785 protein-coding genes, 17 tRNA genes, 3 rRNA genes, 1 other RNA gene, 33 pseudogenes, 1 riboswitch and 2 other annotated features (1 of these 842 running past the window's edge) are annotated in these 922,746 nt (G+C 51.5%); of the genes and pseudogenes, 459 read left to right on the forward strand and 380 right to left on the reverse strand.

From position 1 onward, the window contains the following. The first annotated feature begins 14 nt into the window (after positions 1 to 14). From tamA to chpB, 5 genes are all read left to right on the forward strand, one after another. Entirely contained in the window at positions 15 to 1,748 is a 1,734-nt protein-coding gene (gene tamA / locus FEM44_RS13800; RefSeq protein ID WP_135523669.1) for an autotransporter assembly complex protein TamA, read from the forward strand. Next, positions 1,745 to 5,524 carry an autotransporter assembly complex protein TamB gene (gene tamB, locus FEM44_RS13805; RefSeq protein ID WP_135523670.1) on the forward strand — a complete coding sequence of 1,260 codons (3,780 nt, stop codon included), beginning with the start codon at positions 1,745 to 1,747 and terminating at the stop codon, positions 5,522 to 5,524. The genes tamA and tamB overlap by 4 nt, the downstream gene beginning before the upstream one ends. A gap of 2 nt (positions 5,525 to 5,526) precedes the next feature. Then, positions 5,527 to 5,871, forward strand: coding sequence for a gamma-glutamylcyclotransferase family protein (locus FEM44_RS13810; RefSeq protein WP_130206055.1), 345 nt, complete (start codon positions 5,527 to 5,529; stop codon positions 5,869 to 5,871). Between the two features lie 208 nt (positions 5,872 to 6,079). Next, positions 6,080 to 6,331 carry an AbrB/MazE/SpoVT family DNA-binding domain-containing protein gene (locus FEM44_RS13815; protein WP_135523671.1) on the forward strand — a complete coding sequence of 84 codons (252 nt, stop codon included), beginning with the start codon at positions 6,080 to 6,082 and terminating at the stop codon, positions 6,329 to 6,331. Then, entirely contained in the window at positions 6,325 to 6,675 is a 351-nt protein-coding gene (chpB, locus tag FEM44_RS13820) for an endoribonuclease toxin ChpB (protein ID WP_130237516.1), read from the forward strand. The genes FEM44_RS13815 and chpB overlap by 7 nt, the downstream gene beginning before the upstream one ends. Positions 6,676 to 6,876: 201 nt before the next feature. On the opposite strand, the gene ppa is transcribed toward chpB, so the two are convergent. Continuing rightward, positions 6,877 to 7,407, reverse strand: a complete 531-nt coding sequence (gene ppa, locus FEM44_RS13830) for an inorganic diphosphatase (protein ID WP_064525871.1) — start codon at positions 7,405 to 7,407, stop codon at positions 6,877 to 6,879. A 308-nt stretch (positions 7,408 to 7,715) separates the two neighbouring features. Here ppa and ytfQ point away from each other — a divergent pair, with 308 nt between their 5' ends. The 5 genes from ytfQ to FEM44_RS13855 all read left to right on the forward strand — a co-directional run bounded on the left by ytfQ (position 7,716) and on the right by FEM44_RS13855 (position 13,290). Beyond that, positions 7,716 to 8,672, forward strand: coding sequence for a galactofuranose ABC transporter substrate-binding protein YtfQ (gene ytfQ / locus FEM44_RS13835; protein ID WP_064525873.1), 957 nt, complete (start codon positions 7,716 to 7,718; stop codon positions 8,670 to 8,672). 546 nt (positions 8,673 to 9,218) lie between these two features. Then, complete coding sequence (gene ytfR / locus FEM44_RS13840) at positions 9,219 to 10,721, forward strand: galactofuranose ABC transporter, ATP-binding protein YtfR (RefSeq protein ID WP_135385106.1); 1,503 nt, start codon at positions 9,219 to 9,221, stop codon at positions 10,719 to 10,721. 13 nt (positions 10,722 to 10,734) lie between these two features. Further along, positions 10,735 to 11,757 (forward strand): galactofuranose ABC transporter, ATP-binding protein YtfT, encoded by a 1,023-nt coding sequence (gene ytfT / locus FEM44_RS13845; protein WP_130206106.1) that lies wholly within the window; start codon positions 10,735 to 10,737, stop codon positions 11,755 to 11,757. Beyond that, positions 11,744 to 12,748 carry a galactofuranose ABC transporter, permease protein YjfF gene (gene yjfF, locus FEM44_RS13850; RefSeq protein ID WP_064530198.1) on the forward strand — a complete coding sequence of 335 codons (1,005 nt, stop codon included), beginning with the start codon at positions 11,744 to 11,746 and terminating at the stop codon, positions 12,746 to 12,748. The genes ytfT and yjfF overlap by 14 nt, the downstream gene beginning before the upstream one ends. A 26-nt stretch (positions 12,749 to 12,774) precedes the next feature. After that, positions 12,775 to 13,290: a DUF2569 domain-containing protein gene (locus FEM44_RS13855; protein WP_135523675.1), complete on the forward strand. Its 516-nt coding sequence runs from the start codon at positions 12,775 to 12,777 to the stop codon at positions 13,288 to 13,290. Positions 13,291 to 13,329: 39 nt separating this feature from the next. On the opposite strand, the gene fbp is transcribed toward FEM44_RS13855, so the two are convergent. Beyond that, positions 13,330 to 14,328: a class 1 fructose-bisphosphatase gene (gene fbp / locus FEM44_RS13860; RefSeq protein ID WP_000853753.1), complete on the reverse strand. Its 999-nt coding sequence runs from the start codon at positions 14,326 to 14,328 to the stop codon at positions 13,330 to 13,332. A gap of 175 nt (positions 14,329 to 14,503) precedes the next feature. On the opposite strand from fbp, the gene mpl reads away from it, so the two are divergent. After that, positions 14,504 to 15,883 (forward strand): UDP-N-acetylmuramate:L-alanyl-gamma-D-glutamyl-meso-diaminopimelate ligase, encoded by a 1,380-nt coding sequence (gene mpl / locus FEM44_RS13865; protein WP_135523676.1) that lies wholly within the window; start codon positions 14,504 to 14,506, stop codon positions 15,881 to 15,883. A 173-nt stretch (positions 15,884 to 16,056) separates the two neighbouring features. Here mpl and yjgA read toward each other — a convergent pair whose 3' ends face one another. After that, on the reverse strand, positions 16,057 to 16,608 hold the full coding sequence (gene yjgA, locus FEM44_RS13870) for a ribosome biogenesis factor YjgA (RefSeq protein ID WP_000166270.1): 552 nt from the start codon (positions 16,606 to 16,608) through the stop codon (positions 16,057 to 16,059). A gap of 93 nt (positions 16,609 to 16,701) precedes the next feature. Here yjgA and pmbA point away from each other — a divergent pair, with 93 nt between their 5' ends. The 3 genes from pmbA to FEM44_RS13890 all read left to right on the forward strand — a co-directional run bounded on the left by pmbA (position 16,702) and on the right by FEM44_RS13890 (position 19,055). Continuing rightward, positions 16,702 to 18,054: a metalloprotease PmbA gene (gene pmbA / locus FEM44_RS13875; RefSeq protein ID WP_001162191.1), complete on the forward strand. Its 1,353-nt coding sequence runs from the start codon at positions 16,702 to 16,704 to the stop codon at positions 18,052 to 18,054. Positions 18,055 to 18,237: 183 nt separating this feature from the next. After that, positions 18,238 to 18,624, forward strand: coding sequence for a cytochrome b562 (gene cybC, locus FEM44_RS13880; protein ID WP_130206066.1), 387 nt, complete (start codon positions 18,238 to 18,240; stop codon positions 18,622 to 18,624). A 191-nt stretch (positions 18,625 to 18,815) separates the two neighbouring features. After that, positions 18,816 to 19,055, forward strand: coding sequence for a type II toxin-antitoxin system RelB/DinJ family antitoxin (locus tag FEM44_RS13890; RefSeq protein WP_000212714.1), 240 nt, complete (start codon positions 18,816 to 18,818; stop codon positions 19,053 to 19,055). On the opposite strand, the gene nrdG is transcribed toward FEM44_RS13890, so the two are convergent. The 3 genes from nrdG to treR form a co-directional block, all read right to left on the reverse strand. Continuing rightward, complete coding sequence (gene nrdG, locus FEM44_RS13895; protein ID WP_135523677.1) at positions 19,056 to 19,520, reverse strand: anaerobic ribonucleoside-triphosphate reductase-activating protein; 465 nt, start codon at positions 19,518 to 19,520, stop codon at positions 19,056 to 19,058. Positions 19,521 to 19,844: 324 nt separating this feature from the next. Then, the gene (gene nrdD / locus FEM44_RS13900; RefSeq protein WP_130206068.1) at positions 19,845 to 21,983 is read right to left on the reverse strand and encodes an anaerobic ribonucleoside-triphosphate reductase; all 2,139 of its coding nucleotides are present in this window, start codon (positions 21,981 to 21,983) and stop codon (positions 19,845 to 19,847) included. Between the two features lie 535 nt (positions 21,984 to 22,518). Next, positions 22,519 to 23,493 carry a trehalose operon repressor TreR gene (treR, locus tag FEM44_RS13905; protein ID WP_276606505.1) on the reverse strand — a complete coding sequence of 325 codons (975 nt, stop codon included), beginning with the start codon at positions 23,491 to 23,493 and terminating at the stop codon, positions 22,519 to 22,521. 156 nt (positions 23,494 to 23,649) lie between these two features. On the opposite strand from treR, the gene mgtL reads away from it, so the two are divergent. After that, positions 23,650 to 23,703 (forward strand): mgtA regulatory leader peptide MgtL, encoded by a 54-nt coding sequence (mgtL, locus tag FEM44_RS13910; protein WP_001387276.1) that lies wholly within the window; start codon positions 23,650 to 23,652, stop codon positions 23,701 to 23,703. A gap of 142 nt (positions 23,704 to 23,845) precedes the next feature. Beyond that, on the forward strand, positions 23,846 to 26,542 hold the full coding sequence (gene mgtA / locus FEM44_RS13915) for a magnesium-translocating P-type ATPase (RefSeq protein ID WP_135523678.1): 2,697 nt from the start codon (positions 23,846 to 23,848) through the stop codon (positions 26,540 to 26,542). 40 nt (positions 26,543 to 26,582) lie between these two features. Here the strand turns inward: mgtA and FEM44_RS25570 are convergent. The 5 genes and pseudogenes from FEM44_RS25570 to pyrL form a co-directional block, all read right to left on the reverse strand. Continuing rightward, positions 26,583 to 27,040, reverse strand: a pseudogene (locus tag FEM44_RS25570) (transposase). Between the two features lie 66 nt (positions 27,041 to 27,106). After that, entirely contained in the window at positions 27,107 to 27,493 is a 387-nt protein-coding gene (locus FEM44_RS13925; RefSeq protein ID WP_000047542.1) for an enamine/imine deaminase, read from the reverse strand. A 72-nt stretch (positions 27,494 to 27,565) separates the two neighbouring features. Next, positions 27,566 to 28,027, reverse strand: coding sequence for an aspartate carbamoyltransferase regulatory subunit (pyrI, locus tag FEM44_RS13930; RefSeq protein WP_097748119.1), 462 nt, complete (start codon positions 28,025 to 28,027; stop codon positions 27,566 to 27,568). 12 nt (positions 28,028 to 28,039) lie between these two features. After that, positions 28,040 to 28,975: an aspartate carbamoyltransferase gene (gene pyrB / locus FEM44_RS13935; protein ID WP_000013052.1), complete on the reverse strand. Its 936-nt coding sequence runs from the start codon at positions 28,973 to 28,975 to the stop codon at positions 28,040 to 28,042. A 2-nt stretch (positions 28,976 to 28,977) separates the two neighbouring features. Beyond that, positions 28,978 to 29,112, reverse strand: a complete 135-nt coding sequence (pyrL, locus tag FEM44_RS13940; protein ID WP_001296693.1) for a pyr operon leader peptide — start codon at positions 29,110 to 29,112, stop codon at positions 28,978 to 28,980. A 259-nt stretch (positions 29,113 to 29,371) separates the two neighbouring features. Between pyrL and tabA the strand changes: the two genes are divergently transcribed. Further along, positions 29,372 to 29,824 (forward strand): toxin-antitoxin biofilm protein TabA, encoded by a 453-nt coding sequence (gene tabA / locus FEM44_RS13945; protein ID WP_000583474.1) that lies wholly within the window; start codon positions 29,372 to 29,374, stop codon positions 29,822 to 29,824. 45 nt (positions 29,825 to 29,869) lie between these two features. On the opposite strand, the gene argF is transcribed toward tabA, so the two are convergent. After that, entirely contained in the window at positions 29,870 to 30,874 is a 1,005-nt protein-coding gene (argF, locus tag FEM44_RS13950) for an ornithine carbamoyltransferase (protein WP_135523679.1), read from the reverse strand. A 161-nt stretch (positions 30,875 to 31,035) separates the two neighbouring features. Between argF and rraB the strand changes: the two genes are divergently transcribed. Next, positions 31,036 to 31,452 carry a ribonuclease E inhibitor RraB gene (gene rraB, locus FEM44_RS13955; protein ID WP_135523680.1) on the forward strand — a complete coding sequence of 139 codons (417 nt, stop codon included), beginning with the start codon at positions 31,036 to 31,038 and terminating at the stop codon, positions 31,450 to 31,452. A 45-nt stretch (positions 31,453 to 31,497) separates the two neighbouring features. On the opposite strand, the gene FEM44_RS13960 is transcribed toward rraB, so the two are convergent. After that, positions 31,498 to 32,001, reverse strand: coding sequence for a GNAT family N-acetyltransferase (locus FEM44_RS13960; RefSeq protein ID WP_135523681.1), 504 nt, complete (start codon positions 31,999 to 32,001; stop codon positions 31,498 to 31,500). Between the two features lie 192 nt (positions 32,002 to 32,193). On the opposite strand from FEM44_RS13960, the gene FEM44_RS13965 reads away from it, so the two are divergent. After that, the gene (locus FEM44_RS13965) at positions 32,194 to 33,381 is read left to right on the forward strand and encodes a YjgN family protein (protein WP_135523682.1); all 1,188 of its coding nucleotides are present in this window, start codon (positions 32,194 to 32,196) and stop codon (positions 33,379 to 33,381) included. A gap of 49 nt (positions 33,382 to 33,430) precedes the next feature. Here FEM44_RS13965 and valS read toward each other — a convergent pair whose 3' ends face one another. The 3 genes from valS to pepA form a co-directional block, all read right to left on the reverse strand. Beyond that, on the reverse strand, positions 33,431 to 36,286 hold the full coding sequence (valS, locus tag FEM44_RS13970; RefSeq protein WP_135523683.1) for a valine--tRNA ligase: 2,856 nt from the start codon (positions 36,284 to 36,286) through the stop codon (positions 33,431 to 33,433). Then, the gene (holC, locus tag FEM44_RS13975; RefSeq protein ID WP_000786399.1) at positions 36,286 to 36,729 is read right to left on the reverse strand and encodes a DNA polymerase III subunit chi; all 444 of its coding nucleotides are present in this window, start codon (positions 36,727 to 36,729) and stop codon (positions 36,286 to 36,288) included. The genes valS and holC overlap by 1 nt, the downstream gene beginning before the upstream one ends. A 358-nt stretch (positions 36,730 to 37,087) precedes the next feature. Then, positions 37,088 to 38,599 (reverse strand): leucyl aminopeptidase, encoded by a 1,512-nt coding sequence (gene pepA / locus FEM44_RS13980; protein WP_000397144.1) that lies wholly within the window; start codon positions 38,597 to 38,599, stop codon positions 37,088 to 37,090. A 153-nt stretch (positions 38,600 to 38,752) separates the two neighbouring features. Between pepA and ytgA the strand changes: the two genes are divergently transcribed. The 3 genes from ytgA (at position 38,753) to lptG (ending at position 41,048) form a co-directional block, all read left to right on the forward strand. Further along, the gene (gene ytgA / locus FEM44_RS25285; RefSeq protein WP_211180521.1) at positions 38,753 to 38,803 is read left to right on the forward strand and encodes a protein YtgA; all 51 of its coding nucleotides are present in this window, start codon (positions 38,753 to 38,755) and stop codon (positions 38,801 to 38,803) included. 62 nt (positions 38,804 to 38,865) lie between these two features. Then, positions 38,866 to 39,966 carry an LPS export ABC transporter permease LptF gene (gene lptF, locus FEM44_RS13985; RefSeq protein ID WP_105290081.1) on the forward strand — a complete coding sequence of 367 codons (1,101 nt, stop codon included), beginning with the start codon at positions 38,866 to 38,868 and terminating at the stop codon, positions 39,964 to 39,966. Beyond that, the gene (gene lptG / locus FEM44_RS13990) at positions 39,966 to 41,048 is read left to right on the forward strand and encodes an LPS export ABC transporter permease LptG (RefSeq protein WP_105290080.1); all 1,083 of its coding nucleotides are present in this window, start codon (positions 39,966 to 39,968) and stop codon (positions 41,046 to 41,048) included. Before lptF ends, lptG begins: the two co-directional genes overlap by 1 nt. Before the next feature lie 125 nt (positions 41,049 to 41,173). Here the strand turns inward: lptG and FEM44_RS13995 are convergent, their stop codons facing one another. Continuing rightward, entirely contained in the window at positions 41,174 to 42,676 is a 1,503-nt protein-coding gene (locus FEM44_RS13995) for a helicase HerA-like C-terminal domain-containing protein (protein WP_130206088.1), read from the reverse strand. A gap of 336 nt (positions 42,677 to 43,012) precedes the next feature. Here FEM44_RS13995 and FEM44_RS25760 point away from each other — a divergent pair, with 336 nt between their 5' ends. The 4 genes and pseudogenes from FEM44_RS25760 to FEM44_RS14015 all read left to right on the forward strand — a co-directional run bounded on the left by FEM44_RS25760 (position 43,013) and on the right by FEM44_RS14015 (position 45,792). Continuing rightward, positions 43,013 to 43,135: a hypothetical protein gene (locus FEM44_RS25760; protein ID WP_276606503.1), complete on the forward strand. Its 123-nt coding sequence runs from the start codon at positions 43,013 to 43,015 to the stop codon at positions 43,133 to 43,135. A 30-nt stretch (positions 43,136 to 43,165) separates the two neighbouring features. Then, positions 43,166 to 43,250: transfer RNA gene (locus FEM44_RS14005), tRNA-Leu, on the forward strand. 186 nt (positions 43,251 to 43,436) lie between these two features. Continuing rightward, positions 43,437 to 44,701, forward strand: a pseudogene (locus FEM44_RS14010) (tyrosine-type recombinase/integrase). 215 nt (positions 44,702 to 44,916) lie between these two features. Then, positions 44,917 to 45,792, forward strand: coding sequence for a phosphorothioated DNA-binding restriction endonuclease (locus FEM44_RS14015; RefSeq protein WP_135523684.1), 876 nt, complete (start codon positions 44,917 to 44,919; stop codon positions 45,790 to 45,792). Positions 45,793 to 46,151: 359 nt separating this feature from the next. Here the strand turns inward: FEM44_RS14015 and FEM44_RS14020 are convergent. The 3 genes and pseudogenes from FEM44_RS14020 to FEM44_RS25580 all read right to left on the reverse strand — a co-directional run. Further along, positions 46,152 to 46,460: pseudogene (locus FEM44_RS14020) on the reverse strand (integrase core domain-containing protein); the annotation flags it as partial. Positions 46,461 to 46,476: 16 nt separating this feature from the next. Next, positions 46,477 to 47,553: an IS110 family transposase gene (locus FEM44_RS14025; protein WP_135523685.1), complete on the reverse strand. Its 1,077-nt coding sequence runs from the start codon at positions 47,551 to 47,553 to the stop codon at positions 46,477 to 46,479. Between the two features lie 272 nt (positions 47,554 to 47,825). Beyond that, positions 47,826 to 48,689, reverse strand: a pseudogene (locus tag FEM44_RS25580) (IS3 family transposase); the annotation flags it as partial. Positions 48,690 to 49,229: 540 nt separating this feature from the next. On the opposite strand from FEM44_RS25580, the gene FEM44_RS14045 reads away from it, so the two are divergent. From FEM44_RS14045 to dbpB, 3 genes are all read left to right on the forward strand, one after another. After that, on the forward strand, positions 49,230 to 50,186 hold the full coding sequence (locus tag FEM44_RS14045; protein ID WP_240726904.1) for a hypothetical protein: 957 nt from the start codon (positions 49,230 to 49,232) through the stop codon (positions 50,184 to 50,186). 73 nt (positions 50,187 to 50,259) lie between these two features. Further along, on the forward strand, positions 50,260 to 51,504 hold the full coding sequence (gene dpdA, locus FEM44_RS14050; RefSeq protein ID WP_135523687.1) for a tRNA-guanine transglycosylase DpdA: 1,245 nt from the start codon (positions 50,260 to 50,262) through the stop codon (positions 51,502 to 51,504). Positions 51,505 to 51,506: 2 nt separating this feature from the next. Then, positions 51,507 to 52,634, forward strand: coding sequence for a DGQHR domain-containing protein DpdB (dbpB, locus tag FEM44_RS14055; protein WP_135523688.1), 1,128 nt, complete (start codon positions 51,507 to 51,509; stop codon positions 52,632 to 52,634). Positions 52,635 to 52,657: 23 nt separating this feature from the next. On the opposite strand, the gene dpdD is transcribed toward dbpB, so the two are convergent. From dpdD to queD, 9 genes are all read right to left on the reverse strand, one after another. Further along, the gene (dpdD, locus tag FEM44_RS14060) at positions 52,658 to 54,841 is read right to left on the reverse strand and encodes a protein DpdD (protein WP_135523689.1); all 2,184 of its coding nucleotides are present in this window, start codon (positions 54,839 to 54,841) and stop codon (positions 52,658 to 52,660) included. Further along, the gene (dpdK, locus tag FEM44_RS14065; protein WP_135523690.1) at positions 54,834 to 55,364 is read right to left on the reverse strand and encodes a phospholipase D-like domain-containing protein DpdK; all 531 of its coding nucleotides are present in this window, start codon (positions 55,362 to 55,364) and stop codon (positions 54,834 to 54,836) included. Before dpdK ends, dpdD begins: the two co-directional genes overlap by 8 nt. A 12-nt stretch (positions 55,365 to 55,376) precedes the next feature. Then, complete coding sequence (dpdJ, locus tag FEM44_RS14070) at positions 55,377 to 59,807, reverse strand: protein DpdJ (RefSeq protein ID WP_135523691.1); 4,431 nt, start codon at positions 59,805 to 59,807, stop codon at positions 55,377 to 55,379. Positions 59,808 to 59,811: 4 nt separating this feature from the next. After that, positions 59,812 to 60,639, reverse strand: coding sequence for a hypothetical protein (locus tag FEM44_RS14075; protein ID WP_135523692.1), 828 nt, complete (start codon positions 60,637 to 60,639; stop codon positions 59,812 to 59,814). Beyond that, on the reverse strand, positions 60,636 to 63,815 hold the full coding sequence (gene dpdH, locus FEM44_RS14080; RefSeq protein WP_135523693.1) for a protein DpdH: 3,180 nt from the start codon (positions 63,813 to 63,815) through the stop codon (positions 60,636 to 60,638). The genes FEM44_RS14075 and dpdH overlap by 4 nt, the downstream gene beginning before the upstream one ends. Then, positions 63,812 to 64,684, reverse strand: a complete 873-nt coding sequence (gene dpdG, locus FEM44_RS14085) for a protein DpdG (protein ID WP_135523694.1) — start codon at positions 64,682 to 64,684, stop codon at positions 63,812 to 63,814. The genes dpdH and dpdG overlap by 4 nt, the downstream gene beginning before the upstream one ends. Beyond that, entirely contained in the window at positions 64,668 to 67,148 is a 2,481-nt protein-coding gene (gene dpdF / locus FEM44_RS14090; RefSeq protein WP_135523695.1) for a protein DpdF, read from the reverse strand. The genes dpdG and dpdF overlap by 17 nt, the downstream gene beginning before the upstream one ends. Then, positions 67,148 to 70,258 carry a protein DpdE gene (dpdE, locus tag FEM44_RS14095; RefSeq protein ID WP_135523696.1) on the reverse strand — a complete coding sequence of 1,037 codons (3,111 nt, stop codon included), beginning with the start codon at positions 70,256 to 70,258 and terminating at the stop codon, positions 67,148 to 67,150. Before dpdE ends, dpdF begins: the two co-directional genes overlap by 1 nt. Before the next feature lie 728 nt (positions 70,259 to 70,986). Further along, complete coding sequence (gene queD / locus FEM44_RS14100) at positions 70,987 to 71,349, reverse strand: 6-carboxytetrahydropterin synthase QueD (protein WP_135523697.1); 363 nt, start codon at positions 71,347 to 71,349, stop codon at positions 70,987 to 70,989. Between the two features lie 190 nt (positions 71,350 to 71,539). Between queD and FEM44_RS26030 the strand changes: the two are divergent. After that, a pseudogene (locus tag FEM44_RS26030) lies at positions 71,540 to 71,611 on the forward strand (hypothetical protein); the annotation flags it as partial. Positions 71,612 to 71,825: 214 nt separating this feature from the next. On the opposite strand, the gene FEM44_RS14110 reads toward FEM44_RS26030, so the two are convergent. Next, on the reverse strand, positions 71,826 to 72,932 hold the full coding sequence (locus FEM44_RS14110) for an N-acetylneuraminate epimerase (protein ID WP_135523698.1): 1,107 nt from the start codon (positions 72,930 to 72,932) through the stop codon (positions 71,826 to 71,828). 458 nt (positions 72,933 to 73,390) lie between these two features. On the opposite strand from FEM44_RS14110, the gene uxuA reads away from it, so the two are divergent. From uxuA to iraD, 4 genes are all read left to right on the forward strand, one after another. Beyond that, a complete protein-coding gene (gene uxuA, locus FEM44_RS14115) occupies positions 73,391 to 74,575 on the forward strand; it encodes a mannonate dehydratase (RefSeq protein ID WP_000438591.1) in 1,185 nt (394 codons plus the stop codon). 80 nt (positions 74,576 to 74,655) lie between these two features. Continuing rightward, the gene (locus FEM44_RS14120; protein ID WP_032330836.1) at positions 74,656 to 76,116 is read left to right on the forward strand and encodes a fructuronate reductase; all 1,461 of its coding nucleotides are present in this window, start codon (positions 74,656 to 74,658) and stop codon (positions 76,114 to 76,116) included. 268 nt (positions 76,117 to 76,384) lie between these two features. After that, positions 76,385 to 77,158: a Uxu operon transcriptional regulator gene (gene uxuR / locus FEM44_RS14125; RefSeq protein WP_130216613.1), complete on the forward strand. Its 774-nt coding sequence runs from the start codon at positions 76,385 to 76,387 to the stop codon at positions 77,156 to 77,158. A 413-nt stretch (positions 77,159 to 77,571) separates the two neighbouring features. Continuing rightward, positions 77,572 to 77,976: an anti-adapter protein IraD gene (iraD, locus tag FEM44_RS14130; RefSeq protein ID WP_135523699.1), complete on the forward strand. Its 405-nt coding sequence runs from the start codon at positions 77,572 to 77,574 to the stop codon at positions 77,974 to 77,976. 298 nt (positions 77,977 to 78,274) lie between these two features. On the opposite strand, the gene iadA is transcribed toward iraD, so the two are convergent. Beyond that, positions 78,275 to 79,447: a beta-aspartyl-peptidase gene (iadA, locus tag FEM44_RS14135; RefSeq protein ID WP_135523700.1), complete on the reverse strand. Its 1,173-nt coding sequence runs from the start codon at positions 79,445 to 79,447 to the stop codon at positions 78,275 to 78,277. Positions 79,448 to 79,459: 12 nt separating this feature from the next. Then, positions 79,460 to 79,654: pseudogene (locus tag FEM44_RS14140) on the reverse strand (hypothetical protein); the annotation flags it as partial. 259 nt (positions 79,655 to 79,913) lie between these two features. Here FEM44_RS14140 and kptA point away from each other — a divergent pair. Next, a complete protein-coding gene (gene kptA, locus FEM44_RS14145) occupies positions 79,914 to 80,468 on the forward strand; it encodes an RNA 2'-phosphotransferase (RefSeq protein ID WP_135489945.1) in 555 nt (184 codons plus the stop codon). Positions 80,469 to 80,480: 12 nt separating this feature from the next. Here the strand turns inward: kptA and FEM44_RS14150 are convergent, their stop codons facing one another. From FEM44_RS14150 to FEM44_RS14175, 6 genes are all read right to left on the reverse strand, one after another. Next, positions 80,481 to 81,659 carry an MFS transporter gene (locus tag FEM44_RS14150; protein ID WP_135523702.1) on the reverse strand — a complete coding sequence of 393 codons (1,179 nt, stop codon included), beginning with the start codon at positions 81,657 to 81,659 and terminating at the stop codon, positions 80,481 to 80,483. 67 nt (positions 81,660 to 81,726) lie between these two features. Further along, positions 81,727 to 82,587 (reverse strand): SdiA-regulated domain-containing protein, encoded by an 861-nt coding sequence (locus FEM44_RS14155; RefSeq protein WP_130221722.1) that lies wholly within the window; start codon positions 82,585 to 82,587, stop codon positions 81,727 to 81,729. A gap of 64 nt (positions 82,588 to 82,651) precedes the next feature. Next, positions 82,652 to 82,909: a DUF3343 domain-containing protein gene (locus FEM44_RS14160; protein ID WP_130221721.1), complete on the reverse strand. Its 258-nt coding sequence runs from the start codon at positions 82,907 to 82,909 to the stop codon at positions 82,652 to 82,654. Then, positions 82,906 to 83,673, reverse strand: coding sequence for a putative 2-hydroxyacyl-CoA dehydratase activator YjiL (gene yjiL, locus FEM44_RS14165; RefSeq protein ID WP_135523703.1), 768 nt, complete (start codon positions 83,671 to 83,673; stop codon positions 82,906 to 82,908). The genes FEM44_RS14160 and yjiL overlap by 4 nt, the downstream gene beginning before the upstream one ends. A gap of 9 nt (positions 83,674 to 83,682) precedes the next feature. Beyond that, positions 83,683 to 84,834 (reverse strand): double-cubane-cluster-containing anaerobic reductase, encoded by a 1,152-nt coding sequence (locus FEM44_RS14170; protein WP_135523704.1) that lies wholly within the window; start codon positions 84,832 to 84,834, stop codon positions 83,683 to 83,685. Between the two features lie 117 nt (positions 84,835 to 84,951). Next, positions 84,952 to 86,232 carry a DUF445 domain-containing protein gene (locus tag FEM44_RS14175; protein WP_135523705.1) on the reverse strand — a complete coding sequence of 427 codons (1,281 nt, stop codon included), beginning with the start codon at positions 86,230 to 86,232 and terminating at the stop codon, positions 84,952 to 84,954. 184 nt (positions 86,233 to 86,416) lie between these two features. Between FEM44_RS14175 and FEM44_RS14180 the strand changes: the two genes are divergently transcribed. After that, the gene (locus tag FEM44_RS14180) at positions 86,417 to 87,361 is read left to right on the forward strand and encodes an Rpn family recombination-promoting nuclease/putative transposase (RefSeq protein WP_135523706.1); all 945 of its coding nucleotides are present in this window, start codon (positions 86,417 to 86,419) and stop codon (positions 87,359 to 87,361) included. Between the two features lie 241 nt (positions 87,362 to 87,602). Here FEM44_RS14180 and FEM44_RS14185 read toward each other — a convergent pair whose 3' ends face one another. Next, the gene (locus FEM44_RS14185) at positions 87,603 to 89,015 is read right to left on the reverse strand and encodes an aminotransferase-like domain-containing protein (RefSeq protein ID WP_135523707.1); all 1,413 of its coding nucleotides are present in this window, start codon (positions 89,013 to 89,015) and stop codon (positions 87,603 to 87,605) included. Positions 89,016 to 89,191: 176 nt separating this feature from the next. Between FEM44_RS14185 and FEM44_RS14190 the strand changes: the two genes are divergently transcribed. The 3 genes and pseudogenes from FEM44_RS14190 to FEM44_RS25590 all read left to right on the forward strand — a co-directional run bounded on the left by FEM44_RS14190 (position 89,192) and on the right by FEM44_RS25590 (position 91,546). After that, positions 89,192 to 89,356: a DUF1127 domain-containing protein gene (locus FEM44_RS14190; RefSeq protein ID WP_063815159.1), complete on the forward strand. Its 165-nt coding sequence runs from the start codon at positions 89,192 to 89,194 to the stop codon at positions 89,354 to 89,356. Positions 89,357 to 89,452: 96 nt separating this feature from the next. Beyond that, positions 89,453 to 90,106: pseudogene (locus tag FEM44_RS25585) on the forward strand (DUF262 domain-containing protein); the annotation flags it as partial. A gap of 276 nt (positions 90,107 to 90,382) precedes the next feature. Beyond that, positions 90,383 to 91,546, forward strand: coding sequence for a GmrSD restriction endonuclease domain-containing protein (locus tag FEM44_RS25590; protein ID WP_135523708.1), 1,164 nt, complete (start codon positions 90,383 to 90,385; stop codon positions 91,544 to 91,546). Between the two features lie 46 nt (positions 91,547 to 91,592). On the opposite strand, the pseudogene FEM44_RS25595 reads toward FEM44_RS25590, so the two are convergent. The 7 genes and pseudogenes from FEM44_RS25595 to FEM44_RS14230 all read right to left on the reverse strand — a co-directional run. After that, a pseudogene (locus FEM44_RS25595) lies at positions 91,593 to 91,715 on the reverse strand (hypothetical protein); the annotation flags it as partial. Then, positions 91,666 to 91,857 (reverse strand): DUF3387 domain-containing protein, encoded by a 192-nt coding sequence (locus FEM44_RS25175; protein WP_167850684.1) that lies wholly within the window; start codon positions 91,855 to 91,857, stop codon positions 91,666 to 91,668. The pseudogene FEM44_RS25595 and the gene FEM44_RS25175, both read right to left, overlap by 50 nt. A 145-nt stretch (positions 91,858 to 92,002) precedes the next feature. Then, positions 92,003 to 93,853, reverse strand: coding sequence for a 3'-5' exonuclease (locus tag FEM44_RS14210; RefSeq protein ID WP_138159060.1), 1,851 nt, complete (start codon positions 93,851 to 93,853; stop codon positions 92,003 to 92,005). 331 nt (positions 93,854 to 94,184) lie between these two features. Beyond that, a complete protein-coding gene (gene yjiA / locus FEM44_RS14215; protein WP_135523710.1) occupies positions 94,185 to 95,141 on the reverse strand; it encodes a GTPase in 957 nt (318 codons plus the stop codon). 10 nt (positions 95,142 to 95,151) lie between these two features. Further along, on the reverse strand, positions 95,152 to 95,355 hold the full coding sequence (locus FEM44_RS14220; protein ID WP_000467859.1) for a YbdD/YjiX family protein: 204 nt from the start codon (positions 95,353 to 95,355) through the stop codon (positions 95,152 to 95,154). A 119-nt stretch (positions 95,356 to 95,474) separates the two neighbouring features. Then, complete coding sequence (gene btsT, locus FEM44_RS14225; RefSeq protein WP_001298933.1) at positions 95,475 to 97,625, reverse strand: pyruvate/proton symporter BtsT; 2,151 nt, start codon at positions 97,623 to 97,625, stop codon at positions 95,475 to 95,477. Between the two features lie 389 nt (positions 97,626 to 98,014). Continuing rightward, the gene (locus tag FEM44_RS14230) at positions 98,015 to 99,235 is read right to left on the reverse strand and encodes an amino acid deaminase (protein ID WP_135523711.1); all 1,221 of its coding nucleotides are present in this window, start codon (positions 99,233 to 99,235) and stop codon (positions 98,015 to 98,017) included. A gap of 200 nt (positions 99,236 to 99,435) precedes the next feature. Between FEM44_RS14230 and FEM44_RS14235 the strand changes: the two genes are divergently transcribed. The 3 genes from FEM44_RS14235 to FEM44_RS14245 all read left to right on the forward strand — a co-directional run bounded on the left by FEM44_RS14235 (position 99,436) and on the right by FEM44_RS14245 (position 102,849). Further along, complete coding sequence (locus FEM44_RS14235) at positions 99,436 to 100,878, forward strand: N-acyl-D-amino-acid deacylase family protein (protein ID WP_135523712.1); 1,443 nt, start codon at positions 99,436 to 99,438, stop codon at positions 100,876 to 100,878. A gap of 9 nt (positions 100,879 to 100,887) precedes the next feature. Beyond that, entirely contained in the window at positions 100,888 to 101,277 is a 390-nt protein-coding gene (locus FEM44_RS14240) for a RidA family protein (protein WP_000023754.1), read from the forward strand. A 102-nt stretch (positions 101,278 to 101,379) separates the two neighbouring features. After that, the gene (locus FEM44_RS14245; protein WP_135523713.1) at positions 101,380 to 102,849 is read left to right on the forward strand and encodes a sodium:solute symporter family protein; all 1,470 of its coding nucleotides are present in this window, start codon (positions 101,380 to 101,382) and stop codon (positions 102,847 to 102,849) included. Positions 102,850 to 102,858: 9 nt separating this feature from the next. Here the strand turns inward: FEM44_RS14245 and FEM44_RS14250 are convergent, their stop codons facing one another. Next, positions 102,859 to 103,722, reverse strand: coding sequence for a MurR/RpiR family transcriptional regulator (locus tag FEM44_RS14250; RefSeq protein WP_064530245.1), 864 nt, complete (start codon positions 103,720 to 103,722; stop codon positions 102,859 to 102,861). Between the two features lie 181 nt (positions 103,723 to 103,903). On the opposite strand from FEM44_RS14250, the gene tsr reads away from it, so the two are divergent. Beyond that, on the forward strand, positions 103,904 to 105,568 hold the full coding sequence (gene tsr / locus FEM44_RS14255) for a methyl-accepting chemotaxis protein (protein WP_135523714.1): 1,665 nt from the start codon (positions 103,904 to 103,906) through the stop codon (positions 105,566 to 105,568). A gap of 42 nt (positions 105,569 to 105,610) precedes the next feature. Here the strand turns inward: tsr and FEM44_RS14260 are convergent, their stop codons facing one another. The 3 genes from FEM44_RS14260 to FEM44_RS14270 form a co-directional block, all read right to left on the reverse strand. Continuing rightward, on the reverse strand, positions 105,611 to 106,882 hold the full coding sequence (locus tag FEM44_RS14260) for a TRAP transporter large permease (RefSeq protein ID WP_135523715.1): 1,272 nt from the start codon (positions 106,880 to 106,882) through the stop codon (positions 105,611 to 105,613). Continuing rightward, the gene (locus FEM44_RS14265) at positions 106,879 to 107,352 is read right to left on the reverse strand and encodes a TRAP transporter small permease (RefSeq protein WP_135523716.1); all 474 of its coding nucleotides are present in this window, start codon (positions 107,350 to 107,352) and stop codon (positions 106,879 to 106,881) included. Before FEM44_RS14265 ends, FEM44_RS14260 begins: the two co-directional genes overlap by 4 nt. 62 nt (positions 107,353 to 107,414) lie before the next feature. After that, positions 107,415 to 108,386 carry a C4-dicarboxylate TRAP transporter substrate-binding protein gene (locus tag FEM44_RS14270; RefSeq protein ID WP_135523717.1) on the reverse strand — a complete coding sequence of 324 codons (972 nt, stop codon included), beginning with the start codon at positions 108,384 to 108,386 and terminating at the stop codon, positions 107,415 to 107,417. Positions 108,387 to 109,119: 733 nt separating this feature from the next. On the opposite strand from FEM44_RS14270, the gene FEM44_RS14275 reads away from it, so the two are divergent. Continuing rightward, positions 109,120 to 110,772 carry a Na+/H+ antiporter gene (locus tag FEM44_RS14275; protein WP_135523718.1) on the forward strand — a complete coding sequence of 551 codons (1,653 nt, stop codon included), beginning with the start codon at positions 109,120 to 109,122 and terminating at the stop codon, positions 110,770 to 110,772. 149 nt (positions 110,773 to 110,921) lie between these two features. On the opposite strand, the gene FEM44_RS14280 is transcribed toward FEM44_RS14275, so the two are convergent. After that, complete coding sequence (locus FEM44_RS14280) at positions 110,922 to 111,842, reverse strand: GntR family transcriptional regulator (protein WP_135523719.1); 921 nt, start codon at positions 111,840 to 111,842, stop codon at positions 110,922 to 110,924. Between the two features lie 138 nt (positions 111,843 to 111,980). Here FEM44_RS14280 and FEM44_RS14285 point away from each other — a divergent pair, with 138 nt between their 5' ends. Next, complete coding sequence (locus tag FEM44_RS14285) at positions 111,981 to 113,003, forward strand: zinc-binding alcohol dehydrogenase family protein (RefSeq protein WP_135523720.1); 1,023 nt, start codon at positions 111,981 to 111,983, stop codon at positions 113,001 to 113,003. A 127-nt stretch (positions 113,004 to 113,130) separates the two neighbouring features. On the opposite strand, the gene opgB is transcribed toward FEM44_RS14285, so the two are convergent. The 6 genes from opgB to FEM44_RS14315 all read right to left on the reverse strand — a co-directional run bounded on the left by opgB (position 113,131) and on the right by FEM44_RS14315 (position 118,840). Further along, on the reverse strand, positions 113,131 to 115,422 hold the full coding sequence (gene opgB, locus FEM44_RS14290; protein ID WP_135523721.1) for a phosphatidylglycerol--membrane-oligosaccharide glycerophosphotransferase: 2,292 nt from the start codon (positions 115,420 to 115,422) through the stop codon (positions 113,131 to 113,133). A gap of 254 nt (positions 115,423 to 115,676) precedes the next feature. Further along, entirely contained in the window at positions 115,677 to 116,171 is a 495-nt protein-coding gene (yjjA, locus tag FEM44_RS14295; protein WP_135523765.1) for a DUF2501 domain-containing protein YjjA, read from the reverse strand. Positions 116,172 to 116,219: 48 nt separating this feature from the next. Then, positions 116,220 to 116,957: a DNA replication protein DnaC gene (dnaC, locus tag FEM44_RS14300; RefSeq protein WP_135404045.1), complete on the reverse strand. Its 738-nt coding sequence runs from the start codon at positions 116,955 to 116,957 to the stop codon at positions 116,220 to 116,222. A gap of 2 nt (positions 116,958 to 116,959) precedes the next feature. Next, a complete protein-coding gene (gene dnaT, locus FEM44_RS14305; RefSeq protein WP_135523722.1) occupies positions 116,960 to 117,499 on the reverse strand; it encodes a primosomal protein DnaT in 540 nt (179 codons plus the stop codon). 106 nt (positions 117,500 to 117,605) lie between these two features. After that, a complete protein-coding gene (locus tag FEM44_RS14310; protein ID WP_130204757.1) occupies positions 117,606 to 118,079 on the reverse strand; it encodes a threonine/serine exporter in 474 nt (157 codons plus the stop codon). Further along, complete coding sequence (locus tag FEM44_RS14315; RefSeq protein ID WP_130216549.1) at positions 118,070 to 118,840, reverse strand: threonine/serine ThrE exporter family protein; 771 nt, start codon at positions 118,838 to 118,840, stop codon at positions 118,070 to 118,072. Before FEM44_RS14315 ends, FEM44_RS14310 begins: the two co-directional genes overlap by 10 nt. Positions 118,841 to 119,467: 627 nt before the next feature. Between FEM44_RS14315 and FEM44_RS14320 the strand changes: the two genes are divergently transcribed. After that, entirely contained in the window at positions 119,468 to 120,193 is a 726-nt protein-coding gene (locus FEM44_RS14320) for a helix-turn-helix domain-containing protein (protein ID WP_130216547.1), read from the forward strand. Beyond that, complete coding sequence (gene bglJ, locus FEM44_RS14325) at positions 120,151 to 120,828, forward strand: DNA-binding transcriptional activator BglJ (protein WP_130204762.1); 678 nt, start codon at positions 120,151 to 120,153, stop codon at positions 120,826 to 120,828. Before FEM44_RS14320 ends, bglJ begins: the two co-directional genes overlap by 43 nt. A gap of 37 nt (positions 120,829 to 120,865) precedes the next feature. On the opposite strand, the gene fhuF is transcribed toward bglJ, so the two are convergent. Then, complete coding sequence (fhuF, locus tag FEM44_RS14330; protein ID WP_135523723.1) at positions 120,866 to 121,654, reverse strand: siderophore-iron reductase FhuF; 789 nt, start codon at positions 121,652 to 121,654, stop codon at positions 120,866 to 120,868. 140 nt (positions 121,655 to 121,794) lie between these two features. On the opposite strand from fhuF, the gene FEM44_RS14335 reads away from it, so the two are divergent. Further along, a complete protein-coding gene (locus FEM44_RS14335; RefSeq protein WP_135523724.1) occupies positions 121,795 to 122,031 on the forward strand; it encodes a DUF1435 domain-containing protein in 237 nt (78 codons plus the stop codon). Between the two features lie 27 nt (positions 122,032 to 122,058). Here FEM44_RS14335 and FEM44_RS14340 read toward each other — a convergent pair. The 4 genes from FEM44_RS14340 to rsmC all read right to left on the reverse strand — a co-directional run bounded on the left by FEM44_RS14340 (position 122,059) and on the right by rsmC (position 124,042). Then, a tRNA-Leu gene (locus tag FEM44_RS14340) sits at positions 122,059 to 122,145 on the reverse strand. A 34-nt stretch (positions 122,146 to 122,179) separates the two neighbouring features. Further along, positions 122,180 to 122,266 (reverse strand) — tRNA-Leu (locus tag FEM44_RS14345). Between the two features lie 28 nt (positions 122,267 to 122,294). Beyond that, a tRNA-Leu gene (locus tag FEM44_RS14350) sits at positions 122,295 to 122,381 on the reverse strand. A gap of 629 nt (positions 122,382 to 123,010) precedes the next feature. After that, positions 123,011 to 124,042, reverse strand: coding sequence for a 16S rRNA (guanine(1207)-N(2))-methyltransferase RsmC (gene rsmC, locus FEM44_RS14355; protein ID WP_135523725.1), 1,032 nt, complete (start codon positions 124,040 to 124,042; stop codon positions 123,011 to 123,013). 102 nt (positions 124,043 to 124,144) lie between these two features. Between rsmC and holD the strand changes: the two genes are divergently transcribed. The 8 genes from holD to FEM44_RS14395 all read left to right on the forward strand — a co-directional run bounded on the left by holD (position 124,145) and on the right by FEM44_RS14395 (position 130,614). Further along, a complete protein-coding gene (gene holD / locus FEM44_RS14360) occupies positions 124,145 to 124,558 on the forward strand; it encodes a DNA polymerase III subunit psi (protein ID WP_130204768.1) in 414 nt (137 codons plus the stop codon). Further along, positions 124,527 to 124,973: a ribosomal protein S18-alanine N-acetyltransferase gene (rimI, locus tag FEM44_RS14365; RefSeq protein ID WP_001092450.1), complete on the forward strand. Its 447-nt coding sequence runs from the start codon at positions 124,527 to 124,529 to the stop codon at positions 124,971 to 124,973. The genes holD and rimI overlap by 32 nt, the downstream gene beginning before the upstream one ends. A 14-nt stretch (positions 124,974 to 124,987) precedes the next feature. Then, on the forward strand, positions 124,988 to 125,665 hold the full coding sequence (yjjG, locus tag FEM44_RS14370) for a pyrimidine 5'-nucleotidase (protein ID WP_000870705.1): 678 nt from the start codon (positions 124,988 to 124,990) through the stop codon (positions 125,663 to 125,665). A gap of 90 nt (positions 125,666 to 125,755) precedes the next feature. Further along, the gene (prfC, locus tag FEM44_RS14375; RefSeq protein ID WP_130204770.1) at positions 125,756 to 127,345 is read left to right on the forward strand and encodes a peptide chain release factor 3; all 1,590 of its coding nucleotides are present in this window, start codon (positions 125,756 to 125,758) and stop codon (positions 127,343 to 127,345) included. A 401-nt stretch (positions 127,346 to 127,746) separates the two neighbouring features. Next, positions 127,747 to 128,352, forward strand: coding sequence for a molecular chaperone OsmY (gene osmY, locus FEM44_RS14380; protein WP_001295748.1), 606 nt, complete (start codon positions 127,747 to 127,749; stop codon positions 128,350 to 128,352). Positions 128,353 to 128,478: 126 nt separating this feature from the next. After that, a complete protein-coding gene (locus FEM44_RS14385) occupies positions 128,479 to 128,640 on the forward strand; it encodes a DUF1328 domain-containing protein (RefSeq protein WP_000490275.1) in 162 nt (53 codons plus the stop codon). A gap of 121 nt (positions 128,641 to 128,761) precedes the next feature. Beyond that, positions 128,762 to 129,835, forward strand: coding sequence for a patatin-like phospholipase family protein (locus tag FEM44_RS14390; protein WP_130221689.1), 1,074 nt, complete (start codon positions 128,762 to 128,764; stop codon positions 129,833 to 129,835). Continuing rightward, complete coding sequence (locus FEM44_RS14395; RefSeq protein ID WP_135523726.1) at positions 129,832 to 130,614, forward strand: metal-dependent hydrolase; 783 nt, start codon at positions 129,832 to 129,834, stop codon at positions 130,612 to 130,614. The genes FEM44_RS14390 and FEM44_RS14395 overlap by 4 nt, the downstream gene beginning before the upstream one ends. A gap of 113 nt (positions 130,615 to 130,727) precedes the next feature. On the opposite strand, the gene FEM44_RS14400 is transcribed toward FEM44_RS14395, so the two are convergent. Together FEM44_RS14400 and FEM44_RS14405 are read right to left on the reverse strand one after the other, a co-directional pair. Then, entirely contained in the window at positions 130,728 to 131,591 is an 864-nt protein-coding gene (locus FEM44_RS14400) for a YjjW family glycine radical enzyme activase (RefSeq protein WP_135523727.1), read from the reverse strand. Then, complete coding sequence (locus FEM44_RS14405; protein WP_135523728.1) at positions 131,563 to 133,113, reverse strand: YjjI family glycine radical enzyme; 1,551 nt, start codon at positions 133,111 to 133,113, stop codon at positions 131,563 to 131,565. The genes FEM44_RS14400 and FEM44_RS14405 overlap by 29 nt, the downstream gene beginning before the upstream one ends. 257 nt (positions 133,114 to 133,370) lie before the next feature. On the opposite strand from FEM44_RS14405, the gene deoC reads away from it, so the two are divergent. The 4 genes from deoC to deoD all read left to right on the forward strand — a co-directional run bounded on the left by deoC (position 133,371) and on the right by deoD (position 137,764). After that, positions 133,371 to 134,150: a deoxyribose-phosphate aldolase gene (gene deoC / locus FEM44_RS14410; protein WP_001295412.1), complete on the forward strand. Its 780-nt coding sequence runs from the start codon at positions 133,371 to 133,373 to the stop codon at positions 134,148 to 134,150. A 239-nt stretch (positions 134,151 to 134,389) separates the two neighbouring features. After that, complete coding sequence (gene deoA / locus FEM44_RS14415) at positions 134,390 to 135,712, forward strand: thymidine phosphorylase (RefSeq protein ID WP_000477811.1); 1,323 nt, start codon at positions 134,390 to 134,392, stop codon at positions 135,710 to 135,712. 51 nt (positions 135,713 to 135,763) lie between these two features. Next, positions 135,764 to 136,987: a phosphopentomutase gene (deoB, locus tag FEM44_RS14420; RefSeq protein WP_135523729.1), complete on the forward strand. Its 1,224-nt coding sequence runs from the start codon at positions 135,764 to 135,766 to the stop codon at positions 136,985 to 136,987. A gap of 57 nt (positions 136,988 to 137,044) precedes the next feature. Further along, positions 137,045 to 137,764, forward strand: coding sequence for a purine-nucleoside phosphorylase (gene deoD / locus FEM44_RS14425; RefSeq protein WP_135523730.1), 720 nt, complete (start codon positions 137,045 to 137,047; stop codon positions 137,762 to 137,764). A gap of 160 nt (positions 137,765 to 137,924) precedes the next feature. Here the strand turns inward: deoD and FEM44_RS14430 are convergent, their stop codons facing one another. From FEM44_RS14430 to FEM44_RS14440, 3 genes are read right to left on the reverse strand one after another with little or no spacing between them, the layout of a single operon-like run. Continuing rightward, on the reverse strand, positions 137,925 to 138,188 hold the full coding sequence (locus FEM44_RS14430) for a helix-turn-helix domain-containing protein (RefSeq protein ID WP_130221685.1): 264 nt from the start codon (positions 138,186 to 138,188) through the stop codon (positions 137,925 to 137,927). Positions 138,189 to 138,219: 31 nt separating this feature from the next. Continuing rightward, entirely contained in the window at positions 138,220 to 139,236 is a 1,017-nt protein-coding gene (gene lplA, locus FEM44_RS14435; RefSeq protein ID WP_135523731.1) for a lipoate--protein ligase LplA, read from the reverse strand. Positions 139,237 to 139,263: 27 nt separating this feature from the next. Then, complete coding sequence (locus tag FEM44_RS14440; protein WP_130204786.1) at positions 139,264 to 139,908, reverse strand: YtjB family periplasmic protein; 645 nt, start codon at positions 139,906 to 139,908, stop codon at positions 139,264 to 139,266. Between the two features lie 105 nt (positions 139,909 to 140,013). Here FEM44_RS14440 and serB point away from each other — a divergent pair, with 105 nt between their 5' ends. The 3 genes from serB to nadR are packed head-to-tail and all read left to right on the forward strand — an operon-like array spanning position 140,014 to position 143,666. Continuing rightward, positions 140,014 to 140,982, forward strand: a complete 969-nt coding sequence (gene serB / locus FEM44_RS14445; protein WP_130204788.1) for a phosphoserine phosphatase — start codon at positions 140,014 to 140,016, stop codon at positions 140,980 to 140,982. 48 nt (positions 140,983 to 141,030) lie between these two features. After that, positions 141,031 to 142,413, forward strand: a complete 1,383-nt coding sequence (gene radA / locus FEM44_RS14450) for a DNA repair protein RadA (RefSeq protein ID WP_001029698.1) — start codon at positions 141,031 to 141,033, stop codon at positions 142,411 to 142,413. 20 nt (positions 142,414 to 142,433) lie between these two features. Next, entirely contained in the window at positions 142,434 to 143,666 is a 1,233-nt protein-coding gene (gene nadR, locus FEM44_RS14455; RefSeq protein WP_135523732.1) for a multifunctional transcriptional regulator/nicotinamide-nucleotide adenylyltransferase/ribosylnicotinamide kinase NadR, read from the forward strand. Positions 143,667 to 143,785: 119 nt separating this feature from the next. On the opposite strand, the gene ettA is transcribed toward nadR, so the two are convergent. Continuing rightward, on the reverse strand, positions 143,786 to 145,453 hold the full coding sequence (ettA, locus tag FEM44_RS14460) for an energy-dependent translational throttle protein EttA (protein WP_135523733.1): 1,668 nt from the start codon (positions 145,451 to 145,453) through the stop codon (positions 143,786 to 143,788). Positions 145,454 to 145,788: 335 nt separating this feature from the next. Between ettA and sltY the strand changes: the two genes are divergently transcribed. Beyond that, on the forward strand, positions 145,789 to 147,726 hold the full coding sequence (gene sltY / locus FEM44_RS14465; protein WP_135523734.1) for a murein transglycosylase: 1,938 nt from the start codon (positions 145,789 to 145,791) through the stop codon (positions 147,724 to 147,726). Positions 147,727 to 147,815: 89 nt separating this feature from the next. Beyond that, complete coding sequence (gene trpR, locus FEM44_RS14470; protein WP_064530383.1) at positions 147,816 to 148,142, forward strand: trp operon repressor; 327 nt, start codon at positions 147,816 to 147,818, stop codon at positions 148,140 to 148,142. Between the two features lie 201 nt (positions 148,143 to 148,343). On the opposite strand, the gene yjjX is transcribed toward trpR, so the two are convergent. After that, entirely contained in the window at positions 148,344 to 148,865 is a 522-nt protein-coding gene (gene yjjX / locus FEM44_RS14475) for an inosine/xanthosine triphosphatase (protein WP_135523735.1), read from the reverse strand. A gap of 50 nt (positions 148,866 to 148,915) precedes the next feature. Between yjjX and gpmB the strand changes: the two genes are divergently transcribed. Then, positions 148,916 to 149,563 carry a 2,3-diphosphoglycerate-dependent phosphoglycerate mutase GpmB gene (gene gpmB, locus FEM44_RS14480; RefSeq protein WP_059216559.1) on the forward strand — a complete coding sequence of 216 codons (648 nt, stop codon included), beginning with the start codon at positions 148,916 to 148,918 and terminating at the stop codon, positions 149,561 to 149,563. Here the strand turns inward: gpmB and robA are convergent. Next, positions 149,560 to 150,429: an MDR efflux pump AcrAB transcriptional activator RobA gene (gene robA, locus FEM44_RS14485; RefSeq protein ID WP_064530381.1), complete on the reverse strand. Its 870-nt coding sequence runs from the start codon at positions 150,427 to 150,429 to the stop codon at positions 149,560 to 149,562. The two genes, gpmB and robA, sit on opposite strands and share 4 nt — an antisense overlap. A gap of 210 nt (positions 150,430 to 150,639) precedes the next feature. Here robA and creA point away from each other — a divergent pair, with 210 nt between their 5' ends. Genes creA through creD form a run of 4 tightly spaced genes read left to right on the forward strand, consistent with a single transcriptional unit; the run spans position 150,640 to position 154,649 of the window. Further along, on the forward strand, positions 150,640 to 151,113 hold the full coding sequence (creA, locus tag FEM44_RS14490) for a protein CreA (protein WP_135523736.1): 474 nt from the start codon (positions 150,640 to 150,642) through the stop codon (positions 151,111 to 151,113). 12 nt (positions 151,114 to 151,125) lie between these two features. After that, the gene (gene creB / locus FEM44_RS14495; RefSeq protein WP_135523737.1) at positions 151,126 to 151,815 is read left to right on the forward strand and encodes a two-component system response regulator CreB; all 690 of its coding nucleotides are present in this window, start codon (positions 151,126 to 151,128) and stop codon (positions 151,813 to 151,815) included. Next, the gene (creC, locus tag FEM44_RS14500; protein WP_135523738.1) at positions 151,815 to 153,239 is read left to right on the forward strand and encodes a two-component system sensor histidine kinase CreC; all 1,425 of its coding nucleotides are present in this window, start codon (positions 151,815 to 151,817) and stop codon (positions 153,237 to 153,239) included. The genes creB and creC overlap by 1 nt, the downstream gene beginning before the upstream one ends. A gap of 57 nt (positions 153,240 to 153,296) precedes the next feature. Next, positions 153,297 to 154,649 (forward strand): cell envelope integrity protein CreD, encoded by a 1,353-nt coding sequence (gene creD / locus FEM44_RS14505; RefSeq protein WP_135404055.1) that lies wholly within the window; start codon positions 153,297 to 153,299, stop codon positions 154,647 to 154,649. A 48-nt stretch (positions 154,650 to 154,697) separates the two neighbouring features. On the opposite strand, the gene arcA is transcribed toward creD, so the two are convergent. Beyond that, a complete protein-coding gene (arcA, locus tag FEM44_RS14510; RefSeq protein ID WP_001194358.1) occupies positions 154,698 to 155,414 on the reverse strand; it encodes a two-component system response regulator ArcA in 717 nt (238 codons plus the stop codon). A 95-nt stretch (positions 155,415 to 155,509) separates the two neighbouring features. On the opposite strand from arcA, the gene yjjY reads away from it, so the two are divergent. The 7 genes from yjjY (at position 155,510) to FEM44_RS14545 (ending at position 162,299) form a co-directional block, all read left to right on the forward strand. Then, positions 155,510 to 155,650, forward strand: a complete 141-nt coding sequence (yjjY, locus tag FEM44_RS14515) for a protein YjjY (protein WP_001303782.1) — start codon at positions 155,510 to 155,512, stop codon at positions 155,648 to 155,650. A gap of 399 nt (positions 155,651 to 156,049) precedes the next feature. Continuing rightward, the gene (locus tag FEM44_RS14520) at positions 156,050 to 156,736 is read left to right on the forward strand and encodes a tRNA/rRNA methyltransferase (protein WP_130217510.1); all 687 of its coding nucleotides are present in this window, start codon (positions 156,050 to 156,052) and stop codon (positions 156,734 to 156,736) included. Positions 156,737 to 156,949: 213 nt separating this feature from the next. Then, the gene (thrL, locus tag FEM44_RS14525) at positions 156,950 to 157,015 is read left to right on the forward strand and encodes a thr operon leader peptide (protein WP_001386572.1); all 66 of its coding nucleotides are present in this window, start codon (positions 156,950 to 156,952) and stop codon (positions 157,013 to 157,015) included. After that, positions 156,951 to 157,070 (forward strand) — a sequence feature (Thr leader region). (Overlaps the previous gene by 65 nt.) Positions 157,071 to 157,095: 25 nt before the next feature. After that, on the forward strand, positions 157,096 to 159,558 hold the full coding sequence (gene thrA, locus FEM44_RS14530) for a bifunctional aspartate kinase/homoserine dehydrogenase I (protein ID WP_130217508.1): 2,463 nt from the start codon (positions 157,096 to 157,098) through the stop codon (positions 159,556 to 159,558). A 1-nt stretch (position 159,559) separates the two neighbouring features. After that, positions 159,560 to 160,492, forward strand: coding sequence for a homoserine kinase (gene thrB / locus FEM44_RS14535; protein ID WP_135491888.1), 933 nt, complete (start codon positions 159,560 to 159,562; stop codon positions 160,490 to 160,492). Beyond that, positions 160,493 to 161,779: a threonine synthase gene (gene thrC, locus FEM44_RS14540; RefSeq protein ID WP_135523739.1), complete on the forward strand. Its 1,287-nt coding sequence runs from the start codon at positions 160,493 to 160,495 to the stop codon at positions 161,777 to 161,779. A 205-nt stretch (positions 161,780 to 161,984) separates the two neighbouring features. Then, a complete protein-coding gene (locus FEM44_RS14545; RefSeq protein WP_130217502.1) occupies positions 161,985 to 162,299 on the forward strand; it encodes a DUF2502 domain-containing protein in 315 nt (104 codons plus the stop codon). A gap of 38 nt (positions 162,300 to 162,337) precedes the next feature. On the opposite strand, the gene yaaA is transcribed toward FEM44_RS14545, so the two are convergent. After that, positions 162,338 to 163,114, reverse strand: coding sequence for a peroxide stress protein YaaA (gene yaaA / locus FEM44_RS14550; RefSeq protein ID WP_130204817.1), 777 nt, complete (start codon positions 163,112 to 163,114; stop codon positions 162,338 to 162,340). A 69-nt stretch (positions 163,115 to 163,183) separates the two neighbouring features. After that, positions 163,184 to 164,614, reverse strand: coding sequence for an alanine/glycine:cation symporter family protein (locus FEM44_RS14555; protein ID WP_135523740.1), 1,431 nt, complete (start codon positions 164,612 to 164,614; stop codon positions 163,184 to 163,186). Positions 164,615 to 164,893: 279 nt separating this feature from the next. On the opposite strand from FEM44_RS14555, the gene tal reads away from it, so the two are divergent. Both tal and mog read left to right on the forward strand, forming a co-directional pair. Next, positions 164,894 to 165,847, forward strand: a complete 954-nt coding sequence (tal, locus tag FEM44_RS14560) for a transaldolase (protein ID WP_000130187.1) — start codon at positions 164,894 to 164,896, stop codon at positions 165,845 to 165,847. Between the two features lie 114 nt (positions 165,848 to 165,961). Beyond that, positions 165,962 to 166,549, forward strand: a complete 588-nt coding sequence (gene mog, locus FEM44_RS14565; RefSeq protein WP_130204821.1) for a molybdopterin adenylyltransferase — start codon at positions 165,962 to 165,964, stop codon at positions 166,547 to 166,549. 204 nt (positions 166,550 to 166,753) lie between these two features. Here the strand turns inward: mog and satP are convergent, their stop codons facing one another. The 3 genes from satP to FEM44_RS14580 form a co-directional block, all read right to left on the reverse strand. Further along, entirely contained in the window at positions 166,754 to 167,320 is a 567-nt protein-coding gene (gene satP, locus FEM44_RS14570; protein ID WP_135523741.1) for an acetate uptake transporter, read from the reverse strand. 148 nt (positions 167,321 to 167,468) lie between these two features. After that, on the reverse strand, positions 167,469 to 168,182 hold the full coding sequence (msyB, locus tag FEM44_RS14575) for an acidic protein MsyB (protein ID WP_135523742.1): 714 nt from the start codon (positions 168,180 to 168,182) through the stop codon (positions 167,469 to 167,471). A gap of 25 nt (positions 168,183 to 168,207) precedes the next feature. Next, positions 168,208 to 168,612 carry a DUF2541 family protein gene (locus FEM44_RS14580; RefSeq protein ID WP_135523743.1) on the reverse strand — a complete coding sequence of 135 codons (405 nt, stop codon included), beginning with the start codon at positions 168,610 to 168,612 and terminating at the stop codon, positions 168,208 to 168,210. A gap of 374 nt (positions 168,613 to 168,986) precedes the next feature. Here FEM44_RS14580 and dnaK point away from each other — a divergent pair, with 374 nt between their 5' ends. Further along, the gene (gene dnaK / locus FEM44_RS14585; protein WP_000516135.1) at positions 168,987 to 170,903 is read left to right on the forward strand and encodes a molecular chaperone DnaK; all 1,917 of its coding nucleotides are present in this window, start codon (positions 168,987 to 168,989) and stop codon (positions 170,901 to 170,903) included. 88 nt (positions 170,904 to 170,991) lie between these two features. Next, positions 170,992 to 172,122 carry a molecular chaperone DnaJ gene (dnaJ, locus tag FEM44_RS14590; protein ID WP_001118464.1) on the forward strand — a complete coding sequence of 377 codons (1,131 nt, stop codon included), beginning with the start codon at positions 170,992 to 170,994 and terminating at the stop codon, positions 172,120 to 172,122. A gap of 104 nt (positions 172,123 to 172,226) precedes the next feature. Here the strand turns inward: dnaJ and mokC are convergent, their stop codons facing one another. Then, positions 172,227 to 172,379 carry a type I toxin-antitoxin system toxin MokC gene (mokC, locus tag FEM44_RS14595; protein ID WP_000809168.1) on the reverse strand — a complete coding sequence of 51 codons (153 nt, stop codon included), beginning with the start codon at positions 172,377 to 172,379 and terminating at the stop codon, positions 172,227 to 172,229. A 584-nt stretch (positions 172,380 to 172,963) separates the two neighbouring features. On the opposite strand from mokC, the gene nhaA reads away from it, so the two are divergent. Both nhaA and nhaR read left to right on the forward strand, forming a co-directional pair. Further along, a complete protein-coding gene (gene nhaA / locus FEM44_RS14600) occupies positions 172,964 to 174,130 on the forward strand; it encodes a Na+/H+ antiporter NhaA (RefSeq protein ID WP_000681376.1) in 1,167 nt (388 codons plus the stop codon). Positions 174,131 to 174,189: 59 nt separating this feature from the next. Further along, entirely contained in the window at positions 174,190 to 175,095 is a 906-nt protein-coding gene (gene nhaR, locus FEM44_RS14605) for a transcriptional activator NhaR (RefSeq protein WP_135486694.1), read from the forward strand. 91 nt (positions 175,096 to 175,186) lie between these two features. Here the strand turns inward: nhaR and rpsT are convergent, their stop codons facing one another. After that, entirely contained in the window at positions 175,187 to 175,450 is a 264-nt protein-coding gene (gene rpsT / locus FEM44_RS14610) for a 30S ribosomal protein S20 (protein ID WP_001274019.1), read from the reverse strand. A gap of 102 nt (positions 175,451 to 175,552) precedes the next feature. Here rpsT and FEM44_RS14615 point away from each other — a divergent pair, with 102 nt between their 5' ends. The 11 genes and pseudogenes from FEM44_RS14615 to caiF all read left to right on the forward strand — a co-directional run bounded on the left by FEM44_RS14615 (position 175,553) and on the right by caiF (position 189,008). Then, on the forward strand, positions 175,553 to 175,771 hold the full coding sequence (locus tag FEM44_RS14615) for a DUF2575 family protein (RefSeq protein ID WP_064525381.1): 219 nt from the start codon (positions 175,553 to 175,555) through the stop codon (positions 175,769 to 175,771). 7 nt (positions 175,772 to 175,778) lie between these two features. Next, positions 175,779 to 176,720, forward strand: coding sequence for a bifunctional riboflavin kinase/FAD synthetase (gene ribF / locus FEM44_RS14620; protein ID WP_135523744.1), 942 nt, complete (start codon positions 175,779 to 175,781; stop codon positions 176,718 to 176,720). A 42-nt stretch (positions 176,721 to 176,762) separates the two neighbouring features. Next, on the forward strand, positions 176,763 to 179,579 hold the full coding sequence (gene ileS / locus FEM44_RS14625; protein ID WP_135523745.1) for an isoleucine--tRNA ligase: 2,817 nt from the start codon (positions 176,763 to 176,765) through the stop codon (positions 179,577 to 179,579). Continuing rightward, positions 179,579 to 180,073 (forward strand): signal peptidase II, encoded by a 495-nt coding sequence (gene lspA, locus FEM44_RS14630; protein ID WP_000083379.1) that lies wholly within the window; start codon positions 179,579 to 179,581, stop codon positions 180,071 to 180,073. The genes ileS and lspA overlap by 1 nt, the downstream gene beginning before the upstream one ends. A 68-nt stretch (positions 180,074 to 180,141) precedes the next feature. After that, complete coding sequence (gene fkpB / locus FEM44_RS14635; RefSeq protein WP_000004655.1) at positions 180,142 to 180,591, forward strand: FKBP-type peptidyl-prolyl cis-trans isomerase; 450 nt, start codon at positions 180,142 to 180,144, stop codon at positions 180,589 to 180,591. 1 nt (position 180,592) lies between these two features. After that, complete coding sequence (gene ispH, locus FEM44_RS14640; RefSeq protein ID WP_001166403.1) at positions 180,593 to 181,543, forward strand: 4-hydroxy-3-methylbut-2-enyl diphosphate reductase; 951 nt, start codon at positions 180,593 to 180,595, stop codon at positions 181,541 to 181,543. A 65-nt stretch (positions 181,544 to 181,608) separates the two neighbouring features. Next, positions 181,609 to 182,522: pseudogene (gene rihC, locus FEM44_RS14645) on the forward strand (ribonucleoside hydrolase RihC). Between the two features lie 166 nt (positions 182,523 to 182,688). Next, positions 182,689 to 183,510: a 4-hydroxy-tetrahydrodipicolinate reductase gene (gene dapB / locus FEM44_RS14650; protein WP_135523746.1), complete on the forward strand. Its 822-nt coding sequence runs from the start codon at positions 182,689 to 182,691 to the stop codon at positions 183,508 to 183,510. Between the two features lie 455 nt (positions 183,511 to 183,965). Continuing rightward, a complete protein-coding gene (gene carA, locus FEM44_RS14655) occupies positions 183,966 to 185,114 on the forward strand; it encodes a glutamine-hydrolyzing carbamoyl-phosphate synthase small subunit (protein ID WP_001589662.1) in 1,149 nt (382 codons plus the stop codon). A gap of 17 nt (positions 185,115 to 185,131) precedes the next feature. After that, positions 185,132 to 188,353, forward strand: a complete 3,222-nt coding sequence (gene carB / locus FEM44_RS14660; protein ID WP_130259612.1) for a carbamoyl-phosphate synthase large subunit — start codon at positions 185,132 to 185,134, stop codon at positions 188,351 to 188,353. Positions 188,354 to 188,612: 259 nt separating this feature from the next. Beyond that, on the forward strand, positions 188,613 to 189,008 hold the full coding sequence (gene caiF / locus FEM44_RS14665; RefSeq protein WP_130204845.1) for a carnitine metabolism transcriptional regulator CaiF: 396 nt from the start codon (positions 188,613 to 188,615) through the stop codon (positions 189,006 to 189,008). A 118-nt stretch (positions 189,009 to 189,126) separates the two neighbouring features. Here caiF and caiE read toward each other — a convergent pair whose 3' ends face one another. The 6 genes from caiE to caiT form a co-directional block, all read right to left on the reverse strand. After that, complete coding sequence (caiE, locus tag FEM44_RS14670) at positions 189,127 to 189,717, reverse strand: carnitine operon protein CaiE (protein WP_135523747.1); 591 nt, start codon at positions 189,715 to 189,717, stop codon at positions 189,127 to 189,129. 5 nt (positions 189,718 to 189,722) lie between these two features. Next, positions 189,723 to 190,508, reverse strand: a complete 786-nt coding sequence (caiD, locus tag FEM44_RS14675; RefSeq protein ID WP_135523748.1) for a crotonobetainyl-CoA hydratase — start codon at positions 190,506 to 190,508, stop codon at positions 189,723 to 189,725. Positions 190,509 to 190,617: 109 nt separating this feature from the next. Continuing rightward, a complete protein-coding gene (gene caiC / locus FEM44_RS14680) occupies positions 190,618 to 192,171 on the reverse strand; it encodes a crotonobetaine/carnitine-CoA ligase (RefSeq protein WP_135523749.1) in 1,554 nt (517 codons plus the stop codon). A 72-nt stretch (positions 192,172 to 192,243) separates the two neighbouring features. After that, positions 192,244 to 193,461: an L-carnitine CoA-transferase gene (gene caiB / locus FEM44_RS14685; RefSeq protein WP_135523750.1), complete on the reverse strand. Its 1,218-nt coding sequence runs from the start codon at positions 193,459 to 193,461 to the stop codon at positions 192,244 to 192,246. 128 nt (positions 193,462 to 193,589) lie between these two features. Continuing rightward, entirely contained in the window at positions 193,590 to 194,732 is a 1,143-nt protein-coding gene (caiA, locus tag FEM44_RS14690; protein WP_130217474.1) for a crotonobetainyl-CoA dehydrogenase, read from the reverse strand. A 30-nt stretch (positions 194,733 to 194,762) separates the two neighbouring features. Continuing rightward, positions 194,763 to 196,277, reverse strand: a complete 1,515-nt coding sequence (caiT, locus tag FEM44_RS14695) for an L-carnitine/gamma-butyrobetaine antiporter (protein WP_135523751.1) — start codon at positions 196,275 to 196,277, stop codon at positions 194,763 to 194,765. 472 nt (positions 196,278 to 196,749) lie between these two features. Here caiT and FEM44_RS14700 point away from each other — a divergent pair, with 472 nt between their 5' ends. The 8 genes from FEM44_RS14700 to folA all read left to right on the forward strand — a co-directional run bounded on the left by FEM44_RS14700 (position 196,750) and on the right by folA (position 204,650). Further along, a complete protein-coding gene (locus FEM44_RS14700) occupies positions 196,750 to 197,520 on the forward strand; it encodes an electron transfer flavoprotein FixA (RefSeq protein WP_135523752.1) in 771 nt (256 codons plus the stop codon). A 14-nt stretch (positions 197,521 to 197,534) separates the two neighbouring features. Next, positions 197,535 to 198,476, forward strand: a complete 942-nt coding sequence (locus FEM44_RS14705; protein ID WP_135523753.1) for an electron transfer flavoprotein subunit alpha/FixB family protein — start codon at positions 197,535 to 197,537, stop codon at positions 198,474 to 198,476. Positions 198,477 to 198,526: 50 nt separating this feature from the next. After that, positions 198,527 to 199,813, forward strand: a complete 1,287-nt coding sequence (locus FEM44_RS14710) for an FAD-dependent oxidoreductase (RefSeq protein WP_135523754.1) — start codon at positions 198,527 to 198,529, stop codon at positions 199,811 to 199,813. Next, entirely contained in the window at positions 199,810 to 200,097 is a 288-nt protein-coding gene (gene fixX / locus FEM44_RS14715; RefSeq protein WP_000203741.1) for a ferredoxin-like protein FixX, read from the forward strand. The genes FEM44_RS14710 and fixX overlap by 4 nt, the downstream gene beginning before the upstream one ends. A gap of 58 nt (positions 200,098 to 200,155) precedes the next feature. Further along, on the forward strand, positions 200,156 to 201,487 hold the full coding sequence (locus FEM44_RS14720) for an MFS transporter (protein WP_135523755.1): 1,332 nt from the start codon (positions 200,156 to 200,158) through the stop codon (positions 201,485 to 201,487). Between the two features lie 107 nt (positions 201,488 to 201,594). After that, positions 201,595 to 202,125, forward strand: coding sequence for a glutathione-regulated potassium-efflux system oxidoreductase KefF (gene kefF, locus FEM44_RS14725; RefSeq protein ID WP_000600725.1), 531 nt, complete (start codon positions 201,595 to 201,597; stop codon positions 202,123 to 202,125). Next, positions 202,118 to 203,980 (forward strand): glutathione-regulated potassium-efflux system protein KefC, encoded by a 1,863-nt coding sequence (gene kefC, locus FEM44_RS14730; RefSeq protein ID WP_135523756.1) that lies wholly within the window; start codon positions 202,118 to 202,120, stop codon positions 203,978 to 203,980. The genes kefF and kefC overlap by 8 nt, the downstream gene beginning before the upstream one ends. Positions 203,981 to 204,170: 190 nt before the next feature. Continuing rightward, entirely contained in the window at positions 204,171 to 204,650 is a 480-nt protein-coding gene (folA, locus tag FEM44_RS14735; RefSeq protein WP_130204869.1) for a type 3 dihydrofolate reductase, read from the forward strand. 77 nt (positions 204,651 to 204,727) lie between these two features. On the opposite strand, the gene apaH is transcribed toward folA, so the two are convergent. The 6 genes from apaH to lptD are packed head-to-tail and all read right to left on the reverse strand — an operon-like array spanning position 204,728 to position 211,460. Continuing rightward, entirely contained in the window at positions 204,728 to 205,570 is an 843-nt protein-coding gene (gene apaH / locus FEM44_RS14740) for a bis(5'-nucleosyl)-tetraphosphatase (symmetrical) ApaH (RefSeq protein ID WP_130217458.1), read from the reverse strand. A gap of 6 nt (positions 205,571 to 205,576) precedes the next feature. Next, the gene (gene apaG / locus FEM44_RS14745; RefSeq protein ID WP_000610905.1) at positions 205,577 to 205,954 is read right to left on the reverse strand and encodes a Co2+/Mg2+ efflux protein ApaG; all 378 of its coding nucleotides are present in this window, start codon (positions 205,952 to 205,954) and stop codon (positions 205,577 to 205,579) included. Between the two features lie 2 nt (positions 205,955 to 205,956). Further along, positions 205,957 to 206,778 carry a 16S rRNA (adenine(1518)-N(6)/adenine(1519)-N(6))-dimethyltransferase RsmA gene (gene rsmA, locus FEM44_RS14750; RefSeq protein ID WP_135523757.1) on the reverse strand — a complete coding sequence of 274 codons (822 nt, stop codon included), beginning with the start codon at positions 206,776 to 206,778 and terminating at the stop codon, positions 205,957 to 205,959. Continuing rightward, on the reverse strand, positions 206,775 to 207,764 hold the full coding sequence (gene pdxA, locus FEM44_RS14755) for a 4-hydroxythreonine-4-phosphate dehydrogenase PdxA (protein WP_135523758.1): 990 nt from the start codon (positions 207,762 to 207,764) through the stop codon (positions 206,775 to 206,777). The genes rsmA and pdxA overlap by 4 nt, the downstream gene beginning before the upstream one ends. Next, complete coding sequence (gene surA / locus FEM44_RS14760; protein WP_000800488.1) at positions 207,764 to 209,050, reverse strand: peptidylprolyl isomerase SurA; 1,287 nt, start codon at positions 209,048 to 209,050, stop codon at positions 207,764 to 207,766. Before surA ends, pdxA begins: the two co-directional genes overlap by 1 nt. Before the next feature lie 52 nt (positions 209,051 to 209,102). After that, positions 209,103 to 211,460 (reverse strand): LPS assembly protein LptD, encoded by a 2,358-nt coding sequence (lptD, locus tag FEM44_RS14765; RefSeq protein WP_135523759.1) that lies wholly within the window; start codon positions 211,458 to 211,460, stop codon positions 209,103 to 209,105. Between the two features lie 254 nt (positions 211,461 to 211,714). On the opposite strand from lptD, the gene djlA reads away from it, so the two are divergent. Further along, complete coding sequence (djlA, locus tag FEM44_RS14770; protein WP_064525264.1) at positions 211,715 to 212,530, forward strand: co-chaperone DjlA; 816 nt, start codon at positions 211,715 to 211,717, stop codon at positions 212,528 to 212,530. A 113-nt stretch (positions 212,531 to 212,643) separates the two neighbouring features. On the opposite strand, the gene rluA is transcribed toward djlA, so the two are convergent. The 6 genes from rluA to araB all read right to left on the reverse strand — a co-directional run bounded on the left by rluA (position 212,644) and on the right by araB (position 223,004). Beyond that, positions 212,644 to 213,303, reverse strand: coding sequence for a bifunctional tRNA pseudouridine(32) synthase/23S rRNA pseudouridine(746) synthase RluA (gene rluA, locus FEM44_RS14775; RefSeq protein WP_135523760.1), 660 nt, complete (start codon positions 213,301 to 213,303; stop codon positions 212,644 to 212,646). 11 nt (positions 213,304 to 213,314) lie between these two features. Further along, entirely contained in the window at positions 213,315 to 216,221 is a 2,907-nt protein-coding gene (rapA, locus tag FEM44_RS14780) for an RNA polymerase-associated protein RapA (protein WP_135523761.1), read from the reverse strand. Positions 216,222 to 216,384: 163 nt separating this feature from the next. After that, on the reverse strand, positions 216,385 to 218,736 hold the full coding sequence (gene polB, locus FEM44_RS14785) for a DNA polymerase II (RefSeq protein ID WP_135523762.1): 2,352 nt from the start codon (positions 218,734 to 218,736) through the stop codon (positions 216,385 to 216,387). A 74-nt stretch (positions 218,737 to 218,810) separates the two neighbouring features. Beyond that, positions 218,811 to 219,506 (reverse strand): L-ribulose-5-phosphate 4-epimerase, encoded by a 696-nt coding sequence (araD, locus tag FEM44_RS14790; RefSeq protein WP_135523763.1) that lies wholly within the window; start codon positions 219,504 to 219,506, stop codon positions 218,811 to 218,813. 284 nt (positions 219,507 to 219,790) lie between these two features. Next, positions 219,791 to 221,293, reverse strand: a complete 1,503-nt coding sequence (gene araA, locus FEM44_RS14795) for an L-arabinose isomerase (protein WP_135523766.1) — start codon at positions 221,291 to 221,293, stop codon at positions 219,791 to 219,793. 10 nt (positions 221,294 to 221,303) lie between these two features. Then, positions 221,304 to 223,004 carry a ribulokinase gene (gene araB, locus FEM44_RS14800; RefSeq protein ID WP_135523767.1) on the reverse strand — a complete coding sequence of 567 codons (1,701 nt, stop codon included), beginning with the start codon at positions 223,002 to 223,004 and terminating at the stop codon, positions 221,304 to 221,306. A 337-nt stretch (positions 223,005 to 223,341) separates the two neighbouring features. On the opposite strand from araB, the gene araC reads away from it, so the two are divergent. Both araC and FEM44_RS14810 read left to right on the forward strand, forming a co-directional pair. Further along, positions 223,342 to 224,220: an arabinose operon transcriptional regulator AraC gene (araC, locus tag FEM44_RS14805; RefSeq protein WP_130217548.1), complete on the forward strand. Its 879-nt coding sequence runs from the start codon at positions 223,342 to 223,344 to the stop codon at positions 224,218 to 224,220. 85 nt (positions 224,221 to 224,305) lie between these two features. Beyond that, positions 224,306 to 225,070: a DedA family protein gene (locus tag FEM44_RS14810; RefSeq protein WP_135523768.1), complete on the forward strand. Its 765-nt coding sequence runs from the start codon at positions 224,306 to 224,308 to the stop codon at positions 225,068 to 225,070. A 113-nt stretch (positions 225,071 to 225,183) separates the two neighbouring features. Here the strand turns inward: FEM44_RS14810 and thiQ are convergent, their stop codons facing one another. The 4 genes from thiQ to sgrR form a co-directional block, all read right to left on the reverse strand. Further along, positions 225,184 to 225,882, reverse strand: coding sequence for a thiamine ABC transporter ATP-binding protein ThiQ (gene thiQ / locus FEM44_RS14815; protein WP_135523769.1), 699 nt, complete (start codon positions 225,880 to 225,882; stop codon positions 225,184 to 225,186). Further along, complete coding sequence (gene thiP, locus FEM44_RS14820) at positions 225,866 to 227,476, reverse strand: thiamine/thiamine pyrophosphate ABC transporter permease ThiP (RefSeq protein ID WP_135523770.1); 1,611 nt, start codon at positions 227,474 to 227,476, stop codon at positions 225,866 to 225,868. The genes thiQ and thiP overlap by 17 nt, the downstream gene beginning before the upstream one ends. Continuing rightward, on the reverse strand, positions 227,452 to 228,435 hold the full coding sequence (gene thiB / locus FEM44_RS14825) for a thiamine ABC transporter substrate binding subunit (protein ID WP_138159062.1): 984 nt from the start codon (positions 228,433 to 228,435) through the stop codon (positions 227,452 to 227,454). The genes thiP and thiB overlap by 25 nt, the downstream gene beginning before the upstream one ends. Before the next feature lie 30 nt (positions 228,436 to 228,465). Continuing rightward, positions 228,466 to 228,565: riboswitch (TPP riboswitch) on the reverse strand. Positions 228,566 to 228,598: 33 nt separating this feature from the next. Further along, positions 228,599 to 230,254: a DNA-binding transcriptional regulator SgrR gene (gene sgrR, locus FEM44_RS14830; RefSeq protein WP_135523771.1), complete on the reverse strand. Its 1,656-nt coding sequence runs from the start codon at positions 230,252 to 230,254 to the stop codon at positions 228,599 to 228,601. An 88-nt stretch (positions 230,255 to 230,342) separates the two neighbouring features. Between sgrR and sgrT the strand changes: the two genes are divergently transcribed. Beyond that, entirely contained in the window at positions 230,343 to 230,474 is a 132-nt protein-coding gene (gene sgrT / locus FEM44_RS14835) for a glucose uptake inhibitor SgrT (RefSeq protein ID WP_130257853.1), read from the forward strand. 105 nt (positions 230,475 to 230,579) lie between these two features. On the opposite strand, the gene leuD is transcribed toward sgrT, so the two are convergent. The 5 genes from leuD to leuL form a co-directional block, all read right to left on the reverse strand. Beyond that, complete coding sequence (gene leuD / locus FEM44_RS14840; RefSeq protein WP_135523772.1) at positions 230,580 to 231,185, reverse strand: 3-isopropylmalate dehydratase small subunit; 606 nt, start codon at positions 231,183 to 231,185, stop codon at positions 230,580 to 230,582. Between the two features lie 10 nt (positions 231,186 to 231,195). Next, positions 231,196 to 232,596, reverse strand: a complete 1,401-nt coding sequence (gene leuC / locus FEM44_RS14845) for a 3-isopropylmalate dehydratase large subunit (protein ID WP_135523773.1) — start codon at positions 232,594 to 232,596, stop codon at positions 231,196 to 231,198. A 2-nt stretch (positions 232,597 to 232,598) separates the two neighbouring features. Then, positions 232,599 to 233,690 (reverse strand): 3-isopropylmalate dehydrogenase, encoded by a 1,092-nt coding sequence (gene leuB, locus FEM44_RS14850; protein ID WP_135523774.1) that lies wholly within the window; start codon positions 233,688 to 233,690, stop codon positions 232,599 to 232,601. Beyond that, positions 233,690 to 235,261, reverse strand: a complete 1,572-nt coding sequence (leuA, locus tag FEM44_RS14855; protein ID WP_097291249.1) for a 2-isopropylmalate synthase — start codon at positions 235,259 to 235,261, stop codon at positions 233,690 to 233,692. The genes leuB and leuA overlap by 1 nt, the downstream gene beginning before the upstream one ends. 90 nt (positions 235,262 to 235,351) lie before the next feature. Further along, complete coding sequence (gene leuL / locus FEM44_RS14860) at positions 235,352 to 235,438, reverse strand: leu operon leader peptide (RefSeq protein ID WP_001300467.1); 87 nt, start codon at positions 235,436 to 235,438, stop codon at positions 235,352 to 235,354. Positions 235,439 to 236,095: 657 nt separating this feature from the next. On the opposite strand from leuL, the gene leuO reads away from it, so the two are divergent. From leuO to mutT, 24 genes are all read left to right on the forward strand, one after another. Then, on the forward strand, positions 236,096 to 237,040 hold the full coding sequence (leuO, locus tag FEM44_RS14865) for a transcriptional regulator LeuO (RefSeq protein WP_135523775.1): 945 nt from the start codon (positions 236,096 to 236,098) through the stop codon (positions 237,038 to 237,040). Positions 237,041 to 237,357: 317 nt separating this feature from the next. Next, complete coding sequence (gene ilvI / locus FEM44_RS14870) at positions 237,358 to 239,082, forward strand: acetolactate synthase 3 large subunit (RefSeq protein WP_130204910.1); 1,725 nt, start codon at positions 237,358 to 237,360, stop codon at positions 239,080 to 239,082. A 2-nt stretch (positions 239,083 to 239,084) separates the two neighbouring features. Next, complete coding sequence (gene ilvN, locus FEM44_RS14875; RefSeq protein WP_001252744.1) at positions 239,085 to 239,576, forward strand: acetolactate synthase small subunit; 492 nt, start codon at positions 239,085 to 239,087, stop codon at positions 239,574 to 239,576. Between the two features lie 11 nt (positions 239,577 to 239,587). Beyond that, on the forward strand, positions 239,588 to 239,674 hold the full coding sequence (locus tag FEM44_RS14880) for a hypothetical protein (RefSeq protein WP_032160836.1): 87 nt from the start codon (positions 239,588 to 239,590) through the stop codon (positions 239,672 to 239,674). An 81-nt stretch (positions 239,675 to 239,755) separates the two neighbouring features. After that, positions 239,756 to 240,760: a catabolite repressor/activator gene (gene cra, locus FEM44_RS14885; protein ID WP_064525210.1), complete on the forward strand. Its 1,005-nt coding sequence runs from the start codon at positions 239,756 to 239,758 to the stop codon at positions 240,758 to 240,760. Between the two features lie 599 nt (positions 240,761 to 241,359). Further along, complete coding sequence (gene mraZ, locus FEM44_RS14890) at positions 241,360 to 241,818, forward strand: division/cell wall cluster transcriptional repressor MraZ (RefSeq protein WP_064525207.1); 459 nt, start codon at positions 241,360 to 241,362, stop codon at positions 241,816 to 241,818. 1 nt (position 241,819) lies between these two features. Next, complete coding sequence (rsmH, locus tag FEM44_RS14895) at positions 241,820 to 242,761, forward strand: 16S rRNA (cytosine(1402)-N(4))-methyltransferase RsmH (protein WP_064525204.1); 942 nt, start codon at positions 241,820 to 241,822, stop codon at positions 242,759 to 242,761. Then, the gene (gene ftsL / locus FEM44_RS14900) at positions 242,758 to 243,123 is read left to right on the forward strand and encodes a cell division protein FtsL (protein ID WP_000625658.1); all 366 of its coding nucleotides are present in this window, start codon (positions 242,758 to 242,760) and stop codon (positions 243,121 to 243,123) included. Before rsmH ends, ftsL begins: the two co-directional genes overlap by 4 nt. A 15-nt stretch (positions 243,124 to 243,138) precedes the next feature. Then, positions 243,139 to 244,905, forward strand: coding sequence for a peptidoglycan glycosyltransferase FtsI (ftsI, locus tag FEM44_RS14905; RefSeq protein ID WP_000642222.1), 1,767 nt, complete (start codon positions 243,139 to 243,141; stop codon positions 244,903 to 244,905). Next, positions 244,892 to 246,379, forward strand: a complete 1,488-nt coding sequence (gene murE, locus FEM44_RS14910; RefSeq protein WP_135523776.1) for a UDP-N-acetylmuramoyl-L-alanyl-D-glutamate--2,6-diaminopimelate ligase — start codon at positions 244,892 to 244,894, stop codon at positions 246,377 to 246,379. Before ftsI ends, murE begins: the two co-directional genes overlap by 14 nt. After that, positions 246,376 to 247,734, forward strand: coding sequence for a UDP-N-acetylmuramoyl-tripeptide--D-alanyl-D-alanine ligase (gene murF, locus FEM44_RS14915; RefSeq protein ID WP_135523777.1), 1,359 nt, complete (start codon positions 246,376 to 246,378; stop codon positions 247,732 to 247,734). The genes murE and murF overlap by 4 nt, the downstream gene beginning before the upstream one ends. Continuing rightward, positions 247,728 to 248,810 (forward strand): phospho-N-acetylmuramoyl-pentapeptide-transferase, encoded by a 1,083-nt coding sequence (mraY, locus tag FEM44_RS14920; protein ID WP_000964122.1) that lies wholly within the window; start codon positions 247,728 to 247,730, stop codon positions 248,808 to 248,810. The genes murF and mraY overlap by 7 nt, the downstream gene beginning before the upstream one ends. A gap of 2 nt (positions 248,811 to 248,812) precedes the next feature. Continuing rightward, positions 248,813 to 250,129, forward strand: coding sequence for a UDP-N-acetylmuramoyl-L-alanine--D-glutamate ligase (murD, locus tag FEM44_RS14925; protein ID WP_135523778.1), 1,317 nt, complete (start codon positions 248,813 to 248,815; stop codon positions 250,127 to 250,129). Further along, entirely contained in the window at positions 250,129 to 251,373 is a 1,245-nt protein-coding gene (gene ftsW / locus FEM44_RS14930) for a cell division protein FtsW (protein ID WP_130204918.1), read from the forward strand. Before murD ends, ftsW begins: the two co-directional genes overlap by 1 nt. Next, positions 251,370 to 252,437 (forward strand): undecaprenyldiphospho-muramoylpentapeptide beta-N-acetylglucosaminyltransferase, encoded by a 1,068-nt coding sequence (gene murG / locus FEM44_RS14935; RefSeq protein ID WP_135523779.1) that lies wholly within the window; start codon positions 251,370 to 251,372, stop codon positions 252,435 to 252,437. The genes ftsW and murG overlap by 4 nt, the downstream gene beginning before the upstream one ends. Positions 252,438 to 252,490: 53 nt before the next feature. After that, complete coding sequence (gene murC / locus FEM44_RS14940; RefSeq protein ID WP_130235920.1) at positions 252,491 to 253,966, forward strand: UDP-N-acetylmuramate--L-alanine ligase; 1,476 nt, start codon at positions 252,491 to 252,493, stop codon at positions 253,964 to 253,966. Continuing rightward, complete coding sequence (ddlB, locus tag FEM44_RS14945; RefSeq protein ID WP_130204924.1) at positions 253,959 to 254,879, forward strand: D-alanine--D-alanine ligase; 921 nt, start codon at positions 253,959 to 253,961, stop codon at positions 254,877 to 254,879. The genes murC and ddlB overlap by 8 nt, the downstream gene beginning before the upstream one ends. A 1-nt stretch (position 254,880) precedes the next feature. Further along, on the forward strand, positions 254,881 to 255,711 hold the full coding sequence (gene ftsQ / locus FEM44_RS14950; RefSeq protein ID WP_000075731.1) for a cell division protein FtsQ: 831 nt from the start codon (positions 254,881 to 254,883) through the stop codon (positions 255,709 to 255,711). Further along, a complete protein-coding gene (ftsA, locus tag FEM44_RS14955; RefSeq protein WP_000588474.1) occupies positions 255,708 to 256,970 on the forward strand; it encodes a cell division protein FtsA in 1,263 nt (420 codons plus the stop codon). Before ftsQ ends, ftsA begins: the two co-directional genes overlap by 4 nt. A gap of 60 nt (positions 256,971 to 257,030) precedes the next feature. Further along, positions 257,031 to 258,182 (forward strand): cell division protein FtsZ, encoded by a 1,152-nt coding sequence (gene ftsZ / locus FEM44_RS14960; protein ID WP_064525175.1) that lies wholly within the window; start codon positions 257,031 to 257,033, stop codon positions 258,180 to 258,182. Positions 258,183 to 258,282: 100 nt separating this feature from the next. Beyond that, positions 258,283 to 259,200, forward strand: a complete 918-nt coding sequence (gene lpxC / locus FEM44_RS14965; protein ID WP_000595482.1) for a UDP-3-O-acyl-N-acetylglucosamine deacetylase — start codon at positions 258,283 to 258,285, stop codon at positions 259,198 to 259,200. Between the two features lie 231 nt (positions 259,201 to 259,431). Next, a complete protein-coding gene (secM, locus tag FEM44_RS14970) occupies positions 259,432 to 259,944 on the forward strand; it encodes a secA translation cis-regulator SecM (RefSeq protein WP_135523780.1) in 513 nt (170 codons plus the stop codon). A 61-nt stretch (positions 259,945 to 260,005) separates the two neighbouring features. Then, on the forward strand, positions 260,006 to 262,711 hold the full coding sequence (gene secA, locus FEM44_RS14975) for a preprotein translocase subunit SecA (RefSeq protein ID WP_135523781.1): 2,706 nt from the start codon (positions 260,006 to 260,008) through the stop codon (positions 262,709 to 262,711). 59 nt (positions 262,712 to 262,770) lie between these two features. Continuing rightward, positions 262,771 to 263,169, forward strand: coding sequence for an 8-oxo-dGTP diphosphatase MutT (mutT, locus tag FEM44_RS14980; RefSeq protein WP_135523782.1), 399 nt, complete (start codon positions 262,771 to 262,773; stop codon positions 263,167 to 263,169). Positions 263,170 to 263,258: 89 nt separating this feature from the next. On the opposite strand, the gene yacG is transcribed toward mutT, so the two are convergent. Genes yacG through coaE form a run of 3 tightly spaced genes read right to left on the reverse strand, consistent with a single transcriptional unit; the run spans position 263,259 to position 264,829 of the window. Then, positions 263,259 to 263,456, reverse strand: coding sequence for a DNA gyrase inhibitor YacG (gene yacG, locus FEM44_RS14985; protein ID WP_135523783.1), 198 nt, complete (start codon positions 263,454 to 263,456; stop codon positions 263,259 to 263,261). 9 nt (positions 263,457 to 263,465) lie between these two features. Next, the gene (gene zapD / locus FEM44_RS14990; protein WP_130217398.1) at positions 263,466 to 264,209 is read right to left on the reverse strand and encodes a cell division protein ZapD; all 744 of its coding nucleotides are present in this window, start codon (positions 264,207 to 264,209) and stop codon (positions 263,466 to 263,468) included. Continuing rightward, positions 264,209 to 264,829, reverse strand: a complete 621-nt coding sequence (gene coaE, locus FEM44_RS14995; RefSeq protein WP_130221628.1) for a dephospho-CoA kinase — start codon at positions 264,827 to 264,829, stop codon at positions 264,209 to 264,211. The genes zapD and coaE overlap by 1 nt, the downstream gene beginning before the upstream one ends. A 224-nt stretch (positions 264,830 to 265,053) precedes the next feature. Between coaE and guaC the strand changes: the two genes are divergently transcribed. Next, entirely contained in the window at positions 265,054 to 266,097 is a 1,044-nt protein-coding gene (gene guaC / locus FEM44_RS15000; protein WP_130204936.1) for a GMP reductase, read from the forward strand. Between the two features lie 34 nt (positions 266,098 to 266,131). Here guaC and hofC read toward each other — a convergent pair whose 3' ends face one another. From hofC to nadC, 4 genes are all read right to left on the reverse strand, one after another. Next, the gene (hofC, locus tag FEM44_RS15005) at positions 266,132 to 267,334 is read right to left on the reverse strand and encodes a protein transport protein HofC (RefSeq protein WP_138159064.1); all 1,203 of its coding nucleotides are present in this window, start codon (positions 267,332 to 267,334) and stop codon (positions 266,132 to 266,134) included. Next, complete coding sequence (gene gspE / locus FEM44_RS15010; RefSeq protein ID WP_135523784.1) at positions 267,324 to 268,709, reverse strand: type II secretion system protein GspE; 1,386 nt, start codon at positions 268,707 to 268,709, stop codon at positions 267,324 to 267,326. The genes hofC and gspE overlap by 11 nt, the downstream gene beginning before the upstream one ends. A gap of 9 nt (positions 268,710 to 268,718) precedes the next feature. Then, positions 268,719 to 269,159: a prepilin peptidase-dependent pilin gene (gene ppdD, locus FEM44_RS15015; RefSeq protein ID WP_135523785.1), complete on the reverse strand. Its 441-nt coding sequence runs from the start codon at positions 269,157 to 269,159 to the stop codon at positions 268,719 to 268,721. Between the two features lie 202 nt (positions 269,160 to 269,361). Beyond that, complete coding sequence (gene nadC, locus FEM44_RS15020; protein WP_135523786.1) at positions 269,362 to 270,255, reverse strand: carboxylating nicotinate-nucleotide diphosphorylase; 894 nt, start codon at positions 270,253 to 270,255, stop codon at positions 269,362 to 269,364. An 87-nt stretch (positions 270,256 to 270,342) separates the two neighbouring features. On the opposite strand from nadC, the gene ampD reads away from it, so the two are divergent. Together ampD and ampE are read left to right on the forward strand one after the other, a co-directional pair. Continuing rightward, positions 270,343 to 270,894 (forward strand): 1,6-anhydro-N-acetylmuramyl-L-alanine amidase AmpD, encoded by a 552-nt coding sequence (gene ampD, locus FEM44_RS15025; RefSeq protein WP_130217390.1) that lies wholly within the window; start codon positions 270,343 to 270,345, stop codon positions 270,892 to 270,894. Then, positions 270,891 to 271,745, forward strand: coding sequence for a beta-lactamase regulator AmpE (gene ampE / locus FEM44_RS15030; RefSeq protein ID WP_000171986.1), 855 nt, complete (start codon positions 270,891 to 270,893; stop codon positions 271,743 to 271,745). Before ampD ends, ampE begins: the two co-directional genes overlap by 4 nt. Before the next feature lie 42 nt (positions 271,746 to 271,787). Here the strand turns inward: ampE and aroP are convergent, their stop codons facing one another. Beyond that, a complete protein-coding gene (aroP, locus tag FEM44_RS15035; RefSeq protein WP_165383142.1) occupies positions 271,788 to 273,161 on the reverse strand; it encodes an aromatic amino acid transporter AroP in 1,374 nt (457 codons plus the stop codon). 540 nt (positions 273,162 to 273,701) lie between these two features. On the opposite strand from aroP, the gene pdhR reads away from it, so the two are divergent. From pdhR to lpdA, 4 genes are all read left to right on the forward strand, one after another. Next, positions 273,702 to 274,466, forward strand: a complete 765-nt coding sequence (pdhR, locus tag FEM44_RS15040) for a pyruvate dehydrogenase complex transcriptional repressor PdhR (protein WP_000331776.1) — start codon at positions 273,702 to 273,704, stop codon at positions 274,464 to 274,466. 160 nt (positions 274,467 to 274,626) lie between these two features. Beyond that, complete coding sequence (aceE, locus tag FEM44_RS15045; protein WP_000003821.1) at positions 274,627 to 277,290, forward strand: pyruvate dehydrogenase (acetyl-transferring), homodimeric type; 2,664 nt, start codon at positions 274,627 to 274,629, stop codon at positions 277,288 to 277,290. Positions 277,291 to 277,304: 14 nt separating this feature from the next. Further along, the gene (gene aceF, locus FEM44_RS15050; RefSeq protein ID WP_000963518.1) at positions 277,305 to 279,197 is read left to right on the forward strand and encodes a pyruvate dehydrogenase complex dihydrolipoyllysine-residue acetyltransferase; all 1,893 of its coding nucleotides are present in this window, start codon (positions 277,305 to 277,307) and stop codon (positions 279,195 to 279,197) included. A 324-nt stretch (positions 279,198 to 279,521) separates the two neighbouring features. Beyond that, positions 279,522 to 280,946, forward strand: coding sequence for a dihydrolipoyl dehydrogenase (gene lpdA, locus FEM44_RS15055; RefSeq protein ID WP_000102484.1), 1,425 nt, complete (start codon positions 279,522 to 279,524; stop codon positions 280,944 to 280,946). A gap of 242 nt (positions 280,947 to 281,188) precedes the next feature. Here the strand turns inward: lpdA and FEM44_RS15060 are convergent, their stop codons facing one another. Beyond that, positions 281,189 to 283,042, reverse strand: coding sequence for a DUF3300 domain-containing protein (locus tag FEM44_RS15060; RefSeq protein ID WP_138159066.1), 1,854 nt, complete (start codon positions 283,040 to 283,042; stop codon positions 281,189 to 281,191). Between the two features lie 353 nt (positions 283,043 to 283,395). Between FEM44_RS15060 and acnB the strand changes: the two genes are divergently transcribed. From acnB to yacL, 3 genes are all read left to right on the forward strand, one after another. Then, positions 283,396 to 285,993, forward strand: coding sequence for a bifunctional aconitate hydratase 2/2-methylisocitrate dehydratase (acnB, locus tag FEM44_RS15065; protein ID WP_135523788.1), 2,598 nt, complete (start codon positions 283,396 to 283,398; stop codon positions 285,991 to 285,993). Positions 285,994 to 286,323: 330 nt separating this feature from the next. Beyond that, complete coding sequence (locus FEM44_RS15070; RefSeq protein ID WP_000708862.1) at positions 286,324 to 286,656, forward strand: hypothetical protein; 333 nt, start codon at positions 286,324 to 286,326, stop codon at positions 286,654 to 286,656. A gap of 223 nt (positions 286,657 to 286,879) precedes the next feature. Then, the gene (gene yacL, locus FEM44_RS15075) at positions 286,880 to 287,242 is read left to right on the forward strand and encodes a protein YacL (RefSeq protein ID WP_010350025.1); all 363 of its coding nucleotides are present in this window, start codon (positions 286,880 to 286,882) and stop codon (positions 287,240 to 287,242) included. A gap of 37 nt (positions 287,243 to 287,279) precedes the next feature. Here yacL and speD read toward each other — a convergent pair whose 3' ends face one another. The 3 genes from speD to FEM44_RS15090 all read right to left on the reverse strand — a co-directional run bounded on the left by speD (position 287,280) and on the right by FEM44_RS15090 (position 289,408). Further along, positions 287,280 to 288,074 (reverse strand): adenosylmethionine decarboxylase, encoded by a 795-nt coding sequence (speD, locus tag FEM44_RS15080; RefSeq protein ID WP_135523789.1) that lies wholly within the window; start codon positions 288,072 to 288,074, stop codon positions 287,280 to 287,282. Between the two features lie 15 nt (positions 288,075 to 288,089). Further along, entirely contained in the window at positions 288,090 to 288,956 is an 867-nt protein-coding gene (gene speE / locus FEM44_RS15085; protein ID WP_000818482.1) for a polyamine aminopropyltransferase, read from the reverse strand. 104 nt (positions 288,957 to 289,060) lie between these two features. Continuing rightward, the gene (locus FEM44_RS15090) at positions 289,061 to 289,408 is read right to left on the reverse strand and encodes a YacC family pilotin-like protein (protein WP_000846617.1); all 348 of its coding nucleotides are present in this window, start codon (positions 289,406 to 289,408) and stop codon (positions 289,061 to 289,063) included. A gap of 164 nt (positions 289,409 to 289,572) precedes the next feature. Here FEM44_RS15090 and cueO point away from each other — a divergent pair, with 164 nt between their 5' ends. Continuing rightward, positions 289,573 to 291,123, forward strand: a complete 1,551-nt coding sequence (gene cueO / locus FEM44_RS15095) for a multicopper oxidase CueO (protein ID WP_135523790.1) — start codon at positions 289,573 to 289,575, stop codon at positions 291,121 to 291,123. 201 nt (positions 291,124 to 291,324) lie between these two features. Here the strand turns inward: cueO and gcd are convergent, their stop codons facing one another. Continuing rightward, positions 291,325 to 293,715, reverse strand: a complete 2,391-nt coding sequence (gcd, locus tag FEM44_RS15100) for a quinoprotein glucose dehydrogenase (protein WP_135523791.1) — start codon at positions 293,713 to 293,715, stop codon at positions 291,325 to 291,327. A 205-nt stretch (positions 293,716 to 293,920) separates the two neighbouring features. Here gcd and hpt point away from each other — a divergent pair, with 205 nt between their 5' ends. Continuing rightward, entirely contained in the window at positions 293,921 to 294,457 is a 537-nt protein-coding gene (gene hpt, locus FEM44_RS15105) for a hypoxanthine phosphoribosyltransferase (protein ID WP_000683335.1), read from the forward strand. A gap of 40 nt (positions 294,458 to 294,497) precedes the next feature. Here hpt and can read toward each other — a convergent pair whose 3' ends face one another. Beyond that, the gene (gene can / locus FEM44_RS15110) at positions 294,498 to 295,160 is read right to left on the reverse strand and encodes a carbonate dehydratase (protein ID WP_000651596.1); all 663 of its coding nucleotides are present in this window, start codon (positions 295,158 to 295,160) and stop codon (positions 294,498 to 294,500) included. A 108-nt stretch (positions 295,161 to 295,268) separates the two neighbouring features. On the opposite strand from can, the gene FEM44_RS15115 reads away from it, so the two are divergent. From FEM44_RS15115 to FEM44_RS15130, 4 genes are all read left to right on the forward strand, one after another. Continuing rightward, positions 295,269 to 296,195 carry an ABC transporter ATP-binding protein gene (locus FEM44_RS15115; protein ID WP_000150637.1) on the forward strand — a complete coding sequence of 309 codons (927 nt, stop codon included), beginning with the start codon at positions 295,269 to 295,271 and terminating at the stop codon, positions 296,193 to 296,195. Beyond that, entirely contained in the window at positions 296,192 to 296,962 is a 771-nt protein-coding gene (locus FEM44_RS15120; protein WP_064525104.1) for an ABC transporter permease, read from the forward strand. Before FEM44_RS15115 ends, FEM44_RS15120 begins: the two co-directional genes overlap by 4 nt. Before the next feature lie 104 nt (positions 296,963 to 297,066). Beyond that, positions 297,067 to 297,507, forward strand: a complete 441-nt coding sequence (locus tag FEM44_RS15125) for a PTS sugar transporter subunit IIA (protein WP_130204961.1) — start codon at positions 297,067 to 297,069, stop codon at positions 297,505 to 297,507. Positions 297,508 to 297,563: 56 nt separating this feature from the next. After that, positions 297,564 to 298,790 (forward strand): polysaccharide deacetylase family protein, encoded by a 1,227-nt coding sequence (locus tag FEM44_RS15130; protein WP_135404089.1) that lies wholly within the window; start codon positions 297,564 to 297,566, stop codon positions 298,788 to 298,790. Between the two features lie 3 nt (positions 298,791 to 298,793). On the opposite strand, the gene panD is transcribed toward FEM44_RS15130, so the two are convergent. Next, entirely contained in the window at positions 298,794 to 299,174 is a 381-nt protein-coding gene (gene panD / locus FEM44_RS15135; RefSeq protein WP_000621508.1) for an aspartate 1-decarboxylase, read from the reverse strand. A 273-nt stretch (positions 299,175 to 299,447) separates the two neighbouring features. Between panD and rpnC the strand changes: the two genes are divergently transcribed. Continuing rightward, positions 299,448 to 300,338, forward strand: coding sequence for a recombination-promoting nuclease RpnC (gene rpnC / locus FEM44_RS15140; RefSeq protein ID WP_135523792.1), 891 nt, complete (start codon positions 299,448 to 299,450; stop codon positions 300,336 to 300,338). Positions 300,339 to 300,410: 72 nt separating this feature from the next. Here rpnC and panC read toward each other — a convergent pair whose 3' ends face one another. The 15 genes from panC to thpR all read right to left on the reverse strand — a co-directional run bounded on the left by panC (position 300,411) and on the right by thpR (position 314,481). Further along, positions 300,411 to 301,262: a pantoate--beta-alanine ligase gene (gene panC, locus FEM44_RS15145; protein WP_135523793.1), complete on the reverse strand. Its 852-nt coding sequence runs from the start codon at positions 301,260 to 301,262 to the stop codon at positions 300,411 to 300,413. Positions 301,263 to 301,273: 11 nt separating this feature from the next. Then, a complete protein-coding gene (gene panB, locus FEM44_RS15150) occupies positions 301,274 to 302,065 on the reverse strand; it encodes a 3-methyl-2-oxobutanoate hydroxymethyltransferase (protein ID WP_135523794.1) in 792 nt (263 codons plus the stop codon). A 115-nt stretch (positions 302,066 to 302,180) separates the two neighbouring features. Continuing rightward, positions 302,181 to 303,416: a fimbrial-like adhesin gene (locus tag FEM44_RS15155; RefSeq protein ID WP_135523820.1), complete on the reverse strand. Its 1,236-nt coding sequence runs from the start codon at positions 303,414 to 303,416 to the stop codon at positions 302,181 to 302,183. 46 nt (positions 303,417 to 303,462) lie between these two features. After that, entirely contained in the window at positions 303,463 to 304,059 is a 597-nt protein-coding gene (locus tag FEM44_RS15160; RefSeq protein ID WP_135523795.1) for a fimbrial-like protein, read from the reverse strand. Between the two features lie 26 nt (positions 304,060 to 304,085). Beyond that, entirely contained in the window at positions 304,086 to 304,694 is a 609-nt protein-coding gene (yadL, locus tag FEM44_RS15165) for a fimbrial-like protein YadL (protein ID WP_135523821.1), read from the reverse strand. Positions 304,695 to 304,705: 11 nt separating this feature from the next. Then, positions 304,706 to 305,281 carry a fimbrial protein gene (locus FEM44_RS15170; protein ID WP_135523796.1) on the reverse strand — a complete coding sequence of 192 codons (576 nt, stop codon included), beginning with the start codon at positions 305,279 to 305,281 and terminating at the stop codon, positions 304,706 to 304,708. Positions 305,282 to 305,296: 15 nt separating this feature from the next. Then, positions 305,297 to 307,894: an outer membrane usher protein gene (locus FEM44_RS15175; protein WP_135523797.1), complete on the reverse strand. Its 2,598-nt coding sequence runs from the start codon at positions 307,892 to 307,894 to the stop codon at positions 305,297 to 305,299. Between the two features lie 34 nt (positions 307,895 to 307,928). Further along, positions 307,929 to 308,669: a fimbrial chaperone gene (locus FEM44_RS15180; RefSeq protein ID WP_135523798.1), complete on the reverse strand. Its 741-nt coding sequence runs from the start codon at positions 308,667 to 308,669 to the stop codon at positions 307,929 to 307,931. 104 nt (positions 308,670 to 308,773) lie between these two features. After that, the gene (locus tag FEM44_RS15185; RefSeq protein ID WP_135523799.1) at positions 308,774 to 309,355 is read right to left on the reverse strand and encodes a fimbrial protein; all 582 of its coding nucleotides are present in this window, start codon (positions 309,353 to 309,355) and stop codon (positions 308,774 to 308,776) included. A gap of 347 nt (positions 309,356 to 309,702) precedes the next feature. After that, the gene (gene folK, locus FEM44_RS15190; RefSeq protein ID WP_135523800.1) at positions 309,703 to 310,182 is read right to left on the reverse strand and encodes a 2-amino-4-hydroxy-6-hydroxymethyldihydropteridine diphosphokinase; all 480 of its coding nucleotides are present in this window, start codon (positions 310,180 to 310,182) and stop codon (positions 309,703 to 309,705) included. Further along, positions 310,179 to 311,576: a polynucleotide adenylyltransferase PcnB gene (gene pcnB / locus FEM44_RS15195; protein WP_205713487.1), complete on the reverse strand. Its 1,398-nt coding sequence runs from the start codon at positions 311,574 to 311,576 to the stop codon at positions 310,179 to 310,181. Before pcnB ends, folK begins: the two co-directional genes overlap by 4 nt. Before the next feature lie 59 nt (positions 311,577 to 311,635). Continuing rightward, positions 311,636 to 312,532: a tRNA glutamyl-Q(34) synthetase GluQRS gene (gene gluQRS / locus FEM44_RS15200; protein WP_167850685.1), complete on the reverse strand. Its 897-nt coding sequence runs from the start codon at positions 312,530 to 312,532 to the stop codon at positions 311,636 to 311,638. Between the two features lie 66 nt (positions 312,533 to 312,598). Further along, complete coding sequence (gene dksA / locus FEM44_RS15205; protein ID WP_001155227.1) at positions 312,599 to 313,054, reverse strand: RNA polymerase-binding protein DksA; 456 nt, start codon at positions 313,052 to 313,054, stop codon at positions 312,599 to 312,601. 177 nt (positions 313,055 to 313,231) lie between these two features. After that, a complete protein-coding gene (sfsA, locus tag FEM44_RS15210) occupies positions 313,232 to 313,936 on the reverse strand; it encodes a DNA/RNA nuclease SfsA (protein WP_000672746.1) in 705 nt (234 codons plus the stop codon). 14 nt (positions 313,937 to 313,950) lie between these two features. Further along, positions 313,951 to 314,481, reverse strand: a complete 531-nt coding sequence (gene thpR / locus FEM44_RS15215; protein WP_135523803.1) for an RNA 2',3'-cyclic phosphodiesterase — start codon at positions 314,479 to 314,481, stop codon at positions 313,951 to 313,953. Positions 314,482 to 314,554: 73 nt separating this feature from the next. Here thpR and hrpB point away from each other — a divergent pair, with 73 nt between their 5' ends. The 6 genes from hrpB to fhuB all read left to right on the forward strand — a co-directional run bounded on the left by hrpB (position 314,555) and on the right by fhuB (position 325,780). After that, entirely contained in the window at positions 314,555 to 316,984 is a 2,430-nt protein-coding gene (gene hrpB, locus FEM44_RS15220) for an ATP-dependent helicase HrpB (RefSeq protein ID WP_135523804.1), read from the forward strand. Between the two features lie 93 nt (positions 316,985 to 317,077). Further along, positions 317,078 to 319,600, forward strand: coding sequence for a bifunctional glycosyl transferase/transpeptidase (mrcB, locus tag FEM44_RS15225; protein ID WP_135523805.1), 2,523 nt, complete (start codon positions 317,078 to 317,080; stop codon positions 319,598 to 319,600). 219 nt (positions 319,601 to 319,819) lie between these two features. Beyond that, positions 319,820 to 322,063: a ferrichrome porin FhuA gene (gene fhuA / locus FEM44_RS15230; protein WP_135523806.1), complete on the forward strand. Its 2,244-nt coding sequence runs from the start codon at positions 319,820 to 319,822 to the stop codon at positions 322,061 to 322,063. A gap of 50 nt (positions 322,064 to 322,113) precedes the next feature. Further along, the gene (gene fhuC, locus FEM44_RS15235; RefSeq protein WP_001158929.1) at positions 322,114 to 322,911 is read left to right on the forward strand and encodes a Fe3+-hydroxamate ABC transporter ATP-binding protein FhuC; all 798 of its coding nucleotides are present in this window, start codon (positions 322,114 to 322,116) and stop codon (positions 322,909 to 322,911) included. After that, positions 322,911 to 323,801 carry a Fe(3+)-hydroxamate ABC transporter substrate-binding protein FhuD gene (fhuD, locus tag FEM44_RS15240; RefSeq protein ID WP_135523807.1) on the forward strand — a complete coding sequence of 297 codons (891 nt, stop codon included), beginning with the start codon at positions 322,911 to 322,913 and terminating at the stop codon, positions 323,799 to 323,801. The genes fhuC and fhuD overlap by 1 nt, the downstream gene beginning before the upstream one ends. Continuing rightward, on the forward strand, positions 323,798 to 325,780 hold the full coding sequence (gene fhuB, locus FEM44_RS15245; RefSeq protein WP_135523808.1) for a Fe(3+)-hydroxamate ABC transporter permease FhuB: 1,983 nt from the start codon (positions 323,798 to 323,800) through the stop codon (positions 325,778 to 325,780). The genes fhuD and fhuB overlap by 4 nt, the downstream gene beginning before the upstream one ends. Before the next feature lie 34 nt (positions 325,781 to 325,814). Here fhuB and hemL read toward each other — a convergent pair whose 3' ends face one another. Next, positions 325,815 to 327,095, reverse strand: coding sequence for a glutamate-1-semialdehyde 2,1-aminomutase (gene hemL, locus FEM44_RS15250; protein WP_000045309.1), 1,281 nt, complete (start codon positions 327,093 to 327,095; stop codon positions 325,815 to 325,817). Between the two features lie 161 nt (positions 327,096 to 327,256). Here hemL and FEM44_RS25305 point away from each other — a divergent pair, with 161 nt between their 5' ends. From FEM44_RS25305 to erpA, 4 genes are read left to right on the forward strand one after another with little or no spacing between them, the layout of a single operon-like run. Beyond that, positions 327,257 to 327,319 (forward strand): hypothetical protein, encoded by a 63-nt coding sequence (locus FEM44_RS25305; RefSeq protein ID WP_214430084.1) that lies wholly within the window; start codon positions 327,257 to 327,259, stop codon positions 327,317 to 327,319. Continuing rightward, positions 327,316 to 328,737 (forward strand): H(+)/Cl(-) exchange transporter ClcA, encoded by a 1,422-nt coding sequence (clcA, locus tag FEM44_RS15255; RefSeq protein ID WP_135523809.1) that lies wholly within the window; start codon positions 327,316 to 327,318, stop codon positions 328,735 to 328,737. The genes FEM44_RS25305 and clcA overlap by 4 nt, the downstream gene beginning before the upstream one ends. 23 nt (positions 328,738 to 328,760) lie before the next feature. Further along, the gene (gene yadW, locus FEM44_RS15260; RefSeq protein ID WP_120795373.1) at positions 328,761 to 328,826 is read left to right on the forward strand and encodes a small protein YadW; all 66 of its coding nucleotides are present in this window, start codon (positions 328,761 to 328,763) and stop codon (positions 328,824 to 328,826) included. Next, the gene (erpA, locus tag FEM44_RS15265) at positions 328,819 to 329,163 is read left to right on the forward strand and encodes an iron-sulfur cluster insertion protein ErpA (protein WP_001295564.1); all 345 of its coding nucleotides are present in this window, start codon (positions 328,819 to 328,821) and stop codon (positions 329,161 to 329,163) included. The genes yadW and erpA overlap by 8 nt, the downstream gene beginning before the upstream one ends. 46 nt (positions 329,164 to 329,209) lie before the next feature. Here the strand turns inward: erpA and FEM44_RS15270 are convergent, their stop codons facing one another. Genes FEM44_RS15270 through mtnN form a run of 3 tightly spaced genes read right to left on the reverse strand, consistent with a single transcriptional unit; the run spans position 329,210 to position 331,362 of the window. Then, positions 329,210 to 329,833 carry a TRIC cation channel family protein gene (locus tag FEM44_RS15270; RefSeq protein WP_064525034.1) on the reverse strand — a complete coding sequence of 208 codons (624 nt, stop codon included), beginning with the start codon at positions 329,831 to 329,833 and terminating at the stop codon, positions 329,210 to 329,212. A gap of 37 nt (positions 329,834 to 329,870) precedes the next feature. Then, a complete protein-coding gene (btuF, locus tag FEM44_RS15275) occupies positions 329,871 to 330,671 on the reverse strand; it encodes a vitamin B12 ABC transporter substrate-binding protein BtuF (RefSeq protein ID WP_135523810.1) in 801 nt (266 codons plus the stop codon). Further along, the gene (gene mtnN / locus FEM44_RS15280) at positions 330,664 to 331,362 is read right to left on the reverse strand and encodes a 5'-methylthioadenosine/S-adenosylhomocysteine nucleosidase (protein WP_135523811.1); all 699 of its coding nucleotides are present in this window, start codon (positions 331,360 to 331,362) and stop codon (positions 330,664 to 330,666) included. Before mtnN ends, btuF begins: the two co-directional genes overlap by 8 nt. An 83-nt stretch (positions 331,363 to 331,445) precedes the next feature. On the opposite strand from mtnN, the gene dgt reads away from it, so the two are divergent. From dgt to FEM44_RS25600, 3 genes and pseudogenes are all read left to right on the forward strand, one after another. Beyond that, entirely contained in the window at positions 331,446 to 332,963 is a 1,518-nt protein-coding gene (gene dgt / locus FEM44_RS15285) for a dGTPase (protein WP_130221601.1), read from the forward strand. Positions 332,964 to 333,092: 129 nt separating this feature from the next. Next, positions 333,093 to 334,520, forward strand: coding sequence for a serine endoprotease DegP (gene degP / locus FEM44_RS15290; RefSeq protein ID WP_130205012.1), 1,428 nt, complete (start codon positions 333,093 to 333,095; stop codon positions 334,518 to 334,520). A 64-nt stretch (positions 334,521 to 334,584) separates the two neighbouring features. Further along, positions 334,585 to 334,686 (forward strand): annotated as a pseudogene (locus FEM44_RS25600) (hypothetical protein); the annotation flags it as partial. Between the two features lie 142 nt (positions 334,687 to 334,828). On the opposite strand, the gene FEM44_RS15300 reads toward FEM44_RS25600, so the two are convergent. The 5 genes from FEM44_RS15300 to map form a co-directional block, all read right to left on the reverse strand. Further along, positions 334,829 to 335,215, reverse strand: coding sequence for a DUF3461 family protein (locus FEM44_RS15300; RefSeq protein WP_000272188.1), 387 nt, complete (start codon positions 335,213 to 335,215; stop codon positions 334,829 to 334,831). Positions 335,216 to 335,376: 161 nt separating this feature from the next. Then, positions 335,377 to 336,189 (reverse strand): phosphodiesterase YaeI, encoded by an 813-nt coding sequence (gene yaeI / locus FEM44_RS15305; protein WP_135523812.1) that lies wholly within the window; start codon positions 336,187 to 336,189, stop codon positions 335,377 to 335,379. A 52-nt stretch (positions 336,190 to 336,241) separates the two neighbouring features. Next, positions 336,242 to 337,066: a 2,3,4,5-tetrahydropyridine-2,6-dicarboxylate N-succinyltransferase gene (gene dapD, locus FEM44_RS15310; RefSeq protein WP_001186656.1), complete on the reverse strand. Its 825-nt coding sequence runs from the start codon at positions 337,064 to 337,066 to the stop codon at positions 336,242 to 336,244. Positions 337,067 to 337,096: 30 nt separating this feature from the next. Next, positions 337,097 to 339,769, reverse strand: a complete 2,673-nt coding sequence (gene glnD, locus FEM44_RS15315) for a bifunctional uridylyltransferase/uridylyl-removing protein GlnD (RefSeq protein WP_135523813.1) — start codon at positions 339,767 to 339,769, stop codon at positions 337,097 to 337,099. A gap of 179 nt (positions 339,770 to 339,948) precedes the next feature. Continuing rightward, a complete protein-coding gene (gene map / locus FEM44_RS15320) occupies positions 339,949 to 340,743 on the reverse strand; it encodes a type I methionyl aminopeptidase (RefSeq protein ID WP_001018190.1) in 795 nt (264 codons plus the stop codon). Positions 340,744 to 341,110: 367 nt separating this feature from the next. On the opposite strand from map, the gene rpsB reads away from it, so the two are divergent. The 20 genes from rpsB to tilS all read left to right on the forward strand — a co-directional run bounded on the left by rpsB (position 341,111) and on the right by tilS (position 363,208). Continuing rightward, entirely contained in the window at positions 341,111 to 341,836 is a 726-nt protein-coding gene (rpsB, locus tag FEM44_RS15325; RefSeq protein WP_000246884.1) for a 30S ribosomal protein S2, read from the forward strand. A 257-nt stretch (positions 341,837 to 342,093) separates the two neighbouring features. Beyond that, positions 342,094 to 342,945 carry a translation elongation factor Ts gene (gene tsf, locus FEM44_RS15330; protein WP_000818112.1) on the forward strand — a complete coding sequence of 284 codons (852 nt, stop codon included), beginning with the start codon at positions 342,094 to 342,096 and terminating at the stop codon, positions 342,943 to 342,945. 146 nt (positions 342,946 to 343,091) lie between these two features. Further along, positions 343,092 to 343,817, forward strand: coding sequence for a UMP kinase (gene pyrH / locus FEM44_RS15335; RefSeq protein WP_000224573.1), 726 nt, complete (start codon positions 343,092 to 343,094; stop codon positions 343,815 to 343,817). Positions 343,818 to 344,107: 290 nt separating this feature from the next. Then, positions 344,108 to 344,665 (forward strand): ribosome recycling factor, encoded by a 558-nt coding sequence (frr, locus tag FEM44_RS15340; RefSeq protein ID WP_000622419.1) that lies wholly within the window; start codon positions 344,108 to 344,110, stop codon positions 344,663 to 344,665. 92 nt (positions 344,666 to 344,757) lie between these two features. Continuing rightward, the gene (gene ispC, locus FEM44_RS15345) at positions 344,758 to 345,954 is read left to right on the forward strand and encodes a 1-deoxy-D-xylulose-5-phosphate reductoisomerase (protein ID WP_131161218.1); all 1,197 of its coding nucleotides are present in this window, start codon (positions 344,758 to 344,760) and stop codon (positions 345,952 to 345,954) included. A 188-nt stretch (positions 345,955 to 346,142) separates the two neighbouring features. After that, positions 346,143 to 346,901 carry a (2E,6E)-farnesyl-diphosphate-specific ditrans,polycis-undecaprenyl-diphosphate synthase gene (gene ispU, locus FEM44_RS15350; protein ID WP_112014149.1) on the forward strand — a complete coding sequence of 253 codons (759 nt, stop codon included), beginning with the start codon at positions 346,143 to 346,145 and terminating at the stop codon, positions 346,899 to 346,901. A 12-nt stretch (positions 346,902 to 346,913) separates the two neighbouring features. Continuing rightward, positions 346,914 to 347,771 (forward strand): phosphatidate cytidylyltransferase, encoded by an 858-nt coding sequence (cdsA, locus tag FEM44_RS15355; RefSeq protein ID WP_130205024.1) that lies wholly within the window; start codon positions 346,914 to 346,916, stop codon positions 347,769 to 347,771. An 11-nt stretch (positions 347,772 to 347,782) separates the two neighbouring features. Continuing rightward, the gene (gene rseP / locus FEM44_RS15360; RefSeq protein ID WP_135523814.1) at positions 347,783 to 349,135 is read left to right on the forward strand and encodes a sigma E protease regulator RseP; all 1,353 of its coding nucleotides are present in this window, start codon (positions 347,783 to 347,785) and stop codon (positions 349,133 to 349,135) included. Between the two features lie 29 nt (positions 349,136 to 349,164). Beyond that, positions 349,165 to 351,597, forward strand: coding sequence for an outer membrane protein assembly factor BamA (gene bamA / locus FEM44_RS15365; protein ID WP_130217324.1), 2,433 nt, complete (start codon positions 349,165 to 349,167; stop codon positions 351,595 to 351,597). Positions 351,598 to 351,718: 121 nt separating this feature from the next. Further along, positions 351,719 to 352,204, forward strand: a complete 486-nt coding sequence (skp, locus tag FEM44_RS15370) for a molecular chaperone Skp (protein ID WP_000758958.1) — start codon at positions 351,719 to 351,721, stop codon at positions 352,202 to 352,204. 3 nt (positions 352,205 to 352,207) lie between these two features. After that, the gene (lpxD, locus tag FEM44_RS15375; RefSeq protein ID WP_064524990.1) at positions 352,208 to 353,233 is read left to right on the forward strand and encodes a UDP-3-O-(3-hydroxymyristoyl)glucosamine N-acyltransferase; all 1,026 of its coding nucleotides are present in this window, start codon (positions 352,208 to 352,210) and stop codon (positions 353,231 to 353,233) included. 104 nt (positions 353,234 to 353,337) lie between these two features. Next, positions 353,338 to 353,793, forward strand: coding sequence for a 3-hydroxyacyl-ACP dehydratase FabZ (fabZ, locus tag FEM44_RS15380; RefSeq protein WP_000210739.1), 456 nt, complete (start codon positions 353,338 to 353,340; stop codon positions 353,791 to 353,793). Between the two features lie 3 nt (positions 353,794 to 353,796). After that, positions 353,797 to 354,585, forward strand: coding sequence for an acyl-ACP--UDP-N-acetylglucosamine O-acyltransferase (gene lpxA / locus FEM44_RS15385; RefSeq protein WP_000565979.1), 789 nt, complete (start codon positions 353,797 to 353,799; stop codon positions 354,583 to 354,585). After that, positions 354,585 to 355,733 (forward strand): lipid-A-disaccharide synthase, encoded by a 1,149-nt coding sequence (gene lpxB / locus FEM44_RS15390; RefSeq protein WP_130221597.1) that lies wholly within the window; start codon positions 354,585 to 354,587, stop codon positions 355,731 to 355,733. Before lpxA ends, lpxB begins: the two co-directional genes overlap by 1 nt. Further along, positions 355,730 to 356,326 (forward strand): ribonuclease HII, encoded by a 597-nt coding sequence (gene rnhB / locus FEM44_RS15395; RefSeq protein ID WP_130221596.1) that lies wholly within the window; start codon positions 355,730 to 355,732, stop codon positions 356,324 to 356,326. The genes lpxB and rnhB overlap by 4 nt, the downstream gene beginning before the upstream one ends. A gap of 36 nt (positions 356,327 to 356,362) precedes the next feature. Then, positions 356,363 to 359,845, forward strand: a complete 3,483-nt coding sequence (gene dnaE, locus FEM44_RS15400; protein ID WP_138159068.1) for a DNA polymerase III subunit alpha — start codon at positions 356,363 to 356,365, stop codon at positions 359,843 to 359,845. Positions 359,846 to 359,857: 12 nt separating this feature from the next. Then, complete coding sequence (gene accA, locus FEM44_RS15405) at positions 359,858 to 360,817, forward strand: acetyl-CoA carboxylase carboxyl transferase subunit alpha (RefSeq protein WP_000055741.1); 960 nt, start codon at positions 359,858 to 359,860, stop codon at positions 360,815 to 360,817. 222 nt (positions 360,818 to 361,039) lie between these two features. After that, positions 361,040 to 361,294: a DUF4282 domain-containing protein gene (locus tag FEM44_RS15410; protein ID WP_000644312.1), complete on the forward strand. Its 255-nt coding sequence runs from the start codon at positions 361,040 to 361,042 to the stop codon at positions 361,292 to 361,294. 164 nt (positions 361,295 to 361,458) lie between these two features. Beyond that, entirely contained in the window at positions 361,459 to 361,848 is a 390-nt protein-coding gene (locus FEM44_RS15415; RefSeq protein ID WP_135523815.1) for a VOC family protein, read from the forward strand. A 64-nt stretch (positions 361,849 to 361,912) separates the two neighbouring features. Beyond that, a complete protein-coding gene (gene tilS, locus FEM44_RS15420; RefSeq protein WP_135523816.1) occupies positions 361,913 to 363,208 on the forward strand; it encodes a tRNA lysidine(34) synthetase TilS in 1,296 nt (431 codons plus the stop codon). Between the two features lie 52 nt (positions 363,209 to 363,260). Here the strand turns inward: tilS and rof are convergent, their stop codons facing one another. Together rof and FEM44_RS15430 are read right to left on the reverse strand one after the other, a co-directional pair. Continuing rightward, a complete protein-coding gene (rof, locus tag FEM44_RS15425) occupies positions 363,261 to 363,521 on the reverse strand; it encodes a Rho-binding antiterminator (protein WP_000062312.1) in 261 nt (86 codons plus the stop codon). Next, positions 363,508 to 363,708, reverse strand: coding sequence for a YaeP family protein (locus FEM44_RS15430; RefSeq protein ID WP_000417058.1), 201 nt, complete (start codon positions 363,706 to 363,708; stop codon positions 363,508 to 363,510). Before FEM44_RS15430 ends, rof begins: the two co-directional genes overlap by 14 nt. 165 nt (positions 363,709 to 363,873) lie before the next feature. Here FEM44_RS15430 and FEM44_RS15435 point away from each other — a divergent pair, with 165 nt between their 5' ends. The 3 genes from FEM44_RS15435 to nlpE are packed head-to-tail and all read left to right on the forward strand — an operon-like array spanning position 363,874 to position 365,562. Then, entirely contained in the window at positions 363,874 to 364,419 is a 546-nt protein-coding gene (locus FEM44_RS15435) for a YaeQ family protein (RefSeq protein WP_001185282.1), read from the forward strand. Beyond that, positions 364,416 to 364,838, forward strand: coding sequence for an alternative ribosome rescue aminoacyl-tRNA hydrolase ArfB (gene arfB / locus FEM44_RS15440; protein ID WP_000635553.1), 423 nt, complete (start codon positions 364,416 to 364,418; stop codon positions 364,836 to 364,838). The genes FEM44_RS15435 and arfB overlap by 4 nt, the downstream gene beginning before the upstream one ends. A gap of 13 nt (positions 364,839 to 364,851) precedes the next feature. After that, a complete protein-coding gene (nlpE, locus tag FEM44_RS15445) occupies positions 364,852 to 365,562 on the forward strand; it encodes an envelope stress response activation lipoprotein NlpE (RefSeq protein ID WP_135523817.1) in 711 nt (236 codons plus the stop codon). Between the two features lie 155 nt (positions 365,563 to 365,717). On the opposite strand, the gene FEM44_RS15450 is transcribed toward nlpE, so the two are convergent. The 7 genes from FEM44_RS15450 to metN form a co-directional block, all read right to left on the reverse strand. Continuing rightward, positions 365,718 to 366,542 (reverse strand): YaeF family permuted papain-like enzyme, encoded by an 825-nt coding sequence (locus FEM44_RS15450; RefSeq protein ID WP_135523818.1) that lies wholly within the window; start codon positions 366,540 to 366,542, stop codon positions 365,718 to 365,720. Between the two features lie 52 nt (positions 366,543 to 366,594). After that, the gene (gene proS / locus FEM44_RS15455) at positions 366,595 to 368,313 is read right to left on the reverse strand and encodes a proline--tRNA ligase (RefSeq protein WP_001260707.1); all 1,719 of its coding nucleotides are present in this window, start codon (positions 368,311 to 368,313) and stop codon (positions 366,595 to 366,597) included. A gap of 110 nt (positions 368,314 to 368,423) precedes the next feature. After that, the gene (gene tsaA / locus FEM44_RS15460) at positions 368,424 to 369,131 is read right to left on the reverse strand and encodes a tRNA (N6-threonylcarbamoyladenosine(37)-N6)-methyltransferase TrmO (protein WP_130205048.1); all 708 of its coding nucleotides are present in this window, start codon (positions 369,129 to 369,131) and stop codon (positions 368,424 to 368,426) included. After that, entirely contained in the window at positions 369,128 to 369,532 is a 405-nt protein-coding gene (gene rcsF, locus FEM44_RS15465) for an Rcs stress response system protein RcsF (RefSeq protein ID WP_001202329.1), read from the reverse strand. The genes tsaA and rcsF overlap by 4 nt, the downstream gene beginning before the upstream one ends. A 117-nt stretch (positions 369,533 to 369,649) precedes the next feature. Continuing rightward, a complete protein-coding gene (gene metQ / locus FEM44_RS15470) occupies positions 369,650 to 370,465 on the reverse strand; it encodes a methionine ABC transporter substrate-binding lipoprotein MetQ (RefSeq protein ID WP_000874226.1) in 816 nt (271 codons plus the stop codon). Between the two features lie 39 nt (positions 370,466 to 370,504). Beyond that, positions 370,505 to 371,158 carry a methionine ABC transporter permease MetI gene (locus tag FEM44_RS15475; protein WP_001294600.1) on the reverse strand — a complete coding sequence of 218 codons (654 nt, stop codon included), beginning with the start codon at positions 371,156 to 371,158 and terminating at the stop codon, positions 370,505 to 370,507. After that, complete coding sequence (metN, locus tag FEM44_RS15480; RefSeq protein ID WP_000593990.1) at positions 371,151 to 372,182, reverse strand: methionine ABC transporter ATP-binding protein MetN; 1,032 nt, start codon at positions 372,180 to 372,182, stop codon at positions 371,151 to 371,153. The genes FEM44_RS15475 and metN overlap by 8 nt, the downstream gene beginning before the upstream one ends. Before the next feature lie 186 nt (positions 372,183 to 372,368). Between metN and gmhB the strand changes: the two genes are divergently transcribed. From gmhB to dkgB, 8 genes are all read left to right on the forward strand, one after another. Further along, positions 372,369 to 372,941 (forward strand): D-glycero-beta-D-manno-heptose 1,7-bisphosphate 7-phosphatase, encoded by a 573-nt coding sequence (gene gmhB, locus FEM44_RS15485; protein WP_130260765.1) that lies wholly within the window; start codon positions 372,369 to 372,371, stop codon positions 372,939 to 372,941. 365 nt (positions 372,942 to 373,306) lie between these two features. Beyond that, positions 373,307 to 374,848 (forward strand): 16S ribosomal RNA (locus tag FEM44_RS15490). 68 nt (positions 374,849 to 374,916) lie between these two features. Next, positions 374,917 to 374,993, forward strand: a tRNA-Ile gene (locus tag FEM44_RS15495). Positions 374,994 to 375,035: 42 nt separating this feature from the next. Then, a tRNA-Ala gene (locus tag FEM44_RS15500) sits at positions 375,036 to 375,111 on the forward strand. A gap of 183 nt (positions 375,112 to 375,294) precedes the next feature. Then, positions 375,295 to 378,196: ribosomal RNA gene (locus FEM44_RS15505) — 23S ribosomal RNA — on the forward strand. 95 nt (positions 378,197 to 378,291) lie between these two features. Further along, positions 378,292 to 378,407: ribosomal RNA gene (rrf, locus tag FEM44_RS15510) — 5S ribosomal RNA — on the forward strand. The 16S, 23S and 5S rRNA genes sit together here with 3 tRNA genes alongside, the layout of an rRNA operon. A 54-nt stretch (positions 378,408 to 378,461) precedes the next feature. Then, positions 378,462 to 378,538 (forward strand) — tRNA-Asp (locus FEM44_RS15515). A gap of 162 nt (positions 378,539 to 378,700) precedes the next feature. Beyond that, the gene (gene dkgB / locus FEM44_RS15520) at positions 378,701 to 379,504 is read left to right on the forward strand and encodes a 2,5-didehydrogluconate reductase DkgB (RefSeq protein ID WP_135523281.1); all 804 of its coding nucleotides are present in this window, start codon (positions 378,701 to 378,703) and stop codon (positions 379,502 to 379,504) included. Here the strand turns inward: dkgB and yafC are convergent. Beyond that, positions 379,501 to 380,415, reverse strand: coding sequence for a DNA-binding transcriptional regulator YafC (gene yafC / locus FEM44_RS15525; RefSeq protein ID WP_135523280.1), 915 nt, complete (start codon positions 380,413 to 380,415; stop codon positions 379,501 to 379,503). The genes dkgB and yafC overlap by 4 nt on opposite strands. Before the next feature lie 240 nt (positions 380,416 to 380,655). Here yafC and FEM44_RS15530 point away from each other — a divergent pair, with 240 nt between their 5' ends. Together FEM44_RS15530 and FEM44_RS15535 are read left to right on the forward strand one after the other, a co-directional pair. Next, positions 380,656 to 381,456 (forward strand): endonuclease/exonuclease/phosphatase family protein, encoded by an 801-nt coding sequence (locus FEM44_RS15530; RefSeq protein ID WP_135523279.1) that lies wholly within the window; start codon positions 380,656 to 380,658, stop codon positions 381,454 to 381,456. A 76-nt stretch (positions 381,457 to 381,532) separates the two neighbouring features. Next, positions 381,533 to 382,303 carry a class I SAM-dependent methyltransferase gene (locus FEM44_RS15535; RefSeq protein ID WP_135523278.1) on the forward strand — a complete coding sequence of 257 codons (771 nt, stop codon included), beginning with the start codon at positions 381,533 to 381,535 and terminating at the stop codon, positions 382,301 to 382,303. Positions 382,304 to 382,350: 47 nt separating this feature from the next. Here FEM44_RS15535 and mltD read toward each other — a convergent pair whose 3' ends face one another. Together mltD and gloB are read right to left on the reverse strand one after the other, a co-directional pair. After that, positions 382,351 to 383,709: a murein transglycosylase D gene (gene mltD, locus FEM44_RS15540; RefSeq protein ID WP_032320646.1), complete on the reverse strand. Its 1,359-nt coding sequence runs from the start codon at positions 383,707 to 383,709 to the stop codon at positions 382,351 to 382,353. A 71-nt stretch (positions 383,710 to 383,780) separates the two neighbouring features. Then, a complete protein-coding gene (gloB, locus tag FEM44_RS15545; RefSeq protein WP_135523277.1) occupies positions 383,781 to 384,536 on the reverse strand; it encodes a hydroxyacylglutathione hydrolase in 756 nt (251 codons plus the stop codon). 33 nt (positions 384,537 to 384,569) lie between these two features. Between gloB and FEM44_RS15550 the strand changes: the two genes are divergently transcribed. Beyond that, positions 384,570 to 385,292 carry a class I SAM-dependent methyltransferase gene (locus FEM44_RS15550; RefSeq protein ID WP_135409494.1) on the forward strand — a complete coding sequence of 241 codons (723 nt, stop codon included), beginning with the start codon at positions 384,570 to 384,572 and terminating at the stop codon, positions 385,290 to 385,292. On the opposite strand, the gene rnhA is transcribed toward FEM44_RS15550, so the two are convergent. Then, positions 385,289 to 385,756, reverse strand: a complete 468-nt coding sequence (gene rnhA / locus FEM44_RS15555; protein WP_000917883.1) for a ribonuclease HI — start codon at positions 385,754 to 385,756, stop codon at positions 385,289 to 385,291. The two genes, FEM44_RS15550 and rnhA, sit on opposite strands and share 4 nt — an antisense overlap. A gap of 64 nt (positions 385,757 to 385,820) precedes the next feature. Here rnhA and dnaQ point away from each other — a divergent pair, with 64 nt between their 5' ends. From dnaQ to FEM44_RS15570, 3 genes are all read left to right on the forward strand, one after another. After that, on the forward strand, positions 385,821 to 386,555 hold the full coding sequence (gene dnaQ, locus FEM44_RS15560) for a DNA polymerase III subunit epsilon (protein WP_138159071.1): 735 nt from the start codon (positions 385,821 to 385,823) through the stop codon (positions 386,553 to 386,555). Positions 386,556 to 386,687: 132 nt separating this feature from the next. After that, positions 386,688 to 386,764 (forward strand) — tRNA-Asp (locus tag FEM44_RS15565). Between the two features lie 325 nt (positions 386,765 to 387,089). Then, positions 387,090 to 387,875 carry a hypothetical protein gene (locus FEM44_RS15570; RefSeq protein ID WP_138159073.1) on the forward strand — a complete coding sequence of 262 codons (786 nt, stop codon included), beginning with the start codon at positions 387,090 to 387,092 and terminating at the stop codon, positions 387,873 to 387,875. A 155-nt stretch (positions 387,876 to 388,030) separates the two neighbouring features. Here FEM44_RS15570 and ykfM read toward each other — a convergent pair whose 3' ends face one another. From ykfM to tssB, 17 genes and pseudogenes are all read right to left on the reverse strand, one after another. Next, the gene (ykfM, locus tag FEM44_RS15575) at positions 388,031 to 388,498 is read right to left on the reverse strand and encodes a protein YkfM (RefSeq protein WP_135523275.1); all 468 of its coding nucleotides are present in this window, start codon (positions 388,496 to 388,498) and stop codon (positions 388,031 to 388,033) included. 9 nt (positions 388,499 to 388,507) lie between these two features. Further along, the gene (locus FEM44_RS15580) at positions 388,508 to 389,419 is read right to left on the reverse strand and encodes a hypothetical protein (RefSeq protein ID WP_135523274.1); all 912 of its coding nucleotides are present in this window, start codon (positions 389,417 to 389,419) and stop codon (positions 388,508 to 388,510) included. 43 nt (positions 389,420 to 389,462) lie between these two features. After that, on the reverse strand, positions 389,463 to 389,945 hold the full coding sequence (locus FEM44_RS15585; protein WP_135523273.1) for an Hcp family type VI secretion system effector: 483 nt from the start codon (positions 389,943 to 389,945) through the stop codon (positions 389,463 to 389,465). Continuing rightward, positions 389,872 to 391,321: pseudogene (locus FEM44_RS15590) on the reverse strand (VasL domain-containing protein). The gene FEM44_RS15585 and the pseudogene FEM44_RS15590 overlap by 74 nt, the downstream one beginning before the upstream one ends. Before the next feature lie 10 nt (positions 391,322 to 391,331). Beyond that, positions 391,332 to 394,766: a type VI secretion system membrane subunit TssM gene (gene tssM / locus FEM44_RS15595; protein ID WP_135523283.1), complete on the reverse strand. Its 3,435-nt coding sequence runs from the start codon at positions 394,764 to 394,766 to the stop codon at positions 391,332 to 391,334. Positions 394,767 to 394,874: 108 nt separating this feature from the next. After that, positions 394,875 to 396,287, reverse strand: a complete 1,413-nt coding sequence (gene tssA, locus FEM44_RS15600; RefSeq protein WP_135523271.1) for a type VI secretion system protein TssA — start codon at positions 396,285 to 396,287, stop codon at positions 394,875 to 394,877. Positions 396,288 to 396,291: 4 nt separating this feature from the next. Beyond that, positions 396,292 to 397,035, reverse strand: coding sequence for a type VI secretion system-associated protein VasI (gene vasI, locus FEM44_RS15605; RefSeq protein ID WP_135523270.1), 744 nt, complete (start codon positions 397,033 to 397,035; stop codon positions 396,292 to 396,294). After that, complete coding sequence (gene tssH, locus FEM44_RS15610; RefSeq protein ID WP_135523269.1) at positions 397,032 to 399,791, reverse strand: type VI secretion system ATPase TssH; 2,760 nt, start codon at positions 399,789 to 399,791, stop codon at positions 397,032 to 397,034. Before tssH ends, vasI begins: the two co-directional genes overlap by 4 nt. 8 nt (positions 399,792 to 399,799) lie before the next feature. After that, positions 399,800 to 400,561, reverse strand: a complete 762-nt coding sequence (gene icmH / locus FEM44_RS15615; protein WP_135523268.1) for a type IVB secretion system protein IcmH/DotU — start codon at positions 400,559 to 400,561, stop codon at positions 399,800 to 399,802. A gap of 4 nt (positions 400,562 to 400,565) precedes the next feature. Then, the gene (gene tssK / locus FEM44_RS15620) at positions 400,566 to 401,897 is read right to left on the reverse strand and encodes a type VI secretion system baseplate subunit TssK (RefSeq protein WP_135523267.1); all 1,332 of its coding nucleotides are present in this window, start codon (positions 401,895 to 401,897) and stop codon (positions 400,566 to 400,568) included. 2 nt (positions 401,898 to 401,899) lie between these two features. Continuing rightward, entirely contained in the window at positions 401,900 to 402,424 is a 525-nt protein-coding gene (gene tssJ / locus FEM44_RS15625) for a type VI secretion system lipoprotein TssJ (RefSeq protein WP_059321172.1), read from the reverse strand. Next, a complete protein-coding gene (gene tagH, locus FEM44_RS15630) occupies positions 402,421 to 403,701 on the reverse strand; it encodes a type VI secretion system-associated FHA domain protein TagH (protein WP_135523282.1) in 1,281 nt (426 codons plus the stop codon). Before tagH ends, tssJ begins: the two co-directional genes overlap by 4 nt. A gap of 24 nt (positions 403,702 to 403,725) precedes the next feature. Further along, the gene (tssG, locus tag FEM44_RS15635) at positions 403,726 to 404,808 is read right to left on the reverse strand and encodes a type VI secretion system baseplate subunit TssG (protein WP_135523266.1); all 1,083 of its coding nucleotides are present in this window, start codon (positions 404,806 to 404,808) and stop codon (positions 403,726 to 403,728) included. Beyond that, on the reverse strand, positions 404,772 to 406,622 hold the full coding sequence (gene tssF / locus FEM44_RS15640) for a type VI secretion system baseplate subunit TssF (RefSeq protein WP_135523265.1): 1,851 nt from the start codon (positions 406,620 to 406,622) through the stop codon (positions 404,772 to 404,774). The genes tssG and tssF overlap by 37 nt, the downstream gene beginning before the upstream one ends. Positions 406,623 to 406,625: 3 nt before the next feature. After that, positions 406,626 to 407,039: a type VI secretion system baseplate subunit TssE gene (gene tssE, locus FEM44_RS15645; protein WP_135486884.1), complete on the reverse strand. Its 414-nt coding sequence runs from the start codon at positions 407,037 to 407,039 to the stop codon at positions 406,626 to 406,628. A gap of 6 nt (positions 407,040 to 407,045) precedes the next feature. Further along, the gene (gene tssC / locus FEM44_RS15650) at positions 407,046 to 408,512 is read right to left on the reverse strand and encodes a type VI secretion system contractile sheath large subunit (protein WP_135523264.1); all 1,467 of its coding nucleotides are present in this window, start codon (positions 408,510 to 408,512) and stop codon (positions 407,046 to 407,048) included. 309 nt (positions 408,513 to 408,821) lie between these two features. Continuing rightward, positions 408,822 to 409,322, reverse strand: a complete 501-nt coding sequence (gene tssB / locus FEM44_RS15660; RefSeq protein WP_130260453.1) for a type VI secretion system contractile sheath small subunit — start codon at positions 409,320 to 409,322, stop codon at positions 408,822 to 408,824. Positions 409,323 to 410,014: 692 nt separating this feature from the next. On the opposite strand from tssB, the gene FEM44_RS15665 reads away from it, so the two are divergent. The 12 genes and pseudogenes from FEM44_RS15665 to FEM44_RS15720 form a co-directional block, all read left to right on the forward strand. After that, positions 410,015 to 410,533, forward strand: a complete 519-nt coding sequence (locus FEM44_RS15665) for an Hcp family type VI secretion system effector (RefSeq protein ID WP_001142955.1) — start codon at positions 410,015 to 410,017, stop codon at positions 410,531 to 410,533. A 209-nt stretch (positions 410,534 to 410,742) separates the two neighbouring features. Continuing rightward, a complete protein-coding gene (locus tag FEM44_RS15670; protein ID WP_135523263.1) occupies positions 410,743 to 412,884 on the forward strand; it encodes a type VI secretion system Vgr family protein in 2,142 nt (713 codons plus the stop codon). 75 nt (positions 412,885 to 412,959) lie between these two features. Continuing rightward, positions 412,960 to 416,693, forward strand: a pseudogene (locus FEM44_RS15675) (RHS element core protein); the annotation flags it as partial. 80 nt (positions 416,694 to 416,773) lie between these two features. Continuing rightward, a complete protein-coding gene (locus FEM44_RS15680) occupies positions 416,774 to 417,466 on the forward strand; it encodes a polymorphic toxin type 28 domain-containing protein (RefSeq protein ID WP_138159075.1) in 693 nt (230 codons plus the stop codon). After that, a complete protein-coding gene (locus FEM44_RS25185; RefSeq protein ID WP_157922568.1) occupies positions 417,463 to 417,873 on the forward strand; it encodes a contact-dependent growth inhibition system immunity protein in 411 nt (136 codons plus the stop codon). The genes FEM44_RS15680 and FEM44_RS25185 overlap by 4 nt, the downstream gene beginning before the upstream one ends. 242 nt (positions 417,874 to 418,115) lie before the next feature. After that, the gene (locus tag FEM44_RS15690) at positions 418,116 to 419,252 is read left to right on the forward strand and encodes an ISAs1 family transposase (protein WP_138159077.1); all 1,137 of its coding nucleotides are present in this window, start codon (positions 418,116 to 418,118) and stop codon (positions 419,250 to 419,252) included. A 10-nt stretch (positions 419,253 to 419,262) separates the two neighbouring features. After that, positions 419,263 to 420,249 (forward strand): annotated as a pseudogene (locus FEM44_RS26035) (RHS repeat-associated core domain-containing protein); the annotation flags it as partial. A gap of 8 nt (positions 420,250 to 420,257) precedes the next feature. After that, on the forward strand, positions 420,258 to 420,404 hold the full coding sequence (locus tag FEM44_RS25870; RefSeq protein ID WP_135523261.1) for a hypothetical protein: 147 nt from the start codon (positions 420,258 to 420,260) through the stop codon (positions 420,402 to 420,404). Next, entirely contained in the window at positions 420,391 to 420,921 is a 531-nt protein-coding gene (locus FEM44_RS15705; RefSeq protein WP_135523260.1) for a hypothetical protein, read from the forward strand. Before FEM44_RS25870 ends, FEM44_RS15705 begins: the two co-directional genes overlap by 14 nt. Positions 420,922 to 421,110: 189 nt before the next feature. After that, positions 421,111 to 421,338 (forward strand): annotated as a pseudogene (locus FEM44_RS15710) (transposase family protein); the annotation flags it as partial. Positions 421,339 to 421,483: 145 nt separating this feature from the next. Next, positions 421,484 to 422,620 carry an ISAs1 family transposase gene (locus FEM44_RS15715; RefSeq protein ID WP_138158968.1) on the forward strand — a complete coding sequence of 379 codons (1,137 nt, stop codon included), beginning with the start codon at positions 421,484 to 421,486 and terminating at the stop codon, positions 422,618 to 422,620. Between the two features lie 10 nt (positions 422,621 to 422,630). Continuing rightward, a pseudogene (locus tag FEM44_RS15720) lies at positions 422,631 to 423,547 on the forward strand (ISAs1 family transposase); the annotation flags it as partial. A 40-nt stretch (positions 423,548 to 423,587) separates the two neighbouring features. On the opposite strand, the gene yafV reads toward FEM44_RS15720, so the two are convergent. Beyond that, entirely contained in the window at positions 423,588 to 424,358 is a 771-nt protein-coding gene (gene yafV, locus FEM44_RS15725; RefSeq protein WP_135523259.1) for a 2-oxoglutaramate amidase, read from the reverse strand. A gap of 180 nt (positions 424,359 to 424,538) precedes the next feature. Here yafV and ivy point away from each other — a divergent pair, with 180 nt between their 5' ends. Continuing rightward, the gene (gene ivy / locus FEM44_RS15730) at positions 424,539 to 424,985 is read left to right on the forward strand and encodes an Ivy family C-type lysozyme inhibitor (protein WP_205713479.1); all 447 of its coding nucleotides are present in this window, start codon (positions 424,539 to 424,541) and stop codon (positions 424,983 to 424,985) included. Positions 424,986 to 425,027: 42 nt separating this feature from the next. On the opposite strand, the gene fadE is transcribed toward ivy, so the two are convergent. Further along, positions 425,028 to 427,472 carry an acyl-CoA dehydrogenase FadE gene (gene fadE / locus FEM44_RS15735; protein WP_135523257.1) on the reverse strand — a complete coding sequence of 815 codons (2,445 nt, stop codon included), beginning with the start codon at positions 427,470 to 427,472 and terminating at the stop codon, positions 425,028 to 425,030. 239 nt (positions 427,473 to 427,711) lie between these two features. Between fadE and lpcA the strand changes: the two genes are divergently transcribed. Then, positions 427,712 to 428,290 carry a D-sedoheptulose 7-phosphate isomerase gene (lpcA, locus tag FEM44_RS15740; RefSeq protein WP_016159301.1) on the forward strand — a complete coding sequence of 193 codons (579 nt, stop codon included), beginning with the start codon at positions 427,712 to 427,714 and terminating at the stop codon, positions 428,288 to 428,290. 104 nt (positions 428,291 to 428,394) lie between these two features. Then, positions 428,395 to 429,162 carry a class II glutamine amidotransferase gene (locus tag FEM44_RS15745; RefSeq protein WP_000333380.1) on the forward strand — a complete coding sequence of 256 codons (768 nt, stop codon included), beginning with the start codon at positions 428,395 to 428,397 and terminating at the stop codon, positions 429,160 to 429,162. Here FEM44_RS15745 and dpaA read toward each other — a convergent pair. Continuing rightward, on the reverse strand, positions 429,133 to 429,873 hold the full coding sequence (dpaA, locus tag FEM44_RS15750) for a peptidoglycan meso-diaminopimelic acid protein amidase (protein WP_001225684.1): 741 nt from the start codon (positions 429,871 to 429,873) through the stop codon (positions 429,133 to 429,135). The two genes, FEM44_RS15745 and dpaA, sit on opposite strands and share 30 nt — an antisense overlap. 312 nt (positions 429,874 to 430,185) lie before the next feature. Between dpaA and FEM44_RS15755 the strand changes: the two genes are divergently transcribed. Together FEM44_RS15755 and FEM44_RS15760 are read left to right on the forward strand one after the other, a co-directional pair. After that, a complete protein-coding gene (locus FEM44_RS15755) occupies positions 430,186 to 430,935 on the forward strand; it encodes a C40 family peptidase (protein WP_135523256.1) in 750 nt (249 codons plus the stop codon). A gap of 169 nt (positions 430,936 to 431,104) precedes the next feature. Continuing rightward, a complete protein-coding gene (locus FEM44_RS15760; RefSeq protein ID WP_135523255.1) occupies positions 431,105 to 431,602 on the forward strand; it encodes an REP-associated tyrosine transposase in 498 nt (165 codons plus the stop codon). A 192-nt stretch (positions 431,603 to 431,794) separates the two neighbouring features. Here the strand turns inward: FEM44_RS15760 and flhA are convergent, their stop codons facing one another. The 7 genes and pseudogenes from flhA to FEM44_RS15795 all read right to left on the reverse strand — a co-directional run bounded on the left by flhA (position 431,795) and on the right by FEM44_RS15795 (position 438,023). Continuing rightward, positions 431,795 to 433,888, reverse strand: coding sequence for a flagellar biosynthesis protein FlhA (gene flhA / locus FEM44_RS15765; protein ID WP_135523254.1), 2,094 nt, complete (start codon positions 433,886 to 433,888; stop codon positions 431,795 to 431,797). Beyond that, a pseudogene (flhB, locus tag FEM44_RS15770) lies at positions 433,872 to 435,010 on the reverse strand (flagellar type III secretion system protein FlhB). Before flhB ends, flhA begins: the two are co-directional and overlap by 17 nt. After that, complete coding sequence (gene fliR / locus FEM44_RS15775; protein WP_001260515.1) at positions 435,000 to 435,782, reverse strand: flagellar biosynthetic protein FliR; 783 nt, start codon at positions 435,780 to 435,782, stop codon at positions 435,000 to 435,002. The pseudogene flhB and the gene fliR overlap by 11 nt, the downstream one beginning before the upstream one ends. Before the next feature lies 1 nt (position 435,783). Continuing rightward, positions 435,784 to 436,056: a flagellar biosynthetic protein FliQ gene (locus FEM44_RS15780; protein ID WP_135523252.1), complete on the reverse strand. Its 273-nt coding sequence runs from the start codon at positions 436,054 to 436,056 to the stop codon at positions 435,784 to 435,786. A gap of 2 nt (positions 436,057 to 436,058) precedes the next feature. Further along, a complete protein-coding gene (fliP, locus tag FEM44_RS15785) occupies positions 436,059 to 436,811 on the reverse strand; it encodes a flagellar type III secretion system pore protein FliP (RefSeq protein WP_098031511.1) in 753 nt (250 codons plus the stop codon). After that, complete coding sequence (locus FEM44_RS15790; protein ID WP_135523251.1) at positions 436,808 to 437,179, reverse strand: FliM/FliN family flagellar motor switch protein; 372 nt, start codon at positions 437,177 to 437,179, stop codon at positions 436,808 to 436,810. Before FEM44_RS15790 ends, fliP begins: the two co-directional genes overlap by 4 nt. After that, positions 437,172 to 438,023 carry a FliM/FliN family flagellar motor switch protein gene (locus FEM44_RS15795; RefSeq protein WP_135523250.1) on the reverse strand — a complete coding sequence of 284 codons (852 nt, stop codon included), beginning with the start codon at positions 438,021 to 438,023 and terminating at the stop codon, positions 437,172 to 437,174. Before FEM44_RS15795 ends, FEM44_RS15790 begins: the two co-directional genes overlap by 8 nt. 385 nt (positions 438,024 to 438,408) lie before the next feature. On the opposite strand from FEM44_RS15795, the gene FEM44_RS15800 reads away from it, so the two are divergent. From FEM44_RS15800 to FEM44_RS15835, 8 genes are read left to right on the forward strand one after another with little or no spacing between them, the layout of a single operon-like run. Further along, positions 438,409 to 439,395: a sigma-54 interaction domain-containing protein gene (locus tag FEM44_RS15800; protein WP_135523249.1), complete on the forward strand. Its 987-nt coding sequence runs from the start codon at positions 438,409 to 438,411 to the stop codon at positions 439,393 to 439,395. Positions 439,396 to 439,409: 14 nt separating this feature from the next. Further along, a complete protein-coding gene (locus tag FEM44_RS15805) occupies positions 439,410 to 439,751 on the forward strand; it encodes a flagellar hook-basal body complex protein FliE (protein WP_135523248.1) in 342 nt (113 codons plus the stop codon). 4 nt (positions 439,752 to 439,755) lie between these two features. Further along, positions 439,756 to 441,402: a flagellar basal-body MS-ring/collar protein FliF gene (fliF, locus tag FEM44_RS15810; RefSeq protein WP_135523247.1), complete on the forward strand. Its 1,647-nt coding sequence runs from the start codon at positions 439,756 to 439,758 to the stop codon at positions 441,400 to 441,402. Further along, entirely contained in the window at positions 441,380 to 442,390 is a 1,011-nt protein-coding gene (locus FEM44_RS15815; protein ID WP_135523246.1) for a flagellar motor switch protein FliG, read from the forward strand. The genes fliF and FEM44_RS15815 overlap by 23 nt, the downstream gene beginning before the upstream one ends. A gap of 2 nt (positions 442,391 to 442,392) precedes the next feature. Continuing rightward, positions 442,393 to 443,103: a flagellar assembly protein FliH gene (fliH, locus tag FEM44_RS15820; RefSeq protein ID WP_135523245.1), complete on the forward strand. Its 711-nt coding sequence runs from the start codon at positions 442,393 to 442,395 to the stop codon at positions 443,101 to 443,103. After that, positions 443,096 to 444,433, forward strand: coding sequence for a flagellar protein export ATPase FliI (gene fliI / locus FEM44_RS15825; protein WP_135523244.1), 1,338 nt, complete (start codon positions 443,096 to 443,098; stop codon positions 444,431 to 444,433). The genes fliH and fliI overlap by 8 nt, the downstream gene beginning before the upstream one ends. 2 nt (positions 444,434 to 444,435) lie before the next feature. Further along, complete coding sequence (fliJ, locus tag FEM44_RS15830) at positions 444,436 to 444,870, forward strand: flagellar export protein FliJ (protein ID WP_135523243.1); 435 nt, start codon at positions 444,436 to 444,438, stop codon at positions 444,868 to 444,870. Positions 444,871 to 444,872: 2 nt separating this feature from the next. Then, positions 444,873 to 445,277 (forward strand): adenylyltransferase/cytidyltransferase family protein, encoded by a 405-nt coding sequence (locus FEM44_RS15835; protein WP_135523242.1) that lies wholly within the window; start codon positions 444,873 to 444,875, stop codon positions 445,275 to 445,277. On the opposite strand, the pseudogene FEM44_RS15840 reads toward FEM44_RS15835, so the two are convergent. Beyond that, positions 445,271 to 445,399: pseudogene (locus FEM44_RS15840) on the reverse strand (Fic family protein); the annotation flags it as partial. The gene FEM44_RS15835 and the pseudogene FEM44_RS15840 sit on opposite strands and share 7 nt — an antisense overlap. 6 nt (positions 445,400 to 445,405) lie before the next feature. Further along, the gene (locus FEM44_RS15845) at positions 445,406 to 445,888 is read right to left on the reverse strand and encodes a hypothetical protein (protein ID WP_138159079.1); all 483 of its coding nucleotides are present in this window, start codon (positions 445,886 to 445,888) and stop codon (positions 445,406 to 445,408) included. A gap of 78 nt (positions 445,889 to 445,966) precedes the next feature. On the opposite strand from FEM44_RS15845, the pseudogene FEM44_RS15850 reads away from it, so the two are divergent. Continuing rightward, positions 445,967 to 446,103, forward strand: a pseudogene (locus tag FEM44_RS15850) (IS1 family transposase); the annotation flags it as partial. Here the strand turns inward: FEM44_RS15850 and FEM44_RS25605 are convergent. From FEM44_RS25605 to flgA, 6 genes and pseudogenes are all read right to left on the reverse strand, one after another. Further along, positions 446,098 to 446,231 (reverse strand): annotated as a pseudogene (locus tag FEM44_RS25605) (ISAs1 family transposase); the annotation flags it as partial. The pseudogenes FEM44_RS15850 and FEM44_RS25605 overlap by 6 nt on opposite strands. A gap of 398 nt (positions 446,232 to 446,629) precedes the next feature. Then, the gene (locus FEM44_RS15855; protein WP_135523240.1) at positions 446,630 to 449,068 is read right to left on the reverse strand and encodes a glycosyltransferase; all 2,439 of its coding nucleotides are present in this window, start codon (positions 449,066 to 449,068) and stop codon (positions 446,630 to 446,632) included. Between the two features lie 48 nt (positions 449,069 to 449,116). Beyond that, positions 449,117 to 450,049, reverse strand: coding sequence for a lysine-N-methylase (locus tag FEM44_RS15860; protein ID WP_135523239.1), 933 nt, complete (start codon positions 450,047 to 450,049; stop codon positions 449,117 to 449,119). Positions 450,050 to 450,176: 127 nt separating this feature from the next. Next, a complete protein-coding gene (gene flgN / locus FEM44_RS15865) occupies positions 450,177 to 450,605 on the reverse strand; it encodes a flagellar protein FlgN (protein WP_135523238.1) in 429 nt (142 codons plus the stop codon). Positions 450,606 to 450,617: 12 nt separating this feature from the next. Further along, entirely contained in the window at positions 450,618 to 450,896 is a 279-nt protein-coding gene (gene flgM / locus FEM44_RS15870) for a flagellar biosynthesis anti-sigma factor FlgM (RefSeq protein ID WP_135523237.1), read from the reverse strand. A gap of 80 nt (positions 450,897 to 450,976) precedes the next feature. Next, complete coding sequence (gene flgA, locus FEM44_RS15875) at positions 450,977 to 451,714, reverse strand: flagellar basal body P-ring formation chaperone FlgA (protein WP_135523236.1); 738 nt, start codon at positions 451,712 to 451,714, stop codon at positions 450,977 to 450,979. Positions 451,715 to 451,795: 81 nt separating this feature from the next. Between flgA and FEM44_RS15880 the strand changes: the two genes are divergently transcribed. The 12 genes from FEM44_RS15880 (at position 451,796) to FEM44_RS15935 (ending at position 462,433) form a co-directional block, all read left to right on the forward strand. After that, the gene (locus FEM44_RS15880; protein ID WP_000512950.1) at positions 451,796 to 452,131 is read left to right on the forward strand and encodes a flagellar basal body protein; all 336 of its coding nucleotides are present in this window, start codon (positions 451,796 to 451,798) and stop codon (positions 452,129 to 452,131) included. 2 nt (positions 452,132 to 452,133) lie between these two features. Beyond that, the gene (gene flgC / locus FEM44_RS15885) at positions 452,134 to 452,565 is read left to right on the forward strand and encodes a flagellar basal body rod protein FlgC (protein WP_000010947.1); all 432 of its coding nucleotides are present in this window, start codon (positions 452,134 to 452,136) and stop codon (positions 452,563 to 452,565) included. Next, complete coding sequence (locus FEM44_RS15890; RefSeq protein WP_135523235.1) at positions 452,565 to 453,278, forward strand: flagellar hook capping FlgD N-terminal domain-containing protein; 714 nt, start codon at positions 452,565 to 452,567, stop codon at positions 453,276 to 453,278. Before flgC ends, FEM44_RS15890 begins: the two co-directional genes overlap by 1 nt. A 279-nt stretch (positions 453,279 to 453,557) precedes the next feature. Beyond that, positions 453,558 to 454,760: a flagellar hook protein FlgE gene (gene flgE, locus FEM44_RS15895; RefSeq protein WP_135523234.1), complete on the forward strand. Its 1,203-nt coding sequence runs from the start codon at positions 453,558 to 453,560 to the stop codon at positions 454,758 to 454,760. After that, on the forward strand, positions 454,760 to 455,497 hold the full coding sequence (locus tag FEM44_RS15900; protein WP_135523233.1) for a flagellar basal body rod protein FlgF: 738 nt from the start codon (positions 454,760 to 454,762) through the stop codon (positions 455,495 to 455,497). Before flgE ends, FEM44_RS15900 begins: the two co-directional genes overlap by 1 nt. Positions 455,498 to 455,875: 378 nt before the next feature. Continuing rightward, entirely contained in the window at positions 455,876 to 456,661 is a 786-nt protein-coding gene (flgG, locus tag FEM44_RS15905; RefSeq protein ID WP_135404375.1) for a flagellar basal-body rod protein FlgG, read from the forward strand. Positions 456,662 to 456,742: 81 nt separating this feature from the next. Further along, a complete protein-coding gene (gene flgH, locus FEM44_RS15910; RefSeq protein ID WP_135523232.1) occupies positions 456,743 to 457,408 on the forward strand; it encodes a flagellar basal body L-ring protein FlgH in 666 nt (221 codons plus the stop codon). Positions 457,409 to 457,422: 14 nt separating this feature from the next. Further along, positions 457,423 to 458,523 (forward strand): flagellar basal body P-ring protein FlgI, encoded by a 1,101-nt coding sequence (locus FEM44_RS15915; protein ID WP_059224973.1) that lies wholly within the window; start codon positions 457,423 to 457,425, stop codon positions 458,521 to 458,523. Further along, on the forward strand, positions 458,523 to 458,822 hold the full coding sequence (locus FEM44_RS15920; RefSeq protein WP_135523231.1) for a rod-binding protein: 300 nt from the start codon (positions 458,523 to 458,525) through the stop codon (positions 458,820 to 458,822). Before FEM44_RS15915 ends, FEM44_RS15920 begins: the two co-directional genes overlap by 1 nt. A gap of 296 nt (positions 458,823 to 459,118) precedes the next feature. After that, complete coding sequence (flgK, locus tag FEM44_RS15925) at positions 459,119 to 460,495, forward strand: flagellar hook-associated protein FlgK (RefSeq protein WP_135523230.1); 1,377 nt, start codon at positions 459,119 to 459,121, stop codon at positions 460,493 to 460,495. 14 nt (positions 460,496 to 460,509) lie between these two features. Beyond that, a complete protein-coding gene (gene flgL, locus FEM44_RS15930; RefSeq protein WP_135523229.1) occupies positions 460,510 to 461,439 on the forward strand; it encodes a flagellar hook-associated protein FlgL in 930 nt (309 codons plus the stop codon). 16 nt (positions 461,440 to 461,455) lie between these two features. After that, positions 461,456 to 462,433, forward strand: coding sequence for a flagellar hook-associated protein (locus tag FEM44_RS15935; RefSeq protein ID WP_135523228.1), 978 nt, complete (start codon positions 461,456 to 461,458; stop codon positions 462,431 to 462,433). 58 nt (positions 462,434 to 462,491) lie between these two features. Here FEM44_RS15935 and FEM44_RS15940 read toward each other — a convergent pair whose 3' ends face one another. Continuing rightward, positions 462,492 to 463,334, reverse strand: coding sequence for a transcriptional regulator (locus tag FEM44_RS15940; protein ID WP_135523227.1), 843 nt, complete (start codon positions 463,332 to 463,334; stop codon positions 462,492 to 462,494). Between the two features lie 486 nt (positions 463,335 to 463,820). Here FEM44_RS15940 and lafA point away from each other — a divergent pair, with 486 nt between their 5' ends. The 13 genes from lafA (at position 463,821) to prfH (ending at position 474,873) form a co-directional block, all read left to right on the forward strand. Further along, a complete protein-coding gene (gene lafA / locus FEM44_RS15945) occupies positions 463,821 to 464,735 on the forward strand; it encodes a lateral flagellin LafA (protein WP_038355499.1) in 915 nt (304 codons plus the stop codon). A gap of 449 nt (positions 464,736 to 465,184) precedes the next feature. Then, complete coding sequence (gene fliD, locus FEM44_RS15955; RefSeq protein WP_135523226.1) at positions 465,185 to 466,501, forward strand: flagellar filament capping protein FliD; 1,317 nt, start codon at positions 465,185 to 465,187, stop codon at positions 466,499 to 466,501. Between the two features lie 22 nt (positions 466,502 to 466,523). Next, positions 466,524 to 466,916 carry a flagellar export chaperone FliS gene (gene fliS, locus FEM44_RS15960; RefSeq protein ID WP_040100479.1) on the forward strand — a complete coding sequence of 131 codons (393 nt, stop codon included), beginning with the start codon at positions 466,524 to 466,526 and terminating at the stop codon, positions 466,914 to 466,916. 4 nt (positions 466,917 to 466,920) lie between these two features. Beyond that, positions 466,921 to 467,232, forward strand: a complete 312-nt coding sequence (locus FEM44_RS15965; protein WP_135523225.1) for a flagellar protein FliT — start codon at positions 466,921 to 466,923, stop codon at positions 467,230 to 467,232. Further along, positions 467,229 to 468,290: a flagellar hook-length control protein FliK gene (locus tag FEM44_RS15970; protein WP_135523224.1), complete on the forward strand. Its 1,062-nt coding sequence runs from the start codon at positions 467,229 to 467,231 to the stop codon at positions 468,288 to 468,290. The genes FEM44_RS15965 and FEM44_RS15970 overlap by 4 nt, the downstream gene beginning before the upstream one ends. A gap of 7 nt (positions 468,291 to 468,297) precedes the next feature. Then, positions 468,298 to 468,765: a flagellar basal body-associated FliL family protein gene (locus tag FEM44_RS15975; RefSeq protein WP_135523223.1), complete on the forward strand. Its 468-nt coding sequence runs from the start codon at positions 468,298 to 468,300 to the stop codon at positions 468,763 to 468,765. 19 nt (positions 468,766 to 468,784) lie between these two features. Then, positions 468,785 to 469,501 carry a FliA/WhiG family RNA polymerase sigma factor gene (locus FEM44_RS15980; protein WP_135523222.1) on the forward strand — a complete coding sequence of 239 codons (717 nt, stop codon included), beginning with the start codon at positions 468,785 to 468,787 and terminating at the stop codon, positions 469,499 to 469,501. Positions 469,502 to 469,513: 12 nt separating this feature from the next. Continuing rightward, positions 469,514 to 470,377, forward strand: a complete 864-nt coding sequence (gene motA, locus FEM44_RS15985) for a flagellar motor stator protein MotA (RefSeq protein ID WP_064530473.1) — start codon at positions 469,514 to 469,516, stop codon at positions 470,375 to 470,377. Between the two features lie 2 nt (positions 470,378 to 470,379). Further along, on the forward strand, positions 470,380 to 471,303 hold the full coding sequence (lafU, locus tag FEM44_RS15990; RefSeq protein ID WP_138159081.1) for a putative lateral flagellar export/assembly protein LafU: 924 nt from the start codon (positions 470,380 to 470,382) through the stop codon (positions 471,301 to 471,303). A 70-nt stretch (positions 471,304 to 471,373) separates the two neighbouring features. Next, positions 471,374 to 472,429, forward strand: coding sequence for a DNA polymerase IV (gene dinB / locus FEM44_RS15995; protein ID WP_135523219.1), 1,056 nt, complete (start codon positions 471,374 to 471,376; stop codon positions 472,427 to 472,429). Beyond that, on the forward strand, positions 472,426 to 472,878 hold the full coding sequence (locus FEM44_RS16000) for a GNAT family N-acetyltransferase (protein WP_135523218.1): 453 nt from the start codon (positions 472,426 to 472,428) through the stop codon (positions 472,876 to 472,878). Before dinB ends, FEM44_RS16000 begins: the two co-directional genes overlap by 4 nt. 244 nt (positions 472,879 to 473,122) lie before the next feature. Then, positions 473,123 to 474,262 carry an RNA ligase RtcB family protein gene (locus FEM44_RS16005; RefSeq protein ID WP_171022605.1) on the forward strand — a complete coding sequence of 380 codons (1,140 nt, stop codon included), beginning with the start codon at positions 473,123 to 473,125 and terminating at the stop codon, positions 474,260 to 474,262. After that, positions 474,259 to 474,873 carry a peptide chain release factor H gene (prfH, locus tag FEM44_RS16010; RefSeq protein ID WP_135523215.1) on the forward strand — a complete coding sequence of 205 codons (615 nt, stop codon included), beginning with the start codon at positions 474,259 to 474,261 and terminating at the stop codon, positions 474,871 to 474,873. The genes FEM44_RS16005 and prfH overlap by 4 nt, the downstream gene beginning before the upstream one ends. Positions 474,874 to 474,929: 56 nt before the next feature. Here prfH and pepD read toward each other — a convergent pair whose 3' ends face one another. Beyond that, positions 474,930 to 476,387: a cytosol nonspecific dipeptidase gene (gene pepD / locus FEM44_RS16015; protein ID WP_001293002.1), complete on the reverse strand. Its 1,458-nt coding sequence runs from the start codon at positions 476,385 to 476,387 to the stop codon at positions 474,930 to 474,932. Between the two features lie 260 nt (positions 476,388 to 476,647). Here pepD and gpt point away from each other — a divergent pair, with 260 nt between their 5' ends. From gpt to crl, 3 genes are all read left to right on the forward strand, one after another. Then, a complete protein-coding gene (gene gpt / locus FEM44_RS16020) occupies positions 476,648 to 477,106 on the forward strand; it encodes a xanthine phosphoribosyltransferase (RefSeq protein ID WP_001291990.1) in 459 nt (152 codons plus the stop codon). A 92-nt stretch (positions 477,107 to 477,198) separates the two neighbouring features. Continuing rightward, complete coding sequence (gene frsA / locus FEM44_RS16025) at positions 477,199 to 478,443, forward strand: esterase FrsA (protein ID WP_135518733.1); 1,245 nt, start codon at positions 477,199 to 477,201, stop codon at positions 478,441 to 478,443. Positions 478,444 to 478,500: 57 nt separating this feature from the next. Then, complete coding sequence (gene crl, locus FEM44_RS16030) at positions 478,501 to 478,902, forward strand: sigma factor-binding protein Crl (RefSeq protein ID WP_135523214.1); 402 nt, start codon at positions 478,501 to 478,503, stop codon at positions 478,900 to 478,902. A gap of 100 nt (positions 478,903 to 479,002) precedes the next feature. Here crl and phoE read toward each other — a convergent pair whose 3' ends face one another. Beyond that, positions 479,003 to 480,058, reverse strand: a complete 1,056-nt coding sequence (gene phoE, locus FEM44_RS16035; protein WP_135523213.1) for a phosphoporin PhoE — start codon at positions 480,056 to 480,058, stop codon at positions 479,003 to 479,005. Positions 480,059 to 480,345: 287 nt separating this feature from the next. On the opposite strand from phoE, the gene proB reads away from it, so the two are divergent. From proB to FEM44_RS16050, 3 genes are all read left to right on the forward strand, one after another. After that, positions 480,346 to 481,449, forward strand: coding sequence for a glutamate 5-kinase (gene proB / locus FEM44_RS16040; protein WP_001285288.1), 1,104 nt, complete (start codon positions 480,346 to 480,348; stop codon positions 481,447 to 481,449). A gap of 11 nt (positions 481,450 to 481,460) precedes the next feature. Then, positions 481,461 to 482,714 (forward strand): glutamate-5-semialdehyde dehydrogenase, encoded by a 1,254-nt coding sequence (proA, locus tag FEM44_RS16045; RefSeq protein WP_135523212.1) that lies wholly within the window; start codon positions 481,461 to 481,463, stop codon positions 482,712 to 482,714. A 114-nt stretch (positions 482,715 to 482,828) separates the two neighbouring features. Next, positions 482,829 to 482,904, forward strand: a tRNA-Thr gene (locus tag FEM44_RS16050). A gap of 127 nt (positions 482,905 to 483,031) precedes the next feature. On the opposite strand, the gene FEM44_RS16055 is transcribed toward FEM44_RS16050, so the two are convergent. After that, a complete protein-coding gene (locus tag FEM44_RS16055) occupies positions 483,032 to 483,931 on the reverse strand; it encodes a LysR family transcriptional regulator (RefSeq protein ID WP_135523211.1) in 900 nt (299 codons plus the stop codon). A gap of 98 nt (positions 483,932 to 484,029) precedes the next feature. Here FEM44_RS16055 and FEM44_RS16060 point away from each other — a divergent pair, with 98 nt between their 5' ends. Further along, positions 484,030 to 484,752: an SDR family oxidoreductase gene (locus tag FEM44_RS16060; protein ID WP_135523210.1), complete on the forward strand. Its 723-nt coding sequence runs from the start codon at positions 484,030 to 484,032 to the stop codon at positions 484,750 to 484,752. A 302-nt stretch (positions 484,753 to 485,054) separates the two neighbouring features. Here FEM44_RS16060 and ykgR read toward each other — a convergent pair whose 3' ends face one another. The 3 genes from ykgR to FEM44_RS16075 form a co-directional block, all read right to left on the reverse strand. After that, positions 485,055 to 485,156: a small membrane protein YkgR gene (ykgR, locus tag FEM44_RS16065; RefSeq protein WP_130259184.1), complete on the reverse strand. Its 102-nt coding sequence runs from the start codon at positions 485,154 to 485,156 to the stop codon at positions 485,055 to 485,057. 473 nt (positions 485,157 to 485,629) lie between these two features. After that, positions 485,630 to 486,772, reverse strand: coding sequence for an NADH-dependent flavin oxidoreductase (locus tag FEM44_RS16070; protein WP_135523209.1), 1,143 nt, complete (start codon positions 486,770 to 486,772; stop codon positions 485,630 to 485,632). 259 nt (positions 486,773 to 487,031) lie between these two features. Continuing rightward, the gene (locus FEM44_RS16075) at positions 487,032 to 487,952 is read right to left on the reverse strand and encodes an alpha/beta hydrolase (protein ID WP_135523208.1); all 921 of its coding nucleotides are present in this window, start codon (positions 487,950 to 487,952) and stop codon (positions 487,032 to 487,034) included. Between the two features lie 156 nt (positions 487,953 to 488,108). Here FEM44_RS16075 and FEM44_RS16080 point away from each other — a divergent pair, with 156 nt between their 5' ends. Both FEM44_RS16080 and FEM44_RS16085 read left to right on the forward strand, forming a co-directional pair. After that, positions 488,109 to 489,035, forward strand: a complete 927-nt coding sequence (locus FEM44_RS16080; protein WP_135523207.1) for a LysR family transcriptional regulator — start codon at positions 488,109 to 488,111, stop codon at positions 489,033 to 489,035. Positions 489,036 to 489,041: 6 nt separating this feature from the next. Beyond that, positions 489,042 to 489,131: pseudogene (locus FEM44_RS16085) on the forward strand (LysR substrate-binding domain-containing protein); the annotation flags it as partial. Between the two features lie 34 nt (positions 489,132 to 489,165). Here the strand turns inward: FEM44_RS16085 and FEM44_RS16090 are convergent. Next, positions 489,166 to 490,155, reverse strand: coding sequence for an aldo/keto reductase (locus tag FEM44_RS16090; protein ID WP_135523206.1), 990 nt, complete (start codon positions 490,153 to 490,155; stop codon positions 489,166 to 489,168). Between the two features lie 26 nt (positions 490,156 to 490,181). After that, the gene (locus FEM44_RS16095) at positions 490,182 to 491,033 is read right to left on the reverse strand and encodes an aldo/keto reductase (RefSeq protein WP_135523205.1); all 852 of its coding nucleotides are present in this window, start codon (positions 491,031 to 491,033) and stop codon (positions 490,182 to 490,184) included. A 564-nt stretch (positions 491,034 to 491,597) separates the two neighbouring features. Between FEM44_RS16095 and fdeC the strand changes: the two genes are divergently transcribed. Further along, positions 491,598 to 495,845 carry an inverse autotransporter adhesin FdeC gene (fdeC, locus tag FEM44_RS16100; RefSeq protein ID WP_135523204.1) on the forward strand — a complete coding sequence of 1,416 codons (4,248 nt, stop codon included), beginning with the start codon at positions 491,598 to 491,600 and terminating at the stop codon, positions 495,843 to 495,845. Positions 495,846 to 495,969: 124 nt separating this feature from the next. On the opposite strand, the gene FEM44_RS16110 is transcribed toward fdeC, so the two are convergent. Next, positions 495,970 to 496,821 carry a helix-turn-helix domain-containing protein gene (locus tag FEM44_RS16110; protein ID WP_135523203.1) on the reverse strand — a complete coding sequence of 284 codons (852 nt, stop codon included), beginning with the start codon at positions 496,819 to 496,821 and terminating at the stop codon, positions 495,970 to 495,972. Positions 496,822 to 497,215: 394 nt separating this feature from the next. On the opposite strand from FEM44_RS16110, the gene FEM44_RS16115 reads away from it, so the two are divergent. The 4 genes from FEM44_RS16115 (at position 497,216) to FEM44_RS16130 (ending at position 501,448) form a co-directional block, all read left to right on the forward strand. Continuing rightward, entirely contained in the window at positions 497,216 to 498,085 is an 870-nt protein-coding gene (locus FEM44_RS16115; protein ID WP_130218354.1) for an aldo/keto reductase, read from the forward strand. Between the two features lie 517 nt (positions 498,086 to 498,602). Beyond that, positions 498,603 to 499,322, forward strand: coding sequence for a (Fe-S)-binding protein (locus FEM44_RS16120; RefSeq protein ID WP_135523201.1), 720 nt, complete (start codon positions 498,603 to 498,605; stop codon positions 499,320 to 499,322). Positions 499,323 to 499,332: 10 nt separating this feature from the next. Further along, positions 499,333 to 500,760, forward strand: coding sequence for a LutB/LldF family L-lactate oxidation iron-sulfur protein (locus FEM44_RS16125; protein WP_135523200.1), 1,428 nt, complete (start codon positions 499,333 to 499,335; stop codon positions 500,758 to 500,760). Beyond that, complete coding sequence (locus tag FEM44_RS16130) at positions 500,753 to 501,448, forward strand: LutC/YkgG family protein (RefSeq protein WP_135523199.1); 696 nt, start codon at positions 500,753 to 500,755, stop codon at positions 501,446 to 501,448. Before FEM44_RS16125 ends, FEM44_RS16130 begins: the two co-directional genes overlap by 8 nt. Before the next feature lie 95 nt (positions 501,449 to 501,543). Here the strand turns inward: FEM44_RS16130 and FEM44_RS16135 are convergent. After that, positions 501,544 to 501,773: pseudogene (locus FEM44_RS16135) on the reverse strand (choline dehydrogenase); the annotation flags it as partial. 597 nt (positions 501,774 to 502,370) lie between these two features. Here FEM44_RS16135 and FEM44_RS16140 point away from each other — a divergent pair. Together FEM44_RS16140 and FEM44_RS16145 are read left to right on the forward strand one after the other, a co-directional pair. Further along, a complete protein-coding gene (locus tag FEM44_RS16140; protein WP_138159085.1) occupies positions 502,371 to 506,372 on the forward strand; it encodes an autotransporter outer membrane beta-barrel domain-containing protein in 4,002 nt (1,333 codons plus the stop codon). A gap of 139 nt (positions 506,373 to 506,511) precedes the next feature. Continuing rightward, the gene (locus tag FEM44_RS16145; protein WP_130209778.1) at positions 506,512 to 507,600 is read left to right on the forward strand and encodes an EAL domain-containing protein; all 1,089 of its coding nucleotides are present in this window, start codon (positions 506,512 to 506,514) and stop codon (positions 507,598 to 507,600) included. Between the two features lie 41 nt (positions 507,601 to 507,641). On the opposite strand, the gene FEM44_RS16150 is transcribed toward FEM44_RS16145, so the two are convergent. Beyond that, on the reverse strand, positions 507,642 to 508,574 hold the full coding sequence (locus FEM44_RS16150) for a LysR substrate-binding domain-containing protein (RefSeq protein WP_135523198.1): 933 nt from the start codon (positions 508,572 to 508,574) through the stop codon (positions 507,642 to 507,644). A gap of 91 nt (positions 508,575 to 508,665) precedes the next feature. Further along, positions 508,666 to 509,163: a DUF1097 domain-containing protein gene (locus FEM44_RS16155; protein ID WP_135523197.1), complete on the reverse strand. Its 498-nt coding sequence runs from the start codon at positions 509,161 to 509,163 to the stop codon at positions 508,666 to 508,668. A gap of 257 nt (positions 509,164 to 509,420) precedes the next feature. On the opposite strand from FEM44_RS16155, the gene FEM44_RS16160 reads away from it, so the two are divergent. The 10 genes and pseudogenes from FEM44_RS16160 to FEM44_RS26040 all read left to right on the forward strand — a co-directional run. Beyond that, positions 509,421 to 510,026, forward strand: coding sequence for an ankyrin repeat domain-containing protein (locus FEM44_RS16160; RefSeq protein WP_000153100.1), 606 nt, complete (start codon positions 509,421 to 509,423; stop codon positions 510,024 to 510,026). A gap of 39 nt (positions 510,027 to 510,065) precedes the next feature. Further along, the gene (locus tag FEM44_RS16165; RefSeq protein WP_021550296.1) at positions 510,066 to 510,929 is read left to right on the forward strand and encodes a DUF2877 domain-containing protein; all 864 of its coding nucleotides are present in this window, start codon (positions 510,066 to 510,068) and stop codon (positions 510,927 to 510,929) included. Next, entirely contained in the window at positions 510,919 to 512,466 is a 1,548-nt protein-coding gene (gene fdrA, locus FEM44_RS16170) for an acyl-CoA synthetase FdrA (RefSeq protein WP_135523196.1), read from the forward strand. Before FEM44_RS16165 ends, fdrA begins: the two co-directional genes overlap by 11 nt. Further along, positions 512,466 to 513,884, forward strand: a complete 1,419-nt coding sequence (locus FEM44_RS16175; protein WP_000083437.1) for a DUF1116 domain-containing protein — start codon at positions 512,466 to 512,468, stop codon at positions 513,882 to 513,884. Before fdrA ends, FEM44_RS16175 begins: the two co-directional genes overlap by 1 nt. Positions 513,885 to 514,019: 135 nt before the next feature. Beyond that, positions 514,020 to 514,247: a hypothetical protein gene (locus tag FEM44_RS16180; RefSeq protein WP_138159087.1), complete on the forward strand. Its 228-nt coding sequence runs from the start codon at positions 514,020 to 514,022 to the stop codon at positions 514,245 to 514,247. Between the two features lie 75 nt (positions 514,248 to 514,322). Continuing rightward, complete coding sequence (locus tag FEM44_RS16185; RefSeq protein ID WP_135521351.1) at positions 514,323 to 515,273, forward strand: carbamate kinase family protein; 951 nt, start codon at positions 514,323 to 514,325, stop codon at positions 515,271 to 515,273. Positions 515,274 to 515,282: 9 nt separating this feature from the next. Beyond that, positions 515,283 to 516,665 (forward strand): amidohydrolase family protein, encoded by a 1,383-nt coding sequence (locus FEM44_RS16190; protein WP_135521354.1) that lies wholly within the window; start codon positions 515,283 to 515,285, stop codon positions 516,663 to 516,665. Positions 516,666 to 516,984: 319 nt separating this feature from the next. After that, a complete protein-coding gene (locus tag FEM44_RS16195; RefSeq protein WP_135521356.1) occupies positions 516,985 to 517,395 on the forward strand; it encodes an ASCH domain-containing protein in 411 nt (136 codons plus the stop codon). A 250-nt stretch (positions 517,396 to 517,645) separates the two neighbouring features. Next, positions 517,646 to 518,695 carry an NADPH-dependent aldehyde reductase YahK gene (yahK, locus tag FEM44_RS16200; RefSeq protein WP_130224219.1) on the forward strand — a complete coding sequence of 350 codons (1,050 nt, stop codon included), beginning with the start codon at positions 517,646 to 517,648 and terminating at the stop codon, positions 518,693 to 518,695. Positions 518,696 to 518,923: 228 nt separating this feature from the next. After that, a pseudogene (locus FEM44_RS26040) lies at positions 518,924 to 519,071 on the forward strand (hypothetical protein); the annotation flags it as partial. 24 nt (positions 519,072 to 519,095) lie between these two features. On the opposite strand, the pseudogene FEM44_RS16205 reads toward FEM44_RS26040, so the two are convergent. The 3 genes and pseudogenes from FEM44_RS16205 to FEM44_RS16215 all read right to left on the reverse strand — a co-directional run bounded on the left by FEM44_RS16205 (position 519,096) and on the right by FEM44_RS16215 (position 525,931). Then, positions 519,096 to 519,728: pseudogene (locus tag FEM44_RS16205) on the reverse strand (LysE family transporter). A 133-nt stretch (positions 519,729 to 519,861) separates the two neighbouring features. Then, the gene (locus FEM44_RS16210; RefSeq protein ID WP_167850646.1) at positions 519,862 to 522,516 is read right to left on the reverse strand and encodes an autotransporter outer membrane beta-barrel domain-containing protein; all 2,655 of its coding nucleotides are present in this window, start codon (positions 522,514 to 522,516) and stop codon (positions 519,862 to 519,864) included. A gap of 814 nt (positions 522,517 to 523,330) precedes the next feature. Continuing rightward, complete coding sequence (locus FEM44_RS16215) at positions 523,331 to 525,931, reverse strand: autotransporter outer membrane beta-barrel domain-containing protein (protein ID WP_138159089.1); 2,601 nt, start codon at positions 525,929 to 525,931, stop codon at positions 523,331 to 523,333. On the opposite strand from FEM44_RS16215, the gene FEM44_RS25610 reads away from it, so the two are divergent. Then, a complete protein-coding gene (locus FEM44_RS25610) occupies positions 525,825 to 526,043 on the forward strand; it encodes a hypothetical protein (RefSeq protein ID WP_138159091.1) in 219 nt (72 codons plus the stop codon). The two genes, FEM44_RS16215 and FEM44_RS25610, sit on opposite strands and share 107 nt — an antisense overlap. A gap of 504 nt (positions 526,044 to 526,547) precedes the next feature. Next, positions 526,548 to 526,823 (forward strand): DUF1471 family periplasmic protein YahO, encoded by a 276-nt coding sequence (gene yahO, locus FEM44_RS16225; RefSeq protein ID WP_000848012.1) that lies wholly within the window; start codon positions 526,548 to 526,550, stop codon positions 526,821 to 526,823. A 111-nt stretch (positions 526,824 to 526,934) separates the two neighbouring features. On the opposite strand, the gene prpR is transcribed toward yahO, so the two are convergent. Next, positions 526,935 to 528,521 carry a propionate catabolism operon regulatory protein PrpR gene (prpR, locus tag FEM44_RS16230; protein ID WP_135523195.1) on the reverse strand — a complete coding sequence of 529 codons (1,587 nt, stop codon included), beginning with the start codon at positions 528,519 to 528,521 and terminating at the stop codon, positions 526,935 to 526,937. A 238-nt stretch (positions 528,522 to 528,759) separates the two neighbouring features. Between prpR and prpB the strand changes: the two genes are divergently transcribed. The 6 genes from prpB to codA all read left to right on the forward strand — a co-directional run bounded on the left by prpB (position 528,760) and on the right by codA (position 538,004). Continuing rightward, positions 528,760 to 529,650 (forward strand): methylisocitrate lyase, encoded by an 891-nt coding sequence (prpB, locus tag FEM44_RS16235; protein WP_135523194.1) that lies wholly within the window; start codon positions 528,760 to 528,762, stop codon positions 529,648 to 529,650. A gap of 531 nt (positions 529,651 to 530,181) precedes the next feature. Further along, positions 530,182 to 531,351, forward strand: a complete 1,170-nt coding sequence (gene prpC / locus FEM44_RS16240; RefSeq protein WP_130206117.1) for a bifunctional 2-methylcitrate synthase/citrate synthase — start codon at positions 530,182 to 530,184, stop codon at positions 531,349 to 531,351. A gap of 33 nt (positions 531,352 to 531,384) precedes the next feature. Next, complete coding sequence (prpD, locus tag FEM44_RS16245) at positions 531,385 to 532,836, forward strand: 2-methylcitrate dehydratase (RefSeq protein ID WP_135523193.1); 1,452 nt, start codon at positions 531,385 to 531,387, stop codon at positions 532,834 to 532,836. Positions 532,837 to 532,875: 39 nt separating this feature from the next. Further along, complete coding sequence (prpE, locus tag FEM44_RS16250) at positions 532,876 to 534,762, forward strand: propionate--CoA ligase (protein ID WP_138159093.1); 1,887 nt, start codon at positions 532,876 to 532,878, stop codon at positions 534,760 to 534,762. 709 nt (positions 534,763 to 535,471) lie between these two features. Continuing rightward, entirely contained in the window at positions 535,472 to 536,731 is a 1,260-nt protein-coding gene (codB, locus tag FEM44_RS16255) for a cytosine permease (RefSeq protein WP_135404428.1), read from the forward strand. Further along, positions 536,721 to 538,004: a cytosine/isoguanine deaminase gene (codA, locus tag FEM44_RS16260; protein WP_001370291.1), complete on the forward strand. Its 1,284-nt coding sequence runs from the start codon at positions 536,721 to 536,723 to the stop codon at positions 538,002 to 538,004. Before codB ends, codA begins: the two co-directional genes overlap by 11 nt. 136 nt (positions 538,005 to 538,140) lie before the next feature. On the opposite strand, the pseudogene FEM44_RS26045 reads toward codA, so the two are convergent. Together FEM44_RS26045 and cynR are read right to left on the reverse strand one after the other, a co-directional pair. After that, positions 538,141 to 538,224 (reverse strand): annotated as a pseudogene (locus FEM44_RS26045) (hypothetical protein); the annotation flags it as partial. A 96-nt stretch (positions 538,225 to 538,320) separates the two neighbouring features. Next, on the reverse strand, positions 538,321 to 539,220 hold the full coding sequence (cynR, locus tag FEM44_RS16265) for a transcriptional regulator CynR (protein WP_135523192.1): 900 nt from the start codon (positions 539,218 to 539,220) through the stop codon (positions 538,321 to 538,323). A 109-nt stretch (positions 539,221 to 539,329) separates the two neighbouring features. Here cynR and cynT point away from each other — a divergent pair, with 109 nt between their 5' ends. The 3 genes from cynT to cynX are packed head-to-tail and all read left to right on the forward strand — an operon-like array spanning position 539,330 to position 541,677. Next, a complete protein-coding gene (gene cynT, locus FEM44_RS16270; RefSeq protein ID WP_135523190.1) occupies positions 539,330 to 539,989 on the forward strand; it encodes a carbonic anhydrase CynT in 660 nt (219 codons plus the stop codon). Positions 539,990 to 540,019: 30 nt separating this feature from the next. Continuing rightward, the gene (cynS, locus tag FEM44_RS16275; protein ID WP_135523189.1) at positions 540,020 to 540,490 is read left to right on the forward strand and encodes a cyanase; all 471 of its coding nucleotides are present in this window, start codon (positions 540,020 to 540,022) and stop codon (positions 540,488 to 540,490) included. A 5-nt stretch (positions 540,491 to 540,495) separates the two neighbouring features. Continuing rightward, positions 540,496 to 541,677, forward strand: coding sequence for a cyanate transporter CynX (gene cynX / locus FEM44_RS16280; protein WP_138159095.1), 1,182 nt, complete (start codon positions 540,496 to 540,498; stop codon positions 541,675 to 541,677). Between the two features lie 102 nt (positions 541,678 to 541,779). Here cynX and lacA read toward each other — a convergent pair whose 3' ends face one another. The 5 genes from lacA to FEM44_RS16305 form a co-directional block, all read right to left on the reverse strand. After that, positions 541,780 to 542,391 (reverse strand): galactoside O-acetyltransferase, encoded by a 612-nt coding sequence (gene lacA / locus FEM44_RS16285; protein ID WP_135523191.1) that lies wholly within the window; start codon positions 542,389 to 542,391, stop codon positions 541,780 to 541,782. Between the two features lie 65 nt (positions 542,392 to 542,456). Further along, positions 542,457 to 543,710 carry a lactose permease gene (gene lacY, locus FEM44_RS16290; RefSeq protein WP_135518687.1) on the reverse strand — a complete coding sequence of 418 codons (1,254 nt, stop codon included), beginning with the start codon at positions 543,708 to 543,710 and terminating at the stop codon, positions 542,457 to 542,459. 51 nt (positions 543,711 to 543,761) lie between these two features. Beyond that, positions 543,762 to 546,836: a beta-galactosidase gene (gene lacZ / locus FEM44_RS16295; RefSeq protein ID WP_135523188.1), complete on the reverse strand. Its 3,075-nt coding sequence runs from the start codon at positions 546,834 to 546,836 to the stop codon at positions 543,762 to 543,764. A 122-nt stretch (positions 546,837 to 546,958) separates the two neighbouring features. Beyond that, positions 546,959 to 548,041, reverse strand: coding sequence for a DNA-binding transcriptional repressor LacI (gene lacI / locus FEM44_RS16300; RefSeq protein ID WP_135523187.1), 1,083 nt, complete (start codon positions 548,039 to 548,041; stop codon positions 546,959 to 546,961). A 76-nt stretch (positions 548,042 to 548,117) separates the two neighbouring features. Further along, positions 548,118 to 548,951, reverse strand: coding sequence for a DNA-binding transcriptional regulator (locus FEM44_RS16305; protein ID WP_217496770.1), 834 nt, complete (start codon positions 548,949 to 548,951; stop codon positions 548,118 to 548,120). Between the two features lie 190 nt (positions 548,952 to 549,141). On the opposite strand from FEM44_RS16305, the gene FEM44_RS16310 reads away from it, so the two are divergent. The 8 genes from FEM44_RS16310 (at position 549,142) to FEM44_RS16345 (ending at position 557,878) form a co-directional block, all read left to right on the forward strand. Next, positions 549,142 to 550,806, forward strand: a complete 1,665-nt coding sequence (locus FEM44_RS16310) for a bifunctional 3-(3-hydroxy-phenyl)propionate/3-hydroxycinnamic acid hydroxylase (RefSeq protein WP_135523185.1) — start codon at positions 549,142 to 549,144, stop codon at positions 550,804 to 550,806. Between the two features lies 1 nt (position 550,807). Then, the gene (mhpB, locus tag FEM44_RS16315) at positions 550,808 to 551,752 is read left to right on the forward strand and encodes a 2,3-dihydroxyphenylpropionate/2,3-dihydroxicinnamic acid 1,2-dioxygenase (RefSeq protein WP_000543457.1); all 945 of its coding nucleotides are present in this window, start codon (positions 550,808 to 550,810) and stop codon (positions 551,750 to 551,752) included. A gap of 17 nt (positions 551,753 to 551,769) precedes the next feature. Continuing rightward, the gene (gene mhpC, locus FEM44_RS16320; RefSeq protein WP_121851533.1) at positions 551,770 to 552,636 is read left to right on the forward strand and encodes a 2-hydroxy-6-oxonona-2,4-dienedioate hydrolase; all 867 of its coding nucleotides are present in this window, start codon (positions 551,770 to 551,772) and stop codon (positions 552,634 to 552,636) included. A gap of 9 nt (positions 552,637 to 552,645) precedes the next feature. After that, positions 552,646 to 553,455, forward strand: coding sequence for a 2-keto-4-pentenoate hydratase (mhpD, locus tag FEM44_RS16325; protein ID WP_135523184.1), 810 nt, complete (start codon positions 552,646 to 552,648; stop codon positions 553,453 to 553,455). Next, complete coding sequence (mhpF, locus tag FEM44_RS16330; protein ID WP_000044308.1) at positions 553,452 to 554,402, forward strand: acetaldehyde dehydrogenase; 951 nt, start codon at positions 553,452 to 553,454, stop codon at positions 554,400 to 554,402. The genes mhpD and mhpF overlap by 4 nt, the downstream gene beginning before the upstream one ends. After that, complete coding sequence (mhpE, locus tag FEM44_RS16335; RefSeq protein ID WP_001013507.1) at positions 554,399 to 555,412, forward strand: 4-hydroxy-2-oxovalerate aldolase; 1,014 nt, start codon at positions 554,399 to 554,401, stop codon at positions 555,410 to 555,412. Before mhpF ends, mhpE begins: the two co-directional genes overlap by 4 nt. Before the next feature lie 613 nt (positions 555,413 to 556,025). Next, complete coding sequence (mhpT, locus tag FEM44_RS16340) at positions 556,026 to 557,237, forward strand: 3-(3-hydroxy-phenyl)propionate transporter MhpT (RefSeq protein WP_135523182.1); 1,212 nt, start codon at positions 556,026 to 556,028, stop codon at positions 557,235 to 557,237. A gap of 101 nt (positions 557,238 to 557,338) precedes the next feature. Continuing rightward, entirely contained in the window at positions 557,339 to 557,878 is a 540-nt protein-coding gene (locus FEM44_RS16345) for a DUF2058 domain-containing protein (RefSeq protein ID WP_001096711.1), read from the forward strand. A 429-nt stretch (positions 557,879 to 558,307) separates the two neighbouring features. Here FEM44_RS16345 and fghA read toward each other — a convergent pair whose 3' ends face one another. The 6 genes from fghA to FEM44_RS16375 all read right to left on the reverse strand — a co-directional run bounded on the left by fghA (position 558,308) and on the right by FEM44_RS16375 (position 563,373). Continuing rightward, on the reverse strand, positions 558,308 to 559,141 hold the full coding sequence (gene fghA / locus FEM44_RS16350) for an S-formylglutathione hydrolase (protein WP_135523181.1): 834 nt from the start codon (positions 559,139 to 559,141) through the stop codon (positions 558,308 to 558,310). A 93-nt stretch (positions 559,142 to 559,234) separates the two neighbouring features. Next, complete coding sequence (gene frmA / locus FEM44_RS16355) at positions 559,235 to 560,344, reverse strand: S-(hydroxymethyl)glutathione dehydrogenase (RefSeq protein WP_000842102.1); 1,110 nt, start codon at positions 560,342 to 560,344, stop codon at positions 559,235 to 559,237. Between the two features lie 34 nt (positions 560,345 to 560,378). Beyond that, the gene (gene frmR / locus FEM44_RS16360) at positions 560,379 to 560,654 is read right to left on the reverse strand and encodes a formaldehyde-responsive transcriptional repressor FrmR (RefSeq protein ID WP_001141271.1); all 276 of its coding nucleotides are present in this window, start codon (positions 560,652 to 560,654) and stop codon (positions 560,379 to 560,381) included. 188 nt (positions 560,655 to 560,842) lie between these two features. Next, positions 560,843 to 561,616 carry a YaiO family outer membrane beta-barrel protein gene (locus FEM44_RS16365; RefSeq protein ID WP_135523180.1) on the reverse strand — a complete coding sequence of 258 codons (774 nt, stop codon included), beginning with the start codon at positions 561,614 to 561,616 and terminating at the stop codon, positions 560,843 to 560,845. A 1-nt stretch (position 561,617) separates the two neighbouring features. Beyond that, on the reverse strand, positions 561,618 to 562,211 hold the full coding sequence (locus tag FEM44_RS16370; protein WP_240726877.1) for an acetyltransferase: 594 nt from the start codon (positions 562,209 to 562,211) through the stop codon (positions 561,618 to 561,620). Continuing rightward, positions 562,177 to 563,373 (reverse strand): glycosyltransferase, encoded by a 1,197-nt coding sequence (locus tag FEM44_RS16375; RefSeq protein ID WP_135523179.1) that lies wholly within the window; start codon positions 563,371 to 563,373, stop codon positions 562,177 to 562,179. Before FEM44_RS16375 ends, FEM44_RS16370 begins: the two co-directional genes overlap by 35 nt. A gap of 24 nt (positions 563,374 to 563,397) precedes the next feature. Between FEM44_RS16375 and FEM44_RS26050 the strand changes: the two genes are divergently transcribed. Next, entirely contained in the window at positions 563,398 to 563,517 is a 120-nt protein-coding gene (locus tag FEM44_RS26050; RefSeq protein ID WP_441316618.1) for a hypothetical protein, read from the forward strand. Between the two features lie 126 nt (positions 563,518 to 563,643). Here FEM44_RS26050 and FEM44_RS26055 read toward each other — a convergent pair. Next, positions 563,644 to 564,069 (reverse strand): annotated as a pseudogene (locus FEM44_RS26055) (PIG-L deacetylase family protein); the annotation flags it as partial. 596 nt (positions 564,070 to 564,665) lie between these two features. Between FEM44_RS26055 and tauA the strand changes: the two are divergent. From tauA to tauD, 4 genes are read left to right on the forward strand one after another with little or no spacing between them, the layout of a single operon-like run. Next, entirely contained in the window at positions 564,666 to 565,628 is a 963-nt protein-coding gene (tauA, locus tag FEM44_RS16385; RefSeq protein ID WP_135523176.1) for a taurine ABC transporter substrate-binding protein, read from the forward strand. Between the two features lie 12 nt (positions 565,629 to 565,640). After that, positions 565,641 to 566,408: a taurine ABC transporter ATP-binding subunit gene (gene tauB, locus FEM44_RS16390; protein WP_135523175.1), complete on the forward strand. Its 768-nt coding sequence runs from the start codon at positions 565,641 to 565,643 to the stop codon at positions 566,406 to 566,408. Next, positions 566,405 to 567,232 carry a taurine ABC transporter permease TauC gene (gene tauC / locus FEM44_RS16395; RefSeq protein WP_135523174.1) on the forward strand — a complete coding sequence of 276 codons (828 nt, stop codon included), beginning with the start codon at positions 566,405 to 566,407 and terminating at the stop codon, positions 567,230 to 567,232. Before tauB ends, tauC begins: the two co-directional genes overlap by 4 nt. Beyond that, complete coding sequence (gene tauD, locus FEM44_RS16400; RefSeq protein WP_135523173.1) at positions 567,229 to 568,080, forward strand: taurine dioxygenase; 852 nt, start codon at positions 567,229 to 567,231, stop codon at positions 568,078 to 568,080. Before tauC ends, tauD begins: the two co-directional genes overlap by 4 nt. Before the next feature lie 40 nt (positions 568,081 to 568,120). Here the strand turns inward: tauD and hemB are convergent, their stop codons facing one another. Next, the gene (gene hemB / locus FEM44_RS16405; protein ID WP_130206167.1) at positions 568,121 to 569,095 is read right to left on the reverse strand and encodes a porphobilinogen synthase; all 975 of its coding nucleotides are present in this window, start codon (positions 569,093 to 569,095) and stop codon (positions 568,121 to 568,123) included. Positions 569,096 to 569,621: 526 nt separating this feature from the next. Between hemB and ehaB the strand changes: the two genes are divergently transcribed. Together ehaB and iprA are read left to right on the forward strand one after the other, a co-directional pair. Beyond that, positions 569,622 to 572,639: an autotransporter adhesin EhaB gene (gene ehaB, locus FEM44_RS16410; RefSeq protein ID WP_135523172.1), complete on the forward strand. Its 3,018-nt coding sequence runs from the start codon at positions 569,622 to 569,624 to the stop codon at positions 572,637 to 572,639. A gap of 85 nt (positions 572,640 to 572,724) precedes the next feature. After that, entirely contained in the window at positions 572,725 to 573,348 is a 624-nt protein-coding gene (gene iprA / locus FEM44_RS16415; protein ID WP_135523171.1) for a hydrogen peroxide resistance inhibitor IprA, read from the forward strand. On the opposite strand, the gene ampH is transcribed toward iprA, so the two are convergent. Then, positions 573,349 to 574,506: a D-alanyl-D-alanine-carboxypeptidase/endopeptidase AmpH gene (gene ampH, locus FEM44_RS16420; RefSeq protein ID WP_130215388.1), complete on the reverse strand. Its 1,158-nt coding sequence runs from the start codon at positions 574,504 to 574,506 to the stop codon at positions 573,349 to 573,351. A 351-nt stretch (positions 574,507 to 574,857) separates the two neighbouring features. Here ampH and sbmA point away from each other — a divergent pair, with 351 nt between their 5' ends. Then, a complete protein-coding gene (gene sbmA, locus FEM44_RS16425) occupies positions 574,858 to 576,078 on the forward strand; it encodes a peptide antibiotic transporter SbmA (RefSeq protein WP_130223271.1) in 1,221 nt (406 codons plus the stop codon). Between the two features lie 12 nt (positions 576,079 to 576,090). After that, positions 576,091 to 577,185 (forward strand): surface-exposed outer membrane lipoprotein YaiW, encoded by a 1,095-nt coding sequence (gene yaiW, locus FEM44_RS16430; protein ID WP_130215392.1) that lies wholly within the window; start codon positions 576,091 to 576,093, stop codon positions 577,183 to 577,185. Between the two features lie 52 nt (positions 577,186 to 577,237). Here the strand turns inward: yaiW and FEM44_RS16435 are convergent, their stop codons facing one another. Next, positions 577,238 to 577,546, reverse strand: coding sequence for a YaiY family protein (locus tag FEM44_RS16435; protein WP_064527077.1), 309 nt, complete (start codon positions 577,544 to 577,546; stop codon positions 577,238 to 577,240). Positions 577,547 to 577,805: 259 nt separating this feature from the next. Here FEM44_RS16435 and FEM44_RS16440 point away from each other — a divergent pair, with 259 nt between their 5' ends. Then, positions 577,806 to 578,018 (forward strand): DUF2754 domain-containing protein, encoded by a 213-nt coding sequence (locus FEM44_RS16440; RefSeq protein ID WP_130237775.1) that lies wholly within the window; start codon positions 577,806 to 577,808, stop codon positions 578,016 to 578,018. Positions 578,019 to 578,223: 205 nt separating this feature from the next. On the opposite strand, the gene ddlA is transcribed toward FEM44_RS16440, so the two are convergent. Next, a complete protein-coding gene (ddlA, locus tag FEM44_RS16445) occupies positions 578,224 to 579,318 on the reverse strand; it encodes a D-alanine--D-alanine ligase (protein WP_135523170.1) in 1,095 nt (364 codons plus the stop codon). Positions 579,319 to 579,780: 462 nt separating this feature from the next. Here ddlA and iraP point away from each other — a divergent pair, with 462 nt between their 5' ends. The 4 genes from iraP to adrA all read left to right on the forward strand — a co-directional run bounded on the left by iraP (position 579,781) and on the right by adrA (position 583,212). Further along, complete coding sequence (gene iraP, locus FEM44_RS16450; RefSeq protein ID WP_064527081.1) at positions 579,781 to 580,041, forward strand: anti-adapter protein IraP; 261 nt, start codon at positions 579,781 to 579,783, stop codon at positions 580,039 to 580,041. 100 nt (positions 580,042 to 580,141) lie between these two features. Then, the gene (phoA, locus tag FEM44_RS16455; protein ID WP_130260321.1) at positions 580,142 to 581,557 is read left to right on the forward strand and encodes an alkaline phosphatase; all 1,416 of its coding nucleotides are present in this window, start codon (positions 580,142 to 580,144) and stop codon (positions 581,555 to 581,557) included. A gap of 118 nt (positions 581,558 to 581,675) precedes the next feature. Beyond that, entirely contained in the window at positions 581,676 to 581,996 is a 321-nt protein-coding gene (gene psiF / locus FEM44_RS16460) for a phosphate starvation-inducible protein PsiF (protein WP_064527085.1), read from the forward strand. A 100-nt stretch (positions 581,997 to 582,096) separates the two neighbouring features. Continuing rightward, entirely contained in the window at positions 582,097 to 583,212 is a 1,116-nt protein-coding gene (adrA, locus tag FEM44_RS16465; RefSeq protein WP_135523169.1) for a diguanylate cyclase AdrA, read from the forward strand. Positions 583,213 to 583,228: 16 nt separating this feature from the next. On the opposite strand, the gene proC is transcribed toward adrA, so the two are convergent. Continuing rightward, complete coding sequence (gene proC, locus FEM44_RS16470; protein WP_130215404.1) at positions 583,229 to 584,038, reverse strand: pyrroline-5-carboxylate reductase; 810 nt, start codon at positions 584,036 to 584,038, stop codon at positions 583,229 to 583,231. Positions 584,039 to 584,157: 119 nt separating this feature from the next. Between proC and FEM44_RS16475 the strand changes: the two genes are divergently transcribed. From FEM44_RS16475 to FEM44_RS16505, 7 genes are all read left to right on the forward strand, one after another. Continuing rightward, a complete protein-coding gene (locus FEM44_RS16475; protein ID WP_135523168.1) occupies positions 584,158 to 584,616 on the forward strand; it encodes a YaiI/YqxD family protein in 459 nt (152 codons plus the stop codon). A 182-nt stretch (positions 584,617 to 584,798) separates the two neighbouring features. Next, a complete protein-coding gene (gene aroL, locus FEM44_RS16480; protein WP_130223263.1) occupies positions 584,799 to 585,344 on the forward strand; it encodes a shikimate kinase AroL in 546 nt (181 codons plus the stop codon). A 28-nt stretch (positions 585,345 to 585,372) separates the two neighbouring features. Next, positions 585,373 to 585,564, forward strand: coding sequence for a protein YaiA (gene yaiA / locus FEM44_RS16485; RefSeq protein WP_135523167.1), 192 nt, complete (start codon positions 585,373 to 585,375; stop codon positions 585,562 to 585,564). Positions 585,565 to 585,817: 253 nt separating this feature from the next. After that, entirely contained in the window at positions 585,818 to 586,495 is a 678-nt protein-coding gene (locus tag FEM44_RS16490; protein WP_130206197.1) for an AroM family protein, read from the forward strand. Between the two features lie 71 nt (positions 586,496 to 586,566). Continuing rightward, positions 586,567 to 586,851, forward strand: a complete 285-nt coding sequence (ppnP, locus tag FEM44_RS16495) for a pyrimidine/purine nucleoside phosphorylase (RefSeq protein WP_135523166.1) — start codon at positions 586,567 to 586,569, stop codon at positions 586,849 to 586,851. A 144-nt stretch (positions 586,852 to 586,995) separates the two neighbouring features. Continuing rightward, positions 586,996 to 589,275 (forward strand): DUF2773 domain-containing protein, encoded by a 2,280-nt coding sequence (locus tag FEM44_RS16500; RefSeq protein WP_135523165.1) that lies wholly within the window; start codon positions 586,996 to 586,998, stop codon positions 589,273 to 589,275. Continuing rightward, positions 589,272 to 589,727: an SF0329 family protein gene (locus FEM44_RS16505; protein ID WP_135523164.1), complete on the forward strand. Its 456-nt coding sequence runs from the start codon at positions 589,272 to 589,274 to the stop codon at positions 589,725 to 589,727. Before FEM44_RS16500 ends, FEM44_RS16505 begins: the two co-directional genes overlap by 4 nt. Positions 589,728 to 589,809: 82 nt before the next feature. Here FEM44_RS16505 and rdgC read toward each other — a convergent pair whose 3' ends face one another. After that, on the reverse strand, positions 589,810 to 590,721 hold the full coding sequence (rdgC, locus tag FEM44_RS16510) for a recombination-associated protein RdgC (protein ID WP_130206205.1): 912 nt from the start codon (positions 590,719 to 590,721) through the stop codon (positions 589,810 to 589,812). 124 nt (positions 590,722 to 590,845) lie between these two features. On the opposite strand from rdgC, the gene mak reads away from it, so the two are divergent. Next, positions 590,846 to 591,754 (forward strand): fructokinase, encoded by a 909-nt coding sequence (mak, locus tag FEM44_RS16515; protein ID WP_135523163.1) that lies wholly within the window; start codon positions 590,846 to 590,848, stop codon positions 591,752 to 591,754. A gap of 320 nt (positions 591,755 to 592,074) precedes the next feature. Here mak and araJ read toward each other — a convergent pair whose 3' ends face one another. The 3 genes from araJ to sbcD form a co-directional block, all read right to left on the reverse strand. Beyond that, a complete protein-coding gene (gene araJ, locus FEM44_RS16520) occupies positions 592,075 to 593,211 on the reverse strand; it encodes an MFS transporter AraJ (RefSeq protein ID WP_135523162.1) in 1,137 nt (378 codons plus the stop codon). A 125-nt stretch (positions 593,212 to 593,336) separates the two neighbouring features. After that, positions 593,337 to 596,480, reverse strand: coding sequence for an exonuclease subunit SbcC (gene sbcC, locus FEM44_RS16525; RefSeq protein WP_135523159.1), 3,144 nt, complete (start codon positions 596,478 to 596,480; stop codon positions 593,337 to 593,339). Further along, positions 596,477 to 597,679, reverse strand: a complete 1,203-nt coding sequence (gene sbcD, locus FEM44_RS16530) for an exonuclease subunit SbcD (protein WP_135523158.1) — start codon at positions 597,677 to 597,679, stop codon at positions 596,477 to 596,479. Before sbcD ends, sbcC begins: the two co-directional genes overlap by 4 nt. A 189-nt stretch (positions 597,680 to 597,868) precedes the next feature. Between sbcD and phoB the strand changes: the two genes are divergently transcribed. The 5 genes from phoB to malZ all read left to right on the forward strand — a co-directional run bounded on the left by phoB (position 597,869) and on the right by malZ (position 605,057). Continuing rightward, the gene (gene phoB / locus FEM44_RS16535) at positions 597,869 to 598,558 is read left to right on the forward strand and encodes a phosphate response regulator transcription factor PhoB (protein ID WP_000113933.1); all 690 of its coding nucleotides are present in this window, start codon (positions 597,869 to 597,871) and stop codon (positions 598,556 to 598,558) included. A 57-nt stretch (positions 598,559 to 598,615) separates the two neighbouring features. Continuing rightward, positions 598,616 to 599,911 carry a phosphate regulon sensor histidine kinase PhoR gene (phoR, locus tag FEM44_RS16540; RefSeq protein WP_135523157.1) on the forward strand — a complete coding sequence of 432 codons (1,296 nt, stop codon included), beginning with the start codon at positions 598,616 to 598,618 and terminating at the stop codon, positions 599,909 to 599,911. A gap of 405 nt (positions 599,912 to 600,316) precedes the next feature. Beyond that, positions 600,317 to 601,636 carry a branched-chain amino acid transporter carrier protein BrnQ gene (gene brnQ, locus FEM44_RS16545; protein WP_138159100.1) on the forward strand — a complete coding sequence of 440 codons (1,320 nt, stop codon included), beginning with the start codon at positions 600,317 to 600,319 and terminating at the stop codon, positions 601,634 to 601,636. A 75-nt stretch (positions 601,637 to 601,711) separates the two neighbouring features. Continuing rightward, a complete protein-coding gene (gene proY / locus FEM44_RS16550) occupies positions 601,712 to 603,085 on the forward strand; it encodes a proline-specific permease ProY (RefSeq protein ID WP_135523156.1) in 1,374 nt (457 codons plus the stop codon). A 154-nt stretch (positions 603,086 to 603,239) separates the two neighbouring features. Next, positions 603,240 to 605,057, forward strand: coding sequence for a maltodextrin glucosidase (gene malZ, locus FEM44_RS16555; protein ID WP_135523155.1), 1,818 nt, complete (start codon positions 603,240 to 603,242; stop codon positions 605,055 to 605,057). A gap of 4 nt (positions 605,058 to 605,061) precedes the next feature. On the opposite strand, the gene acpH is transcribed toward malZ, so the two are convergent. Next, the gene (gene acpH, locus FEM44_RS16560; protein ID WP_135523154.1) at positions 605,062 to 605,643 is read right to left on the reverse strand and encodes an ACP phosphodiesterase; all 582 of its coding nucleotides are present in this window, start codon (positions 605,641 to 605,643) and stop codon (positions 605,062 to 605,064) included. A 92-nt stretch (positions 605,644 to 605,735) separates the two neighbouring features. Between acpH and queA the strand changes: the two genes are divergently transcribed. From queA to yajD, 6 genes are all read left to right on the forward strand, one after another. Then, positions 605,736 to 606,806 (forward strand): tRNA preQ1(34) S-adenosylmethionine ribosyltransferase-isomerase QueA, encoded by a 1,071-nt coding sequence (gene queA, locus FEM44_RS16565; RefSeq protein WP_135403895.1) that lies wholly within the window; start codon positions 605,736 to 605,738, stop codon positions 606,804 to 606,806. Positions 606,807 to 606,860: 54 nt separating this feature from the next. Continuing rightward, on the forward strand, positions 606,861 to 607,988 hold the full coding sequence (gene tgt, locus FEM44_RS16570) for a tRNA guanosine(34) transglycosylase Tgt (protein WP_000667317.1): 1,128 nt from the start codon (positions 606,861 to 606,863) through the stop codon (positions 607,986 to 607,988). 22 nt (positions 607,989 to 608,010) lie between these two features. After that, complete coding sequence (gene yajC / locus FEM44_RS16575; protein WP_000007629.1) at positions 608,011 to 608,343, forward strand: preprotein translocase subunit YajC; 333 nt, start codon at positions 608,011 to 608,013, stop codon at positions 608,341 to 608,343. Positions 608,344 to 608,370: 27 nt separating this feature from the next. Next, positions 608,371 to 610,218, forward strand: coding sequence for a protein translocase subunit SecD (gene secD / locus FEM44_RS16580; RefSeq protein WP_130215424.1), 1,848 nt, complete (start codon positions 608,371 to 608,373; stop codon positions 610,216 to 610,218). Positions 610,219 to 610,228: 10 nt separating this feature from the next. Further along, positions 610,229 to 611,200 (forward strand): protein translocase subunit SecF, encoded by a 972-nt coding sequence (gene secF / locus FEM44_RS16585; RefSeq protein WP_135523153.1) that lies wholly within the window; start codon positions 610,229 to 610,231, stop codon positions 611,198 to 611,200. A gap of 126 nt (positions 611,201 to 611,326) precedes the next feature. Then, complete coding sequence (gene yajD, locus FEM44_RS16590) at positions 611,327 to 611,674, forward strand: HNH nuclease YajD (protein WP_135523152.1); 348 nt, start codon at positions 611,327 to 611,329, stop codon at positions 611,672 to 611,674. Positions 611,675 to 611,890: 216 nt separating this feature from the next. Here yajD and tsx read toward each other — a convergent pair whose 3' ends face one another. Both tsx and FEM44_RS16600 read right to left on the reverse strand, forming a co-directional pair. Then, entirely contained in the window at positions 611,891 to 612,775 is an 885-nt protein-coding gene (gene tsx / locus FEM44_RS16595; RefSeq protein WP_116836751.1) for a nucleoside-specific channel-forming protein Tsx, read from the reverse strand. 297 nt (positions 612,776 to 613,072) lie between these two features. Continuing rightward, positions 613,073 to 613,615 (reverse strand): DUF3251 domain-containing protein, encoded by a 543-nt coding sequence (locus FEM44_RS16600; RefSeq protein WP_135384905.1) that lies wholly within the window; start codon positions 613,613 to 613,615, stop codon positions 613,073 to 613,075. 150 nt (positions 613,616 to 613,765) lie between these two features. On the opposite strand from FEM44_RS16600, the gene nrdR reads away from it, so the two are divergent. From nrdR to pgpA, 6 genes are all read left to right on the forward strand, one after another. Further along, on the forward strand, positions 613,766 to 614,215 hold the full coding sequence (gene nrdR / locus FEM44_RS16605) for a transcriptional regulator NrdR (RefSeq protein WP_064527125.1): 450 nt from the start codon (positions 613,766 to 613,768) through the stop codon (positions 614,213 to 614,215). A gap of 3 nt (positions 614,216 to 614,218) precedes the next feature. Beyond that, on the forward strand, positions 614,219 to 615,322 hold the full coding sequence (ribD, locus tag FEM44_RS16610; RefSeq protein WP_135523151.1) for a bifunctional diaminohydroxyphosphoribosylaminopyrimidine deaminase/5-amino-6-(5-phosphoribosylamino)uracil reductase RibD: 1,104 nt from the start codon (positions 614,219 to 614,221) through the stop codon (positions 615,320 to 615,322). Positions 615,323 to 615,410: 88 nt separating this feature from the next. Beyond that, on the forward strand, positions 615,411 to 615,881 hold the full coding sequence (gene ribH, locus FEM44_RS16615) for a 6,7-dimethyl-8-ribityllumazine synthase (RefSeq protein ID WP_001021161.1): 471 nt from the start codon (positions 615,411 to 615,413) through the stop codon (positions 615,879 to 615,881). A 19-nt stretch (positions 615,882 to 615,900) separates the two neighbouring features. After that, on the forward strand, positions 615,901 to 616,320 hold the full coding sequence (gene nusB / locus FEM44_RS16620; protein WP_000801125.1) for a transcription antitermination factor NusB: 420 nt from the start codon (positions 615,901 to 615,903) through the stop codon (positions 616,318 to 616,320). Between the two features lie 78 nt (positions 616,321 to 616,398). Continuing rightward, complete coding sequence (gene thiL / locus FEM44_RS16625; RefSeq protein WP_135523150.1) at positions 616,399 to 617,376, forward strand: thiamine-phosphate kinase; 978 nt, start codon at positions 616,399 to 616,401, stop codon at positions 617,374 to 617,376. Then, positions 617,354 to 617,872 carry a phosphatidylglycerophosphatase A gene (gene pgpA, locus FEM44_RS16630; protein WP_000154044.1) on the forward strand — a complete coding sequence of 173 codons (519 nt, stop codon included), beginning with the start codon at positions 617,354 to 617,356 and terminating at the stop codon, positions 617,870 to 617,872. The genes thiL and pgpA overlap by 23 nt, the downstream gene beginning before the upstream one ends. Before the next feature lie 66 nt (positions 617,873 to 617,938). Here the strand turns inward: pgpA and yajO are convergent, their stop codons facing one another. The 4 genes from yajO to xseB are packed head-to-tail and all read right to left on the reverse strand — an operon-like array spanning position 617,939 to position 621,996. Then, a complete protein-coding gene (gene yajO, locus FEM44_RS16635; protein WP_001199800.1) occupies positions 617,939 to 618,913 on the reverse strand; it encodes a 1-deoxyxylulose-5-phosphate synthase YajO in 975 nt (324 codons plus the stop codon). Between the two features lie 54 nt (positions 618,914 to 618,967). Beyond that, positions 618,968 to 620,830: a 1-deoxy-D-xylulose-5-phosphate synthase gene (dxs, locus tag FEM44_RS16640; protein ID WP_000006806.1), complete on the reverse strand. Its 1,863-nt coding sequence runs from the start codon at positions 620,828 to 620,830 to the stop codon at positions 618,968 to 618,970. Between the two features lie 24 nt (positions 620,831 to 620,854). Then, a complete protein-coding gene (gene ispA, locus FEM44_RS16645; RefSeq protein ID WP_135523149.1) occupies positions 620,855 to 621,754 on the reverse strand; it encodes a (2E,6E)-farnesyl diphosphate synthase in 900 nt (299 codons plus the stop codon). After that, positions 621,754 to 621,996: an exodeoxyribonuclease VII small subunit gene (gene xseB / locus FEM44_RS16650; RefSeq protein ID WP_001124936.1), complete on the reverse strand. Its 243-nt coding sequence runs from the start codon at positions 621,994 to 621,996 to the stop codon at positions 621,754 to 621,756. The genes ispA and xseB overlap by 1 nt, the downstream gene beginning before the upstream one ends. Positions 621,997 to 622,201: 205 nt before the next feature. On the opposite strand from xseB, the gene thiI reads away from it, so the two are divergent. Beyond that, positions 622,202 to 623,650, forward strand: a complete 1,449-nt coding sequence (gene thiI / locus FEM44_RS16655) for a tRNA uracil 4-sulfurtransferase ThiI (protein WP_065226287.1) — start codon at positions 622,202 to 622,204, stop codon at positions 623,648 to 623,650. Positions 623,651 to 623,703: 53 nt separating this feature from the next. Here the strand turns inward: thiI and yajL are convergent, their stop codons facing one another. Continuing rightward, positions 623,704 to 624,294: a protein deglycase YajL gene (yajL, locus tag FEM44_RS16660; protein ID WP_001276309.1), complete on the reverse strand. Its 591-nt coding sequence runs from the start codon at positions 624,292 to 624,294 to the stop codon at positions 623,704 to 623,706. Beyond that, positions 624,257 to 625,168 carry a 2-dehydropantoate 2-reductase gene (gene panE / locus FEM44_RS16665; protein ID WP_000705865.1) on the reverse strand — a complete coding sequence of 304 codons (912 nt, stop codon included), beginning with the start codon at positions 625,166 to 625,168 and terminating at the stop codon, positions 624,257 to 624,259. The genes yajL and panE overlap by 38 nt, the downstream gene beginning before the upstream one ends. A gap of 167 nt (positions 625,169 to 625,335) precedes the next feature. Here panE and yajQ point away from each other — a divergent pair, with 167 nt between their 5' ends. Further along, a complete protein-coding gene (gene yajQ, locus FEM44_RS16670) occupies positions 625,336 to 625,827 on the forward strand; it encodes a nucleotide binding protein YajQ (RefSeq protein ID WP_135523148.1) in 492 nt (163 codons plus the stop codon). A gap of 138 nt (positions 625,828 to 625,965) precedes the next feature. On the opposite strand, the gene FEM44_RS16675 is transcribed toward yajQ, so the two are convergent. From FEM44_RS16675 to FEM44_RS16710, 8 genes are all read right to left on the reverse strand, one after another. Beyond that, positions 625,966 to 627,330 (reverse strand): MFS transporter, encoded by a 1,365-nt coding sequence (locus tag FEM44_RS16675; protein WP_135523147.1) that lies wholly within the window; start codon positions 627,328 to 627,330, stop codon positions 625,966 to 625,968. 150 nt (positions 627,331 to 627,480) lie between these two features. Continuing rightward, positions 627,481 to 628,371, reverse strand: a complete 891-nt coding sequence (gene cyoE, locus FEM44_RS16680) for a heme o synthase (protein ID WP_115738918.1) — start codon at positions 628,369 to 628,371, stop codon at positions 627,481 to 627,483. An 11-nt stretch (positions 628,372 to 628,382) separates the two neighbouring features. Continuing rightward, positions 628,383 to 628,712, reverse strand: a complete 330-nt coding sequence (locus FEM44_RS16685; protein WP_130215447.1) for a cytochrome o ubiquinol oxidase subunit IV — start codon at positions 628,710 to 628,712, stop codon at positions 628,383 to 628,385. Further along, on the reverse strand, positions 628,712 to 629,326 hold the full coding sequence (locus FEM44_RS16690; RefSeq protein ID WP_000179822.1) for a cytochrome o ubiquinol oxidase subunit III: 615 nt from the start codon (positions 629,324 to 629,326) through the stop codon (positions 628,712 to 628,714). Before FEM44_RS16690 ends, FEM44_RS16685 begins: the two co-directional genes overlap by 1 nt. Beyond that, positions 629,316 to 631,307 (reverse strand): cytochrome o ubiquinol oxidase subunit I, encoded by a 1,992-nt coding sequence (gene cyoB / locus FEM44_RS16695; RefSeq protein ID WP_000467154.1) that lies wholly within the window; start codon positions 631,305 to 631,307, stop codon positions 629,316 to 629,318. Before cyoB ends, FEM44_RS16690 begins: the two co-directional genes overlap by 11 nt. 21 nt (positions 631,308 to 631,328) lie before the next feature. Further along, complete coding sequence (gene cyoA / locus FEM44_RS16700; RefSeq protein ID WP_001239441.1) at positions 631,329 to 632,276, reverse strand: cytochrome o ubiquinol oxidase subunit II; 948 nt, start codon at positions 632,274 to 632,276, stop codon at positions 631,329 to 631,331. A gap of 460 nt (positions 632,277 to 632,736) precedes the next feature. Further along, complete coding sequence (gene ampG, locus FEM44_RS16705) at positions 632,737 to 634,212, reverse strand: muropeptide MFS transporter AmpG (RefSeq protein WP_135523146.1); 1,476 nt, start codon at positions 634,210 to 634,212, stop codon at positions 632,737 to 632,739. A 43-nt stretch (positions 634,213 to 634,255) separates the two neighbouring features. Then, positions 634,256 to 634,834, reverse strand: a complete 579-nt coding sequence (locus FEM44_RS16710; RefSeq protein ID WP_000473501.1) for a lipoprotein — start codon at positions 634,832 to 634,834, stop codon at positions 634,256 to 634,258. Positions 634,835 to 635,138: 304 nt separating this feature from the next. Here FEM44_RS16710 and bolA point away from each other — a divergent pair, with 304 nt between their 5' ends. The 9 genes from bolA to fadM all read left to right on the forward strand — a co-directional run bounded on the left by bolA (position 635,139) and on the right by fadM (position 645,466). Next, positions 635,139 to 635,456 carry a transcriptional regulator BolA gene (gene bolA / locus FEM44_RS16715; protein WP_000973458.1) on the forward strand — a complete coding sequence of 106 codons (318 nt, stop codon included), beginning with the start codon at positions 635,139 to 635,141 and terminating at the stop codon, positions 635,454 to 635,456. A 342-nt stretch (positions 635,457 to 635,798) separates the two neighbouring features. After that, complete coding sequence (gene tig / locus FEM44_RS16720; RefSeq protein WP_001198386.1) at positions 635,799 to 637,097, forward strand: trigger factor; 1,299 nt, start codon at positions 635,799 to 635,801, stop codon at positions 637,095 to 637,097. Between the two features lie 245 nt (positions 637,098 to 637,342). After that, the gene (clpP, locus tag FEM44_RS16725; protein WP_000122253.1) at positions 637,343 to 637,966 is read left to right on the forward strand and encodes an ATP-dependent Clp endopeptidase proteolytic subunit ClpP; all 624 of its coding nucleotides are present in this window, start codon (positions 637,343 to 637,345) and stop codon (positions 637,964 to 637,966) included. A 125-nt stretch (positions 637,967 to 638,091) separates the two neighbouring features. After that, positions 638,092 to 639,366, forward strand: coding sequence for an ATP-dependent protease ATP-binding subunit ClpX (gene clpX / locus FEM44_RS16730; RefSeq protein ID WP_000130305.1), 1,275 nt, complete (start codon positions 638,092 to 638,094; stop codon positions 639,364 to 639,366). A 187-nt stretch (positions 639,367 to 639,553) separates the two neighbouring features. Beyond that, on the forward strand, positions 639,554 to 641,908 hold the full coding sequence (gene lon, locus FEM44_RS16735; RefSeq protein WP_130215455.1) for an endopeptidase La: 2,355 nt from the start codon (positions 639,554 to 639,556) through the stop codon (positions 641,906 to 641,908). A 190-nt stretch (positions 641,909 to 642,098) separates the two neighbouring features. Then, a complete protein-coding gene (gene hupB / locus FEM44_RS16740; protein ID WP_254892905.1) occupies positions 642,099 to 642,389 on the forward strand; it encodes a nucleoid-associated protein HU-beta in 291 nt (96 codons plus the stop codon). A gap of 191 nt (positions 642,390 to 642,580) precedes the next feature. After that, positions 642,581 to 644,452, forward strand: a complete 1,872-nt coding sequence (gene ppiD / locus FEM44_RS16745; protein WP_135523145.1) for a peptidylprolyl isomerase — start codon at positions 642,581 to 642,583, stop codon at positions 644,450 to 644,452. A gap of 150 nt (positions 644,453 to 644,602) precedes the next feature. Further along, on the forward strand, positions 644,603 to 644,974 hold the full coding sequence (locus FEM44_RS16750) for a helix-hairpin-helix domain-containing protein (protein WP_135523144.1): 372 nt from the start codon (positions 644,603 to 644,605) through the stop codon (positions 644,972 to 644,974). 93 nt (positions 644,975 to 645,067) lie between these two features. After that, entirely contained in the window at positions 645,068 to 645,466 is a 399-nt protein-coding gene (fadM, locus tag FEM44_RS16755) for a long-chain acyl-CoA thioesterase FadM (protein WP_001194534.1), read from the forward strand. A 51-nt stretch (positions 645,467 to 645,517) separates the two neighbouring features. On the opposite strand, the gene queC is transcribed toward fadM, so the two are convergent. Together queC and FEM44_RS16765 are read right to left on the reverse strand one after the other, a co-directional pair. Continuing rightward, the gene (queC, locus tag FEM44_RS16760) at positions 645,518 to 646,213 is read right to left on the reverse strand and encodes a 7-cyano-7-deazaguanine synthase QueC (protein ID WP_130223217.1); all 696 of its coding nucleotides are present in this window, start codon (positions 646,211 to 646,213) and stop codon (positions 645,518 to 645,520) included. A gap of 64 nt (positions 646,214 to 646,277) precedes the next feature. After that, positions 646,278 to 647,978: an SgrR family transcriptional regulator gene (locus FEM44_RS16765; protein WP_135523143.1), complete on the reverse strand. Its 1,701-nt coding sequence runs from the start codon at positions 647,976 to 647,978 to the stop codon at positions 646,278 to 646,280. 99 nt (positions 647,979 to 648,077) lie between these two features. On the opposite strand from FEM44_RS16765, the gene cof reads away from it, so the two are divergent. The 6 genes from cof (at position 648,078) to amtB (ending at position 654,918) form a co-directional block, all read left to right on the forward strand. Beyond that, positions 648,078 to 648,896, forward strand: a complete 819-nt coding sequence (gene cof / locus FEM44_RS16770) for an HMP-PP phosphatase (protein WP_135523142.1) — start codon at positions 648,078 to 648,080, stop codon at positions 648,894 to 648,896. A 152-nt stretch (positions 648,897 to 649,048) separates the two neighbouring features. After that, positions 649,049 to 649,507, forward strand: a complete 459-nt coding sequence (gene decR / locus FEM44_RS16775; RefSeq protein ID WP_000884589.1) for a DNA-binding transcriptional regulator DecR — start codon at positions 649,049 to 649,051, stop codon at positions 649,505 to 649,507. A 29-nt stretch (positions 649,508 to 649,536) separates the two neighbouring features. Then, positions 649,537 to 651,309, forward strand: coding sequence for a SmdA family multidrug ABC transporter permease/ATP-binding protein (locus FEM44_RS16780; RefSeq protein ID WP_135523141.1), 1,773 nt, complete (start codon positions 649,537 to 649,539; stop codon positions 651,307 to 651,309). After that, positions 651,302 to 653,083 (forward strand): SmdB family multidrug efflux ABC transporter permease/ATP-binding protein, encoded by a 1,782-nt coding sequence (locus FEM44_RS16785; RefSeq protein ID WP_135523140.1) that lies wholly within the window; start codon positions 651,302 to 651,304, stop codon positions 653,081 to 653,083. Before FEM44_RS16780 ends, FEM44_RS16785 begins: the two co-directional genes overlap by 8 nt. Positions 653,084 to 653,263: 180 nt before the next feature. Continuing rightward, on the forward strand, positions 653,264 to 653,602 hold the full coding sequence (gene glnK / locus FEM44_RS16790; protein ID WP_000780338.1) for a P-II family nitrogen regulator: 339 nt from the start codon (positions 653,264 to 653,266) through the stop codon (positions 653,600 to 653,602). A gap of 29 nt (positions 653,603 to 653,631) precedes the next feature. Next, a complete protein-coding gene (gene amtB / locus FEM44_RS16795) occupies positions 653,632 to 654,918 on the forward strand; it encodes an ammonium transporter AmtB (RefSeq protein WP_130215471.1) in 1,287 nt (428 codons plus the stop codon). 182 nt (positions 654,919 to 655,100) lie between these two features. Here amtB and tesB read toward each other — a convergent pair whose 3' ends face one another. Next, the gene (gene tesB / locus FEM44_RS16800; protein WP_135523139.1) at positions 655,101 to 655,961 is read right to left on the reverse strand and encodes an acyl-CoA thioesterase II; all 861 of its coding nucleotides are present in this window, start codon (positions 655,959 to 655,961) and stop codon (positions 655,101 to 655,103) included. Between the two features lie 218 nt (positions 655,962 to 656,179). On the opposite strand from tesB, the gene FEM44_RS16805 reads away from it, so the two are divergent. After that, positions 656,180 to 656,752, forward strand: a complete 573-nt coding sequence (locus tag FEM44_RS16805) for a YbaY family lipoprotein (protein ID WP_135523138.1) — start codon at positions 656,180 to 656,182, stop codon at positions 656,750 to 656,752. Between the two features lie 30 nt (positions 656,753 to 656,782). On the opposite strand, the gene FEM44_RS16810 is transcribed toward FEM44_RS16805, so the two are convergent. Further along, a complete protein-coding gene (locus FEM44_RS16810) occupies positions 656,783 to 657,094 on the reverse strand; it encodes an MGMT family protein (protein ID WP_171022606.1) in 312 nt (103 codons plus the stop codon). Positions 657,095 to 657,256: 162 nt separating this feature from the next. Here FEM44_RS16810 and ffs point away from each other — a divergent pair. Next, positions 657,257 to 657,353, forward strand: an RNA gene (gene ffs / locus FEM44_RS16815) — signal recognition particle sRNA small type. Between the two features lie 120 nt (positions 657,354 to 657,473). Continuing rightward, positions 657,474 to 657,827 (forward strand): DUF1428 domain-containing protein, encoded by a 354-nt coding sequence (locus tag FEM44_RS16820; protein WP_064529090.1) that lies wholly within the window; start codon positions 657,474 to 657,476, stop codon positions 657,825 to 657,827. A gap of 37 nt (positions 657,828 to 657,864) precedes the next feature. Here FEM44_RS16820 and FEM44_RS16825 read toward each other — a convergent pair whose 3' ends face one another. The 7 genes from FEM44_RS16825 to acrA all read right to left on the reverse strand — a co-directional run bounded on the left by FEM44_RS16825 (position 657,865) and on the right by acrA (position 666,426). Beyond that, on the reverse strand, positions 657,865 to 659,415 hold the full coding sequence (locus FEM44_RS16825; RefSeq protein ID WP_130258550.1) for an EAL domain-containing protein: 1,551 nt from the start codon (positions 659,413 to 659,415) through the stop codon (positions 657,865 to 657,867). Positions 659,416 to 659,577: 162 nt separating this feature from the next. Next, entirely contained in the window at positions 659,578 to 660,048 is a 471-nt protein-coding gene (locus tag FEM44_RS16830; RefSeq protein WP_130206287.1) for a YlaC family protein, read from the reverse strand. Between the two features lie 113 nt (positions 660,049 to 660,161). Then, entirely contained in the window at positions 660,162 to 660,713 is a 552-nt protein-coding gene (gene maa, locus FEM44_RS16835) for a maltose O-acetyltransferase (RefSeq protein WP_135523136.1), read from the reverse strand. A gap of 171 nt (positions 660,714 to 660,884) precedes the next feature. Then, the gene (locus tag FEM44_RS16840; RefSeq protein WP_001280991.1) at positions 660,885 to 661,103 is read right to left on the reverse strand and encodes an HHA domain-containing protein; all 219 of its coding nucleotides are present in this window, start codon (positions 661,101 to 661,103) and stop codon (positions 660,885 to 660,887) included. A 25-nt stretch (positions 661,104 to 661,128) separates the two neighbouring features. Then, positions 661,129 to 661,503, reverse strand: a complete 375-nt coding sequence (gene tomB / locus FEM44_RS16845) for an Hha toxicity modulator TomB (RefSeq protein ID WP_000344800.1) — start codon at positions 661,501 to 661,503, stop codon at positions 661,129 to 661,131. A gap of 557 nt (positions 661,504 to 662,060) precedes the next feature. Further along, complete coding sequence (gene acrB, locus FEM44_RS16850; protein WP_130223199.1) at positions 662,061 to 665,210, reverse strand: efflux RND transporter permease AcrB; 3,150 nt, start codon at positions 665,208 to 665,210, stop codon at positions 662,061 to 662,063. A gap of 22 nt (positions 665,211 to 665,232) precedes the next feature. Beyond that, on the reverse strand, positions 665,233 to 666,426 hold the full coding sequence (gene acrA / locus FEM44_RS16855) for a multidrug efflux RND transporter periplasmic adaptor subunit AcrA (RefSeq protein WP_130215483.1): 1,194 nt from the start codon (positions 666,424 to 666,426) through the stop codon (positions 665,233 to 665,235). Positions 666,427 to 666,567: 141 nt separating this feature from the next. Between acrA and acrR the strand changes: the two genes are divergently transcribed. Next, complete coding sequence (gene acrR / locus FEM44_RS16860) at positions 666,568 to 667,221, forward strand: multidrug efflux transporter transcriptional repressor AcrR (RefSeq protein WP_130206295.1); 654 nt, start codon at positions 666,568 to 666,570, stop codon at positions 667,219 to 667,221. A gap of 121 nt (positions 667,222 to 667,342) precedes the next feature. Beyond that, the gene (gene mscK, locus FEM44_RS16865; protein ID WP_135523135.1) at positions 667,343 to 670,705 is read left to right on the forward strand and encodes a mechanosensitive channel MscK; all 3,363 of its coding nucleotides are present in this window, start codon (positions 667,343 to 667,345) and stop codon (positions 670,703 to 670,705) included. A 204-nt stretch (positions 670,706 to 670,909) separates the two neighbouring features. On the opposite strand, the gene rsmS is transcribed toward mscK, so the two are convergent. After that, positions 670,910 to 671,077, reverse strand: a complete 168-nt coding sequence (rsmS, locus tag FEM44_RS16870) for a pleiotropic regulatory protein RsmS (RefSeq protein ID WP_130206299.1) — start codon at positions 671,075 to 671,077, stop codon at positions 670,910 to 670,912. A 13-nt stretch (positions 671,078 to 671,090) separates the two neighbouring features. Further along, positions 671,091 to 671,618 (reverse strand): primosomal replication protein N'', encoded by a 528-nt coding sequence (gene priC / locus FEM44_RS16875; RefSeq protein WP_130206301.1) that lies wholly within the window; start codon positions 671,616 to 671,618, stop codon positions 671,091 to 671,093. A 69-nt stretch (positions 671,619 to 671,687) separates the two neighbouring features. Here priC and FEM44_RS16880 point away from each other — a divergent pair, with 69 nt between their 5' ends. From FEM44_RS16880 to hemH, 8 genes are all read left to right on the forward strand, one after another. Continuing rightward, complete coding sequence (locus tag FEM44_RS16880) at positions 671,688 to 672,056, forward strand: DUF454 family protein (RefSeq protein WP_064529099.1); 369 nt, start codon at positions 671,688 to 671,690, stop codon at positions 672,054 to 672,056. Between the two features lie 161 nt (positions 672,057 to 672,217). Then, positions 672,218 to 672,769, forward strand: a complete 552-nt coding sequence (apt, locus tag FEM44_RS16885) for an adenine phosphoribosyltransferase (protein ID WP_064529079.1) — start codon at positions 672,218 to 672,220, stop codon at positions 672,767 to 672,769. Positions 672,770 to 672,887: 118 nt separating this feature from the next. Continuing rightward, positions 672,888 to 674,819 carry a DNA polymerase III subunit gamma/tau gene (gene dnaX / locus FEM44_RS16890; protein WP_135523134.1) on the forward strand — a complete coding sequence of 644 codons (1,932 nt, stop codon included), beginning with the start codon at positions 672,888 to 672,890 and terminating at the stop codon, positions 674,817 to 674,819. Further along, positions 674,152 to 674,216 (forward strand) — a sequence feature (DnaX frameshifting element). Its footprint overlaps the gene before it by 65 nt. 52 nt (positions 674,820 to 674,871) lie before the next feature. Then, on the forward strand, positions 674,872 to 675,201 hold the full coding sequence (locus FEM44_RS16895; RefSeq protein WP_001515903.1) for a YbaB/EbfC family nucleoid-associated protein: 330 nt from the start codon (positions 674,872 to 674,874) through the stop codon (positions 675,199 to 675,201). Continuing rightward, complete coding sequence (gene recR, locus FEM44_RS16900; RefSeq protein WP_130206305.1) at positions 675,201 to 675,806, forward strand: recombination mediator RecR; 606 nt, start codon at positions 675,201 to 675,203, stop codon at positions 675,804 to 675,806. The genes FEM44_RS16895 and recR overlap by 1 nt, the downstream gene beginning before the upstream one ends. 109 nt (positions 675,807 to 675,915) lie before the next feature. Continuing rightward, positions 675,916 to 677,790, forward strand: a complete 1,875-nt coding sequence (gene htpG / locus FEM44_RS16905; protein ID WP_135523133.1) for a molecular chaperone HtpG — start codon at positions 675,916 to 675,918, stop codon at positions 677,788 to 677,790. Between the two features lie 218 nt (positions 677,791 to 678,008). Continuing rightward, positions 678,009 to 678,653 (forward strand): adenylate kinase, encoded by a 645-nt coding sequence (gene adk, locus FEM44_RS16910; protein ID WP_001313630.1) that lies wholly within the window; start codon positions 678,009 to 678,011, stop codon positions 678,651 to 678,653. 131 nt (positions 678,654 to 678,784) lie between these two features. Next, a complete protein-coding gene (hemH, locus tag FEM44_RS16915) occupies positions 678,785 to 679,747 on the forward strand; it encodes a ferrochelatase (RefSeq protein WP_130260291.1) in 963 nt (320 codons plus the stop codon). Here hemH and aes read toward each other — a convergent pair. After that, positions 679,744 to 680,703: an acetyl esterase gene (gene aes / locus FEM44_RS16920; RefSeq protein ID WP_135523132.1), complete on the reverse strand. Its 960-nt coding sequence runs from the start codon at positions 680,701 to 680,703 to the stop codon at positions 679,744 to 679,746. The two genes, hemH and aes, sit on opposite strands and share 4 nt — an antisense overlap. A gap of 151 nt (positions 680,704 to 680,854) precedes the next feature. Between aes and gsk the strand changes: the two genes are divergently transcribed. Continuing rightward, positions 680,855 to 682,159 (forward strand): inosine/guanosine kinase, encoded by a 1,305-nt coding sequence (gene gsk, locus FEM44_RS16925; RefSeq protein ID WP_000671589.1) that lies wholly within the window; start codon positions 680,855 to 680,857, stop codon positions 682,157 to 682,159. A 94-nt stretch (positions 682,160 to 682,253) separates the two neighbouring features. Next, positions 682,254 to 682,685: a hypothetical protein gene (locus FEM44_RS16930; RefSeq protein WP_240726875.1), complete on the forward strand. Its 432-nt coding sequence runs from the start codon at positions 682,254 to 682,256 to the stop codon at positions 682,683 to 682,685. Between the two features lie 111 nt (positions 682,686 to 682,796). Here the strand turns inward: FEM44_RS16930 and ybaL are convergent, their stop codons facing one another. Then, on the reverse strand, positions 682,797 to 684,473 hold the full coding sequence (gene ybaL / locus FEM44_RS16935; protein WP_130215499.1) for a YbaL family putative K(+) efflux transporter: 1,677 nt from the start codon (positions 684,471 to 684,473) through the stop codon (positions 682,797 to 682,799). A gap of 238 nt (positions 684,474 to 684,711) precedes the next feature. Next, positions 684,712 to 685,932 (reverse strand): fosmidomycin MFS transporter, encoded by a 1,221-nt coding sequence (fsr, locus tag FEM44_RS16940; RefSeq protein WP_130223189.1) that lies wholly within the window; start codon positions 685,930 to 685,932, stop codon positions 684,712 to 684,714. A gap of 217 nt (positions 685,933 to 686,149) precedes the next feature. Between fsr and ushA the strand changes: the two genes are divergently transcribed. Beyond that, the gene (gene ushA, locus FEM44_RS16945) at positions 686,150 to 687,802 is read left to right on the forward strand and encodes a bifunctional UDP-sugar hydrolase/5'-nucleotidase (RefSeq protein ID WP_135523131.1); all 1,653 of its coding nucleotides are present in this window, start codon (positions 686,150 to 686,152) and stop codon (positions 687,800 to 687,802) included. A 36-nt stretch (positions 687,803 to 687,838) separates the two neighbouring features. Here the strand turns inward: ushA and ybaK are convergent, their stop codons facing one another. The 3 genes from ybaK to copA form a co-directional block, all read right to left on the reverse strand. Then, positions 687,839 to 688,318 (reverse strand): Cys-tRNA(Pro)/Cys-tRNA(Cys) deacylase YbaK, encoded by a 480-nt coding sequence (gene ybaK, locus FEM44_RS16950; protein WP_135523130.1) that lies wholly within the window; start codon positions 688,316 to 688,318, stop codon positions 687,839 to 687,841. A gap of 203 nt (positions 688,319 to 688,521) precedes the next feature. Continuing rightward, complete coding sequence (locus FEM44_RS16955) at positions 688,522 to 689,316, reverse strand: TraB/GumN family protein (RefSeq protein ID WP_135523129.1); 795 nt, start codon at positions 689,314 to 689,316, stop codon at positions 688,522 to 688,524. Positions 689,317 to 689,568: 252 nt separating this feature from the next. After that, positions 689,569 to 692,073, reverse strand: coding sequence for a copper-exporting P-type ATPase CopA (copA, locus tag FEM44_RS16960; RefSeq protein WP_135523128.1), 2,505 nt, complete (start codon positions 692,071 to 692,073; stop codon positions 689,569 to 689,571). A 261-nt stretch (positions 692,074 to 692,334) separates the two neighbouring features. Between copA and glsA the strand changes: the two genes are divergently transcribed. From glsA to cueR, 7 genes are all read left to right on the forward strand, one after another. Continuing rightward, positions 692,335 to 693,267, forward strand: a complete 933-nt coding sequence (gene glsA / locus FEM44_RS16965) for a glutaminase A (protein WP_135523127.1) — start codon at positions 692,335 to 692,337, stop codon at positions 693,265 to 693,267. A gap of 2 nt (positions 693,268 to 693,269) precedes the next feature. Continuing rightward, on the forward strand, positions 693,270 to 694,562 hold the full coding sequence (locus FEM44_RS16970; RefSeq protein ID WP_135523126.1) for an APC family permease: 1,293 nt from the start codon (positions 693,270 to 693,272) through the stop codon (positions 694,560 to 694,562). Between the two features lie 342 nt (positions 694,563 to 694,904). After that, positions 694,905 to 696,260: a TolC family outer membrane protein gene (locus tag FEM44_RS16975; RefSeq protein ID WP_138159102.1), complete on the forward strand. Its 1,356-nt coding sequence runs from the start codon at positions 694,905 to 694,907 to the stop codon at positions 696,258 to 696,260. Between the two features lie 108 nt (positions 696,261 to 696,368). Next, the gene (gene siiEA / locus FEM44_RS16980) at positions 696,369 to 718,037 is read left to right on the forward strand and encodes a BapA-related adhesin SiiEA (protein ID WP_135523124.1); all 21,669 of its coding nucleotides are present in this window, start codon (positions 696,369 to 696,371) and stop codon (positions 718,035 to 718,037) included. A 3-nt stretch (positions 718,038 to 718,040) separates the two neighbouring features. After that, positions 718,041 to 720,203: a type I secretion system permease/ATPase gene (locus tag FEM44_RS16985; protein WP_135523123.1), complete on the forward strand. Its 2,163-nt coding sequence runs from the start codon at positions 718,041 to 718,043 to the stop codon at positions 720,201 to 720,203. Then, the gene (locus FEM44_RS16990) at positions 720,200 to 721,375 is read left to right on the forward strand and encodes an HlyD family type I secretion periplasmic adaptor subunit (RefSeq protein ID WP_135523122.1); all 1,176 of its coding nucleotides are present in this window, start codon (positions 720,200 to 720,202) and stop codon (positions 721,373 to 721,375) included. The genes FEM44_RS16985 and FEM44_RS16990 overlap by 4 nt, the downstream gene beginning before the upstream one ends. After that, complete coding sequence (gene cueR, locus FEM44_RS16995) at positions 721,372 to 721,779, forward strand: Cu(I)-responsive transcriptional regulator (protein ID WP_001026752.1); 408 nt, start codon at positions 721,372 to 721,374, stop codon at positions 721,777 to 721,779. Before FEM44_RS16990 ends, cueR begins: the two co-directional genes overlap by 4 nt. A gap of 3 nt (positions 721,780 to 721,782) precedes the next feature. Here cueR and FEM44_RS17000 read toward each other — a convergent pair whose 3' ends face one another. The 3 genes from FEM44_RS17000 to FEM44_RS17010 all read right to left on the reverse strand — a co-directional run bounded on the left by FEM44_RS17000 (position 721,783) and on the right by FEM44_RS17010 (position 723,807). Continuing rightward, a complete protein-coding gene (locus FEM44_RS17000) occupies positions 721,783 to 721,986 on the reverse strand; it encodes a hypothetical protein (protein WP_024257417.1) in 204 nt (67 codons plus the stop codon). Beyond that, entirely contained in the window at positions 721,983 to 722,405 is a 423-nt protein-coding gene (locus FEM44_RS17005; RefSeq protein WP_064529057.1) for a hypothetical protein, read from the reverse strand. Before FEM44_RS17005 ends, FEM44_RS17000 begins: the two co-directional genes overlap by 4 nt. A 112-nt stretch (positions 722,406 to 722,517) precedes the next feature. Next, positions 722,518 to 723,807 (reverse strand): YadA-like family protein, encoded by a 1,290-nt coding sequence (locus FEM44_RS17010; protein ID WP_138159104.1) that lies wholly within the window; start codon positions 723,805 to 723,807, stop codon positions 722,518 to 722,520. A 365-nt stretch (positions 723,808 to 724,172) separates the two neighbouring features. Between FEM44_RS17010 and FEM44_RS17015 the strand changes: the two genes are divergently transcribed. Next, positions 724,173 to 724,535, forward strand: coding sequence for a hypothetical protein (locus tag FEM44_RS17015; protein WP_001001643.1), 363 nt, complete (start codon positions 724,173 to 724,175; stop codon positions 724,533 to 724,535). A gap of 285 nt (positions 724,536 to 724,820) precedes the next feature. Here the strand turns inward: FEM44_RS17015 and FEM44_RS17020 are convergent, their stop codons facing one another. Both FEM44_RS17020 and FEM44_RS17025 read right to left on the reverse strand, forming a co-directional pair. After that, positions 724,821 to 725,279, reverse strand: a complete 459-nt coding sequence (locus tag FEM44_RS17020) for an NfeD family protein (protein WP_135523120.1) — start codon at positions 725,277 to 725,279, stop codon at positions 724,821 to 724,823. Then, complete coding sequence (locus tag FEM44_RS17025; RefSeq protein ID WP_000904498.1) at positions 725,276 to 726,193, reverse strand: SPFH domain-containing protein; 918 nt, start codon at positions 726,191 to 726,193, stop codon at positions 725,276 to 725,278. Before FEM44_RS17025 ends, FEM44_RS17020 begins: the two co-directional genes overlap by 4 nt. 144 nt (positions 726,194 to 726,337) lie before the next feature. Between FEM44_RS17025 and fetA the strand changes: the two genes are divergently transcribed. Further along, the gene (gene fetA / locus FEM44_RS17030; RefSeq protein ID WP_130258563.1) at positions 726,338 to 727,015 is read left to right on the forward strand and encodes an iron efflux ABC transporter ATP-binding subunit FetA; all 678 of its coding nucleotides are present in this window, start codon (positions 726,338 to 726,340) and stop codon (positions 727,013 to 727,015) included. After that, positions 727,002 to 727,781, forward strand: coding sequence for an iron efflux ABC transporter permease subunit FetB (gene fetB, locus FEM44_RS17035; protein WP_135523119.1), 780 nt, complete (start codon positions 727,002 to 727,004; stop codon positions 727,779 to 727,781). Before fetA ends, fetB begins: the two co-directional genes overlap by 14 nt. 151 nt (positions 727,782 to 727,932) lie before the next feature. Here fetB and cnoX read toward each other — a convergent pair whose 3' ends face one another. From cnoX to tesA, 3 genes are read right to left on the reverse strand one after another with little or no spacing between them, the layout of a single operon-like run. After that, positions 727,933 to 728,787, reverse strand: a complete 855-nt coding sequence (gene cnoX / locus FEM44_RS17040; RefSeq protein WP_016159169.1) for a chaperedoxin — start codon at positions 728,785 to 728,787, stop codon at positions 727,933 to 727,935. A 60-nt stretch (positions 728,788 to 728,847) separates the two neighbouring features. Continuing rightward, positions 728,848 to 729,657 carry an NADP(+)-dependent aldehyde reductase gene (gene ybbO / locus FEM44_RS17045; protein ID WP_135523118.1) on the reverse strand — a complete coding sequence of 270 codons (810 nt, stop codon included), beginning with the start codon at positions 729,655 to 729,657 and terminating at the stop codon, positions 728,848 to 728,850. Continuing rightward, a complete protein-coding gene (tesA, locus tag FEM44_RS17050) occupies positions 729,647 to 730,270 on the reverse strand; it encodes a multifunctional acyl-CoA thioesterase I/protease I/lysophospholipase L1 (protein WP_001295836.1) in 624 nt (207 codons plus the stop codon). Before tesA ends, ybbO begins: the two co-directional genes overlap by 11 nt. On the opposite strand from tesA, the gene ybbA reads away from it, so the two are divergent. From ybbA to FEM44_RS17085, 7 genes are all read left to right on the forward strand, one after another. Beyond that, the gene (gene ybbA / locus FEM44_RS17055; protein ID WP_135523117.1) at positions 730,241 to 730,927 is read left to right on the forward strand and encodes a putative ABC transporter ATP-binding protein YbbA; all 687 of its coding nucleotides are present in this window, start codon (positions 730,241 to 730,243) and stop codon (positions 730,925 to 730,927) included. The genes tesA and ybbA overlap by 30 nt on opposite strands. Beyond that, positions 730,924 to 733,338 carry a putative ABC transporter permease subunit YbbP gene (gene ybbP / locus FEM44_RS17060; protein ID WP_135523116.1) on the forward strand — a complete coding sequence of 805 codons (2,415 nt, stop codon included), beginning with the start codon at positions 730,924 to 730,926 and terminating at the stop codon, positions 733,336 to 733,338. Before ybbA ends, ybbP begins: the two co-directional genes overlap by 4 nt. A 189-nt stretch (positions 733,339 to 733,527) precedes the next feature. Next, positions 733,528 to 735,531 (forward strand): type VI secretion system tube protein TssD, encoded by a 2,004-nt coding sequence (gene tssD, locus FEM44_RS17065; RefSeq protein WP_135523115.1) that lies wholly within the window; start codon positions 733,528 to 733,530, stop codon positions 735,529 to 735,531. Further along, on the forward strand, positions 735,521 to 736,180 hold the full coding sequence (locus FEM44_RS17070; protein ID WP_135523114.1) for a DUF2931 family protein: 660 nt from the start codon (positions 735,521 to 735,523) through the stop codon (positions 736,178 to 736,180). The genes tssD and FEM44_RS17070 overlap by 11 nt, the downstream gene beginning before the upstream one ends. Before the next feature lie 51 nt (positions 736,181 to 736,231). Continuing rightward, positions 736,232 to 736,855, forward strand: coding sequence for a DUF2931 family protein (locus tag FEM44_RS17075; RefSeq protein ID WP_441316619.1), 624 nt, complete (start codon positions 736,232 to 736,234; stop codon positions 736,853 to 736,855). A gap of 51 nt (positions 736,856 to 736,906) precedes the next feature. Next, the gene (locus FEM44_RS17080) at positions 736,907 to 737,530 is read left to right on the forward strand and encodes a DUF2931 family protein (RefSeq protein ID WP_240726876.1); all 624 of its coding nucleotides are present in this window, start codon (positions 736,907 to 736,909) and stop codon (positions 737,528 to 737,530) included. A 51-nt stretch (positions 737,531 to 737,581) separates the two neighbouring features. Then, entirely contained in the window at positions 737,582 to 738,205 is a 624-nt protein-coding gene (locus FEM44_RS17085; RefSeq protein ID WP_441316620.1) for a DUF2931 family protein, read from the forward strand. 50 nt (positions 738,206 to 738,255) lie between these two features. On the opposite strand, the gene mnmH is transcribed toward FEM44_RS17085, so the two are convergent. Then, on the reverse strand, positions 738,256 to 739,362 hold the full coding sequence (gene mnmH / locus FEM44_RS17090; RefSeq protein WP_135523111.1) for a tRNA 2-selenouridine(34) synthase MnmH: 1,107 nt from the start codon (positions 739,360 to 739,362) through the stop codon (positions 738,256 to 738,258). A 68-nt stretch (positions 739,363 to 739,430) separates the two neighbouring features. Beyond that, positions 739,431 to 740,357: an HTH-type transcriptional activator AllS gene (gene allS / locus FEM44_RS17095; RefSeq protein WP_135523110.1), complete on the reverse strand. Its 927-nt coding sequence runs from the start codon at positions 740,355 to 740,357 to the stop codon at positions 739,431 to 739,433. Between the two features lie 229 nt (positions 740,358 to 740,586). Between allS and allA the strand changes: the two genes are divergently transcribed. From allA to glxK, 9 genes are all read left to right on the forward strand, one after another. Continuing rightward, positions 740,587 to 741,069: an ureidoglycolate lyase gene (allA, locus tag FEM44_RS17100; RefSeq protein ID WP_130206359.1), complete on the forward strand. Its 483-nt coding sequence runs from the start codon at positions 740,587 to 740,589 to the stop codon at positions 741,067 to 741,069. 77 nt (positions 741,070 to 741,146) lie between these two features. Then, positions 741,147 to 741,962: an HTH-type transcriptional repressor AllR gene (gene allR, locus FEM44_RS17105; protein WP_135523109.1), complete on the forward strand. Its 816-nt coding sequence runs from the start codon at positions 741,147 to 741,149 to the stop codon at positions 741,960 to 741,962. 89 nt (positions 741,963 to 742,051) lie between these two features. Then, entirely contained in the window at positions 742,052 to 743,833 is a 1,782-nt protein-coding gene (gcl, locus tag FEM44_RS17110) for a glyoxylate carboligase (protein WP_135523108.1), read from the forward strand. 12 nt (positions 743,834 to 743,845) lie between these two features. Beyond that, a complete protein-coding gene (hyi, locus tag FEM44_RS17115; RefSeq protein ID WP_135523107.1) occupies positions 743,846 to 744,622 on the forward strand; it encodes a hydroxypyruvate isomerase in 777 nt (258 codons plus the stop codon). A gap of 99 nt (positions 744,623 to 744,721) precedes the next feature. Next, complete coding sequence (gene glxR / locus FEM44_RS17120; protein ID WP_135523106.1) at positions 744,722 to 745,600, forward strand: 2-hydroxy-3-oxopropionate reductase; 879 nt, start codon at positions 744,722 to 744,724, stop codon at positions 745,598 to 745,600. A gap of 169 nt (positions 745,601 to 745,769) precedes the next feature. Further along, positions 745,770 to 747,224, forward strand: a complete 1,455-nt coding sequence (locus FEM44_RS17125) for an allantoin transporter (RefSeq protein ID WP_135523105.1) — start codon at positions 745,770 to 745,772, stop codon at positions 747,222 to 747,224. A gap of 61 nt (positions 747,225 to 747,285) precedes the next feature. Next, entirely contained in the window at positions 747,286 to 748,647 is a 1,362-nt protein-coding gene (gene allB / locus FEM44_RS17130) for an allantoinase AllB (protein ID WP_135523104.1), read from the forward strand. Positions 748,648 to 748,703: 56 nt separating this feature from the next. Then, positions 748,704 to 750,005: a uracil/xanthine transporter gene (locus FEM44_RS17135; RefSeq protein ID WP_135523103.1), complete on the forward strand. Its 1,302-nt coding sequence runs from the start codon at positions 748,704 to 748,706 to the stop codon at positions 750,003 to 750,005. A 21-nt stretch (positions 750,006 to 750,026) separates the two neighbouring features. Further along, complete coding sequence (gene glxK, locus FEM44_RS17140) at positions 750,027 to 751,172, forward strand: glycerate 3-kinase (RefSeq protein WP_138159108.1); 1,146 nt, start codon at positions 750,027 to 750,029, stop codon at positions 751,170 to 751,172. 211 nt (positions 751,173 to 751,383) lie between these two features. On the opposite strand, the gene allE is transcribed toward glxK, so the two are convergent. The 3 genes from allE to allD are packed head-to-tail and all read right to left on the reverse strand — an operon-like array spanning position 751,384 to position 754,486. After that, positions 751,384 to 752,169, reverse strand: coding sequence for a (S)-ureidoglycine aminohydrolase (gene allE / locus FEM44_RS17145; RefSeq protein ID WP_135523101.1), 786 nt, complete (start codon positions 752,167 to 752,169; stop codon positions 751,384 to 751,386). A 10-nt stretch (positions 752,170 to 752,179) separates the two neighbouring features. Beyond that, positions 752,180 to 753,415 carry an allantoate deiminase gene (allC, locus tag FEM44_RS17150; RefSeq protein WP_135523100.1) on the reverse strand — a complete coding sequence of 412 codons (1,236 nt, stop codon included), beginning with the start codon at positions 753,413 to 753,415 and terminating at the stop codon, positions 752,180 to 752,182. Positions 753,416 to 753,436: 21 nt separating this feature from the next. Then, positions 753,437 to 754,486 carry an ureidoglycolate dehydrogenase gene (gene allD / locus FEM44_RS17155; protein WP_135523099.1) on the reverse strand — a complete coding sequence of 350 codons (1,050 nt, stop codon included), beginning with the start codon at positions 754,484 to 754,486 and terminating at the stop codon, positions 753,437 to 753,439. Between the two features lie 316 nt (positions 754,487 to 754,802). Between allD and FEM44_RS17160 the strand changes: the two genes are divergently transcribed. Genes FEM44_RS17160 through FEM44_RS17175 form a run of 4 tightly spaced genes read left to right on the forward strand, consistent with a single transcriptional unit; the run spans position 754,803 to position 759,455 of the window. Beyond that, the gene (locus tag FEM44_RS17160; protein ID WP_135523098.1) at positions 754,803 to 756,470 is read left to right on the forward strand and encodes an acyl-CoA synthetase FdrA; all 1,668 of its coding nucleotides are present in this window, start codon (positions 754,803 to 754,805) and stop codon (positions 756,468 to 756,470) included. Positions 756,471 to 756,479: 9 nt separating this feature from the next. After that, on the forward strand, positions 756,480 to 757,739 hold the full coding sequence (locus FEM44_RS17165; RefSeq protein WP_138159110.1) for a DUF1116 domain-containing protein: 1,260 nt from the start codon (positions 756,480 to 756,482) through the stop codon (positions 757,737 to 757,739). A gap of 10 nt (positions 757,740 to 757,749) precedes the next feature. Continuing rightward, positions 757,750 to 758,565 (forward strand): DUF2877 domain-containing protein, encoded by an 816-nt coding sequence (locus FEM44_RS17170; RefSeq protein ID WP_135523097.1) that lies wholly within the window; start codon positions 757,750 to 757,752, stop codon positions 758,563 to 758,565. Then, a complete protein-coding gene (locus FEM44_RS17175; RefSeq protein ID WP_135523096.1) occupies positions 758,562 to 759,455 on the forward strand; it encodes a carbamate kinase in 894 nt (297 codons plus the stop codon). The genes FEM44_RS17170 and FEM44_RS17175 overlap by 4 nt, the downstream gene beginning before the upstream one ends. Positions 759,456 to 759,788: 333 nt before the next feature. Here FEM44_RS17175 and purK read toward each other — a convergent pair whose 3' ends face one another. The 4 genes from purK to ppiB all read right to left on the reverse strand — a co-directional run bounded on the left by purK (position 759,789) and on the right by ppiB (position 762,698). Next, complete coding sequence (purK, locus tag FEM44_RS17180; protein WP_135523095.1) at positions 759,789 to 760,856, reverse strand: 5-(carboxyamino)imidazole ribonucleotide synthase; 1,068 nt, start codon at positions 760,854 to 760,856, stop codon at positions 759,789 to 759,791. After that, a complete protein-coding gene (gene purE / locus FEM44_RS17185; RefSeq protein ID WP_001295318.1) occupies positions 760,853 to 761,362 on the reverse strand; it encodes a 5-(carboxyamino)imidazole ribonucleotide mutase in 510 nt (169 codons plus the stop codon). The genes purK and purE overlap by 4 nt, the downstream gene beginning before the upstream one ends. A gap of 116 nt (positions 761,363 to 761,478) precedes the next feature. Continuing rightward, entirely contained in the window at positions 761,479 to 762,201 is a 723-nt protein-coding gene (gene lpxH / locus FEM44_RS17190) for a UDP-2,3-diacylglucosamine diphosphatase (protein ID WP_135523094.1), read from the reverse strand. A gap of 2 nt (positions 762,202 to 762,203) precedes the next feature. Next, positions 762,204 to 762,698: a peptidylprolyl isomerase B gene (gene ppiB, locus FEM44_RS17195; protein WP_000256002.1), complete on the reverse strand. Its 495-nt coding sequence runs from the start codon at positions 762,696 to 762,698 to the stop codon at positions 762,204 to 762,206. 173 nt (positions 762,699 to 762,871) lie between these two features. Here ppiB and cysS point away from each other — a divergent pair, with 173 nt between their 5' ends. Further along, on the forward strand, positions 762,872 to 764,257 hold the full coding sequence (gene cysS / locus FEM44_RS17200) for a cysteine--tRNA ligase (protein WP_000912345.1): 1,386 nt from the start codon (positions 762,872 to 762,874) through the stop codon (positions 764,255 to 764,257). A 35-nt stretch (positions 764,258 to 764,292) separates the two neighbouring features. Here cysS and FEM44_RS17205 read toward each other — a convergent pair whose 3' ends face one another. The 4 genes from FEM44_RS17205 to FEM44_RS17220 form a co-directional block, all read right to left on the reverse strand. Beyond that, complete coding sequence (locus tag FEM44_RS17205) at positions 764,293 to 764,814, reverse strand: metal-dependent hydrolase (RefSeq protein ID WP_135523093.1); 522 nt, start codon at positions 764,812 to 764,814, stop codon at positions 764,293 to 764,295. Between the two features lie 108 nt (positions 764,815 to 764,922). After that, the gene (ybcJ, locus tag FEM44_RS17210; protein ID WP_130206373.1) at positions 764,923 to 765,135 is read right to left on the reverse strand and encodes a ribosome-associated protein YbcJ; all 213 of its coding nucleotides are present in this window, start codon (positions 765,133 to 765,135) and stop codon (positions 764,923 to 764,925) included. 1 nt (position 765,136) lies between these two features. Then, positions 765,137 to 766,003 (reverse strand): bifunctional methylenetetrahydrofolate dehydrogenase/methenyltetrahydrofolate cyclohydrolase FolD, encoded by an 867-nt coding sequence (gene folD, locus FEM44_RS17215; protein ID WP_130206375.1) that lies wholly within the window; start codon positions 766,001 to 766,003, stop codon positions 765,137 to 765,139. Between the two features lie 71 nt (positions 766,004 to 766,074). Beyond that, on the reverse strand, positions 766,075 to 766,275 hold the full coding sequence (locus FEM44_RS17220) for a hypothetical protein (protein ID WP_138159112.1): 201 nt from the start codon (positions 766,273 to 766,275) through the stop codon (positions 766,075 to 766,077). Between the two features lie 57 nt (positions 766,276 to 766,332). Here FEM44_RS17220 and FEM44_RS17225 point away from each other — a divergent pair. After that, positions 766,333 to 766,409: transfer RNA gene (locus tag FEM44_RS17225), tRNA-Arg, on the forward strand. Between the two features lie 15 nt (positions 766,410 to 766,424). Here the strand turns inward: FEM44_RS17225 and FEM44_RS17230 are convergent. Further along, positions 766,425 to 766,594, reverse strand: a pseudogene (locus tag FEM44_RS17230) (integrase); the annotation flags it as partial. A 94-nt stretch (positions 766,595 to 766,688) separates the two neighbouring features. Between FEM44_RS17230 and emrE the strand changes: the two are divergent. Beyond that, positions 766,689 to 767,021 carry a multidrug efflux SMR transporter EmrE gene (gene emrE / locus FEM44_RS17235; protein ID WP_135523091.1) on the forward strand — a complete coding sequence of 111 codons (333 nt, stop codon included), beginning with the start codon at positions 766,689 to 766,691 and terminating at the stop codon, positions 767,019 to 767,021. Between the two features lie 354 nt (positions 767,022 to 767,375). On the opposite strand, the gene FEM44_RS17240 is transcribed toward emrE, so the two are convergent. Beyond that, positions 767,376 to 768,050: a hypothetical protein gene (locus FEM44_RS17240; RefSeq protein ID WP_240726874.1), complete on the reverse strand. Its 675-nt coding sequence runs from the start codon at positions 768,048 to 768,050 to the stop codon at positions 767,376 to 767,378. Positions 768,051 to 768,191: 141 nt separating this feature from the next. Between FEM44_RS17240 and FEM44_RS25615 the strand changes: the two are divergent. Then, positions 768,192 to 768,280 (forward strand): annotated as a pseudogene (locus FEM44_RS25615) (hypothetical protein); the annotation flags it as partial. Positions 768,281 to 768,288: 8 nt separating this feature from the next. After that, positions 768,289 to 768,485, forward strand: a pseudogene (locus tag FEM44_RS17245) (hypothetical protein). Positions 768,486 to 768,546: 61 nt separating this feature from the next. Here FEM44_RS17245 and FEM44_RS17250 read toward each other — a convergent pair. From FEM44_RS17250 to cusR, 6 genes are all read right to left on the reverse strand, one after another. Beyond that, positions 768,547 to 769,833 carry a FliC/FljB family flagellin gene (locus tag FEM44_RS17250; protein WP_135523089.1) on the reverse strand — a complete coding sequence of 429 codons (1,287 nt, stop codon included), beginning with the start codon at positions 769,831 to 769,833 and terminating at the stop codon, positions 768,547 to 768,549. Between the two features lie 437 nt (positions 769,834 to 770,270). After that, positions 770,271 to 771,161 carry a DUF4434 family protein gene (locus FEM44_RS17255; protein ID WP_130215581.1) on the reverse strand — a complete coding sequence of 297 codons (891 nt, stop codon included), beginning with the start codon at positions 771,159 to 771,161 and terminating at the stop codon, positions 770,271 to 770,273. Then, positions 771,162 to 774,134 (reverse strand): bacteriophage adsorption protein NfrA, encoded by a 2,973-nt coding sequence (gene nfrA, locus FEM44_RS17260; RefSeq protein WP_135523088.1) that lies wholly within the window; start codon positions 774,132 to 774,134, stop codon positions 771,162 to 771,164. Continuing rightward, entirely contained in the window at positions 774,121 to 776,358 is a 2,238-nt protein-coding gene (nfrB, locus tag FEM44_RS17265; RefSeq protein WP_135523087.1) for a cyclic di-3',5'-guanylate-activated glycosyltransferase NfrB, read from the reverse strand. The genes nfrA and nfrB overlap by 14 nt, the downstream gene beginning before the upstream one ends. Positions 776,359 to 776,507: 149 nt before the next feature. Further along, positions 776,508 to 777,950 (reverse strand): Cu(+)/Ag(+) sensor histidine kinase CusS, encoded by a 1,443-nt coding sequence (gene cusS / locus FEM44_RS17270; RefSeq protein WP_135523086.1) that lies wholly within the window; start codon positions 777,948 to 777,950, stop codon positions 776,508 to 776,510. Beyond that, the gene (gene cusR, locus FEM44_RS17275) at positions 777,940 to 778,623 is read right to left on the reverse strand and encodes a copper response regulator transcription factor CusR (protein WP_000770938.1); all 684 of its coding nucleotides are present in this window, start codon (positions 778,621 to 778,623) and stop codon (positions 777,940 to 777,942) included. Before cusR ends, cusS begins: the two co-directional genes overlap by 11 nt. A gap of 156 nt (positions 778,624 to 778,779) precedes the next feature. Here cusR and cusC point away from each other — a divergent pair, with 156 nt between their 5' ends. From cusC to pheP, 5 genes are all read left to right on the forward strand, one after another. Next, positions 778,780 to 780,159, forward strand: a complete 1,380-nt coding sequence (gene cusC, locus FEM44_RS17280) for a Cu(+)/Ag(+) efflux RND transporter outer membrane channel CusC (RefSeq protein WP_135523085.1) — start codon at positions 778,780 to 778,782, stop codon at positions 780,157 to 780,159. Positions 780,160 to 780,185: 26 nt separating this feature from the next. Then, on the forward strand, positions 780,186 to 780,518 hold the full coding sequence (gene cusF, locus FEM44_RS17285) for a Cu(+)/Ag(+) efflux RND transporter periplasmic metallochaperone CusF (RefSeq protein ID WP_135523084.1): 333 nt from the start codon (positions 780,186 to 780,188) through the stop codon (positions 780,516 to 780,518). 15 nt (positions 780,519 to 780,533) lie between these two features. Further along, complete coding sequence (gene cusB / locus FEM44_RS17290; RefSeq protein WP_135523083.1) at positions 780,534 to 781,757, forward strand: Cu(+)/Ag(+) efflux RND transporter periplasmic adaptor subunit CusB; 1,224 nt, start codon at positions 780,534 to 780,536, stop codon at positions 781,755 to 781,757. 11 nt (positions 781,758 to 781,768) lie between these two features. Further along, positions 781,769 to 784,912, forward strand: a complete 3,144-nt coding sequence (gene cusA / locus FEM44_RS17295; RefSeq protein ID WP_135523082.1) for a Cu(+)/Ag(+) efflux RND transporter permease subunit CusA — start codon at positions 781,769 to 781,771, stop codon at positions 784,910 to 784,912. Positions 784,913 to 785,025: 113 nt separating this feature from the next. Beyond that, the gene (gene pheP / locus FEM44_RS17300; RefSeq protein WP_064529014.1) at positions 785,026 to 786,408 is read left to right on the forward strand and encodes a phenylalanine transporter; all 1,383 of its coding nucleotides are present in this window, start codon (positions 785,026 to 785,028) and stop codon (positions 786,406 to 786,408) included. A gap of 96 nt (positions 786,409 to 786,504) precedes the next feature. Here the strand turns inward: pheP and ybdG are convergent, their stop codons facing one another. From ybdG to FEM44_RS17325, 5 genes are all read right to left on the reverse strand, one after another. Next, the gene (gene ybdG / locus FEM44_RS17305; protein WP_135523081.1) at positions 786,505 to 787,752 is read right to left on the reverse strand and encodes a mechanosensitive ion channel YbdG; all 1,248 of its coding nucleotides are present in this window, start codon (positions 787,750 to 787,752) and stop codon (positions 786,505 to 786,507) included. A 257-nt stretch (positions 787,753 to 788,009) separates the two neighbouring features. Next, positions 788,010 to 788,663 (reverse strand): oxygen-insensitive NAD(P)H nitroreductase, encoded by a 654-nt coding sequence (gene nfsB / locus FEM44_RS17310; protein WP_135523080.1) that lies wholly within the window; start codon positions 788,661 to 788,663, stop codon positions 788,010 to 788,012. 92 nt (positions 788,664 to 788,755) lie between these two features. Next, on the reverse strand, positions 788,756 to 789,124 hold the full coding sequence (locus tag FEM44_RS17315; RefSeq protein WP_135523079.1) for an MmcQ/YjbR family DNA-binding protein: 369 nt from the start codon (positions 789,122 to 789,124) through the stop codon (positions 788,756 to 788,758). A 64-nt stretch (positions 789,125 to 789,188) separates the two neighbouring features. Further along, a complete protein-coding gene (locus FEM44_RS17320; protein ID WP_000682524.1) occupies positions 789,189 to 789,437 on the reverse strand; it encodes a DUF1158 domain-containing protein in 249 nt (82 codons plus the stop codon). Positions 789,438 to 789,501: 64 nt separating this feature from the next. Continuing rightward, complete coding sequence (locus tag FEM44_RS17325; protein ID WP_135523078.1) at positions 789,502 to 790,620, reverse strand: YbdK family carboxylate-amine ligase; 1,119 nt, start codon at positions 790,618 to 790,620, stop codon at positions 789,502 to 789,504. A 141-nt stretch (positions 790,621 to 790,761) separates the two neighbouring features. Here FEM44_RS17325 and FEM44_RS17330 point away from each other — a divergent pair, with 141 nt between their 5' ends. After that, a complete protein-coding gene (locus tag FEM44_RS17330) occupies positions 790,762 to 791,466 on the forward strand; it encodes a GNAT family N-acetyltransferase (protein ID WP_135523077.1) in 705 nt (234 codons plus the stop codon). On the opposite strand, the pseudogene FEM44_RS25875 reads toward FEM44_RS17330, so the two are convergent. Next, positions 791,466 to 791,725: pseudogene (locus tag FEM44_RS25875) on the reverse strand (hypothetical protein); the annotation flags it as partial. The gene FEM44_RS17330 and the pseudogene FEM44_RS25875 sit on opposite strands and share 1 nt — an antisense overlap. Here FEM44_RS25875 and hokE point away from each other — a divergent pair. Then, the gene (gene hokE / locus FEM44_RS17340; protein WP_000956465.1) at positions 791,694 to 791,846 is read left to right on the forward strand and encodes a type I toxin-antitoxin system toxin HokE; all 153 of its coding nucleotides are present in this window, start codon (positions 791,694 to 791,696) and stop codon (positions 791,844 to 791,846) included. The pseudogene FEM44_RS25875 and the gene hokE sit on opposite strands and share 32 nt — an antisense overlap. A gap of 122 nt (positions 791,847 to 791,968) precedes the next feature. On the opposite strand, the gene entD is transcribed toward hokE, so the two are convergent. Both entD and fepA read right to left on the reverse strand, forming a co-directional pair. After that, positions 791,969 to 792,589, reverse strand: coding sequence for an enterobactin synthase subunit EntD (gene entD / locus FEM44_RS17345; RefSeq protein WP_135523076.1), 621 nt, complete (start codon positions 792,587 to 792,589; stop codon positions 791,969 to 791,971). A 173-nt stretch (positions 792,590 to 792,762) separates the two neighbouring features. Next, on the reverse strand, positions 792,763 to 795,003 hold the full coding sequence (fepA, locus tag FEM44_RS17350; RefSeq protein WP_130206415.1) for a siderophore enterobactin receptor FepA: 2,241 nt from the start codon (positions 795,001 to 795,003) through the stop codon (positions 792,763 to 792,765). Between the two features lie 242 nt (positions 795,004 to 795,245). Between fepA and fes the strand changes: the two genes are divergently transcribed. The 4 genes from fes to wzz(fepE) all read left to right on the forward strand — a co-directional run bounded on the left by fes (position 795,246) and on the right by wzz(fepE) (position 801,891). Further along, positions 795,246 to 796,448, forward strand: coding sequence for an enterochelin esterase (gene fes, locus FEM44_RS17355; protein ID WP_135523075.1), 1,203 nt, complete (start codon positions 795,246 to 795,248; stop codon positions 796,446 to 796,448). 2 nt (positions 796,449 to 796,450) lie between these two features. Beyond that, positions 796,451 to 796,669, forward strand: coding sequence for an enterobactin biosynthesis protein YbdZ (gene ybdZ / locus FEM44_RS17360; RefSeq protein WP_000885782.1), 219 nt, complete (start codon positions 796,451 to 796,453; stop codon positions 796,667 to 796,669). Then, complete coding sequence (entF, locus tag FEM44_RS17365) at positions 796,666 to 800,568, forward strand: enterobactin non-ribosomal peptide synthetase EntF (protein WP_135523074.1); 3,903 nt, start codon at positions 796,666 to 796,668, stop codon at positions 800,566 to 800,568. Before ybdZ ends, entF begins: the two co-directional genes overlap by 4 nt. Before the next feature lie 189 nt (positions 800,569 to 800,757). Continuing rightward, entirely contained in the window at positions 800,758 to 801,891 is a 1,134-nt protein-coding gene (gene wzz(fepE) / locus FEM44_RS17370; RefSeq protein WP_135523073.1) for an LPS O-antigen length regulator Wzz(fepE), read from the forward strand. On the opposite strand, the gene fepC is transcribed toward wzz(fepE), so the two are convergent. The 3 genes from fepC to fepD are packed head-to-tail and all read right to left on the reverse strand — an operon-like array spanning position 801,888 to position 804,693. Continuing rightward, positions 801,888 to 802,703, reverse strand: coding sequence for an iron-enterobactin ABC transporter ATP-binding protein (gene fepC / locus FEM44_RS17375; RefSeq protein ID WP_000140656.1), 816 nt, complete (start codon positions 802,701 to 802,703; stop codon positions 801,888 to 801,890). The two genes, wzz(fepE) and fepC, sit on opposite strands and share 4 nt — an antisense overlap. Further along, positions 802,700 to 803,692, reverse strand: a complete 993-nt coding sequence (gene fepG / locus FEM44_RS17380) for an iron-enterobactin ABC transporter permease (protein ID WP_135523072.1) — start codon at positions 803,690 to 803,692, stop codon at positions 802,700 to 802,702. Before fepG ends, fepC begins: the two co-directional genes overlap by 4 nt. Continuing rightward, positions 803,689 to 804,693 (reverse strand): Fe(3+)-siderophore ABC transporter permease, encoded by a 1,005-nt coding sequence (gene fepD, locus FEM44_RS17385; protein WP_002430228.1) that lies wholly within the window; start codon positions 804,691 to 804,693, stop codon positions 803,689 to 803,691. Before fepD ends, fepG begins: the two co-directional genes overlap by 4 nt. A 110-nt stretch (positions 804,694 to 804,803) precedes the next feature. On the opposite strand from fepD, the gene entS reads away from it, so the two are divergent. Beyond that, a complete protein-coding gene (gene entS / locus FEM44_RS17390; RefSeq protein ID WP_135523071.1) occupies positions 804,804 to 806,054 on the forward strand; it encodes an enterobactin transporter EntS in 1,251 nt (416 codons plus the stop codon). 3 nt (positions 806,055 to 806,057) lie between these two features. Here entS and fepB read toward each other — a convergent pair whose 3' ends face one another. Next, complete coding sequence (gene fepB / locus FEM44_RS17395; protein WP_135523070.1) at positions 806,058 to 807,014, reverse strand: Fe2+-enterobactin ABC transporter substrate-binding protein; 957 nt, start codon at positions 807,012 to 807,014, stop codon at positions 806,058 to 806,060. Between the two features lie 299 nt (positions 807,015 to 807,313). Between fepB and entC the strand changes: the two genes are divergently transcribed. The 7 genes from entC (at position 807,314) to FEM44_RS17430 (ending at position 814,743) form a co-directional block, all read left to right on the forward strand. Next, a complete protein-coding gene (gene entC / locus FEM44_RS17400; RefSeq protein ID WP_135523069.1) occupies positions 807,314 to 808,489 on the forward strand; it encodes an isochorismate synthase EntC in 1,176 nt (391 codons plus the stop codon). 9 nt (positions 808,490 to 808,498) lie between these two features. After that, positions 808,499 to 810,109 carry a (2,3-dihydroxybenzoyl)adenylate synthase EntE gene (gene entE / locus FEM44_RS17405; protein ID WP_135523068.1) on the forward strand — a complete coding sequence of 537 codons (1,611 nt, stop codon included), beginning with the start codon at positions 808,499 to 808,501 and terminating at the stop codon, positions 810,107 to 810,109. A gap of 13 nt (positions 810,110 to 810,122) precedes the next feature. Next, on the forward strand, positions 810,123 to 810,980 hold the full coding sequence (entB, locus tag FEM44_RS17410; RefSeq protein WP_135523067.1) for an enterobactin biosynthesis bifunctional isochorismatase/aryl carrier protein EntB: 858 nt from the start codon (positions 810,123 to 810,125) through the stop codon (positions 810,978 to 810,980). Next, a complete protein-coding gene (gene entA, locus FEM44_RS17415; protein WP_135523066.1) occupies positions 810,980 to 811,726 on the forward strand; it encodes a 2,3-dihydro-2,3-dihydroxybenzoate dehydrogenase EntA in 747 nt (248 codons plus the stop codon). Before entB ends, entA begins: the two co-directional genes overlap by 1 nt. Before the next feature lie 2 nt (positions 811,727 to 811,728). Continuing rightward, positions 811,729 to 812,142 (forward strand): proofreading thioesterase EntH, encoded by a 414-nt coding sequence (gene entH / locus FEM44_RS17420; protein WP_135523065.1) that lies wholly within the window; start codon positions 811,729 to 811,731, stop codon positions 812,140 to 812,142. Between the two features lie 180 nt (positions 812,143 to 812,322). Continuing rightward, the gene (gene cstA, locus FEM44_RS17425) at positions 812,323 to 814,428 is read left to right on the forward strand and encodes a pyruvate/proton symporter CstA (RefSeq protein WP_001043161.1); all 2,106 of its coding nucleotides are present in this window, start codon (positions 812,323 to 812,325) and stop codon (positions 814,426 to 814,428) included. Between the two features lie 117 nt (positions 814,429 to 814,545). Then, positions 814,546 to 814,743: a YbdD/YjiX family protein gene (locus FEM44_RS17430; RefSeq protein ID WP_000460431.1), complete on the forward strand. Its 198-nt coding sequence runs from the start codon at positions 814,546 to 814,548 to the stop codon at positions 814,741 to 814,743. A 9-nt stretch (positions 814,744 to 814,752) separates the two neighbouring features. On the opposite strand, the gene hcxA is transcribed toward FEM44_RS17430, so the two are convergent. Then, positions 814,753 to 815,841 (reverse strand): hydroxycarboxylate dehydrogenase HcxA, encoded by a 1,089-nt coding sequence (gene hcxA / locus FEM44_RS17435; protein ID WP_138159114.1) that lies wholly within the window; start codon positions 815,839 to 815,841, stop codon positions 814,753 to 814,755. Between the two features lie 108 nt (positions 815,842 to 815,949). On the opposite strand from hcxA, the gene ybdL reads away from it, so the two are divergent. After that, the gene (ybdL, locus tag FEM44_RS17440; RefSeq protein ID WP_135523064.1) at positions 815,950 to 817,110 is read left to right on the forward strand and encodes a methionine-oxo-acid transaminase; all 1,161 of its coding nucleotides are present in this window, start codon (positions 815,950 to 815,952) and stop codon (positions 817,108 to 817,110) included. On the opposite strand, the gene FEM44_RS17445 is transcribed toward ybdL, so the two are convergent. The 4 genes from FEM44_RS17445 to dsbG form a co-directional block, all read right to left on the reverse strand. Continuing rightward, positions 817,111 to 817,740, reverse strand: coding sequence for an IbrB-like domain-containing protein (locus FEM44_RS17445; RefSeq protein WP_000528560.1), 630 nt, complete (start codon positions 817,738 to 817,740; stop codon positions 817,111 to 817,113). Then, positions 817,713 to 818,933, reverse strand: coding sequence for a phosphoadenosine phosphosulfate reductase (locus FEM44_RS17450; protein ID WP_135523063.1), 1,221 nt, complete (start codon positions 818,931 to 818,933; stop codon positions 817,713 to 817,715). Before FEM44_RS17450 ends, FEM44_RS17445 begins: the two co-directional genes overlap by 28 nt. Before the next feature lie 140 nt (positions 818,934 to 819,073). Next, positions 819,074 to 819,979, reverse strand: coding sequence for a DNA-binding transcriptional repressor CitR (citR, locus tag FEM44_RS17455; RefSeq protein ID WP_135523062.1), 906 nt, complete (start codon positions 819,977 to 819,979; stop codon positions 819,074 to 819,076). A gap of 208 nt (positions 819,980 to 820,187) precedes the next feature. Next, a complete protein-coding gene (dsbG, locus tag FEM44_RS17460) occupies positions 820,188 to 820,934 on the reverse strand; it encodes a thiol:disulfide interchange protein DsbG (RefSeq protein WP_135523061.1) in 747 nt (248 codons plus the stop codon). A 373-nt stretch (positions 820,935 to 821,307) separates the two neighbouring features. Here dsbG and ahpC point away from each other — a divergent pair, with 373 nt between their 5' ends. Both ahpC and ahpF read left to right on the forward strand, forming a co-directional pair. Beyond that, positions 821,308 to 821,871 carry an alkyl hydroperoxide reductase subunit C gene (ahpC, locus tag FEM44_RS17465; protein WP_000052804.1) on the forward strand — a complete coding sequence of 188 codons (564 nt, stop codon included), beginning with the start codon at positions 821,308 to 821,310 and terminating at the stop codon, positions 821,869 to 821,871. Positions 821,872 to 822,040: 169 nt separating this feature from the next. Then, positions 822,041 to 823,606 carry an alkyl hydroperoxide reductase subunit F gene (gene ahpF, locus FEM44_RS17470; protein ID WP_032183601.1) on the forward strand — a complete coding sequence of 522 codons (1,566 nt, stop codon included), beginning with the start codon at positions 822,041 to 822,043 and terminating at the stop codon, positions 823,604 to 823,606. Between the two features lie 118 nt (positions 823,607 to 823,724). Here the strand turns inward: ahpF and uspG are convergent, their stop codons facing one another. From uspG to citC, 11 genes are all read right to left on the reverse strand, one after another. Further along, positions 823,725 to 824,153 (reverse strand): universal stress protein UspG, encoded by a 429-nt coding sequence (gene uspG / locus FEM44_RS17475; protein WP_130206453.1) that lies wholly within the window; start codon positions 824,151 to 824,153, stop codon positions 823,725 to 823,727. Positions 824,154 to 824,276: 123 nt separating this feature from the next. Beyond that, positions 824,277 to 824,366, reverse strand: a complete 90-nt coding sequence (yldA, locus tag FEM44_RS25880; protein WP_367643826.1) for a small membrane protein YldA — start codon at positions 824,364 to 824,366, stop codon at positions 824,277 to 824,279. 141 nt (positions 824,367 to 824,507) lie between these two features. Continuing rightward, positions 824,508 to 824,918 carry a nucleoside diphosphate kinase regulator gene (rnk, locus tag FEM44_RS17480; RefSeq protein WP_135523060.1) on the reverse strand — a complete coding sequence of 137 codons (411 nt, stop codon included), beginning with the start codon at positions 824,916 to 824,918 and terminating at the stop codon, positions 824,508 to 824,510. Positions 824,919 to 825,157: 239 nt separating this feature from the next. Continuing rightward, positions 825,158 to 825,964, reverse strand: a complete 807-nt coding sequence (gene rna / locus FEM44_RS17485; RefSeq protein WP_135523059.1) for a ribonuclease I — start codon at positions 825,962 to 825,964, stop codon at positions 825,158 to 825,160. A 113-nt stretch (positions 825,965 to 826,077) separates the two neighbouring features. After that, positions 826,078 to 827,541, reverse strand: coding sequence for a citrate/succinate antiporter CitT (citT, locus tag FEM44_RS17490; RefSeq protein WP_000050310.1), 1,464 nt, complete (start codon positions 827,539 to 827,541; stop codon positions 826,078 to 826,080). A gap of 50 nt (positions 827,542 to 827,591) precedes the next feature. Beyond that, entirely contained in the window at positions 827,592 to 828,470 is an 879-nt protein-coding gene (gene citG / locus FEM44_RS17495; RefSeq protein WP_135523058.1) for a triphosphoribosyl-dephospho-CoA synthase CitG, read from the reverse strand. Beyond that, entirely contained in the window at positions 828,445 to 828,996 is a 552-nt protein-coding gene (gene citX, locus FEM44_RS17500; protein WP_135523057.1) for a citrate lyase holo-[acyl-carrier protein] synthase, read from the reverse strand. Before citX ends, citG begins: the two co-directional genes overlap by 26 nt. Positions 828,997 to 828,999: 3 nt before the next feature. Next, entirely contained in the window at positions 829,000 to 830,532 is a 1,533-nt protein-coding gene (gene citF, locus FEM44_RS17505) for a citrate lyase subunit alpha (protein WP_130219423.1), read from the reverse strand. Positions 830,533 to 830,542: 10 nt separating this feature from the next. Beyond that, positions 830,543 to 831,451 (reverse strand): citrate (pro-3S)-lyase subunit beta, encoded by a 909-nt coding sequence (gene citE / locus FEM44_RS17510; protein WP_023155203.1) that lies wholly within the window; start codon positions 831,449 to 831,451, stop codon positions 830,543 to 830,545. Next, the gene (citD, locus tag FEM44_RS17515; RefSeq protein ID WP_135523056.1) at positions 831,448 to 831,744 is read right to left on the reverse strand and encodes a citrate lyase acyl carrier protein; all 297 of its coding nucleotides are present in this window, start codon (positions 831,742 to 831,744) and stop codon (positions 831,448 to 831,450) included. Before citD ends, citE begins: the two co-directional genes overlap by 4 nt. Before the next feature lie 14 nt (positions 831,745 to 831,758). Then, positions 831,759 to 832,817 (reverse strand): [citrate (pro-3S)-lyase] ligase, encoded by a 1,059-nt coding sequence (gene citC / locus FEM44_RS17520; protein ID WP_135523055.1) that lies wholly within the window; start codon positions 832,815 to 832,817, stop codon positions 831,759 to 831,761. 378 nt (positions 832,818 to 833,195) lie between these two features. Here citC and dpiB point away from each other — a divergent pair, with 378 nt between their 5' ends. Then, positions 833,196 to 834,854, forward strand: a complete 1,659-nt coding sequence (dpiB, locus tag FEM44_RS17525; RefSeq protein WP_130219425.1) for a sensor histidine kinase DpiB — start codon at positions 833,196 to 833,198, stop codon at positions 834,852 to 834,854. Beyond that, a complete protein-coding gene (gene dpiA / locus FEM44_RS17530) occupies positions 834,823 to 835,503 on the forward strand; it encodes a two-component response regulator DpiA (protein ID WP_130206469.1) in 681 nt (226 codons plus the stop codon). Before dpiB ends, dpiA begins: the two co-directional genes overlap by 32 nt. A 38-nt stretch (positions 835,504 to 835,541) precedes the next feature. Here the strand turns inward: dpiA and dcuC are convergent, their stop codons facing one another. Beyond that, on the reverse strand, positions 835,542 to 836,927 hold the full coding sequence (dcuC, locus tag FEM44_RS17535) for an anaerobic C4-dicarboxylate transporter DcuC (protein ID WP_130206471.1): 1,386 nt from the start codon (positions 836,925 to 836,927) through the stop codon (positions 835,542 to 835,544). Positions 836,928 to 837,488: 561 nt separating this feature from the next. On the opposite strand from dcuC, the gene pagP reads away from it, so the two are divergent. Together pagP and cspE are read left to right on the forward strand one after the other, a co-directional pair. Next, entirely contained in the window at positions 837,489 to 838,049 is a 561-nt protein-coding gene (gene pagP / locus FEM44_RS17540; RefSeq protein WP_135523054.1) for a lipid IV(A) palmitoyltransferase PagP, read from the forward strand. A 174-nt stretch (positions 838,050 to 838,223) separates the two neighbouring features. Next, the gene (cspE, locus tag FEM44_RS17545; protein WP_000034825.1) at positions 838,224 to 838,433 is read left to right on the forward strand and encodes a transcription antiterminator/RNA stability regulator CspE; all 210 of its coding nucleotides are present in this window, start codon (positions 838,224 to 838,226) and stop codon (positions 838,431 to 838,433) included. A gap of 53 nt (positions 838,434 to 838,486) precedes the next feature. Here the strand turns inward: cspE and crcB are convergent, their stop codons facing one another. Further along, positions 838,487 to 838,870: a fluoride efflux transporter CrcB gene (gene crcB, locus FEM44_RS17550; RefSeq protein ID WP_130206475.1), complete on the reverse strand. Its 384-nt coding sequence runs from the start codon at positions 838,868 to 838,870 to the stop codon at positions 838,487 to 838,489. 92 nt (positions 838,871 to 838,962) lie between these two features. Here crcB and FEM44_RS17555 point away from each other — a divergent pair, with 92 nt between their 5' ends. Both FEM44_RS17555 and tatE read left to right on the forward strand, forming a co-directional pair. After that, entirely contained in the window at positions 838,963 to 839,751 is a 789-nt protein-coding gene (locus FEM44_RS17555) for a deaminated glutathione amidase (protein ID WP_135523053.1), read from the forward strand. Between the two features lie 128 nt (positions 839,752 to 839,879). After that, on the forward strand, positions 839,880 to 840,083 hold the full coding sequence (gene tatE / locus FEM44_RS17560; RefSeq protein ID WP_064528973.1) for a twin-arginine translocase subunit TatE: 204 nt from the start codon (positions 839,880 to 839,882) through the stop codon (positions 840,081 to 840,083). A 99-nt stretch (positions 840,084 to 840,182) separates the two neighbouring features. Here the strand turns inward: tatE and lipA are convergent, their stop codons facing one another. The 14 genes from lipA to leuS form a co-directional block, all read right to left on the reverse strand. Continuing rightward, the gene (gene lipA / locus FEM44_RS17565; protein ID WP_000042625.1) at positions 840,183 to 841,148 is read right to left on the reverse strand and encodes a lipoyl synthase; all 966 of its coding nucleotides are present in this window, start codon (positions 841,146 to 841,148) and stop codon (positions 840,183 to 840,185) included. 302 nt (positions 841,149 to 841,450) lie between these two features. Further along, the gene (lipB, locus tag FEM44_RS17570; protein WP_130206479.1) at positions 841,451 to 842,092 is read right to left on the reverse strand and encodes a lipoyl(octanoyl) transferase LipB; all 642 of its coding nucleotides are present in this window, start codon (positions 842,090 to 842,092) and stop codon (positions 841,451 to 841,453) included. 99 nt (positions 842,093 to 842,191) lie between these two features. Further along, positions 842,192 to 842,455, reverse strand: a complete 264-nt coding sequence (ybeD, locus tag FEM44_RS17575; protein WP_130206481.1) for a DUF493 family protein YbeD — start codon at positions 842,453 to 842,455, stop codon at positions 842,192 to 842,194. 109 nt (positions 842,456 to 842,564) lie between these two features. Beyond that, complete coding sequence (gene dacA, locus FEM44_RS17580; protein WP_135523052.1) at positions 842,565 to 843,776, reverse strand: D-alanyl-D-alanine carboxypeptidase DacA; 1,212 nt, start codon at positions 843,774 to 843,776, stop codon at positions 842,565 to 842,567. 140 nt (positions 843,777 to 843,916) lie between these two features. Then, positions 843,917 to 844,993, reverse strand: coding sequence for an endolytic peptidoglycan transglycosylase RlpA (gene rlpA, locus FEM44_RS17585; protein WP_135523051.1), 1,077 nt, complete (start codon positions 844,991 to 844,993; stop codon positions 843,917 to 843,919). Positions 844,994 to 845,002: 9 nt separating this feature from the next. Further along, positions 845,003 to 846,115 (reverse strand): peptidoglycan glycosyltransferase MrdB, encoded by a 1,113-nt coding sequence (gene mrdB / locus FEM44_RS17590; RefSeq protein WP_000131717.1) that lies wholly within the window; start codon positions 846,113 to 846,115, stop codon positions 845,003 to 845,005. Positions 846,116 to 846,117: 2 nt separating this feature from the next. After that, positions 846,118 to 848,019 (reverse strand): peptidoglycan DD-transpeptidase MrdA, encoded by a 1,902-nt coding sequence (mrdA, locus tag FEM44_RS17595; protein ID WP_130219433.1) that lies wholly within the window; start codon positions 848,017 to 848,019, stop codon positions 846,118 to 846,120. Positions 848,020 to 848,049: 30 nt separating this feature from the next. Further along, positions 848,050 to 848,517: a 23S rRNA (pseudouridine(1915)-N(3))-methyltransferase RlmH gene (gene rlmH / locus FEM44_RS17600; RefSeq protein WP_000776104.1), complete on the reverse strand. Its 468-nt coding sequence runs from the start codon at positions 848,515 to 848,517 to the stop codon at positions 848,050 to 848,052. Between the two features lie 3 nt (positions 848,518 to 848,520). Next, complete coding sequence (rsfS, locus tag FEM44_RS17605; RefSeq protein ID WP_001161662.1) at positions 848,521 to 848,838, reverse strand: ribosome silencing factor; 318 nt, start codon at positions 848,836 to 848,838, stop codon at positions 848,521 to 848,523. A gap of 259 nt (positions 848,839 to 849,097) precedes the next feature. Continuing rightward, positions 849,098 to 849,709: an adenosylcobalamin/alpha-ribazole phosphatase gene (locus FEM44_RS17610; protein WP_135523161.1), complete on the reverse strand. Its 612-nt coding sequence runs from the start codon at positions 849,707 to 849,709 to the stop codon at positions 849,098 to 849,100. Between the two features lie 23 nt (positions 849,710 to 849,732). Beyond that, positions 849,733 to 850,374 (reverse strand): nicotinate-nucleotide adenylyltransferase, encoded by a 642-nt coding sequence (gene nadD, locus FEM44_RS17615; RefSeq protein ID WP_064528967.1) that lies wholly within the window; start codon positions 850,372 to 850,374, stop codon positions 849,733 to 849,735. Between the two features lies 1 nt (position 850,375). After that, a complete protein-coding gene (gene holA, locus FEM44_RS17620) occupies positions 850,376 to 851,407 on the reverse strand; it encodes a DNA polymerase III subunit delta (RefSeq protein ID WP_135523050.1) in 1,032 nt (343 codons plus the stop codon). Then, positions 851,407 to 851,985 (reverse strand): LPS assembly lipoprotein LptE, encoded by a 579-nt coding sequence (gene lptE, locus FEM44_RS17625; protein ID WP_130206491.1) that lies wholly within the window; start codon positions 851,983 to 851,985, stop codon positions 851,407 to 851,409. Before lptE ends, holA begins: the two co-directional genes overlap by 1 nt. A gap of 14 nt (positions 851,986 to 851,999) precedes the next feature. Beyond that, positions 852,000 to 854,582, reverse strand: coding sequence for a leucine--tRNA ligase (gene leuS / locus FEM44_RS17630; RefSeq protein WP_001157890.1), 2,583 nt, complete (start codon positions 854,580 to 854,582; stop codon positions 852,000 to 852,002). A gap of 235 nt (positions 854,583 to 854,817) precedes the next feature. Between leuS and FEM44_RS17635 the strand changes: the two genes are divergently transcribed. Further along, positions 854,818 to 855,300, forward strand: a complete 483-nt coding sequence (locus FEM44_RS17635) for a zinc ribbon-containing protein (RefSeq protein ID WP_001044880.1) — start codon at positions 854,818 to 854,820, stop codon at positions 855,298 to 855,300. Between the two features lie 69 nt (positions 855,301 to 855,369). On the opposite strand, the gene ybeQ is transcribed toward FEM44_RS17635, so the two are convergent. After that, entirely contained in the window at positions 855,370 to 856,347 is a 978-nt protein-coding gene (gene ybeQ / locus FEM44_RS17640) for a Sel1 family TPR-like repeat protein YbeQ (protein WP_135523049.1), read from the reverse strand. A gap of 163 nt (positions 856,348 to 856,510) precedes the next feature. On the opposite strand from ybeQ, the gene FEM44_RS17645 reads away from it, so the two are divergent. Further along, entirely contained in the window at positions 856,511 to 857,218 is a 708-nt protein-coding gene (locus tag FEM44_RS17645) for a DUF1266 domain-containing protein (RefSeq protein ID WP_135523048.1), read from the forward strand. Continuing rightward, complete coding sequence (locus tag FEM44_RS17650) at positions 857,215 to 858,642, forward strand: J domain-containing protein (RefSeq protein WP_135523047.1); 1,428 nt, start codon at positions 857,215 to 857,217, stop codon at positions 858,640 to 858,642. Before FEM44_RS17645 ends, FEM44_RS17650 begins: the two co-directional genes overlap by 4 nt. 9 nt (positions 858,643 to 858,651) lie before the next feature. Here the strand turns inward: FEM44_RS17650 and FEM44_RS17655 are convergent, their stop codons facing one another. Then, on the reverse strand, positions 858,652 to 859,206 hold the full coding sequence (locus tag FEM44_RS17655; RefSeq protein ID WP_138159116.1) for a tetratricopeptide repeat protein: 555 nt from the start codon (positions 859,204 to 859,206) through the stop codon (positions 858,652 to 858,654). Between the two features lie 101 nt (positions 859,207 to 859,307). On the opposite strand from FEM44_RS17655, the gene FEM44_RS17660 reads away from it, so the two are divergent. Next, positions 859,308 to 860,015: a DUF1266 domain-containing protein gene (locus tag FEM44_RS17660; RefSeq protein ID WP_135523045.1), complete on the forward strand. Its 708-nt coding sequence runs from the start codon at positions 859,308 to 859,310 to the stop codon at positions 860,013 to 860,015. Beyond that, positions 860,012 to 861,463: a J domain-containing protein gene (locus FEM44_RS17665; protein WP_135523044.1), complete on the forward strand. Its 1,452-nt coding sequence runs from the start codon at positions 860,012 to 860,014 to the stop codon at positions 861,461 to 861,463. The genes FEM44_RS17660 and FEM44_RS17665 overlap by 4 nt, the downstream gene beginning before the upstream one ends. Positions 861,464 to 861,522: 59 nt before the next feature. Here the strand turns inward: FEM44_RS17665 and hscC are convergent, their stop codons facing one another. From hscC to miaB, 11 genes are all read right to left on the reverse strand, one after another. Beyond that, positions 861,523 to 863,193 carry a molecular chaperone HscC gene (hscC, locus tag FEM44_RS17670; protein ID WP_135523043.1) on the reverse strand — a complete coding sequence of 557 codons (1,671 nt, stop codon included), beginning with the start codon at positions 863,191 to 863,193 and terminating at the stop codon, positions 861,523 to 861,525. Positions 863,194 to 863,276: 83 nt separating this feature from the next. Next, the gene (gene rihA, locus FEM44_RS17675) at positions 863,277 to 864,212 is read right to left on the reverse strand and encodes a pyrimidine-specific ribonucleoside hydrolase RihA (protein WP_131161044.1); all 936 of its coding nucleotides are present in this window, start codon (positions 864,210 to 864,212) and stop codon (positions 863,277 to 863,279) included. Positions 864,213 to 864,329: 117 nt separating this feature from the next. Then, positions 864,330 to 865,055 carry a glutamate/aspartate ABC transporter ATP-binding protein GltL gene (gene gltL / locus FEM44_RS17680; RefSeq protein WP_032224929.1) on the reverse strand — a complete coding sequence of 242 codons (726 nt, stop codon included), beginning with the start codon at positions 865,053 to 865,055 and terminating at the stop codon, positions 864,330 to 864,332. Next, positions 865,055 to 865,729, reverse strand: a complete 675-nt coding sequence (gltK, locus tag FEM44_RS17685) for a glutamate/aspartate ABC transporter permease GltK (RefSeq protein ID WP_000272824.1) — start codon at positions 865,727 to 865,729, stop codon at positions 865,055 to 865,057. The genes gltL and gltK overlap by 1 nt, the downstream gene beginning before the upstream one ends. Then, positions 865,729 to 866,469 (reverse strand): glutamate/aspartate ABC transporter permease GltJ, encoded by a 741-nt coding sequence (gene gltJ, locus FEM44_RS17690; RefSeq protein ID WP_000020950.1) that lies wholly within the window; start codon positions 866,467 to 866,469, stop codon positions 865,729 to 865,731. Before gltJ ends, gltK begins: the two co-directional genes overlap by 1 nt. A 169-nt stretch (positions 866,470 to 866,638) precedes the next feature. Then, the gene (gltI, locus tag FEM44_RS17695; RefSeq protein ID WP_001309342.1) at positions 866,639 to 867,547 is read right to left on the reverse strand and encodes a glutamate/aspartate ABC transporter substrate-binding protein GltI; all 909 of its coding nucleotides are present in this window, start codon (positions 867,545 to 867,547) and stop codon (positions 866,639 to 866,641) included. Positions 867,548 to 867,943: 396 nt separating this feature from the next. Next, the gene (gene lnt / locus FEM44_RS17700) at positions 867,944 to 869,482 is read right to left on the reverse strand and encodes an apolipoprotein N-acyltransferase (protein ID WP_135523042.1); all 1,539 of its coding nucleotides are present in this window, start codon (positions 869,480 to 869,482) and stop codon (positions 867,944 to 867,946) included. Positions 869,483 to 869,506: 24 nt separating this feature from the next. Beyond that, complete coding sequence (corC, locus tag FEM44_RS17705) at positions 869,507 to 870,385, reverse strand: CNNM family magnesium/cobalt transport protein CorC (RefSeq protein ID WP_001278605.1); 879 nt, start codon at positions 870,383 to 870,385, stop codon at positions 869,507 to 869,509. A gap of 89 nt (positions 870,386 to 870,474) precedes the next feature. Beyond that, a complete protein-coding gene (gene ybeY / locus FEM44_RS17710; RefSeq protein ID WP_000084457.1) occupies positions 870,475 to 870,942 on the reverse strand; it encodes an rRNA maturation RNase YbeY in 468 nt (155 codons plus the stop codon). Continuing rightward, positions 870,939 to 871,979: a PhoH family protein gene (locus FEM44_RS17715; RefSeq protein ID WP_002430212.1), complete on the reverse strand. Its 1,041-nt coding sequence runs from the start codon at positions 871,977 to 871,979 to the stop codon at positions 870,939 to 870,941. The genes ybeY and FEM44_RS17715 overlap by 4 nt, the downstream gene beginning before the upstream one ends. 327 nt (positions 871,980 to 872,306) lie before the next feature. Further along, on the reverse strand, positions 872,307 to 873,731 hold the full coding sequence (gene miaB, locus FEM44_RS17720) for a tRNA (N6-isopentenyl adenosine(37)-C2)-methylthiotransferase MiaB (protein WP_135523041.1): 1,425 nt from the start codon (positions 873,729 to 873,731) through the stop codon (positions 872,307 to 872,309). A gap of 144 nt (positions 873,732 to 873,875) precedes the next feature. On the opposite strand from miaB, the gene ubiF reads away from it, so the two are divergent. Next, the gene (gene ubiF / locus FEM44_RS17725; protein WP_135523040.1) at positions 873,876 to 875,051 is read left to right on the forward strand and encodes a 3-demethoxyubiquinol 3-hydroxylase; all 1,176 of its coding nucleotides are present in this window, start codon (positions 873,876 to 873,878) and stop codon (positions 875,049 to 875,051) included. Between the two features lie 153 nt (positions 875,052 to 875,204). Here ubiF and FEM44_RS17730 read toward each other — a convergent pair. From FEM44_RS17730 to FEM44_RS17760, 7 genes are all read right to left on the reverse strand, one after another. Then, positions 875,205 to 875,279: transfer RNA gene (locus FEM44_RS17730), tRNA-Gln, on the reverse strand. A 37-nt stretch (positions 875,280 to 875,316) separates the two neighbouring features. Beyond that, positions 875,317 to 875,391: transfer RNA gene (locus tag FEM44_RS17735), tRNA-Gln, on the reverse strand. A 48-nt stretch (positions 875,392 to 875,439) separates the two neighbouring features. Continuing rightward, positions 875,440 to 875,516 (reverse strand) — tRNA-Met (locus FEM44_RS17740). Positions 875,517 to 875,531: 15 nt separating this feature from the next. After that, positions 875,532 to 875,606, reverse strand: a tRNA-Gln gene (locus FEM44_RS17745). A gap of 34 nt (positions 875,607 to 875,640) precedes the next feature. Further along, positions 875,641 to 875,715, reverse strand: a tRNA-Gln gene (locus FEM44_RS17750). Positions 875,716 to 875,738: 23 nt separating this feature from the next. Continuing rightward, positions 875,739 to 875,823, reverse strand: a tRNA-Leu gene (locus tag FEM44_RS17755). An 8-nt stretch (positions 875,824 to 875,831) separates the two neighbouring features. After that, positions 875,832 to 875,908, reverse strand: a tRNA-Met gene (locus FEM44_RS17760). 319 nt (positions 875,909 to 876,227) lie between these two features. Here FEM44_RS17760 and FEM44_RS17765 point away from each other — a divergent pair. Continuing rightward, complete coding sequence (locus FEM44_RS17765; protein ID WP_135523039.1) at positions 876,228 to 876,665, forward strand: hypothetical protein; 438 nt, start codon at positions 876,228 to 876,230, stop codon at positions 876,663 to 876,665. A gap of 42 nt (positions 876,666 to 876,707) precedes the next feature. Here the strand turns inward: FEM44_RS17765 and asnB are convergent, their stop codons facing one another. The 5 genes from asnB to nagB form a co-directional block, all read right to left on the reverse strand. After that, positions 876,708 to 878,372 carry an asparagine synthase B gene (gene asnB / locus FEM44_RS17770; protein WP_000337055.1) on the reverse strand — a complete coding sequence of 555 codons (1,665 nt, stop codon included), beginning with the start codon at positions 878,370 to 878,372 and terminating at the stop codon, positions 876,708 to 876,710. Positions 878,373 to 878,777: 405 nt separating this feature from the next. Then, positions 878,778 to 879,530 carry a ribonucleotide monophosphatase NagD gene (gene nagD, locus FEM44_RS17775; protein ID WP_000153129.1) on the reverse strand — a complete coding sequence of 251 codons (753 nt, stop codon included), beginning with the start codon at positions 879,528 to 879,530 and terminating at the stop codon, positions 878,778 to 878,780. Positions 879,531 to 879,577: 47 nt separating this feature from the next. Continuing rightward, positions 879,578 to 880,798 (reverse strand): DNA-binding transcriptional regulator NagC, encoded by a 1,221-nt coding sequence (gene nagC, locus FEM44_RS17780; RefSeq protein WP_135523038.1) that lies wholly within the window; start codon positions 880,796 to 880,798, stop codon positions 879,578 to 879,580. Between the two features lie 8 nt (positions 880,799 to 880,806). Continuing rightward, positions 880,807 to 881,955 carry an N-acetylglucosamine-6-phosphate deacetylase gene (gene nagA / locus FEM44_RS17785; RefSeq protein ID WP_135523037.1) on the reverse strand — a complete coding sequence of 383 codons (1,149 nt, stop codon included), beginning with the start codon at positions 881,953 to 881,955 and terminating at the stop codon, positions 880,807 to 880,809. Between the two features lie 61 nt (positions 881,956 to 882,016). After that, complete coding sequence (gene nagB, locus FEM44_RS17790) at positions 882,017 to 882,817, reverse strand: glucosamine-6-phosphate deaminase (RefSeq protein WP_001237072.1); 801 nt, start codon at positions 882,815 to 882,817, stop codon at positions 882,017 to 882,019. 333 nt (positions 882,818 to 883,150) lie between these two features. On the opposite strand from nagB, the gene nagE reads away from it, so the two are divergent. The 4 genes from nagE (at position 883,151) to chiQ (ending at position 889,521) form a co-directional block, all read left to right on the forward strand. Further along, complete coding sequence (gene nagE / locus FEM44_RS17795; RefSeq protein WP_130259011.1) at positions 883,151 to 885,097, forward strand: PTS N-acetyl glucosamine transporter subunit IIABC; 1,947 nt, start codon at positions 883,151 to 883,153, stop codon at positions 885,095 to 885,097. Positions 885,098 to 885,364: 267 nt separating this feature from the next. Beyond that, positions 885,365 to 887,029 (forward strand): glutamine--tRNA ligase, encoded by a 1,665-nt coding sequence (gene glnS / locus FEM44_RS17800; RefSeq protein WP_135523036.1) that lies wholly within the window; start codon positions 885,365 to 885,367, stop codon positions 887,027 to 887,029. 709 nt (positions 887,030 to 887,738) lie between these two features. Next, on the forward strand, positions 887,739 to 889,145 hold the full coding sequence (gene chiP, locus FEM44_RS17810; RefSeq protein ID WP_089575002.1) for a chitoporin ChiP: 1,407 nt from the start codon (positions 887,739 to 887,741) through the stop codon (positions 889,143 to 889,145). Positions 889,146 to 889,194: 49 nt separating this feature from the next. After that, positions 889,195 to 889,521 carry a ChiQ/YbfN family lipoprotein gene (gene chiQ, locus FEM44_RS17815; RefSeq protein WP_000733594.1) on the forward strand — a complete coding sequence of 109 codons (327 nt, stop codon included), beginning with the start codon at positions 889,195 to 889,197 and terminating at the stop codon, positions 889,519 to 889,521. Positions 889,522 to 889,777: 256 nt separating this feature from the next. Here the strand turns inward: chiQ and fur are convergent, their stop codons facing one another. The 5 genes from fur to ybfF all read right to left on the reverse strand — a co-directional run bounded on the left by fur (position 889,778) and on the right by ybfF (position 892,380). Continuing rightward, positions 889,778 to 890,224, reverse strand: coding sequence for a ferric iron uptake transcriptional regulator (gene fur / locus FEM44_RS17820; RefSeq protein ID WP_000131706.1), 447 nt, complete (start codon positions 890,222 to 890,224; stop codon positions 889,778 to 889,780). Then, positions 890,217 to 890,303 (reverse strand): fur leader peptide, encoded by an 87-nt coding sequence (uof, locus tag FEM44_RS17825; RefSeq protein WP_001695552.1) that lies wholly within the window; start codon positions 890,301 to 890,303, stop codon positions 890,217 to 890,219. The genes fur and uof overlap by 8 nt, the downstream gene beginning before the upstream one ends. 209 nt (positions 890,304 to 890,512) lie before the next feature. After that, positions 890,513 to 891,043: a flavodoxin FldA gene (gene fldA, locus FEM44_RS17830; RefSeq protein WP_010346538.1), complete on the reverse strand. Its 531-nt coding sequence runs from the start codon at positions 891,041 to 891,043 to the stop codon at positions 890,513 to 890,515. Between the two features lie 139 nt (positions 891,044 to 891,182). Continuing rightward, a complete protein-coding gene (gene ybfE, locus FEM44_RS17835; protein ID WP_064528940.1) occupies positions 891,183 to 891,476 on the reverse strand; it encodes a LexA regulated protein in 294 nt (97 codons plus the stop codon). Between the two features lie 139 nt (positions 891,477 to 891,615). Further along, the gene (gene ybfF, locus FEM44_RS17840; RefSeq protein WP_130215032.1) at positions 891,616 to 892,380 is read right to left on the reverse strand and encodes an esterase; all 765 of its coding nucleotides are present in this window, start codon (positions 892,378 to 892,380) and stop codon (positions 891,616 to 891,618) included. A gap of 184 nt (positions 892,381 to 892,564) precedes the next feature. Here ybfF and seqA point away from each other — a divergent pair, with 184 nt between their 5' ends. The 3 genes from seqA to FEM44_RS17855 all read left to right on the forward strand — a co-directional run bounded on the left by seqA (position 892,565) and on the right by FEM44_RS17855 (position 895,456). Then, positions 892,565 to 893,110: a replication initiation negative regulator SeqA gene (gene seqA / locus FEM44_RS17845; protein WP_130209830.1), complete on the forward strand. Its 546-nt coding sequence runs from the start codon at positions 892,565 to 892,567 to the stop codon at positions 893,108 to 893,110. Positions 893,111 to 893,138: 28 nt separating this feature from the next. Further along, a complete protein-coding gene (gene pgm, locus FEM44_RS17850) occupies positions 893,139 to 894,779 on the forward strand; it encodes a phosphoglucomutase (alpha-D-glucose-1,6-bisphosphate-dependent) (protein WP_001297249.1) in 1,641 nt (546 codons plus the stop codon). A 182-nt stretch (positions 894,780 to 894,961) separates the two neighbouring features. Next, entirely contained in the window at positions 894,962 to 895,456 is a 495-nt protein-coding gene (locus tag FEM44_RS17855) for a hypothetical protein (RefSeq protein WP_135523160.1), read from the forward strand. A gap of 114 nt (positions 895,457 to 895,570) precedes the next feature. Here FEM44_RS17855 and kdpE read toward each other — a convergent pair whose 3' ends face one another. The 6 genes from kdpE to kdpF are packed head-to-tail and all read right to left on the reverse strand — an operon-like array spanning position 895,571 to position 903,336. Then, entirely contained in the window at positions 895,571 to 896,248 is a 678-nt protein-coding gene (gene kdpE / locus FEM44_RS17860; RefSeq protein ID WP_000186076.1) for a two-component system response regulator KdpE, read from the reverse strand. Continuing rightward, the gene (gene kdpD, locus FEM44_RS17865; RefSeq protein ID WP_001328700.1) at positions 896,245 to 898,929 is read right to left on the reverse strand and encodes a two-component system sensor histidine kinase KdpD; all 2,685 of its coding nucleotides are present in this window, start codon (positions 898,927 to 898,929) and stop codon (positions 896,245 to 896,247) included. The genes kdpE and kdpD overlap by 4 nt, the downstream gene beginning before the upstream one ends. Beyond that, the gene (gene kdpC, locus FEM44_RS17870; RefSeq protein ID WP_135523035.1) at positions 898,922 to 899,494 is read right to left on the reverse strand and encodes a K(+)-transporting ATPase subunit C; all 573 of its coding nucleotides are present in this window, start codon (positions 899,492 to 899,494) and stop codon (positions 898,922 to 898,924) included. Before kdpC ends, kdpD begins: the two co-directional genes overlap by 8 nt. A gap of 8 nt (positions 899,495 to 899,502) precedes the next feature. Next, complete coding sequence (gene kdpB / locus FEM44_RS17875; protein ID WP_135523034.1) at positions 899,503 to 901,551, reverse strand: potassium-transporting ATPase subunit KdpB; 2,049 nt, start codon at positions 901,549 to 901,551, stop codon at positions 899,503 to 899,505. A 22-nt stretch (positions 901,552 to 901,573) separates the two neighbouring features. Next, entirely contained in the window at positions 901,574 to 903,247 is a 1,674-nt protein-coding gene (gene kdpA, locus FEM44_RS17880) for a potassium-transporting ATPase subunit KdpA (protein ID WP_135523033.1), read from the reverse strand. Then, positions 903,247 to 903,336 carry a K(+)-transporting ATPase subunit F gene (gene kdpF, locus FEM44_RS17885; RefSeq protein ID WP_001365534.1) on the reverse strand — a complete coding sequence of 30 codons (90 nt, stop codon included), beginning with the start codon at positions 903,334 to 903,336 and terminating at the stop codon, positions 903,247 to 903,249. The genes kdpA and kdpF overlap by 1 nt, the downstream gene beginning before the upstream one ends. 312 nt (positions 903,337 to 903,648) lie before the next feature. Between kdpF and FEM44_RS17890 the strand changes: the two genes are divergently transcribed. The 12 genes and pseudogenes from FEM44_RS17890 to phrB all read left to right on the forward strand — a co-directional run bounded on the left by FEM44_RS17890 (position 903,649) and on the right by phrB (position 915,268). Next, complete coding sequence (locus tag FEM44_RS17890; protein ID WP_000424924.1) at positions 903,649 to 903,855, forward strand: YbfA family protein; 207 nt, start codon at positions 903,649 to 903,651, stop codon at positions 903,853 to 903,855. A gap of 243 nt (positions 903,856 to 904,098) precedes the next feature. Further along, entirely contained in the window at positions 904,099 to 908,376 is a 4,278-nt protein-coding gene (locus FEM44_RS17895; RefSeq protein ID WP_138159120.1) for an RHS element core protein, read from the forward strand. Positions 908,377 to 908,389: 13 nt separating this feature from the next. Then, positions 908,390 to 908,791 (forward strand): DUF6258 family protein, encoded by a 402-nt coding sequence (locus tag FEM44_RS17900; protein WP_138159122.1) that lies wholly within the window; start codon positions 908,390 to 908,392, stop codon positions 908,789 to 908,791. 230 nt (positions 908,792 to 909,021) lie between these two features. Next, positions 909,022 to 909,270, forward strand: a pseudogene (locus tag FEM44_RS17905) (pentapeptide repeat-containing protein); the annotation flags it as partial. Between the two features lie 30 nt (positions 909,271 to 909,300). Continuing rightward, a pseudogene (locus FEM44_RS26060) lies at positions 909,301 to 909,387 on the forward strand (pentapeptide repeat-containing protein); the annotation flags it as partial. After that, positions 909,359 to 909,760: a YbbC/YhhH family protein gene (locus tag FEM44_RS17910; RefSeq protein ID WP_135523026.1), complete on the forward strand. Its 402-nt coding sequence runs from the start codon at positions 909,359 to 909,361 to the stop codon at positions 909,758 to 909,760. The pseudogene FEM44_RS26060 and the gene FEM44_RS17910, both read left to right, overlap by 29 nt. Positions 909,761 to 909,864: 104 nt before the next feature. Then, positions 909,865 to 910,706 (forward strand): annotated as a pseudogene (locus FEM44_RS17915) (HEAT repeat domain-containing protein). A gap of 18 nt (positions 910,707 to 910,724) precedes the next feature. After that, positions 910,725 to 911,204: pseudogene (locus FEM44_RS25190) on the forward strand (RHS repeat-associated core domain-containing protein); the annotation flags it as partial. 489 nt (positions 911,205 to 911,693) lie between these two features. Further along, positions 911,694 to 912,143, forward strand: coding sequence for a DUF3887 domain-containing protein (locus FEM44_RS25620; RefSeq protein WP_231937698.1), 450 nt, complete (start codon positions 911,694 to 911,696; stop codon positions 912,141 to 912,143). A 328-nt stretch (positions 912,144 to 912,471) separates the two neighbouring features. After that, the gene (locus tag FEM44_RS17935) at positions 912,472 to 913,170 is read left to right on the forward strand and encodes a HEAT repeat domain-containing protein (protein WP_240731795.1); all 699 of its coding nucleotides are present in this window, start codon (positions 912,472 to 912,474) and stop codon (positions 913,168 to 913,170) included. 173 nt (positions 913,171 to 913,343) lie between these two features. Then, positions 913,344 to 913,853, forward strand: a complete 510-nt coding sequence (locus FEM44_RS17940; RefSeq protein ID WP_135523024.1) for a YbgA family protein — start codon at positions 913,344 to 913,346, stop codon at positions 913,851 to 913,853. Further along, on the forward strand, positions 913,850 to 915,268 hold the full coding sequence (phrB, locus tag FEM44_RS17945; RefSeq protein ID WP_135523023.1) for a deoxyribodipyrimidine photo-lyase: 1,419 nt from the start codon (positions 913,850 to 913,852) through the stop codon (positions 915,266 to 915,268). The genes FEM44_RS17940 and phrB overlap by 4 nt, the downstream gene beginning before the upstream one ends. Positions 915,269 to 915,397: 129 nt before the next feature. Here the strand turns inward: phrB and dtpD are convergent, their stop codons facing one another. After that, complete coding sequence (dtpD, locus tag FEM44_RS17950; protein WP_135518467.1) at positions 915,398 to 916,879, reverse strand: dipeptide permease DtpD; 1,482 nt, start codon at positions 916,877 to 916,879, stop codon at positions 915,398 to 915,400. Between the two features lie 270 nt (positions 916,880 to 917,149). Here dtpD and ybgI point away from each other — a divergent pair, with 270 nt between their 5' ends. The 5 genes from ybgI to nei are packed head-to-tail and all read left to right on the forward strand — an operon-like array spanning position 917,150 to position 921,049. Further along, positions 917,150 to 917,893, forward strand: coding sequence for a radiation resistance protein YbgI (gene ybgI / locus FEM44_RS17955; protein ID WP_135523029.1), 744 nt, complete (start codon positions 917,150 to 917,152; stop codon positions 917,891 to 917,893). 22 nt (positions 917,894 to 917,915) lie between these two features. Beyond that, positions 917,916 to 918,572, forward strand: coding sequence for a 5-oxoprolinase subunit PxpB (gene pxpB / locus FEM44_RS17960; protein ID WP_135523022.1), 657 nt, complete (start codon positions 917,916 to 917,918; stop codon positions 918,570 to 918,572). Further along, positions 918,566 to 919,498 (forward strand): 5-oxoprolinase subunit PxpC, encoded by a 933-nt coding sequence (gene pxpC, locus FEM44_RS17965; RefSeq protein WP_135523021.1) that lies wholly within the window; start codon positions 918,566 to 918,568, stop codon positions 919,496 to 919,498. The genes pxpB and pxpC overlap by 7 nt, the downstream gene beginning before the upstream one ends. Continuing rightward, positions 919,488 to 920,222, forward strand: a complete 735-nt coding sequence (gene pxpA, locus FEM44_RS17970) for a 5-oxoprolinase subunit PxpA (RefSeq protein WP_135523020.1) — start codon at positions 919,488 to 919,490, stop codon at positions 920,220 to 920,222. The genes pxpC and pxpA overlap by 11 nt, the downstream gene beginning before the upstream one ends. Positions 920,223 to 920,257: 35 nt before the next feature. Beyond that, on the forward strand, positions 920,258 to 921,049 hold the full coding sequence (gene nei, locus FEM44_RS17975) for an endonuclease VIII (RefSeq protein WP_135523019.1): 792 nt from the start codon (positions 920,258 to 920,260) through the stop codon (positions 921,047 to 921,049). On the opposite strand, the gene FEM44_RS17980 is transcribed toward nei, so the two are convergent. Next, a complete protein-coding gene (locus FEM44_RS17980; protein ID WP_135523018.1) occupies positions 921,046 to 922,092 on the reverse strand; it encodes an AbrB family transcriptional regulator in 1,047 nt (348 codons plus the stop codon). The two genes, nei and FEM44_RS17980, sit on opposite strands and share 4 nt — an antisense overlap. A 152-nt stretch (positions 922,093 to 922,244) precedes the next feature. Continuing rightward, a protein-coding gene (locus FEM44_RS17985) for a fimbrial protein (RefSeq protein ID WP_135523017.1) crosses the window boundary here: on the reverse strand, positions 922,245 to 922,746 show its 3' portion. 560 nt of this gene lie beyond the right edge of the window; the window shows 502 of its 1,062 coding nt (coding positions 561-1,062); the start codon falls outside the window, past its right edge; the stop codon is at positions 922,245 to 922,247.

Here is a 922,746-nt window from a genome sequence, read left to right on the forward strand (position 1 = left end):
ATTCAGGAGAAAATGTGCGCTATATCCGACAGTTATGCTGTGTAAGCTTACTCTGCTTTAATGGTTCTGCCATCGCCGCGAATGTCCGTCTACAGGTGGAAGGGTTATCGGGACAGCTGGAAAAAAACGTTCGTGCACAGCTTTCTACGATTCAAAGTGATGAAGTGACGCCAGACCGACGCTTTCGCGCACGTGTTGATGATGCCATTCGGGAAGGTCTAAAAGCACTGGGCTATTACCAGCCAACAATTGAATTTGATCTCCAGCCACCGCCAAAGAAAGGACGGCAGGTGCTGGTTGCTAAAGTTACACCGGGTGTACCTGTGTTGATTGGCGGCACCGATGTAGTCTTGCGCGGCGGTGCGCGAACCGATAAAGACTATTTGAAGTTACTGGATACTCGCCCGGCTATAGGTACGGTGCTAAACCAGGGCGATTATGAAAATTTCAAAAAGTCCTTAACCAGTATTGCGCTGCGTAAAGGCTATTTCGATAGCGAATTTACCAAAGCTCAGTTAGGCATAGCGCTTGGCCTGCATAAAGCTTACTGGGATATTGATTACAACAGTGGCGAACGTTACCGCTTTGGGCATGTCACTTTTGAAGGTTCGCAAATTCGCGACGAGTACCTGCAAAACCTGGTACCGTTCAAAGAAGGCGATGAATACGAGTCAAAAGATCTGGCGGAACTGAACCGTCGCCTTTCCGCGACTGGCTGGTTTAATTCGGTGGTAGTGGCACCACAATTTGATAAAGCGCGCGAAACGAAAGTATTACCGTTGACGGGCGTCGTTTCGCCGCGCACGGAAAACACCATCGAAACCGGGGTCGGTTACTCTACGGACGTGGGACCGCGCGTGAAAGCGACGTGGAAAAAGCCGTGGATGAACTCATACGGTCACAGTCTGACAACCAGTACCAGTATTTCTGCGCCGGAACAGACCCTCGACTTCAGCTATAAAATGCCGCTGCTGAAGAATCCGTTGGAACAATATTATTTGGTGCAGGGCGGTTTTAAGCGTACTGACCTGAATGACACCGAATCGGATTCCACTACTCTGGTCGCTTCCCGGTACTGGGATCTTTCCAGTGGCTGGCAGCGCGCCATTAACCTACGCTGGAGTCTCGACCACTTTACTCAGGGTGAAATTACTAACACCACAATGCTGTTTTATCCAGGTGTGATGATTAGCCGGACGCGATCACGCGGCGGCCTGATGCCGACCTGGGGCGACTCGCAACGCTACTCTATCGACTATTCCAACACAGCCTGGGGATCGGATGTCGATTTCTCCGTTTTCCAGGCACAGAACGTCTGGATCCGCACACTGTACGATCGCCATCGCTTTGTTACGCGCGGCACGTTGGGCTGGATTGAAACCGGTGACTTCGACAAAGTACCGCCGGATCTGCGTTTCTTTGCCGGGGGCGACCGTAGCATTCGTGGCTATAAATACAAATCTATCGCCCCGAAATACGCCAATGGTGACCTGAAAGGGGCATCAAAACTGATAACCGGATCGCTGGAGTACCAGTACAACGTGACCGGAAAATGGTGGGGCGCGGTGTTTGTCGATAGCGGTGAAGCGGTGAGTGATATCCGCCGCAGCGACTTTAAAACCGGTACCGGGGTTGGCGTGCGCTGGGAATCGCCGGTCGGGCCGATCAAGCTCGATTTCGCCGTACCGGTCGCGGATAAAGACGAGCACGGGTTACAGTTTTACATCGGTCTGGGGCCAGAATTATGAGTTTATGGAAAAAAATCAGCCTCGGCGCGGTTATCGTCATCTTACTACTGCTGGGCTCGGTGGCATTTCTGGTCGGCACCACCAGCGGCCTGCATCTGGTATTTAAAGCGGCGGACCGCTGGGTGCCAGGGCTGGACATTGGCAAGGTCACTGGCGGCTGGCGCGACCTTACCCTGTCTGACGTTCGTTATGAGCAGCCAGGCGTGGCGGTAAAAGCGGGCAATCTGCATCTGGCCGTTGGGCTGGATTGTCTGTGGAACAGCAGCGTTTGTGTTAACGATCTGGCGCTGAAAGATATTCAGGTCAACATCGACAGCAAAAAAATGCCTCCTTCTGAGCAGGTTGAAGAAGAGGAAGATAGCGGGCCGCAGGATCTCTCCACGCCGTATCCCATCACCCTGACGCGCGTGGCGCTGGACAACGTCAACATCAAAATTGATGACACCACGGTGTCGGTGATGGACTTCACCTCCGGCCTGAACTGGCAGGAGAAAACCCTGACCCTAAAACCGACGTCGCTGAAAGGCCTGTTGATTGCTTTGCCGAAAGTGGCGGACGTGGCGCAGGAAGAAGTGGTCGAACCGAAAATTGAAAATCCGCAGCCTGATGAAAAACCGCTCGGCGAAACGCTGAAAGATCTCTTTTCTCGCCCGGTATTGCCGGAAATGACCGACGTGCATTTGCCGCTCAACCTGAACATTGAAGAGTTTAAAGGCGAGCAACTGCGCGTGACAGGCGACACGGATATCACCGTGAGCACCATGCTGCTGAAAGTGAGCAGCATCGACGGCAATACCAAACTGGATGCGCTGGATATTGACTCTAACCAGGGGATTGTCAATGCCAGCGGTACGGCACAACTGTCTAACAACTGGCCGGTGGATATCACCCTCAACAGCACTTTGAATGTGGAGCCGTTGAAAGGTGAAAAGGTGAAGCTGAAAGTGGGCGGCGCGCTGCGCGAACAACTGGAGATAGGCGTTAACCTTTCCGGTCCGGTGGATATGGATTTGCGCGCTCAGACGCGGCTGGCGGAAGCCGGACTGCCGCTCAACGTGGAAGTGAACAGCAAACAACTTTACTGGCCGTTCACTGGTGAGAAGCAATATCAGGCGGATGACCTGAAACTGAAACTCACCGGCAAAATGACCGATTACACGCTGTCTATGCGTACGGCGGTGAAAGGGCAGGAGATCCCGCCAGCGACCATTACCCTTGATGCGAAAGGCAATGAACAGCAGGTCAATCTCGATAAACTCACCGTTGTGGCGCTGGAAGGAAAAACCGAGCTGAAGGCGCTGCTCGACTGGCAGCAGGCCATTAGTTGGCGCGGCGAATTGACGTTCAACGGCATTAATACGGCGAAAGAGTTCCCTGACTGGCCATCGAAACTCAATGGTTTGATCAAAACGCGCGGTAGCCTGTACGGTGGCACATGGCAGATGGAAGTGCCGGAGTTGAAGCTGACCGGCAACGTCAAACAGAACAAAGTGAACGTTGAGGGAACGCTGAAAGGCAACAGTTATATGCAGTGGATGATCCCTGGTCTGCATCTGGAACTGGGGCCAAACAGTGCCGAAGTGAAAGGCGAGCTTGGGGTGAAAGATCTCAATCTTGACGCCACGATCAACGCGCCTGGTCTGGATAACGCGCTACCAGGACTTGGCGGTACAGCGAAAGGGCTGGTGAAAGTTCGCGGTACGGTGGAAGCGCCGCAGTTGCTGGCGGATATCACCGCGCGCGGCTTGCGCTGGCAGGAACTTTCTGTGTCGCAGGTTCGCGTGGAAGGCGACATCAAATCCACCGATCAGATTGCGGGTAAACTCGACGTGCGCGTTGAGCAAATCTCGCAACCGGATGTGAATATCAACCTTGTCACTCTGAATGCGAAAGGCAGCGAAAAGCAGCACGAGTTACAGTTGCGGATTCAGGGCGAACCGGTTTCCGGGCAGCTTAATCTGGCAGGTAGCTTTGATCGCAAAGAAGAACGCTGGAAGGGAACACTTAGCAATACGCGCTTCCAGACGCCGGTCGGACCGTGGTCGCTGACGCGTGATATCGCGCTGGACTACCGCAATCAGGAGCAAAAAATCAGCATTGGGCCACACTGCTGGCTTAACCCGAATGCGGAACTGTGCGTGCCGCAAACCATTGATGCCGGGGCTGAAGGGCGTGCGGTTGTGAATCTCAACCGCTTCGACCTGGCAATGCTGAAACCGTTTATGCCAGAAACCACTCAGGCAAGCGGTATCTTCACGGGTAAAGCGGACGTTGCCTGGGACACCACCAAAGAGGGGCTGCCGCAGGGTAGTATTACCCTTTCGGGGCGTAACGTGCAGGTGACGCAAACCGTCAACGATGCGGCGCTACCGGTGGCGTTTCAGACGCTGAACCTATCGGCAGAGCTGCGGAATAATCGCGCTGAGCTGGGCTGGACCATCCGTCTGACCAATAACGGCCAGTTTGATGGTCAGGTGCAGGTGACCGATCCACAAGGCCGCCGGAATCTTGGCGGCAACGTCAATATCCGCAATTTTAACCTCGCAATGGTGAACCCCATCTTTACGCGTGGTGAAAAAGCCGCGGGTATGGTGAGTGCTAATTTACGTCTGGGCGGTGATGTGCAAAGCCCGCAGCTGTTTGGTCAGCTACAGGTCACGGGTGTGGATATCGATGGCAACTTTATGCCGTTTGATATGCAGCCGAGCCAGCTTGCGGTCAACTTTAACGGTATGCGCTCGACGCTTGCGGGCACCGTGCGAACCCAGCAGGGGGACATTTACCTGAACGGCGATGCTGACTGGAGTCAGATTGAAAACTGGCGTGCGCGGGTGACGGCAAAAGGCAGTAAAGTACGGATCACCGTACCGCCGATGGTGCGTATGGATGTGTCGCCTGACATCGTATTCGAAGCCACACCAAGTCTGTTTACACTTGATGGTCGCGTTGACGTACCGTGGGCGCGTATTGTGGTGCACGATCTGCCAGAAAGTGCGGTGGGCGTTTCCAGCGATGTCGTGATGCTCAACGATAATCTGCAACCGGAAGAGCAGAAAACTGCGTCGATTCCGATTAACAGCAACCTGATTGTCCACGTTGGCAACAACGTTCGCATTGATGCCTTTGGCCTGAAAGCGCGGTTGACGGGCGATCTCAATGTCGTACAGGACAAACAGGGGCTGGGGCTGAACGGACAGATCAACATTCCGGAAGGTCGCTTCCATGCCTATGGCCAGGATCTGATCGTTCGCAAAGGCGAGTTGCTGTTCTCTGGTCCTCCGGATCAACCGTATCTTAATATCGAAGCCATTCGTAACCCGGATGCTACAGAAGACGACGTAATCGCCGGTGTTCGTGTCACCGGGCTGGCGGATGAGCCGAAAGCGGAGATCTTCTCTGACCCGGCGATGTCGCAACAGGCTGCGTTGTCTTACTTGTTGCGTGGACAAGGGCTGGAGAGCGATCAGAGTGACAGCGCGGCGATGACCTCGATGCTGATTGGTCTGGGGGTTGCGCAAAGTGGTCAGATTGTGGGTAAAATCGGCGAGACATTTGGCGTAAGTAATTTAGCGCTCGACACCGAGGGAGTAGGCGACTCCTCCCAGGTGGTGGTCAGCGGCTATGTATTACCAGGTCTACAAGTGAAATACGGCGTGGGGATATTTGACTCTATAGCAACACTCACGTTACGTTATCGCCTGATGCCAAAGCTATATCTGGAAGCCGTGTCTGGTGTAGATCAGGCACTGGATTTGCTCTATCAGTTCGAGTTTTAGCGATGCGAATATTTGTCTACGGCAGTTTACGTCACAAACAAGGCAACAGCCACTGGATGACCAATGCCCAGTTGCTGGGCGATTTCAGTATCGATAACTATCAACTGTATAGCCTGGGCCACTATCCAGGCGCAGTTCCGGGTAACGGAACGGTACACGGTGAAGTTTATCGTATTGACAACGCCACGCTGGCCGAACTTGATGCCTTGCGCACCAGGGGCGGTGAATACGCGCGCCAGTTGATTCAGACGCCGTACGGGAGTGCATGGATGTACGTTTATCAACGACCCGTCGATGGATTAACGCTGATTGAAAGCGGCGACTGGTTAGACAGGGATCAGTCATAATATAAACACGCCACCTTCGGGTGGCGTTGTTTTTTGCGATGCCCCTCGCAATCAGTTTTGTAACTTTCCCACCAGTTTCTTTTCTCTCCGAGTCGCTTTCCAGATCTGTTAACGCATAAAAATCTCTGCTGGTGTTCACAAATGCGCAGGGGTAAAACGTTTCCTGTAGCACCGTGAGTTATACTTTGTATAACTTAAGGAGGTGCAGATGCGTATTACCATAAAAAGATGGGGGAACAGTGCAGGTATGATCATTCCCAATATCGTAATGAAAGAACTTAACTTACAGCCGGGGCAGAGCGTGGAGGCGCAGGTGAGCAACAACCAACTGATTTTGACCCCCGTCTTGAAGCGCTACTCGCTTGAAGAACTGCTGGCGCAATGCGACATGAACGCACCGGAGCTTAGCGAGCAGGATGTCTGGGGTAAATCCACCCCTACGGGTGACGAAATATGGTAAAGCGAAGCGAATTTGAACGGGGAGACATTGTGCTGGTCGGCTTTGATCCAGCAAGCGGCCATGAACAGCAAGGTGCTGGCCGACCTGCGCTTGTACTCTCCGTTCAAGCCTTTAATCAACTGGGAATGACGTTGGTGGCACCCATTACTCAGGGCGGAAATTTTGCCCGTTATGCCGGATTTAGCGTTCCGTTACATTGCGAAGAAGGCGATGTGTATGGCGTGGTATTGGTGAATCAGGTGCGAATGATGGATTTACGCGCCCGCCAGGCAAAGCGTATTGGTCTGGCTGCGGACGAGGTGGTGGAAGAAGCGTTATTACGTTTGCAGGCGGTGGTGGAATAAAGGTTTATTTATTGCGGGCATAAAAAAACCCTTACTAACCGAAGCCCGGCGTTCAGGGTTATTGCGCTATACTCGTCATACTTCAAGTTGCATGTGCTGCGACTGCGTTCATTCACCCCAGTCACTTACTTCTGTAAGCTCCTGGGGATTCACTCACTTGTCGCCTTCCTGCAAGTTGAATTATTTAGAGTATATAAGAACTTATTTATTCTTTGCGCGCTCGAAGGAAGCAACGATTTCAGCTTTAGCGGCTTCAGCGTTTTCCCAACCTTCAACTTTCACCCACTTGCCTTTTTCGAGGTCTTTGTAGTGCTCGAAGAAGTGAGCGATCTGAGCTTTCAGCAGCTCCGGCAGATCGTTAACGTCTTTGATGTGATCGTATTCTTTGCTCAGTTTGGTGTGCGGAACAGCAACCAGTTTCGCATCTTCACCAGCTTCGTCGGTCATTTTCAGAACGCCAACCGGACGGCAACGGATCACAGAACCCGGCTGCAGCGGGTACGGAGTCGGGACCAGAACGTCAACCGGGTCACCGTCCAGAGACAGAGTGTGGTTGATATAGCCGTAGTTGCACGGATAGAACATCGCGGTGGACATGAAGCGGTCAACGAACAGTGCGCCGCTCTCTTTGTCGATTTCGTATTTGATCGGATCAGCGTTAGCCGGGATTTCGATAACAACGTAGATGTCTTCCGGCAGATCTTTACCCGCAGGGACGTTGAGTAAGCTCATGTCTGTTTCCTTTAAAATATGTGGCAAACAAGTGCCGAGTATTATAGCCAACTCGCGCCGAATGTCTTCGCTTGTTTTCGCCCTCATTTTCCTTTTTCGCCAGTTTTAAGACGGTTCGCAGAGCTGGAAAATCCATAACCGTAGCCGCATTTTTCATAGTGATATGAAAGCGATTACAAACTTGTGATTAACGATGTATTTACTTTTTTGAAGTGTGATGTAACGCAATCTGTTACAGAACCAATTGTCTATAGTTTTTTCGCGAACATCTTTTCACCAATAATAATCACCCCGACGAGGACAACCCTATGTGGAAACGCTTACTTGTAGTCTCTGCAGTCTCGGCAGCCATGTCGTCTATGGCGTTGGCCGCTCCTTTAACCGTAGGATTTTCGCAGGTCGGATCCGAATCCGGCTGGCGCGCAGCAGAAACTAATGTGGCGAAAAGTGAGGCCGAAAAACGCGGTATCACACTGAAAATTGCCGATGGTCAGCAAAAGCAGGAAAACCAGATTAAAGCAGTGCGTTCCTTTGTCGCGCAGGGGGTAGATGCCATCTTTATCGCCCCGGTGGTTGCAACGGGTTGGGAACCTGTTTTGAAAGAAGCAAAGGAAGCCGAAATTCCGGTCTTTTTGCTTGACCGTTCCATCGACGTAAAAGACAAATCTCTCTATATGACCACCGTCACCGCCGACAACATCCTCGAAGGCAAGTTGATCGGTGACTGGCTGGTCAAAGAGGTCAATGGCAAACCGTGTAATGTGGTTGAGTTGCAGGGCACTGTTGGGGCAAGTGTTGCCATTGACCGTAAGAAAGGCTTTGCCGAAGCCATTAAGAATGCGCCAAATATCAAAATCATCCGCTCGCAGTCCGGTGACTTCACCCGTAGTAAAGGCAAAGAAGTCATGGAGAGCTTTATCAAAGCGGAAAACAACGGCAAAAACATCTGCATGGTTTACGCCCATAACGACGACATGGTGATTGGCGCAATTCAGGCAATTAAAGAAGCGGGCCTGAAACCGGGCAAAGATATCCTGACAGGCTCTATCGACGGCGTGCCGGACATCTACAAAGCGATGATTGATGGCGAAGCAAACGCCAGCGTTGAACTGACGCCAAACATGGCGGGACCCGCCTTTGACGCGCTGGAGAAATATAAAAAAGACGGCACCATGCCTGAAAAGCTGACGCTGACCAAGTCCACCCTTTACCTGCCTGATACCGCAAAAGAAGAGTTAGAGAAGAAGAAAAACATGGGGTATTGAGACGTATCAGGCATCAATGCCTGATTCCGACTCGTAGGCCGGATAAGGCGTTTACGCCGCATCCGGCAGTTGTGCGCTGATGCCTGATGCGACGCTGGCGCGTCTTATCATGCCTACGAGCTCGATGCGCAGTGTAGGCCGGATAAGGCGTTTACGCCGCATCCGGCGGTTGTGCACTGGTGCCTGATGCGACGCTGGCGCGTCTTATCAGGCCTGCGAGCTCGATGCGCTGTGTAGGCCGGATAAGGCGTTTACGCCGCATCCGGCGGTTGTGCACTGGTGCCTGATGCGACGCTGGCGCGTCTTATCATGCCTGCGAGCTCGATGCGCTGTGTAGGCCGAATAAGGCGTTTACGCCGCATCCGGCAGTTGTGCACTGGCGCCTGATGCGACGCTGGCGCGTCTTATCATGCCTACGAGCTCGATGCGCAGTGTAGGCCGGATAAGGCGTTTACGCCGCATCCGGCGGTTGTGCACTGGCGCCTGATGCGACGCTGGCGCGTCTTATCAAGCCTGGCGGGAGCACGCTTTACTTCGGGGGAAACCATGACGACCGACCAACACCAGGAAATCCTCCGCACCGAAGGATTAAGCAAATTTTTCCCTGGCGTCAAAGCGCTAGATAACGTTGATTTCAGCCTGCGCCGTGGTGAAATCATGGCGCTACTCGGTGAAAACGGAGCCGGTAAATCGACGTTAATCAAAGCACTTACCGGCGTTTACCATGCCGATCGCGGCACCATCTGGCTGGAAGGTCAGGTTATTTCACCGAAAAACACCGCCCACGCACAGCAGCTCGGCATCGGCACTGTCTATCAGGAAGTTAACCTGCTACCCAATATGTCGGTCGCTGATAATCTATTCATAGGCCGCGAACCTAAGCGTTTCGGCTTGCTACGACGTAAAGAGATGGAAAAGCGCGCCACCGAACTGATGGCATCTTACGGTTTCTCACTCGACGTGCGTGAACCGCTCAACCGCTTTTCAGTCGCGATGCAGCAAATCGTCGCCATTTGTCGGGCCATCGATCTCTCCGCCAAAGTGCTAATCCTCGATGAACCCACCGCCAGTCTCGACACTCAGGAAGTAGAGTTGCTGTTTGGCCTGATGCGCCAGCTGCGCGATCGCGGCGTCAGCCTGATCTTCGTTACTCACTTTCTCGATCAGGTCTATCAGGTCAGCGATCGGATCACCGTCTTACGCAACGGCAGCTTTGTTGGCTGTCGGGAAACCCGCGAGCTACCGCAGATCGAACTGGTGAAAATGATGCTGGGGCGTGAGTTGGATACTCATGCGCTACAGCGTGCTGGAAGAACATTGCTTAGTGACAATCCTGTTGCAGCGTTTAAAGATTACGGCAAGAAAGGAACGATCGCGCCGTTTGATCTGGAAGTACGCCCCGGCGAGATCGTCGGGCTGGCAGGTCTGCTGGGATCAGGGCGGACAGAAACCGCTGAAGTGATCTTCGGCATCAAACCAGCCGATAGCGGCACGGCGCTGATCAAAGGCAAACCGCAAACCCTGCGATCACCACATCAGGCTTCGGTACTGGGCATCGGCTTTTGCCCGGAAGACAGGAAAACCGATGGCATCATCGCCGCCGCCTCGGTGCGGGAAAATATCATCCTCGCTCTCCAGGCCCAGCGCGGCTGGCTACGGCCGATTTCCCGTAAAGAACAGCAAGAGATTGCCGAACGCTTTATCCGTCAGCTAGGCATTCGTACTCCTTCCAGCGAACAACCGATTGAATTTCTCTCCGGCGGCAATCAGCAAAAAGTTCTGCTCTCACGCTGGCTGCTGACTCGTCCGCAATTTCTGATCCTCGATGAGCCAACGCGTGGCATTGACGTTGGCGCCCATGCCGAGATCATTCGCCTGATTGAAACGTTGTGCGCTGACGGTCTGGCGCTGCTGGTGATCTCCTCCGAACTGGAAGAACTGGTGGGTTATGCCGATCGGGTGATTATCATGCGCGATCGCAAACAGGTGGCGGAGATCCCGCTGGCAGAGCTTTCCGTTCCGGCGATCATGAACGCCATTGCGGCGTAAGGAGAACAGTGTGATGCCTCAATCTCTCCCGGACACCGCGTCGTCGAAAAAGCGCTTTCGCTGGCCGACGGGGATGCCGCAGTTGGTGGCGCTATTGTTGGTGCTGGTGGTCGATAGCCTGGTGGCCCCGCATTTTTGGCAGGTGGTGCTTCAGGATGGGCGTTTGTTCGGTAGCCCTATCGACATTCTTAATCGCGCCGCCCCGGTTGCGTTACTGGCGATTGGCATGACGCTGGTGATCGCTACGGGTGGGATTGATCTCTCCGTAGGGGCGGTGATGGCCATCGCCGGAGCCACAACGGCTGCGATGACGGTCGCGGGGTTCAGCCTGCCAATTGTTTTGTTAAGCGCCCTGGGTACCGGCATTCTGGCTGGATTGTGGAACGGCATACTGGTGGCGATCCTCAAAATTCAGCCGTTTGTTGCCACCCTGATCCTGATGGTCGCCGGACGTGGTGTTGCGCAATTGATCACCTCCGGTCAGATCGTCACGTTCAACTCGCCGGATCTCTCATGGTTCGGCAGCGGATCGCTATTGTTCCTGCCAACGCCGGTCATTATCGCTGTGCTGACGCTTCTCTTCTTCTGGCTGTTGACCCGCAAAACAGCGCTGGGGATGTTTATTGAAGCCGTTGGCATCAACATTCGTGCGGCAAAAAATGCCGGAGTCAACACACGAATCATCGTCATGCTCACCTACGTATTGAGCGGGCTGTGTGCGGCGATTGCAGGCATTATCGTGGCGGCGGATATTCGCGGTGCCGATGCCAATAACGCCGGGTTATGGCTGGAGCTGGATGCCATTCTTGCGGTGGTCATCGGTGGCGGATCGCTGATGGGCGGGCGCTTTAACCTGCTGCTCTCAGTTGTGGGGGCGCTGATTATTCAGGGAATGAACACCGGAATTTTACTTTCGGGATTCCCGCCGGAGATGAACCAGGTGGTAAAAGCGGTGGTCGTGCTTTGCGTGCTGATTGTCCAGTCGCAACGCTTTATCAGTCTGATTAAAGGAGTGCGTAGCCGTGATAAAACGTAACTTGCCACTGATGATCACCATCGGCGTCTTTGTGCTGGGCTATCTCTACTGCCTGACGCAGTTTCCCGGCTTTGCTTCCACGCGTGTGATCTGCAATATCCTGACCGATAATGCCTTTCTTGGCATCATCGCCGTCGGCATGACCTTTGTGATCCTCTCCGGCGGGATCGATCTCTCCGTCGGTTCGGTGATCGCCTTTACCGGCGTGTTTCTGGCAAAAGTGATTGGCGATTTCGGCCTCTCGCCGCTGCTGGCGTTTCCACTGGTGCTGGTGATGGGCTGTGCCTTCGGCGCATTTATGGGGCTTTTGATCGACGCGCTGAAGATCCCGGCATTCATCATTACCCTTGCGGGAATGTTCTTTTTGCGCGGTGTCAGCTATCTCGTTTCGGAAGAGTCGATCCCGATAAACCATCCAATTTATGACACGCTTTCAAGCCTGGCGTGGAAAATCCCCGGCGGTGGTCGCTTAAGCGCGATGGGGCTGCTGATGCTGGCGGTGGTGGTTATCGGCATATTCCTCGCGCATCGTACGCGTTTTGGTAATCAGGTATACGCCATTGGCGGCAACGCGACTTCAGCAAACCTGATGGGAATTTCTACTCGCAGCACTACTATTCGCATTTATATGCTCTCCACCGGGTTGGCGACCCTGGCGGGGATTGTTTTCTCTATTTACACCCAGGCCGGATACGCGCTGGCAGGCGTAGGTGTGGAACTGGACGCTATCGCGTCGGTGGTGATTGGCGGTACACTTTTAAGCGGCGGTGTTGGGACAGTATTAGGGACGCTTTTTGGCGTGGCGATTCAGGGACTCATTCAGACTTACATAAACTTTGACGGCACGCTGAGTTCATGGTGGACGAAAATCGCCATTGGCATTTTGCTGTTTATTTTTATTGCGTTACAGCGTGGGTTAACGGTGCTGTGGGAGAATCGACAGAGTTCGCCAGTAATAAGAGTGAGTCCGGAAAATACAATAAAAGAGTAAATCTACTGATATATAAGGATATTTTTATGTGGGCAAAGGAAGGCGAGGGTTTAAGTACAACATGCAAAAGTTGTGGTGTGGATGTTTTACCACCTGATGATTATTGTAAAAGCTGTGCTGATAAAAAGCTTACGGGGATTGGAGGTTGGCTGTATTTACCTGCTATTTCTTTAGTGCTGGTGATTATTTCGAGCATTTATTCTTTTGTACAAACATGGGGGCTTGCTCAAAGTAGTCAGGAAGAACCGCTCAGAACTCTGCTTTATCTGGAGGTGGCCGGATTTGCCATGATATTTCTGTGGGTGAGTTATACTACCTTTTTGTTTTTTAATAAGAAACGCCAACTTCCGCACTACTATATTGCCCTTCTTCTGGCGCTCTTCGCATTGAATGTTGCTGATATCTGGGGAGCAGTACAATTTCTTCATGCCACAATTGAACTTTCAGACGCATGGGGTGTGCTGAAAAATATCATTCATCTGGCTATCTGGGTTCCCTATTTCCGTGTCTCTAAACGAGTCAAATTAACTTTTGTTAATTAAAACGCAAAAACGCCGGAACAATCCGGCGTTTTTAGACCATTACGCGTCCGGGAACTCACGGATAAAGCGTTCGACATCTTCAACCATATGGTCGTTGCCGACGAAGAACGAACGGCGCTGGTGCAGGGTTTCCGGGATGATATCCAGAATACGCTCTTTGCCATCGCTCGCTTTACCGCCCGCTTGTTCCGCCAGGAATGCCATCGGGTTGCACTCATACAGCAAACGCAGTTTACCGTCCGGGTGGCTGGCAGTGCTTGGGTAGAGATAAATGCCGCCTTTCAGCAGATTACGGTGGAAATCCGCGACCAGCGAGCCGATATAACGTGAGGTATACGGACGGTTGGTAGATTTATCTTCTTCTTGGCAGAATTTAATGTACTTCTTCACCCCGTTCGGAAACTTAATGTAGTTCCCTTCGTTGATAGAGTAGGTTTTTCCTTTCTCCGGGAAGCGCATCCGTTCCTGGCACAGGCAGAAAACGCCGAGCGAAGGATCGTAAGTAAAGGCGTGAACACCGCATCCGGTGGTGTAAACCAGCATGGTAGAGGAGCCGTATACCACGTAACCAGCAGCAACCTGTTTGTTACCAGGCTGGAGGAAATCTTCTTCCGTTACCGGCGTGCCGACCGGTGTAACGCGGCGGTAAATGGAGAAAATGGTACCGACAGAGACGTTAACATCGATGTTGGACGAGCCATCCAGCGGATCCATCAGCACAACGTATTTTGCGTGTTCACAGCCTTCAAAAACGACAATCTCATCTTCTTCTTCGGATGCAATGCCCGCAACAATATCGCGTGCTTTCAGTGCGGCTTTCAGTTTTTCATTAGCGAACAAGTCGAGTTTTTGTTGAACCTCGCCCTGCACGTTCTCAGCACCGCTGGCACCCAGGATATCAACCAGTCCTGCTTTGTTGATATCGCGATGGATAATCTTGGCGCCCAGTTTTATTGCCGATAGCAAAGCAGTGAGCTCACCGGTAGCATGAGAAAACTCGTGCTGCTTTTCGACAATAAATTCACCTAACGTTTTCATAAAACTTTCCCTGCAATGTTTATGGAGTAAAGCGACCGCAATAATCTTAACAAATAATCTCAATGTTGCGCTCAGGTGAATCGCGCCAGCAAATTACGGATTATCCTGAAATGCGTTTCTCTGTTGCCCGACATATGCGTAAAATGAACGGTAGATTAAAAAAGGATAGTGACGTATGCGCATTCATATATTAGGAATTTGTGGCACGTTTATGGGCGGTCTGGCGATTCTGGCGCGTCAGTTGGGCCATGAAGTAACGGGTTCGGACGCCAATGTGTATCCGCCGATGAGCACCTTACTTGAGAAGCAAGGCATTGAACTGATTCAGGGTTATGATGCCAGCCAGCTCGATCCTCAGCCGGATCTGGTGATTATTGGCAACGCCATGACCCGTGGAAATCCGTGTGTGGAAGCGGTACTGGAAAAAAACATTCCATATATGTCAGGTCCGCAGTGGTTGCACGATTTTGTGCTGCGCGACCGCTGGGTGCTGGCCGTTGCCGGTACACACGGTAAAACCACCACGGCGGGAATGGCGACCTGGATTCTGGAACAGTGCGGCTATAAACCAGGTTTTGTTATCGGTGGAGTGCCGGGGAACTTTGACGTTTCTGCACGCCTGGGCGAAAGCGACTTCTTTGTTATCGAAGCAGACGAGTATGACTGCGCCTTCTTCGACAAACGCTCTAAGTTTGTTCATTACTGCCCGCGAACGCTGATCCTCAACAACCTTGAGTTCGACCACGCCGATATCTTCGACGACCTGAAAGCGATTCAGAAACAATTCCACCATCTGGTGCGTATTGTTCCTGGTCAGGGGCGTATTATCTGGCCGGAAAACGACATCAACCTGAAACAAACCCTGGCGATGGGCTGCTGGAGTGAACAGGAGCTGGTGGGCGAGCAAGGTCACTGGCAGGCGAAAAAGCTGACCACTGACGCTTCCGAATGGGAAGTCTTGCTGGATGGCGAAAAAGTGGGCGAAGTGAAATGGTCGCTGGTGGGTGAACATAACATGCACAATGGTTTGATGGCGATTGCTGCGGCCCGTCATGTTGGCATCGCACCGGCTGATGCTGCTAACGCGCTGGGATTGTTTATCAATGCCCGTCGCCGCCTGGAACTGCGTGGCGAAGCTAACGGCGTGACGGTGTATGACGATTTTGCCCATCACCCAACGGCAATTCTGGCAACGCTGGCGGCGCTGCGCGGCAAAGTTGGCGGTACGGCGCGTATTATTGCCGTGCTTGAGCCGCGTTCCAACACCATGAAGATGGGAGTCTGCAAAGATGATTTGGCACCGTCACTAGGTCGTGCCGATGAAGTCTTCCTGCTGCAACCGTCACATATTCCGTGGCAGGTAGCAGAAGTGGCAGAAGCATGTATTCAGCCTGCGCACTGGAGTGGAGATGTTGATGCGCTGGCCGAAATGGTGGTGAAAACCGCTCAGCCTGGCGACCATATTCTGGTGATGAGCAACGGCGGTTTTGGTGGGATCCATCAGAAACTGCTGGATGGTCTGGCGAAGAAAGCGGAAGCTGCGCAGCAATCCTGAGACGTTTTATAAGGCCTACAGGGGCAACGTGCTTTTGTAGGCCGGATAAGGCGTTCACGCCGCATCCGGCATTTGAGCATAGCGCCTGATGCGACGCTTGACGCGTCTTATCAGGCCTACAGATCTGGCGGTGCACTGCATCCGGCAAACCATACTCACATCAACAACGAAAATTACCCTTCGTTCTCTGCCAGCTCGCGCAGATACTGGAAAATCTGGCGTGCGGATTTCGGCGGCTTATTCCCTTCTTTCTCTTTCTTCGCGTTGCGGATCAGAGTACGCAGTTGCTGACGATCGGCATCTGGCCACAGATTCAATACTTCAGCGATAGCATCATCCCCTTGATCGATCAGACGATCGCGCAGGTTTTCCAGTTTATGGAACAACACCACCTGCTGGTTGTGGCGGTTTTTCAGCTTATCCAGCGCCTGACGGATAGGCTCTACATCGCGTTGGCGCAGCATCTTACCAATGAGCTGCAACTGGCGGCGGCGACCTTCCATCTTAATACGCTGGGCTAACTCAATAGCCGCACGCAGATCCGCATCTAACGGGATCTTATCCAGCGCGTTTTTCCCCAGATCAACAATTTCTGCGCCCAGGCGTTTTAGCTCCTCGGCGTCACGTTTAATTTCACTTTTACTGACCCAGATAATTTCATCGTCTTCGTCTTCGATGTCATCACCGGGAACGTCGTCGAGCCAGTCTTCGGGCTGCTTAGTCATGTCAGGCTCCTTAAAAAAAGAGGCTAATGTTACCAGTTAAGATGCGCACTGAAAAACGGTTCTCTGTTAGACTTCAGAGAAACTCTCTACATTATGGCACTTGCAATGAAAGTAATCTCTCAAGTTGAAGCGCAGCGCAAGATTCTGGAAGAAGCAGTTTCGACTGCGCTGGAGTTGGCCTCAGGCAAATCGGACGGTGCGGAAGTTGCCGTCAGCAAGACCACCGGCATTAGCGTTAGCACGCGCTATGGTGAAGTGGAGAATGTCGAATTCAATAGCGATGGCGCGCTGGGGATCACCGTTTATCACCAGAACCGCAAAGGTAGCGCATCATCCACCGATTTAAGCCCGCAGGCCATTGCCCGCACCGTACAGGCGGCGCTGGATATTGCGCGTTACACTTCGCCAGATCCGTATGCAGGCGTGGCAGACAAAGAACTGCTGGCTTTCGACGCGCCGGATCTTGACCTGTTCCACCCCGCAGAAGTTTCTCCGGACGAAGCCATTGAACTGGCGGCCCGTGCTGAACAGGCGGCATTACAGGCGGATAAACGCATTACCAATACCGAAGGTGGCAGCTTTAACAGCCACTACGGTGTCAAAGTTTTTGGCAACAGCCACGGCATGTTGCAGGGTTACTGCTCTACGCGTCATTCGCTCTCCAGCTGTGTAATTGCCGAAGAAAATGGCGATATGGAGCGTGATTACGCCTACACCATTGGTCGTGCGATGAGCGATCTGCAAACGCCAGAGTGGGTCGGGGCCGACTGCGCCCGCCGTACTTTATCGCGTCTGTCGCCGCGTAAACTCTCCACCATGAAAGCGCCGGTAATTTTTGCCAATGAAGTTGCCACGGGGCTGTTTGGTCATTTGGTTGGCGCGATTGCCGGTGGTGCGGTCTACCGTAAATCCACCTTCCTGCTCGACTCGCTGGGTAAACAAATTCTGCCAGACTGGCTGACCATTGAAGAGCATCCGCATCTGCTGAAAGGGCTGGCATCTACGCCATTCGACAGCGAAGGTGTTCGTACCGAACGTCGCGACATTATTAAAGATGGCATCCTGACTCAGTGGCTGCTGACCAGCTACTCGGCGCGCAAACTGGGGCTGAAAAGCACCGGACATGCGGGCGGTATTCACAACTGGCGCATTGCCGGACAAGGTCTAAGCTTCGAGCAGATGCTCAAAGAGATGGGCACTGGGCTGGTGGTGACGGAATTGATGGGCCAGGGCGTGAGTGCAATTACCGGTGATTATTCCCGTGGTGCGGCGGGCTTCTGGGTAGAAAACGGCGAAATTCAGTATCCGGTTAGCGAAATCACCATCGCAGGTAATTTAAAAGATATGTGGCGCAATATTGTCACCGTCGGTAACGATATTGAAACACGCAGTAATATACAGTGTGGTTCTGTGCTGTTGCCGGAGATGAAAATCGCCGGACAGTAAAAAAACTGGCGCGACCTGCCGCGCTATAAACTAAAAAATTACACAAAATCATTCGCACTGCATCGAGACGGAAAGTGAATGAGGGCCGGGGAGCGTACTCGTAGTACGTGACTCGGGCGAATGAGCGTAGCCGTCGATGAGGCAGTGTGAAGGATGAAGTGTAAATAAAAAAGGAAGTGAGCAATGCGTAAAAGCCTGTTAGCTATTCTTGCAGTCTCCTCGTTAGTATTCAGTTCGGTGTCGTTTGCCGCTGAGCTGGAAGACAATATGGAAACCCTCAACGACAATTTAAAAGTGGTCGAAAAAGCGGATAACGCGGCGCAAGTCAAAGACGCGTTAACCAAAATGCGTGCCGCGGCGCTGGATGCGCAAAAAGCAACGCCGCCGAAGCTGGAAGGAAAATCGCCAGACAGCCCGGAAATGAAAGACTTCCGCCACGGTTTCGACATTCTGGTTGGCCAGATTGACGACGCGCTGAAGCTGGCTAATGAAGGTAAGGTAAAAGAAGCGCAGGCCGCTGCAGAGCAACTGAAAACGACCCGCAATTCATATCACAAGAAGTATCGTTAATTCCTCATTGGGCGGTGAAATGTCGCCGCCCAATGCTCTCCTCTCCCTTCGTAAAATCACCGCCAAATCTCTCTTCACTACGGCATATTTCTGCGTGTCGCCGCCATTTTTGCGAGGCGTTTTCCAGAAATGAATGTAATGCATATGTAATGCTATAATGCATTACACTTTTCATAATTACCGGAGGCATAATGGCCACACTTAACGTCCGTCTGGATGACAAACTGAAAAATGAGGCTTATGCGGTGCTGGAAAAATTAAATATCACGCCTACTGAAGCTGTACGGCTGCTGTTTCAGTACGTTGCGGAAAATGGGCGAATGCCGGTAAAAACGCTCACTGTCAGTGATAGTGAAGAAGCCTTGTTACGCACTGTCAGGGAACGACTGGCCAACCCACAAGAGGCCATTAAGGTCCGACTGGATGAGTGACTAACGTAAATGGTGCACCACCTGGTTGCTGCTGCCGCGCCAGATCAGGGAAGGGTCTTTTAAATCCTGCATAAATTTGCCGTCGACCAGCACGTTAATCAAATCAACAACCTGCATTTGCGCAGCGTTGAGTTCGTCGAGTTTATACCCTGTCCACACCCAGATGTCTTTACCCAGGCATTCGGCACGGATGCGTTGTACCAGTTTCAGAATATCCGGCACGTTTTGCGGATGCAGCGGATCGCCGCCGGAGAGGGAAATGCCCTGACGTTTGATGCGAGTGTCGTTCAGATCGTTGATGATCTGGTCTTCCATTTCTTTGGTAAATGGCTGACCGGAATTTACCCGCCAGGTGCTTTTGTTATAGCAACCGGGGCATTCATGAACACACCCGGAGACAAACAGGGTGCAACGAGTGCCGGGGCCGTTGACGATGTCGACAGGATAGTATTGATGGAAGTTCATATTTCGCCTGGCTTATCAGTCCGCGTGTAGGCCGGATAAGGCGTTTACGCCACATCCGGCAATCAATGCCTGATGCGACGCTGTCGAGTCTTATCAGGCCTACAGCCGTTGCTACAGTCTGGAATTTGTAGGTCGGATAAGGCGTTTACGCCGCATCCGGCAATCAATGCCTGATGCGACGCTGTCGCGTCTTATCAGGCCTACAGCCGTTGCTACAGTCTGGAATTTGTAGGCCGGATAAGGCGTTTACGCCGCATCCGGTAATCAACGCCGGATGCGGCGCTTTCACATCACATCCGGCATTTGCTTAACGCAGCGTAGAGATCAACCGATCTGCCCATTTCCTAAATGTTTAACGCGGCGCTTAACTTCTTCCTGCTTGCCGGCGTTAAACGGACGCGCATCCGGACTACCTAAATATCCGCACACGCGGCGAGTTACCGACACACGGGAGGTGTCATGGTTACCACATTTCGGACAAGTGAAGCCTTTGCTGGTGCACTCAAACTCGCCGGTAAAGCCACATTCGTAGCATTCATCGATCGGCGTGTTGGTGCCGTAATACGGCACATGTTGATAGCTGTAATCCCAGACATCTTCCAGCGCCTTCAGGTTGTGCTGAATGTTTGGATACTCGCCGTAGCAAATGAAGCCGCCGTTCGCCAGCGGCGGGTAAGGCGCTTCAAAGTCGATCTTGTCGTACGGGTTCACCTTCTTCTCCACATCAAGGTGGAAACTGTTGGTGTAGTAACCTTTATCGGTCACGCCCGGCACCACGCCAAACTCGGCGGTATCGAGACGGCAGAAGCGGTCGCACAGGTTCTCACTCGGCGTACTGTAGAGGCTGAAACCGTAGCCGGTTTCTTCTTTCCACTGATCCACCGCCTGACGCAGACGTTCAACAATCGCAATACCTTTCGCACGCAGCTGCTCGTTGTCGTAAACATGCTCGCCGCCGAACAGCGCGTTAATGGTTTCGTGGATACCGATGTAACCCAGCGAGATAGACGCTCGACCATTTTTGAAGATTTCAGACACGTCATCGTCTGCATTCAGACGTACGCCGCAGGCACCTTCCATATAGAGGATCGGCGCTACGCGCGCTTTCACGCCTTCCAGGCGGGCGATACGGGTCATCAGCGCCTTACGTGCCAGCACCAGACGTTCATCCAGCAGCTTCCAGAAGGTGGCTTCATCGCCTTTCGCTTCCAGAGCAATGCGCGGCAGGTTCAGACTGATCACGCCGAGGTTGTTACGACCATCGTGGATCTGCTCACCGTTTTCGTCTTCCCACACGCCGAGGAAGCTGCGGCAGCCCATCGGGGTTTTAAACGAACCGGTGACTTTCACTACCTGATCGTAGTTCAGGATATCCGGATACATGCGCTTGCTCGCGCACTCCAGCGCCAGTTGTTTGATGTCGTAGTTCGGATCGCCCACTTTATGGTTCAGGCCATCACGAATTGCGAACACCAGTTTCGGGAACACGGCGGTTTTACGGTTTTTACCCAGGCCCGCGATACGGTTACGCAGGATAGATTCCTGAATCAGGCGCGATTCCCAGCTGGTACCCAGACCAAAGCCAAAGGTCACAAACGGCGTCTGACCGTTGGCGGTGTGCAGGGTATTTACTTCATATTCCAGCGACTGGAATGCGTCGTAGCACTCTTTGATGGTACGAGAGTTAGCGTAACCTTCGACGTCAGGAATGCTCCACTCTTCCGCAGTTTTACGGTGTTTGTTGTAGCTGGCGGTGACAAACGGCGCCAGAACTTCGTCGATACGGTTAATGGTGGTGCCACCATAAATATGGCTGGCGACCTGAGCAATAATTTGCGCAGTTACTGCGGTAGCTGTAGAGATCGACTTCGGCGGTTCAATCTCGGCATTCCCCATCTTAAAGCCTTGCGTCAGCATGCCTTTCAGGTCGATCAACATGCAGTTGAACATTGGGAAGAACGGCGAGTAATCGAGATCGTGGTAGTGGATATCACCACGTTCATGTGCCTGCACCACGTCACGCGGCAGCAGGTGCTGACGTGCATAGTGTTTAGCAACAATCCCGGCCAGCAGGTCACGCTGGGTCGGAATGACTTTACTGTCTTTATTCGCGTTTTCATTGAGCAGCGAGGAATTAGTCTGCTCGACCAGACCACGGATCTCCTGGTTCAGACGACCGCGTTTTTCACGTTCAATGTCGCGATCGTGACGGTACTCAATATATGCACGGGCCAGTTGTTTGTACGGGCCAGACATCAGTTGGTTTTCAACAGCGGTCTGGATTTCGTTGATATCTACCTGGTTACGCCCCTGCATTTGCTCGCTGACGATAGCGGCAACAGTGGCACAATAATCTGCATCATCGACTTCCGCTGCTTTAGCTGCACGCAGAATAGCTTCTTTGATGCGCTCTGATTTAAACGGCACTTTGCAGCCGTCTCGTTTCATCACATGCGGTGTCATGATCGCTCCATATTTTTAAGAACAGGTTATCCACAGAAAGTTGGGAAGTGCGCCCCGGTTTATTCAGCTCTTGTTACGGGGATTTACTGCAATCCCAATTCGCTTTATCCACAATTGTGTCGGCTTCGTTGACGTGTATCTTGTTGCAAGTTTAGACGATGGATACAACATATTGGGTTGAGATGCATTTTAAAGTCTATATATAGTGCTTTGCATTAAGGATGTTTGCGTTTTTTTTGATTTAGCTCAAAGTAAAAAGCAGAGAGTACGGATGGCGGGCGCTAGAGCGATGTGTAAATTTTTTGATGATTTTCTGGTTATAAAATCAACAAAAACAATATACTACCCGGTAAGTCCCCGGAAATACTCGCTTTAGCATGGTCTGGAGAAGGATTATCTCTGAAACCACCAGACAACCTCAAAAGACCGTAATGTCGTGGCACAGAGTTGTGGTTAGGTTTCTTCAAAGCTATACATCAGAAGCTGCCAGTAGTGTTCTGAACACTCTTTGGATAAATCTGGTAGAAGGTAACTCTCAGGAAAGGGCTGCTGTGATGACGATTTGTTGAGGTTCGCTACGTCCGGTTACCTGTTCGATCAACTGGCTGGCAGCCTGACGTCCGGCTTCGGCGTAGCCTGGATCAACGGTGACGATCTCCGGATGGAGAAACTTCATTAACGGCGTATTACCGACGCTCGCCAGTTGTAGGGTGTCGATGTGTTGCTCTTGCAGGTACTTACATGCCCCGAGCGCCAGCGTGTCGGTTGCGCACAGCAACGCAGTGGTTTCTGGCGTAATCACTTTTGCCACGTTCTCGTAACCTTGCTTCATGGCCAGGCCGGGCAGGGCGGCGACGGGATGTAGTTTATGTGCTTTGCAAAATGCCAGATAAGCCTCATGACGCCGCTTACCAGTGGTAATGTCGCTGTGCGGTACGCCAAGATAACTAATATTGCGATGCCCCCGATCGTAGAGGCATTGCATCAGAATCTTAATCGCTCCTTCGTCGTCATAACAGACCGAAGCAAAACCTTTTGCGTCATGTGCCAGCAGTACCAGAGATGATTGCCAGTGAGCTAACATTTCTTCAGTTATGCCGGTAAAACCGAACAGCACCACTCCGTCAATATTGCGACGTTTCAGAACGCCTAAATGTTCAGTAACCAGCTGTGGCGAAAACTGGCTTTCCATCATGATCGGATCGTAACCCTGTTCATAGAATGCCGGCAGCATCGTCTGAACGGCGAGATTTTCTGATAACGAATCCAGACGGGTGACGATAATAGCAACCACTTTATCGCTTTGCCCACGCATAGCACGCGCGGATCGGGAAGGGGAAAATCTATGCTGATTCATCACTGCTTCCACGCGCTCGCGCGTGTGCTGACTCACGCCACTTTCGTTATTCAGCACTCGGGAAACCGTGGATTTCCCCACGCCGCTTAAGCGAGCAATGTCTTTGATGGTCAGACGATTTTGCATCCTGTTGTCCCGTAATTTGTGTTTAATTATTTGAGCCTAACTTTACCCACGCATTCAGCAATGGGTAAAGTCTGGTTTATCGTTGGTTTAGTTGCTTGCAGATATTATATCGGCATAAATGCTACGAATATTATTGGATTCTCCTTATTATTTGCGGCGCTTTTTTCACTTACCGGAGGTTATATGGAACCTGATCCCACGCCTCTCCCTCGACGGAGATTAAAACTTTTCCGGTAAGCCTGTCTTTTCACGGCATTACCGGATGTGTAAGGCCGTGACGTTTTAACGTCCCTGCTCATGTTTATTACCTTCAGGTAAGGCTTTGCGACGCCTGAAGATATTTTCTGCACCATGCTTACAGGGTGCGGAGGGACTTCCTATGTTTAAAGAAATTTTTACCCGGCTCATTCGCCATTTACCCTCTCGTCTGGTTCATCGCGATCCGTTGCCTGGCACGCAACAGACAGCGAATATTCCGATCCCGCCTTCCTTAAGCGCGCATTGCCTGAAAATGGCGGTGATGCCAGAAAAGGATTTATGGAAAACCTTCGGCACGCATCCAGAAGGGTTAAATCAGGCGGAAGTGGAATTAGCCCGCGAACAACACGGTGAAAATAAACTACCCGCGCAACAACCGTCGCCGTGGTGGGTACATTTGTGGGTCTGTTATCGTAACCCCTTTAATATTTTGCTCACGATCCTCGGCGGCATTTCTTACGCCACGGAAGATTTATTTGCCGCGGGCGTTATTGCGTTAATGGTAGCTATTTCTACGTTGCTGAACTTTATTCAGGAAGCGCGCTCCACCAAAGCAGCAGATGCCCTGAAAGCGATGGTCAGTAATACTGCGACGGTGCTGCGCGTAATTAACGACAAAGGCGAAAATGGCTGGCTGGAGATCCCGATCGACCAGCTGGTGCCTGGAGATATTATTAAACTGGCGGCGGGGGATATGATCCCGGCAGATTTACGTATTTTGCAGGCGCGGGATCTGTTCGTCGCCCAGGCATCGTTAACCGGCGAGTCTCTGCCCGTGGAAAAAGCCGCAACCACTCGCCAGCCAGAGCACAGCAATCCGCTGGAGTGCGATACCCTGTGTTTTATGGGCACCACCGTGGTGAGCGGTACGGCACAAGCAATGGTGATTGCTACAGGAGCCAACACCTGGTTTGGTCAACTGGCGGGGCGTGTTAGTGAGCAGGAAAGCGAGCCGAATGCCTTTCAGCAAGGGATCAGCCGCGTCAGTATGCTGCTGATTCGCTTTATGCTGGTGATGGCGCCCGTGGTGCTGTTGATCAACGGCTACACCAAAGGCGACTGGTGGGAGGCGGCACTGTTTGCGCTTTCGGTAGCGGTAGGCTTAACGCCGGAAATGTTGCCGATGATTGTCACCTCGACGCTGGCGCGTGGTGCGGTAAAACTGTCGAAACAGAAAGTGATCGTCAAACATCTGGATGCGATTCAGAACTTTGGTGCAATGGATATTCTGTGCACTGATAAAACAGGCACCCTGACGCAAGATAAAATTGTGCTGGAGAATCATACCGATATCTCCGGTAAAACCAGTGAGCGCGTGCTGCATAGCGCGTGGTTGAACAGTCATTACCAGACCGGACTTAAAAACTTGCTTGATACGGCGGTGCTGGAAGGTATAGATGAAAAGTCAGCACGCTCGCTGGCCAGTCGTTGGCAGAAAGTGGATGAAATTCCTTTTGATTTCGAGCGTCGCCGGATGTCGGTGGTAGTGGCAGAAAATGCCGAACACCATCAACTGGTGTGCAAAGGCGCATTGCAGGAAATCCTCAATGTGTGTTCGCAGGTGCGTCACAATGGCGCGATTGTGCCGCTCGATGACACCATGCTGCGTAAGATTAAGCGGGTTACAGATACGCTGAATCGTCAAGGGCTGCGTGTGGTTGCGGTGGCGACGAAATACCTGCCAGCGCGTGAAGGGGATTACCAGCGGGCGGATGAATCCGACCTGATCCTCGAAGGATATATTGCTTTCCTTGATCCGCCAAAAGAGACAACCGCTCCGGCACTGAAGGCATTAAAAGCGAGTGGAATTACCGTCAAAATCCTTACTGGCGACAGTGAGTTAGTGGCGGCGAAAGTGTGCCATGAAGTGGGACTAGATGCGGGAGAGGTGGTAATTGGTAGTGATATTGAAACTCTATCTGACGACGAACTGGCAAATCTCGCGCAGCGTACCACGTTGTTTGCCCGCCTGACGCCGATGCATAAAGAACGCATCGTGACCTTGCTAAAGCGCGAAGGGCATGTGGTTGGCTTTATGGGCGATGGTATTAATGACGCGCCAGCGTTACGTGCGGCGGATATCGGCATTTCTGTGGACGGGGCGGTAGATATTGCCCGTGAAGCGGCTGATATCATTCTGCTGGAAAAAAGCCTGATGGTACTGGAAGAGGGGGTTATTGAGGGACGTCGCACTTTCGCCAACATGCTGAAATACATCAAAATGACGGCAAGTTCTAACTTCGGTAATGTGTTCAGCGTGCTGGTGGCGAGTGCTTTCTTGCCCTTCCTGCCGATGTTGCCATTGCACTTACTGATCCAGAACTTGCTGTACGATGTATCGCAGGTAGCGATCCCGTTTGATAACGTTGACGACGAGCAAATTCAAAAGCCGCAGCGTTGGAATCCGGCGGATCTGGGGCGCTTTATGATCTTCTTCGGACCGATCAGTTCGATCTTCGATATTCTGACGTTTTGCCTGATGTGGTGGGTATTTCATGCCAACACGCCGGAAACGCAAACGCTGTTCCAGTCGGGCTGGTTTGTGGTGGGATTACTGTCGCAAACGTTGGTTGTGCATATGATCCGCACCCGTCGTGTGCCGTTTATCCAGAGTTGTGCGTCGTGGCCATTAATGATCATGACTGTGATTGTGATGATTGTCGGGATCGCATTGCCGTTTTCGCCGCTGGCCAGTTATCTGCAATTGCAGGCGCTGCCGTTAAGCTATTTCCCGTGGTTGATTGCGATTCTGGCAGGGTATATGACGTTAACCCAGTTGGTGAAAGGGTTCTATAGCCGTCGTTACGGCTGGCAGTGAGCCAGTGATAAGACTGACCTGAAATATTCTTTCAGGTCAGTCACCTACGAAAAATCTGCACAAAAAAATAGATTACTGCAAAAATAAAAAAACAAATAAACGTCCAACTCAAATTATAAAGGGCACTATAGCTTTTATTTACCGAACGAGAGAGATAGATGTCTTCTTTTTTAATGTGTCTGGAGGATATGTTGCGATACAAGCGGATATAATAAAGACAATAAAGTAATAAAGGCGGTATTACCCATCCACCTGTAGGTTTGCCAAATATAAGCGTAAGTATAATGGAGACAGCAAAGAAAAGTAGAAAGACGATTTGCGCTTTGGATTCTATTTTTTTTAATTCACTTCTTACGCCTTCTGCGTGCTGTTCTTGCCAGCGCCGCAGCGTACTAACACTAAATTGATAGTGTTCACATAATTCCTTATTAGGAGCACCCTTTTTGACTGCTGTAAAATTTTAGCAATTTGTTCATCAGTGAAACGGGCTTTAGCCATCTTCAACCCTCCGTGGTTGAATCAGATAATCCAGGCGCGAAACCTGGATTATCTTTTTGAAAGAGATTAGCGACGAACAGCGATCGCTTCGATCTCAATCTTCACGTCTTTTGGCAGACGAGCAACTTCAACGCAAGAACGTGCCGGGAAGGTGGCGTTGTGTTCGGTGAAGAACGCTTCGTAAGTGGCGTTTACGGTTGCGAAGTCGTTCAGATCTTTCACAAACACGGTGGTTTTAACGATATCGCCCACTTTCAGACCTGCCGCTTCCACGATCGCTTTTACGTTATCCAGCGATTGACGCGCCTGTGCAGCGACGTCTGCCGGTACTTCGCCAGTTTTCGGGTTTACCGGGATCTGACCGGAAGTGATGATCATACTGCCCAGATCAACGCCCTGAACATACGGACCGATAGCTGCGGGTGCATTTTCCGTCGCGATAGTTTTGCTCATGATTTCTCCTTTATTACAGCGGTAAAAAGTCTGGCTCATTATAGGGAGCCTAACATTTATTACCAACCGCAATTAATTGGCCAGCACCACATTATGCGAAAACTCTTTTTCACAATATTTGCATTTGAGCGCAATATCATTGGCGCGTTTTCTCACGGCAAAGCTGGAAGAAACCGGTTCTGCATGGCTGATACAGTTGCTGTTCGGGCAGACCAGCACATTATCAATACGTTCCGGCAGGCTGGGGCGTGATTTGCCGACCACTTCATAGTTGTCGATACGGTTTACCGTGGCTTGCGGCGCATACAGTGCCAGTTGGTCTACTTGATCTTCATTTAAAAAGGTATTTTCGATTTTGATCAGATCCTTGCGGCCCATCTCGCCGGAAGGTAGGTTCAGACCGATGGTGATGCGCTGATCGGTTTCGGTTAACTTGAACAAGCTCAACAGCTTAAAACCGATCTGGGCGGGGATATGGTCAATTACCGTGCCGCGTTTAATAGCTTCAACCTGCAATTTATTATCGTGTGTCATCTCTATTTCCCCTTACAGTACCAGATCGCGATTCAGAACCAGTGCCAGTAACGCCTGGCGAGCGAAAATCCCATTGCCTGCTTGCTGGAAGTACCAGGCGTGCGGCGTTTTATCGACATCCGTCGCAATTTCATCAATACGCGGCAGCGGATGCAGCACTTTCATATTGGCTTTGGCGTTGTGAAGATCGCTGGCGCGCAGGACAAACTGTGCTTTGACGTTGGCGTATTCGGACGGGTCCAGACGCTCTTTTTGCACGCGAGTCATATACAGAATGTCCACTTCCGCCATCACTTCTTCAATGGAACTATGCAGACTCCAGGCGATACCTTTTTCATCGAGCATATCCAGAATGTACTGCGGCATTGCCAGCGCATCCGGGGCGATGAAGTAGAAACGGTTGCCATCGAATTTCGCCAGCGCCTGGGTCAGGGAGTGAACGGTGCGACCATATTTCAGGTCGCCGACCATTGCGACGCGAAGATTGTCCAGACGTCCCTGGGTTTCCTGAATGGTGAACAGATCCAGCAAGGTTTGCGTCGGATGTTGGTTGGAGCCATCACCGGCATTCAGTACCGGTACATTGCCGGAAAACTCGGTGGCCAGGCGTGCCGCACCTTCCTGTGGATGGCGCATCACAATCGCATCGACGTAAGTGCTGATAACTGAGATGGTATCAGCCAGCGTTTCGCCTTTTTTACCCAGTGAAGTATTAGCGCTGTCGGAGAAGCCCACCACGCTGGCACCCAGGCGGTGCATTGAGGTTTCGAAAGAGAGGCGGGTGCGGGTTGATGCTTCGAAGAAGCAACTGGCAATCACTTTATGTTTCAACAGTTCTGGTTGCGGGTTCGCTTTCAGTTTCGCCGCTGTCGCCAGCACCAGATTAAGGTCATCGCGACTAAGGTCATTTATGGAAATGATGTGTTTTTGATATAGCGGATTAGCCATGTTTATCTCCTGACGCCTGGGCAAAAAAAAGCCCCTCGATTGAGGGGCTGGGAATGAGTGATCAACGGGAAGAAAAACGGCAGGCCAGCGTCTTTTTTCAGACGCGGTAAGACAAAATGTCGAACACACTGAACCATACATCCTCCCGGCAAATTGTCCGGCATTATACTCAGCCAGAAAGTGGAATCAAGCTATTAATGCAAGAACCCCCCAAGGTAAACGATTGTTGTGAATTTATATGCTTTAAATTTGAATTTATAATGAAATAAATTTTTGAAAAATGTGGGTGGAAAAATATGCGCTGGCGCAATCAGGCGGCAAAAAATGCTGGTATGGCAGCAAGGAATTACGTATAACAAGAGAAATGAAACGATGTTTTAATTGAGGAAGAAAAAAATGATCATCGGAAATATTCATAATCTCCAGCAATGGTTGCCGGAAGAATTACGTCAGGCGATTGAGTATATTAAAGCGCACGTTACGGCAGAAACGCCAAAAGGTAAGCATGATATCGAAGGCAACCGTCTGTTTTATCTTATCTCTGAAGATATGACTGAGCCGTATGAAGCGCGTCGCGCGGAGTACCATGCCCGCTATCTCGACATTCAGATTGTGCTAAAAGGGCAGGAAGGCATGACCTTCAGCACTCAACCTGCAGGCACGCCGGATACTGACTGGTTAGCCGATAAAGATATCGCCTTTTTGCCGGAAGGCGTTGAGGAGAAAACAGTCATCCTCAATGAAGGCGACTTTGTCGTGTTCTATCCGGGGGAAGTACACAAGCCACTGTGCGCAGTGGGCGAGCCAGCCCAGGTTCGCAAAGCGGTTGTGAAAATGCTGATGGCGTAAGCGGGTTATGCCGGTGGCGACGTTACGCCGCCTCCGGTACTGACGTTATTGGGCGAGCGTCGCGACCATCACTGCTTTGATGGTATGCATGCGGTTTTCCGCCTGATCAAAAACAATACTGGCAGCAGATTCAAAGACCTCATCCGTCACTTCCATCCCACTGTGCAGGCCAAATTCTTCTGCCATCTTTTTACCTAACGTCGTTTGGTCGTCATGAAACGCGGGCAGGCAGTGGAGGAATTTGACCTCCGGGTTACCAGTTAACTGCATCATCTTGCTATTCACCTGATAATCACGCAGCAATGCAATCCGTTCAGCCCATTTCTCTTTTGCTTCACCCATCGACACCCACACATCGGTATAGATAAAGTCAGCACCTTTAACGCCAGTCGCGACATCTTCTGTCAGAGTAATATTCCCGCCATTTTGTTGTGCCAGGGCGCGGCATTCCATAACCAGCGAAGATTCCGGCCAGCATGCCTGTGGCGCCACCAGACGCAAATCCAGACCGGTCAGCGCGGCCGCTTCCAACATTGAGTTACCCATGTTGTTGCGTGCATCTCCGGCATAAACCAGCGTCATCTCATTAAACGCTTTACCCGGTAAATGTTCTTGCATGGTCAGCAGATCTGCCAGCAGTTGCGTGGGGTGGAACTCATTGGTCAGCCCATTCCATACCGGGACGCCAGCGTATTCCGCCAGTGTTTCGACAATCTCCTGACCATAGCCGCGATACTGAATACCGTCATACATGCGGCCAAGCACGCGGGCGGTATCTTTAATTGACTCTTTATGGCCAATCTGGCTGCCGCTTGGGCCGAGATAAGTGACGCGAGCGCCCTGGTCATATGCGGCAACTTCGAAAGAGCATCGGGTACGGGTTGAGTCTTTTTCGAAGATGAGCGCGATGTTTTTACCGGTGAGTCTGGCTTCTTCTTTACCGCTTTTTTTATCTGCTTTTAGTTTAGCGGCTAGCTGGAGCAGGGTGTTGAGTTCAGCTGGCGTGAAATCAAGTAATTTCAGGAAATGCTTATGATAAAACCCGGACATAGATCCCTCCTGTGGCTTACGCCATAATGAATTAAAATTCAATTTATATGTATGAATATTCATTTGCAAGCCTAAAGCATAAAACTTTGTCACAAAGGTGGAGGCAATGTCAGTGGTGTGTGACAATAAGAGTATCAGCAGGACATTAAGAGGAATAAGTCATGGCAAACCCGGAACAACTCGAAGAACAGCGTGAAGAAACACGTTTGATTATTGAAGAATTACTGGAAGATGGCAGCGATCCGGACGCGCTGTACACCATCGAACATCACCTTTCCGCAGACGATCTGGAAACCCTGGAAAAAGCAGCGGTTGAAGCGTTTAAACTCGGTTACGAAGTGACCGATCCGGAAGAGCTGGAAGTGGAAGATGGCGATATCGTAATTTGCTGTGACATCCTCAGCGAATGCGCGTTGAATGCCGATCTGATCGATGCCCAGGTTGAGCAATTGATGAACCTGGCAGAGAAATTCGACGTTGAATACGATGGTTGGGGCACTTACTTTGAAGATCCTAACGGCGAAGAGGGCGACGATGAAGATTATGTCGACGAAGACGATGACGGTGTTCGCCATTAATTAATTGATTAAAATGCCCGATAGCACACACTAGCGGGCATTTTTTTAGAGTTCGCGCAACATCCGCACTTCACAATCAACATGGCCCGTGCAGCCAAGTGCATGGTCGATATGTTGAAAACCTAAATGTTCATACAAACCAATCGCTTCTTTCAAAAAAGCGGTCGTTTCCAGATAGCAGCGTTTGAAACCCATTTCTCGTGCCTGCTCCATCGCCATTAAGGCCAGTTTTTTCGCCAACCCTTTGCCGCGAATAGCAGGAAGAAAATACATTTTCTGCAGTTCGCAAATGTCCGCTTCACTACCAGTTAATGGCGCAATCCCGCCACCGCCGACCACTTCGCCATTGTACTCAACCACCCAATAGGCATGACCAGGCTGGCTGTACACTTGATACAGCTCGTCGAGATTCGGATCGGCAACGGTGTAGCCTTTATCGGCGGTAAGACCATACTCTGCGGAAACCTGACGAATGACGCGGGCGATAGCAGGATTATCGGCGGCAGTAAGTTTGCGCAGACGGAGTGCGGGCGAAACAACAACATTCATAGCATAGCTCAATTTCAAATGTATGATTTATAGCTCCCTTTAATACCACCCTCGCTTATGTGGCGCAAGAAGAAGATAAATCAGAAAATATTAAGCATATATCTCTGAGATAAAGCGTATTCTAGGCGGACCAGTATCAATTTACTGGAATTATTATCTGTATGAATGGAATTTATTTTAGGGATATAGTTTATGAATGATGTAAACATCGGGAAAGATAATTCTCGGCACTCGTTTGTTTTCACAGGCAAGGGTGGTGAGTATTTTCTTATTTGTCTTGTGAATTTTTTACTGACAATTATTACTCTGGGAATATATGGGCCGTGGGCATTAGTGAAATGCCGTCGTTATATTTATCAGCATGTTACACTCAAGGGGCAACCATTTAGTTATAAGGGAACAGGTGGTGCCATTTTTGTTAGCATGTTACTTATTATGATCGTTTATTTTTTCAGTATTTCTTGTTTTGCAGGTCAACACTTTGTTCTTGCTTTTCTCCTGTTTGCTCTCTTGATCTGCGGTATTCCTTGCATGGCTGTGAAGAGTCTGCAGTATCAGGCGAACATGACCTCACTGAATGGTATTCGCTTTGGCTTTAACTGCTCAATGCTCCGTGCATGGTGGGTTATGTTAGGTCTGCCTGTTCTGTTGGCATTAGCTTTTTGGCTCGCACTGTACCTTATTGCGCAAGTGACGACATCGATAGGAGGATTATTCTTTAACTTAGTCGCGTTAAGTTTGCTTTCTGCCATCGGGCTGGGTGTCGTCCATGGTATAACCTATAGTAAATGGATGCCATTACTGGGTAACAATGCAACTTTTGGCATTCATAAATTTTCTATTCAGGTAAACGTAAAAGAATGCATTAAAGGATGTACACTCGCAATATTAACCATGGCTCCTTTCATCATTGTGATCGGTATTATGATTGCGCCAGTATTCCAGCAGTTAATGATGATGAGCATGTTGGGTAGGTCTGATGCTGGCAGTGAGCTTGTATTACAATATTACCCGCAGATTATGGCTTCTTATTTCCTGTATTTTGTTGCGATCCTTGTGTTTGCCAGTTATCTCTATGTCACGTTACGCAATCTGTTTTTGAATAATCTGACACTGGCAAATGGAACAATTCGTTTTCATTCATCTGTTACCGCGATCGGTATGCTTCTGCGCATGTTGGCGGTATTAATGGGGTCCTCAATTACCTGTGGTCTGGCTTATCCCTGGCTGAAAATGTGGATGGTTAGCTGGATTGCTAACAATACCCATGTCCAGGGCGACCTTGATTCGCTGGAGTTAACCAATGATGACAAACCGCAGGATAGCGGTCCGTTAATGTGGATTTCTCGCGGTATTATGCCGTATGTTCCGTTTATCTAAATAAAAAGGCCGGAGCATGCTCCGGCCTTCGTTTTCTTCACAGTGTTGATTACAGCGCGGCGATAACTGCCTGCTGTTCAATCAGCTTCGCTTTCGCTTCCGCATAACCTTCCAGCTTTTCACGCTCTTTCGCGATGACCGCTTCCGGTGCGCGCGCTACAAAGCCTTCGTTCGCCAGCTTGTTCTCGATGCGGCTGATTTCACCTTCAATCTTCGCCACTTCTTTCGCCAGACGCGCCAGCTCATCTTCTTTGTTAATGAGGCCAGCCATCGGGATCAGCAGCTCTGCACCGTCGACGATCTTAGTAACGGAAACCGGACCTTTGTCATCGACAGGTAGCACGGTGATGCTTTCCAGACGCGCCAGCGTTTGCAGGAAGCCACGGTTTTCATTTACGCGACGTTCTGCATCCGCGCTGCAACCACGCAGCAGCAGCTCCAGCGGTTTGCCCGGGGCGATGTTCATTTCTGCACGGATGTTACGTACCGCAACGATCGCCTGCTTCAGCCACTCGGTGTCAGCCAGTGCGGCTTCATCAACCTGAGACGCATCGTACTGCGGGAACGGTTGCAGCATGATGGTGTCGGCAGTGATGCCGCAAAGTACTTTCACACGCTGCCAGATGGTTTCGGTGATGAACGGAATGATCGGATGCGCGAGGCGCAGCAGACCTTCCAGCACGGTCACCAGCGTATGGCGAGTACCGCGCAGTTCGGCTTCGGTGCCACCGTTCATTACCGGCTTAGTCAGCTCCAGATACCAGTCACAGAACTGGTTCCAGGTGAATTCATAGAGAATGCCTGCGGCGATATCGAAGCGGAAGCTGTCCAGCGCTTCGCGGTACGCTTTGATGGTCTGGTTGAACTCAGCCAGAATCCAGCGATCCGCCAGCGACAGTGTCATTTCACCGCCGTTAAAGCCGCAATCCTGACCTTCTGTGTTCATCAGCACAAAGCGGCTGGCGTTCCACAGCTTGTTACAGAAGTTACGGTAGCCTTCCAGACGCTTCATATCCCAGTTGATGTCACGACCGGTAGAAGCCAGCGCCGCCAGGGTGAAGCGCAGCGCGTCAGTACCGTGCGGCTCAATGCCGTTTGGGAACTGCTTCTCGGTGCGCTTACGGATTTTGTCCGCCAGCTGCGGCTGCATCATATTGCCGGTACGTTTTTCCAGCAGTTCCGGCAGCGAAATACCGTCAACCATATCCAGCGGGTCGATAACGTTACCCTTGGATTTAGACATCTTCTGGCCTTCGTCATCACGAATCAGGCCGGTCATGTAAACGGTGTGGAACGGCACCTGCGGTTTGCCATTTTCATCTTTGATGAAGTGCATGGTCATCATGATCATGCGGGCAATCCAGAAGAAGATGATGTCGAAACCAGATACCATCACGCTGGTTGGGTGGAACTGACGTAGGGCGTCGGTGTTTTCCGGCCAGCCAAGGGTAGAGAAGGTCCACAGCGCGGAGGAGAACCAGGTATCGAGAACGTCTTCGTCCTGACGTAGAGCAACGTCGGCACCGAGGTTATTTTCTTTACGCACTTCATCTTCGTTGCGGCCAACATAAACGTTACCCGCTTCGTCGTACCATGCCGGGATACGGTGACCCCACCACAGCTGACGAGAGATACACCAGTCCTGAATATCGCGCATCCAGGAGAAGTACATGTTTTCGTACTGCTTCGGTACGAACTGAATATCGCCGTTCTCAACCGCTTCAACCGCCGGTTTCGCCAGTACATCGGCACGCACGTACCACTGGTCGGTCAGCATCGGTTCGATAACCACGCCGCCACGGTCGCCGTAAGGAACGGTCAGATCGTGCGGTTTAATTTCTTCCAGCAGGCCGAGCGCGTCAACCGCAGCAACGATCGCTTTACGCGCAGCAAAACGCTCCAGTTTCTGGAACTCTGCCGGGATCTCGCTGGAATAAACGTCAGATTCGTTACCTTTGGTATCGAACACCTGGGCGCTTTCACGGATATCACCGTCAAAGGTCAGGATGTTGATCATCGGCAGGGCGTGACGTTTACCGACTTCATAGTCGTTAAAGTCGTGTGCCGGAGTGATCTTCACGCAGCCGGTGCCTTTTTCCATGTCGGCGTGTTCGTCGCCAACGATCGGAATACGACGGTTAACCAGCGGCAGAACGACATATTTGCCAATCAGATCTTTATAACGCGGATCTTCCGGGTTAACGGCCACGCCGGTATCGCCCAGCAGGGTTTCCGGACGGGTAGTCGCAACCACCAGATAATCTTTACCGTCTGCGGTTTTCGCGCCGTCAGCCAGCGGATAGCGGATGTGCCACATCGAACCTTTCGATTCGCGGTTTTCTACTTCCAGGTCAGAAATAGCGGTACGCAGTTTCGGGTCCCAGTTTACCAGGCGCTTGCCACGGTAAATCAGGTCTTCTTTATACAGACGAACGAAAACTTCTTTCACCGCATTGGACAGGCCTTCGTCCATGGTGAAGCGTTCACGCTCCCAGTCGACGGAGTTGCCGAGACGGCGCATCTGACGGGTAATGGTGCCGCCGGATTCCGCTTTCCATTCCCAGATTTTGTCGATGAAAGCTTCGCGGCCGTAGTCGTGACGGGTTTTACCTTCTTCTGCGGCAATCTTGCGCTCAACGACCATCTGGGTAGCGATCCCGGCGTGGTCAGTACCGACCTGCCACAGGGTGTTTTTGCCCTGCATGCGCTGATAGCGGATCATGGTATCCATGATGGTTTGCTGGAAGGCGTGACCCATATGCAAACTGCCGGTGACGTTCGGCGGCGGGATCATGATGCAGAAACTTTCCTGGCTTTCATCGCCATTAGGCTTAAAGTAGCCCTGCTTTTCCCAGTGCTCGTAAAGCGGCTGTTCGATATCTTGTGGGTTGTATGTCTTTTCCATTATTTCCAGGTTGCCGTATTCAGGTTGAAACCAGCCACGCGGTAGGCTTTATAGCGTTCGCGCGCCAGTTGTTTCAGAGAATCTTCATAAGGGACGAAGTCTACCACTTCTGTGAAAGCGGTGGCAAAATCTGCAAAGCTTGTTCGCAGACTAATCAATATATCGCGCGGGCTGCTGCTACGTTTTTGCGGCCAGGCGATCTCCACCGGCGCACCTCCGCGCGGTCCTTCTCCCGCTAAATTATGCGGAACAAAGCTTTCTGCCGGACGCGCCCACAGGGCTTCATCCAGCCGGTAAGCCTGCTTTTCATCTTCACAGGCGATAAGCACGCGCTTACCACTGCGCCAACGTTCTGCGGCAATTTCACACACCAGCTGTTCAACGGCGCTTAAGCCATCGACGGTGGTGTCATTGTCCAGAAGGTAGAACGTTGCGTTTTTCATATATGGGGCTTCTTGTGGTGGATTTAAATATGCATCTGGTAATACACAGCATTGCCTGATGCGACGCTGCCGCGTCTTATCAGGCCTACGAGTTCAGTGCTGTGTGTCGGTCGGATAAGGCGTTCACGCCGCATCCGACAATAACAACATTGCCTGATGCGACGCTGCCGCGTCTTATCAGGCCTACGAGTTCGGTGCTGTGTGTAGGTCGGATAAGGCGTTCACGCCGCATCCGACAATAACAGCATTGCCTGATGCGACGCTGCCGCGTCTTATCAGGCCTACGAGTTCAGTGCTGTGTGTCGGTCGGATAAGGCGTTCACGCCGCATCCGACAATAACAACATTGCCTGATGCAATTACTCTTCGCCGTTAAACCCGGCTCGATTCAACAGGAACTGTGCCAGCAACGCCACCGGACGACCGGTTGCGCCTTTTGCTTTACCAGAACGCCAGGCGGTTCCTGCAATATCCAGGTGCGCCCAGTTGTACTTGCGGGTAAAGCGAGACAGGAAGCAACCTGCGGTAATTGCCCCACCAGGACGACCGCCAATATTCGCCATATCGGCAAAATTGGACTCCAGCTGTTCCTGATACTCGTCACCCAGCGGTAAACGCCATGCGCGGTCACCGGATTGTTCAGATGCAGCAATCAGCTCATGGGCCAGCGGGTTATGGTTCGCCATCAGACCGGTAATGTGATGACCCAGCGCGATCACGCAGGCACCGGTCAGCGTCGCCACGTCAATCACCGCTTCCGGCTCAAAACGCTCAACGTAAGTTAACACATCGCACAGTACCAGGCGGCCTTCGGCGTCGGTATTCAGCACTTCTACGGTTTGACCGGACATGGTGGTTAACACATCGCCCGGACGATAGGCACGTCCGCCAGGCATGTTTTCGCAGCCTGCCAGCACGCCGATAACGTTAATCGGCAGTTGCAGTTCCGCGACCATCCGCATCACGCCATAAACCGCCGCCGCACCGCACATATCGTACTTCATCTCATCCATGCCTTCTGAAGGCTTGATGGAGATACCGCCGGAGTCGAAGGTTAAACCTTTACCCACCAGCACGATTGGGCGTGCATCTTCCGACGCGTTGCCTTTGTACTCAATCACTGACATCAGCGATTCGTTCTGCGAACCCTGACCGACTGCCAGATAGGAATGCATCCCCAGCTCTTTCATCTGCTGTTCGCCGATAACGCGGGTAATAACATTCTTGCTGTAGCTGTCAGCCAGCTGGCGCGCCTGAGAGGCGAGGTAAGCGGCGTTACAGATATTCGGCGGCATATTGCCGAGATCTTTCGCAGCTTTAATCCCGGCGGCAATCGCCAGACCGTGCTGGATCGCGCGCTCCCCGCTGGTCAGTTCACGGCGGGTCGGCACGTTGAACACCATTTTACGCAGCGGACGACGCGGTTCGCTCTTGTTCGTTTTCAGCTGATCAAAACTGTAGAGCGTCTCTTTTGCCGTCTCGACCGCCTGGCGTACTTTCCAGTAGTTATTACGACCTTTGACGTGCAGCTCGGTCAGGAAGCAGACCGCTTCCATCGAGCCAGTATCATTCAGCGTATTAATGGTTTTCTGAATGACTTGTTTGTACTGGCGCTCATCCAGCTCACGTTCTTTACCGCAACCAATAAGAAGGATGCGCTCAGAAAGCACGTTAGGCACATGGTGGAGCAACAGTGTCTGCCCCGGTTTTCCTTCCAGTTCGCCTCGGCGCAGCAGGGCGCTGATGTACCCATCGCTGATTTTATCGAGCTGTTCTGCAATCGGAGAAAGGCGACGTGGTTCGAAGACGCCCACGACGATGCAGGCACTCCGCTGTTTCTCCGGGCTACCGCTTTTTACACTAAACTCCATGCACTACGCTCCTGAATCTTAAAGACAACGGCGGTGGCTACAGATAGAATTGCAAGCTTTCGTAACTCATGTCCGCTGTTGCGATGACTTCGTGTTAATCTTAACGTTATTACGGCATTGGCACGTCAGAACAAAATCTGAGAGGTGAATCCGTTGAGTATAATTATCTTAGCGACGATTTCGACGACTCAAGAGAATAAATGACGTTTAAGCCATGAAACAAGCTAAAATCCTGCAAAAGACGAGTTTTTACGGGCGTATTTAAAGTGATAATCATAAGATATCTGGTGCGGGAGACGCTCAAAAGCCAGCTGGCGATACTCTTCATCTTGCTTTTGATCTTCTTCTGTCAAAAGTTAGTGAGGATCCTCGGCGCAGCGGTTGACGGCGATATTCCGGCGAATCTGGTGCTCTCCCTGTTGGGGCTGGGCGTGCCGGAAATGGCGCAGCTTATCCTGCCATTAAGCCTGTTCCTCGGGCTGCTGATGACGTTGGGTAAACTGTATACCGAAAGTGAAATTACGGTAATGCATGCCTGCGGCCTGAGCAAAGCGGTTCTGGTGAAAGCGGCGATGGTTCTCGCGGTGTTCACGGCGATTGTCGCGGCGGTTAACGTTATGTGGGCGGGGCCGTGGTCATCGCGCCATCAGGATGAAGTGCTGGCAGAAGCGAAAGCTAACCCAGGCATGGCGGCGCTGGCGCAAGGGCAATTCCAGCAAGCGACTAATGGCAGCTCGGTGCTGTTCATCGAAAGCGTTGACGGCAGCGATTTCAAAGATGTGTTCCTCGCGCAAATTCGACCAAAAGGTAACGCGCGTCCTTCTGTGGTGGTGGCCGATTCCGGACATTTAACGCAACTGCGCGACGGATCCCAGGTTGTCAGCCTCAACCAGGGAACGCGCTTCGAAGGCACTGCACTGTTACGTGATTTCCGCATTACGGACTTCCAGGATTATCAGGCGATCATTGGTCACCAGGCGGTGGCGCTCGACCCGAACGATACCGACCAGATGGACATGCGCACGTTGTGGAACACCGACACCGATCGCGCCCGTGCGGAGCTAAACTGGCGTATCACGCTGGTATTCACCGTCTTTATGATGGCGTTGATGGTCGTACCGCTGAGCGTGGTTAACCCGCGTCAGGGTCGTGTCCTGTCGATGCTGCCAGCCATGCTGCTGTATCTGCTTTTCTTCCTGATCCAGACCTCCCTGAAATCGAACGGCGGTAAAGGTAAGCTGGACCCGACGCTGTGGATGTGGACCGTTAACCTGATTTATCTGGCTTTAGCGATTGTTCTCAACCTTTGGGATACGGTGCCGGTTCGCCGCCTGCGCGCCAGTTTTTCGCGTAAAGGAGCGGTGTGATGCAACCTTTTGGTGTTCTTGACCGCTATATCGGTAAAACCATTTTCACCACCATCATGATGACGCTGTTCATGCTGGTGTCGCTTTCCGGCATTATCAAGTTTGTCGATCAGCTGAAAAAAGCCGGGCAGGGGAGTTACGACGCGGTAGGCGCGGGGATGTATACCCTGCTGAGCGTGCCGAAAGATGTGCAAATCTTCTTCCCGATGGCGGCCCTGCTGGGCGCGTTGCTCGGACTGGGGATGCTGGCGCAGCGCAGCGAACTGGTGGTGATGCAGGCTTCTGGTTTTACCCGCATGCAAGTAGCGCTGTCGGTAATGAAAACCGCCATTCCGCTGGTTTTACTGACGATGGCGATTGGCGAATGGGTCGCGCCGCAGGGCGAACAGATGGCGCGTAACTACCGCGCGCAGGCGATGTACGGTGGTTCGTTGCTCTCTACTCAACAAGGTTTATGGGCCAAAGATGGTGACAACTTTGTCTATATTGAGCGAGTAAAAGGTGACGAAGAGTTAGGTGGTATCAGTATTTATGCCTTTAACGAGAATCGTCGTCTGCAATCCGTTCGCTATGCCGCTTCCGCGAAGTTTGACCCTGAACATAAAGTCTGGCGTCTGTCGCAGGTTGATGAGTCTGACCTGACCAATCCAAAACAGATAACCGGTTCGCAGACGGTGAGCGGCACCTGGAAAACCAACCTCACGCCGGACAAACTGGGCGTGGTGGCGCTGGATCCGGATGCGCTCTCCATCAGTGGTTTGCACAACTACGTGAAGTATCTGAAGTCGAGCGGTCAGGACGCCGGGCGCTACCAGCTTAATATGTGGAGCAAAATCTTCCAGCCGCTATCCGTGGCGGTAATGATGCTGATGGCGCTGTCATTTATCTTCGGCCCGCTGCGCAGCGTGCCGATGGGCGTGCGCGTGGTCACCGGTATTAGCTTCGGTTTTGTGTTCTACGTACTGGATCAGATCTTCGGCCCGCTGACGCTGGTTTACGGCATTCCGCCGATTATCGGCGCACTGTTGCCAAGCGCCAGTTTCTTCTTAATTAGCCTGTGGCTGTTAATGAGAAAATCGTAACCTGATGAACGAAGAAAGGGAGCTAAAGCTCCCTTTCTTATTGTTAGTAAAGTGGCGTAGGCCTGATAAGCGTAGTGCATCAGGCAAAGGCAAGTTGGTGTGAGAGAACACAAACAGCGCCTGACTTACCTTTTTCTCCCCCCAAGCAAACTCCCCAGCACACCGCGTACAATCTGATTCGTCACCTGGCGGGCGGCGCTTTTCGCCATTGTTTGCACCACGCCATCTTTCTTTCCGCCGCGTGGTCCGGTAGTGCCAAACAAAATATCCTTCAACCCACCCAGAATACCGTCATCTTCACTTATCTCTTTCCCTTTGGCCGGAGGGGTATTTTGCTGCTCGGTACTTGCCTGTACGCCTTTTTGCAACATCTCATAGGCGGATTCCCGGTCCACGTCATCTTCATACTTGCCGTACACCGGGGAGTGATTAATCAAGCCATTACGCTCATCTTCTGTCACTGGCCCCATCCGTGAACAAGGCGCGATCACCATCGCACGCTCTACCACAGAAGGGCTTCCTTTCGCATCCAGAAAAGAGATCAACGCTTCGCCGGTTCCTAGTTCCTGAATCGCCTTTTCCGTATCAAATGCAGGATTAGGTCGCATGGTTTGCGCTGCCGTCTTCACCGCTTTCTGGTCTTTCGGTGTAAAGGCGCGCAGAGCGTGCTGAACGCGATTACCCAACTGCCCAAGCACGTTGTCCGGAATATCAGAAGGGTTTTGCGAAACAAACCAGACGCCCACGCCTTTTGAACGGATAAGCCTTATTACCTGTTCAATCTTATCCAGCAGCACCTGCGGCGCATCGTTAAACAACAGATGCGCTTCGTCGAAGAAAAACACCAGTTTCGGTTTATCCAGATCGCCTGCTTCCGGCAATTGTTCATACAACTCTGAAAGCATCCACAACAGGCTGGCGGCGTACAGTTTAGGCATCTGGTAGAGTTTTTCGGCGCTAAGGATATTGATAACACCCTTACCGTTGGCATCGGTACGCATCCAGTCTTTGATATCCAGCATCGGCTCGCCAAAGAAATGCGTTGCCCCTTGCTGTTCCAGCGTCAGTAATCCGCGCTGGATGGCACCAACCGATGCGCTACTGATATTACCGTACTGATTCTGGAATGATTTGGCGTTATCACCGATGTATTGGGTAATCGCCCGCAAATCTTTAAAGTCGAGAAGCAACAATCCCTGATCGTCAGCAATACGGAAAATGATATTCAGGACGCCAGATTGCACATCGTTGAGATTCAACAAACGCGCCAGCAACAACGGCCCGAGATCCGATACCGTTGCCCGCACTGGATGACCTTTCTCACCAAAAATATCCCATACCACCACTGGATTCGCATGTGGTTGCCAGTCGTTGACGCCGATATTTTTCAACCGAGCGAGCAGTTTTTCCGAGGTCGTACCTTCTGCCGCAACCCCGGTCAAATCACCTTTTACATCGGCCATAAACACCGGAACGCCGATTTCTGACAGAGATTCCGCCAGTTTTTGCAGCGTGACAGTTTTACCTGTCCCCGTTGCGCCAGTGATCAGTCCGTGACGGTTAGCCATAGCGGGTAGTAAAAACAGTTCTGTGTCCGGCGTGCGGGCAATTAAACGTGGTTCGCTCATGAGATTTCCTCCAGTTCCCTGTCTGGAGTATAGGCACGGTTAAAAAGTTTTCACCACTAAATTCAGCCGATTGCGAGATATCTTAAAGGCCTGGCAGAAGCGACCCAACAAAGTCTCCGCAATTCATAATTGTAGGCATCGCACCTTGCCAGAAGTTGATCTGATTATCGCGAATACAGGCGCCGCAGTGACCACGGCTGCGCGGCGCTACCCTGGGCAATAACGCGGCGAATCACCTTATGTTCGGTAATTAGCGGATATTGCGACAATCCCTATTCGTTATTGATTATTGACATGCTTTTGTTGTTCTTTGGTCTTGCCCGGGAAGTATAGAGCATGGCTGAGCGGGGCCTGGAGTGTGACAAAGGTTACACATCGCTGTATGCAATGCTGAAAATTTCAGCACTTAGCGAGGTGCGAGCAAGCTGGCGCTTGCATGGTGGCGTGCGACAGGTATAATCCACAACGTTTTCCGCATACCTCTTCAGTGCCGAAGTGGCGAAATCGGTAGACGCAGTTGATTCAAAATCAACCGTAGAAATACGTGCCGGTTCGAGTCCGGCCTTCGGCACCAAAAGTATGTAAATAGACCTCAACTGAGGTCTTTTTTTATGTCTAAAATCCAGTATTTATCTACCTTTCCAGCTACATTAACTCTCTCAAGGTCAACCGACATCAACGTACATCTACCAACACATGTTGGTATAGATGATGGTATTTCCGGTTCGATAATGCTTGTACCAACAGGGAGGGGATAAATATGGCGTTAACAGATATCAAAGTCAGAACAGCCAAGCCAACGGATAAGCAATATAAGCTGACTGATGGCAGCGGTATGCACCTACTTGTCCATCCAAATGGTTCGAAGTACTGGCGTTTGCAGTACCGTTATGACGGCAAGCAAAAGATGCTGGCACTTGGGGTTTATCCAGAAATCACACTGGCGGATGCCAGAGCACGTCGTGACGAAGCGCGTAAGCTGCTAGCGAATGGCGTCGATCCGGGAGACAAAAAGAAAAATGATAAGGTTGAACAGAGTAAAGCACGAACCTTCAAAGAGATGGCGATCGAGTGGCATGGCACCAATAAAAAGTGGTCTGAAGATCACGCCCATCGTGTACTAAAAAGCCTGGAAGATAATCTCTTCGCAGCACTTGGTGAGCGTAATATCGCTGAGTTAAAAACTCGCGATTTATTAGCACCTATTAAAGCCGTAGAGATGTCTGGACGCCTTGAGGTTGCTGCGCGTCTTCAACAGCGCACTACCGTTATCATGCGTTATGCAGTACAAAGTGGGTTAATTGATTATAACCCGGCACAAGAGATGGCTGGGGCGGTAGCTTCCAGTAATCGACAACATCGTCCGGCGCTGGAATTAAAGCGCATCCCTGAGTTACTTGAGAAAATAGACAGCTATACCGGCAGACCCCTAACCCGCTGGGCAACAGAACTCACTTTGCTTATCTTTATTCGGTCCAGTGAGCTGCGTTTTGCTCGCTGGTCAGAAATCTATTTTGAAACTCAATGTGGACCATCCCGCCTGAGCGAGAGCCTATTCCTGATGTGAAACATTCTCAGCGAGGTTCAAAGATGCGCACACCGCATCTGGTGCCGCTTTCAAAACAGGCACTGGCGATCCTGAAGCAGATAAAACAGTTCTGTGGCGAACATGAGCTGATCTTCATTGGCGATCATGATCCGCGTAAGCCAATGAGTGAAAACACCGTAAACGGTGCGCTACGGGTCATGGGATATGATACTAAGGTTGAGGTTTGCGGCCATGGCTTCCGCACAATGGCCTGTAGTTCGTTAATTGAGTCAGGGCTATGGTCGAAGGATGCGGTGGAAAGGCAGATGAGCCATATGGAACGTAACTCAGTGAGGGCGGCGTATATCCATAAAGCGGAACATCTGGATGAACGAAAGCTGATGTTGCAGTGGTGGGCGGATTTTCTGGATGCCAATCGGGAGAGAGCGATTACGCCGTTTGACTATGCGAAGATCAATCGGGGTAATGGCGAGTGAGTTGAATGCCGTTATTCCTAGGCTGATGTTTAAATTAAAAAGACCAACCAGCCCGCTTAGGACTGGTTGGTCGTTGTATTTTTTTTCGTTGTTATCAGAATTCCATCTGCCAGGTACAGAGCCGACAGGCAAAAAGGATGTCTGCAATAATGCCTTGAATGTACATATAGTTGCGAGCATCATCGCAAATATGTGCTCATGGATTCTTCAATGCAATGACCTCTGACAAAACCCTAAAGCAAGCGATATCAAATATCACTATCTGGCGTAAAGGCGAACAACGTGCGCCACATAAGCCATTATTGCTGCTGTACGTTCTCTCACACTATCGGCAGGGTCATGGTCGCCTGTTTAACTATGGTTCTGAAATCTACGAGCCCCTGTTGGATCTCCTGGAACGTTATGGACCGCAGCGCCGTGACCAGCGCCCGGACATGCCCTTCTGGCGTCTGAAGGGCGATGGCTTCTGGGAACTACATAACGCGGAACTGTGCTCAACCAGTGGTAGCCGCCAGCCGCCCCGACGTGAACTCATTGAATATAATGTTGCTGGTGGATTTGATGCCGATAATTTTGCTTTGGTGGCAAAAAATCACAGGTTAATTGATACGCTGGCGCAGCAGCTCCTGGAGGCGCATTTCCCGGCCAGTATTCAGGAAGAGATAGCTGACGAGATGGGTTTTGATATTCGCACCTCTCTCCGTCAACGCGATCCGAAGTTTCGCCAGATGGTGCTACGTGCTTACAATTATCAGTGCGCTATCTGCGGCTTTAACATGCGCCACGACAATGCGCCGATTGCTCTGGAAGCTGCTCATATCAAATGGAAGCAGCACCATGGCCCTTGTGAAGTACCTAATGGCTTGGCATTGTGTGCAATCCACCATAAAGCGTTTGATCACGGTTCGATTGGCCTGGATGAAAATATGCGTGTGGTGGTTTCCGGTGCGGTAAATGGTGGTGGAGTGGTACAGCGACTGTTCTGGGATTTTGCGGGAAAAGCGATTGCGTTGCCACCGGTTAAAGAAAATTATCCGGGCGAACAGTTTGTGGAATGGCACAGGAAAGAGGTGTTCAGAGGCGAGCATTGATCTGGGGTAGGGCAGTTATTTTGCGTGTGGTATACAAACTATTCAGCCGTATTAGCTCAGATTTTACCTGATACATCTATTGCATAGAGCCAAACCTAATCTGACAGGCAGTTCTGTGTCAGAAGCGGCCATTACTAGTCTATGCTGCAATAATTCTTTGGGGGCAGGTCAGGTACACCCTCATACATGCACAAATTTTTGAGCCGCTAAGTCTTATTTTGCTGATGACCTTATGGATAGAGGATGTAATGACACCGTTAACCTGAGATGAACTCTAGTATTGGACAAGACGAAGTTGCGAGCGGTGATTATTCTGTATATCTTGGATATTTCTCATTGAGATCTTAGGACTGTAGTGGTCAACAAAAACTGGCCACCGCGTTAGCGTTTTTCCAGTATCGATTTTCCGATTCGTTTGGGGGTAACCCACCGTTATATTCGTGCGGTCTTAGTGCGCTGTAATATCCAACGATATAGTCCGTTATGGCGTGAGCTGACTCGCTGAAGCTTACGTAACCCACCACCGGCATCCACTCGTTCTTCAGACTCCTGAAGAAGCGTTCCATTGGGCTGTTATCTCCGCAGTTTCCGCGCCGGCTCATACTCTGCCTGATCCGGTATCGCCACAGTAACTGCCGGAACTGTCTGCTCGTATAATGACTGCCCTGGACGCCCTTCTAAGAGTCAAGACGTTATCGGGATGCTGTTAACATACCTGTTTTGATTTCGTAGTAATGTATAAACTTCGCGTGAGATATAGCGCTTCAGACAGCGTATTGCTTCCATTTTTGTATGTCCTTCGGCTACTCGCCTGGCGACATATTCCTTAGTTTTATCGTCAGTTCGTAAACGTCCGATAGCGATGATGTGAAGTGCACTATTTGCAGCACAATCCCCACCCCGGTTAAGTCGGTAACGGCTCGTTTTTCCTGAAGATACGGGAACCGGGCTGACACCACACAGCGCCGCAAAACCTGATTCGGTTCTTAACCGTTGGGGATTGTCTCCGGCAGTGATCAGTAACTGCGAAGCGCTTTCGTATCCAACGGCATGACGTTTAATCAGTTCAGGTGCCAGTTCATCGACGATTGCCGCAATCATGACATCCAGATCGGCGATTTCATCATGTAACTCGAGATAGCGTCGGGAAAGGGATTTCAATGCAATGCGATAAACGTTGGTAACATTACGGTATTCACTGGCATCAGGCCTCCAGGATCCCAGAGTCCTGATGAGCTGCATACGTGTCATATTTCTGAGTTGTTCGCGCAATTCATCCGGTGCAGAAATAATATTGGAATGGATAATCTGGAGAGCGACTCTGCGGGCTGATATTGTTGTTTTGCGGCAAGTTTTTAGCACCCGCAGGAATTCAATCATACCATCGCGCGTTTTGGGAGTAACTGTTCTTATTCCGGAGAATGCTGCATGTGCAGCACACTCAGCATCAATCGTGTCACTTTTTCCCCGCTTGCGTCGCTCCATTCGATCTGGTGCTGTCACTTCAAGAACTTCCACCCCTGCATTCTGAAAATAACGAAGCAGCCCTGAACCATAGGTACCTGTACACTCAACCCCAGTTCGCTTTAACGTCCCAAATGAGACCATCCATACCAGCATCTGCCGGTAACCTTGCCGTGTTGTGGAGAAATACCGGGTCCCTGGGACTTTATTGTTCTCATCTACGACAGCGGCAACGTGCAGATCTTTATGTGTATCCACGCCACCCACAACAGCGGCTTCGGTATCTTTATCAGCCATGACAGAGCTCCTGTGAGGAAACAGAGTTGAATCTCCAGACAGATAACCCGGACAGGACAGTAACGAGACAAGCCGTCAGGCCCTTCTTGAGTCACGCGCATCGGTGAGGAGATGCCTCGCATGAAGGCGCTTCCGGCAACCGATAGGTCCAGGGCAGGACACAAAGGGTCGATCGCTGTGTGAGTCAGGATGCGGGAAGGTCTTCACTGCATCAGTAATCACACCAATCTGGTTAAACAGCAAACAGAGTGATGATAAAAACTGATACCGGCATTATTGCTATCGCTGTGAAACATCACCCCGCCGGGCTTACCACGGGTTTCCCATGCCATTTCCAGCGCTTTCATGGTGTGCCTGCTGTCCGGCGAGAACGACATGGCCCAGCCCACTGGTTTTCTTGCGAACAGGTCGAGAACAACGGCGAGGTACGCCCAGCGCTTACCCAGATATAGGTCACATCACCGCACCACACCTGATTTGGCTCGGTCACGGCGAACTGCCGTTCAAGGTAGTTAGGGATAGCAACATGTTCATGACCACCACGTTTATACCGGTGAGCCGGCTGCTGACAGCTGACCAGCCCCAGCTCTTTCATGAGCCTGCCAGCAAGCCAGCGTCCCATCTGGTAGCCTCTCTGGGTTGCCATTGTGGCGATGCTTCTTGCTCCTGCCGAACCGTGGCTGATGCTATGTAGCTCAAGTACCTGACTGCGTAATACAGCCCATCTGCCGCCTGGTTTTCCAGAACGGTTTTTCCAGTATTTGTAGCTACTGCGATGACCCCCGAACACGTGGCAGAGAGTGACCACAGGATAACGCGCCCTGAGTTTCCCGATTATCGAGAACTGTTAAGAGAGTCCGACATCAAGAGCACGGTAGCCTTTTTTAATATTTCGCTTTCCATTTCAATTCGTTGTATCTTTTTCTTTAGCTCACGTATTTCGATTTGTTCCGGAGTTATCGGGGAGGCTTTTGGTGTTTTTCCCTGGCGCTATCACGCAGTTGTTTGCCCCATCTTGTCATTGTGGAAAGGCCGACATCCATAGCTTTGGCGGCATCTGCCACCGTGTAGTTCTGGTCAACAACCAGTTGAGCGGATTCGCGTTTAAACTCTGCGCTGAAATTTCTTTTTTTCATTGGTGCACCTGTGTTGTTCTGAGGTGAGCATATCACCTCTGTTCAGGTGGCCAAATTCAGTATGCCACTTCAGAACGATTACATCGACGCTAATCCGGCTAGCGCTTTGGCAGAGAATTATTGGCAACTAAAGCGCAACGTTTGTCGACGCACCTCTCAGCTAATCAATCTTGAATAATAATCAATAGTTTTTTATAACTAGGGCAGACCATCAACTCAGAGGTGCATTATGAAGACGTTCGATACCCAACTGGCAATGAGTATTGTGTCACACTCGGCGGGAGGGTTTAGCTATGACACTCTTGCTAGGGCATTGATTTCAATATATAAAATGGAAGAATCACACGATCTTCTTGAATCATGTCGAACGTTTTGCCTCGATCTGGAGAAGAAAGGGATGTTGAAGCGATACCATCAATGTGCCAATCCTCAAGATGAGTACTATGAGTACATACCTAACTGATTTTCTAGCATTGAATGGATTCTTGCAACAATGCTCTTTCTGAGGTAGCTTTGCTACACGGTTTGGGGAGAGCGATTGTGAGTCATATCAACTTAATAACCACCTGTACGAATGGTAAGAATAGCCAGGGCAAGGAAATACTGAGCTTAAGCCAGTTTTCTTCAGATAGGACACCGGCAAAAGTGTTGGTGAGATCCTGGAGCAATGCTCTGAATGAAGTAATATCCACCTCGGAAACAGTATGCGCCATAGATCTTTATAAAGGCGGTCATTGGTCAATGGCAAAATCAATATTAGAAAGATATGCCGTTGACTTATGGGTGCTTTCTGCTGGTCTTGGCCTTTTGCATTATAAAGATAAAGTTGCACCTTACAATGCTACTTTCGCGACAGGGTATGAAGAATCTATCCCTTTGTATTCAAAAGAATATGTTGGTAAATCATTCCATAAAACATGGTGGAAGGAATTAACTGAACGCTCTTTGTTCAAATCTCAACACCCAACATCGATTGCGGAATTAATGAAAAATAACAATCAGGGTTATTTTATTATTTGTGGTTCTCCTGATTATATTAATGCCATTGAATTAGATGCTATTCATGGGCTTGAGTATCTTAGGGAACCTAAAAAACAATTATTGATCATAACGTCAAAAGAAATTAGTGGTAATCTGAGTAATTATTTATTTAAGACCAACAAAAAAATGGCAGAATGGCTGAAGTGCAATATGCTCATGCTGAATATAAGTATGGCAAAGTATATTATTCATGAGTTTACCACAAAAAAAATAGATAATTTAAATGCGTTATCTCAGTACTTGTCCAGTGAACTACAAAAATTACCTGAACGAGAAAATAAAAAAGGCATTCGACGCAATTCTGAAGAGGTTAGCCACTTTATTGTACAAATTCTGCAACGGAATCCGGGTATTAGCGCAACACAGGCTCTGCGTACGTTTCGGGATAGTGGCAATTCGTTTGAGGAAAAACGCTTCCGTGCCTTTTTCAAAGCCTTATCAGGAAGTAAACCTTAATGCTCCAGGGCTAATTTTCGTGATAGAATCTTCCGTTTTTTGAGTCTGAGTTGTGGCGTCACAGGAGAGTACGTTGTCGAAGCTAAAGTATTTTTTCCCGGATAGTCAGGATTTTATCGATCCCAGTTTCGACTTCTTCCGCGAAACGCGAAACGAACACCGCGTTCGCCAGCGTGATGATCATTATCCACATGAGGTATACCCTCGCCCTTATGACGGTATGCTGGTGTCTAAAGCGGTGGTTGACGGCCTGGGAAGTGGAGAAAGTAAATATACCCGAGCGCAACGCTTACGTTACTTTCGTAATGGTATGAAGCACTTTTTCCGCCTGCCAGACAATATGGAAACGATGGGTGACTGTGGTGCTTTTACTTATGTAAATCAGTATGTTCCTCCATATCGGGTCGATGAAGTTATCGAGTTTTATGAAACTTCCCGCTTTAATTATGGCGTTTCCCTCGACCATATTGTGTTTGGTTATGAGAGGCCTGGCGAGGCCTTCAGTGGTGACCTATTGGCTGAGTGCCGTCGCCGCCAGGATATCACTCTGACACTGGCGCAGGAGTTTTTAGTTAAGTCTAAAAACAGTTGCTTCAAGCCTTTTGGCGTTGCGCATGGTTGGAGCAAAACTTCGTACCGTCAGTCGGTAGAAGCTCTGTTGGCGATGGGCTATAAAAATATCACCATGGGGGGGATGGTACCTTTGAAAACGGCGCAAATCCTTGAAACTCTGGAAGAGATAAAGCCGCTGCTGAAAAGCGATACTCAGGTACATCTGCTAGGGATTGCACGACCAGAAAGTTTCGTCGATTTTATACGTTTCGGAGTCACCAGTATCGACTCTACTACGCCGCTTCAGCAGGCTTTTAAAGATCGTAAAAATAACTACCACACGCCAGAGGGCCGTGCCTACACTGCTGTGCGTGTGCCACAGTTCGATGCTAACCCCAGCCTGAGCCGTAAAATTAAATCGGGTGTAGTCGATCAGGATCTCGCGCGTCAACTCGAGAAGGCTGCTATGCATGCGTTGTTTGAGTACGATAAGGACGCATTGTCGCTTGAGCAAACTCTTGAGCCAGTACTGGCCTATGAGCGCCTGCATTCGGGCGAGAAAGAAGCGGAGAAAATCCGGGCCGATTACGAACGTACTTTACGCGCTCGGCCCTGGCGGAAATGCCAGTGCAATATCTGCAAAGCCATTGGGATTAATGTGATTATTTTCCGTGGGGCTGAGCGTAATCGTCGTCGCGGATTCCACAATATTCAAGTGCTGTATAGTCGTTTACAACACACATTATCATTACGCTCAGAGGATTAATCATGAGTGAGTTTCGTGTCCCCGCCTTACGCATTCGGCAAGGTGAGAAGAGACAACTTTACTGCCTGGCGATTGAAGGCAAAAAAATCAACAAAATTGCGGCGATTTCTCGTATTCGTCGTGGAGATGAAAATCTGGTCGGCTATCAGCGTCCGGAAGTTCGTAGCCATATTAAGGAAATACAGCGTTATATTGAAAGCGAAAATCCGATGATCCCGAACCCGGTTATTATCGCTTTCGATAAGCGTGTTCGTTTCGAACCCCTGACAGATAATGCTGATATGGGGCATCTGGTTATACCCTATTCTGAAGATGCCAGTTTTGAAAAACCGGGCTTTATCGTTGATGGGCAGCAACGTACCGCAGCACTGCGCGAAGCGGATATCAACTCCTTTATGATGCCTGTATCGGCGTTTATCGCCAATGATGCCGAAGAGCAACGAGAACAGTTTATGCTGGTGAACTCCACCAAGCCTTTGCCGAAGACGCTACTGTATGAACTGGCGCCGCATACGCATGGTCGCCTGCCATCCGATCTTCAGATGCGTAAGTTTCCGTCTCTGCTGACCCAGCGCCTGAACTTTGGTGATGGTCCGCTGACTGGGCGCATTAAAACCGCGACCAATCCAGATGGTGTGATTGCCGACAATTCAATGATCAAAATGATCGATTCCAGTCTGCGTGAGGGGGCTTTATACCGTTTCCGCAATCCTTCAACCGGGTTGGGGGATGAAGCAAAGATGCTGAAATTGCTAAATAACTTCTGGTCAGCGGTGGAGACAGTGTTCACCGATGATTGGGATAAAAAACCACGATATTCACGTTTACTGCACGGAATCGGTATTTTGTCCCTGGGTAGCCTGATGGATGAAATCGATCACGTACATCAGGAATATAAAGGTGAGCCTGGCTGGACTGATGTCCCTTCATACACGCGTTTTGTAGAAGAGTTGAACCGTATTAAGCCGCTCTGTGCATGGAGTAGTGGTTCGTGGAATTTTGGCCCCGACCGCGAGGGGCAGCCTATAGTTCGCAAGTGGAATGAATTACAGAATCTGTCGAAGGATATATCGTTGGTTACTGATTATCTTGTGACAAGTTATATCAAGGCAGTTAACGCTGATATTTAAAAAAAGGGGCGTTTGCCCCTTTTTCATGCCTCTATGTTCGATGGTTGCTGAACATGTGAAACAAAAGCATTGATTATTGAGCTTGCCCCCTTACCTTCAGGGTAAATAAGATCTCTACGATGTGGCGTGACGGCGTAAAGTGCCTGGTGCGTTGCGCTGGCGGTGGTAAAAATAAAATAATCAACTTGCTTTGCCAAATTAACCAATTTATCTGTAGCTGTATGGTCATGATTGACATCGACTCTGATGCCCTGGAAAAGGTCTTCAATCATCCGGCGAGCACGCCTTGCAGTCCCTTGCGTTAGTGTATAAATCGCCACTCGCTTGCCAGCTAAATTCGGTAACGACTCAAGCTCACAATCATCACTTTGTGGTTGATCTTGTGGAAACGCCGCATCGGCGCCTGGCCCCAGAACATCAATTGCCAGATTACGCATGATAGTGCGTGTTGGGGGGGGAAGACGCAGCCAAATACCTGCTGCGCAGGCTTGAATATCCAGCCATAGCGCTGTGCGTGCATCTTTGTCCGGCGCAGGCGCATCCAGAAATAACTCCATCATCTCGCCAAGTGTAGTCAGATTCTTGAATGATCCGGCACGCTCGACAATCAACTGTAGAGTAACAATAAATTCCTGATACTCTGCCAGCGTGACTGATCCCTGCAAGAAGTGTTCTGCTGCAAGCGCTGCTAGTTTGACATCAGCGTGGCTTACACTTTGTTCCATCGCCAGCACATCCATCCACTTCAGCCAGGTGGAACTTAGCAATAGCAGTTCATTTTTCTCAAGCCATTCTATAAACGCTGGCATAGCATTACGCAGTGCAGGGAAAACTCCTGGTAGAAGTGATTGCGATAATATCTGTACAAAAGTGGACTCATGAAAGCTTACTGCAGGCCATTGCTCGCTTTCCAGTGCAACCATTTGCAGTAAACTATTAATGTCTGCATCCGGGCTACATAACTTTGCAAACCAATGGTCCCAGCCTGAAATTTGCGGCCCGGAGAGTGCATTAATACTTTCAATTAGCGCATTTAACAAAGGAATGGAATGCGCCTGCTCCAACAGTTGAGAGTCCACCGATTGCAACAAAGTTGCATATGAGCTGATCTCGTCGGATTTAGCGACCAGCGATGATTGCAGTAGTGTGGCCAGCGTCTGTAATGATACTGGTGGCACGTAAGACGGCGAATCCATATTGGCTAATGACTGCATGCCTTTGAGTCCAGCCCACACTTGTATTCCCTGAAGCCAGCCTGACTTGAGTTGATTCGGCAAAGCAGTCAGCAGTGACTCTTCTCCTGCCAGTGCTACACCAACAGCCCAACTTTGCCAATATCCAAGGTTTTCTTCAGATGAGTCCAGTAATGGAACCTGCATGAAAAGCGGATATAGCGCCAGAAATGCGGGGCGTAAAGATTGTGGTGTGTATTGGATGTAGCTATGTGTGTCATCTCCTAAATAGCGGTGTTGGTAGGCTGCAAGTAACATTCGGACCAGCGAAGATGGAATTCGTCCTCTGATCAGATCTGGCAAATCAGGATGATTTAGCAACTGGTCCCAATTTTGCCATTTCCCGGCCCTCTGCAGTTCAAGCAGCAGCAAATTACGTCGTGAAAGTTGCCCATTTTCGCGTAATTCCTGAAGATAGTCGTTGCTGGCAGCATAATCTTTTTTATTAGTAGCCAGCATAAAATCGCTGAGGATTCGACCAAATGGACGTTTTTGGGGACGTGTAAGTAAAGGACGCTGGCGAAAGAGCATTATCACATCTTTAAGCGCAGCGAAGACCCGCATTTTTGCCAGTTTATCCGCTTGTTTTTCTTGCAATAATTCAATGCGGATGAATCCTGTCGGGCAGTGGCGAAGTAGCGCTTCTTCAGACTGACAAGTTGGGCCTTGAGTAGCGCTGCGATATATAGTGCGATCGGGATTAACATCAGCCGATCCCAGTCGGGCGGTGAGAGTAATGCTCAGTTCCAGCATTGTTCGCTCATCTTGTGCAGTTGCGTAAAAGGCCCAATTTTTCCTATTGCACCACGGCAAAATAATCGGCCATCCGCCATCCAGAGCACTATCCACAAGAGGAAGCAGTACACTTTTGAGTTCTGCAGAATATGCACCTGGTGTATCGGTCAACAAATTATCGAGTTTAAGTAAATTGCCAGGACCAAAAAAATCGCTGAGCCATGATGGAGAATTAGTCATTGTTATCTCCAAATGTATATTGCCCACCAAACTCAATAAGGGCGTCAGAAATTACGGTTTTATTGGTTGAAAAAAGCAAATGCTCATCGTTGAGATTTGCACCACTCCAGGTGTAATTCATTGAACCTTTAAGGAAAAAATGTTTTGTTAACATGCCTTTAGCATGAAGATTTTCATGAAAGATATATTGCATATCATGATCCGGTGTAAGCCTTGCCAGCAATCGTTCTATAAACACTTTGTTGGGGGTATCCGGACGAGTAACGATGCGCAGAGGGCAACCATTGTTTACAGTTGTTGCCAGCAACTCCTGGAAGCTTATCATTCTGGCGCCCCATGCCGGATCAAGAAAACTCCATTGCCCACCACTGTTGTCGATGACATCAAAATCGCTCATCCATGGTGAGATAAGCCAGATCAGTTCAGGGAAGATAATCAACCCGCTAAATTGCGCACTTAACACTTCACGCAATTGCCGTTGTCCGAGAGGCCCATGGAGAAATATTTGTCGTTGTTCTTCCATTCTTAGTGTTCCTTACAGTAGGGCTTCTGCTAGCTCAATTCGCAACACAATATCGCCATTCTGATAATCGACCGCTCCTTGTCGTGGATAAAGCTGTAAACCGTAATAATCCACTGGGTTCACCTGTAGTTGGGAGAGGCACGGTACAATCAGATGACGGGCCTGACGAGGGATCAACAAATCAGCAAATCCCTCACTAACAAGAGCTTTGTGAAGTTGCTGAAGCCAATCATTGCTTGTCACGTGAACCTGCTTCGCTTGTTGCAGGAAGAGTGTGCTCAGTAGCAATCGTTCAGTCATTTTCTGCCCATTATCAAAGGGATTGTAATAACTTAATACTGATTGACGAATAGAATTTCCCCTTTGCCAGAGCATTCCCTGGATTTGGCAGAAACGATCAAAGATTTTGGTGACATTTTCATCCGGAAGTTCCTGTGTTGCCATGGTGTGCGCAAAGATATTAAGGCTAATTTCATAGCCTGCTTTTGCTTCCATTTCACGCCATTTACGTAAATAGTCGAGCAGACGTTCATCGTGAGACGCCTTGCCTCCCGGTCGCAGAATTCGCGTATGTAGCACGGACATAAAACTGTGGGACAGAGCAAATCCCTGCTTTTTAAGCTCTGCACGTAACTGACCATTTGCCTCCCGGCGTGCAAGATGGCTGTTAGCTTCGCGTAAGTTGCTCAGTGCCTGTTTCATGGTTTCATTGGCTGGTAGTTGGGAGAGCAACTCAAAGAGATCGTCATCGATCTGCTCATAGTCACTGGGCGCAAAACTGCGAATGAACAAATTCAGTACCGCTATTGGATCGTTATTGAATGCTTCTTCAAAGCGTGTGATTATTCCGCAGCCGCCGGGTTCAGATTCTGTCAACCAAATTTCAAGCAATTCTCCTTTTATTACGGTATCAACAAGCAAACCTCGATCATCTACATCCGGAAGAAGGAGGTGGCTGGTTTGTTTCACCGCGCCGGAGAAAGAATTGATCAATACCGTCTGTAACCAATGGCAAAAATGAGTATTTTCGCTTAAATTATCAGTAAAAACAGTACTATGAGTGTCGAGTATTTTTATCAGTTCAGATTCATTGAACAGACTTCTTAATCGTTGTTGTAACTCCTGACGCTCGGCGGTATTGTCTCCTTCATTGTTGTTTTCAAAGATATTTTCAGCTTGAAAGAGCGAATCGGCAATGGTCGTCAATGTTTCCCGACCTTTAGGGCTGCGTAAGGACTGAAGTGCTTCAGACACCGTCTGGCAATTGGCAATCTCTTTGGTCAGTACCGCCATATAACATTCAAATATCCAGTCAGCGGTAAAACCGTCGTACTCGAAACGTGCCTCGTTACGGATGCAATGGTGGAAGTAGAGCGTCCTGAGTGAGGCAGAAAGTCGGGCATCACGCATAGCTTGCTTACTGAGCGTCTCAGGGAGTTTAAAGCACATCTTCATGCCATCGACCCACTGACGCGTACCCACACCTACAGGTTGGTCGCCTTCAACCCATCTGAAATTTACCCACGCAGGTTGTTTGCTTTTATTACGCAGCGAAGCGCATGCTCCGGTAGCATAACGTGTCAACTCAAGCGGGGTCATATGTTGGTGGGTGTAAAAGGTTACTGACTGCAAACTTGCCGCCCATGGCCCGGCAGGAATATCCAGGGCTTCCACTTGTGTGTCAGCAGAAAAATGACTATGCCATTGTAGTTGTGAATTGCTTTTTTCGGTTAAGTTTGATTTAAAATCAAGTGGTTGCGTAAAAATCTGAACAGGTCGAATAACTTTTAATGGTGGTGCATCCACCTGCTCGATAAGGCATTCCGGTTGCCAGGTATCGCCGAAGGCATCATTGACGTCGAAATCTACTTCAGACACTTGATTCATAAGCGGAACGAAATTTTGTGGTACTAACCAGTCAGCTTCCAAATCGGAGTAAATCGCATAGCGTTTTGAAATACGGCCGGGTGCAAACTCCTTCAGCCCCTGTATAAACGGCAAGTATTCGCTTTTTTCATAGCGACGCTGCAACTGGATCTTTAACTCAGGAAGATTTAGTTCGCTGAAAAGTGCAGCGGGGATAAATAAAGGCAGTGGTGAGCGACCATTGCTTCTGTCGGCACCGGGCTTGCCCATCAGTGACCATTTTGTGGTTAGTTGACGTTTAAGGGTTGGCAGTAACTCCATCATGATTGACCGTGGCGGTGACCACATGACTCGCTGGAGTTGTGCTTCCTTAATTTTGAGCGCATAGCGCAGATATTGTTCCAGTTCTTGCTGCCATACATTTTGCTCAAGCAAAGCAGAAACCAGGTTAAGCATCCGCTCCAGATAATTATGGTGATCTTTTTTCTTCGGTGGATTATTGAGTAATGACCAAATATTGCTGCCAGGGATCTTCATGCTCAGCCAGTCAAGCGTTGCCATTGCGGCCTGCATTTTCTGAATATGAATATTACCAAGCGGTAGGGATTGGCTCTTAATCTCCGGGTTAACCAACTCTTCATACCGTTGATATACTATGCGATCTCGGCCAAACTCTGACAACACGACCACCATCCAGGGGCGCATGGTTCTTGAACGTCCGGCACGCCCTTTACGCTGAAGATAAGAGGCGACGTTACGCGGTGCTTTGTGCTGAATGACGACGCCAACAGAAGGGTCATTAAAGCCAACCTCCAGCGATGCAGTAGCAACGACAATTTCGGCTTTAGGATCTACCCCTGTATCCTGGCTGGAAGTACGTGCGACACGGGCCCGGTCGTCAACTTCCAGTGAATGTCCAATATCGACGGCCATCCGCCAGTTTTGTCCGGCAAGTGTTAGTGCTTCGGCGTTCTTCAGATTTTCCTGTCGCTGTGCGGCCAGAGGGCTTTCATGAGGCAGTAATTGTCGACCTCGGGTGCGCCAACCCTCGGCATCACAGAGTTGATGATAGAGGCGGTTATTAATATCCAGATCGTCTGTGAATACGAAAGTCTTACGCCCCCAGGTGCCTTGTGATTTCGCTTTCCGGGTGTCCATGATGCGCCGGGCCAGCATGCTGGTCTGAATAGTGGCAGACAACAACGCAGTTTGTGATACTGGGTCACCGCGCAAAGCCAGCAAATACTCAGCCCCTTCGTCCACCATCTCCTGAAATGCTGGTTCAATGAGCATGACATGCTTTTTGCTGGCACCGACTAAATCAGCAAAAAAGCGCTCTGCGTCGCTTAGTGTGGCGGAGAGCCCAACAAAGTGTGGTCGGCAACGTGCCAGTTGCATCCATCGGCGAAGCAGATAGGCCGTCTGCGCACCAGAGTTGCCAGCGTATGTATGAACTTCATCAAGCAACACAACCGGAGGAGCAGTAACATTTATCCCAACGCCAAATAAATGATTTGCATCATTATTACCCAGATGTTGGTTAAGCATTTCTGTAGTTGTGAACAAGATATCCGGTGGATTGTTCATCAGGGAAAGACGTGTTAACACCACTTCATCGCTGTCAACACTGTGATCACAATGGGTACAACGCAGGATCTCCCGATGCTGACGAATATCTTCTGCTTTCCAGTGCATCTCGCCCCGACATTTAGGCGTATTGCAGCGTAGCAGATCGAAAGGAATATCTTTATCTTTTTCAACGTATTGAGCGCTATATGGTGTATCGCCAAAGAACGAACCGATGCGGATTTTACGCCCGGAGAGTTTTACCGTCTGATGGTCGACTTCGCGGCATTTTCCCCAGGTTTCCATAAACTGATCTTTGAGCAATTCTTTCCGTGGATAAAGCGCCAACGTACGTACTCGCGACGAGGGATCGCGCTGCAATTCGTTAATCAGCGATGTTAGAGCCGGGAGATAGAAGGCGAGGGTTTTACCACTCCCGGTACCGGCACAAACAATGGTGCCGGTTGCTTCTTTGCTGCGGGGATTGCGGCTGTGATAATCCCATGCCCGTAAAATACGTTCGGTTGCCCGGGACTGGAATCCGGCTACAGAAAAATCGCCAATTAATGTTCGTAACGCCTGCCGTTTGATGTCATTCATCCATGAGGCATCAGACCACTGGGCGAGAACTTCTTCAGCGGGTAATACACGCGCGGGGTAACTGCGTGGGCGGCGAATAAAGCGATAATCCGCCACCAGCGTTCGGGTATGGCTCAGTTGCTGACCACGAAACCATTGGCGCTGATGGCGAAACAGATGGACAGATTCCGCCATGCGTGTGCGATAAAGACGTAGCCCTTTGGTATTGGGGATGCGAAACAACATTGCAGTATCTTCGAGATTATCAATGAGCTCCCGGGCATTTTCATCAGGCAGATGCTGGCTAAAGAGAACAACGATATCCTCAAATGTGAATGCGCCTTCAGTATCCCCCCAAACCAGAAGCTCGGCTTCACGTTCTTCAAGCAGATCAAGCGCCTTGTGAAGACGCGATAAATCCATGGCGGTCATACCTTTATTTCCTTGTAATAACAAAATCTTCCAGCATTTTTTCGTCACGCAGCCATTGCAGCACTTCCGGGGTCAGCACACTTAATGTCGGCCTTCCGCTAAAAGGACCGTTGATGCGATCGAAGAATTTTTGCACTTCTTCAGGCCAGTCTGTTTTCATCATACCGCGAAGCTGATGAAGTACATCTGCCAGTTGGTTTATACGGCGAACGGTATCGGTATTGTCAGGAAGCCTTTGAATTAGTTCAGCGTATTTTTCACGGGTCTTTACATAGTTATCCGCGATATCGTTGAGTTTGCCGATTTTTCTTTGTGCGTCGAGCGTCTTATCCTCAACATGGACATGTTGGTACAACGTTTGCAACCAGTTCTGCCACGCTGCATCCAACTGTCTATTTAGTCGATGATAAAGAGCCAGAACTTGTTCCACACAGTGGGTTAAGGCGTCATTTTGAATAATATCGTAAGCCGCTAGTTCTTCTGGCTCTACTGCAGGTCCATCAGGGCTTTCTACGTCTTTTTCTGCAACTGTCTCGGCCGCCTGGGTCTGCATATTTCGCCAGCGATCCCATTGAGATAGCAGTTTATTGACGCTGTTGGCTGCGCTTTTCAGCTCTTCACATTGCTCATCGCTCCAGATAACTCTCAGATCCGAAGGGAGTTGCTGGAGTGCAGGATAGGTTTGTCGCAGAAGAGCAAAGTGACCTGCTACTGTATTTGTCCTTTGATAGACTTGTTCACATTTCTCGATGATATGCGTTGCTTTTCTTGCCTGGATGCTCAGATCCAGTTGCTGCTGCATTTCTGCGAGTTGTTGGCGCAATGTACTCATTCTTTGACTCCAGAGGCGCTGATATCAGCAGCCAAATTTTTCAGGCGCTCTTCAACTTTCTTGTAGGCATGCTCTAGTTTTGGTGCATCACCCTTATTGTTAATCTGTTGAAGGGTAAAACTTATTCTTGCCTGGACCATTTGCCACTGTTCCAGCAGACTACCGATACGGCTGACATAATCGCCATTAAGGTGGGTCAGTTCATGCCACAGAATGTGCGGGTCCTTTTGTTTCGCAATAGAATTGAGAGTCTGCAACGTCTCCAGGCTGGCCTCAGCAAAGATTTTTAAGTCTTCAATTTCTTCCAGAAGCCATTTCGACGGCTTAATCTGCTGAACTTCTACCGGATAATATTCCATACGTACGGCTTCAATAAATGATTGCCATTTATCAAGAAGGATAATGAAGTCTGACGGGGTTTTCACGCCCTCGAACAGTTGTGCATTATCAATTGTTTGCGACATTTCTTTGCGGACGGCTTCAGCGATGCGCTGAATTTCTGCACCTAATGGTTCCTTGAGGATCTCTTTCAACGCAGCGGTAACGACCTGAGCTTCCAGCGCACGTGTTGTGGTAAGGCCTGATTTCAATTCGGTTACGGCAACCAGAGAGAGCCACTCATCCCGTGATTTGTCCCAGTCCTGCAATGCTGATTTTCTGGCCTCATCAATCTTGGCATTGGCGTGGGGGTTCTGATGTGCTTCCAGACCATAAAAACAGAGATCGGAGGGGGCAGTGCCTGGCGTGCGGCCTCGATTTTTCTCTGGTGTTTTGCCGACTCCGTTTTGTGTCAGGCAAAGCGCATCAATCAACTCAGCCGGATTCTCTTTACCCGTTATTAACCCTAACAAGAGGGCTTTCTGATAATGGTTACGTAGCGCGCCTTTCAGTTTACGATCCCGAACTTGTTTAACTGCGATCTCAGTAACTTTCGGCACCCACCAGTTTACAAAGTTTTCATAGTGAGCGTAATCGTCCAGCGCTTGAGGGTAGTTAAGTCCTTCACCTGCATCGGCGTAATGTTTCATGCGCAGTAATGCCAGGGCGACGCTGTAGATTTCGCTTCGACGAGTAGTATTGTCGAGATCTTTACGGCTATAAAACGTCACTACAGCATTTGAAGGATCAGAAGAGGCAAGCGGTAAGCTAATGAGCGGAATATTACGCTCTACCAGGGTAGGCTTTTCCGCCATGCCAAAAAATTCGGGTTGTGCGTAAAGTTCATAGCAATTGTTCAATTCGGCACGCAGTTTACGGGCAACATCTTGTGGCAGCATAACTCTCTCGTTAACCCATGCTTTGAGATGTTTAACGAAGGGGAGAGTCGTCACGCTGGTTTCAACTGCCGTGGCGGGAATTGCCGGTTTCGGCTCTGGTACGATCAGAGTGGTCTTTTCGCTATTATATTTATTTATTATCTTCTCTTCGGCGGCAGGTTTACCACCCTGTAAATGGCTGGCTAATTCAGTAAGACCAAATGCTTTGGCCACCCCAGGTTGTAACTTTTGGCAAAGCTCATCATAAGAGTGGTAGCCAAAGCCCCAGAGCGCAGTTAATGACACAGAACTAGCAAGTCTTTGCGTGGTAATCTGGCGTATTTTCCCTTCTATTTCTGCATCGGCAGTAAGACCAGCAAGGTTGGCTGGTGGAAACAGACCACGTTCAGCCTCCAGTCGACAATCGCGCAGGATATCGAGTAGGATGCGGTTGATGACGATACGTGGATTGAAGATCATCGCACCGCTGCTGTCGCGGCAGTTTTTGTCTGCCAGGGCGAGAATGGCATTGCGGTTGTAAGGGAACAGCGGGATTTTTCCTTCTCCAGCATAGCCAAAATCATCCAGCCACTCCGGCGTTTCTTCGTCATGCCAGACCGGCGGCCAATGAGCCTCCCCTTGTGCTCGCAGTTTTTGCAAAGCCTCAGTGCCGTGGCGTGCAGCATTGATATAGCGACTGCACAGAGAAACGATTCGCTCTTCATTGTTTTCCCGCCCGGTGCTTTCGATGATCCATTCATAACCGGCTCGGGTCATAAGCGTCTCCTGGCGACGCTTATAGCCAGGGTAGTTGTCAGTTACTGCAATAACGGAATGTACAGGACATAGTGTTCTTACGCCGTCATGCATACCTTCTTCGATCAGGCTGTCGATCAACACATCTTCAATTGCCGAGATAGCAGCCATATCCTCAACCAGAATCACCAGACGGCGGTTCTGGTTGAGCAACTCGCGGCGAATCTCCTGAAAAAGTTCCTGGAAGGTGCCACCATTAAAGGTGAAGAGCCTTGCGAACATCGACTTGAGGGAAGCATGCATTGCTTCATTCAGAACACTCACTGCCTGAATGCGCGCCCTTTCATTATCATGCTCATCAATACGTGATTTAAGAATATACTCTCTGGCAGGAGATGAGAGATCATCAATGTTGTTCTGAAAAAAGAGGTCTTCAGGAACTAACTCATAATGATCATGATCCTCATCACCTTCTTGAAGACCATCACTCATCCGGTTGGCACGTTTATAAATACAATGCTCCGGTTTGAGGAGATCGATCTTGAAGTAGGGGTCGGTAATTAAATTACCTAACCCATTCTCAAACTCCTCCATAATGGCGTCGATACGTCTGGAAAGCTTCTCCGGAATGGTTTTTCCTTGAGACTCATACTGTTGGCCCGTTTCCAGCACTGTGTTATACATATGCTGTAATTGATGCGACATCATGGTCAACAATAAGTCAGCGAGATCTTTGGCTGAATAGGCCTGTGTAACATCATCAACGCGTTTGCGCGCGTCATGGAAAATCTCGCCATGGAGATTTTCCAGAATACGTAACAGGACTTGGCGTAAGCTGGCATTTTTAGGGATACGTACGATCTGCCACTGGTCCTGCTCGCCATTAGCCTGCAGATGGCTCTTCAAGCGGTAATCCAACCAGCGTACCAGATGCGATTTTCCCATTCCTGATCGCCCGATCAGTGGAATAGCACGTTCAGTACTCAGTAACTGGGTAAATAGGTCTTCATCGCGCAAAATTGTCTGGTTGTTATTAACGTCGCGGCGGGTAAGAACCATCGGTTCATGGACTGCCAACAGCACATCATCCTGCAACTCTTCGGCTTCGTTGCGGATGCATTGCACAATGTTATTGAGGGATGGCCAATAATTCATGATGCTCATTGTATGTCCTCTCTCAGGTTAACATGGCTGACACGGCTGATTTTGTTACCTGGTAGTTGTAGAGAGAGCGAGTCTTCATCATCACTGCCTCCTTCAAACATGATGCGTTGACTAATTTCCAGACGTTTTAGCGCCAGTGAGGTGCTAGTGCTGATATTATGGCCTTCTGGTGAGGACCAGCCTTGTTCTGCCATCATCTCCTGAACTTTTACCCTGAATGCACCGCCGTCCATCATTGGCATGACCTCTGCCATATTGGCCATAAAAGCAGAAATCGATAATCTTTTCTCATTACCGAATATCTGTGGCAAAAAGCACTGAATTGCCCTGGTGGGGTCGGTGTAATAGACTTGGTTAGGGCCAGGCTCAAGAAAACCGAGGAAACGGCCATATTCTCTGACTAACTTTTCAGTGTTGGAGTTGACGATTTCATCAGGCAGCCAGCGCTTTATTTTTGCCGTGATGATATTGGGGGCCAGAGGATCCTGGCCGCCAAAAGAATGCTGCTGCAGCGCCATCAAACAGGCCAGCACGCGCCAGAGTGGTTCACAATCATTACCATTTTCTATGCCTTTATCTCTACAGGCGTCGATAGCACACTGCAACAGGCGCTGATAAAGCGGGCGAGGTTCATTTTCCAGGGGCAGTATTTTGTCATCCTCCATCGGCCAAAGTCCCAGACGACACCAGAAGGCCAGGTTTTCTCTAATTTTCCCCCAGGCGTTATCGTTGGCTGGAAGATTGTTGGGGCGATAACGTTCAACAATCATCTCCTGTGCCAGGGGGATAGACGCGTTTTGCAAAATTCGATCGATAAGCGGAATCAGTACAAGGCTGCTTCCGGGGTTTGCGTTATTGATAATTGACATACTGTAGTTGCCTGATAAAGGTTTCCAAAGGCTGCGCGTTACCTGCGCTCTCCCACCATTTTCTATATGGATGTTCAGGGTCAGCCAAGTGCTGTGGGGCGATAATAATGCGCTCGTATTGCGTATGAGGCAGTGCAGGCAGAACCGTGGCGGTATTAGCGACAATGACAATTTCCGCACAATCTGACATAGGGGCATTAAGTTTTTGTGCGCTCCAGAAACGTGAAACAGCATCAAGTGTGCGCTCAAGTTGCGAGAAAACAATTTTGTCCGCACGGATGGTTGCATAGTCACCGGAGTTAATTAAGTGACGAAGCGTGATGCGCAACTCCATGAGTAATTCTCGTATATTAAGGTCTTCTCTATAATAAACTTTCTTCACAGCGCCAACATAGCGTGCTCTTTTCTTTGGCGTGGCTCGTATAATTTTTACGGCATTGCCCACTGTCGGCGAAAATGCACTTTTCCCCTGAGCCCTGCAACCCGGGCAACCACCACAGGTTAATTCTGGTGAATGATTCTGATAAACGTAGAACTGGCGGAGAATAGTACACAGAGGCGTTTGTGGGTTGAAAAGCCAGTTTTTCAATATCGTGAACGCAGCCCGACGTTTGTCTAATTCCTGCTGACGGGCCTTCTCAACAAAGGTATTCCAGTACTCTTCCGAACGGTGCGAGTCGTTGCAGTGGTGGATATGAACAGTGTTGTAATAGCGGGTAAACCATTCTGCTACAGCCGCATTGTTTTCTTGCTCATTTTCACGAAATTCTGCGGGAATCTCCGGGGCGGCATACACCAGTTCAATAAGTCCTGCTCGTTGCATCAGAAGCAAAGTTCTGCGGTTCCATGCTTCGTTGCGGTTGCCGAGGTGTTCAATGTGTTCCGCTTTGGTGTCGAGCGAAACCTGGTAATCAGCAATGTTACTGGGCTTGTGCAGGTCAAACATCGCTTTCCAGCGTAGGAAACCTTTTTCGACGCCAATAAGCTTTTCGACAGAAAGTTCTTCTGCTGTTTTTAATTGATCGTTATGCCAGACGAGGTGTGCCTGACAGGCTTTGCCGTCTCGCCCGGCACGGCCGCACTCCTGGTAATAACGGTCAATATTTTCCGGGATGGCGGCATGAATTACTGAACGGATGTCGCTTTTGTTCATCCCGACACCAAATGCCGACGTTGCGACCATAATGTCCAGTTGGTCGCTTGCCCACTGCGTAATGAGTTTTCTGCGTTCGAGGGGGGCGGTATCGCCATGGAAAAGCCCAATCCGGTGAAAATCCAGTTCCTGTAATCGCTGATGCCATTTTTCAGCATCTGAACGTTTCGTACAATAGAGAATAAGTGGGCGCGGAAGGGTCATCAGCAAGCTTTCTACACGTTGCTGATGTGCGTGTTCATCACGTTCGGCGTGAACAAAGTATTCGGGTTCAGGGCGTAGAAAATTGGCTGTTATTTCAATAAGTTCACTATCATCGCTGCGAAATAAATCCACAATGACATTGCGTGTGCTCTGGCTCCATGTCGCAGATAATAGTAATGTGCGGAAATGGCATCCGGGTTGTGCTTTTAGAGAACGAATCAAGGGGGCGATAAGCTGAAAATCTGGTCGGAACTCTGCTCCCCATTGGTCAATCAGGTGCGCTTCATCAATCACGACGGCCCCAATCAGGTGATTTTTTGCTAGTTCAAAAAGCACAGGGACCAGTGAAGATTTAGCAACCTCTGGTGAACAAAAAAGTACGCGTTGTGTACCCGATCGTAACCGCTCTATTAGTGTCTTACGCGTCGCAACATCCTGGCCGCCAACCCAGACATAGCTACCACCATGATCCTGTTCAGCTTTGCGTAACATATCTCGCATGAAATCCGCTTGTTCAATCGCCAGTGCAACGGTGGGTACAATCACTAGGGTGAGTGCGTTGTCTGGTGCGCTAATTGCCTGAACTTGCGTAATTAAACTTTTACCGCAACTGGTCGGGAGATTAATCATCAGCGTACTGTTTGGGTCTGAAGTGAGCATCGTACGTATTGCAGCCTGCTGCCCAAAACCTCGATATTGCGTGTGGGGAGTCTCAACCAATAAGTTCTTCAGCGCCGGGTCCATTTCTGGTTGCAGCAAATTCCGTCTGGTTCTACGCAAATAAGTTGCTTTTGTCGCCGAAATATTTGCATCTTCAGACAGGGAAAGAATGCTGGCAGTGACGGATTTCGTTAATCCCCAACCTGCTTGTGGTATTTCAGCCCTTTCTGGCGGAAAGGGAAGCCATGGGGCTTCAATACCGTTGGCTAAAGCAGCCCGGAGGGCATCAGCATAGCCAGCAAAAACATCACTGGTACCTGCGTCGGCATCGGTTACGATTTTAATCAATCGTTTTAAGAAAGGGTTGTCGATACCTTCAGTAAAGGTAACATCATTACTGAAGCAGGTGGTCAGCGCGTTCTGAAGTCGTGACCATTGCTCTTCCATCAGGCTACTCCTGCTAAAACATTGTCGCTGCAGATAATTATCGCTTTCATTGACATTAACTGAATATAAGTACTTTCATTTACGCTATTTTTCTGTATTTCATAGGTTTTTTGGTAAACGCTCTCAACTTTTTCTTTCCAGGCATCATAAGAAATCAACTCTTCAATTTCCCGCCATCTTGAAGCACGCAAATTGAGATCAACATAGCTTTTTGTTGCTGACGGATGCTTGCTGTATTCACCATTCAGCAATTCGAGTAGGGATTCATTAGTTACAGCAGAACCATCCTCTGCCACCCATTCCTGTACGATTCGTGGCGGAGTGGTTTCGTCACATTTGCGGATTTGCGCATACGGGCTGAGCGGATCGCAGCCGGTGATAAGCCAGTTCATTTGGAAGAAATAACGTTCTTCATTGAGATGCGCATTGATTTTTCGCAGCAGCGCCATGGAACTGCCTCGCGCATCCTGGTTGAGCAGATGCCAGATGGCATCAACAAAAGGCTGACCGTAGCGTAGGGGATATACCGTTTGTCCGTTAAGTGTTGGGATGCGTTCTGCGCTCATCAGGTGTGTGCAAGGGGGATTTCCGCCATCTTTATCAAAACTAAGCATACAGGTGGTCATGAAGGTTTTAAAATCTACCAACGTAGCTGGGCCCTTTGCGCCGATTTCAAAGCGAAATTTCATTCCTTCTTCAGCGCTACCGATAGCGTTAAAACGTAAGCCCTGGGTGATCCAGGGAGTTAGCGCTTTGCATTGCTCAATGGCATTTGTTTCTTCATTACTTAATTGCTGGGCAAACAGGGTTGCTTGCGCAACTTCTTCATCCATTGCCAGTAGTTTTTCCTGCATATTGATTTTATTCGTTTCGCGAATCAATATGCCATGTTCCCCAGGTAACTCGGCGGCCAGATATTCCAGTACCTGCGGACCTTCATCGAAGAGCCTGTTCCAGGCATCGTTAATATATTCATCCAGCACAAATTGCAGGCTGGCGATAGTGTTATTAAAAATACCGATGCCTTGCGCCAGCAGATCGGCCCAGCGATTACGCAAGCCATTAGTCGCATGATTTTTCAGAATCAGACTTTGTATTGGTTTGATCCCACGCAGATTGGCGCTATAGCGATTCAGTCGCCCAAGACGCTGTTCGATACGACTGCATGAGCGAGGTAAACCATAATGAACGGCCAGGCGTCGTCCACCATGAAGGTTAAGTCCATCTTCGCCACGGTGGTCACATAACAATACTCGGATGGGACTTTGAGGTTGCGTAAACTGTAAGCGTTCGCCCGGTTGATAATGCTCCAACGGATGATCACACAAAACGCTCAACTTCAGTGACAGATGCTGCGCGAGCTCAGGGCGATCGCAAAATACAATAGCCTTACCATCTGGATACTTCCGCATCCAGTCATTTAAGGCAGCAGCCAGTGTATTATCGATAGTCTGCAACTCGCTTTTTGCTGTCATAACAATGTGCTCAAGCAGCGCTTGCTCGTCGGCACAAAGTGGAAACGGGGAGCCAAGGCGCATTTTTGCTCGACGCATAACACAAAGTGGACTGGAAAAAAGATCATCAACCCATTTCAGATAATCATCTTCCTTCAACGACCATGATTGATTTTCCGGTAAAGTTGTCAGAAAGCGATACTCTTCCAGCAATTCATCCAGCGTCAGGCCTTCTGTTTGCCAATGACATTCGATCACTCCGTTGAGCCCGGGGAATAGTAAATCAAGATTCATGTTTTTGCTTTCTTCGAGGCTTTGTGAAACCTGGCGACGGTTTCTTAACAAACGGTGATGAATGCGGTATCGCTCGCCAAGATATTGTCGGATAGCTCGAATGCCTGCTTCACGCTCGGGCGTAGTAGGCGAAAAGCGACCAATCAGAGGGAAAAGGTTTTGACACAGAGCGGAAAGTTCATCGTCATCTGGAAACTTCTCCAGCAACTCATCGAGGTTACGACGAAGACTAATATTTGATACCGAAGGAACCAGCGCAGAGAACAAACCACCAAGGCTTTCACGGTTTTTTACTAACTCGGTAAAAGTCTGTAATTGAGACTCCGTGACCTGATAGGCTTCTGGGTTAATACAATGCAACATTGACAAGAAATTACGCTCATGACCGTGCAATGGCGTACCAGTAAGTAGTAGCGCGTATTGCGATTTGTGGCATGCTCCGGCAATAAGTGCAAAATTATGCTGTTGTTCGCTATCATCTGCCCAGGGCCACGATGCGATTTGGTGGACTTCATCAAGAGCAATGAGTGAAGGGGAGAAGCCTTTGTTAAGTAGGGTACACGCATCATGATAGCTACAAATAACAACGCCTTCGGCGCTTCCTTCTCGTCTTAGTAGCGAAAGTGTTATGGCCGTATCAAGGAGCAGAGGTTTCAGCTGAAAACGCTCTCCTAGTTCCTCACGCCACTGATTAATCAGTTGGGCTGGAACCGCGATCATCATGCTGACGTTTCCTGATTTTTCCAGTGCATGTTCACGAATAATCATACCCGCTTCAATGGTTTTCCCCAGTCCAACCTCATCCGCAAGAATATATTTCGGCATTTTATCTTGCAGAACCCGTCGTACTACTGCGAGTTGATGAGGCTCAAGTTCTACCGCACTGCTTGAGATTGAGGCCATTCCTCGACATGAAGCTCGCTGTTGAATATAGGTATTAATAAAGGACTGGCGGCGAGGAAAAAAGAAAGGCGCATCGTTAGCCTGACAGGCAAGAAAGTGTGCTGGATTTACGGGGGTGCCAGGCGCTTTATTGAGGATAAAGATTTTATCTATGGGCAGAGTCGCAGAATCTTCTTCACGAAAAATAACCAGATATTCGCCATTAGGACGCGATCCGCCAAATCGTGCACGCGACCAGCGTTGACTTTGAGGTTCAATACAATAAATTACCGTCTCTTCATCGGGGAGCGTTGGCGTAAGTTGGGCTAGACCTATTTCGATATATCGTGAGTAAGGATTAGCCGGAGACTCAAAAAACGCAACGGCAGCAACGTGGGTTTTTGTATCGATGCTGACAACTTTGCCGATTCCACTAAAATGCTCAGAAACGACTAACGAACCAATTGGTAATATGCTCATCCTCATAGCCCTTGCAAAGAACTGCATGTCTGTCTATAAAATGAACATAAATGAAAGGGAGATGGTTTTTTATGTTCTAATGACAAACACTGTAAAAATCATTACTTTTAGAACGAGTAAGAGTACTTAGAAATGTCTTATTTTCAAGTATAAAAAGAGGAAAGTTGTATCAATCTCACAGATAAGCAATTTCGTCGCATTTTGTTGATGTTACGAATTTTTTTAGTAAAAATGTACCTTTGTCCATTATGTTTAGGTTGGGATTTTTTCATGTTGACTATGTCAGAGTAAATCGGAAAGTAATATGCTATGCAACAAAACGTACAGATTTTTCATATGCTATATTGCAAACGCATTCAGGCATAATTAAATTCAATAGTCATCAAAACAAGAAAATAGTCACTCAGAAAACAATGAGCATCCAGGATGATTTATGCATCCTGTCACTCAGACCGTGATAAACTTTGCCGGAACAAGTTACGACAATCCAAGAAAGAAAAACGCGTTCACGCCTGAAGAAAATGACATTCTCAAATTGCCTGATGCACAATAATGTTGAGCAGGTTTGCATGGGATCAATTTATTGAATTCTCAACGTTTTTTCTTGCGCGGAATGCATCCACGCCTCTCCGGCGTGAACAATGGACACTTTGTAGACAATCTGAGATGTGCTCATGTATGAGTTTTTCAGCAACTTCAGAGATTTACATCGAGCGATTTCTATCTGGTTATTCACCGCGATAAATACACCCAGCCGTGCAAGTTTCTTTTACCATTACCGCGCTAAGAATTGGCAATTGCGGCTTGATTTGGTCCCATATCCATTTGGCCAGCACTTCGCTGGTTGGATTTTCAAGTCCGGGAATATCGTTGAGATAATAGTGATCAAGGCGTTCTAGCGTCGGTTTAAAAATGGCTTTCAACTGCGCAAAATCAATAATCCACCCGGTCTGTTCATCCACTTCACCGGTAACCTCAAGTCTTACAACGAAAGAGTGTCCGTGTAAACGACCACATTTATGTCCATCTGGCACGTGCGGCAGGCAGTGTGCTGCTTCAAAAGTAAAATCTTTGTACAACGTCGTTTTCATAATGGCCTCATTTTTTTGTTATACTGTAACCAAAGGAAGCAATATTTCAACGTTTTTGCCAATATAATGTAAGGGCTGATGGAGTATCCTGGGATTCATTGACGGGTATGAGCTTTGTATAACAATCAGTAACCATGATTTTGACTAAGTCACCTTCACGTGCTGCCACCACTGAAATCAGAATCCCAAAGCTCATCTTTCACGCCAAAACCGCAAAATAGCGTCAACAAATTTGTCTACAATCATCCCCCGACTGAAATGACGACTTCGTAGCGCCGTCGTCCAGTTCTCCGGCGATCGGTACGCTGAACCGTAATATCCCTTTCTCAAATTATTTGGATTTTCATCAGGCGCGTTTGTCAGTTCTCTTTTAAAGTGATATGGCGGGCGCAGGATGTATCTGCGCAAACCGCGCCAGTTATTTTATTCCGGGATGAACAACATCTTTATTTTCAGGCAATGGAAACCCTGAAAAGTTAGTTTTGCACAGTAACTTTATTATCTCTCACTGAGAGCAACACTGAATCTGCCACCGCTTTACCACCCGCAGTTTCACCGCCAATAATCAATAAACTATTATTCCAGGGCAATGATACTCCGTAGGCTCGACCTTGCGACAGTTCGCCATATTTCTCCCATTTCCCGTTATGCCAAAGATGAATATCAGCGCTATACGATTTTTTCAGGCCTTCATGCGCATAGTTCTTACCGTTCTGGTAATTTTCCCGTGAACCTTTGAATCCGGCTCCTCCGGCAAATATAAGAGAGTCATTGCTTATCCCCGCAAAACCGCCAGCGACGCCATCTGGTGATGAGACGGGAGGAAGCTTATTCCATTTTACGTTATTGCCGGTAAGATCAAGTTCAAATACGGCATCTGTCCGCAGTCCAGGCTTTGCTTCACCATTAATAAGCCAGGTTTTATCACCTTTATTCACAACCGCCGCACCAGCCGTCCCGTACCAGGGTGATTCGCCAGCGTAACTCCATTGCTGTGTAGAGGGATCAAAAGACAACAAAAACTTATTGAAGAAATAATCCTCTGCTTTTTTGTCAAAATAGTGGGCGTTGATTTTATCTATAGCTGCTGAATCTTTTCCAGCCTCGTTGAGATCTTCAAAATAGCCATTGAAGATATTTTGGTTAACACCGCCAGTAACATAAGCCTTGCCGTTGTGCACAAAAGTCACATGACCCGCCATGCCCATCGGCGCGTGTGACATCAATTTAATCCAGGTATTAGTTGCTGGGCTATATTTGTACACATCGTTGAACACCTTGGTTAAACCATGTTGGTTTTTGCCAATACCGCCAAATACATACAAATCACCATTAATAAATACGGACGTTGCTTGATCTCTCGCGCCACCGGGGAATTCAGCCAGAGCTGTCCATTTTTTATCTTTGGCCTGTGTGTCCAGCTTGTACCATGCCGTTCCTGCACTACCTAAACCAATGTAGACAGTATCGTTATCAATTGCTCCGGTACCACTTTTAAATGGCACAGGAGTTTCCGGTAATACAGACGCGTTCGCGGCAAATGATGCCATCATGATAGCAAGCGCCGTTATTGTTCTCTTCATTGTGAATTACTCCCGCTCGCTGGAATTCAAATGTTGCACCATGTGCCTATATACCTTTTATACCAAAACTAAATAGCAATCTTTGCAACAACATCAGTTTTGTTGTGTCGGTCACAACTTATGCAATGGGGGAGCAGGTTAATCCATTGTTATGTTGGACGACACGTTATGTAAATTGGTCAACCATTATTGCGATGAATGTCACATCCCCCGCTCACTAACTGCCGATCTTCCTTTGTTGTCATTTGCGTCAACCGGCAGGAGAGTAGATTTCTTGTGATGTGGTTAACCAATTTTAGATTTCAGGTTGACATGTATTACCAAAAGGTAGAACTTATACGCCATCTCATCCGATGCAACGCCACGGCTGCGGTCTGGTCGTTCATTCGGATACCTAAACAACTCCGGGGTTCCGCGTCTCTTCGCTGTTGAACCCACTACGTGAAAGAGGAATAAACATGGAACAGACCTGGCGCTGGTACGGCCCTAACGATCCGGTTTCTTTAGCTGACGTCCGTCAGGCGGGCGCAACTGGCGTGGTTACCGCGCTGCACCATATCCCGAACGGCGAAGTATGGTCCGTTGAAGAGATCCTCAAACGCAAGGCGATCGTTGAAGACGCAGGCCTGGTGTGGTCTGTCGTAGAAAGCGTGCCAATTCACGAAGATATCAAAACCCACACTGGCAACTATGAGCAGTGGATCGCTAACTATCAGCAGACCCTGCGCAACCTGGCGCAGTGCGGTATCCGTACCGTGTGCTACAACTTCATGCCGGTGCTCGACTGGACCCGTACTGACCTCGAATACGTGCTGCCAGACGGCTCCAAAGCTCTGCGCTTCGACCAGATCGAATTTGCTGCATTCGAAATGCACATCCTGAAGCGTCCAGGCGCGGAAGCGGATTACACCGAAGAAGAAATTGCTCAGGCAGCAGTTCGCTTCGCCACCATGAGCGACGAAGACAAAGCGCGTCTGACCCGTAACATCATCGCCGGTCTGCCGGGCGCGGAAGAAGGCTACACCCTCGACCAGTTCCGTAAGCACCTGGAGCTGTACAAAGATATCGACAAAGCGAAACTGCGCGAAAACTTTGCCGTCTTCCTGAAAGCGATCATTCCAGTTGCCGAAGAAGTTGGCGTGCGTATGGCTGTTCACCCGGACGATCCGCCGCGCCCGATCCTCGGCCTGCCGCGTATCGTTTCCACCATTGAAGATATGCAGTGGATGGTTGATACCGTAAACAGCATGGCGAACGGTTTCACCATGTGCACCGGTTCGTACGGCGTGCGTGCTGACAACGATCTGGTTGATATGATCAAGCAGTTCGGTCCGCGTATTTACTTCACCCATCTGCGCTCCACCATGCGTGAAGATAACCCGAAAACCTTCCACGAAGCGGCGCACCTGAACGGTGACGTTGATATGTACGAAGTGGTGAAAGCGATTGTTGAAGAAGAGCACCGTCGTAAAGCGGAAGGCAAAGAAGACCTGATCCCGATGCGTCCGGACCACGGTCATCAGATGCTGGACGACCTGAAGAAGAAAACCAACCCAGGTTACTCCGCAATTGGTCGTCTGAAAGGCCTGGCCGAAGTTCGCGGTGTCGAACTGGCGATCCAGCGCGCTTTCTTTAGCCGTTAATATCTACCGGCATGGCTGCGCGCCGTGCCGGTTCCTTCTTCCTTGCCGTCACTCTCTGAAGACGGATTCTGGAGTTTACGATGACTACTATTGTTGACAGCAATCTGCCGGTTGCCCGCCCGTCATGGGATCATTCTCGTCTGGAATCACGCATTGTGCATCTCGGTTGCGGGGCGTTTCACCGCGCGCACCAGGCGCTGTATACCCATCACCTGCTGGAAAGCACCGATAGCGACTGGGGTATCTGCGAAGTTAACCTGATGCCAGGCAACGACCGCGTGCTGATCGAAAACCTGAAAAAACAGCAGCTGCTGTACACCGTGGCGGAAAAAGGCGCGGAAAGCACCGAGTTGAAAATTATCGGTTCGATGAAAGAAGCCCTGCATCCGGAAATCGACGGTTGCGAAGGTATTCTCAACGCGATGGTGCGTCCGCAGACGGCGATTGTCTCCCTGACGGTCACGGAAAAAGGCTACTGCGCTGATGCGGCAAGCGGTCAGCTGGATCTCAATAACCCGCTGATCAAGCACGATCTGGAAAACCCGACTGCGCCGAAGTCCGCAATTGGTTACATCGTAGAAGCCCTGCGCCTGCGTCGTGAAAAAGGGCTGAAAGCGTTTACGGTGATGTCCTGCGACAACGTACGTGAAAACGGTCATGTGGCGAAGGTTGCTGTTCTGGGGCTAGCTCAGGCACGTGATCCGCAGCTGGCGGCATGGATTGAAGAGAACGTCACCTTCCCGTGCACCATGGTTGACCGTATCGTTCCGGCTGCTACCCCAGAAACGTTGCAGGAAATTGCTGACCAGTTGGGCGTTTATGACCCGTGCGCCATTGCCTGCGAACCATTCCGTCAGTGGGTAATTGAAGATAACTTCGTTAATGGTCGTCCGGACTGGGATAAAGTCGGCGCGCAGTTTGTTGCGGATGTTGTACCGTTCGAAATGATGAAACTGCGTATGCTTAACGGCAGCCACTCTTTCCTGGCATACCTCGGTTACCTCGGCGGCTATGAAACCATTGCCGACACCATGACTAATCCGGATTATCGCAAAGCGGCCTTTGCCCTGATGATGCAGGAACAAGCGCCAACGCTGTCGATGCCGGAAGGGACTGATCTGAACGCCTATGCGACGCTGTTGATCGAGCGTTTCAGCAACCCGTCTCTGCGTCACCGTACCTGGCAGATTGCAATGGACGGCAGCCAGAAGTTACCACAGCGTTTGCTGGACCCGGTGCGTTTGCACCTGCAAAACGGCGGTAGCTGGCGTCACCTGGCGCTTGGCGTAGCGGGCTGGATGCGTTACACCCAGGGCGTGGATGAGCAGGGTAATGCCATTGACGTGGTAGACCCGATGCTGGCCGAGTTCCAGAAGATCAATGCGCAGTATCAGGGCGCAGACCGCGTGAAAGCGTTGCTGGGCCTGAGCGGTATCTTTGCCGATGATCTGCCGCAAAATGCAGACTTTGTTGGCGCGGTGACTGCGGCATATCAGCAGCTGTGCGAGCGCGGCGCGCGTGAGTGTGTGGCTGCACTGTAACTGACTGATTACCCTACAGACTTACTGGTCAATCAAAATCATATTTGGTTGACCAGTTTTCGTTTTTTGCCCACCTGTACGTGCCAACTTCCAGTGCTAATGGTATAGTTTGAAATTAACGGTCAACGTAAAATTGCCCGGTAAGCAAGCCTGTCGGGCCTACGGATCAATCGCAATTTATTGAATATGCACTCTTTGTAGGCCGAATAAGGCGTTCACGCCGCATCCGGCAATAATTTGATTAATCGCATCTAACGGACACAACATCATGAAATCTGCCACCTCTGCGCAAAGGCCTTACCAGGAAGTTGGGGCGATGATCCGCGATCTGATCCTTAAGACGCCGTACAATCCTGGCGAACGGCTACCGCCGGAGCGTGAAATCGCAGAAATGCTGGATGTCACCCGCACGGTGGTGCGTGAGGCACTGATCATGCTGGAGATCAAAGGGCTGGTAGAAGTACGACGTGGTGCCGGTATTTATGTTCTCGACAGTTTACCCAGCCATAATGCAGAGAGCGCAGAGGCCAACGTCTGCAATGACGCCGGTCCTTTTGAACTGTTACAGGCGCGCCAGTTGCTGGAAAGTAACATCGCCGAGTTTGCCGCTTTGCAGGCTACCCGCGAAGATATCGTCAAAATGCGTCAGGCATTGCAACTGGAAGAGCGTGAACTGGCCTCCAGTGCGCCAGGCAGTAGCGAAAGCGGCGACATGCAGTTCCATCTCGCCATTGCCGAAGCGACGCATAACAGCATGCTGGTGGAACTGTTCCGTCAGTCCTGGGAGTGGCGGGAAAATAATCCAATGTGGATCCAGTTACATAGCCATCTCGATGACAGCTTGTATCGCAAAGAGTGGTTAGACGATCACAAACAAATCCTGGCTGCGTTAATCAAAAAAGATGCCCGCGCGGCAAAACTGGCGATGTGGCAGCATCTGGAGAATGTGAAGCAGCGCTTGCTGGAGTTCTCTAATGTTGATGACATCTATTTCGATGGTTATCTGTTTGATTCGTGGCCATTAGATAAAGTGGACGCCTGATCCCTCATTTCTGGTGCAAAGTTGAACCGCTTTGCACTATGTATGTTCCCTGAATAATTAATTATGTTCTGCAGAATATATTATGCGTAATTTAATCATTACGTACGATATATTGTTTTGGAATAATTATATATCAGTTTAACGCTGAGAAATTATTCGGAATAATCAGAATATGTTAACGTATTTCCGTTATGTTTAATGACTTTTGTCAAATGATATCTTTTTAAATAAAAAGTCAGTGGATATTCTTTTCTGTACAGTGTTTTATCTTTGGCGGATCTTATAAATCCCTTATGAAAGTGCCAGGGACGCAATGAGCATAAAGGAATGATTATGGAATATGAGCATCAACCCAGTGGTGTCCAGCAGCCAGGGCAGGATACAGATGCCACTAAATGTCAGGAGAGCGCAAAATGATGCGCCAATCAGTTCAGACGGTATTACCTGAAAATACAGGGAACAATACGTTATCACTGCGTGATTCCGTATGCCGGGATCTCTTTCAACTTTTTAGTTCTCCCCATTCACCGCTACCAATATTACTTGTTTCAGGCATGCCTGAGTGGCAAGGGTATAATCAGAGCGACAAGCTTCTCCAGAGTTGGTATTGCCGCCAGTTACGTTCCGCGCTTTTATTTCATGAACCACGTATTGCGGCATTGCAGGTCAACCTGAAAGCAGTCTATTGCCACGAGTTGGTCATTAGTCTGGAGATGATGCTGTACCACGATGATGAGCCGCTAACGTTTGATCTGGTCTGGCAGAAGGGGAGCTGGCACAGTTCAATACCGGGAATTTCAGCCAGGTTCAATCTTTAGCTCACGCCAGAAACGCTCTGCAACGGGATTTATCCGGTATGCGGGATAACTAATTCGTTGCGATTCAGGACAATGAGCTCTCCGCTGTGAATTGGCGTACACCGGCAGCCAGATAATTCACAGCTGTAGAAGGCAACTTGCTTGAATAATTGGCCCGGGAAGAGCCAAAAAAGTGCTGAAACGTAACTCGCAGTGGCATGTCAGGGGGCGGTTAATCAATCGCCCCATACAGGAGTTGTAGCGGTGTCCTCTGGCGATCAACTCAACGCCAGTCGCCTGTTCAAGCGTTCGGAACTGCTTATGCAGTTTCAAACGTTCCTTTCACACACGCTTTGCCGTCTTTGACCATCAGTTTGCCGCGAGCGTATACCTGTTCGATACGCAACTGTGGTGTCATCACTAACAGATCCGCGTCATTGCCCGGCAGAATTTCGCCTTTCCCGGTCAGGTTAAGGAAACCAGCGACGCTGCTGGTGAGTGGACGCAGGGCATCGCTAAGGCTGAAGCTATAGTCTTTGACCAACACTTGCACGGTTTCCAGCAACGTCTCAAAACCCGCAACACCGATATGCGTTAAATTCCCTTCATCGTCAAAGAACGGCTGACTGCCGTTGCCGTCGGAGCTAAGGGTAACGCGGGCCAGCGGAATACCCGCCTGAACGGCGCGGGCAATACCTTCGGCAGGGGCGACCGGTTCGTCAATGCTGCTGGTGATATCGATGGTGCCGCCTTTGCGCGCGAACTCCAGCGCCTGCTCAAACAACGGAACGTTGCGGTTAACGTGGGTCGGCAGCAACTTGCTGATGGGGACGTCGCAGTTCTCAAGAAGGTCATAGATGGGCTGTAACGCCTTTTTGCTGTCGCCCATGTGGAACACGGTGACGCCAGGTTTACCGCCGAGCAAACCTCCAACGCGGGATTCTGCCGCCATATTGGCCAGATGATAAACATCCGGCGCGGCCGAGCGGTGATCAGAGATGGCACATTTCACGCCAATCACGCGATCGATAATCGCCACGTCTTTTTCCACTGAGCCTGTAATGGTACGGGAAGGCACATGATAAGCTCCGGTCAGCATCCAGGCGCTGATGCCTTCTTCATTGAGCGCACGAGTCTTGGCGAGTAAGGATTCCGGGTGGCGAGAGATAGAGTCTGTGCCGAGCAGACCAACCACTGACGTGACGCCTGCTTCCGTCAGGCGGCTTAACGCCACTTCCGGCGTGCGTGTCGTGGGGCCGGCTTCGCCGCCGCCGCCAATCAAATGGACGTGTTGATCAATAAAGCCTGGGCAGAGGATCTGCCCGCTGAGATCGACAACCGTGCAGTCCGGTACGATGTCAGAAGGGATGTTGCTGGCAACGGCGATAATCTTGCCGTTAGCGACGAGAACATCGCAAACTCCCCGATCTTCCGGCGCATACAAATGCGCTCCCTGCAGCAGGATAAAACCGGCTGCGGAATAATCAATCATGTAAACTCCTTGTTAAACAATAATCTGCATAACCCAGATCGACAGCAATGCGTTAATAGCGCAGAACGTAATGATATGCGGGTAATATTTAGCATTCACTTCGGCTGTCTCCAGGCTGTGACCGACATTTTGCACCGGGTTGGCCATTAAATACATCGCGGGAAGTAATACCGTGACATCATGGTCGATTAACGCGCCAGCTACAGCATCCCCTTGTTGTGCCATAACAATCCCCATTGTGTATGCTTGTGGCGACTACCTGGAAAATTCCTGGAGCTGAAAAACCTTATCAGCCATGTGGGTATGGGGAAATGCAAGTATGTTTCTGGCTATGCGTTTTTTGCATAGTGGAAAAATTACGCTGTGCGGAGAACTTTCCTGTAAAGATTGAGTTGCAGAAAATTCATAAACACGGTGACAATAACGGCTGGTGAGTAAAGGCGGCGAATACAAGGACGAATGCAAAATGGCAAAATACAACGACAAAGAGCTGGCAGAGACGAGCAAGTTTTTAAGTTTTGTCCTCCGACATAAACCGGAGGCGATTGGCATCGTGCTGGACCGTGAAGGATGGGCGGATATCGATAAGCTCATACTCTGTGCACAAAAAGCGGGCAAGCGGTTAACCCGCGCATTACTGGATACTGTGGTCGCCACCAGCGATAAGAAGCGCTTTAGTTATTCCAGTGATGGTACGTGTATTCGCGCCGTTCAGGGGCATTCGACTTCGCAGGTCGCCATTGCCTTCATCGAAAAAACACCGCCACAATTTCTCTACCACGGTACGGCAAGCCGTTTCCTTGAGGCGATAAAAAAACAGGGGCTGATTGCAGGGGAGCGTCATCATGTGCATCTCTCTGCTGATGAAGCAACGGCCCGCAAAGTCGGGGCAAGACACGGTTCGCCGGTTATCTTAACCGTCAAAGCACAGGAAATGGCGAAACGAGGGATCCCTTTCTGGCAAGCGGAAAACGGGGTCTGGCTGACATCAACGGTTGCGGTTGAGTTTCTTGAGTGGTAAGGGAAACAGCCCTTATGAAGCGACCACTTGTAGCTTAAATAATTGCACTGTGCTGATAAGCGCAGCAATAAACAACGCCGCCGCGCCGCAGAGAGTGGCGCTGGCAAGCGCCGATGTTCCATTGCCGAGCATACTGGTCAGCGCCGGGCCGAGGATTTGCCCAATGCCGTAAATGAGCGTCACAAAGCCTAAAAGATTGAGATTTCCCGGTACGCTCAGTTGGCGGGCGATAGTCATCACCAGAGATGTCGTACCCATAAAGGTACCGCCAAAACCGATACTACTGATGATAAGCAACAGAGGCGAGTCGCTGGCGAGAGTAAGCAGCACACAGATAGCCTGCACCAGTAAATTCGCCGTCAGGCAGGGTAATGCTCCCCAACGTTTTGCTGCCCATAGCCAGCCAAAGCAACCAGGCACAATTGATAAGCCGACTAACGTCCAGAGATGGGCGGTTAACAATGGTGAGCCTGCATCTTTCGCCATGAGCGGCAGGTAAGTCGCGACGATGATATAACCAAATCCCGCCAGGCCGTACAGAATAGCCAGTAACCACCAGCTCATTATCTGTTGCTCCGTTTTTGCCAATGGCGTTGGCGCGATGGCGTGTTTTTTCGAGGGCATTAAAAGCGTAAGTGCAATCAGCATCATGCCAGAAAGCGCCCCGGCGCCTTGCCATAACGTTTGCGAGGAGAGGGCAAAATGCAGGCCTGCCAGAACATATTCATTGCCCAGCGCGATGCCAATGCCAACGCCAGAAAACAAAGCTGCCAGCACAAAAGGATGGCGCGTGTGCTGCATAATCAGCGTCGAACCAAAAATCAGCATTCCGGCGCTGGCGACACCCGCCAGGAAGCGAATCAATAACACCAGAAAAAACGACGGCAACCATGCCATTGCGAGGATCAACAATCCGCTCGCAAGGGCAGAAGCCAACAGAAATGGGCGCAGGCGCGACGGCTGGTGAAATGCGCCAAACGAAAATAGCAGACTGCCAGCCAGATACCCCGCATAGTTGCCGCTGGCAATCCACGAGAGCTGGCTAAATGAAAACGCCCCTTCCGCCATCATGACGGGCAACATAGGTGTATAAAGGAAGCGACCTAATCCCATACCTAAGGTCAGAACCAGCATCCCGAAAAGCGCGGTGCTGAAAGAAAAGCGTTCTACGGGATGCGAGGACGGGGGCATGTTTAACCTTGTTTGTATTTTTTGTATTTAACAAGTTAATAACAAAAAGGTGAAACATGCCAGCCTGTTAATGTGATGATTTAGGGGTAAAGCGATAAAAATGATTTGGTTCGCTAACGATATAAATATTACCAGAGGCATCCATCGCAACCCCTTCGGCCTGTTTGATGTTATGCGACAAACCTCGACTGCCTTTGGTTAGTGACATTTCACCGATAACCTCGCCAGCCAGCGTTACTTCCTGGAGTGCGCGTGATTCATGAGACAGCACCAGAAGCGTATTTTTTTGTTGGTTAAATTCTGCGCCGGACACATCATCTAAAGTAAATTGCCGTTGTAGTGCCTTGTCTTTGCTGATGTGCAATTCATTGCTACTTAATAGCCCGTTAACTTTGTAGACCTCAATCGGGTTTTTCTCTTTAAAAAACCAGAAAGTGTGATCCTGGCGAGAGTAGGCCAACCCTTCAAAACCGCAATTGGTTGGGGATTCCTGCAGCGGGATTTTTATTTTTTTGAGGATTTTTACTTCCGAGTTTGGGGTCAGTGAAATCACATAAATGGCATAATCGCGCTCATCGCTAATGACAAACTGATTATCGCCAATGTATTCGATCGTCTCGAGATCCTTAACAAAATCCAGAGGAATAGTGCGGATCAAATCGCCATTGGTGGTCATTTCAACAATGGCGGCAGGTTTGTTGATAGTGCTAAACAGGGTATTGCTCTGTGCCGACCAGGTCAGCGAGGAAATATTATTCGTTACGCCTGCAATTTCTTTGCCATCAATGGTGGCGTGGTAATTCTGAAATGATGCTGCATGATTGCTTTTACGGGCGCAAGATTGCACGAAGAAAGTACACACTGCCACAATGGCAAAAAGAATCACAATAACGGAGATGCGTTTACTTAACGAAATACTTTTTGTCACGGTAATCCCTTTAAGGCAAATCAATAAGATATCGAGAAGTATACGTAGCGATCTTAATGAATCCTTAACGCGGAGAAACCCCGTAATGTGCAATGCAGCGCCAGCCACCATCCTGCTGGCAATAAACTGATTCCGTATGACCGGGGATTACCCATTGTGTTTCTTCGCCAGGAAGACAGGTCAGCCAGATGCATAACCCACAGCCGCCGCGTAACTCTCGGGGAATATCGGCGACGCGAAAAGTCATCCCTGCTGCCTGTAACGCCTTACGAGTTTGTACAACGCCGACGGTTGAGTGAAATAAAAACAGATACTCTTTCATGTGCGTTTTCTCTGCCGCTGACCAATCACCGCCGCGCCAATTGCGCCAGCGAATTGCGCATCAGGGTGAGTTTGTACCGGCATTCCCAGATGGTTTTCCAGCATGTGGGTAAACCTCTGACAGTGACTCACGCCGCCAGTGAACAAAATCGGCGCTTCACAAGAGAGGCGGCCAATGAAATTGGCGCTGCGCCGCGCCATAGCGTTAATCACTCCGGCGAGAATCGATTCCGCTGGTACGCCCGCAGAACGCAGACTGATCACTTCCGATTCGGCAAACACAGTACACATACTGCTGATGGCGTGCGGTGGTACATTTTCTGTGATGCTGTCGAGTTCCTCGACGCTGGCGCCCAATGTGCGGGAAATGACCTCCAGAAAACGCCCGGTGCCTGCCGCGCATTTGTCATTCATCAGGAAGTCGCACAGGTTACCGTCGGCATCAAGCTGAATGACTTTGCTGTCCTGACCGCCGATGTCGATCACCGCGCGCGTTGCTGGCGCAAGAAAGCGTGCGCCCAGCCCGTGGCAGGAGATTTCCGTCACCTGTTTATCGGCAAAATCCACCAGTTGCCGCCCGTAACCGGTGAGCGTCAGAAACGGCACTGTCTCTAACCCTTCACGCAGAGTTTCCCAGGCTTCAGTAATTGCCGTTGCCGGACGAAATGGCGTAGGAACAAGGAAACGGCGCGTAATCATACCGTCTGCCAGTAAGATCCCTTTGGTGGCGGTAGAACCAGAATCAATGCCAATCGAATATGTCACCACCGCTCCTTACAACATCTCAATAAAGGCTGCGACGCGGGTACTGAGTTGCCCGATATCCGATGTGGAGTAGTCTGTTTCTATGGCGATGTAAGGAACGTTATGCTGCTGACGAACGTGGCGTTTAATCGCCAGCGATTCCACCGCGTAGGTATGGCATGCCTGTAAAATGACATCGACCACGCCATCGACCTGATACTCCTTCACCATCTGACTGAGCATTTTCAGGCGTTGATCGTTTGGCGAAACACAGGAACAGCCAATTGCCAGATATTTATCCGCCAGCGCGTCATACACATCGCCCGTTTCCGCCACGCATTGCTCGGTCGCTTTCGCGCCGGTGCAGTTTTCATAACCAACCACCCAGCCACCATTTTCTTCAATCGCGCGCACGACTTTCTCTGCCGCACCACCAATCGGGCAACCGGTAATTAAAATTCGTGGCCGCGGGTCCAGTCTCTGGCCCTCTTCCCATTGCTGATGAACGCGGGCAGTCATCGCATCCAGTTCATTGATCAACGCCTCTTTATCGAACCGGAAAGTTGCGCCATAAACCACTTTCAGAATGTCGCCGCCACTGAGTGCCGGAGGATTTAACTGCCCCAGATGATAAAAATTGGCCAGTGCGCGGCGTTCACGGTTTTTCAGTGCAATGGCATCGCGCAACGCGTCTTCGGTGATCTCGTGCCCAAAACGTTCTTCCACCGCTTTTTGTAAGCGCAGCATCTCGGCTTTCCATAACGCACGCGAGGCATCGTCTTGCACGCTGTTTGGTAATTGCATGACATGAACGGGCTTAAACTCCGCCATGTATTCGTACATTTTCTTTTTGCCGTCGCAGGTGGTTTCTCCGACCACCAAATCAGAAAAGTAGAAGTAGGGGCATTTGTCGGTTTTACCGAAGCCGTAGCTGCTTTTGATCAGCGGGCAAAGATTGCGTGGCAGATCTTTCTCCGCTTCTTCAATGGTTTCATCGGAAGTGGAACAGAGCGAGACAACAACTGCACCGGCAGCCATCGGGATCTCTTGCGGCATAAACGTACAATAGGTGCCAACCAGCGGAATGCCGCGCTCTTTGAGATCCATAACGGTGAGAAAGCCTTTCTGGCGAGCTTCGGAGAACTGATCGAAAATGGCGGGTAGATCGGTGACAAGTGACATGATTTTCCTTCCCCGTAACACGGGAGATAATGAAAAGAGGCCACATTATTACCATGTTTTAAGTGTGGTTTATTTGATCTCTCTCGCGGTTAGCCATTTAGCTTTTATCATCGATTTCTAAAAGTTGCCGAGGGGTAACAAGGTCGGAATTTGCGATAAAAGATACAATATCAGCCCAATACAACCGCCGACCAGCGTGCCGTTAACGCGGATAAACTGGAGATCTTTGCCGATATTTAACTCGATTTGCCGGGACATATCCCGCGCATCCCAACTTTTTACCGTATCGCTAATGTGGCGAGTCAGGAATGCCGAAAACTCTGGCGCGACGCGGTGCGCGGCCTGTTCCAGATGACCATTTAACGAGGCGCGCAGGGCATCATCGGCAATTAACGTCTCGCCAAACCACTGTCCCGCTCGCGCGATGCGTTCCTTCACGTGAGAATCTTCGCTGTTGATATCCGCTTTCAACCACTCCCGCAAATCTCCCCACAATTCACCAAGATAGCGGTTAAACGCTTCATCTTCTTTCAGATAACTTTTCACGGCATCGGCCCGCGCCGCCATTTCCGGATCGTTTTTCAGTTTCTCGATCAGCGCGAAGGTAGCGCGATCAAACGCATGGCGGATCTGATGCGCGCGATCGCGGCTGATGTCATCAAGCAAAGAATTAACGGCGTCAGAAACCAGCTCCGCACTATGTTCACCCAGCCATTCAGTCGGCAAAATTTTCGCTTTCAGCGGATGTTCGCTCTCCAGCCAGCGAACAATTTGCTGGGCAATAAACTTGCGCGATTTGTCGCGCTGAAGCAGGGCGATCAGTTGTGCGATCAACGTATCCAGCAGTACCTGATGACGATCGTTTTTGGTCATGCTCTCCAGCATCAGTGCACTGGTGCCGGAAAGATCCACTTTGTCGATCGCCTTATGCACCGCGCGCTTAAGTAGGCGCTGAATACGCGCATCATCGGTCAGTTCGAGAAAACCACTCATGATCTGCAACAGATGCTGCCCAACGCGACGGGCGTTTTCCGGCTGACTAAACCAGTTGCCAATTAACAACGCCGGTTCATGACGTCGGATTAGCGCTACCAGCGACTGAGTATCGAGAAATTTTTCCTGCACGAACTGGCCGAGATTTTCGCCAATCCGGTCTTTATTACGCGGAATAATCGCCGTATGACGAGAAATAATCGGTATCGGCACGCGGCGAAACAGTGCCACCACCGCAAACCAGTCCGCCAGTGCGCCGACCATCGCCGCTTCGGCAATCGCCTTCACGCCGCTCACCCAAAAATTGGGCGGCAAAAAAAGCGTAACGATAAAAGTCGCGGCAGCAACGAGCAGTAAAGAGAGCGCCAGCATTTTGGCGCGTCGGAGTTCAATGATTTTATTCATATCGTAAGAATAGAGCCTGACGGCAGGTTCACGCAAAAATCGAGATACCTTCCAGAAAAATGTATCGCTTGCAGGAGAACAAAAATAGCCTGGAAAGCGCCTCGGGGAATGGGAAATTGCCGGGTGAGAATGGTTTTGTTAGTCGCTAAAGTCGGGGCATCTTATCAACAGGTGACGGATCGCCATGACAAACTTCACGACCAGCACGCCGCATGACGCATTATTTAAATCCTTTCTCACGCACCCTGACACCGCGCGGGATTTTATGGAGATCCACTTACCTAAAGATTTACGTGAACTGTGCGATCTCGACACCTTAAAACTGGAATCAGCCAGCTTTGTCGATGAAAAACTGCGGGCGCTGCACTCCGATATTTTATGGTCGGTAAAGGCCCGCGAAGGCGATGGTTATATCTATGTAGTGATTGAACATCAGAGCCGCGAGGATATTCATATGGCCTTTCGCCTGATGCGATATTCCATGGCGGTGATGCAGCGTCATATAGAGCATGATAAACGCCGACCGCTACCGCTGGTCATCCCGATGCTGTTTTATCACGGCAGTCGTAGTCCTTACCCCTGGTCTTTGTGCTGGCTGGATGAATTTGCCGACCCGACTACCGCTCGGAAACTTTATACCGCCGCGTTCCCGCTGGTGGATGTCACTGTTGTGCCAGACGACGAGATTGTGCAGCATCGCAGAGTCGCTTTGCTGGAGTTGATCCAAAAGCATATTCGCCAGCGCGATCTGATGGGGCTTATCGATCAACTGGTAGTATTACTGGTTACAGAGTGTGCTAATGACAGCCAGATAACTGCGCTGTTAAATTACATTTTACTGACGGGCGATGAAGCGCGTTTTAAGAAGTTTATCAGCGAACTTACCCGTCGAATGCCACAACAAAGGGAGCGAATAATGACGATTGCAGAGCGAATTCATAATGATGGATGGCTGTTGGGGAGGGAGAAAGGGAAAGAAGAAGGGGAACAGCGCCTCCTCCGATTGTTGTTGCAGAATGGGGCAGATCCTGAATGGATACAACGATATACTGGACTTTCAGCAGAGCAAATGCAGGCATTAGAGCAGCCCTTGCCTGAAAGCAAGCGCGATCCATGGATCGAATACTAATCAGAGGCTAATGACAAACGCAAAGCTGCCTGATGCGCTACGCTTATCAGACCTACATTATCTCTGCAATCTATTGAATTTGCGCGGTTTGTAGGCCGGATAAGGCGTTCACGCCGCATCCGGCATGAACAAAGCACACTTTGCCTAAGCCATGCCGGAACGTGGCGATGTCGCTATAAAGATAAAACGAGTTACAGGCGATTCGTGAGAGGAAATCAGGTGCTTCGCCACTATTTCGAATTCATTCCATTGCCCGATACACTGCCTCGCCAATTTGCTTCAGTGCTTCGCGATAGGTTTCGCTGAGCGGCAAAGCGCAGTTGATGCGCAGACAGTTTCGGTATTTGCCGGACGCTGAGAAAATCGAACCCGCCGCCACCTGGATTTTCATGCGGCACAGCTGCCGCGCGACGCAGACCATATCGACCTGTTCAGGCAATTCTATCCACAGTAAAAATCCGCCTTTCGGGCGCGTAATACAGATTTCGCAGGGAAAATATTCCCGTATCCAGCAGGTATAAAGCGCCATATTGCGCTGATAGTTCTGCCGCATCCGCCGGATATGACGATGATAGTGACCTTCCTGCACAAACGTTGCCGCCGCCATTTGCGTGGACGGTACATTAAAGCTGCTGGTGGCGTATTTCATATGCAGCAGTTTATCGTGATAACGCCCCGGCGCGACCCAACCCACGCGCAGGCCAGGGGCAATGCTTTTACTGAACGAACTGCATAGCAGTACCCGACCATCGCTATCCCAGGAATGAATGGTCCGCGGGCGCGGATATTCCGTTGCCAGTTCGCCGTAGACATCATCTTCAAAAATCACAATATCATGGCGTTGAGCGAGAGAGAGAACGGCTCGTTTGCGGACGTCCGGCATAATAAATCCCAGCGGATTATTGCAGTTTGGCACCAGAATGATGCCTTTAATCGGCCACTGTTCCAGCGCCAGTTCCAGTGCTTCAACGCTGATGCCTGTTTCTGGATCGGTTGGGATTTCAATCACTTTCACGCCCATGCCGCGCAGCATCTGCATCGAACCGTAATAACAGGGGGATTCGACCGCGACAATATCGCCCGGTTTACACACCGCCATTAACGCCAGCGACATCGAGTTATGGCAGCCGCTGGTGATAATGATGTCATCGGCGGTGACTACCGAGCCGCTGTCGAGCATCAGGCGGGCAATCTGCTCGCGCAATACCCGCTGGCCGGCTAACAAGTCATAACCGAGAACGGTTTGCAGATTATGCTGCACCACCCGGCTTAGCTCCCGCCAGAGCGGTTTCAGGCTGGGCGTTTCGACATCCGGCGTGCTTTTGCTTAACGGAACAATGGAACTGTCGCTATGCGCTACCAGCATATCCAGTACCTGGTCCCACTGGGTAATTTCCACCGGGCGCTGCACCGGACGCGTCATCGGCGGTACTGGCGGCTGGGCTTTACGTTGTGCGACAAAATAACCCGAACGCGGCTGCGGAGTGATGAGCTTCATCGTCTCCAGCGTCTGATACGCCTGCTGCACGGTGCTGATGCTGACGCCGTGCTCCTGGCTTAAGCTGCGCACCGACGGCAATTTCTCCCCGTGACGATACAGCCCTTGCTCAATTCGTTCGGCAAGCAGAGTCGCCAGATGTTGGTAACGCGTCATGCTGTATTCCTTATTTGGATCATACAGAGAGAGAAACCGGTACAGATGCTGGCAAAAAACCGGATGCAGATGCTGTTTTAACCTGTCTGTATGTTAAATAAAAGTAATATTTGCATCTGTATTGTGAACTGCCAGAAGGCGGATGATGAAGCCTCTGAAAGATGAGGAGGCAGCAGATGGAATTTCACGAAAACAAAGCCAAAGCGCCGTTTATCGGCTTCGTGCAACTCTGGCAGGCGGTGCGAAGCTGGTGGCTGAAAAAGCAGACCCGGCGCGTGTTACAGCAGATGAGTGATGAGCGGTTGAGGGATATTGGGTTACGCAGGGAGGATGTGGAGTGAGGGGACAGTTCGTCGCGGATAAACAGGATTTCTCTATAACCTCCACAAGGAAGTGTTTATTATTGTGAAATCATCGCTTCACGGAAAGACGTCAGAATGAAAGCAACAGAAGCCCGTTTACTCGATTTTTTAAAACGTTCGCAGCAGTTTGTTATTCCCATTTATCAACGCACCTATTCATGGACAGAGCAACAATGTCGGCAACTTTGGGACGACATCATTCGTGCCGGAAAGCGTGACGATATATCAGCGCATTTTATCGGTTCGGTTGTTTATATAGAGCAGGGGTTGTATCAGGTTTCCGGTATTTCTCCGTTGCTGGTCATTGATGGTCAACAGCGGCTGACGACCGCAATGTTGCTGATTGAGGCTTTATCGCGCCATCTTGGCGAAGAAGAAGTTTTTGATGGCTTTTCGGCAATGAAATTGCGTAATTATTATTTACTCAATCCTTATGAGTCCGGTGAGAAAGGATTTAAATTACTGCTGACCGAGACCGATAAAGACAGTTTGCTGGCGTTAATAAAACAAAGACCAATGCCAGAAAACTATTCCCATCGAATAATGGAAAACTTTACTTTCTTTGATGAGCAAATTGCCAAACTCGGTGATGATTTGATCCCCTTATGTCGTGGGTTAGCAAAGTTATTAATTGTCGATGTGGCGCTTAATCGTGGTCAGGATAATCCGCAACTGATTTTTGAAAGTATGAACTCCACCGGTAAGGCGTTAAGTCAGGCCGACCTGGTGCGCAATTTTATACTGATGGGCCTCGAACCAGAGCATCAAACACGGTTGTATGAAGATCACTGGCGACCCATGGAAGTCGCTTTTGGTCAGCAAGGTTACAGCGAATATTTTGACAGTTTTATGCGTCATTATCTGACGGTAAAAACGTGGGAGATCCCTCGGACAGATGAAGTCTATGAGGCATTTAAACTACATGCCCGCAGCCAGAGTGTTGCTGAAAAAGGTGTAGATCGGCTGGTTGAAGATATACACATCTACGCGGAGTATTACTGTGCAATGGCATTGGGTAAGGAAAGTGACAAATCGCTTGCTACGGCTTTTCAGGATTTGCGCGAGTTAAAGGTCGACGTTGCGTATCCTTTCTTACTGGCGCTTTATCATGACTATAAAAATGGCGTTTTGTCTCACGAAGATTTCCTGCGCATAATTCGTTTAATTGAATCTTATGTTTTCCGTCGTGCAGTGTGTGCAATTCCGACGAATTCTTTGAACAAGACGTTTGCCACTTTTTATAAAGTCATTAATAAAGAAAATTATCTGGAAAGCATTCAGGTGCATTTTATGAACCTGCCTTCATATCGTCGTTTTCCCAACGATGATGAATTTAAACGGGAATTGAAAGTTCGCGATCTCTATAACTTCCGCAGTCGCAGCTACTGGTTACGAAGACTGGAAAACGATAAGCGCAGAGAGCGCGTGGAAGAGTTTACGATTGAGCACATTATGCCGCAGAACGAAAATCTGTCGGCTAAATGGCGTGAAGAGCTGGGAAGCGACTGGCAGCGTGTGCATAAAGAACTGTTACATACGTTGGGGAATCTCACTTTAACGCGCTATAACTCCCGCTACAGTGACAGACCTTTCGCGGAAAAACGCGATGTTGAAGACGGCTTTAAGCATAGCCCGCTCTATTTGAATATCGGTCTTGGACAGTGCGAAAAATGGGATGAAGCCGCCATTCGCGCCCGTGCCGATCGTCTGGCCAATCTCGCGGTTCAGGTCTGGCAAGCGCCTTCTCTTCCTGAAGAGGTTTTAGCTGTTTATCGGGGGCAGCCGGAGAACAAAACCAGTTACAGCCTGAGTGATTATCCTTTTCTTGCTGATGGTTCGCATAGCCGGGTGTTATTCGATCATCTTCGCGATGAAGTTATGCGCCTGGACGCAGGGATCACGCAGGAAGTATTGAAGCTCTATATTGCGTTTAAAGCTGAAACGAATTTTGTTGATGTTGTGCCGCAAAAAAGCCGACTGCGATTGTCGCTTAATATGCAGTTTCATGAACTGGTCGATCCGAAAGGTATTGCCAAAGATGTGACAAATGTTGGGCGCTGGGGCAATGGCGATGTAGAAATTGGTTTCAGCGACCTCGCACAACTTCCTTACATTATGGGATTAATTCGTCAGGCATTTGAAAAACAAATGGAGAGCGCGTTGGTCTAACGCGGCGAATAATACCCGGTAGCACTGGCGCTACCGGGTCAATGTATCAGGCGACTTTCTGTTTACCTGTAATTACCCCAATAAATTCCTGCACCTGCCTTTGTTTACGCGCCGACAGCTTACACACCTGGCGCAGTGACTGCATCAGTTCGCTCTCTTCGGCGGCGGGTGAAGTTAATCCCTTGCAACTGGTTCACTTTCTTGAAGTCGCTGATCGCTTTTTCCAGTAATTTTTGTAATAACTGGATCTTCGTTGCCGGAAGTTTGATCTTGTTAATTCCAGCGGCTAAGGCGCTGGAGTTTAACAGCAAAATGGTACGCTTTTATCACAGCAAAGACGCGACGGAGATGATGGCGTTTTTAGTGGAGTGCTATCAGGTATGAATAAGATATTAGAGATTCATTTATTTCACCCGGTGCAGAGCCACCGGGCGTTATGGAGATAATTTAGTATATCTACATATATTGTGGGCTTTGCTCATAGGTCTTTAGTAGATGCTCATTTAACGCACCTTCACCGTGCAAGGTTACCAAGAGATTGCAACGTGCTCGGGTAAAACCTACATAGAGTCTCTTTATATCCTCACTCAAATCATCGCTATTATCCCGTGTTCTCGCTGCATCAATAATGACAACTGAGTGAAACTCAAGCCCTTTGCTGCTGGGTAATGGCATAACAGAAATACGCTCTTGTTCCGGCGTCCAGGACTTTTTATCTGCAGAGCTTACAATAAGATTAAAGGGGATGTTTTTCGATTCAAGTACAGAACTTAGAGAGTTAGAAAGGGTATGAGTTGATGGACTTAGTATAGCAATTTCAGACCACGGAATCCCTTGTTCATTTTGCTCTGTAATCCACTTGACTGCTCTTGCTATTTCTTCGTCCTGTGTGTCGAAATGTTCAAGGTTGGGATAATCGCCATTCATTCCTCCCGCAGCAGGTTTCTGATAGGTTAAAGAACTATCGATATGGCTATTAAGATAATTAAATGCAATGCAACTGGCAAAGTGTAGGATTTGCTGTGTGTTTCTGTAATTTATATTAAGAATAGTTGTGCGTCCTGTCGCTTTAATATCTACGCTGGACAGTGTAAAGTCTAATGCTTTCTTTTTTTGGTAAATTGACTGAGCATCATCATAAAGAAATAGCAAATTCTCGTCCTGAGAGTCAGTCATTTTTGCCAGGATTTTTAACCATTCGGGCTTAAAATCATGTCCTTCATCAATTAATACAGCACTGTATTGTTCTGGTTTTATTTTTCCTGTATTGAAACCATCAGTCAACGCTTTCTCCATATTTTCAAAAATATTATCCCCTTCTGGAATGGTGATCTTGTTTTCTTTAATTTGTTGGAAACACCATGCATGAAAATTTTTAACCTTTATTTTCTCTGCAAAGGGATGATTGATGAACATCGACCGAAGTTTTTTGGCTAAAGTAATATTGTAGCAAATGACAAGTATTGGCTTTTCGCTGTCATTTTTTTTCGCTAATTCCTGACAGCGATGATAGAGGATCAATGTCTTCCCTGAACCTGCAACACCATGAATGATTCGGTGGCCATCTCTCATACTTCTGGCAAGTTGTTCCTGTTGAGTATCCAGTATAGAAATGATGGTTGGTGCATCGACACTAAATTCATCACGGTTTTTACTTCTCTTGTCCCTTTCTATTCTGACATCGGGGTATAAGTGCCATCTAATCCTGTTCAACTGTTCTTGTGTAGCATGACATTTGAAGTCATATTTAATCAGCGAATGTATTTTGGATGAAACATCCTCTTTTGACATAAATTCATTAAGTTCGTCTTTGCAGATAACGAGATCCGATGGGAAAATTCCGAGCAGTTCCTCTTCGGTAAATTTATTATTTAATGCTTCTCGCGTAATATTACTAAAGTATACGCCATATCCATAGGGGAACAGAAGATTGCCATTGTAACGCTCCTCCTGTTGGCATAATAAGGGGTCTTTTTTTAACTGGTTTACAGCTTCGAAAGCATATTGCCTGACTTGTTCTATCGGATTCTTTAAAGATTGAATACCATTTTGTGTCTCATACAACACATTAGACTTGTTGGCTTTTTTTATTTTTGTAATAAACCAATCTTTTACCTCGAGAAAAATAATGCCTTTTTCTGGCGAAAGTATCATAAAATCTGGGTGAAGATGCTTATCACCTGTAGGAATGTCATACCAACAGCAGCACTCTTCGCCAAGTCCTCTTTCAAGAATTCTTGCCAGCCTTTTCTCTCCGGCAGTAATTTTATCGTTGCAGCTACTGATTGTTGGGATTATTGTTGCCATATTAATCTCTTGTATTCGTGTTGATTATAATTCAACTGCTATTAATTTATTTGCTGATTGTTTTGGTTGACGATTTTTCTTTTTTGGACTGTACCAGAATGTTTGCATATTTGGAAATTAATGCATCTATTACGCCTCAATAGGACGTCTATCATATAGATTGTTTTTAAAAGTATGAGTGGTGGCAATGTAAGTACATCTGTATTTAGGGGGTTATGGCAGAATTATATTTTTAATTTGAATGGGCATTGGAAAGAAAATAAAATAATGAAGCGAACGGAAAATGATAGGATTTTATCCTCGTCCGCTTCGTATGAGTAGGTTAAGGTGATTACTTCCTCAACCCCGCAAACGCCGCCCGAATCTCTTCCTCCGGCAGCTGAATCCCGATAAACACCATTGTGCTATGCGGTTTTTCATCGCCCCATGGGCGGTCCCAGTCGGCGCTGTAGAGGCGCTGGACGCCCTGGAACAGCAGGCGGTTAGGTTCGCCGTCAATCCACAGCATCCCTTTGTAACGCAGCAGTTTGTCTGCCGATTCCAGCAGCAGGTTTTCCATCACCCGGGAAACTTCGCTGATATCTACCGGGTAATCCAGTTCCACCACAATCGACGAAATATTGTTTTGTTTATCTGCGATAAAGTGGAAACGCGGTTTGGTGCTGACGACGTTTTCTTCCAGCATAAAACCGTTGGTGTTGAACAACAGGTCCAGGTCGATGTCGCCGTGGGTGACGGTGTAGACCGGTGCGCGGGCGTTGATGCGTGCCAGGCGTTCGCGCAGTTTTTCTGCTTCGCCTGCGACGTCGGTTTTGGTCAGCAGAATCCGGTCGGCGTAGCCAACCTGTGACTGGGCGATGGTGAACTGGTTCATCTGCTCATCGGCATGTACCGCGTCCACCAGCGCAATCACGCCGTCCAGCAGGTAGCGCTGGCATAAAATCTCATGGGAGAAAAAGGTCTGAATAATCGGGCCGGGATCGGCCATGCCGGTGCATTCAATGACCAGACGATCGAACTGAATATTGCCCTTGTCGAGATTATCCAGCAGGTCGAGTAGCGCGTCTTCCAGCTCGTTGGAGCGCGAACAGCAGATGCAGCCGTTGGTCAGCGTTTTGATCTGCGTGGCGCGGTCGCCAATCAATTGATCATCAACGGAGACTTCGCCGAATTCGTTTTCAATCACGGCAATCTTGTAGCCGTGTTGTTCGTTAAGAATATGGCGCAGCAGGGTGGTTTTGCCTGCGCCTAAAAAACCGGTGAGTAGGGTAACTGCAATCGGGTTCATGCTCTCTCCATTAACAACAGCGCATACCGCCTTTACCATCGCCGCCGTAGCGCGCGTTCTGGCGTTCGCGGAAGAATTCTTCGTAGCTCATGTACGGCTTGTCGGGATGGTTGGTCTTCATATGCTCGACGTAGTTGTCGTAGTCTGGAATGCCAATCAACATCTTCGCCGCCTGGCCGAGATATTTTTTTGCCTGTCCTAAGTTACCAAACATTTTGCCTTCCAGATATGCGTAAAGCCCGGAAGCTGTCCGAGCTGGGGATTTGCCGGATGCGGCGTAAACGCCTTATCCGGCCTACGATAGACATTTTGTAAGCCGGATAAGGCAACCGGTTAGTGGTGCGAAGAAATCTTCACGCCGCCTTCCGGGATTGGAACGTACGGTGTTTCTTTGTCAGTACGTTTGTCGCTGTTACGCACCGCAAGCCAGGTTTTGAAACCGTAGAAGATGATGCTGTACACCACAATCAGGAACAGAATACTTAGACCCGCGTTGGTGTAGTTGTTCACAACGATGTGGTTCATGTTGGCAATCTGCTGCGCCGTCAGGTCAGTACCGTTAGCAATCTTCTCTTTGTACTGGCTCGCCATGTAGAAGAAGCCTTCCATCTGCGGGTTGGTGCTGAACAGTTTCAGGCCCAGCGCCCAGGTGGTGCAGATAAGCAGCCATACAGCCGGAACAACAGTTACCCAGATGTATTGGGTGCGCTTCATCTTAATCAGCACAACGGTACCCAGTACCAGCGCCACGGCTGCCAGCATCTGGTTGGAGATACCGAACAGCGGCCACAGGCTCTTAACGCCGCCCAGCGGATCGACCACGCCCTGATACAGCAGGTAGCCCCACAGACCCACACAGCCCGCAGTACCGATGATACCGGCAACCAGAGAGTCAGTTTTTTTCAGGAACGGGATGAAGTTACCCAGCAGGTCTTGCAGCATAAAGCGGCCAGAACGGGTACCGGCATCCAGTGCGGTCAGGATGAACAGGGCTTCGAACAGAATACCGAAGTGATACCAGAAGCCCATGTCAGCCATCGGCAACACTTTGTGGAACACGTGAGCGATACCTACCGCCAGCGTCGGCGCACCACCGGCACGGTTCAGGACAGAAGGCTCACCAATGTCTTTCGCGGTTTGCAGGATCTGCTCTGGAGAAATCACGAAGCCCCAGGAGCTGACGGTCGCTGCCGCGTGTGCGGTAACGTCTTTCAGCTGCGCCATGATGATCGGCGCGTTCTCGCCACCCATTTCATGCAGGTTAGGCATGGTGATGCCAAGGCCAGCAGGCGGGGTATTCATCGCGAAGTAAAGACCCGGTTCGATGATGGACGCAGCAACCAGCGCCATAATCGCCACGAAGGACTCCATCAGCATTGCGCCGTAGCCAATGAAACGCGCGTCGGTTTCGTTAGCCAGCAGTTTCGGCGTCGTACCGGAAGAGATCAGCGCGTGGAAGCCAGATACCGCACCACAGGCGATGGTGATGAACAGGAACGGGAACAGAGCGCCTTTCCACAGCGGGCCAGTACCGTCAATGTACTGGGTCATCGCAGGCATTTTCAGTTCCGGGTTCAGCACTACGATACCCAGCGCCAGGCCGACGATAACGCCGATTTTCAGGAAGGTCGCCAGATAGTCGCGCGGTGCGAGGATCAGCCACACTGGCAGCAGTGCGGAAACAAACGCATAGCCAATCAGCGCGAAGGTAATGGTGGTGTCTTTAAAGGTCAGTGCCGGACCCCAGTATGGATCGTGTGCAATCACGCCGCCGAAGTAGATAGAGGCAACCAGTAGTACGATACCAATAACAGAGACTTCACCCACACGTCCCGGACGAATAAAGCGCATGTAGATACCCATAAACAGCGCAATCGGTACGGTTGAGCAAACGGTGAAGACACCCCACGGACTTTCGGCCAGGGCTTTAACCACAATCAGCGCCAGAACGGCGAGAATGATGATCATGATTAAGAAACAGCCAAACAGCGCGATAGTTCCCGGTACTGGCCCCATCTCTTCTTTGATCATCTCACCGAGAGATGCGCCGTTACGGCGAGAGGAGATAAACAGCACCATAAAGTCCTGAACCGCACCGGCCAGCACTACCCCCGCCAGCAGCCACAGCGTGCCAGGCAGGTAGCCCATCTGCGCGGCGAGAACCGGACCCACCAGCGGACCCGCACCGGCGATAGCGGCGAAGTGGTGACCAAACAACACGTAACGGTTGGTCGGAACATAGTTCAGACCGTCGTTGTTAATAACCGCAGGCGTCGCGCGCGTGGGGTCGAGTTTCATCACTTTCTGGGCGATGTACAGACTGTAGTAGCGATACGCCACCAGATACACCGACACAGAGGCGACCACGATCCACAGGGCGCTGACGTGCTCCCCCCGACGTAATGCAACTACCGCGAGGCAGAATGCACCGATGATTCCGAGAATCACCCAGGGTATGTGCTTGAATAGTTTTTTCGTATCCATAGTAAAACCTGGCATTTTACTCGTCGTCTTTCGGCTTACAGGTGCGGCAGCTGCATTCGTTCACCCCAGTCACTTACCTTGTAAGCTCCTGGGATTCCCTCACTTGCCGCCTTCCTGCAAACCGAAATCCTTAGAGTAATTTGTTAATCATAGGCCGAAGCCGTTCTAGGTTTGCGTTGCGTTTGAGGAGGTAAATTGACCGCTATCCTGCAGTGATGTTGCCAGAGTTACGCGCGCGTAAAGTAAGGTAAATAACTGAGTGGTTATATTAGGGACGTAAGCGGTCAGGAATGGCGGTGAGCGGTTGGGCAAGAATTATTCGTCGGAGTAATATGTGATTGAGATCACAATAAAAATCCCCCTTCGATAATTAACCGAAGGGGGAGTTCTTAGAAGAGAGTATCCAGCTCTGCCTGTACGTTGTAGTCGTCATCAGTCAATAACAACGTTTTCCATTTGTCGAAGGTCAGGCACGGATGGGAAGTGCCAAACACCAGAATGTCCCCCACTTGCACGTCGCTGTTGGCAGCCAGTTGTAACATGCAGTGCTGATCCATAATGCCTGTACTGCGAATCGCCTGTGGATCAAATGCCAGTGATTTGCCGTTGCGGTAGTGGGCGACTGGTTGCGGCAGTCCGGCGTCGAAGGCGCAATCACGCTTACCAAAATTTACCACCGCACGATCAGCTTCCGGCACCGATTGCACCATGGCGACCAGTTCCAGCGCAGATGTGAGATCGCCTGCCAGATCGCAAGCCACAGGATCACGGGCGAGCAACTGTTGTTGTGCCGCGTCGTAGATCCCGGTGTCGTGAGTGATATAACAGCCAGGGCGAATAACAATGCGGCAGTTATCAGGCTTTTCTGCCGCCAGCCAGATATTGCACACCACGTCATACCAGACCGTGCCTGCTCCGGTGAGAATAAACTCGCCATCAACCAGACTCGCCATATCACAGGCCAGTTGTGCGGCATCCCGTAGCAGAGCTTCTACCTGCGGCTGTGGATCGTCACCGTGTAAAACACCTTCATATAACTCAAGCCCCCGCAGACGTAATCCTGGTAATTGGGCCGCCTGCTTAGCCAGTGCCAGTGCGGCATCCGTTGAGCGGCAACCACAGCGCCCGCCGGGAACACCCAGCTCAATCATCACGTTCAGCGTCTGTTGCTGGCTGGCAAAAAAGGCAGACAAAGCGCGGGCGTTCTCAATGCTGTCGATACAGCAGATAAAATCGACCGTCGGGTAATGGCGTTGCAACTGGGCAATCAGCTGCATATTCGCCTTGCCGACCAACTGGTTAACCATCAGCACACGCTGAATACCGCTCGCCATTGCCGCACCAGCCTGCCACGCGCTACCGACACCTATTGCCCAGGCGCCTGCCGCCTGCTGCGCCTGAAAAATCCACGGCGTCATGGTGGTTTTACCGTGCGGTGCCAGTGAAACGCCGCGCGCGTCAGCATAGCGTTGCATCCACGCAATGTTGTTCTCCAGGGCCTGCTTTTTAATGATTGCGGCAGGTAAACAAACATCTTCGGCAAGGATATTTGCGGGCATTTGCATCAGGGCAGATTTATGGGGAACCAGCGGCTCAGAGTGGTATTTCATAACATTCACCTTTTAAGTTTTTCACCGTATCGGATGTAGGTATCATTTTTAACTAAATGAAATATAAGTGTTTAGTTTATTTATCTTATGGTTTATGAATAAAAGTATCAGAAAATCATCTGGGTTTTGCGTAGTTTTCCACTGTTTTTCATCCTTGTAAATGGTTAACTTGTCACCATTGCAGAAATGGAGTGACGAACATGCAGGTTGACTGGTTATTCAAAAATGTGACGGTTATCGACGGCAGCGGCGGCCCTGAATTTCGCGGTGACGTGGCAATAACAGGTGATCGAATTGTTGATATTGCCCCTACGCTTAACGTTACGGCGCAGCAGGTCATTGACGGTGAAGGACGGGCGCTGGCACCAGGGTTTATCGACGTTCATACCCATGACGATATCAACGTTATCCGTATCCCGGAATATCTGCCAAAAATCAGCCAGGGGATCACCACGGTGATTGTCGGCAACTGCGGGATCAGTGCAGCGTCGGCGAAAATGAAAGGCGAAGTCCCTGACCCGATGAATCTGTTGGGGGAAGCGGAGCACTTTATTTATCCCACCGTTGAAAGCTATGCCCTGGCAGTGGAAGCAGCCAGACCGTCACTGAACGTTGGCACGCTGATTGGTCATACGGCGCTGCGTAATAATCATATGGACGACTTGTTTCGCCCGGCGACGGCGGATGAAATTGCCGCCATGCGTGCCGACTTACGTCTGGCGTTGAGTCAGGGGGCGCTGGGGTTAAGTTCCGGACTGGCTTATGCCACCGCATTTCAGGCGACTACCGAAGAGGTGATGGCGCTGGCGGAAGAACTGGCAGGTGAGAAGGGGGTTTATACCACTCATCTGCGTTCTGAATTCGAACCGATTCTGGATGCGCTGGATGAGGCGTTTCGTATTGGGCGTCATGGCAAAGTGCCTGTCGTGGTTTCCCACCATAAATGCGCTGGGGCGAAAAACTGGGGGCGGACAAAAGAAACGTTGGCTTTTTTTGACCAAATGCGTCAACACCAGGAAATTGGCTGCGATGTCTACCCTTACTCGGCCAGCTCTTCAACGCTGGATCTCAAACAAGTCACCGACGAATTCGATATTGTGATCACATGGTCACAAACACATCCTCAGCAGGCCGGGAAGACACTGGCACAAATCGCCATCGACTGGCAGATGAGTATGCTGGAGGCTGCGAAGCTGCTAATGCCTGCCGGGGCTATCTATTACAACATGGACGAGCGCGACGTCCGCCGAGTGTTGAGTTATCCGGTCAGTATGATTGGCTCTGACGGTCTGCCCAATGATCCCATGCCGCATCCGCGTTTATGGGGCGCTTTCCCTCGCGTGCTGGGTCACTATTGTCGTGATGAAGGCTTATTCCCGCTGACCACAGCTATCCACAAAATGACCGGGCTTTCTGCCAGCCGTTTTTGTCTGCCCCAGCGTGGACTGGTGAAAGTCGGCTATTTTGCGGACCTGGTGTTGTTCGATCCGCAAACCATTCGTGATGTTGCCAGTTTTTCTGATCCCAAACGCCCGGCAGATGGCATTGAAGCGGTGATGGTGAACGGTGTTATGAGCTATGGTCGCGATAAACATATTACAGGCCGTGCGGGCCGTTTCCTGCGCCGCCAGACCTCACATTAAGGAGTGAATATGAGCATTAAACGTTACGGTACGGAAGGTGGAACAGGCACTGGCGGGCAGCATTTGCCGTTTGCCAGGGCGGTTGAGGCGGGCGGCTGGCTGTACGTTTCCGGGCAAACGCCAATGAAAAACGGTGAAGTCGTCGAAGGCGGAATCGTTGAACAGTCACGACTGGCGATCCAAAACTGTGTCGACATCATGACCGAAGCCGGTTATAGCCTGGCGGATGTGGTTCACGTGAAAGTGATACTGACCGACGCCCGCTATTTCCAGTCATTTAATAAAGTATTCAGAGAATTTTTTGGCGAGAATCCGCCCGCACGTATTTGTTGTGTGGCTGATCTGGTTGTCGATTGTAAAGTCGAAGTCGATGTGACCTGTTATAACGCGACCCGCTAATAAATTTAAGAATTAAAAAAACAGACCGCAATTGAGTGCTGAATACATTCAGCACTCCGGGAACTCTTACATTATTTTCTCTCTACTGGCAGGATGTGAATTATGAACAGTCATATCTTTTTAGTCGGCTTTATTATTTATGCCATCGCCATGATTTGGCTTGGTTGGTTTGTTTCTCGTAATCAGAAAAGCGGAGAAGATTTTCTGCTGGGCGGGCGTTCGCTGCCGCTGTTTCTGACGCTGGGCTCAACCGTTGCCACGATGGTTGGCACAGGTTCCAGCATGGGCGCAGTGGGCTTTGGCTACAGTAATGGCTGGGCCGGAATGCTTTATGGCGTCGGTGGGGCCGTAGGTATATTGCTGGTGGCGTGGCTGTTTGCGCCGGTACGTAAATTACGTTTTATGACCATGAGTGAAGAACTCTCTTATTATACTGGCGGTAGTCATTTAATTAAAAATATTGTCGGTCTGATGATATTTATTGCCTCTATTGGCTGGCTGGGAGCGCATATTTTAGGTGGCAGTATGTATCTTGCCTGGGCAACAGGTATTGATCTTACTGTAGCAAAATTAATTATCGCCTTAGCTTTTGCGATATACGTTATTATCGGCGGTTATTCGGCGGTGGTGTGGACAGACACCATTCAGGCCTTAATTTTGTTCTTTGGCTTTATATTGATGGCTATTCTTGCCGTTGTTCACGTTGGCGGCTGGAGTGCGATTGAACAGGCGATGGACCCAAAAGCGATGAGCCTGTTTGCGATTGATAAAATGGGCGTACTGCCTGCGCTTTCGCTGGCGCTGGTTATTGGCGTTGGTGTACTGGCCACACCGTCTTATCGCCAGCGTATTTACTCGGGTAAAGATGTTCCCTCTGTACGCCGTTCGTTTGTTATTACTGGCGTGTTGTATCTGTTCTTCTCGATTCTGCCTGCCATTATCGGCATGGCGGCGTTCACCATGAACCCGAATCTGGAAAACAGTAACTATGCCTTCTTGTTCGCCACCAGTTTTCTGCCGCCATTGCTTGGCCTGGTGGTACTGATTGCCGGGCTTTCTGCCACCATGTCTTCTGCCAGCTCCGATGCCATCGCAGCGGTGGCGATTATGATGCGCGATGTCTACACCATGATTACCGGCAGAATGCCGCCGGAGAACAAGGCAATCACTTACTCACGCTGGATGCTGACCTTTGTTATTGGCCTGGCGCTGGTCTTTGCTCTGACCTCTAACGACATCATCAGCTACATTACCAAAATGATTTCGATGCTGATGTCCGGGCTATTTATCTGCTCGATTCTCGGTCGCTTCTGGCTACGCTTTAACTGGCAGGGCGCGCTGGCAGCGTTAGTGAGCGGTATGGTGATGTCAATTGTGGTGCTGATGAATGCCGACTGGCTGGCTTACTGGGGTAACCCGTGTATTCCGTCAGTGCTGGGAAGCCTGGTCGCTGGCGTACTGGTGACGCTGGTAACGCCAGCAAGCGAGACCAGCCGGGAAGAAGCTCTGGCTATTATCACCAATGAGCGTGAAAACCAGAGTGTCGTGATCACCAAACCTGAAGAGGCATAACCAATAGTGCTAATCGCCAAGTGGCTGGCGGTTAGCGCCACCCCGGTGGCTGTCTAATGCCAGTTTTATCCGCCGCAGGCGATCTTTCGCCTGCGCTTTATTTGCCATAGCCAGCTCTGTTGCCAGCACATCGATCATCGCGAGCATGGCGTAACGGGAAGGGGTGGGCTTAAAAATGTAATCACTTTCCTGAACCAGCAACGGCAATACCAGATCCACCTGTTCTGCCAGTGGTGTTTGTGCAGGCGTAATGGCGATAACTCGCGCGCCGTACTGACGGGCGATTGCCGCACTTTCGATGATTTCTGGCGTATAGCCGCCGAGTGAAAGAACTATCACCACATCCTGCGGCATCACGGCTGAGCACATCATTCTCATCATTAGTGAATCGTTCTGACTGACCACTGGCAATCCCAGACGGAACAGACGGTACTGGATCTCCTGCGAGCAGATGGTAGAACCGCCGCCCGTTCCCAATGCAAGAATTTGCCGTGCCTGACTTAACCAACTGACCGCCTGACTGATGGCGTTCATGTCCAGTGAGCGACGATGCGTTTCCAGCACGCTGATAATTGATTCGTAGATCCCCTGAACGCCGTCAAGATCCGGTACATCGAGAATAAACCGCTGCCCGATAGCCAGTGACTGCGCCAGTTTGACTTTCAGTTCGCGGACATCTTTGCAACCCAATGCACGGGCAAAACGCGTCACCGACGCCTGGCTGGTTTGTGTTAACCGCGCCAGCTCGGCAATTGGCAGTTCCACGGCTGCGGAGACGTCATCAAGAATAAATTGTGCGATACGCTTTTCAGTGGCGGTTAACGCCATAAACCGCTCGGTAATGCAGGAGATGATATCGATGCTATAAGCCATGGGGTATCACTGATTCAGTAAAAACTGGTACTTTGTACCATAAAGAATCGCGCCAGAGTGTGACCCTCATAAAAAATGTAAGTAAGCAGCGACAAAAAAACGCTCAACACCGCTCCAGATCATAAAGTTTTCTACCACCAGGCCGACAACCTGAGTATCCGGTCTGGAGGGAAGAGAAACCATGTTAAAACGTATTAAGATCGTGACCAGCTTATTGCTGGTTTTGGCCGTTTTTGGCCTTTTACAACTGACATCAGGCGGTTTGTTCTTTAATGCCTTAAAAAATGACAAAGAAAATTTCTCCGTTTTACAAACCATTCGTCAGCAGCAATCCACGCTGAATGGCAGCTGGGTCGCGTTGTTGCAGACACGTAACACTCTCAACCGCGCGGGTATCCGCTACATGATGGATCAGAACAATATTGGCAGCGGTTCAACCGTCGCCGAGCTGATGCAGAGTGCCAGTATTTCGCTGAAGCAAGCGGAAAAAAACTGGGCGGACTACGAAGCGTTGCCGCGTGACCCGCGTCAGAGCACAGCCGCAGCGGCGGACATCAAACGTAATTACGATATTTACCACAATGCGCTGGCGGAGCTGATCCAGCTGTTAGGCGCAGGCAAAATTAATGAGTTCTTTGAGCAGCCGACTCAGGGTTATCAGGACGGTTTCGAGAAGCTGTATATGGCTTATATGGAGCAAAACGATCGTCTCTACGATATTGCCGTGAGCGATAATAATGCTTCCTACAATCAGGCGATGTGGGTGCTGGTGGGCGTGTTGAGCGTCGTGTTAGCCGTCATTGTGGCCGTCTGGTTTGGTATTAAAGCCTCGCTGGTAGCACCAATGAATCGCCTGATCGAAAGCATCTGTCATATTGCTGGAGGAGATTTGGTAAAACCCATTGAGGTGGATGGTTCTAACGAAGTAGGACAACTGGCTCAGAGTTTACGCCATATGCAAAGTGAACTGATGCGTACTGTCGGAGATGTACGTAACGGTGCTAATGCCATTTATAGCGGTGTCAGCGAAATTGCCACGGGTAATAACGATCTCTCATCACGTACTGAGCAACAAGCGGCTTCACTGGAAGAGACGGCGGCCAGCATGGAGCAACTGACTGCAACGGTGAAACAGAACGCCGAGAACGCGCGTCAGGCCAGCCATCTGGCGTTAAGTGCTTCTGAAACTGCGCAACGTGGGGGCAAGGTAGTGGATAACGTGGTGCAGACGATGCGCGATATCTCCACCAGTTCGCAGAAGATTGCCGATATTATCAGCGTTATCGATGGTATTGCCTTCCAGACCAACATTCTGGCTTTGAACGCGGCGGTTGAAGCGGCGCGCGCGGGTGAGCAAGGGCGTGGTTTTGCGGTAGTTGCGGGGGAAGTGCGTAACCTGGCGCAGCGTAGCGCCCAGGCGGCCCGTGAAATTAAAAGCCTGATTGAAGACTCTGTAGGTAAAGTGGATGTCGGATCTACGCAGGTCGAAAGTGCCGGGGAAACCATGACAGAGATTGTCAGCGCCGTAACACGCGTTACTGACATTATGGGAGAAATAGCTTCAGCCTCTGATGAGCAAAGCCGTGGCATTGATCAGGTTGGTTTAGCGGTTGTCGAAATGGATAGGGTAACGCAGCAGAACGCCGCGTTAGTGGAAGAGTCTGCTGCCGCTGCCGCCGCGCTGGAAGAGCAGGCCAGCCGTCTGACCGAAGCCGTGGCGGTGTTCCGTATACAGCAAACGCAACAGCGTCAGCATGAAGCTTTGCCAGTGGTAAACGCAGCGTTGCCGGTTGTGCCGCGCAAAATTGTCGTCGCTGATAGCGGGGATAACTGGGAAACGTTTTAACACAAGGATGCCGGATGAGTGCTTCATCCGGCATTTTTATCGTTATACCAGGAACAGTGAGATTGCCGGGATATACGTGACCAGCAACAGCATTAGCAACAGGGCTACCAGTAGTGGCAGAGATTGCTTAAAGAAATTTCCCACAGAAACTTGCGTGATGTTACACACCAGCAGCATCACGGTGCCCACTGGCGGAGTGAGTGCGCCAATCGACAGGTTGAAGATCATGATGATGCCGAAATGCACCGGATCGATACCAAAGTGCTCTACCACTGGTTTCAGTAGCGGCACCAGGATCACCAGAATGGCGTTTCCTTCCAGAAACATTCCCAACGTTAAAAGCAATACGTTGATAATCAAAAGGAACATATATTTGTTTTCAGTCAGCGAAGTGACGAAATTCGCCACCGCGACGCCAGCATGTTCCATTGAGAAAATCCAACCCAGTGCGGCACTGGCCATAATCACCAGCATTACCGATGCTGTGGCGCGTGCGGTTTCACCCAGTGCTTTAACCACTTGAGAAACCTTCATTTCACGGTAGATGAAAAAGCCAATCGCCAGAACGATTAATACCGCTGCGGCGCCCGCTTCTGTCGGGGTGAAGATATTCGCCCGAATGCCTCCTACTACGGCAAAAATCAGAAACAGCGCAGGCCACGCCTGACCGAGAGAGAACACCACTTCTTTGCCAGTTGGCCAGCTTTCACGGGAGGGTTTGGCGTTAGTTGTGCGGGCGACCAGGTAGACGGTAAACATCAGTACCACTGCGCACAGCAAACCGGGAACAAGACCGGCAATAAACATTTTGCCGATGGAGACGTCAGCGACCAGGCCGTAAATAATCAACGCAATTCCCGGCGGTATGATTGGCGTGACTAACGAACCACCGGCGGTAATTGCGGCGGCAAAGGCACGGTTGTAACCCATGCGTTCCATTTCCGGCACCATCATACGCGATAGCATTGCAGCATCTGCAAGGTTAGAGGCGCTAACACCGCCCATCATGGTGCTGACGAGAATGTTCGCTATGCCCAGACCACCACGCATTTTCCCCACCAGAACGTTGGCAATTTGTAAAATGCGTTCTGCAATGCCGGTGTAGCTCATTAGCGTACCCAGCAAAATAAAAAACGGAATTGCCAGTAGTGAAGGACTTTGCGTCGGGGCGATTAGTCTCTGGACAGCAATTTCGATCGGCACGCTGGAGAAGAATAAAAAGTAAGCGATGATACCAATAAACATCGCCAGATAGACTCGAATGTTAAGAAACAAACAGACGATCATGAGCGGGATAATTAATAACCAGGTCATTGTTTTTCGTCTCCGCTATGGGGGGGCTTTATATCGGTGATTAGCCAGTAAAGGGTATAGAGAGCCGTTGCCAGCGCCCCGACAGGGACCGCCAGATCGATCCAAAACCAGGAAACTTTCAGTATTTGTGTCACTTTGAACTGCGCCATTTCTGCCAGCCGGTAGCCCAGCCAGGCCATATAAAGCAGTACTCCGAGGGAGAGAAGGGCAACCAGAACGGCAATCACTCGCCTGATAGTTGCAGGCAGCATATCCATTACAAAAGGAATGGTCAGATGTGCGCGGTCACGTTCTGCCACGATACCGCCTAACATCACTACCCAAATCATCAGCATCCCGGACATCTCTTCTGTCCACTGAATTGGTTGGCCGATGAAATAGCGCATAAATACTGCTCCAATTGTCATCACAACCAGGATAAATAGCGCAAAGGCAGCGCTAAACTCTGCCAGTTTGCCGAAAAAACGCATGAAACCTCCTGTCAGGGCTTGTCCTGCTTTCGTGAAAAAAGCAGGACGATTAGCATCGATATTTATTTCAGTTGTTGTTGAATGGTTTCATAGAGGCCTGGTGTCCACTCTGGGAACTGTGAGTAAACTTCGTGGGCTTTCTTACGGAATGGTTCGGTATCAGGATAGATAACCTCTACACCGGCAGCTTGCATGGTTTTCAACATTTCTGCATCGCGCTCAAGAGTGAGCTTCTGGCTGTAGAGCCCAGCTTCATAACCAGTCTGGTGAATCATTTCCAGTTGTTCCGGGGTTAGGGTGCTAAAGAAAGCTTCGCCACCAATCCAGACGGATGTGTTGGTCAGGTAGTTCACCATCGTCAGGTATTTCGCCTGCTCATAAAGTTTTTGCCCTTGCAGGACAGAAATTGGGTTTTCTACTCCGTCAATAACGCCCTGGGTTAATGCAGGATAAACTTCACCTAATGGCATTGGGGTTGGCGTTGCCCCCATTGCCTGAATAGCTTTTATTTGCATAACGTTATTAGGTACGCGAATTTTTAATCCCGCGAGGTCTTCAACAGTGCGAATGGGTTTTTTAGAAATGATCTGCCGAGTACCATACAGATAATTATTCATAACCACGTGAATGCCTTTTTTCTTCAGGCTTTCATTTTTCTGCTTGAACCAGTCGCTTTCATATATTTTGAACAGTTTTTGCGGATCGTCGGTTAAATAGGGGCCGAACAGAATACCCAAATCCGGTTCATAATCAGCGAGGAATGCCACATCGCTCAGGGTAATAACATTCATCCCCATCATGGCTTGTTCAGTAACATCCTGTTTTGACCCCAATTGTGAACTGGGATAAAGCGCCAGTGTTATTTCACCACCACTTTTTTTATTCAATAGATCTGCCCAGTAATGCATGACCACATCCAGTGGTTCGCCAGGGTTATTTTCATAGGCAACTTTTATCGAAATCGGTTTTGCCTGAATCATTGACGGTAAGAAAAGGGTACTGACAGTAATTAACATTGCTATTATTTTACTCATATTCCACATACTCCATGCTATAGAATAAATAACTCCAATATTACTATCTGGAGACTGGAGAGAAACACCATGAAAAGGTTGTCGTCTTTTTGGAAAGTAGCCAGCGAATAGACTGACTGCTGTAAATATTTCGTGAATTCGTGCACTTGGTATGACTTTGCTGTTTTTAATCGGTTTTTAATATGACTTTATTGTATATTCTTAAGTTATGAAATGCCTGGTGAGTAATGGTCTGTTTTCAGATAGATAAGAGTTTTTTTAGTATGACCGTGGTTAATGTATTTGTTGCGATTTTATAGTGTGACGGTGAAACTATTATTTCGCAAAGAATGATTTTTTATAATTTGTTGATGATTGTTTAAATTGATAATATGATGAAATGAACTTTTCAGTTGACGGTGTATGGCGATCTCTTTAAATTTGTTACGTGTGGAATAAATATATTTGCGTCGGTTATGTTTTTGTCAGGTGTTGAAAATGAAAAAATGTTCATATCTGTCTGGGATATATAGATAAAAATGATTTTGTGGTTGTGTGTACGAAGGATGGTAAATCATATTCATTCGCGCAATGAATGAATAAACGTAAAGTAATAAGTTGGTAGGTTTTTAATCTAACCTAATGAGTAAGTGTTGCGACTAATGATTAATTGTAGGTGATAAATTAGATGTTATTCTTGTAAGGTTAGGTTGGTTATATTCATTATTTATGCATCAGGAAGCGGGGTGATTATATGGAAATACTTTTAACGATTTTGATTCTTACTCTGGTTGTCTCATTAACCAGCGTGCTGACGCGAATTTCTCCCATCCAGATTCCACTTCCTTTAATCCAGATTGCCGCTGGTGCTGTACTGGCCCAGCCCATATTTGGTCTGCACGTGGAATTCAATCCTGAACTTTTTCTCTTATTGTTTATACCCCCATTGTTGTTTGCTGAAAGCTCAAAAATACAACCTAAAGAATTGATCAAGCACAGTCGGGAAATTGTCAGCCTGGCGCTTGCGTTGGTGCTAATCACTATTTTTGGTGTCGGCTATGTGATTCATTTGCTATTACCGAATGTGCCGCTCATCGCTGCTTTCGCATTAGCCGCCGTGTTGTCACCTACCGATGCCGTGGCGTTGCTAGGGATTGTCGGGAAAGGGCGTATTAGCAAAAACATCCAGGAAGTGCTTGAAGGCGAAGCGTTGATGAATGATGCCTCCGGACTGGTGGCGTTGAAATTTGCTGTTGCAGTAACGATGGGGACGATGGAATTCAGCGTCCATGGCGCAACCATTGCGTTTTTTGTCGTCGCGTTGGGCGGTATTGCTGTGGGGATCGCTGTTACCTGGTTATATGGCAAAGGACTGCTGCTGATCAGCCGATATGCTCACGATGAACCTTCCATTCAGATTGTATTGATGCTTCTGTTGCCGTTTATTGTTTATCTGTTTGCGGAACATTTTGGCTTATCTGGCATTCTTGCTGCTGTTGCCGCGGGATTAACAACCAGTCGCATTGGCGTAGTCCACCACGCGCCTATTCGTCTGAGAATTAAAGCTAAAAGTAGTTGGTCGATGCTTGAATATGTCTTTAACGGCATGGTGTTCCTGATTTTAGGCTTACAACTTCCAGGCATTATTTCGGAATCACTGATCCGTGCAGAAAACGATCCACTGGTGGATACCGGCTCGCTGCTCCTTGATATCATTTGGATCTATCTGGCGTTAATGGTTGTGCGCCTGGGCTGGCTTTGGCTGATGCGTCTGTATAGCCGTAAACGGTCCGGCAAACATCCGATGCTGTTTGCTGGATATAAAACGCGTCATATGCTGCTGGCGACCTTTGCGGGGGTGCGCGGAGCCATCACGCTTGCGGGGGTGCTTTCTATCCCGTTAATGCTGCCGGATGGCACACCTTTTCCCGGACGCTACCTATTAGTTTTTCTCGCCACTGGCGTGATCCTCTTTTCATTAGTCTGCGGCATTATTATTCTGCCGTTACTATTGGGGAAAAATATGGGGATTTTCGGCGATAATCGACAAAAAGAAGAGGAAGCTGCCGATCTGTTTATGTCCAAAATGGCTATACTGAGCGTGCAAAAGACCCAACAGCGTTTGCTACGCACCAGTACGGAAAACCTTGACAACGATCTGATTGTGGAAACGGGGGCCAGATTTATCGATTATATGCGGTGTAATGAAGATGATATGTCATCTAATGATAATTCCCTACATATGCAGCGTGCGAAGCTGGAAAGAACATTTAATCTGGCAGCGTTAAATGCTAAACGTGCGGCTATTTACCAGATGCGCGCAAGGCAAGAAGTCAGTGATGAAACACTGGCAAAAATAGTCAGTGAATTAGATGTGCTGGAAACTTTAATCATGGATAGTCGATAATTTTAATCATGGCTGTAATAATGGATTAAATGATGCTGATAATATTGGTTTTAGCATCATTTAATTATCTATTAATGATAATTATAATATTTAGCTGGGTTAATAATGTGTTGATGTAATGTTGTGATATTAATCCAGAGTCAATGTTTTTAAACGGTACTTAATTTATCGCGATGTTGCCTGATAGAGCGAATCATTGACTGTTTCGCTGTATCAAGATGATTACGTAGCGCGAATATCGCGTCTAAATCGCTACGGCAAATCAGGGCACTGAGGATGGTCATATGTTCATCAACAGCAATGATATTACGCTGTTTAAGATCGCTTTCCTCCCATTGATAGTGAAAATGAAAGATGACAGATATGATTTCAAGTGATTGATTAAAAAAGATATTGTCAGCAGCGGATAACAACATGGCATGAAAATCCCGGTCTAACTGCGAAAACATCCGGAAGTTACTGCCAATGCTGTCACGTAGTATCCGGTGGCGCTCAAGCATGGTTTTCGCTTGCAGCCAGCGGGGATCATCATCGGGAAGGTTGAGAAAGTGCTGGAGTGAGTGTGTCTCCAGCATTTCGCGCAGTTCAAACAGTTGCTCGGCATAGGATTGATCGAACTGCTTCATGCTCCACTGACCGCGCTTTTCGCTTTGAATAAGATTATACCGACCGAATTTTAAAAGATATTCTCGTACCACGACTGGGCTGACGCCTGCTGCCCGCGCAAGTTGGAGTTCGGAAAAACTCTCCCCGGCGCGTAAATGTCGCTGGTTAATCATGGTGAAAAATGCCTGCTCGAAAATGTGGTTTTGCTCTGTAAGCGAGGCTGCGATGCAATCAAATCCATCGTTCTGCTCGGGTTTGCGGGCGACAACATAATCCTTTCCCACCTGGGTAAGCACGCCGCATTCGCTTAAATGTTGGAGTATGTGGCGTACCGTGGTGCGACTAATGTTATACATCTCTGCCAGTCCATTTTGCGAAGGCAGTGGGGAAGGAATATTTCCCCGAGCCAGATCTTCAATCACCTGGTTTATGACGTTATGACGTAAATTCTGCGAACGGCTCATTGTTCCCTCCGGTACGGTATTAAAAACCGATTAAAGACACTTTTATGCGTGTTCTTCTGCATATTTTATGGGCAAATTCAGTCGTTCTTATAAATTCGACGATATCTGGAAGTAATAAAATAAAAGGAGCGGTGAATCATGTCTACAATGAAAATCTTAATTTGTCAGGAAATAAAGAAATTAGTTTGGGAAGTCCGGGCAAGGCCGGCACCAGGAGACAACGAAGCATTAATTAAAATTAAAGTCGTCGGAATTTGTGGTACGGATATTCATGCCTGGGCAGGTAATCAACCATTTTTTAGTTATCCACGCGTCTTAGGCCATGAAATATGTGGGGAAATTATTGAATCAGGAAAAAACATTCACAATTTTAATATTGGACAGCAAGTTGCGGTAATTCCGTATATTTCTTGTCAGGAATGTCCGGCGTGTAAAAGCGGTCGCACCAATTGCTGTGAAAAAATTTCGGTCATTGGCGTGCATCAGGATGGCGGTTTTAGTGAGTATTTGAGCGTGCCAGTGGCGAACATTTTGCCTGCGGATGGTATTGATCCGCAGGCGGCAGCGTTGATTGAACCTTTCGCTATTAGCGCTCATGCGGTTCGTCGCGCAGCAATTGCGCCTGGCGAGCAGGTGCTGGTAGTCGGGGCGGGACCAATTGGTCTGGGCGCGGCAGCAATCGCTAAAGCCGATGGCGCACAGGTGGTGGTGGCGGATACCAGTCCGGCGCGGCGTGAGCATGTGACAACGCGTCTGGAGTTGCCCGTGATGGACCCGTCAGCCGAGGATTTTGACAACCAGTTGCGGGCGCAATTTGGTGGTTCGCTGGCGCAGAAAGTGATCGACGCAACAGGTAATCAACATGCGATGAATAACGCCGTTAATCTGATTCGTCATGGAGGCACGGTAGTATTTGTTGGCCTGTTTAAAGGCGAGTTGCAGTTCTCTGATCCAGAATTCCATAAAAAAGAAACTACGATGATGGGCAGCCGAAATGCCACGCCGGAAGATTTCGCGAAAGTCGGGCGGCTGATGGCGGAAGGGAAAATTACTGCCGATATGATGTTAACCCATCGCTATCCATTCGCCACGCTGGCAGAAATCTATGAGCGCGATGTGATTAACAATCGTGAGTTGATTAAGGGCGTGATTACTTTCTGATAATGCGAGTTGCCATGCAGCGCCCGGGGAAATGTTGGGCGCTGTTTTTTTTGTTTCTTAATAATGTGTTGTAAGCCGGAGAAGGCGTGTAGGTCGCACTTTATGCGACCTACAAATCAGTCAGTGATTACCCTTCACGCGCCACCACTTTGATTTCCACCATGCCAATGCCGAGCTTACGCGGCGAGTGTCCGAGGATATTCCCTTCGTTGGTTGAGACAGGTTCTGGCGGAACAATTACCAGTGTGTCGGCATCGGTTGGGTTATCGAAATGCAGCGTGGTGGTGGTCACTTCATTGCCCAGTACGATGGTTTGTTCTTCATTGCCTACGCGTACCGGAATAGGACGGCTGGCGTTATTGCCGTATGCTTTGGCGGTAATCACCAGGTCAAATTTCTTCGGCAGCGGATGCTTGTACTCGATTTTTACTTCATCACCCAGCTGCGCGTTGGACCAGCGGCCCCACGACTCCGGACGGGAAATCCCGCTAAACTGTTTCACTTCTTCCGGTGCACCCGCGACGTTAAAAATGAAACTGTCGGCTTTGTAGCGAATATCGTTATCGACAATCTTCAGCGTATCGACATTGCCTTTGTAGCGTTCCATATCGATGACGGTATCTTTAAATGTGGTTTTGCCCTTCCACGTCGTTTTATCAACATGTTGAACAATTTGCTGACCACCAAGCTGCCCCTGGGAAACACACCAGTCAGTGGAGAGAGCCAGCTCTGGCGCCCATAGCTGCGCCATCTTGTAGCAGCGATCAACCCAGACGAAATTGTCGCGCGGAGCGAAATCGGCCAACTGGAAACGAAGTGGTGCAGAATATTCGCTTTCTGGCAGTGGTTCCACACGTTTATCCGACACGCGTAACAGTAGCGGCAGACGGAAATGGGTACCCGAGAAGGCGATCATGTTTTTATTCTGATCAATGGTGAACTCTTTCATCTCGGTGGGGAATTTCCACAGACGAATGATATCGGGCTTCCACGCCAGCACTTTTTCTTTAATGTTGAGGAACACTTCCGACATGGATTGACCAGAGAGGCTACTACGCCCAAGGCCGATAAAGTTATCGCCACCAAGAATATCCAGCACTGTAGCGCCGTTATCCATGGTGTTGCGCTTCACCGCCAGCGTCTCTTGCTGTGGCTTGTCGCCACGGATGACGAAAAACAGGTTGTTACGATCCTGTTTATTAAGGTATTTCCACGCCGTGTTGTTCATCGCTAAATGGTCAGAAGAGACGACGATGACGGTATCTTTAAACCACGGTGACGCTTTGATTTTGTTGATAAACGTCGCGATGTTCTCCTGGCTGCAACTTACCGCGCTGAATGACTGATTCGGCTTACCGTCAAAATCATATTTTTTGCGGTTGCAGGTGCGAGAGATAAAACCATCCGGGTGATGGGTATCGACCGTCAGAGTAAACAGTGAGAATCGCTGACCAGAGCGGGAAAGCTCTTCAAACTTTTTCCACGCTTCATCCAGCACGGTATCGTCGTAGAATCCCCAGTCGTTGCGATAATGCGGATCCGCCACCACACTTTTCAGCTCTTCTGCACCATACAAATGGTCGAAGCCGTGTGATTTCAGGAACACATCTTTACCCGCAAAACGCAGGTTAGCCCCTTGCACAAAATAGTTCTGATAACCGGAGTTTTTCAGGATATCGCCAAGACAGATGTTCTGCGGGAAGAAGCTGGAAACCGAGGCAGAGGCGTTACCTTCAAACGGGGCAAACAGTGGAATCCCGCACTGAGACGCCACCATGCCCGCGATAGTGTAATCCGTTCCTGGCAGTTGTTGAGTATGACTGAAATCCAGCCCTTCATTTTTCAGTGCGCCCAGTTCGGGAGTGAGGTCCGGAAAAGCGTCGTTATCAAAATAGGTCCGCTCCAGACTCTCACCATAGATATAAACCAGGTTAAGTTTGGGGGCAGGGATGGTTTTCGACGGTTCTTTATAATAAGCCGCAAAGTCAGGATCGCCGTCGCGTGACTGGGATTTTACCAGCTCCGTTATCTGGCGAAACGCCGGGCTGGCGTCCACAGAACCCAGCGCCAGTAAGAGCGCCAGCAGGCTGTAGCCAAAATGGTGAGGATGATGACGGCGTCGGCGTAGGATCCAGCCCAGCGCGCCGAAAACTACCGCCAGTGCCAGCACGACACCCACTCCCGGCAGGATATATTTGCTGACGCCAGCACCGGTCAGGCTGTTAGTTAAGGTATAGAGCACCGCGTCGTTAATGCCGTCGCCAGTAAAATAGTCGCTGGCAAACAGGGTGATATTTAAAACGACAAATAACCCCAGCACCGTTAACGTGGCTGCAAACCACCAGGTGTTACGTCCCGCTTTCCATGCGTAGATCAGCACAGAGGCGAGAAACAGGGCGAAAGAGAGTAGTTCTGACAACGGGCGATCCTCACTAAACCAGGCTGTATAGCCGATGTTTAAGATTTTTTGAGAAACACAATGTAATGGTGCTGCCATATTGCTGCAATTCTAGTGTCAAAAAAATGCGATGTTGTTAGGAATTAGTTTATAAACAGACTTTTTTGAGCGAGGTTGTTTCCCGCATAGCAAGGGATGAAAGCGTCAGAAGCGGGAAAAAGAGAAGGGGATAGCCGCGCCAGCCGATTAACAGCTAAAACGCGGCGTTATGCGAATCAGGAAATAAAGTTCAGACCTTGCTTTAACACCAGATCGCAGGCTTTGGTTTTTACCTTTTCAGCTAAAGGAGTCGTACCGATGTTGTCCAGATTAAGCTGCTGACCATCTTTGGTTTTTAGCAAACCCTGAATGCCATCCAGATAGTTGGTATCTTCTTTCTGCTCTTCGCTGTTCAGGCCCAGCTTCTCCAGGACCTGATTTTTGATGTTTTCCGCATCGGTAACTGAAGCCAGCTTTTGCTTCGCGCAGTATTGCAGAATGCCTGCGGCATTGTTCATGTTATCTGCGCTTAATGCCTGGTTGCCACTACTAAGCAGGTTAGTTAATGAGGCGAGCGACCAACCGCCTTCCTGTGTGGTGCTGTTTTGGTTGCCTAACTCGCTGGCGGCGTTGGAAAGCGCATCTTTCCAGGACGCAGCATGCACCCCGGTTGAAATGAATGCGCTGGTGGCACTTGCACAGCACAGAAGGTGTTTAATAGTTTTCATCATCATTACTCAAGGTGGAATTGTGTCGCAGTATAGCGCCGGAAAGGAGGATTAATACTCTTTACCCGTTACCCGACTACGATAACTGTCCCAGTTGAAGATCACCCACAGACTGTTACCCAGGCGCATACGATCCATAACACGCTCGCCCAGTAACTTCGTCATTTCCTCCACATTGCTGTTCGTCAGCATACCGGTCGGGCGTTTGGAAGAAGAGCGGCGATCGACGATCTGATTGATGATCACTTTTTCGTATTTAGATTCGGTCTGCACGCCGATCTCGTCGATCACCAGCAGATCCACGTTGCTCAGATCGTTAAGCAGTTGTTCTTCGCTGGTACCGCTATTTCTGAAGGTATCTTTCATCGCCGACATAATATCGGCCACGGTGATGATCAATACGGACTTTCCACGTAGCAGCAGTTCGTTGCAGATTGCCGCCGCCAGATGGTTTTTGCCAGTTCCAGGCTTGCCAGAAAAGATAAAGCTGGCGATGTTGCCGTCGAACTCTTCGACATACTGGCGCGCTTTGCTCAACGCATTCATCTGCCCTTCGCACTCAACACGATAGTTCTCAAAGGAGCAGTTTTGATGCAGTGGACGAATGCCAGAGCGGTTAAAGGTACGCTGCATTTTCATCGCCCGATTCTCGCGCTCAAGAGCGGCGGCGCGGAGCGCCCCTTGTTCTTTCTGCCATGCCAGAAGTTCTTCACCCGTTTTGAAGGCGGGTTTGATATGGGCTGGCATCATTTTTTGCAGACGTTGCATCAGGTCGCCAACGTTTTTCATCGTTACCCTCTGAATCCCGGTGGAATTTGGTTGTCAGGTTCACTGACTGTGTTCACATCTCGTTTCGTTAATCCGCCATTGCTGGCACGACCTATTTGCAGGCTGCGCGCCAGTTTTTGTTGCCACTGCACATGATGGAAGACTTTGCCTTCCGCCTGCCAATAAGAAATAAATGACGCCAGTTCTTCGGCGGTCACCGGCTCTTTTAGCGCTACGCCCCATAATGCCGCCTGACGGATAAAGTCGGTATCGGGTTGCCAGTCTGGGTACATGGCGAATTTACCCATGGGTACGGCAACGGGGGCGGCTTGCGGTTCCTGATAGAGTTGATCGTCCAGGGCCACGTCACTTCCCGGACGCGTCAGTTTTTCTTCCAACGCCAGCAGTTCAGTAAGACGCGCGGGCGTAACGGCATAAAACGCCGGGGCATTGTTGGCAAATACGGCAACCATGCCGCCTTCTGCTTTTGCCAGAACGGTTTGGTGATCGTGTACCAGGGCGTCAATACCAACGACGTCCGGGGTCAAAACTCTGGAAGACATACTGTTTCTCAATATGGAACGATGAACGAGAAGGGAGATTACTTTTATAGTAACACACGGATGAGGCCAGGCAGCCTCTCATCCATGTGCTTTAAGCGAGGCAATTTTATACGCGGGGGCGCTTGCGGTACAACCACAATCCAGGAACGGAAAGACCGATGGATAACGCGCCAACAATTGAAGAAGCTGTAAGAAAGTTAGTTAACAGGGTAATCATTAACGGTTCGCTGTAACCTAACTGACTGATTTTTACCGCTGAAATCATTGCAGTATACGCCGGGATGCCCGGGAACATCGGAATGACAGCCGCCACGGTAAAGACTTTCGGGTGCGCCAGATACCAGCGCGACCACTGAATACCAATGGTGCCGACCAGTAGCGAAGCCATAAACGTCGACCACTCAATATTGAGTCCGGTAGTCATTAAAATCATTCGTGAACCATGACCCATCGCGCCAAGCAGCGCACACCAGCGTAATGCCCGGATTGGCACGTTGAACACCATCGCAAAGCCGACCGCTGGGATTGCCGCGAGGATCATATCCTGCGCTAATGCTAATAGAAATTCGATTACACCCATCCGCGTAGCCCCCAAATTGTGAGTGCCATCACCACGCCAACGCAGGTTGCCAGTGTCAGCAGGCTGGCAATCGCCCAGCGTGCCAGTCCGGTATTTATATGACCTTTAAACATATCGGCTACAGCATTTATCAACGGAAAACCCGGCACCAGTAAAAGAACACTGGCCGCCATTGCCACAGTAGGCGTATGACTGAATGTCGGAAGTTGTAGAAGGAGGCCAGAAATTGTGGTGGCGGCGAAGGCAGTGATGCAAAAGTTTATTTGTGGATGGAGGTGGCGTTGTGCCAGTAGCTGGCGGATATACATGGCGATCATACTGGCGAAGAATGTAATCAACGCCCCATCCCAACCACCGTTATTCAGTTTACAGAAACAGGCGCAAGAGAGTCCCACCATCAAAGCGACCAGCCAACGCGGATAGCGCAGGGGATGTATTTGGCTAAAACGTTTCTCAACACCTTTGTAATCCAGCAGCTTATGTTCCGCCAGAATCACAATGTGTTGTACCTCAGTAACCATATGCATATTAATGCCGCGATCGTGGTTTTTGCGCGTAGATGTCAGACATTGACCATCTTTAATGGTGGTCAGCACTATGGCGTTCGAAGAGATAGAACTTTCGACGCAGTCCATCCCTAACGCCCGACCCAGTCGTGAGGAAAGCTCATCAACCAACGCACTTTCCGCACCATGTTGTAAAAGAAATAACCCGCACTGGATACATAGCCGTGTAACGGCTCGCTGTTGCTCTGTTTGCATAACTCGCCCTTTGTCATAGACGTGTTGCGTATTTTTCAAAAAATGAGAACCCTTTTGTATCACGAAGCATGGCTGTTTTGACGTTGGTTAAGATCAAAATTGCGCTGATTAATCCTGGTTACGGTGATGAGTTCGCTGAAGGGAAGCGATGCAAGTTTTGAGTGGAATAAATAATTCCATGAATATTATCATTAAAATGAATTTATCGTTTTGTTTTTACGCGTTTGAGTAATGGCCGGTGAAATCATTTTTTTGGTTTCTGGTAAGAAATACCTTTCAGTTTTTATTGGTTTTTTTCTTGATATTCTGGCCAAAGGCGTTTCATTTAACTTTTATTCGTTATTTTAAATGATATCTTAAACTGATTGATTTTGAGGGTTTTGATTAAGTATTTCTAACAACATAATTTAGATATTTTAAATGTGTCAGCGGTATTTTTCCAGGTTATTATTTGATGCTAGTCTCCTGAAACATACAAAGGATTTTTTGTGTGGCTGGGGTAAACTGATATGAAGTGAATGCTAAGGATAAATTATTCGCTCAATCTATTAATTTGTTGGAATCATTTGAAGGGTGAATATCCTGAATAAACCATCATAATTTATAGACAGTGGATATGGAGGATATATGTTGCCAGGATGCTGCAAAAATGGAATTGTTATCAGTAAAATACCCGTTATGCAGGCAGGGTTAAAAGAGGTCATGAGGACCCATCTCCCTGAATACGATATAACGAGTAGCACCTCTGCGGAGGAGCTGACTATATTACAATTACGTCGTGCTGGGTTAGTTATTGCCGATTTAGCCGGACAAACAGAAGATCCGCGTTCTGTTTGTGAACATTACTATTCATTGATCTCACAATACCGGGAAATTCATTGGGTTTTCATGGTTTCGCGAGCCTGGTACTCTCAGGCGGTGGAACTGCTTATGTGTCCAACTGCGACGTTACTGTCCGATATCGAGCCCATTGAGAATCTGGTCAAGACCGTTCGTTCTGGCAATGTCCATGCAGATCGCATCAGCGCCATGCTGACTTCGCCTGCAATGCCGGAAATCCAGGAATTTGGTTATCGCACCGTGATTCTTACCCTTTCTGAACGCAAGGTACTGCGGCTGTTAGGTAAAGGATGGGGCATCAACCAAATAGCTTCATTGCTTAAGAAAAGCAATAAAACCATCAGCGCACAAAAAAACAGTGCGATGCGGCGGCTGGCAATTCACAGTAACGCTGAGATGTATGCATGGATTAATAGCGCACAGGGGGCAAGGGAACTTAACTTGCCTTCTGTTTATGGAGATGCCGCGGAATGGAACACAACCGAATTAAGAAGAGAAATGTCGCACTCATAGAAAAGTGCGTCATGAGCAGTATCGGGATTGAGAGTTTATTCAGAAAGTTTGCGGGTAATCCTTATAAACTCTATACGTATACCAGCCAGGAGGCTTTTCAGGATGCTATGTCGCGGGTTTCATTTGCGGCGGTCATTTTTTCTTTTTCTGCCATGAGAACTGAGCGCAGGGAGGGATTATCTTGTCTGACTGAGCTGGCAATCAAATTTCCACGTACCCGGCGTTTGGTTATTGCGGATGATGATATTGAAGCGCGGTTGATTGGCTCATTATCGCCTTCTCCTTTGGATGGTGTGTTAAGTAAAGCATCAACGCTGGATGTTTTTCACCAGGAGCTGTTTCTGTCATTAAATGGCGTACGTCAGGCGACCGATCGACTGAACAACCAGTGGTATATTAATCAAAGCCGGACGCTGAGCCCGACGGAGAGGGAAATATTACGGTTTATGTCGCGTGGCTACTCAATGACGCAAATTGCTGAACAGCTTAAACGCAATATTAAAACGATCCGCGCGCATAAATTTAATGTGATGTCGAAACTGGGTGTCAGTTCTGATGCCGGATTGCTTGAGGCGGCAGATATTCTGTTATGTATGCGGATTTCAGAAACAAGTAATGTGTTGCATCCATATTAATCTACTTAATGCCGGGTTTATCCTCCCGGCAGTGTGCTTATTTCAGCGTGCAATCCCCACACTGTTGCACATCCGGTAAGCGATAACGCTGGCAACAGGTGCGGCGCACCAGCAGGCCGTCGCGCAGCACGACTGTGCGCCACAATGGATTATCTTCGCCGCTGGAGAGCGTTTTCTCAAAAAACAGAGCATGGCGGAGCGATTCAACTAACGCCTCGCCAGGCAACTGCTTCATCTCGGTCAGATACCAGTTAATCAAATAACCGGTATTACTCCAGATAAGTTTGCCGTTAATTTCACCTGTCGCTTCTAATGCCTGCACTACCGGGACAAGCGCCTGGCTGATTAACGTTTCCATTCGCTGTTGTGGAGAATGCGTTGTTGCGTTTTTATCTTCACACACATCGACCCAGAAACAGGCGGCGCGTCCGGTTTCGTGAAACTCAACGTGGAAATGTTCCGGACAGAGATCTAACGCTTTTTCCTGGGTTAACAGCGCCAGCATTAATGGCGGCACCATCAGGCCGATATACCATTGCGCCCACAGTGAGATCAGCGGTTTGTTCTCGCGGATCATCATTGGTTGATTGCGGTAGATATGATCGGAATAGACCGCCAGTAGAGAACTTAGCGTATTGGGAGAGGACCATTGCGCCAGCGTCATGGCACTAAGCGGGGCGGGTTCATCCAGACGGATAAACTCCAGCAAATGTTCACGATTTTCGGCGATCGTCGCACGTACCGCTTGTGCAAGCGTGGGATCTTGCGGCTTGAGATGCGTTCGCCAGATAACATCTTCATAGAGCGGTGCGGAACGATAGGCCATAATCGTGATAGTAATCTAAATGATAATGATTGCTAATCCTAGCGATAGGTTTACCCGATAGCAAGGGATTTCTCTGGCTTGCAAATGATAAAAATTATCATATGATATTGGTTATCATTATCAATGAAAGAGATCAAACCATGTTGCAACGTATGCTGGGCAGTGGCTGGGGAGTGTTGCTGCCAGGATTGCTGATTGCAGGGATGACGTATGCGGATTTATCGCCGGATCAGTGGCGGATTGTTATTCTGATGGGATTAGTGTTGACGCCGCTGATGCTATATCACAAACAGTTACGGCATTACGTTTTACTACCATCGTGCCTGGCGCTTATTTCTGGCGTCATGTTGATGATAATGAACGGGAATCAGGGATGATAAAACAGGGAAGGAAGTAAAGATAATTGGTGCGAGGGGGGGGACTTGAACCCCCACGTCCGTAAGGACACTAACACCTGAAGCTAGCGCGTCTACCAATTCCGCCACCTTCGCACAGTCATCTTACTTTTTTTGATATCGCCTCGTTTGGTGCGAGGGGGGGGACTTGAACCCCCACGTCCGTAAGGACACTAACACCTGAAGCTAGCGCGTCTACCAATTCCGCCACCTTCGCCCAGTGCGAGCAATATCAACGTGGTTTTTGGTGCGAGGGGGGGGACTTGAACCCCCACGTCCGAAAGGACACTAACACCTGAAGCTAGCGCGTCTACCAATTCCGCCACCTTCGCATACCATCAATTCTTAAAAAGAATTGCTACCACGGAGGCGCATTCTAGTGGTTTTCAGCTTTTCGTCAATAGTTAATTATCGCCTGATGTGTAATTGCTGGAAAAATGGCCATCAGTGGATTGTGGATAATTCGTTTGTCGGTCGGATAAGGCGTTCACGCCGCATCCAGCACGGCATGCGGGTACAGATGCCAGATGCGACGCTGACGCGTCTTATCTGGCCTACGAAGGGCTAACGTGCAGGTTTTGTAGGTCGAATAAGGCGTTTACGCCGCATCCAACACGGCATGCGGGTACAGATGCCAGATGCGACGCTGACGCGTCTTATCTGGCCTACGGGTAATACAGGTCTTGTAGGTCAGATAAGGCGTTCACGCCGCATCCAGCACGGCATGCGGGTACAGATGCCAGATGCGACGCTGACGCGTCTTATCTGGCCTACGGGTAACGTACAGGTTTTGTAGGTCGGATAAGGCGTTCACGCCGCATCCAACACGGTATGCGGGTGCAGATGCCAGATGCGACGCTGACGCGTCTTATCTGGCCTACGGGTAACGTACAGGTTTTGTAGGTTGGATAAGGCGTTCACGCCGCATCCAACACGGCATGCGGCGACAGGTGCCAGATACTTAACCTTTCTTCGCCTGGCGGGTCATAATGGCGCGATACACCTTGAAGCGTCCGGTTTGCGCGATAACTTCATGGAAGCCAAATGTCTCATCCAGCACATCCGGATAAGGCAGGAAGGCGTTCGCTACAATTCGCAGCTCGCCGCCGCTGTTAAGATGACGCACCGCGCCGCGAATCAGCGTTTGCGCCGCATCCAGGCTGGTTTGCATCCCATCGTGGAACGGCGGGTTGGAGATGATCATATCAAAACGACCTTTCACCTCGGAAAAGACGTTGCTGGCAAAGACTTCACCTTCAACACCATTGGCCGCAAGTGTTGCACGGCTGGCTTCTACCGCCGGGGCAGAGACATCGCACAGAGTGAGACGAATCTTCGGCGAGTGGCGCGCAAACGCAACTGAAAGCACACCTGCACCGCAGCCGACATCCAGCACTTTACCTTTCGTGTGCGGGGTTAACGTCGAGAGCAGCAACTGGCTGCCGACATCCAGACCGTCGCGGCTAAACACGCCCGGCAGCGTTTTGACCGTCAGGCCATCCACGTTATATTCGCCCCAGAATTTATCCGCATCAAACACCGGCTGCTTTTCCAGACGACCAAAATAGAGGCCGCAGCGACGGGCGCTGTCTACCTTATTCAACGGCGCATAATCGGCCAGCATCTGCTCGGCGCTGCGTACGCCGCTGCGGTTTTCACCAACGACAAAAATATCCGTCCCCAGCGGCAGCAGAGAAAGTAAATTCATCAACTGGAACTGGGCTTCTGGTTTATTCTTCGGCCAGTAGTAAATCAGCGTATCGCAATCTGCGACGTCATCCGCCGTGGCGACCAGACTAAAACGGGCGTTATCCCCCATCTGGCGGCTTAACACCTGCCAGTGGTGGAATTGCTGGGTATGAGCACGGCTGGCCGCGGTATCTAAACGCGCGGGCAGGTCATCCTGTAAGTCACCGGCAAACAGAATACGGCTTTGTTCGAAATCATCACTGTGGCGCAGCAAGACTTCACTTGCCGGGGTAAATGCAGACATGGAATGCTCCTCAATTGATACTGGCGGCGATTATAGCCATATGTTGGCGCGGTATCGACGAATTTGCTATATTTGCGCTCCTGACAACAGGAGCGATTCGCTATGACATCCCGACGAGACTGGCAGTTACAGCAGCTGGGCATTACCCAGTGGTCGCTGCGTCGCCCTGGCGCGTTGCAGGGGGAGATTGCCATTGCGATCCCGGCACACGTCCGTCTGGTGATGGTGGCAAACGATCTTCCCGCCCTGACCGATCCACTGGTGAGCGATGTTCTGCGTGCATTAACCGTCAGCCCCGATCAAGTGCTGCAACTGACGCCAGATAGGATCGCGATGCTGCCGCAAGGCAGTCGCTGCAACAGCTGGCGGTTGGGTACTGACGAACCGCTATCACTGGAAGGCGCTCAGGTGGCATCACCGGCGCTCACCGAATTACGGGCAAACCCAACGGCACGCGCCGCGTTATGGCAACAAATTTGCACATATGAACACGATTTCTTCCCTCGAAACGACTGATTTACCAGCGGCTTTCCACATTGAACAACGCGCCCACGCCTTTCCGTGGAGTGAAAAAACGTTTGCCAGCAATCAGGGCGAGCGTTATCTCAACTTTCAGTTAACGCAAAACGGCAAAATGGCGGCGTTTGCGATTACGCAAGTGGTGCTGGATGAAGCTACATTGTTCAATATTGCGGTCGATCCCGACTATCAGCGTCAGGGACTGGGAAGGGCGCTGCTGGAACATCTGATCGACGAACTGGAAAAACGCGGCGTGGCGACGCTATGGCTGGAAGTCCGCGCCTCTAACGCCGCCGCCATTGCCCTGTACGAAAGTTTAGGCTTTAACGAGGCGACGATTCGCCGCAATTACTACCCCACCACGGACGGTCGCGAAGACGCCATCATCATGGCGTTGCCAATCAGTATGTAAGACAAGGTGGAATAATGAAGTGGGACTGGATTTTCTTTGATGCCGATGAAACGCTGTTTACTTTTGACTCGTTCACCGGCCTGCAGCGGATGTTTCTTGATTACAGCGTCACCTTTACCGCTGAAGATTTTCAGGACTATCAGGCCGTTAACAAGCCACTGTGGGTGGATTATCAAAACGGCGCGATCACTTCATTACAGCTTCAGCACGGGCGTTTTGAGAGCTGGGCCGAACGGCTGAACGTCGAGCCGGGTAAACTCAACGATGCCTTTATTAATGCGATGGCGGAAATCTGTACACCGCTGCCGGGCGCAGTTTCTTTACTTAACGCCATTCGCGGCAATGCCAAAATCGGCATCATCACCAACGGTTTTAGCGCCTTGCAGCAAGTGCGTCTGGAACGCACGGGCCTGCGTGATTACTTCGATTTGCTGGTGATTTCCGAAGAAGTTGGTGTTGCCAAACCGAATAAGAAAATTTTCGATTATGCGCTGGAACAGGCGGGCAATCCTGACCGTTCACGCGTGCTGATGGTTGGCGACACTGCCGAGTCCGATATTCTCGGTGGCATCAACGCCGGGCTTGCGACCTGCTGGCTGAATGCACACAATCGCGAGCAACCAGAAGGTATCGCGCCCACCTGGACCGTCTCTTCGTTGCACGAACTGGAGCAGCTCCTGTGTAAACACTGATTGCCTCCCCCCCGTTGATGGGTAAAATAGCCGCAATTTTTCGTTTTCAACAAGCGCGGCGCGATGCCGCTTACTCAAGAAGAAAGAATTATGACGTTGTCTCCTTATTTGCAAGAGGTGGCGAAGCGCCGCACTTTTGCCATTATTTCTCACCCGGACGCCGGTAAAACCACCATCACCGAGAAGGTGCTGCTGTTCGGACAGGCTATTCAGACCGCCGGTACAGTAAAAGGCCGTGGTTCCAACCAGCACGCTAAGTCGGACTGGATGGAGATGGAAAAGCAGCGTGGGATCTCCATTACCACATCTGTGATGCAGTTCCCTTATAAGGACTGCCTGGTTAACCTGCTCGACACCCCGGGGCACGAAGACTTCTCGGAAGATACTTATCGTACCCTGACGGCGGTGGACTGCTGCCTGATGGTTATCGACGCCGCAAAAGGTGTTGAAGATCGTACCCGCAAGCTGATGGAAGTTACCCGTCTGCGCGACACGCCGATCCTCACCTTCATGAACAAACTTGACCGTGATATCCGCGACCCGATGGAACTGCTCGATGAAGTTGAGAACGAGCTGAAAATCGGCTGTGCGCCGATCACCTGGCCGATTGGCTGCGGCAAGCTGTTTAAAGGTGTTTACCATCTTTATAAAGATGAAACCTATCTCTATCAGAGCGGTAAAGGTCACACCATTCAGGAAGTCCGCATTGTTAAAGGGCTGAATAACCCGGATCTCGATGCTGCTGTCGGTGAAGATCTGGCACAGCAGCTGCGTGACGAACTGGAACTGGTGAAAGGCGCGTCTAACGAGTTCGACAAAGAGCTGTTCCTTGCAGGCGAAATTACCCCGGTATTCTTCGGTACTGCGCTGGGTAACTTCGGCGTCGATCATATGCTGGATGGCCTGGTGGAGTGGGCGCCTGCGCCGATGCCGCGTCAGACCGATACCCGTACCGTAGAAGCGAGCGAAGATAAATTTACCGGCTTCGTATTTAAAATTCAGGCCAACATGGACCCGAAACACCGTGACCGCGTGGCGTTTATGCGTGTGGTGTCCGGTAAATATGAAAAAGGCATGAAGCTGCGCCAGGTGCGCACTGCGAAAGATGTGGTGATCTCCGACGCGCTGACCTTTATGGCGGGCGACCGTTCGCACGTTGAAGAAGCGTATCCGGGCGACATCCTTGGTCTGCACAACCACGGCACTATTCAGATCGGCGACACCTTTACCCAGGGTGAGATGATGAAGTTCACCGGTATTCCGAACTTCGCACCAGAACTGTTCCGTCGCATCCGCCTGAAAGATCCGCTGAAGCAAAAACAGCTGCTCAAAGGGCTGGTACAGCTTTCCGAAGAGGGCGCGGTACAGGTGTTCCGTCCGATCTCCAACAACGATCTGATCGTTGGTGCGGTTGGTGTGCTGCAGTTTGATGTGGTGGTATCGCGCCTGAAGAGCGAATACAACGTCGAAGCGGTGTATGAGTCAGTCAACGTCGCCACCGCCCGCTGGGTAGAATGCGCGGACGCGAAGAAATTCGAAGAGTTCAAGCGTAAGAACGAAAGCCAACTGGCGCTGGATGGCGGCGACAATCTCGCTTACATCGCCACCAGCATGGTCAACCTGCGCCTGGCGCAGGAGCGTTACCCGGACGTTCAGTTCCACCAGACCCGCGAGCATTAATTCTTGCCTCCAGGGCGCGGTAACCGCCGCGCCCTGTCAATTTCCCTTCCTTATTAGCCGCTTGCGGAATGTTCTTAAAACATTCGCTTTTGCTTATGTTTGCGCGTTTTTTAGTCGATACGGCGAGCGGTTTCAAAATTGTGATCTATATTTAACAAAGTGATGACATTTGTGACGGCTTTAAATACCGATCAATACGTAGATATCAGTATTTAAAACCGTTAACTGTCATCCGATTGATATTAATAACTGATTCAGAGGCTGTAATGGTCGTTATTCATCACTCATCGCTTTTGTGATGGCGACCATTGACTTCTGTACAGGGTGAAGTCTCTCCCTTTCAGCAATGCAACCTCGTGTTGCCAGGCTCAAATTACGAGCAAACATACAGGAATAAATCGATGACTATGACAAGACTGAAGATTTCGAAAACTCTGCTGGCTGTAATGTTGACCTCTGCCGTCGCGACCGGCTCTGCCTACGCGGAAAACAACGCGCAGACTACCAATGAAAGCGCAGGGCAAAAAGTCGATAGCTCTATGAATAAAGTCGGTAATTTCATGGATGACAGCGCCATCACCGCGAAAGTGAAGGCGGCCCTGGTGGATCATGACAACATCAAGAGCACTGATATCTCTGTCAAAACCGATCAAAAAGTTGTGACCCTGAGCGGTTTCGTTGAAAGCCAGGCCCAGGCTGAAGAGGCTGTGAAAGTGGCGAAAGGCGTTGAAGGCGTGACCTCTGTCAGCGACAAACTGCACGTTCGTGACGCTAAAGAAGGCTCTGTGAAGGGCTATGCGGGTGACACCGCCACCACCAGTGAAATCAAAGCCAAACTGCTGGCGGATGACATTGTCCCTTCCCGTCATGTGAAAGTTGAAACCACCGACGGCGTGGTTCAGCTCTCCGGTACCGTCGATTCCCAGGCACAAAGCGACCGTGCTGAAAGTATCGCCAAAGCGGTAGATGGTGTGAAAAGCGTTAAAAATGATCTGAAAACTAAGTAATTCGTCGTAATTCGTTCTCCCGAACTTTGTCGGGAGGCGCGATGTGCACCACACTAAAAATATCGCATTGAGTGATTTTCACGCTCATATCAAGCGGTGACATTAACTATGGTAAAGGAGACGCTTATGTTTCGTTGGGGCATCATATTTCTGGTTATCGCGTTAATCGCCGCCGCACTTGGGTTTGGTGGTCTGGCCGGTACCGCTGCAGGCGCAGCTAAAATTGTCTTTGTCGTCGGGATTATTCTGTTCCTGGTGAGTTTGTTTATGGGCCGAAAACGACCCTAGATTTCAGACGATTAAGAAAATTTTATACAAAGCCAGTCCAGCGGACTGGCTTTTGCGGTTTTAGCGAATAATAAATTGCGTTACTTTGTCATTCTTTCACAACAAAAACAGGAAGGCAGAGGTGGGGCAGCGAATACCTGTAACGCTTGGTAATATTGCGCCGTTGTCGCTAAGGCCGTTCCAGCCTGGACGAATTGCGCTGGTGTGCGAAGGCGGCGGGCAGCGTGGAATTTTCACGGCTGGCGTGCTGGATGAGTTTATGCGCGCGCAGTTTAATCCTTTCGATCTTTATCTCGGCACATCTGCCGGGGCGCAGAACCTTTCGGCATATATCTGCAATCAGCCCGGTTACGCGCGCAAAGTCATCATGCGCTATACCACAAAACGCGAATTTTTCGATCCAGTGCGCTTTGTCCGTGGAGGAAATCTTATCGATCTCGACTGGCTGGTGGAGGCCACCGCAAGCCAGATGCCATTGCAAATGGACACCGCCGCGCGGCTGTTTGAGAGCGGTAAATCGTTTTATATGTGTGCCTGTCGTCAGGATGACTACGCGCCGAACTACTTTTTACCGACCAAACAAAACTGGCTGGATGTGATTCGCGCTTCCAGTGCGATACCTGGTTTTTATCGTAGCGGAGTGTCGCTGGAAGGCATTAACTACCTGGATGGTGGGATCAGTGATGCGATTCCGGTTAAAGAGGCGGCAAGGCAGGGAGCAAAAACGTTGGTCGTCATCCGCACCGTGCCGTCACAAATGTACTACACGCCGCAGTGGTTCAAACGCATGGAACGCTGGCTGGGTGACAGTAGCCTGCAGCCGCTGGTCAATCTGGTGCAGCATCATGAAACCAGCTATCGTGACATTCAGCAATTTATTGAGAAACCACCGGGGAAGCTGCGGATATTCGAAATTTATCCGCCGAAGCCATTACATAGTATCGCGCTTGGCAGTCGGATTCCGGCGCTGCGTGAAGACTATAAACTTGGGCGTTTATGCGGTCGTTATTTCCTCGCCACGGTTGGCAAGCTATTAACTGAAAAAGCGCCGCTTACCCGCCATTTGGTGCCAGTGGTGACGCCGGAATCGATAGTCATTCCGCCTGCGCCAGTCGCCAACGATACGCTGGTTGCCGAAGTGAGCGACGCTCCGCAGGCGAACGACCCGACATTTAACAATGAGGATCTGGCTTGATTTGCCGTTTTATCGATACCCACTGCCATTTTGATTTTCCGCCGTTTTGTGGCGATGAAGAGTCCAGCCTGCAACGCGCGGCACAAGCGGGTGTAGGCAAGATCATTGTTCCGGCAACCGAGGCGGCAAATTTTACCCGTGTGTTGGCATTAGCGGAAAATTATCAACCGCTGTATGCCGCATTGGGCTTGCATCCTGGTAGGTTGGAAAAACATAACGATGCATCGCTGGAGCGGTTACAGCAGGCGCTGGAAAGGCGTCCGGCGAAGGTGGTGGCGGTGGGGGAGGTAGGCCTGGATCTCTTTGGCGACGATCCGCAATTTGAGAGGCAGCAGTGGTTGCTCGACGAACAACTGAAACTGGCGAAACGCTACGATCTGCCGGTGATCCTGCATTCACGGCGCACGCACGACAAACTGGCGATGCATCTTAAGCGTCACGATTTGCCGTGCACTGGCGTGGTTCACGGTTTTTCCGGCAGCTTGCAGCAGGCCGAACGGTTTGTACAGCTGGGCTACAAAATTGGCGTAGGCGGTACTATCACCTATCCACGCGCCAGTAAAACCCGCGATGTCATCGCAAAATTACCGCTGGCATCGTTGTTGCTGGAAACCGACGCGCCGGATATGCCGCTCAACGGTTTTCAGGGGCAGCCTAACCGCCCGGAGCAGGCTGCCCGTGTGTTTGCCGTGCTTTGCGAGTTACGCCCGGAACCCGCGGATGAGATTGCCGAAGTGTTGCTTAATAACACGTATACGTTGTTTAACGTATGTGGGTAGTTTGTCTTTCGTGCCGGATAAGGCGTTCACGCCGCATCCGGCAGTTGGTGCACAATGCCTGATGCGACGCTTGACGCGTCTTATCATGCCTACAGGCCTGTGCTACCGGCCTGTCACAAATACAGGGCCGGAAATATTAACCGGCTCACCCCGCGCACCTTTAACGCATCAGCCAACGGCTCAACGTCTTCCGGTGTGGCGCTCGGCCAGCTTTGCGCCTCGCCATACACGCCGTGGGCATGAAACGCGTTCAGGCGTACCGGAACATCGCCAAGTCCCTTGATAAACGCCGCCAGCTCATCGATGTGTTGCAAATAATCCACTTGGCCTGGGATTACTAGCAAACGCAGTTCCGCCAGCTTGCCGCGATCGGCAAGCAGACCAATGCTGCGCTTAATCTGCTGATTATCGCGTCCGGTTAGCTGTTGATGGCACGCGCTCCCCCACGCTTTGAGATCGAGCATTGCGCCGTCGCACACCGGAAGCAATTTTCCCCAGCCGGTTTCACTCAACATGCCATTACTGTCCACCAGACAGGTGAGGTGGCGCAGTTGCGGATCGTTTTTGATGGCAGTAAACAGCGCCACCACAAACGGCAGCTGGGTCGTGGCTTCACCGCCGCTCACCGTTATCCCTTCGATAAACAGCACCGCTTTGCGGATATGGCTAAGCACCTCGTCCACGCTCATGGATTGCGCCATTGGCGTGGCATGTTGCGGGCACATCTTCAGACAGGTATCACATTGCTCGCAAACCACAGCGTTCCACACCACTTTGCCGTCAACAATCTGCAACGCCTGATGCGGACACTGTGGTACACACTCCCCGCAATCATTGCAGCGCCCCATCGTCCACGGATTGTGACAGTTTTTGCAGCGCAGATTGCAGCCCTGCAAAAACAGAGCCAGACGACTGCCTGGCCCGTCAACGCAGGAGAAGGGGATAATCTTACTGACTAAAGCGCATCTGCTGTTCATGGCTTATCACGCGCGGTTGGCGTTCCAGAATACGAGTGTTACGTGCAGCTTCTTCGCCCAGCCAGGTGGTGTTGGTACGTGAACCTTCAGCGCGATATTTTTCCAGATCCGACAAACGCACCATATAACCGGTAACGCGAACCAGATCGTTACCGCTGACGTTGGCGGTAAATTCACGCATTCCGGCTTTAAAGGCACCGAGGCAAAGCTGTACCAGCGCCTGCGGATTACGTTTGATGGTTTCGTCGAGCGTCAGAATGTCGCTGATGCCGGAATAATAATAAGCATGATGCGGGGCGACAGTTTGCAGATGGGTGATTGGATCGGGTTCATCGCCATACGGCAAGCGCGCCCCCGGCGTGGTGCCGATATCGGAACTGATCCCCGACTGTGCGTGTAACATGGCGCGTTTTTGCCAGCCATATTTCACGGGAGTATTGGCGACAAACTCCGCCAGTTGCGCGCTGATGCGATAACCCACTTCATTTGCGGCAGCTTCTTTACCGTAGCGCGCGGCAATCCCTTCTTTCTCGCACAGCAAGTTAACCGCTTCCGCCAGCCCGTACATGCCAAACATCGGCACAAAACGTTCAGGATCAATCAACCCTTCTTTTACCAGGAAGCTATTCTCAAAGAAGTGTGATTGTTGATAGAGGAATTCACACCGCGCATCGATGATGGCGATCTGCTGCTGGCAGTAGTGCGGTAGAGTGCGCGTAAAGAAGTCTTCCAGCGATTCACTGCGCTCGGCAATGGCTTTCAGGTTAAGGCGCACCAGCGTGCTGCCACCACCCGCCAGCGGCAGTGAGTTGTAGCAGCTCACAATCCCGTAGCCCCCTTTTGTGAAAATTTTATCATGCACCGGACCGTTGGCGATGTGCGGTTTGCTACATTCACAGATATTCTTCGCCACTTCCAGCAGCAGGTCATCAGGGGTGATTTCAGGATCGTAGATAAAGGTCAGGTTCGGTGAAACCTGCTTCAGCTCTACATCTGCACGCAAAATTGCACGGGTGATGGGGGAATCAGATGGGCCGATATTGGCATGCATAAAAGCGTCTGGCAGGGTTCTGTCGAGATAACGCCAGAAACGTTTTATTCGAATATCGATTTCGTCTTGTGTTAGAATTCTAACATACGGTTGCAACAACGCATCCAGTTGCCCCAGGTATACCGGCATCGATGTGACTGACGGGACATGGTGATAAAGAATGGTCAGCAGGGAGAGCGCATCATCAAGATCTTTCGCGCCTTCCAGCTCCAGCCATTCAGAACCGTTCGCCAGAAAACGGGCGTAATCGGGTAAGACATAGCGCGGTTTGTACGGAGCATGACCTTCAAACATATCGCAGATTACGCCTTCATCCAGCGCGCGGCGGGCTTCGGCAGGCAGCGCCGGGTAAGGCAGATTGTTTTCTGCTTCCAGCGCCAGAAAATGACGCTTCTGCTCGGGGCTAAGTACCGGACTGGTGACAATTTGCTGGCAACGTTGTTGCAGTGCAATTTCATGAGAAGTGGGCATCTTCTTTTCCTTTTATGCCGAAGGTGATGCGCCATTGTAAGAAGTTTCGTGATGTTCACTTTGATCCTGATGCGTTTGTCACCATCGGTGCATTCATTTGAAAGTGAATTATTTGAACCAGATCGCATTACCGTAATGCAAATTTGTAAGTAGATTTTCTTAATTGTGATGTATATCGAAGTGTGTTGCGGAGTCGATGTTAGAATACTAACAAACTCGCAAGGTGAATTTTATTGGCGACAAGCCAGGAGAATGAAATGACTGATTTGAAAGCAAGCAGCCTGCGTGCACTGAAATTGATGGACCTGACCACCCTGAATGACGACGACACCGACGAGAAAGTGATCGCCCTGTGTCATCAGGCCAAAACTCCGGTCGGCAATACCGCCGCTATCTGTATCTATCCTCGCTTTATCCCGATTGCTCGCAAGACGCTGAAAGAGCAGGGCACCCCGGAAATCCGTATTGCTACGGTAACTAACTTCCCACACGGTAACGATGACATTGAAATCGCGCTGGCAGAAACCCGTGCGGCAATCGCCTACGGTGCCGATGAAGTTGACGTGGTATTCCCGTACCGCGCGCTGATGGCGGGTAACGAGCAAGTTGGTTTTGACCTGGTGAAAGCCTGTAAAGAGGCTTGTGCAGCGGCGAACGTGTTGCTGAAAGTGATCATCGAAACCGGTGAACTGAAAGACGAAGCCCTGATCCGTAAAGCGTCTGAAATCTCCATCAAAGCGGGTGCCGACTTCATCAAAACCTCTACTGGTAAAGTCGCGGTGAATGCGACGCCAGAAAGCGCACGCATCATGATGGAAGTGATCCGCGACATGGGCGTAGAGAAAACCGTTGGTTTCAAACCGGCGGGCGGCGTGCGTACTGCGGAAGATGCGCAGAAATATCTCGCCATCGCAGATGAACTGTTCGGTGCTGACTGGGCAGATGCGCGTCACTATCGCTTTGGCGCTTCCAGCCTGCTGGCAAGCCTGCTGAAAGCTCTGGGCCACGGCGACGGTAAAAGCGCCAGCAGCTACTAAGCTGCCTTGTGCCAGAGGGTGGATGCCGGATGCTACGGGTCGAGTGCCCCTGTAGGCCTGATAAGACGCGTCAGCGTCGCATCAGGCGGTCAGCAGTGATGCCGGATGCGGCGCGAACGCCTTATCCGGCCTACGGGGCGAGTGCCGTGTAGGCATGATAAGAAGCGGTCAGCATCAGGTAATAACAACATCCACCATCTGGCAACAACGCCTTCAAACTTATTCCACGGGAGGTTACCTTGTTTCTCGCACAAGAAATTATTCGTAAAAAACGTGATGGTCATGCGCTGAGTGATGAAGAAATTCGTTTCTTTATCAACGGCATTCGCGACAACACTATCTCCGAAGGGCAGATTGCCGCCCTCGCGATGACCATTTTCTTCCACGATATGACAATGCCGGAGCGTGTCTCGCTGACCATGGCGATGCGAGATTCAGGAACCGTTCTCGACTGGAAAAGCCTGCATCTGAATGGCCCGATTGTTGATAAACATTCCACCGGTGGCGTCGGCGATGTCACTTCGCTGATGTTAGGGCCAATGGTCGCAGCCTGCGGCGGTTACATTCCGATGATCTCCGGTCGCGGCCTCGGTCATACTGGCGGCACGCTCGACAAACTGGAATCCATCCCTGGCTTCGACATCTTCCCGGATGACAACCGTTTCCGCGAAATCATTAAAGACGTCGGTGTGGCGATTATCGGTCAGACCAGCTCACTGGCTCCGGCGGATAAACGTTTCTACGCGACCCGCGATATTACCGCAACCGTGGATTCCATCCCGCTGATCACTGCTTCTATTCTGGCGAAGAAACTGGCGGAAGGTCTGGACGCGCTGGTGATGGACGTGAAAGTGGGTAGCGGCGCGTTTATGCCGACCTACGAACTCTCTGAAGCCCTTGCCGAAGCGATTGTTGGCGTGGCTAACGGCGCTGGCGTGCGCACCACCGCGCTGCTCACCGATATGAATCAGGTGCTGGCCTCCAGTGCAGGTAATGCGGTTGAAGTACGTGAAGCGGTGCAGTTCCTGACGGGTGAATACCGTAACCCGCGTCTGTTTGATGTCACGATGGCGCTGTGCGTGGAGATGCTTATCTCCGGCAAACTGGCCAAAGATGACGCCGAAGCGCGCGCGAAATTGCAGGCGGTGCTGGACAACGGTAAAGCCGCAGAAGTCTTCGGTCGTATGGTAGCGGCACAAAAAGGCCCGACCGACTTCGTTGAGAACTACGCGAAGTATCTGCCGACAGCGATGCTGACGAAAGCAGTCTATGCTGATACCGAAGGTTTTGTCAGTGAAATGGATACCCGTGCGCTGGGGATGGCAGTGGTTGCAATGGGCGGCGGTCGCCGTCAGGCATCTGACACTATCGATTACAGCGTCGGCTTTACTGATATGGCGCGTCTGGGCGACCAGGTAGACGGTCAGCGTCCGCTGGCGGTTATCCACGCGAAAGACGAAAACAGCTGGCAGGAAGCGGCGAAAGCGGTGAAAGCGGCAATTAAACTTGCCGATAAAGCACCGGAAAGCACACCAACTGTCTATCGTCGTATCAGTGAATAATTGTATACTGATCTGATCATTTAAATTTGAAGCACTGAGTACGGAGAACATATGAAACGTGCATTTATTATGGTGCTGGACTCATTCGGCATCGGCGCTACAGAAGATGCAGAACGTTTTGGTGACGTCGGGGCTGACACCCTGGGTCATATCGCAGAAGCTTGTGCTAAAGGCGAAGCTGACCACGGTCGTAAAGGGCCACTGAATCTGCCAAATCTGACCCGTCTGGGGCTGGCGAAAGCACACGAAGGTTCTACCGGTTTCATTCCGGCAGGAATGGACGGCAACGCTGAAGTTATCGGCGCGTACGCATGGGCGCACGAAATGTCATCCGGTAAAGATACCCCGTCTGGTCACTGGGAAATCGCCGGTGTACCAGTTCTGTTTGAGTGGGGATACTTCTCCGATCACGAAAACAGCTTCCCGCAAGAACTGCTGGATAAACTGGTCGAACGCGCTAATCTGCCGGGCTACCTTGGTAACTGCCACTCTTCCGGTACGGTCATCCTGGATCAGCTGGGCGAAGAGCACATGAAAACCGGCAAGCCGATTTTCTATACCTCCGCTGACTCCGTGTTCCAGATTGCCTGCCATGAAGAAACCTTTGGCCTGGATAAACTCTACGAACTGTGCGAAATCGCCCGTGAAGAGCTGACCAACGGCGGCTACAACATCGGTCGCGTTATCGCCCGTCCGTTTATCGGCGACAAAGCCGGTAACTTCCAGCGTACCGGCAACCGTCACGACCTGGCTGTTGAACCGCCAGCACCGACCGTGCTGCAAAAACTGGTTGAAGAAAAACACGGCCAGGTGGTTTCTGTCGGTAAAATTGCGGACATCTACGCTAACTGCGGTATCACTAAAAAAGTGAAAGCGACCGGTCTGGACGCGCTGTTTGACGCCACCATTAAAGAGATGAAGGAAGCGGGTGATAACACTATCGTCTTTACCAACTTCGTTGACTTCGACTCCTCCTGGGGGCACCGTCGCGACGTTGCAGGCTATGCTGCGGGTCTGGAACTGTTCGACCGCCGTCTGCCGGAACTGATGTCACTGCTGCGCGATGACGATATTCTGATCCTCACCGCTGACCACGGTTGTGACCCGACCTGGACCGGTACTGACCACACCCGTGAACACATTCCTGTACTGGTGTATGGCCCGAAAGTGAAACCGGGTTCGCTGGGGCACCGTGAAACCTTCGCGGATATTGGTCAGACTCTGGCAAAATATTTTGGTACTTCTGATATGGAATATGGCAAAGCCATGTTCTGATGGATTTGGGCGGGGCAGCGGCTCCGCCCTTGATATTGTCACAAAAAGGATAAAACAATGGCTACCCCACACATTAATGCAGAAATGGGCGATTTCGCTGACGTAGTTTTGATGCCAGGCGACCCGCTGCGCGCGAAGTATATTGCTGAAACTTTCCTTGAAGATGCCCGTGAAGTGAACAACGTTCGCGGTATGCTGGGCTTCACCGGTACTTACAAAGGCCGCAAAATTTCTGTAATGGGTCACGGTATGGGTATCCCGTCCTGTTCCATCTACACCAAAGAACTGATCACCGATTTCGGCGTGAAGAAAATTATCCGCGTAGGTTCCTGTGGCGCTGTTCTGCCGCACGTAAAACTGCGTGACGTCGTTATCGGTATGGGTGCCTGCACCGATTCCAAAGTTAACCGCATCCGTTTTAAAGATCATGACTTCGCGGCTATCGCTGACTTTGACATGGTGCGTAACGCGGTAGACGCGGCTAAAGCACTGGGCGTTGATGCGCGCGTGGGTAACCTGTTCTCCGCTGACCTGTTCTACTCTCCGGACGGCGAAATGTTCGACGTGATGGAAAAATACGGCATCCTCGGCGTGGAAATGGAAGCGGCTGGTATCTACGGCGTAGCTGCAGAGTTTGGTGCGAAAGCACTGGCTATCTGCACCGTGTCTGACCACATCCGCACTCACGAGCAGACCACTTCTGAAGAGCGTCAGACCACCTTCAACGACATGATCAAAATCGCACTGGAATCCGTTCTGCTGGGCGATAAAGAGTAATTGTGTTTCGCTGAAAGGCGATTGTCGTGTTAAGCCGGAGTGGGAGACTGCTCCGGCTTTTTAGTATCTATTCATCAATAGCAACTGATTTATAGATTTACTATTATTTTTCATATGGATAGAAAATAAAATCCATTCAAGTATCTATTCACGAATCTATTCATTTATGTTCAGCCGTCATCCAGGAAGGGTATATCAGCAACTCTGGTGGACAACCATAAATTCCTGCCATTTTGCTTTTGATGTTTGAACTAAGCCGTTCCGTCTTTTCGAGCCGTTTTAGAGAATTAATCGAGATACCTAACATTTTACTTACTTCAGCAAGCGATAATTTATGCCTGATACGCACGGCGGCTAGCCAGGATATACCCTGGCTGAACATTAAATTGATAATCTCCCGTTCCTGGTTCTCCAGATCGATCATATTTCCTTCCCTGGATATTTTAATGAGCGAGTTACCGCACCGCCCCCGCTATCCACGCCGACAACTCCCGTAGCTCTTTTTCCTGTTCCGGGAAGTCGAGCAGCAGCGCCTCGCACTCCTGTTGCAGCATATCCGCGCGGTAAAGACAGCCTTGCAACCGTCCGGCGAGAGCTTCCAGCGGTGCGGGGTTGAGGCTGTCAGTAAACACCTGGGCGCGGGTGATATGGCCTTTTTCAACGTCGAAATGCAGTTCTACGCCGCCCCAGGTAAAGCGTTCATCCAGCAGATGCGAGAACGCCGGAGCCTGACCGAAGTTCCATTCCCAGCTACTCTGGCGGGCAAAGGTTTCAACGAAGTTCGGCAAGTCTGGCGTTTTGTCCGGGGAGATGATTTCCGCTTCTACGCGCTCGCCATAATGAGCGAAAAAGGCCTCGGTTATGGCCTTGCAAATTTGCTCATGGGTGATCCCCGGCAGCAGCTCGGTGAGGTTGGTCACGCGTGAACGTACCGAGGTAATGCCTTTCGCCGCCAGTTTCTTTTTATCCGGATTGAGATAGTTTGCCAGGCGGCTGAGGTCGGCATTGAGCAGCAAGGTGCCATGGTGGAAACCGCGATCCTTGGTTTCGCGATAGGCCGAGCCTGAGACTTTGCGGTCGCCTTCGGCGGTTTTCACCACCAGATCGTTGCGCCCGGAAGCTTCTGCGGTGACGCCGAGTGCGTTCAGCGCATTAAGCACAATCGACGTGGAGATGGTTTTATCGTACTCCGGCTTGCCAGCCATAAACGTAAAACAGGTATTGCCGAGATCGTGGAACACCGCGCCACCGCCGCTGCTGCGCCGTGCAAGGCGGACGTTATCTTCTTCCATTCGCCGGGTATTACACTCTTTCCACGGGTTTTGCGCGCGACCAATCACTACCGTGTCGGCATTGCGCCAGAGAAACAGAACGCGCTGCGTGGCGGGCATCTGGCGAAAAATACACTCTTCCACCGCCAGGTTAAACCACGGATCGTAAGAGTCAGAAATGAGCAGGCGTAATGTGGACATAACGATTTCCTTTCTTGTAGTAATGGGTCACTCTTTTTTCTCGCTTTCTTCCTCTTCCGGTACCGGTTTGCTGGCGGTTAACAGGAAGGGTGATTGCTGCCAGCGGGTACGTTTACCCTGCAACAGTGTGCGAGTTAGCACCACACCGATTGCCAGCGAGAGCAGCAGCATCAGGCGTAGAATATTGGTGGTGTTATCCACCTGTTTGGCTTCGGTGGCGAGCGTATGGGTATCGAGCGTGAGGCGCAGATAGCCGAGCGGTCCATTTTTCCCCTTAATCGGTTCGACAATCTGCTGGTTAAAATAGCCACCTGCTTTTTTACCGTCGAGCGCCAGTCGGTCGCGCACCTCGACGCTTTCGCCTGCGCGGGCGATAAGATCGCCTTGTTCGTCATACACACCCGCGTCGAGGATACGACTTTCGTCCGTCAACTGGTCGAGGATCGCCCGAATGCGTTTTTCATCAGGTGAGTTGGTACGCATCAGCGGCGCAACGTTCAGGGTTACCTGATGCGCCAGGGTACGGGCCAGTTCTTCCAGCTGTGGATTACGCTGTCGCTGGTGGTTTTGACTAAACCATGATGCTCCCTGCATTAGTGCGACTAACAACGCGAGACAGAACAGGACAATCACTGCCCGATGCAGCCGGAATTTTAGTTTTGTGCGAGCCATATTCCACCCGTTGAAAATTTGAGACTTAATGTTGCCAGAAGCAATGGATACAAGGTAGCCTCATGCGTTATTTTCCCTGCTTCGAACGATTTTACAGGAGCCTTAATGCCTAACATTACCTGGTGCGACCTGCCTGAAGATGTCTCTTTATGGCCGGGTCTGCCTCTTTCATTAAGTGGTGATGAAGTGATGCCACTGGATTACCACGCAGGTCGTAGCGGCTGGCTGCTGTATGGTCGTGGGCTGGATAAACAACGTCTGACCCAGTACCAAAGCAAACTGGGCGCGGCAATGGTGATTGTTGCTGCCTGGTGCGTGGAAGATTATCAGGTGATTCGTCTGGCAGGTTCACTCACCGCCCGGGCTACGCGCCTGGCCCACGAAGCGCAGCTGGATGTCGCGCCGCTGGGGAAAATCCCGCACCTGCGCACGCCGGGTTTGCTGGTGATGGACATGGACTCCACCGCCATCCAGATTGAATGTATTGATGAAATTGCCAAACTGGCCGGAACGGGCGAGATGGTGGCGGAAGTGACCGAACGGGCAATGCGCGGGGAGCTTGATTTCACTGCCAGCCTGCGTAGCCGTGTGGCGACGCTGAAAGGCGCTGACGCGAACATTCTGCAACAGGTGCGTGAAAATCTGCCGCTGATGCCAGGCTTAACGCAACTGGTTCTGAAGCTGGAAACGCTGGGCTGGAAAGTGGCGATTGCCTCCGGCGGCTTTACCTTCTTTGCTGAATACCTGCGCGACAAGCTGCGATTAACCGCCGTGGTAGCCAATGAACTGGAGATCATGGACGGTAAATTTACCGGCAATGTGATCGGCGACATTGTAGATGCGCAGTACAAAGCGAAAACTCTAACCCGGCTGGCACAGGAGTATGATATCCCACTGGCGCAAACCGTGGCGATTGGCGATGGTGCCAACGACCTGCCGATGATCAAAGCGGCAGGGCTGGGGATTGCCTACCATGCCAAGCCAAAAGTGAATGAAAAGACGGAAGTCACCATCCGTCACGCTGACCTGATGGGGGTATTCTGCATCCTCTCTGGCAGCCTGAATCAGAAGTAATTGCCCGCCCGTCATCCTGCGGGTGGCACAGCATTAACGAGGTACACCGTGGCAAAAGCTCCAAAACGCGCCTTTGTTTGTAATGAATGCGGGGCCGATTATCCGCGCTGGCAGGGGCAGTGCAGCGCCTGTCATGCCTGGAACACCATCACCGAGGTGCGTCTTGCTGCGTCGCCAACGGTGGCGCGTAACGAGCGTCTGAGTGGCTATGCCGGTAGCGCCGGAGTGGCTAAAGTCCAGAAACTCTCCGATATCAGCCTTGAAGAGCTGCCGCGTTTTTCAACTGGATTTAAAGAGTTCGACCGCGTATTAGGCGGCGGGGTGGTGCCGGGAAGCGCCATTCTGATTGGCGGTAATCCAGGTGCCGGGAAATCCACATTGCTATTGCAAACGCTGTGCAAACTGGCCCAGCAGATGAAAACGCTGTATGTCACCGGCGAAGAGTCGCTGCAACAGGTGGCAATGCGTGCTCATCGCCTTGGCCTGCCGACCGACAATCTCAATATGCTGTCAGAAACCAGCATCGAACAGATCTGCCTGATTGCCGAAGAAGAGCAACCGAAGCTGATGGTGATTGACTCGATCCAGGTGATGCATATGGCGGATGTTCAGTCATCGCCTGGCAGCGTGGCGCAGGTGCGTGAAACAGCGGCTTATCTGACGCGCTTCGCCAAAACTCGCGGTGTGGCGATTGTCATGGTCGGGCACGTAACCAAAGATGGCTCGCTGGCTGGCCCTAAAGTGCTGGAACACTGTATCGACTGTTCGGTGCTTTTGGATGGCGATGCCGACTCCCGTTTTCGCACCTTACGCAGCCATAAAAACCGCTTCGGTGCGGTGAATGAGCTGGGCGTATTCGCGATGACCGAACAGGGGTTGCGTGAAGTTAGCAACCCTTCTGCCATCTTTTTAAGCCGCGGCGATGAAGTGACCTCCGGCAGCTCAGTGATGGTGGTATGGGAAGGAACGCGTCCGTTGCTGGTGGAGATCCAGGCGCTGGTCGATCACTCGATGATGGCGAATCCACGCCGCGTGGCAGTAGGGCTGGAACAAAACCGTCTGGCAATCCTGCTGGCTGTCTTGCACCGTCACGGTGGTCTGCAAATGGCCGATCAGGATGTATTTGTGAACGTAGTCGGCGGCGTGAAGGTAACCGAAACCAGCGCCGACTTAGCGTTACTGCTGGCGATGGTTTCCAGTCTGCGTGACAGGCCGCTACCGCAGGATCTGGTGGTGTTTGGTGAAGTCGGGCTGGCAGGGGAGATCCGCCCGGTGCCCAGCGGCCAGGAACGAATCTCAGAAGCGGCGAAACACGGTTTTCGGCGGGCAATTGTTCCGGCGGCTAACGTACCGAAAAAAGCGCCGGAAGGGATGCAGATTTTTGGCGTTAAAAAACTCTCCGACGCGCTTAGCGTGTTCGACGACTTATAATGAGAGATACGGAGGGAGATATGTCGTCATTTGATTACCTGAAAACTGCCATCAAGCAACAGGGCTGCACACTACAGCAGGTGGCTGATGCCAGCGGCATGACCAAAGGGTATTTAAGCCAGTTACTGAATGCCAAAATTAAAAGCCCCAGCGCGCAAAAGCTGGAGGCGTTGCACCGTTTTTTGGGACTTGAGTTTCCCCGGCAGAAGAAAACGATCGGCGTTGTATTCGGTAAGTTCTACCCACTGCATACCGGACATATCTACCTTATCCAGCGTGCCTGTAGCCAGGTTGACGAGCTGCATATCATTATGGGTTTTGACGATACCCGCGACCGCGCGTTGTTTGAAGACAGCGCCATGTCGCAGCAACCAACGGTGCCGGATCGTCTGCGCTGGTTATTGCAAACCTTTAAATATCAGAAAAATATCCGCATTCATGCCTTCAACGAAGAGGGCATGGAGCCGTATCCGCACGGTTGGGACGTGTGGAGCAACGGCATCAAAAATTTTATGGCCGAAAAAGGCATTCAGCCGGATCTGATCTACACCTCGGAAGAAGCCGACGCGCCACAGTATATGGAACATCTGGGGATCGAAACGGTGCTGGTCGATCCGAAACGCACTTTTATGAGTATCAGTGGTGCGCAGATCCGCGAAAATCCGTTCCGCTACTGGGAATATATTCCTACCGAAGTGAAGCCGTTCTTTGTGCGTACTGTGGCGATCCTCGGTGGTGAATCGAGCGGTAAATCCACTCTGGTAAACAAACTCGCCAATATCTTCAATACCACCAGTGCCTGGGAATTTGGTCGTGATTATGTCTTTTCGCACCTCGGCGGTGATGAGATCGCGTTGCAGTATTCCGACTACGATAAAATCGCACTGGGACACGCACAATATATTGATTTTGCAGTAAAATATGCCAATAAAGTGGCGTTTATCGACACTGATTTTGTGACTACTCAGGCGTTCTGCAAAAAGTACGAAGGACGCGAGCATCCGTTCGTACAGGCGCTGATCGATGAATACCGTTTTGATCTGGTGATCCTGCTGGAGAACAACACCCCGTGGGTGGCGGATGGTCTACGCAGCCTCGGCAGCTCGGTGGATCGCAAAGAGTTTCAGAACCTGCTGATAGAGATGCTGGAAGAGAACAATATCGAATTCGTGCGGGTTGAAGAGGACGATTATGACAGCCGTTTCCTGCGCTGCGTGGAGCTGGTGCGGGAGATGATGGGGGAGCAGGGATAAGAACCAATGCCTGATGCGACGCTGACGCGTCTTATCAGGCCTACGGTTTCGCAACGTATTGGAATCGCTGGTTTCGTAGGCCGGATAAGGCGTTTACGCCGCATCCGGCATTTTACGCATTACTTCGCAATACGCTTGTACTTGATACGCTTCGGTTCCAGCGCGTCTGCGCCCAGCGTGCGTTTCTTGTACTCTTCGTACTCGGTAAAGTTACCTTCGAAGAACTCAACTTTACCCTCATCCTGGTAATCCAGAATGTGCGTGGCGATACGGTCGAGGAACCAACGGTCGTGCGAGATAACCATCGCGCAGCCCGGGAACTCCAGCAGGGCGTTTTCCAGCGCGCGCAGGGTTTCGATATCCAGGTCGTTGGTTGGTTCGTCGAGTAGCAGCATGTTGCCGCCAACCTGCAGCAGCTTCGCCAGATGCAGACGACCGCGCTCACCACCGGAAAGTTCGCCAACGTGTTTACCCTGATCAACCCCTTTAAAGTTAAAGCGGCCAACGTAGGCGCGGCTTGGCATCTCAGTGTTGCCGATCTTCATGATATCCAGTCCGCCGGAAACTTCTTCCCAAACGGTTTTGCTGTTATCCATTGAGTCACGGAACTGATCGACAGACGCCAGTTTCACCGTTTCACCCAAAGTGATGGTGCCGCTGTCCGGCTGTTCCTGACCGGAGATCATACGGAACAGGGTCGATTTACCCGCACCGTTCGGACCGATGATCCCGACGATCGCCCCTTTCGGGATCGAGAAGCTCAGGGAGTCAATCAGCAGGCGATCGCCGTAGGATTTACGCAGGTTGCTGACTTCCAGCACTTTATCGCCCAGACGCGGTCCAGGTGGAATAAACAGTTCGTTGGTTTCGTTACGTTTCTGATATTCGGTGCTGTTCAGCTCTTCAAAGCGCGCCAGACGTGCTTTACCTTTCGACTGACGGCCTTTAGTACCCTGACGTACCCACTCCAGCTCTTTCTCGATCGACTTACGACGCGCCGCTTCTTGAGAAGCTTCCTGCGCCAGACGCTGATCTTTCTGCTCCAGCCAGGAGGAGTAGTTGCCTTCCCACGGAATACCTTCACCGCGGTCAAGTTCGAGGATCCAGCCTGCAACGTTATCGAGGAAGTAACGGTCGTGAGTAATCGCCACAACGGTGCCTTCGAAGTCGTGCAGGAAGCGTTCCAGCCAGGCCACGGATTCGGCATCCAGGTGGTTGGTCGGTTCGTCGAGCAGCAGCATGTCTGGTTTTTCCAGCAGCAGGCGGCACAACGCCACGCGACGACGCTCACCACCGGAGAGGTTAGCGATTTTCGCGTCCCAGTCCGGCAGACGCAGCGCATCCGCCGCACGCTCCAGCTGAACGTTCAGGTTGTGACCGTCGTGAGCCTGAATGATCTCTTCCAGACGGCCTTGTTCCGCGGCCAGTTTGTCAAAATCGGCATCCGGATCGGCATACAACGCGTACACTTCATCCAGACGTTTCAGGGCGTTAACCACTTCAGAAACTGCCTCTTCAATGGACTCACGTACAGTGTGTTCCGGGTTGAGCTGCGGTTCCTGCGGCAGATAGCCTATTTTGATATCCGGTTGCGGACGCGCTTCACCTTCGATGTCTTTATCGATGCCCGCCATAATGCGCAGCAGGGTAGACTTACCCGCGCCGTTCAGACCCAGGACGCCGATTTTTGCCCCAGGGAAGAAACTCAGAGAGATGTTTTTCAAAATATGACGTTTCGGCGGAACAACTTTGCCGACACGATGCATGGTATAAACGAATTGAGCCACGTTGGACTTCGCCTCTATGTTTATCGTGATGATGAGTTTTCAAAGGCGAAGTGTAGCCTTTTTCCCCGCCTAATCCCAGTTGGTCGATCACCTTCGCAGTATACTCGTCATACTTCAAGTTGCATGTGCTGCGCTTACGCTCGCTCACCCCAGTCACTTACTTCTGTAAGCTCCTGGGGACTCACTCACTTATCGCCTTCCTGCAACTCGAATTATTTAGAGTATAAAAGTAAAAAAGTGTCCGTAACGTGGCGTAAACGGCAATGACTGGTTAGCATAAATCTATTACGCGGCATGATGCTGCATTGATGTATTTACACTTAGAGGGTGCGCTTGTGGAAAAAGCCAAACAAGTTACCTGGCGGCTGTTGGCTGCCGGTGTCTGTCTGCTGACGGTCAGCAGCGTGGCGCGAGCCGACTCACTGGATGAGCAGCGTAGCCGCTACGCGCAAATCAAGCAGGCCTGGGATAATCGACAAATGGATGTGGTAGAACAAATGATGCCTGGACTGAAGGATTATCCGCTTTATCCCTATCTGGAATACCGCCAGATCACCGATGACCTGATGAATCAACCGGCGGTGACGGTTACTAACTTTGTTCGCGCTAACCCCACGCTTCCTCCTGCTCGCACGCTGCAATCGCGTTTCGTCAATGAACTGGCGCGACGCGAAGACTGGCGTGGCTTGTTAGCCTTTAGCCCGGAAAAGCCAGGCACAACCGAAGCCCAGTGTAATTACTACTATGCAAAATGGAACACCGGGCAGAGTGAAGAAGCCTGGCAGGGGGCGAAAGAGCTGTGGCTAACCGGAAAGAGCCAGCCTAACGCTTGTGACAAGTTATTTAGCGTCTGGCGAGCGTCCGGCAAACAAGAACCCCTGGCTTATTTAGAGCGTATCCGCCTGGCGATGAAAGCGGGCAATACCGGGCTGGTGACGGTGCTGGCAGGGCAGATGCCTGCCGATTATCAAACTATCACCTCGGCGATTATTTCTCTGGCGAACGACCCCAATACAGTGCTGACCTTCGCTCGCACTACCGGAGCGACTGATTTTACCCGTCAGATGGCGGCGGTGGCATTTGCCAGCGTGGCGCGTCAGGATGCTGAAAACGCACGACTGATGATCCCTTCACTTGCCCAGGCACAGCAGCTTAATGAAGATCAGATTCAGGAGCTGCGTGATATCGTCGCCTGGCGTCTGATGGGCAACGATGTTACCGACGAACAGGCGAAATGGCGTGATGACGCGATTATGCGTTCGCAATCCACGTCGTTAATTGAACGCCGCGTGCGGATGGCGCTTGGCACTGGCGATCGCCGTGGTCTGAATACCTGGCTGGCGCGTCTGCCAATAGAGGCGAAAGATAAAGATGAATGGCGCTACTGGCAGGCGGATTTACTGCTGGAACGCGGTCGTGAAGCGGAAGCGAAAGAGATATTACATCAGCTCATGCAACAGCGTGGTTTCTACCCGATGGTTGCTGCACAGCGGATTGGTGAAGAGTATGAGCTGAAGATTGATAAAGCGCCGCAGAACGTTGACAGTGCCCTGACCCAGGGACCGGAGATGGCGCGCGTGCGCGAGTTGATGTACTGGAATATGGATAACACCGCGCGTAGCGAGTGGGCTAATCTGGTGAAGAGCAAGTCAAAAACAGAGCAGGCGCAACTGGCACGCTATGCCTTTAATAATCACTGGTGGGATCTCAGTGTTCAGGCAACGATCGCCGGGAAATTGTGGGATCATCTGGAAGAACGATTCCCACTGGCCTACAACGATCTCTTCGAACGTTACACCAACGGCAAAGATATCCCGCAAAGCTATGCAATGGCGATTGCTCGTCAGGAGAGCGCCTGGAATCCGAAAGTGAAATCACCGGTAGGGGCCAGCGGCCTGATGCAGATTATGCCCGGTACGGCGACTCAGACGGTGAAGATGTTCTCTATTCCTGGTTATAGCAGCCCTGGGCAATTGCTGGATCCGGAAACGAACATCAATATCGGTACCAGTTATCTGCAATATGTTTATCAGCAATTTGGCAATAACCGCATTTTCTCCTCGGCAGCTTATAACGCCGGTCCAGGGCGGGTGCGCACGTGGCTTGGTAACAGCGCCGGGCGTATCGACGCGGTGGCGTTTGTCGAGAGTATTCCGTTCTCCGAGACGCGCGGTTATGTGAAAAATGTGCTGGCTTATGACGCGTACTATCGCTATTTCATGGGCGATAAGCCTACGCTTTTGAGCGCTACGGAATGGGGGCGTCGTTACTGAACTGCCCGTTTATGATATGCTATCGTACTCTTTTGCGAGTACAACCGGGGGAGGCATTTTGCTTCCCCCGCTAACAATGGCGACACACTATGGCCCAACAATCACCCTATTCAGCAGCGATGGCAGAACAGCGTCACCAGGAGTGGTTACGTTTTGTCGACCTGCTTAAGAATGCCTACGAAAACGATCTCCATTTACCGTTGTTAAATCTGATGCTGACGCCAGATGAGCGCGAAGCATTGGGGACTCGCGTGCGTATCGTTGAAGAGTTGCTGCGTGGTGAAATGAGCCAGCGCGAGTTAAAAAATGAACTCGGCGCGGGCATCGCGACCATTACGCGTGGATCTAACAGTCTGAAAGCCGCCCCCGTTGAGCTACGCCAGTGGCTGGAAGACGTGTTGCTGAAAAGCGATTGATTTTGTAGGCCTGATAAGACGCGTCAGCGTCGCATCAGGCATTGTGCACCGAATGCCGGATGCGGCGTGAACGCCTTATCCGTCCTACAAATACTGAAAAGCGACTAATTTCAATATATTCGTAGGCCTGATAAGACGCGGTAGCGTTGCATCAGGCATTGTGCACCGAATGCCGGATGCGGCGTGAATGCCTTATCCGTCCTACAATGGCTGATACACGGCATTATGAAACGGACTCAGTGCCAGGATCACCGCCTGGTGATAGACGCTGGCGCGAGTGAGTTTCCCGGCAGTAAACACGCCGATGGCTCCTTCCTTACGACCAATCTCATCAATACCGGTATAACGCGACATCACGGGGCCAAGCGCCTCACCCTCACGCACTTTCTGCAGAATCACCTCAGGCAACGGCAAAGTAGCCGAACGTGCTTCGCCACGTTGGTTGGTGCTTTCAATGACCACCCAACTGAAGGTGCTGTCACCATCAATGCCCGCTTCAATCGCTACCCAAAAATCGGCCTCTGGATGTAAACGGCGGGCATTTTCTACCCGATTTCGTGCGCCAGCGCGCGTTTCCTCACTGCCAAAGGGTTGTTCCGGTACGCCGCTCTCGACGGCAACGGACTCAATGTGGCAGGATCCTTCGCCGAAGATCTCGTGAAATGCCTGCAGAATGGCCTGAATTTTAGCGGGATTGGTGGTTGCACAGACAACATGGTGCATAATCAGGATTACTCAAAAATTAACGTTACAGCAGTATACGGAAAAAAAGCATGTTACAGGTATACCTTGTCCGCCACGGTGAAACGCAGTGGAACGCCGAGCGACGTATTCAGGGCCAGTCTGATAGCCCACTGACTGCCAAAGGTGAGCAACAAGCAATGCAGGTGGCGGCGCGAGCCAAAGAGCTTGGCATTACACATATCATCAGTAGCGATTTAGGTCGCACCCGGCGCACGGCGGAAATCATCGCTCAGGCTTGTGGCTGTGACATAATCTTTGATTCCCGCCTGCGTGAATTAAATATGGGCGTGCTGGAAAAAAGACATATCGACTCTCTGACCGAAGAAGAAGAGAACTGGCGTCGCCAACTGGTAAATGGCACTGTTGACGGGCGTATTCCTGAAGGCGAGTCAATGCAGGAACTGAGCGAGCGCGTCAATGCTGCACTGGAATCTTGTCGGGATTTGCCGCAGGGAAGTCGACCGCTACTGGTGAGCCACGGTATCGCGCTGGGATGCCTGGTGAGTACTATTCTGGGCCTACCTGCATGGGCAGAACGCCGCTTACGTCTGCGTAACTGTTCTATTTCGCGCGTGGATTATCAGGAAAGCCTGTGGCTGGCGTCTGGTTGGGTAGTTGAAACAGCAGGGGACATCTCGCATCTGGACGCCCCTGCATTAGACGAGCTGCAGCGTTAACGACGGATCGGGATCAGCAGTTCGCAGCGCAGATTAATTGGGCGATCTCCCGCTTTGGCATCTTCTGCCGGATAGTATCGCTCAATATCCTGACCTTTACGGCGCGTCAGGTTCAGCATCGGCATACAGGTTCCGTACACCGTCAGGATAAATTCCTGTACGCCGGTTCCCAGACCTTCATAGGTAAACATCACATATTCGCCGCCCTGCAACAGCACCGGATGCCCCGTCAGTACATAGCCGTCTGCTTGTTCCTGAGCCAACGCAGTCGTGTAGAACACCTCTTGCTCGTCGTCTTTATCCTGGCTTGGACGCGTTTCATTCAAGCCGTAAAGTACTGGCGGAATAGTCGGCGCATTACCGAGAAAATCGTGCCAGAACTGATAACGCATTTCATGGCGGAAATCAGAGATTTGCTCTAGTGAACAGGAGTAACTCTGAGTTACGCCAATCAGCGGCGTGTCTTCCAGCGTGACAAATTTGTGCTCTGGCATGGTGAATTCACCCAGACGCAGCGGCGGGCGAATACCAAAGGCGCTCCATTCAGGAGAACGGCGGTAAAGTGCGGGAGTCTGGGCAAACTGCTTCTTGAATGCACGAGTAAATGTCTGTTGAGAGTCGAAGCGGTATTGCAGCGCAATATCCAGAATTGGGCGCGCGGTCAGGCGTAGTGCAACCGCCGATTTCGACAAACGACGAGCACGAATATACGCGCCAATAGCATGGCCAGTGACATCTTTAAACATTCTCTGTAAGTGCCACTTGGAATAACCTGCTTTCGCCGCTACATTGTCGAGCGACAGTGGCTGATCCAGATGACCTTCCAACCAGATTAAAAGGTCGCGAATAATGCCGGCCTGATCCATAAAATATCCTCATCCTTTCACAACGAGCACCTGACATCAGGTAATTGGATAATAGCATTTTTTGCTGTTTTAGCATTCAGTGTTTTTTTCTTAGCAGAGTATGTTTTAGGTCTTGACGGAGATAAAAGAATTGAGATTTTGTTCTTAATCAATATGTTATTTATCGTGATGAACTAATTGCTCAGTGTAACTTATTAAAATGGTAACAATATGAAATACAAGCATTTGATCTTGTCCTTAAGCCTGATGATGCTGGGGCCGCTGGCTCATGCGGAAGAAATTGGTTCGGTCGACACCGTATTTAAAATGATCGGCCCGGATCACAAAATTGTCGTAGAAGCCTTTGACGATCCCGATGTGAAAAATGTTACTTGTTATGTGAGCCGGGCGAAAACCGGCGGTATTAAAGGAGGATTAGGTCTGGCGGAAGATACTTCCGATGCGGCCATTTCCTGCCAGCAGGTAGGGCCGATTGAACTGTCGGATCGCATTAAAAACGGCAAAGCCCAGGGCGAAGTGGTGTTCAAAAAACGTACTTCTCTGGTCTTTAAGTCGTTACAAGTCGTGCGTTTCTATGACGCCAAACGCAACGCGCTCGCTTACCTGGCCTACTCCGACAAAGTTGTAGATGGGTCGCCGAAAAACGCGATTAGCGCGGTGCCTGTCATGCCGTGGCGGCAATAACAGAGGCGATATATGCAACGGGAAACGGTCTGGTTAGTGGAAGACGAGCAAGGGATAGCCGACACGCTGGTCTACATGTTGCAGCAGGAAGGTTTTGCCGTCGAGGTCTTTGAGCGAGGCTTGCCGGTGCTGGATAAAGCACGCCAGCAGGTTCCCGACGTCATTATTCTCGATGTTGGTCTGCCGGATATCAGCGGCTTTGAATTGTGCCGTCAGTTGCTGGTGATCCATCCGGCGCTACCTGTACTGTTCCTGACAGCCCGTAGTGAAGAGGTGGATCGCCTGCTTGGACTGGAAATAGGCGCAGACGACTACGTGGCTAAACCGTTTTCACCCCGCGAAGTGTGCGCCAGAGTGCGCACTTTACTGCGTCGGGTGAAGAAGTTCTCAACGCCGTCTCCCGTCATCCGTATTGGTCATTTTGAATTGAATGAACCCGCGGCGCAGATCAGCTGGTTTGACACGCCGTTAACGCTAACACGGTATGAATTTTTGTTGCTGAAAACGTTACTCAAGTCGCCGGGCCGCGTCTGGTCCCGTCAGCAACTGATGGATAGCGTCTGGGAAGATGCGCAGGACACTTACGAGCGCACTGTCGATACTCACATTAAAACGCTGCGTGCCAAACTGCGTGCTATTAATCCCGAGCTTTCGCCGATCAATACCCATCGCGGCATGGGATACAGCCTGAGGAGCCTGTAATGCGTATCGGCATGCGGCTGTTGCTGGGGTATTTTTTACTGGTGGCGGTAGCCGCCTGGTTCGTACTGGCTATTTTTGTCAAAGAAGTTAAACCGGGCGTGCGAAGGGCGACGGAAGGGACGTTGATCGATACGGCAACGTTGCTGGCGGAGCTGGCGCGTGCCGATTTGCTCTCTGGTGACCCAGCGCATGGGCAGTTGGCGCAGGCATTTAACCAGCTACAAAATCGCCCGTTTCGCGCCAATATCAGCGGCATCAACAAAGTACGCAACGAATATCATGTCTATATGACTGATGCGCAGGGCAAAGTATTGTTTGATTCGGCCAATAAAGCCGTCGGGCAGGATTATTCGCGCTGGAATGATGTCTGGCTAACGTTGCGTGGTCAGTATGGTGCGCGCAGTACGTTGCAAAATCCTGCCGATCCCGAAAGTTCTGTGATGTATGTTGCCGCACCTATTATGGACGGCACGCGGCTGGTTGGCGTTTTGAGCGTAGGCAAACCGAACGCGGCGATGGCACCGGTGATTAAACGCAGCGAGCGGCGAATTTTATGGGCGAGCGCCATTTTGCTGGGAATTGCGCTGGTGATTGGCGCAGGAATGGTTTGGTGGATCAACCGCTCCATTGCCCGACTCACTCGTTATGCCGATTCCGTTACCGACAATAAGCCCGTTCCGCTTCCTGAACTCGGCAGTAGCGAGCTGCGTAAGTTAGCGCAGGCGCTGGAAAGTATGCGCGTGAAACTGGAGGGGAAAAACTATATTGAGCAGTATGTCTACGCGTTAACTCATGAGTTGAAAAGTCCGCTGGCGGCAATTCGTGGCGCGGCGGAAATTTTACGCGAAGGTCCGCCACCGGAAGTGGTAGCCCGTTTTACCGACAATATTCTGACGCAAAACGCGCGAATGCAGGCGCTGGTGGAAACACTACTACGCCAGGCACGACTGGAGAATCGCCAGGAGGTCATTCTTTCTGCGGTTGATGTGGCGGCTTTATTTCGCCGCGTCAGCGAAGCGCGCACCGTGCAGTTGGCAGAAAAAAATATCACTCTTAATGTTATGCCCACCGAGGTTAACGTTGCTGCTGAACCTGCGTTGTTGGAGCAGGCGCTGGGGAATTTACTGGATAACGCCATCGATTTTACCCCCGAGAGCGGTCGTATAACGCTAAGTGCCGAAGTGGATCAGGAACACGTCACGCTTAACGTGCAGGATACCGGTAGCGGTATTCCTGACTACGCGCTGTCACGTATTTTTGAGCGTTTCTACTCTTTGCCGCGTGCGAATGGGCAAAAAAGCAGTGGTCTGGGGCTGGCGTTTGTCAGTGAAGTTGCCCGTTTGCTTAATGGCGAAGTCACGTTGCGCAACGTGCCGGAAGGCGGCGTATTGGCCTTACTTCGACTTCACCGTCACTTCACATAACTTCAAATTCTTCCCACATAGCCTTCATATCCTGTCGCCATTGCAAAGGAGAAGACTATGTTGAAATCCCCCCTGTTCTGGAAAATGACCACCCTGTTTGGTGCAGTATTGCTGTTATTGATTCCGATAATGCTGATTCGACAGGTGATTGTCGAACGTGCCGATTACCGTAGCGATGTGGAAGATGCGATTCGCCAAAGTACCAGCGGGCCGCAAAAACTCGTTGGGCCGCTCATCGCTATTCCTGTGACCGAGCTTTATACGGTGCAGGAAGAGGATAAAACCGTGGAGCGGAAACGAAGTTTTATCCATTTTTGGTTACCTGAGTCGTTGATGGTTGATGGTAATCAGAATGTGGAAGAACGGAAGATAGGTATTTATACCGGTCAGGTCTGGCACAGTGATTTAACGCTAAAAGCCGATTTTGATGTTTCGCGTCTTAGCGAACTCGACGCGCCAAATATCACCTTAGGCAAGCCATTTATTGTGATTAGCGTCGGGGATGCGCGTGGTATTGGTGTGGTGAAAGCGCCTGAAGTTAACGGAACAGCGCTGACCATTGAACCCGGTACCGGGTTAGAGCAAGGCGGGCAGGGCGTGCATATCCCTTTACCTGAAGGGGACTGGCGGAAGCAGAACCTGAAGCTGAATATGGCACTGAATTTAAGCGGTACCGGCGATCTTTCTGTGGTGCCTGCCGGGCGTAATAGCGAAATGACCTTAACCAGCAACTGGCCGCATCCCAGTTTTTTAGGTGATTTTTTACCAGCGAAACGAGAAATAAGTGCATCCGGTTTTCAGGCGCAATGGCAAAGTAGCTGGTTTGCCAATAATCTCGGTGAGCGTTTTGCTTCAGGCAATGATACCGGCTGGGAAAACTTCCCGGCGTTTAGCGTCGCAGTCACTACGCCTGCCGATCAGTATCAATTAACGGACCGGGCGACTAAGTACGCTATTTTGCTGATTGCGCTGACTTTTATGGCCTTCTTTGTTTTTGAAACGCTCACTGCGCAACGTTTGCACCCGATGCAATATTTGCTGGTGGGGCTGTCATTGGTGATGTTTTATTTGCTCTTGCTGGCGCTTTCTGAACACACCGGTTTTACCGTGGCATGGGTAATTGCCAGCTTGATAGGGGCATTAATGAACGGTATTTACTTGCAGGCGGTATTAAAAGGTTGGCGCAATAGCATGTTGTTTACCCTCGCGCTGTTGTTGCTGGATGGTGTGATGTGGGGACTACTCAACTCTGCCGATAGCGCACTGTTGTTGGGAACCAGTGTGCTGGTGGTGGCGCTGGCCGGCATGATGTTTGTGACGCGGAATATCGACTGGTATGCGTTTTCACTGCCGAAAATGAAAGCCAGTAAAGAAGTCACAACGGACGATGAGTTACGTATCTGGAAATAAAAAAACGGCGCTAAAAAGCGCCGTTTTTTTGGACGGTGGTAAAGCCGATTAATCTTCCAGATCACCGCAGAAGCGATAACCTTCACCGTGAATGGTGGCGATGATTTCCGGCGTATCCGGCGTAGATTCGAAGTGTTTACGAATACGACGGATCGTCACGTCTACAGTACGGTCGTGCGGTTTTAGCTCACGGCCGGTCATTTTCTTCAGCAGTTCAGCACGAGACTGAATTTTGCCTGGGTTTTCACAGAAGTGAAGCATGGCGCGGAACTCGCTGCGCGGCAGTTTGTACTGCTCGCCATCAGGACCGATCAATGAACGGCTGTTGATGTCCAGTTCCCAACCATTGAACTTATAGCTTTCAACGCTACGACGTTCTTCGCTGACTGTACCCAGGTTCATGGTACGGGACAGCAGGTTGCGTGCACGGATGGTCAGTTCACGCGGGTTGAACGGTTTGGTGATGTAGTCATCTGCGCCGATTTCGAGGCCGAGAATTTTATCGACTTCGTTGTCACGGCCAGTCAGAAACATCAACGCAACATTCGCCTGCTCGCGCAGTTCACGCGCTAACAGAAGACCGTTCTTACCCGGCAGATTGATATCCATGATCACCAGGTTGATGTCATATTCAGAGAGGATCTGATGCATTTCCGCGCCATCTGTCGCTTCGAAAACATCATAGCCTTCCGCTTCGAAAATACTTTTCAACGTGTTGCGTGTTACCAACTCGTCTTCAACGATAAGAATGTGCGGGGTCTGCATGTTTGCTACCTAAATTGCCAACTAAATCGAAACAGGAAGTACAAAAGTCCCTGACCTGCCTGATGCATGCTGCAAATTAACATGATCGGCGTAACATGACTAAAGTACGTAATTGCGTTCTTGATGCACTTTCCATCAACGTCAACAACATCATTAGCTTGGTCGTGGGTACTTTCCCTCAGGACCCGACAGTGTCAAAAACGGCTGTCATCCTAACCATTTTAACAGCAACATAACAGGCTAAGACGTGCCGGACACCCAATAAAACTACGCTTCGTTGACATATATCAAGTTCAATTGTAGCACGTTAACAGTTTGATGAAATCATCGTATCTAAATGCTAGCTTTCGTCACATTATTTTAATAATACAACTAGTTGCCTTATACAACTAATAAACGTGGTGAATCCAATTGTCGAGATTTATTTTTTATAAAATTATCCTAAGTAAACAGAAAGATATGTAGCAATTTTTAACAATTACACCGTTAGTATAGTCAAGAAATAGTTTAGCTTTTTTTAAGTTAACTGAAGGGCTTTTTCTGCGACTTACGTTACGGATTTGTAAATTCTCTCCGCGTAATAAGTTGACATTCATCACCCTGTTCGCGGTTATTTGATCAAGAAGAGTGGCAACATGCGTATAACGATCATTCTGGTAGCACCTGCCAGAGCAGAAAATATTGGTGCAGCGGCTCGGGCGATGAAAACAATGGGATTTAGCGAGCTGCGCATTGTCGATAGCCAGGCACACCTGGAACCAGCTACCCGCTGGGTGGCGCATGGTTCTGGTGATATTATTGATAATATTAAAGTTTTTCCAACGCTGGCTGAATCGCTACACGACGTTGATTTTACCGTTGCCACCACTGCGCGCAGTCGGGCGAAATACCATTACTACGCCACGCCAATAGAACTGGTGCCGCTACTGGAGGAAAAATCGACATGGATGAACCACGCGGCGCTGGTCTTTGGTCGCGAAGATTCCGGCTTGACTAACGAAGAGTTGGCGCTTGCTGATGTCCTCACCGGCGTGCCAATGGTGGCGGATTATCCATCACTGAATTTGGGGCAGGCGGTGATGGTGTATTGCTATCAATTAGCAACATTAATACAACAACCGGTGGAATCTGCCGCAACGGCGGACCCATTTCAACTGCAGGCTTTACGTGAACGAGCCATGTCATTGTTAACGACTCTGGCGGTGGCAGATGACACCAAACTGGTCGACTGGTTACAACAACGCATCGGGCTGTTGGAGCAACGAGACACGGCCATGTTGCATCGTTTATTGCATGATATTGAAAAAAATATCACCAAATAAAAAACGACAAGGAAGGGCGTTTTCAGATTTTTATTCTGACTGCAATGGGCAATATGTCTCTGTGTGGATTAAAAAAAGAGCATCTACCAGCACTCTATGAACTGGTAACCTGCCGTGAGCAAATTAAAATTTTATTGACTTAGGTCACTAAATACTTTAACCAATATAGGCATAGCGCACAGACAGATAAAAATTACAGAGTACACAACATCCATGAAACGCATCAGCACCACCATTACCACCACCATCACCATTACCACAGGTAACGGTGCGGGCTGACGCGTACAGGAAACACAGAAAAAAGCCCGCACCTGACAGTGCGGGCTTTTTTTTCGACCAAAGGTAACGAGGTAACAACCATGCGAGTGTTGAAGTTCGGCGGTACATCAGTGGCAAATGCAGAACGTTTTCTGCGGGTTGCCGATATTCTGGAGAGCAATGCCAGGCAGGGGCAGGTGGCCACCGTCCTCTCTGCCCCCGCCAAAATTACCAACCATCTGGTCGCAATGATTGAAAAAACCATTAGCGGTCAGGATGCTTTACCCAATATCAGCGATGCCGAACGTATTTTTGCCGAACTTCTGACGGGACTCGCCGCCGCCCAACCGGGATTTCCACTGGCGCAATTGAAAGCGTTCGTTGATCAAGAATTTGCCCAAATCAAACATGTCCTGCATGGCATTAGCTTGTTGGGGCAATGCCCGGACAGCATCAACGCCGCGCTGATTTGCCGTGGTGAAAAAATGTCGATCGCCATTATGGCCGGGGTACTGGAAGCGCGTGGCCACAACGTTACCGTTATCGATCCGGTCGAAAAGCTGCTGGCAATCGGTCATTACCTCGAATCTACGGTCGATATTGCTGAGTCCACCCGCCGTATTGCGGCAAGCCGCATTCCGGCTGACCACATGGTGCTGATGGCTGGTTTTACCGCCGGTAATGAAAAAGGTGAGCTGGTGGTGCTGGGACGTAACGGTTCTGACTACTCCGCCGCGGTACTGGCCGCCTGTTTACGCGCCGATTGCTGCGAGATCTGGACGGATGTCGACGGTGTCTATACTTGCGACCCGCGTCAGGTACCCGATGCGAGGCTGTTGAAGTCGATGTCGTACCAGGAAGCGATGGAGCTTTCCTACTTCGGCGCTAAAGTTCTTCACCCTCGCACCATTACCCCTATCGCTCAGTTCCAGATCCCTTGCCTGATTAAAAATACCGGAAATCCTCAAGCACCAGGTACGCTCATTGGCGCCAGCCGTGATGAAGATGAATTACCGGTCAAGGGCATTTCCAATCTGAATAACATGGCAATGTTCAGCGTTTCTGGTCCGGGGATGAAAGGGATGGTCGGCATGGCGGCGCGCGTCTTTGCGGCAATGTCACGCGCCCGCATTTCCGTGGTGCTGATTACGCAATCATCTTCCGAATACAGTATCAGTTTCTGCGTACCACAAAGCGACTGTGCGCGTGCTGAACGCGCGATGCAGGAAGAGTTCTACCTGGAACTGAAAGAAGGTTTGCTGGAGCCGCTGGCGGTCACTGAACGGCTGGCCATTATCTCGGTTGTGGGCGATGGTATGCGCACCTTGCGTGGGATCTCGGCGAAATTCTTTGCCGCACTGGCCCGCGCCAACATCAACATTGTCGCCATTGCTCAAGGGTCTTCTGAACGCTCAATCTCTGTCGTGGTAAATAACGATGATGCGACCACTGGCGTACGCGTTACCCACCAGATGCTGTTCAATACCGATCAGGTTATCGAAGTGTTTGTGATTGGCGTCGGTGGCGTTGGCGGCGCGCTGCTGGAGCAACTGAAGCGTCAGCAAAGCTGGCTGAAGAACAAACACATCGATTTACGTGTTTGCGGCGTTGCTAACTCGAAGGCGCTGCTGACTAATGTGCATGGCCTTAACCTGGATAACTGGCAGGAAGAACTGGCGCAAGCCAAAGAGCCGTTCAACCTTGGGCGCTTAATTCGCCTGGTGAAAGAATATCATTTGCTGAATCCGGTGATTGTCGATTGCACTTCCAGCCAGGCGGTGGCGGATCAATATGCCGACTTCCTGCGCGAAGGTTTCCACGTGGTGACCCCGAACAAAAAGGCCAACACCTCGTCGATGGATTACTACCATCAGCTGCGTTACGCGGCGGAAAAATCACGGCGTAAATTCCTTTATGACACCAACGTCGGTGCGGGGTTGCCGGTTATTGAGAACTTGCAAAACCTGCTCAACGCGGGTGATGAATTGATGAAATTCTCTGGCATTCTTTCTGGTTCGCTTTCTTTCATCTTCGGTAAGTTAGACGAAGGGATGAGCTTCTCCGAGGCCACCACGCTGGCAAGAGAAATGGGCTATACCGAACCGGACCCGCGTGATGATCTTTCTGGTATGGATGTGGCGCGCAAGCTATTGATTCTCGCTCGTGAAACAGGACGATCACTGGAACTGGCGGATATCGAAATCGAATCTGTGCTGCCCGCAGAGTTTAACGCCGAGGGTGATGTTGCAGCTTTTATGGCGAATCTGTCACAGCTCGACGATCTCTTTGCCGCGCGCGTGGCGAAGGCCCGTGATGAAGGAAAAGTTTTGCGCTATGTTGGCAATATTGATGAAGATGGCGTCTGCCGCGTGAAGATTGCCGAAGTGGATGGTAATGATCCGCTGTTCAAAGTGAAAAATGGCGAAAACGCCCTGGCCTTCTATAGCCACTATTATCAGCCGCTGCCGTTGGTTCTGCGCGGATATGGTGCGGGTAATGACGTTACAGCTGCCGGTGTCTTTGCCGATCTGCTGCGCACCCTCTCATGGAAGTTAGGAGTCTAAAATGGTTAAGGTTTATGCTCCGGCTTCCAGTGCCAATATGAGCGTCGGGTTTGATGTGCTCGGGGCGGCGGTGGTGCCTGTTGATGGTTCCTTGCTGGGAGATGTAGTGACGGTTGAGTCAGCAGAGCGCTTCAGTCTCAACAATCTTGGACGGTTTGCAGGCAAGCTGCCGTCAGAACCGCAGGAAAATATCGTTTATCAGTGCTGGGAGCGTTTTTGCCAGGAAGTGGGTAAGCAAATTCCGGTGGCGATGACCCTGGAAAAGAATATGCCGATCGGTTCTGGCTTAGGTTCCAGCGCCTGTTCGGTGGTCGCGGCGCTGGTGGCGATGAATGAACACTGCGGTAAGCCGCTCAATGATACCCGCCTGCTGGCCTTGATGGGCGAGCTGGAAGGGCGTATCTCCGGCAGCATTCATTACGACAACGTGGCACCGTGCTTTCTTGGCGGCATGCAGTTGATGATCGAAGAAAACGGCATCATCAGCCAGCAGGTACCAGGATTTGATGAGTGGTTATGGGTGTTGGCGTATCCGGGGATTAAAGTCTCGACGGCAGAAGCACGGGCTATTTTACCGGCGCAGTATCGCCGCCAGGATTGCATTGCGCACGGGCGACACCTGGCGGGCTTCATTCACGCCTGCTATTCCCGCCAGCCTGAACTTGCCGCGAAGCTGATGAAAGATGTTATCGCTGAACCCTACCGTGAACGTTTACTACCTGGCTTCAGGCAAGCACGTCAGGCGGTCGCGGAAATAGGTGCGGTAGCGAGCGGTATCTCCGGCTCCGGGCCGACCTTGTTCGCTCTGTGCGATAAACTGGATACCGCCCAGCGAGTTGCCGACTGGTTAGGTAAGAATTACCTGCAGAATCAGGAAGGTTTTGTTCATATTTGCCGGCTGGATACGGCGGGCGCACGAGTACTGGAAAACTAAATGAAACTCTACAATCTGAAAGATCACAATGAGCAGGTCAGTTTTGCGCAAGCCGTAACGCAGGGATTGGGCAAAAATCAGGGGTTGTTTTTCCCTCATGAGCTACCGGAATTCAGCCTGACCGAAATTGATGAGATGCTGAAACTGGATTTCGTCACTCGTAGCGCGAAGATCCTCTCGGCGTTTATTGGTGATGAGATCCCACAGGAAGTTCTGGAAGAGCGCGTGCGCGCGGCATTCGCTTTCCCGGCTCCGGTTGCCAAAGTTGAAAATGACGTCGGTTGTCTGGAGTTGTTCCACGGGCCAACGCTGGCATTTAAAGATTTCGGCGGTCGCTTTATGGCGCAAATGCTGACCCATATTGCGGGCGATAAGCCAGTGACTATTCTGACTGCGACTTCCGGCGACACCGGAGCGGCAGTGGCTCACGCTTTCTACGGTTTACCGAACGTTAAAGTGGTCATCCTTTACCCGCACGGCAAAATCAGTCCACTGCAAGAAAAACTGTTCTGTACGTTGGGTGGCAATATTGAAACCGTCGCCATCGACGGCGATTTTGATGCCTGCCAGGCTCTTGTTAAACAGGCGTTCGATGATGAAGAACTAAAAGTGGTGTTGGGACTGAACTCTGCTAACTCTATTAACATCAGTCGTTTGCTGGCGCAGATTTGCTATTACTTTGAAGCCGTGGCGCAGTTGCCGCAGGAAGCGCGTAACCAGCTAGTTGTTTCAGTGCCGAGCGGAAACTTCGGCGATTTGACGGCAGGATTGCTGGCGAAATCACTCGGTCTGCCGGTGAAACGTTTTATTGCTGCCACTAACGTTAACGATACGGTGCCGCGTTTCCTGCACGACGGGCAGTGGGCGCCTAAAGCTACCCTGGCGACATTATCCAATGCGATGGATGTCAGCCAGCCAAACAACTGGCCGCGAGTGGAAGAGTTGTTCCGCCGTAAAATCTGGCAACTGAAAGAGCTGGGTTATGCGGCGGTGGATGATGAAACCACCCGGCAGACAATGCGTGAGTTAAAAGCACTGGGCTATACCTCGGAACCGCACGCTGCCGTGGCTTACCGTGCGCTGCGTGACCAGCTTCATCCAGGAGAATATGGTCTGTTCCTCGGCACCGCGCATCCGGCGAAATTTAAAGAGAGCGTGGAAGCGATTCTCGGTGAAACGTTGGATCTGCCAAAAGAGCTGGCAGAACGTGCTGATTTACCCTTACTTTCACATAGTCTGCCTGCCGATTTTGCTGCGCTGCGCAAACTCATGATGAATCATAATTAATATCCATTAAATTCCGAAAAAATAGCCGGGCTTGTGTTTATACAGCTCGGCTTTTTTGTGGAGAAAATATGAGAAAAATCGACAGAAAAAAAGGAGAAATTTTCAATAAATGCGGTAACTTAGATTGGATAATGACAACGAGGATTCTTTTACCGTAAGCTCCTTATATCGGCCCATAACTGGCAATGATAATAAGGAGTCACCTGTGAAAAAGATGCAATCTCTCTTACTCGCATTTTCCCTGATTCTGGTTGCTCCTATGGCAGCGCAGGCTGAGGAAATAATGCTGGTGCCATCAGTAAAGTTACAGATTGGCGATCGTGATTATCGCGGTTTCTACTGGGATGGCGGTTACTGGCGTGACCACGACTGGTGGCACAGAAATTATGAATGGCGAGGCAATCGCTGGCACCCATACGGACTGCAGCCGCACTATAATAATCATCGCGATCATCGTGACGATCATCGTCATGATCACCGGGATGATCATTATCCGGGGCCTGGCAGACATCACCGCTAAATATAAATGCCGGATGACCTCCGGCATTTACCGCAAACTTAACGCAGTTCGTAGCGTTTAAACACCAGTTCGCCATTGCTGGAAGAGGCTTCATCGAAGAAGTAACCTTCACTGTTAAAACCTGTCAGTTGCTCTGGCTTGGTCAGGCGATTTTTAATGATAAACCGACTCATCAGGCCACGCGCTTTTTTAGCATGGAAGCTGATGACCTTAAACTTGCCGTTCTTCTCATCGAGGAATACCGGCTTGATTATCTCAGCATTTAATTTCTTCGGTTTCACTGATTTAAAATACTCATCTGACGCCAGGTTAATCACCACCTGATCGCCTTGTGCTTCGAGCGCTTCGTTTAGCTTGTTGGTGATCACATCCCCCCAGAACTGGTACAGGTCTTTACCCCGCGCATTCTCAAGACGGATCCCCATCTCCAGACGGTATGGCTGCATTAAATCGAGCGGGCGCAGTACGCCGTACAAACCGGAAAGCATACGTAAATGCTGCTGGGCAAAAGCGAAATCTTCTTCACTAAAGGTTTCGGCTTGCAAGCCGGTATAGACATCGCCTTTAAATGCCAGAATTGCCTGCCGGGCATTCTCTGGCGTGAAATCTGGCTGCCAGTCATGAAAGCGGGTAGCGTTGAGATCGGCCAGCTTGTCACTGATTTTCATCAGCTTGCCAATCTGCGGTGCCGTTAGTTTTCGCGCTTCATGGATAAGCTGTTGGGAGTTGTCTAACAGCTCCGGCAGCGTGTAGCGTGTGGTGGCCAAAGGGCTTTGATAATCAAGTGTTTTAGCAGGTGAAATCAGAATCAACATATCCAGTCCTTGCAGGAAATTTACTGCGACTGTAGCAAAAAAAGTGGATGAGTTGATCGATAGTTGTGATTACTCCTGCGACAAATCATCCCACGCGTCAGGGGACAGTTGCTGACTGATATCCGGGTAGCGCAGCGGATCAAACACCGGACGTACACCGAGTTTACGCTGGCGCAGATAATCGCTGGCAATGATATGCACCACAGGGGAAAGCAGCAAAATCGCGGTCAAATTGGTGATTGCCATGCAGGCCATAATAATATCGGCCAGTTGCCACATCATCGGAAGGCTCAGTAGGGTGCCGCCAATGACTGTAACAAAGATACAGATACGCAGACTCCAGATAGCTTTCCGGTTGTTCAGCCGTAAAAAGAAGAGATTATTTTCGGCATAAATGTAGTTGGCGACGATCGAGCTGAAGGCAAATAGAATCACTACTATCGTGACAAATTCTGCCCCCCAGGAACCCATTAATACACGCATCGCTTTCTGAATGAGTTGGATACCTTCCAGTGGCATATAGGTGGTGCCGTTACCGGCCAGCAATATCAGCATGGCGCTTGCCGTACAAATCACCATCGTGTCGATAAAGATGCCGATCATCTGGACAACACCTTGCGCTGCCGGATGCGGTGGCCATGATGCCGCCGCCGCGGCTGCGTTCGGTGTTGATCCCATCCCCGCCTCATTGGAAAACATACTGCGCTGAAAACCGTTAGTAATCGCCTGACTCAGGGTATAACCCGCCGCGCCGCCTGCCGCTTCCTGCCAGCCAAAGGCGTTTTCAAAAATAGACCAAATAACGTGTGGAAGTTGCCCGATATTCATTGCGCAAATGACCAGGCTGGTGAGTACCCAGATTAACGCCATAATAGGGACAAACCATTGCATTAACCGGGCGACGCCATGAATGCCGTGGGTTATCGCCAACAGAGTAAAAATGGCGAGAATGACACCCGTTACTAACGGAGGGAAATCAAATGCAAAACTCATCGCGCGAGCGACAGCATTTGCCTGAACTCCGCTGAAAATCAATCCGTAGGCGATGAGCAAAAAGATAGCGAATAGCACGCCCATCCAGCGCATCCCCAATCCACGCGCCATATACCATGCCGGTCCGCCGCGAAACTGCCCATTGACGTCACGTTCTTTATAAAGCTGGGCAAGGGAACATTCGGCAAAAGAGGTCGCCATGCCAATAAATGCGGCAACCCACATCCAGAAAACGGCACCCGGTCCACCTGCGGTGATAGCCAGCGCAACGCCTGCCAGGTTGCCGCTGCCGACACGCGCGGCGAGACTGGTACACAATGATTGAAAAGAAGTTAAACCGCCTCGTTGCGGATGAATGCTATTTTTAAGACTTTTGCCAAACTGACGAATATAGCGAAATTGAACGAACCCAGAACGAAAAGTGAACCAACAGCCTGCGCCGAAGAGCAGGTAGATCATCACTGATCCCCATAGTACGTTGTTAATAAAAGAGAAAAAATCAGGCATTCGTATCCCTCTTGTCGCCAGCGCGCGGTTACATTCCTGTGTAAACGTTACCAATTGATTAAGAATTATATACGATGTGCATTGGTTGATAACGTCTGTGTAGCATACATGAGGTTTTGTTTAAAAATGGCGGGTGATATCAACGCCATGTCAGAAATCCGAAACAGTCTTGCCTGGTGATAACCCTCTTGTCTGCGGTTGCGCTGTCGTTACGTCGTGATATCATCAGGGCAGACCGGTTACATCCCCCTAACAAGCTGTTTAAAGAGAAATACTATCATGACGGACAAATTGACCTCCCTTCGTCAGTACACCACCGTAGTGGCCGACACTGGGGACATCGCGGCAATGAAGCTGTATCAACCGCAGGATGCCACAACCAACCCTTCTCTCATTCTTAACGCAGCGCAAATTCCGGAATACCGTAAGTTGATTGATGATGCTGTCGCATGGGCGAAACAGCAGAGCAACGATCGCGCGCAACAGATCGTGGACGCGACCGACAAACTGGCAGTAAATATTGGTCTGGAAATCCTGAAACTGGTTCCGGGCCGTATCTCAACTGAAGTTGATGCGCGTCTTTCCTATGACACCGAAGCGTCAATTGCGAAAGCAAAACGCCTGATTAAGCTCTACAACGATGCAGGTATTAGCAACGATCGTATTCTGATCAAACTGGCTTCTACCTGGCAGGGTATCCGTGCTGCAGAACAGCTGGAAAAAGAAGGTATCAACTGTAACCTGACTCTGCTGTTCTCCTTCGCTCAGGCACGTGCTTGTGCGGAAGCGGGCGTGTTCCTGATTTCTCCGTTTGTTGGCCGTATTCTTGACTGGTACAAAGCCAATACCGATAAGAAAGAGTACGCTCCGGCAGAAGATCCGGGTGTCGTTTCTGTATCTGAAATCTACCAGTACTACAAAGAGCACGGTTATGAAACCGTGGTTATGGGCGCAAGCTTCCGTAACATCGGCGAAATTCTGGAACTGGCAGGCTGCGACCGTCTGACCATCGCACCGGCACTGCTGAAAGAGCTGGCTGAGAGCGAAGGGGCTATCGAACGTAAACTGTCTTACACTGGTGAAGTGAAAGCGCGTCCGGCGCGTATCACCGAGTCCGAGTTCCTGTGGCAGCACAACCAGGACCCAATGGCAGTAGATAAACTGGCTGAAGGTATCCGTAAGTTTGCTGTTGACCAGGAAAAACTGGAAAAAATGATCGGCGATCTGCTGTAATCATTCTTAGCGTGACCGGGAAGTCGGTCACGCTACCTCTTCTGAAGCCTGTCTGTCACTCCCTTCGCAGTGTATCATTCTGTTTAACGAGACTGTTTAAACGGAAAAATCTTGATGAATACTTTACGTATTGGCTTAGTTTCCATCTCTGATCGCGCGTCCAGCGGCGTTTATCAGGATAAAGGCATCCCTGCGCTGGAAGAATGGCTGACATCGGCGCTAACCACGCCGTTTGAACTGGAAACTCGCTTAATCCCCGATGAGCAGGCGATCATTGAGCAAACGTTGTGTGAGCTGGTGGATGAAATGAGTTGCCATCTGGTGCTCACCACGGGCGGAACTGGCCCGGCGCGCCGTGACGTGACGCCTGATGCGACGCTGGCAGTAGCTGACCGCGAGATGCCGGGCTTTGGTGAACAGATGCGCCAGATTAGCCTGCATTTTGTACCAACTGCGATCCTTTCACGCCAGGTGGGCGTGATCCGCAAACAGGCTCTGATCCTTAACTTACCTGGTCAGCCGAAGTCCATCAAAGAGACACTGGAAGGCGTGAAGGATGCCGAGGGTAAGGTCGTGGTGCACGGTATTTTTGCCAGCGTACCGTACTGCATTCAGTTGCTGGAAGGGCCATACGTTGAAACGGCACCAGAAGTGGTTGCAGCATTCAGACCGAAGAGCGCAAGACGAGAAGTTAGCGAATAAAAAAATCCCCCCGAGCGGGGGGATCAGACTGATGACAAACGCAAAACTGCCTGATGCGCTACGCTTATCAGGCCTACGATCTTCTTGCAATATATTGAATTTGCACGATTTTGTAGGCCGGATAAGGCGTTCACGCCGCATCCGGCATAAACAAAGCGCACGTTGTTAACAATCTTATCCCTTCGAGCGGGGGGATCTTAACAATTAGTGAGACTCACCAATCGGCAGAACGGTGCGACCAAACTGCTCGTTCAGCACTTCACCCATCGCCAGATAGATTGCGCTGGCACCGCAGATCAGACCAATCCAGCCGGCAAAGTGGATGATCGCGGCGTTACCGGCAATGTTACCGAACGCCAGCAGGGCAAACAGCACGGTCAGGCTAAAGAAAACGAATTGCAGAACGCGTGCGCCTTTCAGCGTGCCGAAGAACATAAACAGCGTAAACACGCCCCACAGACCCAGGTAGACACCAAGGAACTGCGCATTTGGCGCATCGGTCAGGCCCAGTTTCGGCATCAGCAGAATCGCAACCAGCGTCAGCCAGAAAGAACCGTAAGAGGTGAAGGCGGTTAACCCGAAAGTGTTGCCTTTTTTATACTCCAGCAGACCAGCGAAAATTTGCGCGATGCCGCCGTAGAAGATGCCCATGGCAAGAATAATACCGTCCAGAGCGAAATAACCCACGTTGTGCAGGTTAAGTAGAATGGTGGTCATGCCGAAGCCCATCAGGCCCAGCGGTGCCGGATTAGCCAACTTAGTGTTGCCCATAATTCCTCAAAAATCATCATTGAATGAATGGTGAAATAATTTCCCTGAATAACTGTAGTGATTTCAGGGCGCGGCATAATAATCAGCCAATGGAGTAGTGTCCATGATCTTTTGAGGGGAAAATGAAAATTTTCCCCGATGTGAGGGATTAGGCCTGAGTGGCGCTGACAATTCGACGCAGGCAGGCAATTTGCAGGACCGCCGGAATAGTAACACGATAGGCGCTACCGCTGACGGCTTTAACTCCGTTTAATGCCGCGCCCACCGGGCCTCCTAACCCCGCGCCGCGCAGCAAACCATGCCCGAGAACGCTCATTGCTGCGTGGGTGCGTAAAATGCGGGTAAGTTGGCTGGAAAGCAGATGCGACACGCCTTTTGCCAATAATTTGTCTTTCATCAGCAGCGGCAGCAGCTCTTCCAGCTCATTCACCCTGGCATCGACCGCGTGCAGAAACTCCTGCTTATGCTCCTCGTCCATTTTCTTCCAGGTATTACGCAGAAATTGTTCCAGTAATTGTTGCTCAATTTCAAACGTAGACATCTCTTTGTCGGCTTTTAGCTTCAGCCGTTTTGAGACGTCGAGCAAAATGGCCCGGTACAGTTTGCCGTGTCCGCGAAGTTTGTTAGCGATACTATCGCCGCCAAAATGCTGTAATTCTCCGGCAATTAGCTGCCAGTTGCGGCGATGTTGCTCGGGATGCCCTTCCATCGATTTGAACAGTTCATTACGCATCAGAACGCTGGAGAGTCGAGTTTTGCCTTTTTCGTTATGGGTGAGCAAACGGGCGAAATTGGTCAGTTGCTCCTCACTACAATGCTGGAGAAAATCCAGATCTGAATCATTCAGGTAATTAACATTCATTTATTGTGGCTTCTCTGTTCAAGCGTTAATCGTCGCCGATAATTTTCAGCGTGGCCATATCGGACGAGTTCACGGTATGACCGGAAAAGGTGATTTTTGACACGCAACGTTTGTTGTCGTTATCGCTGTTAATGTTGATCCAGTTGGTGGTTTGCCCTTCTTTAATTTCGGCGGGAACATTCAGGCTTTGACTGGCGCTACGGGCGGCTTTGAAATAAACCGACGCGCCGCTCAACTGTAAATCGCCGTGGTCGGCGGTGAGTTGGATACGTTTTACGATGCGGCAAACGGGGAGTTTCAGCGCCAGATCGTTGGTTTCGTTACGCGGTATCGCAATGACGCCGAGGATTTTATGGTCGTTAGCTTGCGCCGTGTAGCACAGCATAAGGCTAAGTACCAGGCTGGCGGAAATCGTAAAAACGGATTTCATAAAGATTCTCTTAGCGGGGAGCAGTAGGGGATGAATAGCCACTAGTTTACTGCTGACGAAAAGAAGATTCAGGCATGTAATCTTTTCTTTTTATTACAATTTTTTGGTGAATGTCTTATGTTGAATTCATTCTTTATATGAATGAAATTGCCGTCTGTTTCATGTCTTCTTTTGGCATATCACGAAATTTCTGCGCAAAAGCACAAAAAATTTTTGCATCTCCCCCTTGATGACGTGGGTTACGACCCCATTTAGTAGTCAACCGCAGTGAGTGAGTCTGCAAAAAAATGAAATTGGGCAGTTGAAACCAGACGTTTCGCCCCTATTACAGACTCATACCACATGATGACCGAATATATAGTGGAGACGTTTAGATGGGTAAAATTATTGGTATCGACCTGGGTACTACCAACTCTTGTGTAGCGATTATGGATGGCACCACTCCTCGTGTGCTGGAGAACGCCGAAGGCGATCGCACCACGCCTTCTATCATTGCCTATACCCAGGATGGTGAAACTCTGGTTGGTCAGCCGGCTAAACGTCAGGCAGTGACGAACCCGCAAAACACCCTGTTTGCGATTAAACGCCTGATTGGCCGCCGCTTCCAGGACGAAGAAGTACAGCGTGATGTTTCCATCATGCCGTTCAAAATTATTGCTGCTGATAACGGCGACGCATGGGTCGAAGTTAAAGGCCAGAAAATGGCACCGCCGCAGATTTCTGCTGAAGTGCTGAAAAAAATGAAGAAAACCGCGGAAGATTACTTGGGCGAACCGGTAACTGAAGCTGTTATCACCGTACCGGCATACTTTAACGATGCTCAGCGTCAGGCAACCAAAGACGCAGGCCGTATCGCTGGTCTGGAAGTAAAACGTATCATCAACGAACCGACCGCAGCTGCGCTGGCCTACGGTCTGGACAAAGGTACTGGTAACCGTACTATCGCGGTTTATGACCTGGGTGGTGGTACTTTCGATATTTCCATTATCGAAATCGACGAAGTTGACGGCGAAAAAACCTTCGAAGTTCTGGCTACCAACGGTGATACCCACCTGGGTGGTGAAGACTTTGACAGCCGCCTGATCAACTACCTGGTTGAAGAATTCAAGAAAGATCAGGGCATTGACCTGCGCAACGACCCGCTGGCAATGCAGCGCCTGAAAGAAGCGGCAGAAAAAGCGAAAATCGAGCTGTCTTCCGCTCAGCAGACCGATGTTAACCTGCCGTACATCACTGCAGATGCGACCGGTCCGAAACACATGAACATCAAAGTGACTCGTGCAAAACTGGAAAGCCTGGTTGAAGACCTGGTAAACCGTTCCATCGAGCCGCTGAAAGTTGCACTGCAGGACGCTGGCCTGTCCGTATCTGATATCGACGACGTTATCCTCGTTGGTGGTCAGACTCGTATGCCAATGGTTCAGAAGAAAGTTGCTGAATTCTTTGGTAAAGAGCCGCGTAAAGACGTTAACCCGGACGAAGCTGTAGCTATCGGTGCTGCTGTTCAGGGTGGTGTTCTGACTGGTGACGTAAAAGACGTACTGCTGCTGGACGTTACCCCGCTGTCTCTGGGGATCGAAACCATGGGCGGTGTGATGACGACGCTGATCGCGAAAAACACCACTATCCCGACCAAGCACAGCCAGGTGTTCTCTACCGCTGAAGACAACCAGTCTGCGGTAACCATCCACGTGCTGCAGGGTGAACGTAAACGTGCGGCTGATAACAAATCTCTGGGTCAGTTCAACCTGGATGGTATCAACCCGGCACCGCGCGGTATGCCGCAGATCGAAGTTACCTTCGATATCGATGCCGACGGTATCCTGCACGTTTCCGCGAAAGATAAAAACAGCGGTAAAGAGCAGAAGATCACCATCAAGGCTTCTTCTGGTCTGAACGAAGATGAAATCCAGAAAATGGTACGCGACGCAGAAGCGAACGCCGAAGCTGACCGTAAGTTTGAAGAGCTGGTACAGACTCGCAACCAGGGCGACCATCTGCTGCACAGCACCCGTAAGCAGGTTGAAGAAGCAGGCGACAAACTGCCAGCTGACGACAAAACTGCTATCGAGTCTGCGCTGACTGCACTGGAAACTGCTCTGAAAGGTGAAGACAAAGCCGCTATCGAAGCGAAAATGCAGGAGTTGGCACAGGTTTCCCAGAAACTGATGGAAATCGCCCAGCAACAACATGCCCAGCAGCAGACTGCCGGCGCTGATGCTTCTGCAAACAACGCGAAAGATGACGATGTTGTCGACGCCGAGTTTGAAGAAGTCAAAGACAAAAAATAATCGCCCTATAAACGGGTAATTATACTGACACGGGCGAAGGGGAATTTCCTCTCCGCCCGTGCATTCATCTAGGGGCAATTAAAAAAAGATGGCTAAGCAAGATTATTACGAGATTTTAGGCGTTTCCAAAACAGCGGAAGAGCGTGAAATCAAAAAGGCCTATAAACGCCTGGCCATGAAATATCACCCGGACCGTAACCAGGGTGACAAAGAGGCCGAGGCGAAATTTAAAGAGATCAAGGAAGCTTATGAAGTTCTGACCGACTCGCAAAAACGCGCGGCATACGATCAGTACGGTCATGCGGCGTTTGAGCAAGGCGGCATGGGCGGCGGCGGTTTTGGCGGCGGTGCAGACTTCAGCGATATTTTTGGTGACGTTTTCGGCGATATTTTTGGCGGCGGACGTGGTCGTCAACGTGCGGCGCGTGGTGCTGATTTACGCTATAACATGGAGCTCACCCTCGAAGAAGCTGTACGTGGCGTGACCAAAGAGATCCGCATTCCGACTCTGGAAGAGTGTGACGTTTGCCACGGTAGCGGTGCAAAACCAGGCACGCAGCCGCAGACCTGTCCGACCTGTCATGGTTCTGGTCAGGTGCAGATGCGCCAGGGCTTCTTTGCCGTGCAGCAGACCTGTCCACACTGTCAGGGCCGCGGTACGCTGATCAAAGATCCGTGCAACAAATGTCATGGTCATGGTCGTGTTGAGCGCAGCAAAACGCTGTCCGTTAAAATCCCGGCAGGGGTGGACACCGGGGACCGCATCCGTCTTGCGGGCGAAGGTGAAGCGGGCGAACACGGCGCACCGGCAGGCGATCTGTACGTTCAGGTTCAGGTTAAACAGCACCCGATTTTCGAGCGTGAAGGCAACAACCTGTATTGCGAAGTCCCGATCAACTTCGCTATGGCGGCGCTGGGTGGCGAAATCGAAGTACCGACCCTTGATGGTCGCGTCAAACTGAAAGTGCCTGGCGAAACCCAGACCGGTAAGCTGTTCCGTATGCGCGGTAAAGGCGTCAAGTCTGTCCGCGGCGGTGCGCAAGGTGACTTGCTGTGCCGCGTTGTTGTTGAAACACCGGTAGGCCTGAACGAGAAGCAGAAACAGCTGCTGCAAGAGTTGCAAGAAAGTTTCGGTGGCCCAACCGGCGAGCACAACAGCCCGCGCTCAAAGAGCTTCTTTGATGGCGTGAAGAAGTTTTTCGACGACCTGACTCGCTAACCTCCCCAAAAGCCTGCCCGTGGGCAGGCCGGGGTAAAAACCAGGGTGCGTTGAAGATATGCGAGCACCTGTAAAGTGGCGGGGATCGCTCCCCGCCGTTGCTCTTACTCGGATTCGTAAGCCGTGAAAACAGCAACCTCCGTCTGGCCAGTTCGGATGTGAACCTCACAGAGGTCTTTTCTCGTTACCAGCGCCGCCACTACGGCGGTGATACAGATGACGATCAGGGCGACAATCATCGCCTTATGCTGCTTCATTGCTCTCTTCTCCTTGACCTTACGGTCAGTAAGAGGCACTCTACATGTGTTCAGCATATAGGGGGCCTCGGGTTGATGGTAAAATATCACTCGGGGCTTTTCTCTATCTGCCGTTCAGCTAATGCCTGAGACAGACAGCCTCAAGCACCCGCCGCTATTATACCGCTCTCTTTAACCCACTCTGTTTTATCGATTCTAATCCTGAAGACGCCTCGCATTTTTATGGCGTAATTTTTTATGAATTTAATTATTTAACTTTAATTTATCTCTTTATCGCAATTATTGACGACAAGCTGGATTATTTTTGAAATATTGTCCTAACAAACAACGCCGACTGACAACAAATTAATTATTACTTTTCCGAATTAATCCCTCAGAAATCTTGACATTAAGCTATGATTATCATGGCTTAAGGTCATCAGCCACCGCTTTCGAGCGCCAAAAACACTTCCTCTGCTGGTGACTTAATCTTCTTTATAGATCGTAAAAAGCGAATTATTCCTACACTATAATCTGATTTTAACGATGATTTGTGCGGGGTAAAATAGTTAAAACGATCTATTCACCTGAAAGAGAAATAAAAAGTGAAACATCTGCATCGATTCTTTAGCAGTGATGCCTCGGGAGGCATTATTCTCATCATTGCCGCTGTTCTGGCGATGATTATGGCCAACAGCGGCGCAACCAGTGGATGGTATCACGACTTTCTTGAGACACCGGTTCAGCTCCGGGTAGGTTCTCTTGAAATCAATAAAAACATGCTGTTATGGATAAATGACGCGCTAATGGCGATATTTTTCCTGTTAGTTGGTCTGGAAGTTAAACGCGAGCTGATGCAAGGATCGCTGGCCAGCTTGCGCCAGGCTGCGTTTCCGGTTATTGCAGCAATCGGCGGGATGATTGTCCCGGCATTACTCTATTTGGCCTTTAACTACGCCGATCCTATCACACGTGAAGGGTGGGCAATCCCGGCTGCGACTGACATTGCCTTTGCTCTCGGTGTCCTGGCGTTATTGGGAAGTCGTGTACCGTTAGCACTGAAGATCTTTCTGATGGCGCTGGCTATTATCGACGATCTTGGAGCCATCATAATCATCGCCTTGTTTTACACTAATGACTTGTCGATGGCCTCTCTTGGCGTTGCAGCTGTAGCAATTGCGGTGCTCGCGGTGCTGAACATTTGTGGTGTTCGCCGCACGGGAGTTTATATTCTGGTCGGCGTGGTGCTGTGGACCGCAGTGTTGAAATCAGGTGTCCACGCAACGCTGGCAGGTGTCATTGTCGGTTTCTTTATTCCATTGAAAGAGAAGCATGGCCGTTCTCCGGCGAAGCGCCTGGAGCATGTATTGCATCCATGGGTGGCTTATCTGATTTTGCCGCTGTTTGCTTTTGCCAATGCCGGCGTTTCTCTGCAAGGCGTGACGTTGGATGGCCTGACCTCCATCCTGCCATTAGGGATCATCGCCGGTTTGCTGATTGGCAAGCCGTTGGGTATTAGTTTGTTCTGCTGGTTGGCGCTGCGTTTGAAACTGGCTCATTTGCCAGAGGGAACCACTTATCAGCAAATTATGGCGGTTGGGATCTTGTGCGGTATCGGTTTTACTATGTCTATCTTTATCGCCAGCCTGGCCTTTGGTAGCGTAGATCCAGAACTGATTAACTGGGCGAAATTGGGCATTCTGGTTGGCTCAATCTCTTCGGCGGTAATTGGATATAGCTGGTTACGCATTCGTTTACGTCCATCAGTTTGACAGGACGATGTACCGGGGAGCCATAAATGGCTCCCTTTTCATTCTTATCAGGGAGAGAAATGAGCATGTCTCATATCAATTACAACCACTTGTATTACTTCTGGCATGTCTACAAAGAAGGTTCTGTGGTTGGCGCAGCGGAGGCGCTTTATTTAACACCACAAACCATTACCGGGCAGATCCGGGCGCTGGAAGAGCGCCTGCAAGGGAAACTATTTAAGCGTAAAGGACGTGGTCTGGAACCCAGCGAACTGGGGGAACTGGTCTATCGCTACGCCGATAAAATGTTCACCTTAAGCCAGGAAATGCTGGATATCGTCAACTATCGCAAAGAGTCCAACTTATTGTTTGATGTTGGTGTGGCAGATGCACTTTCCAAACGCCTGGTCAGCAGTGTTCTGGATGCCGCAGTTGTGGAAGACGAGCAGATCCATCTACGCTGTTTCGAATCGACGCACGAGATGCTTTTAGAGCAGTTGAGTCAGCATAAACTGGATATGATCATCTCTGACTGTCCGATCGATTCCACTCAGCAGGAAGGGCTGTTTTCCATGAAAATTGGCGAGTGTGGTGTCAGTTTCTGGTGCACTAACCCGCTGCCAGAAAAGCCGTTTCCTGCCTGTCTGGAAGAGCGTCGCTTACTTATTCCGGGGCGTCGCTCAATGTTGGGACGCAAGCTATTAAACTGGTTTAACTCTCAGGGCTTAAATGTTGAAATTCTGGGGGAGTTTGATGATGCGGCGTTGATGAAAGCCTTTGGAGCGACGCATAACGCTATTTTCGTTGCACCTTCGCTGTACGCCAATGATTTTTATAATGATAACTCGGTTGTGGAGATAGGGCGAGTTGAGAACGTTATGGAAGAGTACCACGCCATTTTTGCCGAAAGGATGATTCAACACCCAGCGGTACAGCGTATTTGCAATGCCGATTACTCTGCGCTGTTTATGCCTGTCGCGAAATAACCATTTGTACTTTGCAGGCTGCAGTTTGGCCTGCAAACATAAAAAAACCCGCTTGCGCGGGCTTTTTTACAAAGCTGACAACAACAGACAATTAAGCCAGTTTGTTGATCTGTGCAGTCAGGTTAGCCTTATGACGTGCAGCTTTGTTTTTGTGGATCAGACCTTTAGCAGCCTGACGGTCCACGATCGGTTGCATTTCGTTAAATGCTTTCAGTGCAGCAGCTTTGTCGCCAGCTTCGATAGCTGCGTATACTTTCTTGATGAAAGTACGCATCATAGAGCGACGGCTTGCGTTGTGCTTACGAGCCTTTTCAGACTGAATGGCGCGCTTCTTAGCTGATTTGATATTAGCCAAGGTCCAACTCCCAAATGTGTTCTATATGGACAATTCAAAGGCCGAGGAATATGCCCTTTTAGCCTTCTTTTGTCAATGGATTTGTGCAAATAAGCGCCGTTAATGTGCCGACGCTCGTTACGTAGTGATGGCGCAGGATTCTACCAGCTTGCGGGGTGTGAATACAGCTTTTCCGCGATAAAAATTGCATCAGGCCGTGAGTTTCTGCCCGTGATTTGCGCCATGGCAATGAAAAGCCACTTCTTTCTGATTTCGGTACTCAATCGCCGGTTAACCTTGACCGCTGTACAAGGTATACTCGGACGATTTTCACTGTTTTGAGCCAGACATGAAGCTGATACGCGGCATACATAATCTCAGCCAGGCCCCGCAAGAAGGGTGTGTGCTGACTATTGGTAATTTCGACGGCGTGCATCGCGGTCATCGCGCGTTGTTACAGGGCTTGCAGGAAGAAGGGCGCAGGCGAAACTTACCGGTGATGGTGATGCTTTTTGAACCTCAACCACTGGAACTGTTTTCTACCGATAAAGCCCCGGCAAGACTGACCCGACTGCGGGAAAAACTGCGTTACCTTGCAGAGTGTGGCGTAGATTACGTGCTGTGCGTGCGTTTCGACAGGCGCTTTGCGGCGCTGACTGCGCAAAACTTCATCAGCGATCTACTGGTGAATCATTTGCGGGTAAAATTTCTCGCCGTGGGTGACGATTTCCGCTTTGGCGCTGGTCGTGAAGGCGATTTCTTGTTATTACAGAAAGCTGGCGTGGAATACGGCTTTGACATTACCAGTACGCAAACTTTTTGCGAAGGTGGCGTGCGTATCAGCAGCACCGCTGTGCGTCAGGCACTGGCAGACGATAATCTGGCTCTGGCAGAAAGTTTACTGGGGCACCCGTTTGCCATCTCCGGACGTGTGGTCCACGGTGATGAATTAGGGCGCACTATAGGTTTCCCGACGGCGAATGTACCGCTACGCCGTCAGGTTTCCCCGGTGAAAGGGGTTTATGCGGTGGAAGTGCTGGGCCTCGGTGAAAAGCCGTTACCCGGCGTTGCAAACATCGGTACGCGCCCAACGGTTGCAGGTATCCGCCAGCAGCTGGAAGTGCATTTGTTAGATGTTGCAATGGACCTTTACGGTCGCCATATACAAGTAGTGCTGCGTAAAAAAATACGCAGTGAGCAGCGATTTGCGTCGCTGGACGAACTAAAAGCGCAGATTGCGCGTGATGAATTAACCGCCCGCGAATTTTTTGGGCTAACAAAACCGGCTTAAGCCTGTTATGTAATCAAACCGAAATACGGAACCGAGAATCTGATGAGTGACTATAAATCAACCCTGAATTTGCCGGAAACAGGGTTCCCGATGCGTGGCGATCTCGCCAAACGCGAACCGGGAATGCTGGCGCGTTGGACTGATGATGACCTGTACGGCATCATTCGTGCGGCTAAAAAAGGCAAAAAAACCTTCATTCTGCATGATGGCCCTCCATATGCGAATGGCAGCATTCATATTGGTCACTCGGTTAACAAGATTCTGAAAGACATAATCATCAAGTCCAAAGGACTTTCCGGTTATGACTCGCCGTATGTGCCTGGCTGGGACTGCCACGGTCTGCCGATCGAGCTGAAAGTAGAGCAGGAATACGGTAAGCCGGGTGAGAAATTCACCGCTGCTGAGTTCCGCGCAAAGTGCCGCGAATATGCTGCTACCCAGGTTGACGGTCAGCGCAAAGACTTTATCCGTCTGGGCGTATTGGGCGACTGGTCGCACCCGTACCTGACCATGGACTTCAAAACTGAAGCCAACATCATCCGTGCGCTGGGCAAAATCATCGGCAACGGTCACCTGCACAAAGGCGCGAAGCCGGTACACTGGTGCGTTGACTGCCGTTCTGCACTGGCGGAAGCGGAAGTTGAGTATTACGACAAAACTTCTCCGTCCATCGACGTTGCTTTCCAGGCGGTCGATCAGGATGCATTGAAAGCAAAATTTGGCGTCAGCAATGTTAACGGCTCAATTTCGCTGGTTATCTGGACCACTACGCCGTGGACTCTGCCTGCGAACCGTGCAATCTCTATTGCACCAGACTTCGACTATGCGCTGGTACAGATTGACGGTCAGGCCGTGATTCTGGCGAAAGATCTGGTTGAAAGCGTAATGCAGCGTATCGGCGTGACCGATTACACCATTCTCGGCACGGTAAAAGGTGCGGAGCTTGAGCTGCTGCGCTTTACCCATCCGTTTATGGGCTTCGACGTTCCGGCAATCCTTGGCGATCACGTTACGCTGGATGCTGGTACCGGTGCCGTTCACACCGCGCCAGGCCACGGTCCTGACGACTATGTGATCGGTCAGAAATACGGTCTGGAAACCGCTAACCCGGTTGGCCCGGACGGCACTTATCTGCCGGGCACTTACCCGACGCTGGATGGCGTGAACGTCTTCAAAGCGAATGACATCGTCGTTGCGCTGCTGCAGGAAAAAGGCGCGCTGCTGCACGTTGAGAAAATGCAGCACAGCTATCCGTGCTGCTGGCGTCACAAAACGCCGATCATCTTCCGCGCGACGCCGCAGTGGTTCGTCAGCATGGATCAGAAAGGTCTGCGTGCGCAGTCACTGAAAGAGATCAAAGGCGTGCAGTGGATCCCGGATTGGGGCCAGGCGCGTATCGAGTCGATGGTCGCTAACCGTCCTGACTGGTGTATCTCCCGTCAGCGCACCTGGGGCGTACCGATGTCACTGTTCGTGCATAAAGACACGGAAGAGCTGCATCCGCGTACCCTTGAACTGATGGAAGAAGTGGCAAAACGCGTTGAAGTTGACGGCATCCAGGCGTGGTGGGATCTCGATGCGAAAGAGATCCTGGGCGACGAAGCTGACCAGTATGTGAAGGTGCCGGATACGCTGGACGTATGGTTTGACTCCGGCTCTACCCACTCTTCTGTTGTTGATGTGCGCCCGGAATTTGCCGGTCACGCCGCGGACATGTATCTGGAAGGTTCTGACCAGCACCGCGGCTGGTTCATGTCTTCCCTGATGATCTCCACCGCGATGAAAGGCAAAGCGCCGTATCGTCAGGTACTGACCCACGGCTTTACCGTGGATGGTCAGGGTCGCAAGATGTCTAAATCCATCGGCAACACCGTTTCGCCGCAGGATGTGATGAACAAACTGGGCGCGGATATTCTGCGTCTGTGGGTGGCATCAACTGATTACACCGGTGAAATGGCCGTTTCTGACGAGATCCTGAAACGTGCTGCCGACAGCTATCGTCGTATCCGTAACACCGCACGCTTCCTGCTGGCAAACCTCAATGGTTTCGATCCGGCAAAAGATATGGTGAAACCGGAAGAGATGGTGGTACTGGACAGATGGGCCGTAGGTTGTGCGAAAGCGGCACAGGAAGACATCCTCAAGGCGTACGAAGCATACGATTTCCACGAAGTGGTACAGCGTCTGATGCGCTTCTGCTCCGTTGAGATGGGGTCCTTCTACCTCGACATCATCAAAGACCGTCAGTACACCGCCAAAGCGGACAGCGTGGCGCGTCGTAGCTGCCAGACTGCGCTGTATCATATCGCAGAAGCGCTGGTGCGCTGGATGGCACCAATCCTCTCCTTCACCGCTGATGAAGTGTGGGGCTACCTGCCGGGCGAACGTGAAAAATACGTCTTCACCGGTGAGTGGTACGAAGGTCTGTTTGGTCTGGCAGACAGTGAAGCGATGAACGATGCGTTCTGGGACGAGCTGTTGAAAGTGCGTGGCGAAGTGAACAAAGTCATTGAGCAAGCGCGTGCCGACAAGAAAGTGGGCGGCTCGCTGGAAGCGGCAGTGACGCTGTATGCAGAATCGGAACTGGCGGCGAAACTGACCGCGCTGGGCGATGAATTACGATTTGTCCTGTTGACCTCCGGCGCTACCGTTGCAGACTATAACGACGCACCTGCTGATGCTCAGCAGAGCGAAGTACTCAAAGGGCTGAAAGTCGCGTTGGGTAAAGCCGAAGGTGAGAAGTGCCCACGCTGCTGGCACTACACCCAGGATGTCGGCAAGGTGGCGGAACACGCAGAAATCTGCGGCCGCTGTGTCAGCAACGTCGCCGGTGACGGTGAAAAACGTAAGTTTGCCTGATGAGTCAATCGATCTGTTCAACAGGGCTACGCTGGCTGTGGCTGGTGGTGGTCGTGCTGATTATCGATCTGGGCAGCAAATACCTGATCCTCCAGAACTTTGCTCTGGGGGATACGGTCCCGCTGTTCCCGTCGCTTAATCTGCATTATGCGCGTAACTATGGCGCGGCGTTTAGCTTCCTTGCCGATAGCGGCGGCTGGCAGCGTTGGTTCTTTGCCGGTATTGCGATTGGTATTAGTGTGATCCTGACGGTGATGATGTATCGCTCGAAGGCTACGCAAAAGCTAAACAATATCGCTTACGCGCTGATTATTGGCGGCGCGCTGGGCAACCTGTTCGACCGTCTGTGGCACGGCTTTGTGGTCGATATGATCGACTTCTACGTCGGCGACTGGCACTTCGCCACCTTCAACCTTGCCGATACTGCAATCTGTGTCGGTGCGGCACTGATTGTGCTGGAAGGTTTTTTGCCTTCTAAAGCGAAAAAACAATAATAAACCCTGCCGGATAAGGCGTTTACGCCGCATCCGGCAAAAATCCTCAAATACAAGAGCAAACCTGCATGTCTGAATCTGTACAGAGCAATAGCGCCGTCCTGGTGCACTTCACGCTAAAACTCGACGATGGCACCACCGCCGAGTCTACCCGCAACAACGGTAAACCGGCGCTGTTCCGCCTGGGCGATGCTTCTCTTTCCGAAGGGCTGGAGCAACACCTGCTGGGGCTGAAAGTGGGCGATAAAACCACCTTCTCGCTGGAGCCTGATGCGGCGTTTGGCGTGCCGTCACCGGACCTGATTCAGTACTTCTCCCGCCGTGAGTTTATGGATGCAGGCGAGCCAGAAATTGGCGCAATTATGCTTTTTACCGCAATGGATGGCAGTGAGATGCCTGGCGTGATCCGCGAAATTAACGGCGACTCCATTACCGTTGATTTCAACCATCCGCTGGCCGGGCAGACCGTTCATTTTGATATTGAAGTGCTGGAAATCGATCCGGCACTGGAGGCGTAACATGCAGATCCTGTTGGCCAACCCGCGTGGTTTTTGTGCCGGGGTAGACCGCGCTATCAGCATTGTTGAAAACGCGCTGGCCATTTACGGCGCACCGATTTATGTCCGTCACGAAGTGGTACATAACCGCTACGTGGTCGATAGCCTGCGCGAGCGTGGGGCTATCTTTATTGAGCAGATCAGCGAAGTGCCGGACGGCGCGATCCTGATTTTCTCCGCACATGGTGTTTCCCAGGCAGTCCGCAATGAAGCGAAAAGTCGCGATTTGACGGTATTTGACGCGACCTGTCCGCTGGTGACCAAAGTGCATATGGAAGTCGCGCGCGCCAGCCGTCGTGGCGAAGAGTCGATTCTCATCGGCCACGCCGGGCATCCGGAAGTGGAAGGTACGATGGGCCAGTACAGTAACCCGGAAGGGGGAATGTATCTGGTCGAATCGCCGGACGATGTGTGGAAACTGACGGTCAAAAACGAAGAGAAACTCTCCTTTATGACCCAGACCACGCTATCGGTGGATGACACGTCTGATGTCATCGACGCACTGCGTAAACGCTTCCCGAAAATTGTCGGTCCGCGCAAAGATGACATCTGCTACGCCACCACTAACCGTCAGGAAGCGGTACGCGCTCTGGCAGAACAGGCGGAAGTGGTACTGGTGGTAGGATCGAAAAACTCCTCCAACTCCAACCGTCTGGCGGAACTGGCCCAGCGTATGGGCAAGCGCGCGTTTTTGATTGACGATGCGACAGATATCCAGGAAGAGTGGGTGAAAGAGGCGAAATGCGTCGGTGTGACTGCTGGCGCATCAGCTCCGGATATTCTGGTACAGAACGTAGTCGCACGTTTACAGCAGCTTGGCGGTGGCGAAGCCATCCCGCTGGAAGGCCGTGAAGAAAACATCGTTTTCGAAGTGCCGAAAGAGTTGCGTGTCGATATTCGTGAAGTCGATTAAGTCATTAGCAGCCTAAGTTATGCGAAAATGCCGGTCTTGTTACCGGCATTTTTTATGGAGAAAACATGCGTTTACCTATTTTCCTCGATACTGACCCAGGCATTGACGATGCCGTCGCCATTGCCGCCGCGATTTTTGCCCCCGAGCTCGACCTGCAACTGATGACCACTGTCGCGGGTAATGTCTCGGTTGAGAAAACTACCCGCAACGCCCTGCAACTGCTGCATTTCTGGAATGCGGAGATTCCGCTTGCCCAGGGAGCCGCCGTGCCGCTGGTGCGCGCACCGCGTAACGCAGCATCTGTGCATGGTGAATCGGGAATGGCTGGCTACGACTTTGTCGAGCACAACAGAAGCCCACTGGACAAACCCGCATTTCTGGCGATTCGTGATGCCCTGCTGCGTGCGCCTGAGCCTGTTACTCTGGTAGCCATCGGCCCGTTAACCAATATTGCGCTGTTACTTTCACAATGCCCGGAATGCAAACCGCATATTCGCCGTCTGGTGATCATGGGGGGTCTGCCGGTCGCGGCAACTGCACACCAAACGCCGAGTTTAATATCGCTGCCGATCCTGAAGCGGCTGCATGTGTCTTCCGTAGTGGCATCGAAATCGTCATGTGCGGTCTGGATGTTACCAATCAGGCGGTGTTAACTCCTGATTATCTTGCTACATTGCCGGAGTTGAATCGCACCGGAAAAATGCTTCATGCACTGTTTAGCCACTACCGTAGCGGCAGTATGCAAAGCGGCCTGCGAATGCACGATCTCTGCGCTATCGCCTGGCTGGTGCGCCCGGACTTATTCACTCTCAAGCCGTGTTTTGTCGCGGTAGAAACGCAGGGCGAATTTACCTCAGGTACTACGGTTGTTGATATCGACGGTTGCTTGAGTAAACCTGCAAACGTGCAGGTGGCACTGGATCTGGATGTGAAAGGCTTCCAGCAGTGGGTGGCGGAAGTGCTGGCTCTGGCGTCGTAACCTGTCACATGTTATCGGCATGCAGTCATTCATTGACTCATGCCTTTCACTGATATCCCTCCCTGTTTATCATTAATTTCTAATTATCAGCGTTTTTGGCTGGCGGCGTAGCGATGCGCTGGTTACTCTGAAAACGGTCTATGCAAATTAACAAAAGAGAATAGCTATGCATGATGCAAACATCCGCGTTGCCATCGCGGGAGCCGGGGGGCGTATGGGCCGCCAGTTGATTCAGGCGGCGCTGGCATTAGAAGGCGTGCAGCTGGGCGCGGCGCTGGAGCGCGAAGGATCTTCTTTACTGGGCAGCGATGCTGGTGAACTGGCCGGAGTCGGAAAAACAGGCGTTACCGTGCAAAGCAGCCTCGACGCGGTAAAAGATGATTTTGATGTGTTTATCGATTTTACCCGTCCGGAAGGTACGCTGAACCATCTCGCTTTTTGTCGCCAGCATGGCAAAGGGATGGTGATTGGTACAACGGGTTTTGATGACGCTGGCAAACAAGCGATTCGTGACGCTGCCACAGATATTGCGATTGTCTTTGCCGCCAATTTTAGCGTTGGCGTTAACGTCATGCTTAAGCTGCTGGAGAAAGCCACTCAGGTAATGGGTGACTACACTGACATCGAAATTATCGAAGCACATCATCGACATAAAGTGGATGCGCCGTCAGGCACTGCGCTGGCAATGGGGGAGGCGATTGCCCACGCTCTTGATAAAGACCTGAAAGATTGCGCGGTCTACAGTCGTGAAGGCCATACTGGTGAACGTGTCCCTGGCACCATTGGTTTTGCCACTGTACGTGCGGGTGACATCGTGGGTGAACATACCGCCATGTTTGCCGATATCGGCGAACGTCTGGAGATTACCCATAAGGCGTCCAGCCGCATGACATTTGCTAACGGTGCGGTAAGATCGGCATTGTGGCTAAATGGCAAGGAAAGTGGTCTTTTTGATATGCGAGATGTCCTTGAACTCAATAGATTATAACCACAAAACATTTGTATTGATGCAAAAATAACACATTTAATATATTGATTATAAAGGGCTTTAATTTTTAGCCCTTTTATTTTTCTTGTTTCGTTTGTTGGTAATTAAAAAATGGCTAAAAACTAAAGTTTAGTTGCCTGTTTTTGTTGTTTTAATGTAAATTTTGACCATCTGGTCCACTTTTTTCTAAGGATTTTGGTTTTGTGCAATCTTCTTGCTGCGCAAGCGTTTTCCAGAACTGGTTAGATGATCTTTTTGTCGGTTAATGCGATTAAAACATACATGAGCCATAAAATAACATAAAAAATCCCGCCATTAAGTTGACTTTTAGCGCACTTATATCCAGAATGCCGCCGTTTGCCAGAAATTCGTCGGTAAGCAGATTTGCATTGATTTACGTCATCACTGTGAATTAATATGCAAATAAAGTGAGTGAATATTCTCTGGAGGGTGTTTTGATTAAGTCAGCGCTATTGGTTCTGGAAGACGGAACCCAGTTTCACGGTCGGGCCATAGGGGCAACAGGTTCGGCGGTTGGGGAAGTCGTTTTCAATACTTCAATGACCGGTTATCAAGAAATCCTCACTGATCCTTCCTATTCTCGTCAAATCGTTACTCTTACTTATCCCCATATTGGCAATGTCGGCACTAATGACGCCGATGAAGAATCCTCTCAGGTACATGCACAAGGTCTGGTGATTCGCGACCTGCCGCTGATTGCCAGCAACTTCCGCAACACCGAAGACCTCTCTTCTTACCTGAAGCGCCATAACATCGTGGCGATTGCCGATATCGACACCCGTAAGCTGACGCGTTTACTGCGCGAGAAAGGCGCACAGAATGGCTGCATTATCGCGGGCGATAACCCGGATGCGGCGCTGGCATTAGAAAAAGCCCGCGCGTTCCCAGGCCTCAATGGTATGGATCTGGCAAAAGAAGTGACTACCGCAGAAGCCTATAGCTGGACACAAGGGAGCTGGACGCTGACCGGCGGCCTGCCAGAAGCGAAAAAAGAAGACGAGCTGCCGTTCCACGTCGTGGCTTACGATTTTGGTGCCAAGCGCAACATCCTGCGGATGCTGGTGGACAGAGGCTGTCGCCTGACCATCGTTCCGGCGCAAACATCTGCTGAAGATGTGCTGAAAATGAATCCGGACGGCATCTTCCTCTCCAACGGTCCTGGCGACCCGGCCCCGTGTGATTACGCCATTACCGCCATCCAGAAATTCCTCGAAACCGACATCCCGGTATTCGGCATCTGCCTCGGCCATCAGCTGCTGGCGCTGGCGAGCGGTGCGAAGACCATCAAAATGAAATTTGGTCACCACGGCGGCAACCATCCGGTTAAAGATGTGGAGAAAAACGTGGTGATGATCACCGCCCAGAACCACGGTTTTGCGGTGGACGAAGCAACATTACCTGCAAACCTGCGTGTTACACATAAATCCCTGTTCGACGGTACGTTACAGGGGATTCATCGCACCGATAAACCGGCGTTCAGCTTCCAGGGGCATCCTGAAGCCAGCCCAGGTCCACACGACGCAGCGCCGTTGTTCGACCACTTTATCGAGTTAATTGAGCAGTACCGTAAAACCGCTAAGTAATCAGGAGTAAAAGAGCCATGCCAAAACGTACAGATATAAAAAGTATCCTGATTCTGGGTGCGGGCCCGATTGTTATCGGTCAGGCGTGTGAGTTTGATTACTCTGGCGCGCAAGCATGTAAAGCCCTGCGCGAAGAAGGTTACCGCGTCATTCTGGTGAACTCCAACCCAGCGACCATCATGACCGACCCGGAAATGGCTGATGCGACCTACATCGAGCCGATTCACTGGGAAGTGGTACGCAAGATTATTGAAAAAGAGCGCCCGGACGCAGTGCTGCCAACGATGGGCGGTCAGACGGCGTTGAACTGCGCGCTGGAGCTTGAGCGTCAGGGCGTGCTGGAAGAGTTCGGCGTCACCATGATTGGTGCCACTGCCGATGCGATTGATAAAGCAGAAGATCGCCGCCGTTTCGACGTAGCGATGAAGAAAATCGGTCTGGAAACTGCACGTTCCGGTATTGCACACACGATGGAAGAAGCGCTGGCGGTTGCCGCTGACGTGGGCTTCCCGTGTATTATTCGCCCATCCTTTACCATGGGCGGTAGCGGTGGCGGTATCGCTTATAACCGCGAAGAGTTTGAAGAAATCTGCGCCCGCGGTCTGGATCTCTCCCCAACCAAAGAGCTGCTGATTGATGAGTCGCTGATCGGCTGGAAAGAGTACGAGATGGAAGTGGTGCGTGATAAAAACGACAACTGCATCATCGTCTGCTCTATCGAAAACTTCGATGCAATGGGCATCCACACCGGTGACTCCATCACTGTCGCGCCAGCCCAAACGCTGACTGACAAAGAATATCAAATCATGCGTAACGCCTCGATGGCGGTACTGCGTGAAATCGGCGTTGAAACCGGCGGTTCCAACGTTCAGTTTGCGGTGAACCCGAAAAACGGTCGTCTGATTGTTATCGAAATGAACCCGCGCGTGTCGCGTTCTTCGGCGCTGGCGTCGAAAGCGACCGGCTTCCCGATTGCTAAAGTGGCGGCAAAACTGGCGGTGGGTTACACCCTCGACGAGCTGATGAACGACATCACCGGCGGGCGTACTCCGGCCTCCTTTGAGCCGTCCATCGACTACGTGGTCACCAAAATTCCTCGCTTCAACTTCGAGAAATTCGCTGGTGCGAACGACCGTCTGACCACTCAGATGAAATCGGTTGGCGAAGTGATGGCGATTGGTCGCACGCAGCAGGAGTCCCTGCAAAAAGCGCTGCGCGGCCTGGAAGTCGGTGCGACTGGCTTTGACCCGAAAGTCAGCCTCGATGACCCGGAAGCGCTGACCAAAATCCGCCGCGAACTGAAAGATGCAGGCGCAGAGCGTATCTGGTATATCGCCGATGCCTTCCGTGCGGGCCTGTCTGTAGACGGCGTCTTTAACCTGACCAACATTGACCGCTGGTTCCTGGTACAGATTGAAGAGCTGGTACGTCTGGAAGAGAAAGTGGCAGAAGTGGGCATCACTGGCCTGAACGCTGACTTCCTGCGCCAGCTGAAACGCAAAGGCTTTGCCGATGCGCGTCTGGCAAAACTGGCAGGTGTACGCGAAGCGGAAATCCGCAAGCTGCGCGATCAGTATGATCTGCACCCGGTTTACAAGCGCGTGGATACCTGTGCGGCAGAATTTGCCACCGACACCGCTTACATGTACTCCACTTATGAAGAAGAGTGCGAAGCAAATCCGTCTACCGACCGTGAAAAAATCATGGTGCTCGGCGGCGGCCCGAACCGTATCGGTCAGGGTATCGAATTCGACTACTGCTGCGTACACGCCTCACTGGCGCTGCGCGAAGACGGTTACGAAACCATTATGGTTAACTGTAACCCGGAAACCGTCTCCACCGACTACGACACTTCAGACCGTCTCTACTTCGAGCCGGTAACCCTGGAAGATGTGCTGGAAATTGTGCGTATTGAGAAGCCGAAAGGCGTTATCGTTCAGTACGGCGGTCAGACCCCGCTGAAACTGGCGCGCGCACTGGAAGCCGCTGGTGTACCGGTTATCGGCACCAGCCCGGATGCTATCGACCGTGCGGAAGACCGTGAACGTTTCCAGCATGCGGTTGACCGTCTGAAACTGAAACAACCGGCGAACGCCACCGTTACCGCTATTGAAATGGCGGTTGAGAAGGCAAAAGAGATTGGCTACCCGCTGGTGGTGCGCCCGTCTTACGTTCTCGGTGGTCGGGCGATGGAAATCGTCTACGACGAAGCCGACCTGCGCCGCTACTTCCAGACGGCGGTGAGCGTGTCTAACGATGCGCCAGTGCTGTTGGATCACTTCCTGGATGACGCGGTAGAAGTTGACGTGGACGCCATCTGCGACGGCGAAATGGTGCTCATTGGCGGCATTATGGAGCATATTGAGCAGGCGGGTGTGCACTCCGGCGACTCCGCATGTTCTCTGCCAGCGTACACCTTAAGTCAGGAAATTCAGGATGTGATGCGCCAGCAGGTGCAGAAACTGGCCTTCGAATTGCAGGTGCGCGGCCTGATGAACGTGCAGTTTGCGGTGAAAAACAACGAAGTCTACCTGATTGAAGTTAACCCTCGTGCGGCGCGTACCGTCCCGTTCGTTTCCAAAGCCACCGGTGTACCACTGGCAAAAGTGGCGGCGCGTGTGATGGCTGGCAAATCGCTGGCTGAGCAGGGCGTAACCAAAGAAGTTATCCCGCCGTACTACTCGGTGAAAGAAGTGGTGCTGCCGTTCAACAAATTCCCCGGCGTTGACCCGCTGTTAGGGCCAGAAATGCGCTCTACCGGGGAAGTGATGGGTGTCGGTCGCACCTTCGCTGAAGCATTTGCCAAAGCGCAGCTGGGCAGTAACTCCACCATGAAGAAACAAGGCCGTGCGCTGCTCTCCGTGCGCGAAGGCGATAAAGAACGTGTGGTGGACCTGGCGGCAAAACTGCTGAAACAGGGCTTCGAGCTGGATGCGACCCACGGCACGGCGATTGTGCTGGGCGAAGCGGGCATTAATCCGCGTCTGGTGAACAAGGTGCATGAAGGTCGTCCGCACATTCAGGACCGTATCAAGAATGGCGAATATACCTACATCATCAACACCACGTCAGGTCGTCGCGCGATTGAAGACTCCCGCGTGATTCGTCGCAGCGCGCTGCAATATAAAGTGCATTACGACACCACCCTGAACGGCGGTTTCGCTACCGCGATGGCGCTGAATGCCGATGCGACCGAAAAAGTTATTTCGGTGCAGGAAATGCACGCGCAGATCAAATAATAGCGTGTTATGGCAGATATTTTTTATCCGCCAATTTGATCTAATAACTAATACGGTTCTCTGATGAGAACCGTTTTTTTACCTGTAAGACAAAACTTTGTTGGAATTCATATTTTTGATGGCGTAAGCAGGATTTTGCTCACACTAATCCTTCGCTAGGTTGCATACTATCGATATATCCACAATTTTAATATGGCCTTGTTTAATTGCTGCAAAACGAGTCATAGCCAGTCTTTTAATTTGTGAAACTGGAGTTCGTATGTGTGAAGGATGTGTTGAAAAACCACTCTATTTGTTAATCGCCGAATGGATGATGGCTGAAAACCGGTGGGTGATAGCAAGAGAGATCTCTATTCATTTCGATATTGAACACAGCAAGGCGGTTAATACCCTGACTTATATTCTGTCGGAAGTCGCAGAAATAAGCTGCGAAGTTAAGATGATCCCTAATAAGCTGGAAGGGCGGGGATGCCAGTGCCAGCGACTGGTAAAAGTGGTCGATATCGATGAGCAAATTTACGCGCGCCTGCGCAATAACAGCCGGGATAAATTAGTCGGCGTAAGAAAGACGCCGCGTATTCCTGCCGTTCCGCTCACGGAACTTAACCGCGAGCAGAAGTGGCAGATGATGTTGTCAAAGAGTATGCGTCGTTAATGTCATTTCGTTGATACCGTGCGACCTGGTCGCCGGATGCGATGCTGGCGCATCTTATCCGGCCTACGGTTGCTCTCCAGCCGGGTTGGATAAGGCGTTTATGCCGCATCCGATGATGTTACCGTTTCGGCGCTACATCCGTCGTCCCCTGCAAACGGGGGCGATTTTCCTCCGTTTGCCTCAACGGTTGCGTTTCATGTAACGCTGCATGGCTGCGACCGACCAGATCCTGATACTCTTTGGTATTCAAGCGTTTCCAGTGTAACTCGTCGTCACTAACACTGCGTACAGCGCGGGCTGGCGTGCCCATCAACAACTGGCGTTTCTCGCCGCTAAAGCCCGCTTTGACAAAGCTCATAGCGGCAACAATGCTCTCTTCGCCAATGACTGCGCCATCCATGATCACGCTGTTCATCCCAACCAATGCATCACGACCGATCACACAGCCATGCAGGATAGCGCCATGACCGATATGACCGTTTTCCCCGACAATGGTGTCAGTATCGCTGTAGCCGTGCATGATGCAGCCGTCCTGAATATTGGCTCCCGCTTGCACGATCAGTCGCCCGTAATCACCACGCAGAGAGGCGAGGGGGCCGATGTAGACTCCGGCCCCCACAATCACATCGCCAATCAATACTGCACTGGGATGGACAAACGCCGTCGGGTGAACCACCGGAATTAATCCCTCAAAGGCGTAATAGCTCACGGTTGTTAACGCCCTTTCCACACCGGATCGCGCTTCTCGGCAAACGCCAGCGGCCCTTCAATAGCATCTTCCGAATGCAGAACCGATGGGTAGTGTTTCAACACGCCGCTGCGAATATAGCGATATGCCTCTTCGACCGGCATCTCGCTGGTGGTGCGATAGATCTCTTTCAGCGCCGCAATCGCCAGCGGGGCGCTGTTAACCAGCTGCTGCGCCAGTTCGCGGGCGTTATCCATCAGTTCGGTCTGTCTAACCACGCGGTTGACTACCCCCCAACGCAGCGCCTCTTCTGCGCCCATTCGTCTGCCAGTCATCACCATTTCATTGACGATGGCAGGCGGCAGGATCTTCGGCAGACGCAGCACACCGCCGCTGTCCGGGACAATACCCAGTTTTGCTTCCGGCAGGGCGAAGCTGGCGTTCTCGGCACAAACAATAAAATCTGCCGCCAGCGCCAGTTCAAAGCCGCCGCCAAAGGCGTAGCCGTTCACGGCCGCGATGACCGGTTTATCCAGATTGAAAATTTCGGTTAATCCAGCAAATCCGCCTGGTCCGAAATCTGCATCCGGCGCTTCACCTTCTGCTGCTGCTTTTAAATCCCAGCCTGCGGAAAAGAATTTCTCTCCGGCTCCGGTAATAATGGCGACACGTAATTGCGGATCGTCACGGAAATTTAGAAATACTTCGCCCATCTCAAAGCTGGTTTTTGCATCAATAGCATTGGCTTTGGGACGATCAAGGGTAATTTCCAGAATTGATCCATTGCGGGTCAGATGTAATGATTCACTCATTCCTTTTCTCCATTTTTACTTTTTCAGGGACGACAACAGCCCTGCAAAAAAATGCATATTATTTTAGAGCGTGATTATTGTCTGACAGGATAATTTCCTGCCATTATGTTTATTTCAGATTCTTTCTGATTATTTTCCCCGAGCAATTACGCGGCAGATCTTTTCTGATCTCCAGATAAGAGGGCACTTTAAATTTCGCCATATTCTGTTCGCAAAAGTAGAAGAATTCCTCTTCGCTCAATATTTCACCTTCATTCAGCACCACAAACGCTTTAATGGCTTCATCGCGAATAGAATCTTTAATACCAACAACCACAATGTCCTGAATTTTCGGATGGGCGGAGATAATATTTTCCAGCTCCACGCAGGAGACATTCTCCCCACCGCGTTTAATCATATTGCAGCGACGATCGACGAAGTAAAAAAAGCCCTCTTCGTCGCGGTATCCTGTATCGCCAGTATGCAGCCAGCCATCGGCTTCCAGGACTCTGGCTGTGGCTTGCGGGTTGAGAAAGTACTCTTTGAAGATGGTTTTTCCTGGTTCGCCTTTAATGCAAATTTCGCCGATCTCTCCCGCCGGGAGCGGACGATTGTGATCGTCGCGGATCTCCGCTTCGTAGCAAAACCCTGCACGACCAATCGACGGCCAGCGACGCTTATCGCCGGGGCGATCGCCGATAATGCCGACGATGGTTTCCGTCATCCCATAAGAGGTCAGCAAGCGAACGCCGAAGCGTTCACAAAAGGCGTCTTTTTCCTGCTCCGACAGGTTGAGATAAAACATCACTTCCCGCAGACAGTGTTGCCGATCGTTCGTAGAAGGCGGCTGCACCATCAACGTACGGATCATCATCGGAATACATTCGGTGACGGTGGCACGGTACTTCTGTACCTGTTCCCAGAAGGCGCGGGCGCTGTATTTCTCGACCAGCACAAAGGTGGCTCCGGCAGAAAACGCCGCCATCGCCGCAGTACACTGGCAGTCGATATGAAACGCAGGCATCACCGTCAGGTAGACGTCATCGTCACGCAGGGCGCACTGCCAGGCGGAGTAATATCCGGCGAAGCGCAGATTGTAATGGGTAATCACCACCCCTTTCGGTCGGGAGGTGGTGCCGGAGGTAAAGAGAATTTCCGCCGTATCGTCGGTCGATAGCGGCGGTGCATAGCACAAGGTGGCAGGTTGTTGATTTTTCAGTTGAGTAAACGAACTCACGCCATCATCAGCGGGAAGCTCCACATCTGTCAGGCAAATGTGCCGCAACTGCGTGGCATCTTCCTGCTGAATCTGTTGATACATGGGATAGAATTGCGAACTGGTCACCAGCAGGCACGCCTGGCTATTTTGCAGGATCCACACGCTTTCTTCGCGTAACAGGCGGGCGTTAATCGGCACCATAATTGCGCCAATTTTTGCCAGCCCGAACCAGCAAAAGATAAATTCCGGGCAGTTGTCGAGATGTAGAGCAACCTTGTCGCCTTTGCGAATTCCCAGGGTATAAAACAGGTTTGCCGTGCGGTTAATTTCCTGATTTAACTCAAGATAACTATACCGGTTAACGACTCCGCCGCTGGATTCACAAATCAGCGCCGTTTTATGACCGTAAACGTCCGCCAGATCGTCCCACATTTGACGTAGATGTTGTCCGCCAATGATATCCATTGCACCTCTATCCATTTTGTTCGTTTGTTATTGGGCGGGCGCTAGTCAGGCAAGCCGACTGGCGCCACGCGTTTAGTCCTCAACTTTGGCCAGACCTTTGCTGACCAACTCCTGAATGTCGTTTTCGCTGTAGCCGATAGTTTTCAAAATGGCAGCCGTGTCCATGCCGTGCGATGGCATTCCGCGCCAGATTTGGCCTGGGTTATTTTTGAATTTCGGCATCACGTTTGGCCCTTTGCAGGTGCGACCATCCATCGTTTGCCATTGGGTGATGGATTCACGAGCGACGTACTGTGGATTGCTTTCCAGTTCCGGTACGGTCAGCACTTTGGCGCAGGCGATATTCAGTTCGGCAAAGCGTTCTTTAACTTCTGCGATGGTATGTGCCGCCAGCCAGGCATCGAGTTTCTCTTCAACCAGCGGGCCGTAAGGGCATTCGATACGGTGGATAAGCTGAGTGCCTTCCGGGATTTCCGGCGTACCAAGCAGATGCGCAAGGCCAATATCTTTAAAGCACTCTGCGATCTGAGTAATACCCACCAGTTCCATCACGATGTAGCCGTCGGCGCATTTGTACAGACCGCAACCGGCGTAGTAGGGATCTTTCCCTTTGGTCATACGCGGGCACATTTCGCCGCCGTTGAAGTAATCCATCATGAAGTACTGACCCATGCGCAGCATCACTTCATACATGGCGATGTCGATGCTTTCGCCTTTTCCGGTTTCGCGCACTTTATACAGTGCCGCCAGCGCCGCCGTGGTGGCGGTCAGGCCGGAGAAGTAGTCAGCGGTATAGGGGAAGGCAGGCATTGGCTGGTCAACATCACCGTTCTGAATCAGGTAACCACTGAAGGCCTGGGCGATGGTGTTATAGGCCGGAAGGTTGGTGTACTCCTCGGTGCCGTACTGACCAAAACCGGACAAGTGAGCGATAACCAGTTTCGGGTTGTGCTGCCACAGGACGTCATCAGTAATGCCACGGCGGGCAAAGGCTGGGCCTTTACTGGCTTCGATGAAGATATCGGTGGTTTCCATTAATTTCAGAAACGCTTCGCGACCTTCATCTTTGAAGATATTTAACGACAGGGCGTGCAAATTGCGGCGGGAAAGCTGCGGGTAGTTCGGTTGAACGCGAATGGTGTCGGCCCAGGCGACGTTTTCGATCCAGATAACTTCCGCGCCCCATTCTGCGAACATTTGCCCGGCGAACGGCCCGGCGATTTCGATACCGGAGAAGACAACGCGCAATCCGGCCAGCGGCCCGAATTTAGGCATGGGTAGATGATCCATTATTAGCTCCTGAAAAATTTATGTAGCGCATGACTGCCGGATGCGGCGTAAACGCCTTATCCGGCCTACATTCGTGCTCCCGTAGGCCTGATAAGACGCGACAGCGTCGCATCAGGCAGCGCACGGACTTAGCGGTATTGCTTCAGCACCGCACGACCCAGCGTCAGGATCTGCATTTCGTCAGATCCCCCGGAGACGCGGTCTACACGTAGATCACGCCAGAAGCGGCTGATGCGGTGGTTGCCCGCAATCCCGACACCGCCCAGCACCTGCATTGCGCTATCCACCACTTCAAATGCCGCATTGGCGCAGAAGTATTTGCACATCGCAGCATCGCCAGAGGTGATGGTGCCGTTGTCTGCTTTCCACGCTGCTTCATACAGCATGTTTTTCATGGAGTTTAATTTGATCGCCATGTGGGCGAATTTTTCCTGAATCAACTGGAAACGACCAATTGCCTCGCCAAACTGCACACGTTGGTTGGCGTAGCGCGCCGCATCTTCAAAGGCGCACATCGCCGTACCATAGTTGGTCAGGGCTACCAGGAAACGTTCATGGTCGAACTCTTCTTTGACGCGGTTAAAGCCGTTACCTTCCCGACCGAACATGTCTTTCTCGTCCAGTTCCACGTCGTCAAAGGTGATTTCACAGCAGCTATCCATACGCAGACCGAGCTTTTCAAGTTTGGTCACTTTGATGCCCGGTTTGCTCATATCAACAAACCATTCGGTGTAGACAGGTTTGTCCGGAGAAGCCCCGTCGCGCGCCATCACCACGATGTACGGGGTGTAGGCGCTGCTGGTAATAAAACACTTACTACCATTAAGATAAATCTTACCATCTCTACGGGTATAAGTCGTTTTCAGGCTACCTACGTCAGAGCCTGCCCCCGGTTCAGTAATCGCCGAGTTCCACATCTGCTTACCCGTGCCACGGAACGCCATAATCTTGTCGATCTGCTCTTGTGTGCCTTCACGCAGGATGGTGTTAAACCCGCCCGGCAACTGATATAGCACGTAGGTTGGTGCCCCCAAACGACCCAGTTCCATCCACACGGCGGCGAGGGTAACAAACCCCGCATCCAGACCACCGTGCTCTTCCGGGATCAGCAGGCTGTCGATATCCATATCCGCCAGTGCTTTGACAAAACGTTCCGGGTAGACGCTGTCACGATCGCACTCGGCAAAATAGGCCTCCCAGTTTTCGCTGGCCATCAGTTCGCGGATACCAGCGACAAACAGTTCCTGCTCATCATTTAAATTAAAATCCATCTTTCAACCTCTTGATATTTTGGGGGTTAATTAATCTTTCCAGTTCTGTTTCGCGTCTTTAATAAAGGAGAGCGTCACCATAATGTTGACGAAGAACAGCGGGCATCCTCCGGCGATAATGGCGGTTTGAATCGGTTTCAGGCCGCCGAGCGCCAGCAGAACAATACCGATAATGCCAACCAACACTGACCAGCCGATACGCACCAGCAGTGGCGGTTCTTCACCGTCGCGCACTTCGCGACAGGTGGACATCGCCAGGGTGTAAGAGCAGGCGTTAATCAGGGTAACGGTGGCAATAAAGCAGAGAATGAAGAAGCCCCACATGGTGGCAGTGCTGAGCGGCAGAGCGGCCCAGGTTTCGATGATGGCGCGCGCCACACCGTACTGTTCGATCAGGTTTGGAATGTTGATGATGTTTTTATCCATCAACAGCAGAGTGTTACTGCCGAGCACGGTCCACAGGATCCAGGTGGATGCTGTCAGCCCCATCACCATACCGAAGCACAGTTCACGCACGGTACGACCACGGGAAATACGCGCCAGGAAGATACTCATCTGGATGGCGTAAATTACCCACCATGCCCAGTAGAACACGGTCCAGCCCTGCGGGAAGCCGCCTTTGCCAACGGCATCGGTATAGAACAACATGCGCGGCAGATACATCAGCAACATCCCCACCGAGTCGGTGAAGTAGTTCATGATGAAGCTGGCGCCGCTGACGATGAATACCCAGCCAAGCATCAGGAAACTCAAATAGCTGCGCACATCGCTGGCGATTTTTACCCCTTTTTGCAGACCACAGGCTACGCAGATAGCGTTGAGGATGATCCAGCAGGTAATGATGATAGCGTCCAGTTGCAGGGTATGCGGAATACCAAACAGATACTGCATACACTCGGTCACCAGCGGTGTGGCAAGGCCCAGACTGGTACCCATTGCGAAGATCAGCGCCACCAGATAGAAGTTATCGACGATAGTGCCAAACAAGCCTTTGGCATGTTTTTCACCTACCAGTGGCACCAGAGTGGAGCTGGGGCGAATCACATCCATTTTGCGGACAAAGAAGAAGTACGCGAAGGCGACGGAAAGGAAGCTGTAAGTGGCCCACGGTAGCGGTCCCCAGTGGAACAAACTGTAGGCCAGTCCCAGTTCTTTCGCGCCAGTAGAGTTTGGCGCTAAAGCAAATGGCGGCGTGGAGATGTAGTAGTAGATCTCAATCGACCCCCAGAACAGTACGGCGGCAGACGTACAGGAGGCGAACATCATAAAGATCCAACTGGCGGTGCTGAACTCAGGGGGTTCGTTACCTAAACGCTTTTTGGCATACGGGCCAAATACCAGCCAGAACCAACCGAAAAGCATCACCACCATATACCATTCAAATGCCCATCCCCATACATTGGTGACGTAACTGAATACAGCATTAATAACGACATTCGCCGCATCCAGATCTCTGACTGTAAGCCAACAAAGTATGCCAACGATTATTAATGGCGGAAAGAACACCTTCGGTTCTATTCCCGTTTTTCTCTTTTCTTTTGTCATGAGTTAATTCCACTGTAAAAATAAATATTTATTTGGCGTTCCCGTTTGTTTTATTTTTGTTAACATTTAATATAATTATTATTAACCTCGTGGACGCGTTAATGGCTAACTCATAATGGGTATTCAACTGGCTGCATTCTGTGATGATTATCACGTTTTGTTATTGGTTGAAAATAGCGGATTTAGATGTTGATAATCATTGTTAATCAATGAGATATTGATATTTATGAGTAAAAAAACAGCAGCTGACTTTCAATATTGGTGATCTATAAAACAATATTGAAAATTTCTTTTTTCTACGCCGTGTTTTCAATATTGGTGAGGAACTTAACAATATTGAAAGTTGGATTTATCTGCGTGTGACATTTTCAATATTGGTGATTAAAGTTTTATTCCCGAATTAAAGGACGTGATATCTGTAATTAACACCACCGATATGAACGACGTTTCCTTCATGATTTCTGGAGATGCAATGAAGATTATTACTTGCTATAAGTGCGTGCCTGATGAACAGGATATTGCGATCAATAATGCTGATGGTTCATTAGATCTCAGCAAAGCCGATGCGAAAATAAGTCAATACGATCTCAACGCTATTGAAGCGGCTTGCCAGTTAAAACAGCAGGCGGCAGAGGCGCAGGTGACGGCCTTAAGTGTGGGCGGTAAAGCCCTGACCAACGCCAAAGGGCGTAAAGATGTGCTATCGCGCGGCCCGGATGAACTGATTGTGGTGATTGATGACCAGTTCGAGCAGGCACTGCCGCAACAAACGGCGACTGCACTGGCTGCCGCGGCGCAGAAAGCTGGCTTTGATCTGATCCTGTGCGGCGACGGTTCTTCTGACCTTTATGCCCAGCAGGTTAGTCTGCTGGTGGGCGAAATCCTCAATATTCCGGCAGTAAACGGCGTCAGCAAAATTATCTCCCTGACGGCAGATACCCTCACCGTTGAGCGCGAACTGGAAGATGAAACAGAAACCTTAAGCATTCCGCTGCCTGCGGTTGTTGCTGTTTCTACTGATATCAATTCCCCACAAATTCCTTCGATGAAAGCCATTCTCGGCGCGGCGAAAAAGCCAGTCCAGGTATGGTCGGCGGCGGATATCGGCTTTAACACCGTGGAAGCCTGGTCTGAACAACAGGTTGCCGCACCGAAACAGCGCGAGCGTCAGCGCATCGTGATTGAAGGCGACGGCGAAGAACAGATCGCCGCATTTGCTGAAAATCTTCGCAAAGTCATTTAATTACAGGGGATGCTATGAACACGTTTTCTCAAGTCTGGGTATTCAGCGATACCCCTTCTCGTCTGCCGGAACTAATGAACGGTGCGCAGGCTTTAGCTAATCAAATCAATGCCTTTGTCCTCCATGATGCCGATGGCGTACAGGCAATCCAGCTCGGCGCTAATCATGTCTGGAAATTAAGCGGCAAACCGGACGATCGGATGATCGAAGATTACGCCGGTGTCATGGCTGACACTATTCGCCAGCACGGCGCAGACGGCCTGGTACTGCTGCCAAACACCCGTCGCGGCAAATTACTGGCGGCAAAACTGGGTTATCGCCTTAAAGCGGCGGTGTCTAACGATGCCAGCACCGTCAGCGTACAGGATGGTAAAGCGACAGTGAAACACATGGTTTACGGTGGTCTGGCGATTGGCGAAGAACGCATTGCCACGCCGTATGCGGTACTGACCATCAGCAGCGGCACGTTCGATGCGGCTCAGCCGGACGCGTCACGCACTGGCGAAACGCACACCGTTGAGTGGCAGGCTCCGGCTGTGGCGGTTACCCGCACGGCAACACAGGCGCGCCAGAGCAACAGCGTCGATCTCGACAAAGCCCGCTTGGTGGTCAGCGTCGGTCGCGGCATTGGCAGCAAAGAGAACATTGCGCTGGCAGAACAGCTTTGCAAGGCGATAGGTGCGGAGTTGGCCTGTTCTCGTCCGGTGGCGGAAAACGAAAAATGGATGGAGCACGAACGCTATGTCGGTATCTCCAACCTGATGTTGAAACCTGAACTGTACCTGGCGGTGGGCATCTCCGGGCAGATCCAGCACATGGTTGGCGCTAACGCGTCGCAAACCATTTTCGCCATCAACAAAGATAAAAATGCGCCGATCTTCCAGTACGCGGATTACGGCATTGTTGGCGACGCCGTGAAGATCCTTCCGGCACTGACCGCAGCTTTAGCGCGTTGATCCACTCTGGCAGGGCTGCATTTCGGCCCTGCCGCTGACAGGGAGCTCTTATGTCCGAAGATATCTTTGACGCCATCATCGTCGGTGCAGGGCTTGCCGGTTCGGTTGCCGCACTGGTGCTCGCCCGCGAAGGGGCGCAAGTGTTAGTTATCGAGCGTGGCAATTCCGCAGGTGCCAAGAACGTCACCGGCGGGCGTCTCTATGCCCACAGTCTGGAACACATTATTCCAGGTTTCGCCGAATCCGCCCCCGTAGAACGCCTGATTACCCATGAAAAACTCGCGTTTATGACGGAAAAGTCAGCGATGACCATGGACTACTGTAATGGTGACGAAACCTCGCCATCCCAGCGTTCTTACTCCGTTTTGCGCAGTAAATTTGATGCCTGGCTGATGGAGCAGGCCGAAGAAGCGGGCGCGCAGTTAATTACCGGGATTCGCGTCGATAACCTCGTACAGCGCGATGGCAACGTTGTCGGCGTAGAAGCCGATGGTGATGTGATTGAAGCGAAAACGGTGATTCTTGCCGACGGGGTGAACTCCATCCTTGCCGAAAAGCTGGGGATGGCAAAACGCGTTAAACCGACGGATGTGGCGGTTGGCGTGAAGGAACTGATCGAGTTACCGAAGTCGGTTATCGAAGACCGTTTTCAGTTGCAGGGTAATCAGGGCGCGGCTTGCCTGTTTGCGGGTTCCCCCACTGATGGCCTGATGGGCGGCGGCTTCCTTTATACCAATGAAAATACCCTGTCGCTGGGGCTGGTTTGTGGTCTGCATCATCTGCATGACGCGAAAAAATCCGTGCCGCAAATGCTGGAAGATTTCAAACAGCATCCGGCAGTTGCACCGCTGATCGCGGGCGGCAAGCTGGTGGAATATTCCGCTCACGTAGTGCCGGAAGCAGGCATCAACATGCTGCCGGAGCTGGTCGGTGACGGCGTATTGATTGCCGGTGATGCCGCCGGAATGTGTATGAACCTCGGTTTTACCATTCGCGGTATGGATCTGGCGATTGCCGCCGGAGAAGCAGCAGCAAAAACCGTGCTTTCAGCGATGAAAAGCGACGATTTCAGTAAGCAGAAACTGGCGGAATATCGTCAGCATCTGGAGAGTGGCCCGCTGCGCGATATGCGCATGTACCAAAAACTACCAGCGTTCCTTGATAACCCACGCATGTTTAGCGGCTACCCGGAACTGGCGGTGGGCGTGGCGCGTGACCTGTTCACCATTGACGGCAGCGCGCCGGAACTGATGCGCAAGAAAATCCTCCGCCACGGCAAGAAAGTGGGCTTCATCAATCTGATCAAGGATGGCATGAAAGGAGTGACCGTTTTATGACTTCTCCCGTCAATGTGGACGTCAAACTGGGCGTCAATAAATTCAATGTCGATGAAGAGCATCCGCACATTGTTGTGAAGGCCGATGCCGATAAACAGGCGCTGGAGCTGCTGGTGAAAGCGTGCCCCGCAGGTCTGTACAAGAAGCAGGATGATGGCAGTGTGCGCTTCGATTACGCCGGATGTCTGGAGTGCGGCACCTGTCGCATTCTGGGGCTGGGGTCGGCGCTGGAACAGTGGGAATACCCGCGCGGCACCTTTGGTGTGGAGTTCCGTTACGGCTGATGTTGGTTTGATACGTAACGCCGTACTGACTCTCATTGCAAAAAAACAGGAATAACCCATGCAACCGTCCAGAAACTTTGACGATCTTAAATTTTCCTCTATTCACCGCCGCATTTTGCTGTGGGGAAGCGGTGGTCCGTTTCTGGATGGTTATGTACTGGTAATGATTGGCGTGGCGCTGGAGCAACTGACTCCGGCACTGAAACTGGATGCAGACTGGATTGGCTTGCTGGGCGCGGGAACGCTCGCTGGGCTGTTCGTTGGCACATCGCTGTTTGGCTATATTTCCGATAAAGTCGGACGGCGCAAAATGTTCCTCATTGATATCATCGCCATCGGTGTGATATCGGTGGCGACGATGTTTGTCTCATCCCCCGTCGAACTATTGGTGATGCGGGTACTCATCGGCATTGTTATCGGTGCGGATTATCCCATCGCCACCTCAATGATCACCGAGTTCTCCAGTACCCGTCAGCGGGCGTTCTCCATCAGCTTTATTGCCGCCATGTGGTATGTCGGTGCGACCTGCGCCGATCTGGTCGGCTACTGGCTTTATGATGTGGAAGGTGGTTGGCGCTGGATGTTGGGTAGCGCGGCGATCCCGTGTTTGTTGATTTTGATTGGTCGATTCGAACTGCCTGAATCTCCCCGCTGGCTGCTACGCAAAGGGCGAGTAAAAGAGTGCGAAGAGATGATGATCAAACTGTTTGGCGAACCGGTGGCTTTCGATGAAGAGCAGCCACAGCAAACCCGTTTTCGCGATCTGTTTAACCGTCGCCATTTTCCGTTTGTTCTGTTTGTTGCTGCCATCTGGACTTGCCAGGTGATCCCAATGTTCGCCATTTACACCTTTGGTCCGCAAATCGTTGGTCTTTTGGGGCTGGGCGTCGGCAAAAATGCGGCGCTGGGAAATGTGGTGATTAGCCTGTTCTTTATGCTCGGCTGTATTCCGCCGATGCTGTGGCTAAACACTGCCGGACGGCGTCCATTGTTGATTGGCAGCTTTGCCATGATGACGCTGGCGCTAGCGGTTTTGGGGCTGATCCCGGATATGGGGATTTGGCTGGTGGTGATGGCGTTCGCGGTGTATGCCTTTTTCTCTGGCGGGCCAGGCAATTTGCAGTGGCTCTATCCTAATGAACTCTTCCCGACGGATATCCGCGCTTCTGCCGTGGGCGTGATTATGTCCTTAAGCCGTATTGGCACTATTATTTCGACCTGGGCACTGCCGATCTTTATCAATAATTACGGTATCAGTAACACGATGCTAATGGGGGCGGGTATCTCGCTGTTTGGCTTGTTGATTTCCGTAGCGTTTGCCCCGGAAACCCGTGGGATGTCACTGGCGCAGACCAGCAATATGACGATTCGTAGGCAGCGAGCGGGGTAATTTATTCAGATTTCTCTCTTTTCTGAATCAATATTATTGACTATAAGCCGCGTGAATATGTGACTACACTTTGTGGGAAAACAAAGGCGTAATTACGCAGGCTAACTATGATTCTTATAATTTATGCGCATCCGTATCCGCATCATTCCCATGCGAATAAACGGATGCTTGAACAGGCAAGGACGCTGGAAGGCGTCGAAATTCGCTCTCTTTATCAACTCTATCCTGACTTCAATATCGACATTGCCGCCGAGCAGGAGGCGCTGTCTCGCGCCGATCTGATCGTCTGGCAGCACCCGATGCAGTGGTACAGCATTCCACCGCTCCTTAAACTTTGGATCGATAAAGTTTTCTCCCACGGCTGGGCTTACGGTCACGGCGGCACGGCGCTGCACGGCAAACATTTGCTGTGGGCGGTGACGACCGGCGGCGGGGAAAGCCATTTTGAGATTGGCGCGCATCCGGGCTTTGATGTGCTGTCGCAGCCGCTCCAGGCGACGGCAATCTACTGCGGGCTGAACTGGCTGCCACCGTTTGCCATGCACTGCACCTTTATTTGTGACGACGAAACCCTCGAAGGGCAGGCGCGTCACTATAAACAACGTCTGCTGGAATGGCAGGAGGCACATCATGGATAGTCATACGCTGATTCAGGCGCTGATTTATCTTGGTTCGGCGGCGCTGATTGTACCCATTGCGGTACGTCTTGGTCTGGGATCGGTACTTGGCTACCTGATCGCTGGCTGCATTATTGGTCCGTGGGGGCTGCGACTGGTGACCGATGCCGAATCTATTCTGCACTTTGCTGAAATAGGCGTGGTGCTGATGCTGTTTATTATCGGCCTCGAACTCGATCCACAAAGGCTATGGAAGCTGCGTGCGGCGGTGTTCGGCGGTGGCGCATTGCAGATGGTGATTTGCGGCGGCCTGCTGGGGCTGTTCTGCATGTTACTTGGGCTGCGCTGGCAGGTCGCGGAATTGATCGGCATGACGCTGGCGCTCTCATCAACGGCAATTGCCATGCAGGCGATGAATGAGCGCAATCTGATGATGACGCAGATGGGCCGCAGTGCCTTTGCGGTGCTGCTGTTCCAGGATATCGCGGCGATCCCGCTGGTGGCGATGATCCCGCTACTGGCGGCGAGCAGTGCCTCAACGACGATGGGCGCATTTGCCCTGTCGGCGTTAAAAGTGGCGGGCGCGCTGGTGCTGGTAGTACTGCTGGGGCGCTATGTCACGCGTCCGGCGCTGCGTTTTGTTGCCCGCTCTGGCTTGCGGGAAGTGTTCAGCGCCGTAGCTTTATTCCTCGTGTTTGGCTTTGGTTTGCTGCTGGAAGAGGTTGGCTTGTCGATGGCGATGGGCGCGTTTCTGGCGGGCGTACTGCTGGCAAGCTCGGAATATCGTCATGCGCTGGAAAGCGATATCGAACCATTTAAAGGTTTGCTACTGGGGCTGTTTTTCATCGGCGTTGGCATGTCGATAGACTTTGGCACGCTGCTTGAAAATCCGTTGCGCATTGTTATTTTGCTGCTTGGTTTCCTCATCATCAAAATCGCCATGCTGTGGCTGATTGCCCGACCGTTGCAGGTGCCAAATAAACAGCGTCGCTGGTTTGCGGTGTTATTAGGGCAGGGCAGTGAGTTTGCCTTTGTGGTATTTGGTGCGGCGCAGATGGCGAATGTGCTGGAGCCAGAGTGGGCGAAATCGCTGACCCTGGCGGTGGCGCTGTCGATGGCGGCAACGCCGATTCTGTTGGTGATCCTCAATCGCCTTGAGCAATCTGGCTCTGAAGAAGCGCGCGAAGCCGATGAGATTGACGAAGAACAGCCACGGGTAATCATTGCCGGATTTGGACGTTTTGGGCAGATCACCGGACGTTTACTGCTCTCCAGCGGGGTGAAAATGGTGGTGCTCGATCACGACCCGGACCATATCGAAACGCTGCGTAAATTTGGTATGAAAGTGTTTTATGGCGATGCCACGCGGATGGATTTACTGGAATCTGCGGGAGCGGCGAAAGCGGAAGTGCTGATTAACGCCATCGACGATCCGCAAACTAATCTGCAACTGACGGAGATGGTGAAAGAACATTTCCCGCATTTGCAGATTATTGCCCGCGCCCGCGATGTCGACCACTACATCCGTTTGCGCCAGGCAGGTGTTGAAAAGCCGGAGCGTGAAACCTTTGAAGGTGCGCTGAAAACCGGGCGTCTGGCGCTGGAAAGTTTAGGTCTGGGGCCGTATGAAGCGCGAGAACGCGCCGATGTGTTCCGCCGCTTTAATATTCAGATGGTGGAAGAGATGGCAATGGTTGAGAACGATACCAAAGCCCGCGCGGCGGTCTATAAACGCACCAGCGCGATGTTAAGCGAGATCATCACCGAGGACCGGGAACATCTGTCACTCATCCAACGGCATGGCTGGCAGGGTACTGAAGAGGGGAAACATACCGGTAATATGGCGGATGAACCGGAAACGAAACCCTTATCCTAATAAAGAGTGACGTAAATCACGCTTTACAGCTAACTATTTGTTTTTATTTCATTGTAATGCGGCGAGTCCACGAACAGATTATGGACTCGCCAGCAAAATAAAAATTTTCCTCAACATCATCCTCTCGCCAGTCGACGAAGGTTTACGCTTTACGTATAGTGACGACAATTTTTTTTATCGGGAAATTTCAATGATCAGTTTGATTGCGGCGCTAGCGGTAGATCGCGTTATCGGCATGGAAAACGCCATGCCCTGGAATCTGCCTGCCGATCTCGCCTGGTTTAAACGTAACACCTTAAATAAACCTGTGATTATGGGCCGCCATACTTGGGAATCCATCGGCCGCCCGCTACCTGGACGCAAGAATATTGTCATCAGCAGCCAGCCGGGTACGGACGATCGCGTAACGTGGGTGAAATCGGTTGATGAAGCCATTGCGGCGTGTGGTGACGTACCAGAAATTATGGTGATTGGCGGCGGTCGCGTTTATGAGCAGTTCCTGCCGAAAGCGCAAAAACTGTATCTGACGCATATCGATGCAGAAGTGGAAGGCGACACCCATTTCCCGGATTACGAGCCGGATGACTGGGAATCGGTATTCAGCGAATTCCACGACGCCGACGCGCAGAACTCTCATAGCTATTGCTTTGAGATTCTGGAACGACGGTAAGTTTGTATAGAATTAACGGCTAGTGCCGGATGCGACGCCGGTCGCGTCTTATCCGGCCTCCCTGTATCAGGTTGTGTTTAAGACGCCGCCGCTTCGCCCATATCTTTATGCCGGTTCGACGGCTGGACAAAATACTGTTTATCTTCCCAGCGCAGGCAGGTTAATGTCCCGCCCCAGCAGCATCCGGTATCCAGCGCGTAAATACCTTCCGGCGTGCCTTTTCCTTCCAGCGATGCCCAGTGACCAAAGGCGATGCTGTACTCTTCAGCGACAGGGCCAGGAATCGCAAACCACGGTTTCAGCGGGGCAGGGGCTTCTTCCGGCGATTCTTTGCTGTACATATCCAGTTGACCGTTTGGAAAGCAAAAGCGCATACGGGTAAAGGCGTTGGTGATAAAACGTAATCGCGCCAGACCTCGCAAATCTGGTGACCAGTTGTTCGGCATATCGCCGTACATGGCATCGAGGAAGAAAGGATAAGAGTCGCTTGACAGTACCGCTTCTACGTCACGTGCGCACTCTTTCGCGGTCGGTAAGTCCCACTGCGGCGTGATCCCCGCGTGGGCCATCACCAGCTTTTTCTCTTCATCGATTTGCAACAAAGGCTGACGACGTAGCCAGTTAAGCAGTTCGTCGGCATCAGGCGCTTCCAGTAGCGGCGTGAGACGATCTTTTGGTTTGTTGCGGCTTATGCCTGAAAATACTGCCAGCAGATGCAGATCGTGATTGCCCAGCACCAGACGTACGCTGTCGCCTAAGGATTTCACATAGCGCAGAACATCAAGCGAACCAGGACCGCGTGCAACCAGATCGCCCGTCAGCCAGAGGGTATCTTTCCCAGGGGTAAATTCCACTTTATGCAGCAATGCGATCAGTTCATCGTAACAACCATGAACGTCGCCAATAAGGTATGTCGCCATATTATTTTAATGAATGAGTATTGGAACGGAGAGTCGAAATACAGGAATGTCGATGCTGAATGGAACGCCATTTTCATCGATCATTTCGTAGTGACCCTGCATGGTGCCCATCGGTGTTTCAATAATCGCACCGCTGGTATACTGGTACTCTTCGCCAGGGGCGATATGCGGCTGAACGCCCACCACACCTTCGCCCTGGACTTCTGTTTCACGGCCATTGCCGTTGGTGATCAGCCAGTAACGTCCCAACAACTGCACTGGCGCTCGCCCCAGGTTGCGTATGGTTACGGTATAAGAAAAAACGTAACGTTCATTATCAGGTGAAGATTGTGCCTCAATGTAGACGCTTTGAACCTGAATACACACTCGGGGCGAATTGATCATTGTTAACTCTCCTGCAAAGGCGCGTTCTCCGCCAGATAGTTCGCCATCTGGCAATATTGCGCGACAGAGATGTTTTCCGCTCGCATCGCCGGGTCGATGCCCATTTCCGTTAACACCTCGACGCTAAACAGGTTGCCGAGGCTGTTACGAATGGTTTTACGACGCTGGTTAAAGGCTTCGGTGGTGATACGGCTTAACACGCGAACATCTTTAACCGGGTAAGGCATCGTTGCATGAGGAACCAGGCGCACGACGGCGGAATCCACTTTTGGTGGTGGTGTAAAGGCTGATGGCGGCACTTCCAGCACCGGGATCACGTTGCAATAGTATTGCGCCATGACGCTTAATCGACCATACGCCTTGCTGTTCGGTCCTGCAACCAGACGATTCACCACCTCTTTTTGCAACATAAAGTGCATGTCGGCAATGGCATCAGTATAGCTAAACAGATGGAACATCAACGGCGTGGAGATGTTATACGGCAGGTTACCGAAAACGCGCAGCGGCTGACCCATTTTCTCGGCCAGCTCGCCGAAGTTAAAGGTCATCGCATCCTGCTGATAAATCGTCAGTTTCGGGCCTAAGAACGGATGCGTTTGCAGACGCGCCGCCAGATCGCGGTCAAGTTCGATGACTGTCAGCTGGTCCAGCCGTTCGCCAACCGGTTCGGTTAAAGCTGCCAGACCGGGGCCGATTTCGACCATTGCCTGGCCCTTTTGCGGGTTAATGGCAGAAACAATACTGTCGATCACGAACTGATCGTTGAGAAAGTTTTGCCCGAAGCGTTTACGGGCTAAGTGGCCCTGGTGGACTCGTTTATTCATTGGGTATTAACAATCATTTTGATGGCGAGATTAAGCGCCGTAATAAAACTGCCGACATCGGCTTTGCCACGTCCCGCCAGTTCCAGCGCGGTGCCGTGGTCAACCGATGTGCGAATAAAGGGCAGGCCCAGCGTAATGTTCACACCGCGCCCGAAGCCCTGGTATTTTAGCACGGGAAGACCCTGATCGTGGTACATCGCCAGCACGGCGTCGGCGTTGTCGAGATATTTAGGCTGAAACAGGGTATCGGCAGGCAACGGCCCGTTGAGTTTCATCCCCTGCGCCCGCAGTTCGTCGAGAACGGGAATGATGGTGTCTATCTCTTCCGTGCCCATATGACCGCCTTCGCCTGCGTGCGGGTTCAGGCCACAGACCAGAATGCGCGGTTCGGCAATACCAAATTTGGTCCGCAAATCGTGATGCAAAATAGCAATCACTTCGTGCAGAAGTTCAGGGGTGATGGCGTCAGCAATATCGCGCAGCGGTAAATGCGTTGTTGCCAGCGCCACGCGAAGTTCTTCGGTCGCCAGCATCATCACCACTTTTTTCGCCTGCGCACGCTCTTCGAAAAACTCGGTATGACCGGTAAACGGGATGCCAGCGTCATTAATGACGCCTTTATGCACCGGACCTGTAATCAGCGCGGCAAATTCACCTTTCAGGCAACCGTCGCACGCGCGTGCCAGCGTCTCCACCACATAATGCCCATTCTCAACTGCTAATTGTCCCGCAGTGGCAGGTACACGTAGTGCAATGGGAAGTAGCGTCAGCGTTCCCGCAGATTGCGGTTGCGCAGGGGAGTCGGGGGAGTAAGGGCGGAGGTTAAGCGGTAAACCGAGCATCGCTGCCCGGTCGGTAAGGAGAGTGGCATCGGCACAAACAACCAGTTCTACCGGCCACTCTCGTTGTGCAAGCTGGACAACTAAGTCCGGGCCAATCCCGGCGGGTTCGCCGGGAGTGATCACAACACGTTGGGGTTTAACCATTAGTTGCTCAAAATTTTAACATAAGCGCTGGCGCGTTGTTCTTGCATCCAGCTTGCTGCTTCTTCCGAGAACTTACGGTTCATCAGCATGCGGTATGCACGATCTTTTTGCGCCGCATCGGTTTTATCGACGTTACGGGTGTCCAGCAGTTCGATTAAATGCCAGCCGAATGAAGAGTGAACCGGTGCGCTCATTTGACCTTTATTCAGGCGGGTCAACGCATCACGGAAGGCTGGATCGAAAATATCTGGCGTAGCCCAACCGAGATCGCCGCCCTGATTTGCAGAGCCCGGATCCTGAGAGAACTCTTTCGCTGCCGCAGCAAATGTGGTTTTACCACTCTTGATATCTGCAGCAATTTGTTCCAGTTTCACGCGGGCCTGTTCGTCAGTCATGATCGGCGACGGTTTCAGCAGAATATGGCGAGCATGAACTTCGGTCACCGAGATATTTTTGCTTTCGCCGCGCAGGTCGTTAACTTTCAGAATGTGGAAGCCAACGCCGGAACGAATTGGGCCAACAATGTCGCCTTTCTTCGCGGTGCTTAATGCCTGGGCGAAGATCCCCGGCAGTTCCTGAATACGGCCCCAGCCCATTTGGCCGCCGTTCAGCGCTTGCTGATCGGCAGAGTGAGCGATAGCCAGTTTGCCGAAGTCTGCACCGTTACGTGCCTGATCGACAATGGCACGCGCCTGAGTCTCCGCCTCATTCACCTGTTCAGAAGACGGGTTTTCCGGCAGCGGGATCAGGATGTGGCTTAAGTTCAGTTCAGTGCTGGCATCATTTTGATTACCGACTTGCTGTGCCAGAGCTTCAACTTCCTGTGGCAGGATAGTGATGCGACGACGCACTTCGTTGTTGCGCACTTCCGAGATAATCATCTCTTTGCGGATCTGATTACGATAGGTGTTGTAGTTCAAACCATCGTAAGCCAGACGGCTGCGCATCTGATCCAGCGTCATGTTGTTCTGTTTGGCAATGTTGGCAATCGCCTGATCAAGCTGCTCATCGGAGATTTTCACTCCCATTTTCTGCCCCATCTGCAGGAGGATTTGATCCATGATCAAACGTTCCATGATTTGGTGGCGCAGTGTAGCGTCATCAGGAAGTTGCTGCCTTGCCTGGGCAGCGTTCATTTTTACCGACTGCATTAATCCATCAACGTCGCTTTCCAGCACGACGCCGTTATTGACGACGGCTGCGACTTTATCGACTACCTGGGGGGCAGCGAAACTGGTATTCGCAATCATGGCGATACCGAGAAGCAGCGTTTTCCAGTTCTTCATACTTTTTCCATTTCAATTAACCGCACTGCGGATTACGTGGTAAATCAACAAATCACAAAGAGTTTTGATACGGCAAAATGTTCGAACGCAGCATCTCTTGCGTACCCAGACCGTAGTTGGAACTCAGGCCGCGAAGTTCGATGTTAAAGCCGATTGCGTTGTCATATATCGCATGTTGCTTATCGTTATCCCAACCGTTCAGCTTACGCTCATAACCGACGCGGATCGCATAGCAGCAGGAGCTGTATTGCACGCCTAACATTGAGTCGGCTTGCTTGTTCGCGTTGGTGTCGTAGTAGTACGCCCCGACAATCGACCAACGATCGGCGATTGGCCAGCTAGCGACTGCACCTACCTGCGAAATGCCATTCTTATACTGCTCGGCAGTCGAATAGTATTTAGGCAGCGTAGCCTGAATATATTCCGGGCTGGCGTAGCGGTAGTTCAGCTGTACCAGACGGTCTTCATCCCGACGATATTCAATGCTGGTGTTACTGGTGGCTACGTTATCCAGACGAGTATCGTACTGAATGCCGCCACGCAATCCCCAGCGCTCGGAGATGCGCCAGTAGGTATCGCCTGCCCATACCAGTGAGCCCGTTTTGTCGTCATTCTCCCATGTTATGTTGTCATCGCCGGTGCGAGACTCCGTGAAATAGTAGATTTGACCAACGGAAATATTAAAACGTTCAACGGCTGCATCATCATATACGCGAGTTGTGATGCCGGTCGTCACCTGGTTCGCGGAAGCAATACGGTCAAGACCGCCATAAGTCCGGTCCCTGAACAGGCCCGAGTAGTCCGATTGCAGCAAGGAGGAGTCGTAGTTATAGATGTCGCTCTGATCGCGATACGGCACATACAGGTATTGCGCGCGCGGCTCCAGCGTCTGGGTGTAACCCGGCGCCAGCATTTCCATATCACGTTCGAAGACCATTTTGCCGTCAACTTTAAATTGCGGCATTACGCGGTTAACAGAATCTGCCAACTTATTGTTTTGCGGGTTGCTGTTATACCAGTCGAGATTGGTCTGCTGATAATGGGTAGCCAGCAGCTTCGCTTCGGTATTGATGCTGCCCCAGGTGTTGGATAACGGCAGGTTGATCGTCGGCTCCAGATGAACGCGGGTAGCCTCCGGCATATTGCTGTTTGTATTAACAAAATGCACTGCCTGACCATAAATTCGGGTATCAAACGGACCGAGATCGTTATGGTAGTAGTTGACGTCTAACTGCGGTTCAGCGGCATAGCTGTTGCCACTGGTATCATCAAAAACCTGGAATTGTTTAGTCGAAAGCGTGGCGTCAAAGTTCTGCACCGCATAGCCCACGCTGAATTTTTGCGTGGCGTAACCATCGGTACTGGAACCATATTTATTATCAAAATCATTGAAATAGGTCGGGTCGCTGACTTTGGTGTAGTCGATGTTAAAGCGCCAAACCTGGTCCATCACTCCAGAGTGTTGCCAGTAGAACAACCAACGGCGTGAATTGCTATCTTCTGGATGTTCATCTTCATAGACTTTATCCGAAGGCAGATAGTCCAGTTCCATCAAGCCTGCGCCGGCCTGGGTGAGATAACGGAATTCGTTTTCCCACATAATGTTGCCACGACGATGCATATAATGCGGCGTGATGGTGGCATCCATATTTGGCGCGATGTTCCAGTAATACGGCAGGTAGAACTCAAAGTAGTTGGTGGTGGTGTACTTGGCGTTCGGGATCAAGAAACCAGAACGGCGTTTGTCACCCACCGGCAACTGTAAATAGGGGCTGTAAAAGATCGGAACCGGACCCACTTTAAAACGGGCGTTCCAGATCTCCGCGACTTGTTCTTCGCGGTCATGAATAATTTCGCTACCCACCACGCTCCAGGTATCAGAACCCGGCAGACAGGAGGTAAAAGAACCGTTATCCAGAATGGTGTAGCGGTTTTCGCCACGCTGTTTCATCAGGTCTGCTTTACCGCGCCCCTGACGCCCCACCATCTGATAATCACCTTCCCAGACGTTGGTGTCTTTGGTGTTCAGATTCGTCCAGCCTTTTGGCCCTTTGAGGATCACCTGGTTATCGTCGTAATGGACATTACCGAGCGCATCGACGGTACGTATCGGCTCCGGTTGTCCAGGCGCCTCTTTTTGATGAAGCTGTACTTCATCAGCCTGCAGACGGCTGTTACCCTGCATGATATCCACGCTGCCGCTAAACACGGCGTCATCGGGGTAGTTCCCCTTTGCATGGTCAGCATTAATCGTCACGGGTAGGTCATTAGTATCGCCCTGTACCAGAGGACGGTCATAGCTTGGCACGCCCAACATGCACTGTGAGGCGAGGTCGGCTGCCAGTCCCTGTTGACTATAAAGGGCGGTGGCAATCATGGTGGCCAGGAGAGTGGGGATACGTTTTTTCATACGTTGATTTTATTGTTCCATCATCGGTAACGTTGCGCGTGACAAACGGTCAGAGACTAACGTACTCGTCATCTCTACGCTAGTGTTAATCCTGTCCGAATAGCGTCTGTGGTGTTAGGCACGGCATTGAATGACAGGTATGATAATGCAAATTATAGGCGATGTCCCACAATTGACCGCAGCCGGAAAACGGTAAAAGCACCTTTATATTGTGGGAGATAGCGCTGGTTTCCGTAAGTCCATTTGGGGAATATATGCAGTATTGGGGAAAAATCATTGGCGTGGCCGTGGCCTTACTGATGGGCGGCGGCTTTTGGGGCGTGGTGTTAGGCCTGTTAATTGGCCATATGTTTGATAAAGCCCGTAGCCGCAAGATGGCGTGGTTCGCCAACCAGCGCGAGCGTCAGGCGCTGTTTTTCGCCACCACTTTTGAAGTGATGGGGCATTTAACCAAATCCAAAGGTCGCGTTACCGAGGCTGATATCCATGTCGCCACATTGCTCATGGATCGGATGAATTTACACGGCGCTTCCCGTACTGCGGCGCAAAATGCGTTCCGGGTGGGAAAATCAGACAATTACCCACTGCGCGAAAAGATGCGTCAGTTCCGCAGCGTCTGCTTCGGGCGTTTTGATTTAATTCGTATGTTTCTGGAGATCCAGATTCAGGCGGCGTTTGCTGATGGTTCGCTGCATCCGAATGAGCGAGCGGTGCTGTATGTCATTGCTGAAGAATTAGGGATCTCCCGCGCCCAGTTTGATCAGTTTCTGCGTATGATGCAGGGCGGTGCACAGTTTGGCGGCGGTTATCAGCAGCAATCTGGCGGTGGTAACTGGCAGCAAGCGCAGCGTGGCCCGACGCTGGAAGATGCCTGTAATGTGCTGGGCGTGAAGCCAACGGATGAGGCGACCACCATTAAACGCGCCTACCGTAAGCTGATGAGTGAACACCATCCGGATAAGCTGGTGGCGAAAGGTTTACCGCCTGAGATGATGGAGATGGCGAAGCAGAAAGCACAGGAAATTCAGCAGGCCTATGAGCTGATTAAGCAGCAGAAAGGATTTAAATAAGTTTCAAATTGTAGGCCTGATAAGACGCGGCCCGCGTCGCATCAGGCAATCGGCGCAAAATTGCCGGATGCGGCGTGAACGCCTTATCCGGCTTACCGAACTTGCAGGAAAGGTTAAAAATCCGCTGGCGCCTTAAACGTCATACTATTGCCATATGCCGGATGGGTAATCGTCAACATCTCTGCATGTAGTAGCAAACGCGGTGCCATCTCCCTGGCTTCTGGTGAAGCATAAAAACGATCGCCGAGAATCGGATGACCCAGCGCCAGCATATGCACACGTAGCTGATGCGAACGCCCGGTAATCGGCTTTAACACCACTCTTGCCGTGTTATCCGCCGCATACTCCACCACTTCATACTCCGTCTGCGCAGGTTTCCCTGTTTCGTAACAGACTTTCTGCTTCGGGCGGTTTGGCCAGTCGCAAATCAGCGGTAGATCCACCAGACCTTCGGCGGGGGATGGATGCCCCCAGACGCGAGCCACATACTGCTTTTTCGGCTCGCGCTCGCGGAACTGGCGTTTTAACTCCCGCTCCGCGGCTTTGGTCAGCGCTACTACAATCACCCCGCTGGTAGCCATATCCAGACGATGCACCGATTCTGCTTGCGGATAATCACGCTGAATGCGCGTCATCACGCTGTCTTTGTGCTCTTCCAGACGACCCGGTACAGACAACAAACCGCTCGGCTTGTTGACCACCATAATGTGGTCATCCTGATACAGGATAACCAGCCAGGGTTCCTGCGGTGGATTGTAGTTTTCCATCCCCATTTTCGGCTCCGTTACTGATGCGTCACAACGATCAAACGCAGGGCATCCAGACGCCAGCCTGCCTGATCCAGGCTTTCCATTACCTGCTGACGGTTGCTTTCAATGGTGGTCAGTTCGTCGTCACGAATGTTCGGGTTCACCGCACGCAGCGCTTCCAGACGAGACAGCTCGGCAGACAGTTTTTCGTCGGCTTCGTTACGCGCTGCATCAATCAATGCACGGGCAGATTTCTCGATCTGCGCTTCACCCAACTGGAGGATAGCGTGAACATCCTGCTGCACGGCGTTAACCAGTTTGCTGCCAGTGTGACGGTTAACCGCGTTAAGCTGACGGTTAAAGGTTTCAAACTCAACCTGCGCTGCCAGGTTGTTGCCGTTTTTATCCAGCAGCATACGTACCGGTGTCGGCGGCAGGAAGCGGTTAAGCTGCAACTGCTTCGGCGCCTGGGCTTCAACCACGTAAATCAGCTCTACCAACAGTGTACCTACCGGCAATGCTTTGTTTTTCAGCAGTGAAATCGTGCTGCTACCAGTATCGCCAGAGAGGATCAGATCCAGACCGTTGCGGATCAGCGGATGCTCCCAGGTAATAAACTGCGCATCTTCACGCGCCAGCGCCACTTCACGGTCGAAGGTGATGGTAATACCGTCTTCCGACAGGCCAGGGAAGTCCGGCACCAGCATATGGTCGGACGGCGTCAGCACGATCATGTTGTCGCCGCGATCGTCCTGATTGATACCGATGATATCGAACAGGTTCATGGCGAAGGCGATCAGGTTGGTATCGTCATCCTGCTCTTCAATGCTTTCTGCCAGTGCCTGGGCTTTTTCGCCACCGTTGGAATGGATCTCCAGCAGGCGGTCACGACCCTGTTCCAGCTGTGCTTTCAGCGCCTCGTGCTGCTCGCGGCAGTTTTTGATCAGATCGTCAAAGCCTTCGGTTTGATCCGGTGAAGCCAGATAGTTAATCAGATCGTTATATACGCTATCGTAAATAGTGCGTCCGGTCGGGCAGGTGTGCTCGAACGCATCCAGACCTTCGTGATACCAGCGCACCAGCACTGACTGAGCGGTTTTTTCCAGATAAGGCACATGGATCTGAATATCGTGCGCCTGGCCGATACGATCCAGACGACCAATACGCTGTTCCAGTAGATCTGGGTTGAACGGTAGATCGAACATTACCATGTGGCTGGCGAACTGGAAGTTACGTCCTTCAGAACCGATTTCCGAGCACAGCAGTACCTGTGCGCCGGTATCTTCTTCGGCGAACCATGCGGCAGCGCGGTCACGTTCGATAATCGACATGCCTTCGTGGAACACCGCGGCGCGAATACCTTCACGTTCGCGCAGTACTTGCTCCAGTTGCAGCGCAGTGGCCGCTTTGGCGCAGATCACCAGCACTTTCTGAGAGCGATGGCTGGTCAGGTAGCCCATCAGCCACTCAACGCGCGGATCGAAGTTCCACCAGGTGGCGTTATCACCTTCAAATTCCTGATAAATACGCTCCGGGTAGAGCATATCGCGAGCGCGGTCTTCCGCACTTTTACGTGCGCCCATAATGCCGGACACTTTAATCGCCGTCTGATACTGCGTCGGCAGCGGCAGCTTAATAGTGTGCAGCTCGCGTTTCGGGAAGCCTTTCACACCGTTACGCGTGTTACGGAACAGCACGCGGCTGGTGCCGTGGCGATCCATCAGCATCGAAACCAGTTCCTGACGGGCGCTCTGGGCATCTTCGCTGTCGCTGTTTGCCGCCTGCAGCAACGGCTCAATATCCTGCTCGCCGATCATCTCACCGAGCATGTTCAGTTCGTCATTGCTCAGTTTGTTACCTGCCAGCAGCATGGCGACAGCGTCCGCAACCGGACGATAATTTTTCTGCTCTTCAACGAACTGCGCGAAATCGTGGAAACGGTTCGGGTCCAGCAGACGCAGACGGGCGAAGTGGCTTTCCATTCCCAGCTGTTCCGGGGTTGCGGTCAGCAGCAGAACGCCAGGCACGTGCTCTGCCAGTTGTTCAATAGCCTGATATTCGCGGCTCGGCGCGTCTTCGCTCCACACCAGGTGATGCGCTTCATCGACCACCAGCAGGTCCCATTCGGCTTCACAGAGATGTTCCAGACGCTGTTTGCTACGACGGGCAAAATCCAGCGAGCAAATCACCAGTTGTTCGGTGTCGAACGGGTTGTAAGCATCGTGCTGAGCTTCGGCATAACGCTCATCATCAAACAGCGCAAAGCGCAGGTTGAAACGGCGCAGTATTTCCACCAGCCACTGATGCTGTAAAGTTTCCGGTACGATAATCAGCACACGTTCAGCAGCGCCAGAGAGCAACTGCTGATGCAGGATCATCCCGGCTTCAATGGTTTTCCCTAAACCCACTTCGTCAGCCAGCAGAACGCGCGGCGCGTGGCGGCGACCAACATCATGAGCGATGTTGAGCTGGTGCGGGATCAGACTGGTACGCTGACCGCGCAGGCCGCTGTACGGCATACGGAACTGTTCGCTGGAATACTTACGCGCGCGATAACGCAGCGCAAAGCGGTCCATACGGTCAATCTGCCCGGCAAACAGACGGTCCTGCGGTTTGCTGAACACCAGTTTGCTATCAAGGAAAACTTCACGCAGGGCCACGCCGGACTCTTCAGTATCCAGGCGAGTACCGATATAGGTCAGCAAGCCATTTTCTTCTTTTACTTCTTCGACTTGCATCTGCCAGCCGTCATGGCTGGTAATGGTATCACCAGGGTTGAACATCACGCGGGTCACGGGGGAATCACTGCGTGCGTACAGACGGTTTTCACCAGTAGATGGGAAAAGTAATGTGACAGTTCGCGCATCCACCGCGACAACGGTTCCAAGTCCTAATTCGCTTTCTGTATCGCTGATCCAGCGTTGACCAAGTGTAAAAGGCATATGTGTTTGGCTCTATATCTTTAATTGCAGGCAATAACTACCCGCTACCAGACTAATGTGGTAGTGGTGTTATTCAGGTCCAGGAATGGAAAGGGCGCTATGGTACTGGATGGCAAGGCATTCGTCACGCATCAAAATGGTATCTGACGAACTCTTTTTTTGCTCAAAATAGCCCAAGTTGCCCGGTCATAAGTGTAGCAAAATTATCCTCAATAAAGGGGAGTATTCCTTCCGCCACTGGCTGAAGCTGGCGGGTCAGATAGTGTTCGTAATCCAGCGGTGAACGTTGATAGTCCAGCGGCTCCGGGCCGTTGGTGGTCCATACGTACTTAATGGTGCCACGGTTCTGGTATTGCAAGGGGCGACCGCGTGTTTGGTTTTCTTCATCGGCAAGGCGTGCAGCGCGTACATGTGGCGGTACATTACGCTGATATTCGCTCAGCGGACGGCGCAGCCGTTTACGGTAAACCAGTTGGGCATCCAGTTCACCCGCCATCAGTTTGTCGATGGTTTCGCGTACGTATTCCTGATATGGCTCGTTGCGGAAGATGCGCAGGTATAGCTCCTGCTGAAACTGCTGGGCCAGCGGCGTCCAGTCGGTGCGCACGGTTTCCAGCCCTTTAAATACCATCCGCTGTTTGTCGCCCTCCTGAATCAGCCCGGCGTAGCGTTTTTTGCTGCCGGTATCGGCTCCGCGAATGGTTGGCATCAGAAAACGGCAGAAATGAGTTTCATACTCCAGTTCTAATGCGCTGGTCAGCCGTTGTTTTTGCAGCGTTTCCGCCCACCAGGCGTTAACGTGTTGCACCAGTGCACGACCGATTTTCGCCGCCTCTTCTTCCGAATGTGCGCCTTTCAGCCAAACAAACGTTGAGTCGGTATCGCCGTAGATCACGTCATAGCCCTGCGCTTCAATCAATGCTTTGGTTTGCCGCATGATCTGATGACCACGCATAGTGATCGACGACGCCAGGCGCGGATCGAAGAAGCGGCAGGCAGTGGTGCCAAGCACGCCATAAAAGGCATTCATGATGATCTTCAGCGCCTGCGACAGCGGTTTGTTGCCCTGACGTTTGGCTTCATCGCGCCCGTGCCAGATATTAGTCACAATCTCCGGCAGGCAATGTTTTTCCCGCGAGAACCAGGCATCGAGAAAACCTTCGGTGCTATGCTCTGGATCAGGCTGCGCCATGCCTTCCACCAGCCCGACGGGATCAATCAGAAAAGTGCGGATGATCGACGGGTACAGGCTTTTGTAGTCCAGCACCAATACTGAATCATAAAGCCCTGGCCGCGAATCCATCACGTAGCCGCCAGGGCTGGCGTGTGGCGGCACTTCGCCGAGATTAGGCGCGACATAACCAGCGCGGTGCATACGGGGAAAATAGAGATGACCAAACGCCGCCACCGAACCGCCGTGCCGATCTACCGGCAGGCCGTTCACCGTTGCTCGTTCGAGCAAAAACGGCATGATTTCAGTTTTGTGGAAGATCTGCGTCACCAGTTCGCAATCTTTCAGGTTATAAGTCGCCAGCGCGGGCTTATCTTCGGCGAAACGACGGTCAATTTCGTCCATCCGATCCCACGGGTTATCGATAGATTTTCCTTCGCCTAATAGCTCCTGAGCGACAGTTTCCAGTGAGAATGAAGAGAAATTCCAGAACGCGGATTTCAGCGCCTCGATACCGTCAATAATTAGCCGACCTTTAGCCTGAGCAAAAAACACACCGTCTTTAAAGCCGTGCTCGCGCCACTCCAGCTCGCTGTTATCGCGCCCCAGACGCAGTGGAATACGGTAACGCTCGGCATGTTTTTGCAGCATTCGCAGATCGAACTGCACCACGTTCCAGCCGATGATCACATCGGGATCGTGATTTGCAAACCAGGCGTTAAGTTTTTCCAGCAGCTGCGGGCGGCTGGCGACGTATTCCAGTTCGAAATCGAGCGAGGAGGCGTCGCCATTCTCTGGCCCCAGCATATAAACGATACGCTGCCCGCAACCTTCCAGGCCGATACAGTACAGTTCACCGTGGCGGGTGGTTTCAATATCTATAGAGACCCACTTGAGCGGCGGGCGGTAGTCGGGATGCGGTTTCAGGCGAGCATTAACGATAGCGCCATTGCGCATATCTCCCTCGACCCACACCGGAGCGGTGATAAACCGCTCCATCAGATAGCGTTCTGGCGGGCGCACATCGGCCTCGTAGACGGTAACGCCACCTTCACGCAGGCGCTTTTCGTAATTCATCAACTGGCGATGGGCGCGACAGTAAAGGCCATACACCGGCTGGCGGTGAAAATCCTTTAACGCCAGCGGTGTCAGGCGAAAGCCTTGTTCACCCTGCAAAATATGCTGAGCGCGGAGAACCTGATCGGCGGGAATAAACGCCACGGACTCTTGCGGCACAAGCGTAACGTGCAACGGCCCGTTGTCCGTTGCCAGCCAGAAAGAAACTTCGGTCCCTTGAGGGGTATCCCGCCAGTGTCGGGTTAAGATAAAACCTGCCTGCGCCACGCTGAAAATCCAATAAAAAACCAGGCTTGAGTATAGCCTGGTTTCGTTTGACTGGCTGTGGTTTTATACAGTCATTACTGCCCGTAATACGCCTTTGCACCATGCTTACGCAGATAGTGTTTATCCAGCAAGGTTTGCTGCATATCAGGGAGCTGCGGGGCCAGCTGGCGGCAGAAAATCCCCATATAAGCGACTTCTTCCAGCACGATGGCGTTGTGCACCGCATCTTCGGCATTTTTACCCCACGCAAATGGACCGTGAGAATGGACCAGAACGCCGGGCATTTGCGCCGCGTCGATCCCCTGTTTTTCGAAGGTTTCTACGATGACGTTACCGGTTTCCCACTCGTATTCACCGTTGATTTCTGCGTCGGTCATTTTACGCGTACAAGGAATGGTGCCGTAGAAATAGTCGGCGTGAGTGGTGCCGGTTGCTGGAATCGACTGACCTGCCTGCGCCCAGATGGTGGCATGGCGGGAGTGCGTGTGAACAATACCGCCAATGGACGGAAATGCCTGATAGAGCAGTCGGTGAGTTGGCGTGTCAGAGGAGGGCTTTTTCGTACCTTCAACCACTTCACCTGTTGCGATGCTGACCACGACCATATCGTCGGCGGTCATGATGCTGTAATCGACGCCGGAAGGTTTGATCACAAAGACGCCGCGCTCGCGATCAACGGCGCTGACGTTGCCCCAGGTCAGCGTGACCAGGTTGTGTGTTGGGAGCGCCAGGTTGGCTTCTAGTACCTGACGTTTGAGATCTTCTAACATGTTGACTCCTTCGTGCCGGATGCACTTTGCTTATCCGGCCGACAAAATCGCAGCGCGTAGGTCAGATAAGACGCGCCAGCGTCGCATCAGGCGCTGAATGCCGGATGCGCTTTGCTTATCCGGCCTACAAAATCGCAGCGCGTAGGCCTGATAAGACGCGCCTGCGTCGCATCAGGCGTTGAATGCCGGATGCGCTTTGCTTATCCGGCCTACAAAATCGCAGCGTGTAGGCCTGATAAGACGCGTCAGCGTCGCATCAGGCGTTACATACCTGATGCGGCTACTTAGCGACGAAATCCGTAATACACTTCGTTCCAGCGCAGCGCGTCTTTAAACGCTGGCAGGCGGGTGTCGTTATCAATCACCGTGATTTCAATGTCGTGCATCTCGGCGAACTGGCGCATATCGTTAAGGTTCAGCGCATGGCTGAAGACGGTATGGTGTGCGCCACCAGCAAGGATCCACGCTTCGGAAGCAGTTGGCAGATCCGGTTGTGCTTTCCACAGCGCATTCGCCACTGGCAGTTTCGGCAGGGAATGCGGCGTTTTCACCGTGTCGATGCAGTTAACCAACAGACGATAACGATCGCCGAGATCAATCAGGCTGGCGACAATCGCTGGACCGGTTTGAGTATTGAAGATCAGGCGTGCTGGATCATCTTTACCGCCAATACCGAGGTGCTGAACGTCGAGGATCGGTTTCTCTTCTGCGGCGATCGACGGGCAGACTTCCAGCATATGGGAGCCGAGCACCAGGTCATTACCTTTCTCGAAGTGATAGGTGTAGTCCTCCATAAAGGAGGTGCCGCCCTGCAGACCGGTTGACATCACCTTCATGATGCGAAGCAGGGCGGCAGTTTTCCAGTCGCCTTCGCCCGCAAAGCCGTAACCCTGCTGCATCAGACGCTGTACGGCCAGACCCGGAAGCTGTTTCAGACCGTGCAGATCTTCAAAGGTGGTGGTGAACGCGTGGAAGCCACCTTGTTCCAGGAAACGCTTCATCCCCAGCTCAATACGCGCCGCTTCCAGCACGTTCTGCCGTTTTTCGCCGTGGATTTGTGTGGCAGGCGTCATGATGTAGCTGCTTTCATACTCATCGACCAGCGCGTTAACATCGCCATCGCTGATGGAGTTCACCACCTGCACCAGATCGCCAACCGCCCAGGTATTAACGGAGAAACCGAACTTGATCTGCGCGGCAACTTTATCGCCGTCAGTGACCGCCACTTCACGCATGTTGTCACCAAAACGGCAGACTTTTAGATGACGGGTATCCTGTTTAGAGACCGCCTGGCGCATCCAGGATCCGATACGTTCATGCGCTTGTTTATCCTGCCAGTGACCGGTAACGACGGCATGTTGCTGACGCATACGCGCGCCGATGAAACCGAACTCGCGGCCGCCGTGCGCGGTCTGATTCAGGTTCATAAAGTCCATGTCGATGCTGTCCCACGGCAGCGCCGCGTTGAACTGGGTGTGGAATTGCAGCAACGGTTTGTTGAGCATGGTCAGGCCGTTGATCCACATTTTTGCCGGGGAGAAGGTGTGCAGCCATACCACCAGACCCGCGCAATGATCGTCGTAATTGGCATCGCGGCAAATTGCGGTGATTTCGTCCGGCGTGGTACCCAGCGGTTTCAGCACCAGTTTGCAGGGCAGTTTCGCTTCCGTATTCAGCGCATTAACGACGTGCTCGGCATGTTGGGTGACCTGACGCAGGGTTTCCGGGCCATACAAATGCTGGCTGCCAATTACAAACCACACTTCATAATTATCAAAAATCGTCATTGTCGTGTCCTTATAGAGTCGGAACGGCCTGGGCAGCCTGTGCCGGGGCGGAAGTTGGAAGATAGTGTTGTTCGGCGCTCATCGCCCATTGCTGATAGCGGCGATAAAGCTGTTCAAAGCGTTGTGCCTGTTCGCTGCGCGGTTGCAGGGTTTTCTCTACCGCACTGGCCATTTTTTGCTGTGCTGATGGGATGTCGGCATACACTTTCGCGGCGACGGCAGCGAAAATTGCCGCACCGAGCGCACAGCATTGGTCAGAGGCAACAATTTGCAGCGGGCGATTCAGTACGTCGCAGCAGGCTTGCATAATCACCTGGTTTTTCCGCGCGATGCCGCCCAGCGCCATCACGTTGTTTACGGCGATCCCCTGGTTGGTGAAGCACTCCTGAATTGCGCGCGCGCCAAAAGCGGTAGCGGCAATTAAACCGCCGAACAGTAGCGGAGCGTCGGTAGCGAGGTTCAGGTCGGTAATCACCCCTTTCAGGCGTTGGTTAGCGTTTGGCGTGCGACGACCGTTAAACCAGTCGAGTACTACCGGCAGGTGATCCAGAGACGGGTTTTGAGCCCATGCTTCGGTCAGCGCCGGAAGCAGTTGTTTCTGGCTGGCTTTGATTTGCTCTTTTAGTTCCGGATGCTGGGCGGCAAGTTGTTCCAGCGGCCAGCCGAGTACGCGACCAAACCAGGCGTAGATATCACCAAACGCCGACTGACCGGCTTCCAGACCGATAAATCCAGGAACCACGCTGCCATCAACCTGACCGCAAATACCTTTCACTGCCCGCTCGCCAACGCTCTGTTTGTCGGCAATCAGAATGTCGCAGGTGGAAGTACCGATAACTTTTACCAACGCGTTAGGCTGTGCGCCCGCGCCGACTGCGCCCATATGGCAGTCAAACGCGCCGCCGGAAATCACCACGCTTTCAGGCAGGCCGAGACGCTGTGCCCATTCCGGGCATAAGGTGCCCACCGGAATATCGGCAGTCCAGGTGTCAGTGAACAGCGGGGAAGGTAAATGGCGATTGAGGATCGGGTCCAGCTCATCAAAGAAACTGGCTGGCGGTAAACCGCCCCAGCTTTCGTGCCATAGCGACTTATGCCCGGCGCTGCAACGTCCGCGGCGAATATCCTGCGGGCGGGTGGTACCGGAGAGCAGGGCGGGTACCCAGTCGCACAGTTCAATCCACGATGCGGCAGATTGCGCCACGGCGCTATCCTGGCGAGTCACATGCAGGATTTTTGCCCAGAACCATTCGCTGGAATAAATACCACCAATATAGCGAGAGTAGTCAGTTTTGCCCGGTGTATGACACAAGCGGGTGATCTCTTCCGCTTCTTCAACCGCCGTGTGGTCTTTCCACAAAACGAACATCGCGTTCGGGTTTTCGGCAAACTCCGGGCGTAGCGCCAGCACGTTGCCGTCGGCGTCGATTGGTGCGGGCGTCGAGCCGGTACTGTCAACGCCAATCCCGACCACAGCTGCGCGCTGTTCGACGCTAAGCTCTGCAAGCACGGTTTTCAGTGCCGCTTCCATTGACTCAATGTAGTCACGCGGATGATGACGGAACTGGTTATTCGGGGCATCACAAAATTGCCCTTCCTGCCAACGGGGATACCACTCTACGCTGGTGGCGATCTCTTCACCGGTGGCGCATTCCACCGCCAAAGCTCGCACAGAATCACTGCCAAAATCGAGGCCAATTGCAATCGCCATCGTTTCACTCCATCCAAAAAACGGGTATGGAGAAACAGTAGAGAGTTGCGAAAAAAAGCGTCAGGCAGGATCCGCTAATCTTATGGATAAAAATGCTATGGCATAGCAAAGTGTGACGCCGTGCAAATAATCAATGTGGACTTTTCTGCCGTGATTATAGACACTTTTGTTACGCGTTTTTGTCATGGCTTTTGCCCGCCTTTGTTACAAAATGCTTTTCACAAGCGGGGTTGCCGGTTGGATTAGCGAGAAGAGCCAGTAAAAGACGCAGTGACGGCAATGTCTGATGCAATATGGACAATTGGTTTCTTCTCTGAATGGCGGGAGTATGAAAAGTATGGCTGAAGCGCAAAATGATCCCTTGCTGCCGGGTTACTCGTTCAACGCCCATCTGGTGGCGGGTTTAACGCCGATTGAGGCTAACGGTTATCTCGATTTTTTTATCGACCGACCGCTGGGAATGAAAGGCTATATTCTCAATCTCACCATTCGCGGACAGGGCATAGTGAAAAACCAGGGGCGAGAATTTGTCTGCCGGCCAGGCGATATTTTGCTATTCCCGCCGGGAGAAATTCATCACTACGGTCGTCATCCGGAGGCCCGCGAATGGTATCACCAGTGGGTTTACTTTCGCCCCCGCGCTTACTGGCACGAATGGCTTAACTGGCCGTCGATATTTGCCAATACCGGTTTCTTTCGCCCGAACGAAGCGCATCAGCCGCATTTCAGCGATTTGTTCGGGCAAATTATCAATGCCGGACAAGGGGAAGGGCGCTATTCGGAGTTGCTGGCGATAAATCTTCTTGAGCAATTGTTACTGCGGCGCATGGAAGTCATTAATGAGTCGCTACATCCGCCAATGGATAATCGGGTACGCGAGGCTTGTCAATACATCAGCGATCACCTTGCGGACAGTAATTTTGATATCGCCAGTGTCGCACAGCATGTTTGCCTGTCTCCGTCGCGTCTGTCGCATCTGTTCCGCCAGCAATTAGGGATTAGCGTCTTAAGCTGGCGCGAGGACCAACGCATCAGTCAGGCGAAGCTGCTATTGAGCACGACTCGTATGCCTATCGCCACTGTCGGACGCAATGTTGGCTTTGACGATCAGCTCTATTTCTCGCGGGTATTTAAAAAATGTACAGGCGCCAGCCCGAGCGAGTTCCGTGCCGGTTGTGAAGAAAAAGTGAATGATGTAGCTCTCAGGTTGTCATAATTGGTAACGAATCAGACGATTGACGGCTTGACGGAGTAGCATTGGGTTTGCAGAATCCCTGCTTCGTCCATTTGACAGGCTCATTATGCAAGCATTGCTGGAACACTTTATTACCCAATCCACTGTGTATTCATTGATGGCGGTGGTGTTGGTGGCCTTTCTGGAGTCACTGGCGCTGGTCGGTTTGATTCTGCCCGGTACGGTGCTGATGGCGGGGCTGGGGGCGCTGATAGGTAGCGGCGAGTTAAGTTTCTGGCACGCCTGGCTGGCGGGGATTGTTGGCTGCCTGATGGGCGACTGGATCTCCTTCTGGTTGGGCTGGCGGTTTAAAAAGCCGCTGCATCGCTGGTCCTTTCTGAAGAAAAACAAAGCGCTACTCGATAAAACCGAGCATGCGCTGCATCAACACAGCATGTTTACCATTCTGGTCGGGCGCTTTGTCGGGCCGACGCGCCCGCTAGTGCCAATGGTGGCGGGGATGTTGGATCTACCTGTGGCGAAATTTATCACGCCAAATATTATCGGCTGCCTGTTATGGCCACCGTTTTACTTCCTGCCGGGGATTCTGGCGGGCGCGGCGATCGATATTCCTGCCGGAATGCAGAGTGGCGAGTTTAAATGGTTGCTGCTGGCGACGGCGGTGTTTTTGTGGGTTGGCGGCTGGCTGTGTTGGCGGTTATGGCGCAGCGGTAAAGCAACTGACCGTTTAAGTCATTATTTATCGCGTGGTCATTTGTTGTGGCTGACACCGTTGATATCTGCCATTGGCGTGGTGGCGCTGGTGATGTTAATTCGCCATCCGTTGATGCCGGTGTATATCGATATTTTGCGGAAAGTGGTTGGGGTTTAGGGCATAGTTTTGTGCGGGGCGCCTGATGCGACGCTTACCGCGTCTTATCAGGCCGACAAAACGCACTCCCCGTAGCTCGGATAAGGCGTTTGCGCCGCATCCGACAGCGCATATTAACCTGTAATCCCCAACAGCACCGAAGCACTCGCCTTACCGCTTAACAACTCATCGGTTTTACCCTGCCAGGCGATGCGCCCGTCGGCGACCACCACCGAGCGCGTGGCGATCCGCGCGGCATCTTCCACACTGTGCGACACCATCAATAACGTCATTTTTTGCTGCTGGCAGCTCGTACTCACCAGCGTCAGCATCTCCTGACGCAGCGCCGGGTCGAGCGCGGAGAACGGCTCATCGAGCAATAAAATGGGCTGTTCGCGCACCAGGCAACGCGCTAACGCCACGCGTTGTCGCTGACCGCCAGAAAGCTCGCCCGGTAACCGCGCCATTAAATTATCAATCCCCATCTGACGGGCGATAGCGTGCATTTTCTCCTGCTCTACCGCGTTCAGCTTCAGTCCTGGATTAAGCCCCAGCCCGATGTTCTGCGCGACCGTCAGGTGACTGAACAGGTTGTTCTCCTGAAACAGCATCGATACCGGACGGCGTGACGGCGGCATAGTTGTGTGATCTACGCCGTCGATAGTCAGCGAACCGCTGGCAGGCGTCAGAAAACCGGCGATCAAATTCAGCAGAGTGCTTTTACCCGCGCCGCTTGGCCCGAGGATCGCCACCTGCTCGCCGCGTTCCACCGTTAAGCTAAAACGCATCGGTAAATGGTGATAAAGCCAGGTGATATCAGTCAGTTTTAACATTTCGCCCCGGTAGTTTTTCAATCACGGTAAACAGCAGAAAACAGAGCAGCAGCAGAATTAACGCGGTGACCGCGCCATCCTGGCTGCGGTATGAGCCAATTTGCTGGTAGAGATAAAACGGCAGGGTACGGAAATCATCGTTACCGAACAACGCCACTACGCCAAAATCACCAATCGACAACACGCAGGCAAAGGCCAGCGCCTGCGCCAGCGGACGTTTCAGGGCGCGCAGCTCCACCACTTTTAAGCGCGACCAGCCTTCAATACCCAGCGACTGACACAACATGCTGTAACGCGTGGTGATATCGCGCATTGGGTTTTCCAGCACCTTCAGCGCGTAAGGGATCGCCATTAACGCATTGGTGAAAATCACAATGCCGTCAGCAGATTGCGGCAGGCCAATGGTGTTGTTGAGCAGTAAAAAGAAGCCCGTTGCCAGCACAATCCCCGGCATGGCGAGGATCAACATGCCGCTTATCTCCAGCGCCTGACCCGCCAGCATTTTTTGCCGCGCCCGCAGTTCGCGACTGCTCCATAGCAGCATCATGGTCAGCACTACGCACAATACGCCTGCCGACAGCGCAATACGCAACGAGGTCCACAACGCCTGCCACAGCACCGGTTGTGCCAGCACTTCCGGCAATTGGCGATTTACCCCATCGACAATCACCGCCAGTAACGGTGGCAGCAACAGCAGCAGCGCCAGCACAATTAACACCGTGTCGCAAATGCGGCTATGCAGACGATCGTCCGGGTCGCGCCAACCTTGCAGCAGCGTGGTGCCAGGCGCAATGGCCTTACTCAATCGCTGACTCAGCAGCACCAGACCGAGACAGCACACCATCTGGATCAGCGCCAGCATCGCCGCGCGGGCGGGATCGTAGTCGTAACTCAGCGCCTGATAAATAGCCAGCTCGATAGTCGTTGCTTGCGGACCGCCGCCCAGCGACAACACGGTGGCGAAGCTGGCGAAACAGAGCATAAAGATAAGCGCAGCAACCGGCGGGATTTGGCGCCGTAACCACGGCCATTCGACGAAGCGGAAAAAATGCCAGCCGCGCATCCCAAGCTGGGCGGCAAGCTGACGTTGTTCCCCGGGAATGTTTTCCAGTGCCTGGAGTAATAAGCGGCTCGCCATCGGCAGATTAAAAAATACATGCGCCAGCAAAATGCCTTGCAGGCCGTAGGGCGAAAATGTCCACTCCAGACCAAGCGATTGCCAGAGCGATGCCAGCCAGCCCTGGCGGCCATAGACGCTAAGAATGCCGAAAACGGCGACCAGCACCGGGAGGATCAAGGTCATTGCGCACAGACGCAACAGCGCCAGCCGTCCCGGAAAGCGCCTGCGATAAAGCGCGCGGGCAAGGAATATTGCGGGTACGACAGAGAGCAACGCCGAGAGAAACGCCTGCCAGAAGGAGAAGCGCACCACATGCCACAGGTAGCTGTCCTGCCAGATTGCCGCCCAGTCACCCTGCGGCGCGTTCCACCACAGGGCGAGAAACGCCGCCAGTGCAACCGCCACCACAAGCGTAGCGGCGCTTACACCTGGAATTAACCAGCCGGGAATTAACGGCTGACGGCGCGTTGCCATTCGCTAATCCATGCCTGACGTTGTGCCGCCACTTCGGCTGGCGAGAACTCCAGCGTGGTTGCTGGTTTGGTCAATTGTTCAAACCCGGCAGGCAGCGTGACGTTTGCCACCGGATACATCCAGTTGCCAGTTGGAATCGCATTCTGGAAAGCCGGAGAAACCATAAACTGGAGGAATTTTTGCGCCAGCTCCGGCTGCTTGCTGGCAGCGGTGCGGGCGGCAACTTCCACTTGCAGATAGTGACCTTCGCTGAAGTTCGCAGCGGCGTAGTTATCTTTCTTCTCTTCGAGAATGTGATAAGCCGGAGAGGTGGTGTAGCTCAGTACCAGATCGCTTTCACCTTTTAAAAACAGGCCATAGGCTTCGCTCCAGCCTTTGGTGACTGTGATGGTTTTCTTCGCCAGCTTCTGCGAGGCTTGCGGGGCGTCATCGCCATAGACTTTTTGCATCCACAACAGCAGGCCAAGCCCCGGCGTACTGGTGCGCGGATCCTGATAAATCACTCGCCAGTTTTGATCGCTCTCAACCAGCTCCTTCAGGCTTTGCGGCGGATTTTTCAGTTTGTTTTTGTCATAGACGAAGGCGAAGTAGCCGTAATCAAACGGTACGAAAGTGTCATTATTCCAGCCGCCGGGAACGTTTACTGCATCCGCTGCCACACCGCTTTTGGCAAACAATCCGGTTTTGCTGGCGGCGTCTAACAGGTTGTTATCCAGCCCCAGCACCACATCGGCTTTACTGTTTTTGCCTTCCATCCGTAGACGGTTGAGAAGCGAAACGCCATCTTCCAGCGCCACCAGTTTCAGTTCGCAATTACAGTCGGCTTCAAAGGCTTTTTTGACCACCGGACCAGGCCCCCAGTCGGCGGCGAAGGAATCGTAGGTATAAACAGTCAGAACGGGTTTAGCGAAAACAGGCGCTGTGCACAGCAACAGCAGGGGAAGACATTTTTTTAACACTTTGCACCTCAAAAAAGAGTGGCAAAGGACTTGAGAAGGAGCCTCAAATCCCTTCGCCGGCGTTATCCGGATCAGGTTCGACGGGTATTTTCTCAGCGCACGCGTCCGCGTGGCACCCCGTTGAGAACGGCGTTAGTGTAGTGATTTTGTTATCAACCAGCAATCATGGATCCGGTGGCGCAAACCACGCTGATTTAAAATCGAACCAGCCGAGGGTGTTCATGCGCAGGCCGCGCATACTGCGTTGCCCCTGAATAATCAGCCAGTGGTGGATCAACGGTACCATTGCTTTACTGGCGACCAGTTGCTGGCACCAGTTCGCCAGATTCATCTCGCCATTGCGCCAGCGTGCGGCGTCGGCTTGCCAGTCGAGAGGAATACAGTGTTGTAGCAGCGGTACTTCGCACAAGTGCGCGAACAGCGAAAAATCCAGCGGCAGCGTAAAGTTGGCGCTGTTAAGCCAGATGTCGCTTTCGATCTCACCTTCGTGCCACTGATCGTAGCTGATCTCTTTGATTTCCAGCGTGACCTGGTGACTTGCCAGAATCTGCTGCATGATCCTGGCAATCACCCGATGTTCAATGTGATCCTGATAAAAGGTCAGGGTGAGATGTTCCAGCCCGGCAGGTTTTTCGCAATGTGTTGGGCGGGCATGGTGCCAGCGGGGGAGCAGCCCATAGGCCGGAAACCACAGTTGCTGGTACTGTTCCTCGGCGAAATAAACCAGATTGGTCGGCGAAAGTACATAGCTTATCCAGTCTCTGACTTGCTGATTCGCCCCGCGATGGGTGCGACTGTCGAACAGTAGATAGTAGCAACCTTCTTCAAGGCGACTTTCAATCTCTTTTTCCTCGCCCTGCGGCCCTTTCAGCATCAGGCCTCCAGCGGGTTCATCGGCAATTTCCGGCAGAACCCAGACGTTAACTTCGTCGATTAATGCCCGATAACCAAAGAAGTCGTCGAATGCCTGAATTTTCAGTTGATTGGCGCTGTTACGCATTACCGCATACGGACCGGTGCCGATCGGATGACTGGCAAAGTTGCTGAGGGTTTCCCATTCACGCGGCAGGATCATCGCCGGAACTTGCGCCAGCAGTAACGGCAACCAGCGGTCTGGCTGAGTGAGATGAATATCCAGCGTCCAGGGCGTCGGCGATACAATTTCAGCAATGTGGGAATAGAGCGGCAGCGTATTGATCCGTTTCAAAGAGGCAATCACGTCGTCCATTTCCAGTTCACGACCATGATGAAAATGGATCCCGGGGCGCAAAAAGAAGCGCCAGTGGAGTGGGGAAATTTGCTGCCAGTGGTGGGCGATGTCCGCCTCCAGTTCCCCATTTTCCTCATTTATTCGGGTTAACGCACTGAAGATTTGCCGGGCAATATGCGTTTCGGAACGGCGTAATGCGCTGCCAGGCAGCAGGTTGCGCAACGGGCGATAATAGAGGACGCGCAGGATATGCCGCCCCTGGCGGAAGCTACGCCCCAGATGAGAAACCAGCATTTGCCGCACGGCGGTTTTATCACCGACTAACTGCACCAACTGGTCGATGCGATCCTGTTCCAGCAGGTCTTCCGCTCGCTGTTGTTGTAGCGCCAGCCCGGTATAGAGAAACGTTAAACGCGAGCGTTTGCCGCGCCCGACTTCCGCTTCCCACGTCAGCCAGCCGCGATCCTGCATGGTGTTGAGCAGGGTGCGCATATGACGGCGGGAGCAGCTCAATAACTCCGCCAGTTCGTTCAGCGTTGTCTCCTGCGATTTACCCTCGCAGCATTGCCACAGGCGGATGAACTGTTGTTGCAGACGAGCAGATGGCATAAAAGGGGAACTCCTGCGCAAAAGTCAGCAATTTTATTTTCCCTATATTAAGTCAATAATTCCTAACGATGAAGCAAGGAGGTGCCCCATGCGTCAGTTTTATCAGCACTATTTTACCGCGATAGCGACGTTGTGCTGGCTGCGTTGGTTAAGCGTTCCACAGCGTTTAGCCATGCTTGAAGAACTGATGCAGTGGGAGGGGAGTGATTCTGAATACTGATTTGCGGACATCATGTGTGACTGAGTATTGGTGTTAATCGCCACGCCAGCAGTGAATACCTGCTGGCTTTTTTCTTTTTGGCGATTGCGCCGGACGGCGTACAAATTAACGCATAAACGCCGGCTGCTTCTCTTCATAAGTGGCAATAGCGTCGTCGTGCTGCAAGGTCAGACCGATGCTGTCCAGACCATTCATCATGCAGTGGCGGCGGAAGGCATCAATAGCAAAGCGATAAGTTTTATCACCCGCTTTCACTTCTTGAGCTTCCAGATCTACATCGAAATGAATCCCCGGATTGGCTTTCACCAGCGCAAACAGCTCGTCCACTTCGGCATCGCTTAATTTCACCGGCAGCAACTGGTTGTTAAAGCTGTTGCCGTAGAAGATGTCAGCAAAACTCGGCGCAATCACCACTTTAAAACCGTAATCGGTTAACGCCCACGGCGCGTGCTCACGCGAGGATCCACAGCCGAAGTTTTCTCGTGCCAGCAAAATGGAAGCGCCCTGATACTGCGGGAAGTTCAGCACGAAGTCCGGGTTTGGCTGTTGGCCTTTTTCATCGAGAAAACGCCAGTCATTAAACAGATGCGCGCCAAAACCAGTACGCGTCACTTTCTGCAGAAACTGCTTCGGGATAATCGCATCGGTATCGACATTGGCGGCATCCAGCGGAACCACCAGGCCTGTATGTTTGATAAATTTCTCTGCCATGGTGTGCTCCTTATTTAATGTTGCGAATGTCGGCGAAATGTCCGGTCACAGCAGCGGCGGCAGCCATTGCCGGGCTGACCAGATGCGTGCGACCGCCGCGCCCCTGGCGGCCTTCAAAGTTACGGTTGCTGGTGGAGGCACAACGTTCGCCGGGATTCAGACGGTCGTTGTTCATCGCCAGACACATTGAGCAGCCAGGCAAGCGCCATTCAAAACCGGCTTCAATAAAGATTTTGTCCAGACCTTCTGCTTCCGCCTGAGCTTTTACCGGGCCAGAGCCGGGAACCACCAGTGCCTGTACGCCTGGCGCGACTTTTCGCCCTTTGGCGATTTCCGCTGCCGCGCGTAAATCTTCAATGCGCGAGTTGGTACAGGAACCAATAAACACTTTGTCGATAGCCACTTCAGTCAGCGGAATACCCGGTTTCAGTCCCATATAGGCCAGTGCTTTTTCTGCCGACGCGCGTTCAACCGGATCGGCAAATGAAGCGGGATCAGGGATATTCTCGTTAACGGAGATCACCTGTCCTGGGTTAGTTCCCCAGGTCACCTGCGGGGCAATCTCTTCTGCTTGCAGAGTGACAACGGTATCGAAAGTTGCGCCTTCGTCGGTTTGCAGGGTTTTCCAGTAGGCGACGGCATCGTCGAAATCTTTGCCTTTCGGCGCATGCAGACGGCCTTTAACATAGTTAAAGGTGATTTCGTCCGGTGCAACCAGACCGGCTTTCGCGCCCATTTCGATTGCCATATTGCACAGGGTCATACGACCTTCCATGCTTAAATCACGGATTGCTTCGCCGCAAAACTCCACTACATGCCCGGTGCCGCCTGCGCTGCCGGTTTTACCAATGATCGCCAGCACGATATCTTTCGCGGTAATGCCCGGTGCGGCTTTGCCCTGGACTTCAATTTTCATAGTCTTCGCACGACCCTGTTTCAGGGTTTGCGTTGCCAGTACGTGTTCAACTTCGGAAGTGCCGATACCAAAGGCCAGCGCACCAAACGCGCCGTGGGTGGCGGTATGCGAGTCGCCGCAGACAATGGTCATCCCCGGCAAGGTGACGCCCTGTTCCGGCCCCATCACGTGGACGATCCCCTGATACGGGTGATTCAGGTCATACAGCTCGACGCCAAATTCTTTGCAGTTTTTAATAAGCTCCTGCATCTGGATCCGCGCCATTTCACCGCAGGCATTAATGTCTTTAGTCTGAGTTGAGACGTTGTGATCCATGGTGGCGAAGGTTTTCCCCGCCTGACGCACCGGGCGACCGTGGGCGCGCAGGCCATCGAACGCCTGCGGTGAGGTCACTTCATGCACCAGGTGGCGGTCGATATATAACAGCGGGGTTTCGTTTTCGGCTTCGTAGACTACGTGAGCGTCGAACAATTTTTCGTATAACGTCTTAGCCATGATTACACCCCTTCTGCCACATAGCGGGCAATGATATCGCCCATTTCATCGGTACTAACGGCGGCAGCGCCACGGGCTAAATCCCCGGTGCGAATGCCTTCTTCTAATGCGCGGTTAATGGCGCGTTCAATGGCGGAAGCTGCATCATCGGCATCCAGGCTGTAGCGCAGCAGCAGTGCCAGCGACAGAATTTGCGCAATCGGGTTGGCGATGTTTTTGCCTGCGATATCTGGTGCCGAGCCGCCTGCCGGTTCATACAGACCAAAACCTTGCTCGTTCAGGCTAGCGGAAGGCAACATCCCCATCGAGCCAGTGATCATTGCGCACTCGTCAGACAGAATGTCGCCAAACAGGTTGGAGCACAGCAGTACGTCAAACTGTGATGGATCTTTAATCAGCTGCATGGTGGCGTTGTCGATGTACATATGCGCCAGTTCGACATCCGGATATTCGATGGCGATCTCATTAACGATTTCCCGCCATAAAATAGAGGATTGCAGCACGTTGGCTTTGTCGATCGAGGTGACTTTACGGCGACGCTTGCGGGCAGATTCAAACGCGATACGGGCAATGCGCTCGATCTCAAAACGGTGATACACCTCGGTATCAAACGCTTTTTCATATTGTCCGTTGCCTTCGCGGCCTTTGGGCTGACCAAAATAGATGCCGCCAGTCAGTTCGCGCACACATAGGATGTCGAAGCCCTTAGCGGCAATGTCTGCGCGCAGCGGGCAGAACGCTTCCAGCCCCTGATACAGTTTTGCCGGACGCAGGTTGCTGAATAATTTAAAGTGCTTACGCAGAGGCAACAGCGCGCCGCGTTCTGGTTGTTGATCCGGCGGCAAATGTTCCCACTTCGGACCGCCTACCGAGCCAAACAGCACGGCATCGGCTTGCTCACAGCCTTCAACCGTTGCTGCCGGCAGCGGTTGCCCGTGGTTATCAATGGCTGCGCCACCTACATCGTAATGGCTGGTAGTGATGCGCATCGCAAAGCGGTTGCGCACGGCATCCAGCACTTTCAGCGCCTGGGTCATCACTTCCGGACCAATACCGTCCCCCGGCAATACGGCAATATGGTAATTCTTCGACATCACACGGTTTCCTTGTTGTTTTCGTTGTGTTGAGCTTTGCGTTGCAACTCTTTTTCGACTTCTGCGGCGCGCCAGATATTGTTCAGTACGTGCACCATGGCTTTGGCGGAGGACTCGACAATATCGGTGGCCAGGCCGACGCCGTGGAAGCGGCGACCGTTGTAGTTGGCGACGATATCCACTTGACCCAGCGCATCTTTTCCGTGGCCTTTGGCGGTCAGGCTGTATTTCACCAGTTCGACGTTATAGTCAGTGATGCGGTTAATTGCCTGGTAGACGGCATCGACCGGACCATTACCGTTGGCGGCTTCCGCTTTGACTTCCTCGCCACAGACCAGTTTGACGGCAGCGGTGGCGATATCGTTAGAACCAGACTGCACGCTGAAGTAATCCAGACGGAAATGTTCCGGTTCTTCTTGCTGTTTACCGATGAAGGCCAGAGCCTCCAGGTCGTAATCAAACACCTGACCTTTCTTATCTGCCAGTTTCAGGAACGCGTCGTACAGGTTGTCTAAATTATATTCACTTTCTTTATATCCCATCTCATCCATGCGGTGTTTCACCGCCGCACGACCGGAACGAGAGGTCAAATTCAACTGGATTTGGTTCAGACCAATAGATTCTGGTGTCATGATTTCGTAATTTTCGCGATTTTTCAGCACGCCATCCTGGTGGATACCGGAGGAGTGTGCGAATGCGCCGCTGCCTACAATGGCTTTGTTTGCCGGGATCGGCATATTACAAATCTGGCTAACTAACTGGCTGGTGCGCCATATCTCCTGGTGATTAATGGCGGTGTGGACGTTGAGGATATCCTTACGAACTTTGATCGCCATGATCACTTCTTCCAGCGAACAGTTTCCGGCGCGTTCGCCGATCCCGTTCATTGCGCCTTCTACCTGCCGTGCTCCGGCATGTACCGCCGCCAGTGAGTTGCCGACCGCCAGGCCTAAATCGTCGTGGGTGTGTACGGAAATAATGGCTTTGTCGATGTTAGGCACGCGTTCATACAGGCCGCTGATGATTCCGGCGAACTCAAACGGCATGGTGTAGCCCACGGTGTCCGGAATGTTGATGGTGGTGGCACCGGCGTTAATCGCCGCTTCGACCACTCGCGCCAGATCGGCAATCGGGGTACGCCCGGCATCTTCGCAAGAAAATTCAACGTCATCGGTGTAATTACGGGCGCGCTTCACCATATAGATAGCGCGTTCGATCACTTCATCCAGCGTGCTGCGCAGCTTGGTGGCGATGTGCATTGGGGAGGTAGCAATAAAGGTATGAATACGGAAGGCTTCGGCGACTTTCAGAGATTCAGCCGCCACATCGATATCTTTTTCCACGCAGCGAGCTAACGCACATACACGGCTGTTTTTAACCTGGCGGGCGATGGTTTGCACTGATTCAAAATCGCCCGGCGAAGAGACGGGGAAACCAACTTCCATTACGTCAACACCCATACGCTCAAGGGCCAGCGCAATTTGCAGTTTTTCTTTCGCACTCAGACTTGCCTGTAACGCCTGTTCACCGTCGCGTAATGTGGTATCGAAAATAATAACTTGCTGGCTCATGGTTTGGGTCCTTGTCTCTTTTAGAGCGCCTCGCTTCGGGCATAAAAAAACCCGCGCAATGGCGCGGGTTGTTTTTGACTGCGTGCTGGCTTAATGCTGGATGCCGCTCACTCGTCTACCGCGCAAAGAAGATGCGTTTAGTAGTAGTAGACCGATAAAGCGAACGATGTGAGTCATTAAATCAGCTCCAGATGAATGCGATATGCTTTTAGAGTTACTGGATACAAAAACGGATGTCAACCCTGTAGTAAGAAAAGCGGCTTTTCAACGGTAAATTTCCCTGTGCCAAATTAGCTAATTGTGCTGTGCAATCAATAACAGACGATATTAATTTCTGCTTAACGACATACACTTTTCATAGATGGACATACTTCCGCATAGATTATTGCATTTAATCAACGGACTAAAAGAGGGTAAAGCGTGGGCGAAAACGGTCTTATCCTGATGATTTGTTTTGAATTATTTGCTTTATGAATATTTTATATTTATCCGATGAATATTAATGTGCAATTGATGTTAAGAATTAACGCATTAAACATATAAAACAATGATTAAATTAGCACGTTTAATCCATTTTGTGGATGATTGAGTATTCGCGGTGGTTATGATTAGATTGTTTACGCAACAAAAACATTATGGATTATTATGCTGTGGTGAATAACTCTCCGTACGGCAGTGGATTCTGTTTTTATCAGAACCCGTATCTTTATGTTTTCCTAATTTTACGTATTTTCCTTTTTCTTATTTTATATGCATGGTAAATCATATTATTCAGGATTATTTCTCTGCATTCCAATAAGGGAAAGGGAGTTAAGTGTGACAGTGGAGTTAAGTATGTCAGAGGTAAAAACAGAACAGCCAGAGATTGCAGAGTTAAGCAAGCCACAGCTGCGTATGGTCGATTTGAATTTATTAACCGTTTTTGATGCAGTGATGCAGGAGCAGAACATAACTCGTGCCGCGCATGTTCTTGGAATGTCGCAGCCTGCAGTCAGTAACGCTGTTGCACGCCTGAAGGTGATGTTTAATGACGAATTGTTTGTTCGTTATGGCCGTGGTATCCAGCCGACCGCTCGCGCATTTCAACTTTTTGGTTCTGTGCGCCAGGCGCTGCAATTAGTGCAAAACGAATTACCAGGTTCAGGTTTTGAGCCTGCCAGTAGCGAACGTGTATTCCATCTTTGCGTTTGCAGCCCGCTGGACAGCATTCTGACCTCGCAGATTTATAATCACATTGAGCAGATTGCGCCAAATATACATGTTATGTTCAAGTCTTCATTAAATCAGAACACTGAACATCAGTTGCGCTATCAGGAAACGGAGTTCGTTATAAGTTATGAAGATTTCCACCGCCCTGAATTTACCAGTGTGCCGTTATTTAAAGATGAAATGGTGTTGGTAGCCAGTAAGAACCATCCGCATATTAAAGGTCCATTACTGAAACATGATGTTTATAACGAACAACATGCGGCGGTTTCGCTCGATCGTTTCGCCTCATTTAGTCAACCGTGGTACGACACAGTAGATAAGCAAGCCAGTATTGCTTATCAGGGCATGGCAATGATGAGCGTCCTTAGCGTGGTGTCGCAAACTCACCTGGTCGCTATTGCGCCTCGTTGGCTGGCTGAAGAGTTCGCCGAATCTTTAGAATTACAGATATTACCGCTGCCGTTAAAACAGAATAGCAGAACCTGTTATCTCTCCTGGCATGAGGCTGCCGGGCGCGATAAAGGCCATCAGTGGATGGAAGAGCAATTAGTCTCTATATGTAAACGCTAAACAAAAGCAGAATAAATCAGGCATTCCTTTCTGGTTTATTCTGCTTTTTTTATTAAATGTAGAATTTTGTTCTAAATGCATGTGCGCCAGATTTCATGAATAATTAAAAAAATAGAGAAATTGCTGTAAGTAGCCGAATCTAGCCAATTTATTATCAATTTACGCCTTCGTTCTGGAGTATTTTATCGTTTCTTTTCTCCTTTCCTCCTGTTTATTCTTATTTCTTCACGTTTATGACTCTGTCTGCCAATTGCTTAAGCAAGATCGGACGGTTAATGTGTTTTACACATTTTTTCCGCCAAACAGTGAGGCAGGCCATGGAGATGTTGTCTGGAGCCGAGATGGTCGTCCGATCGCTTATCGATCAGGGCGTTAAACAAGTATTCGGTTATCCCGGAGGCGCGGTCCTTGATATTTACGATGCGTTGCATACCGTGGGGGGTATCGATCACGTATTAGTTCGTCATGAGCAAGCGGCTGTGCATATGGCCGATGGCCTGGCACGTGCAACCGGGGAAGTGGGGGTCGTGCTGGTGACGTCGGGTCCTGGGGCGACTAATGCGATTACTGGTATCGCTACTGCTTATATGGACTCCATTCCCTTGGTTGTCCTTTCTGGTCAGGTAGCGACCTCGCTGATAGGCTACGATGCCTTTCAGGAGTGCGACATGGTGGGAATTTCCCGCCCGGTGGTCAAACACAGTTTCCTGGTTAAGCAAACGGAAGACATTCCTCAGGTGCTGAAAAAGGCATTCTGGCTGGCGGCAAGTGGTCGTCCTGGGCCAGTGGTGGTTGATTTACCGAAAGATATTCTTAATCCGGCGAACAAATTACCCTACGTCTGGCCGGAGTCGGTCAGTATGCGCTCTTATAACCCGACAACACTGGGTCATAAGGGGCAGATTAAACGCGCATTGCAGACACTGGCGGCAGCGAAAAAACCGGTAGTTTACGTTGGCGGCGGCGCCGTGACTGCGAGTTGCCATCAACAACTTAAACAGATTATTGAGCAGCTTAATCTTCCCGTCGTCTCTTCATTAATGGGGCTGGGGGCGTTTCCAGCAACGCATCGTCAGGCGCTGGGGATGCTGGGAATGCACGGCACCTACGAAGCTAATATGACCATGCATAATGCCGATGTTATTTTTGCGGTCGGCGTGCGCTTTGACGATCGCACCACTAACAATCTGGCCAAGTACTGCCCGAATGCAACGGTTTTACATATTGATATCGATCCTACGTCGATCTCAAAAACCGTTACCGCCGACATTCCGATCGTTGGTGACGCGCGGTTGGTGCTGGATCAAATGCTGGAGTTGCTGGCACAAGAAACGGCTCACCAACCGTTGGATGAAATTCGTGACTGGTGGCAACAGATTGAACAATGGCGCGCTCGGCAGTGCCTTAAATACGATACTCAGAGCGAAAAGATTAAACCGCAAGCGGTGATCGAGACACTCTGGCGGCTGACGAAAGGCGATGCATATGTCACGTCCGACGTCGGGCAGCACCAGATGTTCGCCGCACTTTATTATCCTTTCGACAAACCGCGTCGCTGGATCAACTCCGGTGGCCTCGGCACTATGGGCTTTGGTTTGCCTGCGGCGCTGGGTGTCAAAATGGCATTGCCAGAAGAAACCGTGGTCTGTGTCACTGGCGACGGTAGCATTCAGATGAACATTCAGGAACTGTCTACCGCTTTGCAATATGAACTGCCGGTGCTGGTGGTGAATCTCAATAACCGCTATCTGGGGATGGTGAAGCAGTGGCAGGACATGATCTATTCCGGCCGCCATTCACAATCTTATATGCAGTCGCTACCGGATTTTGTTCGTCTGGCGGAAGCCTATGGCCATGTTGGGATCCAGATCTCTCATCCGCAAGAGCTGGAAAACAAACTTAGCGAGGCACTGGAACAGGTCCGCAATAATCGCCTGGTGTTTGTTGATGTCACTGTTGATGGCAGCGAGCACGTCTACCCGATGCAGATTCGTGGCGGCGGAATGGATGAAATGTGGTTAAGCAAAACGGAGAGGACCTGATTATGCGCCGGATATTATCCGTATTACTCGAAAATGAATCAGGCGCGTTATCCCGTGTGATCGGCCTCTTTTCCCAACGGGGCTATAACATTGAAAGCCTGACCGTTGCGCCAACCGACGATCCGACATTATCGCGTATGACTATCCAGACCGTGGGCGATGAAAAAGTGTTGGAGCAGATTGAAAAGCAATTACACAAGCTGGTCGATGTGCTGCGTGTTAGCGAACTGGGGCAGGGGGCGCATGTTGAGCGGGAAATCATGCTGGTGAAGATTCAGGCCAGTGGCTACGGACGTGACGAAGTGAAGCGCAATACGGAAATATTCCGTGGGCAAATCATTGATGTCACGCCATCGCTTTATACCGTTCAATTGGCGGGAACCAGCGATAAGCTTGATGCATTTTTAGCATCGATTCGCGATGTGGCGAAAATTGTGGAGGTTGCTCGTTCCGGCGTAGTAGGACTTTCGCGCGGCGATAAAATAATGCGTTGAGAATGATCTCAATACGCAATTTACAGCCCAACATGTCACGTTGGGCTTTTTTTGCGAATTCAGTGGGAACCTGGAATAAAAGCAGTTGCCGCAGTTAATTTTCTGCGCTTAGATGTTAATGAATTTAACCCATGCCAGTACAATGGGTATGGTTTTTACATTTTACTCAAGGGGCAATTGTGAAACTGGATGAAATCGCTCGGCTGGCGGGAGTGTCGCGGACCACTGCAAGCTATGTTATTAACGGCAAAGCGAAGCAATACCGTGTGAGCGACAAAACCGTTGAAAAAGTCATGGCAGTGGTGCGTGAGCACAATTACCACCCAAATGCCGTGGCTGCTGGGCTTCGTGCTGGACGCACACGTTCGATTGGTCTTGTGATCCCCGATCTGGAGAACACAAGTTACACCCGTATCGCTAATTATCTTGAACGTCAGGCGCGGCAACGGGGCTATCAACTACTGATTGCTTGTTCCGAAGATCAGCCAGACAACGAAATGCGCTGTATTGAGCATCTTTTGCAGCGTCAGGTCGATGCCATCATTGTTTCGACGTCGCTGCCGCCGGAGCATCCTTTTTATCAACGCTGGGCTAACGACCCGTTCCCGATCGTCGCCCTGGACCGCGCCCTCGATCGTGAACACTTCACCAGCGTTGTGGGTGCCGACCAGGATGATGCAGAAATGCTGGCCGAAGAGTTACGTAAGTTTCCTGCTGAGACGGTGCTTTATCTTGGCGCGTTGCCGGAGCTTTCTGTCAGCTTCCTGCGCGAGCAGGGTTTCCGTACCGCCTGGAAAGATGATCCACGCGAAGTGCATTTCCTTTATGCCAACAGTTATGAGCGAGAAACCGCTGCCCAGTTGTTCGAAAAATGGCTGGAAACGCATCCGATGCCGCAGGCGCTGTTCACCACCTCATTTGCGTTGTTGCAAGGCGTTATGGATGTCACGCTGCGCCGCGATGGCAAACTGCCTTCTGATTTGGCAATTGCGACCTTTGGTGACAACGAATTGCTCGACTTCTTACAGTGTCCGGTATTGGCGGTAGCCCAGCGTCATCGCGACGTTGCGGAACGCGTACTGGAGATTGTGCTCGCCAGTCTGGACGAGCCGCGCAAACCAAAACCAGGCTTAACACGCATTAAACGTAATCTTTATCGCCGTGGTGTACTAAGCCGTAGATAAACATTACGAAAAGATGCGCCAGTGGATTTAACCTCTGGCGCATTGAGTACGTAATTGGACATCGATATCCATAATGTAAATAAGACTATTCTGGACAATTATCCATAAGCCCTCCTGAATATCCTGCCAATTAACTCTATTCGCTGCGCTGAATGATAATTAACTCGTAACGGTAGATTGCAATTGCATTATTTTGTTACAAGCAAATCGGCAATTGCCGATTAAACAAACACTTTTCTAAACTTTTGTCCAAAGTCGCTGGCATCAGGCATGGCGCACGTGCAACAGGGACTGTTATCCGGGGGAGATATGTCCTAAAATGCCGCTCGCGTCGCAAACTGACACTTTATATTTCCATTAAGGAAAATCGAGTCGTTTTTAAAACGGTAATGATGAATGGGATTTTTTCTTACAACTATTCATGACGTTAATTTGCTTCGTTTGTTGTGCGATTTTTAAACAATGCAGATATTAGCCGTAAACATTGGGTTTTTTGCTTCGGTAAGGAATGTTCCTGGCTTGACAAGCTTTTCCTCCGCTCCGTAAACTCCTTTTAGTGGGAATTTGTGGGATAAAGTGGTAATCGGGGGGAGACTGGCATGTTCCGGGGAGCAACGTTAGTCAATCTCGACAGTAAAGGGCGCTTATCGGTGCCTACCCGTTATCGGGAAGAACTGCTCGGGAGCGCTGCCGGTCAAATGGTGTGTACCATTGACATTCATCACCCGTGCCTGCTGCTTTACCCCCTTCCTGAATGGGAAATTATCGAGCACAAATTATCGCGTCTTTCGAGCATGAACCCTGTTGAACGTCGTGTTCAACGCCTTCTGTTAGGGCATGCCAGTGAGTGTCAGCTGGATAGCGCAGGTCGATTATTAATCGCGCCTGTGTTGCGGCAGCATGCCGGGCTGACGAAAGAAGTGATGCTGGTCGGGCAGTTCAATAAGTTCGAACTGTGGGATGAAACGACCTGGCATCAACAGGTCAGGGAAGATATCGACGCTGAACAGTCTGTTACCGAAAACTTGTCGGAGCGACTGCAGGACTTGTCTCTATAAAATGATGGAAAACTATAAACATACCACGGTACTGCTGGACGAAGCCGTAAATGGCCTCAATATCCGTCCTGACGGTATCTACATTGATGGAACTTTTGGTCGCGGTGGTCACTCACGTCTGATTCTTTCGCAACTTGGCGAAACGGGACGCTTGTTGGCAATCGATCGCGACCCGCAGGCTATTGCCGTCGCGAAGACTATTGATGATCCGCGCTTCTCCATCATTCATGGACCTTTCTCTGCGCTGGGCGAATATGTCGCCGAGCGCGATCTTATCGGCAAGATCGACGGCATTCTGCTCGATCTTGGTGTCTCTTCACCGCAACTCGATGATGCTGAACGCGGTTTTTCCTTTATGCGCGATGGCCCGTTGGACATGCGTATGGACCCGACGCGCGGTCAGTCTGCCGCCGAATGGCTACAAACCGCAGAAGAATCCGATATTGCCTGGGTATTAAAAACCTATGGCGAAGAGCGTTTTGCTAAACGTATTGCACGCGCCATTGTCGAGCGTAACCGCGAACAGCCGATGACCCGCACTAAAGAACTGGCAGAAGTCGTTGCTGCCGCAACGCCGGTGAAAGACAAATTCAAACATCCCGCGACCCGTACCTTCCAGGCGGTGCGCATTTGGGTGAACAGTGAACTGGAGGAGATAGAGCAGGCGCTAAAAAGCTCGCTTAACGTGCTGGCCCCAGGCGGGCGGCTTTCGATCATCAGTTTTCATTCGCTGGAAGATCGTATTGTGAAACGCTTTATGCGTGAAAACAGTCGCGGTCCACAAGTTCCGGCAGGGTTACCGATGACTGAAGAGCAGCTCAAAAAACTGGGTGGCCGTCAGTTGCGAGCACTAGGTAAGTTGATGCCGGGCGAAGAAGAGGTGGCAGAGAACCCTCGTGCCCGTAGTTCAGTTCTGCGTATTGCAGAGAGGACGAACGCATGATCAGCAGAGTGACAGAAGCCCTCAGCAAAGTTAAAGGATCGATGGGAAGCCACGAGCGCCATGCCTTGCCTGGCGTTATCGGTGACGATCTTTTGCGGTTTGGGAAGCTGCCGCTCTGCCTGTTCATTTGCATTATTTTGACGGCGGTGACTGTGGTGACCACGGCGCACCATACCCGTTTGCTCACCGCTCAGCGCGAACAACTGGTGCTGGAGCGAGACGCTTTAGACATTGAATGGCGTAACCTCATTCTTGAAGAGAATGCGCTCGGCGACCATAGCCGGGTGGAACGGATCGCCACGGAGAAGCTGCAAATGCAGCATGTTGATCCATCACAAGAAAATATCGTAGTGCAAAAATAAGGATAAACGCGACGCATGAAAGCAGCGGCGAAAACGCAGAAACCAAAACGTCAGGAAGAACATGCCAACTTTATCAGTTGGCGTTTTGCGTTGTTATGCGGCTGTATTTTATTGGCACTGGCTTTCCTGCTGGGGCGCGTTGCCTGGTTGCAGGTAATCTCCCCGGATATGCTGGTGAAAGAGGGCGACATGCGCTCTCTTCGCGTTCAGCAAGTCTCCACCTCCCGCGGCATGATTACCGACCGTTCTGGTCGCCCGTTAGCAGTGAGTGTGCCAGTAAAAGCAATCTGGGCCGACCCGAAAGAAGTGCATGAAGCCGGTGGCATCAGCGTCGGCGACCGCTGGAAGGCGCTGGCTAACGCGCTCAATATTCCGCTGGATCAACTTTCTGCCCGCATTAATGCCAACCCGAAAGGGCGCTTTATCTATCTGGCGCGTCAGGTTAACCCTGACATGGCTGAATACATCAAAAAACTGAAGCTGCCGGGGATTCATCTGCGCGAAGAATCTCGCCGTTACTACCCGTCTGGCGAAGTGACCGCTCACCTCATTGGCTTTACCAACGTCGATAGCCAGGGGATTGAGGGCGTCGAGAAAAGTTTTGATAAATGGCTTACCGGGCAACCGGGCGAACGTATTGTGCGTAAAGACCGCTATGGCCGTGTAATCGAAGATATTTCTTCTACCGACAGCCAGGCGGCGCACAACCTGGCGTTGAGTATTGATGAACGCCTGCAGGCGCTGGTTTATCGCGAACTGAACAACGCCGTGGCCTTTAACAAGGCGGAATCCGGTAGTGCCGTGCTGGTGGATGTCAACACTGGCGAAGTGCTGGCGATGGCTAACAGCCCGTCTTATAACCCAAACAATCTGAGTGGCACGCCGAAAGAGGCGATGCGTAACCGTACTATCACCGACGTCTTTGAACCGGGTTCAACCGTCAAGCCGATGGTGGTGATGACTGCGTTGCAGCGCGGCGTGGTGCGGGAAAACTCGGTACTGAATACCGTTCCTTATCGAATTAACGGCCACGAAATTAAAGACGTGGCGCGCTACAGCGAATTAACCCTGACCGGGGTATTACAGAAGTCGAGTAACGTCGGTGTTTCCAAGCTGGCGTTAGCGATGCCGTCCTCAGCGTTAGTAGATACTTACTCACGTTTTGGGTTGGGAAAAGCGACCAATTTGGGGTTGGTCGGAGAACGCAGTGGCTTATATCCTCAAAAACAACGGTGGTCTGACATAGAGAGGGCCACCTTCTCTTTCGGCTACGGGCTAATGGTAACACCGTTACAGTTAGCGCGAGTCTACGCAACCATCGGCAGCTATGGTATCTATCGCCCGCTGTCGATTACCAAGGTTGACCCCCCGGTTCCTGGTGAACGTGTCTTCCCGGAATCCATTGTCCGCACTGTGGTGCATATGATGGAAAGCGTGGCACTACCGGGCGGCGGTGGCGTGAAGGCGGCGATTAAAGGCTATCGTATCGCCATTAAAACCGGTACTGCGAAAAAGGTCGGGCCGGATGGTCGCTACATCAATAAATATATTGCTTATACCGCAGGCGTTGCGCCTGCGAGTCAGCCGCGCTTCGCGCTGGTTGTTGTTATCAACGATCCGCAGGCGGGTAAATACTACGGCGGCGCCGTTTCCGCGCCGGTCTTTGGTGCCATCATGGGCGGCGTATTGCGCACCATGAACATCGAACCGGATGCGCTGACAACGGGTGATAAAAACGAATTTGTGATTAATCAAGGCGAGGGGACAGGTGGCAGATCGTAATTTGCGCGACCTTCTTGCTCCGTGGGTGCCAAACGCACCTTCGCGAGCACTGCGAGAGATGACACTCGACAGCCGTGTGGCTGCGTCGGGCGATCTTTTTGTAGCTGTAGTAGGTCATCAGGCGGACGGGCGTCGATATATCCCGCAGGCGATAGCGCAAGGTGTGGCTGCCATTATTGCTGAGGCAAAAGATGAGGCGACCGATGGTGAAATCCGTGAAATGCACGGCGTACCGGTCATCTATCTCAGCCAGCTCAATGAGCGTTTATCTGCGCTGGCGGGCCGCTTTTACCATGAACCCTCTGACAATTTACGTCTCGTGGGCGTTACGGGCACTAACGGCAAAACCACGACTACCCAGCTTCTGGCGCAGTGGAGCCAACTGCTTGGCGAAACCAGCGCGATAATGGGCACTGTTGGTAACGGCCTGCTGGGTAAAGTTATTCCGACGGAAAACACGACCGGTTCGGCAGTCGACGTTCAGCATGAGCTTGCGGGGCTGGTGGATCAGGGCGCGACTTTTTGCGCAATGGAAGTTTCCTCCCATGGGCTGGTACAACACCGTGTGGCAGCATTGAAATTTGCGGCGTCGGTTTTTACCAACTTAAGCCGCGATCACCTTGATTATCACGGTGATATGGAACATTACGAAGCCGCAAAATGGCTGCTTTATTCTGAACATCATTGCGGTCAGGCGATAGTCAACGCCGATGACGAAGTAGGCCGTCGCTGGCTGGCAAAACTACCAGACGCGGTTGCGGTGTCGATGGAAGACCATATCAATCTGAACTGTCATGGCCGCTGGCTGAAAGTGACCGATGTGAACTATCACGACAGCGGCGCAACCATTCGCTTTAGCTCAAGCTGGGGCGATGGGGAAATTGAAAGTCGCCTGATGGGGGCATTCAACGTCAGTAATTTACTGTTGGCGCTGGCGACGCTGCTGGCGCTGGGTTATCCGCTGGCGGATCTGCTAAAAACCGCCGCACGTCTGCAACCGGTTTGCGGACGTATGGAAGTGTTCACTGCGCCAGGCAAACCGACGGTGGTTGTGGATTACGCTCACACCCCGGATGCACTGGAAAAAGCCTTGCAGGCTGCACGTCTTCATTGTGCAGGCAAGCTGTGGTGCGTCTTCGGCTGTGGCGGCGATCGTGATAAAGGCAAGCGTCCACTGATGGGGGCGATTGCTGAAGAGTTTGCCGACGTGGCGGTGGTGACGGACGATAACCCGCGTACCGAAGAACCGCGCGCCATCATCAACGATATTCTGGCGGGAATGTTAGATGCCGGACGTGCCAAAGTGATGGAAGGCCGTGCCGAAGCGGTGACTTGCGCCGTTATGCAGGCTAAAGAGAATGATGTGGTGCTGGTCGCTGGCAAAGGCCATGAAGATTACCAGATTGTTGGCAATCAGCGCCTGGACTACTCCGATCGCGTCACGGTAGCGCGTCTGCTGGGGGTGATCGCATGATTAGCGTAACTCTTAGCCAACTTACCGATATTCTCAACGGTGAACTAAAAGGGGAAGATGTCACCCTGGATGCCGTAACGACTGACACTCGGAAACTGACGCCAGGCTGTCTGTTTGTCGCCCTGAAAGGCGAACGTTTCGATGCCCACGATTTTGCCGACCAGGCGAAAGCTGGCGGCGCAGGTGCATTACTGGTCAGCCGTCCGCTGGATATCGACCTGCCGCAGTTAATCGTTAAAGACACGCGTCTGGCATTCGGTGAACTGGCTGCATGGGTACGCCAGCAAGTTCCGGCGCGTGTGGTTGCTCTGACCGGTTCCTCCGGTAAAACCTCCGTTAAAGAGATGACTGCGGCGATTTTAAGCCAGTGCGGTAATACGCTTTATACCGCGGGCAATCTCAACAACGACATCGGCGTGCCAATGACGCTGCTGCGCTTAACGCCGGAATACGATTACGCAGTTATCGAACTTGGCGCGAACCATCAGGGCGAAATTGCCTGGACTGTGAGTCTGACTCGCCCGGAAGCGGCGCTGGTCAACAACCTGGCGGCGGCGCATCTGGAAGGTTTCGGTTCTTTGGCTGGCGTGGCAAAAGCGAAAGGCGAAATCTTTACCGGCTTGCCGGAAAACGGTATCGCCATTATGAACGCCGACAACAACGACTGGCTGAACTGGCAGAGCGTAATTGGCTCACGCAAAGTGTGGCGTTTCTCAGCCAATGCTGCCAACAGCGATTTCACCGCCACCAATATCCATGTGACTTCGCACGGTACGGAATTTACGCTACAAACCCCAACAGGTAGTGTCGATGTTCTGCTACCGTTGCCCGGGCGTCACAATATTGCGAATGCGCTGGCAGCCGCCGCGCTCTCCATGTCCGTGGGCGCAACGCTTGATGCTATCAAAGCGGGGCTGGCAAATCTGAAAGCCGTTCCCGGGCGTCTGTTCCCCATTCAACTGGCGGAAAACCAGTTGTTGCTCGACGACTCCTACAACGCCAATGTCGGTTCAATGACCGCAGCAGTCCAGGTACTGGCTGAAATGCCTGGCTACCGCGTGCTGGTGGTGGGCGATATGGCGGAACTGGGCGCTGAAAGCGAAGCCTGCCATGTACAGGTGGGCGAAGCGGCGAAGGCAGCTGGTATTGACCGCGTGTTAAGCGTGGGTAAACAAAGCCATGCTATCAGCACCGCCAGCGGCGTTGGCGAACATTTTGCTGATAAATCCGCATTAATTGCGCGTCTTAAATCACTGATTGCAGAGCAACAGGTGATTACGATTTTAGTTAAGGGTTCACGTAGTGCCGCCATGGAAGAGGTGGTACGCGCTTTACAGGAGAATGGGACATGCTAGTTTGGCTGGCCGAACATTTGGTCAAATATTATTCCGGCTTTAACGTCTTTTCCTATCTGACGTTTCGCGCCATCGTCAGCCTGCTGACCGCGCTGTTCATCTCATTGTGGATGGGCCCGCGTATGATTGCCCATTTGCAAAAACTCTCCTTTGGTCAGGTCGTTCGTAACGATGGCCCGGAATCGCACTTTAGTAAGCGCGGTACGCCGACCATGGGCGGGATAATGATCCTGACGGCGATAGTGATCTCCGTACTGCTGTGGGCTTACCCCTCCAACCCGTACGTCTGGTGCGTACTTGTGGTGCTGGTGGGTTACGGCATCATTGGTTTTGTCGACGACTATCGCAAAGTGGTGCGTAAAGACACCAAGGGCCTGATTGCGCGCTGGAAGTATTTCTGGATGTCGGTGATCGCGCTGGGCGTCGCCTTTGCGCTGTATCTTGCCGGGAAAGACACGCCAGCAACGCAGCTGGTGGTGCCGTTCTTTAAAGATGTGATGCCGCAGCTGGGGCTGTTCTACATTCTGCTGGCTTACTTCGTCATTGTTGGTACCGGTAACGCGGTAAACCTGACCGATGGCCTCGACGGGCTGGCGATTATGCCGACCGTATTTGTCGCCGGTGGTTTTGCGCTGGTGGCGTGGGCAACCGGCAACATGAACTTTGCCAGCTACTTGCATATACCGTATCTGCGGCACGCCGGGGAACTGGTTATTGTCTGCACCGCGATAGTCGGGGCAGGGCTGGGCTTTCTGTGGTTTAACACCTATCCGGCACAGGTATTTATGGGTGATGTCGGTTCGCTGGCGTTAGGCGGCGCGCTGGGCATTATCGCCGTACTGCTGCGTCAGGAATTCCTGCTGGTGATTATGGGCGGTGTGTTTGTGGTTGAAACCCTGTCGGTTATTTTGCAGGTCGGCTCCTTTAAACTGCGCGGGCAACGTATTTTCCGCATGGCGCCGATTCATCACCACTATGAACTGAAAGGCTGGCCGGAACCGCGCGTCATTGTGCGCTTCTGGATTATTTCGCTGATGCTGGTCCTGATTGGTCTGGCAACGCTGAAGGTACGTTAATCATGGCTGATTACCAGGGTAAAAATGTCGTTATTATCGGCCTGGGCCTCACCGGGCTTTCCTGCGTGGACTTTTTCCTTGCTCGCGGCGTGACGCCGCGCGTTATGGATACACGTATGACACCGCCTGGCCTGGATAAATTACCCGAAACGGTGGAACGTCACACTGGCGGTCTTAATGACGAGTGGCTGATGGCAGCCGATCTGATCGTCGCCAGCCCCGGCATTGCGCTGGCGCATCCGTCCCTAAGCGCCGCTGCCGATGCCGGAATTGAAATTGTTGGCGATATCGAACTGTTCTGCCGCGAAGCGCAGGCACCGATTGTGGCGATCACCGGTTCTAACGGCAAAAGCACTGTCACCACCTTAGTGGGCGAAATGGCGAAAGCAGCAGGTGTTAACGTCGGCGTGGGTGGCAACATTGGCCTGCCTGCGTTGATGTTGCTGGATGCCGAGTGCGAACTGTACGTGCTGGAACTATCGAGCTTCCAGCTGGAAACCACCTCCAGCTTACAGGCGGTGGCGGCGACCATTCTGAACGTGACTGAAGATCATATGGATCGCTATCCGTTTGGATTGCAGCAATATCGTGCGGCAAAACTGCGCATTTACGAAAATGCGAAAGTGTGTGTCGTCAATGCCGATGATGCCTTAACGATGCCGATTCGCGGTGCGGATGAACGTTGCGTCAGCTTTGGCGTCAACATGGGTGACTATCACCTGAATCATCAGCAGGGCGAAACCTGGCTGCGAGTGAAAGGCGAGAAAGTGTTGAACGTGAAAGAGATGAAACTTTCCGGACAACACAACTATACCAATGCGCTGGCAGCGCTGGCGCTGGCTGATGCCGCAGGGTTACCGCGCGCCAGCAGCCTGAAAGCGTTAACCACGTTCACTGGTCTGCCGCATCGTTTTGAAGTGGTGCTGGAGCATAACGGCGTGCGCTGGATTAACGATTCGAAAGCCACCAACGTCGGGAGTACAGAGGCGGCGCTGAACGGCTTGCAGGTAGACGGTACGCTGCATTTATTGCTGGGCGGTGATGGTAAATCGGCGGATTTCAGTCCACTGGCGCGCTATCTGAATGGCGACAACGTGCGTTTGTACTGTTTTGGTCGTGATGGCGCCCAGTTAGCGGCACTGCGACCGGAAGTGGCAGAGCAAACCGAAACCATGGAGCAGGCGATGCTCTTGCTGGCGCCACGCGTGCAGCCAGGGGATATGGTGCTGTTGTCACCAGCCTGTGCCAGCCTCGATCAGTTCAAGAACTTTGAACAACGGGGCAATGAGTTCGCCCGTCTGGCGAAGGAGTTAGGTTGATGCGTTTATCTCTCCCTCGCCTGAAAATGCCGCGCCTGCCAGGACTCAGTATCCTGGTCTGGATCTCCACGGCGCTTAAAGGCTGGGTGATGGGCTCGCGGGAAAAAGATACCGACAGCCTGATCATGTACGATCGCACCTTGCTGTGGCTGACCTTCGGCCTCGCGGCGATCGGCTTTATCATGGTGACTTCGGCGTCAATGCCCATTGGGCAGCGCTTAACCAACGATCCGTTTTTCTTCGCGAAGCGTGATGGCGTTTATCTGATCCTGGCGTTCATTCTGGCGATCATTACGCTGCGTCTGCCGATGGAGTTCTGGCAACGTTACAGCGCCACGATGCTGCTTGGATCAATCATCCTGCTGATGATCGTGCTGGTGGTAGGTAGCTCAGTTAAAGGGGCATCACGTTGGATCGATCTCGGCCTGCTGCGTATTCAGCCTGCGGAGCTGACCAAGCTGTCGCTGTTTTGTTACATCGCCAACTATCTGGTGCGCAAAGGCGACGAAGTACGTAATAACCTGCGCGGCTTCCTGAAACCGATGGGCGTGATTCTGGTGCTGGCAGTGTTGCTGCTGGCGCAGCCTGACCTTGGTACGGTAGTGGTGTTGTTTGTGACTACTCTGGCGATGCTGTTCCTGGCAGGGGCAAAATTGTGGCAGTTCATCGCCATTATTGGCATGGGGATTTCAGCGGTTGTGCTGCTGATCCTCGCCGAGCCGTACCGTATTCGTCGTGTTACTGCGTTCTGGAACCCGTGGGAAGATCCCTTCGGTAGCGGCTATCAGTTAACGCAATCCCTGATGGCGTTTGGTCGTGGCGAACTGTGGGGGCAAGGTTTAGGCAATTCGGTACAAAAACTGGAGTATCTGCCAGAAGCGCACACTGACTTCATTTTCGCCATTATCGGCGAAGAACTGGGGTATATCGGTGTGGTGCTGGCGCTTTTAATGGTATTCTTCGTCGCTTTTCGTGCGATGTCGATTGGCCGTAAAGCGTTAGAAATTGACCACCGTTTTTCCGGTTTTCTCGCCTGTTCAATTGGTATCTGGTTTAGCTTCCAGGCGCTGGTTAACGTAGGCGCGGCAGCGGGGATGTTGCCAACTAAAGGTCTGACATTACCGCTGATCAGTTACGGGGGTTCAAGCTTACTGATTATGTCGACAGCCATCATGATGCTGTTACGTATTGATTATGAAACACGTCTGGAGAAAGCGCAGGCGTTTGTACGAGGTTCTCGATGAGTGGTAAAGGGAAGCGATTAATGGTGATGGCAGGCGGTACTGGCGGGCATGTGTTCCCGGGACTGGCTGTTGCACACCATTTAATGGCCCAGGGGTGGCAAGTTCGCTGGCTGGGTACTGCCGATCGTATGGAAGCGGACTTAGTGCCGAAGCACGGTATCGAGATCGACTTTATTCGTATTTCTGGTCTGCGCGGCAAGGGTATTAAAGCGTTGCTCGCGGCTCCGCTGCGGATCTTTAACGCCTGGCGTCAGGCGCGGGCGATTATGAAAGCTTACAAGCCCGATGTGGTGCTCGGTATGGGCGGCTATGTTTCCGGGCCTGGTGGTCTGGCAGCATGGTCGTTAGGCATTCCGGTCGTACTTCACGAACAAAACGGCATTGCTGGCTTGACCAATAAATGGCTGGCGAAAATTGCTACCAAAGTGATGCAGGCGTTTCCGGGGGCTTTCCCTGATGCCGAAGTTGTTGGTAACCCAGTGCGTACTGATGTGCTGGCGCTGCCGTTGCCACAGCAGCGTATGGCTGACCGTGAAGGTCCGGTTCGTGTTCTGGTGGTGGGTGGTTCCCAGGGAGCGCGCATCCTTAACCAGACAATGCCGCAGGTTGCAGCAAAGCTGGGTGATTCAGTCACTATCTGGCATCAGAGCGGCAAAGGTTCGCAACAAACCGTTGAACAGGCTTATGCCGAAGCGGGGCAACCGCAGCATAAAGTGACGGAATTTATTGATGATATGGCGGCGGCCTATGCGTGGGCGGATGTCGTCGTTTGCCGCTCTGGCGCGTTGACGGTGAGTGAAATCGCTGCGGCAGGGCTACCGGCGTTGTTTGTGCCGTTTCAACATAAAGACCGCCAACAGTACTGGAATGCGCTGCCGCTGGAAAAAGCGGGCGCGGCCAAAATTATCGAGCAGCCGCAGCTTACTGTGGATGCCGTCGCCAACACCCTGGCCGGGTGGTCGCGAGAAACCTTATTAACCATGGCAGAACGCGCCCGAGCTGCATCCATTCCGGATGCCACCGAGCGAGTGGCAAATGAAGTGAGCCGGGCTGCCCGGGCGTAATTGTAGCGATGCCTTTTGCATCGTATGAATTTGAGAAGTTAATGGCGTAAAGAATGAATACACAACAATTGGCAAAACTGCGTTCCATCGTGCCTGAAATGCGTCGCGTTCGGCACATACACTTTGTCGGCATCGGTGGTGCCGGTATGGGCGGTATTGCCGAAGTTCTGGCCAATGAAGGGTATCAGATCAGTGGTTCCGATTTAGCGCCAAACCCAGTCACGCAACAGTTAACGAATCTGGGAGCGACGATTTACTTCAACCATCGCCCGGAAAACGTGCGTGATGCCAGTGTGGTCGTAGTTTCCAGCGCGATTTCTGCCGATAACCCGGAAATTGTTGCCGCTCATGAGGCACGTATTCCGGTTATTCGCCGTGCTGAAATGTTGGCAGAGTTAATGCGTTTTCGTCATGGCATCGCTATTGCCGGGACGCATGGTAAAACCACGACCACCGCGATGGTTTCCAGCATCTACGCAGAAGCGGGCCTCGACCCGACCTTCGTGAACGGTGGGCTGGTAAAAGCGGCGGGTGTTCATGCACGTTTAGGCCACGGTCGTTACCTGATTGCTGAAGCGGATGAGAGCGATGCATCGTTCCTGCATCTGCAACCGATGGTAGCGATTGTCACTAATATCGAAGCCGACCATATGGATACCTACCAGGGCGACTTTGAGAATTTAAAACAGACCTTTATTAATTTTCTGCACAACCTGCCGTTTTACGGTCGTGCGGTGATGTGTGTTGACGATCCGGTAATTCGCGAATTGTTACCGCGTGTAGGCCGTCAAACCACCACTTATGGCTTCAGCGAAGATGCTGACGTGCGTGTGGAAGATTATCAGCAGATTGGCCCGCAGGGACACTTTACGCTGCTGCGTCAGGACAAAGAGCCAATGCGCGTTACACTGAATGCGCCAGGTCGTCACAATGCCCTGAATGCTGCCGCTGCCGTTGCGGTCGCCACGGAAGAGGGGATTGAAGATGAGGCTATTTTGCGTGCGCTGGAGAGTTTCCAGGGGACCGGACGCCGCTTTGATTTCCTTGGTGAATTTCCATTGGAACCTGTGAATGGTAAAAGCGGTACGGCAATGCTGGTTGATGACTATGGTCACCACCCGACCGAAGTTGACGCGACTATTAAAGCGGCGCGTGCAGGTTGGCCGGATAAAAACCTGGTGATGCTGTTTCAGCCGCACCGTTTCACCCGTACGCGCGACCTGTATGACGATTTTGCCAATGTGCTGACTCAGGTGGATACCCTGCTGATGCTGGAAGTGTATCCGGCAGGGGAAGCGCCTATTCCGGGAGCGGACAGTCGTTCGTTGTGTCGTACAATCCGTGGCCGTGGGAAAATTGATCCGATTCTGGTGCCGGACCCAGCGCAGGTGGCCGAGATGTTAGCACCAGTATTAACTGGTAACGACCTGATCCTCGTTCAGGGGGCAGGAAATATCGGAAAAATTGCCCGATCTTTAGCTGAAATCAAACTGAAGCCGCAAACTACGGAGGAAGAGCAACATGACTGATAAAATCGCGGTCCTGTTGGGCGGGACCTCCGCAGAGCGGGAAGTTTCTCTGAATTCTGGCGCGGCAGTGTTAGCTGGGCTGCGTGAAGGCGGTATTGACGCGTATCCTGTCGACCCGAAAGAAATCGACGTAACGCAACTGAAGTCGATGGGCTTTCAGAAAGTGTTTATCGCTCTGCACGGTCGCGGTGGTGAAGATGGCACGCTGCAGGGTATGCTCGAGCTGATGGGCTTGCCTTATACCGGCAGTGGAGTGATGGCATCTGCGCTTTCAATGGATAAACTACGCAGCAAACTGCTTTGGCAGGGCGCTGGTTTACCGGTAGCGCCGTGGGTAGCATTAACCCGCGCAGAGTTTGAAAAAGGCATTAGTGATAAGCAGTTAGCAGAAATTTCTGCCTTAGGTTTGCCGCTTATCGTCAAGCCGAGCCGCGAAGGTTCCAGTGTGGGAATGTCAAAAGTAGTAGCAGAAAATGCTCTGCAAGATGCATTAAGATTGGCATTTCAGCACGATGAAGAAGTATTGATTGAAAAATGGCTAAGTGGGCCGGAGTTTACGGTTGCGATACTCGGTGAAGAAATTTTACCGTCAATACGTATTCAACCCGCTGGAACCTTCTATGATTATGAGGCGAAGTATCTCTCTGATGAGACACAGTATTTCTGCCCAGCAGGTTTAGAAGTGGCTCAAGAGGCAAATTTGCAGGCATTAGTGCTGAAAGCATGGACGACTTTAGGATGCAAAGGATGGGGGCGTATAGACGTCATGCTGGACAGCGATGGACAGTTTTATCTGCTGGAAGCTAATACCTCACCGGGTATGACCAGTCACAGTCTGGTGCCGATGGCGGCACGTCAGGCGGGTATGAGCTTCTCGCAGTTGGTAGTACGAATTCTGGAACTGGCGGACTAATATGTCGCAGGCTGCTCTGAACACGCGAAACAGTGAAGAAGAGATTTCTTCTCACCGCAATAATGGAACGCGTCTGGCGGGGATCCTTTTCCTGCTGACCGTTTTAACGACAGTGTTGGTGAGCGGCTGGGTCGTGTTGGGCTGGATGGAAGATGCGCAACGCCTGCCGCTCTCAAAGCTGGTGTTGACCGGTGAACGCCATTACACGCGTAATGACGATATCCGGCAGTCGATCCTGGCATTGGGTGAGCCAGGTACCTTTATGACCCAGGATGTAAACATCATCCAGACGCAAATTGAACAACGCCTGCCGTGGATTAAGCAGGTGAGCGTCAGAAAGCAGTGGCCTGATGAATTGAAGATTCATCTGGTTGAATATGTGCCGATTGCGCGTTGGAATGATCAGCATATGGTTGACGCCGAAGGAAACACCTTCAGCGTTCCGCCAGATCGCACCAGCAAGCAGGTGCTCCCAATGTTGTATGGTCCGGAAGGCAGCGCAAATGAAGTGTTGCAGGGTTATCGCGAAATGGGGCAGATGCTGGCAAAGGACAGATTTACTCTGAAGGAAGCGGCGATGACCGCGCGGCGTTCCTGGCAGTTGACGCTGAATAACGATATTAAGCTCAATCTTGGCCGGGGCGATACGATGAAACGTTTGGCTCGCTTTGTAGAACTTTATCCGGTTTTACAGCAGCAGGCGCAAACCGATGGCAAACGGATTAGCTACGTTGATTTGCGTTATGACTCTGGTGCGGCAGTCGGCTGGGCGCCCTTGCCGCCAGAGGAATCTACTCAGCAACAAAATCAGGCACAGGCAGAACAACAATGATCAAGGCGACGGACAGAAAACTGGTAGTAGGACTGGAGATTGGTACCGCGAAGGTTGCCGCTTTAGTAGGGGAAGTTCTGCCCGACGGTATGGTCAATATCATTGGTGTGGGCAGCTGCCCGTCACGTGGTATGGATAAAGGCGGGGTGAACGACCTCGAATCCGTGGTCAAGTGCGTACAGCGCGCCATTGACCAGGCAGAATTGATGGCAGATTGTCAGATCTCTTCGGTATATCTGGCGCTTTCTGGTAAGCACATCAGCTGCCAGAATGAAATTGGTATGGTGCCTATTTCTGAAGAAGAAGTGACACAAGAAGATGTAGAAAATGTCGTCCATACCGCGAAATCGGTGCGTGTGCGTGATGAACATCGTGTGCTGCATGTGATCCCGCAAGAGTATGCGATTGACTATCAGGAAGGGATCAAAAATCCGGTAGGACTTTCTGGCGTGCGTATGCAGGCAAAAGTGCACCTGATCACATGTCACAACGATATGGCAAAAAACATTGTGAAAGCCGTTGAACGTTGTGGCCTGAAAGTTGACCAACTGATATTTGCCGGACTGGCATCAAGTTATTCGGTATTGACGGAAGACGAACGTGAACTGGGCGTCTGCGTCGTCGATATCGGTGGTGGTACAATGGATATCGCCGTTTATACTGGCGGGGCATTGCGTCACACCAAGGTAATTCCTTATGCTGGCAATGTCGTGACCAGTGATATCGCTTATGCCTTTGGGACACCGCCAAGCGACGCCGAAGCGATTAAAGTTCGTCATGGCTGCGCGCTGGGTTCCATCGTCGGTAAAGACGAGAGCGTGGAAGTGCCGAGTGTAGGTGGTCGTCCGCCGCGTAGTCTGCAACGTCAGACTCTGGCGGAGGTGATTGAGCCGCGCTATACCGAGCTGCTCAACCTGGTCAACGAAGAGATATTGCAGCTGCAGGAAAAGCTTCGCCAACAAGGCGTAAAGCATCACCTGGCTGCGGGTATTGTATTAACCGGTGGCGCGGCGCAGATCGAAGGTCTTGCCGCCTGCGCTCAACGCGTGTTTCATACGCAGGTGCGTATCGGCGCGCCGCTGAATATCACCGGTTTAACGGATTACGCTCAGGAGCCGTATTATTCAACGGCAGTGGGATTGCTTCATTACGGGAAAGAGTCACATCTTAACGGTGAAGCGGAAGTTGAAAAACGTGTTACAGCATCTGTTGGCTCGTGGATCAAGCGACTCAATAGTTGGCTGCGAAAAGAATTTTAATTTTTATGAGGCCGGCGGTGATTACGGCCTCAGGCGACAGGCACATATCGGAGAGAAACTATGTTTGAACCAATGGAACTTACCAACGACGCGGTGATTAAAGTCATCGGCGTCGGCGGCGGCGGCGGTAATGCTGTTGAACACATGGTGCGTGAGCGCATTGAAGGTGTTGAATTTTTCGCGGTAAATACCGATGCACAGGCGCTGCGTAAAACAGCGGTTGGGCAGACGATTCAGATCGGTAGTGGTATCACCAAAGGACTGGGAGCTGGCGCTAATCCAGAAGTTGGCCGTAATGCGGCTGATGAGGATCGTGATGCACTGCGTGCGGCGCTGGAAGGTGCAGACATGGTCTTTATTGCAGCGGGCATGGGCGGTGGTACCGGTACAGGTGCGGCGCCGGTTGTTGCTGAAGTGGCTAAAGATTTAGGTATTCTGACCGTTGCTGTTGTGACCAAGCCTTTCAACTTTGAAGGCAAGAAGCGTATGGCATTTGCGGAGCAGGGGATCACTGAATTATCCAAACATGTGGACTCACTGATCACAATCCCGAACGACAAACTGCTGAAAGTTCTGGGCCGCGGTATCTCCCTGCTGGACGCGTTTGGCGCAGCTAACGATGTGCTGAAAGGCGCTGTTCAGGGTATCGCCGAACTGATTACTCGTCCTGGTCTGATGAACGTGGACTTTGCAGACGTACGTACCGTGATGTCTGAAATGGGCTACGCAATGATGGGTTCTGGCGTGGCGAGCGGTGAAGACCGTGCGGAAGAAGCGGCCGAAATGGCAATTTCTTCTCCGCTGCTGGAAGATATCGACCTGTCTGGCGCTCGCGGCGTGCTGGTTAACATCACTGCGGGCTTCGACCTGCGTCTGGATGAGTTCGAAACCGTAGGTAACACCATCCGTGCATTTGCTTCGGACAACGCGACCGTGGTTATCGGTACTTCTCTTGACCCGGATATGAACGATGAACTGCGTGTAACCGTGGTTGCTACAGGTATTGGTATGGACAAACGTCCTGAAATCACTCTCGTGACCAATAAGCAAGTTCAACAGCCAGTGATGGATCGCTACCAGCAGCATGGTATGGCGCCGCTGACGCAAGAGCAGAAGCCCGTGGCCAAAGTGGTGAACGACAATACGCCACAAACCGTGAAAGAGCCGGATTATCTGGATATCCCGGCATTCCTGCGTAAGCAAGCTGACTAAGAATTAGCTGGAATTTGGGTTGCGAGGCTCTTTGTGCTAAACTGGCCTGCCGAATGTATAGTACACTTCGGTTGGATAGATAATTTGGCGAGATAATACGATGATCAAACAAAGGACACTTAAACGTATCGTTCAGGCGACGGGTGTCGGTTTACATACCGGCAAGAAAGTCACCCTGACCTTACGCCCTGCGCCGGCCAACACCGGGGTCATCTATCGTCGCACCGACTTGAATCCACCGGTAGACTTCCCGGCCGATGCCAAATCTGTGCGTGATACCATGCTCTGTACGTGTCTGGTCAACGAGCATGATGTACGGATTTCAACCGTTGAGCACCTGAACGCAGCGCTCGCGGGCTTAGGCATCGATAACATTGTTATCGAAGTTAACGCGCCGGAAATCCCAATCATGGACGGCAGTGCCGCTCCGTTTGTTTACCTGCTGCTTGATGCTGGTATCGACGAGCTGAACTGCGCCAAGAAATTTGTTCGCATCAAAGAGACTGTTCGCGTCGAAGATGGCGATAAGTGGGCTGAATTTAAGCCGTACAATGGTTTTTCGCTGGACTTCACCATCGATTTCAACCATCCGGCAATCGATTCCAGCAATCAACGCTATGCGATGAACTTCTCTGCTGATGCGTTTATGCGCCAGATCAGCCGTGCGCGTACGTTTGGTTTCATGCGTGATATCGAATATCTGCAGTCCCGTGGCCTGTGCCTGGGCGGCAGCTTCGATTGTGCCATCGTTGTTGACGATTATCGCGTACTGAACGAAGACGGCCTGCGTTTTGAAGACGAGTTTGTGCGTCACAAAATGCTCGACGCGATCGGTGATTTGTTCATGTGTGGTCACAACATTATCGGCGCATTTACCGCTTATAAATCCGGTCATGCACTGAATAACAAACTGTTGCAGGCTGTCCTGGCGAAACAGGAAGCCTGGGAATATGTGACCTTCCAGGACGACGCAGAACTGCCGTTGGCCTTCAAAGCGCCTTCAGCCGTACTGGCATAACGACATCTATACTGTCGTATAAAATTCGACTGGCAAATCTGGCACTCTCTCCGGCCAGGTGACCCAGTCGTTTTTTTTTTGAGTTTTTACAGCGTCGTAAGAAATCGGTGCGAACGCTGTTTTCTTAAGCACTTTTACGTGTTACTTATCTTGAATACTGCTGTGGACTTCTGGCTTTAATGATAAGATTTGTGCGCTAAAAACGTTGAATACGATCGGGATGGCAATAACGTGAGTGGAATACTGACGCGCTGGCGACAGTTAGGTAGACGCTACTTCTGGCCGCATCTCTTATTAGGGATGGTCGCGGCGAGTTTAGGCTTGCCTGCGCTCAGCAACGCCGCCGAGCCAAACGCGCCCGCAAAAGCGACAACGCGCAATCACGAGCCTTCCGCCAAAGTTAACTTTAGTCAGTTGGCCTTGCTGGAAGCAAACACGCGCCGCCCGAACTCGAACTATTCCGTTGATTACTGGCATCAACATGCTATTCGCACGGTAATCCGCCATCTCTCCTTTGCAATGGCGCCGCAAACGCTGCCCGTTGCCGAGGAATCTTTACCGCTTCAGGCGCAACATCTTGCTTTACTGGATACGCTCAGTGCGCTGCTGACTCAGGAAGGCACGCCGTCTGAAAATGAGTATCGCATTGATTATGCGCATTTTACCCCGCAAGCAACATTCAGCATGCCCGTCTGGATAAGCCTGGCGCAAGGCATCCGTGCTGGCCCTCAACGCCTCAGCTAACAACAATAAACCTTTACTTCATTTTATTAACTCCGCAACGCGGGGCGTTTGAGATTTTATTATGCTAATCAAATTATTAACTAAAGTTTTCGGTAGTCGTAACGATCGTACCCTGCGCCGGATGCGCAAAGTCGTCAACCTCATCAATGCCATGGAACCGGAGATGGAAAAACTCTCCGACGAAGAACTGAAGGGAAAAACTGCAGAGTTTCGTGCGCGTCTGGAAAAAGGCGAAGTGCTGGAAAATCTGATCCCGGAAGCCTTCGCAGTCGTGCGTGAAGCAAGTAAGCGCGTCTTTGGTATGCGTCACTTCGATGTACAGTTGCTCGGCGGTATGGTTCTTAATGAACGTTGCATCGCGGAAATGCGTACTGGTGAAGGTAAAACCCTGACCGCAACGCTGCCTGCTTACCTGAATGCATTAACCGGTAAAGGTGTGCACGTTGTTACCGTCAACGACTACCTGGCGCAACGTGACGCCGAAAACAACCGTCCGCTGTTTGAATTCCTCGGCTTGACCGTCGGCATCAACCTGCCGGGCATGCCTGCACCGGCAAAGCGTGAAGCTTACGCGGCTGACATTACTTACGGTACTAACAACGAATACGGCTTTGACTACCTGCGCGACAACATGGCGTTCAGCCCTGAAGAACGTGTACAGCGTAAACTGCACTATGCGCTGGTGGACGAAGTGGACTCCATCCTGATCGATGAAGCGCGTACACCGCTGATCATTTCCGGCCCGGCGGAAGACAGTTCGGAAATGTATAAGCGCGTAAACAAAATCATTCCGTACCTGATCCGTCAGGAAAAAGAAGACTCCGAAACCTTCCAGGGCGAAGGCCACTTCTCAGTGGATGAAAAATCTCGCCAGGTGAACCTGACCGAACGTGGTCTGGTGCTTATTGAAGAGCTGCTGGTGAAAGAAGGCATTATGGATGAAGGTGAGTCGCTGTACTCTCCGGCCAATATTATGCTGATGCACCATGTAACGGCGGCGCTGCGTGCTCACGCGCTGTTTACTCGCGATGTCGATTACATCGTTAAAGATGGTGAAGTTATCATCGTTGACGAACATACCGGTCGTACCATGCAGGGCCGTCGCTGGTCTGATGGTCTGCACCAGGCTGTGGAAGCGAAAGAAGGTGTACAGATCCAGAACGAAAACCAGACGCTGGCTTCGATCACCTTCCAGAACTACTTCCGTCTGTATGAAAAACTGGCGGGGATGACCGGTACGGCTGATACCGAAGCCTTCGAATTCAGTTCCATCTACAAGCTGGATACTGTAGTCGTTCCGACCAACCGACCGATGATTCGTAAAGATCTGCCGGATCTGGTCTACATGACCGAAGCGGAAAAAATTCAGGCGATCATTGAAGATATCAAAGAACGTACTGCGAAAGGCCAGCCAGTGCTGGTGGGTACTATTTCAATCGAGAAATCGGAACTGGTATCAAACGAACTGACTAAAGCTGGTATCAAACACAACGTTCTGAACGCTAAATTCCACGCCAACGAAGCGGCAATCGTTGCTCAGGCGGGCTATCCGGCTGCGGTGACCATCGCGACCAACATGGCGGGTCGTGGTACTGACATCGTGCTTGGTGGTAGCTGGCAGGCAGAAGTTGCCGCGCTGGAAAACCCGACCGCAGAGCAAATTGAAAAAATTAAAGCCGACTGGCAGGTGCGTCACGACGCGGTACTGGAAGCAGGTGGCCTGCATATCATCGGCACTGAGCGTCACGAATCTCGTCGTATCGATAACCAGCTGCGTGGCCGTTCTGGTCGTCAGGGTGATGCCGGTTCTTCCCGTTTCTACCTGTCGATGGAAGATGCGCTGATGCGTATTTTTGCCTCTGACCGCGTATCAGGCATGATGCGTAAACTGGGTATGAAACCCGGCGAAGCCATTGAGCATCCGTGGGTAACTAAAGCAATTGCCAATGCTCAGCGTAAAGTTGAAAGCCGTAACTTCGACATTCGTAAACAGCTGCTGGAATACGATGACGTAGCTAACGATCAGCGTCGTGCCATTTACTCCCAGCGTAACGAACTGCTGGATGTCAGCGATGTGAGCGAAACCATCAACAGCATTCGTGAAGATGTGTTCAAAGCGACCATCGATGCCTACATTCCGCCACAGTCACTGGAAGAAATGTGGGATATTCCGGGTCTGCAAGAACGTCTGAAAAACGATTTCGACCTCGATTTGCCGATTGCCGAGTGGCTGGACAAAGAGCCAGAACTACATGAAGAGACGCTGCGTGAGCGTATCCTGGAGCAGTCCATCGAAGTGTATCACCGTAAAGAAGAAGTGGTTGGCGCTGAGATGATGCGTCACTTCGAGAAAGGGGTGATGCTGCAAACGCTTGACTCCCTGTGGAAAGAGCACCTGGCGGCGATGGACTATCTGCGTCAGGGTATCCACCTGCGTGGCTATGCACAGAAAGATCCGAAGCAAGAATACAAACGTGAATCGTTCTCCATGTTTGCGGCGATGCTGGAATCGTTGAAATATGAAGTCATCAGCACGTTGAGCAAAGTACAAGTACGCATGCCGGAAGAAGTTGAAGAGCTGGAGCAGCAGCGTCGTATGGAAGCCGAGCGTTTAGCGCAAATGCAGCAGCTTAGCCATCAGGATGACGACTCTGCAGCCGCAGCGGCGCTGGCGGCGCAAACCGGTGAGCGCAAAGTAGGACGTAACGATCCTTGCCCATGCGGTTCTGGTAAAAAATACAAGCAGTGCCATGGCCGCCTGCAATAAAAGCTAACTGTTGACATAAAAGGCGCAGGATTCTGCGCCTTTTTTATAGGTTTAAGACAATGAAAAAGCTGCAAATTGCGGTAGGTATTATTCGCAATAAAAACAACGAAATTTTTATCACTCGTCGTGCCGCAGATGCCCATATGGCGAATAAGCTGGAGTTTCCTGGCGGTAAAATTGAAATGGGTGAAACGCCGGAACAAGCGGTGGTGCGTGAACTTCAGGAAGAGGTCGGAATTACCCCGCAACATTTTTATCTATTTGAAAAACTGGAATATGAATTCCCGGACAGGCATATCACTCTGTGGTTCTGGCTGGTCGAAAGCTGGGAAGGGGAGCCGTGGGGGAAAGAGGGACAGCCCGGTGAGTGGATGGCGCTGGCCAGCCTCAATGCAGAAGATTTTCCGCCAGCCAATGAACCGGTAATTGCGAAGCTTAAGTGTCTGGAGGTCGGATAAGGCGTTTACGCCGCATCCGACATTTACACAAGATGCCTGATGCGACGCTGGCGCGTCTTATCAGGCCTACGTGCGGCATCAGACAAATGTCACTGCTTTGGCTCTTCGCTCCAGTCATCGATCTCAGAAAGATCGCCACTGCTGGAGATTCGTTTTTCTTCAGCAGCCCATTCTCCGAGGTCGATCAACTGGCAGCGTTTGGAACAAAATGGCCGAAATGGGCTGACTTCACCCCACACCACCGTTTTCCCGCAGGTGGGGCAATTCACCGTAATAGTTTCTGACATTTTTACTCCTTAGCAACAGGCCAGTTCGAAATCCAGACGTTCCGGTACTTGTCCATTTTCACTGTCCAGCGGCATAAAGCGAATGGCAAAACGGCTCTTATGACCGGATATTTGCGGGTAAAGCTGTGAATCGAGTGCCAGATTCAGGCGTAACAAATCGGCGTCTTCGCCGTTATCCTGATAAAAACCGTTCAGACTGGTCAGTTTGCGGAACGGTGCCGACTGGCGAATCAAATCCAACACCATTGTAAGTGCCTGTGTCAGCGGGCTCAGGCTGGCAATCCAGGTTTCTACCTGACTGTCGCGCTGCGACTGGGGTAAATGCAACCAGATATGCAACGTAGGTAAATCAAAGCTGCAACAACCGCCGGGAATGCTCAGACGCTGACGCACCAGGGCAATCATCCTGTCTTCACGCAGAAATTGCCCGATACGCGGCGCGGAAATCAGCACGCTACCTGCGGCCTTCAACTGCTGAATTAATGCTTCAATACGGGTCTGGTCCACGCCAGGCACACCAATCCAGGTCTGGAGTTTACGCTGTTGACGTTCCAGCTCTTTCAGTAGTTCGGTACGAACTTCTCCACGCTCGAACACATCCAGCAATTCACTAACATTACGGAAGAAATGCAGAGCACCAGCGTAGTCAGCAATAGGCAAATTTACGGTGAGTTGTTGAATTAAAAACTCAATGCGCAGCCATGTACGCATTTTTTCATTTAGTGGATGTTCAAAAAGGACCTGGGTCTGCATTAAGTTTTTTCCTGTGAGACAAACTGCGACGCGAGCTGCAAATAGTGTGCGTGCAGGCGGGCAACATCTGATGCAATAGCATCCGGTGTGCCGTTATTATCAATGACGTCATCAGCCACCGCAAGACGGGCTTCGCGCGTTGCCTGGGCAGCAAGAATTTGTTCGACATGCTCGCGAGTAACATCATCGCGCTGCATGGTGCGCTTAAGCTGCGTTTCTGGGCTGACATCCACCACCAGCACTCGATTCGCTTTTTTATACAGTGAGTTTTCTACCAGCAATGGCACAACCCATAACACATAAGGTGAAGTTGCTTGCTGGATCTGGCGTTGCGTCTCCTGCTGAATCAGAGGATGCAGCAGGGCATTAAGCCAGTTTTTCTCTTCTGGATAGGCAAAGATCCGCTCGCGCAAGGCGCGACGTTGCAATGTTCCATCAGCAGCAATCATATCCGCGCCAAAGTGTTCAGCAATGGCACGCAGTGCAGGTGTACCCGGTTCAACCACCTGACGCGCAATAATATCGGCATCAATGACATTAATTCCGAGGTCAGCAAATGCATTTGCAACGGTACTCTTGCCACTGCCAATGCCGCCTGTTAAGGCAACTGTATACCTCATAATCTATATTCCTGGGAATTCATCATGATTATCAAAATGTTAATAAAGAGCGCGCGAAAGCGAAATTGATGAAACGTTCGCCCACTATTTACCAGGTAAATTTATGGGATTGTAGCGTAAAAAAAGACAATTTCGCAGTCTTGCGCCATATCGATTAGTGCGTATGATAGCGTCACTGGAGTTGCGCTCTTACCCTTATAGCCATTAACCCCAGGAATCTGCACATGCGTATCGAAGAAGATCTGAAGTTAGGTTTTAAAGACGTCCTCATCCGCCCTAAACGCTCTACTCTTAAAAGCCGTTCCGATGTTGAACTGGAACGTCAATTCACCTTCAAACATTCAGGTCAAAGCTGGTCCGGCGTGCCGATTATCGCCGCAAATATGGACACCGTAGGCACTTTTAGTATGGCTACGGCACTGGCTTCTTTCGATATTTTGACCGCTGTACATAAACATTACTCTGTTGAAGAGTGGCAAGCGTTTATCAATAATTCTTCTGCTGATGTGCTGAAACATGTGATGGTTTCTACCGGCACGTCGGATGCCGATTTCGAAAAAACCAAACAAATTCTCGACCTGAACCCGGCATTAAACTTCGTTTGTATTGATGTTGCGAATGGATATTCCGAGCACTTCGTGCAGTTTGTTGCGAAGGCGCGTGAAGCGTGGCCGACCAAAACTATTTGTGCAGGCAATGTGGTAACTGGCGAAATGTGTGAGGAGCTTATCCTCTCCGGTGCCGATATCGTTAAAGTTGGCATTGGTCCTGGCTCTGTTTGTACAACTCGCGTGAAAACGGGCGTTGGTTATCCTCAGCTTTCTGCGGTGATCGAATGCGCCGATGCCGCGCACGGTCTGGGCGGGATGATCGTCAGCGATGGCGGCTGTACCACACCGGGCGATGTGGCTAAAGCTTTTGGTGGCGGTGCCGATTTCGTAATGCTTGGCGGAATGCTGGCTGGTCACGAAGAGAGCGGCGGCCGTATTGTTGAAGAGAACGGTGAGAAATTTATGCTGTTCTACGGTATGAGCTCCGAGTCTGCGATGAAACGTCACGTTGGCGGCGTTGCGGAATATCGCGCTGCAGAAGGTAAAACCGTTAAGCTTCCTCTGCGCGGTCCGGTTGAAAATACCGCGCGTGATATTTTAGGCGGTCTGCGTTCAGCCTGCACTTACGTTGGGGCTTCACGCCTGAAAGAGCTGACCAAACGCACCACGTTTATCCGCGTACTGGAACAAGAAAACCGCATCTTCAATAATCTGTAATCACCCAATGCTGGCGTGGAGCAACACGCCAGCATTATCCCACCCCACTCATCGCATCGCCCAGATGGAAAATTGGCAGATACATTGCCACCACCAACGTACCGATAATTCCTCCAGTAATGACCAGCAACGCCGGTTCCAGTAAGGCGGCAAGGTTATCTGCCAGCGCCAGCGTGTTATCCCGATGATGATGGGCAAGATTCTCCAGCATGAGATCCAGCGACCCGGATGTCTCTCCTGTCCTCACTAACTGCAAACAGAGCGGGCTAAACTCCCCCGCATTTTTTAGCGCCAGCCAGATGGGGTGACCGTTACTGATATCATGCTGAATTTGTGTCAGAAGTTGCGCCCAGTACGGGCAGCGCATCGTCTCCCTGACGCTCTCCACTCCCTGCAAAAAAGTAATCCCTGCACTTTGTGTCAGCGCCAGAATCGTAAAGATCTGCGTGAGTTTTTGTCCCCGCATCAGGGCTCCCATTATCGGGATGCGTAATAACCATTTCTGCCGCGCAATAAGCCAGGTAGGGCGACGCATCAGCAGTTTGTTGGCTATCGCCAGCAGAAATCCGAGCACTATCAGCAGCCAGCCCCATTTGCCACTAAAGTCTGCCAGCGTCATGATCCCCTGCGTTAGCGCCGGTAGTGGGGTGTTGAAGGTCTTATAGATAGCGGCAAACTCCGGCAGCACAAAATGCAGCATTGCCACAACTACCATGATTGCCATTGCTAAAATGATGATGGGATAACGCAACGCTGATTTCACTTTGTCGGCCAACTGGCGCTGGGCTTTTTGCTGACGTGCCAGTTCAAAGCAGCATTCATCCAGCTTACCGGTCACTTCCCCCGTGCGGATCATCGACTGGTAAAGCGGCGGAAAAACCTCTGACCAGGGCGATAAGGCCCTGGAAAAGGCCACGCCCTGTTCGAGATCGTGAGCCAGCGATTGCAACAATGCCTGCCATTGCTTACTTGGATGCTGTTCCGCCAGCAGTGCCAGCCCTTCAGAAAGCGTTAACCCGGCTTTGAGTAGCGTCGCCAGTTGATGAATGACTTCCGCGCTTTTATCTCCTCGCCAATGCGCAGAATTGATAGCGATTCGCTTCAGGCTTAGTGGGGTAACCCTTTGCTGCTGTAGAGCCAAAAGTAGCAAAGTACGGCTCTCAGACCATTGCATCCCATCTTGCGCATTGCCGTCGCCGGTTATGCCATGCCATCGCCAGAGTTGCTTATTCGCCATGTGGCATCCCCAGCACGCGGATTAACTCTTCAAAGGTGGTTAAGCCTTGTTCCACGGCCAGGCAGCCGTTTTCAAAAAGTGTGCGCATACCTGTCCGCCTGGCGTGCGTTTCCAGCGATTCAACTTCAGTATTAGAGGAAATAAGCTGGCGTATGGCTGGTGTAATGGGCAGGACTTCAAACAAGGCGGTACGACCATAAAAACCGTGGTAGCAATGTTCACAACCCGGTGCCAGCCAGCGGGACAGAGGAGATGACCATACATTGTCCGGAAGGCGGATCGGTTCCCCTTGCCGCTGGCGGCAATGCGGACAAAGTTTACGTACCAGGCGCTGGGCTATTACCAGAGTGAGGGCCGACGAGAGCATCCAGCGAGCAACGCCCATTTGCTGTAAACGCACCAACGTTTCGCAGGTGGAGTTGGTGTGTAGCGTGGACAATACCAGATGACCCGTTTGCGCGGCTTTAATGGCAATTTCTGCCGTTTCGCCATCGCGGATCTCTCCGATCATGATGACGTCAGGATCCTGGCGCAATAACGCACGCAAAACGCTCTGAAAGGTGAGTCCGGCACGCGGATGGATTTGTGTCTGGTTTAGCCCGGCGATGGGGATCTCAACCGGATCTTCCACGCTGCAAATATTAATATCGGCGGTATTCAGCGTTTGCAGTGCGCTATACAGCGTGACTGTTTTGCCGCTGCCGGTAGGGCCAGTTACCAGCACCAGTCCCTGTGGTTGCTGCAAGGCGTGGGTAAAGTCCGTCAGTTGTGATGGTTGCATTCCCAGCGTGTTGACATCCAGCGCCTGGTCCACCTGCTGTAACAATCGTAATACTACCTTTTCACCGCCGCGACATGGCAAGGTAGCAATACGAAATGAGACAGCGTTCCCTGCCAGTTCGACAGTGAATTGCCCGTCCTGCGGCAGGCGATGTTCCGCAATATCCAGGCTTCCCAGCACTTTTAACCTGGCGGTTAAAGCGACTCCGGCATCCAGTGAAACATCAGGTAAAGGATGCAGCACGCCGTCGATACGCAAGCGGATGTGATAGCTATTGTCCGCTGGTTCGATATGAATATCTGATGCGCGTTGTTCCAGTGCAGATTGCAACGTATGAGCCAGCAATTCTGCTTTAGGCTGATGTTTCTCCTGAACGGCTACGGGCAATGTCTGTTGTGTGCGACTGGTGTGACCTTCCATTTGTTGGCGCGTCCAGCAGGTGATCTCAATACGTTTGGTGGTAGCGAAATGCAATGCGTCCAGCAACTCATGTGAGGGGGCATCGACCACTGCAACATGAACCACTTCTTCGCTGGCATCCAGTAAGACCCCCTGGTAACGCAAACACAGGGCGGTGAGCTGTGAAATATTCATCGCCGCTCCTTAGTTGGCGTCATCAAAGCGGAAGACATCTTCGCAGGCTTGCTGCAATGCGCTGTCACTTTGAATATTGCAGTTGCGCGTCCAGCCGGTGACACCGTTAGCGTTATCCCAACCGGGTGTCATAACGATGCTTAGCCCATTGAGACTCTCTTGCCCGGTCAGTGACACCACGCCCTTTGCCACACTCATGGCTGAAACATAGCGGGTGGTGGTAGGCGAGGGGATGCCATTGCTGCCGGCGTCGCAAGTGTCCAGTCCGCCATGTTCCAGTGCGCACAATTCTACGGCGGTACGGTAAGGCACAAAGGTTTGTAGCATGTCGGTAAGTGCGGCTTTGCGCAGGTAGTTTTGATAAGCGGGAATACCAATGGCGCTTAAAATGGCAATGATGCCAATAACCACCATCAGTTCGATAAGTGTAAAACCGCGTTGCTTGTCCATCTGTTTCGCTCCTTGATTTGGTTGGCGCTACTTTGGCAAACGCCATCAGCACAGGCGAGGGGCAAAAAACGAAACGGGAAGGCGGCTTCCGAGGTTTTTTATTACGTTGCAGCGAAAGACAAGAAATTTGCGAGGCGTTACGAAGAAAATTGGGGAAGGGGAGATTATCCGCCCGCGATGGAGCGGATAAATCTGTCAGCAATTAGCGAAAACGCATTGAAAGGTCGAGTGCCTGTACGTGTTTAGTTAGCGCACCGACGGAGATAAAGTCCACGCCCGTTTCAGCAAACTCGCGCAGCGTTTTGTCGGTGACGTTGCCAGACACTTCCAGCAGGGCTTTGCCGTTGGTGCGTTTAACGGCTTTGCGCATCTGTTCTGTGTCGAAGTTATCCAGCATGATGATATCGGCACCTGCTTTCAGTGCTTCATCAAGTTCTTCCAGATTCTCGACTTCAACTTCTACTGGCGCATCCGGGTGCAGCCAGGACGCTTTTTCGACCGCCTGGCGCACTGAGCCGGAGGCAATAATATGGTTTTCTTTGATCAGGAAAGCGTCAGAAAGCCCCAGACGATGGTTAGCCCCGCCGCCGCAAAGCACCGCGTATTTCAGGGCAGAACGCAGGCCGGGTAAGGTTTTTCGCGTATCCAGCAACTGCGTATCGGTGCCTTCCAGCAACTCAACATAGTGGCGAACCTTACTGGCTACGCCAGAAAGAGTTTGTACAAAATTAAGCGCAGTACGTTCGCCGGTTAACAGCACGCGAGATGGGCCTTCGAGTTCGAAAAGGAGTTGATTCGCGTTAATGACATCACCGTCATCCACATGCCAGGTAATGGTGACATCGTCGCCTGCCAGTTGAATAAACACTTCTTCAACCCAGCGTTTACCACAAAATACGCCATCTTCGCGGGTGATCACCGTGGCATGAGAGCGTGAATTTTCCGGTAAAAGTTTTGCCGTAATGTCGTTGTTGGCATCGACTGTTCCGCCTAAATCTTCTCGCAGCGCCTGGGCCACCGCGCCGGGGATATCGAGATTAATGCGTTCCAGCAGCTCGTCACGTCGGGTGTCAGGGTTATAGCGGCGAGGCGGCATGTTAAAACTCCAGATAGCTAACGAATCATAAGGTAGAAACATGCTACTCTGAACCGGGTATTAGCACCACATATAAGGAGATCCTGCATGTTGTTAGAACAGGGGTGGCTGGTCGGCGCACGTCGCGTTCCCTCACCACATTACGATTGTCGCCCGGATGACGAAACTCCCACCTTGCTGGTGGTGCACAATATTAGCCTGCCGCCAGGCGAGTTTGGCGGTCCGTGGATTGATGCATTATTCACCGGAACTATTGATCCGCAGGCACATCCCTTCTTTGCAGAGATTGCCCATTTGCGCGTCTCCGCTCACTGTTTGATTCGCCGTGATGGTGAAATTGTCCAGTATGTTCCTTTCGATAAACGCGCCTGGCATGCGGGTGTTTCCATGTATCAGGGGCGCGAACGCTGTAATGATTTCTCCATTGGGATTGAGCTGGAAGGCACTGATACGCTGGCTTATACCGATGCGCAGTATCAGCAACTGGCGGCGGTTACGCGGGCGCTGATTCATCGCTATCCAGCCATTGCCAGTAATATGACGGGCCATTGTGATATTGCGCCGGATCGGAAAACCGATCCCGGTCCTGCCTTTGATTGGGCACGGTTTCGCGCCCTGGTCAGCAAGGAGACAACATGACGCTGTTTACAACCTTACTGGTGTTAATTTTCGAGCGCCTGTTTAAGTTGGGCGAGCACTGGCAGCTTGATCACCGCCTCGAGGCGTTTTTCCGTCGGGTGAAACATTTCTCGCTGGGGCGCACATTAGGAATGACCATTATCGCGATGGGGGCGACCTTTTTACTGTTGCGCGCGTTGCATGGGCTATTGTTCAACGTCCCGACGCTGGTGGTGTGGCTGTTGATTGGTTTGTTGTGTATTGGCGCAGGAAAAGTTCGTCTCCATTATCATGCTTATCTGACCGCAGCTTCTCGTAACGACAGCCATGCCCGTTCCACGATGGCTGGCGAGTTAACCATGATTCATGGCGTCCCCGCAGGCTGCGATGAGCGTGAGTTTTTGCGTGAACTGCAAAATGCCCTGCTGTGGATTAACTTTCGTTTTTACCTTGCGCCACTGTTCTGGCTAATTGTAGGCGGTATCTGGGGACCCGTTACCCTGATGGGCTATGCATTCTTGCGCGCATGGCAATACTGGCTGGCGCGCTACCAGACGCCGCATCATCGTTTACAGTCGGGGGTTGATGCCGTGCTTCACGTAGTGGATTGGGTGCCAGTTCGCCTTGCGGGCGTAGTTTATGCCTTGATTGGTCACGGTGAGAAAGCGTTACCAGCATGGTTTGCTTCACTGACCGATTTCCATACATCGCAATACCAGGTGTTAACGCGTCTGGCACAGTTCTCACTGGCGCGTGAACCGCATGTTGATAAGGTTGAGACACCGAAAGCAGCGGTTTCAATGGCGAAGAAAACCTCGTTCGTGGTTGTGGTGGTGATTGCTCTACTGACGATTTACGGGACATTGGTGTAAATATTGCCGCCCTCACCCAGAACGGGTGAGGGCGTAGAGAGATTAATGTGCTTTTACGGCTTTTGCGGTTTTCTCTTTGAACAGATAACCGATACCTAACACAACCAGCCATACCGGGATCAGGTAAACCGAGATCGCCATTCCCGGCGTCATCAGCATTATCACCAGTACCGCCGCCATAAACAGCAGGCAGATCCAGTTACCCAGCGGATAGAGCAGGGCAGGGAAACGAGTTGCCACACCTTGTTCTTGCTTAGCGCGACGGAACTTCATATGTGCCAGGCTAATCATCGCCCAGTTAATAACCAGTGCAGAAACCACAAGCGCCATTAACAGTCCGAAAGCGGACTCTGGGGCAAGGTAGTTAATCAGTACGCACAATGCCGTAACCAGCGCAGATACCAGAATGGTATTTACTGGTACGCCGCGTTTATCGACGGAAGCGAGCATTTTCGGTGCGTTACCCTGTTGTGCCAGACCGAACAGCATACGGCTGTTGCAATATACGCAGCTGTTGTACACGGAGAGCGCAGCCGTCAGTACCACGATGTTCAGCGCATTTGCCACAAAGGTATCGCCTAACTCGTGGAAGATCAGCACAAACGGGCTGGTGTCAGCGGTAACCCGTGTCCACGGCATCAGTGAGAGCAGAACGGCTAACGAACCAATGTAGAAAATCAGGATGCGGTAGATAACCTGATTAGTTGCTTTCGGGATGCTTTGCTCCGGGTTATCAGCTTCTGCAGCGGTGATCCCCACCAGTTCCAGACCACCGAACGAGAACATGATAATCGCCATCATCATCACCAGCCCGGTGAAGCCGTGCGGCAGGAAGCCACCTTGAGCCCACAGGTTGCTAACAGTCGCCTGCGGGCCGCCGTTGCCGCTGAATAGCAGCCAGCCGCCGAAGATGATCATTGCTACCACCGCGATAACTTTGATAATGGCAAACCAGAACTCCATCTCACCAAACACTTTAACGTTAGTCAGGTTGATGGCGTTAATCACCACAAAGAATACGGCGGCAGAAGCCCAGGTGGGGATTTCCGGATACCAGAACTGAATGTATTTGCCGACAGCCGTAAGTTCTGCCATGGCAACTAAAACGTACAGTACCCAATAGTTCCAGCCAGAAGCGAATCCGGCAAAGCTGCCCCAGTATTTATAAGCAAAGTGGCTGAAGGAGCCTGCGACAGGTTCTTCGACCACCATTTCACCTAGCTGACGCATGATCAGAAAGGCGATAAAACCAGCAATGGCATAACCCAGGATAATCCCTGGCCCTGCGGACTGAATTACGGAGGCGCTACCCAGGAATAGCCCTGTCCCTATCGCGCCACCCAGCGCGATAAGCTGAATATGGCGGTTTTTAAGGCCGCGCTTTAGCTGCTCGCCGTGCTGTTGACCTTCCATCATGAAACCTCGTGCGGTGATTGTTTTTTTGATCTACGCAATGATGCGTGTGTAAGTTTGCAATTCCGTTTGTTGTATTAATTTGTTTACATCAAAGACGTTTTAATTGTTACAAAAAGACTTCCGTCAGATCAAGAATAATGGTATGCGGAAGCGAATGCACCCGCTTTATGCATGGTTGAAGATGAGTTGCTTAAAAAGGAACCGTTTGTAAAGATCAGCCTCAAATCCGCCCAATATATAAAGTGAATATAAATTCATTATTTCTGAATTAAAAACCGATAAATTGGTAAGTGAATCGGTTCAATTCGGATTTTTATAGTTTAATAATCGTTAAAAAACCCCTTTCCTACGTAAAGTCTAGATTTGTGTATAGTTACAACTTTGAAACGTTATATATGTCAAGTTGTTAAAATGTGCACAGTTTCATGATTTCAATCAAAACCTGTATGGACATAAGGTGAATACTTTGTTACTTTAGCGTCACAGACATGAAATTGGTAAGACCAATTGACTTCGGCAAGTGGCTTAAGACAGGAACTCATGGCCTACAGCAAAATCCGCCAACCAAAACTCTCCGATGTGATTGAGCAGCAACTGGAGTTTTTGATCCTCGAAGGAACACTTCGTCCGGGCGAAAAACTCCCACCGGAACGCGAACTGGCAAAACAGTTCGACGTCTCCCGTCCCTCATTGCGTGAGGCGATTCAACGCCTCGAAGCGAAGGGCTTGTTGCTTCGTCGCCAGGGTGGCGGCACGTTTGTTCAGAGCAGCCTCTGGCAAAGCTTCAGCGATCCGCTGGTGGAGCTGCTCTCCGACCATCCTGAATCACAGTATGACTTGCTCGAAACACGACACGCCCTGGAAGGTATCGCCGCTTATTACGCCGCGCTGCGTAGTACCGATGAAGACAAGGAACGCATCCGTGAACTCCACCACGCCATAGAACTGGCGCAGCAGTCTGGCGATCTGGACGCGGAATCAAATGCCGTACTCCAGTATCAGATTGCCGTCACCGAAGCGGCCCACAATGTGGTTTTGCTTCATCTGCTAAGGTGTATGGAGCCGATGTTGGCCCAGAATGTCCGTCAGAACTTCGAATTGCTCTATTCGCGTCGCGAGATGCTGCCGCTGGTGAGTAGTCACCGTACCCGCATATTCGAAGCGATTATGGCCGGTAAGCCGGAAGAAGCGCGCGAAGCATCGCATCGCCATCTGGCCTTTATCGAAGAAATTTTGCTCGACAGAAGCCGTGAAGAGAGTCGCCGTGAGCGTTCTCTGCGCCGTCTGGAGCAACGAAAGAATTAGTGATTTTTCTGGTAAAAATTATCCAGAAGATGTTGTAAATCAAGCGCATATAAAAGCGCGGCAACTAAACGTAGAACCTGTCTTATTGAGCTTTCCGGCGAGAGTTCAATGGGACAGGTTCCAGAAAACTCAACGTTATTAGATAGATAAGGAATAACCCATGTCAGAACGTTTCCCAAATGACGTGGATCCGATCGAAACTCGCGACTGGCTCCAGGCGATCGAATCGGTCATCCGTGAAGAAGGTGTTGAGCGTGCTCAGTATCTGATCGACCAACTGCTTGCTGAAGCCCGCAAAGGCGGAGTCAACGTAGCCGCAGGCACCGGTATCAGCAACTACATCAACACCATCCCCGTTGAAGAACAACCGGAGTATCCGGGTAATCTGGAACTGGAACGCCGTATTCGTTCAGCTATCCGCTGGAACGCCATCATGACGGTTCTGCGTGCGTCGAAAAAAGACCTCGAACTGGGCGGCCACATGGCGTCCTTCCAGTCTTCCGCGACCATTTATGATGTGTGCTTTAACCACTTCTTCCGTGCACGCAACGAGCAGGATGGCGGCGACCTGGTTTACTTCCAGGGCCACATCTCTCCGGGCGTTTACGCACGTGCTTTCCTGGAAGGCCGTCTGACTCAGGAGCAGCTGGATAACTTCCGTCAGGAAGTTCACGGCAATGGCCTCTCTTCCTATCCGCACCCGAAACTGATGCCGGAATTCTGGCAGTTCCCGACCGTATCTATGGGTCTGGGTCCGATTGGTGCTATTTACCAGGCAAAATTCCTGAAATATCTGGAACACCGTGGCCTGAAAGATACCTCTAAACAAACCGTTTACGCGTTCCTCGGCGACGGTGAAATGGACGAACCGGAATCCAAAGGTGCGATCACCATCGCTACCCGTGAAAAACTGGATAACCTGGTCTTCGTTATCAACTGTAACCTGCAGCGTCTTGACGGCCCGGTCACCGGTAACGGCAAGATCATCAACGAACTGGAAGGCATCTTCGAAGGTGCTGGCTGGAACGTGATCAAAGTGATGTGGGGTAGCCGTTGGGATGAACTGCTGCGTAAAGATACCAGCGGTAAACTGATCCAGCTGATGAACGAAACCGTTGACGGCGACTACCAGACCTTCAAATCGAAAGATGGTGCGTACGTTCGTGAACACTTCTTCGGTAAATATCCTGAAACCGCAGCACTGGTTGCAGACTGGACTGACGAGCAGATCTGGGCACTGAACCGTGGTGGTCACGATCCGAAGAAAATCTACGCTGCATTCAAGAAAGCGCAGGAAACCAAAGGCAAAGCGACAGTAATCCTTGCTCATACCATTAAAGGTTACGGCATGGGCGACGCGGCTGAAGGTAAAAACATCGCGCACCAGGTTAAGAAAATGAACATGGACGGCGTGCGTCACATCCGCGACCGTTTCAATGTGCCGGTGTCTGATGCAGATATCGAAAAACTGCCGTACATCACCTTCCCGGAAGGTTCTGAAGAGCATACCTATCTGCACGCTCAGCGTCAGAAACTGCACGGTTATCTGCCAAGCCGCCAGCCGAACTTCACCGAGAAGCTGGAGCTGCCGAGCCTGCAAGACTTCGGCGCGCTGCTGGAAGAGCAGAGCAAAGAGATCTCTACCACAATCGCTTTCGTTCGTGCCCTGAACGTAATGCTGAAGAACAAGTCGATCAAAGATCGTCTGGTACCGATCATCGCCGACGAAGCGCGTACTTTCGGTATGGAAGGTCTGTTCCGTCAGATTGGTATTTACAGCCCGAACGGTCAGCAGTACACCCCGCAGGACCGCGAGCAGGTTGCTTACTATAAAGAAGACGAGAAAGGTCAGATTCTGCAGGAAGGGATCAACGAGCTGGGCGCAGGTTGTTCCTGGCTGGCAGCGGCGACCTCTTACAGCACCAACAATCTGCCGATGATTCCGTTCTACATCTATTACTCGATGTTCGGCTTCCAGCGTATCGGCGATCTGTGCTGGGCGGCTGGCGACCAGCAAGCGCGTGGCTTCCTGATCGGCGGTACTTCCGGTCGTACCACCCTGAACGGTGAAGGTCTGCAGCACGAAGATGGTCACAGCCACATTCAGTCGCTGACTATCCCGAACTGTATCTCTTACGACCCGGCTTACGCTTACGAAGTTGCTGTCATCATGCATGACGGTCTGGAACGTATGTACGGTGAAAAACAAGAGAACGTTTACTACTACATCACTACGCTGAACGAAAACTACCACATGCCGGCAATGCCGGAAGGTGCTGAGGAAGGTATCCGTAAAGGTATCTACAAACTCGAAACCATTGAAGGTAGCAAAGGTAAAGTTCAGCTGCTGGGCTCCGGTTCTATCCTGCGTCACGTCCGTGAAGCGGCAGAGATCTTGGCGAAAGATTACGGCGTAGGTTCTGACGTTTATAGCGTGACCTCCTTCACCGAACTGGCGCGTGATGGTCAGGATTGTGAACGCTGGAACATGCTGCACCCGCTGGAAACTCCGCGCGTTCCGTACATTGCTCAGGTGATGAACGACGCTCCGGCAGTGGCATCTACCGACTATATGAAACTGTTCGCTGAGCAGGTCCGTACTTACGTACCGGCTGACGACTACCGCGTCCTGGGTACTGATGGCTTCGGTCGTTCCGACAGCCGTGAGAACCTGCGTCACCACTTCGAAGTTGATGCTTCCTACGTGGTTGTAGCGGCGCTGGGCGAACTGGCTAAACGTGGCGAAATCGATAAGAAAGTGGTTGCTGACGCAATCGCCAAATTCAACATCGATGCAGAAAAAGTTAACCCGCGTCTGGCGTAAGAGGTAAAAGAATAATGGCTATCGAAATCAAAGTACCGGACATCGGGGCTGATGAAGTTGAAATCACCGAGATCCTGGTCAAAGTGGGCGACAAAGTTGAAGCCGAACAGTCGCTGATCACCGTAGAAGGCGACAAAGCCTCTATGGAAGTTCCGTCTCCGCAGGCGGGTATCGTTAAAGAGATCAAAGTCTCTGTTGGCGATAAAACCCAGACCGGCGCACTGATTATGATTTTCGATTCCGCCGACGGTGCAGCTGACGCTGCACCTGCTCAGGCAGAAGAGAAGAAAGAAGCTGCTCCGGCAGCAGCACCAGCGGCTGCAGCGGCAAAAGACGTTAACGTTCCGGATATCGGCAGCGACGAAGTTGAAGTGACCGAAATCCTGGTGAAAGTGGGCGATAAAGTTGAAGCTGAGCAGTCGCTGATCACCGTAGAAGGCGATAAAGCTTCTATGGAAGTTCCGGCTCCGTTTGCTGGCACCGTGAAAGAGATCAAAGTGAACGTGGGTGACAAAGTGTCTACCGGCTCGCTGATTATGGTCTTCGAAGTCGCGGGTGAAGCAGGCGCGGCAGCTCCGGCGGCTAAACAGGAAGCGGCTCCGGCAGCAGCCCCTGCACCAGCGGCTGGCGTGAAAGAAGTTAACGTTCCGGATATCGGCGGTGACGAAGTTGAAGTGACCGAAGTGATGGTGAAAGTGGGCGACAAAGTTGCCGCTGAACAGTCACTGATCACCGTAGAAGGCGACAAAGCCTCTATGGAAGTTCCGGCTCCGTTCGCGGGCGTCGTGAAGGAACTGAAAGTCAACGTTGGCGATAAAGTGAAAACTGGTTCGCTGATTATGATCTTCGAAGTTGAAGGCGCAGCGCCTGCGGCAGCTCCTGCGAAACAGGAAGCGGCAGCCCCGGCTCCGGCAGCAAAAGCTGAAGCCCCGGCAGCAGCACCGGCTGCGAAAGCCGAAGGCAAATCTGAATTTGCTGAAAACGACGCTTACGTTCACGCGACTCCGCTGATCCGCCGTCTGGCACGCGAATTTGGCGTTAACCTGGCGAAAGTGAAGGGCACAGGCCGTAAAGGTCGTATCCTGCGCGAAGACGTTCAGGCTTACGTGAAAGAAGCTATCAAACGTGCAGAAGCGGCTCCGGCGGCGACTGGCGGCGGTATCCCGGGCATGCTGCCGTGGCCGAAGGTGGACTTCAGCAAGTTTGGTGAAATCGAAGAAGTGGAACTGGGCCGCATTCAGAAAATCTCTGGTGCTAACCTGAGCCGTAACTGGGTGATGATCCCGCACGTTACCCACTTCGACAAAACTGATATCACCGAGCTGGAAGCGTTCCGTAAACAGCAGAATGAAGAAGCAGCGAAACGTAAGCTGGATGTGAAGATAACCCCAGTTGTCTTCATCATGAAAGCCGTTGCTGCGGCACTTGAGCAGATGCCTCGCTTCAACAGTTCGCTGTCGGAAGACGGTCAGCGTCTGACCCTGAAGAAATACATCAACATCGGTGTGGCGGTAGATACCCCGAACGGTTTGGTTGTTCCGGTATTCAAAGACGTCAACAAGAAAGGCATCATCGAGCTGTCTCGCGAGCTGATGACTATTTCTAAGAAAGCGCGTGACGGTAAGCTGACTGCGGGCGAAATGCAGGGCGGTTGCTTTACCATCTCCAGCATCGGCGGCCTGGGTACTACCCACTTCGCGCCGATTGTGAACGCGCCGGAAGTGGCTATCCTCGGCGTTTCCAAGTCCGCGATGGAGCCGGTGTGGAATGGTAAAGAGTTCGTGCCGCGTCTGATGCTGCCGATTTCTCTCTCCTTCGACCACCGCGTGATCGACGGTGCTGATGGTGCCCGTTTCATTACCATCATTAACAACACGCTGTCTGACATTCGCCGTCTGGTGATGTAAATAAAAGAGCCGGCCCAACGGCCGGCTTTTTTCTGGTAATCTCATGAATGTATTGAGATTATTAGCCAATAGACAAATCGGTTGCCGTTTGTTGTTTAAAAATTGTTAACAATTTTGTAAAATACCGACGGATAGAACGACCCGGTGGTGGTTAGGGTATTACTTCACATACCCTATGGATTTCTGGGTGCAGCAAGGTAGCAAGCGCCAGAATCCCCAGGAGCTTACATAAGTAAGTGACTGGGGTGAGGGCGTGAAGCTAACGCCGCTGCGGCCTGAAAGACGACGGGTATGACCGCCGGAGATAAATATATAGAGGTCATGATGAGTACTGAAATCAAAACTCAGGTCGTGGTACTTGGGGCAGGCCCCGCAGGTTACTCTGCTGCCTTCCGTTGCGCTGATTTAGGTCTGGAAACCGTAATCGTAGAACGTTACAACACCCTCGGCGGTGTTTGCCTGAACGTCGGCTGTATCCCTTCTAAAGCACTGCTGCACGTAGCAAAAGTTATCGAAGAAGCCAAAGCTCTGGCTGAACACGGTATCGTCTTCGGCGAACCGAAAACCGATATCGACAAGATTCGTACCTGGAAAGAGAAAGTGATCAATCAGCTGACCGGTGGTCTGGCTGGTATGGCGAAAGGCCGCAAAGTCAAAGTGGTCAACGGTCTGGGTAAATTCACCGGGGCGAACACCCTGGAAGTTGAAGGTGAGAACGGTAAAACCGTGATCAACTTCGACAACGCGATCATTGCAGCGGGTTCTCGTCCGATCCAACTGCCGTTTATTCCGCATGAAGATCCGCGTATCTGGGACTCTACTGACGCGCTGGAACTGAAAGAAGTACCAGAACGCCTGCTGGTAATGGGTGGCGGTATCATCGGTCTGGAAATGGGTACCGTATACCACGCGTTGGGTTCACAGATTGACGTGGTTGAAATGTTCGACCAGGTTATCCCGGCAGCGGACAAAGACATCGTTAAAGTCTTCACCAAGCGTATCAGCAAGAAATTCAACCTGATGCTGGAAACCAAAGTTACCGCCGTTGAAGCGAAAGAAGACGGTATTTATGTGACGATGGAAGGCAAAAAAGCACCAGCTGAACCGCAGCGTTACGACGCCGTGCTGGTAGCGATTGGTCGTGTGCCGAACGGTAAAAACCTCGACGCAGGCAAAGCTGGCGTGGAAGTGGACGACCGTGGTTTCATCCGCGTTGACAAACAGCTGCGTACCAACGTGCCGCACATCTTTGCTATCGGCGATATCGTCGGTCAGCCGATGCTGGCACACAAAGGTGTTCACGAAGGTCACGTTGCCGCTGAAGTTATCGCCGGTAAAAAACACTACTTCGATCCGAAAGTTATCCCGTCTATCGCCTATACCGAACCAGAAGTTGCATGGGTAGGTCTGACTGAGAAAGAAGCGAAAGAGAAAGGCATCAGCTACGAAACCGCCACCTTCCCGTGGGCTGCTTCTGGTCGTGCTATCGCTTCCGACTGCGCAGACGGTATGACCAAGCTGATTTTCGACAAAGAATCTCACCGTGTTATCGGTGGTGCAATTGTCGGTACTAACGGCGGTGAGCTGCTGGGTGAAATCGGTCTGGCAATCGAAATGGGTTGTGACGCTGAAGACATCGCGCTGACCATCCACGCGCACCCGACTTTGCACGAGTCTGTGGGGCTGGCGGCAGAAATATTCGAAGGTAGCATTACCGACCTGCCGAACCCGAAAGCGAAGAAGAAGTAATTCTTCGTGTGCCGGAACATCCGGCAAATTAAGAAGCGGCTATTCTGGCCGCTTCAGATTGTTGACAAAGTGCTCGTTGTTGATGCCGGATGCGGCGTAAACGCCTTATTCGACCTACAAAATCATGCAAATTCAATATATTGCAGGAGCTATGTAGGCCCGATAAACTTGCGTATCGGGCAATTCGATGTTTGTCATCAGTCTTAAGCGGCTAACTACGCCGCTTTTTTTATGCCTGCAATTTACCTTTCCAGTCTCCTTGCTCCACGCTCAGACAACCGTTCGCGTACCGCTGACCGTTGCTCATTATTCAATCGGGCAGTATGGTTACTGTCGTTTAGACGCTGCGGGCGGCTCTCCTGAACTTTCTCTCGAAAAACCTGACGCTGCTCAGGCGAGGCAGACTGGATACGCTGACGCGCTGCCTCTCTTCGCTGCTGGTTCTGCGGGTTAGTCTGCATTTTCTCGCGTACCGCCTGACGCTGTTCAGGAGACGCGGACTGAATACGCTCACGCGCTGCATCTCTTCGCTGCTGGTTCTGCGGGTTAGTCTGTATTTTCTCGCGGGCCGCCTGGCGCTGCTCAGGTGAGGCAGACTGGATACGCTGGCGCGCCGCCTCTCTTCGCTGCTGGTTCTGTGGGGTAGTCTGCATTTTCTCGCGAGCCGCCTGGCGCTGCTCAGGTGAGGCAGACTGATAACGCTGGCGAGCGATATCCTTTTGCTGCTGAGTCAGTGGCTGGCGACGGCTAAATTCGCGAAAATCTTCATAATTGCCGTAGTGTTCCGCTTCATTAAACCGCTGTGCTGCAGCCTGACGTTGCGTATCTCGCGTAGTGACTGATGCTGCGTGTGTTCGTTGCTGAAACTGGCTTGCTGCCGCCTGACGCTGGCTGTCGCGTGTTGGAGCAGGTAGCGGCGTGGCGCTCATTCCGCCTTTAACATCGGTTTGGTGAAACCGTTTTGCCATATCCTGATCATGATAAGGCACACCATCGCGGTAATTCGGATTGTGCCGCCATGCCATATTCTTGTCAGTAAGATGCTCACCAGTAATGCGGTTGAAATTGTTGACGTCGATATTGATGTTGTCGCCGTTGTGTTGCCAGCTATTACCGTCACGATGACCGCCATCGTGGTGATTATAATCATCATCGTCATGATGATGATGGTCATGATCGTCGTCATCCCAGTCGATGCTGCTGAATAACGCGTATGTAGTGGCGACGCCCATGCTGTAGCCGAAACCGCGCACAAAGCTGTCAACAAACGGTTCTCCGGCTGGCGGCGGCAGGTAAACCGGCGGATACGCGGAATTGGCCCAGTTCCCGTAAACCACGGTCGGGTTGTAGTTGGGAATATAAACCACATCCGGATTGGTTGGTTCGATAGTTATTACGGTTGGTGCAGGCTCTGCAATGACGGGGCTGGCTGTTGAAACGGTATTGGATGGTATGACGGGAGCCGTGACAGCCTGTTTTACCGGTACAGCTTTCTTCGTTGTCGTAATGACTTTCTGTTCGGTTGATGACTTCAGCGATCCGGTTTGTTGCGCCAGTTGACGCAAACGCTGTACCGAGTCCATTACATCCTGCGGCTGTGCCAGAAACGCATCGCCGAGGTTTTGTACCCACTGCGGGTTTTCGCCCATCAATGCCATCAGCTGTGGAAACGCCACCAGTGATTTGACGCTGGCATCCCACGGCTGGTCGGATACTGCCTGAATCGCCGCATCGCCTTGCTTGAGAGGATTATCGTGCGACCATTGCACTGCTTGCGCAACGTTTGCCGGATAGGTCGAGGCCATCAGCACTTGCGAAAGCAGGGCGTCGGGATACAGCGCGACAGGCGCGACCCATTGATCAATTTGCGCAGTGCTGAAGGCAGATTTGATGACGGCGGGCGTTACTGGCGGTGCGGAAACCGTTGCAGGAAGCGTAACTGCGGTGATGTCAGGCGCAGCCAGTTGTGTCGATTGCGGTTCTGCAGGCGCTTCCACTGCGCGGCTTTTTATATATAGCCCGGCAGAGGCAGCACATAGTCCGGCACTGCAAATTAGCGCCAGCACATGGGGTTTAAACGGCAAAGTCATTTTCATAATTCGGATCTCAAGGAAATCGCAATGGTCGGCGAACTGCCACCCGCAGGTGCTGTGAATCCGAGTATAAAGAGGCGGTAGTTTAAATTTTGACTAATCTTGGGATTCGTTGAGAAAGGTGATTATCACCATGCGAATTAACGAAGTTTTTACGGAGGGAAACAATCTCTAGACCATCCTTAACGATTCAGCCACTTTTTATGTTGCTTTTTTGTAAACAGATTAACAGATCGTCAAAATCCTGCTATTCTGCCCGTTGCGGTACTGGGCATTTACCCTACAAACTGCTGTCTCACAGGAGCGTGAAGAGAATCGCCTGCCGCACTATGACAATGAGAGCGAGGAGAACCGTCGTGCTAGAAGAATACCGTAAGCACGTAGCTGAGCGTGCCGCTGAGGGGATTGCGCCCAAACCCCTGGATGCAAACCAAATGGCCGCGCTTGTAGAGCTGCTGAAAAACCCGCCCGCGGGCGAAGAAGAATTCCTGTTAGATCTGTTAACCAACCGTGTTCCCCCTGGCGTCGATGAAGCCGCCTATGTAAAAGCAGGCTTCCTGGCTGCTGTCGCGAAAGGCGAAGCCAAATCCCCACTGCTGACTCCAGAAAAAGCCATCGAACTGCTGGGCACCATGCAGGGTGGTTACAACATTCATCCGCTGATCGACGCGCTGGACGATGCCAAACTGGCGCCAATTGCCGCCAAAGCACTGTCTCATACGCTGCTGATGTTCGATAACTTCTATGACGTAGAAGAAAAAGCCAAAGCAGGCAATAAATACGCGAAGCAGGTCATGCAGTCCTGGGCGGATGCCGAATGGTTCCTGAATCGCCCGGCGCTGGCTGAAAAACTGACCGTTACCGTCTTCAAAGTAACTGGCGAAACCAACACCGATGACCTTTCTCCGGCACCGGATGCGTGGTCGCGCCCGGATATCCCATTGCACGCGCTGGCGATGCTGAAAAACGCCCGTGAAGGTATTGAGCCAGACCAGCCCGGTGTTGTTGGTCCGATCAAACAGATCGAAGCTCTGCAACAGAAAGGTTTCCCGCTGGCTTACGTCGGTGACGTAGTGGGGACTGGTTCTTCGCGTAAATCTGCCACTAACTCCGTACTGTGGTTTATGGGCGATGATATTCCACATGTGCCGAACAAACGCGGTGGCGGTCTGTGCCTCGGCGGCAAAATCGCTCCTATCTTCTTTAACACGATGGAAGATGCCGGTGCGCTGCCAATTGAAGTGGACGTTTCCAACCTGAATATGGGCGACGTCATTGACGTTTACCCGTACAAAGGTGAAGTGCGTAATCACGAAACCAACGAACTGCTGGCGACCTTCGAACTGAAAACCGACGTGCTGATTGATGAAGTGCGTGCGGGCGGTCGTATTCCGCTGATTATCGGTCGCGGCCTGACCACCAAAGCGCGTGAAGCACTTGGCCTGCCGCAGAGTGATGTCTTCCGTCAGGCGAAAGATGTCGCTGAAAGCGATCGCGGCTTCTCGCTGGCGCAGAAAATGGTTGGCCGTGCCTGTGGCGTGAAAGGCATCCGTCCGGGCGCTTACTGCGAACCGAAAATGACCTCTGTAGGTTCCCAGGACACCACCGGCCCAATGACCCGTGATGAACTGAAAGACCTGGCGTGCCTGGGCTTCTCGGCTGACCTGGTGATGCAGTCTTTCTGTCACACAGCTGCGTATCCGAAACCAGTTGACGTTAACACACACCACACGCTGCCGGACTTCATTATGAACCGTGGCGGTGTGTCGCTGCGTCCGGGTGACGGCGTAATCCACTCCTGGCTGAACCGTATGCTGCTGCCGGATACCGTGGGTACTGGCGGTGACTCTCATACCCGTTTCCCTATCGGTATCTCTTTCCCTGCGGGTTCTGGTCTGGTGGCGTTTGCTGCCGCAACTGGCGTCATGCCGCTGGATATGCCGGAATCCGTTCTGGTGCGCTTCAAAGGCAAAATGCAGCCGGGTATCACCCTGCGCGATCTGGTACACGCCATTCCGCTGTATGCGATCAAACAAGGTCTGCTGACCGTTGAGAAGAAAGGCAAGAAAAACATCTTCTCTGGCCGCATTCTGGAAATCGAAGGTCTGCCGGATCTGAAAGTTGAGCAGGCATTTGAGCTGACCGATGCGTCCGCCGAGCGTTCCGCTGCCGGTTGTACCATTAAGCTGAACAAAGAGCCGATTATCGAATACCTGAACTCCAACATCGTTCTGCTGAAGTGGATGATCGCGGAAGGTTACGGCGATCGTCGTACTCTGGAACGTCGTATTCAGGGCATGGAAAAATGGCTGGCGAATCCTGAGCTGCTGGAAGCCGATGCGGATGCGGAATACGCGGCAGTGATCGACATCGATCTGGCTGATATCAAAGAGCCAATCCTCTGTGCACCGAACGATCCGGACGACGCACGTCCGCTGTCTTCGGTACAGGGCGAGAAAATCGACGAAGTGTTTATCGGTTCCTGCATGACCAACATCGGTCACTTCCGTGCTGCTGGTAAACTGCTGGATGCGCACAAAGGTCAGTTGCCGACCCGCCTGTGGGTGGCACCGCCAACCCGTATGGACGCCGCGCAGCTGACCGAAGAAGGCTACTACAGCGTCTTCGGTAAGAGCGGTGCGCGTATCGAGATCCCGGGCTGTTCCCTGTGTATGGGTAACCAGGCGCGTGTGGCGGACGGTGCGACGGTGGTTTCCACTTCTACCCGTAACTTCCCGAACCGTCTGGGTACTGGTGCGAACGTCTTCCTGGCTTCTGCGGAGCTGGCCGCTGTCGCGGCACTTCTTGGCAAACTGCCAACGCCGGAAGAGTACCAGACCTACGTTGCGCAGGTGGATAAAACTGCCATTGATACTTACCGTTATCTGAACTTCAACCAGCTTTCTCAGTACACCGAAAAAGCGGATGGGGTGATTTTCCAGACTGCGGTTTAAGGTTGTAGCCTGTTGTGAAAAGCCACTTCTTTTGGGAAGTGGCTTTTTTTTGCCGGAATATCTGACGAGCAACTCAGTAACGTTAATTCTCAGAACTCGCACTCTTTTCCTTAATGATAGTGTTTCCCTGCATGTAAGAGAGCGATTATCATAATAATGTCGTTATCATTTTAGTGAATTATATTTTTATGTTTTAAATGAATATGTTCGCTAAAAAATCAATCGATTTTAATTCTGATAGGCGAAATAAGATATTGATAGTTTTTATCTTATTTTGTTTTCTGCTGGTTATTACAGGGTGAAGTTTTTCACTTAATGGAGATAAAGTGAATGAAAAAAGCATTTATTATAATTATCTTTTTTCTACTATGCGGCAACGCTTTTGCCGCGACAGCAAAATTACAATATTTGTTTGTCGCAAATGGTGGATTAGTGGGTTTTTATGAGGACGGTAATGTCAGGGGATGCGCACAGTGTGAGCCGATGAAAGAAAACCTTTTAACCATGAGCACTGAATCGCCTATATCACACTGGAAGCGAAATGCTGATGTGATAACAACCACCGACGCAGAGGGTAGTAGCGATCTTCAACTTTATGATAATGGCAAGATTACGGATGACTGGTGGATTTTTGATTACAAAACGATTCACCCTCTTTATTAATCTATTTTTTGTGCGCAGAGTAGTACTGGATTGTCTTCTTCCCTGGTAAGAAGATGGCTGTCGAAAATGACAAAAATTCTGGCCATGGTGGTTGGAACGTTTTTTTCACTATTTTTATCTCTAAACCACCGTCGTTCCGCTGTTTTTCTCCGGTAAGGCTGCGATAATTACATCAATGGCGCAATGCGATTTCGGCGCATTGCCGGGAGCAGAGGAACACACTATGGATTACGAATTTCTGCGCGATATTACCGGAGTGGTAAAGGTGCGCATGTCCATGGGGCATGAAGTGGTCGGGCACTGGTTTAATGAAGAGGTGAAAGAAAACCTGGCCTTGCTTGATGAAGTGGAAGACGCCGCGCGTACGCTCAAAGGTAGCGAACGTTCCTGGCAGCGGGCTGGGCATGAGTACACGCTATGGATGGACGGCGAAGAGGTGATGATTCGCGCCAATCAACTGGAATTCGCTGGCGATGAAATGGAGGAAGGGATGAACTACTACGACGAAGAAAGCCTGTCGCTATGTGGCGTTGAGGATTTTCTTCAGGTGGTGGCGGCGTACCGTAATTTCGTGCAGCAGAAGTAAATAAATCAGGCGGAGCCTCTGTGCTCCGCCTGAGCCGTTAAACGGCTGGCATATTGCGCCCGTAATAAATCTCGCGCATTTCCTTCCACAGCGCAGCGGTAATTTCTTTGCGCTCGCTGTCGGTTAAATCTTCCGGTTTGGTGTGGAACATGTAGTGCTTAAGGTCGAACTCTTTAAGCAACATCTTGGTATGGAAGATATTTTCCTGATAGACGTTTACATCCACCATGTCATACAGCGCCTTCATATCGTCAGACATAAAGTTTTGAATCGAATTAATCTCATGGTCGATAAAGTGCTTCATACCGTTGATGTCACGCGTAAAGCCACGCACGCGATAATCAATGGTTACGATATCGGACTCAAGCTGGTGGATCAGGTAATTCAGCGCCTTCAGCGGGGAAATCACGCCGCAGGTGGAGACTTCAATGTCGGCGCGGAAGGTACATAAACCGCCTTCAGGATGGCTTTCCGGGTAGGTATGTACGCAAATATGACTTTTATCGAGATGGGCAACCACGGCTTCTGGCAGCGGGCCGGGGTGTTCTGTTTTGTCGATAAGTTTCGGATCAACCGGCTCTTCGCTTACCAGAATAGTGACGCTGGCACCCTGTGGTTCGTAATCCTGGCGGGCGATGTTAAGAATATTGGCCCCGATAATGGAACAGGTTTCTGACAGGATTTCGGTCAGACGGTTGGCATTATAGAGTTCATCGATATAAGCAATATAACCGTCGCGCTCTTCGGCGGTTTTGGCGTAGCAGATATCGTAAATACAAAAACTCAGACTTTTGGTCAGATTATTAAAGCCATGCAGTTTCAGTTTTTTCAATTTCTTATCTTCTCCTTAGGACGGCTGTGAAGCCAGTGCGTCTTGCAGATACTGAGGTAAGGCAAAAGCTGCCGTATGGACTGCCGGATTGTAATAACGGCATTTCAGACCAGAGGCGAGAAAACGCGCCTGAATAATTTCGGTAGAGAGATGGCGTAAGGCGTCGTTATCTGTCGCCCATGCAAAGGTCATGATGCCGCCGTAATAAGTCGGGATCGCCGCCTGATAAAAGCCAACATCGCTAAAGTAATGGCTGAGTTTGCGATGGCTGTCGATGGCCTCTTCCTGCTGTAAAAAGCAGACGCCGTTCTGCGCGACGAAAATACCGCCTGGATTCAGACAGCGTTTACAACCTTCATAAAATGCTGAGGTGAACAGGCTTTCGCCGGGACCGATGGGATCGGTACAGTCGGAGATGATTACGTCGAAGGTCTGGCTGGTTTGATTAACGAAATTGACGCCATCGTCGATCACCAGTTTAAAGCGCGGATCGTCGTAGCTACCGGCGTTATGGTTGGGCAGATACTGACGGCAGAACGACACGACACCCGCATCGATTTCCACCATCGTGATTGACTCAACGTTTTTATGTCGGGTCACTTCACGCAGCATGGCGCCGTCGCCGCCGCCGATGATCAGCACATGTTTCGCGTGGCCGTGAGCCAGCAGCGGAACGTGGGTCATCATCTCATGATAGATAAATTCGTCGCGCTCGGTGGTCTGTACTACGCCATCCAGCGCCATCACGCGACCAAATGCGGCGTTCTCAAAAATGATCAGATCCTGGTGATCGGTCTTTTCATGATACAGAACGTTATCTACCGCAAAGTACTGCCCAAACTGGTCGTGTAGCGTTTCATGCCACCGTTTTTTTTCGGCCATGGGTTGATACCTCCTTTGTTAACACTCGTAAAAAAAGAGCGCAACATAATAGCTAACATTGACCGTGGTTGCACGGTCAATATTTCTACAAAAAGGAGCTGTGATTATTTAACGTAGGCAAGCAGGCTTAAGGAATCGCGGGCCAGGGCTTTGCACTTTTTCGCGACGGGAATGCCGATACCGCTGAGATCGCGGTAGCTGTCTTCACCGAGGGATTTCATGTCGAAGGTGTCGTAGTTGCTGAGATCCCACTGGTTTTGCTGGGCGAAAAAGACCAGTGCGCGACGAATTTGCCCGTTAGGTAAGTTCTGGTAACCGCAATCGTTCTTCAGAAAAACAAAAACTGCCGTTAAATCGGCCATATCTTCGGCTTCAGACTCGCTGAGCGCGTAACTATTTGCGCAAACGGCCATCAGGCTGCCGAATAACACTGTTCTGAAAAACGTCTTCATTGCTTCTACCAGGACTTAAAGATGATAAACGTTAGCACACTGTGAGCGAGGCGACGACCATTATTGTGGATTAAATTATGTCTGCGGCTTGACCTTCCCGTAAGGGTAAGGACTATGCTCAACGTTTGATTTTGTTTCGCCTGCTTGAGAATAAGGAAATAACTATGCAACGCCGTGATTTCTTAAAATATTCCGTCGCGCTGGGCGTGGCTTCGGCTTTGCCGCTGTGGAGTCGGTCGGTTTTTGCCGCGGAACGGCCAACATTACCGATTCCTGATTTGCTCACGACCGATGCCCGTAATCGTATTCAGTTAACTATCGGCGCAGGTCAGTCCATCTTTGCCGGGAAAACGGCGACCACCTGGGGCTATAACGGTAATCTGTTAGGGCCTGCGGTGAAGTTACAGCGTGGCAAAGCGGTAACGGTTGATATCTATAACCAACTGACGGAAGAGACGACGTTGCACTGGCACGGGCTGGAAGTGCCAGGAGAAGTGGACGGCGGCCCGCAGGGGATTATTCCGCCTGGCGGTCAACGCACGGTGACGCTGAACGTCGATCAACCTGCCGCCACCTGCTGGTTCCATCCGCATCAACATGGCAAAACCGGGCGTCAGGTGGCGATGGGGCTGGCTGGTCTGGTGGTGATTGAAGATGACGAGATCCTGAAATTAATGCTGCCAAAACAGTGGGGTATCGATGATGTCCCGGTGATCGTTCAGGATAAGAAATTTAACGCCGACGGACAGATTGATTATCAACTGGATGTGATGACCGCCGCCGTGGGATGGTTTGGCGATACGCTGCTGACCAACGGCGCTATCTACCCGCAACACGCTGCACCGCGTGGCTGGCTGCGTCTGCGTTTGCTTAATGGCTGTAATGCCCGCTCGCTCAATTTCGCTACCAGCGACAATCGCCCGCTGTATGTGATTGCCAGCGATGGTGGTCTATTGCCTGAACCGGTGAAGGTGAGCGAGTTGCCGGTGCTGATGGGCGAGCGTTTCGAAGTGCTGGTGGAGGTTAACGACAACAAACCGTTTGACCTGGTGACGCTGCCAGTCAGCCAGATGGGGATGGCGATCGCGCCGTTTGATAAGCCGCATCCGGTAATGCGGATTCAGCCGATTGCTATTAGTGCCTCCGGTGCTTTGCCAGATACGTTAAGTAGCCTGCCTGCTTTACCTTCGCTGGAAGGTTTGACGGTACGCAAGCTGCAACTTTCTATGGACCCGATGCTCGATATGATGGGTATGCAGATGCTGATGGAGAAATATGGCGATCAGGCGATGGCCGGGATGGATCACAGCCAGATGATGGGCCATATGGGGCACGGCAATATGAATCATATGAACCACGGCGGGAAGTTCGATTTCCACCATGCCAATAAAATCAACGGTCAGGCGTTCGATATGAACAAGCCGATGTTTGCGGCGGCGAAAGGGCAGTATGAACGATGGGTTATTTCTGGCGTTGGCGACATGATGCTGCATCCGTTCCATATTCACGGTACGCAGTTCCGTATCTTGTCAGAAAATGGCAAACCGCCAGCGACGCACCGCGCAGGCTGGAAAGATACCGTTAAGGTGGAAGGTAATGTCAGCGAAGTGCTGGTGAAGTTTAATCATGATGCACCGAAAGAACACGCTTATATGGCGCACTGCCATCTGCTGGAGCATGAAGATACGGGAATGATGTTAGGGTTTACGGTATAAAAATACTGTATTCGGGAAGATGCCCGGATCTCTCCGGGCATTAAACTGATGACAAACGCAAATCTGCCTGATGCGCTACGCTTATCAGGCCTACGCTACCTGTACAATCCATTGAATTTGCACGGTTTTGTAGGCTGGATAAGGCGTTCACGCCTTATCCGGCATGAACAAAGCGCACGTTGTCAGTAGTCTGAGCAAGTCTTACTTCACATCATCCGGCAGCGCATAAGCCACAATATAGTCGCCCATCTTCGTACCAAATGAACCGTGACCGCCTGCGGAGATCACCACATACTGTTTACCATTGACTTCATAGGTCATCGGTGTTGCCTGACCGCCCGCTGGTAGACGACCCTGCCACAGTTTTTCACCGTTGCTCATGTTGTAAGCACGCAGGTAGTTATCCGCCGTCGCGGCAATAAACAGCACGTTACCTGCCGTGGAGATTGGCCCGCCCAGCATCGGCATCCCCATATTGAACGGCACAGGAACGGGCATCGGGAACGGCATACTGTCCTGCGGTGTACCAATACGTTTCTTCCACACCACTTCATTGGTTTTCAGATCCAACGCCGAGATGTAACCCCAGGCAGGCTGTTTACATGGCAGACCAAACGGTGAGAGGAACGGATTGAGCGTGACGCCATACGGTACACCGTACTGCGGCTGAATGCCGGATTCCGTACCCGTGCCTTTGGCATCTTTCGGCTGCTCCATCGGGTTGCCAGGACCGCGTGGGATCAGTTTCGAAACAAACGGCAGCGCCATTGGGTTGGCAATTGCCACTTCACGATTCGGATCAACGGAAATCCCGCCCCATTCGAACATCCCCAGGTTACCCGGGAAGACCAGCGTACCCTGTTCAGATGGCGGGGTGAAAATGCCTTCATAGCGCATCTGGTGGAACATCACGCGGCACACCAGTTGGTCAAACATGGTGGCGCCCCACATATCCGCACCGCTTAAATCTTTCGTCGGACGGAAGCTCAGTTCAGAGAACGGTTGAGTAGGGGTGACGTAATCGCCTTTCGCTGCACCTTGTGGAACCGGTTTTTCCGGGGCCGGAACCACCAGTTCACCATTACGACGATCGAGCACAAAAATGTTGCCGGTTTTCGCCGGAGCATAAATGACCGGCACCTTTTGACCGTTAACGGTGATATCCGCCAGCGTCGGCTGTGCTGGAAGATCCATATCCCACAGGTCGTGGTGAACGGTCTGGTAGCTCCACGCCAGTTTCCCGGTAGTGGCATTCAGCGCCAGAATCGAGCTGGCATAACGTTCCTGTTCCGGTGTGCGGTTACCGCCCCAGATATCTGGCGTGGTCACGCCCATCGGCAGATACACCAGATCCAGCTTCGCGTCATAGGCCGCAGGTGCCCACGAGTTTGGCGAGTTAAAGGTAAAGGTGTGTTCGTCAGACGGGATCGCGTTCGGATCTTTTGCTCCCGGATCAAAGGCCCACAACAGCTCACCCGTGTTGACATCAAAACCACGGATCACGCCAGACGTTTCGCGGGTTGAGAAGTTGTCGGTGACTGAACCGGCCATTACGATGGTTTTATCGGTGATAATCGGCGGCGAAGTTGGCTCATACAGACCCGGCTTCGTGTCCGGCATGTTACTTTGCAGATTGAGCACGCCTTTATCGGCGAAGGTCTCGCACAGCTTGCCGTTTTCAGCGTTAATCGCAATCAGGCGACCATCATTCACTGGAAGAATGATACGACGCGGGCAATCCGCCATCACTTCCGGCGAAGCGGTTTCTGCTTTGGCTTCATGATAAGAGACGCCACGACAGGTTACGTGCTGGAAAGACTCGTTGGTTTTCAGCTCAGGATCGTAATGCCATTTCTCTTTGCCGCTGGCAGCATCGAGCGCAAACAGGCGCTGGTGAGCGGTACACAGGTAAAGCGTGTCGCCCACTTTAATTGGCGTCACTTCATTGGTGATTTCGCCCGGGTCATTCGGCTGTTTCACATCGCCCGTGCGGAATACCCAGGCTTCTTTCAGGTTGTGGACGTTATCGGCGTTAATTTGTTTCAGCGGCGAAAAGCGTTGACCTTCCTGATTGCGACCATAGGCAGGCCAGTCCTGATCGGCAACGGGGGAGATGGCTTCTGCTGGTGTGGCATCGGCGCTTAAGGTGCCGTTGATTTCCTGCGGATCGTTAAATCCGGCCCAGGTCAGGATACCACCGCTAATCAACAGTGCGACCACCAGCGCGGCAACTGCGCCGCTGGAAGGAATGACCAGGCGACGCCAGACAAACGGCAGGATCAGCCAGATGCCGAAGAAGACCAGAATGTCGCTGCGCGGAGTCAGCGCCCAGAAGTCGAAACCAACTTCCCAGACGCCCCAAATCATGGTGCCGAGCAGCAGAGCCGCATACAGCCAAAGCGCGGCACGTTTACTGCGCCACAGCATCCAGGCGACGCCGAGCATCACAAGGCCTGCGATAGGGTAGTACCAGGAGCCGCCAATCGCGACCAGCCAGCCTCCGCCAATAAGTAGATACAGCCCGCAAAGCGCTGCAAAAAGGGCTGTTAGCGTGACGAGTAATCGTCGCGAGCCTGTATTGTTAATTGCCATAAAGAGACACCATTTCAATTCATTAATATTTTAGTAGCAATTAATTATAGGTTTTAACATGTGTGATCGTCATCACAATTTGAGCTTTATTAACAGATTCCGCGAATGAATAGTTTTACTGGTATACTGCATGTCTTGCGCTTTGTTGCGGTGCTGAATCCCGCCCGTGCGAAGTGATTTGTTTTTAAATCATATGGTTAGAGATATGAAACATACTGTAGAAGTAATGATCCCCGAAGCGGAGATTAAAGCGCGTATCGCCGAACTGGGTCGTCAGATTACTGAGCGTTACAAAGACAGCGGCAGCGATATGGTGCTGGTAGGTCTGCTGCGTGGCTCATTTATGTTTATGGCGGACCTGTGCCGTGAAGTTCAGGTATCTCATGAAGTCGATTTTATGACCGCCTCCAGCTACGGTAGCGGCATGTCCACCACCCGTGATGTGAAAATCCTCAAAGATCTGGATGAAGATATCCGTGGCAAGGACGTGCTGATTGTTGAAGATATCATCGACTCGGGGAATACACTGTCGAAAGTGCGTGAGATCTTAAGCCTACGTGAACCGAAGTCGCTGGCGATTTGTACGCTGCTGGATAAACCGTCCCGTCGTGAAGTGAACGTCCCGGTAGAATTTATCGGTTTCTCGATCCCGGATGAGTTTGTGGTGGGTTACGGCATTGATTACGCACAGCGTTACCGCCATCTGCCGTATATCGGCAAAGTGATTCTGCTGGACGAGTAAGTGCGGATTTGCCGGATGTGTTGCATCCGGCATAGCGAATTTATTTGTGGTTGATGTGCTTCAGCTTGAGGTTGGAAATCCCGTGGCGGTAACGTTGCTCCAGGGTTTCGCGGTTGGTGGCTGTGACATCCAGGTCACGCAGCAAGCCGTCGTGAATGCCGTAAGCCCAGCCGTGAATGGTGACTTTCTGCCCGCGTTTCCACGCTGATTGCATAATGGTGGAGTGACCCAGGTTATATACCTGTTCCATGACGTTCAGTTCGCACAGGGTATCCAGACGACGTTCCGGCGGCATTTCGCCGAGCAATGAGCTATGTTTGAACCAGATATCGCGGATGTGCAGCAGCCAGTTGTTGATAAGCCCCAGTTCCGGGTTTTCAACTGCGGCTTGTACGCCGCCGCAACCGTAGTGGCCACAGATAATAATGTGTTCAACTTCGAGAACATCCACTGCATACTGAACCACGGAAAGGCAGTTCAGGTCGGTGTGAATAACCAGGTTAGCAACATTACGGTGAACAAAGAGTTCGCCCGGCTCAAGACCGGTTAAACGTTCTGCAGGAACGCGACTGTCGGAACATCCAATCCATAGAAAGCGCGGTTTTTGCGCTTGTGCCAGTTTCTCAAAAAACCCGGGATCCTCTTCCACCAGCATTTTTGACCATAGTGCATTATTGCTGATGAGTGTATCTATGTCTTTCATGGAGGTTAACGACCTGTAACCAAATAATTACGTTTGGCTAATATAGGGCAACTCCGGGACGATTTAAACCACAGATAAAGTGTAAGAACGTAAGGTAAGTAAAAATTTATGACCATTGCACTGGAACTTCAACAGCTTAAAAAAACCTATCCAGGCGGCGTTCAGGCGCTTCGTGGAATAGATTTGCAAGTCGAAGCGGGTGATTTTTATGCGCTTCTCGGGCCGAACGGTGCCGGAAAATCAACCACTATCGGTATTATCAGCTCTCTGGTAAATAAAACCTCCGGGCGGGTCAGCGTATTTGGTTACGATCTTGAAAAAGATGTCGTCAACGCTAAACGTCAGTTGGGACTGGTGCCACAGGAATTTAACTTCAACCCGTTTGAAACCGTACAGCAAATTGTGGTGAATCAGGCGGGGTACTACGGTGTAGAGCGCAAAGAAGCGTACATCCGCAGCGAAAAGTATCTTAAGCAACTCGATTTGTGGGGAAAGCGCAACGAACGTGCGCGCATGTTATCGGGCGGGATGAAACGTCGTTTAATGATCGCCCGTGCGTTAATGCATGAACCTAAACTGCTGATTCTTGACGAGCCAACGGCAGGCGTGGATATCGAACTTCGTCGCTCAATGTGGGGCTTTTTGAAGGATTTAAACGACAAAGGCACCACCATCATTCTTACCACGCATTACCTGGAAGAAGCAGAAATGCTGTGCCGCAATATCGGCATTATTCAGCACGGCGAACTGGTGGAAAATACCTCGATGAAGGCACTGCTGGCAAAGCTGAAATCAGAAACCTTTATTCTCGATCTCGCACCGAAAAGCCCGTTACCGAAACTCGATGGCTATCAGTATCGACTGGTGGATACCGCCACGCTGGAAGTTGAAGTGCTGCGTGAGCAGGGGATCAACAGCGTATTCACGCAGTTAAGTGAGCAGGGCATTCAGGTATTAAGTATGCGTAACAAAGCTAACCGTCTGGAAGAGTTGTTTGTTTCACTGGTTAATGAAAAACAAGGAGATCGCGCATGATGCATCTTTACTGGGTGGCGTTAAAAAGCATCTGGGCGAAAGAGATCCATCGCTTTATGCGTATCTGGATACAGACGCTGGTGCCACCGGTTATCACCATGACCCTTTACTTTATCATCTTCGGTAACCTGATTGGTTCGCGTATTGGCGATATGCATGGCTTCAGCTATATGCAGTTTATTGTTCCGGGTCTGATCATGATGTCGGTGATCACCAATGCCTACGCCAACGTCGCTTCATCATTTTTTGGCGCCAAGTTCCAGCGTAATATTGAAGAACTGTTGGTCGCTCCGGTTCCGACTCACGTCATTATTGCCGGATATGTCGGCGGTGGCGTAGCGCGCGGACTGCTTGTTGGTATGCTGGTGACAGCAATTTCGCTGTTCTTTGTACCGTTTCAGGTGCATTCGTGGGTATTTGTCGCTTTAACGCTGGTGCTCACGGCGGTGTTGTTCTCTCTTGCCGGATTGCTTAATGGTGTGTTTGCCAAAACGTTTGATGACATCAGCCTGGTGCCAACCTTTGTGTTAACGCCACTCACGTATTTGGGCGGGGTATTTTACTCCCTGACCTTGTTGCCACCGTTCTGGCAGGGGCTGTCGCATCTCAACCCAATCGTTTATATGATCAGTGGATTCCGCTACGGCTTCCTCGGCATTAATGATGTGCCGCTGGTTACTACTTTTGGTGTGCTGGTTATTTTTATTATTGCGTTTTATCTGATCTGCTGGTCGCTGATCCAGCGTGGGCGCGGCTTGCGTAGCTAAGTCGATTTCCTCTCCTCCGGATTCGGGGGAGAGGAGTTTTGACGACTATCACCCTTTATCAACAATGGTCAGGGTAGACTGATTTTCAGCTAAGGAGGAAGGTGATGTTAGGTTGGGTAATTACCTGTCACGACGACCGGGCGCAAGAGATGTTGGATGCGCTGGAAAAAAAACATGGCGCACTTATCCAGTGCCGGGCGGTGAATTTCTGGCGCGGATTAAGTTCCAATATGCTCAGCCGCATGATGTGCGATGCTCTGCATGAAACAGATTCTGGCGATGGGGTTATCTTTTTAACCGATATTGCAGGTGCTGCGCCTTATCGTGTTGCATCGTTATTAAGCCACAAACATTCCCGTTGCGAAGTGATTTCTGGTGTCACGTTACCGTTAATTGAGCAGATGATGGCCTACCGTGAAACGTTATCCAGCGCGGAGTTTCGCGAGCGAATTGTCGAACTGGGTGGGCCTGAAGTCAGTAGTCTCTGGCACCAACAACAAAAAAATCCCCCCTTTGTCCTCAAGCATAATTGGTTCGAGTATTAAATCGCATTCCGATTTTGCTACACTAACGGCGCTGTTTCTCGCCTGGTAGTTTTCTCATGATTAAAAAGATTATTTTTTTGCTGCTGCTGGTTTCATTTGGTGTCGGCGCAGCGCTTCCCGCTCGTTATATGCAAACCACTCAGGATGCAGCTATCTGGGGAAAAATTGGCGACAAAACGGTAACCGTCGGCAACATTCGCGCCGGGCAGATTATTTCGGTCATCCCAACCGCTGCCGATTATTATGAATTCAATTTTGGTTTTGCTACGGGGTATATTGATAAAGGGCATCTGGAACCTGTACAAGGGCGGCAAAAAGTTGAAGATGGTCTGGGGGATCTGAATAAGCCACTGAGTAACCAAAATCTTATTACATGGAAAGATACTCCGATATACAACGCGCCTGATGCGGGTAGTGCGCCATTTGGTGTGCTGGCCGATAATTTGCGTTATCCCATTATTAATAAATTAAAAGATCGCCTGAATCAAACCTGGTATCAAATTCGTATTGGCGAACGACTGGCCTATATCAGTGCACTGGATGCGCAGCAGGATAACGGTATTCCTGTATTGACCTACCATCATATTTTACGCGATGAAGAGAACACCCGTTTTCGTCATACTTCGACCACGACGTCGGTGCGAGCTTTCAATAACCAGATGACCTGGTTACGCGATCGTGGATATACCACGTTAACCTTGTATCAACTGGAAGGGTATCTGCGTAATTCGATGAATCTTCCGGCTCGCGCGGTGGTGCTGACATTTGATGATGGCTTGAAATCAGTGAGTCGCTATGCATATCCCATTCTGAAACAATACGGTATGAAGGCGACGGCGTTTATTATTACCTCTCGCATCAAACGTCATCCACAGAAATGGAATCCGCAGTCATTGCAGTTTATGAGTGTTTCTGAACTGCTTGATGTCAGCGATGTTTTTGATTTCCAGTCACATACTCATTTTTTGCATCGGGTAGATGGATATCGCCGACCCATATTACTCAGCCGCAGTGAGCATAATATTCTGTTTGATTTCGAACGCTCTCGCCGGGCGCTAAACCAATTTAATCCTCGAGTCTTGTATCTTTCGTATCCATTTGGCGGATTTAATGACAAAGCGGTAAAGGCGGCAAATGATGCCGGATTTCATCTGGCGGTGACGACCATGAAAGGTAAAGTAAAACCGGGGGATAATCCGTATTTATTAAAGCGGTTGTATATTTTAAGAACAGATTCGCTGGAGACGATGTCGCGGCTGGTGAGTAACCAGCCGCAGGGGTGATTATCAGGCAACCTGTACCGGAATCGCTTTCGCGGTACGTTTCATTTCATTGTCGCCTTCAAAGTAGGCAACGTTGGGGCGCCAGGTACGGGCTTCTGCATCTGGCATAGTGACGAAGCTGGCGATGATGACAATATCGCCGACGCTGGCACAGTGGGCCGCCGCACCGTTGACAGAAATAATTCTCGAACCACGTTCTGCCGCGATGGCGTAGGTGGAGAAACGCTTGCCGTTGGTGACATTCCAGATATCAATGGCTTCGTTTTCGAGAATACCGGCTGCGTCAAGAAAATCCTGGTCAATGGCGCAAGAACCTTCATAGTGCAGGTCCGCATGAGTCACTTTCACGCGGTGGAGTTTGCCCTGCAGCATCGTGCGAATCATAACTTCTACCTTTCTACCCTGTCGTTAACGAAGCAGGCGGTGCCTGCTTTGAGGAAATTCTCACGCAGTATTGCCCGATTTTTGATAAGTGTCTACTGATCTGATGGCATTTGCACCAGCAGTTTGCGTACCGCGCCGAAGCGTGCCATGTAACGCCTGTAACCAATTGAAATTTCTCTGAACGCTGCTCGGTAAACAACAAAGAGCTGGCTGACGACGGCACGCCTTGACTGGATACTGCCTTCACACAGGGCCACACGGAAGGCAGGGAAGATGGACGCACCGAGTACCACACCGCATGACGCGGTATTTAAACAATTTTTAATGCATGCGGAGACGGCTCGCGACTTCCTGGATATCCATTTGCCAGTGGAATTACGCGAACTTTGTGACCTCAACACGCTTCATTTAGAGTCGGGGAGTTTCATCGAAGAGAGCCTGAAAGGGCACAGCACCGACGTGCTCTATTCTGTGCAAATGCTGGGTAGTCCCGGCTATCTGTATGTCGTGATTGAACATCAAAGCAAGCCGGACAAAAAAATGGCCTTTCGTATGATGCGCTACTCTATTGCCGCCATGCACCGACATCTGGAGGCTGACCACGATAAGCTGCCGCTGGTGGTGCCGATTCTGTTTTATCAGGGCGAGGCCACACCTTACCCGCTCTCAATGTGCTGGTTTGATATGTTTTACTCGCCAGAACTGGCGCTGCGTGTCTATAACAGCCCTTTTCCGCTGGTGGATATCACCATCACGCCGGATGACGAAATTATGCAACATCGGCGGATTGCGATTCTCGAACTATTGCAAAAACATATTCGCCAGCGCGACTTAATGTTATTGCTGGAGCAACTGGTCACGCTGATTGACGAAGGGTACACTAGCGGAAGTCAGTTAGTTGCCATGCAAAACTATATGTTGCAACGCGGTCATACTGAACAAGCGGATTTGTTTTACGGTGTGGTGAGAGACAGGGAATCGGGAGGGGAGTCTATGATGACGTTGGCGCAGTGGTTTGAAGAGAAGGGTATTCAGCAGGGAAGACAGGAAGTAAGTCAGGAATTCGCCCAGCGTCTTCTGAGGAAAGGAATGTCTCGGGAAGATGTTGCAGAGTTGGCAAATTTATCTCTTGCAGAGGTTGATAAGCTAATTAGCCTTAATTAAGTTACCTGTGTTATGACAAATGACGTGGGCAAATGAATAACTGGCGCCATCAGCCGTAGCGCCAGTTAAGTATTACGCCAGTTCGACCATTTTGTTGTCGATCAGGCGAGCATCGCCAAGCCAGGCGGCTACCAGAATCACGGCGCGTTTGCTGTTTTCCGTGACTTCCAGCAACGTGTCGGCATCGCGAATCTGAATATCATCGGCGCGGAAGCCTTTTTCATTCAGTTCTTGCCCTGCAATGGCAATAATTTCATCGAGATCCCGCTCCCCAGCCTGCAATTTGTCGGCAATCGAACATAAAACCTTGTACAGACCTGGCGCAATTTTGCGTTGTTCTGCCGTCAGATAACCGTTACGAGAACTGAGCGCCAGACCGTCTTTCGCGCGCATAATCGGTACACCGACAATCTCAATATCAAAGCCCATATCGGCAACCATTTTGCGGATCAGCGCCAGTTGCTGAAAATCTTTTTCACCGAAGCAGGCGATATCGGGCTGGACCAGGTTGAACAGTTTGCTGACAATGGTCGAAACGCCGCGAAAATGTCCTGGGCGGCTGGCGCCTTCCAGCATGGTGGACAGCCCCGGAACGTCAACATAGGTGTGGGTTTCTGTACCGTTCGGGTAGATCTCTTTTACTGATGGGGCGAAAACCAGATCCACTTTACGTTTGTTTAGCTTCTCGCAGTCTTCCTGCAATGTACGAGGGTAACGTACCAGATCTTCAGGGCGGTCGAACTGCATCGGGTTAACGAAAATACTGACAACGACCACATCGGCGCGGGCTTTGGCTTCGTCGACCAGCTTCATATGGCCATCGTGCAGGTTACCCATGGTTGGCACCAGCGCCACGCGCTTGCCTTCCATACGCAGGCGGCGAATTTGCTGACGCAGCAGCGGCAGGGTTTCGATAATTAACACAACGTCACTCCTTAATGGAAACTGTGTTCTTCGCCCGGGTAAACACCGGACTCCACTTCAGCCATATACTGCCGCACAGCCGCGCGGATGTCGCCCGTTTCAGCGAGGAAATTTTTGGCGAATTTAGGAATATGACCGCCAGTAATGCCGAATGCGTCGTGCATCACGAGGATTTGCCCGTCAGTAACATTCCCTGCGCCAATACCGATAACCGGAATCGCCAGCGCCTCGGTAATACGTTTTGCCAGCTCAACCGGCACGCATTCCAGCACCAGCAGTTGTGCACCTGCGGCTTCTAACGCTAATGCGTCATTGAGTAAACGGTCACCTGCATCGCCGCGCCCTTGCACTTTATAACCGCCGAAAATATTCACCGACTGCGGCGTTAAGCCCAAATGCCCACACACCGGAACGGCACGCTCGGTCAGCATTTGAACTGTTTCTACCAGCCAGGCACCGCCTTCGATTTTGACCATATTTGCACCCGCGCGCATGACAGTTGCGGCGTTTTCAAATGCTTGTTCAGGAGTGGCATAGGCCATAAACGGCAGGTCAGCCAGCAGCAGACAGTTTGGCGCACCGCGACGCACGGCGGCGGTGTGGTAGGCGATATCTTCAACGGTGACGGGTAGGGTGGAGTCGTGTCCCTGAACAGTCATACCCAACGAGTCGCCTACCAGCATCACGTTAAGCCCTTCTTCGGCAAACAATTTAGCAAAACTGTAATCGTAAGCGGTAATGGTCGCGAAGCGTTTCTTTTCCTGTTTGCATTTTTGCAGCAGGGAAATCGTAGTTGGTTTCATAACGTTTCCTGATAAATAAATGCCAGATATGCTGGCATTCTATCAGCCGTATAAAGGGGGGCAATCGTTTTAGTGAGCCACATCGCCAGTTGCCTGACGATGTGGCTTATGTGAATTAAGGGTAGGTTATCTGGAAGGTACTGGTCGCTTTAAATTCCCCCGGTGTAATCGGGGCGCTCCCGTCTTGTTTCAACGTTGCCTGGAAATGAAGAGGCTGGGAAGTTCCCCGGTCCTTTTCAGGGTAAATACCGCCACTAGTGTCAGTTTCAGATTCATAATCATTGTAAACTGAACTGCTGTTATTTGGTTCGAGAATGACCTTTTGCGAATGTACAGAATTAGGTAAGCCTTCAATAAGAACCCCAACACCTGTGGCTTTGTCTGAACTTGTTAATGTATTACCCAGTAATTGTTGGTTGGAAACCCCGACTTTCGTCGATGTCATTTTGGTTTCAATGTTGCGTATGCGGATACAGTTTTGCAGGGATATATCAAAGGGGACTGGCGACGCTGAATTTGATGATACTTGTCCAGCCGTGTACTCCCCTAAATCCACCGTCGAACCACTGACGGTAGGGCCGGTCAGCACAGAAGTAAAACACGTTGGCAGCGTAATATAGAGGTTTACCAGGTTAAAATCGATATAGATATAATCACTGCTAATATTTCGCCCCGCGCCATAGGATTTAAAACTGTATAAATAATTTGATGTGGTTTTTAATCCCACCCGTTGATTAGATGTTGGGTTAAATGTTTGGTCAGTATAAAATTCGATATCAAGGTTCTGGTATATCCCACCAATCGCCCAGTATGTTCCTTCTGTAGTTGCTTGCCCATTGCAAGCACGCCGTAGGTTAGCGTTGGTGATATTGAAACGGAAAACGATTGAGGGGGTGTCACCAATGTAAGATTCGCTTATGCTGGCTGTGGTTTCCCAGGCAGACCAGATTCTCGATATTTTTAGTGTGTAATAGAGGCCGGGTACGGTCGTTTCAAATAACTTGTGCCCACCATAACTTTTGCCGGAATCAACCATTTTATTTTCAAGCGTCATAGGTTCGCCACTGGCACTACTACTTGTATTGCAATAAAGAACACCATCGCCATCAGCGCCCGCAGAGTCCAGTTGAGAAAAATGAAGAGTTACCCCCGCAGGGCCGAGTTGGGTTGGCTTATAAAAAACAAGATTGTTAGTGCCCGCCGAATAGCGAAATGTCGCCCGACCACCTGATGATGGACCACTCATTTGAGTGATGGATTCATTACCAGCGATAATACTGGTGTTAGCCGTTGCTGCAACACTTGAAACCAGCAGGCATATAAAAGTTAAAAAATGAAAGACTGCTTTCATAGTCACTCCATTGAACATAAATTTTTCTTTTCCAATATCCACGTATTTATTCATAATTAATATCAATTAATACATGGCTGGTTACCTGACCGGATGTTACTGCCACAGAAGAATTAATCTTTTGCATTCGGGTAGAAAATTTCCATGATGAATTATTTATTGCCGATGACATCACTGGATAGATTGAACGAGAAACCCCTGCGTTATTCAGAACGTTGAACATATGTGCCGGGTCCTGAATGGAAAAAATAACCACGCCGACGTTGCTGGCTCCTGTAACATTCTCGTTATTAAATATTTGCCGGGAGCCTGCTGCCATCGCGCCACTGAGTGGCCTGAAGTCAATATGTAACTGGGTTAAGACATCTCCGGTGCCCTGAAATGCACAGTCAGTTACTGTGACAGTGAATTCTTTTCCACCGGGTTGATAGTCTTCAGCGGAGGTACTGCCGGTAAAATATCCCACACCGACGACGCCAAGATCGAGATTACCCTGATTGCTGATTTCGCTTCTGCAGGTGCTATTTTTGACATTGGCCGTCATATCAATATCCATTCCCGCCATTGCAGGAGAAGCCATTGATAATATTAATGTCAGGAACAGACCTGTTTTGTTCGTCGTTTTACGTTGGGTGGGATGCATAGTAATTACCTGAATATCACAGCCAGTTAGTTATAGGTCACAGTAAATGTTGCTGGCGCAGAAAATGTGCCAGCGGTGACGTTGCTGGCTGTATTATCTTTCTCTACTACCAGGCGGGCACTCATTGGGTAATCCACAACATTATTGCCCGTCGCTGTTGCAATAGTGACTTCTTTATTTGCTGGCGCAACGCAACTAAATTGTGTCGCACTTCCTACAGCGGGAGTGGTCGTACTCCAGACTTCGACGGCAACGGCGCTTGCTTGACCTGTGCCTGTCGAACCATTGGCAAAACCGGGGCCATCATTACTCGTCCCTTCACACGTTGCGCGTTTAGTCAGTTTAATCTGCGCTTTTTTTCCAGGAATACCGGCACAGTCTTTAAACTGTAATTTAAACGTTTTAATCTTAGATTTGGCATTGATTTCAGAAATATAAACATCACCAAACTCCACAGCAGTTATGTCCTGATTGCTATCATTTACCAGTTTTGCAGTGCAGGTTCCCATCTCTACAGTAGTCAGAACGGTCAGTCCAATGCTATCAGTAGCCGCATATACAGGAATGGTTAACTGAAATACGGTAAGAGCCAAACCAATGGATAATCCAGAACGTAATTTTTTATATATCATTATTGTCATCCTTATTATTCATAGGTGAAATTGAATGTCGCTTTAGCGCGAAAATTCCCCGGAACACCTTCTCCTGCCGATGTCTCGCGGAGTGCCACAGTCATTGCAAGACCACTGGTATTGATTTCTGTTAAACTCCAGCGAATTTTTTCTGTACTGTTTGGTTCCAGAAAAGTTGAATCATCTGCCCCCAGCCTCTTTATCCCCATACCTATATAATCGGTTGTCGAAGAGGCATCCGACGTCAGTGGGGAAATTAATTTTGGGAAGGAGCCGGACTGATTGCCTGACAGGGTGGTATCGATCCAATTGATTCCACTACTGCATCCACTGGCAACCAATTTAAAGTCTGCCTGAGCTTCTGCCGCTGCATTAACAATTTTATCCAGACCCATGTTGGGTATTCTTAATGTGTAATTATCGTTTCCATCGTTTGTGACGCTAGAGCCATTTAATGCAGTCAGAGTGATATTACAGGTTGTCGCTCTAACCGTTGCTGTGAAATCAACATTAATATCTTCAGCGAATGCTGATGGTGATAATAGTAATCCCATCAGTATCACTAATTTATGTGGTGTCATTTTTATCATTTGCATCCCTTATGGTTACTGAATATGACAGCTAATTCCATTGATAATAATTGTTTGTGCTAATTTTTCTGCTTGTGAGTTTTGTTGATAGTGGGCAAGGCAACTAACCGGGTTACCCTCTTCGAGCCACTTAATCTGGATATTTCCCTGTTGTTCAATTCCGCGAACAAAAGCCTGTCCACCCTGACCTACGTTGCCAATAATATTGCCCTGGTCATCATAAATATCTGCCGCAAAGGGGATATTTTTACCGTCGCTGCGTTTAATGTTCAGAATAGCGGATTGTCCTTGTACTGTTTCAAAACCGGCAAAGATCACTGAGCCCTGACGCGGTACGGCAACGGTACTGGTACTTTTCAATTCAACATCATTTTCAATATCGGTAATATCCAGGGCGATGCGGTTTTCGTGATAAGGCGAGAGTGCGCTGGTAACGCCATAGCCCCAGCGATCGACTGTGCTGTGACCGTAGTTTATACGCGCGCCTTTTGCCCCCGGAGCCTGAACAACGGCTAGGGTGTCTGAGTCACTGAAGCTGTCATTACTGAATGTCAGACCACCGCGATGCAGCACAAAACCGCCGTCAGTATTGAGAGAAAATTGACGGTTACTATCGCTACTTGCGGAAAGTGAACCGGCCAGCGTTCCCCAGGGCGATTCATAGCTGGCATAGCCACCAACATAACTTAAATCACTACTGGATTTATTCATCGTATAGCCGGTATTCACACTGTAACTGACACGATTGTTTTCGCTAAAACCACTGCTGCTGACGTTGAGTTGGTTGTTGCCTTTAAAGTCGCTATTTAACTGAGTATCAATACTCTGAAAACCAGAATCGCGGTGTTCTGTCCCCAGAAGTTTTTCAATAGGAATGGTGAAGCTGAGATAAATACTATCTTCACTTTCACCGCTTGCGACCCATGAACGCTGCGCGCTGATGCTATAGCTGCCCCAGGATGCACTATTGCTGTAACCGATAGAGTAATCGCTGTGATTTTGGCCGGATGCCCAATAATCTGACCATGTTCCGGAAAGGTAAAACGAACCGTAATCATTTTGCTCAAACTTCAGCGGTTGGTTAATACTGACCGTAACCTGATTTTTCATGCGCGAGTAATTACGCATGGTTTGTGGGTTGAGCTCCTGTTCAGGATGCTTCACTTCGTCAATGAGTGTTAAAGCATCATTAAGGCCAAGATAATTCTGCGTCGAATAACGATAAGCCGCGATATTCAGTGAAGTATTCGACTGTTCGAATAATTTATTCCAGGAGAGACGATAGCTCTGGCCCTGGTATGTTTTATCATCAGGGATCTGGGCATTTGAGTGGGTTACATCGACAGAAAATGCACCCCAGGCGGTATTCAAGCCAAGCCCCAGTAAACCGGCGGTATAGTGATTATCCGTAAGCTGAATGCCAGTATATCCCGTCAGGTAGTTGTTCAGACCATAGTAATAACTGGCCTGGAATAAATTAGGCTCGTCTTGAATATCATCTTTTAATACCTGACCGGCGCTAATATCCCACCGACCAACGCCAGGGCGCAGCATCTGCACTACTGATGAAAATGGCTGTGAGAAAGTCCGTTTTGTGCCATCGGCTTCTTCAACTGTGATGATGAGATCGCTGCCATAGCCTGATGGGCTGAGATCATCAATGGTAAATGCACCTGGCGGTACAGTTGTTTCATAGATCTTATAACCGCCCTGAGTGACGGTAACTTTTGCGTTGGTGTTGGCGACACCATGAATAATTGGGGCAAAGCTGGCTAATGCCGGCGGCAACATTCGGCTGTCACTGTAAAAGCGAATACCGCGAATACTAACGGAATCAAATGTTTCGCCGGTGGTATAGGATTCACCGAAAATTAATTGCGAGCGGAGTGACGCGATATCGCGTTGCAGATACCGATTCTGAAAATCAAACTCGCTACTCGCGTCGGTCATCCAGTTGTAGTTACCTGAGGCGCGCAGGCGCCATGCCCCTAAGTTTACGCCACCATTTAAGGCTGCATAAACACTGTCATTTTTCCTGCCAGGGCTTTCACTGTGATAACCGTTGACGTTGTAGGACAGCATGGCTGCGTTAATACCATCTTCCCACAGTGAAGGATCAACATAGTTTTGATAGTTCTTCATTACCCATGCCTGGGGAACATCAATATCCAGACGTTGATCGTTCACATCATAGCGAACAGAGGATTGCGGAATCATTTCCACAATGTTGAGGCAATCGCCCAGTGTTTCGTCTCGCTTAACCAGGACGATTTTTTCGCTTTTCGTCTCTGGTGGCGTAATGTGAAACTGAAATAAATTCTTCTGTGTGATACAGGCCAGCGCGTTTTTCTTCCCTTCAACCACAATAAAAGGGATGCTCTGATTAGTAACAGGTTGATTATTAACGTAAACGCTAACGTCATAAATACCCGGCAGTGTAGGGTTGCCTTCACTGTATCGACTAAGGTCAATATTGGAGGCATTCTGTCCCATCAGGAAGGTAGGGTCGTATTCAACCTGTTCGGCACTTAGGCAACTGGAGCTATAAAGCAGCGCACAAAACGTAGCGATCTGCGTGAGGTTGTGATGAGTTATCGTTATTTTATAGGGCACGTTTTGCTTCCTGCTACGTTATATCTTTGCCAAATTACAGCCTGGCTTCGCCTTCAATTGCGCCACCGAAATCGTTAATGGCGTAGTAATGAACTTTTGCAGAGTTTGATTTTCCGCTCATACCGTTCACCTTGATGACGTCGTTACTAAATGGCGCAATCATCTTCACATCAAGTGGATAGCGTTTGCCGTTGGCTTCTAAATCACCACTGCTAAAAGAGACGTGGTAAGGCGTAGGGTTAGAAACGCGTAATGCTGTTTGGCTTCCTGCGGTTGCCCATGACCATTTAAGGGCAAGAGGAGCCTCAGAGGGATTCCCGTTTAAACCTTCCGGGCGATAAAAAAGTTTGATCCGGGTACGAAATGCTAACTGGAGCAGGCTTTGATTAGCTACTTTGGTGGCATCAGGTTTTGGCGGTACTTCAAGTACGTTAAACCAGAACACACTTTCTCTGTCTTTTGGCAAAACGGTGCTGGCGGTATACATCAGTTTGATGGTTTGCCCACGTTTTGCATCAATCCGTGATACCGGCGGAGTAGCGGTAAATGGCACAGAAATAGAACCTGGCTCGGCATTATCATTACCAGTGTCTAACCAACTCTGAACAAGTAACGGATTGTTGCCTTTATTCTCCAGGCGAACATTTACGCTTTTTTGGTCACTTTTATAAATTACGCGCGTACCAGAAATGACGATATCTGCCATAGCGGGTGCGCATAAAGCTATACAGGACGTGATACATAATGCTGCTGTATATTTGGTATTTAAAAACATAAACCATTCCTGATAGAGTTAATTTGAACAGGGAATAAACAACATATATATAGCTGATGCTATTCCCTGTATTTATTCACTTAATCAATTAAATTGATGAATATTTACTGGTAAGTAATGGTATATGCCGTGTTGGTTTTTACATAACCAGCGGTAGCAGGGGTGCTTGCATCTTCACGAACGTAAGAGGCTTTAAAATCAAAAGTTGCTGATTTAGTGGTGCCATCCAGATCTTCTTGATAGACGTCACCCGGATTATTGATTTTAACTTGTTTAATAGTAGAACCTTTAATGTTGTGCAGCGCGATGTTCACACCTACAGATGGGGTAGAAATGGACATATCGTTATTCAGCGTACCTTTGCTGTTACCAAAGAAGACAGATCCAAAGGTCATATCCGCTTTCGTTCCTGGTACTGGGTTAGCTTTGCTGCAGTCAACAGTAATGCTGAACGGTTTAGCTTTAGCGCCTACAGTTGTTTCCAGTACACCTGCAGTGATTTCGCCAACGGTAGCAGTTTGCAGCAGTACCAGACCATCTTTATTGCCGCCATCCACACGCGTTTCACAGGTATTATCTACTACCAGGCCGCTGATGTTTAACTGACCACCATCGAGAGCAGAAGCAGAACCTGCGACCATTGCCAGCATAAGACCGGAGAGGGCAAAACCTAATTTTTTAGACATAAAAATCCTTGAATAATATTCCATAAGCAGATGACCTATCTTGTAGCACACCCTTTAATAAATAATATGCGGGTAACAAAATAAGTTGGTTAATGACATGTTTGAACTTACCAAATGTTACAATCAGTATCATTGGGCAGCTATTTTGCATAAATAAAAAATGATGTCTACTTAATTAAGTTTTAAGTAAATCTTAATTTAAATTTAAGGTGAAATGGTGTATGGGGGAATGTTGAGCTGGATATATATTATTACGTGAGGTTTATTTAATTATCTTATTTTATTTAATTGTGCAACTGTGGAAGAGTGTTTTTCAGAATTTATTTATATTCAACGTGTGAATATAATTACCACTTATTTAATTTGCCAAATTTTTGCGTATTTAAAAGATTAAGTAACGACTCCCCATCAGGAAACACCAGTTCCGGCGCGATCTCAAACAGCGGCCACAGCATAAAGCCACGATTCTTCATATCGTAGTGCGGAACGGTCAGGCGTTCAGTATTTATCACTTCATTACCAAACAGCATGATGTCGAGATCCAGCGTGCGCGGCCCCCAGCGTTCAGCTTTACGGACGCGACCTTGCTGCAATTCAATACGCTGTGTGTGATTGAGTAACTCTTCAGGTGCGAGAGCCGTTTCCAGCGCCACAGCAGCGTTCAGGTAATCAGGTTGATCCTGCGGACCCAGCGGCGGAGTGCGATAGAACGAAGAAATGGCGAGAATGCGGCTTTCGGGAATGTCGCCTAATGCTTTTACGGCAGCATTGACCTGCTCCAGCGGAGAGGCCAGATTGCTGCCTATGGCAATATACGCCACTGTCATGCGGTGCCCTCACGACGCGGCGCGCGTTTGCGTGGGCGACGAGTACGACGACGCTGTGCTGGTTCTTCATCCAGTTCGTTAAGCATCCCTTTTTGGTCTGGCGGCGCGGAAACCTGGAACTCACCCCACCATTTCACCAGACGTTGCAGCTCTGCGTTATGCTCAACTTCGGCTCGCAAGGCCAACAGGTCGTAAGCTGCACGGAACTTAGGATGCTCCAGCAGTTTCCATGCACGTTTACCCTGACGACGGGACATGCGCAACTGCAACTGCCAGATATCGCGGGTTAAAGTTGTCAGACGTTTCGGGATCGCCAGTGAACGGCAGGCTTCGTCCAGCACGTCGTTCATCGCCAGTGCGAAAGCGTCGTGATAGGTCAGGCCGCTTTCCTGGGCTATCTTCTGTGCTGTTTCCAGCAGCGGATACCAGAACATGGCGGCAAACAGGAACGCCGGGTTCACGCGCATATCGTTATGGATACGCGTATCGGTGTTCTTCAGTACCTGCTCAATAATGCGCTCCATTGGACTGTCGCCATTTTCCGTGAAGTAACGGGTAATGGTCGGGAACAGCGGCTGGAACAGATGGTATTCACACAGCAGTTTATAGGTTTCGTAACCGTAGCCCGCTTGTAGCAGTTTAAGAGACTCTTCAAACAGGCGCGCCGGAGGAATATCGTTCAGTAGGGTAGCGAGGCGGGGGATCGGTTCTGCGGTTTCCGGGCTGATGCGCATCCCCAGTTTGGCGGCAAAACGTACCGCGCGCAGCATCCGTACCGGATCTTCACGGTAGCGCGTTTCCGGGTTACCAATCAGACGGATAACGCCGTCTTTCAGATCCTTCATACCACCAACGTAATCGCGGACGGTAAAATCTGCGACGCTGTAATAAAGACTGTTGATAGTGAAATCGCGGCGCTGGGCGTCTTCTTCGATGGAACCGAAAATGTTGTCGCGTAGCAACATGCCGTTTTGCCCGCGTTGGGAGGTCGTACGGTCGCTGACGTTACCTTCGTGGTGTCCACGGAAGGTTGCGACTTCGATAATCTCCGGGCCAAACATCACGTGCGCCAGACGGAAACGGCGACCCACCAGGCGGCAGTTACGGAATAGTTTGCGTACCTGCTCAGGCGTGGCGTTGGTGGTCACGTCGAAATCTTTCGGCTTTTTGCCAAGTAACAGGTCGCGCACGCCGCCGCCAACCAGCCAGGCCTCATACCCCGCTTTATTGAGCCTGTACATTACCTTCAGGGCATTTTCACTGATATCTTTGCGGGAGATAGCATGTTGCTCACGCGGGATTACCGTCACCTGGGGACGGGCGGCAGCCTGTTCAGCCTCGCTTTCCTCGCGGCTTAGCACCTTGCGGCAAAAATTAGCGACTCGGGTAAAAATAGTACACCTCGGTAGTGTCAAACATCATTCAGGACAAAAAAATAGCGGCTAATCATAGCTCAGCATGACGCATTTGAGAATGTTGAATTTACAATTGCCGACTCTGGCACGGCGGTCAGCGTCCAGTTTTTGACGGCTGACTGAAGGATTTGCTCGACGCTGAAATCCTGCCAGTGTGTTTCTGCCTGCTGACCCAGAAATTGAAGTGCCGCGATTAACACCGGGCGCGGATCGCCTTTCGGCAACGCAGGCGCATGATTCTGCTTGGAAAGTTTAGCGCCTTGTGCGTTAAGCGCCAGCGGCAAATGAATGTAATCTGGCACCTGCCAGCCAAAAAGCTGGTACAGCGAGATTTGTCGCACCGTCGGTTCAATCAAATCTGCTCCACGGACAATTTCTGTCACGCCCTGGAAGTGATCGTCAACCACCACCGCCAGGTTATAGGCGAACAAGCCATCACGGCGATGAATAATAAAATCTTCCCGCGCCAGTTCTTCGTCGGCGTGAATCATACCGCGCAACTGATCGGTAAACTGGATGACCGGATGCTGCTGGCGGATGCGTACTGCTGCGTTTTCTGGGCCATGATGTAATTCACGGCAATGACCGTCGTAAATACCGCCAATGCTGTGAATACGTGCACGTGTACAGGTGCAGTAATAACTTAGCCCTTGCCCACGTAACCAGGCGAGTGCTTCACGATAGGCGTCGTGACGTTGCGATTGCCAGAGAACATCGCCGTCCCAGTGCAGACCGTAATGTTCCAGCTGGCGCAGGATAGTCTCTGCGGCACCGGGAACTTCACGAGGCGGGTCGATATCTTCAATGCGTACCAGCCAGCGACCTTGCCGGGCGCGTGCCTGTAGATAGCTGCCAAGCGCGGCGATCAGAGAGCCAAAATGAAGTTCGCCGGAAGGAGAGGGGGCGAAGCGACCAATATAGTGTGTGTCTGTCATCTCTTTGAACAAAAAATAAGGCGGGAGAATTTCCCGCCTGTGGTAAACGTGATGGAACGGCTGTTATTAGCCAGCCATCTGTTTTTCGCGAATTTCAGCCAGCGTTTTGCAGTCGATGCACAGATCGGCTGTCGGGCGCGCTTCCAGACGACGAATACCAATTTCAACACCGCAGGATTCGCAGTAGCCGAAATCTTCGTCTTCCACTTTTTTCAGCGTCTTCTCGATCTTTTTGATCAGCTTACGCTCGCGATCGCGGTTACGCAGTTCGAGGCTGAACTCTTCTTCCTGGGCTGCACGGTCTACCGGGTCCGGGAAGTTGGCTGCTTCATCCTGCATATGTGTAACGGTGCGATCGACTTCATCCCTGAGTTGATTACGCCATGCTTCCAGAATACGACGGAAGTGCGCCAGCTGGGCTTCGTTCATATACTCTTCGCCCGGCTTCTCCTGATATGGCTCCACCCCAGCGATGGCGAGAATACTCAGGGACGATGTTTTACGGTTTTGCCCTTCTTGCATGTTGCTTCTCCTTAACACGCACTATCGATCCCCATGTTCGGGGGAAAAATGAGGCCGCTATAAATAGCAGATGCTTTTCCGGATAGCAATTATCTAAACGTAACACTTGACAACTGTGTGAGGAAAAGCGTATTTGCGCACGCGACCAGAATGTAAATTAACCAGTTACTTACACTACTACAATGTAACAGGCAGTGATTTTTTAAGAGCCATACCTTCAGCAGAAAGTTCCGCTTTATAAGCCAGAATTTCCACCCCCTTTTGTTGAGCCTCTGACAATAGTTGCGCGTATTTCTCATCGATGTGGCGCGCGGGTGAAAACCGTGTAATGGCTGAATGCAGCACGGCGAAAAAAATCACTGCACGCTGACCTTCAGCTGCTACGCTCATCAACTCCCGAAGATGTTTCTGACCTCGTTCAGTGACTGCATCGGGAAAGTATCCCTGTTCATTTTCCGCTAACGTAACTGATTTCACTTCAATATAGCAGTCAGGTCGAAACCTCGCCTGTAACATGAAGTCAATACGACTGCGCTCGGCGCCGTATTTTACTTCGCTTTTCAGCGAGCTATAGCCTGACAGTTCCGAAATATCCCCATTGAGGATAGCCTCTTTCGTCAACCTGTTTGCCCAAAGTGTATTGACGCAAATAAATGCACCGCTTTGGCTTTGGGTCAATTCCCAGGTGTGCGGATATTTCCGTTTTGTGTTGTCGGAAGTCGAATACCAGACGGTATCGCCAGGCGTTGCACAACCGGTCATCGCGCCAGTGTTGGGGCAGTGTAGCGTCAATTCACGACCATCAGGTGTGATCACATCGGCTAAAAAGCGTTTATAACGCTGAACCAGCGTGGCGCGTTGTAGAGGGGGTGAAAATTTCATTGTGACAACCCTTGTTATTGCGTCAGAGTCCAGCGTTTTAGCGGCGTGTAGCGTGTGCGCCCACGGGCAAACGAGGAGGCGTAGAGAGTAAACTCCGTCACCGTATATGACCAGTTAAAACCTGGCGGCGGGATTGTCACCGCCTCGCTGGCGTCGCGCAATAAGGTGATATGCGGATGAAACGGTCGATTGCTTTGAAAACAACCACTGCGAGCGGCCTGCGAACGGAGCATATTTGCTAACTGGATTAAGCCGCGCGGTGGCTGGCGCATCCCTAACCACACCACGCGCGAACGCAGCCACTGACCGGCGTCATCAAGCGTCAGAGTGAAGCCCGATTGACGAATTCGCCCGGCTAAAAGAGAAAGCGCCTTCTCTTTCTCTGCGCTCACTTCGCCTAAAAACGCCAGCGTCAGATGCAAATTTTCAGCGGCAACCGGACGCCCCGCTTCTGGCGGAAACTGTGCGGCGCGCCAGTGGATAATCTGTTCGCGAATTTCTGCGGGTAAGTCGATGGCAAAGAACAGCCGTTGCGGTTCAGACATGTGAGGCACTCGGTTATGAATTACCGCGATGCTACAATGTGGCGCGAAGAATGTTAACCCTCAGGAGCGTTTTGTGTCGTCGTTGCCCGTTGCTGCCGTCTTACCTGAATTACTTGCTGCTCTCGATACCGCACCGCAGGTGTTATTAAGCGCGCCGACCGGAGCCGGGAAATCGACCTGGCTGCCGCTGCAACTGCTGGCGCATCCAGACATTAACGGGAAAATTATCCTGCTGGAGCCACGGCGTCTGGCGGCACGTAACGTCGCGCAACGCCTGGCGGAGCTGCTGAACGAAAAGCCTGGCGACACGGTTGGCTACCGGATGCGTGCGCAAAACTGCGTCGGGCCGAATACTCGTCTGGAAGTGGTCACCGAAGGCGTACTGACGCGCATGATCCAACGAGATCCAGAACTGAGCGGCGTCGGTATGGTGATCCTCGATGAATTTCATGAACGCAGTTTGCAGGCGGATTTGGCGCTGGCGTTGTTACTCGATGTGCAACAAGGTCTGCGCGATGACTTAAAGCTGCTGATTATGTCGGCCACGCTGGATAACGACCGCTTACAGCAGATGCTGCCAGAAGCGCCGGTTGTTGTTTCCGAAGGGCGCTCGTATCCGGTGGAACGCCGCTATTTGCCGTTGCCTGCGCACCAACGCTTTGACGAAGCAGTAGCTGCCGCTACCGCCGAATTGCTGCGCCAGGAAACTGGGTCATTACTGTTATTTTTACCTGGCGTCGGAGAAATTCAGCGCGTGCAGGAACAATTGGCGTCACGCATCGGCAGTGATGTGTTGCTCTGCCCACTGTATGGGGCGTTGTCGCTGAACGATCAGCGAAAAGCTATCCTCCCTGCGCCGCAAGGAATGCGCAAAGTGGTGCTGGCGACCAACATCGCTGAAACCAGTCTAACCATCGAAGGTATCCGTCTGGTGGTGGATTGCGCCCAGGAAAGGGTTGCGCGCTTTGATCCGCGTACGGGTCTTACTCGGTTGATCACTCAGCGCGTTAGTCAGGCGTCGATGACACAACGTGCCGGGCGCGCCGGGCGTCTGGAGCCAGGTATTTGCCTGCATTTAATCGCTAAAGAGCAGGCGGAACGCGCCGCAGCGCAAAGTGAACCGGAGATCTTACAAAGCGATCTCTCCGGTTTGTTGATGGAATTACTGCAATGGGGATGTAGCGATCCGGCACAGATGAACTGGCTGGATCACCCGCCAGCGGTGAATCTACAGGCGGCGAAACGTCTGTTACAAATGCTGGGGGCGCTGGATGGTGAACGGCTTAGTGCGCAAGGGCAAAAAATGGCGGCGCTGGGTAACGATCCGCGTTTAGCGGCAATGCTGGTGAACGCGAAGAGTGACGATGAAGCGGCTACCGCTGCAAAAATTGCCGCCATTCTCGAAGAACCGCCACGGATGGGTAATTGCGATCTTGGAGTGGCGTTTTCGCGCAATCAACCAGCCTGGCAGCAACGTAGTCAGCAACTGTTGAAACGCTTAAACGTCCGCGGCGGTGAGGCTGACAGTTCGCTTATCGCGCCGTTGCTTGCTCAGGCATTTGCCGATCGTATTGCCCGTCGCCGTGGTCAGGATGGTCGCTATCAACTGGCGAACAGCATGGGGGCGATGCTGGATGCTGACGACGCGTTAAACCGCCATGAATGGCTGGTAGCACCGTTATTATTGCAGGGCAGTGCCTCGCCGGATGCGAGAATTTTACTGGCGCTACCGGTCGATATTGATGAGTTAGTACATCGCTGCCCGCAGCTATTACGGCAGTCTGACACCGTAGAATGGGATGATGCGCAAGGCACGCTGAAGGCCTGGCGTCGGTTGCAGATTGGTCAGCTCACAGTAAAAGTACAGCCGCTGGCGAAACCGTCGGAAGATGAATTACATCATGCAATGCTTAATGGTATTCGCGATAAAGGTCTAAGCGTACTTAACTGGACGCCGGAAGCGGAACAACTACGCTTGCGTTTGCTGTGTGCCACAAAGTGGTTGCCTGAATATGACTGGCCAGCAATGGATGAAGCGAGCTTGCTGGCATCGCTGGAAACGTGGCTATTGCCACATATGAGCGGTGTACATTCGCTACGTGGCCTGAAATCTCTTGATGTTTATCAGGCGCTACGCGGATTACTTGATTGGGGAATGCAGCAACGTCTGGATAGTGAATTGCCTGCGCATTACACTGTGCCGACGGGAAGTCGGATCGCCATTCGTTATCATGAAGATAACCCACCTGCGCTGGCAGTAAGAATGCAGGAGATGTTTGGCGAAGCCACCAATCCGACAATCGCCCAGGGGCGTGTGCCGTTGGTGCTGGAGTTACTTTCACCCGCTCAAAGGCCGCTGCAAATCACGCGTGATTTGGGGGCCTTCTGGAAAGGGGCGTATCGTGAGGTGCAAAAAGAGATGAAAGGGCGTTATCCCAAACACGTCTGGCCGGACGACCCGGCGAATACCGCACCAACGCGACGGACGAAAAAGTATTCGTGAAGACCAAAGCAAATTTGAGAGATATCTTCTTCTGTATTGCAACGGAAGAACAGAAAATCGGGCTTTTGCGCCTGAATATTGCGGAGAAAAAGCATGGCCGGGAATGACCGCGAGCCAATTGGACGCAAAGGGAAACCGACGCGTCCAGTCAAACAAAAGGTAAGCCGTCGTCGTTACGAAGACGACGATGATTACGACGATTATGATGACTATGAGGACGAAGAACCGATGCCGCGCAAAGGAAAGGGCAAAGGAAAAGGGCGTAAGCCTCGTGGCAAACGCGGCTGGTTATGGCTGCTGCTAAAACTGGCTATTGTTTTTGCCGTGCTGATCGCCATTTACGGCGTCTATCTGGATCAAAAAATCCGTAGCCGTATTGATGGCAAAGTCTGGCAGTTGCCCGCGGCGGTCTATGGCCGAATGGTTAACCTTGAGCCAGATATGACCATCAGCAAAAACGAGATGGTGAAACTGCTGGAGGCGACCCAGTATCGTCAGGTGTCGAAGATGACCCGTCCTGGCGAATTTACCGTGCAGGCCAACAGCATTGAGATGATCCGCCGTCCGTTTGATTTCCCGGACAGTAAAGAAGGGCAGGTGCGTGCGCGTCTGACTTTTGATGGCGATCATCTGGCGACCATCGTCAATATGGAGAACAACCGTCAGTTCGGTTTCTTCCGTCTTGATCCGCGCCTGATAACCATGATCTCCTCGCCAAACGGCGAGCAGCGTCTGTTTGTGCCGCGCAGTGGATTCCCGGACCTGCTGGTAGATACTTTGCTGGCGACAGAAGACCGTCATTTCTACGAGCATGATGGGATCAGTCTCTACTCTATCGGACGTGCGGTGCTGGCAAACCTGACCGCCGGACGCACGGTGCAGGGGGCGAGTACGCTGACGCAACAGTTAGTGAAAAACCTGTTCCTCTCCAGCGAACGTTCTTACTGGCGTAAAGCGAACGAAGCCTATATGGCGTTGATCATGGATGCACGTTACAGCAAAGATCGCATTCTTGAGCTGTATATGAACGAGGTGTATCTCGGTCAGAGCGGCGACAACGAAATTCGTGGCTTCCCGCTGGCGAGCCTGTACTACTTTGGTCGCCCGGTAGAAGAGTTAAGCCTTGACCAGCAGGCGCTGTTAGTTGGCATGGTGAAAGGTGCGTCGATCTACAACCCGTGGCGTAATCCGAAACTGGCGCTGGAGCGACGTAACCTGGTGCTGCGTTTGCTGCAACAACAGCAGATTATCGACGGCGAACTGTATGAAATGCTGAGTGCGCGACCGCTGGGCGTACAGCCACGCGGCGGAGTAATCTCTCCTCAGCCAGCCTTTATGCAGCTGGTGCGTCAGGAGTTGCAGGCGAAATTGGGCGATAAGGTGAAAGATCTCTCTGGTGTGAAGATCTTCACTACTTTTGACTCAGTGGCCCAGGATGCGGCAGAAAAAGCTGCCGTAGAAGGCATTCCTGCTCTGAAGAAACAGCGTAAGTTGAGCGATCTGGAAACGGCGATTGTCGTCGTTGATCGCTTTAGTGGCGAAGTCCGTGCGATGGTCGGTGGTTCGGAACCGCAGTTTGCGGGTTATAACCGTGCGATGCAGGCACGTCGTTCGATTGGTTCACTGGCAAAACCAGCGACTTATCTTACGGCGTTAAGCCAGCCGAAAATCTATCGTCTGAACACGTGGATTGCCGATGCGCCAATCGCGCTGCGTCAGCCGAACGGTCAGGTCTGGTCACCGCAGAACGATGATCGTCGCTATAGCGAAAGCGGTAGAGTGATGCTGGTGGATGCGTTGACCCGTTCGATGAACGTGCCGACGGTGAATCTGGGGATGGCGCTGGGGCTGCCTGCGGTTACGGATACCTGGATCAAACTGGGCGTGCCGAAAGACCAGTTGAATCCAGTTCCGGCAATGTTGCTGGGAGCGCTGAACTTAACGCCAATCGAAGTGGCGCAGGCGTTCCAGACTATCGCCAGCGGCGGTAACCGCGCGCCGCTTTCTGCACTGCGTTCGGTAATCGCGGAAGATGGTAAGGTGCTGTATCAGAGCTTCCCGCAGGCGGAACGCGCAGTTCCGGCGCAGGCGGCGTATCTGACGCTGTGGACCATGCAGCAAGTGGTGCAACGTGGTACAGGGCGTCAGCTTGGGGCGAAATATCCGAACCTGCATCTGGCAGGGAAAACGGGTACTACCAACAACAACGTTGATACCTGGTTTGCGGGCATTGACGGCAGCACGGTGACCATCACCTGGGTAGGCCGCGATAACAACCAGCCGACTAAGCTGTACGGTGCCAGCGGGGCGATGTCGATTTACCAGCGTTATCTGGCTAATCAGACACCAACGCCGCTGAATCTTGTACCGCCGGAAGATATCGTGGATATGGGCGTGGATTACGACGGTAACTTTGTTTGCAGCGGTGGTATGCGTACTTTGCCGGTCTGGACCAGCGATCCGCAATCGCTGTGCCAGCAGAGTGAGGTACAGCAGCAGCCGTCAGGCAATCCATTTGATCAGTCTTCACAGCCGCAACAGCAACCTGCTCAACAGCAGCAGAAAGACAGCGACGGCGTGGCAGGCTGGATCAAGGATATGTTTGGTAGTAATTAACGTCTAAGCGTCACATACCGGATGGCGAGTTGCCATCCGGTAAAATAACATCCCACCCAAAGTATTAACCCTTTCTTTTCATCTGGTTGTTTATTAACCCTTCAGGAACGCTCAGATTGCGTACCGCTTGCGAACCCGCTAGCGTTTCGAATATTATCTTATCTTTATAATAATCATTCTCGTTTACGTTATCATTCACTTTACATCAGAGATATACCAATGGCGCGTTCCAAAACTGCTCAGCCAAAACACTCACTGCGTAAAATCGCAGTCGTAGTAGCCACAGCGGTTAGCGGCATGTCTGTTTATGCACAGGCAGCGGTTGAACCGAAAGAAGACACTATCACCGTTACCGCTGCACCTGCGCCGCAAGAAAGCGCATGGGGGCCGGCAGCCACTATCGCGGCGCGACAGTCCGCCACCGGCACCAAAACAGATACGCCGATTCAAAAAGTGCCACAGTCTATTTCTGTTGTGACTGCCGAAGAGATGGCGCTGCATCAGCCGAAGTCAGTAAAAGAAGCGCTCAGTTACACGCCGGGTGTCTCTGTTGGTACGCGTGGCGCATCCAACACCTATGACCACCTGATCATTCGTGGTTTTGCTGCGGAAGGCCAAAGTCAGAACAACTATCTGAACGGCCTGAAGTTGCAGGGCAACTTCTATAACGATGCGGTCATTGACCCGTATATGCTGGAGCGCGCTGAAATCATGCGTGGCCCGGTATCTGTGCTTTATGGGAAAAGCAGCCCTGGCGGCTTGTTGAACATGATCAGCAAACGCCCGACTACCGAACCGCTGAAAGAAGTTCAGTTTAAAGCCGGTACTGACAGCCTGTTCCAGACTGGTTTTGACTTTAGCGATGCGCTGGATGATGACGGCGTTTACTCTTATCGTCTGACTGGGCTTGCGCGTTCTGCCAATGCCCAGCAGAAAGGGTCAGAAGAGCAGCGTTATGCTATTGCACCGGCGTTTACCTGGCGTCCGGACGATAAAACCAATTTCACCTTCCTCTCTTACTTCCAGAATGAGCCGGAAACTGGTTATTACGGCTGGTTGCCGAAAGAAGGGACCGTTGAGCCGCTGCCAAACGGCAAGCGTCTGCCAACTGACTTTAACGAAGGGGCGAAGAACAACACCTATTCTCGTAATGAGAAGATGGTTGGCTACAGCTTCGACCACGAATTTAATGACACCTTTACTGTGCGTCAGAACCTGCGCTTTGCTGAAAACAAAACCTCGCAAAACAGCGTTTATGGTTACGGCGTCTGCTCCGATCCGGCGAATGCTTACAGCCAACAGTGTGCGGCTTTAGCGCCAGCGGATAAAGGCCATTATCTGGCGCGCAAATACGTCGTTGATGATGAGAAGCTGCAAAACTTCTCTGTTGATACCCAGTTGCAAAGCAAATTCGCCACTGGCGATATCGACCACACCTTGCTGACCGGTGTCGACTTTATGCGTATGCGTAATGACATCAACGCCTGGTTTGGTTACGACGACTCCGTACCGCTGCTCGATCTGTACAATCCGGTGAATACCGATTTCGACTTCAATGCGAAAGATCCGGCAAACTCCGGCCCTTACCGCATTCTGAATAAGCAGAAACAAACGGGCGTTTATGTTCAGGATCAGGCGCAGTGGGATAAAGTGCTGGTCACCCTGGGCGGTCGTTACGACTGGGCAGATCAAGAATCTCTTAACCGCGTTGCCGGGACGACCGATAAACGTGATGACAAACAGTTTACCTGGCGTGGTGGCGTTAACTACCTGTTTGATAATGGTGTAACACCTTACTTCAGCTATAGCGAATCGTTTGAACCTTCTTCACAAGTTGGGAAGGATGGTAATATTTTCGCGCCGTCTAAAGGTAAGCAATATGAAGTCGGCGTGAAATATGTACCGGAAGATCGCCCAATTGTGGTGACTGGTGCCGTGTATAATCTCACTAAAACCAACAACCTGATGGCGGACCCTGAGGGTTCCTTCTTCTCGGTTGAAGGTGGCGAGATCCGCGCTCGTGGCGTAGAAATCGAAGCGAAAGCGGCGCTGTCGGCGAGTGTTAACGTAGTCGGTTCTTATACTTACACCGATGCGGAATACACCACTGATACTACCTATAAAGGCAATACGCCTGCGCAGGTGCCAAAACACATGGCTTCTCTGTGGGCTGATTACACCTTCTTTGACGGTCCACTTTCAGGTCTGACGCTGGGTACTGGCGGTCGTTATACTGGCTCCAGCTACGGCGATCCGGCGAACTCATTTAAAGTGGGAAGTTATACGGTCGTGGATGCGTTAGTGCGTTATGATCTGGCGCGAGTCGGTATGGCTGGCTCCAACGTAGCGCTGCATGTTAACAACCTGTTCGATCGTGAATACGTCGCCAGCTGCTTTAACACCTATGGCTGCTTCTGGGGCGCAGAACGTCAGGTCGTTGCAACCGCAACCTTCCGTTTCTAATTTTCTCTTTGGGGCACGGATTTCCGTGCCCGCTTCACAAGTTGGCTGTTATGCAGGAATACACGAATCATTCCGATACCACTTTTGCACTGCGTAATATCTCCTTTCGTGTGCCAGGGCGCACGCTTTTGCATCCGCTGTCGTTAACCTTTCCTGCCGGAAAAGTGACCGGTCTGATTGGTCACAACGGTTCTGGTAAATCCACTCTGCTCAAAATGCTTGGCCGTCATCAGCCGCCGTCGGAAGGTGAGATTCTTCTTGATGCCCAGCCGCTGGAAAGCTGGAGCAGCAAAGCGTTCGCCCGCAAAGTGGCTTATTTGCCGCAGCAGCTTCCTCCGGCAGAAGGGATGACCGTGCGTGAACTGGTGGCGATTGGTCGTTACCCGTGGCATGGCGCGCTGGGGCGCTTTGGCGCGGCTGATCGCGAAAAGGTCGAAGAGGCGATTTCGCTGGTTGGCTTAAAACCGCTGGCGCATCGGCTGGTCGATAGTCTCTCTGGCGGCGAACGTCAGCGGGCGTGGATCGCCATGCTGGTGGCGCAGGATAGCCGCTGCCTGCTGCTGGACGAACCGACCTCGGCGCTGGATATCGCCCACCAGGTTGACGTGCTGGCGCTGGTGCATCGTTTAAGTCAGGAGCGTGGCCTGACGGTCATTGCCGTACTGCACGATATTAATATGGCGGCGCGTTACTGTGATTATCTGGTTGCCCTGCGCGGTGGTGAAATGATTGCTCAGGGAACGCCTGCGGAAATTATGCGCGGCGAAACCCTCGAAATGATTTATGGCATCCCGATGGGGATTTTGCCGCATCCGGCGGGTGCTGCACCTGTGAGTTTTGTTTATTGATGAGCGGTTTACCTCTTATTTCGCGCCGCCGACTGTTAACGGCGATGGCGCTTTCTCCGTTGCTATGGCAGATGAATACCGCCCGTGCGGCGGCTATTGATCCACATCGCGTTGTGGCGCTGGAGTGGTTGCCGGTGGAATTACTGCTGGCGCTCGGCATCGTACCTTACGGCGTGGCGGACACCATCAACTATCGCCTGTGGGTCAGCGAACCACCATTACCTGAATCGGTGATTGACGTTGGTTTGCGCACAGAACCTAACCTTGAACTGCTGACCGAAATGAAACCATCGTTTATGGTCTGGTCGGCGGGATATGGCCCTTCGCCAGAAATGCTGGCACGCATTGCACCGGGTCGCGGATTTAACTTCAGCGATGGCAAACAGCCGCTGGCGATGGCGCGTAAGTCGCTGACGGAAATGGCAGATTTACTTAACCTGCAAAGCGCAGCAGAAACGCATTTAGCGCAATATGAAGACTTTATCCGCAGCATGAAACCCCGCTTTGTGAAGCGTGGTGCACGCCCGTTATTGCTGACGACGCTTATCGATCCGCGCCATATGCTGGTCTTCGGTCCAAACAGCTTGTTCCAGGAAATTCTTGATGAGTACGGCATCCCAAATGCCTGGCAAGGGGAAACCAACTTCTGGGGCAGTACCGCCGTCAGCATCGATCGTCTGGCAGCGTATAAAGACGTTGATGTGCTCTGTTTTGATCACGACAACAGCAAAGACATGGATGCGCTAATGGCAACCCCGCTGTGGCAGGCAATGCCGTTTGTCCGTGCAGGACGTTTTCAGCGCGTTCCGGCAGTCTGGTTCTATGGCGCGACGCTTTCGGCAATGCACTTTGTGCGTATTCTGGATAACGTCATCGGAGGTAAAGCGTGAGTAAACGAATTGCGCTTTTCCCGGCGTTATTGCTGGCGCTGCTGGTGATTGTCGCTACGGCGCTGACCTGGATGAACTTCTCGCAGGCGCTGCCGCGTAGCCAGTGGGCGCAGGCTGCCTGGTCGCCGGATATCGATGTCATCGAGCAGATGATTTTTCACTACAGCTTGTTGCCGCGTCTGGCGATTTCGCTACTGGTGGGCGCGGGCCTGGGGCTGGTGGGCGTGCTGTTTCAGCAAGTACTGCGTAACCCGCTGGCGGAACCGACGACGTTGGGTGTTGCAACAGGCGCACAGTTGGGGATTACCGTCACGACGCTCTGGGCGATCCCCGGCGCGATGGCGAGCCAGTTTGCTGCGCTGGCGGGCGCTTGCGTTGTTGGCTTAATCGTCTTTGGCGTCGCGTGGGGGAAACGGCTTTCGCCGGTAACGCTTATTCTCGCGGGGCTGGTGGTGAGTCTTTATTGCGGGGCAATCAATCAGTTACTGGTTATCTTCCATCACGACCAGCTGCAAAGCATGTTCCTGTGGAGCACCGGAACGCTGACGCAAACCGACTGGGGCGGCGTTGAGCGTTTATGGCCTCAGCTGCTGGGCGGCGTGATGCTGACGTTACTGCTGTTGCGCCCGTTAACCCTGATGGGGCTTGATGATGGCGTGGCGCGCAATCTCGGGCTGGCACTGTCGCTCGCGCGTCTGGCGGCACTGTCGCTGGCGATTGTCATCAGTGCGTTGCTGGTGAATGCGGTAGGGATTATCGGCTTTATCGGGTTGTTTGCGCCACTGCTGGCGAAAATGCTGGGCGCGCGGCGTCTGCTGCCACGGTTGATGCTGGCATCGCTTATTGGTGCGCTGATCCTCTGGCTTTCCGATCAAATCATCCTCTGGCTGACTCGCGTGTGGATGGAAGTTTCCACCGGTTCGGTCACTGCGTTGATAGGTGCGCCGCTGCTGTTGTGGCTGCTGCCGCGTTTACGCAGCATTAGCGCGCCGGATATGAAGGTCAACGATCGTGTCGCGACTGAACGCCAACATGTGCTGGCGTTTGCCCTCGCGGGCGGCGCGCTGCTGTTGATGGCTGTGGTGGTGGCGCTGTCGTTTGGCCGTGATGCGCACGGCTGGACGTGGGCGAGTGGGGCGTTGCTCGATGATTTGATGCCCTGGCGCTGGCCACGAATTATGGCGGCGCTGTTTGCGGGCGTCATGCTGGCGGTGGCGGGTTGTATTATTCAGCGGCTGACCGGAAACCCGATGGCAAGCCCGGAAGTGCTGGGGATTAGCTCCGGCGCGGCGTTTGGCGTGGTGTTAATGCTGTTTCTGGTGCCGGGTAATGCCTTTGGCTTGCTGTTACCCGCGGGAAGTCTCGGGGCGACGGTGACGCTGTTGATCATTATGATCGCCGCCGGACGCGGTGGATTTTCCCCACACCGCATGTTACTGGCGGGGATGGCGTTAAGCACCGCGTTCACCATGCTTTTGATGATGTTGCAGGCAAGTGGTGACCCGCGAATGGCGCAAGTGCTGACCTGGATCTCTGGTTCGACCTACAATGCGACCGATGCGCAGGTCTGGCGCACGGGGATTGTGATGGTGATTTTGCTGGCGATTACCCCGCTGTGCCGCCGCTGGCTGACCATTTTACCGCTGGGCGGTGATACCGCGCGGGCCGTGGGGATGGCGCTGGCGCCGACGCGAATTGCATTGCTGCTGTTAGCGGCTTGCCTGACAGCGACCGCGACGATGACCATTGGACCACTGAGTTTTGTTGGTCTGATGGCACCGCATATTGCGCGGATGATGGGCTTTCGACGGACGATGCCGCATATTGTGATTTCGGCGTTGGTGGGTGGGTTGCTGCTGGTGTTCGCTGACTGGTGTGGGCGGATGGTGCTGTTTCCGTTCCAGATCCCGGCGGGGCTGCTGTCGACCTTTATCGGCGCGCCGTATTTTATCTATTTGCTGAGAAAGCAGAGCCGTTAATTGAATGCCTCGCCCGGTGGGCGAGGCAAAATCATCATAACTTCGCAAACACCCGACGTGCAGCATCGATGGTGTTATTGATATCTTCCATGCTGTGTGCCACGGACATAAAGCCCGCTTCAAACGCTGACGGTGCCAGGTAAACACCTTCGTCCAGCATCATATGGAAGAAACGCTTAAAGCGTTCCACGTCACAGGCCATCACATCCTGGTAGCATGTTACGGACTCGGCGTCGGTAAAGAAAATACCGAACATGCCGCCAACGTGGTTAACGACCAGCGGAATTCCCGCTTCTTCCGCCGCTTCCCGCAGACCTTCTGCCAGACGTGTGGTCAGCTCATCCAGTGTCTCGTGAACGCCCGGCTGCGCGACTTCATTCAGACAGGCGAAACCGGCGGCCATCGCAATCGGGTTACCGGAAAGCGTACCCGCCTGATACACCGGACCAGTCGGAGCCAGCGCATCCATCACATCACGACGACCGCCGAAGGCACCTACCGGCATTCCACCACCGATGATTTTGCCCAGACAGGTGAGATCTGGCACCACGCCGTAATAATCCTGTGCGCCAGCTAGCGCCACGCGGAAGCCAGTCATCACTTCATCGATGATCAGCAACGCGCCAAATTCGTCGCACAGCGCGCGCAGACCTGGCAGGAACTCTGGCAGCGGTGGAACACAGTTCATATTGCCTGCTACTGGCTCGACGATAATGCAGGCAATCTCTTGCGGATACTGTTCAAACGCGGCGCGTACAGAGGCCAGATCGTTATAAGTACAGGTTAAGGTATGTTTGGCGAAATCTGCCGGAACGCCCGGCGAGTTTGGCTGCCCTAAAGTGAGCGCGCCAGAACCGGCTTTCACCAGCAGGCAGTCAGCGTGACCGTGGTAGCAACCTTCGAATTTAATGATCTTGTCACGGCCAGTAAAACCACGGGCCAGGCGGATGGCGCTCATTGTCGCTTCGGTGCCGGAGTTCACCATGCGCACCATATCCATCGTCGGCACCAGTTCGGTCACCAGTTGCGCCATTTTCACTTCCATTTCGGTCGGCGCACCAAAGCTCAGACCGCGCTCGGCGGCTTCAATCACTGCGTTACGGATCGCCGGATGGTTATGGCCCAGCACCATCGGCCCCCAGGAACCGACATAATCGATATACGCTTTGCCATCAACATCATACAGATAAGCGCCGTCCGCTTTTTCGATAAACAGTGGAGTGCCGCCCACGCCAGTAAAGGCGCGAACAGGAGAGTTCACACCGCCAGGGATCAGCTCACGCGCTGCGCTGTAAAGATTTTCAGACTTACTCATGGAGGGTTCCTGATTCGTAGAAAAAGTGAATGGCTGCTATTCTAGGTTATTCATAACAAGTTAAATACTCGTCAACAAGTTGCTTTTACTGCTGCAACTTTGACTTCGTAGAGTATAAAAGTTTTGTGCATTTGAAACATTACGCTTTGCAAAGGATTTTCATTGAATGTACGAGTAAAATGCCGTCATCTTATTTGTATGACCAATATGTGATCATTGGATGAAAACTGATACTCCCTCTTATGAAATACCGCAGGCTGCGCGTCTGCGACGCAGACAACTCATTCGCCAGCTTCTTGAGCGTGATAAAACGCCATTAGCTATTTTGTTTATGGCGGCGGTCGTCGGCACCCTTGTCGGGCTGGCTGCAGTTGCTTTTGACAAAGGCGTCGCCTGGTTGCAAAACCAACGTATGGGCGCGCTGGTACATACCGCTGATAATTACCCACTTTTGTTAACCGTCGCTTTTCTCTGTTCGGCGGTGCTGGCAATGTTCGGCTACTTTCTGGTGCGTAAATATGCGCCAGAAGCAGGTGGTTCGGGTATCCCGGAAATTGAAGGGGCGCTGGAAGATCAACGTCCCGTTCGCTGGTGGCGTGTATTGCCAGTGAAATTCTTTGGTGGTCTGGGGACGCTGGGCGGCGGTATGGTTCTGGGGCGCGAAGGGCCAACCGTGCAGATTGGCGGTAATATTGGCCGGATGGTGCTTGATATTTTCCGAATGAAAGGTGACGAAGCTCGCCATACGTTACTGGCAACCGGTGCGGCGGCGGGTCTGGCGGCGGCTTTTAACGCGCCGCTGGCGGGTATTCTTTTTATTATTGAAGAGATGCGTCCGCAGTTTCGCTATACGCTAATTTCGATTAAAGCGGTATTTATTGGCGTCATTATGTCGACCATTATGTACCGGGTATTTAACCACGAAGTTGCACTTATTGACGTTGGTAAACTTTCTGACGCCCCGCTCAATACGCTGTGGCTTTATCTGATCCTCGGTATTATTTTTGGCATCTTCGGCCCTATTTTTAATAAATGGGTGCTGGGGATGCAGGATTTACTACACCGCGTACACGGCGGCAATATAACCAAATGGGTACTGATGGGCGGTGCGATTGGTGGTTTGTGTGGGCTGCTGGGTTTTGTCGCTCCTGAAACCTCAGGCGGTGGTTTTAACCTGATTCCTATCGCCACGGCGGGGAACTTCAGCATGGGAATGCTGGTATTTATCTTTGTCGCGCGGGTCATCACCACCTTACTCTGTTTCTCTTCCGGCGCGCCGGGCGGTATTTTTGCCCCGATGCTGGCGCTGGGTACCGTGCTGGGAACCGCGTTCGGAATGGTTGCCGTTGAACTGTTTCCGCAATATCACCTTGAAGCAGGCACCTTTGCTATTGCCGGAATGGGCGCGTTACTGGCGGCATCCATTCGTGCGCCGTTAACGGGGATCGTTCTGGTATTAGAGATGACAGATAACTATCAGCTCATTTTGCCAATGATTATTACCGGTCTTGGCGCAACACTATTAGCACAATTTACCGGTGGAAAACCGCTATACTCGGCGATTCTTGCGCGCACGCTGGCAAAACAGGAAGCGGAGCAACTGGCGCGAAGCAAGGCCGCTGTCGCCAGCGAGAATACTTGAACGAAATACCAGGGTATTAGATAATGGCGATTATTATTGGGTTAGAATTTGCCCAATTGCCGATGTCGTTTGGAGCAAAATATGAGTGATGACGTAGCACTGCCGCTGGAGTTTACCGACGCAGCAGCCAACAAAGTTAAAAGCCTGATCGCTGACGAAGATAACCCGAATCTGAAATTACGCGTGTATATCACCGGTGGCGGTTGCAGCGGCTTCCAGTATGGTTTCACCTTTGATGATCAGGTGAACGAAGGCGATATGACCATTGAAAAACAGGGCGTTGGCCTGGTGGTTGACCCAATGAGCCTGCAATATCTGGTTGGTGGTTCCGTTGATTATACTGAAGGTCTGGAAGGTTCGCGTTTCATCGTGACCAACCCGAACGCGAAAAGCACCTGTGGTTGCGGTTCTTCCTTCAGCATCTAATCTGCTGTTAATGTGCCGGATAAACTATCCGGCACATCTACTCTCTTTAACGCCCATTCTCATCCAGCGCAAACGTCGGCAGTTTAAGATGCCAACGGATAGCAGCCAGTCGAATCAATAACGTTACCACCATCCCCATCATACTGGCCGTTTCTAACGGGACGGAAAACGTATAATAAGCCGTAGCGTGGACAATACCGCCGATAATACAGGCTGTTGCGTAGATTTCTGTACGTAAAATCATGGGGATTTCGCGCGCCAGCACATCGCGAATGATCCCGCCGCCAACGCCCGTAATAACACCCATACATACCGCAATCAATGGACCTGCATCCGCATTAAAGGCTTTGTTGACGCCAATGCCAACAAATACTGCCAACCCAACTGCATCCAGCACCGGCAGCATCCATTTCGGCAAGCGTCTTGGCTGGCGTACCAGGACGATCGTCAGCATGCTGGTTACCATTGCAACGACCAGATCGGTGGGATCTTTCACCCAAAATACCGGACCGTGATCCAGCGCCATGTCGCGAATGGTTCCACCGCCTACCGCGGTAACCACGCCTAATACCAGGACGCCAAAAGGGTCCATACGCAATTTTCCGGCAAGTAAAACGCCGGAGATGGCAAATACCGCTGTGCCGACTATATCCAGCCAATAGACGAGCATTGTTCAATCCCCACTGAGCACCTGAAAAGGTCAGGCGCTAATCCACTTGTGAAAGCGCATTACAGAGTTGTTGTGCAGCGAGGATAATACGTGGGCTTGCACGTTCAAACCAGTCACTTGTGAGAGGAATAATGGGGATTTTGAGCTGTTCACCCCAGTATTGCTCGATTTTAGGAGTTTGGTCCGATCCGCCAGTGATAACAATTGCCTGTGGCGCGCGTGCTAATACCTGTTCGCGGCTAACCTGCGGCCAGGGAACATGGCTGTTTTTAAAGATGTTTTCTCCACCGCAAACTTCCAGTACCTGGTTCTGAATCGACTCTTTTCCGCTGGTGAACGGCGGATTAATGCCGAATTGTAAGAAAACACGTTTTTTAGGTTTGTCGGCGAATTTAGCTTTGAGTTGCGCATACTGTTCCAGCAAGGTTTGCGCGGCTTTCTCGGCCTTGTCAGGTTGCGGACTCCACGGGGCCAGTTGACGTAACGCATCGGCAATTTGTTCAATGCTTGTCGCATCGACCCACATCACTTTTATTCCCAGCGAAGCAAGCTGGTCAACTTGCCGCTCGGCGTTACCCCCGCGCCAGGCTACGACTAGATCGGGTTTTAGCGCCACAATACGTTCCAGATTCATCCCTTGCCAGGTGGAAACCTGCTCTATTTTCTGTGCTTCTGGCGGATAGTCGGAATAACTGCTGACCCCTACCGGCGTGATCCCGGCGGCAAATGCGAGTTCGGTGTTAGCGGGGGAAAGTGTGATGACACGCGGCGCGGCGTTGAGCCACAGTGGCGCAAGAAAAGACAGGGCGACCAGCGCCCTGAATAGTGACTTAGCCATGAGCCAGTTTCTGCACCAGTGACTCAACCATCAGGCTGGACTGTTTGGCAGCAACGGCCAGGAACTCGTCGAAGCTAAGGTGAGACTGTTGATCGGCGACGTCAGAGATGGCGCGCACTACCACAAACGGGACGTTAAAATTGTGGCAAACGTGAGCGATAGCCGTCGCTTCCATTTCGACTGCAATGGCCTGCGGGAAATTGTGGCGGATTTTCGCCAGACCAACAGAGCCGTTGATGAAAGCGTCGCCGCTAACAATCAGGCCACGTACAGCGTTAAGATTCAGTTCGGCAATGCAGGACTCGGCGGCAGCGATCAGTTTATCGTCAGCTTTGAAGCCTGCAGGGCAGCCAGGCAGTTGACCGTATTCATAGCCAAACGCCGTGACATCCGCGTCGTGATAACGTGCTTCGTCCGAGACAACGATATCGCCCACTTTTAGCGTTGGCGCCAGGCCACCCGCGGAACCGGTGTTAATAATCACATCAGGCTTGCAGTATTCCAGCAGCAGAGTTGCACCCAGCGCCGCTGCGACTTTACCAATGCCTGATTTCAGAAGCGCAACCTCGGTTCCGTTCAGTTGGCCGGTATAGATTTCGCAACCGCCCAGGCTGATAGTTTGACGGTTTTCGATTTTGTCACGCAGCAGCGTAACTTCTTCTTCCATTGCACCAATGATGCCGATTTTCATAGATTTACTCGCGATAAGCTCGATTTGAAGGCATAGTTTATCATGCGCTTGAGGGGAAGCGTATTTCTCACGCGGGAGAGGACATGGCACAGATTGATTTCCGAAATAAAATAAACTGGCATCGTCGTTATCGTTCACCGCAGGGCGTTAAAACTGAACATGAGATCCTGCGGATCTTCGAGAGCGATCGCGGGCGTATTATCAACTCCCCGGCGATTCGCCGTTTGCAACAAAAGACCCAGGTCTTCCCACTTGAGCGCAATGCTGCCGTGCGCACGCGTCTTACCCATTCTATGGAAGTTCAGCAGGTGGGGCGTTATATCGCTAAAGAGATTTTAAGCCGCCTGAAAGAGCTTAAATTGCTGGAGGCTTACGGTCTGGACGAGTTGACCGGGCCGTTTGAAAGCATTGTCGAGATGTCGTGCCTGATGCATGACATAGGAAATCCTCCGTTTGGTCATTTTGGCGAGGCAGCCATTAATGACTGGTTCCGTCAGCGCTTGTACCCGGCGGATGCCGAAAGTCAGCCATTAACCGACGATCGCTGTAGCGTGGCAGCGTTGCGATTGAGGGAAGGGGAGGAGCCGCTCAACGAGCTGCGGCGAAAAATTCGTCAGGACTTATGTCATTTTGAAGGTAACGCACAGGGTATTCGTCTGGTGCATACATTGATGCGGATGAATCTTACCTGGGCCCAGGTAGGCGGTATTTTAAAATATACCCGTCCGGCGTGGTGGCGTGGCGAAACTCCCGAGACTCACGATTATTTAATGAAAAAGCCGGGCTATTACCTTTCTGAAGAATTCTATATTGCGCGTTTGCGTAAAGAACTTAATTTAGCGCTTTACAGTCGCTTCCCATTAACGTGGATTATGGAAGCTGCCGACGATATATCTTATTGTGTGGCTGATCTTGAAGATGCGGTAGAAAAAAGAATATTTACCGTTGAACAGCTTTATCATCATCTGCATGAAGCATGGGGCCAGCATGAGAACGGCTCGCTGTTTGCGCAGGTGGTAGAAAATGCCTGGGAAAAATCGCGCTCAAATAGCTTAAGTCGTAGCACGGAAGATCAGTTTTTTATGTATTTACGCGTAAATACCTTAAATAAACTGGTGCCGTATGCGGCACAACGATTTATTGATAACTTACCTGAAATTTTTGCCGGAACCTTTAATCATGCACTGTTAGAAGATGCCAGCGAATGTAGCCAGTTGCTGAAGTTATATAAAAATGTCGCTGTAAAACATGTGTTTAGCCATCCAGATGTCGAGCAGCTTGAATTGCAGGGCTACCGGGTGATTAGCGGTTTATTAGAGATATATCGACCGTTGTTAAACATGTCGTTATCAGACTTTACCGAACTTGTTGAAAAAGAGCGTGTGAAACGTTTCCCCATTGAAACGCGTTTATTCCATAAGCTCTCAACGCGCCATCGGTTAGCCTATGTTGAGGCTGTCAGTAAATTATCGTCAGATTCACCTGAGCTCCCGCTATGGGAATATTATTACCGCTGCCGGCTGTTACAGGATTATATCAGCGGTATGACAGACCTTTATGCGTGGGATGAATACCGACGTCTGATGGCCGTAGAACAATAACCAGGCTTTTGTAAAGACGGACAATAAATTTTTACTTTTTGCAGAAACTTTAGTTCGGAACTTCGCGCTATAAAACGAATCTGAAGAACACAGCAATTTTGCGTTATCTGTTAATCGAGACTGAAATACATGAAAAAAACCACATTAGCACTGAGTGCACTGGCTCTGAGTTTAGGTTTGGCGTTATCTCCGCTCTCTGCAACGGCGGCTGAGACTTCTTCAGCAACGACAGCCCAGCAGATGCCAAGCCTTGCACCGATGCTCGAAAAGGTGATGCCTTCAGTGGTCAGCATTAACGTAGAAGGTAGCACAACCGTTAATACGCCGCGTATGCCGCGTAATTTCCAGCAGTTCTTCGGTGATGATTCCCCGTTCTGCCAGGAAGGTTCTCCGTTCCAGAGCTCCCCGTTCTGTCAGGGTGGTGGACAAGGTGGTAACGGCGGTGGCCAGCAACAAAAATTCATGGCGCTGGGTTCTGGCGTCATCATTGATGCCGATAAAGGCTATGTCGTGACTAACAACCACGTTGTCGATAACGCGACGGTCATTAAAGTTCAATTGAGCGATGGCCGTAAGTTCGACGCGAAGATGGTCGGCAAAGATCCGCGCTCTGATATCGCGCTGATCCAGATCCAGAACCCGAAAAACCTGACCGCGATTAAGATGGCGGATTCCGATGCGCTGCGCGTGGGTGATTACACCGTTGCTATCGGTAACCCGTTTGGCCTGGGCGAGACGGTAACTTCCGGTATCGTTTCTGCACTGGGACGTAGCGGCCTGAATGCCGAAAACTACGAAAACTTCATCCAGACGGACGCAGCAATCAACCGGGGTAACTCCGGTGGTGCGCTGGTTAACCTGAACGGTGAACTGATCGGTATCAACACCGCGATCCTCGCACCAGACGGCGGTAACATCGGTATCGGTTTTGCTATCCCGAGCAACATGGTGAAAAACCTGACCTCACAGATGGTGGAATACGGCCAGGTGAAACGCGGTGAGTTGGGCATTATGGGTACTGAGCTGAACTCTGAACTGGCGAAAGCGATGAAAGTTGACGCCCAGCGTGGCGCTTTCGTAAGCCAGGTTCTGCCGAATTCCTCCGCTGCAAAAGCGGGTATTAAAGCGGGTGATGTGATCACTTCACTGAACGGTAAGCCGATCAGCAGCTTTGCCGCACTGCGTGCTCAGGTGGGTACTATGCCGGTGGGCAGCAAACTGACCCTGGGCTTGCTGCGCGATGGTAAGCAGGTCAACGTGAATCTGGAACTGCAGCAGAGCAGCCAGAATCAAGTTGATTCCAGCTCTATCTTCAACGGTATTGAAGGCGCTGAAATGAGCAACAAAGGCAAAGATCAGGGCGTGGTCGTGAACAACGTGAAAACCGGTACTCCGGCTGCGCAGATTGGCCTGAAAAAAGGTGATGTGATTATTGGCGCGAACCAGCAGACAGTGAAAAACATCGCTGAACTGCGTAAAGTTCTCGACAGCAAGCCGTCAGTGCTGGCGCTGAACATTCAGCGCGGCGATAGCACCATCTACCTGTTAATGCAGTAATCTCCCTCAACCCCTTCCTGTCCAGGGAAGGGGTTCTTCATGCAATTTGTGACTTTCTCCACCACCGGCGTTGAATCCATTTGGGGGCTGGAACGCGGAAGATCATCGTAAGCGAGTTGAACAACTCATTACCCGCATGAAAGAGTACAGTCAGTTGCGTTTTCGCAATTAACCAGGCTGGATTTGGGGAATTTTGATGACAGGTTGCAGCTGTATGTGGTGTTGCAACTGAATGAAGAGCATTAGGCCATTACACAATTAAAGCCGGGTGATACTTTACCCGGCCCGCAGAATGACATCAGTTACTATTATTTGCGCGTCAGCTTTTCCAGATCCGCTTCAATCTCGCTGATCTTATTGGTCACCACTGACTCCAGGTGACGTAAGTCGTCGAGGATCTTACGTTTAAGATCCACTTCGCTGCGGTCACGCTGGCAGATTTGATCAAGCTCATCAATGATATAACGCAGATTTGGGCTGATCTCCTGCACTTCTTTATAACCCTGACCCACACCATCGGCGACCACTGTTTTGCGCTGACGCGGATATTTAAACTTCACGCTTTTAGCGAAAAACTCGCCTTTGTCTTTCTGAAAATAGATTTTCAGAATATCGTTGTTGGCTTCCTGCCGGAGGCTGTAACGATCAATTTCTTCAGGATTGGTAATACCCAGACTTTTCAGATTGTCGTACATAGCGTTACCTCAAAATGAGTCAGTAAATTGTGCTTATCTTAGCATTTGGCCTGGCCCGCCCGGCTCGACTGTGATCGCAGAAAGCCTTTTTCTTCCAGACTTCTATCATGGCGTAAAATTTAAAAAATTACCTGCTTTATTCTGGCGATATCATTCATGTTCTACACCAGTTCCAGGATAGTTACTTCCGGGCGGCAGTTCAGACGCAAGCCATACAAACTTCCCACACCTCGAGTCGTGTAGATGTGTCGTTCGCCAACAGCGTTTAACCCTGCGACATAGCGTTTATCTTTAACTGGCGCAAAAGGTTCGCCAACTAACGGCACGTGTAACTGACCGCCGTGAGTGTGGCCACAAAGCATCAGATCCCATTTTTCATTACGCATGACTTCTTTGCTGTCGGGATTATGCGCCAACACCAGTCGTGGCAGATTGGCTTCGCTGGCAGGAGGCGGTTTGCATTGTCCGGCCCATAAATCACCGGTGCCTACCAGTTCAAATTGCCTGTCCTGCGTGGCGATCACCGTTGCCTGGTTAAACAACACCGTGATGCCCGCCGATTTTAACGCCTCGCCAATTAAGCGATTTTTCTCTGTACCCACGGGGCGATCGTGGTTGCCAAAACAGGCAAATGTCGGCGCACATTTGGCAAGGGGAGAGAGTACGTCACTGAACGCCGAAAAATTCAGCGGCATATCAAATAAGACATAATCACCGCCCAGCAATATCAAATCGGGCTTTTGTGCTATGCCAAGAGCAATCGCGTCAGAAATCAGGCTTAAAGGAACAAAACGAGAGTAATGGAGATCTGCCAGAAAAAGAATTTTGAAAGGTGCTGCGTTGTCTTTAAAAAAGGCGAGGCGGTGACGGATTAACTCAAGCCAGCCAGGTTCCCAGTAATGCATATAACCGAAACCTGAGCCCGCGGCTAACGTCGCGGCGGCAGCCTGCAAAAATCGTCGGCGTGAAATCATCGCTCATCCCTGCAAAAAATCGGGCAGCGTCGTGCTGCCCGTGTGCATACTTTTAGTCGATGGTACGCAGCAGTTCGTTAATACCGACTTTACCGCGAGTTTTCGCGTCAACTTTCTTAACGATAACCGCACAGTAGAGGCTGTATTTGCCATCTTTCGACGGCAGGTTGCCGGATACCACCACAGAACCTGCTGGTACACGACCGTAGTGGATTTCGCCAGTTTCACGGTCGTAAATACGGGTGCTCTGACCAATGTATACGCCCATGGAAATAACGGAACCTTCTTCGACAATTACGCCTTCAACCACTTCAGAGCGCGCGCCGATGAAGCAGTTGTCTTCAATGATGGTCGGGTTAGCCTGCAGCGGCTCCAGCACACCACCAATGCCTACACCACCAGACAGGTGGACGTTTTTACCGATTTGCGCACAGGAACCAACGGTCGCCCAGGTATCAACCATTGTACCTTCATCAACGTATGCGCCGATGTTGACGTAAGACGGCATCAGCACGGTGTTACGGGCGATAAATGCACCCTGACGTACTGCCGCTGGTGGTACAACGCGGAAGCCTTCTTTCTGGAAACGTGCTTCGTCGTAGTTGGCAAATTTCATCGGCACTTTATCGAAGTAGCGGCTTTCTGCCCCTTCGATCACCTGATTATCATTAATACGGAAAGAGAGCAGCACCGCTTTTTTCAACCACTGATGCGTCACCCACTGACCGTCGATTTTTTCCGCAACACGCAGTGCGCCGGAATCCAACAGTGCAATCACCTGGTTTACCGCTTCGCGGGTAACGGTGTCTGCATTGGCTGGCGTGATTTCGGCACGGCGTTCAAAAGCGGTTTCAATAATGTTCTGTAACTGCTGCATTGTTAAACTCTTTTCATATCAGTAAACACATCACCCTTTATCGTTTGGATTGAGGGCCTCTGTCAACCGCTGATGCACTTCCTGCTGCAACTCGTTATTAAGTGCGCGCCGATCAGCGGTGGCGATTATGAATAAATCTTCTACTCGCTCGCCAATGGTTGTAATTCGAGCGCCATGAAGCGAAATTCCCAGATCGGCAAAAATTTTCCCGACTCGGGCCAGCAGACCAGGTTGGTCGAGAGCGATAAGCTCAAGGAATGATTTTCGGTCGGTATGGGTAGGCAAAAACGTCACTTCGGTTTCAACAGTAAAGTGACGTAGTTTGGCCGGTTGACGACGCGGCTGTGGTGGCTGCCAGCTGCTTTGCGTCAGCACCTGCTCAAGTCCAAAACGAATGACTTCATGGCGATCTGCGGACAGCGGGCTGCCATCTGGTTCCAGCACGATGAAGGTATCCATCGCCATACCGTCGCGAGTGGTGAAAATTTGTGCGTCGTGAACACTTAAATTGCGGCGGTCTAATTCGGCACAGACGGCGGCAAACAGATAGGGGCGGTCCGGGCTCCAGATAAAAATCTCGGTGCCTCCACGCGTAGCCTGCGGGCTAAGCAATACCAGCGGTTTGCTTAAATCATGCTGTAATAAATGGCGCGCATGCCAGGCCAGTTGATTTGGGCTATGGCGGACAAAATAGTTAGCGCGACAGCGCGACCAAATCTGGTGCAACGCTTCTTCGTCGATGTTATCCATACGCAGCAGCGCCAGCGCCTGAAGCTGGTGATGGCGAACCCGTTCGCGCATATCCGGCGTGTTTTGCATCCCGCGTCGTAGCTGTTTTTCAGTGGCGAAATAGAGTTCGCGCAACAGGCTTTGCTTCCAGCTATTCCATAGTGTTTCGTTGGTGGCGCAAATATCGGCCACTGTCAGGCATACCAGATAGCGCAGCCGGGTTTCCGTTTGCACTTCTTCGGCAAACTGCTTGATGACTTCCGGGTCCTGAATATCGCGGCGTTGGGCGGTGACCGACATCAGCAAATGCTGGCGAACCAGCCAGGCCACCAGTTGCGTTTCGCGCGAGTTCAGCCCGTGGAGTTCAGCAAAATTCACCACGTCTTGTGCGCCGAGTATAGAGTGGTCGCCGCCACGCCCTTTGGCGATATCGTGAAACAGTGCGGCGATAAAGATAAGCTCAGGTGACGGCAATCGCGGCCAGACATCCACACACAACGGATGGCGCTGGCGCGTTTCTTCACTGGCAAAACTCTCCAGTTTCAACATCACGCGAATAGTATGTTCATCCACCGTGTAGGCGTGGAACAGGTCAAACTGCATCTGCCCGACGATATGTGACCATTGCGGCATATAGGCACCGAGCACGCTATGGCGATGCATCGGTAACAGTCCACGACGCACCGAACCAGGGTGACGCAGAATGCTCAAAAATAGCTTTCGCGCTTCAGGAATATTGCACAGCGGTTGTTGCAGATGGCGACGGGCATGACGTAACTGGCGCAGCGTGGTGGAGTAAATGCCGGTGATCGCACTGTTGCGCACCATCGTATAGAACATGCGTAATATCGCTTCTGGTTGGCGCATAAACAGCGTTTCATCGCGCAGATCGATAAGTGTGCCGCGTAGCTGAAATTCATCATCTATTGGACGTGGTTTTTCGTCGGCGGGAAGGGCGAGGATAGCCTCGTCGAACAGTTGCAATAGCATATGGTTAAGTTCGCTAACGCGGCGCGTAACGCGAAAATAATCCTTCATCATCTGTTCGACTGGCTCGTTACCTTCACCACCGTAATTCAGACGTTGGGCGACGCTAAGCTGGCGATCAAATAACAGGCGATTATCGTAACGGTTGACCACCAAATGCAGGGCGAAGCGAATTCGCCAGAGAATATGCAAACACTCATTTAGCTCTGCACGTTCCGCAGACGTTAAGAAGCCAAATCCGACCATTTCATCGAGTGATGTTGCGCCAAAATGACGGCGGGCAACCCATTGCAGAGTGTGGATATCGCGCAAACCGCCGGGGCTGCTTTTGATGTCTGGTTCAAGATTGTAGCTGGTGCCGTGATAACGCTGGTGGCGCTGGTTTTGTTCTTCAACTTTCGCCGCGTAAAACTTATCGGACGGCCAGAATCCTTCGCTGAAAATATGCTTTTGCAGTTCGAGAAATAGCGCGACATCGCCAATTAACAAGCGGGATTCGATCAGGTTGGTGGCGACGGTTAAATCGGATAACCCTTCCAGTATGCACTCTTCAAGCGTGCGTACGCTATGACCGACTTCCAGTTTCACATCCCAGAGCAGCGTTAACAGCTCGCCCACTTTTTGCGCCTGATCGTCCGGAAGTTTTTTACGGCTTAAGATCAGTAAATCGACGTCTGAAAGCGGATGCAGTTCGCCACGACCATAACCACCGACGGCAACCAGCGCCAGATCGGCGATCTGGCTGAATCCTGCTTCAATCCATAACCGTTGCAGGAGCTGGTCGATAAACTCGGTGCGGGCTTCAATCAATTGTTCAGCGGAAATCCCACTATCAAAGGCATCACCCAGCCAACGCTGGAAGATATCAATATGGGCTTTTATCCCACAGACAGTTAATTCATCACGGGGCCAGGCACATGGATTTTGTGGTTGACCGGGCAGGGTGGGGAGAGCGGTATTTGCGTACTGTTCTGGAAGGGTATTCATCGTGCGCCACCCATAAGATTACATTATCACATTAAAAAAGCCGGCATTCGCCGGCTTCAGATTGTTGACAAAGTGCGCTTTGTTCATGCCGGATGCGGCGTGAACGCCTTATCCAGCCTACAACTCCTTGCAAATGGAGAAGGTAGGACGCATCAGGCATTTTTGCGTTTGTCTTCCTCTTATTCGTCGTGCGAGATTATCGCCGGGATGGTGTCATCCTTGCGTAACGTCAGAATTTCGCAGCCGTTATCAGTCACCACAATAGTATGCTCGTATTGTGCAGACAAGCTGCGATCTTTGGTTTTTACCGTCCAGCCATCTTTCATGGTGCGGATCTCTTTTTTACCCGCGTTGACCATTGGCTCGATAGTGAATGTCATCCCTGGTTTCAGCACGACGTTGGTTTCAGGGGAGTCATAGTGCAGCACCTGCGGTTCTTCATGGAAGCCGCGACCAATACCGTGCCCGCAATATTCACGAACGACAGAGAAGCCTTCTGCTTCGACAAATTTCTGAATCGCCGCACCGATTTCGCGCAGATTAATCCCTGGTTTTACCATGCGCAGCGCCAGGTACAGGCTCTCTTGCGTGATGCGGCACAGACGTTCGCCCATGATGGTCGGCTTACCGACAATAAACATTTTCGAGGTATCGCCGTGGAAACCATCTTTGATTACCGTGACATCGATGTTAACGATGTCTCCGTCTTTCAGCAGCTTGGCGTCGTCCGGGATACCGTGGCACACCACTTCATTAATAGAGATGCAAACGGATTTCGGATAACCGTGATAGCCGAGGCAGGCAGAAACCGCGTGTTGTTCATTCACAATGTAATCATTACAGATGCGATCCAGCTCGCCGGTGCTGACGCCCGGTTTAACATAGGGTTCGATCATCTCCAGCACTTCGGCAGCCAGGCGGCCAGCGACGCGCATTTTTTCGATATCTTCAGGGGTCTTGATTGAGATAGCCATTAATTCTGTCCATCAGCGTCGGTGATACCGACAATATATATGTAAGTGCTGTCAATGGTATCACACCCGGGCAAATTGAGAATCATTCTGAATTTCGCCAAACGTGCCACTGAACGTTTTCTATAATAGAAAATTCATCGTCTGGTGCTGTACACAGCGCCAACAATTATTGGTGTCCGCGACGTATTTGTGGTATAAAGCGCGCCGGACTTCCGATCCATTTCGTATACACAGACTGGACGGAAGCGACAATCTCACTTTGTGTAACAACACACACGTATCGGCACATATTCCGGGGTGCCCTTTGGGGTCGGTAATATGGGATACGTGGAGGCATAACCCCAACTTTTATATAGAGGTTTTAATCATGGCAACTGTTTCCATGCGCGACATGCTCAAGGCTGGTGTTCACTTCGGTCACCAGACCCGTTACTGGAACCCGAAAATGAAGCCGTTCATCTTCGGTGCGCGTAACAAAGTTCACATCATCAACCTTGAGAAAACTGTACCGATGTTCAACGAAGCTCTGGCTGAACTGAACAAGATTGCTTCTCGCAAAGGTAAAATCCTTTTCGTTGGTACTAAACGCGCTGCAAGCGAAGCGGTGAAAGACGCTGCTCTGAGCTGCGACCAGTTCTTCGTGAACCATCGCTGGCTGGGCGGTATGCTGACTAACTGGAAAACCGTTCGTCAGTCCATCAAACGTCTGAAAGACCTGGAAACTCAGTCTCAGGACGGTACTTTCGAAAAGCTGACCAAGAAAGAAGCGCTGATGCGCACTCGTGAGCTGGAGAAACTGGAAAACAGCCTGGGCGGTATCAAAGACATGGGCGGTCTGCCGGACGCTCTGTTTGTAATCGATGCTGACCACGAACACATTGCTATCAAAGAAGCAAACAACCTGGGTATTCCGGTATTTGCTATCGTTGATACCAACTCTGATCCGGACGGTGTTGACTTCGTTATCCCGGGTAACGACGACGCAATCCGTGCTGTGACCCTGTACCTGGGCGCTGTTGCTGCAACCGTACGTGAAGGCCGTTCTCAGGATCTGGCTTCCCAGGCGGAAGAAAGCTTCGTAGAAGCTGAGTAATAAGGCTTGATAACTCCCCCAAAATAGTTCGAGTTGCAGAAAGCGGCAAGCTCGAGAATTCACGGGAGCTTACATCAGTAAGTGACCGGGATGAGCGAGCGAAGACAACGCATCTGCGGCGCGAAATATGAAGGGGGGAGAGCCCTTATAGACCAGGTAGTACACGTTTGGTTAGGGGGCCTGCATATGGCCCCCTTTTTCACTTTTATATCTGTGCGGTTTAACGCCGGGCAGATCACATCTCCGAGGATTTTAGAATGGCTGAAATTACCGCATCCCTGGTAAAAGAGCTGCGTGAGCGTACTGGCGCAGGCATGATGGATTGCAAAAAAGCACTGACTGAAGCTAACGGCGACATCGAGCTGGCAATCGAAAACATGCGTAAGTCCGGTGCTATTAAAGCAGCGAAAAAAGCAGGCAACGTTGCTGCTGATGGCGTGATCAAAACCAAAATCGACGGCAACTACGGCATCATTCTGGAAGTTAACTGCCAGACTGACTTCGTAGCGAAAGACGCTGGTTTCCAGGCGTTCGCAGACAAAGTTCTGGACGCAGCTGTAGCTGGCAAAATCACTGACGTTGAAGTTCTGAAAGCACAGTTCGAAGAAGAACGTGTTGCACTGGTAGCGAAAATCGGTGAAAACATCAACATTCGCCGCGTTGCTGCGCTGGAAGGCGATGTTCTGGGTTCTTATCAGCACGGTGCGCGTATCGGCGTTCTGGTTGCTGCTAAAGGCGCTGACGAAGAGCTGGTTAAACACATCGCTATGCACGTTGCTGCAAGCAAACCAGAATTCATCAAACCAGAAGACGTATCCGCTGAAGTGGTAGAGAAAGAATACCAGGTACAGCTGGACATCGCGATGCAGTCTGGTAAGCCGAAAGAAATCGCAGAGAAAATGGTTGAAGGCCGCATGAAGAAATTCACCGGCGAAGTTTCTCTGACCGGCCAGCCGTTCGTTATGGAACCGGCAAAAACTGTTGGTCAGCTGCTGAAAGAGCATAACGCTGAAGTGACTGGCTTCATCCGCTTCGAAGTAGGTGAAGGCATCGAGAAAGTTGAGACTGACTTTGCAGCAGAAGTTGCTGCGATGTCCAAGCAGTCTTAATTATCGAAAAGGAGCCGCCTGAGGGCGGCTTCTTTTTGCGCCCATCTTGTAAATTCAGCTAACCCTTATGGGGCTGCGCTGAAAAGCGACGTACAATGTCGCTAGTATTAATTCATTTCAATCGTTGACAGTCTCAGGAAAGAAACATGGCTACCAATGCAAAACCCGTCTATAAACGCATTCTGCTTAAGTTGAGTGGCGAAGCTCTGCAGGGCACGGAAGGCTTCGGTATTGATGCAAGCATACTGGATCGCATGGCTCAGGAAATCAAAGAGCTGGTTGAACTGGGTATTCAGGTTGGTGTGGTGATTGGTGGGGGTAACCTGTTCCGTGGCGCTGGTCTGGCGAAAGCGGGTATGAACCGCGTTGTGGGCGACCACATGGGGATGCTGGCTACCGTAATGAACGGTCTGGCAATGCGTGATGCACTGCACCGCGCCTATGTGAACGCTCGTCTGATGTCCGCTATTCCGTTGAATGGCGTGTGCGACAGTTACAGCTGGGCAGAAGCAATCAGCCTGTTGCGTAACAACCGTGTGGTGATCCTCTCCGCCGGTACGGGTAATCCATTCTTCACCACTGACTCCGCAGCTTGCCTGCGTGGTATCGAAATTGAAGCCGATGTGGTGCTGAAAGCGACCAAAGTTGATGGTGTGTTTACCGCTGATCCAGCGAAAGATCCAACTGCAACTATGTATGAGCAGCTGACTTACAGCGAAGTGCTGGAAAAAGAGCTGAAAGTCATGGACCTGGCGGCCTTTACGCTGGCTCGTGACCACAAATTACCGATTCGTGTTTTCAACATGAACAAACCGGGTGCACTGCGCCGTGTGGTAATGGGTGAAAAAGAAGGAACATTAATCACGGAATAATTCCCGTGATGGATAAATAAGGGTAAGATTCCGCATAAGTATCGCGGGGGCGTAAGTCTGATTATAAGGCGTTATTGTTGCAGGCAGTTTGGTCACGGCCAGCTCGCAGCAACCGGAGCGTACATAAGTACGTGAGGATGGCGAGCACTGCCCGGGCCAAAATGGCAAATAAAATAGCCTAATAATCCAGACAATTACCCGTAATATGTTTAATCAGGGCTATACTTAGCACACTTCCACTGTGTGTGACTGTCTGGTCTGACTGAGACAAGTTTTCAAGGATTCGTAACGTGATTAGCGATATCAGAAAAGATGCTGAAGTACGCATGGACAAATGCGTTGAAGCGTTCAAAACCCAAATCAGCAAAATACGCACGGGTCGTGCTTCTCCCAGCCTGCTGGATGGCATTGTCGTGGAATATTACGGCACGCCAACGCCGCTGCGTCAGCTGGCAAGCGTAACGGTAGAAGATTCCCGTACTCTGAAAATCAACGTGTTTGACCGTTCAATGTCTCCGGCCGTTGAAAAAGCGATTATGGCGTCCGATCTCGGCCTGAACCCGAACTCTGCGGGTAGCGACATTCGTGTTCCGCTGCCGCCGCTGACGGAAGAGCGTCGTAAAGATCTGACCAAAATCGTTCGTGGCGAAGCTGAACAGGCGCGTGTTGCAGTACGTAACGTGCGTCGTGATGCGAACGACAAAGTGAAAGCACTGTTGAAAGAAAAAGAGATCAGCGAAGACGACGATCGCCGTTCTCAGGACGATGTACAGAAACTGACTGATGCTGCAATCAAGAAAATTGAAGCGGCGCTGGCAGACAAAGAAGCAGAACTGATGCAGTTCTGATTTCTTGAACGACAAAAAACGCCGCTCAGTAGATCCTTGCGGATCGGCTGGCGGCGTTTTGCTTTTTATTCTGTCTCAACTCTGGATGTTTCATGAAGCAACTCACCATTCTGGGCTCGACCGGCTCGATTGGTTGCAGCACGCTGGACGTGGTGCGCCATAATCCCGAACACTTCCGCGTAGTTGCGCTGGTGGCAGGCAAAAATGTCACTCGTATGGTAGAACAGTGCCTGGAGTTCTCTCCCCGCTATGCTGTTATGGACGATGAAGCGAGTGCGAAACTTCTTAAAACGATGCTACAGCAACAGGGTAGCCGCACCGAAGTCTTAAGTGGGCAACAAGCTGCCTGCGATATGGCGGCGCTTGAAGATGTTGATCAGGTGATGGCGGCGATTGTGGGCGCTGCTGGCCTGTTACCTACCCTTGCAGCGATCCGCGCTGGTAAAACCATCTTGCTGGCAAACAAAGAATCACTGGTCACCTGCGGACGTCTGTTTATGGACGCAGTAAAGCAGAGTAAAGCACAGTTATTACCGGTCGATAGCGAACACAACGCCATTTTTCAGAGTTTACCGCAACCTATCCAGCATAATCTGGGATACGCTGACCTTGAGCAAAATGGCGTGGTGTCCATTTTACTTACCGGGTCTGGTGGCCCTTTCCGTGAGACGCCATTGCGCGATTTGGCAACAATGACGCCCGATCAAGCTTGCCGTCATCCGAACTGGTCGATGGGACGTAAAATTTCTGTCGATTCGGCTACCATGATGAATAAAGGTCTGGAATACATTGAAGCTCGCTGGTTGTTTAACGCCAGCGCCAGCCAGATGGAAGTGCTGATTCACCCGCAGTCAGTGATTCACTCGATGGTGCGTTATCAGGACGGCAGCGTTCTGGCGCAACTGGGCGAACCCGACATGCGTACGCCAATTGCCCACACCATGGCATGGCCGAATCGCGTGAACTCTGGCGTGAAGCCGCTCGATTTTTGCAAACTAAGTGCGTTGACATTTGCCGCACCGGATTATGAGCGTTATCCATGCCTGAAACTGGCGATGAAGGCGTTCGAACAGGGCCAGGCTGCGACGACCGCATTGAATGCCGCAAACGAAATCACTGTTGCAGCCTTTCTTGCGCAACAAATTCGCTTTACGGATATCGCCGCATTGAATTTATCCGTGCTGGAAAAAATGGATATGCGCGAACCACAATGTGTGGACGATGTGTTGTCTGTTGATGCCAATGCGCGTGAGGTCGCCAGAAAAGAGGTGATGCGTCTCGCAAGCTGAGGATAATCCGGCTACAGAGAGTCGTGCTATTTGTTAGCGTAGGGCTTCAGTGATATAGTCTGCGCCATCTGATCGTCAGTAGTTGGCTTTGTAAGGTCAGATATGCCGTGGTTTTACACGGCTTTTTTTTGTATAGGCTTCAGTATTCCTGAGTACCGTAAACCCTGTCAGGGAATAAGAAACGCGTGATGTTGTCTGCTACTCAACCACTTAGCGAAAAATTGCCAGCGCATGGCTGTCGCCATGTTGCGATCATTATGGACGGCAATGGTCGCTGGGCAAAAAAGCAAGGGAAGATTCGTGCCTTTGGGCATAAAGCCGGGGCAAAATCCGTCCGCCGGGCTGTCTCTTTTGCGGCCAACAACGGTATTGAGGCGTTAACGCTGTATGCCTTTAGTAGTGAAAACTGGAACCGACCAGCGCAGGAAGTCAGTGCGTTAATGGAACTGTTTGTGTGGGCGCTTGATAGCGAAGTAAAAAGCCTGCACCGACATAACGTGCGTCTGCGTATTATTGGCGATACCAGTCGCTTTAACTCGCGTTTGCAAGAACGTATTCGTAAATCTGAAGCGTTAACTGCCGGGAATACCGGTCTGACGCTAAATATTGCGGCGAACTACGGTGGACGTTGGGATATTGCCCAGGGAGTCAGGCAACTGGCTGAAAAGGTGCAGCAAGGAAACCTGCAACCGGATCAGATAGATGAAGAGATGCTTAACCAGCATGTCTGTATGCATGAACTGGCCCCTGTAGATTTAGTAATTAGGACTGGGGGGGAGCATCGCATTAGTAACTTTTTGCTTTGGCAAATTGCCTATGCCGAACTTTACTTTACAGATGTTCTTTGGCCCGATTTCGATGAACAAGACTTTGAAGGGGCGTTAAATGCCTTTGCTAATCGTGAGCGTCGTTTCGGCGGCACCGAGCCCGGTGATGAAACAGCCTGATGGGGGTCGCTTTTGCTGAAGTATCGCCTGATATCTGCTTTTGTTTTAATACCCGTAGTCATCGCGGCGCTGTTTTTGTTGCCGCCGGTGGGGTTCGCCATTGTTACGCTGGTAGTTTGTATGCTGGCGGCGTGGGAATGGGGACAGCTTAGCGGTTTTACCACTCGCTCGCAGCGGGTATGGCTGGCGGTGCTGTGCGGGTTATTGCTGGCGCTGATGCTTTTTCTATTGCCGGAATATCATCGGAATATTCATCAACCACTGGTTGAAGTCTCACTTTGGGCTTCGCTTGGTTGGTGGGGTGTTGCGTTATTATTGGTGCTATTTTACCCCGGTTCGGCGGCAATCTGGCGAAACTCTAAAACGTTACGCATTATTTTCGGTGTATTAACCATTGTGCCTTTCTTTTGGGGCATGCTGACGTTACGTGCGTGGCACTATGACGAGAATCATTACAGTGGCGCGATATGGCTGCTCTATGTCATGATCCTGGTCTGGGGAGCTGACTCAGGGGCATATATGTTTGGCAAATTATTTGGCAAACATAAGCTGGCGCCGAAGGTTTCTCCGGGTAAAACCTGGCAAGGTTTTATTGGCGGACTCGCGACCGCAGCAGTAATCTCATGGGGTTACGGTATGTGGGCGAATCTCGACGTCGCCCCCGTCACCTTACTCATTTGCTCTATTGTCGCAGCTCTAGCCTCTGTGCTCGGCGACTTAACTGAGAGCATGTTTAAGCGCGAAGCAGGAATTAAGGACAGCGGTCATTTAATTCCAGGACACGGTGGTATTTTAGATCGTATTGATAGCCTGACGGCTGCGGTGCCGGTCTTTGCTTGCCTGTTGTTGCTGGTATTCAGGACGCTTTAACGGAAGGTATTATGCTGAGTTTTCTCTGGGATTTGGCTTCGTTCATCGTTGCACTGGGGGTGCTTATCACCGTGCATGAATTTGGTCATTTCTGGGTTGCCCGGCGCTGTGGTGTTCGCGTTGAGCGCTTCTCGATAGGCTTTGGTAAGGCGCTCTGGCGCCGCACTGACAAACTCGGCACCGAATATGTCATCGCCCTGATCCCCCTGGGCGGTTATGTCAAAATGCTGGATGAACGCGCAGAACCGGTTGTTCCGGAACTTCGCCACCATGCCTTCAACAATAAAACTGTTGGCCAGCGTGCAGCGATAATCGCCGCAGGTCCGGTTGCAAACTTCATTTTTGCTATCTTTGCTTACTGGCTGGTTTTTATCATTGGTGTTCCCGGCGTTCGCCCGGTTGTTGGTGAAATATCATCCAACTCGATTGCCGCAGAAGCACAAATTGTACCTGGCACGGAACTAAAAGCTGTAGATGGTATCGAAACGCCTGATTGGGATGCCGTGCGCTTACAACTGGTTGACAAAATCGGTGACGAAAGCACCACCCTTACGGTGGCACCTTTTGGCAGCGATCAACGACGAGATGTAAAGCTTGATTTGCGAAACTGGGCGTTTGAGCCTGATAAGGAAGATCCGGTATCTTCTTTGGGTATTCGCCCTCGTGGTCCGCAAATTGAACCTGTACTGGAAAATGTGTCTCCAAACTCAGCGGCAAGTAAGGCGGGTTTGCAAGCAGGCGACAGGATCGTTAAAGTCGATGGTCAGCCATTAACGCAATGGCTGACGTTTGTGATGCTTGTCCGGGATAACCCGGATAAACCGTTAGCGTTAGATATCGAAAGGCAGGGGAGTCCCTTGTCTTTGACATTAATCCCGGAGAGCAAACCGGGTAAAGGTAAAGCGATTGGTTTTGCCGGCATTGAGCCGAAAGTCATTCCTTTGCCAGACGAGTATAAAGTTGTACGCCAGTATGGACCGTTCAACGCCATCGTTGAAGCCACGGACAAAACGTGGCAATTGATGAAGCTGACGGTCAGTATGCTGGGAAAATTGATCACCGGTGATGTGAAACTGAACAACCTCAGTGGGCCGATCTCTATCGCCAAGGGGGCTGGGATGACAGCGGAACTCGGGGTTGTTTATTACCTGCCGTTCCTTGCGCTTATTAGCGTGAACTTAGGGATAATTAACCTGTTTCCGTTGCCCGTACTTGACGGGGGGCATCTGCTGTTCCTTGCGATCGAAAAGATCAAGGGCGGACCGGTATCCGAGCGAGTTCAAGACTTTTGTTATCGCATTGGCTCGATTCTGCTGGTGCTGTTAATGGGGCTTGCACTTTTCAATGATTTCTCTCGGTTATGAGAGTTAGTTAGGAAGAACGCATAATAACGATGGCGATGAAAAAGTTGCTCATAGCGTCGCTGCTGTTTAGCAGCGCCACCGTATACGGTGCTGAAGGGTTCGTAGTGAAAGACATTCATTTCGAAGGCCTTCAGCGTGTCGCCGTTGGTGCGGCCCTCCTCAGTATGCCGGTGCGCACAGGCGACACGGTTAATGATGAAGATATCAGTAATACCATTCGCGCTCTGTTTGCTACCGGCAACTTTGAGGATGTTCGCGTCCTTCGTGATGGTGATACCCTTCTGGTTCAGGTAAAAGAACGTCCGACGATTGCCAGCATCACTTTCTCCGGTAACAAATCGGTGAAAGATGACATGCTGAAGCAAAACCTCGAGGCTTCTGGCGTGCGAGTGGGGGAATCCCTCGATCGCACTACCATTGCCGATATCGAGAAAGGTCTGGAAGACTTCTACTACAGCGTCGGTAAATACAGCGCCAGCGTAAAAGCTGTCGTGACCCCACTGCCGCGTAACCGTGTTGACCTAAAACTGGTGTTCCAGGAAGGTGTGTCAGCTGAAATCCAGCAAATCAACATTGTTGGTAATCATGCTTTCACCACCGACGAACTGATCTCTCATTTCCAGCTGCGTGACGAAGTGCCGTGGTGGAACGTGGTAGGCGATCGTAAATATCAGAAACAGAAACTGGCGGGCGACCTTGAAACCCTGCGCAGCTACTATCTGGATCGCGGTTATGCCCGTTTCAACATCGACTCTACCCAGGTCAGTCTGACTCCAGATAAAAAAGGTATCTACGTCACGGTAAACATCACCGAAGGCGATCAGTACAAACTCTCTGGCGTTGAAGTGAGCGGCAACCTTGCCGGGCACTCTGCTGAAATTGAGCAGTTGACTAAGATCGAGCCGGGTGAGCTGTATAACGGCACCAAAGTGACCAAAATGGAAGATGACATTAAAAAACTTCTCGGTCGCTACGGTTATGCCTATCCGCGCGTGCAGTCGATGCCTGAAATCAACGACGCCGACAAAACCGTTAAATTACGTGTGAACGTTGATGCGGGTAACCGTTTCTACGTACGTAAGATCCGTTTTGAAGGTAACGACACCTCGAAAGATGCCGTCCTGCGCCGAGAAATGCGCCAGATGGAAGGTGCCTGGTTAGGCAGCGATCTGGTCGATCAGGGTAAAGAGCGTCTGAATCGTCTGGGCTTCTTTGAAACGGTTGATACCGATACCCAACGTGTTCCGGGTAGCCCGGACCAGGTTGACGTGGTCTACAAGGTAAAAGAGCGCAACACCGGTAGCTTCAACTTTGGTATTGGTTACGGTACTGAAAGTGGTGTGAGCTTCCAGGCTGGCGTGCAGCAGGATAACTGGTTAGGTACCGGTTATGCTGTTGGAATCAACGGTACCAAAAACGATTACCAGACCTATGCTGAATTGTCGGTAACCAACCCGTACTTCACTGTAGATGGTGTAAGCCTTGGCGGTCGAGTCTTCTATAATGACTTCCAGGCAGATGACGCTGACCTGTCCGACTATACCAACAAGAGTTATGGTACAGACGTGACGTTGGGCTTCCCGATCAACGAATATAACTCGCTGCGTGCAGGTCTGGGTTATGTCCATAACTCCCTGTCCAACATGCAGCCGCAGGTTGCGATGTGGCGTTATCTCTACTCTATGGGTGAACATCCAAACACCTCTGATCAGGATAACAGCTTCAAAACGGACGACTTCACGTTTAACTATGGTTGGACCTATAACAAGCTCGACCGTGGTTATTTCCCGACGGATGGTTCCCGTGTCAACCTGACCGGTAAAGTGACCATTCCGGGATCGGATAACGAATACTATAAAGTGACGTTAGATACGGCGACCTATGTGCCGATCGACGACGATCACAAATGGGTTGTTCTGGGACGTACTCGCTGGGGCTACGGTGATGGTTTAGGCGGCAAAGAAATGCCGTTCTATGAAAACTTCTATGCCGGTGGTTCCAGCACTGTGCGTGGCTTCCAGTCCAATACCATCGGTCCGAAAGCGGTTTACTTCCCGCATCAGGCCAGTGATTATGATCCGGACTACGATTATGAATGTGCAACTCAGGACGGTGCAACCGACCTGTGTAAATCGGATGATGCAATTGGGGGGAACGCTATGGCGGTTGCCAGCCTGGAACTCATCACTCCGACGCCGTTTATTAGCGACAAGTATGCCAACTCGGTCCGTACCTCCTTCTTCTGGGATATGGGTACCGTTTGGGATACTAACTGGGATTCAAGTCAGTACTCTGGATATCCAGACTATAGTGATCCAAGCAATATCCGTATGTCTGCGGGTATCGCATTACAATGGATGTCCCCATTGGGGCCGTTGGTGTTCTCCTACGCCCAGCCGTTCAAAAAGTACGATGGAGACAAGGCTGAACAGTTCCAGTTTAACATTGGTAAAACCTGGTAAGTGTTCTCCACAAAGGAATGTAGTGGTAGTGTAGCGATGACTTTAGGCGATCTCGATAGGATCGCCGGGCCACGCAAAGAACTGCACCTTCCGGTGCAAATGGGATGGTAAGGAGTTTATTGTGAAAAAGTGGTTATTAGCGGCAGGTCTCGGTTTAGCACTGGCAACTTCTGCTCAGGCGGCTGACAAAATTGCAATCGTCAATATGGGCAGCCTGTTTCAGCAGGTAGCACAGAAAACCGGTGTTTCTAACACGCTGGAAAATGAGTTCAAAGGCCGTGCCAGCGAACTGCAGCGTATGGAAACTGATCTGCAAGCTAAAATGAAAAAGCTGCAGTCCATGAAAGCCGGCAGCGATCGCACTAAGCTGGAAAAAGACGTGATGGCTCAGCGCCAGACTTTTGCTCAGAAAGCGCAGGCTTTTGAGCAGGATCGCGCACGTCGTTCCAACGAAGAACGCGGTAAACTGGTTACTCGTATCCAGACTGCTGTGAAATCCGTTGCCAGCAGCCAGAGCATCGATCTGGTTGTTGACGCAAACGCCGTTGCTTACAACAGCAGCGATGTAAAAGACATCACTGCTGACGTACTGAAACAGGTTAAATAAGTAATGCCTTCAATTCGACTGGCTGATTTAGCGCAGCAGTTGGATGCAGAACTACACGGTGATGGCGATATCGTCATCACCGGCGTTGCGTCCATGCAATCTGCACAAACAGGTCACATCACGTTCATGGTTAATCCTAAATACCGTGAACATTTAGGCTTGTGCCAGGCGTCTGCGGTTGTCATGACCCAGGACGATCTCCCTTTCGCGAAAAGTGCCGCGCTGGTAGTGAAGAATCCCTACCTGACTTACGCGCGCATGGCGCAAATTTTAGATACCACGCCACAGCCCGCGCAAAACATTGCACCGAGTGCAGTGATCGACGCGACGGCGAAGCTGGGTAACAACGTATCAATTGGCGCTAACGCGGTGATTGAGTCCGGCGTTGAACTGGGCGATAACGTGGTTATCGGCGCCGGTTGCTTCGTTGGTAAAAACAGCAAAATCGGTGCAGGTTCGCGTCTTTGGGCGAACGTGACGATTTACCATGAGATCCAGATAGGTCAGAATTGCCTGATCCAATCCGGAACGGTGGTAGGTGCAGACGGCTTTGGCTATGCCAACGATCGTGGTAACTGGGTGAAGATCCCGCAGATTGGTCGCGTGATTATTGGCGATCGCGTGGAGATCGGCGCATGTACCACCATCGATCGCGGCGCGCTGGATGACACCGTTATTGGCAATGGCGTGATCATTGATAACCAGTGCCAGATTGCACATAACGTCGTGATTGGCGACAATACGGCGGTTGCCGGTGGCGTCATTATGGCGGGCAGCCTGAAAATTGGTCGTTACTGCATGATCGGCGGTGCCAGCGTAATCAACGGGCATATGGAAATATGCGATAAAGTGACGGTTACGGGCATGGGTATGGTGATGCGTCCCATCACTGAACCAGGCGTCTATTCCTCAGGCATTCCGCTGCAACCCAACAAAGTCTGGCGCAAAACCGCTGCATTGGTGATGAACATTGATGACATGAGCAAGCGTCTGAAGTCGCTTGAGCGCAAGGTTAATCAACAAGACTAACGTTCCATCTTTTGTTCGCCAAACTTTACGGCCTGTCTCATTCTTACGATTGCGGCAGGCCGTGTTATTATTGTCGTTTCTTATATTTTGACAGGAAGAGTATCTTGACTACTAACACTCATACTCTGCAGATTGAAGAGATTTTAGAACTTCTGCCGCACCGTTTCCCGTTCTTACTGGTGGATCGCGTGCTGGATTTTGAAGAAGGTCGTTTTCTGCGCGCAGTAAAAAATGTCTCTGTCAATGAGCCATTCTTCCAGGGCCATTTCCCTGGAAAACCGATTTTCCCGGGTGTGCTGATTCTGGAAGCTATGGCACAGGCAACAGGTATTCTGGCGTTTAAAAGCGTAGGAAAACTGGAACCGGGTGAGCTGTACTACTTCGCCGGTATTGACGAAGCGCGCTTCAAGCGCCCGGTCGTGCCAGGCGATCAAATGATCATGGAAGTCACTTTCGAAAAAACGCGCCGTGGCCTGACCCGTTTTAAAGGGGTTGCTTTGGTCGACGGTAAAGTAGTTTGCGAAGCAACGATGATGTGTGCTCGTAGCCGGGAGGCCTGATACGTGATTGATAAATCCGCCTTTGTGCATCCAACCGCCATTGTGGAAGAGGGCGCGTCGATTGGCGCCAACGTCCACATTGGTCCTTTTTGTATCGTTGGACCCCATGTCGAAATTGGTGAGGGTACCGTACTGAAATCTCACGTTGTCGTGAATGGTCATACTAAAATCGGCCGCGACAATGAGATTTATCAGTTCGCCTCCATCGGTGAAGTTAACCAGGATCTGAAATATGCTGGCGAACCGACCCGCGTGGAAATCGGCGATCGTAACCGCATTCGCGAAAGCGTCACCATTCATCGTGGCACAGTCCAGGGCGGTGGATTGACGAAGGTGGGCAGCGACAACTTACTGATGATCAACGCGCACATTGCGCACGATTGTACGGTAGGTAACCGCTGTATTCTCGCCAACAACGCAACGCTGGCGGGTCACGTATCGGTAGACGACTTCGCGATTATCGGCGGCATGACCGCAGTCCATCAGTTCTGCATCATTGGTGCGCACGTGATGGTAGGCGGTTGCTCTGGTGTGGCGCAGGACGTCCCTCCTTATGTCATTGCGCAGGGTAACCACGCAACGCCGTTCGGTGTCAATATCGAAGGGCTGAAGCGCCGCGGATTCAGCCGCGAGGCGATTACCGCTATCCGCAATGCGTATAAGCTGATTTATCGCAGCGGTAAAACGCTCGATGAAGTGAAACCGGAAATTGCCGAACTTGCGGAAACGTATCCGGAAGTAAAAGCCTTTACCGATTTCTTTGCACGCTCAACGCGCGGTCTGATTCGTTAATGACTGAACAGCGTCCATTAACGATTGCCCTGGTCGCCGGAGAAACCTCCGGCGATATCCTGGGGGCCGGTTTAATCCGTGCTCTGAAAGAACGTGTGCCCAATGCCCGCTTTGTTGGTGTTGCCGGGCCACGAATGCAAGCCGAAGGTTGCGAAGCCTGGTACGAAATGGAAGAGCTGGCGGTGATGGGCATTGTTGAAGTGCTCGGGCGTCTGCGTCGCTTACTGCATATTCGTGCCGATCTGACAAAGCGTTTTGGCGAACTGAAGCCAGATGTTTTTGTCGGTATTGATGCGCCTGACTTCAATATTACCCTTGAAGGTAACCTTAAAAAGCAGGGTATCAAAACCATTCATTATGTCAGTCCGTCCGTCTGGGCGTGGCGACAGAAACGCGTTTTCAAAATAGGCAGAGCCACTGATCTGGTGCTCGCATTTCTGCCTTTCGAAAAAGCGTTTTATGACAAATATAACGTGCCGTGCCGTTTTATCGGTCACACCATGGCTGATGCCATGCCGTTAGATCCAGATAAAAACGCCGCGCGTGATGTGCTGGGGATCCCTCACGATGCCCACTGTCTGGCATTGTTGCCGGGAAGCCGTGGCGCGGAAGTGGAGATGCTTAGCGCCGATTTCCTGAAAACGGCCCAGCTTTTGCGCCAGACGTACCCTGATCTGGAGATCGTGGTGCCGCTGGTAAATGCCAAACGCCGCGAGCAGTTTGAACGCATCAAAGCTGAAGTCGCGCCAGACCTTTCGGTTCATATGCTGGATGGAATGGGCCGTGAGGCGATGGTCGCCAGCGATGCGGCGCTATTGGCGTCGGGTACGGCTGCACTGGAGTGCATGCTGGCGAAATGCCCGATGGTGGTGGGGTATCGCATGAAGCCTTTCACCTTCTGGCTGGCGAAGCGGCTGGTGAAAACCGATTATGTCTCGCTGCCAAACCTGCTGGCGGGCAGAGAGTTAGTTAAAGAATTATTGCAGGAAGAGTGTGAGCCGCAAAAACTGGCTGAGTCGCTGTTACCGCTGTTGGCGAACGGGAAAACCAGCCACGCGATGCACGACACCTTCCGCGAGCTGCATCAGCAGATCCGCTGCAATGCCGATGAGCAGGCGGCACAAGCCGTTCTGGAGTTAGCACAATGATCGAATTTGTCTATCCGCACACGAATCTGGTTGCAGGTGTGGATGAAGTTGGGCGCGGGCCGTTGGTTGGCGCGGTCGTTACCGCTGCCGTGATCCTCGATCCGGCGCGCCCGATTGTCGGGTTGAATGATTCCAAAAAGCTAAGTGAAAAACGTCGTCTTGCGCTCTGTGAAGAGATCAAAGAGAAAGCGTTAAGCTGGAGCCTGGGCCGCGCGGAACCTCATGAAATCGACGAACTGAATATTTTACACGCGACCATGCTGGCGATGCAGCGTGCCGTCGCTGGGCTGCATATTGCGCCGGAATATGTGTTGGTTGATGGTAACCGCTGCCCGAAATTACCGATGCCGTCGATGGCAGTGGTGAAAGGCGATAGCCGCGTACCGGAAATCAGTGCTGCGTCTATCCTGGCGAAAGTGACGCGCGACGCCGAAATGGCGGCGCTGGATATTGTTTTCCCGCAATATGGTTTTGCCCAACACAAAGGGTATCCAACCGCTTTTCATCTGGAAAAACTGGCTGAATATGGCGCGACTGAACATCATCGTCGCAGCTTTGGGCCTGTCAAACGCGCACTGGGACTTGCGTCCTGATTCTTGTGTCGAGATTAAGTAAACCGGAATCTGAAGATGTCTGAACCACGTTTCGTACACCTGCGGGTGCACAGCGACTACTCGATGATCGATGGCCTGGCCAAAACCGCGCCGCTGGTAAAAAAGGCGGCGGCGTTGGGTATGCCTGCGCTGGCGATCACCGATTTCACCAACCTTTGCGGTCTGGTGAAGTTCTACGGAGCGGGACATGGCGCAGGGATTAAGCCCATCGTCGGGGCGGATTTTAATGTCCAGTGCGACTTGTTGGGTGATGAGTTAACCCACCTGACGGTGCTGGCGGCGAACAATACTGGCTATCAGAATCTGACGTTGCTGATTTCAAAAGCGTATCAGCGCGGTTACGGTGCCGCCGGACCGCTCATCGATCGCGACTGGCTTATCGAATTAAACGAAGGGCTGATCCTTCTTTCCGGCGGGCGCATGGGCGACGTCGGACGCAGTCTTTTGCGTGGTAACAGCGCGCTGGTAGATGAGTGTGTCGCGTTTTATGAAGAACACTTCCCGGATCGCTATTTTCTCGAGCTGATCCGCACCGGAAGGCCGGACGAAGAAAGCTATTTGCACGCGGCGGTGGAACTGGCGGAAGCGCGCGGTTTGCCTGTCGTAGCGACCAACGACGTGCGCTTTATCGACAGCAGCGACTTTGATGCACACGAAATCCGCGTCGCGATCCATGACGGCTTTACCCTCGACGATCCCAAACGCCCACGTAACTATTCGCCGCAGCAATATATGCGTAGCGAAGAGGAAATGTGCGAGCTATTTGCCGACATCCCCGAAGCCCTTGCCAACACCGTTGAGATCGCCAAACGCTGTAACGTAACTGTGCGTCTTGGTGAATACTTCCTGCCGCAGTTCCCGACCGGGGACATGAGCACCGAAGATTATCTGGTCAAGCGTGCAAAAGAGGGCCTGGAAGAGCGTCTGGCATTTTTATTCCCTGACGAAGAAGAACGTGTTAAGCGCCGCCCGGAATATGACGAGCGTCTGGAGACTGAACTTCAGGTTATCAACCAGATGGGCTTCCCGGGCTACTTCCTCATCGTTATGGAATTTATCCAGTGGTCGAAAGATAACGGCGTACCAGTAGGGCCAGGCCGTGGCTCCGGTGCGGGTTCACTGGTGGCCTACGCGCTGAAAATCACCGACCTCGATCCGCTGGAATTTGACCTGCTGTTCGAACGTTTCCTTAACCCGGAACGTGTCTCCATGCCTGACTTCGACGTTGACTTCTGTATGGAGAAACGCGATCAGGTGATCGAACACGTGGCAGACATGTACGGTCGTGATGCGGTATCGCAGATCATCACCTTCGGTACGATGGCGGCGAAAGCGGTGATCCGCGACGTAGGCCGCGTGCTGGGGCATCCGTACGGCTTTGTCGACCGTATCTCGAAACTGATCCCGCCCGATCCGGGGATGACGCTGGCGAAAGCGTTTGAAGCCGAGCCGCAGCTGCCTGAAATCTACGAAGCGGATGAAGAAGTTAAGGCGCTGATCGACATGGCGCGCAAACTAGAAGGGGTCACCCGTAACGCCGGTAAGCACGCCGGTGGGGTGGTTATCGCGCCGACAAAAATTACTGATTTTGCGCCGCTTTACTGCGATGAAGAGGGCAAACATCCGGTCACCCAGTTTGATAAAAGCGACGTTGAATACGCCGGGCTAGTGAAGTTCGACTTCCTTGGTTTGCGTACGCTCACCATCATCAACTGGGCGCTGGAGATGATCAACAAGCGGCGGGCGAAGAATGGCGAGCCGCCGCTGGATATCGCCGCGATCCCGCTGGATGACAAGAAAAGCTTCGACATGCTGCAACGCTCGGAAACCACGGCGGTATTCCAGCTTGAATCGCGCGGCATGAAGGACCTGATCAAGCGTCTGCAACCTGACTGCTTTGAAGATATGATAGCCCTGGTGGCACTGTTCCGCCCCGGCCCGTTGCAATCAGGGATGGTGGATAACTTTATCGACCGTAAACATGGTCGCGAAGAGATTTCCTACCCGGACGTGCAGTGGCAGCATGAAAGCCTGAAACCGGTACTGGAGCCAACCTACGGCATTATCCTGTATCAGGAACAGGTCATGCAGATTGCCCAGGTGCTTTCTGGTTATACCCTCGGTGGCGCGGATATGCTGCGTCGTGCGATGGGTAAGAAAAAGCCGGAAGAGATGGCTAAGCAGCGTTCTGTATTTGCTGAAGGTGCAGAAAAGAACGGGATCAACGCCGAACTGGCGATGAAAATCTTCGATCTGGTGGAGAAATTCGCCGGTTACGGATTTAACAAATCGCACTCTGCGGCCTATGCTTTGGTGTCATATCAAACGTTATGGCTGAAAGCGCACTATCCGGCAGAGTTTATGGCGGCGGTAATGACCGCCGATATGGATAATACCGAGAAGGTGGTGGGCCTGGTGGATGAGTGCTGGCGGATGGGGCTGAAAATCCTGCCACCAGATATAAACTCCGGTCTTTACCATTTCCACGTCAACGACGACGGCGAAATCGTGTATGGTATTGGCGCGATCAAAGGGGTAGGTGAAGGTCCGATTGAGGCCATCATCGAAGCCCGTAATAAAGGCGGCTACTTCCGCGAACTGTTTGATCTCTGCGCCCGAACCGACACCAAAAAGTTAAACCGGCGAGTGCTGGAAAAACTGATCATGTCCGGGGCGTTTGACCGTCTTGGACCACACCGCGCGGCGCTGATGAACTCGCTGGGCGATGCGTTAAAAGCGGCAGATCAACACGCGAAAGCGGAAGCCATCGGTCAGGCCGATATGTTTGGTGTGCTGGCCGAAGAGCCGGAACAAATTGAACAATCCTACGCCAGCTGCCAACCGTGGCCGGAGCAGGTGGTGTTAGATGGGGAACGTGAAACGTTAGGTCTGTACCTGACGGGACACCCTATCAACCAGTATTTAAAAGAGATTGAGCGTTATGTCGGAGGCGTAAGGCTGAAAGACATGCACCCGACAGAACGTGGTAAAGTCACCACGGCTGCGGGGCTCGTTGTTGCTGCGCGGGTTATGGTCACCAAGCGCGGCAATCGTATCGGTATCTGCACGCTGGATGACCGTTCCGGGCGCCTGGAAGTGATGTTGTTTACTGACGCCCTGGATAAATACCAGCAATTGCTGGAAAAAGACCGCATACTTATCGTCAGCGGACAGGTCAGCTTTGATGACTTCAGCGGTGGGCTTAAAATGACCGCTCGCGAAGTGATGGATATTGACGAAGCCCGGGAAAAATATGCTCGCGGGCTTGCTATCTCGCTGACGGACAGGCAAATTGATGACCAGCTTTTAAACCGACTCCGTCAGTCTCTGGAACCCCACCGCTCTGGGACAATTCCAGTACATCTCTACTATCAGAGGGCGGATGCACGCGCGCGGTTGCGTTTTGGCGCGACGTGGCGTGTCTCTCCGAGCGATCGTTTATTAAACGATCTCCGTGGCCTCATTGGTTCGGAGCAGGTGGAACTGGAGTTTGACTAATACAGGAATACTATGAGTCTGAATTTCCTTGATTTTGAACAGCCGATTGCAGAGCTGGAAGCGAAAATCGATTCTCTGACTGCGGTTAGCCGTCAGGATGAGAAACTGGATATTAACATCGATGAAGAAGTGCATCGTCTGCGTGAAAAAAGCGTAGAACTGACGCGTAAAATCTTCGCCGATCTCGGTGCATGGCAGATTGCGCAACTGGCACGCCATCCACAGCGTCCTTATACCCTGGATTACGTTCGCCTGGCATTTGATGAGTTTGACGAACTGGCTGGCGACCGCGCGTATGCAGACGATAAAGCTATCGTCGGTGGTATCGCCCGTCTCGATGGTCGTCCGGTGATGATCATTGGTCATCAAAAAGGTCGTGAAACCAAAGAAAAAATTCGCCGTAACTTTGGTATGCCAGCGCCAGAAGGTTACCGCAAAGCACTGCGTCTGATGCAAATGGCTGAACGCTTTAAGATGCCAATCATCACCTTTATCGACACCCCGGGGGCTTATCCTGGCGTGGGCGCAGAAGAGCGTGGTCAGTCTGAAGCCATTGCACGCAACCTGCGTGAAATGTCTCGCCTCGGCGTACCGGTAGTTTGTACAGTTATCGGTGAAGGTGGTTCTGGCGGCGCGCTGGCGATTGGTGTGGGCGATAAAGTGAATATGCTGCAATACAGCACCTATTCCGTTATCTCGCCGGAAGGTTGCGCGTCCATTCTGTGGAAGAGCGCCGACAAAGCGCCGCTGGCGGCTGAAGCGATGGGTATCATCGCTCCGCGTTTGAAAGAACTGAAACTGATCGACTCCATCATCCCGGAACCGCTGGGCGGCGCTCACCGTAACCCGGAAGCGATGGCGGCGTCTTTGAAAGCGCAACTGCTGGCGGATCTGGCCGATCTCGACGTGTTAAGCACTGAAGATTTAAAAAATCGTCGTTATCAGCGCCTGATGAGCTACGGCTACGCGTAATCAGCAAATATTCTGAAAAGGGTCACTTCGGTGGCCTTTTTTTGTATGTGGTTTATTTAGTCATATTATAAATACATTTAGATAATCTTACTTTCGTTTTCTCCTGCCATAAAATTCTTGAACTCATGTTGATAACTCCGATTTCGGAGGCATATACCAATATACACACTGGTCATAAATAATATAAATTTATCAATCTCATAGAATTTTTAAGGATAAAATATGAAAGCAATTTTAGGATTTGATCATCTTCTTATGCCGCGTGTTCTGGTGTTTTTTTACTGGCTGGCTATGGTGTTGACACTGATAGGTGGTGTCTTCTCCATATTTAGCGGAAACATTATCTTAGGGGTAGCTTATACCGTCATTGGTCTTATAAGCTGTCGTATGACTTTCGAATTAATTATGATAGCGTTTAAGAATAACGAATATTTGCGCCGCATTGCCGAGAGTGTTAGCAAGAATAGCGCAGAGTAATCTCCCGCAAAGCGCTTCACCAAACCGCATCTCAACCGCTATTACAGGCGTTTGAGATGTTGTTTTAAAGTCAGTGTAAATGTCTGATTCATCTTTCCTGTAATTTGTGCGTATTATCAATATATAGCGATGCACGTGCGGATCATATCAATGCAGGAGATTCTATGTTGGGTTTAAAACAGGTTCACCATATTGCGATTATTGCGACGGATTATGCGGTGAGCAAAGCGTTTTACTGCGACATCCTCGGCTTCACGCTGCAAAGCGAAGTCTATCGCGAAGAGCGAGATTCGTGGAAAGGGGATTTGGCACTTAACGGGCAGTACGTGATTGAGCTTTTCTCATTTCCGTTCCCGCCGGAACGACCCAGCCGACCGGAAGCTTGCGGCCTGCGCCATCTGGCTTTTAGCGTTGATGATATCGATACGGCAGTGGCGCACCTGGAAAGCAATAACGTGAAATGTGAAGCGATACGTGTCGATCCATACACGCAAAAACGCTTCACGTTCTTTAACGACCCTGACGGACTGCCGCTGGAACTGTATGAGCAGTAAGGCTTGTCATTACTGCATTTGCCCGGTAACGTGCCGGGCATCGCTACTGTAAAATCGCGCTATCATGACACTCACACTGAATACACAACTTCTCACCTCACGCCAGATTCTGGCGGCCTTTAGCGGCGGCCTTGATTCTACGGTGTTACTGCATCAACTGGTGCAGTGGCGGGCGGAAAATCCGGGCGTCGCTTTGCGCGCTATCCATGTGCATCACGGTTTAAGTGCCAATGCTGATGCCTGGGTGCAACATTGTGAAAATATCTGCCAGCAATGGCAGGTGCCGCTGGTGGTCGAGCGAGTACAGCTTGCGCAAGAGGGGTTAGGCATTGAGGCCCAGGCGCGGCAGGCGCGTTATCAGGCATTTGCCCGCACCCTGTTGCCTGGTGAAGTACTGGTCACAGCACAACATCTTGACGATCAATGTGAAACCTTTCTGCTGGCGCTTAAACGCGGTAGCGGCCCTGCCGGGCTTTCGGCTATGGGGGAAGTCTCGGAGTTTGCCGGAACGCGGCTTATCCGCCCGTTACTCGCTCGCACGCGTGGGGAACTGGCGCAGTGGGCGCTGGCGCATGGTTTACGCTGGATTGAAGACGAAAGTAATCAGGACGACTCATACGATCGTAACTTTCTGCGCCTGCGCGTAGTGCCGTTATTGCAGCAGCGTTGGCCGCATTTTGCCGAAGCGACGGCCCGTAGTGCCGCACTTTGCGCCGAACAAGAGAGCCTGCTGGATGAACTGCTGGCGGATGATTTAGCGCACTGCCAAACGCCGCAAAGGACGCTGCAGATTGCGCCAATGCTGGCGATGAGTGATGCCCGTCGCGCGGCGATTATCCGCCGCTGGCTGGCAGGGCTGAATGCACCAATGCCTTCCCGCGACGCGCTGGAGAGGATCTGGCAGGAAGTGGCGCTGGCGCGGGAAGATGCTTCCCCCTGTTTACGTTTGGGCGCGTTTGAAATCCGCCGCTATCAGTCGCAACTGTGGTGGATTAAATCCGTCGCCGGGCAAAGCGAAACCATTGTGCCGTGGCAGGCGTGGCAACAGCCGCTGGAATTACCGGCGGGGCTGGGAAGTGTACAGCTTACTGCGGGAGACGATATTCGCCCTCCGCGTGCAGACGAAGCAGTCAGCGTGCGTTTCAAAGCGCCAGGATTGCTGCATATTGTCGGGCGCAACGGCGGACGTAAGCTGAAGAAAATCTGGCAAGAGCTGGGCGTGCCGCCGTGGCTACGTGACACCACGCCACTGCTGTTTTATGGCGAAACGCTGATTGCGGCGGCAGGGGTATTTGTGACGCAAGAAGGTGTGGCTGAAGATGAGAATGGCGTAAATTTTGTCTGGCAGAGAAACGCTTAGTTAAGTGAAAGCCGGATAAGACGCTTCAAACGTCGCATCCGGCGAAAGTCAATCAGGATTCGCTCACCACCACCGTACCGATTTCCGGGTGGCTAAAGCTGGTAATTTTATCCAGACGTAGCTCGCGGGTTTCGCCAGCGGCCTCGACGACCAGATATTCCACATTTTTGCGGGAGACTAAATCGCTGGCCTTTGCCTGCAATTTTTCGCCATCTTTCAGCTCAAGTGTCAGCATTAAATGATGCTGGCAGGCGAGCTCAAGATTATCGTAATCATCACAATTGATTGGTTGATACGTATCATTCATTGACATAATCGCTCACCAGTAAGTTTGCCGCAGCGTATGCTGCTTTTTCCCTGACAGCCTCAGAAAGGGCGTCGTCGGCAGCCATTTCATTCAGCACTTTCAAAACGCAGCCCAGCGCGTCCGGAACGTATCCTAAGTCTCCGCTGGCGATTTCCGCGTACCGCTTGCGTATTAACTCACAATATTTTTCCACATGCCCTCCTGTCAGCACTCTGACTTAACCGTGGATGCAAGTCTAAGCCTACGAAGATAAACTCTGTTTCGCAAGGTGACTATACCACACTCATTTCTGCAATATCAGCGCCGCAACCGCACGTATTCCGTTACAATGGCCTCCTGATTCGAAAGGAGTTTTCTTATGGCGCTTAAAGCGACAATTTATAAAGCGACGGTTAATGTGGCCGATCTCGACCGCAACCAGTTTCTCGATGCCTCTCTGACGCTGGCGCGCCATCCTTCAGAAACCCAGGAGCGCATGATGCTGCGCCTGCTGGCGTGGCTGAAATATGCTGATGAACGTCTGCAATTTACCCGAGGTTTGTGTGCCGATGATGAGCCGGAAGCGTGGCTGCGTAACGATCACCTGGGCATTGATTTGTGGATTGAACTGGGGCTGCCGGATGAGCGACGGATTAAGAAAGCCTGCACTCAGGCCGCAGAGGTGGCGCTGTTTGCCTATAATAGTCGGGCGGCGCAAATCTGGTGGCAGCAAAATCAGAGCAAATGTGCGCAGTTTGCCAATCTTTCCGTCTGGTATCTGGACGACGAGCAGCTGGCGAAAGTGAGCGCCTTTGCCGATCGTACCATGACGCTGCAGGCAACGATTCAGGATGGCGTGATCTGGTTATCGGATGATAAGAATAATCTGGAAGTGAACTTAACCGCCTGGCAACAACCTTCATGATTGTGATTTCCCGACATGTTGCTATCCCCGATGGCGAGCTTGAGATCACTGCTATTCGTGCACAGGGCGCGGGTGGGCAGCATGTCAATAAGACCTCAACGGCCATTCATCTGCGTTTTGACATTCGGGCGTCCAGCCTGCCAGAGTATTACAAAGAGCGCCTGCTCGCCGCCAGCCATCATTTAATCAGCAGCGATGGCGTGATTGTCATTAAGGCGCAGGAATACCGTAGTCAGGAGCTCAACCGCGAAGCGGCGCTGGCCCGGTTGGTGACAGTGATTAAAGAATTAACAACAGAACAAAAAGCCCGACGACCCACGCGGCCCACCCGCGCATCAAAAGAGCGCAGGCTGGCATCGAAAGCACAAAAATCAAGCGTGAAGGCGATGCGCGGCAAAGTGCGCAGCGGTCGGGAGTAAAAAGAAGGAATGGATGGTGAGAAAAGCGATAGTGACAGCGATGGCTGTAATCAGCCTCTTTACTCTGATGGGATGTAACAATCGGGCCGAAGTCGATACGCTTTCTCCGGCGCAGGCTGCCGAATTGAAACCGATGCCGCAAAGTTGGCGCGGCGTGCTGCCGTGTGCCGATTGCGAAGGGATCGAAACCTCTCTGTACCTCGAAAAAGATGGAACCTGGGTGATGAACGAACGCTATCTTGGCGCTCGTGAAGAGCCTTCATCCTTTGCCTCCTACGGTACATGGGCGCGAACTGCCGACAAGCTGGTATTAACCGACAGCAAAGGTGAAAAGTCATATTATCGAGCGAAAGGGGATGCACTGGAGATGCTCGATCGTGAAGGTAATCCCATTGAATCGCAGTTCAACTACACGCTGGAACCGGCAAAATCGAGCATGCCAATGACGCCGATGACCCTGCGTGGCATGTATTTCTATATGGCTGATGCGGCGACCTTTACTGATTGCGCGACCGGAAAACGTTTTATGGTGGCGAATAACGCAGAGCTGGAGCGTGGCTACCTGGCTGCGCGGGGTAACAGTGAAAAACCGGTGTTACTGTCAGTTGAAGGTCACTTTACGCTGGAGGCTAATCCGGATACCGGTGCGCCGACCAAAGTATTAGCGCCCGATACGGCGGGTAAATTTTACCCGAACCATGATTGCAGTAGTTTGGGGCAGTAATCCGTCTTGAGACTGAAACAACCGAAAAATTGCCTGATGCGCTGCGCTTATCAGGCCTACAGCATACAATGCAATATTTTGAATTAGCACGATTTTATAGGCCGGATAAGGCGTTCACGCCGCATCCGGCATTTTGTGCTCGAGGCTGGATTTTATCACCTGGTCAGCCCAACAAAGCGGCCCGCCTTGATATAAATCCCTGGCTTCAGGTGCCCAACATACTGTAACTGCGTTTCTGGCTTAAACGCAGAGACATCGCCAGTACGCATATGCATCAGATCGGCAGGGCTAATCCAGCCTGATTGCGCCAGCGTAAGCGGATGCCCGGCTTTGGCAAATGCATCCGTGACAAATTCCGAACAAAACCACGACTTTTTGTCTCCATCGCCAACGTTACTTAACTGCGCTTTCGCCAGGCCGCTGACGCACTGTTGGCGAAAATCTGCGGAAAAAGGATTCAGTGAGCACATCTGGCGGGTCACCATAAATGGAATGAACTCGACAATGCCGCGATAGTTATACCCGCTATCTTTGATTTGGTTGGCGAACGCGGTGATTTCTGTGGCTTGTTGCGGGGTAAGGTCCGGGACTCGTAAAACGAAAAGCTTATCACTGTGCTTCATTGCTTTTTTCAGGGAAACAATCTGGACGCCAGCGCCTGTCGCTTCTGCAACGTTACTATCTCCCAAATAGATTGCAACGTGACTCACAGAGGAAGTGCTGAAGACGCGGATACCAAATGAGGTAACCCCAAGGCTTGAGGAGAACAGCAAATCGCCGGATTTGAGGTCAGGTTCCGTTATTTCAGTTATTGCTTGTTCGGTGAAGGAGCTTTGATGCTGGAATTTGACAGCCCATGTTTTCGCCTCGGCATCTACCGCTGTGGCTGATGAGTCTGGCTGGCTGATATCAACGGTACAGGCCGAAAGTAAAAGAAAGCAGGGGAGAAGCAGGCGGCAGTACGCCTTTGGTTTATCCATTTTATACAATCCATGTAAAAAAGGGTCCTGAAATTCAGGACCCTTTCTGGCATCAGCCTTTAATCTGTTTCACCAGATAATCGACGATGTCACCGGTCTTAATTAACTGTTTCTCGCCGTTACGACGATATTTGTATTCGATATCGTCGTTGTCGAGGTTACGGTCGCCCAGCACGATAGTGTGCGGAATACCGATCAGTTCCATATCAGCAAACATCACGCCCGGACGCTCTTTGCGGTCATCCAGCAGCACTTCGATGCCCTGTGCACGCAATTCGCTGTACAGTTTCTCAGCCAGTTCCTGTACGCGGAAGGATTTGTGCATGTTCATCGGCAGAATCGCCACCTGGAACGGTGCAATCGCGTCAGGCCATACGATGCCGCGTTCGTCGTAGTTCTGCTCAATTGCCGCAGCTACTACACGCGTTACCCCGATACCGTAGCAACCCATCGTCAGGATTTGGTTACGGCCATCTTCACCCTGTACGGAGGCTTTCAGTGCTTCGGAGTACTTAGTACCCAGCTGGAAGATGTGACCGACTTCGATACCACGTTTAATCAGCAGCGTACCCTGACCATCCGGGCTTGGATCGCCAGCCACCACGTTACGGATATCCGCAATTTCTGGGGTAGCGACATCGCGATCCCAGTTGATACCGAAGTAGTGTTTACCATCGATGTTAGCACCAGCAGCGAAATCACTCATCGCCGCAACGGTACGGTCAATCACCACCGGAATCGGCATGTTTACCGGACCCAGTGAACCCGGACCGGCTTTAACCACGGCACGAATTTCTTCTTCAGTCGCAAAAGTCAGCGGGCTTGCAACCTGCGGCAGTTTTTCTGCTTTAACCTCATTCAGCTCGTGGTCACCGCGCACCAGCAGCGCAACCAGCGGGAAGCTGCTGCCTTCAACCGCTTTAACCAGCAAAGTCTTAACCGTTTTCTCAATCGGCAGATTGAACTGTTCAACGAGTTCAGCGATGGTTTTCGCGTTCGGCGTATCAACCAGCGTCATCTCCTGGGTAGCAGCAGCGCGCGGTTCTTTCGGCGCGATAGCTTCTGCCAGTTCAATGTTCGCTGCATAGTCAGAGGTGTCGGAGAAGACCACATCGTCTTCACCGCTCTGCGCCAGCACCTGGAATTCGTGAGAGGCGCTGCCGCCGATAGAACCAGTGTCGGCCTGTACGGCGCGGAAATCCAGCCCCATGCGGCTGAAGATTTTGCTGTAGGCCGCATACATTGCATCGTAGGTTTCCTGCAGGGATTCCTGAGAAGTATGGAAAGAGTAAGCATCTTTCATCAGGAATTCGCGGGAACGCATGACGCCGAAACGCGGACGCACTTCGTCGCGGAACTTGGTCTGGATCTGATAGAAGTTCAGCGGCAGCTGTTTGTAAGAGCTAAGCTCGTTACGAATCAGGTCAGTGATAACTTCTTCATGAGTTGGGCCGAGTACGAACGGACGCTCGCCACGGTCAACAAAACGCAGCAGTTCCGGACCGTACTGTTCCCAACGACCACTCTCTTGCCACAAATCGGCTGGCTGAACCACCGGCATCGACACCTCGATCGCACCGGCGTTGTTCATCTCTTCACGCACGATGTTTTCGACTTTTTTCAGAACGCGCACGCCGGTCGGCAGCCAGGTATATAACCCGGAGGCCAGCTTGCGGATCATCCCGGCGCGCAGCATCAGCTGATGGCTGATCACCTCGGCGTCGGCTGGTGTCTCCTTGAGAGTGGAGAGCAGGTATTGGCTAGTACGCATGTTGTTACGGTTCCAGTTGGAAGGTAGAACAGGCTCAAGGCGAGCCTGGGACAAAAAAAGTGATTTAGTTTACCAGTGCAAAAGAAATGTCAAAAGAGAAGGGCGTGAATTTAACGCGGTTCCAGCGCAAAGACTTCAAAACCTGCGTCGGTGACGCGCCAGCGAACGTTAAAATCATGCAGCCAGACGGCATAGGTTTTACCCGTTTCCTCACCTTTACGATAGGCCGGGCGCGGGTCCTGCGCCAGTACTTCGCGGATAAACAGCGTTAACTGCGGATAACGCTTCTCCAGCGTCAAAAGCTGCTTTTCGACCTCTGCGGTAAAACTCACCGCCATTTCTGCCGCTGGCGCATTTTGCGCATAGCTGGCGCTGGCATCGGGAAGAGATTCGGCAAAGGGGAGATACGGTTTGATATCCACCACCGGCGTACCATCGACCAGATCCAGACTGCCGAGCTTCAGAATCACGCTGTCTTTATGGCAAACAACCTCTTTCAGCTCTACCAGCGACATACCAATCGGGTTAGGGCGGAAAGTGGAGCGCGTAGCGAAAACACCCATTCTGGCATTGCCGCCAAGACGAGGCGGACGCACAGTCGGACGCCAGCCGCCTTCCATCGTTTGATGAAAGACGAAAAGGATCCATAAATGGCTGAATGCTTCCAGGCCGCGAACGGCGTCGGCCTGGTTGTAGGGAGCAATGAGATGCAGTTCGCCGTTGGCGCTTTTTACCAGACCTGGCTGGCGCGGAACGGCGAATTTTTCTTTATAGGGCGAGCGAATAACGCCTATTTGCTCGAACTGGAAACTGCTCATTTCGCCGTAATGTTAAGCGCAGAACCGATACATACAGCCTGACGATAGCAGCCTGGCGTACCGCTGGTGACTTCGCAGCTATGCAGTAATACCGCATTGGCTTTCATTTTCGAGGCGTTGATTTGCATCCGCTTACGTGCGGTTGGAATGCTCGGCGGAGAGTCCTGATTAGAGGCCTGGCAAGAGTCGCCACTGACTTCACCGAGATCGCGGAACGGTTTGCCGACTAATTCTTCTGCATTGGTATAAATTCGGACCGGCGTGGCGCGCGGCGCTTTCGGTTTTGCAGGCTCCGCTTTCGGCTGGGGTGCAGTGCTTTGAACGGGTTCGACAGGGGATCTGCTTAACATGGAACAGCCGCTTAGCATGAGTGCTACTAAACAGATCGGTAAAGCACGCATAGTATTTCCTCAATGTATGATCAAAACGTCAATATTGAATCAGGCGCTTATAAAAATGACAAGACGGGCAAGCGCCCGTCCTGAATGATATTACAAATTGTGGAAACAGCCTAAAAATTACCAGCCTTTAACAGCGCCGCCGTTAAACACTTTGTTTGCTGCTTCGTAAACTTCGTCAGACTGATAAGCCTGGACGAATTTCTTCACGTTCTCGGCGTCTTTGTTATCTTCACGCGTCACGATCAGGTTTACGTACGGGGACTCTTTATCTTCGACAAAGATACCGTCTTTCGCCGGAGTCAGGCCAATCTGGCTGGCATAGGTGGTGTTGATAACTGCCAGAGCGATTTGCGCGTCGTCCAGAGAACGCGGCAGTTGCGGTGCTTCCAGCTCAACAATTTTCAGATTTTTTGGGTTCTCAACAACATCAAGAACGGTCGGCAGCAGGCCAACGCCATCTTTCAGTTTGATCAAGCCCACTTTTTGCAGCAGCAGCAGAGAACGGCCAAGGTTAGTTGGGTCGTTTGGCACGGCAACCTGCGAACCATCCTGCAATTCATCCAGTGATTTGATCTTCTTGGAGTAGCCAGCAATTGGATAAACAAAAGTGTTGCCTACTGCGACCAGTTTGTAGCCACGATCTTTCAGTTGCTGATCAAGGTACGGTTTATGCTGGAAGGCGTTGGCGTCGATATCGCCTTTGCTCAATGCTTCGTTTGGCAGAACATAGTCGTTGAAGGTTACCAGCTCAACGTCCAGACCATATTTGTCTTTCGCAACTTTCTGCGCGACTTCTGCAACCTGCTGTTCGGCACCAACAATCACGCCGACTTTAATGTGGTTTGGATCTTTTTCATCCTGACCGCAGCCTACCAGTGCCAGTGATCCAATCAGGGCTCCCACTGCCGCAAAGGTTTTGAATTTGAACGCCATACCTTATTCCTTCTTCAATTATTTATGTTGTGTTGAACGTTACTTGCGAGTGACAGCCCGGACGATGCGGTCGCCTGCGAACTGAATTAAATAAACCAGAATGACCAGCAATACCAGTACCGTATTCATCACCGTCGCGTTGTAGCCGATGTAGCCATACTGATAGCCAATCTGACCTAAACCACCGGCACCGACTGCACCACCCATCGCGGAATAACCGACCAGGGTAATCAGGGTGATAGTCGCAGCATTCACCAGACCCGGCAATGCCTCCGGTAACAACACTTTGCGCACGATCTGCATCGGCGTGGCACCCATTGCGCGGGAAGCTTCAATTAACCCGGTTGGGATCTCCAGAAGAGCGTTCTCGACCATACGGGCAATAAACGGTGCTGCACCAACGGTTAACGGAACAATCGCTGCCTGCAAACCAATCGATGTACCGACAATAACGCGGGTAAACGGAATCATCCATACCAGCAATATAATGAACGGGATGGAACGGAAAATGTTCACAATCGCAGAAACGGTACGATACAGCTTCGCGTTAGCAATAATTTGCCCCGGACGAGTAACATAAAGCAGGACGCCAACCGGCAAACCAATCACAAACCCAAAAAAACCGGATACGAAGGTCATTGCCAGCGTTTCCCATACGCCACGAACCAGCAGCCACATCATCGGCTCAGACATAACCCAGTACCTCTACTTTTACATGGTGTTCTTGCAGCCAGGCAATGGCGGCTTGCGTATCTTGTTGTGTGCCGTGCATTTCAGTCAGCATGATGCCGAACTTAACGCCACCGGCGTAATCCATCTGCGCGCTAATAATGTTGTTATTAACGTTGAAACGACGCGCGGTTTCAGAAAGCAGCGGGGCATCGACCGACTGACCGGTAAACTCCAGACGCAGCATCGGCACGCAGTCAGTGAACGGCTCCGCTTGCAGACGTTCCTGATAATCTTCCGGGATATCCAGATGCAGAGTCGACTGAATAAATTTTTGCGCCAGCGGCGTTTTCGGATGCGAGAACACTTCACTTACCTTGTCTTGCTCGATCAGTTCGCCATTGCTGATGACTGCCACGCAATCACAAATGCGCTTCACAACGTCCATTTCGTGAGTGATCAACAGAATCGTCAAACCCAGACGGCGGTTGATGTCTTTCAGCAGTTCGAGAATAGAACGTGTGGTTGCCGGATCCAGCGCGCTGGTGGCTTCATCACACAACAACACTTTGGGATTGCTGGCTAACGCACGGGCAATCGCCACACGCTGTTTCTGCCCACCGGAAAGGTTAGACGGGTAGCTATCATGCTTATCGCCAAGACCAACCAATGACAGCAATTCGGTCACGCGACGTTTGATCTCGTCTTTCGGCGTGTTATCCAGCTCCAGCGGCAGCGCCACGTTGCCAAAAACAGTACGCGAAGAGAGCAGGTTAAAATGCTGGAAAATCATACCAATCTGGCGGCGAGCTTTGGTTAACTCGGATTCTGACAGCGTGGTCAGTTCCTGGCCATCGACCAGCACGCTACCCTCGGTTGGGCGCTCCAGCAGGTTTACACAACGTATAAGCGTACTCTTACCCGCGCCTGAGGCACCGATAACGCCATAAATTTGTCCAGCTGGCACATGCAGGCTGACGTTGTTCAACGCCTGGATGGTGCGGGTGCCCTGGTGGAACACTTTGGTGATATTCGAAAGTTTTATCATTGATTATTTATTATCGTCATTAAGTTAGTCGTGGCATTTCGAATGCCTGAAACGGGCAACCCGTCAATGAAATGGATGTTAAGGCATCCAGACGTCTAAATCAATCAGGTTTATGCGAAGAGCACTTTCTTGCTGGTCGAAACATGCGATACTAGCGTCACATGCCTTATTAAGGAGCTATAAAAGGTGGCGAAGAGCGTACCCGCAATTTTTCTTGACCGTGATGGCACCATTAATGTTGATCACGGCTATGTCCATGAGATCGACAACTTTGAATTTATCGACGGTGTTATTGACGCCATGCGCGAGCTAAAAAAAATGGGCTTCGCGCTGGTGGTAGTAACCAACCAGTCTGGCATTGCTCGCGGTAAATTTACTGAAGCACAGTTTGAAACGCTGACCGAGTGGATGGACTGGTCGCTGGCGGACCGCGATGTCGATCTGGATGGTATCTATTATTGCCCGCATCATCCGCAGGGTAGTGTTGAAGAGTTTCGCCAGGTCTGCGACTGCCGCAAACCACATCCGGGGATGCTTTTGTCGGCACGCGATTATTTGCATATTGATATGGCCGCTTCTTATATGGTGGGCGATAAATTAGAAGATATGCAGGCAGCGGCTGCGGCGAACGTGGGAACAAAAGTGCTGGTGCGTACGGGTAAACCTATTACCCCTGAAGCAGAAACGGCGGCGGATTGGGTGTTAAATAGCCTGGCAGACCTGCCGCAAGCGATAAAAAAGCAGCAAAAATCGGCATAATGACTAAAAGATGAGCGGTTGAAATAAAAATGCATTTTTCCGCTTGTCTTCCTGAGCCGACTCCCTATAATGCGCCTCCATCGACACGGCGGATGTGAATCACTTCACACAAACAGCCGGTTCGGTTGAAGAGAAAAATCCTGAAATTCAGGGTTGACTCTGAAAGAGGAAAGCGTAATATACGCCACCTCGCGACAGTGAGCTGAAAGCCGCGTCGCAACTGCTCTTTAACAATTTATCAGACAATCTGTGTGGGCACTCGAAGATACGGATTCTTAACGTCGCAAGACGATAAATGAATACCAAGTCTCAAGAGTGAACACGTAATTCATTACGAAGTTTAATTCTTTGAGCATCAAACTTTTAAATTGAAGAGTTTGATCATGGCTCAGATTGAACGCTGGCGGCAGGCCTAACACATGCAAGTCGAACGGTAACAGGAATCAGCTTGCTGATTCGCTGACGAGTGGCGGACGGGTGAGTAATGTCTGGGAAACTGCCCGATGGAGGGGGATAACTACTGGAAACGGTAGCTAATACCGCATAACGTCGCAAGACCAAAGAGGGGGACCTTCGGGCCTCTTGCCATCGGATGTGCCCAGATGGGATTAGCTAGTAGGTGGGGTAACGGCTCACCTAGGCGACGATCCCTAGCTGGTCTGAGAGGATGACCAGCCACACTGGAACTGAGACACGGTCCAGACTCCTACGGGAGGCAGCAGTGGGGAATATTGCACAATGGGCGCAAGCCTGATGCAGCCATGCCGCGTGTATGAAGAAGGCCTTCGGGTTGTAAAGTACTTTCAGCGGGGAGGAAGGGAGTAAAGTTAATACCTTTGCTCATTGACGTTACCCGCAGAAGAAGCACCGGCTAACTCCGTGCCAGCAGCCGCGGTAATACGGAGGGTGCAAGCGTTAATCGGAATTACTGGGCGTAAAGCGCACGCAGGCGGTTTGTTAAGTCGGATGTGAAATCCCCGGGCTCAACCTGGGAACTGCATCTGATACTGGCAAGCTTGAGTCTCGTAGAGGGGGGTAGAATTCCAGGTGTAGCGGTGAAATGCGTAGAGATCTGGAGGAATACCGGTGGCGAAGGCGGCCCCCTGGACGAAGACTGACGCTCAGGTGCGAAAGCGTGGGGAGCAAACAGGATTAGATACCCTGGTAGTCCACGCCGTAAACGATGTCGACTTGGAGGTTGTGCCCTTGAGGCGTGGCTTCCGGAGCTAACGCGTTAAGTCGACCGCCTGGGGAGTACGGCCGCAAGGTTAAAACTCAAATGAATTGACGGGGGCCCGCACAAGCGGTGGAGCATGTGGTTTAATTCGATGCAACGCGAAGAACCTTACCTGGTCTTGACATCCACAGAACTTTCCAGAGATGGATTGGTGCCTTCGGGAACTGTGAGACAGGTGCTGCATGGCTGTCGTCAGCTCGTGTTGTGAAATGTTGGGTTAAGTCCCGCAACGAGCGCAACCCTTATCCTTTGTTGCCAGCGGTCCGGCCGGGAACTCAAAGGAGACTGCCAGTGATAAACTGGAGGAAGGTGGGGATGACGTCAAGTCATCATGGCCCTTACGACCAGGGCTACACACGTGCTACAATGGCGCATACAAAGAGAAGCGACCTCGCGAGAGCAAGCGGACCTCATAAAGTGCGTCGTAGTCCGGATTGGAGTCTGCAACTCGACTCCATGAAGTCGGAATCGCTAGTAATCGTGGATCAGAATGCCACGGTGAATACGTTCCCGGGCCTTGTACACACCGCCCGTCACACCATGGGAGTGGGTTGCAAAAGAAGTAGGTAGCTTAACCTTCGGGAGGGCGCTTACCACTTTGTGATTCATGACTGGGGTGAAGTCGTAACAAGGTAACCGTAGGGGAACCTGCGGTTGGATCACCTCCTTACCTTAAAGAAGCGTTCTTTGAAGTGCTCACACAGATTGTCTGATGAAAATGAGCAGTAAAACCTCTACAGGCTTGTAGCTCAGGTGGTTAGAGCGCACCCCTGATAAGGGTGAGGTCGGTGGTTCAAGTCCACTCAGGCCTACCAAATTTGCACCGCAAATTTGAGGAGGTTTTAACTACATGTTATGGGGCTATAGCTCAGCTGGGAGAGCGCCTGCTTTGCACGCAGGAGGTCTGCGGTTCGATCCCGCATAGCTCCACCATCTCTGTAGTGATTAAATAAAAAATACTTCAGAGTGTACCTGCAAAGGTTCACTGCGAAGTTTTGCTCTTTAAAAATCTGGATCAAGCTGAAAATTGAAACACTGAACAACGAAAGTTGTTCGTGAGTCTCTCAAATTTTCGCAACACGATGATGAATCGAAAGAAACATCTTCGGGTTGTGAGGTTAAGCGACTAAGCGTACACGGTGGATGCCCTGGCAGTCAGAGGCGATGAAGGACGTGCTAATCTGCGATAAGCGTCGGTAAGGTGATATGAACCGTTATAACCGGCGATTTCCGAATGGGGAAACCCAGTGTGACTCGTCACACTATCATTAACTGAATCCATAGGTTAATGAGGCGAACCGGGGGAACTGAAACATCTAAGTACCCCGAGGAAAAGAAATCAACCGAGATTCCCCCAGTAGCGGCGAGCGAACGGGGAGCAGCCCAGAGCCTGAATCAGTGTGTGTGTTAGTGGAAGCGTCTGGAAAGGCGTGCGATACAGGGTGACAGCCCCGTACACAAAAATGCACATGCTGTGAGCTCGATGAGTAGGGCGGGACACGTGGTATCCTGTCTGAATATGGGGGGACCATCCTCCAAGGCTAAATACTCCTGACTGACCGATAGTGAACCAGTACCGTGAGGGAAAGGCGAAAAGAACCCCGGCGAGGGGAGTGAAAAAGAACCTGAAACCGTGTACGTACAAGCAGTGGGAGCCTCTTTATGGGGTGACTGCGTACCTTTTGTATAATGGGTCAGCGACTTATATTCTGTAGCAAGGTTAACCGAATAGGGGAGCCGAAGGGAAACCGAGTCTTAACTGGGCGTTAAGTTGCAGGGTATAGACCCGAAACCCGGTGATCTAGCCATGGGCAGGTTGAAGGTTGGGTAACACTAACTGGAGGACCGAACCGACTAATGTTGAAAAATTAGCGGATGACTTGTGGCTGGGGGTGAAAGGCCAATCAAACCGGGAGATAGCTGGTTCTCCCCGAAAGCTATTTAGGTAGCGCCTCGTGAATTCATCTCCGGGGGTAGAGCACTGTTTCGGCAAGGGGGTCATCCCGACTTACCAACCCGATGCAAACTGCGAATACCGGAGAATGTTATCACGGGAGACACACGGCGGGTGCTAACGTCCGTCGTGAAGAGGGAAACAACCCAGACCGCCAGCTAAGGTCCCAAAGTCATGGTTAAGTGGGAAACGATGTGGGAAGGCCCAGACAGCCAGGATGTTGGCTTAGAAGCAGCCATCATTTAAAGAAAGCGTAATAGCTCACTGGTCGAGTCGGCCTGCGCGGAAGATGTAACGGGGCTAAACCATGCACCGAAGCTGCGGCAGCGACACTATGTGTTGTTGGGTAGGGGAGCGTTCTGTAAGCCTGTGAAGGTGTACTGTGAGGTATGCTGGAGGTATCAGAAGTGCGAATGCTGACATAAGTAACGATAAAGCGGGTGAAAAGCCCGCTCGCCGGAAGACCAAGGGTTCCTGTCCAACGTTAATCGGGGCAGGGTGAGTCGACCCCTAAGGCGAGGCCGAAAGGCGTAGTCGATGGGAAACAGGTTAATATTCCTGTACTTGGTGTTACTGCGAAGGGGGGACGGAGAAGGCTATGTTGGCCGGGCGACGGTTGTCCCGGTTTAAGCGTGTAGGCTGGTTTTCCAGGCAAATCCGGAAAATCAAGGCTGAGGCGTGATGACGAGGCACTACGGTGCTGAAGCAACAAATGCCCTGCTTCCAGGAAAAGCCTCTAAGCATCAGGTAACATCAAATCGTACCCCAAACCGACACAGGTGGTCAGGTAGAGAATACCAAGGCGCTTGAGAGAACTCGGGTGAAGGAACTAGGCAAAATGGTGCCGTAACTTCGGGAGAAGGCACGCTGATATGTAGGTGAAGCGACTTGCTCGTGGAGCTGAAATCAGTCGAAGATACCAGCTGGCTGCAACTGTTTATTAAAAACACAGCACTGTGCAAACACGAAAGTGGACGTATACGGTGTGACGCCTGCCCGGTGCCGGAAGGTTAATTGATGGGGTCAGCGCAAGCGAAGCTCTTGATCGAAGCCCCGGTAAACGGCGGCCGTAACTATAACGGTCCTAAGGTAGCGAAATTCCTTGTCGGGTAAGTTCCGACCTGCACGAATGGCGTAATGATGGCCAGGCTGTCTCCACCCGAGACTCAGTGAAATTGAACTCGCTGTGAAGATGCAGTGTACCCGCGGCAAGACGGAAAGACCCCGTGAACCTTTACTATAGCTTGACACTGAACATTGAGCCTTGATGTGTAGGATAGGTGGGAGGCTTTGAAGCGTGGACGCCAGTCTGCGTGGAGCCGACCTTGAAATACCACCCTTTAATGTTTGATGTTCTAACGTAGACCCGTGATCCGGGTTGCGGACAGTGTCTGGTGGGTAGTTTGACTGGGGCGGTCTCCTCCTAAAGAGTAACGGAGGAGCACGAAGGTTGGCTAATCCTGGTCGGACATCAGGAGGTTAGTGCAATGGCATAAGCCAGCTTGACTGCGAGCGTGACGGCGCGAGCAGGTGCGAAAGCAGGTCATAGTGATCCGGTGGTTCTGAATGGAAGGGCCATCGCTCAACGGATAAAAGGTACTCCGGGGATAACAGGCTGATACCGCCCAAGAGTTCATATCGACGGCGGTGTTTGGCACCTCGATGTCGGCTCATCACATCCTGGGGCTGAAGTAGGTCCCAAGGGTATGGCTGTTCGCCATTTAAAGTGGTACGCGAGCTGGGTTTAGAACGTCGTGAGACAGTTCGGTCCCTATCTGCCGTGGGCGCTGGAGAACTGAGGGGGGCTGCTCCTAGTACGAGAGGACCGGAGTGGACGCATCACTGGTGTTCGGGTTGTCATGCCAATGGCACTGCCCGGTAGCTAAATGCGGAAGAGATAAGTGCTGAAAGCATCTAAGCACGAAACTTGCCCCGAGATGAGTTCTCCCTGACTCCTTGAGAGTCCTGAAGGAACGTTGAAGACGACGACGTTGATAGGCCGGGTGTGTAAGCGCAGCGATGCGTTGAGCTAACCGGTACTAATGAACCGTGAGGCTTAACCTTACAACGCCGAAGATGTTTTGGCGGAAGAGACATCGATAAGTAAGCTTGATACAGATAACATCAGAACGCAAAAGCGGTCTGATAAACAGAATTTGCCTGGCGGCCTTAGCGCGGTGGTCCCACCTGACCCCATGCCGAACTCAGAAGTGAAACGCCGTAGCGCCGATGGTAGTGTGGGGTCTCCCCATGCGAGAGTAGGGAACTGCCAGGCATCAAATTAAGCAGTAAGCCGGTCATAAAACCGGTGGTTGTAAAAGAATTCGGTGGAGCGGTAGTTCAGTCGGTTAGAATACCTGCCTGTCACGCAGGGGGTCGCGGGTTCGAGTCCCGTCCGTTCCGCCACTTATTAAGAAGCCTCGAGTTAATGCTCGAGGTTTTTTTTCGTCTGTATTTCTATTGTTGCCAAAATCGCAAAAATCCTCTGCATTTTACGCCCTTTTTCCGCAACAGTCTGAAGCCCATAATCACCTTAGTTAACGAAAATAGCATTAAAAGAGGCATATTATGGCTATCCCTGCATTTGGTTTAGGTACTTTCCGTCTCAAAGACGACGTTGTTATTTCATCTGTGAAAACGGCGCTAGAACTTGGTTATCGCGCAATTGATACCGCACAAATCTATGATAACGAAGCTGCAGTAGGTCAGGCGATTGCAGAAAGTGGCGTGCCACGTAATGAACTTTACATCACCACTAAAATCTGGATTGAAAACCTCAGTAAAGACAAATTGATCCCGAGCCTGAAAGAAAGCCTGCAAAAATTGCGTACCGATTATGTTGATCTGACACTGATCCACTGGCCGTCACCAAATGATGCGGTATCAGTCGAAGAGTTTATGCAGGCGCTACTGGATGCGAAAAAGCAAGGGCTGACGCGTGAGATAGGTATTTCCAACTTCACGATCCCATTGATGGAAAAAGCGATTGCTGCTGTTGGCGCTGAAAACATCGCCACTAACCAGATTGAACTCTCTCCTTATCTGCAAAACCGTAAAGTGGTTGATTGGGCCAAACAGCACGGCATTCATATCACTTCCTATATGACGCTGGCTTATGGGAAGGCACTGAAAGATGAGGTTATTGCTCGTATTGCAGCTAAACACAATGCGACCCCGGCACAAGTGATTCTGGCGTGGGCGATGGGGGAAGGTTACTCAGTAATTCCTTCTTCTACTAAACGTGAAAACCTGGAGAGTAATCTTAAGGCACAAAATTTACAGCTTGATGCCGAAGATAAAAAAGCGATCGCCGCACTGGATTGCAACGACCGCCTGGTTAGCCCGGAAGGTCTGGCTCCTGAATGGGATTAAGCCTCTCTGACAGCTCCTCCGGGAGCTGTTTTTACATGCTCGCTAAGGAAATCGATAAAGGCCCGGATGCGCGTACTTACCGCGCGGTCGCTGTAATAGACTGCACTGAATGGCATTTCAACTGGTAACACTTTATCTGCCATTAACTCCACCAATTCTCCGCGAGCGATTTCTCTGTCGATCATGTAGTCGGACAAACACGCAATCCCGTTGCCACTCAGGCAAAGCTGTTTCAGTGTTTCCCCATTATTGGATGACAAACCGTACTTCACCTCATGTAATTGTCCATCACTACAGGCTATCGGCCAGGTATTGAGGGAAGCGGGTTCAGTGAATCCCAGGCAAACATGTTGCTTTAAATCGTCGATCGTTTCTGGCTTCCCGTAGCGGGAAATATAATCAGGGGAGGCGATAATTTTTCGATAACTGTTAAATAACGGCCTGGCACGTAAGCTGGAATCCGTTAACGTACCGGCGCGTATCGCGACATCCACTTTTCTTTCGATCAAATTAATAATCGTTTCGGAGGAGACTAGCGATAAAGTGACTTCCGGATAGCGTTCACGGAAAGGCTTAATCAACGGCATCAGAAAGTGCAGCACCACTGGAGTTGCGGCATCGATCCGTAACAGTCCACGCGGTGTATTACGTGTCTCCATAATTTCTGATTCTGCCGCTGCCATCTCCTGCAAAATTGACTGTACGCGACGAAAATAACGCTCGCCTTCTTCCGTCAGGCTAAGTTGTCGCGTGGTCCGATTAAGCAGGCTAACGCCGAGTTTCATCTCCAGCTTTTTCACCGCCCGACTTACCGCTGAGTTTGCTTGCCCTAATTGTTCCGCTGCCCGGCTAAAGCTGCCGCTTTCGACGACCGAAACAAAAATGGCGAGTTCTTCGGACGTGGCTTTCATTTTTGCTCCTGTTGCAAAATAGAAGAGATATTTTGAATTTATTTGTCATTAAACCATCAGGATGTGTGATATGTCATCCGATTTAATGTTCTCAATAGCGAGCAAAATTCTGTCCGGTGTAAGCACTTGCTTACATAACAATATACAATTGCTCGTTGAAAGAGTGAGCTAAAATCCCTATAACAGTAGAACCCTCCCGAGTGTGGAAGAGTTGACGTATTAGAGGTTTCAAAGTCAAAAGTGCGAAAAAATACCTATGCCATGCGCTATGTTGCCGGACAACCTGCGGAAAGGATCTTACCGCCGGGGTCTTTTGCGAGCATCGGCCAGGCATTACCACCCGGAGAACCGTTAAGTACTGAAGAACGTATTCGAATCCTGGTGTGGAACATTTACAAACAGCAACGCGCTGAATGGTTGTCGGTATTACAGAACTACGGTAAAGATGCACATCTGGTTTTATTACAGGAAGCGCAAACAACGCCAGAGTTAGTGCGGTTTGCGACCGCTAACTATCTTGCTGCCGATCAGGTGCCCGCTTTTGTGTTGCCACAACATCCTTCCGGCGTAATGACCCTTTCGGCGGCGCATCCGGTTTATTGCTGCCCGTTACGCGAACGTGAACCTATTTTACGTCTGGCGAAATCGGCACTGGTGACGGTATATCCATTGCCTGACACCCGCCTGTTGATGGTGGTTAATATACACGCGGTCAACTTCAGTCTGGGCGTAGATGTTTACAGTAAGCAGTTACTTCCGATTGGCGATCAGATAGCCCACCACAGCGGCCCGGTCATAATGGCGGGAGATTTCAATGCCTGGAGCCGTAGAAGAATGAACGCTTTATATCGCTTTGCACGGGAAATGTCGCTGCGCCAGGTGCGTTTTACTGATGATCAGCGCCGCCGGGCGTTTGGTCGCCCGCTCGATTTTGTTTTCTACCGTGGTCTGAATGTCAGCGAAGCTTCCGTACTGGTTACGCGCGCTTCTGACCACAATCCGCTACTCGTTGAATTCAGTCCCGGCAAGCCTGATAAATAAGGTATGTCAGGTCTGCTACAGGGCAGACCAACGTTTGGCGCTGCCTTTTATACTCAAACAACAAAAGGACAGCGCAATGACAATACAATCCCACCATGACCACGTAGAAAAGCAGTTTAGCTCGCAGGCCAGTGAGTATTTAACCAGTACCGTACATGCTTCCGGGCGAGATTTACAGCGCCTGGCGGTGCGTCTGGCTGATTATCCTGATGCAAGTGTACTTGATATGGGCTGCGGAGCAGGGCATGCCAGCTTTGTCGCTGCGCAAAACGTGAGCGCGGTGGTGGCGTATGACTTATCTGCCCAAATGCTGGATGTCGTGGCACAAGCTGCTGAAGCCCGGCACTTGAAAAATATCGCCACCCGCCAGGGATATGCCGAAAGTCTGCCATTTGCCGATAACGCATTTGATATTGTTATCAGCCGTTATTCTGCCCATCACTGGCATGATGTTGGTACAGCACTGCGTGAAGTGAATCGGATATTGAAACCCAGCGGTAGGCTGATTGTGATGGACGTAATGTCTCCGGGTCACCCAGTGCGCGACATCTGGTTACAGACGGTAGAAGCATTACGCGATACCTCTCACGTACGAAACTACGCCAGCGGTGAGTGGTTGACGTTAATCAATGAAGCCAATCTGATAGTTGATAATTTAATTACAGATAAGTTACCGCTGGAATTTTCTTCATGGGTCGCCAGAATGCGTACGCCAGAAGCGTTAGTAGATGCTATTCGCATTTACCAACAGAGCGCATCGACAGAGGTGAAAACGTATTTTGCCTTGCTGAATGATGGCTCTTTCACCAGTGATATCATCATGGTAGAAGCACATAAAGCGGCATAAATAAAAAAGGCACCGGGGGAATCGGTGCCTTTTTATTATCTGGTTTGTCAGGAATCTGGCATGTTGTTGTTTTTCACAAACAACGTCAGCTTATCGCCTGGTTGCAGATTCGCAGTGTCGCTGTTCCAGCGCATCACATCTTTGATGTTCACGCCGTGGCGTTTAGCAATGCTTGAAAGCGAATCGCCTTTGCGCACACGATACGTAATGCTATCGCTGTTGTTTGCCAGTCGCTGTGCGCTACTACCTGCGCCAATCGTCAAACTTTGGCCTGGTTTCAGCTTAGATCCGCGCAGTTTATTCCACTGCTGCAAATCTTTGGTGCTTACGCCGAGACGTGAAGCGATACTTGAAAGCGTGTCGCCAGAACGAACGGTGTAAACACGACTGTTAAGCGGCGTATTGTCGGCAACCAGTGTCGACTGTACAGCAGCAATTTCGCCGGAAGCCAGAGATTCACGCAGTTGATCTGCATGCTTCTTTGGCACCATCACGTACTGCGGGCCACTTGCGCCCAGCGTGGAGCCTTTCACACCAGCGTTGAATGTCTTCAGCTTGCTGACGGAAATTCCCGCCATATCTGCAACCTTCGCCATATCAACCGGGCTACTCAGGTGTACACGCGCCAGAGCACGGCTTTCATCGGTCGTCGGCAGACGTACACCATAACGTTTGCTGTTTTTGAGAATATCGCTCAATGCCAGCATTTTAGGCACGTACTGCTTCGTTTCCTGCGGCAACGGTAACGACCAAAAGTCCGTGGATTTCCCACGTGCTTTGTTCGTTTTAATTGCCTTCATGACCCGACCTTCGCCGCTATTATAAGCCGCTACGGTCAGAAGCCAGTCGCCGTCAAACATCTTGTTCAGACGCTGCATCATGTTCAGCGCGGCAGTTGTTGAAGCAACAACATCGCGACGCGCGTCATAATTGCGGGTCTGTTTCAAACCATAATTGCGCCCCGTGCTCGGAATGATCTGCCAGATGCCTGCGGCATTGGCGCCAGACGTCGCGTGAGGATCAAAAGCGCTCTCCACTATGGGTAGTAGTACCAGTTCCATAGGCATGTTACGTTTTTTAACTTGCCCGGCTATCCAGTACATATACGGCTCTGCCCGTAAAGTTACATCGTGGAGATAGCTCTTATTGCGTAAATATTTCTGTTTCTGTTCGCGAATCCGGTCATTTTCCGGAATTCCCATCTTTAGCTCGTCGCCAATGAAAGCCCACAAGTCACCATCTGGCGCGATAGACGTCCCATCGTCCATCCATCGTGCCTGACTTGTAAACTTTGCTGCTTCCCCTTGACCAGCTGCAGAAAGGCTCTGTGCGTGCTGTTGGACGTTACCGGTACTCTGGCAACCCACGAGCAGGACAGAGGCGAGTAATATCGCTTTTGCCTTCATGTGTGTGTCAATAGTTGCTTAAAAGACGACCGATCATAACGGCGAACGAAGCCGATGACAAGAAAGTTTTATCAGAATCTATCTTTCTTTGACCTTAACCAGGCAAAACGCTCCTCAGGTTGTTGCAATAATGTTTCTTTATTAATTACATTAATTAAATCAATATCTTCTGTTCTTAAAAAAACATTAATTTTCCGCTCATTTTTGAGAATAACGGGGAGTGTAATTTGATTTTTTGCCCGTAACTCAATAACTTTACGATAATAATCATTTATGGACAAATCGTGCGGAAGAATACTCAAGGCAAACTTCATATTTGATAAAGTATATTCATGAGCACAACATACCAGTGTATCGTCAGGTAGAGCACTTAATTTTTTAAGTGATTGATACATTTGAGAAGCTGTACCTTCAAATAATCGCCCGCAGCCACCAGAGAAAAGAGTATCACCGCAAAATAGATAAGGATTACTGAAGTAATAGATATGTCCTAAAGTGTGACCTGGTGTAGCAATTACACTAAATTCATGCCCCAAAACGAAGGCAGTATCACCATCTTTGACTACCTGCGTTGTTCCCTTATCTTGTGTCTCTTGTGGACCGTAGACCACAATTTGCGGAAACTTTTCCACCAGTTCTTTTACGCCGCCAACGTGATCGTGGTGATGGTGGGTGAGAAATATGGCCTCCGGTTGCCAGTTATTGGCGGCAATGGCCTTTACTACCGGCTCCGCTTCTCCAGGATCGACAATCAGGCAACGGCCTGCTTCATCATTCAAAACCCAGATGTAATTGTCATCAAAGGCAGGAATACTGTTAAGATTCATATATTACCTCTCAGTGTGAAACGGAAGGTTGTGATGAAACCGGCAAGGAACCCTCAAACAGTCGTGGCTCCTGATTGCTGGGGCGATTTGCCCTGGGGAGAGCTTTATCGCAAGGCGCTGGAGCGCCAGCTCAACCCATGGTTCACGAAAATGTATGGTTTTCATCTGCTTAAGATTGGCAATTTAAGCGCAGAAATCAATTGCGAAGCGTGCGCGGTTTCTCATCAAGTGAATGTTTCTGCACAAGGAATGCCCGTACAGGTGCAGGCGGATCCACTTCATCTTCCTTTTGCCGATAAATCCGTCGATGTTTGTCTATTGGCGCATACGTTGCCATGGTGCACCGATCCGCATCGCTTGTTGCGTGAAGCCGATCGGGTATTGATTGATGATGGCTGGCTGGTCATTAGTGGCTTCAATCCCATCAGCTTAATGGGATTACGTAAACTTGTGCCAGTCTTGCGAAAAACATCGCCTTATAACAGCCGGATGTTTACCCTGATGCGGCAACTGGACTGGCTCTCTTTGTTGAATTTTGAAGTGCTACACGCCAGCCGTTTCCACGTTCTCCCGTGGAATAAACATGGTGGAAAACTATTGAGCGCGCATATTCCTGCGCTTGGTTGCTTACAACTTATCGTTGCCCGGAAACGGACTATTCCTTTAACGCTAAATCCGATGAAACAAAGTAAAAACAAACCGCGAATTCGCCAGGCAGTCGGTGCCACCCGGCAATGTCGTAAACCACAGGCTTAAACTTCGACTTGATAGCCCGTATCTTCCAGCGTGGGATTCATCGCCGCGGCACGAGCCAGTTCATCGCAACGTTCGTTTTCTGGATGACCGGCATGGCCTTTTACCCATTCCCATTTGATTTGATGCTGCCCCAACGCGGCATCGAGACGTTGCCAGAGATCGACATTTTTTACTGGTTTTTTGTCTGCTGTTTTCCAGCCACGTTTTTTCCAGTTATGGATCCACTGGGTGATCCCCTGGCGGACATACTGGCTGTCGGTACTCAGAATGACTTCACAGTGTTCTTTTAACGCTTCCAGCGCGACAATAGCGGCCATCAACTCCATACGGTTATTGGTGGTGCGGGTGTAGCCAGCGCTAAAGGTTTTTTCGCGTCCACGATAGCGTAAAATAGCACCGTAACCCCCAGGTCCTGGATTACCCAGACACGAACCATCGGTGAAAATTTCTACCTGTTTAAGCATCTCTGGTAGACTTCCTGTAATTGAATCGAACTGTAAAACGACAAGTCTGACATAAATGACCGCTATGAGCACTGCAATTACACGCCAGATCGTTCTCGATACCGAAACCACCGGTATGAACCAGATTGGCGCGCACTATGAAGGCCACAAGATCATTGAGATTGGTGCCGTTGAAGTGGTGAACCGTCGACTGACGGGCAATAACTTCCATGTTTATCTCAAACCCGATCGGCTGGTGGATCCGGAAGCCTTTGGCGTACATGGTATTGCCGATGAATTTTTGCTCGATAAGCCCACGTTTGCCGAAGTAGCCGATGAGTTCATGGACTATATTCGCGGCGCGGAACTGGTTATCCATAACGCAGCGTTCGATATCGGCTTTATGGACTACGAGTTTTCGTTGCTTAAGCGCGATATTCCGAAGACCAATACCTTCTGTAAGGTCACCGATAGCCTTGCGGTGGCGAGGAAAATGTTTCCCGGTAAGCGCAACAGCCTCGATGCGTTATGCGCCCGCTATGAAATAGATAACAGTAAACGAACGCTGCACGGGGCATTACTCGATGCCCAGATCCTTGCGGAAGTTTATCTGGCGATGACCGGTGGTCAAACGTCGATGGCTTTTGCGATGGAAGGAGAGACACAACAGCAGCAAGGTGAAGCAACAATTCAGCGCATTGTACGTCAGGCAAGTAAATTACGCGTTGTTTTGGCGACAGAGGAAGAGCTTGCAGCACATGAAGCCCGTCTCGATCTGGTGCAGAGAAGGGCGGAGGAGAAGTGCCTCTGGCGGGCATAAATACCTGTGAAAGGCGCTAAAAATAGCGACTTGGGCGATTTTTGCAGCAAACGATTCAAAAGATGAGAAAAACCATTGACGAAGGGTGAGGCAATCCGTAATATTCGCCTCGTTCCCAACGGAACATAACGCGGAGCGGTAGTTCAGTCGGTTAGAATACCTGCCTGTCACGCAGGGGGTCGCGGGTTCGAGTCCCGTCCGTTCCGCCAAATTTACTCATGAAAATGAGTTCAGAGAACCGCAAGATTTTTAATCTTGCGGTTTTTTGTATTTGAATCCCGCCATTTCTCTGTTCAATGATTTTACTCTTGCGTAAGTGCGTGATTCTCGCTTGTTGTCTCATTCATTAAAATTCAATAATGATATCGAACGATTCAGCTTAAATATATTTCCAGAGAATTATTTTATATTGATTAAATGAATGTATATTTCAAATTGATTTTGTTTGTTATTATTTAATTGGGGTATATAATTAGAGTCCGTTATCAGTGCTAAATATTCTAATCATTATGACAGACGAGGGAGTGTCCGATTATGAATTCAAAAAAGGTTTGTTGTATATGTGTATTATTCTCGCTGCTTGCAGGATGTGTCTCTGAATCTCCTATTGATGAAAAGAAGAAAAAAGCTCAAACCACACAAAGTAATCTTAATAAAAACGCTCCCCAGCAACTGACAGACAAAGACTTATTTGGTAATGAAACCACACTAGCCGTATCCGAGGAGAATATTCAAGCTGCGCTTGATGGAGATGAGTTCCGCGTTCCCCTTAATTCTCCTGTAATACTTGTTCAATCCGGCAACCGCGCACCGGAAACCATTATGCAGGAGGAGATGCGAAAATATTATACTGTTTCCACATTCTCTGGTATCCCAGACAGGCAAAAGCCTGTAACCTGTAATAAAGACAAAAACAAAGACGAAAGCCAGGATGTTGTAGATGCTGAAAATATGAACTGGATGCAGGCATTACGTTTTGTGGCGGCAAAAGGCCATCAGAAAGCGATTATTGTTTACCAGGATACGTTACAGACAGGAAAATATGACTCTGGATTGAAATCAATAGTTTGGTCAGATTATAAAAATCAAAAATTGACTGACACGATGTCACTGCGTTATTTGATTCGATTCACGCTGGTGGATGTGGCTACAGGTGAGTGGGCTACCTGGTCGCCGGTGAATTATGAATATAAAGTGCTTCCACTGCTGCCCGGCATGAATGAAGCTGGTACGACTGATGTGACAGAGCAGCAAATTATGCAACTTAAGCAAAAGACATATAAAGCGGTGATAAAAGATTTGGTTAACCGCTATCAATAATAAATTATATCTGCCGCCAATAATTTCTGGCGGCAATGATACGAAATTTTTGCATAAGAAATTTTTCCTGACAAAGGAAGTACCACAAATAATAAAAGATATATAACCCTGAGTTCAAAACTATTTATTTTAAGATGGTTAATTATTTTAAGTTATTAATCACCTCTGTGAGAAATATATTCATTATTACATTTCATGCCATTTTTAACATAGATTGCACCTGAGAATATTCCTTTGTTATTACTGCAGGGGTGATAATGAGTATTGACATATCCTGTGACAAAGGGGGCCATTAAAGGTGCTATTGCGATAGCTACTAATAAAAAAATAAGAGTTAACTGCATTGTTATTTCTGTGGCGAAATTGATAACCTTCGTTTTCTTGATTAAGAATGTTTTTATTATTGTAATTAAAATTATATTAATATTCAGAAAGGAAAACGATATGAAACCAAAGCATAGAATTAACATTTTCCAGTCGTAAAATATTTCCGTGGAGTCTTTTATTATTGAATATAGAGGTTTAATTCCGGTAAAAAACAAAGAAGCATTGAATGCAGGGAAAAATAATATAGCCATAAAAAGCATCGAAAGGAAGTCTTTAAATTTAACATGTAAGCGCATAGTTAATCCTCATATTACGGGGGTGTTAAGAACATACATAAATGGAGTCATGTTTTTCCTTTTCCATTTATCAATTTCCTGTTGCCGTTTTAGTCCATCTCTAATCGAATCTTTTAATTTGTCTGATAAATGGTATCGAGCATCGATGTCATTTAAAACAATTGTACACACTATCCCTGTCAGTAAAATTGCTCCTCCTACAAGAATTACTGGAAAACCAAAACTAAGACAGGCAAAAGAAGTCAGGCTTCCAATAGCGGTTGCAACACCGCCTGCTATCACTGCTTTGACCACGTCCATTGAAATGTCGCCAAGAAAATTAACCAGATCTCGCTCTGAACTCATAATAAATTCTATGGTTCTCCAGGCTACTGAAAACCAAATACAGAACTTAACTCCTTTTATTGATTCAGATAAAGAGCCTCGCCAGCCAACAGCGAGTTCCAGCACTTGAGGTGCTCGTGAAGAGAAAATATATTTACCGAGTTTGTCTAAAAGCCAGGGGCTGGATGTTGTGACTTTTATATATTTCTCTCCAAGTATTTCAAAATAAGTTGCTTTTGTATGCTTTAACGTATTAAAGTTAAATGTAATTTTCCCGTTTTTATCAAGTTCGGTCGTTAATTTACTCGCATTAGTTAACCAGGCGAGTACATCTTTTATCCCTGAAGGATGTGTAGTAATAAAATGAATGTAATCAAATGATGTTATTGAGTTGAGTACTCTTTGGGCAACATCAAGTGTCAAGAGAATAACATGATGAGTGTTCTGATGCCTTAACTCATCAATAAGTGGGACGTCGTTAAGATACGGATGCTGTGGCACTAGCTGGTTTATCGGTTGAGTCCCCCGAAGAATGTCACCCACATAATCAGCCCACTGTGCATTCTGTGTGTTGTTATTATTCCTTAAACCAGCCATTTTATCTCTCCGTAATAGTAATTTATTATGTTATTACAGTAAGTTACTGTACACGATCCTGCCATTTACTCATTGCATTTGTACCGGCTAACATATGCTCCCAGGAAATATCGTCATAAATAAAGGCAATTCTCTCCTGTGGCTCCAGTTCTTTTTCCAGGACAGCATGCGGTGTGACAAAATCAATACTTGATATTCGGGCTTTTGATAAATTTATTTTATAGTAAGGCTGGTAAATACCCGCTTTACTGGTTCGGTAGAGTATAAATTCACATGTTGCCATTTTTTCATTGTCACTAAGTGCTTTAGCCAGCAATGGAGAGGATTTGTCAACAGGTTTGGTGATAATCAATTCATGATGATTGACATTTTGACTTCTTGACATGGAGTGCATTAACGCATAAACCATGATCTGATCTTTATGTTCTGTCTGCGCTTTGTTTCCGACAGAATCAAGCGTTGAGCAACCTGCTGAAATCAGCCCTTGTGTTTCCCCACTTAAAGTTAAATAACTCATATTCGCCATGATAATCTCCTTTAATTAAATAATTATTTTTCGGCCGTGGTCCCGGTTGCCGCCTCTGGCATGACGTTATTCTTCAGCAGCAGCCAGCGGCTTAACACTCCTTCGAGTCGCTCATTAATTTGTTTTTCCAGCGCATCTGTATTCTGCTTCTGCGCACGAGCATCCTGGTACTGCGTCAACAGAGACTCAACGGGTGTTTCCTGCCCCAGTCCCCGCTCCGCCTGCCAGATGACATTTTTGATATAGGAAAGGGTTAGTCCCTCTTTCTCGCGCTGCATCACGAGATCTGCAAAAGCATGTAAGTCCTGACGAGTCTGTAACCAGCCACGCAACTGCGGGCTACTCTGTGCGCGGGTTTTGAGTGCCTCATTCCATTGTGTCGAGGCCTGCTGTTGTTGCCGGTTTTCCGGCCAGCGACTGTCGGCAACACGCATCATCTGCATCCCGGTTTCCAGCGGCTGTACCGGGGAGGTATCAAGAAGTTGTTGCAGCCTGCGCTCATAGTTTTCGAGTTCAGGTGAGGCTATCCACACCGTTGCTGCGCCCTGAGTGGTGTCGTTAACCTGTAACAGTTGCTGCTGCACCGGATAGACCTGCCACCACCACAATGCTGAGGCGACAGCCACTGAACAGACGATCCCTGCGATAAACCCTCTTACCGTACTGCCTTGCTTCATCACACTGGCCTGCGGGGGATTCTCTGTCGGACTGCGCACTTCCACTTTCATCTCAGGCAGGTCGGGCAGGGGAGGCACTACCGCTTCTGGCATGGCGGAACTCGTTGTTTCCGGGGCATAAATCAGCGTTCTGACCGTAGTCTGTGAGGTGTTCTCAGCGTTACTCTTCGGCTGGGGTTCAAGCCGTTTACGTGTGTTCTGCATAAAATAGAGCAGATTCTCCACGCGCGGAACGCGCTTCAGCTCTACCTGCTGGAGTTTGTCGCAGATAAGCTGCAATGCCCGCTCCGTGCGGTAGATCAGTGGTAGATCAGATTCCGCAAAGGAGATTTGCTGACGCAGAATATTGCCGGTTCGGGAGTTAAACCAGTCCAGCATTTCAGTACGCGCCGGACCGCCCTGCGGCCAGAACTTTTCCCAGTCGTGGCTTACCATTGCCGCCAGCAGTTCCGCACCTTCGCAAAAGCCAGCCAGTCCCTGTGTCCGTGTCCGGGCAAGCGTATAGTAGGTGGCGGTGTGCAAATCCACGCCGTTGGCTTTAAAAATCGCCAGCGCCAGCGATTCCACCAGTTTCCAGTTCAGCTCCGGCTGTGACGGGTGGCTGGCTTTGTTAATTTCCTCGCGGATGGCGCTGAATTCCGGCAGCCCGCGCGGATCACTGCCGGTAACGATAGTTTGTGTCAGTCCGTTATTATTCATCCCTGCCTCCTTAGTACAGTGTGTCCGACAGACCAAACTGGCTGAACAACCCACCGCTGAACGGGTTATCTTCCGTGTCGGTATGCACGCGGTAGGTCATTGCGCCACCGTCCACGCTAAAGCGCACGGTAAAGTTGCCATCCTGTACTCCGGTCAGCTGTCCGGCCCCGAACAGGCGGAACTGAGCCCACGGCCCGCTGAAGCTGATACTGCGCGGTGCGCCGCCGCTGGCACCAACCAGCGTCAGTTTGCTTTCGTTGCCTTCGCGCATATTGTTAGGCCAGACCAGATGGGCGGTATAGTTACGGCCCTGGCTGTAATCGACTAACTGACCGTCAAGGTTCAGTACGCTGCGGCGTTTGTTGCCGGAAAGCGATACCGTTTCCACGGCAAAGGATGTTCCCAGACCGTTCTGTTTACTGAAGAAGATGTCACGGATTTTCTGCGCGGTTTCCAGTTGCGCAATAATATCTTCGCGAATAATGACGTTGTTATCGCCATCCTCCAGACTCAGGTCATTGTCGATAAACAGCTTTAGGTTCTGCTGGTAGAAGGTATCCAGTATGCCATCTGGTTTAAAGAATCGTTCGAAGGCATCCAGTGAGGCATCCTGTGCAGAACGTGGATTAAACGGATAGTTATTTGCCAGTTGCTCGTTAAACGGTTTCACCACGCTGTCGCGCCAGTCCACTTCCATATAGTGAACGGCTTCCACCATCACCACATGCCAGGCCTGGTCAGCCAGCCTGCCTACCCAGCGGTTGAGCGGAGCAGGCAGTGTTTTTGCCATCTGGCGGGTGGCGAATATGGGATCGCTGCTGTTCTGATCAAGCCGTAACTGCACGGCTTTCAGTGCCGATTTCCCAGGTACAGGCGCGTTCTGGATCGCCAGCAGGTAGCGGTGTAACTCGGTGAGCTGCTGGTACACGGCCTGCATCGTGCTTTCTTTATCTTTCTGGACTGTCAGGGTACTGTTTTCCGGGGCGAACTCATGCCCAAGGCGGGTGAGTAACTGGTAGTCTGGTTCAGCCAGGGCCTCATCCCGTTCTTTAGCAGAGAGTTTTTCAGAAAAGGCGCCTGGTTGTGTGTTGTCACGCAGCACGGTCAGTGCCCGCTGCAAAGGCTGGTCGCCGCTGATAACCTGCTCCAGCGCCCCGGTCAGTTGTCCGATGGACTCAAAATTGCGGATATTCAGATTGTCCATCCCGGCCCGCCAGGTGGCGGTGTAGTCGCTGATATACTGCTCGGTCAACTGGCGCTGGATTTCCGCCCGGTCGGCGTCACTGTATTTCACGCTGCGGGTGAGGTTTAGTACCCAGGAATCCATCGCCGTCAGTTCAACCAGTTCATCGCGCTGTTTTACAAAATAGCTTTGCAGGCCGTAACGGGTAAGAAACTGCGGGACAACCAGTTTATTGTCATCGGCAGATGTAAACACCTGGTCAAAGGTTGGCCCTACCTGGTCACGCAGATTGAGGTCGGCAGGAAGAACGCCCAGCGCCCGCGTTTTCAGGCTCTGGTAAACCCGCTGGTAGACAGGTAGTTTGCTTAGTTCTTTCTGTGCTGACACAACGGGCTTGTCATACGGCGTCCAGCGGCTGATGGCGTCACCGTCGCCCGCCTGACGCTCTGCATGCCAGTCAGTGTGAGCCAGCGCGTAGTCAAGATGGGACATCAGTTGCGCCTGGATATCGCGCTGGCCGTGGAACTTTTCGCTCCAGCGTTTTGCCATATACTGCTTCACCACCTCATTGTTACGTCCGCTTTTGTCCTCCAGCATTCGCATCACGCGCAGCACGGCGAGTTTTTCCTCACTCTCCGGTGGCGCGGCGTTCATCTCTTTGACCAGCCCGTTAAACAGCGAGGGCAGGTAACGCTGCTCCAGCAGTTGCAGGTAGGTCTGTTCCACATAAGGTCCGATACGTCGCCCCTGGTACAGCCCCATATCGGCCAGACGGCTGCGGTCGCCCCAGTCACCGTAGGCCAGAGTGGCATCGCGTACCGGGTTCAGCAGCGGCAGTTGCAGGTTGCCATAGTCATCTTCCCCCTGCGGAGGAGGTACATCCATAAAGGCTTTTGCCTGCTTAAGCACGGTGATGCCGGACTGATAGTTACCGTCGTAATAGTGATGCCAGCCGGCAATGAGCAGCAGTGCCGCCACGCCGCCTGTGGCAGAGAAAACCGTCAGGCGGCGACGGGAACGCATCAGCCAGGCGCGGCTCTCCGTTGCCAGATTAGGCTCTGCGAGTAATGCCTGCGGGAACAGGCTGCGGGTGAAATAGGGCGCGGTGTCCACCAGGGGCCAGGACGCCAGTGGGTTATTGCCCAGCCGGTACTGGCGGGCGGCAGACTGGGTGAAAATATCATCCATCTGTCCGCGCTGAAGCGAAGAGGTGAGATAGACGCCACGCAGCATCACGTTCATATTTTCGCCGTCAAGCAGACCCTCAAGCAGTGATACCAGCGGTTCACGGCTTCCCTGCATCTGGCGGGAAAAACTAAATAAAGACGCACGGGCGTGGCTCTGTCCGACCATCAGATCCGGCAACGCCAGATTCATTCGATCCACCCATGTCTGCCAGAAAGCATTCAACTCTGCTCGCCAGTCATCATTTTCATGGGCGCGGCGGGTGAACGTGACACCCAGAATCGCATCACGATCCTGCCTGTTCAGTGACTGGAACAGGGCGGCAAAACCCTGCAATAAATCAAGCCGGGTCAGTACCACGTAAACCGGTAACTGACAGTGAAGATGCTGGTGTATATCCTGCAAGCGGCTGCGCAGCGTCTGTAACAGATGCTCGCGGCGGCGTTTGTCTGCGGTCAGTAGATCGGGTAAATCGAGTGTCAGAATAATCCCGTTCAGCGGCTGGCGCGCGCGCTTTTCTTTCAGCCAGCCGAGGGCATGTTCCCACAGACGGCGATGCAGGATATCCGCATCAGCGGGAGCGCAGAGTGTGCCGTCGATATCAAAGATCACCGCCTGTTTACCGACATGGGGCGTAAGGTACAGGCGTTGTTCTGCGCAGCGTGCGCCCTCCGGGGCATAAATAATGTCGGACGGAAACCCCTCGCGCAGCAGTGTCGTTTTGCCACTGCCCACCGGGCCGATGACCATATACCACGGCAACTGCCACAGGAAACGACGGTTGTCGAGATGGCGTTGCAGGCGTAGCAGCCAGTGGTCGAGGTAACGCTGCTGGGCGTTCAGCTCCACACTGAGCGGATCAATAGCCTCCTCGCGCTGTTGTTTTTGCTGTTTTTCAAGCAGTTGCAGGCGCTTCATTACCCGGACGGTAAGCCACACAAGGGCAATAATCCCCCACGCCGCCGTTGCCAGCCAGCGGTTCGCCAGTGGTTTGAGCCACTGTTCTTCATACAGCGTCCACGTCGGGCCTTTCCACCAGATCCATACCAGCAGGAAAATCCACGCCAGTATCAGCAGCCAGAATGCAGAAACCTTAAACCGGGGCATCGCCGGGCGCAGGGCTGATTTGAGTCCGCTGAATAGTCGGGGTGTTGGTAATCTGAACACAAAAACTCCTGTTATCTCTTATTGTTCTGCCGTGAATTTTTGTTCGAGCTGCGCAAGTAACGATGGCTCCCAGTCAGACACCATCGTCTGCCCCCCCATCATGAACAACATCCGGTACTGTTGCTGCGCAAGCTGTACAAGCCCCGCCTCCTCCGTCAACTGGGCGGCAAGGTACTGGCGGTGAAACTGATCGCGGGGATCGCCTTCGGGTAGCATGTCCAGATACCGCAGCGCCGCCTCCAGCCCCTGCTCAGTAAAACAGGTCCTGGCTGCCTGCGATTCCTCTCCGGCCTGCGCAACCGGTGTAACTTTGCCGTCGGGCGAAGCGGACAGCCATTGTTTCGTCTGCTCACTGATAAAAGGTGTACGGTCATTAAACAGTAGCCCGGTAAGCTGGGGCAGACGCTCAAGGAAGCGGGTGACCTCATCGCGGATGGCGTCTGCCACCTGTTTGTAACCCAGGCGCAGTGCTGTCTGTGAAGAAAGACAGTGACCGTCCAGCCAGTAGGGTGCCAGAAGCACACTTTTCTCCACCTGCTGCCACAGTGCCATATCTGCGCTGCCAAGCTGTGCCTGGTAATCTGCAATCATATCGGCGGAGACGGCAGCCAGCGGGGTTCGTCCGTCACTTTCCGCCTGGGGCGTACTGTTGATGGATTGCCACAGAGCATGGCGACGCAGGCGATAGCCCTGCGGCGAATCTGGCTGGCGTTCGCATAAAATGGCTGCCACTTTTAACAGCGTGTCGCGCCAGGCTTTATCGTCGTGGCTGTCAATGGTGACTTGCGAAGCCGGATCGCTGGTTTGCGTCACGCCGCTTTCAGACGTGGCGGTGGTCTGTGGTGTACTACCGGAGGCCGCCGGAGTGGGGCAGGGTGCAGGGGCCGCACGATTAAACGCACGCAGGTACAGGGCAAAAAGATCATCGGTTGCCTGCGCCAGTTCCGGTACGTTATGTGATTGCCAGCACTGCGCCAGTTTCGCCAGCTCGCCCAGCAGCGCATCGCGCTGCGTCGTGGCAGCGTTTTCTGAAAAGCTTTCAATCCCCGTTTCAAAGCGTTTAATGACCTGGCCGGAGAAACGTTTTTTGTGCGCCATATTTTGCGGTGCGGCCACTACCCAGTAATGCTCCACATACAGCGCCAGCAGGCGCAATGCCAGGAGCGGATCTCCGGCATGTTGCAGGGTTCTGAGCAGATGTGCCAGCAGCCGGAAGTCTTTGCTTTCAGAGGCCAGAAGTTTAAGCCCCCGGCGCTGGAGTTCCGGGATATCCAGTTGACTGTGGGCCAGTGACCCCAGCTTGACTATTTCACCGTCGATATACTCCCAGTCGGGGTTGTCATCTTTCAGCGCCGATGCCAGTTTCTCTTCCGGCAGGTTTTCCAGCAGGTGCGATATCCAGACATTCGGATCGCGTAAGTCCATTGCCATATTTTTATTCTCCCGCCCAGTGGCAGGCATCGCGCAGGGGGGGGATCACCCTGGCCAGCCCGTCAATGTTAAAGGTCAACTTTCCGGTGGCGTTGTCTGCGCCGGTATCAACCGTCAGCGTTTTTGCGCCAAATAACTGTTTAATTTCATCAATGCCGGATAATCCCCGACTGGACTCCAGCAGAGTGCCGCTCTCACGCACAAACCAGTGGCTGCGGAATGTCTTGCCATCGGCGCTCAGAGTGACGGCAATATCGTGCGTATCCAGCGGGTGCATCAGTGCCACCTGCATCCGGGTGATATTGTCCACGCAACTGAACATCAGCACCGGGCGTGGCGGAACATGACCGATAGCCGGGGTGGTTATCACCACCGTCGGGCGTTCCCCCTGCACCTGCGTCACCAGCGGTTCCGTGGTGTTGCCCTGGCGGTTTTTTTCCTGCTCTGTGGCGCGCGTCCAGGCTTCGCCCTGGTAACGAGCTTTCACCAGTGCGGCACCTCCAAAGCCAGCCTGTTCCGGCGCAAGAATGCGGTCATAACAGTCAAGCCGCTCCAGCGCCGCTGACTCGCGGCGACAGGACTGCATGGCCTGTAATGTGGCCGCTGTATCCGATGGCGTCGCAGTGGCGACGGCGACCGCCACATCGGCTACTGACGATGACTCTGCGGGCGCGGCACTGGCGGGTAAGCCCGCCATCAGGCCCGCGATAAACAATCCTGTCTGCCGGAAAACGAGCAACCTGCTCATAAAGCCATTTCATCCACTGTGACGGGCTCGTCGTCCAGAGCATCTTCCACGTCTGCCGTGAACGCGCCTTCTGCCGCCGACAGGCGGATGCTGGCAATCTCCGTGTTGGCCGCCATTTTCTGCAACAGCAGCAGGGAGAGCGGCGGCAGCATATCGCCATCGATGACCGATTCGAGCATCCTCGCGCCGTTTTCAGCTCGGGTGACGCGGCTCATGATTTCGTCCGTCACTTCCGGCTCAATAATCACGTCCGCGCCAAAGCGGCTGCGCAGCACGTTATCAAGGCGGGCCAGTTTCCCGGCGATAATGGTGGCGAGCGTCTCTTTCGACAGCGGTAGGTACGGCACCACTTCCATACGCGCCAGCAGGGCAGGTTTAAAGAAGTCCGCCAGCACCGGATACAGGGCTTCCTGCATGGTCTCCGGGTCATCCGCGTGTTCAACAATCACCTGGTAGCCGAGGTTGGAGGTGAGGAAGAAGACGATATTTTTGCAGTCAATCAGGCGGCCTTCACCGTCTGCCATTTCGCCCTTGTCGAACGCCTGGTAGAACAGGTTGAGCACATCCGGGTGCGCTTTTTCCACTTCATCGAGCAGTACTACCGAGTAGGGTTTCTGGCGAATCGCTTCGGTCAGCACGCCGCCTTCACCATAGCCGACATAGCCCGGAGGGGAGCCAATCAGCCGCGAGACGGTGTGCTTCTCCTGGAACTCGGACATATTGATGGTGGTCAGATACTGGCGACCGCCGTAGAGCAGCTCCGCCAGTTGCAGGACGGTTTCGGTTTTACCCACGCCGCTGGGGCCAGCCAGCAGAAACGCGCCGAGCGGGCGTCCCGGACGGCGCAGGTCGGCGCGTGCGGTCAGCAGATGCTTATGCAGGCTGGCAATCGCCAGATCCTGGCCTTTGATGGTGTCGCCCAGCCATTTCGGCAGGTCGGTGATGACCGACATTTCATTCTGCGACAGGCGGTTAAGCGGAACGCCAGTCCATTCGGCAATCACCGCCGCAATCTGTTTTTTATCGACGTGCGGGGAGACTAGCAACCGGTCGTTATGCAGGGCGTCCAGTTCGGCAGTGAGCTGTGTCAGCCGCTGCACCGGGGAAACTGTTTCAGCGGTTTCTTCCGGCTGGGTGCTACTGGCTTCATCAGTTGGTGCGGTACCGGTATTACCCTGCTCTGACTCTGGCGGCGTACCCACTACGGCATCCACATCCGGCAAAGCTGCCGCATCGTTCTCTGCCGCGCCCAGCAACTGCTGGCGCAGCGCGATAATCTCTTGGACCAGCGCCTGCTGCTGATGCCAGGCGGCTTCCAGCTCGTCAAGCGCCGTCAGCGTTTCATCGTACTGCACCAGTACCTCAGTCACCCGTGATGTGTCGGTACGCAGACCGATGCGAAGCTCGCGTTCAAGCTGGCGGATTTCCGCCTCCTGCTGGTGGCTCAGGGTAGTCAGCGCCGAGATTTGCTTCGGTGGTGATGAAAGGTTGATTGCCACACGGGCGCAGGCGGTATCCAGCACATCAATCGCTTTGTCCGGCAACTGACGCCCGGAGAGATAACGCTCGCTCAGCGTTGCTGCGGCCTGTAAGGCATCATCATCAATCAGGACGCCATGAGACTGCTCGTACACTGCCGACAGACCGCGCAGAATAATCGTCGCTTCGGCGGCGTTGGGTTCGTTGACCTTCACCAACTGGAAGCGGCGCGACAGGGCGGCATCTTTCTCGAAGTATTTTTTGTACTCGCTCCAGGTGGTGGCAGCGATGGTTTTCAGCTCGCCGCGTGCCAGCGCAGGTTTGAGCAGGTTGGAGATATCCAGCCCGCCCTGCTGGTTGCCCGCGCCAATCAGGGTGTGCGCTTCGTCGATAAACAGAATGACCGGCACCGGAGAGGAAATGACCTCCGCCATCAGCCCCTTAAAGCGTTTTTCGAATTCGCCCTTCACCGACGCCCCGGCCTGCAATGCGCCCAAGTCAAGGGTCATGATATCGGTGTTTTTCAGCTTGTCAGGCACCAGGCCTGCCACGATGCGCAGCGCCAGCCCTTCAATCAGCGCGCTTTTACCCACGCCTGCTTCACCCACCACCACCGGGTTATTTTTACGACGGCGGCAGAGAATGTCGATCATCAGATCGATTTCGTTATCGCGGCACAGTACCGGGTCGAGCCTGCCGTTACGGGCGTCTGCGGTCATGTTTTTGGCGTAACGGGCAAGCCGACTGTCAGCGGTGTCTGGCAGCATACTTGTGCCTTTACCGTCTGCATCCGGTACGACTGATTCCGCTGATTCCCGTGTCCACTGCACAAAGTCCTGTTGCAGACGGTCACGGTTAATGCCGGTCAGCAGCCGGGCGGCGGCAGGTGGTATGTAGCGCAGCGGTGAATGCAACAGAGTCAGCAACAGCACTCCGCCGCGCAGTTCGCTGTGCTGCATCTCTGCGGAGGCCAGCAGCCAGCCTTCTTTAAGCCACTCGACCAGCATTGGGGAAAATGCCGGGTAACTGTCCGTAGAACGAGCGGTTGTGTAGTTCTCCACCGTCAACGCCTGGCGCAGTTCTTCCATGCCAATATCGCCCTGTTGGGTGATAACCCGCAGGTCACTGCGTGGCATGGCGAGCATCTGAATAAGTACATGACTGACAGTAATTTCCGCTGCCTGCTGGCTCATACATTCAGAGGCGGCCATCTCCAGCGCCTGGCGGGAGAACAGGTTAAGCCGTTTTACCAGCGTAGGAAGATCAATCTGGATCATAAACGTCCTTATCGAAGTAATTTGTTTAGCTGGTGCAGAATGTCCTGCGTCTGGCTGTCCAGCCGCAGCAGATAGAACAGGTAAAACAACGCCAGCACGACAACGCCACCACAAAAAATATGTTTAATGGTCAGGCGACTGATTAACTGATAACGCCCGCCCTGGGTTTTTTTGTCCTGGTGTAACAGCGGGAAAGGGGCATCGCCGCGCAGTTTATGCAGGACGTGGTACAGGCGGCGGTAGATCTGCTCAAATTCCCCCTGATCTTGTGCTGCCACTTTGTAACGCCCGCGAAAACCCAGAGAAAAACAGAGCCAGAGAAATTCAAGCAGATCCTGGTAACGTTTGGGTTCACGGATCAGGCGCTCCAGCAGGATGAAAACCTTCTCACCACCCCAGGCTTCATTATGGAAATGGACCAGCAATGACTGTTTGATCCACTCGTTCTTGTTCGACCAGCCGTTACCGAGCGCCGCTTCATCAATAAAAGTGCAGAGGATGTAGCGAAACGAAATAATCACGCCCGGTTCGTAGCCCTGCTCCTGAAGTAGTTGCTCCACCGCCTGAACATCCGTCACCACCTGAGCAAACAGATGCTCCGGCATCGTCTGGCTGTTCATGGTTGAAAGACGCATCACCATACCGAGGAGGGGCGTGGCCGCGTCGATCATCGGATTCAGGCTATTGCCACGAAGTGCAAGATGATAGTCGCGCAGGCCTTTTTCGACGTGTCCGGTAAATGGTGGCAGAGACAGTGACCCTTCATCCATCGTCTTACCCTCTGATCGCCCACAGTTGCATATTCAGGTCTGGGAAACTGCCGGACACATGCAGTGCAACAGCACCTGCGGCAGCCATTTCTGCCCAGGCCTGGCCATTCTTGTCGAGTTCGAAATAGCTGAACCCAGAATGGTAAGGAAGCTGGCGGGGAGCCACCATCAAGGCACGCAATGGAATTCCGGGTATCTGCACACTGACCATATTGCGGATTTTTTCCGGCGAGGAAATTTTCGACTGCTGGATAAACTGGCGCTGGATCTGATCGACGGGCATATTTGCCGCCACGGCCAGCACAAAGGTGGCAGACTGTAGCAGTTCTGTGTCATGAACATCGGCCTGCCAGATGCCGTCACGCAGATGCAGCGGCAGATTGACCGCTCTTGGCGACAGTACTGTATGCAGAGCCCGCTTGACTTCCGGTAACAGTGTTTTAAATGTTTTGGTCAGGTCATGATGATCATACACATCAAGCGGGCAGGGCAGGCGTGACGGCTCGGTAAACGTCATCAGTTCTCCCAGTAACCCGGCAAGATCAAGGTAGAAATCTTCCGGATGGAGCTGGGATCGGCGGGCGCGATGGGTAAACCGGGTCTGGTTACGGTTAAGCAACTGCAACATCATAAATTCCGCCACATCTGCAATGCCGCTCTGCGCCGGAGAGCCAATGCGGTTTGCCAGATCGCTTGCCCGTCCGCCAATGGCCCCCTGTACTTCTTTCAGATAAACACGCAGCCTCTTACTGACCTGAATATTCTGGCAGGAGGGTATAAAATCGTCATCCAGCGTCAGGGAACCGTCGGCATGGCGATCGCTGATACGGCAAAGCGGGAGCGTAATATAGGCGCTCATATCTTCCGCACCGCTCATAATGCGCGGCGTCAGTTGTCCCAGCGTTAGTGTTCGCGCGTCACCTTCTTCTGAATGCAGATCCCGGACATCGGCATAATTCAGCCGGTAACGCCCGATTCGTCGCCCGTCGCTGATTTCATTTCTCACATCACTGGCGACCGGCAGAGCGAGGTAAATATTGCGGCTTTTTTCGTCCGGAAAATTTTGCGGGTGTAGTGGATCGGGTAGGGCGTCCTGGTCAGGGATGGAGAAGACGGTGCCGTCAGGCAACATGCCTGACGCACTGTCAATCATGACCTTACCCTGCGATAGCAGTTCATTGTTGAGGGAGAGTTCAGTAAATCCCCAGGATAAATCATTAATGGCCCGGAAACGCTGGTTATCCAGGTAGTCGTTGTAACGCTGCTGTTGCTGGAAATGGTGTGGGCGCATCAGCATCCCTTCCTGCCACATCACCTTGTTGCGGGTGGTTGCCATAATTATTCATCCTCTTTTTTCATTTCGATGCTGCTTTGACGTACATGCACCAGCAGGCGGTAATGGTGGCCGGTTCCTTCCACCGTCTCAATTTGTTTCCATTCCGTGGTCTGGTCGTCGGAAAAGTACGCCACAACGCCGATAAACTGCGTTTTCTCATCCAGCTTTACCGGCGGCAGGGTTTTGATGGTGTCCGGCAACAGGTTAAAATCCTGGTGGTCGATATAGTTTTTACCCAGCACATCCGGTAGCGGCGTACTGGCTATCTGGTCATAGTCGGCTGCCTGCAATTTTGAGTCGTCAGTCAGGTACACCAGTTGTACATCCACGGCGGCTGATTCACCCTCCGCATTGGTATTGGTGTCCGGTTCGGTCAGCAGGGTGACGGTTATTTCCGACGGTTGTTCCTTCAGGCTCCCGACCTGGATATCCGGGTTTTTGATCACCTCACTGATTTTTTTCGCCGTTTCGCAGCCGGTTAATATGACGCACATCAGCACGCAGGCCAGAAACGCCTTCCTGTTCATGCTTCCGGCTCCCGCTGTTTTTCACGAAGTACCCGGTCATAGACCTGGGCGTAGACTTCGTTAAACAGCATCTCAAACCCCTGCTGGCGATCAGAGGCCAGTTCCTCGTAGTAATGGCTGTACATCTGCCACGCTCCGGCATCATCCAGCGGCTGGCGCAGTTCATGGCTGCGGCGGTACTGCACAAAGCGTCGCATCAGATTTTGTGGTGAGAAAGCGTCCAGCAGGACACGAAGCGACTCCACAATCGCCGCCCGGTTTGCCTCTTCGTGGTGGCGAACATTGCGCAGGCTTTCACTGACGGCGGCGGGGGCCGCCAGATGTACCGGACTTTTGCCTTCGGCAAACATCACGTCGAGCGCGGTGTCGTAATCCATGTTCAGGCGCAGCGGGTTATCTTCCAGCGGGCGTAAATGTTTGTCTGACAGGCTGTTGCGCTGTTGCTGTAAATCGAGCAGGCCTTTAATGGCCGCTTGTAACGTTCGTCCGGCCTCCTCCAGAAAATCATCCGCATCGTCGGAATTACTCACGGTAAGCGAGCCGCCAAGACCGCGCAGTAAGGGGGTGACTGCAAGGTGGCGTTGCGCCATTTCAGCCGGAGAGATGTCATCATTACGATCACCGGGACTGGCATAAATGGGCGGCAGATCCATAAACGGAGTATTGATCCCGCCATTACCTGCCGGATCGGACAACGGTGCCGAGGGCCGGACAGCCGTAATGCCTGAAAGCGGATCGCCTGTGGTAATCAGGCTTTCGGACTGGAGTGCCTGGAGTGGATCGGCAGAAAAACCGTTTACCACGGTGTCTGCAAGCTGGTGCCGGTGAGTCATTCCCGGATAGTGTGGCGCGCCTTCCGTTGACAGCAGGGTATCCGTGAGCATATCGCGATTGGTGACAATGGTTTCGGGAGTGGCCATTTCCTCATCGTAGTGGGGGATATCTCCCCGGTTCAGATGAACCCTCACCATCAGCCGTCCTACCTGGATCTCATCGCCCTGGCGTAGCTGTACCAGGTCTGATGTTGCTGTGACTTTTGCCTGGTTCAGCCACAGTTGTGCCGTCAGCGGGCGCAGGCAAAATGTACCATCGTGCAGGATAACGGTAAAAGCCTGAGCCGGAATGCTCTGCTGACGATCCTGTACCGACCAGTGGCATTCGCTGCCATGGCCGACATTTCCCTGCTGCGTGAACAGACAGCGCGCCGCCCGCCCGCTTTCCAGCTCACTGCCGTTAATAACCTGCAATGAAAGCGTCTGTTGTTTCTCTTCCGGCATATTCTGCTCCGTGATTATCATAATTTACGACCTTACCCTGATGGTGACAGAGGGTCGTTCTTCCGGTGTGCCGAGGAAGCTGGTCCAGCCCAGCAATGCACTTTTGTTATCACCCAGGCGCATTGCGCCTACCTGCTCCGGCGCCAGCCCCAGATGTAAATCCCAGGCAAGCTGATCGCGCAGGATGAAGGATACGAACATCGTCAGTGGCAGGAAGTTTTCGCCGGACGGCAGAAAAGAGAGGAACTGTTTGCGGGTAAGACGGGTAATACTGAGCTGGAATTTCCCGCTGAGATCGGGCACCCGTGTACCCAGAACAAAGTTGCCCAGCACCGATCTTCCGGCCAGTTTTTCGCCATTTTTAAGCGAATAGCTCCCCAGGCTGTTTTGCTGATCCGGTTCAATATCTACCTTGCGACGTTGCCAGTTTTGCAGCGTCACTTCTGACAAATCAAAGCAGTGGGACACCAGGCCGCAGATAATTTCCGGGGAGCGTCCCGGATTAGCCAGGATCCCGGAATACGCCAGCATTTTGCTGTGATTAATCGCCAGCTTATCGCGAAGCTGCCGATGGCCCAGCCCGACAAGGGAGTACATGCGCTGCGAGAACGCATCCACACCGCCGTTACGAAAACTGACGTGATAGCGGTACTTGCGCCAGATATGCCAGACAAACTGAGTCAGGCGGTGGCTGAACATATCCAGAAAATCGCCCACCGGGCTTTGTTCATGTACCGCTTTCCAGGCCAGGTGATCAAGGTAATAACCGGGGAGAGGCGACTGGCTCCCCTGTAATCCCATAAAGGTGGTGGTCATCCTGAATGCACCTGACGTATCCCGTTTCAGCGAACTGATATCACTCAGGGGAAACGCAAGGCTGGCGTCGGCACTGAAACGCAGGATTTCCTGTGTCGGATCATCGCGCAGGGATAATTCCGGTGTCCCCTTTTCACCCTGTGCCAGGCGGTGCAACAACTCCGCCATCGCAAAAAAATTGTAAGAGCAGGCGTTATGGAAAACCTGCGCCAGCGAATCATTCTGCTCTTTATCTGCCGGGGGATTTCCCGGACTCAGATAAGAGGATGCTGCCCGGTTCTTTCCGTCCATTTCCATGTCTCCTGGCTTTCAGTGTTCACAACGGTCAGCATGTGGAATGAATTGACGCTGGCATACAGCGAAAGAAAGTGCGAAAGCACCGTACCGAGCAGATACATTTCCCCTTCACAAACAAACGGCTCCGGATGCAGATACAGCGTTGAGGCCAGCCCTCGAACGGGAATACCCGTAAACAGGCGATCAATGGGGCGGGTCTCAAGACGCTCAATGGCATCCAGCTTTTGTTGTGACAACCGCGCCGTCTGCGGATGATGGATTGCGTGGCGATCAAAGTTGGCGATGACCTGCTTCAGCGCGTCCGTATCCAGTAATGACAGATAATTCAGGTTCATGGCGGAGAGCAGGGACCAGTGCAGGCTGCCATCAATGACTGGCCAGAGTGGTTGCGTCGGGCGGGTAATGTTGCGAAATGAAGCGACCGCCGCATTTTTACCGGTTGTGCCAGTGATATCACCGGAACGAAGCTGTGACGGAAGCTCCCGGTTGGTACAGGTTAGCGTTACCGAAACCACTTCGTTACTGAGCAGCGATTCGTCTGACGGATAACTGCCATCAGCATGTATAAAAGCAAGGGTATGATCAAAGCCGCGATGGAACAGGGATGTTTTGGTCCGATGATGCCAGTACACTACTTCCCGCTTCCGGCTGTATTCCATCTGATGGCTGAAACTTTCAAAGGCAGGCCACTGGCGCGCGGCCTGCGTCGAAACAGGACGTCCCAGATCTTTTTTCCTGAACATATCCTGGACCTGGCTCACCACATTGTTAACGGAAAATACATCGTAATGTTCCGGGTAATGGCGGCTGGGAACCAGCGGATAGTCTGCCCGCCGATTGTCCAGCGTGATGGCTTCTGCATGGTGGATAAATAAATTAATGGCAGGTGCGCAATACAGGCGCAGGGAATCGCGGCGCAGCCGGATGTCCACGGGCAAAGGGCGTGAAAAACGCAGTTGCAGGGTAAAGGATTCAGCCTGCAATCCGTCAGGCAAAGCCGGACAGCCACAAAGATCAAAAAAGAGAAACGCATCCGGGTAACAGAAATACTCCTGAAGGATCCGGTAGCCGCTATGGACGTTTTTCGGCCACGGCAGCATGGCATCCTGCGGCTCAAAACCGACAGCTTTCAGCATAAACTCAGGCAGGCGAATATGCTGTTCACCCACAGTCAGGTCGGCACCCTGCAAGTATTCACAGAACCATAAATAAAGCTGGTCACGGGTATAGTTGTCGTCATTGCCGAGCCAGAAGCGAAGTTTGTTCAGATCCAGCGTGCGGAAGTCCGTTCCCGATGCGACCGAAAAGGTGATGTTGATAACACCATTACGGGGCGTACTGCGGTTTTCAATCTGCTCCAGGCGAACGGGCAGCAGCCAGATATCCCGGCAGAGGGTGAAGGTACAGGGAGGCGGCTCTTCCTTTTTAGAATCGGAGGGCAGCACGTCATCGACTCTGATTTCCCCGGCGTTGGTTGTAAACTGCTCATTACGGGGGATTAATACCGGCACAGAAGACTTATCCATATCCGGCGTATATTCAATAAGGGTCATTGCCGGAACCGGACGCAGGTAATTAGGCCACAGCATCTTAATAAGCCCATGCGTCAGTTCTGGGAATTCATCCTCAATTTTCTGGCGGAGATTGCCGGTAAGAAAAGCCACGCCTTCCAGCAGGCGTTCAATATCCGGATCCGCATCTTTTTCGGCCAGGAAGCGGGCCAGATGGGGTTTTTCCGTTGCCAGCAGCTTGCTGAGCTGGCGCAGGTAATCGAGTTCTTCCCGGAAATAGCGTTCTTCAAATTCCATTTGTCAGTCCACCCGGTAATGCTGGCTGCCATTCGGTGCCATATCAAATTCAAGCACTTCATGCGTTTCGTTAAATGTCACCCAGGCTGAAATATGAAACGTCATATCCAGCGGGCTGGCGGCGGATGAAACCACAGCCTGCACTTCAGCGTGTGAGATCCGGGGTTCATAGCGTTCTATACATTGCGCGATGGCCCGACTCATTGATTCGCGGAAGTTTTCAGCCACTTCCTGTTCATCAATGCCCAGTTCAGGCGCCCCCCGGCAACTACCGGACCGGGTATTAAGAATGTTTCGCAGGTTCTGGCGAATGGATTGCCTGAGCGAATGAATACTGCCTCCCTGCCGGTTTCTGGCCGAAGAGGCTTCCATACGCTCAAAAAGAGAACCTGTGGTTCTTTCCCGATCCGGTATCATGGTGTGTTACTCCCTGTCTAACCGGCCAACCAGGGAAAGCTCAAAGTTTGCCCCCATAAATTTAAAATGTGGCCTTACGCTCAGTGCAACCTGATACCATCCGGGTTCGCCTTCCACATCCATAACTTCAACTCTGGCGGCGCGCAGAGGTTTACGACTGCGCACGTCTGCTGGCGGGTTTTCCTGGTCGGCAACATACTGACGGATCCAGGTATTCAGCTCCCTCTCTAAGTCGCTTCTTTCTTTCCATGACCCGAGTTGTTCACGCTGCAACACCTTGATGTAGTGCGCTAACCGGTTGATGATGAAGAGATAAGGAAGCTGCGTACCCAGCTTATAGTTGGTTTCTGCATCTTTTCCCGGAAAGTGTTTCGGTTTTTGTACCGAATTTGCTGAGAAAAAGGCTGCATTATCAGAGTCTTTACGCATGGTTAGGGTAATAAACCCTTCTTCAGCTAGTTCAAATTCACGGCGATCGGTGATCAGCACCTCGGTTGGGATTTTGGCCTGAATTTGCCCCATCGTTTCGAACAGATGTACCGGCAGATCTTTCACTGCGCCGCCGCTTTGCGGACCGATGATATTTGGACACCAGCGGTATTTGGCAAAACTGTCAGCGACATTGCATGCCAGCATCCAGGCCGTATTACCCCACAGATAATCTTCGTGGTTCTGGCTGACATCTTCGTGATAGTTAAAGTTCTTAACAGGGTTATCTATTGGTGACCAGGGTTGGCGAAGCAGGAAGCGGGGAGCCGTAAGTCCTAAATAACGCGAATCTTCAGAGTCACGAAGGGCTCGCCATTTGGTATAGGCCGGACCTTCAAAGATGGCATAAAGATCTTTGATATTAGGCAGTTCGGTCCAAGAGTTCAGCCCCATAAATTCCGGGGAAACGGAGGACAGGAACGGTGCGTGCGCCATTGCGCCCACGGCACTGACGTATTGCAGCAGCTTCATGTCTGGCGCGGTATTTTTAAACTCGTAAGCGCCCAGCACGGTAGCGATGGGTTCACCACCAAACTGTCCGAATCCAGACGAATAAACATGTTTATAAAATCCGGATTGAATAATTTCTGGTGCAAACTCAAAGTCTTCCAGAAGCTCCTGTTTGGTGACATGAAGCACGTTGACCTTGATGTTTTCACGGAAATCGACGCGATCCACCATGGTTTTCAGTGAGCGCCAGAACGACTCTACCTGCTGAAATGCAGGCGCATGGATGATGGTATCCATCTGGCGACTGATGCGTTCATCAATATCTGCAATCATGCTGTCCACGGCCAGTTTATTGACCGGTTCGTCAGGTGTGGTGGATTGCAGGATGCTGCTAATAAAGGCTGTCACGCCCTGGCGGGCAACGTCATAAACTTCCGAGCCGGGCTGAATGCGGGTCTGCGCCATGATTTGATCAAGCAGCGACGGCGCCTGATCTACCTGACTGGAAACAAGTTCCTCTTCCTGTAAAGACATACTGAAAATCCTTCTGTTTTGCTGTGTTTCTGTAACCGGGTTCGAACCTTCAGTGAAGTACGCACCGTCAGTACAGCACGCTCTGCTGAAGCTCACAAAGATGGATAAGCTCATCCATTAGGTCACTGATACGGCGATCCAGTTTTATAGTCAGCGCATCCACGTCATCTTGGTTTAATTCACCTGTCTGACTGAAGCATACCTGGTACATTGCATACCGTATTTCTTCGTTAGACAAGGAAGTGACCCACAGATATTTTTGTGTGCCGCCATGTCTGGATAACCCCGTTTTAATGAAATTTTTTGGGGTTATTTCCCGCTCACCAAGCCGATTTCTTTTAGCAACTGTTCGCGGGATTCCTCATTTTCCAGCAATGCCTGGATTTGTGTACGGAAGGCAGGAAGGTTACCCATCGGCCCTTTCAGCGCAGTAAGCGCTTCACGCAGTTCCAGCAATTTGTTTACTTCCGGAACCTGTCGAGCCACGCTATCCGGTGAAAAATCATCCAATGACTTGATGTTCAGCGCCACATTCAGTTCATCACCAGTTCTACTTTCCTTAAGCGTGGCGGGGACAATGAAATTGAGGTCAATGTTTGCTTCGGCCATCACCGCGCCAAAATTGTGTTTGTTAATGGAAACAGCCTGGCGTTCATCCAAAGGGGATGTCTCCTGCGTATTTCCAGTATCACCGACAACGAGCATGTTGAGCGGAAGCTCTACTTCAGCCGTCTGACCGTCCGTTTTGGGGACATACGATATATTTATGCGCTCGCGAGGCGCGACGCTGCCTTCAAATTTTTTGCTCATAAAAGTGATCCGTCATGTTGTCTCGTACAGACCATGAATACGGCATATTTGTACCGAAAAAATATCGACAATGCCGTACTAATGGCGGTTAAAATAAAGTTGCCACTCCTTAACTGCCCCGCAGTTTACGCTTAAAAATAAATAATAAAAGGACTTTTTATCATTCACAAATAAGGGTATTCTGCGATGAATAAATACATTCTATAAGCATTGATAATCCATGTCAGGCATATCATGGGGTTTGTCAAAATAAATGAAAATTCACATGCATTTGATATTGTTGAATATTTTATTAAAACATAAGTAATATTAATGTTTTTGTGTTTATATATTTACCTCATGATTAAAAGAGTGTTTTTTTAAGGAATATCTCAGAAACTATCAAAATGATAAATTCTAAATGGGTAAGTGAGATATTTATTAATGATACAGCTTTGCCTTTTAATAGAGATGATAACAGGCCTTGGTCATTTGAGCATGGCTATGGCTATCAAATTATATAACCAGTGTTACCTATTTAGCTCTTGGATGATTGAAACAGATTTTTTACAGCAGCCGTTAATTTGAATTCGGCTTGTATGTGAAAAATACAGAAAAATGATGTAGTTCCAGAGTGAGTTACATCTGCCTGTCGTGGATTAACGGCAGGTCATTGTAAGTGTTAACTAACGGATTTTACAAGGAGTTTACAAATGCCAACCCCATGTTACATTTCGATTACGGGCCAGACCCAGGGGAACATCACTGCTGGTGCTTTTACTGCTGATTCCGTCGGCAATATCTACGTGCAAGGCCACGAAGATGAAATGTTAGTCCAGGAGTTTCTTCATAACGTTACTGTCCCGACAGATCCTCAGTCCGGTCAGCCTGCGGGTCAGCGTGCTCACAAGCCGTTCATTTTTACCGTGGCGCTGAACAAAGCTGTTCCGCTGATGTACAACGCACTGGCCTCCGGCGAAATGCTGCCAAAAACCGAACTGCACTGGTGGCGCACTTCTGTGGAAGGCAAACAGGAGCATTATTTCACCACCCGCCTGACCGATTCGACGATTGTCGATATGAAACTACATATGCCGCATTGCCAGGATCCGGCGAAACGCGAGTTCACCCAGTTGCTCGAAGTTTCACTGGCCTACCGCAAAATTGAGTGGGAACACGTCAAATCTGGCACCTCCGGTGCCGACGACTGGCGCGCACCGCTGGAAGCATAAGTTAAGCCAACAGCATCCGGCTATCAGGCCGGATGCTGTTTTTGTATTACGCCGTAAAAAGAAAGGTTGTCAGTAAGGGGTTACGTTCACGGGAGATGGCGGATGCCGGAAACTTCGGCGGTAGCGTGCATGAACGCATGCGTAACACTGTACTGTCACAGCCGCTTTAACAGCGAACTGTCTGTTTTTCCTTAATCCCGGAGGTTGCTATGTCAACCGGATTACGTTTCACGCTGGAAGTGGACGGCCTGCCACCGGATGCTTTTGCGGTGGTTTCCTTTCATCTGAACCAGTCACTCTCTTCGCTCTTTTCCCTCGATATCTCTCTGGTCAGCCAGCAGTTTCTCTCCCTTGAATTTCAGCAAATACTGGACAAAATGGCCTACCTGACGATATGGCAGGGCGATGACGTACAGCGCCGGGTGAAAGGTGTGGTGACCTGGTTTGAACTGGGGGAGAACGACAAAAACCAGATGCTGTACAGCATGAAGGTATGCCCGCCGCTGTGGCGCGCAGGGCTGCGCCAGAACTTCCGTATCTTCCAGAATGAGGACATCGAAAGCATCCTCGCTACGATCCTGAAGGAAAACGGTGTGACGGAGTGGAGTCCGCTGTTCAGCGAGCCGCATCCTTCCCGTGAATTTTGTGTCCAGTACGGTGAAACTGATTACGATTTCCTGTGCCGGATGGCGGCGGAGGAAGGCATCTTCTTTTATGAGGAGCACGCGCAAAAAAGTACCGACCAGAGTCTGGTGCTGTGCGACACAGTACGTTATCTGCCGGAATCCTTTGAGATCCCCTGGAATCCGAACACCCGTACCGAGGTGAGCACCCTCTGCATCAGCCAGTTCCGCTACAGCGCCCAAATCCGCCCTTCTTCCGTGGTGACCAAAGACTACACCTTTAAACGACCCGGCTGGGCCGGACGTTTTGACCAGGAAGGCCAGCACCAGGACTATCAGCGCACACAGTATGAAGTGTATGACTACCCCGGACGTTTCAAGGGTGCCCACGGGCAGAACTTTGCCCGCTGGCAGATGGACGGCTGGCGAAACAACGCAGAAGTGGCGCGCGGAACAAGCCGTTCTCCGGAGATATGGCCGGGACGGCGAATTGCGCTGACGGGGCATCCGCAGGCGAACCTGAACCGGGAATGGCAGGTGGTGGCAAGTGAACTGCACGGCGAGCAGCCGCAGGCGGTGCCGGGACGCAGTGGTTCAGGCACCACGCTGAATAACCACTTTGCGGTAATACCGGCAGACAGAACATGGCGGCCACAGCCGTTGCTGAAACCGCTGGTGGACGGCCCGCAGAGCGCCGTCGTGACGGGACCGGCAGGCGAGGAAATCTTCTGTGATGAACATGGCCGCGTGCGGGTGAAATTTAACTGGGACCGCTATAACCCGTCAAACCAGGACAGTTCATGCTGGATCCGTGTGGCACAGGCGTGGGCAGGCACCGGCTTTGGCAACCTGGCGATACCGCGTGTGGGTCAGGAAGTCATTGTGGACTTCCTCAACGGCGATCCGGACCAGCCGATTATTATGGGGCGTACCTACCACCAGGAAAACCGCACCCCCGGCAGCCTGCCGGGAACAAAGACGCAGATGACCATTCGTTCGAAAACCTATAAGGGCAGCGGGTTTAATGAACTGAAGTTTGACGATGCGACAGGGAAAGAACAGGTCTACATCCACGCGCAGAAGAACATGAACACCGAGGTGCTGAATAACCGCACCACTGATGTGATAAACAACCATGCCGAAAAAATAGGTAACAACCAGGCGATCACCGTTACCAATAACCAGATCCAGAACATTGGCGTTAATCAGATACAGACGGTTGGTGTCAACCAGGTGGAAACGGTGGGCAGTAACCAGATTATCAAAGTGGGCTCAAACCAGGTTGAAAAGGTGGGGATCATTCGTGCGCTGACGGTGGGCGTGGCTTACCAGACGACGGTAGGCGGCATCATGAATACCTCGGTGGCGTTGTTGCAGTCCTCACAGGTAGGGCTGCACAAATCACTGATGGTGGGAATGGGCTACAGCGTCAATGTGGGGAATAACGTCACCTTCTCGGTGGGCAAGACGATGAAGGAAAACACCGGACAAACAGCAGTTTATTCTGCCGGTGAACATCTTGAACTCTGCTGTGGTAAGGCAAGGCTGGTGTTGACGAAGGACGGAAGCATATTTCTCAATGGTACGCACATTCATCTGGAAGGAGAGTCGGATGTGAACGGTGATGCGCCGGTGATTAACTGGAACTGTGGTGCCACACAACCTGTACCGGATGCGCCTGTACCGAAAGATTTACCCCCCGGAATGCCGGATATGCGGCAATTTTGAGTCAGGTGCAAAAAATTAAAACGGAACTGGTGCAGTGACCAGATAAACCATATTAAAAGCAGAAGGAATTGATTCATGGGCGGAAAACCGGCGGCGCGGCAGGGTGACATGACCCGCAAGGGACTGGATATTGTGCAGGGTTCAGCAGGGGTGCTGATAGGTGCGCCAACCGGTGTGGCCTGCTCGGTGTGTCCAACAAAAAAGGACAGCCCGAACTATGGTAGCCCGGTGAACCCGCTGCTGGGTGCGAAGGTGCTGCCGGGCGAGACGGACCTTGCGCTGCCCGGCCCGCTGCCGTTTATTCTTTCCCGCGCCTACAGCAGCTACCGGACCAGGACGCCCGCGCCGGTGGGGGTGTTCGGTCCCGGCTGGAAAGCACCCTTCGATATCCGCTTACAGGTTCATGAGCGGGAACTGATACTCAACGACAACGGCGGCAGGAGCATTCACTTTGAACCCCTGTTTCCCGGCGAGATAAGCTACAGCCGCAGCGAGTCGTTCTGGCTGGCGCGGGGCGGGGTGCTGAAACAGCACAAAGGCCACCCGCTTGCGCGGCTCTGGCGGGCGTTGCCGGAAGCGGTCCGTCTGAGTCCACACATCTATATGATGGCTGCCAGCACAACCGGGCAGTGGCTGGTGCTCGGCTGGCCGGAGCGGGTGCCGGGGGCGGACGAGGTGCTGCCGCCGGAGCCGCCCGCATACCGGGTGCTGACGGGCGTGGTGGACGGCTTCGGGCGGACGCTGGCCTTCCACCGGGCGGCAGAGGGTGACGTGGCGGGTGCGGTGACGGGGGTGACGGACGGCGCGGGCCGCTGTTTTCACCTGGCGCTGAGCACGCAGGCGCAGCGGGCGGAAGCCTTCCGTAAACAGCGCGCCTCTTCTTTATCTTCTCCAGCCGGTCCCCGTTCTGTTTCCTCTTCTCAGGTTTTCCCCGACACGCTGCCCGCCGATACAGAATACGGCACGGATAACGGTATCCGTCTGGAGGCGGTGTGGCTGACACACGACCCGGCATACCCGGATGAACAGCCGACTGCGCCGCTGGCGCGCTACACGTACACGGCCAGCGGAGAACTGCGGGCGGTGTATGACCGCAGCGGGACGCAGGTGCGCGGGTTTACTTATGATGCGGAGCACGCCGGGCGGATGGTGGCGCACCATTATGCAGGGAGGCCGGAGAGCCGCTACCGGTATGATGATACCGGGCGGGTGACGGAGCAGGTCAACCCGGAGGGGCTGGACTACCGCTTTGAGTACGGGCAGGACCGTGTGACCATCACGGACAGCCTGAACCGGCGGGAGGTGCTGTACACGGAAGGCGAGGGTGGCCTGAAGCGGGTAGTGAAGAAGGAGCATGCGGACGGGAGCATCACCCGCAGCGAGTATGATGAGGCGGGGAGGCTGAAGGCGCAGACGGATGCGGCGGGGCGGCGGACGGAGTACCGGCTGCATATGGCGTCGGGAAAGCTGACTTCAGTGATACTGCCGGACGGCAGGACGGTACGGTATGGTTACAACAACCAGTTGCAACTGACGTCAGTGACGTACCCGGACGGGCTGCGCAGCAGCCGGAAATATGACCGTCAGGGCAGGCTGGCGGAAGAGATCTCGCGCAACGGTAACATTACGCGCTGGTTTTATGATTCTTCCCGCAGTGGCCTGCCCTGTGCGGTGGAAGACGGAACCGGGGTGAGGCGGAGAATAACGCGAAACCGGTACGGTCAGCTTCAGGCGTTTACGGACTGCTCGGGGTACACGACGCGGTATAAGTATGACCGGTACGGTCATCAAATCGCCGTTCACCGGGAAGAAGGCATCAGCACTTACAGCAGTTATAACCCGCGTGGCCAACTGGTCAGTCAGAAGGATGCGCAGGGGCGTGAAAACCGTTATGAGTACAGCGCCGCAGGCGACCTGACAGCGACGATATCACCGGACGGTAAACGCAGCGCCATCGAATATGATAAACGCGGGCGTCCGGTGAGTGTGACGGAAGGCGGACTGACGCGCAGCATGGGGTATGACGCCGCCGGGCGCATCACCACGCTGACTAATGAGAACGGCAGCCAGTCCACGTTCCTGTATGACCCGATGGACCGCCTGGCAGAACAGCGCGGCTTTGACGGACGGACACAGCGTTACCGGTACAGCGCCACAGGGCAGCTTGTCCGCAGTGAAGACGAGGGACTTATCACCCTCTGGCACTACGATGCGTCGGACCGTATCACGCACCGGACGGTGAACGGTGAACCGGCGGAGCAGTGGCAGTATGACGACCACGGCTGGCTGACAGAAATCAGCCACCTGAGCGAAGGCCACCGTGTGGTGGTCCACTACGGCTATGACGATAAAGGCCGCCTGACGGGCGAACGGCAGACGGTGGAGAACCCGGAGACGGGGGAGATGCTGTGGGAGCATGAGACGGGGCACGCGTACAGCGAACAGGGGCTGGCGACCCGTCAGGAGCCGGACGGCCTGCCAGCGGTGGAGTGGCTGAAGTATGGCAGCGGTTATCTTGCGGGGATGAAGCTGGGCGGAACGCCGCTGGTCGAGTACACGCGGGACCGGCTGCACCGTGAGACGGCCCGCAGCTTCGGCGGGGAGGCATATGAACTCGCCACCGCCTGGAATACCAGCGGCCAGCTCCGGAGCAGGCACCTGAACCTTCCGCAGCTTGACCGTGACTACGACTGGAACGACAACGGACAGCTAATCCGCATCAGCGGCCCGCAGGAGAGCCGGGAGTACCGTTACAGCGACACGGGAAGGCTGACGGGCGTCCACACCACGGCGGCGAACCTGGATATCGATATCCCGTATGCGACGGACCCGGCAGGAAACCGGCTGCCGGACCCGGAACTGCACCCGGACAGCACCCTCACGGCGTGGCCGGATAACCGCATCGCGGAGGATGCGCACTATGTCTACCGCCACGATGAATACGGCAGGCTGGCGGAGAAGACGGACCGTATCCCGGAAGGGGTTATCCGGATGCACGACGAGCGGACCCACCACTACCATTACGACAGCCAGCACCGCCTGGTGTTCTACACGCGGATACAGCACGGCGAGCCGCAGGTGGAGAGCCGCTACCTCTATGACCCGCTGGGCCGCAGGACGGGGAAACGGGTGTGGCGGCGGGAGCGTGACCTGACGGGGTGGATGTCGCTGTCGCGTAAACCGGAGGAGACGTGGTACGGGTGGGACGGCGACAGGCTGACGACGGTACAGACCGGCACCACACGTATCCAGACGGTACCAGCCGGGAGCTTCACGCCGCTCATCAGAATCGAAACAGAGAATGGCGAACAGGCGAAGGCGCGGCACCGTAGCCTGGCGGAGGTGTTGCAGGAGGACACGGGTGTGACGCTACCGGCGGAGCTGGCGGTGATGCTGGGAAGGCTGGAGCGGGAACTGCGGCAGGGCAGCGTAAGTGAAGAAAGCCAGCAGTGGCTTGCACAGTGCGGGCTGACGGCGGAACAGATGGCTGCGCAACTGGAGGCGGAATACATCCCGGAGAGGACACTTCATCTTTACCACTGTGACCACCGGGGACTGCCGCTGGCGCTCATCAGCCCGGAAGGGGAAACGGCGTGGCGCGGGGAGTAGGACGAGTGGGGAAACCTGCTGGGCGAAACCAGCGCGCAGCACCTTCAACAGTCACTCCGTCTGCCGGGGCAGCAGTATGATGAGGAGTCGGGGCTGTACTATAACCGGAACCGGTACTACGATCCGTTGCAGGGACGCTATATCACCCAGGATCCCATTGGGCTGAAGGGGGATGGAACCTGTATGCGTATCCGCTGAACCGGTGCAGCGGGGGATCCTCTTGGGTTGTCTGGTGAGACACTGGTTCTTGGTTCTGCCACAACAGTAACAGGAACAGAATTTGGGAGGGCGTTTTACTTTCGGGGGGGCGGCGACTTTTGATGTAGTCACGGCGGCTATGGCGTCTGCTGCCCCTGCTCTTGGAGCAATGGCTGTGGTCGCAGGGCCAATGGGATATGACCTTCTCGCTAATGATGGGCGTGCCGGGAAGGCTCTGAGCGATGGGCAGTTAATAAATTCTCAGGCTGAAATGTGTTACTGGACCAGTAGTTGTCCTTTAGATAGCCCACATGAGAATGATAATTCGTCAGGAAGCAAGCCGAATGTTGGCAAGGATCTGTCGAATGAAGATAAGAACTGCCTTGGCGGCGGTACGGGAAGCCCGGGAGGATGGGAACCGGAAGATGGAGAGAATACAGATCCATTTGATGGATTGAATCCGACCCAAAAAAGCGCAATTCGCAGACTTGATAATATTATTAAAAATAATCTCACTGAAGGGGATTTTAGTGGTACGTTAGCAGATTTAGAAGGGAATCCAATTCCCAAGCCGGGAGGAGGGGGCTGGGATCATTTGACAGAAATGAGACAATCATACACAGGGTTAAATTCTGTAAAAAGGAGTATAGAAGGAACGTTAAAGAATCCTAATTTAGATGCTCAAACACGTATTTATTTAGAGGGTAAACTATCAGAAACTAACTCATGGATTGCCAGAATAGACGACTTGTTTAAACCATTTGGAGGGATATGATGAAAGATAAAAAAACAATAAAACAAATTTATAATTTAGATTTAGATGACTCGGAAGAGAAAAGTGGATTAATAAAATGGTATAATCATCTACTGGGCAAAACACCAGATGACTTGGATGAAGTAGATGTTTCTAAAATGATTCGGCAGAAAATCTTACCAAAATTGGCAATAGACAAAGCTATTGATATTTTAAAAGATAATCCTCAGATAGGTGAAATGTATGAAGGTGATGTACTGAATACTCTTTATTTTCTAGCAAAAGATGAACAGCTTAGTCAGGAGCAACTGGAAAAATTAAAAAATACTGTGATAGGATTTGAAATGAAAATATCAGACTTTGAGTGGATGGATGTTGAGGAAAAAAATACTTTTCTCAAAAACATGCAAGCCATTAAAGCTCTTTGATGTTCAGGTGATGTTAGTCATGATTAAATGTAATCTGACAGTATCAGGCTGGGCGAGAGGAAGTGCTCGCCGCCTGTGCAGAACTTGGGTTTCGGGATCAGGGAAAGAACACGTAACGCTGCTTTTTTGTACTAGACAATTCGCATTTTATGTTTAAAAATTGAGATATTCCTCATTACCTAAAGCTGTTTTTTATTGCTTATACATGATCAAATACTCCTTACATAATTAAGGAGAAAAAAATGGAACTTAAAAAATTGATGGAACATATTTCTATTATCCCCGATTACAGACAAGCCTGGAAAGTGGAACATAAATTGTCGGATATTCTACTGTTGACTATTTGTGCCTTTATTTCTGGTGCAGAAGGCTGGGAAGATATAGAGGATTTTGGGGAAACACATCTCGATTTTTTGAAGCAATATGGTGATTTTGAAAATGGTATTCCTGTTCACGATACCATTGCCAGAGTTGTATCCTGTATCAGTCCTGCAAAATTTCACGAGTGCTTTATTAACTGGATGCGTGACTGCCATTCTTCAGATGATAAAGACGTTATTGCAATTGATGGAAAAACGCTCCGGCATTCTTATGACAAGAGTCGCCGCAGGGGAGCGATTCATGTCATTAGTGCGTTCTCAACAATGCACAGTCTTGTCATCGGACAGATCAGGACGGATGAGAAATCCAATGAGATCACAGCTATCCCTGAACTTCTTAACATGCTGGATATTAAAGGAAAAATTATCACAACTGATGCGATGGGTTGCCAGAAAGATATCGCAGAGAAGATACAAAAACAGGGCGGTGATTATTTATTCGCTGTAAAAGGAAATCAGGGGCGGCTTAATAAAACCTTTGAGGAAAAATTCCCACTGAAAGAATTAAATAATCCAGAGCATGACAGTTACGCAATTAGTGAAAAAAGTCACGGCAGAGAAGAAATCCGTCTTCATATTGTTTGCGATGTCCCTGATGAACTTATTGATTTCACGTTTGAATGGAAAGGTCTGAAGAAATTATGCGTGGCAGTCTCCTTTCGGTCAATAATAGCAGAACAAAAGAAAGAGCCAGAAATGACGGTCAGATATTATATCAGTTCTGCTGATTTAACCGCAAAAAAGTTCGCCACAGCGATACGAAATCACTGGCACGTGGAGAATAAGCTGCACTGGCGTCTGGACGTGGTAATGAATGAAGACGACTGCAAAATAAGAAGAGGAAATGCAGCAGAATTATTTTCAGGGATACGGCACATCGCTATTAATATTTTGACGAAGGATAAAATATTCAAGGCCGGGTTAAGACGTAAGATGAGAAAAGCCGCTATGGACAGAGACTACCTCGCGTCAGTCCTTGCGGGGTGCGGGCTTTCGTAATCTTGCCCTGGACACCACGCGAATCCAGACGGTCTACCTGCCGGGGAGCTTCACGCCGCTCATCCGCATCGAAACGGAGAACGGCGAGCGGGAGAAAGCGCAGCGCCGCAGTCTGGCGGAGAAGTTGCAGCAGGAAGGAAGCGAGGACGGTCACGGCGTGGTGTTCCCGGCGGAGCTGGTGATGATGCTGGACAGGCTGGAGGGAGAGATACGGGCAGACCGCGTGAGCCGTGAAAGCCACGCGTGGCTGGCGCAGTGCGGACTGACGGTGGAGCAACTGGCCAGACAGGTGGAGCCGGAATATATACCAGAGCGGAAAGTTCATCTTTATCACTGCGACCACCGTGGCCTGCCGCTGGCGCTCATCAGCGAAGACGGCAATACGGCGTGGAGCGCGGAATATGATGAATGGGGCAACCAGCTGAATGAAGAGAACCCGCATCACCTGTACCAGTCGTACCGCCTTCCGGGTCAGCAGTACGATGAGGAGTCGGGGCTGTACTATAACCGGAACAGGTACTATGACCCGTTACAGGGACGATATATTACCCAGGATCCGATAGGGCTGAAGGGGGGATGGAATTTTTATCAGTATCCATTAAATCCAGTCATCATGGTAGACCAATTAGGTCTGAATGCTTGCGATTTAACACCAGAACCAACAGCATTATGCGGTAACCCTCTATTTACAGGAGGAATGGGGCCAAACATCATACTTGATGAATTAGGACCCAGAGGAGGACTCAAAGGATCTAGTTCAATGCTCACAACAGGAATTATTGGAGGGGGAATAGTTGATACAATAACAGGTCAGGTGGATAATGCAGGTAGATCTGTCAATCCATTGGCAGATACATTAACTCAGGAACATAAATTAGGTATTAACCCTGGAGGAAACTGCACACCGGATGAATTGGATAAGCTACAGAAACAAAAAGATGCGTTTTGTAATATGCCACGTTCCTGTAGTAAAAAAATGATTCCAGATTCGATTTGATAAATAAAATGAATATTAATCTTGCTTGTGCTCATACGAGAAAAACAATAAATAATAAATGCTTTGCTGGGGGGAATAAGACACATATGGATCAGGAAAATGATGCTTTTAAATCAGCTGTTAATTGTAGAGGTATTTTGAATGAACTTGGATAAGATTCATTTGTTAAAGGTTTTGAATCGTATTTTTAATGAAGAAATAACGCGTGATTTTAATCATAATGTTATGGATTGTTTTGATTTGAATATTATATGTGTTTTTTTTGATAATAAGAGTTGGCAAGAACTTGCTGAAACTCTAGATTTAAAAAGAGCAGCATATCCTTTGGAGCTAGCCACATATTATTTTAACGGAAAAATAATTAAATATTACACCCCGCTATATATATATGCTTCTTTATTAAATGAAGAAGGGTGGGTATTCGATAGTTGTTTTATTGATAGATATTTATTACCTGATGTTCAAGGGGTAGAGTCCTTTTTGTCATTATTTAACACTTTTAGTAACTCAGAATTAAATATCATATCTCAGTATATTCACTATGCAGGTTATCATATCGGCCATCAGTCTGCCAGAGCCGCATTCGAAAGTTTTTGGGAAGTTTTTTACAATCCAGGAACAGAGGGCGAATCCATATTCCCTCGATATAAAAACATGAATTCCTCGAAATAAAAATACAGTGAAATTAATGTTTGCACTGGAATGCGAAATGCATCTCAGGGAAAGATCGCGCAACGCTGCTTTTTTGTACTAAATAATTCGCACTAAATGTTCAATAATTAAGATGTTCCTTATTATCCAAAAGTGTTTTTCATGGCTTTTATATGATCAAATACTCCTTACATAATTAAGGAGAACAAAATGGAACTTAAAAAATTGATGGAACATATTTCTGTTATCCCCGATTGCAGACAAGCCTGGAAAGTGGAACATAAATTGTCGGATATTCTACTGTTGACTATTTGTGCCGTTATTTCTGGTGCGGAAGGTTGGGAAGATATAGAGGATTTCGGGGAAACACATCTCGATTTTTTGAAGCAATATGGTGATTTTGAAAATGGTATTCCTGTTCACGATACTATTGCCAGAGCAGGGAAAGATCATCAGAAGTACACTTTCTGTACTAAATAATTCGCATTTTATGTTTAAAAATTGAGACATTCCTCATTACCTAAACCTGTTTTTTATTGCTTATACATGATCAAATACTCCTTACATAATTAAGGAGAACAAAATGGAACTTAAAAAATTGATGGAACATATTTCTGTTATCCCCGATTACAGACAAGCCTGGAAAGTGGAACATAAATTGTCGGATATTCTACTGTTGACTATTTGTTCCGTTATTTCTGGTGCAGAAGGTTGGGAAGATATAGAGGATTTTGGGGAAACTCATCTCGATTTTTTAAAACAATATGGTGATTTTGAAAATGGTATTCCTGTTCACGATACCATTGCCAGAGTTGTATCCTGTATCAGCCCTGCAAAGTTTCATGAGTGCTTTATTAACTGGATGCGTGATTGTCATTCTTCAGATGATAAAGACGTCATTGCAATTGATGGAAAAACGCTCCGGCACTCTTATGACAAGAGTCGCCGCAGGGGAGCGATTCATGTCATTAGTGCGTTCTCAACAATGCACAGTCTGGTCATCGGACAGATCAAGACGGATGAGAAATCTAATGAGATTACAGCTATCCCTGAACTTCTTAACATGTTGGATATTAAAGGAAAAATCATCACAACTGATGCGATGGGTTGCCAGAAAGATATTGCAGAGAAGATACAAAAACAGGGAGGTGATTATTTATTCACTGTAAAAGGAAACCAGGGACGGCTAAATAAAGCCTTCGAGGAAAAATTCCCACTGAAAGAATTAAATAATCCAGAGCATGACAGTTACGCAATTAGTGAAAAGAGTCACGGCAGAGAAGAAATCCGTCTTCATATTGTTTGCGATGTCCCTGATGAACTTATTGATTTCACGTTTGAATGGAAAGGACTGAAAAAATTATGCGTGGCAGTCTCCTTTCGGTCAATAATAGCAGAACAAAAGAAAGAGCCAGAAATGACGGTCAGATATTATATCAGTTCTGCTGATTTAACCGCAGAGAAGTTCGCCACAGCAATCCGAAACCACTGGCACGTGGAGAATAAGCTGCACTGGCGTCTGGACGTGGTAATGAATGAAGACGACTGCAAAATAAGAAGAGGAAACGCAGCAGAATTATTTTCAGGGATACGGCACATCGCTATTAATATTTTGACGAAGGATAAAATATTCAAGGCCGGGTTAAGACGTAAGATGAGAAAAGCCGCTATGGACAGAGACTACCTCGCGTCAGTCCTTGCGGGGTGCGGGCTTTCGTAATCTTGCCCTGATTGCCAGAGTTGTATCCTGTATCAGCCCTGCAAAATTTCATGAGTGCTTTATTAACTGGATGCGTGACTGCCATTCTTCAGATGATAAAGACGTCATTGCAATTGATGGAAAAACGCTCCGGCACTCTTATGACAAGAGTCGCCGCAGGGGAGCGATTCATGTCATTAGTGCGTTCTCAACAATGCACAGTCTGGTCATCGGACAGATCAAGACGGATGAGAAATCTAATGAGATTACAGCTATCCCTGAACTTCTTAACATGTTGGATATTAAAGGAAAAATCATCACAACTGATGCGATGGGTTGCCAGAAAGATATTGCAGAGAAGATACAAAAACAGGGAGGTGATTATTTATTCGCTGTAAAAGGAAACCAGGGACGGCTAAATAAAGCCTTCGAGGAAAAATTCCCACTGAAAGAATTAAATAATCCAGAGCATGACAGTTACTCAATTAGTGAAAAGAGTCACGGCAGAGAAGAAATCCGTCTTCACATTGTTTTCGATGTCCCAGGTGAACTTATTGATTTCACGTTTGAATGGAAAGGACTGAAAAATTATGCGTGGCAGTCTCCTTTCGGTCAATAATAGCAGAACAAAAGAAAGAGCCAGAAATGACGGTCAGATATTATATCAGTTCTGCTGATTTAACCGCAGAGAAGTTCGCCACAGCGATCCGAAATCACTGGCACGTGGAGAATAAGCTGCACTGGCGTCTGGACGTAGTAATGAATGAAGACGACTGCAAAATAAGAAGAGGAAACGCAGCAGAATTATTTTCAGGGATACGGCACATCGCTATTAATATTTTGACGAATGATAAGATATTCAAGGCAAGGTTAAGACGTAAGATGCGAAAAGCAGCCATGGACAGAAACTACCTGGCGTCAGTCCTTGCGGGGAGCGGGCTTTCGTAGTCTTACCCCAACTCTCCCTAGCTCTAAACACAACACCCACTCACCACAACCTAAACTCATCCGCATCCCGCCATGCCGGAAACTTTTCTCTATATTCTCTTAACACCGCCATCGACAGCTCTGCATCTATGCGCGTTGCCTGGTGCGGTTCGGCAGTAGCGATAATCTCACCTTGTGGATTAATCACCCGGCTGTCACCGCGATAATGACAGCCGTTGCCATCGCTGCCGACGCGATTGCATCCCGCCACATACGCCTGATTCTCAATCGCGCGGGCCGTCAGCAATGCCTGCCAGTGCAGAGAGCGTGGAGCAGGCCAGTTGGAGACGTACAGGGCGAGGTCATAATCGTTGAGATTGCGCGACCACACAGGAAAACGTAAGTCGTAGCACACCAGCGGCAAAATACGCCAGCCGCGCCATTCCACAATCACTCGCGCATTGCCCGCTTTATAATGCAGATGCTCATCTGCCATTCGGAACAGATGACGCTTATCATAAAAATGTACCGTGCCGCCCGGCTCAACTAGCAAAAAGCGGTTAACCGAACCAGACTCCGTTTGTAATGCAACACTGCCTGCAATCAGCGCATTGCACTGCTGCGCTTTGGCTGTCATCCAGTTCACTACGTCATCTTGTGCTAGCGACGAAGCTGCCGCTTCCATGGCAAAGCCACTGGTAAACATCTCCGGTAGAACGATCACATCGCGCCCGGTAATACCTTCCAGTTGACGATCAAAATGGCGCAGGTTGGCAGGACCATCCATCCACACCAACGGTTGCTGCAAAAGCGTAATCTTCAAACCAGGCACGGTGTACAACTCCTTTATGCGTAGGGTTTTATAACTTTAACACCTTATCAGGCTATTACCTTACTGCGGAATAAATTGATAACAAATGCTGATATTGGAAATATCTGATTTGCAAATTATCGTGTTATCGCCAGGCTTTAGGAGGTTAATAACATGGGCAGGATAAGCTCGGGAGGAATGATGTTTAAGGCAATAACGACAATCGCCGCACTGGTCATCGCCACCAGTGCAATGGCGCAGGATGATTTAACTATTAGCAGCCTTGCAAAGGGCGAAACCACCAAAGCTGCGTTTAATCAGATGATGCAAGGGCATAAGCTGCCTGCTTGGGTGATGAAAGGCGGTACTTATACTCCCGCACAAACCGTGACATTGGGAGATGAGACGTATCAGGTGATGAGCGCGTGCAAACCGCATGACTGTGGCTCGCAACGTATCGCTGTGATGTGGTCCGAGAAATCTAATCAGATGACGGGGCTGTTCTCGACTATTGATGAGAAAACGTCGCAAGAGAAACTCACCTGGCTGAATGTGAACGATGCACTCTCGATTGATGGTAAAACGGTGTTGTTCGCGGCGTTGACCGGCAGCCTGGAAAACCATCCGGATGGCTTTAATTTTAAATAATTAGCGGATAAAGAAACGGAGCCTTTCGGCTCCGTTATTCATTTACGCGGCTTCAACTTTCCGCACTTTCTCCGGCAACTTTACCGGCTTCGTCGCCAGCTCTTCCGGATCAAAGTCATCAACGTTAATACTGCGCAGACGGCTTTCTTCAGCTTTCACCAGAATAGCGGCTTCATCTTTATCAATCAGCCCCTTCGCCAGCGCGTTGTGCGCCAGTTCATCCAGACGGGTAAACGGCAGGTTTTTACCCAACTCTTTACAGATCCGCTGATGAATCGGGTCGGCGGCAATCACATCCACCAGAGCCTCTTCCAGCAAGCCAACCGGGTTATGCTCGCTCGGCGTCAGGTACTGACCGCGACCAATACGTGAACGGGTGGCGTTCGGCACTTGTAAAATCTTCGCCACTTTATGATCCAGCTTGTCAGACGGTGCCAGATAATGGCGTCCGGTCGGGAAGATCACCACATTCAGAAGCCCGGCGACCACGCGGTTCGGGAAGTTTTGCAGTAAATCATCCATCGCCTGTTCAGCCTGATACAGCGCATCCTGTACGCCCCAGTGCACCAGCGGCAGGTCGGCTTCATTACGTCCTTCGTCGTCATAACGCTTCAGAACGGCGGAGGCGAGGTAAAGCTGGCTTAAAATATCCCCCAGACGTGCCGAGATGCGCTCGCGACGTTTCAGGCTGCCGCCCAGCACCGCCATCGAGACATCAGAAAGCAGGGCGAGGTTGGCGCTCAGGCGGTTCAGGTGCTGATAGTAGCGTTTAGTGGCATCGCCGGTTGGCGTACTGCTGGTTAAACCGCGCGTCAGGCCCAGCCAGAAGCTGCGAACTTTGTTACTGCCGACGTGGCCGATATGTTTGAACAACAGTTTATCGAACGCGTTGACGTCATTGTTCTTCGCCGCTTCCATCTCTTCCAGCACGTACGGATGGCAACGAATCGCTCCCTGACCGAAGATCATCATGCTGCGGGTCAGAATGTTGGCCCCTTCAACGGTGATGGCAATCGGTGCACCCTGGTAAGCACGGGCCAGGAAGTTGCTCTGCCCGAGCATAATGCCTTTGCCACCAGTGATATCCATCGCATCAATAATCGACTGCTGTCCACGGTGGGTACAGTGATACTTAACGATAGCCGACAGCACGGCAGGTTTCTCACCGAGCATAATGCCGTAGGTAATCAGCGATGCCGCAGCATCCATCACATAGGCGTTCCCGGCAATACGCGCCAGCGGCTCTTCAATCCCTTCCATCTTACCGATAGAGATTTTGAACTGACGGCGAATGTGCGCATACGCGCCTGTTGCCAGCGCAACCGACTTCACGCCGCCGGTTGAGTTGGAAGGCAGAGTGATGCCGCGGCCTACCGAGAGACACTCCACCAGCATCCGCCAGCCTTGCCCGGCCATTTTCGGCCCGCCGATAATGTAGTCGATCGGTACGAAGACATCTTTACCGCGCGTCGGTCCGTTCTGGAACGGTACGTTCAGCGGGAAGTGGCGACGACCAATTTCCACGCCCGGCGTGGTGGTCGGGATCAGCGCACAGGTAATACCTAAATCTTCTGCGCTACCCAGCAATTTTTCTGGGTCGGAGAGTTTAAACGCCAGACCAAGCACGGTCGCAATCGGTGCCAGTGTAATGTAGCGTTTGTTCCAGGTCAGACGCATCCCCAGCACCTGCTGGCCCTGCCACTCGCCCATGCAGACAATCCCGGTGTCCGGAATCGCGCCCGCATCGGAACCCGCTTCGGGGCTGGTCAGTGCAAAGCAAGGGATTTCCTGACCACGCGCCAGACGCGGCAGATAGTGATTTTTCTGCTCGTCAGTGCCGTAATGTTGCAGCAGCTCGCCCGGGCCTAATGAGTTCGGCACGCCGACGGTAATCGCCAGGATCCCGCTCACGCCGGAGAGTTTTTGCAGCACGCGAGACTGGGCATAAGCCGAGAACTCCAGTCCGCCGTACTCTTTTTTGATGATCATCGCGAAGAAACGATGCTCTTTAAGGTACGCCCACAACTCCGGCGGCAAATCAGCCAGCTCATGAGTAATCTGGAAATCATTCGCCATCCGGCAGGCTTCTTCTACCGGACCGTCGAGAAACGCTTGCTCTTCAGCGGTCAGGCGCGGCTGCGGATAGTTATGCAGCTTTTTCCAGTCCGGCTTGCCCTGGAACAAATCGCCTTCCCACCATGTGGTGCCTGCGTCGATCGCTTCTTTCTCAGTGCGCGACATCGGCGGCATCACTTTACGGAAACCGCGAAATACCGGCGCGGAAATCATCGACTTACGCATAGGCGCAAAGTTAAACGGCACAAGGATAATGGCCAGAGGCACCAGTACCCACGCCGACCACAGACCAGCGACACCGAGGGCGGCTGTCCAGGCGAGCAAAATCAGACTGCTGATAAATAAGCTCACGCGGTGATAGAACAACGCGCCGAGCAGGACAACCGTAGCGAGAATACTCAAAATCATCATAACGAAAAGCCCCTTACTTGTAGGAGGTCCGACCACTTGTGATGATATGGTTGTAGTGGATGTAAAAACATTTAGCAATGTGTTTACAATATAATTACAACAGAGCTCACATTGTTGCTGTTTTTATCCGCACTTCGGGTCAAAAAGTCCTGGTCATTCCACCGCGCTGGTCTTCTCGCTTTTGGTGGTATCCGGTACACTGCATTTTGTCTAATTCATTTATGCTGAAGGATATCCTCATGTACCAGGATCTTATTCGTAACGAACTGAACGAAGCGGCGGAAACGCTGGCTAACTTTTTAAAAGATGACGCCAATATTCACGCCATTCAGCGCGCGGCGGTCCTGTTAGCAGACAGCTTTAAAGCCGGTGGCAAGGTGCTTTCCTGTGGCAACGGCGGCTCCCATTGCGACGCCATGCACTTTGCCGAAGAGTTGACCGGTCGCTACCGTGAAAACCGTCCGGGCTATCCGGCGATAGCCATTTCAGATGTCAGCCACATCACCTGTGTTGGCAACGATTTTGGCTTTAACGATATTTTCTCCCGCTACGTTGAAGCGGTAGGCCGCGAAGGCGATGTGCTGCTGGGGATCTCCACCTCTGGTAACTCTGCAAACGTGATCAAAGCGATCGCGGCGGCGCGTGAGAAGGGGATGAAAGTGATCACCCTGACCGGTAAAGACGGCGGTAAAATGGCTGGCACGGCGGATATTGAAATTCGCGTTCCGCACTTTGGTTATGCCGACCGCATTCAGGAGATCCACATTAAAGTGATCCATATCCTGATCCAGTTGATTGAAAAAGAGATGGTTAAGTAAGTCTGGCGTATGCCGAATAATGCGTTTACGCCGCATCCGACCTGAAAATTCTTAAATCAATCTTCGCCGGGGGCCATGCGCTCCCGCTGTTGTGGAGGTTACCGATGTGCGAATTGCTCGGGATGAGCGCCAACGTCCCTACCGATATCTGCTTTAGTTTCACCGGGCTTGTACAGCGCGGTGGTGGAACCGGGCCACATAAAGATGGCTGGGGCATCACCTTTTACGAAGGTAAAGGCTGTCGCACATTTAAAGATCCACAACCCAGCTTTAATTCCCCCATCGCCAAACTGGTCCAGGACTACCCGATAAAATCCTGTTCGGTTGTGGCTCATATTCGCCAGGCCAATCGGGGCGAGGTGGCACTGGAAAATACTCACCCGTTTACCCGCGAGTTATGGGGACGCAACTGGACTTATGCCCATAACGGGCAACTGACGGGCTACAAATCACTGGAAACCGGCAACTTCCGCCCGGTAGGTGAAACCGACAGCGAAAAAGCCTTTTGCTGGCTGCTGCATAAATTAACGCAGCGTTACCCGCGCACGCCGGGCAACATGGCAGCAGTGTTTAAATATATCGCCTCACTGGCGGACGAACTGCGGCAGAAGGGCGTTTTCAACATGCTGCTTTCGGATGGGCGCTATGTAATGGCGTATTGCTCGACCAATCTGCACTGGATCACCCGCCGCGCGCCGTTTGGCGTGGCAACGTTGCTGGATCAGGATGTGGAAATCGACTTCAGCTCGCAGACCACACCGAATGATGTGGTCACGGTGATTGCGACACAGCCGCTGACGGGCAATGAAACCTGGCAAAAGATTATGCCAGGCGAATGGCGCTTATTTTGCCTCGGGGAGCGTGTAGTTTGATGCCAGCTGTGGTTGCACCACTTCGTGGCTCAACGGCTTGCTGACCACGTAACGACCATTGACCACAGAAACGGTCGGTGGCTTACGGGTCTGTTCAAAGTAGTCATAGCCCGGCTTCAGTTGCTCCCAGAAGTCCTTAAAGTTGGAATACTTATGACGCTGCATGTTGGCGTCGGTCATGCGAAATGGGTAAATGCTCACCTGCACACTTGACTGACCAAACACCAGCGCACCAGTAACGAACTGGAAGATCTCATCAATACCCTGATTGGTCATTGCGTAGCAGCCGATGGAAACACAATCGCCGTGGATCATCAGGTATTTCCCTTCATAACCATGCGCACGGTCATAGGCATTGGGGAAACCAATATTAATCGCTTTGTAGTAACGGCTGTCTGGTTTTAACTGATTACGCTGAACGCTATAAAACCCTTCCGGACTTTTAAAATCGCCCTGACGCTGTTTTGGTCCTAACCCGCCGGAATATTTACAGATTTTATAACTGTCGAGCAGCTGATATTGCTCGCCCATTTTGACGTAGAGATCGAGCGTACGTTCTTCCTTGAAGATCTGGATGTAGACAGGGGATCCCATCAACTGCTGCTTATACTCTTTGCTCACTGGCGTGGTAGAGCTACTGCTGCCCAGCAAACCGGCAAATGAAACGCACGGGATCAACAACATCGCAAGAATTAATGCGATTTTACGCATACTGCTTATTCCTTGATAAAACGGTTACACACGCCAGGACGGCAAAATAGATCCCAAATCGGAATAGTCTGGATTTGGAAGGCTCACATTATCACCAAAAGAGTTTTACGCAAGCCTGTCGGCGCTGGGTTTACAAATTTAGCATAAGTGACGATTTTCAAAAGTCCGAAAAGCGCATGTAAAGTGGATTTATTTCTTATTTCCTAAGGTTATGAAACCTCGATAGTAATATGCAAATAAGCAATTAATAATCCCGCTTCTCCGTCCTTTCCTCTAATATTCTCATCTTCATTCAGCCGGTTTATATCCTTCATGTATTTGTTCTCTCACGACAGATTGCTGCGCCTGGGCGTGTTTTCTTTGTCCCTTTTGCTTCCTTTACTTGCCAGCGCCACCACATCACATATCTCTTTCAGCTACGCCGCCCGCCAGCGGATGCAAAACCGTGCGCGTTTATTAAAACAGTACCAAACCCATCTGAAAAAACAGGCCAGCTACATTGTGGAAGGCGATGCACAAAGCAGAAGGGCGCTGCGGCAGCACAACCGCGAGCAGATTAAACAGCATCCCGAATGGTTTCCAGCGCCGCTCAAGGCGAGTGACCGACGCTGGCAGGCGCTGGCGGATAACAACCATTTCTTAAGCAGCGACCACCTGCATAACATCACTGAAGTGGCAATTCACCGCCTGGAGCAGCAGCTTGGCAAGCCTTACGTCTGGGGCGGCACGCGGCCTGATAAAGGCTTCGACTGTAGCGGGTTGGTTTTTTACGCCTACAACAAGATCCTTGAGGCGAAGCTCCCGCGCACGGCTAATGAGATGTATCACTACCATCGGGCAACGATTGTGGCGAATAACGACCTGCGCCGGGGAGATTTGCTGTTTTTCCATATCCACAGCCGTGAGATTGCCGACCATATGGGGGTGTATCTGGGCGATGGGCAATTTATCGAGTCGCCACGTACCGGCGAAACCATTCGGATAAGCCGATTAGCCGAACCTTTCTGGCAGGACCATTTTTTGGGCGCGCGGCGGATTTTGACGGAAGAGACGATTTTGTAGGACGGATAAGCGTAAGCGCATCCGGCGGTTGTGCACCGATGCCGGATGCGGCGTGAACGCCTTATCCGGCCTACGAATCTGTGCCTTTTTGCGAGCCGCTTTCCCGATATAACACAACTTCATTGTCGACTTCTCCTTTTCTTATTACCGTTGAGAAAAAGGAGTCGCCATGTCTGAATATCGTCGTTATTACATCAAGGGGGGAAGCTGGTTTTTCACGGTAAATTTACGGAATCGTCGAAGCCATCTTCTGACCGCTCAGTTCCAGATGTTCCGTAAAGTCATTATTAACGTTAAGCGAGCCAGACCTTTTGAAATTAACGCCTGGGTAGTTTTGCCGGAGCATATGCACTGTATCTGGACATTACCCGAAAGCGATGATGATTTTTCCTCTCGCTGGCGGGAGATTAAAAAACAGTTCACCCATGCTTGTGGATTGAAAAATATCTGGCAGCCGCGTTTTTGGGAGCACGCCATCCGCAATACCCAAGATTATCGTCATCATGTTGATTATATTTATATAAACCCAGTGAAACATGGCTGGGTAAAGCAGGTGAGTGATTGGCCATTCTCAACGTTCCATCGCGATGTCGCGAAAGGGTTGTATCCCATCGATTGGGCGGGGGACGTAACGGATTTTAGTGCCGGGGAGCGTATCATTTTATAATTGTGCGCCGGTGCCGGATGCCTGATGCGACGCTGGCGCGTCTTATCATGCCTACAAACCTGTGCCGGATCGGTAGGCCGGATAAGGCGTTCACGCCGCATCCGGCAATTGTGCGCGGATGCCTGATGCGACGCTGTCGCGTCTTATCATGCCTACAAACTTGTGCCGCATCCGGCGGTTGTGCATTGATGCCTACATCAACGCCCCCATAATCTTCAACTCCAGCTCATCCGGCACTTCGTTATACGACAGCACATGCAGCCCCGGCGCAAACAACCTTGCATAACGCGCCAGCAAAGGGCGCAGCTGCGGTGGCACCAGCAGCACCGGGTCTTTCCCCGCCGCTTTCATCTGCTCCTTCACCTGCGGCATCGTGCTCTGGAACTGGTTGAGCATATTCGGGTCTACCGGCACGCTGTCGAGCATCACTTTCCCGCCCTGTTGCGCCTGATTCACCACGTTGGCCAGCAGATTTTCCAGCTCATTATTCAGTGTATACACCGCCAGTTCCTGCTTGCGAACGAACGGATGGGTAATGCTGCGCCGCAGCGCCAGGCGCACATCGGCGGCCAGCAAAATATGATCTTTAGTCACCGTGCTACTGGCGACCAGCACGGTGGCGATGGTGACGATATCGCGCAGGGAAACGCCTTCGGTCAGCAGCGCACGGTACACTTTCAGCAACTGGCTGTAATTCAGCGCCGCGCTTAAATCTTCCGCCAGCCGTGGAGCCATCGACGACAAACGGTTATGCAACTGCGTGATGTCATCATAGTTAAATAAATCAGGAATATAGCTGCGCACAATCTTGTTCACATGGGTGGCAATCACGCTGGCGCTGTCGATCACCTGATACCCCATATTCAGCGCCTTCGCTTTCTGCGCGGGCTGGATCCAGGTCACTGGCATCCCGTACGCCGGGTCGTTCCCCAGCACGCCGTCAATCTCGCCGTAGGTTTCGCTGGAGGGCAGGGCCATCAGTTTATCCGCCGGAATATCCGCTTCATCGGCCTTTATGCCGTTGATGAAAATAGCGTACTGGCTGGGCTTGAGGCGGAAATTTTCCCTAATACGGATCTCCGGCAGCAGCACACCGTTACCGTCGGATATCACCTGCCGCACGCCGCGAATCCGCTGGGTGAGCGGGTTGCCCTGTGCTTTATCGACCAGTGCCACCAGCTTGTAGCCGAGGCTTAAACTGATGGGCTCGATCAGCGGTATTGTCTCCCAACTGACCTGTTGCTCGCTGGTTTCAGTGATAGTGCGGGTCAGCGTTTCGAGGCTTTTCTCTTCCGCCTCCGCCGCCTGCGGTTGCTTGCTCATCCGCCAGCCGGTATAGCCAAGCAGGGCGCTGAACATCAGGAACGGGAAGTGCGGCATTCCCGGCACCACCGCCAGCACGAACATAATCCCGGTGGCGGTGTAGAGCACCGACGGGCTTGCCAGCAGCTGGTTACGCACGTCGTGGGCGATATCGCCGTTGTCGCTGACGCGGGTGACAATAATCGCCGCCGCAGTGGAGAGCAGCAGGGAAGGGATTTGTGCCACCAGCCCGTCGCCGATGGTCATCAGCACATACTGCTGGAAGGCGGCATCGGCGCTCAGGTTGTATTTAAAGATCCCGATACAGACACCGCCGATCAGGTTAATCGCCAGAATCATCATCCCGGCGATGGCATCCCCGCGTACAAACTTCGATGCCCCGTCCATCGCGCCGTAGAAATCGGCCTCGCTGGCAACATCTTTACGCCGGGTTTGCGCCTGCGCCTGGTTGATCAATCCGGCGTTAAGATCGGCGTCAATCGCCATCTGCTTGCCGGGCATCGCGTCCAGGGTAAAGCGGGCAGAAACCTCGGAAATACGCTCGGCTCCTTTGGTGACGACGATAAAGTTGATGATCATCAGGATGATAAACACCACGAAACCGACGACAAAGTTGCCGCCAATCACCACCTGACCAAATGACTCAATCACCTTACCCGCCGCGCCCGCGCCGAGATGCCCGTGCAGCAGCACCACGCGCGTAGAGGCGACGTTGAGCGTCAGGCGCATTAAGGTGGTGATCAGCAAAATGGTCGGGAACAGGCTGAATTCCAGCGGCCTTTTCGCCGACACGGCCACCAGCAGCACCATCACCGCCAGCACAATGTTGAAGGTGAACAGAATATCCAGCAGCGCAGGCGGCAGCGGCAGAATAACCATCGCCAGAATACACAGGATCACCAGCGGCACGCCGAGATTGCCGCCGCGCAGCAGCGCGAGGAACGATTTAGTTGTTTTCGCCATCCAGTTTAAGCACCTCTTTGGGAATGGAAATATGTCTGTTCAGCGCCGGGCGCGGCTGTGCGCCGTCGCGCCAGTGTTTCATTTGCAGGACGTAGGTCAGAACGTGGGCGATGGCCCGGTAAAGCTGAAACGGAATTTGCTGATTCACCTGGGTGGTGTAGTAAACCGAGCGCGCCAGTCGCGGAAACTCCACCACTTCCACCTGATTTTCAGCAGCGACCTGGCGAATATAGAGCGCAATTTCATCAGTGCCTTTCGCCACCACAAACGGCGCGGTGGCACGCGACGAGTCATACTGCAACGCCACGGCGTAGTGGGTCGGGTTGGTGATCACCACGTTGGCTTTTGGCACCATTTTGCGAATCTGCCCCATCGCCAGTTGCCGTTGCAGCCGCCGCACGCGGGCCTTCACTTCCGGCTTACCTTCCTGATTTTTGTACTCTTCTTTCAGCTCCTGTTTGGTCATCTTCAGCCCTTTGGTAAACAGGGCTTTCGCCAGCGGCACGTCGACAAGCGCAAAGAAGATAAACAGGATGACAAAGTTGCGCATCACGCTGGCGTAGAGCGACAAACCCTCATTCATCGCCAGTTTGAACGGCAGCGCCTGCAGGCCGAGAAAGGCGGCAAAGTTATTGCGCAGGCTAATCCAAAGCATTACCAGCACCACCACCGACTTCACCGTCATCTTCCCCGTTTCCGCCAGATGCTCACTGGAAAACAGTCGCCCAATGCCTTTTAACGGGCTGATTTTGCTGAAGTCCGGGAGGATTTTTTTCGGCAGAAACAGCCAGCCGCCAGGCACCAGCGAAGAGAGCAGCGCGGCGGCGGGCATCGGCAGCAAGGTGAGAATAAACTTGCCGAGAATTAACAGGTGATGGCGCAGAAACTGGCCGATTACCTCCGGGTTATTAATCTCCTGCGCATACTGATGCACGCTGATAAAACTCTCGCGCACAAAATCGGCATACCACGGGAAACTGCTGGAGATCACCACAAACGCCGCAAACAGGCTCGCTGCCAGCCCCATATCCTTCGAGCGTGGTAGTTGCCCCTCTTCGCGCGCTTTTCGCAGCTTTTGCGCCGAGGGCTTCTCTGTATTTCTTCGCTGCTGCTATCCGCCATAGTGACCTTTCAGCGCGTCGAGTTGCTGCAACACAAAATTCGCCAGATGCAGATAGTGATCCGGCAGGTTGTAGAGCAGGGTGGCAAAGCAGACCAGCCCCGCCAGCATGTTGATGGGAAAGCCGAGCGAAAAGAGATTCAGCGGCGGTGCAATGCGGTTGAGCAGGCCAAAGCAGCCCTGCACAATCAGCATGATGAAAGTGGTCGGCAGCGCCAGCAGCGATGCCGACGCCAGCACCCAGCTAAAGGCCAGCGCGATGGTGCGCAGAGTTTGCGGATGCAGTGCGTTGCCAATCGGCCAGTAGGTGAAGCCCTTGTACAACACGCTCACCAGCAGCAGATGCCCATCCATGGCAAAAAACAGCAGGATCGCGTAGACGTTAATAAGCTCCGCCAGCACGGTTGTTGATGCGCCGCTGCTCGGGTCGTTCATCACCGCCATGCTCATCCCCATATTGAACGAGAGAATCTGCCCGGCGAGTTGCAGCGCCAGAAACAGAAACTGAAACATCAGCCCGAATAACATTCCCCATAATATTTGCTCCACCGTCAGGATCAGGCTGTTGAGCGATAGCAGGTCGTGGGGAATGGGATGGGGGATCAACGGCGTGATGATAATTGCCAGCGCCAGCGACAGAATAATCCGCACGCGCACGGTCAGGGCGCTGTTATCCAGCACCGGCACATAGCGCAGAAACGCCATAATGCGCACGAAGGGAAACCACAGCCCCAGCGCCAGATCCGTCAGTTGCGTAACGTCGCTTGTGCGCATCTTAATGAACCAGCAACGCGGCCTGGCTAAACAGGTGAATGCACAGAGCATGCAACTGGATAATCATCCATTTGCCGCACACCCCCAGCACCACCAGCGTGACAATCAACCTTGGCAAAAAGCTCAAAGTCTGTTCGTTAATCTGCGTCACCGCCTGGAACACGCTCACCAGCAGGCCGACCAGCAGGCTTGGCACCACCAGTACCGAAACCAGTAAAATCACCACTTTTATGCCACTGGCGACAATGTCGGCGGCTACGTCTACGGTCAACATAATCAGCCCAGCCCCAGCCCGCGAATGCTGGTGGTAAGCGTGCCGATGGTCAGCGACCAGCCGTCGATCAGTACAAACAGCATCAGCTTAAACGGCAGCGAAACAATCAGCGGCGACAGCATCATCATCCCCATCGCCATCAGAACGCTTGCGACAATCAGGTCGATCACCAGAAACGGGATATAAATCATAAAGCCAATCTGGAAGGCGGTTTTCAGCTCGCTCAACACATAGGCGGGCACCACAATCGTGAGATCCTGGTCAGCGGCATTGCCCTTCGCGCCGCCGATGGTCATGATTTGCGCCATCGCTTTTTTGTCGGTCTGCGCCAGCATAAAGCGTTTGAGCGGTGTAGCGGCGGTACTTAGCGCATCGGTCAGGGTAATCTGATCGTTTTCGAACGGCACCACCGCGTGGTCGTAAATATTGAGCCAGATCGGGCGCATCACCAGCATGGTGAGTGAGAGCGCAATGCCAATCAGAATGCGGTTTGGCGGTGTTTGCTGCAGCCCCAGCGCCTGGCGCAGCAGTGACAGCACGATAATAAAGCGCGTAAAGCAGGTCATCATCAGCACCATTGTCGGCAGCAAACCGACGAGGGTCATCAGAATCAGTACCTGAATTTTGACGCTGTACTCCTGAGTGTTGCCGTGAGTGACCACGTTAAGCAGCGCAATATCACCGCCCTGGGCGATTGCCAGCGGCGCGAGCGCCAGCAGCCCAAGGCCCAGCGTCAGTTGAGTGCGGCGTTTCATGGCGCCAGTTCGTTGATGTCGCGGGTGTTGAACTCCAGCACGCGCAGGCCGTACTTTTCGTTGACCACCACCACTTCCGCTTTGCCCAGCAGGATATTGTTCACTTTAATATCCAGCGGCTCTCCGGCGAGTTTATCCAGCTCAATCACCGTGTCGTCGTCGATGTTAAGCAGGTCGGCTAACATAATTTCCACCGACGACACTTCCAGCGTTAAGGTCACCGGAATGCGTTTCAGCAGCGTCATCGAGTCGGAAAAGCGGTCTTCCTGGCGGGTGACCCGCGTTGCGGTATCGGCGGATTTCACCGCAGGCGCAACGTCATCGGTCAGGCCAAAATCCTCAGCTAAAATATCTTCTTGCTTACTCATGGCTATTCTCATTCTTGCCCGCCAGCTCCGACAAAAACAGTTTGTCTTTGTCTTCCACAATCAGGGCGCTAAATAATTCAGATTGCCCAATCGCCACCGGGAACGTTTCTCCCAGCGAAATGGGTAAAATATCCCCGGCTTTTATTTGTGCCAGATCGGCGACATTCAGCGACAGCTCGGCGATTTTGACGTTCAGGGTCAGCGGCAGGGATCGGATGATCTCTTTAATCAGTGCCGGTTTATTGACCGATTTCGCCACCTGCTGCGGTTTACTGTGCTCGCTATGGCGAATCAGATTTAAAATAAAATCGGTGTGGGCATCGTCGAGCAAAATACGGAAACTGCTCTCTTCATCGCCCGCAAGGGTAAAGGTTAATTGATACGCCCAGTGGGTAATCACCGTGCTGCTATCCAGTTTTAATTTCAGCGCGATACCGGAGGTTTGCAGATTAAATATCTGCGTGCAGATATCCAGCGCGAGTCGGTTTTTTAATCGTGTTTCAGTTTTGGTCGGTAGTCCATGATGCGATTTCGTTTCTTCAAGAGATGATTCCAGACCATAAAAATTGCCCAGCAGCATTAACAGCAAGGAGCGATCAATATCAAACGCCAGATGCCCGACCTGGGAAACCATCAGTTCGGCGTTTTTATTAATAATATCCATTTCGCAGCCAATCTTTTTTAAGGTGATATTGCTGCGATGCTTTTTGAGAAAGTAGCTACCCAGATGTGAATCAATAACATCAAAATTCCCTGTAAACAGGGTCGGCAGGCGATGGTAGGGGCGTCCGAGCCGATTACCTTCTAATTTAAAGATGCCTGGCGTTTTACTGTACTTCAGCATGGCTTACTTTCTCTGCTGTAATGGTATGGGCGTTTTTGTGCACACAAATCCGGCAGTGACACAGGTGAGGTATTAAATAGAGGGGGCGTGAAAGGGGCAAATTATTAATAGGGTGAAAAAATAATTAAATTATTAATGGGTGATATGTCGGCCACTGTCATAAAACATTGCACGAACTGTAGGCCTGATAAGACGCGCAGCGTCGCATCAGGCATCGGCGCACAATTGCCGGATGCGGCGTAAACGCCTTATCCGGCCTACGGTTCTAACTTATTGTTAAATATAAAATAATATTTTTATTATCGTTTAATTCAAACTTGTTAATCCTGTCGGTGATACGCTTAAGAACATCCTGATTAATGTCGCTACTTATATCGTTCACCCTATGTCTGAACTTATTGCATCTGCCGCCTCCAGCATTAACGCTTTTACTCTGGCAAAGCGTGTCGCCGCCTTTAACGTGCCGGTCCTGATTCAGGGCGAAACCGGCGCGGGGAAAGAGTGCGTGGCGAAATATATTCACACCGTGGCCTTCGGTGAAAATGATAACGCGCCCTATATCGGCGTGAACTGCGCGGCTATCCCGGAAAATATGCTGGAATCCACCTTATTTGGCTACGACAAAGGCGCATTTACCGGCGCAATTGCCAGCGTGCCAGGAAAAATGGAACTGGCAAATAATGGCACCTTATTGCTCGATGAAATTGGTGAAATGCCGCTGGCGCTACAGGCCAAAATATTACGCGTATTGCAGGAGCAGCAGGTTGAGCGATTAGGCAGTAATAGGCAAATTAAACTTAATTTTCGCCTGATTGCCTGCACCAATAAAAACCTTGAGCAGGAAGTTGCCGCCGGACGTTTTCGTGAAGATCTCTATTATCGTCTGGCGGTTATTCCTATTACCATGCCGCCGCTGCGTGAACGTCTGAACGATATTATTCCGCTGGCAGAGTCATTTATTAAAAAATACGCCACGGTGCTGGTGAAAAATATCACCCTGTCGGAGTCCACCCGCCGTGCGCTGCTGAATTACCGCTGGCCCGGTAACGTTCGTCAACTGGAAAACGCCATTCAGCGGGGAATGATTTTAAATCGCGACGGCGTGATTTTCCCGGACGCACTAGGTCTGCCAGAAACCGACGTTGCCGACCGCAGCGAACTGCAATGGCCTGTTCAGCCCGCCGTCCACATTGCCGAAACCAGTGATTTAGGCCAGCACGGACGAAGCGCGCAATATCAATATATCGCCGACCTGATGCGTAAATATCAGGGCAACCGCAGCAAAATCGCCGACCTGTTAGGTATTACCCCGCGCGCATTGCGCTATCGACTGGCCTCTATGCGTAAGCACGGTATCGAAGTTTTCTCCTGACCCGGAAGTTAAAAATGAGCATTACTAATATCAACAGCACCATGCAGGCGCAAATCATGCAGGATGTGCAGCGGATGCAGGCCAACGCCCAGGCACCGGTGCTGCCCGCCATGACCTTCAGTTCCACTGACCCGGACGTTTCGTTTAACCGCATCATGTCCGGCGCGCTCGGTCATGTAGACCAGTTCCAGCAGGTGGCAGAGCAGCAGCAAACCGCTGTCGACACGGGCAAAAGCGATGACCTGGCAGGCGCGATGATCGCCAGCCAGCAGGCGTCGCTCTCTTTTTCCGCGCTGGTGCAGGTGCGCAACAAAATTGCCACCGGATTTAACGATCTGATGAGTTTGTCGATCTAACCCTATGAATGCACAAATAAAGAAGTTAACCCAGGCGTTTCCGGCGTTTCGACTGCGTCTCGCAGATAACAAACGCTGGGCGTTGATGGCGGGCGCGGGGCTTGCCGTTGCGGCGACGGCGATTATCGTCAGTGTGCTGTGGACCAGCAATCGCGGTTATGTCTCGCTCTACGGACGCCAGGAAAATCTGCCCGTGTCGCAGATTGTCACCGTGCTGGACGGCGAAAAGCTCACCTACCGCATTGACCCGCAGAGCGGGCAGATTCTGGTGCCGGAAGACGAACTGTCGAAAACGCGCATGACCCTTGCCGCCAAAGGCGTGCAGGCGATATTGCCCAGCGGCTACGAGCTGATGGACAAAGACGAAGTGCTCGGCAGCAGCCAGTTCGTGCAGAACGTGCGCTATAAACGCAGCCTCGAAGGGGAGCTGGCGCAGAGCATCATGTCGCTGGACGCGGTGGAGAGCGCACGGGTGCATCTGGCGCTCAACGAAGAGAGCTCTTTTGTGGTCAGCGATGAGCCGCAAAACAGCGCCTCGGTGGTGGTGCGTCTGCATTACGGCGCGAAGCTGAATATGGACCAGGTTAACGCCATTGTGCATCTGGTTTCCGGCAGTATTCCGGGGCTGCACGCCAGCAAAGTTAGCGTCGTCGATCAGGCAGGAAATCTGCTGACCGACGGCATTGGTGCGGGCGAAGTGGTTTCTGCCGCTACCCGTAAACGCGATCAGATCCTCAAAGATATTCAGGACAAAACCCGCGCCAGCGTGGCGAACGTGCTGGATTCGCTGGTCGGTACGGGGAATTACCGCGTCAGCGTGATGCCGGATCTCGATCTCAGCACCATCGACGAAACTCAGGAACACTACGGCGACGCACCGAAAATCAACCGCGAAGAGAGCGTGCTGGACAGCGACAACAATCAGGTAGCGATGGGCGTGCCTGGTTCGCTCAGCAACCGTCCGCCGGTTGCGGCGAATCAGATGACCAACGGTACGGAAGAAAACCGCTCGCCGGAAGCGTTATCCAAACACAGCGAAAGCAAACGCGATTACTCTTACGACCGCAGCGTCCAGCATATTCAGCATCCCGGCTTTGCGGTGAAACGCCTCAACGTGGCGGTGGTGCTCAATCAAAACGCCCCGGCGTTGAAAAACTGGAAGCCGGAGCAGACCGCACAGCTTACCGCGCTGCTGAACAATGCCGCCGGTATCGACGCTCAGCGCGGCGACAACCTGACGCTTTCACTGCTCAACTTTGTGCCGCAGGCGGTGCCGGTCGAACCGGTGATCCCGCTGTGGAAAGATGACAGCGTGCTGGCGTGGGTGCGGCTGATTGGCTGCGGCCTGCTGGCGCTGTTGTTGCTGTTCTTCGTGGTGCGCCCGGTAATGAAACGACTGACGGCGGTACGTGCGCCGGTTATCACACCAGAACCGGAAGCCGTCAGCGAACCGTGGATTGCCACGCCGGAAGAGGAGCGCAAAAACGTCGACCTGCCGTCGCTGCCCGGCGATGACAGCCTGCCGTCCCAGAGTTCCGGCCTCGAAGTAAAACTCGAGTTCCTGCAAAAACTGGCCATGAGCGACACCGATCGCGTTGCCGAAGTTCTCAGACAATGGATTACCAGCAATGAGCGAATTGACAACAAATAAGAGCAACAGCTATCTGGAACAGGCGGCGATCCTGCTGCTGTGTCTGGGCGAAGAAGCGGCGGCGACGGTGATGCAAAAACTCAGCCGCGAAGAAGTGGTGCGCCTGAGCGAAAACATGGCGCGGCTTTCCGGCGTTAAAACCAGCATGGCGCGCAAAGTGATCAACAACTTCTTTGATGAGTTCCGCGAACAGAGCGGGATCAACGGCGCATCGCGCTCCATGTTGCAGGGCATTCTTAACAAAGCCCTCGGCACCGAGATTGCCAGCAGCGTGATCAACGGTATCTACGGCGATGAGATCCGCTCGCGGATGGCGCGCCTGCAATGGGTGGAACCGCGTCAACTTGCCATGCTGATCTCCGAAGAACATCTGCAATTGCAGGCGGTGTTCCTCGCGTTTCTGACGCCGGAAATCTCGGCGGCGGTGCTTTCATATCTCAACGAATCGGTACAAAACGAAATTCTCTATCGGGTGGCGAAGCTCAACGACGTCAACCGCGACGTGGTGGATGAACTGGACAGGCTGATCGAACGTGGCCTGTCGGTGCTTTCAGAACACGGCTCGAAGGTGAAAGGCATCAAACAGGCGGCGGATATCGTCAACCGCTTCCAGGGCAACCAGCAGGTGATCCTCGACCAGATGCGCGAGCGTGACGAAAACGTGCTGGAGCAGCTCCAGGATGAGATGTATGACTTCTTTATCCTCAGCCGCCAGAACGAAGAGGTGCGCCGACGCCTGCTCGACGAAGTGCCGATGGAAGACTGGGCGGTGGCGCTGAAAGGCACCGAAGCCCTGCTGCGCCGCTCCATTTACGCAGTAATGCCAAAACGTCAGGTGCAGCAACTGGAAGCGATCACCGCGCGCCTGGGGCCGGTACCGGTCAGCCGTATCGAACAGATCCGCCGCGAAATCATGGGCATCGCCCGTGAACTGGAAGAGGCTGGAGAGTTTCAGCTACAGCTCTTTGCGGAACAGACGGCGGAGTAACCATGACCATTGAAACACTGCGTGGGCGCTATCGTTTACACCGTTTTTCGCCGCGCCAGCGGCCTATGGCGAGTGAACCTCTGACCGCAGGGCTCAGCACCGCCGACTACCAGCGTCAGCTAAAAGACGGTTTTCAGGAAGGGCTGCAAAAAGGCTTTGAGCAGGGGATGACCGAAGGCATCGACCAGGGATTTCTTGAAGGTCATCAAAAAGGGTTTGAAGATGGTCGACGCCAGGGCTACACCGAAGGCAGCCTCGCCGGGCAGCAGGAAGGGCGCAAACAGTTTGTGGATGCGGCGCAGCCGCTGGAAGCCATCAGCGGAAAAGTGAACGACTTCCTCGCCCATATCGAACGCAAACAGCGAGAAGATTTGCTGCAACTGGTGGAAAAAGTCACCCGCCAGGTGATCCGCTGCGAACTGGCGCTGCAACCCACGCAGTTACTGGCGCTGGTGGAAGAGGCGCTGGCGGCCTTCCCGGCAATGCCAGAAACCCTGCAAGTGATGCTGAGTACGGAAGAGTTTAACCGCCTGCGCGACGCGGTGCCGGAAAAGGTCAGCGAATGGGGGCTGACGCCTTCGCCGGATCTGCCGCCGGGTGAATGCCGGGTGATCACCGATAAATCCGAACTGGATATCGGCTGCGAGCATCGCCTTGAACAATGCATGACTGCACTAAAAGAGACCCTAACGCCGGAGTCGCAGGGTGAGTGATTTTTCTGCTTTCGATAACGCCCTGCGATCGCTGGAATCTATCCCATTAGCCCGCGTTGCCGGGCGGTTGGTGCGCCTTAACGGCATCCTGCTGGAGAGCGTCGGTTGCCCGCTAATGACCGGGCAACTGTGCCGTATCGAAAGCGCCAACCACACGCTGATCGACGCGCAGGCCGTGGGCTTTAATCGTGATATCACCTACTTAATGCCGTTTAAACAGCCTGTCGGCCTGATGGCGGGCGCACGCGTCTTCCCGGAAGAAAAAGCCCACGACATCCTGATTGGCGAAAGCTGGTTAGGCCGCGTGGTGAATGGCCTCGGCGAGCCGCTGGATGGCAAAGGCCGCCTGAACGGCAGCGATCTTCTGCCGCCGCTGCCGCCCTCGGTTAATCCCTTAACCCGCCGTTCAGTGGACGAGCCGTTAGACGTGGGCGTGAAAGCGATCAACGGCCTGCTGACCATCGGCAAAGGCCAGCGTGTCGGGCTGATGGCGGGCAGCGGCGTGGGGAAAAGCGTACTGCTGGGGATGATCACTCGCCAGACTAAAGCCGATATTGTGGTGGTCGGGCTGATTGGCGAGCGCGGGCGCGAAGTGAAAGAGTTTATCGACCATTCATTGGGCGCGGATGGACTGGCGAAGTCCATCGTCGTAGTCGCGCCTGCCGATGAATCGCCGCTGATGCGCCTGAAAGCCACCGAACTGTGCCACTCCATCGCCGCCTGGTTTCGCGACCGTGGGCATCACGTTTTACTGCTGGTGGATTCCCTGACCCGCTACGCGATGGCACAGCGAGAAATCGCCCTCTCACTCGGTGAACCGCCCGCCACCAAAGGCTATCCGCCATCGGCATTCGGCATGATCCCCAAACTGGTAGAGAGCGCAGGCAACAGCGAAAGCGCGGGATCGATGACCGCCATCTACACCGTGCTGGCGGAAGGCGACGACCAGCAAGATCCGATTGTCGACTGCGCCCGCGCAGTGCTGGATGGGCATATCGTGTTAACCCGCAAGCTGGCGGAAGCGGGGCACTATCCGGCCATTGATATCGGCCAGTCGATCAGCCGCTGCATGAACCAGGTCACCCGCCCGGAACATCAGCAATCCGCCCGCGCGTTAAAGCAAAACTACGCCGCCTATATGGAGATCAAACCTTTGATCCCGCTCGGCGGCTACGTGGCCGGTGCGGACGCCAGCGTCGACAAAGCGGTGAAAATGTTCCCCGTAATCGAGCGATTTTTGCGTCAGGAGATGCGCGAACCCGCCTCTCTTGAACTGGTGCAAAGCCGCCTGCAAATTCTCTTTCCTGGCGTCAAAAAGGCAGAACAGTAACTATGCGACAAATCATCGACACCCTGGCGCAGTTGCAGCGCCTGCGGGATAAATCGGTCAAAGACAAAACCGTCGAACTGGCAAAGCAAAAACAGATTTGTGCGGGCTATGATAACAATATCAAAGCGTTAGGCTATCTGGTGGAGAAAACCTCTGCGGGCGCGGCGGCGTCGGTGGAATCGCTGAAAAACGTCAGCGGCTACAAGGGAACCCTGCGCAAGGTGATCGCCTGGCAGGAGCAGGAAAAAACGCTGGCCAACATCAAAGCCACGCGAATGCAGAAGAACCTGACGGCGGCGGCGTGCGAAGAGAAAGTGGTGGCTTTGACGCTGGACGACAAACGCCGCGAGCAGCAGGAAATCGCCACGGCGAAAGCGCAAAAAGCGGTGGACGATATTGCGGTGCAGTGCTGGCTACGGCACAAATTAGCGGAGTAGCCATGAAAACGGTCATCACCTTCGGCACCTTCGATGTGTTTCATATCGGTCATCTGCGCCTTTTACAACGCGCCCGCACGCTGGGCGAGCGGCTGCTGGTCGGCGTATCGTCCGACGCCTTAAATATCGCCAAAAAGGGCAGGGCGCCGGTTTACCATCAGGATGACCGCATGGCGATTATCGCCGGGCTGGCGTGCGTGGATGGCGTATTTCTGGAAGAATCGCTGGAGCAGAAAGCGGAGTATTTGCGGGGGTACAGTGCGGATATTTTGGTGATGGGCGATGACTGGGCCGGGAAGTTTGATAGCTTCGCGTATATTTGTGAGGTAGTGTATTTCACCCGCACGCCGTCGGTGTCGACGACGGGGATTATTGAGGTGATTAGGGGTAAATCAGCCATCTACTGATTTAATTCCCGCAGTAGTCTGGTATTGAGATACAGTTTTTCCCGGCCTACGCTCATCTCCTCCAGTACGCCCGCTTCCGTCAATTGCTTAAGATAAGATGACGCCGTCTGCCGTTTGGCTATGTTACATTATATTTTGATGCCAAGATTCCTTTCATTATATATTGTTGGTGTTATAAATTTAATAATGAATATCTTGTCTTTAATGTCCATAAAAACAACTATTAACAAAGAATCATGAAAAAAAATCACAGTCCTTTTATCAGGCAGCGCAACTTTATTATCTTTAATGCTTTTTCCCAACTTCTTCTCTAAATCATCAAGACTATCTTTGAAAGTAAGCCCATAGGGTAACCCTCCCTCATTACCTGAATGAACTTCAAGATATGAAAAAATATACTGTCCCTCAGATCTTGCCGGTAATAAAGAGTCATGTTCGAATACTTCCCGCTCTTCAAATGAAAGCACAACATCTTTTGATGATGTTCTTAAATGCTCAGCACCACCAACACCCTGAGGACGTTTTTTTATCCCATTACTCAGTAAAAAGTTATCTAATTCAGGGGAAGCTGAGGAATATCTCAAGAAACCAATGCATTTAATAATATCCATTATACTCTCCTGTAAATATATAGGTGAAGCCTTTAATTAGTTGAATTGGTGTATAATCCGCGTTATTGAAGTTCTTCCGTGGTCTCGGCTATTGTTCAATGCCCCAGCTGTCAGTCTGCTCAGATTTATCGTCATGGGCGGAACCCTGTCGGGATCGGTTTCGCTGCCGTGATTGTCATCGTGTCTTTCTGCTTACCTACCGGGCAAGATTACGATAGCCCAGTTCCCGCATGGATTGACGCGAGTTAGTCTCCGTCGATTGCTGCTTTCTCATTTTACGTCTTAACCCTACCTTGAATACCTTATCATTCGTCAAGATATTAATATCGATATGACTTATCCCTAAAATAATTCAGCAAAATAAGTTTCCTAAATTCATTGTTGCAGCAACGCTATAGCCCTACAGTTCCATCTTACGCGGGTGTGTAGTCCGCGAAGAGCCACGTCCACTTCGCGTGCGGTGCATTTTGCTGCCAATACATATAAAAAAGAATAGTTATAGAAGGAAGAAGGGCACTTTTCGGAATCCATAAAGACAACTCTCACAGTGATCAAAAATGTGCAACTTTTACCGATTAGCCAGCCATAAAGAGATGTGTTTGAAATCAGAGGGTAGATAAGTGCGCTGTTCTTGCCGGATGCGGCGTAAACGCCTTATCCGGCCTACAAATCCTCACAAATTCACTATATTGCAGGGGCGCGTAGGCCTGATAAGCGAAGCGCATCAGGCACTTCTGCGGTTTACCCCAGCGCCTCCACAATCACCATCGCCGCCCGTTCTCCCGCCTTGCCATCCATAAACGCATCGCAATAGTGATGACGAATCTCCGTAAGCCTCGCCTGCACCGCATCCCAGTCAAACGCCTCTGACAGCAAGTAACGGAGTTCCGCAACATCATGGGCCACCGGCAATATTTCGCGAATTTGCTGGTCGGCGCTTTCGGGCGTGGAGTAGCTTTTCTCGCCGTCGAGCAGTTCCGTCATGCCCGGAAAGTCGAGCAGGATCACCCGCTTATCAACGTGGATAGCATCGAAAATAAAACCGCTGTTATCGGTGAGCACGTAATCGGCCTTTGCCAGTAGCGCCAGCGTGTGACGGGCGGAGTCGGTGCGCTGTTTTAAATGTCTGCGCGCCAGTGCCAGCGACGCCGCTTCTTCCGGGCGCGCGCAGGTGCCGTGGTGCAGTTTGCAAATCAGGTTCACATCACCGCTTAAGCGCCCCAATTTTTCTGCCCAGTGGGGCAGGGAGCTTAATGCGCCAAACGTGGGGGCGTAGAGCACCGTAGTTTTACGAAAATCGGGTTGGATATTTTCCGGCAACGAACGATCGAACGTGCCGTTATGCCAGGCGTCGAAGCGCGGGTTGCCAACCACTTTTGCATTGCCGAAATGTTCCAGCGCCTGCTGGCTGTAGTGGCTGTAACACAAAATGCGCTGATAAAAACGGTTCCAGTCCGCGTGGTTCCACGTCTCTTTGGCTAAGCCGTACATAGCGCGGACGTTCACCGCTGCCAGGCCATTGAGCGCGGGCGTGTGGTAGGGGCTGACCAGGCATTTTACCCGCTGACCATGCGCTTGCATTTCAGATAAGCGCATACCTTTAAGCTGCGGATCGTCGATGCTTTTTAGCGTTGCTAGCATTTCATCAAGAAACGGTTTAAACACGCGGTCGTTAATCACCAGCGTGCAGCTCTGCCCCTGCGCCTGAAGGGCGGTGATGATGGGGCGGTAGAGCGCGTAATGGAAGGAGGTTTCCATAAAAAAGCCGATGGTGTCGGCGATGGGTAACGCGGATGGTTTTGTGGCTACGGGTAACTTATTGAAATAGTGAATAATGTTGTCGGTCGTTTTTTGCTCAATATCACTAAAGCCCGGTCGCTGGTAACAAAGGCTCGGATAACAGGCCAGCCATTTGTCGGCGCTTAGTAGCGGCTGCCAGCAGGTTTCCAGCGAGTGCTCATCGTTGCTCATCTGCTGCGCCAGTTGCGGGTAGTAGCGGCTGTTCACCAGATAAGCGCACACTTTGCGGCAGTCCCGCGCGTGTACCAGCCCCGGCAAACTTTTTAGCATCGTTCCTTGCGAAATTTCGCCGCCGAGGATCATCACCTGCCAGGGAATTTTCGCCAGGCTCGCGAGCAGCCTGTTCAGTACCTGAATATGTTTCTCCTGCTTGAGAATAACCGCGTCATCTTCCAGCAGCAGATAGTTTTGCCAGCCGTGCTGTTGCGCCAGGCGTAGCGCCTGCAAGTGTGACAGGCGGCGGCCCCGTTGACCGTTTTCATCTTCACAGGCGGCAAGGCGGGTGATCTTCTCAGGTGGAATATGCAGCAGTGCCAGTTCTTCACGGATCTGCCGTAAGCGATCCGGGCGTTTATCCAGATTCAGCAGAACGATCTGATCGACAGCCTGATGGTTGATCGCCTGGTGATGGGTGGCGTTATGCAGACTCAGATAAGCATTGCGGAGCAGCGGATCGCGGACGACATCCGCAAGCGCCGCGTTTACTGGCGTGCTGGCCCCGAGAATAAAGTCTTTATCAAAGGTGTTGTGGCTGTGCGAGATACACAGAATGGTGCGTTCGCCGGGCAGTTGTAGCGGGTTAACGCTGAAATTATCGGTGAAACTTTTCTCTTCACCTAAATTGCAATCGTCATCGTAGCGGTGTTTTTTCAGGTAGTTACGGTGATAACAAAAGGTGCCGTTGAGGATGTTACGCGGGCCAAAACTGCGGCTTTGAAAGATGCGGTTGATGTGGCTGTACCAGATAGGGATCTGGTCAGAACCGGAGATGAGCGCCCGGTGTTTTTGCATCATGGCGATGGTGTACGAGATTTTATCTGCCGGGTAGTAGTCGTCGTCATCCATGCAGAGGATGTATTCGCCGCGCGCCAGTTCGTTGAGCATATTACGTTTTTTGCCCAGCGGCAGTTTTTCCGGGTGATGGATGTAGCGGATATTGAAGGACTCCGGCTTGCCATTGGTCAGGCGGTTGATGATGTGCTGGTGGCTTTGCGGAGAGTCGTCGAGGATGACCAGTTCGCGGCGGTCTGCCGGGTAATCCTGATAGCGGTACATATAAAGTAGGTACGGCAGAAATGCGCTGCGGTTCCAGGTTGGCGTGACGACGCTGACGAACGGTTTTTCGCGGTGGGTGGCGAGTGTTTTGATGATGGTTTGCATGATATGTTTACGAAGTAGATAAGGCCGGGAAAATCCGGCCTGAAAGCGTTAGCAAGGTAGCAGCGAAAACGCATAAAGCAGCGGCTCCGCAAAACATTCAGCCTGAATTTGTTGGCGAATCAGCAGCGCATTTTCACTCTCTCGCCAGCGTTCAAACACCGCGAAGAGGGCGAAAATATCCTCCTGTCGTAGCGGTGAATCATCCAGCGTCCACAAACTGATTAACGTGCGGATGAGATAAAAATCACATACCAGCAGGAAATAATCCGCCCCGTCAGCCTGGCCAATCACATCGTGGTAAATCCGGTAAATCAGCCAGTTGCGCATCATCCACGGCGCGGCGGCAAAATGCTGTTGCCAGGTGGTTTGCCACTGCGCCTGAAGCTGCTGTTGTAACAGGGCTTCGCTGTTGGCGTCATGCAGCGTCAGCAAAGTTACCTGCAACGGCAGCGAGGCTTTGCGCGGGCTTTCCGGCAGAATCGACCAGTCAAACGCAAAACTTCCGAGCAGCGTCACCAGTTGGCGCGCCAGTTGTGGCACAGGCGGTAGCTGGGCGAACTGTGCCTGTAGCGTGCCTTTTTTCGCATGATCGGCCAGCGCCTGTGGCAGCGTTGTCAGTCGGGCAAGAGTATCGCCATCCCTGCCTGGCATTTTACTGGCGCGGGAGAGCAGGATACCGACGGCATACAGTGAAAGCTCTGGTGTTAAACCGGGTAGCGTAAGGGTGCTCAAAATCACCTGGTTTACTATCGCATCGCGCGCAGAGAGTTCCGCGGTATTTTCTTCCACAGGGCGGTAGGTGAGCTGTAAATCAAAGGCCCTGGCATCGTTGAGCACCGCTTCGCAGCTTTCTGGCTCTGTCAGCATCAGGCTCTGACGAATCTCATTCTTCCAGACCTTGCGGACGTATAAAGGTGAACCGGGATGCTGCGCCAAAAAATTGCGCACATATTCCGGTTCGTAACATTCAATAAAACTCATAGGTGGCTTCCAGTCTTTATTACTTTGCGGAATCTGCAATAAGCGTGCCGGGATTTTTTATAATCAAAAACAAAGGATTGAGAATCAGGCGGAAAATCCGTTTCCGCGATGGGGGAAGGAATTGTCGTTATTCCTGATAGAGGAAATCCGCTTCGCTGCCTAAAAAAGCCTGAATAAATTCATACTGGCGAATCAACAGCTCGCCGTTTTTATCGTTGTAGGCTTTGCAGCGTTCCGCTTTTTGCTCAAGACGTTGCCACAACTGTTGTGCTGCCGTTTTTTGTACCGCCGGAAGCCAGGCGAAAACCTGCGCCAGACCGTCACGATTTACGCTAACGTTGAGCATTTTCAGCAGGCTGTGCCGTTGATGGCTATGTCCATGCAACTGCTCATAGTGATGTGTTATCTCCTCGTTTACTGCCAGCAGCTCCTCGCTGGCGCGGCGAATCATGCAGATCCGCTGGCGCTGGAGACGTTCGCGCAGGGAATCATACATCACGTCGTCGTCACGAATTCCCTGCAGCAGCGCCTTCACCTGTTGTAACCGGATACTCACTTCATCGGCCTCTTATTTCTGGAAAAAACTCAGCATGTCGCTGGCTAACTGTTCGGTGTCCACTTGCAGGCTACCGGAGGCCAGCATCGCCTGCATTTGCGCGACTTTGTCGCTGTCGATATCGCTCTCTTGCTGGTCGTTCAGTGTTTGCTGGGCGGACTGTAATCCCGACTGAGTAATGTCGTCGGCGCTCAGCGTGGTGGTGGTGGCCGCCGTGGTTTTGCGCGACTGGCTGGAGCCTGCCGTTGTGGCTGTCGGGCGATTGCCTGGCATAGTCGGGGTGATTTTCATCGCAACCTCGTCTCTGTTTGAAGGTGTGTTACTCCGGTAAAGCGGTTAACAGGCGGCAAAACTTTAATCGCCTGCGCAAATTACTCCGCGCTTACCGTCGTCACCACGCCGCTTTCTGCCACCATTGCGCTGATGACTCGCTGACTGCTGGCATTACGCACTTTCACCATCTCGCCCTTACGACCATTTTTCAGCGCCACGCCGGGCATCGAGGCGGTGATCCCCGCGCTCTGGTAAACAATCATCACCGGCTGATCGCGCTCGACCAGTACCGGCGACACCAGTTCTTCTTTGGTGATGGGCTTACCCGGTTGCAACGCGTGTTTACTGCTCAAACCAATTGCGTCATCAAGATCCATCAACACATCCCGCCGCTGGGCGCTGACGTTGTAGGGCTTCAACTCCACATCATTTGCCGTAAGCGGCGTATCGCGGGCAATCACTGACTTTGCCATCACCACCGGCACCCGCACATCCGGGCGCACCGCCACGTTCATCTGCCAGCTTTGCGGGCAACTGACGCTGAAGTTCATCCGGTTGAGGGCGATGTCCGCAGGCGACGTCAGCGTGACGGCGGGTGTAGTCGCACAGGGTGCAGCGGTCGCAATCTGCGAGGGAATGTAGACGTTAAAGGTGTAGCGATAGTCATGCCACTGCCGCTGTTGTGCCAGCGATTCAATCTGCTGGCTGGCGGTGCTGAGCGCCTGGGCGTTGACTTGTTCCCGCGCGCTATGTTGCACGGGATGGACGGCGGCGTAGCCCGGTAAGGCCAGCGCCAGGAGGAAGAACATCTTCCGCTTGCAAAATTGAATACTCATAAACCCTTTCTCTTCAGTCACTTAAAAAATGGCACGGCAATTGCTTAGCGTATGCGGATTGAAGCAGGAGTGACGCAAGAAATGGGGATCAGTTTTCAACAAGCATTGGGAGTGCATCCGCAGGCAGTGAAGTTACGTCTTGAGAGGACCGAGCTACTGACTGCGAATCTGGCGAATGTCGATACGCCAAATTTCAAGGCTAAAGATATTGATTTTGCCAGGGAGATGCAACGGGCAAATAACGCGGCGGTGGATGTGCAGTACCGCGTGCCGATGCAGCCGTCGGAAGATGGTAACACCGTGGAACTGAACAGCGAACAGGCGCGGTTTTCACAAAATAGTATGGATTATCAAAGCAGTCTGACCTTTCTGAATCTGCAAATCAGCGGTATCAGAGAGGCCATTGAAGGGAAATAAGCATGTCATTTACTGATATCTATCAGATTTCCGGCTCGGCGATGACGGCGCAAACGCTGCGTCTGAATACCGTCGCCAGTAACCTGGCGAATGCCAATGCGCCCGCCAGCAGCGAGGCGCAGGCGTATAAAGCGCGTAGCCCGGTGTTTGCCGCGGTGTATCACCACAGTTTGCTGGCGGGAACGCATCGTCATGCCATTGACGGCGCCAGCGTGCAGGTGCAGGACGTGCTGCAAACCGGCGGGGCGCTGAAACGCTATGAACCGCATTCGCCGCTGGCGGATGCCAACGGCGATGTCTGGTATCCCGACGTCAACGTGGTGGAACAGATGGCGGACATGATGTCGGCATCACGCGATTTCGAAACCAACGTCGATGTGCTCAACAACGTGAAAAGTATGCAGCAAAGCCTGCTGAAACTGGGAGAAGCCTGATGAATACCCTGGCGCTGAATGCGCAATCGCCGCAGCCGACCGCCACGGCGGAAAGCAATAACGTGGCGGCCAGCGACACGACAAGCAGCAGCGATAGCTCGCCCGTCGATACTTTTCTGACGCTGTTTGTCGCGGAGATCCAAAACCAGGACCCGACTGACCCGACCGACGCCACCGAATATATCGACCAGCTTTCGTCGATGGCGCAGGTGGCGATGATGGAAGAGATGAGCGTGCAGGCCAACACCAATGCGGTGCTGATGAGCAACATTCAGGTGATGGCGCTCGGCAACCTGGTGGGCGACGACATTATGGTACAGACCACCGCTTTGCAGGTGAGCGATCAGACCATTAACGGTCGCGCCACACTGGACGACGCCTGTACCACCGCCGATCTCCACTTTACCGATGCCGCAGGTGATGACTACACGGTGTCGCTAATCCCGGAAGGGAGTTCGTCCGTCGGGCCAGGGCAGGTGGATTTCTCGATTAATCCGGCTGATTACGGCATCCCGCCTGGCGATTACGACGTCTCGGTGGTGACCAACACCGGGGAAGAAGAGGTGCCGATTGAAGTCTCCGGCGAAGTGGAAGATGTGCGCATCCCGCTCGACGGTAGCTCTCCGGTGCTCAACGTTGCAGGCGTGGGCGAAGTGCCGTTCACCATGATTAGCCAGTTTGGCGTACCCGATACCGACAGTGATGTGGCGTGATGACCGGTGCCAAATTGCCTGATGCGCTTCGCTTATCAGGCCTACATGAAACTGCAATGTATTGAATCTGCATGGTTTTGTAGGCCGGATAAGGCGTTCACGCCGCATCCGGCGTTCGGTGCAAGATGCCTGATGCGACGCTTAACGCGTCTTATCAGGCCTACGAGTTCGCGCATATTTTTATGTTTGCACCCGTTCGTAGGCCGGATAAGGCGTTCACGCCGCATCCGGCAAAACAACGAGCACGCTGCCAAAAATTTGAATTAACAGGACGAAACAATGAGTTATGAAATTGCCGCAACGGGGCTGAATGCCGTTAACGAACAGCTGGACGGGATCAGTAACAACATCGCCAACGCCGGAACGGTGGGCTATAAGTCGATGACCACTCAGTTTTCAGCCATGTATGCCGGAAGCCAGGCGATGGGCGTCAGCGTGGCAGGCACCGCGCAGAGTATTTCGCGCGGCGGTTCGCTGGTGTCGACAGGCAACGCGCTGGATCTGGCGATTAACGACGATGGCTTTTTTGTTACCTGCGACAGCGCGGGCAACATTTCTTATACTCGCGCCGGATCGTTTGAAACCGACAAAAACGGCTATATCGTTAACGCCTCAGGCGCTTATTTGCAGGGCTATCCGGTCGATGACAGCGGCACCCTGCAAACCGGTACAGTCACCGATATCCAGATCAAAACCGGCAATATTCCGGCGCAGGCCAGCAGCAGCCTGACCTTTACCGCCAACTTCAACGCCAGCGACGTGGCTATCGATCGCACCACCGTACCGTTCGACCCGACCAACAGCAGCTCGTATACCGACAGCTACACCACCACGGTATATGACTCGTTAGGCAACGAACACTCGGTATGCCAGTACTTCACCAAAACCAGCGACAACACCTGGGAAGTGCAGTACACCTTCGACGGTCAGCAGCAGACCGGCGTTCCGGCGACGACATTAACCTTCGACCCGAACACCGGGAAGCTGACTTCACCAACCACGCCGCAGACCATTGAGTTTCAGACTGACGCCGCCGCGCCCATTGATTTAACCGTCGATTACTCCACCTGTACGCAATACGGCTCGGACTTCTCAGTCACCACCAACTCCGCCAACGGCTACGCCTCCGCAACGCAAAACGGTGTCCAGGTTGATGGCGATGGCAAAGTTTACGCCACTTACAGCAACGGCGAGCGGATGTTGCAGGGGCAGGTGGTGCTGGCAACGTTCCCCAACGATGACGGCCTGCAAGCGGTGAGCGGCACCGCGTGGGTACAAACCGGGGAATCGGGTACGCCGCTGATTGGCGTTCCCGGCTCCGGCACCTGCGGCACGCTCACGTCAGGTGCGCTTGAAAGCTCTAACGTCGATATCACCAGCGAGCTGGTCAACCTGATGACTGCCCAGCGTAACTATCAGGCCAACACCAAAGTCATCGCCACCAGCACGCAGCTCGATGACGCGCTGTTCCAGGCAATGTAATGGACCGCCTGATTTATACCGCCCTGAGCGGGGCTTCTCAGACTTTGTACGAGCAGCAAATTAGCGCCAACAACCTGGCGAACGTCAACACCAACGGTTTTCGTGCTGATATGGCGATGGCGACCAACGACAAGGTGAAAGGCGGCGGCTTCGACACGCGCTATATGGCGCAGGAAGGGGCCAGCGGCGTGAATGACAGCACCGGCGTGGCGGAGAAAACCGAACGCCCGCTGGACGTGGCGATTCAGGGCGCGGGTTACATTGCGGTGCAGGATAAAAACGGCAACGAAGTCTATACCCGCAACGGCAACATTCAGCAGGACGACCAGGGGCAACTGACCATCGACGGCAATCTGGTGCTGGGGGATAACGGGCCGATCATTCTGCCGCCGAACGCCATCGCCTCGTTTGGCAGCGACGGCACGCTGTCGGTGACGCCCGATGACGGCGACGTGACCGCGACGATGGATATCGACCGCCTGAAGCTGGTGGATATTCCGGTTTCTGACCTGGCGAAAAACGGCGAAGGGATGCTGGTGACTGCCGATGGCGTTCCGGCCCAGCGCGATGAAAACATCAAAGTCAGCGGCGGTTTTCTCGAAGGCAGCAATGTCTCGGCGGTGAGCGAAATGATGTCGTCCATCGCCATGAACCGCCAGTTTGAAGCGCAGATCAAAATGATGAAAACCGCCGAAGATATCAGCGACGCGGGCAACCGCTTATTGCGCGGCTCGTAACCGTACATCGTAGGCCGGATAAGGCGTTCACGCCGCATCCGGCAGTTGTGCGGCGGTGCCTGATGCGACGCTTTGCGTCTTATCAGGCCTACAAGTCTGTGCCCAAACCGTAGGCCGGATAAGGCATTCATGCCGCATCCGGCAGTTATGCGGCGGTGCCTGATGCGACGCTTTGCGTCTTATCAGGCCTACAAGCTTGTGCCCAAATCGTAGGCCGGATAAGGCGCTCACGCCGCATCCGGCAGTTATGCGGTGGTGCCTGATGCGACGCTTTGCGTCTTATCAGGCCTACAAGTCTGTGCCCAAACCGTAGGCCGGATAAGGCGTTCACGCCGCATCCGGCAATCGGCGGCAAAAAACAACACGGAATTTACCACCATGAACGCAGCACTATGGATTAGCAAAACTGGCCTCTCGGCGCAGGATGCTGAAATGAGCGCGATTGCCAACAACATCGCCAACGTTAACACCACCGGCTTCAAGCGCGACCGGGTGATGTTTCAGGATCTGTTCTACCAGACCCAGGAAGCGCCGGGCGCGATGCTCGACCAGAACAATATCATGCCAACCGGGCTGCAATTCGGTAGCGGCGTGCGCATTGTCGGTACGCAGAAAACCTTTACCGAAGGCAACGTCGAAACCACCGACAACGCGATGAATGTCGCCATTATGGGGCAGGGATTTTTGCAGGTGCAAAAGGCTAATGGCGATATCGCCTATACCCGCGACGGCAATTTGCAGGTGAACGCCGACGGCGTGCTGACCAACTCGCAGGGCTTGCCATTACAGCCGGAAATCGACGTTCCGGCGGGGGCGACCAGCGTCGCGTTTGGTGAAGATGGCACGGTGACGGCGATCTTACCCGGCGACAGCGATGTGACCGAGTTAGGGCAACTGACGCTGGTGAACTTCGCTAACCCGGCAGGGCTTTCTGCCGAAGGGGACAACCTTTATCTGGAAACCGCCGCCAGCGGTCAGCCGACCGAAGGTGTACCGGGCGAAGATGGGCTTGGCACCTTACAGGACAACGCGCTGGAAGGCTCGAACGTGGATATCGTTAACGAAATGGTAGCGATGATTACGGTGCAACGCGCGTACGAGATGAACGCCAAAATGGTGTCGGCAGCGGACGATATGTTGCAGTACATCAGCCAGACGCTGTAAGGCGAAATGTCGGATGCGACGCTGACGCGTCTTATCCGACCTACAAGAGCACATAACTCACTGTATTTAAACAGGTAGAACGTGAAAAATTATCTCTGGCTGGTGGCGCTGCTTCCCCTGCTTAACGGGTGTGAATCGCAGGCCATTCTGGTCAAAAAAGACGACGCATACTTTGCGCCACCGAAAACCGAAGCGCCGCCTCCGGCAGACGGCCGTGCCGGGGGCGTGTTTGAAACCGGCTACAACTGGTCGCTCACCGCCGACCGACGAGCTTACCGCGTGGGCGATATCCTGACGGTGATCCTCGAAGAATCGACCCAGTCGAGCAAACAGGCGAAAACCAACTTCGGCAAAAGCAACAGCGTCGATATCACCGCGCCAACGGTATTCGGTCACACTAAAAATAATCTTTCCGGTTCCATCGACGCCAACCGCGACTTTGACGGCAGCGCCACCTCCCAGCAGCAGAATAGCCTGCGCGGGGAGATTACCGTTTCCGTCCATGCGGTGCAGCCCAACGGCATTCTGGAAATTCGCGGCGAGAAATGGCTCACCCTCAACCAGGGCGATGAGTACATCCGTTTAAGCGGCCTGGTACGCGCCGATGATATCCAGAACGACAACTCGGTCTCCTCCCAGCGGATCGCCGACGCCCGCATCTCCTATGCCGGACGCGGCGCGTTAAGCGACGCCAACGCCGCAGGCTGGCTGACGCGGTTGTTTAACCATCCTCTGTTCCCGATTTAATGCCGGAGAGTGCAATGCAAAACTGGATAAAAACGGTGGTGGTAGCCGTAAGCCTGGCGCTGCCCGGCGTGGCGCTGGCGCAATCGCTGGAGTCGTTGGTTAACGTGCAGGGCGTGCGCGAAAACCAACTGGTCGGCTACAGCCTGGTGGTCGGCCTTGACGGCACTGGCGATAAAAACCAGGTCAAATTCACCAACCAGACCATCACCAATATGCTGCGCCAGTTTGGCGTGCAGCTGCCGAATAAAATCGACCCGAAGGTGAAAAACGTCGCCGCGGTGGCGGTGAGCGCCACGCTGCCGCCGATGTACTCGCGCGGGCAGACCATTGATGTCACCGTTTCGTCGATTGGCGATGCCAAAAGTATTCGCGGCGGTACTTTGTTGTTGACCCAGTTGCACGGTGCAGATGGCGAAGTTTATGCCCTGGCGCAGGGTAGCGTGGTGGTGGGCGGGATGAATGCCACCGGGGCCAGCGGTTCCAGCGTAACGGTTAATACGCCAACCGCCGGGTTAATTCCCAACGGCGCGACGGTGGAGCGCGAGATCCCCAGCGACTTTCAGATGGGCGACACCATCACCCTCAACCTGAAACGCCCGTCATTTAAGGATGCCAACAACATTGCGGCAGCGATCAACGCCTCGTTTGGTGGTATTGCCACCGCGCAGAGTTCCACCAACGTTACCGTGCGCGCGCCCACCAGTCCCGGCGCGCGGGTGGCGTTTATGTCGCAACTGGACGATGTGCAGGTGCAGGCGGAGAAAATCCGCGCCCGCGTGGTGTTTAACTCGCGCACCGGCACGGTGGTGATGGGCGACGGTATCGCGCTGCACGCGGCGGCAGTGTCGCACGGCAGTTTGACCGTCTCGATTAACGAAACCAGCAACGTCAGCCAGCCGAATGCCTTTGCGGGCGGGCGCACGGCGGTAACGCCGCAGAGCAATATCGCGGTGAATCATGCGCGCCCTGGCGTGGTGAGTTTGCCGGAGTCGAGCAGCCTGAAAACGCTGGTGAATGCACTAAACAGCTTAGGCGCGACGCCGGATGACATTATGTCGATTTTGCAGGCGCTGCATGAGGCGGGCGCGCTGGATGCCGACCTGGAGGTGATCTGATGAAAGTGAATGGCAGCGGTGGGATTGACGGCAGCGACGCGTTAATGGGGCCGAAAGTTCAGGCCAATGATATCAAGCAGGCCGCCGAACAGTTTGAGGCGATTTTTTTACGCAACATGCTGAAAGAGATGCGTAAAACCAACGAGTTGTTTGATTCGAAAGATAACCCATTTAACAGCGATTCGGTGCGCATGATGCAGGGGTTTTATGACGATGAGTTGTGTAACACGCTGGCGCAGCAGCACGGGATTGGGATCGCGGCGATGATTGTGAAGCAGTTGTCGCCCAGGCATAAATGAGGCCCCGACGTTCGGTGCCTGATGCGACGCTGACGCGTCTTATCAGGCCTACGAGTCCGCACATATTTTTATGCTTGCGCCCGTATGTAGGCCGGATAAGGCGTTCACGCCGCATCCGGCGTTCGGTGCCTGATGCGACGCTGTCGCGTCTTATCAGGCCTACGAGTTCGCACATATTTTTATGTTTGCGCCCGTATGTACGCCGCATCCGGCGTTTGGCACCCGGTTTACGGAACTTAAGAATCCACAACCTAACGCCGCTTTTAACCGGCACGATTTACCGGTAAGGATCCAACATGGACATGATTAACATTGGCTACTGCGGCGCCTCAACCGCGCAGGTGGAGCTGAACGTCACGGCGCAAAACACCGCTAACGCCATGACCACAGGCTATACCCGTCAGGTGGCGGAGATCAGCACCATCGGTGCCAGCGGTGGTTCGCCGAACAGCGCCGGTAACGGCGTACAGGTGGACAGCATTCGCCGCGTCTCTAACCAGTATCAGGTGAATCAGGTGTGGTATGCCGCCAGCGATTACGGCTATTACAGCACCCAGCAGGGGTATCTTAGCCAACTGGAAGCCGTATTGAGCGACGATAACAGCAGCCTGAGCGGCGGCTTCGATAACTTTTTCGCCGCCCTTAACGAAGCGACCACCAGCCCCGATGATTCTGCCCTGCGCGAGCAGGTGATCAGCGAAGCCGGGGCGCTGTCGTTGCGTATTGATAACACGCTGGATTACGTCGACTCGCAAAGCACGGAAATCATCAGCCAGCAGCAGGCGATGGTGTCGCAAATCAATACGCTCACCAGCGGCATCGCCAGCTATAACCAGCAAATCGCCCAGGCCGAAGCCAACGGCGATAACGCCTCCGCGCTGTACGACGCCCGTGACCAGATGGTGGAAGAACTCAGCGGAATGATGGATGTGCAGGTCAATATCGATGACCAGGGCAACTACAACGTCACCCTGCAAAACGGTCAGCCGCTGGTAAGCGGGCAGCAAAGCTCAACCATCGCGCTGGAAACCAATGCCGATGGCACGCCGACTATGTCGCTGACCTTCGCCGGAACCACCTCGACGATGACCACCGACACCGGCGGTTCTTTAGGCGCACTGTTTGATTATCAAAACGATGTGCTGACGCCGCTGACCGACACTATCAACAGCATGGCGTCACAGTTTGCCGATGCGGTCAATAACCAACTGGCACAGGGCTACGATCTCAACGGTAACCCCGGCGAGCCGCTGTTTATTTACGATGCCAGCAATGCCGATGGCCCGCTGACCGTGAACCCGGATATCACCGCCGACGAGCTGGCGTTTTCCAGTTCACCGGACGAAAGCGGTAACAGCGATAACCTCCAGGCGCTGATCAATATCTCCAGCGAACCGCTGGAAATCGACAACCTTGGCAGCGTGACGGTAGGGCAGGCGTGCTCGTCAATCATCAGCAATATCGGCATTTACAGTCAGCAAAATCAGACCGAAGTGACCGCCGCGTCCAATGTCTATTCCGCAGCGCAAAACCAGCAGAGTAGCGTCAGCGGCGTCAGCATGGACGAAGAAGCGGTGAACCTGATCACCTATCAACAAATTTATGAAGCCAATCTGAAAGTCATTTCCGCCGGGGCCGAGATTTTCGATTCGGTGCTGGAAATGTGCAGCTAAGCGGGAGCGCGAAAATGCGAGTAACTACCCAACAAACCTACGTCTCGATGACGCAAAGTTTTAATAATCTCTCCGGCGACCTGGCGCATGTGGTCGAGCAAATGGCAACCGGCAAGCAGATTTTGCAGCCGTCGGACGACCCAATCGCCGCCACGCGCATCACGCAGTTAAACCGCCAGCAGTCAGCGATTGAGCAGTATCAGAGCAATATCGACTCCGCGTCGGCGGGCTTAAGCCAGCAGGAGTCGATTCTCGATGGCGTCAACAACAGCCTGCTGGCGGTACGCGACGACTTGCTGGAAGCGGCGAATGGCACCAATACCGCCGACTCGCTCGCAAGCCTCGGGCAGGATATTGAGTCGCTCACCGAATCAATGGTCGCGGCGCTGAACTATCAGGACGAAGACGGGCATTACGTGTTTGGCGGCACTATCAACGATCAGCCGCCGATTGTGGCTGTGGACGATGATGGCGACGGCGTGACCGACAGCTACAGCTATCAGGGTAACAGCGACCACCGCCAGACTACCGTGTCGAACGGCGTGGAAGTGGATACCAACGAGGCGGCGAGTGATTTCTTCGGCAGCAATTTAGACGTGCTCAACACGCTGAACTCCCTGTCGCAGGAGCTGCAAAACCCGGACGTTGACCCGGCAGATCCGCAGGTGCAGAGCGATATTCAGAATGCCGTGGATGTGGTGGACACCGCCTCGAACGACCTCAACGCCTCCATTGCGTCGCTTGGCGAGACGCAGAACACCATGTCGATGTTGAGCGATGCGCAGACGGATATCTCTACTTCGAATGATGAGTTGATTGGCTCTTTACAGGATCTCGATTACGGCCCGGCGTCGATCACCTTTACCGGACTGGAAGTGGCAATGGAAGCTACCCTCAAGACTTACTCGAAAGTGAGTGAGTTGAATTTGTTCAGCGTTCTCTAACTCTTTCAGGAACAGTATGCAGGTCGGACTTACATCTTCATCACTCGCCACCGGTGGGGCGCATAGCTCTGCGGTATCGTCGTCAACCGTTGCGCCCACTCAGGCGGTGCGGCAAAAGCTCCCGGCGACGGCGAGTGAATATCCGGCCTCGCCGCTGATTACCACTCGCCCGCAGCGTTACAGCGTGCAGCTTAACGATCAGCTCACCACGTTGCAGCAGGCGGATCACTATCTCGGGCAACTGGAGCAGCAGTTGCTCGATTATCGTCATAGCCAGCGTAAGGGTGGGCAGGCGCAGAGTACGGCGCTGATGCAGATGCTGGACAAACGCACCGCACTTTCCGGCGGTACGGTGGACCGCCAGTTACAGCCGGTGTTGCTGGGGGAAACGCGGGTGACCTTTCACTCGCCGGATCTGGCTAATCTCGTACACAACCCCACGCCGGGAACGCGCATGTTCAGCGTCTCTGACGGGCGGCAGACCCAGCTTTCGGCGGTGATGCTGTCAGAGGATGACAGCGCCGGGCAGTATCAGACACGGCTGACCAACGCTCTGCGCCGCGTGGGTGTGCAGATGCATCAGCAAGCGGACGGCATCAGTTTCTCCACGACCGAAAAACAGTGGCTCAACATTGAAAGCACCTTAAGCGTGCGCACCGATGGCGATAAATCGGCGTTTATGCCGCTGAAAACTTTTGCCGAACCCTCTGAGGCCGAGCGTTTAACGCAAAGCCTGCAACAGGGTGGAGCGGGGATTTCTCGCATGTTAGAAAACATTAATCAGCAGCGCGCGCAGATGGCGGTGCAGCAGGAAAAAGCACGGCAGTTAATTGATGGGATGTCCCGTTTCCCCGATGCAGAGAATGCGGTACGGGCATCGGAAAACCTTGGCGGTGCGCTGGACAGCGCCAATCATAATTATCAGGTGTTATTACAGGCGGTGAATGGTCAGGCACGAATTTCCAGCCAGACGGTGAGGAATTTATTGGGGTAATTATCTGTAGGCCGGATAAGACGCGTTTAGCGTCGCATCCGGCATATATTGGCACTCATCAGCATTTCTGAACAGTATTTAACAACTTCTCTAAATTCTGATACATCGTGCGATTAATATCGCTATTCTGCCAGCTTTCCACATTAAAGGTTAATTGCCAGCTACCGTTGCACTGGTTGCGCAGAACAATATCACTCTCCAGTCGGTTACGAACATATTTATAATAAGTTGTCATGGTCATATTATGCGCTGACAATAAATTATCGAGTTTGTCTTTTCCTGGTGCGAGGGTTTGTGACAGTAACGGTGCGGAATTATTTTCTTTTCCAGAAGTTAGATGAAATATTTTTATTCTTGGACTATTAACGGATTCTTTTACCAGTTGCGGAGCGTCAGGTGTGCTTTTCATGTGAGAGTAACCCACGGTCGAGCCAATAAATATAACAGCTGCGGCCAACGCTAACTCCATCAGTCCTTTATGTTTTTTTCTACCAGGTAAAGGCGGTGTTGTCGAAGATATTTCTTCTGGCACAGTTTCCTGTATCTGGTCGGTAATAATCTGCGCTTCCGCAGGCGATGACTCCGGTAAAGACACATACTCTTTATTGCACAGATAACCTTTTTTAGGAATGGTTTTAATAATGTTCTGTTGTTTGCCATCATCGTCGATAGCAACGCGCAGAGCGTGGATCGCCGTCGGCAGGCTGTTACCGCCGACAATACGGTTCTTCCATACTTCGGCACATAAATAAGATCGCGATAAAACCGCATCGGCATTTTTTGCTAATGTTTCCAGCAAAATAAAATGATATTCGCCGAGACGACGTGTTTCACCCGTTTCGCAATGTATTAAGGCATTAAGCGACGGGTCCATCCGCCAGTTGTTGATAATAATACTCATGGTTGAGTTTACCTTAGCAAGGGATAAATGTTTCCTGATAGTCCGCTGCATTAAGCAGAGTCTTATACATCCTTGAGAAGATGATTTTACTGCGTGATAATTAATAATTTAATGGTGATAGGATTATTCTTAATCTCTATATGGCGTGAGAATGTAACGAAATGGATGGCGAGTCACAATAGTAAAATGTGTGTTATTTGCAACGCAATGTAAATTTTGGCATCAGTTCGTTGGGTAATAATCAATTTTTCTGATGGTAATCTGAGTGATAACAAGCAGTTGAGGCTGACATGTTTTGTCACCTGGCCATGTGGCATATATTGCTAATAATCTTTTTATCTGAATTTTGATTCTGTTTTTTTTAGCTAAAAGTGGCATCCGATAAAAGAGACTGAAAATTTTTTTATAGTCATTTTAAGTTTGCTCGTGGGGTGTCGTTTTTACAGGGTATCGAAATGAAAACGATTAATCCCAAGGAGCAGTATCATGTTATCTATGAATACCAATAACGCATCAATGGCCGCCGTTAACGCAATCAGCAAAAGTAGCTCTTCTCTTTCTACTTCTATGGAACGCCTTGCGACTGGTAACCGTATTAACTCTTCAGCCGATGACGCAGCGGGCAAACAGATTGCTAACCGTCTGACTGCACAGTCCAGCGGTATGGGCGTGGCGCTGAGCAACATTAATGATGCCACCGCGATGCTGCAAACTGCCGACAGCATGTTTGACGAAATGTCTGATGTACTGGGTCGTATGAAAGACCTCTCCACTCAGGCTGCGAACGGCACCTACAGCGACGACGACCTGCAGGCGATGCAGGACGAATACGACGAACTGGGTCAGCAGATGTCTGACATGCTGCAAAACACCACCTACGGCGGCACCAACCTGTTCGGTGTTTCCGGCACCAGCAACACCGGTACTGACGGCTTGTTCCAGAGCGCGGTAACTTTCCAGGTGGGTGCGGAATCTTCTGATACCATGACCGTGAATATTTCAAGCCAACTGAATACGCTGGTGACGGATCTTTCTGCTATCAGCAACTCCTTTAGCGCGGATCAGGCAGACACCACAGGGACTGCTGGCGTGTCTGGCGGTACTGAACTGACCGCATCTGGCTCGGCTAACCAGATGATCACCAGCATTTCTACCGCGATGGATGATGTTTCTCAGATCCAGTCCAAGCTGGGTGCGTCTATCAACCGTCTGAACGATACCGCCAACAACCTGACCAGTATGCAGGACAACACCGAAGTCGCTATCGGTAACATCATGGATACCGACTACGCGACGGAAGCGTCCAACATGACCAAACAGCAGGTGTTGATGCAGACTGGCATCACCATGCTGAAACAGTCCAACAGCATGTCCAGCATGGTTTCCAGCCTGCTGCAGTAACGCGGATTGCCGGATGCGGCGTGAACGCCTTATCCGGCCTACAAAATATTGCAAATTCAATATATTGCAGAAACCTTGTAGGCCTGATAAGCGCAGAGCATCAGGCAGTGTTACGTTTGTCATCAGCACCGATTGCCGGATGCGGCGTGAACGCCTTATCCGGCCTACGAACGGGCACAAGCATAAAAACATGTGCGGACTCGTAGGCCTGATAAGACGCGTCAGCGTCGCATCAGGCGTTGTGCACCGATTGCCGGATGCGGCGTAAACGCCTTATCCGGCCTACGAACAACACCGCCTGCGGGCGGTGTTGTGCTTTTTGCGGCAGGCTGTTTTCCGCCAGACCGGAAATGGCCTTTCCGCCTCATTTTTCAATCTATTGATTATTCACATAAAAAATATTGGCACGCCTTTTGCCAATAACCTGACATCGTTATCCGGAGTCATCAATGATCAACCCAAGAACCATTGCCCAAGAAATTGCTTATGCCGATGTCGCCACTCAGGCGACAAATTTGCAGGAGAAGCAGAGTGAGCTGGATGCTGAAAGCAGCGGCCTGGACTCGCTCAGCTCGGCGTTGAGCGATTTCCAGAGCGCCGTCGACGCGCTGAACAGCGATACCGATGGCCCTGTGACTTTTGCCGCTTCCAGCAATAATGACTCGGCGACCGTTTCCGCTAACTCGCAGGCGCAGGCGGGAAGCTACTCATTTTTCGTTGAGCAATTGGCGCAGGGGCAGCAGACCACGTTCAGTATGGGCGACGACGCCTTTTCCGCCACCGGCACCTTCGAAATGACGATGGGCGACAGCACCATGGATATTGATCTGTCGGCGGCGGATCAGAACGGTGACGGCGACGGTTTTATCGACGCCAGCGAGCTGGTGAACGCAATTAACGACTCCGATGACAATCCAGGCGTTTCGGCGGCATTGGTGAAGACCGACGGCACCACCACGATTATGCTTACCTCGGATAGCACCGGGGCGCAGAGCGCGTTTTCGGTGAGCGTAACGGGACATGACGCCAGCAACGACAGCGCCAGCGCGCCCGTTCCCACAGATGTTTCCTCCGCCCAGGACGCGATTATTCATCTCGGCAGCGCTACCGGACCCGCCATTACCAATAGCAGCAATACGTTTGATGATGTGATCCCCGGCGTCACCATGACTTTCACCGAAGTCAGCGATTCTGACAGCGATCTCACCACCTTTAACATCAGCGAAGATTCCAGCGCCAGTCAGGAGAAAGTACAGACCTTTGTTGATGCCTATAACTCGCTGATTGATACGGTTGATTCACTGACCACCCACGGTGATGACAGTAGCAGCGCCGGGGGGTTTGCGGGCGACGCCGGACTCAGTTCACTGGCGAACCAGCTCGATGACATCGCCCACGCCAGCTACAACGGCGTGTCGATTGTGGATTATGGCATCACCCTCGATTCTCACGGCCACTTACAGATCGACTCCGACCAGTTCAACGACGAAATGGCGAAAAATCCTGACGGTCTGACGTCTATTTTCGTCGGCGATAACAGCATGGTGGCGAAGATGGATGACCTGATCGACACCTATACGGACTCCAGCAACGGCATCATCACCCTGCGCCAGCAGAACATTGACGATCAGATGAGCAAAATTCAGGACGAAGGTGATCAGCTTACCGATACCTATAACGCCAACTACGACCGTTATCTGGAGGAGTACACCAACACGCTGGTTGAGGTGTACACCATGAAAGCCAGCATGGCGGCATTTGCGTAATTCATAAGGAATATCCCTAAAGATGTATGAAGTACAGGATGGTTATTCGCAATACAAAGAGGTCGATCTCGCGGCACGTACCGCGGCGGCCTCTCCGCTTGAACTGGTGCTGGTGCTGTTCGCCGGGCTTCTCGACGAGCTGGAGCGGGCCAAAAGCCACATTGAAGGGCGGCGTTTCGAAAAGAAAGCTCAGAGCATCAACAAATGCATCGACATTCTCAACGCGCTCACTAGCTCGCTGGAGTTTGAAACCGGCGGCGAGCTGGTGGTGAATCTTTCACGTCTCTATGACCACTGCGTGTATCGCTTGTATGAGGCCAGCGGCGAGCTGTCGGCGGAGAAAATCGATGAAGTGATGCTGATTTTAAGCAACCTGCGTGAAGGCTGGGAAGGGCTTTCGGGCAAGCTGGGTTAAGACGATGGAAAAACAACGCAGGCAACTTTTCGCGCTGGTTGAGGCGATGAATGAGGCGCTGGATAAACAACGCTGGAGACGCCTTCCGGCGCTGCATCAGCAGTTGATGCGCCAGTTTCATGACTACGCGACGGCAGAAACCGATGTGGCGCAGTTGGATGCGGTGAAGGTGCAACTGTACGGCGCGTTTAATACCCTGATTAAACGGCGCGAGCAGCGCGTAGATGTGTTAAAGGCGCGCATGGAGCAGCATCAGCGACATCAGGAAGGCGTACTGGCCTACTCAATTGTTAATTTATTTTCGGAGAAGTCATGAATCCGACATTGCTTGCCACGCTCGGAACGCTTGCGGAAACGGCGTCGCTGAAAACGGACATCTTACCGCCAGTGAGCGGGGAAAACGCACCCGCGTTTACGCTGCCGAAAATGGCCGTCGCGGCGGTGGCGGAGCGCGTGCATAGCGCTAAAACCAGTCAGCAACAGGCGATGCGCCCGCAGGAGAACGATCCGGTGGCGATGCAGGCGCTAATGGCACTGTTACTTCCGCAACCTGCCGCGCCGCATCAGGACACGCCGCAGCCGCGAAACGTCGCAACATCGCCGGTTATCCAGCAATTGACGAAAGCGGTGGTGCAAAACGCGCCGCAACGCCCGACGCAACAGCAGGAACTCACGCCGTTGCCGCCGCAGTTGCAGGAACTGATCAGTCAGTTGCCGCAGGCGAAACCCGAACAGCAGGCCAGACTAGCGACTTACGCCAGTGAAGATTTACATGCCATTGCGCCGACGCAGCCGCGCGTCTCAACACAGCCAGCTCGCCCGAAACCTGAACTAACCCGTGTGACCGCGCGACCGCAGGTCGAGCGTAAAACGGAAAAAGTGCCGGACAGCGAGCCGGTTATTGCACGTGCGGTGTTGCAGGTTAAGACGCCGGAGCAGGTCAGCGAGCCTCACGAGATCGTCGCCAAACCTGTCACGCTATCGATGGATGAACTGGGCGAAAAACTGACGATCTTGCTGAAAGATCAGATCCACTTTCAGCTCAACAAACAGCAGCAGATCTCCACCATCCGCCTTGATCCTCCGTCGCTTGGCAAGCTCGAGATCGCCGTGCAACTCGACAACGGTAAACTGACAGTGCACATCGGCGCGAACCAAAGTGAGGTCTGCCGCGCGTTACAGCAGTTTAGCGACGATCTCCGACAACATCTGACGGCGCAAAATTTTATGGAGGTGAACGTACAGGTCTCCTCCGAAGGGCAGTCGCAACAGCAACAACAGTCGGGCCATCAGCAGGAAGAGGTGAGTGCAGCCTTACTTCTTGACGATGCGCCTCAATTTCAACAGAACGAATCCGTTTTGATCAAAGTGTAAAGGCAATATGAAGAAAATCGTGGTGGCGGGCGTGGTCAGCGCCGTTCTGGCGTTGGTGGTGGGGGCCGGAGCAGGATGGGGAGTCTGGCATCATTATGCCGGAAAGGGAAAACCGACTGCCGTCGCGCGGGCGGAGTCGGTGGAAACCCTGGATGAGAGCAAAAGCGTATTTGTGACCTTGCCGGAAACCATTGTCACGCTGCATGACAATAACGGCGCTGACCATTATTTGTCGGCAGAATTAGTGATGGTGGTCGCCAGTGACAAAGAAGCGGAAAAAATAAAACATCAGGATCCGCTGTATCAAAGTATTGCGGTTGAATGCCTGACGGAAATGAAATTTGAAGATTTGCGCGGCATGAAAATATCCGCCATCCGCAAACTGATTTCTGACGCGCTGAAAAAAGATCTTCAGCGTCGCAAAATGAGCGCACCGTATAAGGATTTGCTGGTGAAAAAAGTGGTCTTCCAGTAATCACCAGGCGGATATAAACATGCTACAGGACGTATTCGAGTCAGAAGAATTTGCTGCCGCGCCGGTATTAACCCCGCAGCAGGAGAGTCATTATTTGCAGGCCTATTTGCCGTTGGTGCGTAAAGTGGTGCGGCAACTTGCCCCGCAGTGTAATTGCATTATTGATCGTCAGGATATGGAACAAACGGCGTTAATAGGGCTGCTTAACGCCATTCGCCGCTACGGGCTGCCGGACGAAGGTTTTGCGGGCTATGCCGTGCATCGTATTCGCGGGGCGATCCTCGATGAATTGCGCGCACTCGACTGGCGGCCGCGCCAGCTGCGGCAGAAATATCATCAGATGAAAGACCTGATTCGCGAAACGCGTAAAAAACTGGGACACGAGCCTGAGTGGTCAGAACTGGCCGTGGAAGGGATCTCGCATGAAGATTATCTCGAATATCAGCAACTGGAAGGGGCGGAAACGCTCGCCAGCCTTGACGAACTGCTGAACGGCGAAGGGCCAGGCATTCCGCTTGCTGGCCGGGAACTGGAAGATCAGTTTGTCACCCAGCAAATGTTGCAACAGGCGCTTTCACAATTAAGCGAAAAAGAGCAACTGATCCTCTCCATGTATTACCAGCATGAGATGAATCTCAAAGAGATTGCGCTGGTATTAGGGCTAACTGAGGCCCGAATTTGTCAATTGAATAAACAGATCGCGCAGAAAATTCGTGATTTTGTCTATCCGAATTAAAGTGAAAAAATCATGCAAAAAATATTAGGTTTACTGGTAGTGCTCGGCTGCGTATTCGGCGGGTATTTTGAAGCGGGCGGGCAATTAATTGCTATCTGGCAGCCTGCAGAGATAGTTATTATTTTAGGTGCTGGTTTCGGGGCGATGATTATTGGTAACCCGAAACATGTGCTGAAAGAGATTGCCCATCAAATTAAAGGCGTAATCAGTAAAAAACAGCTCGGGCCGGAGTTTCAGCGTCAGCTATTAATGTGCCTGTATGAATTGCTCGAAATGGTACAAAACGGCGGTCTGCGGATGTTGGATCAGCATATTGAGCAGCCGGAAGAGAGCACCGTTTTCCAGAAATACCCGCTGGTGTTAACTCAGAAACGGCTGGTGACCTTTATCGCCGATAACTTTCGCCTGATGGCGATGGGCAAGATTGACGCTCATGAACTGGAAGGCATTCTCGATCAGGAGCTGGACACGGCTGAAGAGTCGCTGTTAACGCCATCGCGCTCGCTGCAACGTACTGCCGAAGCGATGCCGGGATTTGGTATTTGCGCGGCGGTGCTGGGCATCATCATCACCATGCAGTCAATCGATGGTTCTATCGCCCTGATTGGCCTGAAAGTGGCGGCAGCGCTGGTAGGGACGTTTTTAGGCGTATTTATCTGCTACTGCCTGATGGATCCGCTCGCCAACGCCATGGAACAGCAGGCGCGGGCGGAACATTCGCTGCTGGAGTGTGTACGTACCGTGTTGGTTGCTCAGGCTGGCGGCAAGCCGACGCTGCTGGCGGTGGACGCCGGGCGTAAGCTGCTGCATCTGGCGTCCAAACCGACCTTCGCCAACCTCGACGCGTGGGTCAATGCGATGCTGGAGCAAGAATAAGCATGAGAAAGACGGGTAACCGCCGCGAGCGTGGGGCAAAAACCACCATCGTCCGGCGGCAGATCAAAAAGAATCATGCCGGGCATCACGGCGGGGCGTGGAAGGTGGCATTCGCCGACTTTACCCTGGCGATGATGGCGCTGTTTATGACCCTGTGGATTGTGAATAGCGTCAGTAAATCCGAGCGTGAAAGCATTATGGCGGCGTTGCATGGGCAGTCGATCTTCAACGGTGGCGGGCTGTCGCCGTTAAATAAAATAAGCCCGACTCATCCGCCGAAACCGACCACCGTGGCGGTGCCGGAAGAAACCGAGAAAAAAGCACGCGATGTAAATGAGAAAACGGCGCTGCTGAAGAAGAAATCTGCCACCGAGCTTGGTGAGCTGGCAACCAGTATCAACACCATTGCCCGTGATGCGCATATGGAAGCGAATCTGGAGATGGAAATTGTTCCCCAGGGATTACGCGTACTGATTAAAGACGACCAGAACCGCAATATGTTTGAACGCGGCAGCGCGAAGATTATGCCGTTCTTTAAAACGCTACTGGTGGAGTTAGCGCCAGTGTTCGACTCGCTCGATAACAAAATTATTATTACCGGGCATACTGATGCGATGGCCTACAAAAGCAATATCTACAACAACTGGAACCTTTCGGGCGATCGCGCGCTTTCGGCCCGTCGGGTGCTGGAAGAGGCCGGAATGCCGGAAGATAAAGTGATGCAGGTGAGCGCAATGGCGGACCAGATGCTGCTGGATGCCAAAAATCCGCAAAGTGCGGGTAATCGGCGCATCGAGATTATGGTGCTGACTAAAAGCGCGTCCGATACGCTGTATCAATACTTTGGTCAGCATGGGGATAAAGTGGTGCAGCCCCTGGTGCAAAAGCTGGATAAGCAGCAGGTGCTTTCGCAGCGAACGCGTTAAATGCTGAATCTTTACGCATTTCTCAAACCCTGAAATCACTGTATACTTTACCAGTGTTGAGAGGTGAGCAATGCGTAAAATCATTCATGTGGATATGGACTGCTTTTTCGCAGCGGTGGAGATGCGCGACAATCCCGCCCTGCGCGATATCCCTATTGCTATTGGCGGCAGCCGCGAACGTCGGGGGGTGATCAGCACCGCCAATTATCCCGCGCGTAAATTTGGTGTACGCAGCGCGATGCCGACTGGCATGGCGCTCAAATTATGCCCGCATCTCACCTTGCTTCCGGGGCGCTTTGACGCCTACAAAGAAGCCTCAAATCACATCCGCGAAATCTTCTCGCGCTACACCTCGCGCATTGAACCGTTGTCACTGGATGAAGCCTATCTTGATGTCACCGACAGCGTGCATTGCCACGGTTCTGCGACCCTCATCGCCCGGGAAATCCGCCAGACGATTTTTAACGAGCTGCAACTGACGGCGTCTGCGGGCGTTGCGCCGGTAAAGTTTCTCGCCAAAATCGCCTCTGACATGAACAAACCCAACGGCCAGTTTGTGATTACGCCGACAGAAGTTCCGGCATTTCTGCAAACCTTGCCGCTGGCAAAAATTCCCGGCGTCGGCAAAGTCTCGGCGGCAAAACTGGAAGCGATGGGGCTACGGACCTGCGGTGATGTGCAAAAGTGTGATCTGGTGATTCTGCTTAAACGCTTTGGCAAATTTGGCCGCATTTTGTGGGAGCGTAGTCAGGGGATTGACGAGCGCGACGTTAACAGCGAACGGTTACGAAAATCCGTCGGCGTGGAACGCACGATGGCGGAAGATATTCATCACTGGTCTGAATGTGAAGCGATTATCGAGCGGCTGTATCCGGAACTTGAACGCCGTCTGGCAAAGGTAAAACCTGATTTACTGATTGCTCGCCAGGGGGTGAAATTAAAGTTCGACGATTTTCAGCAAACCACTCAAGAGCACGTCTGGCCGCGTTTGAATAAAGCTGACCTAATCGCCACCGCGCGTAAAACCTGGGATGAACGCCGCGGCGGGCGCGGTGTACGGCTGGTGGGGCTGCATGTGACGTTGCTTGACCCGCAAATGGAAAGACAACTGGTGCTGGGATTATGAATAACATACAAATAAGAAACTATCAGCCTGGCGATTTTCAGCAACTATGCGCTATTTTCATTAGAGCGGTTACGATGACAGCCAGTCAGCATTATTCACCGCAACAAATTGCCGCCTGGGCGCAGATTGACGAATCTCGCTGGAAGGAGAAACTCGCGAAATCACAAGTGCGGGTTGCAGTCATTAATGCACAACCGGTTGGTTTTATTTCCCGCATTGAACATTATATCGATATGTTATTTGTTGACCCTGAATACACCCGCCGCGGTGTCGCCAGCGCTTTGTTAAAACCTTTGATTAAGTCTGAATCCGAACTTACGGTGGATGCCAGCATAACCGCAAAACCCTTTTTTGAACGTTATGGTTTTCAGACAGTTAAGCAGCAGCGCGTTGAATGCCGGGGAGAGTGGTTTACTAATTTTTATATGCGATATAAACAGCAACATTAAATCCAGCTTGCAATGAAAATAACGCCCGCCTAGTATGTGCGCGTTTTCTTATTCCACAAACTGCAAGGAGGTAAATCATGACAAATCCTTTATCAATGACTCTTTGCAGACCTTTCCAGGATTAATTCTTTTTTTTTGCCCTGGATTCGTCTGCCATTTCCTGATTTTTTAATTGTTACTCTCAATAATTCGAGTCGCAGCACATGCAACTTGAAGTATGACGAGTCTATTTACGGAATGGTATATGGGCAATTATATTCGTCCCTTATCCGATGCGGTATTTACCATCGCATCTGATGACCTGTGGATCGAGAGTTCAGCGATCCAACAATTACACTCCACGGCAAATTTACCCAACATGCAGCGCGTAGTAGGGATGCCAGATTTACACCCCGGACGCGGCTACCCGATTGGCGCAGCATTCTTCTCCGTTGGTCGTTTTTACCCGGCACTGGTCGGCAATGATATCGGCTGCGGCATGGCGCTATGGCAAACAGATATTCTCGCTCGCAAATACAACGCCGATAAGTTTGAAAAGCGATTATCAGCTTTGGATGACGTTGCTGAAGAAAGCTGGCTGGAGGAAAACCTTCCGTCAGCGTTTGCACAGCATCCGTGGCGCAGCTCGCTTGGCTCTATCGGTGGCGGTAACCACTTCGCAGAACTGCAACAAGTTGATCAAATCATCGACGCTGAACTGCTTGCACTGGCAGGTCTGGATGCGCAGCATCTGCAACTGCTGGTTCATAGCGGCTCGAGGGGGTTGGGGCAGTCTATTTTACAGCGGCATATTGCCTCGTTTTCGCATCATGGTTTGCCAGAAGGCTGTGACGACGCGCTACGGTATATTGCGGAACATGACGATGCGCTGGCGTTTGCGCGTATTAATCGCCAGCTGATCGCTTTGCGCATAATGCAACAAGTTAAGGTCACCGGAAGTCCGGTTCTGGATGTGGCGCATAACTTTGTTAGCGCGTGTCAAATCGGCGATCAACAAGGTTGGTTGCATCGTAAAGGTGCCACGCCGGATGACAACGGTCTGGTGGTTATCCCGGGGTCACGCGGTGATTACTCCTGGCTTGTACAGCCTGTTGCGAACGAAAAAACGCTCCACTCGCTGGCGCATGGGGCAGGGCGTAAATGGGGGCGCACCGAGTGTAAAGGGCGTCTGGCAGCGAAATACACGGCGACGCAACTCTCGCGTACTGAGCTTGGCAGTCGGGTAATTTGTCGCGATAAACAACTCATCTTCGAAGAAGCGCCACAAGCCTATAAATCGGCAGAAAGCGTGGTGCAATGTCTGGTGCAGGCCGGTTTAATTAATCCTGTCGCGCGGCTGCGTCCGGTGCTAACGCTCAAAAACAGTGGAGGGAAAAAAGGATGATCTTGCTACAACTCTCCTCAGCTCAGGGGCCGGAAGAATGTTGTCTCGCAGTGAAAAAGGCGCTGGACAGGTTGATTAAAGAAGCTACCCGACAAGACGTCGCGGTAACGGTGCTGGAAACAGAAACGGGCCGCTACTCTGACACGCTGCGTTCGGCGCTGGTTTCTCTGGATGGTGACAACGCATGGGCATTAAGCGAAAGCTGGTGTGGCACTATTCAGTGGATTTGTCCGAGTCCGTATCGGCCTCATCATGGGCGCAAAAACTGGTTTCTGGGCATTGGGCGTTTTGCTGCTGATGAACAAGAGCAATCCGATGCGATCCGGTATGAGACGCTGCGTTCGTCGGGGCCGGGCGGTCAACATGTCAATAAAACCGACTCTGCGGTGCGTGCCACGCATCTGGCAACCGGGATTAGCGTGAAGGTTCAGTCAGAGCGCAGCCAGCATGCTAACAAACGGCTGGCGCGATTGCTGATTGCCTGGAAGCTGGAGCAACAACAACAGGAAAATAGCGCGACGCTGAAATCACAGCGGCGAATGTTCCATCACCAGATTGAACGTGGCAACCCGCGACGGACATTTACAGGGATGGCATTTATCGAAGGGTAATGAAGGATGAAACTGCCGGAAGGTGATTAAACGCCATCCGGCAGTAAATCAAATAATTACTTCGCAGGAATTTCTTTCAGCAGTTCAGTCAGAAGCGTCCAGTAATGACCAACGCTTTCGATATGAACTTGCTCATCCGGAGAGTGTGGACCGGTGATAGTCGGCCCGATAGAAACCATGTCCATTTCCGGATACGGTTTTTTAAACAGACCACATTCCAGGCCCGCGTGGATAATCTGGATGTTCGGCGTCTTGTTGAACAGACGCTGATAGGTTTCACGTACCAGATGCATCACCGGAGAATTAGCGTCCGGCTGCCAGCCAGGATATGCGCCTTTCGCTTCGGTTTTCGCGCCAGCCAGTTTACCCAGCGAATCCAGCATGCTCACCACGTAGTCTTTACCACTGTCGATCAGAGAACGGATCAGGCAGTGAATTTCTACGTTGTTGTCGGTCATTGTCACCACACCGACGTTCAGGGAGGTTTCAACCACGCCTTTGGCTACATCGGAGTTACGAATCACACCGTTCGGGGTGGCGTTCAGCAGACGAATAAAGGTATCGCGAGATTTCGCAATCAGGGCAGCTTTATCGTTCGCAACAGAGTCCAGCAACAAGGCCAGGTTTTTCTCTTTCTCTGCCAGTTCGTTTTTCAGGATGTCCTGATAGGTATTCACCAGAGATTTCAGTGCGTCGACTTTATCAGCTGCGACAGCAATGGTCGCAAAGGCTTCACGCGGGATGGCGTTACGCAGTGTGCCGCCGTTGAAATCGATAAGACGCAGGTCCAGTTCTTCTGCATGACCCGCCAGGAAGCGAACCAGCAGTTTGTTCGCGTTACCCAGGCCAACGTGGATTTCGCCACCAGAGTGACCGCCTTTCAGACCTTTTAAGGTTAACTTGAAGGTTTCAAAGCCAGCTGGAACCGCTTCACGATCTAAATGCAGGTTGGAGGTGAAGTCGATACCCCCCGCACATCCCATATAGATTTCACCTTCTTCTTCGGAGTCGGTGTTAATCAGAATGTCAGCCTGCAACCAGTTGCTTTGTAAACCGAATGCGCCGTCCATACCGGCTTCTTCGGTCATAGTCAGCAGCACTTCCAGCGGGCCGTGAACCACGTTTTCGTCAGCCAGAACCGCCAGCGCAGACGCCATACCAATGCCGTTATCTGCACCCAGCGTGGTGCCGCGCGCTTTAACCCATTCGCCATCAATATAGGGCTGGATAGGATCTTTGGTGAAGTCGTGCACGGTGTCGTTGTTTTTTTGCGGCACCATATCGAGGTGAGCCTGCAGGACAACCGGTTTACGGTTTTCCATACCTGCGGTGGCAGGTTTACGAATCAGGATATTCCCCACTTGATCGCGTTCGACGTGGAAACCTTTTTCTTTTGCCCAACCTACAATGTATTCAGCGAGTTGCTCTTCATGATAGGACGGGTGAGGAATAGAACAGATTTTTGCAAAAATATCCCACAGCGGCTGTGGAGATAATTGAGACAGTTCAGACACGTTAAGTCTCCTTGTCGATCACCCGCAAAACAGTATTGCAGGTCACAGGGTTAGCAGAAAATGTTGTCAGCACAAGTCAGGCTTGCGAGATATGTTTGAGAATACCACTTTATCTAGCGACAGGTAGTAGCAGTGCGTAAAAAGACGCGGACTTATGTGAAATACTGGTTTTTAGTGCGCCAGATCTCTATAATCTCGCGCAACCTATTTTCCCCTCGAACACTTTTTAAGCCGTAGATAAACAGGCTGGGACACTTCACATGAGCGAAAAATACATCGTCACCTGGGACATGTTGCAGATCCATGCACGTAAACTGGCAAGCCGCCTGATGCCTTCTGAACAATGGAAAGGCATTATTGCCGTTAGCCGTGGCGGTCTGGTACCGGGTGCGTTACTGGCGCGTGAACTGGGTATTCGTCATGTCGATACCGTATGTATTTCCAGCTACGATCACGACAACCAGCGCGAACTGAAAGTACTGAAACGCGCAGAAGGTGACGGTGAAGGCTTTATCGTCATTGATGACCTGGTAGATACCGGTGGTACTGCGGTTGCGATTCGTGAAATGTATCCTAAAGCACACTTTGTGACTATCTTCGCGAAACCGGCTGGTCGTCCTCTGGTAGATGATTATGTGGTTGATATCCCACAAGATACCTGGATTGAACAACCGTGGGATATGGGCGTCGTATTCGTCCCGCCAATCTCCGGTCGCTAATCTTTTCAACGCCTGGCACTGCCGGGCGTTGTTCTTTTTAACGTCAGGCAGGTTACAATAGCTTCCAGTAAGTATTCCTGGAGGTTGCATCCATGACACAGGCTAACTTGAGCGAAACCCTGTTCAAACCCCGCTTTAAACATCCTGAAACCTCGACGCTAGTCCGCCGTTTTAACCACGGTGCGCAACCGTCGGTGCAGTCGGCCCTCGATGGCAAAAATATTCCTCATTGGTATCGCATGATTAACCGCCTGATGTGGATCTGGCGCGGTGTTGATCCGCGTGAAATCCTCGACGTCCAGGCGCGCATTGTGATGAGCGATGCTGAACGCACCGACAATGATTTATACGATACGGTGATTGGCTACCGTGGCGGCAACTGGATTTATGAGTGGGCCACCCAGGCGATGGTGTGGCAACAGAAAGCCTGTGCGGAAGAAGATCCGCAACTCAGCGGGCGTCACTGGCTGCACGCAGCTACGTTGTACAATATTGCCGCCTATCCTCACTTGAAGGGCGATGATCTGGCTGAACAGGTACAGGCGTTGTCAAATCGCGCGTATGAAGAAGCTGCGCAACGTCTGCCTGGAACAATGCGGCAAATGGAGTTTACCGTTCCGGGGGGCGCGCCCATCACTGGCTTTTTGCATATGCCAAAAGGTGATGGCCCATTCCCGACAGTATTAATGTGTGGTGGTCTGGATGCGATGCAAACAGACTATTACTCCCTTTATGAGCGCTATTTTGCACCGCGCGGCATTGCGATGCTGACTATTGATATGCCTTCGGTCGGTTTTTCCTCAAAATGGAAACTCACCCAGGATTCCAGCCTATTGCACCAACATGTCTTAAAGGCGTTGCCAAACGTGCCGTGGGTAGATCACACGCGCGTCGCAGCCTTTGGTTTCCGTTTTGGTGCTAACGTTGCTGTACGCCTGGCTTATCTCGAGGCATCACGTTTGAAAGCGGTGGCCTGTCTTGGCCCGGTGGTTCATACCTTGTTAAGTGACTTTAAGTGTCAGCAACAGGTGCCGGAAATGTATCTTGACGTCCTGGCCAGTCGTTTGGGAATGCATGATGCTTCTGATGAAGCGTTGCGTGTGGAGCTGAATCGCTACTCATTAAAAGTGCAAGGATTGCTGGGGCGTCGTTGCCCAACGCCAATGTTATCAGGGTACTGGAAGAACGATCCGTTCAGCCCGGAAGAGGATTCACGCTTAATTACGTCGTCATCTGCTGATGGTAAATTGTTAGAGATTCCGTTTAACCCCGTGTATCGGAATTTTGACAAGGCGCTTCAGGAAATCACCAACTGGATCGAAAAGCGATTGTGTTAAAAATTTGCTAAATTTTGTCAATTTGGTAAAACAGTTGCATCACAACAGGAGATCGCAATGACGTTACCGAGTGGACACCCGAAAAGCAGATTGATCAAAAAATTTACCGCACTAGGCCCGTATATTCGTGAAGGTAAGTGCGAAGATAATCGATTCTTTTTCGATTGTCTGGCTGTATGCGTCAACGTGAAACCAGCGCCGGAAGTGCGTGAGTTCTGGGGCTGGTGGATGGAACTGGAAGCGCAGGAATCCCGTTTTACCTACAGTTACCAGTTCGGTCTGTTTGATAAAGCAGGTGACTGGACGTGTGTTCAGGTAAAAGATGCGGAAGTGGTTGAGCGACTGGAGCACACCCTGCGTGAGTTTCATGAGAAGCTGCGTGAATTGCTGACGACGCTGAATCTTAAGCTGGAACCGGCGGATGATTTTCGCGATGAGCCGGTGAAGTTAACGGCGTGAGTGAAATGTGCCGGATGCGATGTTTGAGCATCTCTTCCGGCCTGAAATATTGGTTTTCGTAGGCCGGATAGGGCGTTCACGCCGCATCCGGCAATATTCATTAAAACTGATACGTCATCCCAACCGCGACAATATCATCATTGTTGATATTCAGCTTATTATCGCTATCCAGTTGATTAATTTTATAATCAACAAACGCTGACATATTTTTGTTGAAATAATACGTAGCACCGACATCGATGTAATTGACCAGATCTTCATCGCCGATGCCTTCAATATCTTTCCCTTTCGATAAGACGTAACCTAGCGATGGACGCAGACCAAAGTCGAATTGATATTGTGCGACCGCTTCAAAGTTCTGCGTCTTATTGGCAAAGCCGCCAGAGATTGGCGTCATTTTACGCGTTTCAGAATAGAAGGTGGCCAGGTAAATATTATTGGCATCGTATTTAAGACCCGTTGCCCACGCTTCTGCGTGTTTGCCTGTGCCACGGCTTTGCAGGTTTTGCTCGTTGGTGCGATCAGAGTTGGTATAGGCTCCACTAATAGCGAAATCGCTGCCGCCGAAGTCATAGGTTAACGAGGTGCCGAAGCCATCGCCATTCTGCTTTTTCACATCGCGGTTTTCGTTTTTCCCTTGATATTGCAAGGTTAAATTCAAGCCATCGATAACGCCGAAGAAGTCGGTGTTACGATACGTCGCCAGCCCGCTGGCGCGTTTGGTCATAAAGTTGTCGGTCTGCGCCGAGGAGTCGCCACCAAACTCCGGGAACATATCGGTCCAGGCTTCGACGTCATACAGCGCGCCCAGGTTACGACCATAATCGAAAGAACCCAAATCTTTATATTTCAATCCGGCAAAAGCGAGACGTGTTTTTTGCTGTGCGGTATCGCTCTCTGCTTTATTACCAGCAAACTCTGCTTCCCAACGACCATAACCAGTCAGTTGATCGTTAATTTGTGTTTCACCTTTAAAACCAAAGCGGATATAACTCTGGTCGCCATCTTTACTGTCATTATCACTCATATAATGCATGGCTTTAACTTTGCCATAAATATCCAGTTTATTACCGTCTTTGTTATATACTTCTGCGGCCTGTACGGATGCAGATGCCACAATGCCCATCATCACTAATGCCAGAGTGCTCTTTTTCATTTTCATTCCTGATTTTAATTAACGCGCGAATATTCTTCGGGAGAGTTCCGTCGAAAACAGGAAAGTTTTTAACGTGAAATTGTTAAAGATATATTACAGCTTAATAATATTCTTAAAATTTGCTAATTTATTAAATCTGTAATAAAAGCGTAAACAACTGCCGTTACGCTTGCTGATCCCGCGCAACAAAACGCTATGCTTTGCTCGCAGATGGTTGGCAACCGGCGACAGTCCTGCTAAAACGTTCGTTTGATATCATTTTTCCTAAAATTGAATGGCAGAGAATCATGAGTGACAGCCAGACGCTGGTGGTAAAACTCGGCACCAGTGTGCTAACAGGCGGATCGCGCCGCCTGAACCGTGCCCATATCGTTGAACTTGTTCGCCAGTGCGCGCAGTTACATGCCGCCGGGCATCGGATAGTCATTGTGACGTCGGGCGCGATTGCCGCCGGACGTGAGCACCTGGGTTACCCGGAACTGCCAGCGACTATCGCCTCAAAACAACTGCTGGCGGCGGTAGGGCAGAGTCGACTGATTCAACTGTGGGAACAGCTGTTTTCGATTTATGGCATTCACGTCGGGCAGATGCTGCTGACCCGTGCCGATATGGAAGACCGTGAACGCTTCCTGAACGCCCGCGATACGCTGCGTGCGCTGCTCGATAACAACATCGTTCCAGTAATCAATGAGAACGATGCTGTCGCTACGGCAGAGATTAAAGTCGGCGATAACGACAATCTTTCTGCGCTGGCGGCGATTCTGGCGGGTGCCGATAAACTGTTGCTGCTGACCGATCAAAAAGGTTTGTATACCGCTGACCCGCGCAGCAATCCGCAGGCAGAACTGATTAAAGATGTTTACGGCATTGATGACGCACTGCGCGCGATTGCCGGTGACAGCGTTTCAGGCCTCGGAACTGGCGGCATGAGTACCAAATTGCAGGCCGCTGACGTGGCTTGCCGTGCGGGTATCGACACCATTATTGCCGCGGGCAGCAAGCCGGGCGTCATTGGTGATGTGATGGAAGGCATTTCCGTCGGTACGCTGTTCCATGCTCAGGCGACTCCGCTTGAAAACCGTAAACGCTGGATTTTCGGTGCGCCGCCTGCGGGTGAAATCACGGTAGATGAAGGGGCAACCGCCGCCATTCTTGAACGCGGCAGCTCCCTGTTGCCGAAAGGCATTAAAAGCGTGACTGGCAATTTCTCGCGTGGTGAAGTCATCCGCATTTGCAATCTCGAAGGTCGCGATATCGCCCACGGCGTCAGTCGTTACAACAGCGATGCATTACGCCGTATTGCCGGACACCACTCGCAAGAAATTGATGCAATACTGGGATATGAATACGGCCCGGTTGCCGTTCACCGTGATGACATGATTACCCGTTAAGGAGCAGGCTGATGCTGGAACAAATGGGCATTGCCGCGAAGCAAGCCTCGTATAAATTAGCGCAACTCTCCAGCCGCGAAAAAAATCGCGTGCTGGATAAGATCGCCGATGAACTGGAAGCACAAAGCGAAATCATCCTCAACGCTAACGCCCGGGATGTTGCTGACGCGCGTGCCAATGGCCTTAGCGAAGCGATGCTTGACCGTCTGGCACTGACGCCCGCACGGCTGAAAGGCATTGCCGATGATGTGCGCCAGGTATGCAACCTCGCCGATCCGGTGGGGCAGGTGATTGATGGTGGCGTGCTGGACTGCGGCCTGCGTCTGGAGCGTCGTCGCGTACCGTTGGGGGTGATTGGCGTGATTTATGAAGCGCGCCCGAACGTGACGGTTGATGTCGCTTCGCTGTGCCTGAAAACGGGTAACGCGGTGATCCTGCGTGGCGGCAAAGAAACCTGCCGCACTAACGCTGCAACGGTGGCGGTGATTCAGGACGCCCTGAAATCCTGCGGTTTACCGGCAGGTGCAGTACAGGCAATTGATAATCCTGACCGCGCGTTGGTCAGTGAAATGCTGCGTATGGATAAATATATCGACATGCTGATCCCGCGCGGCGGTGCTGGTTTGCATAAGCTGTGCCGCGAACAGTCGACGATTCCGGTGATCACAGGCGGTATAGGCGTATGCCATATTTACGTTGATGAAAGTGCAGAGATCGCTGAAGCCCTGAAAGTGATCGTCAACGCGAAAACTCAGCGTCCGAGCACGTGTAATACGGTAGAAACGTTGCTGGTGAATCAAAACATCGCTGATAGCTTCCTGCCCGCATTAAGCAAGCAAATGGCGGAAAGCGGCGTGACATTACACGCAGATGCTGGCGCAATGGCGCAGTTGCAGGCAGGACCCGCGAAGGCGGTGGCTGTTAAAGCTGAAGAGTATGACGATGAGTTTCTGTCATTAGATTTGAACGTCAAAATCGTCAGCGATCTTGACGATGCCATCGACCACATTCGTGAACACGGCACGCAACACTCCGATGCGATCCTGACCCGCGATATGCGCAACGCCCAGCGTTTTGTCAACGAAGTGGATTCGTCCGCTGTTTACGTTAACGCGTCTACGCGTTTTACTGACGGCGGCCAGTTTGGTCTGGGCGCGGAAGTGGCGGTAAGCACACAAAAACTGCACGCGCGCGGCCCAATGGGGCTGGAAGCACTGACCACCTACAAGTGGATCGGCATTGGTGATTACACCATTCGTGCGTAAATAAAACCGGGTGATGCAAAAGTAGCCGTTTGATTCACAAGGCCATTGACGCATCGCCCGGTTAGTTTTAACCTTGTCCACCGTGATTCACGTTCGTGAACATGTCCTTTCAGGGCCGATATAGCTCAGTTGGTAGAGCAGCGCATTCGTAATGCGAAGGTCGTAGGTTCGACTCCTATTATCGGCACCATTTAAATCAATAAGTTACCTCGCATTTAAGTAAACCACGTTCTCCTCCTGTGCCGTATTTATGCCATTGTAACCCTGGCAATTGATCAAAATACTGTTCTGACATCAGGCAATGCAGGTGCAGATATTTAAGCCAATTGCTGCCGCCATTCTTTGACGTGGTCAATCAGGGCGCGGAGCTTTGGTGCAATGTTGCGACGCTGAGGGAAATACAGATAGAAGCCAGGAAATTGTGGAAGAAAGTCATCAAGCAGCGATACAAGCTTACCGCTTTCAATATACGGCCTGAAAGTTTCCTGAGTGGCAATTGTTATGCCTGCGCCGGCAAGAGCCAGCCTCAACATCAGACGCAGATCATTTGTCGTAATTTGCGGTTCAATCGCAAGGTCGAAAGTTCTCCCGTTTTCTTCAAATGGCCAGCGATAAGGCGCAACCTCCGGGGACTGACGCCAGCCGATACACTTATGATTCACAAGTTCACGCGGATGAACAGGTGTGCTGTTGGCTGCGAGATAGGAGGGAGAGGCAACGACCATTTCACGCTGCCTACCAGTAAGGGGAACAGCAATCATGTCTTTTTCAATGACTTCTCCAAGCCTTACGCCAGCATCGTAACCTGCGGCCACGATATCGAATTCCTCATCCGTGACAACAATATCAAGCGTAACGGCTGGATTGGCCGCTACAAACGAAGCGATTAGCGGACCTGAAAGAAATTCTTCAGCTATTGACGTCACCGCGATTCTGAGAAGTCCACGTGGCACATGGTCAGAAACCATCTCTTCGAACGCTGTCTCAATACCGGATAAAGGTAATGACAGTGATTTATGCAGCCGTTCTCCCGCTTCCGTCAAATTAACTGAACGCGTGGTCCGCATTACAAGCATTGTCCCGAATGCATCTTCAAGGCGCCTTATTCCCTGACTGACCGCTGAACGGGTAACTCCCAGCCGTGCGGCGGCTTTACTGAAATTACTCTCTTCTGCTACCGCGATAAAAATGGGTAAAAGATTAAGATCGATTTTCATTGTTTAATGCCGCTAACCACTGAGTACATTGAAAGCAGGATACTGGAACCAATCATAAAGTTCTATTCTCTCTCCGAACACATTTGAAGGAGAACGTAATGGATAAGGTCATATTAATCACTGGCGCATCAAGTGGTATTGGGGAAGGCATTGCCAGAGAGCTGGGAACGACAGGTGCGAAAGTTTTACTGGGAGCACGCAGACTTGAGCGTATCGAAGCCGTTGCAGCAGAAATCTGCCGCGCAGGAGGAATTGCTAAAGCGCGGGAGTTGGATGTCACAGACCGACAGTCCATGGCAGATTTCGTGCAAGCAGCGCTGGATAGCTGGGGGCGAGTTGATGTTCTTATCAATAATGCGGGCGTTATGCCGCTTTCACCGCTTGCAGCAGGAAAACAGGATGAATGGGAGCTCACTATTGATGTGAATATCAAGGGGGTACTCTGGGGAATTGGCGCTGTACTTCCAGTGATGGAAGCGCAGGGTTCCGGTCAGATAATCAATCTTGGTTCTATTGGTGCCCTTTCAGTTGTGCCCACGGGCGCAGTCTATTGTGCATCAAAATTTGCAGTACGGGCTATTTCTGATGGCTTACGACAGGAAAGCTCGAAAATCCGCGTGACCTGCGTAAATCCTGGCGTTGTCGAAAGTGAACTGGCTTCAACCATTACCCATGTGGAAACCATGAAGGCAATGGACGCCTACCGTTCTGTTGCACTTCAACCCGCGGATATTGCCCGTGCGGTAAGGCATATTATTGAATCTCCCGAAAGCGTTGATACAACCGAAATTACCATCAGACCCACTGCGTCTGCAAACTGAAGGATGACTTTTATATTCACGTTTTATTAAATATATCGAGAGCAAAATTTATATATCCCTCTGTTTTGCATAGCAAGATTCATGATGTTTAGCATTGCTCCGTCCGAAGAAATAAGAGGTTAATGCTGGCGTAATGAATAGGCCAGCATTAATCACAGATGATTATGATTGCCAATCAGACAGATATTGTTAAACCGTCTAATTCATAATCAACACTTTTTCTTACGCCGCTGAATAGCGTGAAAAACAGTGAAAGGATGCTTATTTTAAATATCACTAAACTAAATTGTTTTATGACGTTATTAATAGAAGTGGAGGAACAAATAGGCGTACTCTACAACGGCAACAAAAACAACGATATTGATCAGTTTATTACTGATTCTCTGTATATTATTCTCTTTCATTTGTAGTTCCTCGCTTTAAAAAATAGTGCGCTTCGTAAGCGTCCCTATATAAATAACGAGTTTGGTCAACCAGTTTTTTGAGATGTATCACAAATTTGAATAGATGTATTACATCAGCTATTATTTATTGCACCAAAGTCATCGATATACGTCACCTGAAATCAGCTCCGGGGATGAGTCTGTTCTCCCGAGCGGCCTTATCCTGGCGTCGCAGGCGCAGAGTGAGCACACTGCACCTCTTCAGAGTGCCGCAGCTCTCAGGGTGTTATACAAGGTCGGATAAGACGCGTGGCGTCGCATCCGACAACCGATGCCTGATGCGCCGCTGACGCGATTTATCAGGCTTACGGGCTGAACTGAGCTGTAGATATCGATACTGGTGATCTGGAATACATATGGAGTTCGAATTTGTTCAATCGTTTTACTACCGGGTGAATAAGTGATAATCACCTCTCTAAGCAGAAAATAGATATTTAATCCATTAACGGAAACCAGCCAGTTCCTTTCGATGCCTGAATTTGATCCCATAGTTTATCCGGAATGGTTAATTCAGGAACGAGTTGTGGATTAAGGGTTGTTTGAATTTCATGACTTCTTCCTGATTCAGCTAAAGTCACCCATTCTGGATTAATCACCAGCCCTTTACCGATAGCAACAAGTGGCAGGCCAACAGAAATTGCCTCTTGAGCCTGAGACGGCGTGCGTATTTTACCTGCGGCGATTACCGGCACTCTGCCTGCAATATGATTTAAAATCAGCTCAATGGTTCGGGGGCCATTTGGCGATTCTACAGGGCAGCTATCGTTAACACTGACCAGCGAGGTATGTATATACGAAATACCGGATGAAATGAGCCGATCAAGGAGTTTATAAGTATCCTCTATCCGCAGCCCCCCTGTTGCAGATTCTTCAGGCGATATTCTGTAACCGATGGCAAAGGGCTTTGTCGCATATTCATAGACTACATTTTTTACTTCCTGTAATACGGCCAGCGGGAAGCGCATACGTCCTTCGAGATCTCCTCCCCATCGGTCATTACGCTGGTTAAATAGAGGGGAGAAGAAATTCTGCAGAAGGAATCCGTGCGCGCCATGAAGTTCAACGCCATCAAAACCTGCTTTAATCGCCCTTTTTGTTACATCTCCGAATGCTCTAATGGTTTCCTGAATTTCGTTTTCAGTCATTTCCCTGCTTTGTACTACTCTCTTCATAAAGTCACCAGATTTTACGCTTGATGCGCTGGCACTAATGACATCGTTATTCGGCACAAGCTCCGGGATGGCTTTATTACCGGCGTGGAAAATCTGTAAAATAGCCGGAGCACCGCCACTTTTGGCAGCAGTCGCTAACTTTTCAAGGCTGTTAATGAAACGGTCGTCATACGCGGCAAATTCATGAGTAAACCCAATGCCGCTTGGTGTGACATAGGTACATCCTGTTATTACTAAACCAACATTTTGTGAGCGACGTTTATAAAATTCGAGTTCTTGCTCAGAGATGGTTCCATCAGGATTCGCTGACCAGGTCGTCATAGGCGCCATAACGATACGATTACGTAGCTTTATTTTTTCTGTCAGCATAAAAGGAGAAAACAATGATGGGTGTTTATTTGACATAACAATACCTCAAATGTTTATCTGATTTTGATGCGTATGTTTTAACTGGTGAGTTGTTGCCAGCTTTGGAACCACGATTTCTGGTTTGATTTTATTTATAATTACTTCAAAGAGTTGCTTATAATCTTAATAAGTTGAATCGCTGCTTTTTTGATGCTTTTGTTTCTTTAATGAAATTTCTTTTTGAGTAATTTTATTATTGTCGTGTAGTCAATAAAGGATAAATGTCAGGGAGATAATGAATCTCCCCGCAGCATTTTTATAAATGTGTTTTATAAAAAGGAATTAATTTATCGAGCGCCTGTTTCACAGGTTCTGGCTTATCATACAAGTCGTAATGTGAATAACCTTCAACCACGACCAGCTCTTTATGTTTTGAGGCAGCGCGGCCAATAATTTCGCAGCCGTCACGATAGGCACCAAAAGCGCCCACTCTATCACCCACTACAACCATTAGTGGTTGAGTTAACAGGACTTCTGCAAGATGAAAAGCATCCCAGCCCACTGCAACAGTCTGATGTGAAAATAGCGAACGATTTACCCCATTAGGCGCACAGCCTCGTGGTGAACGATAATATTCTGTTGCTTCAAAAAGATCTATTTCTGTTAATCCCGCTTCAAGAGCTGCATCCGGAGAAGAAGGGAGTAAATCATCTACGCGAAGTTTTGCGCCGTTAGCTTCGTCTGTTCTTTGTTGCGCCATTGCTTCGAGTGCTCCGACAGGGTTAAATGCCGAAAAACCTTCACGCATAAGACGCCCGTAGTTTGCACCCGTGACAGTACCAATGGCTTTAATTCGACGTTCTGTCATTGCGGCATTAATGGCATATCCACCACCACCGCAAATACCCAGGACGCCAATACGCCCGGCATCAACGTAAGGTAAGGTGGTAAGGTAATCAACGACAATGCTGAAGTCTTTTACTCGCATTGTTGGATCTTCCAGATAACGCGGTTCTCCACCGCTGCTTCCCTGAAAACTGGCATCAAAAGCAATGACGATAAAGCCAGCTTTTGCCAGGGCGGCACCATACACGCTACCCGATGTCTGTTCTTTGCAGCTTCCAATTGGATGAGCGCTGATAATGGCAGGATACTTTTTTTCACTATTAAAATCGTCAGGGAAATAGATATCAGCAGCTATATCCCAGTAAGTGTGTTTTATCGAAACAGTTTTCATTTCAAGCTCCGGGGATTTGCCTAAACAGATTTAAATATCATTTCTATTATCCGCAACTGGCATTCGTGTTCTTATCGCGAACGGCGTAATAGTATGACTTGTATTGGTTATCATCAATGGTCTAATATCTATCACAGTGTTAAGTTAAGGTTTACAATGATGAAAATAGAGCCTTCAATTTTGCCTTCTCTTGCCTGGTTTGCGCTGATTGTTCGCGCCGGAAGTTTCTCCAGAGCAGCCTCTGAAATGGGTATTACGCGGGCCGCATTGTCCCAGAATTTAAAATCTCTTGAGGAACGTCTTAACACCAAGCTGATATACCGTACGACCCGCAATATGTCGCTTACCGAGGAAGGCCAGCGTCTGTATGAAGTGCTGGTGTCGGCTTTGGGGCAAATTGATGATGCTTTGAAAGATGTCGGTGATACCCAACTTGAACCTACTGGCCTGTTGAGAATAAATTCCTCCCGTGTTGCAGCAAGGATGCTTGTTGAGCCTCATATTGGCGAGTTTCTTACTCGTTACCCCAAAACAAAGATAGAGCTCATTATGGATGACGGTTTATCTAACATTATTGCGGACGGCTGTGATGTGGGCATACGCCTTGAGCAAGGACTGGATGAGCATATGACTGCCGTTCCTGTTTCTCCGCTTATTAAACTGGTTACCGTGGCATCGCCAGATTATTTAAGAGAACACGGTATTCCTGAAACGCCTCAGGAACTGAGTAGCCATAATTGCCTTCGATTGCGGCATAAAAGTAGCGGAGCACTCTCAGCATGGGAGTTTTCTAATGTCACGGGGAATAATGAAGAGTTCGAAATAGAGGTGTCAGGTAAGTATATTTCTAATGATGACGAAAGCATGATACGAATGGCGCTTAATGGGACAGGTATCATCCAACATCTGGATTTTGCAATCGCTGAACATATCAATGCGGGCAAGTTACAGCCGATTCTTGAGGATTGGGCCGTTTCATTTCCTGGATTTTATATTTATGTTTCCTCACGAGTGAGAATGCCCTCTAAAGTTCGTGCTTTTATTGATTTTATGGTGGAGAAAAGAGTAAAGCTCGAAAATTGATGATATTTTCCCGGATATTACCTTTACTGCCCCAGCCGCAAGCAGCATCCGCCAGCTTTTGCGCTGTTGATCGATGCACTTCGCTATTCAGAGTAACGGGTCCACATTTTGTTGTGGACCCGTTTGGGCATTAACGGCCTACGCGTGCCTGGTGCTCAGGCGAGTAACGTTCACCGACGATTTTAATTGTTTCCAGTGCCTCGGTTATCTGCTGCGTATCTTTCTGCGAAAGAACAATGTCGACAGCACCCAGGTTTTCTTCCAGCCGGTGCAGTTTAGTGGTGCCTGGGATGGGTACAATCCATGGCTTTTGTGCTAACAGCCATGCCAGTGCGATTTGTGCAGATGTTACCCCTTTCTCCGCGGCCAGTTCACCTAACAAGGTGACCAGTTTTTCATTGGCTTCAATGGCTTGTGCCGCGAAACGCGGTACGGTGCTACGGTAATCATCCTTGCCGAAAGTGGTTCCTGGCTTAATCGACCCCGTCAGGAAACCTTTACCTAGTGGGCTGAAGGGGACAAAACCAATCCCCAGTTCCTCCAGCAACGGCAGAATTTCCTGTTCAGGCTCACGCCACCACATGGAGTATTCGCTTTGCAGGGCGGTGACAGGTTGTACCGCATGTGCACGACGAATGGTTTGTGCTCCCGCTTCAGACAGGCCGAAATGTTTGACCTTACCTTCTGCAATTAGGTCTTTCACCGTTCCTGCAACATCTTCAATAGGAACATCCGGATCAACACGGTGTTGATACAGAAGGTCAATAACATCTGTCTTAAGGCGGCGTAATGAACCTTCAACGGCTTCACGGATATGTTCCGGGCGGCTGTTTAAAATCTGCTGCTTATTATCATCGCCGAAGGTAAAACCGAATTTAGTGGCAATCACCACACGGTCACGAAACGGTTTTAAGGCTTCGCCGACCACTTCTTCATTCAGATACGGACCATACACTTCGGCGGTATCGAAGAAGGTGACGCCACGTTCAACCGCAGCACGAATAAGTTCGATAGCCTGGCGGGTATCGGTCGCCGGGCCGTACCCGTGGCTTAAGCCCATGCAACCGAGCCCAAGGGCGGAGACTTCGAGTCCGGATTTACCCAGATAACGTTTTTGCATTGAATGAATACCTCTTTTATCGCGGCTTAAACATCAAGTTTGCGGCCAGTCAGCCATTCCACCATTGCGGGATCGCGGTGAGAGAAGAACGCGCTGGTTGCGGTATCCAGGGCGGTAATTTGCAGCATATCTTCAGGGCTGAGTTCAAAATCGAGAATGTTGATGTTCTCTTCCATGCGTTCTTTTCGCACTGATTTTGCCAGTGAAACAATGCCTCGTTGGTAGATCCAGCGCAGAACAACCTGGCCCACGCTTTTGCCATACTTCTCGCCAATTGCCGTGAGAACAGGATGCTGGAACAGACCATTTTTCCCTTCTGCAAACGGTGCCCAGGCTTCTGGCTGAATGCCACGACTTTGCATCCACGGAACGGCCTGTAATTGCTGGTTGAAGGGGTTAACTTCAATCTGGTTTACCGCCGGAACGACTTTATTAAAGGCGATAAGGTCAGCCAGTCGGTCAGGATGGAAGTTACTGACACCAATAGCGCGGATCTTGCCTGCCTGTTGCAGTTCTTCCATGGCGCGCCAGGCACCGTGGACATCACCGTATGGCTGGTGAATCAAATACAGGTCAACGTAATCAAGTTGTAGTCGATTCAGAGAGCGTTCGAACTGGGCTTTGGCCCCTTCGTAACAGGTATCCTGCAACCAGAGTTTCGTGGTGACAAAGAGCTCGTTACGGGCGATACCGCTTTGTTTCAGTGCGTTCCCGACCTGGGTTTCATTTTGATAGGAGGCGGCGGTGTCAATCAGTCGATAACCGGTGTTAATAGCGTCAATGACCGCTCTTTCGCATTCGGCGGCATCGGTCATCTGAAATACACCAAAGCCCAGCAAGGGCATTTCAATACCGTTGTTCAGTTTTACTTTTTGCATGGTGTTATCCTTCCGTTATCGTTCATAAGAAGCATAACGTAAAGGGAAGAGCTCGATTAGACGGCAGGATTTGTCAGGGGTTATGAACGAAATTCATAAATCTGTTTGAGTGTTGAGATGAGTAGTGCAAATTCGATATCCCCGGGATTTACAGTCCGATGAAGGAAAATGAATATCCATAAAAATATATTGGTTTATCCTGGCGTATATACCTACTTCGACGTATTGCCAATCGTGGTAAATTAAAGATATGTCATTATTATTCACTCTGAATAATGAATTATTCACTGTCCGTAGAGTAATAAATATAACTTAGGTATCTATTTAATGACTTGCACAAAAAGCTAAATTTTTACCCATAGATAAAAATATAATCCCGCGCCCAACCACCTGATGAGTGGCTACAGGCACTGGATATATTAGGTGGCGGTGTACTTTCTTACATAAAGGTATTTCCTTTTCTGCGGAAAAGGAAACCGGGAAATCCCCGGTTTTTCTGACAAGCAGACGCCATTATTTGTGTCTGCCTATGTTCGTTAATTCGTTCATCAGGAAATTATCTCAATGTCACGTTATAAAACAGGTCATAAACAACCACGATTTCGTTATTCAGTTCTGGCCCGCTGCGTGGCGTGGGCAAATATCTCTGTTCAGGTTCTTTTTCCACTCGCAGTCACCTTTACGCCAGTAATGGCGGCACGTGCGCAGAACGCGGTTCAGCCACGGCTGAGCATGGAAAATACTACGGTAACTGCTGATAATAACGTGGAGAAAAATGTCGCGTCGTTTGCCGCAAATGCCGGGACATTTTTAAGCAGTCAGCCAGATAGCGATGCGACACGTAATTTTATTACCGGAATGGCCACCGCTAAAGCTAACCAGGAAATACAGGAGTGGCTCGGGAAATATGGTACTGCGCGCGTCAAACTGAATGTCGATAAAGATTTCTCGCTGAAGGATTCTTCGCTGGAAATGCTTTATCCGATTTATGATACGCCGACAAATATGTTGTTCACTCAGGGAGCAATACATCGTACAGACGATCGTACTCAGTCAAATATTGGTTTTGGCTGGCGTCATTTTTCAGGAAATGACTGGATGGCGGGGGTGAACACCTTTATCGACCATGATTTATCCCGTAGTCATACCCGCATTGGTGTTGGTGCGGAATACTGGCGCGATTATCTGAAACTGAGCGCCAATGGTTATATTCGGGCTTCTGGCTGGAAAAAATCGCCGGATGTTGAGGATTATCAGGAACGCCCGGCGAATGGCTGGGATATCCGCGCAGAGGGCTATTTACCTGCCTGGCCGCAGCTTGGCGCAAGCCTGATGTATGAACAGTATTATGGTGATGAAGTCGGGCTGTTTGGTAAAGATAAGCGCCAGAAAGACCCGCATGCTATTTCTGCCGAGGTGACCTATACGCCAGTGCCTCTTCTGACACTGAGCGCCGGGCATAAGCAGGGCAAGAGCGGTGAGAATGACACTCGCTTTGGCCTGGAAGTTAACTACCGAATTGGCGAACCTTTGGCGAAACAACTCGATACGGATAGCATTCGCGAGCGTCGGGTACTGGCAGGCAGTCGCTATGACCTGGTTGAGCGTAATAACAATATCGTTCTTGAGTATCGCAAATCTGAAGTGATTCGTATTGCTCTGCCTGACCGCATTGAAGGTAAGGGCGGGCAGACGGTTTCCCTGGGGCTTGTGGTGAGCAAAGCAACTCACGGTCTGAAAAATGTTCAATGGGAAGCGCCGTCTTTGCTGGCCGCAGGCGGAAAAATTACGGGGCAGGGTAATCAGTGGCAAGTGACACTCCCGGCTTACCAGGCAGGCAAAGACAATTATTATGCGATTTCTGCGGTTGCCTACGATAACAAAGGCAATGCCTCAAAACGCGTGCAGACAGAGGTGGTCATTACCGGAGCTGGTATGAGTGCCGAACGCACGGCGTTAACGCTTGACGGTCAGAGCCGTATCCAAATGCTTGCTAACGGTAGTGAGCAAAAGCCACTGGTGCTTTCTCTGCGCGACGCCGAGGGGCAGCCAGTCACGGGCATGAAAGATCAGATCAAGACTGAGCTGACGTTCAAGCCAGCTGGAAATATTGTGACTCGTACCCTGAAGGCCACTAAATCACAGGCACAGCCAACACTGGGTGAGTTCACCGAAACTGAAGCTGGGGTGTATCAGTCTGTCTTTACTACCGGAACGCAATCAGGTGAGGCAACGATTACTGTTAGCGTTGATGGCATGAGCAAAACCGTCACTGCAGAATTGCGCGCCACGATGATGGATGTGTCGAAGTCTACTCTGAGCGTGAATGAACTCTCAGGAGATGTGGTTGCTGATGGTCTGCAATCCCACACGCTGACGCTTACTGCGGTGGATACTGATGGTAACCCGGTGACGGGAGAGGCCAGCCGCTTGCGATTTGTTCCGCAGGATAGCAATGGTGTCACCATTGGTACCATTTCGGAGATAAAACCAGGCGTTTACAGCGCTACGGTTTCTTCGACCCGTGCCGGAAACGTTGTTGTGCGTGCCTTTAGCGAGCAGTATCAGTTGGGCTCATTACAACAAACGCTGAAGTTTGTCGCCGGGCCGCTTGATGCAGCACATTCGACCATCGCTCTGAATCCGGATAAACCGGTGGTTGGCGGTACGCTTACGGCAATCTGGACGGCAAAAGATGCCAATGGCAACCCTGTAACTGGCCTCAATCCGGATGCACCGTCATTATCTGGCGCAGCCGCTGCGGGGTCTATGGCATCAGGCTGGACGGATAATGGCGACGGGACCTGGACTGCGCAGATTACTCTCGGCACTACGGCGGGGGAATTAGAGGTTATGCCGAAGCTCAATGGGCAGGACGCGGCAGCAAAGGCGGCGAAAGTAACCGTGGTGGCTGATGCGTTATCTTCAGGCCAGTCGACAGTCTCTGTAGCCGCAGATCGCGTAAAAGCAGGCGAAAGCACAACCGTGACGCTTATTGCAAAAGATGCACATGGCAACGCTATCAGTGGTCTTTCCCTGTCGGCAAGCCTGACGGGTGCTGCGTCTGAAGGGGCGACTGTTTCTAGTTGGACCGAAAAAGGTGACGGTTCCTATGTTGCTACGCTGACCACAGGTGGAAAGACGGGTGAGCTTCTCGTCATGCCGCTATTCAACGGCCAGCCAGCAGCCACCGACGCTGCGCAGTTGACTGTTATTGCGGGGGAGATGTCATCAGCGAACTCTACGCTTGTTGCTGACAATGAGGCTCCGACCGTCAAAGCGACGACGGAACTCACCTTCACCGCGAAGGATGCGTATGGGAACCCTGTTAGTGACCTGAAGCTCGATGCACCAGTGTTTAGCGGTGCCGCCAGCACGGGGAGTGAGCGTCCTTCAGCAGGAAACTGGACAGAGAAAAGTAATGGGGTCTACGTGGCGACCTTAACTCTGGGATCTGCCGCGGGTCAGTTGTCTGTGATGCCGCGAGTGAACGGCCAAAATGCCGTAGCAAAACCGCTGGTGCTGAACGTTGCAGGTGACGCATCTAAGGCTGAGATACGTGATATGACGGTGAAGGTTGATAACCAGCTGGCTAATGGACAGTCGACTAACCAGGTAACCCTGACCGTTGTGGACACCTATGGTAACCCGTTGCAGGGGCAAGAAGTTACGCTGAATTTACCGACGGGTGTGACCAGCAAGACGGGGAATACGGTAACAACCAATACGGCAGGTAAAGCTGACATTGAGCTGATGTCAACGGTTGCCGGGGAACACAGTATCACGGCCTCAGTGAATGGTGTTCAGAAGACGGTTACGGTGAAATTCAAGGCGGATGCCAGCACCGGTCAGGCGAGCCTGGAGGTTGATGGCGCCGCGGAAAAAGTGGCAAACGGCAAAGATGCCTTTACGCTGACGGCAACGGTTAAGGATAAAAACGGTAACCCTGTTCCAGGGGCTCTGGTGACCTTTAATCTGCCTCGGGGTGTCAATTCGGTTACAGGCGATTATGTCTGGGTGAAAGCCAACAATGAGGGTAAAGCGGAGCTGCAAGTGGTTTCCGTGACTGCCGGAACGTATGAGATCACGGCGTCAGCAGGAAATGACCAGCCTTCGACTGCGCAGACTATAACGTTTGTGGCCGATAAGGCGACCGCAACCGTCTCCGGTATTGAGGTGATTGGCAACTACGCACTGGCGGATGGCAAAGCCAAACAGACGTATAAAGTTACGGTGACTGATGCCAATAACAACCTGTTGAAAGATAGCGACGTGACGCTGACTGCCAGCCCGGCAAATTTAGTTCTGACTCCCGATGGGACGGCGAAAACTAATGAGCAAGGGCAGGCTATTTTCACCGCCACGACCACTGTCGCAGCGAAATATACACTCACGGCGAAAGTGAGTCAGGCCGACGGTCAGGAATCGACGAAAACTGCCGAATCTAAATTCGTCGCGGATGATAAAAACGCGGAGCTCAAGGCCTCGACTGATACACCTTCTCTGGTGGCGGATGGGGTACAGACCGCAACAATGACGGTTACCCTGTTCTCGGCAAATAACCCTGTTGGGGGGAATGTGTGGGTCGACATTGAGGCTCCGGAAGGGGTGACAGAGGCGGATTATAAATTCCTGCCGTCGAAGGCTGACCATTTCTCGGGGGGGAAAATCACGCGTACATTTAGTACCACCAAGCCGGGTACCTATACGTTCACATACAACGCACTGACGTATGGCGGGTACGAAATGAAGCCTGTGAAGGTGACAATTAACGCCGTTGCTGCAGATACTGAAGACGCTGAGGAGAAATAAAAGCGACGATGTAATAAATAATAATGGCGTTGACATGCGCAGCGCCATTATTTACTGAATACCTACCCTGGTACCGATTAGACGGTGGCAGGGTAGGGTAAATCTCATGTGATGGAGTTACAGGCTAAAGAGGACGAACGGGAATAAAAATTTCGCAAACAACATCATTGCCATCCTTTTCTACGAAATTTTCATTGTAATAAAATCGCTCAATATCGCTGCCGTTCACTCTGGCTAACCCCCTGGCAGGCAACTCTATCAGATAGATGTTCCGCACCCAGTCAGGATAATGTTCCCAGTTTCCTTCATAACGGAAAGAGGCATAAAGTTCTCGGGTCGTTGTCCACTCTTTCGGCATGTCAGCATATTCGCATACCGTACCAGCAAAGGTTTCAACTGTGAGTAAATCGACCGACTTTGTTGATGGCTTAAACGTTGAGACGAAATAGATATCCGTCTTAAAATCCTTCATACACCTGGCTAAATGATGACGTCGCAATTTGACTTCTTCATCCGGTGACTTATTCGATATTTCAGTATCATACTTAAATGAATTGCCAAAAATACGTGTTTCTGGGAAATGAATTAATGTGCAATCAATTTTTGTATGTTGGCGTGCTAAAAATGGAGGGAAGATATTTTCCAGATCCCAATAATCACGGAGCCGGTATTCTCGGGGAGAGCATCCGAACAACTTTTTAAATTCGCGACTGAATGACTGCTGTGAATCAAAATGCAAAGATAGTGCAATATCAAGCATAGATTTCGCTGTGAGTCGGACAAGAATAGCTGCCCGGCAAAGTCTCCGTTTGCGAATGTATTCTCCCAGCGGCACATGCATGAAGTTTCTGAACAGGAGCTGGATATTGCGTCTACTGTAGCCAGATTTCTGTGCGATATCTTCGATTGAGATAGGGTTACCGAGATTGCACTCAATCCACTCCAGGAGTTGCTGTAAAATCTTCTGCCTGATCATAACATTCTCCATTTACCCTTCGCCATTTCGTACATTTTTCGTATGACAAAGGCTATTAGTGTATCAAAAACAGAAAGGTCCGAGGCCAGGCGACTGACAGTATCTCAGATTGTTGACAAATGCTTGTTGTGTATGCCGGAACTTATCCAGCCTACAAAATAGCGCAAATTCAATAAATTGCGATTCTCTGGTAGGCATGATAATCATAGCGCATCAGGCAATTTTGTGCTTGTCATCAATCTTATCGTGTCTGCTTCATTTTTCCCATAATAGAGAAATTACAGTCCCCTATTATTAATGAAATTTTTACATAAGTGATATCAAAATCCACATACTAATCTGCGGTCATGTTTTAACGTAGACTAATGATTCATACGTAATGGAGGGACTGCTAGTGGAATTTTCCGTATTAAGCAACAATCTGAAAATGCCGATGATGGGATTTGGTGTTTTTCAGGTTACCGATAAAGAAGTATGTAAACAATCAGTGTTGAATGCTATCCGAACCGGTTATCGACTCATCGACACTGCAGCGGTATATGGTAATGAAGACGCCGTCGGCGACGCTATTCGTGAAGCCATTTCGGAAGGTTTCTGTACCCGCGAGGAGTTATTTATTACGTCTAAATTGTGGGTACAGGACATGGTTGATCAGGATACGGCAAAAGCAGGTATTGAAGCGTCATTAAAAAAATCGGGACTTGAATACTTTGATCTCTATTTATTGCACCAGGCAATGCGCGATTATTTCAGTGCATGGCGTGCACTGGAAGAGGCCTATGAAGAGGGCAAACTGAAAGCGATTGGGGTTTCCAATTTCTATCCTCATGTTCTGGCAAACTTTTGTGAAACAGTCAGAATTAAGCCAATGGTCAACCAGGTTGAGTTGCATCCCTATTTTGCCCAACCAGAAGCGCTGGCAACCATGAAGTACTACAACGTGCAGCCTGAAGCATGGGCACCATTAGGCGGGGGAAGACATAAACCATTTGAAAACAGCCTGCTTCAGGGTATTGCAAATGCCCACCAAAAATCGATTTCTCAGGTAATTCTACGCTGGAATATTCAACGGGGAGTGGTTGTTATTCCAAAATCGACTCATCAGCATCGTATTGAAGAGAACTTCGCTATCTGGGATTTTTCACTGACAGAGAAAGAAATGGCGCAAATAAGCTCACTTGATCTGGGGTATGTTGGCGAATCCGTAAAACATTTTAATCCTGAGTTTGTTCGTGGCTGTCTTGGTGTAAAAATACATAACTAATTAGAGTTATCAGGATACTACCTGACCCGCACTCTGAAAATATGACTTATAGCAGATGTTATTATATATTTTCCGAAGGCGGGATCTCATTATAAAAATAAAAACCACACACTGAATCGCTTCAGTAAGATAAAATTACAGTTATTAATGGTTGTGTAATTATTGTTAATAATTTCATTTATACTCATTTGGGGGGCTGTTTTAATAGATACCAAATGAGTATCTTTAAATAGGTATTTAAGATAAATTCAATTAAATTCAATATGTTATTGTATCTAATGCATGATTCCATGTTGTTAGTGGCGATCATTATAAAAATGTGAGCGACGCCGAAAGAAATAAAATTAGCTATTGCATCCAGGTATCCAATGATGGATTATTGATTTGTCATACAAATCGCTTTGAATTTGTATTCTGCTACCCAATAAAAAAGCCGCCATTTTTATTGATGTCTGATAACCCGGAAGGAGTGGTTGCGATCAGGCATAAATAGAAATGAAGCAATGGAGTATTGGTTGTGAATGTAAATTTCTTTGTTACCTGTATCGGTGATGCACTGAAATCAAGGATGGCACGAGACTCCGTGCTGCTCCTGGAAAAACTCGGCTGTCGCGTAAATTTTCCTGAGAAACAGGGATGCTGCGGTCAGCCTGCGATCAATAGTGGTTATATCAAAGAAGCGATCCCAGGAATGAAAAATCTGATCGCTGCACTTGAAGATAACGACGATCCCATTATTTCTCCCGCCGGTTCCTGCACTTACGCCGTAAAAAGTTACCCAACATATCTGGCTGACGAACCAGAATGGGCATCACGTGCAGAAAAGGTCGCCGCGCGTATGCAGGATCTCACTTCTTTTATTGTCAATACATTAGGGGTCGTCGATGTAGGCGCCAGCTTGCAAGGGAGGGCGGTATATCATCCATCCTGTAGTCTGGCCCGTAAGCTGGGTGTGAAGGATGAACCACTTACGCTGCTAAAAAATGTACGTGGACTGGAGCTGTTGTCCTTTGCCGAACAGGATACTTGCTGCGGGTTTGGCGGTACGTTCTCGGTCAAAATGGCCGAAATTTCCGGCGAGATGGTGAAAGAAAAGGTTTCACACCTGATGGAGGTCTGTCCTGAGTATTTAATTGGTGCCGACATTAGTTGCTTGCTGAACATAAGTGGGCGATTACAACGGGAAGGGCAGAAAGTCAAAGTGATGCATATTGCTGAAGTGCTGATGAGCCGCTGAGGGTATAAAGATGTCGATCAAAACCAGTAATACAGAATTCAAGACACGCATCCGTCAGCAAATTGAAGATCCGATCATGCGCAAAGCGGTGGCAAACGCGCAGCAGCGTATTGGGGCAAATCGGCAAAAAATGGTCGATGAATTAGGTCACTGGGAGGAGTGGCGCGATCGTGCCAGCCAGATACGTGATCATGTTCTGAGTAATCTCGACGCTTATCTGTACCAGCTCTCCGAAAAAGTGACGCAAAACGGCGGTCACGTCTGGTTTGCAAAAACCAAAGAAGACTCTACCCGCTACATTTTACAGGTCGCCCAACGCAAAAATGCTCGGAAGGTGGTGAAATCTAAATCGATGGTGACCGAAGAGATTGGCGTCAATCATGTGTTGCAGGATGCTGGCATTCAGGTGATTGAAACCGATCTGGGTGAATACATTCTTCAGTTGGATCAAGATCCGCCATCTCATGTTGTGGTCCCGGCTATCCATAAAGATCGCCACCAGATCCGCCGGGTGCTACACGAACGTCTGGGCTATGATGGCCCGGAGACGCCTGAAGCGATGACCTTATTCATTCGTCAAAAGATCCGTGAAGATTTCCTCAGTGCCGAAATCGGTATAACCGGTTGTAATTTCGCGGTAGCAGAAACCGGTTCGGTATGCCTGGTGACCAATGAAGGTAATGCGCGAATGTGTACCACGCTACCTAAAACGCATATTGCGGTGATGGGGATGGAGCGTATTGCCCCCACGTTTGCCGAGGTTGATGTATTGATCACCATGCTGGCGCGTAGTGCCGTTGGCGCACGTTTGACGGGATACAACACCTGGCTGACAGGGCCGCGCGAAGCGGGGCATGTGGACGGGCCTGAAGAGTTTCATCTGGTTATTGTTGATAACGGGCGTTCTGAGGTGCTGGCCTCTGAATTTCGGGATGTGCTGCGCTGTATTCGCTGCGGAGCCTGTATGAATACTTGTCCGGCATATCGCCACATTGGAGGTCACGGATACGGCTCAATTTACCCAGGGCCAATCGGCGCGGTGATTTCTCCGCTACTTGGCGGCTATAAAGATTTTAAAGATTTACCCTATGCCTGCTCTTTATGCACGGCCTGTGACAGCGTGTGTCCGGTGCGTATTCCTCTGTCAAAACTGATTTTGCGTCATCGTCGGGTGATGGCTGAAAAAGGGATCACCGCAAAAGCAGAGCAACGGGCGATCAAAATGTTCGCTTATGCCAATAGCCATCCGGGATTGTGGAAAGTCGGGATGATGGCAGGCGCTCATGCGGCAAGCTGGTTTATCAGTGGTGGCAAAACACCACTCAGGATCGGTGCGATTAGCGACTGGATGGAAGCCCGCGATCTTCCTGAAGCTGACGGCGAGAGTTTCCGTAGTTGGTTTAAGAAACATCAGGCGCAGGAGAAAAAAAATGGATAATCGAAGCGAATTCTTGCAAAACGTTGCTCAGGCACTGGGCCGCCCGCTGCGACTCGAACCGCAAACGGAAGATGTGCCGCTTAACAACTATGCTAACGAGCGTCTTACTGAACTTAACCAGCAACAGCGCTGTGACGCGTTTATCCAGTTTGCCAGTGATGTCATGTTGACGCGTTGTGAACTGACCAGCGAGGCGCAGGCCGCAGAAGCTGCATTACGCCTGTGTAAAGAGCTGGGAGAGCAGTCAGTTGTGATTAGCGGTGACTCGCGACTGGAAGAATTGGGGATCAGTGAGCGTTTACAACAGGAATGCAATGCCGCCGTGTGGGACCCGCTGAAAGGTGCCGAGAATATCTCGCAGGCAGAGCAGGCTAAAGTTGGCGTAGTGTATGCTGAATATGGCTTAACAGAATCGGGAGGCGTGGTGCTTTTTTCCGCTGCTGAGCGTGGGCGCTCGTTGAGTTTGCTCCCTGAGTCCTCAATTTTTATCCTGCGCAAAAGCACCATCCTGCCACGTGTGGCGCAACTCGCAGAAAAATTGCATCAGAAAGCGCTGTCTGGTGAGCGTATGCCGTCCTGCATTAACATCATTAGCGGTCCTAGTTCAACGGCGGATATTGAGCTTATCAAAGTCGTCGGGGTTCATGGCCCGGTGAAAGCGGTGTACCTGATTATTGAGGATTGCTGAGAGGGAGTAGCATGAGAGTTACCTCACGTTTTTATAGTAGGATTCGGTCCCATATCAATACGGTAACTCTCAACCTTGCAAGGCCTACAGTCAAATCAAGTCGCGACTGAATTTTTAGCTCTCAGCGGCATTCCATTCGCCACAAAATACGCAGCCGTGCTTCTCGCCAATCATAATTGATGCATCTACCATGCGCAGGCCTTCCAGTTCGTATACGGCCCGCCGTCTCGTCGTAGTCTGTTTTGCACGCATCGCACGGGGGAAAGGCGGTTTCGGTGTAATTACGCACAAGCTCGTTGAGCTGTTCATCGGTCTGACAATCGACTCACAGGGAATAGTGTGATGTTCCAGGACGTGCATAAAACTGCGCCATGTCTGCATATGGTACGGGAATCATTGACCCACTGTAGAATTTTATGCATATATTATATATAGTTGTAACTTCATTTCTTGTAATTCCTCTTAGTCACTTGCAAATCTTATATTCTATTAATTAACGATTTTATATGAATGAAAGCTGAATGGATTCAGTCTTATGCGCATATATATTTATTAATAAGACAATTCTTATAATTAAATACCTAATAAGAGTTATCGCTTTCGTTGGTTATATATTATGGGGGTGATGCCTGCTTCTTGTTTATATTTTGAGTTGATTTGAGCTCTTAGATACATATAATGCGCATATGTTCGAGACTGGGGGGTAATGTAAGGATTAAGTTAATATTGTTAATTTGAAATAGGTGTCCGGTAGTAAGTTAATCTATTATTACTCTCTGAACTGCATACCCAGGTATGTGGTTATCAATGTTATGCGATTTTTTTGAATTTATATATGCCATGAGCAGCAACCGGGATGGCATTTTATACGTTGCTGTTTATGCAATCTTGGTTTTATTTGGATGTATTGCTGGAGATTGTGATGAATAAAATATATCGGCTAAAGTGGAACAGGTCCCGTAACTGTTGGAGCGTCTGCTCTGAACTGGGAAGCAAAATAAAAGGAAAAAAGTCCCGGGCTGTTTTAATTAGCGCGATAAGTTTATATTCATCTCTGGCACTGTCTAAAGATGTTGCTGTAAGTGAAGATTACACAGCTGTATTCGGTAAAGATAACCAGACTATTGATTACCGTATTTCAGTGACCGACAATGCCAATCTGGTAATCGATGCGACAGACTCTTCTCGTCCACGTCTGACTCTCGCTTCTGGTGGTGGGCTGGATATCACCGGAGGGAAGGTGCATATCAATGGCTCGCTTAACTTTTTGTTAAAAGGGACGGGGTTTCTGAACGTCGCCAATGCCGGCAGTGAGTTATATGCTGATGATTTATATGAATCTTACTCTAATATTACCCACGATAGAGGCTATTTTAACGTCTCCAACGGCGGCAAAATCCATGTTAAGGGCACCAGCCGTCTGACCTATTTGCAGGGAAATGTTAGTGGTGAAGGTAGCCAGGTAAATTCCAAAACCTTCTTTATGGGCGTTTACGGCAGTTACGGTGGTAATCAGTACCTGTCAGTTAATAACGGCGGTGAAGTTAATGCCAGTGAAAAAATTAGCCTGGGCTATTATGATCAAGTCTCCGATACAACACTTGCTGTTTCAGAAGGTGGTAAAATTTCAGCACCGACTATTAGTTTAAGCACCAACTCTGAGTTGGCGTTAGGTGCACAGCAAGGGAATGAGGCGAAGGCTGCAGGGATTATTGATGCCGAAAAAATTGAGTTTGTGTGGGCAAAGACATCCGAGAAGAAAATCACCTTAAACCACACGGATAAAAATGCGACTATTTCCGCGGATATTGTCAGTGGCAGCGAGGGCCTGGGTTACATCAATGCGCTCAATGGCACGACTTACTTAACCGGTGATAACTCTGCCTTTAGCGGCAAAGTAACGATTGAGAAAAATGGGGCGTTGGGGATCACCCAAAATATAGGCACTGCAGATATCACCAACCGCGGGAAATTACACCTGAAGGCTGACGATAGCATGACCTTTGCCAATAAGATTTCCGGCAACGGTACAATAAGTATCGACAGTGGGACGGTGGAGTTGACCGGCAATAACTATGCCTTCAGCGGATATATTGATGTTGCTTCCGATGCTGTCGCGGTTATTTCTGAAGAAAAAAACATTGGCAACGCGGATCTGGATGTTGATGGCAAACTGCAAATTAATGCCAACAAAGATTGGGTATTTGATAACGATCTTGAAGGTAAAGGCATTGTTGAAATAAACATGGGGAATCACGAATTCTCCTTCGATGATTTTGCTTATACAGACTGGTTCCAGGGTTCACTGGCGTTCCAGAACACGACATTTAACCTGGAAAAGAATGCGGAGTTTCTGCAGAAAGGCGGGATCACTGCGGGTCAGGGAAGCCTGGTAACAGTGGGTAAGGGCGCTCACTCCATTAGCACTTTGGGATTCTCCGGCGGAACGGTTGATTTTGGTGCCCTGGCAGCAGGTGCACAGATGACAGAAGGGACAGTCAACGTTAGTAAAACGCTGGATTTGCGCGGCGAGGGTGTGATTCAGGTTTCAGACAGTGACGTTGTCCGCTCAGTATCTCGTGATATTGACTCTGCGTTATCGCTCACTGAAGTTGATGATGGTAACAGCGCCATTAAGCTGGTTGATGCGCAAGGTGCGGAAGTTCTGGGCGATGCTGGCAATCTGCAATTGCAGGATAAAAATGGGCAAATCCTCTCCAGCAGCGCCCAACGTGATATTCAACAGAATGGACAAACAGCGGCCGTCGGCACTTACGACTATCGTCTGACGAGTGGGGTAAACAATGATGGCCTGTATATCGGCTATGGCCTGACGCAGCTTGATTTGCAGGCTACCGACAGTGATGCTCTGGTGCTGAGTGCAAACGGTAAAAGCGAGAATGCCGCCGATCTCAGCGCAAAGATTACCGGCAATGGTGACCTGGCATTCAGCAGCCAGAAAGGTCAGACCGTATCGCTTTCTAACAAAGACAACGACTATACCGGTATTACCGATCTGCGCAGCGGGACGCTCTTGTTGAATAACGATAACGTGTTGGGTAATACCCAGGAACTGCGTCTGGCGGCAGAGACTGAACTGGATATGAATGGTCACAGCCAGACCGTGGGTACGCTCAATGGCGGCGCCGATTCGCTGCTGAACTTAAACGGCGGCAGTCTGACTCTTGCCAACGGGGGGACTTCAGCAGGTTCGTTAACGGGGAACGGGGAGCTGAATATTCAGAGCGGCACGCTGGAAGTCGCGGGCGATAACAGCAACCTGACGGCTAATATGAATATTGCCAGCTCGGCTAAAGTGCTGGTAAGTCATGCACAGGGATTGGGTGGCGCAAACGTTGAGAACAACGGTACCCTGGTGTTGAATAATAGCGCTGAAAAAAGAGCGGCTGTGCCTGTGAATTACACCCTGGGCGGCAACCTGACTAACAACGGTACGCTGATGACCGGAGAGTCTGGACAGCAAGCGGGCAACGCGTTAGTGGTGAAGGGGAACTACCATGGTGATAACGGCCGACTGGTGATGAATACGGCACTGAATGGCGATGATTCAGTGACGGATAAACTGGTTGTTGAGGGCGATACCAGCGGCACGACCTCCGTTACGGTGAATAACGCTGGTGGTACAGGCGCTAAAACGCTTAACGGCATTGAACTTATCCATGTTGATGGTAAGTCTGAGGGGGAATTTGTTCAGGCGGGACGTATCGTTGCGGGCGCATATGACTACACTCTCGCGCGTGGTAAGGGGGCAAACAGTGGTAACTGGTATCTGACCAGTGGTGGTGATTCAGCTGAACCGCAACCGGAGCCAGAGCCGATGCCGAATCCGGAGCCAAACCCGAATCCGGAGCCAAACCCGAATCCAGAGCCGACCCCTAACCCGACACCTACGCCGGGTCCGGATCTGAATGTGGATAATGACCTGCGACCGGAGGCGGGTAGCTACATCGCGAACCTTGCAGCAGCGAATACCATGTTCACCACGCGTCTGCATGAGCGTCTGGGTAATACGGACTATACCGACATGGTGACGGGTGAGCAGAAACAAACCACTATGTGGATGCGCCATGAAGGTGGTCATAATAAATGGCGCGATGGCAGCGGCCAGCTGAAAACCCAAAGCAATCGCTATGTTCTGCAACTGGGAGGCGATATCGCGCAGTGGGGCCAAAACGGCAGCGACCGCTGGCATGTTGGGGTCATGGCGGGATATGGCAACAGCGACAGCAAAACCATTTCCTCGCGAACCGGTTATCGTGCAAAAGCGAGTGTGAACGGATATAGCACCGGCCTGTATGCCACCTGGTATGCCGATGACGAATCGCATAATGGCGCGTATCTCGACAGTTGGGCGCAGTACAGCTGGTTTGATAACACAGTGAAAGGTGATGATTTACAAAGTGAATCCTATAAATCAAAAGGATTTACCGCTTCACTGGAAGCTGGATACAAACACAAATTAGCTGAATTTAATGGCAGCCAGGGAACGCGTAATGAATGGTATGTTCAGCCACAAGCTCAGGTTACCTGGATGGGTGTCAAAGCCGATAAGCACCGCGAAAGCAACGGTACTCTTGTTGATAGCAGCGGTGATGGCAACATTCAAACACGACTTGGCGTAAAAACCTGGCTGAAGAGCCATCATAAAATGGATGACGGTAAATCCCGCGAGTTCCAGCCGTTTGTAGAAGTGAACTGGCTGCATAACAGTAAGGATTTCAGTACCAGCATGGATGGCGTGTCAGTCACTCAGGATGGAGCCCGAAATATTGCCGAGATAAAAACGGGTGTGGAAGGACAGCTAAATGCCAACCTGAATGTCTGGGGAAATGTGGGCGTTCAGGTTGCTGATAAGGGATATAATGACACCTCAGCAATGATTGGCGTTAAGTGGCAATTCTGATCTGAATAATAAGTAAAAGGAGAGAGCCGAATGGGTACCAATTCGGCTCTCTGTGTCATTTTCTTGCAGCCAGCTTTTCCTGCCAGAGTGAAGACAAGCAGATTAAGCTGGCGCACAAGATTTAATCAAGGTGTGTTAAATGGCTTCGCATGATTTGAGTGTTTTTTTGGAAGAGTTCGGCGCAACGGTGAATTTGACGTTGCCTGGTATTGTGTCCGAAAAAGAACGGCTTTTACTCAAGCTGCTAATGGAGGGGATGTCGGTTACAGAAATCTCACAGTACAGAAATCGCAGTGCAAAGACAATTTCACATCAAAAGAAGCAGTTGTATGAGAAATTAGGCATCCAGAGTGATATTACCTTCTGGCGGGATATCTTTTTTCAGTATCACCCGCAGGTAACCACCGCCACGGGAAATAAAAATAAAATTTATCTTCCTGACAACCGTTGTCACCATATTGTCACACCTGAAGCCATCAGTCTGGCGCTGGAAAACCATGAATTCAAACCATGGATCCAACCGGTATTTTGTGCTCAGACAGGAGTACTGACAGGTTGTGAAGTGCTTGTTCGCTGGGAACATCCGCAAACGGGAATCATCCCGCCGGATCAATTTATTCCTCTGGCGGAGTCATCTGGTCTTATTGTCATAATGACCCGCCAGTTGATGAAACAGACTGCGGATATTCTGATGCCGGTAAAACATTTGCTGCCGGACAACTTCCATATTGGTATCAACGTCTCGGCGGGCTGTTTTTTGGCTGCGGGATTTGAAAAAGAGTGTCTGAACCTGGTTAAGAAATTAGGTAACGATAAAATCAAGCTGGTTCTTGAGCTGACGGAACGTAACCCCATTCCGGTAACGCCAGAAGCCAGAGCGATATTTGATAGCCTTCATCAGCACAATATTACCTTTGCGCTGGATGACTTTGGTACGGGTTATGCGACCTATCGTTACTTGCAGGCGTTCCCGGTCGATTTTATTAAGATCGATAAGTCATTTGTGCAAATGGCGAGCGTGGACGAAATCTCCGGTCATATTGTCGACAACATTGTCGAACTGGCGCGTAAGCCTGGTCTGAGTATCGTAGCGGAAGGGGTAGAAACCCAAGAGCAGGCGGATTTAATGATCGGTAAAGGCGTTCACTTTTTGCAGGGCTATTTGTACTCCCCGCCAGTTCCGGGTAATAAATTTATCTCTGAATGGGTAATGAAAGCAGGTGGTTGATGTAAACCGCTATTCACAGCGCATCGGGAGGTTGGCAGCGATTAATTCTCCCGATGCAGTAAATCCTGATAAATCTCCGTTAATATCCCTTTAGGCGTAAATTGTTTTTTAACCCACTGCGTCACCTGACCGGTGGCAGAGTGCTGGGTTGCGAGTAACATGCGTGAATCCTGGCGCGGATTATGAATTTGTCGGGTAACCAGCAGGGATTGCGCCATTGCCTCACGGACCATGTAATCCGGCAAAAAACCAATCCCTTCACCTAAAATCTGGCACTGACATTTGGTGTTAAAATCTGGCACCAGAATCGACTCCTGCCCATGCAGCAACCAGCCCACCTTTTTATTAATCGTATGCGCGGTGTCTTCCACCATGATATTGGGGTAGAGACGTAGCTGACTTTCAGCGATTGGCTCCGGCACAAAGGCTAACGGGTGATTCGGGGCGATAGCAAAAGCCCAGCGAATCGCACCAATCTCCGTGTAATCAATACCGCCACCGTCCAGCAGTGTGTCGGGGGCGCCAATAGCGATGTTCGCCTGATTATTAATAATCGCATCCCAGACACCGTTATACACTTCGGTGGTGACGGTAATCTGGCAGGTTGGAAATTGCTTTTTCAGCACCTGCAATAAGCGCGCGGTGTGTTTGGGCGTATAAAGCAGCTGATTAATACAAATGCGCACACGTGCTTCTATGCCCTGCGAAATAGTATCGATGCTACGTTTGATGGCATAAAAATCATTCAGCAGGTCGGTAGCTTTGCGGAAAAAATAACGCCCGGACTCCGTTAACTCAATGCTGCGGGTACTGCGAGTGAACAGCACCACATCCAGCCCCGTCTCCATACGCTTGATGGTGTAGCTAATGGCGGAAGTGGTTAAACCCAACTCTTCTGCCGCTTTACTGAAGCTGCCAAAACGCGCAGCGGTAGTAAATGCCAACAGATTCTCTTCGGTAAAAATTGAGTTCATTAAACCATTCCCGCCATTATCTAATATGAATTTCTCCAGCTATGACTGTAGAGGTATCGGTTAAAGATAGATAATCATTTTTGAATAACTTTTAATACCCGTCGCGTTTAGTCGTCGCTTCGCTTAATTTTTGTCCGCCATATTCTGAAATTATCCCCACGCAGTTACCCGCCAGAAAACCCAGTAACGTCACCGTCCAGTTCATCCCGCTGGCAAAAAACAGCGTCATGCCGAGAAAGCCACCGGGAATAAATGACAGTAACCAGAAACGCCCTTGCCAGACCACTACCGCCGAGAAGGGTACAGTCGTAATCACGCTCGCCCAGAACGCGGACAGTCCACTTACAGAGGCCAGCCAACCGGCAGCCAGCGCGGCGAAAAACGCCCACACCATCCCGGAATAATTAACCGCCAGGCTTTTGATAAACCCCGATTTACCGCCGCCTGCGGCATAAAAACTGCAAAATGCGACGAAGCCAATGGTTCCTAATAATTCCCATCCCTGAGAGAGCCCGACATGTGAAGACACTAACTGCCAAAGCCCTGCACAAATACCGACGGTGACACCCGTTGCCGTGAGTCCGTTCATCTTGTTCCCCTCTGGTTAGACATGGACGAAAGCTACTCTTACATGTGCAGACTATAGAGAAATAAAACCTGATTGAGTGAAAGGGTATCGGGTCAAAGAAACAAATATTGCACTACCGCACACTGCGAAAAGATTGTTGAACATCATTCAACAAAAAGGCGAAATACGGCGAATTAAATTTAAGCGGGTTCTTTTATCAGATTATCGTTGCTATTCTCAATTCATCGAAAACAGCCACAAAAACCAGGGGAATGTGAATGACTATAAAAAATCTACCTGCCGACTATTTATTGGCTGCACAACAGGGCGATATCGATAAAGTAAAAACCTGTCTTGCGCTGGGTGTCGATATTAATACCTGCGATCGCCAGGGGAAAACGGCAATTACGCTGGCAAGTTTATATCAGCAATATGCTTGTGTTCAGGCATTAATTGATGCCGGGGCGGATATTAATAAACAAGACCTGACATGTTTAAATCCTTTTTTAATGAGCTGCCTGAACGGTGATTTAACGCTGCTACGAATTATTTTACCGGCTAAACCAGACCTTAATTGCGTCACCCGTTTCGGTGGTGTCGGCCTGACGCCTGCCTGTGAAAAAGGCCATTTAAGTATTGTGAAAGAGCTTTTGGCGCATACGGAGATTAACGTTAACCAGACCAACCATGTTGGCTGGACGCCGCTGCTGGAAGCGATTGTGCTTAACGATGGCGGTATTAAACAGCAGGCGATTGTCCAGTTATTGCTGGAACACGGTGCCAGCCCGCATCTGACCGATAAATATGGCAAAACGCCACTGGAACTGGCGCGGGAACGGGGCTTTGAAGAGATTGCGCAGTTACTGATTGCCGCAGGTGCATAAACCGGGAGGCTTGCTATCAACACACCAGAAAAACGGTGTGTGTGGGCGCTAACTGCGGATGCGGATTTTCTGGCGCAGCGGGGGCAAGGACAGGTTGAACAGGTCTTTGCCAGAGCGGTAAATATTGCGCTCCCGGCTCGCCAGCAGTTGCTGACGCTGCTTTGTGAAGAATACGACAATGCGCCAAACAGTTGTCGGTTGGCACTCACTCACTTTGATGGCCTGTTCCATCATGGCGAAAAAGTTCAGTTTGACGAGCACGGAATTACGATTGGTAAATATATTCATATAGATAAGCGTCGTTGCCAGCGTTGGCTGTCCCCAACCTTGCAAATGACCGCTGAGAATTTTCACCTTATCGCCTGGCAACAGTGGCACGACATTATTCATCAGCATCTGGGGGAAAATGAAACCCTGTTTAATTATCGCGGTGATAATCCGTTTTATCAGGCGTTAAATAAAGAATTACATATCAGGCGACGTGCTGTTATTCAGGCATTAAACGATAAACAAAATATCGCGTCAGCGGTCGCTAATATGATGGGGTTAGGGATTGGTCTGACACCTTCAGCCGATGATTATTTAACAGGTCTGGTGCTTGTTTTATTTATTTCCGGGCATCCGGCAGGAAAATGCAAAGAGGAATTTTATCTCGGCCTGCAACGCGGCAGAAATAATACCACGTTATTAAGTGCTATTACGCTGGAAGCCGCATTACAACAACGCTGTCGGGAAAATATTTACCATTTTATTCACGGCATCATTAATGACATCCCTGAGAACGCCACTCAGGCAATAGAAAAAATTAAACATATTGGCTCCAGTTCCGGCTGCGACATGCTGTATGGCATGGCCGATGGTTGTGCGCTGAGCCAAACCTACGGAGGGAATTATGTCAGTTAAAATAGTCATTAAACCGAATACCTATTTTGATTCTGTCTCGCTGATGTCCATCTCCACGCGTGCAAATAAACTCGACGGCGTCGAGCAGGCATTTGTGGCGATGGCGACCGAAATGAACAAAGGCGTGCTGAACAATTTAGGGCTGCTGACGCCGGAGCTGGAGCAGGCGAAAAACGGCGACCTGATGATCGTTATTAACGGCAAAGCGGGCGCGGACAACGAGCAGTTGCTGGTGGAGATTGAAGAACTGTTCAACAGCAAAGCGCAAAGTGGCTCGCATGAGGCGCGTTACGCCACCCTTGCCAGCGCCAAAAAGCATATCCCGGAAAGTAACCTGGCGGTGATTTCGGTCAACGGTCTGTTTGCCGCTCGCGAAGCGCGTCAGGCGCTGCAAAACGACCTCAACGTGATGTTGTTCTCCGATAACGTCTCGGTTGAAGATGAACTGGCGCTCAAGCAACTGGCCCACGAAAAAGGGCTGCTGATGATGGGGCCAGACTGTGGCACGGCGATTATCAACGGCGCGGCGCTCTGTTTTGGTAACGCCGTGCGTCGCGGCAACATCGGTATTGTTGGCGCATCCGGCACCGGCAGCCAGGAGCTGAGCGTCCGCATTCATGAATTTGGTGGCGGCGTTTCACAACTGATTGGCACCGGCGGGCGCGACCTGAGCGAGAAAATCGGCGGCCTGATGATGCTCGACGCCATCGGGATGCTGGAAAACGATCCGCAAACTGAAATTATCGCGCTGATTTCAAAACCTCCCGCGCCTGCGGTGGCCCGCAAAGTGCTGGAACGCGCACGTGCCTGCCGCAAGCCGGTGGTGGTCTGCTTCCTCGGTCGCGTTGAAACGCCGGTGGATGAGCAGGGGCTACAGTTTGCCCGCGGCACCAAAGAGGCGGCGCTAAAAGCGGTGATGCTCTCCGGCGTGAAACAGGAAAATCTCGACCTGCATACGCTTAACCAGCCGTTGATTGCGGATGTGCGTGCGCGTCTGCAACCGCAGCAGAAATACATTCGTGGCCTGTTCTGCGGCGGCACGTTGTGCGACGAAACCATGTTCGCGGTGATGGAAAAACATGGCGATGTCTACAGCAACATTCAGCCCGATCCGGAATTCCGCCTGAAAGATATCAACCGCAGCATCAAACACACCTTCCTCGACTTTGGCGATGACGACTTCACCAACGGCAAGCCGCATCCAATGATTGACCCCACCAACCGCATCAGTCGCTTGATCGAAGAGGCGCGCGATCCAGAAGTGGCGGTGATCGTGATGGATTTTGTGCTCGGATTTGGATCGCATGAAGATCCGGTCGGCTCCACCATCGAGGCGATCAAAGAAGCGAAAGCGATCGCCGCTGCCGAAGGACGCGAGTTGATCATTCTCGCCTATGTGCTGGGTACCGATCTTGATACGCCATCGTTAGAACAACAAAGCCAGATGCTGCTTGATGCCGGAGTGATTCTGGCGAGCAGCAGCACCAATACCGGATTGCTGGCGCGTGAATTTATCTGCAAAGGGGAGGAAGCCTGATGAGCCAGTCACTGTTTAGCCAACCGTTGAACGTTATTAACGTCGGTATCGCCATGTTTAGCGATGATCTGAAAAAGCAGCATGTAGAAGTGACTCAACTCGACTGGACGCCGCCGGGGCAGGGCAATATGCAGGTGGTGCAGGCGCTGGATAACATTGCCGATTCGCCGCTGGCAGACAAAATCGCTGCCGCTAATCAGCAGGCGCTGGAACGCATTATTCAGTCGCATCCGGTTTTGATTGGCTTTGATCAGGCGATTAACGTGGTGCCCGGCATGACGCCGAAAACCATTCTTCACGCCGGGCCGCCGATCACCTGGGAAAAAATGTGCGGCGCGATGAAAGGCGCGGTCACCGGAGCGCTGGTGTTCGAAGGACTGGCGAAAGATCTCGACGAGGCGGCTGACCTGGCGGCCTCCGGGGAGATCACCTTCTCGCCGTGCCACGAACACGACTGTGTGGGATCGATGGCGGGTGTTACCTCGGCCTCGATGTTTATGCACATCGTAAAAAACAAAACCTACGGCAACATCGCTTATACCAATATGAGCGAGCAGATGGCGAAGATTTTGCGTATGGGGGCCAACGATCAGAGCGTGATCGACCGCCTCAACTGGATGCGCGATGTGCAGGGGCCAATGCTGCGCGACGCGATGAAAATTATCGGTGAGATCGATCTGCGCTTAATGCTGGCGCAGGCGCTGCATATGGGCGATGAGTGCCATAACCGCAATAACGCCGGGACGACGTTGCTGATTCAGGCGCTGACGCCGGGAATTATTCAGGCCGGTTATTCCGTGGAGAAACAGCGCGAAGTGTTTGAGTTTGTCGCCAGCAGCGACTACTTCTCCGGCCCGACGTGGATGGCGATGTGTAAAGCGGCGATGGATGCGGCGCACGGCATCGAATACAGCACCGTGGTCACCACCATGGCGCGTAACGGCGTCGAGTTCGGCCTGCGGGTCAGCGGATTACCGGGGCAATGGTTTACCGGTCCGGCGCAGCAGGTCATCGGCCCGATGTTTGCAGGTTATAAGCCGGAAGATTCGGGGCTGGATATCGGCGATAGCGCCATCACCGAAACCTACGGTATTGGCGGATTTGCTATGGCGACCGCGCCCGCTATCGTCGCGCTGGTGGGCGGCACGGTGGAAGAAGCTATTGATTTCTCCCGTCAGATGCGCGAAATCACCCTCGGTGAAAACCCCAACGTCACCATTCCGCTGCTCGGTTTTATGGGCGTACCGTCGGCTATCGACATCACCCGCGTGGGCAGCAGCGGCATTCTGCCGGTGATCAACACCGCCATCGCCCATAAAGATGCGGGCGTCGGCATGATTGGCGCGGGCATTGTGCATCCACCATTCGCCTGCTTCGAGAAAGCCATTCTTGGCTGGTGCGAACGTTACGGCGTTTGACCTGCAAAGTACGCGTTGTCTCTGCCGGATGCGGCGTGAACGCCTTATCCGGCCTACGAGTGGCGCAAGAATTTGTAGGCCTGATAAGACGCGCGAGCGTCGCATCAGGCATTTGTCACCACTGCCGGATGCGGCGTGAACGCCTTATCCGGCCTACGAGTGGCGCAAGAATTTGTAGGCCTGATAAGCGTAGTGCATCAGGCATTTGTCACTATTGCCGGATGCGGCGTGAACGCCTTATCCGGCCTACGAATGGCGCGAGAATCTGTAGGCCTGATAAGCGTAGCGCATCAGGCATTTGTCACCATTGCCGGATGCGGCGTGAACGCCTTATCCGGCCTACGAGTGGCACGAGAATTGTAGGCCTGATAAGCGTAGCGCATCAGGCAGTCTGGCGTTGGTCATAACCCCATCACCCTCTGTCGCGGACATAACAACATGAAAGAACTTGTGGTCGTTGCCATTGGTGGCAACAGCATTATCAAAGATAACGCCAGCCAGTCGATTGAGCATCAGGCGGAGGCGGTGAAAGCCGTCGCCGATACGGTGCTGGAAATGCTGGCTTCCGATTACGACATTGTGCTGACCCACGGCAACGGGCCGCAGGTCGGGCTGGATTTACGCCGCGCGGAGATTGCCCACGAGCGCGAAGGGCTGCCCTTAACGCCGCTGGCGAACTGTGTGGCGGATACACAAGGCGGCATCGGCTATCTGATCCAACAGGCGCTGAACAACCGGCTGGCGCGTCACGGCGAGAAAAAAGCCGTCACTGTGGTGACTCAGGTGGAAGTGGATAATAACGATCCGGGGTTTGCCCATCCCACCAAGCCTATCGGTGCATTCTTCAGTGAAAGCCAGCGTGACCAATTACAAAAGGCAAACCCTGACTGGCGTTTTGTTGAAGATGCCGGACGGGGCTATCGCCGCGTAGTCGCCTCGCCGGAACCGAAACGTATTGTCGAAGCGCCTGCCATTAAGGCACTGATCCAACAAGGCTTTGTGGTCATCGGCGCGGGCGGCGGCGGCATTCCGGTGGTGCGCAGTGAAGCGGGGGATTACCAAAGCGTGGACGCGGTTATCGACAAAGATCTCTCTACTGCGCTACTGGCCCGTGAAATTCACGCCGACATTCTGGTGATCACTACCGGCGTGGAAAAGGTGTGCATTCACTTTGGCAAACCCCAGCAGCAGGCGCTCGATCGGGTGGATATTGCCACCATGACCCGCTATATGCAGGAAGGGCATTTCCCGCCCGGCAGCATGTTGCCAAAAATCATCGCCAGCCTGACGTTCCTGGAACAGGGCGGCAAAGAAGTGATTATCACCACGCCGGAATGCCTGCCTGCGGCGCTGCGCGGTGAAACGGGCACCCATATTATTAAAACGTAAGGACGTAAGATGAAAGAAAGCAATAGCCGCCGTGAGTTTCTGAGTCAGAGCGGTAAGATGGTCACCGCCGCCGCGCTGTTTGGTACCTCTGTGCCGCTTGCCCATGCGGCGGTCTCTGGCATCACAAACTGCGAAGCGAATAACACCATGAAAATCACTGACCCGCACTACTATCTCGACAACGTGCTGCTGGAAACTGGATTTGACTACGAAAATGGCGTGGCGGTACAGACCCGCACGGCGCGCCAGACCGTGGAGATTCAGGACGGCAAAATTGTTGCCCTGCACGAGAACAAACAGCATCCGGACGCCACGCTGCCGCACTATGACGCTGGCGGTAAGTTGATGCTGCCCACCACCCGCGACATGCATATTCATCTCGACAAAACCTTTTACGGCGGGCCGTGGCGCTCGCTCAATCGTCCGGCAGGCACCACCATCCAGGACATGATCAAACTCGAGCAGAAAATGCTGCCGGAGTTACAACCGTACACGCAGGAACGGGCGGAAAAACTGATCGATTTATTGCAGTCGAAAGGCACCACCATTGCCCGCAGCCACTGCAATATTGAACCGGTTTCCGGCCTGAAAAATCTGCAAAATTTGCAGGCGGTGCTGGCGCGACGTCAGGCGGGCTTCGAGTGTGAAATTGTCGCCTTCCCGCAGCACGGTTTGCTGCTGTCGAAATCGGAACCCTTAATGCGTGAAGCGATGCAGGCAGGGGCGCATTACGTCGGCGGGCTGGACCCGTCCAGTGTCGATGGCGCGATGGAAAAATCCCTCGATACTATGTTCCAGATTGCGCTGGACTACGACAAAGGCGTCGATATTCACCTGCACGAAACCACTCCGGCGGGCGTGGCAGCCATCAATTATATGGTTGAAACGGTGGAGAAAACGCCACAGCTGAAAGGCAAACTGACCATCAGTCACGCTTTTGCGCTGGCAACGCTCAACGAGCAACAGGTAGATGAACTGGCGAACCGGATGGTGGCGCAGCAAATTTCTATCGCTTCGACGGTGCCGATTGGCACGTTACATATGCCGCTTAAACAGCTGCACGACAAAGGCGTAAAAGTGATGACTGGCACTGACAGCGTTATCGACCACTGGTCGCCTTACGGCCTGGGCGACATGCTGGAAAAAGCCAATCTGTATGCGCAGCTCTATATTCGTCCTAACGAACAGAATTTGTCCCGCTCGCTGTTTTTAGCCACTGGTGATGTGTTGCCGCTGAATGAAAAAGGCGAGCGTGTCTGGCCTAAAGCGCAGGATGACGCCAGCTTTGTGCTGGTGGACGCCTCCTGTTCTGCCGAGGCAGTGGCGCGTATCTCGCCGAGAACGGCGACGTTCCATAAAGGACAACTGGTGTGGGGGAGTGTGGCAGGTTGATACGCATTTGATATGTCTGCAACGGTGAATAGTAAGAGATTTAAGCCCCAGTGAGTGGGGCTATCTGAATATGAGTGTGTCGGCAGTGGTTTGCTAATGAATCATCCTGAACTTTATAATCTCCAGGCATAATTTTTAGGGGATTATTTGAGAGAAATACACAAAAAAAGAGTTTTAACAAAGATATTTATCAAGCCATAAATGTGACCTGCTTCGGATAAAAAAGATTAAACGTAGATAAACCAATAATACTCTTGCTGATTATTATCAAGAGTAATTATGATGTGATTTATTTTTCCATGATTGCGTAAATATTCCCATGTCCATAGAAGAAAATATCTCACAAAAATATCCTCATGCTTCCTGTTGTACTTTTGGCGATTCAGCAGCGTTGGCCGATCACCTCGCAACGTTGATTGCGACTGGTGTTAAAACTGCTTCCTGTGGTTCGCTGGCGGGATGTATTGAGGACAACGCGTTTCCGATGATTGGTGAGTATAAGATTGTGCAAAATAGCGCGGGCGAGCCTGTTTGTGTTATCAGAATTATTGGCCTGCATTTACTGCGCTTTTCTGATGTCACTGAAGAGTTTGCTCGTAAGGAAGGCGAAGGTGATCTCAGTCTTAAATATTGGCGTAATGAACACCGTCGTTTTTTCGAGGCGGAAGGAAGTTATTCGCCAGAAATGGACGTTATCTTCGAAGAGTATGCCCTTATTGACATTGTGTAGATAATTAATTTATCTGCGCTCAAAAACCAACATATATATCGCCAGTTTTATTTATTTTGCGCTTTTACGCATGACAAAAAACACCTCTATTGGCCCTGTGGGGAACGTCACTGCTCTGTTTGATTCAGGTACGCGGTATGTTGGGGCTGGATCGGGCGACTTAAATATTGGCTATATTCAATGGACGCGTTTTGCCGCGATGACATATCAGGCATCGCCAAACACACATAGCTAACCAGGAGTAAACGCAATGAAGATCAAAGCTATTGGTGCATATTCCGCTAAACAACCGCTGGAACCGATGAACATCACCCGACGTGAACCGGGGCCGCATGATGTCAAAATCGAAATCGCTTATTGTGGTGTCTGCCATTCCGATATCCACCAGGTCCGTTCGGAATGGGCGGGGACGGTCTATCCCTGCGTGCCAGGCCATGAAATTGTGGGGCGCGTGGTGGCCGTTGGCGATCAGGTGGAAAAACATGCGCCGGGCGATCTGGTGGGCGTCGGCTGTATTGTCGACAGTTGTAAACACTGCGAAGAGTGTGAAGACGGGCTGGAAAACTATTGTGACCACATGACAGGGACCTATAACGCGCCGACGCCAGACGAGCCGGGCCATACTCTGGGCGGTTATTCGCAGCAAATTGTTGTTCATGAGCGTTACGTTTTGCGTATTCGCCACCCGCAAGAGCAGCTTGCCGCCGTTGCGCCGTTGCTGTGTGCAGGCATTACGACCTATTCACCGCTGCGCCACTGGCAGGCCGGGCCAGGTAAAAAAGTGGGCGTGGTCGGCATTGGCGGTCTGGGGCATATGGGGATCAAGCTGGCCCACGCGATGGGGGCGCATGTGGTGGCGTTTACCACTTCTGAATCAAAACGCGAAGCGGCAAAAGCCCTGGGGGCTGATGAAGTCGTTAACTCGCGTAATGCCGATGAAATGGCGGCCCATGTGAAGAGTTTCGATTTCATTTTAAATACAGTTGCTGCGCCGCATAATCTCGATGATTTTACGATTTTGCTGAAACGCGATGGCACCATGACGCTGGTTGGTGCTCCCGCAACGCCGCATAAGTCGCCGGAGGTTTTCAACCTGATCATGAAACGTCGCTCAATTGCCGGCTCGATGATTGGCGGCATTCCGGAAACTCAGGAGATGCTCGACTTCTGCGCCGAACATGGCATCGTTGCTGATATAGAGATGATTCGGGCCGATCAAATTAACGAAGCCTATGAGCGAATGTTGCGCGGCGATGTGAAATATCGCTTTGTGATTGATAATGGCACGCTAACGGACTGAAAAATTAAATATAGCGTGCAGTGCTGCATATCACGTCGCTCTCCGGCACTAAGAGAGCGACAACATTCAGGGCAGGGGCAAGAGTTCGCTGCCTGTGTAAAGTGATCAGCCGACATAAACTCAGCATTGCTTGCTAAATGATCAATAAAGATATTTTGTGAATGTATGAGTTGACATTCATATGAAAAAAATCATAATTCCGTCATGTTCGCGTAGGGCAGTTTCTGTATCTTATGCATCGCACCAGGGCCTGACAGAAAATATGCTGTAAGGTTCGTATCAAAAAACCGCCATTAGCTCATCAGGAAGAGCAGACGACAACCAGGATTGTTGTATGGTACGGGGTTCGAGGCCTCGATGGCGGTCCAATTTCTCAATTGGGTTGGTTACAATTATCAGCTCACCGATGTGTCACTCCTTCATAAATCAGCCGTAGCGCAAAGACACCAATAATCGCACCAATAACCCGACTGGCAACGCGCTGCATACGCCCGTATGCACGACGCACGGCGGGTAAAGAAAACGCCTGACTAAGAAATACACGCCAGATAATAGATGCGAGCACGATCCCCGCCCAGGCCATAAACCGCGCCCAGGTCGGCGTTTCTGCGCTTAACGTCACTGAGAAGATACTGATAAAAAATAAAACTGTTTGTGGATTAGAGAGATCGGTAATGAGTCCACGGCGGAAAAATACATACCAGGGAGCATTAAGCGGGTGCTGTAATGCGCTCATCTGTGGTGTTGATTGTCGGCGCATACTGTTCTAGGCAAACCATAAAAGATAAGCGCCGCCGACGATTTTAATGAGTGAGAAAATCTCTTCACACTGGATAATGAGCGTCGCCATCCCAAACAATCCCAACCCGGAATAGATGGCATCGCCAAGCGCCACGCCAAGCCCGGTGAGTACACCTGCACGACGGCCTGAGGCCAGGCTGGTTTGTACCACGACAAAAAGATTTGCCCCCGGATTAAAAAAGGTGATGACGAACAGTCCGACGGTCAGGTAAACGGCGTGCAAAGGATCCATAGTGATTTCACCCATAAATAAGCTGAATTAACTTCATCATATTTATAGTAAAAATGACTGAATGCGAGCGCGATCACAAAGAACGTGGATCTAAAAAGAGTGCCGCCCGTACGTGACAGGCGGCAAAGGGGCATTAAAAGAGATATTTCATGCCCAGCATTCCCTGGGTATCACTGTAACCATTGTCGCCCAACTGCTGGGCGACATTACCCCACAGTTGCAGACGCGGATTAAGCTGACCTTCCACCCCGACTTTTAACTCGCCGATGTTGCGCGCGCCGATGATCTCATCGCTGATGCCATCCATCTTCACGCTGTAATTGCGGGAGTTATAAATCCAGTTGGCTTCCACGAAAGGCTGGAAAGAACGCTCTTTATGATCATCAATAGCATGATGACCCTGCAGATACGCTTTCACCCCCAGACGCGTTTGCAGGTTGCCTTCGGTGCTGTCCTCAACAAGCGTGCCATTGTCTTCCGTATGATTGTCTGCCTTCACATCCATCCACGTCAGTTGCATTTTGGGCTGCAGCCAGTAACTGGTACGCGCATCTGCGCTTTCACCAAGACGGAAGGTATAACCCGCTTCAATGGCGGCGGTGATGCCGTCAGAGTGATATTTCTCGCTCGGCAGGTACTCGCCGGAGACGGTGTTATCAAACCAGTTATAGAGCAACCAGCTGTCAACATAGGTTCCTGTTTTGTCTGCTTCATTAGCGTACCAGGTGCCATACACGCCCACACTGTAGCCGTCGATTTGCCCACGTGAGCTGTACCCGGTCAGGCTGGAGTGCGTGTGACTCTTGCTGTTGGCATAGCCAGCCATCAGGCCGAGATGCCAGCGATCAAGGTCATTACTGCTCCATTGTGCGAGGTCACCCCCCAGTTGCAGAACATAACGGTTGCTCTGGGTACTCAGTTCATCCGAACGATCTTTAAAGCGATTATGTCCGCCAATGTTGCGCATCCACAAGCTGGTCACTTTCTGCTCGCCGGTTAGCAGGTCGGTGTATTGTGTTTCCCCCAGACGGTCATGCAGCCGGGTATTAAACAGCGTATTTGCCGCCTGAATATTGGCCAGATAGCTACCAATTTCCGGGCGATACAGATGTTTTCGTTCTGGTTGTGGAACAGATGGCGTAACAGGCGGCTCCGGTGTCACAGGCGGTTCCGGTGTTACAGGCGGTTCTGGTGTTACAGGGGGCTCAGGTGTTACAGGTGGCTCAGGATCTGGTTCCGGGATGACGGGCAGTTCCGGTGGAGTATATGGCCCTACGGGAATTTCACTGGTTAAAAACCAGTTCTGGTTGTCGCTTTTTACCACGTTGTAGTCATAGGGACCGGCAACAATACGACCTTCTTTACTGAAAACGCCCTCTGACAGGCCATCAACCTCTACAATTTTTATCCCTTCCAGAGTATCCGCGCCCAGACCGCCCGCATTGTTGACCATGACGCGGGTACTACCGGAAGTATCACCTTTTACGATGAGTTTATCCGTTACGGAATTATCATCACCTAATACAGTATGCATGACTAACAGGCCATCATTGGCGGTGTAGTTGCCGTTAATGGTCAGTGTGGTCGGCGTGAACTCGTGACCCTGTTCATACGAAGACAACATTGTTGTTCCAGCCAGCGTCAGCGTTTTTAACGCTTGCGAATAACCGTTTAAATCGAGATGCCCATCGCTGTCGACAATATAATCGGAGTTGGGGCTGAAGGTATTTTCTTTACCTGCGCGTAGGCTGCCTTTGGTTATATAGGTATCACCAGCATAGTTATTCGAGCCGGATAATGTGGTTGTCCCGGAACCTACCTGGTTAACCTGGCCGTTGCCCTGGATAGGTGAGGCCAGGATAAAATCGGTACTCGAGTGATTAAAGTTTACTATCGAAGAGGAAGAAGCATCTGCGGCTCCCAAATGAATAAATGGCGTATTAATCGAACCAGCAGGCTGTTCAGCCTCACCTTGCGCACCACCAATATTTAAAACGCCTGTGGCGCCAGGTGCGAGAGTAACCCAGATAAACGAATTGGCATTGATTATTGCACCGTTATTAACGGTAAGGATACCTGTAGTATTGAAAGCAAAATCTGGGCTGAATCCACCAAGATAAACATATTCAGCATTCAATGTTGAATTTTTACCATCAACCAGAACCTCGCCATAACTATTACGATTTTTTGATGCACCACTGCCTGGATAAGCATATCCAATAGCTATCTGAGCTGATGTAGTGAGTGTACCGCCATTAGTAATACGTAAATAGCCGGTTCCCTGATCGCCAACGAGAGTAACGTTAGAGGAAACTGATGAGTTTTCTCCATCAATAACCATCAACCCTTTGGCATCACCATAATATTCACCAATCCTTAGTTCCTGCAGGCCACTTATCTTACTGCCTTCTAATACATATACGGTGCCGGAACCTTCATTTGTACCCAAATACAAGTTAGATGTGGGAGCATTAAACTGCCAGTTGGTATGGTTGGATAAAGTGAGGGAACCTTCAGAGTTATTACCTACGGTAGCATGAGCAGTAATAAATGAAAGATTATCAATGAGTAATGAGCCATTAGAGTCTTTACCTACAGTCAAAGAAGTAAAATTATTCCATCCGGGATCGTAACCTTCAGAGGCAATGATTTTTGCTTCTTCGCCATTATTAATGATAACAGTACTATTTGCATCTGTGGGTGGGGTTACGGCCAGGGATACGGGTGTGGATAATATTGTTGAAATGGCTATAGCCAGGGTTGATAAAGTATGTTTTGTTAATTTCATATCACTCACTTTCATCCTTAAATTTAAATGGCGAGATGTTTTTTATTGCACTGGTTTTCTTCCTGAAGCCTTGTAAGGCGTAAGCATGCAAGTTGCTAAATAAGAATATCTGTAATGTCACACACAATAAATTTATTAAAGTGTTAGTTGTTCATTGCATTGATAGGTTTTAGTGGTTTGTAATTGGAGTTAATTAGGTTTTTTATTTCGTTTAGAAAAAAGCACCTCTAATAATCCCAAACCTTATGTGAGTGAAATAAAGAAAAGGTATGAAAATCACATTAATAGATGGTTGGTGGCTTTTTTGTTCAGAAAAGTAATGCGGTTTGTGTGAATTTTATATTGGATTTTAGCGGAAGCAAGAATTTGAGATTTTTATGAAAATTAATTTAAGGAACACCTGCGATAATTGTCATGAGCGTTATTAAACAACAGGAGAAATGCGGCTATTGTTGAGAAAAATACAAATATATTCCCTTTTTCTGTAGGTTTTTCCTAACCGCTGAACTACTTATTAATCAACCCTGATGATGACTGTTAGCTTCAGGGTATTGGCCTAATCACACATCATGGCCGGGTACGACGGTACCGTAAGAGAGGTCGGATATACGAATGCAACTAACTTCCGTTACACAGATGAAAAATAACTTGTACAACGGGAGGGGCTATATACGGCGTGCAAAGGATCCATAGTGATTTCATCCATAAATAAGCTGAATTAACTTCATCATATTTATACTGAATGCGAGCGCGCTCACAAAGAACGTGGATCTAAAAAGAGTGCCGCCCGTACGTGACAGGCGGCAAAGTGGCATTAAAAGAGATATTTCATGCCCAGCATTCCCTGGGTATCACTGTAACCGTTGTCGCCCAACTGCTGGGCGACGTTACCCCACAGTTGCAGACGCGGAGTAATCTGACCTTCCACCCCCGCTTTTAACTCGCCTGCGTTACGCGCGCCGATGATCTCATCGCCGATGCCATCCATCTTCACGCTGTAATTGCGGGAGTTATAAATCCAGTTGGCTTCCACGAAAGGCTGGAAAGAACGCTCTTTATGATCATCAATAGCATGATGACCCTGCAGATACGCTTTCACCCCCAGACGCGTTTGCAGGTTGCCTTCGGTGCTGTCCTCAACCAGCGTGCCATTGTCTTCCGTATGATTGTCTGCCTTCACATCCATCCACGTCAGTTGCATTTTGGGCTGCAGCCAGTAGCTGGTACGCGCATCTGCGCTTTCACCAAGACGGAAGGTATAACCCGCTTCAATGGCGGCGGTGATGCCGTCAGAGTGATATTTCTCACTCGGCAGGTACTCGCCGGAGACGGTGTTATCAAACCAGTTATAGAGCAACCAGCTGTCAACATAGGTTCCTGTTTTGTCTGCTTCATTAGCGTACCAGGTGCCATATACGCCCACACTGTAGCCGTCGATTTGCCCACGTGAGCTGTACCCGGTCAGGCTGGAGTGCGTGTGACTCTTGCTGTTGGCATAGCCAGCCATCAGGCCGAGATGCCAGCGATCGAGTGCGTTACTGCTCCATTGCGCGAGGTCCCCACCCAGTTGCAGAACATAACGGTTGCTCTGGGTACTCAGTTCATCCGAACGATCTTTAAAGCGATTATGTCCGCCAATGTTACGCATCCACAAACTGGTCACTTTCTGCTCGTCGGTTAGCAGGTCGGTGTATTGTGTTTCCCCCAGACGGTCATGCAGCCGGGTATTAAACAGCGTATTTGCCGCCTGAATATTGGCCAGATAGCTACCAATTTCCGGGCGATACAGATGTTTTCGTTCTGGTTGTGGAACAGATGGCGTAACAGGCGGCTCCGGTGTCACAGGCGGTTCTGGTGTTACAGGGGGCTCAGGTGTTACAGGTGGCTCAGGATCTGGTTCCGGGATGACAGGTAGTACCGGAGGGGTATACGGTCCTGCGGGAATTTCACTGGTTAAAAACCAGTTCTGGTTGTCGCTTTTTACCACGTTGTAGTCATAGGGACCGGCAACAATACGACCTTCTTTACTGAAAACGCCCTCTGACAGGCCGTCAACCTCTACAATTTTTATCCCTTCCAGAGTATCCGCGCCCAGACCGCCCGCATTGTTGACCATGACGCGGGTACTACCGGAAGTATCACCTTTTACGATGAGTTTATCTGTTACGGAATTATCATCGCCTAATACAGTATGCATGACTAACAGGCCATCATTGGCAGCATAGTTGCCGTTAATGGTCAGTGTGGTCGGCGTGAACTCGTGACCCTGTTCATACGAAGACAACGTTGCTGTTCCAGCCAGCGCCAGAGTATTTAACGCTTGCGAATAACCGTTTAAATCGAGATGCCCATCGCTGTCGACAATATAATCGGAGTTTGGGCTGAAAGTATCAACCGTGCCAGCGCGCAGACTTCCGTTGCTAATATAAGTATTACCGGTATAGATATTCGCGCCGGATAATGTGGTTGTCCCGGAACCTACCTGGTTAACCTGGCCTTTACCGTCTATGTATGAGGTCAGAACAAAATCAGCGTTGGTGTGATTAAAGTTTAATATTGAAGTGGTTGACGCATTTTTCCCCCCTAAATAAATTCGGGGAGTATTAATTGAACCAGCAGGTTGCGCAGCCTCACCTTGCGCACCTCCAATATTTAATATTCCTGTTCCGTTAGAGGAGACACCAACCCAGATATATGAATTCACATTGATTACACCATCGTTGCTGACAGTGAGAACTCCGGTAGTATCAGAAGTAGAAGATGTGTTATATCCGCCAAGAAGTATATTTGGGGCATTTACGGTTGAATTTTTATCGGCAACCTGAACTTCTCCATAACTACTCTGGTTAGCTGACAGAGAAGAATGGGCGTTAACATACCCAATATTCAGTTGAGTCAGGGAAGTGAGTGTACCGCCATTAGTAACAGATACTTTCCCTGTTCCCTGATCGCCAACAATAGCAGTGTTAGAGGTGACTGATGAGTTTTCCCCATCAATAACCAACGTCCCCCTGGCGTCACCATAAAACTCACCAACTCTTATTGATTGCAGGCCACTTATCTTACTACCTTCTAACACGTATAACGTACCGGAGCCTTCGTTAGTGCCTAAAAAAATATTGGAGGTAGGGGTGTCGAACTGCCAGTTGGTATGGTTTGTTAAAGTGATGGAGCCTTCAGCATTATTACCAATGCTGGCTGCTGAAGTGGTAAGTGAAAGATTATCAATGAGTAATGAACCATTAGAGTCTTCACCTACTTTCAATGAGTTAAAATGCTCCCATCCGGGATCGTAGCCTTCTGACGCAATGAGTTTTATCTCTTCATTATTATTAATGACAACATTACTATCTGAATTTGTAGGTGGGGTGATAGCCAAGGATACTGGCGTAAATAATATGGTGGAAATGGCTATCGCCCGTGTCGATAAGCTTTTTTTGCTGATTTCATATCACTCACTTTTATCCTTAAAAATTAAATGGCGAGATGCTTTTTATTGCACTGTTTTTCTTCCTGAAGCCTTGTAAGGCACAAACATGCAAGTTACTAAATAAGAATATATGTAATATTAGATGTAATAAATTTATTAAAGTGTTAGTTGTTCATTGCATTGATTGGTTTTAGTGGTTTGTAAGTGGAGATAATGCGGTTTTTTTATGTCGTTTAGAAAAAATACATCTAATAATCCTAAGCTGTATGTAAGTGAAATAAAGAAAAAGTATGGAAATCACATTAATATATGATTGGTGGTTTTTTGTTCAGAAAAGTAATGCGGCTCATGTGAATTTTATATTGGATTTTAGCGGAAGAAGGAATCTAAGATTTTTATGAAAATTAATTTAAGGAGCAACTGTGATAATTGTAGTGAGCGTTATTAAACAACAGGGGGTATGTGGCTATCGTTGAGAAAAATACAAATATATTCTCTTTTCCTATAGATTTTTCCTAACCGCTGAACTACTTATTAATCAACCCTGATGATGACTGTTAGCTTCAGGGCATTGGCCAATCACACATTATGGAGTTCATCGATGAAAACTGGAACTAAGCTCTTAGTTGGTGCGTTAGCTTTTGTTGTCACAAATGTCTATGCCGCTGAATTGATGACTAAAGCGGAATTTGAAAAAGTTGAATCGCAATATGAAAAAATAGGTGATATTTCAACCAGTAATGAAATGTCGACCGCAGATGCAAAAGAAGATCTGATCAAAAAAGCGGATGAAAAAGGTGCGGATGTGTTAGTGCTGACCTCCGGTCAGACTGACAATAAGATCCACGGCACGGCAAATATTTATAAGAAGAAGTAATTCTGAAACTCATGTAAACATGCCCGATGCGCACGTCTATCGGTGAACGCATATATATTGAAATTCATGGTCTTGTAAGCCGGATAAGGCGTTCACGCTGCATCCGGCAATTTAATTTTTTAGCCGCCGCCAGAACGTCGTTCGGCTGACGCCTAAATAATTCGCTGCTGCTGTTTTATCACCATCAAATTTCTCCAGTGCCTGTAGTGGTGTCAGCAAGGGTGGGGCGATGACGTTACCCGATTTTTGTGTCAGCTCTGGCAATAATTGCTGCAAAAATTGCGGCGTTAAATCCGGCGTCGGTTCCACACTTAAAAATAGCGCCAGCCGCTCCATCATATTACGCAGTTCACGAATATTGCCCGGCCAGTCGTAGCGCAATAGCACGGTTTCGCTTGCCTGTAACCCCTGGCGTAACGCAGCAGAAAACGGGGCGGCAAGTGCTGCCAGAGACACTTTCAAAAAGCTTTCCGCCAGCGGCAGAATATCCGCCACTCGCTCACGCAGTGGCGGTAATTGCAGACGCAAAATACTCAGCCGATAAAACAGATCACGACGAAACTGCCCTTGCTGCATATCCTCTTCCAGATTGCAGTGAGTGGCGCTAATAACCCGTACATCCACCGGAACAGGCTGATGCCCGCCGACGCGGGTGACCTCTTTTTCTTCGAGCACCCGCAGCAGCCGAGTCTGCAACGGCAGCGGCATTTCGCCTATCTCGTCAAGAAACAGCGTGCCGCCGTGGGCGATTTCAAACAGCCCGGCGCGTCCTCCGCGTCGCGAGCCGGTAAACGCCCCTTCCTCATAGCCAAACAGCTCCGCTTCTAGCAGCGATTCGGCAATCGCCCCGCAGTTGACGGCAACAAACGGATGCGACTTTTTGCCCTGTCGCGCATCGTGGCGGGCAAAATATTCCCGATGAATCGCCTGGGCCGCCAGTTCTTTGCCCGTTCCCGTTTCCCCCTCAATCAACACCGCTGCACTGGAGCGGGCATACAGCAAAATAGTCTGCCGTACCTGTTCCATCTGTGGTGATTGACCGAGCATATCGCCCAGCACGTAACGAGTACGCAGGGCGTTGCGGGTGGCATCGTGAGTGTTATGGCGTAACGACATGCGCGTCATATCCAGCGCATCGCTGAACGCCTGGCGCACGGTGGCCGCGGAATAGATAAAAATTCCGGTCATTCCGGCTTCTTCTGCCAGATCGGTAATCAGCCCAGCGCCGACCACCGCTTCGGTGCCGTTGGCTTTTAGCTCGTTAATCTGCCCGCGCGCGTCTTCTTCGGTAATGTAGCTACGTTGATCGAGGCGCAGATTAAAGGTCTTTTGAAACGCCACCAGTGCCGGAATAGTTTCCTGATAGGTGACAACACCAATCGACGAGGTAAGTTTTCCGGCTTTTGCCAGTGCCTGTAACACATCGTAGCCGCTCGGTTTAATCAAAATAACTGGCACTGACAGGCGGCTTTTCAGGTACGCGCCGTTAGAGCCAGCAGCGATGATGGCGTCGCAGCGTTCGTTTGCCAGTTTCTTGCGGATGTAGGTCACCGCTTTTTCAAAGCCAAGCTGGATAGGGGTAATATTCGCCAGGTGATCAAACTCGAGGCTGATATCGCGAAACAGCTCGAACAGGCGCGTCACCGATACCGTCCAGATAACCGGTTTGTCGTCATTCAGCCGTGGTGGATGTGCCATAGCGCACCGCAAAGTTAAGAAACCGAATATTGGGTTTAGTCTTGTTTCATAATTGTTGCAATGAAACGCAGTGAAACAGTGTCTGAAACGTTAACTGAAACGCATATTTGCGGATTACTTCATGAATTTATTGCTAACAAATTGAAATTAAACATTTAATTCAATTCAGATAATTGTGGCACACCCCTTGCTTTGTCTTTATCAATGCAAATAACAAGTTGATAACAAAGGATGGGCTATGTCTCTACACTCTCCAGGTAAAGCGTTTCGCGCGGCACTAAGCAAAGAAACCCCGTTGCAAATTGTCGGCACCATCAACGCTAACCATGCGCTGCTGGCACAGCGTGCCGGATATCAGGCGATTTATCTCTCCGGCGGTGGCGTGGCGGCAGGTTCGCTGGGGCTGCCCGATCTCGGTATTTCTACCCTTGATGATGTGCTGACCGATATTCGCCGTATCACCGACGTTTGCTCGCTGCCGCTGCTGGTTGATGCCGATATCGGTTTTGGTTCTTCGGCTTTTAACGTTGCCCGCACCGTGAAATCGATGATTAAAGCGGGCGCGGCGGGATTGCATATTGAAGATCAGGTTGGTGCGAAACGCTGCGGCCATCGCCCGAACAAAGCGATCGTCTCGAAAGAAGAGATGGTGGATCGGATCCGCGCAGCGGTGGATGCGAAAACCGATCCTGATTTTGTGATCATGGCGCGCACTGATGCGCTCGCGGTTGAAGGACTGGATGCCGCGATCGAGCGTGCGCAGGCCTATGTTGAAGCGGGGGCCGAGATGCTGTTCCCGGAAGCGATTACCGAACTCGCCATGTACCGCCAGTTTTCCGATGCGGTGCAGGTGCCGATCCTCGCCAACATTACCGAATTTGGCGCCACGCCACTGTTCACCACCGATGAATTACGCAGCGCCCATGTCGCAATGGCGCTTTACCCGCTTTCAGCGTTCCGCGCCATGAACCGCGCCGCTGAACATGTCTACAACGTCCTGCGCCAGGAAGGCACGCAGAAAAGCGTCATCGACACCATGCAGACCCGCAACGAGCTGTACGAAAGCATCAACTATTACCAGTACGAAGAGAAGCTCGACGACCTGTTTGCCCGTAGTCAGGCGAAATAAAAAACGCCCGTTGGTTGTATTCGACAACCGATGCCTGATGCGTCGCTGACGCGACTTATCAGGCCTACGGGGTGCACTGAACTGTAGGTCGGATAAGACGCATAGCGTCGCATCCGACAACCGATGCCTGATGCGCCGCTGACGCGACTTATCAGGCCTACGAGGTGAACTGAACTGTAGGTCGGATAAGACGCATGGCATCGCATCCGACAACCGATGCCTGATGCGCCGCTGACGCGACTTATCAGGCCTACGGGTGTACTGAACTGTAGGTCGGATAAGACGCATGGCGTCGCATCCGACAACCGATGCCTGATGCGCCGCTGACGCGACTTATCAGACCTGCGAGGTGAACTGAACTGTAGGTCGGATAAGACGCATAGCGTCGCATCCGACAACCGATGCCTGATGCGCCGCTGACGCGACTTATCAGGCCTACGAGGCGTGCTGAATTGTAGGTCGGATAAGACGCTTAGCGTCGCATCCGACAACAATCTCGACCCTACAAATGATAACAATGACGAGGACAACATGAGCGACACAACGATCCTGCAAAACAGTACCCATGTCATTAAACCGAAAAAATCTGTGGCACTTTCCGGCGTTCCGGCGGGCAATACGGCGCTCTGCACCGTGGGTAAAAGCGGCAATGACCTGCATTACCGCGGCTACGATATTCTTGATCTGGCAGAACATTGCGAATTTGAAGAAGTGGCACATCTGCTGATCCACGGCAAACTGCCGACCCGTGACGAACTCGCCGCTTACAAAACGAAACTGAAAGCTCTGCGCGGCTTACCGGCTAACGTGCGTACCGTGCTGGAGGCCTTGCCTGCTGCGTCGCACCCGATGGATGTTATGCGCACAGGCGTTTCCGCGCTCGGCTGCACGCTGCCGGAAAAAGAGGGGCATACCGTCTCTGGCGCGCGGGATATTGCCGACAAACTGCTGGCGTCGCTGAGCTCGATTCTTCTCTACTGGTATCACTACAGCCACAACGGCGAACGCATCCAGCCGGAAACCGATGACGACTCAATAGGCGGTCACTTCCTGCATCTGCTGCACGGCGAAAAGCCGTCGCAAAGTTGGGAAAAGGCGATGCAAATTTCGCTGGTGCTGTACGCCGAGCACGAGTTTAACGCCTCCACCTTTACCAGCCGGGTTATTGCGGGTACAGGCTCGGATATGTACTCAGCCATTATTGGCGCGATTGGCGCACTGCGCGGGCCGAAACACGGCGGGGCGAATGAAGTGTCACTGGAGATCCAACAACGCTACGAAACGCCGGACGAAGCCGAAGCAGATATCCGCAAGCGCGTGGAAAACAAAGAAGTGGTGATTGGTTTTGGGCATCCGGTTTATACCATCGCCGACCCGCGCCATCAGGTGATCAAGCGTGTGGCGAAGCAGCTCTCGCAGGAAGGCGGTTCGCTGAAGATGTACAACATTGCCGATCGCCTGGAAACGGTGATGTGGGAGACGAAAAAGATGTTCCCCAATCTCGACTGGTTCTCCGCTGTTTCCTACAACATGATGGGCGTTCCCACCGAGATGTTCACACCACTGTTTGTTATCGCCCGCGTCACCGGCTGGGCGGCGCACATTATCGAACAACGTCAGGACAACAAAATTATCCGTCCTTCTGCCAATTACGTTGGACCGGAAGACCGTCCGTTTGTCGCGCTGGATAAGCGCCAGTAAACCTCTACGAATAACAATAAGGAAACGTACCCAATGTCAGCTCAAATCAACAACATCCGCCCGGAATTCGACCGTGAAATCGTTGATATCGTCGATTACGTAATGAATTACGAAATCAGCTCCAGAATGGCCTACGACACCGCCCATTACTGCCTGCTCGACACGCTCGGCTGCGGTCTGGAAGCTCTCGAATACCCGGCCTGTAAAAAACTGCTGGGGCCAATTGTTCCTGGCACCGTCGTACCTAACGGCGTGCGCGTCCCCGGAACTCAGTTCCAGCTCGACCCCGTCCAGGCGGCATTTAATATCGGCGCGATGATCCGCTGGCTCGATTTCAACGATACCTGGCTTGCGGCGGAGTGGGGCCATCCTTCCGACAACCTCGGCGGCATTCTGGCAACGGCGGACTGGCTTTCGCGCAACGCGGTCGCCAGCGGCAAAGCGCCGTTGACCATGAAACAAGTGCTGACCGGAATGATCAAAGCCCATGAAATTCAGGGCTGCATCGCGCTGGAAAACTCCTTTAACCGCGTCGGTCTCGACCACGTTCTGTTAGTGAAAGTGGCTTCCACCGCCGTGGTCGCAGAAATGCTCGGCCTGACCCGCGAGGAAATTCTCAACGCCGTTTCGCTGGCGTGGGTGGACGGTCAGTCGCTGCGCACCTATCGCCATGCGCCGAACACCGGCACGCGTAAATCCTGGGCGGCGGGCGATGCCACTTCCCGCGCGGTACGTCTGGCACTGATGGCGAAAACGGGCGAAATGGGTTACCCGTCAGCCCTGACTGCGCCTGTGTGGGGCTTCTACGACGTCTCCTTTAAAGGTGAGTCGTTCCGCTTCCAGCGCCCGTACGGTTCTTACGTCATGGAAAATGTGCTGTTCAAAATCTCCTTCCCGGCGGAGTTCCACTCCCAGACGGCCGTTGAAGCGGCGATGACGCTCTATGAACAGATGCAGGCAGCAGGCAAAACAGCGGCGGATATCGAAAAAGTGACCATTCGCACCCACGAAGCCTGTATTCGCATCATCGACAAAAAAGGGCCGCTCAATAACCCGGCAGACCGCGACCACTGCATTCAGTATATGGTGGCGATCCCGCTGCTGTTCGGGCGCTTAACGGCGGCAGATTACGAAGACAAGGTTGCGCAAGATAAACGCATTGACGCCCTGCGTGAGAAGATCAATTGCTTTGAAGATCCGGCGTTTACCGCTGACTACCACGACCCGGAAAAACGCGCCATCGCCAACGCTATTACCCTTGAGTTCACCGACGGTACGCGCTTTGAAGAAGTGGTGGTGGAGTACCCAATTGGTCATGCCCGTCGCCGTCAGGATGGCATTCCGAAGCTGGTCGATAAATTCAAAATCAATCTCGCGCGCCAGTTCCCGACTCGCCAACAGCAGCGCATTCTGGAGGTTTCTCTCGACAGAGCTCGCCTGGAACAGATGCCGGTCAATGAGTATCTCGACCTGTACGTCATTTAAGCAAACAGCGGTAAGGCGTAAGTTCAACAGGAGAGCATTATGTCTTTTAGCGAATTTTATCAGCGTTCGATTAACGAACCGGAGCAGTTCTGGGCTGAGCAGGCTCAGCGTATTGACTGGCAGACGCCCTTTACGCAAACGCTCGATCACAGCAATCCGCCGTTTGCCCGTTGGTTTTGTGAAGGCCGAACCAACTTGTGCCACAACGCCATCGATCGCTGGCTGGAGAAACAGCCAGAGGCGCTGGCATTGATTGCCGTCTCTTCAGAAACAGAAGAAGAGCGCACCTTTACCTTTCGCCAGCTTCATGACGAAGTGAACGCGGTGGCGTCAATGCTGCGCTCGCTGGGCGTGCAGCGCGGCGATCGAGTGCTGGTGTATATGCCGATGATTGCCGAAGCGCATATTACGCTACTGGCCTGCGCGCGCATTGGTGCTATTCACTCGGTTGTATTTGGTGGATTTGCCTCGCACAGCGTGGCGGCGCGGATTGATGACGCTAAACCGGTGCTGATTGTCTCGGCTGATGCCGGAGCGCGTGGTGGCAAAATCATTCCGTATAAAAAATTGCTCGACGATGCGATAAGCCAGGCGCAGCACCAGCCGCGCCACGTTTTACTGGTGGATCGCGGGCTGACGAAAATGGCGCGCGTCAGTGGGCGGGATGTCGATTTCGCTTCGTTGCGTCATCAGCATATTGGTGCGCGAGTCCCCGTGGCCTGGCTGGAATCCAACGAAACCTCCTGCATTCTCTACACCTCTGGCACGACCGGCAAACCTAAAGGCGTGCAGCGTGACGTCGGCGGATATGCGGTAGCGCTGGCGACCTCGATGGACACCATTTTTGGCGGCAAAGCGGGCGGTGTGTTCTTTTGCGCATCGGATATCGGCTGGGTGGTGGGGCATTCGTATATCGTCTACGCGCCGCTGCTGGCGGGGATGGCGACCATTGTTTACGAAGGATTACCGACCTGGCCTGACTGCGGCGTGTGGTGGAAAATCGTCGAGAAATATCAGGTGAGCCGGATGTTCTCAGCGCCGACCGCCATTCGCGTGCTGAAAAAATTCCCTACCGCTGAAATTCGCAAACACGATCTCTCGTCGCTGGAAGTGCTCTATCTGGCTGGAGAACCGCTGGACGAGCCGACCGCCAGTTGGGTGAGCAATACGCTGGATGTGCCGGTCATCGACAACTACTGGCAGACCGAATCCGGCTGGCCGATTATGGCGATTGCTCGCGGTCTGGACGATAGGCCGACGCGTCTGGGAAGCCCCGGCGTGCCGATGTATGGCTACAACGTGCAGTTGCTCAATGAAGTCACCGGCGAACCGTGCGGCGTCAATGAGAAAGGGATGCTGGTGGTAGAAGGGCCGCTGCCGCCGGGGTGTATTCAGACCATCTGGGGCGATGACGACCGCTTTGTGAAGACGTACTGGTCGCTGTTTTCCCGTCCGGTTTACGCCACGTTTGACTGGGGTATCCGCGATGCTGACGGTTATCACTTTATTCTCGGGCGCACTGACGATGTGATTAACGTTGCCGGGCATCGGCTGGGCACGCGCGAGATTGAAGAGAGTATCTCCAGTCATCCGGGCGTTGCCGAAGTGGCGGTGGTTGGGGTGAAAGATGCGCTGAAAGGGCAGGTAGCAGTGGCGTTTGTCATTCCCAAAGAGAGTGACAGTCTGGAAGACCGTGAGGTGGCGCACTCGCAAGAGAAGGCGATTATGGCGCTGGTGGACAGCCAGATTGGCAACTTTGGTCGCCCGGCGCACGTCTGGTTTGTCTCGCAATTGCCGAAAACGCGATCCGGAAAAATGCTGCGCCGCACGATCCAGGCAATTTGCGAAGGACGCGATCCGGGGGATCTGACGACCATTGATGATCCGGCGTCGTTGGATCAGATCCGCCAGGCGATGGAAGAGTAGGTTATTGTCGGATGCGTCGTGCGCCGTATCCGACAGTTGTGCGCCGATGCCAGATGCGACGCTGTCGCGTCTTATCATGCCTACAAGTCTGAACCGTAGGTCGGATAAGGCGCTCGCGCCGCATCCGACAACTGTGCGCCGATGCCTGATGCGACGCTGACGCGTCTTATCATGCCTACAAGTCTGAATCGTAGGTCGGATAAGGCGCTCGCGCCGCATCCGACAACTGTGCGCCGATGCCTGATGCGACGCTGTCGCGTCTTATCATGCCTACAAGTCTGAACCGTAGGTCGGATAAGGCGCTCGCGCCGCATCCGACAATTGTGCGCCGATGCCAGATGCGACGCTGACGCGTCTTATCATGCCTACAAGTCTGAACCGTAGGTCGGATAAGGCGCTCGCGCCGCATCCGACAACTGTGCGCCGATGCCAGATGCGACGCTGACGCGTCTTATCATGCCTACAAGTCTGAACCGTAGGTCGGATAAGGCGCTCGCGCCGCATCCGACACCGTGCGCAGATGCCTGATGCGACGCTGACGCGTCTTATCATGCCTACCCACTGTTTTTACACAGATAATTTTTTCCCCACCTTTTTTCATTCATCCATATAAAAAATTTATCCCACCACGGAAACGATTGCTTTTTATTTTCAGATGAATAGAATGCTGCGGATTTTTTGGGTTTCAAACAGCAAACGGAGGAATTTCGTGTCGCAAGATAACAACTTTAGCCAGGGGCCAGTCCCGCAGTCGGCGCGGAAAGGGGTATTGGCATTGACGTTCGTCATGCTGGGATTAACCTTCTTTTCCGCCAGTATGTGGACCGGCGGCACTCTCGGAACCGGTCTTAGCTATCATGATTTCTTCCTCGCAGTCCTCATCGGTAATCTTCTCCTCGGTATTTACACTTCATTTCTTGGTTACATTGGCGCAAAAACCGGCCTGACCACCCATCTTCTTGCTCGCTTCTCGTTTGGTGTTAAAGGCTCATGGCTGCCTTCACTGTTGCTGGGCGGCACCCAGGTTGGCTGGTTTGGCGTTGGCGTGGCGATGTTTGCTATTCCGGTGGGCAAGGCAACCGGGCTGGATATTAATTTGCTGATTGCCGTTTCCGGTTTACTGATGACCGTCACCGTCTTCTTTGGTATCTCGGCGCTGACGGTTCTTTCGGTGATTGCGGTTCCGGCTATCGCCTGCCTTGGCGGTTATTCCGTGTGGCTGGCCGTTAACGGCATGGGCGGCCTGGACGCATTAAAAGCGGTCGTTCCCGCACAACCGTTAGATTTCAATGTCGCGCTGGCGCTGGTTGTGGGGTCATTTATCAGCGCGGGTACGCTCACCGCTGACTTTGTCCGCTTTGGTCGCAATGCCAAACTGGCGGTGCTGGTGGCGATGGTGGCCTTTTTCCTCGGCAACTCGTTGATGTTTATTTTCGGTGCGGCGGGAGCTGCGGCACTGGGCATGGCAGATATCTCTGATGTGATGATTGCTCAGGGCCTGCTGCTGCCTGCGATTGTGGTGCTGGGGCTGAATATCTGGACCACCAACGATAACGCGCTGTATGCGTCGGGTTTAGGTTTCGCCAACATTACCGGTATGTCGAGCAAAACCCTTTCGGTGATTAACGGTATTATCGGTACGGTCTGCGCACTATGGCTGTACAACAATTTTGTCGGCTGGCTGACCTTCCTTTCGGCAGCTATTCCTCCGGTAGGTGGCGTGATCATCGCTGACTATCTGATGAACCGTCGCCGCTATGAGCACTTTGCGACCACGCGTATGATGAGTGTCAATTGGGTGGCGATTCTGGCGGTCGGGCTGGGGATTGCCGCAGGCCACTGGTTACCGGGAATTGTTCCGGTCAACGCGGTATTAGGTGGCGCGCTGAGCTATCTGATTCTTAACCCGATTTTGAATCGTAAAACGACAGCAGCAATGACGCATGTGGAGGCTAACAGTGTCGAATAACGCTTTACAGACCATTATTAACGCCCGCTTACCCGGCAAAGAGGGGCTGTGGCAGATTCATCTGCACGACGGAAAAATCAGCGCCATTGATGCGCAATCTGGCGTGATGCCCATAACTGAAAACAGCCTGGATGCCGAACAAGGTTTAGTTATACCGCCGTTTGTGGAGCCGCATATTCACCTGGACACCACGCAAACCGCCGGGCAACCGAACTGGAATCAGTCCGGCACGCTGTTTGAAGGCATTGAACGCTGGGCCGAGCGCAAAGCGTTATTAACCCATGACGATGTGAAACAACGCGCCTGGCAAACGCTGAAATGGCAGATTGCCAACGGCATTCAGCATGTGCGTACCCATGTCGATGTATCGGACGCAACCCTGACCGCATTGAAAGCAATGCTGGAAGTGAAGCAGGAAGTCGCGCCGTGGATTGATCTGCAAATCGTCGCTTTCCCGCAGGAAGGGATTTTGTCGTATCCCAACGGTGAAGCGTTGCTGGAAGAGGCGCTACGCTTAGGGGCAGACGTAGTGGGGGCGATTCCGCATTTTGAATTTACCCGCGAATACGGCGTGGAGTCGCTGCATAAAACCTTCGCCCTGGCGCAAAAATACGACCGTCTCATCGACGTTCACTGTGATGAGATCGATGACGAACAGTCGCGCTTTGTCGAAACCGTTGCTGCCCTGGCGCACCGTGAAGGAATGGGCGCGCGAGTCACTGCCAGCCACACCACGGCAATGCACTCCTATAACGGGGCGTATACCTCACGCCTGTTCCGCTTGCTGAAAATGTCCGGTATTAACTTTGTTGCCAACCCGCTGGTCAATATTCATCTGCAAGGTCGTTTCGATACGTATCCAAAACGTCGCGGCATCACACGCGTTAAAGAGATGCTGGAGTCCGGCATTAACGTCTGCTTTGGTCACGATGATGTCTTCGATCCGTGGTATCCGCTGGGAACGGCGAATATGCTGCAAGTGCTGCATATGGGTCTACATGTTTGCCAGCTGATGGGCTACGGGCAGATTAACGATGGCCTGAATTTAATCACCCACCACAGCGCCAGGACGTTGAATTTGCAGGATTACGGCATTGCCGCCGGAAACAGCGCCAACCTGATTATCCTGCCGGCTGAAAATGGGTTTGATGCGCTGCGCCGTCAGGTTCCGGTACGTTATTCGGTACGTGGCGGTAAGGTGATTGCCAGTACACAACCGGCACAAACCACCGTATATCTCGAGCAGCCAGAAGCCATCGATTACAAACGGTAATCGGCTGGGTTACAGCACGCGTAGTTCACGCCGGATGCGGCGTGAACGCCTTATCCGGCCTACGTAGAGCACTAAACTCGTAGGCCTGATAAGCGTAGCGCATCAGGCAATTTCAGCCACTGACCTGTGTCAGTGGCTACCGTGATTCATTCCCGCCAACAACCGTGCATTTATCCAACGCCATTTGCAAAAATGCCTTCATGGCGGTTGTCTGCCAGCTGTAGTTTATGCCGGATGCGGCGTGAACGCCTTATCCGGCCTACGTAGAGCACTAAACTCGTAGGCCTGATAAGCGTAGCGCATCAGGCAATACCAGCTACCGTGATTCATTCCCGCCAACAACCGTGCATTTATCCAACGCCATTTGCAAAAATGCCTTCGCGGCGGCTGTCTGCCAGCTATTTTTCCGCCGCAACAAAACCGCCGTTCTCTCCAGTAGTGGTGGGGCAAGAGAAATAGCTTTAAGCCCATCATGTTGTGTGGCAATCGCTGCTGGTAACAATGTGGAAAGGGAAGTGCGGCGAATCAGCTCCAGAACCGCGCTAATTGAGTTCGCCTCTATGACCACCTGTGGATGCAGCCCCGCTTTCTCGCAGTAGTGGTCAATTTGCTCTCTGGTGGCAAATTCCGCGCTGAGCAGGACCAGTTTTTCATCATGCAAGCGACTCAATGCCACCTGTTCCTGGTCAGCCAGCGGATGATGTTTCGCCACCACCAACGCTAAACTTTCTGTCAGTAAAGGAATTGCCTCCAGCTCCGGCGAATGCACAGGCGCGAAGGCAATCCCAACGTCCAGCTCGTCGCGACAAAGCATATCTTCGATTTTCTCCTGCGACATTTCCTGTAGCTGGAGCGTGATACCGGGATAACGCGCATAAAAATCCGCCATTAAAGGGCCGATAAAGTAGCTCGTAAAGGTGGGGGTGACGGCGATACGCAGCGATCCTCGCGTCAGATCGGCAACATCATGAATCGCCCGTTTACCCGCTCCCAGTTCTTGTAACGCCCGGCTGGCGTACTGTCGCCAGACTTCTCCTGCATCAGTGAGACGAATCGTTCGCCCGCTACGGTCAAACAGCGGCACGCCCAAACTCTCTTCTAACTGGCGAATCTGCTGGGAAAGCGCAGGCTGGGAGACGTGCAACGCACTGGCGGCACGGGTGAAGCTGCCATGTTCAGCCACGGCAAGAAAATAATTGATATGTCGAGAGAGCATTCGCCAACCTATAAGTAAATCCAATAGAACTCATCATAAATGAGTCTTTTACCTTATGACAATCGGCGAGTAGTCTGCCTCTCATTCCAGAGACAGACAGAGGTTAACGGTGAAAGAGATTATTGATGGATTCCTTAAATTCCAGCGCGAGGCATTTCCTGAGCGGGAAGCCTTGTTTAAACAGCTGGCGACACAGCAAAGCCCGCGCACACTTTTTATCTCCTGCTCCGACAGCCGTCTGGTCCCTGAGCTGGTGACGCAACGTGAGCCTGGCGATCTGTTCGTTATTCGCAACGCGGGCAATATCGTCCCTTCCTACGGGCCGGAACCCGGTGGCGTTTCCGCTTCGGTGGAGTACGCCGTCGCCGCGCTTCGGGTATCTGACATTGTGATTTGCGGTCATTCCAACTGTGGCGCAATGACCGCTATTGCCAGCTGTCAGTGCATGGACCATATGCCTGCCGTCTCCCACTGGCTGCGTTATGCCGATTCAGCCCGAGTCGTTAATGAGGCGCGCCCGCATCTCGATTTACCGTCAAAAGCTGCGGCGATGGTACGTGAAAACGTCATTGCTCAGTTGGCTAATTTGCAAACTCATCCATCGGTGCGCCTGGCGCTCGAAGAGGGGCGGATCGCCCTGCACGGCTGGGTCTACGACATTGAAAGCGGCAGCATTGCAGCTTTTGACGGCGCAACCCGCCAGTTTGTGCCACTGGCAACCAATCCCGGCGTTTGTGCCATACCGCTACGCCAGCAAGCTGCAGCTTAACCTTATTTTTAAACCATCAGGAGATTTACCATGATTCAGTCGCAAATTAACCGCAATATTCGTCTTGATCTTGCCGATGCCATTTTGCTCAGCAAAGCTAAAAAAGATCTCTCATTTGCCGAGATTGCCGACGGCACCGGTCTGGCAGAAGCCTTCGTGACCGCTGCTTTGCTGGGTCAGCAGGCGCTTCCTGCTGACGCCGCCCGCCAGGTCGGGGCGAAGCTGGATCTCGACGAAGACGCCATTCTACTGTTGCAGATGATTCCACTGCGTGGCTGCATTGATGACCGTGTTCCAACCGACCCAACAATGTACCGTTTCTACGAAATGTTGCAGGTGTACGGCACCACTCTGAAAGCGTTGGTTCATGAGAAGTTTGGCGATGGCATTATCAGCGCGATTAACTTCAAACTCGACGTTAAGAAAGTGGCGGACCCGGAAGGTGGCGAACGTGCGGTCATCACCTTAGATGGTAAATATCTGCCGACCAAACCGTTCTGACAGCCATGCGCGACCATCAAAAGACGTTCACGATATTGCTGGTTTTGGTGCTGATTGGTCTTAATATGCGACCACTGCTCACCTCCGTCGGGCCACTGCTACCGCAATTGCGCCAGGCAAGCGGAATGAGCTTTAGTGTGGCTGCCCTGTTGACCGCTCTGCCGGTGGTCACCATGGGCGGGCTGGCGCTGGCCGGAAGCTGGCTTCATCAGCATATCAGCGAACGTCGCAGCGTCGCCATCAGTTTGTTGCTGATTGCCGTCGGTGCATTGATGCGTGAGCTTTACCCCCAAAGTGTGCTGCTGCTTAGCAGCGCACTGCTTGGTGGGGTGGGGATCGGCATCATTCAGACGGTGATGCCTTCGGTGATTAAACGGCGGTTTCAGCAGCGTACGCCACTGGTGATGGGGCTGTGGTCTGCGGCTCTGATGGGCGGTGGTGGACTTGGCGCCGCCATGACGCCCTGGTTAGTTCAACATAGCGAGATTTGGTTCCAGACTCTCGCCTGGTGGGCGCTGCCTGCCGTTGCTGCGCTCTTTGCCTGGTGGTGGCAAAGCGCCCGCGAGGTCGCCTCTTCCCACAAGACAACAACCACTCCGGTTCGCGTGGTATTCACTCCCCGCGCGTGGACGCTGGGTGTTTACTTCGGTCTGATTAACGGTGGTTACGCCAGCCTGATTGCCTGGTTACCCGCTTTCTATATTGAGATTGGTGCCAGCGCTCAGTACAGCGGTTCCTTGCTGGCATTGATGACGCTTGGGCAAGCCGCAGGAGCATTGCTGATGCCTGCTATGGCTCGCCATCAGGATCGGCGCAAACTTTTGATGCTGGCACTGGCGTTACAACTGGTTGGTTTCTGCGGCTTTATCTGGTTGCCGCTGCAATTGCCGGTATTGTGGGCGATGGTGTGTGGGTTAGGTTTGGGCGGCGCATTTCCGCTCTGTTTGCTGCTGGCGCTCGATCACTCTGCGCAACCGGGTATTGCTGGCAAGCTGGTGGCGTTTATGCAGGGGATCGGTTTTATCATCGCCGGGCTTGCCCCGTGGTTTTCTGGCGTGCTGCGTAGTATCAGCGGCAATTACCTGATGGACTGGGCGTTTCATGCGCTGTGCGTCGTTGGGCTGATGATCATAACCCTGCGTTTTGCACCAGCACATTTTCCGCAGCTGTGGGTCAAAGAGGCATGATGCGACGCTTGTTCCTGCGCTTTGCTCATGCCGGATGCGGCCAATGTAGATCACTGAACTTGTAGGCCTGATAAGCGGAGCGCATCAGGCAATTTTTATAATTTAAACTGACGATTCAACTTTGTAATCTTTGAAATAATATTGCTTATCCCGGTCGTTTATTTCGCGAATAACCCGACAAGGAACGCCAGCAGCCACGACGTTTGGTGGAATGTCTTTTGTGACGACACTACCTGCGCCAATAACAGAATTATCCCCGATGGTGACGCCTGGATTAATGACCACATGGCTACCGATCCAGACATTATTGCCAATCGTTATCGGAAAAGAGTACATCTCTCCGTTTTTTCTCAATTCATGGTGTACAGGGTGTCCCGTAACGGAAAGAGTAACATTGGGTGCAATCAGTACGTTATCACCGATTGTTACCGTGTAGTCATCGACAATGGTTAAATTGAAATTTGCGTAAAAATTGCGGCCTATATGGATGTTGGAACCGTAAGAGAAATAGACAGGTGGTTCTACCCAGGCGTTTTCCCCTACCGTGGCAAACATTTCTTTAAGCAGGCTTTCCCTTTTTTCAACTTCTGATGGATGCGAGTGATTAAACTCATACATTAACGTTTTCCCACGAAGTCTTTTTTCAGGTAAGCCTTCGCACATATCGGTAAATAGCTTGCCTGCTTTTATTCTTTCGGTCATTCGCATGTTCATTTCGATCATTCCGTCCTGATATGTTGGTCGGATAAGGCGCTTGCGCCGCATCCGACATTAATTGCTTAAGCGACTTCATTCACCTGGCGACGCAGCAGAGAAAGCGGACCGGGGCCGCTAAGTGTGAACACGGAAATCAAGGTGAAGCCCAGTGCCACCAGACCCAGCACCAGATAAGCGCCCTGGAAACCGATGCTTTCATACATATTGCCCGCCAGAACAGACATAAAAATCATCGCCAGTTGCTTAAAGAAGCAGAAACAGACCAGATAAATCGTCGCTGAAAAACGCACTTCAAACTGGCTGGTAATATATTTAAAGCAGCCCACCAGCAGGAACGGTACTTCAAACATATGCAGCGTTTTCAGAATAACCACTTCCAGCGCCGAGGTGGCGAACGATGAGCCAATAATACGTACTGACATAATGGTGCCAGCTAGCAGCAGGGCGTTTTTCCCACCGATGCGATTAATAATCAGCGGCGCAAAGAACATAATCGAGGCGTTAAGTAATTCGCCCATTGTTGTGACATAGCCAAATACCCGCGTACCCTGTTCACCGGTGGCAAAGAACGAAGTAAAGAAATTAGCAAACTGTTGGTCAAAAACATCGTAGGTGCAGGAAACGCCAATAACATACAGTGACAAAAACCACAGTTTTGGCTGTCTGAACAATTCCAGCGCCAGCTTAAGGCTAAATGCCGAATGGTTGGCACCTACGGCATTGGCAACCGTGGCGGAAGAAGGGGCATCCGTTTTGGCGAAAAAGAGCAAAACGGCGAGGATGAGTGCACAGCCAGAACCCAGCCAGAAAACAAACTGGTTATTGATGGTGAACATGATGCCGACAATCGAGGCACACAGCGCCCAGCCAACGCAGCCAAACATCCGCGCGCGACCAAATTCGAAATTACTGCGTCGGCTGACCTTCTCGATAAATGCTTCTACTGCTGGCGCGCCGGCGTTAAAACAAAAACCAAGATAAATACCACCAACAACTGAACCTACTAAAATATTGTATTGTAACAACGGGCCAAAGATAAAAATAAAGAATGGCGCAAACATTACTAACATGCCGGTAATAATCCATAGCAGATATTTGCGCAGTCCAAGTTTGTCAGAAAGCAAGCCAAACAGCGGTTGGAATAACAGAGAGAACAGGGAAATCGCAGCGAAAATAATACCCGTATCACTTTTGCTGATATGGTTGATGTCATGTAGCCAAATCGGGAAAAACGGGAAATAGGCTCCCATGATAAAAAAGTAAAAGAAAAAGAATAAGCCGAACATCCAAAAGTTTGTGTTTTTTAGATAGAACATAATGGATTTCCTTACGCGAAATACGGGCAGACATGGCCTGCCCGGTTATTATTATTTTTGACGCCAGACCAACTGGTAATGGTAGCGCCCTGCGCTCAGTTGGTATTCTGCCGAAACGGACGGGCTCCAGGAGTCGTCGCCACCAATCCCCATATGGAAACCGTCGATATTCAGCCAGCTGCCTTCTTCCGCGTGCAGCAGATGGCGATGGCTGGTTTCCATCAGTTGTTGTTGGCTGTAGCGACTGATGTTGAACTGGAAGTCGCCGCGCCACTGGTGTGAGCCATAATTCAATTCGCGCGTCCCACAGCGCAGACCGTTCTCGCTCGGGAAGACGTACGGCGTATACATTTCTGACAATGGCAGATCCCAGCGGTCAAAACAGGCCGCAGTAAGGCGGTCGGGATAGTTTTCTTGCGGTCCCAGCCCCAGCCAGTTAACCCGTTCAGCAACCTGTGCCAGTTGGCAGGTCAGGCCAATCCGCGCCGGATGCGGCGTATCGCTTGCCACTTCAACATCCACACTGATGACCATTTCACCGTCTCCATCAATACGGTAGGTTTTCCGGCTGATAAATAAGGTTTTCCCCTGATGCTGCCAGGCGTGGGCAGTCGTAATCAGCACCGCGTCGGCAAGTTTATCTGCCGAGCACTGCAACAACGCCGCTTCGGCCTGGTAATGGCCCGCCGCTTTCCAGCGTTCTACCCAGGCGTTCGGGTCAATGCGGGTCGCTTCACTCACGCCAATGTCGTTATCCAGCGGCGCACGGGTGAACTGATCGCGCAGCGGCGTCAGTAGTTGTTTTTCATCGCCAATCCACATCTGTGAAAGAAGGCCTGACTGGCGGTTAAATTGCCAACGCTTATTACCCAGCGCGATACAAAAATCCGTTTCGCTGGTGGTCAGTTGCGGGGTGGAGTGGGGCGCGGAGAGGGGCGTCACACTAAGGTTTTCCGCCAGTCGCCATTGTTGCCAGGCGCTGATGTGTCCGGCTTCTGACCATGCGGTCGCGTTCGGTTGCACTACGTGAACCGTTAGCCAGAGTTGCCCGGCGCTCTCCGGCTGTGGCAGCTCAGGTAATTCAATCAACTGTTTACCTTGTGGAGCGACATCCAGAGGCACTTCACCGCTTGCCAGCGGCTTGCCATCCAGCGCCACCGTCCAGTGCAGGAGCTCGTTATCGCTATGACGGAACAGGTATTCGCTGGTCACTTCGATGGTTCGCCCGGATAAACGGAACTGGAAAAACTGCTGCTGGTGTTTTGCTTCTGTCAGCGCCGGATGCGGCGTGCGGTCGGCAAAGACCAGACCGTTCATGCAGAACTGGCGATCGTTTGGCGTATCGCCAAAATCACCGCCGTAAGCCGACCACGGATTACCGTTTTCATCATATTTAATCAGCGACTGATCCACCCAGTCCCAGACGAAGCCGCCCTGTAAACGGGGGTACTGACGAAACGCCTGCCAGTATTTGGCAAAGCCGCCAAGACTGTTACCCATCGCGTGGGCGTATTCGCAAAGGATCAGCGGGCGTGTTTCTCCAGGCAGCGAAAGCCATTTTTTGATGGACCATTTCGGCACAGCCGGGAAGGGCTGGTCTTCATCCACGCGCGCGTACATCGGGCAAATAATATCGGTTGCGGAGGTGTCGGCTCCGCCGCCTTCATACTGCACCGGGCGGGAAGGATCGACAGATTTAATCCAGCGATAGAGTGCGTCGTGATTAGCGCCGTGGCCTGATTCATTCCCCAGCGACCAGATGATCACACTCGGGTGATTACGATCGCGCTGCACCATTCGCGTTACGCGTTCGCTCATCGCGGGTAGCCAGTGCGGATCATCGGTCAGACGATTCATTGGCACCATGCCGTGGGTTTCAATATTAGCTTCATCCACCACATACAGGCCGTAGCGGTCGCACAGCGTGTACCACAGCGGATGGTTCGGATAATGCGAACAGCGCACGGCGTTAAAGTTGTTCTGCTTCATCAGCAGGATATCCTGCACCATCGTCTGCTCATCCATCACCTGACCATGCAGAGGATGATGCTCGTGACGGTTAACGCCGCGAATCAGCAACGGCTTGCCGTTCAGCAGCAGCAGGCCATTTTCAATCCGCACCTCGCGGAAACCGACATCGCAGGCTTCTGCTTCAATCAGCGTGCCGTCGGCGGTGTGCAGTTCAACCACCGCACGATAGAGATTCGGGATTTCGGCGCTCCACAGCTCCGGGTTTTCGACGTTCAGACGTAGCGTGACGCGATCGGCATAACCACCACGCTCATCGATAATTTCACCGCCGAAAGGCGCGGTGCCGCTGGCGACCTGCGTTTCACCCTGCCATAAAGAAACTGTTATCCGTAGGTAGTCACGCAACTCGCCGCACATCTGAACTTCAGCCTCCAGTACAGCGCGGCTGAAATCATCATTAAAGTGAGTGGCAACATGGAAATCGCTGATTTGTGTGGTCGGTTTGTGCAGCAACGAGACGTCACGGAAAATACCGCTCATTCGCCACATATCCTGATCTTCAAGATAGCTACCGTCACTCCAGCGCAACACCATAACGGCGAGGCGGTTTTCTCCGGCGTGTAAAAAGGCGCTCAGGTCAAATTCAGACGGCAAACGACTGTCCTGGCCGTAACCGACCCAGCGTCCGTTGCACCACAGATGAAACGCCGAGTTAACGCCATCAAAAATAATTCGCGTCTGGCCTTCCTGTAGCCAGCTTTCATCAACATTAAATGTGAGCGAGTAACAGCCTGTCGGATTTTCTGCGGGAACAAATGGCGGATTGACCACAATGGGATAGGTCACGTTGGTGTAGATGGGCGCGTCGTAACCGTGCATCTGCCAGTTTGATGGCACTGATACGCAATCGGCATCAGGAAGATCGCACTCCAGCCAGCTTTCCGGCACCGCTTCTGGTGCCGGAAACCAGGCAAATTGCCATTCGCCATTCAGACTGCGCAACTGGCGGGAAGGGCGATTTTCGCGGGCTTCTTCACCATTGCGCCAGCTGGAAAAGGGGGGATGCGCCGCAAGGCGGTTGAGTTGGGTAACGCCAGGGTTTTCCCAGTCACGACGTTGTAATACGACGGCCAGTGAATCCGTAATCATGGTCATAGCTGTATCCTGTGTGAAATTGTTATCCGCTCACAATTTCACACAACATACGAGCCTGACGCATAGAGTGTAAAGCCTTGGGGGCCTAATGAGTGAGCTGACTCACATTAATTGCGTTGCGCTCACTGTCCGCTTTCCAGACGGGAAATTTGCCTTGCCAGCTGCATTAATGAATCCGCCAGTGCGCGGGGAGAGGCGGTTTGCGTATTGGGTGGCAGGGTGGTTTTTCGTGTCACCAGTGAGACGGGCAGTAGCTGATTTCCCTTCACCGCCTGCCCCTGAGAAAGTTGCAGCAAGCGGTCTACGCTGGTTTTCCCCAGCAGACGAAAATCCTGTTTGATGGTGGTTAACGGCGGGATATAACATGAGCTGTCTTCGGTATCATCGTATCCCACTACCGAGATATCCGCGCCGACGCGCAGCCCGAACTCGGTAATGGCGCGCATTGCGCCCAACGCCATCTGATCGTTGGCAACCAGCATCGCGGTGGGAATGATCCCCTCATTCAGCATCTGCATGGTTTGTTGAAAACCGGACATGGCGCTCCAGTCGCCTTCCAGTTCTGCTATCGGCTGAATTTGATTGTGTTTGAGATATTTGTGCCAGCCCGCCAGACGCAGACGCGCCGAGACAGAACTTAATGGGCCCGCTAACAGGGCGATTTGCTGGTGACCTAATTCGACCAAATGCTCCACGCCAAGCCGCGTACCGTCTTCATGGGAAAAAATAATACTGTTGATGGGGGCCTGGTCGGAGACATCAAGGAATAACGCTGGCACGTTACCACAGGCGGCTTCCACAGCAATGGCATCTTGTTCATCCAGCGGATAGTTGATGATCAGACCGCTGACACGTTGCGCGAGAAGATTGTGTACCGCCGCTTTACAGGCATCGACGCCGCTTCGTTCTACCATCGACACCACCACGCTGGCACCCAGTTGGTCGGCGCGGGATTTAATCGCCGCGACAATTTGTGACGGTGCGTGCAGGGCCAGGCTGGAGGTGGCAACGCCAATCAGCAACGACTGTTTGCCCGCCAGTTGTTGTGCCACGCGGTTGGGAATGTAATTCAGCTCCGCCATTGCCGCTTCCACTTTTTCCCGCGTTTTCGCAGAAACGTGGCTGGCCTGATTCACCACGCGAGAAACGGTCTGATAAGAGACTCCGGCATACTCTGCGACATCGTATAGCGTTACTGGTTTCACATTCACCACCCTGAATTCACTTTCTTCCGAGTGCTATCATGCCATACCACGGAAGGTTTTTCGCCATTCGGCGGCGTTAACGCAAATGCACGCCACTTCGCCGTCCGGCCACCAGAATAGCCTGCGATTCAACCCCTTCTTCAATCTGTTTTGCTACCCGTTGCAGCGCCGGAAGATGTTTTTCTGCCGCCTGTTCGATGGTCATCGCACTGGCCATATACACCAGATTCAGGCAGCCAATCACCCGTTGTTCACTGCACAGCGGTACGGCAATGGAGGCGATCTTTTCTTCTTGATCCCAGCCGCGGTAGTTCTGTCCGTAACCCTCTTTGCGCGCGCGCGCCAGAATGGCTTCCAGCTTTAACGGTTCCCGTGCCAGTTGATAGTCATCACCGGGGCGGGTGGCTAACATTTCGATTAACGCCTGGCGTTCTTTTTCCGGACAAAAGGCCAACCAGGTCAGGCCCGAGGCGGTTTTCAGGAGCGGTAAACGCCGCCCGACCATTGCCCGGTGAAAGGATAATCGACTGAAACGGTGAGTGGTTTCGCGTACCACCATTGCATCAACATCCAGCGTGGACACATCTGTCGGCCATACCACTTCGCGCAACAGATCGCCCAGCAGCGGGGCCGCCAGTGCAGAAATCCACTGTTCGTCACGAAACCCTTCGCTTAATTGCCGCACTTTGATGGTCAGACGAAAACTGTCATCGGAGGTACTGCGTCGAACATATCCCTCTTCCAGTAACGTCTCCAGCAGTCGCCGCACAGTGGTGCGATGCAGACCGCTGAGTTCCGCCAGCAGCCCGACGCTGGCACCGCCGTCAAGTTTATTTAACATATTTAATAACATTAGACCGCGGGTTAATCCGCGCACGGTTTTGTATTCCGTCTGCTCATCGTTCTGCATATTAATTGACATTTCTATAGTTAAAACAACGTTGTGCACCTAGTGCACATTCGGGCATGTTTTGATTGTAGCCGAAAACACCCTTCCTATACTGAGCGAACAATAAAAAATCATTTACATGTTTTTAACAAAATAAGTTGCGCTGTACTGTGCGCGCAACGGCATTTTGTCCGAGTCGTGAGGTACTGAAATGGCAATACAACACCCTGACATCCAGCCTGCTGTTAACCATAACGTTCAGGTGGCGATCGCTGGTGCCGGTCCGGTCGGGCTGATGATGGCGAGCTATCTCGGCCAGATGGGCATTGACGTGCTGGTGGTGGAGAAACTCGATAAGTTGATCGACTACCCGCGTGCGATTGGTATTGATGACGAGGCGCTGCGCACCATGCAGTCGGTCGGCCTGGTCGATAATGTTCTGCCGCATACTACGCCGTGGCACGCGATGCGTTTTCTCACCCCGAAAGGCCGCTGTTTTGCTGATATTCAGCCAATGACCGATGAATTTGGCTGGCCGCGCCGTAACGCCTTTATTCAGCCGCAGGTCGATGCGGTGATGCTGGAAGGGTTGTCGCGTTTTCCCAATGTGCGCTGCTTGTTTTCCCGTGAGCTGGAGGCCTTCAGCCAGCAAGATGACGAAGTGACCTTGCACCTGAAAACGGCAGAAGGGCAGCGGGAAACTGTCAAAGCCCAGTGGTTGGTGGCCTGTGATGGTGGGGCAAGTTTTGTCCGTCGCACCCTGAATGTGCCGTTTGAAGGTAAAACCGCGCCAAATCAGTGGATTGTGGTAGATATCGCCAACGATCCGTTAAGTACGCCGCATATCTATTTGTGTTGCGATCCGGTGCGCCCATATGTTTCTGCCGCGCTGCCTCATGCGGTACGTCGCTTTGAATTTATGGTGATGCCGGGAGAAACCGAGGAACAGCTGCGTGAGCCGCAAAATATGCGCAAGCTGTTAAGCAAAGTGCTGCCTAATCCGGACAACGTTGAATTGATTCGCCAGCGTGTCTACACCCACAACGCGCGACTGGCGCAACGTTTTCGTATTGATCGCGTACTGCTGGCGGGCGATGCCGCGCACATCATGCCGGTGTGGCAGGGGCAGGGCTATAACAGCGGTATGCGCGACGCCTTTAACCTCGCCTGGAAACTGGCGTTGGTTATCCAGGGGAAAGCCAGTGATGCGCTGCTAGATACCTATCAACAAGAACGTCGCGATCACGCCAAAGCGATGATTGACCTGTCCGTGATGGCGGGCAACGTGCTGGCTCCGCCGAAACGCTGGCAGGGTACGTTACGTGACGGCGTTTCCTGGCTACTGAATTATCTGCCGCCAGTAAAACGCTACTTCCTCGAAATGCGCTTCAAGCCGATGCCGCAATATTACGGCGGTGCGCTGGTGCGTGAGGGTGAAACGAAGCACTCTCCGGTCGGCAAGATGTTTATTCAGCCGAAAGTCACGCTGGAAAACGGCGACGTGACGCTGCTCGATAACGCGATCGGCGCGAACTTCGCGGTAATTGGCTGGGGATGCAATCCACTGTGGGGGATGAGCGACGAGCAAATCCAGCAGTGGCGCGCGTTGGGCACACGCTTCATTCAGGTGGTGCCGGAAGTGCAAATTCATACTGCGCAGGATAACCATGACGGCGTGCTACGCGTGGGCGATACGCAAGGTCGCCTGCGTAGCTGGTTTGCGCAACACAATGCTTCGCTGGTGGTGATGCGCCCGGATCGCTTTGTTGCCGCCACCGCCATTCCGCAAACTCTGGGCAATACGCTGAATAAACTGGCGTCGGTGATGACGCTGACCCGCCCTGATGCCGACGTTTCTGTCGAAAAGGTAGCCTGATATGCACGCTTATCTTCACTGTCTTTCCCACTCGCCGCTGGTGGGGTATGTCGACCCGGCGCAAGAGGTACTCGATGAGGTCAATGGCGTGATTGCCAGCGCCCGCGAGCGTATTGCGGCTTTCTCCCCTGAACTGGTGGTGCTGTTTGCGCCAGATCACTACAACGGTTTTTTCTATGACGTGATGCCGCCGTTCTGTTTAGGCGTTGGGGCGACGGCAATTGGTGATTTCGGCAGTGCGGCAGGAGAGCTTCCCGTGCCTGTGGAGCTGGCGGAGGCCTGTGCGCATGCCGTCATGAAGAGTGGGATCGATCTTGCCGTTTCTTACTGTATGCAGGTGGACCACGGGTTCGCCCAGCCGCTGGAGTTCCTGCTCGGTGGGCTGGATAAGGTGCCAGTTCTGCCTGTTTTCATCAACGGCGTCGCCACGCCTTTGCCTGGTTTCCAGCGTACCCGCATGTTGGGTGAAGCCATTGGACGTTTCACCAGCACTCTCAATAAACGCGTGCTGTTCCTTGGGTCCGGTGGGCTTTCCCATCAGCCGCCGGTGCCAGAACTGGCGAAAGCCGATGCCCATATGCGCGACCGTTTGTTGGGGAGCGGGAAAGATTTACCCGCCAGTGAGCGTGAATTGCGTCAGCAACGGGTGATCAGCGCCGCGGAGAAGTTTGTTGAGGATCAGAGAACTCTGCATCCGCTCAACCCGATTTGGGATAACCAGTTCATGACTTTGCTGGAGCAGGGACGCATACAGGAACTGGATGCCGTCAGTAACGAAGAGCTTTCCGCCATTGCCGGAAAGTCGACACATGAAATCAAAACCTGGGTCGCCGCTTTTGCCGCTATTTCTGCGTTTGGCAACTGGCGTAGCGAAGGGCGTTATTACCGCCCAATCCCGGAGTGGATTGCCGGATTTGGCTCGTTAAGCGCCAGAACAGAGAACTGAATATGCAGGAGAAGATGATGAGTTATCAGCCACAAACCGAAGCCGCCACCAGCCGTTTTCTGAATGTAGAAGAAGCGGGTAAAACGCTGCGCATCCATTTTAATGACTGCGGACAAGGCGACGAAACCGTTGTCCTGCTGCACGGTTCCGGCCCGGGTGCTACTGGCTGGGCGAACTTCAGCCGCAATATCGATCCGCTGGTAGAGGCGGGCTATCGGGTGATCCTGTTGGATTGTCCGGGCTGGGGTAAGAGCGATTCGATCGTTAATAGTGGTTCGCGATCGGATCTTAATGCACGCATCCTGAAAAGCGTGGTGGATCAACTGGATATCGCCAAAATCCACCTGCTGGGCAACTCCATGGGCGGCCACAGTTCTGTGGCGTTCACTCTTAATTGGCCGGAGCGCGTCGGCAAACTGGTGCTGATGGGCGGCGGTACGGGCGGCATGAGTTTGTTTACGCCGATGCCAACCGAAGGTATTAAGCGACTGAATCAGCTTTATCGTCAGCCTACTATCGAAAACCTGAAGCTGATGATGGATATCTTCGTTTTTGATACCAGCGATTTGACCGACGCCCTGTTTGAAGCGCGCCTGAATAATATGCTGTCGCGCCGCGATCACCTGGAAAACTTCGTTAAGAGCCTGGAAGTTAATCCGAAACAGTTCCCGGATTTTGGCCCACGTCTGGCGGAAATCAAAGCGCAAACCCTGATTGTCTGGGGGCGCAACGACCGCTTTGTGCCGATGGATGCGGGTCTGCGTCTGCTGTCCGGCATTGCCGGTTCTGAACTGCATATCTTCCGCGACTGTGGTCACTGGGCGCAGTGGGAACATGCCGACGCTTTCAATCAACTGGTGCTGAATTTCCTCGCGCGCCCTTAAGGAATGGTCATGACGAAGCATACTCTTGAGCAACTGGCGGCGGATTTACGCCGCGCCGCAGAGCAGGGCGAAGCGATTGCGCCGCTACGCGATCTGATTGGTATTGAAAACGCGAAAGCCGCCTACGCCATTCAGCGCATCAATGTGCAACATGACGTCGCTCAGGGACGGCGAGTGGTGGGGCGCAAAGTGGGACTGACGCATCCGAAAGTGCAACAACAACTGGGCGTTGATCAACCGGATTTTGGGACGTTATTTGCCGATATGTGTTATGGCGATAATGAAACCATTCCTTTTTCCCGCGTCTTGCAACCGCGCATTGAAGCGGAAATCGCACTGGTTTTGAACCGCGATTTGCCCGCGACCGATACCACGTTTAACGAACTGTATAACGCCATTGAATGGGTACTTCCGGCGCTGGAAGTGGTGGGTAGCCGCATCCGCGACTGGTCGATTCAGTTTGTCGATACCGTGGCAGATAACGCTTCCTGCGGGGTGTATGTCATCGGCGGTCCGGCGCAACGTCTGGCGGGGTTAGATCTGAAAAACTGCGCCATGAAGATGACGTGTAATAACGAAGAGGTTTCCAGCGGGCGCGGCAGCGAATGCCTGGGACATCCGCTTAATGCCGCTGTCTGGCTGGCACGCAAAATGGCCAGTCTGGGTCAACCGCTGCGCGCCGGAGATATCATTCTTACCGGGGCATTAGGTCCGATGGTGGCGGTGAATGCGGGCGATTGTTTTGAAGCCCATATTGAAGGCATAGGTTCAGTTGCTGCGACATTTTCAAACGCAGCTACAAAAGGAAGTCAGTCATGAGTAAGCGTAAAGTCGCCATTATCGGTTCTGGCAATATTGGCACCGATCTGATGATTAAAATTTTGCGTCACGGTCAGCATCTGGAGATGGCGGTGATGGTCGGCATTGACCCACAGTCCGACGGGCTGGCGCGTGCCAGACGCATGGGCGTCGCCACCACCCATGAAGGGGTAATCGGACTGATGAACATGCCTGAATTTGCTGATATCGATATTGTGTTTGATGCGACCAGCGCGGGCGCGCATGTGAAAAACGATGCCGCTTTGCGCGAAGCGAAACCGGATATTCGCTTAATCGACCTGACGCCTGCTGCCATCGGCCCTTACTGCGTTCCGGTGGTTAACCTTGATGCGAATGTCGAACAACTGAACGTCAACATGGTCACCTGCGGCGGCCAGGCCACCATTCCAATGGTGGCGGCAGTTTCACGCGTGGCGCGTGTTCATTACGCCGAAATTATCGCTTCTATCGCCAGTAAATCTGCCGGACCTGGCACGCGTGCCAATATCGATGAATTTACGGAAACCACTTCGCGCGCCATTGAAGTGGTGGGCGGCGCGGCAAAAGGGAAGGCAATTATCGTGCTTAACCCAGCAGAGCCACCGTTGATGATGCGTGACACGGTGTATGTATTGAGCGACGAAGCTTCACAAGATGATATCGAAGCCTCAATCAATGAAATGGCTGAGGCGGTGCAGGCTTACGTACCGGGATATCGCCTGAAACAGCGCGTGCAGTTTGAAGTCATCCCGCAGGATAAACCGGTTAATTTGCCGGGCGTGGGGCAGTTCTCCGGGCTGAAAACGGCGGTCTGGCTGGAAGTCGAAGGCGCAGCGCATTATCTGCCTGCCTATGCGGGCAACCTCGACATTATGACTTCCAGTGCGCTGGCGACAGCGGAAAAAATGGCCCAGTCACTGGCGCGCAAGGCAGGAGAAGCGGCATGAACGGTAAAAAACTTTATATCTCGGACGTCACGTTGCGTGACGGTATGCACGCCATTCGTCATCAGTATTCGCTGGAAAATGTTCGCCAGATTGCCAAAGCACTGGATGATGCTCGTGTGGATTCGATTGAAGTGGCCCACGGCGACGGTTTGCAGGGTTCCAGCTTTAACTATGGTTTCGGCGCACATAGCGACCTTGAATGGATTGAAGCGGCGGCGGATGTGGTGAAGCACGCCAAAATCGCGACGTTGTTGCTGCCAGGAATCGGCACTATTCACGATCTGAAAAATGCCTGGCAGGCTGGCGCGCGTGTGGTTCGTGTGGCAACGCACTGTACCGAAGCTGATGTTTCCGCCCAGCATATTCAGTATGCCCGCGAGCTCGGAATGGACACCGTTGGTTTTCTGATGATGAGCCATATGACCACGCCGGAAAATCTCGCGAAGCAGGCAAAGCTGATGGAAGGCTACGGTGCGACCTGTATTTATGTGGTGGATTCTGGCGGTGCGATGAACATGAGCGATATCCGCGACCGTTTCCGCGCCCTGAAAGCAGTGCTGAAACCAGAAACGCAAACCGGCATGCACGCTCACCATAACTTGAGTCTTGGCGTGGCGAACTCTATTGCAGCAGTGGAAGAGGGCTGTGACCGAATCGACGCCAGTCTCGCGGGAATGGGCGCGGGCGCAGGTAACGCGCCGCTGGAAGTGTTTATTGCCGCCGCGGATAAACTGGGCTGGCAGCATGGGACCGATCTTTATGCGTTAATGGATGCCGCTGACGACCTGGTGCGTCCGTTGCAGGATCGTCCGGTACGAGTCGATCGCGAAACGCTGGCGCTGGGATACGCTGGCGTTTACTCCAGCTTCCTGCGTCACTGTGAAACGGCGGCGGCGCGTTATGGCTTAAGCGCGGTGGATATTCTCGTTGAGCTGGGCAAACGCCGGATGGTTGGCGGCCAGGAGGATATGATTGTCGATGTGGCGCTGGATCTGCGCAACAACAAATAATGATGACTGCCGAGAACGTGCATTTTGTATGCCCATCCCAGGCATGATAAGACGCGCAAGCGTCGCATCAGGCATCTGTGCACGACTGCCGGATGCGGCGTGAACGCCTTATCCGGCCTACATTTCGCCCGCAGGCCGTAGGCATGATAAGACGCGTCAGCGTCGCATCAGGCGTCTGCGCACGCCTGCCGGATGCGGCGTAAACGCCTTATCCGGCCTACATTTCGCCCGCAGGCCGTAGGCATGATAAGACGCGTCAGCGTCGCATCAGGCATCTGCGCACGCCTGCCGGATGCGGCGTAAACGCCTTATCCGGCCTACATTTCGCCCGCAGGCCGTAGGCATGATAAGACGCGTCAGCGTCGCATCAGGCATCTGTGCACGCCTGCCGGATGCGGCGTGAACGCCTTATCCGGCCTACATTTCGCCCGCAGGCCGTAGGCATGATAAGACGCGTCAGCGTCGCATCAGGCATCTGTGCACGCCTGCCGGATGCGGCGTGAACACCTATCCGGCCTACATTTCGCCTGGAGGCAGTCATTAAATAGTTCTGATTACGCGGCTGGCAATGTATCAGTCGCGATTCACCTGTACTCACAACGAGGTTCATCTTATGTCGACTCGTACCTCTTTATCATCTTCATCCCGCCTGATGCTGACCATCGGGCTTTGTTTTTTGGTCGCTCTGATGGAAGGACTGGATCTTCAGGCGGCTGGCATTGCGGCGGGTGGCATCGCACAGGCTTTCGCACTCGATAAAATGCAAATGGGCTGGATATTCAGCGCCGGAATACTCGGTTTGCTACCCGGCGCGCTGGTTGGCGGAATGCTGGCGGACCGTTATGGTCGTAAGCGTATTTTGATTAGCTCAGTTGCGCTGTTTGGTTTGTTCTCGCTGGCAACGGCGATTGCCTGGGATTTTCCATCGCTGGTCTTTACGCGGCTGATGACCGGTGTCGGGCTGGGGGCGGCGTTGCCGAATCTTATCGCCCTGACGTCTGAAGCCGCGGGTCCTCGTTTTCGTGGGACGGCGGTGAGCCTGATGTATTGCGGTGTCCCTATTGGCGCGGCGCTGGCGGCGACGCTGGGTTTCGCGGGGGCAAACTTAGCCTGGCAAACGGTGTTTTGGGTAGGTGGTGTGGTGCCGTTGATTCTGGTGCCGCTATTAATGCGCTGGCTGCCGGAGTCGGCGGTTTTCGCTGGCGAAAAACAGGCCGCGCCACCACTGCGTGCGTTATTTGCGCCAGAAACGGCCACCGCGACGTTGTTGCTGTGGTTGTGTTATTTCTTCACTCTGCTGGTGGTCTACATGTTGATCAACTGGCTGCCGCTGCTTTTGGTGGAGCAAGGATTCCAGCCATCACAGGCGGCTGGGGTGATGTTTGCACTGCAAATGGGGGCGGCAAGCGGGACGTTAATGTTGGGTGCATTGATGGATAAGCTGCGTCCAGTAACCATGTCGCTACTGATTTATAGCGGCATGTTAGCTTCGCTGCTGGCGCTGGGAACAGTGTCGTCATTTAACGGTATGTTGCTGGCGGGATTTGTCGCGGGGTTGTTTGCGACAGGTGGGCAAAGCGTTTTATATGCATTGGCACCGTTGTTTTACAGCTCGCAGATCCGCGCAACAGGTGTGGGAACAGCCGTGGCGGTAGGGCGTCTGGGGGCTATGAGCGGCCCGTTGCTGGCCGGGAAAATGCTGGCATTAGGCACTGGCACGGTCGGCGTAATGGCAGCTTCTGCGCCGGGTATTCTTGTTGCTGGGTTGGCGGTATTTATTTTGATGAGCCGGAGATCACGAATGCAGCCGTGCGCCGACGCCTGACGCGCCTTATTAAGCAGGGGCGAAAGGGACTTGCCCTCAATACACCTACGGCGTTTACAGGTATACTCGCTAAAAATTATTCAGCGGGTTTGGAAACAAAGATGGCAAAACTTACCTTACAAGAGCAGTTGCTCAAAGCAGGATTAGTCACCAGCAAAAAAGCGGCGAAGGTTGAGAGAACGGCGAAAAAATCGCGCGTTCAGGCGCGTGAAGCTCGGGCGGCGGTAGAAGAAAATAAAAAGGCACAGCTTGAGCGTGATAAACAGCTTAGCGAGCAACAAAAACAAGCGGCGTTGGCGAAAGAATATAAAGCCCAGGTGAAGCAGCTTATTGAAATGAACCGAATCACCATTGCCAATGGCGATATTGGTTTTAACTTTACCGATGGTAATCTGATTAAGAAGATTTTTGTTGATAAGCTCACGCAAACGCAGTTGATTAATGGTCGTCTGGCGATTGCTCGCTTGTTGGTCGATAACAATAGCGAAGGTGAATACGCCATTATTCCCGCCAGCGTTGCCGATAAAATTGCTCAGCGTGATGCCAGCAGTATTGTGTTGCATAGTGCACTCAGCGCCGAAGAGCAGAATGAAGATGATCCGTATGCCGACTTCAAAGTGCCTGATGATTTGATGTGGTAAACATAGATAAGCCGTGCGCAAATGCCTGATGCGACGCTATGTGCGTCTTATCAGGCCTACGGTTTACGAGCGAAATGTGGGCCGGATAAGACGTTCATGCCGCATCCGGCAGCCGTGCGCAGATGCCTGATGCGACGCTTTTCGCGTCTTATCAGGCCTACGGTTTACGGGCGAAGTGTAGGCCGGATAAGGCGTTTACGCCGCATCCGGCAGTCGTGCGCAAATGCCTGATGCGACGCTTTTCGCGTCTTATCAGGCCTACGGTTTATGGGCGAAGTGTAGGCCGGATAAGGCGTTCACGCCGCATCCGGCAGCCGTGCGCAGATGCCTGATGCGACGCTTTTCGCGTCTTATCAGGCCTACGATTTACGAGCGAAATGTGGGCCGGATAAGACGTTCATGCCGCATCCGGCAGTCGTGCGCAAATGCTCAACGCATATTCAGTTTATTGGCGTGGTAGGCAATATGCTCGCCAATAAAACTGGAGACAAAATAATAGCTGTGGTCGTAACCTTCGTGATAACGGATTAACGCCTTGATATTCATCTCCTGACAGATCTTTTCAAGATTTGGAGTCCGCAGCTGTTCCGCGTAAAAATCATCACTCAACCCCTGATCAACCATTATTTCCGCAACGCGTTGGCCTTGTGAAATAAGACTCACCGGATCGTAATCCAACCAGGTTTCTTTATTTTCACCAAGATACGCGGCAAAGGCTTGCTGGCCCCACGGTACTTGCGAAGGGGAAACAATGGGTGAAAACGCCGAGACGCTGACATATTCATCTGGGTTACGCAGCGCCAGTACCAGCGCACCCAGCCCGCCCATAGAATGACCTGCGATTGACTTTCTGGCCGTTGCCGGAAAATGTTGCATCACTAAATCCGGCAGCTCACTGTGGATATAGTCATACATTTTGTAATGTTCACTCCACGGCGCTTGCGTCGCGTTCAGATAAAACCCGGCACCTTGCCCGAGATCGTAACGGTCGGCATCTGCGACATGACTGCCTCGCGGACTGGTGTCCGGCGCAACAACAATAATGTTGTGTTCAGCCGCGTAACGCTGCATTCCCGATTTGGTAATGAAATTCTGCTCGTTGCAGGTCAGGCCCGAAAGCCAGTACAGCATCGGCAATTTTTCACTCGCGGCTTTTGGCGGGAGATAGACGCCGACATTCATTTCACAATTCAGTGATTGGGAATAATGCCGATACACATTTTGCCAGCCGCCAAAGCTGGCATGCTTTTCAATGAGTTCCATCAGCCATTATCTCATGGTTAATTCCCCGGACGGCTGCCCGGGGACGGTATTAAGAACCTCGTCTGAAGTGGACGGGGCAAAACCTGCGGGAAATTAGTAACGAATTACGGTTCGAATGGATTTGCCTTCATGCATCAGATCAAAGGCGTCATTAATTTCATCCAGGCTCATGGTATGCGTCACAAACGGTTCCAGGTCGATATCACCTTTCATCGCATCTTCAACCATACCCGGTAACTGGGAACGACCTTTCACGCCACCAAACGCAGAACCTTTCCATACACGACCGGTGACCAACTGGAATGGGCGCGTTGAAATTTCCTGACCGGAACCTGCTACCCCGATGATTACCGACTGACCCCAGCCGCGGTGCGCACTTTCCAGCGCCGCACGCATCACATTGACGTTACCGATGCACTCGAAGGTATGGTCGATACCCCATTTGTTGATATCCAGCAGGACATCTTTAATCGGTTTGTCGTAGTCATTCGGGTTAATGCAGTCGGTGGCACCGAATCGACGCGCCAGATCGAATTTCTTCGGGTTAGTGTCGATAGCGATAATCCGTCCCGCTTTCGCCTGACGTGCGCCCTGAACCACTGCCAGACCAATAGCGCCAAGACCAAACACCGCAACAGAATCACCTGGCTGGACTTTAGCGGTGTTATGCACCGCGCCAATACCGGTGGTTACGCCACAGCCCAGCAGGCAGACGTGTTCATGGTTTGCTTCTGGATTAATTTTGGCCAGAGATACTTCTGCGACCACGGTATATTCACTGAATGTCGAACAGCCCATGTAGTGATAAAGCGGTTGCCCGTTGTAAGAAAAACGGGTGGTGCCGTCTGGCATCAGGCCTTTGCCCTGGGTTTCGCGAACCGCGACACAAAGGTTAGTTTTGCCGGAACGACAGAACTCACACTCGCCACACTCAGCGGTGTAAAGCGGGATCACATGGTCACCAGGTTTCACGCTGGTCACGCCTTCACCGACTTCAACCACAACACCAGCTCCTTCGTGACCGAGAACCACCGGGAATACACCTTCCGGGTCATCGCCAGAGAGGGTAAATGCGTCGGTATGGCAAACGCCGGTATGGGTGACTTTAATCAGCACTTCACCTTTTTTCGGTGGTGCAACGTCAATTTCAACGATTTCCAGCGGTTTACCGGGAGCAAATGCAACGGCAGCACGTGATTTCATCTTTCGCTCTTCCTCAATATGGTAATAGATTCAGCTATTTAAGATAGGCACGAACCAGTTCAATAGTGTCGTCAACGGATTGGCTGACTTCGCGGCTGTAGCAGTCATTTCGGTCAAACGTTTCCCGGATATGGCTTTCAAGCACTTCTGCCATTAGCCCGTTAGCCGCGCCCCGAACGGCGGCTATCTGTTGGAGTATGGCACGGCATTCGGCATCACCCTCCAGCGACCGTTCCAGAGCATCTATCTGCCCCCGAATACGACGAACTCGAGTAAGCACCTTTTTCTTCTCTTCCGGAGTACTGGGCATTTCGCACCTCATCATCTGCACGTTATATACTATAGGGGGGTATGCTATGTGTCAATGCATACCCCCCTATAGTATATAACGCTGGGGAATAAAATTTATCCGGCGAATGTGGGCGGAAAAAGAAAAGGAAAGTGTTTGGGCGCTAATCGGCAGGGAAGGCCGCCCTGGATGGCGGGCGGCGGAAGGAATCAAAATTTCCAGGTCAGATGGGCTGCGAGTTGCAGGCCGTTATAATCATCGGTTGGGGTGTCGTACCACACTTTACCTGCCGTCAGCCCGAGATTAAGTTGCTCTGTTAAAGGCTGAATACGCTGTAAACTGACGCTCTTCATACTGCCGTGTCGTGTCTCTGGCGACCAGTCATAAGTATAAGCTCCGGTCCCGCGAGTTAGCCAAAGCTGGGTATAACCACCGCCGCGCGTATCGTTCAGGCGCAGGGAAATCATATTGCTGTAACTGCCGCCCGCATCGCTTGAGTCATAATGGGTATAGCGATAGCTGGTGATCACCGGGCCGGTATAAAGCGAAACGCCACCTTGCCAGGCATTAACGTCAACGTCATCGTAATATTTGGTGTAGCGATAACCGGTCGTGAACACCGTTTTTGGCAGCAGGGCCAGGTTAATATCCTGACGAAAATCCTGGCGAGCAAAAACCGGAGTATTATCGGCAAAGGCAATACCCGTGCGGGTTGTCAGCCAGTTATTCCATTTGTACCAGACAGCGCCCTGACCGCGTGTGGCATTGAAACGTTCAGTCTCATAATCACGGCGCCCCTGGGAAAGATTAAAAAGCAGCGTTGCGTTTTTAACTTTTGCCACCAGTTCAGCATACGCTAAATTACGGTTGCCATGATCGCCAGAATAATCGGTAAAATCGTAGCCTGCGGTAATAGAAGTTAACCCGGCATAAGCGGGCAATGTACTAAATATTGCCGCCGCTAATAACGTCCGTTTTATCATTTTAATCTCCTGTACGGATAAGTTCTTGCCGGAGTGAATAATTTCCGGTAGGTAAATTACGTTCTACAATAACGCGCGGGCCAAGTTGCGTGTTCGGAGCAATAATTCGCCCTGGTAAAATAATAACCTGTACGCCAAGACGTGAACGCTGACCAATATAACAACCTAATTTATCGCAGCCGGTAGCGATAATACCCTCTGGGGTGCGAACAGATACTGGCTGTTCATCCAGTCGATGGTTACTGGTACGCACTTGTGCGCCCAAATATGCCTGGCTTGCAACAACGGAATCGGCAATAAAACATTGCGGGCCAATCATCGCTTCCGTTTCAATAACTGCATTTTTGATTTCAGTGGCAAAACCAATTTTTACACCATTGCTGATTACCGTACCGGGGCGAATAAAAGCATAATTACCTATCAGGCAGTTTGCGCCAATCACGACCGGTCCTTGAATAACCGCACCGTGACAAATACGGGTATTGGCACCGATAATAACTTCACCAGCACTTTCATCAATAATTACCTGGTCAGCAATCTGAATATTTTTCTCTTTGACATTAAGCTTCAGATAACTTTTCAGTTCCTGTGACAGATGGTTGGGAATAAGTGGTTGGCGTTTCCACCAGTGCGGAATAACGGGTAGGTTTGTCGCGCTGAGGTTCGCGTCCAGTAACAAAGGCAATAAGTCCATAAATAATCCAGATGGCATAAGCTAATAATACATACACAACGGAAAGTGGTGCTAAAGGCACCAACAACCAGCAACGATGAAACCAGGCGCTAAAAGCACCAATAATACAAACTACGCCGACCCAGATAAGCGGAAACATGGCCAGCACCACGCCATGTGGCCCGGTGGTGATTAATTCATTAAACCAGGTGGTGAGATAAATCCCAACGCCATAGAGCACGACCAACAGCATAGGGAAAATACTGAAGATGCCGAAACGGCTAAATAAAAGCCTTTTATGCAGACGCATACAGACCGCGTAACCCACAATCCAGCGCCGCCAGCGACGCCACTCCTCACGCGGGTTATTGCATTCCTGAGGGTATACAATGCAGCGATTTGCCTGACGAATGCGATAACCATTGGCGACCAGCGTCCAGGTGAGATCCAGATCTTCGACTTTGGTACGGTCCGAAAAACCGAATTTACGCAATACATCAGTACGGAACATCCCGCAGGCACCGCTGATAATAAAGGGCGCACCGCCCAAAAGCTGTTGTAGCGTGCGTTTCATAACGATCATCGGCAGTTTTACCGTAGCGCGAATATGAGGCAGCAAACCTGCGCCTTTTAACGCTGTGGAAGGAATGCCGCCGACGGCGTCAGCGCCGCGCTCAATTTCCGCCAGCATATAACCCATTCCGTCTTTATCGGGCGGAACATAGGTGTCAGCATCGCTTAAAAAAACCTGGTCGCAGGTGGCGTAGTTGAGGCCGTTCATCAGAGCTCCGCCTTTACCAGTATTTTTTTGCGTAACAGCAACAAAGCGGTCGCCCCATTTACGTTTGACTTCCGCCATTACCGCTTCGGTATTATCCGTGGAGCCGTCGTTAACACAAATTACCCTGCAAAAATAAGGATTGCGCAGCAGATTATCCAGTGATTGTGCCAGACAGGGGCCTTCGTTATAGGCAGGAATAATCGCGTCAATACAGCCTTTCTTTTGGCTGGGCTTACGTCTTAACGTACTCAAAAACCATAGCAATATTGCTACGGCCATAAATATAAAGATCCAGGTTTTCATTTACTCTACTCAAAGAATCATTTTATGAATAACAAAGCCTTCACCCAGATCGCTATTGACCTGTTGTCCGCGGAATTGTGCAACAGCACGGAGGCGTTCATGACGCATATAATCACGTCGCTCCTGGCTTTTATGTTTTTTTAATGCAGCCAGTTTTACGGTAAAATATTCTTCTTTTACGGATTCAAAAACCTGGGGCATAAATGAAAGCCAGGTGCTTGGAGTTTCATAGCCGAGAATTTGTGGAATAGTACGGCAGGCAACCATTGATGCCTGATAAACTGCCAGATGATCCTGATGGCGGTCAGCATCATGCATGGTATATACCCGTATGATTTCTACATCAGCGGGAATTTGATTTTTAATAATATCTTCCAGGGAGGAAATCATATCATTGAGTTGCAGATGTGTGCGGGTGTCTGAAAAATTAAGATGAATAGTTTGCTGACACCCCAACATCTTTAATGCTTCGCGAGATTCTTCGTGACGATCGATGACTTCGCTGATACCCGAATCGCCAGCAGTCATGACAACGGCTGTGATATAAATTCCCTTCTGCGCAAGACGAGCAAGCGATGCGCCACAACCTAATTCAATATCGTCAGGATGTGCACCAATCGCAAGGATACCTTTCCTCTTTTCTGCTGAAAAATTCAACGCAGAATTTAAAACTTTATCCAATTCATGACACTCCATTGTAATTATTATGCTGAAAGCGCGACGAATGCAGAGCGGCAAGCCTCTGCAACATACTCAGATGTTAAAAATGGCACGCGGTAAAAAAATAATCCTGAGAACAGATCAATTAATGCCAGGCGGGTCGTAAACGGTATAAGTTTGATTTGTGTGCATCATATGTTAAGTGTTTGTGTTTTTTGTGAGTGTGGTTATATTTTTTATATATTGTATTTAGATGTGATTTAGTTTGTCAATTAATTGCATTTAAAAAATATCTTCTATGAACCATTATTATTCATATTCGTTTTATGAATGAATTTGTAGGGTAAATAAAGTCTGTTATATAAAATTAGAATAATATATATGTTTATTATTGGTTTGTTTGTTTGGTTGGGTGGGGGGGAATAAAGTATTGTTGTTTGAGTTTTTATTCACATATAAAAAGAAATGCGGCATTACTTTGCAGGGAAACGGTTGGCAAATGCATAACTCATCTATCTGTTGCCGTTTTTTTGCTAAGAATAAAAACATATTGCCCATAACGACTAATTCTTTTATCAAATGTCTTTATCCGCGAATACTGCTCCCATAACAAGACAGGGGAGCAGACAATCATGGCTATTTCATCGCGTAACACACTTCTTGCCGCACTGGCATTCATCGCTTTTCAGGCGCAAGCGGTGAACGTCACCGTGGCCTATCAAACCTCCGCCGAACCGGCGAAAGTCGCACAGGCTGATAACACCTTTGCCAAAGAGAGCGGGGCGACCGTGGACTGGCGCAAGTTTGACAGCGGAGCCAGCATCGTTCGGGCGCTGGCTTCTGGCGACGTGCAAATCGGTAATCTCGGTTCCAGCCCGTTAGCGGTCGCTGCCAGCCAGCAGGTGCCGATTGAAGTCTTCTTGCTGGCGTCGAAACTGGGTAACTCCGAGGCGCTGGTAGTTAAGAAAAACATCAGCAAACCCGAAGATCTCATTGGTAAGCGCATCGCTGTGCCGTTTATCTCCACCACGCACTACAGCCTGCTGGCAGCGTTGAAACACTGGGGCATTAAACCTGGGCAAGTGGAGATAGTGAACCTGCAGCCTCCCGCGATTATCGCCGCCTGGCAACGGGGAGATATTGATGGTGCTTATGTCTGGGCACCGGCGGTTAACGCCCTGGAAAAAGACGGCAAGGTGCTGACCGATTCTGAACAGGTCGGGCTGTGGGGCGCACCGACGCTGGATGTCTGGGTAGTGCGGAAAGATTTTGCGGAGAAACATCCTGAGGTGGTGAAAGCGTTCGCTAAAAGCGCCATCAATGCCCAGCAACCGTACATTGCTAACCCAGACGCGTGGCTGAAACAGCCGGAAAACATCAGCAAACTGGCGCGCTTAAGCGGCGTGCCGGAAGGCGATGTGCCGGGGCTGGTGAAGGGAAACACCTATCTGACGCCGCAGCAGCAAACGGCAGAACTGACCGGACCGGTGAACAAAGCGATCATCGACACTGCCCAGTTTTTGAAAGATCAGGGCAAAGTCCCCGCCGTGGCGAATGATTACAGCCAGTACGTTACCTCTCGCTTCGTGCAATAAAAGGAGGCGCAGATGCTGCAAATCTCTCATCTATATGCCGATTATGGCGGCAAACCGGCGCTGGAAGATATTAACCTGACGCTGGAAAGCGGCGAACTGTTGGTGGTGCTGGGGCCGTCCGGCTGCGGCAAAACCACGTTGCTGAATTTAATTGCTGGTTTTGTGCCTTATCAGCACGGCAGCATTCAACTGGCGGGCAAACACATTCAGGGACCGGGAGCAGAACGCGGCGTGGTTTTTCATAATGAAGGATTGCTGCCGTGGCGCAATGTGCAGGACAACGTGGCGTTTGGTCTGCAACTGGCGGGGATGGAGAAAATGCAGCGTCTGGAAATTGCTCTCCAGATGCTGAAAAAAGTGGGTCTGGAAGGCGCAGAAAAATGCTTCATCTGGCAGCTTTCTGGAGGCCAGCGTCAGCGAGTGGGGATTGCCCGCGCGCTGGCGGCAAATCCCCAACTGTTATTACTCGACGAGCCGTTTGGCGCGTTGGACGCCTTTACCCGCGACCAGATGCAAACCTTGTTGCTGAAACTCTGGCAGGAGACGGGCAAGCAGGTGCTGTTGATTACTCACGATATAGAGGAAGCGGTGTTTATGGCGACCGAGCTGGTTCTGCTTTCGCCAGGGCCAGGGCGTGTGCTGGAGCGTCTTCCGCTCGACTTCGCTCGCCGCTTTGTTGCGGGAGAATCGAGTCGCAGCATCAAGTCCGATCCACAGTTTATTGCCATTCGCGAATATGTTTTAAGCCGCGTATTTGAGCAACGGGAGGCGTTCTCATGAGTGTGCTCATTAACGAAAAACTGCATTCGAGTCGGTTGAAATGGTGCTGGCCGCTCTCGCGGCAAGTGACCTTAAGCGTTGGTACGTTAGCGGTTTTACTCACCATATGGTGGACGGTGGCGACGCTGCAACTGATTAGCCCGCTGTTTTTGCCGCCGCCGCAACAGGTACTGGAAAAACTGTTCACCATTGCCGGATCGCAAGGCTTTATGGACGCCACGCTGTGGCAGCATCTGGCAGCCAGCCTGACGCGCATTATGCTGGCGCTATTTGCAGCGGTGTTGATCGGTATTCCGGTCGGGATCGCGATGGGACTTAGCCCTACGGTACGCGGCATTCTGGATCCGGTAATCGAGCTTTATCGTCCGGTGCCGCCGCTGGCCTATTTGCCGCTGATGGTGATCTGGTTTGGTATTGGCGAAACGTCGAAGATCTTACTGATCTATTTAGCGATTTTTGCACCGGTGGCGATGTCGGCGCTGGCGGGGGTGAAAAGCGTGCAGCAGGTTCGCGTTCGTGCCGCGCAGTCGCTGGGCGCCAGCCGCATGCAGGTACTGTGGTTTGTCATTCTGCCTGGCGCGCTGCCGGAAATTCTTACCGGATTACGTATTGGTCTGGGAGTTGGCTGGTCTACGTTGGTGGCGGCGGAGCTGATTGCCGCAACGCGAGGCTTAGGTTTTATGGTCCAGTCAGCAGGTGAATTTCTCGCGACTGACGTGGTGCTGGCGGGGATCGCGGTGATTGCGATTATCGCCTTTCTTTTAGAACTGGGTCTGCGTGCGTTACAACGCCGTCTGACGCCCTGGCATGGAGAAGTACAATGAGTGAACGTCTGAGCATTACCCCGCTGGGGCCGTATATTGGCGCACAAATTTCGGGTGCCGACCTGACGCGCCCGTTAAGCGATAATCAGTTTGAACAGCTTTACCATGCGGTGCTGCGTCATCAGGTGGTTTTTTTGCGTGAACAGGCGATAACGCCACAGCAGCAACGTGCGCTGGCCCAGCGTTTTGGCGAACTGCATATTCATCCTGTTTATCCTCATGCCGAAGGGGTTGACGAGATCATCGTACTGGACACCCATAACGATAATCCACCGGATAACGACAACTGGCACACCGATGTGACATTTATTGAGACGCCGCCTGCAGGGGCGATTCTCGCAGCGAAAGAGTTGCCATCGACCGGTGGCGATACGCTCTGGACCAGCGGTATTGCGGCCTATGAGGCGCTTTCTGTTCCTTTCCGCCAGCTTTTGAGCGGGCTGCGTGCGGAGCATGATTTCCGTAAATCTTTCCCGGAATACAAGTACCGCAATACCGAAGAAGAACATCAACGTTGGCGCGAGGCGGCCGCGAAGAATCCGCCGTTGTTACATCCAGTGGTGCGTACTCATCCGGTGAGCGGCAAACAGGCACTGTTTGTTAATGAAGGATTTACCACGCGAATTGTTGATGTCAGCGAGAAAGAGAGTGAAGCCTTGTTAGGCTTTTTATTCGCCCATATCACCAAACCGGAGTTTCAGGTGCGCTGGCGCTGGCAACCGAATGATATTGCGATTTGGGATAACCGCGTGACTCAGCATTATGCGAATGCCGATTATTTGCCACAGCGGCGGATTATGCATCGCGCGACGATTCTCGGGGATAAACCGTTTTATCGGGCGGGGTAAAGGGGAAATGCCGGGTTGGGATAACCCGGCATAATGATCATTAACGCAGAATCTTCTTCTCAGCCAGATCCAGCGCAAAGTAGCTGAAAATCAGATCCGCACCCGCACGCTTAATCGAACCTAAGCTTTCGAGCACCACTTTCTCTTCATCTATAGCACCTGCCAGCGCGGCGAATTTAATCATCGCGTACTCACCGCTCACCTGATACGCGCCAATCGGCAATTCAGTACGTTCACGCAGCTCACGCACGATGTCGAGGTACGCTCCAGCAGGTTTAACCATCAGGCAGTCTGCGCCCTGGGCTTCATCCAGCAGTGACTCACGAATCGCCTCACGACGGTTCATTGGGTTCATCTGATAGCTTTTGCGATCGCCTTTTAATGCGCTTCCGGCAGCTTCACGGAACGGTCCATAAAAGGAAGAGGCGAATTTGGTCGAATACGACATGATCGCGGTGTCGGTAAAGCCCGCAGCGTCCAGCGCCTGGCGAATCGCCTGCACCTGACCGTCCATTGCAGCAGAAGGGGCGATGAAGTCAGCACCGGCAGCAGCTGCAACCACTGCTTGTTTGCCTAAATTCACCAGAGTTGCGTCGTTGTCGACGCCGTGATCGCACAACACGCCGCAGTGTCCGTGAGAAGTGTATTCACAGAAACAGGTGTCTGACATAACGATCATTTCAGGCACGGTCTGCTTGCAGATGCGCGACATACGCGCCACCAGACCATCCTCCCGCCAGGCATCGCTGCCCGTTTCATCGGTATGGTGAGAGATGCCGAAAGTCATCACCGAACGAATACCGGCGTTGGCGATGCGTTCGATTTCACGCGCCAGATGTTTCTCTGGAATGCGCATTACGCCCGGCATGGCTTCAACGGCTTTGTAGTCGTCAATTTCTTCTTCAACAAAGATCGGCAACACCAGGTCGTTAAGGCTAAGTGTTGTCTCTTCAAACATAGCGCGCAGCGCAGGAGATTTGCGCAGGCGACGAGGGCGTTGGATTAAGTCTGTCATGGTCTGCCTGATGTTTGTGGAATTAAGGTGCACAGTATACCTGAAGCGGGGCAGGAGTGTTTTACGAAAGTTGTCGCGATGTTGATAAGAAGAGAATGAAAGACCGGCCTGGACATCTTTTTAATAGAAATAGCAATATTTTCATATTCACTGAAAATATTTTTAATTTTTATTAATTGCTCCGAATTATTGTTTTTTTGGGGAGGGGTGAGTTGTTAAAAATAGAATGGTTCAAAGTTCATTGTTTATCGATACATTATTTGTCTAATTTGCTGGTGTAATATTTGTAGGGTATATGATTTTGAAATCAATGCTGTCATTAACAGATTGAAATGCCTGGTTTTTGTCTATTTTTGTGATCTGTGTTTACACGTTATTTATATATGTCCACATTCGGACTTAGGGGAAAGAATAATTGAACCATTCATCTGTCACGCCGCATAATCGTAAACGCGAAACATAATATGTTTTCTATGCATTGATAATTGATGGATCAACTTATTACGTCCCTGAGGAGGGATGACAAATGCACTCCTGGAAAAAGAAACTTGTAGTATCACAATTAGCATTGGCTTGCACTCTGGCTATCACCTCTCAGGCTAATGCAGCGACCAACGATATTTCTGGTCAAACTTACAATACGTTCCATCACTACAACGACGCCACTTATGCTGATGACGTTTACTATGATGGTTATGCAGGCTGGAACAACTATGCCGCTGATAGCTTCTACAACGGCGACATTTACCCGGTCATTAATAACGCTACCGTTAATGGCGTGATTTCTACTTACTATCTGGACGACGGTATTTCTACCAATACCAACGCCAATAGTCTGACAATCAAAAACAGCACTATTCACGGTATGATTTATTCCGAGTGCATGACAACTGATTGTGCTGATCGTGCGGATGATTACTACCATGACCGTCTGGCGCTGACCGTTGATAACTCAACGATCGACGACAACTACGAACACTATACATATAACGGCACCTACAATAATGCCGCTGATACTCATGTTGTAAATGTATTTAACATCGGTACTGCCATCACTCTGGATCAGGAAGTTGATCTGTCCATCTCTAATAACTCTCACGTAGCAGGTATTACGCTGACTCAGGGTTATGAGTGGGAAGATATCGACGACAACACTGTCAGCACCGGTGTAAATAGCAGCGAAGTGTTTAATAACACCATCACTGTTAAAGATTCTACCGTGACCTCTGGTTCATGGACTGATGAAGGTACTACTGGTTGGTTTGGTAATACCAGCAATGCCAGTGATTACAACGGTGATGGCTGGAATGCTGACGATATCGCATTAGCCGTTATTGCACATCCTGATGCTGATAACGCAATGCAGACTACTGCAACATTCGATAACTCCACACTGATGGGTGATGTTTTCTTCTCAAGCAACTTTGATGAGAACTTCTTCCCACATGGTCGTGATAGCTACCGTGATGCTGACGGTGATGTAGATACTAACGGTTGGGATGGTACTGATCGCCTGGATCTGACCCTGAACAATGGCAGCAAGTGGGTTGGTGCAGCAATGTCTGCGCATCAGGTTGATCTGGGTTCAGATATTGGGACAGATCTTAATGACGATGGTTATGCTGATAACGATACCCTCGATGGTAAGATCGATAAAGACAGTCCGCTGGATGGCATTTACGATGCTTATGCGATGGGTTCCGATGCCACTGCAACTCTGATCGACATCGCAGCTAACAGCCTGTGGCCTTTATCAACTGTTGGTGTAGAAAACAGCGACTCTGAATACAGCGAATTTGATCACATCATCGGTAACGAAGTTTACCAGAGCGGTCTGTTCAATGTGACTCTGAATACCGGTTCACAATGGGATACCACCAAAACTTCTCTGATTGATACTCTGAGCATCAACAGTGGTTCAACTGTTAATGTTGCTGATTCAACGCTGATTTCTGACTCTATCTCTCTGACAGGTCTTTCTGCGCTGAACATCAACGAAGATGGTCATGTTGCAACTGATTCACTGACTATCGACAACAGTACCGTAACCATTTCTGATGAAGTTTCTGCTGGTTGGGCTGTAGGTGATGCTGCTCTGTATGCCAACAACATCAAAGTGACTAACGACGGTATTCTGGATGTAGGTAACACAGCAGCGAATGCTCTTCAGGTTGATACTCTGAACCTGACCAGCACCACTGATACGAGTGGTAACATTCACGCTGGTGTGTTTAACATCGAAAGCAATCGCTTTGTACTTGATGCAGACTTGACCAACGACCGTACCAACGACACTACCAAGTCAAACTATGGTTATGGCTTAATCGCAATGAACTCTGATGGTCACCTGACCATTAACGGTAACGGCGATAACGACAACACTGCTTCTATCGAAGCTGGTCAGAACGAAGTTGATAACAATGGTGACCATGTTGCAGCTGCAACCGGTAACTACAAAGTTCGTATCGACAACGCTACTGGTGCTGGTTCTATCGCTGACTACAACGGCAACGAGCTGATCTACGTTAACGACAAAAACAGCAACGCGACCTTCTCTGCTGCTAACAAAGCTGACCTGGGTGCATACACCTACGAAGCTCGTCAGGAAGGTAACACCGTTGTTCTGCATCAGACCGAGTTGACTGACTACGCTAACATGGCGCTGAGCATCCCGTCTGCAAACACCAATATCTGGAACCTGGAACAAGACACCGTTGGTACTCGTTTGACCAACTCTCGTCATGGTCTGGCTGATAACGGCGGCGCATGGGTAAGCTACTTCGGTGGTAACTTCAACGGCAACAACGGTACCATTGACTACGATCAGGATGTTAACGGCATCATGGTCGGTGTTGATACCAAAATTGATGGTAACAACGCTAAGTGGATCGTCGGTGCAGCTGCAGGCTTCGGTAAAGGCGACATGAATGACCGTTCTGGTCAGGTGGATCAAGACAGCCAGTCTGCCTACATCTACTCTTCTGCTCGCTTCGCGAACAACATCTTTGTTGATGGTAGCTTGAGCTACTCTCACTTCAACAACGATCTGTCTGCAACCATGAGCAACGGTACTTACGTTGACGGTAGCACCAACTCCGACGCATGGGGCTTCGGTTTGAAAGCCGGTTACGACTTCAAACTGGGTGATGCAGGTTACGTAACTCCTTACGGCAGCATTTCTGGTCTGTTCCAGTCTGGTGATGACTACCAGCTGAGCAACGACATGAAAGTTGACGGTCAGTCTTACGACAGCATGCGTTATGAACTGGGTGTAGATGCAGGTTATACCTTCACTTACAGCGAAGACCAGGCTCTGACTCCGTACTTCAAACTGGCTTACGTCTACGACGACTCTAACAACGATAACGATGTGAACGGCGATTCCATCGATAACGGTACTGAAGGGTCTGCGGTACGTGTTGGTCTGGGTACTCAGTTCAGCTTCACCAAGAACTTCAGCGCCTATACCGATGCTAACTACCTCGGTGGTGGTGACGTAGATCAAGATTGGTCCGCGAATGTGGGTGTTAAATATACCTGGTAATATTCTTCACTCCGAAGAAATAGGTAATTTAATCTAAATAATGCCCGTCAAGGATTTGACGGGCATTACTGCAAAGGACGCGCAAATGTTATCTGTAGTTAAACCTCTTCAGGAATTTGGTAAGCTCGATAAATGTTTGTCCAGATACGGCACGCGCTTCGAGTTTAATAATGAAAAACAAGTTATATTTTCAAGTGATGTAAACAGCGAAGACACATTCGTTATTTTAGAAGGTGTTATCTCTCTCCGTAGAGAAGAAAATGTACTTATCGGTATTACGCAAGCTCCTTATATTATGGGACTGACTGATGGTTTAATGAAAAATGATATACCATACAAATTAATATCAGAAGGAAACTGTACGGGATATCATCTACCAGCCAAACAAACCATTACTCTTATTGAACAAAATCAACTCTGGCGCGACGCTTTTTACTGGTTAGCCTGGCAAAATAAAATCCTGGAATTACGCGACGTTCAACTCATTGGGCATAATTCCTACGAGCAAATCCGCGCGACGTTATTATCAATGATTGATTGGAATGATGAATTGCGATCACGCATTGGTGTAATGAATTATATCCATCAACGTACACGCATATCACGTTCCGTCGTGGCAGAAGTTCTTGCGGCTTTACGCAAGGGCGGCTATATCGAAATGAATAAAGGCAAACTGATCGCTATCAACCGTTTGCCTTCAGAGTATTAATCAGGAAGCGGGAATGACCATCGGTTTATTCCCGCTAAGTTCGGTCACCAAATCATTGATGCCATCGCTCATATTTTTAAACCGTGTTAATGGTGAGCGGGTTACGACCACAAACGCACCGATATTTTTTTGCGGGATCATCGCCATATAGGTAATGAAACCACCGCCACCACCGGTCTTCTGAATAATACCCGGACGTCCATCCTTCGGTGCCATATACACCCAGCCTAAACCGAGTGCATCCGCTCTGCCTGGTACATCCATGCCAATCACTTTCGTAAACTGTGCACGCTGATAAATCAGCGTCTGCATGCGATCCGCCTGGTTACTACGCTGATAAAAATCAGAAGACAAATATTGCTGCATCCAGCGCATCATATCACCAGGTGTGGAATAAACGCCGCCGCTGCCAATGGCCGCCAGCGTATTGTTACACGGACTGGCACCGCGCTCGGCAACCATCAAACGGCGGCACTGGTCCGGTGATGGTGTGTAGGTGGTGTCTTTCATCCCCAGCGGACGGGTAATTTGCTCTTCAAACAACTGGGTATAAGGCTTGCCGGATGCATTCGCCAGCGCATCCGCCAGCAGGTCGAACGCAAGGTTGGAGTACGCGGCCTGGCTGCCAGGCGCGGCTTTTAGCTTAGCCGTAGAAAGATATTTCCAGCGTTGCTCTCGCGTCGGCCAGACAAATACCGGACGATTTGCTGCACCACCGGGCTGTTCACGGGGCAGGGCGCTGGTATGGGTTGCCAGATTCACCAACGTGATGGGGGCTCCATTGTAAGTTGGCACGCGTGCGCCTGGCGGGGCATATTTACTCAGTGGATCGTTTAACTTCACTGTCCCCTGGTCCAGCAATTTCACCAGCATCTCACTGGTCATCAACTTGGTGAGCGAAGCAATACGTACTACCGAATCCAACTGCGGGCGAACGTTATTACCTGGGCGAGTTTCGCCATAACTGCGAAAGACACGCTGATTACCGTCGATAACGACCAGCGCCATCCCGGTGGCACCGCTGCCGTAAAAAATATGATCGGCATAGCGATCAACAATATCAGAGGCGAATTCAGGTTCGGCGATAGGTTGCGCCGCGTGGACAGAGGTCAATGACGCCGCACACAGCACGGCAGAAAAAAGCAGACTACGTTTCAACGGTGGTGTCCATAAATTAAATGAAGGTAACTGAGCGTATTTATACTACTCGTTGATGGATTGCAAAGCGCAAATTAGTGCAATAATAGTGTTAAAAACGTAACGGCGCGTAAACACGATCTTTTTCCTGCTCACCAATGTCTGCATTTGTGATCCTGTACGTGTTAATACGCTTATGTAAACAATCCTTTGTTTGTGAAATCCGTCGAAACAATTCTTCCAGTCAGGAGGACGAACTAAGCGCCCCACGGTTGGTCACAATGGGCGGTTTCATTTGGCTGACTCTTTGAAGCGGCCATGCGGTTAATACACAGCAGTTGCTAAAACGATAAGAAGCTAGCAGGAGAGCATATGTTTAAGTCTTTTTTCCCAAAACCGGGAGCCTTTTTTCTCTCGGCCTTTGTTTGGGCATTGATTGCCGTAATCTTCTGGCAAGCGGGAGGCGGTGACTGGGTTGCCCGCATCACCGGCGCTTCTGGGCAGATACCGATTAGCGCTGCCCGTTTCTGGTCGTTAGACTTCCTGGTTTTTTACGCTTATTACATTGTTTGCGTAGGACTTTTCGCGCTGTTCTGGTTTATCTACAGCCCACATCGTTGGCAATACTGGTCAATACTCGGCACTGCGCTAATTATCTTCGTGACCTGGTTTCTGGTGGAAGTTGGGGTTGCAGTCAACGCCTGGTATGCACCGTTTTATGACCTGATTCAAACCGCGCTCAGTTCGCCGCATAAAGTGACCATCGAACAGTTTTATCGCGAGGTGGGCGTCTTTCTGGGGATAGCGCTGATCGCGGTGGTTATCAGTGTGTTGAACAATTTCTTTGTCAGTCACTACGTGTTTCGCTGGCGTACGGCGATGAACGAATACTACATGGCGAACTGGCAGCAACTGCGCCATATCGAAGGGGCCGCGCAGCGTGTGCAGGAAGACACCATGCGTTTTGCTTCAACGCTTGAGAATATGGGCGTCAGCTTTATTAACGCCATCATGACGCTGATCGCCTTCTTGCCGGTGTTGGTGACGCTCTCCGCACACGTGCCAGAGTTGCCGATTGTGGGGCACATTCCGTATGGTTTGGTGATTGCCGCGATTATCTGGTCGCTGATGGGGACCGGATTACTGGCGGTTGTGGGGATCAAACTGCCGGGACTTGAGTTTAAAAACCAGCGAGTAGAGGCAGCTTACCGTAAAGAGCTGGTCTATGGTGAAGACGACGCCACGCGTGCGACACCGCCAACGGTGCGCGAGTTATTCAGCGCGGTACGGAAGAACTATTTCCGCCTCTATTTTCACTATATGTATTTCAACATCGCCCGCATTCTCTACCTGCAGGTCGATAACGTTTTCGGTTTGTTCTTGCTGTTTCCGTCGATTGTTGCCGGTACGATTACGCTCGGCCTGATGACCCAAATAACCAACGTTTTTGGTCAGGTTCGCGGCGCTTTCCAGTATCTGATTAACTCATGGACCACGCTGGTCGAGTTGATGTCGATCTACAAACGTCTGCGCAGCTTTGAACATGAACTGGATAATGACAAAATTCAGGAAGTAACCCATACATTGAGTTAAAAAGGAGAGGTAATGTCGCGAGTCAATCATCTGTCTTCGCTTTCATTGTTGGCGGTTCTGGTTTTAGCGGGGTGTAGCAGTCAGGCGCCGCAGCCGTTGAAAAAGGGCGAAAAAGCGATAGATGTGGCAAGCGTGGTGCGGCAGAAGTTACCCGCCAGCGTAAAAGACCGCGATGCCTGGGCGAAAGATCTTGCCACCACTTTTGAAAGTCAGGGGCTGGCACCGACACTGGAAAATGTCTGCTCGGTGCTGGCGGTGGCGCAGCAGGAGTCAAATTATCAGGCGGATCCGGTCGTTCCAGGATTAAGTAAAATCGCCTGGCAAGAGATTGACCGCCGTGCCGAACGGATGCACATTCCGGCTTTTCTGGTTCATACCGCGCTAAAAATCAAATCGCCAAACGGCAAAAGCTACAGTGAACGGTTAGACTCCGTGCGCACGGAAAAGCAGCTGAGTGCAATTTTCGACGATCTGATCAGCATGGTGCCGATGGGGCAGACGCTGTTTGGTTCGCTTAACCCGGTGCGCACCGGTGGACCGATGCAGGTCAGCATTGCTTTTGCCGAACAGCATACCAGGGGGTATCCGTGGAAAATGGACGGTACGGTACGTCAGGAGGTCTTCAGTCGTCGCGGCGGATTATGGTTCGGTACTTACCATTTACTCAATTATCCTGCCAGCTATAGCGCGCCGATTTTCCGTTTCGCCGATTTTAATGCCGGTTGGTATGCCAGTCGTAATGCCGCGTTTCAGAATGCGGTCAGCAAAGCCAGCGGCGTGAAGTTGGCGCTGGATGGTGATTTGATTCGTTATGACAGTAAAGAGCCGGGTAAAACAGAACTGGCGACGCGTAAGCTGGCGGGCAAACTGGGAATGAGCGACAGCGAAATTCGTCGTCAGCTAGAGAAAGGGGATAGTTTCTCTTTTGAAGAGACGGCGCTGTATAAGAAGGTTTATCAACTCGCCGAAGCGAAAACGGGTAAATCGCTACCGCGTGAAATGTTGCCTGGCATTCAACTGGAAAGCCCGAAAATCACCCGTAACCTTACCACCGCATGGTTTGCGAAGCGCGTCGATGAAAGACGAGCGCGCTGTATGAAGCCGTGACCAATAGGTAATCGTAGGCCAGATGTTTACGTCGCATCTGGCAAAATAAATCTTACTGGCGGCGATGTCGCCAGTGCAGCCACACCGCAACCACCGCAAAGATGAAGCAGCCAACCAAAAACGGGATCAGCCCGAAAATGGTGCCGACTCCCAGACCAATTTCCACCCGTGGGCGGCCTGTCTCCTGGACCTGCATTAAACGCTCATAGACACCTGGCGCATGCACCAACAAATTCAGTAATTGAGCCCCAGCCCAAAAGCAAAACAGCACAAACAATGCATAGGCAATGTTGCCAGGCGTTGAAGAGGCATCGCGATATTTTCCGCTAAACAGCGATTTTGACAGGGTGAAATCAGCCATAAAAACCTCCGGAAGTCATCTGCTTCTCTTCTGGTGTGATACCAGCGGCTTATGGCAAGTCTGACAGGTCATTGGGATTGTCAATATCAGAATCATGGTAAATTGATGTTGGGAATATTCCCGAAGCGAGAATCTTCGTCATGAGTCACAAAATTGCAACCTTAAGTTAAATTTCTTAACGGTTCTGGAAATGCTGTCTACACCACAGACGGATGTTGCAGAATATGCAAGGATGTTGTTTTTCGTTAACGGAGTTGCCATGAATCTGCCTGTAAAAATCCGCCGCGACTGGCATTACTATGCGTTCGCCATTGGTCTTATATTCATTCTTAATGGCGTGGTGGGTTTACTGGGGTTTGAAGCAAAAGGTTGGCAGACCTATGCCGTTGGTTTGGTGACATGGGTGATTAGTTTCTGGCTGGCGGGGCTGATTATTCGTCGTCGCGATGACGATACTGAAAACGCCCAATAACAGAGGATAGGGCGTTCTGGAGTGCTGGCAAAGTGCTCGTTGTTTATGCCGGATGCGGCGTGAAAGCCTTATCCTGCCTACAAAATCGTGCAATATCAGTATATTGCAATCATCTGGTAGGTCTGGTAAGCGAAGCGCATCAGGCAATCTTACGTTTGCCATCAGCCTGAAATGCCCAACAAAAAAGTTATTGGGCATCCAAAAATTACATGGTGGTTTTCAGTGCGTTATCCGCTGCGTGACGCTCCAGCGCCAGCTCAATCAAACGCGTGATCAGGTCGGTGTAGCCCAGGCCACTGGCTTGCCACAGCTTCGGATACATACTGATGTTGGTAAAGCCTGGCAGCGTGTTGATCTCGTTGATCACCACCTCGTTTTCCGGCGTTAAAAAGACGTCTACACGCGCCATGCCAGCACATCCCAACGCCTGGTAAGCCTGAACGGCAATCGCCCGAATTTTATCGTTGATTTCCGGCGCGATGTCCGCAGGAACCACCACTTTCGCGCCATCTTCGTCAATGTACTTGGTGTCGTAGGCGTAGAAATCGTTGGTCAGTACGATCTCGCCACAGGTACTGGCTTGCGGATTGTCATTACCCAGAACCGCACATTCGATCTCACGACCTTTGATCCCTTGCTCAACGATCACCTTGTGATCGAATTCGAACGCCAGATCGACAGCAAGGGCATACTGCTCTTCGCTGGTCACTTTGCTGACGCCAACAGAGGAACCCTGATTAGCTGGTTTTACAAACAGCGGCAACCCAAGTTTAGACTTCACTTCGGCGAAGCTGATTTTGCGGCGATTGGCGCGCGTCAGGGTAATAAATGGCGCGATGTTCAATCCAGCGTCACGCAGCAGACGTTTGGTGACGTCTTTATCCATGCATGCAGCAGAAGCCAGAACATCGGAACCGACAAACGGTAGATTGGCGACCCGCAGCATTCCCTGCAAGGAACCATCTTCACCCAACGTACCGTGGACAATTGGGAAAATGACATCCACCGTCGGCAACGGCTGGCCGTTCTGCGCATCAATAAGTTGCTGTTCATGTTTACCCGGCACCTGCGCGAGACTGGTGGCTGAAGGGCGCAGCGCAATATGGGCAGGATCGTCTGCGTTCAGCAAATAATTGCTGGCATCGCTGACGTGCCATTGCCCTTGTTTATCAATGCCCAGCAGCACAACGTCAAAGCGACTTTTATCAATGGCATCGACAATGTTTTTTGCCGATTGCAGAGACACTTCATGTTCTGCTGACTTTCCACCAAAAACGATTCCTACCCGCAGTTTTTCCATCTTAAAAACCTATCCCGTAGAACACAAAGAGCATACATTACCACGACAAAACGGGGGATTCGCGGCCTTCTGACAGTTTGTTGCAATCTTCTGCTGATAAACCGTGCAGCTTGCGGGGTAAGATTCATCGCTGACTAAATTATGTGCGCAAAATCACAAAAATGATGAACGGGAAACTAATTTATTCCTGGTCTGAATTGCTGCCCGGATGGTTATTATACGTAATAATAAGTTAACCAAGAGGATATATTCCATAACTTTTTATTATAAAAAACATTAATAATTACATACCTATATTCTATGTGTGGAATTATTTAAAAATAGAGAAACGTTTCGCTGATAAAGGTGAAAAAAATATTTGCTAAAACTATTTCCTCTGTCATAAAAATACTACATCAAGACTCTATGCAGTTGTGAAACATAATGTTAACTTCTCCATACTTTGGATAAGGAAATACAGATATGAAAAATCTCATTGCTGAGTTGCTATTTAAGCTTGCCCAAAAGGAAGAGGAATCGAAAGAATTGTGCGCGCAGGTCGAAGCACTAGAGATTATCGTTACTGCGATGCTTCGCAATATGGCGCAAAATGACCAACAGCGGTTGATTGATCAGGTTGAAGGGGCTCTATACTCGGTAAAGCCCGATGCCAGCATTCCTGATGACGATACGGAGCTGCTGCGCGATTACGTAAAGAAGTTATTGAGGCATCCTCGTCAGTAAAAAGTTAAGCCCTCCAACAGTTGTCATAATGCTGTCATGCCAGAGACTTATAGTCGCTTTGTTTTTATTTTTTAATGTATTTGTACATGGAGAAAATAAAGTGAAACAAAGCACTATTGCACTGGCTCTCTTGCCGTTACTGTTTACCCCTGTTACTAAAGCCCGGACCCCAGAGATGCCAATTCTGGAAAACCGGGCGGCACAGGGGGATATTACCGCGCCTGGCGGCGCTCGCCGATTAACGAGCGATCAGACTGCTGCCTTACGCGATTCTCTTAGCGATAAACCCGCGAAAAATATTATTTTATTGATTGGTGATGGGATGGGGGATTCGGAAATCACTGCCGCACGCAATTATGCTGAAGGCGCGGGTGGTTTTTTTAAAGGGATCGATGCCTTGCCGCTTACCGGACAATACACCCATTATGCGCTGGATAAAAAAACCGGAAAACCAGACTACGTGACCGACTCCGCAGCGTCAGCAACGGCCTGGTCAACTGGCGTCAAAACGTATAACGGCGCGCTGGGTGTCGATATTCATGAAAAAGATCATCCAACGATTCTGGAATTGGCAAAAGCCGCAGGACTGGCGACCGGCAACGTTTCAACGGCTGAAATACAGGATGCCACTCCCGCTGCGCTTGTGGCACATGTGACCTCGCGCAAATGCTATGGTCCGAGCGTTACCAGCGAAAAATGCCCGAGTAACGCGCTGGAAAAAGGTGGAAAAGGATCGATTACCGAACAACTGCTTAACGCCCGTGCCGATGTTACGCTTGGCGGCGGCGCAAAAACCTTTGCTGAAACGGCAACCGCCGGTGAATGGCAGGGAAAAACGCTGCGTGAACAGGCACAGGCGCGTGGTTATCAGTTAGTCAGCGATACTGCATCGCTGAATGCGGTGACGGAAGCGAACCAGCAAAAACCCCTGCTTGGACTGTTTGCTGACGGCAATATGCCAGTGCGCTGGCAAGGACCGAAAGCAACGTACCACGGTAATATCGATAAGCCCGCAGTCACCTGTACCCCGAATCCGCAACGTAATGACAGTGTGCCTACGCTGGCGCAGATGACCGATAAAGCCATTGAACTACTGAGCAAAAATGAGAAAGGATTCTTCCTGCAAGTTGAAGGCGCGTCGATCGATAAACAGGATCACGCCGCGAATCCTTGTGGCCAAATTGGCGAGACGGTCGATCTCGATGAAGCCGTACAGCGGGCGCTGGAATTTGCCAAAAAGGATGGCAACACACTGGTGGTGGTCACCGCTGACCACGCTCACGCCAGCCAGATTGTCGCGCCGGATACCAAAGCACCGGGTCTGACTCAGGCGTTAAACACCAAAGATGGCGCAGTGATGGTGATGAGTTACGGGAACTCCGAAGAGGATTCACAAGAGCATACCGGTAGCCAGTTGCGTATTGCTGCATATGGTCCGCACGCTGCGAATGTGGTTGGTTTGACCGATCAGACAGATCTCTTCTACACCATGAAAGCTGCACTGGGGCTGAAATAACACCGAACCCGGCGGCTAATTTTGGCTGTCGGGTGGTTTTTTTGCTGTTAGCAACCAGACTTAAAAGCAGATCAAGGGCGCAAACGCTCCTGGTTTAAATGTGAAGAGGGATGGTGCTATGAAAATAACATTACTGGTTACCCTGCTATTCGGCCTGGTTTTTTTAACCACTGTCGGCGCTGCCGAGAGAACGTTAACCCCACAACAACAGCGTATGACCTCCTGTAATCAACAGGCGACAGCGCAGGCGTTGAAAGGGGATGCCCGTAAGACATACATGAGTGATTGCCTGAAGAACAGCAAATCTGCGCCCGGTGAAAAGAGTTTGACACCGCAGCAGCAGAAGATGCGCGAATGTAATAGTCAGGCGACGCAGCAATCTCTGAAAGGTGATGATCGTAATAAGTTTATGAGTGCCTGCCTCAAGAAAGCCGCGTAATACCTATAGTGCTAACGGGTGAGTTAAGAAAATGGCTCACCCGAAATATCATACTCCCGCCTTTCGCCCCATCTCTATAATTTGGGAAAATTGTTTCTGAATGTTCCCAAAAATAATGAATGATGAAAATTTTTTCAAAAAAGCGGCGGCACACGGGGAGATACCACCATTAGCTCCTCAAAACGAACATCAGCGATCCGGGCTGCGCTTCGCCCGTCGCGTCAGACTACCGCGGGCGGTAGGACTGGCTGGGATGTTCTTACCAATCGCCTCGACGTTGGTTTCGCACCCGCTGTCAGGCTGGTGGTGGCTGGTGTTGGTTGGCTGGGCATTTGTCTGGCCGCATTTAGCCTGGCAGTTGGCGAGCAGGGCCGTTGATCCGCTTGGCCGGGAAATATACAACTTAAAAACTGATGCAGTGTTAGCCGGTATGTGGGTTGGCGTGATGGGCGTAAACGTGCTGCCTTCGATCGCAATGCTGATGATTATGTGCCTGAATTTGATGGGGGCAGGCGGCCCCCGTCTGTTTGTCGCCGGTTTGGTGCTGATGGTTGTTTCCTGCCTTGTCACTCTCGAACTCACGGGGATCACGGTGTCGCTCAAGAGTGCGCCGCTGGAATGGTGGCTCTCCCTTCCCATTATCGTCATTTATCCTCTGCTGTTTGGCTGGGTCAGCTACCAGACAGCGACCAAACTGGCTGAACATAAACGAAGATTACAGGTCATGAGTACCCGCGACGGCATGACGGGCGTTTACAACCGGCGTCACTGGGAAATCATACTACGTAATGAGTTTGATAACTGTCGCCGACACAATCGCGATGCGACGCTATTGATTATTGATATCGACCATTTTAAGAGTATCAACGATACATGGGGTCACGATGTGGGTGATGAAGCAATCGTTGCCCTTACCCGACAGTTACAAATTACCCTGCGTGGCAGCGATGTGATTGGTCGTTTTGGTGGTGATGAATTTGCGGTAATTATGTCAGGTACACCAGCCGAAAACGCCATTACTGCCATGTTACGTGTGCATGAAGGATTAAATGCATTACGCCTGCCAAATACGCCGCAGGTGATATTACGGATAAGCGTCGGTATCGCGCCGCTGAATCCGCAAATGAGTCACTACCGTGAGTGGCTGAAATCGGCTGATATGGCGCTCTACAAAGCAAAGAGAGCCGGACGTAACCGTACTGAAGTGGCGGCCTGACGTCCGGCGAGAGTCATCAGGACTTGCTGAGTTTTTCTGATTTTTCCATACACTTCGTCATCGCTTCGATCACCGCGGCACGGAATCCTTTCTCTTCCAGAACGCGTACCGCTTCAATGGTTGTGCCTCCTGGTGAGCAGACCATATCTTTCAAGGCGCCCGGATGTTCGCCGGTTTCCAGCACCATTTTCGCGGAGCCCATTACCGCCTGGGCGGCAAACTTATAAGCCTGCGCGCGTGGCATCCCGCCCAGCACGGCGGCGTCGGCCATCGCTTCGATAAACATAAAGACATAAGCAGGCGAAGAACCGCTCACACCAACCACTGGGTGGATCATCGGCTCAGCAATGACTTCCGCCTCGCCAAAGCAACGGAAAATATTCAGCACATCGGCAGTATCTTCAGGAGTGACCAACGCGTTTGGCGTTACGGATGTCATCCCGGCGTTGACCAACGCGGGGGTATTCGGCATGGCGCGGATAATTTTCCGGTCGTGACCCAGCGCCCGGGCAAGTTGGTCGAGCGTAACGCCTGCGGCGATAGAAACCACCAGAGAGTCTTTATTCAGGCTGGAAGTGATTTCGCTAAGGACTTTAATCATGATGCCCGGTTTGACGGCAGCAAAGACGATATCGGTGATTTGCGCCACTTCCTGTGCCGATTCTGCGGCGTTGATACCAAACTGTTCATGTAAGGCGGCAACTTTATCCGGGGAGGGGGTATACACCCAGATTTGCCCTGGAAGGACCTGACCGCTGGCAATCAGACCGCCGAGAATGGCTTTTCCCATATTGCCGCAGCCAATAAAACCGATTTTCTTTTCCATTGCACACTCCTGCCGTGAATTCATTATTTTGAAAAGCGCCTGGTCAGAAGCATAAACAGAACTATGCCGGAAGGCAAAAGCGCGACACAATAGAAGATTACCCAACAGAGGATAGCCTTATGACAATATGGGTGGACGCCGATGCGTGTCCCAATGTAATTAAAGAGATTCTGTATCGCGCGGCAGAACGTATGCAGATGCCGCTGGTGTTGGTGGCAAATCAGAGTTTACGCGTGCCGCCATCGCGGTTTATTCGCACGCTGCGCGTCGCGGCAGGTTTTGACGTGGCCGATAATGAAATTGTACGTCAGTGTGAGGCGGGCGATTTGGTGATAACCGCAGATATTCCTTTGGCCGCTGAAGCCATCGAGAAAGGTGCGGCAGCACTTAATCCGCGTGGCGAACGGTACACACCTGCGACTATTCGTGAACGTCTGACTATGCGCGATTTTATGGATACCCTTAGAGCCAGCGGGATCCAGACCGGAGGGCCAGATAGTCTTTCGCAACGTGACCGCCAGGCATTTGCGGCTGAACTTGAAAAATGGTGGCTGGAAGCTCAGCGTAACCGTTCGTAAATGTAATTTATTATTTACACTTCTTTCTCAATCATTTCTTGTTATAGTAAGGAATGTATTGAAGTTCACTCCTTAAGTGGAATTATTTCTTTACAATCGAAATTGTACTAGTTTGATGGTATGATCGTTATTCTTACGAAACCGGCTTTCGCCGCATTGCGACCTTTTGGGGAAAACCCACGATGACACAACCTCTTTTTCTGATCGGGCCTCGGGGCTGTGGTAAAACAACGGTCGGAATGGCCCTTGCCGATTCGCTCAACTGTCGGTTTGTTGATACCGACCAATGGTTGCAATCACAACTCAATATGACGGTAGCAGAGATCGTCGAAAGGGAAGAGTGGGCAGGATTTCGCGCCAGGGAGAGCGCAGCTCTGGAAGCAGTTACTGCGCCATCCACCGTTATCGCGACGGGCGGCGGTATTATTCTGACGGAATTTAATCGCCACTACATGCGTAATAACGGGATTGTGGTTTACTTGTGCGCGCCGGTGTCAGTGCTGGTAAATCGTCTGCAAGCAGCGCCAGAAGAGGATTTACGGCCAACACTCACAGGAAAACCGTTAAGTGAAGAAGTTCAGGAAGTGCTGGAAGAACGCGATGCGTTATATCGTGAAGTTGCGCATATTATCGTCGATGCTAACAACGAACCCAGTCAGGTAATCTCTGAAATTCGAACCGCTTTGGCACAAACGGCAAACTGTCATTGTCCTGGCACCTATACTTAATGTTCATCCCGTGAAATAAGGAAGAACAATGCCAACGAAACCGCCTTATCCCCGAGAAGCCAGAATTGTTACGGTAGAAAAAGGCCAGCAAGGACAGACTGTGACCTGGTATCAGCTGCGAGCCGATCATCCCAAACCAGACTCTTTGATCAGCGAACATCCTACGGCCCAGGAGGCGATGGATGCTAAAAAACGCTATGAGGATCCTGAAAAAGAGTGACCGCATCAGACTGCTCGGAAGGGACTCTGAGTGCTATTACAACGGACCTGCATCACACTTTTCACAATTCATGTTTTTCAAATAATTAGAATATTAAACAATAACAATCCATTACTGGAACTATTGGGAATCTTTACATTATGCCGTGCGTGTCTGCTGCTACGCTTTTTTGCATTTGTAGCATCGGCAAGCGCCCGCTGTGGTGCTTAGTATTTGCTCGGTAATTAACGACGAAAAAGAAAGGTGGAAGACAATGAGCGCGTCGTTGGCGATTCTGACCATCGGCATTGTACCAATGCATGAAGTTTTGCCGCTTCTGACGGAGTACATTGACGAAAATAATATTTCCCATCATAGCCTGCTGGGGAAATTAAGCCGCGAAGAGGTGATGGCGGAGTATGCGCCAGAAGCAGGCGAAGAAACTATTCTTACATTATTAAATGACAACCAGCTGGCCCACGTTTCACGCCGTAAAGTGGAGCGTGATCTACAAAGCGTGATTGAGGTACTCGATAATCAGGATTATGACGTTATTTTGCTAATGAGTACGGCCAACATTAGTAATATGACAGCGCGAAATACGATCTTCCTCGAGCCTTTACGCATTCTCCCACCGTTGGTTTCCTCCATTGTTGAAGGTCACCAGGTCGGTGTTATTGTTCCAGTAGAAGAGCTTTTGGCCGTTCAGGCGCAAAAATGGCAAATTTTGCAGAGAACACCACTATTTTCGCTGGGAAATCCCATTCACGATTCTGAGCAGAAAATCGTTGATGCCGGGAAAGAATTGCTGGCGAATGGGGCGGATGTCATCATGCTGGATTGTTTAGGATTTAATCAGCGTCATCGCGATTTACTGCAAAAAAAGCTCGATGTACCTGTTTTGCTCTCTAACGTATTGATTGCTAGGCTGGCGGCGGAATTGCTGGTGTAATTTTACGTGACAGTTAGCACCTTTGGCCCCTATAGTGAAGAAGATGTTAAACCACCTGACAGGGCCAGTTTATGCTTCAAAGTAACGAATACTTTTCCGGAAAAGTGAAATCGATCGGCTTTACCAGCAGCGATACTGGCCGCGCCAGCGTCGGTGTGATGGTTGAAGGTGAATACACGTTCAGTACTGCGGACCCCGAAGAGATGACGGTGGTCAGCGGGGCGCTGAATGTTTTGCTGCCTGGCGCTACCGACTGGCGCGTGTATGAAGCTGGTGAAGTATTTAATGTTCCCGGCCACAGCGAGTTCCATCTGCAAGTTGCCGAGCCGACCTCCTATTTGTGCCGCTATCTGTAATATCGCGCCTTCCCGTCTGAATGGGAGGGCATTTTTCTGAAATATTCCTTAATTCACGAATAATAAAATCTCCGTTGCTGCTAATTTTTCTATTTTCGATATATTCATAATCTATCAAGGTTGATATTAATATCAGTGAAGATTATGAATAAAATAAAAATATTGATCATCTGTATGATTGTATTTATTGCCACCGAAAATGTTTACGCTGCTGAGTGGATCACTAGCGATGATCTTATTAAGTCAGATTTCCATATCATGACTGCAGAAGAACGTAATGGAGTGAAAGAGGAAACCGGTGATAGTATGGAAGCCTCTTATATGCTTAAAAATAACATTCGTTGGTATTATCATAATGGAGATTTATCAATACCCAGCAATTTTAGTAATAAGCATACCCTGGTAATCAAGGGGAATTTAACCATTAATGGTGATTATGATGATTATTCGGCAGGTGATGGTCAACTCATTGTGTTAGGCAATGTAATTGTCGACAACTTTATTAATCATGATTTCGCATACGTCAAAGGTGAGATGCAAGCGAAAGGTTTAGTCTATGCTGATTATAATGATCATAACTTTGAAGTAATGAAAGGTATTACGGCTCGCGGAATTATTGTTTCAGACAAGGCGACGCAATTTGAGGTTAATAACGCTGAGTTTTATATCAACGAAGATACCAGCAATGAAAATTATGACTGGGATGCGAATATTCGGAAAGCGTATTCGCTGTTTGAGCCCGACCTCTATGAGATTACTGAAATTAAAACCGACAATGTTTTAAATGCCTATCCTGATTATGACAGCGTAGCGGCCAGTATTGTCCAGGGATTGCCGTTGTTTCGCGATAAACCTGTATCGGGGGTAAGTGAAAAATTGCAGTGGATTGAACAGGGCAAGGTCGAAAAATTTGCGGCTGGCAACGTTAAACATGAAGATCCGCTGGTGGCGCGTTTTCTGACTCGCATGGAGAGTCTACCAACCGATGTTATGCTGCAATTGCTACAGCATCCTGATGACCAGACACGAGAATATATGGCGCAGCGTTGGCCCGCCAGGCAAATGCATTTACTCACCGCGCCTTTTATTAAAGACCAGGCAGTGGCGAAAGGACTGATTAAAAACAGCGATATTTCACCAGAAGTGAATGAAAAATTAATGTCGACTCCTGTCGAGAGCGTCCAACTCGAGCAGGCCAGACAGGATAATCTTTCTCCGGAAATCATTGCCCTATTAAGTCAGAGTCCGTTTCCGATTGTGCGTAAGACGTTAGTCAGCCAGTACGATTACGCGTGGCTGGCGCCAGCATCCGTGGTGGATGAACTGATAAATAGCGATGATGATAAACTACGCGAACGAATTGCTGGTGCCGATTTGACTACACGACAAGCCGTGGCGCTGAGTAACGATCAATCACTTAAGGTCCGTGAAGCCGTAGCCCATACGCTTGCGGAACTAAAAGTTACGCGGCTTTCTGCAAACATGAGTATTCCCGATATTGAACGTATTGCAGATCAAATGTATCTCGATAATAAAGACCATAAAAATATCGTTATGGCATTATTTATTGCTTTACCTGAAGCGCGCCAACTGTCGCTGGCAAAAGAAGATATACGATATTTACGTGAAGGTGCGCGTTATCTGACATCAACTGAAGTGATTAACTATCTCCTGACACATCATGATAACCCTGCTGTCTGGAATGAATTAGCACACGATAAACTGCTGCCGTTAGAATATAAGGAAAAATTGTGGCAGCGCACATTGCAATTAATGATGAACAAACGGCAAGAAGATCAGGAGCAGGCGTATGATATACAACTGGAACTGATTGATAATGGCATGGTAGATGAAGCAATGCTCAATGACGCCATCGATTTGCTGCCTGATTTACCGGCTGAATATCGTTACCGGATGCGCAATCAGTTATTTGATAAAAATGATTTACCATCAGAGATTATTGCCCGTCTTGATAAGCAATATCGCTTTAATTCTGACTGGGCGCTGTCTGTTACAGACATGACAAATAGTAATCGTAGGCAGTGTGATAGAGGATTACGTCGCTGGAATGATGATGATAGCGTTATTTTAATTGAGCTGGATAAGCTGACAGATAAGCCTGATGACGAGTTTTGGCTGGCATTACTGCAAAGTCGGCATGAACAATTACGTAAAACGGCGTTGATTAATGCGCATACGCCGACTTCCGCATTCACAGCATTGGTTACACCGCAGGATCGTCAGGGAGCGATTGCCAATCCGCAACTGCCTGCTGAGGTGAAAACGGCGTGGTTAAAAGAGGAACCGTCATTACTGTTATTTGCCGATCATCCGGATCCGCAACAATTACGAAAATTAGTTAAAACCGGATCGACACGGCAAATTCGTAGTGAAGCGCGCAATAAGCTTGAGGAACTAAAATGAGGTCACGGCCCTGGAGTAAATTACAGCGGGAAATCTATGATTTACTGACGCCGATCATCAATTTGCAAATTCACTGTACCCGTTATCCAATGCGCAGCCAAAATGGTGGAAGCACCGATTTGCCGTGTTACTGGATCACTCTGGATCACGATGTTATCTGGGATTACCCAAAAGACTTTGTCGCGGGTAATCATGGCGTGCGAAATTTTCACGGCGAAACTTGCTGGTATCCTTACCTGACGGATATTTGTTCAATTTCCGATTTATTGCGTGAATATATTGATACACCGAAAGCGGAACTGTTAACGAAACAGTTTGCTGGCGATAAGTGGGGGTTAGTGAATATTCTGCGTGCCGCCGACAGGCGAATAGGGACGAGGCGGTTAGATCAGTTACGGCGTAAAACGCATAATATTGCAGCGTTAAAAATCATTACCCGACGTAGCGAATGATTAGATTAATGCCTGGCATGGCTTCGTACGCCGGATAAGACGCACCGAGGCGTCGCATCCGGCATTGAAGGCAAACCAGCTATTAACGTTGCGCTTCGCCACCCAATCCTTCGATCAGGTTTTGAATTAACGCTGCCAGTTCGCCTGTCATCAGGATGAAATCGGCGTCAAAACGCTGGGCAAAATCTTCGCGGTCGATATCTTCGTTTTGATCGCGCAGTTCGTCGCAGAACTTCAGGCGCTTGAGCGAACCATCGTCGCACATCACAAACTGAACGCGCTGCTGCCAGTCGAGCGCCAGTTTAGTCACCACTTTTCCGGCTTCAATGTGATTGGTGATCTCTTCGCTGGTCAGATCTTGTTTCTTCGCGCGGATCACGCCGCCATCTTCCAGCAGCGATTTCAGCTCGGCTTCATCAAGCAGCTGGAAGCCCTGTGCCGCGCTACCGGAGCGTACCCATTCGGTCAGCGTCAGTTCAATCGGGTTTTCCATGCTCAATGGCACAACCGGTAACGACCCCAGGCTTTTACGCAGCAGTGCCAGCGTATCTTCCGCTTTTTTGGCGCTGGCGCAGTCCACCATGATCAAACCGTTCACCGTGTCGATCCACATCATGGTCTGGCTGAAACGGCTGAAGGCGCGAGGCAGCAGAGAGTGCAGCACTTCATCTTTCAGCGAATCTTTTTCGGTTTTCTTCAGCTTACGCGCTTGCTCGGCTTCCAGTTTGGCGATTTTCGCTTCCAGCGCCTGTTTAATGACCGGAGACGGGAGAATTTTTTCTTCTTTGCGCGCGCAGATAACAATTTGACCATTGGCAACGTGCGTTAACGCATCGCTGTGCGATCCCATCGGAGGAACCCAGCCCATCTTCGCCATATCCTGGCTGCCGCATGGGGTAAATGCCATCGAGGCTAGCTGTTTTTCCATCTCTTCTGCACGCAGCGAAATTTCGCGGCTAAGACGGTAAACCATTAAATTTTTGAACCACAGCATGATAATTTCCACGGCCTTGTCGTTAAATTTAGCGGGCATGATAACGAATTGTCGGCGGCCTTGCATTGCCAATCCGGTTGTCCGTCTCTACGCTATTGATATTGAAAAAAATAAGGAGAGTACCGTGCGTATAGGTATCGATTTAGGCGGCACCAAAACGGAAGTCATTGCACTGGGCGATGCAGGGGAGCAGTTGTACCGTCATCGTCTGCCCACGCCGCGTGATGATTACCAGCAGACTATTGAAACGATCGCCGCGTTGGTAGAGATGGCGGAGCAGGCGACGGGGCAGCGTGGAACAGTGGGGATGGGGATCCCCGGCTCGATTTCACCCTATACCGGAGTGGTGAAGAATGCCAATTCAACCTGGCTTAACGGTCAACCATTCGATAAAGACTTAAGTGCGCGGTTGCAGCGGGAAGTGCGGCTGGCAAATGACGCCAACTGTCTGGCGGTTTCAGAAGCGGTAGATGGCGCGGCAGCGGGAGCGCAGACGGTATTTGCCGTGATTATCGGCACGGGATGCGGCGCGGGCGTGGCGTTCAATGGTCGGGCGCATATCGGCGGCAATGGCACGGCAGGCGAGTGGGGACACAATCCGCTACCGTGGATGGACGAAGACGAACTGCGTTATCGCGAGGAAGTCCCTTGTTATTGCGGTAAACAAGGTTGTATTGAAACCTTTATTTCGGGTACCGGATTCGCGACGGATTATCGTCGTTTGAGCGGACATGCGCTGAAAGGCAGTGAAATTATTCGTCTCGTTGAAGAAAGCGATCCGGTTGCCGAGCTGGCATTACGTCGTTATGAGCTACGACTGGCGAAGTCGCTGGCGCATGTGGTGAATATTCTCGACCCGGATGTGATTGTCCTGGGCGGAGGGATGAGCAATGTTGACCGTTTATATCAAACAGTTCCACCGCTGATTAAACAATTTGTCTTCGGTGGTGAATGTGAAACGCCCGTGCGTAAGGCGAAGCATGGTGATTCCAGCGGCGTACGCGGTGCCGCATGGTTATGGCCACAAGAGTAAAAAAACCAGGTAGCTGGTGCATCATGCCTGATGCGACGCTTGCCGCGTCTTATCAGGCTTACACGTAGGCCGGATAAGGCGCTCGCGCCGCATCCGGCACCGTGCTCAGATGCCTGATGCGACACTGGCGTGTCTTATCAGGCCTACAAAATGAGCAGCCCGTAGGCCGGATAAGGCGTTCACGCCGCATCCGGCACTGTGCTCAGATGCCTGATGCGACACTGGTGTGTCTTATCAGGCCTACAAAATGAGCAGCCCGTAGGCCGGATAAGGCGTTCACGCCGCATCCGGCAATAAGCAACGAGCACTGTGACTGCAACCTATCCCAGTGGTTTCGCCAGCACCGGACTCTCCGCTACTTGCTGGCGCTTATAGCGACCATACAGCAGCAACGAGGACATCGCAGCAAACGAGAGCAGGGCGGCAGGCAACGCCACGTAATTATACGCCAGCCCCAGCGTCAGCATCATCCCGCCGCAATAAGCCCCCACGGCGCTACCGAGGTTAAACGCTATTTGCCCACCCGCGGCACCTAATAACTCCCCACCTTTGGCATTTTGCAGTAACAATATTTGCAGCGGTGCTGAAAGGGCAAATAATCCCGCGCAACATATAAAAGCAAAAATAAGCGACGTTGTTTTCATGCCGCCGAAGAAAAAAAGCATCAGCAGTGCCAGCACAATAATGAAGTCCGTCACTGCCGCAATGCGTAGCGGCGAGTAACGTCCGGAAATCCGGCCACTTAGCATATTCCCCAGCACCATCCCCAGTCCGACCAGCATCATAATGAAGGTCATCGCCGTTTCCGAAAAACCGGAAATAAACATCATGTAAGGTTTCACGTAACTAAACCAGGCAAACACACCTGCGTTGCCAAACATGGTGGCGGCGAAAATTAACCACGGGGCCGGGCTGCGCAAAAAGTGAAATTGTTCGCGCAGCTTTCCTTTCGCCTCGTCGCGAATATCCGGTACCCAAAAATAGACCGATGCCATCACCGCAATATTAAAAACAGCGATCAATAAAAAGGTGTAGCGCCAGCTAAATTCCTGACTTAAATACGTCCCCAGCGGAATGCCCAGCAGATTGGCGACCGTCATCCCGGAAACCATACCCGCCACGGCGGCGGTGACTTTGCCGGGTTGGATGATTTTCGATAACACGATCGCCCCGACGCCAAAAAACGCGCCATGCGGAAACCCGGAAACCAGGCGGCCAATGACGCACAACGTCACCAGAAACAACAAGATATGTTTGAGTGAGTAGCGGCTGGAAAAAAGCGCGATTATCGGTGCACCGACCACCACCCCCAGCGCATAATACGAAATCATATGCCCGGCGGCAGGAATCGAAATCCCCACATTATGCGCCAGCTCCGTGAGCACCCCCATAATGCCAAATTCAGCCATTCCCAGGCCAAATGTGCCGAGTGCCAAAGATAAAATAACTTTTTTCATACCACCATCACAACCAACAGAGCAGCTACGAATCACCGTAGCCAATAAAGTGATAGCTTGCAGGATAACGACCAGTCGGGCCAAGAGATAATTCGCCCCTCTGTATTCATTATCCTGCTGAATAGTTATTTCACCGCGAACGTGCTGTCCAGTTTGCTGTAACCCAGTCCGTTGATCTTCTTCACTTTGATCTGCACCGGAATACGCTCTTTCATCGCTTCAACGTGGCTAATCACCCCGATGGTTTTACCACTGGCGTTCAGGGCATCCAGTGCGTCAAGGGCGGTATCCAGCGTTTCGCTATCCAGCGTGCCGAAACCTTCATCGAGGAACAGCGAGTCAATACGCGTTTTATGGCTGACCAGATCCGAAAGCGCCAGCGCCAGTGCCAGGCTCACGAGGAAACTTTCGCCGCCGGAAAGGGTACGGGTGTCGCGTACCGCATCTGCCTGCCAGGTATCAACAACCTCGACCTCCAGCGCCTCGCTGGCTTTACGCTGTAACAGGTAGCGACCGTGCAGCCGGGTAAGTTGCTGGTTAGCCAGATGGACCAGATTATCCAGCGTCAGTCCCTGAGCGAATTTACGGAATTTATCGCCCTCTTTGGAGCCAATCAGCGAATTAAGATATCCCCAGTCCTCAACCTGCTGCGTCGTCTGTGCAATTTGCTGCATTAAGGTTTGTTGTTGCTGACGGTTGTCTGCATCCTGCTTCAGCTGCTGGCGAATTTCCCCCTGGCGAGTGGTGTTTTCACGCAACTTTTGGTGAGTTTGGGCTAACTCTTGCTGAATCTGTTCCACCGTCACCGTGAGATCCAGTCCGCCAGGTCGGTGTTGCTGATGCTGTGCCAGCGTTTCAGCTGTCTGAGTGGCCAGCGCTTGCGCCTGACGACGCTGGTTTTCCAGATTCTGCTTGAGCTGTTCCAGCTGCGTTAGTGTTTGTTCATCCATTAGCGCTGCAAGAAATGCCTGCTGATCGTCAAAAATGCTGTCCTGTAGCGCGGTGTCAAACTGCGCCTGAATTTTTTGCAGACTTTGCACTGCCAGAACCTCCTGTTGCTGCAACGTTTGCTGCTGGCTTTGCAACGCGAGGCATTGTTCGTGAACTTGCCGCCAGTTTTCCAGCGCCACCGTTTCTTCGCTGTGCGGGAGTTCATCACTTTGCGGCAACGTTTCCAGAATCGGCGTCAGCTGCTGAATACGGTTTTGCAGCGCGGTTAATTCGTTCTGGCGTTGCTGCCAGTTCTGCGCTTCTTGCTGACGTGTCGCCAACCAGCTCTCTTCTTCCTCTTCCTGTGGCAATGTCAGTGCGTAACCTGCCAATGCCGTTAAGAGTTGCTGCTGGCGTTGTTCAATTTGCTGTTGATACTGGATAATTTGCTGGTTATGCGCGGCAATCTGCCCTTGTAATTCATGTCGTTGGCTGAGTAACCGCAGCTGGCGTTCGTGCTCATCTTGTGCATCTAGCCACGGTTGAATATCGTCCTGTGGCTGCAAGGTGATATTGAGGCTGGCCGCGACGGCTTGCCATTGTTGAGTAAGTGCTTGCTCATCTTGTCGGAGGCTTTGTGCTTCGTTTTCATCGCGCTGAAGCTGCTTCGTTAATGTATCCAGTTGCCCACGCAGCGCCGCGCCTTCTTCGCCGAGCTTTTTCACTTCGTTTTCCAGCGTTAATAGCCGGGCCTGATTAACGCCCGGTTCCAGCGCCTGATACGCCTCAACCGCCGGGTGGCTGGTGGAACCGCAAAGTGGACAAGGCTGACCCGCCTGTAACTGCGCGCGCTGGGCTTCCAGCGTTTTAATGCGCGCTTCCTGCTCGCAAATTGTTTTGACATCGGCAAGTTGCTGCGTCTTTTCTTTATAACGCTGGCGCATTTCGTTAAGTGCGGCGTTACGTTGCGTCTGTTCCAGAGTGACATTCTGGATAGCGACCTGTAACTGCGCCAGACGTTTTTGTTGGGGAACAATCTGCCCATGCAGCGCAACCAGGCGTTGACGCAGTGGGCGTTGCTCAGCATGTTGCGCCTGGGCGCTAGCAACTTCATCGGCGGTTAACGTCAACGTGATCGCCGCAAGCGCATTAATTTTTTGCTCTGCATGGGTTAACTGTTGCTGCCATTGCCGCAGATGCTCGCGATCGCTGGTTTGTTGGGAGAACTGCGCACGCCAACCCGCCAGTTCGTTGTTCCACTGACGGAAGCGGTCGTGTTCCTGTAACCAGGCATTCAGGCTTTGTTGCTGCTGCTGTAATTCTGCTGACTGCTTCGCCGCGTGGTGGCGAATGCTCGCGCGAAGCGCCATTGTGCTCTGTAAGCGAGTATTTACTTCTTCAATCTGCTGGCGAGTATGCGTTAGCGCTGCGCTGTGTTCTGCTATTCGTTCCCAGTGCGGACGAAGATTTCTTGCCGGTTGCGCCAGGCTGAGGGCCGCCAGTTGCGGTTGTGCTTTTTCTTCTTCGGCTAACGCCTGTTGCAGTGCCTGCTGACGGCGACTGGCTTCCTGCTGCAACTCGTCCTTACGCGTTAACCAGTTTAGCGATTGTTGTTCTTGCTGCTGCGCAGTGAGTAACCGTTTCTCTTCGTCAGTGAGTACCTGCAAACTATCTGTAAGCGATTGCAGCTGTTCTGGCGCTAATAACGCAACGCCGCTGGCCTGCGCTTGCAGTTTCTCCAGCTCAGTACGGGTCGATTTATGCTGTTCAAAAACCATCGCCGAGATTTGCCCGTAGATTTCGGTGCCGGTTAACTCCTCGAGCAATTCCGCGCGTTCTTTTGGTTTTGCATTCAGGAAGGCAGCAAATTGCCCTTGTGAAAGCAGCATCGAACGGGTGAAGCGCCCGTAATCAAGCCCGGTTAACGTCGCTGTCAGTTCCAGCTTATCTTTCACTTTGTCGGCGAGAATTTTGCCGTCTGCGCAGCGCGCCAGCTCTACGCGTGGCACCTGCAAATTACCGTCCGGCTGGTTACGCGCCCGATTCTGGCTCCAGAATGCGCGATACGCTTCACCTTTCACTTCAAATTCCACTTCCGCCAGACATTCGGCGGTATCGCGGGTCATGAGATCATTTTGTGATTGCGAAACGTTAGAGAGGCGCGGGGTTTCGTGATACAGCGCCAGACAAATGGCGTCCAGCAGGGTGGTTTTCCCCGCACCGGTTGGGCCGGTAATGGCAAACAGCCCGTTGCTGGCGAACGGCTCGCGGGTGAAATCAATCTTCCATTCGCCTTTTAATGAGTTCAGGTTTTTCAGGCGCAGGCTGAGAATTTTCATGCTTCGTGTTCTCCGGCGAGGGTCTGCAACGTCGTGGCGAAAAGATTCTGTAGACGTTGCTGCTGCGATTCATCCAGTTCTTCTAGTGCCAGACGGCGATTGAACACCTCTTCGACGCTGAGTTCGCTGAGGGTTTCACGCTGTTGGCTGGCTAACACACGCTCGCGCTGTTCACGACTCCGGCGTACCAGCAATACTTCGACTGGCAGTGATTCGGTTAATACCTGAATCTTGCGTTGAATATCATGCAGATACTCATCAGTAGTGATTTCGATATCCAGCCAGACAGGTGGTTCTTGTGATACATCGCGCCACTGTTCCAGCTGTTCGGTAATCGACGCCAGATCTCCTTTCAGCACTGCCATCGGTTGCGTTACCGGTACGTTCAGGTTTTCCACGCTCTCTAATTTGCCGTTTGAAAATGTCACCAGATGGACATATTTACTCTTACCGCATTCATCAAAACTCAGTGGAATGGGGGAGCCGCAATAGCGAACATGTTCCATGCCACCAATAATCTGCGCGCGGTGAATATGCCCGAGCGCGATGTAGTCGGCTGGCGGAAAGTTTTGTGCCGGAAACGCGTCCAGCGTGCCAATATAAATGTCACGCACGGCGTCACTTTTACTGGCACCCACGGTCGTTAAATGTCCCGTGGCGATGATGGGCAGAGGCTGATCGCCGCGCAGCTTGCAGGCATCGGCATAGTGTTGTTGATAATAATCAGTAATAGCTGCCAGCAAATGCTGCTGTTTTTCAATACCGTTAAGCCCCGCCTGGCTGGTAATAATGTCACGCGGGCGTAAAAAAGGAATGGGGCACAGCACTGCGCCTGGCGTCCCGTCGCGATGAGGCAAGATTTGCGGCGCATGTCCGGCGCTGGCGACCACGGTAGTATTGAGGAACGCCATGATATCGCGCGATTCATTCAGCGTGGCGACTGAATCATGGTTTCCCGCCAGTACCACCAGATGACAGCCCGTTTGCTGTAAATTGACAACAAAACGGTTGTATAACGTACGGGCGTAACTGGGCGGCGAACCGGTATCGAAAACATCACCGGCAACAATAATCGCATCCACCTGATGGGTTTGTGCTGTCTCCAGCAGCCAGTCAAGAAAAGCCTGATGCTCAGCTTCGCGGCTTTTACTGTAGAAGTTCTGGCCGAGATGCCAGTCTGAAGTGTGAAGGATGCGCATAACGATTCTCTGGCGAAAAAGCATGGGCGCGATTATACCCAAACAGGTGCGCTATTTGCTTTTTTCTGCACCACGGAAATCAATAACCTGAAGGGATGTGCGACGTGCTTTTCATAAATCTGTCATAAATCTGACGCATAATGACGTCGCATTAATGATCGCAATCTATTTATTACAACAGGGCAAATCATGGCGAGACGTATTCTGGTCGTAGAAGATGAAGCTCCAATTCGCGAAATGGTCTGCTTCGTGCTCGAGCAAAATGGCTTCCAGCCGGTCGAAGCGGAAGATTATGACAGTGCTGTGAATCAACTGAATGAACCCTGGCCGGATTTAATTCTCCTCGACTGGATGTTACCCGGCGGCTCCGGTATCCAGTTCATCAAACATCTCAAGCGTGAGTCGATGACCCGTGATATTCCGGTTGTGATGTTGACCGCCAGAGGGGAAGAAGAAGATCGCGTGCGCGGCCTTGAAACCGGTGCGGATGACTATATCACCAAGCCGTTTTCGCCGAAGGAGCTGGTGGCGCGAATCAAAGCGGTAATGCGCCGTATATCGCCGATGGCGGTGGAAGAGGTGATTGAGATGCAGGGGCTAAGTCTCGACCCGACATCTCACCGGGTGATGGCGGGCGAAGAACCGCTGGAGATGGGGCCAACTGAATTTAAACTGCTGCACTTTTTTATGACGCATCCCGAGCGCGTGTACAGTCGCGAGCAACTGTTAAATCACGTCTGGGGAACCAACGTATATGTGGAAGACCGCACGGTCGATGTCCACATTCGCCGCCTGCGTAAAGCACTGGAACCGGGTGGGCATGACCGCATGGTGCAGACCGTGCGCGGTACAGGATATCGTTTTTCAACCCGCTTTTAACGCCTTGCTCATCGGACGCAGAGCAAGGCTTATGATTTCATAACTGGAGTATCTTACGTGCTGGAACGGCTGTCGTGGAAAAGGCTGGTGCTGGAGCTGCTACTTTGCTGCATCCCGGCTTTCATCCTGGGTGCATTTTTTGGTTACCTGCCCTGGTTTTTGCTGGCATCGGTAACAGGACTGCTTATCTGGCATTTCTGGAATTTATTGCGCCTTTCGTGGTGGCTGTGGGTGGATCGCAGTATGACGCCGCCACCGGGGCGTGGTAGCTGGGAACCGCTGCTGTACGGTTTACACCAGATGCAACTGCGTAATAAAAAACGCCGCCGCGAGCTGGGTAATCTTATCAAACGCTTTCGTAGCGGCGCGGAGTCGCTACCCGATGCGGTGGTGCTGACCACGGAAGAGGGCGGTATTTTCTGGTGTAACGGTCTGGCGCAACAAATTCTTGGTCTGCGCTGGCCGGAAGATAACGGGCAGAACATCCTTAACCTGCTGCGTTATCCGGAGTTTACGCAATATCTGAAAACGCGTGATTTTTCTCGCCCACTCAATCTGGTGCTCAACACCGGGCGGCATCTGGAAATTCGCGTCATGCCTTATACCCATAAACAGCTGCTGATGGTGGCGCGAGATGTCACGCAAATGCATCAACTGGAAGGGGCGCGGCGCAACTTTTTCGCCAACGTAAGCCATGAGTTACGCACGCCATTGACCGTGTTACAGGGTTACCTGGAGATGATGGATGAGCAACCGCTGGAAGGAGCGGTACGCGAAAAAGCGTTGCACACCATGCGTGAGCAGACTCAGCGGATGGAAGGGCTGGTGAAGCAGTTGCTGACCTTGTCGAAAATTGAAGCCGCGCCGACGCAGTTGCTGAATGAGAAGGTTGATGTGCCGATGATGCTGCGCGTCGTTGAGCGGGAAGCCCAGACGCTGAGCCAGCAAAAACAGACATTTACCTTTGAGATTGATAACGGCCTCAAAGTGTCTGGCAGCGAAGACCAGTTACGCAGTGCGATTTCGAATCTGGTCTATAACGCCGTGAATCATACGCCGGAAGGTACGCATATCACCGTACGCTGGCAGCGAGTGCCGCACGGTGCCGAATTTAGTGTTGAAGATAATGGACCGGGCATCGCACCGGAGCATATTCCGCGCCTGACCGAGCGTTTTTATCGCGTTGATAAAGCGCGTTCCCGACAAACTGGCGGTAGCGGGTTGGGGTTAGCGATCGTGAAGCATGCGGTAAATCATCATGAAAGCCGGCTCAATATTGAAAGTACGGTGGGCAAAGGTACGCGTTTCAGTTTTGTTCTGCCGGAACGTTTAATTGCCAAAAATAGCGATTAATCCGCCTTTGTCATTTTTTGTTGCCATAAGCCAGCCGATGCTGGCTTTTTTTCTTTGCAGTCAAAAAACGGGCGCTGAATTTTACAATGTCTGGTGATTTTTTGTTCGCATGATAAGCCATATCTTTTTCACGGAAATAGTGTTTTATACTGGTTGGAGATTTCTTATCGCTATATACCTCTGGTTTTTAGATCCCTCCTTGCTTTAAAACGTTATAAGCGTTTAAATTGCGCTTCAGGTGCTGTCATACTGACTGCATTCACGCGGTAAATCGAAAAACTATTCTTCGCCGCGCCTGGTTGGGAGTATTTCCCGCTAAAATTGTTTAAATATACCGCTGTATCATCCCCAGGGATTGGCACAAAATTTAACGTTACAACACCACATCCACAGGCAGTATGATTTATGACCCATCAGTTAAGATCGCGCGATATCATCGCTCTGGGCTTTATGACATTTGCGTTGTTCGTTGGCGCAGGTAACATTATTTTCCCTCCTATGGTCGGCTTGCAGGCAGGCGAACACGTCTGGACTGCGGCATTCGGCTTCCTCATTACTGCCGTTGGTCTGCCGGTATTAACGGTAGTGGCGCTGGCGAAAGTTGGCGGCGGCGTTGACAGTCTGAGCACACCAATCGGTAAAGTCGCAGGCGTGCTGCTGGCTACGGTCTGCTACCTGGCGGTAGGGCCGCTGTTTGCAACACCGCGTACGGCAACTGTCTCCTTTGAAGTGGGCATTGCGCCGCTGACGGGTGACTCCGCACTGCCGCTGTTTATCTACAGCCTGGTCTATTTCGCTATCGTTATTCTGGTTTCGCTCTATCCGGGCAAGCTGCTGGATACCGTGGGCAACTTCCTTGCGCCGCTGAAAATTATCGCGCTGGTCATCCTGTCTGTTGCGGCGATTGTCTGGCCAGCGGGCTCGATTAGCTCGGCAACTGAGGCTTATCAAAACGCTGCGTTTTCGAACGGTTTTGTCAATGGCTACCTGACGATGGATACGCTGGGCGCGATGGTGTTTGGTATCGTTATTGTTAACGCGGCGCGTTCTCGCGGCGTTACCGAAGCGCGTCTGCTGACCCGTTATACCGTCTGGGCCGGCCTGATGGCAGGCGTTGGTTTGACTCTGCTGTACCTGGCGCTGTTCCGTCTGGGTTCAGACAGCGCGTCGCTGGTTGATCAATCCGCGAACGGTGCCGCTATTCTGCATGCTTACGTTCAGCACACCTTTGGCGGCGGCGGTAGCTTCCTGCTGGCGGCGTTAATCTTCATCGCTTGTCTGGTCACGGCGGTTGGTCTGACCTGCGCTTGTGCGGAATTCTTCGCCCAATACATCCCGCTCTCATATCGTACGCTGGTGTTTATCCTCGGCGGCTTCTCGATGGTGGTGTCTAATCTGGGCTTGAGCCAGCTGATTCAGATCTCTGTACCGGTGCTGACTGCCATTTATCCGCCGTGTATCGCACTGGTTGTATTAAGTTTTACACGCTCATGGTGGCATAATTCGTCCCGCGTGATTGCTCCGCCGATGTTTATCAGCCTGCTTTTTGGTATTCTCGACGGGATCAAAGCATCTGCATTCAGCGATATTTTACCGTCCTGGGCGCAGCGTTTACCGCTGGCCGAACAAGGTCTGGCGTGGTTAATGCCAACGGTGGTGATGGTGGTTCTGGCCATTATCTGGGATCGCGCAGCAGGTCGTCAGGTGACCTCCAGCGCCCACTAAATCACTGTAAATTTGTTTTAACCACGGGGCTGCGATGCCCCGTGGTTTTTTATTGTGTTGATGGGTTAGGAATTGATGGAAAGTAAGAACAAGCTAAAGCGTGGGCTAAGTACCCGACACATACGCTTTATGGCACTGGGTTCAGCAATTGGCACCGGGTTGTTTTACGGTTCGGCGGACGCCATCAAAATGGCCGGACCGAGCGTGTTGTTGGCCTATATTATCGGTGGTGTCGCGGCGTATATCATTATGCGTGCGCTGGGAGAAATGTCGGTACATAACCCGGCCGCCAGCTCTTTCTCGCGTTATGCGCAGGAAAACCTTGGTCCGCTGGCAGGTTATATCACTGGCTGGACCTACTGCTTTGAAATCCTTATTGTTGCCATTGCCGATGTCACCGCTTTCGGTATCTATATGGGCGTCTGGTTCCCGACGGTGCCGCACTGGATATGGGTGTTGAGCGTGGTGCTGATTATCTGCGCCATTAACCTGATGAGCGTGAAAGTATTTGGTGAGCTGGAGTTCTGGTTCTCGTTCTTTAAAGTCGCCACCATTATCATCATGATCGTTGCTGGTTTCGGTATCATCATTTGGGGGATTGGCAACGGCGGGCAACCGACCGGTATCCATAACCTGTGGAGCAACGGCGGCTTCTTCAGTAACGGCTGGCTTGGCATGGTGATGTCGTTGCAAATGGTGATGTTTGCCTACGGTGGTATTGAAATTATTGGTATTACCGCTGGTGAAGCGAAAGAGCCGGAGAAGTCTATTCCGCGCGCGATTAACTCAGTGCCGATGCGTATTCTGGTGTTCTATGTTGGTACGCTGTTCGTCATTATGTCTATCTATCCGTGGAATCAGGTAGGTACTGCTGGTAGCCCGTTCGTGCTGACGTTCCAGCATTTGGGGATTACCTTTGCCGCCAGCATTCTTAACTTCGTTGTGCTGACTGCTTCACTGTCGGCAATTAACAGCGATGTGTTTGGTGTAGGCCGTATGCTGCACGGCATGGCAGAGCAGGGCAGTGCGCCGAAAATTTTCAGCAAAACGTCGCGTCGCGGTATTCCGTGGGTCACGGTGCTGGTCATGACTACCGCGCTGCTATTTGCTGTGTATCTGAACTACATCATGCCGGAAAACGTCTTCCTGGTGATTGCCTCGCTGGCGACCTTCGCTACCGTGTGGGTGTGGATTATGATCCTGCTGTCGCAGATTGCCTTCCGTCGCCGCCTGCCGCCAGAAGAAGTTAACGCGCTGAAATTTAAAGTTCCTGGCGGAGTGGCAACGACCATCACGGGGCTGGTTTTCCTGGTCTTTATCATCGGACTGATTGGTTATCACCCTGAAACGCGTATCTCTCTGTACGTTGGTTTTGCGTGGATTGTGGTGCTGTTGATTGGCTGGATGTTTAAACGCCGCCACGATCGCCAGTTGGCAGAAAACCACTAATTCCTGCCTTTTGTCGCCGGATCAGGAGCAAAACTTGATCCGGCTATTCCGAAAATTATCCGCCCCCGTCCTCCTCCCTCAAATATTCTTCAGATGATGATTGATCCTGCATTAGGCTATGGCAAGGTGAGCACATTTTAATCGCAGGGGAATTATGATGTTGAATGCATGGCACCTGCCGGTGTCTCCGTTTGTTAAGCAAAGCAAAGATCAACTGCTTATTACACTGTGGTTGACGGGCGAAGAGCCGCCACAGCGCATTATGTTGCGCATGGAAAACGATAACGAAGAAACATCAATACCGATGCATAAACAGCGCAGCCAGCCACAGCCTGGCGTGACGGCGTGGCGGGGAGCGCTCTCTCTCGCCACCGGGCAACCACGGCGGCGCTACAGTTTCAAATTGCTGTGGCACGATCGCCAGCGTTGGTTTACGCCGCAAGGTTTCAGCCCAATACCACCAGCACGGCTGGAACAGTTTGCCGTCGATGTGCCGGATATCGGACCACAATGGGCGGCGGATCAGATTTTTTATCAGATCTTCCCGGATCGTTTTGCCCGGAGTCAGCCTCGTAATGCCGATCAGGATCATGTCTATTATCATCACGCCGCCGGGCGGGAAATCATATTGCGTGACTGGGATGAACCGGTCACAGCACAGGCGGGCGGATCAACGTTCTATGGCGGCGATCTGGACGGGATAAGCGAAAAACTGCCGTACCTGAAAAAACTCGGCGTGACGGCGCTGTATCTTAATCCGGTGTTTAAAGCACCCAGCGTGCATAAATACGATACCGAAGATTATCGCCACGTCGATCCGCAATTTGGCGGCGACGGGGCGTTGCTGCGTTTGAGACACAACACACAGCAGCAAGGAATGCGCCTGATGCTGGACGGCGTGTTTAACCACAGTGGCGATTCTCATGCCTGGTTTGACAGGCACAATCGCGGGACGGGGGGCGCTTGCCATAACCCCGAATCGCCCTGGCGCGACTGGTACTCGTTTCGCGATGACGGCACGGCGCTCGATTGGCTGGGCTATGCCAGCCTGCCAAAACTGGATTATCAGTCGGAAAGTCTGGTGAATGAAATTTATCGCGGTGAAGACAGCATTGTCCGTCACTGGCTGAAAGCGCCGTGGAATATGGACGGCTGGCGGCTGGATGTGGTGCATATGCTGGGGGAAGCGGGCGGGGCGCGCAATAATTTGCAGCATGTCGCCGGCATCACTGAGGCGGCGAAAGAAACCCAGCCAGAAGCGTACATTGTCGGTGAATATTTTGGCGATGCGCGGCAATGGTTACAGGCCGATGTGGAAGATGCATCGATGAACTATCGCGGTTTTACTTTTCCGCTGTGGGGCTTTCTCGCTAATACCGATGTCTCTTACGATCCGCAGCAGATTGACGCTCAAATCTGTATGACCTGGATGGACAATTACCGTGCCGGGCTTTCTCATCAACAGCAACTGCGTATGTTTAACCAGCTCGATAGTCACGATACCGCGCGATTTAAAACGTTACTCGGACGGGATGTTGCGCGCCTGCCACTGGCGGTCGTCTGGCTGTTCACCTGGCCTGGTGTGCCGTGTATTTATTACGGCGATGAAGTGGGGCTGGACGGCAATAACGATCCATTTTGTCGTAAACCGTTTCCCTGGGACCCGGAAAAACAAGATACGGAACTATTCGCGCTGTACCAGCGAATGATTGCGCTGCGTAAGAAGAGCCTGGCATTGCGTCGTGGCGGCTGTCAGGTGTTGTATGCGGAAGATAACGTGGTGGTGTTTGTGCGTGTGCTCAATCAGCAGCGTGTGCTAGTGGCAATCAACCGTGGTGAAGCGTGTGAAGTGGTGCTACCCGCATCGCCGTTGCTTAATGTCGCGCAATGGCAATGCAAAGAAGGGAAGGGACAACGGGTAGATGGGATCCTGACGTTGCCCGCGATATCAGCCACGGTGTGGATGAATTAATACCTTACAACGCTTTGCGTGACGCCTGCTCCATCATCCGCGGATAAAATTGCCAGAAGCGGGTTTCGAGGGCATCGTAATGGGCGTCTAAATCGTACCAGGAGTCACGCAGAGCATCCAGACGTGGACGACGACTTGCCATGCCGTTTAACACGCTCTGGATGAAATCCATATCGCGATAGCGCACCAGCCATTGCTCTGACCACAAGTAGTTATTCAGATTGATAAAGCGCGGCGGTGAGTCCGGCAGAATAGCCATCACTTGCTCGCGGGCATAACCGACAAATTCCTCTAGCGGAAAATTGGGTGACAGCTGCGACCAGTGGCGGGAAAGAAAGTGATCCCACATGACATCCAGCGTGATAGGCGCAACCCGGCGAGTTTCACTACGAAACCACTCCCGCGCTTCGCGGACTTCCGGCAGATTGTCGGTTAATACGTCGATTCGCCTATGCATGTGAATGCCAGCCACGACGTCGGGCGGATAAATTTCATCAGGGTTTCCGCGAACAAAATCAGCCAGTAAGTTGCCAGAAAGCGAGCTTTCAGCCAGGTGAGCTAAATGCAGGTGAGCTAAAAAATTCATCGATTATATTCTATCCAAAGGGGGGTAAAGGTTGCAGGGAGAGCGCCCCGGCACTAGACTACCCGCCTCTTATTTTAGTCTGAGTCAGTGTCATGCGCGTTACCGATTTCTCCTTTGAATTGCCCGAATCCCTGATTGCCCACTATCCCATGCCTGAACGCAGTAGCTGTCGTTTACTGTCGCTGGACGGGCCGACGGGCGCGCTGACGCACGGTACTTTCACCGATTTACTCGACAAGCTCAACCCCGGCGATCTTCTGGTTTTTAACAATACCCGCGTGATCCCGGCGCGTCTGTTTGGGCGAAAATCCAGCGGCGGTAAAATTGAAGTGCTGGTTGAGCGGATGCTCGACGACAAACGCATTCTCGCGCATATTCGCGCCTCGAAAGCGCCAAAACCGGGCGCGGAGCTACTGCTGGGCGATGACGAAAGCATCAAAGCAACAATGACCGCTCGTCACGGCGCGCTGTTTGAAGTCGAATTTAACGATGAGCGCTCGGTGCTGGATATTCTCAACAGCATCGGCCATATGCCGCTGCCGCCGTACATCGACCGTCCGGACGAAGATGCAGACCGCGAACTTTATCAAACGGTTTATAGCGAAAAACCAGGCGCGGTAGCAGCACCGACCGCCGGACTGCATTTTGACGAACCGTTGCTGGAAAAATTGCGCGCCAAAGGCGTGGAGATGGCATTCGTGACCCTGCATGTGGGGGCGGGTACCTTCCAGCCGGTACGCGTCGACACCATTGAAGACCACATCATGCACTCGGAATATGCAGAAGTGCCGCAGGATGTGGTTGACGCAGTGCTGGCTGCGAAAGCGCGTGGTAACCGGGTGATTGCGGTTGGCACCACCTCTGTTCGCTCGCTTGAGAGTGCGGCCCAGGCGGCGAAAAACGATCTGATTGAACCGTTTTTCGATGATACACAAATCTTTATCTATCCCGGCTTCCAGTACAAAGTGGTCGATGCGCTGGTGACTAACTTCCACCTGCCGGAGTCAACGCTGATTATGCTGGTTTCCGCATTTGCCGGTTATCAACACACCATGAACGCCTATAAAGCGGCAGTAGAAGAGAAATATCGCTTTTTTAGTTACGGTGATGCGATGTTTATCACGTACAATCCGCAGGCAATTAATGAGCGCGTCGGGGAGTAATTCCGCGGCGCTGGTTTAAACGTTGGACTGTTTTTCTGACGTAGTGGAGAAAAAATGAAATTTGAACTGGACACCACCGACGGTCGCGCACGCCGTGGCCGCCTGGTCTTCGATCGTGGCGTAGTGGAAACGCCTTGTTTTATGCCTGTTGGCACCTACGGCACCGTAAAAGGGATGACGCCGGAAGAAGTTGAAGCCACTGGCGCGCAAATTATTCTGGGTAACACTTTCCACCTGTGGCTGCGCCCGGGTCAGGAAATCATGAAACTGCATGGCGATCTGCACGATTTTATGCAGTGGAAAGGCCCGATCCTTACCGACTCCGGCGGCTTCCAGGTCTTCAGTCTCGGCGATATCCGTAAAATCACCGAACAGGGCGTGCACTTCCGTAACCCCATCAACGGCGACCCGATTTTCCTCGATCCCGAAAAATCGATGGAGATTCAATACGATCTTGGCTCAGACATCGTCATGATTTTTGACGAGTGTACGCCTTATCCTGCTGACTGGGATTACGCGAAGCGCTCTATGGAGATGTCGCTGCGATGGGCGAAGCGTAGCCGCGAGCGTTTTGACAGCCTCGGCAATAAAAATGCGCTGTTTGGTATCATCCAGGGCAGCGTTTACGAAGATTTACGTGATATCTCTGTTAAAGGTCTGGTAGATATCGGTTTTGATGGCTACGCTGTCGGCGGTCTGGCAGTGGGTGAGCCTAAAGCAGATATGCACCGTATCCTGGAGCATGTGTGCCCGCAAATTCCGGCAGACAAACCACGTTACCTGATGGGCGTTGGTAAACCGGAAGACCTGGTTGAAGGCGTGCGCCGCGGTATCGATATGTTTGACTGCGTAATGCCAACACGTAATGCGCGTAACGGTCATCTGTTCGTGACCGATGGCGTGGTGAAAATCCGCAATGCGAAGTATAAGAGCGACACTGGCCCGCTCGATCCTGAGTGTGATTGCTACACCTGTCGCAATTATTCACGTGCCTACTTGCATCATCTCGACCGTTGCAACGAAATATTAGGCGCGCGACTCAACACCATTCATAACCTTCGTTACTACCAGCGTTTGATGGCGGGTTTACGCAAGGCTATTGAAGAGGGTAAATTAGAGAGCTTCGTAGCTGATTTTTACCAGCGTCAGGGGCGAGAAGTACCACCTTTGAACGTTGATTAATATTAATAATGAGGGAAATTTAATGAGCTTTTTTATTTCTGATGCGGTAGCGGCAACGGGTGCTCCGGCACAAGGTAGCCCGATGTCTTTGATTTTGATGCTGGTGGTATTCGGTCTGATTTTCTATTTCATGATCCTGCGCCCACAGCAGAAGCGCACCAAAGAACACAAAAAGCTGATGGACTCCATCGCGAAAGGTGATGAAGTGCTGACGAACGGTGGCCTGGTCGGTCGCGTAACCAAAGTAGCAGAAAACGGCTACATTGCTATCGCGCTGAATGACACCACTGAAGTAGTTATTAAACGTGACTTCGTAGCCGCCGTTCTGCCGAAAGGCACCATGAAGGCGCTGTAATTAAAATTTTTCCCTAAGGGAATTGCCGTGTTAAACCGTTATCCTTTGTGGAAGTACGTCATGCTGATCGTGGTGATTGTCATCGGTCTGCTGTATGCGCTTCCCAACCTGTTTGGTGAGGATCCGGCTGTTCAGATCACTGGCGCGCGCGGAGTCGCCGCCAGTGAGCAAACGCTGATCCAGGTCCAGAAAACGTTACAAGAAGAAAAAATAACTGCTAAGTCTGTGGCACTGGAAGAGGGCGCTATTCTTGCGCGCTTCGACTCCACTGACACCCAGCTACGCGCTCGTGAAGCATTAATGGGCATTCTGGGTGACAAATATGTCGTGGCGCTTAACCTTGCCCCGGCCACGCCGCGCTGGCTGGCAGCTATTCACGCTGAGCCGATGAAGCTCGGTCTTGACTTGCGTGGCGGCGTTCACTTCCTGATGGAAGTGGATATGGACACTGCGCTTGGCAAACTTCAGGAACAAAATATCGATAGCCTGCGCAGCGATCTGCGTGAAAAAGGCATCCCGTATACCACTGTTCGTAAAGAAAATAATTACGGTCTGAGCATCACTTTCCGCGATGGCAACGCCCGTGATGAAGCCATTGCATATCTGAGCAAGCGTCATCCTGATCTGGTGATTAGCAGTCAGGGCAGCAATCAGTTGCGCGCAGTAATGAGCGATGCACGTCTGAGTGAAGCGCGTGAATATGCGGTGCAGCAGAACATCAACATCCTGCGTAACCGTGTAAACCAGCTTGGTGTTGCTGAACCGGTGGTACAGCGCCAGGGCGCTGACCGTATCGTTGTTGAACTGCCGGGTATCCAGGATACCGCTCGCGCGAAAGAGATTCTGGGCGCGACGGCAACGCTGGAGTTCCGTCTGGTAAACACCAACGTTGACCAGGCCGCTGCCGCGTCTGGCCGCGTACCGGGTGACTCTGAAGTGAAACAGACCCGCGAAGGTCAGCCAGTTGTGCTGTACAAACGCGTGATCCTGACCGGTGATCATATCACCGACTCCACTTCCAGCCAGGACGAATACAACCAGCCGCAGGTTAACATCTCGCTCGATAGCGCTGGTGGCAACATCATGTCTAACTTCACTAAGGACAACATCGGCAAACCGATGGCGACCCTGTTTGTGGAGTACAAAGACAGCGGTAAGAAAGATGCTAACGGTCGTGCGGTTCTGGTGAAACAGGAAGAGGTGATTAACATCGCGAATATCCAGTCTCGTCTGGGGAACAGCTTCCGTATCACTGGTATCAACAACCCGAACGAAGCGCGTCAGCTGTCGCTGCTGCTGCGTGCCGGTGCGTTGATCGCGCCGATTCAGATTGTTGAAGAACGTACCATCGGCCCGACTCTGGGTATGCAGAACATTGAACAGGGGCTGGAAGCGTGTCTGGCTGGCCTGCTGGTTTCTATTCTGTTCATGATCCTCTTCTATAAGAAGTTTGGTCTGATTGCGACCAGTGCTCTGATTGCGAACTTGATCTTGATTGTCGGCATTATGTCGCTGTTGCCAGGCGCAACGCTGAGTATGCCGGGTATCGCGGGTATCGTCTTAACCCTTGCAGTAGCGGTCGATGCTAACGTACTGATCAACGAACGTATTAAAGAAGAGTTAAGCAACGGGCGTACTGTTCAGCAGGCAATTGATGAAGGTTATCGTGGCGCGTTCAGTTCCATCTTCGATGCGAACATCACCACGCTGATTAAAGTCATCATCCTGTACGCGGTGGGTACCGGGGCAATTAAAGGGTTCGCGATTACTACCGGTATCGGTGTGGCGACGTCGATGTTTACCGCGATTGTCGGTACGCGTGCCATCGTAAACCTGCTATATGGCGGCAAGCGCGTCAAGAAGCTGTCAATCTGAGGAGTGCGATGTGGCACAGGAATATACTGTTGAACAACTAAACCACGGCCGTAAAGTCTATGACTTTATGCGCTGGGACTACTGGGCTTTCGGCATCTCTGGTCTGCTGTTAATCGCCGCTATCGTCATTATGGGCGTGCGCGGCTTTAACTGGGGGCTGGATTTCACCGGTGGTACGGTTATTGAAATTACGCTCGAAAAACCGGCTGAAATTGATGTAATGCGTGATGCATTGCAGAAAGCGGGCTTTGAAGAGCCGATGCTGCAAAATTTCGGTAGCAGCCACGACATCATGGTCCGCATGCCGCCAGCTGAAGGCGAAACCGGTGGTCAGGTGCTGGGCAGCAAAGTTCTGAAGGTGATTAACGAATCCACCAATCAGAACGCGGCGGTGAAGCGTATTGAATTCGTCGGCCCGAGCGTGGGTGCAGACCTTGCGCAAACCGGTGCAATGGCGCTGATGGCGGCGCTGCTGTCTATCCTTGTATACGTTGGTTTCCGCTTTGAGTGGCGACTGGCTGCAGGGGTAGTAATCGCGCTGGCGCACGACGTTATCATTACGCTGGGTATTTTGTCGTTATTCCATATCGAGATTGACTTGACCATTGTGGCATCGTTGATGTCGGTTATCGGTTACTCGCTTAACGACAGTATCGTGGTATCGGACCGTATTCGTGAAAACTTCCGCAAGATCCGTCGCGGTACGCCTTACGAAATCTTTAACGTGTCCTTGACCCAGACGCTGCACCGTACCTTGATCACATCCGGTACCACCCTGATGGTTATCCTGATGCTGTATCTCTTCGGTGGCCCGGTGCTGGAAGGCTTCTCGCTGACCATGCTGATTGGTGTGACTATCGGTACTGCCTCTTCTATCTACGTAGCATCGGCGCTGGCCCTGAAACTGGGTATGAAGCGCGAACACATGCTGCAGCAGAAAGTGGAAAAAGAAGGGGCGGACCAGCCGTCAATTCTGCCTTAATCAAGTTTCAGTTGATGTTGAAAATCCCGGTCAGAAGATCGGGATTTTTTTATATGGTGTGATTGCGAAAATCCCCGCATCTTGGGAAACTGCGCGTAACCCTACATTTCATCCAGGTAACTTTTCATGGCTTTCATCCCAAAAAACTATGCGCGGTTAGAAAGCGGCTATCGCGAAAAAGCATTAAAACTCTATCCGTGGGTCTGCGGTCGCTGTTCCCGCGAGTTTGTCTATTCCAACCTGCGTGAACTTACCGTTCACCATATCGATCACGACCATACCAATAACCCGGAAGATGGTAGTAACTGGGAATTGCTTTGTCTCTATTGCCATGATCATGAGCATTCGAAATATACCGAAGCGGATCAGTATGGTACGACGGTTATCGCAGGGGAAGATGCGCAGAAAGATGTCGGTGAAGCGAAATACAACCCGTTTGCTGATTTAAAAGCAATGATGAATAAGAAGAAGTAATAAAAAATGCCGGATATAAAATCCGCTATTTGAGCTTTGTGACAAACGAAAAATTGCCTGATGCGCTACGCTTATCACCCCTGCGTAATCTCAGCAATATATTGAATTTGCGTGCTTTTGTAGACCGGATAAGGCGTTTACTCCGCATCTGGCATGAACAAAGCGCACGTTGTCGACAATCTGAAATGCCGGGAATAAATCCCGGCATTTCATTCATCAGAAGTTGTAACCTACCACCAGGTAACCACCCCAGCCGGTAGAGCGAACGTTGAAGTTGCCGTTACCGAAGTTCAGCTCTGCATCATCGTTCCACTGACCACCGTCATGCCAGTAACGTGCAACGACAGAGTAGTGCCAGTGATCGTAGTTCAGCGCCAGAATATGGCTGGAAGCGATAGAGTTATTGCTACGCGTCTTAATACCATTGATTGCGTTACCGCTGTCGTCACCCAGATCGGAACCCCAGTCGAAGTTGGTGAAGCCGATGTAGCTCAGCTGACCACCCCACAGATCGGTAATCGGCACAAAGTATTTAATTTTGAAACGGTAACCGTCCCACTCGTTTTCGTTCGCTGCGCCGTAGTTCTGCCACTGGTATTTCGCATACACGTTCATGGACAGGCTCATCGGCAGGCCAGTGTCGATGTCAGTACCCAGACCCATATACCAGGTGCTCTGGCGACCATCTTTGTTACGGCCCATGTCGTAAATGTAGTTGTTCGCGAAGTACCACTCTTTGAACGGACCGAAGCTAAGGTCAGTATTGGTCAGCTTATCGATGGAGAAACGCGGTTCGATTTCCATAAACAGCGGAGAACCGTGGTTCCAGATACCTTTTGCATCGGAATTACCGCCGAAGAATACCGGCGCATCCGCGTAACCATAGAAATCGAACCAGTCTTTTTTAGCGAATGCTTCATACTCCAGGTAAGTATCGTTACGGATCTGCGGTCCGAAACGAGTGTGATAGCTACCAACTACGTTAACGCTCTGGTGCCACCAGTCGGAAAGGTACTGCGGTTTATCGTTTTCAGCTGCGTTGACAGTAAAAGACGAAGAGAGCGCCAGTACCGCACCGGCTGCCAGTAATGTTTTTTTCATATGTATGCCACTGTTTGAAAATCCCTTACGGGAGTGAAAAAGGCGCAAATTGCGTTTCTAAATATTTCCTATACAGAGGAGCCTATTATAAAAATCATTGCTCACAAAAATATGTTTCGTTTCACAGTTCTATCATTTACGTAATCGATTGCGTTCACGTTTACACATATTCGGGCGGGGATTGTACTGACTTTCACCCTTGTTGCAAACTTTTACTATCAATCTGGGTGATGTAAGCGGAGTAACAAAATGACGGGGGAGGATGTTGCGGGACGCACAAAACGCCCCGCGATACGTTTACTGCATAACAGGTTGAATGTCGTGTATACGTACAAAACCTAACTGATCCACAGAAATACCCTTTAACTGTAAGGGAATATCAACATCGCTCGGAGCGAGGACGCTGGCAGGTGCGTTAATCAATTGATTCTGCACATTGACTTCCTGAAAGTTGTCAGTTGTTCCCTGAATTTGTCCATATTCAACGGTTCCGCTGAAAGCGGGTAAGGGATCATTGGACTCGCCCTGAATCCGTAACGTCAGAGTGGTGCCATCTGCATTTGGCGTAATATTCACCAGCGACATACGTAAAGTACCAATTTGGCTTTCCAGCCGTGCCGGTGTATTTGCACCAGGTAACAGGTAAACCCCACTGCTGGATTTTGCGTTCAGCGTATTTTGCTGGGTGATTTTGACAGTTTCTTTGTTGAGCTGAGTCATCTCTTTATTCAACGTGTTGACGCTGTGTTTCATCTGGCGTACTTCGCTTTGCTGTACGCAGGCGCTCAGGCTGAACAGGCTTCCCAGCAGGAGTAGTCGAAAACATACTTTAATGTTCATAGGTAGTCCCTTTCTCGTCACAATTAGCCTAATGGTAGAGGCTTAAAGCCGTGAAAGCATCGATCCTTTATCTCAAAAGCGTTGCGCCTTTGTTGTATCGCCAGTTCAGGGTAAAATAGATTTCTATTAACCACCTGGTCAGGACGCCGTATGCATTGCCCATTCTGTTTCGCCGTGGACACTAAGGTAATTGACTCTCGTCTCGTGAGCGAGGGCTCTTCCGTACGCCGCCGTCGGCAGTGTCTGGTGTGTAATGAACGTTTCACTACTTTTGAAGTGGCGGAACTGGTTATGCCGCGTGTCGTGAAAAGCAACGACGTGCGCGAACCGTTTAATGAAGAAAAATTGCGTAGCGGAATGCTGCGGGCGCTGGAAAAACGTCCGGTAAGTTCCGATGACGTCGAAATGGCGATCAACCATATTAAATCGCAACTCCGCGCCACCGGTGAGCGCGAAGTGCCGAGCAAAATGATTGGCAATCTGGTGATGGAGCAATTGAAAAAGCTCGACAAAGTCGCCTATATCCGTTTTGCCTCTGTCTATCGCAGTTTCGAAGATATCAAAGAATTTGGCGAAGAGATTGCGCGCCTGGAGGATTAAACCGTGCAGGACGAGTTATACATGGCGCGGGCGCTAAAGCTGGCGCAACGAGGGCGCTTCACCACGCATCCCAATCCGAATGTCGGATGCGTCATTGTCAAAGATGGCGAAATTATCGGTGAAGGTTACCATCACCGTGCGGGTGAACCACATGCCGAAGTACACGCGTTGCGTATGGCGGGTGAAAAAGCCAAAGGCGCAACGGCGTATGTGACACTCGAACCTTGTAGTCATCATGGTCGTACGCCACCGTGTTGTGACGCATTAATTGCTGCTGGCGTGGCGCGCGTGGTGGCTGCGATGCAGGACCCTAATCCGCAGGTCGCTGGGCGTGGACTTTACCGTTTGCAACAAGCTGGCATTGACGTCAGCCACGGGCTGATGATGAGCGAAGCCGAGCAATTGAATAAAGGCTTTCTCAAGCGCATGCGCACCGGCTTTCCTTATATACAGTTGAAACTCGGCGCGTCGCTAGATGGTCGCACTGCGATGGCCAGCGGTGAAAGCCAGTGGATCACTTCACCTCAGGCTCGACACGATGTTCAGCGTCTGCGCGCGCAAAGTCATGCCATTTTAACCAGCAGCGCCACGGTGCTGGCGGACGATCCAGCCTTAACGGTGCGTTGGTCTGAACTGGATGAACAAACTCAGGCGCTCTATCCGCAACAAAATCTCCGTCAGCCGGTACGTATTGTGATTGACAGTCACAATCGCGTGACGCCGGAACACCGCATCGTGCAGCAGCCGGGCGAAACCTGGTTCGCACGTACGCAGGAAGATTCTCGTGAATGGCCGGAAACGGTGCGTACTTTGCTGATTCCAGAGCATAAAGGTCATCTGGATCTGGTTGTGCTGATGATGCAACTGGGTAAGCAGCAGATTAACAGCATATGGGTGGAAGCGGGGCCAACGCTCGCTGGCGCATTGCTACAGGCGGGTTTAGTCGATGAGCTGATTGTCTATATCGCACCTAAACTATTAGGCAGCGACGCCCGCGGATTATGTACGCTGCCGGGGCTTGAGAAATTAGCCGACGCGCCCCAATTTAAATTCAAAGAGATACGTCATGTAGGCCCGGATGTTTGCCTGCATTTAGTGGGCGCATGATCTCCCGGCTCGAAAGGGAAGCAGCGCACGAAATATTATGCTAAAATCCGCCCCCCTGCGGGGCCATACTCGAACCCGAAGGAAGAAAATGAACATTATTGAAGCTAACGTTGCTACCCCGGACGCTCGCGTCGCCATCACCATTGCGCGTTTCAACAACTTTATCAATGACAGCCTGCTGGAAGGTGCAATTGACGCACTGAAACGTATCGGTCAGGTAAAAGATGAAAACATTACCGTTGTTTGGGTGCCTGGTGCCTATGAGCTGCCGCTGGCGGCGGGTGCACTGGCTAAAACCGGTAAATACGACGCGGTGATTGCGCTGGGGACGGTTATTCGTGGTGGCACTGCCCACTTTGAATATGTCGCTGGTGGTGCAAGCAACGGCCTGGCACATGTTGCCCAGGACAGCGAAATTCCGGTTGCTTTTGGGGTTTTGACCACTGAAAGCATTGAACAAGCGATCGAACGTGCTGGCACTAAAGCTGGTAACAAAGGTGCAGAAGCTGCACTGACCGCGCTTGAAATGATTAATGTATTGAAAGCCATCAAGGCCTGAAATTAGTAAGGGGAAATCCGTGAAACCTGCTGCTCGTCGCCGCGCTCGTGAGTGTGCCGTCCAGGCGCTCTACTCCTGGCAGTTGTCCCAGAACGACATCGCTGATGTTGAATACCAGTTCCTGGCTGAACAGGATGTAAAAGACGTTGACGTCCTGTACTTCCGTGAGCTGCTGGCCGGGGTGGCGACTAACACCGCATACCTCGACGGACTGATGAAGCCATACCTGTCCCGCCTGCTGGAAGAGCTGGGTCAGGTAGAAAAAGCGGTACTGCGCATTGCGCTGTACGAGCTGTCTAAACGTAGCGATGTGCCGTACAAAGTGGCCATTAACGAAGCGATCGAACTGGCGAAATCGTTCGGCGCAGAAGACAGCCATAAGTTCGTCAATGGCGTACTGGATAAAGCAGCACCTGTGATTCGCCCTAACAAAAAGTGATATCCAGGCCGGCAGAGTAACGGATAAACAGTTCCGCACTCGCCGGCCTTTTCTTTTTTACCTGCTGAGGCATAACGTATGGCATGTGGCGAGTTCTCCCTGATTGCCCGTTATTTTGACCGTGTAAGAAGCTCTCGTCTTGATGTCGAACTTGGCATTGGCGACGATTGCGCACTTCTCAATATCCCCGAGAAACAGACCCTGGCGATCAGCACTGATACGCTGGTGGCGGGCAACCATTTCCTCCCTGATATCGATCCTGCGGATCTGGCATATAAAGCACTGGCGGTAAACCTAAGCGATCTGGCAGCGATGGGCGCCGATCCGGCCTGGCTGACGCTGGCATTAACCTTACCGGACGTAGACGAAGCATGGCTTGAGTCCTTCAGCGACAGTTTGTTTGAGCTCCTCAATTATTACGATATGCAACTCATTGGCGGTGACACCACGCGTGGGCCATTATCAATGACGTTGGGTATCCACGGCTTTGTTCCGATGGGGCGCGCCTTAACGCGCTCTGGTGCGAAACCAGGTGACTGGATTTATGTGACTGGTACGCCGGGCGATAGTGCCGCCGGGCTGGCGATTTTGCAAAATCGTCTCCACGTGGCGGATGGCAAAGATGCTGACTACTTGATCAAACGTCACCTCCGTCCATCGCCGCGTATTTTACAGGGGCAGGCACTGCGCGATCTGGCGAGTTCAGCCATCGATCTCTCTGACGGTCTGATCTCCGATCTCGGGCATATCGTGAAAGCCAGCGACTGCGGCGCGCGTATTGACCTGACATTGTTGCCATTCTCTGATGCGCTTTCTCGCCACGTTGAACCGGAACAGGCGCTGCGCTGGGCGCTCTCTGGCGGCGAAGATTACGAGTTGTGTTTCACTGTCCCGGAACTTAACCGAGGCGCGCTGGATGTGGCTTTGGGACATCTTGGCGTACCGTTTACCTGTATCGGGCAAATGACCGCCGATATCGAAGGGCTTTGTTTTGTTCGTGACGGCGAACCTGTCACGTTAGACTGGAAAGGATATGACCATTTTGCCACGCCATAAAGATGTCGCGAAAAGTCGCCTGAAAATGAGTAACCCGTGGCATTTGCTTGCTGTCGGATTCGGAAGTGGATTAAGCCCGATTGTTCCTGGCACGATGGGATCGCTGGCGGCGATTCCGTTCTGGTATCTGATGACCTTTTTACCCTGGCAGCTTTATTCGCTGGTAGTCATGCTGGGGATCTGTATTGGCGTTTATCTTTGTCATCAGACCGCGAAAGATATGGGCGTGCACGATCACGGCAGTATCGTCTGGGACGAATTTATCGGCATGTGGATCACGCTCATGGCGCTGCCGACCAATGACTGGCAGTGGGTCGCCGCCGGGTTTGTGATTTTCCGTATTCTGGATATGTGGAAACCGTGGCCGATCCGCTGGTTTGATCGCAATGTGCATGGCGGCATGGGGATCATGATCGATGATATTGTCGCCGGGGTGATTTCCGCAGGCATCCTGTATTTTATCGGTCATCACTGGCCGCTGGGTATTCTGTCGTAGGCCGGATGAGGCGTTCACGCCGCATCCGGCAGTTATGCGCCGTCGCGTCTTATCAGGCCGACATTCCTATTTAAAACCTACCACCGGATGCGGCTTATACGGCGTTTCCAGCTCGGCAATCTGTTCCGGTTTCAACGTGATATCCACCGCGTTCAGTAGTTCATCAAGTTGTTCTTCCCGCGATGTTCCGATAATGGGTGCAGCAATACCTGGTTTGCTCAACAACCAGGCCAGCGCAACTTGTGCTCGTGTCGCGCCCAGTTCTTCACTGACGCCCGTTAAGCGTTCTGCAATTTGCGCGTCATTTTCATCGCTTTCTTTATAGAGATTTTTCCCCACTTCATCAGACACCAGGCGTGCAGTGGTTTCTCCCCACGGACGAGTCAGACGGCCCCGCGCCAGTGGGCTCCACGGAATCACCGCCACCCCCTCCTGATAACACAGTGGCAGCATCTCGCGCTCTTCTTCACGATAAATCAGATTGTAGTGATCCTGCATACTGACAAACTGCGCCCAGCCGTGCTGTTTTTGTAGTTCCAGCGCCTGAGCGAACTGCGAGGCGTGCATGGATGATGCGCCGATATAACGCGCTTTCCCGGCTTTTACGACGTCATTCAGGGCTTCCAGCGTCTCTTCGATCGGCGTGTTGTAATCCCAGCGATGAATTTGCAGGATATCGACATAATCCATACCGAGACGACGCAGGCTGTCGTCAATAGAGCGCAAAATTTGTGCGCGGGATAATCCTTCTGGTAAGTCACCGACACGATGGAAAACTTTTGTCGCGACGACCACGTCTTCACGGCGGGCGAAATCCCGTAATGCGCGACCGACGATCTCTTCGCTGCTGCCATCGGAATAGCTATTGGCGGTATCAAAGAAATTTATGCCGCCTTCCAGCGCGCGTTTGATGATGGGACGGCTGCTCTCTTCCGGCAGTGTCCATGCGTGATTACCGCGATCTGGCTCGCCAAAGGTCATACAGCCGAGGCAAAGTCGGGAAACGCGAAGGTCGGTTTTTCCTAAGGGGTTGTATTGCATGCTGCCACTCCTGCCATGAATAATTTCTTAAGCATAGCAGGAGTAGAGTAGGGATTATGCCAGCCAGGCCTTGATTTTGGCTTCCATACCGGCGGCATCGAGGCCGAGTTCGGCGCGCATTTCTTCCTGCGTTCCTTGCGGAATAAAGAAGTCCGGCAGACCAATGTTCAGCACGGGTACTGGTTTACGATGGGCCATCAGCACTTCGTTCACTCCGCTGCCCGCGCCGCCCATAATGGCGTTTTCTTCTACGGTGACCAGCGCTTCATGGCTGGCGGCCATTTCCAGAATTAACGCTTCATCAAGCGGCTTCACAAAACGCATATCGACCAGCGTAGCATTCAGCGATTCAGCGACTTTCGCCGCGTCTGGCATCAATGTACCAAAGTTAAGGATCGCCAGTTTCTCGCCACGACGCTTCACAATGCCTTTGCCAATTGGCAGTTTTTCCAGCGGCGTCAGTTCCACGCCAACCGCGTTGCCGCGCGGGTAGCGCACCGCGGACGGGCCATCGTTATAGTGATAGCCGGTATAGAGCATCTGGCGACATTCGTTTTCATCGCTCGGGGTCATAATGACCATTTCCGGTATGCAGCGCAGGTAAGAGAGATCAAAAGCGCCCTGGTGGGTTTGACCGTCAGCACCAACAATGCCCGCGCGGTCGATGGCGAACAGGACCGGAAGCTTTTGAATTGCCACGTCATGCAGCACCTGATCATAGGCGCGTTGCAGGAAGGTGGAGTAGATCGCGACAATGGGTTTGTAGCCACCAATTGCCAGACCCGCAGCAAAGGTCACGGCGTGTTGCTCGGCAATTGCCACGTCGAAGTAGCGATCCGGGAATTTACGTGAAAACTCGACCATACCGGAACCTTCGCGCATCGCCGGAGTAATCGCCATCAGCTTGTTGTCTTTCGCTGCGGTTTCGCACAACCAGTCGCCAAAGATTTTTGAATAGCTCGGCAAACCGCCGCTACTTTTCGGCAGACAACCGCTGGAGGGATCAAATTTAGGCACGGCGTGGAAGGTGATTGGGTCTTTTTCTGCCGGTTCATAACCACGACCTTTTTTGGTCATGATATGCAGGAACTGCGGGCCTTTCAGGTCGCGCATGTTCTTCAGCGTGGTAATAAGCCCCAGCACATCGTGACCGTCAACCGGACCGATGTAGTTAAAGCCCAGCTCTTCAAACAACGTGCCAGGCACCACCATGCCTTTAATATGTTCTTCGGTGCGTTTGAGCAGCTCTTTAATGGGGGGGACGCCAGAAAAGACTTTTTTCCCGCCTTCGCGCAGTGAAGAGTAAAGCTTACCGGAAAGTAACTGCGCCAGATGGTTGTTGAGCGCGCCGACATTTTCGGAAATCGACATTTCGTTGTCGTTGAGGACAACAAGCATATCAGGACGGATATCGCCCGCATGGTTCATCGCTTCAAACGCCATGCCAGCGGTAATCGCGCCGTCGCCAATTACACAGACGGTACGGCGATTTTTGCCTTCTTTCTCAGCAGCAACCGCAATACCAATTCCGGCACTGATGGAGGTTGATGAATGCCCGACGCTTAATACGTCATATTCGCTTTCGCCGCGCCACGGGAACGGGTGCAGGCCACCTTTCTGACGGATGGTGCCGATTTTGTCGCGGCGTCCGGTCAAAATTTTATGCGGATAAGCCTGATGCCCCACATCCCAAATCAATTGGTCAAACGGGGTGTTATAGACGTAGTGCAGCGCCACGGTCAGTTCGACCGTGCCCAGCCCGGAGGCGAAGTGCCCGCTGGAACGGCTCACGCTGTCGAGTAAATAGCGGCGCAGTTCGTCGCAGAGTTTCGGTAAACTCTCTTTTGGCAACAGTCGTAACTCCTGGGTGGAGTCGACCAGTGCCAGGGTCGGGTATTTGGCAATATCAAAACTCATCAGGGGCCTATTAATACTTATTGTTTATTTATTACGCTGGATGATGTAGTCCGCTAGCGCTTCCAGTGCCGAGGTATCGAGTGACTGTTCAGCCAGTTGTTTCAGCGACTGGCGGGCATCATCGATCAGGTCCCGGGCTTTCTTCCGGGCTTGCTCAAGACCCAGAAGTGCAGGGTAGGTACTTTTACCAAGTTGCTGGTCGGCACCCTGGCGTTTTCCCAACGTTGCAGTATCTCCCACCACATCCAGGATGTCATCCTGAACCTGGAAGGCAAGGCCGATGCTCTCTGCGTACTTGTCGAGTATTGGCAGGGCATTTCGTCCTTTATCTCCGGCGCTTAATGCACCAAGGCGAACGGCGGCGCGAATCAATGCGCCGGTTTTATGACGATGAATACGCTCGAGTGCGTCCAGAGGTACGTGTTTACCTTCCGCATCTAAATCTAATGCCTGACCACCGCACATTCCGGCAATACCGCTGGCGTTTGCCAGTTCAGAAATCATCGCAATTCTGTCGCGATCTGAAACTTCCGGCATATCGGCATCGCTTAAAATCGAGAACGCCAGCGTCTGCAAAGCGTCGCCAGCGAGAATCGCGTTCGCTTCGCCAAACTTCACATGACAGGTCGGCAAGCCGCGACGCAGATCGTCATCATCCATTGCCGGTAAATCATCATGAATTAATGAGTAAGCGTGGATACACTCTACGGCGGCGGCGGGTGCGTCCAGCGTGTTCATGCTAACGCCGAGCATTTGACCAGTAGCATAAACCAGGAACGGTCGCAGGCGCTTACCACCTAATAATGCGCCATACTGCATGGTTTCTACCACGGGAGTGTTCTGAAAGGGCAGTGGGGCGATAAAACGGCTCAGCGCCTGGTTGGCCTGCTTAACACAGGCTTCGAGTTGCTGCGGAAAGTCCATTACTCATTGTCCGGTGTAAAAGGTGTTGGAGAGGCGTCTTCATTGTCAGACAGCAGAATTTGTACGCGCTGTTCGGCTTGTTGTAATTTGGCCTGCCCCTGACGTGCCAGCTGCACGCCGCGTTCGAACTCGTTCAGCGCCTCTTCCAGCGGCAGGTCGCCACTTTCCAGACGGGTTACAATCTGTTCCAGCTCGCTCAGCGCCTTTTCAAAGCTGGCGGGCGCCTCATTTTTCTTCGGCATAATGAATGTCTGACTCTCAATATTTTTCGCCCCGTCATGGTAACGGACTCAGGGCAAATAGCAAATAACGCGCAATGGTAAGGTGATGTGCGCAGCAAAGCGATGTTAGTGGTATACTTCCGCGCCTGGATGCAGCCGCAGGTGTGGGCTGCTGTATTTTTCCCTATACAAGTCGCTTAAGACTTGCCAACGAACCATTGCCGCCATGAAGTTTATCATTAAATTGTTCCCGGAAATCACCATCAAAAGCCAATCTGTGCGCTTGCGCTTTATAAAAATCCTTACCGGGAACATTCGTAACGTTTTAAAGCACTATGATGAGACGCTCGCTGTCGTCCGCCACTGGGATAACATCGAAGTTCGCGCGAAAGATGAAAACCAGCGTCTGGCCATTCGCGACGCCCTGACCCGTATTCCGGGTATCCACCATATTCTCGAAGTTGAAGATGTGCCGTTTACTGACATGCACGATATTTTTGAGAAAGCGTTGGTTCAGTATCGCGATCAGTTGGAAGGCAAAACCTTCTGCGTGCGCGTGAAGCGCCGCGGTAAGCATGATTTTAGCTCGATTGATGTGGAACGTTACGTCGGCGGCGGTTTAAATCAGCATATTGAATCCGCGCGCGTGAAGCTGACGAATCCGGAAGTGACTGTCCATCTGGAAGTGGAAGACGATCGTCTGCTGCTGATCAAAGGGCGCTACGAAGGTATTGGTGGTTTCCCGATCGGCACCCAGGAAGATGTGCTGTCGCTGATCTCCGGCGGTTTCGACTCCGGCGTTTCCAGTTATATGTTGATGCGTCGCGGCTGCCGCGTGCATTACTGCTTCTTTAACCTTGGCGGCGCGGCGCATGAAATCGGTGTTCGTCAGGTGGCGCATTATCTGTGGAACCGCTTCGGCAGCTCCCACCGTGTGCGATTTGTCGCTATTAATTTCGAACCGGTCGTCGGGGAAATTCTCGAGAAAATCGACGACGGTCAGATGGGCGTTATCCTCAAACGTATGATGGTGCGTGCCGCGTCTAAAGTGGCTGAACGTTACGGCGTACAGGCGCTGGTTACCGGCGAAGCACTGGGGCAGGTGTCCAGCCAGACGCTGACCAACCTGCGCCTGATTGATAACGTCTCCGATACGCTGATCCTGCGTCCGCTGATCTCTTACGACAAAGAGCACATCATCAACCTGGCTCGCCAGATTGGCACTGAAGACTTTGCCCGCACGATGCCGGAATACTGCGGTGTGATCTCCAAAAGCCCGACGGTGAAAGCGGTTAAATCGAAGATTGAAGCGGAAGAAGAGAAGTTCGACTTCAGCATTCTCGACAAAGTGGTTGAGGAAGCGAATAACGTTGATATCCGCGAAATCGCCCAGCAGACCGAGCAGGAAGTGGTGGAAGTGGAAACCGTCAATGGCTTCGGCCCGAACGACGTGATCCTCGATATTCGTTCAGTTGATGAACAGGAAGATAAGCCACTGAAAGTTGAAGGTATCGACGTGGTTTCTCTACCGTTCTATAAACTGAGCACCAAATTTGGCGATCTCGACCAGAACAAAACCTGGCTGTTGTGGTGTGAGCGCGGGGTGATGAGCCGCCTGCAGGCGCTCTATCTGCGCGAGCAGGGCTTTAATAATGTGAAGGTATATCGCCCGTAATTTGTTGTTTTTACGTCGCATCTGGTCAGATGCGACGTTTACCGCATCCGACATTACTCGTAATAATTATAAATCCCTGCCGCCATCACCAGTTGTGATGCCACTTCATGGGCTTTTTCACGCCCAACCAGCAGGTCGATAATTTTCAGACCAAAGTCGATAGCTGTCCCCGGCCCCTGGCTGGTCAGCAATTTTACCCGTGCATCCCAGACGACGCGCTTGTCCTGCCATTGTTCGGCGGGAATTTTGTCTTTCAGCGTCGGGAAGCCGGTCATATTGCCAATCGGGAAGATATCGTGCGGCACCAGCACGGTGGCTGGCGCGGCGCAAATAGCCGCGACAATACGCCCGGAACGGTGGAACTGTTTAACGGTTTCAACCAGCAGGGTGCTATCACGAAAACATTCCGCGCCTTTAATGCCACCAGGCAGCACGATCACGTCATATTCGCCATCAGCAACTTCGACCAGCGGCGCATCCGCCAGCAGCTTCACGCCGCGCGAGCAGGTAATCGCCAGGTTACCATCGCTGGCGACGCTGGCAGTGGTGACTTTGATTCCGCCGCGAACCAGCAGATCGATAGTGGTGACGGCTTCAGTCTCTTCACTACCAGGGGCGAGGCAAACCAGTGCCGATGCGCTCATATTCACTCTCCTTTCTTTTTACCATTTCAAACAGGCGGGTGTTTTCCGGTACGGCAATCCCATGAGCACGGGCGCGGCGTAAGAGAAAACCATTGATATAGTCGATTTCAGTGTGGCGCAGCGCGCGGATATCCTGCAACATCGACGAGATATTTTCCGCTGTGGCATCAATCACCTGCATCACGTAATCACGCAAATCTTCTGCTGAAGTATGATGCCCCTCGCGTTCGATCACTGCCGCGACTTCTTCGCATATCTGCATAATTTCTTGCGGATGATGACGTAATTCACCATTCGGGCAATTCCAGATGGCGGTCAGTGGATTAATCACACAGTTGACTGCCAGCTTGCGCCACAGTTCGGCGCGAATATTGTTATGCCACGCGACGTCAGGTAACACGGTTTGCAAAATATCCGCCAGATAACTGTAATCGCCATCCTGTTGCCGTGCCGGACCAATATGTGTGATACCGTTTGCCACATGAATAATGACATTGCCGTCGCGGCGGGCGGCATGGGTGGTGGTACCCATCAGTAACGGCTGCTGAATGTTTTGCAACTCTTCGATGGTACCCATGCCGTTGTGAATTAACAGTATTGGCGTGGTTACAGGCAGTGTGGACGCGAGGCTTTTGACGGCATCGGAAACCTGCCATGCTTTCAGCGTCACCAGTAACAGATCGCTGGTGGCCAGAAAATCGGGATCGTTAGCGGTCAGTGATTCGTTAAATATCGAACCGTCAGTCTCAACCAGATTCACGCTACAATAAGGTTGCGGTACGCGCAGCCAGCCCTGAACTTCGTGACCCTGTTTGCAAAGTGCTGTAAGCCATAATTGCCCTAAGGCACCGCATCCCAATACGGTAATTTTCATTGTTCCTCCTCACCCGCAACCACTCCGGGTGTTCAATAAGGCTATCCCTTAATTGTGCATGCTGTTGCGACTATGCACAATTAAGGGATACGTCCTGGTGCAGGACTGTTGGTTATTTAACTTTGCAGGTATTATGCTTCGCATCAAAAATGAAGGGAGAGGAAAAGATGCCATCTTTCGATATTGTCTCTGAAGTTGATCTTCAGGAAGCACGTAACGCGGTCGATAACGCGAGCCGCGAAGTGGAGTCCCGTTTTGACTTCCGTAACGTTGAAGCCTCATTTGAGCTGAACGACGCCAGCAAAACCATTAAAGTGTTGAGCGAGTCCGATTTCCAGGTCAATCAGTTGCTGGATATTCTGCGTGCCAAGCTGCTGAAGCGCGGCATAGAAGGTAGTTCGCTGGATGTACCGGAAAATATCGTTCATAGCGGTAAAACCTGGTTTGTGGAAGCGAAACTGAAACAGGGCATTGAGAGCGCGATCCAGAAGAAAATCGTCAAGATGATCAAAGACAGCAAACTGAAAGTGCAGGCGCAAATTCAGGGCGATGAGATCCGTGTGACTGGCAAATCTCGTGATGATTTGCAGGCTGTCATGGCGATGGTGCGCGGTGGCGATCTCGGTCAGCCGTTCCAGTTCAAAAACTTCCGCGATTAATTACGATAACGTGCGGTTTGTTCATGCCGGATGCGGCGTGAACGTCTTATCTGGCCTGTAAAAGTTTGTTAATTCAAAAGATTGCAGCAACTTTGTAGGCCAGATAAGCGTAATACATCGGGCAATTTAGCCCCGTTTTTATGCCTGACGAATTGCCTGTTCTACCTCAAAGCGATTCGTCACTTTGCTGTCGAGCTTCACGTAAGCCGCATGTTCTTCTTCTGCAATCAACACCTCTTTGACGCCTGCCGTTTCCAGTAAACGCACTTTTAACGCATTGTTTGCGGCAATGTCCGCCGGGATTTCAATGCGTAAACTGCTGACATACGGCGGTTCTTTCATGGTACTGGCGACTGCCAGCCACAATGCGGCCAGCATTGCGCCAGCGAGAAAGACGCCCTGACCGTCAAACATGCCGTCAATCCAGCCGCCCAGCGAACCACCAATCGCCACGCCAAGAAACTGGCTGGTGGAGTAAACGCCCATCGCCGTACCTTTGTAACCAGCTGGAGACTCTTTACTGATAAGCGAAGGGAGTAAGGCTTCCATCAGGTTAAACGCCACAAAGAAAAGCTGCACGCCGACCACCAGTTGCCAGAACTGCGTTTGTGCGTTCCACAACACAATTTCCGCAACCACGATCAGCCCGACGCAGAAGACAAAAACTTGCTTCATCTTGCGCTTAACTTCGGCGTAGATAATGAAAGGCACGACCGAGCCAAAGGCGATTAACATCGTCGCCAGATAGACCTTCCAGTGTTCAGCCGCCGGGAAACCCGCATCAGCCAGTTGCCCTGGCAGGGCAACAAACGTCGACATCAGCAGCATGTGCAGACACATAATGCCGAAGTTGAGTTTCAGCAGCCGTGGTTCCGCCAGCACTTTACTGAAACTGCCTTTCACCATCCCGGACTCACGATTAAGTACGTGCGTACTGCTGTTGGGCACAACCCAAATGGTCAACGCAATGCCGGTCGTTGCCAGAATAGCGATCATCCAGAAGAGCGCGTGCAGCCCAAGTTTGTGAGTGATGATCGGACCAAGCACCATCGCAATGGCGAAGGTAATGCCAAAACTGACGCCTATAAATGCCATCGCTTTGGTACGGTTTTGTTCGCGAGTCAGATCAGAAAGTAGCGCCATAACGGCTGCGGCTATGGCGCCAGAACCTTGTAACGCACGACCCAGAATGATTCCCCAGATAGAGTCGGAAAGCGCGGCAATCACGCTACCGGCGACAAACACAGCTAACCCGCCAACGATAAGCGGTTTGCGACCTATGCGGTCGGAAAGTAGGCCAAATGGAATTTGAAAAACGGCCTGAGTCAGACCATAAATACCAATGGCAATACCGATTAATGCTTCGCTGGCACCTTGCAGAGCCATGCCGTACGTGGTCAGAACCGGCAGAACCATGAACATGCCCAGCATGCGCAACGAGAAAACGGTTCCTAAACCCCAGGTCGCGCGCCGCTCACCTGGTGTCATTTTATAATCGTTCATTACCACCTCTATTTTAAATTCGCGACTAGTGTAAAGCGGCAAACGAATGGGGTAAACATGCGGATTTTTTTAGTAAATATTTCGTGAGGGATATGTTTCTAATACTAAGAAAAAAGGTGCCGTAGCACCTTTTTTAGCAGGGAAGTCGCGTTACCAAACAGACGCCAGCAGCGTATGCGAGTCCGGCACCATAAAATCAACGGACATCATTACCGAGAGGGCTGTGATGGCGATGATAGAGAAGCCGAACAGCTTGCGCGCCCAGATTCTGTCATCAGCAACTTTATAACCGCGCAGGGCCATGCCTAACCACCAGACGCTAACCGCTGCGGCGACTACCAGATATTTATACCCAGCGTAACCGCCAAGAGAGAGCATCAGCGTGGCAACGGCAAAGGCGATGATATACAGCGTGATGTGATTCTTCGCCACCGAAATGCCTTTCACCACCGGCAGTACCGGAATGTTTGCCGCCTGATAATCCTTAAAGCGGAAAATGGCGATGGCATAAGAGTGAGGCATTTGCCACAGGCTGAAGATAGCCAGCAGGATGGCTGCACCGCTATCGAACTCGCCCGTTACCGCACAGTAGCCGATCACCGGCGGCGCAGCGCCGGAGAGCGAACCAATCAACGTGCCGTAGACTGAGTGGCGTTTCATGTACAGACTATAAACGCCGACATAAACCACAAAGCCCATCACCCCCAGCCAGCAGGCCAGCGGATTCGCGCCAAACCACAGCAGCATAAAGCCAGCAAAGCCTAGCAAGGTGGCGTACACCAGCGAGACAGCAGGAGAGATCAGGCCTTTAACCAGCACCCGATTCTTCGTCCTTTCCATCTTTCTGTCGATATCCCTGTCGATGTAGTTGTTAAACACACAACCCGACGCCACAACCAGTGACACCCCAACCAACGTGTAGATAAACAGGGGATAATCAATGCTGCCCTTTGAGGCCAGCAGGAATCCCCCAATCACCGAGATCAGGTTGCCAAAGATGATGCCTGGTTTCGTTACTTGCAGGTATTGCTTAAACATCATAACCGCCGCTCTTAGTGCATCATCATGTTGTAGTTGAGGTTCCACATGATCCAGATGGAGCCTACAACCAGAATAGCGATGATTAGCACGGTGAAGACAAACGCCGTCATGTTCCAGCCTTCATCTGATTTGGTATTCATGTGCAGGAAGCACACCAGATGCACCAGAACCTGTACCACTGCCATTGCCAGGATTGTTCCCAGAATTACGGCCGGTGAGGCAGAACCTGTCATTACCATCCAGAACGGGATCACCGTCAGGATTACCGACAGGATAAAGCCTGTCATGTAGGTTTTTACGCTGCCATGGGATGCGCCGCTATGTTCGTTAGAATGACTCATTACATCGCCCCCATCAGATAAACAACAGTGAACACACAGATCCACACCACATCCAGGAAGTGCCAGAACAGGCTCAGACACATGATGCGGGTACGGTTAGTGCTGGTCAGGCCGCGACGAGCGATTTGCACCATCAGCACCGCCATCCAGATAAGACCTGAAGTGACGTGCAGACCGTGTGTCCCGACCAGCGCAAAGAACGCTGACAGGAAGCCACTGCGATCCGGGCCCATGTCGTTAACAATCAGATGATGGAATTCATAGAGTTCCATCCCGATAAATCCGGCACCAAACAACCAGGTCAACGCCAGCCAGGAGATAACCTGGCTTTTGTTGTTTTTGTACATGGCGATAGCCGCCATGCCGTAGGTGATGGAGCTGAACAAGAGCAAGAAAGTTTCAACCAGAACGAACGGCAGTTCGAAAATGTCCTTACCTGTCGGGCCGCCTGCGGTGCCGTTCACCAGAACGGCATAGGTAGCAAACAAGATAGAGAACAGAATGCAGTCGCTCATCAGGTAGATCCAAAATCCGAAGATTTTGGTTCCGCCTGCATCGTGGTGCCCGTGTTCGTGCGCGTGGGCAGTCGCGTGCGTCAAAGTATCAGTTGCCATTTTTCAGCCCTGCCTTAGTAATCTCATCGAAATGCTGGTTTTCCAGTTTTTCGATTTCTGCCACCGGCACGTAGTAATCCACGTCCTCGTCGAAGCTTTTCACGATCCAGGTGATGATCATGCCTGCGAAGCCAACAATCGCCAGCCACCAGATATGCCAGATCATGGCGAAACCGAAGATGGTGGAGAAAGCCGCAATGACGATACCGGCGCCGCTGTTTTTCGGCATATGAATTTCTTCATAGTGGTCAGGCTTTTTGTACGCTTCGCCTTTCTCTTTCATTTCCCAGAATGCATCACGCTCGTGAACGTGCGGCACAACGGCAAAGTTATAGAACGGAGGCGGGGAAGAGGTTGCCCACTCCAGCGTACGGCCACCCCACGGGTCGCCAGTCAGGTCACGGTTCTGGTCGCGGTCGCGAATGGAAACGTACATCTGAATAACGAGGCAGAGGATACCCAGCGCAATCAGTACCGCACCGCTGGCTGCAATCATCAGCATGGTGTGGAACTGCGGGTCAATCTGCTGGCTCAAGCGACGAGTCATGCCCATGAAGCCCAGCGCATACAGCGGCATAAAGGCAACGAAGAAGCCGATGATCCAGAACCAGAACGCGCGTTTACCCCAGGTTTCGTTGAGTTTGAAACCGAACGCTTTAGGCCACCAGTAGGTCATCCCTGCGAAGCAGCCGAAGACCACGCCGCCGATGATAACGTTATGGAAGTGCGCAATCAGGAACAGGCTGTTATGCAGAACGAAGTCCGCGCCCGGAACTGCCAGCAGCACACCAGTCATACCGCCCACCGAGAAGGTGACGATAAAGCCGATGGTCCACAGCATCGCAGAATGGAACACGATGCGGCCCTGATACATGGTGAACAGCCAGTTGAAGATCTTCACCCCGGTCGGGATGGCGATAATCATCGTGGTGATACCAAAGAAGGCGTTTACATTCGCGCCCGCACCCATCGTAAAGAAGTGGTGCAGCCAGACGATGAACGACAGCACGGTGATACAGACGGTTGCCCATACCAGCGAGGTATAACCAAACAGGCGTTTACGCGAGAAGGTTGCCGCAATTTCGGAGAACACACCGAAAACAGGCAGGATCAGGATGTAAACTTCCGGGTGTCCCCATGCCCAAATCAGGTTGATGTACATCATCATGTTGCCACCCATATCGTTGGTAAAGAAATGGGTGCCCAGATAGCGATCCAGGGTCAACAACGCGACGGTAACCGTCAGAATTGGGAAGGAAGCAATAATCAGAATGTTTGCGCACAGTGATGCCCAGGTAAATACTGGCATCTTGAACATGGTCATGCCCGGTGCGCGCATCTTCAGAATGGTAACGAAGAAGTTGATACCGGTTAGCGTCGTACCAATACCGGATAGCTGGAGACTCCATATCCAGTAATCGACACCGACCCCCGGACTGTACTCTATTCCCGATAGCGGTGGATAGGCCAGCCAGCCGGTCTGCGCAAACTCGCCCACGCCGAGAGAAACGTTAACCAGAATCACACCAACAACGGTAAACCAGAAGCTTAAGTTGTTGAGGAACGGGAACGCAACGTCACGCGCGCCGATCTGCAGCGGAACCACCAGGTTCATCAGACCGATAACGAAAGGCATCGCCACGAAGAAGATCATAATCACGCCGTGCGCGGTAAAGATCTGATCGTAGTGGTGAGGCGGCAGGAAGCCCGCTTCGCCCGCTGAGGCAAGAGCCTGCTGGCTACGCATCATAATGGCGTCAGCAAAACCACGCAGCAGCATCACAATTGCCACGATGATATACATGATACCAAGGCGTTTATGGTCGACGGAGGTCAGCCACTCTTTCCACAGGTAGGTCCACTTACCGAAGTAAGTGATCAGGCCAACGAGCGCCAGACCTCCCAAAATAATGGCAGCGATCGTAACCATGACGATAGGTTCATGGAACGGGACTGCATCAAGTGATAATTTTCCGAACATCTTTATTCTTCCTCAACCCCTTTAATGGGCGGATTCCGCGTGGCTCATGTCCATGCCTTCCATACCTTCGTGTGCGCTGTGCTCACCTTCTGGCTGGGTCATGTCCATGCTCTTACCGTGAGCCATAAACTTGTTAATCACATCGGCAAACAAATCTGGTTTCACGTTGGAGAAATATTCCACCTGGTTGTATTCGCTAGGCGCGGCCAGTTTTTCGAAAGCAGCCATGTCAGACATGGTGTTCGGCGACTGTTTGGCTTTTGCGACCCATTGGTCGAATTCGGCGCGATCCGGCGTTGCGATAGCTTTGAACTTCATGCCTGAGAAGCCCGGGCCGCTGTAGCTGGCGGAGATACCGTCATAAGTACCGGGTTCGTTGGCGATCAGATGCAGGCGAGTCTGCATACCGGCCATGGCATAAATCTGGCTACCCAGACGCGGAATGAAGAAGGAGTTCATCACGGAGTTGGAGGTCACTTTGAAGTACACCGGAGTGTTCGCCGGGAAAGCGATTTCATTCACGGTAGCAATTCCCTGTTCCGGGTAGATGAAGAACCATTTCCAGTCCATGGAAACCACTTCGATGGTAATGGGCTTCTCGTCGTGCGCCAGCGGCTTGCTAGGCTCAAGAGCGTGAGTGGTTTTCCAGGTCAGTACCGCAAGGAAGATGATGATTAAGATAGGTACCGTCCAGACCACAGCTTCCACTTTATTGGAGTGTGACCAGTTCGGGCTGTACTTAGCATCTTTATTGCTCGCACGGTACTTCCAGGCGAAACCAACAGCCATCAAGATTGCGGGAATAACGACAATCAACATCAGGCCAAATGCCGTCAGTATCAGTGAACGTTGCTCCAGACCAATCTGTCCTTTGGGATCTAACAGCGCAGAATTACAACCACTGAGCAATACAGTGCCTGCAAATAATGACAACCATCCCAAACTTTTATTGTATTTCCTGAGTCTCATTTAACGACCTCAATTCCACGGGATCTGGTGGCGTTTAAAGTGTGTGGGCATTTTACGGGAAGGTTACATTACTGTAAACATGATTAAATTCCTGTTACTTGGATTTGGCTGTCAGGTCACATATGTTGCAAAACATATCAGGTTGGTTTTAAGAAGCTGTTGCAAAAGGGCGTTATAACGAAAGGGGCGCGCGGAAAGGGGGTAGTAGGGCAATTGGTATAACCAATCTTAAAATAAAACAATTATTTAACAAATAATTATCATTGAGGTGACAACTCAGGTGAGGGGAAATAAAGTGTCATTAGCTGAATCGTGTAAGAAAAATAGAATCTATAAATGACGTCAATAATTTTAGAAATCTAAGCCGCACAAAAGAACAAATATTATTAAGCGATGCTGATGTTTATTTAGCCGTAATAATTACGCCGGGTGATTACTACAGCTAAATAATATTCACAGATTACGTCAGATGTGTTTTTCGTAGCGCCAGATAATCCAGCAAACCACCAAGCACGACTCCGCCCAGGGCGACTAAAACGCCGACTTCCAGCAGAGCAGGCAGGAAAGAGAAGTGGGTCAAATCCAGCGAGTCCATCGTCAATAGCAGTAACCACACGGCTAACAGACAGACGCCCGTTGCCAGCGTCGACATGGCAAAGGCATAACCTGCCGGATACCCGGTACGAGGGATAAAGTCGTTATTGACCCATGTGTACTCCAGCGTGCGGCGGCAAACCAGCAGCAAAATAAGTCCAGGTACGGCGGCGGCAACAGAGAACAGATAGAACGTCGGCCAGCCGTGAGCTTCAACAAACCAACCTGCTACAGGTCCTACATAAACCCGTCCTACAGCAGAAAGCGCCGAGAGCAGGGCGAACTGGGTAGCGGAAAATGACTTATTACACAGGGTCATTAATAGCGCCACAAATGCTGATGTTCCCATCCCGCCACACAGATTTTCGAAAAAGACAGCCGCGCCCATGCTGTAGAGATGCTTATCAGTCACGGAAAGTAGCCAGTAACCGGCGTTGGACGCACCTTGTAAAAGGCCGAAAATCATGAGCGCACGGAACAATGACAGGCGCTGCATCAAAATTCCGCCGAACAATGCGCCGACGATGGTCGCCAGTAGACCGAGCGTTTTGTTAACTACACCCACTTCGCCGGCATCAAATCCGACGCCGCGAATCAAAAACGTGGTTGTCAGGCTCATGGCGAAAGCATCGCCCAGTTTGTACAGTACGATTAAAAGCAGAATCAGCCATGCGTTATTGCGGCCAAAGAAATCACGCAATGGTGCTACAACGGCTCGTTCCAGCGTTTTGGGTACAGGAATGGTGTCGGTTGGTTCTGGTGCAAGCAGTGTCGCGATAATACAGGGGATCAGCAGCGCCGCCATCAACCAGTACATGCCTTGCCAGCCCAGCCATTTATCCGCCAGCCATAAAGCCAGGCCGCCGGATACCAGCATCCCCAGGCGATACCCCAGCACGCTGATTGCCGCACCTGCGCCGCGTTCTTCCGCTGGAAGCACATCCGTTTTCCAGGCATCAAAGACGATATCCTGGGAGGCGGAGCAAAAAGCGATCACCACCGCCAGAGCTGCCATCCAGCGTAATTGGGTGCCAGGTTCGAGAAAACCCATCGCCGCAATGGACAGTAACAATAGAGTTTGTGTAGCGAGCAGCCAACCGCGTCGACGTCCGAGGAACGGAGGGGTGTAGCGGTCCATCAGCGGGGACCAGAGAAATTTAAATACATAAGCCTGACCTACCAGAGAGAAGAAACCGATGGTTTTAAGATCGATATTCTCAACGGTCATCCACGCCTGTAACGTGCCTGATGTCAGGGCTAGCGGTAGCCCGGATGCAAAACCCAGGATCAGCAAAATGGCTGAACGCGGCTGTTGGAAAATACGTAAATATTGACTGGACATGGGCGTCTACAGGCCCGGCTTGCACCGGGCCAGAGGGCAGAAATTAACGCGCGTTCTGCTTGATGAATTCGTGAATGCTGGTGTCCTGAGACATGTCAGCAATGGTGTCGGTCAGCACACTGTTAACCGCATCGGCGATATTTTTGTTGGAAGCCTGAAAAGCGCCTTCAACGTTGTAGCTGGCACGATAGTTTTTGGTCATCTTGTTGCCATTCTGCGCGGTGGCGATGATGGCGATATCTGCTTTAGTGGCGATGTTGTAACGCACGTTACCCTGGGATACGTCAGCATACAGTTGGCTAACGATGATTTGCAGATTAACCGGACCATTTGGGCCGACCATGTAACCACGCGCGGTCATTTGTTTTTCCAGCACTTCTTGCAACAGGAAACGCAAATCGCGAGAGGCGGTCAGGGTGACAATCTGATTATCGCGGGTCACTTTCGCCAGCGCCTGATCGGTACGTTGATCGGCACCATTAATGCTAACGGTGACGCCCATCAGACTTGGGTCCTGCTGTGGCAGCGTCATCGTCGGAGAAACTTCAATGGTTGTTGGCGGTTTTGCGCATCCTGCAAGCATAAACAGAGCAACTAACGGGAAGAGGATTTTTTTGAACATGTTCTGGCTCTCAGAGACTTTTAAGCGTGTTTGGTAAAGATTCCCGCCATCATAACATCGCCAACGACGAGGGGAAGTGGGTAAGACATGTAAATTCATTATGTTGACGAAATAATCGCCTTGAGTAAAAGAAACACTGATGTGAAGCCAGTGAATCAATCTTTAAATCAGTAAACTTCATACGCTTGACAGAAAAAATAGGATGAAAGCTAATTATTTGTTGTTAAGCTGTAATGGAAACGGTAAAAGCGGCTAGTATTTAAAGGGATGGGTGACATCTCAGCGTTGTCGGAGGAGATATTTCATGATGATACGTGAGCGGATAGAAGAAAAATTAAGGACTGCGTTCCAACCCGTATTCCTCGAAGTTGTGGATGAAAGCTATCGTCACAATGTCCCAGCCGGCTCTGAAAGCCATTTTAAAGTTGTGCTGGTCAGCGATCGTTTTATGGGTGAACGTTTTCTGAATCGTCATCGAATGATTTACAGTACTTTAGCGGAGGAACTCTCTACTACCGTTCATGCGCTGGCTCTGCATACTTACACTATTAAGGAATGGGAAGGGTTGCAGGATACCATTTTTGCCTCTCCTCCCTGTCGTGGAGCAGGAAGCATTGCGTAAAAACGCATTTGCAACCGTCGGCGCTTTTCCAGTATGTTGCTAAAGATTTTATGAAAAACGGCCTACGGGCCGTTTTGTTTTGTCTGGATTTTGTGCTTTTTGCCCAGCATTCAGACGAAAATTCCCCGGGAATTGTGAAAAAATACGCGGTAGTGCGCAATAACCGTTCTCGACTCATAAAAGTGATGTCGCTATAATGCCGCGTCCATTTGAATGCTTTCGGGATGATTCTGGTAACAGGGAATGTGATTGATTATAAGAACATCCCGGTACCGCGAAGCCAACAACCTGTGCTCGCGGGGTAAGAGTTGACCGAGCACTGTGATTTTTTGAGGTAACAAGATGCAAGTTTCAGTTGAAACCACTCAAGGCCTTGGCCGCCGTGTAACGATTACTATCGCTGCTGACAGCATCGAAACCGCTGTTAAAAGCGAGCTGGTCAACGTTGCGAAAAAAGTACGTATTGACGGCTTCCGTAAAGGCAAAGTGCCAATGAATATCGTTGCTCAGCGTTATGGCGCGTCTGTACGCCAGGACGTTCTGGGTGACCTGATGAGCCGTAACTTCATTGACGCCATCATTAAAGAAAAAATCAATCCGGCTGGCGCACCGACCTATGTTCCGGGCGAATACAAGCTGGGTGAAGACTTCACCTACTCTGTAGAGTTTGAAGTTTATCCGGAAGTTGAACTGCAGGGTCTGGAAGCGATCGAAGTTGAAAAACCGATCGTTGAAGTGACCGACGCTGACGTTGACGGCATGCTGGATACTCTGCGTAAACAGCAGGCTACCTGGAAAGAAAAAGACGGCGCTGTTGAAGCAGAAGACCGCGTAACCATCGACTTCACCGGTTCAGTTGACGGCGAAGAGTTCGAAGGCGGTAAAGCGTCTGATTTCGTACTGGCGATGGGTCAGGGTCGCATGATCCCGGGCTTTGAAGACGGTATCAAAGGCCACAAAGCTGGCGAAGAGTTCACCATCGACGTGACCTTCCCGGAAGAATACCACGCAGAAAACCTGAAGGGTAAAGCAGCGAAATTCGCTATCAACCTGAAGAAAGTTGAAGAGCGTGAACTGCCGGAACTGACTGCTGAATTCATCAAACGTTTCGGCGTTGAAGATGGTTCCGTAGAAGGTCTGCGCGCTGAAGTGCGTAAAAACATGGAGCGCGAGCTGAAGAGCGCCATCCGTAACCGCGTTAAGTCTCAGGCGATCGAAGGTCTGGTAAAAGCTAACGACATCGACGTACCGGCTGCGCTGATCGACAGCGAAATCGACGTTCTGCGTCGCCAGGCTGCACAGCGTTTCGGTGGCAATGAGAAACAAGCGCTGGAACTGCCGCGTGAACTGTTCGAAGAACAGGCTAAACGCCGCGTAGTTGTTGGCCTGCTGCTGGGCGAAGTTATCCGCACCAACGAGCTGAAAGCTGACGAAGAGCGCGTGAAAGGTCTGATCGAAGAGATGGCTTCTGCGTATGAAGATCCGAAAGAAGTTATCGAGTTCTACAGCAAAAACAAAGAACTGATGGACAACATGCGCAATGTTGCTCTGGAAGAACAGGCTGTAGAAGCTGTACTGGCGAAAGCGAAAGTGACTGAAAAAGAAACCACTTTCAACGAGCTGATGAACCAGCAGGCGTAATTTACGCAGCATAACGCGCTAAATTCGCACAAAGGCCCGTCACCGCCAGGTGGTGGGCTTTTTTTTGTCATGAATTTTGCATGGAACCGTGCGAAAACGCTCTTTCGGTGTTAGCGTAACAACAAAAGATTGTTATGCTTGAAATATGGTGATGCCGTACCCATAACACAGGGACTAGCTGATAATCCGTCCATAAGGTTACAATCGGTACAGCAGGTTTTTTCAATTTTATCCAGGAGACGGAAATGTCATACAGCGGCGAACGAGATAACTTTGCACCCCATATGGCGCTGGTGCCGATGGTCATTGAACAGACCTCACGCGGTGAGCGCTCTTTTGATATCTATTCTCGTCTACTTAAGGAACGCGTTATTTTTCTGACTGGCCAGGTTGAAGACCACATGGCTAACCTGATTGTGGCGCAGATGCTGTTCCTGGAAGCGGAAAACCCAGAAAAAGATATCTATCTGTACATTAACTCCCCAGGCGGAGTGATCACTGCCGGGATGTCTATCTATGACACCATGCAGTTTATCAAGCCTGATGTCAGCACCATCTGTATGGGCCAGGCGGCCTCGATGGGCGCATTCCTGCTGACCGCAGGGGCAAAAGGTAAACGTTTCTGCCTGCCGAACTCGCGCGTGATGATTCACCAGCCGCTGGGCGGCTATCAGGGCCAGGCGACCGATATCGAAATTCATGCCCGTGAGATTCTGAAAGTTAAAGGGCGCATGAATGAACTTATGGCGCTCCATACGGGTCAATCATTAGAACAGATTGAACGAGATACCGAGCGCGATCGCTTCCTTTCCGCCCCTGAAGCGGTGGAATACGGTCTGGTCGATTCGATTCTGACCCATCGTAATTGATGCCAGAGGCGCAACTGTGCCGCTATACTTATCCAGGGCGGCACAACGCTATAAGCGACTTGCGCCTGAGAATGGCATTTGCGTCGTCGTGTGCGGCACAAAGAACAAAGAAGAGGTTTTGACCCATGACAGATAAACGCAAAGATGGCTCAGGCAAACTGTTGTACTGCTCTTTTTGCGGCAAAAGCCAGCATGAAGTGCGCAAGCTGATTGCCGGACCATCCGTGTATATCTGCGACGAATGTGTTGATTTATGTAACGACATCATTCGCGAAGAGATTAAAGAAGTTGCACCGCATCGTGAACGCAGTGCGCTACCGACGCCGCATGAAATTCGCAACCATCTGGACGATTACGTAATCGGTCAGGAACAGGCGAAAAAAGTGCTGGCGGTCGCGGTATACAACCACTACAAACGTCTGCGCAATGGCGATACCAGCAATGGCGTCGAGTTGGGCAAAAGTAACATTCTACTGATCGGTCCGACCGGTTCCGGTAAAACGCTGCTGGCTGAAACGCTGGCACGCCTGCTGGATGTTCCGTTCACTATGGCCGATGCGACTACACTGACCGAAGCCGGTTATGTGGGCGAAGACGTTGAAAACATCATTCAGAAGCTGTTGCAGAAGTGCGACTACGACGTACAGAAAGCGCAGCGCGGGATTGTCTACATCGATGAAATTGACAAGATTTCACGTAAGTCTGACAACCCGTCTATTACCCGTGACGTTTCCGGTGAAGGCGTACAGCAGGCACTGTTGAAACTGATCGAAGGTACAGTTGCTGCCGTTCCACCGCAGGGCGGGCGTAAGCATCCGCAGCAGGAGTTCTTGCAGGTAGATACCTCTAAGATCCTGTTTATCTGTGGTGGTGCGTTTGCTGGTCTGGATAAAGTGATTTCCCACCGTGTAGAAACCGGCTCCGGCATTGGTTTTGGCGCGACGGTAAAAGCGAAGTCCGACAAAGCAAGTGAAGGCGAACTGCTGGCGCAGGTAGAACCGGAAGATCTGATCAAATTTGGTCTGATCCCTGAGTTCATCGGTCGTCTGCCAGTTGTAGCAACGCTGAATGAACTGAGCGAAGAAGCCCTGATTCAGATTCTTAAAGAGCCGAAAAACGCCCTGACCAAGCAATATCAGGCGTTGTTTAATCTTGAGGGTGTTGATCTGGAGTTCCGTGACGAGGCGCTGGATGCTATCGCTAAGAAAGCGATGGCGCGTAAAACCGGTGCTCGTGGTCTGCGCTCCATCGTAGAAGCCGCACTGCTCGATACCATGTACGATCTGCCGTCCATGGAAGATGTCGAAAAAGTGGTTATTGACGAATCGGTAATTGATGGCCAGAGCAAACCGCTGCTGATTTATGGCAAGCCGGAAGCGCAACAGGCATCTGGTGAATAATTAACCATTCCCATACAGTCAGTTAACCAAAAAGGGGGGATTTTATCTCCCCTTTCATTTTTCCTCTATTCTCGACGTTGAATGTGGGGGAAACATCCCCATATACTGACGTACATGTTAATAGATGGCGTGAAGCACAGTCGTGTCATCTGATTACCTGGCGGAAATTAAACTAAGAGAGAGCTCTATGAATCCTGAGCGTTCTGAACGCATTGAAATCCCCGTATTGCCGCTGCGCGATGTGGTGGTTTATCCGCACATGGTCATCCCCTTATTTGTCGGGCGGGAAAAATCTATCCGTTGTCTGGAAGCGGCGATGGACCATGATAAAAAAATTATGCTGGTCGCGCAGAAAGAAGCTTCAACGGATGAGCCGGGTGTAAACGATCTTTTCACCGTCGGGACCGTGGCCTCTATATTGCAGATGCTGAAGCTGCCTGACGGCACCGTCAAAGTGCTGGTCGAGGGGTTACAGCGCGCGCGTATTTCTGCGCTCTCTGACAATGGCGAACACTTTTCTGCGAAGGCGGAGTATCTGGAATCGCCGACCATTGAGGAGCGGGAACAGGAAGTGCTGGTGCGTACTGCAATCAGCCAGTTCGAAGGCTACATCAAGCTGAATAAGAAAATCCCACCAGAAGTGCTGACGTCGCTTAACAGCATCGACGACCCGGCGCGTCTGGCAGATACCATTGCCGCGCATATGCCGCTGAAACTGGCTGACAAACAGTCTGTTCTTGAGATGTCCGACGTTAACGAGCGTCTGGAATATCTGATGGCGATGATGGAATCGGAAATCGATCTGCTGCAGGTTGAGAAACGTATTCGTAACCGCGTGAAAAAGCAGATGGAGAAATCCCAGCGTGAGTACTATCTGAACGAGCAGATGAAAGCCATTCAGAAAGAACTCGGCGAAATGGACGACGCGCCGGACGAAAACGAAGCCCTGAAGCGCAAAATCGACGCGGCGAAAATGCCGAAAGAGGCAAAAGAAAAAGCGGAAGCAGAACTGCAGAAGCTGAAAATGATGTCTCCGATGTCGGCAGAAGCAACCGTGGTGCGTGGTTATATCGACTGGATGGTACAGGTGCCGTGGAATGCGCGTAGCAAGGTCAAAAAAGACCTGCGTCAGGCGCAAGAAATCCTCGATACCGATCATTATGGTCTGGAGCGCGTGAAAGATCGTATCCTTGAGTACCTCGCGGTTCAAAGCCGTGTAAACAAAATCAAGGGGCCGATCCTCTGCCTGGTAGGGCCGCCGGGGGTAGGTAAAACGTCCCTGGGTCAGTCCATCGCCAAAGCCACAGGACGTAAATATGTCCGTATGGCACTGGGCGGCGTGCGTGATGAAGCGGAAATCCGCGGTCACCGCCGTACTTACATCGGTTCTATGCCGGGTAAATTGATCCAGAAAATGGCGAAAGTGGGCGTGAAAAACCCGCTGTTCCTGCTCGATGAGATCGACAAAATGTCTTCTGACATGCGTGGCGATCCGGCTTCTGCACTGCTTGAAGTGTTGGATCCAGAGCAGAACGTGGCGTTCAGCGACCATTACCTGGAAGTGGATTACGACCTGAGTGACGTGATGTTTGTCGCGACGTCGAACTCCATGAACATTCCGGCACCGCTGCTGGATCGTATGGAAGTAATTCGCCTCTCCGGTTATACCGAAGATGAAAAACTGAACATCGCCAAACGTCACTTGCTGCCGAAGCAGATTGAACGTAATGCGCTGAAAAAAGGTGAGCTGACCGTCGACGATAGCGCCATTATCGGCATTATTCGTTACTACACCCGTGAGGCAGGCGTGCGTGGTCTGGAGCGTGAAATCTCCAAACTGTGCCGTAAAGCGGTTAAGCAGTTACTTCTCGATAAGTCATTAAAACATATCGAAATTAACGGTGATAACCTGCATGACTACCTCGGCGTACAACGTTTCGACTATGGTCGCGCGGATAACGAAAACCGCGTCGGTCAGGTAACGGGTCTGGCGTGGACAGAAGTCGGCGGCGACTTGCTGACCATCGAAACCGCATGTGTTCCGGGGAAAGGCAAACTCACTTATACCGGTTCGCTGGGCGAAGTGATGCAAGAGTCCATTCAGGCAGCGTTAACGGTGGTTCGTGCGCGTGCGGAAAAACTGGGGATCAATCCAGATTTTTACGAAAAACGCGACATCCACGTGCACGTACCGGAAGGTGCGACGCCGAAAGATGGTCCGAGCGCTGGTATTGCCATGTGCACTGCGCTGGTTTCTTGCCTGACCGGTAACCCGGTTCGCGCCGATGTAGCGATGACGGGCGAGATAACCTTGCGTGGCCAAGTGTTACCAATCGGCGGTTTGAAAGAAAAACTGCTGGCGGCGCATCGTGGTGGAATTAAAACTGTGTTAATTCCGCACGAAAATAAACGCGATCTGGAAGAGATTCCAGACAATGTTATTGCCGATCTGGACATTCATCCGGTGAAACGCATTGAGGAAGTTCTGACTCTCGCGTTGCAAAATGAGCCGTCTGGCATGCAGGTTGTAACCGCAAAATAGTGACCTCGCGCAAAATGCACTAATAAAAAAAGGGCTGGCAGGTAAATTCGGACTTGCCAGCCTTTTTTTGTCTCGTTAAGTTAGAGGGCGGATTAGGCTTGCCCTTATTAAGGGGTGTTGTAAGGGGATGGCTGGCCTGATATAACTGCTGCGCGTTCGCACCTTGAAGGATTCAAGTGCGAGATAAATTATAAAGAGGAAGAGAAGAGTGAATAAATCTCAATTGATTGACAAGATTGCTGCAGGGGCTGATATCTCTAAAGCTGCGGCTGGCCGTGCGTTAGATGCTATTATTGCTTCCGTAACTGAATCCCTGAAAGAAGGGGATGATGTAGCACTGGTAGGTTTTGGTACTTTTGCCGTTAAAGAGCGTGCTGCCCGTACTGGTCGCAACCCGCAGACTGGTAAAGAGATCACCATCGCTGCAGCTAAAGTACCGAGCTTCCGTGCAGGTAAAGCACTGAAAGACGCGGTAAACTAAGTGTTGTCCCCATTGGGGATGTGACGAAGTTCAAGGGCGCATCTACTGATGTGCCTTTTTTATTTGTATTCCGTGACTTTCTGCGCATTGTGGGCTGACAATTGCCCCCGTTTCTTGTCACAATAGGCCTTTGCGCGCAGCGATAAGTTGCGTGAGGTATACAGTCATCTACAGCGGAGTGTTGTTACACCATGATGGACAGCTTACGCACGGCTGCAAACAGTCTCGTGCTCAAGATTATTTTCGGTATCATTATCGTGTCGTTCATATTGACCGGCGTGAGTGGTTACCTGATTGGCGGAGGCAATAACTACGCCGCAAAAGTGAATGACCAGGAAATCAGCCGTGGGCAGTTCGAGAACGCCTTCAACAGCGAGCGTAATCGCATGCAGCAACAGCTGGGCGATCAATACTCCGAGCTGGCGGCGAACGAAGGCTATATGAAAACCCTGCGTCAACAGGTGCTGAATCGTCTTATCGACGAGGCTCTACTGGATCAGTACGCTCGCGAACTGAAACTGGGTATCAGCGATGAGCAGGTCAAGCAGGCGATTTTCGCGACCCCGGCTTTCCAGGTTGACGGCAAGTTCGATAACAGCCGCTACAACGATATCCTCAACCGAATGGGAATGAGTGCCGATCAGTACGCGCAGGCGCTGCGTAACCAGCTCACCACCCAACAGCTGATTGCTGGCGTTGCCGGCACCGACTTTATGTTGAAAGGTGAAACTGACGAACTGGCAGCACTGGTCGCGCAACAACGTGTAGTGCGTGAAGCGACTATCGACGTTAATGCGCTGGCGGCTAAGCAAGCTGTGACCGAACCAGAAATCGCCAGCTACTACGAGCAAAACAAAAACAATTTCATGACTCCGGAACAGTTCCGCGTGAGCTACATCAAGCTGGATGCTGCCACGATGCAGCAATCGGTTAGCGATGCGGATATCCAGAGCTACTACGATCAGCATCAGGATCAATTCACCCAGCCACAGCGCACGCGCTACAGCATCATCCAGACCAAAACTGAAGATGAAGCGAAAGCCGTACTTGATGCGCTGAACAAAGGCGGTGATTTTGCCGCGTTAGCAAAAGAAAAATCTGCCGATATTATCTCTGCCCGTAACGGCGGTGATATGGGTTGGTTAGAAGACGCCACCACTCCGGACGAACTGAAAAATGCCGGTCTGAAAGAAAAAGGTCAGCTTTCTGGCGTGATCAAATCCTCGGTAGGTTTCCTGATCGTCCGTCTGGATGACATTCAGCCAGCAAAAGTGAAGTCGTTAGACGAAGTGCGTGACGAAATCGCAGCGAAAGTGAAACACGAAAAAGCGCTGGATGCATACTACGCGTTGCAACAGAAAATAAGCGATGCAGCAAGCAACGACACTGAATCTCTGGCAGGTGCAGAGCAGGCAGCGGGCGTTAAAGCTACTCAGACTGGCTGGTTCAGCAAAGATAAGCTGCCGGAAGAGTTAAACTTCAAACCGGTGGCGGACGCTATCTTTAACGGCGGTCTGATTGGTGAAAACGGCGCACCGGGCATCAACTCTGACATCATCACCGTAGACGGCGATCGTGCATTCGTTCTGCGTATCAGTGAGCATAAACCGGAAGCGGTGAAACCGCTGGCAGATGTTCAGGAACAGGTTAAAGCGATGGTTCAGCACAACAAAGCTGAACAGCAAGCGAAAATGGATGCTGAAAAACTGCTGGTTGATCTGAAAGCGGGCAAGGGTGCGGAAGCTATGCAGGCTGCCGGTGTGAAATTTGGTGAGCCGAAAACCTTAAGCCGTTCTGGTCGTGACCCGATTAGCCTGGCGGCATTTGCACTGCCTCTGCCAGCGAAAGACAAACCGAGCTACGGTATGGCGACCGATATGCAGGGCAATGTCGTTCTGCTGGCGCTGGACGAAGTGAAACAAGGTTCAATGCCGGAAGAGCAGAAAAAAGCGATGGTGCAGGGTATTACCCAAAACAACGCTCAAATCGTCTTTGAAGCTCTGATGAGTAACCTGCGCAAAGAGGCGAAAATCAAAATTGGCGATGCGCTGGAACAGCAATAATCCTGAAGCCGCCTCGCAAAAAAATGCTTTGCAGCTGTAACAAGAAAAGGTCGCTTTCGCGGCCTTTTCCATTTCTGAACATTGCCATTTGTTTACTGTTTTCACTGCCGTTAAGGTGATTCCACTGTTAACAAACAAGGAGAAAACAGTATGAAACACGGAATCAAAGCTCTACTCATTACCCTGTCCCTGGCCTGTGCCGGAATGTCTCACTGTGCGCTGGCGACAGCTCCTGCAGCGAAACCGGCGGCGGTCGAAACCAAAGCGGAAGCCCCTGCAGCACAAAGCAAAGCGGCAGTACCGGCGAAAGCCAGTGATGAAGAAGGCACCAGAGTCAGCATTAATAATGCCAGCGCGGAGGAGTTAGCCCGCGCGATGAATGGCGTTGGCCTGAAGAAAGCGCAGGCGATTGTCAGTTATCGCGAAGAGTATGGCCCGTTTAAAACGGTGGAGGACCTAAAGCAGGTGCCGGGGATGGGTAATTCGCTGGTGGAGCGTAATCTGGCGGTATTAACCCTGTAATTAATTTGCATAGTGGCAATTTTTTGCCAGACTGAAGAGGTCATACCAGTTATGGCCTCTGTACTTATAACAACAACGTAAGGTTATTGCGCTATGCAAACACAAATCAAAGTTCGTGGATATCATCTCGACGTCTACCAGCACGTAAACAACGCCCGCTACCTTGAGTTTCTCGAAGAAGCCCGCTGGGATGGACTGGAAAACAGTGACAGTTTTCAATGGATGACCGCCCATAACATCGCTTTCGTGGTGGTAAATATCAATATCAACTATCGCCGCCCGGCGGTATTAAGTGACTTGTTAACCATTACGAGCCAGTTACAGCAATTAAACGGTAAAAGCGGCATCTTAAGCCAGGTCATCACTCTGGAGCCGGAAGGGCAGGTGGTCGCGGATGCGCTTATCACGTTTGTTTGTATCGATCTTAAAACGCAGAAGGCTTTAGCTCTGGAAGGGGAGCTGCGCGAAAAGCTGGAGCAGATGGTTAAGTAAACGTTTTGTTGTGCCGGATGCTCAAGCCGCATCCGGCAACACCCGGAATAATTACTTCAACCCTGTTTTCTGCTTCATCGCCGCCATCACAGCCGGTTTATCGGCCAGATAATGATTCAACCCGTTACTACGCAGATTACATGCAGCACAATGACCGCAACCGTCGCCTTTGATGCCGTTATAGCAGGTCAGCGTTTCGTTACGCACTAAATCCAGCTTGCCGTAATAATCCGCCAGCGCCCAGGTTTCTGCTTTATCAATCCACATCAGCGGCGTTTCAAAACGAATATCTTTCGCCATGCCCAGACTGACGGCATGGTTCAGTGCTTTCACAAACTCATCGCGGCAATCCGGGTAACCGGAGAAATCCGTTTCGCAGACGCCGGTAATCACTGCTTCGGCTTTTACCTGGTACGCATATATTGCCGCCAGCGTCAGGAACAGAATATTACGCCCAGGGACAAACGTATTCGGGATACCATCGGCTTCAGGTTCATAATCGGGCACTGGAATGCTGTCACGCGTCAGACTGCTGACTGCCAGCTCGTTAAGCAGGGTGACATCCAGCACCTTATGCGCGCGTGCGCCCAGTTTCAGCGCCAGATCGCGCGCGACGTCGATCTCTGCGCGATGGCGCTGACCGTAATCAAACGTCACGCAATGGACTTCATCATATTGCTGCAATGCCTGTACCAGACAGGTGGTGGAGTCCTGACCACCACTGAACACAACGACAGCACGTTTCATAAATTATCCTGCTAAATCGATAAAAACGTTATGGTAACGCCTGCGGTTAACCCGGGCCAGCTCTTCATTGCGACGGTGCGGGTAGCCAGGCCTCGGTAAATTCAAACCAGCCGCGCGGTGTCAGTCGCACACCGTTCACGCCTGGCGGCGCACTAATGCGATAGTGATAGTTGAACAGTGGTGTCAGCGTTGCGTCAGCCATTAACTGGCTAAACACCGTTTTCAGGGCATTAAATCGGTTTTCTTCATCAGGCATTACTTGCACGGCATCCAGTGTCGATTGCAGATGTGCGTATGTACTGGCAGTAAAAACATGTGGCCACAGCGGATCGCAGCGCAGCCACTGTTCAAGGGTATATTCCGGCGCTTCGCCAATTAATCTGTCGCCCATCATGAGGTCTGCTTGCTCCAGTGGCGTGGCTCCATCCCAGTTTTTCGCGTTATGAAAAATAATCTTTAGCTCGCAACCTTCTGCTGCCAGCGTCGTTCGTAGCTGTTCTGCCATGGCATGAAGTTCCACCGGCAGGTGATAAACCAGCGTCAAGGTTTCCGGTAGTTTGACCTCATCCGGTACTTGCCATTGCGGAATAGTCCAGCCAGGCAGCAATGCATGACTGGCGGTGATCAGATTTTCTCCGACTTCTAACGTTTGTAGTAAACCGGATTGATGAATAATGGTGATCACTTTTCGTGCCTGCCAGAGAGTCAGTCGGGGGCTTTTGCGCAACGTTAAATAGCAAAAACCTAAACTGATGCCGCTACTGACCTGACTGACCCGTGGCAATTCCTCTGGTTTGCCGATGGTGATTTGGACGGGATGCCGACAACTCGTACCCAAATCTTTTTCAAAAAGCGGCGGGGTTATCCAGTACTCAACCGCTTTTAGTAGCGGATGACGTAAATGGTAATAATCATGGCTTTCAAGGCGCACCAGCTCCGGTGTGAATTGTGTTAAGCGGAAAGGTCCGGTTCCTACCAGTGGTAATTGCGGATGCGCCAGATGGCAGCAATAGCTCGCCAGTCGGTGTGCCAGCCAGTAATCGGGACGATTTAAAAAGAAGGTCAGACACTGCGGGTGGGTGACTTCAATACGCTGCACGCTAATAAATAACTGCCTCAGGGCAGGCAACTGTAGCAGCATTAGCAAGCGTTGATGTAGCTGTGTTGCTTTTACTGCATCACCGTTATGCCAGTGTAAGGTTGAGCGAAGATAAAAATCCCAGCGTAACCCGTCAGCAGACGTTTCCCAGTGATGCGCTAAATCGCCAATTGGGCGCTGGGAGTTATTGTCGAAACGGCTCAGGCCGGAAAAAATTTGCCCGGCGAGATGCTGTTCGGCACGTCCGGCTAAAAAACCCGGTTGCAGTGGTTCGAGCGGGCGATAATAAGGAATACGCAATGTCGGGGTATCGTTTTGCCATTGCCCGCCCATAAACGGTTGTAACATGGTACGCAGTTCGCCAGGCGCCAGCTGCGCGAGTTCCAGCACATCCTGTTGTTTTCCACTTTCCAGCGCCTGTTCCATCATCGTATTGCGCAGGGATTCCGGCGTCACCAGAAAGCGCAGTTGCCCGCGTTTTCCGCGCCCGGATTGCGCCTGCCACTCCAGCCATCCCGCATCCTGCGCCTGACGCAACAATGTGCGTACATGGCGTTCGCTGCAAAAGCAACGTTCTGCCAGTTCGCTGACGGTAACGGATTGTGGTGCTCCGGCGGAAGGTTGCCACAAACGTTGATACTGGTTAAGACGATTAAGCAGTCGCATATAAACCCGGAACAATATTTTTTATCTATTCACTATTACTTCCGTATATATCAAGTGATACTCAATCACCATTAACCGTGTCACAGAGTGGAGAAAGAAATGGCTCGTCTGGCTGCATTTGATATGGACGGCACTTTATTGATGCCTGACCATCATTTAGGTGAGAAAACTCTCTCTACTCTGGCGCGCCTGCGTGAACGCGATATTACCCTTACATTTGCTACGGGGCGTCATGCGTTGGAGATGCAGCATATTCTCGGGGCGCTATCGCTGGATGCGTATTTAATTACCGGCAACGGCACGCGTGTGCACTCTCTGGAAGGCGAGCTTTTACATCGTGATGATTTACCTGCGGATGTGGCGGAGCTGGTGCTGTATCAGCAATGGGATACCCGAGCCAGCATGCATATCTTCAATGACGATGGTTGGTTTACCGGGAAAGAGATCCCTGCGCTATTGCAGGCATTTGTCTATAGCGGTTTTCGTTATCAGATAATCGATGTCAAAAAAATGCCACTCGGCAGTGTCACCAAGATCTGTTTCTGTGGCGATCACGACGATCTTGCACGCTTGCAGATCCAACTACACGAAGCTTTAGGTGAGCATGCACATTTGTGTTTTTCCGCGACTGATTGCCTGGAAGTGCTGCCGGTGGGCTGCAATAAAGGCGCTGCGTTGACGGTGCTGACCCAACATTTAGGTTTTTCGCTGCGTGACTGTATGGCCTTTGGTGACGCGATGAACGATCGCGAAATGTTAGGCAGCGTCGGTAGCGGTTTTATTATGGGCAATGCGATGCCGCAACTGCGCGCGGAACTCCCTCATTTACCGGTGATTGGACATTGCCGAAATCAGGCGGTCTCTCACTATTTGACGCACTGGCTGGACAATCCACATCTACCTTATTCCCCCGAATAACGAGATCCCTTCCAGCACCGGGCAACTGCCCGGTTTTTTTTGCCCCGAATTTGTCATTTTGTGCATTCTCTGTGAAATCGCACGGAATAAATTGTCGCTATTTGGCCTTTAAAATAGAATCAAAAGAGAAAATAATTCTCTGTGGATTGGCTATGTTAGATAAAATTGACCGTAAGCTGCTGGCCTTACTACAGCAGGATTGCACCCTCTCTTTGCAGGCACTGGCAGAAGCCGTTAATCTGACAACCACGCCTTGCTGGAAGCGTCTGAAACGGTTGGAAGATGACGGTATTCTTATCGGCAAAGTCGCGTTACTGGATCCGGAAAAAATTGGCCTGGGTCTGACGGCTTTTGTGCTGATTAAAACGCAACATCACAGCAGTGAATGGTATTGCCGCTTTGTTACGGTCGTCACGGAAATGCCGGAAGTTCTCGGTTTCTGGCGCATGGCCGGTGAATACGATTATCTGATGCGGGTCCAGGTTGCTGATATGAAGCGCTACGATGAGTTTTATAAGCGTCTGGTTAACAGTGTGCCGGGGCTTTCGGACGTCACTTCCAGCTTCGCCATGGAACAGATTAAGTACACCACCTCGTTACCTATCGAATAATTATCCAGGATCAGGTCAGGACATAACGCGTGCGATTATTTGCTCAACTAAGCTGGTATTTCCGCCGGGAATGGCGCCGCTATCTCGGGGCTGTCGCCTTGCTGGTCATTATCGCGATGCTGCAACTGGTTCCGCCGAAAGTGGTCGGTATTGTTGTCGATGGCGTGACGGAGCAACACTTTACTACCGGGCAGATCCTGATGTGGATCGCCACCATGGTGTTGATTGCAGTCGTGGTTTATCTCCTGCGCTACGTCTGGCGCGTACTGCTGTTCGGTGCGTCTTATCAACTGGCTGTTGAACTGCGTGAAGATTATTACCGCCAGCTAAGCCGCCAGCATCCAGAGTTTTATCTGCGTCATCGCACGGGCGACCTTATGGCCCGTGCGACAAATGACGTCGATCGTGTGGTATTTGCCGCCGGTGAAGGGGTGCTAACGCTGGTGGATTCGCTGGTGATGGGGTGCGCAGTGCTGATCATGATGTCAACGCAGATTAGCTGGCAGTTAACTTTAATAGCGCTGTTGCCGATGCCAGTGATGGCAATCATGATTAAACGCAACGGCGACGCGTTGCATGAACGCTTTAAGCTGGCACAAGCCGCTTTTTCCAGCCTTAACGATCGTACCCAGGAGAGTCTGACCAGTATTCGCATGATTAAATCCTTTGGTCTGGAGGATCGCCAGTCTGCACTGTTCGCCGCAGATGCCGAAGATACCGGTAAGAAAAACATGCGAGTAGCGCGCATTGATGCTCGTTTCGATCCGACCATTTATATTGCGATTGGCATGGCGAATTTACTGGCGATTGGCGGTGGTAGTTGGATGGTCGTGCAGGGCAGCTTAACGTTGGGCCAGCTCACCAGTTTTATGATGTACCTTGGTTTGATGATTTGGCCGATGTTAGCGCTGGCGTGGATGTTTAACATTGTAGAGCGCGGCAGCGCGGCGTATAGCCGAATTCGTACCATGCTGGCCGAAGCGCCAGTCGTTATTGATGGTAAAGATAAGGTGCCAGAAGGTCGTGGTGAACTGGATGTGAATATTCGCCAGTTTACGTATCCTCAAACTCATCATCCTGCGCTCGAGAACATCAGTTTTGCGCTGAAACCGGGTCAGATGCTGGGAATTTGCGGGCCGACCGGCTCTGGCAAGAGTACTGTGCTGTCATTAATTCAACGTCATTTTGATGTCACCGAGGGTGATATCCGTTTTCATGATATTCCTTTGACGCAGTTGCAACTCGACAGCTGGCGTAGCCGCCTGGCGGTAGTTAGCCAGACACCGTTCCTTTTTTCTGACACGGTTGCTAATAACATCGCGCTGGGTTGCCCGAATGCCACCCAGCAAGAGATTGAACACGTAGCGCGGTTAGCCAGCGTGCATGACGATATTTTGCGTCTGCCGCAAGGTTACGACACAGAAGTGGGTGAGCGCGGCGTGATGCTTTCCGGTGGGCAAAAACAGCGAATCTCCATTGCCAGGGCATTGCTGGTGAATGCGGAAATCCTCATTCTTGACGATGCTTTATCGGCGGTAGATGGTCGCACGGAATACCAGATTCTACATAACCTGCGCCAGTGGGGGCAGGGGAGAACGGTGATTATCAGCGCCCATCGCCTTTCTGCCCTGACCGAAGCGAGTGAAATTATTGTGATGCAGCATGGGCATATTGCCCAGCGCGGCGATCATGATGTGCTGGCGCAACAAAGCGGCTGGTATCGCGATATGTATCGCTATCAACAACTGGAAGCGGCGCTCAACGATGCTCCGGAAAATCATGAGGAGGCCGTTGATGCGTAGTTTTAGTCAACTCTGGCCGACTCTGAAGCGCCTGTTAGCTTACGGTTCACCATGGCGTAAACCGCTGGGTATCGCAGTGTTGATGATGTGGGTGGCAGCGGCGGCAGAAGTGAGCTGCCCGCTGCTCGTCAGTTACTTTATCGACAATATGGTGGCGAAAAATAATCTACCGCTGAAAATGGTTGTCGGGCTGGCAGCGGCATATGTCGTACTGCAACTGTTTGCCGCCGGGCTACATTACGCGCAGTCGCTGTTATTTAACCGGGCGGCAGTAGGCGTTGTACAACAGTTACGTACCGATGTGATGGATGCTGCACTGCGCCAACCGTTGAGTGAGTTTGATACTCAACCGGTCGGGCAGGTGATTTCCCGCGTTACCAATGATACTGAAGTTATCCGAGATCTGTACGTTACCGTGGTCGCGACCGTTTTGCGTAGTGCCGCACTGGTAGGGGCGATGCTGGTAGCGATGTTCAGTCTCGACTGGCGAATGGCGCTGGTAGCGATAATGATATTCCCGGTTGTGCTGGTGGTGATGGTGATATACCAGCGTTACAGTACGCCGATTGTCCGCCGTGTACGCGCCTATCTGGCTGATATCAACGACGGCTTTAACGAAGTTATTAACGGCATGAGCGTTATCCAGCAGTTCCGCCAGCAGGCTCGATTTGGCGAACGTATGGGCGAAGCCAGCCGTTCACACTATATGGCGCGAATGCAAACGCTACGGCTGGACGGCTTTTTACTGCGTCCCCTGCTGAGTCTGTTTTCATCGCTCATTCTTTGTGGCTTGTTGATGCTGTTTGGCTTCTCCGCCAGCGGCACCATTGAAGTGGGCGTGCTGTATGCGTTTATCAGCTATTTGGGGCGACTTAACGAACCCTTAATCGAACTGACCACGCAGCAGGCGATGCTGCAACAGGCTGTTGTTGCTGGCGAGCGTGTGTTTGAACTGATGGACGGACCGCGCCAGCAATATGGCAATGATGATCGCCCGTTACAGAGCGGCACCATTGAAGTCGATAACGTGTCGTTTGCATATCGCGATGACAATCTGGTGCTGAAAAATATTAATCTTGCCGTTCCTTCGCGCAGCTTTGTGGCGTTGGTGGGGCATACCGGTAGCGGCAAAAGTACCCTGGCAAGTTTGCTGATGGGCTATTACCCACTAACAGAAGGTGAGATTCGCCTCGATGAACGTCCGTTAAGTTCGCTCAGTCATAGCGCGCTGCGTCAGGGCGTGGCGATGGTGCAGCAAGATCCGGTAGTGCTGGCGGATACTTTCCTTGCCAATGTGACGCTGGGGCGAGATATCTCCGAAGAACGTGTCTGGCAGGCGCTGGAAACAGTACAACTGGCGGAGCTGGCGCGCAGCATGAGCGACGGTATTTATACGCCGCTTGGCGAACAGGGGAATAATCTCTCGGTCGGGCAAAAGCAACTGCTGGCGCTGGCACGTGTGCTGGTAGAGACACCGCAAATACTGATCCTTGATGAAGCAACCGCCAGTATTGATTCCGGTACTGAACAGGCGATTCAACGCGCCCTTGCGGCGGTGCGTGAACAAACAACGCTTGTGGTGATTGCTCACCGCTTATCGACCATTGTTGATGCTGACACCATTCTGGTGCTTCATCGTGGGCAAGCAGTGGAGCAGGGTACTCACCAGCAACTGCTGGCCGCCCAGGGGCGCTACTGGCAGATGTATCAACTGCAACTTGCGGGCGAAGAGCTGGCAGCCAGCGTGCGTGAAGATGAATCATTGAGCGCCTGAATAGCGCAAAATTTCATCGGTGGTGCAAAAATGTAACGCACTGTGCACTGTCATAGTGCGTTTTTATTTTCAATCTTCTTAACTTCCTGCTCTCTTTCTCGTTTTTCATTTCTGGCACACCGCTTGCAATACCTTCTTCGTGTAGCAGAACCATTACCGAATTCTGACCGGAGGGGATCTATGAAGCTGGTGACCGTGATAATCAAACCATTCAAGCTGGAGGACGTTCGTGAAGCGTTATCTTCCATTGGTATTCAGGGCCTGACCGTCACCGAAGTGAAAGGTTTCGGGCGTCAGAAGGGCCATGCTGAGCTGTACAGGGGCGCGGAATACAGCGTCAATTTCCTGCCAAAAGTAAAAATTGATGTGGCGATTGCTGATGATCAACTTGATGAAGTGATCGATATCGTCAGTAAGGCGGCTTACACCGGAAAAATTGGCGATGGCAAAATATTCGTCGCTGAATTGCAACGCGTCATTCGTATTCGTACCGGCGAAGCCGACGAAGCGGCGCTGTAATCTCTGGCACACAGCAACAGGAACGAAAAATGAAGATAGCGACGATAAAAACTGGGCTTGCTTCACTGGCGATGCTGCCGGGACTGGTAATGGCTGCACCTGCGGTAGCCGATAAAGCCGACAATGCGTTTATGATGATTTGTACTGCGCTGGTGCTGTTTATGACTGTTCCGGGGATTGCCCTGTTTTACGGCGGGTTGATTCGCGGCAAAAACGTGCTGTCGATGCTAACGCAGGTGACCGTGACGTTTGCACTGGTCTGTATTCTCTGGGTGGTTTACGGTTACTCGCTGGCGTTTGGTGAGGGCAACAACTTCTTTGGCAACATCAACTGGTTGATGCTGAAAAACATCGAACTGACGGCGGTGATGGGCAGCATTTATCAGTATATCCACGTGGCGTTTCAGGGATCGTTTGCCTGCATTACCGTCGGCTTGATAGTTGGAGCGCTGGCAGAACGAATCCGCTTCTCAGCTGTGTTGATTTTCGTGGTGGTATGGCTGACGCTCTCTTACATTCCGATTGCGCATATGGTCTGGGGCGGTGGTTTGCTGGCTTCTCACGGTGCGCTGGATTTCGCGGGTGGCACGGTGGTGCACATTAACGCCGCAATTGCCGGTCTGGTGGGCGCGTATCTGATAGGCAAACGCGTGGGCTTTGGCAAAGAGGCGTTTAAACCGCACAATCTGCCGATGGTCTTTACCGGGACTGCCATTCTCTATATCGGTTGGTTTGGATTTAACGCCGGGTCAGCGGGTACGGCGAATGAAATCGCAGCACTGGCATTTGTGAATACTGTGGTGGCAACGGCGGCGGCGATTCTTGGCTGGATCTTCGGTGAATGGGCGCTGCGTGGTAAGCCTTCACTGCTGGGGGCGTGTTCTGGCGCGATTGCCGGTCTGGTCGGCGTGACGCCAGCCTGTGGCTACATTGGGGTTGGCGGTGCGTTGATTATCGGCGTGGTCGCTGGTCTGGCGGGCTTGTGGGGCGTTACCATGCTCAAACGCCTGTTGCGGGTCGATGATCCTTGCGATGTCTTCGGTGTGCACGGCGTTTGTGGCATTGTCGGCTGTATCATGACCGGGATTTTTGCCGCCAGCTCGCTGGGCGGCGTGGGCTTCGCTGAAGGTGTGACGATGGGGCATCAGCTGCTGGTACAGCTGGAAAGCATCGCCATTACGATCGTCTGGTCCGGTGTGGTGGCATTTATCGGCTACAAACTGGCGGATTTGACGGTTGGCCTGCGTGTGCCGGAAGAACAGGAGCGAGAAGGGCTGGACGTCAACAGCCACGGCGAAAATGCCTATAACGCGTAACAAGCAATCAAATGCAATTTCGCCTGATGCGCTGTGCTTATCAGGCCTACATTAAAAATCACAATTTGTTGAATTTACAATAATTGGTGGGCCGGATAAGGCGTTTACGCCGCATCCGGCATCAACAAAAGCACGTTACCAACTATCTGGCAGCCGGACGGTTTTCACCTCCGGCTGTTTTTTTAATTGTGATTACGCATTACCCCTTCCTGAACGGTCGAGGCAACCAGCACGCCGTCCTGGGTATAAAACTCACCGCGCACAAAGCCGCGTGCGCTGGACGCTGACGTGCTCTCCACGCTATACAGCAGCCATTCGTTTAAATTAAATGGTCGATGGAACCACATGGAATGGTCAATGGTGGCTATCTGAATTCCCGGTTCGAGAAAACCGATGCCGTGCGGCTGTAGAGCTACCGGCAGGAAGTTAAGATCAGAAGCGTACCCCAGCAGATACTGATGAACGCGCAGATCATCCGGCACGCTACCATTTGCGCGGATCCACACCTGACGATGCGGCGCGGCGACGTGACCTTTCAGTGGGTTATGAAATTCCACCGGACGCACTTCCAGCGGACGATCGCAGATGAATTTATCTTTCAGCACTGGCGGCAACAGGTGCGCCAGCGACTGGGCGATCTGTGTTTCCGAAGGCAAACCATCAGGCGCTGGGGCTGGAGGCATCTCTTTTTGGTGTTCGAATCCAGGTTCTGGCGCCTGGAAAGACGCTGTCATATAAAAAATGGGTTTGCCGTTCTGAATCGCTGCCACACGGCGAGCACTGAAACTGTTGCCGTCGCGCAGTGTTTCGACATCATAAATAATCGGCTTCTTACTATCACCAGGGCGAAGAAAGTAGCTGTGGAATGAATGCACCAGACGCTCTTCGGGTACTGTCTCCTTAGCGGCATACAGGGCCTGACCCACGACCTGGCCGCCAAACACCTGGCGTAAACCTAAATCTTCACTCTGGCCGCGAAAGAGTCCTTCCTCAATTTTTTCCAGATTCAACAATGTCAGTAAATTTTTTAAGGCCTGACTCATATTAACTCTCCAGTAACAAAGCTGCCGCAGCAAGCCAAAGTGAGTTGAGTATAACGCAATTTTGTCACTGGTCCGATGGGTGCAATGGTCTGAATTACGGGCTAAATGCAGGCGTAAATACGTGATTTGTGCCACACTTATTGACGTTACGATTTTGTTAACCACTCTTCCGGCGAGGAAAGTTAGCCCGCTGGTGCATTGATAATAAGGAGAAGTGAATGAAACTCGTGCACATGGCCAGTGGTTTAGCGGTTGCGATTGCGTTGGCAGCTTGCGCTGATAAAAGCGCGGATATCCAGACGCCAGCACCTGCTGCAAATACCTCTATTGCGGCGACACAACAACCTGCTATACAGCAACCTAATGTCTCCGGTACGGTCTGGATCCGTCAGAAAGTCGCACTGCCTCCCGATGCTGTGCTGACCGTGACACTTTCTGACGCGTCGTTAGCCGATGCGCCGTCTAAAGTACTGGCGCAAAAAGCGGTGCGTACCGAAGGTAAACAGTCGCCATTCAGCTTTGTTCTGCCATTTAACCCGGCAGACGTTCAGCCGAACGCGCGTATTCTGTTAAGTGCGGCGATTACCGTAAATGACAAATTGGTGTTTATTACCGATACCGTCCAGCCGGTGATCAATCAGGGCGGAACCAAAGCTGACCTGACATTAGTGCCTGTTCAGCAAACCGCCGTGCCGATTCAGGCCAGCGGTGGCGCAACGACTACTGTACCTTCGACTTCGCCAACTCAGGTGAATCCGTCTTCGGCAGTTCCTGCCCCTACGCAATACTAAGCGCCACTAACCCTCTCCGCCCGGAGAGGGTTAGTAAATCCAGCGATAACGCTGCAAGTCGATTTGTCCGTTTCCCGATACCATCACGCCTTCTGCCAGTAATGCCTGCCGCTGACGCTGTAAATCTGGTCCGGTTAATGAGATTGCTCCGTGGCGGTTAACCACCCGATGCCAGGGCAGAGTGCTGCCTTCGGGCAGGCGCTTTAACACACCGCCCACCTGGCGCGCGGCACGGGGCGATCCTGCCAGTTTCGCGACATCGCCGTAAGTAGTGACATACCCTTCGGGAATAGCGGCTACGATTTGCCACACGCGTTGGGGAAACGAATCTTCTTTTTCCATCTTTTCTTCCTGAGGTAATTTTTCAGCATAATCTGGAAAAACGTCCGAGTGAAGCCGCATTGCGCAAGAAACCAGCATCCGGCACGCAATGGGTTGCAATTAGCCGGGGCAGCAGTGATAATGCGCCTGCGCGTTGGTTCTCAACGCTCTCAATGGGGGCTCTGTTGGTTCTCCCGCAACGCTACTCTGTTTACCAGGTCAGGTCCGGAAGGAAGCAGCCAAGGCAGATGACGCGTGTGCCGGGATGTAGCTGGCAGGGCCCCCACCCATTTCTGCCTCCCCACCGTTTCGTCAAAAAATCCCAATATGGCTAAACTTTAATCACGGCTGATGCTGCAAGAATTTTCTGGCTGCGCAGTACGCTTCGGAGGTATGTCTGATGAAGTATGTTGATGGTTTTGTGGTTGCTGTTCCTGCCGACAAAAAGGATGCCTATCGTGAAATGGCCGCAAAGGCCGCGCCGCTGTTTAAAGAGTTTGGCGCCCTGCGCATTGTTGAATGCTGGGCCAGCGATGTACCGAATGGCAAAGTGACCGATTTTCGTATGGCGGTCAAAGCGGAAGAGAATGAGGAAGTGGTTTTTAGCTGGATTGAATACCCTTCAAAAGAGGTCCGCGACGCTGCCAATCAGAAGATGATGTCGGACCCACGGATGAAAGAGTTCGGCGAGTCCATGCCGTTTGATGGTAAACGAATGATCTACGGTGGGTTCGAGTCAATCATCGACGAGTAGCGTGACGGGCTGTGCGGCGTGCCGCCAGCCCCAAAATTCACAGATGGTGTTCTGCCCAGCGTAAAAACTCCTCTTTCGGTAATGCTTTGCTGTACAACCACCCCTGGCCGTAATGCACGCCATGCTGGCGCAACCACTCTTCCTGTTTGCTGGTTTCGATCCCTTCCGCCACCATTTTAAGTTTCAGTGTTTTTGCCATTTCGATGATATGCGGTGTGACATTTTTATATTCCAGCGCATCAACGAAGGATTTATCGATCTTCAGAATATCGACATCCAGATCCTGCAAATAACTTAAGCTCGAATAACCGGTACCAAAATCATCAAGATAAATTTCATGACCAACCTGTCGATATCGGGAGATTACCGGGGCGCTGATTTTTGGATCGGCAAACTCGCGTTCAGTGAGTTCAAGAGCGATCTGTCTGGGATTGACCTGGTAGTGATTGATCATTTCACGCAGCAATTGCGGGATTTTTTCCGAGGTGAGCACGGTGGATTCAAGATTGATCGAAATATGTTGCTGCGGATGCTGACGCAGCCAGTCGCCCATATCTTCAAAGACCGTTTTGATAATAAGCAGAGTCAGAGATTCTGACAGGCCCGTTTGTTGCGCCAGCGGGATAAAACTATCCGGTGACAACCAGCTACCGTCTGTCTGCGGCCAGCGCGCCAGCGCTTCGGCTCCGACAATCTTTCCATTCGATAAGGAGATAATAGGCTGATAGTGCACGCAAATATCGCGGTTTTCGATAGCATCCTGCAGGCGATGATGCGGTGACTGGATACGGCGTAAAATCCGCAAAACGAACATTGCCGCCAGTAGGCCAATTAACAATCCGACAGGCAACCAGATAAAGACCTGCCGATACCAACCTTTTTGTAACGTTTTTGTCGAAGCCCAGGTGATTATGGAAATGTTCATCTCGGGGAGAGGCAGGATATCGTAAATGATTCCATTCTTTTCGATGTGTTCACCCGGTGTTTTTTGCAGCTGGGTAATAATTCCCTGGGCTATTTCGTCACTGCTGGTAATGATAATGTTATGCACATTGCCAATAATCGCGGCATCAATTTGCCACGAGCTATAAGGAATCACATCTATAAATGAGGCGGGGTCAATCATCACTATGTAATGTGCAGTTCCCATAGCGACCATGTAGCGGGTAATACCTAAATCGTTGTGCGAGGTTAACCATACCCGATAACCATCGTTCGATATTTTACCTGGCTCGGGGAAGGTATCTGGCGGACTTTCATGTTCCAGAGAAGAGCACTGAGGAACGTTGTTATCGACATAGACCACTTCCTGAATATAGCGATAACTATAAGATACCCGGCGCATTTCCATTAGATGAGCCTCGCTACAGGCTGCGCCTTGCCATTTTTCCAGTTTTTGTAGTGCATCTTTCCCTTGCGACGCCACTTTGTTGGCGCGAATAGCGACGCGGGATGAGTAGGTATGTAGCTCCTCAACAAATGACGTTTCTACCTGTTGATGAGCCAGCCAGATGCTTAAGCCCACTGGCAGAAGTACGGAAAGGATCAGTACTCCTGAAATTAGGCTGACCAGATGTCGTGTTCTCACCAGCATGTCCTTATTTACGCAGTGTAGGGAAAGTATATCCGATAGCGAATAAGGGCATGCAAAAGATAAGTGATGTGGGGGAGTTTCGTTAAATGAGTTGTGGCAACGATTGTTGTCAATTCACCAGGCGTTGATGTTTACGCCTGGTGAGGGCGATACAACTTATGGTGTCGCTTCGGTGCGGGCGAGAGTGAAAATATCGTAAAAGGACAACTCACCTTTACGAGCGATCATTTTCTGCAACTGTTCTTTGTGGATGTTCGCGACACGCGGTGAGTTCAGAATAGCGTCGACCAATGCAGTTGGAACAAAGCGTGTATTGTACCATTCGCCGTTGTAGCAAACCCGGAAATCCAGAACGTCGATATCTTCGTAATGGTAACGCGGATAAACGTCAAAAAAGAAGAAACCGTTAAGCAGGATGAACAATACCACCAGGAGCCAGACTGAACCAACCAGCGTTTCAGACTGTAACATCACAGCCAGAGTGGCAAAAAAAGCGACATACATACCGATAAACAGCCCCGGATGTTTACGGATAAAACTGATACTAAAGCGAGGTTTATTATCGCGTTTTTCGTGTGCATTTAGTGCATCAATTGTTTCGGTCAGCAGGCGTTGTATTTCAGTCATCTTTTGCCTTTGTGGTATCTGCAACTTTTCAGGGAACACCCTATTTTAACGTGGGAATCATATGATGAAAGTAACAGATTAACCACAATTTTGCATAACAGTTGCAACTATGGTTACAGTTTTTTAATGACAGTGGCCGGGTTACCGCCTACGACAACGTTAGCCGGAACATCTTTTGTGACGACGGCGCCAGAGGCCACCACGACGTTATCGCCAATGGTTACACCAGGGTTGATGACAGCACGTCCGCCAATCCAGACGTTATTACCAATAGTCACAGGTTTCCCCAGTTCAGCGCCACTATTACGCTCTGCTGGGTCGACCGGGTGCGTAGCGGTATAAATGTGAACACCTGGTGCCAACATGCAATTATCACCGATACGAATTGGGCAGACATCGAGCATCACGCAATCGAAGTTGGCGTAAAATCCTTTGCCCAAAAAAATGTTATAGCCATAGTCGCAGCGAAAAGAGGGCTCAATAAAAGCATCTGCTACCTGACCGAATAAATTGGTGAGAATTTTCTGGCGTAATGTTTGTTCTTCCGGTGCGGAATGATTGTATTGGTGAATAAGCTGACGAGCGCGCAGGCGATCGCGAGATAACTCCTCATCTGCCGAGCGATACAACTCACCAGCAATCATCTTTTCTTTTTCTGTGCTCATTACTGACCTCCTGTTGCTGAAAATGCGGCAACACGGTAATGCGAAAAGCCAGTTAAGAGAACGTTCCCGTTTCCCGAGTGTGATGAATGTCACATGCAGTATGCTTTCATTGCGAATAATATAATAATGTTAATAAACAGTCGGTTACATCTTCGAATGTCTGCTATTTAATTACCGAATAAATTTCCATACAGAGGAGGGGATCTTGTCGTACAGTTTATTCATGGTCAATTCTGCGAGGCGGTGATCTGCGGCTGAGTAAAATACCGCCAGTTCATTATCTGATAATTCGTATTTATTTTTCTCGATAACACGCTCAAGCGTGTCAATTGTCTGGCAACGACGCAGACGCATCAAATAATCGGTTTTCGTTAAAGGTTTATCGGACATACTTCTACCCATGGTTGTAATAATTCTAACAAGATAAACTCGCAGGATTCTCTTTAGTGGCATTCACAAAACAACGGAACAGTCGGTTACCTGACTTCCGCCATTTCTGGAGATCCTGCATATTAATACCATAACTACTGAACAACATAAAGGTGTCGTCCAGATATTCATCTATCTGCTCAATGAGCTTATTGTCTTCATTATACTTAATTTTGTAATTAAGTGCGAAGGTTGCTATATGCTCAATGAGTTCATTAAGCTGCAGATTGATGGCCGAGGTAGGGTCGTTAACCCAACCATGGTTACTTTCTTCAAGGTTTGCAAGACAGTCATGATACAAGGTTTCGCAGAGAAATTTAAGCTGCGCGATATCATGTCTTTTTGGTGAGTATTCATCCATAACGCGTCCCCCTTCTTAGCGGTTGAACTAACGGACACCTTTTGGGATGGAAAACTTACAGACCTGGCCTTGCCCTCTCACTTGTTAGATTAACTATAAGCTACTCTTTGGCGGTTTTCATCGTATTATTACGAAAAATTACAATTAGGAGGAGGAGAGGGAAAAGACCCTCTTCCTCATTCCTGCGCCGACGACGTAATGGCTAAAGCACTTTGTCTGATGCTATTCATAACATAATGTAATCAGGATGTTTGAGAGTGATAAAATGGTCTGACGATTTGTCACACTAATACCCAGGATTACTCTGATTATGATGTAATTGACATGAACAAATAAAGAATTGCCGCAAATAATTAAGAATAGCCTCTAGATGCCTGGGGATTATTAAATCCATCAGTACGACTTAATATAAATTAACTAACAATAAGTATTTTTTATGAATTTTATGCGGCGTTAAAACTAACTTACGTTTGAAATCATTAACTATAAACATTTCAACATTAAGATTACGCGTATAAAAAAGGCCGCTTGCGCGGCCTTAGTGATTACGACGTTAATCAGTGATGATCGACTGTATGGTTATGTTCGATATCTTCATTTTTGCGGCTAAAGCGGCGGCGAACCACCACGAAGAACACCGGAACGAAGAAGATCGCCAGTACCGTTGCGGTCACCATCCCGCCCATTACACCAGTACCTACTGCGTTCTGCGCGCCGGAACCAGCACCGGTGCTGATAACCAGCGGCATAACACCGAGGATAAATGCCAGTGAAGTCATCAGGATTGGGCGTAAACGCATCCGCACCGCATCCAGAGTTGCTTCAATCAGACCTTTACCTTCTTTATCCATCAAGTCTTTGGCGAATTCGACGATAAGTATCGCGTTCTTCGCCGACAACCCAATGGTTGTGAGCAGGCCCACCTGGAAGTAAACGTCGTTGGTCAGGCCGCGGAAGGTGGCTGCCAGCAACGCACCGATAACACCCAGCGGAACGACCAGCATAACGGAGAACGGAATCGACCAGCTCTCGTACAATGCCGCCAGACACAGGAACACGACAATCAACGAAATCGCATACAGCGACGGCGCCTGGTTGCCGGAGAGACGTTCCTGATAGGACATCCCCGTCCAGTCGTAGCCAACGCCGGTAGGCAGTTTGCTCGCCAGTTGTTCCATCAGCGCCATTGCTTCACCGGTACTCTTACCTGGTGCCGCCTGGCCTAAGATCTCCATGGATGGCAGGCCGTTGTAACGCTCCAGACGCGGCGAACCGTACTCCCAACGCGAAGATGAGAATGCCGAGAACGGCACCATCTGGCCATCAGCAGCACGCACATACCAGTTACCGATATCTTCCGGCAGCATGCGGTATTTTGCTTCTGACATGACGTAAACTTTCTTCACACGACCGCGGTCGATAAAGTCGTTCACGTAGCTGCCGCCCCATGCAGCGCCCAGAGTGGTGTTAATGTCGTTAATAGAAACACCCAGTGCCTGAGCTTTCTCCTGGTCGATATCAATCTTGAACTGCGGAGTATCTTCCAGACCGTTTGGACGCACGCTGGTCAACAGATCAGGATGTTTCGCCGCTTCGCCCAGCAGCTGGTTACGCGCTTGGGTCAGTTTTTCGTGACCGAGGCCAGCCTGGTCAATCAGCTCAAAGTCGAAGCCGGTTGCCGTACCCAGTTCCACAATCGCAGGCAGGTTAAAGGCGAAGACCATCGCATCTTTAATTTGCGAGAAGGCGCGCGTCGCACGCATGGTAATCGCTTCAACTTTGTTTTCATCACCCGGACGGTCAGCCCAGTCCTTCAACGAAACGAACGCAATACCGGTGTTCTGACCACGTCCCGCAAAGCCGAAGCCGTTAACGGCGAATACCGACTCAACGTTGTTCTTCTCTTTGGTCAGATAGTAATCCGTCACCTCATTGAGCACTTTCTGCGTACGTTCCTGCGTCGCACCCGCAGGCAGTTGGACCATGGTCATAAATACACCCTGGTCTTCATCTGGCAAGAAGGAACTTGGCAGACGTACAAACAGATAAGCCATGCCGACCACAATGATCAGATACAGCACCAGATAACGCCCCGTACTGCGCAGAATGCCGCCTACGCTGTCGGTGTAGTGGTGCGTGCTCTTCTCGAACATGCGGTTAAACCAGCCGAAGAAGCCTTTTTTGCCTTCGCCGTGATCGCCTTTAGCGATAGGTTTCAGCATGGTCGCACAAAGCGCCGGAGTCAGGATCAACGCCACCAGCACTGACAGCGCCATTGCCGAAACAATGGTAATGGAGAACTGACGATAGATTGCACCAGTAGAGCCGCCGAAGAAGGCCATCGGGATAAATACCGCTGACAGCACCATCGCGATACCCACCAGTGCGCCCTGAATCTGCCCCATCGACTTACGTGTGGCTTCTTTCGGCGGCAGACCTTCTTCCGCCATCACACGCTCAACGTTTTCTACCACGACGATGGCGTCATCCACCAACAGGCCGATGGCGAGCACCATCCCGAACATCGTTAGCGTGTTTATCGAGAAGCCAAAGGCGGCAAGGACGGCAAAGGTCCCCAACAATACCACCGGTACGGCAATGGTCGGAATCAACGTCGCGCGGAAGTTCTGCAGGAACAGATACATAACCAGGAACACGAGGATGATCGCTTCGACCAGGGTTTTAACCACTTCGTGAATAGAGATTTTCACGAACGGCGTCGTGTCGTACGGGTAAACGATTTTCAGACCTGACGGGAAGAATGGCTCCATCTTCGCCAGTTCAGCACGGATTGCCGCAGCAGTTTCCAGCGCGTTCGCACCGGTTGCCAGCTTGATACCCAGACCAGAGGCCGGTTGTCCGTTAAATTCCGCGATGATGTCGTAGTTCTCACCACCCAGCTCAATCTTCGCCACATCACGCAGCAGCACGCGGGAACCATCCTGATTCACTTTCAGCAGAATTTTGCCGAACTCTTCAGTAGAGGTCAGACGCGTCTGAGCAATAATAGAGGCGTTAAGCTGCTGGCCTTTCACCGGCGGTGTACCGCCGAGCTGACCGGCTGCAACCTGGGCGTTCTGTGCTTTGATAGCGGTAATGACATCAACCGGCGTTAGCTGGTATTTGTTCAACTCATTCGGGTTCATCCAGATACGCATCGCGTACTGTGAACCGAACAACTGAACGTCACCAACGCCCGACGTACGGCTAATGGCATCTTTCATATTTGCCGCTACGTAGTCGGAGATATCTTCCTGCGTCATGGTGCCGTCAGTGTTGATAACGCCGACAACCATCAGGAAGCTACTGGAAGATTTCTCAACGCTCACCCCTTGCTGCTGTACTTCTTGCGGCAGCAACGGCATCGCCAGCTGCAGTTTGTTCTGCACCTGAACCTGCGCGATATCCGCATCAGTACCAGACTCAAAGGTCAGGGTGATCTGCACAGTACCTGTGGAGTCACTGTTAGAGGACATATACATCAGGTTATCGATACCGTTCATATTCTGTTCGATAACCTGTGTCACCGTGTCCTGCACTGTTTTCGCATCAGCGCCGGGGTAGGAGGCGGAGATCGTGACCGCCGGCGGTGCAATCGTAGGATATTGCGCCACCGGCAGTTTGAGGATCGCCAACCCCCCTGCCAACATGATGATGATGGCGATCACCCACGCAAAAATCGGGCGATCAATAAAGAAATTAGGCATGTCTTAACGGCTCCTGTTTAAGTTAAGACTTGGACTGTTCAGGCTGAGCACCGCTTGCGGCTTGCTGGTTATTATCAGCGGTAACTTCTTGTGCTTTTACCTGGACACCAGGACGCACTTTCTGCAGCCCACTTATTACTACGCGGTCGCCTGCTTTCAGACCTTCTGTCACCAGCCACTTATCGCCAATAGCCTGGCTTGCGACGATTGGGCGGGTTTCCACTTTGTCATCCGCGCCAACCACCAGAACGGTAGCCTCACCGCGTGGTGTACGAGTTACACCCTGTTGCGGAACTAAAATGGCGTTAGGATTAAGCCCTTCTTCCAGACGAGCGCGTACGAACATGCCCGGCAGCAGAGTGTGATCCGGGTTCGGGAAGATAGCGCGTAAAGTGATAGAACCGGTGGTCTGATCGACAGTCACGTCAGAGAATTCCAGCGTACCGTCCTGCGGGAACTTAATGCCGTCACTGGTGATCAGCGAGACTTTGGCCTTGCCGTTCTCTTGCTTCAGCGTGCCATTTGCCAGTTCCTGTTTCAGACGCAGGAAGTCGTTGCTGGACTGGGTAACATCCACATAGATAGGATCAAGTTGCTGCACGGTTGCCAGCGCAGTCGCCTGACCGTTTTGCACCAGGGCGCCTTCCGTCACGTTCGATTTACCAATACGGCCAGTAATCGGAGAGGTGACTTTGGTGTAAGCCAGATTGATCCGCGCGGTTTCAACAGCCGCTTTTGCCGCAGTGACAGCCGCATTTGCCTGTTGCGCATCAGCCAGCGCCTGATCGTACTCTTGCTTACTGATGTACTGAGTACCCAGCAGTTTCTGGTAACGATTAACAGTCAGTTGCGCGATATTGGCTGCCGCCTGCGCTTTCGCCAGATCGCCTTTTGCACTGTCGTACGCCGCCTGGTAGGTAGCAGGATCAATCTGATAAAGAGAGACACCTGCTTCGATGTCGCTACCCTCTTTGAAATTACGCTTCAGGATAATCCCGCTAACTTGAGGACGAACTTCTGCGATCCGGTAAGCACTGGTGCGGCCCGGAAGCTCGGTTGTGATCTGCAGAGGTTCAGTTTTGACTGTTACTACCCCAACGGCGGGCATCTGCTGGCCACCTTGTTGGGCCTGTTTGTCGTCACATCCTGTAAGCGCTAAGCTGCCTGAGAGCATCAGAACGATCGCCAGAGGCGTAAACCCTCTGTTTTTGTTCATATGTAAACCTCGAGTGTCCGATTTCAAATTGGTCAATGGTCAAAAGTCGATAAACCCATTGCTGCGTTTATATTATCGTCGTGCTATGGTACATACATTCATAAATGTATGTAAATCTAACGCCTGTAAATTCACTAACATATGGCACGAAAAACCAAACAAGAAGCGCAAGAAACGCGTCAACACATCCTCGATGTGGCGCTACGTCTTTTCTCACAGCAGGGGGTATCATCCACCTCACTGGGAGAGATTGCAAAAGCGGCAGGCGTTACGCGCGGTGCAATCTACTGGCATTTTAAAGACAAGTCGGATTTGTTCAGTGAGATCTGGGAGCTGTCAGAGTCCAATATTGGTGAACTAGAGCTTGAGTATCAGGCAAAATTCCCTGACGATCCACTCTCAGTTTTAAGAGAAATACTAATTCATGTGCTTGAATCGACGGTGACAGAAGAACGGCGTCGATTATTGATGGAGATTATTTTCCACAAATGCGAGTTTGTCGGAGAAATGGCGGTTGTCCAACAGGCACAACGAAATCTCTGTCTGGAAAGTTATGAACGTATAGAGCAAACGTTAAGGCATTGTATTGAAAAGAAATTATTACCAACCAATTTAATGACGCGCCGTGCGGCGATAATTATGCGCGGTTATATTTCCGGCCTGATGGAAAACTGGCTGTTTGCACCGCAATCTTTTGATCTAAAAAAAGAAGCCCGCGATTACGTAGCCATCTTGTTGGAAATGTATCTTCTTTGCCCGACCCTTCGTACTCCCGCCGCCAACGAAAAATCCTGAATTAGACTCCAGGATTTATCCTGGACATTTTCGCTGTTGCTATTCTGGCTCTCTACACCGTGATATTCTAGCCACCCGACTAGTTCAGGTCGTTCTTCAGGTTCAGAAACCTTCATTCATCATGACTATGTTCCAGTATTACAAACGATCACGGCATTTTGTTTTTTCAGCATTTATTGCTTTTGTTCTTGTCTTGTTATGCCAGAACACGGCGTTTGCGCGGGCGTCATCGAATGGTGATCTACCGACGAAAGCAGACCTGCAGGCACAACTTGACTCACTTAATAAACAAAAAGATCTTTCTGCCCAGGACAAGCTGGTGCAGCAAGATATTACTGACACATTAGCCACCCTCGAGAAAATCGATCGCGTAAAAGACGAAACGGTGCAATTACGGCAAAAAGTTGCCGAAGCGCCAGAGAAAATGCGTCAAGCGACCGCAGCGTTAACTGCGCTCAACGATGTGGATAACGACGAAGAAACCCGCAAAATTCTGAGTACGCTATCGTTGCGCCAGTTGGAGTTACGCGTCTCCCAGGCGCTGGATGATTTGCAGAATGCACAAAATGATCTGGCTTCTTATAACAGCCAGTTAGTTTCGTTACAGACGCAGCCTGAACGCGTGCAAAATGCGATGTATACCGCCTCGCAGCAATTGCAACAAATTCGTAGCCGCCTGGATGGAACCGAGGTCGGCGAAGCCGCCTTACGTCCCAGCCAGAAAGTGTTAATGCAGGCACAGCAGGCTTTGCTGAATGCCGAGATTGACCAACAGCGTAAAAGCCTGGAAGGGAACACTGTCTTACAGGACACTCTGCAAAAACAGCGTGATTACGTGACGGCGAACAGTGCGCGACTTGAGCATCAGCTACAACTGTTGCAGGAGGCAGTGAACAGCAAGCGCCTGACATTAACCGAAAAAACGGCGCAGGAAGCCGTTACTCCGGATGAAGCTGCGCGTATTCAGGCTAATCCGCTGGTGAAGCAGGAGCTGGAAATAAACCAGCAATTAAGCCAGCGTCTGATTACCGCTACCGAAAACGGTAATGTCCTGATGCAGCAAAACATCAAAGTCAAAAACTGGCTGGAGCGGGCGCTGCAATCGGAACGTAACATCAAAGAGCAGATTTCTGTCCTGAAAGGTAGTCTGCTGCTTTCACGCATTCTTTATCAGCAACAACAAACGCTGCCCTCGGCGGATGAACTGGAAAATATGACCAACCGCATCGCGGACTTGCGTCTCGAACAGTTTGAAGTCAACCAGCAACGTGACGCGCTGTTCCAGAGCGATGCGTTCGTCAGCAAGCTGGAAGAAGGTCACGCCAACGAAGTCAACAGCGAAGTTCACGATGCGTTATTGCAAGTGGTTGATATGCGTCGCGAACTGTTGGATCAGCTTAACAAACAGTTGGGTAACCAGCTGATGATGGCCATTAACCTGCAAATCAACCAGCAGCAGTTAATGAGCGTATCGAAAAACCTGAAATCCATCCTGACTCAGCAAATTTTTTGGGTGAACAGTAACCGTCCGATGGACTGGGACTGGATCAAAGCGTTCCCGCAAACCCTGAAAGATGAGTTTAAATCGATGAAAATTACGGTGAACTGGGAAAAAGCCTGGCCCGCCGTATTCATCGCTTTCCTTGCCGGTTTGCCGCTGCTGTTGATTGCCGGGCTGATTCACTGGCGTTTAGGCTGGCTGAAAGCATATCAACAAAAACTGGCTTCGGCGGTAGGTTCCCTGCGTAACGATAGCCAGCTCAATACGCCAAAAGCGATTCTTATTGACCTGATCCGCGCACTGCCGGTGTGCCTGATTATTCTCGCTGTCGGCCTGATTTTGCTGACTATGCAGCTCAATATCAGCGAGTTATTGTGGTCGTTCAGCAAAAAACTGGCGATTTTCTGGCTGGTGTTTGGCCTGTGCTGGAAAGTGCTGGAGAAAAACGGTGTTGCCGTGCGTCACTTTGGTATGCCGGAACAGCAGACCAGCCACTGGCGTCGGCAAATTGTTCGCATCAGCCTCGCGTTGCTACCGATCCATTTCTGGTCTGTGGTGGCAGAACTCTCCCCGCTGCATCTGATGGATGATGTGCTGGGGCAGGCGATGATTTTCTTCAACCTGCTGCTGATTGCCTTCCTGGTGTGGCCGATGTGCCGCGAAAGCTGGCGTGATAAAGAGTCGCACACCATGCGACTGGTCACCATTACCGTGCTGTCGATTATCCCGATTGCGCTGATGGTGCTGACTGCAACGGGCTATTTCTACACCACGCTGCGCCTCTCCGGGCGTTGGATTGAAACCGTTTATCTGGTGATCATCTGGAACTTGCTCTACCAGACGGTGTTGCGCGGCTTAAGTGTAGCGGCGCGACGTATCGCCTGGCGTCGTGCGCTGGCGCGTCGACAGAATCTGGTGAAAGAGGGCGCAGAAGGTGCCGAACCGCCGGAAGAACCCACCATTGCACTGGAGCAGGTTAACCAGCAGACGCTGCGTATTACCATGTTGCTGATGTTTGCGCTGTTCGGTGTCATGTTCTGGGCAATTTGGTCCGATTTGATCACCGTGTTCAGCTATCTCGACAGCATCACGCTCTGGCATTACAACGGCAATGAAGCTGGCGCTGCGGTGGTTAAAAACGTCACCATGGGCAGTCTGTTGTTTGCGATTATCGCCTCAATGGTGGCCTGGGCGTTGATTCGCAACCTGCCTGGTTTGCTGGAAGTGCTGGTGCTGTCGCGCCTGAACATGCGCCAGGGGGCATCGTATGCCATCACCACTATCCTTAACTACATCATCATTGCCGTTGGTGCGATGACGGTGTTCGGATCGCTGGGCGTCTCGTGGGATAAACTCCAGTGGCTGGCAGCAGCATTATCCGTAGGTCTTGGTTTTGGCTTACAGGAGATCTTCGGTAACTTCGTCTCCGGTTTGATCATCCTGTTCGAACGTCCGGTGCGCATTGGCGATACGGTAACCATTGGTACCTACTCTGGGACGGTCAGTAAGATCCGTATTCGTGCGACAACGATTACCGATTTCGATCGCAAAGAAGTGATCATCCCGAACAAAGCGTTTGTTACCGAGCGTCTGATCAACTGGTCGTTAACTGACACCACCACGCGTCTGGTGATCCGCCTGGGCGTGGCCTATGGCTCCGATCTGGAAAAAGTCCGCAGAGTTCTGCTCCAGGCAGCGACTGAGCATCCAAGGGTGATGCACGAGCCAATGCCAGAAGTCTTCTTTACTGCATTTGGCGCCAGCACGCTGGATCACGAACTGCGCTTGTATGTTCGTGAACTGCGCGACCGTAGCCGTACTGTCGATGAACTGAACCGTACCATCGATCAGCTGTGCCGTGAAAACGACATCAACATTGCCTTTAACCAACTTGAAGTGCATCTGCATAACGAGAAGGGCGATGAAGTGACGGAAGTGAAACGTGACTACAAAGGTGACGATCCGACGCCTGCGGTAGGATAATAACGAAAGGGGCGGCATTTAGTTGCCCCCGAGATTGCTGACAAAGTGCGCGTTGTTCATGCCGGATGCGGCGTGACCGCCTTATCCGGCCTACGAAACCGCGAAAATTCAATATATTGCAGGAGCGGTATAGGCCTGATAAGCGTAGTGCATCAGGCAGTTTTGCGTTTGCCCGCAATCTTAGCGGACATTTAGCGGCCCCATTTATTTATCACTTTGCGCCTCATCATCGCGCGTTAATTTCTTTTCATAATCACGCTTTACAATATCCAGCGCGCGCAGCACGGTACTGGCAGGGATTTGATTTTCTTCCAGCAGCACAATTAAATCGACGGCCAGTTTGACATCGTCAGGGGCATTTTCCAGTGACATACTTTCTCCATTGTTAGCGGGTTAAACGCGCTAGCCTGTTTTCGATTTTTTCCAACGCATGACGGCAACGCGCCAGGCGCGCTTCATAGGCTTCCACTTCACGATGTAGCGTCTGCTGTTCCACGAGATCGGTCGCCCGCACCAGACGGGCTTTACGCTCGGCAACCATTTCACGTAGCCGTCGTTCAAACTCCTGATGCTGAATACGTTTACGCTGCCAGCGGGCAATTTTTGGTGGTGCGCTATCCCACTCGCGTAGCGACCAGGCTGCGGCTTCACGCGCGATGGCTTCCAGTTGTGCCGCCAGATGTTCTGCCAGCCAGGCGACTTGCGGCAGTTGCTGTTGCTCAACAGCATGGCGAAGCGCGGACAAATTATCTCCCGCTTCTTCCAGGTACGCCTGTAACGTTGTCGCACGGGTCTGAAAAAGGTGCCTGTCGAAACGGGCGCTTAACGTGGCGAACTGCGCCACCGGGGCACAACGCTGGCGCAGCGTGGCGAGCTGACCTTCCAGTTTTTCCAGCAGCAGGGCAGTTTTCACGATAAGACCTCAATGAAAATGATAATTGTTATGCTAAAGTAGCCACTCTGTATGCTGACTACACATAATATGCAACGAATCATTTTAATCATCATTGGCTGGCTGGCGGTAGTGTTGGGTACGCTGGGCGTGGTATTACCGGTATTGCCGACGACGCCATTTATCCTACTGGCCGCCTGGTGCTTTGCCCGTTCATCGCCGCGCTTCCACGCCTGGTTGCTGTACCGCTCATGGTTTGGCAGCTATTTACGCTTCTGGCAGAAATATCATGCGATGCCGCGCGGTGCAAAGCCTCGGGCGATATTCATTATTTTACTGACTTTTGCGATTTCACTTTGGTTCGTACATATGACGTGGGTGCGGATTCTGTTATTGGTGATCCTCGGCTGTTTGCTGATTTTTATGTGGCGAATCCCGGTGATTGATGAAAAGCAATAAAAACGGCAAAGCACAACAATCGCTGTTGCAATTATCGCCCACAGCCAGTACATTCTGGCGTTTTCGAGCACAGGCGCAGGCGGTCAAAGGTTAAACAACTGTTACTTTTGACTCGTTTAAAACGCGCCGTGAGTACCACCGTAACAAGCAGGCATACACTTATGACCGCGACTGCACAGCAGCTTGAGTATCTCAAAAATAGCATCAAAAGCATTCAGGACTACCCGAAACCCGGCATTCTTTTCCGCGATGTCACCAGCTTACTGGAAGACCCGAAAGCTTACGCTCTCAGCATCGATCTACTGGTTGAGCGTTACAAAAATGCGGGCATTACCAAAGTTGTCGGCACTGAAGCTCGTGGCTTCTTGTTCGGCGCTCCGGTAGCATTGGGTCTGGGCGTTGGTTTTGTGCCGGTACGTAAACCAGGCAAACTGCCGCGCGAAACTATCAACGAATCTTACGAACTGGAATACGGCACCGATAAGCTGGAAATCCACGTTGATGCCATTAAACCTGGCGACAAAGTGCTGGTGGTTGATGATTTGCTGGCAACAGGCGGCACCATTGAAGCGACGGTTAAACTGATCCGCCGTTTAGGTGGTGAAGTTACTGACGCTGCGTTCATCATTAATCTGTTCGATCTTGGCGGCGAACAGCGCCTCGAAAAGCAGGGCATTACCTGTTATAGCCTTGTCCCGTTCCCGGGCCATTAATTTTCGCCAGCCCATGCCATGGGCAGCACAAGTTGTACATTCAGCCTCGCCGTTCTGACGGGGCTGTGTTAGCATTACCCCTTCGTGAATCCACCTTCCAGCGTTTCAGAGCCTGCCAATGAGTTATCAGGTCTTAGCCCGAAAATGGCGCCCACAAACCTTTGCTGACGTCGTCGGCCAGGAACATGTGCTGACCGCACTGGCGAACGGCTTGTCGTTAGGGCGTATTCATCATGCTTATCTTTTTTCCGGCACCCGTGGCGTCGGAAAAACCTCTATCGCCCGACTGCTGGCGAAGGGACTAAACTGCGAAACCGGCATTACCGCGACGCCGTGCGGCGTATGCGATAACTGCCGTGAAATCGAGCAGGGGCGCTTTGTCGATTTGATTGAAATCGACGCCGCCTCGCGCACTAAAGTTGAAGATACCCGCGACCTGCTGGATAACGTTCAGTACGCTCCGGCGCGTGGTCGTTTTAAAGTCTATCTGATCGACGAAGTGCATATGCTGTCGCGTCACAGCTTTAACGCACTGTTAAAAACCCTTGAAGAGCCGCCAGAGCACGTCAAGTTCCTGCTGGCGACGACCGATCCGCAGAAATTGCCGGTGACGATTTTGTCACGCTGTCTGCAATTCCATCTCAAGGCGCTGGATGTCGAGCAAATTCGCCATCAGCTTGAGCACATCCTCAACGAAGAACATATCGCTCACGAGCCACGTGCGTTGCAACTGCTGGCGCGCGCCGCTGAAGGCAGCCTGCGAGACGCCTTAAGTCTGACCGACCAGGCAATTGCCAGCGGTGACGGCCAGGTTTCAACCCAGGCGGTCAGTGCGATGCTGGGTACGCTTGACGACGATCAAGCGCTGTCGCTGGTTGAAGCGATGGTCGAGGCCAACGGCGAGCGCGTAATGGCGCTGATTAATGAAGCCGCTGCCCGTGGTATCGAGTGGGAAGCGTTGTTGGTGGAAATGCTCGGCCTGTTGCACCGCATTGCGATGGTACAACTTTCGCCTGCCGCGCTGGGCAACGACATGGCCGCCATCGAGTTGCGGATGCGTGAACTTGCGCGCACCATACCGCCGACGGATATTCAGCTTTACTATCAGACGTTGTTGATTGGTCGCAAAGAATTACCGTATGCGCCGGACCGTCGTATGGGCGTTGAAATGACGCTATTGCGCGCGTTGGCGTTCCATCCGCGTATGCCGCTGCCTGAACCGGAAGCGCCGCGTCAGTCCTTTGCACCCGTCGCGCCAACGGCAGTAATGACGCCAACCCAAGTGCCGCCGCAACCGCAACCAGCGCAGCAGCAGGCACCGACTGTACCGCTCTCAGAAACCACCAGCCAGGTGCTGGCGGCGCGTCAGCAACTGCAGCGCGCTCAGGGAGCAACCAAAGCAAAAAAGAGTGAACCGGCAGCCGCTACCCGCGCGCGGCCGGTGAATAACGCTGCGCTGGAAAGACTGGCTTCGGTCACCGATCGCGTTCAGTCGCGTCCGGTGCCATCGGCGCTGGAAAAAGCGCCAGCTAAAAAAGAAGCGTATCGCTGGAAGGCTACCACTCCAGTGATGCAGCAAAAAGAAGTGGTCGCCACGCCGAAGGCGCTGAAAAAAGCGCTGGAACATGAAAAAACGCCGGAACTGGCTGCGAAGCTGGCGGCAGAAGCCATTGAGCGCGACCCGTGGGCGGCACAGGTGAGCCAACTATCGCTACCCAAACTGGTCGAACAGGTGGCGTTAAATGCCTGGAAAGAGGAGAGCGACAACGCAGTATGCCTGCATTTGCGCTCCTCTCAGCGGCATTTGAATAACCGCGGCGCACAACAAAAACTGGCTGAAGCGTTGAGCACGTTAAAAGGTTCAACGGTTGAACTGACTATCGTTGAAGATGATAATCCCGCGGTGCGCACGCCGCTGGAGTGGCGTCAGGCGATATACGAAGAAAAACTTGCGCAGGCGCGCGAGTCCATTATTGCGGATAATAATATTCAGACCCTGCGTCGATTCTTTGATGCGGAGCTGGATGAAGAAAGTATCCGCCCCATTTGATCGTAAGCACAGCTTACGATCGTCATCCTTAACGTGATTGAGAGAGAAACCTATGTTTGGTAAAGGCGGTCTGGGCAACCTGATGAAGCAAGCCCAGCAGATGCAAGAAAAAATGCAGCAGATGCAGGAAGAAATCGCGAAGCTGGAAGTGACCGGCGAATCCGGTGCTGGTCTGGTGAAAGTGACCATCAATGGCGCTCACAACTGCCGTCGTGTAGAGATCGACCCTAGCCTGCTGGAAGACGACAAAGAGATGCTGGAAGATTTGGTCGCTGCGGCATTCAACGACGCAGCGCGTCGCATCGAAGAAACCCAGAAAGAAAAAATGGCTTCTGTTTCCTCCGGAATGCAGCTGCCGCCAGGCTTTAAGATGCCGTTCTGATGCAAACCAGCCCGCTGTTAACACAGCTTATGGAAGCACTGCGCTGTCTGCCGGGCGTTGGCCCGAAGTCGGCGCAGCGTATGGCGTTCACGCTGCTTCAGCGCGATCGTAGCGGCGGGATGCGTCTGGCGCAGGCGCTCACCCGGGCGATGTCGGAAATCGGCCACTGCGCCGATTGTCGGACCTTCACTGAACAGGAAGTCTGTAACATCTGTTCGAATCCGCGTCGTCAGGAAAACGGTCAAATCTGCGTGGTGGAGAGTCCGGCGGACATCTACGCCATTGAGCAGACAGGGCAGTTTTCCGGTCGTTATTTTGTGTTGATGGGGCATCTGTCACCGCTGGACGGCATTGGCCCGGATGATATCGGACTTGATCGCCTGGAACAGCGTCTGGCGGCAGAAAAAATCACTGAAGTGATCCTCGCCACCAACCCGACGGTCGAAGGTGAAGCCACCGCTAACTACATTGCCGAGCTTTGCGCGCAATATGACGTGGAAGCCAGCCGTATTGCTCATGGCGTACCGGTTGGCGGCGAGCTGGAAATGGTCGACGGCACCACGTTGTCGCATTCCCTTGCCGGGCGTCATAAGATTCGTTTTTAAGCAAACGAGAGCAGGATCACCTGCTCTCGCTTGAAATTATCCTTCCTTGTCCCCATTTACCCCTCATCCTGTTTTTAACCTTAAAATGGCATTATTGAGGTAGACCTACATGAAAGGACAAGAAACTCGTGGTTTTCAGTCAGAAGTGAAACAGCTTCTGCACCTGATGATCCATTCTCTCTATTCCAATAAAGAAATCTTCCTGCGTGAGCTTATCTCTAACGCCTCCGATGCGGCGGACAAGCTGCGTTTCCGCGCGCTCTCTAACCCGGATCTGTACGAAGGTGACGGCGAACTGCGCGTTCGTATTTCTTTCGATAAAGACAAGCGCACGCTGACCATTTCCGATAACGGCGTGGGGATGACCCGCGACGAAGTGATTGACCATCTGGGTACTATCGCTAAATCTGGCACCAAATCATTCCTTGAATCCCTGGGGTCTGACCAGGCGAAAGACAGCCAGCTGATCGGTCAGTTCGGTGTTGGTTTCTACTCCGCGTTTATCGTGGCTGATAAAGTGACCGTGCGTACTCGTGCGGCGGGTGAAAAACCAGAAAACGGCGTGTTCTGGGAATCGGCTGGTGAAGGTGAATACACCGTTGCCGACATCACCAAAGAAGATCGTGGTACTGAAATCACCCTGCATCTGCGTGAAGGCGAAGACGAGTTCCTCGATGACTGGCGCGTGCGTTCCATCATCAGCAAATACTCCGACCATATCGCGCTGCCGGTAGAGATCGAAAAACGCGAAGAGAAAGACGGCGAAACCGTTATCTCCTGGGAGAAAATCAACAAAGCGCAGGCGCTGTGGACCCGTAACAAGTCGGAAATCACCGACGAAGAGTACAAAGAGTTCTACAAACATATCGCACACGACTTTAACGATCCGCTGACCTGGAGCCACAACCGTGTCGAAGGTAAGCAGGAATACACCAGCCTGCTGTACATCCCATCGCAGGCGCCGTGGGATATGTGGAACCGCGATCATAAGCACGGCCTGAAACTGTACGTCCAGCGTGTGTTCATCATGGACGACGCAGAACAGTTCATGCCGAACTATCTGCGCTTCGTGCGTGGTCTGATTGACTCCAGCGATCTGCCGCTGAACGTTTCCCGTGAAATCCTCCAGGACAGCACCGTAACCCGCAATCTGCGCAATGCGCTGACCAAGCGTGTGCTGCAAATGCTGGAAAAACTGGCGAAAGACGACGCAGAAAAATACCAGACCTTCTGGCAACAGTTTGGCCTGGTACTGAAAGAAGGTCCGGCGGAAGATTTCGCTAACCAGGAAGCGATCGCCAAACTGCTGCGTTTTGCTTCTACCCATACCGACTCTTCTGCGCAGACCGTGTCTCTGGAAGACTACGTATCCCGCATGAAAGAAGGGCAGGAGAAAATCTACTACATCACTGCAGACAGCTATGCGGCAGCGAAGAGCAGCCCGCACCTGGAACTGCTGCGTAAGAAAGGCATCGAAGTTCTGCTGCTTTCTGACCGCATCGATGAGTGGATGATGAACTATCTGACTGAGTTCGATGGCAAGCCGTTCCAGTCTGTGTCTAAAGTTGACGAGTCGCTGGAAAAACTGGCTGACGAAGTTGATGAGAGCGCGAAAGAAGCGGAGAAAGCACTGACTCCGTTCATCGACCGCGTGAAAGCACTGCTTGGCGAGCGCGTGAAAGATGTCCGTCTGACCCACCGTCTGACCGATACCCCAGCGATCGTTTCTACTGACGCGGACGAAATGAGCACCCAGATGGCGAAACTGTTCGCCGCAGCGGGCCAGAAAGTGCCAGAAGTGAAATACATCTTCGAACTGAACCCGGATCACGTACTGGTGAAACGTGCTGCAGATACTGAAGATGAAGCCAAGTTCAGCGAGTGGGTAGAACTGCTGCTGGATCAGGCGCTGCTGGCAGAACGCGGTACGCTGGAAGATCCGAACCTGTTTATTCGTCGTATGAACCAGTTACTGGTTTCCTGATGTAATGCCGGATGAATTTTATCCGGCATACAGCTGAATGTGGTGCCGGATGACCTTCGTGTCATCCGGCATTTTTCTTTTCATCCTCTGCACTTTCCGCAAATTATCTCACCATTAACCGTTTCAGCCCCGGGCGCCTTTCTTGAGGCAATCGCCTGATGGTGGTATCGTTTATCGCTTTTTCAAAAAATTCGACACATTTTAAGGGGATTTTCGCAATGCGTATCATTCTGCTTGGCGCTCCGGGCGCGGGGAAAGGGACTCAGGCTCAGTTCATCATGGAGAAATATGGTATTCCGCAAATCTCCACTGGCGATATGCTGCGTGCCGCAGTCAAATCTGGCTCCGAGCTGGGTAAACAAGCTAAAGACATTATGGACGCTGGCAAACTGGTCACCGACGAACTGGTGATCGCGCTGGTTAAAGAGCGCATTGCTCAGGAAGACTGCCGTAACGGTTTCCTGCTTGACGGCTTCCCGCGTACCATTCCGCAGGCAGACGCGATGAAAGAAGCGGGCATCAACGTTGACTACGTTCTGGAATTCGACGTTCCGGACGAACTGATCGTTGACCGTATCGTCGGTCGCCGCGTTCACGCGCCGTCTGGTCGTGTATATCACGTTAAATTCAATCCGCCGAAAGTAGAAGGCAAAGACGACGTTACCGGTGAAGAACTGACTACCCGTAAAGACGATCAGGAAGAGACCGTACGTAAACGTCTGGTTGAATACCATCAGATGACTGCACCGCTGATCGGCTACTACTCCAAAGAAGCTGAAGCGGGTAACACCAAATACGCGAAAGTTGACGGCACCAAACCGGTTGCTGAAGTTCGCGCAGCTCTGGAAAAAATCCTCGGCTAATCAAGTTGCAGCAGATCTGCTTTCGGGCAGGTCTGCGTATCCTCCTCAGGTTAGACCTCTCACAGCAATTAGTTCTTCTTCCTCACTTTTCCGCTACAATTATCAACAAGTTGAATCGATAAGAGGCGGTAATGCGTCAGACTAAAACCGGTATCCTGCTGGCAAACCTGGGGACGCCCGATGCCCCCACTCCTGAAGCGGTAAAACGTTACCTGAAACAATTTTTAAGCGACAGACGCGTGGTTGATACCTCACGACTGTTGTGGTGGCCGTTGCTGCGTGGTGTGATTTTGCCGCTGCGCTCACCGCGCGTGGCGAAGCTGTACGCCTCGGTCTGGATGGAAGACGGCTCGCCGCTGATGGTTTACAGCCGCCAGCAACAGCAGGCGCTGGCACAACGTTTACCGGATACGCCAGTGGCGCTGGGCATGAGCTACGGCTCGCCATCACTGGAAAGCGCCGTAGATGAACTACTGGCAGAACATGTTGATCATATTGTGGTGCTGCCGCTCTATCCGCAATACTCCTGTTCTACGGTTGGCGCTGTGTGGGATGAACTTGCACGCATTCTGGCGCGCAAGCGTAGCATTCCGGGGATTTCGTTTATTCGTGATTACGCCGATAACCACGATTACATTAATGCGCTGGCAAATAGCGTGCGGGCCTCTTTCGAAAAACATGGCGAGCCGGATCTGCTGCTGCTCTCTTATCATGGCATTCCTCAGCGTTACGCGGATGAAGGTGATGATTACCCGCAGCGTTGCCGCACAACGACTCGTGAACTGGCTTCCGCACTGGGGATGGCACCGGAAAAAGTGATGATGACCTTTCAGTCGCGCTTTGGTCGGGAACCCTGGCTGATGCCTTATACCGACGAAACGTTGAAAATGCTCGGAGAAAAAGGTGTCGGTCATATTCAGGTGGTGTGTCCGGGCTTTGCTGCGGATTGTCTGGAGACGCTGGAAGAGATTGCCGAGCAAAACCGTGAAGTCTTCCTCGGCGCTGGCGGGAAAAAATACGAATATATTCCGGCGCTTAATGCCACACCGGAACATATCGAAATGATGGCTAATCTTGTTGCAGCCTATCGCTAAAGCTGAGCGGTAAAGAACTGAGCACCGTCGCGAAGAGCATCGTCGGCGGTTTTCATCATCCGTGAATAATGCAAAAAGGCGTGCAGCGTACCTGGGTAGAGTTTGAAATCACAGGGCTGCTGATGCGCCGCTAACGTCTGGTAAAGTAGGCGACTGTCATCCAGCAGCGGATCGAACTCCGCTCCGGCGATATAACAGGGCGGCACATTTCGAGTGAGATCATTATTAAACAGGCAGTAATACGGCGACTCGCGATCTGCTTCGCTGCCTAAGTATGCCTCTTCATACATCTGCAAATCCTGTTGCGTTAAGCCATCCCAGCCACCGCCCAGCAGGCGACGAGTCACGGAATCCCGTAACCCATAAAGTCCATACCACAGCAAAACGCCCACAACCTTACCGCAATCGATCTGCTTATCACGTAACCACAAAGCACTGGCGAGCGCCAGCATTGCGCCAGCGGAATCACCGGCAAAGCCAATACGTGACATATTAATTTGATAATCGCTCGCCTGCTGGTGGAAGTGACAACAGGCAGCCACAATTTCCTCTATCGCTTGCGGAAAACGCGCTTCAGGCGAAAGGGTGTAATCAATACCAATCACCGTACACTGGGTGTACTTTGCCAGAAGTCGCATGATGCGATCGTGAGTATCGAGATTGCCGAGAATAAAACCGCCGCCATGCAGATAAAACAACGTCGCCGGGCTATCCGGGTTCGGACAAAATAGCCGTGCTTTCACCTGGCCATATTTTGTCGGAACTGCGTAATCCCTGGTTTCCATTTCTGGAGCGCCCGCATTCCAGAATCGCCGTTCGAGCGTGTAATGCTGACGCTGCTCGGCAAGTGTTCCTTCTGCGGGCCAGGGCGGTAAATCAGGCTGAAGTGTATTAACAACGGCCCTCATTTCGGCAGAAATCAGTTCCAGTGCGGGTAATTTGTTTTCCATCTTCATAGAAAAACTCCTTTCAAATTACGCCATTGTAAGGAAGCTCTGCCATGATAATGCGATCCCGTCTGCTGATATTGAAACTGCCTGCGTCTCGCGCGTTCAGGCATGATTGTGTTAACATTCGCCGCTCAGTTAACCACCCGTAAAAACAACCATGAAATTTCCCGGCAAACGTAAATCCAAACATTACTTCCCCGTAAATGCACGCGATCCGCTGTTGCAGCAAATCCAACCAGAAAACGAAACCAGCGCAGCCTGGGTGGTAGGTATCGACCAGACGCTGGTGGATATTGAAGCCAAAGTGGAAGACGATTTTATTGAACGTTATGGATTAAGCGCCGGGCATTCGCTGGTCATTGAAGATGATGTTGCTGAAGCACTTTATCAGGAACTGAAACAGAAAAACCTGATTACTCATCAGTTTGCAGGTGGCACTATTGGCAATACCATGCACAACTATTCTGTACTGGCAGACGACCGTTCGGTGCTGCTGGGCGTGATGTGCAGCAATATTGAAATTGGCAGCTACGCCTATCGTTACTTGTGTAATACATCCAGTCGTACCGATCTTAACTATTTGCAGGGCGTGGATGGTCCGATTGGTCGTTGCTTTACGCTGATTGGCGAGTCTGGCGAACGTACCTTTGCTATCAGTCCTGGCCACATGAACCAGCTACGGGCAGAAAGCATTCCGGAAGATGTGATTGCCGGAGCGTCGGCGCTGGTATTAACGTCCTATCTGGTGCGTTGTAAACCGGGTGAGCCGATGCCGGAAGCGACCATGAAAGCCATTGAGTACGCGAAGAAATATAACGTGCCGGTGGTGCTGACGCTGGGGACCAAGTTTGTCATTGCCGAGAATCCGCAATGGTGGCAGCAATTCCTCAAAGAACACGTTTCCATCCTTGCGATGAACGAAGAAGAAGCCGAAGCGTTGACCGGAGAGAGCGATCCGCTGCTGGCATCTGATAAGGCGCTGGACTGGGTTGATCTGGTGCTGTGCACCGCCGGGCCAATCGGCTTGTATATGGCGGGCTTTACGGAAGACGAAGCGAAACGCAAAACCCAGCATCCGCTGCTGCCGGGCGCTATCGCGGAATTTAACCAGTATGAGTTTAGCCGCGCCATGCGCCACAAGGATTGCCAGAACCCGCTGCGTGTTTATTCGCACATTGCGCCGTACATGGGCGGCCCAGAAAAAATCATGAACACCAACGGTGCCGGAGACGGTGCGCTGGCAGCGTTGTTGCATGACATTACCGCCAATAGCTATCACCGCACTAACGTGCCAAATTCCAGCAAGCATAAATTCACCTGGTTGACGTATTCGTCATTAGCGCAGGTGTGTAAATATGCTAACCGCGTCAGTTATCAGGTGCTTAACCAGCATTCACCTCGCTTAACGCGCGGGCTGCCGGAGCGTGAAGACAGCCTGGAAGAATCTTACTGGGATCGTTAAGTTATCGGATGTAACCAAATTGCATCCGGCAATGCGATCTATCCAAACAGGGCAATCCCGGCGTCTTTTTTTACTTCTGACAAGGATGCATAGGATGAAGACGGTTTGGTATCTGCAACATACGCATTTTGGCGATATGAAAGGTATCGGCATTTACACCCGTTATGAACTGGCCTTGCAGGCCAAAAAAGACGTGGAAAATAAGCCTGGGTTTGTGGATTACCCGGAAAATTTTCAGTTTATTGAATGCATCCTTAACCAGGACCTTTGGGGAGATTTTCCCGTTACACAGGCAGACGATCCCGTCGGGGCGATGGTTTACAGCTTGTGGCATATCCGTGATGATGAGGCTGATGATTACGTCTTCCTCGGCATTTATACCACTGCCGAACTGGCAGAGCAGGCCCGGGAACGGCCTGCCGCTATTTTCAGGAAGATGCTGCAAATATTCGGCCAGATAAAGGGCAGCTTGATCGTACCTGGTGGGAAGAGGGCTTCATTTCATGGGACCAGGCCTCGGAATTGATTGCCCCCAACGCGGGGTAAGCGTCCGGCATTTTGCGCTCGATGCCTGATGCGACGCTGGCTGCGTCTTATCAGGCCTACATATCCGCGCCTATTATCCGGCAATCACCGTTTACCCCGTCACCACTTCACCCGCCGGTGGCGTTTCCAGCAGTTCCAGCATAGTTCGGGCAATTTCACGCTCGCCCATCACTACCTGATTCGCGCCACGTTCGGTGATATATGCCACCTCGTCGTCATAATGGGCGCGGGCGATAATCTCAATATCCGGGTTTTTCGCGCGAGCAGACGCCACTATCTCGCCTGCTTCGTAACCGTTGGGAATCGTCAGGATCAGCCATTTTGCACATTCCAGATGCGCCAGTTGCATGATCTCTTCGTTAGCCGCGTTGCCTAATACCGCCCGGACTCCGCGCTCACGCAGTTCGTCGACGCGAGTACGTGACGTCTCAATCACCACTAAAGGAATATCAGACGCGAGCAATTTCTCCCCCAGCAGGCTGCCCACACGACCATACCCCACCAGCAGCGCATGGTTGCAGATATCCACCGGAATCTGCTTCTCTTCTTCGATAGCTTCCTCCAGCGTCTGCTCTTCCAGCGTTTCGGTTTTCGCCAGGTATTTCTCCAGCAGCGCGAACAGCACCGGGTTGAGCATAATCGACAAAATCGCCCCCGCCAGCACCAGGTTTTGCCCGGCCTGCGGCAGCAGATTCAACGCCATCCCCAGACCTGCCAGAATAAAGGCGAACTCACCAATCTGCGCCAGGCTGGCGGCGATGGTCAACGCCGTACGCTGGGAGTGGCCAAACAACCTGACGAGGAAAAGCGCCGCGACCGATTTACCAAACAGAATAATCGCCAGCGTAGCCAGCACCGCCAACGGCTGCTGAATCAGGATTAACGGATCAAACAACATGCCGACAGAGACAAAGAACAGCACCGCAAACGCATCGCGCAACGGCAGCGTATCATGCGCCGCGCGGTGGCTAAGTTCGGACTCATTCAGCACCATCCCGGCAAAGAACGCGCCGAGTGCAAAGGAGACGTCAAACAGCTCCACCGCGCCAAAAGCAATCCCTAACGCCAGCGCCAGCACCGACAAGGTAAACAGCTCGCGCGAACCCGTTGCCGCGCTACGTGCCATAATCCACGGCACCAGACGGCGACCTACCAACATCATAATGGCAATAAACGCGACAACTTTGCCGATGGTGATACTCATATCCAGCGCCAGCGTCGCAAAGCCCACATCGCCCTGTTCCAGCATTCCGGCTACCGCTGGCAGCAACACCAGCGTCAGGACCATCACCAGGTCTTCCACAATCAGCCAGCCAATGGCGATTTGCCCGCGCTGGCTGTCTATCAACTGCCGTTCTTCAAGCGCGCGCAGCAGCACCACGGTACTGGCGGTGGAAAGACACAGGCCGAACACGATACCGGTCATCAACGACCAGCCCAGCACGGCGGAGAGCGCCATACCCAGCAACGTCGCCACGGCTATCTGGGCAATCGCGCCGGGAATGGCGATGGACTTTACCGCCATCAAATCCTTGAGCGAAAAATGCAAACCGACGCCGAACATCAGCAAAATAACGCCCAGCTCCGCCAGTTCCGGTGCCAGTTTGGTATCGGCAACAAACCCTGGAGTAAAGGGGCCAGCCAGCACGCCCGCTAACAGATATCCCACCAGAGGAGAAATACGCAGTTTATTGGCCAGCATGCCGAGGATAAAGGCAAGCACAAGGCCGCCAACAATTGTGGTGATAAGCGGGGTGGCGTGATGCATTCCGTCTCCTTTTCCTGGTGGTGGTTGTCCATATTTTGGCCGGGAAAACCAAAATTACAGGTAATAGTTTATGACAATTTCATAGATGATGTTTATGAATAATTGTTGAATTTTGCAGAAAAATGGAATTAGCCGCAAAAAAGGCACGGATCGGAAAAGTGATGAGGTGTATGAAGAGGAAAGGCTTATGGTTACTGCAAAATGAAGCAGCCAAAGTTTACCTTTGGCTGCCGGGAATTCAGGATTTATGCCGATTATCAGGTAAGAATATGGTCAACATTCCAAGAAGCGGCAGGAAAGCACATATTTTATAAACTAACTCGATACTGGTATGGTCGGCGATAAGCCCCAGAACTGCGGCTCCAAGGCCACCCATGCCAAAAGCAAAACCGAAAAAGAGCCCGGAAACCATGCCGATACGCCCCGGCAACAGCTCTTGCGCATAAACCAGAATGGCAGAAAACGCCGAGGCGAGGATAAATCCAATAATCACCGTCAAAACCCCCGTCCAGTGCAGGCTTGCGTACGGTAAAATAAGCGTAAAAGGCGCAACGCCGAGGATAGAGCCCCAAATTACATATTTTCGCCCAATCTTATCGCCAACAGGCCCGCCAATCACTGTCCCCGCCGCAACGGCAAATAAGAAGGCAAACAGATGAAGCTGGGCATTCTGGATGGATAATCCGAATTTTTCCATCAGATAAAAGGTGTAATAGCTGCTGATGCTCGCCATATAGAAATATTTCGAGAAAATCAGCACTAACAGTACGCAAACAGCCAGCACGACCTTATTTCGTGGCAGCGGATTGATTATTGGCGCTTTCGGCTTGCCTTTACTCATTCGGTGCTGCGCAGAGTACCAGCGGCTGATTTGCGCTAACACCACGATTGCCAGCAGTGCCGCCAGTACAAACCATGCAACGTTGCCTTTGCCATAGGGGGCGATGAGCACCGCCGCCAGCAAAGGCCCCAACGAACTGCCAAAGTTACCGCCGACCTGAAAGATGGATTGCGCCAGACCATGACGTCCGCCAGACGCCATACGTGCCACGCGGGAAGATTCTGGATGAAAGACCGACGAACCGGTACCGACCAGCGCCGCCGCCAGCAACACCGAGCCAAAACTGCCCGCCAATGCCAGCAATACCAGGCCGCTTAAGGTAAAGCACATGCCAATTGGCAACGACCACGGCATTGGGTATTTATCTGTCCAGTAGCCGACGACCGGTTGCAGCAGCGAAGAGGCGAGCTGGAAGGTGAGGGTTATCAGCCCTATCTGCATAAACGTCAGGGAAAACTCTGACTGTAATAGCGGATAAATCGCCAGAATCAGCGATTGGATCATGTCGTTCAGCAGATGTGAGAGGCTGATAGCGCCTAAAATACCAAACGAAGTTCGGGCCTTGGTGGCCGACGCAGTCGCGCCCGCCACAGGCTGGGATTGTTCACTCATTGCCATAGGAAAGTCACTTTTTTAGAGTTGCGATGTAAAAATTTATCTTAATTGTGATTATTACCTGACTAACATACCTGCACGTGCCTTTTGAAGGAAGTCTCAATGTGGAAAACAGAATTTCCAATCTGGATGTAGATTTATCGTAACCGAACGCAGACTTGTCTATGATGTCGCGTCATACTAATTTTCAACACGTTATTATCTGGTCAGGGAGAGAAGTATGAAATTATTGCAGCGGGGTGTGGCATTAGCACTGTTAACCACATTGTCACTGGCGAGTGCAACTGCGTTGGCCTATGAGCAGGATAAAACCTATAAAATTACGGTTCTGCATACCAACGACCATCATGGTCATTTCTGGCGCAATGAATATGGTGAATACGGTCTGGCGGCACAAAAAACGCTGGTGGACGGTATTCGTAAAGAGGTCGCCGCTGAAGGCGGGAGCGTGCTGCTACTTTCTGGTGGCGACATTAATACCGGTGTGCCGGAATCCGATTTGCAGGACGCAGAGCCAGATTTTCGCGGCATGAATCTGGTGGGCTATGATGCAATGGCGATTGGCAATCATGAATTTGATAACCCGCTCACCGTATTACGCCAGCAGGAAAAATGGGCAAAGTTCCCGTTACTCTCCGCCAATATCTATCAAAAAAGTACCGGCGAGCGCCTGTTTAAACCTTGGGCGTTGTTTAAGCGTCAGGATCTGAAAATCGCGGTAATTGGCCTGACGACCGATGACACGGCGAAAATTGGTAACCCGGAATATTTCACCGACATTGAGTTTCGTAAACCTGCCGACGAAGCGAAGCTGGTGATTCAGGAACTGCAACAGACAGAAAAGCCGGACATTATTATTGCAGCCACGCATATGGGGCATTACGACAATGGTGAACACGGTTCAAATGCACCGGGCGATGTAAAGATGGCGCGCAGTCTGCCGGCCGGATCGTTGGCGATGATTGTCGGCGGTCACTCGCAAGATCCCGTTTGTATGGCTGCGGAAAATAAAAAGCAGGTAGATTACGTTCCTGGTACGCCATGCAAACCGGATCAACAAAACGGCATCTGGATTGTCCAGGCGCATGAGTGGGGCAAGTACGTGGGACGAGCCGATTTTGAGTTTCGCAACGGCGAAATGAAAATGGTCAACTACCAGCTGATTCCGGTGAACCTGAAGAAAAAAGTCACCTGGGAAGACGGGAAAAGCGAGCGTGTGCTGTACACCCCGGAAATCGCCGAGAATCAGCAAATGATCTCGCTGTTATCCCCGTTCCAGAACAAAGGCAAAGCGCAACTGGAAGTGAAAATAGGCGAAACCAATGGTCGTCTGGAAGGCGATCGTGACAAAGTGCGTTTTGTTCAGACCAATATGGGGCGGTTGATTCTGGCAGCCCAAATGGATCGTACTGGTGCCGACTTTGCGGTGATGAGCGGAGGCGGAATTCGTGATTCTATCGAGGCAGGCAATATCAGCTATAAAAACGTGCTGAAGGTGCAGCCGTTCGGTAATGTGGTGGTGTATGCCGACATGACCGGTAAAGAGGTGCTTGATTACCTCACCTCCGTCGCGCAAATGAAACCAGATTCCGGTGCCTACCCACAATTTGCCAACGTCAGCTTTGTGGCGAAAGACGGCAAACTGAGCGACCTGAAAATCAAAGGCGAACCGGTCGATCCGGCAAAAACTTACCGTATGGCGACATTAAACTTCAATGCCACCGGCGGTGATGGTTATCCGCGCCTTGATAATAAACCGGGCTATGTTAATACCGGCTTTATTGATGCCGAAGTGCTGAAAGCGTATATCCAGAAAAACTCGCCGCTGGATGTGAGTGTCTATGAACCGAAAGGTGAGGTGGGCTGGCAGTAATCTGAAAGTGCCGGATGCTCACATCCGGCACAATGCTTAATCGCGGCGAGCGATATCGGCAAATTTGGCATCGAGGATCTTCCCCAGATCGCTTGCTGCCAGTTCGATATCCAGCCCGCGTTTACCGCCGGAAACATAAATAGTGGCAAATTCTTGTGCGGGGGCGTCAATAATCGTCGGCAGACGTTTTTTCTGCCCTAATGGGCTAATTCCCCCAACCAGATATCCCGTTGAACGCTGCGCGACCATCGGATCGGCCATCTCTACTTTCTTGGCTCCCAGCGCCTTAGCCACTTTTTTGAGATCCAATTGACCTGCGACCGGCGTGACGGCCACTGCCAGATGTTTCATATCGCCGTTCACTGCGACCAGCAGCGTTTTGTACACCTGATCCGCATTCAAACCTAATTTTTTGACGACTTCATCGCCAAAATTGGTTTCAGCCGGATCGTGTTCGTAGGTATGAACCTGAAAAGAAATTTTGTTTTTTTCGAGTAATTTAACTGCCGGTGTCATCGTAATTTTCCTGCCTTAAACAAAAAAACGAAGCAAGCATACGCCTGATGGTGGTCCAAAAAAAAGTGCCATCTTGCCTAAGAGTATTGGCAGGATGGTGAGATTGAGCGACAATCGACTTACACCGTCGCTTAAAGTGACGGCATAATAATAAAAATATGAAATTCCTCTTTGACGGGCCAATAGCGATATTGGCCATTTTTTTAGCGCAACATCTGCGGCAAATTTCCTTCTCCATACAGATGTAAAGCACCGACCGCGACCACATAGCGCCCTGGCGGCATAGCATGCAGTTTATCCCGCCAGGCGAGATTTCGCTGGTGCATCAGCACATCGTACAGCGACTGACTGAACGTATTGGGCAGCGTTATTTCATTATTTTGCGGCGGCGCATTCAGCCACCAGCTCATCATTTGTTGCAGCAACCGTGCATTGGTATGCCAGTGGGTCAGCGTATCGTCCAGCAACGCCAGTCCTTTGTCGGGAAGCTGGAGCAACATGGCAATTTGCTTTTCTGCCCCTTCCAGTTCAATTACAGGTTTATGTTGTTGCTTCGCCGCCTGCAATAACTGGTAATCGATACCGTATTCTGCCCGCAGCCCCAGTTTTTGCGCCTGCGTCGCCTGAAGAACCATCGCGATTTGCCACAGCGGTTGGGTAGAAAAGAGTGAGGGAGAAATTCCCATCTCCTGGCTAATGTGCTGCAGATTTTGCAATTGCTCTTCGCTAATGCGCTCTTCCAGCGCCTCGCAGGCTGGCAAATTGGCAAAAGGTGTATCGCTGGTGGAAACATCCGCCTCGACGATCAGCGCATCGGCGTTTTTGAGCTTTTTGAGCAAACGGGTGGGCAGGGGAGCCATATCGTGACTCCCCATATGAATACTGCCAATCAGATGAAAATGGCGATTGCCGGGGAGGGTGATATCGATGGCAGGCCAGGTGTAATGATTACCGCGCAGCGCGGCCCAAAGCGTTTTTACCCGGTACAACAGATCCATACGACCTCCCTTTGTGAAATATCATGCTAGCGCGCGGGGAGGGATGGCGCAAATGGAGTTGATTGTTGCACTTGTGCACAGTGCGTCATCCGGCACCTGAACACCATTGCCTGATGCGACGCTGGCGCGTCTTATCAGGCCTACAAACCTGTGGCCGAACCGTAGGCCGGATAAGGCGTTTACGCCGCATCCGGCAGTCATGCGTCGATGCCAAATGCGCCGCCCTAAAGCAGCGCATCCGCAATGACGTACTTATTCCTTCGGTTTAAACCGCAGCAATCGGTTGGCGTTACTCACTACGGTAATCGACGAGAGCGCCATTGCTGCTCCGGCAACTACCGGGTTAAGCAGTGTTCCAGTGAACGGCCACAAAATACCGGCGGCGACCGGAATACCGATACTGTTGTAGATAAACGCGCCGAGCAGGTTCTGCTTCATGTTGCGCAGCGTTGCACGGGAAATCGCGAGCGCATCCGCAACGCCCATCAGGCTATGGCGCATCAGGGTAATCGCCGCGGTTTCAATGGCAACATCACTGCCGCTGCCCATCGCAATACCGACATCCGCCTGGGCCAGCGCTGGCGCGTCGTTAATGCCGTCGCCCACCATCGCCACCTGCCGTCCCTCACTTTGCAGACGTTTGATCGCTTCGGCTTTACCGTCCGGCAGCACCCCGGCTATCACCTCATCAATCCCGGCTTCTTTGGCGATCGCATTGGCGGTGGTTGGGTTATCCCCGGTCAACATCACCAGACGATATCCCGTTTTATGCAGACGTTGCAGCGCCGCCACGCTATCACTACGCAACGGATCGCGTACTGCCAGCAGGGCTACCGCTTTCCCGTCAACCGCCAGCAGCACAGGCGTTGCCCCTTGCGATGCCTGAGCTGAAATATCTGCTTCAATCGCTTTAGTATCGACTTGCTGGTCATTTAACAACGCCTGATTACCCAGTAATAACGCATGACCTTCTGCTTCACCGCTCACGCCCAGCCCGCGCAATGTGCGGAAACCGTTGACCTGCGGCAGCTGCATATCGCCTGCTTTATCGAGGATCGCTCGTGCCAGCGGATGGCTGGAACCTTGCTCCAGCGCCGCCGCCAGACGCAATGCCTGCGCTTCATCAACATCAGCAAATGTTTTTACCGCGACAACCTGTGGCTTCCCTTCGGTCAGCGTCCCGGTTTTATCGAACACGACGGTATCAAGCGTACTGGCGCGTTGCAGCGCGTCGGCGTCTCGCACCAGCACGCCAAATTCAGCCGCCCGCCCGACGCCGGAAATAATCGACATCGGCGTCGCCAGCCCCAGCGCACACGGACAGGCGATAATCAGCACTGTGGTGGCAATGACCAGGGTATAGACAATCTGCGGTGCCGGACCAAAGAAATACCAGATTGCCGCACTGATCAGCGCAATAACCACCACTACCGGCACAAATACGGCAGAGATTTTATCCGCCAGCTGACCGATTTCTGGCTTACTGCTCTGGGCCTGGCGCACCATACGAATAATCCGCGACAGCGTGGTATGGCTGCCAACCGCACTGGCGCGAAACAGCACGCTGCCGTCCTGAACCACTGTCCCGGCATGGACGCTATCGCCTTCGCCTTTTTGCTGCGGGATAGGTTCGCCCGTCAGCATCGCTTCATCCAGCCACGCTTCGCCCTGGGTAATCTCGCCATCTACCGGCACGCGATCGCCGGTAGTCAGGCGCAGCAACATACCTGGCTGCACTTCCGCCAGCGGCACACTCTTTTCACCTTCGTCAGTAACCAGTCGCGCCGTCGGCGGGGTTAAATCGAGTAACTTCTCCAACGCCTTAGAAGAACGCTGACGTGCGCGCGCTTCCAGCATATGGCCGAGATTGATCAGACCGATAATCATCGCGCTGGCTTCGTAATAAAGATGCCGCGCTTCCATCGGGAACCACTGCGGCCACAGGTTGACGCTCATCGAATAGAGCCACGCCACGCCCGTACCCAGCGCCACCAGCGTATCCATCGTCGCCGCACCGTTGCGCAGGCTTTTCCACGCGCTGCGGTAAAAATGCCCGCCCGCGAAGACCATCACCGCCAGGGTTATCAGGCCGATAACCAGCCACAGGCTGCGGTTGTCAGCGGTGACCATCATGTTATCGCCGATCATCCCCCAGACCATCACCGGGATACCCACCGCCAGGGCGACAATCGCCTGCCAGCGGAAGCGCTTCATTGTAGCGATGGCGGTTTCTTGCTGGCGCTCACGGCGTTTAGCGTCATCTTCAATCGCTTCCGCGCCGTAACCTGCTTTCTCCACCGCCTGCACTAAATCTTGTGGGGAGGCACTGCCCATCACCAGCGCAGTACGCTCCGCCAGGTTTACCCGTGCCTGGGTGACGCCCGGTACGCTTTGCAGCGCGTTTTGTACGCGGGTGACACAGCTGGCGCAGCTCATGCCGCTCAGCAGCAACTGCTGGCTGTCATCGTCATCGGCGGTCGCTGCCGGAAGCTCATCAGAAACCGCTGTCAGTGCTTCCGACGGGATTGATGACTCCGCCAGCGGTTTAGCCTTTGGGTGGCTTACAGATGCGTCATAACCCGCTTGTTTGATGGTTTCGATCAGCTGTTCTGCACTGGCAGTGCCGGTAACGTGTGCTTCAGTGACAGACACATCAGCCTGCTCAACGTCCGGGCGCTGTTCGAGACTTTCTTTCACGCGTTTAACGCAGTGACCGCAGGACAGGCCGTCCAGGGTCAGGTCGATAGTTTGAGACATAGTTCACTCCTTTAAGACAGTGTTGACTGACTGTGATAAAGGGTAAACCTTCCAGCAAGGGGAAGGTCAAGAAATTATTTATCAGCGAAATGAAAAGTCGGCAGAGATTAAAAAATTGGCGCAATTAGCATCAGAATTAGACATTTATCTCTTTGTTTTCCTTTATCTAAAGTACGGGTGCTAAGTTAAATCAGGATGCCTGAAAACTGGCATCGGGGTGAGGAAATACCTCCCGCATCTATAAAAAGGAGTTAACAAAAGATGTTAGATGCAAACAAATTACAACAAGCAGTGGATCAGGCGTACACCCAATTTCACTCACTTAGCGGCGGACAAAACGCCGACTACATCCCCTTTCTGGCGAATGTACCCAGCCAACTGGCGAGCGTCGCTATCGTAACCTGCGATGGCAATATCTATAGTGCCGGTGACAGTGATTACCGCTTCGCTCTGGAATCCATCTCCAAAGTCTGTACGTTAGCCCTCGCGTTAGAAGATGTCGGCCCGCAGGCAGTACAGGATAAAATTGGCGCAGATCCCACCGGACTTCCCTTTAACTCGGTCATTGCCTTAGAACTTCATGGTGGCAAACCGTTATCACCGCTGGTTAATGCGGGGGCTATCGCCGCCGTCAGTCTGATTAAAGCCGAGAATGCAGAACAACGCTGGCAGCGAATTTTACATATTCAACAACAGCTTGCAGGAGAACAAATCGCGCTCTCTGACGAAGTCAACCAGTCGGAACAAACAACCAACTTCCATAACCGCGCTATTGCCTGGCTGCTGTACTCCGCCGGATATCTCTACTGCGATGCGATGGAAGCCTGTGATGTCTACACTCGCCAATGTTCCACGCTCATCAATACCGTGGAACTGGCGACGCTTGGCGCGACGCTGGCGGCGGGCGGGGTTAATCCGCTAAGTCAAAAACGCATTCTGCAGGCCGACAACGTGCCATACATTCTGGCCGAAATGATGATGGAAGGGCTGTATGGTCGCTCCGGTGACTGGGCGTATCGCGTGGGTTTGCCAGGAAAAAGCGGCGTTGGCGGCGGCATTCTGGCGGTCGTACCTGGCGTGATGGGGATTGCCGCGTTCTCCCCGCCGCTGGATGAAGACGGTAACAGTGTTCGGGGTCAGAAAATGGTGGCATCTGTTGCTAACCAACTCGGCTATAACGTGTTTAAGGGCTGATCATGATGAACGCGGAAGGTGATAACGGTAACAAACCCCTCGGGCTATGGAATGTCGTTTCCATTGGCATCGGGGCAATGGTGGGGGCAGGGATCTTTGCCCTGCTGGGGCAGGCGGCGTTGTTAATGGAAGCCTCAACCTGGGTCGCTTTTGCCTTTGGCGGCATAGTGGCGATGTTTTCCGGTTATGCCTATGCGCGGCTTGGGGCGAGTTATCCCAGTAACGGCGGGATTATTGACTTCTTTCGCCGGGGATTAGGGAACGGCGTCTTTTCGCTGGCATTATCCTTGCTTTACCTGATGACGCTGGCGGTGAGTATTGCTATGGTTGCCCGCGCATTTGGTGCTTATGCCGTGCAGTTTCTGCATGAAGGCAGCCAGGATGAGCATCTTATTTTGCTGTACGCGCTGGCTATCATTGCGCTGATGACACTCTTCAACTCTTTAAGCAACCACGCGGTAGGCCGACTGGAAGTTATCCTCGTTGGCATCAAAATGATGATCCTGTTGTTGTTGATCATTGCGGGTGTCTGGTCGCTACAACCTGCGCACATTTCTGTCTCCGCGCCCCCCACTTCCGGCGCGTTCTTCTCCTGTATCGGGATTACCTTCCTTGCCTACGCGGGCTTTGGCATGATGGCGAACGCGGCGGATAAAGTAAAAGATCCGGCGGTCATTATGCCACGGGCGTTTCTGGTGGCGATTGGCGTGACTACGCTGCTTTACATCGCATTAGCGCTGGTACTGCTTAGCGATGTTTCGGCATTAGAGTTAGAAAAATATGCCGATACCGCGGTAGCGCAGGCCGCTTCTCCGCTGCTCGGGCATGTAGGATATGTGATTGTGGTGATCGGTGCTTTACTGGCGACGGCTTCAGCCATTAACGCTAACCTGTTCGCGGTATTTAATATTATGGACAACATGGGCAGCGAGCATGAACTGCCGAAGCTAATGAATAAATCCCTGTGGCGGCAGAGCACATGGGGCAACATCATCGTGGTGGTGTTGATCATGCTGATGACGGCGGCGTTGAATTTAGGCTCACTGGCCAGCGTCGCTAGCGCCACCTTTTTGATCTGCTATCTGGCGGTGTTTGTGGTCGCTATCCGCCTGCGTCATGATATCCACGCCTCGTTGCCAATCCTCATCGTTGGTACGCTGGTTATGTTGTTGGTGATTATCGGTTTTATTTACAGCCTGTGGTCCCTGGGCAGCAGTGCGCTGATGTGGATTATAGGCGCACTATTACTAAGCCTTATTGTTGCAATGGTAATGAAACGGAATAAAACGGTATAAACCTTCTTGTGCGCAGTGCTTTCTGCACTGCGCTTTTATTTTTTATCCTTAATTTAATCCCTTGCTTATGCTTTTAATAAATAATTCACACAAAAAAGATATATAGACGATAAAACTGTGATTTCTATCACTTCTTATCGTGGATTATTCTTAACGAGGATGATGGTAAACTAAAAGTCGTAGTGTATTCTTAATAAATAACGTATAAGCTTTTTCACTGCATTTCTTTTAATGGGGGACGTAAAAACAAAAGAGATGCACAAGTTATTACCCTTCTTAAATAAAATGATGCTGGTTATAAAGATCAGTTAAAATAATGACCTGGAAGGAAGTGACTTATCTATGGCGCGATTACAATTAAAAAACCGTAAAAATAAAGGTCTGATATTTTTAATCAGTTTTATTGTGATGGGTGGAGACGCGCTTGCTGCGCCATTACCGCAATGGGCCAATGCTCCTGCGGTTACGCCGGTTGCCAGTTTATCCTTACAGGAAAGCATATTGCGCGCCTTTGCGCGAAACCCCGACGTCACCCAACAGGCGGCGCAGATAGGTATTGGCGAAGCGCAAATCGATGAAGCCAAAAGCGCCTGGTATCCGCATGTCGGTTTAACCGGTAATGCGGGGCCTTCCAGGCAAACGGACTCCAGCGGCCGGCTTGATAATAACGTTTCTTATGGCATAACTCTGACGCAGCTGGTGTATGACTTTGGTAAAACCAGTAACGATATCAAACTGCAAACTGCCGCTCGTGACAGCTACCGCTTTAAATTGATGGCAACCCTAACCGATGTCGCAGAAAAAACAGCGACTGTTTATATGGAAGTTAGCCGCTATCAGGCTTTGTGCGACGCTGCGCAACGTAATATTCACTCGCTGGAAAACGTCTACAACATGGCCGCACTACGCGCCAACGCCGGGCTTAACTCATCATCCGATGAGTTACAGGCGCAAACGCGTATAGCGGGAATGCGCTCGACGCTGGAACAATATCAGGCGCAGATGACAAGCGCCAAAGCACAGCTGGCGGTGCTCACAGGCGTACAGCCGGAGGCGATAGCTTCGCCGCCAGCCGCATTAGCCGAACAGCCAGTGTCGCTAAAAAAAATCGACTATCAGTCCATCCCTCTGGTACTGGCTGCTGAAAACCTACGCCAGTCTGCCCAGTACGGCGTGGAAAAAACTAAATCGCAATACTGGCCTACGCTCAGTATTCAGGGCGGCAAAACTCGCTACCAGACCAGCGACCGCTCGTATTGGGATGATCAGTTACAACTGAACGTCAACGCGCCGCTGTATCAGGGCGGCGCGGTTTCAGCCCAGGTGCAACAAGCCGAAGGGCAACAAAAAATCTCTGCCTCGCAGGTTGAGCAGGCAAAACTGGACGTGCTTCAACGAGCGTCGGTGGCGTATGCCAACTGGACTGGCGCACGGGGTCGTGAAGAGGCTGGGTTAGCGCAATCTGAAAGTGCGCACAGAACGCGAGATGTCTACCAAAATGAATATAAATTGGGTAAACGCAGCCTGAATGATCTATTAACCGTCGAGCAAGATGTCTTTCAGGCGCAATCGGCTGAAATAAATGCCAATTATGATGGCTGGGTCGCCGCAGTGAATTATGCCGCTGCGGTTAATAACCTTATTCCATTAGCGGGAATTAAACAGGGCTTATACAACGACTTACCCGACTTGAAATAATCCTGCCATTATTAATATCAGGTATGCATCGTTGTTGAGTGATTACCTTTGTCTTATTTAGATAAATGGACTCGCTAAGGATGTGCGCCATTTATCAGGAATGCCATTATGAGCCTGATTATTGATGTTATTTCGCGAAAAACATCCGTCAAACAAACGCTGATCAATCCTGGCGACGTTACGGTTGTCATTTATGAGCCCTCTGTGGTGCAGGTTCATGCTCAGGCATCTGCCGTTGCGCGTTATGTTCGTGACGGAAATGACTTGTTGATCTATATGCAGGACGGCACGGTGATCCGCTGCAACGGTTATTTCCTGCAAGCGGCAAATACCAGCGAACAATCCGAACTGGTGTTTGCCGATGGTCAACAACTGACGCACGTAACATTTGCCGATACCGCGGCAGGTGGATTAGCGCCCGTGGAGCTGACCGCTCAGACCACCGCAATTGAAAGCATTGCGCCGTACCTTGATATCGTCGGTCAGACGACGGCTTTCCCGTGGGGATGGCTGGCGGGGGCGGCGGTAGGTGGCGGCGCGCTTGGCGCTTTACTGGCAAGCGGTGGCGATGATGGCTCAAAAACTGAAGTGGTTAACAACCCACCGCCAGCCGAACCCGGCAACGCCACGCCATCGTTTTTGGTAACCGATAATCAGGGCGATCAACGCGGTATTCTTTCCGCCAACGATACCACCGATGATACTACGCCAACCTTTAGCGGCAGCGGGCAGGCGGGGGCGACCATCCAGATTAAAGACAGCAATGGGGACACCATCGCCAGTACTCAGGTCGGTAGCGATGGACGCTGGAGCGTCGATTTGCCCACGCAAAGCGCGGGCGAACATACCTGGTCAGTGGTGCAAATCGTCGGTAGCACCATTACCAACGCCGGGTCGATAACGTTAACCATCGACAATAGTCAGGCCGCCGTACAGCTCGCCACCACCGCAGGCGATAACATCATTAATGCCAGCGAACAGGCAGCCGGATTTACGCTTTCTGGCACCAGTAGCCATCTGGCACAGGGAACAGAACTCACCGTCACGCTTAACGGCAAAACCTACACCACCACCGTTGGGGCTAACGGTGGGTGGAGCGTGCAGGTGCCGACCGCCGATGCGCAAGCGTTAGGAGAAGGGAATCAGGCGGTGCTGGTCAGTGGGAAAGATGCCACGGGCAATACGGTCACTGGCGCGCAACTGTTAACGGTCGATACCCAACCGCCGACACTTGCTATCAACACTATCGCCCAGGACAACATTGTCAGCGCCGCCGAGCATAACGCCGCGCTGGTACTGAGCGGCACATCGAATGCGGAAGCGGGGCAAACCGTAACCCTGAACCTGAACGGCGTCACCCACACTGCAACCGTCGGTAGTGACGGAACCTGGCAAGTGACGCTGCCTGCGACAGAGGTACAGGCGCTGGCAGATGGTGGCTACACGCTTAACGCCAGCGTCAGCGACCGGGCAGGAAACACCACCAGCAACAGTGCGAATTTCGCGGTAGACACCAGTGCGCCAGTGGTTAGCGTTAATACCATCGCTGGCGACGATATTCTTAACACCGCTGAACAGATTGTGGCGCAGATTATTTCCGGTCAGGTCAGTGGCGCTTCACCTGGCGATACGGTCACCGTGAAGTTAGGTGCTACTGTTCTGACTGGTGTAGTGCTGGGGGACGGTACATGGAATGTGGCGCTGGATCCAGCGGTAACCCGCACCCTGGCGCGTGGGCCTAACGATATTATTGTCACGGTTACCGATGCTGCTGGTAATACCGGTACTGCGACTCATAACATCACCCTGGCGGGCGTCGCGCCGCAAGTGTCGATAGATGCTATCAGCGGTGATAACGTACTGAATTCACTGGAGTCTCAGCAGCCGCTAACGTTAAGTGGCACCAGCAATTTACCGGACGGCGGCACGGTTAGCGTGACGTTGAATAATGTCACGTATAGCGCTCAGGTTAGCGGCGGCGTCTGGTCGCTGAGCGTTCCGGTGAGCGATGTTGTCAATCTGGCGAATACCAATTACACCATTACTGCCAGCGCCACAGATGTGACCGGCAACACCGGCACCGCGCAGAGCAATTTACTGGTCGATACGGTGCTGCCACAGGTGATCATCAACACCTTTGCGGGCGACAACATTGTCAACAACGCCGAAGCGGGGGCAGATCAAACCCTCAGTGGGCGCGTCGTGGGTGCGGCGCAGGGTGATACGGTAACTATTGAGCTGGGCGGCAATACTTACACGGCGACGGTGGGCAGCAATCTCACCTGGAGCGTGAACGTTCCGGCGGCAGATTTACAGGCGCTGGGCGACGGTGCGTTAACCATTAATGCTTCGGTTACCACCGTACATGGCAATACAGGCAGCAGCGCGCTTGATATCACCATCAGTGCCGGGCTGCCGGGGCTGCGCATTGACACCATCGCGGGTGATGATGTGATCAATGCCGTTGAGCAGCAGCAAAATCTGATCATCACCGGTAGTAGTACCAATCTTCCCGCTGGAAGAGTGGTCACTGTTTTGCTCGGTGGCAACACCTACCAGGGGGTGACCGACAGCAACGGCAACTGGCAGGTAGGCGTGCCTGCGGCAGATTTACAGGCGCTGACGCCGGGGACGATAGTGGTTAATGCCAGCGCAACGGACCCGGCCGGGAACCCGGTTTCCATCGATCGCAGCGTGGAAGTCAATCCGGGCGCGGTGCTTATCACCATCAATACCGTCTCCGGCGATGACATTATTAATGCCGCAGAAAAAGGCGCGCCGTTAACGCTGACTGGCACCACGCAGTTGGTGGAAACCGGGCAAACCGTGGTAGTGAAATTCGCCGGGCAAACCTTTACTACCACCGTTCAGTCGGGGGGCGGCTGGAGCCTGACCGTCCCCGCCAGTACAGTCAGTAGTCTGGCAGATGGCGCAGCAGAAATCACCGCGACCGTCACCAACATCAGCGGTAACACTGGCGACACCTCCCGCACCATTACCGTCGACAGTCAGGCCCCGGCGTTGAGCATTGATCCACTGACTGCCGACAACATCATCAACGCCGCCGAAAGTGGGCAGGATCTGTCCATCACTGGCACCACCGACGCCCAGCCGGGGCAGACGGTGACCGTTACGTTGAATGGGCAGACGTATCAGGGCGTCGTGCAGCCAGACGGCACCTGGAGCGTGACCGTTCCCGCCGCGAATGTTGACGCACTGGCTGACGGCAACGCCACGGTCACCGCCAGCGTGAACGATATCGCAGGTAACCCGACCAGCGTCTCACGTGTGGCGCTGGTCGATGCCACGCCGCCCGTGGTGACCATTAATCCGGTGGCGACCGATAACGTCATCAACACGCCGGAACACACCCAGGCGCAAATTATCAGCGGCACGGTTACTGGCGCACAGGCGGGCGATATCGTCACCGTGACGCTGAATAACGTGAATTACACCACGGTGGTGGATGCTTCCGGCAACTGGAGTCTGGGCGTTCCGGCCTCGGTGGTCAGTGGGCTGGTGGACGGCAGTTATCCTGTCAGCGTCTCAGTAACCGATCGTGCCGGAAACACGGGCAGCCAGGCGCTGACCGTCACGGTCGATACCGCCGCGCCAGTGATTGGTATTAACACCATTGCTGGCGATGATGTGATAAACGCCAGCGAAAAAGGGGCCGATGTCCAGATTACCGGTACCAGCGATCAGCCAGCCAATACCACCATCACCGTGACGCTGAACGGGCAAAATTACACCGCCACGACCGACGCCTCCGGCAACTGGAGCGTGACGGTTCCGGCCTCGGCGGTAACCGCACTGGGCCAGGCCAACTACACGGTAACGGCAGCGGTGACCAGCGGTATCGGCAACAGCGCCACCGCCAGCCATAACGTACTGGTCGACAGCGCATTGCCCGGTGTGACCATTAACCCGGTGGCAACCGACGATATTATTAACGCCGCCGAAGCGGGCGTAGCGCAAACCATCAGCGGACAGGTTACCGGAGCCGCCGTTGGCGACACGGTAACGATTACGCTGGGCGGCAATACTTACACCACCACCGTCCAGCCGGGATTAAGCTGGAGCGTGAGCGTTCCGGCGGCAGATATTCAGGCGCTGGGCAATGGCGATTTAACGGCAAATGCCTCGGTCACCAATCAAAACGGCAATACCGGTAGCGGCACGCGGGATATCACCATCGACGCCAATCTGCCCGGCCTGCGGGTCGATACGGTGGCAGGCGATGATGTGGTCAATATCATCGAACATGGGCAGGCGCTGGTAGTTAGCGGCAGCAGTTCGGGGCTGGCAGAAGGCACGCCGCTTACCGTCACGATTAATAATGTGGAATACACCACTGCGGTGCAGGCCGATGGCAGCTGGAGCGTGGGCGTCACGGCGGCGCAGGTTAGCGCCTGGCCTGCGGGGACGGTTAATATTGCCGTCTCCGGGGAAAGTAGCGCCGGAAATCCGATAAGCATTACGCATCCGGTAACGGTGGATCTCACTCCGGCGGCTATCACCATCAACACTATCGCCACGGACGATGTGATTAACGCCGCAGAAAAAGGCGCTGATTTAACGCTTTCCGGCACCACCACGAATGTAGAAGCCGGGCAAACGGTCACCGTGACCTTTGGCGGTAAAAACTACACCGCTACCGTGGCGAGCGATGGTAGCTGGACCGCCACTGTTCCCGCCGCCGATCTGGCGTCATTAACCGATGGCAGCGCCTCCGCGCAGGCCAGCGTCAGCAACGTCAACGGCAATAGCGCCTCGGCGGTGCATAGCTACAGCGTCGACAGCAGCGCGCCAACCATCATTATCAATACCGTTGCCAGCGACAATATCGTCAACGCCAGTGAAGCCGACGCGGGAGTGACGGTGAGCGGCAGCACCACCGCCGAAGCGGGGCAGATTGTTACGATAACGCTTAACAGCCCGACCGTGCAGACGTATCAGGCAACGGTACAGGCCGACGGTAGCTGGAGCATTAATATTCCGGCGGCAGATCTTGAGGCGTTGACCGATGGCAGCCACACCCTGACGGCGACGGTCAATGACAAAGCGGGCAACCCGGCGAGCACCACGCATAATCTGGCGGTGGATCTCACCGTTCCGGTGCTGACCATCAACACCATTGCGGGTGATGATATTATTAACGCCGCCGAGCACGGACAGGCGCTGGTGATTTCTGGTTCCGGTACCGGCGGGGAAGCGGGGGATATCGTCACCGTCACGCTAAACAGTAAAACCTATACCACGACGCTTGATGCCTCCGGCAACTGGAGCGTCGGCGTTCCGGCGGCGGATGTCACGGCGCTGGGCAGCGGCCCGCAAACCGTAACGGCGAGCGTTACCGATGCGGCAGGCAACAACGACAGCGAGACGCACACGGTCACCGTTAACCTTACCGCGCCGACCATTGGCATCAACACCATCGCCACCGATGACGTGATTAACGCCAGCGAAAAAGGCGCAGATCTGCAAATTTCCGGCACCAGTAACCAGCCCGCAGGCACCACAATTACGCTGACGCTTAACGGGCAAAATTACATCGCGACGACGGACGCCGCAGGCAACTGGAGCACCACGGTGCCAGCATCCGCCGTCGGTGCGCTGGGCGAAGCCAGCTACACGGTGACGGCGAACGTCACCGACAGCGCAGGCAACAGCAATTCCGCCAGCCATAACGTGCAGGTGAATACTGCGCTGCCGGGCGTCACCCTTAATCCGGTGGCGAACGACGACATTATTAACGCCGCCGAATCGGGCGTGGCACAGACCATCAGCGGTCAGGTGACGGGCGCGGCGGCGGGCGATACCGTCACCGTAACGCTGGGTGGCAAAACCTACACTGCTACCGTGCAAGGGAATTTAAGCTGGAGCGTGGACGTTCCGGCGGCAGATATTCAGGCCATCGGTAATGGCGAGCTGACGGTTAACGCCTCGGTAACCAACGGCGTTGGCAATACTGGCAGCGGTTCGCGAGACATTACTATCGACGCCAATTTGCCTGGTCTGCGCGTCGACACCGTGGCGGGCGATGATGTGGTCAATAGCATCGAGCACGCTCAGGCGCTGGTGATAACCGGTGGCAGCAGCGGGCTGGCGACGGGCGCGGCGCTGACGGTGGTGATTAACACGGTCACTTACGCTGCGACCGTATTAGCCGATGGCACATGGAGCGTTGGTGTTCCGGCAGCAGATGTGGGCAACTGGCCTGCGGGGACGGTGAATATCACGGTTTCTGGCGCCAGTAGCGCAGGAAACCCGGTCACTATCACTCATCCGGTCACCGTCGATCTGTCGGCGGTGGCGATCTCCATTAACACCGTTTCCGGCGACGATGTGATTAACGCTGCCGAAAAAGGGGCAGATTTAACCCTTTCCGGCAGCACCTCCGGCGTGGAAGCGGGGCAAACGGTCACCGTCATCTTTGGCGGAAAAACCTACACCGCCACCGTAGCAGGTGATGGTAGCTGGACAACCACCGTACCCGCCGCCGATCTCAACGCGTTACGCGACGGTGACGCCACCGTGCAGGCCAGCGTCAGCAACGTTAACGGCAACACGGCTTCGGCAACGCACGCCTACAGCGTCGATGCTACGGCACCGACGCTTGCCATTAACACCATCGCCACTGACGATATTCTGAACGCCGCCGAGGCGGGCAATCCGCTAATCATCAGCGGCAGCAGTAGCGCCGAAGCGGGGCAGACGGTAACCGTCACGCTTAATGGCGTGACTTACAGCGGCACCGTCCAGGCGGACGGCAGCTGGAGCGTCAGCGTACCGACGGCGGATCTCAGCAATCTGACCGCCAGCCCGTACACGGTCAGCGCCTCGGTAAACGACAAAGCGGGTAACCCGGCGTCCGCAACTCACGGTCTGGCGGTGGATCTCACTGTTCCAGTGCTGACCATCAACACCGTCTCCGGCGATGACATTATTAACGCCACCGAACACGGGCAGGCGCTGGTGATCTCCGGTTCCAGCACTGGTGGCGAAGCGGGCGATGTCATCACCGTCACGTTAAACAGTAAAACCTACACCACCACACTGGACGCCTCCGGCAACTGGAGCGTCGGCGTTCCGGCGGCAGATGTCACCGCGCTGGGCAGCGGCCCGCAAACCATCACCGCCACCATTACGGATATCGCGGGTAATAGCGATGATGCCAGCCGCACGGTCACTGTGAATTTCACCTCGCCAACCATTGGCATCAACACTATCGCCAGCGATGACGTGATTAACGCCACGGAAAAAGGCGCGGATCTGCAAATTACTGGCACCAGTAATCAGCCCGCAGGCACCACCATTACGGTGACGCTGAACGGGCAAAATTATACCGCCACTACCGATAGCAACGGCAACTGGAGCGCCACGGTGCCAGCGTCAGCGGTTAGCGCGCTGGGTGAAGCTAACTACACGGTAACCGCAAACGTCACTGACACGGCAGGCAACAGCAATTCCGCCAGCCATAACGTGCTGGTCAACAGCGCCTTGCCTGCCGTCACCATTAACGCGGTGGCGACCGACGATATTATTAACGCTGCTGAATCCGGAAACGCGCAAACCATCAGCGGCCAGGTCACGGGTGCGGCGCAGGGAGATACGGTCACCGTTACGTTGGGCGGCAACACCTACACCGCCACGGTGCAGGCTAATTTAAGCTGGAGCGTGGACGTTCCGGCGGCGGATATTCAGGCGCTGGGCAACGGTTCTCTGACAGTTAACGCCTCGGTCACCAATGGCGTTGGCAACACGGGCAGCGGCTCGCGGGATATCACAATCGACGCCAATCTGCCTGGCTTACGCGTCGATACGGTGGCGGGCGATGATGTCATAAACAGCATTGAGCACAATCAGGCGCTGGTGATCACCGGGAGCAGCAACGGATTAACGGTGGGAACGGCGTTAACGGTCGTTATCAATAATGTGACTTACGCCGCGACGGTGTTAGCCGACGGCACATGGAACCTCGGTGTTCCGGCGGCAGACGTCAGCAACTGGCCTGCGGGTACGGTGGATATAACCGTAAGCGGCACCAACAGCGCCGGAACAACCTCCACCATAACTCATCCGGTTACCGTCGATCTGGCGGCGGTCGCCATCACCATTAACACTCTCTCTGGTGATGATGTGATCAACGCCGTCGAAAAAGGCGAAACGCTGGTCGTAAGCGGCAGCACCAGCGGTGTGGAAGCCGGGCAAACGGTGACCGTGACCTTTGGCGGCAAAAATTACACCACCACCGTGGAAGCCAACGGTAGCTGGACGGTGAATGTGCCGCCTGCCGATCTCGCCGCGCTGCCTGACGGCGCGGGCAACGTGCAGGCGAGCGTCAGCAACATTAACGGCAACAGTGCTCAGGCCGATCGTGCGTACAGCGTCGATGCCACCGCGCCGCTTGTGACCATCAACACCATCGCCAGCGACGATATTCTCAACGTGAGCGAAGCGGGCGCGGGGATCACCATCAGCGGCACCACCACGGCGCAGGCCGGACAGACGCTGACCGTCACGCTCAATAACAACACGTACCAGACCACCGTTCAGGCGGATGGCACCTGGAGCGTGAACGTTCCGGCAACGGATTTGAGCGGATTAACCGCCAGCAGCTATACCGTGACTGCGACGGTGAGCGATAAAGCGGGTAACCCGGCAAGCGTCGACCACGCGCTGGCGGTGGATGTCACCGCGCCGGATCTCACCATTAACACCGTTTCGGGCGATGACATTATCAACGCCATCGAACACGGTCAGGCGCTGGTCGTCAGCGGAACCAGTACGGGCGCGGCAGCGGGCGATGTGGTAACTGTCACGCTCAACGGTAAAAACTACACCACCACGCTGGATGCCTCCGGTAACTGGAGCGTGGGTATTCCGGCGGCGGATGTCACGGCGCTGGCAACCGGCAGCCAGACCATCACCGCCAGCCTGATCGATCGCGCGGGCAACAGCGACAGCACGACTCACGATGTGACCGTTGATCTCAGTGGCCCGACGCTGACCATCAATATCGTCTCCGGCGATGACATCATTAACAATACCGAGAAAACCCAGGATCTGACCATCAGCGGCGGCTCCAGCGGTCTGGCGACAGGCACCACGGTCACCGTGATGTTGAACGGTCTGGCGTACAGCGCCACCACTGATGGTTCTGGCAACTGGAGCATCACCGTGCCTGCTTCGGCTGTGGGTGCATTGGGCGAGGCGGTGTACCAGATTAGCGCCAGCGCCACCGACAGCGCGGGCAACAGCGGCAGTACCACCCATACGGTGAATGTCGAATCGCTCCTGCCTGGGGTAATCATTAATACCGTGGCAGGCGATGACATTATCAACGCCGCTGAAATCGCTGTTAACCAGACTATTAGCGGTCAGGTCACGGGAACGGCGGAGGCGGGGAATACGGTGACGGTCACGCTTGGTGGCAACCAGTATACCGCTACCGTGCAACCAGATTTAAGCTGGAGCGTCAGCGTGCCGGCGGCAGATTTGCAGGCGCTGGGCAACGGTGAGCTGACCATCAGCGCCTCGGTCACCAACACCACAGGCAATACTGGCACCGCCACACACGACATCGTGATAGATGCCAATCTGCCTGGTCTGCGCGTCGATACCGTAGCAGGCGATGATGTGGTCAATATTATCGAACACGGTCAGGCACTGGTGGTAACCGGCAGCAGCACCGGACTGGCGGTGGGAACGCCACTGACAGTGGAAATCAACAGCGTCACCTACGGCGCAACGGTACTCGCCGATGGCACCTGGAGCGTCGGTGTTCCGGTTGGGGACGTCGCTAACTGGCCAGCGGGGACGGTCGATATTACGGTTACAGGCACCAACACCGCCGGAACGACAACCAGCATTAGCCATCCGATCACGGTCGATCTCGCTGCCGTCGCTATCACCATCAATATACTTTCCGGCGACGATGTGATTAACGCCGCCGAAAAAGGCAGCGATTTGCAGCTCTCCGGCACCACCTCCGGTGTGGAAGCGGGGCAGACCATCACCGTTATTTTCGGCGGCAAAAGCTACACCACCACGGTTGCGGCGGATAATACCTGGGGGCTGACGATCCCAGCCGCCGATCTCGCCGCTTTGCCAGATGGCGCAGCAAACGTACAAGCCAGCGTCAGCAACGTAGCTGGTAACAACGCCCTGGCAACGCATGTTTATAGTGTCGATGTCACTGCGCCCTCCGTTACTATCAACACCATCGCCACGGACGATATTCTTAATGCCGCTGAAGCCGGAACCGCGCTGACCATCAGCGGCACCAGCACGGCAGAAGCCGGGCAGGCGGTGACCGTGACGCTAAACGGCGTTAATTACAGCGGCAATGTACAGGCAGACGGTAGCTGGAGCGTCAGCGTACCGACTGGCGATTTAGCGAATCTCACCGCCAGCCCGTATACCGTCAACGCGGCGGTCAGCGACAAAGCCGGAAATCCGGCCTCGGCAACGCATAATCTGGCGGTGGACCTTGCCGCTCCGGTCGTTACCATCAACACGGTAGCGGGCGATGACATCATTAACGCCACGGAACATGCTCAGGCGCAGATTATCAGCGGCTCGGCAACGGGCGCGACGACTGGTAACACGGTTTCTGTGACGATTGGCACGACCACCTACAACACCGTGCTGGACGCCAACGGCAACTGGAGCATCGGCGTGCCTGCCAGCGTGATTTCCGCACTGGCGCAGGGCGATGTGACCATTACCGCCACGGTCACCGACTCTGCAGGCAACAGCGGCACAGCCTCGCACACTGTCAGCGTGGCGCTCGGCGCTCCGGTGCTCGGCATTAACACCATCGCCGTCGACGACATTATCAACGCCACCGAGAAAGGCGCGGATCTGGCGATTTCCGGCAGCAGCAACCAGCCTGCGGGTACGCAGGTAACCGTTACGCTTAACGGGCAAAATTACACCACCACAGCCGATGCCTCCGGTAACTGGAGCGTGACCGTTCCGGCGTCCGCTGTGAGCGCGCTTGGTGAAGCCACTTACACGGTGACCGCCGCAGCTATTGACTCCGCTGGCAACAGCGGTTCCGCCAGCCATAACGTGCAGGTTAATACCGCGCTGCCGGGCGTCACCATTAACATTGTGGCAACGGACGATATTATTAACGCTGCCGAAGCAGGGGCAGATCAAACTATCAGCGGTCAGGTTACAGGCGCAGCGGCGGGCGACACGGTGACCGTCACGCTGGGTGGCGAGACTTACACGGCGACAGTGCAGGCCAATTTAAGCTGGAGTATGAGTGTTCCGGCAGCCGCTTTACAGGCGTTGGGCAACGGTGAGTTGACCATTTCGGCCACGGTGACAAACAGCGTGGGCAATACTGGCAGCGGTACGCGCGACATTACCATTGACGCTAATCTGCCAGGTCTGCGGGTCGATACGGTCGCTGGCGATGATGTGGTGAATATTATCGAGCACGGGCAGGCACTGGTGGTAACCGGCAGCAGTTCTGGACTGGCAGCGGGTGCGGTACTCACGGTTTCGATTAATAGCCAGACCTATAGCGCAACGGTTTTAGCCGATGGCTCATGGAGCGTCGGCGTTCCGGCGGTGGATGTCAGCGCCTGGCCTGCGGGGACGGTCACGATTACGGCGAGCGGTAGCACCACAGCCGGAAATCCGGTCAGCGTCACGCACCCGGTCACCGTCGATCTCACGGCGATCGCCATCAGCATTAACACCATTACCGCCGATGATGTGATAAACGCCGCTGAAAAAGGCGCGGCGTTAACACTCTCCGGCAGCACTTCCGGCGTCGAAGCCGGGCAAACGGTCACCGTCACCTTTGGCGGCAAAAGCTATACGGCAAGCGTTGCGGCGAACGGTTCGTGGAGCGCCACGGTTCCGGCGGCGGATATGGCAGCCCTGCGTGATGGCGATGCCAGCGCACAGGCCAGCGTCAGCAATGTTAATGGCAACACCACCACCACTACCCACGCGTACAGCGTCGATGCCAGCGCGCCAACGGTGACCATCAACACCATTGCGGGCGACGACATTCTTAACGCCACCGAAGCGGGTACGGCGCTGACCATCAACGGCAGCAGTTCGGCGGAAGCGGGGCAAACGGTTACCGTCACGCTCAATGGCGCAAATTATACCGGCACGGTACAAACGGACGGTAGCTGGAGCGTCAGCGTGCCGCCAGCAGCGTTAAGCGCCTTGACCGCCAGCAACTACACCGTCAGCGCGGCGGTGAGCGACAAAGCCGGAAACCCGGCCTCCGCTAACCATAACCTGACGGTGGATACTTCCGTTCCGGTCGTCACCATCAACACGGTGGCGGGCGATGATGTGATCAACGCGACGGAACACGCCCAGGCGCAGATCATCAGCGGCTCCGCCACGGGTGCGGCAACCGGTAGCACCGTGACGGTGACTATTGGCACCAATACCTTCACCACCGTGCTGGATGCCAGCGGTAACTGGAGCGTCGGCGTTCCGGCAAGCGTCGTCTCGGCGCTGGCGAACGGCACGGTGACCATTAACGCCAGCGTGACCGATGCCGGAGGTAACAGCGGCAGCGCCACCCATCAGGTGACGGTCAATACGGGTCTGCCGTCAATTACCTTTAACGCCATCAGCGGCGATAACGTCCTGAACGCCGATGAAAAAGGCCAGCCGTTGACCATCAGCGGTAGCAGTACGGGGCTGGCGACGGGCGCACAGGTTACCGTCACGCTCAACGGTCATAACTACAGCACCACCACCGACGCGGCGGGCAACTGGACCTTAACCGTTCCGGTCAGCGATCTGGCGGCTCTAGGCCAGGCCAACTATACCGTCAGCGCCAGTGCCACCAGTACGGTGGGTAACACTGCCAGCAGCCAGGCGAATTTACTGGTCGACAGCGGCCTGCCGGGCGTCACCATCAACACCGTGGCAGGCGACGATATTATCAACGCCGCTGAAGCGGGCGCCGATCAAACCATCAGCGGGGTGGTGACCCGAGCCGCCGCAGGCGATACGGTTACCGTGACGCTGGGCGGCAACACTTACACTACCACGGTACAGGGCAACTTAAGCTGGAGTATCAGCGTTCCGGCAGCCGATCTCCAGGCGCTGGGCAATGGCGATTTGACCATTAACGCCTCGGTGACCAACGCGAATGGCAATACGGGCAGCGGCACGCGAGATATCACCATTGACGCCAACCTGCCAGGTCTGCGCGTGGATACCGTCGCGGGTGATGATATCGTCAACAGCATCGAACACGGGCAGGCGCTGGTGATCACCGGCGGCAGTAGCGGCCTGAATGCAGGCGCAGCGCTGACGGTCACCATTAACGGTGTGGCCTATGCCGCCACGGTACAGGCTGACGGTAGCTGGAGCGTCGGCATTCCGGCGGCGAACGTTAGCGCATGGCCAGCGGGGCCGTTGGCCGTTGATGTGGTAGGACAGAGCAGCGCCGGAAATCCGGTCAGCGTCAGCCATCCGTTCACCGTCGATTTAACGGCGGTGGCAATCAGCATCAACACCGTTGCCAGCGACGACGTGATTAACGCTGCCGAAAAAGGTGCCGGATTGACCCTTTCCGGCAGCACCAGCGGGATTGAAAGCGGGCAAACCGTCACCGTCACTTTTGGCGGCAAAACCTACACCGCAAGCGTCGCCGCCAACGGAAGCTGGAGTGTGAACGTTCCGGCGGCAGATCTGGCAACCTTGCCAGACGGCGCGGCGAACGTGCAGGCCAGCGTCAGCAGCGCGAGCGGCAATAACGCTTCGGCAACGCATGCGTACAGCGTCGATGCCAGCGCGCCGACGCTGACCATAAACACCATCGCCAGCGATGACATTCTTAACGCCACGGAGGCCGGAAGCCCGCTCACCCTCAGCGGCACCAGCACCGCCGAAACCGGGCAGACGGTCACCGTCACCCTTAATGGCGCAACCTATAGCGGCAATGTACAGGCGGACGGTAGCTGGAGCGTCAGTGTTCCTACTTCAGCCTTAGGCGCGCTGACCGCAAGCAATTACACCGTCAGCGCCGCGGTCAACGACAAAGCAGGCAACCCCGGCAGCGCCAGCCATAATCTGGCGGTAGACACCACCGCGCCGGTTCTCACCATTAACACAGTGGCAGGCGATGACATCATCAACGATGCCGAACACGCGCAGGCGCTGGTGATCTCCGGCACCAGCAGCGGCGGGGAAGCGGGCGATGTGGTGAGCGTTGTGCTCAACGGAAAAACCTACACCACCACGCTGGATGCCTCCGGTAACTGGAGCGTTGGTGTTCCGGCGGCGGATGTTACGGCACTGGGTAGCGGTGCGCAGACCATCACTGCCAGCGTCAGCGATCGGGCGGGTAACAGCGACGACGCCAGCCGCACCGTGACCGTCAGCCTCAGCGCGCCAGTGATTAGCATCAACACCATCGCGGGCGATGATGTGATCAACGCGACGGAAAAAGGATCGAATCTGGCGCTTTCCGGCACCAGCGATCAGCCTGCGGGTACGGCGATCACCGTGACGCTGAACGGACAAAACTACAGCGCCACTACCGACGCCTCCGGCAACTGGAGCATTACCGTACCTGCCTCTGCGGTCAGTGCGCTGGGCGAAGCGACCTACAGCGTGACGGCGAGCGTCACCAATGCTCAGGGTAACAGCAGCACCGCCAGCCATAACGTGCAGGTCAATACCGCGCTGCCGGGCGTCACCATTAATCCGGTGGCGACGGACGACATTATCAATGCCGCCGAAGTCGGTAGCGCGCAAACTATCAGCGGCCAGGTAACCGGGGCGGCGGCGGGCAGTACCGTCACCGTTGAACTGGGCGGTAAAACTTACACCGCAACCGTGCAGGCTGATTTAAGCTGGAATGTGAGCGTGCCTGCCGCCGACTGGCAGGCGTTGGGTAACGGTGAGTTAACCGTTAACGCCTCGGTGACCAACGCCGTTGGCAACACCGGCAGCGGCACGCGCGATATCACCATCGACGCCAGTCTGCCCGGTCTGCGAGTCGATACCGTTGCAGGCGATGATGTGGTCAATATCATCGAACACGCTCAGGCGCAGGTGATTACTGGCAGCAGCTCCGGCTTTGCGGCAGGCACAGCGCTGACCGTGGTGATTAATAACCAAACTTACGCCGCCACAGTGCTGGCAAACGGCAGCTGGAGCGTCGGCGTTCCGGCGGCGGATGTCAGCAACTGGCCTGCGGGAACGCTGAACATTACCGTTAGCGGAGCGAACAGTGCCGGAACGCAAACCAGCATTACCCATCCGCTGACCGTTGATCTCACCGCCGTCGCCATCAGCATGAACAGCATCACCAGCGATGATGTGATAAACGCCGCCGAAAAAGGCGCGGCGTTAACGCTCTCCGGTAGCACGTCCGGCGTAGAAGCGGGGCAAACCGTCACTGTGACCTTTGGCGGCAAAACCTACACCACCACGGTGGCGGCAAACGGTAGCTGGAGCACCACCGTTCCGGCTGCGGATATGGCGACGTTGCGTGATGGCGATGCCAGCGCCCAGGTGCGGGTGACTAACGTCAACGGCAACAGCGCCACGGCCACGCACGAATATAGCGTCGATAGTGCCGCGCCATCGGTGACCATCAACACCATTGCCAGCGATAACATCATCAATGCCAGCGAAGCGGCGGCGGGCGTAACGGTATCCGGCACCAGCACGGCGCAAACGGGGCAGACGCTCACCGTCACGCTCAACGGCACTACCTACCAGACCATGGTGCAGGTGGACGGTAGCTGGAGCTTAACGCTGCCCGCCAGCGACTTAACCGCGCTTGCCAATAACGGCTACACCCTCACCGCCACGGTCAGCGATTTGGCGGGTAACCCTGGCAGCGCCAGCAAAGGCGTGACCGTCGATACCACCGCGCCCGTCATCAGTTTTAACACCGTGGCGGGCGATGATGTGATTAACAACGTCGAACATAACCAGGCGCAGATTATCAGCGGCACCGCCACGGGCGCGGTAGCGGGCGACCGCCTGGTGGTGACTATCGCCGGACAGCAGTACGTTACCAGCACCGATGCCAGCGGCAACTGGAGCGTCGGCGTGCCAGCCAGTGTGATTTCCGGCCTTACGGATGGCACGGTGACCATCAGCGCCACTATCACCGACAGCGCAGGCAACAGCAGCACGCAGACGCACAACGTGCAGGTGAACACGGCGGCAGTGTCGCTCTCGGTAAGCACCATCAGCGGCGATAACCTCATTAACGCCGCCGAAGCAGGCAGCGCGCTGACCCTGAGCGGCACCGGAACGAACTTTGCCGCAGGTACAGTGGTGACCGTGTTGCTTAACGGCAAAGGCTACAACGCTACCATTCAAAGCAACGGGAGCTGGAGTGTGAACGTGCCTGCGGCGGACGTCGCGGCACTGGCGGATGGCACCAGCTACACGGTCAGCGCTTCCGCCCAGGACAGCGCCGGAAACAGCGCCACGGCCTCGCGCAGCGTGGCGGTAGATCTCACCGCTCCGATTATCAGCATTAACACCGTTTCAACGGACGACCGACTCAACGCCGCCGAACAGCAGCAGCCGTTAACCCTTAACGGCTCGACCAGCGCGGAAGTGGGGCAGACGGTCACCGTGACCTTTGGCGGCAAAACCTACACCGCCACGGTTGCTGCCAATGGCACCTGGGCGCTGAACGTGCCTGCGGCGGATCTGGCAGCGCTCGGTCAGGGCGCGCAGACCATTACCGCCAGCGTGAACGATCGCGCCGGTAACCCCGGTCAAACCACGCACGCCCTGACCGTCGATACCGTTGCGCCGACGGTCACCATCGCCACGGTAGCGGGCGACGATATTATCAACAACGCCGAGCAGCTTGCCGGGCAGACCATCAGCGGCACCACCACCGCCGAAGTGGGTCAGACGGTCACTGTCACCTTTAACGGTCAGAGCTGGACCGCAACGGTCGGCAGCGGCGGAAGCTGGTCGGTGTTTATTCCGGCGCAGCAGTTTGCCGGATTAAGCGACGGCAGCTACACCATCAGCGCAACGGTCGCCGATCAGGCCGGAAACCCCGGCAGCGCCAGCCGTGGCGTCACGTTGAACGGCGATGTGCCTACCGTCACCATCAACACTTTTGCGGGCGACGATGTGGTGAACGCAGCGGAACACGGTTCGTCGCTGGTGATCAGCGGCACCACCACCGCGCCGGTCGGGCAGACGCTGACCCTGACTTTAAACGGCAAAACCTACACCACCACCGTGCAGACCGGTGGTAGCTGGAGCTACACCCTCGGCAGCGCCGATGTCACTGCGCTGGCGGACGGCAACGCCTACGTGATTAACGCCTCGGTGAGCAACGCCATTGGCAATACTGGCAGCAGCAATCACAGTATTACCGTCGATCTCAGCGCCCCGGCGATGGGTATTAATATCGATTCCCTGCAAACCGACACCGGGCTTAGCGCCAGCGACTTTATCACCAGCGTCAGCCCGGTGGTGGTCAACGGTTCGCTGACCGCCGCGCTTGCCAGTAACGAGACGGCGCAAATCAGTATCGACGGCGGCGCAACCTGGAGCACGCTCACCGTCACTGGCACGACCTGGCGCTATAACGACAGCCGCACGCTGACTGATGGCAATTATCTCTATCAGGTGCGGGTGATTGACGCGGCGGGCAACGTCGGCGCGACTGACAGCCAGAATGTGGTGATCGACACCATCGCGCCAGATCCAGCGGTGAAAACCATCGCTATCAGCGCGATCACCACCGATACCGGATTGATCACTAACGATTTTGTCACCAGCGACACGACGCTTGCGGTGAGCGGCTCGTTGGGGGCGACGCTGGCTGCTGGTGAGTTCGCGCAAATCAGCATCGACGGCGGTACAACCTGGCAGAATCTTTCCGTAAGCGGTTTGACCTGGACATACCTTGACGGGCGCACGCTGAGCGACGGCAACTACAACTATCAGGTGCGGGTTATCGACACCGCCGGAAATATCGGCGCGACCGCCAGCCAGATTGTCACCATTGACACCAGCGCGCCGCTGGCGAGCAAAACCATCGCCATTGCGGGCATCAGTGATGACACCGGTTTAAGCAGCAGCGATTTTGTTACTCGCGACACGACGCTGACCGTGCGCGGGACGCTCGGCGCGGCGCTGGCCGCCGATGAACGGGCGCAAATCAGCCTCGACGGCGGTGTCACCTGGACAACCTTAACCGTTATCGGCACCAGCTGGAGCTACGCCGATGGTCGCACGCTTACCGACGGCATCTGGAACTACACGGTGCGGGTGGTGGATCTGGCGGGGAATGTCGGGCAGACCGCGACGCAAAACGTGGTGGTCGATACCACCAGCCCGGAAGCGGCGAAAAGCATCACCATTACCGGCATCAGCGATGACACCGGAGCCAGCAGCAGCGATTTTATTACCAGCGATACCACGCTTACCGTGCGCGGCGTACTGGGCGCGGCGCTAGGGGCTAATGAGTTCGCGCAAATCAGCACCGACAACGGCGCTACATGGGTGAATGTGACGCTGGCAGCGGACGGCCTGAACTGGACATACGCTGATGGGCGCACGTTGACTAACGGCACGACAACCTGGCAGGTGCGGGTGGTCGATCTGGCAGGCAACGTTGGCGCAACGGGCAGTCAGACGGCGCAGATCGACACCGTTAACCCGGCGCAGGTGCTCACTATCGCCAGCATCAGCACCGACACGGGGAGTTCGTCCACCGACTTTATCACCAGTGATACCACGCTCACGTTGACGGGGTCACTGGGGGCGGGGCTTGCCAGCGGCGAAGTGGCGCAGATTAGCCTTGATGGCGGTGCGACCTGGACCACGCTCACTACCAACGGCACGCAGTGGACTTACACCGACAGCCGCACGCTGACAGATGGCAGCTACGTTTATCAGGTGCGGGTGCTGGATCTGGCGGGGAATACCGGCCCGGTGGTGTCGAAAACGGTGGTGGTCGATACGATTAACCCCACCGCCACGCCGACTATTGTGTCGTATACCGATGATGTCGGGCAGCGACAGGGGACGTTAAGCAGTTCGCAGGCCACCGACGATACCACGCCACTGCTGAACGGCGTGCTCTCCGGCCCGCTGGCCAGCGGCGAAGTGGTTTACCTCTACCGCAACGGCTTGTTGTTAGGTGCGGTAACGATGGTCGGCGCACTGAACTGGACCTACAGCGACAGCGGGCTGGTCAGCGGTGCGTATACCTACAGTGCGCGGGTAGTGGATCTGGCAGGGAATATCACCTCTTCCAGTGATTTTATCCTGACGGTGGATACCTCTATTCCGACCACGCTGGCGCAAATCACCAGCCAGACCACGCGTGACACCACGCCAATTATCAGCGGGGTGATCACTGCCGCGCTCGCCAGCGGGCAGTATGTCGAAGTGGTCATCAACGGCAAAACCTACACCTCGCAGCCGGGCGGTGCGGTGGTAGTCGATCCGGCGCACAACACCTGGTATGTGCAACTGCCGGATACCGATGTGCTGGCGGCGTCCGCAACCGCTTATAACGTCACCGCGCAGGTGAAAAGCTCGGCGGGCAACGGCAACACCGCTAACGTCAGCAACGGCTCGGTGACGGTCAACGCGGCAATTGATTACACGCCAGCCTGGACAACCGCCAATAAAACAACGGCCTGGGGGCTGACCTATGGCCTCGACAACCACGGGATGTGGACGGTGCTGGCAAACCAGCAAATTATGCAATCAACCGACCCGTTAACCTGGTCGAAGACCGCACTGACGCTGGTGCAAAGCGGTAACAACTACGCCACCAGTTCCATTGCCGATTACGATCGTAACGGCACGGGCGATCTGTTTATTACCCGCGATGACTACGGCACGGGGTATATCAACGGCTTTACCAATAACGGCGACGGCACCTTTTCCAGTGCGATTCAGGTGAACGTCGGCACCCTGACGTGGTACGGCTCGATTGTGGCGTTTGATAAAGAGGGCGACGGCTATCTCGATTTCTGGATTGGCGACGCGGGCGGGCCGGACTCCAACACCTTCCTGTGGAATAACGCAGGCACGCTGGTAGGCAACTCCACCACCGCCAACAACGGAGGGAGCGCCACGGTCGGCGGGGTAGTAAACGGCTATCTTTCCCTTAACGAAGGTTCCGGCGTCGATCTCAACAATGACGGCAGGGTAGACCTGGTTCAGCACACCTTCAACCTGAATAACTACTACACCCTTTCGTCGCTTATCAGCCAGGGCAACGGCACGTTTGTCTGGGGGCAGAACACCATCAACACCTTCCTCAGCGTTGCAGGCAGCGGCGGTAACTCGACGTCTGTCTCCATGACCTGGGCGGATTTCGATGGCGACGGCGATATGGATCTCTTCCTGCCCGCCAGCCAGGGAAGAGCTAACTACGGCTCGCTGTTATTCAATACCAACGGCGTGTTGGGTAATCCGGTGGCGGTGGGGGCAACGGCAACCACCTATGCCAGCCAGTTCAGCGTGGCGGTGGACTGGAACCACGATGGCCTGATGGATATCGCCCGTATTGCCCAGACCGGACAGTCCTACCTTTACACCAACGTTGGCGGGGCCAGCAACTGGACGCAGTCGGTACTCGGCGGCAGCCAGAGCGGCACCACCAGCGGCGTGGCGGCAATGGACTACGACTGGGACGGCGCGGTGGATGTACTGGTGACCAAACAGTCTGGCAGCGTGTTCCTGATCCGCAACACCAACACGGTGAGCTACGGCACTTCGCTGCACCTGCGCATCACCGATCCCAACGGCATTAACGTCTATTACGGCAATACCGTAAAACTGTACAACTCGGCGGGTGTGCTGGTCGCCACGCAAATCATCAACCCGCAGTCGGGGATGGGGGTTAACGACACCTCGGCGCTGGTCAATTTCTACGGGCTGAATGCCGGAGAAACCTACAACGCCGTGCTGATCAAATCCGCTGGCGCGACTGCCAGCAATATTGACCAGACGGTCAATACCAGCTGGGGCGGCTTACAGGCCACCGATGCTACCCACGCTTACGATCTCAGCGCCGAAGCGGGCACCGCGAGCAACAACGGCAAGTTCGTCGGCACCGGTTATAACGACACCTTCTTCGCCACCGCAGGCACCGACACTTACGACGGCTCCGGCGGCTGGGTGTACAGCTCTGGCACCGGAACCTGGCTGGCAAACGGTGGGATGGACGTGGTTGATTTTCGGCTATCGACGGTGGGCGTGACCGCTAACTTAAGCAGCACCGCCGCCCAGGCCACCGGTTTTAACACCTCGACATTTACCAATATCGAAGGCATTTCCGGCTCGAATTTTAACGACACTCTGACCGGCAGCACGGGCGATAACCAACTGGAAGGGCGCGGCGGTAACGACACGCTCAACATCGGCAACGGCGGCCACGACACCTTGCTCTATAAACTGCTCAACGCCAGCGACGCCACTGGCGGCAACGGTTCGGACGTGGTGAATGGTTTTACGGTAGGGACATGGGAAGGCACCGCCGACACCGACCGCATTGATATTCGTGAACTGTTGCAGGGCAGCGGCTACACCGGCAACGGCAAAGCCAGCTACGTCAACGGCGTGGCAACGCTGGATGCGCAGGCCGGAAACATCAGTGATTTTGTCAAAGTTACCCAGAGCGGCAGCGACACCATCGTGCAGATCGACCGCGACGGCACGGGCGGTGGCTTTGCGACAGCTAACGTGGTCACGCTGACGGGCGTGCATACCGACCTCGCCACCTTGCTGGCGAATCATCAGTTGATGGTGGTGTAGATAATGAAAAAAAATGCCCAGTCCGTGGAAGCCTGGCTGGAGGCGATGATCGCCGTGGCGCGTTATTACCGCCTTGATTTTTCTCAGGAGAATGTGCGTGCAACCGTCAACTGGGAGCGCGACAGCAAACGGGAAGAGTTACTCACCGACATGGCGCGGCAGTTGGGGATGGGGCTACGGCTGGTGGAGTTCTCCGCCGATTCGCTTAACCCATGGCGACTGCCGTTGATTGCGGTGTTTGATAATCAACAGGTCGGTGTGATCACTCGCCGCGATAACCACGACAATATCAGCATTCAGTTCAGTGGTGACGAAGGGCTGGAAACCACGCTTAACGTCGCGGATGTTGAAGATAAAATCGTCGAACTGGCGCTACTCCGCCCGCTCAGCGCCATTCCAGATGCGCGGGTAGATGACTACATTCGCCCGTATCAAGCGAACTGGTTCTGGAATCTCTCGCTGAAAGACTGGCGGCGCTATGGCGATATTATGCTGGCGTCACTGGTGGCGAACGTGCTGGCACTGGCGGCGATGATTTTCTCGATGCAGGTTTACGACCGCGTCGTTCCGGCGCAGTCGTACCCGACGCTGTGGGTGCTGTTCGCCGGGGTGATGATGGCGATCCTGTTTGAGTTCTGTATGCGCATGGTGCGTACGCACCTCTCGGATATGATTGGCAAGCGGGCGGATTTACGGATTTCGGATCGCGTTTTTGGTCATGCGTTACGGCTGAAAAATAATGTGCGATCGAAATCCACCGGATCGTTTATCTCGCAGATCCGCGAACTGGAATCGGTGCGGGAGCTTATTACTTCCACCACCATCGGCGCGGTGGCGGATCTGCCGTTCTTCCTGCTGTTTGTCTTTATTCTGTGGATGATTGGCGGCTGGCTGGTGCTGGTTGTTTTGCTGGCGCTGCCGTTGCTGGTGATCCCCGGCCTGCTGGTGCAACGCCCGCTGGCGCGGCTGGCGAACGAAGGGATGCGCGAGTCGGCGGTACGTAACGCGACGCTTGTGGAAGCCGTGCAGTCGATTGAAGACATTAAACTGTTGCGCGCCGAACAGCGTTTTCAGAATCAGTGGAATCACACCAACGACGTGGCGTCGTCCATCAGCATGAAGCAACGTTTTCTCACCGGGCTGCTGCTCACCTGGACCCAGGAAGTGCAATCCATCGTCTACGTCGTGGTGCTGTTGGTGGGCTGCTTTATGGTAATGAACGGTGATATGACCACCGGCGCGCTGGTCGGGACGACGATCCTGGCTTCGCGCACCATTGCGCCGCTGTCGCAGATATCCGGCGTGCTCTCGCGCTGGCAGCAGGCGAAGGTGGCGCGTAACGGCCTTGATGAACTGATGAAGCGCCCGGTGGATCAGCCGGAGCACGGCAAACTGGTGCATAAAGCGGTGCTGCACGGCAATTATCAGTTCAGCAATGCGGTGTTTTATTACGACGAAGAAGAGAAGATTGCCGATGTGGCGATTGGCAAACTCAACATTCAGGCCGGAGAGAAAATCGCCATTCTCGGGCGCAACGGCGCGGGTAAATCGACGCTACTGCAAATGCTCGCCGGAATGCGTATCGCCCAGCAGGGGCAGGTGCTGCTGGATAACATCAGCATCGGGCAGCTTGATCCGGCGGATCTGCGCCGCGACATGGGGCTGCTTAGCCAGACCGGGCGACTGTTCTTCGGCTCGCTGCGGGAAAACCTCACCATGGGGATGCCGGAAGCCAGCGATGAAGATATCGAGCGCGCATTAATCCTCAGCGGGGCGCTGCCCTTTGTGCAGAAGCAGAAAAACGGCCTTAACTACATGATTCAGGAAGGGGGATTTGGCCTCTCTGGCGGTCAGCGGCAAACGCTGCTGCTGGCGCGGCTACTTATCTCTCAACCCAATATCGTCCTGCTTGACGAACCCAGCGCCTCGCTGGACGAAATGGCGGAAGCGCATTTAATCGAGCAACTGAAGCAGTGGATAGGCCATCGCACGCTGGTAATCGCCACTCATCGCACGGCGATGCTGCAACTGGTAGACAGGATAATCGTGATGGATCAGGGGCGGATTGTGATGGATGGTGCGAAAGAGGCTATTTTGCGTGAACAGGGCGAACCCACGGCGCGACGCGTGGTGTTGCAGGAGAAGAATAAGGGGTCTGCCGCATGAACGGACAACTGCAATATAACCGTGGCCTGACTGAACCCCGCCTGCCGCGCTCGGCGCTGGCGGTACGCGTTACCGCTGTGATGCTGCTCTGTTTTCTCGGCTGGGCGTGGTATTTCCAGCTTGATGAAGTCACTACCGGCAGCGGCACGGTAGAACCTTCCGGGCGCGAACAGGTGGTGCAGTCGCTGGAAGGCGGGATTTTGTATCATCTCGATGTGAAGGTTGGCGATATTGTTGAACAGGGCCAGCCGCTGGCGCAGCTTAACCGCACCAAAACGGAATCCGACGTCCAGGAAGCGATGTCGCGGCTGTACGCGGCGCTGGCAACCTCGGCGCGGCTGCGGGCGGAAGTGAGTAATAAACCGCTGGTTTTCCCTGACGAACTGAATAAATTCCCCGAGCTTATCGAGTCGGAAACGGCGTTATATAACACTCGCCGCGACGGGCTGAATAAAGCCACCACCGGGCTGACGCAGGGGATTAGTCTGGTCAATCGTGAACTGGCAATGACCCAGCCGCTGGTGAAACAGGGGGCGGCGAGCAACGTGGAAGTGTTGCGTTTACAGCGTCAGGCTAACGAACTGGAAAACAAACTTAACGACGTGCGTACACAATATTACGTTCAGGCGCGGGAAGAGTTAGCGAAAGCCAATGCGGAAGTGGAAACCCAGCGTTCGGTGATCCGTGGGCGGGAAGATTCCCTCACCAGGCTCAACTTTACTGCGCCGGTGCGTGGCATTGTTCAGGACATTGACGTCACCACGGTTGGCGGCGTCATTGCCCCCGGTGGTAAACTCATGACCATCGTGCCGCTGGATGAGCAACTGCTGATTGAGGCGAAAATCTCCCCGCGCGATGTGGCGTTTATCCATCCGGGGCAAAAATCGCTGGTGAAAATAACCGCTTACGATTACTCCATCTATGGCGGCCTGCCGGGGGAAGTGGCAGTGATATCACCAGACACCGTGCAGGATGAAGTGCGGCGCGATGTTTATTACTATCGGGTGTACATTCGCACTTTCAGCAACCATCTGGAAAACAAAAGTAAACAGCAGTTTCCGATATTCCCAGGTATGGTGGCGACGGTTGATATCCGTACCGGCAAAAAGAGCGTGCTGGATTATCTGTTGAAACCCTTTAACAAAGCACAGGAGGCGTTGCGCGAACGATGAACATTAGTGATGTAGCAAAAATTACCGGCCTGACCAGCAAAGCCATTCGCTTCTATGAAGAGAAGGGGCTGGTGACACCGCCGATGCGCAGCGAAAACGGTTATCGCACCTACACGCAGCAGCATCTCAACGAACTGACCTTACTGCGCCAGGCGCGCCAGGTGGGCTTTAACCTGGAAGAGAGCGGCGAACTGGTGAATCTGTTTAACGACCCGCAGCGCCACAGTGCTGATGTAAAACGGCGCACGCTGGAGAAGGTGGCAGAGATCGAGCGACATATTGAAGAACTGCAGTCCATGCGGAACCAGCTGCTGGCGCTGGCGAATGCCTGCCCTGGTGATGACAGCGCCGACTGCCCGATTATCGAAAATCTCTCCGGCTGCTGTCATCATCGGGCGGGGTGAAAATCAGTTAATCCCCGTTTGCACAGAAAGAATATGTTGCAAACTTTCTACCATAATGCGCCCCGACTGAAATAAGCCTTCCTGGATTTCGTTGTTAACATTCACAGCGTGAACCAGGGAGGCTAATAACACCACTTGCAGGAAGGCAAAAATAAACGCACCGATAATCATAATATGCGTCATGGCTATTTTCTTTTGCTCCTTCATTTTAAATAGCCCACAAACTGGCCTTCTTTCATTAATGCGACTTTTCCTGTGTGATGATAAACAATGACGTTATACAGACCCGATTGATAAACGGTGGCATCGGCGTTATCTTCATCTATCGCACATAATGAATCATTGAGATACGCAAAGTTTTTACTGCTCATTCTAAAGGTCATGCCATATCCTTTATAAATGGCTTTCTTTGCCGCCTGGGCGTGTTGTGCGGCTTCTGCATTTTTAAATGCCTGCGCCTCGGATGCACTTAAAATAGCCGCCTGACGCTGCTGTTCGGCGAGATAACAGGTGTCATGGCTGACACCCTGCGCCTGGCAATCTGCGATGCGGGAAGTGGGAGAGCTACAGCCAGCCAGTAATATAACAGCCAGCAGGGAAAACGATTTAATGGAGCTATTCATCATTGTTAACCTTAAATAGAGTATGAAAATCATTAAGGAGTGAAAACAGGCAAACGTCCTTGCTCTAATTTATTTAATGGTTTTTATTGATATTTATAAAGTATCCAGCGAGATCTTAGAACGAATATCCCACACCGACACCCGCACCGAAATCAGATTGCGTATCCGCAGAAACACCTGCTTTAATTACCGTGTGGACCCCGGCATTAAAAGACGTGCCGACAGATACCGCCGATTCACCATTAAACGTTCCCGCTCCCGCAGACACCATCATTAAATCACCGGTTTTCACCTGCGGTTGTGAAGCAATGGCAATAGCTGACGCGATCCCCGCATTGGCATCTTTACGGTTGTCTTCAACTTCGTTTTTCAGTGAGCTGAAATGGTTATTGAGAGTATTAATTTGCTGGCTGTTATCCGCTACTCGTTTTTGCGTGGTTGATAACTGCTGATGTGTGTCGGTGGAATCCTGCACCAGGTTTTGAATTTGTTCACCGTAATGAACGCTATCTATCTGTTGTTGTGCCGCCAGCTTGCTTACTGCAGTGTTGGTTTTTGTTATATCGCCATGAATTTCTTCCAGTTCTTTTGTGTGGTTCTCGGTAGCAACACTTTGAGATACCGTCGTCATGGTAGAAGAAAGAGCGTCAATTTTTTTCCCTTGCTCCGCAGAAGCGCGCGTGCTGGCTTCATTTTCCGCAGCCAGTTTAGCGTTGACCATTCCCTGATAACGGGCGGCGGTCTGAACATCACCGGTAGCAGCGACGGTTTTTTGTGTGGCTTCGATTTGCTTTTGCTGTTCGGTAATCTGCGTTTGTTGGGCTTCGGCTTGTTGCTGCTGTGCGTTATCCGCAGCCTCCTGACGGGCGTTTACCATGCTTTGATAACGGGCGGCGGTCTGAACGTCACCAGTAGCTGCAACCGTTTTTTGTGTGGCTTCGATTTGCTTTTGCTGTTCGGTAATCTGCGTTTGTTGGGCTTCGGCTTGTTGCTGCTGTGCGTTATCCGCAGCCTCCTGACGGGCGTTTACCATGCTTTGATAACGTGCTGCGTTCTGAACATCACCGGTAGCAGCAACCGTTTTTTGTGTGTCGGTAATTTGCTCTTGTTGAGCTCTGAGAATGTTATTCTGTTCGGTAATGTTGTTGGTATTTTTATGAATAGCCGCTTTGTTGGCGTCAATCTCGGTTTGCACTGACGTAATGGCCTGGTGTGCTTCATCGGCGGTCGTCACTGCTTTGTTCGCGGTGGTTTGCGCATTCTGGATGGCGGTATCTTGTGCCGCATCGCGGTCTGTCTGGGTCTGTTCTGTCGTCGCCGCCTCAATGGTGTCCCCCGCAAAGGCCGATGGACATACAGCAGTAGCAACAACGACAGCCAGTAAAGACATCTTTACAGTTTTCATTCATTTTTTCTCAATCAAAGTAAGTCGCATTTTTGTTTCTTATAGCAACATTAGTTGTTGTTATAAGAAATGTTATGTGTTTCGCATTGATCGGAATCTACGCTGGCATTTGTGTGATGTAAAGCGCGTTTTTATACTGTGTAAGCGTAAATACCGCCAAATAGAAACTAAAAATGTTTCTTTTAGAAATAAAATGGGAAGGCATTTTGTGCTATTTCTCTGTAAGAAACCGTAAAGACTTGTTTTGATAAGCGAAATAAATGCTGTTTCTGGGCTAAACGTGAAGCTGTTCCTGATGTGTGCTAGAATGCGTTTCTTTGATAAATCTCAAATTTTAAGAGGTTTACGCCAGGCAGGAAAATTAAATGAATGAATTTGAGAAGATTTTTAATGAAATGAATCTGGACAGGGCGCTGCTACCCATCCTTTTTCGTTCGAACCGGTCAACAGTGTGGAAATATTTAAGTGGCGATAGTACGGCTCCTGCCTCTGCCATGTCGCTGATCATGCTGTTGCAGTTAATCCAGAAACGTAATCCTGATTTGTTAGCCGAATGGTTAACGCTTTCTGATTTCACCATTCCGCCAGAAGTTTACCTGGACCAGCCTGATTACTGGAAAGGGTGGGTGTATACCCAACACAAGGTCAATAAAAACGTCCTGGAATATCTAAAAAAACATTATCCGGATGAAGACCAAAAAAACATGAATAAAGGTAGTGACGAGTAATTTGCCAATGCCAGTTAATATGGCGGAGGCGGCCTACGATTCGGGCGCAGACTTCCAGGCATGATAAGACGCGTTAGCGTCGCATCAGGCATCGGTGCATAACCGCCGGATGCGGCGTAAACGCCTTATCCGGCCTACGGTTGAGTGCAGTTTTGTAGGCATGATAAGACGCGTTAGCGTCGCATCAGGCATCGGTGCATAACCGCCGGATGCGGCGTAAACGCCTTATCCGGCCTACGATTCGGGCGCAGATTTCCAGGCATGATAAGACGCGTCAGCGTCGCATCAGGCGATGACCGCACGGATGATCAGCGTTATCCCTTCAATCGCAATCACCTCAACATGCGTACCTGCACCGAGATCCTCGCTGGCGCTGACGGGCCATGAACTGTCACCGACGCGCATATGACCTCGCCCGTTGACCAGTGGCGATTCCAGCACAAATCGTCTGCCGATCAATTGTTGACCGCGCTGGTTAAGATGGCTGTCACTGTGCTTTTGTTCGCGCACGCCTCGTGCCAGCCATTTCCACCACAGCCAGGCGGCAAGTAGCGTCAGGACGGCAAACATCACCCCTTGCCACTCCCAACCCAGCGGCAGCAGCCAGACCACCAGGCCAGTAATCACCGCCGCGGCACCGCTCCAAAGCAGATAACCATTGCCGCCCAGCATCTCGGCTGCCAGCAGCAGACCGCCGAGACTCAGCCAAAAAATATGCGGATGGATAGCTATCATCTCTATCATGATTTATTTCGCTCGTTCGCGCTGTCTTTCACCAGTTCGGCAATCCCGGCAATCGACCCCATCAGGCTGCTGGCGTCTAATGGCATCATCACCACTTTGCTGTTACTGGACGAACCAATCTGCTGTAACGCTTCGGTGTATTTCTGCGCCACGAAGTAATTCACTGCCTGAATGTCACCAGAAGCAATGGCTTCAGACACCATTTGGGTTGCGCGGGCTTCCGCTTCGGCAGAACGTTCACGCGCTTCAGCCTGTAAAAACGCCGACTGACGTTCGCCTTCCGCTTTCAGGATTTGTGACTGTTTTTCACCTTCGGCTTTGAGGATTTCCGCCTGACGTATCCCTTCCGCCTCAAGGATGTAAGCGCGTTTGGTACGTTCCGCTTTCATCTGCGCGTTCATCGAAGAGATAAGCTCTGCTGGTGGGCGCACATCGCGAATTTCAATACGGGTGACTTTTATCCCCCACGGATTAGTGGCTTCATCGACAATATGCAGCAGACGCGAGTTAATGCTGTCGCGCTGAGAGAGCATTTCGTCAAGTTCCATTGAACCCAGAACGGTACGGATGTTGGTCATGGTCAGGTTGATGATCGCCAGTTCCAGATTGCTGACTTCATAAGCGGCACGCGGGGCATCAATCACCTGAATAAAGCAAACGGCGTCGATGGTCACGTTGGCGTTATCTTTCGAGATAACTTCCTGGGATGGGATGTCGAGCACTTGCTCCATCATATTGATCTTACGACCAATGCGGTCCATAAACGGCACCACCAGACTTAGCCCCGGCTGTAATGTTTTGGTATAACGACCAAATCGTTCTACCGTCCACTGATAGCCCTGCGGAACGATTTTGACGCCCGCACCAACAATCACCAGCGCGACAAAAATGAGAATCGGGATAAAAATAAGCATCGGAAAAACCTCCTGTTGTACCGTCCATAAAGAGCAAAAATGCTGCTTGATTAAACAAATTATACCTGATTACTGAAAGAGAGTTCCCCCTTATTCTTGCGGAGGATAAACTGTTTTTAGTAAAAATCAGAAAAGGGATGGGCAATGCAGGAAAATAGTCTTTTGCTCCAACTACAAAATGTTGGATATCAGGCGGGCGATACGAAGATTCTCAATAACATCAATTTTTCGCTGCGTGCTGGCGAATTTAAGTTAATTACCGGCCCTTCCGGCTGCGGTAAAAGTACGCTACTAAAAATAGTTGCTTCATTAATCAGCCCGACCAGCGGAACGTTACTGTTTGAAGGTGAGGATGTCAGCACACTAAAGCCAGAAACTTATCGCCAACAAGTTTCTTACTGCGCCCAGACGCCGGCTCTGTTTGGCGACACGGTCTACGATAACCTGATCTTTCCCTGGCAGATCCGTAACCAGCAGCCTGACCCGGCCATTTTTCTCGATTTTCTCGAACGTTTCTCCTTGCCGGACACCATTTTGACGAAAAATATCGCCGAGCTATCTGGTGGTGAAAAACAACGCATCTCATTGATTCGTAACCTACAATTTATGCCGAAGGTTTTATTGCTCGACGAAATCACCAGTGCGCTGGATGAAAGCAACAAACGCAACGTCAATGAGATGATCCACCGCTATGTACGTGAGCAAAATATTGCTGTGTTGTGGGTGACGCACGATAAAGACGAAATTAATCATGCGGATAAGGTGATTACACTGCAACCGCATGCCGGAGAAATGCAGGAAGCACGCTATGAACACGCATAATATTACCAACGAGTCACTGGCACTGGCATTAATGCTGGTGATTGTCGCAATCTTAATTAGCCATAAAGAAAAACTGGCGCTGGAGAAAGATATTCTCTGGAGTGTGGGGCGCGCGATAATTCAGCTGATTATTGTCGGCTATGTGCTGAAGTATATTTTCAGCGTGGATGATGCCAGCCTGACATTATTGATGGTGTTATTTATCTGCTTTAATGCGGCGTGGAATGCGCAAAAACGCAGTAAATATATTGCTAAAGCCTTTGTCTCGTCATTTATTGCCATTACGGTCGGGGCGGGAATTACCCTGGCGGTATTGATTCTCTCAGGATCGATTGAGTTTATCCCGATGCAGGTGATCCCTATCGCCGGGATGATTGCCGGTAACGCTATGGTGGCGGTAGGGCTGTGTTATAACAATCTCGGTCAGCGGTTTATCAGCGAACAGCAACAGATTCAGGAGAAACTGAGTCTTGGTGCGACGCCGAAACAGGCTTCAGCGATATTGATTCGCGACAGTATTCGCGCGGCTTTAATTCCAACGGTGGATTCGGCAAAAACGGTTGGCTTAGTGAGTTTACCAGGAATGATGTCCGGGCTGATATTTGCCGGGATTGATCCGGTGAAGGCGATTAAATATCAGATTATGGTGACCTTTATGCTGCTCTCAACCGCCAGCTTGTCGACCATTATTGCCTGTTATTTAACCTATCGTAAGTTTTATAATTCGCGCCACCAGTTGGTGGTGACGCAATTGAAGAAGAAATGAAATAATGCGATGCCTGCACAGTCTGTGCGCGAATCGTAGGCCGGATAAGGCGTTTACGCCGCATCCGGCGGTTATGCGCGGACGCCTGATGCGACGCTGACGCGTCTTATCATGCCTATGAATCTACGTAGCATCGCATCTCAACCGAATATCAATACAACAACGCATACAGCTGGCGGCGATATTTCGACGCCAGCGCATCACCCGTACCCAGCGCAGCGAGGATCTCCTGGAACGTTTTACGTGTCTGACCGTCTGCGGCGGTGAGATCTTTACGCAGATGTCCGAACAGCAACTCCAGCGCCTCTTCATTGCGCCCAACCTGATGCAGTTGCAGCGCCAGTTGCGTCGCCAGTGCGGCATCTTCTGGATTCTCTGCCACCTGCTGTTGCAGCTGCTGAATTTCCGGCGTATCTGCCGCCTGCTTCAGCAGTTCAATTTGCGCCACCAGACCCTGATAGCGGGTGTCCTGATCCTGCAACGGAATGGTTTTCAGCACCGCTTCTGCATCTTCAGAACGGTTCAGCGCAATCAGCGTTTCTGCCAGCAGCAGGCCGATCTCCCCGTTCTGATTCGACAACTGCCAGGCGTCTTTCAGCAATGGCAGAGCGTCGGTGTAATTACCTTCCTGCATCAGTTGCATCGCCTGCTGCGCTTTTAACTCTTCTTCGCGCGGCAGCACTTTATCCAGCAGGGCGCGGATCGCTTCTTCCGGTTGCGGCCCCTGGAAGCCGTCTACCGGTTGCCCGTTCTGGAACAGATAAACGGTCGGAATCGCGCGCAGACCAAACTGGGAAGCAATCATCTGCTCGGCGTCGCAGTCCAGCTTCGCCAGAATAAATTGCCCGTTGTACTGCGCCGCGAGGCTTTCCAGAATTGGGGTTAACTGCAAACAGTGCTGGCTACGCTCAGACCAAAAATAGAACAGCACCGGTGTGGTCATCGACTGTTCAAGAACCTGTTGCAGGTTAGATTCGTTAATGTTGACAATATTTTCTACGGACATGGAGTCACTCTCTGTTGTCGATATTTTCTTTGACATGGGGGCTTAAGCACGCGCTTCAACTCACCCCTGCAATATTTTGTCCATCACGCGCCCCGGCAGCAGGCGCTTAAGCACCATTACCGCCCAGGTCACCAGCGTCACCGGATAGCGCATCTTCGGCTTCTCGCTAATAAAAGCATGGCGCACTTTGGCGACCACCGCTTCCGGTCCCAGAGTAAAACGGGCGGCAATACCGGGGTTTTCGACCGGTTGATCGCTTTGCGTCTGGTTGACGTTGTCGGTAAAGCGAGTGCGAATGGGACCGGGTTCAATCAGGCTGACTTTGATTCCGCTGTGGCGCAGTTCCATGCGCAGCGCGTCTGACCACGCCTCCAGCGCATATTTACTGGCCGCGTAAGCGCCGCGACCCGGCGTGGAGATTAATCCCATCACCGATGAGGTCATCACAATACGCCCTTCACCGTGCGGCAACATAGCGGGTAAGAGGCGCATGGTGAGCTGGTGTGCGCCGAAAAAGTTGGCGGAAAACTGCTGTTCCATCTGCGCACGGCTGATGGTGGAAAGGGGGCCATACATGCCGAATCCGGCATTGTTAAAGATCCCATACAGACAATTATCGGTCAGGGCGATCACTTTGTCGGCTGCGCGATCAACACTTTCTGGTGAATCCAGATCGATCAACACGCCGGTAAATCCCATGCTGTTCATACGCTCAACATCATCCGGTTTCCGGCAACCTGCCAGCACATGAAAACCCTGGCGTTTTAATTCGAGCGCGCTTTCCAGACCAATTCCACTGGAACATCCGGTAATTAAGACCGATTTTTGCATAACTTTACCTGTCAGGATCTCCGTTGCTTTATGAGTCATGATTTACTAAAGGCTGCAACTGCTTCGCCATCCAGTCGGCAATAAACGGCTGGGCGTCGCGGTTGGGATGAATACCGTCATCCTGCATCCATTGTGGCTTGAGGTAGACCTCTTCCATAAAAAAGGGCAGCAGCGGAACATCAAACTCTTTGGCGAGTTTGGGGTAAATGGCGCTAAAGGCTTCATTATAACGGCGACCATAGTTTGCAGGCAGACGTATTTGCATCAACAATGGTTCAGCGTTGGCGGCTTTGACATCCTGCAAAATCTGGCGCAGCGTCTGCTCCGTTTGTTGTGGCTGAAAACCACGCAAACCGTCATTGCCGCCCAGTTCAACCAGCACCCAGCGCGGCTGATGCTGTTTCAGCAGAGCCGGAAGGCGCGCCAGCCCTTGTTGCGAGGTGTCGCCACTGATGCTGGCATTAACTACCGACGTTTTACTCTGCCACTTATCATTCAACAAGGCAGGCCAGGCCGCGCTGGCAGACATTCGATACCCGGCGCTCAGGCTATCACCCAGAATCAATAACGTGTCCGCTGCGGCGGCACGGAAGGTTAACAGAACCAGGAACAGGAAGGGCAAATGCCAGCGGAAAACATTGTTGAAGTTCATCATCTTAAGAAGTCCGTCGGTCAGGGGGAGCATGAACTCTCCATCCTCACCGGAGTTGAGCTGGTTGTCAAACGCGGCGAAACCATCGCACTGGTGGGCGAGTCAGGGTCGGGTAAGTCAACCTTGCTGGCGATCCTCGCCGGGCTGGACGACGGCAGCAGTGGTGAAGTGAATCTGGTGGGACAACCGCTACATAATATGGACGAAGAAGCGCGGGCAAAGTTGCGCGCGAAGCACGTAGGCTTTGTTTTTCAGTCATTTATGTTAATACCTACCCTTAACGCGCTGGAAAACGTCGAGCTTCCGGCGCTGCTGCGCGGTGAGAGTAGCCTGGAAAGTCGTAACGGGGCGAAAGCCTTGCTCGAACAGTTAGGGCTGGGTAAACGCCTGGATCATCTTCCGGCACAGCTTTCCGGCGGCGAACAGCAACGAGTGGCGCTGGCGAGAGCCTTTAACGGTCGACCTGATGTGCTGTTTGCCGACGAACCTACCGGCAACCTTGACCGCCAGACGGGCGATAAAATTGCCGACCTGCTGTTTTCCCTCAACCGTGAGCATGGCACCACGTTGATTATGGTGACCCACGACCTGCAACTGGCGGCACGCTGCGACCGCTGCTTACGGCTGGTGAACGGGCAGTTGCAGGAGGAAGCATGATTGCACGTTGGTTCTGGCGCGAATGGCGCTCGCCGTCGCTATTAATTGTCTGGCTGGCGCTAAGCCTGGCGGTGGCCTGCGTGCTGGCGCTGGGCAATATCAGCGATCGCATGGAGAAAGGTTTAAGCCAGCAAAGCCGCGAGTTTATGGCGGGCGATCGGGCGCTGCGCAGTTCGCGCGAAGTGCCGCAAGCGTGGCTGGAGGAAGCGCAAAAGCGCGGCCTGAAAGTCGGCAAGCAGCTGACTTTCGCCACGATGACCTTTGCGGGCGACACTCCGCAGCTGGCGAACGTCAAAGCGGTGGATGATATCTACCCGATGTATGGCGATCTGCAAACCAATCCTCCAGGCCTGAAACCGCAGGCGGGCAGCGTATTGCTGGCCCCACGTCTGATGGCACTCCTTAACCTGAAAACGGGCGACACCATCGACGTGGGCGATGCTACCTTGCGGATTGCCGGAGAAGTGATTCAGGAACCGGATTCCGGTTTTAACCCCTTCCAGATGGCTCCGCGTCTGATGATGAATCTGGCGGATGTCGATAAAACCGGAGCCGTGCAGCCGGGGAGTCGGGTCACCTGGCGCTATAAATTCGGCGGCAACGAGAACCAGCTCGACAGCTATGAGAAATGGCTGTTACCCCAGCTTAAACCCGAACAACGCTGGTACGGTCTGGAACAGGACGAAGGTGCACTGGGGCGATCGATGGAACGTTCGCAACAATTCCTGCTGCTTTCGGCGCTGCTGACCTTGCTGCTGGCAGTGGCAGCGGTGGCGGTGGCGATGAATCATTACTGTCGCAGTCGCTACGATCTGGTGGCGATCCTCAAAACGCTGGGGGCAGGGCGAGCGCAATTGCGTAAGCTGATTGTCGGCCAGTGGTTAATGGTGCTGGTGCTTTCAGCCGTTACCGGTGGCGCGATAGGTCTGTTGTTCGAAAACGTGTTGATGGTGCTGCTCAAACCTGTTCTGCCCGCCGCGCTGCCGCCTGCCAGCCTCTGGCCGTGGCTGTGGGCGCTCGGCACCATGACGGTCATCTCGCTGCTGGTGGGGCTGCGACCGTACCGCCTGTTGCTGGCAACGCAGCCTTTACGCGTATTACGTAATGATGTGGTAGCGAACGTCTGGCCGCTGAAGTTTTATCTGCCGATTGTCACCGTGGTGGTTGTGCTGCTGCTCGCCGGACTGATGGGCGGCAGTATGCTGCTGTGGGCAGTGCTGGCGGGCGCGGTAGTGCTGGCTTTGCTGTGCGGTGTGCTGGGCTGGATGTTGCTTAATGTATTACGCAGCATGACGCTGAAATCGCTACCTCTGCGCCTGGCGGTCAGCCGCCTGTTACGCCAGCCGTGGTCAACGTTGAGCCAGCTTTCGGCATTTTCGCTCTCCTTTATGCTGCTGGCACTGCTACTGGTGCTGCGTGGCGATCTGCTCGACCGCTGGCAGCAGCAGCTACCGCCAGAAAGCCCGAACTACTTTTTAATCAACATCGCCACGGAACAGGTCACGCCGCTAAAAGCGTTCCTCGCGGAACATCAGATAGTCCCGGAATCATTTTATCCGGTGGTGCGGGCGCGGCTGACGGCGATTAATGACAAGCCGACAGAAGGCAATGAAGATGAGGCGCTCAACCGCGAACTTAATCTCACCTGGCAAAATACGCGGCCCGATCATAATCCGATTGTCGCCGGTAACTGGCCGCCAAAAGCCGATGAAGTGTCGATGGAAGAGGGACTGGCGAAACGCTTAAACGTTGCCCTCGGGGATACCGTGACTTTTATGGGCGATACCCAGGAGTTTCGCGCCAAAGTAACCAGCCTGCGCAAAGTGGACTGGGAAAGCCTGCGGCCTAATTTCTATTTTATTTTCCCGGAAGGGGCATTGGACGGGCAGCCGCAGAGCTGGCTCACCAGTTTCCGCTGGGAGAACGGCAACGGCATGTTGACGCAACTCAACCGCCAGTTCCCGACCATTAGCCTGTTAGACATTGGCGCGATTTTAAAACAGGTCGGTCAGGTGCTGGAGCAGGTAAGTCGGGCGCTGGAAGTGATGGTGGTGCTGGTCACCGCCTGCGGTATGTTGTTGTTGCTGGCTCAGGTGCAGGTGGGAATGCGTCAGCGTCATCAGGAGCTGGTGGTGTGGCGCACACTCGGTGCGGGGAAAAAACTGCTGCGGATGACATTGTGGTGTGAGTTCGCCATGCTTGGGTTTGTTTCCGGCCTGGTGGCCGCAATTGGTGCGGAAACGGCGCTGGCAGTGTTGCAGGCGAAAGTGTTCGACTTCCCGTGGGAACCAGACTGGCGATTGTGGATTGTGCTGCCGTGCAGCGGTGCACTGCTGCTGTCGCTTTGCGGCGGCTGGCTGGGCGCGAGACTGGTTAAGGGGAAGGCGCTGTTCAGGCAGTTTGCGGGGTGAAGTGATAAAGCCGTTTATTTCTACCTGGTAGATAAACGGCTTTTTTATTAGTGCATCACGTAATTGAAAATTATATTGGTAATTTATAAAAACTTGTTATACCCAAACATTAATTAATATACAGTGCTGAACGAGATGATTATTAAGTTTATATTATATAATTAAAATCTATGGAATGGGTATAATCATATGAGCGACATTATATATCTACGCATTACAGGGGAACTACAGGGTGATATTTCTGCAGAATGTGGGACGCAGGCCTCTGTCGGGAATCGGTATCAACAGGGACATGAGGAAGAAATATTTGTTTTTAGTTTTCAGGGGGCAGTAAGTAACACAGGATTTGGCATTAATCATCAAACGATACAATTTTGTAAAATTCTAGATAAAAGCTCACCGTTGCTGATGAGCTGCATTAATAATAACGAGCGATGCCGTTTTGAGTTCGATTTTTATCGTATTAATAAATATGGAAAATGGGAAAGGTATTATTATATTGAAGTCCGTGGTGCGACGTTAAGTCAAAATCAGATTATAATAAAACAAAATGAACTTGACTATCAATATATAACGATACACTACGAATATATCTACTGTAAGCATCTTACAGCCAATACAGAATTTAGCTATTTACTCACACCTGAAAATTATAATCGCCTTTTCCCACCGACGCTCTTATCTGTCGAGGAAAAACCAGTAATACCGCCTAAACGAGAAATTATCCTCACCATTGGCGTATTCTTTGATGGCACAGGTAACAATTTAACCAATACGAATTTACGTATGAGTTTGTGCCAACCTGAAACCTATGGTCTGGATGTCCAGGATTTGGCCTCGTTTAATAAACAATGTATGAGCAAGCAGGGTAAAACGGGATCAGGTGTACAGAGCTATTTGAATTACTATACGAATATTCATTGGTTGAATAAGTTGTACCATAAAAATTCAGAAATAAATGCGGATTCAGTCAATGTTCAACGTGAAATTTATATTGAAGGGATAGGTACTGAAAATAATAAAGCAGATTCTCTGGTGGGAATGGGGCTGGGAAATAATGATACTGGGGTAATTGCTAAAACTGATCGTGCGATATCACTGCTTCATAAAACACTAGCTAAGATTATTTTTGATTTAAAAGAGAATAAACTAGTAATTAAGCGTCTACAGTTTGACGTATTTGGCTTTAGTCGTGGTGCAGCAGCCGCACGGCATTTTACTAATCGCGTATTTGAGCGTGATCCGGTACTGATTAAAACCATCGCGACGGCATTTCAGTCAGTTGAATATTTAGGTAAGCCTTCCGGGGAAGTGCAATTTTTAGGTATTTTTGACACAGTTGCAGCCATCGGAGGGCTGATGGATGGTTTTGACCCTCATGATGGTAATAACCTTTCGGTGAAAGTGAAGTTGCCGCCAGGTGTGGCCAAACATGTATTCCAGCTCACAGCCATGAACGAATGCCGCTATAACTTTTGCCTCAACAGCATAAAGGAAAGCTGGCCAGAATTAAGTTTCCCTGGATCACATGCTGATATTGGTGGTGGTTATGACCCACTGGAAGATGAGTACCTGTTTTTAAGTCGCCCGGCAATTGAAACGGTACTGGGAAATGTGCCGGTGGAAGCAACAAGCGCATATCAAAAAGCAGCACAGCAGGCAGAGTTATTGTGGCGCTATTCAACGCTGGCTCCGATTCTGCCTTCTGGTGTCCTGAAAATTGAATCCAATATTGATGAAATAGCGTCGCCTGACCACTTAGGTAATGTGAGAAAACGGGTCGCTGCAGCGGTGACATTTCGCAGAACTATCACCAATGACTGGTCAAAGATTGCGTTAAGAGTAATGTATGAAGTCGCTAAAGAGGCGGGGGTGGTATTTGATGCCATTTCTATTGCTGATACGGAATTAAAATTTCCCAGTGATTTAAAGGTAATATGTGAAAAAGCGATTTCTCAGGGTAAATCCGCTCTCTTGTGTACAGCGCCGATACCTTTTTCTGATGATGAGCTTAAAATCATTGGAAAATATATACACTGCTCTTCCAATTGGAATACCGTTGATTATCGATTGAAAAATAAAGTATCTACTGCGGTATCATCGTTTAAAGCGTTTAGTTTTGTGAATCGGCCGGATGAAAATTGGAACAGGACTATATACGATATGCAAGGGAATAAACAAAATGGAATTTAATATAAAGTCACTGTTTGTTATTACGTGTATGATTCTTAACTTTAACGCAGCAGCGAAAGAAAAAATATCGCTACTCGCACCCTATGATGAGTGGTATTTCAATTTTTTCCACCCTAATTCCTTGCCAGCAGAAGTTACCTATGTGGAATTATTGGATACCGATGGCATCTATTATCAGTTCAGAACGCTGGCCAGTACTAATGCCAGTCCAGGAAGCGTGGGACAATGGAGCGAGAAAGTATCGGGGATGTCGTCAGTTTTTAATAAAGCCAAAAATCCCCCGATGTCTATCCATTTCTGCTGGGACTCAGTGATTGATAAAAAAGTGTATGAAACCTGGATAACACTGGCTGGAGAAGTCTGGAAATTGATGCTCACACCTTATTCACCACCAGACGGTGGCAGTGAAAAGTATTATCTGCGGTATCTGTTAATCGGTCTGGCTCCGGAAGGAAAAATAGGAGTATGGCTGGATAAACCTAATAAACCCAATATTCGCCTGACGGATAAGCAGATTCTGATAGAAACAGTTTCAGGTGAAAAAATGGAGATGTGTAAAGGAATTACCCGGCATGATTTTTCTCTTGGAGACGATGAATATGTTCTTGAGTTTATCAAAGATAAAAAATATCCCTACGGTAACTGGTAAGCAACAGTGAAAATAACAGCTAAAATAATTTATATATTAACCATTGCGTTAATGATATCCGGAGCAGTCCAGACAGCAGCGAAAGAAAAAATATCGCTTCTTGCACCCTATGATGAGTGGTATTTCCTTTTTTTCTACCCTAATGCGCTACCGGCACGAGTTACCTATGTAGAACTATTGGACACTGATGGTATCTATTATCAGTTCAGAACGCTGGATGCTACCGCTCCGAGTTCCACAACTATTGATCAATGGAGAGATAATCTTCGGGTTGGGGTGTTATCATTCAATAAAGCCAAAAATCCTCCTATGTCTATCCATTTTTGCTGGGACTCAGTGATTGATAAAAAAGTGTATGAAACCTGGATAACGCTGGCGGGAGAAGTCTGGAAATTGATGCTCACACCTTATTCACCACCTGGTGGTGGCAGTGAAAAGTATTATCTGCGGTATCTGTTAATCGGGCTGGCTCCGGAAGGAAAAGTACGCGTATGGCTGACGAAACCTGACAAACCCAATATTCGCCTGACGGATAAGCAGATTCTGATAGAAACGGTTTCAGGTGAAAAAATGGAAATGTGTAACGGCCGAAGTGCCTATAAACATGGGTATTCTTATCCGGAAAGTACAAAAAACTTTATCAAAGATAAAAAATATCCCTACGGTAACTGGTAAGCAACAGTGAAAATAATAGCTAAAATAATTTATAGATTAACCATTGCGTTAATGATATCCGGAGCAGTCCAGACAGCAGCGAAAGAAAAAATATCGCTGCTTGCACCCTATGATGAGTGGTATTTCAATTTTTTTTACCCTAATGCACTACCTGCACAAGTTACCTATGTGGAATTATTGGATACTGATGGCATCTATTATCAGTTCAGAACGCTGGATGGCACTATCCCTGTGTCAACAACAATAGGACAATGGCAGGAAAATCTTAGTGGTGGAATGACGGCATTCAATCATGCCAAAAATCCCCCAATGTCTATCCATTTCTGCTGGGACTCAGTGATTGATAAAAAAGTGTATGAAACCTGGATAACGCTAGCGGGAGATGTCTGGAAATTGATGCTCACACCTTATTCATCACCAGGTGATAGCAGTGAAAAGTATTATCTGCGGTATCTGTTAATCGGTCTGGCTCCGGAAGGAAAAATACGGGTATGGCTGGAGAAGCCTGACAAACCCAATATTCGCCTGACAGATAAGCAGATTCTGATAGAAACAGTTTCAGGTGAAAAAATGGAGATGTGTAAAGGAATTACCCGGCATGATTTTTCTCTTGGAGACGATGAATATGTTCTTGAGTTTATCAAAGATAAAAAATATCCCTACGGTAACTGGTAAGCAACAGTGAAAATAACAGCTAAAATAATTTATATATTAACCATTGCGTTAATGATATCCGGAGCAGTCCAGACAGCAGCGAAAGAAAAAATATCGCTACTCGCACCCTATGATGAGTGGTATTTCAATTTTTTCCACCCTAATTCCTTGCCAGCAGAAGTTACCTATGTGGAATTATTGGATACCGATGGCATCTATTATCAGTTCAGAACGCTGGCCAGTACTAATGCCAGTCCAGGAAGCGTAGGACAATGGAGCGAGAAAGTATCGGGAATGTCGTCAGTTTTTAATAAAGCCAAAAATCCCCCGATGTCTATCCATTTTTGCTGGGACTCAGTGATTGATAAAAAAGTGTATGAAACCTGGATAACGCTGGCGGGAGAAGTCTGGAAATTGATGCTCACACCTTATTCACCACCTGGTGGTGGCAGTGAAAAGTATTATCTGCGGTATCTGTTAATCGGGCTGGCTCCGGAAGGAAAAGTACGCGTATGGCTGGAGAAACGTGACAAACCCAATATTCGACTGACGGATAAGCAGATTCTGATAGAAACAGTTTCAGGTGAAAAAATGGAGATGTGTAAAGGCCGAAGCATCTATAAACGTGGGTATTCTTATCCGGAAAGTACAAAAAACTTTATCAAAGATAAAAAATATCCCTACGGCAACTGGTAGTTAACCAGTTGCACAATTTCTTAAAGAGGAAAGAAAAGCACTTTTGTGGGTTAATAACCAGAGGCATGATTATTAACCCACGCCATCACTTCCGCCCACTCACCGCGAAAAACAACCTTTTCCGCTTTTTTCTCAAGCTGATAGCGATACATCGGGTCGTAATACTCTTCAAGCAGTGGCACCAGCCAGGCCATATGACCGTCGGTGCTGCCGGTTGCGAGTTGCGTTGCCAGCGCCGCATCCAGCCTTGCAGCCAGTTCGTTATATCGCTGTAGTCCCAGTCGACGCTTAATCGCCGAAAGCCCATGATGCAGGTATTCGCAATACTCTTGCCAGCCCTGTTCGTCGCCGTACGCGTGGGTAAAATCATGATGCATACGCAAGAAATATTCTTCGTTCAGGCGTTCAAGACGGATCTCAAACGGGTCTTCTACCACCGCAATTGCCGCCTGGGTCATTCGTTCGCGCAGACACTCCGGCAGATGGTTTGAACCAATCATCCGGCTTTCATCTTCCAGCACCCACAAGCGCAAATCCTGACGGGCGTCGGTTTTTAGCATCTCGGCAGCCAGCAGGTTTTCAAAACTTGCCTGGCTAAGTTGTGGCTGCAATGTGCGACCAAAAGCAGAGCCGCGATGGCGCGCCAGCCCTTCCAGATCAACACCGTTCGGCTGCTGTTGCACTAACAGCGTTTTACCGCTGCCGGTACAACCGCCAATCAGCACTATCGGTTTTTGTGCCAGTTCAATGGTCGCTTGAATCGCGGTCTGGCGCAGTGCCTTATAACCGCCTTCCACCAGCGGATAATCAATTCCCGCTTCATGCAGCCAGCGTTGCACAATATGTGAACGTTGACCGCCACGGGCGCAGCAGAGAATACCTTGCGGATTTTGCAGACACGCTGCCCGCCAGGCGTCCATGCGCTGCTGACGAATTTCACCCGCCACCAGTTTATGCCCCAGCGCCAGCGCCGCGTCTGACCCTTGCTGTTTATAGCAGGTGCCAACGGCGGCGCGTTCATCATTATTCATTAACGGCAGATTGATAGCGGCGGGCATTGCGCCTTGCTCAAACTCGATGGGGGCGCGAACATCAATAATGGGCGTATCAGCAATCAGCAGGGCACGATAGTCCTGTTCCGTGTGTCTCTCTTGCATAGTAAAAAGTGAACCTCAAATCAGCTTGCGCGCTATTTTACGCGCCAACGCGCAAGGAAACTTGATTTTTAACTGTGTGAGTTGCCGAAAATTTCTAAAAATCCACTGATTTCCGGCCTGCGCTGGGTAAACAAGGCCACAATATCTTCCACCGCTTTGCCGCTGCCAAATTTACGCCATGCCAGACTCAATGGCGAAGGCGGGCGCATCGTTGGAATGACCCGGCTGACCAGTTGTTGATTATCGATCATTGACTGGCAAAGTGATTTTGGCAAAAAACCAATGCCAACACCCGCCAGATGGGCGGCGATTTTCGTTTCCATATCAGGAACAATAATCTCTTTTTGCCCCGGCAATCGCCAGGCGACGCGTTTGGTTAATGTGCGGGCGCTGTCTTCAATATTGACCGCCGGAAAGCGCCGCAACTGCGCTTCTGTTAGCGGCTCTTCAACGTTCGCCAGTGGATGATCTGCCGCCATGACAAAGCGCCATTGCACCGAACCTAAAGGATCAAGGCTAAACGTATTTGCCAGTGCTTCGGTTCCCGTGACGCCGATGGCCAGTGAAAAACCTTCGTAAAGTAGCGAATCCCAGACGCCCATATAGATTTGGCGGGAGATGTGAAACTGGGTAAACGGGTAACGTTCATTAAGCCACGTCAGCAGCCTGGCAACGGCCTGGGGGTTGTAGAGCAGGTTGTTGATGACGATATTCACCTGGCGTTCCACGCCATCATTCACCTGTTGCAGCTCGCTCGGCATGCTTTCCAGCCAACTCAGCCAGTCTCTGGCCTGACAAAGCAGATGTTCGCCAGCCGCTGTCAACGTTACGCTGCGAGTCGTGCGGAAAAACAGCGCTACTCCGGTATTCTCTTCCAGAAGCTTAATGCGATAACTGATGGTTGCCGTCGTTTTACATAATCGTTCTGCCGCTTTTGAAAAACTTCCCGTTTCGGCAACAGCAATGAAAGTCCGCAAAGTTTCTGGATCAAACATCTTCAGGTATCCCCTTTTTAAATCAGCAAGTTGCGTGATTTTCTGTCCTTTGATTTACCTGTATTTTTACATGATAACCCTGCGTGATTTGTGGGCTAAATCTAGTTTTGGAAAAATATTCCAACTTTTGTGTTGATGTTGTTCTCTTAAGGTTTTAGATTGCCTGTTATTGAAACCAAGCTGACCGGTCGGCGGTGGTTGAACGGAATTATGTTACAAGGACAAAAAGATGAAACTTCAGGTATTACCGTTAAGTCAGGAAGCCTTCTGTGCTTATGGCGACGTTATCGAAACGCAGCAACGGGATTTTTTCCATATTAACAATGGCCTGGTGGAGCGCTATCACGATTTGGCGCTGGTTGAAATTCTTGAGCAAGACCGTACGCTTATCAGCATTAACCGCGCGCAACCGGCGAATCTGCCGCTGACCATCCACGAACTCGAACGTCATCCGCTGGGTACTCAGGCATTTATCCCGATGAAAGGTGAAGTGTTTGTCGTGGTCGTGGCGTCAGGTGACGATAAGCCAGACCTGTCAACGCTGCGGGCGTTTATCACCAACGGTGAGCAGGGGGTGAATTATCATCGTAACGTCTGGCATCACCCGCTTTTCGCTTGGCAGCGCGTAACCGATTTTCTGACCATCGATCGCGGCGGCAGTGACAACTGTGATGTTGAAAGTATTCCTGAACAGGAACTCTGTTTTGCGTGACGCCTGCAACCGACTTGCATAAGATAAACTAATTGTTCATTGTTTATGCTCACTTGTAGGTCGGAGTTAACGTAGGTATGACGGAAGTTAGACGGCGCGGCAGGCCAGGACAGGCGGAGCCTGTGGCACAGAAGGGCGCACAGGCGTTAGAGCGGGGAATTGCGATTCTGCAATATCTGGAAAAAAGTGGAGGAAGTTCGTCGGTTAGCGATATTTCTCTCAATCTGGATTTGCCGCTCTCGACGACCTTTCGCCTGTTAAAGGTTTTACAGGCAGCGGATTTTGTCTATCAGGACAGTCAGTTAGGCTGGTGGCATATAGGATTAGGTGTCTTTAACGTCGGCGCGGCGTACATCCATAACCGCGATGTCCTCTCCGTCGCCGGGCCGTTTATGCGCCGACTGATGCTGCTCTCTGGCGAGACGGTCAACGTCGCGATTCGTAATGGTACAGAAGCGGTGTTGATTGGGCAGCAAGAGTGTAAGTCGATGGTCAGGATGTGTGCCCCGCTGGGCAGTCGCCTGCCGCTACACGCTTCCGGCGCAGGTAAGGCTTTGCTTTATCCGCTGGCAGAAGAAGAGTTGATGGGCATTATTCTGAAAACTGGCTTGCAGCAGTTTACGCCGAACACGTTGGTGGATATGCCCACTCTGCTCAGGGATCTGGAACAGGCGCGTGAACAGGGATATACCGTCGACAAAGAAGAGCATGTAATTGGTCTGAATTGCATTGCTTCAGCGATTTATGACGATGTTGGAAGCGTGGTTGCGGCTATCTCCATCTCAGGCCCGGCCTCGAGACTGACGGAAGATCGCTTTGTCAGTCAGGGTGAGCTGGTACGGGACACGGCACGAGATATCAGTACGGCGCTGGGACTGAAAGCTCACCCATAGTTTCAGTCGCTTCCCGCTCTGCGGAGCGGGATTTTTTGGCAAATTTTGAAAGTTGGAAAATTTTTCCAATTAATAGAGGTAGGAAGAAAATGGCAAAAATGAGAGCCGTTGACGCGGCAATGTATGTGCTGGAAAAAGAAGGTATCACCACCGCTTTTGGTGTTCCTGGAGCAGCAATCAATCCTTTCTATTCGGCGATGCGTAAGCACGGCGGGATTCGCCACATTCTGGCGCGTCATGTTGAAGGTGCGTCGCATATGGCGGAAGGGTATACCCGCGCAACGGCAGGGAATATCGGCGTTTGTCTGGGGACTTCTGGTCCTGCGGGCACGGACATGATCACCGCGCTCTATTCCGCTTCTGCTGATTCCATTCCTATTTTGTGCATCACTGGTCAGGCACCACGTGCTCGTCTGCATAAAGAAGATTTCCAGGCTGTTGATATCGAAGCTATCGCCAAGCCGGTAAGTAAAATGGCGGTTACAGTACGTGAAGCGGCGCTGGTGCCTCGTGTGCTGCAACAGGCATTTCACCTGATGCGTTCTGGTCGTCCGGGTCCGGTACTGGTGGATTTACCGTTCGACGTTCAGGTTGCGGAAATCGAGTTTGATCCTGATATGTACGAACCGTTGCCGGTTTACAAACCAGCAGCCAGCCGTATGCAGATCGAAAAAGCTATTGAAATGCTTCTCCAGGCTGAACGTCCGGTGATTGTTGCCGGGGGCGGGGTAATTAATGCTGACGCAGCTGCACTGTTACAACAGTTCGCTGAACTGACCAGCGTTCCGGTGATCCCAACGCTGATGGGCTGGGGCTGTATCCCGGACGATCACGAACTGATGGCCGGGATGGTGGGTCTGCAAACCGCGCATCGTTACGGTAACGCAACGTTGCTGGCGTCCGACCTGGTATTTGGTATCGGTAACCGTTTTGCTAACCGTCATACCGGTTCGGTAGAGAAATACACCGAAGGGCGCAAAATCGTTCATATCGATATTGAGCCGACGCAAATTGGTCGCGTGCTGTGCCCGGATCTGGGGATTGTCTCTGATGCTAAAGCTGCCCTGACGCTGCTGGTTGAAGTTGTGCAGGAAATGCATAAAGCAGGGCGTCTGCCATGCCGTAAAGAGTGGGTTGCTGAGTGCCAGCAGCGCAAACGTACTTTGTTGCGTAAAACACACTTCGACAACGTTCCGGTTAAACCGCAGCGTGTGTATGAAGAGATGAACAAAGCCTTTGGTCGCGATGTTTGCTATGTCACCACCATCGGCCTGTCACAAATTGCTGCGGCGCAAATGCTGCATGTCTTTAAAGACCGTCACTGGATCAACTGTGGTCAGGCAGGTCCACTGGGCTGGACCATTCCGGCGGCGCTGGGCGTGTGTGCTGCTGATCCAGAACGCAATGTGGTGGCGATTTCCGGTGACTTCGACTTCCAGTTCCTGATTGAAGAATTAGCCGTTGGCGCACAGTTCAATATTCCGTACATCCATGTGCTGGTTAATAACGCCTATCTCGGCCTGATTCGCCAGTCGCAGCGCGCATTTGATATGGATTACTGCGTACAGCTCGCGTTTGAAAATATTAACTCCAGTGATGTAAATGGTTATGGCGTTGACCACGTGAAAGTGGCGGAAGGTTTAGGCTGTAAAGCGATTCGCGTTTTCAAACCGGAAGATATTGCTCCGGCCTTTGAACAGGCGAAAGCGTTAATGGCGCAATACCGTGTTCCGGTGGTGGTGGAAATTATGCTGGAACGTGTAACCAATATTTCGATGGGTAGCGAACTGGATAACGTCATGGAATTTGAAGATATCACCGATAACGCAGCGGATGCGCCGACTGAAACTTGCTTCATGCACTATGAGTAAGGGAGATAAATAATGTTACGTTTCTCTGCAAATTTATCGATGCTATTTGGTGAATATGATTTTCTCGCCCGTTTTGAGAAAGCCGCGCAGTGTGGTTTTCGCGGCGTTGAATTTATGTTCCCTTATGATTACGACATTGAAGAATTAACACATGTACTGGCGAGTAATAAACTCGAACATACGCTGCACAATTTACCGGCAGGTGACTGGGCGGCGGGCGAGCGCGGTATTGCCTGTATTCCGGGGCGTGAAGAAGAGTTTCGTGATGGCGTAGCCGCAGCGATTCGTTATGCCCGTGCACTGGGTAATAAAAAAATTAACTGTCTGGTCGGTAAAACTCCGGCTGGTTTCAGCAGTGAACAGATTCACGCAACGCTTGTAGAAAACCTGCGTTATGCCGCGAATATGTTGATGAAAGAAGATATTTTATTACTGATTGAGCCTATCAACCATTTCGATATTCCTGGTTTCCATCTCACCGGAACTCAACAGGCGCTGAAACTAATTGACGATGTTGGCTGCTGCAATGTGAAAATTCAGTATGACATTTATCACATGCAGCGGATGGAAGGTGAATTAACCAACACCATGACCCAATGGGCCGATAAAATTGGGCACCTGCAAATCGCCGATAATCCGCATCGCGGCGAACCGGGGACCGGAGAAATTAATTACGATTATCTCTTTAAGGTAATTGAAAATTCTGACTACAACGGTTGGGTTGGCTGTGAATATAAACCTAAAACCACCACGGAAGCCGGTTTAGGCTGGATGGCTCCGTACCGTTAAAACGTAACGCTGTTCAGACAATGCTTTTTTAGGCCGCAACGTCGGCAGGGGATCGTGTTGTCTGGATTCAGGAAAAGCGACATTTAAAAGAGGTTAATTATGAAACTGGGATTTATTGGCTTAGGCATTATGGGTACTCCGATGGCCATTAATCTGGCGCGTGCCGGTCATCAATTGCATGTCACAACCATTGGTCCGGTTGCTGATGAATTACTGTCACTCGGCGCCGTTAATGTCGACACCGCGCGTCAGGTAACGGAAGCATCAGACATCATTTTTATTATGGTGCCGGATACGCCGCACGTTGAAGAAGTTCTGTTTGGTGAGAATGGTTGTACTAAAGCCTCGCTGAAGGGCAAAACCATTGTAGATATGAGCTCCATTTCACCGATTGAAACTAAACGTTTCGCCCGTCAGGTGAATGAACTGGGCGGCGATTATCTCGACGCGCCAGTCTCCGGCGGCGAAATCGGTGCCCGTGAAGGTACGTTGTCAATTATGGTTGGCGGCGACGAAGCGGTATTTGAAAGTGTGAAACCGCTGTTTGAATTGCTCGGTAAAAATATCACTCTTGTGGGCGGTAACGGCGACGGTCAAACCTGCAAAGTGGCAAACCAGATTATCGTGGCGCTCAATATTGAAGCGGTTTCTGAAGCCCTGCTGTTTGCTTCAAAAGCCGGAGCGGACCCGGTACGTGTACGCCAGGCGCTGATGGGCGGCTTTGCTTCCTCGCGTATTCTGGAAGTTCACGGTGAGCGCATGATTAAACGCACCTTTAATCCAGGTTTCAAAATTGCTCTGCACCAGAAAGATCTCAACCTGGCGCTGCAAAGTGCGAAAGCACTGGCGCTGAATCTGCCTAACACCGCGACCTGCCAGGAGCTATTTAATACCTGTGCGGCAAACGGCGGCAGCCAGTTGGATCACTCTGCGTTAGTGCAGGCGCTGGAATTAATGGCGAATCATAAACTGGCCTGATGCCCGCAATAAAAATGGCCGATATCAGAAAATGAATCGGCCCGCAGTATTAAACATAGAAAGCAGCCAAAGACGTTGCTTCAGTATTAAAAATATATTTTTTATTTTATTAGTTCCTCATAGCTAGATTAAAACAGCGTTATTCGATACGTGAAATTAAGAGGGATTTATGGAACATCAGAGAAAACTATTCCAGCAACGCGGCTATAGCGAAGATTTATTGCCGAAAACGCAAAGTCAGCGTACCTGGAAATCATTTAACTATTTTACCTTATGGATGGGTTCGGTTCATAACGTTCCCAATTATGTGATGGTCGGCGGCTTTTTTATTCTCGACTTGTCAACCTTTAGTATTATGCTGGCAATTATCCTTAGCGCCTTTTTCATTGCCGCGGTAATGGTATTAAACGGTGCTGCGGGCAGTAAATACGGCGTACCTTTTGCCATGATCCTGCGTGCTTCTTATGGCGTACGTGGCGCACTGTTTCCCGGATTATTAAGAGGCGGTATTGCTGCCATTATGTGGTTTGGCCTGCAATGTTACGCGGGGTCACTGGCCTGCTTGATCCTGATTGGCAAAATCTGGCCGGGATTTTTAACTCTCGGTGGTGATTTCACACTGTTAGGGCTTTCTCTACCAGGCTTAATCACTTTCTTACTCTTCTGGCTGGTTAACGTTGGTATTGGTTTTGGCGGCGGCAAAGTTTTAAATAAATTCACCGCCATTCTTAACCCGTGCATCTATATCGTTTTCGGTGGCATGGCGATTTGGGCGATTTCGCTGGTTGGGATCGGTCCAATCCTCGACTACATCCCCAGTGGAGTGCAGAAAGCAGAAAACAGTGGCTTCCTGTTCCTGGTGGTGATAAACGCGGTGGTTGCGGTCTGGGCGGCACCGGCGGTGAGTGCATCTGACTTTACGCAAAACGCCCACTCTTTCCGTGAGCAGGCGCTGGGGCAAACGCTGGGATTAGTGGTGGCCTATATTCTGTTTGCGGTCGCCGGGGTAAGTATTATTGCTGGCGCCAGTATTCATTACGGCGCTGATACCTGGAACGTGCTGGATATTGTTCAACGTTGGGACAGCCTGTTTGCCTCGTTTTTTGCGGTACTGGTTATTCTGATGACGACAATCTCTACGAATGCCACCGGTAATATTATTCCAGCCGGTTATCAGATTGCCGCTATTGCACCAACGAAACTGACCTATAAAAACGGCGTACTGATTGCCAGTATTATCAGCCTGCTGATCTGCCCGTGGAAATTAATGGAAAATCAGGACAGTATTTATCTGTTCCTCGATATTATCGGCGGAATGCTCGGTCCGGTAATTGGTGTGATGATGGCGCATTATTTCGTGGTGATGCGCGGGCAAATTAATCTCGACGAGCTGTACACTGCATCAGGTGATTTCAAATATTACGATAACGGATTTAATCTCACGGCGTTCTCAGTAACTCTGGTGGCGGTTATTTTATCTCTTGGCGGTAAATTTATTCCGGTCATGGAACCGTTATCGCGTATTTCATGGTTTGTCGGCGTTATCGTCGCCTTTGCGGCCTACGCTTTATTAAAAAAACGCACAGCAGTCGAAAAAACAGGAGAACAAAAAGTCACAGGTTAATTAATCCCGATATTCAAAATTGAGTTAGAAAAACCAATCTGTATTTTACAAGGAGTTTGTTATGTCTTTTGATTTAATTATTAAAAACGGCACCGTCATTTTAGAAAACGAAGCTCGCGTTGTCGATATCGCCGTTAAAGGCGGAAAAATTGCCGCTATCGGTCAGGATCTGGGCGATGCAAAAGAAGTCATGGATGCATCTGGTCTGGTGGTTTCTCCGGGCATGGTCGATGCGCACACCCATATTTCTGAACCGGGTCGTAGCCACTGGGAAGGTTATGAAACCGGCACTCGCGCAGCGGCAAAGGGCGGTATCACCACCATGATCGAAATGCCGCTCAACCAGCTGCCTGCAACGGTTGACCGCGCTTCTATTGAACTGAAGTTCGATGCTGCTAAAGGCAAGCTGACTATCGATGCGGCACAACTCGGTGGCCTGGTGTCTTACAACATCGACCGTCTGCACGAGCTGGATGAAGTGGGCGTTGTCGGCTTCAAATGCTTCGTTGCGACCTGTGGCGATCGCGGTATCGACAACGACTTCCGTGACGTCAATGACTGGCAGTTCTTCAAAGGCGCGCAGAAGCTGGGCGAACTGGGGCAGCCGGTGCTGGTGCACTGCGAAAACGCCCTGATCTGTGACGAACTGGGCGCAGAAGCGAAGCGTGAAGGTCGCGTAACCGCTCATGACTATGTGGCTTCGCGTCCGGTATTTACCGAAGTGGAAGCGATTCGCCGCGTGCTGTACCTGGCGAAAGTTGCTGGTTGCCGTCTGCACGTTTGCCACGTCAGCAGCCCGGAAGGTGTTGAGGAAGTCACTCGTGCACGTCAGGAAGGTCAGGACGTTACTTGTGAATCCTGCCCGCATTACTTTGTGCTGGATACCGATCAGTTCGAAGAAATCGGTACTCTGGCGAAGTGTTCTCCGCCGATCCGCGATCTGGAAAACCAGAAAGGCATGTGGGAAAAACTGTTTAATGGTGAAATTGACTGCCTGGTTTCCGACCACTCTCCATGCCCGCCGGAAATGAAAGCGGGCAACATCATGAAAGCATGGGGCGGTATCGCCGGTCTGCAAAGCTGCATGGACGTGATGTTCGATGAAGCGGTACAGAAACGCGGTATGTCTCTGGCAATGTTCGGTAAATTAATGGCGACTAATGCAGCGGATATTTTCGGTCTGCAGCAAAAAGGCCGTATCGCCCCAGGAAAAGATGCCGATTTCGTCTTCATTCAGCCGAATAGCAGCTATGTTCTTACCAATGACGATCTGGAATATCGCCACAAAGTCAGCCCGTATGTTGGCCGTACTATTGGTGCGCGTATCACGAAAACCCTCTTACGTGGTGATGTGATTTACGACATCGAACAGGGCTTCCCTGTTGCGCCGAAAGGTCAATTTATCCTTAAACATCAGCAGTAATCTGGCCCTTGTAATGCCCGCCTTCGTGGCGGGCATTCTCCGGTTAAGGTGTGTTTATGTTCAATTTTGCAGTGAGCCGCGAAAGCCTGTTATCAGGATTTCAGTGGTTTTTCTTTATTTTTTGCAACACTGTTGTGGTTCCTCCTACGCTGCTTTCGGCTTTTCAGTTGCAGCAAAGTAGCCTGCTTACGCTCACGCAATATGCTTTTCTTGCTACCGCACTGGCCTGCTTCGCTCAGGCGTTCTGCGGTCATCGTCGCGCTATTATGGAAGGGCCGGGTGGCCTGTGGTGGGGAACCATCCTTACTATCACTCTTGGCGAAGCATCGCGCGGAACGCCTGTCAACGATATCGCCACCAGTCTGGCGGTGGGCATTGCGATTTCCGGTGTGCTGACGATATTGATTGGTCTTAGCGGATTAGGTCATCGCCTGGCGCGGTTGTTTACTCCGACAATGATGGTGCTGTTTATGTTGATGCTGGGCGCGCAGCTGACCACTATCTTTTTCAAAGGTATGCTCGGGCTGCCGTTTGGCATAGCCGACCCAAATTTTAAAATTCAGTTACCGCCGTTCGCGCTCTCAGTCGCGGTGATGTGCCTGGTGCTGGCGATGATTATCTTCCTGCCGCAACGTTTTGCCCGTTACGGCCTGCTGGTCGGCACGATAACCGGCTGGTTGTTATGGTACTTTTGCTTCCCGTCCTCGCACTCACTTTCTGGTGAGTTGCACTGGCAGTGGTTTCCGCTAGGTAGTGGCGGTACGTTGTCACCGGGAATTATTCTGACGGCGGTGATTACCGGTCTGGTGAATATCAGTAATACCTACGGTGCGATTCGCGGCACGGATGTTTTTTATCCGCAACAGGGCGCCGGAAATACGCGTTATCGTCGCAGCTTTGTGGCGACCGGATTTATGACGCTGATAACCGTGCCGCTGGCAGTAATTCCGTTCTCACCGTTTGTTTCATCCATTGGTTTATTAACCCAGACTGGCGACTACACGCGACGCTCGTTTATTTATGGCAGTGTTATTTGCCTGCTGGTGGCGCTGGTTCCGGCGCTCACGCGACTGTTTTGTAGTATTCCCCTACCGGTGAGTAGCGCGGTCATGCTGGTTTCTTATCTACCTTTGCTATTTTCCGCACTGGTGTTTAGCCAGCAAATAACCTTTACTGCTCGCAATATTTATCGCCTCGCATTACCGTTATTTGTCGGCATATTTTTAATGGCATTACCGCCTGTGTATCTGCAAGACCTTCCATTAACGCTTCGTCCTCTGCTCAGTAACGGCTTACTGGTCGGAATTTTACTGGCTGTTCTTATGGATAATCTTATACCGTGGGAACGCATCAAATAATTTGTTGAAAAAGGATTGATAATGAAGATTGTCATTGCGCCAGACTCTTTTAAAGAGAGCTTAAGTGCAGAAAAATGTTGTCAGGCAATTAAAGCCGGGTTTTCGACCCTCTTTCCCGATGCGCACTATATCTGTTTACCGATAGCGGATGGCGGCGAAGGGACGGTGGATGCGATGGTCGCCGCGACGGGCGGCAAAATCGTGACGCTTGAAGTCTGTGGACCGATGGGCGAAAAAGTGAATGCTTTTTATGGCCTTACCGGCGACGGGAAAACAGCAGTGATTGAGATGGCGGCGGCAAGTGGCCTGATGCTGGTCGCGCCTGAAAAGCGTAATCCGTTGCTGGCCTCCAGTTTTGGTACGGGGGAGTTAATTCGCCATGCGCTGGATAACGACATTCGCCATATTATTCTCGGCATTGGTGGTAGTGCGACGGTGGACGGCGGCATGGGCATGGCGCAGGCGCTTGGTGTGCGTTTCCTCGATGCCGACGGTCAGGTGCTGGCGGCTAACGGCGGCAACTTAGCTCGCGTGGCAAGCATTGAGATGGAGGAGTGCGATCCGCGTCTTGCTAACTGCCATATTGAAGTAGCATGTGACGTTGATAACCCGCTGGTGGGGGCACGCGGCGCGGCGGCGGTGTTTGGCCCGCAAAAAGGGGCAACGCCGGAAATGGTCGAAGAGCTGGAACAGGGGCTGCAAAATTACGCCCGTGTTTTACAACAGCAAACTGAAATCAACGTCTGCCAGATGGCGGGCGGTGGCGCAGCGGGCGGTATGGGTATTGCGGCGGCGGTATTCCTCAATGCGGATATTAAACCGGGCATTGAGATTGTACTGCGGGCGGTCAACCTGGAGCAGGCGGTGCAGGGGGCGGCACTGGTGATCACCGGGGAAGGGCGTATTGACTCACAAACGGCGGGTGGTAAAGCGCCGCTGGGTGTGGCGTCAGTGGCGAAGCAGTTTAATGTACCGGTGATTGGGATTGCTGGCGTATTGGGCGATGGCGTGGAAGTGGTGCACCAGTACGGCATTGATGCGGTATTCAGCATTTTGCCACGTCTGGCACCTTTAGCCGAAGTGCTCGCCAGCGGTGAAACCAATCTCTTCAACAGTGCGCGAAATATTGCCTGCGCCATTAAAATAGGTCAGGGAATTAAAAACTGACTCTTACCATTAGAGCGGATGCGGTTTATATCGCATCTGCTTCAGATTGCTGACAACGTGCGTGTTGTGTATGCCGGATCCATCCCGGAAATTATCATGTAGGCCTGATAAGCGAAGCGCATCAGGCAATGTTGCGAAAAAAAAGCCACGGTATAAACCGTGGCGAAATCCAACATAGCTAAAATAAAAATATCAGCGAGAGTGGTATTACTTAAATCTCAACGTCGCGGTTACAATCCTTCGAATAAATATAACTAAACGCTTCACCACGCCCTACGCCATAACCGGCCTGTAACGAATAAGCGCCCATAAAGATGTAATCGCCTTTTTTCACCGGTATCCAGTTATTATCAAGGTTATAAACGCCCTGACCGGAAAGAATATAAGCACCGTGCTCCTGAACGTGGGTTTCGATATAACCGTGGCTGGCACCTGGCGCAAAAGAGAGGATATGCATATTCATATCAAAGCCTAACTCTTTGGGCAGGAAATCCAGCAGAATAACATCGTCCATACCTTCATAGTGAATGCGTTCCAGTTCGCTGGCATTGCCAGAAACCAGCCACGGCGCATGACCTTCTACCGGAACATAGCGGCGCTTATATAAAAAGATTTGGCTGTCTTCGGCCTGGGCGTTACCAAACGTCATTAAGGAGCCTGGCGGGCAGTAAAGATAACCCCCTTCGCTTAAGGCAAATGTTTTTCCTTCGGCTTCGGCAGTGATATTTCCAGAAATGACATACAGGAACGTTTCAATTCCTTCTCCGCCGAATCCCTGCTGATTACCGCCATTTTGATGCAGTGTGACCAGATAATCGACAAACGTTGCGCCCAGCTTTGGCGTGGACAGGATTGTCGCGTCACAATTTTCAAAGCCCGGAATAATATTTTTTACCAGGCCATCCGGCGTTAACAGCGCGAAATTACCGTGTTTCACAATCGCGCGGTTAGCCAGTAAATCATCGCGGTAACCGGTGACGTTATTTAAATATCCCATTTATGACTCCTTATTTCTGCCAGGCAAGTTGATAAAGCATGAGTGCCAACGTTTTGACCCCTTCGGCAAGGTCGTTAATATTGGTGCGTTCCGCCGGGTTATAGCTGATCCCGTTAATGCTGGGAATAAAAATCATGCAGGTCGGCACGCGAGGCGCGAAAATTTGCGCATCGTGCCCGGCACCACTGTGCATCACCCGATAGTTCAGTTTTTCTGTTTCGCACAGTTCCGTCAGGGTGGCGACCAGCTCTTCGTTCATTGGCACCGGTTCTTCATCCATCCATAAATCGATATCAATACCAATGTCCATTTCATCGCAAATCGCCCGCATGTCGTTTTCTAACTGTTGGGTGAAATCGCGCAGCACGGCAGCGTCGGTATGACGACAATCAATGGTGAACGTGGTTTTACCCGGCACCACATTCACCGTATTCGGGCGCGGCTCTACTTTGCCAAAAGTCAGCACCAGCGGGTCGCCCATCTTTTTCGCTTTTTCAACCGACTGATGGCAAATGCGACTGAAAGCGTAAACCGTATCACGACGATAACCCATCGGCGTGGTGCCTGCATGGTTTGATTCGCCATTCAGCGTCACCGTATAACGACGCTGCCCGACAATTGCATTCACCACGCCAATTGACTGCCCATTACTTTCCAGCACACAGCCCTGTTCGATATGCAATTCAACAAAAGCTTTAATATCCTGGCGTGGAGTTAGTGGGGCGTTCGGCAGAGTAAATCCGCAAGCATTCATCGCATCGACAAAGCCATTTCCTTTGGCATCACAGATATTCCGCACGTCGTCAGGATTCGCCAGCCCAAAGATATTTTTACTGCCCCAGAAGACATACGGGAAGCGGCTGCCTTCTTCTTCCGCCATCGCCACCACTTCGACGGTACGTAGCGGCGCGCCGTATTGCGTTTTCAGCCAGTCAATTGCCAGCCATGCCGCCAGCGCGCCGAATTGCCCGTCGAGGTTACCGCCGTTAACCACGGTATCGATATGCGAACCGCTCAGAATCACTTCCTGTGGGTATTCGGTGCCATTCAGGCGACCGTATAAATTTCCCACTTCATCGAAACGTGTTTCCAGCCCACTTGCTGTCATTCTTTTTTTAAATTGCTGCTGGGTTTCCAGCCATTCCGGCGAATAAAGTAAACGGGTCATTCCACCCGTTGGGTCAGCGCCAAAAGAGGAAAGCCAGGGCAGCGTTTCTTCTATGGCTTGACGAAAATGTGTAATCATAAGAAAGTCCTGTCTCAATAATTATTGCGCAAAGGGATTTTTCGTTTCGTATGACGTGTTATAAAGCGCGTCGGAAATTAAATACTGGTAAATATCATCAACAATTTCGATGCCTTCGACGGCGGCTTTGCGTTGTTTAATATCCTGATCCTGTCCGGGATAATAAACCTGGTTAAAACCGGGCGCGGGGGTAATGGCATTTAATTCGCGCATGGTCTGGCTAAGATGTTGACGGAATAATTCGCTGGAGGAGAAAAAGTTCGGGTTAATAACTAAATGTAATTGCCCCAAATTACGCCCGGCGTGTAAATCGTCATACATCGAACTGACCTGACGCCCGAACGGTAAGCCGAGTAACACGCCTGAGAGGACGTCAATCATCATCATTAGGCCATACCCTTTCGGTCCGGCGGCGGGGAGCAGAGCATGAACCGCGAACGGATCGGTTGTTGGAGCACCGTTTTTATCGACCGCCCAGGTATCGGGTATAGACATATTGCGCGAGCGCGCATCGAGAACTTTCCCCCACGCCTGCACGGTAGTCGCCATATCAAAGGTCAGGATCTCGTCGCCTTCTCCCGGCGCGGCAAAGGCCAGTGGGTTAGTACCGTAGTAAATTTCCGCACCGCCAAACGGCACCACCATCGGATCGGACTGGCACATCGAAATGCCAATCAATCCGGCGCGAGCTGCCTGCTGCACAAAGTAAGAGATTGCGCCGCTGTGACCCATCCGGCTGATGCCGACCACCGCAACGCCATTTTGTTGGGCGGTTTTGATGGCATGTTCCATACCCATTTTCGCCGCGACCTGCCCGGCGGCATTGTCAGCATGTAAAATTGCCGAACATGGCCCGGTTTCTTCAAGACGAAACTCTGGTTCGCGGTTGGTGCCGCCTTTTGATATGCGCTCTGCGTAGTATTCTACGCGCACCGCGCCATGAGAGTGGATCCCTCTGGCATCGGCGTAAACCAATACTTCAGCCACGGTTGCAGCGTGCTCACGTTTTAACCCAGCCAGGCAGAGTTTATTCTCAATTAGCTGGTGGAGTGTTTCCCGACTGATTTTCATCTGTCTTCCTTTTTAACGACGGTGTGAAGCATGACTGCAATTAACATACAGGGAAAATATCTGGATTATGTGATCCAGACAGACAAAAAAATATAGTTAGAATTTATTTGATAATCCGCGCACTTTTAGTCTGTTTTTTGAAATAACCCAGCTCGTTAAAAATCAACAGATAATAGTCTGGCGGTTATTTGAATTCTTTTGTTAATAATCCCTGTGTGATATTCATCACCTTATTTACCCGTTGTCATCGATACCGTAATCGCCACATTAACACTGCTCGTGCAATTGCCATGGGTGCAATTTTTAAGGAGTTGTTATGATCCACGCCTTTATTAAAAAAGGGTGTTTTCAGGATTCGGTCAGTTTAATGATTATTTCACGAAAACTCAGCGAATCAGAAAATGTTGATGATGTTTCCGTAATGATGGGGACGCCCGCCAATAAAGCGTTATTAGAGACTACAGGTTTCTGGCATGACGATTTTAATCACGCCACGCCGAACGATATTTGCGTGGCAATTCGTAGCGAAGCGACGGATGCGGGGATCGCGCAGGCGATTATGCAGCAGCTTGAAGAGGCGCTAAAACAGCTGGCGCAGGGGTCAGACAGCAGCCAGGCGTTGACGCAGGTGCGTCGCTGGGACAGTGCCTGCCAGAAATTACCCGATGCCAATCTGGCGCTGATTTCAGTGGCTGGCGAGTACGCGGCAGAGCTGGCGAATCAGGCGCTGGATCGCAATCTTAACGTGATGATGTTCTCCGATAACGTCACGCTGGAAGATGAAATCCAACTTAAAACCCGCGCGCGGGAAAAAGGCTTGCTGGTGATGGGGCCGGACTGCGGTACGTCGATGATTGCCGCCACGCCGCTGGCTTTCGCCAACGTGATGCCGGAAGGCAATATTGGCGTTATTGGCGCTTCCGGTACAGGGATTCAGGAACTGTGTTCGCAGATTGCGCTGGCAGGGGAGGGAATTACTCACGCGATGGGTCTTGGCGGGCGCGACCTCAGCCGTGAAGTGGGCGGCATCAGTGCGCTGACGGCGCTGGAAATGTTAAGCGCCGACGCGAAAAGCGAAGTGCTGGCATTTGTTTCAAAACCGCCTGCCGAAGCCGTGCGTTTACGTATTGTTAATGCCATGAAAGCAACCGGCAAACCGACGGTGGCGTTGTTTATAGGTTATACCCCGGCGGTAGCCCGCGACGAAAATGTCTGGTTTGCCTCCTCGCTGGATGATGCTGCGCGCCTGTCTTGTCTACTTTCTCGGGTCACGGCACGACGTAATGCGCTAGCGCCTGCCAACAAAGGTTTTATTTGCGGTTTGTATACCGGCGGTACGCTGGCTGCCGAAGCGGCGGGATTACTTGCCGGACACCTTGGCGTGGCAGCCGACGATACCCATCAACATGGCATGATGCTGGATGCCGATGGACATCAGATCCTCGACCTGGGCGATGATTTTTACACCGTTGGGCGTCCCCATCCGATGATCGACCCGACCTTACGCAACCTGTTAATTGCCGATCTCGGTGCTAAACCACAAGTGCGCGTGTTGCTGCTTGATGTCGTGATTGGCTTTGGTGCGACCGCCGATCCTGCCGCCTCGCTGGTGAGCGCCTGGCAAAAAGCCTGTGCCGCGCGTTCAGACAGCCACCCGCTGTACGCCATTGCCACGGTGACGGGCACCGAACGTGACCCGCAATGCCGCTCGCAGCAAATCGCCACGCTGGAAGATGCGGGGATCGCAGTAGTTAATTCGCTGCCGGAAGCCACCTTGCTGGCGGCGGCACTGATTCGTCCGCTTTCGCCTGCCACGCATCAACACACGCCATCTCTACTGGAAAACGTCGCCGTGATTAATGCCGGATTACGCAGTTTTGCGCTGGAGCTACAAAGTGCCAGCAAACCGGTAGTGCATTACCAATGGGCGCCAGTCGCTGGCGGCAATAAAAAACTGGCTCGTTTATTAGAACGTTTGCAATAAGGGGTTCCCATGTTTACATCAGTGGCGCAAGCCAATGCTGCGGTTATCGAACAAATTCGTCGTGCTCGTCCACACTGGCTCGATGTGCAACCGGCTTCTTCACTTATCAGCGAACTACACCCGGGCAAAACACTGCTTCACGCCGGGCCGCCAATGCGCTGGCAGGAGATGACCGGACCCATGAAAGGGGCGTGTGTCGGGGCATGTCTGTTTGAAGGCTGGGCGAAAAATGAAGCGCAGGCGCTGGCAATGCTTGAACAAGGGGAAGTGAACTTCATTCCTTGTCACCATGTGAATGCCGTCGGGCCAATGGGCGGCATTACTTCTGCCAGTATGCCGATGCTGGTGGTCGAGAACGTGACCGACGGCAACCGGGCGTACTGCAACCTCAACGAAGGTATCGGCAAAGTGATGCGTTTTGGCGCTTACGGCGAAGATGTCCTGACTCGCCATCGCTGGATGCGCGATGTGTTAATGCCAGTATTAAGCGCGGCGCTGGGGCGCATGGAGCGCGGTATCGATCTCACGGCGATGATGGCACAGGGCATTACGATGGGCGATGAGTTCCATCAGCGCAATATTGCTTCCTCAGCACTGTTAATGCGTGCGCTGGCCCCACAAATTGCTCGCCTCAATCACGATAAACAGCACATCGCAGAAGTGATGGATTTCCTTAGTGTGACCGATCAGTTCTTCCTCAACCTCGCGATGGCTTACTGCAAGGCGGCGATGGATGCAGGCGCGATGATTCGTGCGGGCAGTATCGTTACGGCTATGACCCGCAACGGCAATATGTTCGGGATTCGGGTAAGCGGGCTGGGCGACCGCTGGTTTACTGCGCCTGTAAACACTCCACAAGGTCTGTTTTTCACCGGATTTTCGCAGGAGCAGGCAAACCCGGATATGGGCGATAGCGCGATTACCGAAACCTTTGGTATCGGAGGCGCTGCAATGATCGCCGCACCTGGCGTAACGCGCTTTGTCGGTGCGGGTGGCATGGAAGCGGCCAGAACGGTATCTGAAGAGATGGCGGAAATCTTCCTTGAGCGCAATATGCAGTTGCAGATCCCCGGCTGGGATTTCCAGGGCGCGTGCCTGGGGCTGGATATTCGTCGCGTGGTAGAAACTGGTATTACGCCACTCATCAATACCGGAATCGCGCATAAAGAGGCGGGGATCGGGCAGATTGGCGCAGGCACCGTGCGTGCACCGCTGACGTGCTTTGAACAGGCGCTGGAAGCACTGGCTGAAAGCATGGGGATTGGTTGAGGAACGCGCAATGACTATTATCCATCCTCTGCTTGCCAGCCGTAGCGCACCGAATTATCGCCAGTCCTGGCGGTTAGCGGGCACCTGGCGGCGGGCGATTAATCTGATGACAGAAAGCGGTGAACTGTTAACGCTGCATCGTCAGGGAAGTGGTTTCGGCCCCGGAGGATGGGTGCTTCGCCGCGCGCAATTCGATGCGTTATGCAGTGGATTATGCGGCAATGAACGACCGCAGGTTGTGGCACAAGGGATTCGCCTCGGGCGTTTCACGGTTAAACAGCCACAGCGTTATTGTTTGCTACGTATTACGCCGCCTGCGCATCCTCAACCGCTTGCAGCAGCATGGATGCAACGCGCGGAGGAAACCGGGCTTTTTGGACCACTGGCGATGGCGGTAAGCGATCCGCTGCCTGCTGAATTACGCCAGTTTCGCCACTGTTTTCAGGCCGCGCTCAATGGCGTTAAGACCGACTGGCGGCACTGGCTGGGCAAAGGTCCTGGCTTAACGCCAAGTCATGATGACACGCTGAGCGGAATGCTGCTGGCGGCCTGGTATTTTGGTGCTTTAGATTTGTGCTCTGGTGGCCAGTTTTTTTCCTGTTCCGACAATCTTCAACTCGTTACCACGGCGGTGAGCGTCAGTTATTTGCGTTACGCCGCGCAAGGATATTTCGCCTCGCCACTCCTGCACTTTGTTCATGCTCTGAGTTGCCCGAAACGTACCGCTGCGGCGACTGATTCGCTGCTGGCGCTGGGGCATACGTCAGGGGCAGATACATTGCTGGGATTCTGGCTTGGTCAACAATTATTACAAGGAAAACCATGAAAACTCTGGTTGTAGCTCTTGGGGGCAACGCCTTACTCCAGCGCGGTGAGGCGCTGACGGCAGAAAATCAATATCGCAATATCGCCAGTGCTGTACCCGCGTTGGCACGCCTGGCCCGTTCTTATCGGCTGGCGATTGTTCACGGCAACGGGCCGCAGGTGGGGCTGCTGGCGTTACAGAATCTGGCGTGGAAAGAGGTGGAGCCGTATCCGCTGGATGTGCTGGTGGCGGAAAGTCAGGGGATGATTGGCTATATGCTGGCGCAAAGTTTGCGCGCGCAGCCGCAGATGCCGCCTGTGACGACGGTGCTGACACGCATTGAAGTATCGCCTGATGATCCGGCGTTTCTGCAGCCAGAGAAATTTATCGGCCCGGTTTACCAGCCTGAAGAACAAGAGGCTCTGGAAGCGGCTTACGGCTGGAAGATGAAACGTGATGGCAAATATTTACGCCGGGTGGTGGCATCTCCGCAACCGCGTAAAATTCTCGACAGCGAAGCCATAGAGTTGTTGCTCAAAGAGGGGCATGTGGTGATTTGCAGTGGCGGCGGCGGTGTTCCGGTCACGGAAGACGGGGCAGGGAGCGAAGCAGTGATTGATAAAGATCTCGCCGCTGCGTTGCTTGCCGGGCAGATTAATGCCGATGGACTGGTGATCCTCACCGATGCCGATGCGGTTTATGAAAACTGGGGAACGCCGCAGCAACGCGCTATTCGCCATGCCACGCCGGATGAGTTAGCGCCATTTGCCAAAGCCGATGGTTCGATGGGGCCGAAGGTAACGGCGGTGAGTGGTTATGTCAGAAGCCGTGGTAAACCCGCGTGGATTGGGGCGTTATCGCGGATTGAAGAAACGCTGGCGGGCGAGGCGGGGACTTGTATTTCGCTGTAGTCGTAGGCATCCGGCAATCGGCGCACCATGCCTGATGCGACGCTGGCGCATCTTATCAGGCCTACAATGGGTGCCGGATCGGTAGGTCGGATAAGGCGTTCACGCCGCATCCGGCAATCGGCGCACCATGCCTGATGCGACGCTTGACGCGTCTTATCAGGCCTACAATGGGTGTCGGATCGGTAGGCCGGATAAGGCGTTTACGCCGCATCCGGCAATCGGTGCACCATGCCTGATGCGACGCTGGCGCATCTTATCAGGCCTACAATGGGTGCCGGATCTGTAGGCCGGATAAGGCGTTTACGCCGCATCCGGCAAGAATATGAGCACCAGTTAACTGAACTTACTCTGCGCCCACATCACGCCGCTGGCATACTCGGGCGGCAGCAGCGGGATTAATGCTTCCAGCGTTGCGGTCAGACGCGATGTGTCGCTGTCGGTCAAATTCAGATGGCCTACTTTACGCCCCGGACGGACTTCTTTGTCGTACCAGTGCAGATGCACCAGCGGCAGTTTCAGCCAGTCATAATTCACATCGCTACCAATCAGGTTGATCATCACCGACGGACTATTCACAACCGGTTGCGGTAACGGCAGATCGGTAATCGCCCGCAGATGCAGCTCAAACTGGCTGATGCTGGCACCGTTTTGCGTCCAGTGACCACTGTTATGCACACGTGGAGCCAGTTCGTTGATCAACAGACCTTGCGGGGTGACAAAACACTCCATCGCCATCACGCCCACATAGCCCAGCTCCTGCATAATCGCCGACAGCATCTCTTCGGCCTGCGCTTGTTGCTGTGCATTGGCCTGCGGGAAAGCGACGCTGGTGCGCAAAATACCGTTCTGATGCAGGTTATGCGTCAGCGGATAAAACACTGTGCTGCCGTCAAAGCCGCGCGCGCCAACCAGCGACACTTCGCCAGAGAAGTTAATGCCCTGCTCGACAATACATTCGCCGTAGCATTCAGCCGGTAACTGATCGGTTTCATCGGCACGTAAACGCCATTGACCGCGACCGTCATAGCCGCCAGTGCGACGCTTAACAATCGCCAGCTCACCTGAACGATCAAACACCGCAGGCCACTCGCTGCGATCGGCAAGTAACTGCCACGGTGCGGTCGGCAGGTGGAGCTTATCGAAAAGCTGCTTCTGAGTCAGACGGTCGGCAATAATCGGGAATACATCGCGGTTCACAAATGCCGGATGGCGCGCCAGTTCGCGGGTTAATGCGGTTTCCGGCCAGCGTTCGATCTCAGCGGTAATCACACTTTGTTGAAAAGGCACCGCCGCCGGTTCAGCGTCCAGCCCGACCGGCCAGACAGCAATGCCTAACGGTTCGCCTGCCTGACGCAGCATACGGCCTAACTGCCCGTTACCGAGGACGCAAACCTGTTTCATGCCGCACCTCGCGGGTCCGGGTTTTCCAGCACTTCGTCGGTCTGGGCTTTGCGCCAGTCATTCAGACGCTGGTGCAGTTCTTTATCATGAGTCGCAAGAATTTGTGCTGCCAGTAACGCCGCGTTTGCCGCGCCAGCTTTACCAATCGCCAGCGTACCTACCGGAATGCCGCGCGGCATTTGTACGATGGAGTAGAGGCTATCGACACCGCTCAGTGCGGCGCTCTGTACTGGCACGCCCAGCACTGGCACCAGCGTTTTGGCGGCAATCATGCCCGGCAGGTGCGCTGCGCCGCCCGCGCCCGCAATAATCACCTGATAACCGTTCTCTTCGGCGCTTTCGGCGAAGCTGAACAGTTTATCGGGGGTGCGGTGAGCAGAAACCACTTCAACGTGGTGCGGGACATTCAGGATTTCGAAGATTTCGGCGGCGAACTGCATGGTAGCCCAGTCGCTTTTGGACCCCATCACGATGGCGACACGCGCCGGATTATTGCGGGAAGACATGCGTCTTAAAACTCCTGTGGTGCACAACTCTCGGCTTTAGAGGGCACAGAGAATAGCACGGAAAGAGAGCAAGGAAAACGGTTGCGTGGCTGTGGAATCAGCAAAGTCGCGGGTATTTAAAATGGAAAATGAATCAGCTCAACGTCATCCGCCGTGACTTTCACCATCGAACCTTCCGTATGCCAGGCACCGAGTACCACGCGAAAAGCAGGTTGCTGATTGGCGATAAGTTCATGGACCGCCGGGCGATGCGTATGCCCGTGGATCAGCCATTGCACCTGATGCTTTTCCATCGCACTGACCACCGCGTTTTGGTTAACGTCCATGATCGCCAGCGATTTACTGCTGTTGGCTTCTTTACTGTTCGCTCGCATTCGTGCAGCAATACGTTTGCGCACAAACAACGGCAGGGCGAGGAATAGCGTTTGTAGCCACGGTTTGTGGACTTTGGCGCGAAATGCCTGATAACCCGCGTCATCGGTGCACAGCGTGTCGCCATGCATAATCAGCACCCGACGACCATAAAGTTCGAGCACCTTTTCTTCCGGCAATAACGTCATGCCGCTTTCACGGGCAAAGCGTTTGCCGAGCAGAAAATCACGGTTGCCATGAATGAAATAACAGGGAACGCCGGAATCGGACACCGCTTTGATTGCCGCCGCTATCTGGTGATGGAGTGGGTTGGGATCGTCGTCGCCAATCCATGCTTCAAAAAGATCGCCAAGAATATATAGCGCGTCGGCCTTACGGACTTCTCCCGCTAAAAAACGCAGAAAACCGGCGGTGATCGCCGGTTCTTCCACGCAGAGATGAAGGTCTGCAATAAAGAGTGTCGCCACGATTACTCGCTAACGGTCACGCTTTCAATGATAACGTCTTCTTTTGGCACGTCCTGGTGCATACCGCTACGACCGGTTGCAACACCTTTGATTTTGTCTACCACGTCCATGCCTTCAACCACTTCAGCAAACACGCAGTAGCCCCAACCTTGCAGGCTTTCGCCAGAGAAGTTCAGGAAGTCGTTATCAACTACGTTGATGAAGAACTGCGCAGTTGCAGAGTGCGGAGCCTGAGTACGCGCCATTGCCAGCGTACCACGGGTGTTTTTCAGACCGTTGTTGGCTTCGTTTTTGATCGGTTCTTTGGTGGCTTTCTGTTTCATGCCCGGCTCAAAACCGCCGCCCTGAATCATAAAGCCGTTGATAACACGGTGGAAAATGGTGTTGTTGTAAAAACCTTCGCGGCAGTAGTCCAGGAAGTTTTTAACTGTTTCAGGTGCTTTATCGTCAAAAGTTTTGATGACAATATCGCCGTGATTGGTGTGGAAAGTAACCATTTTTGCATCCTGTTCCGTTTGATTGGTGCTTCAACCCGGTTCGGGTCATATATAGGGTGGTGTTATAGCATAACCGCACGATCGGATCATCTCGCAATGTATGCTGAATCGCGCGGGAAATATGGGTATTATACGCAACTCAATTACCCACACATGTCTAAACGGAATCTTCGATGCTAAAAATCTTCAATACTCTGACACGCCAAAAAGAGGAATTTAAGCCTATTCACGCCGGGGAAGTCGGCATGTACGTGTGTGGAATCACCGTTTACGACCTCTGTCATATCGGTCACGGGCGTACCTTTGTTGCCTTTGACGTGGTCGCACGCTACCTGCGTTTCCTCGGCTACAAGCTGAAGTATGTGCGTAACATTACCGATATTGATGACAAAATCATCAAGCGCGCCAATGAAAATGGCGAAAGCTTTGTGGCGCTGGTGGATCGCATGATCGCCGAAATGCACAAAGATTTTGATGCCTTGAACATTCTGCGCCCGGATATGGAGCCGCGTGCAACGCACCATATCGCAGAAATTATTGAACTCACTGAACAACTGATCGCCAAAGGTCATGCTTATGTGGCGGACAACGGCGACGTGATGTTCGACGTACCGACCGATCCAACCTATGGCGTGCTGTCGCGTCAGGATCTCGACCAGTTGCAGGCAGGCGCGCGCGTTGACGTGGTCGACGACAAACGCAACCCGATGGACTTCGTTCTGTGGAAGATGTCGAAAGAGGGCGAACCGAGCTGGCCGTCTCCGTGGGGCGCGGGTCGTCCAGGCTGGCACATTGAGTGTTCGGCAATGAACTGCAAACAGCTGGGTAACCACTTTGATATCCACGGCGGCGGTTCAGACCTGATGTTCCCGCACCACGAGAACGAAATCGCCCAGTCCACCTGCGCGCACGATGGTCAGTACGTTAACTACTGGATGCACTCCGGCATGGTGATGGTTGACCGCGAGAAAATGTCAAAATCGCTGGGTAACTTCTTCACCGTGCGTGATGTGCTGAAATACTACGACGCGGAAACCGTGCGTTACTTCCTGATGTCCGGTCACTATCGCAGCCAGTTGAACTATAGCGAAGAGAACCTGAAACAGGCGCGTGCGGCGCTGGAGCGTCTCTACACCGCGCTGCGCGGCACAGATAAAACCGTTGCGCCTGCCGGTGGCGAGGCGTTTGAAGCGCGCTTTATTGAAGCGATGGACGACGATTTCAACACCCCGGAAGCCTATTCCGTCCTGTTTGATATGGCGCGTGAAGTGAACCGTCTGAAAGCAGAAGATATGGCAGCGGCGAATGCAATGGCGTCTCACCTGCGTAAACTTTCCGCTGTATTGGGCCTGCTGGAGCAAGAACCGGAAGCGTTCCTGCAAAGCGGTGCACAAGCAGACGATAGCGAAGTGGCTGAGATTGAAGCGTTAATTCAACAGCGTCTGGATGCCCGTAAAGCGAAAGACTGGGCGGCTGCGGATGCGGCGCGTGACCGTCTTAACGAGATGGGGATCGTGCTGGAAGATGGCCCGCAAGGGACCACCTGGCGTCGTAAGTAATTGCGCTATTGCCGGATGCGAGTTCTCGCATCCGGTTATCGCCTGCGCCACCACAACATTCCCATCAGCACCATCCCCGGCAACCATACCCACATCAATTCAGAAATTATCACCTGATGCCCGTAAGGCGTGGTGTAACGAGACAAAGCAAACGGCGCGACTTTAATCACCTGCCAGGGAGCGAAAAAGCGTTCATCTGACCACGGCCACAGCCAGTCAACACCCTTACCGCCAGTGGTTACCGAATCCAGCAAACTGTGCGATAACAACGAGACGGTTAAAAACAGCCAGCAGCGAATCAGCCCAGCCCTGAACCATCGGCGTCCAATCAGCACGCATAACAGCGGGACAACAAACGCAAACACCAGCGAATGGGTAAACCCGCGATGACCAAAAACATTGCCGTAAGCAACGCCAAATTTAAACGACAATACGTCGGCATCGGGCAGCATCGCCAGGACGATTCCGGCAAATAACAGGCGCGGAGGGATAATTTTCGACCCCAGGCCTAAGCCCAGACAAAGGGGGACTGCGGCGTGAGTAATAACGGTTGGCATGATGATCGCTTCAGCAAAGTGTCGACGCTATCAGCATGTATGAAAGCGACGAAGAGGGCAAAGGTCTGAAAAGAGAATCGGCCTGCGTACAGGCAGGCCGAAGTGGGCTCAGGCAACAACCTGTACGCTGTGACCTGCAAAACTCACTGTCTGACCGGCGACGATTTTGCAACGTTTACGCGTTTCAACTTCGCCGTCGACTTTTACCTGGCCTTCGGCAATCGCGATTTTCGCCTGCGCGCCGCTTTCGCTCCAGCCTTCCAGTTTCAGCAAGTCGCACAGCTCAACGTGCGGATGTTTACCTAAAGAAAATGTAGCCATGTTACTCACCCTGTGGATCATGATATTCAACGCACGCCTGTAGCGTGTTTTCAATCAGCGTGGCAACCGTCATCGGGCCAACGCCGCCGGGGACAGGCGTAATCCAGGAGGCGCGTTTAGCCGCGTCTTCAAACACTACGTCGCCCACAACTTTGCCATTTTCCAGACGGTTGATGCCGACATCAATCACAATTGCGCCTTCTTTGATCCAGTCACCTGGAATAAAGCCCGGCTTGCCGACGGCGACGATCAGCAGATCGGCGTTTTCTACGTGATGACGCAGATTTTTAGTGAAACGGTGGGTAACGGTGGTGGTGCAACCTGCCAGCAGCAGTTCCATGCTCATCGGGCGGCCAACGATGTTCGATGCGCCAATCACCACGGCGTTGAGGCCGAAAGTATCAATGTTGTAACGCTCAAGCAGCGTGACGATACCGCGCGGAGTGCAGGGACGCAGACGCGGAGCGCGCTGGCACAGACGACCGACGTTGTAAGGATGGAAACCGTCCACGTCTTTGTCCGGGTGAATACGTTCCAGCACTTTGACGTTATCAATTCCTGCCGGTAATGGCAGTTGTACCAGAATGCCATCGATGGTGTTGTCGGCATTCAGGACATCGATAAGCTCCAGCAGCTCTGCTTCGCTGGTGGTTTCCGGAAGGTCGTATGAGCGGGAGATGAATCCCACCTCTTCGCAAGCTTTGCGTTTGCTTGCGACATAAATTTGCGATGCAGGGTTGCTACCCACCAGCACAACGGCCAGTCCTGGCGCCCGCAGTCCGGCCGCAATACGCGCCTGAACTTTTTGAGCAACCTCAGAGCGCACCTGCTGCGCAATCGTTTTACCATCTATAATCTTTGCTGCCATCAGAGAGAGGATTCCATCTGTTACGTAGGTCGAAGGGGATGCGTCTATTTTGTCAGAAGCGGGGCGCGCTGTCAGGTTTCGTTTTCTGGACTATCTGTAATCCGCTGTTTTTTTGGCAACAGCGCGTTGCTGGTTTGATAGTTACCCGGCTCATATAAATGAAAAACAGGTTTACCTGTTCCAGACTGAGGGCGGATATGTGTTTCCTTGCTTTCATGGTGAGATAAATAGACACCGCCGTACACTTGTTCAGCAACCGGTTCAAAAGCCATTGACTCAGCAAGGGTTGACCGTATAATTCACGCGATTACAGCATCTCGCGGTGTAATGCGCCCTTAGCTCAGTTGGATAGAGCAACGACCTTCTAAGTCGTGGGCCGCAGGTTCGAATCCTGCAGGGCGCGCCATTCCAATTCAATTAGTTACACCTTCTTTACCTCCTTCATAATTTCAGAGTGGACGTATTTGGGACATCGTTACCAAAAATGTCGTCTGTTTTCCTCGCGTGCTCCGTCAAATGATTAGGCGCAAGGTGAGCATATCTACGCACCATTTCTATGGATTCTCATCCGCCCATTTCCTGAAGCACTGATGAAGAACATCAATGAATGCACCAGGAGGAAACTGATGAGTTAGGTTCAAACTGTAGTACAATTCTCTTCGGTATTAACAGGAAAGAATATGCTATGAACCCTTATATTTATCTTGGTGGTGCAATACTTGCAGAGGTCATTGGTACAACCTTAATGAAGTTTTCAGAGGGTTTTACACGGTTATGGCCCTCTGTTGGTACAATTATTTGTTACTGTGCATCATTCTGGTTATTAGCTCAGACGCTGGCTTATATTCCTACAGGGATTGCTTATGCTGTCTGGTCAGGAGTCGGTATCGTCCTGATTAGTTTACTTTCCTGGGGATTTTTCGGCCAACGATTGGACCTGCCAGCCATTATCGGCATGATGTTGATTTGTGCCGGAGTGTTGGTAATTAATTTGTTGTCACGAAGTGCACCACATTAAAAATAATTACTTTTGAATCGTATAAACATAAAGCAGCCCGTATCTTTATACGGACTGCTTTTTATACTGCTGGTAAATGTTTTTAGGTTAGTGGAGCAGGGAATTACCATATTTGTGTTCTGAACAATAGTAATAAAGTTTTCGGTGAGAAATGCTGTCGGCATTTGTGATTAAATGATTTATAGCAATATAAAAAGGAACTCTTAAGCCTGTTTATTTTTTTAGATTCATACTCATCGTGGATAAAAATCAGAACCACCCGCTGAACGGGTGGTTTTACGTAAGTTTAATTTTATAATTTCAGTGATTTTTTTACGCTACAATAATGCAAATGATAGTGGACAAAAAACACAATCAGTCAATGGGGTCACTGTAGGATGCAACAGCCTGAGCGGGGTGACCTATCCCAACTTTCTCTCTTCCTCCATTATTGCTCAGCCAATAATAAGCATTGTTATCTTTATTAAAAGCGTAAATGCCACAAACACCGTTGTGCTCAATCATGGTGTGCCATCCACTATTAGCTACATTGCCCCATTCCTGGTAAAGCCCTGCGTTAACTTCTCGCTTCATAATATGCGTTGCAAAAAGATCATCATAATCGTAACTATCGATATCACGTGCTTCAGGAAGTTCTCCGTTCATATCTTTAATCCACGGTAAAGTATCTTTAACTGAATAATAAGTTTCACTGCTGTGTTTGAAAAAACGCTTCACGATAAATATATAAGCACCGGCAGATTGATTTGTTATTTTATCAGTGGCGAAAATGGAAAATAACTTCCAAACGCACTTTTCATCTACGTTCGGAAAAGTCACTGTGCCATCCTGACTCACCGCCAGAGCATTATTGTCTGCATCAGTGCTACAGCTCCATGTTACCTTATCATTATTAACTGGGTCATTATCAATGACCATCTTGAAGGTGGCACCTGGAAACAAGCTATTAGGAAAATTGTAACCAAACTTCATATCATTGTTAATATCATAGATATGGTTATCAACTAAAACGCCTGTAATTTTACTCATTATGGACCCTCTTTGTTTATTAAATAAAAGGTTGTATTCCTGTGTAAAGGAATATGCTGATATTAATGCAGTTAATAAACAATTGTTCTTATTTAAAATTTATATAGTGGTATGAATATGATTATATACCCCCTCTGAGTAGTGGCTACGCCGATTATTCGTGTCTTGTACGGAATATCTACAAAGTACCAAATCGTCACAAGCGCAAACCTGAGTCGAAGCCATCCGAAAATCATTTATTATTTCAGGCGTCAGCGCAACGACAAGAGCCAATGATCTGGTTGGTATTCTTACCGGATACAAGGCTTACGGAGCGATAGCCGGTTGTACGTTCTTCATTGCGCGTGGTGGGACGGTTTTGATCCACGTGCGTGGGATGCTGGAAGCCTGATGGATTTTGCCGTACCGGTGGTGGCGTGGCTGTTGTTTCGATGAATATAGTACAACGCAGGATAATATGGGGTACTGGCAGAATGATTCTGCCAGTGGAGGCATATTAACGCAGAAGCTGCAGAACGTTCTGCGGAACTTGGTTAGCCTGGGCCAGAACAGAAGTACCTGCAGACTGCAGGATGTTCGCGCGGCTCATTTCAGACACTTCAGATGCAAAGTCAGCGTCGAGAATACGGGAACGAGACTCGGACAGGTTGTTAACGGTGTTGTTCAGGTTGCTGATAACAGAATCGAAACGGTTCTGTACAGCACCGAGGCCAGAACGCAGTTTATCCACTTTAGCCAACGCGGCATCAATCTTTTTTAACGGATCAGCTGTGGAAACCTTTCCTCCAGAAGCCACTCTCGTATCAGTAAAGGTAGGAGTCATATCAAGCGAATAACCAGTACGGGTTAATTTGACATCCACCTGGGTCAGGTTACCTGCACCATCATCCATAAAAAAATTTCCTTTATTATCAGTTTTCAGCGCATTACCTCCAAAACCGGCTAGTGAGTCACTTTTTACTTCAACGCTGTTAGCCATGTATTTTTCACCTTTTACTGATGTCGTCGGATTTGCTAAAGTCGCTTTCGGATAACCTGAATCATAACGTAAACAGCCATTGCCAAAATCCCAGAGCGGATAGTAATTTCCGTCGTCACACTTTGCATAAAGCTGATCATTTCCCGCTTCTTTTACGATATCAGTCGCATTGGCTGTTCCACCTGTTTTCTCAAGGTTGTTCAATTCGTAGGTTTGCTCTACTTGAATTGATGTTCCCGCTTGGACGGTAGTCAATGGAATATTATTTAACCTGTCTTCTACCGCAAAATCTGTAAGACCCAGGCTGTCATCACTGACTTTGTTCAGCTCGATATCAATAGTTTGAGCATCGTCAGAACCCACCTGAATGGATAAGGCCTGGTCGCGGCTTAGCACTTTTACGCCGTTGAATTCCGTCTGATCTGCAATACGGTTGATTTCTTCCAGACGGGCGTCGATTTCATCCTGAATGGATGCACGGTCTGAATCAGAGTTTGTCCCGTTCTGCGCCTGCACCGTCAGACGACGGATATTCTGCAGGTTATCGTTAACTTCGTTCAGAGCACCTTCAGTAGTCTGAGCGATGGATATACCGTCGTTAGCGTTACGGGAAGCCTGAGTGAGGCCTGAGATACTGGCGGTGAAACGGTTGCTGATAGCCTGGCCTGCAGCATCATCTTTTGCGCTGTTAATACGCAGACCAGAAGACAGGCGCTGAATTGCCGTTCCCAGAGTGGACTGAGATTTGTTCAGGTTATTCTGTGCAACAAGGCTCAGAGCATTAGTATTGATTACTTGTGATATCTATGTGATTCCTATGCGTTGGGCGGGAGAAGCCGCTGACATCTAATTAAAACCAAATATGAAAAAGTGTTTGGCAGCATGAACTATTTAAAAAAACACATGCAATGTTGCTGCCGTATGTCAAATATCGGCAGCTAAGTGAAATGACTAAAGGGACGAAAATGGAGATATGGAATGAAAAATGCCGGTGTGTCGTACAAGAACGCGCTGCGACGGGGTAACTTATTGACTTAAAATGACGTCCAAGGAACTTCTAAGTCGTGGGCCGCAGGTTCAAATCCTGCAGGGTGCGCCATTTCCTCTCCATATGTTTGAATCCTTTTCGCAAATTAAACCATCACTTTTTTGTCGCGGTTTTGCTAAACAATTAATACAGACAGGATTCTGACCAGGAAAGTGAAAAGGAAAGGAGCAAGCAAAGTTGCTCCCTTAAATCATTAATACTCAAGAATGCCGTGAGCGACAGGCAAATAGCGCAGGGAGAAATAGAGCACGTCTTTGCCGCAGGAGGAACGTTTCGCTAACAGCGAAGCAATTTCTGCATCCGGTTTTGGTTTTGCTTCAAAGGTTTTACCTTTACCGGCGACAAACAGTTCATAAACAACGCCGCTGGCGGGGGAGAACGTTTGGCAATCGGCACTGGCCTGCAGATAACGCTCACGCTGTTCGGCAGTAAGTTTATCGACGCCGCTACCATCCTGAACCCAGACGTGGATGCCAGTAGATTTCACTTGTTCCAGCAGTTGCCGATAGCCATCGGGCGACATGTTTCCGGCGAAAAAGCTACTGATATAAACCGGTTTTGCCGAAACATCACTGATCAGCCGTTGTGAGTTGTTTAACCACTTCAGCAATGGCTGGCGAGCGGCTTCGCTGCGCCAGTTCAGGTCGTCAATTTCTGCGCTGATATACCAGCCATCCGGCGTAACGCCGGGTGCGGCGCTCCATAATCTGGCCTGCTGGAGATCGGCGACCAGCAGGCGATTAAGATAGCTCTCCAGCGCCGCAGATGACTGCTTCTGATGCAGAAAAAATTCCGGATCGGCGTTCAGCCCGACAATCAGCTTCAGGCCCGCTTGTTGCGCAGCTGCGGCACGCTTAAACAATAATGCCCGCTGTTCTGGCTGGGTGAACGCATCGCCGTAACGGGTCCATTGCATAATCAGGGTGTCGAATCCTTGCAAATGCAACTGACTCATCAGCCCACGCCACTGGGCGTCGGTGACCTGACTATCGCGATTTTGTGGCTGCCAGATAATACCTTTCATCGCAAAGGAAAAAGGACTGACCAACAAAAGTGTCAGCAATACGAAAATTAACTTACGCATTTACCAGTGCACTCCAATGGTGAGAAACGCGTTGTTGCGCTCCCCTGTACGTTGATTAATCGCCTTAAAGGTATGTTGATATTCGACGCCGAGACTAACTTTGTGTGGCCAGGCGTCGTAGTGCGTCTCGCCGGTCCAGATATTCCAGCGTACGCCAACGCCGCCCACCTGCGCGCCCTGAGTACCTTTATCCCGATAGCCGTTACCCTGTACGTGAGCGTAAGGTTCAATAGTCTGCCCGTTCGCTACCTTCTGATGCCAGCTCACTCGATAATCTGCCGTCCACGCTTGAATATCCTGACGAAAATATTGCGCCGCATCGAGATACAGATTTTGGGCAAACCAGCCTGAACCGTTCGGGTGCCACTCATCGCTGTATTTTCCGCCGTTAAAGAACGAGGCACTGGCACGCAGCATGGTGTCGGAGGCGCCATTTTGCCCGTTTAGTGGGAACTGCTGTTCAACGGCGAGGAAAAAGATCTGATCGCGCAGCGGCTTCCAGCGCAATCCGGTGCCGGACATCGGATTTTTCACCGGCATCATCACTCCGTTTTCTCCGGTATCGGCAAACACACGGCTGTAAACCGAGAGCAGGTCGCCTTCCAGCAGCATATTGCGCCCGATGCGGTATTCGGCTTCCAGTTGCCCGTAGCTACGATAGCTTTTCCCTGGCGCAGCGCCGCCAACATTATTGTTAGCGGTACTCATCGCTCCGGAACGCAAGCCGATGGAGGAATCGAAACTGAACGTCCAGCGGCGACCAACGTCTTCATGCAAGCGACGGAAATTGAAGCGTTGTTGATTTTGTTCCGGCGTTAGCGGTGTAATCAGCGCCTGATTATCAATGTCATCAATCACCTGCCGTGCGTAGTGCTGCGTCGCAGGCATGTCATCCAGACGCTGGTTCACGTAGGCCAGTTGTCTGGTCAGTGCCGGATCGTCCGGTAGTCCTTTATGCGCCTGTTCCAGCATTTCCCGCGATTGCGCGATATCACCGCTATCCCACAAGGCGTAACCGAGCGCCGCCTGGGTGTTGCTGTTATTGGGTTCCAGTTCAAGCGCGGCGCGCAAATCGCTCACCGCCGCTGAGACATTATGACGTTGGCGATAAATCGTTGCCCGCGCAACGTAAGCATTAGCAGAAGGTGCAATGTTAATTGAGCGTATGAGATCGTTCAGTGCGAGTTCCGGCTGACCAGGAATATAACGTTGTGCATGTAGCCACCAGTACAGCGCATTGTTTCCCAGCCCGCGTTGTTCTGCTTGTTGCAGCCAGCGATCGCGAGCCGCGCCATTTCCCGCTGCCTGAGCGGTATTGGCGGCAGCAAGCAGATCCTCATTGCTCATGTCGTGAAGGCTGATTTTCTCCCAGGCTGCCAGGGCGGTGCTGTAATCTTCCACCTGGTAAGCCTGATAAGCCACAGCGCGATGTTGCCAGGCGTTCGGTTGTCGTTGTTCTGCCTGAAGCCATGCATACAAGGCCACGCCGGGTAGCGTGTCCCGGTAACACTTTGCCAGGCGGTTCCAGGCGGCTGCATCGTAAGAAGGTGACATATCCCCAAGCAAACGAACGATTGCTGGGCAATTATCTGCAATACCCGGCAACTGACTTTGCCACTGACGTTGCGCCGCCAGCGGCAAGGGTTTCGATAAAATCGCCACTTTTGCAGGTGTCGCCAGGTAAGGATGACTATCCAGCAGAGACGCCAGCCGTGTCATTAAAGTCTGGCTGACGGTCGCATCACCCTGGAAGGGATAGCGTTGCAGCAATAAATCGGCAGCTTCGCGTGACTGCTCGTTCTGCATCAGTTGCCAGGTCAGTTGATCCAGGCGGGTAAGATTTGCCGGTTCTTGCTGATACAGCAATCGTGCCAGACGCAGGGCTTCAGCCTTGTTACGGGTCGCTACGCTAACGGCATAACGCTCTTCAAGCATTTCATCGGCGGGGAGGGTAGCGAGCAGTCTTTGCGCCGCGTCGTACTGACCTTCTTTTAACAGCACCGGTAGCGTTGCGCCAACAACATACTGGCGGTTATCGGCAAACTGTACCTGATGATTCGCCAATGCCTGCACGGGGTTGGCGCTGTATTTCGATAACAGATAGAGCCAGCTTTTCTCTTGTGCGTCCGTGGTAAATAGCGGCGTATTTTCAGCGAGATAACGCTGGAGACGTGCTTTTTCGCCACGATAAGCTAGCGCGGTCGCGTAAGTAATATACGACTGTGGATCGGTGAAGATTCCCACTGATTGCAGTGCAAGGATCCGATCGTCCAGTTGCCCGGCAAGAAGCACGTCAAACCACTGACGGCGCTCTGCCGCGCTTAATGTGTTCTGCTGGCGTGCTTCATTGTATAGCGTATCTGCCTGCGACCATTGTTTCAGGTAGATTGCTCGTTGCAGCAGATCGGTCCGCAACGTTCTCCCTTCCGGCGATGCGGCAAACTTTGCATCGTCCAGTTGCGCTCTGGCAACAGGCAACTGCGCCAGCCGCAGCGCATTCTGCCCGACTTCACTGCGGCAACGCAGGGTCGGCGCAGCATCGCACGCTTTTTGCTGGGCGAGCAGCTCTTCAACAGTAGTGACGGTTTTGGCTTCTACTGGAATAGCCGCGAGATTGCGTTCAAGTCGGGCATCTCCAGGGTGACGTTTTAGTTGATCCTCAAGCAATAATCGCGCGCGGTCATCATGACCAAAATGGCGATAAGCCTCCGCCAGATATAACGTCAACGGAATATTATCCGGCACCTGCTGATGAATATATTCAAATTCGCGGATGGCGGTTGCTTCGTCGTTATTTTTCTGTGCCTTCAGCGCCTTATCGAGACGGGGATAAATAACAAAATGGCGATAGTCGCTAAGCCCCAGCTCTTCTGCGCTGGTGCCGATATTGTCTGCGAGTGCGCTGGTACTCAATAAAGACGTCAGCAGTAAACCAGACCATCCGATGACGCGATTAAGGTTATTCTCCTTCATTTTCGGACTCCAGTTGCGCAACCTGTTCTGTGTTTAAACCTGCTTTGAGTAATAGTGATTGCATCGAAACTTGTAATTCGCGTTGAATTGTCAGGACGCGATCCAACGTTTCCTGGCTGATAACGCCTTCGGTGACCAAAAACTTGCCGAGCGGCAGAGAACTGCGTTCATGGCGCAATAACAACACGTTAATGGCTGAACGATTAATATGACCGAGCGTGGTCAGTATTTCGGCGAACAGGAACTGATGCGGCACATATTGCCGCCAGATTTCACCGGCCTGCTGTTCCGTGAGCCACTGATGCTGAACCGCATTGTACAACATTGCCCGTGGATCGTGACCGCGCCGACGTGCATACCAGTGACGTAATCCGGTGACGATTTGTCCACGCAGAACAATGACGTAACGTACTTTTCGTCCGACCTTACGCGCCAGCGCCGCCAGCGAAACTGGGTCAATACCATCTTCACTGCCGACAATTAATTCATCATTTTCCAGACGCAGCGGCAGTACTGCATAATGCAGCGCTACGGAGGCTGGCATTTCATCAATCAGCGAGGAAGGGATCTGCCAGGCATCGATCGATTCCCACGCCACACCGTTTTGTTCAGCCAGTGCTTGCGCCAGTTGTTCGGCGCTAATCAGTCCTTGCATTAGCATCGAGCCGCCGAGACGTAAACCTTCGACACGATTACGCAGTGCCGTATCGAGTTGTTCTTCGGTGATGACCTGATTTTCCAGCAGAATTTGACCTAAAGGGCGCAACGAACGGGTATCGCCAGTCACGCTGGGGAAATCGTGCGTCGTTTTATCCCACGCCACGCGACGCGGATCGCCGTGCTGAAGAACCTGTTTCAGCGCGCGCCAGTTAGCCATAAAGTTAATCAGGTTGCCCCAGAATAGCCGCAGGACGGACAGTAAGCCTTGTGTCAGGCCATAGTAGCCGGTGACAAAAATCACTCGCTGCACAATGCGGTTGATCATCAAGCCAAAGTTTAGCCACAGCAGGGTCATTAACCATGCGCTGCCGCTGAAAATAGAAAGAAAATGCCAGGCGTCGGAGCACAAACTTTCATACGCCATCAACAGCAAAAGCTGGATCATCACCAGCATCGCGAGGAAGCTGACAAAGTTACTGATTGCCCCTTTGCGGTCGCGCCAGAGAAAGTAGTTCAGCGTCAGACTGGAGGTCCATTTGTGGGTTTTAAAACCCTGGAAAACAATGCCGATGATCCAGCGAGACTTTTGTCGAACTGCGGTGGAAAAGGTATCGGGGAAATATTCGCGCACGCAGATCATGTTTGACGTCCGCGCGTGCTGTAAAAATTTACGCTGCTCGCGTTCTTTGGCTTCGTCCACCACTGGAAAACGGACAAAAATTTCCGTCATGCCTTTTTCTTTCAGGCGGAAACCAATATCGTAATCTTCAGTAAGACTCTGCACGTCGAAAGCAATGCCGTCACCGTCAGCTAACAGTGCGGTCACGGCGCGGCGGCTGAAACAGGTGCCGACGCCTGCGCTGGGCACCTGTCCGGCGAGGGCTTCACGCACCGGAACATCTTTGCCATGCAGTTCTGAAAACTCATCGATATAGGTCATGCTGGTGAAGTGCGTCCACTCGCGTTCGAACGGATACACCGGGATCTGAATCAGGTCTTTACGTTCGACCAGATAGTTGAACAGACGCAGTTCCATCGGTGAAATCACGTCTTCGGCATCATGCAGAATAAAACCAGCAAAAGCGAAATTGGCGCTACGCTCAAACTGGGTGATGGCGTCCAGCACATTGTTCAGACAGTCAGCTTTACTGGTAGGGCCAGGACGCGCACAGACCACCTTGTGTACATTCGGAAAGCGAGCGCACACTTCGTCAACATCACGCTGAGTATCGGGGTCGTTGGGGTAAGTGCCGACAAAGATATGATAGTTTTCGTAGTCGAGCGTGGTCGCCGCCAGCTCGGCCATATTGCCGATGACGCCAGTCTCATTCCACGCCGGAACCATAATCGCTAAGGGTTTTTCATCCGGCTTATACAGTTCGCGGTAACTCATTCGCGGGTAGCGGCGATAAACACTCAACTTGCGCTTAATGCGGCGAACCCAGTAGACGACATCAATGAAAAAATCGTCCAGTCCGCTGATGAACATTATGACCGCTAACGTTATCGCGATTACTTTTAAGCCATAGAGCCAGGTAGCAAAAACATCAAGAAGCCAGTCCACACAAAAACCTTACATTAACGCTGGTTATGTTTAGGGTGGCGTATATTAAGGTTTTTTATGAATTGTGACAGCTTTTTACCATTAATAGGTAGGATTATTGCGGCACGTTATTTTTACACTGGTTATAAAAGTTGCTGATTGCTGAATGATTAAGCGGGTAATGTGATCACAAACCTTGTCCCCCGCGCATCTGACGTTACCGCAACCGTGCCTTTATGCGCGACAACAATCGATTTCACTATCGCCAGACCAATGCCGCTACCTTCGCCTTTTCGCTGGCGGGAAGGGTCCACGCGGTAGAAGCGGTCAAACAATCGCGGTAAGTGTTCGGGCGCAATCGGCGTACCAGGGTTTTCGACGGTAACTTGCACCTGGCGATCGACTGTCTGGCAGCGTACTACAATTGCCTCCCCGGCGGGCGTATAACGCAGGGCGTTAGAAAGCAGGTTGCTTAACGCCCGACGCAGCATCAGCGGATCGCCCGCAACCTGACACTCGTCGCCAACAAACCGCAGCTCCACGCCGCGATCTTCCGCTAACGCCTCGAAAAAATCGAATACCTTACTGACTTCATCTGCCAGGTTGAGCATTTTCTTTTCGGGAATTAACTGGTTGTTATCGGCCTGGGCGAGAAACAGCATATCGCTGACCATTTTCGCCATTCGCGTTAGCTCTTCGAGATTAGAGTAGAGCACATCTTCCAGCTCCTTCTGGCTGCGCGACTGGCTGAGGGCGATCTCCGTTTGCGTTACCAGATTCGTAATTGGTGTGCGAATTTCGTGGGCGATATCCGCTGAGAAATTGGACTGACGGGTAAAGACATCCTCGATACGCTCGATCATATGGTTGAACGACAGTACCAGTTGCTCCAGCTCAATCGGCACGGTCTGCGGGTCGAGGCGAACGTCGAGATCTTTCGAGGTAATGTTCTGGATTTGACGGCTGACGCTGCGGATCGGTGCGTGACCTTTATGTACCGCCAACAGCACGATAAAGACGATCAGGATGCTGATTACCGATGCGGTCATAATAAGTTTATTCATCAAATCATTTATGTAATGAAGATGAAAATCGATCGACAGCGCAATGTAGAGCGTATAACTCGGTTTGCCATCCGCCAGTGGGCCAACCGGCAAGCTAATCATCCGCCAGTTGCTGTGTTCCATATGCCCGTGACCGTGGCCCGGCATCATAATCGTCGGGCCGGAAAGGAGATACACCTCGCCACTCCGGGCGTCTTTATCGGGTATTGCATCGTGAGCAAACTCGCGGATATCGGGCGCGCCGGGGGAGTGATACACCGTGTTACCGTGGTTATCTGCCAGGGAAATCAACACGTTGGAATAACCACTGACAATGTCTTCCAGCGTCATTAAGCGTCGGGCTTGTGTCTCTTCGGGATGATTAAGAACGCGCTTGAGCGTGGTGCTAATCTCTTTTAAATCATTAATATCCTGCTCGGCAAAATGCACCTTTACCGAGTGGATCATGATCCATGCGAAGGCGAAAAATGCCGCGATGGTGGCAAGGCTGATAAAAAAGGTCAGGCGGGTTGCCAGCGAAAACGGGCGCTGAAACGGCTTACTGGCCATCCGGCACCTCAAGCATATAGCCCACGCCGCGCACGGTCTGAATCAGCTTCGGCTCAAAGTCGTTGTCGATTTTGCCGCGTAGCCGCTTCACCGCCACATCAATGGCGTTGGTATCGCTGTCAAAATTCATATCCCACACCTGTGAGGCGATAAGCGAGCGGGGCAGCACTTCGCCCTGATGGCGGAGAAAAAACTCCAGCAGAGTAAACTCTTTACTGGTCAGAGTGATACGCGTACCGCTACGGGTGACTTTGCGGCTGACGAGATCGACCATCAAATCGGCAACCTGAAACTGACTTTCGATAATCACCGCCGCCCCGCGCCGCAGTAGAGTGCGCACCCGCGCCAGCAGTTCAGCAAAAGCGAACGGCTTCACCAGATAGTCATCTGCTCCCAGCTCCAGTCCCTTGACGCGATGTTCAATCGTACCCAGCGCGCTGAGCAGCAGAATCGGCATCCCTTTGTTGGCAGAACGCAACATGCGCACGATATCCCAGCCGTTCACGTCCGGCAGCATAATATCGAGGATTATCAGGTCGTAATCACCGGTCATCGCCAGATGGTAGCCATTCAGCCCGTTGTCGGCTAAATCGACCACAAAACCGGCTTCGGTTAACCCTTTGGTTAGGTATTCGCCAGTTTTCTTTTCATCTTCGACAATCAACAGTTTCATATTTCCTCCGCATGTTGCCCGGGCAATTCTAGAGGAGCGGGATCAGATGGCAATCGCTTATTGGCAAAATGACAATTTTGTCATTTTCCTGTCACCGGAAAATCAGAGCCTGGAGGGTAAAGTTGGCGGCATAAAATCACCAGAAATTATGCGCCTATGTCTTCTTGTAAACTCCTGACACTTTGTGTAGCTCTCGCGCTAACCGGTTGTTCGCTGTCACCGGATTATCAGCGTCCGGCAATGCCTGTGCCGCAGCAGTTCTCGCTCAGCCAGAACGGACTGGTTAACGCGGCGGATAGCTACCAGAACGCGGGCTGGCGCACCTTTTTTGTTGATAATCAGCTGAAGACGCTGATTAGCGAGGCGCTGGTGAATAACCGGGATTTGCGAATGGCGACCCTGAAAGTGCAGGAGGCGCGGGCGCAATATCGTCTGAGCGATGCCGATCGCTACCCGCAACTCAATGGCGATGGCAGCGGCAGCTGGAGCGGCAATCTTAAAGGCGATTCCGCAACGACGCGGGAGTTCTCAACTGGCCTTAACGCCAGCTTTGATCTCGATTTTTTCGGTCGCTTAAAGAACATGAGCGAAGCAGAGCGACAAAATTATTTAGCCACTGAGGAAGCTCAGCGCGCGGTGCATATTCTGCTGGTTTCTAATGTCGCGCAAAGCTATTTCAATCAGCAGCTGGCTTATGCGCAATTGCAAATAGCCGAAGAAACGCTGCGTAATTATCAGCAGTCATATGCGTTTGTCGAAAAACAATTGTTGACCGGTAGCAGTAATGTTCTGGCGCTGGAACAGGCTCGCGGGGTGATAGAAAGTACCCGCAGTGATATCGCTAAACGTCAGGGGGAACTGGCGCAGGCGAATAATGCATTGCAACTGTTATTGGGAAGCTACGGCAAGCTGCCGCAAGCGCAGACAGCAAACAGCGACAGCCTGCAAAGCATTAAATTACCGGCGGGCTTGTCGTCGCAAATCTTATTGCAGCGTCCGGATATTATGGAAGCTGAACACGCGTTAATGGCGGCCAATGCCAATATTGGCGCCGCACGCGCAGCATTTTTCCCCTCTATAAGTCTGATCAGCGGAATATCGACCGCCAGCAGCGATCTGTCGTCATTATTTAACGCCAGCAGTGGGATGTGGAATTTTATTCCTAAAATTGAGATCCCCATTTTTAATGCCGGACGCAACCAGGCCAATCTGGATATCGCCGAAATTCGCCAGCAGCAGTCGGTGGTGAATTATGAACAGAAAATCCAGAATGCCTTTAAAGAAGTTGCAGATGCGCTGGCATTACGCCAGAGCCTGAACGATCAAATTAGCGCCCAGCAGCGTTATCTGGCGTCATTGCAAATTACCTTGCAACGGGCGCGGACATTATATCAGCACGGCGCGGTAAGTTATCTGGAAGTGCTGGATGCCGAGCGTTCTTTATTTGCAACCCGACAAACTTTACTTGACCTGAATTATGCCCGTCAGGTTAACGAAATTTCTTTATATACCGCACTTGGTGGCGGTTGGCAGTAGTAATTTTTAACTCCAGGAGAGAATAAATGAAAAAAGCACTGCAAGTCGCAATGTTCAGTCTGTTTACCGTTATTGGCTTTAATGCCCAGGCTAACGAACATCATCATGAAACCATGAGCGAAGCACAACCACAGGTTATTAGCGCCACTGGCGTGGTAAAAGGTATTGATCTGGAAAGCAAAAAAATCACCATCCATCACGATCCGATTGCTGCCGTGAACTGGCCGGAGATGACCATGCGCTTTACCATTACTCCGCAGACGAAAATGAGCGAAATTAAAACCGGCGACAAAGTTTCGTTTAATTTTGTCCAGCAGGGCAATCTCTCTTTATTACAGGATATTAAAGTCAGCCAGTAACCCAGGTTTAATTCAATGAAAAAAATCGCGCTTATTATCGGCAGCATGATCGCGGGCGGTATTATTTCTGCGGCAGGTTTTACCTGGTTTGTAAAGGCTGAACCGCCCGCAGAAAAAACGCCGACCGCAGAACGTAAAATCTTATTCTGGTACGACCCGATGTATCCCAATACGCGGTTCGATAAACCAGGTAAATCGCCGTTTATGGATATGGATCTGGTGCCGAAATATGCCGATGAAGAGAGTTCTGCGTCTGGTGTGCGCATTGACCCGACTCAGACGCAGAATCTGGGTGTGAAAACGGCTATCGTCACGCGCGGGCCGCTGACTTTTGCCCAGAATTTCCCGGCGAATGTGAGTTACAACGAGTATCAGTTTGCCATTGTGCAGGCTCGCGCTGCCGGATTTATCGACAAGGTGTATCCGCTTACCGTGGGCGATAAAGTGAAAAAAGGTGCGCCGCTTCTCGACCTGACTATTCCCGACTGGGTGGAAGCGCAGAGTGAGTATTTACTGCTGCGCGAAACTGGCGGTACGGCGACCCAGACTGAGGGTATTCTTGAACGGCTGCGGCTGGCGGGAATGCCGGAGGCCGATATTCGCCGCCTGATCGCCACGCAAAAAATCCAGACTCGCTTTACGCTCAAAGCGCCCATTGATGGCGTGATCACCGCGTTTGATCTGCGTGCGGGTATGAATATCGCCAAAGATAATGTGGTAGCGAAAATTCAGGGTATGGACCCGGTGTGGATCACTGCCGCGATCCCGGAGTCTATCGCCTGGCTGGTGAAAGATGCCTCGCAGTTTACGCTGACTGTTCCGGCGCGACCCGATAAAACGCTCACCATCCGCAAATGGACGCTGCTACCGGGCGTGGATACCGCGACCCGCACTTTGCAGCTGCGTCTGGAAGTCGACAACGCCGACGAGGCGCTAAAGCCGGGAATGAACGCCTGGTTGCAACTCAACACCGCTAGCGAACCGATGCTGCTCATTCCGTCACAGGCGCTGATTGATACTGGTAACGAACAGCGGGTTATTACCGTTGATGCCGACGGGCGCTTTGTACCGAAACGCGTTGCTGTTTTCCAGGCGTCGCAAGGCGTCACCGCGTTACGTTCTGGTCTGGCGGAAGGTGAAAAGGTGGTTTCCAGCGGCCTGTTCCTGATTGATTCTGAAGCCAATATTTCTGGCGCACTGGAGCGGATGCGCTCTGAAAGTGCTACCCATGCGCATTGAGGGAATAACCAATGATTGAATGGATTATTCGTCGCTCGGTGGCGAACCGTTTTCTGGTGCTGATGGGTGCATTGTTTCTGAGCATCTGGGGTACCTGGACCATTATTAACACACCAGTGGATGCGCTGCCGGATCTCTCGGATGTGCAGGTGATTATTAAAACCAGCTATCCCGGTCAGGCTCCGCAAATCGTTGAAAATCAGGTCACTTATCCGCTGACCACCACGATGTTGTCGGTGCCGGGCGCGAAGACCGTGCGCGGTTTCTCGCAGTTTGGTGATTCTTATGTGTATGTCATTTTCGAAGATGGCACCGATCCGTACTGGGCGCGCTCGCGGGTGCTGGAGTACCTCAACCAGGTACAGGGTAAGCTGCCTGCGGGAGTTAGCGCCGAGCTGGGGCCAGATGCTACGGGCGTTGGCTGGATCTATGAATATGCACTGGTGGATCGCAGCGGTAAGCACGATCTGGCTGATTTACGCTCATTGCAGGACTGGTTTCTAAAATATGAGCTAAAAACCATCCCTGACGTTGCGGAAGTGGCGTCGGTAGGCGGCGTAGTTAAAGAGTATCAGGTGGTTATCGATCCCCAGCGTCTGGCGCAATATGGCATCACACTCGCCGAAGTGAAAAGCGCGCTGGATGCTTCAAACCAGGAAGCGGGCGGTTCGTCGATCGAACTGGCGGAAGCGGAATATATGGTGCGCGCCAGCGGCTATCTGCAAACGCTCGACGACTTTAATCACATCGTTTTAAAAGCCAGTGAAAATGGCGTTCCCGTTTATCTGCGTGATGTTGCGAAAGTCCAGGTAGGGCCGGAAATGCGCCGGGGCATTGCCGAGCTGAACGGCGAAGGCGAAGTCGCTGGTGGGGTGGTTATCCTGCGTTCCGGCAAAAATGCCCGTGAAGTGATCGCCGCCGTGAAGGACAAACTGGAAACGCTGAAAAGCAGTCTGCCGGAAGGCGTGGAGATAGTTACAACATACGATCGCAGCCAGCTCATTGACCGCGCCATCGACAACCTCAGCGGCAAGTTGCTGGAAGAGTTTATTGTGGTGGCGGTAGTCTGCGCGCTGTTTCTCTGGCATGTGCGCTCGGCGCTGGTGGCGATTATTTCGTTGCCGCTGGGGTTGTGTATTGCTTTCATTGTCATGCACTTTCAGGGACTGAACGCCAATATTATGTCTCTGGGCGGCATTGCGATTGCCGTTGGGGCGATGGTCGATGCCGCCATCGTCATGATCGAGAATGCACATAAACGGCTGGAAGAGTGGCAGCACCAGCATCCTGACACCAGGCTGGATAATAAAACGCGCTGGCAGGTGATCACCGATGCATCTGTTGAAGTGGGCCCGGCGCTGTTTATCAGTCTGCTGATTATCACGTTGTCGTTTATCCCGATCTTCACCCTGGAAGGGCAGGAAGGGCGTCTGTTTGGCCCGCTGGCGTTCACCAAAACTTATGCGATGGCGGGCGCGGCGCTGCTGGCGATCGTGGTTATCCCGATCCTGATGGGCTACTGGATCCGTGGCAAAATTCCGCCGGAAAGCAGTAACCCGCTCAATCGCTTTTTGATTCGTATTTATCATCCGCTGTTGCTGAAAGTACTGCACTGGCCGAAAACCACGCTGCTGGTGGCGGCGCTTTCGGTGCTGACGGTTCTCTGGCCGCTCAATAAAGTTGGCGGGGAATTTTTACCGCAGATTAATGAAGGCGATCTTCTGTATATGCCTTCGACGCTGCCGGGGATTTCCGCAGCAGAGGCGGCGAGTATGCTGCAAAAAACCGACAAGCTGATTATGAGCGTACCTGAAGTGGCGCGGGTGTTTGGCAAAACCGGGAAAGCGGAAACCGCAACCGATTCTGCTCCGTTGGAGATGGTAGAAACGACCATCCAGCTTAAGCCGCAGGATCAGTGGCGGCCTGGCATGACGATGGACAAAATCATCGAAGAGCTGGATAACACCGTGCGGCTACCAGGGCTGGCGAATCTGTGGGTGCCGCCAATCCGTAACCGTATTGATATGCTTTCCACCGGCATTAAAAGCCCCATCGGCATTAAAGTTTCCGGCACTGTGCTGGCGGATATCGACGCGATGGCGGAGCAAATTGAAGAAGTGGCGCGAACGGTGCCAGGCGTGGCTTCTGCGCTTGCCGAGCGTCTGGAAGGTGGGCGCTATATCAACGTTGAGATTAACCGTGAAAAAGCCGCGCGTTACGGTATGACGGTGGCGGATGTGCAGTTGTTTGTGACTTCTGCGGTGGGCGGGGCGATGGTTGGCGAAACGGTGGAAGGGATTGCCCGTTATCCAATTAATCTGCGTTATCCGCAAAGCTGGCGCGATAGTCCGCAGGCGCTGCGCCAGCTACCGATCCTGACGCCGATGAAGCAGCAAATTACCCTGGCAGACGTGGCCGACGTTAAAGTCTCTACCGGACCGTCGATGCTGAAAACCGAGAATGCGCGCCCGACGAGCTGGATTTATATCGATGCCCGCGATCGTGACATGGTGTCGGTGGTTCACGATCTGCAAAAAGCGATTGCCGAAAAAGTGCAGTTAAAACCGGGCACCAGCGTGGCATTCTCCGGGCAGTTCGAGTTGCTGGAGCGCGCCAACCATAAGCTGAAACTCATGGTGCCGATGACGCTGATGATCATCTTCGTGCTGTTGTATCTGGCGTTCCGTCGCGTGGGCGAAGCGTTGCTGATTATCAGCAGCGTACCGTTTGCGCTGGTGGGCGGCATCTGGTTGCTGTGGTGGATGGGTTTTCATCTTTCTGTGGCAACGGGTACTGGATTTATCGCCCTTGCCGGGGTCGCTGCCGAATTTGGCGTGGTGATGCTGATGTATTTACGTCACGCCATAGAGGCCGAGCCGTCGCTGAATAATCCACAAACATTCAGCGAGCAGAAGCTGGATGAGGCGTTGTATCACGGCGCGGTACTGCGCGTGCGCCCGAAAGCAATGACGGTGGCGGTGATTATCGCTGGTCTTCTGCCGATTCTGTGGGGAACGGGGGCAGGGTCAGAGGTGATGAGCCGGATTGCCGCGCCGATGATTGGCGGCATGATCACCGCACCACTGCTGTCGCTGTTTATTATCCCGGCGGCGTATAAGTTGATGTGGCTGCACCGACATCGAATACGGAAATAAAAAACATAGCGGGGTAGGGATACCCGGTTTAACTGTGTGGATTGTGTCTTGCGACGACCAGCACTAAATGTTAAAAGGAGCCCCTCAATAAAAAAGACACACAGGGGAAAGGCGTGAAAAACGCGTCAACCGTATCGGAAGATACTGCGTCGAATCAAGAACCGACGCTTCATCGGGGATTACATAACCGTCATATTCAACTGATTGCGCTGGGTGGCGCAATTGGTACTGGTCTGTTTCTTGGCATTGGCCCGGCGATTCAGATGGCGGGTCCGGCTGTATTGCTGGGCTACGGCGTCGCCGGGATCATCGCTTTCCTGATTATGCGCCAACTCGGCGAGATGGTGGTCGAAGAGCCGGTATCCGGTTCATTTGCCCACTTTGCCTATAAATACTGGGGACCGTTTGCGGGCTTCCTCTCTGGCTGGAACTACTGGGTGATGTTCGTGCTGGTGGGAATGGCTGAGCTGACCGCTGCGGGCATCTATATGCAGTACTGGTTCCCGGATGTTCCAACGTGGATTTGGGCTGCCGCCTTCTTTATTATCATCAACGCCGTTAACCTGGTGAACGTGCGCTTATATGGCGAAACCGAGTTCTGGTTTGCGCTGATTAAAGTGCTGGCGATCATCGGCATGATCGGTTTTGGCCTGTGGCTGCTGTTTTCTGGTCACGGCGGCGAGAAAGCCAGTATCGACAACCTCTGGCGCTACGGTGGTTTCTTTGCCACCGGCTGGAATGGGCTGATTTTGTCGCTGGCGGTGATTATGTTCTCTTTCGGCGGCCTGGAGCTGATTGGAATTACTGCCGCTGAAGCGCGCGATCCAGAAAAAAGCATTCCGAAAGCGGTAAATCAGGTGGTTTATCGTATCCTGCTGTTTTATATCGGTTCGCTGGTGGTATTACTGGCGCTCTACCCGTGGGTGGAAGTGAAATCTAACAGTAGCCCGTTTGTGATGATTTTCCATAATCTCGACAGCAACGTGGTGGCATCTGCGCTGAACTTTGTCATTCTGGTGGCTTCGCTGTCAGTGTATAACAGTGGAGTTTACTCTAACAGCCGGATGCTGTTTGGCCTCTCCGTGCAGGGTAATGCACCGAAGTTTCTTACCCGTGTTAGCCATCGCGGCGTGCCGATCAACTCGTTGATGCTTTCCGGAGCGATCACTTCGCTGGTGGTGCTGATTAACTATCTGCTGCCGCAAAAAGCGTTTGGTCTGCTGATGGCGCTGGTGGTGGCAACCTTGCTGCTGAACTGGATTATGATCTGCCTGGCGCATCTGCGTTTTCGCGCGGCGATGCGACGTCAGGGGCGTGAAACACAGTTTAAGGCGCTGCTTTATCCGTTCGGCAACTATCTTTGCATTGCCTTCCTCGGCATGATTTTGCTGCTGATGTGCACGATGGATGATATGCGCTTGTCGGCAATTCTGCTGCCGGTGTGGATTGTATTCCTGTTTGTGGCGTTTAAAACGCTGCGTCGGAAAGCGAAATAATAGTGCAGGTTGGATAAGGCATTCACGTTGCATCCGACAACACGATGACAACAATCTGAAGCCGCTCTCATCCATTCGATGAGAGCGGTTTTTTAATTACTGCTTAAATGCTTCTGCCAGGGAGCGAATATCATTGCTGGTTGGCGACTGATGAAGTCGCAGACCAAACTCTTCGACGATCGCAAATATGTGGTCGAATATATCAGCCTGAATGCTTTCATATTCCAGCCACACCACGGTGTTGGTAAATGCATAGATCTCGAGCGGTAAACCGTTATCGCCCGGAGCTAACTGGCGCACCATTAAGGTCATATCTTTGCGAATCCGCGGATGATTGCGCAGATATTCATTCAGATAGGCACGAAAGGTTCCAACATTGGTCATTCGGCGCAGGTTTAATACTGACTCCGTAGACCCTTGCAGGCGGTTCCACTCATTAATTTCCTGATGGCGACTGGTTAAATAAGGCTTTAACAGATGCGCTTTATTCAGCCGCTGCATTTCAGCTTCATCAAGAAAACGAATACTGGTGACATCAATACTGATACTGCGCTTAATACGCCGCCCACCAGAGGCTGACATTCCGCTCCAGTTTTTAAAGGAGTCAGATACCAACGACCAGGTGGGAATAGTGGTAATGGTATTGTCCCAGTTACGCACTTTGACGGTGGTTAACCCAATATCAATTACTGCGCCATCCGCGCCGTATTTCGGCATCTCCAGCCAGTCGCCCAGTTTCAGCATATCGTTTGCGGAAAGCTGAATACCTGCCACCAGACCAAGAATCGGATCTTTAAATACCAACATCAGCACGGCGGCCATCGCGCCAAGACCACTGATCAGAATTGCCGGTGACTGACCAATCAGCAGTGAGATCATCAAAATGCCGACCAGAATCGCGCCGATCAGTTTAATCCCCTGAAATATCCCTTTTAACGGCAACTGTTTTGCCGCCGGGAATTTCTGTGCCAGATTCAAAATAACATCCAGCAACGAGAAGACTGAAAGCAGCGCATACATCATGATCCACAACTGCGCGCAGGTGGTCAGAATATCTGCCGCTTCGGTGCCTTTTTGCAGCCAGAATACCGCCTGAATATTGACGATAATCCCCTGGAGGGTAAAAGCTAAACGGTGGAAGAGTTTATTCTGGGTAATGATTTGCAGCCACAGCCGTGAACTGGCAATGGCGCGTTTTTCGAAGGTACGCAGTACCACCCAGTGCAAAATAATATGCACTACAACGGCGGTCAGAATAATAATACCGAAAATCATCACCATCGAGGTGGTGTGATCAAACTCAATACCCGCTAAATCTTCAACCTGGGATATTAAATCCTGCATAACGTCTCCTTTATACAACAGCGGCCTATGATGACGGCTGAAAGGGGGTTATGCAAATCAGGAGAATCTGAGGGGGGATTTCCAGCGAGGGCTGATGGCAAATATAAAATTGCCTGATGCGCTACGCTTATCATGCCTACCTGAATGAATTGGCACGAACTTGTAGGCAGGATAAGGCGGTCACGCCGCATCCGGCATAAACAAAGCGCACTTTGCCAGCAATCTGAGCCGGGATGGGGTCCCGGCTGTCAGGATAATTACACTTCGGTTAAGGTGATACTTTGCGGTAGACGAGATTTCGGCAGCGTCGCGTTAAAATCTTCAACGCTATGATGACCTACCGGAACAACCACCAGACTGGTGTAACCTTTCTCTTTCAGACCAAATTCTTCATCGAGGATCGCCGCGTCAAAACCTTCGATTGGCACCGCGTCCAGACCCAGAGCCGCCACGCCCAGCAGGAAGTTACCGACGTTGAGATAAACCTGTTTTGCCATCCACTGCGCATCATCATGCAGATCTTTACGGTGCATATCGGCGAAGAACTTACGGCCTTTATCGTTCGCCGCTTTCGCTTCCGGCGTGGCAAAACGGCCATCCGCATCTTCCTGGTCAACAACCAGTTTCAGCCAGGCATCGTCCATCGCGGTTTTTGCACAGAACACCACGACGTGCGAGGCATCAAGCATTTTACGCTCGTTGAACACATAATTATCGGCTGCGGATTTGGCGACACGTGCTTTGCCTTCTTCAGTGCTGGCAACGATAAAATGCCACGGCTGGGAGTTGGTGCTGGAAGGGCTGTATTGCAGCAGGGTTTTGATCTGCTCGTCCTGTTCCGGGGTAAGTTTTTTGCTGGCATCAAATGCCTTAGTGGAATGACGCTTTAAGGCGACAGAAATGATATCCATAAAGACTCCTTGTGAAAGGTGTTTGTGTGCCAGCAGATTACAAGGATCGAAGTAAAATGGTAAGCGAGAAAAATGCTCTATAGATTTCCGTTTTAGCCAGGGCGCAGCCTTTTTTGATCGCGTTTAGCTAAGCCATCAACCACTAAATTCCATGAGTCGTTGATCAGATCGCTGAGTAATGCTTCGGAGATTTCCTCGCCGGGATACACCGAAATCCAGTGCTTTTTATTCATGTGATACCCGGACTTAATGCTTGGGTATATTTGCTGATTTAACAGGGATTTTTGTGGATCGGACTTCAAATTGATAAAGGGAACGCCGCGCAGTTCTGACGACAACATAAAAATCTTGCCGCCAATTTTAAAAACATCGAACTCCGGGCCAAAAGGCCAGCAAAGCTCGACAAAGGGTAACTCAAGGGCCAGGCGTTTCGCCGTTTCGTGCAGTGATTGCTTATCCATAAACGTTCCTTTAGGCGAAGGAGAATACGCAAAGTATGCCGCGAAGTACGGCGATAATCGACGTTTAATCCGCCAGCGAAAACCAGCGTCGCCAGATAAACCGCAGAACAAAATACTCAATAGCGCCCAGCACTAAAAACCACAGGCAAAACAATAAAGTGTAAAGCTGGCTAAGATCCATCAGATGGAACGTGGTCACCAGTTTTTGTGCCAGCGTCAGCCCCAGTGCGGGAGCGGGCAGCAGCAGGCAAGAGAGAAAAGCCATCAGCAAAATGCCTGCTGCGGTAGTCAAGGTTTCTAAGGGGTGTTTCATAACATTGTTAAATGTAAGTTAAAACACCATTGTCGGGGATATTCTTCAGTAAGGCAATTCCTGCTTAGTCACCGGCCCAGATCTCACAATGCTTTTTCACCAACCCAATCAGCGAGCCGCCATCGGCGACGAAATCTCGCATCAGCTGCGCTTCATTCAGACCGCTGACGACCTGACGGTGCAGTGCCTCAATTGCACTCGATGCACCCATTTTATGTGCAGAAGGGGCGATTTTTTCCAGCAATCGTAAGGTGTCTTCCGTTAGTGGACGACGATCGCCGGTGTGCGGATCGGTAATGACGCCTTCCAGACCATAACGGCAGGCCTGGAAACGGTTGAATTTATACAGCAGATAATCCTTCTCCTGATGTTTGAACGGGCGTTCTGTCAGTAACCAGTGGGCGGTAGCCTGAATCAATCCCGCCATATTTACCGCATGGCTAAGGGTTAACGGAGTATCCATCACCCGAACCTCCACCGTGCCAAAATGAGGACTGGGGCGAATATCCCAGTGCAGATCTTTAATGCTGTCGATCATCGTGGTGTAACTCAGGCAGCGAAACAGAGCTTCAAATTGTTGCCAGTTACTGACCCACGGCATCGGGCCATTATCGGGAAACGCGGAAAAAATATTCGGTCGTGAGGAAGCAAAACGCGTATCCGTTCCCTGCATATACGGCGACGCGGCGGAAAGGGCGATAAAGTGCGGCACAAACCGTGACAAGCCGTGCAGCAAATAAATGGCGTCATCGCCACTGGCGCAGCCAACATGGACATGCTGACCAAAAACGGTCGCCTGCTGAATGAGATAGCCAAAGTTTTCCAGCGTTCGCTGATAGCGTTCGTTATCGCATACCTCCTGACGCTGCCATTTCTGAAACGGGTGCGTGCCACCGCCGCAAATTTCCAGATGATGGTCTGCGGCTGCCTGCAATACGACTTTCTGCATCGCTGAAAATTGCCCGGCAGCCTGGTTAATATCACGGCAAACATCCGTCGCCAGCTCCAGCATACTTTCGGTGATATCGTGCTTTACCTCTCCGGCAGTGATCTCATTTTTAACCGCGTCAATCAGCGTTGAAGAGTCCTGGCTTAAGTCATAGCCCGGCGGATTAACCACCTGCATTTCCAGTTCAATACCGAGGGTAAAAGGTTCAGAAACATGAAAATTGGGTAATGGCATAGGTTTCTCTTATGTTGGCGTTTTCATTTCAGTATAGAAGTGGGAGTGGCTGGGCGAGATGCGGAAGTTCTGGAATGTTTCTTTCTTGTTGTGATTGCGAACTGATATAACAGTTTAAAACATCAGCAAAAGGGGAAGGTCGTGCCGGAAATTAATCAATATGGACAGACGGTCGGCGATGCGCTGCCGGACTGGCAAGGTGCAGCGGTTTTACCGCGTCATTTACTGGAAGGACAATGGTGTCGACTGGAGCCACTAGACGCGCAACGTCACGCAGGCGATCTGTTTGATGCATATGCTCAGGCGCCAGACGAACGTAACTGGACGTGGCTTGCCAGCAGTCGTCCGGCAAGTGTTGCTGCTACCGAGTCATGGATTGCTGGCAAAGTGAATGATCTTTCACTGGTGCCCTTTGCCGTGGTTGATAATCGTTCTGCGCGGGCCGTTGGGCTGGTCTGTTTTATGGCAATCGAACGCGAACATGGTTCGGTTGAAATCGGCCATGTTACCTGGTCACCGCGAATGAAGAATAGCGTGCTCGGTACAGAAGCGATCTGGTTACTTTTGCAATGCGCGTTTGCTCATAATTATCGGCGCGTGGAGTGGAAATGTGATTCGCTTAATCTGGCATCACGCCGCGCTGCTGAACGTTTAGGTTTTGTTTTTGAAGGTCGTTTCCGGCAGAAAATCGTGCGCAAAGGGCGTAACCGTGACAGCGATTGGTTATCGATTATTGATAGCGAATGGCCGCAATGTGGCAAGGTGCTGCAGAGCTGGCTGGCGGAGGAGAATTTTGACGAGCTGGGAGGGCAGAAAAAAAGCCTGGCCCAGTTGCGGATCGGATAATGAATGACGGAAAGTCCGAAACAGGATTTGCTGTATAAATAAACAGCTATTTTGCTAAGAGGAAGGATAAGATAACGGCGGGTGCCTGAAGATTTCCGGTTTCAGGTTTACTCTGAGGTCTGGAAAGATGAAGCCCCAGGACGATATTTCTATCAACCCTGGGGCTGCCACTCCAAACCCGAACAATTTGGATGGTAGTCCCTTCTTCGCATGGAGGCAATATAAACATGCTGACGAAATATGCCCTTGTGGCAGTCATAGTGCTGTGTTTAACGGTGCTGGGATTTACGCTTCTGGTCGGAGACTCACTGTGTGAGTTCACCGTAAAGGAACGTAATATTGAGTTTAAGGCTGTTCTCGCTTACGAACCGAAGAAGTAGCCGTTGTGCGGGGAGTAATCCCCGCATATCCGGTTGTCAGGTCAGGAATGGTAAGGCACCTGCTTTACACTTTCGCCCGCAGTCAGTGATGGCTGCGGGCGAATCGCTCCGGGTATTGTCAATTAATCGTGTTGGCACAGCGTTATGACTATCTTTTCTTTTATCTGCCAGTGCACAGCAAACTTCTCACCATCTCGACGAATGATGATCTGCTGTTTATTCCAGTTAATTATTTGATAATTCAGAAAACCTTGTTCTGTCTGTAACTTGCTTGCCTTAAATGCACTTTCTTTTGCTGAAAATGCCAGTGTAAGCGCCATAGGGAAAGGTAAATCGCAGCCTGTAATAATCTCGTGTTCAGTGTGGGTAATAATGTTGTCTGTCAATTCTGCCGCTGTTTGCGCAGAAAAAATTTCTTCGATATCAATGCCAATCGGTTGACGGGAAACCACGGCTAATGCCGTAGTCCCGCAGTGGCTAATACTGCCGTATACCTCCGCAGGCCACACAGGTTGGCGTAGCTCGCCGATTGCGGGTACACATTTATAGCCATATTCCCGCAACGCATAAACAGCAGCAATCCGTCCGGCTAAATGCTCTGTTTTACGCTTCCGTCCAGCGTGTTGCAGTTGCGCGTAGTGCGGCAGCCAGAGTAAATCCTGCTCGCGAAAACTCGCCGGATCAAACTCAACAAAATGCAGCGTATGTCCGGCAAAGGGGAGGGCGGTATGCGTAGTTTTCATGTCGACCATATTAGAGACTGATGACAAACGCAAAACTGCCTGATGCGCTACGCTTATCAGGCCTACGTGGTCCTGCAATATATTGAATTGGCAAGATTTTGTAGGCCGGATAAGGCGTTCACGCCGCATCCGGCATGAACGACGCGCACTTTGTCAACAATCTGACGTTAGCATCAGAAGTGAGTATTAATGCTCATATACCACGTACGTCCCGGCTCGTTATAGGTATACGCCCCGGCACCGGCGATATAGTTAGCTCCTGCCAGATCGCCTGTGGTCTGGGCATTACCCGCACGCCACAAACGCTTGTCGAACAGGTTGTCCACGCCACCGGTCAGACTGACATTCTTCGTCACATCCCAGGTCGCGCTCAGACCCACAATGCTGTACGGACTGATTTCTTTGGTTTCCGGGCCAACCGCTGGCTGACCTTTGTAGTTGTACTTCTTCGGCTGCTGCTTGCCGTACCAGGTGAAGGTCGTTTGCATCGACAAATCTTCTCGTGCCTGCCAGCTCAGCGTTGAGTTCAACGTATACTCCGGGATGATCGACAAACGGTCGCCCGTGGTTTTGTTTTCACTCTTCAGCATATAAGTGATGTTATTGGTCCACATCACCGTTTCGCTAACCGGTACGTTTAACGATCCTTCCAGACCTTCAACCACCGCTTTCGGCACGTTATCCCACTGGTAGAGATCGGTGCCAGCCGCATTTTGCCCTACAGCCACATAGCCCGCTTCAATCTTATTGCGATAATCGTTACGGAACCAGGTGACGCCCGCCAGCCAGCCGTCGCGTTTGAACTCCAGACCAATCTCTTTGTTGATACTGGTTTCCGCTTTCAGGTCATCGTTCCCCTGCAGATAGCAGCCGCCCGCGCTGGCGTAACAGCCCTGACCTTTACTGTAGAGAATGTAGTTCGGGTTAGTCTGGTACAGGCTCGGCGCTTTATAGGCGCGGGCAATGCCCATTTTCAGCGTGAAGTCATCGCCTAATCCTTGCGATATGTTCAGCGCCGGACTCCAGTTATCGCCAACAATGCTGTGATGATCGAAACGCAGCCCCGGCGTTACGATGGTGCTGTCAGTCAGCTCCATGTTGTTTTCGGCAAACAACGAGAAAATTTCTGCTTTTGAATATGGGCTACGGTCGGTGGCACTCACACCATCAATAGCACCACCGGTATTCGTTCCGGTCAGCGCCTGGGTGTTGGAACTTAAGTCCTTCATCCGCTGCTGATTCCACTCCGTACCCAGCGTCAGCGTCTGGTTAACAAGGAAATCAATCGGCAGGTTAACTTCGCTGTGCAACATCACGTCATCAAGATCGATATCGACGAAATCCTGTGTCGCTTTTTCGTTAAATTTCCCTTCGGTGCCGCCCGCCAGACCTTCCGGAATACGTGAGTTTCGCGTGTGTTCGTACTGCACCCAGTTACTGGTGGTCACGCCGTTATCCCAGCCACCGTTCCAGGTCAGCGAGTAGTTCTGGCGATACAAGCGGTTGGTTTCATCACCATATTTCGAGCGGGTATAGGAATCGGAGTTGGTGTTCTGTGTGTCGCCCGCATACAGGTTGCCCTGGCGGCTGTAGCCTGCTTCCAGTTCGAGTGATTGCAGAGGCGCGAAGTCCCAGCGAACTACGCCATTAATATCCTTGTTGATCACCCCTTCGCGCCCGGCGGGCAGCGTATCCGCATATGTACCGGCACGCGCGGACTGATGGCCCTGGTTGATATCCCACGCGTCAGCCTGGGTTTTGTCGAGGTTGCCATATAAACGGAAGCTGAATTCATCACCCAGCGGGCCGGTCAGGCTGAAGTTGGTGCGTTTGGTGGCACCTTCCTCTTTATGTTCTGGGGCGTTGAAATAAGCATCCCAGGAGCCGTGCCACTCACCGCTGCCTTTTTTGGTAATGATGTTAACTACGCCGCCCGCCGCGCCGTTGCCATAACGCGCAGCTGCCGGACCACGCAGAACTTCAATACGTTCAATCATTTCAGGCGGCACCCAGGAGGTATCACCACGGGTATCGCGCTCGCCACGCCAGCCCTGACGCACCGAGTTACGGCTGCTGACCGGCTTGCCGTCAATCAAAATCAGCGTGTTTTCCGGCCCCATGCCGCGAATATCAATCTGGCGGTTATTACCACGCTGACCACTGGTGGAGTTACCGGTCAGGTTAACGCCTGGCATGGTACGGATGATCTCCGACACATCGCGGGCAACTGGGTTTTTGCGGATTTCATCTGCGGTGATGGTCGAAACGCCAGGCGCCTGCAAGTTCTGCTCTGCGGCGGTAACGACAATGGTATCGTCATGTGAAACAGGAGTATCGGTCGGCTCTTGTGCCTGCGCTACCCCATAAATCCCCAGATTGACCAACAAGGCCAGGGAATGAATCTTCTTGTTCATTGTTTTATTCCTGCATTTTTGCCACGAATTGCAACTGTCGGGCATGGTCGTCATCAACACGACGCATCCCGCTACCGCGAAAACCTTTGATCCTGAAAGACACGCAGTGCAGTTGGTTAATTAATGTGCGCGCTTGACATGGCGCGCCAATACGCTATTGCAAATGCAAATAGTTATCAATAATATTATCAATATATTTCTGCAATCAATAAAAAATTGCACAGTAAACATGGGGTTATGGTGTGACGGCGTTAAACGTGGGAAGTGAGAGCTGGTGGCAGTCGAAACATGGCCCGGAATGGCAGTGTCTTAATGACGAAATATATCAGGTCACTTTCTGGTGGCGTGACCCTCATGGTTCTGAAGACCGCTCGACGGTGAAGTGCGTATGGGTTTACATCACTGGCGTTACCGATCACCATCAGAACAGCCATCCCCAGTCGATGCAGCGCATTGCAGGCACCGACGTTTGGCAGTGGACGACACAACTCAATGCCAACTGGCGCGGCAGCTACTGTTTTATTCCCACCGAACGTGATGACATTTTTTCTGCACCATCACCCGATCGCCTCGAATTACGCGAAGGCTGGCGAAAACTATTACCCCAGGCGATAGCCGATCCTTTGAATCCGCAAAGCTGGAAAGGCGGGCGAGGGCACGCTGTTTCTGCACTCGAAATGCCGCAAGCGCCTCTGCAACCGGGATGGGATTGTCCGCAAGCGCCAGAAATAGCAGCCAAAGAAATTATCTGGAAAAGTGAACGGTTGAAAAATTCACGCCGTGTATGGATTTTTACCACCGGCGATGTACCAGCAGAAGAACGTCCGCTGGCAGTTTTGCTTGATGGCGAATTTTGGGCGCAGAGTATGCCCGTCTGGCCTGCGCTGACTTCGCTGACCCATCGTCAGCAACTTCCTCCCGCCGTGTATGTGTTGATCGACGCTATCGACACCACGCACCGCGCTCACGAACTGCCGTGTAATGCCGATTTCTGGCTGGCAGTACAGCAAGAGTTATTACCCCTGGTGAAAGCTATTGCCCCTTTTAGCGATCGCGGCGATCGCACCGTGGTTGCCGGGCAGAGTTTTGGTGGGCTTTCCGCGCTGTATGCCGGACTGCACTGGCCTGAACGCTTTGGCTGTGTATTAAGCCAGTCAGGATCGTACTGGTGGCCGCATCGGGGCGGGCAGCAAGAGGGCGTGTTACTTGAACAGCTTAAAGCTGGTGAAGTTAGCGCCGAAGGTCTGCGCATTGTGCTGGAAGCGGGTATTCGCGAGCCGATGATTATGCGGGCCAATCAGGCGCTGTATGCGCAATTACACCCCATAAAAGAATCCATTTTCTGGCGTCAGGTTGACGGCGGACATGATGCGCTTTGTTGGCGCGGTGGCTTGATGCAGGGGCTAATCGACCTCTGGCAACCACTTTTCCATGACAGGAGTTGAATATGGCATTCAGTAATCCCTTCGATGATCCACAGGGAGCGTTTTACATTTTGCGCAATGCGCAGGGGCAATTCAGTCTGTGGCCGCAACAATGCGCCTTACCGGCAGGCTGGGACATTGTGTGTCAGCCGCAGTCACAAGAGTCCTGCCAGCAGTGGCTGGAAGCCCACTGGCGTACTCTGACACCGGCGAATTTCACCCAGTTGCAGGAGGCGCAATGAGCCAGCATTTACCTTTGGTCGCCGCACAGCCCGGCATCTGGATGGCAGAAAAACTGTCGGATTTACCCTCCGCCTGGAGTGTGGCGCATTACGTTGAGTTAACCGGTGATGTTGATGCGCCATTACTGGCCCGCGCGGTGGTTGCCGGATTAGCACAAGCGGATACGTTGCGGATGCGTTTTACGGAAGATAACGGCGAGGTCTGGCAATGGGTCGATGATGCGCTGACGTTTGAACAGCCAGAAATTATCGATCTGCGTACCAACATTGATCCTCATGGAACTGCGCAGGCATTGATGCAGGCTGATTTACACCAAAACCTGCGCGTCGATAGTGGTAAACCGCTGGTCTTTCATCAGTTAATTCAGGTGGCGGATAACCGCTGGTACTGGTATCAGCGTTACCATCATTTGCTGGTCGATGGTTTCAGTTTCCCGGCAATTACCCGCCAGATCGCCAATATTTACTGTGCATGGCTGCGTGGCGAACCAACGCCTGCTTCGCCGTTTACGCCTTTCGCTGAAGTGGTGGAAGAGTACCTGCAGTACCGCGAAAGCGAAGCCTGGCAGCGTGATGCGGCATTCTGGGCGGAACAGCGTCGCCAACTGCCGCCACCTGCGTCACTTTCGTCTGCACCTTTAGCGGGGCGGGGCGCCTCGGCAGATATTCTGCGCCTGAAACTGGAATTTACCGACGGGAAATTCCGCCAGTTGGCAGCCCAATTGCCGACCGTACAACGTACCGATTTAGCTCTTGCGCTGGCGACCTTATGGCTGGGGCGATTGTGCAACCGCATGGACTACACCGCCGGATTCATCTTTATGCGTCGAATGGGATCGGCGGCGCTGACGGCTACCGGCCCCGTGCTTAACGTTTTGCCGTTGGGTATTCACATTGCGGCGCAAGAAACATTGCCGCAACTGGCAACTCGACTGGCGGCTCAACTGAAAAAAATGCGTCGCCATCAACGTTACGATGCCGAACAAATTGTCCGTGACAGCGGACGAGCGGCAGGAGAGGAACCGCTGTTCGGTCCGGTACTCAATATCAAGGTATTTGATTACCAACTGGATATTCCTGGTGTTCAGGCGCAAACCCATACACTGGCAACCGGTCCGGTTAATGACCTTGAACTGGCGCTGTTCCCGGATGAAAACGGTGATTTGAGTATTGAGATCCTCGCCAATAAACAGCGTTACGATGAACCAACATTAATCGAGCATGCTGAACGCCTGAAAATGCTGATTGTGCAGTTCGCCGCGAATCCGGCGCTGTTGTGCGGCGATGTCGATATTATGCTGCCTGGTGAGTATGCACAGTTGGCGCAGATCAACGCCACACAGGTAGAAATCCCTGAAACCACGCTGAGCGCGCTGGTGGCAGAACAAGCGGCAAAAACACCGGATGCTCCGGCGCTGGCAGATGCGCATTACCAGTTCAGCTATCGGGAAATGCGCGAGCAGGTGGTGGCGCTGGCGAATCTGCTGCGTGAGCGCGGCGTTAAACCAGGCGACAGCGTGGCGGTGGCATTACCGCGCTCGGTCTTTTTGACTCTGGCACTACATGCGATAGTTGAAGCTGGTGCGGCCTGGTTACCGCTGGATACCGGCTATCCGGACGATCGCCTGAAAATGATGCTGGAAGATGCGCGTCCGCCGCTGTTAATCACCACCGACGATCAACTGCCGCGCTTTGCTGATGTTCCCGGTTTAACCCACCTTTGCTATAACGCCCCGCTTACACCGCAGGGCAGTGCGCCGTTGCAACTTTCACAACCGCGCCACACGGCTTATATCATCTTTACCTCTGGCTCCACCGGCAGGCCGAAAGGGGTAATGGTCGGGCAGACGGCTATCGTTAACCGCCTGCTTTGGATGCAAAACCACTACCCGCTCACAGGTGAAGATGTCGTTGCCCAAAAAACACCGTGCAGTTTTGATGTCTCGGTGTGGGAGTTTTTCTGGCCGTTTATTGCGGGGGCGAAACTGGTGATGGCTGAGCCGGAAGCGCACCGCGATCCGCTCGCTATGCAACAATTCTTTGCCGAATATGGCGTAACGACCACGCATTTTGTTCCCTCGATGCTGGCGGCATTTGTTGCTTCGCTGACTCCGCAAACCGCTCGCCAGAGTTGCGCGACGTTGAAACAGGTTTTCTGTAGTGGTGAGGCCTTACCGGCTGATTTATGCCGCGAATGGCAACAGTTAACCAGCGTGCCGTTGCATAATCTGTATGGCCCGACGGAAGCGGCGGTAGATGTCAGCTGGTATCCGGCTTTTGGCGAGGAACTGGCACAGGTGCGCGGCAGCAGTGTGCCGATTGGTTATCCGGTGTGGAATACGGGCCTGCGTATTCTTGATGCGATGATGCATCCGGTGCCGCCGGGTGTGGCGGGAGATCTCTATCTCACCGGTATTCAACTGGCGCAGGGGTATCTTGGACGACCCGATCTGACCGCCAGCCGCTTTATTGCCGATCCTTTTGCCCCAGGTGAACGGATGTACCGTACCGGAGACGTTGCCCGCTGGCTGGATAACGGCGCGGTGGAGTACCTCGGGCGCAGTGATGATCAGCTAAAAATTCGCGGGCAGCGTATCGAACTGGGCGAAATCGATCGCGTGATGCAGGCGCTGCCGGATGTCGAACAAGCCGTTACCCACGCCTGTGTGATTAACCAGGCGGCAGCCACTGGTGGTGATGCGCGTCAGTTGGTGGGCTATCTGGTGTCGCAATCAGGTCTGCCGTTGGATACCAGCGCATTACAGGCGCAGCTTCGCGAAACATTGCCACCGCATATGGTGCCCGTGGTTCTGCTGCAACTTCCACAGTTGCCACTTAGCGCCAATGGCAAACTGGATCGCAAAGCCTTACCGTTGCCGGAATTGAGAGCACAAACGTCGGGACGTGCGCCGAAAGCGGGCAGTGAAACGATTATCGCCGCGGCATTCTCGTCGTTGCTGGGTTGTGACGTGCAGGATGCCGATGCTGATTTCTTCGCGCTTGGTGGTCATTCACTACTGGCAATGAAACTGGCGGCGCAGTTAAGTCGACAGTTTGCCCGCCAGGTGACGCCGGGGCAGGTGATGGTCGCGTCAACCGTCGCCAAACTGGCCTCGATTATTGATGGTGAAGAAGAAAACGTCCGGCATCTGGGATTTGAAACAGTTCTTCCGCTGCGTGAAGGCTCTGGTCCGACGCTGTTCTGTTTCCATCCGGCGTCCGGTTTTGCCTGGCAGTTTAGTGTGCTCTCGCGTTATCTCGATCCACAATGGTCGATTATCGGCATTCAGTCGCCGCGCCCTCATGGACCCATGCAGACTGCGACAAACCTGGAGGAAGTCTGCGAAGCGCATCTGGCAACATTACTGGAACAACAACCTCATGGCCCTTATTACCTGCTGGGTTATTCGCTGGGTGGTACGCTGGCACAGGGCATCGCGGCGCGACTGCGTGCCCGTGGCGAACAGGTGGCATTTCTTGGTTTGCTGGATACCTGGCCGCCAGAAACGCAAAACTGGCAGGAAAAAGAAGCTAACGGTCTGGACCCGGAAGTGCTGGCGGAGATTAACCGCGAGCGCGAAGCCTTCATGGCAGCCCAGCAGGGAACGGCGTCGACAGAGCTGTTTACCACCATTGAAGGCAATTATGCCGATGCAGTGCGGCTATTAACCACCGCCCATAGTGAACCGTTTGATGGCAAAGCTACGCTGTTTGTTGCGGAGCGTACACTTCAGGAAGGTATGAGCCCCGAACGCGCCTGGTCGCCGTGGATAGCAGAGCTGGATATTTATCGCCAGGATTGCGCGCATGTGGATATTATTTCTCCAATAGCATTTGAAAAAATTGGACCAATTATTCGTGCGACGCTAAATAACTTTATCTTAAATGCAAATCCATAATTATGATAAATAATTATGGATTTTGTTATTTACCGTATTAATGTTTACTGAGTGGTTTGTCTAAAAATGCGCCAAACATTGCGTTTGCTGCGTGGAATTTACAAAGTTCAGCTTCGGATAATTCTCACCAACTGGTAAAGTGTGCGCCGTGGAAATTTATCCCATTGGACCCATTTCAGGTTATACCGCATGTCATCACTGAATATTAAACAGGGAAGTGACGCACATTTTCCCGAGTATCCTCTAGCGTCGCCCAGTAATAATGAAATTGATTTACTTAATCTAATCGAAGTTTTATGGCGGGCAAAAAAAACGGTCATGGCGGTCGTTTTTGCGTTTGCCTGCACAGGATTGCTGATCTCTTTCATCCTGCCGCAAAAATGGACCAGTTCTGCCGTCATTACTCCCGCTGAGGCTATTCAGTGGCAGGACCTGGAGAAAACCTTTACCAAACTCCGTGTTCTTGATCTCGATGTTAATATCGACCGTGGCGGTGTATTTAATCTGTTTATCAAGAAATTTCAGTCAATTAGCTTGCTGGAAGAGTACCTGCGCTCATCACCTTATGTGATGGACCAATTAAAAGAGGCGAAAATCGACGAACTGGATTTGCATCGCGCTATTGTCGCATTGAGCGAAAAAATGAAAGCGGTTGATGACAACGCCAGTAAGAAAAAAGATGAGCCCGCGCTGTATACTTCCTGGACATTAAGTTTCACCGCACCCACCAGTGAAGAAGCGCAGACAGTATTGGCAGGGTATATCGATTATATCTCTGCCATCGTGGTGAAAGAGTCGCTAGAAAATGTGCGTAATAAGCTGGAAATCAGAACCCAGTTTGAAAAAGAAAAACTGGCACAGGATCGTATAAAAACGAAAAACCAGCTTGATGCAAACATTCAACGCCTCAATTATTCACTCGACATTGCCAACGCGGCAGGAATTAAAAAGCCCGTATACAGTAATGGTCAGGCCGTTAAAGATGACCCTGATTTCTCTATTTCTCTCGGTGCAGACGGTATAGAACGCAAACTAGAAATTGAAAAAGCAGTCACCGATGTTGCGGAACTGAATGGTGAATTACGTAATCGTCAGTATCTAGTCGAGCAATTAACAAAAACAAATGTCAATGATGTAAATTTTACGCCGTTTAAATATCAGTTGCGTCCGACTTTGCCGGTGAAAAAAGACGGTCCGGGTAAGGCGATTATCGTGATCCTTTCTGCGTTGATCGGCGGTATGGTGGCTTGTGGTGGCGTGCTGTTGCGTCATGCGATGGCATCCAGAAAACAGGATGCCATGATGGAAGACCACTTAGTTTAAATCTTCGCGGTTGAAGGTGCCGTTCGTCCGAGCGGCACCACGAGCGGCGTTCCGGCCACCGGATCGTCAATAATCATGCAGCGCAGACCATAAATGCGCTCGATCAATTCAGCAGTGACAATCTCCTTCGGCGCCCCCTGCGCGATAATTTTTCCTTCCCGCAGCGCAATCAAATGGCTGGCGTAGCGACAGGCCTGATTAAGATCGTGCAGCACCGCAGCCAGCGTATAGCCTTTCTCGCGGTTCAGTTCGCTCAATAATTCCAGCAAATCAATCTGATGACTGATATCCAGCCAGGTGGTCGGCTCATCGAGCAGCATAATCGCCGTTTCCTGTGCCAGCACCATGGCAATCCACGCTCGCTGGCGTTGCCCACCGGAAAGGGTGTCCACGCTTTGATTCGCCAGATGGGTAATTCCTGTAGCCTGCATCGCTTTCGTTACCGCCTCTTCATCCTCTTTCCTCCAGCGGGTAAACAGCGGTTGATGCGGATAACGCCCACGCGCTACCAGCTCCTGAACGGTGATGTCGCCCGGCGTGGTAGCGTTTTGCGCCAGCAGACCAATCCGGCGTGCGACCTCTTTACTGGCGAAACGCTGAATTTGTTCACCATCCAGCCAGACATGCCCGTGAGCAGGCGTCATCAGGCGGCTTAACGTGCGTAGCAACGTGGATTTACCGCAGCCATTTGGCCCGATAATTGCCGTGAAGTGACCATCAGGAATTTCTACAGTCAGATTTTCCGCAACGGTATATTTACCATATCCGAGGGTTAACTGTTCGCCGCGCAAACGGGCTACTGATTCGGTCATTTTTTGCGAGACTCCTGAATTAACAAGACGATAAGGTAAATACCGCCGAGGCTGACGGTAACGACACCAACCGGAAGTTGATACGGCATAAACAGTTGTTGGGCGCAGAGATCGGCTGCCAGCAGTAACAGCGCACCGCACAGCGCCGCCTGGGTAAGCCCCCAGCGAGCGGTGCCGCTAATGCGTCGGGCAATGTGCGGCGCGACTAAAGCAATAAAGGAAATCGGCCCGGCAAGGGCCGTTGCCGCAGCGGTAAGCACCACTGCAACCAGCATCATTAACAGACGCGAACGTTCGACGCTGACGCCCAGCGCGCAGGCGGTGTCATCGCCCATCTCCAGCAAGCGCATTCGCCGTACCAGTAAGGCAGCGGCAATTAACATCAGCACAATGATTGGCGCGGAAGGCCAGGTTTTTGCCCACGTCAGGCCGTTAAGCGATCCGGCATTCCACAAACCCGCCGTTAGCGCCGTTTCTAAGGATGCTTTCAACAGCAGCCAGGTATTAAAGGCCACCAGCATGGCGCGAACGCCGATGCCGATAATAATCAGCCGAAAAGTGTCGATGCCGTTACGCCAGGCAAGCAGCCAGACCAGCAGTGAAGTGATAATGCCGCCCGCCATTGCTGCAAGGGCGATAGCCGTCAGATCCTGACCAAACAGCACCATCGCCACCAGTACGCCGCTCCACGCTCCGGTGTTAAAGCCCATTACGTCAGGGCTGCCGAGCGGGTTACGCATCAGCGACTGAAAAATCGCGCCGCTGATGCCCAGCGCCGCGCCAATTAACAGCGCCATCAGCACGCGTGGTAAACGCCATTCGGTGACTACCATCGTCATACTGCGCGGCGCATCGCCCATCAGCGCGGCGAATACCTGCGAGGTTTCCAGCGTGACGGCACCGCTGCGTAATCCCCAGATACCAGCAACCACACAGGCGGTAATTAGCAGCAAACAGGTGATGATTAATCGGCGAGAGACGTAAATCATGCGCCACCTCGCGTTTTACGTCGGACAAGAAAGATCAACACCGGTGCGCCAATAAAGGCGCTGACTACGGAAACGCGCAGCTCGCCGGGAACAATCACGCGCCCGATGATATCGGCAAACAGCAGCAGGGCAGGCGTGGCGAGCAGCGTGACGGGCAGCGACCAGCGATGATCGGCACCTACCAGCCAGCGCGCCATGTGCGGCATCATCAGGCCAATAAAGGCAATCGGACCAACCACCGCTGTTGCACTTCCGCAAAGCACGGTAATCGCCAGCAGACCAATCAACTGTGTGCGCGCCACGCGACTGCCCAACGCCGTCGCGGTGTCACTGCCGAGGCTTAAACTGTTCAGCGCGCGACTCAGTAATAGCGCAGTTGCTCCGGCGATCAGCACCGGGATCAGCACCACTTTTAAGGTATGTAGATTGCGAATATCCAGCGAACCGGCTTGCCAGAAACGTAACTGATCGTAGACGTCAGGATTAAGCAGGGCGATGCCGCTGGTCAGCCCTTCCAGCACCGCAGCCAGCGCCACGCCCGCCAGGGTTAAACGCACCGGACTTAACTGCCCACCGCCCTGGCTGCCGGTAAAGGCAACAATCAACGAGGCCACCAGCGCCCCGGCGAAGGCCATCGCCAGTTGTTCCTGCGCGGATGAGTAACCAAACAGCGCAGCTCCCAACACAATGGCAAAGCTGGCTCCGGCGTTGACGCCAAGCAAGCCGGGGTCGGCAAGTGGATTTCGGGTGAGGGTTTGCATTAACGCCCCGGCAAGGCCAAGCGCACCACCTGCCAGTAAACCGGCAAGAGTGCGCGGCAGTCGCGCGTCGAGCACGATGGTGCAGTCGGCACTCTGGCAGGTGCCGGAGAGAGCCTCCAGCACGACGGAAGCGGGGAGTGATTTTGCCCCAATGAGCAGACTTAATGTCGTTGCGATAATCAGTAATAACAGCAATCCGGGCACGGCAATGGCGCGTGTCACGGCAACAGAACCAGACATACGAACTTCCATGATAATGAAATTAATTATCGTTATCGATCTTATTTGGATATGTTAGCATGTGCAGCCTAAGAATAGGTATTTAAAATATTTGATGGCAAGGCATTGTAATGAATAAACAATCCTGGCTGCTTAACCTCAGCCTGTTGAAAACGCACCCGGCGTTTCGCGCAGTATTCCTCGCTCGTTTCATCTCTATTGTTTCTCTGGGTTTGCTCGGCGTCGCGGTGCCGGTGCAGATCCAGATGATGACGCACTCTACCTGGCAAGTGGGGCTTTCGGTGACGCTCACCGGCAGCGCGATGTTTGTCGGTCTGATGGTTGGCGGCGTGCTGGCGGATCGTTATGAGCGCAAAAAAGTGATTTTGCTGGCGCGCGGCACTTGTGGCATTGGTTTTATTGGCCTGTGTCTGAATGCTCTGCTGCCGGAGCCGTCATTGCTGGCAATCTATTTACTCGGATTGTGGGATGGCTTTTTCGCATCGCTTGGCGTTACGGCGCTACTGGCGGCAACACCTGCACTTGTTGGGCGTGAAAACTTAATGCAGGCCGGGGCGATCACCATGTTGACCGTGCGTCTGGGGTCGGTGATTTCGCCCATGATTGGCGGTTTATTGCTGGCGACCGGAGGCGTAGCCTGGAACTACGGACTGGCGGCGGCAGGCACGTTTATTACCCTGCTGCCGTTGTTAAGCCTTCCGGCACTGCCACCGCCGCCGCAGCCGCGTGAGCATCCGTTGAAATCGCTTCTGGCCGCGTTTCGTTTTCTGCTCGCCAGCCCGCTGGTGGGAGGGATTGCGTTGCTGGGTGGTTTATTGACGATGGCGAGCGCGGTGCGGGTACTGTATCCGGCGCTGGCTACCAACTGGCAGATGTCGGCGGCACAGATTGGTTTTCTCTATGCGGCGATCCCGCTCGGCGCGGCTATTGGCGCGTTAACCAGCGGAAAGCTGGCGCATAGCGAGCGACCTGGATTGTTGATGTTGCTCTCCACGCTGGGGTCGTTTCTCGCCATTGGTCTGTTTGGCCTGATGCCGATGTGGATTTTAGGTGTAGTTTGTCTGGCGCTGTTCGGCTGGCTGAGCGCGGTTAGTTCGTTGCTGCAATACACAATGCTGCAAACGCAAACTCCGGAAGCAATGTTAGGGCGGATTAACGGTTTGTGGACGGCGCAGAACGTGACGGGCGATGCGATTGGTGCTGCGCTGCTGGGCGGTCTGGGGGCGATGATGACACCGGTTGCTTCCGCAAGCGTGAGCGGCTTTGGTTTGTTTATTATCGGCGTGTTGCTGTTGCTGGTGCTGGTGGAATTGCGGCGTTTTCGCCAGACGCCGCCGCAGGTGACAGCGTCCGACAGTTAATGCTTAAAACTGCGCCTTAAGTCGTTCCAGCACTTGCATGGCGCTGTAGTAATCCAGTCGGAACGTCTCGGTTCCCAGCGCATAAACCTGCTTGTTTTGTACTGCAGGCAGGTGCGCGAGCAGCGGATTAGCATAAATCGCATCGGCGTCTTTCTGATCACCGGCGAACAGGAATAGTGATTCACCGTTTAACCCAGCAGCCAGATTTTCCCCACCAAGCTGAATGATGTCATGACGTTTGCCCTGGCTTTGGCTGGCGTTTAACCCTGCGGGCAACTTCGCCAGCGTAAAGCCGAGTTGTTCCAGCATCTGCCCTTGTGCTGATTCCGGTGTCCAGAGATTGGCACTGTGTGCAGCGGCGGTATAGACAATGGCAGTGACCGGCTGCGGCGGTAATTTGATTTGCTCTTTCGCCGCCGCCAGTTGCTTATCAAACTGCGCAATCCGCTCTGCCGCTTGTTTCTCATGCCCGGTAATTTCGCCAAGTTGCGTTAACAGCGACTGCCAGCTTTTGTCGTCGTAATTGATGATTAATGTCGGGGCGATGGTGGAAAGCTGATCGTACAGCGCCAGCGCCGAATCACCGCCGGTCGCGCTAATTAAAATCAGATCCGGCATTTGTGCGGCAACGGCTTCGGCGTTCGGTTCCCCGATATAGAGGCGCTGCAGTTTGCGTTCTTTGGCAACGTCGCTCCACTGGCGTAAAAAGCCTTGTTCGTCCGCGACGCGGTTATTCGGCGTGGTCGCGCCGCTGGCGATCACCGGAGCATCAATCGCCAGCAGTGAGCCGGTCAGGGTGACGCTGGTGGAAACAATACGCTGCGGTTGGCTTTCCAGGGTATGAGTGCCACGACTGTCAGTAATCTGACGCGGCCAGTCGGCGGCCTGAACTGCGGCTATTCCTGAAAGCAAAAGTCCTGTTAATAGAAGGGCGTTGCGGTAGAGCGGGGCGAGTCTCACAAATCAGCTTCCTGTTATTAATAAGGTTAAGGGCGTAATGACAAATTCGACAAAGCGCACCATTCGTCCCCTCGCTCCTTTGGGGAGAGGGGGCAGAACGGCGCAGGCCATCACATTGCGCTTATGCGAATCCATCAATAATGCTTCTCATTTTCATTGTAACCACAAGCAGATGCAACCCCGAGTTGCAGATTGCGTTACCTCAAGAGTTGACATAGTGCGCGTTTGCTTTTAGGTTAGCGACCGAAAATATAAATGATAATCATTATTAAAGCCTTTATCATTTTGTGGAGGATGATATGGATACGTCACTGGCTGAGGAAGTACAGCAGACCATGGCAACACTTGCGCCCAATCGTTTTTTCTTTATGTCGCCGTACCGCAGTTTTACGACGTCAGGATGTTTCGCCCGCTTCGATGAACCGGCTGTGAACGGGGATTCGCCCGACAGTTCCTTCCAGCAAAAACTCGCCGCGCTGTTTGCCGATGCCAAAGCGCAGGGCATCAAAAATCCGGTGATGGTCGGGGCGATTCCCTTCGATCCACGTCAGCCTTCGTCGCTGTATATTCCCGAATCCTGGCAGCCATTCTCCCGTAAAGAAAAACAAGCTTCCGCACGCCGTTTCACCCGCAGCCAGGCGCTGAACGTGGTGGAACGCCAGGCAATTCCGGAACAAACCACGTTTGAACAGATGGTTGCCCGCGCCGCCGCACTTACCGCCACGCCGCAGGTCGACAAAGTGGTGTTATCACGGTTGATTGATATCACCACCGACGCCACCATTGACAGCGGTGTACTGCTGGAACGGTTGATTGCACAAAACCCGGTTAGTTACAACTTCCATGTCCCGCTGTCCGATGGTGGCGTTCTGCTCGGTGCAAGCCCGGAACTGCTGCTGCGCAAAGACGGCGAGCGTTTTAGCTCCATTCCGTTAGCCGGTTCCGCGCGCCGTCAGCCGGATGACGTGCTGGACAGGGAAGCGGGTAATCGTCTACTGGCGTCAGAAAAAGATCGCCATGAGCATGAACTGGTGACTCAGGCGATGAAAGAGGTACTGCGCGAACGCAGTAGTGAGTTACACGTTCCCTCCTCTCCACAATTGATCACCACGCCGACGCTGTGGCATCTCGCGACGCCCTTTGAAGGCAGAGCGAATTCGCAAGAAAACGCACTGACCCTGGCCTGTCTGCTGCATCCGACCCCCGCGCTGAGCGGTTTCCCCCATCAGGCTGCAACCAAAGTGATTGCTGAACTGGAGCCGTTCGACCGCGAACTGTTTGGCGGCATTGTTGGCTGGTGTGACAGCGAAGGTAACGGCGAGTGGGTGGTGACCATCCGCTGCGCGAAGCTACGGGAAAATCAGGTGCGTCTGTTTGCCGGAGCGGGGATTGTGCCTGCGTCGTCACCGTTGGGTGAGTGGCGCGAAACAGGCGTCAAACTTTCTACCATGTTGAACGTTTTTGGATTGCATTAAGGAGCGAGGATGAGCATTCCATTTACCCGCTGGCCGGAAGAGTTTGCCCGTCGCTATCGGGAAAAAGGCTACTGGCAGGATTTGCCGCTGACCGACATTCTGACTCGCCACGCTGCGAGTGACAGCATCGCGGTTATCGATGGCGAGCGTCAGTTGAGTTATCGGGAATTGAATCAGGCGGCGGATAATCTCGCCTGTAGCTTGCGCCGTCAAGGCATTAAACCCGGTGAAACCGCGCTGGTACAGTTGGGTAACGTCGCTGAACTTTACATCACCTTTTTCGCGTTGCTGAAACTGGGCGTTGCGCCAGTGTTGGCGCTATTCAGCCATCAGCGTAGTGAACTGAACGCCTATGCCAGCCAGATTGAACCCGCATTGCTGATTGCCGATCGCCAGCATGCGCTGTTTAGCGGGGATGATTTCCTCAATACTTTCGTCACAGAACATTCCTCCATTCGCGTGGTGCAACTGCACAACGACAGCGGTGAGCATAACTTGCAGGATGCGATTAACCATCCGGCTGAGGATTTTACTGCCACGCCGTCACCTGCTGATGAAGTGGCCTATTTCCAGCTTTCCGGCGGCACCACCGGCACACCGAAACTGATCCCGCGCACTCATAACGACTATTACTACAGCGTGCGTCGTAGCGTCGAGATTTGTCAGTTCACACAACAGACACGCTACCTGTGCGCGATTCCGGCGGCGCACAACTATGCCATGAGTTCGCCGGGATCGCTGGGCGTATTTCTTGCTGGCGGCACCGTCGTTCTGGCGGCCGATCCCAGCGCCACGCTTTGCTTCCCATTGATTGCAAAACATCAGGTTAACGTTACCGCGCTGGTGCCACCAGCAGTCAGCCTGTGGTTGCAGGCGCTGACCGAAGGCGAAAGCCGGGCGCAGCTTGCCTCGCTGAAACTGTTACAGGTCGGCGGTGCGCGTCTTTCTGCCACGCTTGCGGCGCGTATTCCCGCAGAGATTGGCTGCCAGTTGCAGCAGGTGTTCGGCATGGCGGAAGGGCTGGTGAACTACACCCGTCTTGATGATAGCGCGGAGAAAATTATCCATACCCAGGGTTACCCAATGTGTCCGGACGATGAAGTGTGGGTTGCCGATGCCGATGGAAATCCACTGCCGCAAGGGGAAGTCGGACGCCTGATGACGCGCGGGCCGTACACCTTCCGCGGTTATTACAAAAGTCCGCAGCACAATGCCAGTGCCTTTGATGCCAACGGTTTTTACTGTTCCGGCGATCTGATCTCCATTGATCCAGAGGGTTACATCACCGTGCAGGGGCGCGAGAAAGATCAGATCAATCGTGGCGGCGAGAAGATCGCTGCCGAAGAGATCGAAAACCTGCTGCTGCGCCATCCGGCGGTGATCTACGCCGCACTGGTGAGCATGGAAGACGAACTGATGGGCGAAAAAAGCTGCGCTTATCTGGTGGTGAAAGAACCGCTGCGCGCGGTGCAGGTGCGTCGCTTCCTGCGTGAGCAGGGTATTGCCGAATTTAAATTACCGGATCGCGTGGAGTGTGTGGATTCACTTCCGCTGACGGCGGTCGGGAAAGTCGATAAAAAACAATTACGTCAGTGGCTGGCGTCACGCGCTTCAGCCTGAAGGAGAGAACACGATGGCTATTCCAAAATTACAGGCTTACGCGCTGCCGGAGTCTCACGATATTCCGCAAAATAAAGTCGACTGGGCCTTTGAACCGCAACGCGCTGCGCTGTTAATTCATGATATGCAGGACTATTTCGTCAGCTTCTGGGGCGAGAGCTGCCCGATGATGGAACAGGTGATCGCGAATATTGCTGCGCTGCGTGACTACTGCAAACAGCATAATATTCCGGTTTATTACACCGCGCAGCCGAAAGAGCAGAGTGATGAAGATCGGGCGCTGTTGAATGATATGTGGGGGCCGGGCCTGACCCGTTCGCCGGAACAGCAAAAGGTGGTGGATCGCCTCACGCCGGATGCCGACGACACGGTGCTGGTGAAGTGGCGCTACAGCGCGTTTCATCGTTCCCCGCTGGAGCAAATGCTCAAAGAGAGCGGACGTAACCAACTGATTATTACTGGGGTGTACGCGCATATTGGCTGTATGACCACCGCGACCGACGCATTTATGCGGGATATTAAACCGTTTATGGTGGCGGATGCGCTGGCCGATTTCAGCCGTGACGAGCATTTGATGTCGCTGAAATATGTGGCCGGACGTTCTGGTCGGGTGGTGATGACTGAAGAGTTACTGCCAGCACCGATCCCTTCCAGTAAAGCGGCGCTGCGCGAGGTGATCCTGCCGCTGCTGGACGAGTCCGATGAGCCGTTCGATGACGACAACCTGATCGACTACGGTCTGGATTCGGTGCGCATGATGGCGCTGGCGGCGCGCTGGCGCAAAGTGCATGGCGATATCGATTTTGTCATGCTGGCGAAAAACCCGACCATCGACGCCTGGTGGAAACTGCTCTCCCGCGAGGTGAAATAATGGATTTCAGCGGCAAAAATGTCTGGGTAACCGGCGCGGGGAAAGGTATCGGCTACGCCACGGCGCTGGCGTTTGTGGAAGCGGGAGCAAAAGTTACAGGTTTTGATCAAGCGTTCGCGCAGGAGAATTATCCCTTTACGACCGAAGTGATGGATGTTGCCGATGCTGCGCAGGTCGCGCAGGTATGTCAGCGACTGTTAGCGCAAACGGAGCGACTGGACGTGCTGGTCAATGCGGCGGGAATTTTGCGCATGGGCGCGACCGATCAGCTCAGCAAAGAGGACTGGCAGCAGACTTTTGCGGTCAACGTCGGCGGGGCGTTTAACCTGTTCCAGCAAACCATGAACCAGTTTCGCCGTCAGCGGGGCGGAGCGATTGTCACTGTGGCGTCCGACGCCGCACATACGCCGCGTATTGGTATGAGTGCTTATGGCGCATCGAAAGCGGCGCTGAAAAGCCTGGCGTTGAGTGTCGGGCTGGAACTGGCGGGTAGCGGCGTACGCTGTAATGTGGTTTCCCCAGGTTCCACCGATACTGATATGCAACGCACGCTGTGGGTGAGCGATGACGCCGAAGAACAGCGTATTCGCGGCTTTGGTGAGCAGTTTAAACTCGGCATTCCGCTGGGGAAAATTGCCCGGCCGCAGGAAATCGCCAACACGATTTTGTTCCTCGCCTCCGACCTCGCCAGCCATATCACGCTACAGGATATCGTGGTGGATGGCGGATCGACGCTGGGGGCATAAGCATGATCTGGAAACGCCATTTAACGCTCGACGAACTCAACGCCACCAGCCATAACACGATGGTGGCGCATCTGGGAATTGTTTATACCCGTCTGGGTGATGATGTTCTGGAAGCCGAAATGCCGGTCGATCCCCGTACTCATCAGCCGTTTGGCCTGCTGCATGGCGGTGCGTCGGCGGCGCTGGCGGAAACGCTGGGATCGATGGCCGGATTTATGATGACTCGCGACGGACAGTGTGTGGTGGGCACGGAACTTAACGCCACCCATCATCGCCCGGTGTCTGAGGGCAAGGTGCGCGGTGTTTGCCAGCCGCTGCATCTTGGACGGCAAAATCAGAGCTGGGAAATCGTCGTTTTCGATGAACAGGGGCGGCGTTGCTGCACTTGTCGGCTGGGTACGGCGGTTTTGGGATGAACCCGACAGAATTAAATGAGATTGCAGGAAAACTCGGTTAACGGAGTGACCGAGTTAACATTGTTAAGTTAATTATTGGTTTTAACTCTTATTTGTTTAGTTATCGCGTTGTTAAATTCCGCAAAGATGTTATAGAAACAAAATGTAACATCTCTATGGACACGCACACGGATAACAATTATGAACAAATCAGGGAAATACCTCGTCTGGACAGTGCTCTCTGTAATGGGGGCATTTGCTCTGGGATACATTGCTTTAAACCGTGGGGAACAGATCAACGCGCTGTGGATTGTGGTGGCGTCGGTCTGTATCTATCTAATCGCTTATCGTTTTTATGGTCTGTATATCGCCAAAAATGTGCTGGCGGTGGACCCGACGCGTATGACGCCAGCGGTGCGCCATAACGACGGGCTGGACTATGTGCCGACGGACAAGAAAGTGCTGTTCGGTCACCATTTTGCGGCCATTGCCGGAGCAGGCCCGCTGGTGGGGCCGGTGCTGGCGGCGCAAATGGGCTACCTGCCGGGGATGATCTGGCTGCTTGCCGGAGTGGTTCTCGCCGGTGCAGTGCAGGATTTCATGGTGCTGTTTGTTTCCACGCGCCGTGACGGTCGCTCGCTGGGTGAGCTGGTCAAAGAAGAGATGGGGCCAACCGCCGGGGTGATTGCGCTGGTAGCCTGCTTTATGATCATGGTCATTATCCTTGCCGTGCTGGCGATGATCGTGGTGAAAGCCCTGACCCATAGCCCGTGGGGAACGTATACCGTTGCGTTCACCATTCCGCTGGCGCTGTTTATGGGGATCTACCTGCGCTATCTGCGTCCGGGCCGCATTGGCGAAGTGTCGGTCATCGGTCTGGTGTTTCTGATTTTCGCCATTATCTCTGGCGGCTGGGTGGCAGAAAGCCCGACCTGGGCGCCGTACTTTGACTTTACCGGCGTGCAGTTGACCTGGATGTTGGTGGGCTACGGTTTTGTGGCGGCGGTGCTGCCGGTGTGGTTGCTGCTGGCTCCGCGTGACTACCTCTCTACCTTCCTGAAAATCGGGACTATCGTTGGTCTGGCGGTAGGCATTTTGATTATGCGCCCGACGCTGACCATGCCTGCGCTAACCAAATTTGTTGACGGCACTGGCCCGGTATGGACCGGTAACCTGTTCCCGTTCCTGTTTATCACCATCGCCTGTGGTGCGGTGTCTGGCTTCCATGCGCTGATCTCTTCCGGCACCACGCCGAAGATGCTGGCGAATGAAGGTCAGGCGTGTTTTATCGGCTACGGCGGGATGTTGATGGAATCCTTCGTGGCGATTATGGCGCTGGTTTCTGCCTGTATCATCGATCCGGGTGTGTACTTCGCCATGAATAGCCCGATGGCGGTGCTGGCTCCGGCGGGTACGACGGATGTCGTGGCTTCTGCCGCGCAGGTGGTGAGTAGCTGGGGCTTTGCTATTACCCCGGATACGTTAAACCAGATTGCCAGCGAAGTGGGTGAACAGTCGATCATTTCCCGTGCGGGCGGTGCGCCGACGTTGGCGGTGGGGATGGCCTACATTCTGCACGGCGCGCTGGGCGGCATGATGGATGTGGCGTTCTGGTATCACTTCGCCATTCTGTTTGAAGCACTGTTTATTCTGACGGCGGTGGATGCGGGTACGCGTGCTGCGCGCTTTATGTTGCAGGATCTGCTGGGCGTGGTGTCTCCGGGTCTGAAACGGACCGATTCATTACCTGCTAACCTGCTGGCAACGGCGCTGTGCGTGCTGGCGTGGGGCTACTTCCTCCATCAGGGCGTGGTCGATCCTCTGGGCGGTATTAACACTCTGTGGCCGCTGTTTGGTATTGCCAACCAGATGCTGGCAGGGATGGCGCTGATGCTCTGTGCCGTGGTGTTGTTCAAAATGAAACGTCAACGTTACGCCTGGGTGGCGCTGGTACCAACGGCCTGGTTGCTGATTTGTACCCTGACCGCAGGCTGGCAGAAAGCGTTTAGCCCGGATGCGAAAGTGGGCTTCCTGGCCATTGCTAACAAGTTCCAGGCAATGATCGACAGCGGCAATATTCCGTCGCAGTATACTGAGTCACAACTGGCGCAACTGGTGTTCAACAACCGTCTGGATGCCGGGTTAACCATCTTCTTTATGGTGGTCGTGGTGGTTCTGGCGCTGTTCTCGATTAAGACGGCGCTGGCGGCATTGAAAGAGCCTAAGCCAACGGCGAAAGAAACGCCGTATGAGCCAATGCCGGAAAATGTTGAAGAGATCGTGGCGCAGGCAAAAGGCGCGCACTAAAGTCAGAGTGAGGGGGGATGTGCCGGGCGTACCCCTTACTCTCAGCAATTCCAGGCCGGATAAGGCGTTCGCGCCGCATCCGGCACTCTCTCAGCAACCTGATTACCGGAGGTATTGATGTTTGATTCACTGGCAAAAGCCGGAAAATATTTAGGTCAGGCGGCGAAGCTGATGATTGGTATGCCTGATTACGATAACTATGTCGAACATATGCGGGTTAACCATCCTGATCAAACGCCGATGACCTATGAAGAGTTTTTCCGCGAGCGGCAGGACGCGCGCTACGGTGGGAAAGGCGGCGCGCGCTGCTGCTAAATTTGTTCGTCAGGCTTTAAACGATTCCACTTTTTCTAACGCTGTTCGCAACGTATCAGCTGTCAGCGTAACTGGCAGATAATGAATGGACTCCACCGGGCGCAAAGTATGGGCAATCACTTTGTCGATCTCTACCTGACTATTGATATCTACATCCAGCTCCGCCAGCGTGGTCGGCAGATGAAAACGCTGATACGCCTCGGTTAATTGCGCCAGCACATCATCCTGACCCAGCAAGGCGCTTTGCACCAGAATTCCGTAGGCGACTTTGGTGCCGTGGAGAAACTTCTCGGTTTGCGGCAGTACAGTCAGACCGTTATGCACGGCATGGGCCGCCGCCACACGCGTAAAACGATCGCCCAGACCACCGACCATTCCGCCTCCGGCGATAATGGCATCCACCACATCGCAAAATGATTGCGTTAACTGCTGATTTTGCTGATCGGCAAGCGCCTGTTCGCTCCTGTTTAACAAGACGTCGCGGATGGTCTGCGCGTTATTGATTCCCAGACGCACGGTTAGTGGCAATGTTTCTGGTTGCGGAGCCAGCACCACCGCTTCATACCATTTCGCCAGCGTGTCGCCGATGCCCGCCAGCAGATATTCTTGCGGCGCATTGAGGATAATCTCCGGTTCCACCAGCACCATAAAATTGGCATCGTCGAAAATCTCATAATGAAGCGCCTGTCCGGCATCGTTATACCAGACAGAGAGCGGAGTCCAGGCGGCACAGGTAGCGGCGATCGTCGGAACGGCAACAAACGGTAGACCGAGGCGACGGGCGAGGGCTTTTGCGGTGTCGAGCAGTGCGCCGCCACCGACGCCAATTACTACGCTGCGATCGCCACCAGACTGCGTCGCCAGTTGCTGCACATCGCTTTCGCTGCAATGACCGCGAAACAAAATATGCTTTGCCCCAGGCAGTTCAAACGCTGGCGGAAGTTTGGTTTGCGCCGCAGCAATGGCACGTTCACCATAAATCCACACAGCGCGAGAAAGCTGTTCAGTCGTGAAAAAATCATGCAGGTGATTCAGACTTCCGGGATGAGAAAAGTAGTTAGCAGGGCCGACGACGACGCGGATAGGATTGTGATGCATGTTGTGTTGTCCTTATTGTTTTATTTAGACATCTAAACGTCTTGATTGCCAAATACTATCATCGTGTTATAGTGCCTTCAACACGCAACTTCGTCAGGCACAATAAAAATGACAAATAACCCTCTGATTCCACAAAGCAAACTTCCACAACTTGGCACTACCATTTTCACCCAGATGAGTGCGCTGGCGCAGCAGCACCAGGCGATTAATCTGTCGCAAGGCTTTCCTGATTTTGATGGTCCGCACTATTTGCAGGAGCGACTGGCGCATCACGTTGCCCAGGGGGCAAATCAATACGCGCCAATGACCGGCGTGCAGGCATTGCGTGAGGCGATTGCTGAGAAAACGGGACGTCTGTATGGCTATCAACCGGATGCTGATAGCGACATCACCGTAACAGCAGGGGCGACGGAGGCGTTATACGCAGCGATTACCGCGCTGGTACGTAGTGGCGATGAAGTTATCTGTTTCGACCCCAGTTATGACAGTTATGCGCCTGCCATTGCGCTATCTGGTGGGATCGTGAAACGCATTGCGCTACAGCCGCCGCATTTTCGCGTTGACTGGCAAGAATTTGCTGCGCTATTGGGCGAGCGCACCCGGCTGGTGATCCTCAACACGCCGCATAATCCCAGCGCCACCGTCTGGCAGCAGGCTGATTTTGCCGCTTTGTGGCAGGCAATTGCCGATCGCGAGATTTTTGTCATTAGTGATGAAGTTTACGAGCACATTAACTTTTCACAGCCAGGCCATGCCAGCGTGCTGGCGCATCCGCAGCTGCGTGAGCGGGCGGTGGCGGTGTCATCGTTTGGCAAGACCTATCATATGACTGGCTGGAAAGTGGGGTATTGCGTTGCGCCAGCGCCCATCAGCGCCGAGATACGTAAAGTGCATCAGTATCTGACCTTTTCGGTCAACACCCCCGCACAACTGGCGCTTGCCGATATGCTACGGGAAAATCCTGAACATTATTTTGCATTACCGGACTTTTATCGCCAGAAGCGCGATATTCTCGTGAACGCGTTAAGCGAGAGCCGGCTGGAGATTTTACCGTGTGAAGGTACATACTTTTTGCTGGTGGATTACAGCGCCGTGTCTACGCTGAATGATGTTGAGTTTTGCCAGTGGTTGACGCGGGAGCATGGAGTGGCGGCGATCCCGCTGTCGGTATTTTGCGCAGATCCCTTCCCGCATAAACTGATTCGTCTTTGTTTTGCCAAGAAGGAATCGACGCTGCTGGCGGCGGCTGAACGCCTGCGCCAGCTTTAGTTATTTGACGGTCCAGGCGCGGGAATATTGACGGTCGGCAAACAGTTCTTGCAGGCCGTTAATTTGCTTAAGGCGTAACACTTCGTCGCTATCCATACCCAGCTCTTTACCGATTTTATTATCGTCCCAACCTAACTGGCTGAGTTCACGAACAATTTCTGACATTGCCGTGACCTGGTGGCGACCACGCGCGCGGTTGTGGCGAATAGTTGCAGCGATACGTTCGTTACGTGTTCCTTCCAGGCAGGTGACCGGTAAATACCCTTTTAATCGCAATTTTAACGTGTTAGAGCCTTTACCAATTTCATGACGGTGAAAACCATCAACAATTTCAAGTGTGCTGGCTCGTGTGTTGGTCACCACAATTGGCTGGGTAAAACCATCGACCTCAATTGATTTTTGCAGTAATCGTTTCTCTGGCGGCGCGACGTTATTCGGATTGTAATCATTGGGGGTGAGTTGGGTGTTCTTAACCCACAAAACACAATCTACCGGTTCGTCGCGAAATGGGCTCACTTGATGGATCGCCGTTCTGATCTCATTGATCGCCTTAATGCGATCTTCTTCCGCCAGACTGGCGAGAAATTGAGTTAAATCCTGCGTTAATCGCTGCTGCATAGTATTCCCCATTCCTGACGTTTTCCTTTAATCCGTTTGTTATAACGCTGATAATTTTTGGCTTTTGTGGGGCTGAATGATAATGCCCGACACCAATAATCATTGTTGAGCAATACTTTGCAGATACGTCGCCAGGAAGGGACGTCTTTTGAGCCAATATCTCCATGCTGTGTTTGAGGGATCTCGATGCCTTTTTTTTGATACCAGTGCAAATAAACAGCAATTTTATTGCGGTAATGTTCAGCCGTTTTTTCGGGCATACTGTTTAGCAGTAATAAGGCATATTCTTGCCAGTCTAAATGGTCAGGCTTAAGGATCTTCCGGTGACCATAAAATTGATTGTCATGACCTGCGTAAATTCCACCGCTTTTTACGCCACTGACCCGGGCGCACATTGCGGCCCATCGGTCAGGTTCAAGAACATGATATAACCACAAACCTTGCCGTTGCTCCGGACCAAAAGGTTCACAGATTCGCATGTGACGCAGGGGAACGCCTGCCTGATACATCAGGTTATACAAAGGGTTAGATAGAGTCTGCTGTTTAGCATACCAGGTCCAGATATCGGCCACTTTCCAGTCGTAAATGGGATAAATATACCAACAATGGCCACCTGGCGCGGCGGTGGTCCACGGCTTATCGTCAGCAAAACGTTGTTTATTTAAGCTGGCAATGGCGACGAAACGATTATAAGACTCGTCGGCACGAATACCGACCATCATTGCGGCAGGGCGATGTTGTGAAAACCATTCGGCAAATTCACGTACGAAATGTTCAAAGGTCATGCCGGATTGATAAAACGAGAAAAATGCGGGATCGGTTATCGCATCTTCTGGCGGCTGACGAACCCATTCAATATCAGGCTGCCAGCACTGCCATTCGGGTTGATATTGGGATAATGAATTTTGCGTTGTTAGCGGTAGTGCCACCCAATAAAACTCTTCGATAACATCGGCATACTGCTCACGTAGCGATTGAACATAGTCAATCGTACAAGAAAACTGAGCTTCCCAGTCGATAAACAGGACGTGTATTTTTTTTCCCATTTTTCTGGCCAGATCTGCGGTCAAATGGAGCATTAAGCCAGAATCTTTACCACCAGAAAAAGAGACGCATACGCGAGGCAGAGTATTAAGTGTCCAGGTGATACGGTCTTGTGCTGCTTCCAGGATATTGAGAGGTAGCGGGATTTTATAAATGGACATCTGAAGACGCTCTCTTAACGTGACCGTGAGAAAAGTGCGATAGTTTCCTGATTATAATATTAATAAATTAAAATGAGGTATCTTATTTTATATTCACATGCTGAATTTTTATGACCAATATTATCCATGCCGGTAGGTGTTTAACATAAGTTATCATTCAAACGATCAATAAAAAGAGAGAAACTCAGGTTGTTTAATGATGATTTATTGTAGGAAATATAAAGTGTATTAGAGGGTAGATTTTGTTCTAGTTTTATTTGTTTTAATTGAAGGTTTTTTTGATGGCTGCGATATAATTCGAAGGGAACAATACCCAGTAAATCGGTTACTGCAATAGTATTGACAATAGTAAACAGTGAAGAGCTACGGAATGCTATTTTTCGGTTTGTCAGAATCGCTTCTATTTCCATCTGAAAGTCTTCAAGGCCGGGTGCTTTTGATGTCAGGGAAGTGAACTCTTCATCAAGAATTTCTTCGCGGCTGCTGTTTTCCGTTATTCTCGGATGGGTTGTGCTACAGATAAGCGTGTTTCGTATCGACTGAAAAGGCATACAGCTCACCGAGCGACTGATGACCGGCGTTAATGTGATGACCAGGTCTGCTTTGCGATAAGTCAATAAATCTTCCGCACTTTCTGCTGACATCATGATGTCATGATGTTCAATTTCTACGGCTGTGTCTTGTCGTAGACATCCAATCAAAAGGCTACTGTTGGTTGAAGAGATGAGTTGCGGGCCATAAATAATAAATTTTTTCTTCAGTTCTGCTGTATTGACAATGTTGATGGTTTGCTCAAGGTTCTTAAGATTTTTCTCAAGATGATGATGCAAATTTAACCCTGTCGTTGTTGGTGCAATACCTTTTCCGGAGCGAATAAATAAGGGATCATTAAATTGTGCACGTAGACGTTGTAAAGACTGACTTACCGCAGAAGGTGTTATATATAACGATTCTGCGGCCTTGCTAATGCTAAGATGTTGGTATATGCATTCAAAAATAACAAGCAAGTTTAAATCGAATTTTTTTAAGTCGTAAAGATTAGCCATGATGCACTCCATTCATATTCTTGTTCTCATAATATTCATCAAGTCAATGATACGGCTTTATGTATTTGCATATATTATGTTGTTTTACTTAATTTACGATTAAGTTTTTCTAAAATAGCATAGTTGATATGAGCGGGGTGAACAATACTTGCGGTTTTATGGATAACTGTAAAATAGTCATCTATTCCAGTTATCCATAAAATGAATGTTATTTATTCCCCATAATAATATTTAAGGTCTTTTGATCCGGTAATCCGACAGCTTGCTGTAATGTGTTCTCTGGACTCATGTAATAAATCGCAGGTGTGACATTTGCACCCAGTTCGTCCATCAGCGCCTCATTGGCGCTTAGAATTTTCATCTGTTCCGGACTGACGCTCCCGGAGAGGTTCAGCTTTAACTTGCCGCCTGATGCTTCATACTCTTGCCACGTTTTTGCCGGATCTTTAGACGCGAGGATTGCCGCCGCAGTGGCTGGACTTTCGGGTTTTATCACGCCAACCAGTAGAGTACGAATTTGTACTTTACCGGCATCAACCCAGGGGCGCGCTTGTTGCCAGAATTGTTTGCAATACGGGCAGAAAGGATCGGCAAAAACATAAACCACCACTGGCGCATCTTTTTTACCGTCAAGTAACCAGCTTGATTGTTCCATGCGCTGCCACATTTCGCGTCCGGCAGGTGCGTAAATCTCTTTTTCAATAAGGGCGTTACTGAGGTTTTCTCCCTTTTCGTTGTACATATAGCCAGAGATGGCATGTTTGCCGTCGGGCGTAAGGTAGATAGTGATCCCCATGTCCTGATATTTTCCCAGATAACCTTTCATACCACCTGGCGCATCGAACGATTTAATAATCGTAATCCCCTGTTTTTCAATCGCTTTAACGGGCGCAGGAAGCTCTTCGGCGTAAGCAAATCCTGGGAGTAGGGTTAACAAAATTATCTTTTTTAACATTGCTTTGTCCTTTTCGGTCAGTGCAAATACACAATAAAAGGCTTAACCTATCACTGTCATAGTTAAGACCTTATGTCAGATGATTGCCCTTTGTTTATGAGGGTGTTGTAATCCCTCTCGTCGTTGCGATCATCATTGCAACACCGCAGCCTGCTGAACAGGCGCTGAAGATACCAAAGGGTAGTTCAGGTTATGCGGTCACCTGGAAAGGGGACCCTTTTTACTTTTTATCGCCGCTGGCGGTGCAAAGTTCACAAAGTTGTCTTACGAAGGTTGTAAGGTAAAACTTATCGATTTGATAATGGAAACGCATTAGCCGAATCGGCAAAAATTGGTTACCTTACATCACATCGAAAACACGGAGGAAGTATAGATGTCCTTGATTAACACCAAAATTAAACCTTTTAAAAACCAGGCATTCAAAAACGGCGAATTCGTTGAAATCACCGAAAAAGATACCGAAGGCCGCTGGAGCGTCTTCTTCTTCTACCCGGCTGACTTTACTTTCGTATGCCCGACCGAACTGGGCGACGTTGCTGACCACTACGAAGAACTGCAGAAACTGGGCGTAGACGTATACGCAGTATCTACCGATACTCACTTCACCCACAAAGCATGGCACAGCAGCTCTGAAACCATCGCTAAAATCAAATATGCGATGATCGGCGATCCGACTGGCGCCCTGACCCGTAACTTCGACAACATGCGTGAAGATGAAGGTCTGGCTGACCGTGCTACCTTCGTTGTTGACCCGCAGGGTATCATCCAGGCTATCGAAGTTACCGCTGAAGGCATTGGCCGTGACGCGTCTGACCTGCTGCGTAAAATCAAAGCAGCACAGTACGTGGCTTCTCACCCAGGTGAAGTTTGCCCGGCTAAATGGAAAGAAGGTGAAGCAACTCTGGCTCCATCCCTGGACCTGGTTGGTAAAATCTAAATTTCCTTCGTCTTTCGCGCCCTCAGCTCTGGCGTGAAATACCTGGAAATTCACCTAATTAATCGGGTGCTGCGGCACCCGATTTTCTTCCCCGCACCATGATGCAAGCTGCATCCAGGTAGCCGCAGAGGCCGCTTGCATGATGATGTTTAAAGCCCAGGAGATAAACATGCTCGACACAAATATGAAAACTCAACTCAAGGCTTACCTTGAGAAATTGACCAAGCCTGTTGAGTTAATTGCCACGCTGGATGACAGCGCTAAATCGGCAGAAATCAAGGAACTGTTGGCTGAAATCGCAGAACTGTCAGACAAAGTCACCTTTAAAGAAGATAACAGCTTGCCGGTGCGTAAGCCGTCATTCCTGATCACCAATCCAGGTTCCAACCAGGGACCGCGTTTTGCAGGTTCCCCGCTGGGTCACGAGTTTACCTCGCTGGTACTGGCGCTGCTGTGGACCGGTGGTCATCCGTCGAAAGAAGCACAGTCTCTGCTGGAGCAGATTCGCCATATCGACGGTGATTTTGAATTCGAAACGTATTATTCGCTCTCTTGCCACAACTGCCCGGACGTGGTGCAGGCGCTGAATCTGATGAGCGTACTGAACCCGCGTATTAAGCACACGGCGATTGATGGCGGTACGTTCCAGAACGAAATCACCGATCGTAACGTGATGGGTGTTCCGGCAGTGTTCGTAAACGGGAAAGAGTTTGGCCAGGGCCGTATGACTATTTCCGAAATCGTTGCCAAAATCGATACTGGCGCGGAAAAACGTGCGGCAGAAGAGCTGAACAAGCGTGACGCTTACGATGTGCTGATTGTCGGTTCTGGCCCGGCAGGGGCTGCGGCAGCAATTTACTCCGCACGTAAAGGCATTCGTACCGGTCTGATGGGCGAACGTTTCGGCGGTCAGATCCTCGATACTGTTGATATCGAAAACTACATCTCTGTGCCGAAAACCGAAGGCCAGAAACTGGCAGGCGCGCTGAAGGTTCACGTTGATGAATACGATGTTGATGTGATTGATAGCCAGAGCGCGAGCAAACTGATCCCGGCAGCGGTTGAAGGCGGCCTGCATCAGATTGAAACGGCTTCCGGCGCAGTACTGAAAGCTCGCAGCATTATCGTGGCGACCGGTGCAAAATGGCGCAACATGAACGTTCCGGGCGAAGATCAGTATCGCACCAAAGGCGTGACCTACTGCCCGCACTGCGACGGCCCACTGTTTAAAGGCAAACGCGTAGCAGTCATCGGCGGCGGTAACTCCGGTGTGGAAGCGGCAATCGACCTGGCAGGGATTGTTGAACACGTAACGCTGCTGGAATTTGCCCCAGAAATGAAAGCTGACCAGGTTCTGCAGGACAAGCTGCGCAGCCTGAAAAACGTCGACATCATTCTGAATGCGCAAACCACGGAAGTGAAAGGCGATGGCAGCAAAGTCGTTGGTCTGGAATATCGTGATCGTGTCAGCGGCGATATTCACAACATCGAACTGGCTGGTATTTTCGTCCAGATTGGTCTGCTGCCGAACACCAACTGGCTGGAAGGCGCAGTCGAACGTAACCGCATGGGTGAGATAATCATTGATGCGAAATGCGAAACCAACGTCAAAGGCGTGTTCGCTGCCGGTGACTGTACGACGGTTCCGTATAAGCAGATCATCATCGCTACTGGCGAAGGTGCTAAAGCCTCTCTGAGCGCTTTTGACTACCTGATTCGCACCAAAACTGCATAAGAAGAAGTAAGATTCACCTGCAATTGCTTAGCCGCCGGGGTCAAACCTGGCGGCTTTTTTTATAAAAAACGCCCTGCCGGGATTACTCAGGGCAGGGCGTCATAAATGCGTTAATTTGTTAACGAACAACTAATACTGGCAGATTGGCGTGACGGATCACGTTGGAAGCGTTGGAACCTAACAGATGGGTTGAAATCGATGGATTTCGCGAACCGATAACCACAACATCCGCATCCAGTTCTTTAGCTAACTCGTTCACTTCATCTCGTACGTTACCAAAACGGACATGTGGTTTGATACGGGATGGATCAATATTGAAATGGCCGACCATTGTCTGTAAGCGTTCTTCGGCTTCATGTTGCAAATGTTCTTCGAAACGACGCACATCAGCAGCAAAACGGTGCAGACTAAGGCTTGCGGCGCCCGGTAATACATGGAGTAAATGAATTACGCCATCATCCTGGGCGAGAAATTCAGCGTGACGAACGGCTTTGTCGCTCAATTCCATTTCAAATACGTCTACTGGCATAATGATTGTTTTGTACATAAGCATTCCCTCCTTGCTATTGCATGAACATATAACAGCATATTATTGATTATGATTCTATGATTTGCGAAGTTGATTTGATCTGGGATAGTAATTGATCTGGAAAATGGATTAAGTCAGCTACTACCAGCGTTGCTCAAGATATAGCACTGCCACAACAAGAATTGCTGCAATGAATATATAAAACGCAGTAATACCGAGAGCTTCGCTCATAGGGGGATCCGCTGGTGGATAACTTGTTCAGATTAGAACGCAGCGGTGAAGAGCAAAATGATAAATCTGGTTGATATTTGAGCGGAAAGAGGATGCAGAAGCATCCTCCGGGCAAAGCGAATAGCGCTTGTGCAGATGGGATTAAAGCAGGTAGTCGCCAGCAGCTTCAGGCTGGTATTCGAGTTCCAGCACTTCAAGGTGGGTAGCAACGCCGCCCGGAAGTTCCCAGTGGATGGTATCGCCAACGCGCAGCCCCAGCAGTGCGGCACCAACCGGAGCCATAACGGAAAGTTGAGTATTGCTGTCGGTCATCTTTGCCGGATACACCAGTGTACGCACACGGACTTCGCCATCGCTAAGATTGCGGAATTTAACCCGGCTGTTCATCGTCACCACATCGTGTGGCATCTCTTCTGGCGAACACATTTGGGCGCGATCCAACTCTGCGTTTAACGCGTCGGCGATTGGCAAACCGGCATAGGTAGGTTGCTCCAGCAGAATATCGATGCGTTCGGCATCCAGGTCGTTAATGATGATTGTTGGTCTGGACATTTTTACTCCATGTCGTCGGTACTGCGAGTGTCGCAGATAAACATACCCAAAAGAAAACCCTCACCGTCAGGCGGCGAGGGTTTAGCTCATATGATGATACTGACTGTTGCTCACTCTTTGAAGTGATTTACATCACATTCAGGTAATTCCTTAATGCTGAGCGATTTGTATAAATCTTAATCGAAAAACAGCGTAAGGGATAAATTTTCGTGACGGATCAACTTCCGCTGCGCTGGATCTCAATAACCTGCTTTATCAATCACAAAGGCTTTGCCACAGTTGCCTGGGTGTGGTTGTGGCAAGAATGAGCTTGCCGAGAGCGGCGCATTGATGGCGTCAGCTTTGATTGAAATCTGGATTTCAGTCAAATACGCCGGATTACCCTGGCAGGTTAACTTGACTGCTTTGACGTTCTCTTTCCCCCAGCTTTTGGCAAAGGCGGCGTCAAAGTCACTGCGGCTCACGGTTTTACCGTAGTTATCCGCAAGGAATTTTCCGGCTGTGCTTTCTTTGATCTCTTGATTCAGACGTACCATCGTACCGAAGTAAGCGTCCGGATCAAAACCAAAGCAGGCGCCGTGTTTCGCGTATTCATAACGTTCCAGACAGGAACGACCACCTGCGCCCGGCATAACTTCACTCAATTTAGCTGCTGTTTCCAGCGATAACCCTGTTTCCGGAGAAGAACACATCCGGCTGGCGCGAGCTTCCGGCAGGTTTGGGACTGGGCGAGTGGCGCAGCCGAAGCGCATCCAGCGGCGTTCATCAACGCCACGCGCAGCAACCGATTTAGGCAATCCTGGCCACAGACCATGTACGGTCAGAAAATCAGCTTTGTTGGTCGTTTCGGTTTGCAGTCGACACTCATCGCGTTCGTTACGATTTCGATCGTGCTGACTCTGGCAAAACCCGGTTTGCCAGGAGAGAGCCAGGACATAGCGGTCAAAATCGCCATACTGTTTTGCCTGTAATGCAGCGGCGCTGACAGAAGATAAGGGGAGCAGAGAAGCCGCCAGTAAAGCGGCGTTACGCCAGAATGTTTTCATAGTGGGTGTGGAACTCATACATGCACTGAATACTATCTATTAAATCATAAAAAAGCCCGCCAGGTTGGCTAACCTGGCGGGCGCGGTGATTTATTCAGCGTTTGGCGAACGTATTAGTTCCACATGGCGAGAATCGGCCAGCCTACCAGAAGCAGCATGGCAATATAAATCACCCCGAAGATAGCCCCAAGACGCCAATAATCTTTTGATTTCACATAGCCGCAGCCGTAAATAATCACACCTGGGCCAGTAGCATATGGGGTCAGACAGCCCATGATACCGATAGACAGCACCAGCAGAATACACAGTTGTTCCATCGGTACGCCCGGAATACCTTTACCGACGGCCAGAATGACTGGCAGCATGGTGGCGGTATGCGCAGACAGGCTGGCAAACAGGTAATGAGCAAAATAGAACACCAGCACGAGGACGATAACCGTCGCGTTCGGCGAAAAACCTTCCAGATGCGTACTCATGGTGCTGGCGAACCAGTCGATAAATCCGGAACGAGTCAGGCCATTAGCCATGACGACCAGCGTTGCCAGGTTAACCAGTGTGTTCCATGCGCTGTTATAGCGGGTAATGTCTTTCCACGGCACAACGTGTAGCGCCAGCATCAGCGAAACCGCCAGCAGGCCAACTGCAGTGGCGTTAATGACTTCGCTGCCAAATACCCACAAACCTAAGCTGAGTAATACAAGGCCAATCAGCGTCCACTCTCTGCGTGTCAGCGCCCCCATGGTTTTTAGTTCATCACCCGCCCAGGTTGCCACTTCTTCACTGTGTGTGATTTCCGGTTTGTACAGCACGTAGGAAAGCCACGGCGCAATGATAAGCAAGATAACCCCAACCGGCAGGAAGCAGAGGAACCACTGCAACCAGCTAATCTGGATACCGGCAATTTTGCTGACGAACTCCAGACCCAGCACGTTCGGTGCCGCACCGGTGACAAACATGGAGGAACTTAGACTGGTACTGATGACCATCATCCACATTAAATAGCCGCCAATACGACGCGCGGACGGATCGTTCGGGAATGATTTAAACAGCGGCGGCAGGTTTTTAATGACCGGGAAAACCGTACCCCCGGTACGTGCGGTGTTAGACGGTGTAAACGGCGCCAGCAGAATGTCGATGATGACAATCGCATAACCTAACGTCAGCGTGCGTTTGCCCATGAATTTCACCAGGAAAAGGGCAATACGACGGCCTAATCCAGAAACTTCATATCCTAATGCAAAGATAAATGCGCCAAATACCAGCCAGACTGTGGTACTGGAAAAACCAGCCAGCCCCCATTTCAGCGCCTGTTTTTGCGCATTAAACGCTGGGTCAGCTAATTCTTTGGCGTCAAAGAGCAGGTAATTACTGCCAATCACGCAAATGGTTACTGCAATAAAACTGATCGCTGTTGCCGGGATTGGCTCGAGGATCATGCCGACAATCATTGCCACAAACACGGCGAAGTAATGCCATGCCTGCGGCGGCATGCCGTCGGGGACAGGGATAAGAAACATGACACCCATCACCACCAGTGGGGCCAATAATTTCCATATCTTATCTTTTGCTAAAGACATACGGGTTCTCCGAAAATTAATATTTCCAAATTTATCAAGTGCTTAAATTTTTAAATCTGTGCTAAAAACCAGGTAAGAATCAGCAGGTCGGCGCTGCCGCCTGGACTGAGATTTCGTTCGATACACTCCCTGTCGAACTGCCGGAGATAATCGAGATCGGCGGGGGTTCGGATGCCCCCTTTTTGCAATAGTGTTTGCGCCCGGCGCTGTAGCCAGCGCAGGCCCCCCTCACCACCGCGCGATGCAACGTTGGTATCGCCGTTGGTAGCCATCAGTAGGAGCAAGGTATCGAGCAATGCCAGTTCAGGATCTAGCCCCTGATCCAACAGAGTGAGGTAGTGCGGCAGGGCGTGGTTGGTAACCAGTGGATAACCTGCTTCGGCTTCACCGCGCGCGCCGGTAAGGCCAAGTTGCTGGTACAACCGTTGACCTGCGGTCAGTTGTTGATTATTGGTACGCAGTTCGCGATCGGTCAGACCACGGCAGAAACTTGCCGCCGTCGAACAAACGGTTGTGGGCGTTACCGGCTGGTTGAGCTGAAGCAAACGGCCAATTGCCGCGCACAGTAGCCCTAAAGAAAAAATACTGCCTTTATGGGTGTTTACGCCCGCAGTGGCGCGGAACATATCGCCTTCACAGGCCATACCAATTGGGCGTAATCCGTTGAGTACTGCTTCGGGGGCCATTTCTGCACTACAGGCACCAAATTCGATAAAACGGGGTAACCAGGCCTGAATCGCCAGCGCGCTACGGTGGAAATCTTCCAGCGCCATATCTTTGTGCGCACCGCAGTTAATCCGATCCACGAGGCCTGGTTTCGGTGACAGATTGACTTCAGTCAGCATGGCGCGCCAGCCCAGCAGGGCGTAGTCATTGATTAATGACGCAGCCAGCTTTGTGGTTTTAGTTGACGTTGCAGGCATCGACATCGTTCAGCAGCGCCTCCATGCGGTTGAGTAAATCGGTCAGTTGGTGGGTTTTCCCGCGCGCGCAGATGGCTGCACTTTGCTCGCACAGCAGGCAGCGGCGAGGCGGCAGTGAATAGTCGCGGCGGGAGAGAATTTCGCCTTCGGGCGTCAGGACATCGATATCCCATAAACGCCCGAGAGGATGGCTATGTTCAAGCTCAATGGTGGCGAGCTTGAGGTCGCGAGCTGAAGCGGCAATGCTCAACATGCCTTCCGGCCCGCTGGCGGAAACCAGTGCAGCTTGCTCCTGAATTTGCCAGCCCTGTTTTGCGGCTAAGGCACGCAAGGCTGTCACGCCATGATTAAAAATTCGGCGTGTGACCTCGCTGTCTTTAATCGGCCCAGGCGCAACCACGGTAAAGGAGACCAGTGGAACAGGATGGCGCTTGAGCCAGGCGTGTTGCCGTGCTTGCCTTTCATCCCGGCTGATGAGCAACTCGGGAATCGAAACCGCATGGTGGCTGGCGAGTTCAGGGAGCAGGTGCATGGCTTATTCCTTCACCTGATGTACAACGTCAATCACCGAGCCATCGCGGTAACGAACGACGGCAACGACGCGGTCGGTGAATTCAATCGGCTGTGGTTCACCGGTCAGCAGACGCGCACGTTCGCGCAGCCACTCAATGGAAACCACTTTAATGCCTGCTTCCTGCAGACGTTCTGCCAGTTCCGGACGTGCCGGGTTAACAGCGATGCCGTGGTCGGTGACCAGAATATCGACGCTGGACCCTGGGGTAATGCAGGTCAGCACGTTATCCACCAGAGTCGGGATACGACCGCGCACCAGCGGCGCAACAATGATGGAAAGCGCAGAGGCAATTGCGGTATCGCAGTGACCGCCGGAAGCGCCACGCAGCACGCCATCAGAGCCGGTCAGCACGTTAACGTTGAACTGTGTGTCAATTTCCAGCGCGCTCAGTACCACCACGTCGAGACGATCAACCGATGCGCCTTTAGAGCCCCAGTTAGCGTACTGGTTGGCACTGATTTCGATGTGATTCGGGTTACGAGCCAGCGATTGCGCAGCGTGGCTGTCAAAGCTCTGCACATCCAGCAGTTTGCGGATCAGACCTTTTTCGTGCAGATCAACCATCGTTGCGGTAATGCCACCGAGGGCGAAGTCGGCGCGAATATCGCGGCTACGCATTTTGTCTTCCAGGAAACGGGTTACCGCAAGCGAAGCGCCGCCGGTGCCGGTCTGCAGGGAGAAACCTTCTTTGAAGTAGCCAGAGTTGACAATCACATCCGCAGCGCTGCGGGCAATCAGCAGTTCGCGCGGGTTAGTAGTCATACGGGTTGCGCCAGCGCCGATTTTCGCGGCATCGCCGACACGATCAACTTTGACGATCAGATCAACCTGATCCTGTTCAATGCTCGCCGGGTTATGCGGATAAGGCAGCAGTTCTTCGGTGAGCATCACCACTTGTTTCGCATTGTCGGCATCGACCATTGCATAGCCGAGAGAGCCGCAGCAGGCTTTTCCGGTGTAGCCGTTAGCATTACCGAATTCATCACAGGACGGGACGCCGAGGAAAGCAACGTCGATGTTGAGTTCGCCGCTCTGTACCAGATGCACACGACCACCGTGAGAGTGGATTTGTACCGGTTCAGCCAGCAGACCACGGGAAATTTCTTCCGCCAGTGGGCCGCGCAGACCAGAGGTATAAATGCGGGTTACCACGCCCTGACGAATATGTTCTACCAGCGGCGCATGGCAATCACTCAGGGAACTGGACGCCAGGGTCAGGTTTTTAAAGCCCATCTTCGCGATGACGTCCATCACCATATTGACGGTCAGGTCACCGCCACGGAAAGCGTGATGGAAGGAAACAGTCATGCCATCTTGCAAACCAGAACGACGAATGGCTTCTTCCAGGTTGGCGCACAGTTTGCGATCGCGCGCTTTTTCAGCCTGATAGGTTTGTTTCGGCGAGTTCTGGAAAGCGGCAAGATCGCATTCAGCGTGACGATTCCAGGCCGCTACCCGTTCTTGTCGTTGAGATTGTTCAATTTTCTGCGTCATTTTGATTGCCTTATTCTTCGCGGATGCCGGAAAGTTCTGCACGGGAGAGCACCAGACGGGCGCGATCGATAACCGGACCGTCAACCATCTTGCCGTTCAGAGAAACCACGCCGAGGCCTTCGCGAGCGGCAGCTTCAGCGGCTTCTACAACGCGGCGTGCGTGATCCACTTCTTTCTGGGTTGGAGCGTAGAGGTTGTGCAGCAGATCAATCTGACGCGGGTTGATCAGCGATTTGCCGTCAAAGCCCAGTTGTTTGATGTGGGCGGCTTCTTGCAGGAATCCGGCTTCGTTGTTGGCGTCGGAATAGACGGTATCGAACGCCTGAATACCCGCAGAACGTGCGGCCTGCAAAATAGAGCAGCGAGCGAACAGCAGTTCAGTTCCTTCCGGGGAGCGTTCTGTACGCAGGTTGCGCACATAGTCTTCTGCACCGAGGGCGATACCGATCAAACGCTCGGAAGCGTGAGCGATTTCCACTGCGCGAGTAATGCCCAGCGGAGATTCAATCGCCGCCAGCAGGCCGGTGCTGCCGGGTTCACGACCGCAGGTTTTTTCGATACGCAGGATCTCTTTTTCGATATCCAGAACGTCCTGAGCAGTATCGGTTTTCGGCAGACGCACAACGTCTGCACCGCCGCGAACGACGGCTTCCAGGTCGTTAACGCCCCATTCAGAATCCAGCGCGTTTACACGCACAATGGTTTCAATGTCGCGATACAGAGGATGTTGCAGTGCGTGGTAGACCATGCGGCGAGCGGTGTCTTTTTCACGCAGCGCCACGGAGTCTTCGAGGTCGAACATCAGAGCATCAGCTGGGTAGATGAAGGAGTTGCTGACCATCGCGGCATTGGCACCAGGCACAAACAGCATGCTGCGGCGGGTGCGAGTTTTACGTTGTTGCAGCGAAGCAGAAATCATTGGCAATCCTCCCATGGCAGCGCCGGGACACCGCTGGCGCGCGCCAGCAAGGCTTCCAGTCGTGCACGTAAAATGCAGTCCAGTGCGCCTTTGTCATCGACATTCAGCTGTACGCCGCGCACGTTATAGCGGGCGAGAACGTCCAGAATGGTGGTGCGAATCGCATCGCCAAACTGTTTCTCAACGCTGCTGTTGATTTGCAGGTCGATATCCTGCGTATCGAGTGGGGCGATGCGTATCATCACATCCCCAGACTCAAGGGTGCCTGCAACGGCGGGCTGGTTTATTTTCATTTTTCACCTGTTTCTTATGCGGGGGGCTTTTGACGAACTGCCGCGTCCTGGCGGGCGTGTTCAAGCAGATTCTGCAAGTAATGCAGAGTGGGTGCCGGGACCAGTGGCGCGATAGCCGTGAGATCGTTTTTCACCAGCAGTTGACGTACCCGGGAAGCGGATATCGGCAGTTCCTGGTAACGCAGTCGCTCAATTTCAACCAGTTCGATGGGCGGTGCGGAGATGGTCGGTGTTTCCAGCCAGTAGCGCATATCCTGGTTGTACTGGGCGGTCACGCGACAAATGGGTTCAGTACCAACAAAGCGGTGAGTAACGCCCAGCGCGGGCGCGAGGTACTGACGGAAAATTTTCAGGTCAATTTCGGTGTAACAATGGTTGATGACGCTCTGTTCTTTAATGAAGTAGCAGGGGAACGTGGCGCGGGAGATGATGTACTCGGAGCCGCGATGCACGGTCAGACGCGGAATATCGGCGGTGCCTTTTAACACCAGATCTAACCGGTCGTCATAGGGAAAGCGTGAAGAATCTTCTTTGACTAAAAACAGATGCAGCCAGTCGCACTGTGCCGCAGCTTGTTGAATCAGATAACGGTGGCCGTTAGTAAAGGGATTGGCGTTCATGACGATACAGCCAATCTTCTTCCCTTCATGACGGAATTTCTTCAGCGATTCGGCATAGCGTTTCAGACGTGTGGCGCTATTTTCCATCAACACCATCACACCAGGTACGCTGGTTAACGTGTAGAAACCGCACTGACGGAACAGCGCCTCGTATTCGGTTTTGGTATAAATAAACAGATGCGTGCTGTGCCGTTCATAGGCGAGGTTTATCAGTTCGGTGGCTAATGTCAGCGCCAGTCCTTCACCGCGAACTGATTCACTAATAGCGACGCACTTAATGATATTTCCGGCAATTCCGCCGCAGGCAATAAGGCGGTCGTTACGGGTTACGGTAATAAATACTTCGACCGTGGTGTCAACACTCAAATCATTTTCATGCAGAAAGTGGGTAATTTCCGCCATCTTTTTATTTTCTGAACGTTTTACCCGGGTGAAAATATCATTGCCGAACATAATAAATAGTATCCTGAAGGTGCATGTTGTTATCGGTTTGCAACAAATGTTGTTCGATGTAGCAAATTGATAACCTTTTATTTTCAGTTGAGAGAAAGGGCTGTGAGTGAGGTATTTCTGTTTCTCCTTTCGCCATACATCCTAAGGAGTATTGCATCGTGAAATTTTGATTTATTTCACATAGAGTTAGTGGTTTTTTATTTATTTAATGGTTTTAAGTTTTTTAATTAATGTAATTGCGAATTAGTGCGTGGCTTTAAGTTATTTAATTGATTTAATGAATGATTTTTGCCACGATCATATTTGATTTTTATATATCGAGATTCAACATTTTAATTACATTCACCAAAAAACAGGGTTTACCCCGCAAGGAAAACAATGTTGCAGCTTAATGAGAATAAACAGTTTGCTTTTTTCCAACGACTGGCGTTCCCGCTGCGTATTTTTTTGCTGATTTTGGTGTTCTCGATATTTGTCATCGCTGCGCTGGCGCAATATTTTACGGCCAGCTTTGAGGACTATTTAACGCTTCATGTTCGTGATATGGCAATGAATCAAGCGAAAATTATTGCCTCCAATGACAGTATCATCACCGCAGTGAAAACGCGTGACTACAAACGACTGGCTACTATTGCCAACAAATTGCAAAGAGATACCGACTTCGATTATGTGGTGATTGGTGACCGGGATTCGATCCGCCTTTACCATCCTAATCCGGAAAAGATTGGCTACCCCATGCAGTTTACCAAACCGGGAGCGCTGGAAAGAGGGGAGAGTTACTTCATCACCGGCAAAGGGTCGATAGGTATGGCAATGCGCGCCAAAACGCCGATCTTTGATGACGATGGCAAAGTCATCGGCGTGGTGTCGGTGGGGTATCTGGTGAGTAAAATCGATAGCTGGCGGGCTGAGTTTTTATTACCGATGGTGGGTGTGTTTGTCGTGCTGTTAGGCATTCTGATGCTGCTGTCGTGGTTCTTAGCTGCGCATATCCGCCGCCAGATGATGGGCATGGAACCAAAGCAGATTGCGCGCGTGGTCCGCCAGCAAGAGGCGCTTTTTAGTTCGGTTTATGAAGGGCTGATTGCGGTGGACCCGTATGGGCATATTACTGCCATCAACCGCAATGCAAGAAAAATGTTGGGGCTGAGTTCTCCCGGACGGCAGTGGCTGGGCAGACCTATTGCAGAGGTTGTTAGACCGGCTGATTTTTTTACCGAACAAATTGATGAAAAACGTCAGGATGTGGTGGCGAATTTTAATGGTCTGAGCGTTATTGCTAACCGTGAAGCTATTCGTTCTGGTGATGATTTGCTAGGTGCAATTATTAGTTTTCGTAGTAAAGACGAAATATCTACCCTTAATGCGCAACTGACGCAAATTAAACAATATGTTGAAAGCCTGCGCACACTACGTCATGAACATCTCAATTGGATGTCTACGCTCAATGGTCTGTTGCAGATGAAAGAGTATGATCGTGTGCTGGCGATGGTTCAGGGGGAGTCCCAGGCTCAGCAGCAACTTATTGATAGTCTGCGTGAAGCATTTGCCGATCGCCAGGTGGCGGGGCTTCTTTTTGGTAAAGTGCAGCGCGCCCGGGAGCTGGGGCTAAAAATGACGATTGTTCCAGGCAGCCAACTTTCACAACTGCCGCAAGGGCTGGACAGCACTGAATTTGCGGCGATAGTGGGCAACTTACTCGATAATGCCTTCGAAGCCAGTCTGCATAGTGATAAAGGGAATAAGACCGTCGAATTATACCTGAGCGATGAAGGCGACGACGTGGTAATCGAAGTGGCCGATCAGGGCTGCGGCATTCCAGAGTCTCTTCGCGACAAAATATTTGAGCAGGGCGTCAGTACGCGTGCTGATGAACCCGGTGAGCATGGCATTGGGTTGTATCTTATTGCCAGCTATGTAACGCGCTGCGGTGGAGTTATCACTCTCGAAGAGAATGATCCCTGCGGTACTTTATTTTCAATCTATATTCCGAAAGTGAAACCTGATGACAGCTCCATTAACCCTATTGATCGTTGAGGACGAAACACCGTTGGCAGAAATGCATGCGGAATATATTCGTCACATTCCCGGCTTCAGTCAGATATTGCTGGCGGGAAACCTGGCGCAGGCCCGAATGATGATTGAGCGTTTTAAGCCGGGGCTTATCTTGCTGGATAACTATCTTCCTGATGGTAGGGGCATTAATTTGTTGCATGAGTTGGTGCAGACGCATTACCCCGGTGATGTGGTGTTTACCACTGCCGCCAGCGATATGGAAACGGTATCTGAGGCTGTGCGCTGCGGTGTGTTTGATTATTTAATCAAGCCAATCGCTTATGAGCGTCTGGGGCAGACATTAACTCGTTATCGCCAGCGTAGACACATGCTGGAAAGTATTGATAGCGCCAGTCAGAAGCAAATTGATGAGATGTTCAACGCTTACGCTCGCGGTGAACCAAAGGATGAGCTGCCAACTGGCATTGACGCGTTGACGCTAAACGCAGTGAGAAAACTGTTCAAGGAGCCTGGTGTGCAACATACGGCTGAGACAGTAGCGCAGGCTTTAACCATAAGCCGCACCACTGCGAGACGTTATCTTGAATATTGCGCCAGCCGACATCTGATCATCGCTGAGATTGTTCACGGCAAAGTTGGCCGGCCACAACGCATTTACCACAGCGGATGAAGAGAGTGCCGGAGGACGCGCTCCTCCGGCCAGGGAAATCACTTACCAGCAACCGCGGCGGTAGTACCGGGTACCATCAACTCTGTAGCCACAATGACAATCACCAGCCCAACAAGCACCGGCACCGAGGTGCGTTTAACCACTTCAAAAGGTGATATTTTAGCCATCCCGGCAACGGCAACCACCACGCCAGAGACTGGCGAAAGCGTGCGCCCCAGGTTTGACGCCTGCAGCATCGGGATTGTCAGGTACGCCGGGTTAATGCCGGAAGAGTGTGCCAGTTTCGGGATCATCTCAACAAAGGCATAGAAAGGCGCATTGCCGGAACCAGTGGTGACTGCTGCCAGCATTGTCAGGATAACCAGCACCAGCATCAGGATAATGCTCGCCGAGCCGAACGAGGTGGCGATTGAGATCAGGCTCTGGATAAAGCCGATGGTGCTAAGGCCCTGAGCGAAAACCCCTGCGGCAACTAATAACATTACTACGTTAGCGAAGGCATCAGCCATGCCGCGGTAAGCCACCTCGAGGCCCGAAAAGACTTTTTGCGTATTAAAGCCGCGAAGAAATTCCAGAACAGAGGCAATCAGCATACAGATCACCAGAATGGTGATGATGTGCAATTGCGGACCCCATTTACCGTCAAAAAATAGCACGCCAATGATCGGTGTAAACGGCAGAATGGCGTAAAACGCGGGTGCGGTGGTTGTGATTTCGCTGACATCTAACATTTCATGAGAGATGTGCTCTTTTTTGTCCAGATAACGCTGCCAGAAAAAGTGGGCAATCGCCATGCCGATAATCGCGGCAATTGAGATAGGAAGTGTTGTTTTGAAGGCGAAGTCAATCAGCGGCATTTCAGAAGCCTGTGCTGCCAGCACCACATCACCAGATGTTGGTGCGAGAATAATTGCTGCTGGTGAGGCACAAATGGCAGCTGCCGCGCCGCGACTGATACCAACGTTCACCATCACCGGGAACAACGTTGCCATCAGTAAAACGCCAAGACCGGTTGCGGAGGAGACTGCCAGTGACATCAGACAGGCGACAAAGTAGGCGGCAATCATCAGCAGGTAAGGGGAGTTAATGTACTGCAGCGGTTTTGATGCCAGTTTGACAACCATATCGTTCGCGCCAATGTGGGTCATATAAGCGGCAAAGCCACACAGCATCATGATCATCATGCCGAGATCGCCGCCACGGCTCATCAGTAATATTTTAATGTATTCAACGATATCTGTGGCGCTGTAGCCAGTGGAAGTCTGGCTGGAGGGTAAAACTTTGTGTCCCATTATAGCGCTGATGATCAGCAGTAGCAGGCCGCCAACAAATAGCACCCCGGTGGCGGAATACCCTTTAATGATGTAGCGAGCTACACCCACAATAACGACAACCCCAATAAGGAGTTCAATAAATGTCTGCATATTCTTTCCTGTCTCCAGAATCTACAATAAATAATAAAAAAATCCTAAAATAAGAAAAAAATATGCCGAATAAATTGACATCAGGTGCTGATTGAAATCAAGAAAGCTGTCATTAAGACATTGATGTTGTTGTTTTTATACCTGGATAACAAAATTTATTTTAGGGGGAGTAATTACAACATAGCGATGTTTATAAACTGATGAATAATTGATGCGATTTTGTTAATTATTTTATGGTGTTTTGTCCGTCCAAAAAATACTCTTGTATGAGTATCATGTGGCAATACAAACAATGATTTTATTGATTGTTTCATTGTATCTAATTGAAAGATAAGTGAATGATAAATGTTTTTATGGGGGTGACTTTTATTTGCATGAGTTGTTCTTTAGCTGAAAATATTTCTTAGTCTCAGGAATAACCCGATGGTTTTATTAGTAAATTTTATGAAATAAATTTTTCAGGCGCTCGGATTATTCTTTATGTTTGCCTTGTTAAGGTTGTATTTATTTTTCTTTGGCTATGCTGGTAATATATTTTTGATAAGTTTTCTGTGGTTGCTAATGGGCGCTAGTAAATGTGTTACCGTATTTTCCTTTACTTTTATTCAGTTAATCAGCATTGAAGAAGTTTCTGCTAGTGCAGAGCAATGGATTACGACATTTAAAGATAATGTCGCAGAAACCTGGCAGCGGCCAGAACATTATGATCTGTATATTCCCGCCATTACCTGGCATGCACGTTTCGCTTATGACAAAGAAAAAACCGATCGCTATAACGAAAGACCGTGGGGTGGCGGTTTTGGTCAGTCACGTTGGGATGAGAAAGGCAACTGGCACGGTTTGTACGCGATGGCGTTTAAGGATTCGTGGAATAAATGGGAGCCCATTGCCGGATACGGTTGGGAAAGTACCTGGCGACCGCTTGCCGATGAAAACTTTCATGTCGGTCTGGGATTCACCGCTGGTGTGACGGCGCGTGATAACTGGAACTACATACCTGTTCCGCTGATACTGCCATTGGCTTCTGTGGGCTATGGCCCTGCGACTTTTCAGATGACCTATATCCCTGGCACTTACAACAACGGCAATGTTTACTTTGCCTGGATGCGGTTTCAGTTTTAGACAAGTCACGTTTTAATAAAATCCTTAAAAATCAGTGTGTAATGAAATTAACATCAAAAATAACGCGACTTTTATCACTTTTTAGTAAAGTTGCACTGGACAAAGCGTACCACAATTGGTGTACTGGTAACCGACACAGCATTTGTGTCTATTTTTCATGTAAAGGTAATTTTGATGTCTAAGATTAAAGGTAACGTTAAGTGGTTTAATGAGTCCAAAGGATTCGGTTTCATTACTCCGGAAGACGGCAGCAAAGATGTGTTCGTACACTTCTCTGCAATCCAGACTAATGGTTTTAAAACTCTTGCTGAAGGTCAGCGCGTAGAGTTCGAAATCACTAACGGTGCCAAAGGCCCTTCTGCTGCAAACGTAATCGCTCTGTAAGATACGTCAGCAAGAATTCAAAACCCGCTTATTCAGCGGGTTTTTTTTGGTCTTCAGTGTGCGGTTGATGCTGAAAATAGCCAAAAAGCCAGTGCGGTCATGGCAAAGGAACCTAACAGGTTAACGAAGACGTTCAGTAGCGCCCAGCCAAAACGCCCCTCCTGCAATAAAAACACCACTTCTGCCGAAAATGTTGAGAAGGTCGTTAGCCCGCCACAAAAACCAGTGGTGATTAATACTTTCCACACCGGATCGATATTAGTCATGCGGCTAAACCAGGCAAACCCCATTCCTATGATAAATGCCCCAATCAGGTTTGCTGCCAGAGTTCCGAGTGGAATAGCCTGGTGCAGTGGGTTAAATCGCATACTTAACATCCATCTCGCCACGCTTCCCGTACCACCACCAATAAAAACTGCTAAAAGGAGTTGTAACACAGCTAAATCCTGCTATTTGATTTGTATGAGTGATAAGTTTAACGCCGAATATTCGTCGTTGGCGAATTTTACAACTCTGACAGGAGGTGACAATGCTGGTTGCCGCAGGACAATTTGCTGTTACATCAATATGGGAAAAGAACGCTGAGATTTGCGCCTCGTTAATGGCACAGGCGGCGGAAAACGACGTATCGCTGTTTGTCCTGCCGGAAGCGCTTCTGGCGCGCGACGATCTTGACCCGAATTTGTCAGTTAAATCGGCACAGTTGCTGGAAGGGGAATTCCTCGGACGTTTACTGCGGGAAAGTAAACGTAACATGATGACGACGATTCTGACGATTCATGTTCCCTCAACCCCTGGGCGCGCGTGGAATATGCTGGTGGCGCTGCAGGCGGGGAAAATTGTCGCCCACTATGCCAAATTGCATCTCTATGATGCGTTTTCCATTCAGGAATCGCGCCATGTGGATGCAGGTGATGAAATAGCCCCTTTACTGGAGGTTGAAGGCATGAACGTGGGGCTGATGACTTGCTATGATTTACGCTTTCCTGAGTTGGCATTAGCCCTGGCATTACAGGGCGCGGAAATCCTGATCCTGCCAGCGGCCTGGGTTCGCGGGCCACTCAAAGAGCACCACTGGTCAACCTTGCTAGCCGCTCGTGCTCTGGATACCACCTGTTATATGGTGGCAGCGGGGGAGTGCGGGAACAAAAATATCGGGCAAAGCCGGATTATAGATCCCTTTGGTGTCACCATTGCGGCAGCGGCAGAAATGCCTGCGCTCATTATGGCGGAAGTGACGCCCGAACGTGTGCGTCAGGTGCGCGCGCAACTTCCCGTCTTAAACAACCGTCGCTTTGCGCCGCCGCAATTATTATGATGTTTTTTTACTCGGCGCTTGATTCACCTTGTTACAGATTGCTATTGTGTGCGCGCGTCGAATGACCGTTAATATTCTCTGGTTTTTAAGGCGCGTTCTGTTGCCAGTTTTATGTCAAGAAGGTATCTATGGGTGAGATTAGTATTACCAAACTGCTGGTAGTTGCGGCGCTGGTCGTTCTGCTGTTTGGGACTAAGAAGTTACGTACGCTGGGCGGAGACCTGGGAGCGGCCATTAAAGGGTTCAAGAAAGCGATGAATGATGATGACGCTGCGGCTAAAAAAGGCGCAGACGTTGATATTCAGGCTGAAAAGCTCTCTCATAAAGAGTGACGTGGCGAGCAGGACGCTCCCTCAATATCTTGTTCGATAAAAAAACCCGCTTCAGATAGCGGGTTTTTTATCAGACAGATGTAAGCAATTATTACGCGATTACTTAACTTCCATCCCTTTCGCCTGCAAGTCGGCGTGGTACGAAGAGCGGACAAACGGACCGCATGCAGCATGGGTAAAGCCCATCGCCAGCGCTTCGGCCTTCATTTCATCAAACTCATCTGGGCTAACGTAGCGTTGTACCGGCAGGTGATGGCGGCTTGGCTGCAGATATTGCCCCAGTGTCAACATGGTTACACCATGGCGGCGCAGATCGCGCATGACTTCAATAATCTCTTCATTGGTTTCACCCAGCCCCACCATCAAACCGGATTTGGTCGGGATCTCCGGATGCGCTTCTTTAAAGCGTTCCAATAGTTTTAGCGACCAGTTGTAATCTGCGCCCGGGCGTACCTGACGGTAAATACGCGGTACGTTTTCCAGGTTGTGGTTGAACACATCTGGCGGCGTGGCGGTCAGAATATCCAGCGCGCGATCCATACGACCACGGAAATCCGGCACCAGAGTTTCAATTTTGATTTCCGGGCTTTTTTCCCGGATGGCAGTAATGCAATCCGCAAAGTGCTGGGCTCCGCCATCGCGCAGGTCATCGCGGTCAACGGAGGTGATAACCACATAACGCAGCGCCATATCAGCAATGGTCTGCGCCAGTTTTACCGGCTCGTTGGCATCCGGGGCGACCGGGCGACCGTGGGCAACGTCACAGAACGGACAACGGCGCGTACAAATGGCGCCGAGGATCATAAACGTTGCTGTGCCGTGGTTGAAGCATTCTGCCAGGTTAGGGCAGGAGGCTTCCTCACAGACAGAATGCAGGCCATTTTTGCGCATTGCGGCTTTGATGCCCTGGATACGTGTAGAGTCCGCGGGAAGCTTGATTTTCATCCATTCCGGCTTGCGCAGCAGGGCTTCGCGCTCTGTTGCCACGTTTTTAACCGGGATAAGGGCCATCTTATCGGCATCGCGGTATTTAACACCGCGTTCCATCACAATGGGTTTACTCATAGCGTGCGTGTTCCAGTTGCGAATTACGAAGGAAAGCGTTTCAATTCAATGGATTGTTGTAATTATCAACTATTTTTGAATTAACGACTGGCAGTATATCATTGAAACGGCCCAGAAAGCAGCCAAAGCGGTCGCGAAAATGTAAAATTGTTGTTGGTTTGTGCCATTTTATCGTTTGTCGCTGTGAACTCTATGTAACGATACTTTTTCAAAACACATTCGATAGCATCAGTTCCCCGCGAAGTATTGGAACACGCTGACTACAATGACCCAATATGATTTGGGTCATTTATGAGGGGGAATTAAGCAGGGATATATTCTACGTCAGGATTTTTGAGTAGCGCTAAAATATTTGCCAGTAAGCGTGGTGCAATATTATCGGTGGTCGCATCAGGTTTCCATTGCGATATTTTTGCCATTTCCATCCCGGCATAACCACAAGGGTTGATACGTAAAAATGGCGAAAGATCCATATTGACGTTTAATGCCAGACCGTGGAATGAACAGCCGCGGCGAATACGCAAACCGAGCGAACAAATTTTCTTTTCCCCAACGTAGACACCTGGAGCATCAGCCCGAGGGTGCGCTTCAATATCCAGCTCGGCCAGGGTATTCACTACCGTTTGTTCGAGCAAGGTCACCAGTTCACGCACGCCCAACTTCCTGCGTTTGAGGTTAAGCAATACATACATCACCTGTTGCCCCGGCCCGTGATAAGTTACCTGGCCGCCACGATCGCTCTGGATCACCGGAATATCACCCGGCATTAAAATATGTTCCGCTTTACCTGCTTGTCCCTGGGTGAATACAGGATGGTGTTCAACCAACCAGATTTCATCAAGGGTATTTTCATCACGGGTATCGGTGAATTCATGCATAGCCTGAGAAATAGGCTCGTAAGGCTGAAGGCCGAGCTGGCGGACAAGAATTTTATCCTGATACAAAACGGCATCTCCGTGGAGAATGAGTAAAAGTGGGGAAAATTATATCACAGCGAGGGGAGGGGAGTTACCCGACCAGAGGCCGGGTAACGGAGAAGCAAATTACAGAACCATACGGACGATATCGATTTTGCCCAGTTCTTCGTACAGAGTTTCAACCTGCTCGATATGAGTGGCGTTGATAGTGATAGATACCGAGTGGTAGTTGCCTTTGCTGCTTGGTTTTACCGTTGGGTTGTAGTCACCTGGCGCATGGCGCTGTACCACTTCAACCACCTGATCAACCAGCTCAGGTAACGCCTGCCCCATTACTTTGTAGGTAAAAGGAGTAGGGAATTCAAGCAGTTCGTTAAGTTTGGTTTTCATGTCAGCTCCGGCGTAACGTAATTAAATAGCAACTCCCGCCAGAGGGCGGGAGTTTTTTACTGATGCTTAGTATATGGGGGCGGAAATTACACTTTCAAGTGTTCAATTTTTAGCCGAACCAGTGATGGAACATTAATTTAATGTAATCAATGATTTTGCCGAAGAAGTTACCTTCTGGAATTTCCTGTAACACCACCAGCGGGCGTTGTTCGATAGTTTTGCCATCAAGCTGGAAGTTGATGGTGCCAACGACCTGGTTCTTTTGCAGCGGCGCATGCAGTTCACTGTTGTTCAGCACGTAGCTGGCTTTCAGGTCTTTCATGCGGCCACGCGGAATGGTCAGGTAAACGTCTTTATCAACCCCTAACGAAGCGCGGTCAGTATTACCAAACCATACCGGTTCAGAGGCGAACTCTTTGCCAACTTTCAGCGGGTTAACCGTTTCGAAGAAACGGAAGCCCCAGGTCAGCAGTTTTTTACTTTCGGTTTCACGGCCTTTGAACGTGCGTCCGCCCATGACTGCGGAGATCAGACGCATCTGACCTTCCGTTGCGGAGGCGACAAGGTTGTAGCCCGCCTTGTCAGTATGGCCAGTTTTGATACCGTCGACATTCAGGCTGTTATCCCATAGCAGGCCGTTACGGTTGAGCTGGCGAATACCGTTAAAGGTAAACTCTTTCTCTTTATAGATAGCGTATTCGTTAGGTACATCACGAATCAGGGCCTGACCGATCAGCGCCATATCACGCGCGGAGCTGTACTGACCGTCAGCGTCCAGACCGTGTACAGTCTGGAAGTGGGTATTTTTCAGGCCCAGGGCGTTAACGTAACTGTTCATCAGGCCAACGAAAGCATCCTGGCTACCGGCGGCGAAGTCAGCCATGGCAACACAAGCATCGTTACCAGATTGCAGGTTGATACCACGGATAAGCTGAGAAACCGGTACCTGCATGCCAGGTTTGAGGAACATCAGCGAAGAACCTCTGAACACCGGGTTACCGGTGGCCCAGGCGTCATTGCCGATGGTCACTAAATCAGATTCTTTGAATTTACCTGCTTTCATTGCCTGACCGATAACGTAGCTGGTCATCATTTTGGTCAGACTTGCAGGGTCGCGACGGACATCCGCATTTTGCTCGGCGAGCACTTTGCCGGAGTTATAGTCGATCAGGATGTAAGACTCCGCGTCGATCTGCGGTACACCCGGGATCATAGTTTTGATATTCAGGTCATCGGCATGTGCAGCAGAGATAAAGGCTGTGCAAAGAGCCGTGGTGAGCGCCAGGCGCTTCATGATACGAGCGGAAAAAATGGTATTCATGGTCTGAACTACGACATCCGTGATGGAATTTAAAATAAGTGCCCTACTATAGCAAATGCACTACCGCCAGGCATCTGACTTTCCGCGTGACTTTGTTAACGTCATTTACAGAAATTGACACTTCAGATGCCTGCTTTACGTTATTGCGCGGTGGTAATAAATGACTGTAATTGGGCTTCGGTTTGTAAACGTTGCTGTAAGGCACTGGCTTCAGCTTTGCTGGCGAATGGGCCAAGCTGAATACGCCAGACCGCGCCGTTTTGGGTCACGCGACCGGGTACGCCGAACTTTTGTCCCAGTTGCTGTTGATACTGTTGTGCGCGTGCCTGATCGCTAACGGCCCCCACTTGCACCATAAAGTTACCGCTGGCGCTTTGCGAAGCGGCTTGCGGTGTCACCATTGCAGGTGTTGTTGCAGGTGCCGAGACAACGGGCTGTGGTGCAGGCGTCGGTTCGCTGCCTTCCAGTACGCCGGGCGCCAGGGTAGTCGGCGCGCCGAGGAAGCCGCTGCTGGTTACCGGCGCGCCGGTCGGATCTTCGCTTTTCAGCGTCGAGTTGCTGACCGGGAGAATATCACCCTGCGGGACAGACATAGAGTTTGTTCCGCTGCCGCCGTTTAAATCGGGCGGCGCAGGCAGGGCGTAAGTCTGTTTGGCAATGGTAGTACACGCCATGCCTGGGCCAGAAAATGAACCATCCTGGGCGACGATAATAGGATCGATACGAACTTTTGTATTGTTCGAGGTGTTAAGACGGTCAGCTGCCGCGCGTGAAAGTGAAATCACACGGTCGTTGCCGTAGGGACCGCGATCGTTAATGCGCACCACGATCATCCGCCCATTAGCCAGGTTGGTGATTCTGGCGTAGCTGGGGATGGGGAGCGTTGGATGCGCCGCCGTCAGCTGCGTTGGATCAAATGCTTCGCCAGATGCCGTCAGATTGCTGCCAGGTTCGGCATCATAAATGGCTGCAAGGCCCGCCTGGCTAAAGCGTGAAGGGTCCTGCACGATTTTGTAGCTTCTGCCGTCGCGCTGATAATCTTGATTTGCCGTCGCGTTCAGTGGTTCGAAACGTGGTTCCGCCCCGCTAATTTCAACTATAGGGCCGTTACATACCGCAGGCTGCGGCACACTTACCGTCTGTTGCTGACCATCATCGCTAGTACATGCCGCGAGCATTCCTGCCGCGATGCAGATCCCGAGCCACTGCTTACGCATTCGCACCTCTTACACGCTTTTCGACAACATTTTCCTGTGGGTGTGGATTGACATCACAATCCCAAACCCAGCCATCAGCACTATGAGCGCCGATCCTCCATAACTGACCAGCGGGAGTGGAACCCCGACAACCGGCAGAATACCGCTTACCATACCAATATTTACGAAGACATAAACGAATAATATCAGCATTAAGCCGCCAGCCATGACGCGACCAAAGGTAGTTTGTGCTCTGGCTGCAATCCACAGTCCGCGCATGATGAGCAGAATATAGAGAGCAAGCAGAATCAAAATACCCACTAATCCCAACTCTTCCGCCAGTACCGCGAAGATAAAATCGGTATGGCGTTCGGGCAGAAATTCAAGCTGTGACTGGGTACCGTGCAGCCAGCCTTTACCGCGTAATCCGCCGGAGCCAATAGCAATTTTAGACTGAATAATGTGATAGCCCGCGCCAAGTGGGTCTGATTCCGGGTCGAGTAGCATCATTACGCGCTGGCGCTGGTAATCATGCATCAGGAAGAACCACAAGATTGGGATAAATGCTGCCACCAGTACCACTGCAACACCAATCAGGCGCCAGCTAAGTCCGGAGAGAAACAGTACAAACAGACCGGAAAGCGCAACGAGGATTGACGTCCCCAGGTCAGGCTGTGCTGCCACCAGCAACGTGGGCATAAAAATCAGCACCAGCGCGATGGCGGTATTTTTTAACGACGGCGGGCAAACGTCACGGTTGATAAAGCGAGCCACCATGAGCGGCACAGCTATTTTGGCGATTTCCGAGGGCTGGAAACGGACGATACCGAGATCCAGCCAACGTTGAGCGCCTTTGGAGATGGCCCCAAAGGCATCTACCGCTACCAGCAAAATAATACAGATGATATAGAGATAGGGCGCCCAGCCTTCATAAACGCGCGGCGGAATTTGGGCCATCACCACCATAATGACCAGCCCCATCGCGATCTGGCCGATTTTACGCTCCATCATGCCGATGTCCTGGCCGCTGGCGCTCCAGATCACCAGGGCGCTGTAGACCAGTAATGCCAGTAAGATCAGTAGCATTGTGGGATCAAGATGGACTTTATCCCAGAATGTTTTTTTATTCGGATTATCCGTCATGATTAATGGTCCTCCGCAGCAGTAACCGCCGGGTTTTCTGCAGGCAGATCGGTGTTGTTGTCACCAAGCATAATATGGTCGAGGATCTGGCGCATCAGCGTACCGACCGCCGGGCCAGCCCCGCCGTTTTCCAGAATCATAGCGACAGCGACTTGCGGATTGTTATACGGCGCAAACGCGGTCATCAGTTTGTGGTCGCGCAGACGCTCGGCAATTTTGTGCGCATTATAGGTTTCGTTCGCCTTCAGGCCGAAGACCTGCGCGGTACCGGATTTCGCCGCAATTTTGTAGGGCGCGCTGGCAAAGTATTTATGTGCCGTACCGTTAGGACGGTTAGCAACACCAAACATGCCGTCTTTCGCCAGTTCCCAGTAACCAGAATGAATATCGCCTACCGGCGGTTCATGCGGCTGTACCCACGGCACTTGTTTGCCATTTTCGGCGGTGCTCATCAGCAAATGCGGAACCTTCACAATACCGTCGTTAATCAGGATCATCAGTGCTTTGTTCATCTGGATAGGGGTCGCTGTCCAGTACCCCTGACCGATACCGACCGGAATGGTGTCACCCTGATACCACGGTTTTTTAAAGCGTTTCTGTTTCCATTCGCGGGTCGGCATATTACCGGAACGTTCTTCCGACAGGTCGATACCGGTGTAATGACCGTAGCCAAATTTACCCATCCATTCAGAAAGGCGGTCGATGCCCATATCGTAGGCAACCTGATAGAAGAAGGTATCTGCTGACTCTTCCAGCGATTTAGTGACATTCAGGCGACCGTGGCCCCATTTTTTCCAGTCACGATAACGCTTTTCAGACCCCGGCAACTGCCACCATCCAGGATCAAACAGGCTGGTATTACGGGTGATCACCCCTGCACTTAATGCCGAAACCGCCACATAAGGTTTAACCGTCGACGCTGGCGGATAAACCCCCTGCGTGGCACGGTTCACCAGTGGTGTGTTCGGGTCGTTCAGCAACGCGGAATAATCTTTGCTGGAGATACCGTCAACAAACAGGTTAGGGTCGTAACTTGGCGTGGAAACCAGCGCCAGCACGCCACCTGTACGCGGATCGGTAACCACAACAGCGGCACGACTGCCCGCCAGCAGTGTTTCAATATACTGCTGGAGCTTGAGATCAATTGTCAGGTAAATATCATGCCCGGCCTGCGGCGATACTTCTTTTAACTGGCGGATGACGCGACCGCGGTTGTTAACTTCAACTTCTTCATAACCCGTCTGGCCGTGCAGAACATCTTCGTAGTAACGTTCAATCCCCAGCTTGCCAATATCATGTGTTGCGGCATAGTTGGCCAGTTTGCCGTCATTATTTAGTCGCTCGACGTCTTTATCGTTAATTTTCGAGACATAACCGATAACGTGGGTCAGCGCTGAACCATAGGGATAGTAACGACGTTTATAGCCTTTAACTTCCACACCTGGAAAACGGTACTGGTTAACGGCGAAACGCGCCACCTGAACTTCAGTCAGGTTGGTTTTCACCGGAATTGAGGTAAAACGGTGCGAACGTGCACGCTCCTTTCGAAACGCGGCAATATCGTCATCGGTCAGGTCAACCACGCTGCGCAGGGCGTCCAGAGTCTGCTGCACGTTATCGACTTTCTCCGGCATCATCTCTATCTGATAGATAGTTCGGTTGAGCGCCAGAGGGATACCGTTACGGTCGTAGATAATGCCGCGGCTGGGGGCGATAGGCACCAGCTTAATGCGGTTTTCATTTGAACGGGTCTGGTAATCGGTAAAGCGAACAATTTGTAGGTTATACAAGTTGGCGATGAGCACGCCGGTTAGCAGCAAAATCCCCAAAAAGGCGACCAGCGCCCGGCGCACAAACAGCGCGGACTCTGCCGAATAGTCGCGAAAAGAGTTCTGTAATTTCATCCGCTGCGTTTTCTACTTAAGGCTACCATATCACTCACGGTGATAAGGATGGTTGGTGGTAATGCTCCACGCCCGGTACAGACTCTCTGCGACCAGTACGCGAACCAGCGGATGGGGGAGGGTAAGCGCTGAAAGTGACCAGCTTTGTTCTGCCGCCGCTTTACAGGCAGGCGATAACCCTTCCGGCCCGCCAATCAGCAAGCTGACATCGCGGCCATCCAGCTTCCAGCGTTCCAGTTCAGCGGCTAACTGCGGCGTGTCCCAGGGCTTGCCTGGGATATCGAGGGTGACAATGCGGTTTTTACCGGCGGCCGCCAGCATTTGCTCACCCTCTTTGTCGAGTATGCGCTTGATATCCGCGTTCTTGCCGCGTTTTCCCGCCGGAATTTCAATCAGTTCAAAAGGCATATCTTTCGGAAAACGACGCAGGTACTCGGTAAAACCGGTTTGTACCCAGTCCGGCATTTTCGTTCCCACGGCGACAAGTTGCAGCTTCACGCATTAACTCCAGAGTTTTTCCAGCTCATACAGGCGACGGCTTTCTTCCTGCATAACATGGACAATCACATCACCCAGATCGACCACAATCCAGTCGGCGCCGTTTTCACCTTCAACGCCGAGGGGCAATAAACCCGCCGCGCGAGATTCCTGAACCACGTGGTCGGCAATGGACATAACATGACGGCTGGATGTTCCCGTACAGATGATCATACAGTCGGTGATACTGGATTTGCCCTGAACGTCTAAGGCGATGATGTCCTGACCTTTGAGGTCATCAATTTTGTCGATAACAAAATCCTGGAGTGCTTTACCCTGCAAGTTTTCCCCCTGGGTGAAATAAAAAAGATAAAAATGGTCTGTCAGTATACCTGAAGCAGAGGCGATTTCGGGACAAATGTCAGCAAATCGGCTCTTGAAAGTGGGCTATCATCCCACCCCGCGTCACAGATTGCATCGCCATTTTTGTAAAACAATTTCTACAAAGTCGTGTATGGCGGAAATGTCAGGTTGCGGAGAATATCAGCCTGCCCGGGACTGTCAATGTCCGTTGCGGCTTACCTGTAAAAAAACAGAAAAGTCATGCATCTTCGCACCAGATGGCGCGGCTGTTGAGGACACGTAGAGTTGCGAACTCGTCATTGATATCAATGGCGCTCCAGCAGCCCTGGTCTACACGAAAATGCCACATTGCCTCGGGAGGCATGCCGATTAAGCGGGCAATCAACAGGCTCAACACACCCTGGTGGCTAACGATCAATATGTTTTTGTACTGCTGATAATCACCAAGTCCGGCAATAAACCTTTCTATCCGCTGTGAAAATGCCTGAAAGCCTTCACCGCGAGTAGGGACGGTATGCTGCCAGTCATTGCACCAGGCACTATAGTTTTCGGCATCTTCTTGCATCAGCTCGCGATGATGCCGCATTTCCCAGTCACCAAAAAACATTTCGTTGAGTTCAGGGATGATTTGCACGGGGAGTTGACGGTCGTCAAGAACCAGGCGCGCGGTGTGCTGCGCCCGTTCCAGTTCACTGCATAAAACCCTATCGAAGGGAACATCACGTAGCAGTGTATGCAAGCTTTTCGCCTGCGCGATACCGCGCTCCGTAAGTGGTGTAGGCGCATGACCGCTGTATAACCCGTCGACATTCGCTTGCGTTTCACCGTGACGAATTAACCACAGTCGCATCATTCCCTCCGTGACGGCAGATATCAGCGATACAAGCCTTGTTGGTTAATGTAAGTCAGTACCGATTCTGGTAACAATTCCTCACAAGATTCGCCGTTTTGCAAACGTTCGCGGATGATTGTCGCCGAGATGTTGAACCACGGCGTTTCGGCGAGATAAATTTTACCAGCAGGCTGAAGATGCAGATCTTCCGGATTATGCGTCAAATGATCTTCCAGCCACTGTTGGTACTGCGGTTGTGCCATTTCCAGCGGATAACCTGGACGTCGACAGACTATCAAATGTGCATTGTCGAGAATCGTTTCGTATTCATACCAGGTCGGAAAGTTCAGCAGCGAGTCCTGACCGATAATAAACGCCAGCGGCACATCTGGGCCTTGCTCCTGTCGCCACTCTTTTAACGTCTGCGACGTGTAAGAGGGGGCATTACGCTTTAACTCGCGTTCATCAAGGGTAAAGAGCGACTTGTCGGCAATCGCCAGTTCAAGCATGTGTTTTCGCTGCACGCTGTTCGCTTCAGGCTGGGGACGATGCGGAGGAACGTTGTTAGGGATAATCGTTACTCGCGTCAGCCCAATCAGATTCGCCAGCGTTTCCACGGGTTTTAGATGGCCATAATGCACCGGGTCGAAGGTGCCGCCAAACAGAGCTTGTAAAGATTTCATATCAACCGTCGATAAATACGTCTGCCAGTGGTTTATGACACAAAAGAAGAGATAATCCCTCCAGTTCTGCCCACACGGACTGACCGTAATCTTGTTTGAGAGTAAGTTCCGTTCGTGTCAGGAGTTGTACAGCCTGACGTAACTGTGGCTGACTCAGGCGATTTAGCGCTTCGCTAATCATGTTACGACGGTTCTGCCATACCCGATGCTTGTCAAACAGCGTACGCAGTGGAGTATAAGTAGACTGACGTTTCAGATTAACCAGCAGCAACAGCTCACGTTGCAAAGTGCGCAACAATATCACCGGCTCACTGCCTTCCAGACGCAACTGCTGAAGAATATGCAATGCACGCTTGCTTTTGCCACTCAACAATGCGTCAACCCAATGAAAAGGGGTGAAATGTGCGGCATCATTCACCGCTTGCTCAACGCGCGGCAGTGTCAGTTTGCCGTCCGGCCAGAGTAGCGATAAACGCTCCAGTGCTTGTGCCAGCGCCAGCAGGTTTCCTTCATAACAGTAGCAGAGCACCTGATTCGCCGCGTCATCCAGTTCTAAATTGAGCTGTTTTGCTCGCGCGGCAACCCAGCGAGGAAGCTGGGCTTGTTCTGGGGTCTGGCAAGTAACCTGCACGCTACGGTTTGCAAGCGCGGTAAACCAGGCGGCATTTTCCTGCGCTTTGCTCAATTTATTACCGCGTACGATCAACAGCAGATCGTCATGCAGCAATCCGGTGAGCGTGAGGAGTTGTTCATTGATCGCCGCATTTGGCCCATTTTCAGGTAGCACTAACAACAAAGTTTGCCGACTGGCAAACAGGCTCATTGCCTGGCATAGCGAAAATATTGCGTTCCAGTCAGTGTTGGGATCAATGGAAAAAGTATGGTGTTCTTCAAACCCTTGTGCGGCGGCGACCTGACGAATGGCGTCCTGGCTTTCTTGCAACAACAGGGGATCGTTACCAAGTAAAAGATAGGCCGCGCGCAGCCCTTCAGTGAGCTGCGCGCGGAGCTGTTCCGGGTACAACCGAATCATCAGTTACCCAGCGTGGTGGAGACGCGTGCAGGCGTTGCTGTGGTATCCGTTGTTGCCGACGTTTCTTCGTCGGAACGGACGTCCGCAGCGCGAATGCTTGGCAGCTTACGAATAAGCTGTTCGGCGGCACGGTCGTACATCTCTTTAATGATCATGTCCTGCTCGTTATCTTTCGCTAACGCCATTTGCGGGTTATCGAAGAACGAACGGAAGACTTTGGCGCTAATCGGGTAGATATCTCGTCCAGGAATCAATACCGACGCGCTAACAGTCATCACCATCTGATATTCCGCAGTTTGACCATTACGGAAAACCGACGCGGTATCCTGTGAGATTGATACAGCGCCCAGGCGCAGGGATGGAACGTCCTTACGCGTGGTTTCTTTATCGAGCAACTCGACACCGTTCAGACGTAACTGGTTACGCACCGCACGGCTTAACGGCCCGTTCGGATCGCCTGAGTCCAGGATCATGACCTTCATAGTGGAAGGAACCTGCGTGGTATCACGCAGATGCCAGCCACACCCGGCGGTGATTAACACCGCCAGAGATAACAACAATGTTGCCAGATATCGCACGCTTCCTCCCGCGCTTAGCCAACGACCAGATTGAGGAGTTTACCTGGTACGTAAATCACTTTACGCACGGTAACGCCATCAAGATATTTTGCTACCAGATGTTCCTGGCCAGCACGTTCACGAACCTGTTCTTCCGTTGCATCCACCGGAACGGTGATTTTGGCACGGACTTTACCGTTAACCTGAACAACGACCAGCGTGGAGTCTTCCACCATCGCTTTTTCGTCAGCCACCGGCCACGGCGCGTTGTCGATATCGCCTTCGCCTTTCAGCTCCTGCCACAGCGTGAAACAGATGTGTGGGGTGAACGGGTTAAGCATACGAACTACCGCCAGCAGCGCTTCCTGCATCAGGGCGCGATCCTGCTCGCCATCGGTCGGTGCTTTCGCCAGTTTGTTCATCAGCTCCATAATCGCCGCAATTGCGGTGTTGAAGGTCTGACGGCGGCCGATATCATCGGTCACTTTAGCGATCGTTTTATGCACATCGCGACGCAGCGCTTTCTGATCTTCAGTCAGTGCATCAACGTTCAGTGCCGCAACATCACCTTTTGCAGTGTGCTCGTAAACCAGTTTCCAGACACGTTTCAGGAAGCGGTTAGCCCCTTCCACGCCGGACTCCTGCCATTCAAGAGTCATATCCGCCGGAGAAGCGAACATCATAAACAGACGAACGGTGTCCGCGCCGTAACGTTCAACCATCACCTGCGGGTCGATACCGTTGTTCTTCGACTTGGACATTTTGCTCATGCCGGTATAAACCAGCTCATGGCCTGCCGCGTCTTTCGCTTTCACGATACGGCCTTTTTCGTCACGTTCAACGATAGCATCAACCGGGGAAACCCAGTTACGTTCGCCGTTTTCACCAACATAGTAGAAGGCATCTGCCAGCACCATACCCTGACACAGCAACTGTTTCGCTGGTTCGTCAGAATTCACCATGCCTGCATCACGCATCAGTTTGTGGAAGAAGCGGAAGTAGAGCAGGTGCATGATGGCGTGTTCGATACCACCAATGTAGATATCCACCGGCAGCCAGTAGTTAGCCGCTTCGGAATCCAGCATACCTTCTTTGTACTCTGGGCAAGTGTAGCGCGCATAGTACCAGGAGGACTCCATAAAGGTGTCGAAAGTGTCGGTTTCACGTAGCGCAGGCATACCGTTAACGGTGGTTTTCGCCCACTCAGGATCTGCTTTAATCGGGCTTGTAATGCCGTCCATCACCACATCTTCCGGCAGGATCACCGGCAGCTGGTCGTCCGGGGTCGGCATTACAGTACCGTCTTCCAGCGTCACCATCGGAATCGGCGCACCCCAGTAACGTTGACGGGAAACACCCCAGTCGCGCAGGCGATAGTTTACTTTACGCTCGCCAACACCCATTGCCGTCAGTTTATCGGCGATGGCGTTGAAGGCCGCTTCATGGTCAAGACCGTTGAACTCGCCAGAGTTGAACAGCACGCCTTTTTCAGTCAGTGCCTGCTGAGAAAGATCGGGTTCAGAACCATCAGCCGCCAGGATAACCGGTTTGATGTTCAGGCCGTATTTAGAGGCAAACTCGTAGTCGCGCTGGTCGTGACCCGGAACCGCCATGACTGCGCCCGTGCCGTATTCCATCAATACAAAGTTTGCTGCCCAAACGGGAATTTCTTCGCCCGTTAATGGGTGAACCGCTTTAAAGCCAGTATCGACACCTTTTTTCTCCATCGTCGCCATTTCGGCTTCGGCAACTTTGGTGTTACGGCATTCGTCAATAAAGGCCGCCAGTTCGGGATTATTTTCCGCCGCTTTCTGCGCCAGCGGATGACCTGCCGCTACCGCCAGGTAGGTACAACCCATAAAGGTGTCTGGGCGAGTAGTATAAACAGTCAGCGTGTTGTCATAGTCGTTAACGTTGAAGGTGATTTCTACGCCTTCGGAACGACCGATCCAGTTACGCTGCATGGTTTTAACGGTGTCTGGCCAGTGATCCAGTTTATCCAGATCGTTGAGCAGTTCGTCAGCGTAAGCGGTGATTTTGATAAACCACTGCGGGATCTCTTTACGTTCAACTTTGGTATCGCAGCGCCAGCAGCAGCCGTCGATAACCTGTTCGTTCGCCAGTACGGTCTGGTCGTTCGGGCACCAGTTGACCGCAGAGGTCTTCTTATACACCAGGCCTTTTTTATACAGCTCGGTGAAGAATTTCTGTTCCCAACGGTAGTATTCTGGCGTACAGGTTGCCAGCTCGCGGCTCCAGTCATAACCAAAGCCCAGCATTTTGAGCTGGTTTTTCATGTACGCGATGTTGTCGTACGTCCACGGTGCTGGCGCGGTGTTGTTTTTTACCGCCGCGCCTTCCGCAGGCAGACCAAACGCGTCCCAGCCGATCGGCTGCAGAACGTTTTTGCCCAGCATGCGCTGGTAACGGGCGATCACGTCACCGATGGTGTAGTTACGTACGTGGCCCATGTGTAGTCGACCAGAAGGATAGGGAAGCATAGACAGGCAGTAATACTTCTCTTTGCTCTCGTCTTCGGTTACTTCAAATGTGCGCTTCTCATCCCAATGAAGCTGTACTTTGGATTCTATCTCTTCCGGGCGGTATTGCTCTTGCATGGCAGCCAGTGGTCCTGTTTTCATTACGGCTACAAAAGTAGCGTTAGAGGTGGTTTTTCAGATCCGCATAGCATAGCCCAAACGTCCGCGTCAAAACAGCCTTTCGCGCACTCGACGTTGAAATCGCACAGCGGTAATCCTTGCACGAATTTACACACTCTGTGGGCAGTCTTGCAAAGTTGAGCGTAAATAACGTCTATTATTATAGCCAGTTAACGACACGGGAGATGAAATGATGAACAAGGTTGCTCAATATTACCGTGAACTGGTGGCGTCATTAAGCGAGCGACTGCGTAATGGCGAACGCGATATCGATGCACTGGTAGAACAGGCGCGTGAGCGTGTAATAAAAACAGGGGAGTTAACGCGGACCGAGGTCGATGAACTGACTCGGGCCGTCAGACGTGACCTGGAAGAGTTCGCCATGAGCTATGAAGAGAGCCTGAAGGAAGAATCCGACAGCGTTTTTATGCGGGTGATTAAAGAAAGCCTCTGGCAGGAACTGGCGGACATCACCGATAAAACGCAGCTTGAATGGCGTGAAGTTTTCCAGGATCTCAATCATCACGGGGTTTATCACAGCGGAGAAGTTGTAGGGCTGGGGAATCTGGTCTGCGAGAAATGTCACTTCCATCTCCCGATCTACACGCCGGAAGTGCTGACGCTATGCCCGAAGTGTGGTCATGATCAGTTCCAGAGACGTCCGTTCGAGCCGTAATAGTTTGATTTCGCACACCAATAAAGAGAATTTGGGCCGAATGAAATTCCCCGGCCCTTGTTTTTATCTCTACAGTAAATCTTCAATCTCACGGATTTCTTGACTGACATCTCTGGTACCGGATGACTGAACTTTACGATACAGGTCGAGAGCCTGTCGGAGATCGACAGGTCTTCCTTCTCCGTAGTGATACATAATGGCCAGGTTATACCAGGCAGTGGCGTCATTGCATTCAGCGGCTTTCGTAAACCATTCAAAGGCGGCCTGATAATCTTTCTCAACACCTTGTCCGTGTTTATACATATAACCGATGTTGACGTAAGCGCCGACGCTTTCCTGAGCGGCAGCCTTCAGATACCAGTACATCGCTTGCTTATAGTCCTGGTCCACCCCTTCGCCAGCGTTATAAGCCCACGCAATTTGAAACTGGGCGTGCCGATTACCCTGCTGTGCGCTTTTCAAATACCAGAATGCGGCGAGTGTCTTGTTTTGAGCAACGCCTTTTCCGTCTTCATAAAGATCGGCCAGATTGTCTTGCGCGTAACTATGGCCTTGCAATGCAGCTTGTTTGTACCAGAAAAATGCCAGCGCATAGTCTTGTGCGACTCCGTTGCCGTTTCTGTACATCCACGCAAGATTATTTTGCGCATAAGACATTCCGCTCTCCGCGGCTATCTGATACCAGGCAACAGCTTCTTTATAGTTAGGATCTTCTCCACGATCCAGTATCCAGCCAAGGGCGTTGGAAGCGAAAGTATGTCCTTGAAGGGCCGCTTTTTTCAGCCAAAAGATGGCTTGCTCATTATCTTTATGGCGGCTTTTATCCTCGGAGTATTTCCGCCCTAAGGAATATTGTGCTTCACAATGGTCTTGCCCGGCGGCAAGCTTTAGCCAGTAAAAGGCCTTTTCGTCGTCCGGAGAGTCAATTGCACTATCGCGATTGTAATAAAATCCAACAATATATTGAGCCTCAATATCGCCTTTTTCAGCACGTTCGATAATCTCATCTATTGATAAATTATCGCAGCAACTTGACGTAAAAATCATTATCATTTCCTTATGGTTGCAGATAAAGCATATTATATTTTTATATGTTCCATTTTTGCGTAAGCCTTATTTTATGCGTATTATGTTGCGTCAGAAAAATATAAATAAATGAGCCTCGCAATGTAGTTAATATTCATTGAATGAATATTTAAGGATAAATTATATGGACATGGAGTCGCAAAAAATATTGTTTGCACTTTCCACTCCGATGGAAATACGCAATGAATGCTGTTTACCTTCGCATTCATCCCCCAAAATGTATTTAGGTACATGCTTTTTTGACCTTTCTTCCTCCTGGGGAATTGATGACCGTGATGACCTGCTGCGCACAATTCACCGAATGATCGATAACGGTCATGCTGCACGGTTGGCTGGGTTTTATCACCACTGGTTTCGTTATTCGCCATGTGAATGGCGTGACTATCTTGCTGAATTAAATGAGCAAGGTCAGGCTTACGCGCAATTTGTCGCTAGCACCGCCGAATGCTGTGGCAAAGGGGGGATCAAAGCCTGGGATTATGTCCGGATGGGTTTTTTAAGCCGGATGGGCGTACTTAATAACTGGTTGAGTGAAGAAGAAAGTCTATGGATCCAGTCGCGCATTCATCTACGGACTCTACGTTATTATAGTAACTGGCGGCAATACTTTGCCGGTTATACCTTTGGTCGGCAATATTGGCAGTCTCCCGAGGATGATAATCTGCCTTTATTACGTGAATTCTTAGCGCGTAAAGAATACGACGATTCTGGCAATGATATGTTTTATCAATTATTTGCCAGTGACGATGCATATTACGCGACCTTACCCTGGCAACCACTGGCTGACTACCCCGCATGCCCGGAAACGCTTAAGGATATGAGCGACCTATGAAAAATTGCTGGAAGATCCTCGACATAGAGGAAACGACTGACGTCGATATTATCCGTCGCGCTTATCTGGGGTTGTTACCGTCCTTTCATCCAGAAACCGATCCACAGGGCTTTAAACAACTGCGTCAGGCGTATGAGGAGGCGCTACGGATTGCGCAGTCGCCTGCTAAATCTGTTTGGCAACCAGAAGAGCATGAAGTTGCAGAACATGAAATTCTGCTCGCCTTTCGTGCGTTACTTGTCTCTGATAGCGAACGTTTTCTGCCCTCCGCCTGGCAGCGATTCATTCAGCAATTAAATTATTGCTCGATGGAAGAGATTGATGAACTACGCTGGTCGCTGTGCACAATAGCCATGAACACTGCCCATTTATCCTTCGAGTGCGTGGTGTTATTAGCAGAAAGATTGCGGTGGTTGCAGGAGGAAAACGTCGGGGAAATAGACGAAGAAGAACTGGAATCCTTTTTATATGCCATTGCGAAGGGGAATGTTTTTAACTTCCAGACCATTCTGCATCTGTCCGTTGCCGTACAAAATGAAACCATTGATTTTTACCAAATGTTCGCTCGGATTTGGTCATCGCATCCAGAATGGCTGACACTGTATTTAGCGCAATATCGCGCAGTGATTATCCCCGATGATGCAAAACTGCACAGAAATTTACTGTGCTGGTATACCTCAAGCCGCGTGGGAATACCCGAACTCCTGGATTACGCCCGGTCGTGGCGGGAAGCTGAACCTGATAATGAAGATGCGCGTTATTATGAATACGCGCAACGCGTCTATTGTGGAGAAGGCGAAAACCTGCTGGCAGAACTTTGTGACTACTGGCGCGAGTCTCCCTCTACCCAGGCGGATGCATTAATGTTGCAATGGTGCCGTCAGCATCGGGTCGATTATTACCCGTTAGTAGTGATGATGATTGAAGCTCGTGAACTGGTTAACGATCAGGGTAAACCGCTACTTTATGTCCCCGGCGACAGCGCCCGTACGCGCTTTCAATTATACGAAATACTCAGCCATGAAAAACTCTCTGCGCTGGGGCGTTCTCTGGTCGAGATGGTTTTGCACAAAGGGCGTAAGCCGCGAATCTCATTCACGCGTGATACAGAGCATCCCTTATGGCCATTATATTTAGTTGCTAAACAATTAGTACTGGCGAACCAACCTACAGAAGAATCATTAATGCCGATCGTCGCTCGTCTTGATGCAGAAGATCGTTGCCCACTGGAAGCATTAATTATTCGTCGATTATTAATTCAGTCGGCGAATTTTGCCGGGCAACAAACCATCGAGCCAGAGCCGAAATCGAAGCCAATGCCCGTTGACGATGGTGGACCGGGCTGCCTGGGCGTCATCAAAATTATTTTCTACATTTTTATCTTTGCCGGTTTGATAGGGAAAATACTCCATCTAGTGGGTTGAAACTCAACCTTAATGTGCGGGAAGTTCAGCGAGTATTCTTTCCGCATTTTTGTAATGTTGTTTTGCGGCTAGTTTTAACCATTTGCGAGCTTCATAATTGTTAGCGTTAATGCCCGTACCGTTTCTGTAGATCAAACCCAATGTATATTGTGCATGAACATACCCTTGTTCAGCTGCTTCCTTATACCAGAGAATTGCTTTACGGGTATCTGGTTTGACTCCCAGACCTTTCAGGTAGATCCACCCCAGTTTACTTTGTGCGCGCGGATTTTCCTGTTCTGCTGATTGCTCATACCAGTATCTCGCCTGTGTATAATCCAGTGGTTTACCGTCGCTACCATGAAGATAAAATTCGCCAAGGCGATATTGCGACGTTGAGTGACCATGAATCGCGGAAAGCTCCGTTGCTGCTGTGGTAAACGGAAGACTGCCTAGTGATCTTAAATAATCAAAGACATAATTCGCCATAGCTTTATCGCGCAAGGTCGTTTTCTTAGGTTGGCTAATACAAGTGATAGCCGCAACTATAAATATTGCGAATATAAAATATATTTTTTTGTTCATTTATCAATACTTCGATTTTCTTTTTATTTTGAAAGCGTCAAGTTTATACTCATCATTAATAAAAAAGTAGTCAGTTAATGTACTTAAAGGATTGTTAATAAATGGATAAGGAAGAACAACGCCTTCTATTTGCGCTTTCTACGCCAATGGAGATTCTTAATAAGGGATGCAAGCCTGCACATGACTCGCCAAAAATGTATACCGGAATAAAAGAATTTGATCTGTCATCATCCTGGGGAATAAATAATCGTGATGATTTAATTCAGACTATTTACCAAATGACCGATGATGGTCACGCAAATGATTTAGCCGGGTTATATCTGGCATGGCATCGCTCTTCACCTGAAGAATGGAAAGCATTAATTGCTGGTGGCTCTGACAGAGGGCTGATTTATACCCAATTTGTTGCACAAACCGCTATGTGCTGCGGGGAAGGGGGAATCAAAGCCTGGGATTATGTTCGAATGGGGTTTCTGTCACGGGTCGGTGTGCTCAACAATTGGCTGACGGAAGAAGAGAGTTTATGGCTGCAATCGCGCGTCTATGAACGAGCACACCATTACTATCATAGCTGGATGCACTATTTTTCCGCCTATTCGTTAGGACGCCTCTACTGGCAATCCGCTCAGTGTGAAGACAACGCTTCGCTACGCGAGGCGCTGACCTTGTACAAATACGATAGCGCCGGGAGTCGGATGTTCGAAGAGCTGGTAGCGGGAAGCGATCGTTTCTATGCCACGCTTCCCTGGCAGCCATTAACTGCCCAACCTGAATGCCCGGCAACGCTTAAGGATGTGAGCGACCTATGAAAACATGTTGGCAAATCCTCGAAATCGAAAGCACAACACAAGTTGATATTATCCGTCAGGCTTATCTTGCTCGCTTACCGTTGTGTCATCCCGAAACCGATCCGCAGGGGTTTAAAGCGTTACGTCAGGCCTATGAAGAGGCGCTGCGGCTGGCGGTCAATCCTGTAGAAGAATCAGTTGATGAAAAGAGTAACGCCGCAGTTGAACATGAAGCACTGAGCGCATTCAGGGCATTACTGAATTCAGAAAGTGAACGTTTTCAGCCCTCCGCCTGGCAGAAATTTATTCAGCAGTTAAATAACTACAATATGGAAGAGGTGGATCAATTACGCTGGCCGCTGTGTGCAATCGCTATAGAAGCGCGATATCTTTCATTAAATTGTGCTTCTTTGCTGGCAGAGCGTTTGAACTGGCATTCATTTAGTGACAGTGAAGGAATGGATGAAGAAGAGCGGGAGGCTTTTCTTGAGGCCATTCAGGCCGGGGATTGTTTCGATTTTCTCAGCCTTCTGGAATATCCCGTCGCGTTACAGAACCAGACTATTGAGTATTACTTCGCGCTGGAACGCTGCTGCCGTTACCATCCTGACTATGTCACTGCGTTTTTGGCGATGGAAGGTCCGTGGTTCATTCCTGATGAAGCGAAGTTACATCGCAAACTGTTGCGCTGGTACAGCTCGCTGCAAACCGGTATGGCGGAACTCATTCCTGTCGCTCAACGGTGGCAAGCGGAAGAACCAGAAAGCGAAGATGCCCGTTATTACCACTGTGCACAACGGTTGTACTGCGGCGAGGGGGAAAGCCTGCTGCTCGATCTCTGTGCGTACCGGGAGAGTTACCCATCTACACAAGCCGATAATTTATTGTTGCAGTGGAGCCAGCAACATTGCCCGGATTATTTCGCGCTGTTAGTGATGGTTATTGAAGCGCAGAGCATGATTGATGCACAAGGTAAGCCGCTGAAATATGTTCCAGGCGAGAGCGCCCGGACGCGGTTGCTATGGGCGGAAATTTTGCATAGCGGAAAATTATCGCCGTTAGGTCAATCGTTTATCGAGTCGTTATTCTTCAAACGCAAAGCATGGGCGTGGTGGAAATCGAGAGTCGGTAGCGAGACAGGGCAAGATTCACCGTTACTGGATCTGTATCGGGTAGCGGAACAGGTAGTACTGGAAGCGTTTCCGAAACAAGAGATGCTGGCCCGCCTGAATGCGCGACTGGAACGAGGAGAAGCACATCCGTTAGAAGCAATTATTACTCACATGCTGTTGACGAAAGTGAAGCTCGAGCCGGTGGATGCAGATGTCGACGAACCAGCACCTGAAAAACACGAAGAGAAGAATAATGAGAGTGAAAAACCACAGAGCATTTCCGGTATTATCAAAATCAGCTTAACGGTGCTGGTGATAGGTTATGCTCTCGGCAAAATCGCGATGTTGTTTAGCTGACGATGTGTTTTTTGCGCCGATGCCAGATGCAGCGTTTACGCCGCATCTGGCAGCCGTGTTTAAGGGATTTCAATGGCTAAATAATCGCTCGCCCGTCGACGAACTTCATCGACGCGGGCCATATCGTTTGACTGCAACGCCTCATCAAAATCGGTGATCACCCGGCCAATCTCTTCTCGCTCGTCGCCCAACGCCCGCGCCCATAACTCTTCCAGTTTGGCTTTAAAGGTACGGTTGATGAGCATATCGCGCGGATAAATTTTCAATGCGGATAACCGCGCCCGACTCTCTTCAATCTGCTGTGCGCTCAATGTTACCGGGCTGTGGTTAATGACTCTGGACTTAACGCTGCCGTCTTCCAGAAGCACGTCAACTTCAAGCAAACCGTTGATATCATAACTAAAGCGAATATCAATTGACTGATAAGCCCCGGTTTTCTTCAACGGCACATCGAATGATTCCACCAGAATATTATTTTTAACTTTGTGGTTTTCTCCCTGATAGACGTTAACCGTAATCGAATCCTGTTCCGGGTGCATGGTTGAGTAAGTTTCTACACGCGATACAGGCACAGTGGTGTTTCGTTCAATAATTGGCGAGAAAATGCCGGAAACGCCCTGGCGGTTAACTTCAACGCCCAACGAGTAGGGGCAAATATCGGTGAGGATCACTTCTTCAATATCTTCGCTGCGTAAGCGGCAGGCGGCCTGGATCGCTGCGCCCAGCGCAACAATGGTGCTCGGGTCGTAACTTTGATACGGTAGTTTGCCAAACAGACGCACGGCGATTCGCTGCACCAGCGGCATTTGCGACGCACCGCCGACCAGTACCAGGCTGTCGATTTGACTCGGTTTCAGACGTGCATCGCGCAACGCCTGTTCAATCGGCACACGCAAGCGGTTGAGTAGCGGTAACCACAAATCTTCCAGTTCGTTCTCGTAAAATTCGCATTCACGAGTTTCTTCCTGGTACTGCCAGCGAATGTGCATGGGCGATTGATTGCTACATTTTGCCGCTTCCACGCAGGCGTATAAGGCAGCCAGTTCGCTCTCGTTAAGGGCTGTTTTGGCGACTTCCGCGCGTTTTAAAACCTCATCGACCAGCATATGAGTAAAATCTTCGCCACCGAGGAAGTTATCGCCAGCGGAGGCGTGAACTTCAATCACCGGCGTGGCGTACTCGAGCACCGTAACGTCGAACGTACCGCCACCGAGATCAAAAACCAGCGAGCGGGTATTTTGCTGCGTATGCAGGCCATACGCCATCGCGGCTGCCGTTGGCTCATTAATCAGGCGCACTGCATTTAGCCCGGCTAACTCTGCTGCTAAACGGGTATGCTTGCGTTGTTCATCACTGAAATAAGCAGGAACAGAGATCACCACATCTTTAATCGGACGTTGCAGAAATTCTTCAGCATCTTCTTTTAATGAACGCAATACCAAAGAGGACAATTCCGGTGCATTAAATGTGTCACCGCCTAAACGCCAGTTGGTATTACTGCCCATCGCGCGTTTAAATAACGCTGCGGTTTTATCAGGGTGCGATGTGCGCCTGGACACTGCCGGTTTACCGACCAGAATATGGTTATTTTCATCCATGCTAATTATGGATGGTGTTAAATATTCACCGAATTTATTTGGAATTAATTGTGCGGCACCGTCTTTCCAGACAGCAATTAAACTATTGGTAGTACCGAGATCGATACCAATGGCGAGTTCTGCATTATCCATTGCATTTATATCTTGAAAGAAAAAGAGATAACCAGATTAAGACCACCCTGGTAAAACATGGTGATCTTAATCAATAAGGAGTATTAAGCGTAAAATTTCAGACGTTCAGCCAGTAAATCAACAAAGCCCTGACGATCAACATCGACCATTACAGTGGCATTCGGTTTATTACCGGTCAGATAGTAATAATCAACAACTGTCATCCCCTGGGTATATTTCCCCTGTGTTTCAACGCCGACCCAGCGCTCCACGGTGGTAAACAACTCGGGTTTCAATAGCCAGGCAATGGTGCATGGGTCATGCAACGGCGCGCCGACAAAGCCCCATTTTTCGTCTTTATGATATTCGAGGAAGAAATCCAGCAGTTCGGCAACAATGGTTGAAATCGGGTTACCAATCGCGCGGAAACGCTCGGTGTCCTCAACGTGAATTTGCGCTTTGTGAGTGACATCCAGACCGGCCATCACCACCGGAATCCCTGACTGGAAGACAATTTCTGCCGCTTCCGGGTCAACGTAAATATTAAACTCGGCGGCTGGCGTCCAGTTACCAAGCCCCATTGCACCGCCCATAATCACTATACGGGCGATTTTGCTATGCAGTTCCGGATGGCTATTGAGCAGCAACGCGACGTTAGTTTGCGGTCCGGTAGAAACAATGGTGACAGGTTCCGCACTTTCACGCAGCGTTTTCGCCATCAACTCTACCGCCGTACAGTTTTGCGGTGCAAACGTCGGTTCCGGTAATGCCGGGCCGTCAAGTCCACTTTCGCCGTGTACGTTGTCCGCGATAATCAACTCACGCATTAACGGTTTCACCGCGCCGCCTGCTACCGGAATATCGGTGCGATTAAGCAAGGTAAGCATACGCAGAACATTGCGCAATGTTTTATCGGGTGTCTGGTTTCCGGCGGAAGATGTGATGGCTTTGACATCAAGCTCTGGTGAGGCGAGGGCGAGAACTATTGCGATAGCGTCGTCATGACCTGGGTCGCAATCTAACAGAATTGGCAGTGCCATTGTTGCTCCTTGTTGTGTGTTTCTTTGCGACAAGGGTAACGCCGGAATGTAACAGATACGAGGACCGAAACGATAAAGCGTGAGATGGCGCGCACCTGGGTATGCGCGCCAGAAGGATTAGTGCAGGATTTTCGCGAGGAAGTCTTTTGCGCGGTCCGATTTCGGATCATCGAAGAAAGCGTCTTTCGGCGAGTCTTCGACAATTTTTCCCTCGTCCATAAAGATCACTCTATTCGCCACTTTACGGGCAAAGCCCATTTCGTGGGTCACCACCATCATGGTCATCCCCTCGTTCGCCAGTTCGACCATCACGTCCAGCACTTCGTTGATCATCTCCGGATCCAGTGCCGATGTCGGTTCGTCGAACAGCATCGCAATAGGATCCATGCACAATGCGCGAGCGATCGCCACACGCTGCTGCTGACCACCGGAAAGCTGCGCCGGAAACTTATTGGCATGCGCGGAAAGTCCCACGCGCTCCAGCAATTTCAATGCTTTTTCACGAGCCGGCGCTTTATCGCGTTTAAGCACTTTCACCTGCGCCAGGGTCAGGTTTTCGATAATCGACAGATGAGGGAACAGCTCGAAATGCTGGAACACCATCCCGACGCGGGAACGCAGCTTCGCCAGATCGGTTTTCTTGTCGTTAACCACGATACCATCGACGGTGATTTCACCTTGCTGCACCGGTTCGAGGCCGTTGACGGTTTTAATCAGCGTTGATTTGCCGGAACCAGACGGGCCGCAAACCACCACCACTTCGCCTTTTTTCACTTCGGTTGAGCAGTTGGTCAGCACCTGAAAGTGACCATACCATTTTGAAACATTTTTCAGGGTAATCATTATGCTGTCCTTCTTTTCAAGTAGCTGACCAACAACGACGCGCTAAGGCTAATAACGAAATAAACAAACCCGGCAAACAGGATCATCTCAACCTGCGTACCATCACGTTCACCAATGGTTGAGGCGGTACGGAAGAAATCAGCCAGAGATAACACATACACCAGTGAGGTATCCTGGAACAGTACGATGCCCTGAGTGAGCAGCAGCGGCACCATCGCGCGGAACGCCTGCGGCAGAATAATCAGTTTCATCGACTGCCAGTGAGTCATTCCCAACGCCAGCGCGGCGCTCGACTGACCACGAGAAATACTTTGAATACCAGCACGGATAATCTCTGAATAGTAGGCCGCTTCAAACATCGAAAACGCCACCATCGCCGAAATTAAACGGATATCATTTTTTGGCGATAATCCCAGCACGTTTTGCAGAAAACCCGGCACAATCAGGTAAAACCACAGCAAAACCATAACTAAAGGAATCGAGCGGAATACGTTAACGTAGGCTTTGGCAAACCACGCTACGGGCGCAAAGCTGGACAAGCGCATCACCGCCAGCATGGTGCCCCACAAAATACCAATCACGACTGCCGTGACGGTGATTTTCAGGGTGATCACCAGCCCGTCGAGCAGATATGGCAGGGAAGGGACAATGGAACTCCAGTCAAACTCGTACATTATTTGCCCCCCATGTTGCCGGGCAGGCGAACTTTACGTTCAACCAGCGTCATTACCAGCATGATAACCGCGTTAATCAACACATACGCCAACGTAATAGCGGTAAACGATTCCCAGGCGTGGGCTGAGTAATCGAGCAATTTACCTGCCTGCGCTGCCATATCTACCAGACCGATGGTCGAGGCGATGGCGGAGTTTTTCACCAGGTTCATCATTTCGGAGGTCATCGGCGGGACGATAACGCGATAAGCGTTAGGCAGCAGTACGTAGCGGTAAGCCTGCGGTAGCGTCAGACCCATCGCCAGCGCGGCATTTTTTTGCCCACGCGGTAGCGACTGAATGGCGGCGCGTACCTGTTCGCAAACGCGAGCGGCAGTAAACAGTCCCAGGCAAAGCATGGATGAAAGGAAAAACTGAATATTGGGGTCCAGTTCTGCCTTAAACCACATGCCGATTTTCTCCGGCAGCAGTTCTGGGATCACCAGATACCAGGTAAAGAATTGCACGATCAATGGCACGTTGCGGAATAGTTCAACATACAACGTACCCAGACCGGAGAGAAAACGGTTAGGAACGGTACGCAAAATGCCGAATAACGAGCCGACGAGGAAAGCGATAATCCAGGCGCAGATCGACAAAGCGATCGTCACCTGAAAGCCGCTCCAGATCCAGCCGAGATAGGTGGTGTTGCCGAACGGGGCTTGTTGTAAAAAAATACCCCAGTTCCAGTCTATAGACATAAATCTACTCCAGAAAAAAGAGGGTAGCAGCGTTAACTGCTACCCTCGAAGATTGTTACTCAGCGTATTGCGGTTTTCAGGCCCGATGGGGAACGACCATCAGGCGTATAGTCTGTCCGTGCTACGTAACAATCGAGAGGGCTGGAATTTCCGCCCCTGGTTCTTGTAATTAGTTCAGTGCTTTGTCATTCGGTTCTTTGAACAGTGCTTTCATTTCGTCCGACAGTTCGAAATTCATGTTCAGGTTTTTCGGCGGAATTGGATTTTTGAACCATTTATCAAACCATTTTTCCGCTTCACCGGAGGTCTGCACCTGAGCGATGGTGTCATCCATCAGCTTTTTGAACTGCGGATCATCTTTACGCAACATACAACCGTAGGCTTCCTGAGACTGCGGCTTGCCGACGATTTCCCAGTTGTCTGGTTTCTTCGCTTTCGCTCGTTCACCGGCCAGCAGAGCGTCATCCATCATAAAGGCAACGGCACGACCGCTTTCCAGGGTGCGGAAAGAGTCACCGTGGTCTTTGGCGCTGATGATGCGCATGTTCATTTTTTGCTCTTCATTCAGTTTGTTGAGCAGAACTTCAGAGGTAGTACCGGAAGTGACGACCACGGCTTTGTCTTTCAGGTCGGCAAAATCTTTGATATCGCCGCCCTTTTTGGTCAGCAGGCGCGTACCGACCACGAAAATAGTGTCAGAGAAAGCCGCCTGTTTTTGGCGTTCGACGTTGTTGGTGGTAGAACCACATTCAAAATCGAAAGTGCCGTTTTGCAGCAGAGGAATACGGTTTTGTGAGGTGATCGGAATCAGTTTCACCTGCAAGTCCGGTTTGTTGAGTTTCTTTTTTACTGCTTCAACAATGGCGTTGGAGTAATCCTGCGAGTAACCCACCACTTTTTGCTGATTGTCGTAATAAGAGAAAGGCACTGAAGATTCACGGTGACCGACGACAATCACACCGTTTTTGGCGATTTTGTCCAGAGTACTGCCCGCTGCCGGGGCGGCGTCATCTGCCTGTGCCAGGCCTGCGGAAAGTGCCAGGGCCAGGATTGCTGTGGCAGGTTTACGTAATTGCATATCCAACTCCTTTATCTTCTGCGTTAAAAACGCATGGATACCCGTTGTGAGTGTTTGTGTTGTTATCATCTGCAACTTTATTGTGCAGTGTTGTGCTTGTTAGGTAACATTTAGTTTGGCTAAATGTAAAGATATTGCTGTTTTATTGTTTGTTTTTGCGAGATGCGCCGCACCATTCCGAAGCAAAATTCTTAAAATGCACTCTTTTAGTGCTACCGCTGGATTACTGTGGTGCAACCAGGTTGTACTGATGCTGATTCAGGGTTTGCCTTGTATAACAAAGCAATAGATGTGCCAAAGTTGGATAGGGGAATTTTATTATCCGGATAACGCACTGATGCCGCATCCGGCGAGCGTGCCGAAATACGGGATGTATTCCGGCACGATAAGAAGGGATTATTTACGTCGCTGACGCAGACTCATCAACACAGCGGCAAAACCAAACAGTGCAGTCAGCACCCACAGCGGCCAGTTGCCGGTACGGGCGTACGGTGTGAGTCCGGTAGTCGGCGTCACGTTAGTGGTCAACACCTCGCGGGTGAACTGCGGGATCATCGCCTGAATCTCACCCTGCGGACCAATCACCGCCGTAATACCGTTGTTGGTGCTGCGCAGAAGTGGGCGTGCCAGCTCCAGCGCACGCATTCGCGCCATCTGGAAGTGTTGCCATGGACCAATAGACTTACCAAACCATGCATCGTTGGAGATAGTCAGCAGATAGTCGGTATCCGGGCGGAAGTTATCGCGCACTTGCTCGCCAAGAATGATCTCGTAGCAAATAGCCGCAGTAAGCTCAATACCATTTACCGACAGCGGCGGCTGGATATATGGCCCACGGCTGAACGACGACATCGGCAGATCAAAGAACGGTGCTAACGGACGCAGAATCGACTCCAGCGGGACAAACTCGCCAAACGGAACCAGATGGTTTTTGTTATAGCGATCGGCTGATTCGTAGCTGTACGGTGCACCTTTACCCAGCGTGATGATGGTGTTGTAGGTATCGTAGCGGTTCTGCTTATTGAGGCGCGCATCGACAATCCCGGTGATCAACGAGCTACCTTTCTCACGCAGAACGCCATCCAGCTCTTTGAGGAACGGCTGCTGATTAATTTCCAGATCGGTTATCGCTGACTCCGGCCAGATAATCAACGATGATTTACCCATCAGCGGTGCCGTTGCGTTGTAGTAAATCTTCAGCGTATTAAGAAGCTGACTTTCATCCCACTTCAGCGATTGCGGAATATCGCCCTGAACCATCGAAACCTGAATGGTTTTCTCCGGTTGTGGGGTAAACCACTGGATGTAACGCAGCGGGAAGGGAAGGGCAAACAGTACGACAGCCACCACCAGCGGACGCCAGTTGCGTTTGACTAACGCCAGTGCTAGCAGGCCGCTAACCATCATCAGCAGGAAGTTAATGGCTTCCACGCCCATTATCGGTGCCAGCCCTTTTAACGGGCCATCAATCTGGCTATAGCCGAACTGTAACCACGGGAAGCCGGTCAGTACCCAACCGCGCAGAAACTCGGTCACTTGCCAGAGAGCAGGGGCGGCAATAGCCACGCGCAGCCAGGTGGTTTTCGGCCACAGACGCGACAACACGCCAGCAAACAGTCCGGTATACAGCGACAAATACGCCGCCAGCAGTACCACCAGGAAGATGTTAACCGGGCCAGGCATTCCGCCAAAGGTCGCGATGCTGACATAGACCCAGTTAATACCGCTGCCAAAGAGGCCAAATCCCCAGCAAAAGCCAATAGCGGCAGACTGGATTGGACGGCGGTTAAAGGTCAGCGCCTGAAGCCCCATCAGCGAAATAATCGCCGCAGGCCAGACGTCGTAAGGAGAGAAGGCCAGCGTTCCGCAGGCACCGAATAATAACGCCAGCAGCAGGCGAATGCGCTGGCGTTCAATTAATGAGGCAAAAGCCATGTAGTTATCTATCCAGTTTCGGTTTTATTCATCCAGCTTTGGCTGGGGTGAGTCATCCGGGATTTTGACATGAACCTGAATAATACGCCGACTATCGGCCATCGCCACTTTGAACTGGTAACCGTCGATGTCGATGGTTTCGCCACGCGCTGGAAGATGCCCAAATGCCTGCATCACCAGACCACCGATAGTGTCGACCTCTTCATCGCTAAAGTGGGTGCCGAACGCTTCGTTGAAGTCTTCAATGGAAGCCAGTGCGCGCACGGTCCAGGTATGACGACTCAGCTGACGGAAGTCGATATCATCTTCTTCGTCATACTCGTCTTCAATCTCACCAACAATCAGTTCCAGGATGTCTTCAATGGTCACCAGACCGGAAACCCCACCGAATTCGTCAATGACGATCGCCATGTGGTAACGCTGAGAGCGAAACTCTTTCAGCATCCGGTCTACGCGCTTACTTTCAGGGACGACAACCGCCTGACGTAACACTTTGTCCATGCTGAAGGCTTCAGCATCGCTGCGCATAAACGGCAGCAAGTCTTTCGCCATCAGAATCCCTTCAATGTGATCTTTGTCTTCGCTAATCACCGGGAAACGTGAGTGGGCGGACTCGATGATGACATCAAGGCATTCGTCCAGCGTCTGGTTGCGTTTCAGGGTAATCATCTGGGAGCGGGGGATCATGATGTCGCGGACGCGTTGGTCTGCGATGTCCATCACTCCTTCGAGCATATCGCGCGTATCTTCGTCGATAAGGTCGTTCTGCCCGGAATCACGGATCAGCGCCAGCAGTTCGTCACGGTTTTTCGGTTCACCGTGGAAAAGTTGGCTGAGTAACAGGGAGAAAAATCCCTTCTTGTTGCTTATCGTGTCACTACTGTGTGAATTGTCGTCGCTCATGGCGTCGTATGGGTTCTCATGTTAGTTAATCAAAACGCCGTCGTTAATCACCAACGGCGGGGACATCTGCCAGTCAAATGCCTGGCAAATTATTCTTTCTCGGCAATGTACGGATCCTCATAGCCCAGAGCAAGCATAATCTCTGTTTCGAGGGCTTCCATTTCTTCTGCTTCGTCATCTTCGATGTGATCGTAACCTAACAAATGCAGACTGCCGTGCACCACCATATGCGCCCAGTGCGCCTCCAGTGGTTTGCCTTGCTCCTGAGCTTCCTTCTCAACCACCTGACGGCAGATAACCAGATCGCCCAGTAGCGACATCTCCATTCCTGGCGGCACTTCAAACGGGAAGGAGAGCACGTTGGTTGGCTTATCCTTACCGCGATAGGTCAGATTGAGACTGTGGCTTTCGGCGGTATCGACCAGGCGAATAGTCACTTCCGATTCTTCCTGAAACTGCGGGATCACCGCATTCAGCCATGTTTGAAACTGGCTCTCTTCCGGCAACCCGGAATTATCTTCACATGCCAGTTGTAAATCGAGGATCACCTGACTCATTTTTGTTCCTGTTCTTCGCGCTTGCGTTCTGCCGCCAGCGCCGCTTTACGTTTTTGTTCGGCTTCTTCCCAGGCTTCATAGGCGTTAACGATACGCGCCACCACCGGGTGACGAACCACGTCTTCGCTGTGGAAGAAGTTAAAGCTGATTTCTTCGACTTCGGCGAGCACCTCAATGGCGTGACGCAAGCCTGATTTAGTATTACGCGGCAGGTCGATCTGCGTGACGTCGCCGGTAATAACCGCTTTTGAGTTAAAACCGATACGGGTCAGGAACATCTTCATCTGTTCGATGGTGGTGTTCTGGCTTTCATCAAGAATGATAAACGCGTCGTTCAGCGTACGACCACGCATATAGGCCAGCGGCGCGACTTCAATAACGTTGCGCTCAATCAGCTTCTCGACTTTCTCAAAGCCCAGCATTTCAAACAGCGCGTCGTACAGCGGGCGCAGATACGGGTCCACTTTCTGGCTTAAATCGCCAGGCAGGAAGCCCAGTTTCTCACCGGCTTCTACCGCCGGACGAGTCAGCAGAATACGGCGGATTTCCTGGCGCTCCAGGGCATCAACAGCCGCAGCTACTGCCAGGTAGGTTTTACCCGTACCTGCCGGGCCAACGCCGAAGGTAATGTCATGGTCGAGAATATTGGCGATGTACTGCGCCTGGTTTGGCGTACGTGGTTTAATCACGCCGCGTTTGGTCTTGATGTTGACCGCTTTGCCGTACTCCGGCACGCTCTCCGCGCTTTGCTCCAGTACCCGCGCTTCTTTAATCGCCAGGTGGATCTGTTCCGGTTCAATATCCTGAATCTGGCCGCGCATCGGGGCGGTATCGACATACAGGCTGCGCAGAATGTCTGCCGCGGCGGTGACGCAAATCGGGCGGCCGGTCAGTTTAAAGTGATTATCGCGGCGATTGATCTCGATGCCGAGACGGCGTTCGAGCTGCTTGATGTTGTCATCAAACGGGCCGCACAGGCTCAACAGACGCGCGTTGTCTGCTGGCTCCAGGGTGATTTCGCGAGTGTCTATGTTCAAACCGTTCCTCTTATCTGTATGCCGCCGGAAGCTGAACATTCACCGGCCTATAACGAAATTATTCACGCCACAGGAAAAAGGCGCAAGCATTGCGATAAAGATGGGGATAAAGAGAGAAAAAACAAGGCCCACCGGAACGGCGGGCCAGTGATTATTGACGAAGTGCGTGTTGTTCATGCCGGATGCGGCGTAAACGCCTTATCCGGCCTACAAATTCATGCGAATTCAATATATTGCTGGAATCATGTAGGCCTGATAAGCGTAGCGCATCAGGCAATTTGCGTTTGTCGTCAGTCTCAAAACTTACCAGACCGGCGGGCCTGAGAATTACGGCTGATAATAACCCACGCCCAGGTCATTTTCTTTGCGGGTACGGGCAATCACCGATTCCGGAGCCTCTGCCACGCGCAGACCCATTTCCTCTTCGGTACGCACCACTTTACCGCGCAGAGAGTTCGGGTAGACGTCGGTAATTTCTACATCGACGAATTTACCGATCATATCCGGCGTGCCTTCGAAGTTGACCACGCGGTTGTTTTCTGTACGACCAGAAAGCTCCATGATGCTCTTACGTGAAGTACCTTCTACCAGAATACGCTGGGTGGTGCCGAGCATCCGGCGGCTCCATGCCATCGCTTGCTGATTGATACGTTCTTGCAGAATATACAGACGCTGCTTCTTCTCTTCTTCCGGAACATCATCAACCATATCGGCGGCTGGCGTACCCGGACGTGCAGAGAAGATAAAGCTGTAGCTCATGTCGAAATTGACGTCGGCAATCAGCTTCATCGTTTTCTCGAAGTCTTCGGTGGTTTCGCCAGGGAAGCCAACGATAAAGTCAGAACTGATCTGAATATCCGGACGCGCCGCACGCAATTTACGGATGATCGCTTTGTACTCCAGCGCCGTATGGGTACGTCCCATCAGGTTCAGAATACGATCGGAACCGCTCTGTACCGGCAGGTGCAGGAAGCTCACCAGCTCCGGCGTGTCGCGGTATACTTCGATGATATCGTCGGTGAATTCGATCGGATGGCTGGTGGTAAAGCGAATACGATCGATCCCGTCGATCGCAGCAACCAGACGCAGCAGATCGGCAAACGATCCAGTGGTGCCGTCGTAGTTTTCACCACGCCAGGCGTTCACGTTCTGACCGAGCAGGTTGACTTCACGCACGCCCTGAGCAGCAAGCTGGGCAATCTCAAACAGAATATCGTCGGACGGACGGCTTACCTCTTCACCACGGGTGTAAGGCACCACGCAGTAGGTGCAATATTTATTGCAGCCTTCCATGATGGAGACAAACGCGGTCGGCCCTTCGGCGCGCGGTTCCGGCAGACGGTCGAACTTCTCGATTTCCGGGAAGCTGATATCTACAACCGGGCTGCGGTCGCCGCGCACGGAGTTGATCATCTCCGGCAGACGGTGCAGCGTTTGCGGCCCAAAAATAATATCGACATAGTGGGCGCGCTGGCGAATGTGCTCGCCTTCTTGCGATGCCACGCAGCCGCCGACGCCGATAATCAGGTCTGGATTCTTCTCTTTTAACAGTTTCCAGCGACCCAACTGATGGAAGACTTTTTCCTGAGCCTTCTCGCGGATTGAGCAGGTGTTCAGCAGCAGCACATCCGCTTCTTCCGCCACGTCGGTCAGTTGATAGCCGTGGGTGGCATCCAGCAGATCGGCCATCTTCGATGAATCGTACTCGTTCATCTGACAGCCCCAGGTTTTAATATGGAGTTTTTTGGTCATCGACTTGCTCTTGCGAATAGTAGCCAGGAATGCAGGGCGCATAGTGTAATGCTTTGCTGCCGTTGTGACCAGTATGAGCGTTATCAGCCCTTGGGGGTAAAAATCCTGTAAACTTAAAGCATATTGCTAACAGGATGATTGACCATGACAAATCAACCAACGGAAATTGCCATTGTCGGCGGAGGAATGGTCGGCGGCGCACTGGCGCTGGGACTGGCGCAGCACGGATTTTTGGTAACGGTAATCGAGCACGCAGAACCTGCGCCGTTTGTGGCCGACAGCCAGCCGGACGTGCGGATCTCGGCGATTAGTGCGGCTTCGGTGTCATTGCTTAAAGGTTTAGGCGTCTGGGATGCGGTACAGGCCATGCGTTGCCATCCTTATCGCAGACTGGAAACGTGGGAGTGGGAAACGGCGCATGTGGTGTTTGACGCCGCTGAACTTAAGTTACCGTTGCTTGGCTATATGGTAGAAAACACTGTCCTGCAACAGGCGTTGTGGCAGGCGCTGGAAGCGCATCCGAAAGTAACGTTACGTGTGCCAACCTCGCTGATTGCGCTGCATCGCCATAATGATCTTCAGGAGCTGGAACTGAAGGGCGGTGAAACGATCCGCGCGAAGCTGGTGATTGGTGCCGACGGCGCAAATTCGCAGGTGCGGCAGATGGCGGGAATTGGCGTTCATGCCTGGCAGTATGCGCAGTCGTGTATGTTGATTAGCGTACAGTGCGAGAACGATCCCGGCGATAGCACCTGGCAGCAGTTTACCCCGGACGGTCCACGCGCGTTTCTGCCGTTGTTTGATAACTGGGCGTCGCTGGTGTGGTATGACTCTCCGGCGCGCATTCGCCAGTTGCAGAGTATGAATATGGCGCAGTTACAGGCGGAAATTGCTAAACATTTTCCGTCGCGTCTGGGTTACGTGACACCACTTGCAGCAGGCGCTTTTCCGCTGACGCGTCGCCATGCGTTGCAGTATGTGCAGCCGGGGCTGGCGCTGGTGGGCGATGCCGCGCATACCATTCATCCGCTGGCAGGGCAGGGAGTGAATCTTGGCTATCGGGATGTCGATGCTCTGATTGATGTTCTGGTCAACGCCCGCAGCTATGGCGAAGCGTGGGCCAGTTATCCAATCCTCAAGCGTTACCAGATGCGTCGCATGGCGGATAACTTCATGATGCAAAGCGGTATGGATCTGTTTTATGCCGGATTCAGCAATAATCTGCCGCCGCTGCGTTTTATACGTAATCTTGGTTTGATGGCGGCGGAACGTGCTGGCGTACTGAAACGTCAGGCGCTGAAATATGCGTTAGGGTTGTAGTCTCACAATATTGCCGGATGCATGCCAACCGTAGGTCGGATAAGACGCGCCAGCGTCGCATCCGACGTTGAAGGATAATACGTGCCAGCGTCGCATCCGACATTGAATATACGCAGAAAAGCAAAAAGCTCGCCGAAGCGAGCTTTTTTAATGTGGCTGGGGTACGAGGATTCGAACCTCGGAATGCCGGAATCAGAATCCGGTGCCTTACCGCTTGGCGATACCCCAACAGGGTGCACTTACAAGGTAAGCGTCTTGAATAAATTGGCTGGGGTACGAGGATTCGAACCTCGGAATGCCGGAATCAGAATCCGGTGCCTTACCGCTTGGCGATACCCCAACAAATTTGTTTTTGAATTTGCCGAATCTATTCGACAGATTCAGAATTTGGTGGCTACGACGGGATTCGAACCTGTGACCCCATCATTATGAGTGATGTGCTCTAACCAACTGAGCTACGTAGCCAGATTATTTCTTCGATGGCTGGGGTACCTGGATTCGAACCAGGGAATGCCGGTATCAAAAACCGGTGCCTTACCGCTTGGCGATACCCCAATAACCGGGCGGTGAACCGCTTACTCGAAGAAGATGGCTGGGGTACCTGGATTCGAACCAGGGAATGCCGGTATCAAAAACCGGTGCCTTACCGCTTGGCGATACCCCATCCGTACAACGCTTTCTGGTGAATGGTGCGGGAGGCGAGACTTGAACTCGCACACCTTGCGGCGCCAGAACCTAAATCTGGTGCGTCTACCAATTTCGCCACTCCCGCAAAAAAGATGGTGGCTACGACGGGATTCGAACCTGTGACCCCATCATTATGAGTGATGTGCTCTAACCAACTGAGCTACGTAGCCATCTTTTTTTCGCGTTACCTTATCGGCGTTGCGGGGCGCATTATGCGTATAGAGCCTTGCAGCGTCAACCTCTTTTTCAAGGAAAATTGCTCGAAAGTGACTGTTTGGTTAGGTTGCGAACAGCGTGGCGCTATATTCGTCAATTATTGTTTATTTCGTGTTTTTTTCTGTTGTTTTGCTATACAGGATGAAATTCGGAATTCAACAATAGCGCCGAAGAATTATCTCATGAAATACTGCACCGTTACGATTGGACAGGGCAGGAATTGCGGCGCCCGCATCTCTGCTATCATTTCAGGCGATTCATTGAGGGAATAATATGCTGCGTTTTATCACGGTGCTGGTCAGTGCTTTATTATTTATGCAATCCGCATTTGCCGATACAGCCCGACCGGAAATCGGTAAATATGTTTTTGGCTATCGTGGGCAGGAAGGCGCTGTGGTGTGGATGATGCGAATCGGGCCGCAAGCGTCTAATGAAGCACTCGTTCAGGTATCGCATGTTGATAATGACATCGATGGTCAGATTTTTCGCTGTAAAGTAAAAGTATTACAGGAAGGTGAGAAATCTTATACCGCTGTAATCAAGGGGGAATCTTTTGAGTTATTACGCCTGAAAGAGGGAAATGGCAGCCTGCATATCCCGGAGGAATCGGCAACCTGGTCAGTCGCTTACAGTAATGAGTTATCTGACAGTGATGTAGCAAATCCGGAACATTTCCTCACTGCATATCAGAATCAACAAGCTCCCCAGTAACTGAAATTGCCCCGGATTTCTCCGGGGGCAATATTACACGTCTTATTTATATGCAGACTGGTGAACACCAACCGCGCGACCAGACGGATCGTCCATTTTCTTGAACGCTTCATCCCATTCGATCGCTTTAGCAGAAGAACAAGCGACGGACGGGCCGCCCGGTACGCACTCTGCGGCGCTCGGAAGCGGGAACAATTCTTCAAAGATTTCCCGATACAGATACGCTTCTTTTGAGGTTGGCGTGTTGTATGGGAAGCGGAAGCGGGCAGTTTCCAGTTGTTGATCGGAAACCTGCTGCGCCGCCACTTCTTTCAGTGTGTCAATCCAACTGTAACCGACGCCATCGGAGAACTGCTCTTTCTGCCGCCAGGCAACACTTGCAGGCAGGTACGACTCAAAACATTCACGCAGGATGTGTTTTTCCATCTTACCGTTACCGCACATTTTATCCTGCGGGTTAATACGCATTGCTACGTCGAGGAATTTTTTGTCAAGGAACGGAACGCGCGCTTCCACTCCCCAGGCCGACATCGCTTTGTTGGCACGCGCGCAGTCATACATATGCAGGGCCAGCAGTTTACGTACAGTCTCTTCATGCAGCTCTTTGGCGTTCGGCGCTTTGTGGAAGTAAAGATAACCGCCAAACACTTCATCAGAACCTTCACCGGACAGTACCATCTTAATGCCCATCGCCTTGATCTTACGCGACATTAAATACATCGGTGTTGAAGCGCGAATAGTGGTCACATCGTACGTTTCGATGTGGTAAATCACATCGCGGATGGCATCCAGACCTTCCTGTACAGTGAAGTGAATTTCGTGATGCACAGTGCCCAGATGGTTTGCCACTTCCTGTGCTGCTTTCAGATCCGGTGAACCCGGCAGACCTACGGCAAAGGAGTGCAACTGAGGCCACCAGGCTTCGGAACGTTCCTGATCTTCCACGCGACGGGCGGCGTATTTCTTGGTGATCGCGGAAATAATTGAGGAATCCAGACCCCCCGAGAGCAGCACACCGTAAGGCACGTCAGACATCAGATGGCTTTTAACGGAATCTTCCAGCGCCTGACGCAGTTCGTTTTTGTCGGTCACGTTATCTTTCACCGCATCGTAGTCGAACCAGTCACGATGATAATAAGAACGGATTTCGCCGTCCTGGCTCCACAAATAGCTCCCCGCCGGGAACTCTTTAATCGTGCGGCATACTGGCACGAGAGCTTTCATTTCTGAGGCCACATACAGCTGACCGTGTTCGTCATAGCCCATATACAGTGGGATAATCCCCAGATGGTCGCGACCAATCAGATATGCATCTTTTTCGCTGTCGTACAGGGCAAAGGCGAACATGCCCTGCAAGTCGTCGAGAAATTCCGCCCCTTTTTCCTGATACAACGCGAGGATCACTTCGCAGTCAGACCCGGTCTGAAACTGGTAACGATCGCCATACTCAGCACGCAATGCCTGGTGGTTGTAGATTTCACCGTTTACCGCCAGTACGTGGGTTTTTTGTTGGTTGTAGAGAGGTTGCGCCCCCGCGTTAACGTCAACAATTGACAGACGTTCGTGGGCGAGAATGGCGTTATCGCTGGCATAAATACCGGACCAGTCCGGGCCGCGATGACGCATCAGGCGTGACAGCTCGAGTGCTTTCTTCCGCAGCTCAACTGCGTCTGTTTTGATATCGAATACGCCAAAAATTGAACACATAACCTTCTCCGTTAACCTGGTGTTTGCTGTTTGTTGTGTTTGCTTGTTTAAAAAAATGCCGCAAAGCAGCACTGTGCGCAAGCGATTTGGCGGTGTAAAAATAAAAAACGTAATGGTGATTGTCGATTAGTGAAAAAAGGTCTGGTGTAGTGATGTGTTTATTGATGGATCGATAATTTTTGACAGGTTTTATTGAATGGATATATTTTGCGGGGGGATAAGAAACCAAATCGCTTAAAAAGTGAGATTTGTTCATGCCGGATGCGGTGTGAACACTTTATCCGGCCTACAAAATCATGAAAATTCAATATATTGCAGGAGCTGTGTGGGCCTGATAAGCGTAGCGCATCAGGCAGTTTGGCGTTTGTCATCAATATCAACCACGCCCTGAGACGTGGTTGCTATTCAGATAACATCAATTTCAGCGACCGACGGATAAATCCAGCTGGGGCGGAACGGCATACTGTCGATATCGTCGAGCGACGAAACGCCGGAGAGCACAAGAATCGTCTCCAGACCGGCCTGGAAGCCCGCCAGAATATCGGTACGCAGGTTATCGCCGACAATCACCGTTTCTTCCGAGTGCGCCTGCATTTTGTTTAATGCTGCACGGATGATCCACGGGCTGGGCTTACCAACATAGAACGGTTTACGTCCGGAGATTTTCTCAATGCCCGCGCACAGCGCGCCACAGGCGGGATAAAAACCGCGCCCGTGGGTGTCCGGGTTGGTGGCGATAAAGCGTGCACCATTAGCGACGAAATAGGCCGCTTTATGCATCATGTCCCAGTTGTAGGAACGCGTTTCGCCAACAATCACAAAATCAGGGTTCACATCGGTAATAGTGAAACCGGCTTTGTACAGCTCATGAATCAGCGCGCCTTCGCCCACCACATACGCTTTTTTACCTTCCTGACGACGCAGGAAATCGGCGGTTGCCATCGCGGAGGTATAAAACACGCTGTCCGGCACATCGACACCGGCAGTGGCAAAGCGGTTCGCCAGATCTTGCCCGGTCTGCGAAGGATAGTTGGTCAGCAACACCAGCGGCAGGCCTTTATCCATAATCCCGTGCAAAAATTCCGCTGCACCCGGTACGGCGACGTTATCGTGCATCAGCACGCCGTCGATATCGCAAATTACATTTTTAATGGTCATGGACTACCCAGAATATTGACAACAATAAGCGCCACTATAAAAGCACATTAATTTTCCAGCAAATGCTGGAGCAAAATACCGTTGAGCATGGCGCGTTTTACCAGCGCAAAAGCGCCGATTGCCGAGCGGTGATCCAGCTCAGAACGTACCACCGGCAGATTAGTGCGAAACGCCTTCAGTGCCTGAGTATTAATGCAGCTTTCAATAGCAGGGAGTAGCACTTTATCGGCTTCGGTGATTTCACCGGCAATAACAATTTTTTGCGGATTAAATAAGTTGATAGCAATGGCGATGGTTTTGCCCAGATGACGACCGACATACTCGATTACTTCCGAGGCCAGGCTATCGCCTTTGTTCGCGGCTTTGCAGATAGTTTTGATGGTGCAGTCGTCCAGTGGCACACGGCTCTGGTAGCCCTGCTTTAATAAATTCAACACCCGATGTTCAATGGCAGCGTTGGCAGCGATAGTTTCCAGGCAGCCGAAGTTGCCACAGTGGCAGCGTTCTCCCAGCGGTTCAACCTGAATATGACCAATTTCACCGACGTTGCCGTTGCGACCGATAAAAATGCGCCCGTTAGAGATGATTCCTGCCCCGGTTCCGCGATGAACTCGCACCAGAATGGAGTCTTCGCAATCCTGACTTGCACCGAAGTAGTGCTCTGCCAGCGCCAGACTGCGGATATCGTGGCCGACAAAACAGGTCACTTTAAAACGCTCTTCCAGTGCTTCAACCAGCCCCCAGTTTTCCACCTGAATATGCGGCATGTAGTGAATTTTGCCGCTGTCCGGGTCGACCAGCCCGGGCAGGATCACTGAAATGGCGATCAGCTCCCGCAGCTTGCGCTGGTGGTTATCAATAAACTGAGCAATGGCATTCAGCAGGGCATGTTCCAGCGTCTGCTGGGTACGTTCTGGTAGTGGGTAATGTTCTTCTGCCAGAACTTTGCTGCTGAGATCAAACAGGGTGATGGTGGCGTCGTGACGACCGAGACGTACGCCGATTGCGTGGAAATTGCGGGTTTCGGTGACGATAGAGATAGCGCGGCGGCCCCCGGTGGAGGCCTGCTGATCAACTTCTTTGATCAGCCCGCGTTCGATAAGCTGACGCGTAATTTTGGTTACGCTGGCGGGGGCAAGCTGGCTTTGCTCAGCAATCTGAATTCGCGAGATTGGCCCATGCTGGTCAATCAGGCGATAAACCGCCGCGCTGTTAAGCTGTTTTACGAGATCAACATTACCTATCTGAGCTTGTCCGCCTGGTGTCATACTTTCTCTTATTGGGTTACGACCTCGTTACCGTTAACGATGGTCCTGGTGATTTTAAAATCAGGTGTGAATGCGGTCAGGTTGGCCACTTTACCTGCGGCGAGAGTGCCGAGACGTTTTTCAACGCCAATCGCACGAGCCGGATAGAGCGTCGCCATACGCAGCACTTCATCCAGTGCGATACCGCAATGTTCAACCAGATTACGCACGCCTTCAATCATGGTTAAGGATGAACCACTTAACGTACCATTCTCATCCACACAAAGTCCGTTGCGGTAGTATATTGTTTTACCCGCAAAAATGAACTCTTCAATATTGGCGCCTGCTGGCGCAGTCGCGTCAGTGACCAGACACAGTTTGTCGCCTTTCAGACGTTTGGCATTGCGAATGTTGGCGTAATCAACGTGCAGACCATCGGCAATAATACCGCAATAAATGTCTGCTTCGTCGAGAATTGCACCTGCCAGCCCCGGTTCACGGCCAGTAATATACGGCATCGCGTTATACAGATGGGTGGCAAAGGTAATACCCGCGCGGAAACCGGCTTTCGCTTCTTTCAACGTCGCGTTGGAGTGACCGGCAGACACCACAATCCCGGCATTTGCCAGTTTGCTGATGACTTCCGCAGGAACCATTTCCGGTGCCAGGGTAACTTTAGTAATCACATCAGCGTTTTCACACAGGAAATCAACCAGCGCAGCATCGGGTTTACGCACGAAGCTCGGGTTATGAGTGCCTTTTTTCACCAGGTTCAGCCACGGGCCTTCCAGGTGTAAACCTAATGCCTGATTCGGATGTTTTGCCAGGTACTCACGCATCACGCGCACGCCCTGTTTCATCAGGTCATCGCTGGTGGTGATAAGCGTCGGCAAATAGTTTGTGCAGCCTGATTTCTCATTGGCTTTCTGCATGATTTCCAGCGTTTCCACGCTGACTGCTTCAGCGGTATCGTTAAACTGTACGCCGCCGCAGCCGTTTAACTGCACATCAATAAAACCGGGGGAGAGAATGGCCCCGTTCAGTGAACGTTGTTCAATCTCTGGCGGCAGTTCCGCTACTGGGCAGACGCTTTTAATCAGGCCATCAGCGATAACAACTGCATGGTCATCAAGAAATTCATGACCGGTAAAAATCCGGCCCTGGGTTAATGCATACATTCCGACCCCCGATTTCAAAAATAATAATGCCCTGAGCAAGGCGTCAGGGCAGGGATAACAATTACAGACCTTTGATATTTTCTGCTTCTAATTCGTTGAAATATCTTAAAGTCTTAACTTTTAGCTCCATGGTGGATGGTTCATCACACACCATGATGGCTTTCGGATGCAGTTGCAGACAGCTGATGGTCCACATGTGGTTAACGCAACCTTCAACTGCGGCCTGCAGTGCCAGTGCTTTCTGGCTGCCCAGCACCAGAATCATCACTTCTTCGGCATCCAGCAGTGTACCCACACCTACGGTCAGCGCATATTTTGGCACCTGATTCACATCGTTATCAAAGAAACGAGAGTTTGCGACGCGAGTGTCATGTGTCAGGGTTTTGATACGGGTGCGAGAGGCGAGAGAAGAGGCTGGTTCGTTAAATGCAATGTGACCGTCGTTACCTACACCGCCCATAAACAGGTGGATTTTGCCGTAAGAGCGGATTTTTTCTTCATATTGGCGGCATTCGGCGTCGATATCTGGGGCATTGCCGTTGAGCAGGTTGATATTTTCTGCTGGAATATCAACGTGATCGAAGAAGTTACGGTGCATGAAACTGTAGTAGCTTTCCGGATGCTCTTTCGGCAGACCGACATATTCGTCCATGTTGAAGGTGACAACGTGCTTAAAGCTGACCTGGCCTGCTTTATGCATTTCGACTAACGCTTTATAGGTGGTCATCGGCGTGCCGCCAGTCGGCAGGCCAAGCACAAACGGACGATCGGCTGTCGGTTTGAACGCATTAATACGATTAACGATATGGCGAGCAGCCCATTTGCCGACCTGTTCAGCGGTAGTCAGGGGGATCAGTCTCATTATTCACCTCAAGTAAGTAAAAAGTAAGCCGTTGGCGGATTAGGCATCTTTAAGCGTAACCTGGATTTGCGCAGACAGGCGTCAATCCGACCTGATTTTTTGAATGATAAAATAAGTTTTCTGGTTTAGCCAGTAAAAGGGAGTAATGATAACGATATTTGGTGACAAAACTCACAAAAGACGCGCGTTTAATTTGCGGTACGAATTAAATTTTCACACACTCTGTAGCAGATGATCTAACAATATGATTACAGAACATCGGCAGTACAATTTGCTGCAAAATAAAAATACGGCTTTAAACGAGCCAAATAGGGTTCTCGTAGGGGGGATAAGATGAATATTTTAGGTTTTTTCCAGCGACTCGGTAGGGCGTTACAGCTCCCTATCGCGGTGCTGCCGGTGGCGGCACTGTTGCTGCGATTCGGCCAGCCAGATTTACTTAATGTTGCGTTTATTGCCCAGGCAGGCGGCGCGATTTTTGATAACCTGGCGTTGATCTTTGCGATCGGCGTGGCCTCCAGCTGGTCTAAAGACAGTGCAGGTGCAGCTGCGTTGGCGGGTGCGGTTGGTTACTTTGTGTTAACTAAAGCGATGGTGACCATCAACCCAGAAATTAACATGGGGGTTCTGGCAGGTATCATTACCGGTCTGGTCGGTGGTGCAGCCTATAACCGTTGGTCTGATATTAAACTGCCGGACTTCCTGAGCTTCTTCGGCGGCAAACGTTTTGTGCCGATCGCCACCGGCTTCTTCTGTCTGGTGCTGGCGGCCATTTTTGGTTACGTCTGGCCACCGGTGCAGCACGCTATTCATGCAGGCGGCGAGTGGATCGTTTCTGCGGGCGCGCTGGGTTCCGGTATCTTCGGCTTCATCAACCGTCTGCTGATCCCAACCGGTTTGCATCAGGTACTGAACACCATCGCCTGGTTCCAGATTGGTGAATTCACCAACTCTGCGGGTACGGTTTTCCACGGTGACATCAACCGCTTCTATGCGGGCGACGGCACTGCGGGGATGTTCATGTCTGGCTTCTTCCCGATCATGATGTTCGGTCTGCCAGGTGCGGCGCTGGCGATGTACTTCGCAGCACCGAAAGAGCGTCGCCCGATGGTTGGCGGGATGCTGCTTTCTGTTGCTATCACCGCGTTCCTGACCGGTGTGACTGAGCCGCTGGAATTCCTGTTTATGTTCCTTGCTCCGCTGCTGTACCTCCTGCACGCACTGCTGACGGGTATCAGTCTGTTTGTGGCAACGTTGCTGGGGATCCACGCGGGCTTCTCCTTCTCTGCGGGCGCTATCGACTACGCGTTGATGTACAACCTGCCAGCAGCCAGCCAGAACGTCTGGATGCTGCTGGTGATGGGCGTTGTTTTCTTCGCTATCTACTTTGTGGTGTTCAGTGCGGTTATCCGTATGTTCAACCTGAAAACGCCAGGTCGTGAAGATAAAGATGACGAGATCGTTACTGAAGAAGCGAACAGCAATACCGAAGAAGGCTTAACTCAACTGGCAACCAACTACATTGCGGCAGTGGGTGGTAGTGACAATCTAAAAGCGATTGACGCCTGTATTACTCGTCTGCGCTTGACTGTGGCTGACTCAGCTCGCGTCAACGATGCAATGTGTAAACGTCTGGGTGCCTCTGGTGTGGTGAAACTGAACAAACAGACCATCCAGGTGATTGTCGGCGCGAAAGCAGAATCCATCGGCGATGCGATGAAGAAAGTCGTTGCTCGTGGCCCGGTAGCTGCTGCTTCTGCTGAAGCTGCTCCGGCAACTGCCGCTCCGGTAGCGAAACCGCAGGCTGTACCAAACGCAGTGTCTATCGCTGAGCTGGTATCGCCAATTACCGGTGATGTTGTCGCACTGGATCAGGTGCCAGACGAAGCGTTCGCCAGCAAAGCTGTGGGCGACGGTGTGGCGGTGAAACCGACGGATAAGATCGTTGTATCACCAGCGGCGGGAACCATCGTGAAAATCTTCAACACCAACCACGCGTTCTGCCTTGAAACTGAAAAAGGCGCAGAGATCGTCGTCCACATGGGTATCGACACCGTAGCGCTGGAAGGTAAAGGCTTTAAACGTCTGGTGGAAGAGGGCGCGCAGGTAAGCGCAGGGCAACCGATTCTGGAAATGGATCTGGATTACCTGAACGCTAACGCCCGCTCGATGATTAGCCCGGTGGTTTGCAGCAATATCGACGATTTCAGCGGCTTGATCATTAAAGCTCAGGGCCATGTTGTGGCGGGTCAAACACCGCTGTATGAAATCAAAAAGTAATCTGCTTTATGCCTGATGCGACGCTTGACGCGTCTTATCAGGCCTACAAAAGCGCTGTGTAGGTTGGATAAGACGCTTAAGCGTCGCATCCAACAATGACGCAGGACTGGCAAAAGCGGTGGAGATCTTCTCTGCCGCTTTTTTTTTCATCAATCATCCCCATAATCTTTGTTAGATTATCAATTTTAAAAAACTAACAGTTGTCAGCCTGTCCCGCTTATAAGATCATACGCCGTTATACGTTGTTTACGCTTTGAGGAATCCACGATGAGTGAGGCAGAAGCCCGCCCGACTAACTTTATTCGTCAGATCATCGATGAAGATCTGGCCAGTGGTAAGCACACCACAGTACACACCCGTTTCCCGCCGGAGCCGAATGGCTATCTGCATATTGGCCATGCGAAATCTATCTGCCTGAACTTCGGGATCGCCCAGGACTATAAAGGCCAGTGCAACCTGCGTTTCGACGACACTAACCCGGTAAAAGAAGATATCGAATATGTCGATTCGATCAAAAACGACGTTGAGTGGTTAGGTTTTCACTGGTCTGGTAACGTCCGTTACTCCTCCGATTATTTTGATCAGCTCCACGCCTATGCTGTTGAACTGATCAATAAAGGCCTGGCGTACGTTGATGAACTGACGCCGGAACAGATCCGCGAATATCGTGGCACCCTGACGCAGCCGGGTAAAAACAGCCCGTACCGCGACCGCAGCGTTGAAGAGAACCTGGCGCTGTTCGAAAAAATGCGTACCGGTGGTTTTGAAGAAGGTAAAGCCTGCCTGCGCGCGAAAATCGACATGGCTTCGCCGTTTATCGTGATGCGCGATCCGGTGCTGTACCGCATTAAATTTGCTGAACACCACCAGACCGGCAACAAGTGGTGCATCTACCCGATGTACGACTTCACCCACTGCATCAGCGATGCGCTGGAAGGCATTACGCACTCTCTGTGTACGCTGGAGTTCCAGGATAACCGCCGTCTGTACGACTGGGTACTGGACAACATCACCATTCCTGTTCATCCGCGCCAGTACGAATTCTCGCGCCTGAATCTGGAATACACCGTGATGTCCAAGCGTAAGCTGAACCAACTGGTCACCGAAAAGCACGTAGAAGGTTGGGATGATCCGCGTATGCCGACCATTTCCGGTCTGCGTCGTCGTGGTTACACTGCGGCTTCTATTCGTGAGTTCTGCAAACGCATTGGCGTGACCAAGCAGGACAACACCATTGAGATGGCATCGCTGGAATCCTGCATTCGTGAAGATCTCAACGAGAACGCGCCACGTGCAATGGCAGTTATCGATCCGGTGAAACTGGTTATCGAAAACTATCAGGGCGAAGGCGAAATGGTCACCATGCCGAACCATCCGAATAAACCGGAAATGGGCAGCCGTCAGGTGCCGTTTAGCGGTGAGATTTGGATCGATCGCGCCGATTTCCGCGAAGAAGCTAACAAGCAGTACAAGCGTCTGGTGCTGGGTAAAGAAGTGCGTCTGCGTAATGCTTACGTCATTAAGGCAGAGCGCGTAGAGAAAGATGCCGAAGGCAATATTACCACCATCTTCTGTACTTATGACGCCGACACCTTAAGCAAAGATCCGGCTGATGGTCGTAAAGTTAAAGGCGTTATTCACTGGGTAAGCGCGGCACATGCGCTGCCGGTTGAAATCCGCCTGTACGATCGTCTGTTCAGTGTGCCGAATCCAGGCGCTGCGGATGATTTCCTGTCGGTGATTAACCAGGATTCTCTGGTCATCAAACAGGGCTTTGCTGAACCGTCTCTGAAAGATGCGGTGGCAGGTAAAGCATTCCAGTTTGAGCGTGAAGGTTATTTCTGCCTCGACAGCCGCCATTCCACAGCGGAAAAACCGGTATTTAACCGCACCGTTGGGCTGCGTGATACCTGGGCGAAAGTAGGCGAGTAATTTTAAGTTACACCTGGCCGGATAAGGCGTTTACGCCGCATCCGGCAAGGAACAGACAAACAGTTTCAAACGCTAAATTGCCTGATGCGCTACGCTTATCAGGCCTACCCGATCTCTGCAATATATTGAATTTGCGTGCTTTTGTAGGCCGGATAAGGCGTTTACGCCGCATCCGGCGAGGAACAGACAAACAGTTTCAAACGCTAAATTGCCTGATGCGCTACGCTTATCGGGCCTATGTGATCTCTGCAATATATTGAATTTGCGTGCTTTTGTAGGCCGGATAAGGCGTTTACGCCGCATCCGGCAAGAAACATGCAAACAATCCAAAACGCCGCGTTCAGCGGCGTTTTTTCTGCTTTTCTTCGCGAATTAATTTCGCTTCGCAATTTATTCATTTAACAAATTTAAAACCACAAATTATAATTAATTTAAATGTAACCGCTTTCATCTTACTGGAAAGCCACATATTTTTTCTTCTACCCGCTCGCCTGGTACACATTTAAACCTTGTAACAAAAATCATCAAAATATGTGCGGTTGCTCATGTTCTTACATTCTCGTTACAGAAAGAGATTGATAATTCGCGTCGCGAAAAATAGTCTATTCCTGTAGTCAGCGAGACTTTTCTCAACGCTACTTTTTTAATTTTTATTTTTTTCGCTGTTCACCTGTGGTGCAGCAATTTATACGTCAAAGAGGATTAACCCATGCGTACGTTTAGTGGCAAACGTAGTACGCTGGCGCTGGCTATCGCCGGTGTTACAGCAATGTCGGGCTTTATGGCAATGCCGGAGGCTCGCGCCGAAGGATTCATCGACGATTCAACCTTAACCGGTGGTATCTATTACTGGCAGCGTGAACGTGACCGTAAAGATGTTACCGACGGCGACAAATACAAAACCAACCTTTCTCACTCCACCTGGAATGCCAACCTCGATTTTCAGTCCGGTTATGCTGCTGATATGTTCGGCCTTGATATTGCCGCGTTTACGGCGATTGAAATGGCGGAAAACGGCGACAGCTCCCACCCGAACGAAATCGCGTTTTCAAAAAGTAATAAAGCCTATGACGAAGACTGGTCCGGCGACAAAAGCGGTATAAGCCTGTATAAAGCAGCGGCCAAATTTAAATACGGTCCGGTGTGGGCGAGGGCAGGTTACATTCAGCCAACTGGTCAAACGCTGTTAGCGCCGCACTGGAGCTTTATGCCGGGTACTTATCAGGGTGCGGAAGCCGGGGCGAATTTTGATTACGGCGATGCTGGTGCGTTGAGTTTCTCCTACATGTGGACCAACGAATACAAAGCGCCGTGGCATCTGGAAATGGATGAGTTTTATCAGAACGATAAAACCACCAAAGTTGATTATCTGCACTCCATCGGTGCGAAATACGACTTCAAAAATAACTTCGTGCTGGAAGCGGCGTTTGGTCAGGCGGAAGGGTATATCGATCAGTACTTTGCCAAAGCCAGCTATAAATTTGATATCGCCGGTAGCCCGCTAACCACCAGCTACCAATTCTACGGTACGCGCGATAAAGTTGACGATCGCAGCGTCAACGATCTTTACGACGGCACTGCCTGGTTGCAGGCGTTGACCTTTGGTTACCGGGCGGCTGACGTAGTGGATTTGCGCCTCGAAGGCACCTGGGTTAAAGCTGACGGTCAGCAGGGATACTTCCTGCAACGTATGACCCCAACCTACGCTTCCTCGAACGGTCGCCTGGATATCTGGTGGGATAACCGTTCTGACTTTAACGCCAACGGCGAAAAAGCGGTCTTCTTCGGCGCGATGTATGACCTGAAAAACTGGAATCTTCCAGGCTTTGCCATCGGCGCTTCCTACGTTTACGCATGGGATGCTAAACCTGCGACCTGGCAGAGCAATCCAGATGCGTACTACGACAAGAACCGGACTATCGAAGAGTCAGCTTACAGCCTGGATGCGGTCTACACCATTCAGGACGGTCGCGCCAAAGGCACGTTGTTCAAACTGCACTTCACCGAATACGACAACCACTCCGACATCCCAAGCTGGGGCGGCGGTTACGGTAACATCTTCCAGGATGAGCGCGACGTGAAATTCATGGTAATCGCACCATTCACCATCTTCTGATGCCCGACGCGGCAGGTTTTGTGCCTGCCGCACATTTGAGGAATTCGCTATGAAAAAACTGATTCTCATCGCCATGATGGCATCGGGGCTGGTGGCTTGTGCGCAATCAACCGCGCCACAGGAAGACAGCCGCCTGAAAGAGGCGTACAGCGCCTGTATCAATACCGCGCAAGGTTCGCCGGAAAAAATTGAAGCCTGTCAGAGCGTGTTAAACGTGCTGAAGAAAGAGAAACAACATCAGCAATTTGCCGAGCAGGAAAGCGTCCGCGTGCTGGATTATCAGCAGTGCATCCAGGCAACGCAAACCGGTAATGACCAGGCTGTGAAAGCCGATTGTGATAAGGTCTGGCAGGAAATTCGCAGTAATAACAAATAAGTGAGGGCTGTAACTCTCGCTTTTCTTATTTCCCTTGTATAAAAAAGCCAACCCGTAGGTTGGCTTGAGACTTATGGCAAACGCCAGTTTGCCTAATGCGCTGCGCTTATCAGGCCTATCTTTTAATGCAATATATTGAATTTGAGATGATTTGTAGGCCGGATAAGGCGTTCACGCCGCATCCGGCACGAACAAAGCGCATTATGCCAACAATATAAAGCCAACCCGCAGGTTGGCTTTTCTCGTTCTGGCTGACTTATTTGCCTTCGTGCGCGTGCTCATCTTCGCGGCAATCGCCTTCGGCACAGTGACCGTAAAGATAGAGACTATGGTTAGTCAGGCGAATGCCATGTTTTGCGGCAATTTCACGCTGACGCGCTTCGATTGATTCATCACTAAATTCAATAACCTTGCCGCAGTCGAGGCAGATCAGGTGATCGTGGTGATGTTGCTGGGTCAGTTCAAATACGGATTTGCCGCCTTCAAAATTGTGGCGGGTGACGATACCGGCGTCGTCAAACTGGTTCAGTACACGATATACCGTAGCCAGACCAATTTCTTCACCCATATCAATCAGACGTTTGTATAAATCTTCCGCACTGACGTGATGGTTGTCCGGCTCCTGAAGAACTTCCAGGATTTTTAAACGTGGAAGCGTTACTTTCAGGCCAGCTTTCTTTAGGGCGGTATTGTTATCAGTCATGCGGAATCTGTCCTGTTACTAAGCGGTTCACTTCATTAGGAGAAGTGACAGAATTTGCTCTTGAGATAATGCGTATCATTATAGAATTGCCACGCCTAAATGAAAACCACAAGTCCCTGGCAAATATTGTTAATAAAAACGTGGCTTAGCTTACATTTACATCGGCAAGGCCACTTCAATACTGGAACATTGTACAGGTACTACGGCAAAAGTTACAAATTTGTAGCAATTATTTTGATTGGCATTATCTATTAATACGGCGTAGACATGAGTCTACGCCGCAGTACATCAGGCATTGATAATTTCGTCGAGATGCAGTTCTTCAGAAATTTGTTTTACCCATTTTTCTACACGTTCGGCGGTCAGTTCTGGCTGACGGTCTTCGTCGATAGCCAGGCCGACAAAGTGGTCATCATCCGCCAGACCTTTTGATGCTTCGAAATGGTAGCCCGCAGTTGGCCAGTGACCGACGATGGTCGCGCCGCGCGGTTCAATGATGTCACGAATGGTGCCTAAGGCGTCGCAGAAATATTCTGCGTAATCTTCCTGGTCGCCACAGCCAAACAGCGCAACTAGTTTACCATTGAAATCAATCTCTTCGAGAGTCGGGAAGAAGTCGTCCCAGTCACACTGTGCTTCGCCATAGTACCAGGTTGGGATGCCCAGCAGAAGAATGTCATAAGCTTCCAGATCTTCTTTGCTGCTTTTTGCAATGTCATGGACATCGGCAACGTCTTTACCAAGCTGTTTTTGAATCATTTTTGCGATATTTTCGGTATTACCGGTGTCGCTGCCGAAAAAGATGCCAGTGATAGCCATGAGTGAAATAACCTCTTGAAACTTATTGAAATGGGGGTGGCAAATTGCCCACGGATAAAGGCAATCATAGCAGAACAGGCAGTCTTGCGGAATCAGCAAACGAGCAGGACTGCACACTGTGCTACACGAAAGTGGATATTTAAACGATGCCCTGATTACGCAGCGCCGCCAGTTGCTGCATCAATATCTCTTCGATCAGTTCGCTACGGCTCATATTGCGCGACTCCGCCAGCTCGTTCAGCGCCTCGACAGCTTCCGCGTTCAGCTTCAGTTCGACACGCTTAAGGCCACGTACTTTGTCGCGTTTTAGCTGGTTGCGTTTATTAATACGCAGCTGTTCATCGCGCGAAAGCGGATTGGTTTTCGGTCGTCCCGGTCGACGCTCGTGCGCGAACAGATCTAATGTCGTACGGTCCGTTTGTTCTTTGGCCATGATCTTGGTGACTTCGGGGGAAACAATCAGCCAGGCGCCTGCCCGGATGGATAGCCCGCCATAATACAACAGCGTGAGGAATCTCGCCAACGCCCACGCGCGGAATGCCGCGCGGACGCTGGGTTTTTAATCAGTTGCGTTAATCATTAAGATAGCGACGGATAGCCCGCAGCACAGCATCCGGTTTTTCTGCGTGTACCCAATGACCCGCGCCTGCAATGACATGCGCCCGTGCTTGTGGGAATTGCGCCAGCAAATCATCACGATACTGTTCAGTAACATACGGGGAATTGCCGCCAGGAATAAACAGAGCAGGGTGGTTCCATGCCGGAATTTTCTCCCAGCCAACAATATGTGGATACTGATCCCATAATACTGGCACGTTAAAACGCCACTCACCGTCAACAAAAGATTTCAGCAGGAATTGAATCACGCCCTCTTCATTAATATATTGGCGCATCACTACAGCGGCCTGTTGGCGCGTTTGCGCGTCGGATCCACTGACCGCGTTGATAGCTGCGAAAATTTCATCATGACGGCGTACGTGATAATCCACCGGAGCGATATCTATCGCTACCAGTTTCTCGATGCGATCGGGCGCCAACGCGGTCAGTGCCATCACAGCTTTCCCCCCCATTGAGTGACCAATAAATGTCGCCTTATCGATCTGCAGCGCATCCAGAGTATCAACAAGATCCTGGGCCATCGCCGGGTAATTCATGTGTGGATCTCGTGGCGAAAGTCCGTGGTTACGCATATCAACCTGGATGATATTGTGATCGTTTACCAGGTCGCGCGCCAGCACGCCGAGGTTGTCAAGGCTACCAAACAACCCGTGGACGAGGACGATGGGAGAATTATTGTGCTGATTTTGTGCAGATTGCGCGCGGATATTCAATTTCATGGCAAAGTTCTTTTTTTCGTGTAGTTGGGTTAGGGTATTATGTTGACCATTGTGCCACAGGGCTGCAACAAATAAGGTTTAATCCGATTTTTTCTGCAAGCCAGGCTTGACGCTATCCGCTGCCGGGATTTATTCATATACTCCTGGCGACTTGTATTCAGCTAAGACACCGCACTGGATTAAGATGAAAACGATTGAAGTTGATGATGAACTCTACAGCTATATTGCCAGCCACACTAAGCATATCGGCGAGAGCGCATCCGACATTTTACGGCGTATGTTGAAATTTTCCGCCGCATCACAGCCTGTTGCTCCGGTGACGAAAGAGGTTCGCATTGCGTCGCCTGCTATCGTCGAAGCGAAGCCGATCAAAACGGTGAAAGACAAAGTGCGCGCGATGCGTGAACTTTTGCTTTCCGATGAATACGCAGAGCAAAAGCGAGCAGTCAATCGCTTTATGCTGCTGTTGTCTACACTATATTCTCTTGACGCCCAGGCGTTTGCTGAGGCAACGGAATCGTTGCACGGTCGCACGCGCGTTTACTTTGCAGCAGATGAGCAAACTCTGCTGAAAAATGGTAATCAGACCAAGCCGAAACATGTGCCAGGCACGCCGTATTGGGTGATCACCAACACTAACACTGGCCGTAAATGCAGCATGATTGAACACATCATGCAGTCGATGCAATTCCCGGCGGAATTGATTGAAAAGGTTTGCGGGACAATTTAAAACAACGTTGCAGATAAAGGACAAAGCAATGGCAATCCACAATCGTGCAGGCCAACCTGCACAGCAGAGTGATTTGATAAACGTCGCCCAACTGACGGCGCAATATTATGTACTGAAACCAGAAGCAGGGAATGCGGAGCACGCGGTGAAATTCGGTACTTCCGGTCACCGTGGCAGTGCAGCGCGCCATAGCTTTAACGAGCCGCACATTCTGGCTATTGCTCAGGCGATTGCCGAAGAACGGGCGAAAAACGGCATCACTGGCCCTTGCTATGTGGGTAAAGATACTCACGCCCTGTCCGAACCTGCGTTTATTTCTGTACTGGAAGTGCTGGCAGCGAACGGTGTAGACGTTATTGTGCAGGAAAACAATGGCTTCACTCCGACACCTGCCGTCTCTAATGCCATTCTGGTTCACAATAAAAAAGGTGGCCCGCTGGCAGATGGTATCGTGATTACGCCGTCCCATAACCCGCCGGAAGACGGTGGTATCAAGTACAACCCGCCAAATGGTGGCCCGGCTGATACCAACGTCACTAAAGTGGTGGAAGACAGGGCCAACGCGCTGCTGGCCGATGGCCTGAAAGGCGTGAAGCGTATCTCCCTCGACGAAGCGATGGCATCTGGTCATGTAAAAGAGCAAGATCTGGTGCAACCGTTCGTAGAAGGTCTGGCCGATATCGTTGATATGGCAGCGATTCAGAAAGCTGGCCTGACGCTGGGTGTTGATCCGTTGGGCGGTTCCGGTATCGAATACTGGAAGCGCATTGGCGAGTATTACAACCTCAACCTGACCATTGTTAACGATCAGGTCGATCAAACCTTCCGCTTTATGCACCTCGATAAAGACGGCGCAATCCGTATGGACTGTTCCTCTGAGTGTGCGATGGCGGGCCTGCTGGCGCTGCGTGATAAGTTTGACCTGGCGTTTGCCAACGACCCGGATTATGACCGTCACGGTATCGTCACTCCAGCTGGTTTGATGAACCCGAACCACTACCTGGCGGTGGCGATCAACTACCTGTTCCAGCATCGTCCGCAGTGGGGCAAAGATGTTGCCGTCGGTAAAACGCTGGTTTCATCTGCGATGATTGACCGTGTGGTCAATGACCTGGGTCGCAAGCTGGTAGAAGTACCGGTAGGTTTCAAATGGTTTGTTGATGGTCTGTTCGACGGTAGCTTCGGCTTTGGCGGCGAAGAGAGTGCAGGCGCTTCCTTCCTGCGTTTCGACGGCACGCCGTGGTCGACCGATAAAGACGGCATCATTATGTGTCTGCTGGCGGCGGAAATTACCGCAGTCACCGGTAAGAACCCGCAGGAACACTACAACGAACTGGCGAAACGCTTTGGTGCGCCGAGCTATAACCGTTTGCAGGCAGCAGCGACTTCCGCACAAAAAGCGGCGCTGTCTAAGCTGTCTCCGGAAATGGTGAGCGCCAGCACTCTGGCAGGCGACCCTATCACCGCGCGCCTGACCGCAGCGCCTGGCAACGGTGCTTCTATCGGCGGCCTGAAAGTGATGACTGACAACGGCTGGTTCGCCGCGCGTCCGTCAGGCACCGAAGACGCATACAAGATCTACTGCGAAAGCTTCCTTGGTGAAGAACATCGTAAGCAGATCGAGAAAGAAGCGGTTGAGATTGTTAGCGAAGTTCTGAAAAACGCGTAATCACAGAAAATAAGAAAAAGGGCGGTCGGAAGATCGCCCTTTTTTACTTATGACTGCCTGATGCGCTACGCTTATCAGGCCTACGAGGATGGTGCAATATATTGAATTTGCGCGATTTTGTAGCATCCAGTATGACCAAAGCGCACTTTGCCAACAAACTGAATAGCCCAAGGGAATTCCAAATGAAGACCAAAAGGAGTCTGGTCGTCAGAGTGGCATTCATTGCCGCCACATTACTGCTAACTGCATGCGCCCAACCTGAACAATCATCATTGGCTGGTGACTGGTTACTGACCCCTAAAGATAAAACCAGAGGATTAACGGGTAGCATTGCAGTGAATATTGCGCCTTCCCAGTGTAAGACAAATTGCCGTGGCGATAACTTACCTGATAATACCCGCCGCTGGCAGTTGTCAGCCGGAAACGAAAAAGAAATTACTTATCTCCATGATATGTCAGCACAAGAAAAGACCAGTTTAAATCACGGTTGGCAGTGCTACACCTCATTTTTTATGAGGATTTGTCAGGGCAAGCCTGGCACTCGACCGATAATTAATGAGGATTATGTCAGCGAAAGCGGATTTTCTGGTTCGATGATGCATGTCGGGATTATTGAGTTGCGACGCTGCCAGTCAGAAAAATGCCAGCAAGAGTTGAAAGCGATAAATACGCATTAAACATTTCGATATGAGTGCCAATGCCTGATGCGACGCTAGCGCGTTTTATCATGCCTACGGGAGCATTACGTAGGCCATATAAAGCGTTTACGCCGCATCCGGTAATTCAACCGCCTAAAGCATAAACCGATACCCAATACCGGTTTCAGTAATAAAATGGCGAGGTCGGGCCGGGTCTTGTTCCAGTTTTTGTCGCAGATGCCCCATATAAATCCGCAAATAATGGCTGTGTTCAACCGCGTTTGGTCCCCATACCTGGTTGAGTAACTGGCGCTGGGTGAGCACTTTTCCGGCATTGTTGAGCAGCACGGCCAGCAGACGGAACTCAATAGGCGTGAGATGTACCTCTTCCTCACCCCGGTGAATCACCCGGGCGGCTAAATCGACGGTAACATCGGAAAATTTCACCAGCGGATCGGGCGCGGTGGTGGCAGAGTGGCGGCGTAAAGCGACACGCAGGCGGGCCTGCAATTCGCCAATACCAAACGGCTTACTCAGGTAATCATCAGCTCCGGCATCCAGCGCGGCGATTTTGTCGCTCTCTTCGCTACGTGCGGAAAGCACAATCACCGGCACCGCGCTCCACTGGCGCAGGTCGCGGATAAACTCAATCCCATCGCCATCGGGCAGGCCGAGATCGAGAATAATCAAATCTGGCTTACGAGTCGCCGCTTCCAGCAGTCCCCGTTGCAGCGTTTCGGCTTCAAAGACGCGCATACCGTCGCCCTCCAGCGCCGTGCGCAGAAAGCGACGAATAGCCTGTTCATCTTCAACAATCAGAACGTTTGTCACATATCCTCATGAAATTCTTCAAGTTCAGGGGCAGTTTGCTGGGGAAGTGTAACACGAAAACAGGCACCACCTTCCGGTCGGTTGAACGCGGTAATGGTACCGCCGTGTACATCCACAATCGCCCGACAAATTGCCAGCCCAAGCCCTACACCTGGCACCGCCGACTCTTTATTCCCTCGAGCAAACTTATCGAAAATAGTCTGCTCCTGGCCTGGCGGAAGACCGGGGCCGTTATCCCAGACATCCAGTTGTAGCTTCTCGCCCTCAACGTGGGCATCGATACCAATTTCGGCCTGCGCACCCGCGTATTTCACCGCGTTCTCCAGCAGATTAATTAATACCCGTTCAAATAATGGCCCGTCAACGTGGATTAAGGTCAGCGGTTCTGGCAGAGAAAGGTTGATGGGCGACGATAAACCCGGTTCCAGCATTTGCAGCGCGCTGCCGACCACTTCTTCCAGCGTTAACCACTCTTTCTTCAAATTAAAGCCGCCGGACTGAATTCGCGCCATATCCAGTAGATTATTCACCAGTCGGGTAGTGTTCAGCACATGCTGACGAATCTCGCTGGCCTGGCGGGCGTGGGGCGATCCTTCGCTTGCCAGATCGAGCGTTAAGATTTCTGCCTGACCGAACAGCACTGTAAGCGGAGTGCGTAAATCGTGCGAAAGCGCCGCCAGCAGGGCGTTGCGGATCTGTTCACGTTCGCTTGCCATCCGCGCCTGTTCTTCGCTGGCGGTCAGCGTCAGCCGCTCAAGCGCATTGGCGACTAACAGCGTAAACGTCTCCAGCAGGCGCTGTTGTTCCGGGATCATCAACTGGCGCAGATTCCCCGGTTCCACCACCACCAGCCCGTAGGTTTTCTCGCCGCTTTTTAACGGCAAAATCTGGTACGGCACGCCGGGTAACGTGTCAGTACCTGCGCCTGCTGGCAGGCCTTTATCAAAACTCCACTGCGCGATGGCATCGTCCCACGGCGTCATTCCTTGTGGATGTGTTAACGGCTGCAATTTACCGTTGTCATCGGGCAACAACACCTGACTGCGGGCATGAAACGTGGAAGCAATAAATTGTTCGCTGGTGGCGGCGATGTCCTGCGGACTGCGGCCCACTGCCAGAGCTTTGGACATTTCATATAAATGCCGTGTGCGTTGCTCGCGGTAACGGGCTACCCGCGCCTGATAACGCACGCCAGCAGTAAGGTTCCCGATCACCAGCCCGACGGTTAACATCACCGCGAAGGTCAGCAGATATTGCACATCAGAGACGGCGAGCGTGCCGCGTGGGGCGATAAAAAAGAGATCGAAACTCACCACATTAATGACGGTGGCAACCACCGAAGGCCAGCGTCCATAAAATAACGCCACCACCACCACGCCAAGCAGATACAGCATCACCAGGTTGGCGGCATCAAACGCCATCAGCCACTGCATGGCAATTAAGGTGATAACGGCGCATAACGCGGCGGCAACCACGCATCCCTGAATCTGTACCCGCCACTTGTCTTTAAAAGAGCGGCTATCCGGCGCGTTGTTAATCGTGCGGGCGGGTGGTTCATCAAGCGCAACCAGCACCTGATCGAGATCGGGGGCGATGCGCGCCAGTCGGTCAGCAAACGTTTCCCGACGCCACCAGCGGCGCGAGGCCGGGCGACCGAGAATAATCTTGCCGAGATTATGTTCACGGGCATAACGCACTACCGCTTTTTCTTCCGCTGGATCAGAAAGTGTTGCCGTCTCCGCGCCCAGCTCCTGCGCCAGACGTAAGGCGCTGAGAATTGCCCGACGTTTTTTCTCCGGTAAGCGGTGCAGGGCAGGGGTTTCAACATACACCGCGTGCCAGACGCTCCCCAGCCTTGACGCCAATCGCGCCGCCGCGCGAACCAGTTTCTCACTGCCGGTGTTATGGCCGATGCATAAAAGGATCGCGTCGCGCGTGTGCCAGACTTTCTCTTCGCCAGGATGCCCCCGCCAGGCGCGCATTTGTTCATCTACGCGATCGGCAGTACGGCGCAGTGCCAGCTCGCGCAGGGCGATCAGATTGCCTTTGCGGAAAAAATGTTCAATGGCGCGCTCCGCCTGCCCGGCAATATAGACTTTGCCTTCTTTCAGCCGCTGGCGCAGATCGTCCGGGGGCAAGTCCACCAGCACCACGTCGTCGGCGGCATCGAAAAAAGGATCGGGCACGGTTTCCCGCACCTGAATTCCGGTGACGCCGCTGACCACATCGTTCAGGCTTTCCAGATGCTGAACGTTGACGGTAGTGAAAACATCAATGCCAGCTTCCAGCAGCTCTTCGATGTCCTGCCAGCGTTTAGGATGACGGGAACCTGGCGCATTACTGTGCGCCAGTTCGTCCATCAATATCAGCGCCGGACGGCGGGCAAGGGCGGCATCGAGATCAAACTCGCTGATATGCCGCCCACGGTACGCCTGGCGTTTCAGCGGCAGAACAGCCAGACCTTCCAGCATTGCGGCGGTATCTTTCCGCCCGTGGGTTTCTACCACGCCAACCACAATATCCAGCCCTTGCGCTCGCAGTCGCTGGGCTTCTGCCAGCATCGCCCAGGTCTTCCCGACGCCTGCACAGGCACCGAAGAAAACTTTCAGCTTCCCCCGATGCGGCGCGGCAGTTTGTTCCAGCAGGCGATCGGGGTCGGGACGTAAGGGTTCGTTATTCATCAAGCTTATCCAGTGCCAGATTGAGTTCGACAATGTTGACGACCGGCTGGCCGATATATTTCACCAGCGGTTGTTGGCTGTATTTTGCGATCAGTTGCGTGAGCTGTTCAACGCTGAGATTACGCGCTTTCGCCACGCGTGGGATCTGCCAAGCCGCCGCTTGCGGGGTGATGTTATTGTCCAGCCCGCTTGCCGACGCCGTCACCAGTTCAACCGGAACGCTCGTGCTGGCATCCGGGTTAGCGGCCCGTAATGCAGCAACGCGTGTGGCTATCTGTTTATCCAGCTCCGGGTTACTGACTGCCAGATTGCTCCCGCCAGAAGCCTGTGAATTATAGGGCATTTCTGCCGTTGCCGACGGGCGACCATGAAAATAGCCGTTGCTGGTAAAATTCTGCCCGATTAATGCCGAACCGCGCACCGTATCACCTTCACGAATCAACGAACCCTTGGCCTGCCAGGGAAACCACCATTGCCCCAGCGCGGTGGTCAGCAGCGGGTAAACGCCGCCAGTAATCAATAACAGAAAGATAAATGTCGATAATGCCGGACGTAATCCACGCATGGTAAACCTCACACCAGACCGCAAGCGGTCAGCAGTAAATCAATGACTTTGATACCAATAAACGGCACCAGCAGCCCACCCAGACCGTAAATCCATAAGTTACGGCGCAACATGGCAGAAGCGGTAAGCGGTTTATAACTCACGCCTTTTAACGCCAGAGGAATTAAAAAGACGATAATCAAGGCGTTGAAAATGACCGCACTGAGAATGGCGGAGTCGGGCGAATGCAGGCGCATGATGTTCAGCGCATTTAACTGCGGATACGTTGCCGCGAATGCCGCCGGAATAATGGCGAAGTATTTCGCCACATCGTTGGCAATGCTGAAGGTGGTCAGCGAGCCACGGGTCATCAGCATCTGTTTGCCAATGTGCACCACCTCGATCAACTTGGTCGGGTTAGAGTCGAGATCCACCATATTGCCCGCTTCTTTCGCCGCCTGGGTGCCGGAGTTCATCGCCACCGCAACATCTGCCTGCGCCAGCGCCGGAGCATCGTTGGTGCCATCGCCGGTCATCGCCACCAAACGGCCTTCCGCCTGATACTGACGAATCAATGCCAGCTTGGCCTCCGGTGTCGCTTCGGCGAGGAAATCATCGACGCCCGCTTCCGCAGCAATCGCGGCGGCAGTCAGGCGGTTATCGCCGGTAATCATCACCGTTTTAATGCCCATTTGGCGCAGTTGTGCGAAACGCTCTTTGATACCGCCTTTGACGATATCTTTCAGCGCAATAACGCCCAGCACGCGGGAACCTTCTACCACTACCAGCGGCGTGGCCCCCTGACGCGCAACGTTATCAACTTTTTGATCGACATCGGCAGGGAAGTGACCACCGTTAGCTTCAACATGGCGGCGAATGGCATCGACAGAACCTTTACGGATCATACGGTTGTCGATGTTGATCCCGCTCATCCGGCTTTGCGCAGTAAACGGTACAAAGGTGGCATGGAGCGACTGCACATCGCGCTCGCGTAGGTTAAAACGCTGCTTGGCGAGGATCACAATACTGCGGCCTTCCGGCGTTTCATCTGCCAGCGAAGCCAGTTGTGCGGCATCGGCCAGCGTTTTTTCCTCTACGCCCTGCGCGGGGATAAACTCTGACGCCTGACGGTTACCTAGCGTGATGGTGCCGGTTTTATCCAGCAGCAGAACGTCAACGTCACCCGCCGCTTCAACTGCACGTCCGCTGGTGGCGATCACATTGGCGCCCAGCATCCGGCTCATCCCGGCGACGCCGATCGCCGACAGCAGGCCGCCAATAGTCGTTGGGATCAGACAAACCAGCAGCGCCACCAGTACCGTTACGCTGACCGCGTTACCGCCCCAGGCGGTAAATGGCCATAGCGTGGCGGTCGCCAGTAAAAAGACGATGGTCAGGGCAATCAGCAGGATGGTCAGGGCAATCTCGTTCGGCGTTTTGCGTCGCTGTGCGCCTTCCACCATCGCGATCATCCGGTCCAGAAATGTCTCGCCGGGGTTAACGCTGCACTCAATCACCAGCCAGTCAGAAAGAATACGCGTGCCGCCGGTGACGGAGGCAAAATCGCCGCCGGATTCACGGATCACCGGTGCCGATTCCCCGGTGATGGCGCTTTCATCGACCGATGCGCCTCCTTCAATGACTTCACCATCGCAGGGGATAATATCGCCAGCTTCTACCAGTACGATATCGCCTTTACGCAGTTGATCGGCGGGAACTTTGTCCGCCGCAGCGCCATATTTCGGCTCACGCAGCTTGCGGGCAAAGGCAGTTTTTTTCACCCCTTTCAGACTGTTGGCCTGCGCTTTACTGCGGCCTTCTGCCAGCGCCTCGGCGAAATTAGCAAACAGTACGGTGACCCACAGCCAGCCGCTAATTGCCGCGCTAAACAGCGCGTTGCCAGGCATCACACCGCTTGCCATCGCGATGCTAATACAGGTGGTCAGCAGACTGCCGATCCAGACGATAAACATCACCGGATTGCGCCATTGCGCCTGCGGGCTTAATTTTTTCACCGCTTCTTTCAGCGCCTGAACGACAAGTGTTGGTTCGAATAGCGCCAGTTGTTTACGACTCATATTCAGTGCTCACTCAATATCATCAGGAGAGATATTCCGCCACCGGACCAAGCGCCAGGGCAGGGATAAAGGTCAGTGCGCCAACCAGCAACACGGTGCCGATTAACAGGCCAACAAACAGCGGGCCGTGCGTTGGCAGCGTGCCGGAGCTGGCGGGTTGGCTCTTTTTACTCACCAGCGAACCGGCAATTGCCATCACCGGGATAATCACCCCGAAGCGACCGACAAACATGCAGAACGCCAGCAAACAGTTCCAGAATGGAGAGTTGGCGCTTAATCCGGCAAAGGCGCTGCCGTTGTTGTTAGCGGCGGACGACACGGCGTACAGCACTTCGCTAAAACCGTGTGGGCCAGGGTTGAGCATGGCGCTACGTCCGGCGTCGGTCATCATCGCCAGCGCTGCGCCCATCAGCACCAGCGTTGGAGTAACCAGAATCGCCAGTGCAGTCAGTTTCATCTCGCGTACGTCGATTTTTTTACCCAGATATTCCGGTGTACGACCAATCATCAGCCCGGCAATAAACACCGCCAGCAGGACAAACAGCATCATGCCGTAAAGACCAGAACCGACACCGCCGAATACCACTTCACCAATTTGCATCAACCACATCGGCACCATGCCGCCAAGAGCGGTAAACGAATCATGCATCGCAATCACCGCACCGCAGGAAGCCGCCGTGGTCACAACAGCAAACAGGCTACTGACCAGCACGCCAAAACGGCTCTCTTTACCTTCCATATTGATGTTACTGTCTGCGCCGAGCGCCAGCAGATGCGGATTACCCTGAACTTCTGCCCACATCACCACGCCTACGCAGATGACAAAAATCACCGACATCGCCCACAGCAACATGCGCCCCTGGCGGCGATCGCCCGCCACTTCGCCAAAGGCAAAGCACAGCGCCGTTGGGATCAAGAAGATCGCCAGCATTTGCACGAAGTTGGTCAGTGCGGTCGGGTTTTCAAACGGATGCGACGAGTTGGCATTAAAGAAGCCACCGCCGTTAGTACCGAGCATCTTGATCGCTTCCTGAGAAGCCACCGGACCCATTGGTAACAGCTGTTGTGCTCCTTCAATGGTCGTCACGGCCTGATAAGGCTGAAAGTTTTGCAACGCACCTTGTTGAATAAAAAACAGCGCGATCAACAACGCCACAGGGGCTAACACCCATAACGTGATGCGTAGCAGATCGACCCAGGCATTCCCAAGTGTGCTCATGCTCTGGCGGGTAAACGCGCGGATAAGGGCAAAAATCACCGCAATCCCGCTGGCGGCAGAAAGAAAGTTTTGCACCGTTAAGCCCGCCATCTGGCTGAAATAGCTCAACGTGGTTTCACCGCTATAAGATTGCCAGTTGGTGTTAGTGACAAAGCTGACGGCGGTATTCAGCGCCAGATCCCACGACAGCCCCGGCAACTGCTGTGGATTAAGTGGCAGATAGTGCTGGCCGAGCAACATAAAAAACAGCACCGCCAGCCCCAGCATGTTCAGGCCGAGAATGGCAGAGAGATACTGCTTCCAGTTCATCTCACGGTCAGAGACGCCAAGTAAACGAAAGAGTACGCGTTCAACGCCCGTCGTACCAGGAAGAGGAATATCATTAATCAGCCGCGCCAGCCCGCAGCCTAAAGGGCGCGCCAGCACCATTAATACCAGTAAAAACGTGGCAATCAGTAAGAACCCTTGCGCAGCCATCAGAACGCCTCCGCATTGATCAGGGCATAAACCAGATAACCCAGTAATAAAAACACCAGCAACACGCCGGCTATCACGCCTGCACTCACAGTGCACCTCCAGTGGCCTAAAAGTGATACCGGAAGGGTAGAATTCTGGCTGCAAAGATTTCGCAAAAATCTGCGGGCGGGGTGTAAAAAAAGTATAAAAATGGCAAAAGCCATGATTTAACTAATGATTAGTATTAATTTAACTTCTATGTAACTTAATTACACGGTGAATGTAAATAAACCATCAATAAGCAAAAATAAGTGGTCGGATGAGTAGTAAAATTACACAAAAGGCGGTACTATTTTCATCAGATAAACAAATTCATTTTTCCGGTGCCATTCACCGGGTAGATACAAAAGGGGGAGAAAAGTATGGAACTCTACAGAGAATATCCTGCATGGCTTATCTTTTTACGCCGTACTTATGCGGTTGCAGCGGGCGTTCTTGCGCTGCCTTTCATGCTTTTCTGGAAAGACCGCGCCCGCTTTTACAGCTACCTGCATCGTGTCTGGTCGAAAACCAGCGATAAACCGGTGTGGATGGATCAGGCCGAAAAGGCAACCGGTGATTTTTACTGATTGCTGAGTTCTGAATACATTGAAAACCGCCAGCGGAAACGCTGGCGGTTTTTTTGTATCAGGAAGATGTTCAGAGGAATATTTAGACACCGTTATACCAATCGAAACATATATTCATGAAATATATATAAATATTTTCCTAATTGTTTCTATCTGCTGGATATCTCACTTAAGGCTTTCTTATAAATCTGTAGGGTTTTGCCTGTCAGCGGACAAATAACCCGATAATACAAGGATGCACAGATGAGCGGAAAACCGGCGGCGCGTCAGGGCGACATGACGCAGTATGGCGGTAGCATTGTCCAGGGTTCAGCCGGGGTGCGCATTGGCGCCCCCACCGGCGTGGCCTGTTCGGTGTGCCCCGGCGGGGTGACATCCGGTCATCCGGTCAATCCGCTGCTCGGCGCAAAAGTCCTTCCCGGCGAAACCGACATCGCCCTGCCCGGCCCGCTGCCGTTCATCCTCTCCCGCACCTACAGCAGTTACCGGACTAAAACCCCCGCGCCGGTGGGGCTCCCCGGCCCCGGCTGGAAAATGTCTGCGGATATCCGCTTACAGCTGCGCGATAACACACTGATACTCAATGATAACGGCGGCAGAAGCCTGTATTTTGAGCACCTGTTTCCCGGTGAGGACGGTTACAGCCGCAGCGAATCACTGTGGCTGGTGCGCGGCGGCGTGGCGAAACTGGAGGAAGGCCACCGGCTGGCCGCACTCTGGCAGGCGCTGCCGGAAGAACTCCGCTTAAGTCCGCATCGTTATCTGGCAACGAACAGTCCGCAGGGACCGTGGTGGCTGCTCGGCTGGTGTGAACGGGTGCCGGAGGCGGATGAGGTGCTGCCCGCGCCGCTGCCGCCGTACCGGGTGCTGACCGGGCTGGTGGACCGCTTCGGGCGCACACAGACGCTCCACCGCGAAGCCGCCGGCGAATTCAGCGGCGAAATCACCGGCGTGACGGATGGGGCCGGGCGTCACTTCCGGCTGGTACTGACCAGCCAGGCGCAGCGGGCAGAAGAGGCCCGGCAGCAGGCCACTTCCGGCGGGGCGGAACCGTCCGTTTTTCCTGATACTTTACCCGGCTATACCGAATATGGCCGGGACAACGGTATCCGCCTGTCGGCGGTGTGGCTGACGCACGACCCGGAATACCCGGAGAATTTACCTGCCGCACCGCTGGTGCGCTATGGCTGGACGCCGCGCGGCGAACTGGCGGCGGTGTATGACCGCAGCGGCACACAGGTGCGCAGCTTTACTTACGATGATAAATACCGGGGCCGGATGGTGGCGCACCGTCACGCAGGCCGACCGGAAATCCGTTACCGTTACGACAGCGACGGGCGGGTGACAGAACAGCTAAACCCGGCAGGCTTAAGCTACACGTATCAGTATGAGAAAGACCGCATCACCATCACCGACAGCCTGGACCGCCGTGAAGTGCTGTACACGCAGGGCGAAGGCGGGCTGAAGCGGGTGGTGAAAAAGGAACACGCGGACGGCAGCGTCACGCAGAGTCAGTTTGACGCGGTGGGCAGGCTTAAGACCCAGACGGATGCCGCAGGCCGGGTAACAGAGTACAGCCCGGATGTGGTGACGGGCCTCATCACGCGCATCACCACGCCGGATGGCAGGGCATCGGCATTTTACTATAACCACCACAGCCAGTTAACGTCAGCCACCGGGCCTGACGGGCTGGAAATACGCCGGGAATATGATGAATTCGGCCGTCTGATTCAGGAAGCTGCCCCTGACGGCGATATCACCCGCTACCGTTATGATAATCCACACAGTGACTTACCCTGCGCAACGGAAGATGCCACCGGCAGCCGGAAAACCATGACGTGGAGCCGTTACGGTCAGTTGCTGACCTTCACCGACTGTTCCGGTTATGTAACCCGTTATGACCATGACCGTTTTGGTCAGATGACGGCGGTGCACCGCGAGGAAGGCCTGAGTCAGTACCGCGCATACGACGGCCGTGGACAGTTAATTGCGGTGAAAGACACGCAGGGCCATGAAACGCGGTATGAATACAACACAGCCGGTGACCTGACCGCCATCATCGCGCCGGACGGCAGCAGAAACGGGGCACAGTACGATGCGTGGGGAAAGGCCATCCGCACCACGCAGGGCGGGCTGACGCGCAGTATGGAATACGATGCTGCCGGACGGGTCATCCGCCTGACCAGTGAAAACGGCAGCCACACCACCTTCCGTTACGATGTACTCGACCGGCTGATACAGGAAACCGGCTTTGACGGTCGCACACAGCGTTATCACCACGACCTGACCGGTAAACTTACCCGCAGCGAGGATGAGGGGCTTATAACCCTCTGGCATTACGATGACGCTGACCGCCTCACGCACCGCACCGTGAATGGCGAAACCGCAGAGCAGTGGCAGTATGACGAACGCGGCTGGCTGACAGACATCAGCCATATCAGCGAAGGGCACCGGGTGGCTGTGCATTACGGATATGACAGTAAAGGCCGCCTGACCGGTGAGCGTCAGACGGTGCATCACCCGCAGACGGAAGCACTGCTCTGGCAGCATGAGACCAGACATGCGTACAACGCGCAGGGACTGGCGAACCGCTGTATACCGGACAGCCTGCCCGCCGTGGAATGGCTGACCTACGGCAGCGGCTGGCTGTCCGGTATGAAGCTCGGCGACACACCGCTGGTGGACTTCACCCGCGACCGCCTGCACCGGGAAACGCTGCGCAGCTTCGGCCGTTATGAACTCACCACCGCTTACACCCCTGCCGGGCAGTTACAGAGTCAGCACCTGAACAGTCTGCTGTCTGACCGCGATTACACCTGGAACGACAACGGCGAACTCATCCGCATCAGCAGCCCGCGACAGACCCGGAGTTACAGCTACAGCGACACCGGCAGGCTGACCGGCGTCCACACCACCGCAGCGAATCTGGATATCCGCATCCCTTACGCCACGGACCCGGCAGGTAACCGCCTGCCCGACCCGGAGCTGCACCCGGACAGCACCCTCAGCATGTGGCCGGATAATCGTATCGCCCGTGACGCTCACTACCTTTACCGGTATGACCGTCACGGCAGGCTGACGGAGAAAACCGACCTCATCCCGGAAGGGGTTATCCGCACGGATGATGAGCGGACCCACCGGTACCATTACGACAGCCGGCACCGGCTGGTGCACTACACACGGACACAATATGCAGAGCCGCTGGTCGAAAGTCGCTATCTTTACGACCCGCTGGGCCGCAGGGTGGCAAAACGGGTGTGGCGGCGTGAACGGGACCTGACGGGCTGGATGTCGCTGTCACGGAAACCGGAAGTGACCTGGTACGGCTGGGACGGCGACCGGCTGACCACGATACAGAACGACAGAACCCGCATCCAGACGGTATACCTGCCGGGAAGTTTCACGCCACTCATCAGGGTTGAAACCGCCACCGGTGAACTGGTGAAAACGCAGCGCCGCAGCCTGGCGGACGCCCTTCAGCAGTCCGGCGGTGAAGACGGTGGTGATGTGGTGTTCCCGCCGGTGCTGGTGCAGATGCTCGACCGGCTGGAAAGTGAAATCCTTGCTGACCGGGTGAGTGAGGAAAGCCGTCGCTGGCTGGCATCGTGCGGCCTGACGGTGGAGCAGATGAAAAACCAGATGGACCCGGTGTACACGCCGGCGAGAAAAATCCACCTGTACCACTGCGACCATCGCGGCCTGCCGCTGGTGCTTATCAGCACGGAAGGGGCAACAGAATGGTGCGCAGAATACGATGAGTGGGGCAACCTGCTGAATGAAGAGAACCCGCACCAACTGCAGCAGCTCATCCGCCTGCCGGGTCAGCAGTATGATGAGGAGTCCGGCCTGTATTACAACCGCCACCGCTATTATGACCCGCTGCAGGGGAGGTATATCACTCAGGATCCGATTGGGCTGAAGGGGGGATGGAATTTTTATCAGTATCCGTTGAATCCGGTTCAGTATATAGACCCTTTGGGATTAGATCTCTTATCATTACCTTCTCCCAGACAAAAACCTGTAAGTCAATCCTGTACTATTGATCCTATTACTCAACAACCTGTTGGTAGATTTATAGGTGATTCTAAAGGCAATATTATGGTTGAACCGGTAGGTGGCAAAACAATCCCGTATCCCCCCAGTAATCCAGGAAGTGCAGATACCCACACTCTTTATCAAAATAATTCAAATGCTTATAGGCTTAATCCAATAGGGCATGCAAACAATTCAACACCACACGCACATGCACATTTACCAGGAACAGGTAGCGGTATGAAAGGTCAAGGTCCATCCCTTGATGTCAATGGTCGCGTTGTACCATGGAATAGTAGTGCCGCACATATCGGTATTAGATCGCTCGGTACACTAAGCTTTTTTAGTTCTGTTTTACATATGTTTACACTTAGATCATGTAGAGAGGGAACGTTTGGACAATGTTATTGTGCTATGTATGTTGAAATGTCAACGGGAAGCAGTCAAGATGAGGCTGATATAATGTGTGGAATGCCTGAGTATTTTTAGAATAGAGGGTAATATGTTTGATAGAATATATCTTGGTGATCGAGCAATAAAAAAAATTGAATTTGATTTATGGGGTAAACAAATTAGAATTCAGGTTAATTTAATCTCAAGGATAGCCTATGGTACAACAGAATGGAATTTTTATAATAATGAAGACTTAGAAGATGGTTATTTAGTATTTTCCGATGTTAGTTTCTTCAATATAACCCCTAATGGCTCTATTCCAGATGATTATATAATTTCAATAATAACAGATAAAGTCAATGTTGAATGTTTTGAATCAACTATAGTTGCTGTTGGTCAAATTCCAAATACAAATGTTGGTGACATTGATAATATTGGTGAATGTCAAATTTTCATCAGGTATAAAGACAGCTGGATTGAGAATAAACTCAAAGAAAAAATAATTGAATAACCATGTTCTTTATAGACATTTTAGATGGGACGAACCAGAGAAGGTCATGCCTCCGACCTGGGTTATGTGGACACGGAGGTTTAGCGCGGTGAACTCAACGAAGCAAACCGGATAACCTGCTGGCCCTTATCAGCATGGAAAGGACAACAGCGTGGTACGCAGAATAATCCTACCTCCTAAGCGAGGTTCTGGTTTTCAAATTTTCCGGAGTTAGATGATTGGAGGAACAGATGATAAGAATCGCATTTTTAATAACCAATAAATTTCTTGAGATAGATAGTACCACTCTTGCTGGATATGATTTTAGCGGGATGAATCTACATCGAGCCATCCTCAATGGTTATTGTCTTGATGGGGCGAAATTTGAAAAAACTCATTTAAGAAATGTAATGATTCAACATACATCAACTAGAAATGCTGTCTTTCGCAATGCGGCTCTGATGAATGCTATTCTGAATAACTCAGATTTCACTGGAAGTGATTTTAGTAATTCAAGGTCAATAGGTGAAAATTTTAAAGCAATAGATAATCATGGGAAAGATATAACAAATGGAAAAGGATTGCCTAATGTTTGCAGAATACATGGCAACGTGTAAGAAAATATTATTCAGAACCTGTGTAATTGTATCTTTGTTTGTTTTTACATACAACACATGGGCGCAGTGTAATAATATTATAATAATGCGCAAGTATGAAAGTGAGGGGAAATATACCGTTAGAAATTTGGTTAAAAATAAAGCTACAGCATTGGAATTAGCTGAGATATATGTTAAGAATCGTTATGGGTATGATGCCGCAGAAGAAGAAAAACCATACAAAATCAAGGAATTACCAACAAGTTGGATTGTTGAAGGCACCATTCAATCAGAACAAATTGCTGGTGGGGTTTTTATTATTGCTGGTGGGGTTTTTATTATAGAAATAGGCAAAAATGATGGGAGAATTCTAAATTTTGGCCACGGAAAATAAGTATGTAAGGATAAACAAACATCGTGTGCGCTGATGGCAGAGTAGGTGGAGGACTCCAGACAGTCAAACGATAGAAAAAGATAGTCTTTATGGATGTTCCTACAATGTCGAATACATACCAGAAAAGAAAGGCAAGTAAAGAGTATGGTTTATACAATCAATGTAAGAAACTAAATGATGATGAATTATTTCGCTTACTTGATGATCGCAATTCCTTGAAAAAGATTTCATCTGCCAGAGTATTACAGTTAAGAGGGGGGCAAAACGTTGTTAGATTGACAATTGAATTCTGCGCTGACAAAAATTATATCCGTAGAGATATCGGAGCATTTATACTCGGGCAAATAAAAGTTTGCAAAAAATGCGAAGATAATGTGTTTAATATTTTGAACAATATGGCATTGAATGATAAGAGCGCTTGCGTTCGAGCTACAGCAATCGAGTCAACGGCTCAGCGATGTAAGAAAAACCCAATTTATTCACCTAAAATAGTAGAGCAATCTCAAATTACTGCTTTTGATAAATCGGCTAATGTCAGACGTGCTACGGCATTTGCTATTTCTGTTATCAATGATAAAGCAACAATTCCACTATTGATTAATCTGTTAAAAGAACCAAATGGAGATGTCAGAAACTGGGCCGCATTTGCAATAAATATCAATAAATATGATAATAGTGATATTAGGGATTGTTTTGTGGAGATGCTTCAGGATAAAAATGAGGAAGTCCGTATTGAAGCAATAATCGGACTTTCCTACAGAAAAGATAAAAGGGTTTTATCTGTTTTATGCGATGAGTTAAAAAAAATACTGTTTATGATGATATCATTGAAGCTGCGGGTGAATTAGGTGATAAAACGCTACTTCCTGTTTTAGATACTATGTTGTACAAGTTTGATGCCAATGAAATTGTAACTTCCGCTATTGATAAGCTGAAGCGTTCATAGCGTGCGTTGCCTATGCATAGTGTGGTGTTCCCGCCGGTGCTGGTGCAGATGCTCGACCGGCTGGAAAGTGAAATCCTGGCTGACCGGGTGAGTGAGGAAAGCCGTCGCTGGCTGGCATCGTGCGGCCTGACGGTGGAGCAGATGCAAAACCAGATGGACCCGGTGTACACGCCGGCGAGAAAAATCCACCTGTACCACTGCGACCATCGCGGCCTGCCGCTGACGCTCATCAGCACGGAAGGGGCAACAGAATGGTGCGCAGAATACGATGAGTGGGGCAACCTGCTGAATGAAGAGAACCCGCACCAACTGCAGCAGCTCATCCGCCTGCCGGGCCAGCAGTATGATGAGGAGTCCGGCCTGTATTACAACCGCCACCGCTATTATGACCCGCTGCAGGGGCGGTATATCACTCAGGATCCGATTGGGCTGAAGGGGGGATGGAATTTTTATCAGTATCCGTTGGATCCTGTTGCATATACAGATCCTTTGGGATTATATAGCAATTGGGGCGAATTTATGAATAACTCTATGCATAATAATAACGCTTCTTCGGATGTGACTTCTAAAATTTATACTACCCCTTTTCCTGGTTCAGGATCTATTGATATAAGTTTTAATGGTGACGAATTTACAGGGGCTAGTTTTGCTGTGGGAGCAACAGTTGGCGGGAATGACAGAGTTCCAGCTAATCTGGATGTTTGTGTGTATTATACTTTGTGCGAACATAATGGTGTTGGTTCTGCCATCGGTATTTCTTTGTCAGGTACAGCATCGCAAGCAAAAATCTCTCCGGGGGAGTACCTTACTAAAGGTTATATATCTACAGGTGGTTATTTGAAAAAATACTCCATTGCGGGAGTTAGGGATGCAGAAGGAAAATATTCAGGCACCGTGAGAATTGGTCCCGGATTTGGTGGTTTTGTTGGCGAACTTACCTGTTCGCAAAGTTTATGGTGTTTATCACAATTGGCAGGATATTAACTTATGAAAATAAAAGTAGGTATTGTTATTGTAGCAGTAGTGGCTTTTATGTTTTTTGGTAAAGATATTAGTCATAATGTAATAAAGGCTGATGCCGATATTAGAAAGATTGCGCAGGATAAAGTTGTTATCATTCAAAAGCTATACAATCAGAATGAAGTGGACAAAATCTACTCTGACACAAGCAGTGAATTTAAAAAAGCAACATCGGAAGATGTTTTTATAACGATAATGAAAGAAAAAAAACAGGTGTTTGGAATGTTAAATAAAATAGACTTACTGGCAAGTAATGTAATTAATCATAATGTTGTGGTTTTAACCTATCGCTCTACATATGAACATTACTCTCTAATAGAGGAATTTGAATTTACAAAAGAAAATAAAGGTGATCTGTATTTGAGTACTTTTTATGCCGATGAGGGGGGTAAGCTTGGCGAGGTCATTAAACTATAGAATATGAACTATTTCTTTACTTGAGCAGAGGTGAGATGCTTGAGGAATTAATTTCGCAAGGTAAATATTCACCATTAGAGGTTAAAAGCACAATGAAAGTATGGGGGGGGCAAGCACTCACGCCATTCAAAAGATAAGATAGTAAAGAAAATGAGATAGTTGATATGAAAATTATTGATGTGAATAAAAGACGAAAAGAAAGCAGGGAGTTGTTTTTGCATGAAAAATATAAAAAATTACAACATGGAGCAACTTATTCCTGTTTTATATGGAAAAGATCGTGTTAAAAGGGATGCCGCAATATTTTCTTTACAATTAATTGGCTCAAATGATGTTTTTTGTTTTTCTTTTAAACTGTGCTACTCGAAAGATAAAAAATGAACGGGAAATAGGGCTTTCAATCCTAAGCCAGCTTTCAATGACCCAAACTCAAGTTTTTAAATCATTTGATTTAGCTGAGAGCATATTACAAAGAGAACGTTTTGCATCTGTGAAAACTGCCGCTGTTAATGCTATAGGCCACTTTTGTAGAAAAAATAAAAAATTCGAAAATAGAGCAATAAAACTGTTATCAAAAACTACTTATGATAAATCAGTGAACACTCGCTGTGCCACTGCAGCTGCATTTTTCAGTGTTAATAGTAATGATACCATCCCTTTTCTCTTAACTTTACTTAATGATTGCGATGGTGATGTGAGAAATTGGGCTGCATTTACTGTAAATTTCAACCAGTACGACTCTACGGAGATTAGAGAGTCATTTATCAGAATGCTGACAGATAAGAATGATTGTGCCAGAATTGAAGCTATAAGCGGACTGGCAGAAAGAAAAGATAATCGTGTTATAACTGCTATAATTAATGAACTGCAAAAAGACATAATTTTTGATGAAGTTATTATTTCGGCAGGTGTTTTAGGTAATCTTAAACTACTTCCTATTCTAAAAAATATATTAAATGAAATTAATGATGAGGATGTCATTGGCAATATAAAGTCAGCAATACAACAAATTATAAAATATAATTGATGGTGAAATATGCAGTGATACTACCAATCGGTCAAGTATTCGCTGCTTTGATGATGATGTAAAATGATTGTTTTTGAACTGGATATAACAGCCTGGTAGGGAAGAAAGCATAACCCCACAAAATTCATTTCCCAACGTCTACACTTACTCCTGTAAACCGTTCAGGAGCAATAATGAATCAACAACGATTTGATGCCAGCACTCTAATCCGTATCTTCGCCCTTCATGAGTTACATCGACTGAAAGAACATGGCTTAACGCGCGGGGCGCTTCTCGATTATCACAGCCGCTATAAGCTCGTATTTCTGGCTCATTCCCAGCCGGAATACCGCAAACTTGGCCCGTTCGTGGCTGATATTCATCAGTGGCAAAACCTGGATGATTTTTACAATCAGTACCGCCAACGCGTAATTGTTTTGCTTTCTCACCCTGCCAACCGGCGTGATCATACTAACGTTTTGATGCACGTTCAGGGTTATTTTCGCCCACATATTGATTCCACAGAACGCCAGCAGCTGGCGGCGCTTATCGACAGTTATCGCCGTGGCGAGCAACCGCTTCTTGCGCCGCTGATGCGTATCAAACACTATATGGCGCTTTATCCTAACGCCTGGCTTTCAGGGCAGCGTTATTTCGAACTTTGGCCACGTGTGATTAACTTGCGCCATGCAGGAGTTTTATGACCATCCATCTGGTCTGGTTTCGCCAGGATTTACGTTTGCACGATAATCTCGCGCTGGCTGCCGCCTGTCGCAATTCGTCTGCACGCGTGCTGGCGTTGTATATCGCCACACCACGCCAGTGGGCGGCGCATAACATGTCGCCGCGTCAGGCTGAACTTATCAATGCTCAACTGAATGGGCTACGAATAGCGCTGGCGGAAAAAGGCATTCCTTTGTTGTTTCATGAAGTGGATGACTTTGCCGCCAGCGCCGAAATGGTTAAACAGGTGTGCGGGGAAAATCGTGTTACCCATCTGTTTTATAACTATCAGTATGAGGTGAATGAGCGGGCGCGGGATGTGGAAGTTGAAAGAGCACAGCGTAACGTGGTGTGTGAAGGATTCGATGACAGCGTGATCCTGCCGCCGGGGGCGGTGATGACTGGCAATCATGAGATGTACAAAGTCTTTACGCCGTTTAAAAACGCCTGGCTGAAACGGCTGCGGGAAGGTGTGTCGGAGTGCGTCGCTGCGCCAAAAGTTCGTAGTAGCGGATCGATAGAGCCCGCGCCATCCATTACGCTGAATTATCCTCGTCAGTCTTTCGATACTGCGCATTTCCCGGTGGAAGAAAAAACGGCGATTGCGCAATTACGCCAGTTTTGCCAGAACGGTGCCGGAGAATATGAGCAACAACGAGATTTTCCGGCAGTAGAAGGCACCAGTCGTTTGTCCGCCAGCCTGGCAACGGGTGGGTTATCGCCTCGCCAGTGTTTACATCGCCTGTTGGCGGAACAGCCGCTGGCGCTGGAAGGTGGACCGGGTAGCGTCTGGCTTAATGAGCTGATCTGGCGCGAGTTCTACCGCCATTTGATGACGTATTATCCTTCGCTGTGTAAACATCGTCCGTTTATTGCCTGGACGGAGCGTGTGCAGTGGCAGCGCAATCCCGCCCATTTTAAAGCCTGGCAAGAAGGTAAAACGGGATATCCGATTGTCGATGCTGCTATGCGTCAGCTTAACAGCACTGGCTGGATGCATAACCGTCTGCGAATGATTACAGCCAGTTTTCTGGTGAAAGATTTGCTGATCGACTGGCGCGAAGGCGAGCAGTATTTCATGTCACAACTGATTGATGGTGATTTGGCAGCGAATAACGGCGGCTGGCAGTGGGCCGCTTCTACCGGAACCGATGCTGCCCCTTATTTTCGTATTTTCAACCCGATAACTCAGGGCGAGAAATTTGACCGCGAAGGCGAGTTTATCCGCCAGTGGCTACCGGAGTTGCGCGATGTGCCAGGGAAAGCGGTGCATGAGCCGTGGAAGTGGGCGCAGAAAGCGGGCGTGAAGCTGGATTATCCGCAACCGATTGTCGATCATAAAGAAGCGAGAGTACGAACGTTGGCAGCGTATGAGGCGGCGAGGAGGGGGAAATAACAGACTCGTGCCCAGATGCCGGATGCGGCATGAACGCCTTATCCGGCCTGGCAAATAGTGCAAATTCAATGGGCCATCCAGGCCTGATAAGACGCGTTAAGCGTCGCATCAGGCATCGGTGTTGGCCTATTAAGACTCCAGCGCCAGCGCACGGTTTCTGAACTTAAGCGCCTGATACAGCCAAATCATCAGCACCAGTCCTACACACGCCAGCGCACCCCAGGTGATTTGATCAAACACTTCTATATATGCATTGATGGAGTAATTGAGCGCCCCGGAAGCATCAAACGAAGCTTGCGATGTTTGATCGGCAATGACGCCCGCCAGATAGTTAGCAATCGCACCGGAAAGCAGCATGTAAATGCCGGTTAATACGCCGGTCACGCCGGGGATTTCAATACGCGTAATTTGCGACATAGCAACCGGATCGATAAACAGTTCGGCAAAACCCATCACTGCCAGACCAAGCACCATCAGCGGCAGGGAAGAGTGGCCATACATTGCAGACCAGCGGGCGCTTAAGCTCAGAATACAGAACCCGGCGCTCATCAGGCCGAGGCCAAGAGCAAATTTCCCCCAGATGCGCACGGTACGATTACCCGCAACGCTCTCTTTAACCACCCAGGCAAGCACTACACCGCACGACATCACAGCAAAAGCATTAATTGACTGGAACATGGCGGTCGGAACGCTATAACCGAAAATATCGCGATTAACGAAGCGGTCGATATAAAGGCTAATCGAGCTGCCGCCCTGTTGTGCAAAGGCCCAGAACAACATGCTGAAGAAGGTGAGCGTCACAATCAGCCCCAGCTCCTTACGCTGTTTCTGGTTTTCTGCTTTGCGATAAATTTTCGCCAGTACCGCCAGACCAATGATAGTGGCGACAATTAAGGCGTATACCGACCACTCTTTCCAGAACAGTACAGTAATCAGCGCAGGCGTTGCGACCAGCAGAACCAGCAGCCATCCCCAGTTCGGCAGGAGAAAGTTTGTCGCACGCAGCACCTTTTTGTTAACGCCGCGGGTATGTGTGAAATGACGATTGCCACATAAGAAAATGACCAGACCCGCGATCATGCCAACCGCCGCCAGGCCAAAGCCCATCGCCCAACTGTACTCTTCCTGGGCGTAACCACAGGCGATAGGGGCAATAATCGATCCCACGTTACCCGCCGCATACATCAGCGAGAAACCGCCATCACGACGTGGATCGGTCGGTTCATACAGTTCACCAAGCAGGCAACTGACGTTGGATTTAAACAGACCATAGCCGCAGACAATAATCGCCAGCGACAGATAGAGGAATGACGGGTGGATTTCGCTGGCGCCCAGCACCACATGCCCGACAGCCATCAACAACGCTCCCAGCATTACCGCCATGCGGTTGCCGAGCACTTTATCCGCCAGAAAACCACCGAGGATCGGCGTGACATACACCAGCGAACAATAGGCACTGAATAACGCGTAAGCGTGTGTGTCGTTGTATTTCAGTTGATTGGTGAGATAGAGAATCAGCAAGGCACGCATGCCGTAGAAGCTAAAATATTCCCAGATTTGTAGCGCGACAACGTAGTAGATAGCGCGCGGCTGTGATGCGTGTTTATTCATAATAATTCCGCGGTTGGATGCGACACCACGTAATAGTTGCGCGGCGTGCGTGTGTTTCCTTAAAGTTAAAACTTTGATACAGATCTGATTATTTATGCAATATGCTGTCTGATTGCATAAATATACATGAACTATGCATTTATGAGATAAACAATTTGCGCCTTTTGGCGATGGGTTTGTTTCTTAATATGTCGAAAGATTGGCTATCGACGAACAGGCGAGGTAACGCTATGTTAACGGAGTAGCTATCAGAATATGGAAGGCGCAATGATGAAAAACACCGAACTGGAACAACTGATTAACGAGAAATTGAACAGCGCGGCGATAAGTGATTACGCGCCGAATGGTTTGCAGGTGGAAGGCAAAGAGACGGTGCAAAAAATTGTTACCGGTGTCACCGCCAGCCAGGCGCTGCTCGATGAAGCGGTGCGTCTGGGCGCTGATGCTGTCATTGTGCATCATGGTTATTTCTGGAAAGGGGAATCGCCAGTAATTCGCGGTATGAAGCGTAACCGCTTAAAAACATTGTTGGCGAATGATATCAACCTGTATGGCTGGCATCTGCCGCTGGACGCACATCCGGAGCTTGGCAATAACGCGCAACTGGCGGCGTTACTGGGGATCACGGTCATGGGCGAAATTGAGTCACTGGTGCCGTGGGGCGAACTGACCATGCCGGTGCCGGGACTGGAACTGGCTTCCTGGATTGAAGCGCGTCTGGGACGCAAGCCGTTGTGGTGTGGCGACAACGGCCCGGAGGTAGTACAGCGCGTCGCCTGGTGCACCGGTGGTGGGCAAAGTTTTATTGATAGCGCCGCGCGTTTTGGCGTGGATGCATTTATAACGGGTGAAGTTTCTGAACAGACCATTCATTCAGCCCGCGAGCAGGGATTGCATTTTTATGCTGCGGGTCACCATGCCACTGAACGCGGTGGTATTCGCGCGTTGAGCGAGTGGTTGAATGAAAATACCGATCTTGATGTGACTTTTATTGATATTCCTAATCCTGCATAACGAATAGTCAGAGGGATCGAAAGTGCAACGAGCGCGTTGTTATCTGATAGGTGAAACGGCGGTAGTGCTGGAACTGGAACCGCCGGTGACGCTGGCCAGCCAGAAACGGATCTGGCGGCTGGCCCAGCGTCTGGTGGATATGCCGAATGTCGTTGAAGCTATTCCCGGCATGAACAATATCACGGTGATTTTGCGTAACCCTGAATCGCTGGCGCTGGACGCCATAGAGCGTTTGCAACGCTGGTGGGAAGAGAGCGAGGCGCTGGAACCGGAATCACGCTTTATCGAAATTCCGGTGGTTTACGGTGGCGCAGGCGGGCCGGATTTGGCGGTGGTCGCTGCGCATTGTGGGTTGAGCGAAAAACAGGTCGTTGAACTGCACTCCTCCGTGGAATACGTGGTGTGGTTTTTAGGTTTTCAACCGGGCTTCCCGTATCTCGGGAATTTGCCGGAACAACTACACACGCCGCGACGCGCTGAACCGCGCTTGCTCGTTCCGGCAGGTTCTGTCGGGATCGGTGGGGCGCAGACTGGTGTTTATCCGCTAGCAACGCCGGGGGGCTGGCAGTTAATAGGCCATACTTCGCTCAGTTTGTTTGACCCGACACGGGACGAACCCATCTTATTACGTCCCGGAGACAGCGTGCGCTTTGTGCCGCAGAAGGAGGGAGTATGTTGAAAATTATTCGTGCGGGGATGTATACCACCGTGCAGGATGGCGGCCGTCACGGTTTTCGTCAGTCGGGGATCAGCCACTGCGGCGCACTGGATATGCCTGCGCTACGCATTGCTAACCTGCTGGTGGGTAATGATGCTAATGCCCCCGCGCTGGAGATCACGCTCGGTCAGTTAACGGTTGAGTTCGAAACTGATGGTTGGTTTGCCCTGACGGGCGCAGGTTGCGAGGCGCGGCTGGATGATAATGCTGTCTGGACTGGCTGGCGCTTGCCGATGAAAGCAGGCCAGCGTTTAATGCTTAAACGTCCACAACATGGTGTACGTAGCTATCTGGCGGTGGCGGGCGGTATTGATGTGCCATCAGTGATGGGGTCATGCAGCACCGATCTCAAGGTGGGGATTGGCGGGCTGGAAGGGCGTTTACTGAAGGATGGTGACCGACTCCCGATTGGCAAAGCGAAGCGTGATTTTATGGAAGCGCAGGGCGTTAAACAGTTGCTGTGGGGGAACCGGATTCGCGCCTTACCGGGGCCGGAATATCATGAGTTCGATCGCGCCTCGCAGGATGCATTCTGGCGTTCGCCCTGGCAGCTTAGTCCGCAAAGTAACCGGATGGGCTATCGCTTACAGGGGCAAATTTTAAAACGCACCACCGATCGCGAACTGTTATCTCACGGTTTGTTGCCAGGCGTGGTGCAGGTGCCGCATAACGGGCAGCCCATTGTGTTGATGAACGACGCGCAAACTACCGGCGGCTATCCGCGCATTGCCTGCATCATTGAGGCTGACATGTACCATCTTGCGCAAATTCCGCTCGGTCAGCCCATTCATTTTGTCCAGTGTTCACTGGAAGAGGCACTGAAAGCGCGGCAAGATCAGCAACGTTATTTCGAACAATTAGCGTGGCGGCTGCACAATGAAAATTGACCTGAACGCCGATCTGGGCGAAGGCTGCGCCAGCGACGCTGAACTGTTAACGCTGGTTTCCTCAGCCAATATTGCCTGTGGATTTCATGCAGGCGACGCGCAAACCATGCAGGTAAGCGTGCGTGAAGCCATAAAAAATGGTGTCGCGATTGGCGCTCACCCGAGCTTTCCCGACAGGGAAAACTTTGGACGTAGCGCCATGAAATTGCCGCCGGAAACGGTTTACGCCCAGACGCTGTATCAAATTGGCGCACTGGCAGCGATTACTCGTGCAGAAGGTGGCGTGATGCGCCACGTCAAACCGCACGGTATGTTGTATAACCAGGCGGCGAAAGACGCACAACTGGCAGACGCCATCGCCAGAGCGGTTTACGCTTGCGATCCGGCATTGATTCTCGTTGGACTGGCGGGAAGCGAGCTGATCCGTGCAGGCAAGCGTAATGGCCTGACAACACGCGAGGAAGTGTTTGCCGATCGCGGCTATCAGGCCGACGGCGCGCTGGTGCCGCGAAGCCAGCCGGGCGCGTTGATTGAAGATGAAGAACAGGCGCTGGTGCAAACGCTGGAGATGGTGCAACACGGCAGAGTCAAAAGTATCACCGGTGAATGGGCGAAGGTCACGGCGCAAACGGTCTGCCTGCATGGCGACGGCGAGCACGCACTGGCGTTTGCCCGCCGACTACGCTCTACATTTACCAAAAAGGGGATTGTTGTCGCAGCATAACCCCGCTTAATAAAGAATGAAAAAAGGATATCACCATGCCTGAAGGCCCGGAGATCCGCCGTGCAGCGGATAACCTGGAGGCGGCGATCAAAGGCAAACCACTGACCGATGTCTGGTTTGCTTTTCCGCAGTTAAAACCTTATCAATCACAACTTATTGGTCAACACGTCACCCATGTGGAAACGCGCGGCAAAGCGTTGCTGACCCATTTTTCTGACGGCTTAACACTCTATAGCCATAATCAGCTTTACGGCGTCTGGCGCGTGGTTGATACCGGCGAAGAGCCGCAGACCACGCGGGTGTTGCGGGTAAAACTGCAAACGGCTGACAAAACCATTCTGCTTTATAGCGCCTCGGATATTGAGATGTTGACGCCGGAACAACTGACCACACATCCGTTTTTACAACGTGTTGGGCCCGATGTGCTCGACCCGAATCTGACGCCGGATGTGGTGAAAGAGCGGTTATTGTCGCCGCGCTTTCGTAACCGTCAGTTTGCCGGATTACTGCTCGATCAGGCGTTTCTGGCAGGGCTTGGCAATTATCTGCGGGTGGAGATCCTCTGGCAGGTCGGGTTGACCGGAAGTCATAAAGCGAAAGATCTCAATGCGGCGCAACTGGATGCACTCGCACACGCGTTACTGGATATTCCGCGACTTTCTTACGCTACGCGGGGGCAGGTGGATGAGAATAAACATCATGGGGCGCTGTTTCGCTTTAAAGTTTTTCATCGTGATGGCGAGAAGTGCGAACGCTGTGGCGGCATCATTGAGAAAACCATGCTGTCATCGCGCCCGTTTTACTGGTGCCCTGGCTGCCAGCATTAGGCAGAACGCTTCGGCGCATAGGTTGAAATAAACCGCGCAATGGCTGGCCCCGTCAGCAAAATACTGAACAGACGCAGGGTTTGCATTGCCATGATAAACGCCATATCGGCATTGCTCCCTGCGGCGATGACCGCCACCGTATCAAGTCCGCCGGGGCTGGTGGCGAGATAGGCGGTCATAAAATCAATATGCATAAACCGGGTCAGCCCCCACGCCATACCCGCACAAATAGCCAGCAGAGCAAAAATCGACAGCAGGATTTGCGGTAGCGGGCGTAATGCCCGCAGTAAGATTTGTTTATCGAAGCCCAGACCAATTCGCCAGCCAATCGCCATATAAGCTATCGCCAGCAGCCATTCTGGCAGTTCAATCGTAATGAACTGACCTGACTGGAGCAACGCACCTGCCAGCATCGGGATAAGCATCGTGCCGGAAGGAATACGTAGCAGACATCCCACCGTACCGGCAACGACCGCGAGCAAAATCGTAAGCAGGAGATTAATGCTGACTGGCGGGAACCAGACGATCTGCTGATTAACCGCTTCAGCGTTATCGCCCAGAATCATCCGCGTAACCAGAACCGCAGCACCTGCGACAAACAGTACCCGCAGATATTGCATAAACGCCACCAGACGGATATCTGCGCCGTAATCCTGCGCCATAGCGACCATAGCCGCCGCACCACCAGGCGAGGAGCCCCATGCGCCGGTATTACCCGGCAGCGAGCTATAGCGCACCAATAACCAGCCCACGATGGCGCTGGAAAGCAACGTCACCAGTAAAATGGCTAACACAATCTGCCAGTTAACGGCCAGGGTGGTGAGAATCGAGCCGGTGAGGTTTTGCGCAATCATGCAGCCAAGAATGGCCTGCGCAGCAAGAAAAGCGGAGCGAGGGAGTTGCAGAGTTATTCCGCGCATACTGAAGATGATCCCGGCGATCATCGGTCCAAGCAGCAGCGCCGCCGGGAGATGAACCGCGAGGAAGCCAATAGAAAGGAGAAGTGATAGCACACATAACATTCCCCACTGCAAAACTGGCATCCTTCGCTTCCCCTGTTATTTTATCTTTGGTGTATCGATACAGCATAAAGAAAGCCGGGGCTGGAAAAAATAACGGTAATCAAGGAAAAGGGGAAAATCAGTAATTATCTGAATGCGATACCCTTCTCGACTGAAAAGGGCATCATCTCGATTCAGTTGTAGTTAATCTTAAAAAGCACCACTGTATCGAAGGGGCCTGCCTCGATGGATGTACCTGGTATGGATGACAATTCGGCGGTAAAGTTTTTTTCATAAACTAACATGTCGCTGGTGAAATCGGCATATTCGCTATATTTATTGAAGGTGTAGGGTGAGGCATTTTCATCCAGTAACCGTAGCTTCAGTCCATTGCCAATCAGCAATGCCTTATCTTCTTCAACCAACGTTTCTTCGGTATAGAATGAGGAACTGACTTTAAATCCGTCGGTGCATTGATCGTTTTGGCTCTTGGTCGTTTTAATACTGAACGTTTTAGTCATGTTATGTCGCCGGATATCCAGCACATTAAATTTACCAAAATCAATCACCTGGTTGGCAGGAGTAATGGCAAAGTTGACGCTGCAGTCCAGCACTCGAATGTTTTCCAGGCCGATAATATGATATTTCAGGTTTTTGGCCGAGGGATCTTCGTTGACGCTGCCCGCGCCATCAAAT

Source organism: Escherichia sp. E4742 (assembly GCF_005843885.1).
GTDB lineage: Bacteria > Pseudomonadota > Gammaproteobacteria > Enterobacterales > Enterobacteriaceae > Escherichia.

Bases quoted from the DNA above. Each gene is read 5' to 3' on its own strand.
- FEM44_RS16830 (WP_130206287.1), bottom strand. From the start codon at position 660,048: ATGACTGAAATACAACGCCTGCTGACCGAAACAATTGATGCACTAAAT.
- purK (WP_135523095.1), bottom strand. From the start codon at position 760,856: ATGAAACAGGTTTGCGTCCTCGGTAACGGGCAGTTAGGCCGTATGCTG.
- rnhB (WP_130221596.1), top strand. From the start codon at position 355,730: ATGATCGAATTTGTCTATCCGCACACGAATCTGGTTGCAGGTGTGGAT.
- uxuA (WP_000438591.1), top strand. From the start codon at position 73,391: ATGGAACAGACCTGGCGCTGGTACGGCCCTAACGATCCGGTTTCTTTA.
- pdhR (WP_000331776.1), top strand. From the start codon at position 273,702: ATGGCCTACAGCAAAATCCGCCAACCAAAACTCTCCGATGTGATTGAG.
- entC (WP_135523069.1), top strand. From the start codon at position 807,314: ATGGATACGTCACTGGCTGAGGAAGTACAGCAGACCATGGCAACACTT.
- ftsZ (WP_064525175.1), top strand. From the start codon at position 257,031: ATGTTTGAACCAATGGAACTTACCAACGACGCGGTGATTAAAGTCATC.
- rpsB (WP_000246884.1), top strand. From the start codon at position 341,111: ATGGCAACTGTTTCCATGCGCGACATGCTCAAGGCTGGTGTTCACTTC.
- fhuD (WP_135523807.1), top strand. From the start codon at position 322,911: ATGAGCGGTTTACCTCTTATTTCGCGCCGCCGACTGTTAACGGCGATG.
- fghA (WP_135523181.1), bottom strand. From the start codon at position 559,141: ATGGAACTCATTGAAAAGCATGCCAGCTTTGGCGGCTGGCAAAATGTG.
- leuS (WP_001157890.1), bottom strand. From the start codon at position 854,582: ATGCAAGAGCAATACCGCCCGGAAGAGATAGAATCCAAAGTACAGCTT.
- FEM44_RS15800 (WP_135523249.1), top strand. From the start codon at position 438,409: ATGTCTGAACTTATTGCATCTGCCGCCTCCAGCATTAACGCTTTTACT.
- FEM44_RS15705 (WP_135523260.1), top strand. From the start codon at position 420,391: ATGAACTTGGATAAGATTCATTTGTTAAAGGTTTTGAATCGTATTTTT.
- iprA (WP_135523171.1), top strand. From the start codon at position 572,725: ATGTTATCTGTAGTTAAACCTCTTCAGGAATTTGGTAAGCTCGATAAA.
- cynR (WP_135523192.1), bottom strand. From the start codon at position 539,220: ATGCTCTCTCGACATATCAATTATTTTCTTGCCGTGGCTGAACATGGC.
- lacZ (WP_135523188.1), bottom strand. From the start codon at position 546,836: ATGACCATGATTACGGATTCACTGGCCGTCGTATTACAACGTCGTGAC.
- allA (WP_130206359.1), top strand. From the start codon at position 740,587: ATGAAACTTCAGGTATTACCGTTAAGTCAGGAAGCCTTCTGTGCTTAT.
- FEM44_RS15975 (WP_135523223.1), top strand. From the start codon at position 468,298: ATGAAGAAAATCGTGGTGGCGGGCGTGGTCAGCGCCGTTCTGGCGTTG.
- proC (WP_130215404.1), bottom strand. From the start codon at position 584,038: ATGGAAAAGAAAATCGGTTTTATTGGCTGCGGCAATATGGGAAAAGCC.
- fliH (WP_135523245.1), top strand. From the start codon at position 442,393: ATGACCATTGAAACACTGCGTGGGCGCTATCGTTTACACCGTTTTTCG.
- gsk (WP_000671589.1), top strand. From the start codon at position 680,855: ATGAAATTTCCCGGCAAACGTAAATCCAAACATTACTTCCCCGTAAAT.
- mutT (WP_135523782.1), top strand. From the start codon at position 262,771: ATGAAAAAGCTGCAAATTGCGGTAGGTATTATTCGCAATAAAAACAAC.
- FEM44_RS17430 (WP_000460431.1), top strand. From the start codon at position 814,546: ATGTTTGATTCACTGGCAAAAGCCGGAAAATATTTAGGTCAGGCGGCG.
- mraZ (WP_064525207.1), top strand. From the start codon at position 241,360: ATGTTCCGGGGAGCAACGTTAGTCAATCTCGACAGTAAAGGGCGCTTA.
- ribF (WP_135523744.1), top strand. From the start codon at position 175,779: ATGAAGCTGATACGCGGCATACATAATCTCAGCCAGGCCCCGCAAGAA.
- amtB (WP_130215471.1), top strand. From the start codon at position 653,632: ATGAAGATAGCGACGATAAAAACTGGGCTTGCTTCACTGGCGATGCTG.
- mtnN (WP_135523811.1), bottom strand. From the start codon at position 331,362: ATGAAAATCGGCATCATTGGTGCAATGGAAGAAGAAGTTACGCTGCTG.
- FEM44_RS15550 (WP_135409494.1), top strand. From the start codon at position 384,570: ATGAAACCGGCAAGGAACCCTCAAACAGTCGTGGCTCCTGATTGCTGG.
- psiF (WP_064527085.1), top strand. From the start codon at position 581,676: ATGAAAATAACATTACTGGTTACCCTGCTATTCGGCCTGGTTTTTTTA.
- btsT (WP_001298933.1), bottom strand. From the start codon at position 97,625: ATGGATACGAAAAAACTATTCAAGCACATACCCTGGGTGATTCTCGGA.
- rnhA (WP_000917883.1), bottom strand. From the start codon at position 385,756: ATGCTTAAACAGGTAGAAATTTTCACCGATGGTTCGTGTCTGGGTAAT.
- mhpT (WP_135523182.1), top strand. From the start codon at position 556,026: ATGTCGACTCGTACCTCTTTATCATCTTCATCCCGCCTGATGCTGACC.
- dpdF (WP_135523695.1), bottom strand. From the start codon at position 67,148: ATGGAAGAGCAATGGTCACGACTTCAGAACGCGCTGACCACCTGCTTC.
- nagD (WP_000153129.1), bottom strand. From the start codon at position 879,530: ATGACCATTAAAAATGTAATTTGCGATATCGACGGCGTGCTGATGCAC.
- tamB (WP_135523670.1), top strand. From the start codon at position 1,745: ATGAGTTTATGGAAAAAAATCAGCCTCGGCGCGGTTATCGTCATCTTA.
- yajL (WP_001276309.1), bottom strand. From the start codon at position 624,294: ATGAGCGCATCGGCACTGGTTTGCCTCGCCCCTGGTAGTGAAGAGACT.
- FEM44_RS14025 (WP_135523685.1), bottom strand. From the start codon at position 47,553: ATGGCTGATAAAGATACCGAAGCCGCTGTTGTGGGTGGCGTGGATACA.
- tal (WP_000130187.1), top strand. From the start codon at position 164,894: ATGACGGACAAATTGACCTCCCTTCGTCAGTACACCACCGTAGTGGCC.
- ubiF (WP_135523040.1), top strand. From the start codon at position 873,876: ATGACAAATCAACCAACGGAAATTGCCATTGTCGGCGGAGGAATGGTC.
- glnK (WP_000780338.1), top strand. From the start codon at position 653,264: ATGAAGCTGGTGACCGTGATAATCAAACCATTCAAGCTGGAGGACGTT.
- cusC (WP_135523085.1), top strand. From the start codon at position 778,780: ATGTCTTCTTGTAAACTCCTGACACTTTGTGTAGCTCTCGCGCTAACC.
- FEM44_RS14265 (WP_135523716.1), bottom strand. From the start codon at position 107,352: ATGCGTTTTTTCGGCAAACTGGCAGAGTTTAGCGCTGCCTTTGCGCTA.
- mrdA (WP_130219433.1), bottom strand. From the start codon at position 848,019: ATGAAATTACAGAACTCTTTTCGCGACTATTCGGCAGAGTCCGCGCTG.
- thiI (WP_065226287.1), top strand. From the start codon at position 622,202: ATGAAGTTTATCATTAAATTGTTCCCGGAAATCACCATCAAAAGCCAA.
- cueO (WP_135523790.1), top strand. From the start codon at position 289,573: ATGCAACGCCGTGATTTCTTAAAATATTCCGTCGCGCTGGGCGTGGCT.
- ybdL (WP_135523064.1), top strand. From the start codon at position 815,950: ATGACAAATAACCCTCTGATTCCACAAAGCAAACTTCCACAACTTGGC.
- osmY (WP_001295748.1), top strand. From the start codon at position 127,747: ATGACTATGACAAGACTGAAGATTTCGAAAACTCTGCTGGCTGTAATG.
- queC (WP_130223217.1), bottom strand. From the start codon at position 646,213: ATGAAACGTGCTGTCGTTGTGTTCAGTGGTGGTCAGGACTCCACCACC.
- caiB (WP_135523750.1), bottom strand. From the start codon at position 193,461: ATGGATCATCTACCCATGCCTAAATTCGGGCCGCTGGCCGGATTGCGC.
- FEM44_RS16060 (WP_135523210.1), top strand. From the start codon at position 484,030: ATGGATAAGGTCATATTAATCACTGGCGCATCAAGTGGTATTGGGGAA.
- rseP (WP_135523814.1), top strand. From the start codon at position 347,783: ATGCTGAGTTTTCTCTGGGATTTGGCTTCGTTCATCGTTGCACTGGGG.
- FEM44_RS16185 (WP_135521351.1), top strand. From the start codon at position 514,323: ATGAAAGAACTTGTGGTCGTTGCCATTGGTGGCAACAGCATTATCAAA.
- dkgB (WP_135523281.1), top strand. From the start codon at position 378,701: ATGGCTATCCCTGCATTTGGTTTAGGTACTTTCCGTCTCAAAGACGAC.
- tsr (WP_135523714.1), top strand. From the start codon at position 103,904: ATGTTAAAACGTATTAAGATCGTGACCAGCTTATTGCTGGTTTTGGCC.
- fdrA (WP_135523196.1), top strand. From the start codon at position 510,919: ATGTCAGTTAAAATAGTCATTAAACCGAATACCTATTTTGATTCTGTC.
- caiD (WP_135523748.1), bottom strand. From the start codon at position 190,508: ATGAGTGAATCATTACATCTGACCCGCAATGGATCAATTCTGGAAATT.
- cueR (WP_001026752.1), top strand. From the start codon at position 721,372: ATGAACATTAGTGATGTAGCAAAAATTACCGGCCTGACCAGCAAAGCC.
- acrB (WP_130223199.1), bottom strand. From the start codon at position 665,210: ATGCCTAATTTCTTTATTGATCGCCCGATTTTTGCGTGGGTGATCGCC.
- holD (WP_130204768.1), top strand. From the start codon at position 124,145: ATGACATCCCGACGAGACTGGCAGTTACAGCAGCTGGGCATTACCCAG.
- dpdD (WP_135523689.1), bottom strand. From the start codon at position 54,841: ATGACTAATTCTCCATCATGGCTCAGCGATTTTTTTGGTCCTGGCAAT.
- fepD (WP_002430228.1), bottom strand. From the start codon at position 804,693: ATGTCTGGTTCTGTTGCCGTGACACGCGCCATTGCCGTGCCCGGATTG.
- araB (WP_135523767.1), bottom strand. From the start codon at position 223,004: ATGGCGATTGCAATTGGCCTCGATTTTGGCAGTGATTCTGTGCGAGCT.
- FEM44_RS14150 (WP_135523702.1), bottom strand. From the start codon at position 81,659: ATGCCCCCGTCCTCGCATCCCGTAGAACGCTTTTCTTTCAGCACCGCG.
- FEM44_RS16490 (WP_130206197.1), top strand. From the start codon at position 585,818: ATGAGCGCGTCGTTGGCGATTCTGACCATCGGCATTGTACCAATGCAT.
- hemB (WP_130206167.1), bottom strand. From the start codon at position 569,095: ATGACAGACTTAATCCAACGCCCTCGTCGCCTGCGCAAATCTCCTGCG.
- tauD (WP_135523173.1), top strand. From the start codon at position 567,229: ATGAGTGAACGTCTGAGCATTACCCCGCTGGGGCCGTATATTGGCGCA.
- trpR (WP_064530383.1), top strand. From the start codon at position 147,816: ATGGCCCAACAATCACCCTATTCAGCAGCGATGGCAGAACAGCGTCAC.
- pgm (WP_001297249.1), top strand. From the start codon at position 893,139: ATGGCAATCCACAATCGTGCAGGCCAACCTGCACAGCAGAGTGATTTG.
- deoB (WP_135523729.1), top strand. From the start codon at position 135,764: ATGAAACGTGCATTTATTATGGTGCTGGACTCATTCGGCATCGGCGCT.
- ybdG (WP_135523081.1), bottom strand. From the start codon at position 787,752: ATGCAGGATTTAATATCCCAGGTTGAAGATTTAGCGGGTATTGAGTTT.
- ybfE (WP_064528940.1), bottom strand. From the start codon at position 891,476: ATGGCCAAAGAACAAACGGACCGTACGACATTAGATCTGTTCGCGCAC.
- pyrB (WP_000013052.1), bottom strand. From the start codon at position 28,975: ATGGCTAATCCGCTATATCAAAAACACATCATTTCCATAAATGACCTT.
- FEM44_RS15935 (WP_135523228.1), top strand. From the start codon at position 461,456: ATGCAGGTCGGACTTACATCTTCATCACTCGCCACCGGTGGGGCGCAT.
- flgG (WP_135404375.1), top strand. From the start codon at position 455,876: ATGAACGCAGCACTATGGATTAGCAAAACTGGCCTCTCGGCGCAGGAT.
- FEM44_RS15790 (WP_135523251.1), bottom strand. From the start codon at position 437,179: ATGAGTAAGCAAGAAGATATTTTAGCTGAGGATTTTGGCCTGACCGAT.
- FEM44_RS15670 (WP_135523263.1), top strand. From the start codon at position 410,743: ATGTCAACCGGATTACGTTTCACGCTGGAAGTGGACGGCCTGCCACCG.
- fliP (WP_098031511.1), bottom strand. From the start codon at position 436,811: ATGAAACGCCGCACTCAACTGACGCTGGGCCTTGGGCTGCTGGCGCTC.
- thpR (WP_135523803.1), bottom strand. From the start codon at position 314,481: ATGTCTGAACCGCAACGGCTGTTCTTTGCCATCGACTTACCCGCAGAA.
- mhpD (WP_135523184.1), top strand. From the start codon at position 552,646: ATGACGAAGCATACTCTTGAGCAACTGGCGGCGGATTTACGCCGCGCC.
- nadR (WP_135523732.1), top strand. From the start codon at position 142,434: ATGTCGTCATTTGATTACCTGAAAACTGCCATCAAGCAACAGGGCTGC.
- yajD (WP_135523152.1), top strand. From the start codon at position 611,327: ATGGCTTTCATCCCAAAAAACTATGCGCGGTTAGAAAGCGGCTATCGC.
- FEM44_RS17325 (WP_135523078.1), bottom strand. From the start codon at position 790,620: ATGCCATTACCCAATTTTCATGTTTCTGAACCTTTTACCCTCGGTATT.
- gluQRS (WP_167850685.1), bottom strand. From the start codon at position 312,532: ATGACAGACACACACTATATTGGTCGCTTCGCCCCCTCTCCTTCCGGC.
- fbp (WP_000853753.1), bottom strand. From the start codon at position 14,328: ATGAAAACGTTAGGTGAATTTATTGTCGAAAAGCAGCACGAGTTTTCT.
- FEM44_RS25610 (WP_138159091.1), top strand. From the start codon at position 525,825: ATGAGTTTTATCTCTTCATTATTATTAATGACAACATTACTATCTGAA.
- FEM44_RS17135 (WP_135523103.1), top strand. From the start codon at position 748,704: ATGTTCAATTTTGCAGTGAGCCGCGAAAGCCTGTTATCAGGATTTCAG.
- iraP (WP_064527081.1), top strand. From the start codon at position 579,781: ATGAAAAATCTCATTGCTGAGTTGCTATTTAAGCTTGCCCAAAAGGAA.
- FEM44_RS16880 (WP_064529099.1), top strand. From the start codon at position 671,688: ATGCAACGAATCATTTTAATCATCATTGGCTGGCTGGCGGTAGTGTTG.
- tagH (WP_135523282.1), bottom strand. From the start codon at position 403,701: ATGCCGGAAGAGAAACAACAGACGCTTTCATTGCAGGTTATTAACGGC.
- yajQ (WP_135523148.1), top strand. From the start codon at position 625,336: ATGCCATCTTTCGATATTGTCTCTGAAGTTGATCTTCAGGAAGCACGT.
- flgL (WP_135523229.1), top strand. From the start codon at position 460,510: ATGCGAGTAACTACCCAACAAACCTACGTCTCGATGACGCAAAGTTTT.
- FEM44_RS14190 (WP_063815159.1), top strand. From the start codon at position 89,192: ATGGAATTTCACGAAAACAAAGCCAAAGCGCCGTTTATCGGCTTCGTG.
- murD (WP_135523778.1), top strand. From the start codon at position 248,813: ATGGCTGATTACCAGGGTAAAAATGTCGTTATTATCGGCCTGGGCCTC.
- cof (WP_135523142.1), top strand. From the start codon at position 648,078: ATGGCTCGTCTGGCTGCATTTGATATGGACGGCACTTTATTGATGCCT.
- araA (WP_135523766.1), bottom strand. From the start codon at position 221,293: ATGACGATTTTTGATAATTATGAAGTGTGGTTTGTAATTGGCAGCCAG.
- FEM44_RS15270 (WP_064525034.1), bottom strand. From the start codon at position 329,833: ATGCTCGTCTATTGGCTGGATATAGTCGGCACAGCGGTATTTGCCATC.
- FEM44_RS15125 (WP_130204961.1), top strand. From the start codon at position 297,067: ATGTTAGGTTGGGTAATTACCTGTCACGACGACCGGGCGCAAGAGATG.
- flgA (WP_135523236.1), bottom strand. From the start codon at position 451,714: ATGAGTATTCAATTTTGCAAGCGGAAGATGTTCTTCCTCCTGGCGCTG.
- FEM44_RS15120 (WP_064525104.1), top strand. From the start codon at position 296,192: ATGATGCATCTTTACTGGGTGGCGTTAAAAAGCATCTGGGCGAAAGAG.
- rpnC (WP_135523792.1), top strand. From the start codon at position 299,448: ATGGACGCACCGAGTACCACACCGCATGACGCGGTATTTAAACAATTT.
- FEM44_RS14580 (WP_135523743.1), bottom strand. From the start codon at position 168,612: ATGAAATCCGTTTTTACGATTTCCGCCAGCCTGGTACTTAGCCTTATG.
- FEM44_RS13965 (WP_135523682.1), top strand. From the start codon at position 32,194: ATGAATGATGTAAACATCGGGAAAGATAATTCTCGGCACTCGTTTGTT.
- caiF (WP_130204845.1), top strand. From the start codon at position 188,613: ATGTGTGAAGGATGTGTTGAAAAACCACTCTATTTGTTAATCGCCGAA.
- citD (WP_135523056.1), bottom strand. From the start codon at position 831,744: ATGAAAATAAACCAGCCCGCCGTTGCAGGCACCCTTGAGTCTGGGGAT.
- FEM44_RS14700 (WP_135523752.1), top strand. From the start codon at position 196,750: ATGAAGATTATTACTTGCTATAAGTGCGTGCCTGATGAACAGGATATT.
- creA (WP_135523736.1), top strand. From the start codon at position 150,640: ATGAAATACAAGCATTTGATCTTGTCCTTAAGCCTGATGATGCTGGGG.
- arfB (WP_000635553.1), top strand. From the start codon at position 364,416: ATGATTGTGATTTCCCGACATGTTGCTATCCCCGATGGCGAGCTTGAG.
- dapD (WP_001186656.1), bottom strand. From the start codon at position 337,066: ATGCAGCAGTTACAGAACATTATTGAAACCGCTTTTGAACGCCGTGCC.
- FEM44_RS17320 (WP_000682524.1), bottom strand. From the start codon at position 789,437: ATGAAACACCCCTTAGAAACCTTGACTACCGCAGCAGGCATTTTGCTG.
- speE (WP_000818482.1), bottom strand. From the start codon at position 288,956: ATGGCCGAAAAAAAACGGTGGCATGAAACGCTACACGACCAGTTTGGG.
- glxK (WP_138159108.1), top strand. From the start codon at position 750,027: ATGAAGATTGTCATTGCGCCAGACTCTTTTAAAGAGAGCTTAAGTGCA.
- tesB (WP_135523139.1), bottom strand. From the start codon at position 655,961: ATGAGTCAGGCCTTAAAAAATTTACTGACATTGTTGAATCTGGAAAAA.
- allD (WP_135523099.1), bottom strand. From the start codon at position 754,486: ATGAAAATCAGTCGGGAAACACTCCACCAGCTAATTGAGAATAAACTC.
- FEM44_RS16840 (WP_001280991.1), bottom strand. From the start codon at position 661,103: ATGTCCGATAAACCTTTAACGAAAACCGATTATTTGATGCGTCTGCGT.
- yajC (WP_000007629.1), top strand. From the start codon at position 608,011: ATGAGCTTTTTTATTTCTGATGCGGTAGCGGCAACGGGTGCTCCGGCA.
- thiQ (WP_135523769.1), bottom strand. From the start codon at position 225,882: ATGTTAAAACTGACTGATATCACCTGGCTTTATCACCATTTACCGATG.
- FEM44_RS17255 (WP_130215581.1), bottom strand. From the start codon at position 771,161: ATGCGTAAGTTAATTTTCGTATTGCTGACACTTTTGTTGGTCAGTCCT.
- ilvI (WP_130204910.1), top strand. From the start codon at position 237,358: ATGGAGATGTTGTCTGGAGCCGAGATGGTCGTCCGATCGCTTATCGAT.
- cusS (WP_135523086.1), bottom strand. From the start codon at position 777,950: ATGGCCAGTAAGCCGTTTCAGCGCCCGTTTTCGCTGGCAACCCGCCTG.
- ybeQ (WP_135523049.1), bottom strand. From the start codon at position 856,347: ATGATTTTTACGTCAAGTTGCTGCGATAATTTATCAATAGATGAGATT.
- dapB (WP_135523746.1), top strand. From the start codon at position 182,689: ATGCATGATGCAAACATCCGCGTTGCCATCGCGGGAGCCGGGGGGCGT.
- FEM44_RS15580 (WP_135523274.1), bottom strand. From the start codon at position 389,419: ATGGCTGGTTTAAGGAATAATAACAACACACAGAATGCACAGTGGGCT.
- FEM44_RS14270 (WP_135523717.1), bottom strand. From the start codon at position 108,386: ATGAGTAAAATAATAGCAATGTTAATTACTGTCAGTACCCTTTTCTTA.
- fadM (WP_001194534.1), top strand. From the start codon at position 645,068: ATGCAAACACAAATCAAAGTTCGTGGATATCATCTCGACGTCTACCAG.
- purE (WP_001295318.1), bottom strand. From the start codon at position 761,362: ATGTCTTCCCGCAATAATCCGGCGCGTGTCGCCATCGTGATGGGGTCC.
- queA (WP_135403895.1), top strand. From the start codon at position 605,736: ATGCGCGTTACCGATTTCTCCTTTGAATTGCCCGAATCCCTGATTGCC.
- emrE (WP_135523091.1), top strand. From the start codon at position 766,689: ATGAACCCTTATATTTATCTTGGTGGTGCAATACTTGCAGAGGTCATT.
- FEM44_RS14120 (WP_032330836.1), top strand. From the start codon at position 74,656: ATGACTACTATTGTTGACAGCAATCTGCCGGTTGCCCGCCCGTCATGG.
- mscK (WP_135523135.1), top strand. From the start codon at position 667,343: ATGACTATGTTCCAGTATTACAAACGATCACGGCATTTTGTTTTTTCA.
- aroP (WP_165383142.1), bottom strand. From the start codon at position 273,161: ATGATGGAAGGTCAACAGCACGGCGAGCAGCTAAAGCGCGGCCTTAAA.
- FEM44_RS16190 (WP_135521354.1), top strand. From the start codon at position 515,283: ATGAAAGAAAGCAATAGCCGCCGTGAGTTTCTGAGTCAGAGCGGTAAG.
- FEM44_RS15900 (WP_135523233.1), top strand. From the start codon at position 454,760: ATGGACCGCCTGATTTATACCGCCCTGAGCGGGGCTTCTCAGACTTTG.
- hemL (WP_000045309.1), bottom strand. From the start codon at position 327,095: ATGAGTAAGTCTGAAAATCTTTACAGCGCAGCGCGTGAGCTGATCCCT.
- FEM44_RS14015 (WP_135523684.1), top strand. From the start codon at position 44,917: ATGACCTCTGACAAAACCCTAAAGCAAGCGATATCAAATATCACTATC.
- tgt (WP_000667317.1), top strand. From the start codon at position 606,861: ATGAAATTTGAACTGGACACCACCGACGGTCGCGCACGCCGTGGCCGC.
- FEM44_RS14230 (WP_135523711.1), bottom strand. From the start codon at position 99,235: ATGAAATACCACTCTGAGCCGCTGGTTCCCCATAAATCTGCCCTGATG.
- cusB (WP_135523083.1), top strand. From the start codon at position 780,534: ATGAAAAAAATCGCGCTTATTATCGGCAGCATGATCGCGGGCGGTATT.
- FEM44_RS16500 (WP_135523165.1), top strand. From the start codon at position 586,996: ATGAATAAAATAAAAATATTGATCATCTGTATGATTGTATTTATTGCC.
- FEM44_RS15435 (WP_001185282.1), top strand. From the start codon at position 363,874: ATGGCGCTTAAAGCGACAATTTATAAAGCGACGGTTAATGTGGCCGAT.
- ahpC (WP_000052804.1), top strand. From the start codon at position 821,308: ATGTCCTTGATTAACACCAAAATTAAACCTTTTAAAAACCAGGCATTC.
- FEM44_RS15130 (WP_135404089.1), top strand. From the start codon at position 297,564: ATGATTAAAAAGATTATTTTTTTGCTGCTGCTGGTTTCATTTGGTGTC.
- rsmA (WP_135523757.1), bottom strand. From the start codon at position 206,778: ATGAATAAACGAGTCCACCAGGGCCACTTAGCCCGTAAACGCTTCGGG.
- dbpB (WP_135523688.1), top strand. From the start codon at position 51,507: ATGAGTGAGTTTCGTGTCCCCGCCTTACGCATTCGGCAAGGTGAGAAG.
- thrB (WP_135491888.1), top strand. From the start codon at position 159,560: ATGGTTAAGGTTTATGCTCCGGCTTCCAGTGCCAATATGAGCGTCGGG.
- panB (WP_135523794.1), bottom strand. From the start codon at position 302,065: ATGAAACCAACTACGATTTCCCTGCTGCAAAAATGCAAACAGGAAAAG.
- FEM44_RS15980 (WP_135523222.1), top strand. From the start codon at position 468,785: ATGCTACAGGACGTATTCGAGTCAGAAGAATTTGCTGCCGCGCCGGTA.
- FEM44_RS15835 (WP_135523242.1), top strand. From the start codon at position 444,873: ATGAAAACGGTCATCACCTTCGGCACCTTCGATGTGTTTCATATCGGT.
- FEM44_RS14615 (WP_064525381.1), top strand. From the start codon at position 175,553: ATGTGCCGACGCTCGTTACGTAGTGATGGCGCAGGATTCTACCAGCTT.
- cnoX (WP_016159169.1), bottom strand. From the start codon at position 728,787: ATGTCCGTAGAAAATATTGTCAACATTAACGAATCTAACCTGCAACAG.
- sgrT (WP_130257853.1), top strand. From the start codon at position 230,343: ATGCGTCAGTTTTATCAGCACTATTTTACCGCGATAGCGACGTTGTGC.
- panD (WP_000621508.1), bottom strand. From the start codon at position 299,174: ATGATTCGCACGATGCTGCAGGGCAAACTCCACCGCGTGAAAGTGACT.
- FEM44_RS16505 (WP_135523164.1), top strand. From the start codon at position 589,272: ATGAGGTCACGGCCCTGGAGTAAATTACAGCGGGAAATCTATGATTTA.
- FEM44_RS16785 (WP_135523140.1), top strand. From the start codon at position 651,302: ATGCGTAGTTTTAGTCAACTCTGGCCGACTCTGAAGCGCCTGTTAGCT.
- FEM44_RS15410 (WP_000644312.1), top strand. From the start codon at position 361,040: ATGAAAGCAATTTTAGGATTTGATCATCTTCTTATGCCGCGTGTTCTG.
- ytfT (WP_130206106.1), top strand. From the start codon at position 10,735: ATGCCTCAATCTCTCCCGGACACCGCGTCGTCGAAAAAGCGCTTTCGC.
- FEM44_RS14275 (WP_135523718.1), top strand. From the start codon at position 109,120: ATGGAAATACTTTTAACGATTTTGATTCTTACTCTGGTTGTCTCATTA.
- sgrR (WP_135523771.1), bottom strand. From the start codon at position 230,254: ATGCCATCTGCTCGTCTGCAACAACAGTTCATCCGCCTGTGGCAATGC.
- ppiD (WP_135523145.1), top strand. From the start codon at position 642,581: ATGATGGACAGCTTACGCACGGCTGCAAACAGTCTCGTGCTCAAGATT.
- dpdK (WP_135523690.1), bottom strand. From the start codon at position 55,364: ATGGAAGAACAACGACAAATATTTCTCCATGGGCCTCTCGGACAACGG.
- dpiA (WP_130206469.1), top strand. From the start codon at position 834,823: ATGACAGCTCCATTAACCCTATTGATCGTTGAGGACGAAACACCGTTG.
- mokC (WP_000809168.1), bottom strand. From the start codon at position 172,379: ATGAAGCAGCATAAGGCGATGATTGTCGCCCTGATCGTCATCTGTATC.
- FEM44_RS17070 (WP_135523114.1), top strand. From the start codon at position 735,521: ATGGAATTTAATATAAAGTCACTGTTTGTTATTACGTGTATGATTCTT.
- tssE (WP_135486884.1), bottom strand. From the start codon at position 407,039: ATGATACCGGATCGGGAAAGAACCACAGGTTCTCTTTTTGAGCGTATG.
- clpX (WP_000130305.1), top strand. From the start codon at position 638,092: ATGACAGATAAACGCAAAGATGGCTCAGGCAAACTGTTGTACTGCTCT.
- acrA (WP_130215483.1), bottom strand. From the start codon at position 666,426: ATGAACAAAAACAGAGGGTTTACGCCTCTGGCGATCGTTCTGATGCTC.
- FEM44_RS13960 (WP_135523681.1), bottom strand. From the start codon at position 32,001: ATGAATGTTGTTGTTTCGCCCGCACTCCGTCTGCGCAAACTTACTGCC.
- kdpB (WP_135523034.1), bottom strand. From the start codon at position 901,551: ATGAGTCGTAAACAACTGGCGCTATTCGAACCAACACTTGTCGTTCAG.
- araC (WP_130217548.1), top strand. From the start codon at position 223,342: ATGGCTGAAGCGCAAAATGATCCCTTGCTGCCGGGTTACTCGTTCAAC.
- dpdE (WP_135523696.1), bottom strand. From the start codon at position 70,258: ATGAGCATATTACCAATTGGTTCGTTAGTCGTTTCTGAGCATTTTAGT.
- FEM44_RS17240 (WP_240726874.1), bottom strand. From the start codon at position 768,050: ATGAGTAAAATTACAGGCGTTTTAGTTGATAACCATATCTATGATATT.
- dnaJ (WP_001118464.1), top strand. From the start codon at position 170,992: ATGGCTAAGCAAGATTATTACGAGATTTTAGGCGTTTCCAAAACAGCG.
- nagC (WP_135523038.1), bottom strand. From the start codon at position 880,798: ATGACACCAGGCGGACAAGCTCAGATAGGTAATGTTGATCTCGTAAAA.
- ampG (WP_135523146.1), bottom strand. From the start codon at position 634,212: ATGTCCAGTCAATATTTACGTATTTTCCAACAGCCGCGTTCAGCCATT.
- mrdB (WP_000131717.1), bottom strand. From the start codon at position 846,115: ATGACGGATAATCCGAATAAAAAAACATTCTGGGATAAAGTCCATCTT.
- cyoB (WP_000467154.1), bottom strand. From the start codon at position 631,307: ATGTTCGGAAAATTATCACTTGATGCAGTCCCGTTCCATGAACCTATC.
- siiEA (WP_135523124.1), top strand. From the start codon at position 696,369: ATGAGCCTGATTATTGATGTTATTTCGCGAAAAACATCCGTCAAACAA.
- gpmB (WP_059216559.1), top strand. From the start codon at position 148,916: ATGTTACAGGTATACCTTGTCCGCCACGGTGAAACGCAGTGGAACGCC.
- araJ (WP_135523162.1), bottom strand. From the start codon at position 593,211: ATGAAAAAAGTTATTTTATCTTTGGCACTCGGCACATTTGGCCTGGGA.
- ybdZ (WP_000885782.1), top strand. From the start codon at position 796,451: ATGGCATTCAGTAATCCCTTCGATGATCCACAGGGAGCGTTTTACATT.
- lipA (WP_000042625.1), bottom strand. From the start codon at position 841,148: ATGAGTAAACCCATTGTGATGGAACGCGGTGTTAAATACCGCGATGCC.
- proS (WP_001260707.1), bottom strand. From the start codon at position 368,313: ATGCGTACTAGCCAATACCTGCTCTCCACTCTCAAGGAGACACCAGCC.
- FEM44_RS17900 (WP_138159122.1), top strand. From the start codon at position 908,390: ATGTTTGATAGAATATATCTTGGTGATCGAGCAATAAAAAAAATTGAA.
- ileS (WP_135523745.1), top strand. From the start codon at position 176,763: ATGAGTGACTATAAATCAACCCTGAATTTGCCGGAAACAGGGTTCCCG.
- FEM44_RS15880 (WP_000512950.1), top strand. From the start codon at position 451,796: ATGGGGATCAGTTTTCAACAAGCATTGGGAGTGCATCCGCAGGCAGTG.
- citF (WP_130219423.1), bottom strand. From the start codon at position 830,532: ATGACGCAGAAAATTGAACAATCTCAACGACAAGAACGGGTAGCGGCC.
- nlpE (WP_135523817.1), top strand. From the start codon at position 364,852: ATGGTGAGAAAAGCGATAGTGACAGCGATGGCTGTAATCAGCCTCTTT.
- FEM44_RS17895 (WP_138159120.1), top strand. From the start codon at position 904,099: ATGAGCGGAAAACCGGCGGCGCGTCAGGGCGACATGACGCAGTATGGC.
- nrdD (WP_130206068.1), bottom strand. From the start codon at position 21,983: ATGACACCGCATGTGATGAAACGAGACGGCTGCAAAGTGCCGTTTAAA.
- FEM44_RS16765 (WP_135523143.1), bottom strand. From the start codon at position 647,978: ATGCGACTGCTTAATCGTCTTAACCAGTATCAACGTTTGTGGCAACCT.
- FEM44_RS16155 (WP_135523197.1), bottom strand. From the start codon at position 509,163: ATGAACGGACTCACGGCAACGGGTGTCACCGTCGGTATTTGTGCAGGG.
- valS (WP_135523683.1), bottom strand. From the start codon at position 36,286: ATGGAAAAGACATACAACCCACAAGATATCGAACAGCCGCTTTACGAG.
- robA (WP_064530381.1), bottom strand. From the start codon at position 150,429: ATGGATCAGGCCGGCATTATTCGCGACCTTTTAATCTGGTTGGAAGGT.
- rsmH (WP_064525204.1), top strand. From the start codon at position 241,820: ATGATGGAAAACTATAAACATACCACGGTACTGCTGGACGAAGCCGTA.
- FEM44_RS15415 (WP_135523815.1), top strand. From the start codon at position 361,459: ATGTTGGGTTTAAAACAGGTTCACCATATTGCGATTATTGCGACGGAT.
- dpdJ (WP_135523691.1), bottom strand. From the start codon at position 59,807: ATGACCGCCATGGATTTATCGCGTCTTCACAAGGCGCTTGATCTGCTT.
- cusA (WP_135523082.1), top strand. From the start codon at position 781,769: ATGATTGAATGGATTATTCGTCGCTCGGTGGCGAACCGTTTTCTGGTG.
- sfsA (WP_000672746.1), bottom strand. From the start codon at position 313,936: ATGAAATTTTCACCCCCTCTACAACGCGCCACGCTGGTTCAGCGTTAT.
- metQ (WP_000874226.1), bottom strand. From the start codon at position 370,465: ATGGCGTTCAAATTCAAAACCTTTGCGGCAGTGGGAGCCCTGATTGGA.
- ushA (WP_135523131.1), top strand. From the start codon at position 686,150: ATGAAATTATTGCAGCGGGGTGTGGCATTAGCACTGTTAACCACATTG.
- FEM44_RS16095 (WP_135523205.1), bottom strand. From the start codon at position 491,033: ATGCAAAAAGTAAAACTGAACAACGGTATTGAAATGCCCTTGCTGGGC.
- gltI (WP_001309342.1), bottom strand. From the start codon at position 867,547: ATGCAATTACGTAAACCTGCCACAGCAATCCTGGCCCTGGCACTTTCC.
- FEM44_RS16930 (WP_240726875.1), top strand. From the start codon at position 682,254: ATGAAGACGGTTTGGTATCTGCAACATACGCATTTTGGCGATATGAAA.
- FEM44_RS14810 (WP_135523768.1), top strand. From the start codon at position 224,306: ATGCAAGCATTGCTGGAACACTTTATTACCCAATCCACTGTGTATTCA.
- caiA (WP_130217474.1), bottom strand. From the start codon at position 194,732: ATGGATTTTAATTTAAATGATGAGCAGGAACTGTTTGTCGCTGGTATC.
- citG (WP_135523058.1), bottom strand. From the start codon at position 828,470: ATGTCGATGCCTGCAACGTCAACTAAAACCACAAAGCTGGCTGCGTCA.
- citX (WP_135523057.1), bottom strand. From the start codon at position 828,996: ATGCACCTGCTCCCTGAACTCGCCAGCCACCATGCGGTTTCGATTCCC.
- FEM44_RS17170 (WP_135523097.1), top strand. From the start codon at position 757,750: ATGACTATTATCCATCCTCTGCTTGCCAGCCGTAGCGCACCGAATTAT.
- FEM44_RS15715 (WP_138158968.1), top strand. From the start codon at position 421,484: ATGGAACTTAAAAAATTGATGGAACATATTTCTGTTATCCCCGATTAC.
- brnQ (WP_138159100.1), top strand. From the start codon at position 600,317: ATGACCCATCAGTTAAGATCGCGCGATATCATCGCTCTGGGCTTTATG.
- proB (WP_001285288.1), top strand. From the start codon at position 480,346: ATGAGTGACAGCCAGACGCTGGTGGTAAAACTCGGCACCAGTGTGCTA.
- lspA (WP_000083379.1), top strand. From the start codon at position 179,579: ATGAGTCAATCGATCTGTTCAACAGGGCTACGCTGGCTGTGGCTGGTG.
- tssK (WP_135523267.1), bottom strand. From the start codon at position 401,897: ATGGCAACCACCCGCAACAAGGTGATGTGGCAGGAAGGGATGCTGATG.
- tig (WP_001198386.1), top strand. From the start codon at position 635,799: ATGCAAGTTTCAGTTGAAACCACTCAAGGCCTTGGCCGCCGTGTAACG.
- kdpA (WP_135523033.1), bottom strand. From the start codon at position 903,247: ATGGCTGCGCAAGGGTTCTTACTGATTGCCACGTTTTTACTGGTATTA.
- gltK (WP_000272824.1), bottom strand. From the start codon at position 865,729: ATGTACGAGTTTGACTGGAGTTCCATTGTCCCTTCCCTGCCATATCTG.
- tssF (WP_135523265.1), bottom strand. From the start codon at position 406,622: ATGGAATTTGAAGAACGCTATTTCCGGGAAGAACTCGATTACCTGCGC.
- gcl (WP_135523108.1), top strand. From the start codon at position 742,052: ATGGCAAAAATGAGAGCCGTTGACGCGGCAATGTATGTGCTGGAAAAA.
- dpdG (WP_135523694.1), bottom strand. From the start codon at position 64,684: ATGTCAATTATCAATAACGCAAACCCCGGAAGCAGCCTTGTACTGATT.
- xseB (WP_001124936.1), bottom strand. From the start codon at position 621,996: ATGCCGAAGAAAAATGAGGCGCCCGCCAGCTTTGAAAAGGCGCTGAGC.
- dgt (WP_130221601.1), top strand. From the start codon at position 331,446: ATGGCACAGATTGATTTCCGAAATAAAATAAACTGGCATCGTCGTTAT.
- FEM44_RS16600 (WP_135384905.1), bottom strand. From the start codon at position 613,615: ATGAACATTAAAGTATGTTTTCGACTACTCCTGCTGGGAAGCCTGTTC.
- murC (WP_130235920.1), top strand. From the start codon at position 252,491: ATGAATACACAACAATTGGCAAAACTGCGTTCCATCGTGCCTGAAATG.
- aes (WP_135523132.1), bottom strand. From the start codon at position 680,703: ATGAAGATGGAAAACAAATTACCCGCACTGGAACTGATTTCTGCCGAA.
- accA (WP_000055741.1), top strand. From the start codon at position 359,858: ATGAGTCTGAATTTCCTTGATTTTGAACAGCCGATTGCAGAGCTGGAA.
- ftsA (WP_000588474.1), top strand. From the start codon at position 255,708: ATGATCAAGGCGACGGACAGAAAACTGGTAGTAGGACTGGAGATTGGT.
- FEM44_RS17205 (WP_135523093.1), bottom strand. From the start codon at position 764,814: ATGCCAACCGTTATTACTCACGCCGCAGTCCCCCTTTGTCTGGGCTTA.
- creC (WP_135523738.1), top strand. From the start codon at position 151,815: ATGCGTATCGGCATGCGGCTGTTGCTGGGGTATTTTTTACTGGTGGCG.
- crl (WP_135523214.1), top strand. From the start codon at position 478,501: ATGACGTTACCGAGTGGACACCCGAAAAGCAGATTGATCAAAAAATTT.
- proY (WP_135523156.1), top strand. From the start codon at position 601,712: ATGGAAAGTAAGAACAAGCTAAAGCGTGGGCTAAGTACCCGACACATA.
- chpB (WP_130237516.1), top strand. From the start codon at position 6,325: ATGGTAAAGCGAAGCGAATTTGAACGGGGAGACATTGTGCTGGTCGGC.
- guaC (WP_130204936.1), top strand. From the start codon at position 265,054: ATGCGTATCGAAGAAGATCTGAAGTTAGGTTTTAAAGACGTCCTCATC.
- rsmS (WP_130206299.1), bottom strand. From the start codon at position 671,077: ATGTCACTGGAAAATGCCCCTGACGATGTCAAACTGGCCGTCGATTTA.
- corC (WP_001278605.1), bottom strand. From the start codon at position 870,385: ATGAGCGACGACAATTCACACAGTAGTGACACGATAAGCAACAAGAAG.
- nadC (WP_135523786.1), bottom strand. From the start codon at position 270,255: ATGCCGCCTCGCCGCTATAACCCTGACACCCGACGTGACGAGCTGCTG.
- msyB (WP_135523742.1), bottom strand. From the start codon at position 168,182: ATGAATGTTAATTACCTGAATGATTCAGATCTGGATTTTCTCCAGCAT.
- FEM44_RS17020 (WP_135523120.1), bottom strand. From the start codon at position 725,279: ATGATAGAGATGATAGCTATCCATCCGCATATTTTTTGGCTGAGTCTC.
- frmA (WP_000842102.1), bottom strand. From the start codon at position 560,344: ATGAAATCACGTGCTGCCGTTGCATTTGCTCCCGGTAAACCGCTGGAA.
- yjjA (WP_135523765.1), bottom strand. From the start codon at position 116,171: ATGATGAAAACTATTAAACACCTTCTGTGCTGTGCAAGTGCCACCAGC.
- FEM44_RS17980 (WP_135523018.1), bottom strand. From the start codon at position 922,092: ATGCCAGTTTTGCAGTGGGGAATGTTATGTGTGCTATCACTTCTCCTT.
- ybcJ (WP_130206373.1), bottom strand. From the start codon at position 765,135: ATGGCTACATTTTCTTTAGGTAAACATCCGCACGTTGAGCTGTGCGAC.
- dcuC (WP_130206471.1), bottom strand. From the start codon at position 836,927: ATGCAGACATTTATTGAACTCCTTATTGGGGTTGTCGTTATTGTGGGT.
- apt (WP_064529079.1), top strand. From the start codon at position 672,218: ATGACCGCGACTGCACAGCAGCTTGAGTATCTCAAAAATAGCATCAAA.
- caiC (WP_135523749.1), bottom strand. From the start codon at position 192,171: ATGGATATCATTGGCGGACAACATCTACGTCAAATGTGGGACGATCTG.
- dxs (WP_000006806.1), bottom strand. From the start codon at position 620,830: ATGAGTTTTGATATTGCCAAATACCCGACCCTGGCACTGGTCGACTCC.
- ispA (WP_135523149.1), bottom strand. From the start codon at position 621,754: ATGGACTTTCCGCAGCAACTCGAAGCCTGTGTTAAGCAGGCCAACCAG.
- tsx (WP_116836751.1), bottom strand. From the start codon at position 612,775: ATGAAAAAAACATTACTGGCAGCCGGTGCGGTACTGGCGCTCTCTTCG.
- FEM44_RS14430 (WP_130221685.1), bottom strand. From the start codon at position 138,188: ATGATCGATCTGGAGAACCAGGAACGGGAGATTATCAATTTAATGTTC.
- FEM44_RS14250 (WP_064530245.1), bottom strand. From the start codon at position 103,722: ATGGCTTATAGCATCGATATCATCTCCTGCATTACCGAGCGGTTTATG.
- FEM44_RS15665 (WP_001142955.1), top strand. From the start codon at position 410,015: ATGCCAACCCCATGTTACATTTCGATTACGGGCCAGACCCAGGGGAAC.
- fliD (WP_135523226.1), top strand. From the start codon at position 465,185: ATGATCAACCCAAGAACCATTGCCCAAGAAATTGCTTATGCCGATGTC.
- fepC (WP_000140656.1), bottom strand. From the start codon at position 802,703: ATGACCGAATCAGTAGCCCGTTTGCGCGGCGAACAGTTAACCCTCGGA.
- yaeI (WP_135523812.1), bottom strand. From the start codon at position 336,189: ATGATTTCACGCCGACGATTTTTGCAGGCTGCCGCCGCGACGTTAGCC.
- maa (WP_135523136.1), bottom strand. From the start codon at position 660,713: ATGAGCACAGAAAAAGAAAAGATGATTGCTGGTGAGTTGTATCGCTCG.
- hyi (WP_135523107.1), top strand. From the start codon at position 743,846: ATGTTACGTTTCTCTGCAAATTTATCGATGCTATTTGGTGAATATGAT.
- cynS (WP_135523189.1), top strand. From the start codon at position 540,020: ATGATTCAGTCGCAAATTAACCGCAATATTCGTCTTGATCTTGCCGAT.
- FEM44_RS15690 (WP_138159077.1), top strand. From the start codon at position 418,116: ATGGAACTTAAAAAATTGATGGAACATATTTCTATTATCCCCGATTAC.
- cusR (WP_000770938.1), bottom strand. From the start codon at position 778,623: ATGAAACTGTTGATTGTCGAAGATGAAAAGAAAACTGGCGAATACCTA.
- folA (WP_130204869.1), top strand. From the start codon at position 204,171: ATGATCAGTTTGATTGCGGCGCTAGCGGTAGATCGCGTTATCGGCATG.
- iadA (WP_135523700.1), bottom strand. From the start codon at position 79,447: ATGATTGATTATTCCGCAGCCGGTTTTATCCTGCTGCAGGGAGCGCAT.
- can (WP_000651596.1), bottom strand. From the start codon at position 295,160: ATGAAAGACATAGATACACTCATCAGCAATAATGCACTATGGTCAAAA.
- creD (WP_135404055.1), top strand. From the start codon at position 153,297: ATGTTGAAATCCCCCCTGTTCTGGAAAATGACCACCCTGTTTGGTGCA.
- FEM44_RS17660 (WP_135523045.1), top strand. From the start codon at position 859,308: ATGGATAAGGAAGAACAACGCCTTCTATTTGCGCTTTCTACGCCAATG.
- FEM44_RS17655 (WP_138159116.1), bottom strand. From the start codon at position 859,206: ATGAACAAAAAAATATATTTTATATTCGCAATATTTATAGTTGCGGCT.
- lpxD (WP_064524990.1), top strand. From the start codon at position 352,208: ATGCCTTCAATTCGACTGGCTGATTTAGCGCAGCAGTTGGATGCAGAA.
- prfC (WP_130204770.1), top strand. From the start codon at position 125,756: ATGACGTTGTCTCCTTATTTGCAAGAGGTGGCGAAGCGCCGCACTTTT.
- cybC (WP_130206066.1), top strand. From the start codon at position 18,238: ATGCGTAAAAGCCTGTTAGCTATTCTTGCAGTCTCCTCGTTAGTATTC.
- ftsL (WP_000625658.1), top strand. From the start codon at position 242,758: ATGATCAGCAGAGTGACAGAAGCCCTCAGCAAAGTTAAAGGATCGATG.
- citE (WP_023155203.1), bottom strand. From the start codon at position 831,451: ATGATTTCTGCTTCGCTGCAACAACGTAAAACTCGCACCCGCCGCAGC.
- allC (WP_135523100.1), bottom strand. From the start codon at position 753,415: ATGATTACACATTTTCGTCAAGCCATAGAAGAAACGCTGCCCTGGCTT.
- FEM44_RS17645 (WP_135523048.1), top strand. From the start codon at position 856,511: ATGGACATGGAGTCGCAAAAAATATTGTTTGCACTTTCCACTCCGATG.
- FEM44_RS15755 (WP_135523256.1), top strand. From the start codon at position 430,186: ATGTATTTGTTCTCTCACGACAGATTGCTGCGCCTGGGCGTGTTTTCT.
- FEM44_RS15970 (WP_135523224.1), top strand. From the start codon at position 467,229: ATGAATCCGACATTGCTTGCCACGCTCGGAACGCTTGCGGAAACGGCG.
- ybbO (WP_135523118.1), bottom strand. From the start codon at position 729,657: ATGACTCATAAAGCAACGGAGATCCTGACAGGTAAAGTTATGCAAAAA.
- FEM44_RS16750 (WP_135523144.1), top strand. From the start codon at position 644,603: ATGAAACACGGAATCAAAGCTCTACTCATTACCCTGTCCCTGGCCTGT.
- metN (WP_000593990.1), bottom strand. From the start codon at position 372,182: ATGATAAAACTTTCGAATATCACCAAAGTGTTCCACCAGGGCACCCGC.
- hpt (WP_000683335.1), top strand. From the start codon at position 293,921: ATGAAACATACTGTAGAAGTAATGATCCCCGAAGCGGAGATTAAAGCG.
- FEM44_RS16365 (WP_135523180.1), bottom strand. From the start codon at position 561,616: ATGATAAAACGGACGTTATTAGCGGCGGCAATATTTAGTACATTGCCC.
- FEM44_RS14335 (WP_135523724.1), top strand. From the start codon at position 121,795: ATGTTGCAACGTATGCTGGGCAGTGGCTGGGGAGTGTTGCTGCCAGGA.
- iraD (WP_135523699.1), top strand. From the start codon at position 77,572: ATGATGCGCCAATCAGTTCAGACGGTATTACCTGAAAATACAGGGAAC.
- FEM44_RS14400 (WP_135523727.1), bottom strand. From the start codon at position 131,591: ATGAACAGCAGATGCGCTTTAGTCAGTAAGATTATCCCCTTCTCCTGC.
- entD (WP_135523076.1), bottom strand. From the start codon at position 792,589: ATGAAAACTACGCATACCGCCCTCCCCTTTGCCGGACATACGCTGCAT.
- thrC (WP_135523739.1), top strand. From the start codon at position 160,493: ATGAAACTCTACAATCTGAAAGATCACAATGAGCAGGTCAGTTTTGCG.
- murG (WP_135523779.1), top strand. From the start codon at position 251,370: ATGAGTGGTAAAGGGAAGCGATTAATGGTGATGGCAGGCGGTACTGGC.
- FEM44_RS15090 (WP_000846617.1), bottom strand. From the start codon at position 289,408: ATGAAGACGTTTTTCAGAACAGTGTTATTCGGCAGCCTGATGGCCGTT.
- FEM44_RS16195 (WP_135521356.1), top strand. From the start codon at position 516,985: ATGTCCATAGAAGAAAATATCTCACAAAAATATCCTCATGCTTCCTGT.
- nagE (WP_130259011.1), top strand. From the start codon at position 883,151: ATGAATATTTTAGGTTTTTTCCAGCGACTCGGTAGGGCGTTACAGCTC.
- FEM44_RS13810 (WP_130206055.1), top strand. From the start codon at position 5,527: ATGCGAATATTTGTCTACGGCAGTTTACGTCACAAACAAGGCAACAGC.
- ddlA (WP_135523170.1), bottom strand. From the start codon at position 579,318: ATGGAAAAACTGCGGGTAGGAATCGTTTTTGGTGGAAAGTCAGCAGAA.
- FEM44_RS16070 (WP_135523209.1), bottom strand. From the start codon at position 486,772: ATGTCAAATAAACACCCATCATTGTTTTCTCCTTTTATGCTGACAGAA.
- clpP (WP_000122253.1), top strand. From the start codon at position 637,343: ATGTCATACAGCGGCGAACGAGATAACTTTGCACCCCATATGGCGCTG.
- ampE (WP_000171986.1), top strand. From the start codon at position 270,891: ATGACGCTGTTTACAACCTTACTGGTGTTAATTTTCGAGCGCCTGTTT.
- FEM44_RS16895 (WP_001515903.1), top strand. From the start codon at position 674,872: ATGTTTGGTAAAGGCGGTCTGGGCAACCTGATGAAGCAAGCCCAGCAG.
- lnt (WP_135523042.1), bottom strand. From the start codon at position 869,482: ATGGCTTTTGCCTCATTAATTGAACGCCAGCGCATTCGCCTGCTGCTG.
- FEM44_RS15890 (WP_135523235.1), top strand. From the start codon at position 452,565: ATGAATACCCTGGCGCTGAATGCGCAATCGCCGCAGCCGACCGCCACG.
- rihA (WP_131161044.1), bottom strand. From the start codon at position 864,212: ATGGCACTGCCAATTCTGTTAGATTGCGACCCAGGTCATGACGACGCT.
- FEM44_RS15860 (WP_135523239.1), bottom strand. From the start codon at position 450,049: ATGAGTTTTATTGAATGTTACGAACCGGAATATGTGCGCAATTTTTTG.
- seqA (WP_130209830.1), top strand. From the start codon at position 892,565: ATGAAAACGATTGAAGTTGATGATGAACTCTACAGCTATATTGCCAGC.
- dnaT (WP_135523722.1), bottom strand. From the start codon at position 117,499: ATGTCTTCCAGAGTTTTGACCCCGGACGTCGTTGGTATTGACGCCCTG.
- FEM44_RS17445 (WP_000528560.1), bottom strand. From the start codon at position 817,740: ATGGGGAATACTATGCAGCAGCGATTAACGCAGGATTTAACTCAATTT.
- lon (WP_130215455.1), top strand. From the start codon at position 639,554: ATGAATCCTGAGCGTTCTGAACGCATTGAAATCCCCGTATTGCCGCTG.
- fliF (WP_135523247.1), top strand. From the start codon at position 439,756: ATGAATGCACAAATAAAGAAGTTAACCCAGGCGTTTCCGGCGTTTCGA.
- cstA (WP_001043161.1), top strand. From the start codon at position 812,323: ATGAACAAATCAGGGAAATACCTCGTCTGGACAGTGCTCTCTGTAATG.
- map (WP_001018190.1), bottom strand. From the start codon at position 340,743: ATGGCTATCTCAATCAAGACCCCTGAAGATATCGAAAAAATGCGCGTC.
- FEM44_RS15845 (WP_138159079.1), bottom strand. From the start codon at position 445,888: ATGGATATTATTAAATGCATTGGTTTCTTGAGATATTCCTCAGCTTCC.
- gpt (WP_001291990.1), top strand. From the start codon at position 476,648: ATGAGCGAAAAATACATCGTCACCTGGGACATGTTGCAGATCCATGCA.
- htpG (WP_135523133.1), top strand. From the start codon at position 675,916: ATGAAAGGACAAGAAACTCGTGGTTTTCAGTCAGAAGTGAAACAGCTT.
- ytfQ (WP_064525873.1), top strand. From the start codon at position 7,716: ATGTGGAAACGCTTACTTGTAGTCTCTGCAGTCTCGGCAGCCATGTCG.
- lpdA (WP_000102484.1), top strand. From the start codon at position 279,522: ATGAGTACTGAAATCAAAACTCAGGTCGTGGTACTTGGGGCAGGCCCC.
- flhA (WP_135523254.1), bottom strand. From the start codon at position 433,888: ATGGCGAAAACAACTAAATCGTTCCTCGCGCTGCTGCGCGGCGGCAAT.
- queD (WP_135523697.1), bottom strand. From the start codon at position 71,349: ATGAAAACGACGTTGTACAAAGATTTTACTTTTGAAGCAGCACACTGC.
- FEM44_RS17855 (WP_135523160.1), top strand. From the start codon at position 894,962: ATGAAGACCAAAAGGAGTCTGGTCGTCAGAGTGGCATTCATTGCCGCC.
- FEM44_RS13815 (WP_135523671.1), top strand. From the start codon at position 6,080: ATGCGTATTACCATAAAAAGATGGGGGAACAGTGCAGGTATGATCATT.
- yahO (WP_000848012.1), top strand. From the start codon at position 526,548: ATGAAAACTGGAACTAAGCTCTTAGTTGGTGCGTTAGCTTTTGTTGTC.
- fepG (WP_135523072.1), bottom strand. From the start codon at position 803,692: ATGATTTACGTCTCTCGCCGATTAATCATCACCTGTTTGCTGCTAATT.
- sbcC (WP_135523159.1), bottom strand. From the start codon at position 596,480: ATGAAAATTCTCAGCCTGCGCCTGAAAAACCTGAACTCATTAAAAGGC.
- FEM44_RS17165 (WP_138159110.1), top strand. From the start codon at position 756,480: ATGTTTACATCAGTGGCGCAAGCCAATGCTGCGGTTATCGAACAAATT.
- FEM44_RS14075 (WP_135523692.1), bottom strand. From the start codon at position 60,639: ATGAGTACATTGCGCCAACAACTCGCAGAAATGCAGCAGCAACTGGAT.
- pyrI (WP_097748119.1), bottom strand. From the start codon at position 28,027: ATGACACACGATAATAAATTGCAGGTTGAAGCTATTAAACGCGGCACG.
- lafU (WP_138159081.1), top strand. From the start codon at position 470,380: ATGAGAAAGACGGGTAACCGCCGCGAGCGTGGGGCAAAAACCACCATC.
- tauB (WP_135523175.1), top strand. From the start codon at position 565,641: ATGCTGCAAATCTCTCATCTATATGCCGATTATGGCGGCAAACCGGCG.
- btuF (WP_135523810.1), bottom strand. From the start codon at position 330,671: ATGGCTAAGTCACTATTCAGGGCGCTGGTCGCCCTGTCTTTTCTTGCG.
- kdpC (WP_135523035.1), bottom strand. From the start codon at position 899,494: ATGCGTGGATTACGTCCGGCATTATCGACATTTATCTTTCTGTTATTG.
- tomB (WP_000344800.1), bottom strand. From the start codon at position 661,503: ATGGATGAATACTCACCAAAAAGACATGATATCGCGCAGCTTAAATTT.
- FEM44_RS15585 (WP_135523273.1), bottom strand. From the start codon at position 389,945: ATGGCGAATATGAGTTATTTAACTTTAAGTGGGGAAACACAAGGGCTG.
- ddlB (WP_130204924.1), top strand. From the start codon at position 253,959: ATGACTGATAAAATCGCGGTCCTGTTGGGCGGGACCTCCGCAGAGCGG.
- rcsF (WP_001202329.1), bottom strand. From the start codon at position 369,532: ATGCGTGCTTTACCGATCTGTTTAGTAGCACTCATGCTAAGCGGCTGT.
- ybfF (WP_130215032.1), bottom strand. From the start codon at position 892,380: ATGAAATTGAATATCCGCGCGCAATCTGCACAAAATCAGCACAATAAT.
- FEM44_RS16110 (WP_135523203.1), bottom strand. From the start codon at position 496,821: ATGATCAGGCAGAAGATTTTACAGCAACTCCTGGAGTGGATTGAGTGC.
- kefC (WP_135523756.1), top strand. From the start codon at position 202,118: ATGGATAGTCATACGCTGATTCAGGCGCTGATTTATCTTGGTTCGGCG.
- gltL (WP_032224929.1), bottom strand. From the start codon at position 865,055: ATGATTACCCTGAAAAATGTTTCAAAATGGTATGGTCACTTTCAGGTG.
- yacG (WP_135523783.1), bottom strand. From the start codon at position 263,456: ATGTCAGAAACTATTACGGTGAATTGCCCCACCTGCGGGAAAACGGTG.
- kefF (WP_000600725.1), top strand. From the start codon at position 201,595: ATGATTCTTATAATTTATGCGCATCCGTATCCGCATCATTCCCATGCG.
- ybbA (WP_135523117.1), top strand. From the start codon at position 730,241: ATGCCAGCGGAAAACATTGTTGAAGTTCATCATCTTAAGAAGTCCGTC.
- FEM44_RS17610 (WP_135523161.1), bottom strand. From the start codon at position 849,709: ATGCGACTGTGGTTAATTCGTCACGGTGAAACGCAAGCGAATGTCGAC.
- FEM44_RS14175 (WP_135523705.1), bottom strand. From the start codon at position 86,232: ATGAATAAAATCATTGAACTCCGACGCGCCAAAATGCTGGCGCTCTCT.
- ftsI (WP_000642222.1), top strand. From the start codon at position 243,139: ATGAAAGCAGCGGCGAAAACGCAGAAACCAAAACGTCAGGAAGAACAT.
- FEM44_RS16675 (WP_135523147.1), bottom strand. From the start codon at position 627,330: ATGAACGATTATAAAATGACACCAGGTGAGCGGCGCGCGACCTGGGGT.
- dpdH (WP_135523693.1), bottom strand. From the start codon at position 63,815: ATGAGCATCATGAATTATTGGCCATCCCTCAATAACATTGTGCAATGC.
- uspG (WP_130206453.1), bottom strand. From the start codon at position 824,153: ATGTACAAAACAATCATTATGCCAGTAGACGTATTTGAAATGGAATTG.
- tssB (WP_130260453.1), bottom strand. From the start codon at position 409,322: ATGAGCAAAAAATTTGAAGGCAGCGTCGCGCCTCGCGAGCGCATAAAT.
- araD (WP_135523763.1), bottom strand. From the start codon at position 219,506: ATGTTAGAAGATCTCAAACGTCAGGTACTAGAAGCCAACCTGGCGCTC.
- FEM44_RS16435 (WP_064527077.1), bottom strand. From the start codon at position 577,546: ATGGCTGATTTCACCCTGTCAAAATCGCTGTTTAGCGGAAAATATCGC.
- entH (WP_135523065.1), top strand. From the start codon at position 811,729: ATGATCTGGAAACGCCATTTAACGCTCGACGAACTCAACGCCACCAGC.
- FEM44_RS16990 (WP_135523122.1), top strand. From the start codon at position 720,200: ATGAACGGACAACTGCAATATAACCGTGGCCTGACTGAACCCCGCCTG.
- FEM44_RS17315 (WP_135523079.1), bottom strand. From the start codon at position 789,124: ATGGATAAGCAATCACTGCACGAAACGGCGAAACGCCTGGCCCTTGAG.
- coaE (WP_130221628.1), bottom strand. From the start codon at position 264,829: ATGAGGTATACAGTTGCCTTAACAGGCGGCATTGGCAGTGGCAAGAGT.
- nagB (WP_001237072.1), bottom strand. From the start codon at position 882,817: ATGAGACTGATCCCCCTGACTACCGCTGAACAGGTCGGCAAATGGGCT.
- fadE (WP_135523257.1), bottom strand. From the start codon at position 427,472: ATGATGATTTTGAGTATTCTCGCTACGGTTGTCCTGCTCGGCGCGTTG.
- mrcB (WP_135523805.1), top strand. From the start codon at position 317,078: ATGGCCGGGAATGACCGCGAGCCAATTGGACGCAAAGGGAAACCGACG.
- mhpB (WP_000543457.1), top strand. From the start codon at position 550,808: ATGCACGCTTATCTTCACTGTCTTTCCCACTCGCCGCTGGTGGGGTAT.
- ppnP (WP_135523166.1), top strand. From the start codon at position 586,567: ATGCTTCAAAGTAACGAATACTTTTCCGGAAAAGTGAAATCGATCGGC.
- tsaA (WP_130205048.1), bottom strand. From the start codon at position 369,131: ATGAGCAGTTTCCAGTTCGAGCAAATAGGCGTTATTCGCTCGCCCTAT.
- FEM44_RS17025 (WP_000904498.1), bottom strand. From the start codon at position 726,193: ATGCTTATTTTTATCCCGATTCTCATTTTTGTCGCGCTGGTGATTGTT.
- holA (WP_135523050.1), bottom strand. From the start codon at position 851,407: ATGATTCGGTTGTACCCGGAACAGCTCCGCGCGCAGCTCACTGAAGGG.
- cynX (WP_138159095.1), top strand. From the start codon at position 540,496: ATGCGCGACCATCAAAAGACGTTCACGATATTGCTGGTTTTGGTGCTG.
- cysS (WP_000912345.1), top strand. From the start codon at position 762,872: ATGCTAAAAATCTTCAATACTCTGACACGCCAAAAAGAGGAATTTAAG.
- panE (WP_000705865.1), bottom strand. From the start codon at position 625,168: ATGAAAATTACCGTATTGGGATGCGGTGCCTTAGGGCAATTATGGCTT.
- lacY (WP_135518687.1), bottom strand. From the start codon at position 543,710: ATGTTCTATCTAAAAAACACAAACTTTTGGATGTTCGGCTTATTCTTT.
- entS (WP_135523071.1), top strand. From the start codon at position 804,804: ATGAATAAACAATCCTGGCTGCTTAACCTCAGCCTGTTGAAAACGCAC.
- FEM44_RS16970 (WP_135523126.1), top strand. From the start codon at position 693,270: ATGATGAACGCGGAAGGTGATAACGGTAACAAACCCCTCGGGCTATGG.
- FEM44_RS17890 (WP_000424924.1), top strand. From the start codon at position 903,649: ATGGAACTCTACAGAGAATATCCTGCATGGCTTATCTTTTTACGCCGT.
- FEM44_RS16080 (WP_135523207.1), top strand. From the start codon at position 488,109: ATGATGAAAATAGAGCCTTCAATTTTGCCTTCTCTTGCCTGGTTTGCG.
- ivy (WP_205713479.1), top strand. From the start codon at position 424,539: ATGTTTAAGGCAATAACGACAATCGCCGCACTGGTCATCGCCACCAGT.
- dsbG (WP_135523061.1), bottom strand. From the start codon at position 820,934: ATGTTAAAAAAGATAATTTTGTTAACCCTACTCCCAGGATTTGCTTAC.
- FEM44_RS17005 (WP_064529057.1), bottom strand. From the start codon at position 722,405: ATGATGAATAGCTCCATTAAATCGTTTTCCCTGCTGGCTGTTATATTA.
- ftsQ (WP_000075731.1), top strand. From the start codon at position 254,881: ATGTCGCAGGCTGCTCTGAACACGCGAAACAGTGAAGAAGAGATTTCT.
- FEM44_RS16955 (WP_135523129.1), bottom strand. From the start codon at position 689,316: ATGGATCTGTTGTACCGGGTAAAAACGCTTTGGGCCGCGCTGCGCGGT.
- FEM44_RS13995 (WP_130206088.1), bottom strand. From the start codon at position 42,676: ATGAGCGAACCACGTTTAATTGCCCGCACGCCGGACACAGAACTGTTT.
- fliS (WP_040100479.1), top strand. From the start codon at position 466,524: ATGTATGAAGTACAGGATGGTTATTCGCAATACAAAGAGGTCGATCTC.
- tesA (WP_001295836.1), bottom strand. From the start codon at position 730,270: ATGAACTTCAACAATGTTTTCCGCTGGCATTTGCCCTTCCTGTTCCTG.
- FEM44_RS14710 (WP_135523754.1), top strand. From the start codon at position 198,527: ATGTCCGAAGATATCTTTGACGCCATCATCGTCGGTGCAGGGCTTGCC.
- FEM44_RS17010 (WP_138159104.1), bottom strand. From the start codon at position 723,807: ATGAAAACTGTAAAGATGTCTTTACTGGCTGTCGTTGTTGCTACTGCT.
- FEM44_RS25620 (WP_231937698.1), top strand. From the start codon at position 911,694: ATGAAAATAAAAGTAGGTATTGTTATTGTAGCAGTAGTGGCTTTTATG.
- tssD (WP_135523115.1), top strand. From the start codon at position 733,528: ATGAGCGACATTATATATCTACGCATTACAGGGGAACTACAGGGTGAT.
- FEM44_RS14235 (WP_135523712.1), top strand. From the start codon at position 99,436: ATGCAGGTTGACTGGTTATTCAAAAATGTGACGGTTATCGACGGCAGC.
- ytfR (WP_135385106.1), top strand. From the start codon at position 9,219: ATGACGACCGACCAACACCAGGAAATCCTCCGCACCGAAGGATTAAGC.
- FEM44_RS17910 (WP_135523026.1), top strand. From the start codon at position 909,359: ATGTTTGCAGAATACATGGCAACGTGTAAGAAAATATTATTCAGAACC.
- adrA (WP_135523169.1), top strand. From the start codon at position 582,097: ATGTTCCCAAAAATAATGAATGATGAAAATTTTTTCAAAAAAGCGGCG.
- FEM44_RS16160 (WP_000153100.1), top strand. From the start codon at position 509,421: ATGACTATAAAAAATCTACCTGCCGACTATTTATTGGCTGCACAACAG.
- FEM44_RS16090 (WP_135523206.1), bottom strand. From the start codon at position 490,155: ATGCAAAAACGTTATCTGGGTAAATCCGGACTCGAAGTCTCCGCCCTT.
- entF (WP_135523074.1), top strand. From the start codon at position 796,666: ATGAGCCAGCATTTACCTTTGGTCGCCGCACAGCCCGGCATCTGGATG.
- pyrL (WP_001296693.1), bottom strand. From the start codon at position 29,112: ATGGTTCAGTGTGTTCGACATTTTGTCTTACCGCGTCTGAAAAAAGAC.
- tssA (WP_135523271.1), bottom strand. From the start codon at position 396,287: ATGGCAATGGACTTACGCGATCCGAATGTCTGGATATCGCACCTGCTG.
- secA (WP_135523781.1), top strand. From the start codon at position 260,006: ATGCTAATCAAATTATTAACTAAAGTTTTCGGTAGTCGTAACGATCGT.
- cspE (WP_000034825.1), top strand. From the start codon at position 838,224: ATGTCTAAGATTAAAGGTAACGTTAAGTGGTTTAATGAGTCCAAAGGA.
- prpE (WP_138159093.1), top strand. From the start codon at position 532,876: ATGTCTTTTAGCGAATTTTATCAGCGTTCGATTAACGAACCGGAGCAG.
- gcd (WP_135523791.1), bottom strand. From the start codon at position 293,715: ATGGCAATTAACAATACAGGCTCGCGACGATTACTCGTCACGCTAACA.
- fkpB (WP_000004655.1), top strand. From the start codon at position 180,142: ATGTCTGAATCTGTACAGAGCAATAGCGCCGTCCTGGTGCACTTCACG.
- FEM44_RS14170 (WP_135523704.1), bottom strand. From the start codon at position 84,834: ATGTCACTTGTCACCGATCTACCCGCCATTTTCGATCAGTTCTCCGAA.
- ybeY (WP_000084457.1), bottom strand. From the start codon at position 870,942: ATGAGTCAGGTGATCCTCGATTTACAACTGGCATGTGAAGATAATTCC.
- rnk (WP_135523060.1), bottom strand. From the start codon at position 824,918: ATGTCCAGACCAACAATCATCATTAACGACCTGGATGCCGAACGCATC.
- yjgA (WP_000166270.1), bottom strand. From the start codon at position 16,608: ATGACTAAGCAGCCCGAAGACTGGCTCGACGACGTTCCCGGTGATGAC.
- ykfM (WP_135523275.1), bottom strand. From the start codon at position 388,498: ATGCGCTTACATGTTAAATTTAAAGACTTCCTTTCGATGCTTTTTATG.
- lpcA (WP_016159301.1), top strand. From the start codon at position 427,712: ATGTACCAGGATCTTATTCGTAACGAACTGAACGAAGCGGCGGAAACG.
- FEM44_RS16145 (WP_130209778.1), top strand. From the start codon at position 506,512: ATGGCTTCGCATGATTTGAGTGTTTTTTTGGAAGAGTTCGGCGCAACG.
- FEM44_RS14185 (WP_135523707.1), bottom strand. From the start codon at position 89,015: ATGACGCGTTACCAACATCTGGCGACTCTGCTTGCCGAACGAATTGAG.
- vasI (WP_135523270.1), bottom strand. From the start codon at position 397,035: ATGAGCAGGTTGCTCGTTTTCCGGCAGACAGGATTGTTTATCGCGGGC.
- motA (WP_064530473.1), top strand. From the start codon at position 469,514: ATGCAAAAAATATTAGGTTTACTGGTAGTGCTCGGCTGCGTATTCGGC.
- pgpA (WP_000154044.1), top strand. From the start codon at position 617,354: ATGACCATTTTGCCACGCCATAAAGATGTCGCGAAAAGTCGCCTGAAA.
- yajO (WP_001199800.1), bottom strand. From the start codon at position 618,913: ATGCAATACAACCCCTTAGGAAAAACCGACCTTCGCGTTTCCCGACTT.
- mltD (WP_032320646.1), bottom strand. From the start codon at position 383,709: ATGAAGGCAAAAGCGATATTACTCGCCTCTGTCCTGCTCGTGGGTTGC.
- FEM44_RS17085 (WP_441316620.1), top strand. From the start codon at position 737,582: ATGATATCCGGAGCAGTCCAGACAGCAGCGAAAGAAAAAATATCGCTA.
- fur (WP_000131706.1), bottom strand. From the start codon at position 890,224: ATGACTGATAACAATACCGCCCTAAAGAAAGCTGGCCTGAAAGTAACG.
- yldA (WP_367643826.1), bottom strand. From the start codon at position 824,366: ATGAGCGAAGCTCTCGGTATTACTGCGTTTTATATATTCATTGCAGCA.
- bamA (WP_130217324.1), top strand. From the start codon at position 349,165: ATGGCGATGAAAAAGTTGCTCATAGCGTCGCTGCTGTTTAGCAGCGCC.
- ybbP (WP_135523116.1), top strand. From the start codon at position 730,924: ATGATTGCACGTTGGTTCTGGCGCGAATGGCGCTCGCCGTCGCTATTA.
- ftsW (WP_130204918.1), top strand. From the start codon at position 250,129: ATGCGTTTATCTCTCCCTCGCCTGAAAATGCCGCGCCTGCCAGGACTC.
- FEM44_RS17000 (WP_024257417.1), bottom strand. From the start codon at position 721,986: ATGAAGGAGCAAAAGAAAATAGCCATGACGCATATTATGATTATCGGT.
- ahpF (WP_032183601.1), top strand. From the start codon at position 822,041: ATGCTCGACACAAATATGAAAACTCAACTCAAGGCTTACCTTGAGAAA.
- ehaB (WP_135523172.1), top strand. From the start codon at position 569,622: ATGCACTCCTGGAAAAAGAAACTTGTAGTATCACAATTAGCATTGGCT.
- lpxB (WP_130221597.1), top strand. From the start codon at position 354,585: ATGACTGAACAGCGTCCATTAACGATTGCCCTGGTCGCCGGAGAAACC.
- hofC (WP_138159064.1), bottom strand. From the start codon at position 267,334: ATGGCGAATAAGCAACTCTGGCGATGGCATGGCATAACCGGCGACGGC.
- thrA (WP_130217508.1), top strand. From the start codon at position 157,096: ATGCGAGTGTTGAAGTTCGGCGGTACATCAGTGGCAAATGCAGAACGT.
- allR (WP_135523109.1), top strand. From the start codon at position 741,147: ATGACGGAAGTTAGACGGCGCGGCAGGCCAGGACAGGCGGAGCCTGTG.
- fliJ (WP_135523243.1), top strand. From the start codon at position 444,436: ATGCGACAAATCATCGACACCCTGGCGCAGTTGCAGCGCCTGCGGGAT.
- surA (WP_000800488.1), bottom strand. From the start codon at position 209,050: ATGAAGAACTGGAAAACGCTGCTTCTCGGTATCGCCATGATTGCGAAT.
- FEM44_RS17450 (WP_135523063.1), bottom strand. From the start codon at position 818,933: ATGTCCATTTATAAAATCCCGCTACCTCTCAATATCCTGGAAGCAGCA.
- fhuF (WP_135523723.1), bottom strand. From the start codon at position 121,654: ATGGCCTATCGTTCCGCACCGCTCTATGAAGATGTTATCTGGCGAACG.
- pdxA (WP_135523758.1), bottom strand. From the start codon at position 207,764: ATGGTTAAACCCCAACGTGTTGTGATCACTCCCGGCGAACCCGCCGGG.
- phoE (WP_135523213.1), bottom strand. From the start codon at position 480,058: ATGAAAAAGAGCACTCTGGCATTAGTGATGATGGGCATTGTGGCATCT.
- nagA (WP_135523037.1), bottom strand. From the start codon at position 881,955: ATGTATGCATTAACCCAGGGCCGGATTTTTACCGGTCATGAATTTCTT.
- FEM44_RS14160 (WP_130221721.1), bottom strand. From the start codon at position 82,909: ATGAAAGAGTATCTGTTTTTATTTCACTCAACCGTCGGCGTTGTACAA.
- frsA (WP_135518733.1), top strand. From the start codon at position 477,199: ATGACACAGGCTAACTTGAGCGAAACCCTGTTCAAACCCCGCTTTAAA.
- mhpF (WP_000044308.1), top strand. From the start codon at position 553,452: ATGAGTAAGCGTAAAGTCGCCATTATCGGTTCTGGCAATATTGGCACC.
- bolA (WP_000973458.1), top strand. From the start codon at position 635,139: ATGATGATACGTGAGCGGATAGAAGAAAAATTAAGGACTGCGTTCCAA.
- FEM44_RS17665 (WP_135523044.1), top strand. From the start codon at position 860,012: ATGAAAACATGTTGGCAAATCCTCGAAATCGAAAGCACAACACAAGTT.
- rimI (WP_001092450.1), top strand. From the start codon at position 124,527: ATGAACACGATTTCTTCCCTCGAAACGACTGATTTACCAGCGGCTTTC.
- holC (WP_000786399.1), bottom strand. From the start codon at position 36,729: ATGAAAAACGCAACGTTCTACCTTCTGGACAATGACACCACCGTCGAT.
- FEM44_RS16000 (WP_135523218.1), top strand. From the start codon at position 472,426: ATGAATAACATACAAATAAGAAACTATCAGCCTGGCGATTTTCAGCAA.
- gspE (WP_135523784.1), bottom strand. From the start codon at position 268,709: ATGAATATTTCACAGCTCACCGCCCTGTGTTTGCGTTACCAGGGGGTC.
- FEM44_RS17220 (WP_138159112.1), bottom strand. From the start codon at position 766,275: ATGGCTTTTGAACCGGTTGCTGAACAAGTGTACGGCGGTGTCTATTTA.
- acrR (WP_130206295.1), top strand. From the start codon at position 666,568: ATGGCACGAAAAACCAAACAAGAAGCGCAAGAAACGCGTCAACACATC.
- citC (WP_135523055.1), bottom strand. From the start codon at position 832,817: ATGTTCGGCAATGATATTTTCACCCGGGTAAAACGTTCAGAAAATAAA.
- acpH (WP_135523154.1), bottom strand. From the start codon at position 605,643: ATGAATTTTTTAGCTCACCTGCATTTAGCTCACCTGGCTGAAAGCTCG.
- FEM44_RS16710 (WP_000473501.1), bottom strand. From the start codon at position 634,834: ATGTTCAAAAAAATCCTCTTCCCGTTAGTTGCTCTGTTTATGCTTGCA.
- sbmA (WP_130223271.1), top strand. From the start codon at position 574,858: ATGTTTAAGTCTTTTTTCCCAAAACCGGGAGCCTTTTTTCTCTCGGCC.
- FEM44_RS15535 (WP_135523278.1), top strand. From the start codon at position 381,533: ATGACAATACAATCCCACCATGACCACGTAGAAAAGCAGTTTAGCTCG.
- ispU (WP_112014149.1), top strand. From the start codon at position 346,143: ATGTTGTCTGCTACTCAACCACTTAGCGAAAAATTGCCAGCGCATGGC.
- bglJ (WP_130204762.1), top strand. From the start codon at position 120,151: ATGGAACACAACCGAATTAAGAAGAGAAATGTCGCACTCATAGAAAAG.
- yahK (WP_130224219.1), top strand. From the start codon at position 517,646: ATGAAGATCAAAGCTATTGGTGCATATTCCGCTAAACAACCGCTGGAA.
- FEM44_RS15815 (WP_135523246.1), top strand. From the start codon at position 441,380: ATGAGCGAATTGACAACAAATAAGAGCAACAGCTATCTGGAACAGGCG.
- FEM44_RS14320 (WP_130216547.1), top strand. From the start codon at position 119,468: ATGTTGCCAGGATGCTGCAAAAATGGAATTGTTATCAGTAAAATACCC.
- FEM44_RS15300 (WP_000272188.1), bottom strand. From the start codon at position 335,215: ATGTACGACAATCTGAAAAGTCTGGGTATTACCAATCCTGAAGAAATT.
- FEM44_RS17125 (WP_135523105.1), top strand. From the start codon at position 745,770: ATGGAACATCAGAGAAAACTATTCCAGCAACGCGGCTATAGCGAAGAT.
- dnaQ (WP_138159071.1), top strand. From the start codon at position 385,821: ATGAGCACTGCAATTACACGCCAGATCGTTCTCGATACCGAAACCACC.
- FEM44_RS15745 (WP_000333380.1), top strand. From the start codon at position 428,395: ATGTGCGAATTGCTCGGGATGAGCGCCAACGTCCCTACCGATATCTGC.
- arcA (WP_001194358.1), bottom strand. From the start codon at position 155,414: ATGCAGACCCCGCACATTCTTATCGTTGAAGACGAGTTGGTAACACGC.
- FEM44_RS16075 (WP_135523208.1), bottom strand. From the start codon at position 487,952: ATGAAAACTGTTTCGATAAAACACACTTACTGGGATATAGCTGCTGAT.
- FEM44_RS15475 (WP_001294600.1), bottom strand. From the start codon at position 371,158: ATGTCTGAGCCGATGATGTGGCTGCTGGTTCGTGGCGTATGGGAAACG.
- dpaA (WP_001225684.1), bottom strand. From the start codon at position 429,873: ATGCGTAAAATCGCATTAATTCTTGCGATGTTGTTGATCCCGTGCGTT.
- FEM44_RS14110 (WP_135523698.1), bottom strand. From the start codon at position 72,932: ATGAAGAGAACAATAACGGCGCTTGCTATCATGATGGCATCATTTGCC.
- FEM44_RS15855 (WP_135523240.1), bottom strand. From the start codon at position 449,068: ATGCAAACCATCATCAAAACACTCGCCACCCACCGCGAAAAACCGTTC.
- flgK (WP_135523230.1), top strand. From the start codon at position 459,119: ATGGACATGATTAACATTGGCTACTGCGGCGCCTCAACCGCGCAGGTG.
- deoD (WP_135523730.1), top strand. From the start codon at position 137,045: ATGGCTACCCCACACATTAATGCAGAAATGGGCGATTTCGCTGACGTA.
- FEM44_RS15180 (WP_135523798.1), bottom strand. From the start codon at position 308,669: ATGTTTTTAAATACCAAATATACAGCAGCATTATGTATCACGTCCTGT.
- aroL (WP_130223263.1), top strand. From the start codon at position 584,799: ATGACACAACCTCTTTTTCTGATCGGGCCTCGGGGCTGTGGTAAAACA.
- FEM44_RS15170 (WP_135523796.1), bottom strand. From the start codon at position 305,281: ATGATAAAAATGACACCACATAAATTAGTGATACTGATGGGATTACTA.
- FEM44_RS17650 (WP_135523047.1), top strand. From the start codon at position 857,215: ATGAAAAATTGCTGGAAGATCCTCGACATAGAGGAAACGACTGACGTC.
- yjiA (WP_135523710.1), bottom strand. From the start codon at position 95,141: ATGAACCCGATTGCAGTTACCCTACTCACCGGTTTTTTAGGCGCAGGC.
- glxR (WP_135523106.1), top strand. From the start codon at position 744,722: ATGAAACTGGGATTTATTGGCTTAGGCATTATGGGTACTCCGATGGCC.
- FEM44_RS16305 (WP_217496770.1), bottom strand. From the start codon at position 548,951: ATGCAGAACGATGAGCAGACGGAATACAAAACCGTGCGCGGATTAACC.
- tabA (WP_000583474.1), top strand. From the start codon at position 29,372: ATGATCATCGGAAATATTCATAATCTCCAGCAATGGTTGCCGGAAGAA.
- FEM44_RS14180 (WP_135523706.1), top strand. From the start codon at position 86,417: ATGACAAACTTCACGACCAGCACGCCGCATGACGCATTATTTAAATCC.
- yjjG (WP_000870705.1), top strand. From the start codon at position 124,988: ATGAAGTGGGACTGGATTTTCTTTGATGCCGATGAAACGCTGTTTACT.
- decR (WP_000884589.1), top strand. From the start codon at position 649,049: ATGTTAGATAAAATTGACCGTAAGCTGCTGGCCTTACTACAGCAGGAT.
- zapD (WP_130217398.1), bottom strand. From the start codon at position 264,209: ATGCAGACCCAGGTCCTTTTTGAACATCCACTAAATGAAAAAATGCGT.
- nei (WP_135523019.1), top strand. From the start codon at position 920,258: ATGCCTGAAGGCCCGGAGATCCGCCGTGCAGCGGATAACCTGGAGGCG.
- tssH (WP_135523269.1), bottom strand. From the start codon at position 399,791: ATGATCCAGATTGATCTTCCTACGCTGGTAAAACGGCTTAACCTGTTC.
- prpB (WP_135523194.1), top strand. From the start codon at position 528,760: ATGTCTCTACACTCTCCAGGTAAAGCGTTTCGCGCGGCACTAAGCAAA.
- FEM44_RS26050 (WP_441316618.1), top strand. From the start codon at position 563,398: ATGAATAACAAAGCCTTCACCCAGATCGCTATTGACCTGTTGTCCGCG.
- carB (WP_130259612.1), top strand. From the start codon at position 185,132: ATGCCAAAACGTACAGATATAAAAAGTATCCTGATTCTGGGTGCGGGC.
- FEM44_RS16690 (WP_000179822.1), bottom strand. From the start codon at position 629,326: ATGGCAACTGATACTTTGACGCACGCGACTGCCCACGCGCACGAACAC.
- glnS (WP_135523036.1), top strand. From the start codon at position 885,365: ATGAGTGAGGCAGAAGCCCGCCCGACTAACTTTATTCGTCAGATCATC.
- ilvN (WP_001252744.1), top strand. From the start codon at position 239,085: ATGCGCCGGATATTATCCGTATTACTCGAAAATGAATCAGGCGCGTTA.
- FEM44_RS16805 (WP_135523138.1), top strand. From the start codon at position 656,180: ATGAAACTCGTGCACATGGCCAGTGGTTTAGCGGTTGCGATTGCGTTG.
- leuO (WP_135523775.1), top strand. From the start codon at position 236,096: ATGTCAGAGGTAAAAACAGAACAGCCAGAGATTGCAGAGTTAAGCAAG.
- mnmH (WP_135523111.1), bottom strand. From the start codon at position 739,362: ATGCAAGAGAGACACACGGAACAGGACTATCGTGCCCTGCTGATTGCT.
- dinB (WP_135523219.1), top strand. From the start codon at position 471,374: ATGCGTAAAATCATTCATGTGGATATGGACTGCTTTTTCGCAGCGGTG.
- FEM44_RS16375 (WP_135523179.1), bottom strand. From the start codon at position 563,373: ATGAAAACCTGGATCTTTATATTTATGGCCGTAGCAATATTGCTATGG.
- hcxA (WP_138159114.1), bottom strand. From the start codon at position 815,841: ATGCATCACAATCCTATCCGCGTCGTCGTCGGCCCTGCTAACTACTTT.
- FEM44_RS14210 (WP_138159060.1), bottom strand. From the start codon at position 93,853: ATGGCAACAATAATCCCAACAATCAGTAGCTGCAACGATAAAATTACT.
- fsr (WP_130223189.1), bottom strand. From the start codon at position 685,932: ATGGCAATGAGTGAACAATCCCAGCCTGTGGCGGGCGCGACTGCGTCG.
- uxuR (WP_130216613.1), top strand. From the start codon at position 76,385: ATGAAATCTGCCACCTCTGCGCAAAGGCCTTACCAGGAAGTTGGGGCG.
- aceE (WP_000003821.1), top strand. From the start codon at position 274,627: ATGTCAGAACGTTTCCCAAATGACGTGGATCCGATCGAAACTCGCGAC.
- yafC (WP_135523280.1), bottom strand. From the start codon at position 380,415: ATGAAAGCCACGTCCGAAGAACTCGCCATTTTTGTTTCGGTCGTCGAA.
- nfrA (WP_135523088.1), bottom strand. From the start codon at position 774,134: ATGAAGGAGAATAACCTTAATCGCGTCATCGGATGGTCTGGTTTACTG.
- ampD (WP_130217390.1), top strand. From the start codon at position 270,343: ATGTTGTTAGAACAGGGGTGGCTGGTCGGCGCACGTCGCGTTCCCTCA.
- hokE (WP_000956465.1), top strand. From the start codon at position 791,694: ATGCTGACGAAATATGCCCTTGTGGCAGTCATAGTGCTGTGTTTAACG.
- FEM44_RS14220 (WP_000467859.1), bottom strand. From the start codon at position 95,355: ATGTTTGGTAACTTAGGACAGGCAAAAAAATATCTCGGCCAGGCGGCG.
- mpl (WP_135523676.1), top strand. From the start codon at position 14,504: ATGCGCATTCATATATTAGGAATTTGTGGCACGTTTATGGGCGGTCTG.
- FEM44_RS15965 (WP_135523225.1), top strand. From the start codon at position 466,921: ATGGAAAAACAACGCAGGCAACTTTTCGCGCTGGTTGAGGCGATGAAT.
- nrdR (WP_064527125.1), top strand. From the start codon at position 613,766: ATGCATTGCCCATTCTGTTTCGCCGTGGACACTAAGGTAATTGACTCT.
- tssG (WP_135523266.1), bottom strand. From the start codon at position 404,808: ATGGACGGAAAGAACCGGGCAGCATCCTCTTATCTGAGTCCGGGAAAT.
- FEM44_RS14240 (WP_000023754.1), top strand. From the start codon at position 100,888: ATGAGCATTAAACGTTACGGTACGGAAGGTGGAACAGGCACTGGCGGG.
- FEM44_RS15060 (WP_138159066.1), bottom strand. From the start codon at position 283,042: ATGAAAATGACTTTGCCGTTTAAACCCCATGTGCTGGCGCTAATTTGC.
- FEM44_RS15570 (WP_138159073.1), top strand. From the start codon at position 387,090: ATGAATTCAAAAAAGGTTTGTTGTATATGTGTATTATTCTCGCTGCTT.
- leuL (WP_001300467.1), bottom strand. From the start codon at position 235,438: ATGACTCACATCGTTCGCTTTATCGGTCTACTACTACTAAACGCATCT.
- rof (WP_000062312.1), bottom strand. From the start codon at position 363,521: ATGTCAATGAATGATACGTATCAACCAATCAATTGTGATGATTACGAT.
- ispH (WP_001166403.1), top strand. From the start codon at position 180,593: ATGCAGATCCTGTTGGCCAACCCGCGTGGTTTTTGTGCCGGGGTAGAC.
- hemH (WP_130260291.1), top strand. From the start codon at position 678,785: ATGCGTCAGACTAAAACCGGTATCCTGCTGGCAAACCTGGGGACGCCC.
- FEM44_RS14440 (WP_130204786.1), bottom strand. From the start codon at position 139,908: ATGGCTCGCACAAAACTAAAATTCCGGCTGCATCGGGCAGTGATTGTC.
- ybgI (WP_135523029.1), top strand. From the start codon at position 917,150: ATGAAAAACACCGAACTGGAACAACTGATTAACGAGAAATTGAACAGC.
- FEM44_RS16345 (WP_001096711.1), top strand. From the start codon at position 557,339: ATGGCAAAACTTACCTTACAAGAGCAGTTGCTCAAAGCAGGATTAGTC.
- nadD (WP_064528967.1), bottom strand. From the start codon at position 850,374: ATGAAATCTTTACAAGCTCTGTTTGGCGGCACCTTCGACCCGGTGCAT.
- cyoA (WP_001239441.1), bottom strand. From the start codon at position 632,276: ATGAGACTCAGGAAATACAATAAAAGTTTGGGATGGTTGTCATTATTT.
- FEM44_RS16130 (WP_135523199.1), top strand. From the start codon at position 500,753: ATGGATAATCGAAGCGAATTCTTGCAAAACGTTGCTCAGGCACTGGGC.
- malZ (WP_135523155.1), top strand. From the start codon at position 603,240: ATGATGTTGAATGCATGGCACCTGCCGGTGTCTCCGTTTGTTAAGCAA.
- gltJ (WP_000020950.1), bottom strand. From the start codon at position 866,469: ATGTCTATAGACTGGAACTGGGGTATTTTTTTACAACAAGCCCCGTTC.
- flgE (WP_135523234.1), top strand. From the start codon at position 453,558: ATGAGTTATGAAATTGCCGCAACGGGGCTGAATGCCGTTAACGAACAG.
- miaB (WP_135523041.1), bottom strand. From the start codon at position 873,731: ATGACCAAAAAACTCCATATTAAAACCTGGGGCTGTCAGATGAACGAG.
- asnB (WP_000337055.1), bottom strand. From the start codon at position 878,372: ATGTGTTCAATTTTTGGCGTATTCGATATCAAAACAGACGCAGTTGAG.
- proA (WP_135523212.1), top strand. From the start codon at position 481,461: ATGCTGGAACAAATGGGCATTGCCGCGAAGCAAGCCTCGTATAAATTA.
- cusF (WP_135523084.1), top strand. From the start codon at position 780,186: ATGAAAAAAGCACTGCAAGTCGCAATGTTCAGTCTGTTTACCGTTATT.
- dksA (WP_001155227.1), bottom strand. From the start codon at position 313,054: ATGCAAGAAGGGCAAAACCGTAAAACATCGTCCCTGAGTATTCTCGCC.
- FEM44_RS15940 (WP_135523227.1), bottom strand. From the start codon at position 463,334: ATGAGTATTATTATCAACAACTGGCGGATGGACCCGTCGCTTAATGCC.
- FEM44_RS15160 (WP_135523795.1), bottom strand. From the start codon at position 304,059: ATGCATCCCACCCAACGTAAAACGACGAACAAAACAGGTCTGTTCCTG.
- djlA (WP_064525264.1), top strand. From the start codon at position 211,715: ATGCAGTATTGGGGAAAAATCATTGGCGTGGCCGTGGCCTTACTGATG.
- ispC (WP_131161218.1), top strand. From the start codon at position 344,758: ATGAAGCAACTCACCATTCTGGGCTCGACCGGCTCGATTGGTTGCAGC.
- FEM44_RS13855 (WP_135523675.1), top strand. From the start codon at position 12,775: ATGTGGGCAAAGGAAGGCGAGGGTTTAAGTACAACATGCAAAAGTTGT.
- FEM44_RS13890 (WP_000212714.1), top strand. From the start codon at position 18,816: ATGGCCACACTTAACGTCCGTCTGGATGACAAACTGAAAAATGAGGCT.
- FEM44_RS14310 (WP_130204757.1), bottom strand. From the start codon at position 118,079: ATGGGTGTAATCGAATTTCTATTAGCATTAGCGCAGGATATGATCCTC.
- serB (WP_130204788.1), top strand. From the start codon at position 140,014: ATGCCTAACATTACCTGGTGCGACCTGCCTGAAGATGTCTCTTTATGG.
- folD (WP_130206375.1), bottom strand. From the start codon at position 766,003: ATGGCAGCAAAGATTATAGATGGTAAAACGATTGCGCAGCAGGTGCGC.
- prpD (WP_135523193.1), top strand. From the start codon at position 531,385: ATGTCAGCTCAAATCAACAACATCCGCCCGGAATTCGACCGTGAAATC.
- lafA (WP_038355499.1), top strand. From the start codon at position 463,821: ATGTTATCTATGAATACCAATAACGCATCAATGGCCGCCGTTAACGCA.
- caiT (WP_135523751.1), bottom strand. From the start codon at position 196,277: ATGACAAAAGAAAAGAGAAAAACGGGAATAGAACCGAAGGTGTTCTTT.
- fhuA (WP_135523806.1), top strand. From the start codon at position 319,820: ATGGCGCGTTCCAAAACTGCTCAGCCAAAACACTCACTGCGTAAAATC.
- FEM44_RS15805 (WP_135523248.1), top strand. From the start codon at position 439,410: ATGAGCATTACTAATATCAACAGCACCATGCAGGCGCAAATCATGCAG.
- FEM44_RS15920 (WP_135523231.1), top strand. From the start codon at position 458,523: ATGAAAGTGAATGGCAGCGGTGGGATTGACGGCAGCGACGCGTTAATG.
- dnaK (WP_000516135.1), top strand. From the start codon at position 168,987: ATGGGTAAAATTATTGGTATCGACCTGGGTACTACCAACTCTTGTGTA.
- FEM44_RS14405 (WP_135523728.1), bottom strand. From the start codon at position 133,113: ATGCCCACTTCTCATGAAATTGCACTGCAACAACGTTGCCAGCAAATT.
- lptG (WP_105290080.1), top strand. From the start codon at position 39,966: ATGCAACCTTTTGGTGTTCTTGACCGCTATATCGGTAAAACCATTTTC.
- citT (WP_000050310.1), bottom strand. From the start codon at position 827,541: ATGTCTTTAGCAAAAGATAAGATATGGAAATTATTGGCCCCACTGGTG.
- ykgR (WP_130259184.1), bottom strand. From the start codon at position 485,156: ATGAAAGAGAATAATATACAGAGAATCAGTAATAAACTGATCAATATC.
- aceF (WP_000963518.1), top strand. From the start codon at position 277,305: ATGGCTATCGAAATCAAAGTACCGGACATCGGGGCTGATGAAGTTGAA.
- FEM44_RS14720 (WP_135523755.1), top strand. From the start codon at position 200,156: ATGCAACCGTCCAGAAACTTTGACGATCTTAAATTTTCCTCTATTCAC.
- glsA (WP_135523127.1), top strand. From the start codon at position 692,335: ATGTTAGATGCAAACAAATTACAACAAGCAGTGGATCAGGCGTACACC.
- prpR (WP_135523195.1), bottom strand. From the start codon at position 528,521: ATGGCACATCCACCACGGCTGAATGACGACAAACCGGTTATCTGGACG.
- erpA (WP_001295564.1), top strand. From the start codon at position 328,819: ATGAGTGATGACGTAGCACTGCCGCTGGAGTTTACCGACGCAGCAGCC.
- ybaK (WP_135523130.1), bottom strand. From the start codon at position 688,318: ATGACACCGGCAGTTAAATTACTCGAAAAAAACAAAATTTCTTTTCAG.
- degP (WP_130205012.1), top strand. From the start codon at position 333,093: ATGAAAAAAACCACATTAGCACTGAGTGCACTGGCTCTGAGTTTAGGT.
- FEM44_RS25185 (WP_157922568.1), top strand. From the start codon at position 417,463: ATGATGAAAGATAAAAAAACAATAAAACAAATTTATAATTTAGATTTA.
- leuA (WP_097291249.1), bottom strand. From the start codon at position 235,261: ATGAGCCAGCAAGTTATTATTTTCGATACCACATTACGCGACGGTGAA.
- tatE (WP_064528973.1), top strand. From the start codon at position 839,880: ATGGGTGAGATTAGTATTACCAAACTGCTGGTAGTTGCGGCGCTGGTC.
- FEM44_RS16150 (WP_135523198.1), bottom strand. From the start codon at position 508,574: ATGAACTCAATTTTTACCGAAGAGAATCTGTTGGCATTTACTACCGCT.
- recR (WP_130206305.1), top strand. From the start codon at position 675,201: ATGCAAACCAGCCCGCTGTTAACACAGCTTATGGAAGCACTGCGCTGT.
- pmbA (WP_001162191.1), top strand. From the start codon at position 16,702: ATGGCACTTGCAATGAAAGTAATCTCTCAAGTTGAAGCGCAGCGCAAG.
- lpxC (WP_000595482.1), top strand. From the start codon at position 258,283: ATGATCAAACAAAGGACACTTAAACGTATCGTTCAGGCGACGGGTGTC.
- copA (WP_135523128.1), bottom strand. From the start codon at position 692,073: ATGTCTCAAACTATCGACCTGACCCTGGACGGCCTGTCCTGCGGTCAC.
- fliR (WP_001260515.1), bottom strand. From the start codon at position 435,782: ATGCGCACAAGCGACGTTACGCAACTGACGGATCTGGCGCTGGGGCTG.
- nfsB (WP_135523080.1), bottom strand. From the start codon at position 788,663: ATGGATATCATTTCTGTCGCCTTAAAGCGTCATTCCACTAAGGCATTT.
- yacL (WP_010350025.1), top strand. From the start codon at position 286,880: ATGGATTACGAATTTCTGCGCGATATTACCGGAGTGGTAAAGGTGCGC.
- FEM44_RS17940 (WP_135523024.1), top strand. From the start codon at position 913,344: ATGAATCAACAACGATTTGATGCCAGCACTCTAATCCGTATCTTCGCC.
- rapA (WP_135523761.1), bottom strand. From the start codon at position 216,221: ATGCCTTTTACACTTGGTCAACGCTGGATCAGCGATACAGAAAGCGAA.
- FEM44_RS17635 (WP_001044880.1), top strand. From the start codon at position 854,818: ATGAACAAGGTTGCTCAATATTACCGTGAACTGGTGGCGTCATTAAGC.
- clcA (WP_135523809.1), top strand. From the start codon at position 327,316: ATGAAAACTGATACTCCCTCTTATGAAATACCGCAGGCTGCGCGTCTG.
- rlpA (WP_135523051.1), bottom strand. From the start codon at position 844,993: ATGCGTAAGCAGTGGCTCGGGATCTGCATCGCGGCAGGAATGCTCGCG.
- lacA (WP_135523191.1), bottom strand. From the start codon at position 542,391: ATGAACATGCGAATGACCGAAAGAATAAAAGCAGGCAAGCTATTTACC.
- FEM44_RS16210 (WP_167850646.1), bottom strand. From the start codon at position 522,516: ATGAAATTAACAAAACATACTTTATCAACCCTGGCTATAGCCATTTCA.
- FEM44_RS14245 (WP_135523713.1), top strand. From the start codon at position 101,380: ATGAACAGTCATATCTTTTTAGTCGGCTTTATTATTTATGCCATCGCC.
- ppdD (WP_135523785.1), bottom strand. From the start codon at position 269,159: ATGGACAAGCAACGCGGTTTTACACTTATCGAACTGATGGTGGTTATT.
- allE (WP_135523101.1), bottom strand. From the start codon at position 752,169: ATGGGATATTTAAATAACGTCACCGGTTACCGCGATGATTTACTGGCT.
- ppa (WP_064525871.1), bottom strand. From the start codon at position 7,407: ATGAGCTTACTCAACGTCCCTGCGGGTAAAGATCTGCCGGAAGACATC.
- yjjY (WP_001303782.1), top strand. From the start codon at position 155,510: ATGACTAAAGTACGTAATTGCGTTCTTGATGCACTTTCCATCAACGTC.
- pepA (WP_000397144.1), bottom strand. From the start codon at position 38,599: ATGGAGTTTAGTGTAAAAAGCGGTAGCCCGGAGAAACAGCGGAGTGCC.
- FEM44_RS14280 (WP_135523719.1), bottom strand. From the start codon at position 111,842: ATGAGCCGTTCGCAGAATTTACGTCATAACGTCATAAACCAGGTGATT.
- tilS (WP_135523816.1), top strand. From the start codon at position 361,913: ATGACACTCACACTGAATACACAACTTCTCACCTCACGCCAGATTCTG.
- phoB (WP_000113933.1), top strand. From the start codon at position 597,869: ATGGCGAGACGTATTCTGGTCGTAGAAGATGAAGCTCCAATTCGCGAA.
- FEM44_RS25590 (WP_135523708.1), top strand. From the start codon at position 90,383: ATGGCATTGGGTAAGGAAAGTGACAAATCGCTTGCTACGGCTTTTCAG.
- pxpC (WP_135523021.1), top strand. From the start codon at position 918,566: ATGTTGAAAATTATTCGTGCGGGGATGTATACCACCGTGCAGGATGGC.
- FEM44_RS25760 (WP_276606503.1), top strand. From the start codon at position 43,013: ATGGCTGAGCGGGGCCTGGAGTGTGACAAAGGTTACACATCGCTGTAT.
- tssJ (WP_059321172.1), bottom strand. From the start codon at position 402,424: ATGAACAGGAAGGCGTTTCTGGCCTGCGTGCTGATGTGCGTCATATTA.
- mhpE (WP_001013507.1), top strand. From the start codon at position 554,399: ATGAACGGTAAAAAACTTTATATCTCGGACGTCACGTTGCGTGACGGT.
- FEM44_RS16685 (WP_130215447.1), bottom strand. From the start codon at position 628,712: ATGAGTCATTCTAACGAACATAGCGGCGCATCCCATGGCAGCGTAAAA.
- fixX (WP_000203741.1), top strand. From the start codon at position 199,810: ATGACTTCTCCCGTCAATGTGGACGTCAAACTGGGCGTCAATAAATTC.
- FEM44_RS15915 (WP_059224973.1), top strand. From the start codon at position 457,423: ATGCAAAACTGGATAAAAACGGTGGTGGTAGCCGTAAGCCTGGCGCTG.
- glnD (WP_135523813.1), bottom strand. From the start codon at position 339,769: ATGAATACCCTTCCAGAACAGTACGCAAATACCGCTCTCCCCACCCTG.
- FEM44_RS16005 (WP_171022605.1), top strand. From the start codon at position 473,123: ATGGGCAATTATATTCGTCCCTTATCCGATGCGGTATTTACCATCGCA.
- FEM44_RS14520 (WP_130217510.1), top strand. From the start codon at position 156,050: ATGCGTATAACGATCATTCTGGTAGCACCTGCCAGAGCAGAAAATATT.
- FEM44_RS14385 (WP_000490275.1), top strand. From the start codon at position 128,479: ATGTTTCGTTGGGGCATCATATTTCTGGTTATCGCGTTAATCGCCGCC.
- thiP (WP_135523770.1), bottom strand. From the start codon at position 227,476: ATGGCAACGCGCCGTCAGCCGTTAATTCCCGGCTGGTTAATTCCAGGT.
- FEM44_RS16475 (WP_135523168.1), top strand. From the start codon at position 584,158: ATGACAATATGGGTGGACGCCGATGCGTGTCCCAATGTAATTAAAGAG.
- FEM44_RS15155 (WP_135523820.1), bottom strand. From the start codon at position 303,416: ATGAAAGCAGTCTTTCATTTTTTAACTTTTATATGCCTGCTGGTTTCA.
- nhaR (WP_135486694.1), top strand. From the start codon at position 174,190: ATGAGCATGTCTCATATCAATTACAACCACTTGTATTACTTCTGGCAT.
- ybeD (WP_130206481.1), bottom strand. From the start codon at position 842,455: ATGAAAACCAAACTTAACGAACTGCTTGAATTCCCTACTCCTTTTACC.
- FEM44_RS16440 (WP_130237775.1), top strand. From the start codon at position 577,806: ATGAATCTGCCTGTAAAAATCCGCCGCGACTGGCATTACTATGCGTTC.
- mraY (WP_000964122.1), top strand. From the start codon at position 247,728: ATGCTAGTTTGGCTGGCCGAACATTTGGTCAAATATTATTCCGGCTTT.
- pxpA (WP_135523020.1), top strand. From the start codon at position 919,488: ATGAAAATTGACCTGAACGCCGATCTGGGCGAAGGCTGCGCCAGCGAC.
- dtpD (WP_135518467.1), bottom strand. From the start codon at position 916,879: ATGAATAAACACGCATCACAGCCGCGCGCTATCTACTACGTTGTCGCG.
- creB (WP_135523737.1), top strand. From the start codon at position 151,126: ATGCAACGGGAAACGGTCTGGTTAGTGGAAGACGAGCAAGGGATAGCC.
- frmR (WP_001141271.1), bottom strand. From the start codon at position 560,654: ATGCCCAGTACTCCGGAAGAGAAGAAAAAGGTGCTTACTCGAGTTCGT.
- citR (WP_135523062.1), bottom strand. From the start codon at position 819,979: ATGGCTAATCTTTACGACTTAAAAAAATTCGATTTAAACTTGCTTGTT.
- FEM44_RS16175 (WP_000083437.1), top strand. From the start codon at position 512,466: ATGAGCCAGTCACTGTTTAGCCAACCGTTGAACGTTATTAACGTCGGT.
- FEM44_RS15450 (WP_135523818.1), bottom strand. From the start codon at position 366,542: ATGGATAAACCAAAGGCGTACTGCCGCCTGCTTCTCCCCTGCTTTCTT.
- yaiA (WP_135523167.1), top strand. From the start codon at position 585,373: ATGCCAACGAAACCGCCTTATCCCCGAGAAGCCAGAATTGTTACGGTA.
- ppiB (WP_000256002.1), bottom strand. From the start codon at position 762,698: ATGGTTACTTTCCACACCAATCACGGCGATATTGTCATCAAAACTTTT.
- FEM44_RS16820 (WP_064529090.1), top strand. From the start codon at position 657,474: ATGAAGTATGTTGATGGTTTTGTGGTTGCTGTTCCTGCCGACAAAAAG.
- prpC (WP_130206117.1), top strand. From the start codon at position 530,182: ATGAGCGACACAACGATCCTGCAAAACAGTACCCATGTCATTAAACCG.
- gloB (WP_135523277.1), bottom strand. From the start codon at position 384,536: ATGAATCTTAACAGTATTCCTGCCTTTGATGACAATTACATCTGGGTT.
- yaaA (WP_130204817.1), bottom strand. From the start codon at position 163,114: ATGTTGATTCTGATTTCACCTGCTAAAACACTTGATTATCAAAGCCCT.
- FEM44_RS17080 (WP_240726876.1), top strand. From the start codon at position 736,907: ATGATATCCGGAGCAGTCCAGACAGCAGCGAAAGAAAAAATATCGCTG.
- leuB (WP_135523774.1), bottom strand. From the start codon at position 233,690: ATGTCGAAGAATTACCATATTGCCGTATTGCCGGGGGACGGTATTGGT.
- allB (WP_135523104.1), top strand. From the start codon at position 747,286: ATGTCTTTTGATTTAATTATTAAAAACGGCACCGTCATTTTAGAAAAC.
- lplA (WP_135523731.1), bottom strand. From the start codon at position 139,236: ATGTCCACATTACGCCTGCTCATTTCTGACTCTTACGATCCGTGGTTT.
- flgM (WP_135523237.1), bottom strand. From the start codon at position 450,896: ATGAAAATCACCCCGACTATGCCAGGCAATCGCCCGACAGCCACAACG.
- rraB (WP_135523680.1), top strand. From the start codon at position 31,036: ATGGCAAACCCGGAACAACTCGAAGAACAGCGTGAAGAAACACGTTTG.
- entE (WP_135523068.1), top strand. From the start codon at position 808,499: ATGAGCATTCCATTTACCCGCTGGCCGGAAGAGTTTGCCCGTCGCTAT.
- entA (WP_135523066.1), top strand. From the start codon at position 810,980: ATGGATTTCAGCGGCAAAAATGTCTGGGTAACCGGCGCGGGGAAAGGT.
- rna (WP_135523059.1), bottom strand. From the start codon at position 825,964: ATGAAAACATTCTGGCGTAACGCCGCTTTACTGGCGGCTTCTCTGCTC.
- allS (WP_135523110.1), bottom strand. From the start codon at position 740,357: ATGTTTGATCCAGAAACTTTGCGGACTTTCATTGCTGTTGCCGAAACG.
- FEM44_RS16310 (WP_135523185.1), top strand. From the start codon at position 549,142: ATGGCAATACAACACCCTGACATCCAGCCTGCTGTTAACCATAACGTT.
- phrB (WP_135523023.1), top strand. From the start codon at position 913,850: ATGACCATCCATCTGGTCTGGTTTCGCCAGGATTTACGTTTGCACGAT.
- FEM44_RS14315 (WP_130216549.1), bottom strand. From the start codon at position 118,840: ATGCAAACAGAGCAACAGCGAGCCGTTACACGGCTATGTATCCAGTGC.
- fdeC (WP_135523204.1), top strand. From the start codon at position 491,598: ATGTCACGTTATAAAACAGGTCATAAACAACCACGATTTCGTTATTCA.
- FEM44_RS15185 (WP_135523799.1), bottom strand. From the start codon at position 309,355: ATGTCTAAAAAATTAGGTTTTGCCCTCTCCGGTCTTATGCTGGCAATG.
- adk (WP_001313630.1), top strand. From the start codon at position 678,009: ATGCGTATCATTCTGCTTGGCGCTCCGGGCGCGGGGAAAGGGACTCAG.
- icmH (WP_135523268.1), bottom strand. From the start codon at position 400,561: ATGGATGAAGGGTCACTGTCTCTGCCACCATTTACCGGACACGTCGAA.
- yjjX (WP_135523735.1), bottom strand. From the start codon at position 148,865: ATGCACCATGTTGTCTGTGCAACCACCAATCCCGCTAAAATTCAGGCC.
- flgC (WP_000010947.1), top strand. From the start codon at position 452,134: ATGTCATTTACTGATATCTATCAGATTTCCGGCTCGGCGATGACGGCG.
- FEM44_RS17075 (WP_441316619.1), top strand. From the start codon at position 736,232: ATGATATCCGGAGCAGTCCAGACAGCAGCGAAAGAAAAAATATCGCTT.
- fldA (WP_010346538.1), bottom strand. From the start codon at position 891,043: ATGGCTATCACTGGCATCTTTTTCGGCAGCGACACCGGTAATACCGAA.
- murF (WP_135523777.1), top strand. From the start codon at position 246,376: ATGATTAGCGTAACTCTTAGCCAACTTACCGATATTCTCAACGGTGAA.
- dpiB (WP_130219425.1), top strand. From the start codon at position 833,196: ATGTTGCAGCTTAATGAGAATAAACAGTTTGCTTTTTTCCAACGACTG.
- FEM44_RS16125 (WP_135523200.1), top strand. From the start codon at position 499,333: ATGTCGATCAAAACCAGTAATACAGAATTCAAGACACGCATCCGTCAG.
- prfH (WP_135523215.1), top strand. From the start codon at position 474,259: ATGATCTTGCTACAACTCTCCTCAGCTCAGGGGCCGGAAGAATGTTGT.
- argF (WP_135523679.1), bottom strand. From the start codon at position 30,874: ATGTCCGGGTTTTATCATAAGCATTTCCTGAAATTACTTGATTTCACG.
- thiL (WP_135523150.1), top strand. From the start codon at position 616,399: ATGGCATGTGGCGAGTTCTCCCTGATTGCCCGTTATTTTGACCGTGTA.
- ybaL (WP_130215499.1), bottom strand. From the start codon at position 684,473: ATGCATCACGCCACCCCGCTTATCACCACAATTGTTGGCGGCCTTGTG.
- leuC (WP_135523773.1), bottom strand. From the start codon at position 232,596: ATGGCTAAGACGTTATACGAAAAATTGTTCGACGCTCACGTAGTCTAC.
- FEM44_RS15795 (WP_135523250.1), bottom strand. From the start codon at position 438,023: ATGCTGAAGTACAGTAAAACGCCAGGCATCTTTAAATTAGAAGGTAAT.
- chiP (WP_089575002.1), top strand. From the start codon at position 887,739: ATGCGTACGTTTAGTGGCAAACGTAGTACGCTGGCGCTGGCTATCGCC.
- FEM44_RS16140 (WP_138159085.1), top strand. From the start codon at position 502,371: ATGAATAAAATATATCGGCTAAAGTGGAACAGGTCCCGTAACTGTTGG.
- FEM44_RS15070 (WP_000708862.1), top strand. From the start codon at position 286,324: ATGAAAAAAGCATTTATTATAATTATCTTTTTTCTACTATGCGGCAAC.
- nrdG (WP_135523677.1), bottom strand. From the start codon at position 19,520: ATGAACTTCCATCAATACTATCCTGTCGACATCGTCAACGGCCCCGGC.
- kptA (WP_135489945.1), top strand. From the start codon at position 79,914: ATGGCAAAATACAACGACAAAGAGCTGGCAGAGACGAGCAAGTTTTTA.
- deoC (WP_001295412.1), top strand. From the start codon at position 133,371: ATGACTGATTTGAAAGCAAGCAGCCTGCGTGCACTGAAATTGATGGAC.
- FEM44_RS16810 (WP_171022606.1), bottom strand. From the start codon at position 657,094: ATGGAAAAAGAAGATTCGTTTCCCCAACGCGTGTGGCAAATCGTAGCC.
- FEM44_RS15115 (WP_000150637.1), top strand. From the start codon at position 295,269: ATGACCATTGCACTGGAACTTCAACAGCTTAAAAAAACCTATCCAGGC.
- FEM44_RS17935 (WP_240731795.1), top strand. From the start codon at position 912,472: ATGATGTTTTTTGTTTTTCTTTTAAACTGTGCTACTCGAAAGATAAAA.
- ribH (WP_001021161.1), top strand. From the start codon at position 615,411: ATGAACATTATTGAAGCTAACGTTGCTACCCCGGACGCTCGCGTCGCC.
- FEM44_RS14705 (WP_135523753.1), top strand. From the start codon at position 197,535: ATGAACACGTTTTCTCAAGTCTGGGTATTCAGCGATACCCCTTCTCGT.
- tssC (WP_135523264.1), bottom strand. From the start codon at position 408,512: ATGTCTTTACAGGAAGAGGAACTTGTTTCCAGTCAGGTAGATCAGGCG.
- FEM44_RS17015 (WP_001001643.1), top strand. From the start codon at position 724,173: ATGAATGAATTTGAGAAGATTTTTAATGAAATGAATCTGGACAGGGCG.
- fetA (WP_130258563.1), top strand. From the start codon at position 726,338: ATGCAGGAAAATAGTCTTTTGCTCCAACTACAAAATGTTGGATATCAG.
- fhuC (WP_001158929.1), top strand. From the start codon at position 322,114: ATGCAGGAATACACGAATCATTCCGATACCACTTTTGCACTGCGTAAT.
- rdgC (WP_130206205.1), bottom strand. From the start codon at position 590,721: ATGCTGTGGTTCAAAAATTTAATGGTTTACCGTCTTAGCCGCGAAATT.
- pagP (WP_135523054.1), top strand. From the start codon at position 837,489: ATGGGCGCTAGTAAATGTGTTACCGTATTTTCCTTTACTTTTATTCAG.
- FEM44_RS15780 (WP_135523252.1), bottom strand. From the start codon at position 436,056: ATGTTGACCGTAGACGTAGCCGCCGACATTGTCGCCAGTGGCATAAAA.
- dnaE (WP_138159068.1), top strand. From the start codon at position 356,363: ATGTCTGAACCACGTTTCGTACACCTGCGGGTGCACAGCGACTACTCG.
- chiQ (WP_000733594.1), top strand. From the start codon at position 889,195: ATGAAAAAACTGATTCTCATCGCCATGATGGCATCGGGGCTGGTGGCT.
- entB (WP_135523067.1), top strand. From the start codon at position 810,123: ATGGCTATTCCAAAATTACAGGCTTACGCGCTGCCGGAGTCTCACGAT.
- dacA (WP_135523052.1), bottom strand. From the start codon at position 843,776: ATGAATACCATTTTTTCCGCTCGTATCATGAAGCGCCTGGCGCTCACC.
- sbcD (WP_135523158.1), bottom strand. From the start codon at position 597,679: ATGCGCATCCTTCACACTTCAGACTGGCATCTCGGCCAGAACTTCTAC.
- FEM44_RS16975 (WP_138159102.1), top strand. From the start codon at position 694,905: ATGGCGCGATTACAATTAAAAAACCGTAAAAATAAAGGTCTGATATTT.
- dnaX (WP_135523134.1), top strand. From the start codon at position 672,888: ATGAGTTATCAGGTCTTAGCCCGAAAATGGCGCCCACAAACCTTTGCT.
- tauC (WP_135523174.1), top strand. From the start codon at position 566,405: ATGAGTGTGCTCATTAACGAAAAACTGCATTCGAGTCGGTTGAAATGG.
- FEM44_RS16985 (WP_135523123.1), top strand. From the start codon at position 718,041: ATGAAAAAAAATGCCCAGTCCGTGGAAGCCTGGCTGGAGGCGATGATC.
- hscC (WP_135523043.1), bottom strand. From the start codon at position 863,193: ATGGATAATGCAGAACTCGCCATTGGTATCGATCTCGGTACTACCAAT.
- rluA (WP_135523760.1), bottom strand. From the start codon at position 213,303: ATGGGGATGGAAAACTACAATCCACCGCAGGAACCCTGGCTGGTTATC.
- mog (WP_130204821.1), top strand. From the start codon at position 165,962: ATGAATACTTTACGTATTGGCTTAGTTTCCATCTCTGATCGCGCGTCC.
- FEM44_RS25870 (WP_135523261.1), top strand. From the start codon at position 420,258: ATGAATATTAATCTTGCTTGTGCTCATACGAGAAAAACAATAAATAAT.
- FEM44_RS17555 (WP_135523053.1), top strand. From the start codon at position 838,963: ATGCTGGTTGCCGCAGGACAATTTGCTGTTACATCAATATGGGAAAAG.
- uof (WP_001695552.1), bottom strand. From the start codon at position 890,303: ATGATACGCATTATCTCAAGAGCAAATTCTGTCACTTCTCCTAATGAA.
- dnaC (WP_135404045.1), bottom strand. From the start codon at position 116,957: ATGAAAAACGTTGGCGACCTGATGCAACGTCTGCAAAAAATGATGCCA.
- kdpD (WP_001328700.1), bottom strand. From the start codon at position 898,929: ATGAATAACGAACCCTTACGTCCCGACCCCGATCGCCTGCTGGAACAA.
- satP (WP_135523741.1), bottom strand. From the start codon at position 167,320: ATGGGCAACACTAAGTTGGCTAATCCGGCACCGCTGGGCCTGATGGGC.
- fetB (WP_135523119.1), top strand. From the start codon at position 727,002: ATGAACACGCATAATATTACCAACGAGTCACTGGCACTGGCATTAATG.
- tsf (WP_000818112.1), top strand. From the start codon at position 342,094: ATGGCTGAAATTACCGCATCCCTGGTAAAAGAGCTGCGTGAGCGTACT.
- FEM44_RS14260 (WP_135523715.1), bottom strand. From the start codon at position 106,882: ATGACCTGGTTATTAATTATCCCGCTCATGATCGTCTGTTTGTTTCTT.
- yaiW (WP_130215392.1), top strand. From the start codon at position 576,091: ATGTCGCGAGTCAATCATCTGTCTTCGCTTTCATTGTTGGCGGTTCTG.
- apaH (WP_130217458.1), bottom strand. From the start codon at position 205,570: ATGGCGACATACCTTATTGGCGACGTTCATGGTTGTTACGATGAACTG.
- FEM44_RS17765 (WP_135523039.1), top strand. From the start codon at position 876,228: ATGCTGCGTTTTATCACGGTGCTGGTCAGTGCTTTATTATTTATGCAA.
- mhpC (WP_121851533.1), top strand. From the start codon at position 551,770: ATGAGTTATCAGCCACAAACCGAAGCCGCCACCAGCCGTTTTCTGAAT.
- lptD (WP_135523759.1), bottom strand. From the start codon at position 211,460: ATGAAAAAACGTATCCCCACTCTCCTGGCCACCATGATTGCCACCGCC.
- FEM44_RS13925 (WP_000047542.1), bottom strand. From the start codon at position 27,493: ATGAGCAAAACTATCGCGACGGAAAATGCACCCGCAGCTATCGGTCCG.
- folK (WP_135523800.1), bottom strand. From the start codon at position 310,182: ATGACAGTGGCGTATATTGCCATAGGCAGCAATCTGGCCTCTCCGCTG.
- FEM44_RS15760 (WP_135523255.1), top strand. From the start codon at position 431,105: ATGTCTGAATATCGTCGTTATTACATCAAGGGGGGAAGCTGGTTTTTC.
- cyoE (WP_115738918.1), bottom strand. From the start codon at position 628,371: ATGATGTTTAAGCAATACCTGCAAGTAACGAAACCAGGCATCATCTTT.
- FEM44_RS17160 (WP_135523098.1), top strand. From the start codon at position 754,803: ATGATCCACGCCTTTATTAAAAAAGGGTGTTTTCAGGATTCGGTCAGT.
- fepA (WP_130206415.1), bottom strand. From the start codon at position 795,003: ATGAACAAGAAGATTCATTCCCTGGCCTTGTTGGTCAATCTGGGGATT.
- pyrH (WP_000224573.1), top strand. From the start codon at position 343,092: ATGGCTACCAATGCAAAACCCGTCTATAAACGCATTCTGCTTAAGTTG.
- apaG (WP_000610905.1), bottom strand. From the start codon at position 205,954: ATGATCAATTCGCCCCGAGTGTGTATTCAGGTTCAAAGCGTCTACATT.
- mgtA (WP_135523678.1), top strand. From the start codon at position 23,846: ATGTTTAAAGAAATTTTTACCCGGCTCATTCGCCATTTACCCTCTCGT.
- tauA (WP_135523176.1), top strand. From the start codon at position 564,666: ATGGCTATTTCATCGCGTAACACACTTCTTGCCGCACTGGCATTCATC.
- FEM44_RS14555 (WP_135523740.1), bottom strand. From the start codon at position 164,614: ATGCCTGATTTTTTCTCTTTTATTAACAACGTACTATGGGGATCAGTG.
- leuD (WP_135523772.1), bottom strand. From the start codon at position 231,185: ATGGCAGAGAAATTTATCAAACATACAGGCCTGGTGGTTCCGCTGGAT.
- FEM44_RS14285 (WP_135523720.1), top strand. From the start codon at position 111,981: ATGTCTACAATGAAAATCTTAATTTGTCAGGAAATAAAGAAATTAGTT.
- FEM44_RS17175 (WP_135523096.1), top strand. From the start codon at position 758,562: ATGAAAACTCTGGTTGTAGCTCTTGGGGGCAACGCCTTACTCCAGCGC.
- rsmC (WP_135523725.1), bottom strand. From the start codon at position 124,042: ATGTCTGCATTTACCCCGGCAAGTGAAGTCTTGCTGCGCCACAGTGAT.
- FEM44_RS16055 (WP_135523211.1), bottom strand. From the start codon at position 483,931: ATGAAAATCGATCTTAATCTTTTACCCATTTTTATCGCGGTAGCAGAA.